Genomic DNA, 913,768 nt, shown 5'->3' on the forward strand with positions numbered 1-913,768 from the left:
CGGTGGTTCTGTATGGAAGGGCCATCGCTCAACGGATAAAAGGTACTCCGGGGATAACAGGCTGATACCGCCCAAGAGTTCATATCGACGGCGGTGTTTGGCACCTCGATGTCGGCTCATCACATCCTGGGGCTGAAGCCGGTCCCAAGGGTATGGCTGTTCGCCATTTAAAGTGGTACGCGAGCTGGGTTTAGAACGTCGTGAGACAGTTCGGTCCCTATCTGCCGTGGACGTTTGAGATTTGAGAGGGGCTGCTCCTAGTACGAGAGGACCGGAGTGGACGAACCTCTGGTGTTCCGGTTGTCACGCCAGTGGCATTGCCGGGTAGCTATGTTCGGAAAAGATAACCGCTGAAAGCATCTAAGCGGGAAACTTGCCTCAAGATGAGATCTCACTGGAACCTTGAGTTCCCTAAAGGGCCGTCGAAGACTACGACGTTGATAGGTTGGGTGTGTAAGCGCTGTGAGGCGTTGAGCTAACCAATACTAATTGCCCGTGAGGCTTGACCATATAACACCCAAGCAATTTGCGTCGAATGGCCAGATTGCGGTGTTGTGAAGATGATACGAACCGAAAGTTTGCTGATTCACAAATACCATCACATACCCGATTCGCTGGAATGCCTCCCAAAGGGCATCCTGGCTACAGAATTTCTTGACGACCATAGAGCATTGGAACCACCTGATCCCATCCCGAACTCAGCAGTGAAACGATGCATCGCCGATGGTAGTGTGGGGTTTCCCCATGTGAGAGTAGGTCATCGTCAAGATTAAATTCCGAAACCCCCATCTGCGAAGGCAGGTGGGGGTTTTGTCTTTGTGGCGTGCGCAAAATGCACTCCACCGCACCGCGCAATGATTTGATACCGTGCAAACCCCGGATGCCGCCTTCGGCAGCTGCTACGGGCAAACCACATCTGATAAGGTTTCCACCTGTCCCCGTTTCCCCAGCCAAGGAATTGCCCATGCCGGCCAGCCCCTCCCTTACACCAGGTTTCATGGTGGTTCACGGCAACCGCCTGGATGAACTGCGCAGCCTGGTGGTGAGCTGGATGCGGCGTTACCCCTTGGCACCCCTGGAGAACGAAATTGCCCTGGTGCAGAGCAACGGCATCGCCCAGTGGCTGAAGCTGGCCCTGGCCGAAGACGCGCAAGACGATGACCTGGGTGGCTGCGGCATTGCCGCGGCCATCGATGTGCAACTGCCCGGCAGTTTCATGTGGCAGCTCTACCGCGGGGTGCTGGGCAAGGACGAGATCCCCCAGGCTTCGCTGCTCGACAAGGCACCGCTGACCTGGCGGTTGATGCGCCTGCTGCCGCAACTGATCGACCAACCGCATTTCGAGCCACTGCAGCGCTTCCTTACCGACGACAACGACCTGCGCAAGCGCTACCAGTTGGCCGAGCGCCTCGCTGACCTGTACGACCAATACCAGGTGTACCGTGCCGACTGGCTGGAAGACTGGGCCGCCGGCCGCCATCAGCTGCGCAACGTGCGTGGCGAGGCCAAGCCCTTGCCCGAGGCCAACCGCTGGCAGGCGGAGTTGTGGCGCGCGCTGCTGCACGACGTCGGCGAGCAGGGCATGGCCCAGAGCCGTGCCGGCGTGCACCAGCGCTTCATCGAGCGCATCAATGCGCTGGACACCGCGCCGCCCGGCCTGCCCAACCGCGTGATCGTCTTCGGTATCTCATCGTTGCCGGCCCAGGCGCTTGAAGCATTGGCAGGGCTGGCACGCTTCAGCCAGGTGCTGCTGTGCGTACACAACCCTTGCCGCCATCACTGGTCCGACATCGTTGCCGACAAGGACCTGCTGCGCCACCAATACAAGCGCCAGGCGCGCAAGCAGGGCATGCCGGTCGTCATCGACGCCGACGCGCTGCACCAGCACGCCCACCCGCTATTGGCCGCCTGGGGCAAGCAGGGCCGTGACTACATCAACCTGCTGGACAGCTACGACGACCCCAACAGTTACCGCGCCGCGTTCCGCGAAGGGCGCATCGACCTGTTCACCGAGGACGAGCCCACCACGCTGCTCGGCCAACTGCAGGACGACATCCTCGAGCTGCGCCCGTTGGCCGAAACCCGCACCACCTGGCCTGCGGTAAACCCGGCCAAGGACCGCTCGATACGCTTCCACGTGGCCCACAGCGCCCAGCGCGAAGTGGAGATCCTGCACGACCAGCTGCTGGCCCGGTTCAGCGCCGATCCCAACCTCAGGCCCCGCGACGTTATCGTCATGGTCCCCGACGTTGACAGCTACGCCCCGCATATTCGTGCCGTGTTCGGCCAGCTGGACCGCCACGACCCACGCTTCATTCCGTTCACCCTGACCGACCAGAACCAGCGTGGCCGCGACCCGTTACTGATCGCCATAGAGCATTTGCTCAAGCTGCCTGACAGCCGCTTCGCGGTCAGCGAAATCCTCGATCTGCTGGACGTGCCCGCCCTGCGCGCACGTTTCGGCATGCAGGAAAACGACCTGCCCACCTTGCACCGCTGGATCGAAGGTGCCGGCATCCGCTGGGGGCTCAACGCGGCCCAGCGCGCTGGCCTGGGCCTGCCCGAGCAACTGGAGCAGAACAGCTGGCGGTTCGGCCTGCGGCGCATGCTGCTGGGCTACGCGGTAGGCGGCGGCGAGGGCTATGGCGGTATCGAACCCTATGATGAAATCGGTGGCCTGGATGCGGCGCTGATCGGCCCGCTGGTGGCCTTGCTCGATGCCCTGGAGGTCGCCCACCAGGTGCTGTCCACGCCTGCCGAGCCGCAGGAGTGGGGCGAGCGCCTGCACGGCCTGGTCCAGGTATTTTTCCAGGCCAGCACCGAGCACGACGACTACCTGCTGGTGCAACTCGAAGAGCTGCGCGAGCAATGGCTGCGCACCTGCGCCTCGGTGGAACTGCACGAGCCGCTGCCGCTGACCGTGGTGCGCGAGGCCTGGCTGGCCGGGCTCGACCAGGGCAAGCTGTCCCAGCGCTTCCTCGCCGGTGCGGTGAACTTCTGCACGCTGATGCCCATGCGCGCCATCCCCTTCAAGGTGGTGTGCCTGTTGGGCATGAACGACGGTGATTACCCGCGTGCTCAACCCCCCTTGGACTTCGACCTGATGGGCAGCGACTACCGCCCCGGCGACCGCTCGCGCCGCGAGGACGACCGCTACCTGCTGCTCGAAGCCCTGCTGTCGGCGCGCGAACAGCTGTACATCAGTTGGGTAGGCCGCAGCATCCGCGACAACAGCGAGCGCCCGGCCTCGGTGCTGATCGGCCAACTGCGCGACCACCTCGCCAGCGGCTGGGCCCTGCAGGGCGCGGAGGAGGGTGGCAAGCTCAACGCTGGCGAGCAACTGGTGCATGCCCTGAGCCTGGAGCACCCGTTGCAGCCGTTCAGCGCGCGTTATTTCCATGAAGGCAGCGGCCTGTTCAGCTTCGCCTCCGAATGGCGGGTGCTGCACACCGAGCAGAGCGAACAGCCCACCGAAGCCGTGCTGCCGCCCCATGAACAGGACGAGCCGCTGGCCCTCACGCAACTGCAGGATTTCCTGCGCAACCCGGTGCGGCATTTCTTCAGCCAGCGCCTGAAAGTGTTCTTCGAAACCGCCGAGGCGCCGCTGGCCGATGAAGAGCCGTTCGTGCTCGACGCCCTGGAGCGCTACACCCTCAGCGACCAGCTGCTGACCACGGCCATGGCTACCCTGGGCGCCGTCGATGAAGCACTGCACACCCAGGCCCGGCGCATGCAAGGCAGCGGCCTGCTGCCCATGGCCGGTTTCGGCACCTTGCTGCAGGAGGAACTGATAGAGCCGCTCCCCGACCTGCTGCAACGCTTCCAGCAGCTGTTGGTGCTATGGCCGACGCCTGTGGTGGCCGCCAAGCCGGTGAACTTCGAATACAAGGAGCTGCGCCTGGATGGCTGGGTCAGCAGCCTGCACCAGCGTGCCGATGGCAACCTGCTGAGCGTCACGGCCATCGCCAACGCCATCGGCGGTGCCCGTTCGCGCAAATGGCACCGCCTCACCCGCAGCTGGGTCACCCACCTGGCGGCCTGCGCGGTCGGCCTGCCGCTGACCACCGCCGTGGTTGCCAGCGACGACACCCTGGTGCTGGCAGCGCTGGAGCCAGGGCAGGCCCGCGAAGTGTTGGGCCACCTGCTGCAAGCCTGGCAACAGGGCATGCGCCGGCCGCTGCCGGTGGCGGTGAAAACCGCGTTCGCCTGGCTGGGCCAGGGCGACCCGGTCAAGGCCGAGGCCGCCGCGCGCAAGGCCTATGAAGGCGATGGCATCACCACCGATGGTGAGCGCCGCGAGAGCGTGGCGCTGGCCCGGCAGTTCCCCGACTTCAATGCGTTGGTCGACAGCGAAGAGTTCGAAGGCTGGTGCGATGCCTTGTACCGCCCCATGTTCGAAGCGCCCTGGCGCTCCATCGATGCCGACGAGGCCCGCTCATGACCGACTCCCGACTCAAGCCCCTGGCGCTGGCCTTCCCCCTGCGTGGCAGCCAGCTGATCGAGGCCAGCGCCGGTACCGGCAAGACCTTCACCATCTCGGCGCTGTACCTGCGCCTGGTGCTGGGCCACGGTGGCGAACAGGCAGGCTTTGGCCGCGAATTGCTGCCGCCGCAGATCCTCGTGGTGACCTTCACCGACGCCGCCACCAAGGAGCTGCGCGAACGCATCCGCACGCGCCTGGCCGAGGCTGCGCGCTTCTTCCGCGACGAGATGCCCAGCCCCGACGACCTGATCAGCCAGCTGCGCGACGAGTTCGCCCCCGAGCAGTGGGCCGGGTGCGCCAACCGCCTGGACATCGCCGCGCAATGGATGGACGAAGCGGCGGTCTCGACCATTCACAGCTGGTGCCAGCGCATGCTGCGCGAGCACGCCTTCGACAGCGGCAGCCTGTTCACTCAGACCCTGGAGACCGACCACAGCGACCTGCTGGGCGAGGTGGTGCGCGACTACTGGCGGCGCTTCTGCTACGCCATGCAGGGTGACACGCTCAACTGGGTGCGCAGCAACTGGGGTGGTCCGGCCGCGCTGCTGCCGCGCGTGCGTGCGCTGTTCGGCACCCCGCGCCGTGGCGACAGCGGCCAGGAGCCCGCCGAGCTCATCGAGGCCGCGCTGGCCGAGCGCAAGCTGGCCTTGCAGCAACTCAAGGCACCCTGGGCGCAATGGGCCGAAGAGCTGCGGGCCATCTGCCTGGAGGCCGTGGCGGCCAAGGCGGTGGACGGCCGCAAGATGCAGGCTCGTTACTTCGAGCCCTGGTTCGACAAGCTTGGCGCCTGGGCCGCTGACGAAAGCCTGGTGGACCTGGACATCGGCACCGGCTTCAGCCGCCTGACCCCGGACGGCATGGCCGAAGCCTGGAAAGGCGAGCCGCCGGCGCACCCGGCGCTGGAAGCCATGCAGGGCCTGGCCGACGCCCTGGCCAGCCTGCCCACCCCCGATGCCGCGGTGCTTGAGCACGCCGCGCGCTGGGTTGGCGCGCGCTTCGAGGAAGAGAAACGCCGGCGCGCCGAAATGGGCTTCGACGACATGCTGCTGCGCCTGGACGCTGCCTTGCAGGGCAGTGGCGGCGAGCGCCTGGCCGGGTTGATTCGCGAGCAGTTTCCGGTGGCGTTGATCGACGAATTCCAGGACACCGACCCGGTGCAGTACCGGATCTTCGAAAGCATCTACCACATCGAGGCCAACCAGCCCGAGAGCGGCCTGTTCCTGATTGGCGACCCCAAGCAGGCGATCTACGCCTTCCGGGGCGCCGACATCTACACCTACTTGCGCGCGCGCCAGGCCACCACCGGCCGCCTGCACACCCTGGGCACCAACTTCCGTTCCAGCCATGCGATGGTCGAGGCGGTGAACCACGTATTCAACGTCGGCGAACAGCGTGAGCTGGGGCGCGGCGCGTTCCTGTTCCGCCAGGGCGAGGACAATCCCGTGCCGTTCCTGCCGGTGCTGGCCCAGGGCCGCAAGGAGGCCTTGAGCGTCGGCGGCCAGCCCGTGCCGGCGCTGAACCTGTGGCAGCTGCAAAGCGACGCGCCGCTGTCCGGCGTGGTCTACCGCCAGCAGCTGGCGGCGGCCTGTGCCAGCACCATCGTCGAGCTGCTCAACGGCGGCCAGCAGGGCAGCGCCGGTTTCAGCAAGCCCGGCGAAGCCATGCGCCCGGTCACGCCGGCGGACATTGCCATCCTGGTGCGTGACGGCAAGGAGGCCCAGGCGGTGCGCGGCGAACTGGCGGCGCGTGGGGTGCGCAGCGTGTACCTGTCCGACAAGGATTCGGTGTTCGCCGCCCAGGAAGCCCACGACCTGCTGAGCTGGCTCAAGGCCTGCGCCGAGCCGGACGCCGAGCGCCCGCTGCGTGGCGCCCTGGCCACCACCACCTTGAACTTGCCCCTCAGCGCCCTGGCGCAGCTGAACCAGGACGAGCTGGCCTGGGAGCGGCGGGTGATGCAGTTCCGCACCTACCGCACCCTGTGGCGCACCCAGGGCGTGCTGCCTATGCTGCGCCGCCTGCTGCACGATTTCCGCCTGCCGCAGACCTTGATGCTGCGCAGCGACGGCGAGCGCGTGCTCACCAACCTGCTGCACCTGTCCGAGCTGCTGCAGCAGGCCGCTGGCGAGCTGGACGGCGAACAGGCGTTGATCCGCCACCTGTCCGAGCACCTGGCTACGGCTGGCCAGGCCGGTGAAGAACAGATCCTGCGCCTGGAAAGCGACGAGCAGTTGGTCAAGGTGGTGACCATCCACAAATCCAAGGGCCTGGAATACCCGCTGGTGTTCCTGCCCTTCATCTGCTCGGCCAAACCGGTGGACGGCAAGCGCCTGCCCCTGGCGTTCCACGACGAGCAGGGCAACGTGCAGGTGACCCTGAGCCCGACCACCGAGCAGGTGCAACTGGCTGACGACGAGCGCCTGGCCGAAGACCTGCGCCTGCTGTACGTGGCCCTGACCCGCGCCCAGCACGCCTGTTGGCTGGGTGTTGCCGACCTCAAGCGTGGCAACACCAAGGACTCGGTGCTGCACCGCTCGGCCCTGGGCTACCTGCTGGGCGGTGGCCAGCGCCTGGGCGAGCCCCAGGCCCTGGCCATCTGGCTGCGCGATCTTGCGGCCGATTGCCCGGCCATTCACGCCGGGCTGATGCCCGAGGCCACCACCCAGCATTACGTGCCGCCGCGCAACGAAGCCAACCTGCTGGCAGCCAAGCAGCCCAAGCGCCGGGCCGCAGAGAACTGGTGGATCGCCTCCTACAGTGCCCTGCGTATCAGCGACAGCGTGGCGCCAGGCAGCGACCAGTCCCCTGACAGCCCTCAGGCCCAGAAGCTGTTCGACGACGAACGCCTGGACCCTACCGCGCCGCGCGAAGCCCAGGCGATCAGTGGCGATATCCACCGCTTCCCGCGCGGCCCCAACCCCGGCACCTTCCTCCACGGCCTGCTGGAGTGGGCCGGGCGCGAAGGCTTCGCTACGGTCGCCGGGCAACCTGAGCTGCTGGCGGAAACAGTGGGCGCGCGCTGCAACCTGCGTGGTTGGAAGGGCTGGATCCCGACGCTGAACAGCTGGCTGCTGCACCTGTTGCAGACGCCCCTGGCCATTGGCGACACCCGCCTGAGCCTGACCGACCTTACGCAGTACCAGATCGAGATGGAGTTCTGGTTCGCCAGCCACCGCGTCGACGTGACCCAGCTCGATACCCTGGTGCGCGACCACACCCACGACGGCGCCGCGCGTGCGCCCGCTGAGGGCGCCATGCTCAACGGCATGTTCAAGGGCTTCATCGACCTGACCTTCGAGCATGAAGGCCGCTATTACGTGGCCGACTACAAGTCGAACTGGCTGGGCGCCGACGAGAGTGCCTACACCGAGCTGGCCATGACCCAGGCCATCCTCGACAACCGCTACGACCTGCAATACGTGCTGTACCTGCTGGCCCTGCACCGCCAGCTCAAGGCCCGCCTGCCCGGCTACGACTACGACCAGCACGTGGGCGGCGCGGTGTTCATCTTCCTGCGCGGCGTGCACGCGCCCAGCCAGGGCCTGGCGTTCGCGCGGCCACCGCGCGAGTTGATCGAGCGGTTGGACGAGCTGTTCCGCGGCGTGGTGCGCCAGCCTGAACCCATGGGTGACCTGTTCGAAGGAGAACCGGCATGAGCCGTACATTTGCCGATCTGCTGCCTACCGCGCTGGAAGCCCGCAGCCTCGCCGAGCTGGCCCCGCTGCAACAGGTCGACGACCTGCTGGCGCTGCTGGAGCGCTGGGCCGAGCGCGGCTGGCTGCGGGCGCTGGACAAGGCTTTCGTCGGTTTCCTCGCCGAGCGTGACCCGGGCGGTGACCCGCTGGTGCTGCTGGCCGCTGCGCTCACCAGCCACCAGCTGGGCCACGGCCACGTCTGCCTGGACCTGGCGCAAACCCTGGAAGAGCCCGACTTCGCGCTGTCGCTGCCGCCCGAGGGCGACGCGTTGGCAGGCCCGGTGCTGCTGCCCTCACAACTGCTGGAACACCTGCAACCCGAAGCCTGGCGCCAGACCCTGGCGGCCAGCCCGCTGGTGGCATTGGCCGACAACGACAGCGGTGAACGGCCGCTGGTGTTGGCCGGCCAGCGCCTGTACCTGCGCCGCTACTGGAGCTACGAACGGCGCATCGACACGGCCCTGCGCCAGCGCCTGGCCGCACAGGAAGCCACGCCGGACGATTTGCGCACGCGCCTTGAACAGCTGTTCGGCAGCCCCGGCAGCGAACGCATCGACTGGCAAAAGCTGGCCTGCGCCCTGGCCACCCGCAGCGCCTTCAGCATCGTCACCGGCGGCCCCGGCACCGGCAAGACCACCACCGTGGTGCGCCTGTTGGCCCTGCTGCAGGCCCCGGCGGTAGAGGCGGGCGCACCGCTGCGCATCCGCCTGGCCGCGCCCACGGGCAAGGCCGCGGCGCGGCTGACCGAATCCATCAGCGCCCAGGTCAAGCAGCTGGAAGTCAGCGACTGGGTCAAGGCCAAGATCCCCACTGAAGTGACCACCGTGCACCGCCTGCTGGGCAGCCGCCCGGGCACCCGCCACTTCCGCCACAACGCCGCCAACCCGTTGCCGCTGGACGTGCTGGTGGTGGACGAGGCGTCGATGATCGACCTGGAAATGATGGCCAACCTGCTGGGCGCCATGCCCGCCCACGCGCGGTTGGTGCTGCTGGGCGACAAGGACCAGTTGGCCTCGGTGGAAGCTGGCGCGGTGCTGGGCGACCTGTGCCGCGACGCCGAGCAGGGCTGCTACAGCCCGCAGACCTTGGCGTGGCTGGAAGCGGTCAGCGGCGAAGCACTGGCCGATGGCGGCCTGCAGGTGGGCAGCGCCGAGCGCAACCCGCTGGCCCAGCAGGTGGTGATGCTGCGCCACTCGCGACGCTTCGGCGAAGGCAGCGGTATTGGCCAGCTGGCCTTGCGGGTCAACCGCCAGGAGGCCGACCAGGCGCGCGAGCTGCTCAACGCCGGCCAGTTCGGCGACATTTTCGCCATCAAGCTCAGCGGCGAGCACGATCGCAAGCTCGACCGCCTGCTGCTGCAAGGCCAGGGCAGCGCCGGCCCCCAGGGCTACCGCCATTACCTGAACGTGCTGCAGGCGAACCGCCCGGCGCCGCGCACCGCGCTGGAAAGCGAGCTCTGGGCCGGTTGGGCGAAACAGGTGCTGGAGGCGTTCGAGTCGTTCCAGCTGTTGTGCGCGGTGCGCAAGGGGCCATGGGGCGTGGAGGGCCTGAACCAGCGCGCTACCCAGGCGCTGACCGCCGCGCGGCTGATCGAAGGCGACCAGCCCTGGTACGAAGGCCGGCCGGTGCTGATGACCCGCAACGACTATGGCCTGGGCCTGATGAACGGTGACATTGGCATTGCCCTGCGCCTGCCCGAAAGCGGTGCGCCAGACCGCCAGGTGCTGCGCGTGGCCTTTCCCCGCAACGACGGCCAGGGTGGCGTGCGCTTCGTGTTGCCCAGCCGCCTGAATGACGTGGAAACGGTGTTTGCCATGACCGTGCACAAGTCCCAGGGCTCGGAGTTCGCCCACACCGCGCTGATCCTGCCCGACGCGCTCAACCCGGTGCTGACCAAGGAGCTGATCTACACCGGCATCACCCGCGCCAAGCACTGGTTCAGCCTGATCGAACCCCGCGCCGGGGTGTTCGAAGACGCCGTGCGGCGCAAGGTGAAACGCCTGAGCGGGTTGATGCTGGAACACTGAGGCCCCGTAGCCGCTGCCGCCAGGCTGCGCAGGCCCGCGAGTGCGCTGGAAATCTTCAGCGTAGATAAGGGCCCGCGCCGCCTACGGCAGCGGCTACGAAGTGGGCAGGCTCCGCTTCCCCCAGCCCCATGAACCGCCGCACCCGCTCCGCCTCGGGCGCATGGCGAATACGCTCGGGGGTGGCATCCAGCTGCACGTTGCCGTTTTCCATGAACACCACCCGGTCGGAAATCGACAGGGCAAAGTCCATCTCGTGGGTCACGATCAGCATGGTCATGCCGTCCTTGGCCAGGTCAGCGATCACCTTCAGCACATCGCCCACCAGCTCCGGGTCAAGCGCCGAGGTGGGTTCGTCGAACAGCATCACCTGCGGCTCCATGGCCAGGGCGCGGGCGATGGCCACGCGTTGCTGCTGGCCACCAGACAACTGGTGCGGGTACTTGTTGGCGTGGGCCAGCAGGCCGACTTTATCCAGCAGGGCAAAGGCCTGTTGGCGGGTGACGTGCTTGTCGCCACCGTGGTAAATCGGCGCCAGGGTAATGTTGTCCACAAGGTTCAGGTGCGGGAACAGGTTGAAGCTCTGGAACACCATGCCGATGTGTCGCACACCCCGGCGCATCTGCGGGTTGTTCGGCGTGTCGCCGGCGTGAATGAAGCTTTCGCCGAACAGCACGATCTCGCCCTGGTCGATGCTTTCCAGGCCGTTGATGGTGCGAATCAACGACGTCTTGCCCGAGCCCGACGGGCCGATGATCGACACTACCTGGCCGCTGGCGACGCTGAGGTCGATGCCCTTGAGCACCTCATGGTCGCCATAGCGCTTGTGGATGTTCTGCAACTGCAGCGCTGGCGCCGCGCCGGCCAGGGGCTTGCGCCCGGTGCTCGGCAGCCGCGCCGCCAGGCTCTGGCGCAGTTGCGCCAGTGGGTTGGCCGCCAGGGTCTGCGGGCTGCGTTGGCTGAGGTCCAGGTAGCGCTCCAGGCGCTGCAGCAGCCAGCCGAACAGGCTGACGATCAGCACGTAGTACACGGCCACCGCCGCCAGGGTCTCCATCACCAGAAAGTTCTGCGCGTACAGGCGTTGGCCCACGGTGAGCAGCTCGGTGAGGGAGATCACCGAGATCAGCGAGGTGAGTTTCACCACGGTGATGTATTCATTGATCAGCGTTGGCAGGGATATGCGGAACGCCTGGGGAATCACGATCAGCCGTTGCAGGCCCAGGGCGCCAATGCCCAAGGCACGGCCGGCTTCCTTCTGGCCCTTGTGCACGGAAATCAGGCCGCCGCGGTGGATCTCGGCCATGTACGCCGCCTCTGTCACCACCAGCGCCAACAGCCCCGAATAGAAGGGGTTGGACAGCACGCTGCCGGTCACCGGGAACAGCTGCGGCAGGTTGTAGACGAACACCACCAGCACCAGCAACGGAATGCTGCGGAAGAACCAGATGTACACCGCCGCTGGCAGGCTCAGCCACTTGATGCTCGACAGCTTGGCGCTGGCCAGGCCGAAGCCCAGCAGCATGCCGATGAACCAGCCCAGGGCGCTGAGTTCGACCACCGTGACGCAGGCTTCCCAGAACGCGGGCATGGAGAACAGCGAGATGAAATAGGACCAGTCGAATTGCATGGGTACCCGCTCCGCATTGAACGGCCGGCCACCCTGGCAAGGGCAGCCGGCGCCAGGGTCAGTTGGAGGCTTCTTCCAGGTTGTACTTCTTCAGGATCGCCGCGTATTCGCCGGACTGCTTGCTCTGGGCCACGGCCTTGAGCAGCGCCTGGTAGGTCTCCTCATTGCCCTTCTTCACGTAGATGCCCAGGGTCTGCGGGTACACCAGCTGCTGCGAGGTCACCAGCACGCGGCCCTTGGTCTTCTCGGCGATCATGTGCGCGGCGCCGGAAATCTCCACCTGGGCCTGGATGTTCTTCGACAGCAGCGCCTGGGTCACCTCGGGCGCCGAGGGGTATTCGCTCACGGTGATGGCGCCCTTGTTGTTGGGCAGGCAGTAGTCGGTGGACAGCTTCTGGAACTGCGCCACCCAGGTGGTGCCCTGCTCCAGCCCGACTTTCAGGCCGCACAGGTCCTCGGGCACCGCCGGTTTCAGCGGGCTGTCGGCCGGCACCATGATCGCCGCGCCGGTGCGCGCGTAGGGAATGGTCTGCGCCTGGGCCTGGCGTTCCGGCGTGATGTACATGCCGGAGATGATCGCGTCGTAGTGCCCGGCGTTCAGCCCCAGGATCAGGTTGGGGAACTTGGTGTCGACGAACTCGGCCTTGGCGTCCAGCTGCTTGGCCAGCGCGTGGGCCAGTTCCGGGTCGGAGCCCACCACGTTCTTGTCACTGTCGTAGGACTCGAACGGCGGGTAGGTGATTTCCATGCCGACCTTCAGCTGGCCGGGCGTGGCGGTGGTCGAGGCCAGGGCGGCGGTGGTGCTCAGCAGGCAGGCGGCCAGCAGGGTCAGGCGGGTAATGTTGGACATGCGGGTGCTCCAGAGTAAGGGGAAGAACGTCAGGCCTGTTTTTTCAAATGACCGAAACTCGACGGCTTGCGGGCCTTGGCGGGCAGCTGCACCTCGCCGTTTTCCACGCGTTTGCGCAGGTACTGGTAGGTCTGCAACGCCTGGCCGTACATGTGCTCGCCGATGGCGATTTCCTCGTAGTCCTGGCCGCCCTGGGCGAAGGCGGGCAGGGGCTTGATCTGGGTGTGGTAGTCGCACGCATAGAACAGCGGGAACGAATAGCGCTCGTGGCTGACCTTGCGCACCCGATGGGCCGTTGCAACGAACGTACCGGCGGTCATCACTTCCAGCATGTCGCCGATGTTGACCACGAAGGCGTCGGCAATGGGCGGCGCGTCGATCCACTGGCCCAGGTCGTTCATCACCTCAAGGCCCGGCTGGTCGGCCTGCAAAATGGTGAAGCACTCGTAGTCGGTGTGTGCACCGATACCGGGCGCGTCGACGGCGTCTGCATCAAAGGGGTAATGGATCAGCCGTAGCTTGGAGGGCGGGCGGGTCACTAGCGGGTCGAAATAGTCCTCGGCCAGCCCCAGGGCCAGGGCAAAGCCGCCGAACAGCTTGCGGCCCAAGGCGAACACCGCCGCGTAATAGGCCTGCACCGAGGCCTTGAAACCCGGCACCTCGGGCCAGTGGTTGGGGCCCAGCAGCGGCGTGTTGGCCAGCACCAGCGGGTCGTCGGCGGGCACCTCGAAGCCCACGTCGAAGGCTTCCTTGTGGTCGGGCTTGCCCTTGGAGTAGACCTCTTCGCCCTCGGGCACGAAGCCCTTGTGGGTGGCCGAGGTGCCGATGTAGTGCTGCATCTTCGCCGCCAGCGGCTGGGCGAAATAGTCCCGGGCGGCCTGGCGCAGGTTGGCGATCAGCTGCGGGGCGATGCCATGGCCGGTGATGTACAGGAAACCGACCTCGCTGGCGGCGCGGCCCAGCTGCTCGGCCACCGCCAGGCGGTGTTCCAGTTCGACGCTGAACAGCCCGGCGATGTTCACCACCGGGATGCTCTTGAAGTTGGCCTTGGGCTCAATGTTGTTCATCAGGGTTCCTCAGCAGTGGGCGGCGCGGAAACGCTCGAAGTGGGCGCGTTCGGTGCGGGCCATCCACACGTTCAGCGACCACAGGTCGGCGACCGGGACATTGGTGAAGGGCAGGTGGTGCAGGTAGCCGTCGGCGCCGAACTCAGGCGTCAGGGTGGTTACCTGGTAGCCGCGCGCCTGTTGCGAGGCCCAGATGGCCTCCCAGTGTTGTTGGTGGAAGGCCAGTTCGCGGCCGTATTCCGGGGCGCCGGGGTGCGGCACCTGCGGGCCCTGGTCGTAGCCGACCCGGGCCTGAATGTGATGCACGCGCTCGACGAACGCGCCGAGGTCGTCCGCCGGGTCGTCCAGCAGGCGCTCGCAGGTCACCACCCAGTGGCTGATGTCGCTGGTGAAACGCAGGTCCGGCAGCTGGCGGATCAGCTCCAGGGTCACCCAGGGGTTGAACAGCGAGCGAGAGCGGTGGGTTTCGAAACTGAGGAATTGGCCATGCTTGTGGCCCAGCTCCAGCGCGCGGCCGAAGAACTCTACCTGTTGGGCCAGGGGCCAGCGGTCGTTGCCGGCCAGCACGTTGATGAAGCGCGGCGTCAGCTCGCCGGCCCAGGCCAGCTTGGTGTCCAGGTCATTGAGGTGTTCGGCGGGTTGGGCCGATTGCTGGGGCAAAACGTCGTAGGCGGTGAATAGAGTACAAATGTACCCCGTCGAGTTGGCGCGCAGGAACGCGGCGAATTCGCTGCGCTCGCGGGCCACCAGCGGCAACCGCGCCTCCATGCCGTCGAAGCCGGCGGCCTGCAGTTCTTCCAGGGCCTGGGCCTTGCTGGCGGTGTAACCCCACAGGGTGCGGAACGTTTCCAGTTTCATCGAGGCTCCTCATGCTACTCAGCACCCTGGCGGCATGGGCCGGGGCGTCATTGGGCTGGGCAGTAGCAAAAGGGCACGCGAATGGCCGGGTCTCTGGCGGAACCGGTCCGGTTGGATGGCTGGATCTTAGGCAGGGCCCTGTGTCGGGAAGAATAGGAAAGCTCAAATCGATAGTTCAGAAATCCTTGAACCAATAGCCCGCTACCGAACCGGGTAAGGTGAAAAGGCTGTGCTATCGTTTTGGCACGACCGGGCATCACATGGGTTTTCATCAGGGAGCTGTCTGGATGGCGGGTGTCATTGGCTACGGAAAGCGCATGTGGGAGCCTGCACCATGAGCGGCCGCACCCTGCGCAGCGCGCTGCGGCGTGCGCAACTGACGGTGGCGCTGGGCGCGGCCGGCCTGTGCGCCGGCTGCATGATCGTGTTGGGCGCATTCGCCTGGCGCACCCAGGCCATCGAGGCGTTGCCGGCGGCCACGCAATGGCGCCTGGCCTTGGGCGGCATCGCTGGCGCGCTGATCTGCACGACGCTCGGCACCCTGGGCGCGCTGTACCTGTCGCGGCGCCTGCTGCGCGACATCACCGAGCCGCTGCACAGCCTGGCCAACGTCGCCGATGCCGCACGGCGCGAGCACCGCTTTGAACGGCGGGTGCCGCACAGCGAGGTGGATGACCTGGAACAGTTGGGCAGCGACGTCAACGCGCTGCTCGACGAGCTGGAACACCTGAGTGCCCACAACCAGCCCGAGCCCTACCTGCAGGCCAGCCTCGACATCCTCACCGGCCTGCCCAACCGGGTGTTCTTCGAAGCGCGGCTGGCGCGCAACCTCAGTGACAAGCAGCCGCGGCGCATGGCCGTGCTGTACATCGACGCCGACCATTTCAAGGCCATCAACGACCGCCATGGCCATGCCGCGGCGGATGAAGTGCTGATCTGCCTGGCCGGCCGGGTACGTACGCAACTGCGCGAAAACGACCTGCTGGCGCGCCTGGGCGGCGACGAATTCGCCGTGCTGCTGTCGCCGCTCAACGACAGCGATGATGCCTGGCGCATCGCCGACAACATCATCGCCGCGCTGCACGCACCGCTGGTGCTGCCCAACGCCGACAGCCTGCACGCCTCCATCAGCGTCGGCGTGGCCCTGGCCCCCGACCACGGCCAGGCCGCCACCGAGCTGCTGGCCGCCGCCGCCGACGCCCTGCACCAGGCCAAGCGCCTGGGCCGCGGCCGCTGGCACCAGGCGGAGCCCACCAACCTGGCGGTGTAATAGCCGCGAAACGTGCGTAGCCGCTGCCGTAGGCTGCGCTGGCCCTATGCCTCACTGGAGATACTCCGGGTTCACGCCGGCCAGCGCAGCCTGCGGCAGCGGCTACGCGGGCGTGGTGAAACTCAGATGCTGGGTTTCTCCCATCAGGTAGGGGGTGTTCAACTCCGTCACTTCGCGGATGTAATCCCACAACAGATTAATCCGCTTCAACTTGCGCAGATCCTCCCGGCAGTACATCCAGAACTGCCGCGTTACGCTGATTTCCCCCGCCAGCACCGGCACCAGGTCGTCAGCCTGCGCCGCCAGGAAGCACGGCAATATCGCCATGCCATGCCCCTGGCGCGCCGCCACGTACTGGGCGATGACGCTGGTGCTGCGCAGCCCGGCGCTGGCGTTGGGCAGCAAATTGGCCAGGTACAGCAGCTCCGGGCTGAAGGCCAGGTCGTCGACGTAGCTGATGAAGCGGTGCCCGCCCAGGTCGCGGCCGTGGCGGATGGGTGGGTGGCGATTCAGGTAAGCCTGGGTGGCGTACAGCTGCAGGCGGTAGTCGCACAGCTTGCAGCACACGTAGGGCCCGTGTTCCGGGCGTTCCAGGGCGATGACCACGTCGGCCTCGCGCTTGGACAGGCTGATGAAGTGCGGCAGCGGCAGGATGTCCACGCTGATGGCCGGGTAGGCATCGACGAAGTGGCTCAGCTGCGGGGTGATGAAGAAGCTGCCGAAGCCCTCGGTGCAGCCCATGCGGATGTGCCCCGACAGCGCCACGCCCGACCCCGACACCTGCTCGCAGGCCATGTGCAGGGTGCTTTCGATGGATTCGGCGTAGCCCAGCAGGCGCTGGCCCTCGGCGGTGAGGATGAAGCCGGTGGTGCGCGACTTTTCGAACAGCAGGGTGCCCATGGCGGTTTCCAGCGAGGTGATGCGCCGCGACACCGTGGTGTAGTCCACGCCCAGGCGCCGGGCGGCGTTGCTGGCCTTGCGAGTGCGGGCGACCTCGAGGAAAAACTTCAGGTCGTCCCAGTTCAGGTTGCCCAGGGAGGTGATGTTTTTTTGCATGTTGGACCGGCTTTTATCCGCGTTCTTGTTGGATGTTTGCACATCTATACTCCAGGAAAGAGCCATCACGCCATGCACAAAAACAATTACGCGGAGGTCTTGATGAACGTTTCGGTAAATGCCGGTATCCCCAAGGTGAAGCTGCTGATCGATGGCGAGTGGGTCGAGTCCCAGGCCAGCGAGTGGCGCGACATCGTCAATCCCGCCACCCAGCAGGTGCTGGCGCGGGTGCCGTTTGCCACCCAGGCCGAGGTGGATGCCGCCGTCGCGGCGGCGCAAAAAGCCTTCCTCAGTTGGCGCAATACCCCGGTGGGCGCGCGCATGCGCATCATGCTCAAGTTCCAGGCGCTGATTCGCGAGCATTCCAAGCGCATCGCCCAGACCCTCAGCGCCGAGCAGGGCAAGACCCTGGCCGACGCCGAAGGCGACATTTTCCGCGGCCTGGAGGTGGTGGAGCACGCCTGTTCCATCGGCAGCCTGCAGATGGGCGAGTTCGTCGAGAACGTCGCCGGCGGCGTCGACACCTACACCCTGCGCCAGCCCATCGGCGTGTGCGCGGGCATCACCCCGTTCAACTTCCCGGCCATGATCCCGCTGTGGATGTTCCCCATGGCCATCGTCTGCGGCAACACCTTCGTGCTCAAGCCCTCCGAGCAGGACCCGCTGTCCACCGTGCAACTGGTGGAGCTGGCGCTGGAGGCCGGCATTCCCAAGGGCGTGCTCAACGTGGTGCAGGGCGGCAAGGAGGTGGTGGACGCGCTGTGCACCCACGCCGACATCAAGGCAATCTCCTTTGTCGGTTCCACGGCAGTGGGCACCCACGTCTACAACCTCGCCGGCCAGCACCACAAGCGCGTGCAGGCGATGATGGGCGCCAAGAACCACGCCGTGGTGCTGCCCGACGCCAACCGCGAACAAACCCTCAACGCCCTGGTGGGCGCCGCCTTTGGTGCGGCCGGCCAGCGCTGCATGGCCACCTCGGTGGCGGTGCTGGTGGGCGCGGCGAAACAGTGGCTGCCCGAGCTCAAGGCCCTGGCGCAGAAGCTCAAGGTCAACGCCGGCAGCGAGGCCGGCACCGACGTCGGCCCGCTGATTTCACGCCAGGCCAAGCAGCGTGTGCTGGGCCTGATCGAGAGTGGGGTGAAGGAGGGCGCCGTGCTGGAGCTGGACGGCCGCGCCGTGCAGGTGCCGGGCTTCGAGGAAGGCAACTTCGTCGGCCCCACCCTGTTCTCCGGAGTGACCACTGACATGCAGATCTACACCCAGGAAATCTTCGGCCCGGTGCTGGTGGTGCTCACCGTCGACACCCTCGACGAGGCCATCGCCCTGGTCAACCGCAACCCGTTCGGCAACGGCACCGGCCTGTTCACCCAGAGCGGCGCGGCGGCGCGCAAGTTCCAGAGCGAGATCGACGTGGGCCAGGTGGGTATCAACATTCCCATCCCGGTGCCGGTGCCGTTCTTCAGCTTCACCGGCTCGCGCGGCTCCAAGCTCGGCGACCTGGGCCCGTACGGCAAGCAGGTGGTGCAGTTCTACACCCAGACCAAGACGGTGACGGCGCGCTGGTTCGACGACGACAGCGTCAACGACGGCGTCAACACCACCATCAACCTGCGCTAGGAGACTGCCCATGAACATCGCCTTTATCGGCCTGGGCAACATGGGCGCGCCCATGGCCCGCAACCTGCTCAAGGCCGGCCACCGCCTGCAACTGTTCGACCTGAACAAGGCCGTGCTCGACGAACTGGCCGCCCAGGGCGGCATCATCAGCGCCTCGCCCGGCGAAGCGGCGGCGGCCAGCGACCTGGTGATCACCATGCTGCCGGCCGCAGCCCACGTGCGTACCGTGTACCTGGGCGAGGGCGGCGTGCTGGCCGGTATTCGCCCCGGCACCCCGGCGGTGGATTGCAGCACCATCGACCCACAGACCGCCCGCGACATTGCCAGCGCCGCCGCCAAGCAGGGCGTCGACCTGGGCGACGCGCCCGTGTCAGGCGGCACCGGCGGCGCGGCAGCGGGCACCCTGACCTTCATGGTCGGCGGCAGCGCGGCGCTGTTCGACACCCTGCACCCGGTGCTGGCGCAGATGGGCCGCAACATCGTCCACTGCGGCGAAGTGGGCACCGGGCAGATCGCCAAGATCTGCAACAACCTGCTGCTGGGCATCTCGATGATCGGCGTCTCGGAGGCCATGGCCCTGGGCAACGCGCTGGGCATCGACACCGGGGTGCTGGCGGGCATCATCAACAGTTCGACCGGGCGCTGCTGGAGCGCGGACACCTACAACCCTTGGCCGGGGATTATTCCCACGGCGCCGGCGGCCCGTGGCTACACCGGTGGCTTTGGTGCGGAGCTGATGCTCAAGGATCTGGGGTTGGCCACCGAAGCCGCAAGGCAGGCGCACCAACCGGTGATCCTGGGGGCGGTGGCGCAGCAGCTGTATCAGGCGATGAGCTTGCGCGGTGAAGGCGGGCTGGATTTCTCGGCGATCGTGAAGGGGTACCAGAAACCCTGAGAGTGCTGACGCGGCCTGTGGCCGCTGCTACGTACATCCCGTAGCAGCGGCCGCAGGCCGCGTCCCGCTTTCACGCGAAAACGAAATACTTGCGCACCGTCTCCACCACTTCCCATGTGCCCTTCATCCCCGGCTCGACGATGAAGATATCCCCCGCGCGCAGGTGCACCGGCTCCATGCCGTCCGGGGTAATCACGCAATAGCCTTCCTGGAAGTGGCAGTATTCCCACTTCACATAGTCCACCCGCCACTTGCCGGGGGTGCAGATCCAGGTGCCCATGATCTTGCTGCCGTCTTCGCTGGTGTAGGCGTTGAGGTTGACGGTGTGCGGGTCGCCTTCCAGCTTCTCCCACTTGCAGGCATCCAGCACGGGCAGAGGGTGGGTGTCGCGCAGCACAACGAGGGGTTTGGACATGGCGGGCTCCGGCAGTGGTTTCAAGAGCCCGCATGCTGACCCGCCCACGCCCGGCGCGGATGCCTGAGGTCGACACCCGGGTGCCTGTTTGCGCGCTCAGCCTTGCGGCAGCAGGCTGGCAACCAGCGCCTGGGCGTGGCCGGGCAGGGCGTCGAAGTCCGCCGAGCACAGCAGCAGGCGCCGCGCCGCCCAGGGTTCCGGCAGGGCGCAGCTGGCGAACTGCAACTGGCCTTGGCAGCGCCGCACCGCCACCAGCGGCACCACGGCCACGCCGGCGCCGCGCGCCACCATGCGCACCGCGCCATCGAAGCCCTCGGCGCGCACCCGCACCTGCATGCGCCGGCCGCTGTGCAGCGCCTGCTCCTCCACCAGAATGCCCAGGGCATTGCCCGCTGCCAGCGCCACATGGCCGTGGGCCAGGCTGTCGACAAAGGTCACGTTGGGCTGGCGCGCCAGCGGGTGGTCCACGGGCATGATCAGCATCAGCGGGTCGTCGCGAAACGGCCGGGTCTGCAGGCCTTCGGTGGCCACGGCGCTGGAGACGATGCCCAGCGGCGCCGCGCCCTGGCGCAGGGCATGGAGGATGCGCTGGCTGGGCATTTCCTCCACGTCCAGGTCGACGCCGGGGTGGCGCTGCAGGAAGTCGCCCAGCAGTTCGGGCAGGTATTCGGTGAGGGCCGCGGTGTTGCACAGCAGCCGCACCTGGCCCTGAATACCCTGGGCGTATTGCGCCAGGTCGAACTGCAGGTGCTCCACCTGTTGCAGCACCCGCCGGCTGTGCTCGCCCAGGGCCTGCCCGGCGGCAGTGGGCTGCACGCCACGGCGGTTGCGCTCGAACAACGGAATGCCCAGCGACGCTTCCATGGCGCGGATGCGCGCACTGGCGGCGGCCAGGGACAAGTGCGTGCGCTGGGCGCCGGCGGTCATGTTGCCGCTGTCCAGGGTGTGCAGAAACAGGCGAAGGTCGACGAGATCGAAATGCATGGCAGGCTCCAGCCTCAACCAGGACAAGAGGCTGGCTCAGTATATGGCAGATTTTCAGCCGGCCGCCGAGCCGTCAGCATGGGGCCATGAATACCTTACTCGCGCTGTATCAAGAAATGGGCTGGGGCTTGTCGCTGCTGGTGCTGGCGACCTTCCTGCTGGCCGGCACGGTCAAGGGCGTGATTGGCCTGGGGCTGCCCACGGTGTCCATGGGCCTGCTGGGCCTGGCTATGGCTCCGGCGCAGGCAGCCGCGCTGCTGATCGTGCCGTCGACCTTCACCAATATCTGGCAGCTGATGCTCGGCGGGCACTTGCGCGGGTTGGTCGTGCGGCTGTGGCCCATGCTGCTGGCGATCTTCGTCGGCACTGGCATCGGCAGCCTGTGGCTGGGCATCGATGGCGGCAAGTGGGTGGTGCATGCGCTGGGTGGCGCGCTGGTGCTGTACTCGCTCAGCGGCCTGTTCCTGCCGGTGCTGCGCGTGCCGGCCCGGCATGAGGTGTGGCTGGGGCCGTTGTGTGGCGTGGCCACCGGCATCATCACCGCCGCCACCGGGGTGTTCGTGATTCCGGCGGTGCCTTACCTGCAAGCGCTGGGGCTCAACCGCGACGAACTGGTGCAGGCACTGGGGCTATCGTTCAGCGTCTCGACCCTGGCGTTGGCGCTGGGGCTGCTGTGGCACGGCGAGCTGGGTGGCGGCGAGCTGGGGGCGTCGCTGTTGCTGCTGGTGCCGGCGCTGCTGGGCATGCAGTTGGGGCAATGGTTGCGCCAGCGCATCAGCGCGGTGATGTTCAAGCGGGTGTTCTTCACCGGGCTGGCGCTGTTGGGCGCGCATTTGCTCATCAATGGCTGACACAGGTCCCGTAGCCGCTGCCGCCAGGCTGCGCTGGCCATCACGTGCGCTGGAAATCTCCAGCGAGGCACAGGGCCAGCGCAGCCTTCGGCAGCGGCTACGGGGGGAACCTCACACCGCGCTGGACTGGCTCAACATCTCCACGCGCTGAACGTCGAAATCCGCCTCCAGGTATTCCATGCGCTGGGCAAAGAACGCCGCCATGTGCGGCAGCGCCGAATGCACGTCCAGGTCGGCCTTCGACGCCCAGATTTCGTAGAACACGAACAGCGTCGGGTCGTTCAGGTCGCGCAGCATGTGGTACTCGATGCAGCCCGGCTCGCTGCGGCTGGCGCTCACGTAGCCGAGGAAAAGGTCGCGGAAGGCGTCGGCCATGTGCGGTTTGGTCTTGGCCTTGAGGATGAAGCCGTGTTGTTCGTGCATGGGGGTGTCTCCAGGGAAGTTGCAGCGATTCTAAAGGCAACAATCCGCCGCTATTCGTGATATTCAAGCAAATGTAATTTGCCCGATCAGGCCTTATTCCGCCCGCGCAAGGCCGGTAGAGTGCGCTGCATTCCTTACCGAGACCTTTCCCATGAAAAAGATTTTGTTGCTCAACGGCGGCAAGCAGTTCGCCCACTCCGAAGGCCGCTATAACGAAACCCTGCACGACGCCGCCGTGGCCGTGCTGGACCGCGCCGGGTTCGACGTGAAGACCACCTTCATCGACGGCGGCTACGACATCGCCGAAGAAGTGCAGAAGTTCCTGTGGGCCGACGTGGTCATCTACCAGATGCCCGGCTGGTGGATGGGCGCGCCCTGGACGGTGAAGAAGTACATCGACGAAGTCTTCACCGAAGGCCACGGCAGCTTGTACGCTAGCGACGGCCGCACCCGTTCCGACGCCTCGCAGAAATACGGCAGCGGCGGCCTGGTGCAGGGCAAGCAGTACCTGCTGTCGCTGACCTGGAACGCCCCGCAGCAGGCCTTCGACGACCCTACCGACTTCTTCGAGGCCAAGGGTGTGGACGCCGTGTATTTCCCGTTCCACAAGGCCAACCAGTTCCTGGGCATGACCGGCCTGCCGACCTTCCTGGCGGTGGACGTGATGAAGCGCCCGAACATCGAAGGCGACGTGGCACGCTACCAGGCGCACCTGGCGCAGGTGTTCGGTTTCCAGCTGTAAGGTAAAGTGGGTGACCAGCGCGCCAGCCGGCCTGCCGGCGAGCCTTACAGGGAAACCCAGGTTGAAAGCCAGATCCGACGAACTCCAGGTCTTCATCTCGGTCATCGAGTGCGGTTCCATTTCAGCGGCGGCCGAGCAGGTGGGGCAGACCCCGTCGGCCATCAGCCGCACGCTGTCGCGCCTGGAAAGCAAGCTCGACACCACGCTGATCAACCGCACCACGCGGCGCATGGACCTCACTGAAGAAGGCCGGTTCTTCTTCGAAAAGGCCAAGCAGATCCTGCAACAGATGGACGAGCTGGAAGAACGCCTGGCGGTGCGCCACCAGACGCCATCCGGGCGCCTGCGGGTCAATGCCGCCTCGCCGTTCATGCTGCACGCCATCGTGCCGTATGTGGGCGAGTTCCGCGCGCGCTACCCGGACATCACCCTGGAACTCAATACCGACGACCTGCTGATCGACCTGCTCGAACAGAGCACCGATGTCGCCATCCGCATCGGCGTGCTCGCCGACTCCACCTTGCACGCGCGCCTGCTGGGCCGCAGCCCGCTGAACATCCTCGCCAGCCCCGAGTACCTGCGCCAGCACGGCACGCCGCGCCAGGTGGAAGAGTTGCGCGAGCACAGCCTGCTGGGCTTCACCCAGCCCGACCACCTGAACCTGTGGCCGCTGCGCCACGCCGACGGCGACCGCTGGCAGGCCAGCCCGCGGGTGGCCGCTTCCAGTGGCGAGACCCTGCGGCAGCTGGCGCTGGCCGGGCAGGGCATTACTTGCCTGTCAGACTTCATGACCCACCAGGACATCGCCCAGGGCCGCCTGGTGCCACTGCTGGTGGCGGCCAACACCGGCGAGCGGCAGACCATCAACGCCGTGTACTACCGTAACTCGCAGCTGGCGTTGCGCATCCAGTGCTTCCTGGATTTCATGCAGGAAAAGCTGGCCTGCTACGCCCAAGGGGATTCGTGACCGGCGGGCAAAAGTCTATTGGCCGCCACCGGCTGTTTCCGCACGGATAACCCTTCGATACTGGCCGCCTCCACACATCGAACGGGAGTTTGAGCATGAACGTATTCGTCACCGGTGCCGCCGGTTTCATCGGCGGCTCGATCGCCACCGCCCTGGTCCAGGCCGGCCACCAGGTCACCGGCCTGGTGCGCAGCGCCGAGCAGGCCGAGGAAATACAGGCCCTGGGTATCACCCCGGTGCTGGGCAGCCTCGATGATCGTGCACTGCTGATTGCCCAGGCGCGCGCCAGCGATGCCGTGATCAACGCCGCCAGCAGCGACCACCGCGGCGCCGTCGAAGCCTTGATCGAAGGCCTGCAGGGTTCCGACAAGCCGCTGCTGCACACCAGCGGTTCGAGCATTGTCGGCGACGCCTCGGGCGGCAAGGGCAGCGACGTCATCTACTACGAAGGCCACCTGCCCGAACCTACTGTGGACAAGGCTGCGCGCGTGGCCATCGACAACCTGGTACTGGCCGCCGCCGCCCAGGGCGTGCGCTCGGCGGTCATCTGCAACACGCTGATCTACGGCCACAGCCTGGGCGTGAAGCGCGACAGCGTGCAGCTGCCACGGCTGCTGAAGCAGGCGCGCAAGAGCGGCATCGTCCGCCACGTGGGCCCGGGCCAGAACATCTGGTCCAACGTGCACATCGAGGACGTGGTGGCGCTGTACCTGCTGGCGCTGGCGAAGAACCCGGCCGGCACCTTCTACTTCGTCGAGAGCGGCGAGGCGGCCTTCGTCGACATGACCCGCGCCATGGCCACCGCCCTGGGCCTGGGTGAACCCCAGGACTGGCCACTGGCCGACGCGGAAAAAGAATGGGGCTATGAAATGGCCAATTACGGCCTGGGCTCCAACAGCCGCGTGCGTGGCAGGAACGCCCGGGAATTGCTGGGCTGGGCGCCCAAGCGCAGCTCGGCGCAGCAGTGGATTCTCGACGAAATGCTGTGAAACCAGCAGCGAAACGGCCGCCCCTGAGCGGCCGTTTTGCCCTGTAGGGGTTGAAACCACCGCCATCCTGGGCCTAACTGTGGCTGCAATTCATAACAACAGTAAGGACACCCGATGCGTATTGTGTTGTTCAAGACCCTTGCCCTGAGTGCCGCCATTTTCGCCAGCACCCACTCCTACGCAGCGTTGCTGGACAGCGGCGCCGTCGCCGCGCCCGACCAATACGGCGCCAAGGTCGCCGCGCAGATTCTCAAGCAGGGCGGCAACGCGGTGGACGCCGCCGTCGCCACGGCCTTCACCCTGGCCGTCACCTACCCCGAGGCCGGCAACCTGGGCGGCGGCGGGTTCATGACCCTGTACGTCAAGGGCAAGCCCTACTTCCTCGATTACCGCGAGACCGCGCCCAAGGCCGCGAGCCGCAACATGTACCTGAACGACAAGGGCGAGGTCATCGAGAACCTCAGCCTGGTCGGCGCCAAGGCCAGCGGCGTGCCCGGCACCGTGCTGGGCCTGTGGGAAGCCCACAAGCGCTTCGGCAAGCTGCCGTGGGCCGAGCTGCTGACCCCGGCCATCGGCTACGCGAAGGACGGCTTCACCGTCGCCGACAAGCAGTTCCAGTACCGCCAGGACGCGCTGAAGCTGTTCAACGGCCAGACCAACTTCAACGACTACTTCGGCACCATGAAGCCCGGCCAGACCTTCCGCCAGCCGGAGCTGGCGCAGACCCTGGAGCGCATCGCCGACCAGGGCGCCAAGGACTTCTACGAAGGCAAGACCGCCGACCTGCTGGTAGCCCAGATGCAGGCCGACAAGGGCCTGATCACCAAGCAGGACCTGCACGACTACAAGGTCAACTGGCGTGAGCCGCTGCACATCGACTGGCGCGGCAACATCATCTACACCGCGCCGCTACCCAGCTCGGGCGGCATCGCCCTGGCCCAGCTGCTGGGCATCAAGGACATCCGCAAGGACGACTTCAAGGGCGTGGCGCTGAACTCGGCGCGCTACATCCACCTGCTGGCCGAGATCGAGAAGCGCGTGTTCGCCGACCGCGCCAACTACCTGGGCGACCCGGACTTCAACGACGTGCCGGTGAACAAGTTGATTGCCCCGGCCTACCTGCTCAAGCGCGCCGACGAGGTCAACCCCACCGCCATCTCCGCCACCGAGAACGTGCACCCTGGCCTTGAAGCGCACCAGACCACGCACTTCTCCATCGTCGACCACGACGGCAACGCCGTCAGCAACACCTACACCCTGAACTGGGACTACGGCAGCGGCGTGGTGGTGAAGGGCGCAGGCTTCCTGCTCAACGACGAGATGGACGATTTCAGCTCCAAGCCAGGCGTGGCCAACGCCTTCGGCGTGGTGGGCGGCGACGCCAACGCCATCGAGCCGGGCAAGCGCATGCTCTCGTCCATGAGCCCCACCCTGGTGACCCGCGACGGCCGCGTGACCCTGGTGCTGGGCACCCCGGGTGGCTCGCGGATCTTCACCTCGATCTTCCAGGTGCTGAACAACACCTACGACTACCGTCTGCCGCTGGCCAAGGCCGTGGCGGCGCAGCGGGTGCACCACCAGTTGCTGCCCAAGGACACCATCTACTACGACAGCTACGCGCCGCTCACTGGCCAAACGGCCGAAGAGCTCAAGGCCATGGGCTACAAGCTGGAGGACCAGGGCTGGGAAATGGGTGATGTCCAGGCCATCAAGGTCGATGGCCGCAAGGTCGAGACCGCCTCCGACCCGCGTGGCCGTGGGGTGGGCCTGCTGGCCAAATGAAGTTCATGAAGTGAACCGTCACTAGCGGTAAGATGGTTTCCTTTTCGCGCGCCACCCTGTAGCCGCAGCCTGCGGCCGCGGCTACAGGGACCTCGCCTGCCAAATCAGGAAAACCCATGAACCGTGTTGCCCTTGCCCTGGCCATCGCCGCGACCGCCGCCTGCGCCCACCAGTCCACCCCGGCGCCCGCGCCCGCCGCCCCGGTGGCCAAGGCCCAGCCGACGCTGAAGGTGCCGGCCCCGGTCGACAAGGCCAACCAGCTGATGTTCGACATGGTCAAGCGCACCCCGCTGAGCAACAGCGTGCTGCGCGACGGCGACCAGCTCAGCTTCATGGTCATCCGCCCCAAGGACGACACCCTGCGCCAGGACATCATGATGCAGATCCAGGCCTCGTGCGTGGAGCCTTCCGCCAAGCTGATGTACTTCGACGGCGGCAAGCGCTCCTACGTGAAGAGCCAGGACGGCCTGTACATGCCCGCCGTGCGCATGCGCAAGGACGTGGCCCAGGCCCTGTTGAAAAACCCCGATTTCGTCGACGCCTGCAACAGCACGCCGCAGCCGGACTGGCGCGTGGTGCGCACCGCCGCCAACGGCCAGCAGACCCTGATCGACCGCGCCAGTATCAAGCCCCAGGGCAACACCCTGCGCTTCTGGACCGCGTGGGATGAACCGGTCACCACCTTCGACCTGCCGTACTACGCGCCCATGGCGCAGAAGCGTGAATACGTGGCGGTGGACTGCACCCAGCAGACCTTCAAGGTGCTGTCGGGCTTCGACCTGGACGAACGCAACAACGTCACCGACGGCGCCGTGCACTTCGTGCCCGAGGCCCAACAGATTGCCCGCGACACCGACAACCACGCCACCTACAAGGCCATCTGCGGCAACCCGCAGGCGCTGGAAAAACTCCCGGCGTTCAGCCCGCGGGTGAAAGCACCGCTGGCCGGCCCGTTCCCCGGGGTGATGGCGCTGCCACTGGCCGCCGTGCACAAGCTGGGCATGCCGGCGCCGCGCAAGCCGCTCACCTACCTGTCCGAGACCGGCACCGCCAACGGCCCCAACGGCGAAGTACCGCTGAACGTCGACACCTTCATCAAGCCTGACGCCACCACCGGCCAGCTGGCGGTGCGTTCCACCAGCGATGGCTTCGACAGCAGCGAAATCTCGTTCCGGGGCCTGTTCTCCCTGGCCAGCAAGACCACCTTCCATGGCCTGGACACCGTGTTCGAAAGCTCGTCGGTGATCGACGCGCACTTCACCGGTGACTGGCGCACCATGCCGGTGGGCAGCACCCTGGGCGTGGTGCTGGACACCAGCGCGGTCAGCGGCAACACCGGCGCCATCCTCACCCACACCAACGTGCAGTGCGCCATCAAGAGCCAGGTCAGCGCCGCCCAGGTCAACCCGCACCTCAGCGGCCAGGCCAAGCTGGTGCGCTGCACCGTGAGCAGTGACAAGCGCCAGAGCGTCGATACCCTGTACTACCTGGAGGACTACGGTTACTTCTACCAGTCGGGCACCGACAAGAACGACCAGTACTACAGCCAGCGTCAGCTGCGCAAAGTCCACTAAGCACCCTTGTAGCCGCTGCCGCCAGGCTGCGCTGGCCCTTGTCCACGCTGAAGATCTTCAGTGTACTCCGGGGCCAGCGCAGCCTGACGGCAGCGGCTACAGTGTGGGGACGCTGAACTTGATGAAGGATCACTATGCAACGTCTGCCCCTGGCCCTGCTGATTGCCCTCGTGGCCGGCTGCGCCCAGCACGCGCCCAGCCCCGAGGCGCCGAAGCCGCACGTGCCAACCGACGCGGAAAAAATGCTCAGCGACACCCTGGCCCTGCCGCCCGTGCCCGAGTCAGTGATGCGCAACGGCGACACCCTCAGCTACCTGGCCGTGCCACCCGTCACCGAGCAGCAACCGTACCCGTTCGCCGCGCAGATCGAGGCGTCGTGCAGCAGCTACCAGGCGCGCATTGCCTACGTGCAGGGCGAGAAACGCGTGTACTTCGGCAGCAGCAACGGCGGCTACATGCCGCCGCGCGACGTGCCTGACGAACTGGCCGGCAACCTCAAGAGCAACGCCGCCTTCAAGGCCGCGTGCCAGGCCACCGCGGTGCCGGAGTGGCGGGTGATCAAGGGCGGCGACCAGGTGTTCTGGGTGCTGCTGGACCGCAACAGCCTCAAGGCCGAAGGCGACGAGATGCGCTTCTGGGCCGCCCTCGACGAGCCCACCGTCACCGCCGGCCGCCCCTACAACGCCCCCAGCGCGCAGAAGCGCGAGCACTACGCCGTGGACTGCGGCAAGCAGAGCTTCCGCCTGCTGATGGGCTACGACGTCGACGAGCGCGACAAGGTGACCGACGGCAAGCTGTTCAAGGACCCGCAGCCGCAGCCCTTCAGCCGCAGCGTGCCCGAGTACCAGACGCTGTTCCGCGCCGTGTGCGCCAAGCCCGAGGCGCTGGCGCAACTGCCGGCGTTCAGCCCACGCAGCAAGGCGCCCATCAACACGCCGCTGCCGGCGGTGGGCGCGGTGCCCATGACCGCCATCAAGCACTTGAACCTGGCGCCGCCGCGCAAGGCGTTCAAGCAGACCCTGGAAACCGGCATGGCCAACACCGCCAAGAGCAACCTGCCGATTCGCGAAGAGCGCTTCTTCGAGGTCGACAAGGCCAGCGGCCAACTGGGCATCCGCACCCGCGCCGACAGCTACGAAGGCAGCGAAGTGAGCTTCCGTGGCCTGGTGGCGCTGGCGCAGAAGACCCGCTTCTTCGGCAAGACGGTGATGACCGAGGACTCGATGCTCACCAACCTGACCTTCAGCGGTGACTGGCAGCAGATGCCGGTGGGCCAGGAGCTGACCTACATCACCCAGGGCAAGCGCAAGAACTCGATGATGGGCGACCTGGGCGAGAGCCGCCAGGTGGTCAAGTGCAAGGTGGACAGCGAGGCGCCGGCGGCGCAGCTCAACGCCAGCCTCAGCGGCCAGGCGAAGAAGTTGCGGTGCAGCGGGGAAGGGGACCCCTACAACCGCGTGGACACGGTGTGGTACCTGGAGGACTACGGGTACTTCTTCAAACAGGGCACCGACAAGAACGCCCTGTACTACGACGACCGCACGCTCAAGACCGTGCAGTGACCTGTGGGAGCTGGCTTGCCAGCGAGCTTTTCAGGCCCTCGAAAAGCTCGCTGGCAAGCCAGCTCCCACCAGGTTTGTAGCCGTTACACGCGGAAGTGGCTGACCATCATCTGCAGCTGCCCACCCAGGCGCGCCAGCTCGACGCTGGAGGCCGCGGTTTCCTCGCTGGCTGCCGCGGTCTGTTCCGACACGTCACGCACGTTGATGATGCTGCGGCTGATCTCTTCGGCCACCGAGCTCTGCTGCTCGGCTGCCGCGGCGATCTGCTGATTCATCAACTGGATGTTCGACACCGTGCGGGTGATGTTCTCCAGTGACACGCCGGCCTGACGGGTCAGGGCCACGCTGCTGTCGGTCAACGCGCTGCTGCTGAGCATCACGTTGGCCACTTGCTGGGTGCCGGTCTGCAGGCCGGCTACCAGGCCTTCGATTTCCTCGGTGGACTTCTGCGTGCGCTGGGCCAGGCCACGCACCTCGTCGGCCACCACGGCAAAGCCGCGGCCGGCTTCACCGGCACGGGCCGCTTCGATGGCAGCGTTCAGCGCCAGCAGGTTGGTCTGCTCGGCCACGGCCTTGATCACGTCCATGACCTTGCCGATCTTGTCGCTTTCCTGCTGCAGGTGGCCCATGGCCTCGGTGGAGCGCTTGACCTCGGCGGCCAGGCGTTCGATCTGGTCGATGGCCTGGTTCACTACCTTGTCACCGTCACGGGCCTGGCCGTCGGCATCGGTGGCGGCCATGGAGGCCTGCTCGGCGTTGCGCGCGACTTCCTGCACGGTGGCAGTCATCTCGTGCATGGCAGTGGCCACCTGGTCGGTTTCCACCTTCTGGCTGTTGACCCCGGCGCTGGTTTCCTCGGTCACGGCCGACAGTTCCTCGGCGGCGCTGGCGATCTGGGTCACGCCGTCGCGGATGCTGGTGATCAGCTCGCGCAGGGTGGTGCCCATGTTCTGGATACCTTGCTGCAGCACGCCCAACTCGTCCTTGCGGGTCACGCGCAGGGTCTGGGTCAGGTCGCCGTCGGCGATGCGTTTCACCGCGTCCAGGGTTTCCTGGATAGGGCGGGTGATCTGGCGGGTGATGATCAGGGCGGCGGCGATGCCGAACAGCAGGGCCAGCAGCGTGGCGATCAGCTGCACCGATTGCGCCTGGGCGCTCTCGCTGTCGCGGCGGTCCAGTTGCAGTTTGTACAGGGCGTCGCTGATGCGCACGATCTCGTTGCCCTGGTCGGTCATTTCCTTGCGGGCCTGGACGATGTCGGCGTTGGCGGCCTTGAAGCGGTTCAGCGCAGCGCGGTAGCTGTTGACGGCGCCCTCGTACAGCTTGATGCCGTCCTGTTGGCCCGGCAGCGCGCCATACAGCGGCGCCACGGCGGCCTGGGCGGCGTCGAGCTGGGCGAACGCGGTCTGTTCGTTGGCGGCGCTGGCGTCGCCCAGGTAGCCGCGTACTTCGTAGCGCACCACCAGCAGCAGGTCCTTGGCCTTGGCCACGGCCACCACTTCTTCCATGCGGCGGTCAGCCTGCACCGACAGGTTGACCTTGTCGATGGTCTGGAACGCCGCCAGGGCGGTGTCGTTCAGGTCCTGGCGCGCGGCGTTGCTGGCGCGGTAGGCGGCACGCATCTTGTTCAGCGAGACCTTGTAGGCTTCCAGCTGGCCGTTCTGCTCCTTGAGCAGCTTGATGTTTTCCGGGCTCTTGAAGGTGTCGAGGATCTTCTTCTGCTGGGCCTCGAAGCCGTCCAGGGTGGTCTGCACCAATTGCGCCGCGGTGTCGTCGCCGTTGGCGAGCATGTACTGCAGGCGCGCCACGCGCAGTTTGGTCAAGGCAGAGTTGAGCTGGGTGATGTCACTCATCCAGTTGCTGCGGTTAATCAGGCCACCCATGCTGTTCCAGCCGGTGGCGGCCAGCAGGGTGGTCAGTACCAGCACCAGGCCAAAGCCCAGTCCCAGCTTTTTGTTCACGCTTATGTTGGCAAACCAACTGTTCATTCTTCCCTCCGGAAACTTGTGCGCTTCTTGATCGTTGGTTGCTGGGGGGTATTTTTTTATCGTTGGCAGCCAGCAGTTTTTTTCTTCTTAGGCACGGTTTATCGGCGGGGAAAGCGCAAACATGAAATTTTAGTCATAAGCCTGTAGCCGCTGCCGTCAGGCTGCGCTGGCCCTGTGCCTCGCTGAAGGTGTCCAGTGAATGTGGGGGCCAGCGCAGCCTGGCGGCAGCGGCTACAGGTGGGTGGTGTATCAGGCGAACTCTTGCAGGGCGTCCTGGACGGCGGACAGGAAGTATTCGTGGGAGGCGCGGTCGAACAGCACGTCGAAGGTCGGCACCTCGCCGCCTGCGTTGATGATGATCACGTTGATGCGCGCCGCCGAGGTCTGCGCCACCGCGCCGGGGGCGAAGGCCTGGGCGCGCAGGTCGACGGCGCACAGCTTGGCCATCAGCGCCGGCAGCAGACTGCCGCCCAGCCGTATCCAGGCGTGGCTGTCCTGGCGCGGCAGCAGGTAGTTGGCGCTGTGGTCCAGCGCCCAGCGCGCTTCCTCGTCGGCCAGGCGCTGGCCGTGGTCGGCCTGGCTGCCCAGCAGCAAATACTCGGTCTGCGACAGGCGCGCCACCCGGCTGCCGTCGGCCTGGGCCACGGCGCGGTTGGCGGCCTGGGGCAGTTCGAAGCCGCGCTGTTGCAGGTAGGCGGCGCTGTCGGCGCCGCGGAAGCCCACCCGGGGCAGGTCGGTGAGGTCCAGCAGGGTGCAGGGCTGCACGGCCTGCCCGATGTAATCTTCAGCTTTGAGACTGGACATGGCTTACAACTCCTGGCGCAGGTTATCAGGGTCGAAAAACGGTAGTTTGACCACGGTGGCTTCGACGACGATGCCGCCTTCCACGCGGATCGGGATCTTCTGCCCGGGTTGGCTCTGGTCGAAACCGGCGTAGGCCAGGCCGATCACCTGGCCCAGGGTTTCGGAGTATTCGCACGAGGTGACGTTGCCGCTGATGTCCGCGCCGCTGAGCACCAGGTGGCCTTCGAGCGGCTGCACGCTGCCCTTGGGCAAGGTAAAGCCCACCAGCTTGCGGGTCATGGGCTGCGCTTCGAGGATGTCCACCGAGCGCCGCCCCACGAAGAACGGTTTGCTGCGGCTGACCGCCCAGCCCATGTCGATCTCGGCCGGGTGGGTCATGCCGTCGGTGTCCTGGCTGATGATCACGTGGCCTTTTTCCAGGCGCAGCAGGCGCTGGGTCTCGACGCCGAAGGGGCGGATGTCGAAGGCCTTGCCGGCGTCCATCAGCGCGTCCCACAGCTGCACGGCGTGGCGCGCCGGCACGTGGATTTCATAGCCCAGCTCGCCGACGAAGCCCACCCGCAGCAGCCGCGCCTTGATTCCGGCCACGGTGCCCTGGCGCACCGCCAGGTAGGGGAAACCGGCCGGTGACAGGTCCAGGTCGCTGCAGACTTTTTCCAGCACCTTGCGCGCGTCCGGCCCCGCCACGTTCACGGCGGAAATGGCCGCGGTGACGTTGGCGATGTCGACGTCCAGGCGCCACTGGGCGTTCCACTTGAGCATCTGCTGGTAGATACGGTCGACGCCGCTGGTGGTGGCGGTGACGTAGAAATGCCTGTCGGCGAAGCGTGCACACACGCCGTCGTCGATCACCACGCCGTGCTCGTTGGTCATCAGCGCATAGCGCGAGCGGCCCACCGGCTGCTTGAGGAAGGCGAAGGTGTACAGGCGGTTCAGCAACTCGGCCGCATCCGGGCCGCGTATGTCCAGGCCGCCCAGGGTCGACACGTCGATGATGCCGACCTTGTTGCGCACGTGCAGCGCCTCGGCCTGCATGCACTGCTCGCGCTGCGAGGCCTTGCCGTAGTAAGCCGGGCGCTGCCAGATGCCGGCGGGCATCATTTTCGCCCCGGCTTCCAGGTGGCGGCGGTGCAGCGGTGTCTGCCGATACGGATCGAAGGCGCGGCCGGCGACATGGGCGAGCTTCTCGGCCACGAACGGCGGCCGCGCGGTGGTGACGCCGGTCTCGCTGATGTTGCGCTGGGTCGCTTGCGCCACCAGGCGCGCCGTGGGCAGCGCCGAGTGACGGCCCTGGGACGGGCCCATACCGACGGTGGAATAACGCTTCACCAACTGCACGTCGCGGTAGCCGATTCTGGTGGCGTTGATGATGTCCTGCACCTGCAGGTCTTCATCGAAGTCGACGAAGTCCTTGCCCTTGGGGTGCGGGAAAATCGGCCAGGGGAAATTGACCCGGGCCTCGGGCGCCAGGCTGGCGTGCGCCGGGGCACCCAGGCCCAGGGCGGCGGCGATGGCGGCGGCGCAGTTGCTGGCGTCGGCCAGCACGTTCTGCAGGCTGTGGCAGCCATTTACCGAACCGGCCACGTGGAGGATCTTCGGCAGGCCGCTGAGGGTGAATTCCGCCAGCTGGTCGTCGTAGGCCAGCTTGCCACCGGCCTGGCACAGCAGCTGGTACACCGGCATGTAGCCGCCGGACATGCACAGCAGGTCGCAGTCCAGTTTCACCGCGCTGCTGGCCACCTGGCCCTGGCCGGTGATCTTGCGCAGCTCGACGCCGCTGACGTGGCGCATGCCGCTCTCGTGCAGGGCCTCGAACACCGTGGTGTCGACGTGCAGCGGAATCGAGCGCTGGTCCAGCGCGCGCAGCAGGGCGCGGTCGGCGGGGCCGTTGCGCAGGTCGACCACGGCGGCCACTTTCACGCCCTGGTCGTGCAGGTCCAGCGCCGCCAGGTAGCCGTCGTCGTTGCCGGTGAGCACCACGGCGGTGTTGCCCGGCTTCACCGCGTACAGCTTCATCAGGCGCTGGGCGGCGCTGGTGAGCATGATGCCGGGCAGGTCGTTGTTGCGGAAAATCACCGGCTGGTCGAACGAGCCGCTGGCGACCAGGCACTGGCTGGCGCGCACCTTGTACAGGCGCTTGCCCTGGATGACCGGCAGGTAGTTGTCGGTGAACCAGGCGTTGCAGGTGGCCTGGGTGAGCACCTGGATATTGGCGTGCTGCTCGACGGCGCTCACCAGTTCGCGCCGCAGGGTTTCGGCGCGGGTGCCGTCGATGTCGAAGCGCGCGTAGGTCAGTGACCCACCCAAAAGCGGGCTCTGCTCGATCAACAGCACCTTGGCCCCGGCATTGGCCGCAGTCAGCGCTGCCTGCAGGCCGGCAGGCCCGGCACCCACCACGGCCAGGTCCGTGAACAGGTAGGCCTTGTCGTAGTACTCGGGCTGGAACGTCAGGTCCAGCACGCCCAGGCCGGCTTTCTTGCGGATGATGGGTTCCCACACCTTCCACATGCCCTTGGGCTTGTAGAACGAGCGGTAGTAGAAGCCCACCGGCATGAACTTGGAGAACTTGCCCAGCCAGGCGTCCTTGTCGTTGTCCAGGGTGCCGTTGAAGTTTTGCCCGCTGGCTTGCAGGCCCTGCTCCAGCGGTTGCATGTCGGCCAGCACGTTGGGCTCGCGCGGCAGTTGTACCAGGCTGTTGGCGTCCTGCCCGGCCATGCTCAACGGGCCGCGCGGGCGGTGGTATTTGAACGAGCGCGAGAGCAGGAAGCGGCCGTTGGCGAGCAGGGCGCTGGCGAGGCTGTCGCCGGCGAAGCCCTGGTAGGGCGTGTCGTCGAAGCTGAAAGTCAGCGGCTGTTCGCGGTCGATCAGCAGGCCCATGGGGGCGGGGAGGCGGTTCATCCGGCGATCTCCTGGGTGGCGAATTCGACGCGGGTGGTGAAGACTTCCTTCGGGTCGAAGGTGCGGATGATCTCGTCGGTGACCGTGTGCCGCTCGGCCAGGAACCAGTAGCTGGACGGTGTGTGCATCCACCACTCGCGCACCACGCCGGCGAGATTCTCGCAGTTGAACACGTAGTCGGCCCATTCGGCGTCGGTGCAGGTGGCCGGGTCGGGCATGGCCTTGAACTCGCCGCCGTAGGTGAATTCGCTGATGTTACGCGGCCCGTTGAGCGGGCAATTCATGATTTTCATCGTCCGTTCCTCAGTGGCTGGCCGCGGTGGCGCCCATTTCGTTGACCTGCTTGAAGGTGGAAAAACGCGCCAGGCTGAATGGCTTGATCAGCTCCGGCACCTTGCCGCCGCTGGCCACCAGCTCGGCCATGGTCTTGCCGCAGATGGGCGTGGCCTTGAAGCCCCAGGTGCCCCAGCCGGCGTCCAGGTAGTAATTCTTCACCGGGCTCAGGCCCATGATCGGGCTGTAGTCCGGGGTCATGTCGGTGATGCCGGCCCACTGGCGCATCAGCTTGGCGTTGGCCAGGAACGGGAACATCTCGATGGCGTGGGCCAGCAGGCTTTCCTTCAGGTCCAGGGTGGAGCGGGTGTTGAACAGCGGGTAGGGGTCGGAGCCGCCGCCGAACACCACCTCGCCACGGCTGGTCTGCTGCACGTAGCAGTGCAGCGCCGAGGAGCTCACCAGCGGGTCGAGGAACGGCTTGAACGGCTGGGTCACCATGGCCTGCAACGGGAAGGTCTGGATCGGCGAGCGGATGCCGGCCTTGGCCATCATCTGCGAGCTCATGCCGGCGATGGCCTGCACCGCGCAGCCGCACTGGACGGTGCCGCGGTTGGTCTTCACGGCGGTGATGGCGCCGTTTTCGATCACCAGTTCCTGCACTTCGGTGAGCTGGTGGATCTCCACGCCGCGCTTGGCCGCCTGCTTGGCGTAGCCCCAGGCCACGGCGTCGTGGCGGGCGGTGGCGCCGTCCATGTGCCACAGGCCGGCCAGCACCGGCAGGTAGCCGGGGTCGAGGTTGAGGGTGGGCACCAGTTCGCGGATCTGCTGGCGGTCGATCATCTCGGTGCGGCCGCCGAAGTGCTTGTTGACCTCGGCGCGCTGGCGGAACGAGCGCACGGTGGCGTCGGTGTGGGCAAGCGTCAGCTGGCCGCGGTGCGAATACATGATGTTGAAGTCGAACTCGTTGGACAGGCCCTCAAACAGGCGCACCGATTCGGCGTAGAACTTCACCCCTTCGCTGGTCAAGTAGTTGGAGCGAATCACCGCCGTGTTGCGTGCGGTGTTGCCGCCGCCCAGGTAGGACTTTTCCAGCACGGCGACGTTGGTGATGCCGTGGTACTTGGCCAGGTAATAGGCCGTGGCCAGGCCATGGCCGCCACCGCCGATGATCACCACGTCGTAGCGGGGCTTGAGTTCCTTGGGCGCGGGCAGGTCAACCTCGACCGGGTACTCCGAGCTCAGGCCATATTTCAACAGGTTGAAAGGCATGGGGCCTCCGACGGGCTGCGTGGGGGGGTGGCCTGCTGCAGCGCAGCGGTCAGGGTGTTCTTCATCAGGAAGGCGATGGTCATCGGCCCGACGCCACCGGGCACCGGGGTGATGGCGCTGGCCACGGCCAGGGCGCTGTCGAAATCGACGTCGCCCACCAGGCGGCTGCGGCCGCCTGCTTCGATACGGTTGATGCCCACGTCGATGACCACGCAACCGGGCTTCAGCCAGCTGGCGTCGACCATCTGCGGGCGGCCGACGGCGGCTACCACGATGTCGGCCTGGCGGCACAGTTCGCGGGCGTTGACGCTGCGCGAGTGCAGCACGGTGACCGAGCAATGGGCCTGCAGCAGCAACGCCGCCATGGGCTTGCCGACAATGTTCGAGCGGCCGATGACCACGGCGTGCTTGCCGCTCAGGTCGCCCAGCGTGGCCTGCAGCAAGTGCATGCAGCCGCTGGGCGTGCAGGGGGTGAGCACGTCGCGGCCCTGGCTGAGGCCGCCGACGTTTTCACTGTGAAAACCATCGACGTCCTTGCTCGGCGCAATCGCCTGCAACGCCAGGGCTTCTTCTATATGGGCCGGTAGCGGCAGTTGCAGCAGGATGCCGTTGACGCTGGGGTCGGCGTTCAACCGGGCGATCAACGCCAGCACGTCGGCCTGTGGGGTATCGGCGGGCAGGCGGTACTCCAGCGAGCGGATGCCGGCTTCCTCGGCGCGCAAAATCTTGTTGCGCACGTAGACATGGCTGGCGGGGTCATCGCCCACCAGGATCACCGCCAGGGCCGGGTGGATACCGTGCCGGGCGATATCGGCTTTTACCTGGCGCAACACTCCGGCTGCGGCGGCCTTGCCGTCGATCAACTTGAGGCTGTTCACCGGAAGATCACCGTGCGGTCCTGGTTGAGGAAGACGCGGTGCTGTAGGTGGTATTTCACCGCCTTGGACAGCGCCACGGTTTCGGTATCGCGGCCTATGGCGACCAGGTCGTCGGGCAGGTAGGCGTGGTCCACGCGCTGCACTTCCTGCTCGATGATCGGGCCTTCGTCGAGGTCGCTGGTGACGTAGTGGGCGGTGGCGCCAATCAGCTTCACGCCGCGCTGGTAGGCCTGGTGGTAGGGCTTGGCGCCCTTGAAGCCGGGCAGGAACGAGTGGTGGATGTTGATGGCGCGCCCCGACAGCTGCTTGCACAGGTCGTCGGAGAGGATTTGCATGTAGCGGGCCAGCACCACCAGGTCGGTGCCGGTTTCGTCCACCACCTTCATCAGCTCGGCCTCCTGGCGCGCCTTGGTGTCCTTGGTCACGGGCAGGTAGATGAAGCGAATGCCCTCGCGCTCGGCCATGGGCCGCAGTTCCAGGTGGTTGGAGACGATGGCGGTGATGGTCATGTCCATCTCGCCCTTGTGGTAGCGGTACAGCAGGTCGGTGAGGCAGTGGTCGAACTTGCTCACCATCAGCAGCACGCGCATGGGCTGGCTGTTGTCGTGCAGCTCCCAGTCCATGTCGAACTGGCCGGCCACGTCGCCGAAGCCGGCTTTCAATTGATCGATGTCACCGGCGTGGCCGTCGTTGAAGCGAAACACCGCCCGCATGAAAAACCGCCCGCTCAGCTCGTCGTCGAACTGGGCCATCTCGCCGATGTAGCACGCGTTGCCGGCCAGGTACGAGGTCACCGCCGCGACGATGCCCGAGGTGGCCGGGCAGCTTATCTTGAGAATGAATTGGTGTTTTTCGTGTTGCATGGCTTGTCCTCGGGGGAAGGGTGGCGGCAGCGCATCGCAGGGCGAAAAAAGGCGTCCCACAGGAAATTGCCTGTGGGGAATAAAATATTCCTTGGTGGGTTTTATAGGGGAAAGCGCGGGGGGCGTCTAGAGGGGTGGTGAAAGTTTTTTAACTGGTAGGAATTTTATTGAGGGGTTGAGGCACGAAATCAATCCCTGTGGGAGCTGGCTTGCCAGCGAGCTTTTCAGGCCCCCAAAGCTCGCTGGCAAGCCAGCTCCCACAGGTTTTGATCAAGGCCCCCGGCTTACTGGTTCTCGCTGCCGTAATTCATGATCGACAGCAACTTGATCGGCACCTGCACCAGCTGCTCCGGCCCATGGGGGATCTCGCCGTCGAAGGTCAGGCTGTCGCCAGCCTCCATGCGGTACAGCTGGTTGCCATGGCGGTAGATCAGCTCGCCTTCCAGCAGGTGCAGGAACTCGGTGCCCGGGTGCGAGAAGGTCGGGAACTCCTCGCTGGCGTCGTCCATGCTGACCATGTACGCCTCGAAGCTCTTCTTCGGCCCGCGGGTGTGGTTCAGCAGGTGGTAGGTGTGGCCCTTCTCGGTGCCGCGGCGCACCACCTCCAGGCCTTCGTCGGCCTTCACCAGCAGGGCGCTGCTGCCTTGCTGGTCGTACTGGCTGAACAGCTTGGACATGGGCATGCCCAGCACGTCGCACAGGCGGCTGAGGGTGTCGAGGCTGGTGGACACCTGGGCGTTCTCGATCTTGCTCAGCATGCCCTGGCTGATACCGGCGATGCGGGCCACGTCGGCCAGCTTGAGTTCCTGCGCCTGGCGCTGGCGCTTGATCTGCATCCCCAGGTACTGCTCCAGCTTCAAACGTGGTTGGGGGTCGATAGGCATGTTCATAAAGGCCTGCACGGTTTCTGTACATTAATATTAGTTTCGCACCATGAATGTGCAAATCCGGGGAGCTCCGCCGTCCGGCGTTTGCTGGTATTCCCCCTGGGAAAACTATATTCCCATATAGACAGAGTACAAAGCTCGTTTTCGCGAACAGGCACCGGCATCGGCAAATCTGGCAAGCGGCTTGCATTCCCATTGGGAAAGTAAGTTTCTTTAGCGGAATAAACGATCAGCCAGCCAGTCGCGAGGAGTGAAGTGCACATGTTGCCAGAAGAAACCCAGCGCATTATCGAGCAGCACGGGATCAAGTACGTGCTGGCCCAGTTCGTCGATATCCACGGTGCGGCCAAGACCAAGTCGGTGCCGGTGTGTGGCCTCAAGACCGTGGCCGAGGAAGGCGCGGGTTTCGCCGGCTTCGCCATCTGCGGCATGGGCATGGAGCCCCACGGCCCGGATTTCATGGCCCGCGGCGACCTGGCCACCCTGACCCCGGTGCCCTGGCAGCCGGGCTACGGCCGCGTGGTGTGCATCGGCCATGTGGACGGCAAGCCCCACCCGTACGACAGCCGCTACGTGCTGCAGCAACAGGTGCAGCGCCTGGCCGACAAGGGCTGGACCCTGAACACCGGCCTGGAGCCCGAATTCAACCTGATGCGCCGCGATGGCAGCGGCAAGCTGCAACTGGTGGACGCCAGCGACAACCTCGACAAGCCCTGCTACGACTACAAGGGCCTGTCGCGCTCGCGCGAATTCCTCGAACGCCTGACCGAGGCGCTGCAGAAGGTCGACTTCGAGATCTACCAGATCGACCACGAGGACGCCAACGGCCAGTTCGAGATCAACTACACCTACAGCGACGCCATGACCTCGGCGGACCGCTTCACCTTCTTCCGCATGGCCGCCGGCGAGATCGCCAACGACCTGGGCATGATCTGCTCGTTCATGCCCAAGCCCGACCCCAAGCGCGCCGGCAATGGCATGCACTTCCACCTGTCCATCGCCAGCGCCGACAACAAGAACCTCTTCCATGACGCCAGTGACCCCAGCGGCATGGGCCTGTCGAAGCTGGCCTACCACTTCGCCGCGGGCCTGTTGGCCCACGGCCCGGCGCTGTGTGCGTTCGCGGCGCCCACGGTCAATTCCTACAAGCGCCTGGTGGTGGGCAATTCGCTGTCCGGCGCCACCTGGGCCCCGGCCTTCATTGCCTTCGGCGCCAACAACCGCTCGGCCATGGTCCGCGTGCCCTACGGCCGCCTGGAGTTCCGCCTGCCCGATGCCGGCTGCAACCCGTACCTGGTCAGCGCCGCGATCATCGCCGCCGGCCTCGACGGCATCGACCGCCAGCTGATGCCCGACCAGGTCTGCAACGAAAACCTCTACAAGCTGAGCCTGGAAGAAATCGCCGCGCGCGGCATCAAGACCTTGCCGCAGTCGCTCAAGGAAGCCTGCGACGCACTGGAAGCCGACCCGCTGTTCAGCGAAGTGCTGGGCCAGGAAATCGTCGGCGAGTTCATCAAGCTCAAGCGCATGGAGTGGGTGGAATACAGCCGCCACGTCTCCGACTGGGAGATCCAGCGCTACACCGAATTCTTCTGATTCTTACCCTTCAATGAAGCGCTGGCGGCGCCTGTGCCGCCCAGCGAAGGAGACCTGTTATGTGTGGAATCGTGGGGCTGTACCTGAAGAACCCGCAGCTCGAAGCCCAGTTGGGCAAGCTGTTCGAACCAATGCTGGAGGCCATGACCGACCGCGGCCCCGACAGCGCCGGCTTTGCCATCTACGGCGATGAAGTGGCCGATGGCTGGGTCAAGCTGACCCTGCAAAGCACCACCGAAAGCTTCGATTTTCACGCACTGATGAGCGCCCTTGAAGGCCAGCTGGGTTGCTCGCTGGACTGGTTCCAGAACGCTACCGCTGCGGTGCTCAAGGTCAACACCGACGAGGCCAGCGCCCGCGCCGCCCTGGCCGAGCTGGCGCCTGAACTGCGCATCATGAGCGCCGGGCAGAGCATCGAGATCCTCAAGGGCATGGGCCTGCCACGGGAAATTTCCCAGCGCTTCGGCCTGGCCGGCATGAAAGGCAGCCACATCATCGGCCACACCCGCATGGCTACCGAAAGCGCGGTGACCATGGAAGGCAGCCACCCGTTCTCCACCGGCGCCGACCTGTGCCTGGTGCACAACGGCTCGCTGTCCAACCACTTCCGTCTGCGCCAAGAGCTCAAGCGCGAAGGCATCACGTTCGAGACCGACAACGACACCGAAGTGGCCGCCGGTTACCTGACCTGGCGCCTGCAGCAGGGCGACTCGCTGAAGGAGGCGCTGGATAACTCGCTAGAAAACCTCGACGGCTTCTTCACCTTCGCCATCGGCACCCGCAACGGTTTCGCGGTGATCCGCGATCCGATCGCCTGCAAGCCGGCCATCCTCGCCGAGACCGATGACTACGTGGCCATGGCCTCGGAGTATCAGGCGCTGTCGAGCCTGCCGGGCATTGAAAACGCGAAAATCTGGGAGCCGGCACCGGCCACCCTTTACGTCTGGGAACGCGAGTCGGCCTAAGGAGCACGCACATGAAAACCATCGACCTTTCCACTGCCAGCGTGCGCGACCTCAACCAGGCGCTGCACGACCAGGTCAACAACGTTGAAGACCGCGAATGGGTGGTGACCCATTCCAACGGCAAGCACAACCTCGCCGTCGGCGTGAACGAGGCGCTGTCCATCGATATCCAGGGCCACGCCGGCTACTACTGCGCGGGCATGAACCAGAAGGCCTCGATCACCGTGCACGGCAACGTCGGCGTCGGCTGCGCCGAGAACATGATGAGCGGCTACGTGCGGGTCAAGGGCAGCGCCTCGCAGGCAGCCGGGGCCACGGCCCATGGCGGCCTGCTGGTGATCGAGGGCGATGCCGGCGCCCGTTGCGGCATTTCCATGAAGGGCGTCGACATTGTCGTCGGCGGCAGCATCGGCCACATGAGCTGCTTCATGGGCCAGGCCGGGCGCCTGGTGGTGTGTGGCGATGCCGGCGATGCGCTGGGCGACTCGCTGTATGAAACCCACATCTACGTGAAGGGCAAGGTCGAGTCCCTGGGCTCGGACTGCATCGAAAAAGAGATGCGCGCCGAGCACCTGGAAGAGCTGCAGGAGCTGCTTAACCGCGCCGGTTTCGCCCACCAGGCCAGCGACTTCAAGCGCTATGGCTCGGCCCGTCAGCTGTACAACTTCAAAGTCGATAACGCGTCCGCGTACTGAGGAGCATTGATATGAGCGAGAAGAACCCTCCGGTGCTGCGCGAGTCCGCCACCTTCGACCGCCTGACCATCCAGGAAATCCAGCGTGCCGCCGAGACCGGCATCTACGACATTCGCGGCGGCGGCACCAAGCGCAAGGTGCCGCATTTCGACGACCTGTTGCTGCTGGGCGCCAGCGTGTCGCGCTACCCGCTGGAAGGCTACCGGGAGAAATGCGGCACCGACGTGATACTGGGCAACCGCTTCGCCAAGAAGCCCATTCACTTGAAAATCCCGGTGACCATCGCCGGCATGAGCTTCGGCGCGCTGTCGGCCAACGCCAAGGAAGCCCTGGGCCGCGGCGCGACCATTGCCGGCACCAGCACCACCACCGGTGACGGCGGCATGACCCCCGAAGAGCGCGGCCAGTCCCAGCACCTGGTGTACCAGTACCTGCCGTCGCGCTACGGCATGAACCCGGACGACCTGCGCAAGGCCGACGCCATCGAGATCGTGCTCGGGCAGGGGGCGAAGCCCGGCGGCGGTGGCATGTTGTTGGGCATGAAGGTCACCGAGCGGGTGGCGGGGATGCGCACGCTGCCCATTGGCGTCGACCAGCGTTCGGCCTGCCGCCACCCTGACTGGACCGGGCCGGATGACCTGGCGATCAAGATTGCCGAGATCCGCGAGATCACCGACTGGGAAAAGCCCATCTACGTGAAGATCGGCGCCAGCCGGCCGTACTACGACGTGAAGCTGGCGGTGAAGGCCGGCGCCGACGTGATCGTGCTGGACGGCATGCAGGGCGGCACCGCCGCGACTCAGGAGGTGTTTATCGAGCACGTCGGCATTCCGATTCTGCCGGCCATTCCACAGGCGGTACAGGCTTTGCAGGAGATGGGCATGCACCGCAAGGTGCAGCTGATTGTGTCGGGCGGCATCCGCAACGGCGCCGACGTGGCCAAAGCCATGGCCCTGGGCGCCGATGCGGTGGCCATCGGCACCGCCGCGCTGATCGCGCTGGGTGATAACCACCCGCGCCTGGACGAGGAACTGAAGAAGCTCGGCTCGGCGGCCGGTTTCTACGATGACTGGCAGAACGGCCGCGACCCGGCGGGCATCACCACCCAGGACCCGGAACTGTCCAAGCGCCTGGACCCGGTGGAAGGCGGGCGCCGCCTGGCCAACTACCTGCGCGTGCTGGTGCTGGAAGCGCAGACCATGGCCCGCGCCTGCGGCAAGTCGCACCTGCACAACCTCGACCCCGAGGACCTGGTGGCGCTGACCGTGGAAGCCGCGGCCATGGCGCGGGTGCCGTTGGCGGGGACCAGTTGGGTGCCCGGCAGCGGGTATTGAGTTGAGCCCGGACGCGGCCTGCGGCCGCTGCTACCCCCGTAGCAGCGGCCGCAGGCCGCGTCAGTGCCCCAAGAAGAGGCCAACAACGCCCGAAGTTTTCCCCACTTGGCTTGCTGCCAGACAACCTTCCATTCCTCGCAGGAGCTTCGAAAATGGTCAACCGTCTACCCGGCATTTCCCTCCTTGCATTAACCCTCTTCTCCACCCTGGCCAACGCCGCCGACACTCCGCCGCCAACCCTGAACCTGGGCAGCAGCGCCTGGATGATCACCGCCGCCGTCCTGGTGCTGTTCATGTGCCTGCCGGGCCTGGCGTTGTTCTACGGCGGCCTGGTGCGGGCAAAAAACATGCTCTCGCTGTTCACCCAGTGCTTCGGCATCGCCGGCGTGGTCGGCGTGTTGTGGGTGATCTACGGCTACAGCATGGTGGTCGACACCACCAACATGGTCGACGGCCAGGTGACCTTCAACAGCTTCGTCGGCGGCCTGAGCCGGGTATTCCTGGCCGGCATGAGCGCTGACAGCATCGTCGGCGACATTCCCGAAGGCGTGTTCGTGACCTTCCAGATGACCTTCGCCATCATCACGCCGGCGCTGATCGCCGGCGCCTTCGCCGAGCGCATGAAGTTCTCGGCGGCGCTGATCTTCATGGCCGTGTGGTTCACCCTGGTCTACGCGCCCATCGCCCACATGGTGTGGGGCGGGGCAGGGGCCTTGATGCACAACTGGGGCACCCTGGACTACGCCGGCGGCACCGCCGTGCACATCAACGCCGGCGTCGCGGCGCTGGCGGCGTGCATCCTGCTGGGCAAGCGCAAGGGCTACCCGCACACGCCGATGCCGGCGCACAACCTGAGCTTCACCATGGTCGGCGCGGCCATGCTGTGGGTGGGCTGGTTCGGCTTCAACATCGGTTCGGGCGGTGGCCTCAGCGGCATCTCCGGCATCGTCATGATCAACACCCAACTGGGCGCCTGCACTGGCATCATCGGCTGGATGTTCACCGAATGGTTCAAGGCCGGCCGCCCCAGCGCCCTGGGCCTGGCCAGTGGTGCGTTGGCGGGCCTGGTGGGCATCACGCCGGCGTGCGCCTACGTGGGCACTGGCGGTGCGTTGGCCATCGGCCTGCTGTGCGGGGTGATCTGCTACCTGGGCGCCACCAGCCTGAAACGTCGCTTCGGCTACGACGACAGCCTCGACGTGTTTGGCCTGCACGGTATCGGCGGTATCGTCGGCGCGCTGCTCACCGGCGTGTTCTGCGTGCCGTCGTTGGGCGGCTACGTGCCCAACGTCACCATCGCCGGGCAGCTGTGGGCGCAGTTCAAGGGCGTGAGCTTCACCTTCGTGTATTGCTTCGCGGTGAGCTGGATCATCTTGAAGGTGATCAAGGCGGTGATTGGCTTGCGCGCGGATGAGGCTACCGAGGAGTTGGGGCTGGACTTGGGTGAGCATAATGAGAGTGCTTACAACCACTGATCCTGCCATGCGGTGGTGACTAGGACGCGGCCTTCGGCCGCTGCTACGGCGGGTAGCAGCGGCCGAAGGCCGCGTCAGGGGGCCGTCAATTGTCGCCGAATGGACCGGCTGCCACGAACGCGCCGCCCTGGTAAACCATGGTCGGGTCATCGGCCGGCGGCATCGGCTGCGCTTCCACCTTGGCGCGGAACGGCTCGCTGCTGTCCTTGGGCTGGTAGCCCAAGTGTGCTGCGTAGCGGTTATCCCACCAGTTGGGGGTGTTGTCGGAGGCGCCGTACACCACGGTGTGGCCGATGTCGGCGGTGTACAAGCCGCGGGCGATCAGCTGGGTCAAGTCGTCGAAGCTCAGCCAGGTGCTGAGCATGCGGCGGTTCTGCGGTTCGGCGAACGAGGAGCCGATGCGGATGGTCAGGGTCTGGATGCCGTAGCGGTCGAAATAGAAGCTGGCCATGTCTTCGCCATAGCATTTGCTCAGGCCGTAGTAGCTGTCAGGGCGGCGGGCGCTATGGGCGTCCAGCACCTCGGTCTGCTTGTGGAAGCCGATGACGTGGTTGGAGCTGGCGAAGATCACCCGCTTCACCCCATGGCGGCGCGCTGCTTCATAAATATGAAACACCCCGCAGATATTGGCGCCCAGGATCTCTTCGAACGGGCGCTCTACCGACACGCCACCAAAATGCACGATGGCATCCACGCCTTCCACCAGGTGGTGCACCGCCTGTTTGTCGGAAAGGTCGCACAGCTGGAATTCTTCCGTCTTGTCATCCACGGCGCCGATGCTGGCGATGTCGGACAGGCGCAGGGTGCGGCAGAAAGGCTTCAGGCGTTGGCGCAGTTCCTTGCCCAGGCCGCCAGCGGCACCGGTCAGCAGCAGGCGGTTGAGGGGTTTGCTTGGGGTGGTCATGGGCGGCTCTGGCCTCTTGTAAATTATTGTTGGGTAGATGTCATCGTACAACTTGCGGCGAATTATTGGGAGCGCAGCCTGTCGCTGTCAATCGACGAAGCGCGGAATCGGCATTGACACCTATTCGCCAGTATCGCTATAAGGTGGTTATACGACAACGTATGACTAAATGTGTCGATAGCGCGACTCCCTCCTGTGGATAACGCTCACCTAACAAAAATACAATCAAGGTGATGTGATGAAGATTAAAGGCATCCGTTGGTGGATGGTGGCCCTGGTCATGGGCGGCCTGATCGTCAACTACCTGGCCCGTAACACCCTGTCGGTCGCAGCGCCCACGATGATGAGCGAACTGACCATCTCCACCGAGCAGTATTCCCACATCGTCGTCGCCTGGCAGATCTGCTACGCGCTGATGCAACCCATTGCCGGTTACATCCTCGATGCCATCGGCACCAAGATGGGCTTCGCGGTGTTCGCCCTCGCCTGGTCGCTGGCCTGCGCTGGCGCCGCCCTGGCAACCGGCTGGCAGAGCCTGGCGTTCCTGCGCGGCCTGCTGGGGCTGACCGAAGCCGCCGGCCTGCCGGCCGGCGTCAAGGCCACCACCGAATGGTTCCCGGCCAAGGAGCGCTCGGTAGCCATTGGCTGGTTCAACATCGGCTCCTCGGTGGGCGCGCTGCTGGCACCGCCGCTGGTGGTCTGGGCCATCCTGCACAGCGGCTGGCAGCTGGCGTTCCTGATCGTCGGCGCCGCCGGCATCGTCTGGAGCGTGGGCTGGCTGTTTCTCTACAAGCACCCGCGTGACCAGAAACGCCTCAGCGACGAAGAACGCGAGTACATCCTCAGCGGCCAGGAAGCGCACTTCAAGGAAGAACCCAAGCAGCGCGGCAGCTGGAAGAAGATCGTCGCCAGCCGCAACTTCTACGCCATCGCCTCGGCGCGCATCCTTTCCGAGCCGGCCTGGCAGACCTTCAACGCCTGGATCCCGCTGTACCTGATGACCGAACGGCACATGAACATCAAGGAAATCGCCATGTTCGCTTGGCTGCCGTTCCTCGCCGCCGACCTGGGCTGCGTGCTGGGCGGCTACCTGAGCCCGATCTTCCACCGCTACTGCAAGGTCTCGCTGTTCACCTCGCGGAAAATGGTCATGCTGTTCGGCTGCTCGTGCATGATCGGCCCGGCCTGCATCGGCCTGGTCGACAGCCCCTACATGGCCATCGCCCTGCTGTGCGTAGGCGGTTTCGCCCACCAGACCCTGTCGGGTGCGCTGTACGCCATCACCTCCGACTCCTTCGGCAAGAACGAAGTGGCCACCGCTACCGGTGCCGGCGGCATGTTCGGCTTCCTTGGTGCTGCGGCGTTCACCGCTGTGTTTGGTGTGCTGGTGACCCAAGTGGGCTACAGCCCGTTGTTCGTGGTGCTGGCGATTTTCGACATCATCGCGGCGATCATCGTGTGGACGGTGGCGCGGGAGGTGGTGCGGATCAAGCCGGAGGCGGATGCGCCGGGCGTGGTGCAGGGTGGGGCGGTGGTGGGGTCTTGATTTCCTGAACCCCTGACGACGCGTTCGATGGGGCAACAACAACCTTGTGGGAGCTGGCTTGCCAGGGTGTGAACCGGATACATCCTTTACGTTTTAAACCGGAGACATCGTTTACAGGTTATTAACCATGGTCAGGAGGTCCTGACCATGCCCTGGAATCGAGAATCCGTGATGGATCAAAAAATCACTCTGGTTGCCGAATGGCATTCCGGCCTTTACTCAAAAACCCAGCTTGCCGCTCGCCATGGCTTGTCACGGCCGACATTGGACAAGTGGCTTGCTCGTTACGCCGAGCAGGGTGTCGACGGCCTCAAGGAGGCTTCTCGGCGCCCCTCTTCCTGTCCCGCGCAGACCAGCGACCACCTCCTTCAACTTCTTCTTGAACAGAAGCGCCAGCATCCAACGTGGGGCCCTAAAAAGCTGGTTGCCCTGCTTCAGCGTGAGCATCCTGAAATGACGGTGCCGGCGCCTAGTACAGCTGGGGAGTGGCTGAGGAAATTTGGCTTGGTGAAGGCCAGGCGGCAGTTCAACAGGCCTTCCACAGGCCCCAAGACCATGCGGCCAGCAGACGAGCCGAATCAGACCTGGGCAGCGGACTTCAAGGGCAGCTTCAAGCTCAAAGGCGGGCAGCGCTGCCATCCCCTGACGATCACTGACCATGCCAGCCGCTTTTTGCTGTTATGCAAGGCCCAGCCTGACGTCAGCAATGCACGTGAAGGCTTTGAGTGGGCGTTTCACGAATTCGGCTTGCCTGATGTTATTCGCACCGACAATGGGTCGCCGTTTGCCTCGACAGGCTTTTCTCGCCTTTCGTCGCTGTCAGTCTGGTGGATTCGTCTTGGTATTTTTCCAGAGCTCATACAGCTTGGAAGGCCTGATCAAAATGGGCGCCATGAGCGTATGCACCGTACCCTGAAAGATGACCTTTTGTGCGCTCCTGAAACCACATTGATCCAGCAGCAACTGGCCTTTGAGCGTTTCCGGGAAGAGTTCAACTACGTCAGGCCGCACGAAGCACTGGACATGATGACTCCTGCCCGAATCTACACACCCTCGGTTAGGCAATACCATGGCAAGGTTCCTGCGTTCGACTACTCGTCGGAGGATGTCGTCAGACGGGTGCGATTGAACGGGCACATAAAATGGAAGGGGAAATCGCTATTCCTGAGCGAAGCCTTGATCGGGGAAGCGGTCGGGATGCGGGAAGTTGATGATGAGGTGTGGGATCTGTATCTGTGCAATCATCGTTTAGGCAGGCTTGAGCGCGGTGCAAAGCGCTTCTCAAGCCTGTAAAGATGTAAACGATGTCTCCGGTTTATTTTGTAAAGGATGTCCCGCTCGCACCCAGCGAGCTTTTAGGGCCTCAACAGCTCGCTGGCAAGCCAGCTCCCACATGGACTAGCGGAACGCCGGCACCACGTGCTCGATGAACAGCTTCAGCGACTTCTTCTTCTCTTCATGGGGCAAGCTGTTGTCACACCAGAAGCTGAACTCATCCACCCCCAGCTCCTGGTAATACTTGATCCGCGCAACGATCTCTTCCGGCGTGCCGATCATGGTGTTTTTGCGGATGTTCTCCAGCTGGAACTCCGGGCGTTCGGCGAATTTTTCTTCCGGGCTTGGGTCGAGGAAGCCGTTCACCGGGGTGGTCTTGTTGCCGAACCAGGCGTCGAAGGTGCGGTAGAAGCGCGAGATGGCCTTGGCGCCGACCTGCCAGCCGTCCGGGTCGTCCTTGGCGTGCACGTGGGTGTGGCGCAGCACCATCAGTTGCGGGCGCGGGATGCTCGGGTTGTTGGCCAGCGCGGCTTCGAACTTGTTCTTCAGGTCCACCACTTCCTCGTCGCCTTTCATCAGCGGCGTGACCATGACGTTGCAGCCATTGGCCACGGCAAAGTTGTGCGAGTCAGGGTCGCGGGCGGCGATCCAGATCGGCGGGGTACGCACTGGTTTCGGCACGCTGGTGGAGGTGGGGAATTTCCAGATCTCGCCGTCGTGGGCGTAGTCGCCTTCCCACAGCTTGCGCACTACCGGCACCATTTCCCGTAGGGCGTTGCCGCCGCTGCTGGCGGGCATGCCGCCGGCCATGCGGTCGAATTCCACCTGGTAGGCGCCGCGGGCCAGGCCCACTTCCATGCGGCCGTTGCTGATGACGTCCAGCAGGGCGCATTCACCGGCTACCCGCAGCGGGTGCCAGAACGGCGCGATGATGGTGCCGGCGCCCAGGTGAATGGTGGTGGTCTTGCCGGCCAGGTACGCCAGCAGCGGCATCGGGCTAGGCGAAATGGTGTATTCCATGGCGTGGTGTTCGCCGATCCAGACGGTGCTGAAGCCGCCTTTTTCGGCCATCAGGGTGAGCTCGGTCAGGTCTTCGAACAGCTGCCGGTGGCTGACTTGCTCATCCCAGCGTTCCATATGCACGAACAGGGAAAACTTCATGACGCGTACCTCGGATCTTTTGTTTTTGGCCCGCCGAAAGCGGGCCTGATGCTGTGGGAGCGCCAAGGCGCTGCGGTCGTATTATTGGTATACCATAATACCAATAATCTGCAATGTCTTTATGCGAAGGCGGGCAGCGCGCCCATCTTGCCGCGGCAGTACACCAGCGGGGTTGGGCCCTGTTCAGGGACCACCAGGTTCTTCACCGCGCCGACCATGATGGCGTGGTCGCCGCCTTCGTATTCGCGCCACAGTTCGCACTCGATGATGGCCACGGCGCCCTTGAGCAGCGGGTTGCCCAACTCGCTCAGGGTCCACTCGATACCGGCCGCCTTGTCCTTGCCCTTGCGCGCGAACGCGTAGGCCTCGGCCTGTTGCTGGCCCGACAGCAGGTGAATGGCGAAGCGCTTGTTCTTGATCAGCACGGGGTAGGAGTCGGAGCTGTAGTTGGGGCAGAACAGCACCAGCGCCGGGTCCATGGACAGCGAGCTGAAGGCACTGGCGGTGAGGCCCACGACCTGGCCGTCGTCGTCCAGGGTGGTGATCACGGTCACGCCCGAAGGGAAGGAGCCCATGACGTTTTTGTAGACGGTGGCGTCGATCATTTGGTGTTCCTCGGTAGGCAGCGGCTGAATTGGTTTTATGCCGCTTTGTTGTCTGATGGTATGCCAAGTTTTCGCTTGTGGAAAGCTTGGAATACCATAATATGGTCTTCGTTCTGGAGGCCGTCGATGAACGGCCCCCGAATTGCATTTCCATACAAAGACAAGAACAGAGAATCGAGTGCATCCATGTCCCAGAAGACCGAACAGACGCAACTGATCGAAAACCATACGGTGGATTACGTGCCGTTAGCTGAGCGCCATGGGAAGGCGCGCGATCTCTTTACCTTGTGGTTCAGCACCAACATCGCCCCCCTGCCGATCGTGACCGGGGCCATGGTGGTGCAAGTGTTCCACCTCAACTTGCTGTGGGGGCTGATCGCGATCGTCCTTGGCCACATGATCGGCGGGGTGGTGATTGCCCTGGCCTCGGCCCAGGGCCCGCGCATGGGCATACCGCAGATGGTGCAAAGCCGCGGGCAGTTCGGGCGCTACGGCGCGCTGCTGATCGTGTTCTTCGCGGCGATTATCTACGTGGGCTTCTTCATCTCCAATATCGTGTTGGCAGGTGAATCGATTCACGGCATCGTCAATGCCGTGCCGCTGCCCGCCGGCATCATCATCGGCGCCCTCAGCGCTACCGCCATCGGTGTGATCGGCTACCGCTTTATCCACACCCTCAACCGCATCGGCACCTGGGTGATGGGCGGCGCGCTGCTGGCCGGCTTCGTGATGATCTTCAGCCACGACCTGCCGCTGGACTTCTTCAGCCGTGGCGCCTTCAACCTGTCGGGCTTCCTGGCCACGGTGTCGCTGGGCATCATCTGGCAGATCAGCTTCTCGCCCTACGTGTCGGACTATTCGCGCTACCTGCCGGCGGATATCGGCATTGCCCGGCCGTTCCTGGCCACCTACGCCGGTGCCTGCCTGGGCACCATTCTGTCGTTCAGCTTTGGCGCGGTGGCGGTGCTGGCAACCCCCGAAGGCACCGAGGCGATGGCGGCGGTGAAGCAGGCCACCGGTGGCCTGGGGCCGATATTGATGGTGCTGTTCCTGCTGAACATCATCAGCCACAACGCCCTGAACCTGTACGGCGCCACGCTTTCCATCGTCACCTCGATCCAGACCTTTGCCGGCAACTGGACGCCGAGCATCAAGGTGCGGGTGGTGTTGTCGGCCGTGGTGCTGGCGGGCTGTTGCTTCATGGCGCTGGGCGCTTCGTCGCACTTCATCTCGCACTTCATCGGGTTGATCCTGGCGCTGTTGCTGGTGCTAGTGCCGTGGGCGTCGATCAACCTGATCGACTTTTACCTGATCAAGCGCGGCAGCTATGACATTGCCTCGATTTTTGCCGCCGATGGTGGCGTGTATGGGCGGTTTAACCCCCATGCGATCGTGGCGTATTTCATTGGCATCCTGGTGCAGTTGCCGTTCGCCAATACCTCGCTGTATGTGGGGCCGTGGGCGAGCGTGATCGATGGGGTGGACCTGTCGTGGCTGGTGGGGTTGCTGGTGACTTGCCCGCTGTACTGGTGCCTGGCCACCCGCGGCCATCAAGCCCAAGCCGCAAAGCTGGCGTATAGCGAATGACCCATGGGCGTTGCTCCCTCTGACGCCATCGCGGCCAAGGCCGGCTCCTACATAGTCCGAGGTAGGAGCCGGCCTTGGCCGCGATGCAGGCAACGCGATTCCGGCATGAAAAAAGGCGCCTGTTGAGGCGCCTTTTTTGTGGGTGGGATCAGGCTCAGTGCGCGCCGGCCGCCTTGTTCAGGTCGCCTTCGGCCCACTCGGTGTACACGCACGCATCGGCCGTGGCCCAGCGCACTCGCACCGGGTCACCGGCCTTCAGCGGCATGCCCGCGGCGCTCAGCGCCTTCACGGTCATGGCGGTGCCGCCGGCGGTGATCACGCTGCAGGTCTGGCTTTCGCCCAGGAACAACACCTCGGTGACTTTCGCCGCCACCTCGTTCCAGCCCGCCTGCAACGGCTCGCTGGCCGCCTGGGCCACGCTCAGGGCCAGGGCTTTCTCCGGGCGCACCATCAGCAGCACGTCCTGGTCGGTGCGCAGGTTGGCCGTGAGGCGAATCGACAGCGGTTGGTTCTCGAAGGTCGCTGCAGCGTTGCCCTGGGCCTTGAGCTTGAGGAAGTTGGAATTGCCGAGGAACGACGCCACGAAGGCGTTCGGTGGGTTCTGGTAGAGGTCGTAGCCGGTGCCCAGGCCGACGATCTTGCCGTGGCTGAAGATGGCGATGCGCTGGGACAGGCGCATGGCCTCTTCCTGGTCGTGGGTGACGTAGACGATGGTGATGCCCAGCCGGCGGTGCAGCTGGCGCAGTTCGTCCTGCAGGTCTTCACGCAGCTTCTTGTCCAGCGCGCCCAGCGGCTCGTCCATCAGCAGAATGCGCGGCTCGTACACCAGCGCGCGGGCGATGGCCACCCGTTGCTGCTGGCCGCCGGACATCTGCGACGGGCGCCGGTGAGCGAAGGCTTCCAGCTGCACCAGCTTGAGCATGGCGTCGACGCGCTTCTTCACCTCGTCCGCCGAGTGCTTGCGGATGCTCAGCGGGAAGCCGATGTTGTCGCGTACAGAGAGGTGCGGGAACAGCGAATAACGTTGGAACACCATGCCGATGTCGCGCTTGTGTGGCGGCACGTTGACCAGCGACTGGCCGCTGACCAGGATCTCGCCGCTGCTGGGCGTCTCGAAGCCGGCCAGCATCGACAGGGTGGTGCTCTTGCCCGAGCCGCTGGAGCCCAGGAAGGTGAGGAATTCGCCGTCCTGGATGTCCAGGGAAATGTTATCCACAGCGGCGAAGTCGCCATAGTGCTTGTTCAGGTTGCGCAGGCTGACCAGGGTTTTGCCTGGCTGGGCGGTTTCGTTGATCACGGCACTCATTTGACTACTCCCAGACGCATTTCATTGCGCCGACGCAGGGCGGCGGCGATGACCATCACCATGACTGACAGGGCGATCAGCAGCGTCGAGGCGACGGCGATCACCGGGGTCAGGTCCTGGCGCAGGGTGGTCCACATTTTTACCGGCAGGGTTTGCAGGGTAGGGCTGGCCATCATCACGCTCAGCACCACTTCATCCCACGACACCAGGAAGGCGAACAGGCCGCCGGCCACCATGCCCGGGCGGATGCCGGGGAAGGTCACCTTGAAGATCGCCTGCAAGCGCGAAGCGCCGCAGATCACCGCGGCGTCTTCGATGGACTGGTCGAACAGCTTCAGCGAATTGATGATGGAGATGATGGTGAACGGCAACGCCACGATCACGTGGCTGACCACGAAGGCGAACAGCGTGCCGGTGTAGCCCAGCTTGAGGAACAGCGCGTACACCGCCACGGCGATGATCACCAGCGGCACGATCATCGGCAGGGTGAACAGCCCGTAGAGCATTTCCCGGCCGGGGAACTTGCCGCGCACCAGCGCGAAGGCGGTGGGCAGGCCCAGGGCCACGGCGAAGAAGGTGGTGAGTACCGCCACCTTCAGGCTCGACACGGCGGCGTCCATCCAGTCGGCGTTGGAGAAGAACTGCACGTACCACTTCAGCGTCCACCCCGGTGGTGGGAACACCAGCCACTGGGACGAGCCGAACGACAGCAGCACGATGAACACGATGGGCAGCAACAGGAACAGCGCGATGATGCCCGTGGTGGTGTACAGGCCGACACGCAGGCGCGTGCTCATGGCATTGGGGGTCAGCAGCATGTCGGCTTACCTCGCGTTGCTGGAGCCGACCGGGCTTTCCGGTTGCAGCTTCAGGTAGAAGTAGAACAGCACCAGGGTGATGACGATCAACAGCGCCGCCGCCGCGCTGGCCAGGCCCCAGTTGAGGAACGACTGCACCTGCTGGACGATGAACTCGGGCAGCATCATGTTCTGCGCGCCGCCCAGCAGCGCCGGCGTCACGTAGTACCCCAGGGACATCACGAACACCATCAAGGCCCCGGAGAACAGCCCCGAGCGGCACAGCGGCAGGAACACCTTGAAGAAGTTGGTCCACGGGCTGGCGCCGCAGATGGCACCGGCCTGCAGCACCATCGGGTCGATGGCCTGCATGGTGGCCTGCAACGGCAGCACGATGAACGGGATCATGATGTAGCTCATGCCGATGACCACGCCGGTGAGGTTATGCACCATCTCCAGCGGCTGGTCGATGATGCCCATGGCCATCAGCGCCTTGTTGATCACCCCGCTGGCCTGCAGCAGCACCAGCCAGGAATAGGTGCGCGCCAACAGGCTGGTCCACATCGACAGCAGCACGATGTTCAGCAGCCAGCGCCCCCAGCCGCGCGGCACCAGGGTAATCACCCAGGCCAGCGGGAAGCCCAGCAGCACGCTGAACAGGGTCACCAGGCCCGCCACCGAGAAGGTGTTGAACAGCACCCGGGCGTAGGCCGAGTTGGCGAACAGCTCCTGGTAGTTGCCCAGGCCCGGCACCGGCTCCAGCACGCCGCGCAGCAGCAGGCCGATCAACGGCGCGAAGAAGAACAGGCCCAGGAACAGCAGGGCCGGCAGCAGGTTGCGGCTGCCGCGCCAGCGTTGCGCCAGGGTGGGGGTGTTTGCCATGGCTGTCGCCTTGCCGGGTGTGGCGCCGGCGGCGCTGGGAGCGCCGCCGGTGCCGTGACGGTGGGAAGCCGCCGTCATCTTCATTTGACCAGCCATTCGTTCCACCGTGTCGCAATAGCCGGGCCGTTTTTGGCCCAGTAGGCGAAGTCGAGGGTGATCTGATCCTTAGCGTAGGCAGTGGGCAGGTTGGGCGCGAGTTCAGGCTTGAGCAGGCTCACGCTGTCCTTGTTCACCGGGGCGTAGGCGGTGAGGTTGGCGAAGTCCGCCTGGCCCTTGGCCGAGCTGGAATTGGCCAGGAACTTCATCGCCGCGTCCTTGTTTTTCGAGCCCTTGGGAATGACCAGGAAATCGGCCATGACCAGGTTCTGTTTCCAGCTCACGCCCACCGGCGCGCCGTCCTGTTGCAGGGCGTAGACGCGGCCGTTCCAGAACTGGCCGAGGCTGGCTTCACCCGAGGCCAGCAGCTGCTGCGATTGCGCGCCGCCGCCCCACCAGACGATGTCTTTCTTGATGGTGTCGAGTTTCTTGAAGGCGCGGTCCAGGTCCAGCGGGTAGAGCTTGTCGGCGGGTACGCCGTCGGCCAGCAGGGCTAATTCCAGCACGCCGGGGCTCGGCCATTTGTACAGGGCGCGCTTGCCCGGGTAGGTCTTGGTGTCGAACAGGGCGGTCCAGTCCTGGGGCTTGCCGGCGCCCAACTTGCCTTCGTTGTAGCCCAGCACGAAGGAGAAGTAGAACGAGCCCACGCCGTGGTCGCCGACGAAGCGCGGGTCGAGCTTGTCGCGGTCAATCACCTTGAAGTCCAGCGGTTCGAGCAGGCCTTCGGCGGCGGCGCGCAGGGCGAAGTCCGCTTCCACGTCCACCACGTCCCATTGCACGTTGCCGCTGTCGACCATGGCCTTGAGCTTGCCGTAGTCGGTGGGGCCGTCCTGCACCACCTTGATGTTGGCGGCCTTGCTGAAGGGCTCGGCCCAGGCGGCTTTCTGCGCGTCCTGGGTGCTGCCACCCCAGCTGACGAAACTCATGCTGTCGGCGGCAAATGCAACGCTTGTGGATAAGGCCAGAATGCCGGCGGCGAACACCGCGGTAGCACCTTTGTTGAACACCATTTGTACGCCCTCATTTGTTGTGTTTTGAGCGGGCTGTAGCAACGCCCGCCTTTCGGGAGCAGTGGGTCCAGGGGGACCTGGTAATGGTCGACCGCGTCAGGGCTTGTTGTTTGTGCTGTCCCTGGCGGGCGCACCTGACACATTCTTTCGGTCTACTGGAATATCATATTATGGTATTCCAAGATTTGTACAAGAGTTTCGCCTTACCGGCCATCTGCGGATGGGGACTTCGCACGGTAGAAAATGTGGGAGCTGGCTTGCCAGCGAGTTTTTGGGGCGCCGAAAAGCTCGCTGGCAAGCCAGCTCCCACAGGGTCAGAGGGTAAACGGAATGCTTTCCACCACCTCCAGGTCATAGCCCGTCAGCCCCGCATACTTCAGCGGCGGCCCCAGGTGGCGCAGCTTGCCTACGCCAATGTCCTGCAGGATCTGCGCGCCGGTGCCCACCTCGGAATAGATCCGCGACTGCGAGCGGCTGTACTGCCGCGGTGGCTGGGTGAGCTGCGGCACGCGTTCCAGCAACGCCTGGGACGATTCATGGTTGGCCAGCACCACCACCACGCCGCGGCCTTCCTCGGCCACCCGTTGCAGGGCGGCCCACAGGGTCCAGTTGCTGGGGCCGCTGTACTCGGCGCCGACCAGGTCGCGCAGCGGGTCGATCACGTGCACGCGCACCAGGGTAGGGTCGTCGCGGCGGATGTCGCCCATCACCATGGCCATGTGCACGCCGCCTTCGATGCGGTCTTCGTAGGTGACCAGGCGGAAGGTGCCGTGCACCGTGGGCAGGTCGCGCTCGCCGTTGCGCACGATGGTGTGCTCGGTGCTGAGGCGGTAGTGGATCAGGTCGGCGATGGTGCCGATCTTGATGCCGTGCTTGCGCGCGAACACTTCCAGGTCCGGGCGGCGGGCCATGGTGCCGTCGTCGTTCATCACCTCCACGATCACCGCTGCCGGGGTGAAGCCGGCCAGGCGCGCCAGGTCGCAGCCCGCCTCGGTGTGCCCGGCGCGGGTCAGCACGCCGCCTTCGCGGGCGCGCAGGGGGAAGATATGCCCCGGCTGGACGATGTCGTTGGCGGTGGCGCCAGCGGCCACGGCGGCCTGCACTGTGCGTGCGCGGTCGGCGGCGCTGATACCGGTCGTCACCCCGGTGGCGGCCTCGATGGACACGGTAAAGGCAGTGGCGAACACGCTGCCGTTGGCCGGCACCATCTGCTCAAGACCAAGGCGTTGGCAGTGTTCGTCGGTCAGCGTCAGGCAGATCAGGCCACGGGCTTCGCGGGCCATGAAACTGATGTCGGCGGCGGTGCAACGGTCGGCTGCCAGCAGCAGGTCGCCTTCGTTTTCTCTATCCTCATCGTCGACCAGCAACACCATCTTGCCCTGACGGAAGTCCTCGATGATTTCTTCGGTGCTATTGAAGGCCATGTGTTGTCTCACTATGACTGGCAGGCTGTAACGTTATTCTGGTATACCATAATACAACTTGAGTCGAAACTGTCGAGGTAGTAATGAAGGCTTACTGGATCGCCCAGGTCGATGTCACCGACCCCGAGCAATACGTCGAATACACCCAGCGCGCGCCCACGGCTTTCGCCCTGTACGGGGCCAAGTTCCTGGCGCGTGGCGGGCGCAGCATTGCCATGGAAGGGCGCGAGACGCCGCAGCGCAGCGTGGTCATCGAGTTTCCCTCGTACCAGCACGCGATCGACTGCTACAACTCGCCGGAATACCAGCAGGCCAAGGCCCACCGCCAAGGGGTGGCCACGGCTGAAATCATCATAGTCGAGGGGTACCCGCTGGGGGACGACGACGCGGTGTAGTCAGCGGATGAAGTGGATCTTGCCGCTGTCGTCGTTGCCCATGTAGATGCCGTAGACCCCGGCCTGGCGTTCCTCGATATAGCGTTCGAGGATCTGCCGGATGGCCGGGTAGTAAATGGCATCCCAGGGTATTTCGTCCGGGGCGAAGAAGCGGTAGTCGAGGGTTTCCGGGCCGAAGGCGCCGGTGATCTCCACGGCGATGGCGCGGAAGATGATGTACACCTCGCTGATGCGCGGCACGCTGAAGATGGAGTAGGGCGAGACGATGTCGGCGCGCACGCCGGTCTCTTCCCACACCTCGCGCACGGCTGCCTGCTCGGTGGTCTCGCCGGCTTCCATGAAGCCTGCGGGCAGGGTCCAGGTGCCGGGGCGCGGCGGGATGGCGCGCTGGCACAGCAGGTACTTGCCGTCCTGCTCGATGATGCAGCCGGCGATGATCTTGGGGTTGATGTAGTGGATGTAGCCACAGCCCGTGCACATCAGCCGTTCATGGGTGTCGCCGGCGGGCACCTGGTTGGCCAGGCTGGCGGCGCCGCATTGCGGGCAGAAGCGCGGGCTGGGCATGATCAACTCCCTATGCGGGGTTCTTTCTGGACGATGGGGGTGGCGATGTCACGCAGCTTGCTGGTGTCGTTCTGCTTCAGGCGCAGGTAGTCCAGGGCCACCTTGGCAGCAGCACGCACGTGGTCCACCGAGGCCTGGTGGGCGGCCAGCGGGTCGCCGCTCTTGATGGCGGCGACGATGCGCTCCATCTCTTCATTGGACGCGCCGCGGCGGTTTTCCTGGGACACCGAGGTGGCACGCAGGTAGCTGATGCGCGCCTGCAACTGGCGCAGCTGGGTGGCGGCGATGTGGTTGCCCGAGCCTTCCAGCAGCACGTCGTAGAAGCCTTGCACCGAGTCCAGCACCTGGGTCAGCTCGCCTTCGTTGAGGGCCTTGCGGTTCTCGTCCAGGGCTTTTTCCAGGGCGCGGATGTCCTTGGCCTTGGCGTTCAGGGTGAACAGCTGCACGATCAGGCCTTCGAGCACGCAGCGCAGCTCGTAGATGTCGCGGGCGTCTTCCAGGGTGATGATGGCCACGCGCGGGCCCTTGGCGTCGGCGAACTCCACCAGGCCTTCGGATTCCAGGTGGCGCAGGGCTTCACGCACCGAGGTGCGGCTCACGCCCAGGCGTTCGCACAGGTCGCGCTCCACCAGGCGGTCGCCGGGCAGCAGCTGGAAATTCATGATGGCGCTGCGCAGTTTATCCAGCACGATTTCGCGCAGGGTGACCGGGTTGCGATTGACCTTGAAGCTGTCGTCGAGGGGCAGGCGTTTCATCGGGTCCGCTCTGATTAGTTGTGGGGGTACCTCAGGGCCGGAATGCGGGCCGGACAAGGGCCGAAAATCATGGGCGAGTTTACCATGCGAATGCCACGCAACGTAGCCGCTGCCGTTAGGCTGCGCTGGCCGGGTGCCTCGCTGGAGATCTCGAGTGAACGTGAGGGCCAGCGCAGCCTGGCGGCAGCGGCTACGGGTTGTGCGATCGCCACAAGAGTCAGGTGATAGTAGGCAACGCCCCCAATTTACCCTTGTGGTACACCATCGGCGTCACCGGCTCGGTGGGCAGGATCAGGTTTTTCACCTGGCCAACGATGATGGCGTGGTCGCCGCCGTCGTATTCACGCCACAGTTCGCACTCGATGATCGCCGTGGCCTTGGCCAGCAGCGGGTTGCCCAGTTCGCTCAGGTGCCACTCGATGCCGGCGGCCTTGTCCTTGCCCTTGCCGGCGAACGCGTAGGCCTCGGCCTTCTGGTCGGCCGACAGCAGGTGAATGGCGAAGCGCTTGCTGTCGCGCAGCACCGGGTAGGTGTCGGAGGCGTAGTTGGGGCAGAACAGCACCAGTGCCGGGTCGATGGACAGGGCGCTGAAGGCGCTGGCGGTGATGCCGACGATGCCGCCGTCCGGGCCCAGGGTGGTGACCACCGTGACCCCGGAGGGGAAGGACGCCATTACTTCTTTGTAGATGCCGGGTTCGATCATGGCAGCAGGTCTCTTAACGCATCACGAAGGGGTCAGGCATGGGCGCCTGGGAGAGGTTGATCCATACCGTTTTCAGCTCGGTATAGGCCAGCACCGAATCGATGCCGCTCTCGCGGCCGTAGCCGCTGTTCTTGAAACCGCCGATGGGCGCCATGGCCGACACCGCGCGGTAGGTGTTGACCCAGATGATGCCCGAACGCACGTCGCGGGCCAAACGGTGGGCGCGGCCCAGGTCGCGGGTCCAGATGCCGGCGGCCAGGCCGAACTGCGAGTCGTTGGCAATCGCCAGCGCCTGGGCCTCGTCCTTGAAGCGGATGACCGAGGCCACCGGGCCGAAGACTTCTTCCTGCATGATCTTCATCGAGTTGCTGTCGCATTCGAACAACGTCGGCTCGTAATACCAGCCGTCGCTGCCGGTGTCGGCGCGCTTGCCGCCGGTGCGCAGGGTGGCGCCTTCGGCGATGGCCGCGGCCACCAGGCCTTCCACTACCGCCAGCTGTTGCGCAGTGGCCATGGGGCCCATTTCGCTGGTTTCATCCTGCGGGTTGCCGATGCGAATGCGCTGGGCGCGTTCCACCAGGCGGGCGACGAATTCGTCGTAGATCTCGTCCTGCACCAGCAGGCGCGAGCCGGACACGCAGCTTTGGCCCGAAGCGGCATAGATGCCGGCCACGGCGCCGTTGATGGCGCTGTCCAGGTCGGCGTCGGCGAAGATGATGTTCGGCGACTTGCCGCCCAGCTCCAGCGACAGCTTGGCGAAGTTCTCGGCGCTGCTGCGCACCACGTGGCGGGCCGTGGCGGCGCCACCGGTGAAGGCGACTTTGCGCACCAGCGGGTGGCGGGTCAGCGCCGCGCCGGTGCTGGGGCCGTAGCCGGTGACCACGTTGACCACGCCCGGCGGGATGCCGGCTTCCAGCGCCAGGCGCGCCAGCTGCAGGATGGTCGCCGAGGCGTGCTCCGACGGCTTGAGCACGATGGTGTTGCCGGCGGCCAGCGCCGGGGCCAGCTTGATGGCGGTGAGGTACAGCGGGCTGTTCCACGGAATGATGCCGGCCACCACGCCCATGGGCTCGTGCACGGTGTAGGCGAACAGGTCGGGCTTGTCCAGCGGCAGGGTGCCGCCTTCCAGCTTGTCGGCAAGGCCTGCGGTGTAGTGGAAGAACTCCGGCAGGTAGCCCACCTGGCCGCGGGTCTCGCGGATCAGTTTGCCGTTGTCGCGGCTTTCCAACTGCGCCAGCTGTTCCTTGTTCTCGGCAATCAGGTCGCCCAGGCGGCGCAGCAGCTTGCCCCGCGCGGTAGCGGTCAGGCCGCGCCAGGCCGGGCTTTCAAAGGCTGTTTGCGCCGCTTGCACAGCGCGCTCCACATCGGCCTCGTCGGCGTCGGGCAACTGCGCCCAGGCTTGGGCGGTGGCCGGGTTGAGGCTGTCGAAGGTCTTGCCGGACAGGGCATCGACCCATTGGCCATCGATGCACATCTGAAAACGTTCGAGCGTCATGCAACTATCCCCTTGGCTGGGTTCTGGGTAACGAGCGCGTGGGCGAGGAAGTCCAGCAGCACCTGGTTCACCAGGCGCGGCGACTCTACCGGCATCATATGCCGTTGTTCGTCCAGCACGGCAACCTGCGCGCCGGGAATGCGTTCGGCCAGTTGGCGGGCCATCAGCGGCGTGGAGCCGGGGTCCAGCTCGCCGGTGGCGATCAGCGTCGGCACCTGGATGTTGGCCAGGTCGTCGGCGCGGTACATGTCCTGGGTGGCGAACAGTTCGTAGGTGGTGAGGTAACCCTGGGGGTCATTGCTGGCCAGGGTCTGGCGGATGGCGGCGATCTGCGCCGGGTTGGCCGCCTGGTACTCGCGGCTGAACCAGCGCGACAGGGCCGCCTCGGCGTTGGCGTCCGGGCCGTGCTCGGCGGCCTGGGCGGTGCGCGCGATCACGCCGGCACGCTGTTCGGCGCTGCGGTTGAACACGCTGTTGAGCACCACCAGCCCCGACAAGCGGGTGGGGTGGTGCAGGGCAAAGGCGCGGGCCACCAGGCCACCCATCGAGAAGCCGATGACGATGGCCTGGGGGATCTGCAGGTGGTCGAGCAGTTCCAGCAATTGATCGGCATAGCCGCCCAACGGCGTACCGCTGGCCGGGCGCGGGCTGGCGCCGTGGCCCAGCATGTCGTAGGCGATGACACTGTAATGCGGCGCCAGGCCGACAATCTGCCCGCCCCACATTTCTTTGTTCAGGCCCACGCCGTGAATCAGTATCACCGGGTGGCCTTGGCCGGTCGCCAGGTAACTGGTGCCGGCCGGGGTAGTTTCAGCGGTAGGCCGAATCATGGAACGCTCCTGCAAGCCTTAATTGTTTTTTTCAGCGGCCAGTTCTTCGAGGTCGATGTAGCGGTTGCCGATGCGCGGGTGCAGGCGGCCACCGTTGGCGGCGCCCAGCACCACCACGATCTCGTCGGCGCGCGGGGCGTCTTCGATCTGCATTTCCAGGGTGATGTAGTGCGAGCGCAGGCCTTCGTCATCCTTGTGCATCATCGGGATCTGGATGGAGGTGCCCGGGCCGCCGCGCTTGTTGGTGAAGCTCAGGTAGCTCTTGGCCTTCACTGCTTCGCGGTAGTGGTTGCCGAAGCGCAGGGTGTGGATCACCGCGGAGGCGTGTTCAATCTCGCCGTCGGCGCCCACCACGGCAGCCTTGCCGTAGGCCTCGATCTTGTCGGCACCACCGATGGCAGCGGTCAGGCGCTCGACCATCAACGCGCCCAACTCGGAGCAGTTGGCCTTGATCACCGGCTTCAGGTCTTCGACGAAACCGTTGCCCACCCAGGGGTTCTTGATCACCACGGCCAGGCCGACCATGGTTACCGGCTTGTCAGTGGCCTTGCCGCCTTCGATGAGGGTTTCCTCGGTGTAGCTGACGATCTTGCGGATTTCGAAACTCATGGCCTGCTCCATTTTAGGGATGGGATTGGTGTTGTTGTATGATGGTATACCATAATATTCTGCGTGCAAGCCCCTTTGTACAAGGTGGGGGCAGGGCGGGGCGACAAAAGGTATTCGGTATGCCAGAAGATGACATTCCAAGAATCATAGCGCAGGAGGCGGGGGGACAAGAAGGAGCAGATGGGCGGAGCGAAAAGCGGATCACTACAATGCCGTGGCAGCGGCGTTTAGTGTGGGAGCTGGCTTGCCAGCGAGCTGTTGGGGGCCCCGAAAGCTCGCTGGCAAGCCAGCTCCCACAAGATGTTTGTTGCTACCAGAGTCAGCGAATCACGCCCTTGAGGTAGTCATACAGCCCATTGGCCACCTTGATGTACCCCTCTTTTGTGAAGTGCACCAGGTCCGGCCGCGCCAGGTCCTGGGCCTGCCAGCTGTTGATCGAGCAGTCACCGCCCATGAACGCCTGCCAGCTCCAGTACAGCGTGCGGTTCTGGCTGGCCACGCGTTGTTGGCTGTCGATGACCCCGTGCAGGCTGCGCGGCAGGCGCGCCTGGCAGCCGCTGGCGCCCTTGTTCTTGATCGAGTCCGACGCGCCGACAATCAGCAACACCGTGCCCGGCAGCGCCTGGCGTAGCTGCTGGATGCGCTGGTTCTGCTGGCTCTCGTACAGGCCCAGGTCGAGGTCGTCGTCGAAGGCTTCGTTGGTGCCGTAGGCGATAATCAGCAGGTCAGGCTTGAGCGCCTTCAAGGTGTCCATCCAGCCGGGCTGCCACTTGTCCACCACGCTGAACTGCGCGCCGTTGATGCCCAGGGTCGAGAACACCACGCCGCTGTTGTTCTGGCCCAGCACGTTCCAGCCGCCCACGGCCAGGTTCTGGCTGCTGGCGAAGGTCAGGTCCAGCGGCAGCGCCAGGCTGCCGATGGCCGGGCTGAAGCGCCACTGGCCATTGGTCGCCGGGAGCGGGCGCGCTGTTTGGGTGTAGTCGTCGCGCGCCTGCAATGTGTTGCTGCTGCCGGCCTGGTACAGGGTCGAGACCCGGTAGCGCAGGTCAGTGGGCGGCGTGGGCTCCAGGTGCACGTGGGCACCGGCGGTCTGCGGCACCGACAGGTAGCCGCCCAGCGGGAAACGGTCGCTGTGCTGGTTGCGCGCCGAGGTCAGCGCCCACTGGCTCTTGGCCGCAGTGAGGCGCACCTGGTCATAGCGGGTGCCCGGCACCGGCGTGGCGGAAATAAAGCCGATGCCGCCGTTGCCGTAGTCCTGCTGGAAGCGCGTGCGCAGCTCGCCGGTGAGCAGGTCGGCGGCGGTGTGCGAGTCGCCCAGCTGCACGATAGTCACCGCCTGGCGCTGGGCGTTCTTCAGCTTGTTCTGCAGCAGCCGCAGGTTAGGCTCGGCGTCGGCGGCCTTGTTCACCCGCACCACGTTCGCGGGGCTTGGCGCGGTTTGCGTGGCGACGGCCGAGACCGGGCTGCAGCCGCTCAACAGCAGGGCGCTCAGCAGCGTCATGGGGCCAGGCAGTCGGTTCATTCAACGCTCCGTTAAGTCATGGGTCTGGACATTGATCAGCGACATCACGCGCTCCGCGATCAGCTTCTGGCCAGTGGTGGTGAAATGGATGCCGTCATCGACACGGGTCTTGACCTTTTTGCCGTCGGCGCTCTCCAGGTAGGGCGAGAACGCGTCGTCGTGGTAACCCAGCACGTCGTTGGCCGACAGGTACAGCTGGCCGTAGTGCTCGGCCTCGCTCTTGTACAGGTCGCGCAGGTAGGCCATGGCAGTGGACAGCTTGTCCTTGCGCATGTTCGGTGGGCCTACCCAGATCACCTGCACGTGGTGGGCCTTGGCCAGCTCGAAGATGCTTTCCACGCGCTGGCGGTAGGACGCTTCCCAGTCGGCGCTGTGGAAACGCAGGAACGGCTTGCCCTTGGCCACCGGCATGTCCCACGGGTCGTTGGGGCCCAGGAACACCACGATCAGGCGGATATTGGCGTTGGCCTGCAGGGTCTGCTGCACCGTCAGCGGCCAGTTGAAGAAGCCCGGGTAGGCGAGGCCGGTGCTCTGCTTGCTGAGGTTGACGCTGTTGATCTTGTAGCGCTTGAGCAGGGTGTTGGCCATGTGCGGCGCCACGCCCTGCATCAGCGAGTCGCCGACGAAGAACACCTCGTCGCTGGCGCTGAGGTTGGCGATGGTCAGCGGCGTGATCTTCACCGGTGCTGGCGTCTTCACCTCTGGCACCACCACCGGCACGGGCACCGGCTCAGGCTCGGCCACCACCAGCGGTGCCGGCGGCGGAGCGTCGTCCAGGCGTGCGAAAAACGCCGTGCGGGCGTCGTCCATGGCTTCGGTCAACTGCGCGCCCGCGCTCCACGCGGGGTTGTCGCCCAGGCCCGGCACGCTGCAGTCGGCGTGGTATTTTTGCTGGCAGTACAGGCGCACGGAAGTCTGGTTCAGCCACAGCAGAATCACCGCAGCCACCACCAGCCCAGCGGCCACCTGCAACGCCTTGATGAACTGGCGGGCCACCACGTTAGAAGCTTGCATAGATGAACCCCGGCACGCCCGACGGTGAGGCAAAGATGACCATGGAAATGAACACGCCCAAGGGCACCGGGTACACCAGCCAGGGTATGTGCTGGCTGGCGGCGAACGCCTTGCGCAGGCTGCGCACCAGCCAGGGGTAGGCGGCCACCAGCGCCAGGCAGGCAAGAATACCGCCCCACGGGCCCTGGGCCACGCCGCTGAACGACAGGTGGGTCAGGCCCGCCAGCATGTCCTGGGTGTCTTCCAGGGTGGCGCTGCGGAAGAAGATCCAGGCGAACGCCACGTAGTGGAAGGTCAGCAGGCGCGCCAGCAGGTCGGCGCCCGGCCAGCTGCGCTCACCCGGGAAGGCGCGGCTGTACAGTTTGTAGACGATCAGCCCCAGCCCGTGCAGTGCGCCCCAGATCAGGAAGTTGATGCTGGCGCCGTGCCATAGCCCGGAGATCACCATGGCCGCGAACAGGTTCAGGTTGCTGCGCCAGAAGCCGCGGCGGTTGCCGCCCAGGGGGATGTAGACGAAGTCGCGGATGAACTTCGACAGGCTGATGTGCCAGCGGTCCCAGAACTCCTTGAGGTTGCGGGCCAGGTACGGGTAGTCGAAGTTGCGCGGCAGGCGGAAGCCCAGCAGCAGGGCGATGCCGGTGACCAGGTTGGTGTAGCCGCTGAAGTTGAAGTAGATCTGCAGCGAGTAGCCGTAGATGGCCAGCAGGATCTGTTCTGGCGAGAAGCCGGTGGGCGTGTCGAACACCGGGTCCACCCAGTTGTTCGCCAGCCAGGTGCTGAACAGGAACAGCTTCACCACCGCCAGGGCCACAAGGCCCAGCGCCCTTTGCGGCTCCAGCACCTCGCGCGGCGCCGTGGGGCGGATCTGCGGCAGCAGGTGCTCGGCGCGGTTCACCGGGCCGGCGATCAGGCTGGGGAAGAATGCCAGGTACAGCGCCAGGTCCAGCGGCGCCGCCGGCTTCAGCGTGCCGCGGTTGATGCCCATCAGGTAGCTGACCGAGTGGAAAATGTAGAACGACATCCCCACCGGCAGCAGCACTTCCATCAGCGGCAGCGCCACATCCAGGCCCATGGCCTGCAAGCCCTGCTGCGCGCCACTGACGAAGAAGTCCTGGTACTTGAAGAAGTAGAAACAACCCAGCACCAGCGCCAGGATCGCCCCATAGGTCAACCGCCGGCCAGGGTAGCGCGCGCTCAGCTGCCCCAGCCCGAACACCGCTGCGGTATAGCCCAGCAGGATGTACAGGAAGTTCAGGTTGAAGCTGGCCAGGATCCCGTAGCTGGCCGCCAGCAACAACAGGTTCTGCACGCGCAGGCTGAAGTTCAGGCACCAGTACAGCAGGAAAAATACAATGAAGCAGAGACCGAATTCGATCGAAAAGTAGCTCATCAACGTAGTCCGTTACGCAGTCTGCGGCAGCAGGAGGGGCGCGTTTTCAAGCGCTGGGCCGCAAATCAGGGCGCGGATTATGTCAGAGCGCCATCCCCGCCAACAAGCAGGCCGGGGATGAACTTTCGTGCTGGTGGTTGGCGCTTTTGTCCGACATTCCGACATGCGGCAGCCTTGTCGAAAACCATTTTTCCGACCCTTTGCTAGGCTTTTCCTTTCAACCAAAGGAGGTGGTTATGGACCGCTCAAACAGTGATCGTTCACGTATGGCCGCTATGGATAGCGCAGTGGTCAGGGAAAATCTGTACCAGGAATGGGACAGCGGGGAAGTGATAGAACAGCCATGGGGCACCGCGCGCGGAGGGGCAGCAGGCTACCTGCGCCATGAAGCCGGGTACAACATGGAAGAGGAAGAAGAGGAAGAGTAAGGCTTGAGCAAGGCGGTGGTGGCAGGTGGTTGGTCACCGCCGCTGCTTTGGCTGCAAGGTCATGCCGGCTGCGGCCGCCAGAATCAACACCCCGCCAGCGTATTGCCCCACTGACAGGCTGTGGCCCAGCGCCAGCCGGTCCACCAGCACCGCCACCACCGGGTAGATAAACGACAGCGCGCCGACCAGGGCTGTCGGAATTTTCTGCAACGCCCCGTAGAGCAGTGTCGACATCAACCCCGTGTGGATCAGGCCGATGGCCAACAGGCAGGCCCAGGCACCGGTCGGCCCAGTGGGGCGGGCGGTGGAGGTGATGGTCATTTAGCAGGAATGAAGCAGGGCATTTCCGACGGGTTTGAATGAATTTTTTCCGGCGGAAATTGAGCCTCCTCGCTAATGTGTTTCAGGGCGATTCGCTGGCTGGAAATTGCGGGTGGTTCGTTGCACAGTTCTCCAAGGCCCAACGCATTTAGGCGAAACCATGGGCCATGGAGAAATCTGTGATCATGAATTTGCGCTTGATAAGGCTGATGTTTTCGGGCGGCATCGTTGGCCTGGCAGTAGCCGGCTGGGCTGGGGTGGATACTTCGCAGGGCATGGGCATGACCTTGGCCTGCATTGGGGGTGCAGTAGCGGCGTTTGCGGCCATCAAGCTAACGGCACGTTGATGTCCATTACGGTATCCACGTTGCTGGAACACTGGACGCTGGATTCCTGGAGCGTGGTAACCGGCCTCTGCAGCGTAGTGCTGCGGTGGGGACAGCAAGGGTGGCGCATCCATAAGGATGAATGCGTATTTGCATTTCTGAACGGCACGACGATCGCCCCTTTCGTTGTGCTGGCAATTTCTGCGTTTAGCCCGGGCATGCTGGCCTTGGCGATGACAACGAAAGGCGCCATGGCCATGGCAGGGTGCGTCGGTCTCTTTTTTGTGTTGAGCGAGACCCTGGCGCCGAAGGGCCTGCGCCGCAAGCCTGCCGAACCGGTGTAGCAGCGGCCGCAGGCCGCGTCCTTGGCGCCGCGCATACACCGGTAAAACGCGGTGCCTGCCTGACGCAGCCTGCGGCCGCTGCTACGGGGTTACATGGCTTTCCAGTGCACGTTCACTGCCTGATGCTTGCCTGTGCTCAGGTCGACAGGGGTGCGCATTTCATGGCCATCCAACTGCGACACCACCTGGTACTTCCCGGCGGGCAGCTGCACCAGCAACATCGGCCCCACATCATCCACGCTCAACAGCTGTTTGCCCTGGGCGTTCTGAATGCTGACCTTGATGCCTGATTCATACTTGTTGTCCGCCCCTGCGGAGAAGGTCAGCTGCAGGCTGTAGCCGTGCTCTTTCTGGATGGCACACGATTCATCGATGCCGATACCGCCGGACATATACGCGACGCCGTTCTGGTTCATCGGCTCCAGGTGCACCCCGGCAGGGTCCACCGGCTCAGTGCAGGCCGCCTGCACCGGCCCGCAGGCAAGGCCTGCCAGCATGACGCCGGACAGCGTGAGTAATCGCAACGCTTGCATGATCACCACTCCCGAGCCCACGCAGGGCTCCGTCTAGACGATGCCACCTGTGAATCCAGTGCCGTGGGCGGTGGCAGCAGTTGGCACCGGTTACTTGGTTAAGACTGCGGGCGGGGGGCGATTGTTCGAAGGGCGGTGGTGATAAACGGTAAATGGAAGGGCAGTGCTGATGCACGACGCGAACCTGCCCCAACACCGTCCCGTAGCAGCTGCCGCCAGGCCGCGTCCGAATGCCCCGCGTATCGCCGGGGACACTCCTTGACCCAGGCGCAGCCTACGGGACGGTATTGGGCGCGCACGCCACGTAGCAGCGGCCGCAGGCCGCGTCTGAAAGCGCCGCGCATCGCCAGGAATACTTCTTGACCCAGACGCAGCCTGCGGCAGCTGCTACGGGACGGTGTTGGAGCGTACAGGTAGCCGCTGCCACTGAAATCCCCTGTCCAGGCAAAGCCTTCGCAGACATTTCCCACATCCTTCGTAGTTATGCCCTACACCAATCCCGGCTCGGTAGTGCGCTAGCATAGGCACCGTCCGACAGGCGTCCGCAATCCCCGGTGATAGCCTTCCCCTGCCGCTGAAAACCAGCGGTCGGGTGTGAGAACCCGTCGGAAAATCGGAATGCAGCCAGCCATCCAGCTGGCTGTTCTGTCGCTGCAGGCTCGCTTTATGGCAGCTGCGCGCGGGCGGGCCTCGGCCCGACCGGGTTTCCCGTATTTCCCTGGTTCTCACCCTGCGTGCGGCTGCCACCCAATTCTGTGAGAAGGCTTGGGTGGTTGGCGCTTTACGTTGGTTCAGGAAATACGGAGATGTCCATGAATGATGCTTTAACGAATCGAGCCCTCCCTGCATCCCTCTTCCGCGTGCGCGATGACGTCAGCGCCGAGGATGTGCTACTGCATCTGTCGGAAGTGCTGCGGGTGGGGGAGGCGGCAGCTTACGAGCTAACGGAAAACCCGGGCTTCAACGCCGGAGGATTGGCCTTGGCCGTGGTGCATGCCATGGAAGCGGCGCAGGTGTTGGTGGGGCGGTTGCTGGAGATGGAGGCTGCGTAACCAACGCGTAGCCGCTGCCGCCAGGCTGCGCTGGCCCTTGCTGTAAATTCCACGTGCAGAATACGGCTCAAATCAGCAGTTACAATTTCTACGCTAATGCAAAAAAGCAGGGGGTGTTACCCTCTGCGGCTCCACGGAGAAAATTAAAAGGATGTTGCATGCTGCACGAGACAGACCTGCCGATGTCAGTTTTACTGGGCGTGGATGAGCTGCGGCGGACCGGTCTGAAATTGGCACCTTCTTCGCAAATCATCGTCTGGCAGTATTCGATCTAATCAGCATCGGTCTGTGTGCATACGAGGCCAAAAATGCAAAGTGATACCCCCAGGCAAGCGCTGGTCACCGCCGTCATCGATATTTTCGTCAGCACCATCGGCTTCATCCCGCGTGACAAGGTCAACGAGCACACCCGCTTCCTGACCGACTTCAAAATCATCGACGATGACCTGACAGTATTTGTCCTGGAGGTGCAGAAGGCATTTCCCCTGAACGCCCCCCGCGAAGAATGGCAAGCCATCGAGACCATCGGCCAAATCGCCGATTTGATCATCCGTTGCCGTGAGCACCCCGAAGATTATCCCCCGCAGCCGCCCAGCCGGCTCAAGCGCACGCTAGCATCGCTCAAACAAAAATTGTCGGGCACCTGAGCAGGCCAGCTCAAACTTCAGCGGCATCCCCCGCAACCTGCTCAGCCTCCAACGCCAGCTTCGCCCGGTCCGCCTTGCTGATGTACTGCGGCTTGCTCTTGGGCGCCAGCTTGGCGTTGGCCTTCTTGGCGTTGGCTTTGAGGATTTGATTGATTTTCTTGCGACGGTTCATGGTGTTTGCTCAGGCTGGAGGGCGTTACGGTGTTTCCATGGGATGCATGGTGCCAGAGCCGGGTAAAACCATGTAATAGAAATTGCGCAAACGGTACCGGCAGCCGCGGTTGCCCGGGCTACCGGTGGGGCATCTTATTCCACCGGCGCGAAGGCCTGCGCTGCCGCCATCGTGTCTAACGACTCGCGCAGCAACTGAATCTTGCCATCGCGCGCCACTAGCCGCCCGGCATAGAGCTGGCGATACACCCGCCCAGTCGCCGGCACCAGGGCCTCAACGCTGTACTCGGCAAACGCCTGGTCAGGCGTGTCGATCAAGAACCGCACGTTGTGAAACTTGAACCCAGGCACCTTGCCCAGCAACGAGCCGATAAACCCGGCGATCGCCTCCGGCCCCTGCACATGGTGGGGGATGCCCAGCGACTGCAGGTACGGCAGCTCCAGCACGCCATCGTCGGCGAACAGCGCGGCGGCGGCCTGGGGTGACTGAATGGATTCAAGATACGACTGAAGCAGTTCGACGGCGTTTTTCATGGTGGCGTTCTCCCTTGAGGTGGGCACGTTGCTGTGTGCCTGTGCGCTCACAGTAAGGGAGCTTCCGCCTAGTTAAAATGGCAATTATAGAAAGCCATCATTTCATTTTTGTTCGTTGCTTTTAGGCCAACGCCACACCGGCTCCGCCAAATGCTGCGCAAAGAAATCCGACAGCGCCTTGATCTTCACCGGCCGCGTGCGCGCCGACGGCGTCACGAAATACAGCCCGCCACGCGCCATGCTCCACTCCGGCAGCAGCGCCACCAGGCGCCCATCCGCCAGGTACTCGCTGGCAATGAACTCCGGCAGCTCGGCAATCGCCAGGCCTTCCAGCAACGCCGGCAACAACGCGTCCGAGTTCGTCACCCGCAACGGCCCGCTGGGCACCACGTCTTCTTCAGTGCCGCTTGTATGGGTAAAGCGCCACACCTGGCTGCGCGCGCGGTAGGCGTAACTCAGGCAGGCCCGGCTCGCCAGCTCGCGCGGGTGCTGCGGCGTGCCGTGCGCCGCCAGGTAGGCCGGCGACGCCACCAGATACTGCGTCACCGCACAAATACGCCGCGCCACCAGGGACGAGTCAGGCATCACCGCAATGCGCAGCGCCGCATCAAAGCCCTCGGCAATCAGGTCCACCGCAGCATCCGACAGGTGCAGGTCCACCGACAACTCCGGGTACTGGCGCATCAACTGCGGCATCAGAGGCGCCACCCAGCGCAGCCCGAACGACATCGGCACCGCCAGCCGCACCTGCCCACGCGGCTGCACCGACAACTCCTGGGCCTCGCTCTCCACCTCTTCAGCCTGGCGGTAAATGTCCCCCGCCTTGGCCGCCATGCTGGCGCCGAACTCGGTCAGCGACAGTTGCCGCGACGTACGGTTGAACAGCCGCCCGCCCAGACGCTCCTCCAGCCGCGCCACCGCCCGCGACACCGTGGGCACCGACACACTCATGACCCGCGCCGCCGCCGCGAACGAACCTTCCTCCGCCACCTTGGCGAACATGGCCAGACCTTCGAAATCGGGAAGTTTGCTCATTTCAAATCTGCAATGATGAGTTTCAGATGATTCTATTTTGAAAAGCAACAGCCGTCGATATGCTTCTCCCACACCGCAACACAACCCAACGATTCAACCCTGGAGAAACATCATGGCTCGCAAACTTGAAGGCAAAATCGCACTGGTCACCGGCGGCACCACTGGCATCGGCCTGGCCACCGCCAAACGCTTCGCCGCCGAAGGCGCCCACGTCTACATCACCGGCCGCCGCCAGGCCGAACTCGACGCCGCCGTGGCCGAAGTCGGCAACGCCACCGGCGTGCAAGTCGACTCCACCCGCCTGGACCAGCTGGACAGCCTGTACGCCCAGATCGGCGCCACCCACGGCCACCTCGACGTGCTGTTCGCCAACGCCGGCGGCGGCTCCATGGTGCCCCTGGGCGAAATCACCGAACAGCACTACGACGACACCTTCGACCGCAACGTCAAAGGCGTGCTGTTCACCGTACAAAAGGCCCTGCCACTGCTGGCCAAAAACGCCTCGGTGATCCTCACCGGCTCCACCGCCGGCAGCTCGGGCACCGCCGCCTTCAGCGTCTACGCCGCGTCCAAGGCCGCCGTAAGGTCCTTCGCCCGCAACTGGATACTGGACCTGAAAGACCGCCACGTGCGCATCAACACCATCAGCCCCGGCGCCACCCGCACCCCCGGCCTGGTAGACCTGGCCGGCCCCGACGCCGCGCAACAGCAAGGCCTGCTCGACTACCTGGCCTCGCTCATCCCCATGGGCCGCGTCGGCGAAGCCGAAGAAATCGCCAGCGCCGCGCTGTTCCTGGCCTCCGACGACGCCAGCTTCGTCAACGGCATTGAACTGTTCGTGGATGGCGGCCAAGCCCAGGTCTGACCCACGCGCCGGGCGGCCCACCGCAGGCCGCCCGCCCACTCAAAAGGAGGTGATTCACATGCGTATGCCAAAACTCGCCGCACTTGCCCTCAGCCTGCTGCTGGGCACTGCCGCCCAAGCCGCCACCCCGCCCACCCTGGCGGTGTCCACCATCGACCACGTCGGCATGAACGTGCCCGACATCGACGCCGCCACGCGCTTCTTCACCGACCTGATGGGCGCCAAGGTGATCTCCGACATGCAGCCGGGCAGCATTCCGGACCAGTGGAAAGCCCAGTTTCGCTGGCATGCTTCCAGCGATCTGCAGCGCTTCGTGATGCTGCAACTGCAGGGCGGCGCCAAGCTTGAACTGTTCCAATACCGCGGCACCGAAATCAATCGCCAGCAGCCCCATGGCGATGATGCGGGTGCCAGCCACGTTGCGCTGAAGACCGAAGACATCGACGGCAGCCTGGCGCTGTTGAAGGGCAGGGGCGTGACCATTCTGAATGAGCCGATCACCAACCCGGATGGGATTCGCTGGTTCTACTTCCAGACGCCGTGGGGGGCGCAGGTTGAGTTGGTGGCGTTGCCTAAAGCGTGATGTGTTTGGGATAGTGGAAAGGTGTAGGACAGATCCTACAAGATCTGCGATAATCGCCTTACAGCTTTGAAATGATTGCTAAAAGTTTCCATATTTCGCTTTCATGATTGGCGCTTGCGCTGGTTTTTTTCTGGGGCTACTCTCCGGTCGCCGCTGCTCATCAGCGGTCGGGTTTAGTCGCTCGGAACAGAGCCAGGCGCGTAAAGCGCCCTCCTGAAGTGTTGCCGGCAGGTTTGCCAGCAGCGTTTTATGGTGATCGTACGTGGGGCGCTTCGGCGCGCCGGGTGCTGGCTACCGGTCGACTAACCCGCGTACGGTCGCCTCCCTTCGTTTAGTCGCGAAGGAGGCGGCTTCAGTTGCACCAGCCAGAGGTACACCATGTTCAAGCCGGTCCCCGATCCACCCGCGCCACCCGAAACCTTCGCCGCTGAAGGCATCTCCCCCTACACCCACCCCGTCCCACTGAGCCCCCACGTCACCGCCCACCACGCCTTTGGCCCCTGCGTTGGCGACATGCCCATCTTCGCCGTACGCGAAGGCATGCCACTCGAAGAAGTCCTGGTACAAGCCAGCGCCTACCTGCGCAGCGCCAGTGCCGGCGCCACCGAACTGGTGGAAAACTGCCCAGAGGAATGGCGCGCGTTGGCGCGAAACGTGGAGCACGTGAGTGAAATAGCGCGGGCGTTGGTGGAGGCGGCTATTGCGGGGCTGCCCAAGGCGCGGTAACTCTGTAGCCGCTGCCGTCAGGCTGCGCTGGCCCTCACGGACACTCAAGCTTCCTAGCGCCGCAAAGGTCCAGCGCAGTTTGGCGGCAGTGGCTACAACGGCCCACCCGGTCATCCCTAGTCATAAAGCCAAGGCTTCAACTCCTCCAGGTTCTGCACCACAATCTGCTGCGCCGCCGCCTTGGGGTTATGGCTTTTCGGATCGATCTGGTACCGCTGCAACACATACTTCACCAGTGCCCGACGGCTAGGTACCACCAGTTGCCCGTCGACCATGCCGAAGTCCGTTTCGATAATCGCCATTTGCTCAGGCTTCAATCGTTGGTCGGCGGTGAATATCACCGGAATGTCGGTGTTCCAGTCCTCATCCTGATCGGCGCCATTCGCCGATGCGTCCAGTAGTTCCGGCTCGCCACGCAAGCGGCTCAGGACGAAATCCCGGTACTGCCGATTCTTCTCGCAATACGCGCGCACATGCCAGCGCATGCCGGTGTACACCAAAGTGTGCGGGGCTATCAGCCGTGTCTCGGCCTGGGGTGTGTTCAGCGACACATACTCGGTCTCAAGCCGCAGCCCCTCGCGGCAGGCTTTCAGCAACGGCCGCAGCACCTCCGGCCGAATGGGGCGATCCGGCACCTCCAGTACTCGCGTATGGGCATAGGCCAGGGCCAGCCCCTCGATATGATCTTTGCGCTCGTTGTTCTGATACAGCAGGTGCAGGTACGCGCTGGCGCTGTTCTCGATAAACCGCGGCGCAAAGCTCTTGGCCGGCACGTAGCCCTTCAGCTTCTTGTCATATGTAAGATTTTCAGGCGCATGTTCGTTGATGTACGTATTGATGTCTTTCGAGGCCTGTTGCCGGCTGATGCCGAAGCTCTGCATCAGATGCCCCGTGGTCAGCCGGCCCTCCCACCAGGCAACTGTTTCGATCAAACGATAGCGAAGTGCCAGGTCCCAGCGGACTTGTTCGATTTCCTGCAGGCGTTTCATCGCGTCTCCATGTGTGCGGAATGTTTACCTGTATAAGTCTACATTCTAGACCTGTCGCTTAACACTACATATCGTTTGTCTGGCAAAGGCAATCCAAGCCGTCATCCAAAGGATATGAACATGAGTACGTCGGACCTGGTTTCGACAGGCGCCATCACCCTGATGGGCGTCATCCTGCTGATCCTCCTGATGCAATACCTGCGTCTGCGCGACCTGTGGCAATTGGCCCGCAACTGCCAGAACGGCGTGCGCTGGGCGCGCATCCGCGAAATGGAAAACCGCGAGCTGCGCTCCGCCCTGCGCGCCGAAAAAGCCTGCATCGCCGACTTGAAGCAAAAGCTGGCCCGCCTGCAACACACCGAAGCCGCCCTGTAAGGACACCTAATGAACCGACTCGAACGCATCAAGGGTTGCCTGCTGGGCGGCGCCGTCGGCGACGCCCTTGGCGCCCCAGTAGAATTTCTTGAGTGGCCCGTGATCGAGGCCAAATACGGCCGCCACGGTATCACCGACTTCACCCCGGCCTACGGCCAGATCGGCGCCATCACCGACGACACGCAAATGATGCTCTTCACCGCCGAAGGCCTGCTGCGCGCCTATGTCCGTGGCAGTTCCCGCGGGATCTGCCATGTGCCCAGCGTCATCCACCATGCGCTGCTGCGGTGGCTGCTGACTCAGGGCGAAGTGCCGGCCATTCACGTTAGTGCGGACGGCTGGCTGATCAGCGAAAAAGCCCTGTGGGCGCGGCGTTCTCCCGGCACCACCTGCATCAGCGCCCTCAAGGCCAGCCAGCACCTGGGCAGCCTGGCGCAGAACCACAGCAAAGGTTGTGGCGCGCTGATGCGCAGCGCCCCCTGCGCCTTCTTCGCCAAGGCCTTCGACTACGCCGCCGAAGCCGGCCGCCTCACCCACGGCCACCCCAGCGGTTACCTGGCGGCCGCGCTGTTCGCCGACATTCTGCAGCGCATGGTCGACCACGCCGCCAGCCTGGAAAAAGCCGTGGTCGACAGCCTGGCCACCCACGGCCACAAGCCGGGCATGAAAGAGGTACGGGAACTGCTGGAGCGCGTGTTGTTCTTCGTGCGCGAAGGCTACCGGCCAACCCCGGAGCGCATTGGCGAACTGGGCGGCGGCTGGGTGGCCGAGGAAGCCTTGGCCATTGGCGTGTGGTGCGCGTTGACGGCCGACAACCTGGAGGAGGGCATCATCCGCGCGGTGAACCACAGCGGTGACAGCGACAGCACCGGGCTGGTCGCCGGGCATCTGCTGGGGGTGGAATACGGCGCGGCGGCGATACCGGCGCGGTGGTTCCAGCGCCTGGAGTTGCGCGGGGTGATTGAGCGGGTGGCGGAGGATATCGTGCGGGTGCCGCGCGATTATTGCGGGTATGGCGGGGAGGAGGATGGGTGGATTGAGGTGGCGTATCCGGGGGGCTGATGCCAGCTTGTGGGGTTACGACGCTGGCAAGGTTGCCAGCGTCGTGGGTGGTTTGCCGATCAGGTGCGTGGCGCTGGACGGGTCAGGAACTGTACTTCCACTCGGCGGTTTTTCTCGTCGCCTGGTTCCAGGCCTGGCAAGGGCTGAGAGTCGCCAAAGCCGGCAACAATCACCCGTTTGGCCTGCTGCTCGTCGAGCAGCGCAATCAGCAGCTTGCGCGCCTCGCGAGCCCGGGCCGCCGACAGCGTGAAGTTGTCGTCATACACCGTGCAGAACTTGCTGTAGTCGGTCACCGGGCGGGACACCTGGACGTTGTCCGTATGCCCCTCGACAAACACCTGGGCCTGCGCCGAGCCATTCACAAACTCGGCGATTTTCGGACCCAGGCTTGAAAGGGCGTGACGCGCCTCATCCGTCACGCATGCACTGCCGCGAGCAAAAATGCGGTCGCGCAGGGTGATTTTCGAGCCGGTCAAATCGAACGATACAAGCCCGGATTCCCCTTCGTCGTCCATGGTGCTCTGCATCGACTTGAGCATGTCCACCACGCGCTGCTGCTCGGTCTGCGCGCCTTGGGCTTTCTCCTGCTCGCGCTTGAGTGCGGCAAACTTGTTCTGCAGCACCGACAGTACCAACAGCAGCATGACAACGGCCATGACCCCGGCCATCAGGTCAGAAATAGATACCCATTCATTTGGTTTCTCTTTCATGCTTCCTGCAAGACCTCAGCTGGTTTGAGGGCATGGATGTTGTCGTGGATGCCACTGGCCACTTCCAGCAGTTGGGACAACGATTGCTGAACCTTCAACATCTCGTCTTTCGGCTTCAGCAGTTGGGTGGAGAGTTCATCGATGGAGGCGGGGACCTTCATGATGGCGTCGGCTGCGTTTGCGTAGCGGGTGCTTTGGGTCAGGGTGCTATGAATTCCCTCAAGTTGGGAGGAAACATCATTCGAGCTATTGCCCAATGCCTTTACTACCAGCTCCAGGTTTTGCGGAAGTTCCTGGAGGGATGTGGCGATCTTTTCAAAGCTACTGGCCAGCTTGCCAATGCGTTGATTGCTGTGGGAGACCGATTCCAGCCCACCGCTGACGCTGGTGCCAATCGCATCCATGTTGTTGCTCATGACTGTGACGTTTTCGCTGAGCGCACCGCTCATGGTGGAGAATTGCACGCTGGTAGCCTTCTGGACCGCCGAGGCGTGCTCCATATTTTTGGCAACTTCCTGCATGGCCGCATTGACGTTATCCGACATGCCGTTGATGGAGGTCGAAATATTGTCAGTCGCTGAGCGCAGATCGCTGGCCATGCCGACCATGTTGTCCTTGAAGCCCTCGCTCATCACCTGAATCGTCCCGCCCAGGTCATGTTTCACCGACTCCATGATTTCCGAAAGCTTGTGGGTAGCCCCACCCATCTGCTCAGCCATCGCCGTCAGGTTCTGGGTGAAGTCCTGGTTCATGTTCGTCAGCACGCCGTTCAGGTCGGTCTTGACGCTTTGCAGCACCGCACCCATTTCACGGTTCAAGTCCTCCACCACTGCAGCCAGGCCGCTGGCAGCAGAGCCCACGTCGACCGCTGCCGCACTCATGGTTTCACCGGCCTTCTGCATCGCCTCCTGGTTCTCGCGGCTTTTCTCGGTGAAGCCGGCAAGCACTTCGTTGGTGTTGCGGGTGGCCGACTCGATAGCGCCAATCGGCTCTACGGCTTGGAGCAACGTGGCGCCGCGTGCGGCGGCCTCCTGGGCGAGCAGGTTGTTGCCGGCCTCAAGGCTGGCGAAGCCGTGCGTCAGGGTTTCGGTCTGCGCGTTCTGCTGCTCATTCGCCCGGTCGGCGGCAGCTTGATGGCTGGCCTGCAGCCCGTTGAACGCCACGCTCATCGCCTCAAGGTGGGCGTTGTCGCGCTGTTCAGCCTGCTGGGCAAGGGTATGGTTGTCTGCCATCAGGTTGTCGAAGGACTGCTTCAGGGCGTCGATATGCGCGGCGCTCTGCGCTTGCTGCTGTTCATCAGCTCGATCGGCGGCAGCTTGATGGCTGCTCTGCAGCCCGGTAAACCCTACATTCAGCGCTTCAAGCTGGGCGTTGTCGCGTTGCTCAGCCTGGAGGGCAAGGGTGTGACAGTCCGTCAGCAGTTCAGCGAACGACTGCTTCATGACCTCGATGTGCGCGTCGTGACGCGAGCTATGCTCAGCCTCGGCGTGCGACGCCAATTGCTGCTGCAGCCCCTGAAGCTCAGCAAAGCGCTCCTTCAGTGACTCAACCTGAGCCAGGTGCTGCTCAGCCGCGGCCGCATGGCTGCGCTGATGAAGCGTTTGCAACTCGGCAAACCCTTCGCTCAACACGTTCACCTGAGCTTCATTCAGCTTCGCCGCCTGGCTGACCAGCACCTTGTTACCAGCCTGCAATGCGCCCAGCCCGGTCTCTACCGTCTCGAACTTCTGCCGCCATACTTTGTGAATCTGCCGCGCCTGTAGGTTTTGCTGCTCCATCGCCGCATTCAGGGCCGCTGTCTGCGCAGCCAGCGCGTCGACAATCAGCTGCGAAGAGCCCATCAGCGACAGGTGCTGCCGTTCTTCGCTCGCCTGTTTTTCCTGCTGGCGCACTTCGCGCGCCTGGCCAAGCTCGCCTTTCATCTTGTTGATGCACCACTTCAGGCGGCGCTCTTCAAAACCACTCCACGACTCCCACACCTTCAACAAGATGAAAGCAATGATGCCCCAGGTCGAGGTTTTGAACTTGGTGCCAAGGCCTTGCATCATGGCCATCAGGTTCTGCATCGAGTCATCCATCGCACCGACGGATGAACCGCTGCTCTGTAGAATCGACGAAGCCTTGTCCAGTGCCAGGCCCAAGCCCAGGAAGGTGCCCAGCAGGCCGACAATCAGCAGCAGGCCCGGCATCATGCTGGCGAGTTTCTCGGCGGGGGTAGCCACCGCCTGGCTCAGCTCGCTGATCGAACCATGTTCGACTTCAAGCCCGGAAGGGGTGGCATCAAGTTCCTCGCCCTCCCACTTGCGTTGCCAGGATGCGGCATTGGCCTTCAGGCTGACCAGCAATACGGACACCAGTACACCCAAGGCGATGACCGTGAAGAATACAATCTGAATTGGCTCCTGGGCGGGCGTCAGGAACTCGACGATATCCTTGATCACGCCATCACCTCGACTTCCTTGAACGCGGCGCCGCGGGCTTTGCAGTCAGCCTTGAAGATGTTCGCGAAGTCAGTGATCAGCGCGCGCTCATCGGCGCTCAGCGATGCCCACGGGCGGCCATTCTGGGCGCAGGCAATCAACAACATGCCCACCTCGCCACCTTCCTCGGCCAGGTATTCGCGGTCTTCCTCGATCAGCGTGGCTTCGTCCTTTTCCAGCAACTGCAGGAAACCTTCGGAGGCGTAGACGTAATTGCGTTTTTCGCGGCCGGCGGTGTCCAGCGCCTGCAGCGCCACGGTGTCGCGGTCAGTGCTGACCACCAGGTTGCTCAGCAGCAGCTGCTCATCAGTGCTCAACGGCTCGATGTCCTTGGTCAGCTCCAGGCGACGGCGCAGTACTTTGTCCTTGGCCAGTTCCTTGTTGAGTGTCGCCCATTGTTGCTCGATAGCCTCCACGTCCAGCGCCCAGGCAATAATCATCTCTTCGAACACGAACGGCACCAGCGGCTTGCCGAACAACTTGATGGTTACCGCATCCAGGCGCTGCGTCTGTTCCTGGCTAAGTTGCGGGTTATCGGAAATCAGATCGTTCGCCGCTTCAATGATGAAGAACAGATCCGGGTCCACGTTCTCGATGGACTGCAGGTCGTCCATCATCTGCTGATAACCGCCCAGCAACTTTTGCGCCGCGCGAATACGCAGGAAGTGCTCGAAGTTCTGCACCGAGTCCTGGGCCACGGCCCGGGCAACCTTGGCTTTTACCAACAGGTAGTTATTGACCAGTTCGCTGACTTTAAGGGCTTCTTTTTCCGCCTCGGGCACCAGTGTCATGGCTTCGGCAAAGTGCTTGGCGTTCGCTTCGGCAGTAGCAATCTCGGCTTCATCGAGCATCTTGGCCTTCAGGTCGCGGGCCATCTTGATGACCCAGTCCATTGCCTTCTGCAAGTTCTCGGCAATAGGGTGCTTGTCCAATTGTTCAACGAAGGCAAGTACCCGCTCAAGGCCGGTCGCCAGGCCCCGAACCCACGGCCAAGGCACCGTTCGCGCCACCACCAGCAACCCCGCGCGAGCCTTGGTGATGTACGGCTGCACGGTGCGCCAGACTTTCTGCACATCACCTACAAACGTCTCCGCTTCATCGGCGAGCCAGCCGATCGCCTTGGCTGCAATATCCTTGCCCTTCTTCACGACTGCCGAGACGACGGAAACCGCTTTGCTGACAAACGAACTTAACCATCCCATGACACGCTCCTTAGTTGACGCCCAGCAGCTTTCTTGCCGCGTCCAAGTTGTTGTTTCCGTTTGCACGTTGCTCTGTCGCCAAGGCAGCGTGTGTAGTGCGCATTTGGCTGATTGCTTCTTCCAGGTGCCGCAGCAGCAACACTGGCTCGCCGGGTTCCAGTAGCGGCTTGGGCAGCGCCAGGCGCAGGCAGCTGCGAATCTCGCGGCCCGAGAACCCGTCCGTTAGCTCGGTGAGCGTCGACAGCAGTGTCTCGCGGTCTTGCGCAACGGGAATACCCGCCACCAGCATTCGCGACCAAATTGCATGACGTTCCAGTGCGCCCGGCAGCTCGAACTGAATGTGTTGGGAAATACGGCTGACAAACGCCGAGTCATAGTTCTTGGCAAAATTGGTGGCGAAGATCACCACGCCCTCGTGCTTCTCCAACTCGATCAGCAACGTCGAACGCATAGCGTTCACTTCGTTGTCGATACCCTGGGTCACCGAGGACAGGCGTTTGCCCAGCAACGTGTCGGCTTCATCGAAAAACAGCACCGCACCTTCTGCGGTCGCCGTCTTGAACACCTGCGCGATATTCTTCGAGGTATCGCCCATGAACTTGCTTTCAAGGTCGGCGATGCTCATGAACATCAAGGGCTTGCCCAGGCTGCCCGCCAAGGCCTCGGCGGTCAGCGTCTTGCCAGTGCCAGGCGGCCCGAAGAAGTTCAGCACCACGCCCTTGCCGGCCGGGTCGACCGCACCAAAACCCCAGTCCACATAGATGGTTTGGAAATACTTGATCTTGGCCAGCCCCTCGTTCAGCTGCTGGCGGATGGAAGGGCCCAGCACCACGTCATTCAACGTGTAGCGCGCGGCCACCGCCTGCAGCGCAGGCTGCTGCGCGGGGAAGGCCTCAGCCTCCAGGCCTTCCTTGAGATGCGGCCGAATGCGGCCGAGCAGGTAATCCTTTGAGGACATGAAAGAGTCTCGTCGTTGTCCATCACAATGCGCGCAAAGGCGCCCGTACATGCCTTGCGCACGGAGTTCGTCGAGAGCGTATCGACGGGGTGGGGGATTACTTTATGGGTGGGGGAGATAAAAAGTGGCGTTATGCCATTTGGTGTGTGGGAGTGCAGGGCAGGCTGTGGGAATGTAATCGTCCAACGTGCTGTTGGACGATTACGAGCGTAGCGTCAAGGGAGGTTTATGAAGAACCGGTCGAACAGTTCAGTCGGCAGGTTGTCAGCATCCAGCAGCCCGAAATGCCGGCCTACATTGCGGCCCAACGCCAATAAGGTGGATGCAGCGTTGGCGGTGCCAGCGTGCCCTTCGTTAATCAAAGATTGAACACGAGCCTGGCTGGTGGAGTGGTTGCGGTAAGCGATACCGGTCAACCATACGTCAATGAGACAAACTCGCTCGCGCTCAGCGCTCCATTCAAACGGTTGCAGTTTGGGCATGCCAAGTGCAGCTTTAAGACCATCCTCCCCACCTGCCGCAATAGCCTGGATCTCGATTAGGGGCCGTTGGAAGAGGTCGAACTCCTGCATCGTGAAGGCGAAGCAGTAACCGCTGGCAGTGGACTTCTCAAGGGGCGTATCGCCACTCAGGTTACCCATCAGCCATTCCACGAAACTCGATTTATTGTCTGGCAAACCAAGGTGACGAAACGCTAGATAGCGTTTCACCACTGTGCTGAAAGGATGGCCAGTGGGCACCCAGCCCGATTTGGTCAGAGGCGCGCTTACCGTAGCGCTCACGCCACCAAAACAACGCAGGTCATAGCCAATCATGAAGAGCGATGCTTCAAATGCGTGGCAGCGTTCAGCGAGGGAGCCTTCGCTCTCGAACCATTTGGAGCCAGCCAGCACCGCCCGAATAATCCACCCCAGCCGTAGTTGCCAGCGCGCCCACTCCTCATAGGCCAGCGTACCGAACTGTGGTGCAGGCAGGCCCCCGGGCAGGGCGCCTGGATTGCGCAGCTGGCTGCCGCGCGCCGCACCAGACGGAAACGGCGAAAGGAAACGCTCGCCGCTGTACTGTTGGCGAAACAGCGAGTGCAGCATCCCGATCGCAGCGCCCACCCGGCTGTCGTAGATCGGCGAGCCCGACTCATCCAGCAACGCGTGAATCTTGGTCAGGCCAGCGTCGAAGCGTTGGACACTGATCTTGTTGAGGCCGCTTACCCGGTTACTACCGTCCAGCGCCAGATGGTCACGCACCGCCTGCAAGTAATTCACCAGCAGCCCACTGCCAGCCATGCGGTTCAAAAACGGAATCGCGCCGCGAACACCACCCCAACGCAACACTTCAAGGCAAGCCGCCAGCGTAACCGTATCGTCATTACTGGCCACCGCAGCACCCAACCACTGACGGAGCCTGGCAAGAGAATCCTTGGTAGACGCCCAATCCCGCGACGGCGAAGCCTTGCCATGTTGATCCGTCCAGCTTGCTCCCCAGCAGTAATGGGCAAGGACGTTTTCAAAACCGTGGACCTGGACCTTCAAGCCGTCCGGTACATACTTGCTGCGCTTGAAGTTCAGGTTGAATCTCAAAGTCGGCAGGGTCGTCACCAGCCACTCTACAAATGCCGCCACTTCGGGTTGTTGTAAAAACTGAGCGCGCTGCACGCGACCTCCTGTTCAGGGAATCCAGATAAACCAGCAGACGGGCCAGCGGCCGCTTTAAGCTTCTTTGGCGTTCGCCAAAGCCTTTAGCGCACGATTGCGTTGTACACGCTGCTTGAGCAAGAACACACCACCGGCAATCAGCATGTTGAACCAGCCAAACATCACGCAGGCGCCAGCCGTGCTCAGGAAGAAAACCGAGAAGTAACGCGACACAATCTTCACCCACATATCGCTATGCCGCGCAGACCGCCAAATGCCCACGAACGCCACAAATGCATACAGCCCCACCGGCGTAGCGACACCGCGAATAGCGGCCAAAGTCCAACCGGCGCCGCTGCTCTGATCGTTATGCGCTACATGTGCCACGTACCCACCCGCGACGGCGAGCAACACCATCCCGCCCAGCACCCCGAACCCCCAAAACGCCTGCCCCAGCGAATAGCCGCCGGCGAACAGTTTGGTTTGAAGCAGTTTGTGGCCGAACAGCCCGACCAAGATCGCAAGTACAAAACCCATTTCAACTCCTGTAGTTATTTAGCCGAAAGCTCCACAAGCTTTCGGCAGCGATTCAGATGAGCTTAATTACGCTTGCCGATGCCCAGCCCATTGGTAATCCGGCACTTCGTTGGCTGCGGATACCCCCAATGGTTCGACGGATAGCGCCCCGCGTTTACCACGCTGCCATCTTCCGCCTGCACCTCCAGCACCGCGTTCCACAGCGACACCTTGGGCGCCTCCAGGAACGGGTCCAGGCACAGCAAATGCGTCACGTTGGTTTTGTTAACCCCACCCGGGCCATCGACCAAATGGCCCTGATAGCCCACCACCAACAGCCAGTGCCCTTCACCGCCCGGCCAATCCACGCCGACAATAGTCGAGTAGCCCGCAGTTACCGCAGCAACCAGATCAGTCACCAACGAGCGCGTAGTGCCATTGAATTTCTTCAGGCTTACCTGGTTGCGGAAGCAGTCCAGCAGCCAGTCCAGGTCGTACTCGTCGGTGCCGTTATTGATGAGCCCGCCGAACTCCACCAAGCGGTTGTAGAACTTGCCCAAACGCGTGCGGCCATCGTGCAGGCCCATGTAACTGGCCTCCGAACGGGTGACGATGCCGTTGGCTACCAGCGCCATCATCAGGCTGTAAGGGCCACAGGCGCCGTCGAGGTCCCCTTGGCGGAAGTGCACCGGTTCACCGGCTTCGTTCACCGGGCCGGTGGGGGAGAGGGAGAGTTGGGGCATTACGTTCATTACGTTCATGGGCGTGCGTCCGATGCAGGGGGTGGCGATGATGGCTAATTGCCTTGGTTGTGTCGAGTCCTGCTAAAGGGGCATTTCGGGGTGGGGCGGGAGTTGCTAGAGTTCTGCTTCCGTAGCCAAGGATGAGCGAGTGAGCGTATGCCAACGATGTGGATGATTCGGGGTGATGGTGGGCGGCTTTATGATGATTTCAGAGAGCGCGGCCTGGCGGCCATTGGCTGGACAGGGTTGGCTCCGTCAGCGAAGCCGGGCGTATCGCGCGCAGAGTTGATCCGGGCATACAAAAACGTAGAGCCAGGCATCAAAGACGGCACGGCAATATCGGGCGCCTCCCAAGTGTTCCGCTTCGTCAACGAGGTCAAGGAAGGCGATGCCGTCGTAACCTACTCGCCCGCCAACCGCACCTACTTGGTAGGCCACTTCACCGGCGCTTGCCAACATCGCCCAGAATTAGCGGAACAGGGAATGGCGTTGGCGCGCCCCGTGAGGTGGCTTCCGCAAGAAGTTGACCGCGACAAACTCAGCAGCCTCAGCAAAAACAGTCTCGGCTCCACGCTCACCGTCTTCAATGTGGCAGAAGAAGCCCAAAAGGAACTGCTGGCCTTGGCGGCCGGTAAGCCCGCCCCCGTGATGCCTGATGTTCAGATAACCGATGCGGAAGTACTGGATGACCCATTGAAGGGCGTTCAAGAAATTGCCTTCGAGCGTATTAAAGACCAGATCAACAGCCTGGACTGGTCCGAGATGCAGGAGCTGGTTGCCGGTATCCTCCGGGCAATGGGCTATAAGACGCTGGTGTCCCCTGCAGGTGCTGATCGCGGCAAAGACATCATCGCGTCGCCCGATGGCTTCGGCTTCGAACCGCCCCGCATTGTGGTTGAGGTCAAGCATCGGCATGAGCGCATGGGCAGCAGTGAGATCCGCAGCTTTTTGGGCGGGCGGCACAAGGATGATCGTGGGCTTTATGTGAGTACTGGCGGGTTTACCAAGGATGCGCTGTATGAAGGGGAGAGGGCTAACGTTCATCTGACGATGTGGACGTTGGATGAGTTGGCGCGGACGTTGATGGCGCATTATCCGGCGACCGATCCGGAGACGAAGCGGTTGGTGCCGTTGAGGTATTTTTATGTGCCGGCTTAGGGAGGTGTGTTCTTAAAGTGGACAGGTAACGCGCTGCGCGCATCGGGAGGTTCCACTGGCAAGGTCACAGTTTCGGGCCTAGGTCCTTTTTTTAACGACTCCTTGGCGCTTTGCCCATACCGCATCTGCACGAATACTTTACCTGTACAAGATCACACTATGGACGTGCAATCCGAGTTTACATATCGTCTCGCTACCGGCGCTTGCTGGGACTGAACGGTTACTGAAGGTGAGTCGAGAGATGGATGTCAAAGAACGTGATCAACTGCAACACATGCTCATTCTCGCTGAGACGCGAAAGATTGAGGCTGAAATCGAGAAGCTTAAGGCCGAACAGGAGCTGATGAAAATCAAAAGTGTCTGCCGGCCCATCCTGATGGTTTGCGCGGCTGTCGTCTTGGCTACCTGGGTGTGGAGCATGCGGGGGTAGCAGGGTAGATTTATCCGTCCTGCTGGTGCGCTAGGGCCGTTTTTGGCTGGTGTTCGGGCGCGTGGGGGGGGTGTTTTTTTCGTGACGCTTTGGTTGGGCCGGGGTAATTTGAATTTGGTAACCATCCTATTGAAATAAATGGAAAAAACCTGGTTTGGTATTTGCGTAGGATACCATTTGGAATACCAGCAGGCTGAACTCATGAGGCGCGTGTTGCGTTTGAAGGTATATCTGGTGGCCGGTCATGGAAGGTCGGCACCCTATAGTTAGCTCCTGTTACAGGTCATCAAGGTAAGATCAGAGTAGTGGCGTCAATAGGGCGGATGAATTTGCCCGTAGGCCGGGTAAACTAGCTCCCTTTAAGGCGTCAAGCGTTCGCCGTCCTCGGAGCCCTGCATGGTCAAGCTGGAAGACATTAAGAAAGACGCCCAAATTCGTGGGATTGAACCGGAAGAGATCGTCCGCATCGCCTCGATTGAGCGAGTCGGCGAGCATGCCCTTTCTGTCATCTACAAGACCAACCAGGGACGCCTGGGTGAGCAGATGCTCTTCCGTACTGATGAGGCGCGTCTGGATCTGGCGCAGGCCGGGCGGCCCTGGGCTTTCGATGCATTGGCCGAGGAGTTCAAGCTCGGCTTGGAGGCGTTGCGCATCCAGCTGGCGCACCTGTTCGACCCGATGATGGCGGTGCATACCTCCAACGTCGAGCCGCTGCCGCACCAAATTTCCGCTGTTTACGAGTCCATGCTGCCACGTCAGCCGCTGCGCTATGTTCTGGCCGATGATCCCGGTGCGGGCAAGACCATCATGGCGGGCCTGCTCGTACGCGAGTTGCTTATGCGTGCAGATGCCAAGCGTATACTGATTGTGTCCCCAGGTTCACTTACTGAACAGTGGCAGGATGAGCTGCTGGAAAAATTCGGTGTCCAATTTGAGATTTTCAGCCGCGAGAAGATGGAGCAGAGTCCGTCCGGGAACTACTTCGAGGATCAGGATCTGATCATCGCCCGCCTGGACCAGTTGTCGCGCAATGAGATCTACCAGCAGAAGCTGCAGGCAACCACTTGGGATTTGATCATCGTCGACGAAGCCCACAAGCTCTCGGCCAACTATTTCGGGCAGAAGGTCAATAAGACCCAGCGCTTCAGGCTCGGTGAGCTGCTGGGCGGACTGTGCCGTCACTTTCTGCTGATGACCGCGACGCCGCACAACGGCAAGGAAGAAGACTTCCAGCTGTTTATGTCCTTGCTCGATTCCGACCGCTTCTATGGCAAGTTCCGCGAAGGGGCGCATAAGGTCGACATCAGCGACATGATGCGCCGCATGGTCAAGGAAGAGCTGCTCAAGTTCGACGGCAAGCCGTTGTTCCCCGAGCGGTGCGCTTACACCGCCAACTACGAGCTGTCCTCCATGGAAGCTGACCTGTACAACCAGGTCACCGACTATGTACGCAATGAGATGAACCGCGCGGATCGTCTGCTTGACGGTAAGCGCAAGGGCACCGTGGGCTTCGCACTCACCCAACTGCAGCGTCGCCTGGCCTCCAGCCCCGAGGCTATCTTCAAGTCGCTGCAACGCCGTCGCAAGAAGCTGGAGTTGCGCCTGGATGAGATGAAGCTCGCTGCGCGAGGCGTGCAGCCTGGTGTCGCTCAGACGGTCGGTGCCTATGTGGTGAACAAGCAGAACGACCTCCCCGACAATCTTGACGAGCTGGAGGATGAACTCAGCCCGGAAGAATACGAACTCTACGCAGAGCAGGTGGTGGATCAGGCCACGGCTGCGGCGACCATTCCCGAGCTGGAGGCGGAGATCCTCATCCTGCGCGACTTGGAGCAACGCGCCATGGATCTGGTCAGCTCCGGCAACGACCGCAAATGGGAGGAACTGTCCAGCCTACTGCAGGATCGCCCGGAAATGTTCACCGCTGCCGGCAGCCGTCGCAAGCTGATCATCTTCACTGAGCACCGCGACACCCTGAATTACCTGCTCGCCCGTATTCGCGGCATCCTCGGCAAGGCTGAGTCCGTGGTGACCATCCATGGCGGCACCAATCGCGACGAGCGCCGCAAGGTGCAGGAAGAATTCCGCCATAATCCTGAAGTGCTGGTTCTGATCGCCACGGATGCTGCCGGCGAGGGCGTGAACCTGCAGAACGCCAATCTCATGGTCAACTATGACCTGCCCTGGAACCCCAATCGTCTGGAGCAGCGCTTCGGCCGAATCCACCGTATCGGCCAGACCGAGGTCTGCCACCTGTGGAACCTGGTGGCCAACGAAACGCGTGAGGGTGAGGTATTCAAGAAGCTGCTCGACAAGCTCGAAGTCGAGCGTGCCGCGCTAGGCGGCCGGGTCTTTGATATCCTCGGCGAGGCCTTCGAAAACAAGTCGCTCAAGGATCTGCTGATCGAAGCGATCCGCTACGGCGAGCTACCAGAAACCAAGGCCAAGCTCGATCAGGCCATCGAAGGCGCCCTGGATACCGAGCATCTCCGCGAAATCATGCGCCGCAATGCGCTGGTCGAGCAGCACATGGGCATGGAGGAGCTGTACGCCATCAAGGAGGAGATGGACAAGGCCCAGGCACGTAAGCTGCAGCCCTACTTCATTCGCGCTTTCTTCAACGAAGCCTTCCGCTACCTGGGCGGAGAGATGAAGCAGCGCGAAGAAGGTCGCTACGAGATTCGCCATGTTCCCGCCGACCTGCGCGAGCGTGATCGTCTGATTGGCGAGACGCGCACGCCGGTGCTGCGCAAGTACGAGCGCATCTGCTTCGAGAAGCACCTGATCCGACAAGACGGCAAGCCGATGGGCGACCTGATCCACCCCGGTCACCCGCTGATGCGTGTCAGCACCGACATGGTCCTCGGCGCCTTCCGTGCCAAGCTAAAGCAGGGGACGATCCTGGTCGACCCAAACGACGATGGCATCGAGACGCGCGTGTTGTTCATGCTCGACCACAGCTTGCGCGAGGGCATGGGCGAGAAGCAGAAGACCGTCTCCCGCCGCCTGCAGTTCGTGTCCATCGACAGTAAGGGCGAGGCTGTCAATGCCGGTTGGGCGCCACACCTTGACATGCAGGCGCTCGATCCGACCGACCAGTATCTGGTGCAGGACATCCTCAACGCCGGCTGGATTACCCAAGATCTGGAAGCCATGGCGCTCAACCATGCCTCCCAGCATCTGGTGCCGGCGCACTACGCTGAAGTCAAAGGACGCTTGGTGCGCCAGGCCGACAAGATCCACGCCGCCGTTCGTGAGCGACTGATCAAGGAAATCGATTTTTGGTCGGACCGCTACTTCAAGCTCTCAGATGAGGTGCAAGCCGGCAAGCAGCCGCGCATGCAGCCGGAGAACGCCCGGCGAACCGCAGAGGAACTCACCGCCCGTCTGCAGCAGCGCGAGAAGGAGCTGGATGCCATGCGCAGCGTGGTTTCCAGCACTCCAGTGGTCATCGGTGGAGCCCTGGTGATCCCGCGCGGCCTGCTGGCCCAGCGCAAGGGGGAGGCGACCTTCTGTGCCGATGCCGCAGCGCGTGCCCGCATCGAGCGACTGGCCATGCAAGCTGTGATCGCGGCCGAGGAAGCCCTCGGCCACGCCATCCGTGATGTTTCCGTCGACAAATGCGGCTGGGATATCACCTCACAGCCGCCACGTCAGGAGCACTATCTACCCAATGCCCGGCACATCGAGGTGAAGGGCCGCGCCAAGGGACAGGGAACTATCACCGTGACCCGCAACGAGATCATCTATGGCCTCAACCAGGCGGACAAATTCCTCCTTGCCATTGTGTTAGTCGGTGAAGACGACAGCGTTGAAGGGCCGTACTACGTGCGTAACCCCTTCAGCCAGGAGCCGGACTGGGCGGAAACCAGCAAGAACCTCGACCTTAACCTCTTGCTGGCGCGAGCCGCCAGCCCGGCAGAGTGTCTGTGAAATGCTGCCTCTGCATCCAGCTGGCAGGCCGAGCCTGTCTGCGCCGAGCATTCTTACCGTACCGCCACGCCGGCTCACTGCATCTCTGGCTTCCGTACCCGGCAAGGCCGCGAGCTGGCCTTGGAGCAGCAGCGTGACGGCGTCTATTCCTGGGCGTAGACTCTGTCGCCGGAGCTTATGCGCACCCACTGCCTGCTGAGCGATATCGACCTCTACTGCCTGGAGCAGCTCCCCAAATGGGTGAGCGCGCGCCGTTGCCTGCTGGGCAAACGTCTGTTCAATTTGCTGGCCGACCTCGCACTGTCCAGCTCTGCCGCATTGTCGGCCTGATCGAGAATTACCATGTACCCCGTTAAAACTCCGAAAAAACTGATCGAAGTCGGCCTACCGCTGGACAAGATCAACGCAGCCGCAGCGCGAGAGAAATCGATCCGTCATGGCCACCCCAGCACCCTACACATGTGGTGGGCGCGGCGTCCGCTAGCGGCTGCTCGTGCGGTGATCTTTGCGCAGATGGTCAACGACCCTGGCTACCAGCAGGGGGGCGGCTTTAAGTACGGGGTTAACAAGGAAAAGGCCGCTATCGAGCGCGAGCGTCTATTCAAGATCATCGAAGACCTGGTGCAGTGGGAGAGCACTAACAACGAGGAGGTGCTCAGCCGCGCCCGAGAGGAGATCTGGCGCAGCTGGCGCGAGACCTGCGCCCTCAACAATGATCACCCGCAGGCCGTCGAGCTGTTCAACCCGGACAAGCTGCCTGGCTTCCATGACCCGTTTGCTGGCGGCGGTGCGCTGCCGCTGGAGGCCCAGCGCCTCGGCCTGGAAAGCTACGCCTCGGACCTCAACCCGGTGGCGGTGACTATTAACAAAGCGATGATCGAGATTCCGCCGAAGTTCGCTGGGCGTGTGCCTGTCGGCCCGGAAACCGCCGCAGAGAAGGGCAGCAAGAAGGGTGCTACCCGTGATGCTTTCGAAGACTGGTCGGGGGCCAAGGGGCTGGCCGAGGATTTGCGCCGCTATGGTGCCTGGATGCGCGAGCAGGCCGAGCAGAGTATCGGCCACCTTTATCCGAAGATCGAAGTCACGGCCGAGATGGTCGCTGACCGGCCTGATCTGGAGCCCTATCTCGGCCAGAAGCTCACGGTGATTTCCTGGCTGTGGGCGCGCACGGTGAAGAGCCCCAACCCGGTGTTCAGTCATGCTGAGGTGCCTCTTGCAAGTAGCTTCATTCTAGCCAGCAAGGCTGGCAAAGAGGCCTACGTTGAGCCGGTGGTGGATGGCGACAGCTATCGTTTTACCGTCAAGGTGGGAGCGCTGCCGGAGTCAGCCAAGAATGGCACCAAGCTGTCACGCGGGGCGAACTTCCAGTGCCTGCTGTCCGATACGCCAATTGAGTCTAAATACATATACAGCGAGGCGAAGGCTGGACGTATGGGCGACCAGCTGATGGCCATTGTGGCTGAAGGCACTCGCGGCCGGGTTTATTTGGCGCCGACTGCAGAGCAGGTGGAAATTGCCCGGCAGGCGCAGCCGGAGTGGAAGCCGGAAGTAGAAATGCCGGCCAACCCCCGCTGGTTTTCGCCGCCAGCTTATGGCCTCAATACCTATGGAGACGTGTTCACCCCACGCCAACTGGTTGCATTGAACACCTTCTCCGATCTGGTCCAGGAAGCCATCGCCCGCTGCAGACAAGATGCTATTGCTGCCGGTATGGAAGATGATGCGTTAGGCCTAGATTCGGGTGGACGGGGGGCAAGAGCGTATTCGGAGGCAATAGGTGTTCTGCTGGCACTTGCAGTTTCGCGCTATTCGAATTCATGCACATCCATTTGCACTTGGAATCCGGGCGAGAAGAAGGAAGACATACGGTTCACGTTCAGCCGGCAAGCGCTACCGATGACATGGGACTTCGCCGAAGGTAATCCGTGGAGTGATTCGTCCGGGAATTTTGCGGACAACTTCGAGCTATGGATTTTCAAGGCATTGAGCGCGCTTCCAGATTCGCGCGCGACGGGGAGCGTGGTTCAAGCTGATGCCGCAACTCAGAAGATCTCGACCAACAAGGTGATTTCGACTGATCCGCCATACTACGACAATATCGGCTACGCGGATCTGTCCGACTTCTTTTATGTCTGGCTGCGCAAGAGTCTGAAACCGATCTATCCAGGTCTTTATGCGACGCTCGCAGTTCCCAAAGCTGAGGAACTTGTCGCTACCCCTTACCGGCACGGTAGCAAACAGAAAGCGGAGGCATTTTTCCTGGACGGCATGACTCAGGCGATGCACAACATGGCCGAGCGAGCGCATCCCGGCTTTCCTGTGACGATCTACTATGCCTTCAAGCAGAGCGAGACTGCGGGCGACGCAGGCACGTCCAGCACTGGCTGGGAGACCTTTCTTCAAGCGGTGCTTGAGGCCGGTTTCGCCATTACTGGGACTTGGCCAATGCGAACTGAAAGGGCAGGACGATCAATTGGTAATGGATCCAATGCTCTTGCCTCCAGTATCGTACTGGTCTGCCACAAGCGTGCCGAAGATGCGCCGAGCATTTCCCGTCGCGAATTTATCCGCGAGCTGAACGCCGTTCTGCCGGTGGCCCTCGACGAAATGACCCGTGGCGGTATCAACTCGCCAGTCGCGCCGGTGGATTTGAGCCAGGCGATCATCGGTCCCGGCATGGCGATTTTCAGCAAGTACGCGGCGGTGCTAGAGGCGAACGGCTCGCCGATGAGCGTGCGCACCGCGTTGCAACTGATCAACCGATTCCTTGCCGAGGACGACTTCGACCACGACACTCAATTTTGCCTGCACTGGTTCGAGACTCAGGGCTGGGCGACAGGTAAGTACGGCGACGCCGACGTGCTGGCGCGCGCCAAGGGCACTAGCGTCGGTGGCTTGGTCGAGGCTGGGGTGGTGGACAGCAGTAAGGGTGAGCTGCGCCTGCTGCGCTGGGTGGAAATGGACAACGACTGGTCGCCAGAAACTGACAGCCGCGTGCCGGTATGGGAAGCCCTGCACCAGTTGATCCGGGCCCTCAACCAGGAGGGCGAGTCGACCGCCGGTGTTTTGCTGGCACGCATGCCCGAGCGCAGTGAGCCGATACGTGCCCTGGCCTATCGTCTCTATACGCTCTGCGAGCGCAAGGGCTGGACCGAAGAGGCCCGCGCCTACAACGAACTGGTTACTGCCTGGATCGCCATCGAACAAGCTTCCCACGAAGTCGGTCATATCGGCCTCCAAGGCGCACTGGATATTTAAGGAGTACCTATGCTCAAGCCATGGACAGAAATCGCAATCCCTCACGAGGATGTGCTCAAGGGCACCTTTCTACAGGCCGAGTTCGCTGCCGATCTTTCGCGAGTTCATGACGGTAGCGCTACGGCCGAGTACCTCGATCCGGTGCTGTTCTTCCAGCGGACCTTCATCACCGAAGGCATGCGCTTGCTGCTTGATACGGTGCTCAAGCGCCTGGTCGGTAAGGGTGGCGATCCGGTCATCCAGCTGCAGACAGCTTTTGGCGGCGGTAAGACCCACACTATGCTGGCGGTCTATCACTTGGCTAAAGGAAAGGCGCCGGCAACCGAGTTACAAGGGGTTTCGGCAATCCTGAAGGCCACAGATATCGCCGAGTTGCCCAAGGCACGAATTGCGGTGCTGGATGGGGTGCATCAACTCGATTTGGCCAGCAAGCCGAAAAGCTATGGATCAGTGACTGTGCGGACCCTCTGGGGCGAGCTGGCCTGGCAGTTGGCCGGTGAAGAGGGCTACGCTCTTGTTCAGCATGCTGATGAAACGGGCACTGCACCGGGAAAACCGGCTCTGGAGGCTGTGCTGCACAAGGCTGCGCCATGCGTCATCCTGATCGACGAGCTGGTGCGCTACATGTCCCAGTTCGAGGAGGGAAAATCGCTCTCCGGTGGCACCTTCGACTCGAACCTATCTTTCATCCAGGCGCTGACCGAGGCCCTGAAGGGGGTGCCCACAGCGATTCTGCTGGCCTCGCTGCCGCATTCAGAGAAGGAGGCCGTGAGCAAAACTGGCATTCAGGCGCTACGCACTCTGGAGCACTACTTCGCGCGTATTCAAGCATTGTGGAAGCCTGTGGCATCCGAAGAGGCTTTCGAGATTGTGCGCCGGCGCCTGTTCAGCTCCATTAGCGATCAGGTGGCAATGGAGACGGTTTGCCGAGAGTTTGCTGATCTCTACACGGAGAACGCCAGCAGCTTCCCCCACGATACCCAGGAAAGTCGTTACTACGAGCGGCTCATCCAGGCTTACCCGATTCACCCGGAGGTCTTTGACCGCCTGTACGAGGATTGGTCCTCGCTGGATAATTTCCAGCGTACCCGTGGCGTACTGAAATTGATGGCGAAGGTTATTCACCGTCTGTGGCGTGATGGCAGCAAAGACTCATTAATTATGCCGGGCAGCTTGCCACTTTACGATCCGGAAACCCGAAACGAGGTCATCTATTATTTGCCGCAGGGCTGGGATCCAGTGCTGGACAAGGATGTAGATGGCGAACGCGCGGAAACTACCCGTCTAGAGAGCGCCGATACCCGTTTTGGCAGTGTTCATGCTTGTCGCAGGGTGGCGAGGACAATATTCCTAGGAAGTGCGCCAAGTACTTCTGGTCAGGTGGTCCGAGGAGTCACCCAAGAGAGAATTCTGCTGGGGGTAGTACAGCCTGGCCAGGCTGTTAGTATCTTCAAGGATGCCCTGCGTCGTCTGGGTGACAAACTGCACTATTTGAACAGCGGCAATGAACGCTACTGGTTCGACACACGGCCAAACCTGCGCCGCGAGATGGAAGACCGTCGCCGCCGCTTCAACGACCGCGACGATGTATTCCCGATGATTCGAGACCGTTTGCGCGAATCTTTCTCGACTAACCAATTCCTGGTCCATCCGTTCACGCCGAGTATAGACATTCCGGATGACTGGTCACTGCGTCTTGTATTGCTGCCGCCGGATGCACCTTACAGCCGCTCAGGTCAGAATCTGGCAACCGACAAAGCGACCGAGATCCTGCGCTACCGAGGCGAGCAGCCGCGGCAGAAGCAGAACCGTTTGATCTTCTTGGCGCCAGACTTTGATTCCTTGGCGCGCCTGAAGGATCAAGCTCACTCCTGTCTGGCCTGGCAGTCCATTGTCAGCGACATCAAAGAAATGCGCCTCAATCTGGACCAGTTCCAGAGCCGGCAAGCAGAACGTAGCTTGGAAGAGGGCCGCGCGGCGTTTAGGCGCATGATCCGCGAAGCCTATAAGTGGCTGCTGGTACCCATACAGGAACCGAAGGCGGGCGGCGGGCTATCTGAGCTATTCTGGGAAACCTGCCAAGTCAATGCTAGCGCTCCGAATTGGTCCCAGGAAATAGAGAGGGTTCTGAGTGAGGAGGCGCTTTTGATCGATAACTGGTCGCCGATCCATCTGCACCGCTTTCTGAAGGAGTGGTTCTGGAAGAACGGAGTCAATGAGGTGAAGGCATTGGAGTTCTGGCAGAAGTCTTGCCAGTACCTGTATCTGCCTCGAATGCGCGATGACACGGTGTACCGCAGCACGCTGGCGGCTGGCGCAGTAAGCGAGGACTTCTTCGGTTTTGCCTATGGCAAGGAGGACGGCAAGTACAAGGGGTTCACCATAGGCGCGTCCACTACGCCGATTCTGGATGAGGCACTGCTCTTAATTGAACCATCGGTGGCGCGCGCCTATGCTGAGGCCGAGCGTGAGGCCAAGGCTGCAGCCGCTCAGCCAAATCCCGTGCTCCCAGTGGCAGGGGAAGGGGCGCCCGCCGCCCCGCCAGTTGCAGGTGCTGACGTTCTGGCTCTTGGGCCAACTGCCGCCAAAGTAGAGAAGCGACGTTTCTACGCGACTGTGAACATCGAGCCGGTGGGTGCCAAGCTGGCCTTCGCTAATATCGTTGAGGAGGTTCTGCAGCAGTTCACTGCCAAGCCAGGGGTGAGGGTCAGCATCAGCGTGGAGATTGAGGCAGAAAGCCCCGCAGCCTTCGACGATGCATTGCAGCGTGCGGTGAAGGAAAATTGCAATGTTTTGAAATTTTCCTCGGCAGAATTTGAAAGCTAGGTGACGAGTAAGGTAGCCATGGGGCTGAAGCCCCATGGCATTGTCTATACCTCGGCAGGGTTCACGAATACTATCGTTTGGACTGCTTCGGTTGTTGTCTATCAGAACAATGGTTGAATACCCATGGCTTTTCTAATCGCCGAGCGAGCAGACGTAAAGTTAGCACATAGTAATACTTGGTTGCCTCACTGCTCCGGCCTAGGCGATGCTCGAGAAACCAAGCCATATGCTTTCTCTGCCAAGCCCAAGGTGTCTCTCGCTGCCAGCGTTCTGCGATCTCAGCTTGAATAAGCTTCGCTTGTCGCAAATGACGTTGCCGCGTCGCGTGCGATCCGGTCAACACGCCAGCCAAGAAAAGCTCCATATGGAATGGCTTACTCATTCCCTCCCCCCAATGTAGGCAGCGGCCACGTCGATCCGACCGTGCCCCAGCTCATAGCTGATTTGCCTTCGGGCTTCACGATCAAGGCGCGGATCTGTCTTGCAACAATGACCGCCATTGATAGGCGCGTGGTGCCGAGTGATCTGCTCATAGCGTTCGCATGCGTACGCCGCTCGGAGCTCATGAAAGCCTTTGAGGTTAGATGCATGGAGGATGTCCCGCGCGGGGCGTACGACTTCCTGCAGAACGCTCAGGTAGCTTTCGGTCGGAGCAATCAAGTTACGGCTTCCTACGGGCGACACCTGCTCTGCAAATCCAAGCGCGCCTCGAATATGCTCATTTACCGCAATCCAACGGGGTGCCGATGCACCGGCGCGGCCGCCCTTGGTGCCATCCTGAATGTTAATCCTGCCTAGGTTGTTAGCTTCACGGCTTAGCCGTGGTAGGTCAGCCAAGATGGACTCACGCAAGCGCATGCCGGTGGCTCGCGCCAACAGAACGATCGCTGCTGCCCGTCTCTGATCACGGCTGCAAAGCGCATCGACGATCTGCTTAACCTGTTCGCGGTCTTGGCCCTGTGGCATCGACTGGCGAACTGCGGTGCGTTGCATACCCAACGCCTTGCTCGGGCTTGGCAATTTCACGCACTGATCACCGCGAAGCGCCGCCATGGTCCTGTTAATGCTGGATAGCCGATTTTGTGCTGTGCTGACGGCGAGATCACCGCGTCTAACAAGGCCGCGCAGATACGTCGCATAGTCGGCCAACACCTTCCGATCAATCTGCCGCGCATCATTGATACCGGGCCCCTGTTCGGAGCGGCACCACTTCACGAATGCTAGCCACCGATCACAGTGCGCCTTTACCGTGCCGTAGTGGCCACCGCCGAACATATCTTTCAACGCCTGCGACCCTGCGTAGCTCAATTGCCTGCCGTAGCCGAAATTGCGCCCATCGCGTCTATCTACGAGTGCCATGATCACATTCCTCTCGAAGCCAAAACGTTGAAGCTTTTCCCCACGTCATCCCGCCAAGAATGCTGAGTGTTATCAGGGATCAAGGCCCCTGCGACCTGTGGGAAATGTCCATTACGCGGGACTGACGGCTCCTTACGACCGGGAGCAAGGGCATCTCATGATCTGGCCTCCTGAACACTTGCGAAGAAGTGGGCGGGTGGAGGCAGCGCTGGCTGACGAGACCAATGCCTAAAGATCCTGAGCGGGGTGAAAGCAGCAATGCGATGACCGGGGCATGCCTGACTGTCAGTCAGGTGCAGTCCATTCCCTGGTCTGCGGCACCATCATCTACATCGCTGTTGCTGGCGACATCGGTGTTTGTCACGCCGATTGTCACTAGGGGGACTGCCGCAAAGCCATGTGCGATTAGGGCTGCAGCAGTGGTAGAAGCGCCCGTCTCTTTCCAGGAGAAAGAGACGGGCGCAGGTTGGCGCAAGATTTGGCCAAGCGGGTAGGTTGCTGCAGGGCAGCGAAGTAGGAAGTGTCGACTGGCGCACGAGGGCCATGATCTGAAGTAGGCATCCATCACCGTGGAGGTGACCGGGCGAGCTGCCGGACGCGAATCGCCTTTTGGGGGGAACCACCGCGAGAGCGGCGTGACCTTCAAGGTTCGGGCCACCTGGGTTGCTGTCATCGACAGCGCTTGCACGGTCACTTTTACGCCTGTGGATAAACCAGGTCAAGGTTCGAAATTCAGCGCCACTTTGGACTTGAAGAACGGTTATCCACCGATGGAATTCCGTGGTAAATCCTGGACAACGTGGTCGCTTTTAGCTCTTTAAAGTAAGGTCCATCCAAACAGGGCGGCTTTGCAGCCCTGTTTGGATGGACCCGCGCTTAGAAGCGGATAAGCGAGGCTGCTTGCCCCGAATCTTGAACGTTCAGTTGTTGCTGCAGTTCTTGCGCCTGTACAGCGCTAGCGAATCGGCACCACGTTCTTGTCTCTGACTTGACCGTACGCTGAGGCGAGCAGGCTGCCGGTGGCGGCTTTCTGGATGTACTCACTCCACCAAGCCATCATCGGGCGCCGGCGTTCGATGTAGTCGGCTCGGTTGTAGGCACTCCTCACCTCATCCTTGTCGACGTGCGCCAGTGCGACCTCAATGAGCTCCGGGTCCCACCCATGCTCATTCAAGATAGTGCTGGCCATGGAGCGCATGCCGTGGCTGACTAATCGGTCCTGGAAACCCATGCGTTTCAACGCCATGTTGGCGGTTTGGCTATTGGCGTGGGTGCGCGGATTTCTGTCTGCCGGGAAGACGTATTCCCGATGGCCGCTGTGAAGCTTAAGAGAGTTCAGCAATGCGATTGCCTGGTCGCTCAATGGAATGCTGTGTGGTCGACGCTTTTTCATTCGCTCTGGCGGGATGGTCCAGATTCTTTTTTCGAAATCGATGTCTACCCAGCGAGTAGTCGCCGCCTCGGCAGGACGAGTCATGGTGTGCAGCTGCCATTCTATCAGGCAGCGAGTCGTGCGCTTGATACTCGCATTGGCGATTTCCAGCATTAGCTCGGGGAGCTGTTCGGGAGGAAGTGCAGCCATGTTCTCTTTCTTCGGTTTCTTGAACACCGCGCGAATTCCATTCAGTGGATTCGCATGTATCAGTCCAGAGTTGACCCCATAGGTCATGATTTCGTTGAGCCGTTGGCTCAATCGCTTCACGGTTTCAAGGCTGCCTTTAGCCTCGATTGGACGAAGGAACTTGATGACCATCGGGGCGGTGATTTGCGAGAGCGGTGTTGTTTTCATGCTTGGGAAAACATGAAGCGTGAGCGAGCGCCAAATGTCCTCGGCGTAGGCCTTGGTTACCGAGTCTTTCTTCAGCTCGAACCACGCCGTGGCCACCTTCTCGAAGGTGTGTTCAGTCTCAGCGAGTTTGGTTTGCCTTACCTCGTCCCGTTGGACTTTTGGATCAATGCCCAGGGCGAGCAGCTCGCGTGCCTCCACAGCTTTTTTCCGAGCGTTGGCTAATGAGAGGTCTGGGTAGGGACCGAGCGCCATGTTGATACGGCTTCTGGTCAACGGTTCGCGGTAATTGAAGTTCCACATCATCGAGCCGCTAGCTCTGACGCGAAGCTGCAGGCCGTCACCGTCGCTGAGGACGAAATCCTTACCGGTTGCCTTGACCGCCTTGAGCTGGCGGTCGGAGAGACGGGTTGCTTGAGTAGGCATGAGAGCTACCTCGGGGCACCGTTTTGGTATCCTAAAAATAGCACTGGGTAGCCCGGGATACCACCTGGGATACCATACCGTCTGGAACTCCAAAAACCTCTCTGGCCCTTAAAAGCGCTGTAAGTCATTGATTTAAGTGAATTTAAGGCACAAAAAAAGACGTCCGTGGACGTCTTTAGATGTTGAAATGGTGGAGCCGGGGGGATTTGAACCCCCGTCCGCCAGTACTCTGCTGTCGGTTCTACATGCTTAGCCGTGTCTACTAAGTTAACCCTCGGCCGCCCGACGGGCAGGGTGCTTCAGGCGAGTTGTGTAAGTTTTAGGCGCTTCGTCCACAACGTACTAGGCGACGATTCTGTTCTATATGACAATCGCTTCGAGTTTACAGACATCCTCTAACGATTGCTGGAGCCGAAGCTACCAGAAGGGAAAGCTAACACCGCTTACGCGGCGAGAGCGAATTCCCCGTAATTGTCATCATTGGCAATTATAAAGTTTGCAACAGTGGATTTACGAGTTCTGTTACCCACTCGGCATGCACCTAGAGTTTCGTTACCGGCGTCGAATCCTAATCGGCCCCGCTTTCTGCTCTTGCCTGTCCGCGCTAGCGGGCAGGACGCTCAGTGTACGGCAAAACGTGGCGGGAGTCGACCGTCTGTCACGTCTGGACGGCTTTACTGCGATTTGCCGTCGGTGTTGGTGGCTTTGTCGATGTCGCCCAGCACGCGGGTGGACAGGGCGATGCAGGTTTTCTTGTCGCCGCTGGCCTGGGCGGCCTGGGCTTTCTGGATGTCTTCCTTGTTGGTTTCCATGATTTGCGCGGAGGCGCTGCCGGCGGTTTTGTCGGCGTCGTCGATTTTCTGCAGGTTGGCGGCGCACAGGTCGTCGGCGGCGAAGGCGTGGGAGGTCATCAGGGCGGCGGCCATGCACAGGCCGGTCAGGGTAAGGCGTTTCATGGTAAGTCTCCTCGACGTGGAAGACTCGGCAGCGCCGACCAGGAAAGGCTCAGGCACCGAGCGCGATTGAGCCTTTTTAGCAGGCCTTGATAGATGGACTTTGGGGGGTGCAAGGGGTTCGAAATATTTGCGCGGCGATAGTGTGAAAAAGCCATTTCAATTGCAACAGAATACTTCTGTAGCCGCTGCCGCAGGCTGCGCTGGGCGGTATGAACCCTGAAGATTTTCAGTGAGTCATAGGGCCAGCGCAGCCTGGCGGCAGCGGCTACGGGGTCGGCGTGGTTCAGGCCTCAGAGTGCCCGTGGGCGGGTGACGCGGTCTACCAGGTAGACCAGGCTGTGGTAGTCGATGCCGCTGTGGCTGCTCAGGCCTATTTCACAGGTGCGGCTGGTGGAGATGCCTTCTTCGCAGTAGTGGACGGCATCCTTTAGCGTGCGCAGGGCGTGGTCGTTGAGTTCGGGGGTGGTGAAGCCTTTGTCGCCGGCGAAGCCGCAGCAGTGGATGCCTTCGGGGATGACGACGTTTGTGCTGCAGCGCCGTGCCAGGTCGATGAGCGCTTGGCTTTCGCCCAGGTGCTGGGTGCTGCAGGTGACGTGCACGGCAATGGGCGTGTCTTGCGGGGTGAACACCAGTTTGTCCAGCAGGTGGGTGCGGATGAAGCGCACCGGGTCGTAGAGGTCCAGGCGGGTGTCGGTAAGGTCCTGCACCAGGCGCAGGGTGCAGGGGCTGGTGTCGCAGTAGATGGGGTCGAGGCCGCCGCGGCTGGCGGTGAGCAGGGCGGCGATGAGTTCCTGGCGTTTGTGTTCGGCCTGCTCGGGGTAGCCTTTGGAGGCGAAGGGCTGGCCGCAGCAGAGGCTGTCCTGGTTGGCGGGGAATATGACCTGGTAGCCGGCTTTTTCCAGCAGGCCACGGGTTTTGTCGAGCAGGGACGCTTGTTCGCGGTCGCTGGCGGCCGGGCCCATGACGCGGGACACGCAGGCGGCCAGGTACACCACGCGGGGGCGGGCGTCGGTGACCGGGGGGGTGATGCGGAAGGCGTTTTCCGGTTGCGGCATGGCGGCGGTCCACAGCGGCACGCGGCCTTTGGAGGCGCGGGTGAGGCTGGCGGACAGGCTGGCCAGGCGCGGCGCGCCTAGCAGCAGGCGCGCGCCGTTGGCCACGTGCAGGGTGAAGCGTGCGCCCTTGAGTGCGGTGCTGAAGTGTTCGCCCAGCCAGGTGGCGGCCTTGAGGTTGTGGGCGTTGCGGGCGCGCAGCTTTTTCACCAGTTCGCCGGTGTTGATGCCCACCGGGCAGCGCTGGGCGCACAGGCCGGTGGCGGCGCAGGTGTCGATGCCCTGGTATTGGAAGTCCTGTTCCAGGGCGGTGGTGTCGGTGCCGGCGCGTTTTTTCGCCTGGATGTCGCGCCACATCACGATGCGCTGCCGGGGGCTGAGGGTCAGGCCTTTGGACGGGCACACCGGTTCGCAGAAGCCGCACTCGATGCATTTGTCGACGATGTCGTCGGCGGCGGGCAGTGGCTTCAGATTTTTCAGATGGATCTGTGGGTCTTCGCTGAGCACCACGTCAGGGTTGAGGATGCCGGTGGGGTCGAGCAGGCGCTTGAGCTGCCACATCAGCTGGTAGGCGTCGTGGCCCCATTCCAGTTCGACGAAGGGCGCCATGTTGCGGCCGGTGCCGTGCTCGGCTTTCAGCGAGCCGCCGAATTCCACCGCCACCAACTGCGCCACGTCGTCCATGAAGGCCTGGTAGCGCGCCACTTCCGCGGGGTTGTTGAAGCCCTGGGTGAAGACGAAGTGCAGGTTGCCCTCCAGGGCATGGCCGAACAGGATGGCTTCGTCGTAGCGGTGTTTGTCGAACAGGGCGATGAGGCGGTTGACGCCGATGGCCAGTTGTTCGACCGGGAAGGTCACGTCTTCGATGATCACCGTGGTGCCGGTCTGGCGCACGGCGCCCACGGCCGGGAAGGTGTCTTTGCGGATGGCCCACAGGCGGGCGTTTTCCACCGGGTCTTCGCTGAAGTCGACCTGGCGTTCCACCGGGAACGGCGCCAGGGCGGCCATGATCAGCGCCAGTTGTTGGTGCAGCAGGGCCTGGCTGGCGGCGCGGCTTTCGATCAGCAGGGCGCAGGCGCCGTCGGACAATTCGCGGACGAACGCGGGCATGCCCTTCATGTTCTGCACCGAGCGCAGGCTGCGGCGGTCCAGCAGTTCCACGGCGGCCACCGGTTGGGTCTTGAGCACGGTGACGGCGTTGCAGCAGGTTTCCACGCTGGGGAAGACGATCAGCGCCGAGGCCTTGAAAGGGTGGTCGATGACGGTGTCGTAGGTGACAGCGCTGATGAAGCCCAGGGTGCCTTCGGAGCCGACCAGCAGGTGGCTGAGGATGTCCAGCGGGTCGTCGTAGTCCACCAGGGCGTTGAGTGACAGGCCGGTGGTGTTTTTCAGACGGTATTTGTGGCGGATTCGTGCGGCCAGTTCTGCGTTGGCGCGGGTCTCGCGGCCCAGTTCCGCCAAACGGTCGAGCAGGGCGCCGTGGCTGTGGCGGAAGGCGGCGACGCTGGCCGGGTCTTCGCTGTCCAGGCGCGTGCCGTCGGCCAGCACCAGGCGGATGCCGGCCAGGGTGTGGTAGGTGTTCTGCGCGGTGCCGCAGCACATGCCGCTGGCGTTGTTGGCGACGATGCCGCCGATTTTGCAGGCGTTGATCGACGCCGGGTCGGGGCCGATCTTGCGCCCGAACGGCGCCAGCCAGGCGTTGGCCTGGGCGCCGATGACGCCGGGTTGCAGGCGGATCTGCGTGCCCTGGCCACGTATTTCGCGGCCGTTCCAGTTGTCGCCCAGCACCAGCAGCACCGAGTCGCTGATGGCCTGGCCGGACAGGCTGGTGCCGGCGGCGCGGAAGGTGACGGGCACCTGGTGCTGGTGGGCCAGCTTGAGCAGCGCCACCACTTCGTCTTCGGACTCGACGCGAATCACCAGCTTGGGAATCAGCCGGTAGAAGCTGGCGTCGGTGCCGAAGGCCAGGGTGGAGGTGGGGTCGTCGAAACGGCGTGCGGCCGGTATCAGCTGGCAGGCGTCACGCAGGAAGGCAGCGGGCAGGCTCATTGGTCCTCCAGAATCAGTACCACCAGGTCCTTGGGCCCGTGGGCGCCATAGGCCAGCACCTGTTCGATGTCGGCGGTCTTCGATGGCCCGGAGATTAGCAGTGCGTTGGTGGGCATGCCGGCGGCCCAGTTGAACTGGTGTTGCACGCTGTAGAGGTTGTCGTGGATCTGGCTGGCCTTCAGCAGGGCGAAATGCACCGGCGGCACCAGGCTCATCAGCCGCGGTTCCTCGCGGGTCGGCCACAGGATCAGGCTGCCGGTGGCGGCGATGGCGCCCAGGGTGCTGGTGAGGCCGGCGCTGGTGTGGTTGAACAGCTCGGCTTTCCACTCCTCTACCGGACGGTCGTAGGCTTTCAGGGTTGGCAGGCCAGGCTCGCTTTGCCAATGGGCGCTGACGCGCTGGCCGTGGGGCGTGCCGGGGGCGATCAGCAGGTTGGGCAGTTGGCGGTCGCGCAGCAGCTGCGCCAGCAACGCTGGCCAGGCGGCGTCGGTGGTCAGGTGGATTTCGGTGTGCACGGCTTCCATCAGCTTGCGCAGCTGGGCCAGGCGCTCGCCTTGTGGATAAGTCCACGGGCGGGTGACCAGGGCTTCGTCGAAGTTATCCACAATGGGCGTGGTGCCGGTCAGGCTGTGCCGCAGTTTCCCCAGAATGTTCTGCTTGGCGCTCATTTGTTGTCTCCCAGGTGGTCGCGAGCCAGGTCGTGCAGTGAGCGCGCGGCGGGTTGTGGGGCGCTGTGGTTTTGCGTCCAGGGGCCGACGTTGCTCGGCGCCAGGCGGCGCAGGCGCGTGGCGCAGAAGCTGAACGCGCGGTACAGCAGCGGCGAGCGGTTGAGCGTGGCCCAGGCGTTCCAGATGAAGCGTTCCTTGCGCGAATACTTGCTGCCCTGGCCGCGCATCACTGGGTTTGGACTGTCCGGCGCCTTGACGTTTTCTTCGCGCAGGCGCCGCAGGATGGCCGGGATGGGGATTTTCACCGGGCACACTTCACCGCAGGCGCCGCACAGCGACGAGGCGCTGGGGTGGTCTGGCACCTTGGCCAGGCCCACCAGGTGCGGGGTGATGATTTTGCCGATGGGGCCGGGGTACACCTCGCCGTAGGTGTGGCCGCCGACGCGGGTGTACACCGGGCAGTGGTTCATGCAGGCGCCGCAGCGGATGCAGTTGAGGGTCTGGCGCAGTTCGCTGTCGGCGAAGGCCTGGCTGCGGCCGTTGTCCAGCAGCACCAGGTGCACTTCCTGGGGGCCGTCCAGCTCGTCGGCCTTGCGCGGGCCGCTGATCATGTTGACGTAGGTGGTGATGGGAATGCCCAAGGCCGAGCGGGTCAGCAGCGACAGCAGGGGCACGGTGTCACGTAGGTTTTCCACCACCTTCTCGATGCCGGTGACGGCGATGTGCACGGGCGGCACGCTGGTGGTCATGCGGCCGTTGCCTTCGTTTTCCACCAGCAGCAGGGTGCCGGTCTCGGCCACGGCGAAGTTGACGCCGGACACGCCGATGTCGGCCTCGAAGAATTTCTGCCGCAGCACGCGGCGGCCGATCTGGATCAGATGGTCGACATCCTGGGTGTATTCCACGCCGAGTTTGTCGTGGAACAGCGACGCCACCTGGCCGGCGTTCTTGTGGATGGCCGGCATGATGATGTGCGACGGTTTCTCGTGGTCCAGCTGGACAATGTACTCGCCCATGTCGGACTCCAGGCATTCGATGCCGCGGGCCTCCAGGGCGTGGTTCATTTCCATCTCTTCGCTGACCATGGACTTGCCCTTGATCACTTGGCGCGCGCCGTGGGCGTCGATGATGCCCTGGACGATGGCATTGGCCTGGTCCACGGTCTCGGCCCAGTGCACCTTGACGCCGTTGCGGGTGAGGTTGCGCTCCAGGGTTTCCAGCAGGTCGGGCAGCTTGGACAGGGCGCGGGCGCGGATGGCGTTGCCCAGGGCGCGCAGTTGCTCGCGCTCGTCGGGGTCGGCGAAGGCCACGGCGCGCTTGGTCATCAGCGAGTCCATGGCGGTGCGGAAGTTGTTGCGCAGTTGCGTGTCGCCCAAGGCCTGGTGGGCGCGGGTGCGGAAATCGTCTTCGATTTCGACGGCGGGAATGCGTGCCTGGCTGGTCATTGGCCACCCCCGCTGCGCTGCCACAGGAAGGTGGCCAGGTGTTGGCCGCGCAGGGCTTCGCGTTGTTTTTCCAGGGCGCCGTTGATGTTCATCAGGCAGCCGCAGTCGGCGCTGAGCACCTGGTGGGCGCCGGACTCCTTCAGGTTGCGGGTCTTGTCGGCCACCATGGCGCCGGAAATGTCCGGCATGCGCACGCTGAAGGTCCCACCGAAGCCGCAGCATTCGCTTTCATGGCTGTGCTCCACGCGCTCGACGTTGCCGAGTTGCGCCAGCAGGGCGCGGCCGTGCAGGTGGGTGTTCATTTCGCGGCGGGCGGAGCAGGAGGTGTGCAGCGCCACTTTCACCGGTTGGCCGCGGTCCTTGAGCTGCACCTTGCACACGTGCAGCAGGAATTCGGCCAGCTCATAGGTGCGTTCGGCCAGGGCCTGCACCTGCTCGAACATTTCAGGCTCGTCCTTGAACAGGTCGGCGTAGTGCTGGCGCAGCATGCCGGCGCAGGAGCCCGAGGGCACCACCACCGGTTGGTCGTTGGCGAACAGCTTGAGCTGCGCGCGCGCCACTTCGCGGGCCTGGTCGGTGTAGCCGCTGGTGTAGGCCGGCTGGCCGCAGCAGGTCTGGCCCCGGGGGAAATCGACGCGGATGCCTTCGCGTTCCAGCAGGCGGATCGCGTCCATGCCGGCCTCGGGGTAGAACAGGTCGACCACGCAGGTGCCGAACAGGTACACCCGCGCAGGCTTCGCCGCAGGGTAGCGGCGCGGCTGGGGAATGGGGGGCGCAACGCGGGTGGCGTTGGGCATGGCGTTGTGGAAAAGCTCGCTCATCAGGCGTTGTCTCCGGGTTGGCCCGGTTAGCCGGCCGCGAGGGCCGGGGTTATCAGTACCGGCGCCGCCCAGGGCAGCGCCGGGCGTGTTGCATCAATGCACCAGCATGCCGGTGAACCAGTAGGCCTGGGCCAGGGTGATCAGGCCGACGATGGTGGCGAAGAACAGGCTGTGCTTGAGCGTAAAGCGGAACAGGTCCGACTCCTTGCCCACCAGGCCGGTGGCGGCGCAGGCCACGGCGATGGACTGCGGCGAGATCATCTTGCCGGTCACGCCACCGCTGGTATTGGCGGCCACCAGCAGGGTGTCGCTGACGTTGATCTGGTGCGCGGTGGTGGCCTGCAGCGAGCTGAACAGTGCGTTGGAGGAGGTGTCGGAACCGGTCAGGAACACCCCCAGCCAGCCCAGGAACGGCGAGAAGAACGGGAACGCCGTGCCGGTGGCCGCCAGCACCAGGGCCATGGTCGAAGACATGCCCGAGTAGTTGGTGACGAAGGCGAAGGCCAGCACCATGCCGATGGACAGGATGGGCCAGCGCAGCTCGAACAGGGTTTCAAAGAAAGTGGTAAGACCAATCTTCGCCTTGATCTTCAGCACGGCCATGGAGATCAGCGCGGCGAGGAAGATGGCGGTGCCGGTGGCGGCAATCGGGTCCAGCTTGAACACCGCGGCGATGGGCGTTGGCGTGGCGGCAATCGGCGCCATCTTGATCACCAGTTGGTCCAGGTGCGGGATGGCGAAGTTGAACACCGTCGAGTACATGGCGCCGCCGGCGGCGAACAGTGCCTTGAAGGGTTTCAAGGTCCAGATGGTCACCAGCACGGTGAGGATCAGGAACGGCGACCAGGCCTTGAAGATCTCGCCCAGGCTGTAGGGCGAGACCAGCTGCGTGCGTGGCTTGCCGAAGCCGCCGACGCTGGCCACGGCCGATGCGCCCTCGGCGGTGCCGGCAATGTGGTCGCCGGCGCTGCGGTGCGGCTGCCAGACTTTCAGGAACAGGGTCAGGGCGATAAGGCTGACCAGCGCCGAGGTGATGTCCGGCAGTTCCGGGCCAATGAAGTTGGAGGTGAAGTACTGGGTGATGGCGAAGCTGGCGCCGGCCACCAGGGCGGCTGGCCAGGTTTCGCGCACGCCGCGCATGCCGTCCATCATGAACACCAGCCAGAACGGTACGAACACCGACAGCAGCGGCAGCTGGCGGCCGGCCATGGCGCCGATCTTGAAGGCGTCGATGCCCGTGACCTGGCCGGCGACGATGATCGGGATGCCCAGGGCGCCGAACGCCACGGGCGCGGTGTTGGCGATCAGGCACAGGCCGGCGGCGTACAGCGGGTTGAAGCCCAGGCCCACCAGCAGCGCCGCGGTGATGGCCACGGGTGCACCGAAGCCGGCGGCGCCTTCCAGGAACGCACCGAAGCAGAAGCCGATCAGCAGCACCTGCAGGCGCTGGTCGTCGGTGATGGACAGCACCGAGCTGCGGATGATTTCGAACTGGCCGCTCTTCACGGTGAGCTTGTAGAGGAACACCGCCGCCACGATGATCCAGGCGATGGGCCACAGGCCGTAGATGAAGCCATAGCCGGCGGCCGCCAGGGCCATGTCGGCGGGCATGCCGAAGGCGAAGATCGCCACCAGCACCGCTAGCACCAGGGTGATGCTGCCGGCCACGTGGCCTTTGAGGCGCAACACGGCCAAAGCGAGGAAGAAGAAGACGATCGGGATGACGGCGGCGAGGGCGGATAAACCGAGGCTGCCGAGCGGGCTGTAGAGTTGTTGCCAGGTTTGCATGTGGGGTGGCCCCTAATTGTTGTTGGTCAGGCACTGCACTGGCATTGGCAAATTGGTAATACCAATTTACAATGCATGTGTGCTAGGTTAGAGGCCCTGCTGTCAGTGTGTCAATTTGTCACCCTGAAACTTTGGTCGCAGTTGGATGAGTGGTGAGGTGTTTCATGGCGTTTGATCAGGTGCGGCAGCGCCGTCTGTCCGACGATATCGTCGAGCGGCTGGAAGGGATGATTCTGGAAGGCACCCTGCGTGCCGGTGAGCGGCTGCCTGCCGAGCGGGCGTTGGCGGAGCAGTTTGGCGTGTCACGGCCGTCGTTGCGCGAGGCCATCCAGAAGCTGGTGGCCAAGGGCATGCTGATGAGCCGGCAGGGCGGTGGTAACTATGTCGTGGAGTCGCTGGGGTCTACCTTCAGCGACCCGCTGATGCAGCTGCTGGAAAGCAACCCCGAGTCCCAGCGCGATTTGCTGGAGTTTCGCCACACCCTGGAGGCGTCCTGCGCGTTTTACGCGGCCAAGCGCGCCACCGAGCTGGACCGGGAGCGGTTGAAGGTAGCGTTCGAGGCGTTGCTGGATTGCTATGCGCGGGAAGACAACGTGACCCGGGCCGAGGAGGGCGCGGCCGACGCCAATTTCCACCTGGCCATTGCCGAGGCCAGCCACAACGCGGTGTTGCTGCACACCATTCGCGGGTTGTTCGACCTGCTCAAGCGCAACGTGGTGATCAACATTGGTGGCATGTACCAGCAGCGCAGCGAGACCCGCGACATGCTGATCAGCCAGCACCGCGAGCTGTACGAGGCCATTATCGAGGGGCGTGCCGAAGACGCCCGGGAGATCTCCAGCCGGCATATCCTGTATGTGCAGGAAGTGCTGGATGAAGTCAGGCAGCAGGTGCAGCGCGTGGCGCGGGCCGAGCGGCGCAAAGGCCTGTAACCCCACCCCGTAGCAGCTGCCGAAGGCTGCGTCACCCCCCCCGCGCGATACACCTGATGATCGCGCGGCGGCCGTGACGCGGCCTGTGGCCGCTGCTACGGGTGGTGTTGGTTACTCGTCCTTGCCCTTGGTGCGCACGGCGCGGTGCAATTCGCGGTCGGAATCGCGCTCGCGCTCGGTATGGCGCTTGTCGTATTCCTTCTTGCCCTTGCCCAGCGCGATTTCGCACTTGATCAGGTGCTGCTTCCAGTACATGGACAGCGCCACGCACGCGTAGCCTTTCTGTTGCACCAGGGTGAACAGTTTTTCCAGCTCGCGCTTGTTCAGCAGCAGTTTACGGGTACGTACCGGGTCAGCGATGACGTGCGTACTGGCCGCGGTCAAGGGCGTGATATGGCTGCCCAGCAGCCAGGCTTCGCCATCCTTGAGCAGGACGTAGCTGTCGATCAACTGCGCCTTGCCGGCACGCAGACTTTTTACTTCCCAACCGGACAGGACCAGACCGGCCTCGAACTTGTGCTCGATGAAGTAATCGTGTCGCGCCTTCTTGTTCTGCGCGATAGTCCCTTCGGGGTGTTTCTTTTGTTTGGCCATAGGGGGCGCATTATAGGCAGTCGCGACGTTGTCGGCTACGGTGAAGCTACGTGCTTGAGCCCGTGCGGTGAATCCCGGACAATGCGCGATCTTTTTTGATCACCTGGGCCTGGTTGCTGTCGACTGATAGGCACCGGAGGAAATGACGCACTCATGACTACTCATATCCAACGTTCGGCCTTGCTGCCTTACCCTGCGCAGGCCTTGTATGACCTGGTCAACGATGTGGCTAACTACCCGCAGTTCCTGCCCTGGTGCTCGTCCAGCACGGTTTTGGAAAACACTGACACCTTGATGCGCGCCAGCCTCGAAGTGGCCAAGGGCGGGCTCTCGCAGAAATTTGTCACACGAAATGTACTGGTGCCTGGCAGGTCCATCGAGATGAACCTCGAGGAAGGCCCGTTCACCCAACTGCATGGCCTGTGGGTGTTCAAGCCGCTGGGCGAGAAGGCCTGCAAGATCAGCCTCGACATGTCCTTCGACTACGCCGGCTCCATTGTGCGCGCCACCCTGGGCCCACTGTTCAACCAGGCCGCCAACACCATGGTCGATGCGTTCTGCCAGCGCGCCAAGCAGCTCTATGGCTGAGGCAAGCCTGGAGGTGGAAGTGGTATTTGCCGCCGTGGACCGGCAGGTGCTGCTGAGCGTGCAGGTGCCGGTGGGTTGCTCGCTGCGTGAAGCGGTGGAGCGCTCGGGCATTGCCGCGCACTTCCCCGGGCTGGATGTACTGGCCTGCCCCATGGGTGTATTCGGCAAGGTGGCGGCGGACCCGTCCCGCCCGGTGGAGGCAGGGGAGCGCATCGAGCTGTACCGCCCGCTGATCGCCGACCCCAAGGAGGTGCGACGTATGCGCGCAGCCAAGGCCGCGGAAGCTGCGAGGTTACGCGCAGGCGAATAAAAAAGCCCCGGCACTGGCCGGGGCTTTTTTGTACCAACCGCTTACTGCGGGTTGGCTTCGATCGGTGCTGGCGTAGGCACTGGCACCACTTTCACGTCGTCGACGCTGCGCTGGATCTGGTCCAGGGTGGAGCCCGGCTTGGCCGGTGCTTCCTTGGCCGGCTGCGGCGCGTTTTCGGCCGGTTCAGCAGGCGCTGCGGCGGGAGTGCCGAGGATGGTCTGGTCCTTGCTGACGCCAGGCATGAAGTCGCCCGACAGGCTGGCCAGTTGATCGTTCTCGTTGAAGAAAACGCTCATCCGTTCCTGCTGGCGTTCGCCGCCACCTGGTTGGATACTGTAGAGGTAATCCCAGCGATTGGCGTGAAACGTATCGACAAGCAGAGGGTTGCCCATGATAAACCGTACTTGCCGGCGGGTCATTCCCGGGCGCAACTGGTCTATCATGTCCTGCGTGACGACATTGCCCTGCTGGATGTCGATTTTGTAAACCCCGGGGAATGAACAACCGGCGAGTGCGAGCAGTCCCACGAAGGTGAGGCTGAATAGCAAGTGCTTGGTGTTTTGCATCGGTGGGCGACTTCCACTATCTTGGCTGGGACAACGTAAACCCCGATCATACCCGCATTAAGAGAAGCTGCGAAGCAGCATCGGCGAGAAAGCTGACCATGGTTGAAAATAGCGAGTTACGAAAAGCCGGCCTCAAGGTGACCCTGCCTCGAGTCAAGATCCTGCAAATGCTTGACGCTGCAGAGCAACGCCACATGAGTGCCGAGGATGTCTACAAGGCACTGATGGAAGCAGGCGAAGATGTGGGCCTGGCCACGGTTTACCGTGTACTGACCCAATTCGAAGCTGCTTCCCTGGTGGTGCGCCATAACTTCGATGGCGGCCATGCCGTGTTCGAGCTGGCTGACAATGGCCACCACGACCACATGGTTGACGCGGATACCGGTGAGGTCATCGAGTTTGTCGACGAGGAAATCGAGAAACTGCAACACGCCATCGCCGCGCGTCATGGTTATGAGTTGGTTGACCATAACCTGGTACTGCACGTACGCAAGAAGAAGTAATAGACCTGCGTGACGAACGAAGGCGGCCTTAGGGCCGCCTTTGTGCTTTCTGGGCAGAGATCGTTGTGGGAGCTGGCTTGCCAGCGAGTTTTTGGGGCCTCAACAGCTCGCTGGCAAGCCAGCTCCCACAGAGGTTTTCAGAGAGATTATCGTCATCAGCCGCAGCGGGCGGTGACTACCATCTTTTTCGCGTGGGCCAGGGATTCCTTGGTCAGGTCGATGCCGCCCAGCATCCGCGCCACCTCTTCCACACGCTCTCCTTTATTAAGGCTGGCCACCGCCGTGCGGGTTTCGTCGCTGCCGCGCTGTTTGTGCACGAACAGGTGGTGATGGCCTTGCGCTGCTACTTGCGGCAGGTGGGTGACGGTCAGCACCTGGCCGCGCTCGCCCAGGCGGCGCAGCAGTTGGCCGACGATCTCGGCAGTAGGGCCGCCGATGCCCACGTCCACTTCGTCGAACACCAGGGTCGGCACCCGCGAGGTTTGTGCGGTGATTACCTGGATGGCCAGGCTGATGCGCGACAGCTCGCCGCCCGAGGCCACCTTGGCCAGGGGCTTGAGCGGCTGGCCGGGGTTGGCGCTGACCAGCAGTTCCACCTGCTCCAGGCCATGGGGCAGCAGTTCGTCGCCGGCATGGGGGCGCAGTTCGATGGTGAATCGCCCGCCCGGCATGCCCAGGCGCTGGATTTCCACTTCCACTGCGGCGGCCAGCTGGGTGGCGGCTTGCGTGCGCAGGCCGCTGAGTTCGCGGGCGTGCTCCTGGTAGTGACGGGCGTAGGCTTTCACTTCGTCGGCCAGGCGCTCGATGGCCTCGTCGTTGGCGTTCAACGTCTCGATTTCGTCCAGCAGCTTCTGTTGCAGCGCCGCCACTTCGGTGGGGTGGATGCGGTGCTTGCGCGCCAGGGTATAGATGGTGTCCAGGCGCTCTTCCAGTTGCTGCAGGCGCGCCGGGTCGGCGTCGAAGTGGTCGAGGAAGCGGTTCAGCTCCCCCACGGCTTCTTCTACCTGGATCTGCGCGCTGGACAGCATGCTGGCCGCCTCGCCCAGGGCGCGCGGGGCGTTATGCACCGCGGTCAGGCGGTTGAGGCTGGCGGTGAGGGCGCTGAGCACGTTGCCCGAGTCGTTCTCGCTGCAATGGTCGATCACCTGGCGGCAGATGCCGAACAGTGCCTCGGCGTTGGTCAGGTTCTTGTGTTCCTGCTCCAGCAGCTCCAGTTCGTTGTCGCCCAGGTTTAGGTTCTCCAGCTCTTCCAGCTGGTAGCTGAGCAGCTGGTGGCGGGCGCGCTGTTCGTCGCCGGAGTTCGACAGGCGGTCGAGCTCCTGGCGGGTCTGGCGCCATTTCTGTGCGGCCAGCTGCACCTGGCGGGCCAGGTCGGTGGCGCCGGCGTACTCGTCCAGCAGGCGCCGGTGGGTGTCGGTTTTCAGCAGAGACTGGTGCTCGTGCTGGCTGTGGATATCGATCAGCAGCTCGCCCAGCGCCTTCAGGTCGCCGAGCGGGCAGGGCGTGCCGTTGATATAGCCGCGCGAACGGCCTTCGGCGGTGATGACCCGGCGCAGGATGCACGGGCTGTTGTTGTCCAGGTCGCGCTCGGCCAGCCAGGTGCGCGCCTCGGGAATGTCGCCCAGGTCGAAGGTGGCGAGGATGTCGGCCTTGTCGGCACCCGGTCGAACTACGCCGCTGTCGGCGCGGTCACCTAGGGTGAGCCCCAGCGCGTCGAGCATGATGGACTTGCCCGCGCCGGTCTCGCCGGTGATCACGCTCATGCCGCGTGCGAGCTCAAGGTCCAGGTGTTCGACGATGGCGTAGTTGTGTACGGATAGGTGCACCAGCATGGGGCGGCTCCCTGGGTAAAAAGATCTGGTTATTTATACAGTGTTTTTATTTGCCCTGACAATGCCTGCGCTTAGCACCATTGGCTTGCCTGGCGGTTTTTTTAATCGCCAGCGGTGATTTGCCAATGTGCACGCGGCAACACAAAGGCCCTTGAAGCTGAGAATTGCGACCCCATATAGCGGGCAGAAGCGCGAGTCGAGCTCGCAGACGAAATTGAAAGGAGAACCCTTATGGCTGACGAACAGACTCTGGACGAACAGAACCTCGAAGCAAACCAGGCTGGTGAAGCTGGCGCAGAAGACCTCGCCGCGCGGGTGAAAACCCTCGAGGAGCAGCTGGCTGCCGCCCAGGACCAGTCGCTGCGCGTGGCTGCCGACCTGCAGAACGTGCGTCGCCGTGCCGACCAGGACGTGGAAAAGGCGCACAAGTTCGCCCTGGAAAAATTTGCCTCCGACCTGCTGCCGATCATGGACAGCCTGGAACGTGGCGTTGAACTGAGCAGCGCCGATGACGAAGCCCTGCGCCCGATGCGCGAAGGCATGCAGCTGACGCTGAAGATGTTCGAGGACACCCTCAAGCGCTACAACCTGGAAGCCATCGACCCGCACGGCCAGCCGTTCAACGCCGAGCACCACCAGGCCATGGCCATGCAGGAAAGCGCTGACGTCGAGCCAAACAGCGTGCTGAAAGTGTTCCAGAAGGGCTACCAGCTCAACGGTCGCCTGTTGCGCCCGGCCATGGTCGTGGTCAGCAAGGCCCCGGCGCCGGTGTCGCCATCGATCGACGAGCAGGCGTGAAACTTCTGTTAATGGGTGGCCTTGAAATTCCTCCAAGGGCCCCCATTTTGATGTCAAGCGTTTAAGTGCTACCGCAGACAGCCACTACTGCTGCGGCATCCAAATCCAAAGTTTCGGGAGAGTTAACATGGGCAAGATTATCGGCATCGACCTGGGGACCACCAACTCCTGCGTCTCCATTCTGGAAAACGGCAAGGCCAAGGTCATCGAGAACGCTGAAGGCGCTCGTACCACCCCATCGATCATCGCCTACGCCAACGACGGCGAAATCCTGGTTGGCCAGTCGGCCAAGCGCCAGGCCGTCACCAACCCGCACAACACCCTGTACGCGGTAAAGCGCCTGATCGGCCGCCGTTTCGACGAAGAAGTCGTGCAGAAAGACATCCAGATGGTCCCTTACAAGATCGTCAAGGCTGACAACAGCGACGCCTGGGTGGAAGTGAACGGCCAGAAAATGGCTCCGCCACAGATTTCCGCCGAAATCCTGAAGAAAATGAAGAAAACCGCCGAAGATTACCTCGGCGAGGCAGTGACTGAAGCGGTCATCACCGTGCCTGCCTACTTCAACGACAGCCAGCGCCAGGCCACCAAGGATGCCGGTCGCATCGCAGGTCTCGACGTAAAACGCATCATCAACGAACCAACCGCAGCCGCACTGGCCTACGGCATGGACAAGGCCAAGGGCGACCACACCGTGATCGTCTACGACCTGGGTGGCGGTACCTTCGACGTGTCGGTCATCGAGATCGCTGAAGTCGACGGCGAGCACCAGTTCGAAGTACTGGCTACCAACGGCGACACTTTCCTGGGTGGCGAAGACTTCGACATCCGCCTGATCGACTACCTCGTCGACGAGTTCAAGAAAGAAACCGGCATGAACCTGAAGGGTGACCCCCTGGCCATGCAGCGTCTGAAAGAAGCCGCTGAAAAAGCCAAGATCGAGCTGTCCTCCAGCCAGTCGACCGACGTCAACCTGCCGTACATCACTGCAGACGCCACCGGTCCTAAGCACCTGAACGTGAAAATCTCGCGTGCCAAGCTGGAATCGCTGGTTGAAGACCTGGTTCAGCGCACCATCGAGCCTTGCCGCATTGCCCTGAAAGACGCCGGTATCGACGTTGGCTCGATCAACGACGTGATCCTGGTCGGCGGCCAGACCCGTATGCCGCTGGTACAGAAAGCCGTTACCGACTTCTTCGGTAAAGAAGCCCGCAAGGACGTAAACCCTGACGAAGCCGTTGCCATGGGTGCTGCCATCCAGGGCGCCGTACTGGCCGGTGACGTGAAAGACGTACTGCTGCTGGACGTCAGCCCGCTGACCCTGGGTATCGAAACCATGGGTGGCGTGATGACCGCGCTGATCGAGAAAAACACCACGATTCCTACCAAGAAATCGCAAGTGTTCTCGACTGCCGACGACAACCAGAGCGCCGTGACCATCCACGTGCTGCAGGGCGAGCGCAAGCAAGCCGCGCAGAACAAGTCGCTGGGCAAGTTCGACCTGTCCGAGATCCCGCCAGCCCCACGCGGTGTGCCACAGATCGAGGTGACCTTCGACATCGACGCCAACGGCATCCTGCACGTAGGCGCGAAAGACAAGGCTACCGGCAAGACCCAGTCGATCGTGATCAAGGCCAACTCGGGCCTGTCTGATGAAGAAATTCAACAGATGATCCGCGACGCCGAAGCGAACTCGGAAGAAGACCGCAAGTTCGAAGAACTGGCCGCTGCCCGCAACCAGGGTGACGCGCTGGTGCACTCGACTCGCAAGATGGTCACCGACGCGGGCGACAAGGTCACCGCCGAAGAGAAAACCGCTATCGAAGCGGCCGTGGTTGCCCTGGAAGCCGCTGTCAAAGGCGACGACAAGGCTGCCATCGACGCCAAGGTCGAAGAGCTGTCGAAAGTCAGCGCGCCGGTTGCCCAGAAGATGTACGCCGAGCAGGCCGAACAGCCTGCAGGCGCGGCAGCCCAGCCTGCTGAAGAAGCCGGCAAGCACGACGACGTCGTCGACGCCGAGTTCGAAGAAGTCAAAGACCACAAGTAATTACTGCTTGTTGTCGGCCAGTTGACTGCCCTTTGGCAGTCGCTGGTAGGATGTCGCCGCGCGGGGGCTTGCTCCCGCGTTGGCGTGTCTGGAATAGACGAATTTTTACAGCATGCGACTGACTCGGATGCTGTCGGCACGGTCGGAGGCCCTCGTGCGCTCCGACGTCCTGAAGAGACAATAGAACTATGTCAAAGCGTGACTATTACGAGGTTCTAGGGGTCGAGCGCGGCTCCAGCGAAGCCGATCTGAAAAAGGCCTATCGCCGCCTGGCGATGAAGCACCACCCGGACCGTAACCCGGGCGACAAAGCGTCGGAAGACATGTTCAAGGAGGCCAACGAGGCCTACGAAGTGCTGTCCGACTCCAGCAAGCGCGCAGCCTACGACCAGTACGGCCACGCCGGTGTCGACCCAAGCATGGGTGGCGGTGGCGGCTTTGGCGGCGGCGGTGCCAACTTCTCCGACATCTTCGGCGACGTATTCAGCGACTTCTTCGGTGGCGGCGGCCGTGGCGGCTCTCGCGGCGGCGCCCAGCGCGGCAGCGACCTGCGCTACACCCTGGAACTGAACCTGGAAGAAGCGGTGCGCGGCACCACGGTCAGCATTCGCGTGCCGACCCTGGTCAACTGCAAGCCGTGCGACGGCTCGGGCGCCAAGAAAGGCTCCGCGCCGGTCACCTGCCCAACCTGTGGCGGTATCGGCCAGGTGCGCATGCAGCAGGGCTTCTTCTCGGTGCAGCAGACCTGCCCGCGCTGCCATGGCCAGGGCAAGATCATTTCCGACCCGTGCGAATCCTGCCGTGGCGAAGGCCGCGTGGAAGAGTACAAGACCCTGTCGGTGAAAGTGCCGGCTGGCGTCGACACCGGTGACCGCATCCGCCTGTCGGGCGAAGGCGAGGCCGGCACCCAGGGCGGCCCGACCGGCGACCTGTACGTGGTGATCAACGTGCGCGAGCACGACATCTTCCAGCGCGACGGCAAGCACCTGTACTGCGAAGTACCGATCAGCTACACCGAGGCTGCCCTGGGTGGCGAGCTGGAAGTGCCGACCCTGGACGGCCGCGTGAAGCTGAAGATCCCCGAAGGCACCCAGACCGGCAAGCAGTTCCGCCTGCGTGGCAAGGGCGTGGCCCCTGTGCGTGGCGGCGGTGCTGGCGACCTGATGTGCCGCGTGGCGGTGGAAACCCCGGTCAACCTCAGCCGCCGTCAGCGCGAGCTGCTGGAAGAGTTCCGCTCCACCCTGGAAGGCGACAGCTCGCATTCGCCCAAGGCCAGCGGCTGGTTTGAAGGCGTGAAGCGCTTCTTCGGCGATCTGTAAGGAATCTGGCATGAGACGTATTGCGGTGATGGGCGCTGCCGGGCGCATGGGCAAGAACCTGGTCGAGGCCGTGCAGCAGCGCGCGCCGCTGACCGGCCTGACCGCGGCGATCGTTCGCCCGGGCAGCACGATGATTGGCGCCGACGCCGGCGAGCTGGCCTCGCTGGGCCGTATCGGCGTGCAGTTGACCGGCAACCTGGAGCAGGTGGCGGATGAATTCGATGTGCTCATCGACTTCACCCTGCCGGACGTGATGCTGAAGAACCTGGCCTTCTGCCGCAAGGCAGGCAAGGCCATGGTCATCGGCACCACCGGCCTGAATGCCGAGCAGAAGCAGTTGCTGGTGGAGGCGGGCAAGGACATCCCGATCGTCTTCGCTTCCAACTTCAGCGTCGGCGTGAACCTGTCGTTCAAGCTGCTGGACCTGGCGGCGCGGGTGATGGGCGAAGAGGCCGACATCGAGATCATCGAGGCTCACCACCGCAACAAGGTCGACGCGCCTTCGGGCACGGCCGTGAGCATGGGTGAAGTGGTGGCCAAGGCCCTGGGGCGCGACCTGTCCAAGGTGGCGGTCTATGGCCGTGAAGGCCACACCGGCGTGCGTGAGCGCGACACCATCGGCTTCGCCACCGTGCGTGGCGGTGACGTGGTGGGCGACCACACCGTGCTGTTCGCCGCCGAAGGCGAGCGCCTGGAGATCACCCACAAGGCCTCCAGCCGCATGACCTTCGCCAAGGGCGCCGTTCGCGCTGCCCTGTGGCTGGATGGCAAGGCTGCTGGCCTGTACGACATGCAGGATGTGCTGGACCTGCATTGATCAATTGTGGGAGCTGGCTTGCCAGCGAGTTTTTGGGGGTATCAACAGCTCGCTGGCAAGCCAGCTCCCACAAGGGCTGCGTCCCGTCGCCGCACCGTGGTGCGGTCGATGGGATTGCCGGGGGCGAAAAAGCTCGCTGGCAGGCCTGCTCCCACGTACAATTGCGGCTCCAGACCCCGTTTTACCCCCGCCACGCGATTCCTTGTCGCATTCCTCTGCCTTTCAGGCTCATTGGCGGTAGATAAAAAAATCATTTTTCTGTAAGCTACAGCTTTAGTGTGTCCACTAAAAGCGCGCAGATAATTCGATGAAGAAGCGGGGTGACGTGTCTATACGTCATTCCGCTTTTTTACAACCTGCGATCGCCCTTTCAGGTTTTATTTACGGGAGGTCTTCTTGACTAAGCCAGCCATACTTGCCCTTGCTGATGGCAGCATTTTTCGCGGTGAAGCCATTGGCGCCGACGGCCAGACTGTCGGTGAGGTGGTGTTCAACACCGCAATGACCGGCTATCAGGAAATCCTTACCGATCCTTCCTATGCCCAGCAAATCGTTACCCTGACCTACCCGCACATCGGCAACACCGGCACCACCGCCGAAGACGCCGAGTCGAACCGCGTCTGGTCCGCCGGCCTGGTCATCCGTGACCTACCACTGGTTGCCAGCAACTGGCGCAACACCCAGCCCCTGGACGAATACCTGAAGGCCAACAACGTCGTTGCCATCGCCGGTATCGACACCCGTCGCCTGACCCGCATCCTGCGTGAGAAAGGCGCCCAGAACGGCTGCATCATGGCCGGTGACAACATTTCCGAAGAAGCCGCCATCGCCGCCGCTCGCGCCTTCCCAGGCCTGAAGGGCATGGACCTGGCCAAGGAAGTGACCACCAAGCAAGCCTACCAGTGGCGCTCCAGCGTCTGGAACCTGGCCACCGACAGCCACCCGGAAATCGCCGACAGCGAACTGCCGTACCACGTGGTTGCCTACGACTACGGCGTCAAGCTGAACATCCTGCGCATGCTGGTAGAGCGCGGTTGCCGCCTGACCGTGGTGCCGGCGCAAACCCCTGCCGCCGACGTGCTGGCCCTCAATCCTGACGGCGTGTTCCTGTCCAACGGCCCGGGCGACCCCGCGCCATGCGACTACGCTATCCAGGCCATCAAGGAAGTGCTGGAAACCGAGATCCCGGTCTTCGGCATCTGCCTGGGCCACCAGCTGCTGGCCCTGGCCTCCGGCGCCCAGACCGTGAAGATGGGCCACGGCCACCACGGTGCCAACCACCCGGTCCAGGACCTGGACACCGGCGTTGTGATGATCACCAGCCAGAACCACGGTTTTGCCGTTGACGAGGCGACCCTGCCGAGCAACGTGCGGGCGATCCACAAGTCGCTGTTCGACGGTACCCTGCAGGGCATCGAGCGCACCGACAAGAGCGCGTTCAGCTTCCAGGGCCACCCTGAAGCCAGCCCAGGCCCGAACGACGTGGCCCCGCTGTTCGACCGCTTCATCGACGCCATGGCCCAGCGCCGCTGAGTGAAGCTGTTGGAAGCGTAACGCGCGCCGTGCAGGCCCCGCTTCAAGCGGAGACAGCCTGCCCGGCGCCGCCAAAGAATGTTCAAGGCGGCTCGCCTGAGGGCCTGCCGACTGACCTGCGGATTTGAGTGACAACCATGCCAAAACGTACAGACTTAAAAAGCATCCTGATTCTCGGCGCCGGCCCCATCGTGATCGGCCAGGCCTGTGAATTCGACTACTCCGGCGCCCAGGCCTGCAAGGCCCTGCGCGAAGAGGGCTACCGCGTCATCCTGGTGAACTCCAACCCGGCCACCATCATGACCGACCCGGACATGGCCGACGCCACCTACATCGAGCCGATCAAGTGGCAGACCGTTGCCAAGATCATCGAGAAAGAGCGTCCGGACGCCGTGCTGCCAACCATGGGTGGCCAGACCGCCCTGAACTGCGCCCTGGACCTGGAACGCGAAGGCGTGCTGGAAAAGTTCGGCGTGGAAATGATCGGTGCCAACGCCGACACCATCGACAAGGCTGAAGACCGTTCGCGTTTCGACAAGGCCATGAAGTCCATCGGCCTGGCGTGCCCGCGTTCCGGCATCGCCCACTCCATGGAAGAAGCCAACGCGGTCCTCGAGACCCTGGGCTTCCCGTGCATCATCCGTCCATCGTTCACCATGGGCGGCACCGGTGGCGGCATCGCCTACAACCGTGAAGAATTCGAAGAAATCTGCGCCCGTGGCCTGGACCTGTCGCCGACCAAGGAACTGCTGATCGACGAATCGCTGATCGGTTGGAAAGAGTACGAGATGGAAGTGGTCCGCGACAAAAAGGACAACTGCATCATCGTCTGCTCCATCGAGAACTTCGACCCGATGGGCGTGCACACCGGTGACTCGATCACCGTTGCCCCTGCACAGACCCTGACCGACAAGGAATACCAGATCCTGCGTAACGCCTCCCTGGCGGTGCTGCGCGAGATCGGCGTGGAAACCGGCGGTTCGAACGTGCAGTTCGGTATCTGCCCGAACACTGGCCGCATGGTCGTGATCGAGATGAACCCGCGCGTATCGCGTTCCTCGGCACTGGCTTCGAAAGCCACCGGCTTCCCGATCGCCAAGGTCGCGGCCAAGCTGGCTGTTGGCTACACCCTGGACGAACTGCAGAACGACATCACCGGCGGCAAGACCCCGGCGTCTTTCGAGCCGTCCATCGACTACGTCGTCACCAAGCTGCCACGCTTCGCCTTCGAGAAATTCCCGAAAGCCGACGCCCGCCTGACCACCCAGATGAAATCCGTGGGTGAAGTCATGGCCATCGGCCGTACCTTCCAGGAATCCCTGCAGAAAGCCCTGCGCGGCCTGGAAGTGGGTGTTTGCGGCCTGGACCCGAAAGTCGAGCCAAGCAACCCCGAGTTCCACAGCATCCTGAAGCGCGAACTGACCGTGCCGGGCGCCGAGCGCATCTGGTACGTGGCCGACGCCTTCCGTTCGGGCATGACCTGCGACGAAATCTTCGCCCTGACCGCTATCGACCACTGGTTCCTGGTGCAGATCGAAGACCTGATCAAGGACGAAGAGCGCGTCAAGACCCTGGGCCTGGCCGACATCGACAAGGCCCTGATGCTGAAACTCAAGCGCAAGGGCTTCTCGGACCAGCGCCTGGCCAAGCTGCTGGGTGTTACCGACAAGAACCTGCGTCGTCACCGCCACAAGCTGGAGATCTTCCCGGTCTACAAGCGCGTTGACACCTGCGCCGCCGAGTTCGCCACCGACACCGCCTACCTGTACTCCACGTACGAGGAAGAGTGCGAGGCCAACCCGTCGACCCGCGACAAGATCATGATCCTGGGTGGTGGCCCGAACCGTATCGGCCAAGGCATCGAGTTCGACTACTGCTGCGTACACGCGGCCCTGGCGCTGCGTGCCGATGGTTACGAAACCATCATGGTCAACTGCAACCCGGAAACCGTGTCCACCGACTACGACACCTCCGACCGCCTGTACTTCGAGCCGCTGACCCTGGAAGACGTGCTGGAAGTGGTACGCGTCGAGAAGCCGAAAGGCGTGATCGTCCAGTACGGCGGCCAGACCCCGCTGAAACTGGCCCGTGCCCTGGAAGAAGCCGGCGTGCCGATCATCGGCACCAGCCCTGACGCCATCGACCGCGCCGAAGACCGTGAGCGCTTCCAGCAGATGGTCCAGCGCCTGAACCTGCTGCAGCCGCCAAACGCCACTGTGCGCAGCGAAGAAGAAGCCATCCGCGCTGCCGGCGCCATCGGCTACCCGCTGGTGGTGCGCCCGTCCTACGTACTGGGCGGCCGTGCGATGGAAATCGTCTACGAACTGGACGAGCTGAAACGCTACCTGCGTGAAGCGGTGCAAGTGTCCAACGACAGCCCGGTGCTGCTGGACCACTTCCTCAACTGCGCCATCGAGATGGACGTGGATGCGGTCTGCGACGGCACCGACGTGGTGATCGGCGCGATCATGCAGCACATCGAGCAGGCTGGTGTTCACTCCGGTGACTCCGCGTGCTCGCTGCCACCGTACTCGCTGCCTGCCCACGTGCAGGACGAAGTGCGCGAGCAGGTCAAGAAGATGGCCCTGGAACTGGGCGTGGTCGGCTTGATGAACGTGCAGCTGGCCCTGCAGGGCGACAAGATCTACGTGATCGAAGTCAACCCGCGCGCCTCGCGTACCGTACCGTTCGTGTCCAAGTGCATCGGCACTTCGCTGGCCATGATCGCTGCCCGCGTGATGGCTGGCAAAACCCTGAAAGAGCTGGGCTTCACCAAGGAAATCATTCCTAACTTCTACAGCGTGAAAGAGGCGGTCTTCCCGTTCGCCAAATTCCCTGGCGTAGACCCGATCCTGGGCCCAGAGATGAAGTCCACCGGTGAAGTCATGGGTGTCGGCGACACCTTCGGCGAAGCCTTCGCCAAGGCCCAGATGGGCGCCAGCGAAGTGCTGCCTACCGGCGGCACCGCGTTCATCAGCGTGCGTGACGACGACAAGCCACTGGTGGCTGGCGTTGCCCGCGACCTGATCGCCCTGGGCTTCGAAGTGGTTGCCACCGCTGGCACCGCGCGCGTCATCGAAGAAGCCGGCCTGAAAGTACGCCGTGTGAACAAAGTGACCGAAGGTCGCCCGCACGTGGTCGACATGATCAAGAACGACGAAGTCACCCTGATCATCAACACCACCGAAGGCCGTCAGTCGATCGCTGACTCCTACTCCATCCGTCGCAACGCGCTGCAGCACAAGATCTACTGCACCACGACCATTGCTGCTGGCGAAGCGATCTGCGAAGCGTTGAAGTTCGGTCCGGAAAAGACCGTGCGTCGCTTGCAGGATCTTCACGCAGGATTGAATGCATGAATAAATACCCCATGACCGTCCAGGGCGCTCGCGCCCTGGAGGAAGAGCATGCCCACCTGACCAAGGTCGTGCGCCCCAAGCTTAGCCAGGACATCGGCACTGCCCGTGAACTGGGTGACCTCAAGGAAAACGCCGAGTACCACGCTGCCCGCGAACAGCAGGGAATGGTCGAGGCGCGCATCCGTGACATCGAAGGCCGCCTGCAGAACGCCGTGGTCATCGACGTCACCACCATCGAGCCTACCGGCAAGGTGATCTTCGGCACTACCGTCGAGATCGCCAACGTCGAGACCGACGATCGGGTCAAGTACCAGATCGTTGGCGAAGACGAAGCCGACATCAAGCTGGGCAAGATCTCGGTCGGCTCGCCGATCGCGCGCGCCCTGATTGCCAAGCAGGAAGGCGACGTGGTGGTGGTCAAGACGCCTGGCGGCGTTATCGAGTACGAGATTGTCGAAGTCAGCCACATTTGAAAAACGTCGCCCGTTCATGGCGGGCGCGATCATCTGGCAGCTTGCCCAGGTACTCTGGGTGGGCGGCCTGTGGTTCCTGCAACTGGGCGTGATGCCGGCGCTGACCCACATCGGGTTGGCGCCGGTGCTCATTCAGGACGTGGGCGCGCAAATGACCGCGCTGCTGGTGGGTTTCTGTGCGTTCTGTGTGGTATTGCAGGCGCTGGTGCTGATCAGTGGCCTGGGCTTTGCGGCCCTGTGGCGTGACTCGCGTGGACAGTTGCTGTCCATGGCCCTGATGGCCGCCGCGTTGTACGGCGTAGTGACAGTCGGGGCGCTCGACCCGCTGCGGTGGCAGATATTCTGTTACCTGGCGCTGGGCCTCTGCGGCCTGGCGCTGGTGTTGCAACCGGTGCCGGCCAGGGCGCGCCAGGCGCGCCACTGACCGTCGCGAACATCACTTGTAGCGATGGATGTTCGACAGCTGCTTGTTCGGCTGTGGGTTGCGGCGATAGATCAGCGCTTTCTTGCCGATGGTCTGCACCAGCTCGGCGCGGCCAGCCTTGCACAGCTCGGCAATGGTCGCGGCACGGGCTTCACGATCTTCGGAGCGAATCTCGACCTTGATCAATTCGTGGTCGACGAGTGCGCGTTCGAGTTCTTCCAGAACTCCTTCAGTCAGGCCATTGCCTGCCACAATCAGAACTGGTTTCAGATCGTGGCCAATGGATTTGTACTGTTTCTTCTGCTCGTTAGTGAGCGGCATAATCTGACCCTTAGTTTGGATTTTGCAAAAATGGCGGCCATTTTACCCGAGGGCCCGTGGATCCGCCCAATTAATCACGACCCTTATCATCGAGGTGCCCAATGGCGCGTTCCAAGACAAGCCTTGGTTGGCTGAAAGAACATTTCAACGATCCTTACGTCAAAAAGGCGCAAAAGGACGGTTATCGCTCGCGAGCGAGCTACAAACTGCTTGAAATCCAGGAAAAGTACCGCCTGATCCGCCCCGGCATGAGCGTGATCGACCTGGGCGCAGCGCCCGGTGGCTGGTCGCAGGTGACCAGTCGTCTGATTGGTGGCCAGGGCCGCCTCATCGCCTCCGACATCCTGGAAATGGACAGCATCCCGGACGTGACCTTCATCCAGGGTGACTTCACCGAGGACGAAGTGCTGGCGCAGATTCTCGAGGCCGTGGGTAATTCGCACGTGGACCTTGTGATTTCGGATATGGCCCCCAATATGAGTGGTACGCCCGAAGTGGACATGCCCAAGGCGATGTTCCTGTGCGAGCTGGCGCTTGACCTGGCGACCCGCGTGCTCAAGCCTGGCGGCGATTTCGTGATCAAGATTTTCCAGGGCGAAGGGTTCGATCAATACCTCAAGGACGCCCGCAAGAAGTTCGACAAGGTGATCATGCTCAAGCCCGACTCCTCGCGTGACCGTTCCCGCGAACAGTACATGCTGGGGCGTGGTTACAAGGGCGAGTAAGGCCTGCGCCGGGCAGGTGTCGAGGTAGCCCATAGTTTTTTCCAATCGGATGGACTGCGTGGCCGGGATCGACATCGTGTAGTCTAGTTTTCACAAAGGGTTACAGACGGCACCTGCAGACAAACAGGTTATGTAGTAAGTTAAGCCGGTGATTATCATGCGAAGCACGCCTGCGCGGGTTGCGGGTAGCAGGCTTCAGAGGGTAGCGAATTGAACGATATGGCAAAGAATCTGATCCTGTGGTTGATCATTGCGGCCGTGCTGGTGACGGTGATGAACAACTTCTCCAGCCCCAATGAGCCTCAGACCCTCAACTATTCCGACTTCATCCAGCAGGTCAAGGATGGCAAGGTCGAGAAAATTACCGTTGACGGCGTGGTCATCACCGGCAAGCGCAATGATGGCGACAGCTTCAAGACCATTCGTCCGAACATTGCCGACAACGGCCTGATCGGCGACCTGGTCGACAACCACGTGGCCATCGAAGGCAAGCAGCCCGAGCAGCAGAGCATCTGGACTCAACTGCTGGTGGCGAGCTTCCCGATCCTGGTGATCATCGCGGTGTTCATGTTCTTCATGCGCCAGATGCAGGGCGGTGCGGGCGGCAAGGGCGGGCCGATGAGCTTCGGCAAGAGCAAGGCGCGCCTGCTGTCCGAAGACCAGGTCAAGACTACGTTGGCCGACGTCGCCGGTTGCGACGAAGCCAAGGAAGAAGTGGGCGAGCTGGTCGAGTTCCTGCGCGACCCGGGCAAGTTCCAGCGCCTGGGCGGTCGTATCCCGCGCGGCGTGCTGATGGTCGGCCCTCCAGGTACCGGTAAGACCCTGCTGGCCAAGGCCATCGCGGGCGAAGCCAAGGTGCCGTTCTTCACCATTTCCGGTTCCGACTTCGTGGAAATGTTCGTGGGTGTCGGTGCCAGCCGTGTGCGCGACATGTTCGAGCAGGCCAAGAAGCACGCACCCTGCATCATCTTCATCGACGAGATCGACGCCGTGGGTCGCCATCGTGGCGCCGGCATGGGTGGCGGTCACGACGAGCGTGAACAGACCCTCAACCAGCTGCTGGTGGAGATGGACGGCTTCGAGATGAATGACGGCATCATCGTCATCGCCGCGACCAACCGTCCGGACGTGCTCGACCCCGCGCTGCTGCGTCCAGGCCGTTTCGACCGCCAGGTGGTGGTTGGCCTGCCGGACATCCGCGGCCGCGAGCAGATCCTCAAGGTACACATGCGCAAGGCGCCACTGGGTGACGACGTCAACCCGGCGGTCATCGCCCGTGGTACCCCAGGCTTCTCCGGTGCGGACCTCGCCAACCTGGTCAACGAGGCCTCGCTGTTCGCTGCCCGCAATGGCAAGCGCATCGTCGAGATGAAGGAATTCGAGCTGGCGAAAGACAAGATCATGATGGGCGCCGAGCGCAAGACCATGGTCATGTCCGAGAAAGAGAAACAGAACACTGCGTACCATGAAGCCGGTCACGCCATCGTCGGCCGTATCGTGCCCGAGCACGACCCGGTCTACAAAGTGTCGATCATTCCCCGTGGCCGCGCGCTTGGCGTGACCATGTTCCTTCCCGAGGAAGACCGCTACAGCCTGTCCAAGCGTGCGCTGATCAGCCAGATCTGCTCGCTGTACGGCGGCCGTATCGCCGAGGAAATGACCCTGGGCTTCGACGGTGTCACCACCGGCGCGTCCAACGACATCATGCGTGCCAGCCAGATTGCCCGGAACATGGTCACCAAGTGGGGCCTGTCCGAGAAGCTGGGCCCATTGCTGTACGCCGAAGACGAAGACCAGGGCTTCCTGGGTCGTGGCGGCGGCGGTGCCAACTCCAGCGTCTCGGGTGAAACCGCGAAGATGATCGACCTGGAAGTGCGCAGCATCATCGACCAGTGCTACGGCACGGCGAAGCAGATCCTCACCGATAACCGCGACAAGCTGGACGCCATGGCGGACGCCTTGATGAAGTACGAGACCATCGATGCCGATCAGATCGACGACATCATGGCTGGCCGCACGCCGCGCGAACCGCGTGACTGGTCGGGCGGCTCAGGCTCTACCGGCACCCCAGTGCCGCGGGACGACCGTCCCGAGAGCCCGATCGGCGGTCCTGCAGCTCAACACTAAGGCCTGACATGACTTCACAGCAGTACCCAACCCGGTTGCCTTGCGGCAACCGGGTTCTTGATTTAAGCCGTACCCATGTCATGGGTATCCTCAATGTCACCCCCGATTCCTTCTCCGACGGCGGCCGGTTCAACCAGCTCGACGTGGCCCTGCGCCACGCCGAAGCCATGGTGCAGGCCGGGGCCACGCTGATCGACGTCGGTGGCGAGTCCACCCGGCCCGGTGCGCGCGTGGTCACCCCGCTCGAAGAGCTGGAGCGCGTGGCGCCGGTGGTGGAAGCCATCGCCCGGGAAATCGACGTGATCATCTCGGTGGACACCTCCACGCCTGCCGTCATGCGCGAGACGGCGCGGGTAGGTGCCGGGCTGATCAACGACGTGCGCTCGCTGCAGCGTGACGGCGCCCTGGATGCCGCGGCCGCCACCGGCCTGCCGGTGTGCCTGATGCACATGCTGGGCGAGCCCGGCAACATGCAGGACGACCCTCACTACCACGACCTGGTGGGCGAGGTGACCCAGTTCCTCGACGAGCGTATGCAGGCTTGTGCGGCGGCGGGTATCCCGGCCGAGCGCATCATCCTCGACCCGGGCTTCGGCTTTGCCAAGACCCACGAGCACAATCTCAGCCTGTTCAAGCACATGCAGGCCCTGGATGCCCTTGGGCGGCCCCTGTTGGTGGGTGTGTCGCGCAAGAGCATCGTGGGCCTGGCGTTGGGCCGGCCGGTGTCTGAACGCCTCTACGGCAGCCTGGCGCTGGCAGCGCTGGCCATGTTCAAGGGCGCAAGGATCCTTCGCGTGCACGATGTGGCGGAAACCGCCGACGTCGTACGCATGATCACAGCGGTAGAAACCGCTGAATAAGAATGACGGAGCACACATGAGCAGAAAATATTTTGGCACCGACGGCATCCGCGGTCGTGTCGGGGAATACCCCATTACGCCTGACTTCATGCTCAAGCTGGGCTGGGCCGCCGGCATGGCCTTCCGCAAGATGGGCGCCTGCCGCGTACTGGTCGGCAAGGACACGCGCATCTCCGGCTACATGTTCGAATCGGCCCTGGAAGCCGGCTTGTCGGCCGCTGGCGCCGACGTGATGCTGCTGGGCCCGATGCCGACACCGGCCATCGCCTACCTGACCCGCACCTTCCACGCCGAAGCCGGCATCGTCATCAGTGCCTCGCACAACCCCCATGACGACAACGGCATCAAGTTCTTCTCGGGCCAGGGCACCAAGTTGCCTGACGAGATCGAGTTGATGATCGAGGAACTGTTGGACGCGCCGATGACCGTCGCCGAGTCGAGCAAGCTGGGCAAGGTGTCGCGCATCAACGACGCCGCTGGCCGCTACATCGAGTTCTGCAAGAGCAGCGTGCCCACCAGCACCGACTTCGCCGGCCTGAAGCTGGTGATCGACTGCGCCCACGGTGCCACCTACAAGGTTGCCCCCAACGTGTTCCGCGAGCTGGGCGCCCAGGTCACCGTGCTGTCGGCAGCACCTGACGGCCTGAACATCAACGACAACTGCGGCTCCACCCACATGGAGGCCCTGCAGGCCGCCGTGTTGGTCGGCCATGCCGACCTGGGCATCGCCTTCGACGGCGACGGCGACCGCGTGCTGATGGTCGACCACACGGGCGCCATCGTCGACGGTGACGAGCTGCTGTTCATCATCGCCCGCGACCTGCACGAGCGCGGCAAGCTGCATGGCGGCGTGGTCGGCACGCTGATGAGCAACCTGGGCCTGGAGCTGGCCCTGGAAGAGCTGTCGATTCCGTTCACCCGCGCCAACGTCGGCGACCGCTACGTGATGGCCGAGCTCAAGGAGCGTGAATGGCAACTGGGTGGCGAGAACTCCGGCCACATCGTCTGCTGCCAGCACACCACCACGGGTGACGCGATCATCGCCGCGCTGCAGGTGCTGTTGTCGCTCAAGCGTCGTGACGAAACCCTGGCCCACGCCCGCCATGGCCTGCGCAAGTGCCCGCAGGTGCTGCTCAACGTGCGCTTCGCCGGTGGCGACGTGAACCCCATCGAGCACCCTTCGGTACAGCAGGCGTGCGAGCGCGTGACCCAGGCCATGGCCGGTCGCGGGCGCGTGTTGCTGCGCAAATCCGGCACCGAGCCGCTGGTGCGGGTGATGGTCGAAGGCGACGACGAAAAGACCGTGCACGGCTATGCCGAAGAGCTCGCGAAGGTCGTTAGTGAAGTTTGCGCTTGATACGGCTTGCCAGTAGTCGCTTCGTTGGGTAACATCTGCGCCCACTTTGACCGACGAGGTACAGCATGCGTCGCCCTATGGTAGCTGGTAACTGGAAAATGCACGGTACCCGCGCCAGCGTCGCTGAGCTGCTCAAGGGCCTTGTAGATGAGGCCCTGCCTGGCGGTGTTGATGTGGTGGTATTTCCACCCGCCCTGCACGTCGAACGAGTGATCGACGGCCTGCAAGGTGCATCGATTGAAGTAGGTGCGCAGAACTGCGCAACGCAAACCGGGCAAGGCGCCCTGACCGGCGAGGTTTCGTCGACTCAGTTGGCTGATGTCGGTTGCAAGCTTGTGTTGATCGGTCACTCCGAACGCCGCCAGATCATCGGCGAGCAGGACGAAGTGCTGGTTCGCAAGTTCGAGGCGGCTCAGGCAGGTGGCCTGGTTCCGGTGCTCTGCATCGGCGAGACCCTGGCAGAGCGCGAAGCCGGCAAGACCCTGGAAGTGGTAGGGCGCCAGCTGAGCAGTGTCATTGATGCCCTGGGCATCGGTGCCTTCGCCAACGCAGTGATCGCTTATGAGCCTGTATGGGCCATCGGCACTGGTCTGACGGCAACGCCAGAGCAGGCGCAGGATGTGCACGCAGCCATTCGTGCTCAACTGGCAACAGAGAATTCTGAAGTCGCGCAAGGTGTGCGGCTTCTATACGGCGGCAGCGTGAAGGCGGCCAATGCGGCTGAGCTGTTCGGCATGCCGGATATCGATGGGGGGCTCATTGGTGGAGCCTCCTTGAATGCAGATGAGTTCGGTGCGATCTGTCGCGCCGCGGGAAACTGAGAAGATGCTGGAAACAGTCGTAGTCGTGTTTCATCTGCTGGCTGCCCTGGGTGTAGTTGCCCTGGTTTTGCTGCAGCAGGGTAAAGGTGCGGACGCTGGCGCGTCTTTCGGAGCAGGTGCATCAAATACTGTGTTCGGAAGCCAAGGTTCCTCTACCTTTCTTAGTAAGTTTACTGCTATACTTGCCGCAGGTTTCTTCATAACCAGCTTGGGGTTAGGATACTTTGCTAAAGAGAAGGCTCACCAGCTGACTCAAGTAGGGTTACCCACTCCGGCCGCAGTTGAAGCGCCAAAGCAGAAGCCGGCCTCAGATGATGTACCGGTGCTTCAAGAGCAAAAGACTGATGTGAATTCCACTGACGTACCTCCCGCTCAAGAGCAGAAGTAAAAGGGTTTCAAACGTAGTATTGCCGAGGTGGTGGAATTGGTAGACACGCAACCTTGAGGTGGTTGTGCCCATAGGGTGTAGGGGTTCGAGTCCCCTTCTCGGTACCATTTATTCAGGAGAGCCCGCAACAGCGGGCTTTCTTGTCGGTGGAAGTGTGCGATTGACCCAAAAGGGTATCAGACGTATACTTTTGCCCCAGCTTTGTCGCGGGATGGAGCAGTCTGGTAGCTCGTCGGGCTCATAACCCGAAGGTCGTTGGTTCAAATCCAGCTCCCGCAACCAGTTTTACTGGAGCCCCTTTTACAGGGGCTTTTTGTTAGCTGAAAAGATCATAGCGCCGGTATTCAACGGCGTTTCAGGGATGGGCGCTTCGCCCATTTTTTATTTGCATAAGCATGCACGAGGGGGTTCAGGTGTCGAGCAAGCTAGAACAGTTGCAGGCCTTGCTGGCCCCGGTGGTCGTGGCCCTAGGCTATGAATGCTGGGGTATCGAGTTCTCGGCTCAAGGCCGTCACTCAATGTTGCGCATTTATATCGACAAAGAAGGCGGTGTGCTGGTGGATGACTGCGCCATTGTCAGTCGTCAGGTCAGCGGGGTGCTTGATGTTGAAGACCCTATCGCTGTCGAGTACACCCTTGAAGTCTCTTCTCCTGGCATGGAACGCCCGCTGTTCACCCTTGAACAGTTCGCCAAGTATGCCGGGGACCAAGTGAAGATCAAGCTGCGCTCTCCCTTTGAAGGGCGTCGCAACTTTCAGGGCCTTCTCCGCGGGGTGGAGGAGCAGGACGTCGTGGTGCAGGTTGATGACCATGAGTTCCTGCTGCCGATCGATATGATCGACAAGGCCAACATTATTCCCAGTTTTGACTGAGACGTGCCAGATACTGCGGATCCCGCGGATCCAATGGCTTGCGAAAGGCGAGGCGTACGATGAGCAAAGAAGTACTGCTGGTTGTTGAGTCGGTATCCAACGAAAAGGGTGTACCGGCCGGCGTAATATTCGAAGCGCTGGAGATTGCTCTGGCAACCGCTACCAAGAAGCGCTTCGAAGATGAAGTGGACCTGCGTGTGGAAATCAACCGCCACACCGGTGCCTATGAAACTTTCCGTCGCTGGGCAGTGGTCGAGGATGAAGACCTGGACGACCCGGCGATCGAGCTGGCCGTTGACCAGGCCCAGGCCAAGAAGCCGGGCGCCGTCGCCGGCGACGTGATCGAAGAGAAGATCGAATCGATCGAATTCGGTCGCATTGCAGCACAGACTGCCAAGCAGGTGATCGTCCAGAAAGTTCGTGAAGCAGAGCGCGCCCAAGTGGTTGACGCCTATCGCGAGCGCCTGGGCGAGATCATCTCCGGTACTGTTAAGAAGGTTACCCGTGACAACGTCATCGTGGACCTTGGCAACAACGCCGAAGCCCTGCTGGCCCGCGAGGACATCATTTCTCGCGAAACTTTCCGGGTAGGTGTGCGCCTGCGCGCCCTGCTCAAGGAAATCCGCACCGAGAACCGCGGTCCGCAGCTGATTCTGTCGCGTACAGCGCCGGAAATGCTGATCGAACTGTTCCGCATCGAAGTGCCGGAAATTGCCGAAGGCCTGATCGAAGTGATGGCTGCGTCCCGTGACCCGGGTTCGCGCGCCAAGATTGCGGTCCGCTCCAAGGACAAACGCATCGACCCACAAGGTGCCTGCATCGGTATGCGCGGTTCGCGCGTCCAGGCGGTATCGGGTGAATTGGGCGGTGAGCGTGTGGATATCGTCCTGTGGGATGACAACCCTGCGCAGTTCGTGATCAACGCGATGTCCCCAGCTGAAGTGGCGGCGATCATTGTCGACGAGGATGCCCATGCAATGGACATCGCTGTCGGCGCTGACAATCTGGCTCAGGCCATTGGTCGTGGTGGTCAGAACGTACGTTTGGCCAGCCAGCTGACTGGCTGGACGCTGAACGTGATGACCGAATCGGACATCCAGGCTAAGCAGCAAGCAGAAACCGGCGACATCCTGCGCAACTTCATCGACGAGCTGGAAGTCGACGAAGAGCTGGCACAGGTGCTGGTTGATGAAGGCTTCACCAGCCTGGAAGAGATTGCCTACGTACCGTTGGAAGAAATGCTCAACATCGACGGCTTTGACGAGGACATCGTCAACGAGCTTCGCGCTCGTGCCAAGGATCGCCTGTTGACCAAAGCCATCGCTACAGAGGAAAAGCTGGCAGACGCCCATCCGGCCGAAGACCTGCTCTCGCTTGAGGGTATGGACAAGGATTTGGCGATGGAACTGGCGGTGCGCGGCGTAATTACCCGCGAAGACCTGGCCGAGCAGTCTATTGATGATCTGCTCGACATCGACGGCATTGACGATGATCGTGCCGGCAAGTTGATCATGGCCGCCCGAGCCCACTGGTTCGAGTAAGTAGGCGCGGCCTGAGGAGAGAAGTGCATGACGCAAGTCACGGTGAAAGAACTGGCCACAGAGGTCGCCGCACCGGTAGAGCGCCTGTTACAGCAGATGCGTGAGGCAGGTCTGCCGCACACCGACGCCGGACAAGTTGTGACCGATAATGAGAAGCAGGCTCTGCTGGCTCATTTGAAAAGCAGCCACAAGGCTAAAGCGGAAGAACCACGCAAGATCACCTTGCAGCGCAAGACCACCAGCACCCTGCGTGTGGCTGGCAGCAAGAGCATCAGCGTAGAAGTACGCAAGAAGAAAGTATTCGTGCAGCGCAGCCCTGAAGAAATTCAGGCCGAGCAGAAGCGCGAGCTGGAAGAGCGCCGTGCAGCCGAGAACGCTGCGCGTCAGAAAGCCGAACAGGAAGCTGCCCGTCAGCGTGCCGAAGAAGAAGCACGCCGTCCTGCTGCATCTGTGTCGGCTGCTGCCCCGGCGCCTGCCGTGGAAGCGCCTGCCGCCGCTGCCGATGTAGCCGTTGCCCCTGCGCCGGTTGCCGACCGCAAGAAAGACGAGCCGCGTCGCCCGGACAAACCGCGCAACGACGACAGCCGCCGCAACGATGGCGAGCGCAAGAACGCGCCGCATCGTGCTTCGGTCAAGGAAAAAGAGAAGGCGCCGACTCCACGTGCCGCTCCACGCACCACCGACGAGGAAAGCGATGGCTTCCGTCGTGGCGGTCGTGGCAAGGGCAAGCTGAAGAAGCGCAACGCCCACGGCTTCCAGAACCCTACCGGTCCTGTGATTCGTGACGTGCAGATTGGCGAGACCATCACTGTCGGCGACCTGGCCGCGCAGATGTCGGTGAAAGCTGCCGAAGTCATCAAGTTCATGTTCAAGCTGGGTACCCCGGCCACCATCAACCAGGTACTGGATCAGGAAACTGCCCAGCTGGTTGCTGAAGAACTGGGCCACAAGGTGACCCTGGTCAGCGACACCGCCCTGGAAGACTCCCTGGCCGAATCGCTGAAGTTCGAAGGTGAGGCGTTCTCCCGTGCACCAGTCGTGACCGTAATGGGCCACGTTGACCACGGTAAGACCTCGCTGCTGGACTACATCCGTCGTGCCAAGGTAGCTGCTGGCGAAGCCGGCGGTATCACCCAGCACATCGGTGCGTACCACGTTGAAACCGACCGTGGCATGGTGACCTTCCTCGACACCCCTGGCCACGCCGCGTTTACCGCCATGCGTGCCCGTGGTGCCAAGGCCACCGACATCGTGATCCTGGTCGTTGCTGCCGACGACGGCGTGATGCCACAAACCATCGAAGCCGTTCAGCACGCCGTTGCTGCTGGCGTACCGCTGGTTGTCGCGGTGAACAAGATCGACAAGCCGGGTGCAGACCTGGACCGTATCCGCAGCGAGCTGTCGGTACACGGCGTGACCTCGGAAGACTGGGGTGGTGACACTCCATTCGTACCGGTCTCGGCGAAGATGGGTACTGGCGTCGACGAGCTGCTGGAAGCTGTCCTGCTGCAAGCCGAAGTACTGGAACTGAAGGCAACCCCATCGGCCCCAGGTCGTGGTGTTGTGGTTGAGTCGCGCCTGGACAAGGGCCGCGGCCCTGTGGCCACCGTGCTGGTTCAAGACGGTACCCTGCGTCAAGGCGACATGGTGCTGGTCGGTTCGAACTACGGCCGTGTACGTGCCATGCTCGACGAGAACGGCAAGCCGATCAAGGAAGCAGGTCCGGCCATTCCGGTCGAGATCCTGGGCCTGGACGGTACCCCGGACGCTGGCGACGAGATGAGCGTGGTTGCCGACGAGAAGAAAGCCCGTGAAGTGGCTCTGTTCCGTCAAGGCAAGTTCCGCGAAGTCAAGCTGGCCCGTGCTCACGCCGGCAAGCTGGAAAACATCTTCGAAAACATGGGCCAGGAAGAGAAGAAGACGCTCAACATCGTCCTCAAATCCGACGTCCGTGGTTCGCTGGAAGCTTTGCAGGGCGCTCTGAACGGCCTGGGCAACGACGAAGTGCAAGTGCGCGTGGTCGGTGGCGGCGTCGGTGGTATCACCGAATCCGATGCCAACCTGGCACTGGCCTCCAATGCAGTACTGTTCGGCTTCAACGTGCGTGCCGATGCCGGCGCGCGCAAGATCGTCGAGCAGGAAGGTCTGGATATGCGTTACTACAACGTGATCTACGACATCATTGAAGACGTCAAGAAAGCCCTGACCGGTATGCTCGGCAGCGACGTTCGCGAGAACATCCTGGGCATCGCCGAAGTGCGTGACGTGTTCCGTTCGCCGAAGTTCGGTGCTATCGCTGGTTGCATGGTCGTCGAAGGTACCGTTTACCGGAACCGTCCGATCCGTGTACTGCGCGAAGACATCGTTATCTTCGAAGGCGAGCTGGAATCGCTGCGTCGCTTCAAGGACGACGCCTCGGAAGTCCGTGCCGGCATGGAATGCGGTATCGGCGTGAAGAGCTACAACGACGTCAAGGTCGGCGACAAGATCGAAGTCTTCGAGAAGGTCCAAGTGGCTCGTACGCTCTAACACGCGAGCTAGAGGAGTGCACCGGGTTCGCCCGGGCACTCTAAACGCAACGCCCGGTCCGGCTCTTTGCCTGGCCGGGCGTTTGCCGCTTCAGTTACAGGTAAGAATTCATGGCAAAAGAATACAGCCGTACCCAGCGCATCGGCGACCAGATGCAACGCGAGCTGGCGCAACTGATCCGCCGTGAGGTCAAGGACCCGCGCGTGGGCCTGGTGACCATCACTGCCGTCGACGTCAGCCGCGACGTGGGCCATGCCAAGGTGTTCATCACCGTCATGGGCCAGGACAGCGCCGAGGACATCAAGCAGACCATCAAGGTGCTGAACTCTGCCGCAGGCTTCCTGCGCGTGCACCTGGGCAAGGAAATGAAGCTGCGCAGCGTGCCGCAACTGCACTTCCACTACGACGAAAGCGTCACCCGTGGTGCCCAGCTTTCCGCGCTGATCGAGCGTGCCGTGGCCGAAGACAGCCAGCACCAGGACGCCGACAGCAAACCAGGCACCGAGGAGTAAGCGGTGGCTCAGGTCAAGCGTATCCGTCGTAACGTCAGCGGCATCATCCTGCTGGACAAGCCGTTGGGCTTCACTTCCAACGCCGCCCTGCAGAAGGTCCGCTGGCTGCTCAATGCCGAGAAGGCCGGCCACACCGGCAGCCTCGACCCCCTGGCCACCGGCGTGCTGCCGCTGTGCTTCGGCGAGGCCACCAAGTTCTCGCAATACCTGCTCGATTCCGACAAGGGCTACGAGACCGTCATGCAGATGGGCCAGACCACCACCACGGCAGACGCCGAGGGTGAGGTTTTGCGCACTCGAGATGTAACCGTTTGTCGCGGCGACATCGAAGCCGTTTTGCCACAATTTCGTGGTGAAATCAGTCAGATACCGCCGATGTACTCCGCCCTCAAGCGTGATGGCCAGCCGCTTTACAAGCTGGCACGTGCAGGGGAAGTAGTGGAGCGCGAAGCGCGTTCTGTTACTATTGACCGGCTGGAATTGCTCGCCTTCGATGAGACCCGCGCACGGTTGTCGGTAGGGTGCTCCAAAGGCACCTACATCCGTACCCTGGTGGAGGACATCGGCGAGCAGTTGGGTTGCGGCGCGTACGTTGCAGAACTGCGTCGCACCCAGGCTGGCCCGTTCACGTTGGCCCAGACGGTCACCCTCGAGGAACTCGAGCGCGTGCATGCTGAAGGTGGCAACGAGGCGGTGGACCAGTTCCTGATGCCTTCTGACAGCGGCCTGCTGGATTGGCCCCTGTTGCAGTTCTCCGAGCACAGTGCGTTCTACTGGCTGCACGGGCAACCGGTTCGCGCCCCCGACGCGCCGAAATTCGGCATGGTGCGGGTGCAGGATCACAACGGTCGCTTCATCGGTATCGGTGAAGTGAGCGAAGACGGGCGCATCGCGCCACGTCGACTGATTCGGTCAGAATGACCGAACGAGGGTGGCTGTTAACAGGCACGGTTATCCCTCACTTTTAAATACGAGGATTTGTCCTCGGCCTGTTGGAAAGCCGGTCAAACGGTTTTCCTTAGTAATGGAGATGCCCTCATGGCACTTAACGTTGAAGAAAAAGCAAAGATCGTTGGTGAGTTCCAGCAAGCCGCTGGCGACACTGGTTCGCCAGAAGTGCAAGTTGCACTGCTGACTGCCAACATCAACAAGCTGCAAGGCCACTTCAAGGCCAACGGTAAAGACCACCACTCGCGTCGTGGCCTGATCCGTATGGTTAACCAGCGTCGTAAGCTGCTGGACTACCTGAAGGGCAAAGACACCACTCGTTACAGCGCCCTGATCGGCCGTCTGGGTCTGCGTCGCTAATAGCGGCCCGGGCTTGTGGTGTGCGCGGCGTGTTGCCTCCGTCGAACCCGGCGCCTGGCGCCGGAGCTGACGAACACGCCGTGCGTATCAATGAGGTTGGTTGACTGTCCTGTATCGGCGCCTAGGCGCTGATGCAGGGCAGGCTTCCAGCCTCAAGTTTTATCTGGACTGCCAAAAGGGGCCGATTCCCCTTGCTGCCCAAGAATTTCGCAAGAAACCAGTTCCCCCAGAGCCATTGAAGAAGGTAGGAAACCGTGAACCCGGTAATCAAGAAGTTCCAGTTCGGTCAATCGACCGTAACCCTCGAGACTGGCCGTATTGCCCGTCAAGCCTCCGGCGCCGTGCTGGTCACCGTCGACAACGACGTCACCGTGCTGGTCACCGTGGTAGGTGCCAAGCAAGCTGATCCAGGCAAGGGCTTCTTCCCCCTGTCCGTGCACTACCAGGAAAAGACCTACGCCGCCGGCAAGATCCCTGGTGGTTTCTTCAAGCGTGAAGGCCGTCCTTCCGAGAAAGAGACCCTGACCTCGCGCCTGATCGACCGTCCGATCCGCCCGCTGTTCCCTGAAGGCTTCATGAACGAAGTCCAGGTGGTCTGCACCGTGGTGTCCACCAGCAAGAAGACCGATCCGGACATCGCTGCGATGATCGGTACCTCGGCAGCCCTGGCCATCTCCGGTATTCCTTTCGAAGGCCCGATCGGCGCCGCGCGCGTTGCTTTCCACGAAAGCACCGGCTACCTGCTGAACCCAACCTACGAGCAACTGGCTGCCTCGAGCCTGGACATGGTCGTTGCCGGTACCTCCGACGCCGTGCTGATGGTTGAATCGGAAGCCAAGGAGCTGACCGAAGACCAGATGCTGGGCGCCGTGCTGTTCGCCCACGACGAATTCCAGGCGGTCATCAAGGCTGTCAAGGAACTGGCTGCCGAAGCTGCCAAGCCTACCTGGGCCTGGGCTCCTCAAGCCGAAGCCACCGAACTGCTGGGCGCTATCCGTGCCGAGTTCGGCGCGGCCATCTCCGACGCCTACACCATCACCGTCAAGGCCGACCGCTACGCTCGCCTGGGCGAGCTGAAGGACCAGGTCGTTGCCAAGCTGTCCGGTGAAGAAGGCCAGCCTTCTGCCAGCGACGTCAAGGCTGCCTTCGGCGAGATCGAATACCGCACCGTGCGCGAGAACATCGTCAACGGCAAGCCACGTATCGACGGCCGCGACACCAAGACCGTGCGCCCGCTGAACATCGAAGTCGGCGTGCTGCCGAAGACCCACGGTTCGGCCCTGTTCACCCGTGGCGAAACCCAGGCCCTGGTCGTTGCGACCCTGGGTACTGCCCGTGACGCCCAGCTGCTGGACACCCTGGAAGGCGAGAAGAAAGACCCCTTCATGCTGCACTACAACTTCCCTCCGTTCTCGGTGGGCGAGTGTGGTCGCATGGGCGGCGCTGGTCGTCGTGAAATCGGTCACGGCCGCCTGGCTCGTCGTTCGGTACAGGCCATGCTGCCAGCCGCCGACGTGTTCCCGTACACCATCCGCGTGGTGTCGGAAATCACCGAGTCCAACGGTTCCAGCTCCATGGCTTCGGTGTGCGGTGCATCCCTGGCCCTGATGGACGCCGGTGTACCGATGAAGGCACCGGTTGCCGGTATCGCCATGGGCCTGGTTAAAGAAGGCGAGAAGTTCGCCATCCTGACCGACATCCTGGGTGACGAAGACCACCTGGGCGACATGGACTTCAAGGTGGCCGGTACTGCCAAGGGCGTTACTGCCCTGCAGATGGACATCAAGATCAACGGCATCACCGAAGAGATCATGGAAATCGCCCTGGGCCAGGCCCTGGAAGCGCGCCTGAACATCCTCGGCCAGATGAACCAGATCATTGGCCAGTCGCGTACCGAGCTGTCGGAAAACGCGCCTACCATGATCGCCATGAAGATCGACACCGACAAGATCCGTGACGTCATCGGTAAAGGCGGCGCCACCATTCGCGCCATCTGCGAAGAGACCAAGGCTTCGATCGACATCGAAGACGATGGCTCGATCAAGATCTTCGGCGAAACCAAGGACGCGGCCGAGGCTGCCAAGCAGCGCGTGCTGTCGATCACTGCCGAGGCCGAGATCGGCAAGATCTACGTGGGCAAGGTCGAGCGTATCGTCGACTTCGGCGCCTTCGTCAACATCCTGCCTGGCAAGGACGGTCTGGTTCACATCTCGATGCTGAGCGACGCTCGCGTAGAGAAAGTGACCGACATCCTGAAAGAAGGCCAGGAAGTTGAAGTACTGGTGCTGGACGTGGACAACCGCGGCCGTATCAAGCTGTCCATCAAGGACGTAGCTGCAGCAAAAGCTTCCGGCGTTTAATTAGCCGATAGCAGAAAAGGGCCCTTCGGGGCCCTTTTTTTATGCCCCCAGCTACCCCACGGACCGCCTTTGACCTTGATCCCGTGCGGCCTTTGATCTTGATTGTGTGCCCCATAAAGCGCCAGGGCCGACTGGAGGCGTTGGCCGAGCGGTCCACGGCGTAGCCGGGGAAGACGGAACCGGAGGCGCTTCTATTCCGGGCCGTCGGCCGCTTGGGCGACGCCGGAGGGAGGGGACCCGTAGCGAAGCGTAGGGACCAAGCAGGGGCAAGCCTTTTTTGCTTATTTTTTGTCTGGGCCGGCACACCGGGCGTTTGACAAAAAGTGAGCCGCCGTAAGGGCGGAAAGGTGATTGTGCATCACCCTTGGTATTGGATATGTGCATGGCTTTCGAATCTTGCTTCTAAGGGATTCGGACATATCCATTTTCGCGGTGCGATCACCGACCGTTTCGGCCTTACGCCGACTCACTTTTTGGCAGTCGCCCCAAAAAGTAAGCAAAAAGGGCTTGCCCCTGCTTGGGCCCTCCGCTGCGCTACGGGTCCCCTCCTTCCGGCGCCGCTCAACGGGCAGACGGCACCCGCTATAGAAGCCTGCGGGTTACCGTCTCTTCGGCCTGCGGCCTCGGCCCTTCGGGCAGCCCGTTGAGCGACGCCTCCAGTCGGCCCGGGCGCTTTACGGGGCATACAATCAAGATCAAGAGCCAGATCAACAGCAAATCAAAAGCCAGATCACAAGCAGATCAACTGCAGATCAACTGCAGATTACAAGCAAAGGCGAGGTGGGTGGGTGCAGGCGGTTAGCCTTTACCCAGTTCTTTAGCGGACATGCAACTTGCACGCGGTTTTTGCTGCGAGCATGCAGAATGCACGAACAGCAAAAACGAGGAGTTTTTTAAGGTGTTGATTTTAAAGGATTTTATTTAATCATCAGGTTGGCACACGCCCTGCAACGGTATAGCTAACCCTGCAGCCAGGCATGCCTTGGCGCAGACTTCTCGAAAAACAGGAGTGACTCGTATGAAAAAGTTCGCTATTGCTGCCGCTACTGCCACCGCCCTGACCCTGGCCATGGGTAACTTCGCGTATGCCGCCACTGCGAGTGAAACCGCAGCCAAGACCGAACAAGCCGGTTCCGACACCTGGATCACCACCAAGGTGAAAGCCAACCTGCTGACCGAGAAAGGCATTCCTGGTAGCGACATCACCGTCGAGACCAACCAAGGCGTGGTAACCCTGGCTTCGAAGGCAGGCACTACCCTGACCTCGGCACAGAAAACCACCGCGGTGAACATCGCCAAGCACACCAAGCACGTCAAGTCCGTGTCGGCTGACGCGCTGGAAACCCAATAATCGATTCATGCGACGGGCACACGGACTGTGCCCACTCAAAGCCCCGGCCGTGTGCCGGGGCTTTTTTTTGTGGGTCAGGTCAATCCGCTTCCAGGTGCAGGTTGGTGACCACCGTGCCGTCTTTCTGGGCATCGCTGATGATGGTGTCGATCAGGAACACCTTCTCGTCCGGCAACTGGCCTTTGTCCACCAGGAAGGCCTTGATGGCCGCCGAACGAGCCTGGCCCAGGGTGCGCAGCAGCTGCTCGTCCGTGCTCCAGGCCTTGATTACCGCGTCACGCAGGTTGGCATCGCGCTGTTTCTTCTCCAACTGGTCCCACTCGGCAGGCGGCGCCTGGTTGAGGCGGGTGCGGTAGATGGCCGGCAGCATGGGGGCTTTCTCGTCTTCGGGCACGACCAGCAGCGAGGCCTGGGCGGGCACCTTGTCGCCGCGCCGCTGGAGGATCTTGAAGTAGGTGGTCTGGTATTCACGCTCCAGGCGCTGCTGGGCCACCAGCGGGCCGTCGCTGCTGGCTGCCGCGCCGCCTTCCACTTCCAGGTGCAGGCCGGGGCGGGCCTTCATGCCGGCTGCCAGCTTCAGCAGGTTGTCTTGGGCGCTGGGGGTCAGGTCACTGGCGCCGGGGGCGAAGGCGATGTTGCTGAGGTCTGCCGAATCGCCACCGCTCACCAGCCCGCCCAGCAACTTGAAGGGCGCGGCCACGGCCTTGACCACCAGGTTGCGCAGGGTCTGCCACACGATGGGCATCACGCTGAACTGCGGGTTGTTGAGGTCGCCGGTGATCGGCAGCTCGATGTTGATCTGGCCGTTGACGTCCTTGAGCAGGGCCACCGCCAGCTTCACCGGCAGGCTCACGGCGTCGGGGCTGTCGACTTTCTCGCCCAGCTCCAGTTGGTCCACCAGCACTTTGTTCTCGGCCTTGAGCTGGCCCTTGGTGATCACGTAGTGCAGTTGCAGGTTCATCCGCCCCTTGCGGATGCGGTAGCCGGCGAATTTACCGGAGTAGGGCGTCAGCGTGGTCAGTTCCAGGCGGTTGAAGCGCGTGTCGATGTCCAGGCTGGCCATGGGGTCGAACGGCGTCAGCGCGCCACTGATGGTCACCGGCGCGTAGCGGTCGACCTTGCCCTTGATGTCCACCTTGGCCGGCTTCTGCTGCTGGCTGTCGATGGTGCCAATGGTGCCGGTGAGGTTCTGGATGTTGGTGGCGAAGTTGGGCGTCAGGCTGAAGTCACCGAAATACGCCGAGCCGTCATTGATGGCGATGCCACCGATGTGAATGGCCAATGGCTTGCTGGCGACCGCAGGCTTGGCGTCGGCCTGGGCCTTGGGGTTCTCGGCCCGGGGTATCAGCAGGTCCTTGATGCTGGTGGTGCGGTCTTCGTTGATCATGAAGCGCGCGTACGGCTGCATCAGGGTGACCTTGTCGATGGTCAGGCTGTTGCCGTGCTCGTAGTCCAGGCCATCGAGCTGCAGCTGTTCCCATTTGACGAAGTCGCGGTTTTTCACCGTGTCCAGGGTGTGCAGCTGGTCTACCTGGGCGCGACCGGTGACGCTCAGGGTCAGCGGGTCGATGTTCTTGAGGTTCACCGCCAGGTCGCTGCCGAGCATGCCGCTGCGCAGTTCCAGGCGAATGAACGGGCTGATGTAGGCCTGGGCCACGCGCAGGTCGATGTCCTGGGTCTTGACCTTGAGGTTGGCGGTGACCGGCGCCAGGTTGACCTCGCCGGCGGCGCTGAGCTTGCCCTGCTTGCCCAGGCCGGTATCGAGCTTGAGGGTGAAGGGCGATTTGTTCAGGCTGTCGAAGTTCTGCACATCGACGTTCAGCGGGCCCAGCTCCAGCGCCACCGGCTCCTTCTGCAGGCGGTCGGCCAAGTGCACCTGGTAGTCGCGCAGCTGCACGTCCTTGAGCAGCACCTGCCAGGGCTTGCTCGGCGCGCCAGGCACCGGCTTGGCCTCGGGCTTGGCGTCGGCGGTGGCCGGCGCGGTTTTTTCCTGGGGCGGTGCGGCGGTTTTCTGGCTGGCGAACAGCTTCTGCCAATCCAGCTGGCCATCGGCTTCGCGGGCCGCCCAGGTTTCCAGCTTGCTGCTGCGGATCTTGCCGACGGTCACCAATTGCCTGGCCAGATCCACCGAGGTGTCGCTGACGTCCAGGCGTTCGAGCTTGACCAGCGGGCGGCCGTCCGGGGCGTTGAGGGCGAAGGGCGCGATGCTGACCGAGGCGTTGGTGAGGTTGAGCTCGGTGTTTTTCGACAGGTCCAGCGAGTAATCGGTGCTGAGGTTGAGGATGCCGTCCTGCAAGGCCAGGGGCAGGGCGTCACGGACGTAGGGCCACCAGACCTTCATCTTGCCGTCGGTGACCTTCAGGTTGCCCTTGGAGGTGATCGGCACCAGGCTGATGCTGCCTTTCCAGTCGATCTGGCCACCGTCCGGGCCGGCGGCCACCAGGGTCATGTCGGCGTTGTCCTCAGGCAGGGTGCTGAGGTTCTTCAGCTCCAGGTTCATGGAGTTGTAGAGGAATTCGATGGGCTCGCTGGGGCGCACGTCCTTGAAGTGCAGGTAGCCTTCGCTGAGCTTGATGCTGCCCACCCGCAGCGGGAAGGGTTTGCTCGGCGGCTGGTCAGGCTTGGCCGGCTCGCTGGGCGGCAGCTTGAACAGCTGCGCCAGGTTCAGGCTGCCGTCCTTGTTGAACAGCAGCTCGGTGCGCGGCTTGTCCAGCTCGATGGCGTCCAGGTGCAGGGCCCGGGTCCACAGGCTGTCCACCTGCAGGTTCAGGTACAGGCGCTCGAAGCCGACCTGCTCGATGCCCGGCTCGCCGATGTGCAGGCCCCACAGGGTCAGCTCCAGGCTGAAGGGGTTGAACTCCAGCCGCTCCAGGTGCGCCGGCACGCTGGAATACTTGGCCAGCTGGGAATTGGCCACCCGCAGCCCGATGCCCGGCAGAATCAGGAAGCCCAGCAGGCTGTAAAGCGCGAGCGCGGTCAGTACGGCGCCGATGGCGCGTATCAATCCTTTGGGCATGGGGGGGCATCTACGTCTCGGAATAGGAGTGCTTGGAGTATGGCACGCCTATCTGGTTCCGAAGAGGTGTCCGCTTTATGTGTAGGATTTTTCTGGAAACTTACAGTTGCAGCACCAGGGTCTTCAGCGGCGGCTGGCCGTCCATGGACGGGAAATCACTGGCCGGGGTGATCACCTGCCAGTCAAGCACCGGCCGGCCGGCTTTCTCGGCGCAGCGCAGCACCTGGTCGCGCCAGTCGTCGAAGGCCACCTTCGCCAGGTTGTTGCAGCAGATCAGCACGCCGTCGTCGGCGGTGGTCAGCAGCGCTGGCTTGAGCAGGCTCTGGTAGTCGCGCAGCAGGTCCACGGTGCCGAAGGCGCTCTTCGCCCAGGCCGGCGGGTCGAGGAACACTAGGTCGTACTGGCGTTGTTCCATGCGCGGGTAGCTGGGCAGCTTCTGCCCGCGGCGCTGGCTGATGGGCAGGCCGGCCAACTGGCGGATGGCCGGGAAGTAGTCCGACTGCACAAAAGTCATGGGCAGCAGCGTCGGGTTCAGGGCGCCGTTTTCCTTGCCCACGGCCAGGTTGCCTTCGGCGAAGTCCAGGTTGCACACCTCGCGCGCGCCACCGGCTGCGGCGGCCAGGCCGACGCCACAGGTGTAGGCGAACAGGTTGAGCACGCTCTTGCCCTGGCTGTTGGCCTTCACCCAGCCACGGGCGTTGCGCAGGTCCAGGAACAGCAGCGGGTCTTGCCCGGCATGGCGGCCGCGCACGCGGTAGTCCAGGCCCCACTCGTGGCCCACCAGGTCAGCCAGCGCAGCGTCGTCGGCCTGGTACACGCTGTCCTGGCGGTCGATGCGCGAGTTGCCCTTGGAGCGATCGTTGTAGACCAGCAGCAGCTCCTGGCCCAGTTCGGCGTTGATGGCGGCGTGGATAGCCAGCAGGTTGTCGCGCTCAAGGCTGGTGTGGAAGCTTTGCACCATCAGCTGCGGGCCGTAGCGGTCCACGGTGAGGCCGCCGGCGCCTTCCTGGCTGCCGTGAAACAGCCGGTAGCAATCGGTGCCCTGGGCGTGCAGTTGCGCGAGGAGGTCTTTGCGGGAGTCGAGAGCGGCGCGCAGCGCCTTGTTCACGGTGGACATGCGCTGTACGCCTGGAAAAAAAGAGGCGCGTAGTTTAACAGGAGAACACCCGCCTCAGGCGATGCCCATGCGCCGCCGGGCGCGGTGGGCAGAGCCGTCGCGCACGGCCCAGCGCAGCACCGGCGCGGTGCCGTTGATGCCCGTGCGCACCAGCCGGCGCTTGAAGTCGCTTTGCGGCAGTTCGAGCATGGCGCTGGCCCAGTCGGGCAACAGGTCTACCCCGGCCTGCATCATCAGCGCGCCGAACGGCTTGGCCAGGCGGCTGGGCGCGGGTGCGTTCATCAGCAGGCGGATGACCTCGCGGCTGCGGTGGTCGCACACCAGTTGCGGGCGAATGCCCTCCAGGTACTCGGCAATCTCTTGCCGCGAGGCGGGCACATGGCGCGCGCCCAGGCGTTCGGCCACCAGGGCGATCTCCGCGTAGTAGCGGTCCTGGTCGGCGGCCGGCAGGTGCGGGTTGCGGTAACGCAGGTGCGCGGCGAGGAAATGGCTGACCTCGGCCACGTGCACCCAGGTCAGCAGGTCCGGGTCGCTGGCGGCATAGGCGCGGCCGTCCTCGGCGTGGCCCACTACCTGCAGGTGGATGGTGCGCACCTTGTCGATCAGCCAGTCGGCGTCGCGAGTGGCACCGAAGGTGGTGCCGGAGATGAACTGGCCGGTGCGGCGCAGGCGCCCGAGCATGTCGGTGCGGAAATTGGAGTGGTCCCACACTCCGGCCAGCGCCAGTGGGTGCAGCGCCTGCAGCATCAGCGCGCTGATGCCGCCCACCAGCATGCTGGTGAAGTCGCCATGCACCTGCCAGCACACCGCCTGGGGGCCGAACAGGCCGGGGTCACCCTTGGGGTTTTCCAGGTCCAGCCGGCCGAGGGACAGGCCGGTCAGGCTCAACACTTGTTTCTCGATACGACGACGAATGAATTCCATGAATAATCTGGGTCAGGACGCGGCCTGCGGCCGCTGCTACGGGGGTTATTGGTGCCTAAAAAGAAAATCCCCTCCGGAGAGGGGATTTTTTCGTCAACCGCGGTGGCGGCCGCGGAAGTAGTTGATCAGGCCCTGGGTGGAGGCGTCCTCGGCAGGCTCTTCGATGCCGCCGGTGAGGCGCTGGTACACGCCCTTGCCCAGTTCCTTGCCCAGCTCCACGCCCCATTGGTCGAAGGCGTTGATGCCCCACAGCACGCTCTGCACGAACACCTTGTGCTCGTACATGGCCACCAGGGCGCCCAGGCGGCGCGGGCTGATGCGTTCCACCACCAGGGTGTTGCTCGGGCGGTTGCCCGGGATCACCTTGTGCGGCGCCAGCTTCTGGATCTGCTCTTCGGGCATGCCCTTGTCGCGCAGCTCGGCTTCAGCCTCGGCGCGGGTCTTGCCCAGCATCAACGCCTGGCTCTGCGACAGGCAGTTGGCGAACAGCCACTGATGGTGGTCGGCCACCGGGTTGAAGCTCACCACCGGCACGATGAAGTCGGCCGGGATCAGCTGGGTGCCCTGGTGCAGCAGCTGGTGGTAGGCGTGCTGGCCGTTGCAACCCACGCCGCCCCAGATGACCGGGCCGGTGTCGGTGGTGACCGGGCTGCCGTCCTGGCGCACGCTCTTGCCGTTGGACTCCATGTCCAGCTGTTGCAGGTGCTTGGTGATGTTGCGCAGGTAGTGGTCGTACGGCAGGATCGCGTGGGCCTGCGAGCCCCAGAAGTTGCCGTACCACACGCCCAGCAGGGCCAGCAGCACCGGCATGTTCTGTTCGAACGGCGCGGTCTGGAAGTGCTGGTCCATGGTGTAGGCACCGGACAGCAGTTCCTTGAAGTTGGCGGTGCCGATGGCCAGGGCAATCGGCAGGCCGATGGCCGACCACAGCGAGTAGCGGCCGCCTACCCAGTCCCACATCGGGAAGATGTTCTCTTCACGGATGCCGAAGGCCACGGCCGCGGCGTTGTTGCTGGACACGGCGATGAAGTGGCGGTGCAGCTCGGCTTCCGAACCGCCCTGGGCCAGGTACCAGGCGCGGGCGGCCTGGGCGTTCTTCAGGGTTTCCAGGGTGCTGAACGACTTCGACGAGACGATGAACAGGGTGGTCTCGGCGCGCAGCTTGGTGGCCAGTTCGTGGAACTCGCTACCGTCGATGTTTGCCAGGTAGTGGCAGCGCACGCCTTTCTGGGCGTACGGCAGTAGGGCTTCGGAGACCAGCTCCGGGCCCAGGAACGAGCCGCCGATGCCGATGTTCACAACGTCCGTGATCGGCTTCTCGGTGTAGCCGCGCCACAGGCCGTCGTGGATGCGGGTGACCAGCTCGGTGATCTGGTTCAGCACCTTATGCACTTCGGGCATGATGTTGGTGCCGTTGACGTTGAGCTTGTCGCCTACCGGGCGGCGTAGGGCGGTGTGCAGCGCCGGGCGGCCTTCGGAGGCGTTCAGCAGCTCGCCGGCGAACATGGCCTTAATGGCGCCCTGCAGGTCCACTTCACCGGCCAGCTTGACCAGCAGGTCGCGGGTCTCGGTGGTGATCAGGTTTTTCGAGTAGTCGAGGAACAGCCCGCAACCACTCAGGGAAAATTGGTGAAAACGCTGCGGATCGGCCGCGAAGGCTTCGCGCATGCTGAAATCCTGCATGGCCTGGCGGTGCTGGGTAAGTGCCTGCCAGGCGGGCAGAGCGGTAACGTCGTGGGGGGTACGGTAATACGCCATCGCTGCGGGTTTCCTTGTACTTAGAACAGCCTTTGGACACGGTCGGGTCCTGGCCAGTTGCATAAATTTTGCAACCTGTGGGAGCTGGCTTGCCAGCGAGCTTTTCGGCCCGCAAAAAGCTCGCTGGCAAGCCAGCTCCCACAGTAACCATCTACAGCGCATCTGTCTGCGCGGTGCCCGGTACTTTTAACAGTTCCGGGCCTTGCAGCATAGCAGTCAGGCGTCGAGGTTCAGGTGCAGGTTGTCGATCAGCCGCGTGCTGCCGATGTAGGCGGCGGCGATGATCACCACGTCACGGTCCTCGGCGGTGGCCGGGCGCAGGTTGATGCCGTGGCGAATCTCGAAATAGTCGGTCTTGAAGCCGGCGGCGGTGATCTGCGTGCGGGCCTCATCCAGCAGGCGGCCGTAGTCGCGCTCGCCGCTCTCGATGGCCTTGGCCACCTGTTGCATGGCGCGGTACAGCGCAGGGGCGGCAGCGCGTTGCTCGGTGGTCAGGTAACCGTTGCGCGACGACAGCGCCAGGCCGTCCTCGGCGCGCACGGTAGGCTCGCCAATGATCTGGATGGGCATGTTCAGGTCACGCACCAGCGCGCGGATCACCGCCAGCTGCTGGTAGTCCTTCTGGCCAAACACGGCCAGGTCCGGCTGGACCATGTTGAACAGCTTGCTGACCACGGTGGCCACGCCCTCGAAATGGCCAGGGCGGCTGGCGCCACACAGGCCTTCGGACAGGTGCGGGACGCTGACGCGGGTCTGCACGCCCATGCCGTCGGGGTACATTTCTTCAACGGTGGGGGCGAACAGCAGGTGGCAGCCGGCTTGCACCAGTTTTTCCTGGTCGGCGGCGAGGGTGCGCGGGTACTTGTCCAGGTCCTCGGCAGGGCCGAACTGCAGCGGGTTGACGAAGATGCTCGCCACCACGAAGTCGACGCGCTGGGCCGCCTTGGTCACCAGTGCGGCGTGGCCGCTGTGCAGGTTGCCCATGGTGGGCACGAAGCCGATGCGCTTGCCTTCGCTACGGGCGCGGGCCACGGCGGCGCGCAGTTCTTTGACGGTTTTTACGGTGTTCATGCATTAAATCCGTGTTCGGTACCCGGGAAGCTGACTTCCTTGACGGCGGTGACGTAGGCGCCCAGGGCGCTCTGGATGTCTGGCTGGCCGGCCATGAAGTTCTTCACGAACTTGGGCACGCGGCCGGTCAGCGACAGGCCCAGCATGTCGTGCAGCACCAGTACCTGGCCGTCCACGGCGCTACCGGCGCCAATGCCGATGACCGGCACCTTCACCGCCTGGGTGATCTCGGCGGCCAGCTCGCTGGGCACGCATTCAAGCAAAATCATCGCCGCGCCGGCCTGTTCCAGGGCGATGGCGTCGGCGCGCATCTGCCGCGCCTGGGCTTCGTTGCGGCCTTGCACTTTATAGCCGCCCAGCACGTTGACCGTCTGCGGCGTCAGGCCCATGTGCGCGCACACCGGCACGCCGCGCTCGGCCAGCAGGCGGATGGACTCCGCCAGCCAGGCCGCGCCTTCCACCTTGACCATGTGGGCGCCGGCCTGCATCAGCTGGGCGCTGTTGGCGAAGGTCTGTTCCAGGGTGGCGCAGGCCATGAACGGCAGGTCGGCCAGGATCAGCGCGCCCTCGTTGCCGCGCTTGACGCTGGCCACGTGGTAGGCCATCTCGGCGTTGGTGACCGGCAGGGTGCTGTCGTGGCCCTGCAGGACCATGCCCAGGGAGTCGCCGACCAGCAGGATTTCCACGCCCGCCTGGCAGGCTGCCTGGGCGAAGGTCGCGTCATAGCAGGTCAGCATGGCGATTTTCTCACCCTTGAGCTTGAGGCTCTGCAGGGTGGTCAGGGTGATTTCAGGCATCAAAGGGGTCCTCTTTCAGGCGCCGTGAATACTGCTAACAGTTAGCGGATCAAACACAACATCATCTGCCGTGATGTTTGGGAAACGACCGTCAACCGGCCGTTCCGCGCCGTTTTGCTGCGTTAGTGAGCAACGGGATGCCTATAGTCGTGAGGAGGGGGCGGGAAGTCAATTGGATGTGTTACGGGTGTGTTACTGGGTGGGGGGATTGTGTGTTACCGGGACGGCAGACGGCCCCGTAGCCGCTGCCGCCAGGCTACGGAGTTAAGCGCTCGAGACCTTCAAACGGGCAAGCAGCCAATAGATCGGCCAAAGGCCGTCCATCCGCCAGGCGCAGGTCGGCCGGCGCCAGCTCGGCCAGCGGGTACAGCACGAACGCCCGCGCGTGCATGTGGTAATGCGGCACCTTCAACCGTGGCTCGTCGATGACCCGGTCGCCGAACAGCAGCACGTCCAGGTCCAGGGTCCGCGGGCCCCAGCGCTCGGCGCGCACGCGGCCCTGGTCGTTCTCGATGGCCTGCAGGGCGTCCAGCAGCGCCAAGGGCGCGAGCGAGGTTTCGAGCCGCGCCACCGCGTTGGTATAACGCGGCTGGCCGGGCGACAGCGACTCGCTGCTGTACAGCGCCGACACCGCCAGGCCCTGGCTGGACGGCAACTGCCCCAGGGCCTCGATGGCCTGGCGCAGTTGCTCGGCGGGCTCGGCCAGGTTGCTGCCCAGGCCGATGTACACGACTTCCATCGGCTTACTCGCCCGAATCCGCCGCCGCGCCACGCTTGCGCTTGGCGCCAGTGCGCTTGCGCTTGCGTGGGCCGGCGCCGGTTTCGTCCTTGCTGCCCAGGTCGCGGATCATGTCGCGGCGTTCGCTGTCATTGGCGTCCTGGTAGTCGGTCCACCACTCGCCCAGGCCCTCGGTCTGCTCGCCAGCGCTTTCGCGCAGCAGCAGGAAGTCGTAGCCGGCGCGGAAGCGCGGGTTGTCCAGCAGCAGGTCGGCGCGTTTGCCGCTGCGGCGTGGCAGGCGCTCCTGCATGTCCCAGATCTCGCGGATCGGGATGGTGAAACGCTTGGGAATGGCGATGCGCTGGCACTGCTCGGCAATCAGCTGGTGCGCGCCTTCCTGCATGGCCGGGATCGGCGGCATACCACGTTCCTGCAGGTGCAGCACGCGGGCGGGCAGGGCCGGCCACAGCAGGGCGGCGAACAGGAAGGCCGGGGTCACCGGCTTGCCCTGCTTGACGCGCAGGTCGGTGTTCCTCAGCGCTTCGCTGATCAGCGTGTGCGTGTAGGTCGGCTGGTGCTCCAGCGCGTGGGCGCTGGCCGGGAACAGCGGGTCGAACAGCTGCAGGTCGACCAGCATCTCGAAGGTGTCCGAGGCGTGGCCCGAGAGGAACAACTTCAGGCTTTCCTCGAACAGGCGCGCCGACGGGATCTCGCGCAGCATGGGCGCCAGCTCGCGGATCGGCGCGGCGGTGTGCTTCTCGATGCCGAAGTCCAGCTTGGCGGCGAAACGCACGGCCCGCAGCATGCGCACCGGGTCTTCCTGGTAGCGCTGCACCGGGTCGCCGATCAGGCGGATCAGGTGGTTGCGAATGTCGTGTACGCCGTTGGCGTAATCGAGGATGCGCTCGCTCACCGGGTCGTAGTACAGGGCGTTGATGGTGAAATCGCGGCGCTGGGCGTCCTCTTCGAGGGTGCCGTAGACGTTGTCGCGCAGGATGCGACCACTTTCGTTACGCGACGACTGGTTGCTGTCTTCCTCTTCTTCATCCTGGGGATGATTGGCGCGGAAGGTGGCGACCTCGATGATCTCGCGACCGAAATGGATATGCACCAGCTTGAACCGCCGGCCAATCACCCGGGCGTTGCGGAACTCCGCACGCACTTGCTCGGGGGTGGCACTGGTGGCGACGTCGAAGTCCTTGGGGGTGATGTTGAGCAGCATGTCACGCACGCAACCGCCCACCAGATAGGCCTGATAGCCAGCGTTTTGCAGGCGTTCGACGATGCTCACCGCGTGGCGGCTGAACTGGTTGCGCTGCAGCGAGTGTTGCCCGCTATTGAGCACTTCGGGCGTGGTCCGCAGGTGTTGCGGGCGACGCACGGGGGGACGGATAGACTGGAACAGCTTCTTCAGCATGGGATGCACTGTTTGAAGGAATGTTCGGCCATGAATGGAGAATGACCGCATGATGGGCGGGGATTCTAGCATTTAGTCAGGGGATGGTGTAGGACACTGCGCAACGAGGGGGACGAAACGTGGAAACTACAAGGGGAGCCGAAGCTCCCCAAGGAATGTAGTTGCGTGCTCTTCTTGTTTTTTTGATCGGGCTTCTTGTTTTTGTTAACGCCCTACCCACGTGGTCTTCGCCAGTGAGTGGCTCCCTAACCGGGAGCAAGAGCAAACGGATTGCTTTGGTCGCTGAGTTGCTTTCATCCCATGCCGTTCTGCTTTTCAGTGCAGTTTTTATTGGTCTTTGCCTGGGTGTGGGGCGGGCCCCAATTACAACGCCTCTCCAAAAGAATCAGTTAGCTGCGCCTCCGCCGTGTTGTTCTTGTTATGCGTGAGCCGTTTCATCTTGTTTTTATTAGAGTGTGTCATTGCTTATTGTTGTTCTTGTACCAAATACATAGCAGGTGCCGTGCCAACTTTTGAAAACCCTTGTAAATCAAGGCTTTCGGCTATTTGGTGGCCATCAGCCGGCGCCTGAAACGGACAAAATTCGTTACCGTATGCCCCGGCATCTGTTACGCCGGCAAGGTGGGGGTAACAGTTTGTCACTCCCCCCTTTTGTTACCCCGTGACACCGCGTAATTAGCTGAAACGTATCAGCTTTCGCTGGCCACGCCCGACTTGCGCCGTGGAATACCCAGGCGCTGGCGGCGCTCCCACAGGCACTTGCGGCTGACGCCCAGCTTGCGTGCCAGCTCGGTCTCGGTCATGTGGTCCTGGTGCTCGAGCACGAAGTGCTGGAAATAGTCTTCCAGCGACAAGTCCTCGGTGGGTTCGTGGTTGCCGCCGCCGACGTTGCTCGCCGGTTGCGCGGCCATGGCGTCGAACGCCTCGTCGTCGAGGTCTTCCAGTTCGATGTCGATGCCCAGCAGCTCGGCGGAAATTTCCGCGCTCTCGCTGAGGATCACCGAACGCTCCACCGCGTTTTCCAGTTCGCGCACGTTGCCGGGCCACGAGTAGTGACGGATGGCCTGTTCGGCGTCGGCGGCGAAACGCAGGTCGTTGCGGCCGATGCGCGCGCTCTGGCGGGCCAGGAACGCGTTGGCGATCTCGTTGACGTCGGCGCCGCGCTCGCGCAGGGCCGGCAGCTTCAGGGCGATCACGTGCAGGCGGTAGTACAAGTCCTCACGGAACTGGCCGACCTTGGCCAGGCTCTTGAGGTCGCGGTGGGTGGCGGCGATCAGGCGTACGTCGACCTTCTGTGATTGCACCGAGCCCACGCGGCGAATCTCGCCTTCCTGCAGCACGCGCAGCAGGCGCGCCTGGGCCTCGAGCGGCAGCTCGCCGATCTCATCCAGGAACAGGGTGCCGCCGTCGGCTGCTTCCACCAGGCCCGCACGGCCGGCGCTGGCGCCGGTGAACGCGCCCTTTTCGTGGCCGAACAGCTCGGACTCGATCAGGGTTTCCGGAATGGCGGCGCAGTTCACCGAGATCATCGGTGCCTTGGCGCGGCGCGACAGGTTGTGCAGGGCACGGGCCACCAGCTCCTTGCCGGTGCCCGACTCGCCCTGGATCAGCACGTTGGAGTCGGTGGGCGCCACCTTGCGGATCTTGCTGTACAGGTCCTGCATGGGCGGGCACGAGCCGATGATGCCGATCTCGCCATTGGCGTTCTCGGCACCGGCGGCGGCCTTGGCGTTGCCATTGCCGGCGCGTTCGGCCGGTGCGGCAGCCGGGGCTGGCGCGCTCTGGCGGTCACGCAGGATGCGCGCCACGGCCTGCAGCATCTCGTCGTGGTCGAAGGGCTTGGCGATGTAGTCCACCGCGCCCATTTTCATCGAGTCCACGGCCGAGCGCAGGCTGGCATAGCTGGTCATGATCAGCACCGGCTTGCCCTGGCCCAGCTTGATCAGCTCGGTGCCCGGGGCGCCAGGCAGGCGCAGGTCACTGACGATCAGGTCGAACGTGGGGATGGAGAAGCGCTCTTGTGCCTCTTGCACGGAGCCGGCTTCGCTGACCTGGTACTGATTCCGTTCAAGCAGGCGGCGCAGGGCAGAACGAATAATGGTTTCGTCTTCGACGATCAGAATATGCGGCATTGATTCAATTCTCTCGACGGTCTCAGTTCACGGCGGACGTCGCTTCGACATGACGCGGCAAGGTCACCCGGATTCGGGTGCCGCGCTGGCTCTGGGTATCAGCCGGGCTGTCGATGGTGATTTGTCCATAATGCTCTTCAACGATGGAATAGACCAGAGCAAGCCCCAGTCCGGTTCCCTCGCCAGGGTCCTTGGTGGTGAAGAACGGTTCGAACAAGCGGTCCATGATGTTCTTGGGAATGCCGCTGCCCTCGTCCTCGACGATCAGGTCCACGGTGTGCTCGCTGGCCTCGCTTTTCACCCGCACGGCGCTGCCGGCCTGGGAGGCGTCGCGGGCGTTGGACAGCAGGTTGATCAGCACCTGGGCCAGGCGTTGCGGGTCGCCCTCCACCCAGTGGTCGGGGTCGCAGAGGTTGTAGAACTGCACTTCGAAATTGCGCCGGTTCAGGGCCAGCAGGCCGATGGCGTCCTGGGCCACTTCGGCCAGGTTCACCGGCTCGTCGCTGTGCTGGTGGCTACCGGCGTGGGCGAAGCTCATCAGCGACTGCACGATGCGCGACACGCGCTTGGTCTGTTCGAGGATCTGGCTGCTGAGCTCGGTGATCTCGCCGTCTTCCTCGCGCTCCTCGCGCAGGTTCTGCGCCAGGCAGGCGATGCCGGTGATCGGGTTGCCGATCTCGTGGGCCACGCCAGCGGCCAGGCGGCCGATGCTGGCCAGGCGCTCGGAGTGCACCAGCTTGTCTTCCAGCAGTTGCGTGTCGGTGAGGTCTTCCACCAGCAGCACCAGGCCGCTGTTGCCCGGCGCCAGGGGCTCGTCGATGGCCGCCTTGTGCAGGTTCAGCCAGCGGATCTGGCCGTCCAGGGGCAGGCGCTGCTTGTGCAGGTGTTCGTCGGGCACGTTGATGAAGCCTTGCAGCAGGCCGCGCCACGGCTCGCCGATGGTCACCAGGCGCGAGCCCACCACGCGCTGCGCGGCGATGCCGGTCAGCTCTTCCATGGCCTTGTTCCACATCAGGATTTCCTGGTCCTTGGCCAGCGAGCAGACGCCCATGGGCAGTTCCTGCAGGGTCTGGCGGTGGTAGCGGCGCAGGGCGTCCAGCTCGGCGGCAAGGCCGGTGAGGCGCGAGTGGTAGTCTTCCAGGCGGCTCTCGATGAAGTGGATGTCTTCGGTGACGTAATTCTCGTTGCCGGACTTGTAGGGCAGGAAGGTCTCGACCATGTCCTGGGCCACGCTGGGGCCCATCAGGCCCGAGAGGTTGGCCTCGATGCGGTCGCGCAGGCGGCGCAGGGCATAGGGGCGGCGCTCGTCGAAGGGCAGGTAGAGGTCGCGCAGGGCCTGTTCCACTTCCTTCTGCGCGGCCTTGGCGCCCAGCGGCTTGGCCAGCTGGGTGGCGAATTCCTGGGGCGAGGCGGCGTGCAGCTCACGGCGCTGGGGCCGCCGCACGTTGTCCACCGCGCAGGCTTCGGCGGCGCTGGCCTCTTCGGCGCTGGGGTTGCTGAACAGCGAGATCAGGGTGAACACCAGCACGTTGGCGGCCAGCGAGGCGATGGCCGCCATGTGCCAGCTGGTGTCGTCGAGCACGTAGATCATGTTCAGCAGCGGGATGTAGAAGCCCTGCAGGTTGCCGACCAGCGGCAGCAGCATGGTCACCATCCACACCAGGATGCCCGCCAGCAGGCCGGCGATGAAGCCGCGGCGGTTGGCGGCCGGCCAGTACAGCACCGACAGCACCCCCGGCAGGAACTGCAGGGTGGCGACGAAGGCGACGATGCCCAAATTGGCCAGGTCCTGGGCGGTGCCCAGCAGCAGGTAGAAGGCGTAGCCGGCCATGATGATGGCGACGATCAGGCCGCGGCGCGTCCACTTCAGCCAGCGGTAGATGTTGCCCTCGGCCGGCGGCTGGTACAGCGGCAGCACCAGGTGGTTGAGGGCCATGCCCGACAGCGCCAGGGTGGTGACGATGATCAGCCCGCTGGAGGCCGAAAGCCCGCCCACGTAGGCCAGCAGCGCCAGGGCCTTGCTGTTGGCGGCGATGCCTACGCCCAGGGTGAAGTATTCGGGGCTGGTGGTGGCGCCCAGGCGCAGGCCGGCCCACAGGATCAGCGGCACCGCCAGGCTCATCAGTAGCAGGAACAGCGGCAGGCCCCAGCTGGCGCTGACCAGCGAGCGCGGGTTGAGGTTCTCGGTGAACGCCATGTGGTACATGTGCGGCATGACGATGGCCGAGGCGAAGAACACCAGCAGCAGCGTGCGCCATGGGCCTTCTTGCAGCGGCGTGTGCAGGGCGGCGAGGGCGGTCTGGTTCTGCAACAGCCACAGCTCCAGCTCGTGGGGGCCGTTGAACACCCCGTACAGCGCGTACAGGCCGATGCCGCCCACGGCCACCAGCTTGATGATGGACTCGAAGGCGATGGCGAACACCAGGCCCTCGTGCTTCTCGCGGGTGGCGATGTGGCGTGAGCCGAAGAAGATGGTGAACAGCGTGATCAGCGCGCAGAACGCCAGGGCCACGCGGTTCTGCACCGGGTCGCGTGTGAGGATGCTGATGGAGTCGGCCACTGCCTGTATCTGCAAGGCCAGCAACGGCAGCACGCCGATCAGCATGAAGATGGTGGTCAGGGCGCCGGCCCAGGTGCTGCGGAAGCGAAACGCGAACAGGTCGGCCAGAGAGGACAGCTGGTAGGTGCGGGTGATCTTCAGGATCGGGTACAGCAGCACCGGCGCCAGCAGGAACGCGCCGCTGACCCCCAGGTAGCAGGCCAGGAAACCGTAGCCGTACTGGTAGGCCAGGCCCACCGTGCCGTAGAACGCCCAGGCGCTGGCGTAGACGCCCAGCGACAGGGTATAAGTCAGCGGGTGGCGAATGATCGCGCGCGGGATCATTCCGCGCTCGCTGACCCAGGCCACGCCGAACAGCACCAGCAGGTAGGCGGCGCTGATCAGGATCATCTGGGTGAGGCTAAAGCTCATCGGCATCACGTTGGCTCTGGAGAATGAAAGTCACCACGATCAGGATCAGCCACAACAGGTAGGGCCGATACCAGGCGCCGGTCGGTTCTATCCACCAGTCCATGATCGCGGGGGAGAACAGGTAGATACCGACTACCAGCAGCAGGACCAATCGGTAGATGTACATGCCGGCCTCTCGAATGGAAGAACATCAAGTCCAGGGTGCTCGCCTTATTATTGTAGGTACGGGCAAAAAGGAGCGGGGATGGTAACGCAAGCGCGTCGTAGTGCAACTGGAAGTTCACTACACCCCGTAGCAGCTGCCGAAGGCTGCGTCCGGCCGCAACGACGAAACCGCGTTGCCGCCGGACGCAGCCTTCGGCTGCTGCTACGGGGGTTCTGCGTCCAACGGCAATGTGGCGCGTCAGGCCGGCAACTGCGCCTCGGGCAGGCTCAAGGCACGCGGGATAAGCTCGGCGTTCCAGTGGGCGATGCCCCACGCCAGCACCTCGCCAGGCATGGCACCCCGCAGCTCCAGCGGCACCGGCTGCCCCAGCGCCCGCAGCGCGCGCACCAGCAGCGGCGCTGCCTGGTCGGCTTCCAGCGGCGGCGAGCGGTAGCTCTTGCCCAGCTTGTGGCCATCGGGCTGGGTAATCAGCGGCACGTGCAGGTACTTGGGCTGGGGCAGCCCCAGCAGTTCCTGCAGGTACAGGTGGCGCGGGGTGGAGTCCAGCAGGTCGGCGCCGCGCACGATGTGCGTCACCCCCTGCCAGGCGTCGTCCAGCACCACCGCCAGTTGGTAGGCGTACAGGCCATCGCGGCGGCGAATCACGAAGTCGCCGCTGTCGCGCCCCAGGTGCTGCTCGAAGCGGCCCTGCACGCGGTCGACGAAGGCGTAGTTCAGCTCCGGCACGCGGATGCGGATGGCGGCATCTTCCTGGCCGTGGCCCAGGTTGCGACACAGGCCTGGGTAGATACCGTTGTAGGGCTCCAGCTGCTTGCGCGAGCAGGTGCAGGCATACGCCAGGCCCTGCTGGAACAGGCGGTCGATGACCTGGGCATAGGCGTCATGGCGCAGGCTCTGGTACACCACCTCGCCATCCCATTCGAAACCGTAGTTCTCCAGGGCCTTGAGAATGGCAGCCTGGGCGCCGGGCATCTCCCGGGGCGGGTCCAGGTCTTCCATGCGCAGCAGCCAGTGGCCACCCACGGCACGGGCGTCAAGGTAGGAAGCAAGGGCGGCCACCAGCGAGCCGAAATGCAGGAAACCACTGGGCGTTGGCGCGAAGCGGCCAATGTAGGCAGGCGTGTTCATGGGGAACAGGGTACTGGAAATTTCGGAGAAGGGGCGGGACAGGTCCGGGGCGCGTGGCGCGCCCCGGCTTCAACAGGTCATTTGCCGACCTGTTTTTCCTTGATCTCTGCCAGGGTCTTGCAGTCGACGCACAGGTCGGCGGTAGGGCGGGCTTCCAGGCGGCGGACGCCAATCTCGACGCCGCACGATTCGCACCAGCCGTATTCTTCGTCGGTGATCAGCTGCAGGGTCTTGTCGATTTTCTTGATCAGCTTGCGCTCGCGGTCGCGGGCACGCAGCTCGAGGGCGAATTCCTCTTCCTGGCTGGCACGGTCAGCAGGGTCGGGGAAGTTGGCTGCTTCGTCCTTCATGTGGTCCACGGTCTTGTCGACGCCGACCATCAGCTCCATCTTCCATTTTTGCAGGATATTGGTGAAGTGTGCGCGCATGGGCTTGCCCATGTACTCCTCACCGGGAGCTACTACGTAAGGCTCAAAGCCCGATTCCAGTGTTTGGGTAGATGCTTGCTTTTCATTGGTGGACATTGGTTGACCGCCTCTCGCTCTTCTAATCCATTGCGCAGGATGCTCCATCTCCGACACCCGCCGGCCCTGCGACTGCAAGCCGGCGAACTTAGCAGATCAATCCAGACGGCGCCACTCCCGGTTGTCGAGCCTGTCGCAGATGGCGTCAAAGCATATGGACCGGCCGTTTCGCGACACGTTCGGCTGCCGTGTCCGGTAGAATCGTTATTTTACACCCTTTTAAGGAAGGTCAATGGCCCAGCCCTACAGTGCGCGCAGCCGCGCCATAGAACCCTTTCACGTGATGGCGCTGCTGGCGCGGGCCAACGAACTGCAGGCCGCCGGCCATGACGTCATCCACCTGGAAATCGGCGAGCCGGACTTCACCACCGCCGAACCGATCATCCAGGCCGGCCAGGCGGCCCTGGCCAACGGCCAGACCCGCTACACCGCGGCCCGTGGCCTGCCGGCGCTGCGCGAGGCCATTGCCGGCTTCTACGACCAGCGCTATGGCGTGAACATCGACCCGCAGCGCATCCTCATCACCCCCGGCGGCTCCGGCGCGCTGCTGCTGGCCAGCAGCCTGCTGGTGGACCCGGGCAAGCACTGGCTGCTGGCCGACCCTGGCTACCCCTGCAACCGGCATTTCCTGCGCCTGGTGGAAGGCGCGGCGCAGCTGGTGCCGGTGGGCCCCGAGGTGCGCTACCAGCTCACCGCCGACCTGGTGGCGCGCCACTGGGACAAGGACAGCGTCGGCGCCCTGGTGGCATCGCCCGCCAACCCTACCGGCACGCTGCTCAGCCGTGACGAGCTGGCGCAGTTGGCCCAGGCCATCAAGGCGCGCAACGGCCACCTGGTGGTGGACGAGATCTACCACGGCCTCACCTACGGCACCGACGCCGCCAGCGTGCTGGAAGTGGACGACGACGCCTTTGTCCTTAATAGTTTTTCCAAATATTTCGGCATGACCGGCTGGCGCCTGGGTTGGCTGGTGGCGCCGCCGGAAGCGGTGCCGGAGCTCGAGAAGCTGGCGCAGAACCTCTACATCAGCGCCCCCAGCATGGCCCAGCACGCCGCGCTGGCCTGCTTCCAGCCACAGACCCTGGCCATTCTGGAAGAGCGCCGGGCCGAATTCGGCCGCCGCCGCGACTTCCTGCTGCCGGCCCTGCGCGAACTGGGCTTCGGCATTGCCGTGGAGCCGGAAGGGGCGTTCTACCTGTACGCCGATATCAGCCGGTTCGGCGGCGATGCCTTCGCGTTCTGCCAGCATTTCCTCGAAACCGAGCACGTGGCGTTCACCCCCGGCCTGGACTTCGGCCGTCATCAGGCCAGCCACCACGTGCGCTTCGCCTACACCCAGAGCCTGCCGCGCCTGCAGCAGGCCGTGGAGCGCATCGCGCGTGGCCTGCGGAGCTGGCAAGGCTGATGGAATTCAATCCTCCCCTGGAAGAAGGTCGCCTGCTGCGCCGCTACAAGCGTTTCCTTGCCGACATCCGCACCCTGGACGGCGAAGAGCTGACCATTCACTGCCCCAACACCGGCTCGATGTTCAACTGCATGGTCGAGGGCGGGCAGGTGTGGTTCAGCCGCTCCAACGACCCCAAGCGCAAGCTGCCGGGCACCTGGGAAATCAGCGAGACGCCCCAAGGCCGCCTGGCCTGCGTGAACACCGCGCGTGCCAACCGGCTGGTGGAGGAGGCGTTGCTGGCCGGGGTGATCACCGAGCTGAACGGGTTTACTGCGCTGAAACGCGAAGTGGCCTATGGCGAGGAGGGCAGCCGCGTGGATTTCTGCCTGCAGTACCCGCAAGGCCCGGCCTACGTGGAAGTAAAAAGCGTGACCCTGGGCCACGACGGCACCACGGTGGCAGCCTTCCCGGACGCCGTGACCCAACGCGGCGCCAAGCACCTGCGCGAGCTGGCGACGCTGGCGCGCAACGGCGTGCGCGCGGTGCAGTTGTATTGCGTAAACCTGACCGGCATCGACGCCGTGCGCCCGGCTGGCGAGATTGACGCCGGCTATGCCGAGGCGTTGCAGGCGGCGGTGGCGGATGGCGTGGAGGTGCTGGCGTATGGGGTGCACCTGGATAGCGAGCGTGTGTATGTGAACCGCCGCTTGAACGTCCAGATTTGATTCACGCCGCCGACTCGTAGCCGCTGCCGAAGGCTGCGCTGGCCCCAGATTACACTGGAGATTCACAGTGGAGGGGAGGGCCAGCGCAGCCTGCGGCAGCGGCTACGCAGATGGTCGCGGGGCCGGAATCAGAGGTCTACCCAGATGCCTTTGTCGTCTTCGCGGCAATCGAAGTTCTCCAGCTCCTTGCCCTCGCACGGGCCCGCCACGCACTCGCCCGAGTCCATCAGAAACAACGCGCCATGGCTGGCGCAGCGGATCATGGTGGCGCTGTCGTCCAGGAACACGTCGGTTTCCCACTGCAGCGCGGTGCCCCGGTGCGGGCAGCGGTTGCGGTAGGCGTACACCCGGCCTTCGCGGCGCACGATGAAAAGCTTGATGCCTTCACACTCGAAACCACGACTTTGTGCTTCGCTCAAAGCGGTGCTTTCACACAGCCACTGCATGCTGACCTCTTTTGTTTTACTTGATGATACAAGGGGCGACTTGACGCCTAAATGCAAATAATTATCAAATGAATTGATAGGTTGCCGTTTGGGCGGGCATTCAACGAGAAAACGCCGGGCGCTGCAACCACTGCCCATCATTGAATAGAGGAACACCCGATGCGCCTGAGCGCCAAGGTCGTTGGCTTTACCACCGCCATGCTGTGTCACCCCTGGGCCATGGCCGCCGAAGCGCTGCCGCAGCACTGGGTCAGCGCCGGTGGCGCGCTGACCGAGTGGGTGGTGGCCATGGGCGGCGAGAGCAAGCTGGTCGGGGTGGACACCACCAGCCAACACCCCGAGAGCGTCAAGGCGTTGAAAAGCATCGGCTACCAGCGCGCGCTGTCGGCCGAGGGCATTCTCAGCCTGACCCCGCGCCCGGACATCCTCATCGGCACCGAGGAAATGGGCCCGCCGCCGGTGCTGCAACAGATTCGCCAGGCTGGCCTGGGCGTGGAGATGTTCGACAGCAAGCCCGAGCTGCCGACCTTGCAGGCCAACCTGCTGCACCTGGGCCGGCTGCTGGGCGATGAGGCCCACGCCGGCAAGCTGTTCGACGACTACCGCCAGCAGTTGCAGGACCACCAGGCCTGGGTGAAAGCCGCCGAAGCCGGACAGCCTGCGCCCGGGGTGATTCTGCTGCTGGGCCACATGGGCGCCAAGCCGCTGGTGGGTGGCCCCGGTACCGTGGCTGACTGGCTGATCAGCCAGGCCGGCGGGCGCAACCTGGCCACGCAGCCGGGCTACAAGAATTTCTCCACCGAAGTGCTGGCCGCGCTCGACCCGCAGGTGATCGTGTTCGCCGACCGCAGCCTTAGCGGTGACGCCGCCATCGCCGCCATGCTCAAGGACAACCCGGCGCTGGCCAACACCCGCGCGGTGAAGGACAAGCGCATCGTGGTGCTCGACCCGACCCTGCTGGTGGGGGGCCTGGGGCCGCGCCTGCCGGCGAGCCTGAACGGCCTGTCGCAGGCGTTCTTCCCTGACGCCAAGCCTGCCCGATGAGGCCATTGCTGGCGCCGCGCACGCTGTTCGTCACCCTCGGGCTGTTGTGCCTGCTGGCCTGCTGGCTGTCCCTGGCCCTGGGCCCGGTGAGCCTGCCGCTGCTCGACACCTTGAAGGCCGGCCTGCGCCTGGCGGGGTTGCCGGTGAACGGCCAGGGCCTGGAGCAGGCCGAGATGATCGTCGGCCAGATCCGCCTGCCGCGCACCCTGCTGGGCCTGGCCGTGGGCGCGGTGCTGGCGTTGTCGGGCGTGGCCATGCAGGGGCTGTTTCGCAACCCGCTGGCCGACCCGGGGCTGGTGGGCGTCTCCAGCGGCGCTGCGCTGGGCGCAGCCATCGCGATTGTCGGCGGCAGCTGGTTCGGCGGCCTGCCGCCCATGCTGGAGCCTTACCTGCTGTCGATCTGCGCCTTCCTTGGCGGCCTGGGCGTGACCGCGCTGGTGTACCGCCTGGGGCGCAAGGATGGCCAGACCAGCGTGGCGGTGATGCTGCTGGCGGGCGTGGCGCTGACGGCGCTGGCCGGCTCGGCGGTGGGGTTGTTCACCTACCTGGCCGATGACAGCACCCTGCGCACCCTGACGTTCTGGAACCTGGGCAGCCTCAATGGCGCCAGCTACCAGCGGTTGTGGCCGCTGGTGGTGATCGCCGCCGGCGTGTCGTTGTGGCTGCCGCGCCGGGCACGGGCGCTGAACGCGTTGCTGCTGGGCGAGTCCGAGGCGCGGCACCTGGGCATCGAGGTGGAACGCCTCAAGCGTGAACTGGTGTTCTGCACCGCGCTGGGCGTGGGCGCGGCCGTGGCGGCGGCAGGGCTGATCGGCTTCATCGGCCTGGTGGTGCCGCACCTGGTGCGCCAGGTGGCCGGGCCGGATCATCGGGTGCTGCTGCCGGCGTCGCTGCTGGCGGGCGCCAGCCTGCTGCTGTTCGCCGACCTGATCGCGCGCATGGCCCTGGCCCCGGCCGAGCTGCCCATCGGCATTGTCACGGCGTTCCTCGGCGCGCCGTTTTTCCTTTATCTGCTGGTGCGGGGGCGTCCCTGATGTTACGTGTGGCCAACCTGCAAGTTCGACGCGGCCAGCAGGCGGTGATCGACGACATCAACCTGCAACTGCAGCCCGGCGAGGTGCTGGGCGTGCTGGGCCCCAATGGCGCCGGCAAGAGCACCTTGCTGGGCGCCCTGTGCGGTGAACTGGCGCCCAGCCAGGGCGACGTATGGCTGGACGGGCGCTTGCTGGCCGATTGGCATGGCCCCGAACGGGCCCGGCGCCTGGCGGTGCTGCCGCAGGTCTCGACCCTGGGCTTCGCCTTCCGGGTGGAGGAGGTGGTGGGCATGGGCCGGCTGCCCCACGACAGCGGCCTGGCCCGCGACAGCGAGATCATTGCCGCTGCCCTGCACGCCGCCGATGCCGAGCACTTGCGCGGGCGCAGCTACCTGGCGCTGTCCGGCGGCGAGCGCCAGCGCGTGCACCTGGCGCGGGTGCTGGCGCAGCTGTGGCCGGGCGAGCCGGGCACCACCCTGCTGTTGGACGAACCCACCTCGGCGCTGGACCCGCTGCACCAGCACACCACTTTGCAGGCGGTGCGCGCGTTTGCCGACCGCGGCGCGGCGGTGTTGGTGATCCTCCATGACCTGAACCTGGCGGCGCGGTACTGCGACCGCATTCTGTTGCTGCAACAGGGGCGGGCCCATGCGCTGGGCACGCCACGGCAGGTGTTGCAGCCTGGGGCGCTGAAGGCAGTGTTCGGGTTGGAGGTGTTGGTGCAGGAGCACCCGGAGCGGGGGCATCCGTTGATCATTGCGCGGTGATTGGCGGGCTGGCTTTTGTGGGAGCTGGCTTGCCAGCGAGCTGTTGGGGCCTTAAAAGCTCGCTGGCAAGCCAGCTCCCACAGCACAAATCCCAGGCAAAAAAAGACCCGGCAAAAAGCCGGGTCAAATAACCGTGATTAGCCTGATGAGGAGATAATCTGAGAGTCCGAACCAAGGTCTTTCAAATCATCACTGGCCTCGCGACCAGATGTGATAATCATAACAATTCTCATTTAGAAGTCAACAGGCCCTGCGAACAATTTTTCACGGGCTGTCGATCAGCCGCGTCACCTGCCGGTTCAAGGCCTCGATGCGCCGCGCCATGCTTTCGATCAGGCTGTGGGCGATGCGCGGGTTGGTCTGGGTGAGGTTGAGGAACTGGTCCTTGGGAATGATCATCAGCGTGCTGGGCACGGCGGCGATCACCGTGGCGCTGCGTTTCTCGTGGGTGAAGATGGCCATGGCACCGAAGATCTCGTCCTTGGGCACGTCGCCCACCTTGTGGCCGTCCACATAGGCCTCGGCGTGGCCGTCGATGATAACGAAGACGTGGTCGGCCTCGTCGCCCTGGTTGATCAGCACCTCGCCGGCGGGCACGTGCTTGAAGCCGTTGCTGGCGCGGTACTCGGGTTGCTTGAGACGGGTGATGGCGTCGCACAGCAGGGTGGTCTGGCCGGTCAGGTACTCGATCAGCAGTTCCTGGGTCTCGGGCGTGGCGTTGATGTGCGCCAGCACTTCGCTGCGCAGGTAGGGCACCAGGCGCAAGGTGCCTTCGGTGCTGTACTCATAGGCCAGGTCGTCGCGGTTCTGGTATAGGCCCAGCAGGTCACCGTCCTGCAGGTAGAACAGCGGGCGCTGGTTGATGCGCGCTTGCAGCAGGCCGCTGTCGATCAGGTACAGCTGGCTGTCGTCCATCAAGGGGGCCAGGTCGGCTCCGGGTTCCAGCTCCAGCGCCGGGCCTTGCGGCGCCACCCCCAGCAGCAGTCGCGCGGCGATGCCTTGCAGGCGGTTTACCCACGCATCGGCGTATGCCGGCTGCTCTCCAAATAGATACATGCGCGCTTTCCTTGACTGGCGAGCCTGACGCGCGGCCGCGGTCAGTTCTTGCGACGAGACGATAGCGCGTCGAGTTCCTGATTCAAAGCCTCTTTGCGTTCGGCGGGCAGGTCGTTCCAGTGCACGTCCAGCAGTGCGCCCTCGATGGCGTACAGCAGCACTTTCGAGGCGCGGAAGCCGCGGGTCTTGACCGCCCGGTATGCGTCCACCGCCCCCAGGCGACGCAGGTCCGAGGCGCTGTGGATGCCTACGGCGTGCAGCCACTGCGCCGAGGTCTTGCCCAGGTTTTTCAAATGTTGAAGTTCATCGTTCATCAAGCCTCCTTGCGACGGCTGAACTTGATCGAGGCGCATTTGCTGGCCGCTCTGCCAAGGGAGTGTAGCGGCACTTTGGAAATGCGCTCAGGCGCCGCTTTTCCGCGGATATCAGCGGCTTGCAAGCGCAGGGGCAGGGGCGCGTCCTGCGCCGGATGGGCGGTCAGCGGGTGCGGTAACGCAGGCGAGTGCCGAAATTCACCGACATCAGGATCTCGTCGGCCGACAGTTCCGCCGGGAAGTAGGCCCCGGAGATTTGCGCGTGGGCCAGGCTGGCGCCTTCCATGCAGGTGTCGCGCAGGTCCAGGCCGCGCAGGTCGGCGGTGCGGAAGTAGGCGTCGGTGAAGTCGATGTCGTGGGTGTCGAGCTCGCGCAGGTCGAGGCCGCGGAAGTCGCCGCCACGGAAGTCCACCCGGTCGGCGGGGCGCTGTTCATTGAAGCCGCGAACGTTTTCGTGGTGCACGAGGGCATAGAGGTGCGAGTCGAGCTGCTTGGGCTGGCCCATGGCGTCTTCCTGTTGGAATTATTGACGCCATTATAATGCCACTATTCTTGAGTCGTGAGTGTCGACTGCTTCACGGCTGGAGAAAATAACGTGGCGCCGGACGCGGCCTTCGGCCACTGCTACAGACCCCTGTAGCAGCGGCCGAAGGCCGCGTCACGGCGACGGCGCAATTACAGCCCCGGCAAACGCTGGCGAATCTGTTCGACCAGCTTGTCCAGGCTGTCGCCCTCGTTGGTTTCCACGCGCTTGCTCAGCACCAGTTCCTCGGCGGTCAGCGGCTCGCGGCTGGCCTGCTGGGCGTGCAGCACCTGCAGGGTGGCGTCCGACGGGTCGTTCTGCTCGGCCTGGCGCTGGGCCAGCCACGCTTCGATCACCGGCATCGGGGCGTTGCAGTCGAGGATCAGGAACGGCACGCCGGTGGTCTCGGCGACCTGGGCCGCCAGCTGGCGCTGGGCCTGCTTGAGGTAGGTGGCGTCGATCACGGCCGGGAAGCCGGCGCGCAGGATGCTGTCGGCCAGGCTGTGCAGGCGCTGGTAGGTGGCCACGCTGGCGTCTTCACTATAGATGCCGGTCTGCAGCTGGTTGTCGCCCTGCTGCTCGCCGAACAGGCGCTTGCGCTCCACGTCCGACCGCAGGCGGATGGCGCCCAGCGCTTCGACCATGCGCATGGCCACGTGGCTCTTGCCCACGGCGGAGACGCCGCTGGTGATGGCCAGGAAGCGCGACGGGATGGCGCTGTAGCTTTCCGCCAGGTTGGCGTACTTGCGGTATTGCTTGAAGGTGGTGGCGCGTTGCACCGCGTCCGATTCCGGGGTCAGGCCGAACAGTGCGACCTTGGCGCGCACCAGGGCGCGGTAGGCCTTGTAGAAGTTCAGCAGTTCCAGGCCACGGTAGTCGCCGGTCAGCTCCAGGTACTGGCTGATGAAACGCCGGGCCAGGCACTTCAGGCCACGGTCTTCCAGGTCCATGGCCAGGAAGCCGATGTCGGCGTAGACGTCGGTGAAGCGGAACGGTTCGTTGAACTCGATGCAGTCGAAGATCACCACCTTGCCGTCGATCAGGGTGGCGTTGCCCAGGTGGATGTCACCGTGGCATTCGCGGATGAAGCCTTCGGCCTTGCGTTCCAGCAGCAGCGGCTGCAGGCGCGCGAAGCTGGCCTGGGCCCAGGCTTGCAGGGCTTCCAGTTGCTGCAGGTCGGCGGCGTCCTTCAGGAACGGGCGGATCTGCTCGAAGTTCTGCTCCACCGGGGCCATCACCGCGGCAGGGGTGCCGGCCTCGTGCGCGGCGGGCACCACCGGGGCGGCCTGGTGGAAGTCAGCGATCTGGCTGGCCATGGAGTCGATGTGCGCGGTGGTCAGCTCGCCGTTGGCCTGCAGGGTGCTGAGCAGGTCGCTTTGCGGGAACTGACGCATCTGCAGGGCGTACTCGATGGCCGGGCCTTCGCCGCCCAGCACTGGGGCTTCGGCGCTGCCGGTGATTGGCAGCACCTGCAGGTACAGGCCGTCGGTCAGGCGCTGGTTCAGGCGCAGCTCTTCCTGGCAGAAGTGCTCGCGCGAGGCCAGGGTGGAGAAGTCGAGGAAACCGAAGTTCATCGGCTTCTTGACCTTATAGACGTAGGGACCGGTCAGCACCACCCAGGAGATGTGCGTCTCGATGACCTGGAAGGCCTCGACCGGATGGGGGTAAAGGGCCGGGTTCTGCAGGGCGGCGATAAGGGCTTGGCTCACGGGCGGTCCTTCAACTGTCAAAGAATTCGAGGCGGGCATTATGGCCGGTGCCGGGGGCTGTGCAAACCTTTCATGGACGCTGGTCGTCGTTCACCGGGGACGCCTGCCCAGCCGGGATAAAGTGCGTATAATCCGCCGCCATGACTCGATCCCGATCCCCCCGCACCCCTAAAAAACCTGTCAAGCGCGGCCTTCCGGCCTGGCTCGGCTGGACTCTGAAGCTGGGCCTGGTAGGCCTGGTCATCCTGATAGGCTTTGCTGTCTACCTGGATGCCATCGTGCAGGAGAAATTCTCCGGCAAGCGCTGGACCATCCCGGCCAAGGTCTACGCCCGGCCGCTGGAGCTGTTCGTCGGGCAGAAACTGGCCGAGGCCGACTTCCTCACCGAGCTCGATGCCCTGGGCTACCGTCGCACCACCGTGCTGGACGGACCGGGCACCGCCGTGGTCAAGGGCACCACGGTGAACCTCAACACCCGCGGCTTCCAGTTCTATGAAGGCCTGGAGAAGGCCCAGCCGGTGCAGGTGCGCTTCAACGGCGACTACGTGGCCGAGCTGAGCAGCAGCACCAACCCCAAGCTGCCGGTGGTACGCCTGGAACCGCTGCTGATCGGCGGCCTGTACCCCAAGAACCTCGAAGATCGCATCCTGATCAAGCTCGACCAGGTGCCGCCGTACCTGCTCGACACCCTGGTGACCGTGGAAGACCGCGACTTCTATCACCACTTCGGTGTGTCGCCCAAGTCCATCGCCCGCGCCATCTGGGTCAACACCTCCGCCGGGCAGATGCGCCAGGGCGGCAGTACTCTGACCCAGCAGCTGGTGAAGAACTTCTACCTCACCAACGAACGCAGCCTGAGCCGCAAGCTCACCGAAGCGATGATGGCGGTGCTGCTGGAGATCCACTACAGCAAGCAGGAGATCCTCGAGGCGTACCTCAATGAGGTGTTCATCGGCCAGGACGGCCAGCGTGCGGTACACGGCTTCGGCCTGGCCAGCCAGTTCTTCTTCAGCCAGCCGCTGTCGGAGCTCAAGCTGCACCAGGTGGCGTTGCTGGTGGGCATGGTCAAGGGGCCGTCCTACTACAACCCGCGCCGTTACCCGGACCGCGCGCTGGAGCGCCGCAACCTGGTGCTGGACCTGCTGGCCCAGCAGGGCGTGGCGACCCAGGCGCAGGTGGACGCGGCGAAGAAGATGCCGTTGGGCGTGAGCAAGCAGGGCAGCCTGGCGGACAGCTCGTTCCCCGGCTTCCTGGACCTGGTCAAGCGCCAGTTGCGTGAAGACTACCGCGACGAAGACTTGACCGAGGAAGGCCTGCGCATCTTCACCAGCTTCGACCCGATCCTGCAGCAGAAGGCCGAGGCCTCGGTGACCGACACCTTCAAGCGCCTGGGCAACCGCAAGGGCGTGGACGACGTGGAAGCCGCCATGGTGGTCACCAACCCCGAGAGCGGCGAAGTGCAGGCCCTGGTGGGCAGTCGCGCGCCGGGCTTTGCTGGCTTCAACCGCGCGCTGGACGCGGTGCGGCCGATCGGCTCGCTGGTCAAGCCGTCCATCTACCTGACCGCCCTGGAAAAGCCCAGCCAGTACACCCTCACCAGTTGGGTGAAGGATGAGCCGTTCGAGGTCAAGGGCGCCGATGGGCAGATCTGGCGGCCGAAGAACTACGAAGGCAACTCCAACGGCACCATCTTCCTGTACCAGGGCCTGGCGCATTCGTTGAACCTGTCCACGGCGCGCCTGGGCCTGGACCTGGGCGTGCCCAACGTGTTCAAGACCATTTCGCGCCTGGGCGTGGACGTGGACTGGCCGACCTACCCGTCGATGCTGCTGGGGGCCGGTGGCATGTCGCCGATCCAGGTGGCCACCATGTACCAGACCATCGCCAATGGTGGCTTCAACACGCCGATGCGCGGCATTCGCAGCGTGCTGACGTCTGACGGCCAGCCGCTCAAGCGTTACCCGTTCCAGGTGCAGCAGCGTTTCGACCCGGGCTCCATCTACCTGATCCAGAACGCCATGCAGCGCGTGATGCGCGAAGGTACCGGCCGTTCGGTGTACAACGTGCTGCCAAGTTCGCTGAACCTGGCGGGCAAGACCGGCACCAGCAACGACTCGCGTGACAGCTGGTTCGCCGGCTTCAGCCAGGACGTGCTGGCGGTGGTGTGGATCGGCCGCGACGACAACGGCAAGACCCCGTTCACCGGTGCCACCGGCGCCCTGCAGGTGTGGACCAGCTTCATGAAGAAGGCTGACCCGCTGCCGCTGGACACGCCGATGCCGGACAACGTGGTGCAGGCCTGGATCGACCCGCACACCGGCCAGGGCTCCGACGCCAACTGCCCGGGTGCGGTGCAGATGCCGTATATTCGTGGTAGCGAACCCGCTGCAGGCCCTGCCTGTGGCAGCCAGGCCCCGGCCGATTCCGTGATGGATTGGGTCAAGGGCTGGTTGAACTAAATTGACGTTGCCAGGCAAAGAGGAATCGAAGTGAACAAGTGGTGGTTTCCTGCTGTAACGGCACTGGCGCTGCTCAACGGTTGCGCCAGCGTGCCCCAAGGGTCGATTCCGGTGGTGGACTCCGGCACCGCCGTGTCCAACAGCGAGCGCGTGTCGGCCAACCGTGGCTATGCCGCGGTGCAGCGCCAGGCGCCGCAGGCGGTGTCGGAAGATTCCGGCGTGGTGGTAATGCCCCAGGGCAGCTCCGCGCCCATGACCTTCGCCGCGCCGCAAAGCGCGCCGATCAGCACCGGGCCGATCACCCCGGGCGCCTACACGCCGCCGCCAGCCGCGGCGCAGCAGCCGTATAACAGCGCGCCGGTCACCAGCAACTACAGCATGCCGTCGACCAGCAACGCGCCTACTGGTATCCCCAGCAACACCCGCAGCAGTGGCGGCCTGTCTGCCGACGAGCAGCTTGATGGCCCGGTGCTGGCGCTGCTGACCACCGCCCAGCAGCAACAGGGCGGCGGCGACCTCAACGGCGCCTCGTCGAGCCTGGAGCGTGCCCAGCGCATTGCCCCGCGCGAGCCGCAGGTGCTGTACCGCCTGGCCCAAGTACGCCTGTCCCAGGGTGACGCGCCCCAGGCCGAGCAGCTGGCCCGCCGCGCCTTGACCTACGCCAATGGCCGCCCCGACCTGCAGGCCAGCCTGTGGAACACCATTGCCCAGGCTCGCGAGAAGCAGGGTGACAGCGCCGGCGCCGCCCAGGCCCGACAGAAAGCTTCCGGAGGTTGATGATGGACGCACGTTTTCCGCAGATCGCCGACCATCTGCTGCTGATCGAACGCGAACTGCGGGTGCAGGGCTGGTGGAGCGAGGCTGAACCCAGCGCCGAGCAGCTGGCCAGCCAGGAGCCGTTCAGCGTCGATACGCTGGACTTTTCCCAGTGGCTGCAGTGGATCTTCCTGCCGCGCATGAAGCAGATCCTCGAGCACGACCTGCCGCTGCCCAACGCCTCGGGCATCCTGGCCATGGCCGAGATGGTCTACGCCGACCAGGCCGAAAAAAGCCGCGGCATCCGCGTGCTGCTGCACCAGTTCGACGAACTGATCACCCAGCACAGCTGACCCCGTAGCAGCGGCCGCAGGCCGCGTCTTGGGCACCTTGGTGTGCCCTGACGCGGCCTGTGGCCGCTGCTACGGGTTATTGGCAGTTTTCCTCGATCTGCTTCTGCGTCAGCGCAATCTTCGCCTGGCGCTCTTCCTCCGTCAGCTTGCGCAACTCGCCGCCCATTTCCTGGCGCACCCGCGGGTTGTTCTGCAGCTGCGCCAAATTGTTGCGGCTGGTGTCGCAAAACTTCGCTATCTGCTCTTCCTGGTCCACCACCTGCTGCTGCACCTGCTGGTTGATGGTGCGCTGGGCGGCTTTGCCCTGGGCAGCATCCGGCGCTTTTACCGGGGCAGGGGGCGGCGCCACCACCGGCTTGGCGGTGTCCACCTCGGTACTGTTCTGGCCCGCGGGCGGCTGGGCGTCGAAGTGGGTGACGCCCTGGCTGTCGACCCATTTGTAGATCTGCGCGGCGTGGCCGAACGGGCTTGCCAACAGCAGCGCAATTGCAGGGATGAGGATCGCTCGCATGCTAATTCCTTGACCATTAACGCAATCATGAAACTACCTGAGACGCTTCTGAGCAAATGTTTTCTGCATCTGGTGAAAAAATTGGCACGCATTAAATTGCAACAGATAGCTTGACTTGCGCCTCGCGAATCACAACAATCGGAAGTCCGCTGTAGAGGGACTGCCAGAAGCAGACCTTCCCAGCAGATCATGAGGCGCACACCCGCGCCGACCCGCAACACCCGCAACGCGTTACCTCGCGCTGGGTGGGAAACCCCCGCAACACTTTGGGGAAGTCCCAATACTTGCTCAGTCAGTGCTGACGTACGTCGGCGACCACCGTCGCTCATGCTCTGCTGGCAGTAAACCTATTAAGACCCGTTCCCATGGAGCGGTATTCTGGCGTTTTAGAGGTGAACAACGTGGAGCTTTTATCTGGCGCTGAGATGGTCGTCCGCTTTTTGCGTGACGAAGGCGTTAAGCACATCTACGGGTACCCTGGTGGTGCTCTCCTGCATGTATACGATGCCCTGTTCAAAGAACCGGAAGTGGAACACATCCTGGTTCGTCACGAGCAGGCCGCGACCCATATGGCTGACGGCTACGCCCGTGCCACCGGCAAGGCCGGCGTGGTACTGGTGACCTCCGGCCCGGGCGCGACCAATGCCATCACCGGTATCGCCACCGCCTACATGGACTCGATCCCCATGGTGGTGCTGTCCGGCCAGGTTGCTTCCACCCTGGTGGGTACCGACGCGTTCCAGGAAACCGACATGATCGGTATTTCCCGGCCTATCGTGAAGCACAGCTTCATGATCAAGCACGCGTCCGAAATCCCCGAAGTCATGAAAAAAGCCTTCTACCTGGCGCAGTCCGGTCGTCCGGGGCCTGTCGTTGTCGACATCCCGAAAGACATGACCAACCCGGCGGAAAAGTTCGAATACGTCTACCCGAAAAAGGCCAAGCTGCGTTCCTACAGCCCGGCTGTCCGTGGCCACTCTGGCCAGATCCGCAAGGCCGTGGAAATGCTCCTGGCCGCCAAGCGTCCGGTGATGTACGCCGGTGGTGGCGTGATCCTGGGCGGTGGCTCGGCGCAACTGACCGAGCTGGCGCAGCTGCTGAACCTGCCGGTGACCAACACCCTGATGGGCCTTGGCGCCTACCCGGGCATGGACCGTCAGTTCGTCGGCATGCTGGGCATGCACGGCAGCTACACCGCCAACCTGGCCATGCACCACGCCGACGTGATCCTGGCAGTGGGCGCGCGTTTCGATGACCGTGTGATCAACGGCGCGAGCAAATTCTGCCCGAACGCCAAGATCATCCACATCGACATCGACCCGGCGTCCATCTCCAAGACCATCAAGGCCGACGTGCCAATCGTTGGTCCAGTGGACAGCGTGCTGACCGAGATGGTCGCCACCCTGAAGGAAATCGGCGAAACCCCGAACAAGGAATCGGTGGCCAGCTGGTGGAAGCAGGTTGACGAGTGGCGCGGCGACAAAGGCCTGTTCCCCTACAACAAGGGCGACGGCAGCCTGATCAAGCCACAGACCGTGATCGAGACCCTGTGCGAAGTGACCGGCGGCGACGCCTACGTCAGCTCGGACGTGGGCCAGCACCAGATGTTCGCGGCGCAGTACTACAAGTTCAACAAGCCGAACCGCTGGATCAACTCCGGTGGCCTGGGCACCATGGGCTTCGGCCTGCCTGCCGCCATGGGCGTGCAGATGAGCTTCCCCGATGCGCACGTGGCCTGCGTGACCGGTGAAGGCAGCATCCAGATGAACATCCAGGAGCTGTCCACCTGCCTGCAGTACGACCTGCCGGTGAAGATCATCCTGCTGAACAACGGCGTGCTGGGCATGGTTCGCCAGTGGCAGGACATGAGCTACGGTGGCCGTCACTCGCACTCGTACGTGGAATCGCTGCCTGATTTCGTCAAGCTGGTCGAGGCCTACGGCCACGTCGGCATGCGCATCACCGATCTGAAAGATCTGAAGCCGATGATGGAAAAAGCCTTCGCCATGAAGGACCGCCTGGTGTTCCTGGACATCCAGGTCGACGTCACCGAGCACGTCTACCCGATGCAGATCAAAGACGGTTCGATGCGCGATATGTGGCTGAGCAAGACGGAGCGTACCTAATCATGCGGCACATTATTTCCCTGCTGTTGGAAAACGAACCGGGTGCGCTGTCGCGTGTGGTCGGGCTGTTCTCGCAACGCAACTACAACATCGAAAGCCTGACCGTGGCGCCCACCGAAGACCCGACCCTGTCGCGCCTGACGTTGACCACTGTCGGCCACGATGAAGTGATCGAGCAGATCACCAAGAACCTCAACAAACTGATCGAAGTGGTCAAGCTGGTCGACCTGTCGGAAAGCGCGCACATCGAACGTGAGTTGATGCTGGTCAAGGTCAAGGCTACCGGCGCCCAGCGCGCCGAGATCAAGCGCACCACGGACATCTTCCGCGGGCAGATCGTTGATGTAACCAGCAGTGTCTACACCGTACAACTGGCCGGGACCAGCGATAAGCTCGACAGCTTCATCCAGGCCATCGGCACCGCCTCGATCCTGGAGACCGTGCGTAGCGGCGTCACCGGCATCGCACGTGGCGATAAAGTGCTGAGCATCTGAACAAGGCAGTAAAGGTGGCGGGACAGCCCGCCACCCTCAACCAAATTAGCGTATGGCCACCGGCCAAGATAACAGGGGTAATTTCATGAAAGTTTTCTACGACAAAGACTGCGACCTGTCCATCATCCAGGGCAAGAAAGTTGCCATCATCGGTTACGGCTCCCAGGGCCACGCTCAAGCGTGCAACCTGAAAGACTCCGGTGTTGACGTCACTGTCGGTCTGCGCAAAGGCTCGGCCACTGTTGCCAAGGCTGAAGCCCACGGTCTGAAAGTTGCCGACGTGGCTACTGCCGTCGCCGCTGCCGACCTGGTCATGATCCTGACCCCGGACGAATTCCAGGGCGCCCTGTACAAGAACGAAATCGAGCCGAACATCAAGCAAGGCGCTACCCTGGCCTTCTCCCACGGCTTCTCGATCCACTACAACCAGGTTGTGCCACGCGCTGACCTGGACGTGATCATGATCGCGCCAAAGGCCCCGGGCCACACCGTACGTTCCGAGTTCGTCAAGGGCGGCGGTATCCCTGACCTGATCGCTATCTACCAGGACGCTTCGGGCAACGCCAAGAACGTCGCCCTGTCGTACGCTTCGGGCGTCGGCGGCGGCCGCACCGGCATCATCGAAACCACCTTCAAGGACGAGACCGAAACCGACCTGTTCGGCGAACAAGCCGTACTGTGCGGTGGTACCGTCGAGCTGGTGAAAGCCGGTTTCGAAACCCTGGTTGAAGCGGGCTACGCGCCAGAAATGGCCTACTTCGAGTGCCTGCACGAACTGAAGCTGATCGTTGACCTCATGTACGAAGGCGGTATCGCCAACATGAACTACTCGATCTCCAACAACGCCGAATACGGCGAGTACGTGACCGGCCCTGAAGTCATCAACGCCGAATCCCGCCAGGCCATGCGCAACGCCCTGAAGCGCATCCAGGACGGCGAATACGCCAAGATGTTCATCAGCGAAGGCGCTACCAACTACCCTTCGATGACCGCCAAGCGTCGCAACAACGCCGCCCACGGCATCGAAGTCATCGGCGAGCAACTGCGCTCGATGATGCCTTGGATCTCGGCGAACAAAATCGTCGACAAAACCAAGAACTGATACAAGTTCGTGGCGATGAAAACGCGGCTTCGGCCGCGTTTTTTCGTTATGGTGGTCAGGTTCTGGTATAAAGCTGCAACGTTTGCGGTCGAACCCTGGTCGCAGACGTCTGTCGAAACTTTCCACACCGTTGCAAGGTACTGTCCATGAGCGAACGTCCCGAAGAGCCGCACACGGCCTCTGACGCCGAAAGCCTGCTGCCGATCGATGAACATGTCGAAGAAGGGCATGACGCAGAAGGGCGTAAAGTCCGGCACCGCGGCATCTATCTGCTGCCCAACCTGTTTACCACGGCAAACCTGTTTGCCGGGTTCTACTCGATCATCAATTCCATCAGCGCGCAAAGTGCACTGAGCGCCGGCAATTCCGCCGATGCCGCGAAGTACTTCTCCTTTGCCGCCATTGCCATTTTCGTCGCCATGGTCCTCGATGGCCTGGACGGCCGCGTGGCACGCATGACCAACACCCAGAGCGCGTTCGGTGCCGAGTACGACTCGCTGTCGGACATGGTCGCCTTCGGCCTGGCGCCGGCGTTGCTGGCCTTTGGCTGGGCGCTGGGCGACATGGGCAAGGTCGGCTGGATGGTCGCCTTCATCTATGTAGCCGGTGCCGCGCTGCGCCTGGCGCGCTTCAACACCCAGGTCGGCAAGGCTGACAAACGCTACTTCATCGGCCTGGCCAGCCCGGCTGCAGCCGGCGTCGTGGCCGGTACCGTGTGGGCGTTCAGCGACTACGGCATCCAGGGCTCCAAGCTGTCGTTCCTGGTGGCGCTGCTGGTAGCGGCCGCAGGCATGCTGATGGTCAGCAACATCAAGTACAACAGCTTCAAGGAGCTGGACCTCAAGGGCCGCGTGCCGTTCGTGGCTATCCTGGCCGTGGTGCTGGTGTTCGCCGTGGTGTTCAGCGACCCGCCGCGCATCCTGCTGCTGATCTTCCTCTGCTACGCAGCGTCCGGCCCGATTCAATATCTGTTACGCAAGAGTCGGCACAAGCCGGCCTGATCGCGGCATACTCCGTAGCCTGTCGCTAACGACCAGGTTACGGAGTCGCCATGCTGATCAAGTTCCCCAAAGCCTCGGACTGCCAAGAGTCCGAGGTCACGCCTGCCTCGATCTACTTCTCCCGTCGCGCCCTGCTGGGCGGTTCCATGGCTGCATTGGCGGCTGCGGGCTTGCCGCGCCTGGCCGCTGCTGCCGAGCCCTCGCGTTACGCCGGCGCCGATGCCGGTGGTGCACCTGCCTGGTTCAAGGACAAGCTCGCCGCCACCCAGTGGCAGGCCATGACCGTGGCGGGGGAGGCCATCACGCCTTTCAAGGACGCCAGCAGCTACAACAACTACTACGAGTTCGGTGCCGACAAGGGCGACCCGGCGGCCAATGCCGGCGGTATGAAGACCGAACCGTGGACGGTGGTCGTCGATGGCGAGGTGGGCAAGCCGGGGCGCTACGCCCTGGAAGACTTCATCAAGCCGTACCAGCTGCAGGAGCGCATCTATCGCATGCGCTGCGTGGAGGCCTGGTCCATGGTCATTCCCTGGCTGGGTTTCCCGCTGGCCGACCTGCTCAAGCAGGTGCAGCCCACCTCCAAGGCCAAGTACATCCGATTCGAGACCCTGCAAGACCCCAAGGTCATGCCCGGCATGCGCTCGGACTTCGCCCTGATCCAGTGGCCTTATATAGAAGGGCTGCGGCTGGACGAGGCGATGAACCCGCTGACCCTGCTGGCGGTGGGCATGTACGGCCAGCAACTGCCCAACCAGAACGGCGCGCCGCTGCGCCTGGTAGTGCCGTGGAAGTACGGCTTCAAGGGGGTGAAGTCCATCGTGCGCATCAGCCTGGTGGAAGAGCAGCCGCAAACCACCTGGCAGAACATCGCGCCGGACGAGTACGGCTTCTTCGCCAACGTAAACCCCACGGTCGACCACCCACGCTGGACCCAGGCGCGCGAGCGCCGCCTGCCCAGCGGGCTGTTCAGCCCGAACGTGCGCGATACCCTGATGTTCAATGGCTATGGGGAGGAGGTGGCTTCTCTTTATAGTGGTATGGATCTGCGGAAGAACTATTGATGCGTTATCTGTGGTGGCGGTTGAGTGTGTTTCTGCTGGCTGGCGTGTGGCCGTTCTGGTGGGTGTACCAGGCGTGGATCTTTGCCCTGGGCCCAGACCCGGGCAAAGTGCTGGTGGATCGCCTGGGGTTGGGTACCCTGGTGCTGTTGATGGTGACCCTGGCCATGACCCCGCTGCAGAAGCTGACGGGGTGGCCGGGCTGGATCAGCGTGCGGCGGCAGCTGGGGTTGTGGTGCTTCGCCTACGTGGTAATGCACCTGGCAGCCTACCTGTTCTTTGTGCTTGGTCTGGACTGGGGGCAACTTGGCGTGGAGTTGCGCAAACGGCCATACATCATCGTCGGCGCATTGGGGTTTGTTTGCCTGCTGCTGATGGCCGTCACCTCCAACCGCTTCAGCCAGCGCCGCCTGGGCCGGCGTTGGAAGCTATTGCACCGGCTGGCTTATATAGTGCTGGGTTTGGGGCTGCTGCATTTCCTGTGGGTGGTGCGCGCGGATCTGAAGGAGTGGGCGGTGTATGCGGTGGTGGGGGCGTTGTTGCTAACGCTACGGGTGCCCGCACTGGCCTCCCGCATCCCGCGCCTCAGCCGCCGCTAATCCCCCGCCAACGCCTCTCTATAGCGGGGCACGTTGCAACAAATGTAGCACCGGCCGTTAGGCCGGGTCGCGCCGCGCGGGCGGCGCTCGATGTCATGACGCCTGAACCTCTCCCGACATGCGCCTGGTGGCCGTAACGCGGTCGCCTGCCGGAAGCTTTTGACTTTAAAGACAATTTGCCGAAATTAACCCTTGACCTCCCCTCGAATCTCTCTATAATTCGCCCCACTTCCGGCGCAACCGAAACGGAAAACTCCTTGAAACTCAACGAGTTAACCGAAGTAAGCAGCTCCGAAGGGTTTCGATCTTAACGTCGAAAGCGGTGAAAAAGGCAGTTGACAGCAACGCAAGTTGCTGTAGAATTCGCCTCCCGCTAACGAGAGATCGAAGCGAGCCAAGTGGTTGAAGTTGTTAGAGATTCTCTGAAAAACTTCAAAATAAACGCTTGACAGGCTCTGAGGAAAGCGTAGAATGCGCGCCTCGGTTGAGACGAAAGAATCAACCAACCGCTCTTTAACAATTGAATCAAGCAATTCGTGTGGGTGCTTGTGACTCAGACTGATAGTCAAAAAGATTATCGGCATCATAAGTTACTCCACGAGAAATCATGGTTTAACCAACGATTGCTGAGCCAAGTTTATAGGGTTTTCTCAAAACCCGATTGCAGTATTGAACTGAAGAGTTTGATCATGGCTCAGATTGAACGCTGGCGGCAGGCCTAACACATGCAAGTCGAGCGGATGAGAAGAGCTTGCTCTTCGATTCAGCGGCGGACGGGTGAGTAATGCCTAGGAATCTGCCTGGTAGTGGGGGACAACGTTTCGAAAGGAACGCTAATACCGCATACGTCCTACGGGAGAAAGCAGGGGACCTTCGGGCCTTGCGCTATCAGATGAGCCTAGGTCGGATTAGCTAGTTGGTGAGGTAATGGCTCACCAAGGCGACGATCCGTAACTGGTCTGAGAGGATGATCAGTCACACTGGAACTGAGACACGGTCCAGACTCCTACGGGAGGCAGCAGTGGGGAATATTGGACAATGGGCGAAAGCCTGATCCAGCCATGCCGCGTGTGTGAAGAAGGTCTTCGGATTGTAAAGCACTTTAAGGTGGGAGGAAGGGCAGTAAGCTAATACCTTGCTGTTTTGACGTTACCGCCAGAATAAGCACCGGCTAACTCTGTGCCAGCAGCCGCGGTAATACAGAGGGTGCAAGCGTTAATCGGAATTACTGGGCGTAAAGCGCGCGTAGGTGGTTTGTTAAGTTGGATGTGAAATCCCCGGGCTCAACCTGGGAACTGCATCCAAAACTGGCAAGCTAGAGTATGGTAGAGGGTAGTGGAATTTCCTGTGTAGCGGTGAAATGCGTAGATATAGGAAGGAACACCAGTGGCGAAGGCGACTACCTGGACTGATACTGACACTGAGGTGCGAAAGCGTGGGGAGCAAACAGGATTAGATACCCTGGTAGTCCACGCCGTAAACGATGTCAACTAGCCGTTGGGGACCTTGAGTCTTTAGTGGCGCAGCTAACGCATTAAGTTGACCGCCTGGGGAGTACGGCCGCAAGGTTAAAACTCAAATGAATTGACGGGGGCCCGCACAAGCGGTGGAGCATGTGGTTTAATTCGAAGCAACGCGAAGAACCTTACCAGGCCTTGACATCCAATGAACTTTCCAGAGATGGATTGGTGCCTTCGGGAACATTGAGACAGGTGCTGCATGGCTGTCGTCAGCTCGTGTCGTGAGATGTTGGGTTAAGTCCCGTAACGAGCGCAACCCTTGTCCTTAGTTACCAGCACGTTATGGTGGGCACTCTAAGGAGACTGCCGGTGACAAACCGGAGGAAGGTGGGGATGACGTCAAGTCATCATGGCCCTTACGGCCTGGGCTACACACGTGCTACAATGGTCGGTACAGAGGGTTGCCAAGCCGCGAGGTGGAGCTAATCTCACAAAACCGATCGTAGTCCGGATCGCAGTCTGCAACTCGACTGCGTGAAGTCGGAATCGCTAGTAATCGCGAATCAGAATGTCGCGGTGAATACGTTCCCGGGCCTTGTACACACCGCCCGTCACACCATGGGAGTGGGTTGCACCAGAAGTAGCTAGTCTAACCTTCGGGGGGACGGTTACCACGGTGTGATTCATGACTGGGGTGAAGTCGTAACAAGGTAGCCGTAGGGGAACCTGCGGCTGGATCACCTCCTTAATCGACGACATCAGCTGTATCATGAGCTCCCACACGAATTGCTTGATTCATTGAAGAAGACGATATCGGTAACAGCTCTTAACTGGGTCTGTAGCTCAGTTGGTTAGAGCGCACCCCTGATAAGGGTGAGGTCGGCAGTTCGAATCTGCCCAGACCCACCAGTTTCTTGTTGGGGCCATAGCTCAGCTGGGAGAGCGCCTGCCTTGCACGCAGGAGGTCAGCGGTTCGATCCCGCTTGGCTCCACCACCTACCGACAAAGCTTAGAAATGAGCATTCGCATCGAATGTTGATTTCTGAACTTTATCAGAATCGTTCTTTAAAAATTTGGGTATGTGATAGAAAGATAGACTGAACGTTACTTTCACTGGTAACGGATCAGGCTAAGGTAAAATTTGTGATTGTATTGCAAATTTTCGGCGAATGTCGTCTTCACAGTATAACCAGATTGCTTGGGGTTATATGGTCAAGTGAAGAAGCGCATACGGTGGATGCCTTGGCAGTCAGAGGCGATGAAAGACGTGGTAGCCTGCGAAAAGCTTCGGGGAGTCGGCAAACAGACTGTGATCCGGAGATGTCTGAATGGGGGAACCCAGCCATCATAAGATGGTTATCTTGTACTGAATACATAGGTGCAAGAGGCGAACCAGGGGAACTGAAACATCTAAGTACCCTGAGGAAAAGAAATCAACCGAGATTCCCTTAGTAGTGGCGAGCGAACGGGGACCAGCCCTTAAGTGGCTTTGAGATTAGCGGAACGCTCTGGAAAGTGCGGCCATAGTGGGTGATAGCCCTGTACGCGAAAATCTCTTGGTCATGAAATCGAGTAGGACGGAGCACGAGAAACTTTGTCTGAATATGGGGGGACCATCCTCCAAGGCTAAATACTACTGACTGACCGATAGTGAACTAGTACCGTGAGGGAAAGGCGAAAAGAACCCCGGAGAGGGGAGTGAAATAGATCCTGAAACCGTATGCGTACAAGCAGTGGGAGCAGACTTGTTCTGTGACTGCGTACCTTTTGTATAATGGGTCAGCGACTTATATTCAGTGGCGAGCTTAACCGAATAGGGGAGGCGTAGCGAAAGCGAGTCTTAATAGGGCGTTTAGTCGCTGGGTATAGACCCGAAACCGGGCGATCTATCCATGGGCAGGTTGAAGGTTAGGTAACACTGACTGGAGGACCGAACCGACTACCGTTGAAAAGTTAGCGGATGACCTGTGGATCGGAGTGAAAGGCTAATCAAGCTCGGAGATAGCTGGTTCTCCTCGAAAGCTATTTAGGTAGCGCCTCATGTATCACTGTAGGGGGTAGAGCACTGTTTCGGCTAGGGGGTCATCCCGACTTACCAAACCGATGCAAACTCCGAATACCTACAAGTGCCGAGCATGGGAGACACACGGCGGGTGCTAACGTCCGTCGTGAAAAGGGAAACAACCCAGACCGTCAGCTAAGGTCCCAAAGTCATGGTTAAGTGGGAAACGATGTGGGAAGGCTTAGACAGCTAGGAGGTTGGCTTAGAAGCAGCCACCCTTTAAAGAAAGCGTAATAGCTCACTAGTCGAGTCGGCCTGCGCGGAAGATGTAACGGGGCTCAAACCATGCACCGAAGCTACGGGTATCACCCTTTGGGTGATGCGGTAGAGGAGCGTTCTGTAAGCCTGTGAAGGTGAGTTGAGAAGCTTGCTGGAGGTATCAGAAGTGCGAATGCTGACATGAGTAACGACAATGGGTGTGAAAAACACCCACGCCGAAAGACCAAGGTTTCCTGCGCAACGTTAATCGACGCAGGGTTAGTCGGTCCCTAAGGCGAGGCTGAAAAGCGTAGTCGATGGAAAACAGGTTAATATTCCTGTACTTCCGGTTATTGCGATGGAGGGACGGAGAAGGCTAGGCCAGCTTGGCGTTGGTTGTCCAAGTTTAAGGTGGTAGGCTGGAATCTTAGGTAAATCCGGGATTCTAAGGCCGAGAGCTGATGACGAGTTGCCTTTAGGCGACGAAGTGGTTGATGCCATGCTTCCAAGAAAAGCTTCTAAGCTTCAGATAACCGGGAACCGTACCCCAAACCGACACAGGTGGTTGGGTAGAGAATACCAAGGCGCTTGAGAGAACTCGGGTGAAGGAACTAGGCAAAATGGCACCGTAACTTCGGGAGAAGGTGCGCCGGTGAGGGTGAAGGACTTGCTCCGTAAGCCCATGCCGGTCGAAGATACCAGGCCGCTGCGACTGTTTATTAAAAACACAGCACTCTGCAAACACGAAAGTGGACGTATAGGGTGTGACGCCTGCCCGGTGCCGGAAGGTTAATTGATGGGGTTAGCTAACGCGAAGCTCTTGATCGAAGCCCCGGTAAACGGCGGCCGTAACTATAACGGTCCTAAGGTAGCGAAATTCCTTGTCGGGTAAGTTCCGACCTGCACGAATGGCGTAACGATGGCGGCGCTGTCTCCACCCGAGACTCAGTGAAATTGAAATCGCTGTGAAGATGCAGTGTATCCGCGGCTAGACGGAAAGACCCCGTGAACCTTTACTATAGCTTTGCACTGGACTTTGAATTTGCTTGTGTAGGATAGGTGGGAGGCTTTGAAGCGTGGACGCCAGTTCGCGTGGAGCCATCCTTGAAATACCACCCTGGCAACTTTGAGGTTCTAACTCAGGTCCGTTATCCGGATCGAGGACAGTGTATGGTGGGTAGTTTGACTGGGGCGGTCTCCTCCTAAAGAGTAACGGAGGAGTACGAAGGTGCGCTCAGACCGGTCGGAAATCGGTCGTAGAGTATAAAGGCAAAAGCGCGCTTGACTGCGAGACAGACACGTCGAGCAGGTACGAAAGTAGGTCTTAGTGATCCGGTGGTTCTGTATGGAAGGGCCATCGCTCAACGGATAAAAGGTACTCCGGGGATAACAGGCTGATACCGCCCAAGAGTTCATATCGACGGCGGTGTTTGGCACCTCGATGTCGGCTCATCACATCCTGGGGCTGAAGCCGGTCCCAAGGGTATGGCTGTTCGCCATTTAAAGTGGTACGCGAGCTGGGTTTAGAACGTCGTGAGACAGTTCGGTCCCTATCTGCCGTGGACGTTTGAGATTTGAGAGGGGCTGCTCCTAGTACGAGAGGACCGGAGTGGACGAACCTCTGGTGTTCCGGTTGTCACGCCAGTGGCATTGCCGGGTAGCTATGTTCGGAAAAGATAACCGCTGAAAGCATCTAAGCGGGAAACTTGCCTCAAGATGAGATCTCACTGGAACCTTGAGTTCCCTAAAGGGCCGTCGAAGACTACGACGTTGATAGGTTGGGTGTGTAAGCGCTGTGAGGCGTTGAGCTAACCAATACTAATTGCCCGTGAGGCTTGACCATATAACACCCAAGCAATTTGCGTCGAACGACCAGATTGCGGTGTTGTGAAGATGATACGAACCGAAAGTTTGCATTTCACAAATACCATCACATACCCGATTCGCTGGAGTGCCTCCCAAAGGGCATCCTGGCTACAGAATTTCTTGACGACCATAGAGCATTGGAACCACCTGATCCCATCCCGAACTCAGCAGTGAAACGATGCATCGCCGATGGTAGTGTGGGGTTTCCCCATGTGAGAGTAGGTCATCGTCAAGATTAAATTCCGAAACCCCCATCTGCGCAGGCAGGTGGGGGTTTTGTCTTTTCGGCGCCCGAAAATCCCACGAACGCCTCTCGTAGCAGCGGCCACAGGCCGCGTCCGAAGCCCCCACGTAAAGATCGGGCCCCCCTCAAAGGCACAAAAAAACCACCCAAGAGGGTGGTTTTTTTGTCATGCCATCATGCTCACATCAGGCCGAAACCTCTTCAGCCTCATCATCCACGACCACCGCCTTCACCGCATCGTGACGACGGATGTACTTCCAGTCCGACTCATCGATGTAGATGCCGTTAGGCCCGCTACCGCCTTCCAGGTCGATGGCCACGTGGGCCGACACCTGCGGCTTCACGCTGGCCAGGATAGGCACGAAGCCCAGCTGCTGGCTGGTTTCCAGCAGCGCCGACTGGTTGCGTTCGTCGATGTCCGCCGCCTCGTCCAGGTAGTACGGCAGGCGAATGCGGCCAGCCAGGTCGCGGTCCATCAAGTGCAGCAACAGGTACATGTTGGTCAGCGCCTTGATGGTCATGGTGGTGCCGTTGGACGCCGCGCCGTCGATATCGGTGTGTATCACCGGCTGGCCGTGCACCTTGGTGATCTCGAAGGCCAGTTCGAACAGGTCCTTGAGGCCCAGCTGGTTGTGGTTGGCGGCCACCAGGCGGGCCAGGTATTCCTTGGCCTCTTCGTTCTTGTTGTCCTGCTCGGCACTCTGGCTGAGGTCGAACACCGACAACGTCTCGCCTTCTTCGTACTGGCCGGCGCTGTGGATAATCTGGTCGATGTGCTTGAGCGCTTCCTTGTTGGGGGCCAACACGATGCGGAAGCTCTGCAGGTTCGACACCTGGCGCTTGTTGATCTCGCGGTTGAACAGTGCCAGTTGGTGCTCGAGGCTGTCGTAGTCGCTGCGGATATTGCGCAGGGTACGGGCAATGTCGGTAACGGCTGCGCGGCGGGCCTTGGCCAGGGTCAGCGCTTCTTCGCTGCGGTGGTCGTAGGCGTTGATCAGCAGTTGCAGGCGGCGCTCCATGTCGTCTTCGCTGTCGAACTTGGCCACGCCCTTCAGGCGCACCTGCGCGTACAACGCCTCGATCTGACCGTCGACGCGCTGCAGGCCTTGCCAGCTGTCCTGATAGTCGTTGAGCAGCGGCAGCAGGTTGTCCATGGAGTCATCCACGGCTTCCATGAACGGCGTGCCGAACGGCAGGTCGGCAGGCAGCAGCTGGCGGCGGCGCAGGGCGTCGTCCAGGGTGCGCTGCTTGGCTTCCATGTCGGCGATCTGCCGGCCCACCAGTTGCAGCTTGGCCGACAGCTGTTGGACGCGCTCGGTGAAGGCGTCGCTCGAACGCTTCAGCTCGTCCTGGGCGGCTTCCATCTGCGCCAGCTGTTCCAGCTTGTCGCCTTCCTCGGCGCCCAGGGTCTGGGCGCGGCGGAAGTCTTCCAGGGCTTTCTGGGCATCCAGCACCTGTTGGTACAGGGCCTCGGTCTGCTCCTTGCTGGCCGCGCGGTCGGAGGCCACGGCCTGCTGGGTCTTGAGCTGCTTGAGTTCTTTCTCCAGGCGCTCCTTCTGCTCGCGCAGGGCGGCGCGGTCGGCCAGCGCCTGCAGGGCAGGGGGCTCGATGTGCGACAGGTCGATGGAAATGCCCGGCACTTCGAAACGCTCGCCCTTGAAGCTGTCGAGGATGGCTTCCAGGGATTTCACCCAGGCGTCGCTGTCATCCAGGGCAATGCCCTGCTCGCCCAGCGGCAGGCTGAACAGCGCGCTGTTGAACAGCCGCATCAGGCGTTCCACGTCCTGCTGCGAGAACTCTTCACGCAGGCGGGCGTAGCTGTTGTTGTCGGCATGGTCCAGCTGCTGACGCACCGACTTCAGGCGTTTTTCCAGGTCGCGCAGGCGCTCTTCCAGGTCTTCGGCGCTGAACTGACGGGACTGCGCCAGGGCACCGGCGAGCTCGTCGTGGGCGTCCTTGGCGGCCAGCAGTTGCTGCTCCAGCACCTTTACGTCGTCCACCAGGGCAAAGCGGTGCTTGAGCACCGACAGCTCGCCCAGCCAGCGCTGCACGCCGGTGATCTCGCGCTCCAGGCGCATCAGCTCCTGGGTGCCGCCGCGCTGGTTGTTCTGCAGCGAGTCCTGTTCCTTGCGGTAGTGCTCGGCCTGGATGACCAGCTCTTCCTTGCGCGCGCCGGAGTAGTCCTGCCAGGTGCCCAGCAGCGAATCCAGCACCGGCGAGATGCGGTGCAGCTTGCCGCGCAGGATGTCGCGCTGCCGCACGCCGTTGGCCAGGGCCTCGACCAGCGGGCCGGCGGACACCAGCGAGTTGTAGTCCTGCTCCATGCGGCGTACATCGCGGAAGGCTTCTTCGCACGCGGCGATGTAGTCGACGCTGCCCGAACGCAGGCTGTGCTCGAAGGCATCGAGGAACAGCTGCTTGAGCTTGGCCGCGGTGATCTCGCGCATGTGCAGCAGGTTGATGAACAGCGCGCGGAAGGTCTTCAGGCTCTGCTCGCTGGTGGAACGCAGCGGAATCAGGGTCAGGTCCAGCGGCACCGAGGTGTGGCCGCCCACCAGCAAGCGCCGCAGTTCGTCAGGCTTGAGCTCGTAGGCTTTCAGGCCGTTGCGCTCCAGGTTGCTGAACAGCTCTTTCTGGCGCAGGCAGGTGTCGTTCTTCTGGTAGTGGGCCAGGTCCAGCTCGCCCTTGTAGGCAAAGAACTGGTGGCCGAAGCCGCCACCCGGGCCGCGGCCGACCACGCCAATCACGTGGGGGCCGTGGGGCAGCGACACTTCGCAGAGGATGTAGCTGGTGTCACTGGCAAAGTAGAAGCGCCGCGACTGCTCCAGGCTGTACTTGCCGAAGCTCATGTCCGACATGCGCGCCAGAATCGGGAACTGCAGCGCGTTGATCGAGGCCGACTTGCCCAGGTTGTTGGCACCGTACACCGACAGCGGGTTTTCCAGCGGGAACAGGCCCAGGCTGTAGCCGGCGGTGTTCAGCAGGGCGAAGCGGCGGATGCCGTAGCGTTCCTGGCTCATGCGTCGATCTCCTGTTCTTCGGCGATGGCGCGTGCCAGCGCATCTTCTTCCGACTCTTCGTCGTCGATGACAATGATGTCGTCGTCATCCACCAGCACTGGGGTCGGCAACGGCAGGTCGCTGTGCAGGCTGGCCGCCAGGTTGCGGTCCTGCTGCACCGACAGGCACACGTCGAGGAAGCGGTGCATCGGCGGCAGGAAACGGTACACGCCGTTCTCCTCGCCGGCGAAGCCCAGCTGGGTCATGCGCCGCATGATTTTCTCTTCCAGCTCTTCCGGGGTCTGCACCTCGGCCTGCAGGAACAGGTCACGGTATTTTTCCAGCAGCGAAGGCAGCTCGTCGCGGCCGATGCTGCCGCCGTCGAGCACGGCCATGGGGTCGCGCCCCTGGTCGGCCAGGTGTTCTACCAAAATGAAGGTGAACAGCGACAGGCGCTGGGCGGTCTTGTTGACCTGCGCGGCCGCCTGCTCGGGCACGAAGTAATAGAAGCCGCGGGTGTCGCACACCAGGTCGAAGCCCAGGGCGCGGAACAGGCCGCGGTACTGGTCCTGCAGGTTGGACAGCTGCGCGTACAGCTCCGGGTCCCGGCGGCTGATGTGGAAGCCCTTGTACAGCTCGCGAAAGATCGGCGCCAGCTGGGACATTTCGGACAGATCAAGATTCATGTGCAGTGCTCGCAGAGGGTTCCAGCGGGGCCGGCAACGGCGTGTCGGCGCTGGAAAGCAGGGCGAAGGAGCGCAGGCTGACGCGGTGCTCCAGGGTGTGGTATTCGCGGCGCTCCAGGCGCTCGCGGGCAAAGCGCTTGTCCCGCGACAGGCGCGAGAACCAATACAGCAGCTCGTCGGTGGCGCCTTCGGGTTCCTGTTCCAGCAGCCACACCATCAGGTCGGGCAGCGGCAGGGCGTCCTCGCAACGGTCGAGCATCTCCTTGACCGTGCGCGGCGCCTTGGGCGCCTCGCCGTCGCGCACCTTGTGCGCCTTGGGGAACTGCGCCGGCTTGGCCTCGAAGCGCGCCAGGGCGTACACGTAGGCTTCCACCTGGCTGGCACTGCCAAGGAAGGTGCTCTGCGGCCGGGTGAACATTGGCATGGCCGCCTGGGGCACGGCGTCCAGGCCCTTGCGGCGAATGGCCGACAGGGCCAGGGCCGCGCCGCGGGTCACGGCGTTGTGCCGGCGCGCTTCTTCACGCAGCGGCAGCAGCAGCTCGCGGGCGTGACGCAGGGTCAGCTGGGCGCGGGTCTGCATTTCCAGGATGCGCGCGTGGGTGCGCAGCAACATGTCGTCGTCCACCAGGTGGCCCAGGCGCTGCTGCTCGGTGAGCATGCGCAGCAGCACGTTCTCCACCTTGCGCACGCCCTGCTCGAACGCGCCGTCGGCGTTCACCAGCTGGATCATCGGCTCCACGTACTCGTCCCAGGTGGCCAGCACCTCGGCGTAGCGCTGGCGCAGCGGGATCTGCCGGTCGCTGGTCTTGGCGCGCTCGGCCACGGCCACCAGGGCCTGCTCGTCGTTGTCGAGCTTCTTCAGCACGTCGCGGATACGCATGTCCAGCAGGCGCAGCTGGCGGGCCAGGTCGTTGCCATCGCGAATGTCGAAGGCGTCCTGGATATGCCCGGCCAGACGCTCCAGGTGGCGCAGGTAGGCCTCGATCTCCAGGCACAGGCCCAGCCGGTGCTCACGGCGCAGGTAGGCGAGGAAGTCGTGGATCTGGGCATTGAGCTCGAAACGGTTCGGGCTCTTGGCCACGGGCACCAGGATGTCCAGGCGGATCCACACGTCCAGCACCGCGGTAATGTCCTGCGGCGTGGCGTCCAGTTGCTGGGCGGCGACCTGCTGGCGAAGTTCGCTCAGGCTCAGCGTGCCCTGGTCAAAATGGGCGCACAGCGGTTCCAGCAAGGCCCAGTGTTCGGCGAGTGCGCGCAAGACGCGCTTGGGTTCGATCATTGGATGGCCGACTCGTTGCCAAATAAAAGCGCCGATTGTACTGCATCAATCGCCCGATCATTGAGCCCCTGATCGACTTGCCGGCGCTTTGTGCGCATCAACTGCGGCGCGGCGCACAGAACGGCGGTAGAATTGGCGTTTAACTTATCCACAGATGGCCGCGCTTTGTTGATCGAATCCAGTCGCCGCGCTTATTTGGCCGCCATGCAAGTGGTGCAATGGCTGCCGCGCACCGAATTGCCGTTCGCCGCGCCGTCGCGCCCCGAGTTGCTGGCGCCGCCTGCGCCCCTCGAGCCGCCCGTCGTCGAGCAGCCGCCAGCCGGCGCCGCCGTGGCCCGCGCGCCGGAGCGGCCGAAAATCGAGCGCCCGAAAATAGAAGTGCCGCGGCCCACGGCCAAGGCCGTCAGCAAGCCCGTGGCCGAGCCCGAAGCCGCGCCCGTGGCGCCCAAGGTGGTGCAGGCGCCGCCGCCGCGCTTCGCCCTGCAGCTGCTGCGCGCCGGTGCCTGCCTGATCCTGGTGGAGCTGCCCACCGGCGAGCCGTTCCAGAGCCGCGACCCGGCCTACCTGCTGCTCAAGGACATGCTGCGCGCCGCCGGCCTGCCCGACGCCCCGCAGATCATCGGCGAGCCGGTGCGCTGGCCGCTGCTGGTGCGCGGCAACCTCGACCAGGGTCCGGAAGCGGCGCGCGATTTCGTCCAGGGCTTCGTCCTGGCGCGTCTGGAAGACGCCCCCTGCACCTGCCTGTGGCTGGTGGGCCTGCCGGCCGTGCGTTTCGCTGGCGAGGCCGTTGCCGAAGATTATTACCGTGAGTTGCAGGTGGAAGGGCTGGGCAGCGCCTGGTGCCTGCCGGGCCTGGAACTGTTGATGGACGAGCCGCACCGCAAGGCGGACGTCTGGAAAGCCATGCGCCAACTGATGGCGCGCTGGAAACCGAACAATGAGTGATGCCGTAACCTTCCGCCGCATGACCGAGGCGGACCTTGAAGCCGTCCTGAAAATCGAATACGCCGCCTACAGCCACCCCTGGACCCGCGGCATCTTCCTCGACGGGCTGAAGTCCTACGAGATCTGGCTGATGTTCGAGGGTGAACAGCAGGTCGGCCACGGCGTGATCAACGTGATCATCGACGAGGCGCACCTGCTCAACATCACCGTCAAGCCCGAAAGCCAGGGCCGCGGCCTGGGCCTGCGCCTGCTGGAACGGCTGATGAGCCGCGCCTACGAAATGAACGGGCGCGAGTGCTTCCTGGAAGTGCGCGACAGCAACCGTTCGGCCTACCGCCTGTACGAGCGTTTCGGCTTCAACGAGATTGGCCGTCGCCGTGATTACTACCCGATTGCCGGTGGCCGCGAAGACGCGCTGGTAATGGCCTGCACCCTGTTCGAATAACGCCCTACCAGTTGAACAGCGCGCAGGCGTTGGCCGTGCTGGCCGCGCCCAGTGCCTGCAGCTCCACCCCCATCAGTTCGGCCAACGCCTGGGCAATCTGCGGCAGGTGCTCGGGGCTGTTGCGCTGGCCGGCGAACATCACCGGCGCCATGTCCGGCGCGTCGGTCTCCAGCACCACGGCTTCCAGCGGCAGGCGCGCCACGGTCTTGCGCAGCTTCACCGCCTGCGGCCAGGTGGCCGCGCCGCCCAGGCCCAGCTTGAAGCCCAGCTTCATGTATTCCCGGGCTTCTTCGTAGCTGCCGGCAAAGGCATGGATGATGCCGCCGCGTTTGAGCTTGAAGCGCTTGAGCGTGGCGATCACCGCCGCGTGGCTGCGGCGCACGTGCAGCAACACCGGCAACTCGAACTCGGCCGCCAGGGCCAGCTGGGCTTCGAACAGCACCTGCTGGCGGTCGCGGTCCAGGTCCTCAAGGAAATAGTCCAGGCCGAACTCGCCCACCGCGCACAACTGGCGGTGCCCCGCCAGGCGGGCCAGCCAGTTGTGCAACTCCTGTACATGGGCGGGTGAGTGCTCGTCCAGGTAGACGGGGTGCAGGCCCAGGGCGGCGTACAGCTGCCCGTCGCCTTGCACCAGGTCCCACACGCGCTGCCAGTTGGCCTGGTGCACGCCCAGCACCACCATGCGCTCCACGCCAAGGGCGCGGGCGTTGGCCAGCAGGGCAGGGCGATCGACGTCGAAATCCGGGAAATCCAGATGCGTGTGGGTGTCGATCAGCCCCATGGTTCAGGCCTCGAAGATGCGCTGTTTGAAGGTACGGGCGATGGCGTGCACGCCGGGCCGGTACTCATTGCGCTCCACCGCTGCCAGCGCCAGTTCCAGCGCGGTGCTGGCGATCAGGTCGTGCTGCTGGCCCATGGCGTTTATGGGCAGGGGCAGGAAGTCCAGCAACTGGGTGTCGCCGAAGGTGGCCAGGTGCAGCGACGGGAACTCGGCCTGGTGGCCTTGCAGCACGTCGAACACCCCTTGCAGCAGCACGTAGGAGGTGGTCACCAGCGCTTCGGGCAGGTGCCCCAGTTGCTCGATCAGTTGCAGCATCGACTGGCGGCCGCACTCACGGCTGAACGACTCGCCCTCGGCCACCAGCACCTTGCCCTTGAAGCCTTCCACCGCCTGGTGGAAACCGGCGGCCCGCTCGCGGCTGATGCTCAGCTCGGGGCGTGCGGCAATCAGGGCGATGTCCTTGGGCGCCGGGCGCAGGATGCTGCTGGTCAGTTGCAGGGCGGCGTTGCGGTCGTCACTGACCACCGAGCAGAACCGGGTTTCGTCCAGCACTCGGTCGATGGCCACCACCGGCATGCCTTTGTCCTGCAACTCCAGGTAGCTGGTGTCGCCGGGCGGCAAGCAACTGGCCACGAACAGCGCGTCGCAGCGGCGGGCCTTGAACAGCTGCTGCAATTGCAGCTCGCTGGCCGGCTCGTCGTCGGAGCTGGCGATCAGCAGCTGGTAGCCGTGCTCGCGCGCGCGTTTTTCCAGGCGCTTGGCAATGCGTGCGTAACTGGGGTTTTCCAGGTCGGGCAGGATAAAGCCCAGGGTGCGGGTGTGGCGGCTGCGCAGGCCGGCGGCCTGGGGGTTGGGCGTGAAGCCGTGCTCTTGCACCACCGCCTGCACGCGTTCGACCGTGGTCTTGCTGATGCGCTGCTGTTGCGCCTTGCCGTTGATCACATAGCTGGCGGTGGTCACCGACACTCCGGCGAGGCGGGCAATATCACTGAGTTTCAACCGAGTATTCCTTGTTATACGGCGCGCTAAACGCGCAGGCCTACGCATTTTTCACGATCATGAGGCGCGGTGGCAGCCGACCAATGTCGCAGCGCCACCGTCAGTTGGGCTTCAATGCCTGAAGATTATCGGGTAACGTGCCTGTCATTCTAGGTTAAACGATTCAGCTTGGACGTTTTCTGCCGAAAATTTTTCTGTCGGACCGGTCAGGTTATGGTTCGTGGAATACCAGCTGATGGGCGTCAACCAGCCAGGGGCTGACCAGGCCGTGATTTCGGCCCTATGCTGAACCCTTAAAACAAGACTTCTGCATCCGCCGGATGCCGCAAAGGAGATTGGCATGCTCGAGCTCACTATAGAGCAGATATCCATGGGCCAGACGGCGGTGGATAAACCCGCCGCCCTGCACCTGCTGGCCGACAAACTGGTGGCTGATGGCCTGGTTGCCGAGGGCTACCTGGCCGGCCTGCAAGCCCGTGAAGCTCAGGGCTCGACCTTCCTGGGGCAGGGCATCGCCATTCCCCACGGCACCCCCGACACCCGCGACCTGGTGCACGCCACCGGCGTGCGCCTGCTGCAGTTTCCCGACGGCGTGGACTGGGGCGACGGCCAGATCGTCTACCTGGCCATCGGCATCGCCGCCAAGTCCGACGAACACCTGCGCCTGCTGCAACTGCTGACCCGCGCCCTGGGCGAGACCGACCTGGGCCAGGCGCTGCGCCGCGCCAGCAGCCCCGAAGCGTTGTTGAAACTGCTGCAGGGTGCGCCGCAAGAGCTGGCGCTGGACGCGCAGATGATCAGCCTCAGCGTGGCCGCCGAAGACTTCGAAGAACTGGTGTGGCGCGGCGCCCGCCTGCTGCGCCAGGCCGACTGCGTCAGCAACGGCTTCGCCGCTATTCTGCAGCAGGTCGAGGCGCTGCCCCTGGGCGATGGCCTGTGGTGGCTGCACAGCGAACAGACGGTGAAAAAGCCCGGCCTGGCCTTCGTTACCCCGCAACAACCGCTGCGCTACCTGGGCCAGCCGCTGACCGGGCTGTTCTGCCTGGCCAGCCTGGGCGAGGCCCACCAGGCGCTGCTGGAACGCCTGTGCGCCCTGCTGATCGAGGGGCGTGGCCAGGAACTGGGCCGCGCCACCAGCACCCGCGCGGTGCTGGAAGTGCTGGGTGGCGAGCTGCCGGCCGACTGGCCCAGCGCGCGCATCGGCCTGCCCAACGCCCACGGCCTGCACGCGCGCCCGGCGAAGGAGCTGGCGCAACTGGCGAAGAGCTTTGACGGCGAGATTCGCCTGCGCGTGGTCGACAGCCATGAGCCGGCGGTGTCGGCGAAAAGCCTGAGCAAGCTGCTGAGCCTGGGCGCCCGCCGTGGCCAGGTGCTGGAGTTCATCGCCGAACCGAGCATTGCCGACGACGCCCTGCCAGCGCTGCTGGCCGCGGTGGAAGGTGGCCTGGGCGAGGAAGTCGAGCCGCTGCCGCTGGTGGTGGAAACCACGGTGGTGCAGGTCGAGGAAGTGGCGGTCATCACCCCCAAGGTGCAGGCGCCGGTGGCCGGCCAGCAGATCAACGGCATCGCCGCCGCGCCGGGCATCGCCATGGGCCCGGCCCATGTGCACGTGCTGCAGACGTTCGATTACCCGCTGCGCGGTGAATCCCATGACATTGAACACCAGCGCCTGCAAGGCGCGCTGGTGCAGGTGCGCGAAGACATCGAAGGCCTGATCCGCCGCAGCCCGGCCAAGGCCATCCGCGAGATCTTCGTCACCCACCAGGAAATGCTCGACGACCCGGCCCTGACCGACGAAGTGGCCGGCCGCCTCAAGCAGGGCGAAAGCGCCCCCGCCGCCTGGATCAGCGTGATCGAAGCCGCCGCCGTGCAGCAGGAAAGCCTGGCCGACGCGCTGCTGGCCGAGCGCGCCGCCGACCTGCGCGACATCGGCCGCCGGGTGCTGGCGCAGCTGTGTGGCGTGGCCAGCCTCGACGAACCAAGCCAACCCTACATTCTGGTGATGGATGAAGTCGGCCCCTCGGACGTGGCGCGCCTGGACCCGGCCCGCGTGGCCGGCATCCTCACCGCCCGTGGCGGCGCTACCGCCCACAGCGCCATCGTCGCCCGCGCACTGGGCATCCCGGCCATCGTCGGTGCCGGCGACGCCGTGCTGCTGTTGACGTCCGGCTGCCCGCTGCTGCTCGACGGCCAGCGCGGCCAACTTATCGTCGACCCCAGCGACGCGGTGCGCCAACAGGCCATCGAAGAACGTGAACAGCGCGCCCGCCGCCAGGAAGCCGCCAACGCCCGCCGCCTGGAAACTGCGGTCACCCGCGACGGCCACGCCGTGGAGGTATTCGCCAACATCGGTGAAAGCGCCGGCGTGAAGGCCGCCGTGGAGCAGGGCGCCGAAGGCGTCGGCCTGCTGCGCACCGAGCTGATTTTCATGGCCCACGCCCAGGCCCCCGACGAGGCCGTGCAGGAAGCCGAATACCGCCGCGTGCTCGACGGCCTGGCCGGCCGGCCGCTGGTGGTGCGCACCCTCGACGTGGGCGGTGACAAGCCGCTGCCGTACTGGCCGATCGCCAAGGAAGAAAACCCCTTCCTCGGCGTGCGCGGCATCCGCCTGACCCTGCAACGCCCCGACGTCATGGAAAGCCAGCTACGCGCGCTGTTGCGCGCCGCCGACAACCGCCCGCTGCGCATCATGTTCCCCATGGTCGGCAGCGTCGACGAGTGGCGCCAGGCCCGCGACATGACCGAGCGCCTGCGCCTGGAAATCCCGGTGGCCGACCTGCAACTGGGCATCATGATCGAGGTGCCGTCTGCCGCCCTGCTGGCGCCGGTGCTGGCCAAGGAAGTGGACTTCTTCAGCGTCGGTACCAACGACCTGACCCAGTACACCCTGGCCATCGACCGTGGCCACCCGACCCTGTCGGCCCAGGCCGACGGCCTGCACCCGGCGGTGCTGCAACTGATCGACATCACCGTGCGGGCCGCCCACGCCCATGGCAAATGGGTGGGCATCTGCGGCGAACTGGCCGCCGACCCCGTGGCCGTGCCGCTGCTGGTGGGCCTGGGCGTGGATGAATTGAGTGTCTCGGCGCGCAGCATTGCCGAGGTGAAGGCCGGGGTCCGCGAGCTGACCCTGAGCGAAGCGAAAGGCCTGGCGCAGACCGCGCTGGGCCTGGGCAGCGCCCTGGAAGTGCGCGCCCTGGTGGAGAACGCCTGATGGCCAAGATTCTGACCCTCACCCTGAACCCGGCGCTGGACCTGACCGTGGAGCTCAACAGCCTGCTGGTGGGCGACGTCAACCGCAGCACCGCCATGCACAGCCACGCCGCCGGCAAGGGCGTCAACGTCGCCCAGGTGCTGGCCGACCTGGGCCATGAACTGACCGTGGCCGGTTTCCTCGGCCAGGACAATGCCCTGCCGTTCGAGGCGCTGTTCAAGGCCCGGGGCTTTACCGACGAGTTCATCCGCGTGCCGGGCGAGACCCGCAGCAACATCAAGCTGGCCGAAAGCGGCGGGCGCATCACCGACCTCAATGGCCCCGGCGCCTTCGTCGACGACGACGCCCAGGCCGCGCTGCTGGCGCGCCTGGTGCAAATCGCCCCTGGCCACGATGCCGTAGTGGTTGCTGGTAGCCTGCCGCGGGGCATCAGCGCCCAGTGGCTGCAGGCGTTGCTGGAAAAACTGGTAGGCATGGGCCTTAAAGTGGCCCTGGACACCAGCGGTGCCGCCCTGCGCGCCGGCCTGGCCACCCAGCCGTGGCTGATCAAACCCAACACCGACGAGCTCAGCGAAGTGTTCGGCGAGCGCATCGACACCCCGGCGCAACAGGCCGCCGTGGCCAAGCGCCTGCTGGCCCAGGGCATCGCCAACGTGGTCATCTCCCAGGGCGCCCTGGGCGTCACCTGGTTCAGCGCCCAGCCCACCCTGCAAGCGTTGCCGCCCACCGTCGACATCGCCAGCACCGTGGGCGCCGGCGATTCGCTGCTGGCCGGCATGGTGCATGGCCTGCTCAGCGGTAGCACGCCTGAGCAAGCCCTGTGCACCGCCACGGCCATCGCCGCCATGGCGGTCAGCCAGATCGGTTTCGGCATCAGTGACCACGCCCTGCTGGCGCGGCTCGAAAGCGGCGTCTGCGTACGCACGCTGACAGAACAATAAGAGGGATTGCGATGAAACTTGCCATTGTCACGGCCTGCCCCAGCGGCCGCGTCTCCAGCGTGCTCAGCGCCCGCCTGCTCGATGCCGTGGCCCAGCGCCAGGGCTGGAGCACCAGCGTCGAAGTGCACGACCCGCAACACCCGGAAAACAAACTCTCGCCGGCGGCCATCGAAGCCGCCGACTGGGTGCTGGTAGTCAACACCGGGCCCATCGACCTCAGCCGCTTCGTTGGCAAACGCCTGTTCCAGAGCACGCCGGCCGCCGCCCTGCAGGACGCCGACGGCTTCCTGCGCCAGGCCGCCGAGCAGGCCCGCGTGCATGAGGCGCAAGCGCCGGTGGCCGCGGCTGCCGTAGTCAGCGACCGCGCCCCACGGCTGGTGGCCATCACCGCCTGCCCAACCGGCGTGGCGCACACCTTCATGGCCGCCGAGGCCCTGCAGACCGCTGCCAAGCAGAAGGGCTACGACCTGCAGGTCGAGACCCAGGGCTCGGTCGGCGCGCGCAACCCGCTCAGCGCCGCCGCCATCCAGGACGCCGACGTGGTGCTGCTGGCCGCCGACATCGACGTGGCCACCGAGCGTTTCGCCGGCAAGCGCATCTACCGCTGCGGCACCGGCATCGCCCTCAAGCAGGCCGCGTCGATCCTCGACAAGGCCCTGGCCGAAGGCAAGCCCGAGTCGGCAGCGGCCGCGGGCAACGCCGCCCCGGCCAAGCAGGAAAAGACCGGCGCCTACAAGCACCTGCTCACCGGCGTGTCGTACATGCTGCCCATGGTGGTGGCGGGTGGCCTGATGATCGCCCTGTCGTTCGTGTTCGGTATCACCGCGTTCAAGGAGCCCGGCACCCTGGCCGCCGCCTTGATGCAGATCGGCGGTGACAGCGCCTTCAAGCTGATGGTGCCGCTGCTGGCGGGCTACATCGCCTATTCCATCGCCGACCGCCCGGGCCTGGCCCCCGGCATGATCGGCGGCCTGCTGGCCAGCACCCTGGGCGCAGGCTTCATCGGCGGCATCGTCGCCGGCTTCATTGCCGGCTACGCGGCCAAGGCCATCAACCGCTACGCGCGGCTGCCAGCCAGCCTGGAGGCGCTGAAACCGATCCTGATCATCCCGCTGCTGGCCAGCCTGTTCACCGGCTTGGTGATGATCTACGTGGTGGGCAAGCCGGTGGCCGGCATGCTCGAGGCGCTCACCCACTTCCTCGACAGCATGGGCACCACCAACGCCATCCTGCTGGGCGTGCTGCTGGGCGGCATGATGTGCGTCGACCTGGGCGGGCCGATCAACAAGGCCGCCTACGCCTTCTCGGTGGGCCTGCTGGCCTCGCAAAGCTACGCGCCCATGGCCGCCACCATGGCCGCCGGCATGGTGCCGCCCATCGGCTTGGGCATCGCCACCTTCCTGGCCCGGCGCAAATTCGCCCAAAGCGAGCGCGAAGCCGGCAAGGCGGCGCTGGTGCTGGGCCTGTGCTTCATCTCCGAAGGCGCCATCCCCTTCGCCGCCAAGGACCCGCTGCGCGTCATCCCCGCCAGCATCGCCGGCGGCGCGCTCACCGGCGCGCTGTCCATGTACTTCGGCTGCAAACTCATGGCGCCCCACGGCGGCCTCTTCGTGATGCTTATCCCCAACGCCATCAACCATGCGTTGTTGTACCTGCTGGCGATCATCGCTGGCGCGGTGGTGACGGCGGTGGTGTATGCGGTGATCAAGAAGGCCGAAGTGGTGGAGCTGACGGCCGAGCCGGCGTAAAGGCCGCGTCCCAGGGCCCCGCGCAATGATCGGGCACCCTGCAAACCGCGGACGCCGCCTGCGGCAGCTGCTACGGGGCCAAGTGACGTCCTGTAGCAGCGGCCGCAAGGCCGCGTCCGAGGGCCCCGCGCAATGATCGGGCACCCTGCAAACCGCGGACGCCGCCTGCGGCAGCTGCTACGGGTCCAAGGGACGTCCTGTAGCAGCGGCCGTGAGGCCGCGTCCGAGGGCCCCGCGCAACGATCAGGCACCCTGTCAGACCCCACGGAACCCGGGCTGTAGGACATTTCCCAAGTTGCTTTTTGGGGGTTGTCGATGCCTCCAAACAGGGGGATATTGCCCTCCGGCATCCACACGGATGGCCGGGTTTGACAGCTCGAATCCCTATCTACTATTTCCATGCACGTAGCGGTAGCTGTGCGCGGGGCGCCCAGCTGGGCGCGCCGGAGGGTGGTAGATACTTCGGTCTGTCAACCCGCGCACAGCCGCCACCCATTTCGGGCGTGGCCCACCTTTTCAACGGAATGTCCCATGTCTGACTTTTTACCCTGCGACAGCAACTGCACCTCCAACCCCGTCCTGTTCATCGACGCCGATGCGCCCATGGCCGACCTGTTCCAGTTCGCCGATGCCCGCGTGCGCGCCGTGCGTGACATGCTCAAGAGCCTGTCGTGCATGGGCTACCGCTCCCTGGACGACGATGACCTGAGCCACTTCGCCACCGGCTGCGCGCTGCTGCTGGAAAACGGCTGCGACGCCCTGAACGTCTACGGCCAACGCCTGCAGCGTGGGCAAGCAGCGCTTTAATCACACGCCGCACCGCCCTGTATTTCCCGCTCGAACCAGCTGGCTTCACCTTCTGCAAACACATTGATGGGAAACGCCTTGCTCCCCAGGCACGGTCAGGTCGTGCCCGCAGGGTTGTCACACCCCCTTCACGCGCATGCGCTCTACTGAGCCCTTTTCCGCGAACAGGGAGCCGCGCGCCATGACCGATTTCACCTTCCCCCGCCGCCGTCTGCTGCAAGTGGCTGGCGCCGGCCTGCTGTTGCCGGGCCTGGCGCCCGCCGTGATCGCCTCGGTGAAGGACCGCCCGCAGCTGACCGACGGCGTGCAGTCCGGCGACCTGCTGGGGGACAAGGCCATGGTATGGAGCCGCACCGACCGGCCAGCGCGCATGGTGGTGGAGTGGGACACCCGCAGCGTGTTCAGCAACCCGCGCCGCTTCATCTCGGCGCTGGCCGATGCGCGCACCGACTTCACCGCACGGGTGGAACTGAGCGGGCTGCCGGTGGACCAGGCGATTTTCTACCGCGTCACCTTCGAGGACGCCCAGACCGGCGTCGCCAGCGAGCCCTGGTTCGGCCACCTGCGCAGCGCGCCCAGCCAGCGCCGCGACATCCGCTTCGTGTGGAGCGGTGACACGGTAGGGCAGGGCTTCGGCATCAACCCGGACATCGGTGGCATGCGCATCTACGAGGCCATGCGCCTGCGCCTGCCGGACTTCTTTATCCACAGCGGCGACACCATCTACGCCGACAGCCCGGTGCCGGCGCAGCTCACGGTGGAAGGCGGGCGCATCTGGCGCAACATCACCACCGAAGCCAAGAGCAAGGTGGCCGAGACCCTGGACGAATACCGCGGCAACTACCGCTACAACCTACTGGATGAAAACCTGCGCCGCTTCAACGCCGAGGTGCCGCAGATCTGGCAGTGGGACGACCACGAGGTGATCAACAACTGGTCGCCCAGCAAGCAACTGGACGAGCGCTACCAGACCCGCGACATCAATGTGCTGGTGAGCCGCGCGCGCCAGGCGTGGCTGGAGTATTCACCCATGCGCCGCCAGCAGGCCGACAACGGCGGGCGCATCTACCGCAAGCTCAGCTACGGGCCGCTGCTGGACGTGTTCGTGCTGGACATGCGCAGCTACCGCGGCGGCAACAGCGCCAACCTGCAGGAGCAGATGAGCGCCGACAGCGCCTTCATGGGCCGCGCGCAGCTGGACTGGTTGAAGCAGCAGTTGAAGGCCTCCACCGCCCAGTGGAAGGTGGTGGCGGCTGACATGCCCATCGGCCTGGGCGTGCCGGACGGCGAGGTGAGCCCGGGCGTGGAACGCTGGGAAGCCATTGCCAACAACGACCCGGGTGCGCCGAAGGGCCGCGAGCTGGAAATGGCCGAGCTGGTGGCGTTCCTGCGCGAGAATAAAGTGCGCAACCATGTGTGGCTGACGGCGGATGTGCACTACTGCGCAGCCCACCACTACCACCCCGACCGCGCAGCGTTCCAGGACTTCGAGCCGTTCTGGGAGTTCGTTGCCGGGCCGCTGAACGCCGGGGCGTTCGGGCCCAATGCGCTGGACAAGACCTTCGGCCCCGAGGTGGTGTTCCAGAAGGCGCCGCCGGCGCAGAACAGCTCGCCGCTTGCCGGCTTCCAGTTCTTTGGCGAGGTGGGCATTGAAGGGCAGAGCGGGGAGTTGACGGTGACCTTGCGCGACCTGGATGGCGTGGCGGTATTTGCGCAGAAGCTGCAGCCTGCATAAATCTCAAACGCATCTGTGGGAGCTGGCTTGCCAGCGAGTTGTTGAGGCCCGAAAAGCTCGCTGGCAAGCCAGCTCCCACAGAAGTCAGTTGCTACGGCAGAATCAATACACGTCCCGCCGATAACGCCCCTGCTCGCTCAGTGACTCCACCGTCGCCTCGCCCAGCACCTCGCGCAGTGCTTCATCCACGCCGCCCGCCATGCCCTGCAAGCTGCCGCACACGTAGATCAACGCGCCCTCGGCCACCCACTCACGCACCTCGCAGGCTTGCTCGCGCAGGCGGTCCTGCACGTAGATTTTCCTGGCCTGGTCGCGCGAGAACGCCAGGTCCAGGCGCTGCAGGTCGCCGCTGGCCAGCCAGCCTTGCAGCTCGCCCTGGCAGAGGAAGTCATGCGCCGCGTTGCGCTCGCCGAAGATCAGCCAGTTGCGTGTACGGCCCTTGGCCACCCGCGCCTTGAGCAGGCTGCGCAGCCCCGCCAGGCCAGTGCCGTTGCCGATGAGGATGACCGGCGCGGCGTCGCGCGGGGCATGGAAGCCCGCGTTGCGGCGCAAGTGCAGGCTGATGGCCGCGCCCACTGGCGCATGCTCGGTGAGCCAGCCGGAGCCCAAACCCAGGCTGCCGTCGGGGTGGCGCTCCTGGCGCACAATCAGTTCCAGGCGGCCGTCGGCGGGCAGCGAGGCAATGGAGTATTCCCGCGCCTGGGTCTGCAGCGGCACGTCGGTGCTCAGGCGCGGCATCACTTCCACCAGGTCGCCGGCTTCCCAACTGTGTGGCGCCGGCGGCGTCAGGCCCAGCAGGTACACCGGTGCGCCCTGGCTGCCCGGGTTGAGCAGCCGGCGCTCGCTCAGGGTCCACTCTTCATACAGCGGCGCCTGCCAGGCCATGATCGGCTGGGCACCGGTGAGCTGGCCCAGTTGCTCCTGCCAGTGCTGCAGCGCCTGCGCATCGCCGCTGTCCACTTCCACCGGGGCGAACGCGTGGCGTGCGCCGCTCGCGTCCAGCCATTGGTGCAGGCGTTGGCCGAAGCCGCAGAAGTGCTGGTACTGGCGGTCACCCAGGGCCAGCAGGGCGTAGTTCAATTGCGCCAGCGACCCACCCTGGCCGAGCACCTTGCGCTCGAAACCACGGGCGCTGTCCGGCGCCTCGCCGTCACCGAAAGTGCTGACCACGAACAGCGCGTTGCTGGCCTGGCGCAGGTCCTGCTCGGCCAGGCGCGCCAGCGGTTCCACGCGCACGGCAATGCCGGCCGCCTGCAGCTGGCCGGCGCTCTGCCAGGCCAGTTGCTCGGCGAAACCGCTCTGGCTGGCGTAGCCGATCAGCCAGGCGTCGCCTTGCCCGGTGCCGGGCTCCAGGCCCTGGCGCGCAGCGCGCACTTGGCGTTGCTTGCGGCGGCGGTCCAGGTACAGCAGCCAGCCGGTGACGAAGAACAGCGGCATGGTCAGCGCGGCCAGGGTGTTCAAAATCCGCCCGGCCAGGCCGAAATAGCTGCCCACGTGCAGGGCATACACGCTGTCCAGCAGTTGGCCACCCAAGGCCTTGTCGGCGAAGCGCTCGTGGCGGCGTACCTTGCCGGTCATGGGCTCGATGGTCATGCTGTTGAACGCCCGCTCATGGGGGGCGTCCTTGAGCAGGTAGAACACCGTCGCCGGCTGGCCCTGGGGCGCCAGGCGCAGGTTGTAGGCGCTCAGCTGCGGGCCGGCCTCGTTGCGAATGCTGTCCCACACCGCGTCATAGTTGATGTCCACCGGGCCGCTGGGCGGCATCGGGCGCTGCATGCGGCCGCCGCGCTGCTGGCCCTTGGGCGCGTCGCCAAGCATGGCGGTGAGGCCTTCGCGCACCCAGTCATAGGACCAGAACAGCCCGGTCACCGACAGCAGCAGGTAGAAGAACAGCACCCAGGTGCCGGCCACCGCGTGCAGGTCCCAATTGAACGCGCGGCCTTTCTTGGCCCAGTCCAGGGTCAGCCAGGCGCGCCAGTTCAACGCCTGGCGCGGCCAGCGCAGGTACAGCCCGGACAGGCAGAAAAACACCAGAATCAGCGTGCACGCCCCGGTGATGTTCTTGCCCACCTCGCCCATGGCCAGGAACCGGTGCAGTTGCAGGGTGAAGCCGAAGAAGCCTTCGCCGGTGACCTTGCCCAGCAGCTCGCCGGTGTAGGCGTTGAAGTAGCGCAGCTCGCCGCGACGCTCGCCCGGCGGCGGGCTGAAGAACACCCGCGAGGCCAGGCCGGTGTCGGTCTCCACCCACAGCGCGGCGATCGATTTACCCTGGGCCGCCGATAGCTTGGGCACCAGCACCGCAGGCGGCAGCACGCCGCTGTCCTGCACCTGCACCTTGAGGGTGGTGGGGTTCAGGGCCTGCATGATTTCGTCCTGGAAGGACACCATCGCGCCGGTCACGCCCATCAGGGCCAGGATCAGGCCTGCCGTGATGCCGAAAAACCAGTGCACTTGAAACAGTGTTTTCTTCAACACCTTAATTCACCTTGCCAGATCAGGCGTGCAGTATGCCGCATCAGTTGCGAACACGTCTCAAACACGCAAAAGCCCCGCTCAACCAGTGAGCGGGGCTTGCGGGCACTTCCGGGTTATCAGAAGTGGAAGTTGGTGCTGAACAACACGGTGCGGCCGGCTGCCTGGTTGGCGAAGTGCGCGGCGTAGGCCTTGTCGTAGTAGACCTTGTCGGTCAGGTTCTGCACGTTGAGCTGGAAGTCGACGTTCTTGCTCAGCTTGTACGCGGCCATGGCGTCGTAGCGGGTGTAGGACGGTACGTACACGGTGTTGGCCGTGTCACCCCACACTTCGCCCACGTAGAAGGCACCGCCACCGATGGTCAGCTTCGGCGCCACTTGATAGGTGGTCCACAGGCTGGCGCTGTGTTTCGGCGTGTTCGGCAGTTCCTTGCCATCGGTGGCGGCGCCACCGGTGACCGCGCCGTTACGGCCCGACAAGCCACCGCTGAGGATCTCGCTGTCCAGGTAGCTGTAGCCGGCGAACACCTGCCATTTCTCGGTGATCTTGCCGGTGGCCGACAGCTCGAAGCCGTCGACGCGGGTCTTGCCGGCGTTCTCGTAGGTGTTGGTGGCGGTCAGTACCCGGGTGTTTTCCTTCTCGGTGCGGAAGATGTCAGCGGTCAGCGACACGCGGTCCTGGAACACGTCCCACTTGGTGCCGATCTCGTAGTTCTTGGTGGTTTCGGGCTCCAGGTCGCTCTGCAGCACACTACCGTTGGCGGTCAGCGGGTTGCCGTCGATGCCTTCGTTGAGCATGGCGCCCGGCGGGGTGGCCGAGGTGGCGAACGAGGCGTAGATGCTGCCGTTGTCGGTCGGCTTGAACACCAGGCCAGCCTGCCAGTTCCAGAAGTTGGAATTGTTGGTGGTCTTGCCGGTGGCGGCGGCGTCCGCGGTGGTACGGAAGCTGTCGTAGCGCGCGCCCAGGTTCAGCAGCCATTGCGGGTCCAGCTCGATGGTGTCGAAGGCATAGATGGCGCGGGTGTTGGCCACGGTGTCGACATCGCTGGCGTGGCTGCGGGTGATGGTACCGGTGTAGGCGTCATCGGGGTTCGGGTTGCTCAGCGAGGTGCAGGTGCCGCCGTAGGTTTCGCCTGGCTGGCAACCCACGCCACCTGGCGAGGCAGCGGTCGGGTTGGTGTTGGCCGGGTTGCTGAAGGCGTAGCCGCTGACCTTGCTTTCTTCACGGGTGAACTCGACACCGGTGGAGTAGCTGTTCTTGAACCCCAGCACGTTGAACTCGCCAAACAGGTCGGTCTGGTTGGTGGTGGTCTCGGTGGTGCTGACCCGGGCGTTGGCGCGGCGCCACACGGTGCCGTATTTGTTGACGTTCTTCTGGCTGTCGTCTGGCTGGGTCAGGATGTAGTCCTGGCCGGTGTTGCCGTGGCGCAGGGTATTCTTCAGCGTCATGGTGTCGCTGAAGTCGTGTTCGAAGGCGATGGTGCTGATGTCGGCGCGGGTCTTGCGGAAGTCGCGGTCCTTCAGGCCATAGAAGTTGTTGCTGTCGCCGCCGTCGGTGGGCTTGTCGTGCACGTGGGCGGTGGCGGTGGAGGAGCTGTAGCCGTACGGGATGCCCGAGTCCGGCAGGTCGTTGCTTTCCACGTGGTAGTAGCTGAGGTTCAGGCGGTTCTCGGTGCCCAGGCCGAAGGTCACCGACGGTGCCACGCCCCAACGGTCGTAGTTCACCGCGTCGCGGCCGGCCACGTTCTGCTCGTGGCTCATCAGGTTCAGGCGGAAGGCCGCGGTGTCGAGGAACTTGCGGTTCACGTCCAGGGTGTAGCGGCGGGTCTGGTCGGAGCCGTAGGTGAAGCCGCCGTCAAGGAAGTCACGGTCCTGGGGCAGCTTGCTCACCAGGTTGATGCTGCCGCCGGCCGAGCCGCGGCCGCCGAACGCCGAGTTCGGACCCTTGCTGACTTCCACCGACTCGATGTCGAAGATCTCGCGGGTCTGCGCGCCGGTGTCACGTACGCCGTCCAGATAGGTGTCGCCCTGGGCGTCGAAGCCGCGGATGAACGGGCGGTCGCCTTGGGGGTTGCCGCCTTCGCCGGCGCCGAAGGTGATGCCGGGCACGGTGCGCAGGGCGTCCTGCAGCGAGGTGGCGGCAGTGTCCTTGATCACCTGCTGCGGGATCACTGTGACCGAGCGTGGGGTGTCGGTCAGCGGTGCGGTGTATTTGCTCGAAGCCGACTTGGTGGTCTGGTAGGAAGGCTCTTGCGCCTCGCCGGTGATGCTGGTGGCGCCCAGCGAAATGGCGCCGGTCTGCTTGGCGTCGGTGTCTTCGGCGGCTTGTGCGAACTGCGCGACCGAAGCGGCGCCCAGCGCCATGCCGATGGCGGAAACCAGCAGGCGTGGCGAGCTGACAGGAACATAAACGTGTTGGCGTGACATTGTTTTTGGCCTTCCCCAAGGTGTTCGAGGCGGCGGAATGTAGGGTAAATGAAATTAGGTATCAATTGCGACACGGTGCTATCCGCACTGAATTTACATTCTTTACACATTTTGCTTACGGTTTTTACAATTTCGTACGTCAGACAGTTGTACACAGTCAATAAGAATCAATACCATTAGCGCCCTCACGTTTTCAGGTGCCTTTGCCATGCTGCTGCACATCCCCGGAATATTCTCCCCTGAGGAGGTAGCGCGCATTCGCCAGGCCCTGGAACAGGCGGACTGGGCAGACGGCAAGATCACCGCCGGGCACCAGTCGGCCAAGGCCAAGCACAATCTGCAGCTGCCCGAGGGGCACCCGCTGGCGGTGGAAATCGGCGCGGCGATGCTGGAGCGCCTGTGGCAGAACCCGCTGTTCATGTCAGCGGCGTTACCGCACAAGGTGTTCCCACCGTTGCTGAACTGTTACACGGCCGGTGGCAATTTCGATTTCCACATCGACAACGCCGTGCGCCAAGCCCGCGGCAACCCGGAGCGGGTGCGCACCGACCTGTCCTCAACGCTGTTCTTCAGCGACCCCGACGAGTACGACGGCGGCGAGCTTGAAATCCAGGACACCTACGGGACCCAGCGGGTCAAGCTGCCGGCCGGCGACCTGGTGCTGTACCCCGGCACCAGCCTGCACAAGGTCAACGCCGTCACCCGCGGCACCCGTTTCGCCTCATTCTTCTGGACCCAGAGCCTGGTGCGCGAGGACAGCCAGCGCGCGCTGCTGTTCGAGATGGACGGCGCCATCCAGAGCCTGACCCGCGACGTGCCCGACCACCCGTCGCTGGTGCGCCTGACCGGCACCTACCACAACCTGCTGCGCCGCTGGGTGGACGTCTGACATGGGCTTCGAGCTGCGCCGCGAAGAGATCCTCGACGCCGAGCGCCTGAGCGCCATGCTCGATGCCAACCCGGCGCGCGCCGCCCAGGCCATCCTGACCGCGGCCCGCGCCGGCATCGTCGATGCCCAGGCGCTGCTGGGGCAGATCCTGCTCGACGGCCAGGGCATCGAACGCGACCCGGCGCTGGCGCGCACCTGGTTCGAGATTGCCGCCAACGGCGGCCACCTGATGGCGCGCAACATGCTCGGGCGCTGCTGCGAGCATGGCTGGGGCGGTGCGGCGGATGCCGGGCAAGCGGCGCTGCATTACCGCGAAGCGGCCGCCGCTGGGCTGGACTGGGCGCTGTACAACTACGCCAACCTGCTGGGCACCGGCCGTGGCGTGGCCCTGGACCATGAGCTGGCGCTGGTGTGCTACCGCCGCGCGGCGCTGATGGGCCACGCCAAGTCGATGAACCTGCTGGGGCGCTACCTGGAAAACGGCATGGCCTGCGCGGCCGACGTGGCCCAGGCCCATGACTGGTACCGGCGCTCGGCCGAGGCCGGGGATTTTCGCGGGCAGTTCAGCCACGCGGCGGTGCTGGCCGAGGCGGGCAGGGTGGACGAGGCGCTGCACTGGCTGCAGCGGGCGCTGGAGGGCGGCAACCTGAACTTCCTGCGGGTGAGCGGGCCGGCGTTGTTGCAGGCCAATGACGCGCGCGTGCGGGCGATGGCGGCGCACTACGCCGCCAAGGCCGCCACCCTGTAGCCGCTGCCGCAGGCTGCGCTGGCCGGCGTGTACCCTGAAAATCTCCGGTGCACGCAAGGGCCAGCGCAGCCTGCGGCAGCGGCTACGAACGGGTGGTGGTCTGATGCTCACAAAAAAGCCCGGGCACATGGCCCGGGCTTCTTCATTGCCGCAAACGCTTAGATGTAGAACGACTTCAGCGGCGGGAAGCCGTTGAACTCCACGGCGCTGTAGCTGGTGGTGTAGGCGCCGGTGGACAGCCAGTACAGGCGGTCACCGATGGCCAGGTTCAGTGGCAGGCCGTACTTGTAGTTCTCGTACATGATGTCGGCGCTGTCGCAGGTCGGGCCGGCGATGACCACTTCTTCCACTTCGCCTTTCTTCTCGGTCCAGATCGGGAACTTGATGGCTTCGTCCATGGTTTCGATCAGGCCGCTGAATTTGCCCACGTCGGTGTATACCCAACGCTCGACGGCGGTACGCGACTTGCGGGCAACCAGTACCACTTCGCTCACCAGGATACCGGCGTTGGCGATCAGCGAACGGCCCGGCTCCAGGATGATTTCCGGCAGGTCGTCGCCGAAGTCTTCCTTCAGGAAGCGGATGATTTCTTCAGCGTAGGTTTCCAGGCTGTTGGTACGGGTGATGTAGTTGGCCGGGAAGCCGCCACCCATGTTGATCAGCTTCAGGTGGATACCGTCTTCTTCCTTCAGGCGCTCGAAGATCACCTTCACCTTGGCGATGGCGGCGTCCCACACGCTGATGTCGCGCTGCTGCGAACCCACGTGGAAGGAGATGCCGTACGGCACCAGGCCCAGGTCACGGGCCAGGATCAGCAGGTCCATGGCCATGTCGGTCTGGCAGCCGAACTTGCGCGACAGGGGCCAGTCGGCAGTGGTCGAGCCTTCGGTGAGGATACGCACGTAGACTTTCGAACCCGGGGCGGCCTTGGCGATGTTGCGCAGGTCGGCTTCGGAGTCGGTGGCGAACAGGCGCACGCCCTTCTCGTAGAAGTAGCGGATGTCCTTGGACTTCTTGATGGTGTTGCCGTAGCTGATGCGCTCAGGACCGACGCCCTGGCCCATGACCTTGTCCAGCTCGTAGATGGAGGCGATGTCGAAGCTCGAACCCTTGTCACGCAGCAGGTCGATGATTTCGACCGCAGGGTTGGCCTTGACCGCGTAGTACACCTTGGCGAATTCGAAGCCGGCGCGCAGGTCGTCGTAGGCCTGGCTGATCATCTGGGTGTCGATGAGTACGAAAGGGGTTTCTTGCTTGTCGGCGAACGCCTTCATTTTCTGGAAGGTTTCGCGCGCGAAATAGTCTTCGACCTGGATCGACATGCTGGGGACTCCTGCTGGCAAACGTTGAAAATATTCATGGGTGAAGGTGGCACCCGGTGCACACCTCTCTTGACCGCCCTCCGTATCCCCACTTTGGTTCGCCTACTTCCCAAGGCATGTCGCCGAAAGCAAAAAGGCCACTGGAAGCACGCTTCCTCATGGCCTTGCTGTCTCGTCGTCAGTACTTGAGCCGGATGGATCGTTTCCAGCATGGACGGTCGGCGCGAACTTTAGGACGTGAGGGGCTCAAGATCAACTAAAAATGTCGCGTTTTTACACGCGTTCGTCGTGGCGTCCTTTTCACCTCTTTAGTAACCGACCCACATGACAGCCTGATGTTCCCGGTGTTTGGCCGGCGGGAGACGTTTCATTCTGACTATCGCCCGCCAGGATGCCCACACTGGCCCCCGCTCCACAGCAACGCCGGGCAAGCCGCCCGACGCCAAAACACTGCGTGCGCAAGCACAGGGAACTATCGACATGGGTTGGATCAATCGAGAAAAATCGTTCGTGGCCGAGGTCAAGTGCCAGACGCCACATTTCGAAGGGCATTGGGACTGCGCGGAAATTCTGCTGGACGGGCCAGGGCAGGAGCGGCGCAAGTCAGTTGAATGGCTGACCGTGACCAATTACGCCGAAGGTGAGCGCCACCTGTTCCAGTTCGACTGCTTCTACGACGAAAAGGGCTACGCCGGCTATGACATCCGTTCCTACACCTACGGCCAAGGGCGACGCTTCAACAGCATCGGCCAGCGTTTCGGCTTCAGCAGCGGCGGCTACATCGCCCTGTATCCGTTGAAGCCCACGCCCGAGATGCTGTGGCAACCTTATATATTCGCCGACGGCCAGCCACAACCTATCCTGGAGGTGCTGAAAAATGGCCGGCTGGACAACGTCCGTATCGAAACCCGCCACGGCCGCACGCTCAAGCCCTACAAACGCTACGACGCCCACCGCAGCTGGTACTGCTACGTCAATGACGAGTCAGGCCCCGCCATGGAGCTCACCTTGCACATCCAGCAACTGGGCAAGGAGCACAATGACGACCATTGATCACGGGTAGGTCAATGCCCCGTCGAAGTGGCGTCCCTGCCACTTCGGCGGGTCGTCTGTCACTCAGCGGACGGCACTCTGTAACAGTTGCAATACATTAATGGTAACCATTACCATTCGCGCCCTTTCTCCCCTCAGTAGCTGCCGACCATGACCTCCAAGCTGCGCGGCCACCCCGGTTTTCTCGAGCATTATCAGGAGCTGCTGGGCGCCTGGACGCGCCGCCTGCGCGACCGTGCGCGCGCCGAGGACCTGACCCACGACGCCTTTGTGCGCGTGCTGGAAACCCCGGCCGCGGAGGTGCAGCAGCCACGTGCCTACCTGCATCAGGCCGCGCGCAACATCGCCGTGGATGGCTACCGCCGCGAAGACCGGCGCGCCGCGCTGGAGAGCCTGGCGCTGGCGCCCGACGCGGCCGCCGGCGCCGACCCCGAAGCGTTCGTGCAGGCGGTGCAGCTGGCCGACGCTGTGGAAAAGGCGCTGGACGAGCTGCCGCCCAACTGCCGCAAGGTGTTCGTCTGGCAGAAGCTGGAGGGCCTGAGCCAGGCCGAGATCGCCGAGCGCATGGGCCTGAGCCGCAACATGGTGGAGCGCTACATGATGCGCGCGCTCAAGCACCTGCGCGGGCACCAGGCCATTCGCTACGTGGTGGCGGCCAGTATTGTCGCGGCGGCGGTATGGCTGGGCTGGTTCACCCAGCTGCGCCATGACCCGGCCTACCAGGGCCAGTTCGCCACGCTGCTGGGCGAGCGGCGGCAGTTCGACCTGCCGGACGGCTCGCACCTGGAGCTCAACAGCCGCACGCGCTTGTCGGTGAGCTTCGTCGACGGCCAGCGGCAGGTCACGCTGCAGGAAGGCGAGGCCATGTTCAGCGTCGCCCATGACCCGTCGCGGCCGTTCGTGGTGAGCGCTGGCGCCGGCACGGTGACGGTCACTGGCACGCGCTTCGACGTGCGCCGCGACCCCGACCAGGTGCAGGTGGCGGTGGAGTCCGGCACCGTGCGGGTGCAGGGCCATGCCGCGCCGGTGATGCTGACCGCAGGCCTGGGTTCGCGCATTGGCGAGGACGGCCAGGTGAGCCCGGCCGCCCCGGTGAACACCGCCGACCTCACTGCCTGGCGCAGCGGCAAGCTGGTGTTCAGCGCCGCGCCGCTGAGCGAGGTGGTGCGCGAAGTGTCCCGCTACCGCCAGCAACCGCTGCACGTCAGCGGCAAGGCCGCCCACCTGCGCCTGAGCAGCGTGTTCAAGGCCGATGACACCGACGCCCTGCTGCGCGCCTTGCCGAGCATCCTGCCGGTGAGCGTGCGCACCCTGGCCGACGGTTCGGCAGAAATTATCGCGCGCTGATTCAGGTTTTTTTGCCCTGGTTCGTCTTCCTGGCCAACTGTAACTTCAGGACAAGCCACGACGTGAACAACAACAAGCTCAATGCGTTAACCCTGGGCCTGCTGGCCATTACCTTCGGCAGTGTCGCCCCCCTGGCGTTTGCCGACCAGGCACCGGTCAGCGTGCAGATCCAGGCCCAGCCCCTGGCCGCGGCGCTGAACCAGCTGGGGCGGCAGACCGCGCTGCAACTGTTCTTCAGCCCCGACCTTGTGGCTGGCAAGCAGGCCCCGGCCGTCGCCGGCAACCTGGCGCCCGAGCAGGCCCTGAAGGCGCTGCTGGCAGGCAGCGGGCTGACCTATGAGATCAACCAGGGCAGCGCGGTGCTGCACGCCGCCCAGCCGACCGCCGCCACAGGCAGCGTCGAGCTGGCGCCCACCGACGTGAAAGTGGTGGGCGACTGGCTGGGCGACGCCGACAAGACCGTGGTGCAGAACCACCCCGGCGCGCGCACCGTGGTGCGCCGCGAAGCCATGGTGGAGCAGGGCGCGATGAACGTGCGCGACGTGCTGCGCGGCATCCCCGGCGTGCAGGTGCAGGACTCCAACGGCACCGGTGGCAGCGACATTGCCCTCAACGTCGGCGTGCGCGGCCTGACCTCACGGCTGTCGCCGCGCTCCACGGTGATGATCGATGGCGTGCCTGCGGCGTTCGCCCCCTACGGCCAGCCGCAGCTGTCCATGGCGCCGATTTCCGCCGGCAACCTCGACAGCATCGACGTGGTGCGCGGCGCCGGTTCCGTGCGCTACGGGCCGCAGAACGTCGGCGGGGTGATCAACTTCGTCACCCGCGCCATCCCTAAGGACTTCAGCGGTGACGTCAGCACCACCCTGGAAACCTCGGCCCACGGCGGCTGGAAGCACACCGAGTCGACCTTCCTCGGCGGCACCGCCGACAACGGCCTGGGTGCAGCCCTGCTGTACACCGGGGTGAACGGCAACGGCTACCGCAGCAGCAACAACGGCAACGACATCGACGACGTGCTGTTCAAGACCCACTGGGCGCTGACCGACAGCGACGAGGTGTCGCTGAACTTCCACTACTACGACGCCCGTGCCGACATGCCCGGCGGCCTCACCCAGGCCCAGTACGACCACAACCCGTACCAGTCCGACCGCGACTACGACAACTTCACCGGCCGCCGCAAGGACGTCTCGCTGAAGTGGCTGCACCAGATCGACGACGCCACCCAGCTGGAAGTGCTGACCTACTACACCGACAGCTTCCGCGGCAGCACCATCGCCGCCCGCGACCAGAAAACCCTGTCGTCCTACCCGCGCAGCTACCACACCTTCGCCGTGGAGCCGCGGCTGTCGCACCTGTTCATCGGCGACAGCGTCAGCCAGGAGGCCAGCATTGGCGTGCGCTACCTGAAGGAGGCCATGCACGAACAGAGCAGCCGCTTGGCGCTGATCGACAACACGCCCACGGTCACCCCGACTTCCGACGGCCATATTTCCCAGGACCGCACCGGCGGCACCGAGGCCACCGCGTTCTACATCGACGACAAGATCGACGTCGGCAACTGGACCATCACCCCCGGCGTGCGCTTCGAGCACATCAGCACCGACTGGCACGAGCGCCCGGTGCTCGGCACCAACGGCGTGCGCGTGCAGGCGAAGGACCGCAGCGTCGAGAGCAACGAACCGTTGCCGGCGCTGAGCGTGATGTATCACCTGTCGGATGCCTGGAAGCTGTTCGCCAACTACGAGACCTCGTTCGGCAGCCTGCAATACTTCCAGCTGGCCCAGGGCGGCATCGGCAACCAGACCGCCAGCGGCCTGGAGGCGGAGAGGGCCAAGACCTACGAGATCGGCACGCGCTATGACGACGGCACCTGGGGTGGCGAGCTGACGGCGTTCTACATCGACTTCGACCACGAGCTGCAGTACATCAGCAACGACATCGGCTGGACCAACCTGGGCGCCACCAAGCACCAGGGCATCGAGGCCTCGGTGCACTACGACCTGGCCGCGCTGGACCCACGCCTGGACGGCCTGAGCGCCAACGCCGGGTTCACCTACACCCGCGCCACCTACCAGGGCGATATCCCGGGCTTCAAGGGCCGCGACCTGCCGTTCTACTCACGCCAGGTGGCGACCGCCGGGTTGCGCTATGAAGTGAACCGCTGGACCTGGAACCTCGACGCCTTCGCCCAATCGAAGCAGCGCGCGCCGGGCACCGGCATGAACGCCGATGGCAGCTTCAACGGCAACTACATCACCAAGCCCAGTGCCGATGGGCAGTATGGGGATATGCCCGGCTACGTGACCTGGCAGGTGCGCGGGGGGTATGACTTTGGCCAGCAGCTGTCGAACCTGAAGCTGGGCGCCGGGGTGCGCAACCTGTTCGACCGCCAGTACTTCACCCGTTCCAGCGACAACAATTCGGGCATCTACCTGGGTGAACCGCGCACGTTCTATGTGCAGGCCAGTCTAGGGTTTTAAACCGGGGTGGGCATGACGCGGCCTGGCGGCCGCTGCTACGGGGGATCTCCGTAGCAGCGGCCGCAGGCCGCGTCCTGCAATCAAACGGTGGCCTGTTCCACCAACTCCGCCGGCGACACGATGTTGGTCTTCATCCCCCGCGAGCGGCCCGAGCTCAGGTACGCCGCGATGGATTCCTGGGTCACCTCACCCAGGAATACGTTCTCGGCATTGAGCACCGGCAGCCAGGCGCGGTTGAACTCGTACATGCGCGACAGCAGGATGCGCAGGTGCTCGTCGTAGGCCGCGGTGGCGTTGAACGGGCGCAGGTAATCCTGGCAGGTGCCCTGCTGGCGGTGCAGGTCGCGGCGGCGCACGTAGCCCATGGCTTTATTCTGGGCGTCGGTCATGACCACGTAGCGGCGGTCGTGCTCGTCCATCAGCTCCAGGGCATCGGCCACCGGCGTCTGCGGGCTGACCGACGGCGCGTTGTCGGCGGCGTCCTCGGCCTTCACCAGCAGCAGGCGCTTGAGGGTGCTGTCCTGGCCCACGAAGTTGCTGACGAAGTCGTCCACCGGGTGCGCCAGCAGGGTGTCCGGGTGGTCGATCTGTAGCAGTTTGCCGGCGCGGAAGATGGCGATCTTGTCGCCCAGCTTGATGGCCTCGTCGATGTCGTGGCTGACCATGATCACGGTCTTGTTCAACGCCCGCTGCATCTCGAAGAACTCGTTCTGGATCATCTCGCGGTTGATCGGGTCGACCGCGCCAAACGGCTCGTCCATCAACAGCAACGGCGCATCTGCCGCCAGCGCGCGGATCACGCCGATACGCTGCTGCTGGCCGCCCGACAGTTCGCGCGGGTAGCGGTGCAGGTACTGCTTGGGCTCCAGCTTGATCATGCTCATCAGCTCGCGGGCGCGCTCGTGGCATTTCTGCTTGTCCCAGCCCAGCAGGCGCGGCACCACGGTGATGTTTTCCTCGATGGTCATGTTCGGGAACAGGCCGATCTGCTGGATCACGTAGCCGATGTTGCGGCGCAGGGTCACCTCGTCAAGGCCGGTGGTGTCCTCGCCGTTGATCAGCACCTTGCCCGAGGTGGGCGTGATCAGGCGGTTGATCATTTTCAGCGTGGTGCTCTTGCCGCAGCCCGACGGGCCCAGGAACACGCAAATCTCGCCTTCGTTGACGGTCAGGCTCACGGCGTCCACGGCCTTTACTTCCTTGCCGTTGCTGGTGAAGGTCTTGGTCAGGTTCTGGAGTTCGATCATTTGAGTAATCCTTTGGGAGTCAGGGCGCGTTGCAGCCATTGCAGGAAGAGGTCGGCGATGATCGCCAGGACGCTCACCAGCACGGCGCCGACGATCAACATCGACATGTCGCTGCGGCTGATGGAAGTGAGGATAAGTACACCCAGGCCACCGGCACCGATGGTGGCGGCGATGGTCATGACACCGATGTTCATGACCACGGCGGTGCGCACGCCAGCCAGGATCACCGGCACCGCGATGGGCAGCTCGACCATGCGCAGGCGCTGGCCGAAGGTCATGCCGATGCCGCGCGCGGCCTCACGGATGCCCGGCTCCACGCCGGTCAGCGCCAGGTAGGTGTTGCGCATGATGGGCAGCAGCGAGTACAGAAACACAGCGGTGATGGCCGGCAGCGGCCCCAGGCCCTGGCCGAACTTCGAATAGAAGGGCAGCAGCAGGCCGAACAGCGCGATGGAGGGGATGGTCAGCAGCACCGTGGCGCTGGCCTGCATCACCCCGGCGGCGGCGGGGAAGCGGGTCATGACGATGCCCAGGGGCACGCCCACCAGAATCGCCAGGCTCACCGCCACGCCCACCAGGGCGATGTGCTGGCCGGTCAGGTGCAGCACCTGCGCCCAGTCCAGGTGGGAAAAGGTATCGAGGAAACTCATGGCTGCTCCTTCGCGGCGGCGGGCACGGGGTGGTCACGCAGGAACTCGGCCGCCACGGCGGTCGGGCTCAGGTGCTGCACGTCGACCTTGGCGTTGAGCTGGCGCATGGTCTCGTCGTCCAGCAGCTCGGCCAGCGGTTTCAGGTCGGCGGCCAGGTCCGGGTGGGCGTCGAGGAAGTCCCGGCGCACTACGGGGGCGGCGGTGTAGTCGGGGAAGTAGTGCTTGTCGTCTTCCAGCAGCTTGAGGTGGAAGGCGTTCAGGCGGCCGTCGGTGGTGTACACCAGCCCCGTGAACACCTGGCCGTTGCGCAGCGCGGTGTAGACCAGGCCGGCGTCCATCTGGCGGATGTCACGGCGGGTGAACTGCAGGTCGTAGGTCTGGGTCAGGCCCACCAGGCCGTCGGAGCGGTTGGCGAACTCGGTGTCCAGGGCCAGCACGTGGCCTTTTTTCGGTTCATCGCGCAGCACCTGGTTCAGCTGGCTGATGGTGTTGACCTGGGGGTAGGCCTTGGCGATGTTTTCCGGCAGGGCCAGGGCGTAGGTGTTGCTGAACTTCGACGGGGTCAGCCACACCAGGCCTTTCTTGGCGTCGAGTTCCTTGACCCGCTGGTAGGTGGCGGCGCTGTCGAGTTTCTCGGTCACGTGGTTATAGGACACCAGCGACACGCCGGTGTATTCCCACACCATGTCCAGCTGGTTGGTCTCCTGGGCGCTGCGCGCCAGGTTGCTGCCCAGGCCACTGGTGACCTGCACGTTGTAGCCTTTCGAATCGAGGTATTGCGCGGTGATGGCGGCCAACACCGACTGTTCGGTGAACACCCGGGCGCCGAGGCGCACCAGCGGTTTTTCCGCAGCGTGGGCAGCGCCCGCGCACAGCAGGGCCAGGCCCAGCAGCATGCTTGGTACTTTCATGTGATTTCCTTCGCTCAGCGAGTCAGGCCGCGTTCCAGCCACAGGCGGCTGGCCATCGACACCAGGCCGTCCAGCAGCAATGCCAGCAACGCCGTGCAGGCGGCGCCCAGCAACAGTTGCGGCTGATTGTTCAAGGCGATGCCGGGGAAGATCAGGCTGCCCAGGCTGTTGGCGCCGATCAGGAACGACAGCGGCGCGGTGCCGACGTTGATCGCCAGGGCCACGCGCACGCCACCGACAATGATGGGCACGGTGTTGGGCAGTTCGACCTGGAACAGCACTTGGCGCGGGGTCATGCCGATGCCGACGGCGGCTTCCTTGAGCGAGCCCTGAACGTTTTTCAGGCCTTCGTAGGTGTTGCGCACAATGGGCAACAGGGAAGCGAGGAACAGGGCGAAGATGGCCGGGCCGCTGCCGATGCCAAGTATGCCCAGGGCGATGGCCAGTACGGCCAGGGGAGGGACGGTGTTACCGATGTTGAAGATTTGCATGAAGCGTTCGGCGCGGCCAACCATGTTCGGTCGGCTGAGCGCAATGCCGGCGGGGATGCCCACTAGCAGTGCGGCGGCCATGGAGGCCACTACCAGGATCAGATGCGCTTGCAGGTAAAACAGTAAATCTTCTTGGTACTGCTCGATGGTACTGATGCCGATCCAGTGGACCAGCAGGGCCAGGATGACGACGGCAGCCGCACACCCCATCAGCCCCTTGCCATAGCGAATAGCCACAGGCGGACTCCTATTTTTTCAGTCGGCGCACTCACCGTCGGTGGCGACAGCCATGCCTGGCGGTCAACGGTGGGTTCGCGAGAAGCAGCGCGCGGACGGCTGTGAAACAGCGTCGATGCGCGCCATAAGCGCAGCCTCGTCAGGCTGACTTGCCGTTCTTGCAACACCCTGACGAATGGTCGAATCAGGGGAGTGGACGTCTCCGCTTATTAAAAGGTTCCCATCTGCGGCAGCATTTGGCCACCCTTAATTGACCCAGCGGTGTGGCGGGCGTGGAAAACACGACTACAATCGCCTGCCTGTTTTTGACGAAATTTTGACCAGTCAAAAGCGTATAGTCCACGCCGCGCGGCCCATGGGGCCGCACGCCTGCGTCATTTGAACCCTGGGCGCCCGACGCTCCGGGTGCCGCTTCTTCCGCTCGTGGACTACCCAATAAAATGCTACCTACCTTGCCGCGACCCACGTCACGCCCGTTGAACCTCTGGATCGGCCTCGGCATTCCTGCCGTCATCGCCATCGCCCTGTGCCTGCTGGAACTGACCGACATCGACATGGTGATCGAACAGTGGTTCTACGACCCGGTGCAGCAGGCGTTCGCCGGCCGGCACAGCTACTGGCTGGAAAACGTGCTGCATGACCAGGCCAAGCGCGTGGTGATCGCCATCGGCGTGCTGGGCGCCCTGGGTTACCTGGCCAGCTTCCTGGTCAAGGGCCTGCTGCCGATCCGCCGTGAACTGGCGTGCCTGGTGGTGGCCATGTCGCTGTCCACCAGCTACACCGCGCCGCTGAAAGCGCTGACCGGCGTGCAGTGTCCCTGGAGCGTGACCGAGTTCGGCGGCACCCAGGCCTACAGCAAGCTGTTCGAGCACCGCCCCGCCACTTCCAGCCCGGGCCGCTGCTGGCCGGGTGGCCACGCGGCCACCGGTTTCACCCTGTTCTCGCTGTTCTTCGTGCTGCGTGACCGCCGCCCGCGTATGGCCCGCGCCGGCCTGGTGTTCGCCTTTGGCCTGGGCACGGTGTTCTCCATCGGTCGCATGATCCAGGGCGCGCACTTCCTGTCGCACAACATCTGGGCGGCGATCTTCTGCTGGCTGATCTGCCTGGGCACCTACTACGTGATGCTGTACCGCCCGCAGGCCGCCACCGACACGCTGCCCCAGGCCGCACCCGCCACGGCCTGAGCCCCTGGCGACGGGCGAGTTGGACGCATGGTTCCAGCTCGGCCCGGGTTCAGCTATAATCGGCGCCCTTTTTTGAATCACCTCGCAGGCGATTTCCCATGACCCAACAGGCCGCCGAAGTCGCGAAACGCCGCACTTTCGCCATCATTTCCCACCCGGACGCCGGTAAAACCACCATCACCGAGAAACTCTTGCTGATGGGCAAGGCCATTGCCGTGGCCGGTACCGTGAAGTCGCGCAAGTCCGACCGTCACGCCACGTCCGACTGGATGGAGATGGAGAAGCAGCGCGGCATCTCCATCACTACCTCGGTGATGCAGTTCCCGTATCGCGACCACATGGTCAACCTGCTCGATACCCCCGGTCACGAAGACTTCTCCGAAGACACCTACCGCACCCTGACCGCGGTGGACTCGGCGCTGATGGTGCTCGACGGCGGTAAGGGCGTAGAGCCGCGGACCATCGCCCTGATGGACGTGTGCCGCCTGCGCGACACGCCTATCGTCAGCTTCATCAACAAGCTGGACCGTGACATTCGCGACCCGATCGAGCTGCTCGACGAAATCGAGGCGGTGCTGAAGATCAAGGCAGCGCCTATCACCTGGCCGATCGGTTGCTACCGCGACTTCAAGGGCGTGTACCACCTGGCCGGCGACTACATCATCGTCTACACCCCGGGCCACGGCCACGAACGCACCGAGACCAAGATCATCGAGAAGCTGGACTCCGATGAGGCGCGCGCGCACCTGGGTGACGAGTACGACCGTTTTGTCGACCAACTGGAGCTGGTGCAGGGCGCATGCCACACCTTCAACCAGGACGAGTTCATGAACGGCCAGATGACCCCGGTGTTCTTCGGCACCGCCCTGGGCAACTTTGGTGTCGACCACGTGCTCGACGCCGTAGTGGACTGGGCGCCGCGCCCGCTGGCCCGCGTGGCCCACGAGCGTACCGTGGAACCGGTGGAAGAGAAGTTCACCGGCTTCGTGTTCAAGATCCAGGCGAACATGGACCCCAAGCACCGCGACCGCATCGCGTTCATGCGCATCTGCTCGGGCAAGTACGAGAAAGGCATGAAGATGCGCCACGTGCGCACCGGCAAGGACCTGCGCATCGGCGACGCCCTGACGTTCTTCTCGTCCGAGCGTGAGCAGCTGGAAGAGGCGTTCGCCGGCGACATCATCGGCCTGCACAACCACGGCACCATCCAGATCGGCGACACCTTCAGCGAAGGCGAAGCCCTGGGCTTCACCGGTATCCCGCACTTCGCCCCGGAGCTGTTCCGCCGCGTACGCCTGCGTGACCCGCTGAAATCCAAGCAACTGCGCCAGGGCCTGCAGCAGCTGGCCGAAGAGGGCGCCACCCAGGTGTTCTTCCCCGAGCGCAGCAACGACATCATCCTCGGCGCCGTGGGCGTGCTGCAGTTCGACGTGGTGGCCAGCCGCCTGAAGGAAGAATACAAGGTGGAGTGCTCCTACGAGCCGATCACCGTGTGGTCGGCCCGCTGGGTTGATTGCGCCGACAAGAAGAAATTCGAGGAATTCAAGAACAAGGCCGTGGAAAACCTGGCGGTGGACGGCGGTGGTCACATGACCTACCTGGCGCCTACCCGGGTGAACCTGGCGCTGATGGAAGAGCGCTGGCCTGACGTGAAATTCCGCGCGACGCGCGAGCACCACTAAGCGAAAAAGGGCAGCCCACGGGCTGCCCTTTTTTTTACACCCCGCAATGATCCCGGTAGGAGCCGCGCTTGCGCGCGATGAGGCCCCGCCTGACACACCGCAGTGCCTGCATCGCGACCAAGGTCGGCTCCTACGGTGTGTGCGTCAATCCTCCAACGCGCGCACGCGCTCGCCGCGCTGCTGCGCCTTCGGCACTTCGCTGGCCTGCAGGGTGAAGTCGAAGTCGATCTCGGCGAACCGGCCGCTCACCCCATGTTTCTGCGCCTGCACCTGATCTTCACTGAAGCGGATCTCGGCCACCAATTCGTCGCGGGTGGCGTAGGCGAAATCGTCGTACAGGTATTTGTCGCCGGCCAGGTTGATCTGCGTGGTCAGGTGGCGATGGCCCGGTGCCGAGATGAAGAAGTGGATGTGCGCCGGCCGCTGGCCATGGCGGCCCAGCTGGTCGAGCAGTTGCTGGGTGGGGCCGTCGGGCGGGCAGCCGTAGCCCGAGGGCACGATGCTGCGGAAACGATAGCGGCCCTGGCCGTCGGCCTGGATGCGGCGGCGCAGGTTGAACTCGCTCTGCGACGGGTCGAAATACGAATAGGTGCCGCCGGTGTTGGCCTGCCATACATCGACGATGGCGCCGGGCACCGGCTGGCCGTCGACATCTTTCACCTGGCCCTGCATGAACAGCACGGTGCCCGGGTCGCTGCCGTCGTCCAGCCGCGCCTCGTACTGGCTCAGCGGCGCGCCGGCCACGTACAGCGGGCCTTCGATGGTGCGCGGGGTGCCGCCCAACTGGCCGGCGGCCTCGTCCTGGGCATCCAGCTGCAGGTCCATGTAGTGTTCCAGGCCCAGGCCGGCCACCACCAGCCCGGCCTCCTGGCGCGCGCCCAGCACGTTGAGGTAATTCACCGCGGCCCAGAACTCTTCCGGGGTGACCTCCAGGTCCTCGATGATTTTCACCGAGTCCTTGAGCATGCGGTGGATCAGGGTTTTCACCCGTGGGTTGCCGGCGTCGTTGAACACGCCGCTGGCTTCTTTGAGGAACTGCTGTACCGGTTCGGTCTGCGAGATGTTGACAGTCATGGGTGTGGCCTCATCTTATATTTATTAGTCAGCGCGCCAGGGGCAGGCGCCTATCAGCGGTCGTCTTCGTGGATCGAGGAAGGGTGGCGGCACATGGCGTCCACCTCGATGGTCATGTACGGGAACAGCGGCAACTGCATCAGCGTGTCGTGCAGCTCTTGTACGCTGGCCACATCGAACACGCTGTAATTGGCGTAGGCCCCGGCGATGCGCCACAGGTGGCGCCATGTGCCTTCCTGTTGCAGGCGCTGCGCCAGTTCCTTCTCGTCGGCCTTCAGGCGCGTGGCCTTGGCCAGGTCCATGTCGAGGGGCAGGTTCACGGTCATCTTTACGTGGAACAGCATGGCGGTTCTCTCTCAGCTGTGGCTGTGGGCCTTGGTGGCTTTGTCGCGGCGGAAGAAGGCCACGCGCTCTTCGTCGAGTTCCAGGCCCAGGCCCGGGGTGCTGGGCACGTGCAGCTGGAAGTCCTTGTACACCGGTGGGGTGGCGAGGATGTCTTCGGTCAGCAGCAGTGGGCCGAACAGTTCTGTATCCCAGGCCATCTTCGGCAGGGTGATGAACGCGTGCGCCGAGGCCAGGGTGCCGATGCCGCCTTCGAGCATGGTGCCGCCGTACAGGCCAATGCCCGCGGCGTCGGCGATGGCGGCGGCGCGCAGGGCCGCGCGGGGGCCGCCGGTCTTGGCGATTTTCAGTGCGAAGATGGTGCCGGCGCCCAGGCGGGCCAGGTTGTAGGCATCTTCCACCGATTCGATGGCTTCGTCAGCCATGATCGGGATCGGGCTGCTGGCGCTCAGGCGGGCCAGGCCGACCTGGTTGTAGCGCGAAATCGGCTGCTCCACCAGGTCGATGCCGTTGTCGCCCAGCACCCGGCAGGCGCGCAGGGCCACGGCCTCGTCCCAGGCCTGGTTGACGTCCACGCGCACGCTGGCGCGGTCGCCCACGGCCTTCTTGATGGCGATGACGTGGGCCAGGTCCTTGTTCACCTCGCCGGCGCCGATCTTCAGCTTGAAGATGCGGTGGCGGCGCACGTCGAGCATCTGTTCCGCCTCGGCGATATCGCGGGCGGTATCGCCGCTGGCCAGGGTCCAGGCCACTGGCAGGCCGTCACGCAGGCGCCCACCCAGCAGCTCGCTCACCGCCAGGCCACGGCGCTTGCCCTGGGCGTCGAGCAGCGCGCTTTCAATGCCGGACTTGGCGAAGGTATTGCCACGCACGCTGCGCTCGATGCGCTGCATGGCGGCGTTGATGTTGTCGGCGGGCTGACCGATCAGCAGCGGGGTGATGTGACTGTCGATGTTCACCTTGATGCTGTCGGGGCTTTCGTTGCCGTAGCTCAGGCCGCCGATGGTGGTGGCCTCGCCAATGCCTTCCACGCCGTCGCTGCAGCGCAGGCGCAGCAGCACCAGGGTCTGGTGCTGCATGGTGTGCATGGCCAGCTTGTGCGGGCGGATGGTTGGCAGATCGACAATGATCGTTTCGAGCGACTCGATCGTGGGATGACTCATTTCGATACCCGTCAGGTTATGTTCTTGTCTGACCCGATAGTGATACGGCGTTTTCTTGCAATCCAATATAGAATTGGTCTGGTCTGATACCTGTTGGGTATTGTCACTGATGAGGTAAGCCGTGGAATTCAGGCATCTCCGCTATTTTCAGGTGCTGGCCCAGACCCTGAACTTCACCCGCGCCGCCGAGCGCCTGCACATCGCCCAGCCGCCGCTGAGCCGGCAGATCCAGCAGCTGGAGGACGAGTTGGGCGTCAGCCTGATCGAGCGCGCCCGGCCGCTGCGGCTGACCGAGGCGGGGCGGTACTTCTTCGAACACAGCAGCGCGCTGCTGCACCAGCTTGATACCCTGTGTGAAAACACCCGGCGCATCGGCCTGGGCCAGAAGACCTGGATGGGCATCGGCTTTGCGCCGTCGACGTTGTACGGCGTGCTGCCGGAGATGATCCGCCGCCTGCGCAGCGAAGACGCCGCGATCGAACTGGAGCTGGGCCTGTCGGAGATGACCACGGTGCAGCAGGTGGAGGCCCTGAAGGCCGGGCGCATTGACGTCGGCTTCGGCCGCATTCACATCGACGACCCGGCCATTACCCAGACCGTGCTGCGCGAAGACCGGCTGATCGCCGTGCTGCCCACCGGCCACCCGCTGTTGGGCCACACCGCCACCCTGGCCCAGCTGGCGCGCGAGCCGTTCGTGCTGTACCCCGGCAACCCGCGGCCCAGTTATGCCGACCACGTGCTGGCGCTGTTCGCGGCGCACGGCCTGGGCATCAAGGTGGCGCAGTGGACCAACGAACTGCAGACGGCCATCGGCCTGGTGGGGGCGGGGATTGGCATCACCCTGGTGCCGGAGTCGGTGCAGATTCTGCATCGGGATGATATTGGCTATAGCCCGTTGGCGGAGGCCAATGCGACCTCGCCGATTATTCTTAGCCGCAGGGTGGGGGATGTGTCGCCGGCGGTGGGGTATTGCCTGGAGGTGATCGCGCAGCTACGAAGTTGAACCCGGCGCCGTTGCGGTCGCGTGTGATCTGGCTTTTGATCTGGCTTTTGATGTTGTTTTTGATCTTGATTGTATGCCCCGTAAAGCGCCCGGGCCGACTGGAGGCGTCGATCAACGGGCTGCCCGAAGGGCCGAGGCCGAAGGCCGAAGAGACGGTAACCCGCAGGCTTCTATAGCGGGTGCCGTCTGCCCGTTGAGCGACGCCGGAAGGAGGGGACCCGTAGCGCAGCGGAGGGCCCAAGCAGGGGCAAGCCTTTTTTGCTTATTTTTTGTCTGGGCCGGCACACCGGGCGTTTGACAAAAAGTGAGTCGGCGTAAGGCCGAAACGGTCGGTGGTATCCCCGCGAAAATGGATATATTCACCGATTCTGTATCCCGCTTCGGCGATTTCGAACATATCCATTTTCGTGGTGCGACCACCGACCGTTTCGCCCTTACGGCGAGTAACTTTTTGGCAGTCGCCCCAAAAAGTCACCAAAAAGGGCTCGCCCCTGCTTGGGCCCTCCGCTGCGCTACGGGTCCCCTCCCTCCGGCGTCGCTCAAGCGGACGACGGCCCGGAATAGAAGCGCCTCCGGTTCCGTCTTCCACGGCTACGCCGTGGACCGCTTGATCGACGCCTCCAGTCGGCCCTGGCGCTTTACGGGGCCAAGATCAACGTCAAAAGCCAGATCAAGATCAAGATCAAGATCAAGATCAAGATCAAGAGCCAGAGCCAGAGCCAGAGCCAGAGCCAGAGCCAGATCAAGGGCCAGATCACAGGCTCGGGCGCGGTTTGTGGGTGGGGGCTTTAGCCCCCCGCGATCACCTTTGTCATTACTTTCGTCCGAATCACATCGATATCCGCCGGCATCGCCTCCAACGGGAACAACTTGCTCATGATGTCCTCGTCCGGGTACACCTTGTTATCCCCCCGCAACACCGGGTCGATCAGGGCATCGGCCTTTTCATTGCCGTTGGCGTAGTGCACGTAGTTGCTGATGCCGGCGATGACCTTGGGCTCCAGCAGGTAGTTCATGAAGGCGTAGGCGGCCTTGGGGTCGGGGGCGTCGGCGGGCATGGCGACCATGTCGAACCACAGCGGCGCGCCTTCGCGGGGCACCGAGTAGCCGATGTTCACGCCGTTTTTCGCCGCCTTGGCCTGGGTGGCGGCCTGCAGCACGTCGCCGGAATAGCCCACCACCACGCAGACCTTGCCGCTGGCCAGGTCGGCCATGTATTTCGCGGTGTCGAAGTACGCCACGTCGGGGCGGATTTTCAGCAGCGCGGCCTCGGCCTTGGCGTAGTCCTCGGGCTTGCGGCTGTGGGGTGGCAGGCCCAGGTAGTTGAGGGTGATGGGCAGCAGTTCCGGGCCGCTATCGACGAAGGCCACGCCGCAGGCCTTGAGCTTGTCGAGGTTCTGCGGCTTGAAGATCAGGTCCCAGGAGTCGGTGGGCGCGTTGTCGCCCAGGGCGGCCTTGACCTTGTCGATGTTGTAGCCGATGCCGGTGGTGCCCCACAGGTACGGGAAGCCGTGGCGGTTGCCGGGGTCGTTGACCTCCAGCACCTTGAGCAGCACCGGGTTGAGGTTGTCCCAGTTGGGCAGCTTGCTGCGGTCCAGTTCCATCAGCGCGTTGGCCTGTACCTGGCGGGCCATGAAGTGGGTGGAGGGGAACACCACGTCGTAGCCGGAGTTGCGCGCCATCAGTTTGCTGTTCAGCAACTCGTTGCTGTCATACACCGCGTAGCTGGGCACGATGCCGGTCTTGGCCTGGAACTGCTTGAGGGTGTCGGGGGCAATGTATTCGGACCAGTTGTAGATCTTGACCGTCTCGGCCGCCTGGGTGGCGCCGGTGGCGAGCAGCAAGGTGGCAATCAGGGAACGCAGCATCAGGGCAAGCCTTGCGGGTGGGGGCGGGTACAGCATAAGCCACCTGGCGGCAGATGGCACATCACCCCCTTGTGGGAGCTGGCTTGCCAGCGAGATGTTGGGGCCCTAAAAGCTCGCTGGCAAGCCAGCTCCCACACAGGCAGGCGATGTAACAAGCTTGCGTTGTTTCATGTAGGCGGTGGGCGACAGCCCGGTGTGCTGGCGGAAACACTTGTAGAACGCCGACAGCGAGTTGAACCCCGCGGCAAAGGCCAGGGCGTCGATGCGCGCCTCGGGGTTGGTTTCCAGGGCCTGCAGCAGGTGCTTGAGGCGCGCCTGGTTGACGTAGGCGTAGAAGGTCTGGCCCAGCACCTGGTTGAGCAGGTAGGACATCTGGTTGCGGCTGTAGCCGCACACGCGGGCCACTTTTTGCAGGTCCAGCTCGGGGTCCAGGTAGGGCTGGCGCTGGTCGAAGTACTGCTGCAGGTCGTCGGCCATGATGCCCAGCTGGCGGGGGGACAGGCCCAGGCGCGAGGTGGCCGGGCGTGGTGCGTCGGCCGTGGGTTCGCGCACCAGGGCGGCGTATTCGTTGATGCGCCAGATCAGCCCGTCGCGCACGGTGATGGCTTCACTGGCGTGGAACGACACCAGTTGGGCGCCGCCGCGCAGGGTCAGGGTGTACTGGATGAAGGCGGTGTCGCCGTCCACGCGGATGCGGTCGCTGTGTTCCAGCGCCTCGTCGGCGTTGCGCGGCATGTTCGCCTGCACGTAGTCGCGCAGCTCGGCCAGGGCCAGGGTGCGGTTCTGGAAGAAATCGTGGTACTGGATAGCCGGGTGGTACAGCGCCATGACGCCGTCCAGGTCGCGGTGCTTCCAGCACAGGTGGTAGCGGGTGACGGTGGTGAGGGTGTCGGTTGGCATGCAGGCACCGGTGGTGGATGCGGACGCGGCCTGCGGCCACTGCTACGAACCCGTAGCAGCGGCCGCAGGCCGCGTCATGGCATCAGTTCAGGAACTGCTCCGCATAGTGGCAGGCCACCTGGCGGGTATCAACCTGGCGCAGCTCCGGTATTTCCATGGCGCAGCGCTCGGTGGCGTACGGGCAGCGCTTGTGGAAGGCGCAGCCCGACGGCGGGTTCAGCGGGTTGGGCAGCTCGCCGACGATCTTGATCTTCGGCTTGGCCGGGTCCGGCTTGATGGTCGGGGTGGCCGACAGCAGCGCCTGGGTGTAGGGGTGCAGCGGGCGCTTGTAGATGTCCTCCTTGGGGCCCATTTCCGCCGGGCGGCCCAGGTACATCACCAGCACGTCATCGGCCACGTGGCGCACCACCGCCAGGTTGTGCGAGATGAACACGTAGGCGGTGTTGAACTGCTGCTGCAGGTCCATGAACAGGTTCAGCACCTGTGCCTGGATCGACACGTCCAGCGCCGAGGTCGGCTCGTCCGCCACCAGCACCTTGGGTTGCAGCATCATGGCGCGGGCCAGGGCGATACGCTGGCGCTGGCCACCGGAGAACATGTGCGGGTAGCGCTGGTAATGCTCGGGGCGCAGGCCCACCTGCTGCATCATCGCCTGCACTTTCTCGCGGCGCTCGGCCTTGCTCAGGCTGGTGTTGATCAGCAGCGGTTCGCCCAGCTGGTCGCCGATTTTCTGCCGCGGGTTCAGCGAGGCATACGGGCTCTGGAACACCATCTGCACGTCCTTGCGCAGTTGCTTGCGCTCGGCCTTGCTGGCGCCATGCACCTCCTGGCCGGCGATTTTCAGCGAGCCGGACGAGGGCTCTTCGATCAGCGTCAGCGCGCGGGCCAGGGTGGACTTGCCACAGCCCGACTCGCCGACCACGGCCAGGGTCTTGCCGGCTTCAAGCTCGAACGACACGCCGTTGAGGGCGCGCACCAGGGCATGGCCCTTGAACAGGCCGCGGGAGACTTCGTAGTGACGGGTGAGGTCGCGGGCAGTAAGTACGACGGCCATCAAGCCACCTCCTGGTTCAGCGGGTAGAAGCAACGGGCCAGGCTATGGGCCTTGGGGTCCAGCGCCGGGCGCTGGCTGCGGCAGTTGTCCTGGGCGTAGGGGCAGCGCGGCGACAGCAGGCAGCCCTGCGGGCGGTCATAGCGGCCGGGGACGATGCCGGGCAGGGTGGCCAGGCGCTCGGCGCCTTCGCTGTGCTCGGGAATGGCCGCCAGCAGCGCTTCGCTGTAGGGGTGCGCGGGAATGTCGAACAGCTGTGGCACCTGGCCTACTTCCACAGCCTGGCCTGCGTACATCACGCACACGCGCTGGGCGGTTTCGGCCACCACGGCGAGGTCGTGGGTAATCAGGATCAGCGCCATGTTCTGCTCTTTCTGCAGGTTCAGCAGCAGCTCCATGATCTGCGCCTGGATGGTCACGTCCAGGGCCGTGGTGGGTTCGTCGGCGATCAGCAGTTTCGGCTCGCCGGCGATGGCCATGGCAATGGCCACGCGCTGGCTCATGCCGCCGGACAGCTGGTGCGGGTAGGCGTCCAGGCGGCTTTCGGCGCCAGGGATCTCGACCTTCTTCAGCAGTTCAAGGGCACGCTGGCGCGCCTGCTTGTTGTTCATGCCCAGGTGCTGGCGGAGCACTTCCTGGATCTGGAAGCCCACGGTGTAGCTGGGGTTCAGCGCGGTCATGGGGTCCTGGAAGATCATTGCCAGGTCCTTGCCCACCACCTGCCGGCGTTGGCGCGCGCTGAGCTTGAGCATGTCGCGGCCGTCGAAGTTCAGCGCGTCGGCGGTGATGATGCCCGGGTGATCGATCAGGCCCATCAGCGCCATCATGGTCACGGATTTGCCCGAGCCCGATTCGCCGACGATCGCCAACACTTCACCCTTGTCCACCGACAGGTCGAGGCCATCGACCACCGGCACGGCCTTGGCATCGCCAAAGCGCACGTTCAGATTCTTGATATGCAACAGTGACATGGTCGTTTCCTCAGGCGGCATTCTTGAGTTTGGGGTCCAGCGCATCGCGCAGCCCGTCGCCCATCAGGTTGATTGCCAGCACGCTGAGCAAAATGGTCAGGCCAGGCAGGCTCACCACCCACCAGGCACGTTCGATGTAGTCGCGGGCCGAGGCCAGCATGGTGCCCCACTCGGGGGTCGGCGGCTGTACGCCCAGGCCCAGGAAGCCCAGCGCCGCGGCGTCGAGGATGGCCGAGCTGAAGCTCAGGGTGGCCTGCACGATCAGCGGCGCCATGCAGTTGGGCAGCACGGTGACGAACATCAGGCGCAGCAGGCCGGCACCGGCCAGGCGCGCGGCGGTGACGTAGTCGCGGTTCAACTCGCCCATCACCGCGGCGCGGGTCAGGCGCACGTACGAAGGCAGCGAGACCACGGCAATGGCGATCACGGTGTTGATCAGGCCAGGGCCGAGGATGGCGACGATGGCCACGGCCAGCAGCAGCGAGGGCAGGGCCAGCATCACGTCCATCAGGCGCATGATGGTGGGGCCCATGATGCGCGGGAAGAAGCCGGCCAGCAGGCCCATGATGATGCCCGGGATCAGCGACATCACCACCGACGACAGGCCGATCAGCAGCGACAGGCGCGAGCCGTGGATCAGCCGCGACAGCAGGTCACGGCCCAGCTCGTCGGTGCCCAGCAGGTATTGCCATTGGCCGCCGGCCAGCCACACGGGCGGGGTCAGCAGCGCGTCGCGGAACTGCTCACTGGGGTCATGGGGCGCCACCCACGGCGCGAAGATCGCGCAGAAGATGATCAGCAGCATGAACGCCAGGCCGGCGACGGCGCCCTTGTTCTTGGCGAACGCCTGCCAGAACTCTTTGTAGGGCGAGGGGTACAGCAGGCTTTGGTCAACGGTGACCGCGGTGTTTTCAGTAGTCATTGTCCGGGCCTCAGCGCTGGTGACGGATGCGTGGGTTGGCCAGGCCGTAGAGGATATCCACGACGAAGTTGACCAGGATCACCAGGCAGGCGATCAACAGGATGCCGTTCTGCACCACCGGGTAGTCGCGGGCGCCGATGGCTTCGATCAGCCACTTGCCGATGCCCGGCCACGAGAAGATGGTCTCGGTCAGCACGGCGCCGGCCAGCAGGGTACCCACTTGCAGGCCGAACACGGTCAGCACCGGGATCAGCGCGTTGCGCAGGCCGTGCACGAACACCACGCGGGCGGGCGACAGGCCCTTGGCGCGGGCGGTGCGCACGTAGTCCTCGCGCAGCACTTCAAGCATGGACGAACGGGTCATGCGCGCGATCACCGCCAGCGGGATGGTGCCCAGCACGATGGCCGGCAGGATCAGGTGGCGCAGGGCGTCGACGAACGAGCCCGGCTCGTCGCTGAGCAGGGTGTCGATGAGCATGAAGCCGGTCTTGGGCTCGATGTCATACAGCAGGTCGATGCGCCCGGACACCGGCGTCCAGCCCAGGCTCACCGAGAAGAACATGATGAGAATCAGGCCCCACCAGAAGATGGGCATGGAGTAGCCGGCCAGGGAGATGCCCATCACCCCATGGTCGAACAGTGACCCGCGCTTGAGCGCGGCGATCACCCCCGCCAGCAGCCCGAGGATGCCGGCGAAGATCAGCGCGGCGATCGACAGCTCCAGGGTGGCAGGGAACAGTTGCAGGAATTCGTGCCAGACGCTTTCGCGGGTACGCAGCGATTCGCCCAGGTTGCCATGCGCCAGGTTGCCGATGTAGTCCAGGTACTGGGCATAGAGGGGTTTGTTCAGGCCCAGGCGCTCCATCGCCTGGGCATGCATTTCAGGGTCGACGCGCCGTTCGCCCATCATCACTTCCACGGGGTCGCCCGGTATCAGGCGTATCAGTGCGAATGTCAGCAACGTGATGCCGAAGAAGGTGGGGATCAACAACCCCACGCGGCGGGCTATAAAACTAAACATCTTGAGTTGTACCTCGTCAGCCGGTTAGGCAGTTCCCGCCCACTACCCGTTTGGGGTGCGGGCGGGCGTTCTTCTTGTTACTTCACCAGGGTGGTAGCGAAGTTGTTATTGGTCAGGGGGCTAATGTGATAACCCTCGACGTTCTTGCGCACGGCGGTAAACAAGCGTGGGTAGGCCAGGCTCAGCCAGGGAATGTCCTTGGCAAAAATAGCCTGGGCCTGCTTGTAGGCCTGCTCGCGCTCGGCCGGGTCGCTGCTGGCACGTGCCTTGGCGAGGAACCCGTCGAACTCCTTGTTGCACCAGCGCGCGGCGTTCTCGCCGCTTGTGGCTGCGTCGCAGCTCAGGTTGGGGCTGAGGAAGTTGTCTGGGTCGCCGTTGTCGCCGGCCCAGCCGTAGAACGCCAGGTCATGTTCGCCCTGTTTGACACGCTTGACCATTTCCCCCCATTCGAACACACGAATATCGAGGTTGAGGCCGATCTTGGCAAGGTCTGCCTGCAATAACTGGGCCGCCAGGGTCGGGTTGGGGTTGGTGGGGCCGCCGCCGTTGCGGGCGAACACAGTGAAACGGGTGCCTGGCGGCACACCGGCTTCCTTGAGCAGGGCGCGGGCCTTGTCCAGGTCGTGGGGCAGGTCGCTGATGCTCTTGTCGAAGCCCAGCAGGGTCGGCGGGTAGGGGCCGGTGCCGGGGGTGGCGTTGCCCTCGCCGAACAGGGTCTTGACCAGGGTGGGTTTGTCCAGGGCCATGGCGATGGCCTGGCGCACGCGAATGTCGCCCAGGTATTTGTGCGAGGTGTTGATGGCCACGTAGCTGGTCATCAGCGCTTCCATCTCGTCCACCCGCAGGTTGGGGTCGGCCTTCATACCGGGGATGTCGTCAGGCTTGGGGTACACCGCGATCTGGCATTCGTTGGCGCGCAGTTTCTGCAGGCGCACGTTGCTGTCGGTGGTGATGGCAAACACCAGCGCTTCGCTGGGGGGCACGCCCTTGTAATAGTCGGGGTTGGCCTTGTAGCGGATCATCGCATCCTTGTTGTAGCGCGTGAGGATGAACGGCCCGGTGCCGATGGGCTTGCTGTTGATGTCGCCGGTCTTGCCGGCCTTCAGCAGCTGGTCGCCGTATTCGGCGGAGTAGATCGACGCGAAGCCCATGGCCATGTCCCGCAGGAAAGGTGACTCGGGACGCTTGAGGTTGAAACGAACAGTGTAGTCGTCAACCTTGTCGATGCTGTCGATCAGGTCTTTCATGCCCATGGCTTCGAAGTAGGGGAAGCCCATGGGCGCCTTGTCGTGCCAGGGATGCTTGGGGTCGAGCTGGCGCTCGAAGCTCCATAGCACGTCATCGGCGTTGAATTCGCGGGTTGGCTTGAAGTAGTCGGTGGTCTGGAACTTCACGCCGTGGCGCAGGTGAAAGGTGTAGGTCTTGCCGTCGGCGCTGATGTCCCAGCTCTGCGCCAGGTCGGGCTCGACGTCGGTGGTGCCGGGCTTGAAGCTGGCCAGGCGGTTGAAGAGGGTTTCCGCTGACGCGTCGGCCGTGGTGGCCGCCGTGTACTGGACGATGTCGAACCCTTCCGGGCTGGCCTCGGTACAGACCACCAGGGGCTTGGCGGAAATGCCGACGGCAACGCTGAACAGTGCTGCCGCGATTGCGGCTCGAAGGGGTAGCGCTTTCATGTAGTCCCTCTGTGATCAATAGCCAGATTAGCCTGCGGCGGTGGATCGCACCGCGCGCAGGCCAGGTCGGTTACAGGATGTTGAACGGAATCGTGGTAACGATCCGCAGTTCGTCCAGGCTGCCATCAGCCTGGTTGGCACTGGCGCGGTGGGCGGTGTAGGTCGCCCGCACGCTGGTGTCTTTCAGGGCGCCACTCTGAATCACGTAGGAGGTGCCCACGCCGTATTCATAGTGGTGTTCGCCGTCCATGTTCTTCACGTCATAGGCGGTGCCGGTGTAGTGGGTGCCGTCGATGCCCCAGCCGCGGGCGCTGTAGACGTTGAACTTGAGCCCCGGCACGCCGTACTGGGCCATGTTCAGGCCATAGGCCACCTGGAAGGATTTCTCGTTCGGGCCGTTGAAGTCCGACAGCAGGGAGTTGGCCAGGAAGATGCCGTTGGTTTCGTGCAGGTAGTCGAAGTACTCGTTGCCGTTGATCTGCTGGTAGGCGAAGGTCAGGCTGTGGGCCTGGTGGGTGGCGGTCAGCGACAGGCTGCCGGCCTGGTTGTCGATCTCGCCCATCTTGCGGGCGCCGGTGTCGCGGGTCTTGTAGTAGTTCAGGCCAGTGGTCAGGCTGACCACGGCGCTGTCACCCAGCACGTGGGTGCCGCCGAAGTAGTACTGGTTCCAGAAGTCTTCGACCTGGGTGGCGAACAGCGTGGTGGTGACGCTTTCGAACGGCTGGTAGTTGACGCCCGCGGTGGTCACCCGGTCGGTTTCCACGCCGGTGGCGCTGTACTCGCTGCGGAACTTGCTCAGGCTCTGCTCGGTACGTGGCGACACGCGGTCGAAGGTGCCGGCCTGGAACGACAGGTTGTTGAACTCCTTGCTGTCGATGCTCACGCCTTCGAAGCTGGAGGGCAGGGCACGGTTGCCGATGGTGGCGACCATGGGCGTGTCCATGGCCTGGCGGCCCAGGGTCAGGGTGGTGTTGGACACCCGCGCCTTGACGTTGCCCAGGCCCAGCTTGCTCCATTGGCCGATGGTGTCGCCGTCGCTGTCGGCCAGGGTGCGGTTGTTCGAGCCGCCATTGCGCGCGCTGCCGCGCTCCAGCGCCACCACGTTGTACAGCGCCGCTTCCACGCCGAAGCCGACCGTGCCCTGGGTGAAGCCCGAGGTGTAGTCGACCGTGGTGCTCTGCAGCCAGTTGGTGCGGTTGTTCATGGGCTCCCGGGTGCCGTTCTTGGCGTGGCTGAACAGCGGCCCGCGCTTGGACTGTTCGCGGGCGTACCAGTTGCGCGTCCAGCCCGACAGGCTCTGGTCCTCGACAAAGCCCTTGGCGTCGGCCTGGGCGCTGCTGTCCTTGAGCGTGGTGGGGGTGAACGCCTGGCTGGCGTCATCGGCATTGGCCAGGGCGGACAGGCCGCCGATGGACAGGGCCAGCAGTGTTTTTCTTGTAATGTTCATGGGTGAAGCTCCTTGGTTTTTTCTTTTTTTTATGCCGGGCACATTCGGGTGCTCGGTCAACTTTGGGTACAACTGTGTTTGCAAACGTTTGGCCTCGTTCAATTGGCCGCGGTTTGCCTGCACTGGGGCTCAGTCGGCCAGTGACACTCCGCTGAAGGTATTGCGGCCAAAGGGGCTGACCTTGAAGTCCTGCACCTTGGCGCTGATGGGCTGGTTGACCGTGGAGTGGGCGATCGGGGTAATCGGCACCTCCTGCTTGAGGCGCTGCTGGGCCTGGCGGTACAGCTCGCTGCGGGCCTCGCGGTCGTTGAGGGTCTTGGCCTTGGTCACCAAAGCGTCGAAGGTCGGGTCGCACCACATGGCGATGTTGTTGCTGCCGATGGCGCCGCAGCTGTACAGGGTGCCCAGCCAGTTGTCGGGGTCACCGTTGTCGCCGGTCCAGCCCATCAGGGCCACGTCGTGCTCACCGTTCTTGGTGCGCTTGAGGTATTCGCCCCACTCGTAGCTGACGATGCGCGCCTTGATGCCCACCTTGGCCCAGTCGGACTGCAGCATCTCGGCCATCAGCTTGGCGTTGGGGTTGTAGGGGCGCTGTACGGGCATGGCCCACAGGGTTATCTCGTGGCCGTCCTTGACCCCGGCTTCCTTGAGCAGCTGGCGGGCCATTTCCGGGTTGTACGGCGCGTCCTTGATGCTGGTGTCGTAGGACCACTGGGTCGGCGGCATGGCGTTCATCGCCAGCTGGCCGGCCTCCTGGTACACCGCGTGCAGGATCGCCTGCTTGTTCACCGCCATGTCCATGGCCTGGCGCACCTTGAGCTGGTCGAACGGCGGGTGCTGCACGTTGTAGCCGATGTAGCCGAGGTTGTAGCCCGGGGTCTCGATGACTTTCAGCCTGGGGTCGGCACGCAGCGCGGCCAGGTCGGCGGGGCGTGGGTTGAGGGTGACCTGGCACTCGTTCTTGCGCAGCTTCTGCACGCGCACCGAGGAGTCGACGTTGATGGCGTAGATCAGCTGGTCGACCTTCACCTGGCTCGGCTCCCAGTACTGCTCGTGCGCCTTGTAGCGGATCTGCGAGTCCTTCTGGTAGCGCTGCAACGCGAAGGGCCCGGTGCCGATGGGCTTGTGGTTAAGGTCGCTGGGCTTGCCGGCTTTCAGCAGCTGCTCGGCGTACTCGGCCGACTGGATGGCGGCGAAGCTCATGGCGATGTTCTGCACGAAGGCAGCGTCCACCGTGCGCAGCTTGAACACCACGGTCATGGGGTCGGCCTTGGTGACGCTGACCAGGTTCTTGTCCAGGCCCATCGACACGAAGTACAGGAACTCGGTGGGGTAGGCGCGGGTGAACGGGTGGTCGCGGTCGAGCATGCGCTGGAAGGTGAACAGCACGTCGTCGGCGTTGAAATCGCGGCTGGGGGTGAACGCCTTGTTGCTGTGGAAACGCACGCCTTCGCGCAGGTGGAAGGTGTAGGTCAGGCCATCCTCGGCCACGTCCCAGCGCGTGGCCAGGCCAGGGATCACGGCGGTGCCGCCGCGTTCGAATTCGGTCAGGCGGTTGTACAGCGGTTCCGCGGCATCGTTGTCGGTGCCACCGGTGAACTGGGCGATGTCGAAGCCAGCAGGGCTGCCTTCGGAGCAGAACACCAGGCTCTTGTTGTTGGCATGGCTGAGCGGCACCTCGGCCAAAAGGCCCAGGCTCAGCAGGGATGCAACCAGATGGTGTTGACGCATGACGGTCTATTCCTTGTTGTCTGGATCGAGGCGGCCTGAGGGGTAGTCGGGCCGAGGTTCGAAACTAGGGGCGCGAGCCGTGACCGTAAATGCGCGAAATCGCTGCGACCTGTAGGAAAAATCTGAAATGCACGAAGGCCCTGCGTGAAAATGCAGTCATCGTTGTCTTCAGGGATTTCCGACTTGAGGCTGTGGGAGCTGGCTTGCCAGCGAGCTTTTCGGGGCCATCAAAAACTCGCCGGCAAGCCGGCTCCCACAGGGTGTTTACTTCTTGCTTTCGTCGATGCCCACGCCGTAGAACGAGTTCAGGCCGAACGGGCTGATCTTGAAGTCCACCACGCTGCTGCGCATCGGCTGGTAGACCGTGGAGTGGGCGATCGGGGTGATCGGCACCTGGTCTTTCACGCGATGCTGGGCCTGCTTGTACAGCTCGGTGCGCTTGGCCTGGTCAGAGGTGGCCTTGGCGGCCTTGACCAGCTTGTCGAAGTCGGCGTCACACCATTTGCCGAAGTTGTTGCCGTTGATGGCGTCGCAGCCCAACAGGGTGCCCAGCCAGTTGTCCGGGTCACCGTTGTCACCGCTCCAGCCGATCAACATGGCGTCCATCTCGCCGTTGTGGGCGCGCTTGATGTACTCGCCCCACTCGTAGCTGACGATGTTGGCCTTGATGCCGATCTTGCCCCAGTCCGACTGCAGCATTTCAGCCATCAGCTTGGCGTTGGGGTTGTAGGGGCGCTGCACGGGCATGGCCCACAGGTTGATGGTGGTGCCTTCGGGAATGCCGGCTTCCTTGAGCAGGGCCTTGGCCTTGGCCGGGTCGTAGGCTGGGTCCTTGATGGTGGTGTCATAGGACCACTGGGTCGGCGGCATGGCGTTGACGGCCAGCTGGCCCGCACCCAGGTAAACCGACTTGATGATTTCCTGCTTGTTCACGGCCATGTCCAGGGCCTGGCGGAACTTGAGGTTGTCGAACGGCTTGTGGGTCACGTTGTAGGCGATGTAGCCCAGGTTGAAGCCGGCCTGCTCAGGCATCTTCAGGTTCGGGTCGGCCTTGAGCGGCTCGATGTCGGCCGGGCGCGGGTAGGCGGTGATCTGGCACTCGTTCTTCTTCAGCTTCTGCATGCGCACCGAAGCGTCGGTGGTGATGGCGAAGATCAGGTTGTCGACCTTCACATCTTCAGGCTTCCAGTAGTCCTTGTTGCCCTTGAAGCGGATCTGCGCGTCTTTCTGGTACTTGCTGAACACGAACGGGCCAGTGCCGATCGGCTTCTGGTTGAGGTCCTGCGGCTTGCCTTCCTTGAGCAGCTGCGCGGCGTACTCGGCGGACTGGATGGAGGCGAAGCTCATGGCCATGTCCTGGATGAACGCGGCGTCCACGGTCTTCAGGCTGAACTTGACGGTGTGGTCGTCGACTTTCTCCACCTTGGTGATGTTGTCGTTCATCCCCATGTCGGTGAAGTACGGGAACTCGGTGGGGTAGGCCTTGCGGAACGGCATGTCCTTGTCGAGCATGCGCGTGAAGGTGAACACCACGTCGTCGGCGTTGAATTCGCGGGTCGGCTTGAAGTAGTCGGTGGTGTGGAACTTGACGCCTTCGCGCAGGTGGAAGGTGTAGGTCAGGCCGTCGGGGCTGATGTCCCAGCTGGTGGCCAGGCCTGGCACCACGGCGGTGCCGCCGCGCTCGAACTGGCTCAGGCGGTTGAACATGGTTTCGGCCGAGGCATCGAAGTCAGTGCCGGTCGTGTACTGGCCCGGGTCGAAGCCCGCCGGGCTGCCTTCTGAGCAGAACACCAGGCTGGTGGGTGCTGCCAGGGCAAAAGGAGCGCTGGCAAGCATGCCGGCGCCGATCAGGAACGGAATGACCGCGTGTTTGAGCATGGTGGCCTCAGTTGTTGTGTTTTTTGATTGAGGGGACCTTGTGGGTCTACCCGCCGATACTTATGCAGGCGGCATACCCAAAGCAATACTTTGACGCCAGCGAAAGGGCAAAGTGTGGAACACGCGTACAAGAATGTCGCATGGATATAAAAAACCATCCATTTGAACGTTTGCGTACGTTTTAAATGGTGCACGAGGCGCACTAAAGCTGATCATTTGGTCAGCTTTGTGCGCCATATTGGTGCATTCAATAACACCGCGTAGCAGTTGCAGCCAGGCTGCGTCAGGCCGCGCCGCGATACGTGGCGTCTGGGACGCGGCCTTTGGCCGCTGCTACGGGGTTTTGAGGCTTACGCCGTAGAAGGGCGTGAGGCCGAACGGGCTGATGCGGAAGTCCTGCACTTCCTTGCGCATGGGTTGGAACACCGTGGAGTTGGCGATCGGGGTGATCGGCACCTGGGCCTTGAGGATGTGCTGGGCCTGCTGGTACAGCTTGATGCGCTCGTCGCGGTTGCTGCTCAGCTTGGCCTGCTGGATCAGCTTGTCGTAGGCCGGGTCGCACCACTTGGCGTAGTTGCTGCCCTTCACCGCCGCGCAGCTGTACAGCACGCCCAGCCAGTTGTCGGGGTCGCCGTTGTCGCCGGTCCAGCCGTAGATCATCACGTCATGCTCGCCGGCCTTGGCGCGCTTGATGTACTCGCCCCATTCATAGCTGACGATGTTGGCCTTGATGCCTACCTTGGCCCAGTCGTTCTGGATCATCTGCGCCGACATGCGCGCGTTGGGGTTGGACGCGCGCTGCACGGTCATGGCCCAGAGGTTGATGCTGGTGCCTTCCTTGACCCCGGCTTCCTTCAGCAACTGGCGCGCCTTGGCCGGGTCATAGGGGGCGTCCTTGATGGTCGGGTCGTAGGACCATTGCGCCGGTGGCAGGGCGTTCTGCGCCAGCTGGCCGGCGCTCTGGTACACCGCCTTGATGATGGCCGGCTTGTCGATGGCCATGTCCAGCGCCTGGCGCACTTTCAGCTGGTCCAGCGGCGCATGGGTGACGTTGTAGGCGAGGAAGCCAAGGTTGAAACCGGGCTGGCTCTGCACCTTCAGGTCGGGGTCCTGCTTGGCCACTTCGATGTCTTCGGGGCGCGGGTAGCCGCTGACCTGGCACTCGTTGCGCTTGAGCTTCTGCAGGCGCACGGCGGCGTCCGGGGTGATGGAGAAGATCAGGTTGTCGAGCTTCACATCCTCGGGCTTCCAGTAGTCCTTGTTGCCCACGTAGCGGATCTGCGCGTCCTTCTGGTAGCGCTTGAACACGAACGGGCCGGTGCCGATGGGCTTCTGGTTGATGTCGGCGGGCCGGCCTTCCTTGAGCAACTGGTTGGCGTACTCGGCCGACTGGATCGAGGCGAAGCTCATGGCCAGGTTCTGCACGAACGCGGCGTCGATGTGGTTGAGGGTGAACACCACGGTGTGGTCGTCGGTCTTGGTCACGGACTTGATGGTGGTGTTCAGGTCCATGTCGTTGAAATACGGCGACTCCGACGGGTACGCCTTGCGGAACGGCTGCTCGGGGTTGAGCAGGCGTTCGAAGGTGAACAGCACGTCATCGGCGTCGAAGGTGCGGGTGGGCGTGAAGTAGTCGGTGGTGTGGAACTTCACCCCGTCGCGCAGGTGGAAGGTGTACGCCAGGCCGTCCTTGGACACGTCCCAGGAGGTGGCCAGGCCCGGTTCCACCTCGGTGCCGCCGCGCTTGAACTGGGTCAGGCGGTTGAACACGGTTTCGGCCGAGGCATCGAAGTCGGTGCCGCTGGTGTACTGGCTGGGGTCGAAGCCGGCGGGGCTGGCTTCCGAGCAATAGACCAGGGTGCTGGCCGCCTGGGCCAGGGGCGCTGCGCCAAGCAGCGCGGCGGCGAGCAGCAGCGGGGTGAAGGCGGATTTGTCCATGAAAGCCTCTAGGGGAGTGAGTGCCTGGCAGATTACCTCGCCGAACACACTTGTGGGAGCTGGCTTGCCAGCGAGCTTCTAAATCCCCAAAGCTCGCTGGCAAGCCAGCTCCCACAAAACCTTCATCATTTGTGCCGGGCGGTGTTACGGCATCTGCACTTCAATGGCGCCGTCGGCGCTCATGGTCACCTGGCTGGTGCCGGCCTCCACTTCAGGCGCGGGCGCCGAGTCGGCCATGGCCGATTTCATCATCATCGCCGCGCGCGGGAACGGCTGCTGATAGCCGCTGCTGTTGAGGTTCATGCTCACCACCTTGTAACCCTTGCCACCCAGCGCCTCGGTGGCCAGTTGCGCACGGGCCTTGAACGCCGCCACGGCGTCCTTCAGCAGGGCGTCTTCGCTCTGGGTGCGGGCCTTGGGCGAAATGGTGAAACTCATGCCGCCCATCTTCAGGTCCTGCAGCAGCTGCCCGGTAAGGGTCGACAGCGCAGGGAAGTCGGCGCTTTCCAGGCGCAGCTCGGCGCGCTCGCGCCAGCCGGTGATCTTCTGGCCCTTGTCGTCGTAGATGGGGTAGCTGTTGCGGCTGCCCTGGCTGATCTTCACTTCCTTCACTGCGCGGGCCTTGCCCAGCGCCTTGTTCATAGCTTCGGTGACCTGGGCGGCGAGCTTGGCCGGGTCGGCGTTCTGTTCCTCGCTGTACAGGGTCACCAGCATCAGGTCGCGGGGCACTTCCTGGCTGACCTCGGCGCGCAGGGAAACCTGGTTGTAGCGGGGTTCGTCGGCCAACGCGGGAAGGCTGGCCAGCAGGCCGGCGCCGAGGAGGAAGGCGGCGCTGCGACTGAGGGTGTGCATGGGGGGACTCCTTGTGGGCAAACCGATGAGACTGTAGTTCCACCTAAGCGGTTCAGCACGGATGTGTAACCGTTTGTGGCATGGAGCGCGTTAGCGAAACGTCCTACGTCATTATCAGAAACGCCTCTCATTAATTTTCCCTCTGGCTGACTCGTCACTTCGTTGTGGTTCCAAAGCCGTGCAAGCGGCAATCCCCCTGCAACGCAATACTGACGAGGTCGGCAATGGCTTTTGATCGCGAAGACACCGTGTTCACCGTGGTGGTGAACCACGAAGAGCAGTACTCCATCTGGCCCGAATACAAGGCCATTCCCCAGGGCTGGCGCGAAGCCGGCAAGAGCGGCCTGAAGGCCGAATGCCTGGCGTTCATCGAGGAAGTCTGGACCGACATGCGCCCGCTCAGCCTGCGCCAGCACATGGAACAGCAGGCGGCCCGCTGATGCGCCTGTACTGCCTGCCGTACTCGGGCGCCAGCGCCATGGTCTACGGCCGCTGGCGCCGCAGCCTGCCGGCCGACATCGAGGTGCGCCCGCTGGAGCTGCCCGGCCGCGGCCGGCGGTTCAGCGAGCCGCTGGCCACCGACATGGTCGCGCTGGCGCGCCAGCTGGCCGCCGAGATCAGCTCCGAGCTGGACCGCCCCTACGCGCTGTTCGGCCACAGCCTGGGCGGCCTGCTGGTGCACGAGCTGGCCCACGCCCTGCGCGAGCGTGGCTGCCCGCCGCCGCGCCTGCTGTTCGCCTCGGGCACCGCCGCGCCGTCGCTGCGTGACACCGAGCGCTTCGCCGCTAACAAGACCGACGCCCAGCTGATCGCCGACCTGCGCGAGCTCAACGGCACCCCCGAGGACATCCTCGCCAATGAAGAACTGATGCGCCTGACGCTGCCGGTGCTGCGCGCCGACTTCGCCCTGTGCGGCGGCTACCAGTACCGCCCGCGGGCACCGCTGGACTGCCCCATCCAGGTGCTGGCCGGGCGCCAGGACTCGACCACGCCTGCGCAGTTGCAGGCCTGGCGCCAGGAGACCACGGGCGGTTTCGACCTGAGCCTGTTCGACAGCGGCCACTTCTTCATCCACGACCAGGCCAGCGATGTCCTCGCGCTGCTCCAGGCCCGGCTGCAACCCCTGCTGCACCGTCACGCAACAGCCATTTGAACCAAAGGTGATCGAAATGACCGAGCGCTTCGCAAGCTCGTTGGTGGAATCCTTGCAGCAACGTGCGGCCGCAACGCCGGACCGCGAGGCGCTGCGCTTCCTGGTGGACGGTGAAGAGGCCTTCGAGGCGCTCAGTTACCGGCAGCTGGCACAGCGGGCCCAGGCCATCGCCGTGTGGCTGCGCCAGCAGGCGGGGGCCGGCGAGCGCGCGGTGCTGCTGTTCCCCAGTGGCCTGGACTACGTGGCCAGCTTCTACGGCTGCCTGCACGCCGGGGTCATCGCGGTGCCGGCCTACCCGCCGGAATCCACCCGCTCGCAGCACTTGCAGCGCCTGCAATCGATCATCGAAGACGCCCAGCCCAAGGTCATCCTCACCGACTCCACGGTGGCCGGCCTGCTGGGCGACAGTTTCGCCGGCAAGGTCCAAGTGCTGGCCGTGGACCAGGTGGAAGCGAGCATGGCCGCCGACTGGCAGATGCCGCTGCTGGCTGCCGATGACATCGCCTTCCTGCAATACACCTCCGGCTCCACCTCGCGGCCCAAGGGCGTGCAGGTCAGCCACGGCAATCTGGTGGCCAACGAGCGCCTGATCGCCCACGGCTTCGGCATCAACGCCCAGGACACCCTGGTCAGCTGGCTGCCGCTGTACCACGACATGGGCCTGATCGGCGGCCTGCTGCAGCCCATCTACAGCGGCGTGCCCTGCGTGCTGATGTCGCCGCGGCACTTTCTCGAGCGCCCGGTGCGCTGGCTGCAGGCCATGACCCGCTACCAGGGCACCCTCAGCGGCGGCCCGGACTTCGCCTACCGCCTGTGCACCGAACGCGTCGGCGACGCGGCGCTGGCGCAGCTCGACCTGCGCCACTGGCAACTGGCGTACTCGGGCTCCGAGCCCATTCGCCGCGAGACCCTGCAAGGCTTCGCCCAGCGTTTCGCCGCCTGCGGCTTCCAGGAACGCGCCTATTTCGCCTGCTACGGCCTGGCCGAGGCGACCCTGTTCGTCACCGGCAGCCAGCGTGGCCAGGGCATTGCCGTGGACGAGTTCGACAGCCAGGCGCTGGCCGACAACCGTCTGCAGGCGGGCCTCGGCTCGCCGCTGGTGAACTGCGGCAGCGCCCAGCCCGGGCACGCCGTGCGCATCTGCGAGCCGCAGCAGGGCCAGCCGTTGGCCGACGGCCAGGTGGGCGAGATCTGGGCCAGCGGGCCGAGCATCGCCAAGGGCTACTGGCGCAACCCCGAGGCCAGCGCCCAGGCCTTCGTGCAGGCTGACGGCCAGGCCTGGCTGCGCACCGGTGACCTGGGCAGCCTGGTCCAGGGCCAGTTGCGGGTGACCGGGCGGCTGAAAGACATGCTCATCGTGCGTGGCCAGAACCTCTACCCCCAGGACCTCGAACGCGCCGTGGAAACCCACGTCGCCGCCGTGCGCCAGGGCCGGGTAGGGGTGTTCGCCATCGAGCACCAGGGCCGCGAGGCCATCGGCGTGGCCGCCGAGATCGGCCGCGGCACCCAGAACAAGATCAGCGCCCAGGCCCTGGCCGAGGCCATCCGCCTGGCCGTGGCCCAGGTCTGCCAGGAAGCCCCGGCGGTGGTCGCGCTGCTCAACCCCGGCGCGCTGCCCAAGACCTCCAGCGGCAAGCTGCAACGCTCCGCCTGCCGCGCCATGCTGCAGGACGGCAGCCTCGACAGCTACGCCATCGACCGCCTGGGCGAACAAGGCCAGGTGCAGGCCCAGGTCCGCGCCCCGCTGACCGCCAGCGAGCAGTTGGTCGCCCCGCTGTGGGCGGCCTGCCTGGGCATCGAGCCGGGCGCCGCGGACAACTTCTTCGCCCTGGGCGGCAACTCCATCACCGCCGTGCAGATGCTCGCCCGCCTGCGCGACGAACAGGGCCGCGAGGTGGCCCTGCGCGACCTGTTCGAAGCGCCGACCCTGGCCGAGTTCGCCGCCCTGGTGCAGCGCCAGCCCCTGGCCACCAGCACCCAGGCCGCCCGCGCCGGCGATGGCGCCGCCGGCCTGCTGTCGCCAGCCCAGCAGCGCATGTGGCTGCAATGGCAGCTCGACCCTGAAGGCCACGCCTACAACATCCACGGCGCCGTGCAGCTGCAGGGCACGCTGGACCAGGCCGCGCTGCAGCAGGCCTTCGACCAGCTGGTAGCGCGCCATGAAAGCCTGCGCAGCCGCTTCGTCGAGGAGGGTGGCGAGGTCCGCCAACAGGTCCTGCCGGCGTTGCAACCGGCCATCGAGCCGCTGACAGTCGACGGCCAGGCCAGCAGCGCCCGCCAGCCGTTCAACCTGCGCCAGGGCCCGCTGCTGCGCGCCAGCCTGGCCACGCTGGGCGCCGACAGCTGGCGCCTGGCGCTGACCCTGCACCACATCATCGCCGACGGCTGGTCGATGAACCTGCTGCTGGCCGAACTCGCCGAGCACTACAACGCCCTGCGCCAACAGCGCCCGGCCACGCTGCCGGCACTACCGGTGCAATACCGCGACTTTGCCGCCTGGCAGCGCGACTGGCTGGCGGCCGGCGAGGCCCAGCGCCAACTGGCGTACTGGCAGGCGCAGTTGGGTAGCGAACACCCGCGCCTGGCCCTGCCCACTGGCCAGCCGCGCCCGGCGCAACCAAGCCTGGCCGGCGCCGAACTGGCCATCGCCCTGGAGCCCGCCCTGGCCTGGGCCTTGCGCCGCCTGGCGCAGCGCCATGGGGTGACCCTGCCGACCGTGCTGCTGGCCAGCTTCCAGGTGCTGCTGCACCGCTACAGCCAGCAGCCCGACGTGCGCGTCGGCTGCACCGTGGCCAACCGCAACCAGGCCCACACCCAGGCGCTGATCGGCTGCTTCGTCAACCTGCTGGTGCTGCGCGCCGATCTGTCGGCCAACCCCTCGTTCAGCACGCTGCTGGCCCAGGTGCATGAACGCGCCTTGCAGGCCCAGGCCCACCAGGACCTGCCGTTCGATGCACTGGTGGAAGCGTTGCAACCGCAGCGCACGCCGGGCGAACACCCACTGTTCCAGGTCGCGTTCGACCACCAGTGGCTCAACGACGACGTGCAGTTCGACGGCCTGCAGGTGCAGGCCCTGGGCCAGGAAGCCCTGGCCACCCAGTTCGACCTGATTCTGCACACCGTGGAGCGCGCCGAGCAGCTGTCGGCGTCCTTCACCTACCGCCTCGACCTGTTCAGCGCCGCCACCGCCGCCCAGTTGGCCCGGCATTGGCGCGCGCTGCTGCAGCAGCTGGTGGCGCAACCCGAACAGCCGCTGGCGCAGTTGCCGCTGCTGGGCGAGGACGAACAAGCGCAACTGCTGGCGCAGTGGAACCCGCAGCCCCAGGCCTTCGAACCCGCGCAGAGCCTGCATGGCCTGATCGCCGAACAAGCCCGCCGCCATCCCGCTGCGGTAGCCGTGCGCTTCGACGACCAGCACCTGACCTACGCCGAGCTCGACCAACGCGCCAACCGCCTGGCCTGGCGCCTGCGCGAGCAGGGCGTTGGCCCCGACGTGCTGGTGGGCCTGGCCGCCGAGCGCTCGCTGGAGCTGATCGTCGGCCTACTGGCGATTCTCAAGGCCGGCGGCGCCTACCTGCCGCTGGACCCGGACTACCCCGCCGACCGCCTGGCCTACATGCAGGCCGACAGCGGCATCGCCCTGCTGCTGATCCAGGACCACCTGCAACAGCGCCTGCCCGTGGTCGACGGCGTGCAGCGCCTGGGCTTCGCCAGCGACGGCTACCCCGACACCGCGCCGCCCGCGGCGGCAGGCCCCCGGCACCTGGCCTACTGCATCTACACCTCCGGTTCCACCGGTTCGCCCAAGGGCGTGCTGATCGAGCACGCCAACGTGCTGCGGCTGTTCCAGGCCAGCGAGCCGGTGCTGCCGTTCGACCACCGCGACGTGTGGACGCTGTTCCACTCCTACGCCTTCGACTTCTCGGTGTGGGAGATTTTCGGCGCGCTGCTGCACGGCGGCACGCTGGTTGTCGTGCCGTACTACGTCAGCCGCGAGCCACGGGCCTTCGCCGAGCTGCTGCGCGAGCAGGGCGTGACCGTGCTCAACCAGACCCCCTCGGCGTTCCGCCAACTGATGGTGCCGCTGCTGGCCAGCCCTGAAGGCCTGCCGGCGCTGCGCACGGTGATCTTCGGTGGCGAAGCCCTGGAAGTCAGCAGCCTGCAGCCCTGGTTCGCGCGCTTCGGCGACCGCCAGCCGCGGCTGATCAACATGTACGGCATCACCGAGACCACCGTTCACGTGACCTTCCGCGAGCTGACCCAGGCCGACCTGCGTAGCAGCGCCAGCCCCATCGGCCTGCCGCTGCCGGACCTCGCCTGGTACTTCCTCGACGCCAGCCTGCAACCGGTGCCGCCGGGCGTGGTGGGCGAGCTGTACATCGGCGGTGCGGGCCTGGCCCGTGGCTACCTGAAGCGCCCGGGCCTGAGCGCCGAGCGCTTCATGGCCGACCCCTTCAGCGCCACGCCGGGCGCGCGCATGTACCGCACCGGCGACCTCGCCAGCTGCAGCGCCGACGGCCAGGTGCAGTACCTGGGGCGTATCGACCACCAGGTCAAACTGCGCGGCTTCCGCATCGAACTTGGCGAGATCGAGGCGCGCCTGCGCGACCAGCCCCAGGTGCGCGACGCCGCCGTGCTGCTGCGTGCCGACGCCCAGGGCGAACAGCGCCTGGTGGGCTTCGTGGTGGCCGCCAAGCCGTGGCCCGACGCTGCGCAGGCGCTGTTGCAGCTGCGCCAGCAGCTCAAGGCCAGCCTGCCGCTGCACATGGTGCCGGCGCAGTTGCAGCCGCTCGACAGCCTGCCGCTGACCGCCAACGGCAAGCTCGACCAGCGCGCCCTGCAACTGGACGAAAACGCCTGGCTGCAACAGGCCTACGTGGCACCCCGCACCGCCACCGAACAGGCCCTGGCTGCCATCTGGCAGAGCCTGCTGAACGTCGAGCAGGTGGGCCTGCACGACAACTTCTTCGAGCTGGGCGGCCATTCGTTGCTGGCCACGCAGCTGGCCTCGCGTATCGAGGTGCAATTCCAGCGGCGCCTGGACCTGCGCCAGGTGTTCGAAGCCGCCGACCTGCAAGCGTTGGCAGCAGCCCTGGACGTCGGCGAGGCGCTGCCCGACCAGGACGCGCTGGCCGATGAGGTGCTGGCGCTGATGCAGAGCCTGCAAGGGCTGTCCGAAGACGAGCTGGCCCTGCTGGCCGCCGAGAAGAGCGACTCATGAACAAGGTGCTCGAATCGTTGCAAACCCTGAGCCTGGCCCAGCGCAAGGCGCTGGCGGCCGTCATGGCCAAGAAGGGTATCGACCTTTTCCGCCAGCTGCCGATCCCACGGGTGCCGCGTGACGCGCCGCTGGCGCTGTCCTACGCGCAGCAGCGCCTGTGGTTCCTGCAACAGCTGGAGCCCGCCAGCGCCGCCTATGTGATCCCCGGCGCCCTGCGCCTCACCGGGCCACTGGACGAAGCGGCGTTGCAGGCGGCGCTGGACCAGTTGCTGGCCCGCCACGAACCGCTGCGCAGCCGTATCCAGGCCGAAGCCGGGGTGCCGGTGCAGCAGGTCCTGGCGCCGGCGCCGCTGCAGTTGACCCGTTGGGACCTCAGCGCGCTGCCGGTGGGCGAGCGCGAGATACGCCTTGAACAACTGCTCGACGCCGAAGCCGCGCGGCCCTTCGACCTGGCCCGCGACTGCCTGCTGCGCGGCGCGCTGATCAAGCTGGCGGCGGGCGAGCAGGTGCTGGCCCTGGCCGTGCACCACATCGTCGCCGATGGCTGGTCCATCAACCTGCTGATCCAGGAACTGACCCAGCTGTACCCGGCCCTGCGTCAGGGCACGCCACTGCAACTGCCGGCGCCTGCGTTGCACTACGCCGACTTCGCCCAGTGGCAACGGCACTGGCTGGAGTCGGGGGAGGGCGACCGCCAACTGAACTGGTGGAAGCAGCGCCTGGGCGACGAGCATCCGCCCCTGGCGTTGCCGTTGGACTGGCCACGGCCGGCGCAGCGCAGCGAGCGCGGCGGCAGCCTCGAATTTGCCCTGCCCACGGCCATGGCCCGGCAGCTGGAACAACTGGCCGAACGCTCGCGGGTCACGGTGTTCAGCGTGCTGCTGGCGGCGTTCAAGGCGCTGTTGTACCGCTACAGCGGCCAGCCGGCGATCCAGGTCGGCGTGCCCCTGGCCGGGCGCAACCGCAGCGAGCTGGAACCGCTGGTTGGGCTGTTCGTCAACACCCAGGTGCTGCGCAGCGAGGTCAGCGGCGCCCTGCCGTTCGCTACCTTGCTGGCCCAGGTGCAGGCCACGGCGGTGGAGGCCCAGCAGTACCAGGACCTGCCGTTCGAAATGCTCGTCGACGCCCTGCAACCCGAGCGCAGCGCCAGCCACACGCCGTTGTTCCAGGTGCTGTTCAACCATCAGCGCCAAGGCGCGCTGGGCGCGCGACGGCTGGATGAACAGGTGCAGATGGTGCTGGTGGAACGCGAGCGCCGTGCGCAGAAATTCGACCTGACGCTGAGCACCGAACAGCGCGGCAGCGGCGAGATTCTCGCCAGCCTGGGCTACAGCGCCGACGTGTTCGAGCGCGCCACCGTGGCGCGCCTGCAACAGCACTATCTGGCCGTACTGCGCCAGGTGCTGGCACAGCCAGCGCTGCGCCTGGCCGACCTCGACCTGTTGCAGGGCGAGGCACCGCCACCGCAGTGGGGTGAAGCACTGCAGCAGCCGCAAGCGTCGGTGCTGCCGCTGTTCGACCAGCAGGTGCGCGAGCAGCCCGCCAGCATCGCCCTGATGCATGGCGGCCAGGCCTACACCTTCGCCTGGCTCGACCAGGCCGCCAACCGCGTCGCCCAGGCGCTGCTGACCCAGGGCTGCCAGCCCGGCGAGCGCGTACCGTTGGTGTGCGGCCGCAGCCCGGCGTTGGTGGCAGGGTTGCTGGGGGTGATGAAAGCCGGTGGCGCCTACGTGCCGCTGGAACCGCAGACGCCGATCGGGCGGCTGCAGCAGATCTGCGCCGACCTGCAGGCCCGCCGCGTGCTGGCCTGCACCGAGCAACCCGAGCTGGCGCTGCCGCTGGTTCGCCTCGATCACCTGCTGGCCGCCACCGATGCCGTTGCCCCGGTGCAGCCCGTCAACCACGGCCTGCAACCGGCCTACCTGATCTTCACCTCAGGCTCCACCGGCCGGCCCAAGGGCGTGGTCATCAGCCACGGCGCCCTGGCCAACTATGTGCAAGGTCTGCTGCAACGCCTGGCGCTGGCGCCCGAGGCGAGCATGGCCATGGTCTCCACCGTGGCCGCCGACCTTGGCCATACCGTGCTGTTCGGCGCGCTGTGCAGCGGCCGCACCCTGCACCTGCTGGACAACGACCAGGCCCGCGACCCGCAGCTGTTCGCCGACTACCTCAGCCAGCACCGGGTAGGCGTGCTGAAAATTGTCCCCAGCCACTTGCACAGCCTGCTGGTGGCCGGCCACGAGGCGGCGGCGCTGCCCTGGCATGCGCTGATTCTCGGCGGTGAGGCCTGCGAGCCGGCGCTGCTGCAGCGCATTGCCCAGGCACGCCCGGCCTGCCGTATCTTCAACCACTACGGGCCGTCGGAAACCACCGTCGGCGTGCTGGCTGGCGTGGTGCAGGACCTCAACGCGCGGGCACCCCTGGGGCGCCCGCTGGCCGGCAGCAGCGTGCACGTGCTGGACGCCGACCTCAACCCGTTGCCGGTGGGCGTGGTGGGTGAGCTGTACATTGGCGGCGCCGGCCTCGCCCAGGGTTACCAGGGCCAGCCCGGGCACAGCGCCGAGCGTTTCGTACCCAACCCCTTCGGCGCCCCGGGCTCGCGCCTGTACCGCAGCGGCGACCGCGTGCGCTGGAACGCCCAGGGCCAGCTGGAATACCTGGGCCGCCAGGACCATCAGGTCAAGGTGCGCGGCTTCCGTATCGAGCTGGCCGAAGTGCAGGCGCAAATCGCCGCCCATCCCGACGTGCACCAATGTGCGGTCATTCTTGGGGCAGGCCAGTTGCTGGCCTACGTGGTGCTGGCGCAAGGCGCCGCGCTGGACGCGATCAAGGCCGACCTGGCGCGCCGGCTGCCCGACTACATGCAGCCGGCGCACTGGCAGCAGCTGGCGGTGTTGCCGGTGACGGCCAACGGCAAGCTGGACAGCAAGGCGCTGCCGGCACCGGTGCTGCACAGCCGCAGCAGCGAGCAACCAATCACGGCCCATGAGCAACGCCTGGCGCAGCTGTGGCAGGACCTGCTGGGGCTGGAAGGCGTGAGCCGCGACGGTCACTTCTTCGAACTGGGCGGGCATTCCCTGCTGGCCACGCAGCTGGTGGCGCGGGTGCGCGAGCAGTTCGACGTGGGCCTGGCGCTGCGCGAAGTGTTCGACACCCCGCGCCTGGACCAGTTGGCCGCGCGCATCGCCGCGCTGGCCGGCGATACTGCCCCTGCACTGCCGGCGCTGGCCGCCGAACCGCGCCAGGGTGTGCTGCCGCTGTCCCTGGCCCAGCAGCGCTTGTGGGTGGTGGACCGCCTCAGCGGCGGCCAGTCCGACGCCTACAACATGAGCGGCCGCCTGCAACTGGACGGCCCGCTGGACCGTCAACGGCTGGTGGCCGCCCTCGACCTGCTGGTGGCGCGCCATGAAGTGCTGCGCAGCCACTACCCCGAGGACGACAACGGCGACCCGCACACCCAGGTGCTCGACGCCCTCACGCTCGACGTGCCGTTCGCCGACTTGTCGATGCTGGCCGTGGACGAGCGTGAGCAACTGGTGCGCCAGGCCTCGCTGGACGACGCCCGGCAGCCCTTCGACCTGCTGGCCGGGCCGCTGCTGCGCGCGCGCTTGCTGCGCCTAAGCGAGCAACGGCACCTGCTGCTGTTCAGCCTGCACCATATCGTCGGTGACGGCTGGTCGGTGGGCATCCTTATCCGTGAATTCGCCGAGGCCTACCGCGCCCTCGGCGCCCAGCGCGCGCCGCAATGGGCGCCGCTGCCGGTGCAGTACCTGGACTTTGCCATCCACCAGCAGCGCTGGCTGGCCAGCGACGCCTTCAGCCGCGAGCGCGGGTTCTGGCAGGTGCGGCTGGAAGGGGCGCCGAAGGTGCTGGCGCTGCCCACCGACTTCCCGCGCCCGGCCGTGGCCTCCACCGCCGGTGCCGAGCATCTGCTGCGCATCGACGCGGCGCAGTACGCGCAGATCGAGGCGCACTGCCGCAGCGCCGGCGTCACGCCGTTCATGTGGTTGCTGGCCAGCTTCCAATGGCTGCTGCACCGGGTGGCGGGCACCGACGACCTGCTGCTGGGCACCGACCTTGCCGGCCGCCAGCAGCAGGCGCTGGAAGGCCTGATTGGCTTCTTCGTCAATGTCCTGCCGCTGCGCTCGCGCACCGCGCCGGGCATGACCTTCAAGGCGCTGCTGGCCCAGGCCCGTGACAGCGCCCTGGCCACCTTCGAGCACCAGCAGCTGCCGTTCGACCGCATCGTCGAAGCCGTTGGCGTGCCCCGCGACCGCAGCCGCAACCCGCTGGTGCAGGTGCTGTTCGTGCTGCAGAACACCCCCAAGGGCCAGTTCGACATCGACGGCCTGCACATCCAGCGCCTGGAAGCGCTGGAGCACAGCTCCAAGTTCGACATGGGCCTGTTCCTCGAGCCCGAAAGCGACGGCCTGCGGGTGCGCTGGGCCTACGCCAGCGGCCTGTTCAGCGCCGCTCGCATCCAGCGCCTGGCCCAGGCCTGGCTGCAACTGATTGCCCTGGCGATTGCTTCGCCCCACACCCCGCTGGAGGAGTTCACCGTGCACGACAGCAGCGAAACCCCCGTTGGCCGCGATGCGCCGGCCATGGGCAACAAGCTCGACAAGCTGAAAAAATTCATGAAACAGCCGGCGGCCAGGCCCCAGGGCCCGCGCGAGCTGATCAAGACCCGGCCCATCGAGCCTGGCAAAGTGTTCCCGCTGCTGATCGAACCGGCCAGCCCGGACCTCGACGCCCTGGCCTGGGCCGCCGCCCACCGTGACCAGGTCGAGGCCCTGCTGCGCCGCCACGGCGGCCTGGTGCTGCGCAACTTCGGCGTGGTTACCCCGGCTGATTTCGAGGCCTTCGCCGAAGCCCTGCAGCCAGGCCTTTACGGCGCCTACGGCGACCTGCCGAAGAAGGAGGGCGGGCGCAACACCTACCGCTCCACGCCGTTCCCCGAGCGGCAGATGATCCTGTACCACAACGAAAGCGCGCACCTGGACCGCTGGCCGCGCAAGCAGTGGTTCTTCTGCGAACTGCCGTCGGCCATCGGTGGCTGCACACCCATCGTCGACTGCCGCGAGCTGTACCGGCGCCTGCCGGCCGACGTCGCCCAGCGCTTCGAACAGCGCGGCCTGCTGTACGTGCGCACCTTCCTGCAGAACCTCGACGTCAGCTGGCAGCACTTCTTCAAGACCGCTGACCGCGCCGAAGTGGAAGCGCGCTGCGAGGCCGGCGGCATCGACTACCGCTGGCTGGGCGACGACGAACTGCAGACCCGCACCCGTGCCCCGGCGGTGATCGTCCATCCGCTGACCGGCGAGCGTTCGTTCTTCAACCAGGTGCAGTTGCACCACATCTTCTGCCTGGAGCCCGACGTGCGCAGCGACCTGCTGGACATGCTTGGCCTGGAGCGCATGCCGCGCAACGTCTACTACGGCGACGGCACGCCCATCGAAGATGAAGTCATGGCACTGCTGGGCCGCCTGTACGAGGAGTGCGCGGTGCGTTTCGACTGGCAGCAGGGTGACGTGGTGATGCTCGACAACATGATCGCCGCTCACGCCCGCGACCCCTACGAGGGGCCGCGCAAAATCGTCGTCGCCATGGGCGACATGTATGACCGCGCACGCCTGCAACAAGAGCGTGCCGCCCTGGCCCAAGCGCCCCTGGAGACTGTGCAATGAGCGAAGTGATGGAACTCGAACACCTGGCCCTGAGCCCGGAACAGCGGGCTGCCCAGGACGCCGGTGGCGAGCCGCAGGTGCTGTGGCTGGGCGCTGCGGCCGCTGTCGACGCCCAGGCCCTGCGCCAGGGGTTCGAGCGCGCGGTGCGCGGGCAGTGGAGCCTGAACTGCCGCTTCAGCCAGCAGCCCGGCTACCGCGGCCTGCGCCAGCAGGCCCTGGAAGCGCCCGGTAGCGGCCGCTGGCAGTTCACCGATCTGCGCGGCGTGGCCGACGCCCAGGCGGCGCTGCACGGCGAACCGCCGGCGTTCGACCTCAGCCGCGGCGACGTGGTGGCCGCCCAGCTGTTTGCCGTGGCCGACAACGACTGGCGCCTGTGCCTGCGCGCCAGCGCCCTGGTGGCTGACGCCGGCAGCCTGCGCCTGCTGGCACGGCTGATGGTCGAAGAAGCGCTGGCCGAAGACGAGGAGAGCGGCCATTTCGGCCAGTTCGTCGAATGGCGCCAGGCCATGGCTGAAGACGAAGATGCCCCCGCCGGGCAAGCCTATTGGGCCGAGCACCTGCGCGCGGCGGGTGCCGGGCAGGCGCTGCAATTGCCCCTGCGCCGCCTGCACGGCCAGGCCGGCCAGGACCAGGCGTTCAGCGCCTTGGGCAGCGAACAGGTGCATGGCCTCAACGCCCTGGCTGAAAGCCGCCAGGTGCCCGTCGACAGCCTGTTGCAGGCGGCCTGGTGGGCGCTGCTGGCACGCATCGGCGGCCAGGGCCAGCTGCTGGGCGGCTGGCTGCACGACTGCCGCGCCGACTATGACTTTTTCGCCGCCAGCACCGGGGTCTACGAAAAGACCCTGCCGCTGGCGCTGAGCCTCGACAGCCGCCAGCCGTTCGCGCGCTGGCTGGCCGAGTGCAGTGCGTTGCTGGACAGCCACCGTGGTTGGCAGGAACACGCTCCGGCGCAGCTGCGCAGCGACTGCCTGCGGGCCGGTTTCAGCGTCGAGTCCGCAGTACCGGCCGGCTGGCGTGCGCTCGGCGCGCGGCCGTCGCCCTTTGAACTGGCCTTGCAGGTGCACCAGGACGCCCACGGCCAGGTCAGCGGCCTGGGGCTGTCGGCGGACCTGCGGCACTACCGCCCCGGCGACGCCCAGGGCCTGTTGCAGCAGTACCTGCAACTGCTGGAGCGCCTGCCCGATGGCCTCGACCAGAGCATCGAGCGGCTGCTGGAGCCGACGGTGGCTGACGCGCGCCTGCCCGGCCCGGTGCAGACCTTCGGCGAAGGCAGCCCCCTGGCGCGCATCGCCCACTGGGCAGCGGTGGCGCCCAACGCCGCAGCGCTGCAAGGCGCCGATGGCGTGCTCACCTACAGCCAGCTCGAGCAACGTATCGAACACCTGGCGAGCACCTTGCACGCCCAGGGCGCCGGCCCCGAGACCATCGTCGCCCTGGCGCTGCCACGCTCCACCGAGCTGGTGATCGCCGCCTTGGCCGTGATGCGCAGCGGCGCCGCCTACCTGCCGCTGGACCCGCAGTGGCCGCAGGGCCGGCGCCAGCAACTGGCCGACGCCGCCAAGCCGCTGCTGGTCATCGGTGCCGACGCGGCCCTGGCCGGCCACCGCCAGCTGTCGTGGCAGGCCTGGGGTGAGCTGCCAGCGACGGCCGCAGCGCTGCCGCTGCCCACGCCGCACCAGGCTGCCTACGTGCTGTTCACCTCCGGCTCCACCGGCCAGCCCAAGGGCGTGGTCATCGAGCATCAACAGTTGCACAACTACGTCCAGGCGGTCAGCCAGGCCCTGGACCTGCGCGCTTGCCAGCGCTTTGCACTGACCTCCACGGTGGCCGCCGACCTGGGCAACACCTGCCTGTTCGGCGCCTTCGAGCAGGGCGCCTGCCTGGTGGTCGCCAGCACCGAGGACATGCAGGACGCGCCGTCCTTCGCGCGGTTCCTGGCGGCCCAGCGCATCGACTGCCTGAAGATGGTGCCGTCGCACCTGGCTGCCTTGCTCGACGACCAGGGCGGGGCATTGCCGGCCACGGTCATCCTCGGCGGCGAAGCCACCACGCCAGCGCTGGCCGAACGCATTCGAGCGCAGTCGCCGGCCACGCGCCTGTTCAACCATTACGGCCCCACCGAAGCCACGGTCGGCGTGCTCTACCAGGCAGTGGCGGGTGACCCGCTGGTGCTGGGCGGGGTGCTGGCCAACAACGTCGCCACCCTGCTGGACGAGGAGGGCCGCCGCGTGCCGGTGGGGGCCATCGGCGAGCTGTACCTGGGCGGCGCGCAGCTATGCCGGGGTTACCTGAGCGGCGATGAATCGTCGTTCATTGCCGATCCCGAGCAACCCGGCCAGCGCCTGTACCGCACCGGCGACCGCGCCGTGCGCCGCCACGATGGCGCGCTGGAGCTGCGCGGCCGTGGCGACGGCCAGGTGAAGATCCGTGGTTTCCGCGTGGAAGTGGGCGAGGTCGAGGCCACCCTGCAAGCTTTTGGGGAAGCGGCGGTGAAAGTGCTGCACGATGCGGATGGCGGCTCCAGCCTGGTGGCCTACGTGGTGGGCGACGAAGCGGCGCTGCGCCAAGAGGTGGAGGCGCGCCTGCCCGACGCCATGCGCCCGGCGCGCTACGTGCGGCTGCCCAGCCTGCCGCGCCTGGCCAACGGCAAGATCGACCGCCAGGCACTCCCCGCGGTGCAGCCCGACCTTGGCAGTGGCCGCGGCCCGCGCGACGCCCTGGAGACCCTGCTGGCCGGCCATATGGCCGAACTGCTGGGGCGCGAGAGCCTGGACATCGACAGCGACTTCTTCGAGGCCGGCGGCCATTCGTTGACCGTGATCAAACTGGTGGCGGCGATCCGCAAGGGCCTGCAACTGGAAGTGCCGCCGGGCATCGTCTTCGACCACCCCAGCGTGGTGGCCCTGGCCGCCGCCCTGCGCGAACGCGAGAGCGCGCCGGGGCAGTTGGAAAAAGCGGCTGGGCTGCGCTTGAAGTTGCAGGCGTTGAGCCCTGCGCAGCGCGAGGCGTTGCTTAACCGCCGGTAACCCGTAGCCGCTGCCGCCAGGCTGCGCTGGCCCGTCAGAGCACCACCGCTCTCATGGGCCAGCGCAGGCCACAGATCCTAAATTCCCCCACCCCCCCTTCGTCCTTCAAAGACACCAACGACACGGTCGAGAGACGGGACGACATGAACCAATTCATCGAAAATCAGGACGACGAACTGCTGGCGCTGCTGCTTGCCGAGGAAGCGGGCGAGCCAGGCATTCCCAGGCGTCCCGATGAAGGCAGTGCGCCCCTGTCGTTCTCCCAGCAGCGCCTGTGGCTGCTGCACCGCTACGACCCGGCCGCGGCCCAGTACAACCTGCCGCGGGCGCTGCGCCTGGAAGGCGAGGTGGACGTGGCGGCGCTGGAGCAGGCGTTCCAGGCGCTGATCCAGCGCCATGAAGTGTTCCGCACCCGCTTCGTCGAAGTCGACGGCCAGCCGCGCCAGGTCATCGAGCCCCACGTGAGCTTCCAGCTGCACCGCGAGGAGAAGGTCGACTGCAGCCAGATCAACGCGCGCATCCGCGCCGAGGCCGCCATTCCGTTCGTGCTCGACCGCGCGCCGTTGCTGCGTGCCACGCTGCTGTCGTGCGCCGACGAGTGCGAGCAGGTGCTGCTGTTCACCCTGCACCACATCGTCTCCGACGCCTGGTCCAACGCCATCCTGGTGCGCGACCTGTCGGTGGCCTACGCCGCCGCCCTGGGCCAGGCCGACGCGCGCCTGCCGGTGCTGGAGGTGCAATACGCCGACTACGCCGCCTGGCAGCGCCAGCGCTATGAACAGGGCCACGCCCAGGCCGCTGCCGACTACTGGCGCGGCTACCTGGGCAGCCACCTGCCGGTGCTGAACCTGCCGCTGGACCACCCGCGCCCGGCCATCCAGGGCCACCGCGGCGAGTCGCTGCAGGTGCAGTTGCCCGACGCCCTGCTGGCGCGCCTGCGGGTCTTCTGCCAACAACAGGCATGCACGCCGTTCGTGTTGTTGCTGGGCGCTTGGCAGGCGCTGCTGGCGCGCCACAGCGGCCAGGACAGCTTCGCCGTGGGCGTGCCCAACGCGGCGCGCAACCAGCGCGAGATCCAGGAGCTGGTGGGCTTCTTCGTCAACACCCAGGTGTACCGCGCCGACTTCAGCCAGCCGCTGAGCGCCCGGGACCTGTGCCGGCGCCTGCGGGCCGAGGCCATGCAGGCGCTGGAGTACGCCGACTACCCCTTCGAACTGCTGCTCGACCACCTGCAGGTCGAGCGCAGCCTCAGCCACAGCCCGGTGTTCCAGACCCTGTTCAACCTGCGCAACCAGGACGACAGCACCCGCCTGCAGCTGCCGGGCCTGAACGTGGAAGTGATGACGCTGCCCAGCGTCACCGCCAAGTTCGACCTGTCCCTGGACGTAGCCCTGGGCGAGCACCTGCTGTGCACCCTTGAATACGACCGCGACCTGTTCGCCGCCAGCACCATCGCCCGCCTGGCCGGGCACTACGAGCACCTGCTGGACTACATGCTCGACCACCCCGATGCTTGCCTGGACGACGCGCCGCTGCTTGGCCAAGCCGAGCGCGAGCAACTGCAGGCCTGGAGCCAGGGTGGCCCGGCCCACGCCATGAGCGCGCCGGTGCACCGCCTGTTCGAACAGCAGGCAGCGCTGCGCCCAGACGCCCTGGCGGTGCTGTTCGACGACCGCCAGCTGACCTACGCCCAGCTCGACACCCGCGCCAACCACCTGGCCCTGCTGCTGCGCCAGCGCGGCGTAGGCGCCGACGTGATGGTGGGCGTGGCCGCCGAGCGCAGCCCGGAGCTGGTGGTGGCGCTGTTGGCCATCCTCAAGGCCGGCGGCGCCTACGTGCCCATGGACCCCGACTACCCGGCCGAGCGCCTCAAGCACATGCTCGACGACAGCGGCATCGGCCTGCTGCTGACCCAGGCACGGGTGCTGGCCAAGCTGCCGCTGGCCGGCCGCGCGCTGGACGTGCTCGACCTCGACGCCCTGGACCTGCGCCAGCCGGTGGCCCTGGCACCGGCCGCGCTGGACGCCGAGCACCTGGCGTACGTGATCTACACCTCCGGCTCCACCGGCAAGCCCAAGGGCGCCGGCAACAGCCACGGCGCGCTGTTCAACCGCCTGGCGTGGATGCAGCAGGCCTATGACCTGAGCGCTGCCGATAACGTGCTGCAGAAGACCCCGTTCAGCTTCGACGTGTCGGTGTGGGAATTCTTCTGGCCGCTGATGACCGGCGCCACCCTGACCCTGGCGCTACCCGGCGAACACCGCGACCCGGCGGCGCTGATCCGGCGCATCCGCCAGCAGGGCATCACCACCCTGCATTTCGTGCCCTCGATGCTCCAGGCGTTCATGGCCGAGCCCGACGTGGCCCGCTGCACCAGCCTGCGCCTGATTGTGTGCAGTGGCGAGGCGCTGCCCGCCGACCTGGCCGCGCGCACCCTGAAAGCGCTGCCCAACGCCGAGCTGGTCAACCTCTATGGCCCCACCGAGGCGGCCATCGACGTCACCCACTGGACCTGCCGTCTCGACGGCCGCGACAGCGTGCCCATCGGCCGCCCCATCGACGGCCTGAGCACCCAGGTGCTGGACAAGCGCCTGCAACCGGTGCCCATTGGCGTGGCCGGCGAGCTGTACCTGGGCGGCGTCGGCCTGGCGCGCGGCTACCACCAGCGCCAGGCGCTGACCGCCGAACGCTTCGTGCCCGCCGCCGACGGCAGCGGCCGCCTGTACCGCACCGGCGACCTGGTGCGCTGGCGCGAAGGCGGCATCATCGAGTACCTGGGGCGCCTGGACCACCAGGTGAAAATTCGCGGTTTGCGCATCGAGTTGGGCGAAATCGAAGCCTGCCTGCTCGAATCCGGGCTCACCCGCGAAGCCGTGGTGCTGGCAGTGGACGGCGTGGCTGGCTCGCAGCAGCTGGTGGCCTACGTGGTCGGTGACAGCGGCGTCGAGGCGCCGCTGCGCGCCTGGCTGGCCGAGCGCCTGCCGGACTTCATGGTGCCGGCGCACCTGATCAGCCTGGCGCAGATGCCCCTGAGCCCCAACGGCAAGCTGGAGCGCAAGGCGCTACCACTGCCCCAGGCGCAGGTGCAGGCCTACGTGGCGCCCCAAGGCGAGCGTGAAATCGTCATGGCCGGCATCTGGCAGCAGGTGCTGGGCATTGAACAGGTGGGCGCCAACGACAACTTCTTCGAACTGGGCGGTGACTCGATCATCGCCATCCAGGTGGTCAGCCGCGCCCGCCAGGCGGGCCTGCTGCTGGCCCCGCGCGACCTGTTCCAGCACCAGACCCTGGCGGCCCTGGCCCAGGCGGCCCGACAGGCCGAAGCCCCGCAAGTGGAGCAGGCCCCCGTGACCGGCGCCAGCCGCCTGCTGCCGTTCCAGACGCGTTTCTTCGCCACCCAGATTGCCCAGCGCCAGCACTGGAACCAGTCGGTGATGCTCGGCTTCAACCGCACCATCATCGGCGAACACCTGCGCCAGGCCCTGCACCTGCTGCTCGAACATCACGACGCCCTGCGCCTGCGCTTCGACGCCCAGGGCCAGGCCCAGCACGCCGCCCCCGGGCAGAACGTGCTATGGCAAGTGGCAGTGGCCGACCAGGCTGAATTGGAGGCCGCGACCGAACAGGCGCAAAACAGCCTCGACCTGCTCAACGGCCCGCTGCTGCGCGCCGTGCAGCTGCAACTGTGGGACGGCAGCCAGCGCCTGTTGCTGGTGGTGCACCACCTGGTGGTGGACGGCGTGTCGTGGCGCATCCTGCTCGAAGACCTGCAGCTCCTGTGCCGGCAGCTCGCCGACGGCGCGCGGCCGCAGTTGCCGCCGCGCACCACCGCCCTGCGTGACTGGGCCGATGCCCTGCACCGCCAGGCCGGCAGCGCGCAATTGGCCGCGGAGTTGTCCTGGTGGCAGGCGCAGCTGGCCGACAACCGGGTTGAACAGCTGGTGGCCACGCCCCAGGCGCAGGCCTGCCAGCGCGACCTGCAAGTGATCGAGACCGGCCTGGATGCCGAGCGCACCCGGCAGCTGCTGCGCCAGGCCCCGGCGGCCTACCGCACCCAGGTCAACGACCTGCTGCTGACCGCCCTGGCCCGCGCCTGGCAGCGCTGGAGCGGGCAGGCGGCGGTGCATGTGGAACTGGAAGGCCACGGCCGCGAGCAGGAGTGGGTCGACGGCGCCGACCTGAGTCGCACCGTCGGCTGGTTCACCAGCACCTACCCGCTGCGTCTGCAGGCCGCCAGCGACATGGGCGAGTCGATCAAGGCCATCAAGGAACACCTGCGCCAGGTGCCCAACCGCGGCATCGGCCATGGCGTGCTGGCCTGGCTGTCGCCCCACGGCGAAGCCTTGCGCGCGCTGCCGGCGCCGCGCATCACCTTCAACTACCTGGGCCAGTTCGACCAGAGCTTCGGCGACGACGCGCTGCTGTACCCGGCCGCCGAAAGCAGTGGCCGCAACAGTGACCCGGAGGCGCCACCGGGCAACTGGCTGAGCATCAACGGCAGCATCAGCGAGGGCTGCCTGCGCCTGGCCTGGAGCTTCGCCCCACAGTGGTTCAGCGCCCCGCAGGTGCAGGGCCTGGCCGACGCCTGGCAGCTGGAACTGCGCAGCCTGATCGAACACTGCGTCAGCCCCGCAGCCGGCGGCCTGACGCCCTCGGACTTCCCCCTGGCGCGCCTGACCCAGGCGCAGCTGGACAACCTGCCGGTGCCCGCCGCGCAGATCGAGGACATCTACCCGCTGTCGCCGATGCAGCAGGGCATTCTGTTCCACAGCGTGTTCACGCCCACCGCTGGCGCCTACATCAACCAGCTGCGGGTGGACGTGCAGGGCCTGGACCTGGCGCGGTTCCGCGCGGCCTGGCAGGCGGCGCTGGACGCGCACCCGGTGCTGCGGTGCGGCTTTGCCTGGGAAGGCGAGGGCGACGCAGCGCTGCAGATCGTGCACCGCCACGTCAGCCTGGTGCTGGAGCAGGGCAGTGCGGTCGAGGACGCGGAGCAGGTGGCCCGCGCCGAACGTCAGCGCGGCTTCGACCTGCGCCGGCCGGCGTTGATACGCCTGCGCCTGGTGCGCCTGGCCGACGGCGGCCAACAGCTGATCTGGACCTGCCACCACCTGCTGCTGGACGGCTGGAGCCAGTCGCAGCTGCTGGGCGAGGTGCTGCAACGCTACGCCGGCCAGGCGCCGAGCCGCAGCGCCCCGGCCTACCGCGACTACATCCAGTGGCTTGGCCAGCGCCCCAGCAGCGAAAGCTTCTGGCGTGCCAACATGGGCGAGCTGCAGGAGCCGACCTACCTGGCCAACCTGCTGGCCTACGAAGGCAACGGCGACAGCGGCCAGGCCGAGGTGCAGGTGCAGCTCGACGCTGCACGCACCGCGCAGTTGCAGGCCTTCGCCCGCCAGCGCCACGTGACCTTCAACACCCTGGTGCAGGCCGCGTGGCTGTTGCTGCTGCACCGCTACAGCGGCCAGGCCACCGTGGCCTTCGGCGCCACCGTGGCCGGGCGCCCGGCGCAGCTGCCGGGCATCGAACAGCAGCTGGGGCTGTTCATCAACACCCTGCCGGTGGCGGCCACGCCGCAGCCGCTGCTCAGCGTCGACGCCTGGCTGGCCCAGGTGCAGCAGCTGAACCTGGACCTGCGCGAGCACGAGCACACGCCGCTGTACGACATCCAGCGCTGGCTGGGCTACAGCGGCCGTGGGCTGTTCGACCACGTGCTGGTGTTCGAGAACTACCCTGTCAGCGAAGCCCTGCAGCAGGGCGCGCCAGCGGGGGTGAGTTTCGCCAACGCGCGCGCCACCGAGCAGTCCAGCTACCCGCTGATGCTGATGGTCAACCTCGCGGAGCAACTGCACCTGCGCTTCACCTTCGACCTGGCCAGCTTCGACCGCGAGGCCATGGCGCGCCTGGCCGGGCACTTCCAGCACCTGCTGCTGGCCATGGCCGAGGACGCCGCGCGGCCGCTGGCCGAGCTGCAATTGCTGGGCGATGCCGAGCGCCAGCAACTGCTGCAACGTGGCGTGCAGGGCGGCCCGGCGCTGGCCGCCGCCAGCCTGGTGCCGCTGTTCGAGCGGCAGGCCGCGCAGGCGCCGGCCAGCCTGGCGCTGATCGCCAGCGACCAGACCCTGGACTACGCCGCGCTCAACCGCCGCGCCAACCGCCTGGCCCGCGCCCTGCGTGCCTCCGGCGTGCAGCCCGACGACCGCGTGGCCGTGGCCTGCGAGCGCGACAGCCAGCTGCTGGTGGCCTTGCTGGCGGTGCTCAAGGCCGGTGCCGCCTACGTGCCGCTGGACCCCGAATTCCCCGCCGAGCGCCTGGGCCACATGCTCGCCGACAGCGGCGCGCGCCTGCTGCTGACCCAGCAGCACCTGCTGGCCGAGCTGCCCGCGCACCCCAACACCTGGTGCCTGGACCGTGACCAGGCGCTGTGGGCCGACGAGGACGCCAGCGACCTTGCGCCCGTCACCCAGCCCCAGCACCTGGCGTACGTGATCTACACCTCCGGCTCCACCGGCCGGCCCAAGGGCGTGGCGGTCAGCCACGGCGCACTGCTCAACTTCCTCGACAGCATGGCCGAGCAACCGGGCCTGGCGGCGGGCGAGCGCATGCTGGCGCTGACCTCGCTGTCATTCGACATCGCCGGCCTGGAGCTGTACCTGCCGCTGACCCGTGGCGCCAGCGTGGTGCTGGTGGACCGCGACAGCGCCCGTGACCCGCAGTGCCTGTGGGCGGCCATCGAGCAGCACCAGGTGCGCAGCATCCAGGCCACGCCATCGACCTGGCGCATGCTCGCCGACCATCCGCAGCTGGCGGCAAAGCTTGCCGGGCGCCAGGTGCTGTGCGGCGGCGAAGCGCTGCCCGCCGACCTGGCCCAGCGCCTGATTGCCGCCGCCGGGCACGTGTGGAACCTCTACGGCCCCACCGAGACCACCATCTGGTCGGCGCGCCGCCGCCTCGACCCGCAGCAACCGCAGCCGTGGCTCGGCGAACCCATCGCCCACACCGGCCTGTACGTGCTGGACGCCTACCTGCAACCGCTGCCCCAAGGCGTGGCCGGCGAGCTGTTCATCGGCGGCCAGGGCCTGGCCCGCGGTTACCACGGCCGCGCCGACCTGACCGCCGAGCGCTTCGTGCCGGACCCGCAAGGGCACGGCCGCCTGTACCGCACCGGCGACCTGGCGCGCTGGCGCGCCAACGGCCAGCTGGAATACGTGGGCCGTATCGACCAGCAGGTGAAGGTGCGCGGCTTCCGCATCGAGCTGGGCGAAATCGAAGCGCAGCTGCTGCGCCAACCTGGCGTGCGCGAAGCGGCCGTGGTCGCCCGCAGCGTGGGCCAGGGCCAGCAACTGGTGGGCTACGTGGTCGGCGAGGCGCTGGACCTGAACGCCCTGAAGGCCGCGCTCAAGCAGCAGCTGCCCGACTACATGGTGCCGGCGCAACTGCTGCAGCTGGCCGCCATGCCCCTGACCCCCAACCGCAAGCTCGACCGCAAGGCCCTGCCGGCACCGGACTGGCAAGGGCAGGCGTACCAGGCGCCCGAAGGCCCTCGCGAAACCCTGCTGGCCCAGATCTGGGCCCAGGTGCTGGGGCTGGACAAGGTCGGCGTGCTGGACAACTTCTTCGAACTGGGCGGCGACTCCATCGTCACCATCCAGGTGGTGGGCAAGGCGCGCCAGGCCGGGCTGGTGTTCAGCCCCAAGGCACTGTTCGAACAGCCTACCGTGCGTGCCCTGGCCGCTGTGGTTGAAGCCGTGGCGGCCAGCACCGAGGACGACGCGCCGCTGCTGGTGCTCGACGACGCCCAGCGCGCGGCCTTGCCGGCCGGCGTCAGCACGGCGTTGCCGCTGACGCCCATGCAGCACGGCATGCTCTTCCATCAACTGCTCGACAACCGCGACGGCGTGTACGTCAACCAGCTGCGGGTGGACGTGGAAGCGGTGGACGCCGAGCGCCTGCGCCACGCCTGGCAAGCGGCGCTGGACGCCCACGACAGCCTGCGCACCGGCTTCTGCTGGCAGGGCCTGGACACCCCGCTGCAATGGGTGCAGCCGGCGCTGACCCTGCCGTTGCAGGTGCTGGACTGGCGCAATGCTTTCGACAGCCAGGCCCTCGACCGCCTGGCCGCCGACGACCAGGCCCGCGGCTTTGCCCTCGACCAGCCGCCGTTGCTGCGCCTGACCCTGGTGCGTTGCGACGAGCAGCGCTACCACCTGATCTACACCCACCACCATATCCTCATGGACGGCTGGAGCACCGCGCAACTGCTGGGCGAGGTGATGCAGCGCTACCTCGGCGAGGCGCCGCCGGCCAGCCCCGGCCGCTACGGCGATTACCTGCGCTGGCTGCAGCGCCGCGACCCGGCCGCCACCGAGCAGTTCTGGGACCAGCAGCTGGCAGCGCTGGAGGCGCCCACGCGGCTCGCCGATTGCCTGGTGAAGCCCCAGGGCGGCGAGGGCTTCGGCCAGCAGGAAGTCCACCTGCCGCTGGCCGCGCTGGCCGCGTTCGCGCGCAGCCGCCAGGTCACGGTCAACACGCTGCTGCAGGCGGCCTGGGCCATCGTGCTGCAGCGCTACAGCGGCCAGCCGGCGGTGGCGTTTGGCGCCACGGTGGCGGGGCGGCCGCCGGAGCTGCCGGGCATCGACCGGCAGTTGGGGCTGTTCATCAACACCTTGCCGGTGGTGTCAGTGCCCGCGCCGCACCTGCCTGTCGGCCAATGGTTGCAGCAGGTGCAGGCGCAGGCCGTGGCCCTGCGCGAATTCGAGCACACGCCGCTGTTCGAACTGCAACGCCGCCATGGCGACGGCGAGGCGCTGTTCGACAGCCTGCTGGTATTCGAAAACTTCCCGGTGGCCGAAGTGCTGGAGCGCGCCGACAGCCCGGTGCGCTTCTCGGGCGCAGGCATCCAGGGCAACACCAACTACCCGCTGACGCTGATGGCGTCCTTGGGCGACAGCCTCAAGCTGGCGTTCAACTACCGCCGCAGCCATTTCAGCGAACTGGCCGTGCAGGGCCTGGCCAGCCAGCTGCAGACCCTGCTGCTGGCGATGCTCGAAGACCCGGCGCGGCCCCTGGGCGAGCTGCCGTTGCTGGACGCCGCCAGCCAGCGCGCGCTGGTGCTGGACTGCAACTGCAGCGCCATGGCCTACGACCCGGCGCACAGCCTGCACCAGTTGATCGAGGCGCAGGCAGCGCGCAGCCCCGACGCGGTGGCAGTGATCGCCGCCGACGGCCAGCTCAGCTACGCGCAACTCAACGCCCGGGCCAACCGCCTGGCCGGCTACCTGCGCGAGCAGGGCGTAGGCCCGGACGTGGCGGTGGGCATCGCCCTGGAGCGCGGCGCCGCCTTGCCGGTGGCCTTGCTGGCGGTGATGAAGGCCGGTGGTGCCTACGTGCCCATGGACCCCGAGTTCCCCCGCGAGCGCCTGGCGCACATGCTTGAGGACAGCGGCCTGAGCCTGCTGCTCAGCGAGCGGCGCCTGCTGGCGGCGCTGCCAACCACCCAGGTGCCGACCTTCTGCATGGACGACCTTGACGGCCTGGCGCACTACGCTGCCGACAACGGCCCAGCCCTGGGGCACCCCGAGCACCTGGCCTACGTCATCTACACCTCCGGCTCCACCGGCAAGCCCAAGGGCGTGGCGGTGCGCCAGGGCGGGCTGGTCAATTTCCTGCACAGCATGGCCGCCGAGCCGGGCCTGACGGCGACTGATCGGGTACTGGGGCTGACCTCGCTGTCGTTCGACATCTCGGCGCTGGAGCTGTACCTGCCGTTGCTGGTGGGCGGCGCCGTGGTGCTGGTGGAACGCATGGCGGCCAAGGACCCGGCGCGCCTGCTGGAGGTGATCGAGCAGTATGGCGTCACTGTGATCCAGGCCACGCCGTCGAGCTGGGGCATGCTCGCCAGCCACGAGGGCTTCAGCCGCCTGCGCGGCAAGCGGTTCTTCTGCGGCGGCGAGGCGCTGTCCACCGAACTGGCCGCGCGCCTGGGTGAACAGGCGGCGCAGCTGTGGAACCTCTACGGCCCCACCGAGACCACCATCTGGTCGGCGCTGAACCGCGTGCACGGCCGCCCGGACCTGGGCGGGCCGCTGGCCAACACCCAGCTGCACGTGCTCGATGACAGCCTCAACCCGGCGCCGCCGGGCGTGGCCGGCGAGCTGTACATCGGCGGCGACGGCCTGGCGCGGGGTTACCACGCGCGCCCTGGGCTGACCGCCGAGCGCTTCGTCGCCGACCCGTTCAGTGCCAGCGGCGCGCGCCTGTACCGCACCGGCGACCTGGCGCGGCGCCGCGCCGATGGCGTGCTGGAGTACCTGGGACGTATCGACCAGCAGGTGAAAATCCGTGGCCTGCGCATCGAGCTGGGTGAAATCGAAGCCTGCCTGCTGGCCCAGGCCGACGTCGCGGACGCCGCCGTGGTTGCCCGCGAGTCGGCGTACGGCAAGCAGCTGGTGGGTTACGTCACCGGCGTCGATGACAGCCGCCTGGATGCGCTCAAGGCGCAGCTGCGCCGCGGCCTGCCGGACTACATGGTGCCCGCGCAACTGCTGGCGCTGCCGCGCATGCCGCTGACCCCCAACGGCAAGCTCGACCGCAAGGCCCTGCCGGCGCCGGATTGGCAGCCGCGCGACTACGTGGCCCCGCGCACCGAGACCGAGCAGCTGCTGGCCGACATCTGGGCCCAGGTGCTGGGCCTTGCGCAGGTGGGGGTGACCGACAACTTCTTCGAACTGGGCGGCCACTCGCTGCTGGCCACGCAGGTGTTCACCCGCCTGCAAAGTACCTTGCAGGTGTCGTTGAGCCTGCGCCAGGTGTTCGAAGTCGCCACCGTCGCCGAGCTCGCCGAGCTGGTCGACGCCGCCCGCGCCCCGCAACCCACCACCGACCTGGACGACCTGATGGCCCGCCTGGAGGCCCTTTGACGCGCATTACCCCGTAGCCGCTGCCGCCAGGCTGCGCTGGCCCTCGAACCACGCTGGAGATCTCCAGCGTACTCTGGGGCCAGCGCAGCCTTCGGCAGCGGCTACGGGCGTTTGTGCATCCGCAACCGTTAACGATTCCCCTTCCCATTTCGTCTTGAATCACAAAGAACCCGGAATTCCTTGTGATGAACCCAGACCAATCCCTCGCCCTTGCCAAGCGTTTCATTGCCCTGCCCCTGGAAAAGCGCCGCCTGTTCCTGAGCAGCCTGCGCAATGACGGTGTCGACTTCGCCCTGTTCCCCATCCCCGCGCACAGCCATGCCGGTGACGAGCGCGAGCTGTCGTACGCCCAGCGGCGCATGTGGCTGCTGTGGAAACTGGAGCCCGCAAGTTCCGCCTACAACGTGGCCACCGCCGTGCGCCTGCGCGGCAACGTCGACCGCCAGGCGCTGGGCGTGGCCCTGCAGGCGCTGGTGGCGCGCCACGAAACCCTGCGCAGCCGCTTCGTCGAGGACGGCGCCTCCATTCGCCTGCAAGTGCTGCCGGCCGAGCAGGCCAGGGTCGAGCTGGCCGTGGAGACGGTCAGCGAAGACCAGCTGCAGGCCCGCTGCCGCGCCGCCAGCCGCGAACCCTTTGACCTGGCCAGCGGCCCGCTGCTGCGCGCGCAGCTGTTCGTGCTGGGCGCGGACGACTACCTGCTGAGCCTCACACTGCACCACATCATCACCGACGGCTGGTCCATGAACCTGCTGCTGGACGAGCTGGTTAAAGGCTACCTGGCCGGCCCAGCCCACGCCCCGCAGGCACTGCCCATCCAGTACAGCGACTACGCCCTGTGGCAGCGCTCGTGGCTGGAGGCGGGCGAGGCCGAGCGCCAGCTCGACTACTGGAAAACCACCCTGGCCGACGAGCAGCCGGCCCTGGAACTGCCCATCGACCGCCCGCGCGGCCGTGACTGGCAAGGGCAGGGCGAGCGCCATCACTTCAGCCTTGATGCCGGCCTGGTCAAGGGCCTGCGCGCGTTGGCTACCCAAGCCCGGGCGACCTTGCCGATGGTGCTGCTGGCGGCGTTCAACGCCGTGCTCTACCGCTACAGCGGCCAGGACGACATTCGCGTGGGCATGCCGGTGGCCAACCGCAACCGCCGCGAAACCGAGACGCTGCTGGGCTTCTTCGTCAACACCCTGGTGCTGCGCACCCGCCTGGATAGCCGCCAGGGCTTCCGGCACCTGCTGAACCAGGTGCGCGACACCCTGATCAACGCGCAAAGCCATCAGGACGTGCCCTTCGAACAACTGGTGGAGCGCCTGGCGCCCACCCGCAGCCTGAGCCGCAACCCGCTGTTCCAGGTGCTGTTCAACCACCAGCGGCAGACCGTCGACGCCCAGCGCCAGTTGGGGGGGCTGCGCATCGAGTCGTTCAGCAACCCCGAATGCTCGGTGAATTTCGAGCTGGTGCTGGACGTCATCGAAACCCCGACCGGCGCGGTGAACGCGCTGCTGACCTACCCGCAGGCGCTGTTCGACGCCAGCACCATCGCCCGCATCGCGGCTGCGTTCACCGGCCTGCTGCACGCCGTGGTCGACGCCCCGGACACGGCGCTGGGCGCCTTGCTGCAAGGCGACGGCGGCAGCACCGCCCTGGCCCATGACGCGCCGCTGCCAGCGGCCGGCGCCTGGGTGCACGAGAGCATCGCCGCCATGGCCCGCCGCCAGCCCGACGCCCCGGCCGTCAGCGGCGCCGGGCGTAGCCTGACGTTCGCCGAACTGGACCGCGCCGCCAACCGCCTGGCCCACCACCTGATCGCCCAGGGCGTGGGCGCAGAGACGCTGGTGGGCGTGGCTATGCCGCGCTCACCCGAGCTGATCGTCGCGCTGCTGGCGGTGATGAAGGCCGGTGCGGCTTATTTGCCGCTGGACGCCAGCTACCCACGTCAGCGCCTGGAATACTTGATGGCCGACTCGGGCATGGCCCTGCTGTTGAGCCACGCCAGCCTGCTCGATGCGCTGCCGGTGCCCGCCGGCGTGCCCGCGTTGGCCGTGGAGCAGCTGGACCTCGGCGCGCTGCCCGACACTGCCCCCGCCGTGGCGCTGCATGCCGGCAGCCTGGCGTACCTGATCTACACCTCCGGGTCCACCGGCCAGCCCAAAGGCGTGGCCGTGGCCCATGGCCCGCTGGCCATGCACTGCGCCGGCATTGGCCGGCGCTATGAAATGACCCCAGCCGACCGCGAATTCCACTTCATGTCATTCGCCTTCGACGGCGCCCACGAGCGCTGGCTGACCCCGCTCAGCCACGGCTCCAGCCTGTTCCTGCGTGACGACGCGTTGTGGAGCGTGGAGCAGACCTGGCGCGCCCTGCACGACGAGCGCATCAGCGTGGTGGCGTTCCCGCCGGCCTACCTGCAACAGCTGGCCGAGCATGGCGCGGTGCACGGCAACCCGCCGCCGGTGCGTATCTACTGCTTCGGCGGCGACGCCGTGGCCGAGGCCAGCCTGGCCCACGTGCGCCAGCACCTGGCGCCGCAGTACGTGATCAACGGCTACGGGCCGACCGAAACCGTGGTCACCCCGCTGCTGTGGAAAGCCCCGGCCGAGCTGCCGTGCGGCGCGCCTTACGCGCCCATCGGCCATGGCGTGGGTGCGCGTACCCTGCACGTGCTGGACGCCGACCTTAATCCGGTGCCCCAGGGGGTCTCGGGTGAACTGTACCTGGGCGGCGAAGGCGTGGCCCGTGGTTACCACCAGCGCCCGGGCCTGACCGCCGAGCGCTTCGTCGCCGACCCGTTCAGCCAGGGCGGGCGCCTGTACCGCACCGGTGACCGCGTGCGCGTGCGCGCCGATGGCACCGTCGATTACCTGGGGCGCATCGACCAGCAGGTGAAGGTGCGCGGCTTCCGCATCGAGCTGGGCGAGATCGAAACCCGCCTGCGCGAAGTGCCGGGCGTCGGCACCGCCGTGGTGGTGGCCCGCGACACGCCGGCCGGCAAGCAACTGATCGGCTACCTGGAAGGCCAGGACAGCGCCGAGTTGCAGGCTGCCATCGACGCCCACCTGCAACGCCATCTGCCGGACTACATGATTCCCGCGCGGCTGGTGCTGTTGCAGCGCCTGCCGCTGAACGCCAACGGCAAGATCGACCGCCACGCGCTGCCCGAGCCGCAGTGGACCAGCATCGCCTACCGCGCCCCAGAAACCGAGGATGAAGCACTGCTGGCCGAAATCTGGGCCAGCCTGCTGGGCGTGGAACAGGTGGGCCTGGACGATGACTTCTTCGCCCTCGGCGGCCACTCGCTGCTGGCGGTGCAGGCGGTGTCGCGCATCAAGCAGGTGCTGGAGCTGGACGTGCCGGTGCGCCTGCTGTTCGACGCGTCGCGCTTGCAGGACTGCGCCGCGCGCCTGCGCGACAGTGGCGGGGTCCAAGCGCCAGCGCTGCTGGCCGGGCCACGCCCCGAACGCCTGCCGCTGGCCAGTAACCAGGCGCGCCTGTGGTTTATCTGGCAGCTGGAACCCGAAAGCACCGCGTACCACATCAACAGCGGCCTGCGCCTGCTGGGTGCCCTCGACCAGCCGGCGCTGGAGCAGGCGTTCAACCGCGTGCTGGCCCGCCACGAAAGCCTGCGCACGCGCCTGGTGGACGATGGCCAGGGCCCGCAGCAACTGATCGACGCGCCGTGGACGTTCGAGCTGCCGGCCCGCCGCGTGCTACCGGCGGACGCCCGCGCCGAGGCCGGGCACCTGTTGCGCCAGCCGTTCGACCTGCAGCAAGGCCCGCTGCTGCGCGCAGAACTGCTGCAACTGGAGGAACAGGAGCACTGGCTGCTGCTGAGCATGCACCACATCGTCTCTGACGGTTGGTCGATGCAGGTGCTGATCGACGAGCTGACCCAGGCCTACGCCGCGCTGACGGCCGAGCGCGAGCCGCAGTGGCCGGCGTTGCCGCTGCAATACGCCGACTACGCCCTGTGGCAGCACCAGTGGCTGGCAGCGGGCGAGGGCCAGCGCCAGCTGGACTACTGGCGCACGCAGCTGGGCAACGAGCACCCGGTGCTGGAGTTGCCCGGCGACCACCCGCGCCCCGCGCGCGCCAGCCATCGGGGCGCGGTGTGGTCGTTCGAACTGGACGTGGCGCGCGCCGAACGCCTGCGCGAACAGGCGCGGCAACAGGGCGCCACGCCGTTCATGTGGTTGCTGGCCGCCTTCAAGACGCTGCTGTACCGCTACAGCGGCCAGGCCGACCTGCGCATCGGCGTGCCCCAGGCCAACCGCCAGCGCCTGGAGACCGAAGGCCTGATCGGCTTCTTCGTCAACACCCAGGTGCTGCGCAGCCAGCTCGACGGCCGCGCGCCGTTCACCCAGCTGCTGGCTCAGGTGCGCGACGTGACCCTGCAGGCCCAGGCCCACCCGGACCTGCCGTTCGACCAACTGGTGGAGGCCCTGCAACCGCCGCGCAGCCTCAGCCACAACCCGCTGTTCCAGGTGATGTTCAGCCACCTGCCGGCCACCCGCGGGCTGGAGCGTATTGCCCAGTCGGGGCTGCAGATTGCAGCGCTGCCCAGCCATGAGGAGACCCTGCAGTTCGACCTGCAGCTGTACACCCGCGACACCGCCGAGGGCGGCCTGCGTGGCGCGCTCAGCTATGCCTTGGACCTGTTCGAGGCCAGCAGTATCGAACGCCTGGGCGGCCATTGGCTGCAGCTGATCGACGCGCTGCTGGCCGACCCGGCGCAGCCGCTGGACAGCGTGCCGCTGCTGACCGAGGCCGAGCGCGAGCAGATTGTTCATGGCTTCAACGCCACCGCCCGCAACTACAGCGCCACCGCGCTGCTGCCCGAGCTGCTGGTACAGCAACGCCACGCCAGCGCCGACGCCATCGCCCTGGTGCACGGCGACCAGCGCCTGAGCTACGCCGAGCTGCACGCCCGCGCCAACCGCCTGGCCCACCGCCTGCACGCCCAGGGCATTGGCCGTGACGACCTGGTGGGTATCGCCGCCCTGCGCTCAGTGGAACTGGTGGTGGGCCTGCTGGGCATCATCAAAGCTGGCGCCGCCTACCTGCCCATGGACCCCGAATACCCGCCCGAGCGCCTGGCCTACATGCTCGAAGACAGCGGCGTGAAACTGCTGCTGACCCAGCGCGCGTTGCTCGACAGCCTGCCGCCGGTGGGCGCCGCCGAGCGCTGGTGCCTGGACGACGGCAGTGACGCCGCCTGGCCCGCCCATGAGCCGCTGCTGGACACCCAACCCGGCCAGTTGGCGTATTGCATCTACACCTCCGGTTCCACCGGCAAGCCCAAGGCCGCCGGCAACAGCCATGAGGCCCTGCACAACCGCCTGGTGTGGATGCAGCAGGCCTACCAGTTGACTGCCACCGACCGCGTGCTGCAGAAGACCCCGTTCAGCTTCGACGTGTCGGTGTGGGAGTTCTTCTGGCCGCTGATGACCGGCGCCACGCTGGTGATGGCCGACCCCGGCGCCCACCGCGACCCGGCGGCGCTGCAAGCGGTGATCGAGCGCGAGCAGGTCACCACCCTGCATTTCGTGCCGTCCATGCTGCAGCTGTTCATTGCCGCCGGCGCCCTGCGCGGCGGCTGCCCGAGCCTGACGCGCATCATCTGCAGCGGCGAGGCGCTGTCCCACGACCTGCAGAGCCAGTGCCTGGCCGAGCACCCGGCGGCGCTGTACAACCTCTACGGACCCACCGAGGCGGCCATCGACGTCACCCACTGGACCTGCCGCCTGGAGCCCGGCCAGTTCGCCGTGCCCATTGGCGAGCCCATCGCCAACACCGCCATTCATATTCTCGACGCCGAGCTGCAACCGGTGCCGGTGGGCGTCACCGGCGAGCTGTACATCGGCGGCATCAACCTGGCGCGCGGCTACCTGGGCCGCCCGGCGCTGACCGCCGAGCGCTTCGTGCCCAACCCCTTCGGCGCCGGCCGCCTGTACCGCAGCGGCGACCTGGCGCGCTACCGCGACAGCGGCGTGATCGAGTACGCCGGGCGCATCGACCACCAGATCAAGGTGCGCGGCCTGCGCATCGAGCTGGGCGAAATCGAAGCCTGCCTGCTGGAACAGCCCGGCGTGCGCGAAGCCGTGGTCATCGACCGCGCCTCGCCCCAGGGCGTGCAACTGATCGGCTACCTGGTGGGCGAGGCGCTGGCCCTGGACGCCATCCGCGACGTGCTGCGCGCGCGGCTGCCGGACTACATGGTGCCGGCGCAGCTGATCGCGCTGGCGCAGATGCCGCTGTCGCCCAACGGCAAGCTGGAACGCCGCCTGTTGCCGGAACCGCACTGGCAGAGCCGCGCTTATGAAGCGCCGCAAGGGGCCACCGAAGTGCTGGTGGCCCAGGTGTGGGCCGAGGTGCTGGGCGTGGCCGAGGTGGGCCGTGGCGACGACTTCTTCGCCCTGGGCGGCCACTCGCTGCTGGCGATTCGCATGGTCTCGCGCCTGCGCCAGGCACTGAACCTGGAACTGGCGGTGCGGCAGGTCTTCGACACCCCGCAGCTGGCGGATTTCGCCCGCGCCCTGGGCGGCATCGCCAGCCCGTCGATTCGCCTGCAACGCCGCGAACGCCCGGTCTTGCTGCCGCTGTCCCACGCCCAGAGCCGCCTGTGGTTCCTGTGGCAGATGGAGCCGCGCAGCAGCGCCTACAACATGCCCATGGCCCTGCGCCTGCGTGGCACACTGCACATCGAGCGCCTGCGCGAGGCCTTCGGGCAACTGGTGGGGCGCCACGAAACCCTGCGCACCACCTTCGCCACGGTCGATGGCCAGGCGGTGCAACGCATTCACCCCAGCATCGCCCTGGACATGCCGCAGATCGACCTCGGCGCCTTGCCCGCCGAGCAACGCCAGGCCCGCGCCCGCGAGCTGGCGCTGCACGAGGCCCGCGAGCCGTTCGACCTGCACAACGGCCCGCTGATTCGCGTGCAGCTGCTGCGCCTGGACGCAGAAGAACATCATCTGCTGCTGACCCTGCACCACAGCATCAGCGACGGCTGGTCGCTGACCGTGCTGGTGGACGAGCTGGCCAGCCTGTACCGCCAGGTGGCCCCGGCGCCGCTGCCGTTGCAGTACGCCGACTACGCCCTGTGGCAGCGCGACTGGCTGGCCGGCCCTGAAGGCGAGCGCCAGGTAGCCTACTGGCAACAGCAGTTGCAGGGCGCGCCAGCGGTGCTGGAGTTGCCCGGCGACTTCCCGCGCCCGGCTGAGCAAAGCTACCGCGGCGCCAACCTGCGCTGGCGCCTGCCGCGCGAGACCGGCCTGGCCCTGCGCGCGCTGAGCCAGGCGCAGCAGGCCACGCCGTTCATGACTGCCTTGGCGGTGTTCAACGTGCTGCTGTACCGCTACAGCGGCCAGGACGACCTGTGCCTGGGCGTGCCCATCGCCAACCGCCAGCGCGGCGAGACCGAAGGCCTGATCGGCTTCTTCGTCAACACCCAGGTGCTGCGCACGCGGCTCGACGCCGAGCAGCCGTTCGCGGCGCTGCTGCAACAGGTCAAGGCCACTGCGTTGCAGGCCCAGGCCCATCAGGATTTGCCGTTTGAGCAGCTGGTGGAGATTGTGCAGCCGGCCCGTTCGCTGAGCCACAACCCGCTGTTCCAGGTGCTGTTCAGCCACGAGCGGCACGCCCGCGAGCGCCGGGTGGAACTGGACGGCCTGAGCCTGGAAGCCATGGGTGGCGACAGCGCCACCGCGCAGTTCGACCTGTCGCTGTTCATGGATGAGAACGCCGACGACTCGCTGACCTTCAATTTCAACTACGCCACCGACCTGTTCAGCGCCGCCACGGTGCAGCGCCTGAGTGCGCATTTCACCCGCCTGCTGACGGCCGTGTTGCAGGCACCCGAGCTGCCGGTGGGGCAACTGCCGCTGCTGGACGCCGCTGAACAGCAGGCGCGCCTGGCGTCGGTCAACGACAGCGCGCGCCAGTACCCGGCCCTGCACTTCGAACACTGCGTGGCCGAGCAGGCCCGGCGCACGCCGCAGGCCGTGGCGGTCAGCGATGGCCGCCAGGCGCTGAGCTTCGCCGAGCTGGACGCCCGCGCCAACGCCCTGGCCGTGCGCCTGCAAGCGGCTGGCGTGGGCCCTGACGTGGCGGTGGCGGTGTGCCTGGAACGCACCAACGCCTTGCTGGTGGCGCTGCTGGCGGTGTTCAAGGTCGGTGGCGCCTACGTGCCGCTGGACCCCGAATTCCCTGCCGAACGCCTGGCGCACATGGTGGCGGACAGCGGCAGCCCGCTGCTGCTGACCCAGACCTCGTTGCTGCCGTTGGCGGCGCAGCTGGGCCATGGCGGCGCGACCTGGAGCCTGGATACGCTGGCGCTGGCGCCGGTCGAGCAAGCGCCGCAGCACGCGGCGTTGCTGTCGAACCTGGCGTACGTGATCTACACCTCCGGCTCCACCGGCAAGCCCAAGGGCGTCGAAGTCAGCCGCGGCGGCCTGGTCAACTTCCTCCACAGCATGGCCGAAGCGCCGGGCCTGGCGGCCGGGCAGAAGATGCTGGCGCTGACCTCGCTGTCGTTCGATATCGCCGCGCTGGAGCTGTACCTGCCGCTGCTCACCGGTGCCAGCGTGGTGCTGGTGGACCGCGACACCGCCCGCGACCCGCAACGGCTGATCGAGGTGATCGACGCCGAGCAGGTGGACGCGGTGCAGGCGACGCCGTCGACCTGGCGGCTGCTCAGCGAGCAGCCGGCGTTCGCGCGCCTGCACGGCCGCACCCTGTTGTGCGGCGGCGAGGCGCTGCCGGCCGACCTGGCCGCGCGCCTGCTGGCGCTGCAAGGCCCGCTGTGGAACGTCTACGGCCCCACCGAAACCACCATCTGGTCGGCGCGCAACCTGCTCAGCGTCGGGCAGCCGCGCCCCGACCTGGGGCTGCCGCTGGCCAACACCACGCTCTACGTGCTCGACGCCGCCCTGGTGCCAGTGCCCGTGGGCGTGATTGGCGAGCTGTACATTGGTGGCGCTGGCCTGGCCCGGGGTTACCACGGCCGGCCGGAACTGACCGCCGAACGCTTCGTGCCGGACCCGTTCGGTGCACCGGGCCAGCGCCTGTACCGCACCGGCGACCTGGTGCGCTGGCGTGAAGGTGATGCCCTGGAGTACGTCGGCCGCGCCGACCAGCAGGTGAAACTGCGCGGCTTCCGTATCGAGCTGGGCGAGATCGAAGCGCTGCTGCTGGCCCAGCCCGGCGTGCGCGAAGCCGCCGTGGTGGTGCGCGCCACGCCGCACGGCCAGCAACTGGTGGGCTACGCCGTGGCCGCCGACGCCGAGCCGCAAGCGCTGCGCGAGGCCCTGCGCGAACGCCTGCCCGAGTACATGGTGCCGGCGCAGATCGTGCTGCTGGAGCGCATGCCGCTGACTCCCAACCGCAAGCTCGACCGCCGTGCGCTGCCCGAGCCGGTGTGGCAGGCCCGCGCCTACCGCGCCCCGGCCAGCGCCACCGAGCAACAGCTCGCCGCCATCTGGGCCGAGCTGCTGGGCCTTGAGCAGGTGAGCCTGGACGACAACTTCTTCGACCTGGGCGGCGACTCCATCATCTCCATCCAGGTGGTCAGCCGCGCCCGCGACGCCGGCTTGCAGCTGACGCCCAAGGACCTGTTCCAGCACCAGCGCCTGGAGCAGCTGGCGGCCCAGGCCAGCCCGCTGCAAGCAGTGGCCGGGTTGACCGAGCAGGTCCGCCATGTGCCCGGCACGCCGCTGTTGGCCGAGCACTTCCCGTTCACCGGCCTCGACCAGGCGCAACTGGACGCCCTGGACCTGGACCCGGCACGGGTGGAGGCCATCCTGCCGCTGTCGCCGATGCAGCAGGGCATGCTGTTCCACAGCGTCGAGGTGCAAGAGGCCGGGCTGTACGTCAACCAGCTGAACATTGGCATCCAGGGCCTGGACGCCGCGCGCTTCCGCCAGGCCTGGGCCGAGGTCAGCCAGGCCCACGACAGCCTGCGCAGCCTGTTCCTGTGGCAGGGCCTGGCCCAGCCGTTGCAGGTAGTGCTCACCGACGCGCCACTGCCGGTGCGCGAAGTGGACCTGCGCGGCCAGGCCGTGACCCCGGCGCTGATCGAGCAGCACGTGCTGGCCGAACGCGCCCAGCGCTTCGACTGGCAGCAGCCACCGCTGCAACGGCTGTTGCTGCTGCGCCTGGACGAATCTCACTACCGCCTGATCTGGACCTACCACCACATCGTGCTGGACGGCTGGAGCGTGTCGCTGCTGATCGGCCAGGTGCTGCGCCGCTACCTGGGCGGTGACAAGCCTGCGGTCAGCGGCCGTTACGGCGACTACATCGCCTGGCTGCAGGCCCAGGATGAAAACGCCGCCCAGGCGTTCTGGCAGGCACAGTTGCAGGTGCTGGAACAGCCGACGCTGCTGGCCCAGGCCGTGGTCGACGCGCCGCAGGGCCGCGGCCATACCGCGCTGTACTCGCGCCTGGACAAGGCGCGCACCGAGCGCCTGCGCCAGTTCGCCCGCCAGCAGCGGGTGACCCTCAACACCCTGATCCAGGGCGCGTGGCTGCTGCTGTTGCAGCGCTACACCGGCCAGCGCACCGTGGCCTTCGGCGCCACCGTGTCGGGCCGCCCGGCCAGCCTGCCGGGGGCGGAAAACCTGCTGGGGCTGTTCATCAACACCCTGCCCATCGCCCAGACCCTGGCCCCTGAACAGGCCCTGGGCGACTGGCTGCGCGCGCTGCAGGACTACAACCTGCGCGCCCGCGACTTCGAATACACGCCGCTGGGGCAGATTCAGCGCTGGTCCGGCCAGGCCGGGCAGGCGCTGTTCGACAGCATCATCGTGTTCGAGAACCAGCCGGTGGACCGCCTGCTGCGTGACTGGGACAACAGCGAGCTGCGCTTCGACGTGGGCCAGGGCTTTGGCGTGACCGACTTCGCCATGGACCTGATGGTGACCCTGGGCGAAGGCCTGGAAATCGAGTACATGTACCGCCGCGAGCAGTTCGCCGAGTCGGCGGTGCTGCGCCTGCGCGAGCACCTGGAAGGCCTGCTGGAGACCCTGCTTGAGGACGCGACGCGGCCGCTGGGCAGCATCGGCCTGCTGACCGCCAGCGAGCGTCTGGCGCTGGAAACAGCGAACCGCTTCGAGCCGGCCGCCGCCGAGTTCGTGCATGAGCGCATCGACGCCTGGGCCGCGCACCAGCCCGAGCGCCCGGCGCTGGTGTGCGCGGGCCGTGAATTGAGTTACCAACAGCTGGCATCGCGCAGCCAGGTGCTGGCGCAGCACCTGCAACAGGCCGGCATCGGCGCCGAGGCAGTGGTGGGCATCGCCCTGCCGCGCTCGGTGGAGCTGCCGGTGGCGTTGCTGGCGGTGCTCAAGAGCGGCGCTGCCTACCTGCCGCTGGACATCGACTACCCGCCAGAGCGCCTGGCCTACCTGATGCGCGATTCGGGCATGCGCGTGCTGCTCACCGACCGCGCCACCCAGGGCCGCCTGCCGCTGCCTGAAGGGCTGGAATGCTGGGCACTTGAGGACCTGGCGGTGGACTGCGCCGGCCTGCCGCCGCTGCAACCGAAGCTGCACGCCGACAGCCTCGCGTACCTGATCTACACCTCGGGCTCCACCGGCCTGCCCAAAGGCGTGGCGGTGGCCCACGGGCCGCTGGCCATGCATTGCCAGGCGATCGGCGAGCGCTACCAGATGACCCCTGAAGACCGCGAGCTGCACTTCATGTCGTTCGCCTTCGACGGCGCCCACGAGCGCTGGCTCACGCCGCTCAGCCATGGCGGCTGCGTGGTGCTGCGTGACAACCAGCCGTGGAGCATCGAGCAGACCTGGCAGGCCTTGCATGAGCAGCGCATCAGCGTGGTGGCCTTCCCGCCGGCCTACTTGCAGCAACTGGCCGAGCAGGGCGCGCGCGAAGGCAACCCGCCGCCAGTGCGTATCTACTGCTTCGGCGGTGACGCGGTGCCCGAGGCCAGCCTGGCCCAGGTGCGCCGTTACCTGCGGCCGCAGCACGTGATCAACGGCTACGGCCCCACCGAAACCGTGGTCACCCCGCTGCTGTGGAAAGCAGCGCCCGAGACGCCGTGCGGCGCGGCCATTGCGCCCATCGGCGAGCGGGTCGGCGCGCGGACCACCTGGGTGCTGGACCCGGATCTGAACCCGGTGCCGGCCGGCACCAGCGGCGAACTGTATATCGGTGGCCAGGGCCTGGCCCGTGGTTACCACCAGCGCCCGGGCCTGAGCGCCGAACGCTTCGTTGCCGACCCGTTCAGCCAGGAGGGCGGGCGCCTGTACCGCACCGGCGACCTGGTGCGCGCCCGCGCTGACGGTACTTACGATTACCTGGGGCGTATCGACCAGCAGGTGAAGATTCGCGGCTTCCGCATCGAGCTGGGTGAGATTGAGGCGCGCCTGCGCGCCGAGCCGCAGGTGCAGGCCGCGGTCGTGGTGGCCTTGGCAACCGCCGGCGGCAAGAAGCTGGTGGGCTACGTGGCCGCCGCACGCATCGACGGCCTGGCCGAGCGGCTGCTGGCCAGCCTGCACAGCCAGCTGCCCGAGTACATGGTGCCGGCGCAGATCCTGGTGCTCAGCCAGCTGCCGCTCAATGCCAACGGCAAGGTCGACCGCAAGGCGCTGCCCGAGCCGCAGTGGCAGGGCGGCGACTACGTGGCGCCGCGCACCGCGCTGGAAGCCCAGTTGGCGGCCATCTGGGCGCAGGTGCTGGGTGTCGAGCAGGTGGGGGTGTTCGACAACTTCTTCGAGCTGGGCGGTGACTCCATCCTCAGCCTGCAACTAGTGTCCAAGGTGCGCAACAGCGAGGGCCTGGGCATCGAGATCAAGCTGCGCGACCTGATGCGCTACCAGACCATCGACGCCTTGCTGGCGCGTAGCGCCGACGATAGCGATGCCCCGCTGGTGGCGCTGGACAGCCAGCCCCAGGGCGCCGGCGAGCGCTTTGGCCTGTTGCCGATTCAGTCGTGGTTCTTCGACCAGCGCATGGCCGAGCCGCACCACTTCAACCAGGCGCTGATGCTGAGCATGGTCGCGCCGCTGGACGCCGTCGCGCTGGAGCAGGCGTTGCAGGCGCTGGTGCAGCACCACGATGCCCTGCGCCTGCGCTTCGAACAGGCCGGCGATGGCCAGTGGCAACAGCGTTATGCCGAGCATGACGCCAGCCAGGTGCTGCTGTGGGATGAACCGCTGGCGTCGGCCGCGGCCATCGAAGCCTTGGCCAACCGCGCCCAGCGCAGCCTGGACCTGCACGGCGGGCCGCTGCTGCGCGCGGTGCAGATGCACCTGCCCGACGGCACGGCGCGGCTGTTGCTGGTGATTCACCACATGGTGGTGGACGGCGTGTCCTGGCGCATCCTGCTGGACGATGTGCAGGCGCTGTACCAGGCGCAGGTCAGCGGCGTGCCGGCAAACCTGCCGGCGCGCACCAGCAGCTACCGCCTGTGGGTGGAGCGCTTGCAGGCCATGGCCGCCGACGAGCAGGGGCTGCCGTTCTGGCTGCAACTGCTGGACGACGCCCCGCGCGAGCTGCCACGCGACAACCCGCGTGGCCGCAACCTGGTGGGCGTGCGCGGCAACGCGCAGATGAACCTTGACCGCGAGCGCACCCAGGCGCTGCTCAAGCGTGTGCCGGGGGCGTTGCAGGCGCAGATCAACGACCTGTTGCTGACCGCCCTGGCCCGCGTGCTGTGCCGCTGGACCGGCGACAGTTCGGCGTTGATCCAGCTCGAAGGCCACGGCCGCGAGGACCTGTTCGCCGACCTCGACCTGAGCCGCACCCAGGGCTGGTTCACCACCATGTACCCGGTGCACTTGAAACCCGGCACCGGCAGTGATTTCGCCGAGGCGGTTGGCCGTGTGCGCCGGCAGCTGCAGCGCATTCCCGACAAGGGCATCGGCTACGGCCTGCTGCGCCACGCCGGCAGCGCCCAGGCGCGCCAGCAGTTGCAGGCCATGGCGCAGCCGCGCATCACCTTCAACTACCTGGGGCAGTTCGACCAGACCTTCGAGGGCGGCTTGTTCACCCCGGCGCGCGAGTCCATGGGCGATGTCTACAGCCCGGTGGCACAGCTGGCCAACTGGCTGGAAATCATCGGCCAGGTCTACGACGGCAGCCTCAGCCTGCGCTGCGTGTACAGCCGCAAGTGCTACCGCCCCGAGACCGTGCAGGGGCTGATGGACGCCCTGCGCGCAGAGCTTGAGCAACTGGTGGACAGCACCTTGGCGGTGGCCGCGCTATGAACCTTCTTTCGCATGGAAAACAGACAATGGCGTTGAACGCTGAACTGGCGGCCTTTCTCGACCTGGTGGACGAGGGCCGCGACGCCGGGCGCCCGGCAATGCACGAACAGACAGTGGCGCAGGCGCGCGCCGAATTCGAACGCTCTACCCAGGAGCTGGGCTGGCCGGTGGCGGGGCCGGTGACAGTCAGCGAGCACCGGTTCAGCGGCCGCGACGGCGCCCAGGTGCCGGCGCGGCTGTACCTGCCCGCCGATGTGCCGGAACGACGGCAGCCGTGGCCGGTGCTGGTGTACTACCACGGTGGCGGTTACGTGGTGGGCAGCCTCGATTCCCATGACCAGGTGTGCCGCGAGTTCTGCTGGCGCACGCCGTGCGCGGTGCTGTCGGTGGGCTACCGGCTGGCGCCGGAGCAGCCGTTCCCGGCGGCGGTGAACGACGCCGAGGACGCGTTGGTGTGGTTGTGGGAGCAGGCTCCGGCGCTGGGCCTGGACCGCAACCGCGTAGCCTTGGCGGGTGACAGCGCCGGCGCCACCCTGGCCACGGTGGCGGCGATTGCGGCGGGGCAGGGCGGGTTGCCTGTGCAGCCGTGCCTGCAAATGCTGTTCTACCCGGTGACCGATGCGGCCGGCAGCACCACCTCGGCCGACCTGTTCGACCAGGGCTACCTGCTGGAGACGCCGACGTTGGCGTGGTTCTACGACCATTACCTGCCCGACGTGGAACAACGCAGCGACTGGCGCGCCTCGCCGTTGCGCGCCGAGATCCCACCGGCCACCGCCCCGGCCTACATCGCCGTGGCCGGCTTCGACCCCTTGCTGGACGAAGGCTGCGCCTACGCCGCCCACCTGCGCGCCGCCGGCGTGCCGGTGACCCTGCACTGCCAGGCCGACCTGACCCACGACTTCCTGCGCATGGCCAGCATCACCCCGGCGGCGCTGCCCCTCTACGAAACCTTCACCGCCGTGCTCGCCCAGGCGCTCCACGCGAAAGCCTGACGCAGCCTTCGGCAGCTGCTACGGGGACGCGCGCAACCCACCGATCGCGGCCAAGGCCGGCTCCTACCCCGCACGGCGTAGGAGCCGACTTTAGTCGCGATGCAGGCAACGCGGTTGCTGTAGCAGCGGCCTCCGGCCGCGTCCAAGACGCTGCGGTGGCCAAGGCGGCAACCACCGGTCGAGCGAATTTCTCTAAAACAAGTCGGTAACAGTGGCGTCCATCTCGTCGAAGCCAGGGGGAATGACCAGATCAGGGATGAAGCCTATGCGTCGTATGCGGTCAGGGGGCGGGGCATCGTAGGGGATGATTTTGGCGATCGGCTTGCCGGCCTTGGTAATGGTGATGATCTCGCCTGCCGCCACTTGCCTCAGCAACCGCGACAGATACTTCTTGGCATCATGGATATTGTGAAGTGGCAAGGAAATACCTTTCAGGATTGGTTCGTTGTCTAGTTCACGTTCGCTGCAGCTGTACAACTTGCGGTGCGAGAGTGGACAAGAAGGCTGGAGCGAGCAAATCCAGATGTATGGCAGGAAATTTCAATTTCTCTCCGGCATAAAAAAACGCCAACCCCGCAAGGGGCTGGCGTTTTTTGTGCCGCAGGGGGCGCTTACCAGTTGTAGCTCAAGGTCGCGATCACGTTGCGGCGCGGGCCGTAGTAGCAGGCGGCGTAGTTGCTGCAGCTGGCCACGTATTCCTTGTCGAACAGGTTGCTGGCGTTGACCGCCACCTTGGTGCCGTCCAGTTTGCTCGACAGCTTGCCCAGGTCGTAGTGCACGGCGGCGTCGACGATGGTGAAGTTGCCGGTCTCGATGCGGTTGTACACCGCCGATGGCGAGGACACGCTGCTGCCCCACAGGTCGCCGGTGTAGCGCGCGCCCAGGCCGGCGCCGAGGCCGTCCATCAGGCCTTCGTGGAAGGTGTAGTCCAGCCACGCGGAGGCTTGCTGGCGTGGGGTGAACGGCAGTTCGTTGCCCTTGTCGGTGTACGACGAGGTGACATAACCGGTGCGGGTCACTTCGCTGTCGGTGTAGGTGTAGGACGCCAGCAGGTCGAGGTTCTTGCTCAGCACGGCCTTGCCTTCCAGTTCGAAGCCGCGGCTTTCGGCGGCGCCGATCTGGATGGTGTTGTTGATGTTGGCCGGGTCAGCCGTGGTCACGTTCTTCTGCTTGAGCTTGTACACCGAGGCGGTGATGTAGCTGTCCTGGCCCGGCGGCTGGTACTTGATGCCCAGCTCGTACTGCTCGCCCTCGGTGGGCTTGAAGATCGGCGTGGCGGCGCTGACCGCGGTGTTCAGCTGTGGGTCGAACGACTGCGAGTAGCTGAAGTAGGGCATCACGCCGTTGTCGAACAGGTAGGCCACGGCGTAGCGGTAGGTACCCTTGTGGTTGTCCTGGTCGATGTAGCGGTTGGTGGCGTTGCTGCGGTCGGGGCGGTAGTGGCTTTCCGAGTCAGCCCAATCGAAGCGCCCGCCCAGGGTGAACAGCCAGTGGTCCAGCTTGATCTGGTCCTGGGCGTACACGCCGGTCTGCTTCTGCACCTGGTACATGTCGCGGGAGGTGTAGATGTTGGTGCGGGTGCCGCTGCTGTTGCCGCCGGCATAGGGGTTGGTGGTGGTGTAGCTGCTGTTCACCACGTTGTTGTCCAGGGTGCTGCGGCGGTAGTCCAGGCCGGTGAGCAGGGTGTGCTCCAGCGCACCGGTGTTGAATTTGCTTTCCAGCTGGTTATCGACGTTGAAGATCTGCAGGTTGCGCTTGATGTCCGAGGTCAGGCGCGACAGGTTCGGGCTGGTGGCTTCGTTGACGTAGCCGTTGCCGAACGCGGTGCGGTTCTCGATGTTGACCTGGCTGTAGCGCAGGTTCTGGCGGAAGGTGAAGACGTCGTTGAAGTGGTGCTCGAACAGGTAGCCCAGCTGCGAGCTTTCGCGGCGCAGTTTGTCGAAGTCGCTGTCACCCAGCAGGGTGTCGCTGGAGATCTTGCCGTACTGGGAGTGGTGCAGGGTGCCCGACTCCGGGTAGTACTGCTCGGTGCTGCCACCCCAGTCGCGCTGGTAGTTGGCCAGCACGGTCAGCGAGGTGTCGTCGTTGGGGCGCCAGGTGAACGCCGGGGCGATGAAGTTGCGGTTGTTCTGCACGTGGTCGACCTGGGTGCCGCTGTCCTTCACCAGGCCAGTGAGGCGGTAGCTGAACACGCCCTGGTCGTCGATGGGGCCGCCGAAGTCGAAGCCCAGCTGCTTGAGGTCATAGCTGCCGCCCTGCACCTGGATCTGGTGGTAGGGGGTGCTGGTGGGCATCTTGCTGGTCAGGTTGATCAGGCCACCGGGGCGGCTCTGGCCGTAGAGCATGGACGCCGGGCCGCGCAGCACCTCTACGCTTTCCAGGCCGTAGGGTTCGGACATGCCGCCCTGGCCGCTCTCGCCGTAGGGCAGTTGCAGGCCGTCCTGGAACACGTAGGGCGAGAAGCCGCGGATGCGGAACTGTTCGCGGGTGTTGTTGGCGCCGGTGTATTCGCCGAACACGCCGGGGGTGTAGCGCACGGCGGAGCTGACGTCCTGCACGGCCTGCTCGTCCATCTGCTTGCGGGTGACCACCGAGATCGACTGCGGGGTCTCGCCAATGGGCGTGTCGGTCTTGGTCGCGGTGTTGGTGCGCTTGGCGACGATGCTGTATTCGGGGGTGTAGCCGCTGCCGTCGCCGGCGGCGTTGATGTTGACGTTCTGCAGCAGCATGGCGTTGCCATCGGCAGTAGCGGCGCCCACGGTGATGGTGTTGCCGTTCACTTCGTAGCGCAGGCCGGTGCCGCGCAGCATTTGTTCCAAGGCCTGTTGTGGCTCCATGGTGCCGTCAACGCTGAGGCTGTTGCGGCCTTTGATCGAGTCGGCGCTGAACAGCACCTGCATGTTGGTCTGGGTGCCGAACTGCATCAACGCATTGGACAGCGGTTGCGCCGGGATGTGCACGGCTACCGGTGCCGCCAGGGCCTGGGCGCTGTACGCGGCCAGGGCCAGGCTTGCCGCCAACAGGGTCTTGGTGAAACCGGATCCTTGTGTTTCACGCCCTTTGTTGTGTCGAAACTCGAACATTATTAGCACTCGTTAAGGTTAGCTTATAAGAATCGTTTCCAATAAGACGAAACCCGCGAGCAAAACCAGAATGATTTTTTCACTTTTTTTTGCACTGCCGCCGATTGGCTGGCAACGGGCAGGACGGGCAGTAATCCACGCTGTCCAGGCGGTAGCGCAGGCAGCACACGCGGCGGGTGCTGGCGCTGGTTTCGTCATCGGGCACGGCGAAGCGCACGGGTTCGAACAGCGGGTTGCTGCAGCCGTTCGGCCACTGTTTGGCGCTGAGCAGCTCACGCCCCGGCGCCGCGCGTGCGGCGCCGCCCAGGGGGTGGCGGGCGACCACGCCCACGGCCCAGGCCACGCGCACCCCGGCGTTGCTCCACAGCACGCGCGGCGACAGGCCGCTGAACTGGGCGAGGGTGGCGCACAGCGGCGCCAGGTGCTCGAACACCAGTGGCGCGAAGCGCTCGAAGGTTGAGCGCGGCTGGCGCACCTGGCCGTCGTCGCTGAGCTCGACCCGCTGCGGGTTGCCTTCGGCATCCAGGTGCAGGCGGGTGTGGTCGAGGCCTAGGGGCAACTGGCGGTCCTGCAGCAGGTCGAGGATGACCACTGGTGGCACCAGCACCGAGAAGTACCATTGCGTCCACAGCGACACCAGCGCCTTGGTGTCGCCGCCGGGGTAGCGCTGGGCGAACGCTGCCAGCGGCGGCTGGTAGCGCTGCGGGTCGAGCAGGTCGCTGAGGACGATGCCCGGCGCGGCGCCGTCGGCCAGCGCCAGCGACTCGCCGACCCCGGCCAGTGGCCCGGGAAAGGCGCTGGCGAAGGCGGCGATCATGCGCCACCCCGGCGGCGGATCATCAGCCACATGAAGTACGGCCCACCAACAAAGGTGGCCAGCAGCCCGGCCGGGATCTGCCAGGGGAAGATCAGCGTGCGGCCCAGCCAGTCGGCCACCACCATCAGCAGCGCGCCCAGCAGCGCTGCGCCGTACAGCTGCACCAGCGCCCGGCGCAGGCCCAGCAGGCGCGCCATATGCGGCGCCATCAGGCCGACGAAGCTCAGCGGGCCGACCACCAGGGTGGCAGCGCCGGTCAGCAACGCGGTCAGGATCAGCAGCGCCAGGCGGCTGCGGCCCAGGTTCAGGCCGAGCATGCTGGCGGTGCTGGGGCCCAGGGCCAGCAGGTCGAGCCAGCGGCGGATCAGCGGCGCCAGGGCCAGGCCGACCAGCGCTACGGCGCAGGCGACCACTGCCTGGGGCGCGCTGACCCGGTAGGTGGAGCCGGCCATCCAGCTGAGCAGGGTGCCCAGGCGCGGGTCACCGCTGACCAGGATGATGCTGGAGAACGCCCCGGAGATGGTCGCCAGGGCGATGCCGGTGAGCAGCAGCCGCTCGGGTGAGAAGCCGTGGCGCCAGCCAAACGACAACAGAATCAGCAGGGTGACCAGCGCCCCTGCGCTGGCGGTCAGCAGGATGACGCCGGGGTTGAGGGGCAGGTTGGCGAGGAACACCAGGATCACCCCCAGGGCGGCGCCGGAGCTGACCCCCAGCACTTCGGGGCTGGCCATGGCGTTGCCGGTGGTGCGCTGGATCATGGTGCCGGCCATGGCCAGCATGGCGCCGGCGGCCATGGCGGCGAACAGCCGAGGGGCGCGCCAGGGCAGCAGCTGCAGGGTTTCACTGACGCTGCTGAAGGCCCAGCCACTGGGGCCGGGGGCCAGGGTCAGGGCCAACGCCAGGCACACCACCAGGGCCACGGCGCTCACCGCGAGGATGCGTGCCGGGTGGCGCGGTTTGGGCTGCTGGGCATCGGGCGTGCTGCGCGGCGGGTGCAGGCTGCGGCGCATCTGCGGCAGCAGCCACAACAGCAACGGCGCGCCCAGCAGCGCGGTGGCCGTGCCAGTGGGCAGCAGCGGGGCGAAGTTCTGGATGACCTGGTCGGCCAGCCACAGCAGCAGCGCGCCGAACAGCGGCGCGCACCACAGCTGCTGGCGCAGCCGGCGGGCACCGAGCAGCCGCGCCAGGGCCGGCGCGGCCAGGCCGACGAAGGCGACCATGCCGATGTGGCTGACCACCGTGGTGCTGAGGAACACCGCCAGGGCCAGGCCCAGGGTGCGGCTCCACGACAGTGACAGGCCCAGGCTGCGCGCGCTTTCGTCGGACAGTTGCAGCACGTCCAGCGGCCGCACCAGCAGCAGCGCGGCGAGCATGCCGGGGATCAGGCTGAAGGTCAGGTCGCGGGTCAGGCCCCAACCATTCTGGGCCAGGTTGCCGGTCTGCCAGACGAACAGCTCGCCCAGGTATTCATGGTTGAACAGCACCATGATCGAGCCCAGGGCGCCGCAGTACAGGCCGATGATCAGGCCCGCCAGCACCACCGCCAGCGGTGCCAGCGCCTGGCGCCAGGCCAGGGCGAACACCAGCAGCATGGCCAGGCCGCCGCCGGCGCTGGTCAGCAGGGTGCGGCCCTGGTCGAGCAGGCCGGGGGCGAACAGCAGGCCCACCACCAGCATCAGGTTGGCGCCGGCGGAAATGCCCAGGGTGGAGGCGTCGGCCAGCGGGTTGCGCAAAATGCTTTGCAGCAGCGCGCCACTCAGGCCCAGGGCCGCGCCGGCCAGCAGGCTCACGGCCAGGCGCGGCAGCCAGGCGTGGTGCACCAGCAGCTGCGCGGTGTCGCTGGCGCTGGGGTGCACGGCGGCGCTCCACCACAGGCCGGGCGGCAGGTGGCGCAGCAGGCCGTGCAGGCTCAGGGCCACGGCAGCCAGCGCCAGCAGGCCGACCACCAGCAGCCAGCGCCGCTGCTGCGGGTTGCGCGCCTTGGTGGCGGCGTAATCGAGGGCGGAACTAGCCATGGGCATACTCCGGGTCGGCGGGCAGGTGTTCCACCAGCAGCTCGGCGAAGCGCGCCGCAGTCTGCGTGCCGCCAAATACGTAGGTCGGCGGGATGGCGCTCAGGCGCCCCTCGCGCACGAAGGGCAGCACGTTCCACAGGGTGCTGGCACTCAGGGTCTTGAGCGAGCGCTGGCTGGCCTTGCCGAAGTTCAGGTAGAGCATGCGCGCCTCGGGGCGTTCCACCAGTTGTTCCAGCGGCACCAGGGCGAAGCCGGCCGGCCCCAGTTCGCCGTCCCAGGCGTTCACCAGGCCGACCCGCGCCAGGGCGTCGCCCAGCAGGCTATTGTGGCCCCACAGGCGCACGTGGCTGCCGCCCTGGTCGATGTCCGCGAGGTAAAGCGGCCGGTGCTGCTGGCTGAGGATGTGCGCGCGGGCGTCGTCCAGGCGGCGGGTTAGGCTGGCCACCAGGGCCTGTGCCTGGGGCTGGCACTGCAGCCACTCGCCCACTTCGGCAATGGCCGCCAGGCCACGGGGGATGGGCGCAAGGGTGGTAGGCACGTCCAGCACCCGCACTGGGGCAATGGCGGCGTACTGCGCCTGGGCCATCTGCTGCACGGGGCTGAGCAGGATCAGGTCGGGCTTGAGCCGCGCCAGCAGTTCCAGGCTCGGCTCCCACGACGCGCCCAGGTCCAGCACGCCGGCCGGCAGCGGCGGCTGCGGCACGCGGGCGCGGTACATGTCCAGGCTGGGAATGGCCAGCGGAGAAACGCCAAGGCCGAGCATGATCTCGGCCAGTTGCCAGTCCAGCGGGGCTACCCGCCGGGCCTGGGGTTGAGCGTGGAGCAGCGGGCTTGCCGCCAGTGCCGCCACGCCCATCAGTTGCAGGAATGAGCGCCTGTGCATGATCGCGTTGTCAGGCCTCCACGGGGTGTTGCTGGCGGGTGTCTTCGTAGATGCGCCCCGGTTCCATGCGCACCAGGCGGTCGGCGATATGGAAGTAACGGTCGTCGTGGGAAATGACGATGATGGTCTTGCCCAGGCGTTGCAGGTCCGGCAGCAGTTCGGTGTAGAAAATGCGTCGGAAGGCCGGGTCCTGGTCGGCGGCCCATTCGTCGAACACCAGCACCGGGCGGTGGTCCAGCCACGCCTGCACCAGGGCCAGGCGTTTGCGCTGGCCGGTGGACAGGTCGGTGGTGGTGAAGTTGCCGTCCTGGATGCTGACCTTGTGGCTGATTTCCAGGCGGTCGAGGTACTGGTGGGCCTCGTCGGGCAGCTTTTCGTCGGGGCCCATCAGGTCGTCGAACAGGAAGTAGTCGGCGAAGATGGTGGTGAACAGCTGGCGGTAGTCGTCGCGGTTCTCCACGCCCACTTCCTTGCCGTCCAGCAGGATGCTGCCCTGCTGCGGCGCGTACAGGCCCAGCAGCACCTTGATCAGGGTAGTCTTGCCGGCGCCGTTCTCGCCGGCGATGAACATGATCTCGCCAGCGTTCAGGCGCAGGTTCACCGGGCCCAGGGTAAAGGGAGTCACGCCTTCTACGCTGGGGAAGGTGTAGCGCGCGTCACGCAGCTCGATGCTTTGCAGCGGCGTGGCCGGTTTCACCGTGCCTTCGAGCAGCAGGTGCGGCTCGGGCGAGGCGAACTGCGCGGACAGGTCAGCGATACGGCGGAACGACACCTGCGCACGGCTGACGATGGGCAGGTTGCCGATCAGGTGTTCCAGCGGGCCCTTCATGAACAACAGCACCAGGATGAAGCCGCTGAGGGTGGCCTTGTCGGTGTTGGGGTAGAGGCTCTGGTACACCAGCACCACGCCGATGACGATGAAGAACAGCGTCGAGCCGAAGGTCTTGGCCACCACGAACAGCTTGATCGAGCGCAGCTGGATGTCGCAGATCTTCTCCACGGTCTTCTGCAGGTGGTCGCGGTACACGCGGAAGCGGCGCGGGCGGTGGATGCGCAGTTCCTTGGCGCCTTCGGAGATGGCGCGGTAATGCTTCTGCAGGTCATCCTCGGCCTCGCGGGCCTCGAAGAAGCCGCGGATGCCTTTCAAGCGCGCTAAGTATTGGGCGGTGGTGCCCAGCAGGATCGCCACCACGGTGCAGACGAACATCGGGAACGACAGGTGTGCCAGGTAGCCCATGCAGCCCAGGGTCACGGTCAGCGACACGGCCAGGGGCGAGAAGGCGAAGGCGAAGTCGCTGATGACGTCGACGTCGTGGGTCAGCACCGGGATCAGCCGGTGCGACTTGTAGCGCTCGATCTGCTCGATGGGCGCGGAGAGGATCTTGCTGCCCAGGTCCTTGCGCAGCTTGGCGATCACGTGCTGGCCGACGTGGTTGGTGCCGATGTCGGAGAAGATCGAGCCCAGCAGCGCCAGGCTGCACAGGCCGCCGAACGCCAGCAGCAGGGTGCCGGCGGCGGGGCCGTCGGCGTGCAGGCTCTGGTTGATGGTGGCCAGCAGCGCGGTGATGCTCAGGCCGCCCATGATGCCCAGGGTGATGGACACCGCCAGGATGGGCCAGAACGGCTTGAGCAGGCTGAACAGTTCGGAGAGCGTACCTTTGGGGGGCTTGGGCTGCGTCATTGGGCTGTCGTCACAAATGGGATTCATATCCAGATAGGACGCACGAGCGGGGTAAAACCTTAAAAATTAATTTCTTGGCGGCGTTGGGGGATATCGCGAATGAGTGCCGTTTAAATTTTCCCACAGGCTTCTCGTCACCACTTGGGTAAGCGTTCCGACAGGGGACGCCGTTCCTGGGCGATACGCCTGGCGCCGCCCTTGGGGCCGCCACGGGTGTTCGTGCCAATCGACTAATGGATCGAAAGGTATTGGCGAGATGACTCAAACAGTAACTACAAGCACGCCGCTGGATGTGCTGGGCATCGGCTTCGGGCCTTCCAACCTCGCGCTGGCCATCGCCCTGGAAGAGCTGGGCGTGAAGCGCGGCCGGCACCTGGACGCGCTGTTCCTCGACCGCCAGCAGGACTACCGCTGGCACGGCAACACCCTGGTGGCGCAGAGCGAGCTGCAGATCTCGTTCCTCAAGGACCTGGTGACCCTGCGCAACCCCACCAGCCCCTTCAGTTTCGTCAACTACCTGCATCAGCACGGGCGCCTGGTGGACTTCATCAACCTGGGCACCTTCTACCCCTGCCGCATGGAGTACAACGACTACCTGCGCTGGGTGGCCGGGCACTTCACCGAGCAGTCCGCCTACGGCGAGAACGTGCTGGCGGTGGAGCCGGTGCACAGCGGCAACAGCATCGAGCAACTGCGGGTGATTTCCCAGGACAGCCAGGGCGGCGAACAGGTGCGCCACACCCGCTCGGTGGTGCTGAGCACCGGCGGCACGCCGCGCATTCCCGAGGTTTTCAGGGCCCTTAAGGGCGACACCCGGGTGTTCCACCACTCGCGCTACCTGGAGCGCATGAACGAGCAGCCCTGCGCCAACGGCCAGCCCATGCGCATTGCGGTGATCGGCGGCGGGCAGAGCGCTGCCGAGGCGTTTATCGACCTCAACGACAGCTTCCCCAGCGCCCAGGTCGACATGGTGCTGCGCGCCGCCGTGCTGAAGCCGGCCGACGACAGCCCGTTCGTCAACGAGATCTTCTCGCCGCAGTACACCGACCTGGTGTTCAACCAGCCGGAGCTGGAGCGCGAGCGCCTGATCAACGAGTACCACAACACCAACTATTCGGTGGTGGACCTGAACCTGGTGGAGCGCATCTACTCGATCTTCTACCGCCAGAAGGTCTCCGGCCAGCCGCGCCACGGCTTCCTGTGCCGGCGCTCGATCGAGTCGGCCAAGGCCGATGCCAACGGTATCGAGCTGGTGCTGCGCGACCTGGCCACCGGCGACACCGAGGTGCACCGCTACGACGCGATCATCCTGGCCACCGGCTACGAGCGCATCTCGCACCAGCAGATCCTCGCGCCGCTGGCCGAGTACCTGGACGAATACCAGGTGAACCGCGAATACCGCGTGCAGGCCGACCCGCGCCTGAAGGCGCCGGTGTTCATCCAGGGCTTCAGCCAGTCCAGCCATGGCCTGAGCGATACGCTGCTGTCGATTCTGCCGATTCGCGCGGAGGAGGTGGCGACGGCGCTGCATGAGAATCTCAAGTCGGCGTTCGATGGCGCTCCGGTTCGCGAGCCGACGCGCCAGACCGCGTAGCAGTGCTGGTGTGGGAGCTGGCTTGCCAGCGAGCTTTTAATAGCTCGCTGGCAAGCCAGCTCCCACTGGTCGCCATGAAGGCTGCCTGTCAGGAGCGTTTAACCAAGGAGCTTCAGTGTCTGATCGAACTCGATATGTGTGTGCAATAACCACGTGGTTGGCCATGCTGGGCGCAGGAACGGCCCAGGCGGATGCAACGGCAGGGCAGCGCGGGACGCTGCTGGAGGTGAAGGAGGTGGCGCGCTACAGCGCCGCGCAGATCAACCAGGCAACGGAAAGCCAAAGGACGTTCGTCGACAAGGTCGACTGCGGTGTGAAAGTGGTAGCGGTGCAATACCGCACCATCGGCGTCAAGGGCGAACCCGCCGACGCCTCCGCCGCCCTGGTGGTGCCTGACGGCAGCGCCTGCCAACAACCAGCGCCCCTGCTGGGCTGGGCCCGCGGTACCGAAACCGATCGTCACCGCCAACAGGCGCAACTGGCCGCCGCTTCCGCCGGTTACCCCCTTAATTCCGTCTACGCCGCCCGTGGCTACGTGGTCATCGCCAGCGATTACCTGGGGCTGGGCAACTCCCACTATCCCTTCCACCCCTACCTGCACGCCGACTCCGAGGCCAGCACCATGGTCGACGCCTTGCGCGCGGCCAGGCTGGCCGGTGCGCAGTTGGGCGTGAGTTTCTCTGGCAAGGTGATGCTCGGCGGCTACTCCCAAGGCGGCCACGTGACCATGGCGACCCAGCGCGCCATCGAGCGCGACCACCTGGGCGAATTCAACCTGGTGGCCAGCGCGCCGATGTCCGGCGCCTATGACCTGCCGCACACCTTCCGCGAGTCGTGGAACGGCGTCACCAGTGCCGGGCCCAATCAGCTGTCGCCTTACCTGCTGGCCTACACGGTGCTGGGCATGCAGCGGGTGTACGGCAACCTCTACGGCCAGCCCGAGGAGGTGTTCAAGGCGCCTTATGCCCAGGCGGTGCAGGGCGCGTTCCCCGGGCCGCTGGGGCTGCGCGCGCTGATCGGCCAGGCGCCGTTCAATCAGCTGCGCTCAATCGATGATATGCGCCAGCCCGGGTTCGCCAAGGCCTTTGTCGAGCAGCCGAACACGCCGTTCCAGCAGGACCTGGCGCGCAACAGCACGCTGGACTGGACCCCGCGTACGCCGATGATGCTGTGCGGTACCGACCGCGACGGCGTGGTGCCGTTCGATAACGCCGCACGGGCCCAGGCGGCGTTTGCCGGGCGCGGCGTGCAGGTGCCGGTGGTGAATGTGGACGAGGCAGTGCCGGCCAAGGCCACTGGGGCCCAGGCGCATATGATCTGGGCGTCGCTGGCCTGCTACAGCGCCATGCGCAAGATGCTCTTCGACCCGGCGCGCTGGGGCAGCGCGCTGTCGCTGGCGCGGGGCGCGGCCTTCAGCCTGCCATACCCGCTGCAGTGGCCGGCGCGTCGAGGTAGCTGATCAGCGAGCCGTCGCCGGGGTGGCGCATCACGCCCATGGGGATGCCGTAGATGCGCTCCAGGGTCTCGCTCTGCATCAGCTCGGCGGGGCTGCCCTGGGCCAGCAGGCGGCCGCTGTGCAGGGCCAGCAGGTGGTCGCAGTAGCGCGCGGCCATGTTGACGTCGTGCAGCACCACCAGCACGCCCAGGCCCAGCTGGCGGCTGAGGTCGTGCACCAGCGACAGCACCTCCACCTGGTGGGCGATGTCCAGCGCCGAGGTGGGCTCGTCCAGCAGCAGGAAGCGGCTGTTCTGCGCCAGCAGCATGGCCAGCCATACGCGCTGGCGCTCGCCACCAGACAGCAGGTCCACCTGGCGCTCGGCGAAGGCGCTGATGTGGGTCAGCTCCAGCGCCCGCTCCACCGCCTCGCGGTCTTCGTCGCTGAAGCGCCCCAGCGCGCCGTGCCACGGGTAGCGGCCAAAGCCCACCAGCTCGCGCACCGTGAGGTTGTCGGCGGCCGGCAGCTGCTGCGGCAGGTAGGCCACCTGCTGGGCGAAATCACGGTTGCCCCAGGCCGGCAGCGGCTTGCCGTCCAGCACAATCTCACCGCTGGCGGGCACCTGCTGGCGCGCCAGCAACTTGATCAGCGTCGACTTGCCCGAACCGTTGTGGCCGATCAGGCCGATCATCTTGCCGTGGGGAATCTGCAGGTCCAGCGGTTGCAGCAAGGTGCGGCCAGGGACTTTGAAGCTGACGGAGCGCAATTCGAACATGAGGCTTCCACGATCGCTTGAAAAGGGCAGGGCACGACAGTAGTAAATTTGCTAATGCTTATCAATTGAATATTCCGTAGCAGCTGCCAAAGGCTGCGTCCCGCCCCATCACGGTCTGCTTGGGGAGCGCGTTGGGGCCGGACGCGGCCTAGGGGCCGCTGCTACGGGGCGGGGTTTGCGGGAAGATGGCGCGCATGCCGCGGCATTTGGGGTAGTCGCTGCAGCCCCAGAAGTTGCCGCCGGCGTTGCGGCCGGTGCGCGCCACCCGGATCACCATGGGTTTGCGGCAATGGGGGCAGGCGGGCGCCTTGGGTTGCGGCTCGACCATGGGGGGCGGCACTGGGGCAGCGGCAGGCTTGGGGGGCTGTACTGTCTGTTTCTGCGCTGCAGCAATCCAGCGCCGCAGCTGGCGGCCGTCCACCAGCTTGAGGTTTCGCCCGCTGGCGAACTCACGCGCGGGCTCGCTGAAACGGCCGCTGGTGATCACGAAACCACCCACCGCGCCTTCCGCGGCCATGGCCCCATACAGCTCGCGCACCACCGGCACGCCCACCTGCAGCGCCCGCCAGTGCTTGCACTGCACCAGGTACTTCTCGCCCTCCTTGCGGGCGATCAGGTCCACACCACCATCGGGCCCGGCGCCGCCGCGTTCCTCGATGCTGAAGCCCTGGCGGCGCAACGCTTCGCCCACCAGCAGTTCGAATTCCTGCCAGGTGAAGTCGTTCACCGCATGGCCGGTGTTCAACAGCTCGCGGCGCCTGCGACGGCCGAGGACCGAGGTGATGGCGCCGATGACGAAGATCAGTGGCAGCAGGAATTGGCCGAAGGTCGCCAGGGTTCTGAACAGGCTTTGGGTCATCATCGATTGCAGTTGCGCTGGGTCGCTGACCACCGCGATGGGCGCCGTGGCCACGCCGTGCAGGTACACGCCGGAGGCCACCGCCAGGATCAGGCTGGACCACCAGGGGAGCTTGCTGGCGAGGAAGATGAGGTCGTCGAAGGTGGAGGTTTTCTTGGCCATGTCCGTGGTCTGTTGGGGTGGGTGGTGTAGCCGCTGCCGCAGCCTGGCGGCAGCGGCTACGGGCGTCAAGTCGGTTTATCTCGGGTGGAGGTAGGGAAGCGTCCTACAGGGAAACCGGAAGTGGGTGGATATCGCGGAGTGGGGCGTGCGGGATAGGCTTTCCCTGCGGTCAAAGTGGCGGCGTTTAGCAACCAGGGTTTCCCCCGACCGCAATTCTGGATAGGGCAGATGTAACCCAAGGCATGGAAGGAACCACCTATGGTTAAGTACGGTAATTCCTGGGCTAGTTTTAATGAACAGCTGGACTACCTGGCCGAAAGGGGAATGATCATCACAGACAAAGCTGTGGCGGTGAGCTGGCTAAGCCGGGTAGGTTATTTTCGGTTGAGCGGGTACTGGTACGCATTACGCGACCACCGGGCTCATCAGCTTTCGCTCGAAGGGAAGGCCACGGCCACTGGCACGCCGGTGGACATCGATGTTTTCAGGCCGGGTGCCACTTTTCAGGATGCTGTTGATCTTTATGTTTTCGACAAGCAGTTGCGCCTATTGGCCTTGGATGCCCTGGAGCGCATTGAAATAGCGTTGAGGGTTGATATTGGTCATTACCTTGGCGGGCTTCATCCCTTCGCGCACACAAAGCCTGATCTTCTCCATCGGGAGTTCAGCGGCAGGATCAATCCCAGGACTGGAGCTAGCAGGCATCAGGATTGGATGCTACGCCATGAGCAATTGGTAAGTCGCTCGCGAGAGGACTTCATTCTCGCCTGCAAAGCCAGGTATGGATCGCAGCTACCGCTTTGGATAGCAGCAGAAGCTTGGGACTTTGGAACGATGTCCACGCTGTACGACGGTATGAGGGCATGCGACCAAGACGCGATCTCGTCCAAATACGGGATTTCAAACGGTCGGATCTTCGCTTCGTGGTTACGTAGTTTGAATTATCTACGCAACGTTTGTGCGCATCATAGCCGGTTGTGGAATCGAAATATTGTCGACCAGCCAAAGCTTCCCAAGGCGGCCGAGGTGCCATGGGTCACTCATTTTCTTGGGAAAGGGCATGCCTTGGCGCGGTGTTATTTGCTGCTGTGTGTCACTCGTCATTTGATTCAGGTGATATATCCGCGATCCAGTTGGCCGCAGCGAATGAAGCAGCAGTTGCAGGCGTTCCCACAGAGCCAAAGTATCGGTTCGAGAGAGGCGCGCATGGGGCTTCACGAGGGGTGGGAAGCATCGTGGTAAAAATGCCAGCCATTAAAAAACCCCTCAGCAGCAGCATCACGAAGTGACGTTGCCGAGAGGGGCCGTGTTGGATCTGATGGTAGAGGTCAACATGAACGAGGTCAATCTGCCCGCCCGGGGCAGTGTGTAACAAAAAGCCCCGGCTCTTGCGAGACCGGGGCTTTTTCATTCCTGGTACGGGCATCAAGTTGACAAGGTTGGTCTATCTGATGCGGTGGTAGGGAAGCGTCCTACAGCAAAACCGGAAGTGGGTGGATATCGCGGAGTGGGGCGTGCGGGATAGGCTTTCCCTGCCATGAAAATGGCCGGGTTTAGCGACCTGAATACCAGCAGAGCGTTATACGTGGCGGGTAATTATGCCTGCCGATCTAGCCCTGTACCGATGTCGGCAAAAGCTGCATCGGTTGCAAATGGAACAAGCATATGGAAATTGAAGTTGGTACCTCGTCTTGCCTTACCCCCACCGTTTTCCACCGCAACGAACGAATCCTCCGCATCCTGCTGATCAACGACCGTGCCTGGCTATGTGCCCAAGACCTGGGCCGGCTAATGGGCATTGGGCTGGTCGACCATCGTCTTGCCAAGCTGGACGCCGACCAGCAGTGCACGCTTACCCTGATGACTGGCGGGCATGAGCGCGAGCGGGTGATGGTCAGTGACTGCGGGGCGTTTGCGTTGTTGGTATATCACCTGATTCCAGAGAACCGGGCGTTGCGGAGGTGGTTGAGTTGTGAGGTGTTGCCGTCGTTGCGGTCGAGCGCTCCTTAACCGCATACGCACCTTGTAACTATTGCCGCCAGGTCTACTCCACTCCAGCACGGCGTGGCGGGCGGCAGCTAAATCCCGAAAGCCGTTCGGGGGAATCCGGATTCGGCAGGCAATCCGAACGATGCAAAGGTGCACCCCGGCAGTGCTGGCTTGGTATCAATCAAGTCAGCTACCGAATTGATCCAATTCGAGCGTGGGGCGATCTTCTGCATCAGAAACCAGATGATGCAGACCAGACCATACAGCCGCGTCAACGCATTTCGATCCAGATTCAGCGCAGTGAAATAGGACTCGCTGGGAACTGCGGACAGCGGATTGGGAGAGACCTGGTTCCAGATACGAGTGTGATGGGCGCAGCGGTTTCTGAGCAGGTTTATCTCTTGCAGCCAACGCGCGAAGACTCGCGCGTCGCTGAGACCAAACCGTGCCAGGATCTGGTTTTGGTACGTGCCCTTCAGTATTTCGAAATAGCGAGAAAGCGCGCCGAAGTCCCAGGCTTCTACGGCGACCCAAAATGGGATTGGGCGCCCCGATCGACGATGCCACTCGATCGAGTCTTCCGTGCTGCGCTTTAGCAATACCTGTTGGTGAGTCGACCATTCGATCCATTTGTTCCTGACTTTGCCGCGCGATATGAAGTCATTGGCATGCTTGGGCTGGATGAATGTGGCATCGGTATAGGCCATGGGGTGGTGATAGCCCACTACATGAGCGATCACCGTTCTTAAATTGACTTCCAGGCGCTCGATAGCATCCAGCATGTGCAGTCTAAGATGCTTGTCGAATCGATAAAGGGAAACCGCATCCTCAAACGTTGTGCCCGTTGCGAATAGATTCTTGCGTAGCGGCTTGCCGGAAGCAGGGCATGATTTTGCCAGGCCCGTTCCAGCATCTCTGTCGAATTCGCGTGCCGGATACCAGTAACCGCTTAGGCGGTAGTAGCCTAACTGGGCGAGTTTTCGCTCTGCGCGGGCCGGGTCAGCCACGAGCATATTGCGCTCGGTAAGGAGGGTGACGAGGTCTGGATAGCTCCGGAAAGGTTTTGGAGTCAACAACTTCCATGTCTCCAGACATAAGAAGGCCCGAACGTAATGCCGGACTAAGCCAGCACCAGAGGATCGGGCGCGATTGAAGAGAATAGTGCCGCCCGCCCCATTTTCCGTCAAGGAAAACTGGGTTACGAAAGATGACTGGCATTGGCTGACCTCAATGGTCAGAAAACACGAAAAAGCCCCGGCTCTTGCGAGACCGGGGCTTCTTGAATGGCCGTAACGCGCTTACACGTTAAAGCGGAAGTGCATCACATCGCCGTCCTTGACGATGTATTCCTTGCCTTCCAGGCGCCATTTGCCGGCTTCCTTGGTGCCCGCTTCACCGTTGTACTGGATGAAGTCGTTGTAGGCGATCACTTCGGCGCGGATGAAGCCTTTTTCGAAGTCGGTGTGGATCACGCCAGCGGCCTGTGGCGCGGTGGCGCCGACCTTGACGGTCCAGGCGCGGACTTCCTCGACGCCGGCGGTGAAGTAGGTCTGCAGGTTCAGCAGTTCGTAGCCGGCGCGGATCACGCGGTTCAGGCCAGGCTCTTCCAGGCCCAGGGCCTCGAGGAACATGTCCTTCTCTTCGCCGTCGTCCAGCTCGGCGATTTCGGCTTCGATCTTGTTGCACACCGGCACCACGATGGCGCCTTCTTCTTCGGCGATGGCGCGGACCACGTCCAGGTGCGGGTTGCCTTCGAAGCCGTCTTCGGCGACGTTGGCGATGTACATGACCGGCTTCGAGGTCAGCAGGTGGAAGCCGCGGATGACCGCCTTCTCGTCAACACCCATGTTCTTCATCAGGCTGCGCGCAGGCTTGCCGTCGGTGAAGTGGGCGATCAGTTGCTCCAGCAGGCCTTTCTGGACCACGGCGTCCTTGTCGCCACCCTTGGCGTTGCGCGCAACCTTCTGCAGTTGCTTCTCGCAGCTGTCCAGGTCGGCGAAGATCAGTTCCAGGTCGATGATCTCGATGTCGCGCTTGGGGTCGACGCTGTTGGAGACGTGAATCACGTTCTCGTCTTCGAAGCAGCGGACCACGTGGGCGATGGCGTCGGTTTCGCGGATGTTGGCCAGGAACTTGTTGCCCAGGCCTTCACCTTTCGAGGCGCCGGCCACCAGGCCTGCGATGTCGACGAATTCCATGGTGGTGGGCAGGATGCGCTTGGGGTTGACGATGGCAGCCAGGGCAGCCAGGCGCGGGTCCGGCATCGGCACGATACCGCTGTTGGGCTCGATGGTGCAGAAGGGGAAGTTCTCGGCCGCGATACCCGATTTGGTCAGGGCGTTGAACAGTGTGGACTTGCCGACGTTGGGCAGGCCGACGATACCGCAATTGAAACCCATGGTGATTCCCTCTTCGTGGAGTCAGGCCTTTTGGCTGTGCAGGTTTTTCATCGCGCGATTCCACTCGCCGGCGAAGATATCCGGCAACACGCCGAGGGCAAAATCGATACTGGCGTCCAGTTTGTCCTGCTCGGCGCGTGGCGCCCGGCCCAGGACAAAGTTGGATACCTGACTGGCCACACCCGGGTGGCCAATGCCAAGCCGCAGACGGTGGAAGCCGTTGTTGTTGCCCAGCTGCGCGATGATGTCGCGCAAGCCGTTGTGCCCGCCATGGCCGCCGCCCAACTTGAGCTTGGCGACGCCGGGGGGCAGGTCGAGTTCGTCGTGGGCCACCAGGATGGCGTCTACCGGAATGCGGTAGAAATTCGCCAATGCCGCCACGGCCTGGCCGCTACGGTTCATGTAGGTGGTGGGGATCAACAGGCGAACATCATGGCCCTGATGGCTGAAACGCGCCGTCAGGCCGAAATACTTGCGATCGGCTACCAGGCTGACGCCTTGTTTGGCAGCGATGCGCTCAACGAAAAGAGCCCCTGCGTTATGCCGGGTCTGTTCGTATTCCTGGCCAGGGTTTCCCAGGCCAACGATCAGTTGAATGGCGGTCACGACAGGGGCTCTTCCTTGGAATCGAATTGAACATCGCCACCGGGCTGGCCGGTGGCATGAGGGGACGAGGTCGGTTGTGTAAACTTCGCGATCTCGTCCGCTTATGCTACCGCGATGTCATTACAACTCCGGCGTGCCGAGTAAAATTACTCTGCAGCGCCTTCAGCTTCTGGAGCTACACGTGGAGCGTGGACGTTGGCAACAGCCAGGTCGTTGCCGTGAGCCAGGGCTACGAACTCAACGCCTTTAGGGGCCTTGAGGTCGGACAGGTGAACGATCGAACCGATTTCGGCGTTGGCCAGGTCGACTTCGATGAACTCAGGCAGGTCCTTGGCTTCGCAGGAAACTTCGATCTCGTTGACAACGTGGGAGATCTCGCCGCCTTTCTTCACTGGAGCTTCTTCGTTGACGAAGTGCACAGGAACGATAGCGGTCAGTTTCTGGCCAGCAACAACGCGGACGAAGTCAGCGTGCATGATGAACTGCTTGGCTGGGTGACGCTGCATGGCCTTGACCACGACGTTTTGCTTGGTGCCGTCAACGTTCAGTTCGATAACGTGGCTGAAAGCAGCTTCGTTTTCGAACAGCTTGGCGATTTCTTTAGCCAGGATGCTTACGGATTCAGCTTCTTTGTCGCCACCGTAGATTACGGCTGGGACTTGGGCGGCGAGACGACGCAGGCGGCGGCTCGCACCTTTCCCCAGGTCGGTACGCGCTTGGGCGTTCAGGATGAAATCAGTCATTTTACATCTCCAAAATAGCCATGCCCGGGTAACGTTTGCGACCAGCGTCAAACCGGGATGGGCAAAAAAGCCCCGCCCCAACGGAAGTGTTGGGGCGGGGCGCTTTTCGTCAACGAGGTGTTCGCAGGGCAGGGCCCTTAGCGGAACATCGCGCTGATCGATTCTTCATTGCTGATGCGGCGGACCGCCTCGGCAACTACCGGTGCGATATCCAGTTGACGGATACGTACACAGGCTTGTGCTGCAGCGGACAGCGGGATGGTGTTAGTGACCACCAGCTCGTCCAGCACGGAATTTTCAATGTTCTCGATCGCCCGGCCCGACAGCACAGGGTGTGTGCAGTAGGCAAAGACCTTGGCAGCGCCATGCTCTTTCAGGGCTTTCGCCGCGTGGCACAGGGTGCCGGCGGTGTCGACCATGTCATCGACCAGAATACAGGTACGCCCTTCGACGTCGCCGATGATATGCATCACTTCGGAGTGATTGGCTTTCTCACGGCGCTTGTCGATGATACCCAGATCAACGCCCAGGGACTTGGCAACAGCACGTGCACGCACGACGCCGCCGATGTCCGGGGACACGATCATCAGGTTCTCGAAGCGTTGATCCTCGATGTCATCCACCAATACTGGGGAGCCGTAGATGTTATCTACCGGAATATCGAAGAAACCCTGGATTTGGTCAGCATGCAGATCCACCGTGAGAACACGGTCGATCCCCACCACGGTGAGCATGTCAGCGACGACTTTCGCGCTGATGGCAACACGTGCGGAACGCGGACGGCGATCCTGGCGGGCATAACCAAAGTAAGGAATCACCGCAGTGATTCGGGACGCTGAGGAGCGGCGGAAGGCATCGGCCATCACAACCAGTTCCATCAGGTTATCGTTCGTCGGAGCGCAAGTCGGCTGAATGATAAAGACGTCCTTACCGCGGACGTTTTCATTAATCTCAGTGCTGATTTCGCCGTCGGAGAACTTACCGACAGAGACATCACCCAGTGGGATATGCAGCTGACGTACTACACGCCGAGCCAGATCGGGGTTAGCGTTCCCCGTAAAGACCATCATCTTGGACACGCGCAGTACCTGCCGGCTGAGGGTATACCTGGATGAGTATAAGGAAAATGGCAGGGGCGGCTGGATTCGAACCAACGCATGGCAGGATCAAAACCTGCTGCCTTACCGCTTGGCGACGCCCCTGTATCTGTTGCTACGAGTGCCCAGCACTCGTTTCCTGTGACAGACTCTGTAGTTTACGGTGCAACATTGAGATGTTGCTGCCTTTGGCTACAAACCCTGTAAGGGTATCTGCAAGAAGGTGCGAAACTCTATCAGCTTCCGCTTTGCTTGGGAAGGCCCCAAACACACAACTTCCAGTTCCGGTGAGTCGTCCATCACCAAATTTCTTCAGTGAATTCAAGGCGTTAAGTACTTCTGGATAACGTCTTGTGACTACCGCTTCGCAGTCATTTCTGCTGTTTCCCTTGGGAACGGGGCGCACTTTAATGGGAAGTGAATCGCGTGTCAACAACGGATCTGAAAAAATTTCTGCTGTACTAACAGAGACTTGCGGGACGAGCACCAGGTACCAGGGTTCCTCGGGCTCGGCCGGGGTAAGGATTTCGCCCACGCCCTCGGCGAACGCCGCGTGCCCGCGGACGAAAACCGGTACGTCGGCGCCCAGGGAAAGGCCCAGCTCGGCCAGGCGGTCGATGCCGGCGCCGGTGTTCCACAAATGGTCCAGCCCCAGCAGGGTGGTGGCGGCGTCGGAACTGCCGCCGCCGATGCCGCCGCCCATGGGCAGCACTTTATGCAGCCAGATGTCGGCGCCCAGCGTGGTACCGGTCAGCGCCTGCAGCTTGCGCGCGGCTTTCACGATGAGGTTGCTGTCGTGGGGCACGCCCTCGATGTCGGTGTGCAGGCGGATCTCGCCGTCCTGGCGCACGGCGAATTGCAGTTCGTCGCCGTGGTCGAGGAATTGGAACAGGGTCTGCAGTTCGTGGTAGCCGTCGGCGCGGCGGCCCAGGATGTGCAGCATCAGGTTGAGCTTGGCCGGGGCGGGCAGGGTCAGGCGTGGCTGGGTCATGTCAGTGCCCCAGCTGCCGTGGCTGCCAGGACTTGACCACCAGGGTCACGTCCAGGTCCTGGCCGTGCAGCTTGATGCGCTCGGGCAGGGCGTAGCCGTTCTGTTCGGTGTAGCTGAGGTATTCGACGCTCCAGCCATCCTGTTCCAGGCTGGCCAGGCGGCTGTCGCCGTCCAGGGTCAGCTTGCTCTTGGTGTCCGGGGCGGGCAGGCCGCGCACCCACCACACCAGGTGCGACACCGGCAGGTTCCAGCCCAGCTGTTCGCCCAGCAGTTGCTCGGGGGTGGCTGCTTCATAGCGGCCCTGGTTGGCGACTTCCAACACCACCTGGCCCGGGCGCCCGGTCAGGCGCGCGGCACCGCGGCCCAGTGGGCCGGACAGGCGAATGTCGTAGTAGTCCTGGCGTTGCAGCCAGAACAGGGTGCCGCTGCCCGAGTCCTTGGGCGCGCGGATGCCGACCTTGCCGTCGATCTGCCAGCCGTCCAGCTGGGTCAGTTGCGCCTTGTGGGCGCTCCATTGTTGCGGGTTGCCCTGGCCCTGCAGGGCCTCGCGGGAACCGAAGCCGGCACAGCCGGCGAGCAGGGCGATCAGGCTGAAGGTGATGACGTGGCGCAAAAACATAAGGTTATAGAGTCTCGGATCCGGTCAGGCGCAGCACGGTGGCGCGCAGGGTAGGGCTCTCGGCGGGTTCTTTCAGGTACTTGGCCCAGACTTCGCGGGCTTCGCGCTGCTTGCCGTTGGCCCACAGCACTTCGCCCAGGTGGGCGGCCACTTCCTGGTCGGGGAAGGCGGCCAGGGCCTGGCGCAGCAGGCGCTCGGCTTCGTTGAGGTTGCCCAGGCGGTAGTTGACCCAGCCCAGGCTGTCGAGCACGGCGGGGTCGTCGGGGTTGATGCTGTGGGCGCGTTCGATCAACTGCTTGGCCTCGGCGTAGCGCGTGGTGCGGTCCGACAGGGTGTAGCCCAGGGCGTTGAGGGCCATGGCGTTGTTCGGCTCGCGCTTGATGATGGCGCGTAGGTCGGCCTCCATCTGCTGCAGGTCGTTGCGCTTTTCCGCGAGCATGGCGCGGGTGTACAGCAGGTTCAGGTCGTCGGGGTAGAGCGTCAGTGCCTTGGCCAGCAATTGCCAGGCGGCGTCCTGCTGGTTGTTGTTGGCCAGGGTCTCGGCCTCCACCAGGTACAGCTGGATGGCGTAGTCGGGCTGGGCTTCGCGTGCCGCGGCCAGGCGTTTGCGCGCCTCGTCGACGCGGCCGCTGGCCATCAGGATGTCGGCCTGGCGCAGCTGGGCGGGCAGGTAGTCGTTGCCGCCACCGACCTGGGCGTATTCCTCGAGGGCGCCCTGCGGGTCGCCTTTTTCCTCGGCGATGCGGCCAAGGTTCAGGTGCGCGGAGTCGACGTGGGCGCCGCGGTCCACCAGCTCGTGCAGGTAGTCGGCGGCCTCGTCCCAGGCCTTGGCTTCCAGGCACACCAGCGCCAGGGAGTAGCGCAACTCGTCGTCCTCGGGGTACTGCTGCACCAGGCTGGCGAACTGCACCTTGGCGTCGGCCATGCGGTTCTGTTCCACCAGCATGCGCGCGTAGGTCAGGCGCAGGCGCTTGTCGTCAGGGTATTTGCGCAGGCTTTTTTCCAGCAGCGGCACCGCTTCCTTGCCGCGGTCCAGCAGTTGCAGCAGGCGCGCGTGCAGCAGGATAGGGGCGATTTCGCCGTCCTGCGGCGGGTTCTTCTCCAGCAGCGTCAGCGCACCCTGGTTGTCGCCGTCCTGTTGCAGCAGCAAGGCCTTGCCGAACAGCAACTGGCTGTTGCGTGGGTACTTCACCAGCAGCCGGTCGAAACTTTGCAACAGGCCATTGCGGGTGTCCTGGTCGGTGTCGGCGGCCGACAGCGCGAGGAAATCGAAATGGGTGTCGCCCTGGCCCTGCAGGACTTTTTCCATGTACACCATGGACTCGTCGTAACGGCCATTGCGCGCCAGCTGGATGGCCGCGGTGCGTTGGGCGTCCAGATCGGCAGGGGCGTTTTTCGCCCACATCAGCGCCGTGTCCAGGGCGGCCTGGTCGGCGCCCACGTACTCGGCGATGCGGTACGCACGTTCGGAAACGCCGGGGTCACCGGTCTTGCGCGCCTGATCCACGTAGTTGTCCAGGGCGATGTCGAAGCGGTTGCGCTGGCCGGCCAGCTCCGCCGTCAACAGGCTGAAGACCGTGTCTTCAGTGAACGAGCCATACACCACCGGTTTCTCGGCAGGCTTTGGAGTGCTGTCCTGGACGGCAGCGGCGTCTTGTGGCTTGCCGGGGTGCCAGGCCTGGCAACCATTGAGCAAGACAAAAGCAAGGAACAACGCGGAGGATCTATTCATAGGGAGTTTTGGCGACTTACCTGCGGTCGGATCATCATGACACAAGCCTGTGGGCAAACCCATAAGCGATGGCACCTGCGGGGGCAGACTATTAGGACAATAGACTGCGGTAGTTGTTCTGGGGCGGACTAAGTAGGACAATTGTCGGCTTATCGACATCATCAGCGACCTTGAATGGCCTTCCTTGCCCTCGGTATCAACCATAAGACTGCCTCGGTGGATGTGCGCGAACGCGTGGCTTTCACCCCCGAGCAGCTGGTCGAAGCCTTGCAGCAGCTCTGCCGCCTGACCGACAGCCGCGAAGCTGCGATCCTCTCTACCTGCAACCGTAGCGAGCTTTATATAGAACAGGACCACCTGGCCGCAGAGACTGTGCTGCGCTGGCTGGCCGACTATCACAAGCTCAGTTACGACGAATTGCGTGCCAGTGCCTACGTGCACGAGGACGACGCGGCCGTGCGCCACATGATGCGCGTGGCCTCGGGCCTCGACTCGCTGGTGCTGGGCGAACCGCAGATCCTCGGGCAGATGAAGTCCGCCTATGCCGTGGCCCGCGAGGCAGGTACCATTGGCCCGCTGCTGGGCCGGTTGTTCCAGGCCACGTTCAGTGCCGCCAAGCAGGTGCGCACCGACACCGCCATCGGCGAGAACCCGGTGTCGGTGGCGTTCGCCGCCGTGAGCCTGGCGAAGCAGATCTTCAGCGATTTGCAGCGCAGCCAGGCGCTGCTGATCGGCGCAGGCGAGACCATTACCCTGGTCGCCCGGCACCTGCACGAGCAGGGCGTGAAGCGCATCGTGGTGGCTAACCGTACCCTGGAGCGTGCCAGCACCCTGGCCGCGCAGTTCGGTGCCCACGCGGTGTTGCTGTCCGACATCCCGCAGGAACTGGTCAACAGCGACATCGTCATCAGCTCCACTGCCAGCCAGTTGCCGATCCTGGGCAAGGGCGCGGTGGAAAGCGCGCTGAAGCTGCGCAAGCACAAGCCGATCTTCATGGTCGACATCGCCGTACCGCGCGATATCGAGCCAGAAGTCGGCGAGTTGGACGACGTTTACCTGTACAGCGTCGACGACCTCCACGACGTGGTGGCCGAGAACCTCAAGAGCCGCCAGGGCGCTGCCCAGGCCGCCGAGCAACTGGTCAGCGGTGGCGTCGACGATTTCATGGCGCGCCTGCGCGAGCTGGCGGCGGTGGACGTGCTCAAGGCGTACCGCCAGCAAAGCGAGCGCCTGCGCGACGAAGAATTGCAAAAGGCCCAGCGGCTGCTGGCCAATGGCAGCAGCGCCGAGGAAGTGCTGGTGCAACTGGCCCGCGGGCTGACCAACAAATTGCTGCATGCGCCGAGCGTGCAGCTTAAAAAGCTGTCTGCCGAAGGCCGCCTCGATGCGCTGGCCATGGCCCAGGAACTCTTTGCCCTCAACGAGGGCCCCACGGATAAACCCCCGCAATGAAAGCGTCACTGCTCAATAAACTGGACACGATCCAGGATCGTTTCGAGGAACTGACCGCCCTGTTGGGCGACGCCGAGATCATTTCCGATCAGGCCCGTTTCCGCGCCTTCTCCCGTGAATACGCGGAGCTGGAGCCGATCGTGGCCGGCTACCAGGCCTGGTGCAAGGTGCAGGACGACCTGGAAGGCGCCCAGGCGCTGCTCAAGGACAGTGACCCCGACATGCGCGAGATGGCCGTCGAGGAAGTGCGCGAAGCCAAGGAGCAACTGCAGGTGCTGGAAGGCGACCTGCAGCGCATGCTGCTGCCCAAGGACCCCAACGACAGCCGCAACGTGTTCCTCGAGATCCGCGCCGGCACCGGTGGCGACGAGGCGGCGATCTTCTCCGGCGACCTGTTCCGCATGTATTCGCGCTACGCCGAGAAGCGTGGCTGGCGGGTCGAGATCCTCTCGGAGAACGAGGGTGAGCACGGCGGCTATAAAGAGGTGATCGCCCGGGTCGAGGGCGAGAACGTCTACGGCAAGCTGAAGTTCGAGTCCGGTGCCCATCGCGTGCAGCGTGTGCCGGAAACCGAGTCGCAGGGCCGTATCCACACCTCGGCCTGCACCGTGGCGGTGCTGGCCGAACCCGATGAGCGCGTGGCCATCGAGATCAACCCGGCCGACCTGCGCGTCGACACCTTCCGCTCCTCGGGCGCCGGCGGCCAGCACGTCAACACCACCGACTCGGCCATCCGCATCACCCACTTGCCCACCGGCACGGTGGTGGAATGCCAGGAAGAGCGCTCGCAGCACAAGAACCGTGCGCGCGCCATGGCCTGGCTGTCGGCCAAGCTCAACGACATGCAGACCAGCGCCGCGGCCAACGCCATCGCCAGCGAGCGCAAGCTGCTGGTGGGCTCGGGCGACCGTTCCGAGCGCATCCGTACCTACAACTTCCCGCAGGGCCGGGTGACCGACCACCGTGTCAACCTGACCCTGTATTCCCTGGACGAAATCATGGCCGGTGGTGTCGACGCGGTCATCGAACCGCTGCTGGCCGAATACCAGGCGGATCAACTTGCGGCATTGGGTGAGTAAATGACGATCATTGCCAGTCTGCTCAGAAGCGCCGAACTGCCCGAGTCCCCGACGGCGCGCCTGGACATCGAATTGCTGCTGGCGGCAGCCCTGGGCAAGAACCGCAGCTACCTGCACACCTGGCCGGAGCGCATCGTCACCACCGAGGCGGCGGCCACCTTCGACAGCTACCTGCAACGGCGCCGCCAGGGCGAGCCGGTGGCCTACATCCTCGGCCAGCAGGGTTTCTGGAAGCTGGACCTGGAAGTGGCGCCGCACACGCTGATCCCGCGGCCGGACACCGAGCTGCTGGTGGAAACCGCCCTGGAACTGCTGCCTGCCACGCCAGCCAAGGTGCTCGACCTGGGCACCGGCACCGGCGCCATCGCTCTGGCCCTGGCCAGCGAGCGCGGTGGCTGGCAGGTGACCGCGGTGGACCGCGTGGCCGAGGCCGTAGCCCTGGCCGAGCGCAACCGCGAGCGCCTGCGGCTGGGCAACGTGCGGGTGCTGGAAAGCCACTGGTTCGGCGCCCTGCAGGGCGAGCGGTTCCAGATGATCATCAGCAATCCGCCGTACATCCGCGCCGCCGACCCGCACCTGGTGGCAGGTGACGTGCGTTTCGAGCCGGCCAGCGCGCTGGTGGCCGGCGACGATGGCCTCGACGACCTGCGCACCATCATTGCCCAGGCGCCTGCCCACCTGGAGGCCGGTGGCTGGCTGCTGCTGGAACACGGCTACGACCAGGCTGCCGCGGTGCGCGAGCTGCTGGCCAAGCATGATTTCGAACAGATCGAGAGCCGCGAAGACCTCGGCGGCCACGAACGCATCACCCTCGGGCGCCTGGCATGCTGAGCGACGAGGAACTGCTGCGCTACAGCCGCCAAGTGCTGCTGTCCCAGGTGGACATCGACGGCCAGTTGAAGCTCAAGGCCAGCCGCGCGCTGATCGTCGGCCTGGGTGGCCTCGGCTCGCCCGTGGCCCTGTACCTGGCGGCCGCCGGGGTGGGTGAGCTGCATTTGGCCGACTTCGACACCGTGGACCTCACCAACCTGCAGCGCCAGGTGTTGCATGACACCTCCACCGTGGGCATGAGCAAGGTCGATTCGGCCCTGCAACGCCTGGAGGCGATCAACCCCAAGGTCAAGCTGGTGGCCCACCGCGCGGCGCTGGATGAAGATTCACTGGCCGCCGCCGTGGCGGCGGTGGACCTGGTGCTGGACTGCTCCGACAACTTCGGCACCCGCGAGGCGGTCAACGCCGCGTGCGTGGCAGCCGGCAAGCCATTGGTCAGCGGCGCCGCCATCCGCCTCGAAGGGCAGCTGTCGGTGTTTGACCCGCGCCGCCCGGAAAGCCCGTGTTACCACTGCCTGTACGGCCACGGCAGCGAGGCCGAACTGACCTGCAGCGAGGCTGGCGTGGTCGGCCCGCTGGTGGGCCTGGTGGGCAGCCTGCAAGCCCTGGAAGCCTTGAAACTGCTGGCCGGTTTCGGCGACCCGCTGGTGGGCCGCCTGCTGTTGGTGGACGCCCTGGGCAGCCGCTTCCGCGAGCTGCGGGTCAAGCGCGACCCGGCGTGCAGCGTCTGTGGCCCGGCCCGTGGCTGAAGCGCCGGTCGGGGTCTTCGATTCCGGCGTCGGCGGGCTGTCGGTGCTCGGTGAAATCCGCGCCCTGTTGCCCCATGAATCCCTGTTGTACGTGGCCGACTGCGGCCACATTCCCTACGGCGAGAAGTCCCCGGCGTTCATTCGCGAGCGCTGCGTGGCCGTGGCCGAGTTCTTCCGCGAGCGGGGCGCCAAGGCCCTGGTGCTGGCCTGCAACACCGCCACGGTAGCGGCGGTGGCGGACCTGCGCGAGCGCTACCCCGATTGGCCCATCGTGGGTATGGAACCGGCGGTGAAACCTGCCGCCGCGGCCACCCGCAGCGGCGTGGTGGGCGTGCTGGCCACCACGGGCACCCTGCAGAGCGCCAAGTTCGCCGCGCTGCTGGACCGCTTCGCCAACGACGTGAAGGTGGTGACCCAACCCTGCCCGGGCCTGGTCGAGCTGATCGAGACCGGCCAGTTGCACAGCGATGCCCTGCGCACCTTGCTGCAGCACTACGTGACGCCGCTGCTGGCCGCTGGCTGCGACACGCTGATCCTGGGCTGCACGCACTACCCCTTCCTCAAGCCGCTGTTGCGGGAAATGATCCCCGGCAACGTTATCCTCATTGACACCGGCGCCGCCGTGGCCCGCCAACTGCAGCGCCTGCTGGACCAGCGCGGCCTGCTGGCGGCTGGCCCGGCCACCCCCGCGCACTTCTGGACCAGCGGTGATCCCCAGCACTTCCAGAATATCCTGCCTATGCTTTGGGAAAAATCTGACATTGTTAGTGGATTTGTACGATAAATAATCGTACAAACTCCTAATGTGGCGATGAACCATCATCGATGTCCGGATTTCTATAGTTTCGTCATTCAAGACGTATAAAACCAAAAAACGGCATTAGACATAGGATGTTCCTGATGAAGAAACTGTTCGGCTTGGCTGCGCTTGCAGCGTTTACCCTGGGACAGAGCATGGCAGCACACGCACTGGATGGTTCGGTGTCGGTGGGGACCACGGGGGAGGGCTCGATGGTCTACCGCCTGGGGCTGCAGTCGGATTGGGACCAGAGCTGGTTCCAGACCAGCACCGGGCGCCTGACCGGCTACTGGGACGGCGGCTACACCTACTGGACTTCGTCCAACCGTGGCCCGTCGAACAACACCCTGTCGTTCGCCCCGGTGTTTCGCTATGAATTCGATGGCGGTGCGGTGAAGCCGTTCGTCGAGGCCGGTATTGGCGTGTCGGTGTTCTCGAAGTTGCAGATCGATGACAACAAGCTGGGCACTTCCTTCAACTTCGAAGACCGCATCGGCTTCGGCCTGCGCTTCGCGGGCAATCAGGAAGTGTCGATTCGCGCGATCCATTATTCCAACGGCGGCATCAAGGAACCGAACGACGGTATCCAGGCCTATTCGATCAATTATCGGATGCCGTTGGGGTTCTGATCGGTTTGCGGCCGGACGCCGCCTTCGGCAGCTGCTACGGGTTTGCGTAGCAGCGGCCGCAGGCCGCGTCAGCGGCCAAGGCCGGCTCCTACCACGAATAGTGTAGGAGCCGACTTTAGTCGCGATGCAGACGACGCCATTTCAAGACAGTTGCTGCTACGGGTTTGCGTAGCAGCGGCCGCAGGCCGCGTCAGCGGTTAGCCCGGTGTTGCAGCCCAACGAACACCGCCGCCCACAGCACCCCCAACCCCAGCATCGTCGGCACCAGCCCATACGGAAACCCCACTCCCGCCATCCGTCCGCCAGCGTAATACGACAGCGGCCCTGCCACCGCGCCCAACCCCGCCGCCAGCCACCAGGGCCGGGCCGTCCAGGCCAGGCAATGGCGCAAGGTGGTGGCGAGCAACGGCCACAGCAGGGCCAGCCACATGGGCAACAGCCTGCCATTGGGGTGAAAGTCGTAGACGTCCAGCCACATCAGGCCACTGTCCAGCGCCACGCCCAGCACGAACGCCTCGACCATCAGGCGCCCGTCGCCGTGCCAGCACCAGTGCCCCACCAGAATCACCAGCACCACGATCAACCAACCGCTGTTGCCGCCCAGCACGCAGGCCAGCCAGCCGGCCTGGAACAGCACGGCGTTGGCCAGCTTCTCAAGCATCGAAGCGCCCGAGCAGCGGCTGCGGTTGCGCCGCCGGCTTGGCCAGCAGCAGTTGCGCGGTGCCGATGGTGCGCTCCAGGAAGCCGCCCTCGCAGTAGCACAGGTAGAACTCCCACAGGCGCAGGAAATACTCGTCGTAGCCCAGTTCACGCAGGCGGTTGTGGGCGCGGCGGAAGTTGTCGTGCCACAGGCGCAGGGTGCGCGCGTAGTGCAGGCCGAAGTCTTCCATGTGCAGCAGGTTCATGTCGGTGTCGCGCCCGACGATCTGCAGCATCGCCTGCACGGAAGGCAACGCGCCGCCGGGGAAGATGTAGCGCTGGATGAAATCGACGCTGTGCCGCGCCTGCTCGTAGCGCTGCTCGCGAATGGTGATGGCCTGCAGCAGCATCACCCCGTCGGGCTTGAGCAGCGCCGCGCATTTCTGGAAGTAGGTGGGCAGGAAACGGTGGCCCACGGCCTCGATCATCTCGATGGACACCAGCTTGTCGTAGCTGCCGGTCAGGTCGCGGTAGTCGGACAGCAGCAGGGTCACGCGGTCTTGCAGGCCCTGGGCCTCGATGCGCTGGCGGGTGTAGTCGTACTGCTCTTTCGACAGCGTGGTGGTGGTCACCCGGCAGCCGTAGTGGCTGGCCGCGTACAGCGCCATGCTGCCCCAGCCGGTGCCGATTTCCAGCAGGTGGTCGCCGGGGGTCAGCGCCAGTTTCTGGCAGATGCGTTCCAGCTTGTTCAGCTGCGCCTGTTCCAGGCTGTCGTCGGTGCGGGTGAACTGCGCGGCCGAATACATCATGGTCGGGTCGAGGAATTGCTCGAACAGGTCATTGCCCAGGTCGTAGTGGGCGGCGATGTTCTTCTGCGAGCCCTTGCGGGTGTTGCGGTTGAGCCAGTGCAGGCCACGCACCAGCGGCCGGCTGAGGCGCGCCAGGCCGCCCTCCATGGCGTCCAGCACGTCGAGGTTGCTGACAAACACGCGAATCACCGCGGTCAGGTCCGGGCTGGTCCAGTAACCGTGGATAAAAGCCTCGCCAGCGCCGATGGAGCCGCCGCTGGCCACCAGCCCCCAGGCCGAGGCGTCCTGCACGTGAATTTCCCCCACCAGTGGCGAGGCAGGGTTGCCGAACCGCAGGTGCTCGTCGCCTTCCACCACCAGCAACTGGCCGTGGCGCAGCGAGTTCAGTTGCCGCAGCACGCCACGGCGCAGCAAAGCGCTGGTCATGCCGTAAGTGCTGAACGGTGTGGCCTTGGCCTCGAAACTATTCATGGCGTCGTTCCTTTGCGTGGGCGGTGGCGGCGCGATATGAACCCTGCGCGCGACTGTGGTTGACGATGGGAATGCGTTTAAGCGCCAGGCGCAGGGCCTGCCAGTAGATGGCCAGGCAGGTCTTGGCGGTCATCCAGGGAAAGGCCAGCAGCTGGCGATGCAGGTTGCCGCGGCTCATGGCGTGGCGGTGCAGGGTCAAGGTGGCGTCGAAGACCTTGGTCTCGCCCTGCCAGTCGGCCATGTGCACGCCCAGGCGCTGCGCCGGGGGGCTGAAGCTCATGCGGTATTCCAGGTCGCGGGGCAGGAACGGCGAGACGTGGAAGGCCTTGGCCACGGCGAAGTGCTGGAAACCTTCGCCCTCGGCCGGCAGCACGTAGTGATAGCGCTCGCGCCAGGGGGTGTTGGTAACCTCGCAGAGGATGGCTACCAGCTGCTCCTGGGCGTTGAAGCAGTAGAAGAAACTGACCGGGTTGAACGCCAGACCGAAGCTGCGCGCCTGGGTCAGCAGGCGAATCGCGCCGTCGGGGCTGAAGCCCAGGGCCCGCGCCACGCACTGGCGCACGGCATCGGCCAGGGGCAGGCCGCTGGCGGTGTGTTCGCGCAGGTAGTCGCTTTCACGAAAGGCGAACGGCGACCAGCGGCTGTGCCCTGCCAGCGGCGACAGCCCCAGCACCTGGGCCTGCTCGGCCAGGTCCAGGTACAGCAGGCCGATGCGGTAGCGGAACTGGTGGCCGCGCGGGGCGAACCGCCGGTGGCTGACCCAGCCGCTGTACAGGGCGCTGTTCATAGTGCCTGCCCGAACGCGTGGGCCACGCGCAGGGCGCTGGTGACCCCGTCTTCGTGGAAGCCGTTGGCCCAGTAGGCGCCGCAATAGTAGGTGTGCTGCACGCCGTGCAGTTCTTGCCAGCGCGCCTGCGCGGCCATGCCGGCCAGGCTGTATTGCGGGTGGGCGTAGGTGTAGCGCGCCAGCACCTGGGCCGGGTCGATGGCGGCGCTCTGGTTGAGGCTGACGCAGAAGGTGGTGGGGCCTTGCAGGCCTTGCAGGATGTTCATGTCGTAGGTGACGGCGGCGGCCTGGCCGCTGCCGTCGAGGCGGTAGTTCCAACTGGCCCAGGCCAGGGGCCGGGTGGGCAGCAGGCGGGTGTCGGTGTGCAGCACCACATCGTTGTCGGCGTAGGGGAGGGCGCCGAGGATCTGTTGCTCGGCCTCGCTGGGCGCAGCCAGCAGCGCCAGGGCCTGGTCGCTGTGGCAGGCGAACACCACCTTGTCGAACCGCTCGGCGCCACGCGGGCTGTGCAGGGTCACGCCGTCGGCGTCACGTTCTACGCGGCTGACGGCGCAGTCCAGGTGAATATGCTCGGCGAAGCCTGCGGTGAGCGGCGCGATGTAGCGGCTGGAGCCACCTTCCACCACGAACCACTGCGGCCGGTGGGTGACCGAGAGCAGGCCGTGGTTCTTGAAGAAACGCACGAAGAACTGCAGCGGAAAACCCAGCATGTCCTGCAGCGACATGGACCAGATGGCCGCGCCCATGGGCACGATGTAGTGATTGATGAAGCGCTGGCCGTAGCCCTTGGTGCGCAGGTACTGGCCCAGGGTGGTCTGCGCGGTGAGGCGGTGGCTGGCCAGGTCTGCCACGGCTTCGCGGTTGAAGCGCAGGATGTCCTTGAGCATGCCCCAGAAGCCGGGGGAGACCAGGTTGCCGCGCTGGGCGAACAGGCTGTTGAGGTTGTTGCCGTTGTATTCCAGGCCGCTACCCGGGTCGCTGACCGAGAAACTCATCTCGGTGGCCTTGAAGGGCACGCCCAGTTGGTCCAGCAGGGCAATGAAGTTGGGGTAGGTCCACTCGTTGAAGACAATGAAGCCGGTATCGATCGCGTAGTGCCGGCCCTGGTGCTCGATGTCCAGGGTATGGGTGTGCCCGCCGATCCACGAGGAGGCTTCGAACACCTCCACCTGGTGCTCACGGCTGAGCAGGTAGGCGCAGGTCAGGCCGGCGATGCCGCTGCCGATCACGGCGATTTTCATCAGTTGTCCCCTTCCAGTGGGTTCGGGCGCACCATGCGCTTGCCGATGATCAGCTTGAGCCGCGCCGGCAGCCGTGACAGCGGCCACAGGGCGGTCATGAACAGCGCCGGGAAGGCGATTTCCAGCGGCCGCTTGTCCAGGCGCTCGACGATGTGCCGGGCGGCCTCTTCGGCGCTGATCATCATCGGCATGGGGAAGTCGTTTTTTTGCGTCAGCGGCGTGTCGACGAAGCCGGGGCTGACCACGGTGACGTCGATGTGCTCCTGGGCCAGGTCCACCCGCAGGGATTCGAACAGGTAGCGCAGCCCCGCCTTGGAGGCACCGTAGGCTTCCGAGCGCGGCAGCGGCAGGTAGGTGACCGCGCTGGCGACGCCGGTGAGGTGCGGGCGCACGCCCTTGCGCAGCAGCGGCAGGGCCGCCTCGATGCAGTAGCTGCTGGCGAACAGGTTGGTGCGGATCACCCGCTCGAAAATCAGCGCGTCGAAGTGCTGGGCGTCGACGTATTCGCAGGTGCCGGCGTTGAGGATCACGCTGTCCAGCGCGCCCCAGGCCTGCCCGATGCTGGCGCCGATGGCCTTGACCTGGTCGTGGTCGGTGAGGTCGCCGGGCACCACCAGCACCTGGCCGGGAAAGCGCCGTTCCAGCAGGCGCAACGGCCCTTCGGAGCGGGCGCTGACCGCCACCTGCGCACCTTCCAGCAGCAGGGCTTCGGCCATGGCCTCGCCCAGGCCGCTGCTGGCGCCGGTCAGCCAGATGCGGCGGGGCACGTCAGCCATGATGGCCTCCACTGACCTGGCGCTGTGGCAGGTTCTTGAACGCGGTGAGGGCGCGGTCGCGGCTCTTGCCCAGGTCGACGATGGGGCGCGGGTAATCCGCCGGGCCGAACAAGCCGCCGGCGCCGGCGGGGTTATGGATTTCCTTGCTGCCCAGGTCGGCCAGTTCCGGCAGCCATTCCTTGAGGAACACGCCGTGCTCGTCGAAACGCGCCGACTGGCTGTGGGGGTTGAAGATACGGAAGTAGGGCGCCGCGTCGGTGCCGGTGGAGGCGCTCCATTGCCAGCCGCCGTTGTTGGCGGCCAGGTCGCCGTCGATCAGGTGGCGCATGAAGAAGCGCTCGCCTTCGCGCCAGTCGATCAGCAGGTTCTTGGTCAGGAACATGGCCACCACCATGCGCAGGCGGTTGTGCATCCAGCCGGTTTCGAGCAACTGGCGCATGGCCGCGTCGATGATCGGGATACCGGTGCGGCCGCGCTGCCAGGCTTCCAACTCCTTGGGGGCATGGCGCCAGGCCAGGGCCTCGGTTTCGCTGCGGAAGGCGCGGTGCATGGACACCCGCGGGTAGCCCACCAGGATGTGCTTGTAGAACTCGCGCCACAGCAGCTCGTTGATCCAGGTCACCGCGCCGACGTTGCCGCTGTCGAACTCGCCATGGTTGTGGTTGAGCGCGGCGTGCAGGCACTGGCGCGGCGAGATCACCCCGGCGGCCAGGTAGGCCGAGAGCTGGCTGGTGCCCGGCCGCGAGGGAATGTCGCGCTCGTGCTGGTAGTACTCGATGGGCTCGTCGACGAACTGGTCCAAGCGGTGCTTGGCCTCGTCCTCGCCGGCCGGCCACAGCGCTTGCAGCGCGGCGCTGGGGGTGGGGAAACCCTGCACTTCGGCCGGCACTTTGTCGCGGGCAATGTGCACGGGCGCCTGGGCCTTGGGCGCGCGGACCACGGCGGGAATGCCGTGGTGCAGGCGCTCGTAGCAGACTTTGCGGAACTGGCTGAACACCTGGAAGTAGTTGCCGGTCTTGGTGAGGATGCTGCCGGGCTGGAACAGCAACTGGTCAAGGTGGCTGTCGAAGCCGATGCCCGCGGCGTCCAGCGCCTGGGCCACGGCAGCGTCGCGGCGGCTTTCGTTGACGCCGTATTCCTCGTTGCAGTGCACGTGCTCGACGTGGTGCTGTTGGCACAGTTGCAGCAGGGCCTCGGGCGCCTGGCCCCAGGTGTCGATGGTGCGGATCAGCAGGGGAATATGCTTTTGCGCCAGCTGTTCGCTGAGTTGTTGTACGTTGCGCAGCCAGAAGTCGACCTTGCAGGCGGCGTCGTCGTGCTGTTGCCACTGGCCAGGGCTCACCAGCCACACGGCCAGGGTCGGGCCCTTGGCGCAGGCGGCGGCCAGGGCGGTGTTGTCGTGCAGGCGCAGGTCAGTGCGGAACCAGATCAGTTGCATGGGTTTTCCGTGTGTAGTCATGTCAGAGCACCCCCAGGCGCTGCAGGCATTGCTGGGCTGCCAGCGGGGTATCGAGCAGGTGCAGGCGCCCGGTCTCGAGGTTATGTACGGGCCAGTCGTGCTGATGGATGCATACCGTTGGTCCGACTATCAGGGTTTCTCCGTCCAACCCGGCCAGCAGCCGCGGCAGCTGCGCAAGGTTCAGCGGCCTGGCCGAGTACAGCAGCACCGCCCGTGCGCCCAGGCGTTCGGCGGCCAGGGCCAGTTCGCCGGGCGGCAGCGGCCAGTCGAACACTTCCACCGGGCAATCGGCGCTGCTGGCCAGCCAGGCGCACAGCCACAGGTGGGGCTCCAGGGGCAGGTCGGACTGGTTCACCAGCAGCAGCGGCGCGCCGTTGAGCTGGCGGTTGTTGTGGTAGATGCGCGCGCCCAGCTTGCTGCGCAGCCAGGACAGGAAGAACACCCGCTCCATCTGCGCGCCGAACTGGCCTTGCCAGCGCTGTTCCAGTTCCTCCAGCAAGGGCAGCAGCAGGTGCTCGCACAGGGTTACCGGCGGGTACAGGGCCATGGCCTGGTTGAAGGTGTCGTCGACGCGGCGCTCGGCCAGCTCGCCAATGGCCTGCAGCAGGCTGGCGCGCAGCGGCAGCCAGTCGCCGCCGTCATGGGCCTGGGGCGTGGCCGCCTGGCCGTTGTCGAGCAGGGCCATGACCTGGCCCACGGCCACGCCGCGGCCCAGCCAGGTGAGGATCTGCTGAATGCGCTGCACGTGCTCGGCGCCGTACAGGCGGTGGCCCTTGGCGGTGCGGTGCGGCACGATCAGGCCGTAGCGCCGCTCCCAGGCGCGCAGGGTGACCGGGTTGACGCCGGTCTGGCGCGCCACTTCGCGAATCGGCAGCCAGCCGTCACGCATCGCCTGGATGGCGTCGTCGCCCTCGGGGGTTGAAGTGTTCATGGGGTCAGATCGCATTTCGAAGGCTGAGATTTTCCGGGTGCGGCTGCAGGTACACCTGCTGGCTCACATAAGGGTCGGGGTGCAGGCGCAGGTGATGCTTGAGCAGGGTAAGGGGCACCACCAGCGGCACGATGCCCAGGCGGTACTGTTCGATCAGGTGCTGCATTTCCTGGCGGTCGCCGTCGCTGAGGGTGCGCTTGAAGTAGCCGCTCAGGTGCTGCAGCACGTTGCTGTGGGTGCCGCGGGTGGCGCAGCGTTTCAGCGCTTCCATCAGCTCGCTGAAATAGCGCGGGCCGATTTCACTGGCGTCGCCACGGCCCATGGTGCCCAGCAGCTTGCCCAGCACTTTGTATTGCAGCGGGTTGTTGGCCATCAGTTGGTACTTGTAGCGCGAGTGGAAGCGCATCAGGCCGCCACGGCTCAGGCCTTCGTGCAGCAGCGCCTGCCAGTCGGCGTAGGCGTACACGCGGACGATGAAGTTTTCGCGCAGCACGGCGTCGCACAGGCGCCCGTCTTCTTCCACCGGCAGGTCGGGCCGCGCGGCGCAGAACGCTTCGGCGTAAATGCCGCGGCCGCCTTCGTGCTGTGGCGCGCCGTTGTCGCGGTAGACCTTGACCCGCTCCAGGCCGCAGGACGGCGACTTGTGCATGAAGATGTAGCCGCTGAGGTCTTCCATCTGCGCGGCCATTTGCGTGCCGTAGTCGGCCAATGCTTCGGTGACATCGATGCTGGCGTCGACAGTGCCCAGCGCGCGGGGCGCCTGGGCGTCGCCGACCAGGCGGATTGGCTGGCGCGGGATGCCCAGGCCAATGGCGACCTCAGGGCAGGCCGGGACGAAATCGAAATGTTCGGCCAGGGCGTGGGTGCACAGGCGCGATTCCTTGTGCCCGCCGTTGTAGCGCACCTCGGCGCCGAGCAAGCAGGCGCTGATACCGATGCGGGGCTTTGGAGAGTTGGGCATGGGCGTACACTCTTGTACAGGCAGGTGATCTTGTACAACTTACCTTCATAGTAGGACGAAGGGTGTACAAGTCAAACATTTTGTACAAGATTTAAGCCCCCGTAGCAGCTGCCGTGAGGCTGCGTCGGCCGTTATGCGGTTGGCGCGGTCTGTGGTGTGTCAGCGCCAGCCCATCAGCCAGGTCTGCGCATCGCGCAGCGCCTGCCACGGCATTCGTTCGCTGCGCCGGGTCAGCACGGCCTGCAGTTCAATCTCGAGGACAGTGCCTTCCTCGTCCCGAAACAGTTCGGTCACCAGGAAGTGTTTTTCCCGTTGCCGGGGATGGGCTGCCGTCCATTTGGACAGCAGCAGTTTGCGCGGGTCAAGGCGGTGCAGCGGGGCAGTCATTCCAGGTGTTCAAGCAGCCGGCGGGCCGCTTCCAGGCCGCTGAGCCAGGCGCCTTCCACCCGGCCGGACAGGCACCAGTCGCCACAGGCGTACAACCCCAGGTCGGCGTCGGCCAGCGCGCCCCATTCGTGCGCTGACGCAGGGCGGGCGTAGAGCCAGCGGTGGGCGATGCTGAACACCGGCGCCGGCATGGCGCAGTTGGCCAGTTCGGCGAAAGCGCCGTGCAGTTGCTCGATCACCTCTTCCTTGGGCAGGTCGATGTGCTGTTTGCTCCAGCTGCTGGTGGCGTGCAGCACCCAGGTGTCCAGGGTGGCTTCGCGCCCCGGCTTGCTGCGGTTGCAGGCCAGCCAGTCGAGGGGGCTGTCTTGCACGAAGCAGCCTTGCATGGCGGTTTCCAGCGGCTTGTCGAACGCCAGGGCGATGGCCCAGGTGGGCTCCATCTGCACCCCGGCGGCCACGCCGGCAAGTTTTGGCGCCGCGGCCAGCAGGGCGGTGGCCTGGGGCGCGGGCAGGGCGATGATCACGTGGCTGAACGGGCCGTGGCTGCAGCCTTCGGCGTCCAGCAGGTGCCAGTGGTGCTTGCCGCGGAACACCTCGGTGATGCGGCAGCCGAACACCGCGTTCATGTCGCCGAGCATGGCCTTGGCGATCGAGCCCATGCGCGGGGTGCCGACCCAGCGGGTCTGTTCGTCGGGGGAGGGGCTGAGCAGGCTGCCGCGGGCGTTGAACAGCTGCGGCTTCCATTCTTCCACGCAGCCCACGCTTTGCCAGCGTTGGACCTGGTCGACGAAGCGCCGGTCGCGGGCGGTGAAGTACTGCGCCCCCAGGTCCAGGGAGCCGGCGTCGCTGCGCTTGCTGGACGCACGGCCGCCCGGGCCGCGGCTTTTGTCGAAGAGGTGTGGCGCGTGCCCGGCCTTGAACAACGCCTGGGCAGCGGAGAGTCCGGCAATGCCGGTACCGATGATCGCAATAGGTACTGTCATGGTGGCCTCGTTACTTCTTTGCACAGACTACGCTTAAGGACAAACCTGTACAATAATCATTGTTAGTATAAGTTACTGTCGTCCTTTTTCCGTTTGCTCTGTGTCTATGTGAGAGCAGTCCGTGGGCAAAAGTGCCGTCTCTCTTAAAAATAGACTAGCGATTTGCCTTCAACGCTACACGAGGAAGCAGTCATGCACATTTTGCTGACCGGCGGTACGGGCCTTATCGGTCGCAGGCTCTGCCAGCACTGGCTGGCGCAGGGTCACCGCCTCACGGTGTGGAGCCGCCAGCCGACGAGCGTGGCCCGTTTGTGCGGCCGCGAGGTGGCAGGTATCGGCCGTCTGGACGAGCTGGGTGAAGAGACTGTCGACGCGGTCATCAACCTCGCCGGCGCGCCCATCGCCGACCGGCCATGGACGGAACGCCGTCGCCAGCTGCTGTGGAAAAGCCGCGTCGGCCTCACCGAGCAACTGATCGCCTGGCTGGAGCAGCGCCAGCAGCGCCCCCCGGTGCTGATATCCGGCTCGGCGGTGGGCTACTACGGTGACGGCGGCGAACGCGAGCTTACCGAGCAGTCGCAACCGGTGCGCAAGGACTTCGCCAGCGACCTGTGCATTGCCTGGGAGGAGACGGCCCAGCGTGCCGAAGAGTTGGGCATACGCGTGGTGCTGGTGCGCACCGGGCTGGTGCTGGCCAGCGAGGGTGGCATGCTCAAGCGCCTGAAGGTGCCGTTCAAGCTGGGTGTGGGCGGGCCCATCGGCAGTGGCCGGCAGTTCATGCCCTGGGTGCACATCGACGATCAAATCGGCCTGATTGATTTTCTTTTGCACAAGGACGACGCCAGCGGTCCTTATAATGCCTGTGCGCCAGAGCCGGTGCGCAACCGCGAGTTCGCCCGGCGCCTGGGCCGTGCCCTGCACCGGCCCGCGTTCATGCCCTTGCCGGGGCTGGTGCTGCGGGTGGGCCTGGGCGAGATGTCGGATTTATTGCTGGGCGGCCAACGGGCCCGCCCGGTGCGTTTACTGGCGGCAGGGTTTACCTTCCGTTTCAATGATCTGCAATCGGCGCTGGGCGACCTCGTCCCGCGCCTCTGAAATTAGGACGTTGCATGACCGATCACGCTCTGCTGCTGGTCAACCTGGGTTCGCCAGCTTCCACCTCCGTGGCCGACGTGCGCCGCTACCTCAACCAATTCCTGATGGACCCGTACGTCATCGACCTGCCCTGGCCGGTGCGGCGGCTGCTGGTGTCGCTGATCCTGATCAAGCGCCCGGAGCAGTCGGCCCACGCCTACGCCAGCATCTGGTGGGACGAAGGCTCGCCCCTGGTCGTGCTCACCCGCCGCCTGGAAGCGGTGATGCGCGAACAGTGGAGCCACGGCCCGGTGGAAATCGCCATGCGCTACGGCGAGCCGTCCCTGGACACCGTGCTCACCCGCCTGGCTGCCCAGGGCGTGCGCGACATTACCCTGGCGCCGCTGTACCCACAGTTCGCCGACAGCACCGTGACCACGGTCATCGAGGAAGCGAAAAAGGTGGTGCAGGAGAAAAAACTGCCGGTGCGCTTCAAGCTGCTGCAGCCGTTCTTCGACCAGCCCGAGTACATCGACGCCCTGGTGGCCAGCGCCAAGCCGTACCTGGACGCGCAGCCGTTCGACCACCTGCTGCTGAGCTTCCACGGCCTGCCCGAACGCCACCTGACCAAGCTCAACCCCGGCCACGACGTGCGCCGTCCCGACTGCTGCGCCGAGTCCAGCCCCGAAGTGCTCGCCAACTGCTACCGCGGCCAGTGCATGCGCAGCGCCGCCGCCTTCGCGGCAAAAATGGGCTTGCCGGACGGCAAGTGGTCAGTGTCGTTCCAGTCGCGGTTGGGCAAGAACAAGTGGATCGAACCCTACACCGAGGCACGCCTCGACGAACTGGCCAAGCAGGGCGTGAAACGCCTGCTGGTGATGTGCCCGGCGTTCGTCGCCGATTGCATCGAGACGCTGGAAGAGATTGGTGACCGCGGCAAGGAGCAGTTTGTCGAGGCGGGGGGGGAGGAGTTGGTGTTGGTGCCTTGCTTGAATGACAACCGGCAGTGGGGGGAGGCGTTGAAGGTGCTTTGTGAGCGGGCGCCAGTGTTGGCGTAGAAATGAAAACGCCGCTATCCCCTCAATGGCGGATAGCGGCGTCGAATGCAGCAAAGCATTAGGTCAGCAAATCACTCCCCAACCTTCTCCTTCCACTCCCCATGCCCCGGCAGGATCAGGTTCAGCGCAATCGCCACCACGGCGCACAGCGCGATCCCTTTCAGGCCAAAGTCATGCGGCCCGGTACCGGTACCGATCAGCACGCCACCGATGCCGAACACCAGGGTCACCGAGATGATCACCAGGTTGCGCGCCTCGCTGAGGTCGATCTTGTGGCGGATCAGGGTGTTCATGCCCACTGCGGCGATGGAGCCGAACAGCAGGCAGAGGATACCGCCCATCACTGGCACCGGGATGCTTTGCAGCAAGGCGCCGAATTTGCCGATGAACGCCAGGCTGATGGCGAAGATCGCCGCCCAGGTCATGATTTTCGGGTTGTAGGCCTTGGTCAGCATCACCGCGCCGGTCACTTCGGCGTAGGTGGTGTTGGGCGGGCCGCCGAACAGACCGGCGGCGGTGGTGGCGATGCCGTCGCCCAGCAGGGTGCGGTGCAGCCCCGGGGTTTTCAGGTAGTCGCGGCCGGTGACGCTGCCCACGGCGATGACGCCGCCGATGTGTTCGATGGCCGGCGCCAGGGCGACGGGCACGATGAACAGGATGGCCTGCCAGTTGAACGCCGGCGCGGTGAAGTGCGGCAGCGCCAGCCAGGAGGCGGCGGCGATCTTCGCGGTATCGACCACGCCGAAGGCGAACGACAGGCCGAAGCCCACCAGCACGCCGGCGATGATCGGCACCAGGCGGAAGATGCCCTTGCCGAACACGGCGACGATCAGGGTGGTGAGCAGCGCCGGCATGGAGATGAACATGGCGGTGCTGTACGGCAGCAGTTCGGTGCCGTCACCGGCCTTGCCCATCGCCATGTTGGCGGCGATCGGCGCCATGGCCAGGCCGATGGAGATGATCACCGGGCCGATGACCACGGGCGGCAGCAGGCGGTCGATGAAACCGGTGCCCTTGATCTTCACGGCCAGGCCCAGGAAGGTGTAGACGAAGCCGGCCGCCATTACCCCGCCCATGGTCTCGGCCAGGCCGAACTGGCCCTTGGCGAGGATGATGGGGGTGATGAAGGCGAAGCTCGAGGCCAGGAACACCGGCACCTTGCGCCCGGTGACGATCTGGAACAGCAGAGTCCCGAGACCTGCGGTAAACAGCGCGACATTGGGATCCAGGCCGGTGATCAGCGGCATCAACACCAGCGCGCCGAATGCCACGAAGAGCATTTGCGCACCGGAGAGGATCTGGCGCCACAGCGGGTCGTTGAACTCGTCGGCCATGCTCAAGCGTCCTTCTGCTTGGTGCCGAAGATCTTGTCGCCGGCGTCGCCCAGGCCAGGAATGATGTAACCGTGTTCGTTCAGGCGCTGGTCAACCGAGGCGGTGTAGATTTTCACGTCCGGGTGGGCCTTCTCGACCACGGCGATGCCTTCGGGCGCAGCCACCAGCACCATGGCGCGGATGTCCTTGCAGCCGGCTTTCTTCAGCAGGTCGATGGTGGCGACCATGGAACCACCGGTGGCCAGCATCGGGTCGATGATCATGGCCAGGCGCTCGTCGATCTCGGGCACCAGTTTTTCCAGGTAGGTGTGGGCTTCCAGGGTCTCTTCGTTGCGGGCAACGCCCACGGCGCTGACCTTGGCACCGGGGATCAGGCTGAGCACGCCTTCGAGCATGCCGATGCCGGCGCGCAGGATAGGCACGACGGTGATCTTCTTGCCGGCGATTTTCTCGACCTGGACAGTACCGCACCAGCCGTCGATGTCGTAGGTTTCCAGCGGCAGGTCCTTGGTGGCCTCATAGGTCAGCAGCGCGCCGACTTCCTGGGCGAGCTCGCGAAAGTTCTTGGTGCTGATGTCGGCACGGCGCATGAGGCCGAGCTTGTGGCGGATCAGCGGGTGGCGAATCTCGAGGATTGGCATGGGGAAAGGCTCCGGGCGGGCAAAAAAACCGCGCTAGATTAATCTATTCGGATGGCACTGTCGTGCAGACATACTGGACGTTAGTCCAGAAAAGCTTGATCTGTCCCGAACGGATGCGTACCTTTGCCCGCTTTTCTCAGACCACCCCCCCTTTGGAGAGCGTCATGTCCGCTGATCTCGAGCATATCCGTCAAGTCATGGACGAGGCCGACTGCCTGTACACCGAAGCCGAAGTAGAGGCTGCCATCGTTCGTGTTGGCGCGCAGATCACGGCCGGGATGGCCGACAGCAACCCGGTGGTCTTCTGTGTGATGAACGGCGGCCTGATCTTCGCCGGCAAGCTGCTCACCCAGCTGAAGTTCCCGCTGGAAGCCAGCTACCTGCACGCCACCCGCTACCGCAATGAAACCAGCGGCGGCGACTTGTTCTGGAAGGCCAAGCCTGAAGTGTCGTTCATCGACCGCGACGTGCTGATCATCGACGACATTCTCGACGAAGGTCACACCCTGAGCGCCATCATCGACTTCTGCAAGCACGCCGGCGCCCGCGCCGTGCACACGGCCGTGCTGATCGACAAGGACCACGACCGCAAGGCCAGCCCAGGCCTGAAGGCCACCTATTCGGGCCTGCCCTGCATTGACCGCTACATCTTCGGTTATGGCATGGACTACAAGGGCTACTGGCGCAATGCCGCGGGCATCTACGCCGTAAAAGGCATGTAACCCGCCCGTAGCAGCGGCCAAAGGCCGCGTCACCGGCGCCGCCGCAATGCCTGGCACACCGCGTTCGGCCCGGACGCGGCCTGGCGGCCGCTGCTACGGGGAATTGTGTAGCAGCGGCCAACGGCCGCGTCACCAGGAGGGTGTGCTAGAGTGCTGGGCTGCCTTCCAGGAGCTCGCCCATGCGTTCGATGATTGCCGCACTTGTCCTGCTGTCCAGTCTGCCCCTCGCCGCCGCCCCCCTGCACGCCCAGTTCCTGCCGCCCGATGACCTGGGCCTGCGCAAGGAACAGCCCGAGCAACAGCAACTGCTGCAGATCACCGATTTTTCCGTGGTGGTGGGCAACCAGCGGCTATCCAACCAGCAGCCCATTCCGGTGACTTCCTCGGTGCTGGTGCGCCTCAAGGGCAAGCCACTGAACAAGGGCGCCACCATCGGCCAGGTGCTGCTGACCTTCGACGCCGAAAGCAAAAGCCTGAAGAAGCCCAACTACGACGACGCCAGCAAGACCCTCACGCTGAATTACCCGCTGGGCCAGTACCGCACCATCATGGACCTGCTGCGCAACGACACCGTGTACGTGCAGTTCCTGACCTACCCCAATGGCCATATCTGGGCTGACCTGCACACGGGCGCCGTTCACGCGCGTTGAGCCGCCTGGCGCGGGGGGGTAAACTCGCTGTCTTTGTGGGAGCTGGCTTGCCAGCGAGCTTTTCGGGCGCCCTGAAAAGCTCGCTGGCAAGCCAGCTCCCACCTCCCAGAGCAGCGAGTTGGAGTGGGCAATGCGTAAAGACAAGAAGCAGCTGATTGGTGACGAGATCGGCGACGAGCAGGTCAAGTTGTTCCTGGAATTCGAACCGGTCGACGCCACTTCGCCGTCGCTGCACAAGCTGATCAAGGCCTACCGCGGCCTGCGCGTGGACGATTTCGAGCGCTTCGTGGGGTTCTTCCTTGAAGCCGGCTACGACCTGGACGGCAAGGACGAGCACGGCAACGACTTCATCGCCCTGATCCGTGACCAGCGCAACGCGCCGGACTACATCGAGATCGTCGAGAAAGCCCGCGGCTGATTTCCGTCAGCGCAAAAAAAACGCCCCGAGGGGCGTTTTTTCATGGGCGGCGTTTACGCCAGGTGCTGCTCGGCGGTGTTCGCCTGCGGCGCCAGTTCCAGCGCGGCGTCGCTCTGGGCGCTGACCCGGCGGTACAGGGCTGCGTCGGTTTCCAGGGCTTTCTCGCGGGCCGGGAAGATTTCCTTGAGCTTGGTGGTCCAGGCTTCGGAACGGTACTTCTCGGGGAAGCAGCGCTCGATCAGTTCCAGCATGATCGACACGGTCACCGAAGCGCCCGGCGAGGCACCCAGCAGGGCCGCCAGCGAGCCGTCGGCCGCCGACACCAGTTCGGTACCGAACTGCAGCACGCCGCCTTTTTTCGCGTCTTTCTTGATGATCTGCACGCGCTGGCCGGCCACTTCCAGGCGCCAGTCCTCGGCCTTGGCCTCGGGGTAGAAGCGGCGCAGGGATTCCAGGCGCTGCTCCATGGACTGCATCACTTCGCTCATCAGGTACTTGGTGAGGTCCATGTTGTCCCGCGCCACGGCCAGCATCGGGCCGATGTTGCCGGCACGTACCGACTTGGGCAGGTCCATGAACGAACCATGCTTGAGGAACTTGGTGGTGAAGCCGGCGTATGGGCCGAACAGCAGGGAGGTCTTGCCGTCGACGACGCGGGTGTCCAGGTGCGGCACGGACATGGGCGGCGAGCCCACGGCGGCCTGGCTGTAGACCTTGGCCTGGTGGTGCTTGACCACCTCGGGGTTGTCGCAGCGCAGCCATTGGCCGCTGACCGGGAAGCCGCCGAAGCCCTTGCCTTCCTCGATGCCCGACTGCTGCAGCAGCGGCAGGGCAGCGCCACCGGCGCCCAGGAAGACGAACTTGGCGTCGACCTTACGGCTGTTGCCGCTGTTGACGTCCTTGATGGTGACGGTCCAGCCGCTGCCGTTGCGGGTCAGGTCGGTGACGCGCTTGCAGTACTTGACCTGGGCATCCGGGCCGGCAGCCAGGTGCTTGAGCAGCTTGTTGGTCAGGGCGCCGAAGTTGACGTCGGTACCGTGCATGACGCGGGTGGCGGCGATGGCCTGGTCGGCAGGGCGACCAGGCATCATCAGCGGCATCCACTCGTTCATCTTGGCCTTGTCTTCGGTGTACTCCATGTCGGCGAAGGCGTGATGCTGTTTCAGCATCTCGTAACGCTTCTTCAGGAAGTCGATGCCTTTGTCACCCTCGACGTAGCTCAGGTGCGGGACCGGGTTGATGAAGGCACGGGCCGAACCGAAAGTACCCTGCTTGGCCAGGTACGCCCAGAACTGCTTCGACACCTCGAACTGGGCATTGATGTGCACGGCTTTCTTGATGTCGACCGAACCATCCTTGGCCTGCGGCGTGTAGTTCAGCTCGCAGAGGCCCGCGTGGCCGGTACCGGCGTTGTTCCACGGGTTGGAACTTTCCGCGGCACCGGAGTCCATCAGCTCGACGACTTCCAGCTTGATCGTCGGGTCCAGCTCTTTGAGCAGTACGGCCAGGGTGGCGCTCATGATGCCGGCCCCTACCAATACCACGTCGACTGCTTCGTTATGCGCCATTAACGCGTCTCCAAAATCTTCAGCACCAAATTGACAGCACGGCGTCCCGGTACACATCAGCAGGCCAGGAGTGCCATGTCCGACTCTTCGCAAAAAACGCAAGCTTGTGCGGACGCTACCAACCGGTCCAACAAGTCCCTATGAACTCATTTTCGGGCCCGGTGGGCAATTCGACTTAGGTCAATGCGCCCGCGTTGCCAGTGATCGACCTCAGGCTCCTGACAGGCAGGCGCGGCAGTGCCGACCGTACGGTGCTGAACCGGACGTTGTTAATGCATGTACAGATGCAAAACTGTTCATTTGCTCGCCACACTCTTGTGAAGTAGTGAAAACCGTTTTTTTCACGCTCTTTTGGAGTCGTGAACCTCAAAAAGGCTGCCATGAAGACGCGGGCAGCGGCAGGTCCAGCGAAGGGCGAAAGTGCCGAAAGCATCGGGCACACCGGCTTCAATTGGCCTGTGTGGGCGGCTCTCTGTGGGCTTTGGAGGGCTGGATGCGAGGCATCAGCGGTGTTGCGGGGCCCGATCAGGAGACGTCCTTATAATCGGGGGGAGATTATAACGATGAAACGCGCAGAAAAGATCTTTATTCGTGGAGTTTTCTTGCGCGAATCGTCAAGCGGTGGCCGCGTGACCGATTATCGCACCCTTCCGGGGTTTGACCGGCCCTGGCTACATGACTTTTCCTACATTTGCGCGGGTAGGTTGAATGCTGGTTCCTGACAGGCCCGCACCGTTATACTGGCACCCTATCAATGCCTATTCCTGGAGAGATGAGCATGCTGCAACGCCTGTTGTTCGGTTTGATCGCTGTGACCACCCTGACGCTGGCCGGTTGTGCCAACAGTCCGCAGCAACTCAGCCCGCAACCCGTGCTGAACGCGCAGCTGGCGCCCGTTGGCCAGGGCCAGCCGGTGGTGGTACGCGTGGTGGATGGTCGTCCTTCGCCAACCCTGGGCACCCGTGGTGGCCTGTACCCGGAAACCAGCGCGGTGACCGTCAACGCCAACGACGTGATCCCCAAGCTGCAAGCCCAGGCTGAAGCCGCCGTGCGCCTGCTGGGCTACACCCCGTCGGCCAACAACGGCAGCGCGCCGGTGCTGACCGTGACCCTGGCCAGCCTCACCTACCAGTCGCCGAAAGAAGGCATGTACGTGACCGAGGCCACCATCGGCGCCAACTTCCGTGCTGACGTCAACAACAACGGCCGCCACTATGCTGGCGCCTACGGTGCCTCGCTGAACCAGCGTTTCGGCATGGCGCCGAACGTGGACACCAACACCAAGCTGGTCAGCGACGTGCTCAGCGACGCCCTGACCCGCCTGTTCAAGGACCCGAGCATCGGCCGCACCCTGGGCAACTGATCCAGGCGTCGTCACGAAAAAGCCCGCGCTCCTTCACAGGGGCGCGGGCTTTTTCATGGCCGGGGTTCAGGCGGCTTCGGCGTACAGCTCCAGGAAGCTGATGCCGGTGTCGGCGTCCAGCTCCGGGCAGTCGTCGTGGGGGCAGCCGGCCAGGGCGCAATAGACGAGCCAGTGGCGGTCGTGAACGTTGAACGATAAACCGTTGATCAGAGCTTCCTGCTCTTCACTCTGGGTAACCAGATACAGACGATCCTGATTCTGTGCATGCAACATGACCAGCTCCGTGTCGTGGGTGAGGGTGCACAGAGTGACGGGTTCTGATGACGGCGGTGTGACGCAGGTCAACGATACCCCTCGTAGCAGCTGCCGCCAGGCTGCGTCCGGGCGCCACACGCGATCGGCGTAATGGCGGGGACGCGGCCTGCGGCCGCTGCTACGGGGGTTACAGCGGCAGGCCGGCTTTTACGCGGTACTGGTTGCGCACCGGGGTGGCGTATTGCAGCACCAGGTAGGGGCGCTGCTCGGCCGGGCAGGCTTCCAGGCGGCGGGCCCATTCGGCGCGGGCCTTGTCCAGCTCTTCGGCGCCGAACACGTCGCTGGCCGCAGGTACGGCCAGGCTCGGGTCGGCGTCGGCCCATTGCGCGTAGGCCAGGTAATGCACCGGGAACAGGCGGTAGCCAGCGAGGATCTGCCGGTCAATCTCGGCGGCCAGCAGCTTGGTGTCCTCGAACGCCTGGCTGATGGGCGGGGCGAAGTTGATGTGCACGCGGCCTTTGTAGCCGGTGATGCCTTGGGCGATGCTGATGTCGTCCTCGCCCGGCGCCTTCTTGTAGGTGCCGGTGGTGGCGCGGGTGTACAGCTCGCGGGCCTTGGCCAGGTCGCAGGGGTCGTACTCGTAGCTGATCGACACCGGGGTCAGGTTCAGCGACTGGATCACCTCGCCGAAGGCTTCGTCCTTGCGGCTCATGTGGAACATCTTCAGGATCGCCGAATCGGTGCGGTCGTCACCGTCCTTGGCGCGGCCCTCGGCCTGGGCGATCCAGATGGACTGGCAGTCGGTGCGGATCGAGTGGTTGATGTACGCCGACAGCAGCTGGTAGGCCGCCAGCTTCTCGCGGCGGCCGCTGATGGAGCGGTGCACGATGAAGCTCTTGTTCAGGCGCATCAGGTCGCTGACGAAGGGCTTCTGCAGCAGGTTGTCGCCAATGGCGATGCGCGGCGTGGGCAGTCCGGCGTGGTACACGGCGTAGTTGACGAAGGCCGGGTCCATGACGATGTCGCGGTGGTTGGCCAGGAACAGGTAGGCACTGCCGGACTTGAACTGCTCGACGCCGGTGTAGGTCACACCGTCAGTGGCACGATCGATGGTGTGATCCACGTAGACTTCGACTTTATCCTGCAAGGTCGCGACACTTTCGATGCCGGCGAACTCGCGGCGCAGCCGATGAGCTATAAGAGGTTTGAGCAGCCAGCCGAATGCACCGGCCAGGCGCGGGAAGCGGAAGTGGGTGAGGATATCGAGGAACGCCGGGTCGCTGAGCAGGCGTGCCAGAACGGCAGGGACCTCGGCGTCGTCGTACGGTCGGATGGCATCGAATTCGCCCATCATGCTCTCTTGTTGGAAACGGCTAGGGTAATGAAGTAAGGGCATATCAATAGCCCTTCAAATAGACCGGCGATTATACGCACAAGTCACTACCGGGAGACGGTCATGCTGTTCCAGGAAAGCGAAGACATCGAGTGCCCCTACTGTGGTGAAACGATTCCGGTGCTGCTGGACTTGTCTGGCGGCGATCAGGAATACGTGGAAGATTGTTCCGTGTGTTGCAAACCCATCCGCTTCATACTGCAAGTGCACGATGATGAGTGGATGCTCGACGTCAAAGGCGAGAACGATTGATGCAACGTATCTATGACCCGGAAAGCCTGCTGGAAGCGGAAATGCTGTTGGGCATGCTCGACAGCGAGGGCGTGGCCGCGCACCTGGTGGGGCGCGACCTGGTAGGCGGCATCGGCGACCTGCCGGCCATCGGCCTGCTGGGCCTGACCGTGGCCAATGACCAGGCCGAGCACGCACGCCAGCTCATCGCCGCGTACAATGCCGCCTTGCCGCTGCCGGGCGAAGAACCGGATAGTTTCCAGGGCGTGTTGGTGTGTTGAGCCGCGCGCCCGTCATCTGAAGAGTCTTGTTGCCCCATGTGTGGACGTTATGCGCTGTTTCGCTGGTCGCCGGCCTTTGCCGCCTTGCCCGGCTTTCCTGCCGACCAGCAGGCGCAATGGAACATTTCCCCCGGTGATTCGGTGCTGATGCAGCGCAACCTCGACGGCCGCCTGCAATTGGACCGCGCCCGCTGGGGGCTGACCCCGCCGTGGCTCACCGACCTGTCGCGCACCCCGGCCCAGGGCCGCGCCGAAACCCTGGCCGAACAGCCAATGTTTCGTGATGCGCTGCGCCTGCGTCGCTGCCTGCTGCCGGCCAACGGCTTCTACGAATGGCGTGGCACGGTGCGCAAGCGGCCGTTCTGGCTGACGCCAGGGGAGGGCAGTTCGCTGTTTTTCGCGGCGGTATGGGAGGCGTATCCGGTGCAGGAGCAGGTGTGGCTGAGCACCGCGGTGGTGACCCAGGCGGCCATGAGCCAGCGCCGGCCGTTGATTCTCGATGCCGCGGGGCAGGCAGCGTGGCTGGACCCCGCAACGCCGTTGCCGGCGCTGCAGTCATTGCTGGCCAGCAACCCCGTCGCCTTGCGCGAGCGGCCGCTGGCCAACCTGGTGAATGATCCGAAGCTCAATGCGCCGGAGTGCTTGACCCCGGCGTAAATGACGCCCCCCCCACCCGTAGCAGCTGCCGAAGGCGACGTCACCAGGCAACCCGAATCGTCAGCCCACCCAGCCGCTGACCTGCATGGCCTTGTACACCGCCACCACCGCCAGCACGAAGAACGCACAGGCCGCCAGGCGACGAATCAGGGTGAGCGGCAGTTTCTCTGCGGCGAAGTTGCCCGCCAGCACCACCGGCACGTTGGCCAGCAGCATGCCCAGGGTGGTACCCAGGATCACCAGCAGCAGGTGCGGGTATTGTGCCGCCAGCATCACGGTGGCGACCTGGGTCTTGTCACCGATTTCCGCCAGGAAGAACGCGATCAGGGTGGTCAGGAACGGCCCGAACTTGCGTGCGGTGCTGGCCTCGTCGTCGTCCATCTTGTCGGGCACCAGGGTCCACAGCGCGGTGGCGGTGAAGCTGGCGGCCAGGATCCAGTGCAACGTGGCATCGGAGAAGAAACTGCCGAACCAGGCCCCCACGGCGCCGGCGGCGGCATGGTTGGCGAGGGTGGCGGCGACGATACCGGCGATGATCGGCCATGGCTTGCGGAAGCGCGCAGCCAGGATCAAGGCGAGCAATTGGGTCTTGTCGCCGATCTCCGCCAGGGCAACGATCGCGGTAGGGACAAGAAGTGATTCCAGCATCAGGATTTCCTATGGGGGCGGGTCGACACGGCTATGACACGTACAGCCTCCCCGCCCCGGGTAAGGTGTGCGTGTCATAGGTCTTGTCAAACCCTGAGCCTGTCTGATGCAGGCTGTGAGGTCGCATGCGCCATGGTCTGTGGACCAAGTATGTTGACGCATGCCATGCAAGCTGTTTGCTTGCGGGAGACTACTCCCCTAGGACGGAGCGGATTCTGCCTAGGGAATTTCATTTGGGCAAGCGAAGAATTTAATCAGCGTGTTGCCTGGTAAATCTTGAAACCCTGGCCTTCGGCGCGCACGTGGCAGCTGCCCAGGTGCTCTTCGATGAGCGGCTGGTAGCGCAGGAAGCTGTTCGCAACAATGCGCAGTTCGCCGCCTTTTTTCAGATGTAGTGCCGATTTTCGCAGCAGGTTTTCCGAGGCCTGGTAGTTGGTGTGCACCCCGGTGTGGAACGGCGGGTTGCTGACGATCGCGTCCAGGTACAGGGGCGCCGCGTCGATGCCGTCGCCGGTGATCACCTCGCCTTCCAGGCCGTTTGCCGCCAGGGTCATGCGGCTACTGGCCGCAGCGAAGGCGTCCACGTCCAGCAGGGTCAGCTGGCTGTCGGGGTAGCGACGCTTGAGGCTGGCACCCACCACGCCGGCGCCGCAGCCGAAGTCCAGCACGTGACCGCGCGGCAGGCCGTCCAGGTGCTCCAGCAGCAGCGCGGTGCCGCGGTCGAGGCGGCCGTGGCTGAACACGCCGGGCAGGGTGATGACCGTCAGCGGGCCGTCGGCCAGGGGCAGTTCGTAGCGCTGGGCCAGGCTGTGCAGCTCGATGGCGGCGGGCGCCGTGTCGATGTTGACCTGCCACAGCTGGCAGTGGCGGGCGCTGTCCAGCTTGCGTGGCTTGCCCAGCGCCTGCAACTGCTTGGCCGCGCCTTCGATGCCACCGCGTTTTTCCCCTACCAGGAACAGCGGCTTGCCGCCCAGGCGCGAGGCCAGGGCGTTGAGCAGGTAGTTGGCCAGCTCCCGGGACTTGGGCAGGAACAGCACGGCGGCGTCGAAATCGCCGGCCGGCGCCTCGGTGCCGAAGTGGCTGCGGGCACCGAAGCGGGCGTTCAGGGCATTGTGGTCGCCGGCGTGCCAGCACCAGCCGTGGGCGTCGGGCAGCGTGCCGAGCAGGTCGTCGGCGGGCAGGCCTGCCAGCAGCAGGCGGCCCTGGAACAAGTCGGCCTGGCGAAGCAGCACTTCACTGCGCGGGTCCATGGTGGGGGCTCCTGGTCAAAAACCGACGATTCTACCAGAGCCGCCCGGGGTCAGTTGACCTGGCGCAACGGCGTGCCGCTGAAATGCGCCGTGGCGTTTTCCACCACCTGGCTGACAATGCGCTGCCGCGCCTCGCGGCTGCCCCAGGCGCTGTGCGGGGTCACGATCAGCCGCGGGATATCGTCGGCCAGCAGCGGGTTGCCGTGCACCGGCGGCTCCACGCTGAGCACGTCGGTGGCGGCGCCGCCCAGGTGGCCGGCGCGCAGGGCATCGGCCAGCGCCTGTTCGTCGATCATGCCGCCACGGGCGGTGTTGACCACGAACGCGCCGGGCTTGAGCAGCGCCAGCTCGGCGGCGCCGATCATGTTGCGGGTGTGCTCGTTGAGGGGGCAGTGCAGGGTCAGCGCGTCGACCTGCGGCAGCAGCTCGGCCAGCGCCAGGCGGTCTTCGCGCGGCGGCCGGCCGGGCAGTTGCCCCAGCAGCACGCGCATGCCGAACGCCTCGGCCAGGCGCGCCACCGCGCTGCCCAGCTCGCCGTGGCCCAGCAGGCCCAGGGTCTTGCCTTCCAGCTCGACGATGGGGAAGTCCAGCAGGCAGAACTGGCTGGAGCGCTGCCATTGGCCGGCGGCGATAGCCTTCTGGTAGTCCGGCAGGCGGGTGGCCAGGGCCAGCAACAGCATCAGCGTGTGCTGGGCCACCGACGGCGTGCCGTAGCCCTGGCAGTTGCACACGGCGATGCCGCGGGCGCGGGCGGCGGCCAGGTCGACGTTGTTGGTGCCGGTGGCGGTGATCAGGATCAGTTGCAGGTCGGGGCAGGCGGCGATGGTTTCGGCGTCCACCACCACCTTGTTGGTGATGATCACCTGGGCGTCGCGGCAGCGTTCGATGACTTCTGCGGGGCGGGTGGAACCGTGCAGGTCCAGCGGGTTGAAGGCCTGGTGCAGGGGGGTTAGGTCGAGGTCGCCCAGGTCCAGCGAGCTGTAGTCGAGAAACACGGCGCGGCGCAGATCGGTCATCGGTCGGACTCCATGTGAGGTAGGTTTCACGCGGGAAAAATCCTACACGAATTTTCCGGTGGATTTGCTTTGTGAAAATTCAGTGCTAGATTTTCATGAAAATTATCCAATAAAAATTCACGGGCCGGTCCATGTTCAAACAATCCGCGCAGCACGTGCAAAGCTATTACGCCCAGACCTACCCCCAGGGGCTGCCCTTGCGCCCGCGCCTGGAAGGCACACTTGAGGCCGATGTGTTGATCATCGGCGGCGGCTTCAGTGGCCTGCACACGGCACTGCGCCTGGCCCTGAGTGGCCAGCGGGTGGTGGTGCTGGAGGCCAGCCGCCTGGCGTGGGCGGCGTCCGGGCGCAACGGCGGCCAGGCGCTGCTGGGCTGGTCGTGCGACATGGCCCCGCTTGAGCGCGGGCTGGGCCTGGCCGGGGCGCGCGAGCTGTGGGACAGCATGGTCTGGGCCAGCCAGGAATTGCGCGAGCTGCCCGGCCGCCATGGTTTCGACGTCGACTACCGCCTGGGCAGCCTGTGGGCGGCGGTGCGCGACAGCCGCGTGCAGCAGCTGCGCGACGCCCAGCGCGAGGCGCGCGAGAAGTGGGGCGACGACCAGGTGCGCTTCATCGACCGCGACGAGCTGCCCCAGTGGATCGACAGCCCACGTTACAAGGCCGCGCTGCTCGACCCGCGCGGCGCCCACCTCAACCCGTTGAAACTGGCCCAGGGCCTGGCCGCCGCCATCGAGCAGGCCGGCGGCCGCCTGTTCGAACAGAGCCAGGTGCTGGGTTACCGCCGTCACGGCGAGGGGTTCGTCGCCCGCACCGAGCACGGTGAAGTCAGCTGCGACGTGCTGGTGCTGGCCTGCAACGCCTATCTGGACGGCCTGGACCGCAGCATTTCCAGCCGCGTGCTGCCGGTAGGCTCGTACCAGGTGGCCACCGAACCGCTGGCCCCGGCGTTGGCGCAGTCGCTGCTGCCGCGCAACAGCTGCGTGATCGACAACCAGTTCGTGCCGGACTATTTCCGCCTGACCCCGGACCACCGCCTGCTGTTCGGCGGCGGCTGCACCTATCTGGGCGGCATTCCCAAGGACGTCGCCACGGCCACCCGGCCGTACCTGGAGCGCGCGTTCCCGCAGCTCAAGGGCGTGGCGCTGGACTACGCCTGGGGCGGCCATATCGACATCAGCATGAAACGCACCCCCGACGTCGGCCGCGATGGCCAGTGCTACTGGCTGCAGGGCTTCTCCGGCCACGGCGTGCTGCCCACCCTGGCGGCAGCGAAGGCGGTAACCGACGCCATCGGCGGCGACGCGCGGTTGCTGCGCCTGTACCAGGCGCTCGACAATCCGCGCTTTCCCGGTGGCCGCTGGCTGGCCGCCCCCCTGGAAGCCGCCGGCAAGGCCTGGTACCGGCTTCGTGACGTAATTTGACGGGCATCTCCCATGAACATGCAGGCAGAAATCGACAGCCTCGCGATCCTGATTCGCGACCTCCGCAAGCACAAGAACCTCACCCTGGGCGAGCTGGCCAAGCGCATCGACCGCTCGGTGGGCTTTCTGTCCCAAGTGGAGCGCGGGCTGTCGCGCCCGACGGTGGCCGATCTCACCGCCATCAGCGAGGCGCTGGGCGTGCCCACTACCTATTTCTACGCGCCGGAGCGCCCGCGCGCGCGCCAGTGGGTTACCCGCCCCAGTGACCGCCGCACCCTGTACTACGCCGGGGGCATCACCGACGTGCTGGCCTCGCCGACCATCGCCGGCGGCTTTTCCATGCTTGAAAGCCACCTGGCGCCGGGCGCCACCAGCGGTGACGGGCACCTCAACGACAGTTCCGAGCAGGGTGGGTTCGTGCTCGAAGGCGAGCTGACCGTATGGCTGGACGGCGACGCCGAGCCGGTGACCCTGCACGCCAACGACAGCTTCCAGCTGCCGCCCCACGCCCAGTTTCGCTACGCCAACTGTACCGACCAAGCCACCCGCGTGTTGTGGGTGTTCAACTGATCGATAACAAGGATAAAAAACGATGAGCCCCGCCACCCCCGACCTGCTCAGTGAAGTGCGCGCCTTCCGCGCCAGCCATCCGCAGGTGCGTTACGTCGACCTGATTGCCCTGGACATCCCCGGGCACTTCTACGGCAAGCGTTACCCGGTGGAAATGCTGGAAAAGGTCGCGGCCGGTGGCCCCCTCAAGCTGCCGCAGAACTGCGTGCTGCTGGGCGCCCAGGGCGGGCTGCATGCCATTGGCGATTACTGCTTCAACGACGGCGACCCGGACGCGCCGCGCCGGCTGATTCCCGGCACCCTCAAGCCGGTGAGCTGGGAAGGCCAGCCCCTGGGGCAGATGCTGATCAGCTCGGATGGCACCGCCGCGCCTATCGAGTTCGAACCGCGCGAGGTGCTGGCGCAGGTGATGCAGCGCCTGGCGCGCAAGGGCATTCGCCCGGTGGTGGCCTTCGAGCTGGAGTTCTACCTGTTCGACCGCGCGCTGAAGGACGGCCTGCCGCAATTCCCCCGCGACGCCAGCACCGGCGATGAGGACGACCAGCCCAACATGCACATCGAGCGCCTGTCGCGCTACGCAGCGGTGCTCCATGACATGGTCGAGACCGCCAACCAGCAAGGGGTGGAGGCCAACGTCATCACCGCCGAGCTGGGCCCGGGCCAGTTCGAGATCAACTTCGCCCACTGCGACGACGGGCTGCGCGCCGCCGATTGGGCCGCGCTGTTCGCCCGCAGCACCCGCGGCGTGGCGCTCAAGCATGGGCACCGCGCCAGTTTCATGAGCAAACCCTACCTGCACGCGCCCGGCAGCGGCATGCACGTGCACGTCAGCCTCTACGACGCCGCCGGCAACAACCTGCTGGCCGCCGATGACCAGCGGCCGCTGCGCCACGCGGTGGCCGGTTGCCTGGCGCTGCTGCCCCATTGCATGCCGATCTTCGCGGCCAACCACAACGCCTTCCGCCGCTACGGCGCCATGGTCAACGCCGCCAGCCGCGCCAGCTGGGGCTTCGAGGACCGCGACGCGTGCATCCGCATCCCCGAGTCCGACCCCCGCAACCTGCGCATCGAACACCGCCTGGCCGGGGCCGACGCCAACCCGTACCTGGTGCTGGCGGCTATCCTCACCGGCATGGAGCACGGCCTGGAGGCGGGCCTGGAACCCATCGCCCCGCTCAATGAAAATCGCCAGAGCGGCATCGATTTTCCCAAGGACATGCTCGACGCCGTGCGCCACATGCAGGGCCATGCGGCGGTGCGCGAGGGGCTGGGTAGTGAATTTGTCATGGTTTATTGCGAAAACAAGCGCCAGGACCACCTGGCGTTCCTCGACGAGATAGCTGCGCGCGAGTACCGCTGGTTCCTCTGAAAAACACGCCGCCCCGCCCTGCGTAGCCGCTGCCGCAGGCTGCGCTGGCCTTGTGCCTCACTGCAGATTTCCAGTGTACATAAAGGCCAGCGCAGCCTGGCGGCAGCGGCTACAAGGGTTTTTTGTTATCTTCGGGGTTTTGTAACTGCCTATGACAAAAGCCCTTGGAGGCCCCTGATGTACTGGACGGAATTTCTCACCGTTGCGCTGATTCACCTGCTGGCCGTCGCCAGCCCCGGCCCCGATTTTGCCGTGGTGGTGCGGGAGAGCGTGACCCACGGCCGGCGCGCCGGCACCTGGACGGCCCTGGGCGTGGGCTCGGCGATTTTCCTCCACGTGGGCTATTCGCTGCTGGGCATCGGCCTGATCGTGTCGCAGTCCATCGTGCTGTTCAACGCCCTGAAATGGCTGGCCGCCGCCTACCTGCTGTACATCGGCTTCAAGGCCATTCGCGCCAAGCCTGCAGCACCAGGCGCCGAGGCCTTCAAGGCCGAGCCGCAGCAGCGCAGCCCCAAGGCTGCCTACGTCGCAGGTTTCATGACCAACGGCCTGAACCCCAAGGCCACGCTGTTCTTCCTGTCGCTGTTCACCGTGGTCATCAATCCCCACACCCCCTTGCTGGTGCAGGCAGGCTATGGTGTATATCTGGCATTCGCCACCGCGGCCTGGTTCTGCCTGGTGGCCATGTTGTTCAGCCAGCAGCGCGTGCGCGACGGCTTCGCCCGCCTGGGCCACTGGTTCGACCGTGGCATGGGTGCGGTATTGATCGCCCTGGGCGTGAAAATTGCTCTGACTGAAATGCACTGAAGCCCCCGGGGGCATGGCAGGCTGGATGCCATCATCGGAAATAATTTCCAATGATTATGCTGTGCCCCGCAGGGTCTAAAGTGTGAAAGTATTTGCCATGCATTTGCACTCAGAATAGGGATCCTCATGATGCAGACTCGCGTTATTCCGCCGGCCGATGGTGCTTACCAATACCCTCTGTTGATCAAGCGGCTGCTGATGTCGGGCAGCCGTTACGAGAAAACCCGCGAGATTGTCTACCGGGATCAGTTGCGCTACAGCTATGCAACGCTCTCCGAGCGCATCGCGCGCCTGGCCAACGTGCTGACCGAGGCGGGGGTGAAGGCGGGCGACACCGTGGCAGTGATGGACTGGGACAGCCATCGCTACCTGGAGGCCATGTTCGCCATTCCGATGATTGGCGCGGTGGTGCACACCGTCAACGTGCGGCTTTCCCCCGAGCAGATCCTGTTCACCATGAACCATGCGGTGGACAAGCTGGTGCTGGTCAACAGCGACTTCGTCGGCCTGTACCAGGCCATTGCGCCGCACCTGACCACCGTCGAGAAGACCCTGCTGCTGACCGACGGCGCGCAGAAGACCGCCGAGTTGCCCAACCTGGTGGGCGAGTATGAGCAACTGCTGGCCGCGGCCAGTCCGAAATACGACTTCCCCGATTTCGACGAGAATTCGGTGGCCACCACCTTCTACACCACCGGCACCACCGGCAACCCCAAGGGCGTGTACTTCACCCACCGCCAGCTGGTGCTGCACACCCTGAGCCTGGCCACCGTCACCGGCAGCCTCGACAGCACCCGCTTCATGGGCACCAACGATGTCTACATGCCCATCACGCCAATGTTCCACGTGCATGCCTGGGGCGTGCCCTACGTGGCCACCATGCTGGGCATCAAGCAGGTCTACCCGGGCCGCTACGAGCCGGAAATGCTGGTGGAGCTGTGGAAGCGCGAGAAGGTCTCGTTCTCCCACTGCGTGCCGACCATCCTGCAGATGCTGCTCAACTGCAAGACCGGCCAGGGCCAGGACTTCGGCGGCTGGAAGATCATCATCGGCGGCAGCTCGCTGAACCGCGCGCTGTACGAGGCCGCAAAAGGCCGCGGCATCCAGCTGACCGCAGCCTACGGCATGTCCGAGACCTGCCCGCTGATTTCCGCCGCGCACATCAACGAAGAGCTGCTGGCGGGCCTTGAAGACGAGCGCACCACCTACCGCATCAAGGCCGGCGTGCCGGTGCCGCTGGTGGAACCGGCGATCATCGACGCCGACGGCAACTTCCTTCCCCACGACGGCGAGACCCAGGGCGAGCTGGTGCTGCGCGCACCCTGGCTGACCATGGGCTACTACCGCGAGCCCGAGAAGGGCGCCGAGCTGTGGAAGGGCGGCTGGCTGCACACCGGTGACGTGGCCACCCTGGACGGCAACGGCGCCATCGACATTCGCGACCGCATCAAGGACGTGATCAAGACCGGCGGCGAGTGGGTGTCGTCGCTGGAGCTGGAAGACCTGATCAGCCGTCACCCGGCGGTCAAGGAAGTGGCCGTGGTCGGCATCGCCGACGCCCAGTGGGGCGAGCGGCCGTTCGCGCTGTTGGTGGTGCGCGAAGGCCAAAGCGCCGATGCCCGCGCCCTCAAGGACCACCTGCAGCCGTTCGTCGAGCTGGGCCACATCAACAAGTGGGCCATCCCCAGCCAGATCGCCGTGGTGCCGGAAATTCCCAAGACCAGCGTCGGCAAGCTGGACAAGAAGAAAATCCGCCTCGACATCGCCGAGTGGCAAGCCAGCAACAGCAGCCTGCTGTCCACGCTGTAACGGCTGCCCCGTAGCCGCTGCCGCTGGCAGCGGCTACGGGTCTCCTACACGCTGTGCTGAACCGGCTGGCAGCCGGCTTCCTGCCACCTCCATACATTCAGTCTTTTGCCACGCAAAAGGATATGTATGGAACCTTCTTCCTCCCCATTCGCGCAGGTCACCCGCGTCGGGCTGTTCTTCGACGGCACCGGCAACAACGCGGCCAATGCGCCTTGCGCTGACACCCCCCCGGCCAACCGCAGCGGCAGCCATGCCACGGCCCCCACCAACATCTTCAAGCTCAGCCAGCTGTATAGCGGCCCGGAGGTAAAAGCGTTGTATATCCCGGGCATCGGCACCCAGGCCGGCCGGCCTGACAGCCTGCTGGACAGCGCCCTGGGGCGCGGGCGTTCAGGCGTGCTGGCACGGGCCGAGCAAGGGCTGGATGCCATTCGGCAGCTAAACGGCAAGCCGGTACTCGTCGATCTGTTCGGCTTCAGCCGCGGTGCCGCGGCTGCGCGTCATTGCGCCAACCTGCTGCTGCAGGTGCCGGGCGTCAGCGTTGGCTTCATCGGCTTGTTCGACACCGTGGCGGCAGTAGCGGGCCCCGTGAACCTGCAACTGCACCTGGACCCGGCACGCTTTGCCAATGTGGTGCACCTGGTGGCGCGCGACGAACACCGGGCGCATTTCCCCTTGGCCCAGGTGTGTGCCGGGCATGTGGAAATCGAAGTGCCGGGGGCGCATGCCGACGTCGGCGGCGGCTATTTCGCGTTGGAGCGGGAGCAGCTGTTGGTGGGGCGCATGCAGGCGCTGACGGTGGCGGCGGGGACGGCGGTCGAGGTGACCTCGATCTATCGCGAGGCCCAGCGAATCAGGGCGGAATGGTTGAGCCGGGGCTGGCCAGCGGACTGCCTCAAGGTACTCGCACCGGCACCGACGCCGGTGCTCGACCGTCAGCAGCCTGCGCAACAGCGGGTGTATGCCGGCGTGCAGCTGGACCGCGAGGTGCGGGGGGAGTTGTCAGAGGTCTACTTGCGCGTCATGCGCGAATGGGCGGTTGTCCGCGGGGTGCCGCTGGCGCCAGTGGCGAGTGCGCTGCCGGCGAAGCTTGAACCGCTGTGCCAGGGTTTCCTGCGCGGCTATTTTTCCCTGTCGCGGGTGGAGGAGGAATGGTTGCGGCTCCAGTACATCCACCTTTCGGCCCACTGGACCCCGCCGGCGATAGTGCAAGGCAATCAGCCGCGCTCGGGGGCCACGGCGTTGTATATCAATGCCCCGGCGGCCAACGGCAGGCGTGTGCGCCGGCGTTACTGACGCAGCCCGTAGCAGCGGCCGCCAGGCCGCGTCACGAGCGCCGCGTACTTCGTTTGGCTTATGACGCAGCCTTCGGCAGCTGCTACGGGTGGGGGTGTACGGGGTAGAATGGAGGCATCGAACGGCAGCAGAAAGAACCATGAACGCTACCCACCCTACCTTGATCCGCGAAACCTTCCCGGTCGGCCCCCTGCAGTGTAATTGCACCATCATCGGCGATCCCATCAGCAAGAAGGCCATCGTCGTCGACCCGGGCGGCAACCCCGACCTGATCATGGCGCGCCTGGACGCCCATGGCCTGAAAGTGGTGAGCATCATCCACACCCATGCTCACCTGGACCACTTCCTGGCCTCGGGCCAGTTGAAGGAGAAGACCGGGGCCACGCTGCACCTGCACAAGGACGACCAGTTCCTGTGGGACAACCTGGAGATGCAATGCCAGATGTTCGGTGTGCCCTACACGCCAGTGCCGCCGCCAGACCGCTGGCTGGGCGATGACGAAGAGCTGGCCTGCGGCTGCGGTGTGGCGCTGCATACGCCTGGGCACACGCCAGGGTCGATGAGTTTCTGGTTCGCCGACGCCAAGCTGCTGATCGCCGGGGACACGCTGTTCCGCCGTGGCATCGGCCGCACGGATTTGTGGGGCGGCGATCAACGGACTATCGTTCGTTCCATCAAGGAGCGTTTGTACCGCCTGGACGAAGACGCCACGGTGGTCACCGGACACGGCCCGGACACGCGCCTGGGGGACGAAATGCGCGAGAATCCCTTTGTTCGTGTCTGAATGTTACTTCACGGAATTCTGACCATTTAAGGTGTCTAATTGGCGCAGCAGTCTGCTCGTCAACAGCCGCTGTTTTACCACTGCAAGTACAGGAGTTTCCTGAAATGTCGCGTCGCCTGATTATTGCTGCCACCGCCGTTGCCCTGCTGGCCGGCTGTGCCTCGCAAAACAACCCGTATGACAACCAGAGCCAGGGTTCTGGCGTGAACAAGACCGCCACCTACGGCGGCCTGGGCGCCCTGGCCGGCGCGGTGGCAGGTGCTGCCATCGACCACAACAACCGCGGCAAGGGCGCGCTGATCGGCGCGGCACTGGGCGGTGCCGGCGGCGCCGGTTATGGCTACTACGCCGACAAGCAGGAGAAAGCCCTGCGTGCCTCCATGGCCAACACTGGCGTGCAGGTACAGCGTGAAGGTGACCAGATCAAGCTGATCATGCCGGGTAACATCACCTTCGCCACCGACTCGTCGTCGATCGCGCCAAGCTTCTACTCGCCGCTGAACAACCTGGCCGGTTCGTTCAAGCAGTACAACCAGAACCTGATCGAGATCGTCGGCTACACCGACAGCACCGGCAGCCGCCAGCACAACATGGACCTGTCCCAGGCCCGTGCCCAGAGCGTGGCCACCTACCTGACCTCCCAGGGCGTGGACCCGTCCCACGTGTCGGTGCGCGGTGCCGGTCCCGACCAGCCTATTGCCAGCAACGCCGATGCCAACGGCCGTGCGCAGAACCGCCGGGTAGAGGTCAACCTCAAGCCGCTGCCGGGTGCGCAGTACCAGCAGCAGTAAACAAAAATCCCGCCTCACGGCGGGATTTTTTTGTGGGAGCTGGCTTGCCAGCGAGCTTTTGGGCCCATCGAAAAACTCGCTGGCAAGCCAGCTCCCACCTGTCAGTGTTTCATCTTGTCCAGCGCTTCATCCTTCGCCACCCACAGCTCGTTCACCCACTGCTGGAACTGCGCCCGGTACTGCACGTCCTGGTCGTAGCTGCGGCCGATGAACTGCGCCGGGATGGCGATCTCTTCCAGCTGCACCGTCACGTTGCGCACCCGCCCGCACAGCAGGTCCCAGAACCCTGGGCGGCCGCCGGGGTAGTCGATGGTGACGTTGACGATGGACTCCAGTTGCTCGCCCATGGCATCCAGCACGAAGGCGATGCCACCGGCCTTGGGCTTGAGCAGGTGCCTGAACGGCGACTGCTGCTGGGCGTGCTTGGCCGGGGTGAAGCGCGTGCCCTCGGCGAAGTTGAAGATGGCCGTGGGCTTGCCGGCGAACCGGGCGCAGGTGCGGCGCGTGGTTTCCAGGTCCTTGCCCTGCTTCTCCGGGTGCTTGGCCAGGTAGGCCTTGGAGTAGCGTTTCATGAACGGGAAGCCCAGGGCCCACCAGGCCAGGCCTATCACGGGCACCCAGATCAGTTCCTGCTTGAGGAAGAACTTCAGCGGCCGGATGCGCCGGTTGAGCACGTACTGCAGCGCCAGGATGTCGACCCAGCTCTGGTGGTTGCTGGTGATCAGGTACGAGTGCTGGTAGTCCAGGCCCTGCAGGCCACTGACCTGCCAGCGGGTGCGGCACAGCAGTTTCATCCAGCCCTTGTTCAGGGTGATCCAGGCTTCATGGATGTGACGCATCAGCACGTCGGTCACGCGCTGCGCCGCCGGGAAGGGCAGGCACAGCTTGAACAGGCTGACGATGAACAACGGGGTGCAGCACAGCACGGTGTTGCACGCCAACAACAGCGAGGCGATCACGCCTCGCACTGGCGCCGGAATCTGTTTCATGGGGTTTCCTGGTTAGCCACGCGGCGGTGAGCCTGAATGGCGGTGAGGGCGATGGTGTAGACGATGTCGTCGACCTGGGCGCCGCGCGGCAGGTCGTTGACCGGCTTGCGCAGGCCTTGCAGCATGGGGCCCAGGCTGACGCAGTCGGCGCTGCGCTGCACCGCCTTGTGGGTGGTGTTGCCGGTGTTCAGGTCGGGGAACACGAACACCGTGGCGCGCCCGGCTACCTCGCTGTTGGGGGCCAGTTGGCGGGCGATGGTCTCGTTGGCGGCGGCGTCGTACTGCAGCGGGCCGTCGATCAGCAGGTCGCGCTGGGCCTCGCGGGCCAGCAGGGTGGCTTCGCGCACCTTCTCGACGTCGTCGCCGCTGGCCGAGTCGCCACTGGAATAGCTGATCATCGCCACGCGCGCGGGAATGCCGAAGGCCTCGGCCGAGTCGGCGCTCTGCCGGGCGATTTCCGCCAGCTCGCCGGCGCTGGGGTGCGGGTTCATCACGCAGTCGCCGTACACCAGCACCTGGTCGGGGAACAGCATGAAGAACACCGACGACACCAGGCTGCAGCCCGGCGCGGTCTTGATCAGTTGCAGGGCTGGGCGAATAGTGTTGGCGGTGGAGTGCACCAGGCCAGACACCAGGCCGTCGACCTCGTCGAGGGCGAGCATCATGGTGCCGATCACCACGTTGTCTTCCAGCTGCTGCTCGGCCATGGGCGCGTTCAGGCTCTTGCTCTTGCGCAGCGCCACCATGGGTTCCACGTAGCGCTCGCGCACCACTTCCGGGTCGAGGATCTCCAGGCCCTCGGGCAGCACGATGCCCTGGGCGCTGGCCACCGCGTGCACGTCCGCAGGCTTGGCCAGCAGCACGCAACGGGCGATGCCGCGGGCCTGGCAGATAGCCGCAGCCTGCACCATCAGCGGCTCGGCGCCTTCGGGCAAGACGATGCGCTTGTTGGCGTGCTGGGCGCGCTGGATCAGCTGGTAGCGGAACACCGCCGGCGACAGCCGCAGCTCGCGCGGGGTGCCGCAGCGCTGGTGCAGCCAGTGGGCGTCGAGGTGGCTGGCGACGAAGTCGGTGATGATCTCCGCGCGCTCGCGGTCATCGATGGGTATTTCCTTGTTCAGCTGGTTGAGCTGGGTGGCGGTGTCGTAGGAGCCGGTGCTCACCGACAGCACCGGTAGCCCGGCCTGCAGCGCACCGCGGCACAGCTCCATCAGGCGTGGGTCGGGCAGGGTGTCGCTGGTCAGCAGCAGGCCGGCCAGGGGCACGCCGTTGAGCGCGGCCAGGCTCACCGCCAGGATGATGTCGTCGCGGTCGCCGGGGGTCACCACCAGCACGCCGGGCTTGAGCAGCTGCAGGGTGTTGAGCACGGTGCGCGCGCAGATGATGATTTTCGACATGCGCCGGGTTTCATAGTCGCCGGCGTTGATCACCTGGGCGCCCAGCAACTCGGCCACGTCGCGGGTGCGGGGGGCGTTGAGGTCGGCCTGGTAGGGAATGCAGCCCAGCAGGCGGAAGTCGCCGCCACGCAGCAGCGGCGAGTGTTCCTTGAGGCGCGCTGCGAAGGCTTCCAGGCTCTCGTCGGTGCGCACCTTATTGAGGATCACCCCCAGCACCTTCGGGTCGCGCGGGCCGCCGAACAATTGCGCCTGCAACTCCACCCGGCCGGACAGCTCGGCCAGCACTTCGGTCTCGCTGGCGGCGGACACCAGGATCACGTCGGCGTCCATGCTCTTGGCCAGGTGCTGGTTGACCCGCGCCGCGTAGCTGGCGTGGCGGGTGGGCACCATGCCCTCGACAATCAGCACGTCCTTGCCCACCGACGCCTGCTGGTACAGGGTGATGATTTCCTCCAGCAGTTCGTCCAGCTGGCCGTCGCCCAGCATGCGCTCGACGTGGGCCAGGCCCAGGGGCTTGGGCGGGTTGAGGCCGTGGGTGCGCGCCATCAGTTCGGTGGAACGTTCCGGGCCGGTGTCGCCGGGGTGCGGCTGGGCGATGGGCTTGAAGAAACCGACGGTCAGGCCGGCACGCTCCAGGGTGCGCACCAGGCCCAGGCTGATGGAAGTGAGGCCGACGCCGAAATCAGTTGGCGCGATAAAAAATGTCTGCATGCGAGCTTCCCGAATGAGCACTGCGCGGGCGTCGGCCTATGGCTGGCCGATCGCGAAATCAGTTGCCAAGGGTATCGTTATCCTCCAGCCGTGCACACCAGCCGCAGCGAAAGCTTTTGCCTATTTGTTGTGCGCGTTGTTGCGGGTCCAGCACCCACGGGCGCGACTGCCAGGGCGGCTGGTGGCGCAGGTGCTGGGTGTGGCCGCAGGAGAGCACGGCGACCCAGTCGCCGTGTTCGTCGCGGATGAAATCTACGAGTGTGATGGCGCTCATCGGTTCCGTTGGTCCGGGTTGCGTTCGCTTTCGGGCGACGCCTTGGTTACACTTGTTCGTTCTACATTCTTATGCAAAAAGGTGTCGCCCCATGCCGATCGCTGCCAACAAGGCTGTCTCCATCGACTATACCCTGACCAACGACGCTGGTGAGGTCATCGACAGCTCCGCCGGCGGCGCGCCGCTGGTGTACCTGCAAGGCGCAGGTAACATCATTCCAGGCCTGGAAAAGGCCTTGGAAGGCAAGGACGTCGGTGAAGAACTGACCGTTGCCATCGAACCTGAAGAAGCCTACGGCGAGTACTCGGCCGAACTGGTCAGCACCCTGAGCCGCAGCATGTTCGAAGGCGTCGACGAACTGGAAGTGGGCATGCAGTTCCACGCTTCCGCGCCGGACGGCCAGATGCAAATCGTCACCATCCGTGACCTGGACGGCGACGACGTCACCGTCGACGGCAACCACCCGCTGGCCGGCCAGCGCCTGAACTTCCAGGTCAAGATCGTCGCCATCCGTGACGCCAGCCAGGAAGAAATCGCCCACGGTCACGTGCACGGCGAAGGTGGTCACCACCATTAATCCGCGCGCGTAAGCCCGGATAGCCAAAAGGCGTCCGTTCGGGCCTGATGAAATCTCGCAAGAGTGCTCATCGGGCTTGGACGGGCGCCTTTTTTGTCTGCTAGTGTTTCGCACAGCGCCTTTGCGCCACAGGGATATGGAATAGGGGAGTTAGTCATGAGTATTTTCCACGACCTTAAACTGCAGGCGCTCGACGGCCAGGAACTGCCCCTGGCGCCCTTCAAGGGCAAGGTGGTGCTAGTGGTCAACGTGGCGTCCAAATGTGGCCTGACGCCGCAATACGCCGCCCTGGAGAACCTGTACCAGACCTTCAAGGACAAGGGCTTCAGTGTGCTGGGCCTGCCGTGCAACCAGTTTGCCGGGCAGGAACCGGGCAGCGAGCAGGAGATCCAGCAGTTCTGCAGCCTCAACTACGGGGTGACGTTCCCCCTGAGCGCCAAGCTGGAGGTGAACGGCCATGGCCGCCACCGCCTCTACCAGCTGCTGGCGGGCGAGGGTGCGGAGTTCCCCGGTGACATCACCTGGAACTTCGAGAAGTTCCTGGTGGGCAAGGACGGCCGCGTGCTGGCGCGTTTCTCGCCGCGCACCGCGCCGGACGATCCCACGGTGGTCCACGCCATCGAAAAAGCCCTGGGCTGAGGCCCACGTGGCCGGGCCCTCGTGCCCGGCTAGCGGCGCTTATCACTGCAATCAATAGTGCTGTCAGCCACGCTGGCGGCGTTTTATGCTGCGGGTCTTTGAGCCATTTTTCAGAGGATCTGCGCATGTCGGTCAACGCTCTGTTCAAGCCGTTCCAGTTGGGTGCCCTGCAGCTGCCGAGCCGCGTGGTGATGGCGCCCATGACCCGTTCGTTCTCGCCCGGTGGCGTGCCTACCGCCAAGGTGGTGGAGTACTACCGCCGTCGCGCCGCCGCCGGCGTCGGCCTGATCGTCACCGAAGGCACCACCGTGGGCCACAAGGCCGCTAACGGCTACCCGCACGTGCCGCGCTTCTACGGCATCGACGCGCTGGCAGGCTGGAAGCAAGTGGTGGACGCGGTGCACGCCGAGGGCGGCAAGATCGTCCCGCAACTGTGGCACGTGGGCAACGTGCGGCGCCTGGGCACCGAGCCTGACGCCGCGGTGCCGGGCTACGGCCCCCAGGGCAAGGTCAAGGACGGCAAGGTGCTGATCCATGGCATGAGCCACCAGGACATCGCCGACGTGATCGCCGCGTTCGCCCAGGCCGCTGCCGACGCCAAGGCCATCGGCATGGACGGCGTTGAGATCCATGGCGCCCATGGCTACCTGATCGACCAGTTCTTCTGGGAAGGCACCAACCAACGCGATGACGAATACGGCGGCAGCCTGGCCAAGCGCTCGCGCTTCGCCATCGAGCTGGTCCAGGCCGTGCGCGCTGCCGTGGGGCCGGGCTTCCCGATCATCTTCCGTTTCTCGCAGTGGAAACAGCAGGACTACAGCGCGCGCCTCGTGCAGACCCCGGAAGCCCTGGGGCAATTCCTGCAGCCGCTGGCTGACGCCGGCGTGGACATTTTCCACTGCTCGACGCGGCGTTTCTGGGAGCCGGAGTTCGAAGGTTCCGACCTCAACCTGGCCGGCTGGACCCGCCAGCTCACCGGCAAGCCGACCATCACCGTGGGCAGCGTGGGCCTGGACGGCGAGTTCCTGCAGTTCATGGTCGACACCGACAAGGTGGCGCAGCCTGCCAGCCTGGAAAACCTGCTGCAGCGCCTGAACGCCGAGGAGTTCGACCTGGTGGCGGTGGGCCGTGCCTTGCTGGTGGACCCGGACTGGGCCGCCAAGGTGCGTGACGGCCGCGAGCAGGACATCCTGCCCTTCAGCCGGGAAGCGTTGACGAGCCTGGTTTGATCGCAAACCCGCCCATGCGTTGCGCGGCGGCCTGACAGGCGCCGCGCAGCTGGGTTTCGAATTGCTCGATGATCGCCGCCCAGCCCTGGCGGCTGGCGTGCTGGCGTGCATTGAGGCGGATGCGGCGCAGGGTTTCGCTGTCTTCCAGCAGCCAGCCGGCGGCGTCGATGAAGGCTTCTTCGTCGCCCGGCATGGCCAGGGCGCCGTTGTGGCCGTGGCGAATGTGCTGGCCGGCGGCGGCCTCGTCGTAGGCCACCACGCCCAGGCCCGAGGCCAGGGCTTCGAGCACCACGTTGCCGAAGGTCTCGCTGAGGCTGGGGAACAGGAACACGTCGCCGCTGGCGTAGTGCATGGCCAGCTCCTCGCCCCGTTGCGCGCCACAGAAAACTGCCTCGGGCAGCTCCTGTTCAAGTTGCGCCCGTTGCGGCCCATCACCGACGATCACCAGCCGCAGGCGCTGCAGCGGGTAATGCAGTTGCAGGGTCTGCAGGCTGCGCTTGAGCAGGCCGAGGTTCTTTTCCGGCGCCAGCCGGCCCACATGGATCAAGGCAATGTCGTCCGGCCCCAGCCCCCAGCTGTCGCGCAGGGCCTGGCTGCGCCGTGCCGGGTTGAACAGCTGGCTGTCCACCCCGCGCGACAGCAGTGCCAGGCGCTCGAAGCCGCGGCGTTCGAGGCTGTGGCGCTGGGTGGCGCTGGGCACCAGGGTCAGTTGGGTGCGGTTGTGGAACCAGCGCAGGTAGCCGGTGAGCAGGCGTGTCAGCAGGCCCAGGCCGTAGTCGCGGGTGTATTGCTGGAAATTGGTGTGGAAACCACTGACCACGGCGATCTTGAGGCGCCGCGCCGCGCGCAGGGCGTTCAGGCCCAGCGGGCCTTCGGTGGCGATGTACAGCACGTCGGGGCGCACCCGGCGCCAGCGCCGCAGCAGCTTGTGCATCGACGCCTGGCCCCATTGCAGGCCAGGGTAGCCAGGCAGTGGCCAGCCGCGGCAGAGCATCAGTTCGTCGTCTGCCGCATTCCGTTCGTCGACGTTTTGCCGTGGCCGCACGATCTCGACGTGGTGGCCGCGGGCGCGCAGACCATCGCTCAGGCGGCCAAGGGTATTGGCCACACCGTTGATTTCGGATGGAAAGGTTTCGGTAACCAGGGTGATGCGCAGCGGTGGTGTGGTCATGGAACCAGTGTCGGATCAGGGGATTGCGGGCGTATTTCACCCCCGTGACGAATTCATGACGCCTACGCCCGGCGATAAATCGCCTAGTGTTTAGAGACAACCTGCGCGCAACCGGGTGATCGCCATGACCGATAACCTTTACGCGCCGCCTCAGGCGGATCTGCGTATGCCAGCGGTCAGGGAGCCCGCGTTCTACACCGTCTCGGATGGCAAGTTTTTCACCTTGTTTTTCGCCAGCCTGGGGCTTTACCTGGTGTATTGGTCATGGAAGAACTGGCGCCGCTACCAGCGCGCCACCGGTGCCAAGGTCTCGCCCCTGGCCCGCGGCCTGCTGCCGCTGTTCTTCACCCACGCCCTGCTGTTTCGTGCCGAGGACCTGCTGCAGGCGCGCGGCATGCACGCCATCGAGCCGCCCGAAGTGTGGGCCAACCGCTTTGTCGTGGCGACGGTGCTGGGGCTGCTGTTCAACGGCATGGCGCGGGCGGGCATTGGCTACCCGCTGACCGACCTGGGCTGCCTGGCGGCGCTGGTGGTGCAGGGGCTGGCGGTGTGCAAGGGGCAGCAGTTGCTGAACTTCGCCGCGGATGACCCGTTGGGCGAGGCCAATTCCCGGCTGCACTGGGTGGATTATGTGTGCATGGTGCCGGGGATATTGTTGTGGGTGTTTATCCTGCTGGCGTATTGGGCAGATACGCCGTAACGCAGTCCCGTAGCAGCGGCCGCCAGGCCGCGTCCGGCGGTCAACCGCGTTCCCGCACCCAGAACAGGGTGGCTCCGGCTACCGCCGCCGGCATCATCAGCAGGTTCACCACCGGTATCAGCAGCACCAGGTAGACAATCCCGCCAAACCCCAGGCTCTGCCAGCGCTTCTGGCGCAGCCAGGCGAGCATGTCCGGCCAGCTCATCTTGTGGTTGTCGGCCGGGTAGTCGATGTACTGGATGGCCATCATCCACACGCCGAACAGCAGCCACAGCGGCGCCGCTACCACGTTCACCACCGGGATCAGCGACAGCACGAACAACGCCAGGGTGCGCGGCAGGAAATAGCCCAGCTTGCGCAGCTCGCGGTTGAGGGTGCGCGGCACCTCGCGGGCCAGCTCGGCCCATTTGAACGGCGGGAAATCGTCCTGCCCACGCACCACCACTTCCACTTTTTCCGCCAGGAAGCTGTTGAACGGCGCGGCGACAATGTTGGCCACCAGGGTGAAGCAGAAGAACACCATCAGCACCACCAGCGCCACGAACAGCGGCCAGAGGATATAGCTGAGGAAGCCCAGCCACGACGGCAGCGTGGGCATCAGGTGGTCGACCCATTGGCTGAATTCATGACCGGCGAAATAGATAAGCCCGGCGAACAGCACCAGGTTGATGGCCAGCGGCAGCAGGACAAAGAGCCGCAGGCCGGGGCTGAGGACCAGTTTCAGGCCTTCGCGCAGGTATTGCGGGCCGGACAGGACAGGCGCGTGCATGGTGTGCTCCGAGTTGAAAACGGGCCGACATTACCGGCTTTGCGCCCCGTGGGAAAGTGAAGCAATGTGCTGTAACAAAGCCTTCGAGTGTCAGGTCCGATCGGATAGAGCGGGGCTATGAGGTGGATTGTGAATCGATATTTCCTTACCCTTGGCCCCCTCGCTACAGTGCGCACATCAAATTTCTTAACCCTTTTCCTCAATTTTGCATTTCAAGGAGTTTCCATGACCATTCTCGTCAACAAGCAGGCCCCTGACTTCGACGCCCCGGCCGTACTGGGCGACGGTTCGATCGTCGACAGCTTCAAGCTGTCCTCGCTGCACGGCAAGTACATCGTGCTGTTCTTCTGGCCGCTGGACTTCACCTTCGTCTGCCCATCGGAAATCATTGCCCACAACAACCGCATCGCCAAATTCCGCGAGCTGGGTGTTGAAGTGGTTGGTGTTTCCATCGATTCGCAGTTCACCCACTACGCCTGGCGCAGCACCCCGGTCGAGAAGGGTGGCATCGGCGAAGTCGAGTTCACCATGGTGGCCGACGTCAAGCACGAGATCACCCGTGCCTACGGCATCGAGCACGAAGACGGCGTGGCCCTGCGCGCTTCGTTCCTGATCGACCAGAAAGGCGTGGTACAGCACCAGGTGGTGAACAACCTGCCGCTGGGCCGTGAAGTCGACGAAATGGTGCGCCTGGTCGAAGCCCTGCAATTCACCGAACAGTATGGCGAAGTCTGCCCAGCCGGCTGGCGTCCAGGCCAGAAAGGCATGAAGGCCGACGCCCAGGGCGTGGCCGACTACCTGGCCGAGAACGCCACCAGCCTGTAAGCGGTTTCCAGGACGGGTGAGCAATAGCCTTCCCCAAGGTTTCAGCCGTCCTTTTTTAATTCCAGCCGGTTCGCCGGCCTCGGGCCCCCGGCGTACAATGTCGGGGTCCATAGGAGTCAGCCATGTCTGAAGCACGTCATTCCCGAGTGATCATCCTCGGTTCCGGCCCTGCCGGTTACAGCGCTGCCGTCTACGCAGCCCGCGCCAACCTCAAGCCGCTGCTGATCACCGGCATGCAGGCCGGCGGTCAACTGACCACCACCACCGAAGTCGACAACTGGCCGGGCGACGTCCACGGCCTGACCGGCCCGGCGCTGATGGAGCGCATGCGCGAGCACGCCGAGCGCTTCGAGACCGAGATCATCTTCGACCACATCGAAGGCGTTGACCTGGCCAAGCGCCCGTTCACCCTGACCGGCCAAGGCACCAGCTACACCTGCGACGCGCTGATCATCGCCACTGGCGCCAGCGCCCGCTACCTGGGCCTGCCGTCGGAAGAAACGTTCATGGGCAAGGGCGTTTCGGCCTGCGCCACCTGCGACGGTTTCTTCTACCGCAACAAGCCGGTCGCCGTGGTGGGCGGTGGCAACACGGCCGTGGAAGAAGCGCTGTACCTGGCCAACATCGCCAGCAAGGTCACCCTGGTGCACCGCCGCGAGACTTTCCGCGCCGAGAAGATCCTGATCGACAAGCTGCACGCCCGCGTGGCCGAAGGCAAGATCGAGCTCAAGCTCAACGCCACCCTGGACGAAGTGCTGGGTGACAACATGGGCGTGACCGGTGCGCGCCTGAAGAACAACGACGGCAGCTTCGACGAGCTGAAAGTCGACGGCGTGTTCATTGCCATCGGCCACACCCCGAACACCTCGCTGTTCGAAGGCCAGCTGGCCCTGAAGGACGGCTACATGGTGGTCAGCGGCGGCCGTGAAGGCAACGCCACCGCTACCAGCGTCGAGGGCGTGTTCGCCGCCGGCGATGTGGCCGACCACGTGTACCGCCAGGCCATCACCTCGGCCGGCGCCGGCTGCATGGCTGCGCTGGACGTGGAACGCTATCTGGACGGCCTGCAGAACGCTTCGTTCTAATCAAGCCAGGGGCGGGGCGGGCTTGATGTGGGAGCTGGCTTGCCAGCGAGTTTTTGAGCATTGAAAAGCTCGCTGGCAAGCCAGCTCCCACAATTGCAAACTGCCTTGCCTGCAGCCAGGCATAAAAAAACCGGCCATCAGGGCCGGTTTTTTTGTGGGCGGGTATCAGCCCTTGCGCGCCAGCGGCTGCGCGGCAAACTTCACCCCGGCCAGGCCGTGGGCGATCAGGTTGCGGATGTTGCCGTGGTCGCTGCCTTCAGGCGTGGCCACTACCGAACGGTAGTGCTCGCCGAACGCCAGCAGGGCTTCCTGGTCGCTCAGGCCTTCCAGCACGGCCAGGCCCAGGGTCTTGCACGAGCCTTCGTTCTGGCCGGCGGCGTTTTCCAGTTCACCGTTGGTGAAGGCTTGTGGCTGGTAATCGTAATGCGCAGCGACAAACGCCAAGGTGTCGGCAAAAACGTGTTCGCCGGTGGCGAGGCTGGTGCGCAGGGTATTCAAGTCAGTCATGCTGTTTTCCTTTGGCGAACGCCGCTTGCTGGTCGGCGCTGGCTTCTTGCTGATAAAGAGTCTTCCACTGGTTGTACGGCATGCCGTACACGACTTCACGGGCGTCATCCAGGCTGACCTCGATGTGACGCTCGTCGGCCTCGGCCTTGTACCACTTGGACAGGCAGTTGCGGCAGAAACCGGCCAGGTTCATCAGGTCGATGTTCTGCACGTCGGTGCGCTTGCCCAGGTGCGCCACCAGGCGGCGGAAGGCCGCGGCTTCAAGTTCCAGGCGTTGTTGATCGTTCATGGTGCGGTTTCCGTTCAGCGGCGTGCCGCGAGGGTGATCGACACCGACTCGGCAAAGCGCAGGGCATGGGGTTTGTCGACTTCGACTTCGGCGTACAGCACGGCCTGGTTGGCCATCACCAGGTCCAGCAGTTCCTGGGTAAGACGTTCCAGCAGGGCAAAACGGTTGCCCTCCACGTGCTGGATCACCGCCTTGGTGATGGTGCGGTAGTTCAGCGCGTGGTCGATGTCGTTGTCACGCACCGCTTCCTGGGCCGCATACAGGATGGTCAGGTTGATCAGCACATCCTGCTTGTTGAGGATCTCGTCCTCGTTGATTCCGATGAAGGTGCGCAGGCGCAGGTCCTTGACCCGGATGCGCGCCATTCCTGGCTCCAGTTGTGGCATTACTTGCTCCGTCCAATCAATTGCAGGAATTCCTGGCGGGTGGTGCTCGAGTCGCGGAAGGCACCGAGCATCACCGAGGTGTTCATCACCGAATTCTGTTTCTCCACGCCGCGCATCATCATGCACATGTGCTTGGCCTCGATCACCACGGCCACGCCGGCGGCGCCGGTCACGTCACGCACCGCCTCGGCGATCTGGCGGGTGAGGTTCTCCTGGATCTGCAGGCGCCGGGCGAACATGTCGACGATGCGCGCGATCTTCGACAGCCCCAGCACCTTGCCGGTGGGGATGTAGGCCACGTGGGCCTTGCCGATGAAGGGCAGCAGGTGGTGCTCGCACAACGAGTACAGCTCGATGTCCTGGACGATCACCATCTCGTCGTTGTCGGAGGCGAACAGCGCACCGTTGACGATCTCCTCCAGGGTCTGGCCGTAGCCGTGACACAGGTACTGCATGGCCTTGGCCGCGCGCTTGGGGGTGTCGAGCAGGCCCTCGCGGTCCGGGTCTTCACCCAGGTCCTGGAGGATCGCGCGGTAGTGTTGCGGCAGGCTGGGGTTCATGGAAGCTACTTCCTCGCGCGGGGCGCTTATTTTACGTGCCGGCCGCCGTTGACGGTCAAGGTAGTGCCGGTGACATAGGGGTTGTCGAGCAGGTAGCGCAGGCTCTGGTACACCACCTGCGGCCCTGGCTCGATGCCCATGGCCGACTTGGCCAGGGTCTTGGCGCGGTACGCCGCGTCGTCGTCTTCATTGAACATCAGCAGCGCCGGGGCGATGCCGTTGACCTTGATGCGTGGCGCGTACTTGGCGGCGAACGACAGGGTCAGGCTGTCCAGGCCGGCCTTGCTGGCGCAGTAGGCGATGTGCTTGCTGCTGCCCTTGCGGGTCACGTCATCGCTGATGTGCACGATGTCTGCCACTTCACTGGCATGCAGCAGGTCGGCGCAATGCAGGTTGATCAGGTAGGGCGCGAGCATGTGCACGCTGACCATCTGTGCGAAGGCCTGGGCTTCCTCGCCCGGCGTTTCTGCCTGCCAGGCCGATGCATTATGAACGATGGCACGCAGCCCGCTGGTGTGTTTCTTCAGCAAGGCGATGAACGCGAGGATACCCGCCTCGCTGGAGAAATCCCCGAACAACGTCACCGCGCCGCGCTCGCGCAGGCGCGCCAGGCTGTCGCGCTCGCTGCGGTAGCTGACGATCACCGGCTGGCCGTCGTCCAGCAGGCGCTCGGCGCAGTGCAGGCCGACGCGCTGGCTGGCGCCGGTGATGAGAATAGGGGCGGGGCGGGGCATGCAGTGGCTCGCGGCAGGGGTCTACCGGGAACTTATACCACTGGCGGGCCAGTGCACAACCGCCCCGTAGCAGCGGCCGCAAGGCCGCGTCCCAGGCACCGCGGTACACCGGGCGCGCGCTGACGCAGCCTTCGGCAGCTGCTACGAGGGTTGGTGGACGGCGGCGGGGCGCTGTGGCACTGCGTGCAACCAGTTATGTAGCAACCGCGTGGACAGCGGAATGAAGAAGTACACCATGATCGGCGTCAGGGCCAGGGTGCTGACCATGATGCGCGGCACCAGGCTCAGCTCGCCCAGCAATGGGCCCAGGACGAAGTTGAACAGCAGCGACACCGGGAAAAACGCCAGCCAGATGGCTACCGCCTGTTTCCAGCGCGGCGGCCGTATGTGGCCAGTGTCGCCGAACCAGCCGTCGATGCCGCTGACCCGGTGTTCGTGGGGCTGGGCGAACAGGCCGCTGCCACGGGCCAGCCAGGCGCTGCGCGAGGCCGAGTGTTCCCAGGCGTGCAGGGTGATTTCGTCGGCGAAGCGGAAGATGATCTGGAATTCGTCGTCATCGGGGGGCGGGGCCAGCACGCCGGAGCCCAGGTAGCCGGGGAAGTCGGTGGCCAGTTGTTCGCCTTCGCGCAGCCAGGCGATCAGGTCGTGGTAGCGGCCATTGGCGACGCGTCGCGCAACCATCAGGGTGACGGGGGTAGACATTGTGTATCTCCGTTCAGTACGGGCCTCCCGGGTAGGGCGCGCCTCTCGCTGCAGGGCCGGGGTGGTGGCCTGCATGCAAATTCAAGCAAGGATTATTCCTGAACGGCGAAAATGCGCCAGTGCTGTTTCGCTGACGCCAGATATCCGTGCAATTGGGTAGATCGTGCCAACCAAGGTACAATGCCCGCTGACCCCACGCCTTGGCGCCCGTACCGATGTCAGATTTCGTTCCAGCCACTTCTGTCGCCGCCCAAACGTCGCGCCAGGAGCTGTTTCCCATCCGCGAGGTAGCGCGCTTGACCGGCATCAATCCGGTGACCCTGCGCGCCTGGGAGCGCCGTTATGGGCTGATTCGGCCCACGCGCACCGAAAGCGGGCACCGCCTTTACTCCCAGGCTGATATCGACGAGGTGCGCAGCATCCTCGGCTGGATCGAGCGCGGCGTGGCGGTGAGCAAGGTCGGCAAGATCCTCGCGCGCAGCCACTCGTCCAAGGCGCAGCCGGAGCCGCTGGAACGGCCGCTGGCCAGCAGCGAGTGGGGCGAATGGCAGGCGCAGGTGCGCCAGGCCGTACACGCCTTCGACGAGCGCCGGCTGGAACAGGTCTACGGGCAGATATTCGCCAGCTACCCCGTGGTGGTGGCGTTCCAGGACGTCTTGATGCCCGTCTGGCAGGCGTTGCTGCTGCGCCAGGACGCATTCGGGCAGGCCAGCGAATGGTTGCTGCTGGACAGCTTCCTGCGTGGGCGCACCTTGCAGCGCTTGCAAATGTTGCGTCATCAGCAGCAGGAAAGCACCGTGCTGCTGGCGGCCATTCCGGGCCAGTGCCACGAACTGGAGCTGCTGGTGGCCGGGCTGATGCTGGCCAGCAGCGACGTGGCGGTGCAGGTGCTGGCGCCGGGGCAGCCACTGGAGGAGTTGAGCCTGGTGTGCGAGAAACTGGCGCCCCAGGCCATGGTGCTGTTCTCCAACCACCCGCCAGCCCCGGACACGCCCAAGCGCCTGCGCAAGGTGGGCCTGGCCCTGGACTGCCCGCTGATGCTGGCCGGCGAGGCCAGCGACCTGATGCAGGACGCGCTGGTGAATACCGAGGTGGCGTGCCTGGGCAGCGACGGGCGCCTGATGCAACGCCGCCTGCAGCAATACCTGGCGGGGCACCTGGATACCTGAGGCGGCCTACGCGTGCAGTTGTGGGTGGGCGCGGCGGTGCTGGGCGAGGATGTACTGGCGCAGGCGTTCAGTGTCCTGCGGGTTGTCCTGGCTCAGGCGGTAGGCGTAGTGGCCATGTTCGGTCTTGCGCCGCAGGGTGCCGCGCAGGGGCATCGGCTCGTGGCCTTCGGGGTTGAACCACAGTGAGAAGCGGCGCGGCGGGTTGCGCCCGTTGCGCATTTCCAGCAGCACGCCTTCGAAGGAAATTTCCAGCACCTGGTAATCGGTGATGCGGCCCTTTTCGTCTTCCAGCACCACCGGCTGGTTCAGCGCCATGCGCCACGGCCGCACCATGGGGCCGTCCTCGTAGATGCTGGGCGCGCCCAGCTTCAGGTGCACGGCGTGGAATTCGTCTTCCACCAGTTGCAGCGGGAAACTCATCTGCTGGTTTTCGAACTGGGCCTGGATGGTCACCTGTTCGTTGGCCACCAGGCGCGCCAGCAGGTCACGGATCTGCGTGCCGCCATTGACCAGCAGGCTCGCCGTGGTATCACGCACGTTGAGCTGCGGGTTGTGCTGCATGGTTCGAATGAAATCCAGCTCATCCTGGGTAAGGAGGGCGTCAACTGGCATGATCGAGCTCGAAGGCGAATAAGGCGGTTGTTCGGTCAGTAGACAGCACCCTCGGCGGTTAGTTAGCGCCGTTGGTCGTTTTCCAGGGCCATGATCCGCGCCCGTGCTTCATCCAGTTCGCGTTGCAGCTGCGCCACGCGCTCCTGGGCTTCCACCTGCTCGGTCACATCCTTCTGGATGCCGATGAAGTAGGTGAGCTTGTCGCTTTCGTTGTACACCGGGGTAATCGACAGCTCGTTCCAGAACGCCGAGCCGTCCTTGCGATAGTTGCGCAGGCGCTGGCGGCACGGTTGGCCATGGTCGATGGCCTGGCGGATCAACGCCAGCGCGGCTTCATCGCGTTCGCCATTCTGCAGGAAACGGCAATCGCGGTAGAGAATTTCATTGGAACTGTAGCCGGTCAATCGTTCGAAGGCCGGGTTGACGTAGATGAGGATGTTGTCGTCGCCCTCCTGTTCGGCCACGACGATCCCGTCATTGGACGCGTCCATCATCCGTTGCAGCAGCTTGGCGTTGATCATTTCAGGCATTCCACGACAGTTCACGGGCCATTCTAGAGCAACCGGGGCGTGGATACACCCTGCGTCTGGCAGATGGCCACACTGCGTCCCAGGGCCCTGGCCTGTTACTATCGCGGTTTTGACCCTGCCCAGGACCCACGCAATGAAAGTCGCCATCCTGTCCGGCTCCGTATACGGCACTGCTGAAGAAGTGGCCCGTCACGTGAAGTCGTTGCTCGACGCCGCCGGTTTCGAGACCTTCTACAATCCCCGCGCCAGCCTCGAGGAGCTGCTGGGCGCCGCGCCCCAGGCCTTGCTGGCGGTGACGTCGACCACGGGCATGGGCGAGTTGCCGGACAACCTGCAACCGCTGTATTCGCAGCTGCGCGATCAACTGCCTGCCACCCTGCGCGGCCTGCCGGGCGCGGTGATCGGCCTGGGCGACGCCAGCTATGGCGACACCTTCTGCGGCGGCGGCGAGCAACTGCGTGAACTGTTCGCCGAGCTGGGCGTGCAGGAGGTGCAGGACATGCTGCGCCTTGATGCCAGTGAATCGGTGACCCCGGAGACCGATGCCGAGCCGTGGGTGGCGCAGCTGATCGAGCGCCTGCGCGCCGCCTGACCCTGGTCGCTGAAACGATTAGTTTCAGCGCGTATGGGATCCATTATCTGCTTGATTTTGCTGGTGACTCACAAGGCCAATAAGCTGGCTGCCAACGCAATTACCCCCGGCGGGAGGGCTGGTTAAACTCCTGCCAGGAGAGCACAGAAAGTGCCGAGGTAATGTCCGTGACTACAGCTCATGTTCCCTCGACTTCGATTGCCCGCGACCGGGCGCATCGCGAGCCGCCAGCGCCTTCGCCGGCAGCCCAGGCGGCACTCGGGCAGGCACGCGCAGCCACGCCACTGGCCGAGATACCCTTGACGGTATGGCGCACCCGCGGGCAGACCTTCGATTTTCGCGGCCACGCCATTCGCTACTGGGTAGCGGGGCGCGGCGAGCCGCTGTTGCTGCTGCACGGCTTTCCTACCGCCAGCTGGGACTGGCACTACCTGTGGCAACCGTTGGCCAGCCGCTACCGCCTGATCGCCTGCGACATGCTGGGGTTCGGCGACTCCAGCAAGCCCGTGGACCACGCCTATAGCCTGATCGAGCAGGCTGACCTGCAACAGGCCCTGCTGGCGCACCTGAACGTGCAGCAACCGGTGCACCTGCTGGCCCATGACTATGGGGACAGCGTCGCCCAGGAACTGCTGGCCCGGCACCAACATGGCCTGGCGCGCATCGCCAGCTGCGTGTTCCTCAATGGCGGCCTGTTTCCCGAGGCCCACCGCGCCCTGTTGATCCAGAAACTGCTGATCAGCCCCCTGGGCTGGCTGGTGAGCCGCAGCTTCAGCCGCGAGACCCTGGTCAACAACGTGCGCCAGATCTACGGCCCTGATACCCGCCCCAGCGAAAGCGCCATGGACGACTGGTGGAGCCTGATTCGCGCCAACCAGGGCACACGCGTGCTGCACCGCTTGTGTGGCTACCTGGTGGAGCGGCGCCTGCGCCGTGACCGCTGGGTGACGGCCATGCAACACGCCGGCGTGCCGCTGCGCTTCATCAATGGCGTGCTCGACCCGGTGTGCGGCAGGCCCATGGTGACCCGCTACCGCGAGCTGATCCATCGCGCCGACACGGTTTCCCTGCCCGGCATCGGCCATTACCCACACACCGAAGCACCGGTACAGGTGCTCAAGCACTACCTGGCGTTCCGTGACCAGTTGCAGGCGCAAGCCGCTGCAAGTGAACGCCGGCGGCTCTATTCCTGAAGCCGGGGCGGGGGATCATCCCCCAGCCTTATCGTGGCGTATTCAGGTAGGGGCGTCTTTATTGTGACTGGAACGCTCGTGCACGACACTGCCGCCATGCCCCCCTTTTGTGCTGCCAGGAGTAGTGCCATGAGCGACGCGGTCCGTTTCGAAGATAAAGTGGTGATTGTCACTGGCGCCGGCGGCGGCCTGGGGCGTGCCCACGCCTTGCTGTTCGCCCGCCATGGCGCGCGGGTGGTGGTCAATGACCTGGGTGGCTCCACCCACGGCGAAGGTGCCAATGCCTCCGCCGCCGACCGCGTGGTGGCGCAGATACGCGAGGCTGGCGGCACCGCCATTGCCAGCCACGAGTCGGTCACCGACGGTGACAAGATCGTCCAGCAGGCGCTGGACAGCTTTGGCCGCGTCGACGTGCTGGTGAACAACGCCGGCATCCTGCGCGACAAGAGTTTCCACAAGATGGACGACAGCGACTGGGACCAGGTGTACCAGGTGCACGTGCAGGGCGCCTACAAACTCACCCACGCCGCCTGGCCGCACCTGCGCGAGCAGAACTTCGGCCGGGTGATTTTCACCTCGTCCACCTCGGGCATCTACGGCAACTTCGGCCAGGCCAACTACGCCATGGCCAAGCTGGGCCTGTACGGCCTGACCCGCACCCTGGCGCTGGAAGGGCGCCGCAACAATATCCTCGTCAACGCCATTGCGCCCACCGGCGGCACGCGCATGACCGAAGGGCTGATGCCGCCTGAAGTGTTCGCCTTGCTCAAGCCTGAACTGGTCAGCCCGTTGGTGGTTTACCTGGGCAGCGAGCAATGCCAGGACACGGGTGGTTTATATGAAGTGGGGGGAGGCTGGGTCGGCAAAGTGCGTTGGGAACGCAGCCTGGGCGTGGGCTTCGACCCACAACAGGGCATGAGCGTGGAGGATATTGCAAATGAGTGGGCGAATATCGGCAACTTTGACAATGCCGTGCACCCCGCGGATAACATTGAAGCGCTGCGGGAAATGATGGCGCATCTCCAGCAGTATTAAAACTTGCGTACCAGAATACTGTAGCCGCTGCCCCCAGGCTGCTTCGGTGTGGCACAGGGCCAGCGCAGCCTGCGGCAGCGGCTACAGGCTGGCAGTAAAACGCGGAAATAAAAAAGGCCGCTGTAACACAGCGGCCAAATAAGACGTTAGATCAAGGAGCTTCAAATCAACGTCGGTGAACAAGGTGTCGCCAAAGCCAGGCAGGCCGGGGATCAGCATCGGACAATACACAATGAAGATTAATTCATCATTAACCGTTGGGGTTCGGGTTAGTTCCCTTGGCGACTGAAGAAATACTAAGCGTTAGTTGTGGATTGAAAAATAGCAGTTTGCGACAATGACTGTTACCGCCACTGTAATAGTCCCGTCATGTCGCCAAAACACACGCCGTTCAAAGTGCTTTTCCTCGCAGTCAGCGTTGCCGCCGCGGTGCCGGGCACGGCGTTGGCGCTGCCGTTCAACGTCGGTGACGTGGAAGGGCAGATCGACACCAACCTGAGCTTTACCAGCGACTGGGGCCTGCGCAACGCCGATCACCACCTGGTCGGCGCCAGCAACGGTGGCACGGGGCATTCCAGCCTGGGCGACGACGGCCGCCTGAACTTCAACCGCGGCCAGGCATTTTCCAACCGCCTGCAGGTGGAGCACGCCCTGACCCTGCAGTACGGTGACAGCGGCGTGTACGTGCGCGGTCGCTACTGGTACGACTTCGCCCAGCAGGACGGCAGCCAGGACTTCAAGTCCATCAGCGACCGTGGCCGCGAGGAAGGTGCCCGTGCCGCCGGCGGCCAGTGGCTGGACGCCTACGTGTACCACCACTACAGCATCGGCGACCAACCGGGCACCGTGCGCGTGGGGCGGCAGATCGTCAACTGGGGCGAGAGCGAGTTCATCGGCAACTCCATCAACAGCATCAACCCGGTGGACCTGTCCACCTTGCACCAGCCCGGCGAAACCGTCAGCGACAGCCTGTTGCCCACCAATTTGCTGTACGTGTCCCAGAGCCTCACCGACGCCCTGACCCTGGACGCGTTCTATCAGCTGCAATGGGATGCCTCCCAGGCGGAGAACTGCGGCACCTACTTTGCCGACGACATCACCGCCCGCGGCTGCAGCCGTGGTTTCACCGTCGCCTCTTCACTGCCGGCGCAGCAAGGCCAGGGCTATGAAGTGACCAGCGAAGGCGTGGTGGTGCCACGCGGCCACGACCAGCGCGCCCGCGACGGCGGCCAGTGGGGCACGGCGCTGCACTGGCAGGTGGGCACCGTGGACTACGGTTTCTACTTCATGAACTACCACAGCCGCCAGGCGTTCATCGAGACGCGCAATGGCAGCGGCGCAATCCCCGCGGGCCTGGGCACGCTGACCAACAGCCAGGCCGCCGATGCCGCGCTGCTCGGCGGCAGCTACAACCTGCAGTACCCGCAGGACATCCAGCTGTACGGCGCCAGCTTCTCGACGTTGCTGGCCGGCGGCAGCAAGTGGCGTGGCGAGCTCAGCTACCGCCCCAACGCGCCGGTGCAGCGCAACCTGGCTGACCTGACCCAGGCGCTGTACGGGCCGGCCGAGCAGGTCAACAGCGGTTACGAACGCAAGGCCATTACCCAGTTGCAGAGCAGCCTGAGCCAGGACTTCGACGAAGTGCTGGGTGCCCAGCGCCTTTCGCTGGTAGGCGAGGCGGGCTGGGTGCACGTGGACAATGTATCGAGCAGCGACCGCCTGGGGCGTGATGCGGTGTATGGCACGGCGGGCAGCCACGGCTTTGTGACCAGCAACGCCTGGGGCTACCGGGCCAAGGCAGAGCTGCAATACCCGGATGTGTTTCAGGGCGTCAGCCTGACCCCCAGCGTGGCCTGGTCCCACGACGTCAACGGCTACGGTCCCAATGGCCTGTTCAATGAAGGGGCGAAGGCCGTCACCCTGGGCGTGTTGGCAGACTATCAGCACACCTACACCGCGACTGTTGCCTACACGCAATTTTTTGGCGGGCATTACAACGTGCTCACCGATCGGGATTACTTGAGCATGGGCGTGGGTTTGAAGTTTTAACGAGGTTCATCCAATGGGTATTACCCAGGCGCCTGCCGGCAGTATTACCCCTTGGGTTTGAGCAATGTTTATTGCTGCTGGGCTTCAGGTGTCGTTTCTAATTAGCTCGATCAAGACGGACTTATTTTTTGATCAGTCAGTGGCTAATTTCACAAGGAACGACATATGGACGCAACACCGAAGTCTGCTGCGCAGGTATATCCCGAGGATCCACATTTGCTGGCGTGCAACCAGGCGCTATTGAAAATCAAGGCGTTGGTGCAAAGAGCCCCCACCCTGCAAACCGTCGCCCAAGCCTTACTCTCGTCGCACTGGCCGAAGTTGTTGGGGTATCTGGATATCCGCGATATTCATGTCGATGACTGCACGGGATCGGCATCCTTATAACACCTCGGAGCGTTACGCCAGCGAGCTGCTCGACTTTCTGAAAGACAGCACCCTGCCCGAGTCGGAACCCCTCAGCCGTTCGACAATCAGGTGCCGCTGGGCTGGTAGCCCAGCCGCCAACTCACTGCCTGGCTGGCAGCCAGCAGCCGCTGCGCCGCCGGGCCGTGTTCATCGGCATGGAACATGGACGTCGGGCCGACCACTGTCAGCACCGCGCTGATACGGCCCAAGGCATCGAACACCGGAGCTGACAACGCGTCCACGCCCGGCAGCAGCAAGCCATGCACATGGTGCAGGCCATTTTCGCGGATTGCCGCGAAGGTGGCTTGCAGTTCCTGGCTGGCCTTGCCTTCGGCCTGCATCAGGTCCAGCGTCTCGCGCGCTGGCAGGTACGCACCAAACACCAGCCCCGTGGAAGAGCCGAGCAGCGGCAGCACCGAACCCACCTGCGTCACCACCGTCACCGCACGCACCGCCGCTTCCACCTGCACCACGGTGGCGCCACGGTTGCCCCACACTGCCAGGAAACAGGTCTGGTTCAGTTCGTCGCGCAACTCGGACAGTGGCAGCGCCGCCAGTTTCAGCACGTCCAGGCTGCCCAGCGCGGCCAACCCCACGCGCAGCGCTTCGCGGCCCAGGCCGTAATGGTTGGTGGCGGGGTTCTGCTCGGCGAAGCCACTGGCGATCAGCGCCTGCAGATAGCGGTGCACTTTGCTGGCAGGCATCTGCACGTGTTCGGCCAGGCGCGACAGCGAGGTGGACGGCGACAGTTCGGCCAGGGCCTTGAGAATGTCAGTGCCCACTTCGGCCGAACGGACTTTCTGCTTGTTGTTGCTCTCGGTGGCGGGCGGGGTGGGCGTGGGCATGGTCTGGGCGGTCCGTGGGCAAGTGGGCGTCTTTATAGCTTGACGCTCCCTGGCAATCAAATTACGTTATTCGTAATCGGATTACGATAAAAATAACAATCGCCCCGGAGGTTTCATGGACCTGGATCCTGGCACTGCCGCGCCCCGCTACCAGAGCGGTTTCGGCAACGAGTTCAGCAGCGAGGCGCTGCCCGGCGCCTTGCCGGCCGGCCGCAACTCCCCGCAAAAGGCCCCCTACGGCCTGTACGCCGAGCAGTTCTCCGGCACCGCCTTTACCGTCCCGCGCAGCGAAGCCCGGCGCACCTGGTTGTACCGCATCCGCCCCTCGGCGCTGCACCCACGTTTCGAACCGTTGGCGCGCCAAGTGCAGGGCGGGCCGCTGGCCGAGCCCACGCCCAACCGCTTGCGCTGGGACCCGCTGCCCATGCCCACTGCGCCCACGGACTTCCTTGATGGTTGGGTGGCCATGGCCGCCAACGCCCCGGCGGACGCGCCCAGCGGCACCAGCCTGTACCACTACGCGGCCAACCGCGACATGACCCGCGTGTTCTACAACGCCGACGGCGAGCTGCTGCTGGTGCCGGAGCAGGGCCGGCTGCGGCTGCTGACCGAGCTGGGGGTGCTGGACATCGAGCCGCTGGAAATCGCCGTGATTCCCCGCGGACTGAAGTTCAGCGTGGCGCTGCCCGACGGTAACGCCCGTGGCTACATGGCAGAAAACCATGGCGCGCCGCTGCGCCTGCCCGACCTGGGGCCCATCGGCAGCAACGGCCTGGCCAACCCGCGTGACTTCCTGGCGCCAGTGGCGCATTACCAGGACAGCAGCGCCCCGGTGGCCCTGGTGCAGAAATTCCTCGGCCGCCTGTGGGGCTGCGAGCTGCAGCACTCGCCCCTGGACGTGGTCGCCTGGCACGGCAACAACGTGCCGTACAAATACGACCTGCGGCTGTTCAACACCCTGGGCACGGTCAGCTACGACCACCCGGACCCGTCTATCTTTACCGTATTGACCTCGCCCAGCAGCGTGCACGGTATGGCCAACATGGACTTCGTTATTTTCCCGCCGCGCTGGATGGTGGCGGACAACACCTTCAGGCCGCCCTGGTTCCACCGCAACCTGATGAACGAATACATGGGCCTGATCCAGGGCGCCTACGACGCCAAGGCCGAAGGCTTCGTGCCCGGCGGCGCTTCGTTGCACAGCTGCATGAGCGCCCACGGCCCGGACGCCGAGACCTGCGCCAGGGCGGTGGCGGCCGAGCTGGCGCCGGTGCGCATCGAACAGACCATGGCGTTCATGTTCGAGACCAGCCAGGTGCTGCGCCCCAGCCGCCATGCGCTGGCCTGCGAGCAATTGCAGCAGCGTTATGACGCCTGCTGGGCGAGCTTGCCCAGCACCTTCAACCCGAACCGGAGAGACGCATGAACCCGCACCACAGCTGGCTGGCCAGCGCCAACGACCACGCCGATTTCCCCCTGCAGAACCTGCCCCTGGGCGTGTTCAGCCCCCAGGGCGGGCGCCCGCGTGCCGGGGTGGCGATCGGTGATTCGATCCTGGACCTTGAGGCGCTGCTGGCCACCGGCCTGTTGCAGGGCGAGGCCGCCACGGCGGCGCTGGCCTGCGAAGGCGGCCAGCTCAATGGCTTCTTCGCCCTTGGCCGCCAGGCGCGGGTGGTGCTGCGCGAGCGCCTGACCCAGCTGCTGGCCCAGGGCAGTGATAACGTCGGCGTGGTGCGCGACTGCCTGCACCTGGCCAGCGACTGCGAGCTGCACCTGCCGGCCCGGGTCGGGGACTACACCGACTTCTACGTAGGCATCGAGCACGCGAAAAACGTTGGCAAGCTGTTCCGCCCCGACAACCCGCTGCTGCCCAACTACAAGTACGTGCCCATCGGCTACCACGGCCGCGCGTCCACCCTGCGGCCGTCGGGCACGCCGGTGCGGCGGCCGAAAGGCCAGACCATGCCGGCCGGGCACAAGGAACCCAATTTCGGCCCCTGCGCGCGGCTGGACTTCGAGCTGGAGCTGGGCATCTGGATCGGCCCGGGCAACGCCATGGGCGAGGGCATCGCCATCGACCGTGCCGACGAGCACGTGGCCGGCTACTGCCTGCTCAACGACTGGTCGGCGCGCGACATCCAGGCCTGGGAATACCAGCCACTGGGGCCGTTCCTGTCCAAGAGCTTCATCACCAGCCTGTCGCCGTGGGTGGTGACGGCCGAGGCCCTGGAACCCTTCCGTTGCGCCCAGGCGCCGCGCCCCGAGGGCGACCCGCAGCCCCTGCCGTACCTGTGGGACGCGCGCGACCAGAAAAGTGGCGCGCTGGACATCGAGCTGGAAGTGCTGCTGCTCACCGAGCGCATGCGCGAGCAGGGCCTGCCCGCCGAACGCATCGCCCTGAGCAACACCCGCAGCATGTACTGGACCGTGGCCCAGTTGGTCACCCATCACAGCGTCAACGGCTGCCAGTTGCAGCCCGGCGACCTGTTCGGGTCCGGCACGCTCTCGGGCGCACAGCCGGGGCAGCACGGCAGCCTGCTGGAGATTACCCACGGCGGCAAGGAGGCGCTGGCCCTGGCCTCGGGGGAAAGCCGGCGCTTCCTGGAAGACGGCGACGAGGTGATCCTGCGCGCGCGTTGCGTGGCGCCGGGGCAGGTGTCCATCGGCTTCGGCGAGTGCCGCGGGCGCATCATCGCGGCGGCGTGAGGGCTGGGCCATGCAACTGTATACCTACTACCGCTCGACTTCCTCGTACCGGGTGCGCATCGCCCTGGCACTCAAGGGCCTGGCGTATGAGTCGCTGGCGGTCAACCTGTTGGCCGGCGAACAGCGTGCACCCGCTTACCTCGCCGTCGACCCACAGGGCCGGGTGCCGGCGCTGCGGGTCGAGGGCGGGCAGGTGCTGATCCAGTCCGGGGCGATCATCGAGTACCTGGAGGAGCGCTATCCCCAGGTGCCGCTGCTGCCGGGCGATGCGCTGGCGCGGGCCCGTGCGCGCGGCATCGCGGCGCTGATTGGCTGCGACGTGCACCCGCTGCACAACGTCAGCGTGCTCAACCGGCTGCGCGGGTTGGGGCAGGATGAGGCGCAGGTACAGGACTGGATTCGCGCCTGGATCAGCGATGGCCTGGCGGCGGTGGAGCAGTTGCTGGAGGACAGTGGCTGGTGCCTGGGGCCGCAGCCAGGCCTGGCGGACGTCTACCTGATTCCCCAGCTGTACGCGGCCGAGCGGTTCAGCGTGGCGCTGGCGGCCTGGCCGCGTATTCAGCGGGTGGCGGCGCTGGCGGCCGGGCACCCGGCGTTCGCCCAGGCGCACCCGGCGGCCCAGGCCGACGCGCCGTCAGTGCAGTGACGAAGGCGCCGGCGGCAGCTCGCCCAGGCGGGCGGTCAGGCGCAGGCGCTGGATCGGGTCTTCGCTGAGCAGCAGCGCGTACTCCAGGTCAAAGCGCTCGCCGCGCGGGCAGTCCAGGTGCTGGTAGATACCGGCGCGGGCAATGTAGTCGGCGGCGGTAGGCGAACCCAACACCAGCACCCGCTCGGCGTCCTTGAGGGCGGCGACGTAGTCGTCATGGGTGCTGTGCAGCTGCCGCAGGTTGCGTGACAGGCGTTGCAGCATCTGCCGCGGGTCGGCCTGGGCCAGGTGCTCGGCCACCAGCGGCACCTGCGGGCCGAACTGGCGGCCCAGCAGTTCACGGGTGTCGGCTGGGTACAGGCGGCGGCCACCGCAGGGGTCCAGCTGGTGATCGGCGCCAGGCACCCGCAGCAGGAAGTGCCCGGGAAAATTCACCCCCATCAGCGGGATGTCCAGGCGCCGGGCCATTTCCAGGGCCAGCAGGGCCAGGGCCAACGGCTGGCCGCGCTTGCGTTCCAGCACCTTGTTCAGCAGCGCCGCCTGGGGGCGTAGCGGGTGGAAGTCGTCCTGCACGAAGCCCAGGGCATTGAGCCGGCGCAATAACGGCTGGGCCAGTTCGGCAACCGGCAGCATGGGCAGGCCGATGCTGATCTGCAGTTGCAGCTCGCGCAGCGCTTCGTCGCACTGCCGGGGGTCGAACCCCGGATCATGTTCGGCAGCCAGCCACAACGCGGCCTCGAAGGTTGCGGGCGGGCTTTGCGCAAGGCACTCCAGGCAAGCCTGGCGGGCGGCGTCGAGAACGGGTTTCATCTTTCCACTTGTAGCCCTGCGGCGCGCTTTCGTCCAGTACGCCCGCGCACTCCAACCCGTAGCAGCGGCCGCAGGCCGCGTCCCCAGGCGCCGCGTTTTTCCACCAACACCGCAGCGAGACCTTACGCAGCCTGGCGGCAGCTGCTACGGGGTGGCGGGCAGCAGCTACACTGGTTAACACAACAAGATCGGGAGCCGTTCGATGTTCGCTCTCATGCAAAGCACCCGCACCCACGCGCTGCACCTGGCCGTCGACCCGGCCACGGGCCTGCGCGCCGTGGTTGCCATTCACGACTGCCGCGCGGGCCCCGCGATTGGCGGCTGCCGTTACCTTGCCTATCCCGATGACGAAAGCGCCATGGTCGATGCCATTCGTCTGGCCCAGGGCATGAGCTTCAAGGCCGCGCTGGCCGGCCTGCCGTTCGGGGGCGGCAAGGCGGTGATCATCCGCAGCCCCCACGTGGAAAACCGCGCCGGCCTGTTCGAGGCGTTTGGCCGCTTCATCGAGACCCTGGACGGGCGCTTCATCACCGCCATCGACAGCGGCACCTCCACCGCCGACATGGACTGCGTGGCCCAGCACACCCGCCACGTCACCAGCACCACCGCCGCCGGCGACCCGGCACCGCACGCGGCCATGGGCGTGTTCGCCGGCATCCGCGCTACCGCCATGGCGCGCCTGGGCACCGACAACCTGGAGGGCCTGCGCATTGCCGTGCAGGGCCTGGGCAACGTCGGCTACGCGGTGGCTGAACAGCTGCACGCGGCCGGCGCCGAGCTACTGGTCAGCGACCTGGACGCCGGCAAGGTGCAACTGGCCATGGAGCAATTGAACGCCCACCCGGTGGCGGCGGAGGCGCTGCTCAGCACCCCCTGCGATATTTTCTCGCCCTGTGGCCTGGGTTCCATCCTCAACGGCCAAAGCGTCTCGCAACTGCGCTGCGCCGCCGTGGCTGGCGCTGCCAACAACCAGCTCACCAGCCTGCAGGCCGCCGACCAGCTGGAAAAGCGCGGCATCCTCTATGCCCCCGACTACGTGATCAATTCCGGCGGCTTGATCTACGTCGCGCTCAAGCACCAGGGCGAGGAGGTCGGCACCATCACCGCGCACCTGGCGCGCATCGCCACGCGCCTCACCGAAGTGTTTGCCCATGCCCAGGCCGAGAAGCGCTCACCGGCGCGGGTGGCCGAGGCCCTGGCGGAGAAACTGATCTACGCCTGATTTGGCGAGCCGGCGCCTTACCGGCGCCAGCTCCTTGAACGACCTGCGGCCACAAGCGGCGGGTCATGACCGCTACACGTACCCCGTGTGGACCAGGAGTTGTGCAATGACCTCCAACAAGATCAAGCTTCCCTATACCCGTTACCTATCCCCCGACGGCCGCCTGCTGGGCGCCTTGCCCGCCTGGGCCGATGATTTCAACCTGCTGACCCGCCTGTACCGGCAAATGGTGCTGACGCGCCTGTTCGACCAGAAGGCCGTGGCCCTGCAACGCACCGGGCGCATCGGCACCTACGCGCCTACCCTGGGGCAGGAAGCCATAGGCGTGGCCATCGGCAGCCTGATGCACGCCGAAGACGTGCTGATCCCTTACTACCGCGACACCGCCGTGCAACTGATGCGCGGCGTGCGCATGGAAGAAATCCTGCTGTACTGGGGCGGTGACGAGCGCGGCAGCGACTACGCCGAGCCTGCGGTGGCCCAGGACTTCCCGCTGTGCGTGCCCATCGCCACCCAGGCCCTGCACGCCTGTGGCGTGGCCAGCGCGTTCAAGATTCGCGGCGAGCATCGGGTGGCGGTCACCACCTGCGGCGACGGCGCCACCAGCAAGGGTGACTTCCTCGAAGCGCTCAACGTCGCCGGCGCCTGGCAGCTGCCGGTGGTGTTCGTGATCAACAACAACCAGTGGGCCATCTCGGTGCCGCGGCGCATCCAGTGCGGCGCGCCGACCCTGGCGCAGAAGGCCATCGGCGCCGGTTTCCATGGCGAACAGGTGGACGGCAACGACATCCTCGCCGTCTACGACCGCATGCAGGTGGCGCTGGAGCGCGCCCGTCACGGCAAGGGCCCGGTGTTGCTGGAATGCCTGAGCTACCGCCTGGGCGACCACACCACCGCCGACGACGCTACCCGCTACCGCAGCGCCGATGAGGTCAAGCAGGCCTGGCAGGAAGAGCCGATCAAGCGCCTGCAATCGTTCATGGCCGGGCAGGGCGTGTGGGACGAGGGCCGCGAGCAGGCGCTGATCGCCGAATGCCAGGGCCTGGTGCAACAGTCGGTGGCCAACTTCGAAGCCGCCGGCACCCAGGCGCCCGAGTCGGTGATGGACTATGTCTACGCCAAGTGGCCGGCGGTGCTGGCTGACCAGCGCGCGGACTTCCTCGAACGGGTGGCACGCCGCCAGGGAGGGGCCGACCATGAATAACGACAAGATCAGCCTGCTGGAGGCGGTGAACCTGGCCATGCACCGGGCCATGGCCGAGGACGAGAACGTGGTGGTGCTGGGCGAGGACGTGGGCGTCAACGGCGGCGTGTTCCGCGCCACCCAGGGCCTGCGCGAGAGCTTCGGCTTCAAGCGCGTGATCGACTCGCCGCTGGCGGAAACCATGCTCGGCGGCCTGGTCATCGGCATGGCCGCCCAAGGCCTCAAGCCCATCGTCGAGATCCAGTTCATGGGCTTCATCTACGCCACCATGGAACACCTGGTGTCCCACGCCAGCCGCCTGCGCAACCGCACCCGCGGGCGCCTGAGCTGCCCGATGGTGCTGCGCACGCCCATGGGTGCCGGCATTCGCGCGCCCGAGCACCACAGCGAAAGCACCGAGGCGCTGTTCGCCCACATTCCCGGCCTGCGGGTGGTCATCCCTTCGTCGCCGGCGCGCGCCTACGGCTTGTTGCTGGCGGCCATCGACGACCCGGACCCGGTGCTGTTCCTGGAGCCCACGCGTCTGTACCGCATGAACCCGCAACCCCTGGCCGACGACGGCAAGCGGCTGCCGCTGGACAGCTGTTTCACCCTGCGCGAAGGCAGCGACCTGACGCTGATCAGCTGGGGCGCCAGCGTGCATGAAACCCTGCAGGCCGCCGATGCCCTGGCCGAGCGCGGCGTGTCGGCAGAGGTCATCGACGTGGCCTGCGTCAAGCCGCTGGACCTGGACACCCTGGAAGCCTCGGTGCGCAAGACCGGCCGCTGCGTGATCGTCCACGAAGCACCGCGCTCCTGCGGGGTGGGCGCGGAGATCGCCGCCAGCCTTTACGAACGCGCCTTGCTCGACCTGCAGGCGCCCATCCAGCGCGTCACCGCCCCGGACATCCCGCCGCCGCTGTACAAGCTCGAGCAGCTGTACATCCCGGCGGTGCCGGACATTCTTGATGCGTGCGACACCGTGCTGAATTTCGCCTGAGGAGGCTGCGATGAAATATTTCAAACTGCCCGACCTGGGCGAAGGCCTGCAAGAGGCGGAAATCGTGCAATGGCACGTCAAGGCGGGCGACAGCGTCAAGGCCGACCAGCTGCTGGTGTCGGTGGAGACCGCCAAGGCGCTGGTGGACATTCCCGCGCCTTATGACGGCGTGGTGGCCAAGACCTTTGGCGGCGAAGGCGACATCCTGCATGTGGGCGAGCCGCTGCTGGGCTACGAAGGCGAGGCCGACGCCGGCACCGTGGTCGGCCGCCTGGAAGGCGGTGGCGGCGCCAGTGCCGACCAGTTCTTCGTCGGCGCTGCGCCGTCCACCCGTGAGCACCTGGGCACCCGGGCCACCCCGGCGGTACGGCAACTGGCGCGGCAGTTGGGCGTCGACCTGACCGCGCTCAGCGGCTCGGGCAGCGACGGCCTGGTCACCCGCGCCGACGTCGAAGCCGCGGCGCAAGGCGCCCAGGACCGTTTCGGCGGCGAAAAGCTGCGCGGCGTGCGCCGCAGCATGGCGTTGAACATGGCCAAGTCCCACGCTGAAGTGGTGCCGGTGACCATCTTCGGCGACGCCGACCTGCACCGCTGGGGCCAGGCCCGCGACCCGCTGATTCGCCTGGGCAAGGCCATGGCTGCCGCCTGTAAGGTGGAACCGGTGCTCAACAGCTGGTTCGATGGCCGCAGCCTGTCCATCCGCACCCATGCCCAGCTTGACCTGGGTATTGCCGTGGACACCCCCGACGGGCTGTTCGTGCCGGTGCTGCGCGATGTCGGCAACCGCAGCGCCGAGGACCTGAAGGAGGGCATGAGCCGGCTGCGCGCGGACGTCAAGGCACGCTCGATTCCAGCGAAGGAGATGATGGGCGCCACTATCACGCTGTCGAACTTCGGCACCCTGTTCGGGCGCTACGCCAACCCCGTGGTGGTACCGCCGCAGGTAGCGATCATCGGCGCAGGGGGCATTCGCGAAGAGCCGGTGGCAGTGGAGGGGCAGGTCGTGGTGCACCCGATACTGCCGCTGTCGCTGACCTTCGACCACCGGGCGGTGACGGGCGGGGAGGCCGCGCGGTTCCTGCGGGCGTTGGTGGAAGAACTGGAAAAACCCTGAAACCCCCGTAGCAGCTGCCGAAGGCTGCGTCCTGGCCCCCGCGAAATACCTGATGCCAGGCGGGGCCCATGACGCAGCCTGCGGCAGCTGCTACGGGTTTATTCGGCGCCTTCGCCGCTGATCAATTCGTTCAGCGCGTCGGGCTGGCTCTTGAACGCCTTGGCGAACACGTCGCGGTTCTTGGCCATGTAGATGCCCGCGTCTTCAACCTGTTGCTCGGTCAGGGACGGGACTGCCTTTTTCAGGACTTCTGCGAGCAGCTCAGCGAGCTCGAGCATTTTGTCATGACGGTCAGCTTCGGCTTTATCCATGAACAGACGCTCCAGATCTCGGCTGCTGCGGTATACCACTTCGACGGCCATTCACCACCTCACATGCCTTTACGAAAGTTGTCGATTTCGACCACTGGTTGTTTATACAGTAAAAGGATAAGGGATTTTGCTGCCGCTGGATAGTGGCAATTTAATCAGCATTGTCGCAGGGTGAGACAAAATGCCTTCACCGCAAGGCCCGGCTGCTGATGCACAATGAAAGCATCCGCACCCCACGAGTCAAGGAAACCGCATCGTGAAAATCAACTGGGCTGATGCCATGCGCAAGAATGTCCACCACCTGGCAGGCTCGCTGGGCAACCTGCTGGTCGAGACCTTCCACTACCTGGCGCTGTTCGCCATCGGCGCCATCACCGCCTGGGCGGCCGTGGTGGCGTTCCTGGGCATGGTGGAGAAGGGCAACATCATGGTCGATGACATCCTGCTGCTGTTCATCTACCTGGAGCTGGGGGCCATGGTCGGCATCTACTTCAAGACCAACCACATGCCCGTGCGCTTCCTGATCTACGTGGCCATCACCGCGCTGACGCGCCTGCTGATCTCCGACGTGTCGCACCACGGCCCCGCCGACCTGGGCGTGGTCTACCTGTCGGGCGCCATCCTGCTGCTGGCGTTCGCCATCCTGGTGGTGCGCTTTGCCTCCTCGCGCTTCCCCTCGGCCAAGGTCCCGGACCCGGATGCCATGGTCAAAGGGGCGCTCACCGAAGAGAAAGGCGAGACTTAAGGCAGCTGGATCTTCAACCCCCGGCCCAGTTGCGAGGCAATGTAGAAGGCATCCTTCAGCGCCCGCGACAGGTCGGGGTCACTTTCCTCGAACTCCTTCACGGCGATGCTGCCCAGGGTCAACCGGTGCAGCTTCGACTTGTCGCGCTCGCGGCCTTCCAGCACGGCCTTGATGTACGCGAGCTGGTTGAGCACGGACGCATATACCTCGAAGCCTGGCGTCTTGCGAGAGCGGTCCTGCGTGGTGACGATGGCCTTGTCGATGAAATCTACGGGTGTCATGGGCTTCCCAGGTTGAACAGGTCTTTCTGATTGGAGAACAGCTGCTGTGCGCCGCCTTCTGCCGGGAAGGATTGTCCCTTCACCGACCAGAAGTCGTCCACTGGCGCCGCGGTGCTGCGCAACACCTGCACCTTGCCGGCCGTCTGGTAGTTGCCCAGCACTTTGGGTTCGATGGTATTCAGGGCGCGGTTGGTACCCATGGGGTTGATGCCCAGCTGCGTGGGCTGCACGTCCGGGCTCAGGGTATACCAGTTGCCCTGGGGCGCGCCGGGGGACTGATATTGCCACAGGTTTTTGCCGCCATTGAGGGTCTGTACCTGTACGGGCTGGTTGAAGTCCAGGCCGTTCATGTACGACGCCGAGTCGGCCTGGCTGTAGCCCTGGGACTTGAAGAAGTTCTCCGCGATTTCGCGATTGCCACGCACGTTGATGTCGTGGTTCAGGTCACCGCTGCGGCCGTACTGTTGGTTGAGCAGCTCACGGCGCGACAGTGCTGGCTTGGCGGCCTGGGGCGCGGTCGGCTCGGAGACCTTGGCGGGGGGCGCCGCCTTGGGCTGCAGTCGAATCGGCTCCTCGGCCTGTTGCACCGGCGCGCGGGTACGTGGCTGCAGGGCACCGTCGGCCAACAGCTGGGGTTCATTGCGGGCCAGCCACTCGGCCAGGCGCCGTTCGCTTATCTGCTCCTGCAACAGCGCCGAGCGTGCGGCGAGCCCTTCGGCACTGCTGGCGAGCGTGCCCTTGACCTGCCCGCGTGTCAGGTAGGTAACGATGGCGGTCAGCAACAGCAGCACCAATTGTTCCTGCCCGCGGGCCAGTTCCCTGGCTGCCTGCTCGATATGCGCCTGGCGCGAAGTGGCGTGGCCACCCCCGGCCTCGAGGCGGCTGCCGCTGGCCTTGTTGTCTATGCGCCAGGCGCTGACGATGCCGTTCTGCAGGGTTTCCAAACAGGCCGGCAGGCCCTTGTAGAAATACTCGGCAATGGCCGAGAGCCCCAGGCCCAGCAGAATCAGGTTGCCCACCTCCAGCCCGATGCCAGCGCCGGCCACGGCGCCTGGGGCCGCGCCAACCCCTGCGCCCAGCACGCCGCCGGCCACCCCGCCAGCGATGCTGCCGAGGGTAACGCTACCGCCCAGGACCAGTGTCACCTGCTTCGCCAGGTGCAGCAGTACCTCGAGAATATCGTCGATATGAAGGCTTGCCCAACGTTGGCGCAGGTCGTGGCGGATGATGGGGTAGGAAAGATGCACGGCTTGCCGCACGGCGTCGATGCGCTGGCCGCCCAGTTCGGCATAAACGTGACTGGCGCCTTGTTCCAGGCGCTGGCTGACGCCGTTCCAGCTGGCATGCAGGCCGCTGCTGGCACTGCTCAGGCCATGGTTGAGCGTGTGGTGGAAGTCGCTGAACCTGTGGTTGAGGTTGCGTTCGATTTCCGCCCAGCTGGGAATGTGGGGGGCAAAATCCATTGCGAGGTGGCTGTCCATGATGAAGTTGCAGGGTGAACCTCATCATGAACTGTGGGCAGTTGCAACGAGCGGCTGCAAAAAACGCGGTCAGTTCGCCCAGCCACCCTGGCGCCAGTGCCAGCCGTCGCGAGTCTGCACCCAGTGCGGGTGCACATAGCGGTAGCCCGGGCGCATCGGCTCCCAGTGGCCGCGCACCGGTACGTAGCGGCCGCCTTCCCAGGCCCAGTAGCCACGGGCCCACACATAGCCGGGCCGTGGCCCTGGCTCCTCTTCGATGACCTGCACCGGTGGCGCCTGGGGCGCCACCACTTCGACGTATTCACGGTGTACGGGGCGGCGGTCATGGACCACGCGCTCCTCGACGCAGCCAGCGGTGGCGGCGACGATGGCCAGCAGGGCGATGCTTCGCATCAGCATAGTGTCTACCTCTTGTAGTTTTCTGTAACAAGCTGGAAAACTACAGCAGCGACGACGGCCCGCACAGCGACTTTACCGGGGGCCTGTTATCGCGACAGGCAAGGTTCAGGCAACAGGGCGAAACGCTGGCACGTGCAAAATCTGGGCTGGCCTGGCGGCCGGCGTAGGCAGGTTCAGGGCGTCGCCGTCGGTCATGGCCGCGAGGATTTCCATGGCGCTGTGGCCGCGCTCGATGGCGATGCCGAACTTGATGCTTTCGATCAGGCGTTGCACGCGCTTGGGGTCATTGCGCTGGGCGGCGCTGATCATTCGCTTGGCCACTACCCCGGTTTCGTTGGACAGGGTCAGCATGATGCTGCCGTCTAGGCGTTCGATGCTGAGGTTGACCCGGTACTCGGGCTGGAAGGCATCGCTGATCGCTTGAAAGGGGTTATCCATGGTGCGTCACCTGAGATGTAAGACGTGCATCAATTGACTGGGGGTTTTCGCGTTAGTTCGAACCTCCAGTCCATTGAGTACGAAGCAAGGGCCATGCCGCGAACACCGGCAGGGTGTGGGAGCTGGCTTGCCAGCGAGCTGTCCAGGCGCCGAAAAACTCGCTGGCAAGCCAGCTCCCACAGGGTTGCAGGCACAAAAAAGGCGAGCCATGGTGGCTCGCCTTTCTTCGTTACAGGTTGTGTCTAGCTGTTGAGCACCTGTTCGTTCTCGAGGAATTCTTCCTGCAACAGGGCATCCGCCTGGTTGCCTGCACCATTCTGGCTATTCACCGCGCGTTTGCTGCGCAGCTTGCCGAACAGGTGTTCCAGGGCGTGGGTGAGCTTGATGGCGGCGCCATCCACTGCCTGATCCAGCGTGGCGGCCTTGTGGGTCACTGAAATCGGTTGGTGGCCTTTTGGCCGCGCTTCCATCTGGCAGCGCTTGTCGTGCGGGCCGGGCTTGTCGCCGTTCTCATCGGCCAGGTGAACCTCGATGCGGGTGAGGTCCTCTTCGTAGCGGTCGAGCGTGCTTTCGACGGTACTGCGTACCCACTCCTCCAGTCGGATGCTGCTTTGAATATGGTTGTCGCTATTGACTTGGATTTGCATAGTTCATCCCTTATTCAGCTAGCTCGCAAGAGATGCGCCGAGGGTGGAAATCAGCGCCTCTTGATTACAAGGTCGGGCACTTGGCCGAACAATTCAACCCCCCAACGAAGATAAATATTCAGTAACTGCATTCCCCTTGACCTGTAGCAGCTGCCGAAGGCTGCGTCACTGCGTCAGGATTCCTTTGCGCATGAGAATATTTATCATTAATATCGAAGTTTGACCGTCTTGTTACCTTGAGCCCGCCACTGCCATGAAAAGCCCTTCTGCCGGCCTGCCGGTTGCCTACCGCCTGGGTGTCTGCTCGCGCATCGTCGCGGCGGCCATGGGCGGTTATGTGCTGGCCGCGCTGGTGGGCATCAGCCTGGCGGCGCTGCTGCCGCTGGCGCGGGCCGAGGCGATGGTCAGCGGCATGATGCTGTCGTTCCTGGTGTACGTGGTGGCAGTACTCTGGTGCTTCGCCTGCCGTACCGCCACCCGCGCCTGGCTGGGCTTGCTGGCGCCAAGCCTGGTGCTGCTGGCGATCAATGGGCTGGTTTACTGGATGCAACACTCATGAAGGAAGGCTTTCGCCAGGCCATGGCCTGGCTGCACACCTGGGCGGGGTTGGTGTTCGGCTGGCTGCTGTTCGCGATTTTCCTGACCGGCACGCTGTCGTACTTCAAGGATGAGATCAGCCACTGGGCGCACCCTGAAATCGCCGCCTACCCGCTGGATGCCGCCGCCAGCCTGGGCCATGCCCAAGCCTACCTGCAAGCCCATGCGCCGCAGGCATCGGTGTGGTACATCACTGTGCCCGACGCCCGCCAAGCGGAGATTGGCCTGATGTACCCGGACGCCACGGGGACGTTCCAGCAGGTCAGCCTCGATGCCCACAGCGGCCAGGCAGTCACCGCCCGCGAATCGATGGGCGGCGAGTTCTTCTACCGTTTCCACTTCCAGCTGCAACTGCCGTACCCCTGGGGGCGGTGGCTGGCCAGCCTGTGCGCGCTGGTGATGCTGGCCACGCTGGTCAGCGGCATCATCACCCACAAGAAGATCTTCAAGGAGTTCTTCACCTTCCGCCCGCGCAAGGGCCAGCGCTCCTGGCTGGACGGGCACAACGCCGTGGGCGTGCTGGTGTTGCCGTTCCACTTGATGATCACCTACAGCAGCCTGGTGATCTTCATGACCATGCTGCTGCCGGCCAACATCCTGGCCCAGTACGGCTCGCAGACCGCGGCGGTGTTCGCCGAGCTGATGCCCACCTCGAACGTGCCGGCCGCCGCCAACCAACCGGCCCCATTGGTGCCCTTGGCCGATTTGTACGCGCAGTTCCGCGAGCATGCCCCCGGCAGCCACCTGGGCCTGGTAGAAGTCGATCACCCTGGCGATGCCAACGCCTCGGTGATCTTCGGCCGCCACGGCGCCGATCGCATCGTCCACCAGATCGGCCAGGGCCTGGTGTTCGACGGCGTTAGCGGTGCGCTGCGCGCCGACAGCCAGGTCAGCAGCCTGCCACTGGTGATTGCCGGTGGCCTGTATGGCTTGCACATGGGCCACTTCGCCGGTGCGGGCCTGCGCTGGCTGTACTTCCTCGCTGGCGTCGGCGGCACCGCCATGATCGGCACCGGGCTGGTGATGTGGCTGGGCAAGCGCCAGCTCAAGCACACCAAGAGTGCGCGGCCGCCGTTGCACCTGCGCCTGGTGGCGGTGCTCAACACCATGAGCATGGCCGGCCTGCTGCTGGCCGTGGCCGGCTTCTTCTGGGCCAACCGCCTGTTGCCGGTGGACCTGGCGGCGCGCAGCGACCTGGAGGTGCGGCTGTTCTTCTGGGTCTGGGGGCTGTCGGCGCTGCATGCAGCGCTGCGCCCGGCGCGCCAGGCCTGGCTGGAGCAACTGGGGCTGGGAGCGCTGCTGTTCGCCGGGCTGCCGCTGCTGAATGCGCTGACCACCGCCCATGGCTTGAATCATTCACTGGCCAGTGGCGACTGGGCCATGGCCGGAGTCGACCTCGGCGCGCTGGCCTGGGGCCTGCTGATGGCCTGGGCGGTGCGCAAGCTGTGGCGTCATGCGCCGGTCAAGCAGGCCCGCAAGCTTGCGCTGCAGGCCGAGGGCGAACCGTCATGATGCCGGTGGTCGCGCTGCTGTGTTATTCGGGCTTCACCGGCCTGTGCCTGGCCATGGACCGCCATTACCGTGACCTCACGGGGCGTGCGTTGCAGGCGCGGGTAGGCCTGTTCCTGCGTGTGGGCGGGGCGCTGCTGCTAGCCGCCGCCCTGGCCGTGGCGGCGCAGGCCGACGGCGGCTGGAGCATGGGCCTGGTGCACTGGTGCGCGGGGCTGATGGGCAGCGCCATGCTGCTGGTGTTCCTGCTGCCATACCGGCCGCGCCTGGCCCTGGGCCTGGCGGCCGCGGGGTTGCCGCTGGCGCCGCTGCTGGGCCTTGCGCTTTAACCCAGGAAAGCCGCCCGGTAGCTGATGGGGGAGGCACCCAAGGCCTGCCTGAAGCGATTGCTGAAATGGCTGGCGCTGGCGAATCCGCACGCCAGGGCAATGTCCCCCACGGCCAGGCGGCTGCCGCGCAGCAACGCGCACGCCCGCGCCATGCGCCGCGCCAGCACGTACTGGTGCGGTGGCAGGCCGAAACTGGCGCGGAACATCCGCGCGAAATGGTATTCGGACAGGTTGCACAGGGCCGCCAGCTCGCCCAGGGTCAGGGGCTGGTCCAGCGCACTGTCTACATGCTCCACCAGCCGACGCCGGTGGTGGCCAGCCAAACCACCGTTTACCCGCACGCCGTCGCGCAAGCCCGCCTGGTGCAGCAGCGTATGGCTGAGCAGCTCATGGGCCAGGCTGGTGCCCAGCAGGCGTTCGGCCGGCTCCTGCCAATCCAGGGCGATCAGCTGGCGAAAACGCGCAGCCTGGCGGGGCTCGTCGAGAAACGTCACCTCGCGCAGCTGCATCTCCCGCGGCTCGCGGTCCAGCAGCGTCACGCAGCCCAGGGCGAACTGCTGCTCGCTGAAATACAGATGCGCCAGGCGCAGCTCGCCGTTCACCACCCACGCCGAATCCTGCCCGGCCGGCAGCGTGCACAGCTTGTCCGGCGCGCCTTTGCGCCCGGGCGCGTCGGTGCGAAACGTGCCGGTGCCGCCGCCCACGTAGCAGGACAGCGTGTGGTGGCTGGGCGCCTGGTAGTGCTGCGAATCGTGGCGGTTGTTCCACAGCGCCGCTGTCAGGCCATCACCCAATGCAGCACTCTGCTCCAGGCGTGCGTGGGACGAGCGTTGCAGGCATTGGAATACCTGGATGGCAGGGGTTGGGGGCATGGTCGATTCCTCTGTGCGCATCGTACCGGTTGGCACCCCCCGTGGCAGTGGCTGGCCGATGAAAAGCGCAAGAATTGGCAAGTGCGCGGGGCAGGGCAGGGGGACACTGGGCCGCCACAAGGAGCGCTGCCATGAACCTGTTTCTCTACCTGCTCACCGTCCTCATCTGGGGCACCACCTGGCTCGCCCTCAAGCTGCAACTGGGGGTGGTGGCCATCCCGGTGTCCATCGTCTACCGCTTTGCCCTGGCGGCGCTGGTGCTGTTCGCCATCCTGTTACTCAGCCGGCGCCTGCAACCCATGAGCCGGCGCGGCCACCTGATCTGCCTGGCCCAGGGGCTGTGCCTGTTCTGCATCAACTTCATGTGCTTCCTGACGGCCAGCCAGTGGGTGCCCAGCGGCCTGGTGGCCGTGGTGTTCTCTACTGCCACGCTGTGGAACGCGCTCAATGCCCGGGTGTTCTTCGGCCAGCGTATCGCCGCCAACGTCTTGGGCGGTGGTGCCTTGGGGCTGGCGGGGCTGGGCCTGCTGTTCTGGCCAGAGCTGGCGGGGCACTCGGCCAGCCGCGAGACTCTGATTGGCTTGGGCCTGGCGCTGCTGGGTACGCTTTGCTTCTCGGCGGGCAACATGCTCTCCAGCCTGCAACAGAAAGCCGGGCTGAAGCCGCTGACCACCAACGCCTGGGGAATGCTCTATGGTTCGGTGATGTTGGCGGGCTATTGCCTGGTGCGTGGCGTGCCGTTCAGCGTCGACTGGAGCCTGCAGTACATCGGCTCGCTGCTGTACCTGGTGATCCCGGGTTCGGTGATCGGCTTTACCGCCTACCTCACCCTGGTGGGACGCATGGGGCCGGAACGGGCGGCGTACTGCACGGTGCTGTTTCCGCTGGTGGCGTTGAACGTGTCGGCGGTAGCCGAGGGGTATCAATGGACGGCGCCGGCCCTGGCGGGGCTGGTGCTGGTGATGGCGGGGAATGTGCTGGTGTTTCGCAAGCCCAAGCCGCCGGCCGTGGTGGCCGGCGGCAGGCTGGCCTGATCAGCCCTTGAACACCTGCGGGTTCACCAGGTCCTGCGGGCGCTGGCCTTTCAGCGCCGCGGTCAGGTTGTCCATGGCGCGGTTGGCCATGGCTTCGCGGGTTTCCGAGGTGGCCGAGCCGATGTGTGGCAGGGTCACGGCGTTCTTCAGCTGGAACAGCGGCGATTCGGCCAGCGGTTCCTTCTCGTACACGTCCAGGCCGGCGCCGCGGATGGTGCCCTTCTGCAACGCTTCGATCAGCGCCGGTTCGTCGACGATCGGCCCACGGGCGATGTTCACCAGAATGGCGGATGGCTTCATCAGCGCCAGCTCGCGGTGGCTGATCAGGTGCTTGGTTTTCTCGCTCAGCGGTACCACCAGGCAGACGAAGTCGGCCTCTGCCAGCAGTTGGTCGAGGCTGCGGAACTGCGCGCCCAGCTCTTGTTCGATGGCGGTCTTGCGGCTGTTGCCGCTGTACAGGATGGGCATGTTGAAGCCCAGGCGGCCACGGCGGGCGATGGCTGCGCCAATGTTGCCCATGCCGACGATGCCCAGGGTCTTGCCGTACACGTCGGTGCCGAACAGGTTGGGGCCGACGGTGGCTTTCCATTCACCGGCCTTGGTCCAGGCGTCCAGCTCGGCGACGCGGCGGGCGCTGCTCATGATCAGCGAAAAGCCCAGGTCGGCGGTGCTTTCGGTGAGCACGTCGGGGGTGTTGGTGAGCATGATGCCGCGTTCGTTGAAGTAGGCGACGTCGTAATTGTCGTAACCCACCGAGACGCTCGACACCACTTCCAGCTTGCTGGCGCTGGCCAGCTGCTTGGCGCCCAGCGGGCGACCGGCGCCGATCAGGCCATGGGCGTGGGGCAGGGCTTCGTCGAACTGCGCGGCAATGTCACCCTGCTTGGGGTTGGGCACAATCACGTCGAAGTCTTGCTGCAGGCGCTCGACCATGGGCGGGGTGATGCGGCTGAAGGCAAGTACGGTCTTTTTCATTGGGCTTGTTCTCGACAGTCGGGTGAAGAATGTGAGCACGCTAACATTCCCGCCCTTGTCGACACAAACCTTGTGGGAGCTGGCTTGCCAGCGAGCTTTTGCGTTTTGAAAAGCTCGCTGGCAAGCCAGCTCCCACAGGTTTCACTCAAATCGCCATGTTCAACTCATGGGTCTTCAGGTCCGCCTCATGCGCCGCCAGAATGTCCGGCAACGAGCCGCGCAGGTACTCCACCCAGGTCTTGATCTTCGCGTCCAGGTACTGGCGCGACGGGTAGATGGCGTACAGGTTCAGCTCCTGCAGGCGGTAGTCGGGCAGCATGCGCACCAGGGTGCCGTTGCGCAGGCCGTCGATAGCCGCATAGATCGGCAGCACGCCCACGCCCATGCCGCTGATGATCGCGCTTTTCATCGCGTCGGCGGAATTGACCTGGAACGGTGCATTACTGATGTTGACCATCTCCTGCCCCTCGGGGCCGTCGAACAGCCACTTCTCCAACTGCACCACCGGGCTGATCAGCCGCAGGCAGGCGTGGGACATCAGGTCGCTGGGCTTGCGCGCGGCGCCGTGGGCCTTCACGTACTCGGGCGAGGCGCAGACGATGCTGTAGGTGATGCCCAGGCGCTGGGACACGAAGCCCGAGTCCGGCAGCTCGCTGGCCAGCACGATGGACACGTCGTAGCCCTCGTCCAGCAGGTCCGGTACGCGGTTTGCAAGGGTGAGGTCGAAGGTCACGTCCGGGTGAGTCTTGCGGTACCGGGCAATGGCGTCGATCACGAAGTGCATGCCGATACCGGTCATGGTGTGCACTTTCAGTTGGCCGGCGGGGCGGGCGTGGGCGTCGCTGGCTTCCGCCTCGGCTTCTTCGACGTAGGCCAGGATCTGCTCGCAGCGCAGCAGGTAGCGCTTGCCCGCTTCGGTCAGGGCAATGCGGCGCGTGGTGCGGTTGAGCAGGCGGGTTTGCAGATGCGCTTCAAGGTTGGAGACCGCCCGCGACACGTTGGCGGTGGTTGTATCGAGCTGCACGGCGGCGGCAGTGAAACTGCCCGCTTCGGCCACGCAACTGAAAGCACGCATGTTTTGCAGGGTGTCCATGGGTCACTCTCTAAATAGACGGCAAATTGTCGCATGAAGTAACAATTGTCGTCTCGCTGCTTTATACCGATTATCGCTTTTTCCGTAACAAAGATTCACACGAACACCTGCTTATCGGCGCCCGTTTCACCCCCTAGAATCGGCGTCTCAAGGCAATCCCCTCTCTTTCAGTCAGGAATTAGCAGCTGTGCCGCGTCGCATATTTGGAAAGCTGAATGCTTTCAGCGTTTTGGCCTTAACTTTGACCATCAGCGGCTGCATCGGCACAGGAGGCATCGCCCCGCAAGGCAAGGCCCTGTCCGCCAACACCCTGGCCACCGACGAAGCCATCCAGGCCGCCGCCAAGGACGCCCATTGGCCAGCCAGCCAATGGTGGCGTGGCTATGGCGACGCGCAGCTGGACCAGTGGGTGGACACCGCGCTGCAAGGCAGCCCGACCCTGGCCATGGCCGCCGCCCGCGTGCGCCAGGCCAAGGCCATGGCTGGCGTGGCCGAGTCGGCCGAGTCGGTGCAAATCAATGGCAAGGCGTCGATGACCCGGCACAAATGGCCGACGGACAACTTCTATGGCCCCGGCGAACTGGCCGGTGTCACTGACTGGGACAACACCGCCGGCCTGGGCCTGAGCTACGACCTGGACCTGTGGGGCCGCGACCGCAACGCCACCGAGCAAGCCGTGGACATGGCCCACATGAGCGTGGCCCAGGCCCGCCAGGCGCAGCTGGAACTGACCAACAACATCGTCAAGGCGTACATCCAGCTGTCGCTGCAGTTCGCCCAGCGCGACATCGTCCAGGCCACCCTGGCGCAACAGCAGCAAATCTTGCAGCTGGCGCAAAAACGCCTCGACCATGGCATCGGCACCCAGTTCGAGGTCAGCCAGGCGCAGACGCCGCTGCCCGAAACCCAGCGCCAGATCGACGCCCTGGACGAAGAAATCGCCCTGAGCCGCAACCAGCTGGCGGCCCTGGCCGGCAAAGGCCCGGGTGAGGGCGCACGCCTGCAACGGCCGACCCTGGCCCTGGGCGCACCGCTTAAACTGCCGTCGGCGCTGCCCGCCGAACTGCTCGGCCAGCGCCCCGACGTGGTCGCCAGCCGCTGGCAGGTCGCGGCGCAGGCCCGTGGCATCGACGTGGCGCACGCCGGCTTCTACCCCAACGTCGACCTCACCGCCAGCCTTGGCTACATGGCCACCGGCGGCGGCATGCTGGGCTTCCTGACGGCTTCCAAGCTCAGCTACACCGTGGGCCCGGCCGTGACCTTGCCGATCTTCGACGGCGGCCGCCTGCGCTCGCAGCTGGGCGAGGCCTCGGCCGGCTACGACATGGCCGTGGCGCACTATAATCAGACCCTGGTCGAGGCCCTGAAGAACATCTCCGACCAGCTGATACGCCGCGAGTCCATGGACAAGCAGCAGGCCTTCGCCGCCCAATCGGTGGCCTCGGCGCAGAAGACCTACGACATCGCCCAGGTCGCGTTCCAGCGCGGCCTGACCGATTTCCTCAACGTGCTGAACGCCCAGACCCAGCTGTTCCACCAGCAGACGGTGCAGCAGCAGGTGCAGGCCGCGCGCCTCACCGCCCAGGCCGAGCTGGTGACGGCGTTGGGCGGTGGCCTGCAGGCCGGCAACGACGTGCCGAGCGACGACAAGACCGCGGCGCCGAAAACCCCGGCGGCCCTGGCCATCCTTAACCACTGACGGACCGATCATGACTTCTCTGTCTGCACCGCTGCGCCGGCTCGGGTCGCTGCAGTGGCGCCGTGGCTTCTTCGAGTGGGCGCGCAGCGACGGCGTCACCTGGGTGTATATCTTCAAGACCCTGCTGGCGGCGTTCCTGACCCTGTGGCTGGCCATGCGCCTGGAACTGCCGCAGCCACGCACGGCGATGATCACTGTGTTCATCGTCATGCAGCTGCAAAGCGGCCACGTGTTCGCCAAGAGCTTCTACCGTTTCCTCGGCACCATCGCGGGGTCGGTGGTCACGGTGCTGCTGATTGCGCTGTTCGCGCAGAACACCGAACTGTTCCTGCCCAGCCTGGTGATCTGGTTCGGCATCTGTTCGGCGGGCGCCGTGCGCCACCGCAACTTCAAGGGCTACGGCTTCGTGCTGGCCGGCTACACCGCGGCGTTCATCGGCCTGCCGGCCCTGGCGCACCCGGAAGGGGCGTTCATGGCGGCCATGTGGCGGGTGCTGGAAATCTCCCTGGGGCTGATCGTCTCCACGGCGGTCAGCGCGGCGATTCTGCCGCAGTCGGCCAGCGCCTCCATGCGCAACGCCATGTACCAGCGCTTTGGCGTGTTCGCCGGCTTCGTCGCCGAGGGCCTGCGCGGTGCCAGCCAGCGCGCCACCTTTGAAAGCACCAACGTGCGCTTCATCTCCGAGGCCGTGGGCCTGGAAAGCCTGCGCGGCGTGGTGGCCTTCGAAGACCCGCACATGCGCCGCCGCAGTGGCCGGGTCAGCCGCCTCAACAGCGAGTTCATGGCCATCACCACGCGCTTCAACGCCCTGCACCAGCTACTGGAACGCATTCGTGGCCGCGGCCATGCCGAGGTTGTCACGGCCATCGAGCCCGGCCTGCAGGCCCTGGCGCAACTGCTGGACGGTTTCGCCGGCCGCGCGCTGACCGTGGACGACGCCAAGCGCCTCACTGAACAGCTGTCCATCTACAAGGCCGAGCTGCCGTCCCACGTGCGCCGCCTGCGGGCCATCTTCGTCGAAAGCGCGCCCAGCGAGCATGATTTGCTGGACTTCCACACCGCCTACGAGCTGCTGTACCGCTTCGTCGACGAGCTGCACAGCTACGCCCAGACCCACGCCTCGCTGGCCGACCACAGCCATGCGCGCGAAAGCTGGGACGAGCCGTTCATGCCCCAGACCAGCTGGTGGGTGTCGGCCGCCGCGGCAGTGCGGGCCATGTCGGTGCTGGGCCTGCTGGGCAGCTACTGGGTGGCCACCGCCTGGCCCAGCGGCGCCACCATGACCCTGGTGGCCGCGGCCACCGTGGGCCTGTCGGCCGCGGCGCCGAACCCCAAGCGCATGTCGTTCCAGATGGCCTGCGGGACCATGCTGGGCGCGGTGGTGGGCTTTGCCGAAACCTTCTTCGTGTTTCCCTGGATCGACGGCTTCCCGCTGCTGTGCATGGTGCTGGCGCCGGTGCTGGTGTTCGGCGCCTTCCTGGCCTCGCGCCCGCAGTGGGCAGGGTACGGCCTGGGCCTGCTGATTTTCTTCTCGATCGGCTCGGTGCCCGACAACCTCACCGTGTACAACGCCTACGGCTTCATCAACGACTACATCGGCATGATCCTGGGCATGCTCGCCTGCGCCGCCGCCGGCGCCATCATCCTGCCGCCCAACAGCCGCTGGCTGTGGCAGCGCCTGGAGCACAACCTGCGCGAGCAGGTGGTGTTCGCCATCAGCGGCAAGCTGCGCGGCCTGGGCTCGGCGTTCGAAAGCCGTACCCGCGACGTGCTCAACCAGGCTTACGGCCTGGCCGCCGGCAAGCCCGAGGTGCAGCGCAACCTGCTGCGCTGGATGTTCGTGGTGCTGGAGATCGGCCACGCCATCATCGAGCTGCGCCGCGAGCAGGCGGTGTTGCCGGTGCACCCGGCCTACGCCGAGTCGCAGCCGTGGCGCCAGGCCATCCGCGCTATGGGCCGCTCGTTGATCCGCCTGTTCATCCAGCCCAGCCGCGCCAACCTGGAGCGCAGCCTGGCGGCAGTGGACCAGGCCATCTACTGCGTGCGCGACACCGACGAGCCGTTCGCCCGGCACTTCGACACCTCCGCGCTGCGCCGGGTGCAAAGCTACCTGCACTTCATCCGCAGCTCCCTGCTGGACCCGCAATCACCGCTTGCCGAGCTGGCGCCGCCGCGCCCGCCCAAGGACTGACCCATGCCTCGCGAAATAGCCTTTCATGGCGTGTACATGCCGACCATGACCCTGATGTTCCTGATTGCCCTGGGCGTGGGCTGGGTGCTGGACCGCCTGATCAGCGGCCTGGACCTGTACCGCTTCTTCTGGCACCCGGCGCTGCTGCGCCTGAGCCTGTTCGTCTGCCTGTTCGGCGCCATGGCGCTAACCGTTTACCGTTGAGACCGACCTGATGAAAAAGTTTTTCAGCCTGATTGCCACCCTGCTGATACTGGCCCTGGCCGTGTTCATCGGCCGCGAGTTGTGGGTGCACTACATGGAAACCCCCTGGACCCGCGACGGCCGCGTGCGCGCCGACATCATCAACGTCGCCCCGGACGTGTCCGGCTACGTGGTGGCGGTGCCGGTGCGTGACAACCAGTTGGTGAAGAAGGGCGACGTGCTGTTGCAGATCGACCCCGAGCACTACCAGATCGCCGTCAAGCAGGCCCAGGCGCTGGTCGCCTCGCGCAAGGCCACGTGGGAAATGCGCCAGGTGAACGCCAAGCGCCGCGCCGACATGGACAACCTGGTGGTGTCCAAGGAAAGCCGCGAAGACGCCGGCAACGTCGCCAGCTCCGCCGAGGCCGACTACCAGCAGGCCGTGGCTGCGCTGGACGCCGCCCAGCTGAACCTGGCCCGCACCAAGGTGCTGGCCACGGTGGACGGCTACGTCACCAACCTCAACGTGCACGTGGGCGACTACGCCCGCACCGGCGAGGCGAAAATGGCCGTGGTCGACAAGAACTCGTTCTGGGTGTACGGCTTCTTCGAGGAAACCAAGCTGCCCCACGTGAAAGTGGGCGACAAGGCTGACCTGCAAATGATGAGCGGCGAAGTGCTCAAGGGCCACGTCGAGAGCATCTCGCGCGGCATCTACGACCGCGACAACCCCGAGAGCCGCGAGCTGGTGGCCGACGTCAACCCGACGTTCAACTGGGTGCGCCTGGCCCAGCGGGTGCCGGTGCGTATTCATATTGATGAGGTGCCGGATGGCTTCCTGCTGGCGGCGGGGACTACGTGTACGGTGGTTGTGAAGGAAGGTTCGGCGGGGGCTGAATGATTTTTGCTGGGGAACAGCACCTGTAAGACCTTTCCGAAATTCTCCGATCGTCTTGCACCATCCCAACCACAACGCTAACCTGCCCCCCGTCGCAGCACCCTGCGACCGGGTTTGGCGACCCGCTTGTTTTTTCAGCGCACCAGCGCAGCACGATCATCGTGGGTATTCTCGTACCCGCGATGTTGCGTTATGGCAGCTGTGCGCGGGAGACCTTCGGGTCTGCCGGGATTGAGAAAACACCGGTTCGCCAACCTGCGTACAGCTGCCACCCATCGTTTGGCGACGATGCAGGCAGCTCTGTTTTCTCAATGGAGTGACCTATGTCTTTAATTCCGCTTCCCCATTCCCCCGCGTTCTTCCTCGACACCCAAGCTCCCGTAGCAACCCTCTACGCCCTGGCCATGCACCGCATTGGTACCGCCCGTGAATTGATGCAATCACTGAGCAGCCTGACGCTGAGCAATAGTGATGATCAGGACCTGAAAGCGGTGGTCAACACGGCAAATCTGTTGCTGGAGGAAGGCTGTGCGGTGCTGGACGTGATCGAGGCGCGCGGCGCGTTCGCGTGAAGATGTCGCCCCCGACGGGGTCCATCGGCCGGCCCAGCTCAGCCTGGCGGCAGCGGCTAAACCGAACCCGCGTAGCAGCTGCCGCCAGGCTGCGTCCGGCCTCTGCGCGGTCTGCCCGCCATGCGCGGCGCCTGCGGACGCGGCCTACGGCCGCTGCTACGGGGGCCCGTGTACCTCGGCGCGCGGCCAAGGACGGCTCCTACCACGCACGGCGTAGGAGCCGACTTTAGTCGCGATGCAGACGACGCCGTTTCCAAGCACCTAGCCCAGTGAAAACCGTACCTCTTTCGCCAGGACTTCGGTTACCCACTGGTTGATGCTTTTGTGCGCCAGCTCGGCTTTCACCGCAACGGTTGCGTGAAGGCTGGGTTCCAGGCGCAGGCTCAATTTGCCGGAATAGGCTTTTTGCGGCTCCTTTCCCAGTTTCCGGCACGTATCGAGATAGTCCACTACGGCCTCCTCGAAGGCGGCGCGCAGTTCGGACACCGATTCGCCATGAAACCCGACCACATCCTTGATGCCAGCCAGGTGGCCAATCAGCAGGCCATCTTCGTCGCTGTATTCGATGCGGGCGGTATAGCCCATGTAACTCATCACGTTCATGGTGTAACTCCTGCTTGTTCGAGAAACACCCGGGCATCCTTGACTTGGTAGGCCTTGGCCTCTTTGTCGGGGTGAGGTCGATGGAAGGTGCCCACCGCGCCGTTGAGTTCGAACCGGACGTGAGCCATTGCCTTCCACTACCCGGGCCCCGCAGGCGATGAAGAGGGCCTCGATACGGTGCCATTCGAGCGTCACGGGTACTGGTTTGCTGAAGACGACTTTCAGAGTGTGGAGCTGTCGAGTATTCATGGTATCAAATTATGATACCGAGCAGGGATGGTCTATCGGAGCCATCCCCTGCATGTTGTGGGGAAACCTCTGAAACGTAGGTTGTAGGCCGCAGCGCCTACAGGTTTTTATGCAACCCGAACTTGCGCTTTAAAATCCCTTCGACGATGCCCTTCGGCACCCACCTTTCCAGCCACGGCAACGCCCGGCTGCCGTTGCCGATGCGCACCAGGCGCGGCGGCGCGGGTTTTTGCACGGCGGCCAGCAGGCGGCTGGCGAACTCTTCGGCCGGCGTAGGCCGGTCCTGCGACGCCCGCGCCCGCGCGCGGATCTGTGCCTGCAACGGCCACCACGGCGAACCCTCGGCCAGCACCTGCTCGGCCTCGCGGCTGGCGTTGTTGGCGAACTGGGTGTCGATGGCGCCTGGTTGTACTTCCATGACGCGAATGCCGAACGGCGCCAGTTCCATGCGCAGGGCATCGCTCAAGCCGTGCACGGCGGCCTTGGAGGCGCAGTAGGCGCCGGCAAACGGGGTTACCAGCACGCCGGAGACGCTGCCGATGTTCACCACCAGCCCGCGGCTGGCGCGCAGCAACGGGAACAGCGCGCGGGTGACGCCGACGATGGCGAAGACGTTGGTCTCGAACTGCTGGCGCATGCCGGCCACGCCGCCGTCCAGCAGCGGGCCCATGGCGCCGTAGCCGGCGTTGTTGATGAGGATATCCAGCTGCGGCAGCTCGGCGGCCAGGGCCGCCAGCGCGGCCTCGTCGTTGACATCGAGCTGGCGCGCCTGGAAGCCTTCGGCCGCCAGGCGCTCTACATCCGCGGGTCGTCGTGCCGTTGCCCAGACGCTGTGGCCTGCCTGCTGGAAGCTGCGCGCGAGGGCGAGGCCAATGCCGCTCGAGCAGCCGGTGATGAGGGTGACGGGCATACGGGGTCCTTGTTCTACGAGTCCGGTGTCAGGTCGATCAGGGCGCAGTCTAGCTGCTCATCCTTGCCCCCCGTGATCAATAATCCATGGCCATCAGCGTGCACCACGAACTGCGCCGGCACCCCGGTCACGCCCAGGGGCTGCCACAGGGCGCCGTTGCCTTCGGTGGGCATGCTGAAGATGTCGACGCCCGGGTGCTGGCTGGCGATGGCCGTTAGGTGCTGCAGGCGCATGCTGCAGCTAGGGCACCCAGCCGAGTGCAATAACAAAAGCCGCCCCCGGCGTGCCGGGGCAAAGGCATATTCATTGGCGCCGGTCTGCTTGCCTTCGCCGAAATGTTCGACGAAGGCAGCAGCGTTTTCGAGCGGTTTGATGGCATTCATGTCGCTGTCCCCATGATGAATAACGTGACCACGTATTCAACGCCTATGGGGCACAGCGCGAAACTGTAAGAACTGACAGGTACCCCGTCAGTTGGCAAAGCTGCCCTGTACTCGCTCGGCACGCCATTCCAGGGTCTGCGCGCGGTAGCCGGGCCGCAGCGGCGGCAGTGGCAGGCAGTCGCTCCAGCTGGCGCCGGGCTGCAACTGGCCCGGGCCGCGGTAGCGCGGGGCGTCGTAGTCGTCCTGCACCAGGTTCACGGTGTCACCCGGCGCGAAGGCGGCCAGGCGCCATTGCAGCTCCACCATGGGCACGCTGTTGCCGTTCTTCATGCTCACTTGCAGCGGCTTGTCGGCGGGGCACTGCTCGGCCTCGTACTTGAAGTGCAGGCCCATGCGCGCCAGTTGCGCCAGTTCGCGGTTGTCCTGCCACAGCACGCTGAGGCCGACCATGGCCAGGCCAACTACCGCCACCAAGGAAATCGGCAGGGCTTTCTTCGGGTAGCGAATGAGCAGGAACAGCCAGGAGATGATGAGGAGAGTGCCGATGAGCATGGCTTTGATCGCGTGTTGTGGGACAGGCCTGCCATCGTAACCCAATAAAAAAGCCCCTGCCTCACCGGCTGCGGATAGGGGACGCAGCGGATGAGGCAGGGGCTTACGGGGCGAGCTTACTGGGCGATGGTTTTCACCGACACGCCGCGCTCGATCGGGGTGGAACGGCCGTAGATATCCTCGAAGCGCTCGATGTCGTCTTCACCCAGGTAGCTGCCCGACTGCACTTCGATGATTTCCAGCGGGATCTTGCCCGGGTTGCGCAGACGGTGCACCGAGGCGATCGGGATGTAGGTGGACTGGTTCTCGCACAGCAGGAACACGTTCTCGTCGCAGGTGACCTCGGCGGTGCCCGACACCACGATCCAGTGCTCGGCGCGGTGGTGGTGCATCTGCAGGCTCAGGCAGGCGCCCGGTTTCACCGAGATGTGCTTGACCTGGAAGCGGCCGCCCATGTCCACCGAGTCGTACGAGCCCCAGGGGCGGTACACTTCGCAGTGGTTCTGGGTTTCGCTGCGGCCCTGTTCGTTGAGGGTGGCGACCATCTGCTTCACGCCCTGGACCTTGTCCTTGTGGGCAATCATCATCGCGTCCTTGGTTTCCACCACCACGATGTTTTCCAGGCCGATCACCGACACCAGCTTGCCGTTGCCATGGATCATGCAGTTGCGGCTGTCCTGCACCACCACGTCGCCCTTGGTGACGTTGCCGTTGGCGTCCTTCTCATGCACGTCCCACAGCGACGACCAGCAGCCCACATCGCTCCAGCCGGCGGTCAGCGGCACCACGCAGGCGCGCTGGGTCTTTTCCATCACCGCGTAGTCGATGGAATTGTCCGGGCAGCAGGCGAAGGTGGCTTCGTCGATCTCGATGTTGTCGCCGTCCTTCACGCTGCGCTCAAGGGTGAGCATGCAGGTGTCGTAGATGTCCGGGTCGTGCTTTTTCAGCTCTTCCAGGAAGCGGCTGGCGCGGAACAGGAACATGCCGCTGTTCCAGAAGTAGCCACCGGCCTCGACGAATTCGCTGGCGCGTTTTTCATCCGGTTTCTCGACGAACTGGGCCACGCGGCTCACGCCTTCTGGCAGCAGCGCATCGTTGGTGGACTTGATGTAGCCATAACCGGTTTCCGGCTTGGTGGCCGGCACGCCGAACAGCACCATCTCGCCGCGCTCGGCGGCCACGGTGGCCAGGGCCAGGGCGCGTTGCAGGGCTTTCTGGTCGTCGATCACGTGGTCGGCGGGCAGCACCAGCATCAGCTCGTCGCGGCCTTCATTCACCAGCTTCATGGCGGTCAGGGCCACGGCTGGCGCGGTATTGCGGCCGAAGGGCTCCATCAGGATGCCCTGGGTTTCCAGCTTCAGGTTGGCCAACTGTTCGTTGACGATGAAGCGGTGATCCTTGTTGCAGACCACGATGGGGGTGTCCATGCCTTCGAACACCAGGCGCTCCAGGGTTTGCTGGAACAGCGTGTGCTCGCCGGTCAGGGCCAGGAATTGCTTGGGGAATTGCTTGCGCGAAAGCGGCCACAGACGAGAGCCACTACCACCTGACAAGATCACCGGAATCATAATGTTTCTCCATAAAACGAATGGTTAGTTAGACGCGTTGCCGTTTCTGTCTTGTTGTTGTTCCCTGCTGGCCGCCCGTTGCTGCGGGCGGCCGGCTCGATGCTTTCAGCGGGTGGACACCGGGCGCTGTACCCAGACTGGCGACAGGCTGCTGCCTTCGCCGGTCACGTAGAGCACGGCGGCCTCGCCACGCTCCAGGGCCACGGGCTTGAGGTCGCTGACCTTCTTGTCGCCTTCGTACAGCGCCAGGCTGACTTTCACCGGGTTGATCTCGCGCTCGCCGGTGCCCTTGGCGGCCACGTCCTTGACCACGTCGGTCTTGCCGTCGGCGGTCTTCAGGGTCAGCGGCTTGTCACTGAGGTTCTGCACGCGTACCAGCGACTTCTGCTTGTTCTTGAACGGTGGCTCTTCCACCAGCTGCGGGTTGCCGTTGGTGTTGTTGACCACGGTGTAGTAGTGGTCCGAGGCCAGCTTCACCGGCAGGGTCTTGCTGCCGACCTTGGCGCTGTAGTCGCCCTGGGGCATGAAGCTGAAGTCGCTGCTGGCCAGCGGCGCGATCTCGTTGAGGTTGGTGTTGCCGACGCTGGCGCTGACTTCCTGGTTGCCGGCGTTGTAGACCCGCACGAACGCCGAGCCTTTTGGCGCGGTAGGGCCGTAGAGGGCGGCATCGCCACCGGCGAAGGCGTGTGCGGAGAGCAGGCCGGTGGCGGCAATCAGGGCAGCGGCCAGACGGTTCTTGGTGGTATGTGCGGTCATGTGCATTTCCTCTTTGCTTGTAAGGTTCGAGCTTTTCAACGGCTCAGTTGGATTGGCCCACAGCCAGGTTCTGGTTGGTATTCGGGTCTTTTTTCAGTTCGGCGATCCAATTCGGGTCGAACTCGCCGAGGTCGTTCTTCATTGGCAGATAACGTTCCGGGAACTCCCAGATCAGCACCTGTGGCGGGCTGTTCTTGAAGGCGTCGGTTTGCAGGTACTTGAGCATCGGCAGGATCGGGCCGTGGCCGTCTTCGGCGTAGTTGACGACGTCGCTGTTGAGCGACTGCTTCAGCGCGCCCAGGAAGTTCCAGTGCGGGTTGGCGCTGTAGCTGGTGCCCACCAGGGCCACCGGGATTTCGCTGCCGCCAAACAGCGCGTCGCCGCTGTCTGCCTGCTCGCCTGCCTGGGTGGTGGTGCGCTGGGCCAGCTCATCCGGTTTGGGCAGCAGGTTGCTGAACAGCGGGTCCAGGGGCAGGAAGTTGGTCAGGTCGCCCTTGTAGGGCTTGCTGCTGTCGCTGGCAGTGACGAAGGTCTGCGGCTGGCCGCTGAGCGGCATGTGCGCGCTGATGGCGGTGCCCAGGTTGTGGGCGACCACGTCGGCGCCCATGGGCGTCCAGTGGGTGTCGGTGCGCAGGAACACCTGGCCCTGGGCCTTGGCCTGCTGCAGCGGGGCCAGCAGGTCGGGGGCGAAAATGCCGGCGGCCGCAGCCTGGGCGTGGAACTGCTGGTACAGGTCCTGGTGCAGCGCGGCCGGGGCGGTGGCGCCGATGTGCTCGGGGTACAGGCGCGCCTTGGCCGGGACGATGGCCAGCACCAGCTGCACACCGTGCTGCTTGAGCTGGGCCTGCACGCCCTTGATCAGGGCGAAGTTGTCGGCTTCCACCTGGGCGCCGTTGGCCACCGGGTCGAATTCCTCGTCGCTGTACAGCCACTGGTCGCGGCCCAGCACCACGCCGGGGCGGCCTTCGTGGAACAGCTTGAAGTCCACCGCCGCCCAGAGGTTGGTGCCCAGGCGCTTGATCGGGAACTGGTCGTCGTAGTGGGTTTCCACCGCCTTGGTGAACTTGCCGTTGAGCACGGTCATCTGTTGGGTGCGGTTGAAGCTGGCGAAGCTCCACAGCGACCAGAGGCCCAGGCCCAGCAGCACGGCCAGGAACAGCAGGATGTAGAGGATGCGTAATGATCGGGTCATGGTCGGCTCGCTCAGAACTGGAAGTAGAGGAACGGCGAGAAACTTTGCGCCGACAGCTTCAGGATCGAGGCCAGGAACAGCACCAGCACCAGCGTGCGCATCAGGTAGCGGCTCCAGTCCACCGTCCAGTACGAGGCTTGCACCTGGTGGCCGTGGGCGTGGGCCGCCAGCGCGGCCGGGTTGTCGCCCGGGGTGGCGCGGTACAGGCCGGGTTGCGCGGTGGCCGGGCCGTTGGCTTCGGCCATGGGCTTTTTGGCCTTTGGCTTGGGCTGGTTGGTGTACAGGTCACGCAGGCCGAAGAACGCCAGGGTGATGTAGGCGATCACCAGGGTGGCCACTTGCAGGCCGGTGAGGCTGGCGGCGTTGAGCTCGGACAGGTGCCAGTCGCCGAAGCTGAACATGGCGCCGTACATGCGGTAGGCCACGTGCAGGTTCTCGGCGCGGAAGATCACCCAGCCCATGATCACCAGCAGGAAGGTCAGCGCCCAGCGAATCGGGTTCAGCGCCCGCGGCGTGGTGTTGATGCCCAGCAGGCGCTCGATGGCCAGCCACGCGCCGTGCCAGGCGCCCCAGATGATGTAGGTGAAGTTGGCGCCGTGCCACAGGCCGCCCAGCAGCATGGTCAGGAACAGGTTGCGGTAGGTGGCCAGGGTGCCTTTGCGGTTGCCGCCCAGGGTGATGTACAGGTAGTCGCGCAGCCAGGTCGACAGGCTGATGTGCCAGCGGCGCCAGAACTCGGTGATCGACTGGCTGATGTAGGGCTGCTTGAAGTTTTCCATGAAGCGGAAACCCATCATCAGGCCCAGGCCGATGGCCATGTCGCTGTAGCCGGAGAAGTCGAAGTACAGCTGCGCGGTATAGGCCAGGGCGCCCAGCCAGGCGTCGCCGGTGGTCGGTGCGGCCAGGGCGAAGCAGTGGTCGGAGACCGTGGCCAGGGTGTCGGCGATGAACACCTTCTTGATGAAGCCCTGCATGAACCGCGTGGCGCCCTCGCTGAACTTGTCGAGGGTGTGGGTGCGGTTGTTGAACTGGTCCACCAGGTCGGCGAAACGCAGCACCGGCCCGGCGATCAGGTGCGGGAAGATGGCCACGAAGGCGGCGAAGTCGATCAGGTTGCGCGTGGCCGGGGTGTCGCCGCGGTACACGTCGATGATGTAGCTGATCGATTCGAAGATGTAGAACGAGATGCCGATGGGCAACAGCACGTGCGTGAGGATGAACGGCTGCATGCCGAACGAGCTGATGATGGCGTTGATGCTTTCCACGCCGAAGTTGGCGTACTTGAAGTAGCCCAGCACGCACAGGTCCACGGCCACGCCCAGCAGCAGCCAGCGCTGCGCGGGTTTGGTACGGATGCCGGCGGCGCCTACGCGCAGGCCGATCCAGTAGTTCCACAGGGTGACTGCGGCGAACAGCGCCAGGAAGTCCACCCGCCACCAGGCATAGAACACGTAGCTGGCGACCAACAGAAGCAGGTTGCGGTAACGATTGCCGCACAGGTAGTACAAGCCGAGAAAGACCGGCAAGAACAGGAACAGGAACACGTTAGATGAGAAAACCATCCCGATCTCTCCTTGTTTGATCCATACACAAGGGCCAAAGCCCCCCCAAACCCCCCATTTATTCCAGGGGGTAAATACATTCTGCTGGCCTGATCGTTGATCAATGTGGGAGCTGGCTTGCCAGCGAGCTTTTCAGGGCCTCAACAGCTCGCTGGCAAGCCAGCTCCCACAGGTTCAGCAGTTCCAACGTTTAATCGTTCACGAACCCTTGTTGCCTTTTTCGTGTTCGGGGTCGTAGACCTTGGTCAGGTCGCCGCCCAGGCGGAAGGTCTTGAACGGCTGGCCTTCGTGCTTGCGTTCAAGCGCGTCGGGCGGGCAGCTGTAGAGGCTGCACCAGGGCTCCAGCCAGGCGAATTTGCTGTCCACCTTGAGGTCGGTCATGTCCTGGTCCTTGCCGTTCTTGGCTTCGAAGATGTCCGGGTCCTTCACCCCGGCCAGCACCTTGTCGCCCAGGCGTTTCAGGGCACCGTTGTTTTCCTGGCGCAGGTCCACGCCGTTGGCCTGGGCGAAGCTGGCAATCATGGCCAGCGGCGGCAGGGCGTAGTTGTGGTAGGCCAAGGCACGCTGCTGGCGCTTGAGCTCGTTGGGCAGGAAGCCGTCGGCGTCGACCTGGCTGGCGCCGATCTTGTATTCCTTCACCGACCAGTCGAACAGGTCACGACGGTCCAGGGCCACGGAGGCGGCCATCACCGACCAGGCCGCCCAGTACGAATGGTTGTTGGTGTGGTCCAGCGGCAGGTTGTTCCAGTCGCTCACGACCTGGTCGGCCAGGCGCCCGAACCAGGCTTCGATCACCTGGGTCTGCTGCTGGTGGGTGGCCAACGGGTGCGAGTCGGAGAACTTCAGCCGCACATACGCCGAGGCCATGCTGCCCAGTGCCCATTTGCGCATGGACTTGCCGGTGTGGTTGAAGTCCTTGGACATCAACGCGTCGGCCTGGGCCCACGTCACCATCCAGTTCAGCGCGCAATCCAGTTGCGCCGGGTTGCCGTCGCGCATGTACACCATCACCTGCTTGCTGATGCCGCGCTCCATGCTGGTGATGTCCTTGGTGGCATCGCGGAAGGCTTTGTCAGAGGTGGCGTTGAAGGTCGAACGGGTCTTGTCCGAACCTTCGTACTTGCTGCGGAACTGCAGGCTCTGGGTGTAGGGCTGCGGCATGGCCGGGCAGCCCTGGTCGTTGGGGCTGGTCTTGAACTTGTCCACGGCCGCCAGGTAACCCTGTGGCGGGTGCAGGGGCGCGGCGGCCTGGGCGTGCCCGGCGAAGATGGCCAGGCCCAGCAGGGTAGGGGCGAGCAGATGGCGTAGTGCGTTGGTGCGGTTCATGGGTAACCTCACAGTCCGGCTTGGGCGTTCTGTTGTTTCGGCGATTGCTGAACGCCAGGGAAGACGTTGCGCTTGCACACGGTGGCTTCGACTTTCTGGGCAGGTTGGCCGGCCTCGGGGCCTTCCACTTCCAGGGCCAGCAGGTTCTGCGAAGCCCAGTCCTCGTCGTTGCGCAGCTCGAAGGCAAAGCGCCCGTCGGTTTCCGATGTGGTCGGTTTTTCGATCTTCAGGTCCTCATGCCGCCCGTTCAGGTACCACAGGGTGGCGTGCAGGGTCTTGACCGAGGTGTCGGCAAACTTGATGTCGATCTGGTGGTTGCCGTTGTGCAGGTCCTTGATGCCGTTGCGGCCGTTGATCAGCAACTCGTTCTTGCCGGTCTTGAGCGTGGTGCTGGCCGACAGCTCGGCGGTCTTGCCGTCGCAGCCGTTGTCCAGCAGCGACATCATCTGCCGGTAGATGGTCTCCTGGTCCAGGCGGTACAGCGGCGAGAACTCCCAGATGAGGATTTTCGGCGGGTGCTTCTGGAAGTCGTCGCTGCCCAGGTACTGCAGCATCGAGCCTTCCAGGCCGCCGCCGGGGAAGGCGACGTTAAGGATGTCGGCACCGATGTCCTGCTCCAGGAAACCCGAGAAGTTGTAGTTCTTGCCGCTGTGGCTGGTGCCCACCAGGGTGATCTGCGGGGTGCCGGCGTCGCCGAACAGGTCGCCGTCGGCGGCCTCACCCTTGGGCTCGGTGGTGAACTGGTCCATGTACTGGATGGCGTAGCTGGTGCCGCACAGCTGGCCGGCCATGTTGTGCAGGGTACCGGTCTTGCCCATGCGGCCGGACAGGTGGGTCTCGAACTCGCGCTTGGGAATGTCGGCGAAGGCCGGCATTTTCTTCACGGTCTCGGCGACGATCTTGGCGGTGCGCTGGGCGCCGTACGGGGTCCAGTGCTGGTCACCGCGGAAGTAGAAGTCGTGGGCCTGCTGCTCGTTGGTCAGCGGCGACAGGTCCGGCACGTTGAAGCCCATGCTGGCGAAGCGCTTGAGCATGGCCTGGTAGTTCTGCAGCGCCTTGTCGTACTGGAACTTGTCGCGGTCGGCCGGGAACAGCTTGTTGCGGTCCACCAGGCCACGGGTGGGCTGGTACACCACCACCAGCTCCACGCCCTTGCTCTTGAAGGCGTCGTGCAGCTGTTGCAGGCGGCGGTAGCCCTCGGGCGTGGTGTCGAATTCGGTGCGCAGGTCTTCCTGGGTACGGAACAGCCAGTCGCCCTGGGCCTGTACCAGGGTGGTGAAGTTCTGCTGGTAGCGCGTCACGTAGTTCTTCGCGTCATGGGCGGCCGGGCACAGGCTGCAGCACGGCGCTGCCTGGTACTTGGGCGCGGCGAAATCCTGGGCGCTGGCGCCGTTGGACGCGGCCATCATGGCGGCGGCCAGGCCGGACAGGCTGAGCAGCTTGATCAAGGTGGGGTGCATGAAATTCATCCTCAGTCCTGCATTTCGGTCTGGCGTTCGACAGGGTCGATCAGCACGGCTTTTTGTTGGCGAACCATCAGGTCCATGATTTCGGCTTGGCGGTCGCCCAGGATGCCGGTGAAGCTGATGCCGCTGGATTTGGTCGGGGCAAGCATCGACACGCGGTACATTTCAAGCGACAGCGGCGAGTCGATGGACAGCGGCCCGGTGCCGTTGCCGGCCAGTTCGCCACCTACCAGGATCAGCGAGACCTGGGCGTCGAACGGGTCGAGCTTGATGTTGCGGTCGGTGTTGCTGAGGTCCTTGATGTGCCCGTACACGCCGGTCAGGCCGTTGCCCAGGGCCTTGTTCTCGTAGAGGCGGATGTTGGTGCTGTTGCGCACGCGGATGCCGTGGCGCTTGTTGCCCAGCAGCATGTTGCCCCACAGCAGGTTGTCGGCGCTTTCGTACAGGGTGATGCCGTCGGTGTGGTTCTTGTAGATCTTGTTGTAGGCCACCAGGTTGCCCACGCTGTTACGGTCGATCACCACGCCGGACAGGTGGTTGTCGTAGCTGCGGTTGTTGATGATGAAGCTGTCGTTCACCTCGCGGGAGACGATGATGCCGTGCTTCTTCTTGGTCCCGTACACAGTGTTGTCGGCGATGATCAGGCCGTGGGAGCGGTCGTGCGGGTCGATGCCGTAGATGACGTTGTCGCGGTAGGTATTGCTCTTCACCACGAAGTCGGTGGTCTCATAGCAGTAGAAGCCGTACCACATGTCCGAGAAGGTGCTGCCGATGATCCAGCCCGTGGGCTGGGCACGGCCCATCTGTTCGCTCATGTTCGGCGTGTACTGCGAGATGCTCACCCCGTACGACTTGGACTGGTTGTAGCCCATGCTCGCCATCACGGTGTTGACCATGTAGGTCTCGGTGCCGCCCCAGGACAGCAGGAACGGGCGGAAATCCTTGGGGTCGCGGAAGGTCGACGGGCCGTTGTCGGCCTCGCGCCAGCCCAGCACCCGGGTGTCACGGATGAACAGCTTGCCGTCGTTGACGATGAACGCACCGCCCTCCTGGGACAGGCGCAGTTCCTTGGTCTGCTTGTCGATCTCGAAGGTCGCGTTGTGCCCGACCACGATCGGCAGGCGCGCCAGGTACACGCCCGGGGCGGTCTCGCGGATGTACTGCTTGGGCAGCTTGCGCACCAGCTCGGTGAGGTTGACGTAGCCGTCCTCGACGAAGATGGCCTGGGGAATGCCGTGCTGGCGGTTCACCCACTCGGCCATCTTGTTGTCGCCGCCGATGAATTCCTTGAGCACGTCTTCCTGCAGCATGCGCTTGACCACGATCTTGCCGGCCTTGCGGCGGTCGATCTTGGCGGCCACGGCCTTGGCGGTGTAGCCGCTGAGGTCGGGCAGTTTCGGCGCGGCCAGCTCCAGCGACTCGGGGGCCGCGGTGGTGATGGTGTAGGTCTTGGCCTGCTGCAGGGTCTTGGCCTCGTCATCGCCCAGGGGCGGCGCCGGGTGGGCCGCCGGCGCGGCAGCCAGGGCCGCGCCGCTGGCCAGCAGCAGGGCGGTGGCCAGCAGGGCCCTGGGCCATGGCAATCTGTCTGAATTCATCATTTCCTCGCACTCCCTTCGCGGTCGCATCAGAAGCGCCAGATCACGTCGATAAAGGCGCGGTGCATGTAGCTGTCCACTTGATTGCCATAGGCCGAGCCGGGCTTGAACACGCCCGCGCGCAGGCGCACCAGCGCCGAAGGCTCGTCAATGGACTGGCTCAGGGCAGCAGGCAGCAGGCCTTGCTTGAAATACTTGCTGACCACCAGGTCCATCTCCTGGCCCAAGTCCTTGTCACCGTCAGCCAGCGGCAGCGAGCTGATGGAGGTGATGTCGGTCGGGTTTTCCGGGTCGGTGCTGGTGTTCACCGCGTCCAGGGTGCTGGTGCCGATGCCCTGGTTGCCGTCCACGCGCCAGAACTTGTGGTAGATCAGGCTGGCGTCGTATTCGTCGCGCAACTGCCAGCTGGCGAACAGCGAGGCGCTTTGCACGTTGGCCATCTCGGCCTGGTAGGCCTCGCCGAAGCGCGCCACGCGGGCACGGGTGCCGGTCCAGGTCGAGCGGTTGCTCTGCAGGCCGTTCTGTTCGTAGTCGCGGCTGGCACGCGAATAGGCGCCGCCCACTTGCCACTCGGGGGTCAGGTGCACGCGCAGGCCCAGGTCGGTGGCCCAGCCGTTGACGTGGCCGCTGGTCTTGTCGCCGGCCACGGTCTGGCCGTCGACCACGTTGCTGCCAATGCTGTCGCGGTTGCCGGACATGAACGTCAGGCTGCCCCAGTAGTTGATGTTATTCAGGTTGTCGTGGTTGTAGGCGTCGCTGTCGGCCTCAAGGCCCAGCCAGGTCAGGTCGCCGGTGCTGCTCTTGTCCGAATCGTCGATAGCCTGGCCGGTGCTCGGCAGGCTGCCGCTGTCATGGGTGTGGTGGGCGCGCAGGCCAACCCACTGGCCCGGGGTCCACTGGTACGAGACGTCGCCGTAGGCGTGCAGCACGTCCTTGTCGGTGGCGGCCAGTTCGGTGAGGTCGGTGCGGTACTCGCTGAACCGCTCGGCGACGCCGGCGTGGGCGCGCAGCAAGGTGGTGTCGAAGTCCCAGTTCAGGGCCTCGATGTTGGTGTCTTTCCATTCGCCGTCGTCGTTGCGCAGGCGCTGGCGGCCGAACTTGAGGATCTCGCCGGGGTAGGGCGTGAAGCCGCTGTAGCCGACCCAGAATTCACGCATGGCCAGGTAGTTCTTTTTCTGCTCGCGGCCGCTGGCAGTGCTGTCGCTGCTGACGTTGGACTCTTGCAGGGTGTCGGTCTGGATGGTGTCGGTGGCGGTCACCAACTGGCCCATGGCGTAGGCGCTCCAGTCGCCCCATTGGCCGTACGCCCAGGGACGCAGGTCCAGGCCCAGGCCGTTGACGTCGCCGCCGGAGCGGGTGCCCAGGTCGCGGTCGTCCTCGGACTGCAGCGTGCCTTTGACTTCGATGCCGAAGTTCTGGTCAGCGGTCAGCGCGGCCAGTGTCGGGCAGGACCAGAGCGCGGCGAAACCCAGGCCAATGCCGGCTTTCATCCATTGGTTCAGTTTCATAGCGATTTGTCCTCAGCGTCTTCGTCTTCCAGCGTCTGCAGGGCAATGCTGCTGTTCTGGTTCATGGCACCGCGCACGTGCTGCTCCTGTTGCAGCAGTTGCTGGGCCTGGGCGCGTTGGTCGGGTGTCAGGGTGGTTTCCAGCTGGGTAGCCAGGTCCAGCACCGGCTGCGCAGGTTCGGGCTGGGCCTTGGCCAGTTGCACGAACATATAGGCGTACACCGGGTTGGGCTGGGTGCCGCGGCCGCCCGAATACAGCTGTGCCAAGGCGAAGTCGGCGCTGGCCTGGCCACCGCGGGCGGCCATCAGCAGGTTGTCCACGGCCTTCTGCGGCTCGGGCTCGCCCAGGTAGCCACGGCGGTAGATCTGGCCCAGGTAGTAGTGGGCGCTGATCTGGGTAGGGGCGGCGGCCTTGAGGTGCTGCTCAGCCTTCTTCGCGTCCGGGATCACCAGCTTGCCTTCGTAGTACACCTTGCCCAGCAGCAGCTCGGCGCGCGGCTGGTCGGCGTTGCGGCCCTTGTCCAGGTACTCCATCATCTTGTCGACGTCGCCCAGTTCCGGGAAGTCGTAGAGCAGTTGCGCCAGGCTCACCCATGAGGCGGGGTACACCGGGGCGATCTTTTCCAGCATGGCCTGGGCGGTTTTTTCGTCGGTCTGGCCCAGGGTGGCGTCACCCAGCACGCGGGCCACGGCGTCCACGCGCATGGCCGGCACGGCGCCGCGGGCGTAAGCGGCCTGCAGCTGGGCCAGCAACGCCTGCTGACGGTCGGTCTGCTGGCGTTTCTGGTACACGGTGGCCAGTTCCACGTAGCACACGTCGGCCACGGTCAGGGCCTTGCGGCACAGGTTCTCGACGTCGTCCAGGTGCTGGTCGTAGGTGCCCTGGATGCGGTACACCAGCACCTGGGCCAGGTTGGCCTCGGCGTAGCCGGCGGCCTGCCATTCGTTGATCTTTGCCTGGGCGTTCACGCCCGGGAAGGTGTTGGGGTATTGCAGGTAGAGCATGGCCAGCGGCGTCAGGGTGTTGCCCTCGCCGTTGGCAAAGGCTTTCTTCAGCAGGCCTTCGGCTTCGCGTTGTTCCGCCTCGGTGGGGTGCGGCTTGAGGGCCAGCAACCGGCCCAGGCGGGCCTGGGCCCGTGGCGAGGTGTCGGCCGCGGCGCGGTAGGTCGCCTCGGCCTGGCGCAGTTGCTCGGGGTCGCGGGTGCCCACCTGGATATCGGCCAGGCCGACCTGGGCTTCGGTGTAGCCCAGGTCTGCCAGTTGCTGATAGTTCTGCTGGGCCAGCGCGGTGTCGCCACGCTTCAAGGCTTCGTTGGCCAGGCGTTGGTCCGGCAGGCCGCTGCAACCGGCCAGGCCGATGGCCACGGCCAGGCCCAGCAGTGCAGATCCTGGCAATATTCTTAGAGTGCTAGCCACAGGTGTTCTCCTCGATCCCACTTACTGGCCGGCGGCCATGGCTTTGTCCATCAGCCAGTTCAGCGACGGACCACGGTCGCTGCTGACGTCCACGGCGCGGCCGGTGAGGTTGCTGTTCAGTGGCTCGTCGGGCTGGATCTGCACGCGCAGGTCCGAGGACAGGTCCAGCGGGTTGATGCTGGTGGCGTTGATGATCTTGCCCTGGCGCACGGTGCTGTCGCCGGCCACCTGGAAGTTCACGGCGGTGCCCGGGGTCACGTCGCCGAACTGGCGGTAGGCGAAGCGCGCCTCGACGTTGGCGGTGGTGTTGCGTGGTACCAGGGTGAAGATCACGTCGCCCTTGCTGGCGTACTGGCCGTCGGCAACCAGCTGCTGGCCCACGGTGCAGTCACACGGCGAGGTCAGGGTGCCGGTCATTTGCTTGCCGAACAGTTCGGTGATCTTGTCCGGTTGCAGTTGGTCGGGGTCCAGGTTGCCTTTCAGCACGTCGAGCATGCTGGTGCTGAAGCTGGCCAGCGGCGCGCCTTTTGGCGCCACGCCGTCGGCGCCCACCAGGCTCTGCACGGTGCCGTCGCGGGGCATGGTGATGTTCATCGATGGTGCGGCGACCAGGCCCGCCTGGGCATGGGTCACGAAGTACAGGCCGTACACCGATTTCAGCACGAAGCCGAAGGCCGCCAGGCCCACCACGAATACGCCGGCGCTGAAGGTCACGGCTTTCAAACGGGCGAACGCCGACTGGCCACCGCCCAGTTTCTTGTCCTTGCGCGCCTTGGTGAAGTTGTCGCGCTGCAGGGTGCCCAGCACGTCGCCGACGCTGATGATCTCGCCGCTCAGGTGCGAGGTGATCAGGTGGCGCATGGTGGCGATGTCCTGCTGTTCCAGGTTCTGGAACTGGCAGCCGACGCGGCCGGTGCTGTCGTTGAACGAACGCACCTGGAACTCGATGTCCATGCCCAGGCCCAGGGTGTCGATGACGAACATCAGGCGCCCGCGGTGTACCTCACCTTCCTTCAGCGGCTTGGGCGCGTGGAAGGCCAGGCCACCGGCCGACAGGTCCTCGATGCGCACCTCGATGTTTTCCCGGTTGGGCCCCTGGTAGCGCAGCTTGGCGGGCAGCTTGACCCGGGCGTGCTGGCGCTGGGCTTCGGACTCATGCACGACATTCACGTTCACGGCGTTATTCATGGCGGTAATTCCTGGTTAATCCATTAGTGTCCGGTTCACACCATCACGAACAGCACAGCCACGAAGATGCTGGCGGCCGAGAACGTCATGGTCCGTGAAGACCAGGTGTTGAACCATTGTTGAAAGCTCGCGAGATCGCGTTTGAGCACGGTGGGCTGGCGGGTCCAGGACTGCTTGTCGAGGCGGAAGAACACGTAGATCTTCATGATCGCGCCGACGATCTGGTTGTAATACAGGATCACCGGATAGGCGGGCCCTACCGAGTGGCCCGAGCACATCAGCATGATGGTCAGGATCAAACGGGTGATGCCGATCCACAGCAGGTAACCCAGCAGGAACGCGATGTTGAACTTGAGCGTGGCGATGATGGCCGCGGTCAGGCCCAGCAGGCTGGTCCACATGGACACACGCTGGTCGAACAGCACGATGCTGGTGAACACCCCCAGGCGGCGCACGCCCAGGCCCAGCGCGCGGGAGTTCTGGCGCAGGTTGTTGCCGTACCAGCGGTACATCAGCTTGCGGCTGGCCTTGAGGAAGCTCTTCTCCGGCGGGTGCTCCACGGTGTTGATCGCGGCATCGGGCACGTAGAAGGTGTCGTAGCCCAGGCGCATCAGGCTGAACCAGCTGGACTTGTCGTCACCGGTGAGGAACTTGAAGCGGCCCAGGCGCCAATGCTCCAGGGAGTCGCTTTCCACGTCGGCGATGAACTCGGGGTTGGTGACCACGGTGGCGCGGAATACCGACATGCGCCCGGTCATGGTCAGCACGCGCTTGGACAGGGCCATGGAGCACATGTTGATGTGGCGCTGGGCGAAGCGCAGCTTGTGCCATTCGCTCATGATGTAGCCGCCGCGCACTTCGCAGAACTCGTTGGTGGTCAGGCCGCCGACGTTGTCGTAGAGCTTGAACCAGGGCACGGTCTTGCGCACGCAGCCGTCGGCCAGCACGGTGTCGCCGTCGATCACCGCCACGACCGCGTTGTCGTCGGGCAGGTGGCGGGAGATGGCGCGGAAGCCGAAGGCCAGGCCGTCGCGCTTGCCGGTGCCGGCGATGCGCACGAAGTCCAGGGAAACGCGGTCAGGGGGAGCCATCTTGGCCCACAGCGCCTTGACCAGCAGTTCATCGGACATTTCCACCAGCGAGCACACCACGGTGGTGGGGTAGCCGCAGTTGATGGCTTCGCGGATCACCGAGCTGTACACCTGGGCGGTGGTCAGGGCGTCGATGCGGAAGCTGGTGACCATCAGGAACACATGGCTGGGGTCTGCCGCGGCGCCCAGCTTGCGGACCTTGCGGCGCAGGTGCGGGTACACCACGTACAGGAACAGCATGCCGCGCACGAAGTGCGTGGCGCCCATCGAATAGCGCCAGATACCCACGGCGCCAATCAGGAAAATGAAGTCTTTCGACTGCGAGTCGAAAAGAGTGGTTGGCAACGCCAGGGCGAGTGCCATCAGCAATGTCAGGTAGAACAACCATCCGGCGGCCTGGAGTAGACCGTGTTTTAGCCTGTGCATGATCTGCGTCCGTATCGATTGTCGGTCATTGCGGGGTAGGGGAGCGGGCCTGCCGGCGAACCGGCAGGCCCGTAGGCCTTACCAGCAGATGCCTTCAGTGCGGGCTTCCGGGCAGGTGGTGTTGGGCATGAAGCCCACCAGGTCGATGACCTGCTTGCCGTGTGGCACCGATTGCACCAGCGCACGGAATTTCTCGTCGCGGTTGCCCAGGATGATCACGTCGGAGTTGTCGATGACGCCCTCGAAGTCCGAGTCCAGCAGCGACGACACGTGGGGGATCTTCGACTCGATGTAGTCCTTGTTCGCGCCGTGGACACGGGCGTACTCGACGTTGCTGTCGTAGATCTTCAGGTCGAAGCCCTTGCCGATCAGCATCTCGGCCAGCTCTACCAGCGGGCTTTCGCGCAGGTCGTCGGTGCCAGCCTTGAAGCTCAGGCCCAGCAGGGCGACCTTGCGCTTGTCGTGGCTGGAGATGATGTCGAAGGCGTTCTGCACCTGGGACACGTTGCTGCGCATCAGCGAGTTGAGCAGCGGCGCGTCCACGTCCAGGGAGCTGGCGCGGTAGGTCAGGGCGCGTACGTCCTTGGGCAGGCACGAGCCGCCGAAGGCGAAGCCTGGGCGCATGTAGTACTGCGACAGGTTCAGGGCCTTGTCCTGGCAGACCACGTCCATCACTTCGCGGCCATCGACGCCGACTGCCTTGGCAATGTTGCCGATTTCGTTGGCGAAGGTGACCTTGGTGGCGTGCCACACGTTGCAGGTGTACTTGATCATCTCGGCCACTTCGATGTCCTTGCGGATGATCGGCGCGTCGAGCTCTTCGTACAGGGACTGCAGGGCATCACCGGAGGCGGTGTCGAACTCGCCGATGACGGTCATCGGTGGGTGGTCGTAGTCCTTGATGGCGGTGGATTCGCGCAGGAACTCGGGGTTCACGGCCACGCCGAAGTCGACGCCGGCCTTCTTGCCCGAGCAGTCTTCGAGGATCGGGATCACCACGTTCTTGACGGTGCCCGGCAGCACGGTGCTGCGTACCACGATGGTGTGGCGGGTGGTCTTGTCACGCAGCACGAAACCGATTTCACGGCACACCGATTCGATGTAGTTCAGTTCCAGGTCGCCGTTCTTCTTGCTCGGCGTGCCGACGCACAGCATCGACAGATCCGTGTCACGAATGGCTTCGGAGAAGTCGGTGGTGCCACGCAGGCGGCCGCTCTGAATTCCCTGTGCCAACAGCTCTTCCAGACCCGGTTCGACAATAGGCGATTTACCGTTGTTGATAAGGTCAATCTTGGCCTTGGAAATATCCACGCCAACCACGTCGTGACCGCGTGCAGACAGGCAACCGGCACAGACTGCACCGACATAACCCAAACCGAAGATGCTGATACGCATCGCATTCACCTCATGTGTTATCGCGCCGACTCAAACAAGTAAGAGCCAGACCGGGTTTAATTAACCAGCAGTATTCGCGCACTCGGAAGTGTGACAATTGAATGTCATGCTCCCGCTTGCAGGCATATATTTAAAAGTGAGTGCGCAATAATGCACTCAAGTAGCGCAGCACGTGGCCGTGTCGTGGGCTTGTGCCCTAGTGTGTAGCCAGCCTGTAGTACAAAGACGACTTCCTAGCTTGCAGTGCTGACTGCTGTCTTGGCTATCCGCCAATGAAATCAAGCACTAAGACGCTTTGCAGGAGCTCGGTATACGAGGCTCTGGCGTGGCCATGTCAAAGATTACTTTTGGTGCGTTCTCTCCTGAGATCAACTTCCGGTCATAACCATGACCGTTGTTTGCAAGTTGTTCGAACGATAAGGCTCGAATCGTTCCCTGTTTCGCTGTAGGTCATCTCTCACATAGCGCTCGAGAATCGTTACGGGTGGTATGAGCTATTGGATTTGAAATTAGTTCCTGATGTCATTCCGCTCGGATGACAAAATCTTCAAGAAATTCATGGTTACAAATGCTTTCATTCTGATAGCACTGTACGGTTTTATCCTGCGGGGCTGGGGACTTGCGGAGCTATCATGTTTTTGTGCCAGCATTCAAAAAAAAGTCGTCAAAAAAAGCGAAGTTTTCTGAACGGGAGCTGAATGAAGGACGGCAATCATCTAATTTGACGACTATTTGACGCCATTTGGTTGGCGGGTGGTGGCACTCTGCACTTTTTTGCAGGGGTAGCGGTGCCCGTTTTGTAGGACAAAACGGTGCACCGAATGGAGGCTCAGTCGGCGGGGTGGTCGCGCAGGAAAACCAGATTGTCGGGTTTCGACTGTTCGGCGCTGAAGTAGTAACCCTGCTGGTCGAACTGCTTGAGCTGCTGCGGGTCGTTGATGCGTTCCTGGATGACGAAGCGGCTCATCATGCCCCGGGCCTTCTTGGCGTAGAAGCTGATGATCTTGTACTGGCCGTTCTTCAGGTCCTTGAACTCGGTGTTGATGATGCGGGCCTTGAGGGCCGTGCGCTTGACCGCCGAGAAGTACTCGGTGGAGGCCAGGTTCAGCAGCAGGTCGTCGCCCTGCTCAGCCAGGGTGTCGTTCAGCCATTCGCTGATGCGCGTGCCCCAGAAGGCGTACAGGTCCTTGCCGCGGGCGTTGGCCAGCTTGGTGCCCATTTCCAGGCGGTAGGGCTGCATCAGGTCCAGCGGGCGCAGCAGGCCGTACAGCCCTGAGAGCATGCGCAGGTGGTCCTGGGCGTAGCTGAAATCGGCGTCGGTGAGGCTGTTGGCGTCGAGGCCGGTGTACACGTCGCCTTTAAAGGCCAACAGGGCCTGCTTGGCGTTGTCGGGCGTGAAGGCCGGGTTCCAGCTGCCGAAGCGTGCGGCATTCAGGCCGGCCAGTTTGTCGGACAGGTGCATCAGCTCGCTGATTTGCGCCGGGGCCAGCTCGCGCAGGATCTGGATCAGTTCCTGGCTGTGGTCCAGGTATTGCGGCTGGGTGAAGCGATCGGTTACGGGGGGCGTTTCGTAATCCAGGGTCTTGGCGGGGGAAATCACCGTCAGCATGAAATCGTCTCCATTTATCGTGGCCGCGATTTTAGGGGGTGGGGGCGGGGAACTCCATCTATTAGGGCGATAGAAGGATCGGCGGTGGGGTGGGACGCGGCCTGCGGCCGCTGCTACGGGTGGCTGCCCGATGGTTTATGATTCCGGCACCGCCGCCCCATGGAGATCCGCCCTTGCGCCTTGCCTGCCTGCTATTCGCCGCCCTTGCCAGCCTTGGCGCCCAGGCCGCCGTGCCGCCGCCGGTCGCCACCATCGAGCGCAGCGCCTGGCCCGAGACGCTGAGCACCCCGGCGCTGTTCGACGTGGCCTCGCGTGCGGAAATCCTCATGTTCGCCCACGTGCTGTTGCAATCCGAAGCCCTGGGCGAAGCCGACCTGGCCGACCGCCTGGACCTGCGCACGGTGAACATGGTGGCCATCAACGACCTGCGCCAGCAGCTGTGGCTGCGCCTGTGGAAGAACTACGACGCGGCGCAGCAGAGCTGCGACCAGGACGCTTCATTCTGTTTCGCCATCGACAGCCTCGACGACCTGCGCACCCAGGCCAACAATTTCGCCGTGGCGCCGGATTCCTTCTATGCCAACTGGGGCGCGCCGGCGCGGGTGTTCGACCTGATTTACGTCGACGAGCTGCTGCGCAAGGCTGCGCTGGCGCCACAGATCAGCAGCGAAGTGCTGAAAATCTCCGATAATGAGCTGAACGGCAGTGATTTCAACGACCGGGTGTTCCTGCTGACGTTCGACAGTGGCCCCAGCGTCGCCGTGGGCGGCACCGAGTGGGTCACCGACTACCTGCGCAAGCAGAGCATCAACGCCACCTTCTTCGTGCTTGGGCAGAGCTTCAGCAACCGTCGCGACAAGGGCGAGCCGGGCAGCCTGGTTGCTCTTTATAAAGGCCAGTGCGTGGGCGTGCAGGGCTGGCAGTACCGCTCCCACGCCGACTGGAACGACTGGCAGGGCTCCATCACCCGCAGCACCACCCTGGTGGAAAACGAACTGCCGGACAACTATGTGCCGCTGTTCCGCCCGCCCTATGGCACCCGTCGCGCCGACGCCGATACCTTCCTGGGCACGCAACAGATGAAGGTGGCGCTGTGGGACATCGACTCCCAGGACAGCAACGCCCAGCTCACCGCCGAGCAGAGCGCCCAGCGCGTGCTGACCCTGATGCTGCTGTGGCGCCATGGCGTGATCGATTTTCACGATACCCAGGCCAAAGTGCAGGTGGCGTTGCCCTGGCTGCTCACCCAGACGGCCCAGGCGGGCATCGGCTGGCAGGATTGCCGGCAGTTTCAGTAACCGGGCGTCACAGCCAATGTTTACGGGCACGGCGAGGCTGGAACGGTAAAATTTCCAGGGCAGCAGGAGGGGGGTGGACTTCTGACTTTACCGGTGGTTTTGACCTGCGCCAAGCGTTATTCGTCATGCAGAAAAATAAACTTCAAAAAAGCGTCAAAGTGCTTTTTAACGTCATGGGTTTTGCGGTATTACGAAGTTAGATCGCCGAACCCTGCAGCACAGGTGGCGTCGTCACCCGGCCCACCGCAGTTGCAGTTCCACACGTCCACAGCCCTCTGGGAGGTGCGGAAACGGCGGTCACTTCGCGGCGCAGCACCGTTCAGGTATTGCGTCGAACGGCTCTCTCAAAGGTGACCGAGTATGGATGATCAAGGACGCACCATTTCTTCCGACAAGCCAATCCTTTATGTGCTCGATACCAATGTACTGATCCACGATCCAAACGCGTTGCTGAACTTCGAGGAACACCACGTCGCCATCCCCATGACGGTGCTGGAAGAGCTGGACAAGCTCAAGAGCGGCAAGCAGTCGGTGGCTGCCGAGTGTCGGCAAGCCATCCGCCTGATCGACCAGACCCTGGGCGACGCCTGCCCTGCGGACGTGGAGCTGGGGGTGCCGATCCAGCGTGGCAAGGGTGCACCGAAAGGTTTCCTGTCCATTCTCATGACCAAGGGCGGCCCGCCTACCACCGTGCTGCCGGGCAACCTCAACGACAACATCATCATCAACCAACTGGTTGACCTGCACCAACGCAAGAAAGACTGGGACGTGGTCCTGGTCACCAAAGACATCAACATGCGCCTCAAGGCCCGCGCCTGCGGTATCGCGGCCGAGGACTACAGCACTGACCAGCTGGTGGACGACGTCTCCCTGCTGTCGCGTGGCTACCACGAAATGACCGGCTCGTTCTGGGACCGCGTCAGCAAGGTCGAAACCCGCCAGGACCATGGCCGCACCTGGCACCGCGTGCAGTTGCAGGAACAGCTGCCGGCCGTGCACATCAACGAGTTCGTCATTGATGAGCAGGGCTTCGTCGGCTGGATCAAGGGCGTGAAGGACGATGAGCTGGTGCTGCTCGACCTGCACCAGGAACCGCTGTTGCACCAGGAAGCCTGGGGCCTGAAACCGCGTGACATTCATCAGGCGCTGGCGCTGTTCGCGCTGTTGGACCCGGACATCCACCTGGTCAACCTGACCGGCGCCGCCGGTTCGGGCAAGACCATCCTGGCCCTGGCGGCGGCCATCGAACAGACCATGGTGAGCAAGCGCTACCGCCGTATCATCGCCACGCGCAGCGTGCAGGGGCTGGATCAGGAGATCGGCTTCCTGCCGGGCACCGAGGCGGAGAAGATGGAACCTTGGCTGGGGGCCATCACCGACAACCTCGAAGCCCTGCACATGGACGATGAAAACACCCACGGCAGTGTCGACTACATCCTCAGCAAGGTGCCGCTGCAGTTCAAGTCGCTGAACTACATTCGCGGCCGCAGCTTCCAGCAGAGCCTGATCCTGATCGATGAGTGCCAGAACCTCACGCCGCACCAGATGAAGACCATCATCACCCGTGCCGGCGCTGGTTCCAAGGTGATCTGCCTGGGCAACCTGGCGCAGATCGACACCCCGTACCTGTCGGCGCCAAGCTCGGGCCTGACCTACCTGACCGAGCGTTTCAAGGACTTCCCCAATGGGGTGCACATCACCCTTCAAGGGGTACCGCGCTCGATTCTGGCGGAGTATGCGGAGTCGCATCTGTAACGCATGTTGCAGTTAACGTCCGCCATTGCGCAGGCAATGGCGGCGTTTCCCTAAATATTTACGTCAAACATCAAGGTCACGTCCCCGCTGTAGGTCGCCCCGCGAAAATACGTCAACATCCGCCGGATGTCGCTTTGCGGCACCTCGAAATGCACCTGCCCCGGCTGGCTGGAGACATTGCCCACGGGGGTGATCATTTTTGCATTGGCTGCGCCAACGCCCAGGGGTAGGCGAGTCACCGGCTGGCCGTTGAAGTTGAACGTGGCCGGCAGGGTCAGTGTGGTATACACCGCTGCCCGGTCCGTGACGCGCGGGTGTTGCATGGCGCAGTGCGTGGGATTCGGGCTGTATTGGCAGGTCACGTAGACAGCGAACGGGCTGGCGGCCCAGATCTTCAACGGGCTGTCATGGACCAGCTTCGGCGGTATCTGGTTGGTGGTCTCATACTGTTTCCAGCCGCCCGGAGGAATCACTTCCACTGTACTGCCGCTGGCGGGAAATTCCACCTGCATGTCGTGCTTCACCTGGATTTCGACCCGGAAGCGGATGTTGTTGCTGCTGAGCTGCAAGACGTTGCCGAAGTCGAAGCCGTTGGAGCTGCCGATGGGGTAGTCGATGTAACCCTCCCAGATGCCAGGGCTCAGGGATGCCGCGGATGGAAAGTCAGCAAGGTACGTAAGCATCAGTTCGTTGAACACAGATAGCTGCAGCTCATCGCTGGAGCCGGCCACGGAAACGCAGGCGGCGGGGGCATCGGAGTTGTGCACCGACCACAGGAATTTGCTTGCATTGGGGCTGCCGCTGACGCTTTCGAATCGGCAATTACGGACGCTCCTTCCGATAACATCTTGCGTCTGGTAGGTGTATTTCATGCTGACAAAGCGGTAGCCCAACTGCATCCTCGCAGTTTCCTGGGTCGAGCGGTTGGTCAGGGTAAAGCTTTGCCGCGGCGGCAGGTGCACGTACGCTTTATCACGATCATCCGGAGATGCCAGGTTGATTTGCTTGCTCATCTCGAAGGGGACATCGATGGTGTTATGGCCCGAACACAGATTATAGATCGAGCACCATCTGGACCGCGGGGTGGTGTCTACGAGCTTCTGGTCCTCCACGCGCGCGCTGATCAGCACCTCCGAGGCAAAGGCGGTATCGAGGCCCAGGCACAATAGCCCGAGCAGCAGGGCGCGCAAGCGCGCCAAGGGTGTGAGATCTGGCATGACGATGCTCCGGAGGACCAGGAAAGCCCGGATTATTGCGGGCTGTCGTGCAACGGGAAGCCGGACAAATCCGAAGCAACGCCGGGAAATATCCGACGGCAGTCCCACAGGTGCATCGCCATCGCCCCGGGTTTACAATCCCCCCTCCGCCCCCAGGAGCAAGGCAAGTGCTGACCCATCTCGATTCCCAAGGCCATGCCAACATGGTCGACGTCACCGAAAAAGCCGTGACGTCCCGCGAAGCCGTGGCCCAGGCGCGGGTGCGCATGCTGCCCGCCACCCTGCAGATGATCGTCGATGGCGACCACCCCAAGGGGGACGTGTTCGCCGTGGCGCGCATCGCCGGCATCCAGGCGGCGAAAAAGACCAGCGACCTGATTCCGCTGTGCCACCCGTTGATGCTCACCAGCGTCAAGGTGCAGCTGAGCGCCGACGGCGCCGACGCCGTGCTGATCGTGGCGCGCTGCAAGCTGGCCGGGCAGACCGGGGTGGAAATGGAAGCGCTGACCGCCGCCAGCGTCGCCGCGCTGACCATTTACGACATGTGCAAGGCCGTGGACAAGGGCATGACCATCGAGAGCGTGCGCCTGCTGGAGAAAATCGGCGGCAAGAGCGGCCACTACCAGGCGGAGCAGGCATGAACGTCAACATCGTTTATTTCGCCCGTTACCGTGAAGCCATGGGCATGGATGGCGAAGCGCTGGTGGGCACCTTCAGCACCCTCGAAGACGTACGCCAGGAGCTGCTGGAACGCGGCGGCAACTGGAGCGTGCTGGGCGAAGCCAACCTGATGTGCGCGCGCAACCAGGACCTGTGCAAGCTCGACGAGCCGGTGGTCGACGGCGACGAAGTGGCGTTCTTTCCGCCCGTGACCGGGGGTTGACCATGACCGTTCGTGTGCAGGCCGAGCCGTTCGACCCAGGCGTGGAAGTGAACGCCATGCACGCTGCCAACGTCGGCGTGGGCGCGGTGGTGAGTTTCGTGGGGTACGTGCGGGACTTTAATGATGGCCTGGATGTGGCCGGCATGTTCCTTGAGCATTACCCGGGCATGACCGAGAAGGCCCTGGGCAAGATCGTGGTGGAAGCCGAGCAGCGCTGGCCGTTGCTGAAGGTCGAGGTGCTGCACCGCATTGGCGCCCTGGCGCCGGGCGAGCCGATCGTCTTCGTCGGCGTGGCCAGCGCCCACCGGCAGGCGGCGTTCGACGCCTGCAATTTCATCATGGATTACCTGAAGACCCGCGCGCCGTTCTGGAAGAAGGAACAGACCGGGGCAGGGGAGCGCTGGGTGGAAGGCAAGGCCAGCGACAACCAGGCGGCTGACCGCTGGCGGTAGCCGCGGACGCGGCTACAAGCCCGCGTAGCAGCTGCCGTAAGGCGGCGTCCGGAAACGCCGCGGTGTATCAGGAATGCTTGCGCGGCACGGGGCGCAGCAGCTCGGTCGGCGGCATCTCGCAGCTGATCTTGCGGCCCAGCAGGGCCTCGATCGACGGCAGCTGATAGGAGTCGTCCTCGCCGGCGAAGCTGATCGACACGCCGCTCATGCCCGCACGGCCCGTACGGCCGATACGGTGCACGTAGTCGTCCGGGTCTTCCGGCAGGGTGAAGTTGATCACGTGGCTGATGCCATCGATGTGAATCCCACGCCCGGCCACGTCGGTGGCCACCAGCACGCGAATCTTGCCTTCGCGGAAGCCTTCCAGGGTCTTGATGCGCTTGTGCTGGGGCACGTCGCCTGACAGCTGCGCGGCGTTGACGCCGTCACGCACCAGTTTTTCCTCGATGCGCCGCACTTCGTCCTTGCGGTTGGCGAACACCATCACCCGCTCCCAGCCGTTGTCGTTCACCAGGTTGTACAGCAGCTTGTACTTGTCGCTGCCGGCCACGGCGTAGACGTGCTGTTCCACGGTTTCGCTGGCGACGTTCTCCGGCTCGATCTCGACGATGGCCGGGTCGGTGGTCCACTGCTTGGCCAAGTTCATCACGTCGTCGGTGAAGGTGGCGGAGAACAGCAGGGTCTGGCGCTCGCTTTTCGGCGGGGTCTGGCGAATGATCTGGCGCACTTGCGGGATAAAGCCCATGTCGAGCATGCGGTCGGCTTCGTCCAGCACCATCACCTCGACCATGTCCAGGTGCACTTCGCCGCGCTGGTTGAAGTCCAGCAGGCGGCCCGGGGTGGCCACCAGGATGTCGCAGTAGCGGGCTTCCAGCTGCTTGAGCTGTTTGTCGAAGTCCATGCCGCCGACGAACGTCATCACGTTCAGGCCGGTGTACTTGGTCAGGTTGGCCGCGTCCTTGGCGATCTGCACCACCAGCTCGCGGGTGGGGGCGATGATCAGCGCCCGTGGCTCGCCCATGTAGCGTTCCTTGGGCGGCGGGGTCTGCTGCAGCTGGGTGATGATCGAAATCAGGAACGCCGCGGTCTTGCCGGTGCCGGTCTGGGCGCGGCCGATCGCATCCTTGCCCTTCAAGGTGTAGCCCAGCACCTGCGCCTGGATGGGCGTGCAGTAGGGGAAACCCAGGTCGTGGATGGCGTGCATCAGCTCAGCGGAGAGCTTGAAGTCGTGGAAGCGGGTCTTGCCTTCCTGGGGGTCGACCTTGAAGTCTTCCAGTTTCCATAGCGCGGCGGCCGGCTTGGGCTTGCGTTCGCGGGGGGAGGGCTTGACCAGTTCGGCTTCGGCGTTGGTAACAGGGGCGGGGGCGGGCGTTGGGGCTGACAGGGTCTCGGTTTCCTTGATGGTTTCCACGGGCGTGGGGATGGCCGCTTCCCGAGCTGGGCTCGGTGCTACAGGAGCAGTCATTTCGGCTGCGAGCGGCTCAGCCTCGCTTTTTCCGAACAGGTTCTTGAGTGCTTTGAGCACGGTCTTCTCATTATATTTGATTAAGGAATGTACGCGGGGCAGTGTAATGCAAGAATCGGGCGCGTAGTAGCAGCTGCCGCCGGACTGTGGGAGCTGGCTTGCCAGCGAGCTGTTCGACGCCCCTGAAAGCTCGCTGGCAAGCCAGCTCCCACACGTGGGTCAGGCCAACTTCTGGCCCAGCCACGCGGCGATGTCGCGAATCTCTTCGATCACCACTTCATGGCCCATCGGGTATTCCAGCCACTCCACCGCCACGCCCCACTGCTTGAGGTGGTCGTGGGCGCTGCGGCCCATGGCGTTGAACACCACGTCATCCTGGTCACCGTGCAGGCACAGCACCGGCGTGGCGCGCTGGGTGGCGCTCAGTTGCACCTGTTCATTGAAGGTAGGCGCGTAGGTGGACAGCGCCAGCACCCCGCCCAGAGTGCCCGGGTAGCGCAGGAACGCGGTGTGAAGCACCACGGCGCCACCCTGGGAGAAACCGGCGATGAAAATGCGCTGTTCTGGCACACCAGCGGCCACTTGCGCTTCGATCAAGCCCTTGACCATGTCGGCCGACTCGTCCAGTTGCGCCTCGTCGATCGCCCGCGCCGGGGTCATGGCCTTGATGTCGTACCAGCTTGGCATTTCATAGCCGCCGTTGATGGTCACCGGGCGCGTGGGCGCCTGGGGCAGGATGAAGCGGGCGCTGGGCAGGCTGGCCTGCAGGGCCTCGGCCACCGGCAGGAAGTCGTAGCGGTCGGCGCCCAGGCCGTGCAACCAGATCACACAGGCGTCGGCTGGCTGGGTAGGTTCGAGGATCATCGGGTTGCTCATGACTGCTCCAAAATTGGGCGAACGCTCTCATAAAGTGCATTGCAAAAGGGCGTATCGGGGCGATACCGGAAAAAGATGTCGCAAGGCTACACGTTTTCCTATTGACGGGCGCTGAAACGCTTGCGCTCTGTAACGTGGTACGCGCTTTGCTATGTATCCGCCAAGTGGAAGGAAAGATGTATCCGGTAACACTATCAGGCTGTACGCCCCATGGCGAAAGCGGGATGGTATTCAAGCGGATTGCAGCCCTTCCACGGGTCATGCGAAACGACAGGGGCGAACCATAACGCCTCATCTGTTCGACCGATCAAGGAGCCGTGAGTTTGCAGGAATCCCGAAGGTGAACTGCACTTACACAATCAAAAAATGAGTTCTGTACCGCTTGACCCAAAAACAAGCCAGCAACGGGTCGAAATCGCCTCAAAAGGGTGCGGCAGAACACAGCTCGACACAACAAGAGCAATTTGGAGGTTTGAATGAAAATGCTGAAATCCACCCTGGCTGTCCTGACCGCCGCCACCGTTCTGGGGGTAAGCGGCTTTGCCCAGGCAGGCGCCACTCTGGACGCGATTCAGAAGAAAGGTTTCATTCAGTGCGGCGTCAGTGATGGCCTGCCTGGCTTCTCCGTTCCGGACTCCACCGGCAAGATCCAGGGCATCGACGCCGACGTCTGCCGCGCCGTGGCCGCTGCCGTGTTCGGCGACGCCACCAAGGTCAAGTTCAGCCAGCTGAACGCCAAGGAGCGCTTCACCGCCCTGCAGTCCGGTGAAATCGACGTGCTGTCGCGCAACACCACCTGGACCAGCTCCCGCGATGCCGGCATGGGCCTGATGTTCACCGGTGTCACCTACTACGACGGCGTTGGCTTCCTGGCCAACAAGAAGCTGGGCGTGAAGTCGGCCAAGGAACTGGACGGTGCAACCATCTGCATCCAGGCCGGTACCACCACCGAACTGAACGTCTCGGACTACTTCCGCGCCAACGGCCTGAAGTACACCCCGATCACCTTCGACACCTCCGACGAAAGCGCCAAGTCCCTGGAAAGCGGCCGTTGCGACGTGCTGACCTCCGACAAGTCGCAGCTCTACGCACAACGCTCCAAGCTGGCCTCGCCGGGCGACTACGTGGTCCTGCCGGAAACCATCTCCAAGGAGCCCCTGGGCCCGGTGGTGCGTAAAGGCGACGAAGAGTGGTTCAGCATCGTCAAGTGGACCCTGTTCGCCATGCTCAACGCCGAAGAAGCTGGCATCACTTCCAAGAACGTCGTGGAAGAAGCCAAGTCCACCAAGAACCCCGACGTGGCGCGCCTGCTGGGCGGCGACGGCGAGTACGGCAAGGACCTCAAGCTGCCAAAGGATTGGGTAGTGAAGATCGTCTCGCAAGTGGGTAACTACGGCGAAGTGTTCGAGAAGAACCTGGGCAAGAGCACCCCGCTGGCCATCGACCGCGGCCTGAACGCGCTGTGGAACAACGGCGGCATCCAGTACGCCCCACCAGTACGTTAAGCAAGCCCCGCGCCTGGCGGCCCGTATGCCGCCAGGCGCTGTTACATTCCCTTTCTTCCGGGGCACTTCATGCAAAATCAAATCGGCGCACCCAAAGGGTTCTCCCTGACCGATCCACGTGTGCGTGCGTGGCTGTTTCAGATCATCACCATCGTGGCGGTGGTCTCGCTGGGCTGGTACCTGTTCCACAACACCCAGACCAACCTGCAACACCGCGGCATCACTTCGGGCTTCGACTTCCTTGAACGCAGTGCCGGCTTCGGCATTGCCCAGCACCTGATCCCGTACACCGAGTCGGACACCTACTCGCGCGTCTTCGTGATCGGGCTGCTCAACACGCTGCTGGTGACCTTCATCGGCGTGATCCTGGCGACCCTGCTGGGCTTCGTCATCGGCGTGGCACGCCTGTCGTCCAACTGGATGGTCAACAAGCTGGCCACCGTCTACGTCGAGACCTTCCGCAACATCCCGCCACTGCTGCAGATCCTGTTCTGGTATTTCGCCGTGTTCCTGACCATGCCTGGCCCCCGCGGCAGCCATAACCTGTGGAACACCTTCTACCTGAGCAACCGTGGCCTGAACATGCCGGCGGCGCTCAAGGCCGATGGCCTGTACCCGTTCCTGATCGCCGTGGTGGTGGCCATCGTTGCCATCGTCGTGATGGTCAAGTGGGCCAACAAGCGCTTCGAGGATACCGGCGAGCCGTTCCACAAGTTCTGGGTCGGCCTGGCCTTGCTGGTGGTGATCCCGGCGCTCAGCGCGCTGGTGTTCGGCGCGCCGCTGCACTGGGAAATGCCCGAGCTGCGCGGTTTCAACTTTGTTGGCGGCTGGGTGATGATCCCTGAACTGCTGGCCCTGACCCTGGCGCTCACGGTGTACACCGCGGCGTTCATCGCCGAGATCGTGCGCTCGGGCATCAAGTCGGTCAGCCACGGCCAGACCGAGGCCGCGCGTTCCCTGGGCCTGCGCCCCGGGCCGACGTTGCGCAAGGTGATCATTCCCCAGGCGCTGCGGGTGATCATTCCGCCGCTGACCAGCCAATACCTGAACCTGGCGAAGAACTCCTCGCTGGCGGCCGGTATCGGCTACCCGGAAATGGTTTCGCTGTTTGCCGGCACGGTGCTCAACCAGACCGGGCAGGCGATCGAAGTCATCGCCATTACCATGAGCGTGTACCTGGCGATCAGCATCAGCATTTCCCTGCTGATGAACTGGTACAACAAGCGCATTGCGCTGATCGAGCGGTGAGGAAACGGCCATGACGTCGCATGTATTCAAACCCAACATGCCACCGCCCAACCTGGCGGTCGGCCCTGTCGCATGGATGCGCGCCAACCTGTTTTCCAGCTGGTTCAACACGCTGCTGACCCTGCTGGCCCTGTACCTGGTGTGGCTGGTGATACCGCCGCTGCTGAGCTGGGCGTTCCTGGACGCCAACTGGACCGGCACCACCCGCGAGGACTGCACCAAGGCCGGCGCCTGCTGGGTGTTCATCGAGCAGCGCTTCGGCCAGTTCATGTACGGCTACTACCCGCAGGAACTGCGCTGGCGCGTCGACCTTACCGTGTGGCTGGCCGTGCTGGGGGCAGCGCCGCTGTTCATCCCGCGCGTGCCACGCAAGGCGGTGTACGGCCTGAGCTTCCTGGTGATCTTCCCGATCGTGGCCTACACCCTGCTGCACGGTGGCTACCTGGGCCTGGAGAACGTGGCCACCAGCCAATGGGGCGGCTTGATGCTGACCCTGGTGATCGCCACCGTGGGTATTGCCGGCGCGTTGCCGCTGGGCATTTTGCTGGCCCTGGGCCGGCGCTCGAAGATGCCGGCGGTGAAGGTGGTGTGCGTGACCTTCATCGAGTTCTGGCGCGGCGTGCCGCTGATCACCGTGCTGTTCATGTCGTCGGTGATGCTGCCGCTGTTCCTGCCCGAGGGCATGAGCTTCGACAAGCTGCTGCGGGCGCTGATCGGCGTGATCATGTTCCAGTCCGCCTACGTGGCCGAAGTGGTGCGCGGGGGCCTGCAGGCCATTCCCAAGGGCCAGTATGAGGCGGCTTCCGCCATGGGCCTGGGCTACTGGCGCAGCATGGGCCTGGTGATTCTGCCGCAGGCGCTCAAGCTGGTGATTCCCGGCATCGTCAACACCTTGATCGCGTTGTTCAAGGACACCAGCCTGGTGATCATCATCGGCCTGTTCGACCTGCTCAACAGCGTCAAGCAAGCCGGTGCCGACCCCAAATGGCTGGGCATGGCCACCGAAGGCTATGTGTTTGCCGCCGCCGTTTTCTGGATTTTCTGTTTCAGTATGTCCCGCTACTCCGTGCATTTGGAGCGCAAGCTGGACACTGGCCACAAGCGTTAGGAGTGTCATCATGAGCGAAGCAATCAAACAGCCTGTGGGCGCCGATGGCATTATCCAGATGCAGGGCGTGAACAAGTGGTACGGCCAGTTCCACGTACTGAAAGACATCAACCTGAACGTCAAGCAAGGCGAGCGCATCGTGCTGTGCGGGCCGTCGGGCTCGGGCAAGTCCACCACCATCCGCTGCCTCAACCGCCTGGAAGAACACCAGCAGGGCCGCATCGTGGTGGACGGCGTGGAGCTGACCAACGACCTCAAGCAGATCGAAGCCATCCGCCGCGAAGTGGGCATGGTGTTCCAGCACTTCAATCTGTTCCCGCACCTGACCATCCTGCAGAACTGCACGCTGGCGCCCATGTGGGTGCGCAAGATGCCCAAGCGCAAGGCTGAGGAAATTGCCATGCATTACCTGGAGCGCGTGCGCATCCCGGAGCAGGCCAACAAATTCCCCGGCCAGCTCTCGGGCGGCCAGCAGCAGCGAGTGGCCATCGCCCGCGCCCTGTGCATGAAGCCCAAGATCATGCTGTTCGACGAACCGACCTCGGCGCTCGACCCGGAAATGGTGAAAGAGGTACTGGACACCATGATCGGCCTGGCGGAAGACGGCATGACCATGCTCTGCGTGACCCACGAGATGGGCTTCGCCCGCACCGTGGCCAACCGGGTGATCTTCATGGACAAGGGCGAGATCGTCGAGCAGGCGGCGCCGAACGACTTCTTCGACAACCCGCAGAACGAGCGGACGAAGTTGTTCTTGAGCCAGATTCTGCATTGATGCTGTTGATGTGATGAAAACCCGGCACTGGTGCCGGGTTTTTTTATGGGGCTCGAAAACGCGTCATGGCGCTTTGGGTGCAAGCCGATGTTGTTCCGGGGGCCTTGAGATCGAGCGCCGCCCGCGCGGCGCGACGCAGCCTGGCGGCAGCATCTACATTTGTTGCAACGTGCCATGGCCTGTGGGGGTGGCGTTGCCAGCCTTTTTTTCGACATCCTGGGTGACCGCTCAACAGATGGCTAGCAATTTACCTTGCTACGCCTTTCCTCAAACTTTACCCTTCTGTCTTGCCCGCGATTACCTATAGATATCCAAAGCGGGGCCTCTGCAATTCCAGGAACCTGCCTTATGTCCAGCCAAACCACCGAGACGCTCAGCGCCTCCGCCGACCAACCCGCCGCCCTGCCCAAACCCTGGCTCCTGCTGCTGGGCCTGGTGCTGGTGGCCCTGAACCTGCGCCCGGCGCTGTCGAGCATGGCGCCGCTGCTGGACCAGGTGTCCGACAGCCTGGGCCTGAGCGCCGCCACCGCCGGCTTGCTGACTACGCTGCCGGTGCTGTGCCTGGGGCTGTTCGCGCCCTTGGCGCCGATTCTCTCGCGGCGCTTCGGCGCCGAGCGGGTGGTGCTGGGCGTGCTGTTGCTGCTGGCGGCGGGCATCGCCCTGCGCAGCCAGTTCGCGGTGGTCGGGCTGTTCGCCGGCAGCGTGTTGTCGGGGGCCAGCATCGGCATCATCGGCGTGCTGCTGCCGGGCATCGTCAAGCGCGACTTCCCGAAGAACGCCGGCACCATGACCGGCGTCTACACCATGGCCCTGTGCCTGGGCGCCGCCCTGGCGGCCGGTAGCAGCGTGCCGCTGGCCGAGGTGTTCGACAACCGCTGGACCGTGGGCCTGGGCTTCTGGGTGCTGCCGGCGCTGGCGGCCGCGGTGTTCTGGCTGCCCCAGGCACGCCAGAAGCACGGCGCGCACCATGCCGCCTACCGCGTGCGCGGCCTGTTTCGTGACCGCCTGGCCTGGCAGGTGACGCTGTTCATGGGGCTGCAATCGTCACTGGCCTACATCGTCTTCGGCTGGTTGCCGTCGATGCTCATGGGCCGCGGCCTGGGCGCCGCCGAAGCGGGGCTGGTGATGTCGTTCTCGATCATCATCCAGCTCGGCAGCTCGCTGATCGCGCCCTGGCTGGCCACCCGTGGCAAGGACCAGCGCATCGCCATCGTCACGGTGATGGGCCTGACCCTGGCCGGGCTGTTCGGCTGCCTGTATGCGCCGCTGGGCGGCCTGTGGGCCTGGGCCGTGGTGCTGGGGCTGGGGCAGGGCGCCATGTTCGCCGTGGCGCTGACCCTGATCGTGCTGCGCGCCAGTGACTCCCACGTGGCCGCCAACCTGTCGAGCATGGCCCAGGGCGTAGGCTACACCCTGGCGTCCATGGGCCCGCTGGCGGTAGGCCTGGTGCACGACTGGACCGGCGGCTGGAGCGCCGTGGGCTGGATCTTCGCCGTGATCGGCAGCCTGGCGATCATCGCCGGCATGGGCGCCGGGCGTTCGTTGCACGTGCAGGTCACCAGCGAGAAGATCTGACCTGCTAGGATGGCACTCTACCAAGGAGAGTGCCGCCCATGAGCGAAGCCAACGCAGCCCAGATCACCCGTTTCTACCTGGCCTTCCAGCGCCTGGACGCCGAGGCCATGGCGGCCTGCTACACCGATGACGTGGTGTTCAGCGACCCGGCCTTCGGCACGCTGCGCGGCAAGGACGCCGGCGACATGTGGCGCATGCTGGCCGCACGCGCCAAGGACTTCTCCCTGACCTTCGACCACGTGCACGCCGGCGACAGCACCGGCGCCGCGCGCTGGGTGGCCACCTACCTGTTCAGCCAGACCGGCCGCACCGTGGTCAACCACATCCACGCCCGCTTCGTGTTCCGCGACGGCAAGATCTGCGAGCACCACGACCACTTCGACTTCTGGCGCTGGTCGCGCCAGGCCCTGGGCACCCCGGGCCTGCTGCTGGGCTGGTCGCCCCTGCTCAAGGGCAAGGTCCGGCAGCAGGCGTTGAAGGGCTTGCGGGCGTTTCAGGCCGGCCGTTGAGCGCAAGAAGCGATGACTGAAGTGCAAACAATCTGCAAACCCTGGTACGTCTACCTGGTGCGCGCCGCCAATGGCGCGCTGTACTGCGGCATCAGCGACAACCCCCAGCGCCGCTTCGCCCAGCACCAGAGCGGCAAGGGTGCACGCTTCTTCGCCTCCAGCCCCGCCACCGCGCTGGTGTACGTGGAGTGCTGGCCCGACAAGGGCGAGGCCCTGCGCCAGGAGCGGCTGATCAAGCGGCTGCGCAAGAGCGCGAAGGAGCAGTTGGTGGCGTCGTATGTGGCGATTGATGTGAGTGATGAGGCGCTGACGGGCTGACGCGGACTAGGTCGTAATATTCGGCGACGGTTTCGTTGTTTGCGTATCGCCAAAATGGCGATACGTTCATGACTCGCGAGTGCATTATCGGTAGGAAAGGGTAAAGGAGTGGAATAAATGGCATCGATGAAACGCCCCCGCCTGCGGGCTGTGCAGGCACTTTGCGGTGCAGCCCTGGCACTGACCTTTACCAATGGGCAGCAGTTCAAGCTGGATATGCGTGATAGCCTCAAGTGTTATCCAGGCCTCAAGCCCCTGTCCGATGCCGAGGCGTTCAGCGGTGCAGTCCTCGGCGACGCTGGCTGGACAGTGGAGTGGCCCGAGCTCGATATTCAAATAGGCGCCGATACGCTGTTTCTTGATGCCCTTGCCCAAGCGGCGCCAGATGAAAATACCCGTCTGTTCATTCGCTGGCGGCTACGGCACCGAATGACGCTGGAACAGGCCGCAGAAGCTTTAGGCGTGAGTTCGCGTAGCATCAGTCGGTATAGCAGTGGACGCGAGCCTGTTCCGAGGACATTGGCTTTAGCGTGCCTGGGCTGGGAAACGCTTGAGCATGCGCACGCTGCCTGATCACTGGAAGTGATGACCCCCTATCAGCCTGATCAGGTAGGCCATCCCCGCCCACACGGGTAAGCTTGGAGTTTACCCCTCGTGGCGGAGCCGACGATGACCGAGCTGATCCTGCATCACTACCCAACATCCCCGTTCGCCGAAAAGACTCGCCTGATGCTGGGCTTCAAGGGCCTGTCATGGCGCTCGGTGCTGATTTCGCCGGTGATGCCCAAGCCTGACCTGGTGGCGCTGACCGGTGGCTACCGCAAGACCCCGGTGCTGCAGGTAGGCGCCGATATCTACTGCGACACGGCGTTGATCGCCCGTCGCCTGGACCAGGAAAAAGCCCTGCCAGCGTTCTTCCCCGAAGGCCAGGAATTCACCGTGGCCACCTTTGCCGCCTGGGCCGATTCGGTGCTGTTCCAGCACGCCGTCAGCCTGGTGTTCCAGCCCGAGTCGGTAGCGGTACGCTTCGCCCGCCTGCCGCCGGAAGCGATCAAGGCGTTCGTCGCCGACCGTGCCCAGCTGTTCAGCGGCGGCACTGCCAGCAGGCTGCCGCTGGAGCAGGCCAAGCACCAGTGGCCGGTGTTCATGGCGCGCCTGGAGCAGCAGCTGCAGCGCGAGGAGCGCGACTATCTGTTTGGCGAGCCGTCGATCGCCGACTTCGCCGTGGCCCACCCGCTGTGGTTCCTCAAGGGCACCCCGGTGACTTCGCCGCTGGTGGATGAATACCCGGCCGTGCATGCCTGGCTGGGCCGGGTGCTGGGCTTCGGGCATGGCGCCTACAGTGAGTTGAGTGCCGAAGAGGCCCTGGAAATTGCGCGCTCCACTGCCCCGGCGCCGTTGCCGGAAGACGGCTTTATCGACCCGAACGGTTTCAAGGTGGGCGACCAGGTGAGCGTTGCGGCCATCGACTATGGCGTCGACCCGGTGGTGGGCGAGTTGCTGTACGCCGGAGCCGAGGAGCTGATAGTGCGCCGCGAAGACCCCAGGGCGGGCGTGGTGCACGTGCACTTCCCGCGGCTGGGCTTCAAGCTGGAGAAACATTAATCTCGATTCATGCTTATCCTGTAGCCGCTGCCGTCAGGCTGCGCTGGCCCGCGCCCACGCTGGAGAGCTTCAGTGTACTCCAGGGCCAGCGCAGCCTGACGGCAGCGGCTACGAGGGTGTGGTGTTACGGGTGCTGGAGGGCCTGCAGGATTTGTGCTTCGTCGTATTGGCGCAGTAGCGTGCCATTCACGTCCAGCATCGGTATGCCCCGCCCGCCCAGCGTCTCGTAGCGCTTGCGCGCTTCCACGTCCTTGTCGATGTCGAACTCCTTGTAGGCCACGCCCTGGCGGTCCAGGAAGCGCCTGAAGTCCTTGCAGTAGCCACACCAGTCGGTGGCGTACAGGGTGACCTGGGCGTTAGCGCGCGCCTGCGCCGAGAGCTGCGAGGTGGGGTTGAAGAAGGCCTCGATCTTGCCCCACTGCTGGAAGATCACCACCACCAGCAGGATGGGCAGCACGCGCTTGAGGGTCTTGTTCAGCACCCGCTCAGTCCTTGCGACGCTTGAGCTGGTCGGTGAGCTGGGTGGGCAGGCCCTTGATGATCAGGGTGCCGGCTTCTTCGTCGTATTCGATCTTGGAGCCCAGCAGGTGCGCCTCGAAGCTGATGGACAGGCCTTCGGCGCGGCCGGTGAAGCGGCGGAACTGGTTGAGGGTGCGTTTGTCCGCCGGGATCTCCGGCGACAGGCCGTAGTCCTTGTTGCGGATGTGGTCGTAGAAGGCGCGCGGGCGGTCTTCGTCGATCAGCCCGGAGAGCTCTTCCAGGGCCACGGGCTCGCCGTGCTTGGTCTGGGTGGTGGCGTAGTCCACCAGCGCCTGGGTCTTCTCGCGTGCGGCTTCCTCGGGCAGGTCCTCGCTTTCCACGAAGTCGCTGAAGGCCTTGAGCAGGGTGCGGGTCTCGCCAGGGCCGTCGACGCCTTCCTGGCAGCCGATGAAGTCGCGGAAGTACTCCGAGACCTTCTTGCCGTTCTTGCCCTTGATGAACGAGATGTACTGCTTGGAGTTCTTGTTGTTCTGCCACTCGGAAATGTTGATGCGCGCCGCCAGGTGCAACTGGCCCAGGTCCAGGTGGCGCGAGGGGGTCACGTCCAGCTCGGCGTTCACCGCCACGCCTTCGCTGTGGTGCAGCAGGGCGATGGCCAGGTAGTCGGTCATGCCTTGCTGGTAATGGGCGAACAGCACGTGGCCGCCGGTGGACAGGTTGGACTCTTCCATCAGCTTCTGCAGGTGTTCCACCGCCGTGCGGCTGAACGCGGTGAAGTCCTGCTCGGCGTCCATGTACTGCTTCAGCCAGCCGCTGAACGGGTGGGCGCCGGACTCGGCGTGGAAGAAGCCCCACGCCTTGCCTTGCTTGGCGTTGTAGCTGTCGTTGAGGTCGGCCAGCAGGTTCTCGATGGCCTGGGATTCGGCCAGTTCCGAGTCGCGGGCGTGGAGCACGGCAGGGGTGCCGTCGGGTTTCTTTTCGATCAGGTGGACAATGCAGTGACGGATCGGCATGGGGCTTCTCGGTTCGTCGAAAGGGGCAGGGCAGGGGCGAGCAGGTCGGCCGTGCGCAAAGGCGCCAAGTGTAACGCAACTGGGGGTTTGGCGGCCCGGCTGGGCCGTTTCAGCCTGTGATTTAGAGACTTTTGTCTATTTTTCAACCAAACCAGTGATAAACCTGAACAAATGGCCAGGTAGAGGCGGATATTTCTGGTTCTGTGTGCTAGTTTTGCCCGGTCTTGCGCTCCACAAGGGCGCATCGCCCGCAGATAGCTGCCGTCAGGTCGAACCAAATACCGATTTGTGCATCTACATTCGCGATTGGCGTGACTGTAGACCGATTGCCGAACCCCAGGGGTTACGGCGTTTTTGACTGATGTTGCACTCTGCAATCCAACTGAATTTGATAGGGAAGGAACACCACCATGGCATTGACCAAAGACCAACTGATCGCCGACATCGCTGAAGCCATCGACGCGCCGAAAACCACCGCGCGCAATGCTCTCGAGCAACTGGGCCAGATCGTTGCCGACCAGCTGGAAAATGGCAGCGAAATCACCCTGCCAGGCATTGGCAAGCTGAAAATCTCCGAGCGCCCAGCTCGCACCGGCCGTAACCCTTCGACTGGCGCACCGATCGAAATCGCTGCCAAGAAAGTCGTCAAGTTTGTTCCAGCCAAAGTGCTGACTGATTCGGTTAACAAGTAATCTTGTAACCCGTCATGAAAAAGCCGTGACCGGGGCGACCCGGTCACGGCTTTTTTGTGCCCGCGTTGTAGCCGCTGCCGCCAGGCTGCGCTGGCCGGTGTGAACCCTGGAAATCTCAAGTGAGGGACAGGGCCAGCGCAGCCTGGCGGCAGCGGCTACAGCGTCAGTTTTTTTTATACCAGGCTTGCTGCTGGGCGTCGGTCTGGAAGGTCCAGGCCACGAAGCGGCTCTGCTTCTGCCCTTGGCCCATTTCAACCACCCGCACCTGCAGCGCGCCGGCCTTTTTCAGCGCCGACTGGATCGGTGGCAGGTTCGAAGCCTTGGACACCAGGGTGCTGAACCACAGCACCTGTTGGCTCACCGCCACGCTCTCGTTGATCAGCTGGGTGACGAAACGAATTTCGCCGCCCTCGCACCACAACTCGTTGCTCTGGCCACCGAAGTTCAGCACCGGCAGCTTGCGCTTGGGGTCGGCCTTGCCCAGGGCGCGCCATTTGCGTTGGCTGCCGCGGGTGGCTTCTTCCAGCGAGGCGTGGAAGGGCGGGTTGCACAGGGTCAGGTCGAAGCGCTCGTCAGGCTTGAGCAGCCCGGTGAGGATGTGCTTCGGGTTGCCCTGCTGGCGCAGGCTGATGCCCTTGTCCAGCTTGTTGGCCTGGACGATGGCCTTGGCCGAGGCCAGGGCCACGCTGTCGATGTCGGAGCCGGTGAACTGCCAGCGGTAGTCGCTGTGGCCCAGCAGCGGGTAGATGCAGTTGGCACCCGTGCCGATGTCCAGCGCGCGCACCGAGCTGCCACGGGGGATCTCGCCACCGTTGGTTTCGGCCAGCAGGTCGGCGGCGGCGTGGATGTAGTCGGCGCGCCCGGGAATGGGCGGGCACAGGTAGCCTTCCGGAATCGTCCAATGCTGGATGCCGTACAGGGCTTTCAGCAGGGCACGGTTGAACACCTTGACCGCCGCCGGGTTGGCGAAGTCGATGCTTTCCTTGCCGTAGGGGTTGAGGACCACGTACTGGCCAAGCTCGGGGCTGCTCTTGATCAGTTGCGGGAAGTCGTAACGGCCTTGATGGCGGTTGCGGGGGTGGAAGGTGGGCTTGCTGGGGGCGGACATGAGGGGAAACTTCCGTTGTCCGTGCTGGCCCCATCGCGACCAAGGTCGGCTCCTACAGGGTAGGAGCCGACCTTGGTCGCGATGGGGCCGCCGGAGGGTTTACAGGCTGGCGATGCGCGCGTGCTGCTCGGCCAGCTTGCTCAGGGCTTGCTCGGCCTCGGCCATCTTCGCGCGCTCCTTGTCGATCACCGCAGGCGGTGCCTTGTCGACGAAGGCGGCGTTGGACAGCTTGCCACCCACGCGGGCCACTTCACCCTGCAGGCGCTGGATTTCCTTGTCCAGGCGCGCAAGTTCAGCGTCCTTGTCGATCAGGCCGGCCATGGGCACCAGCACTTCCAGCTCGCCCACCAGCGCGGTGGCGCTCAGGGGGGCTTCGGCGCCGGCTTCCAGCACGGTGATGGCTTCGAGCTTGGCCAGCTTCTTCAGCAGGGCTTCGTTCTCGACCAGGCGGCGCTTGTCTTCGGCGCTGGCGTTCTTCAGGAACAGCGCCAGGGGCTTGCCCGGGCCGATGTTCATTTCGCCACGGATGTTGCGCACGCCCAGCATCAGGCCTTTCAGCCACTCGATGTCCTGCTCTGCGGCCTCGTCGATGCGTGCTTCGTTGGCCACTGGCCAAGGTTGCAGCATGATGGTCTTGCCCTCGGCACCGACCAGCGGCGCCAGGCGCTGCCAGATTTCCTCGGTGATGAACGGCATGAACGGGTGTGCCAGGCGCATGGCCACTTCCAGCACGCGCACCAGGGTGCGACGGGTGCCGCGCTGGCGCTCCACCGGGGCGTTCTCGTCCCACAGCACAGGCTTGGACAGCTCCAGGTACCAGTCGCAGTACTGGTTCCAGATGAACTCGTACAGGGCCTGGGCGGCCAGGTCGAAGCGGAACTGGTCCAGCTGGCGGGTCACTTCGGCTTCGGTGCGTTGCAGCTGCGAGATGATCCAGCGGTCCGCCAGGGACAGCTCGTAGGCCTCGCCGTTCTGGCCGCAGTCCTCGCCCTTGTCCAGCACGTAGCGGGTGGCGTTCCAGATCTTGTTGCAGAAGTTGCGGTAGCCTTCCACGCGGCCCATGTCGAACTTGATGTCGCGGCCGGTGGACGCCAGCGAGCAGAAGGTGAAGCGCAGGGCGTCGGTGCCGTAGCTGGCGATGCCGTCGGCGAACTCGTCGCGGGTCTGCTTCTCGATCTTCTTCGCCAGTTTCGGCTGCATCAGGCCGTTGGTGCGTTTCTGCACCAGGGCTTCCAGCTCGATGCCGTCGATGATGTCCAGCGGGTCGAGGACGTTGCCCTTGGACTTGGACATCTTCTGGCCCTGGCCATCACGCACCAGGCCGTGCACGTAGACGGTCTTGAACGGTACATGCGGGGTGCCATCCGGGTCTTTCACCAGGTGCATGGTCAGCATGATCATCCGGGCGACCCAGAAGAAGATGATGTCGAAGCCGGTGACCAGCACGTCGGTGGAGTGGAATTTCTTCAGGAACTCGGTCTGTTCCGGCCAGCCCAGGGTGGAGAAGGTCCACAGGCCCGAGCTGAACCAGGTGTCGAGCACGTCGTTGTCCTGGTTCAGGACCACGTCGGCGCCCAGGCCGTGCTTGGCGCGCACTTCTTCTTCGCTGCGGCCGACGTAGACCTTGCCGGACTCGTCGTACCAGGCTGGAATGCGGTGGCCCCACCACAGCTGGCGGCTGATGCACCAGTCCTGGATGTCGCGCATCCACGAGAAGTACATGTTTTCGTACTGCTTGGGCACGAACTGGATGCGGCCGTCTTCCACGGCGGCGATCGCAGGCTCGGCCAGCGGCTTGGTGGACACGTACCACTGGTCGGTCAGCCACGGCTCGATGATGGTGCCCGAGCGGTCGCCCTTCGGCACTTTCAGCGCGTGGTCGTCGACGCTCACCAGCAGGCCGGCGGCGTCGAAGGCGGCGACGATCTGCTTGCGCGCCTCGAAGCGGTCCAGGCCGGCGTATTCGGCCGGCAGGGTGCCGTCGACGCTGTCGTTCAGCGTGCCGTCCAGGTTGAACACCTGGGCAGCCGGCAGCACGTTGGCGTTCTTGTCGAAGATGTTCAGCAGCGGCAGGTTGTGGCGCTTGCCGACTTCGTAGTCGTTGAAATCGTGGGCCGGGGTGATCTTCACGCAGCCGGTGCCGAATTCAGGGTCGCAGTAGTCGTCGGCGATGATCGGGATGCGGCGGCCAACCAGCGGCAGCTCGACGAACTTGCCGATCAGGGCCTGGTAGCGCGGATCGTTCGGGTTCACGGCCACGGCCGCGTCACCCAGCATGGTTTCCGGACGAGTGGTAGCGACGATCAGGTAATCCAGGCCCTCGGCGGTCTTGGCGCCGTCGGCCAGCGGGTAGCGCAGGTTCCACAGCGAGCCTTTCTCGTCGTGGTTCTCCACTTCCAGGTCGGAAATCGCCGTGTGCAGCTTGGTGTCCCAGTTGACCAGGCGCTTGCCGCGGTAGATCAGGCCGTCTTCGTGCAGGCGCACGAAGGCTTCCTTCACCGCTTCCGACAGGCCGTCGTCCATGGTGAAGCGCTCGCGGCTCCAGTCCACGGACGAGCCCAGGCGGCGGATCTGGCGGCTGATGTTGCCACCCGACTGGTCCTTCCATTCCCAGACTTTCTCCAGGAACTTCTCGCGGCCCAGGTCATGACGGTTCTGGCCCTGGGCTTCGAGCTGGCGCTCCACCAGCATCTGGGTGGCGATACCGGCGTGGTCGGTGCCCGGCTGCCACAGGGTGTTGCGGCCCTGCATGCGGCGGAAACGGATCAGGGCGTCCATGATCGCGTTGTTGAAACCATGGCCCATGTGCAGGCTGCCGGTGACGTTCGGCGGCGGGATCATGATGGTGTACGAGTCGCCCGCGCCTTGCGGAGCGAAATAGTTCTCGGACTCCCAGGTCTGGTACCAGGAAGTTTCAATGGCGTGCGGCTGGTAGGTCTTATCCATGCTCGGCGGGACCCTAATAGGCATTTATTCAGGAAAGCCGATTAGTATAACGGGGATAGGCCGGGATCGGTAGGCAGGCTGCTGGAATGCCTGGCAGGGGAGAGAATGGTGGGAGCTGGCTTGCCAGCAAGCTTTTCAGCAGCCAACGGCTCGCTGGCAAGCCAGCTCCCACAGGTATGGCAGCGTTACGGGTTGAGCAGCCGTTCCATGCGCGCTTCCAGGCGGCGCTTGATCTCGGTCTCGATGTGCGGCGCGAAGTCGTCGATCACGTCCTGCATGATCAATTGCGCGGCGGCGCGCAGTTCGGCGTCCAGGTGCAACAGGGTGTCCTGGCGGTTCTGCGCGGGGGTGGCCGGCTCGGGGGCGGGCGGCGGCTCGGGTGGTGCGGCCTGGGCCTGGGCCTCGGCGCGTTGCTGGGCTTCGAGCTGGTCGAAGAGCAGCGGGATCTGTTCGGCGCTGACCACGGTGTCGGTCAGCAGCGGCGGTTGCAGGGTGTCATCGCCGAGCAGCTTGCGGATCGACTCGAGGTCGTCCAGCAGGTGCACGGACTTGGGCAGCTTGTTTGCAGTGTCCATCGTTGGCTCAGAGTCGCTGTAAGCGGTGATCTTGCAGAGGATAGCCCTGTTCACGGTAGAAACGGAAACTCTCCCGTGCGGCCTGACGAATAGCAGGGTCTTCGACCACCACCTCGGCCACGCGGGCGAAGCGGCCGGCGAAGGCCGGTACCTTGAGGTCCAGGTTCACCAGCAGGTCCTGGTGGCTGGCGGGTGCGTCGGCAAGGCCCAGGGCGATGACGGCGTCCGGGTCTTGTTCTGCCAGGCTGTGGGGCACGAAGCTTTCGCCCTTGAAGGCCCACAGGCGGGCGTCGAGTTGCTCGCGCTGCTCGGCGTCGCTGCAGTGCAGGTACACCCGGTGGCCCAGGCGCCAGGCCTTTTCCACCAGCTTGCAGGCGAAGTCCAGGCGCGCTGCGGGCAGCGGGCTGGGCAGGATGTAGAAGTCGACTTTGGTCATGTTGGGTCCATGTGCGGCGCTGGTGACGCTGCCTGGCGGCCGCTGCTACGGGCAGCGGGCGCCAGGCAGCGTCAGGGGCATCACGCGCCAGCGCGGTCCAGCAGGTACTGGGTCAGCAGGGGCACTGGGCGGCCGCTGGCGCCCTTGTCCTTGCCGCCGCTGACCCAGGCGGTGCCGGCGATGTCCAGGTGCGCCCAGGGGTAGCTCTTGGCGAAGCGCGACAGGAAGCAGCCGGCGGTGATGGCGCCGCCTTTCGGGCCGCCGATGTTGGCGATGTCGGCGAACGGCGAGTCCAGCTGTTCCTGGTACTCATCGAACAGCGGCAGCTGCCAGGCGCGGTCGTCGGCCTGCTGGCCAGCTTCCAGCAGCTGGGCCACCAGTTCCTCGTTGTTGCCCATCAGGCCCGAGGTGTGGGCGCCCAGGGCGACCATGCAGGCACCGGTCAGGGTGGCGATGTCGATCACCGAGGCCGGCTTGAAGCGCTCGGCGTAGGTCAGGGTGTCGCACAGCACCAGGCGGCCTTCGGCGTCGGTGTTGAGGATTTCCACGGTCTGGCCGCTCATGGTGCTGACGATGTCGCCAGGGCGGGTGGCGCCGCCGCTCGGCATGTTCTCGGCGCAGGCCAGCAGGCACACCAGGTTGATCGGCAGCTTGAGCTCCAGCACGGCGCGCAGGGTGCCGAACACGCTGGCGGCGCCGCACATGTCGTACTTCATCTCGTCCATGCCGGCGGCCGGCTTGATGCTGATGCCACCGGTGTCGAAGGTGATGCCCTTGCCCACCAGCACGTGCGGCTTCTCGGATTTCTTGGCGCCCTGGTAGTTGAGTACGATCAGGCGCGGTGGCTGCTCGCTGCCCTGGGCCACGGCCATGAAGGCGCCCATGCCCAGTTCCTTGAGCTTCTTCTCGTCGTGGATCTCGACCTTGAGGTTCTTGTGTTCCTTGCCCAGTTCCTTGGCCTGCTCGGCCAGGTAGCTTGGGTGGCAGATGTTCGGCGGCAGGTTGCCCAGGTCGCGGGTGAAGCTCATGCCAGCAGCGATGGCGCTGGCGTGGGTCACGGCGCGCTCGACGTCGGCCTGGCTGGCCTTGTCGGTCACCAGGGTGATTTTCTTCAGGGCACGGGGCTCGGCCTTCTTGCTCTTGAAGCGGTCGAACACGTATTCGCCGTCCAGCAGGGTCTCGGCCAGCAGGCGCGTCTTGCCGTAGGCGTCACGGCCTTTCACGCCCAGCTCGTCCAGTGCCAGTACGGCGTCGCTGCCGCCCAGGCCCTTGAGCGCGCCCAGCACGGCGGCGCCCAGCTTGCGCCAGGCGCGGTCGCCCAGCAGTTCGTCGGCGCCGGTGCCTACCAGCAGCACGCGCTCGGCCTTGAGGCCCGGCAGGTTGTGCAGCAGCAGGGTCTGGCCCGGCTTGCCGGCCAGGTCGCCACGCTTGAGCACGGCGGTCAGGGCGCCGCTGCTCAGCTCGTCGACCTGCTTGCCGACGGTACCCAGGGTGCGGCCTTCGCCCACGGCGACGACCAGGGTCGCGGTCTTCAGGCTTTCGGCGCTTGTGCTTTTTACAACCAGTTCCATTTCCGGGTCCCCTAATGATCTATTGGTGTGCACGGCAACGTTGGTCGTGCGAATACAGCCCCCGGCACTGCCCGTGGCGGGCCGGGTCAAAGTCCCCAGTTTGAGCCCTGCCGACGGAGCCTGACAACCCTTCGCGCAGGCTTTGCGTAACTGGGTATGCACGCGAAGTGACAGGCAGGCCCAATCACAGGATAATGCGCCAACTTTTTTCCGGTTCGCCTGGTGCGAATCCACCCGTAGAAGTGTCAGCTATGTATCCCTTGTTCGGCCGTCTGAGCCTGACAACCCTGGAGTGTCCGGTTTGATCGTCTTCCGTTATCTGTCCCGCGAAGTCATGCTCACCCTCAGTGCCGTCAGCGCGGTCCTGCTGGTGATCATCATGAGCGGGCGCTTCGTCAAGTACCTGGCCCAGGCCGCTTCCGGCGCCCTGGACCCAGGCGTGCTGTTCCTCATCATGGGCTACCGCCTGCCGGGCTTCCTGCAGCTGATCCTGCCCCTGGGCCTGTTCCTGGGCATCCTGCTGTCCTATGGCAGGCTGTACCTGGAAAGCGAGATGACCGTGCTGGCGGCCACCGGCATGAGCCAGCAGCGCCTGCTGGCCATGACCATGGCACCTGCCGCGGTGGTGGCCGTCATCGTCGCCTGGCTGAGCCTGAGCCTGGCGCCCCTGGGCGCGCAGCAGTTCTCCATGGTGCTCAACCAGCAGGACGCCATGACCGAGTTCGACACCCTCGAGCCAGGCCGCTTCCAGGCCCTGCGTGACGAAAGCCGGGTGACCTACACCGAGAGCATGAGTGACGACCGCATCAACCTGGGCGGCGTGTTCATCTCGCAGAAGCGCCTGGGCCAGGACGCCAAGGACCGCGGCATCACCCTGCTGCTGGGCGAGAAGGGCCGCCAGGACCGCCACCCCGATGGCAGCCGCTACCTGATCCTGACCAACGGCTACCGCTACGACGGCATCCCCGGCCAGGCCGACTACCGTGCCATCAAGTACGACACCTACGGCGTGATGCTGCCCAAGCCCGAGGTCAGTGAAGAAGTCACCGACCGCGACGCCATCCCCAGCGCCAAGCTGTTCTCCGGCGAGGTCAACGACCCTGCCGAACTGCAATGGCGCCTGTCGCTGCCGTTGCTGGTGTTCATCGTCACCCTGATGGCCGTGCCGCTGGCCCGGGTCAACCCGCGCCAGGGCCGCTTCCTCAAACTGCTGCCGGCGATTCTCCTGTATATGGCCTACCTGACCATCCTGATCTCGGCGCGTGGTGCCCTGGAAAAAGGCAAGATCCATTCCGCCCTGGGGCTGTGGTGGGTGCACGGGCTGTTCCTGGCCATCGGCCTGGCGCTGATGTACTGGGAACCGCTGCGCCTGAAGCTGGCCAGCCGTCGCGCGGCGACGGAGGTGGCCCATGGTTAAGCTCGACCGGTACATCGGCAGCAGCGTGCTGATGGCAATCCTCGCCGTGCTGGGGGTTATCCTCGGCCTGGCCACGCTGTTCGCCTTCATCGACGAGATGAGCGATATCAGCCCCACCTACGGCCTCGCCGACGTGGCCTGGTTCGTGCTGCTGACCGCACCACGCCGGCTCTACGACATGCTGCCGATGGCGGCGCTGATCGGCTGCCTGATCGGCCTGGGCACCCTGGCCAGCAACAGCGAGCTGACCATCATGCGCGCGGCCGGCGTGTCGGTGTCGCGCATCGTCTGGGCAGTGATGAAGCCCATGCTGGTGCTGATGGTCTGCGGCCTGCTGATAGGCGAATACGTCGCCCCGGTCACCGAGGCCAAGGCCCAGGCCGACCGCTCGCTGGCCCAGGGCATCGGCGACGCGCAAAGCGGCCGCCACGGCCTGTGGCACCGCGAGGGCGAGCAGTTCATCCACATCAACACCGTGCAGCCTGCCGGCCTGTTGTATGGCGTGACCCGCTACACCTTCGACAACGAGCGCCACATCAAGACCGCCAGCTTCGCCAAGAAGGCCCAGTACGCCGATGGCCACTGGAACCTCACCGACGTGGCCACCACGGTGTTCCATGACGACCGCACCGAGGTCATCAGCAACCCCACTGAACAGTGGGACGTGACCGTCACGCCGCAGCTGCTGAGCACCGTGGTGATGGCTCCCGAATCATTGTCCATCACCGGGTTGTGGAGCTACATCCACTACCTGGCGGACCAGGGCCTGAGCAACTCCACCTACTGGCTGGCGTTCTGGACCAAGATCCTGCAGCCGTTGGTGACCGCCGCGCTGGTGCTGATGGCGATCTCGTTCATCTTCGGCCCGCTGCGTTCGGTAACCCTGGGCCAGCGTGTGTTCACCGGCGTGCTGGTGGGCTTCACCTTCCGCATCGTCCAGGACCTGCTGGGCCCCTCGAGCCTGGTGTTCGGCTTCCCGCCGCTGTTGGCGGTGGTCATCCCGTCGCTGGTGTGTGCGGCGGTGGGCTGGTGGCTGCTGCGCCGCGCGGGGTAAGCCTTCGCCTCATGAAAAAACCGACCCTTGGGTCGGTTTTTTTGTGCCCATCAACGGGCCTTCTTGGGGATATACACCAGCTGCGTGCCTGAATACAGGTCATGCCAGCCACGCTTCTGCTTGTCCACCAGGGCCCACCAGAACCCGGCGCCAAAGCACAGCCACGAGCCAATGGCGACGATGAAGCGCAGTAGCGCCTGCCACAAGCTGATGGCGGTGCCGTCGGCGTTCTGCACGCGCACGCCCCACACCTGCATGCCCAGGGTCTGCCCGGCGTGCATCCAGAACTTGGAGAAGAAGGCGAACAGGGCGCAGAACAGCAGGGTCGACAGGAAGGGGTCGCCGTCCAGCGAGCCGGACTCCGACAGCGCCCGCAGGCGTGCCTCGCCGATGAACGCCATCATGATCAGCTTGTACACCAGCGTGGTCACCATCAGCAGCGCAATGCACAGCAGGAAGTCATACAGCACGGCCGCCATGCGCCGGCCAAAGGCGGCGGGGGCGAAGTCACCTTGTGGGGTCAGTCGTCGGGTCATCCTTGGCTCTCCGTGGGGGTGCGAGCAAATCGCGGGCACAAAAAAGCCCCTGGCGTTCCCGGCAGGGGCTTTTTGCGCAACTGGACGAATCAGCCTTCGGCTTGTACTTCGTCAGCTTGCATGCCTTTCTGGCCTTGAACGGCGATGAAAGTCACTTTTTGGCCTTCTTTCAGGCTCTTGAAGCCGTTGCCCTGGATAGCGCGGAAGTGCACGAACAGATCCGGACCGCTTTCTGGAGTGATAAAACCAAAACCTTTCTCGTCGTTAAACCACTTGACGGTACCGCTCTGACGTTGGGACATTTTCTTATTTCCTTGGAACTTGAATTGATGACAGCTTCTTTCAGGTGAAAGAGATACTGGGCTGGTTGCAGGAAAGTAAGAGACGTCGAACGGGTTGTAGCAATACACAGAGCTACTGCCCAGGTCACGAACCATAGCGACCCATGCAAACACAGTGAGGAAACTCTACGCTAACTTCAGCCAGAAAAACAAGCCCTGAGCCACGCAGGTTTTTCACCTTTTTTACGACCGTTCGAGCCTTTTCCTACGGGGGTTTCCGACTCTTTCATTCAGGTATTTTCGAATGGTCTAACGCCAGTTCGAAATCGAATAGAACACCCTGCACGTTGCGGCAAAATGACAGCCCGCCCTGAGCTGTCATGGCCGGCCCCTCAGCCGCGGTAGTAGCGCTGGGGCACGAACGGCATCTTGCTGACCTTCATGGCCACTTTCTTGCCACGCACGATGGCCCACACCGGGGTGTCCAGCGCCGCGTGGGCGTTGTCCACATAGCCCATGGCTACCGGGCCGCCCAGGGTCGGGCCAAAGCCGCCGCTGCACACGGTGCCGATGATGGCGCCGCTGGCATCGACGATCTCGGCGCCTTCACGCACGGGCGTGCGTTCCTGGGGCAGCAGGCCCACGCGCTTGCGGGCCACGCCGGCCTGTTGCTGGGCGAAGATCGCCTCGGCGCCAGGGAAGCCACCGGCACGGGCGCCGTCGGCACGGCGGGCCTTGGAGATGGCCCACAGCAGGCTGGCCTCGATAGGCGTGGTCTGCTCGTTCATGTCGTGGCCGTACAGGCACAGGCCGGCTTCCAGGCGCAGCGAGTCGCGTGCCCCCAGGCCGATGGCCGCTACTTCCGGTTCGGCCAGCAGGCGGCGCGCCAGGGCCTCGGCACTGGCGGCCGGCACCGAGATTTCGAAGCCGTCTTCACCGGTGTAGCCCGAGCGGCTGACGTAGCAGGCCACGCCCAGCAGCTGCACCGGGGCAAATTGCATGAACGTCATCTGCGCCACTTGCGGCGCCAGGCGCGCCAGCACGGTGACTGCGGCAGGGCCTTGCAGGGCCAGCAGGGCGCGTTCCTCGAACAGCGGCTGGATCTGGCAACGGTCGCCGATGTGCGCGCGCAGGTGGGCCAGGTCCTGGTCCTTGCAGGCGGCGTTGACCACCAAAAACAGGGTGTCGTCGCCCAGGTTGGCGACCATCAGGTCGTCGAGGATACCGCCCTGCGGGTTGGTGAACATGGCGTAGCGCTGCATGCCCACGGGCAGGTCGACGATGTCCACCGGCACCAGGGTTTCCAGGGCCTTGGCGGCGTCGCTGCCCACCAGGCGGATCTGGCCCATGTGCGACACGTCGAACAGGCCGGCCTGCTCGCGGCTGTGCAGGTGTTCCTTCATCACGCCCAGCGGGTATTGCACCGGCATGTCGTAGCCGGCGAAGGGCACCATGCGGGCACCCAGTTCCAGGTGCAGGGCGTGCAGCGGGGTGTGTTGCAGTGCTTCGGACATCGTTGACTCCTGAATTCGAAAGGGTGCCTCAACACTCGATGATGTTGACGGCCAGGCCGCCACGGGCGGTCTCTTTGTATTTGCTTTTCATGTCGGCGCCGGTCTGGCGCATGGTGCGAATCACCTTGTCCAGCGACACGTAGTGCACGCCGTCGCCGCGCAGGGCCATGCGCACGGCGTTGATGGCCTTCACCGAGCCCATGGCGTTGCGCTCGATGCAGGGCACCTGCACCAGGCCGCCGATGGGGTCGCAGGTCAGGCCCAGGTTGTGTTCCATGCCTATTTCGGCGGCGTTCTCGACCTGCTGCACGCTGCCGCCCATCACCTCGCACAGGGCGCCGGCAGCCATGGAACAAGCCACGCCGACCTCACCCTGGCAGCCCACCTCGGCGCCGGAAATGGAGGCGTTTTCCTTGTACAGGATGCCGATGGCGGCGGCGGTGAGCAGGAAGCGCACCACGCCGTCCTCGTTGGCACCGGGCACGAAGCGCATGTAGTAATGCAGCACCGCCGGCACGATGCCGGCCGCGCCGTTGGTGGGGGCGGTGACCACGCGGCCACCGAAGGCGTTTTCCTCGTTCACCGCCAGGGCGTAGAGGTTGACCCAGTCCAGCACCGACAGCGCGTCGCGCAGGGCGGCCTCGGGGTTCTTGCACAGCTGCCGGTACAGCGCCGCGGCACGGCGCTTGACCTTCAGCCCGCCGGGCAGGATGCCTTCGTTGCGGCAACCGGCCTCGACGCAGTCCTGCATCACCTGCCAGATGTTCAGCAGGCCGGCGCGGGTCTCGGCTTCCGGGCGCCAGGCGCTTTCATTGGCCAGCATCAGCTGGCTGATGGTCATGCCCTGCGCCGCGCACTGGGCCAGCAGTTCCTTGCCGGTCTTGAACGGGAAGGGCAGCACCGTGGTGTCTTCGACAATGCGGTCGGCACCCGCCGCGCCCTCATCCACCACGAAGCCACCGCCCACTGAGTAGTACTCGCGGCTGCGAATCTCCAGGCCGTGTTCGTCCAGGGCACGGAAGATCATGCCGTTGGGGTGGAAGGGCAGGGGTTTGCGGATCATCGCCAGGTGCTGTTTTTCGACGAAGGCGATGCTGTGTTCGCCCAGCAGGTTGAGGCGCCCGCTGGCGCGGATAGCCTGCAGGCGGGCGTCCACGGTCGCGGTGTCGACGGTGTCGGGGTGCGAGCCTTCCAGGCCCAGCAGCACCGCCTTGTCGCTGCCGTGGCCCTTGCCGGTGGCGCCCAGCGAGCCGTACAGCTCGGCCTTGACGGTGGCGGTGGCCAGCAGCAGGTCGTCGCGGCGCAGGCCCTCGACGAAGCGCGCGGCGGCGCGCATGGGCCCCACCGTGTGGGAACTGGAGGGGCCGATGCCGATCTTGAAGAGGTCGAAAACGCTTAGGGACATACAAGTTCTCCAGAGCCTTGCGGGCATTGTGGGAGCTGGCTTGCCAGCGAGCTTTTCGGCGGCGCAAAAATCTCGCTGGCAAGCCAGCTCCCGCAATCGTCAATCCTTGCGATGGGGGCAGGGTGCCCCCAGGCAATTTCCTCAAACGTCCTGATACGCCTCGATCGACGGGCAGGCACACACCAGGTTGCGGTCGCCAAACACGTTGTCCACGCGCCCGACCGGTGGCCAGTACTTGCTTTCCACCAGCGAGGCCAGCGGGTACACCGCCTGTTCGCGGCTGTAGGCGTGGGTCCACTCGCCCACCAGTTCGGCAGCGGTGTGCGGCGCGTTCTTCAGCGGGTTGTCGTCCTTGTCCAGGGCGCCGCTTTCCACCGCGCGAATCTCTTCGCGGATGCGGATCATGGCGTCGCAGAAGCGGTCCAGCTCAGCCTTGGATTCGCTTTCGGTCGGCTCGATCATCAGCGTGCCGGCCACCGGGAACGACATGGTCGGGGCGTGGAAACCGAAGTCGATCAGGCGCTTGGCCACGTCGTCGACGCTGATGCCGCTGCTGTCCTTCAACGGGCGCAGGTCGAGGATGCACTCGTGGGCCACCAGGCCGTTGCTGCCGGTGTACAACACAGGATAGTGCTCTTCCAGGCGGCGCGAGATGTAGTTGGCGTTGAGGATGGCCAACTGCGAGGCGCGCTTGAGGCCTTCGCCGCCCATCATGCGGATGTACATCCAGGTGATTGGCAGGATCGAGGCGCTGCCGAACGGAGCGGCGCAGACGGCGCCTTCCTTGCGCGCCATGGTGCCGTGGCCGGGCATGAAGGGTGCCAGGTGCGACTTCACGCCGATCGGGCCGACGCCCGGGCCGCCACCGCCGTGCGGGATGCAGAAGGTCTTGTGCAGGTTCAGGTGCGAGACGTCGCCGCCGAACTTGCCCGGGGCACAGAGGCCGACCATGGCGTTCATGTTGGCGCCGTCGATGTACACCTGGCCGCCGTTGTCGTGGACGATGGCGCAGATCTCGCGAATGCCTTCCTCGAACACGCCGTGGGTCGACGGGTAGGTGATCATGATTGCGGCCAGGCGCTCGCGGTGCTCGATGGCCTTGGCGCGCAGGTCTTCGATGTCGACGTTGCCGCGTTCATCGCAGGCGGTCACTACCACGCGCATGCCGGCCATGTGGGCGGTGGCAGGGTTGGTGCCGTGGGCCGACGACGGAATCAGGCAGATATCGCGACGCTCGTCACCACGGCTGTGGTGGTAGGCGCGAATGGCCAGCAGGCCGGCGTACTCGCCCTGGGAGCCGGCGTTGGGCTGCAGCGACACGGCGTCATAGCCGGTGGCCTTGCACAGCATGCTTTCCAGCTCGTCGGTCAGCAGTTGGTAGCCTTTGCTCTGCTCGGCCGGGGCGAACGGGTGCAGGCTGCCGAATTCCGGCCAGGTGATGGGGATCATCTCGCTGGCGGCGTTGAGCTTCATGGTGCACGAGCCCAGCGGGATCATGGTGCGGTCCAGCGCCAGGTCCTTGTCGGCCAGCTTGCGCAGGTAGCGCATCAGCTCGGTTTCGGAGTGGTAGCGGTTGAACACTTCGTGGGCGAGGATCGGCGACTGGCGCAGCAGGCCGGCCGGCAGGGCGTCGGCAACGCTGGCAGCCAGGGCGTCGAACGCTGGCTGCTGGCCTGGGAACAGCGCCCAGAGGGCTTCGACGTCGGCCTGGCGAGTGGTCTCGTCCAGCGACAGGCCCAGGCGTTGGGCGTCGATTTCACGCAGGTTGAGGCCGGCGGCGCGGGCCTTGGCGTGCAGCTCGGCAGTGGCGCTGCCGGTGGCCAGGGTCAGGGTGTCGAAGAAGTGCTGCTGCTCGACGGTGACGCCCATGGCGCTCAGGCCCTGGGCCAGGATGGCGGTCAGGCTGTGGGTGCGGCGGGCAATCTGCACCAGGCCAGCCGGGCCGTGGTACACGGCGTACATGCTGGCGATGTTGGCCAGCAGCACCTGGGCGGTGCAGATGTTGCTGGTGGCCTTCTCGCGGCGGATGTGCTGCTCGCGGGTTTGCATGGCCAGGCGCAGGGCGGTCTTGCCGTGGCGGTCGATGGACACGCCCACCAGGCGGCCGGGCATGTCGCGCTTGAACGCGTCGCGGGTGGAGAAGTAGGCCGCGTGCGGGCCACCGAAGCCCAGCGGCACGCCGAAGCGCTGGGCGCTGCCGATGGCCACGTCGGCGCCGAACTCGCCCGGCGGGGTCAGCAGGGTCAGGGCCAGCAGGTCGGCGGCCACGGCTACCAGGGCGTTGGCGGCGTGGAAGCGCTCCACCAGCGCGCGGTAGTCGAAGATGTCGCCGTTGCTGGCCGGGTACTGCAGCAGCGCGCCGAAGTACTCACTGACGTCATCCAGCTGGGCCTCGTCGGCCACTACCACTTCAATGCCCAGGGGCTCGGCACGGGTGCGCAGCACGTCCAGGGTTTGCGGGTGGCAATGGGCGGAGGCGAAGAACCGGTGGCTGCCCTTGTTCTTGCTCAGGCGCTTGCAGAAGGTCATGGCTTCGGCGGCGGCGGTGGCTTCGTCCAGCAGCGAGGCGTTGGCGATCGGCAGGCCGGTGAGGTCGCTGATCAGGGTCTGGAAGTTCAGCAGCGCTTCCAGGCGGCCCTGGGAGATTTCTGGCTGGTACGGGGTGTAGGCGGTGTACCAGGCCGGGTTTTCCAGCAGGTTGCGCAGGATCGGCGCCGGGGTGTGGCAGTTGTAGTAGCCCTGGCCGATGTAGGTCTTGAACAGCTGGTTCTGCGCGGCGATGGCCTTGATGGCGGCCAGTGCCTCGGCTTCACCCTGGCCAGCGGGCAGGTCGAGCACGGCGGTGCCCTTGATGCTGTCGGGGATGACGCTGGCGGTCAGCGCGTCGAGGTTGTCATAGCCCAGGGTGGCCAGCATGGCCTGTTCGTCGGCGGCGCGCGGGCCGATGTGACGGGCGATGAATTCGTTGGTGGTGTTCAGCGAAGTGGTCATCGTGAATCCTCAGGCCTGGGCGGCGATCAGGTTGTCGTAGGCCTGCTGGTCCAGCAGCTCGCCGACCTGGCTGGCGTCGGCCGGGATGAAGCGGAAGAACCAGCCGGCGCCCAGGGCGTCTTCGTTGACCAGCTCGGGGCTGGCGTCGAGTTCGTTGTTCACTTCGACCACTTCGCCGTCCAGCGGCATGTTGATGCTGCTGGCGGCCTTCACCGATTCCAGCACCGAGACTTCGGCATCCTTGGCGTAGGTGGTCAGTTCCGGCAATTGCACGAACACCACGTCGCCCAGGGCGTTCTGGGCAAAGGGGGTGATGCCGACTGTCACACTGCCGTCCGCTTCAACGCGCAGCCATTCGTGTTCGACAGTAAAACGCAACTCGCTCATGGAAACTCCTCGGGGCCAGATGACGGCTGGCCTACGCAATGGATGTGTCCGGGGCAGGGCACCGGACGGGGTCTGAGAGTTACATAGCAAGTTCGTTGCCAACCCGGGCTTTAGCCTTTGAAATCAGGGTTTTAGCGGGTTCGGGGGAAGTTTGGTAATTTGCGGGTGTAGCGAAATCGCTACGGGGTCGGCGGAGAAAAAAAGCCTTGGGGGATCAGGCCCTTGGGAATGGGCCTCTGGAACGAGGTGGAATGATATCGGTACGATGTAACGATATCATTCCGTGATTTATTTCCCGCCAATGCCGTACTTGCGCAGGCGGTGGGCGATGGCCGTGTGCGAGGTCTGCAGGCGGGTGGCCAGCTGGCGGGTCGAGGGGAAGCTTGCGTACAGCTTTTCCAGCAGGGCCTTTTCGAAATCGCCCACGGCCTGCTCCAGGCTGTCCACCTCGCCGTCGCTGGTGTGCCGCGCCACCGCGGTGCCGGCGATGTCCAGGTCGCCGATGTCCACCAGCGAGCCTTCGCAGATGGCCGCCGCGCGGAAGATCACGTTCTGCAACTGGCGCACGTTGCCCGGCCAGCGGTTGCCCAGGAGCGCCGGGTAGGTGGCCGGCGCCAGGCGGCAGATGGGGCGCTGGATCTGCGTGCAGGCCTGCTGCATGAACGAGCGCGCCAGCAGCAGGATGTCCTGGCCGCGTTCGCGCAGGGGCGGCACGTCGAGGTTGAGCACGTTGAGGCGGTAGAACAGGTCTTCGCGGAACGCGCCCTCGCTGACCATCTTTTCCAGGTCGCGGTGGGTGGCGCTGAGGATGCGCACGTTGACCTTCACTTCCTTGTCGCCACCTACCCGGCGGAAGCTGCCGTCGTTGAGGAAACGCAGGAGCTTGGCTTGCAGGTACGGCGACATCTCGCCAATTTCGTCGAGGAACACCGTGCCCTGGTGCGCCAGCTCCATCAGCCCCGGCTTGCCGCCGCGCTGGGCACCGGTGAAGGCGCCGGGGGCATAGCCGAACAGCTCGCTTTCAGCGAGGTTCTCCGGCAAGGCCGCGCAGTTCAGCGCCAGGAACGGTGCGCTGTGGCGCGCGCTGATGGCGTGGCAGGCACGCGCCACCAGCTCCTTGCCGGTGCCGGTCTCGCCCTGGATCAGCAACGGGGCGTCCAGTGCCGCCACGCGCTGGGCGCGGGCCTTGAGGGTACGAATCGGCGGCGAATCGCCCAGCAGCGAGTCGAAGCCTTCGGCGTGGTCGTGGTGCAGCGCTGCCAGGCGCTCGCCGATGCGGTTGGGCGGGTACAGGGTCAGCAGCGCGCCGGCGTCGGTGATGGGCGTGGCGTCCAGCAGCAGGGTCTCGCCGTTGACACTGACTTCGCGCAGCGGCAGGCGGAAACCCTGGTCCAGCAGGGTGTCGAGCAGGTTGGGGTCGCGGAACAGCTCGGTCACCGACTCGCCCGCAGGCTCCCGACCATACAGGCTGATCAGCGCCGGGTTGGCCAGCAACACGTTGCCGGCGCTGTCCAGGGCCAGCACCGGGTCGGTCATGGCCGCCAGCAGCGCGTCCAGCTGCAGGTGGCGGCGCTGGCCGGGAAGAATGTCCACCACGCTGACGTTCTGCACGCCGCGCACGCTCAGCAGCGCCTCGCGCAGCTCGTCCAGCACCTTGGGGCTCAGCGTCGGGGCATCGATGTAGACGTTGGGCGGCACCATCTCCACGGCATCGAGGTTGAGATTGCGCGCCCCCAGCAGGGCGAGGACTTCCTGGGTGATACCGACTCGATCGATGAAACTGACGTGAATGCGCATGGGCAGGCAGGGAATCTGGACAGCAGGGAGGGCGAGTATGCCTTGTCTGGCCTGCTTCGCGCACCCCCGTGGCGGCTGCCGAAGGCTGCGTCCGGACGTACTTGATGGGTGGGGCAGGGGACGCGGCCTGTGGCCGCTGCTACGGGTTGGGGAACTCTCGGATTTCGAGTACGTGGCTGAAGGTTTGCGATTTGCCGTCCCAGCAGTAACGGAAATGCGGGCCTTGGGTGGTGGGAGATAGTGCCGGTGGTCGCAGGGCTGCCACGCATTCATGTCGCGGCGAGCGCACGCTGCGATACAGCAGTCCCCATGCCTGTTCATCGCGTTGCTGACGGGCGAATGCTTGAGTCGAGGGGTAGCTCGAAGCATCCTGGGAATGAAAGTCCTCGCGGTCTCTTACATCCACCAGAGGTTTGGTGACCTTGTTGATGTAAGTCCGCATGGTCACCTCGATGTTGTCCTGCGCGGTGGCGCGCCAGAACGCTTCCTGGTGATGGCGAGTCTCGGCGATCGCCGCCTCAATCGCATTGGCGCAGTAGTAAACGCCAAAACTTCCATCGGTATAGCGGCTCGCCCGGCCGATATGGGTGAACGCCGCCATGACAGGCGTGGCCCCTGGCCCGCACATTCGGTCCTGCGGGGGGACACGCTGGATTTGCCCCGCTTCATCACACAAACGATCGTTGGTCAGCCCCTCGATAAGAAACGCTGTTTCCAGGTCTGGGGGGTCTAGGGTGTCCTCGAAAACGCTGATGGGCGGGAAGGCGCTGTTGACGATGCGAAAGGCCTGGTCCCAATCAGGCAGCACAGGGGGGGCCATCAACCGCGCACTGCGTCGAGGTAGCGCCGTACATCAGCCAGGTCCACCACGCGCCCACCCAGCATGTAGTCCAACGCGGAGCGACCGTTGAACGGCGCTGCCGAATTCGCCAGCCTGGGCCATTCATAGCTGCGTTCCGGCTGGTTGCTGAACAGAATGCGCAGGGCTTTGTGAATCCCCATCAGGTAGGAAATACGCTCCAGGGTGTCATGGGGCAGCCGCACGGTTGGACGTTTTTTCCAATTGAAGTAGGTGGTGTTGCCGATGCTGCCCAGCAGCACCCTTTGCTGGTCGGCCGTGCATTGCCAGTGCTCCATCAGGTTGAAGAAGAATGTAAGCGCCACTCGACCCATTTCAGCGTTGTCGCTGGCAGGATGTTTCAAGGGGGCCGAGGAGGTCATGGTCTTCTCCGAATATGACAGGTGAAATGATCATACTCCCGATGCGAATGAATTAAATCAGATGATTCATATTCGGATGAAGGCAAGGTCCCAGATTCTTGTCAGGCGTTTCTCAATCAACCATAGGGATCAAGATGCTCAGGCGACACCGCATCCCCCGATTGCGCGCCAATCTTGCTGCGAATGTCCTCGAACACCGCGTCGTAATGGCTGTGCATCGACAGTGACAACACGCTGGTGGTGGGCAGGCCGTTCTTGCGGGCGATGTGGTCGGCGGCGCTGGCGAAGTTGTACCAGTCGTCCTTGCCCAGTTCGAATTGGTCCTTGAACGTCTTGTCGTTGATGTGGCCTTCGACATCGAACTGCACGTATTTGCCGCGGCTGGCCTCGTGCAGCACCTGGTAGTCGAGCTTGATGTCGTAGCTGAAGTCGGTGGGTTGCAGCGCGGTGCGCTGGATGTGCAGGTGACCGGGTTCGAACTGGGCCATGGCGGGGCTCCTTCACGGAAAAAGTAGAGGATAGACCCTGGGGCCCATCCTCTGGTTCGACTACGGGTAGCGGATGCCCGGCGTGGCAGTGCTGATGCGTGTGCCGGCGCTGCCCTGGACAATGGCGTCGATGTCGGCCAGGGAGCCAATCACCGCTACTTTGCCGGTATTGCGCGCGAACTCGCAGGCTGCCTGCACCTTGGGCCCCATGGACCCGGCGGCGAAGCCCAGCTGGTCCAGGGCGTCAGGGTGCGCCTGGGCGATGGCTTGCTGGGTGGGTTTGCCCCAGTCGATGAACGCAGCCTGCACGTCGGTGGCGATCACCAGCAGGTCGGCGTCCAGTTGCTCGGCCAGCAGCGCCGAGCACAGGTCCTTGTCGATCACCGCTTCCACCCCCTGCAGCTTGCGGCCTTCGCCGTACAGGGTGGGGATGCCGCCGCCACCGGCGCAGATGACGATGCTGCCTTTCTCCAGCAGCCACTTGATGGGGCGGATTTCGAAGATGCGCTTGGGTTTGGGGCTGGCGACCACGCGGCGGAACTTGTCGCCATCGGCGGCGATACTCCAGCCTTTTTCCGCCGCCAGGCGCTCGGCCTCTTCCTTGGAATACACCGGGCCGATGGGCTTGGTGGGGTGCTGGAACGCCGGGTCGTTGCGGTCCACTTCCACCTGGGTGAGCAAGGTGGCGAACGGCACTTCGAAGTCCAGCAGGTTCCCCAGTTCCTGCTCGATCATGTAGCCGATCATGCCCTCGGTCTCGGCGCCCAGCACGTCCAGGGGGTAGGGCGTGACAGAGGTGTAGGCCGCGGCCTGCAGCGACAGCAGGCCCACCTGCGGGCCATTGCCGTGGGCCACCACCAGTTCGTTGCCGGGGGCTATCTTGGCGATCTGCTCGGTGGCGATGCGAATATTGGCGCGCTGGTTGTCGGCGGTCATGGGTTCACCACGCCGCAGAAGGGCGTTACCGCCCAGTGCAACGACGATACGCATGGAAGATTCCTCTCGTCAGCAAATAATCCCTCGTAGCAGCTGCCGAAGGCTGCGTCCGCAGGCACCTCGGTCGTGCGTTCGGACGCAGCCTGGCGGCAGCTGCTACGCGGGTGTCTACAGGTCCGCCAGGGTCGCCACCAGGATCGCCTTGATGGTGTGCATGCGGTTTTCCGCCTGCTCGAAGGCGATGCACGCCGGCGACTCGAACACGTCGTCGGTCACCTCGATGCCGTTGGCCAGGTGCGGGTACTGCTCGGCAATCTGCTTGCCCACCTTGGTCTCCGAATTGTGGAACGCCGGCAGGCAGTGCATGAACTTGCTGCGCGGGTTGCCGGTGGCCTTCATCAGCTCGGCGTTCACCTGGTAGGGCAACAGCTGCTTGATGCGCTCGCCCCAGGCGTCCACGGGCTCGCCCATGGACACCCAGACATCGGTGTGCACGAAGTCCACGCCCTTCACGGCGGCTTTCGGGTCTTCGGTGAGGGTCAGGCGCGCGCCGCTTTCCTCGGCGTACTGCTTGCAGCGCGCCACCAGGTCTTCGTGGGGCCATAGCGCCTTGGGCGCGGCAATGCGGACGTCCATGCCCAGCTTGGCGCCGATCAGCAGCAGCGAATTGCCCATGTTGTTGCGCGCATCGCCCAGGTAGGCGTAGCTGATGTCATGCAGCGGCTTGTCGCTGTGCTCACGCATGGTCAGCACGTCGGCAATCATCTGGGTGGGGTGGTATTCGTCGGTCAGGCCGTTGAACACCGGCACGCCAGCGTATTTTGCCAGTTCCTCGACAATGTCCTGCTTGAAGCCGCGGTACTCGATGGCGTTGTACATGCGCCCGAGCACGCGGGCTGTGTCTTTCATGCTCTCTTTGTGGCCGATCTGCGAGGAATTGGGGTCGATATAGGTGACATTGGCGCCCTGGTCGTAGGCGGCCACCTCAAAAGCGCAGCGGGTGCGCGTCGAGGTCTTCTCGAAGATCAGCGCAATGTTCTTGCCCTTCAGGTGCTGCTGCTCGGTGCCGGTGTACTTGGCGCGCTTGAGGTCGCGGGACAGGTCCAGCAGGTAACGCAGCTCGCGGGTGGTGTGGTGTTCCAGGCTGAGCAGGCTGCGGTTGCGAATGTTGAAAGCCATGATGGATCTCCTTTGGCAGAGGGTCGATCAGTAGTCGATAGGGTCGCGGACAATCGGGCAGGTCATGCAGTGGCCGCCGCCGCGGCCGCGGCCCAGCTCGCCGGCGCTGATGGTGATGACCTCGACACCGGCCTTGCGCAGCAGGGTGTTGGTGTAGGTGTTGCGGTCGTAGCCGATGACCACGCCGGGCTCCACGGCCACCACGTTGTTGCCGTCGTCCCACTGTTCGCGCTCGGCGGCGAAGCTGTTGCCGCCGGTTTCCACCACGCGCAGGGCCTTGAGGTTGAGGGCCGCGGCCACGGCGTCGAGGAAGGGCTTTTCCTCGCGGCGGATGTCGATGCCGCCCGGTTTGCTGTCGTCAGGGCGCAGGGTGAAGGCGACGATCTGCTTCACCACTTCCGGGAAGATGGTCACCAGGTCGCGGTCGCAGAAACTGAACACGGTGTCCAGGTGCATGGCGGCGCGGGACTTGGGCAGGCCGGCGACGATCACCCGCTCCACCGCCTTGTGCTTGAACAGGTTCTGCGCCAGCTGGCCAATGGCCTGGCGCGAGGTGCGCTCGCCCATGCCAATCAGCACCACGCCGTTGCCGATGGGCATCACGTCGCCGCCCTCCAGCGTGGCGCTGCCGTGGTCCTCGTCGGGGTTGCCGTACCACACCTGGAAGTCGGCGTCGGTGAACTCGGGGTGGAACTTGTAGATGGCGCTGGTCAACAGCGTTTCCTGGCGGCGCGCCGGCCAGTACATGGGGTTCAGCGTCACGCCGCCGTAGATCCAGCAGGTGGTGTCGCGGGTGAACTGGGTGTTGGGCAGCGGCGGCAGGATGAAGCTGGAGTGGCCAAGAAAGTCGCGGAACATCTGGATGGTCTTGCCACCGAAGCTGTCGGGCAGGTCGTCGGCCGACACGCCGCCGATCAGGAATTCGGCGATCTTGCGCGGCTCCAGGCTGCGCAGCCAGCTGCGCACCTCGTCCACCAGGCCGACGCCGACCTGATTGGGCACTACCTTGCGGGACAGTATCCAGTCCAGGGCTTCGGGTTGCCCGACGATTTCGGTCAGCAGGTTGTGCATTTCAAGCACGTCGATGCCGCGCTCGCGCATCTTGGTCACGAAGTCGAAGTGGTCGCGCTTGGCCTGGTTCACCCAGAGCACATCGTCGAACAGCAGTTCGTCACAGTTGTTGGGGGTCAGGCGCTGGTGGGCAAGGCCTGGGGAGCAGACCATCACCTTGCGCAGCTTGCCCGCCTCGGAATGCACGCCGTATTTGATTTTTTCCGTGGACATTGCAGTGTTCCTCCAGATTCACAAACAGGGGTTAAAGCGTTAAGAACCCGTCATACAGCCCGTAGGCCGCGAACAGGGCACCGACGATCACCAGGGCGAATATCAATTTCTCCACGTTGGTAAAAATGGCTTGGCCCACCTCGCGCCGGGCCTTGGCGAACAGCAGCGCCCCGGGGGCGTACAGCAGGGCCGAAAGCAGCAGGTATTTGACGCCGCCGGCGTACAGCAGCCAGATGGCGTAGATCAGCGCGATGGCGCCAATGAACAGGTCTTTGCGGCGCTCGGCCAGGGCCTGTTCATAGGTTTCCCCGCGCACCGCCAGCAGCAGCGCATAGGCCGCCGACCACAGGTAGGGCACCAGGATCATCGAGGTGGCGAGGTAGATCAGCGACAGGTAGGTGCTGGCCGAGAACAGGGTGATCACCAGGAATAGCTGCACCATGGCGTTGGTCAGCCACAGCGCGTTGACCGGCACCTGGTTGGCGTTTTCCTTGCGCAGGAACGCCGGCATGGTGTGGTCCTTGGCGGCGGCGAACATGATCTCGGCGCACAGCAGCACCCACGACAGCAGGGCGCCCAGCAGCGAAATGATCAGGCCGACGCTGATCAGCACCGCGCCCCAGTGGCCCACCACATGCTCCAGCACGGCGGCCATGGACGGATTCTGCAACTTGGCCAGCTCCGGCTGGGTCATGATGCCCAGGCTCAGCACGTTCACCAGCACCAGGAACAGCAGCACGGTGATGAAGCCGATGACCGTGGCCTTGCCCACGTCCGAGCGTTTTTCCGCGCGGGCGGAGAAAATGCTCGCGCCCTCGATGCCGATGAACACCCACACGGTGACCAGCATCATGTTGCGCACCTGGTTCATCACGCTGCCCAGGTCAGGGTTCATGCGCCCCCAGATGTCGGCGGTGAAGATGTCCAGCTTGAAGGCGAATAGCGCGATCAGCACGAACAGCACCAGTGGCACCACCTTGGCGACGGTGGTCACCAGGTTGATGAACGCCGCTTCCTTGATGCCGCGCAGCACCAGGAAGTGCACCGCCCACAACAAAATGGACGCGCAGACGATGGCAACCGGGGTGTTGCCCTCGCCGAACACCGGGAAGAAGTAACCCAGGGTGCTGAACAGCAGCACGAAGTAGCCGACGTTGCCCAGCCAGGCGCTGATCCAGTAGCCCCAGGCCGAGGAAAAGCCCATGTAGGCGCCGAAGCCGGCCTTGGCGTAGGCGTACACGCCACCGTCCAGGTCGGGCTTGCGATTGGCCAGGGTCTGGAACACGAACGCCAGAGTCAACATGCCCACGGCGGTGATTGCCCAACCAATCAATACTGCGCCCACGTCGGCACTGGCGGCCATGTTTTGCGGCAGTGAGAATATTCCGCCACCAATCATCGAACCCACGACCAGCGCTACCAATGCGCCGAGCCTTAGTTTGTCGTTAGCTGCTGACATTGCTTGACTCCACGCTAGGAGAAGAGGCGATAGGGTAAGTCCGTTCCTAACCTTCGAGCATGATCCAGGTCATCTAATGTGCTTATTTCATGTTGCAATGGAAGTTCGTTTGTTTTGCGGAAAGATGAATCTCGGTCGCACCGAAGCCTTGTGCTGTGGGGCTTCCGTGCGATGCTTCGCCATGGGCTGGCGATGCCGAGAGCTTTCAAATTAGCCCGGATTTTCGATTTCGCAACCTTTGTCGAGAATTTTTACCATTTGTTCAGTGCTTAGAAAATCGTACTGAATGGTTAATTAGCTGGCTATCTTTTCTTAGTGCTGGTGGCGATTGAAATAATATTCTTTTAGTCTTAAAACTGTCGGCGCTGCCCTTGTTTATATATTTAACTGCGCGGGGTAGCCCCAACTAGCCACTGGAGAATCGCATGGCGGAACATGGACAGAAGTTGCGATTGGGCGCATTGATCGCGCTAGTGGTGGGCTCGATGATTGGCGGTGGTATCTTCTCCCTGCCGCAGAACATGGCCGAACGCGCCGAGGTGGGCGCGGTGCTGATCGGCTGGGGCATCACCGCCGTGGGCATGCTGATGCTGGCGCTGGTGTTCCAGAACCTGGCCAACCGCAAACCCGCGCTCGATTCTGGGGTGTACGCCTACGCCAAGGCCGGGTTCGGCGACTACATGGGCTTCTCGTCGGCGTGGGGCTACTGGATCAGCGCCTGGCTGGGCAACGTGGGGTACTTCGTGCTGCTGTTCAGCACCCTGGGTTACTACTTCCCGGTGTTCGGCCAGGGCAACACGCCGCTGGCCATCGGCTGCGCGTCGCTGCTGCTGTGGGCGGTGCATTTCCTGGTGCTGCGGGGCATCAAGGAGGCCGCGTTCATCAACCAGGTGACCACCGTGGCCAAGGTGGTGCCGCTGGTGATGTTCATTGTCATCGCCGCCGTGGCGTTCAAGGCGGATATCTTCACCCAGGACATCTGGGGCGCCGGCAACCCCAGCCTGGGCAGCGTGCTGCAGCAGGTGCGGCACATGATGCTGGTGACGGTGTTCGTGTTCATCGGCATCGAGGGCGCCAGCGTGTATTCGGGGCGCGCCGAGCGTCGCGCGGACGTGGGCCGGGCCACGGTGCTGGGGTTCCTGGGCGTGCTGGCGCTGCTGGTGCTGGTGAACGTGCTGAGCCTGGGGGTGATGAGCCAGGGCGAACTCGCCGGCCTGCAGAACCCGTCGCTGGCGGCGGTGCTGGAGCATCTCGTTGGGCGCTGGGGCGCGCTGCTGATCAGCCTGGGGCTGGCGGTGTCGCTGCTCGGCGCGCTGCTGTCGTGGGCGCTGCTATGCGCGGAAATCCTCTACGCCACCGCACGCGACGCCACCATGCCGCGCTTCCTGAAAAAGGAAAACGCCAACGGCGTGCCGGTGAACGCGCTGTGGATGACCAACCTGATGATCCAGCTGTTCCTGCTGATCACCCTGGTGTCGGCGGGCACCTACAACAGCCTGATCTACCTGGCGTCGTCGATGATCCTGGTGCCGTACCTGTGGTCGGCGGCCTATGCGGTGCTGCTGGCAGTGCGGGGCGAGACGTACGAGGGGCTGGCAGCGGTGCGCCAGCGTGACCTGCTGATTGCGGCGGTGGCGCTGCTGTATGCGATCTGGCTGCTGTACGCGGGCGGGCTGAAATACCTGCTGCTGTCGGCGCTGTTGTACGCGCCGGGGGTGATTTTGTTCGCCAAGGCCAAGCGCGAGCAGGGGCAGCCGTTGTTCATGGGGTGGGAGAAACTGATATTCGCGGCGGTGCTGGTGGGAGCCGGGTTGGCGGCGTATGGGTTGTACAGCGGGGTGCTGGCGTTGTGAGCAATGGCCTTTGTGGGAGCTGGCTTGCCAGCGAGTTTTTCGCCCCCGTAAAGCTCGCTGGCAAGCCAGCTCCCACAACGACTGCGCCGCGGTTCAGCTGAAGCTCGCAGGGCTGGCGCCCAGCTGGCCGGCGGGGCAGGCCCACTGCATGGGCGTGCCGGCGAGGGCCAGCGGCGGCGTCAGGCGCTGGGCCGGGCCCCAGGGGGTGTGCTCGATCTGGCTGGCCAGGTCGGCGCCGGTTTCTGCGGCCAGGGGCAGGTCGGTGGTGACCTGGCCATGGTCGATCAGCGCCTTGGCGGTGCGCGCCAGTGACAACCGCGCCGCGCTGCCGCGGCCGCTGGCCAGGCGCTCGCGCAGGCCATTGATGGCGGCTGCGGCGGCCAGGTAGCCGGTGGCCATGTCCAGCGCCTGCACCGGCAAGGGCACGGGCTTGTCCGCCTGGCGCCACTGCTGGCCAGCGGCGGCGATGCCGGTGCTCATCTGCACCAGGCTGTCGAAGCCACGCCGGTTGCGCCACGGGCCGGTCCAGCCGTAGGCGTTCAGGCTGATGTCGATCAGCCCGGGGTTCAGCTGGCGCACCCGTTCGGCGCCGAAGCCCAGGCGCTCCAAGGCGTCTGCGCGGTAACCGTGGACGAACATATCGGCCTGGGCCAGCAGGCGCTCGAAGCTGATGCGGTCCAGGCTGTCGTGCAGGTCCAGGCGCGCGCAGCGTTTGCCCAGGGTCACCTCCGGGGCCAGCGACGGCTCTTCCCAGCCCGGCGGGTCGATGCGCAGCACGTCGGCGCCCATCGAGGCGAGGAAGCGCGTGGCCACCGGCCCTGCGAGGATGCGCGTGAGGTCCAGCACCTTGATCCCGGCCAGCGGCTGCGCGCGGCTGCCACGCCAGCCCTGCACGCCCTGCGCATCGAACTGTTCAAGCTGCACCAGCGGCTCGCCGGCCACGGCCTGGCCCTGGGCATGGCCGGCCCACTGCGCCAACTGCAGCATCTGCGCCGCGCAGCCGTTGGCCTCGACCACGGCGCGCTCCAGTGCCTCGGCGTCCCACTGGCTGACAGCCGCAGCCACGCTGTCACGGTCCTCGCACGGGCCCAGCACCTGCAGGGCCGCGGCGCGGTGATGGGGCGCATTGGTGTGCAGGCGAATCCAGCCGTCGCGGGTGGCGTAGTCGCCGGCGATCGGGTCCCAGGGCGGTGGCGGCGCCCAGCCCATGGGGCGCAGGCTGCTGGCAAACCAGAACGAGGCCAGGCGGCGGTCGACGCTGAGGCTGCCTGCGGGCACGCCTTGCTGGCGCAGCAGGTCGGCCACGGCCAGGCCCGCCGCGCCAATGCTGGCGCTGGCCAGGTCACTGACGGCGAAGGTCGAGGGCAGGGCGCCCATGCCGGGGAAGCTGATGGCGGGCAGTCGCTCCAGCGGCAGCTGCAGCGGCTGGGCGAAAGTGGCGAGTAGTTCGGACATCGCAAACGGCCCTCCAAGGTGAAGGACCGTGGGGCAACAGTCCCTGTGCATTGCAGCAACAATACACAGGGTTGGACCATCAAACGCGGAATTGATCCATCAATTTCATCTGCTGGGTGGCCAGAGCGTTCAGCTGGCTGCTGACCTGGGCCGACTCGGTGGCCTGGCCGGTCAGGGTCTCGGTCACCGTGCGAATGGCCGAGACGTTGCGGTTGACCTCTTCGGCCACCGCGCTCTGTTCCTCGGCGGCGCTGGCGATCTGCAGGTTCATGTCGCTGATCACCGTCACCGCCTGGCTGATCTTGCCCAGGGCCTGCACGGCCTGGTGGATCTGCCCGGCGTTCTCCTGGGCCTTGGCGTGGCTGGAGTGCATGGTCTGCACCACGCCGCGGGTGCCGCTCTGGATGCGCTCGATCACGTGGCGAATCTCTTCCACCGAGTCCTGGGTGCGCTTGGCCAGGTTGCGCACCTCGTCGGCCACCACGGCGAAGCCTCGGCCGCTTTCGCCGGCGCGGGCGGCCTCGATGGCAGCGTTCAGGGCCAGCAGGTTGGTCTGCTCGGCGATGCTGCGGATCACTTCCAGCACGCTGCCGATCTGCTCGCTGTTCACCGCCAGGGTCTCGACCTCGCCCACGGCCTTGCTGACTTCCTCGGCCAGCAGGTTGATGTCGCGGGTGCTGCGCTCGATGATCGACATGCCGTCCTTGGCCGACTGGTCGGCGCCACGGGCGGCGCTGGCGGCGTTGGACGCGCTGTTGGCGACGTCGTGGGCGGTGGCGCTCATTTCGTTGGAGGCGGTGGCCACCTGGTCGATCTCGCGGAACTGCACCTGCATGCCGTCGCTGGTGCGGCGGGCAATTTCCGAAGACTGGTCGGCGGTGGTGCGGGCGTCGGTGACGCTCTGCTTGATCTGCGCGATGGTGGGTTGCAGCTTGTCGAGGAAGCGGTTGAACCAGCTCACCAGCTCGCCCAGTTCATCCTTCTTGGTGTATTTCAGGCGCTGGGTCAGGTCGCCGTCGCCGCTGGCGATGTCCTTGAGCATGGCCGCCACGCTGTTGATCGGGCGGGTTACGCCGCTGGCGGTCAGCCAGATCAGCACCAGGCCGACCAGGGTGGCGACGATGCCCACCAGGATGGCGGTGATGGTGCCGCGGGTCTGGGCGGCGTCGAGCACGCCCTGCAGCTTGACCGAGTCGGCCAGCAGGACCTTTTCCGGCAGGTCGATGACCACGCCCCACGGCGTGCCACCGGTGATCGGCGCGGCCGGGTACACGGCGCGGATGGTGTCGCCCTGCTTCAGTACCTTGGGCTGGTCGCTGGCGATCAGGCGCATGATCTCGCTGCCGTCGGTACCCAGCACCTGGTCGATCTTCTTGCCCAGCAGGCTGGCGTCGCCGCTGTTGGCCGCCAGGGCGCCGGCGGTGGAGGCGATCATGATGCGCCCGGCGCCGTTGAACAGGTCGGCCTGGGCTTTTTCCGCCGAGGTCTGCAGCGAGTCCAGCGCCAGGTCCACGCCCACCACGCCCACTACCTTGCCCTGGTCCAGCAGCGGCACGGCGATGCTGGTCATCAGCATCAGCTTGTTGCCCACGGTGTCGGTGTAGGGCTGCAGCAGGCACGGCTTGCCGCTGTCGCGGGCGCAGGTGTACCAAATGTTGTACGGGGTGCCGGTGAGGTTCAGCTCGGTCTTGTTCATGTCACCTTCGGAGGTGACGGTGTTCAGCGCGGTGCCGTTGGAGCGGCTCCAGTAGGGGGCGAAACGCCCGCTTTCGTTGGAGGTGCGCTTGTCGTCGTTGACGAATTCGGCGTCGTGGCCGTCCAGCGCCTGGCGCTCGAACGAGGTCCACACGCCCAGCACTTTCGGGTTGCGTTCGAACACCGCTTTCAGTGCCTGGTTCAGCTCTTCACGCAGGGCCGCCGGCGGCAGGCCACGCTTCACCGCCAAGGCGCGCAGGCCCATGATCTGGTCGGCGGCGGCGTTGGCCACCAGCAGGTTGTCGCCGAAGGTCTTCTGCATCTGCGCGGCTTTTTCCGCGGCCTTGCTCTGTAGCAAATTCTGGACGCTTTCGGTCAGCATCTTGCGGCTGGACGCGCTCACCAGCGCATCATTCTGGCTGGTCTGGTACAGGTTTATCCCGACGATCAAGCCCGCCACGCCCAATAGGCAAAGGCCGGCCAGCAATACTATTTTCAGACGTATCGAAAGGTTGTCGAACATGGGCGCGCACTCACAAGTTGACCAGTCGGGACAGCGGGGGTCGAGCACGACCCCGCCCGCCGAAGCACTTCAGCGATACCGGGAGATCGGCGTATACGCGCCTAACTTTAAATATTTTTGACAGAAGGCTCGGGGCGCGACCAAATCCACAGGTTCACCACCAGCATGCAGCCGATGGCGGCGAACACCGGCCAGGCGTGCTTGAGCGTCAGCAGCATGATCACCGAGCAGGCGAGCATGCTCAGGGTAGCGCTGACCTTGGCCCGGCGCGCGACGATCTTGCCGTTGCGCCAGTTGCTGAGGATGGGCCCGAACAGGCGATGGTTTTCCAGCCAGGCGCTCAGGCGCGGCGAGCTGCGGGTGGCGGCCCAGGCGGCCAGCAGGATGAATTCGGTGGTGGGCAGGCCGGGAATGACGATGGCCACCAGGCCAATGCCCAGGCTGACGTAGGCGAGCAGGCCAAACAGGATGCGCGCGGTTTTGGAGGGCAGTGGGCGGGTCATGGAATCAGCGTGTAAAAGGTGTTCGCCGGCCGGTGGCACGCCACCGGCCGGTGTCGACTCAAGCGTGAGCGGAATACGTGTGCTGCAAGAGTATTTGCAGGCGCGCGAAGGCGTCAACCGCGGCCCGATCGGCGTCGGCTTCTTCACTGGGGGTGAAGGGCAGGGCGTCGAAGATCGCGTTGAAGGCTTTCCAGCCGCGCATGCGGCCGCCTTCAGGCTCGGCCAGGTGGCGGGCGCCGAAGGTTTCGCTCAGGCCCATGGCCTCGGCGCGCTTGATCAGGATGGCGGCGCCCAGCTTCGAGCCTTCCGACACGCGGATCCAGGTCAGCGCCGTGGCGCGGTTGGGGTTCGCCAGGGCGCCCGGCACGGCGGCCGGCACGTCCAGGCCCAGGTCGGCAAGGTCGGCCAGGGCTGCGTCGGCGCGGCAGCGCGAGGCCAGGTCGGGGAACAGCTGGTTCAGTTCCGGGTCGGTGTACAGGCCCTTGAGCTCGGACTGGAACAGGTACTGCATCTGCAGGAAACGGCCGTAGCTTTCGCGGCTTTCGAACGGCGCGTGGGCGCCCACGGCGTGTTCCAGTTGGTCGTGCAGCACGGCACTGGCCTGGCGCAGGCGCAGCGAGCGTAGGGCCGGCTGCTCGGCGGCCGGGGCGGCGTTGGTTTCGATGGCACTCATATGCAGGATCCTGAAAAAAGGGAAAGGCTGCCTTACTAGACGAATCAGCCGGGCAAACTCAGTAAAAAAAATGCTGCGGTACCGTTGCCCAGGGCAACGGTACCGCGATTGACATCAGATGTCCCACACCAGGTTGACCGAGAAGTTGCGGCCAGGCTGGGTCAGGCGGTCGAGGTTGGCCGGTTGGGTCACCGAGGCCTCGCCCACGCTGTCGTAGCCGCGCACGTCATCCCACAGCCAGTATTTCTTGTCGGTCAGGTTGTACAGGCCGGCGCTGACGGTGACGTCCTTGGTGACCTTGTAGTAGCCGGTCAGGTCGAGGATGCCGAAGCCAGGGGTCTTGAACTGGGTGCTGGTGCCGTCCGGGGTGTGGAAGCTGCTGCTGTCCACGCGGTCCTTCTTCTTCACCACGGTCCAGCTCAGCAGGCCGCCGTAGGTGTCCTGGTCGTAGCCCAGGCCGAACACGCCGGTCAGCGGGTTGACGCTGTTGAGCGGCTCGCCGCTGTCGTCGTTGCGGCCGTAGGCGTAGGACACAGAGCCCTGGGTGTACAGGCCGCTGGCCAGGCCGAAGGTGTCCAGGTTAAGGCGGCCCTTGGCCTCGGCGCCCTTGATGGTGGCCTTCTTGATGTTGACGCTCTGGAAGGTGGTCTCGGTGTAGCCGGGGGTCAGCGAGTTCTCGTCGATGAAGTCGTGGTACTTGTTGTAGAACACCGCCAGGTCGAAGGTGCCGTGTTCGAACTGGCCACGCAGGCCGGTCTCGAAGCTCTTGCTGCTCTCAGGCTTGAGGTTCGGGTTGGGCGCCACGGTGTAGCCCTGGGAGGTGTTGGTGAAACGGCCGTACAACGCCTTGGCGGTCGGCGTGCGGAAGCCCTCGGCGTACTGGCCGTACCAGGTGTAGTTGTCGTTGAAGGCATAGGTCACGCCCAGGCGCGGGGTAGCCTTGTGCCAGGTTTTTTCTTCGGCGCTGACGTCGTCGCCACTCTGGGCAGCGGTGTTGAGGAATTCCTGGGTGATGTGCGGCTTCATCTGCGTGTAGTCGTAGCGAATACCCGGCAGGAAGGTCCACTGGTCCCACTTGATCTCGTCCTGGGCGAACAGGCTGTAGGTGTTGACGGTCGGGTCCGGGAAGTCGCTGGCTGGCGTCAGGGTGTCGGAGGTGTTGGTGCTCACCGCGCCGATGGCGCTGCAGTAGGTGGCTACCGACATGCAGATGCCCTCGCCGGTGCGCAGGCCGGTGACCTTCTGCTGCTTGAGGGTGGTGCCGTAGGTCAGGTGGTGGTCGGTGTCGGCGATGGCGAAGGACTTGTCCAGCTGCGCATCGAAGATCCAGGTGCGTTCCTTGTACTGGGTGTCGCGGGTGCGGTACACCACGCGCGATGGCGCGTAGATTTCCTTGGTGCTTTCGTCGGTCTTGGCGATCTGGTAGTTGAGGCTCATCCTCACGTGGTCGGCCAGGTAGCTGTCCAGGCCGAAGCTGTTCTCGATGCCGAAGCGCTCGCGTGAGGTGGTGGTGTTGCCGCTGCGGGCCTTGTACATGCCAAAGCCGGCGCCGTTGACGAAGGGGCCGCCCACCGCGCTTTTCTGGTTGGTGTCGCGGTCATCCTTGTACTTTTCGTAGGTCAGGCCCAGGCGTGCATCGTCGCCGTAGTTCCAGCCCAGCTTGGCCAGCACGTTGGTGGTCTTGGCGTCTTCGGGGTTGGCCGCGGTGCGGCTCAGGCCGGTGCCGCCGTGGTCGCCGTAGGACTGGGTCTCGTGGCCGTCGCGCTGGCTCAGGTGCAGCAGGCCGTCGAAGTCGCCTTCGCGGCCGGCGATGGTGCCGGACTTCAGCCAGCTGCGGTCGGCCGAGCTGTAGCCGGTCTTCAGGCGGGCGCCGAAGTCCTGGCCGGGCTTGATGATGTCGTCCGGGTCGAGGGTGTAGTAGCTGACGGCGCCGCCGATGGCGCTGCTGCCGTACAGCGACGAGGCCGGCCCGCGCAGGATCTCCACGCGCTTGACGATTTCCGGGTCAACATAGTTGCGGTTGGTCTGTGCGTAGGGGCCATTGAAGAAGCTGGCCGGCACTTCCACGCCGTCGACCTGGGTGAGCACGCGGTCGCCGTCGATGCCGCGGATGTTGTAGCCGGTGATGCCTGCGCGCTGGCCGGCGCCGCCTACCGACACGCCGGGCTCGTAGCGCACCAGTTCCTTGATGGTGTTGACGTTGTTGCGGTCCAGGGTCTGGCGGTCCTGCACGGTCACGGTGGCGGGCACGCTGTTGACGTCCTGGGCGTTGCGCGTGGCGCTGACGGTGACCTGCTGCAGGGCGATGGCGCCGTTGTTGCGCGCTTCCAGCACGACGTTGTTGGGGCCCAGCTTGTGCACGCTCAGGTTGGTGCCCACCAGCAGGCGCTCCAGGGCCTGTTCAGGCTTGAGCGAGCCGCGCACGCCCGGCGATTGCACGTCCTTGGCCAGGTCTGCCGACAGCCCCACCTGCCAGCCGGTCACCTGGGTGAAGGCGTTGATGGCCGACACCAGCGACTGCTGGCCGATGGCGAAGCTGTAGTTGCCCATGGCCTGGCTGCCGCCGGCCGGTGCCGCGGCCATGGCCGGGGCCACCTGGGTGGCGGCCAGCATGATGGCCATGGTCAGCACGGACAGCGTGCGTGGGCCGGGTTTGGCGGTGCTGAAACGATTGAAACCTGAGGACATCGAAGGGCGCTCCCTGTCGCGCGGCGTTATAGTTATGAACTGAGTCAAAATGCGAATCAGTTGCATTGGCTATAACGAGACGAAGCAGGGTGCGTGATCGCGTAAAAATAAATTGGATCGCGCGTGGGAGCTGGCTTGCCAGCGAGCTTTTGGGCCTCAACAACTCGCTGGCAAGCCAGCTCCCACAAGGGTGGTCAGTTCAGAATCACCAACGCCGGGTACTCGCTCACCGACGCCGAGGTGATGTGCGCCAGCGAGCGCACCACGTCCAGCGGGTTTTCCAGGCGGTAGTTGCCGGTGACTTCCACCTTGGCCAGGCGCTCGTTGGTGTTGACGATCCACCCCGGGTAATACCGGCGCAGTTCGTCCAGCACCTGGCTCAACGGGCAGTTCTCGAACACCAGGCGGCCCTGCACCCAGGCCAGGTCTTTCTGCGCGTCCAGGTGCTGGCGCTGGCCGAAGCCCTTGGGCCCCACGCGGATGCTGTCGCCGGCGCTCAGGCGCACGTGGGCGTCGTCCTCGCTGAGCAGGTCGACGTTGCCGCGCTGCACCTGCACCTGGGCGACGCCGTCCAGCAGGCGCACGGCGAAATCGGTGTCGCGCATGCTCGCGCGCACCGGGCCGGCCTGCAGTTGCAGGGGTTGCTGGCGGTTGCCGGCGACCTGGAAGAAGGCCTCGCCCTGGTACAGGCGTGCCTCGCGGCGGTGCTGGTCGATGTCCGAGGAGAACGCCGTGTTGGTGTTGAGCAGCACCTTGGAGCCGTCGTCGAGTTGCAGGCGCTGGCGTTCGCCCACCACGGTCAGGTGGTCAGCCTCCAGGCGCAGCGGCAGGTTGGTGAAGCTGAACACCCCCACCAGGATCACCGCCGGCGCAGCCATGGGCTTGAAGAATGGGCGCAGGCGCGTGCGCCACGAGCGCGCAGTGACCGTCTGCAACTGTTGGGCGGCCTGGTTCACCGCCGTGCCGTTCCACACGGCGCTGGCACGGGCGAACGCCTGGGCGTTGGCGGGCGTGGCGGCCAGCCATTGCTCGAAGGCCAGGCGCTCGTCGGCGCTGGCGCAGTCCAGGCGTATCAGCCAGTCCAGTGCCTGGTCCATGGCGCTGTCGTCGGGTTCGGTCACTCGGGTTCCTCGGGCGGCGAGTTCATGGCGGCGGTAAGGGGCAAAGCTTACCAAAGAGTCGGAGCCTGTGCGGTGAACGTCGTGTCACTTCAGAGGCGTCCTACGGCACGTCTGTCAGACGTCCATGCGTTGCGCCACGCCGACGCAGATGGCCATGATCAGTTTCAGTTCCTTCTGCACCGTGCTGGCGGAGACGTCCAGTTCGCCGGCGATCTCCAGGTAGCTGCAGCCGTGCAGGCGGCTGAGGATGAATATGCGTTGTTGGCGGGCCGTCAGCTGGCTCAGGCTGGTATTGAGGCGCATCAGCAGTTGCTCGGCATGGGCGGCTTCCTCCGGGGTGCTCTGGCAGGCGGCCACGTTGTGCACCACGTCGCTGGGCACGTCCTCGAGCATCGTGCGTTCCTGCACGCGGCGCGCGCGCAGGTGGTCCAGCGCCAGGTTGCGCGCGGTCTGGAAGACAAAGGGTTCAAGGTGCTCGATAGCGCGCTCGCCCAGGGCGCGCGTCACCCGCAGGTAGGTTTCCTGTAGCAGGTCTTCGGCGGTGCTGGGGTTGTCGACCATGCGCTGCAGGGTGCGCAGCAGGCTGAGGCGCTGGGCCAGGAAGACGGAATTGAAGTGTGACTGACTCACGGCGGTACCGGACCAGGAAGGTGTTAATGATAATGCTTATCATCTATGCCGTTGGTCAAGTGTTTCCGTGTAACAACATTCCGTAGCCGCTGCCCAGGCAGCGGCTACGGGGCGCGCGTTATTGCGCGTTCCACAGCGCCAGGCAGTTATCCAGCATGCGGTTGCTGAAGCCCCACTCGTTATCGTACCAAGCCATGACTTTCAGCATCTTGCCGGCAACCTTGGTGTGATTGGCGTCGAAGATCGACGAAAGCGGGTTGTGGTTGAAGTCGCACGACACCAGCGGCAGGGTGTTGTAGCCCAGGATCTTCGAATGCTGGGCCGCTTCTTTCATCAACGCATTGACCTCGTCCGCGCTAGTCTCGCGGGACAGGTTCAGGGTCAGGTCCACCAGCGACACGTTGATCACCGGCACGCGCACGGCCATGCCGGTCAGTTTGCCGGCCAGTTCCGGCAGCACCAGGCCCACGGCCTCGGCGGCGCCGGTCTTGCTGGGGATCATCGACTGGGTGGCCGAACGCGCCCGGAACGGGTCGCTGTGGTACATGTCGGTCAGCACCTGGTCGTTGGTGTAGGCGTGGATGGTAGTCATCAGGCCTTGCTCGATGCCCAGTTCGCGGTGCAGCACCTGGGCCACCGGGGCCAGGCAGTTGGTGGTGCACGAGGCGTTGGAGATGATCTGGTGCGAGGCGCGCAGCACGTCATGGTTCACGCCGTACACCACGGTGGCGTCCACGCCTTTGGCGGGGGCCGAGATGATCACCTTGCGGGCGCCGGCGCTGATGTGCGCGGCAGCCTTGGCGCGGTCGGTGAACAGGCCGGTGCATTCGAATACCACGTCGATGCGCTCGGCTTTCCACGGCAGGTCGGCCGGGTTGCGAATGGCGCTGACGGCAATACGGTCACCATTGACGGTGATGCTTTCCTGGTCCGATTCCACCGTGGCATCGAAGGCGCCGTGCACGCTGTCGAACTTCAGCAGGTGGGCGTTCATGGCGCTGTCACCCAGGTCGTTGATGGCGACGACCTGCAGGTCCTGGCGGTAGCCTTGGGTATACAGTGCGCGAAGCACGTTGCGGCCGATGCGGCCAAAACCGTTGATGGCAATGCGAAGAGTCATGTCGGTACCTGCGTTCAGATTGTGTGGGGCGCCCTATAGATGTGAAGCCAAGGAGCCGCAGAACGTTCACAGAATCTGTTTTGTTATTGGAATTACAAGATTATTCGCAAAAAAATAGAAAACAAGCCTTTTTGATGGCAATATTTTGTCTTATCTACAACGAGTGACCGGCGCGGCTGTTCCTGTTGATCAAAAGCAAGCCTGTGCGACGAGCCTGGGCGGCGAATGGGATAATGGGAAGGAGTGCAGCGGTTGCCCCCATAGCCTGGAGTTCTTCACATGCATCCCCGTGTTCTAGAGGTTACCCAACGGCTGATTGATCGCAGCCGCGCGACGCGCGAGCGTTACCTGCAACTGATCCGCGGGGCTGCCAGCGATGGCCCGATGCGTGCCAAGCTGCAATGTGCCAACTTTGCCCACGGCGTGGCCGGGTGCGGCACCGAGGACAAGAACGCGCTGCGGATGATGAACTCCGCCAACGTTGCCATCGTGTCGTCGTATAACGACATGCTCTCGGCGCACCAGCCCTACGAGACCTACCCCGAGCAGCTCAAGCAGGCCCTGCGCGAGATCGGCTCGGTAGGCCAGTTCGCCGGCGGCGTGCCGGCCATGTGCGACGGCGTCACCCAGGGTGAGCCGGGCATGGAGCTGGGCATTGCCAGCCGCGAAGTGATCGCCATGTCCACCGCCGTGGCGCTGTCGCACAACATGTTCGACGCCGCGTTGATGCTGGGCATCTGCGACAAGATCGTGCCGGGCCTGATGATGGGCGCGCTGCGCTTTGGCCACCTGCCGATGATCTTCGTGCCAGGCGGGCCGATGCCGTCGGGCATTTCCAACAAGGAAAAAGCCGACGTGCGTCAGCGTTACGCCGAGGGCAAGGCCAGCCGCGAAGAGCTGCTGGAGTCGGAGATGAAGTCCTACCACAGCCCTGGCACCTGCACCTTCTACGGCACCGCCAACACCAACCAGCTGCTGATGGAAGTGATGGGCCTGCACCTGCCGGGCGCCTCCTTCGTCAACCCCAACACGCCGTTGCGTGACGCCCTCACCGTGGAAGCGGCGCACCAGGTCACGCGCATGACCAAGGCCAGCGGCGCCAGCTTCATGCCCATTGGCGAGATCGTCGACGAGAAGTCGTTGGTCAACTCCATCGTCGCCCTGCACGCCACCGGCGGCTCCACCAACCACACCCTGCACATGCCGGCGATCGCCATGGCGGCGGGCATCATTCTCACCTGGCAGGACATGGCCGACCTCTCCGAGGTGGTGCCGACCCTGTCCCACGTGTACCCGAACGGCAAGGCCGACATCAACCACTTCCAGGCCGCCGGCGGCATGTCGTTCCTGGTGCGTGAGCTGCTGGCCGCCGGCCTGTTGCACGAAGACGTCAACACCGTGGCCGGCCATGGCCTGAGCCGCTACACCCAGGAACCGTTCCTGGACAACGGCAAGCTGGTATGGCGCGAAGGCCCGGCCAACAGCCTCGACGAGAACATCCTGCGCCCGGTGGCCCGTGCGTTCTCGCCCGAAGGCGGCCTGCGGGTGATGGAAGGCAACCTGGGCCGTGGCGTGATGAAAGTCTCCGCCGTGGCCCCCGAGCACCAGATCGTCGAAGCCCCGGCGCGGGTGTTCGAAGACCAGCAGGACCTGGCCGACGCCTTCAAGGCCGGCGAGCTGGAGCGTGATTTTGTCGCAGTGATGCGCTTCCAGGGCCCGCGTTCCAACGGCATGCCCGAATTGCACAAAATGACCCCGTTCCTCGGCGTTCTGCAGGATCGCGGCTTCAAAGTGGCCCTGGTCACCGACGGGCGCATGTCCGGTGCCTCGGGCAAAATCCCGGCCGCCATCCACGTGTGCCCGGAAGCCTTCGACGGCGGCGCGCTGGCCAAGGTGCGCGACGGTGATATCATCCGCGTGGATGGCGTCAAGGGCACCCTGGAGGTGCTGATGGATGCCAGCGAATTTGCCGCGCGCACCCCCGCCGTGGGCCAACTGGCCAACGCGGTGGGCTGTGGTCGCGAGCTGTTCGGTTTCATGCGACTGGCCTTCAGCTCGGCGGAGCAGGGCGCCAGCGCCTTCACGTCCGGCCTGGAGATTCTCAAATGAAGCTCGCCCTTGTTGGCGATATTGGCGGTACCAACGCACGCTTTGCGTTGTGGGAAGACAACAACCTGCACTCGGTGCGGGTGTTCCCTACCGCGGACTACACCAGCCCCGAGCAGGCCATCGGCGTGTACCTCAAGGACCTGGGCCATGAGCGCGGGGCCATTGGCGCCGTGTGCCTGGCCGTGGCCGGGCCGGTCAGCGGTGACGAATTCCGCTTCACCAACAGCCACTGGCGCCTGAGCCGCAAGGCCTTCTGCGAGACGCTTGCGGTTGAGCACCTGCTGCTGATCAACGACTTCACCGCCATGGCCCTGGGCATGACCCGCCTGGAAGACGGCGAGTTCAAGACCGTGTGCCCCGGCACCCCGGACCCTGAGCGCGCCGCCGTGGTCATCGGCCCGGGCACCGGGCTGGGCGTGGGCACCCTGCTGAACCTGGGCGAGCAGCGCTACATGGCCCTGCCCGGCGAGGGCGGCCATGTCGACCTGCCGGTGGGCAACGCCCGCGAAGCACAGCTGCGCCAGCACATCCAGGACGAGATCGGCCATGTCAGCGCCGAGACCATCCTCAGTGGTGGCGGCCTGCTGCGCCTGTACCAGGCGGTGTGCGCGGTCGACGGCCATGCCGCGACCCTGGCCACCCCTGCGGCCATCACCTCGGCGGCGCTGGCCGGCGAGCCGGTGGCGCTGGCAGTAATCGAGCAGTTCTGCCGCTTCCTGGGCCGCGTGGCCGGCAACAACGTACTCACTGTCGGCGGTCGCGGCGGCGTGTACATCGTCGGTGGGGTTATCCCGCGTTTCCTCGAGCTGTTCCTGGCCAGTGGCTTCGCCGACAGCTTCGCCGACAAGGGTTGCATGAGCGAATACTTCCAGGGCATTCCCGTCTGGGTTGTGACCGCCGAGTTCTCGGGGCTGATTGGCGCCGGTGTGGCCTTGCAGCAAGCACGGGGGTAAGCGTTTAATCTGCGTTTATTGATCGGGCGTCTCGACCCGACGCTGGACACAAGGACGCAGCACGTGACCACTGCCGGCAAAACGATCCTCCTGGTCGACGACGACCAGGAAATCCGCGAACTGTTGGACACCTACCTCACCCGTGCCGGCTTCACCGTGCGCACCACGGGTGACGGCCAGCAATTTCGCCAGGCCTTGAACGAGGCCCCGGCGGACCTGGCCATCCTCGATGTCATGCTCCCCGACGAAGACGGCTTCAGCCTGTGCCGCTGGGTGCGCCAGCACCCGCGCCAGGCGCAGATGCCGATCATCATGCTCACCGCCAGCTCCGACGAGGCCGACCGGGTCATCGGCCTGGAACTGGGCGCCGACGACTACCTGGGCAAGCCCTTCAGCCCGCGCGAGCTGCAGGCGCGCATCAAGGCCCTGCTGCGCCGCGCGCAGTTTGGCCAGGAGCGCGGCGGCGAGGTGGTGGCGTTCGACGACTGGCGCCTGGACATGATCAGCCACCGGCTGTTCCACACCGACGGCGAGGAAGTGTTCCTCTCGGGCGCCGATTTCGCCCTGCTCAAGCTGTTCCTCGACAACCCCCAGCAGATCCTCGACCGCGACACCATTGGCAACGCCACCCGTGGCCGCGACCTGATGCCCCTGGACCGCATCGTCGACATGGCCGTGAGCCGCCTGCGCCAGCGCCTGCGCGACACCGACAAACCGCCCCGGCTGATTCGCACCGTGCGCGGCAGTGGCTACCTGCTGGCGGCCAACGTTGTCACGGCTTAAGCGCCTGGTGCCGCGCTCGCTGCTGGGGCGCATGCTGCTGCTGACCCTGCTGGTGGTGCTGCTGGCGCAGGGCCTGTCGAGCCTGATCTGGGTCTCGCAGCTGCGTGCCACCCAGCTCGAAGGCCTGGTCACCAGCGCGCGCAGCCTGGCCCATTCGATGTCGGCCAGCGTCAGCTACTTCCGCTCGCTGCCACTGGCCTACCGGCCCATGGTGCTGGACCAGCTGCGCAGCATGGGCGGCACACGCTTCGTGGTGTCGCTCAACGACCGCCCGCTGGACATGCGCGTGCTGCCGGCCACCCAACGCAAGACTGCGGTCATCGACGCCGTGGACGAGGTGCTGCACGAGAGCCTGGGTTCGCAGATGGACATCTCCGTACAGTTCGTCAGCCCCCAGGACCTGCGCATCTTCAACAGCGGCCTGGCCCTGGACGAGCTGCCGCGCTCGTGGGCGCACTATTCCCTGACCCTGGAACCGGTGAACCCGCCGGTGCTGGTGACGCAGATCCGCCTGGGCGAGGGCGAGTGGCTGTACATCGCCTCGCTGCTGCCCGAGCCCTACACCAGCCTTGAGGAAGAAGGCCTGCCGGCCCAGCAGTGGTGGTTCATTTTGCTCACCAGCTCGTTCCTGCTGCTGTTCATCGGCCTGCTGGTGCACTGGCAGAGCCGCCCGCTCAAGCGCCTGGCCCGCGCCGCCCGGGAGCTGTCCCTGGGCGCCGAGCCCGAGGAGCCGGAAGTGGAGGGCGGCGGCAGCGAAGTCATCGAAGTGAGCCGCGCCTTCACCGCCATGCGCGGGCGCATCAGCCGCTACCTGACCGAGCGCAGCCAGCTGTTCAGCGCCATCTCCCACGACCTGCGCACGCCCATCACGCGCCTGCGCCTGCGCGTGGAACTGCTGGAAGACGACCCCCTGGCCGCCAAGTTCACCCGTGACCTGGACGAACTGGAGCTGCTGGTCAAAGGCGCCCTGCAGTGCGTGAAAGACACCGACATCCACGAGAACATCGAACCGGTGGACCTCAACCATGTGCTTGACTGCCTGATCGAGCCCTTCGTGGCCCCCGAAGGCAACGGCCGCGTGACCCTGCACGGCGGCGCGTGGAAGGCCTACCCGGGCAAGCCGCTGGCGCTGAAGCGCTGCATGGGCAACCTGATCGACAACGCCCTCAAATACGGCGAACGGGCGCACCTGCACGTGGAAGACAACGCCCGGGCCTTCATCCTCCACGTCGACGACGAAGGCCCGGGCGTGCCGGCGCAGCGCCTGGAGAAAGTGTTCGAACCGCACTTCCGCCTGTCCGGCAACCAGCATGGCTATGGGCTGGGGTTGGGCATTGCGCGCAACATCGCGCACAGCCACGGCGGCGAAGTGAGCCTGCAGAATCTACCCGAGCGGGGGTTGCGGGTAACCCTCTACCTGCCCCGCACCTAACCCGTAGCCGCTGCCGCAGGCTGCGCTGGCCCTATGCTCCACGGGAAATCTCCAGGGTTCACGCCGGCCAGCGCAGCCTGGCGGCAGCGGCTAAGGTGCGCCGTCTGCGAGCGCCGTTTGCACGGGGCGACCCGGCCTTGCGGCCGGTGCTACAGGTACCGGCGCCAAACCTGTAGCACCGGCCGTTAGGCCGGGTCGTGCGGCCGCCGCATAACCCTGTGACATTTGGTTACCCGCCCCCCGCCATCCGTTGTTTAGACTCACTCCACCACAATAAAAAAACCAAGGCACTCCCATGGACAGGCTGCACCTGGACTTCAACAGCTGGCTCAACACCCCCGCCCATCACCACTGGCTGGCCGCCGAAGGCCTGCGTTTGCTGGACTTTGCCCGCGCTTCGCGGCTGCCCGAAGGCTTCGGCCACCTGGATGAGCGCGGCTGGCTGCCCGATGCGCCGGCGCAAACGCTGATCACCGCCCGCATGACCCACAGCTTCGCCCTGGGCGCCCTGCAAGGCCTGCCCGGCTGTGCGCCGCTGGTGGACCACGGCCTGGCCGCGTTGAACGGTTGCCTGCGCGACGCCGACCAGGGCGGCTGGTACGCCGTGGCCCACGCCGCCGACGGCGACCTGGGCAAGGCCGCCTACCTGCACGCGTTCGTGGCCCTGGCCGCCAGCAGCGCGGTGGCAGCAGCCCGGCCCGGCGCCCAGGCGCTGCTGGACGAGGCCGTGGAGGTGATTCACACGCGGTTCTGGCACGAAGAGGAGGGCGCCATGCGCGAGTCCTTCGACCGCATCTGGAGCCGCGAGGAGGCCTACCGCGGCGCCAACAGCAACATGCACAGCGTCGAGGCGTTCCTCGCCCTGGCCGACGCCACCCACGACCCGCGCTGGCTGGAGCGCGCCCTGCGGATCGCCGAGCGGGTGATTCACCAGCACGCGGCGCACAACCAGTACCGGGTGATCGAGCATTTCCACCCCGGCTGGGAAGCCGACCTGGAATACAACCACGCCCGCCCCGACGACCCCTTCCGCCCGTACGGCAGCACCCCGGGGCATGCCTTCGAATGGGCGCGGCTGTTGCTGCACCTGGAAGCCGCGCTGCTGGACGCCGTGCGCCCGGCGCCCACCTGGCTGCTGGCCGACGCCCGCGGGCTGTTCGCGCAGGCCTGCCGCACCGCCTGGCACGTCGATGGCGCGCCGGGGCTGGTTTACACCCTGGACTGGCAGGACCAGCCCGTAGTGCGCCAGCGCATGCACTGGGTCACCTGCGAGGCCATCGCCGCCTCGGCTGCGCTGCTGCGGCGCACCGGCGAGCACGGCTTTGAACAGTGGTACCGGGATTTCTGGGAGTTCGCCGCCGAGCACCTGCTGGACCGCGTGCACGGCAGCTGGCACCACGAACTGGACGAACACAACCGCCCTGGCGCCAAGGTCTGGGCCGGCAAGCCCGACCTGTACCATGCGTTGCAGGCCGTGCTGTTGCCGCGCCTGCCGCTGGCGCCCAGCCTGGCCTGCAGCCTGGCAAAAGTGGGCGGGCAGCACATTGTCACCGGCTGGTGACAATTGTGCATCGCTTCGTTACCTGGCGTACTAACTACCCTGTTTACACTCCATCGCAGCGCAAGCATCAGACTTGCAATGCATAACAACAAAAAAAGGGAATCCGATGAACGCGATCAATCGCCTCGCCGCTGTCATTTCGCTTGCCACCCTGTTTCCTTTCGCCGCCCACGCCGCCGATTCCAAAGGCACCGTGGAAGTAGTGCACTGGTGGACCTCCGGGGGTGAAGCCAAGGCTGTGGGTGTCTTGAAACAACTGGTCGAGAAAGACGGCTACACCTGGCAAGACAGCGCTGTCGCCGGTGGTGGTGGCGCCGCCGCCATGACCGTGCTGAAAACCCGTGCCGTGTCGGGCAACCCGCCGTCTGCCGCGCAGATCAAGGGCCCGGACATTCAGGAATGGGCTTCCCTGGGCCTGCTGACCAACGTCGACGACGTGGCCAAGGCCAACAACTGGGACAAGCTGCTTTCCAAAACTGTCTCCGACACCATGAAATACGAAGGCCACTACGTAGCCGTGCCGGTGAACATCCACCGCGTCAACTGGCTGTGGGTGAACCCGGAAGCCTTCAAGAAGGCCGGCATCGCCAAGGCCCCTACCACTCTGGAAGAACTCTACGCCGCCGGCGACAAGCTCAAGGCCGCAGGCATCATCCCGATCGCCCACGGTGGCCAGCCGTGGCAGGACAGCACTGTGTTCGAAGACATGGTGCTGAGCATCATGGGCGCCGACGGCTTCAAGAAAGCCTTCATCGACCAGGACGAGGCCACCCTCACTGGCGCGCAGATGACCAAGGTGTTCACCGAGCTGAAGAAACTCAAGGGCTACATGGACCCGGACGGCGCGGGCCAGGACTGGAACCTGGAAGCGGCCAAGGTCATCAGCGGCAAGGCCGGCATGCAGATCATGGGCGACTGGGCCAAGAGCGAGTGGAGCGCCGCCGGCAAGAAAGCCGGCAGCGACTACGAGTGCGTGCCGTTCCCGGGTACCCAGGGCAGCTACACCTACAACATCGACTCCCTGGCCATGTTCAAGCTGGCCAAGAAGAACGACACCCCCGGCAACAACGCTGCGCGTGACGACCTGGCCAAGGTCGCCCTGGAGCCCGAATTCCAGTACGTGTTCAACCAGAACAAAGGCTCGATCCCGGTGCGCAATGACCTGGACATGAGCAAGTTCGACAGCTGTGGCCAGGCCTCGGCCAAGGACTTCGCCGAAGCCGACAAGGCCGGCAAGCTGGAACCGAGCATGGCGCACAACATGGCTACCTCGCTGGCAGTACAAGGCGCGATCTTCGACGTTGTCACCAACTTCATGAGTGACAAGAACGCCGATCCGGCCAAGGCCGCCAAGCAACTGTATGCGGGCATCTCGTCGGCCAAGTAACACCGACGGATAACGCGTCCGATACCTGCGCCGGGGTTCCCCCTCCCCATCCCCCGGCGCAGGGATTCGGTGCCGATTGACCTTTACCCTGGATGTTCCCGATGAGCTCTGTGGCTGTGTTCAGCAAGGCCTCGCCGTTCGACGCGCTGCAACGCTGGTTACCCAAAGTGGTGCTGGCGCCTAGCATGCTGCTCGTGCTGGTCGGTTTCTATGGCTATATCTTCTGGACCTTTTTGCTGTCCTTCACCAATTCCACCTTCATGCCGACGTACAGCTTCGTCGGCCTGCAGCAATACGCGCGCCTGCTCGACAACGACCGTTGGTGGGTGGCGAGCAAGAACCTGGCGGTGTTCGGTGGCTTGTTCATCGCCATCAGCCTGGTGCTGGGGGTGTTCCTGGCGGTGCTGCTGGACCAGCGCATCCGCCGCGAAGGCTTCCTGCGCACCATCTACCTGTACCCCATGGCGCTGTCGATGATCGTCACCGGCACCGCCTGGAAATGGCTGCTCAACCCCGGCCTGGGCCTGGACAAGATGCTGCGCGACTGGGGCTGGGAAGGCTTCCGCCTGGACTGGCTGATTGACCAGGACCGCGTGGTGTACTGCCTGGTGATTGCCGCGGTATGGCAGGCCTCGGGCTTTGTCATGGCGCTGTTCCTGGCGGGCCTGCGCGGGGTCGACCAGTCGATCATCCGTGCTGCCCAGGTGGACGGCGCGAGCCTGCCCACCATCTACCTGAAGATCGTGTTGCCCAGCCTGCGGCCGGTGTTCTTCAGCGCCTTCATGATCCTGGCGCACATCGCCATCAAGAGCTTCGACCTGGTGGCGGCCATGACCGCGGGCGGCCCGGGCTACAGCTCGGACCTGCCGGCCATGTTCATGTATTCGTTCACCTTCAGCCGTGGCCAGATGGGCATCGGCTCGGCCAGCGCCATGCTGATGCTGGGCGCGATCCTGGCGATCCTGGTGCCGTACCTGTATTCGGAATTGAGGACCAAGCGCCATGACTAATGCCTATGGCAAATCCTCGCTCAGTTTCAGCCGCGTGGCCATCTACGCCACGCTGATCCTGGCGGCCGCCGTGTACCTGGTGCCGCTGGTGGTGATGCTGCTGACCAGCTTCAAGACCCCTGACGACATCCGCACCGGCAACCTGCTGAGCCTGCCCGAGGTGTTCACCGGCATCGGCTGGCTGAAGGCCTGGGACATCGTCGGCGGGTTCTTCTGGAACTCGGTGAAGATCACCGTGCCGGCCGTGCTGATCTCCACCTTCATCGGTGCCATGAACGGCTACGTGCTGTCCATGTGGCGTTTCCGCGGCTCGCAGCTGTTCTTCGGCCTGCTGCTGTTCGGCTGCTTCCTGCCGTTCCAGACCGTGCTGTTGCCGGCTTCGTTCACCCTGGGCAAATTCGGCCTGGCCAACACCACCACCGGTCTTGTGATCGTCCACGTTGTATATGGGCTGGCTTTTACTACGCTGTTCTTCCGTAACTATTACGTCAGCGTGCCGGATGCGCTGGTCAAGGCGGCGCGACTGGACGGCGCGGGGTTCTTCACCATCTTCAACAAGATCCTGCTGCCCATGTCGATCCCGATCATCATGGTCTGCCTGATCTGGCAGTTCACCCAGATCTGGAACGACTTCCTGTTCGGCGTGGTGTTCGCCAGTGGCGACTCGCAGCCGATCACCGTGGCGCTGAACAACCTGGTGAACACCAGCACCGGTGCCAAGGAATACAACGTAGACATGGCCGCGGCAATGATCGCCGGCCTTCCAACACTGCTGGTGTACATCATGGCCGGCAAGTATTTCCTGCGTGGGCTCACCGCCGGCGCGGTCAAGGGGTAGAAACATGGCAACGCTAGAACTGCGCAATGTAATCAAGACGTATGGCGCCGGCCTGCCGGACACCTTGAAAGATATCCAGCTGAAGATCGATTCCGGCGAGTTCCTGATCCTGGTGGGGCCGTCGGGTTGCGGCAAGTCCACGCTGATGAACTGCATCGCGGGCCTTGAAAGCATCAGCGGTGGCGCGATCCTGGTGGACAACGCCGACATCAGCGGCATGAGCCCCAAGGACCGCGACATCGCCATGGTGTTCCAGTCGTACGCGCTGTACCCGACCATGACCGTGCGCGAGAACATCGCCTTTGGCCTGAAGATTCGCAAGATGTCGGCCGAGGCCATCGACGAGGAAGTGGCGCGGGTGTCCAAGCTGCTGCAGATCGAGCACCTGCTCAACCGCAAGCCGGGCCAGCTGTCCGGCGGCCAGCAGCAGCGCGTGGCCATGGGCCGGGCGCTGGCGCGGCGGCCCAAGATCTACCTGTTCGACGAGCCGCTGTCCAACCTCGACGCCAAGCTGCGGGTGGAGATGCGCACCGAAATCAAACTGATGCACCAGCGCCTGAAGACCACCACGGTGTACGTGACCCACGACCAGATCGAGGCCATGACCCTGGGTGACAAGGTGGCGGTGATGAAGGACGGCATCATCCAGCAGTTCGGCACGCCGAAAGAGATCTACAACGACCCGGCCAACCTGTTCGTGGCCAGCTTCATCGGCTCGCCGCCGATGAACTTCATTCCCCTGCGCCTGCAGCGCAAGGACGGCCGCCTGCAGGCGCTGCTGGACAGCGGCCAGGCGCGCTGCGAGCTGCCGCTGGCGATGAACGATGCGGGCCTTGAGGACCGCGAAGTGATCCTGGGCATGCGCCCCGAGCAGATCGTGCTGGCCGGCACCGAGGCCAACGGCCTGCCGACCATTCGCGCCGAGGTGCAGATCACCGAGCCGACCGGCCCCGACACCTTGGTGTTCGTTACACTCAACGGCACCAAGGTCTGCTGCCGCCTGGCCCCGGACGTGGCGCCACAGGTGGGGGAAACACTGAATCTGCAATTCGATCCGGCCAAGGTGTTGTTGTTCGACGCCAAGACCGGCGAGCGCCTGGGGGCGGTGGGGCGTGCACAGGCACCCGTGGCGGGCGACAACGTCGCCCAGTTCAAGGGCCGCTGAATTCGTGCCGGGCGGCCTGTCGCCCGGTAACACCGATTTACACCGCGTTTAATCAACAGCCAATAACAATAAGACGAGGAAGCAAGGGATGAAAAAGCGCATGAATACCAAGTTGGCACGCAATCGTTTGTTGCAGATTTCAGTGCTCAGCGCACTGGGTCTGGCCAGCAGCGCCCATGCGTACGACGCCTTCGACCCTGAATCGCCATGGATGCTCGGCGACTGGGGTGGCGAACGTACGGAGCTGATGAAAAAGGGCTATGACTTCACCCTGGAGTACGTGGGCGAAGCCGGCAGCAACCTGGGGGGCGGCTACGACAAGCACGTCACCGCGCGCTACAGCGACCAGTTCGCGCTGGGCGTGGACATGGACCTGAACAAGATCCTCGGCTGGCAGGACGCCGAGTTCAAGCTGACCGTCACCGAGCGTAGCGGCCGCAACATTTCCAACGACCGTATCGGCGACCCGCGCGCCGGCACCCTCAGCTCGTCCCAGGAAGTGTGGGGCCGGGGCCAGACCTGGCGCCTGACCCAGATGTGGTACAAGCAGAAGTTCTTCGACGGTGCGTTGGACGTCAAGGTCGGCCGCTTCGGCCCGGGCGAGGACTTCAACAGCTTCCCGTGCGACTTCCAGAACCTGACCTTCTGCGGCTCGCAGGTGGGTAACTGGGTGGGTGGCATCTGGTACAACTGGCCGGTCAGCCAGTGGGCCGGCCGCATCAAGTACAACATCACCCCCGAGTGGTACGCGCAGGTGGGTGCGTTCAACCAGAACCCGTCGAACCTGGACCGCAACAACGGCTTCAAGCTCAACGGCAGCGGCACCAAGGGCACCCTGTTGCCGGTGGAGTTGGTGTGGACCCCGCAGGTCAACGGCCTGCCAGGCGAATACCGCCTGGGTTACTACTACAGCAGCGCCAACGCCGACGATGTCTACGAAGGCGCCGACGGCCAGCCACAACCTGTCTCGGGCACCTACAAGGAGCACAACGGCAAGCACGGCTGGTGGATCGTGGCGCAACAGCAACTCACCACCCACAACGGTGATGCCAGCCGCGGCCTGAACGTGTTCGCCAACTTCACCGTGCACGACAAGGCCACCAACTACATCGACAACTACCAGCAGGTAGGCCTGGTGTATAAAGGCCCGTTCGATGCACGTCCCAAGGATGACATCGGCGTGGGCATCGGCCGCATTCACGTCAACGACGACGCCCAGGCCCGCGCACGCCTGGTCAACCAGTTGAGCGGCATCGAAGACTACGACAACCCGGGCTACCTGCCGGTGCAGAGCACCGAGTACGACGCCGAGATCTACTACGGCTTCCACGTCACCAACTGGCTGACCGTGCGCCCGAACCTGCAGTACATCAAGCATCCAGGCGGTGTGGATGAAGTGCAGAACGCGGTGGTGGCTGGCCTGAAACTGCAAACCAAGTTCTAACCGCGTAACGGTGGCCGCTGCTGCACCCGTAGCAGCGGCCACCAGGCCGCGTCACGACCACCGCGTTGCCCCAGGACGCGGCCGGCGGCCGCTGCCACGAGTATCGTGTGAGACCATGCGGCAAAAAGCTCGGCGAAAATTCGGTGTATATCGGTAAGATAGCGCTACCTCTAACAATATCAGCCGTACCCAGGTGAGCTTTCACGCCGTGTCCAGGATTTCTACTGTCATGCACGACCACCCGCTCCAGCGCTTCTTCAAATCGCAGCGGCCCCGGCCTACCTTCGAATGGGAGCGTTTTCAGCAACGTGACGTGCTGGTCATCGACCATCCCAAGTGCCAGGCGGTGTTCAGCCGCCAGGGTGCGCAACTCCTGCATTTCCGCCCCCAGGGGCAGAAGCCGTGGCTGTGGTGCTCGGCCCACTGGCCCCAGGCCGGCGCCATTCGTGGCGGCGTGCCGGTGTGCTGGCCGTGGTACGGCCGCCATCCCAGCGAAGGCATGTGGCCGGCCCATGGCTGGGGGCGCCTGGTGGATTGGAAACTGCACGCCAGCAGCGAGGACGAGGAGGGCGTGACCCTGCACTGGCGCCTGCTGCTGTGCGACTGGCAGGTAGACCTGCACGCGCGCCTGGGCGACCAGATGGAGCTGCGCCTGAGCACCGAGCACCAGGACAGCGAGCCCTGCCAGCTGAGCCACGCGTTGCTGGCCTACTGGCGCATCGGCGATGTGAACGAGGTGAGCCTGGCGGGGCTGGAAGGCGTGCAGAGCTACGACAAGCTCAGCCGCAAGACCACCACCCACAAGGGCGAACTGGAAGTGACCGGCGCCTGCCAGCGAGTGTTCAGCGGCGCCAACCAGGTGCAACTGCAGGACCGCGCCTGGGCACGCAAGCTGGCGATTCATACCGCCGACAGCGACGACACCGTGGTGTGGCACCCCGGTTCACGGCCACTGATGGGCGTGGCGGGCAATGAAAGCCAGGGTTTCCTGTGCGTGGAAGCCACCAGCGGCAGCCAGGACAACCTCAGCCTGGCGCCCGGCGAGAAAGCCCACATCAGCCTGCAGGCCCGCCTGCTCAATTAACGTAGCAGCTGTCTTGTGGGAGCTGGCTTGCCAGCGAGCTTTTAGGGCCTCAATAGCTCGCTGGCAAGCCCGCTCCCACACCCGGTTACTCATCCATGGGGTAGCGGCTAGCGTTCAGGCTTTCCTTGATCTTGCGCAAATGCGGCTGGAAGTCCGCGCCGCGACGAAGGGTCATGCCGGTGGCCAGTACATCGAGTACGGTTAACTGAATGATCCGCGAAGTCATCGGCATATAGATGTCGGTGTCTTCGGGCAGCGGAATGTGCACGCTCATGCTGCAGGCCTTGGCCAGCGGCGAGTCCTTGGCGGTCAGGCCCAGCACCGAGGCGCCGTTCTCCCGCGCCACGCGGGCCACCTCCACCAGCTCGCGGGTGCGGCCGGTGTAGGAAATGATCACGAACAGTTCACCGGTGTGCGCCACCGAGGCCAGCATCCGCTGCATCAGCACATCGGCATGGGCCGACACGGCCAGGTTGAAACGGAAAAACTTGTGCTGGGCGTCCAGCGCCACCGGCGCCGAGGCGCCCAGGCCAAAGAAGTGGATCTGCCGGGCCTGGATCAACATGTCCACGGCGCGGCTGATCAGCTGCGGATCCAGTTGCTGGCAGGCACTGTCCAATGATGCAATGGCGCTGCCAAAAATCTTCTGGGTGTACGCGGCCGGATCGTCGTCGGCTTCCACGGCGCGGCTGACATAGGCAGCGCCGCTGGCCAGGCTTTGGGCCAATTGCAATTTCAGCTCGGGGTAGCCGCTGACGCCGAACGAACGGCAGAACCGGTTGACCGTCGGTTCGCTGACCGAGGCGGCCTGGGCCAGCGCGGCGATGCTGAAGCGGGTGGCTTGCTGGGGGTTGAGCAGGATGACTTCGGCGACCTTGCGTTCAGCCTTGTTCAGCTCTTCGAGGCGGCTCTGGATCTGCTCCAGGAGATTGCGCACGCGGTCCATGTTATGTCCTTGGGTCGAGGATGCAGCCAGTACAGCTGTCTGGCGCGGCTGTATTCACGGGTGGCCTATCGTACTGAGGGCTAGGTGCGATCACCACTCGAATCTGATCTACCGGGAAAATGTTGTGTTTATTACTACATTTTCCCTTGAATGGTGCCTTGAAAAAAGGTATTTCTAGTCTAACTTGATAAAAGAACAAACATCATGCCTTCGACTTCCGTAGAACCCTGCACTTTTGCCTTGTTCGGCGCCCTGGGCGACCTGGCACTGCGCAAGCTGTTCCCGGCGCTCTACCAGCTTGATCGAGCCGAACTGCTGCACGCTGATACCCGCATCCTGGCGCTTGCCCGCGAGCCGGGCACGCCGCAGCAGCACCTGGCCAATATCGAGGAACACCTGCGCCTGTTCGTTGCCAAGGCACAGATCGAGCCAGAAACCCTGGACCGCTTCCTGGCCCGGGTGACCTACGTGCATGTCGATTTCATGAATGAGGCTGACTACGTCAACCTCGCCGAACAGGTAGGGCCCAGCGAGCAGCTGATCGCCTACTTCGCTACCCCCGCGGCCGTGTACGGCGCCATCTGCGAGAACCTGCACAAGGTCGGCCTGGCCGACCGTGCCCGCGCGGTGCTGGAAAAGCCCATTGGCCACGACCTGGTGTCGTCGCGCCGGGTGAACGACGCCGTGGCGCAGTTCTTCCCCGAGAACCGCATCTACCGTATCGACCACTACCTGGGCAAGGAAACGGTGCAGAACCTGATTGCCCTGCGGTTCGCCAACAGCCTGTTCGAAACCCAGTGGAACCAGAACTACATTTCCCACGTGGAAATCACCGTGGCTGAGGAAGTCGGCATCGAAGGCCGTTGGGGCTACTTCGACAAGGCCGGCCAGCTGCGCGACATGATCCAGAACCACCTGCTGCAGCTGCTGTGCCTGATCGCCATGGACCCGCCTGCCGACCTGTCGGCCGACAGCATCCGCGACGAAAAGGTAAAAGTGCTCAAGGCCCTGGCGCCGATCAGCGCCGAAGGCCTGACCACCCAGGTGGTGCGTGGCCAGTACATTGCTGGTTACAGCCAAGGCAAGCCCGTGCCGGGCTACCTGGAAGAAGAGAATTCCAACACCCAGAGCGACACCGAGACGTTCGTCGCCCTGCGTGCCGACATCCGCAACTGGCGCTGGGCCGGCGTGCCGTTCTACCTGCGTACCGGCAAGCGCATGCCCCAGAAGCTGTCGCAGATCGTCATCCACTTCAAGGAACCGCAGCACTACATCTTCGCCCCCGAGCAGCGCCTGCAGATCAGCAACAAGCTGATCATCCGCCTGCAGCCGGACGAAGGCATTTCCTTGCGCGTGATGACCAAGGAGCAGGGCCTGGACAAAGGCATGCAGCTGCGCAGCGGGCCGTTGCAACTGAACTTCTCCGACACCTACCGCAGCGCGCGCATCCCCGATGCCTACGAGCGGTTGTTGCTGGAGGTGATGCAGGGCAATCAGAACCTGTTTGTCCGTAAAGATGAAATCGAATATGCGTGGAAATGGTGCGACCAGTTGATCGCCGGCTGGAAAAAGTCCGGTGATGCGCCCAAGCCGTACGCGGCGGGCTCCTGGGGGCCGATGAGCTCCATCGCACTGATTACCCGCGATGGGAGGTCCTGGTATGGCGATATCTGAACTCAAACTGCCAAGCGAAGTGGTTCCACGTGACTTCGCCAGTGCAGCGCTGCTGGCCGAAGGCCTGGCAGCCCATGTGGCCGAACAACTGCGCGGCGCCATCGAGCGCCAGGGTGTCGCTACCCTGGTGGTCTCCGGCGGCCGCAGCCCGGTGATGTTCTTCCAGTGCCTGGCGCGCCAGGCACTGGACTGGTCGAAAGTGGTCATCAGCCTGGCTGACGAGCGCTGGGTGCCGGTGGAACACGCCGACAGCAACGCCGGCCTGCTCAAGCGCTACCTGCTGGTAGGCGCGGTGGCCAAGGCGCGTTTCGTCAGCCTGTACAACCCGGCCCAGAACCTGGAGCTGGCGGCGCAGGAAACCGACGCGCTGTTGGCCGAGCTGCCGGCGATCGACGTGCTGGTGCTGGGCATGGGCGACGACGGCCACACCGCCTCGCTGTTCCCCAACAGCCCGAACCTGGCCGAGGCGCTGGAGCCTGCCGGCAGCCGTCGCTGCCTGCCGATGCTGGCGCCGACCGTGCCGCACCAGCGCCTGACCATGAGCCGCGCCCTGCTGGCCAGCGCCCGCTACACCGCGCTGTCCCTGCAAGGGGCGGGCAAATTGAACACGTTGCGCGACGCGCTGGCGGGCGACGACGTTGCCCAGATGCCGGTGCGCGCGTTCCTACACTCCCCACTGGATATCTACTGGTGCCCCTGAGCCAAGGATCAGCCGCTATGACGACACTCGAAAAACAACAACTGGTGCAAAACCGCATGGCGGATAAAGTCGCCCTGATCGACAAGCTGGCCGCCAAGGCGAAGATTCTTCCGGTGATTACCATCGCCCGTGAAGAAGACATTCTGCCGTTGGCGGACGCCTTGGCGGCCGGTGGCCTGACTGCACTGGAAGTGACCCTGCGCTCGGAGCTGGGCCTGAAGGCCATCCAGATCCTGCGCCAGGAACGCCCCGAGTTGATCGTCGGCGCGGGCACCGTGCTGGACCGCCACATGCTGGCCGCCACCGAAGCTGCCGGTTCGCAGTTCACCGTGACCCCGGGCGTGACCCAGGACATGCTCGAAGCGGGTGTTGAAAGCCCGCTGCCGCTGCTGCCGGGTATCAGCAGCCCGTCGGAACTGATGATGGGCTACGCCCTGGGCTACCGCCGCTTCAAGCTGTTCCCGGCGGAAGTCAGCGGCGGCGTGGCGGCCATCAAGGCCTTCGGCGGCCCGTTCCCGTCGGTGCGCTTCTGCCCGACTGGCGGCGTAGGCCCGGCGAACCTGAAAAACTACATGGCCCAGCCCAACGTGATGTGCGTGGGTGGTTCGTGGATGCTGGAAAGCGCCTGGATCAAGAACCGCGATTGGGCACGCATCCAGGAGTGCACCGCAGAGGCGCTGGCCCTGTTCGACTGAATTTGTTGCTTGCTGTTGATTGTTTTACGGCTTTTGGGGGCGCTTGGTCGGCGCCCCCTTTTTTTTGCCTGCGTTTTTTACCTGCGTTTTTTGTCCGATCAGTGCTTCGGCGCAGGGCGGTTGTGTTTCTTGCGCAAGGGCTCCAGCAGGTCGCTCAGGCCGTTGTGGTCAATTTCCTGCATCAGCGCCAACAGGCCGCCCAATTCCCCTTTGGGGAAGCCTTCGCGGGCGAACCAGTTCAGGTAGGGGCCGGGCAAGTCGGCGATGATGCGCCCCTTGTATTTGCCGAAGGGCATTTCACGGGTAATCAATAATTCAAGTTTTTCCGGGTTCATGGATGGTAAATACCGGGGTGCAAAACAACGGTGAACAGAGTTGCATTCTGCATGAAGGCCAACGGCTGTTTCATGCAGAACGCGGTGTGGTGTCAATTCTGTAAAATCATAACTCGTTGAATTTAAACGATTTATTTAAATAAAAAAGATGGCACGAAGTCTGCGATATACCTCTGTAACCTTTCAACCCAGAGGGAATCGAAAATGTCTAATCCAACCAAAGAAGTTATCTCGGTACTCAACGACCTGATTCAGACCAGCAAGGATGGCCAGGAAGGTTTCAAGACCTGTGCGGAAGATATCAAGAATCCTGAGCTGAAGGCATTGTTCGTCAAGCGTTCCCAGGAATGCGCCCAGGCCGCAGGCGAACTGCAACAGGAAGTTCGTGCGCTGGGTGGTGATCCCGAAGACTCCACCAGCGTGGCCGGCGACCTGCACCGCCGCTGGGTGGACGTGAAGTCGGTGTTCACTGGCAAGGACGAAGAAGCAGTGCTCAATGAAGCCGAGCGGGGTGAAGACCACGCCATCAAGGCGTACAAGGAAGCCCTGGCCAAGCCGCTGCCGGCCAATGTGTATGCCATCGTCGAACGTCAGTTCCACGGTGTGCAGCGCAACCATGACCAGGTCAAGGCGCTGCGCAATATCGCACGCGCCAGCTGATACCTGAGCAGCCCCCGAACGCCGGCCCCGTGCCGGCGTTTTTTTGCACCTGTAGCAGCGGCCGCAGCCGCGTCCCCTCAGGCGACCGCTTTCTCGCAGAAGCCCACCTGGTTGCGGCCATTGGCCTTGGCCTGGTACAGCGCCAGGTCTGCCGCCGCCAGCAGGTCCTCCAGCTTCATGCCCGCCCGCGTGCGCCGGGTGCCCACGCCAATACTGACGGTCACCGGCTGGTCGTCGTCGGCGAACGGCGCCTGGCCCTCGATGGCGTTGCGGATGGTCTCGGCGATGATCAGCGCGCCATTGAGGTCGGTTTCCGCCAGCACCACCATGAACTCCTCGCCGCCGTAGCGCGCCGCCAGATCCGCGGGGCGGCGCACGCAGCCATGAATTACCTTGGCTACCCGTCGCAGGGCCTCGTCGCCACCGGGGTGGCCGTGGCGTTCATTGAAGGCCTTGAAGTGGTCGACATCGATCATCAACACCGACATGGGCTTGCCGCTGCGTTGTGAGCGTGCCCACTCGGTGCGCAGCGCGCGGTCCAGGCTGCGGCGGTTGGCCAGGCCCGTGAGGCTGTCGGTGGAGGCCAGGGTGGCCAGTTCGCGCTCGGCGCTGAGCCGCCGGCGCAGTTCGCGGCCCATCATCAGGCACAGCCACAGCAGCGCCAGGCACAGGGCTGCGGTGGCGGTGCCGACGAACAGAGCCGTGCGCCGCCACGAGGCGTAGACCTCTTCGGTGGACAGGGCGACGATCACCACCATGGGCAGTTGCCCCACCTTGGCGAAGATGTACAGGCGCTCCTTGTGGTCGAAGCTGGAGATGGAGACGAAGCTGCCGTTGCGCTCGCGCACCACGCGCTTGAAGTTGGGGCGCTGGCTGAAGTCCTGGCCGATCAGGTCCTGGCCAGGCACTTCCGGCTCGCGGGCCAGGAACAGCCCTTGCTCGCTGATCAGGTTGACGCTGCTGTCACGGCCGATGGTCAGGCGCTTGAACAGCTCGGCGAAGTAGTCCAGGCGCAGGGCGCCGGAGGCCACCCCGAGGAACTCGCCGCTGGGCGAGGAGATACGCCGGGCGAAGCTGATGCACCAGCCCAGGTTGCCGATGCGATCATGGAAGGGGTCGCTGATCTGCAGGCCGGCGTCGGGGTGGTCGCGCAGGTACTGGAAGTTGGGGCGGTCGCTGAAGTTGGCCTTGCGTGGCGGGTAGGCGCGCGAGTCGGCGACGATATCGCCCTGTGGCCCCAGCCACAGGATATCACCGCGGTAGGGGCCGGTAATGGCGGCGTCGAACAGCACCCGGTGCCGCAGGCTCTGCGGAATGCGTTGGTAGTCGGGGTGCTGCGAGGCCTCGATCAGGCCCTTCAGTGACAGGTCGTAGAGTTCGACGTTGCGCTGCACGTCGATGTTGATCAGCTGCACGATGTTGTTCGCCGCCCGCGCGGCATCCCGTTCGGCGTTGGTATGTTCACGGGCCAGCAGGAACGTGACGATGGCAATGATGGCCAGGATCGTCAGCCCGCAGCCGATGTTCAGGTACCGCAGCGGGGCGCGGAGTTGCGGCCGCGAGGGTGGGTGGGAATGGCGCAAGATGGCGAACTCTGATCGGGTTTGTCGCCACGAACACGGGCGTGGGGCGCGCAAAGCGGCGGTATTCTAGGGGTGTGTATCAGAGCGGACAACCCGTCCGGCAGAATGATGGCAATTTGCCAGATGAACGGTTTGACTGAACAGTCAGACAATTTTCCTGATTTCTCAAGCCTTTCCGAGGTTTAGGCAGGAAACAAAAAGCCGGCATCAAGTGCCGGCTTTTTTATGAACAAACGTTTGATTAGAAGATGTTGATCGGGTAGTCGACGATTACGCGGTATTCGTCGGCGTTGTGGTCCACGGTCTTGTAGCCGTCGCCGCCACGGTTGGTGGCCCAGCGCAGGCGCACGCCCAGGTTCTTGGCCGGGCCTTCCTGCACCACGTACTTGAGATCGACGTCGCGTTCCCAGTGCTTGGCGTCCTTGCCGTCGGCGTTGTAGTAGTTGTAGCCCGAGTCCGCGTCCTGGGTAGCCTTGGTCAGGTCCATGGTGCCGCGGGTGTAGGACACTGCCGAGGTCAGGCCTGGCAGGCCCCAGCCGACGAAGTCATAGGCGTATTGCAGCTTCCAGGATTTCTCGCCCGGGGCGTTGAAGTCCGAGTACTGCTGCGAGTTGTCGAGGAAGATGCTGTCGCCGTCCTGGATATAGTCGAACGGCGTGTTGCCGTTGACCTTCTGCATCGACGCGGTCACCGTCTGGTGGCCCACGGTCACGCCCAGGTGCAGGCTGAAGGTGTTGTTGTCGATCGGGCCCAGCAGGGCCTGGCCGCTGTCTTCGGTGTGGTAGTAGTGGAAGCCGGGGTTCAGGCTGACCAGGTCATTGAGCGCCCAGGTGTAGTCCAGGTCGTAGTAGTACTGGTTCCAGATGTCCTTGAGTTGCGAAGCGTACAGGCTGGTGGTCACGCCCGGCAGGCCGGTGTAGGTGCCGCCGGCCCAGTCCATGTGCTTGCTTTCCTTGCCGTCGGGCAAGGTGCCGTAGTAAGTACCGATGCGGCCGTTGCCGCTCTGGTTGAACAGCTTGTCGAAGCTGACCTGGCCCGCGTCCAGGGTCAGGTGGTCGATGCTGGTGTTGGTCGCCTCGAAGCCGCGGAAGGTCATGGGCAGCATCCGGGTGGAGCCGCCGGCGATCACCGGGTTGTTGAGGAACAGGTCACCGGCACGGACGATGGTGTTGAACGCGCGCATTTTCACCGCGCCACCGGCCGAGGAGAACGAGCCTGGGGCGTCGCTGTACAGGTTGCCTTCCTTGTTGGTCGGCGACGTCGGCAGGATACTCGAGCCGCTAGTGCCGCCACCGCCGTCCAGTTTCAGGCCGAGCATGGCGTTGGCGTCGATACCGAAGCCCACGGTGCCTTCGGTGAAGCCCGACTGGAAGATGCCGATGAAGCCCTGGCCCCACTCCTTGCTGTCATTCTGGCCGTTGTGCCGATCATGGTTGAAGTAGTAGTTCTTCAAGTCCAGGGTCAGGCTGGAGCCGGCGATGAAGCCGTCCTGGTTGTTGGCCGCGGGGGCGTCGTCAGCGAACGCGGTACCGGACATCGTTGCAGCCAATGCAACGAACAAAGGGCTGAAGCGGAAAGTGGATTTCACTGTTTCTAAACTCCTTGGTAAATGTTTTTTAACTTTGGCAGTTGTTATTTTCATCAGCTCAGTTTTTTGTTGTGGGTAAAATCACGCGTAATTCTGTGTTTTCAAAAGACGAAAAAAAAGCCGCTGAAAGCAGCGGCTTTAAGATCAATCGCTTGGACAACCATCATCTAAGCAACGTCGAGGGAAAAGGGGTTCAATTCCAATTTCAGCTGTCCTTGGCGTCGCTCTGAGGCTTTACAGCCTGCGCCTGCTGAATATTCTGATGTTGCTGGGCCTTGAGCGCCACGGCCTCTTGATGCTGTTCGAAGTTGGCTTGAATAGCCGCGTTCCGCGCCGCGAAGGCTGGCGATTCTTCTGCCATGGCCAGCGGGGACAACATCAGGGAAGACAGGATAATAGCGCCGGCAATACCCAATGATTTGGACATTTTGGAAAACCTTCTTGCGTCTGCAAGTTCGTTGGTGTGCAACAAATATATAAAGCGAGGCGCCACGGAACAAGTGAAAATAAAGATAAGAGCCTTTACGAAACTTGTAACAGTGGCGCGCAATCAGGCGGGAAGGCTGATGCCAAAGGTGTTGGCGCCCTGTTCGCTGCGCACGAAAACGCTGCCACCGTGCATCAGCGCGATGGCCTTGACGATGGCCAGGCCCAGGCCGTGGTTGGCGCCGCTGTTGCTGCGCGAGGCGTCCACCCGGTAGAAACGCTCGAACAGCTTGGGCAGGTGTTCCTGGGCAATGCCGGGGCCGGGGTTGCTGACTTCGATGTGCACCTGGTCGCCGTGGGGCGTGATGCGCACGTCGATCTGCTGGCCGGCGGCGGTGTGCTGCACAGCGTTGTTGAGCAGGTTGATCAGGGCGCGGCGCAAGTGCGCACGTTCGATGTGCACCTGGGCGTCGCCGCTCACGCGCACGCTGATCTGCGCGTCCTCGAGGATGAACTCCAGGTAGTCGACGGTGGTAGCCACTTCCTCTGCCAGGGAGCTGGCAGTCAGTTGCGTGGCCTTGCTGCCCTGGTCGGCGCTGGCCAGGAACAGCATGTCGTTGATGATGCTGCGCAGGCGCTCCAGCTCTTCGAGGTTGGATTGGAGCACCTCGAAGTAATGCTCGGCCGAGCGGCCACGGGTGAGCGCCACCTGGGTCTGGCCAATCAGGTTGGTGAGCGGCGAGCGCAGTTCGTGGGCGACGTCGGCGTTGAACGCCTCCAGGCGCCCGTAGGCCTGGTCCACCCGTTCCAGTGACGAGTTGAAGGCCATGACGAACTCGTTGAGCTCCGGCGGCAGCGGCGACAGTTGCAGGCGCCCGGACAGGCGCGGTGGCGCCAGCTTCTGCGCCTCGCGGGACAGGCTCACCAGCGGCCGCAACCCCACCCGCGCCACCCAGTAGCCCAAGGCCGAGGCCAGCAGCACGCCCAGGGCGGCGAAGCTGATCAGGGCAATCAACAGCGTGTGCTGGGTTTGCGAAAAGGTGTCGGTCTCGATGCCGGCCAGGAAGCGCAGCGGTGGCCGCTGGTCCACCGCCGGCAGGGCGTTCACCAGCACTTTCAATGGGTAGGCGTGCTCGGCCAGCACCAGGTCGCGCTTGCCCGGCCTGCCCAGGGCGAAGTCGCGCACCTGCGGGTCGGGGTGGCCGTATTCAAACGCCGGGTTGCCGCTGACCACCCAGAAATGCAGGCGGCGGTCTTCTTCTTCCAGCAAGTGCAGCTTGGCGACGATTTTCGCCCAGCGCTCGGGCGAGCCGTCGCGGGTCAGCACCGATTCCAGCACGCTGTAGCGTGCGTCCAACTCGGCCTCGGGCAGCAGCCCCAGGCTTTTGTCGACCTGGCGGTACAGGGCCCAGCCGATCAACAGGAAGATGACCATCGCCACCAGGGTGAACAGTGCGCTCAGGCGCACGGCGATGGAGTTAGTACTCACGCCGGCTCTCCAGCACATAGCCCATGCCGCGGATGGTGTGCAGCAGTTTTTCCTCGAACGGCCCGTCGAGCTTGGCGCGCAGGCGCTTGATCGCCACTTCGACGACGTTGGCGTCGCTGTCGAAGTTGATGTCCCACACCAGCTCGGCGATGGCGGTCTTCGACAGGATCTCGCCCTGGCGCCGGGCCAGCACGCTGAGCAGCGAGAACTCCTTGGCGGTCAGGTCCAGGCGCTGGCCGGCGCGGCTGGCCTTGCGGCTGATCAGGTCGATCCACAGGTCGGCGACGCTGATCTGCACCGGTTCATGGCCGCCACTGCGGCGGGTCAGGGCCTGCAGGCGCGCCACCAGTTCGAGGAACGAGAAGGGCTTGCCCAGGTAGTCGTCGGCGCCTTCGCGCAGGCCGCGGATACGGTCCTCCACGCGCTCGCGGGCGGTGAGCATGATCACCGGGGTCTGCTTGCGCGCGCGCAGGGCGCGCAGCACGCCGTAGCCGTCGAGCCCGGGCAGCATCACGTCAAGGACGATCACCGCGTAGTCGCTTTCCAGTGCCAGGTGCAGCCCTTCGATGCCATCGGGGGCCAGGTCGACGGTAAAGCCTTGTTCGGTGAGGCCGCGGTACAGGTAGTCCGCGGTCTTTTCTTCGTCTTCGATAATCAGGATACGCATGGTCCGCTCTCAATGGCCGGCTGGCAGCGCCGCGGCAGGGGCCGCCTGGCGCCGATGGAACAGCCGCTCCAGCTGCAAGTATATGACTGGCGTGGTGAACAGTGTCAGTGCCTGGCTCACCAGCAGGCCGCCAACCACCGCCATGCCCAGGGGCTGGCGCAGCTCGGCGCCGGCGCCGAAGCCGAACATCAGCGGCAGGGCGCCCAGCAGGGCCGCCAGGGTGGTCATGATGATGGGCCGGAAGCGCGTGAGGCAGGCCTTGAAGATCGCGTCGTGGGGCGACAGGCCTTCATGGCGTTGGGCCTCCAGGGCGAAGTCGACCATCAGAATGCCGTTCTTCTTGACGATGCCGATCAGCAGCACCAGGCCGATCAGCGCCATGATCGAGAAGTCCTGGCCGCACAGCCACAGCATGATCAGCGCGCCAAGGCCGGCCGAAGGCAGGGTGGAGATGATGGTCAGCGGGTGCACGAAGCTTTCGTACAGCACGCCGAGGATGATGTACACCGCCACCAGCGCCGCCAGGATCAGCCACGGCTGGCTGGCCAGCGAACTCTGGAACGCCTGGGCGGCGCCCTGGAAGTTGCCGGTGATGGAGGCCGGCATGCCGATCTCGCTCTGGGCGCGGTTGAGGATCTGCACCGCATCGCCCAGCGCCACCCCAGGGGCCAGGTTGAACGACAGGTTGGCGGCCGGGAACATGCCATCGTGGGCAATGGACAGCGGGCCGATGCTGGGCGCGTCGACCCGCGCCAGCGCCGACAGCGGCACCATCTCATTGGTCAGCGGCGAACGCAGGTAGAAGAAGTTCAGGCTCTCGGCCTTGCCGCGCTGGGCCGCGTCCAGTTCGAGCACCACCTTGTACTGGTTGGTCTCGGTCTGGAACTCGTTGATCTGCCGTTGGCCGAAGGCGTCGTACAGTGCCTGGTCGATGTCGGCGGCGCTGATGCCGAAGCGCGCGGCGGCGCTGCGGTCGATGCTGATGTGGGTGATGCTGCCGCCCAATTGCAGGTCGTTGGACAGGTCGCGGAAAGCCGGCAGCGAGCGCAGTTTTTCGGTCAGTCGCTGGGCCCACAGGTTGAGGGTAGGGCCATCGTTGCTCTTGAGCACGTACTGGTACTGGGCACGGCTGGGGCCGGAACTGAGGTTGATGTCCTGGCCTGCGCGCAGGTACAGGACGATGCCCGGCACCTTGGCCAACTGCGGGCGCAGCCGGTCGATGAACTCGCTGGCCGAGACGTCGCGGTCGCCGCGGTCTTTCAGGGCAATCCAGAAGCGGCCGTTGGCGATGGTCTGGTTGCTGCCGGTCACCCCCACCGAGTGGGAATAGGCCTGCACGGCCGGGTCGGCACCGACGATCTTCGCCAGTTCCAGGTGCTTCTTGATCATGTCCGGGTAGGACACGTCCGCCGCCGCCTCGGTGGTGCCGAGCACAAAGCCGGTGTCCTGGATGGGGAAGAAGCCCTTGGGAATGAAGATGTAGCCGCAGATGGCCAGGCCCACCGACAGGCCGAAGATGCCCAGCATCAGCCGCTGGTGCGCCAGGGCCTTGCGCAGGTAGTGCTCGTAGCCGGCCAGCAGCCGCTCGCCGAAGCCGGGCCGGGCGTCGGCGTGGTGCACCGGGGCGCGCATGAACATGGCCGCAAGCGTGGGGGCCAGGGTCAGCGACACCACCACCGAGATGAGGATGGTGGAGGTGGCGGTCAGGGCGAATTCCTTGAACAGCCGGCCCACCACGCCACCCATGAACAGCAGCGGAATGAACGCCGCCACCAGCGAGAAGCTGATGGAGACCACGGTGAAGCCGATTTCGCCGGCGCCTTTCACCGCCGCCTCGCGCATGCCTTCGCCGGCTTCCAGGTGCCGGTGGATGTTCTCCACCACGACGATGGCGTCGTCCACCACGAAGCCCACGGCCACGACGATGGCCACCAGGGTAAGGTTGTTGAGGCTGAAGCCCAGCGCGTACATCAGCGCGAAGCTGGCCACCAGTGACACGCCCAGCACGCTGGAAACGATCAGCGTCGCCGACCATTGGCGCAGGAACAGCGCCATCACCGCCACCACCAGCAGCACGGCGATCAGCAGGGTGGTTTCCACCTCGTGCAGCGAGGCACGGATGGTGCGGGTGCGGTCGATCAGTGTGGTGACCTGCACCGACGCCGGCATCATGGCTTGCAACCCGGGCATGGCGGCCTGCACCCGTTCCACGGTGTCGACGATGTTGGCGCCGGGCTGCCGGGTGATCACCAGGTTCAGGCCCGGCTGGTCGCCGGACCAGGCCTGCACGTAGGCGTTTTCCGAACCGTTGATGACTTTCGCCACGTCGGTCAGGTGCACCGGCGCGCCGTCCTTGTAGGAAATGATCACCTGGGAGTAGTCAGCCGGCTCGAACAGCTGGTCGTTGGCGGCGAAGGTGGAGACGCTGGAGTCGCTGTACAGCGCGCCCTTGGCCAGGTTCAGGCTGGTGTTCTGCAGGGCCACGCGCACGTCGGCCAGGGTCAGGCCGATGGCCGCCAGCTTGTCGGCCGAAGCCTGCACGCGAATCGCCGGGCGCTGCTGGCCAGTGATGTTCACCAGGCCCACGCCTTCGATCTGGCTGATCTGCCGGGCCAGCAGCGACTCGGCGTAGTCGCTCAGTTCGGTGCCGGGCATTTGCGACGAGCTGATGCTGTAGATCAGCACCGGGCTGTCCGCCGGGTTGACCTTCTTCCAGGTGGGCAGGGTGGGCATGTCCTTGGGCAGCAGGCCGGCGGCGGTGTTGATGGCCGCCTGCACTTCCTGGGCAGCGGTGTCGATGCTCTTGCCCAGGGTGAACTGCAGGATCAGGTTGCTGGTGCCCAGGGCGCTGGTGGAGGTCATCTGGGTCATGCCGGGGATGGCGCTGAACTGCACTTCCAGCGGCGTGGCCACCGACGAGGCCATGGTCTGCGGGCTGGCCCCGGGCAGCGCGGCGCTGACCTGGATGGTGGGGAACTCGGCCTCGGGCAGGGGGGCCACGGCCAGGCGCGGGAAGGCGATGCAACCCAGCAGCACCAAAGCGAAGGTCAGCAGCAGGGTGGCCACCGGGTGGTCGATGCACCAGCCTGAAACGCCGCCGCGCACGCTCATGGCTGTGGCTCCACGGTGGTGTCGGCAACCGCTGGGGGTGGCTGCTTGACCACTTCGACGGTGCTGCCGGGCTTGAGCCGCGACTGGCCGTCGCTGACCAGGGTGTCGCCGGCGGCCACGCCGTCGATCACGGTCAGGCTGCTGTCCTGGTAAACCACCTTGACCGCCACCGACTCGACGCTGTTGGCTTTCACCCGGTAGACGAAGTGGTTGTCGACGCCGCGCTGCACCACCTGGGGTGGTACCACCAGGGCATTGTGCAGCAGCTCGCTTTGCAGGCTGACGTTCACCAACTGGCCGGGCCACAGGGTCTGGCCCTTGTTGTCGAACTGCGCCTTGGCGCGGATGGTGCCGGTGGTGGCCGACACCTGGTTGTCGATCAGGCTCAGGTGGCCGGTGCCCAGCAAGGTGCCGTTGTCGCTGTCGCCATCGACGAAGGCTTTCACCTGGGCCGGCTCGCTGCCGTGCACCAGGGCCTGCAGGGTGGGCAGGCTTTGCTGGGGCAGGGCGAACTCCACGGCGATGGGGTCGATCTGGGTCACGGTGAACAGGCCCTGGGTGTCGGTCACGCGCAGGAAATTGCCTTCGTCGACGCTGCGAATGCCCACGCGGCCGGTCACCGGTGAACGGATCTGGGTGTAGGACAGCTGCACCTGGGCGGCGGCGATGCTGGCCTGGTCGCCCTCGATGGTGGCCTTGAGCTGGTCGACCAGCGCCTGTTGCTGGTCCAGGGTCTGGCGTGACACGCCATTGTCGACGCTCAGGTCCTTGTAGCGCTTGAGGTTGACCCCTGCCACCTGCAACTGCGCCTGGCTCTGGCCCAGTTGCGCCCGGGCCTGGTCGAGGCTGGCGCGAATGGCGCGGTCGTCAATGCTGGCCAGCAGGTCGCCCTGCTTGACCCACTGCCCTTCCTTGACCGCCAGTTTGGCGAGGATGCCGTCGATCTGCGGGCGCACGGTCACGCTTTGCAGCGACTGCACGGTGCCAATGCCGGTGAGGTACTTGGGCACGTCCTGGCGGCTGACTTGCACCACGCGTACCGGGATGGGCGCGGCGGCCGCGACCTTGTGCGCCGGTTTTTTCCAGTACCAGAGGGCGGCGCCCAGCAGGGCAATGATGATCAGGGCCAACAGCAGTTTTCTTGTTATCGGTGTGCGCATGCGGGTGAGACGCCGGGGTCGTGGGCAGGGAAGGGGGATTGCTTCTCTTTATATAGCGGCAATCGGGTCGCGAGCATGACGGGTCGCTGTCAGTTTTGTCAGGAAAGCGGCGCTGGTCCGCCACGGCCTTGCTCGTAATCTCGGCTTTTTCCTACAAGCAAAAGGGAAACGCCCAATAGCGGTAACTTTTTGATACCGAGACACTTGGTTACGTTTTGTCCACCAGCAGAGGTTGCCCTTGAATCGCCCCCACCTGGATAAATGGTTGAACCCCGTTGCGCTCGTGCTGATGCCGCTGCTGTTGGTGGTGCTGCACTACCTGCCGGTGGCACCAGGCAGCAAGGCCTGGCTGGCCAGCCTGGGCGGCCTGGCGGTGTGCCTGGTGGCGCTGCTGCAGGACAACCCGTGGTTCAAGGCTTCGTTGTTCGCCAGCCTGTTGGCTAACGTGCTGTGCCTGGCGCTACTGGGCAGCAGCGACAGGCTGCAGCCCTGGCTGGACCTGGTGTACCGGTTTGTCTGGCTGTGAAGCTCAGGGCTTGCGCACGCTCATGATCGAGTCCCACTCGCTGACCTGGGCGCGCTGCTGTTTCTTGTCGAACAGGCACAGCTCGCGGCCCTGGCGGTTCTTCATGTGCGCCTGGGGGTAGCGGCCCTGCAACAGCAGGGCGCTGTAGCCGACGCTGTCGTCGAACTCGGCGGGGCGGCCCACGGGCTGGCTGTCCTTGAGTTGGCTGGCCGCCACGCAGGCGTCGATCACCTGCTGGTCGTGGGCAGCCCAGGCTTCATCGCTGGAGGCCTGGGCGGTGGCGCACAGGCACAGCAGCAGAAGCGCGGAAAAGCGGGTGGTAGTCATCGGTAGCCTCGTTGGCGAAAGCGCGAAGTATGACCCAGGGCCAAGGCCGGCTTGCGGCCAGCATTGTTACTGAATATAGCTACTGACTATAGCGGCGCACCTCGGCCATGCCGGCGCGGGCATAAAGCCTCAGCGCGTTGGCATTGTCTGCCAGCAGGGTCAGGTCGACGAAGCCCTCGTCGCGGCGCCGGTAGGCGTTGAACAGGTCGTTGAGCAGGGCCAGGCCCAGGCCCTGGCGGCGGGCGTCGGGTTGCACGGCCAGGTGGCGGATGAAACTGCTGGTCCAGCCCATGGCGAACCCCGCCAGGCCGTCGGGGCCGTAGGCCAGCCGGCACAGGCGCGGGTCGAACTCGGGGTCGCTGGCCAGTTGTTCCAGCCAGGCCTGGGGCGTGCTGGTGGGTTCCAGTTGCTGCACGCTCAGCAGCAAGGCGTGGGCGGCTGCGGCAGCAGCAGGCTCCCAGGGCCGCAGTTGCACGCCGAGCGGCCACCGCACGGCGGCCTCGGCAATGCCCAGGGCCTTGCGCATCAGGATGCACTCGGCCATGGCGGTGTCAGTGGGGCACGCCGGCTACCGCGCGGGCGGCGCGGATCAGGCATTGGGTCAGCTCGGGCGACGAGAATTTAGTCAGCACGGCGTTGGCGCCGGCGGCCTGGGCCTTGTCGCTGTTCATCTTGCTGTCCAGCGAGGTGTGCAACAGCACGTAGAGGTCCTTGAAGTCGGGGGTTTCACGCAGGGTACGGGTCAAAGCGTAGCCGTCCATTTCCGACATTTCGATGTCCGACACCAGCACGTTGATCTGCTCGGCGGTGCCTTGCAGCTCCAGCAGGCGGTCGATGGCCTCGCGGGCGCTGCGCGCGGTGTGGCAGTCGATGCCCAGGTTGCGCAACGTCAGCAGCGACTGCTGCAGGGCCACCTGGCTGTCGTCCACCACCAGGATGTTGGCCTGGGCCAGCAGTTGCGCGTCTTCTTCGCTGAGCCGCTCGTGGCCGGCCTCGATGGGCGCAGGGGCGATGCCGTGGATGACTTTTTCGATATCCAGCACCTGCACCAGCGCGCCGTCCACCTGGGTGACCCCGGTGATGAACGACTTGACCCCGGCGCCGTAGGGCGGCGGGCGGATGTCGGTGGTCAGGCAGTGGACGATCTTGCTCACGCCCTGTACGTGCAGGCCCTGCTTGGAGCGGCTGATGTCGGTGACGATCAGGCAGCCGCCGCTGGGGTCCAGCAACGGCATTTCGCCGATGGCACGGCTGAGGTCGATCACCGACAGCGAGGTGCCGCGCAGGGTGGCCACGCCCTTCACGTGCGGGTGCGACTCCGGCAGGCGGGTCAGGGGCGGGCAGGGGATGATTTCACTGACCTTCAACAGGTTGATCGCCATCAACTTGCCGCTGCGCAAGGTAAACAGCAGGAGCGAGAGTGAATCTGCGCGGGCATTCTTGGACGACATGGGGACCTTCTCTGTCAGACCGGTTTCAATTCGATGCCAGGTTTATCGACCCGGCGCGGGCAGGCTTTAGGCCGGTGGGCGGTTGTTTGTCATCCTGGGGCTGCGTGGTGGCCGGGACGCGGCCCGGAGGGCGTAGCAGCAGCCGGCAGGCCGCGTCCGGGCGCCCCGCAGGGTTACTTCAAGCCCAGGCGACGGGCCAGGCGCGCCAGGTTGGCGCGGTCCAGGCCCAGCTCGCGGGCGGCGGCGGCCCAATTGTGCTGGTGGCGGGCCAGGCAGGCCTGGATCTGCTGGCGCTGGAACAGGTCGGTGGCCTGGCGCAGGTCGATGCCCGCTGCCACGGCGTCGTCGGGGATCAGCGCTGCGCTGCTGGGCGCGGCACGCAGGTCCAGGTCGGCGGCGGCCAGCGTGAGGATGTCCGGCCGCTTGCCCTGTTGCCCCAACGCCTTGAGCGCGGCGCGGCCGATCAGGTGTTCCAACTCGCGCACGTTGCCCGGCCACGGGTAGGCCAGCAGCGCGGCCTGGGCGTCGGCGCTCAGGCGCAGGCTGCCCAGGCCCAGGCGCGAGCGGTTCTGTTCCAGGAAATAACCGCTGAGCAGCAACACGTCATGGCCGCGCTCGCGCAGCGCCGGCACCTGCAGCGGGTACACGCTGAGGCGGTGGTAGAAGTCTGCCCGGTAGCGGCCCTCGCGGACTTCCTCGGCCAGGTCCCGGTTGGTGGCGGCGATCAGGCGCACGTCCACCTGGTGCTCGCGGTCCGAGCCCAGGCGTTGCAGCTGGCCACTCTGCAATACCCGCAGCAGCTTGGCCTGCACGCTCAGGGACAGCTCGCCCACCTCGTCGAGGAACAGGGTGCCGCCGTTGGCCAGCTCGAACTTGCCGCGCCGGTCGCTGGTGGCGCCGGTGAAGGCGCCGCGCACATGGCCGAACAGCTCGCTTTCCACCAGGGTGTCGGGCAGCGCCGCGCAGTTGAGGCTGATCAGGGGCTGCCGGGCGCGCGGCGAGGCCTGGTGGATGGCCTGGGCCACCAGTTCCTTGCCTACCCCGGTTTCGCCGGTGATCAGCACGGTGAGGTCGCTGCCGCCCACCAGGCGGATTTCGTCACCCAGGCGTTGCAGCGCCGGGCTCTGGCCGATCATTTCATGGGGCTGCTGGCCGCTGGCCTGGCGGTAGACCTCGGCCCGCTGGTGCTCGTCCTCGGCGCGCATGGCCAGTTGGTCCATGCGTTCGGCCACGGTGACGGTGGCGGCGGCCATGCTGGCGAACGCCTCCAGGGCGTCCAGGTCGAGGCTGTCGAAGCGCTGCGGGTCCAGCGCGTCCAGGGTCAGCAGGCCCCAGGGGCGTTCTTCCACGAACAGCGGGCAGCCCAGGCAGTCGTGCACGTGCAGGTCTTCGTGCAGGCCATCCACCAACCCGTCGTAGGGGTCGGGCAGGGTGGTGTCGCTGTCGAAGCGGGTCGGGCCGGGGTTGTTCAGCAATATCTCGAAACGCGGGTGTTCGCTGACCTTGAAGCGCCGGCCCAGGGTGTCGGTGCTCAAGCCGTCCACGGCCAGTGGCACCAGGCAATCGCCGTCCAGGCGCAACAGCGCGGTGGCATCGCAGGGCAGCAGGGTGCGCAGGCTTTGCAGCAGGCGGCGGTAGCGCTCGCGTTCGGGCAGGTCGCGGGACAGGTCGGAGACCAGTGGCAGCAGGGCAGTGAGCAGCGGTTTTGCAGTCATAATGACCTCGTGTAGTCATAATGACTGTAGTTGGTTGTGGTCATTTTGACCATGCATTTTATTAAGTTATTGATTTGTATGGATAAAATAGTTGGCATGAAGCGTGAAATACCTTGGGCAACCTTTTCAACCTACGCTTCAAGGAGTTACGCCATGCTCAGTGCCCAGGATCGCGCCATCGTCAAATCCACCGTCCCACTGCTGGAAAGTGGCGGCGAAGCGCTCATCACCCATTTCTACCGCACCCTGCTGGAGGAGAACCCCGGTGTGCGCCCGCTATTCAACCAGGCCAACCAGGCCAGCGGCGACCAACCGCGGGCCCTGGCCAATGGCGTGCTGATGTATGCCCGCCATATTGACCAGCTCGACCAGCTGGGCGGCCTGCTGGCGCGCATCATCAACAAGCACGTGGCCTTGCAGATCCAGGCTGAGCATTACCCCATTGTCGGCGCCTGCCTGCTGCGTGCCATCGAGGAAGTGCTGGGCAGCGAGATCGCCACCCCGCAGGTGCTGGCGGCCTGGGGCAACGCCTACCAGCAATTGGCGGACATCCTGATTGCCGCCGAGGCCGAGGTGTATCAGCAGAAGGCTGACGCCCCAGGCGGCTGGCGCGGCGGCCGGGACTTCAAGCTGGCAGCGCGGGTGCAGGAGAGCAGCGAAATTGTGTCCTTCTACTTCGAGCCTGTGGACGGCCAGGCCATCCTCGATTTCAGCGCTGGCCAGTACATCGGCATCAAGCTGCTGATCGACGGCGAGGAGCACCGCCGCAATTACTCCCTGTCGGCCCTGGCCAAGGCCGGGCAGTACCGCATCAGCGTCAAGCGCGAGGCCGGGGGCAAGGTCTCCAACTTCCTCCACGAGCGCCTGCAGGTAGGCGACCAGGTGCAGCTGTTCCCGCCTGCCGGCGAGTTCGTGCTGCACGCCGGCAGCAAGCCGCTGGTGCTGATCAGCGGTGGCGTGGGCATCACCCCGACCCTGGCGATGCTGGAAGCGGCGTTGCCCAGCCAGCGGCCGATCTATTTCATCCACTGCGCGCGCAATGCCGCGGTACACGGTTTCCGCGACTGGGTGGACAACCTGGCGGCGCGCCACCCGCAGCTCAAGCGCTTCTACTGCTACGCCGAGGCAGGCGGGGCAGCGGATGCGGTGGGCTTGTTGGATAACGCGCTGTTGAACCGCTGGTTGCCGGCCGAGCGTGACCTGGACGCCTACTTCCTGGGGCCCAAGGGCTTCATGAAGGCGGTGAAGGGCAACCTCAAGGCGCTGGGCGTGCCGGAAGGGCAGGCGCACTATGAGTTCTTCGGCCCGGCTGCCGAAATCTGAATCACGTAGCAGCGGACGCCAGGCCGCGTCAGGGGCGATGCAATTGTCCCGGACGCAGCCTTCGGCAGCTGCTACGCGGTCAGTGGGTTAACGGAGGGTTAACGCAGGGTTAATTTCGCTGCGGTTTACTCCACAGTCCCGCGCAAGTCCCGGAACCTTCCTGTTTTTTCAAGGTCTTGGTGAGCGTGTAGACTGGCGGGCGCAACGGCACGACAGCCTACCCACACCAATGAAGGGACAAGCAATGAGTGATGTGAAATCGCAGCTGAACCGCGAGAAGCGTTTCCTGGTCTTGCTGGGCATCATCTGCCTGGCGTTGATCGGCGGTGCGCTGTACATGCAGGTGGTGCTGCAAGAGGCGCCATGCCCGCTGTGCATCCTGCAACGCTACGCGCTGCTGTTCATTGCCCTGTTCGCCTTCATCGGTGCCGCCATGCCCGGCAAGCGCAGCCTCACGGTGTTCGAGGCGCTGGTGGTGCTCAGCGCCGTCGGCGGCGCGGTGGCGGCCGGCAATCACGTCTACGTGCTGGCCAACCCTTCCTCCAGCTGCGGCGTCGACGTGCTGCAGCCCTTCGTCGACGGCCTGCCCCTGGCCGACGCCTGGCCCATGGTGTTCCAGGTCAGCGGTTTCTGCACCACGCCCTATCCACCCGTGTTGGGGCTGTCCTTGGCACAATGGGCTCTGGTAGCCTTCGTGCTGACGATCGTCCTGGTGCCGCTGGGCATCTATCGCAACCGCCGCAAGGGCTGAAACGGCGCCCTTCGAGGTCAAGTTACAAATCATTAATCGTGCCGATTCCACCGCCTTGCCAAGGCGTGACCGATAAGCACAGACCTTTTGTAAGGGCTTTATCCCTAGCAAAACCAGGCTTTTAGGGGTGTGACAGGGGGTGCGACATCGTGTCGCAATCCCTTGAAAGTGGGCTTCATTGTTACACTAGCGGAAACTTATTGTTGCTAAATAAGCCATAGTCAATGAAACCTGAGGTATCTACAATCCCCGCAAAATCCGCTGGGCCAGGCTTTGCGAGACGCTCGACAGGTGGCAGAAATGCCCCCCGCCAGTGCTCCAGGCCACGTCAGGCGCGGGGTTGAGAGCCCACCTTGTGTTTCCGCACCCAAATGGATTTGGTCTGCAGACAGGCTATTGCCGACTAACCGACACTTAGCCTGCAAAGGCACAATAAGAAATTACCGTACCACACAGGTCTGCCAAACAGCAGCAGCTGATCTCTAGGCATGCCCGTATCCAACTCGATAAATGCTGACGCTTGGCAGGACGAAGTGTTGGCGATCAAAACACAATTGCACTGATGCAAGCTGCTTAGAGGTCGTGAGATGAGCAAAAAGCGTTACCCCAGACTGTTTGGCATATTGCCCTTTTTCGGCATGCTTTTTCTCGGTGGATGCAAGTGGACCCTGCTTGACCCGAAAGGGCCGATCGGTCTCGACGAGAGAAACCTGATCATTACCGCTACCCTGCTGATGCTGCTGGTGGTGGTACCCGTCATTGTGATGACCATCGTGTTCGCGTGGAAATACCGCGCTACCAACACCTCGGCCAAATACACGCCGGACTGGAGCCACTCCAACAAGATCGAAGCCGCCATCTGGGGTATTCCCCTGTGCCTGCTGATCGTGCTGGGCGTGATCACCTACAAGTCCACTCACGCCCTTGACCCGTATCGCCCGATCGAGTCCGACGTGAAGCCGATCACCATCCAGGTCGTTTCGCTGGACTGGAAGTGGCTGTTCATCTACCCGGACCTGGGTATCGCCACCGTCAACAAGATCGAGTTCCCGGCCAACACCCCGATCAATTTCCGCATTACATCTGACTCGGTGATGAACTCGTTCTTCATTCCGGGCCTGGGCGGCCAGATCTACTCGATGGCCGGCATGACGACCCAGCTGCACCTGCTGGCCAGTCAGCCACATGAATTCGATGGTATCTCCGCCAACTACAGCGGCGAAGGTTTCACCGGCATGAAGTTCAAGGCAGTCGCCACCACCCAGGCGGACTTCGATGCATGGGTCGCGGAAGTGAAGAATTCACCTAAACAGCTTGATTCGGCTGAATACGCTGCTCTGGCCAAACCAAGCGAGAAAGCACCTGTCGCGCTTTATTCCTCGTTCACGCCAAACCTGTTCCAGACCATCATCGACAAGTATGAGGGTATGAATCCAGGCCACATGGCGCACGAAGGCAAAGAAGTCGCCGGTATGGAAGGTATGGACATGGGTTCGCATTCAGCTGCTGGGGCAGAGGAGTAAACGATGTTTGGTAAATTAACTTTGGAAGCGATCCCCTTCCATGTCCCGATAGTGATGGTCACGATCAGTATGATCATCCTGGGTGGGCTGGCGCTGGTCGGGGCGATCACTTACTTCAAGAAATGGTCCTACCTGTGGACCGAATGGCTGACCTCGGTCGACCACAAGAAAATTGGCGTGATGTACATCGTCGTCGCCATGGTGATGTTGGTGCGTGGCTTTGCCGACGCCCTGATGATGCGTTCGCAGCTTGCCTTGTCCGCCAACGGCGGCGAGGGCTACCTGCCGCCTGAACACTATGACCAGATCTTCACCGCCCACGGTGTGATCATGATCATCTTCATGGCGATGCCATTCTTCACCGGCCTGATGAACCTTGCAGTTCCACTGCAGATCGGCGCCCGTGACGTTGCGTTCCCGTTCCTGAACTCCCTGAGCTTCTGGCTGCTGGTATCCGGTGTGGTACTGATCAACCTGTCGCTGGGCGTCGGTGAATTCGCACGTACCGGTTGGGTTGCCTATCCACCGCTGTCGGAACTGGGCTATAGCCCGGGCGTGGGTGTGGACTACTACATCTGGGCACTGCAGCTGTCGGGTATCGGTACGACGCTGACCGGCGTGAACTTCCTGGTCACCGTGCTGAAAATGCGTACCCCAGGCATGAAACTGATGGACATGCCTATCTTCACCTGGACCTGCACCTGGGCAAACGTCCTGATCGCGGCTTCGTTCCCGATCCTGACCGCCACCCTGGCCCTGCTGACCCTCGATCGTTATATGGACTTCCATATCTTCACGAACGAGCTGGGCGGCAACCCGATGATGTACGTCAACCTGTTCTGGGCATGGGGTCACCCTGAGGTGTACATCCTGATCCTGCCAGCGTTCGGCGTGTTCTCCGAAGTGGTCTCGACCTTCTCCGGCAAGCGTCTGTTCGGCCACGTGTCGATGATTCTGGCTTCTGGCTGCATCGCGGTACTGGGCTTCATGGTTTGGCTGCACCACTTCTTCACCATGGGTTCGGGCGCCAGCGTCAACTCCTTCTTCGGCCTGGCAACGATGTTGATTGCTATCCCGACGGGTGTGAAGCTGTTCAACTGGCTGTTCACTATCTACCAAGGTCGCCTGCGCTTCACCGCGCCGGTCATGTGGACCCTGGGCTTCCTGATCACCTTCGCGATCGGCGGCATGACTGGCGTACTGCTGGCCATTCCAGGTGCTGACTTCGTGCTGCACAACAGCCTGTTCGTGGTGGCTCACTTCCACAACGTGATCATCGGTGGTGCTGTATTCGGCTACATCGCAGGCTTCGCCTACTGGTTCCCTAAAGCGTTCGGTTTCACCCTGAACGAGAAGTGGGGCAAGGCAGCGTTCTGGTTCTGGATCTCGGGCTTCTACGTGGCATTCATGCCGCTGTACGCACTGGGCTTCATGGGCATGACCCGTCGTCTGAACCACACTGACAACCCGGACTGGACCCCGTACCTGTACGTGGCCATGGGTGGTGCACTGCTGATCCTGGCCGGTATCGCTTGCCAGTTCATCCAGCTGTACGTGTCGATCCGCGACCGTGATCAGAACCGCGACGTGACCGGTGACCCGTACAACGGCCACACCCTGGAGTGGATGACTTCCTCGCCACCGCCGTTCTACAACTTTGCCGTGCTGCCAACCGCAAACGACATCGATGCCTTCACCGAAGCCAAGCGCAACGGTACCGCGTACACGTTCCCGACGAAGTACACGGATATCCACATGCCTAACAACACTGCCACAGGCCTGGTGATGAGCGCCTTCCTGACTGTGTTCGGTTTCGCGATGATCTGGCACATCTTCTGGCTGGCCGCTGTTGGCCTGATCGGCTGTGTTGGCTACTTCATCATCCACGCTGCGCGTGATGATCAAGGCTACATGGTCCCTGCAGCAGAAGTGGCTCGCATCGAAGGCGAACGTCAACAAATCTTGGCGAAAGCAAACGTGGCTGGTGTCTCCAAGACCCCCGTCAACGCGCTTGAACAGGCTTAAACAATGTCGAACATAGTATTGAACGCTGGAACTGCCCATGGTCACGACCATGGGCACGACGACCACGAACACCATGATGCGGGTCCAATGACCGTATTTGGTTTCTGGATCTACCTGATGACGGACTGCATCCTGTTCGCATCGCTGTTCGCTGCCTACGCCGTACTGTCGGGCAACGTTGCAGGTGGTCCGTCGGGTCATGACATCTTCGAACTGCCGTACGTATTGGGCGAGACTGCCTGCCTGCTGCTGAGCTCCATCACCTACGGCTTCGCCATGCTGGCGCTGCACAAGGGTAACAAGGGTGGCGTGCTGGGTTGGTTGTTCATCACCTTCCTGTTCGGCCTGGGCTTCATCGGCATGGAGCTCAACGAGTTCCACAAGCTGATCTCGGAGGGCTTCGGCCCGTCGCGCAGCGGCTTCCTGTCGGGCTTCTTCACGCTGGTCGGTACCCACGGCCTGCACGTGACCAGCGGTCTGATCTGGATGGCGGTGATGATGTACCAGGTCTCGAAGCACGGCCTGACTCCGACCAATAACACCCGTCTGAGCTGCCTGAGCCTGTTCTGGCACTTCCTGGACGTGGTGTGGATCTGCGTGTTCACCGTTGTTTACCTGATGGGGACCCTGTAATGGCTAACGCTCACGCTCACGCCCACGATTCGGGCAGCCACGGCAGCTTCAAGTCGTACATGATCGGTTTCGTACTGTCGATCATCCTGACTGCGATCCCGTTCGCCCTGGTCATGCACCCAGTGTTCTCCAAGTCGGCGACGCTGTTCCTGATCCTGGCATTTGCCGTGATCCAGGTTCTGGTTCACCTGGTGTACTTCCTGCACCTGGACCGTAGTGAGGCGCAACGCAACAACGTCATCGCCTTCGTGTTCGCAGGCATCGTCATCGTGCTGTTGGTTGGCCTGGCGCTGTGGATCATGGTCAGCATCCATACCGTCATGATGGCGCACTGAGGAAAACTGCATGTCCGTTAAGCACTTTATCCAAATCACCAAACCGGGGATCATTTTCGGTAACGTGCTTTCTGTGGCAGGCGGCTTTTTCCTGGCCTCGCAAGGGCATGTAGATTTCGCCCTTTTCCTGGCCACGGTGATTGGCACTTCACTGGTGGTGGCGTCGGGTTGTGCATTCAACAACTGCATTGACCGCGACATCGACGTGAAGATGGAACGCACCAAGAACCGCGTACTGGTCCAGGGCCTGATCTCGTTGAAGGTCGCCCTGGCCTACGCCACCCTGCTGGGTGTGGCGGGCCTGGCCATGCTGTACAAAATGGCCAACCCGCTGGCGGCCTTGGGCGGCCTGATCGGCTTCATCATCTACGTGGGTTTCTACAGCCTGTACCTGAAGCGCAAGTCGGTACACGGTACCCTGGTCGGCAGCCTCTCCGGAGCCATGCCGCCCGTCATCGGGTACGTGGCCGTGAGCGGTCACTTCGACATGGCTGCATTGACCCTGCTGGTGATGTTCAGCCTCTGGCAGATGCCGCATTCCTATGCCATCGCGATCTTCCGCTTCAACGACTACCTGGCCGCATCGATTCCGGTGCTGCCGGTCAAGCGTGGCATCGTTGTAGCCAAGAAACACATCCTGCTCTACATCCTGGCGTTCCTGCTGGCGACCCTCATGCTGACCCTTGGTGGTTACGCAGGCATGAGCTACCTGGCAGTGGCGGCAGCGATGGGCATGTACTGGCTGTACATGGCCTGGACCGGTTACAAGGCAGTTGATGACAAGGTGTGGGCACGCAAGCTGTTCGTGTTCTCCATCTTCACCATCACGGCCCTGAGCGTGATGATGTCCCTGGACTTCAAGGCGCCGACGGAGCTGCTGCTGACCTACGCTCACTGAGTGTAGGTACGCGACTCGATCGCTGTCCTGCTACACCGAAAACGCCCCGTACCGCAAGGTCCGGGGCGTTTTTGCGTTTAAGAGCTCCCGTAGCAGCGGCCGAAAGGCCGCGTCATGTATTTCTCACTTATTCAGGATAATCCACTGAATTGTTGTTTGTTTTGAGGTGAAATTTCTGGTTTCACCGTAAATAATGCAAATATCCCTGAAAAGGGGCTGGACAGCTTTTCCTCCCCAGGCTTATTGTTATGCCTCTGGCCAGCACACTGGCCGCGTCGCTCGGACGGTTCCGGGCGCTTACGTCTCGAGGTTTCAACATGGCTGACAACGGTTCTTCGCCGCGCCGCTTTTCGCGTATCGATCGTCTTCCCCCCTACGTCTTCAACATCACCGCCGAGCTCAAGATGGCCGCCCGCCGCCGTGGCGAGGACATCATCGACCTGAGCATGGGCAACCCCGACGGCGCCACCCCGCCGCACATCGTGGAAAAGCTGGTCAGCGTGGCCCAGCGTGAAGACACCCACGGCTACTCGACTTCGCGTGGCATCCCCCGTCTGCGTCGCGCCATTTCGCGCTGGTACGCCGACCGCTATCAGGTCGAAATCGACCCTGAAAACGAAGCCATCGTCACCATCGGTTCCAAGGAAGGCCTGGCGCACCTGATGCTGGCCACCCTGGACCAGGGCGACACCGTGCTGGTGCCCAACCCCAGCTACCCGATCCACATCTACGGTGCCGTGATTGCCGGCGCCCAGGTGCGTTCGGTACCGCTGGTGCCCGGCGTGGACTTCTTCGAGGAACTGGAGCGGGCGATCCGTGGCTCCATCCCCAAGCCGAAGATGATGATCCTCGGCTTTCCCTCCAACCCCACCGCCCAGTGCGTGGAGCTGGACTTCTTCGAGCGTGTGGTGGCCCTGGCCAAGCAGTACGACGTGCTGGTGGTGCACGACCTGGCCTACGCCGACATCGTCTACGACGGCTGGAAAGCTCCCTCGATCATGCAGGTGCCCGGCGCCAAGGACATCGCGGTGGAGTTCTTCACCCTGTCCAAGAGCTACAACATGGCCGGCTGGCGCATCGGCTTCATGGTCGGCAACCCGGAGCTGGTCAACGCCCTGGCGCGCATCAAGAGCTACCACGACTATGGCACCTTCACGCCGCTGCAGGTCGCGGCCATCGCGGCCCTGGAAGGCGACCAGCAGTGTGTGCTGGACATCGCCGAGCAGTATCGCCAGCGCCGCAACGTGCTGGTCAAGGGGCTGCACGAGCTGGGCTGGATGGTCGAGAACCCCAAGGCCTCGATGTACGTGTGGGCGAAGATCCCCGAGCAGTACGCGCACCTGGGCTCCCTGGAATTCGCCAAGAAGCTGCTGGCCGAGGCCAAGGTGTGCGTGTCGCCGGGCATCGGCTTTGGAGAGTACGGCGACGACCACGTGCGCTTCGCCCTGATCGAGAACCAGGACCGTATCCGCCAGGCGCTGCGCGGTATTCGCCAGATGTTCCGCGCCGATGGCTTCGGCAAGGCCGCCAAGGCCGCCAAGGCCTAGAACACCTGCACCGTGACCACGGCGAGCCCTTCCTGCGGCTCGCCAACCGTCTCAACCCGCAGCTCCGCGACCCGGCCACTGTCCTCGCAGCCCGGGCCTTCAGCCGCGAAGCGGGCCGGCACAGGCTGCTCTGGGGCCAGGAGCAACGGGCACAGGGGCGTGGTCACCGCGCCGCTGAAGTGAATCATGCCTTCCGTGGCCAGGGCGCCGAACGGCGTCAGGGCCAGCAGCAGGAAGGGCAGCGTGTTCAGGGCGTGTCGGGGCATTGTCACTATCCGTTACTGAGATGGAAGCGGCTGCATTATCCGGACGCTCGCACCACACCGTAACCGGATGCTTCCAGTATTGCCTCGGACGCTTCCCGAAACGATCTAGGAAATTTCTCCTTCAGGGCTGGTCTTGCCAGGGGTATTGCATTTGGCGGGCCGTGCTCGCCGCGGTATCGGCACCCAGCAGGCGAGCGACTACATGCAGGCTCATGTCGATGCCAGCAGAAATCCCGGCAGAGGTGATCAGGCTTCCCAGGTCCACGTAGGGCACGTCTGCAACCACCGTCAGCGCAGGGAAGTCACGCTGCAGCAGCTCAATGTCATCCCAATGCGTGGTCACCCGCTGGTTCGTCAGCACGCCGGCCTTGGCCAGCACGAACGCACCGGTGCACACCGACGTCACCAGCGCGGTGCGGGTGGCAGTCGTGGCTATCCAGTCGAGGGTGTGCGGATCCCCCAGCGGCTGGTCGACCACGCCCCCAGGCACTATCAGGATGTCGCAGGGCAGGGCGCTTTCCAGGCTGGCGTCAGCCTCCACGCGCAGGTTGTAACGGGCGCGCACCATGCCTGCCTGGGTGGCTACGGTGTGCACGCGAAACGCCGGGTGAGCCAGCACGCCGTCGCGCAGGGCCACGCGGCTGGCGACGCTGAACACCTCGTAGGGGCCGGCGAAGTCGAGAATCTCGACCTCGGGGTACAGCAGCAGGTTGATGTCCAGTGGGCGTTGGCGAATCAGGTCGTTGAGCATGATGGCTTCCACGCAGAGAGGTGGAATCATCATCGCTCGACCGACGATTGGCGGAAATGACAACAATCACACAAATTCTGCCAATCCTGCGTGCTACATCACAATGGCGCCCACCACGTTCTTGCCCTTCAACGCCGACGGTTCACGCAGGCTGGCGTCAGAGCGGCACGCTGCCAGCGTGCGCGCGGTGGCGGTGGCAATGGCGTTGACCGTGTGGGTCTGCTCATCGATATCGCCGGACAGGCAGGCGCAACCATAGCCGTAGTCACCGTTGGTGCGGATCCACTGGCTGGCGCGGAAAATCGGCTTCTGCCCTGGCGCGCTGTAGCCGTCCGCAGTGGCCACTTTCCAGCTGCCTTCGTGGTCGATGAGATTGATGACCCGCGGGGTGGGGTTCTCGTACCAGCCACACAGGCGCTCTTGGGTGGCCTCTTCGGCATGGGCCAGGGGCATGAGGGAAACAGCGAGCAGCGCGACGCTGCCTGGAATGCGAAATAGGCGCATAAGACCTCCGTGTCTTGGGCATGCCGACCTAAAGCGCGGCAGCCAGATGAACAATGAGAATGGGATTGGCTTCTCAATAACCTTATTATTAGTAACATTATATTGACGGTTTTTGGTGTCAAAAATGTAGCGTCGTGAGTACTTTTGATGGCGTTGTGCTTAAAATGACGAGGCGGTCACAATTTTCATGATGGCGTTTTAGGCTCGTATTCATGGGTCGTAACACTTGAATTGCGGCATCTGCTATCATAAAGTGATAGCGTAGTCCGATGAATAATCGATACCGGAAAACGCTTGAGTCCATCTGGCGCCAACCCACCAGTGCCACCATTGTCTTTGCTGATATCGAGGCACTGGTCAGCCATCTGGGCGGAAAGATCCTGGAGCGCGAAGGCTCCAGGGTTAAGTTGACCCTGAATGGGGAGACCTGGCGTTGCCACAGGCCTCATCCAGGTAAAGAGGCGAAACGCTACCAAGTGGAACAGGCCCGCGAGTTTCTCGAGCGGGCAGGAGTTGACGTATGAATTGCATGACCTACAAAGGCTATACCGCGCGCGTCGAGTTTGATCAGCGCGATGATATTTTTGTCGGCCGCCTGCTCGGCGTACGTGACATCATCAGTTTCCACGCCCATTCCGTTGTGGAATTACATCGTGAACTGGCGTTGGCTGTTGATGACTATCTGGAAGACTGCGCCCAACGGGGTGTCACGCCTGACAAGCCGGCTTCAGGCAAGGTGATGTTGCGAATTCGCCCGGAAGTTCATGCCGCCGCCACCATTGCCGCGCAGGTTGCCGGGAAAAGCCTCAACCAGTGGGCGGATGAAGTGTTTGCACGCGCCGCCCATGCCTGAACCTGCCTATCGAGGCCGGTGAGGGCTTAACCACCCGGTCACAAATTCTCCCTACCATCTCGGAAACGTCCGACATCCACGGGAGAATCCATCATGCACGCCAGCGCCGATACCCTGATGCATCGCATTCACCGCGAGCTGGTCGACCACAGTGACGAAGAGCTTGAACTCGAGCTGCTGGACGATGGCTTCGACTTCGATGAGCTGTTCGACAACAACATCCCTGAAAGCCCCGAGAAGCATGCGCGCCGGCAGTATTTTGCCGAGCTGTTCCGCTTGCAGGGCGAGCTGGTGAAGTTGCAGAGCTGGGTGGTGAAGACCGGCCACAAGGTGGTGATCCTGTTCGAAGGCCGTGACGCGGCGGGCAAGGGCGGGGTCATCAAGCGCATCACCCAGCGCCTCAACCCGCGGGTGTGCCGCGTGGCGGCGCTGCCGGCGCCCAACGACCGCGAACGCACCCAGTGGTATTTCCAGCGCTACGTGTCGCACCTGCCGGCCGCCGGCGAGATCGTGCTGTTCGACCGCAGCTGGTACAACCGCGCGGGCGTCGAGAAGGTGATGGGCTTCTGCAACGACGAGCAGTACGAGGAGTTCTTCCGCAGCGTGCCGGAGTTCGAGCGCATGCTGGCACGCTCCGGCATCCAGCTGATCAAGTACTGGTTCTCCATCTCCGACCAGGAGCAGCACCTGCGTTTCCTCAGCCGCATCCACGACCCGCTCAAGCAGTGGAAGCTCAGCCCCATGGACCTGGAGTCGCGGCGCCGCTGGGAGGCCTACACCAAGGCCAAGGAAGTGATGCTGCAGCGCACCCACATCAGCGAGGCGCCGTGGTGGATCGTGCAGGCCGACGACAAGAAGAAGGCGCGGCTCAACTGCATCAACCACCTGCTGTCGCAGATGCCGTACGAGGAAGTGGAGCACCCGGCCATCGAGCTGCCCCAGCGCGAGCGCCAGCTGGACTACACCCGCAGCCCGGTGCCCGAAGAGTTGATTGTGCCGCAGGTGTATTGAGCCGGCCTACCAGTGCGACCTGGCTTGCCAGTCGTTGATCCAGCCCAGCACCGCTTCGGCGGCCATGGGCTGGGCGATGCCAAAGCCCTGGGCCAGCTCACAGCCCATCTGTAGCAGGCGCCTGGCCTGGGCGGCGTTGTTCACGCCTTCGGCGATGATCTCGCGGTCGAAGGCGCTGGCCAGGCCCAGGATGGCCTGCAGGATGGAGATATCCTGGGGGGCATCGAGCATGCCCTGGATGAAGGACTGGTCGATTTTCAGCTGCGCCACCGGCAGGCGCTTGAGGTAGCTGAGCGACGAATAGCCGGTGCCGAAGTCGTCCAGGGCGAAGCGCACGCCCATGGCCGCGCAGGTGCGCAACGTCTGCGACACGCCTTCGATATCCTCCAGCGCACTGGTTTCCAGGATCTCGATCATCAGCATGCGCGGGTCGACGTCCGGGTGCGCGGCCAGGCGCTCGGTCAGGTTGGCGACGAAGTCGGGGTGCTGCAGCTGGCGGGCACCGACGTTGACGCTGACCGGCACCTGCACCCCTTGGCGTTGCCATGCCTGGATCTGCTTCAGGGCGCCGTCCAGCACCCAGTCGCCGATCACTTCCGACAGCGCGTTGCTTTCCACCAAGGGCAGGAAACTGTCAGGCAGCAACAGGCCTTTTTCCGGGTGCTCCCAGCGCAGCAGCGCCTCGGTGCCCACCACCAGGCCGGTGCGCAGGTTGACCTTGGGTTGGTAGTACAGCCGCAGCTCCTGTTCGCGAATGGCGCGGTCGATACGGTCGAGGCGCGCGTTGTGGCCGCGCAGGTCGAGGTCGTGCTGGGCATCGAAGACGTGAAAACGATTCTTGCCGGCCAGCTTGGCCTGGTACATGGCCTGGTCGGCCTGGCGCAGCAGCTGGTCGGCGCTGACTTCGCCCTCCTGCGGGTAATAGCTGACGCCGATGCTGGCGGACAGCTCGATGGGCAGCGCACCGATGTGTACCACTTCGCTGGCGGCGGCCAGCAGGCGTTCAAGCATCAGCGCGCTGTCGCACACATGGTCGAGGTCGACGATCAACGCCACGAACTCGTCGCCGCCCAGGCGCGACAGCGTGCAGGCATCACGCAGGGTGTGTTTCATGCGCCGGGCCACGGTGGTCAGCACGCGGTCGCCGGCCTCGTGGCCGTGCAGGTCGTTGATGGCCTTGAAACCGTCCAGGTCGAGATAAGCCAGGGCCAGTTTGCTGCCCGCCTGCAAGGCACGGGTCATGGCCTGCTGCAGGCGGCTGGCCAGCAATACGCGGTTGGGCAGGTGGGTCAGCGGGTCGTAGTGGGCGATGTATTCCAGCTGGCGCTGGTGTTCGTGCAGTTCGGTGACGTCGGTGAACAGCGACACGTAGTGCTGTACCCGGCCCTGTGGGTCGAGGATGGCGGTGATGGTCTGGCGGGTGGCGAAATTCTCGCCGTTGCGCCGGCGGTTCCACAGGTCGCCTTGCCAGTGGTGCGTTTCGCAGAGGCTGCGCCACAGGTCGGCATACAGGCCCGGCTCGGTCAGGCCCGAGGCCAGGAAGCGCGGGTTCTGGCCGAGCGCTTCGGCCCGGGCGTAGCCGGTGATGGTGCTGAAGGCGTCGTTGACCTCGACGATCGTGCCGCCCGCGTCGGTGATCATGATGCCTTCGCGGGCATGGGTAAACACGCTGGCCGCCAGGCTCAGGCGGCTTTCCAGCTGCTGGCGGGCGGTGAGGTCGGTGATGCTCACGCGCACGCTGGGCGGCTGGCTGGGGTGCTGCACGCAGTTCAGCCGCGCCTGCCACAGGCTGCCATCGGCGCGGCGCAGGGTCAGCTCGCATTCCTCGGGCTGGGCGCCACGGCACATGCGCACGAACACCTGCTGCCAGCGGTCGCGGTCATGGCTGGCCACGCGGCTGGCGAAGCGGCGTTGCAGCAGGCGCTCGCGCGCGCAGCCCAGCAGGCTCTCGCCTGTGCGGTTCACCGCTTCGATCACCCCTTGGGTAGACAGGGTCAGGTAGCCCACCGGCGCGTGCTCGTACAGGTCGAGGTACAGGTCGCGGGAGGTCTCCAAAGCCAGGTGGGCGTTGCGCAGCTCCTCGTTCTGCATCTGCAGCTCGACCTGGTGCATCTGCAGGTCGTACAGCAGCTGCGTGTTGCCGGCCTGCACATCCTGGGGTAACGCCTGTGCAGGTGTCGGCAACTTCATGGAGCAGACCCTCTAGGTTTTCGACGGTTGGAGTTGCATGGCCAACAGGATCAGGTGTGGCCGCGCGCCGCTGCCGGCGACACGACGGGCGTTCAGGGTGATGGTGTGCGGGCCGCCGCCGGCCAGCACCTGCTCCACCACAAACCCATCGAAACTGGTGTTGTCCTGCAGAATGGTGCCTAACTGATTGCGCAGTGCCACGATATCCCATTGGCCGTTGCCCAACTCATATAGCCGACGGCCAGCAGTCTGCGCCGGCCCGGTGTGGAATTCACGATAGTACGAGCGGCTGGCCGTCACCACCCGCAGGTCGTTATCGAGCAGCAAAAGCGGTTCGATCACCGTATCCACCATGGCTTCGGCCAGCTCGCGGGCGGCCTGGATCGCCTGTTCGTTGGCCACCCGGGCATTGATGTCGTGGAAGGTCATGACCACGCCGTCGATCACGTTGTCCAGGGTGCGGTAGGGCAGCAGGCGCGCCATGAACCAGTCGCCGGTGGTGGTGCACAGCTCTATCTCGCGGGGTATCAGGGTGTCGAGCACCTGTTGCGCGGGCACCAGCAGGTCGAGGTTGTCCAGGTACGACGTGATGTCAGCCAGCGGCCGCCCGACGTCCTTGGGGATCAGCCGGTAGATTTTCACCGCGTCGCGGGTGAAGCGGCGGATGGTCAGGTGGGTGTCGAGGAAAATGGTGCCGATGTTGATGCTGTCCAGCAGGTTCTTCATGTCGTTCTGCATGTCGCCAAGTTGCTCGATCTTGGCCTGCAGCTCGGCGTTGACGGTCACCAGCTCCTCGTTCACCGATTGCAGCTCCTCGCGCGAGGTCTCCAGTTCCTCGTTGGAGGACTGCAACTCTTCATTGGTGGACTGCATTTCCTCGTTCGCCGAGCTCAGTTCTTCGTTGGCGTCCTGCAACTCGTCGATGGTGGCCTGCAGGTTGGCGCGGGTGTAGGCCAGGTCGCGCTCCAGGCGCGTGACGTTCTCGGGGCTAGGCTGGCTCAGCGACTCACTGCTGGTGGCAGGCGCACCGGGCAGGTCCTGGAAGGTAATCAGCAACAGGCGTTCGCCCTGGGCGCTGTCGGCCAGGCGCCGGGCGCTGACCTGCACCTGGCGGTTGATGCCATCGGTGGTGACGGTCAGTGGCTGCGTCAGGCTGCCGTCGGCCGCTTGCTGCACGGCGTTGCGCACGGCCAGTTGCAGGCCTTCGCGGGCCATGTCGATGACGCTCAGGCTGGGTTGGCCGGGCGCCGGGCGCAGGTAATTGCCTGTGTCGCCGTGGATGTAGAGAATGGTGCCAGTCAGGTCGGTGACCACCGACGCGGGGCCGAAATCCTGCAACAGGGCGCGGCGGGTGAGTTCGGCGATGTTGCTTTCACGGGTCATTTTCGCGGGGTGTTCCGGTAGTTTGGCGATCCGTTCGGGCACCCAGGACAGGCTGCGGTTCAACGGCATGGAGGCGGGCATCGTACCCTTGATGGCCCGGTACAGTTTCCACTTGCGATGCAGCGGCGAAAACAGCGTGGCGTGGCCGCCGATGCTCTCGCTGGGGGACAGGAACAGCACGCCGCCCGGCTTCAGCGCGTAATGGAAGCTGGGCACCAGGCGGTTCTGCAGCGCGTGGCCCAGGTAGATCATCAGGTTGCGGCAGCACAGCAGGTCGAGCCGGGTGAAGGGCGGGTCCTTGATCACGTTCTGCACCGCGAACACGATCATCTCGCGAATTTCCTTGCGCACCCGGTAGCCAGCTTCCTCCTGGGTGAAATAGCGCTGTAGCCGATGCGCGCCCACGTCCTCGGCGATGCTGGGCGGGTACAGCCCGGCCCGTGCGGTGGCGATGGCGTCGGCGTCGAGGTCGGTGGCGAAGAACTGCACGGTCAACGGCTGGTCGCGGCCCTGCAGCAGCTCGTGCAGCAAAATGGCCAGCGAATAGGCCTCCTCGCCGCTGGCGCAGCCGGCCACCCAGATGCGCAGCATCTCGTCGCGGCCCTTGGCCGCCAACATGGGCTGCAGCACCTGTGCCTGCATCACCTGGAACGCCAGCGGGTCGCGGAAGAACTGGGTGACGTTGATCAGCAGCTCGTTGAACAGCAATTGCGCCTCGCTGGCGCTGGTTTCCAGCAGTTGCACGTAGTCGGCCTCGCTGGCCACCTGCTGCACCTGCATGCGCCGTTCGATGCGCCGGGCGATGGTGCTTTTCTTGTACTGGGTAAAGTCGTGGCCCGTGCTTTGCCGCAGGTGCAGCAGAATGTGTTGCAGGGCTGTATTGGCCACCGGCAGGGGCTCGCTGAACAGCGCCCCGGCCATCTGCACCACGGTCAGCACCTGGGTGGCATTGCCGGCCTGGATCACGCTGTCGGGCATGCCGCTGTAGGCGGCTTCCTCGGGGGATTGCACCAGCGTCCTGCCGCCGTGGTCGAGAATGGCCCGGCAGCCACGGGTGCCGTCACTGCCGGTGCCGGACAGCACGATGCCCACCGCGCGCGCACCGTGTTGCTCGGCCAGGGAGGTAAAGCAGGTGTCGATCGGCCGGTGCTGGCCGGCGGGCTGCTGGCGCGGCCCCAGCACCAGGCGCTTGCCGGCCAGGCGCAGGTCGTGGTTGGGCGGTATCACGTACACCGTGTTGGCCAGCAGGCGTGCGCCGTCAGTGGCTTCCAGCACGGCCAGGGTGGTGGCGCGGCCAAGAATCTCGGCCAGCAGGCTGGGGTGGTCGGGGTCCAGGTGCTGAATCACCAGGAAGCAGGCGCCCGAATCTGCCGGCATCAGGCGCAGGAAACCTTCCAGCGGCCCCAGGCCACCGGCAGAAGCGCCGAGGGCGACGATGAGTGATGACACGGTGGGGCCTGCGGTGGCGGGGGAGAGGCTTATCTTAACGGGTTTGATACGCGGGTGCGTCAAACCTGTAGCCGCTGCCGCAGGGGGTCACGGCCCCAGGTAGGCCTGCAGCTCCTTGGTGCGCTGTTCGGCGTGGGCCCGCTTGCAGCCCAGCGCCGCCAGCCCGCGGATGGTGCCCGAGGCGTTCACCTGGTACACCGCGTCGCAGTCGGCGTCGCGGAACTTGATCCACGCGCGCTGGGCCACCTGCAGCTTCTGGCGCATCAGGCTGAACTTGTCCGTGGCGGTGTCGGGCTGGCCCAGCCGTTTCAACAGCTGCTGGTACGCCGTGTTCAATTGCGCCTCGGCGGCGTCCGCATCCAGCGCGGCGCACTGGGTCATCTGCACCGTGGTCAGCGCGTTGGCGCAGTCGGGCTTGGGTTCGCTGGCGGCGAACGCGCCCGTGGCCAGGCTGCCGAGCACTAGGAGTACAAATGTTCTCATCGGTGCGCCCCCACCAGCAACAGCATCGGCCGCTCCACCTCATCGGCCAGTGCCGGCACCGCCGCCAGCTGTTGCGCGGTGGGGCCCCAGTCCTCGATATGCGCCAGGGTAAAGCCGGCGTCGATCACCGCGTTCAGCAGCGTGCCCAGGGTACGGTGCTGTTTGACCACGCCGTCGGCCAGCCAATTGGTCACTCGCTCGCCCTCGCGTTGGTAGCTGTCCACTGGCCAGGTCTTGCGCCCGTCCGCGGTGGTCAGCCAGTCCGGCTGGCGCGCGGCCATGAAAATCGGGTGCTCGATGGAGAACACCAGGTGCCCGCCGGGCACCAGCGCTTTGTGCGCCGCGGCCAGCAGGCCGGGCAGGTCCTTGAGGTAATGCAGGGTCAGCGAGCTGTAGACCAGGTCCACGCTGCACTCGGGCAACACCAACTGTTCCAGGTCGGCCTGGGCGTACTGGATGCGTGCGTCGCCGGTGGTGGCGCGGGCGCGCTCCAGCATCTTCTGCGACACGTCCAGCCCCAGCACGCTGCGCGCGCCCTGTTCGGCGGCCCAGCGGCAGAACCAGCCATAGCCGCAGCCCAGGTCCACCACCCGCACCCCGTGCATGTTCGGCAGCATGGCCTGCAGCGCCGGCCACTCGGCGGCGCCGTCCAGGCCGTGCACCGAGCGCCCCAGCTGGGCGTAATTGGCGAAGAAATCCGGGTTGTCGTAGATGTTCTGGGTCATGGGCAGCGGTCCTTGGCGTTTTCCCAAGCGTACTACAGCCATGCGGGTGCGACGGAGCCTATAGTGTAATAGCCAATGTCTTACACGCCGTGCTTCCAATCGCCTCTATGGGAAACCCGCCCGTGGCCTTAATCTACATCCAACAGCTGAGGCAAAGGAGTTGCCCGGCGTCAGGATGACAGGCCACGAAAGGATTCACTTCGACAGGGAGTTGAATGGGCCAAAACACAAAACCCGCTTCGGCGGGTTTTTTGTTGGGCGCGATTCAACCCTGGGGTCATGTTATCCGCCTATATTCTCTGCGCACAAACTTTGCCCGCAACCGCCGAAAATTACCCGCCCGATCAATAAAGATTCCGCCCGCGCCGCCGATGGCACAGGCGACAGCGTGTCGCAGAAGGCCGTCATCCGAAAACTTGACCAGGCTCTCCGAAAATCCGGCCCGAACGCTTACAATCCGCTCATCGCAAATGACCCGCACAGGCCTTGTCAGAACATGGCGCTCGACCCACCCACAATGTTGACGATCACCATCGCCCTGGCTGCCGCTGCCGCGCTGTACCTGGCGGTGGAGTGGGCCAGCGTGCGCTCGCCGTCGCTGCTGCAGTGGAGCGCCGGTTTCGCCATCATCACCGTTGGCTCCACCCTGGCCCTGCTGCGCGGCAGCGGCCTGCTGGTGGTGGGCATCTGGTTCGCCAACGGCCTGCTGGTGACCGCCCACTGGCTGTTCCTGCTGGGCGTGGCGCGTTTCACCGAGGCGCGGCTGTCCAAGGCCTGGTACCTGATCATCGCCATCTGGCTGGGCATGCTGTTCCTGCCCGACGGGCCCTGGTGGTCCAAGGTGATGATGGCCACGCAATCGAGCATGATCGGCCTGGTCACCCTGCGCGCCAGCTTCCTGCTGCGCCCCCACGGCAAGTCCCTCAGCGTGGGCGCCGTGCAGCTGCGCTACGTACTGTTGCTGCACGGCCTGTTCTACTTTGCCAAGGCGCTGTCGGTGGTCATCCCCGGCACCCTGATCGACCTGGCGGCCTTCCGCGGCGAAATCATCCAGATATCCCTGGTGGAAGGCGCCATGGCGATCATGCTGATTGCCCTGTCCATGACCGGCACCGAGCGCTACCGCCGCGAGCAGCACATCGCCCGCCTGGCCGCCCGCGACCCGCTCACCGCCCTGTACAACCGTCGCGCCCTGGAACAGCGGGCGCCGCGCTTGCTGCAGGACGTGTCCAGCGCGCGGCCTGGCGCCTTGCTGTTGATCGACATCGACAACTTCAAGCTGGTCAACGACCTGCACGGCCACACCGCCGGGGACCGCCTGCTGATTGCCCTGAGCGAGATGATCCGCGCGGTGCTGCCCGAGCACGCCCTGGCCGCGCGGCTGGGCGGCGACGAGTTCGTGATTTTGGTGAGCAACGCCTCGCGCGACGCCATCGTCGAGCTGGGCAGCGCCCTGCGCGACCGCTTCCACAGCGCCGCCGCAGAGGCCTTCGCCACCCCAGAAGCGGTGACACTGAGCATTGGCGCCAACCTGTTCGACCAGCCGCCGGCCAGCCTGACGGCCTTGATCGAACTGGGCGATGCGGCGCTGTACGAATCCAAGCGCGGCGGCCGCGACAGCATTCGTCTGGTGGACTGGACGTGCGCGGGTGGGGAGCCGGTGCGCGCGCAGTGAGTGGCCTCTCGGTGTAGCCGCTGCCGGCAGGCTGCGCTGGCCATCGGCAACACCAGAAAACGTCGTACTCTTCGCGATCTGCTACAACTTAAACCTCTCCACTATTGGCGAGGCTTCTCATGCAAACCCTCGACAAAGCCCTGGCCTTCCAGGCCCTGCACGCCCAGCCCAAGCTCTTCATCCTGCCTAACGCCTGGGACGCCGGCAGCGCGAAAATCCTCGAATCACTGGGTTACCAGGCCCTGGCCACCACCAGCGCCGGCCTGGCCTTCAGCCTGGGCCGCCGCGATGGCGAAGGAGCCGTGTCGCGCGCCGAAACCTTGGCCAACGCCCAGGCCATCGTCCAGGCCACCCGTCTGCCGGTTAGCGCCGACCTGGAAAACGGCTTCGGCGACAGCCCTGAAGCTGTTGCCGCCACCATCCGCATGGCCGGCGACATCGGCCTGGTGGGCGGCTCGATCGAGGATGCCAGCGGCAACGCCGCCGCGCCCATCTACGACTTCAACCACGCCCTGGAACGGGTAATCGCCGGCGTCGAAGCCGCGCGCAGCCTGCCGTTCCCGTTCACCTTCGTGGCCCGCGCGGAAAACTTCAGCCAGGGCCGCCCGGACCTGGACGACACCATCCACCGCCTGGTGGCCTTTGAACGGGCTGGCGCCGACGTGCTGTTCGCGCCGTCGTTGCCCAACCTCGAGGCCATTCGCCAGGTGTGCGCGGCGCTGGGCAAGCCGGTGAACGTGGTGATGGGGCTGGCGGGGTCGAAACTCACTGCCCGCGAGCTGGAAGGGGCAGGGGTGCGCAGGGTCAGCCTGGGCAGCTCGTTTGCCCGGGCGGCGCTGGGGGCGTTGTTGCGGGCGGCGCGGGAGGTGAGGGATGGCGGGACGTTTGAGTTTGCTGATGAGGCGCTTGGGTTTCGGGAGGCGAATGGGGTAATGGGGGCTCAATAATGTGCAGTACGCTCATGCCGTAGCCTGTGTTGGACGAGGCGGCGCAGCGGTCGAGGTATTGGCAATCAGAATTAGCCCTCGCATAGCGCAGCTATGATGTCTTGGATAGGGATATACATCGGGGTACTGGTGGCAGTGGAAGGCTCCTCCAGGGCGGTGAACCCGAACATCTCGGAATAGAAGGTTGCTTTACCGGGCGCGGCATCCAGATAGACACCCTTCAAGGGAATCGTCCGGTGCACTGAGACAGCCTTGGTAAATGCCTCGAGCATCAAGTCGGTGCCAAGCCCACGGCCTTGATAGCGTGAGTCCACGGCAATCATGATTATTTTCGCGACGGGAAGCTGTGGAGGTTGATTGGACCTTAAGAACGTTTTTACCCGCGCTTTGTCGAGTAAGGCGAAACCCAGCGTCATGAAACCGATGAGCGTCTGGGACTCGTCAAATAGGCCGGTGGCATGCAGGTTCTCTGCCTTGATAGCCCTCTTCAGGTTTCCCGAAGTCACGTATTTGTCGAGGACGGAGTCTCCACAGTTAAACGTTTTCGGCAGAGTTACAGTGTCCAAACCCTCATTCAGATTTACCTGGGCGTAGGTCAGGTCCGGATCGCTCATTTCTGCTCCTGAAAAGTTTTACCAGATTCTCGTGGGGCTTTGGGGCTTCTGCGCTTTGTTGATTTAACTCATGGGCGCGGGCGAAGGCTTTTTCCGAAAGCTCAATGCGTTGGTAGGTCTCCATGACGGCTTCGGCTTTTTCGAAAGCGGATGCCAGGATGAAAGACGTCATGTCCAAACCGGAAATCGCAGCAGCCTTGCGGATGAATTCCTTCGCAAACTCTGTGGTTTTCAGATCGAGCCTGGCGGTTTTTGCACCTTTAAGTGTCTCTGCTGAAAAAGACATCGTGCTGTTCCTCGGGGGTATTGATTGTAAGTTGATGCATGTCCTGTGGTGCTTACATCTGATTTCTCGGGAACAACACCCCGGGTGGGGGTTCCTGGTGATTCCTTCCTTGGGGGGTGGCATCTACGATCGGAGGCGTTTGACTGCAAGTGCGTCGGGTACGTACAACTGACGTACAGGTTGTATGGTAGTGGCAGGTCGGGGCGGCGTCAAACGACGTACGGCTATAGTACGTATGTGATTGTGTCGGGAGGCTGGAGTGCCGCGGAGCCCTTCAAGGCGCCGACCCAGTTGCTACGCGGACGGTAGAGCGCTCCGGCCAAACCCCAGGCACAAAAAAACCGACTCAGGGCCGGTTTCTCTGCTGCAACTCCAATCACGATCGATTGCTGGTTTCCTGAGGCACCTGCAACTCAGGAATGAACGGCATGGGCGCCCGCGCTTTGCCGTTGAGGCGTTTGCCCAGCTGCATGAAGGGCCACTCGACGTAGTGGTAACTCACATGGGCTGCCAGGAACGCAAGGCCGGTAGCCACGAGTGCCAGCAAAATCGACGGCTTGGCACTGCCCAGCCAGTAGCCCGCCAGCAACGCCATGCTGGGGTGCAGCAGGTACAGTGAATAACTGCGGGTGCCCAGCCACAGCAGCAGTGGCTGCTGCAGGCGTACACGCTGGGTCAGCACCAGGAAGCTACCGATGGCCAGGGCATAGGTGAACAGGTAACGCAGCCAGTACTCGCCCAGGCCGGTGTCGAAGCCGTAGGCCGCGTAGAAGGTCGGCGGCAGCAGCACGCAGTAGGCGCCCAGCAGCGCAACAGCGCAGCGTTTGGTGGTGGCGGTGGCCTGGCCCAGTATCCAGTCGCGCCAGATCGAGCCGAACAGCATCAATGAAAGTCCCAGCGGCAGGGCGACCGGCAACTTGCGGTGAAGCAGCATGCGCGCCATGCCCATGGCCAGCGCCACCAGCAGCAGCCCCAGCGAGCAGAGGGCGCGGAACGCCGTATCGTGGAGCCTGCTCATCAGCATCAGGCCCAGGCACAGGGCGTAGAACACCCACTCGATGAACAGTGTCCAGTACAGCCCCACCACGTCGTCGTAGCCAAAAGCTGACTGCAGCATGGTCAGGTTGGCCATGATGGCGCGGCCGCTCGGCAGCTCCGCGCCGGTCAGCGCCAGCATGGCGATGAACACCGCCATCGACAGCCAGTAGGTGGGGTACAGCCGCAGCCCCCGCGACACAATAAAGCGCCGGGCCCCGCCAGGGCCGGGGTGCAGGCTGAACGGGATGACCACCCCGCTGAGCAGGAAGAACCAGATGACCCCCATCTTGCCGATGTCGAGCAGGAAGTGATCAGGCAGCGACCACGCCCCTAGGGAAGGCAGCCACAGGTGGGTGATGACGACCAGGACTGCAGCAATGCCCCGGAGGGAATCGAGGTAGGTAAGCCGATTCACGCTTTTTTCCTGGGCCAGGACTGGCGCGTCGATGACTGTCATGGGAAGTTCCTTTATAGAAGCAACCACACGCGCCCCGGGAAGGGGGAGGCATGTCAGTGGGCGTTTAACCCGTAAGCCTGGCCCGGGTTGACGAGGGTGGGGCAAGTCGCAAACGCTGCGCAGGGGCATGGGAGCCCGTGATGGGCAGGTTGGCGTTGAAAACGGTGGGGCACGCTACCGCCAAGGGCGACGTAGGCGCAGGTGTTCACATGTTTGAAGGGGATGTGGAAGCCGGATTGGCTTCGCTTCAGGCCTGCAAGACTGTGCAGAACCGGGGGAACCATTGATGCCTGATGGAGACATTTAAGGTGTTACTAAATGCGTCGTCAATAGGTTTTGTCAAAGATGCGACGGAATGGGCGTCTGCTCCACCTATCCATCATTTCCGAGCGGACAAGAAAGGCTGACAACACCTCTCCATCAGGCCATGGCACGTTGCAACAAATGTAGATGCTGCCGCCAGGCTGCGTCGCGCCGCGCGGGCGGCGCTCGATCTCAAGAGCGGCAAAACAATACCGGCTAGCGCTTGGTGGCCTTGACGCAATCGGAGGCCGTAACCTGCGAAGAACGCTCGATGTGCCTGACGTGCAACCGCATCAGGGCGCGAAGGCGCATGCCTTGGTTTTTCTGTCGCTCTCAAGAACGAGCGCCGCCCGCGCGGCGCGACGCAGCCTGGCGGCAGCATCTACATTTGTTGCAACGTACCATGGCCTGTGGGATCGGCGTTGCCAGCCTTGTGTGTTCGGCGCGAGGTTGCGGGGAATGTGGGAGCCAGCGCAGCGTGGCTGGATACGCAGAAAACTCCAAACCCACCCGATCTAAAAACGCCGAACCAGCCGCTAACCCAGCCCAGCGTCACAACGCAATCAGCCTGCGTTGCTGTATGCCACCGGTATCGTCAGGTCATGCACGATCGCCTGTGCCATCTCCCCCAAATAAGCTGCTGCCCACGCCAGGTGAGGACCGTCGTCGCCCATGGCGGCGTCTGTCATCAGTTGGTTGGCGATGAGTTGCAGGTTGGCGCTGTGGGCCAGGGCATCCACGAGTGGGACGTCGGGGTTGACGGGGAGCAGTGGGGTGGCAGATTGCACAGGTTGGCGGACCGGACAGAACGAACCGGCACTTGCGAACAAGTCCCTGGGCAACCCGCCATAACGTTGCATCCCTGTGTCGGTTAGCCGTCGAGGGGAGGATTGTGGGCAAACAAGGCTGGCGACGCCTATCCATCAGGCCATGGCACGTTGCAACAAATGTAGATGCTGCCGCCAGGCTGCGTCGCGCCGCGCGGGCGGCGCTCGATCTCAACAGCGGCAAAACAACATCGGCTAGCGCTCGGTGGCCTTGACGCAATCCGAGGCCGTAACCTGCGAAGAACGCTCGATGTGCCTGACGTGCAACCGCATCAGGGCTTAAAGGCGCATGTCTTGGTTTTTCTGGCGCTCTTGAGATCGAGCGCCGCCCGCGCGGCGCGACGCAGCCTGGCGGCAGCATCTACATTTGTTGCAACGTGCCATGGCCTGTGGGATCGGCGTTGCCGGCCTTGTGTGCACGGCAAGCGGTTGTGGGGAATTGCCAACGGTTCGAGATTTGCGGGGGAATGTCAGGCCCCAGCCAAATCCCAGGCACAAAAAAACCGACTCAAGGTCGGTTTCTCTGCTGCAATCCCCGGTAGAAGGGATTTGAATCTTGGTGCCCCGAGGGGGACTTTAAAATATAAATAATTTTTAATTATTTCAATGAGTTACAGGGTCGTAATAAAGATATTGTACGTAAATTAGGTAAGTGGCACAAATTTTGACTGTGTCTTGGTGTTGCTTGAGATTTGGTGGAAGTGCATGGAGACATATTCGACAAACGGTTCAGAGAGCCTGTAGGCGGCAGTTCAATTGTCTGTAACGCCGTAGTCAGTGTTACAGGTAATTCCGGTGGTGACCAAAATCGTTCACGGTCAATTATGGACTGTCTTGACTGCCCGAACTGGCATCTCGTACAGCATATCGTACAGGGCAATGACGACGTCACATTAGTTAGGCTGACAGCCAGAAACGAATATTGTAGTTCCAAATCGGGTGAGCGATCGGCCGAAGGTAGAGAAGCCGAGAGCGATCGATTTCGACTGTTTTCAACCGGTGGACGCCACACATTGCAGTCGGTCGGCATCAGCAGAAATCGGGTAATAGGTGCTTTCTACACCAAAATCATGAGCGGCCAATCAACAGCAGTTGTTGCATACAGCCGGTGATGTACAAACCCACCGCATCTGCACAAAATTCGCATCCAGCGTTGCTGGGCTAAAACATGGAAACGGTCTTGTCAAGCCATTGAAAGACTAAAACCCAAAAAACAGTGGAGCGACCAAAGTCGCTCCACTCTTGGAGCCTACGTCCCTAATCCAGTCGATCGAAAGCTAAGATTTCAACTCATATTAACCTATATTGTAAGTTTGCTTGAGTGGCGAGTATTGCAAGTTGTTCACCCAATGAACCTTGCTAGTTAATTGGTGATTCGAAGCGATGCTCCAAGGCTTGTCGAGTTTTTTTAATTTTAAGTTCGTTTTTCTTATCGCTCCTTAGGCATGTAGGGAGCGAAGTGTAGTCTATATCCGGTTTAGAGATTGTAGAGCGAAACGATTGAAGCACAAAGCTTGAAAAGCAGCGTATGTTTTCAACCTTGACTAGGAATTTGTCATCGTTGTTTAGCCATGCAATTATCTCGTCAATGCTTTTCGCTGAAATAAGAATGTTTAGCTCAGAGTTTTCCAGTTTTTTAGCAGCTTGCAGTTGCGCGACCCAGCTTTTTTGTAACTTGCGGCTACTATAAATGCTAAAAAATATTACCGGTATCATTGCCAATTCGATAAATGCAATGACAGCTCCTCCCCCTAGCACCCCTCGGTACCAAAAGCTGGAGTGATCGACCTCCGGAAACAGAGAGCAGTAATAATTTTTTAATACAGAATCGACCAGGTAACCAATTGGCCAGCCGATCGCAATCAGTATGAAAAACATCAAGGGCGCTCCAATCGCGCTCAGTATAAAAGTGCTCGAAGTAATGCTTTTCGATACCAATTTAAAAATATAAGCGAGTGTTACTTGGTCTCCGTATGAGCGAACTACATAGGGGCACAAAACCTTAATATAGCCGAATACTCCTAGGAGGGCTAGTGTGAATATCATCCATCGAGAACCTGTAGGTTCATGCAACAAGTTTCCGGTGGTGGTGATGAAAATAAACATTATAGGCATAAACGGAAATGTTAAATCTGAAATGCTGGGGATGGCATTTCGATTCTCCCCAAAAAGATTAAGAATGCTGAATCTCGGGGCTTTGAGCGTTTCTAAAGTGCGTCTCATAAACTCTTTTGGGTACATTAAACGACTGATGCCGCCAATCACGTTAATCCATCGAAGGTTTCGACGTATTTTATTTCCGCGGGCAATTACGAAGTCGGCGCCAATATTTTTTGGAAGGCGCGCAGCAAGAGCTTCCAAACTGAGTTGGTCGGCGCGGTTTTTTGCTAATAGCGTTTGATCTGACAGCATTTCTAGAACGGCTAACTTGGCTGATTCTGGAAGCTTTGAAGTAAATGCAGCTTGCCTGAATGCCAGGGTACGCTCTGATTGTGTGCCATGAGCTAAAGACTCAACAAGATATTCGATTAGAACGCTTGATGGTAGCAAGCCTCCTAACCTCAAAACTTCACATCGATCAAAGGTGTCTCCGCCTTCCCAGCGGGGACTCAAAAACTTGTATACCGCGCTCGAAAGGAGTTGTGGAACATCGTCCAGTCTACGAGCTAGGCCCTCTTGGAGTAAACTCAAAAGCTGTACAGCGTCCTCATCTGCCCAGTCAAAAAAATTAGTGTGTATTGAAAGTTGGAGTTTTGAACTCTCGGCTGAAGTCTGCGAGGCAGCCCGATTTTCGAGTATTACGCATGCAGCATCCAATAAAATTTCGATCTCTTTACGATCTCGAGTTTGTAGTAGCGTGACTGCATATTCCCGCCAGCGGGGATCTGTGAGTAGCTCAGAGGCATCCAGAGCGTCGGGATGATGGGCGAGGTACCGTACAAAAAGCGCTTCTTGATAGCGACGATGCGCAAAAGCAAATCTGCGATCACCATGGGCTGCATTCGGTACGTCTGCGCGACCAATTTTGCAATCTACTAGTGCTGAAATTAAATTTTCTAGATTTTCCTCCGTTATCGCATTTGTCCGCAAGCTAGTCAGAATTTGATCAAGTGTTGGCGCTAGGCTCAAAGTTTCGTCCTCAGCGAAAAGTTGAGCTAATCTCTCAGCACCGCTTACTAACTCTTCTACGGTCAAACGATATTTACGTTTCAAATATTCGGGCTCACGGCGAGCCAATCTCTCAATATGCTGTAGCAGAATGTCATGATCATTAGTTGGCGCACGTCCTTCATCTCGGACGAAACGGCAAAGGAGAGTTAAGAAAAGGGGAGTAGCCCCGATACTGTTATCTGAGTTTGCTAGATGTTGACGAACCAAGCTCATCTGCTGACGAGCAAGAAACGAGTTTTGGATCAGCTCATCTTGTTTTTCCCCGCTTAATGGCAGTACACGTAGTTTTTTCCAAGGCAAAGCCTCAGGCCCTTTAAACTCTCGAGATGCTAAAATGCCCTTGCATTCGCCCATCCCCTCAAGGAATTGACGAATTGCTTGAGAGTATTTTCGAATTACATCGCTTCCAACCTCAGAGTGAAGGACCGCGGGTATTTCGTCGAACGAATCAAATAAAAATAACCAAATACCTCGATCGCAGTAGTCGCTCCAGTTCTCTTTAACAAAGGCTGACGTATCTGCATCTCCTCGGCGTATATTGTCTAGTACAAATTCACGAACATCATCGGCAGTAATCTTGTTTAAATACCGGGGGTCCATTTCGCGTAGATTTATGTAAAGAGGAACTGTGGCATTTTTATCATTCGACTTCTTGCCTTGCTCTGCGAATTGCTTGGCCAGATGGCGTAGTGCGACACTTTTGCCTGATCCTGGCTCTCCGACAAGTTGCATTGCGCGCTCTGCGCTTGAAGTAATCGCCCTAATTAACGATGGCTCTTTACGTAATCCAAAAGATTTTTTTCGTCGGGCTTTATCCCAAGCGGAGGCATAGTATCCTCCTTCTGTTTCAACTTCCGCCTCTAAGTCAGTGAAATATTGATCGTTCCAGTTTTCTGCCTTTGCTAGGTACGCGAGATCAGCATCGAGAACTGCGCAAAACTGTTTGCGACGTCGTACTTTAGACTTGTTGTCCGAGTTAAGCCAGACTGGCAAGCCGCTCCCTTTATATGATTCGACAAGTTTTATTAAGTGCTCTACGACTTTTCCCAAAGCTTTGAGGGTCACAGCTGTAATAGTGCCGCCGACAACGATCATAACTAATGCCAAAAGTATCCAGTGCCAGGCATCTTGCTGTCCGTCAGCACTCCAGAGCGTTTCAAAAGTATTTGTGAAAAAATTGAAGGCTCTATCGGCTAAGTTGCTAGAATTTTTTGTGTCCGGCATTTTGAACTCCCTTCGATTGCAGCCGATTGATTCTTGATTTAGGTTGCGTTGGCGATATTACGCGAAAAATTTCACCGCCCGAATAGGCTCTAGTTATCTAGACGCCATCCCCGTTCGTTTCCGTCGATTGTGTTGCAAAGGACCACCCGCGCGACCAGGCCAATTTTTTGACGGATGATAGCGCCTATTGTGCACGCAGCTACATGAAATCGTATCCCGGTAGTATTTACTCAAAGTCAGGATTTCAATCTCAGATGGGTACTTGTACCGTGTGAGCATTGCGGGTGTTGGAGCAAATCAGTCGAAAGTAGACCGTGGCGACGGTCCGCAATTTGCTGGTTTCTGCCGGTCGAATTGGCAGGCTAGGCCGGCTACTGGTCCTGTGTGGTTGTCCGGCGCTATCCGTTTTCTTTCAGGGGGATCGCGAGACCTCATCAGGCGACACCTTCCGTAAACTGGAACTCGCCAACCTCTCGCTAAACGCGCCTTGATCATGCACATCGTGACCTGCAGTGGCGGCGGGTTGGGATGGCGTGATCCGCCAAGTGTCAAATCCACAACCACAGAATGTGCTTGCGCAGCGATCCCCATGGGTCATCAGGTCCCCAGCGCGCGGAAAATCGCGGCCTAGATAGCGTCGGCCTGCTGGATTTGCCTCTACCACCAGACGAACGGTTATTGGCCTTGATGTCCCGGTATTAGCGGGTTTGGATTTGGTGAATTTTTACATACCTAAAAAGGTACCAAAAAAACAGCTAGTTATGGCCTTATGTGGAATCGAATCGGGATTTTTTGCCTTCATGATTCATGCTCTGGGAGAGGATGCCCACTACGTACCGCGATGAAGTTCGCACAAGGTTCCGGTAACTTCCGGAACCTGTTTATTTATATGTAGTGGCCAGAAGGACGGTATTCAACGGAGCCTGGAAAGTGGGTTGGCGGTGAAGAAGAATTCGGTTCAATCAAGAATATCAGCCGCGATAAAATGTTCGCATTGCTTAGAATAGCGCCGCACCCTATGGGTATCTTGCCGCAAAACGCCGGAGCTTGGTTCGATCGTAGAGGTGGTGCGGATCTGGGCGATGAATGAGTTGGAGTTGCTGCAAGCACGTCTTCACCAAGCAGATGAGTGGCTTTGGGAGGAGGTTTGGATCCGTAGGCAAAGGAAAAACCCGTGCTTGGGGCGTGTTCAACGAAATTATTGAAAAATTGGAACTTCTGGCGGTTGCTTATCTCCTTGTACTTCAGCAATAGGTATCACTGTTGGTTGATAAGGTGCCAGAATGTGATATCCACTCAGTCGGGGTATGATCTTGGCTGAGTCGTCCACTGAAATCCCGATTTGCTTGAATAGGCTTATTAATAGAAGGGCTTCGATGAACATGATCTTGGCAAGCATGTCATCTTCTTTCTCGAAGTAGTAGTTGGCGTGAGTAATGTCGTTCCTCAGCTTGCAAATTGTAGTCAAATCCGATTTTTTGAAACGCCATCTGTCTGTCATCTCACTGGGCAGAGTTTCCAGGAATTTTCTGATGCAAGTCTCGGTATTGTATTTGGTTTTGTTGAGTCTCTCCACGCGTGGGGAAAACTCTCGAATTTGTTTTTTGGTGGTTTTGAGTCTCTTAGATAGGTAGTTTGTCGATTTGTCCAAAATCTCTTTGAGTTGTCCTTCGTCAAAGTAATTTTTTACTTGGAATACCATTGACTCTAAAAGACGAAAATAGCCTAGGAATCGCTCTTCAAGGTTCACCATTTTTCGATATGCAACGTATTTATGCCATTTTGACTGAGGATCATCTTGCAGATTAAGATAGTTTGCAATCACTTTATCGGTAATCGGCGGCAAACCCCGGTCGAATCGACCCAAGTTACGGCTTAATGGAAATAGGCTATAAGAATGCCGCGAAGGATTGTCGGCTGTTTTAATAGGCAGATAAACATGACATGGCACACTGGATAAGTCGTCAGCAAATAGCTCCAGCCTATCTATGCGTATGTCAGTGCCTGTCATGACATCTAAGAAGTCTCTAACTCTTTGAATCTCTTTAAGCGCCTGTTCCTCAGCGAAGTGGTCGTGATAACCGATATCCAGTGAAGGAGGAAACACGCCTCCAACCCTGAAGTCCAGAATGGATCCGCCGATTGTGATGTTGTACTGAACGGTCATATATTTATTATCGGCATTTGCGATAAATTCGTAATTCTGCTCGCCGAATTTAAAGTTTTCACTGCTGATCATCTGCATAATATCATGCTGGGTTTTTGTGAGCTCTATCCACTTGGGAATGCTTGGGGAAAATACCTTGAGGTAGTTAAATCTATTTCTGTAAATGTGCGGCCCTATAATGGCGTATGAGGCCGTGAAGGTGTAGTCAAAGTAGGATCTTATTGGCGATCTTTCGAGTGCCATTTGAGATGCTGAATTAATTCTAACATCGAATAGCCGGATTTCCTGATTGTGAGCATTGCATGACAGTGAAGTAAGTTCCCATTCCCGAAAGTCGTGTGACCTTGATTCGCTTTGCTCGCCTGTGACGGTAAGTGTGATCCCCGATGGGCTAAGTTCGATTTTTCCCGCAAATGTGTGTCCATTGGTAGATATTGTGACGATTGCCTTATAAGATTTGTTTAGGTCAACCTTTCTAGCGTCTTCTAAACTATGGAACATACGGTACTCCTTGTAAGCCGAAACTGTACTATATTGTGCTGGTGATCCGCCAGAAACCTGCCCAGCCGGTAGGGCAGGAGTTTCCTCAATTACTCTGCACGGTATGATCAAAGCGCTCGGCGAGGAACATGCAAGGTCCGACATCAATGATTTCAGCGTCGACGAGCGCCGTAGCCTGATGGTCGACCGCGAGCTGACCGAGCGCGAAGATGCCTGCCTGACGAACCGCCTCAAAGTTGCGCGGCTGCGCCACAACGCTTGCCTGGAAGACCGGGCCCTTGTTCGGAGCGGCACCATTTTACGAATGCCCGCCACCGATCATAGTGCGCCTTGACCGTCCCGTAGTGGCCCCCGTGAACATCTCCGTCAGCGCTTGCCGTCCAGCGTATATCAATCGCCTGCCGTAGCCGAAGTTACGCCTATCGCGTCTACCCACCAATGCCATGTCGGTCACTTCATCTTATGCTCTCCAGTCCTCGTCCCACGTCATCCCGCCAAGAATGTTGAGTGTTATCAGGGATCAAGGCCCCTGCGACCTGTGGGGAATGTCCTCTTCGCGGGACTGGCGGCTCCTTACGTCCAGGAGCAAGGGCATCTCATGATCTGGCCTCCTGAACACCGTTATCGGTGGGCGGGTGGAGGCAGCACTGGCTGACGAGACCAGCGCCTGAAGATCCTGAGCCATGTGCAAGCAGCAATGCGATGACCGGGGCATACCTGACTGTCAGTCAGGTGCAGTCCATTCCTTAGTCTGCGGCACCATCATCTACATCGCTGTTGCTGGTGACATCGGCGTTTGTCACGCCGATTGTCACGAGGGGAATTGCCGCAAAGCCATGTGCGATCAGGGCTGCAGCAGTGGTAGAAGTGCCCGTCTCTTTCCAGCAGAAAGAGACGGGCGCAGGTTGGCGCAAGAGTCGGCCAAGCGGATAGGTTGCTGCAGGGCAGCTGAATAGGGAGGAGGTTGGCGCGTGAGGGCCATAAGCTGGAGAGGGCATCCATCACATGGGTAGTGATCGTACGTGCTGCCGGATGCTGACCATACTTGGGATGAACCACCACGAACAGTGGCTTGGCCTTCAAGGTTCGGGCCACCTGGGTGCTGTCATCGACAGCGCTTGCACGCTCTTTTCTACGCCCCAGGTCTTGCAGGGTCAAGGGGCGTTTTTGGGTCGTCCAGCGGTTGTAAGCAGCGTGATCCGTCTATGGAAGACCGTGGCTGTCAGTAGAGAATTGCGGTGCTTTTTATTTTTTAAGTGAGGTCCATCCAAACAGGGCGGCTTCGCAGCCCTGTTTGGATGGACCCGCGAGTAAAGCAAAGCGCAGGCGTATTCACGGCCCTGTTACCGCTCAAAAGCGCCACGCTTTTCTTCCAGCTCACTGCGGTCGATACCGATCGCTTTAGTGCCGAGTAGCACCGACGCCTTGTGCGACAGGAACTGATTCACGCGGGTATCAAACTGATCTCGCAGGCTCGCGGTCATCCCGTCACGAAGCGCATCAAGATAGTCGGCGTACCATTGCATCATGATTCGCCGCTGGGGCATGTATAGCGCTTGGTTGTACTCACCGGCGATGCCGCCCTCGACATGCGCCAGCTGGCTTTCAACATGATCCTTGAGCCACCCGTGCTCGCGTAGCAGCGTGCTTGCCGTATGTCTCACACCGTGACTGACCATCCGGCCTCCGTAGCCAATCTTGATGAAGATCAGGTTGATGGTGTTCTCGCTGATCACCGGCTGCTTGTTGCCGTTTCCCGGAAACAGATACTGGCTGCGTCCGGTGAGTTGATGCAGCTTGATGAGCATCGCGATGAGTTGATGGGGTAAGGGGCTGATGTAGTCGCGGCGCATTTTCATGCGTGCTGCGGGGATGGTCCACGTACCTTCTTCAAAATCGATGTCAGCCCACATGGCGTAGCGCACCATGCCAGGACGGGCTGCGGTAAGAATTGCCATCCAGGCGGCGATCCGCGCAGGTAGGCGGCTAGTGGTCGTACTCAGCGCTTGAAGAAACTCTGGTAACTCGTTTTCGTGCAGGTGTGGGTAGTGCTGTGGTGGGGGAGGGGCGAGAGCTATGGCGTGCAGTTCGGAAGCCGGGTTGTTCTCACACACCCCTCGCGCAATCGCCTGACTGAAAATCTGCTTAAGCCAGGTGCGAGCCTTGTCGGCCACGTTGAACGCGCCGCGTTTCTCGATGCTCGCCTGCAAATTTGCACAATCTGCTCGTGTGATCTCCTCCAATTGCTTCGACCCCAGTGCAGGCAGCAAGTCCTTGTCGAGGTAGTCGCGAATTTTTTTCAGTGTTGCCGGGGCGCGGCCAGAGTTTGATTTGAATTGGTACCAGTATTCGGCAGCACGCTTGAAGGTGTTGAGTCCGGCTTCCCGCTTCTGGTGCTTGTCCTTTCGAGCCTTGGCACCAGGGTTGATGTCGTTTTTCAAGTGTCGGCGGCATTCGGCGGCCTTGTCGCGCGCCTCTTGCAATGACACCAATGGCCAGACGCCTAGAGACATTTTCATCGGATGGCCACGGTAGGTGTACCGGAAATGCCAGTACTTGCTGCCGTTTGGATGAACCAGAAGGCCAAGACCCGAACTATCACCAAGCATGTACTGCTTGTCTGTCGGCTTGGATGCTTTGATTTGCAAGGCGGTAAGGGGCATATCTGTACACCTCCAATCCTCGAACTGGAATCTGTACGGAAAATGTACCAAAAAGGGTGTGGCTGGCAAGAGAAGGGGATGGAACCCCAGAGACCAAAAAGCCCGCAGTTAGCGGGCTCTAGGGGTATTGCTTAGCCGTCGTTGGACGTCTATGTACATCAAATGGTGCCCCGAGGGAGACTCGAACTCCCACTCCTTTCGAAAACGGATTTTGAATCCGCCGCGTCTACCAATTCCGCCATCAGGGCTCAATGGCCGCGGAGTATAGAGAGGCCTCGACCGTTGGTCAACTCTCCTGCGTGGTCAATTTGTGCGTTTTGGGCTAAACTTTGCGGCCCTGTCGAACCGAACTCCATCATGCGCGTCGCCGATTTTTCCTTCGAGCTTCCCGATTCCCTGATTGCACGCCACCCGCTGGCCGAGCGTCATGGCAGTCGTTTGTTGACCCTGGACGGGCCCAGCGGTGCGCTGGCCCACCGTCAGTTCACTGATTTGCTGGAGCACCTGCGCCCCGGCGACCTGATGGTGTTCAACAACACCCGGGTCATTCCTGCCCGTGTGTTCGGCCAGAAGGCCTCCGGCGGCAAGCTGGAGATCCTGGTGGAGCGCGTGCTGGACAGCCACTCGGTGCTGGCGCACGTGCGTTCCAGCAAGTCGCCCAAGCCGGGGTCGTTGATTCTCATCGACGGTGGCGGTGAGGCCGAGATGGTCGCGCGCCACGATGCGCTGTTCGAGCTGCGCTTCAACGAGGAAGTGCTGCCGCTGCTGGACCGCGTCGGCCACATGCCGCTGCCACCTTATATAGACCGCCCCGACGAAGGCGCCGACCGCGAGCGCTACCAGACCGTGTACGCCGAGCGTGCCGGTGCGGTGGCGGCGCCTACTGCTGGCCTGCATTTCGATGAGGGGCTGCTGGCGCAGATCAAGGCCAAGGGCGTGGAAAGCGCCTTCGTGACCTTGCACGTGGGCGCCGGCACCTTCCAGCCGGTGCGTGTGGAAAAGATCGAAGATCACCACATGCATAAAGAGTGGCTGGAAGTGAGCCAGGAGGTGGTGGACGCGGTGAACGCCTGCAAGGCCCGTGGTGGCCGTGTGGTGGCCGTGGGCACCACCAGCGTGCGCTCGCTGGAAAGCGCGGCGCGCGACGGTGTGTTGAAGCCGTTCAGCGGTGACACCGATATCTTCATTTTCCCGGGCCGGCCGTTCCATGTGGTCGATTGCCTGGTGACCAATTTCCATTTGCCGGAATCCACGCTGTTGATGCTGGTGTCGGCCTTCGCCGGTTATCCCGAGACCATGGCCGCCTACCAGGCTGCCGTGGCCAACGGTTACCGCTTCTTCAGTTACGGTGATGCCATGTTCATCACCCGCAATCCGGCGCCCCGCGGTCCTAGCGAAGCGGCGCCAGGGGATCACGCATGAGTCGCACCTGTCGTATGTCGTTCGAATTGCTGGCCACCGACGGCAAGGCCCGTCGTGGCCGCCTGACCTTCCCCCGTGGCGTGGTGGAAACCCCGGCGTTCATGCCGGTGGGCACCTATGGAACGGTGAAGGGCATGCTGCCGCGTGACATCGAGGCCATCGGCGCGCACATGATCCTGGGCAACACCTTCCACCTGTGGCTGCGCCCGGGCATGGAAGTGATCAAGGCCCACGGCGACCTGCACGATTTCATGAAGTGGCAGGGCCCTATCCTCACCGACTCGGGTGGTTTCCAGGTGTTCAGCCTGGGCGCCATGCGCAAGATCAAGGAAGAGGGCGTGACTTTCGCCTCCCCAGTGGATGGCTCCAAAGTGTTCATGGGCCCCGAAGAGTCGATGCAGGTGCAGCGCGACCTGGGCTCCGACGTGGTGATGATCTTTGACGAATGCACCCCGTACCCGGCTGACGAAGACGTGGCGCGCGTGTCCATGGAGCTGTCGCTGCGCTGGGCCCAGCGCTCGAAGAACGCCCATGGCGACAACACCGCGGCGCTGTTCGGCATCGTCCAGGGCGGCATGCACCAGAACCTGCGCATGCGCTCGCTGGAAGGCCTGGACAAGATCGGCTTCGATGGCCTGGCCATCGGCGGCCTGTCGGTGGGCGAGCCCAAGCACGAAATGATCAAGGTGCTGGACTACCTGCCAGGCCAGATGCCTGCTGACAAACCTCGTTACCTTATGGGTGTTGGCAAGCCGGAAGATCTGGTGGAGGGTGTGCGCCGCGGTGTGGACATGTTCGATTGCGTGATGCCAACCCGCAATGCCCGCAACGGGCATCTGTTCATCGACACCGGCGTGCTGAAGATCCGCAACGCGTTCCATCGCCATGATGATTCGCCGCTGGACCCGACCTGCGACTGCTACACCTGCCAGAACTTCTCCCGTGCTTACCTGCACCATTTGGACAAGTGCGGCGAAATGCTGGGGAGCATGTTGAATACGATCCACAATTTGCGTCATTACCAGGTGCTGATGGCTGGTTTGCGCGAGGCTATTCAACAAGGTACATTGGCCGCCTTTGTCGATGCCTTCTATGCCAAACGCGGGCTTGCCACGCCGCCTTTGGACTGAGTTCGTGACCCTTTGAGTCAACAATTTTGCAACTGGAGTGCTAAATGAGCTTTTTTATCTCTGATGCTTTGGCCGACGCTGGTGCGCCGGCAGCGGCAGGCCCTATGGGCGGCGGCTTCGAGTGGATTTTCCTGGTTGGTTTCCTGGTCATCTTCTACCTGATGATCTGGCGCCCACAGGCCAAGCGTGCCAAAGAGCAGAAAAACCTGCTGGGCAACCTGCAGAAAGGTGACGAAGTTGTGACCACCGGTGGTATCGCCGGCAAGATCAACAAAGTGACCGACGACTTCGTGGTAATCGAGGTTTCGGACACCGTAGAGCTGAAAATCCAGAAGGGCGCCATTGCCGCGACCCTGCCGAAAGGCACGCTCAAAGCGATCTAAGCTTCAGACTTTTACCAATCGACGGGGCGCGCAAGGCGCCCCGCGTCTTGAACGGGCGGCGTGATGCTGAACAAATACCCTCTGTGGAAATACCTACTGATCCTGGCGGTGCTGGCGGTCGGTTTTATTTATTCCGCACCCAATCTCTATCCTGATGACGCGGCCATCCAGGTCTCGGGCGCAAGTTCCGCCCTGCAAGTCACCCAGGCTGATCTGGACCGCAGCGCCAAGGCGCTGACCGATGCCGGTATCGAGGTCAAGGCGGCAACGCTGGCCGAGAATGGCAAGGGCGGTTTGTTGCGTCTGGCCAAGCGTGATGACCAGTTGCCTGCCAAGGACGTGGTCCGCAAGGCCCTGGGCGACGACTACGTGGTTGCGCTGAACCTGGCGGCGACCACGCCGCAGTGGCTGCGCAACATTGGCGCGCACCCCATGAAGCTGGGTCTGGACTTGTCCGGTGGCGTGCACTTCCTGCTGGCCGTGGACATGGACAAGGCCATTGATGCCCGCCTGAAGATCTACGAAGGCGACGTCAAGACCGAGCTGCGCAAGGAAAAGATCCGCTACCGCAGCATGCCACAGCAGAACAGTGCGATTCAGCTGGGCTTCAGCGATGCTGATTCCCTGGCCCAGGCGCAGGCCCTGATCCGCAAGAACTACACCGATTTCGACGTGGCCGCCACTACCCGTGGCGAACTGCAGGTGCTGTCGCTGACGCTGACACCAGCGAAGCTGGCCGAGATTCGCGAATACTCGATCAAGCAGAACCTGACCACCGTGCGTAACCGTGTCAACGAGCTGGGCGTGGCCGAGCCGCTGGTACAGCGCCAGGGTGCCAACCGCATCGTGGTCGAGCTGCCAGGCGTGCAGGACACTGCCGAAGCCAAGCGCATCCTGGGCAAGACTGCCAGCCTGGAATTCCGCCTGGGCGCAGGCCCGGATGATTCCCGCGCCACCACCGAGACTTTCGAGTTCCGTGATGGCAGCCGTCCGCCAGCCGCAGTCGAGCGCAGCCTGATCATCACCGGTGACCAGGTGACCGACGCTTCGGCCAGCTTCGACGAGCACGGCCAGCCGCAGGTGAACATCAAGCTGGATGGCCATGGTGGCGACCTGATGAGCCGCGCCACGCGCAGCAACGTCGGCCGCAGCATGGCGGTGATCTTCATCGAGCAGAAGCCGTTCACCCGCTACGAGAAGCAGACTGTCGGCGGCGTCGAGAAAGACGTGGCCGTGCAGGACTTCGCCGAAGAGAAGAAAATCATCAGCCTGGCAACCATCCAGTCGCCGCTGGGCAGCCAATTCCGCATTACCGGCCTGAACGGCCAGGGTGAGTCGTCGGAACTGGCCCTGCTGCTGCGTGCCGGTGGCCTGGCTGCACCGATGTACTTCGCTGAAGAGCGCACCATTGGCCCGAGCCTGGGTGCCGACAACATCACCAAGGGTATCCATGCGTCCCTGTGGGGCATGCTGTTCGTGTCGCTGTTCATCATGGCCATCTACCGCTTCTTCGGCCTGATCGCCACCGTGGCACTGGCCTTGAACATGGTCGTGCTGCTGGCGCTGATGTCGGTGCTGGGTGCCACCCTGACGCTGCCGGGTATTGCCGGTATCGTGTTGACCATGGGTATGGCGGTGGACGCCAACGTGCTGATCTTCTCGCGTATTCGTGAGGAAATCGCCGCCGGGATGACCGTGCAGCGCGCGATCAACGAAGGTTTCGGCCGCGCGTTCACCGCGATCGTCGACGCCAACCTGACCACGTTGCTGGTAGGCGGCATTCTTTTCGCCATGGGCACCGGCCCGGTGAAAGGCTTCGCCGTGACCATGTCCCTGGGTATCTTTACCTCGATGTTCACAGCCATCATGGTGACCCGCGCAATGGTCAACCTGATCTACGGCGGTCGTGACTTCAAGAAGTTGTGGATTTAAGGGGCTGCCATGAAACGTACCATCAACTTCATGGGCGTTCGCAATATTGCGTTCGCCTTGACACTGTTCCTCACGGCATTGGCGCTGTTCAGCTGGTTCCACAAGGGCCTCAACTTCGGCCTGGACTTCACTGGCGGTACGCTGATCGAGCTGAACTACCAGAAGCCGGCCGACCTGACCCAGGTGCGTAGCGAACTGGTAGCCGCTGGCTACCACGAAGCCATCGTGCAGAACTTCGGTGACACCACCGACCTGCTGGTGCGCATGCCGGGCGACGACCCCAAGCTGGGCGCCCAGGTAGCTGAGGCGCTGGCCAAGGTGGGCGGCGACAACCCGGCCAAGGTTACCCGCACCGAGTTCGTCGGCCCGCAGGTGGGTGAAGAGCTGCGTGACCAGGGTGGCCTGGGTATGCTCATGGCCCTGGGCGGCGTGTTGATCTACCTGGCGTTCCGCTTCCAGTGGAAATTCGCCGTAGGCGCCATCGCTTCCCTGGTGCACGACGTGGTCGTGACCATGGGTATCCTGTCGTTCTTCCAGATCACCTTCGACCTGACGGTGCTGGCGGCGGTGCTGGCCATCATCGGCTACTCGCTGAACGACACCATCGTGGTATTCGACCGGGTGCGCGAGAACTTCCGCGTGCTGCGCAAGGCCTCGCTGATCGAGAACATCAACGTCTCGACCACCCAGACCCTGCTGCGTACCCTGGCCACCTCGATCTCGACGTTGCTGGCCATCGCCGCGCTGCTGTTCTTCGGCGGCGACAACCTGTTCGGCTTCTCCATCGCGCTGTTCATCGGCGTGCTGGCGGGTACCTACTCCTCGATCTACATCGCCAACGTGGTGCTGATCTGGCTGAACCTGAACAGCGACGACCTGATTGCCCCGGTCACCAAGGACAAGGTCGACGATCGCCCGTAATGTGATCGCCGTCACTTAATCCCCTGAAAAGGCGCGAGTTTTGAACTCGCGCCTTTTTTTGTGCTCCAAGGCTGGGAGAAGCGCGGACTTTGATCCGTATAAGAAGGTCAGGAGGTTCAAGTGAACAAATCGTTGCTGGTTGGTGCAGTGTTGGGTGCTGTCGGTGTGACTGCCGGTGGTGCTGTCGCGACCTACAGCCTCGTGAAAAGTGGCCCAGAGTACGCAGAAGTTCTGGCTGTAGACCCTATCAATCAAGAGATCAAGACGCCCCGCAAGGAGTGTCATGACGTGGCGGTAACCCATCGCCGGGCCGTGCAGGACCAGCACCAGGTCGCCGGTACCGTGATCGGCGCCGTGGGCGGCGGCCTGCTGGGCCACCTAGTGGGTGGCGGCAAGGGCAAGACCCTGGCTACCGTGGCGGGCGCCGTGGGCGGTGGCTACGCGGGCAACAAGGTGCAGGAACACATGCAGAACGGTGACACCTACACCACCACCGAAAGCCGCTGCAACACAGTCAACGACATCAGCAACAAGGTGGTTGGCTACAACGTGAAGTACCAGCTCAATGGCCAGGTCGGCCAGGTGAAGATGGACCGTGACCCGGGCTCCAAGATCCCGGTGAGCAAGGACGGCCAGCTGGTGCTGACCCAGCAGTAAAGGCGCCTCCGCATGCGTAGCCGCTGCCGAAGGCTGCGCTGGCCCTGGGCCTCGCTGGAGATCTCCAGTGTTCACAAGGGCCAGCGCAGCCTGGCGGCAGCGGCTACAAGGTGTCGGTGATTATTCAGGCAATAAAAAAGCACCCCGAAGGGTGCTTTTTTATTGCCTGGCGAAAAAGCTTAGCGCTTGATCGAAGGCGGCAGGTGCGGCTGGATGGCCGTCAGTACTGCCTTGAAGCACTTGATGTTGCCGGCAACGATGTGGCCCTTCTCCAGGAAGTCGTGACCACCGGTGAAGTCGCTCACCAGGCCGCCAGCTTCCTGGATCAGCAGGGCGCCTGCGGCCATGTCCCAATCGCTCAGGCCCGACTCCCAGAAGGCGTCGAAACGGCCGGCGGCCACGTAGGCCAGGTCCAGGCTGGCAGCACCGGCGCGGCGGATGCCGGCGGTCTGGCCGACCAGGGCGCGGAACATGCCCAGGTAGTTGTCCAGGTCAGCCATCTGGTTGTCACGGAACGGGAAGCCGGTGCCCAGCAGGGCGCCGTCCAGGCTGGTGCGGCCGCTGACGCGCAGGCGACGGCCGTTCAGTTGGGCGCCACGGCCACGGCTGGCGGTGAATTCTTCCTGGCGGACCGGGTCCAGTACCACGGCGTGTTCCAGGCGGCCGCGGTATTTGCAGGCAATGCTGACGGCAAAGTGCGGGATGCCGCGCAGGAAGTTGGTGGTGCCATCCAGTGGGTCGATGATCCACTCGTATTCGGCACCTTCGCCGCTGCCAGCGTGCAGGCCGGTTTCCTCACCACGGATGGTGTGGGTCGGGTAAGCCTTGCGCAGGGCTTCGATGATTTTTTGCTCGGCCGCACGATCGACTTCAGAGACGTAATCCTTCGCGTCTTTTTCATCAACCTTGATGGTATCCAGGCGCTCGATGGAGCGGAAAATCAATTCACTGGCGCTGCGGGCGGCGCGCAGCGCGATATTCAGCATGGGCTGCATGGACGTTTCACCTAGGTCGTTAAAGAAAGCCGAACATTCTAGCAGAAAAGTACGTTTGCAGAAGAGGGTAGTCAGCATTCGTAGCGTAAGCGGTATCTGTTCGGTAAGATTTCATTTCTTTCCCCCGGTCTGTGAGCGCTCGCCTTGCTGCAAAATATTCGTGTCGTCCTGGTCAACACCAGCCACCCCGGCAACATCGGCGGGGCTGCGCGCGCCATGAAGAACATGGGTCTGTCGCGCCTGGTGCTGGTAGACCCGCTGGATTTCCCGTCCCACGAAGCCAGCGCACGCGCCTCGGGCGCCGATGATGTGCTGGACAACGTCCAGGTGGTCGCCACCCTGGAAGAGGCCCTGGTGGGCACCACCATGGTGCTGGGCACCAGCGCCCGCGAGCGGCGTATTCCCTGGCCGTTGCTGGACCCCCGCGAATGCGGCAGCAAAAGCGTCGAAGAGGCCGCCCAGGTGGGTGGCGAGGTGGCCCTGGTGTTCGGTCGCGAACATGCCGGGCTCACCAACGACGAGCTGCAGCGATGTCATTTCCACGTGCATATCCCGTCGAACCCCGATTTCAGCTCGCTGAACCTGGGTGCGGCGGTGCAGGTCCTGGCCTACGAAGTGCGTATGGCCTGGCTGGCAGCCGAAGGGCAGGCGTCCAAGACCGAAAAGGTCGAAGTGGCGTCGGTCAAGAGCGCAGAGCTCTCGACCAGCGACGAGATGGAGCGTTTCTACGAACACCTGGAGAACACCCTGGTGGAAATCGGCTTCCTCGACCCGCAGAGCCCCCGGCACCTGATGGCGCGTTTGCGCCGCCTGTACGGCCGCAGCTCGGTTGCCAAGGCGGAAATGAACATATTGCGCGGCATTCTCACGGAGACCCAGAAAGTGGCCCGTGGCGAGCCGCATAAGCGGAAGGATTAGTCATGTTCGAGCGTTTGCGTGAAGACATTCAAAGCGTATTCCATCGCGACCCGGCGGCGCGCAATGCCTTCGAGGTGCTGACCAGCTACCCCGGCATGCACGCCATCTGGCTGCACCGTGGCGCGCACAAGCTGTGGAAGGCCGACTTCAAGTGGCTGGCGCGCATGGTCTCCAACTTCGGGCGCTGGATGACCGGCATCGAAATTCACCCGGGCGCCCGCATTGGCCGGCGTTTCTTCATCGACCACGGCATGGGCATCGTCATTGGCGAGACCGTCGAGATCGGCGACGACGTCACCTTGTACCAGGGCGTGACCCTGGGTGGCACCAGCTGGAACAAGGGCAAGCGCCACCCCACGCTGGAAGATGGCGTGGTGGTGGGGGCGGGCGCCAAGGTGCTGGGCCCGTTCACCGTGGGTGCCGGTGCCAAGATCGGCTCCAACGCCGTGGTCACCAAGCCGGTGCCCGCCGGCGCCACTGCCGTGGGTATCCCGGGGCGCATCATCGTCAAGGGCGATGACGCCGTGGACGCGAAGCGCAAGGCCATGGCCGAGAAGATCGGCTTCGAGGCCTATGGCGTGACCGCGGACATGCCTGACCCGGTGGCGCGCGCCATCGGCCAGCTGCTGGACCACCTGCACGCCGTCGATGGGCGCCTGGAGGACATGTGCGGGGCGATGACCCGCATGGGCAGTGACTACTGCGCCAAGGACCTGCCCGAGCTGCGCGACGAAGACTTCAAGTGCGTGAAGGGCGAAGTCGACGTCCCTGCCGCTGAAGCTCGCTGAAGCTTGGGGGAGCCTGTGGGAGCTGGCTTGCCAGCGAGCTTTTGGTTGTTGCAAAAAGCTCGCTGGCAAGCCAGCTCCCACGGGAGCGGGCAAATCAGAATTCCCGTGCTATAGTACGCCGCCCGTTTTACCGCTATTCCCGACTAAAGTGGTAGGTCTTAAAGTTGACTTAAATACTCGGGAATTGCATACTCACAGCTCATCCGCTCCTCCCTTTTTCGTGTAACCGTGGTACTCGCCATGCGACTGACAACTAAAGGCCGATACGCCGTCACTGCCATGCTCGACCTGGCATTGCACGCGCAGCATGGGCCGGTTTCATTGGCCGATATCTCCGAGCGCCAAGGCATCTCCCTGTCGTACTTGGAGCAACTGTTCGCCAAGCTGCGTCGCAGCAACCTGGTGTCCAGCGTGCGCGGGCCAGGGGGTGGCTACCAGCTGTCCCGTGACATGCAGGGGATCCAGGTGGCCCAGGTCATCGACGCCGTCAACGAATCGGTCGACGCAACACGTTGCCAGGGATTGGGTGATTGTCATGCTGGCGACACGTGCCTCACGCACCACTTGTGGTGCGACCTGAGCCAGCAGATTCATGAATTTTTGAGCGGTATCAGTCTGGCTGACCTTGTCACTCGCCGTGAAGTGCAAGAGGTCGCCCAGCGCCAGGACCTGCGCCGTTGCAACACCACCAAGAGCCAGCGCCTGGACAAGATCGAAACGTCCTTCGTCGAATGACGATGGGACTGTGGCTAGCCCGCCTGATAGGAGAATTTCAATGAAGTTGCCGATTTACCTCGATTACTCCGCCACCACGCCGGTCGACCCGCGTGTAGCGCAAAAGATGATTGAATGCCTGACCAACGAGGGGAACTTCGGCAACCCGGCATCGCGTTCCCACGTGTTCGGCTGGAAAGCCGAGGAAGCGGTCGAGAACGCCCGTCGCCAGGTAGCTGACCTGGTCGGCGCCGACCCGCGTGAAATCGTCTGGACCAGCGGTGCAACCGAGTCCGACAACCTGGCCATCAAGGGTGTCGCGCACTTCTATCACACCAAGGGCAAGCACCTGATCACCTCCAAGATCGAGCACAAGGCGGTCCTGGACACCATGCGCCAGCTGGAGCGTGAAGGCTTCGAAGTCACCTACCTGGACCCCCAGGAAGACGGCCTGATCACCCCGGCCATGATCGAAGCCGCGCTGCGTGACGACACCATCCTGGTGTCGGTGATGCACGTGAACAACGAAATCGGCACCGTCAACGACATCGCCGCCATTGGCGAGCTGACCCGCTCGCGCGGCGTGATGTTCCACGTTGACGCTGCCCAGTCCACCGGCAAGGTCGACATCGACCTGACCAAGCTGAAAGTCGACCTGATGTCGTTCTCGGCCCACAAGACCTACGGCCCCAAGGGCATTGGCGCGCTGTACGTCAGCCGCAAGCCACGCGTGCGCCTGGAAGCCACCATGCACGGCGGCGGTCACGAGCGTGGCATGCGTTCGGGCACCCTGGCGACCCACCAGATCGTCGGCATGGGCGAGGCCTTCGCCATCGCCAAGCAGGAAATGGCCAGCGAGAACGCCCGCCTGCAAGCCCTGAGCGAGCGTTTCTTCAAGCAGGTCGAGCACCTGGAAGAGCTGTACGTGAACGGCAGCCTGACTGCCCGCGTGCCGCACAACCTGAATTTGAGCTTCAACTACGTCGAAGGCGAGTCGCTGATCATGGCGCTCAAGGACCTGGCCGTCTCGTCCGGTTCGGCCTGCACCTCGGCTTCCCTGGAGCCGTCCTACGTGCTGCGCGCCCTGGGCCGCAACGACGAACTGGCACACAGCTCGATCCGCTTCACCTTCGGCCGCTTCAGCACCGAAGAAGAAATCGACTACGCCGCGCAGAAAGTCTGCGAGGCCGTGACCAAGCTGCGCGAACTGTCGCCGCTGTGGGATATGTTCAAAGACGGCGTCGACATCTCGAAGATCGAGTGGGCGGCACACTAAACAAAAGAAGCCGCCACCATCCAGATCCTGTAGAGACGTGGCGTTAACGCAGGCGTACCTACAGGGCCTTCAGAGCGGCCCTGATGAGTGAGGATTTAGAATCATGGCTTACAGCGAAAAGGTCATCGACCACTACGAAAACCCACGTAACGTCGGCAAGATGAACGCCGAGGACCCGGACGTGGGCACCGGCATGGTTGGCGCTCCAGCCTGCGGCGACGTCATGCGCCTGCAGATCAAGGTCAACGAGCAGGGCATCATCGAAGACGCCAAGTTCAAGACCTACGGCTGTGGCTCCGCCATCGCCTCCAGCTCCCTGGCCACCGAGTGGATGAAGGGCAAGTCGCTGGACGAAGCGGTCACCATCAGCAACACCCAGCTGGCCGAAGAACTGGCGCTGCCGCCGGTGAAAATCCACTGCTCCGTACTCGCCGAAGACGCCATCAAGGCTGCCGTTCACGATTACAAGCAGAAGAAAGGTCTGCTCTAACAGCACGCATCGCACGATGTAAGGAGTCTCGATGGCTATCAGCATGACAGAAGCCGCTGCCAAGCATATCCGCCGTTCCCTGGACGGCCGCGGCAAGGGCGAGGGCATCCGCCTGGGCGTCCGTACCACCGGCTGCTCGGGCCTGGCCTATGTGCTGGAATTCGTTGACGCGCTGGGTGAAGACGACCAGGTGTTCGAAAGCCACGGCGAAAAGGTGATCATCGATCCCAAGAGCCTGGCGTACCTGGACGGCACCGAACTGGACTTCGTCAAGGAAGGCTTGAACGAAGGCTTCAAGTTCAACAACCCCAACGTGCGCGGTGAATGTGGCTGCGGCGAAAGCTTCAACGTTTGAGGCCGGTCGTGGGTACTCCTTGTCATTTCGCCTTGTTTGACCTGCAACCGAGCTTCCGCCTGGACCTCGACCAGCTGGCCGCGCGCTACCGTGAGTTGGCGCGCGCCGTGCACCCCGATCGCTTTGCCGATGGCAGCGAGCGTGAGCAGCGCCTGGCGCTGGAACAGTCGGCGGGCCTGAACGAGGCCTACCAGACGCTCAAGAGCTCGCCCAAGCGTGCCCGCTACCTGCTGGCCATCGGTGGCCACGAAGTGCCCCAGGAAGTCACGGTCCACGACCCTGAGTTCCTGATGCAGCAGATGCAGTGGCGCGAAGAGCTCGAAGACCTGCAGGACAGTGCCGACCTCGACGGTGTGGCGCAGTTCAAGCGGCGCCTGAAGGCTGCCAGCGAGCAGTTGAACGAAAGCTTCGCCGGCTGTTGGGATGATGCAGCGCAACGCGAACAGGCCGAACGCCTGATGCGGCGCATGCAGTTCCTCGACAAGCTGTCCTACGAAGTGCGCCAGCTGGAAGAGCGCCTCGACGATTAACCCAGTGTTGCTACGGCTGCACGCCTGATATTCAGATAAGCATGGCCCTACTGCAGATCGCCGAACCCGGCCAGAGTCCTCAACCGCACCAGCGCAAGCTGGCTGTGGGTATCGACCTTGGCACTACCAATTCGCTGGTCGCTGCCTTGCGCAGCGGCCTGTCCGAGCCACTGGCCGACGCGCAGGGGCAGGTCATTCTGCCGTCCGCCGTTCGCTACCACGCCGACCGCGTCGAAGTGGGCGCCGGCGCCAAGGCTGCCGCCGCCAGTGACCCGCTCAACACCATCGTTTCGGTCAAGCGCCTGATGGGCCGCGGCCTGGCGGACGTCAAGCAGCTGGGCGACCAGCTGCCGTACCGCTTCGTCGGTGGTGAGTCGCACATGCCGTTCATCGACACCGTGCAGGGCGCCAAGAGCCCGGTCGAAGTCTCCGCCGACATCCTCAAGGTGCTGCGCCTGCGCGCTGAAGCCACCTTGGGTGGCGAGCTGGTAGGCGCGGTAATCACCGTGCCGGCCTACTTCGACGACGCCCAGCGCCAGGCCACCAAGGACGCCGCCAAACTGGCCGGCCTCAACGTGCTGCGCCTGCTCAACGAGCCGACCGCGGCCGCCGTGGCCTATGGCCTGGACCAGCATGCCGAAGGCCTGGTGGCCATCTATGACCTGGGTGGCGGTACCTTCGACATTTCCATCCTGCGCCTGACCGGCGGTGTCTTCGAAGTGCTGGCCACCGGTGGCGACAGCGCCCTGGGTGGCGATGACTTCGACCACGCCATCGCCAGCTGGATTGTGCAGCAGGCGGGCCTGTCCGCCGACCTCGACCCGGGCGCCCAGCGCCAGCTGCTGCAAGTGGCCTGCGCCGCCAAGGAAGCCCTGACTGACGCCGCGTCGGTTGACGTGGCGTATGGCGCGTGGAAAGCCGAGCTGAGCCGCGAGGCGTTCAACGCCCTGATCGAACCCATGGTTGCCCGCAGCCTCAAGGCTTGCCGCCGCGCCGTGCGTGACTCGGGCGTGGAAATCGACGAAGTGGCCGCCGTGGTCATGGTCGGCGGTTCCACCCGTGTGCCGCGCGTGCGCGAGGCGGTGGCCGAGCTGTTCGGCCGCCAGCCGCTGACCGAGATCGACCCGGACCAGGTGGTCGCCATTGGCGCTGCCATCCAGGCCGACACCCTGGCCGGCAACAAGCGTGACGGTGCCGAGCTGTTGCTGCTGGACGTGATTCCGCTGTCCCTGGGCCTGGAAACCATGGGCGGGCTGATGGAGAAGGTGATTCCGCGCAACACCACCATCCCCGTCGCCCGTGGCCAGGACTTCACTACCTATAAGGACGGCCAGTCGGCCATGATGATTCACGTGCTGCAAGGCGAGCGTGAATTGATCAGTGACTGCCGCTCCCTGGCGCGCTTCGAATTGCGTGGCATCCCGGCCATGGTGGCGGGTGCGGCGAAAATCCGCGTCACCTTCCAGGTCGATGCCGACGGCCTGCTCAGCGTCTCTGCGCGTGAGCTGGGCTCGGGCGTTGAGGCCAGCATCCAGGTCAAGCCGTCCTACGGCCTGACCGACGGCGAAATCGCCCGCATGCTCAAGGATTCGTTCCAGTACGCCGGCGACGACAAGGTCGCGCGCCAGCTGCGCGAGCATCAGGTCGACGCCGAGCGCCTGCTGGAGGCGGTGCAGGGCGCCCTGGAGGCCGATGGCGACCGCCTGCTGGACGCCGAAGAGCGCCTGGCAATCGAGCACCAGATGACTGAACTGCGTGAATTGATGAGCGGTACCGACGGCGCGGCCATCGAGCAGCAGACCAAGCGTCTGTCGCAGGTCACCGACGCCTTCGCGGCCCGCCGCCTCGACTCGACGGTGAAAGCCGCGTTGGCCGGGCGCAACCTGAATGAGATTGAGGAATAACGATGCCGCAGGTCATTTTTCTGCCCCACGAAAAGTTTTGCCCGGAAGGCCTGGTAGTAGAAGCTGCCACCGGTACGTCTATCCTTGAGCTGGCCCACGATCATCACATCGAGATCGAAAGCGCCTGCGGCGGCGTGTGCGCCTGCACCACCTGTCACTGCATCATCCGCGAGGGCTTCAATTCGCTGGAAGAGGCCGACGAGCTGGAAGAAGATTACCTGGACAAGGCCTGGGGCCTGGAAGCGCAATCGCGCCTGGCGTGCCAGGCCGTGGTGGGCACCGAGGACCTGACGGTCGAAATCCCGAAATATTCGCTTAACCATGCGGCCGAAGCGCCGCACTGATCGGGAAGCTGTCATGAGCTACGGTTGGAATGATGTACAACGTATTGCAGAGGAATTGGCCGAAGCCAAGCCGGGCGTTAACCCGTATTCGGTGAATTTCGTCGATCTGCAGCAATGGATCAAGGAATTGCCTGGTTTCGACAGCACTTCTGGCCGGGTAGGCGAGAAGGTGCTGGAAGCGGTCCAGACCCTTTGGGCCGACGAAATAGACTGATCATCTTTGCAGGTTAGGCATTACCCCAGAACCCGCGTATAATTCGCGGGTTTAATTTTTCGCAACAATCACTGTTTCTGGAGTTTCACCATGGCTGTTCAACGTACTTTCTCCATCATCAAGCCTGACGCTGTTGCCAAGAACGTCATCGGCGAGATCACCACTCGTTTCGAAAAAGCCGGTCTGCGCGTCGTTGCCTCGAAACTGAAGCAACTGTCCAAGGCCGAAGCTGAAGGTTTCTACGCTGAGCACAGCGCTCGTGGCTTCTTCGGCGAGCTGGTTGCCTTCATGATCTCCGGTCCTGTCGTTGTACAGGTGCTGGAAGGCGAAAACGCCATCGCTCTGAACCGTGAGCTGATGGGCGCCACCAACCCTAAAGAAGCTGCTGCCGGCACCATCCGTGCTGACTTCGCTGACTCCATCGACGCCAACGCTGTTCACGGTTCGGACTCCGAAGCCGCTGCTGCCCGCGAAATCTCGTACTTCTTCGCTGCTACCGAAGTAACCACTCGCTAAGCCACGGCCAACGAGTGAAGGTGAAACCATGACCGTAATGACTGGCAAGACAAACCTATTGGGCTTGACCCAACCAGAGATGGAACAGTTCTTCGACTCGATCGGGGAGAAGCGCTTTCGTGCCGGTCAGGTCATGAAGTGGATTCACCATTTTGGCGTCGATGATTTCGACGCCATGACGAACGTCGGCAAGGCCTTGCGCGAAAAGCTCAAGGCCTGTGCCGAAATTCGTGGTCCCGAAGTGGTCAGCGAGGACATCTCCACCGACGGCACCCGCAAGTGGGTGGTGCGCGTGGCGTCCGGCAGCTGCGTCGAGACCGTGTACATCCCGCAGGGCAAGCGCGGCACCTTGTGTGTCTCGTCCCAGGCGGGCTGCGCCCTGGACTGCAGTTTCTGCTCCACCGGCAAGCAAGGCTTCAACAGCAACCTCACCGCCGCCGAAGTCATCGGCCAGGTGTGGATTGCCAACAAATCCTTCGGCAGCGTCCCGGCTACCATCGACCGCGCCATCACCAACGTGGTGATGATGGGCATGGGCGAGCCGCTGCTGAACTTCGACAACGTCATCGCCGCCATGCGGCTGATGATGGATGACCTGGGCTATGGCATCTCCAAACGCCGGGTCACCCTGTCCACCTCGGGCGTGGTGCCGATGATCGACGTGCTCGCCGATCATATCGACGTCTCGCTGGCCCTGTCGCTGCACGCGCCGAACGACGCGCTGCGCAACGAACTGGTGCCGATCAACAAGAAATACCCGCTCAAGATGCTGCTCGAATCGTGCCAGCGCTACATGTCCCAACTGGGCGAGAAGCGCGTGCTGACCATCGAGTACACCCTGCTCAAGGACGTCAATGACAAGCTCGAGCACGCGGTGGAAATGGTCGAGCTGCTCAAGAACGTACCGTGCAAGATCAACCTGATCCCGTTCAACCCGTTCCCGCACTCCGGTTACGAGCGTCCGAGCAACAACGCCATCCGGCGTTTCCAGGATCATTTGCACCAGGCCGGTTTCAATGTCACGGTGCGCACTACCCGCGGCGAAGACATCGACGCCGCCTGTGGTCAATTGGTAGGGCAGGTGATGGACCGCACCCGCCGTAGCGAACGCTATATCGCCGTACGCCAACTGGCTGCCGACGCCGATATGCCGCTGAACGCCGACAACCGGCCCTGAGAGAGGATCTCCATGACCGTGCGCGCCGCGCTGTTGCTATTGTTCTTCAACCTGTTGGTTGGTTGCGTTTCCACGGGTAAAGTCAACCCGATGGAAACCAGCAAGGGACGCGAAGAGGCGCGCAAGGCTCTGGTCCAACTGGGTATCGGCTACCTGCAGACCGGCCAGGCCGAACAGGCCAAGGTGCCGCTCAAGCAGGCGCTGGATATCGACAGCTCCGACCCCGAGGCCAACGGCGCCCTGGGGCTGGTGTTCCAGGCTGAGCTTGAGCCCAAGCTGGCCGAGCAGTATTTCAAGAAAGCGCTGTCCAGCCGCCCGAAAGATGCCCGCACCCTCAACAACTACGGCGGTTTCCTGTACGAGCAGAAGCGGTATCAGGAAGCTTACGAAACCTTTGAGAAAGCCGCCGACGATCCCCTGTATCCTGAGCGCTCGCGGGTGTTCGAGAACCTGGGCCTGACCGCCCGGGCCATGGGCAACAAGCCGCTGGCGGTGCAATTGTTTGACAAGGCATTGCGGTTGAAGGCCGATCAGCCCCAGGCATTGCTGGAAATGGCTGAGTTGTCTTACGAAGACAGGCATTATGTGCCGGCGCGCGGTTATTACGACCGTTTCAGCCAGCTGAGCGAGCAGAACGCCCGCAGCCTGTTGCTGGGCACGCGCCTGGCACGGATTTTCCAGGACAAGAACAAGGCCGCCAGTTTCGGCCTGCAACTTAGAAGACTCTATCCCGGTACGCCGGAATATCAGCAATACCTGTCGGAGCAATGATGAAAGCGGCGCATCCCGAAGTTGTAGCAGCGACTCGCGTGAACCCTGGTGACACCTTGCGCCAGGCCCGCGAGAGCAAAGGCTGGTCGCTGGCCGACGTGGCCGTGAAACTCAACCTCACGGCCACTTCGCTGGGCAACCTGGAGGCCGGCGCCTTCGACAAGCTGCCGGGGCATACCTTTGCCCGCGGTTACATCCGTGCCTACGCCAAGCTGCTGGGCATGGACCAGGCGCCGCTGGTGCAGGCCTTCGACCAGGCCACCGGCAGCCACGCCCAGGGCAGCGAAGTGCATGCGCTGGGCCGCATCGAGGAACCGGTGCGCCTGTCCCACAACATCCTGCGCGGCGTGAGCCTGCTGCTGTTGGTGCTGGTGGTGGGCGGCGGCTTCTTCTGGTGGCAGGACCAGACCGCCCAGCGTGGCAAGGACCAGGCCGGGCTGGCCATGGAGCATGTCGAAGTCGAAAGCGCCGACGGCACCACCCAGATCCACCCGATCGACGAGCCGGAAGACCAGGCCGTGGCCGAGGCCCAGAAGCCTGCCACCGAGGCCCAGGCAACTGAAACCGCTGCGGCCGAAGCGCCTGCCCCGGCGACAGCCGGCGTTCAGCCTGCCGCGCCTACCGTGGCACCTGCGCCTGCCGTCACCGCGCCGGCGCCGGCACCTGCTGCAACGAACACCCCGGCCCTGGTGCACCAGCCGGCCGCCCCGGTGGCCCCGGTGGCCGCCGCCCCGGTAGCGCCTGCAGCCCAGGCCCCGGTGGCCGGCGCTGGCCAACTGCACCTGCAATTCACCGCCGACTGCTGGACCCAGGTCACCGATGGCAACGGCAAAGTGCTGCTCAGCGCCCTCAAGCGCAAGGGCGAGACCGTCGACCTGAACGGCAAGCCGCCGTTCGCCGTGCGCCTGGGCTATGCCCGTGGCGCGCAGGTCAGCTTCAACGGCCAGCCGGTCGACGTTGCACCTTTCACCTCTGGCGAGACTGCTCGCATGAAAGTAGGGCAATAAACCATGCATGGCGAATCCCCGATCAAGCGTCGCGTATCCCGTAAAATCTGGGTCGGCAATGTGCCGGTGGGTGGCGATGCCCCCATCGCCGTACAGAGCATGACCAACACCGACACCAACGACGTGGCGGCCACCGTGGCGCAGATCCGTCGCCTGGAAGACGCCGGCGCCGACATCGTGCGCGTCTCGGTGCCGGACATGGACGCCGCCGAGGCGTTCGGCAAGATCAAGCAACAGGTGCGCGTGCCCCTGGTGGCCGACATCCACTTCGACTACAAGATCGCCTTGCGCGTGGCCGAACTGGGCGTGGACTGCCTGCGCATCAATCCGGGCAACATCGGTCGCGAAGACCGTGTGCGCGCCGTGGTCGATGCCGCCCGCGACCGTGGCATCCCGATCCGCATCGGCGTGAACGCCGGTTCCCTGGAAAAGGACCTGCAGAAGAAGTACGGCGAACCCACCCCCGAAGCGCTGGTGGAGTCCGCCCTGCGCCACGTGGAGCACCTGGAACGCCTGAACTTCCAGGACTTCAAGGTCAGCGTGAAGGCCTCCGACGTGTTCATGGCCGTCGCCGCCTACCGCCTGCTCGCCACCCAGATCTCCCAGCCGCTGCACCTGGGCATCACCGAGGCCGGCGGTTTGCGCTCCGGCACGGTGAAATCCTCGGTGGGCCTAGGTATGCTGCTGGCCGACGGCATCGGCGACACCATCCGTATCTCCCTGGCCGCCGACCCGGTGGAAGAGATCAAGGTGGGCTACGACATCCTCAAGTCCCTGCGCCTGCGCTCGCGTGGCATCAACTTCATCGCCTGCCCGAGCTGCTCGCGGCAGAACTTCGATGTGGTGAAGACCATGAACGAGCTGGAAGGGCGCCTGGAAGACCTGCTGGTGCCGCTGGACGTGGCGGTGATCGGTTGTGTGGTCAACGGCCCTGGCGAAGCCAAGGAAGCCCACGTGGGCCTTACCGGCGGCACGCCGAACCTGATCTACATCGACGGCAAGCCTGCGCAGAAGCTGACCAACGACAACCTGGTGGAAGAGCTCGAGAAGCTGATTCGCCAGAAGGCGGCCGAAAAGGTCGAGGCCGACGCGGCGCTGATCGCCCGCGGCTGACAGAACACTAAGGATTTCTCGTGAGTAAGACGCTGCAAGCCATCCGTGGCATGAACGACATCCTGCCCGACCAGACGCCCCTGTGGCGCTACTTCGAAGGCACCGTGGCAGGGCTGCTGGACACCTACGGCTACCGGCAGATCCGCATGCCGATCGTCGAGTTCACCGACCTGTTCAAGCGCTCCATCGGCGAAGTCACCGACATCGTCGAGAAAGAGATGTACACCTTCGAGGACCGCAACGGCGACTCGCTGACCCTGCGCCCCGAAGGCACGGCGGCGTGCGTGCGCGCGGTGCTGGAGCACGGCATCACCGGCGGTGGCCAGGTGCAGAAGCTCTGGTACGTGGGCCCCATGTTCCGTCACGAGCGCCCGCAGAAAGGCCGCTACCGCCAGTTCCACCAGATCGGCTGCGAGGTGTTCAACCTCGACGGCCCGGACATCGACGCCGAGCTGATCGTGCTCACCTGGCGCCTGTGGGGTGCCCTGGGCATCCGCGACGCGGTGAAGCTCGAGCTCAACAGCCTGGGCACCTCCGAGGCCCGCGGTCGCTACCGCGAGGCGCTGGTGGCGTTCCTCACCGAGCACCTGGACCAGATCGACGAAGACAGCCAGCGCCGGTTGAAGACCAACCCGCTGCGCGTGCTGGACACCAAGCACCCTGAGACCCAGGCCGTGCTGGTGAACGCGCCGAAGCTGGCCGATTACCTGGACGAAGAGTCGCGTGTGCACTTCGAAGGCCTGAAGGCCCGCCTGGACGCCGCCGGCATTCCCTACGTGATCAACCCCAAGCTGGTGCGTGGCCTGGACTACTACAGCAAGACCGTGTTCGAGTGGGTCACCGACAAGCTCGGCGCCCAGGGCACCGTGTGCGCTGGCGGCCGCTACGACGGCCTGGTCGAGCAGATGGGCGGCAAGCCCACCACCGGCGTTGGCTTCGCCATGGGCATCGAACGCCTGATCCTGCTGCTCGAAACCCTGGAGCAGGTGCCCGAGTCCATCGCCCGTACCGTTGACGTTTACCTGTGCGCCTTTGGCGAGCAGGCCGAACTGGCCGGCCTGGCCCTGACCGAGCGCCTGCGCGATGCACTGCCGCAGCTGCGCATCCAGGTCAACGCCGGTGCCGGCAGCTTCAAGAGCCAGTTCAAGAAGGCGGACAAGAGCGGTGCGCTCTACGCCTTGATCCTGGGGGACGACGAACTGGCGCAACAAGTGGTAGGTTTCAAACCCCTGCGTGGCCAGGGCGAACAACAAAACATTGCCTGGGATGCTCTGGGTGAGCATCTGGCGACTTGCGTCGTGCAGGGTTGAGGCAGGCTTCAGGCCGAATTTGCGAAATAGGAGTATTGGGGTGTCGAGTACCGAAGATGAACAACTCGCCGAGTTGAAGGACTTTTGGCAGCGTAACGGCAAGCCTCTGGTCACCGGCGTGCTGCTGGCCCTGGTGGTGGTATTTGGCTGGCAGGCCTGGCACAAGTACCAGGCCAACCAGTCGCAAGGTGCGTCCAGCCTGTACCAGCAACTGCTGGAAACCGCGCTGAACCCTACCGGCAAGCCTGATACCGCGCAGGTGGCGGACCTGGCCAACAAGCTCAAGACCGAATACGGCAACAGCGAGTACGCGCAGTACGGCAGCCTGTTCGTGGCCAAGGTGGCCGTGGACGCCGGCAAGCTGGACGATGCCGCCACCGAGCTCAAGGCCGTGGTCGACAAGCCCAAGGACGCCATGCTGGGTGAAATCGCCCGTCAGCGCCTGGCTCAGGTACTGGCTGCGCAGAACAAGGCCGAAGACGCCCTGAAGCTGCTGGACGGCGACGCCGACAAGGCGTTCCTGGCCAGCCGCGAGGAACTCAAGGGTGACCTGCTGGTGCAGCTGGGCCGTACTGACGACGCGTATGCGGCGTACCAGAAGGCCAAGGCAGCCCTGTCCGATGAGGCAGCAGTGGGTGGCTTGCAAATCAAACTCGACGACCTGGCGAAAAAAGATGCGTGACGTGATCCGTTGGAAACATGCAGCATTGCTGGCTCTGGCCATTCTGGCCGCGGGTTGCAGCAGCAACAGCAAGAAGGAACTGCCTCCTGCCGAGCTGACCAAGTTCAAGGAAGAAGTGGTCCTGCACAAGGAGTGGAGTCGTTCGATCGGTGACGGTCAGGGCGAAACCTACAACATGCTGGTTCCAGCGATCGAGAACGACAGCATCTACGCCGCTGACGTGACCGGCGTGGTCATGGACCTGAACCGCCTGAACGGCGACGTGATCTGGAAGAAAGACCTCAACACTTCGGTGTCGGGCGCAGTCGGCGTCGGCTACGGCCTGGTCATGCTGGGTACCATCAGCGGTGAAGTCATCGCCCTTGACGCCACCAACGGTGAAGTCAAATGGCGCGCCAAGGTCGGCAGCGAAGTGCTCGCACCGCCAGCCAACAACGGCGACGTGGTAGTGGTGCAGACCCAGGACGACCGCCTGGTCGGCCTGGACGCCAGCACCGGCACCCAGCGCTGGATCTACGACAGCACGCCTGCGGTACTGACCCTGCGTGGCACCAGTGCCCCGCTGGTCACCAACCACCTGGCGGTGGCTGGCCTGTCCACCGGCAAGGTCGTTGCCCTGGACATCAGCAACGGTGTGCCGGTGTGGGAACAACGCATCGCCGTGCCGCAGGGCCGCTCGGAACTTGAGCGTGTCGTCGATATCGACGGCGGCCTGCTGCTGTCCGGTGGTACCCTGTACGTCGCCAGCTACCAGGGCCGCATGGCGGGCCTGGACCTGGAAAGCGGCCGTGTGCTGTGGCAGCGTGACGCTTCCAGCTACGCCGGCGTGGCCCAGGGCTTCGGCAGCGTCTACGTGGCGCTGGCTTCCGGCACCGTGGAAGGCGTCGACGAGCGCACCACCACCGCCCTGTGGAGCAACGACAAACTGGCCCGCCGCCAGCTGTCGGCACCCGAGGTGTTCTCCAGCTACGTGGCGGTAGGCGACTTCGAAGGCTACCTGCACCTGCTGAGCCAGGTCGACGGTCGCTTCGTTGGTCGTGAGAAAATTGACAGTGACGGCCTGCGAGCCCGTCCGCTGGTGGCCGGGAACATGATTTACGTGTTCGGCAACAGCGGCAAGCTCGAAGCCCTCACCATCAAGTAAGGCTTTGACTATGCTGGAGGTCATTCATGGCCTCCAGCGGCCCCGCCCCAGGCAGGGGCCACGGCATGTTCGCATGCCGCCACGAACTCCGGCCGCTGCCTGCAGCGGCCTTTGTATTTTCTGAAATAACGCAGTGGAGAGCCTAATGGTTCCCGTAATCGCCCTGGTGGGCCGACCGAACGTCGGCAAGTCCACCATGTTCAACCGCCTGACCAAAAGCCGCGACGCCATCGTCGGCGACCTGTCTGGTCTTACCCGTGATCGCCAATACGGAGAGGCGCACTGGCAAGGGCGTTCCTATATCCTGATCGACACCGGCGGTATTTCCGGTGACGAGCACGGCATGGACGAAAAGATGGCCGAGCAGTCGCTGCTGGCCATCGAAGAAGCCGATGTGGTGCTGTTCCTGGTCGATGCCCGTGCCGGTTTCACCGCCGCCGACCAGATGATTGCCGAGCACCTGCGCAAGCGCAACAAGCGCTCCATCCTGGTGGCCAACAAGATCGACAACATCGATCCGGAAATGGCCCGCGCCGAATTCGCCCCGCTGGGCATGGGCCACGCCATCGGCGTCGCCGGTGCCCAGGGCCGCGGCGTGAACACCCTGCTGGAAGCCGCCCTGGGCGAATTCCCGCGTGACGTGGAGGAGGAAGACCTGGCCGAAGGCGTCGCCGAAGGCGAAGAGCAGGTGCGCATTCCTGGCCCGAGCGAGAAAGATGGCATCAAGATCGCCATCATCGGCCGGCCGAACGTGGGCAAGTCGACCCTGGTCAACCGCATGCTCGGCGAAGAGCGGGTAATCGTCTACGATCAGCCCGGCACCACCCGTGACAGCATCTACATCCCGTTCGAGCGCAACGACGAGAAGTACACCTTCATCGACACTGCCGGTGTGCGCAAGCGCGGCAAGATCCATGAAGAAGTCGAGAAGTTCTCGGTGGTCAAGACGCTGCAGGCCATCAAGGATGCCAACGTCGTGATCTTCGTCATGGACGCCCGTGAAGGCGTGGTGGACCATGACCTGAACCTGTTGGGCTTCGCCCTGGAGTCGGGCCGCGCCATCGTCATCGCCCTGAACAAGTGGGACGGCATGCAGCCGAGCGAGCGCGACTACGTGAAGACCGAGCTGGAGCGCCGGCTGTTCTTCGTCGACTTCGCCGACATTCACTTCATCTCGGCGTTGCACGGCACTGGCGTGGGCAACCTGTACGGTTCGGTGCAGGCCTCGTTCAAGTCGGCGATCACTCGCTGGCCGACCAGCCGCCTGACCCAGATCCTCGAGGACGCGGTGCAGGAGCACCAGCCGCCAATGGTCAACAGCCGCCGCATCAAGCTGCGCTATGCCCACCTGGGTGGTGCCAACCCGCCGCTGATCGTGATCCACGGCAACCAGGTGGAGAAGGTGCCGAACAGCTACGTTCGCTACCTGGAAAACACTTACCGCCGCGTCCTGAAGCTGGTCGGCACGCCGATCCGCATCGAGTTCAAGGGCAGCGACAACCCGTACGAAGGCAACAAGAACACGCTGACCGACCGCCAGGTTAACAAGAAGCGCCGCTTGATGTCGCACCACAAGAAAGCCGACAAGAAACGCCGCGACAAGCGCTGATTTCCCGGTTTTCGCGATACCTGTAGCCGCTGCCGCCAGGCTGCGCTGGCCCTGTTCTGCACTGGAGATATCCAGGGAACTCAAGGGCCAGCGCAGCCTGGCGGCAGCGGCTACGGCGTTTTGATCTGTACTGGTTTTCCCGCTGTTCGTTGGGCTATCCTGCTGGGCTCCCCAGCTGTCAGGGATAGGCCCGATGATCACCAGCAAGCTGCCGAATGTCGGCACGACCATCTTCACCACCATGTCCCAGCTCGCCGCCGAAACCGGTGCGCTCAACCTGTCCCAAGGTTTCCCCGACTACGACGGCCCCCAGGGCCTGCGTGATGCCGTGGTGCGCCATATCAACGCTGGCCACAACCAGTACGCGCCCATGACCGGGCTGCCGGCCCTGCGCGAGCAGGTGGCGGCCAAGGTGCTGCGCCAGTACGGCGCGCGCGTGAGCGCCGACACGGAAGTCACCATCACCCCAGGTGCCACCGAGGCGATCTTCTGCGCGGTGCAGTCGGTGGTGCGTGCCGGTGACGAGGTCATCGTCTTCGACCCTTGCTACGACAGCTACGAGCCCTCCGTGGAGCTGGCCGGCGGCCGCTGCGTGCATGTGCAGCTCGACCCCAGGGATTTTTCCATCGACTGGCAGCAGCTCAGCGATGCCCTGAGCCCGCGCACGCGGATGATCATCCTCAACAGCCCGCACAACCCCAGCGGCGCGCTGATCAGCGCCGCCGAGCTGGACCAGCTGGCGCAACTGATCGAAGGTCGCGATATCTACCTGATCAGTGATGAAGTGTATGAACACCTGGTCTACGATGGGGTCAGACATGCCAGCGTGTTGGCCAACGAAGCGCTCTATTCGAGGGCTTTCGTGGTCAGCTCGTTCGGCAAGACCTACCACGTCACCGGCTGGAAGACCGGTTACGTGATTGCCCCGCCGGCCTTGAGCGCGGAACTGCGCAAGGTCCACCAGTACGTCAACTTCTGCGGGGTCACCCCGCTGCAATGGGCGCTGGCGGACTACATGGCGGCCTGCCCCGAGCACGTTGAAGAACTGCCCGGGTTCTACCAGGCCAAGCGTGACCTGTTCTGCGACCTGCTGGCAGGGTCGCGGTTCAGCTTCACCCGGGTGGCAGGCACGTATTTCCAGCTGGTGGATTACTCGCAGATCCGCCCCGACTTGAACGATGTCGACATGGCTCTGTGGATGACCCGCGAGCACGGCGTGGCGACTATTCCGGTGTCGGTGTTCTACCAGACACCCATCCCGGAACAGCGCCTGGTACGCCTGTGTTTCGCCAAACGCGAGGAGACGCTGCGGGAAGCGGCGAAGAAACTATGCGTGATTTGAGTACGCTGGCGAACCTGAACCTGGCCCTGGTGCAGACCACCCTGGCCTGGCACGACCGCACAGCCAATTTCGAGCACTTCGAGGCCCTGCTGGAGCAGGCCCGCGGTGCGCACCTGATCATTCTGCCGGAGATGTTCACCACCGGCTTTTCCATGGACTCGGCCAGCTTGTGCGAGCCGGAGCAGGGCCCCACCAGCAAGTGGCTGCGCGCCCAGGCCGTGCGCCTGAACGCCGTGGTGACGGGCAGCGTGATCATCCAGGCGGCTGACGGCAGCCTTCGCAACCGCCTGCTGTGGGCGCGGCCCGATGGCGAGCTGCTGCATTACGACAAGCGCCACCTGTTCCGCATGGCCGGCGAGCACAAGCACTACACCCCCGGCGAGCGCCAGGTGCAGTTCGAGCTGAACGGCTGGCGCATTCGCCCGCTGATTTGCTACGACCTGCGCTTCCCGGTGTGGAGCCGCGACGCCCAGGACACCGACCTGCTGCTGTACACCGCCAACTGGCCCGGTGCGCGCCGCCTGCACTGGAACCGGCTGCTGCCGGCGCGTGCCATCGAGAACCTGTGCTACGTGGCGGCGGTGAACCGCGTGGGCACCGATGGCAAGGGTTTCGCCTACACCGGCGACAGCCAGGTGTTGGACTTCCAGGGCGAGAGCCTGCTGAGCGCGGGGGAGGCCGATGGCGTGTTCCACGTGTCCCTTAGCGCCGCCGAGCTGGCCGCCTACCGCACGCGCTTCCCGGCGCACCTGGATGCCGACACCTTCACGTTGTCCTGATTTCGCCCATAAAAAAAACCGGCCCCCTGGGCCGGTTTTTTTATGGGTGGAAGGCTTACGCTGCCTTCGCTTCCTGCTGGCTCAACGAGCGGTTCAGCGCGCTGAACAGGGCCTTGAAGCTGGCCGTGGTGATGTTCTCATCCACGCCCACCCCGTGCACCGCACGGCCACCGGCCACGCGCAGCTCGATGTAGGCGGCTGCCTTGGCGTTGGTGCCGGCGCCGATGGCGTGTTCGTTGTAGTCCATGATTTCTACCGGTACCGGCATGGCCGAGGCCAGGGCTTCCAGGGCACCGTTGCCCTTGCCGCGCCAGTGCACGGTCTCGCCGTCGCTGTGCACTTCGACGTCAACCTTGCTGTTGCCGTTCTCTTCCTGCAGGCGGTGGCTGACCAGCGCGTACGGGGCATTGGCTTGCAGGTATTCCTTGTGCAGCAGCGCGTAGATCTGCTGGGCCGTCATTTCCAGGCCCAGGCGGTCGGTTTCACCCTGTACCACCTGGCTGAACTCGATCTGCATGCGGCGCGGCAGGCTGATGCCGTATTCCTGTTCCAGCAGGTAGGTGATGCCGCCCTTGCCCGACTGGCTGTTGACGCGGATGACCGCCTCGTAGCTGCGGCCGATGTCGGCCGGGTCGATCGGCAGGTAAGGCACTTCCCACACCGCGTCGTCCTTCTGCTGGGCGAAGCCCTTGCGGATCGCGTCCTGGTGCGAGCCGGAGAACGCGGTGTGAACCAGGTCGCCGACGTACGGGTGGCGTGGGTGCACCGGGATCTGGTTGCACTCTTCGACCACCTTGCGCACGCCGTCGATGTCGGAGAAGTCCAGTTCCGGGTCCACGCCCTGGGTGTAGAGGTTCAAAGCCAGGGTCACCAGGTCGACGTTGCCGGTGCGCTCGCCGTTGCCGAACAGGCAGCCTTCGACGCGGTCGGCGCCGGCCATCAGGCCCAGCTCGGTGGCGGCCACGCCGGTGCCACGGTCGTTATGGGTGTGCAGGCTGATGATCACGCTGTCACGGCGCGACACGTTGCGGCCGAACCATTCGATCTGGTCGGCGTAGATGTTCGGGGTGCTGACTTCAACGGTGGCTGGCAGGTTGAGGATGATCTTGTGCTCGGGCGTCGGGTTCCACACCTCGATCACCGCGTCACAGACTTCCTTGGCGAACTCCAACTCGGTGGCGCTGAAGGTTTCCGGCGAGTACTGGAAGGTCCACTGGGTTTCCGGCTGCTGGGCCGCGTATTTGACGAACAGCTTGGCCGCGTTTACCGCGATGTCCTTCACGCCCTGCTTGTCCTGGTTGAAGACGATCTTGCGGAAGGACGGCGAGGTGGCGTTGTACAGGTGGACGATGGCCTTCTTGGCGCCTTTCAGCGACTCGAACGTACGTGCGATCAGGTCTTCGCGGGCCTGGGTCAGCACCTGGATGGTGGTGTCTTCCGGGATGTGATTGTCTTCGATCAGGGTGCGAACGAAGTCGAAATCGGTTTGCGAGGCCGAGGGGAACGACGCCTCGATCTCTTTCACGCCCACGCTGACCAGGGTCTTCCAGAAGCGCAGCTTCTTCGCCGAGTCCATCGGCTCGATCAGCGACTGGTTGCCGTCGCGCAGGTCCGAGCTGCACCAGATAGGCGCGGTGGTGATGGTCTGGTTCGGCCAGGTGCGGTCAGGCAGGTTGACCTGGGCGAAGGCGCGGTATTTCGAAGACGGGTCTTTGAGCATGGTCATGATGGGCAATCCTTGTTGTGCGGCCTTGAAAAGGGCCTGCCGGCTAAAACTGAAAGAGAAGGGCGAGGCGACGCGATTCAGCGTGGCAGTCGTGCACTGACCAGGCTTAGGCAGCGGTGTTGACGAAGGAGAATGAGGGTGTGAAGAGTTTTCATGCCTTCAACCCTAACCATTGCGGCAGGGGATGGCAAGCATCTGTAAAAATTTGAGATAACTTATCTCTGTTGGCTTTTTTGTAGTTTTTTGTGCTCGATAATTGGTTTTTTTTGATTGAAAATTGTTGCGGTGATTCGGCGCGCGCAATCTCGTATATTGGGTGGATCAAGCAAGGCGGAGCAGGGACATGACTGAAGCTGAGTGGAAACTGTGGAGCCGATATCGCCCATTGGCCGTTGAGCGCCTGTATGAGCGGCTACGGCGCGAGATGATGGCAGCAGCCATGGATGATTCGGCGCTGGCGCGGGAGCATTTTCAGACTGTTCGAAACCTTTGCAATGAGGGGAACGAGGAGGTGGTGCGGGTGTTCGATAACTTTCCCCATTCGCGAGGACATGCCTCTATTGGTCTCCAGGCGGCTTATGTGAGGGGGTTGGTTACCGAGGAGGAGGTGGCATCATTCAGCGAAGAAACGCAGGCGAAGTTGAGGGAAGCGTCGAAGTATTTCAACAGGGCGGGCTAACTCGCTCCTGTAGCAGCTGCCGAAGGCGGCGTCGCAGGCAACGCATGGCTTCTGAAGTACCGCGCCGCCTGGGACGCAGCCTTCGGCAGCTGCTACGGTGGGAGCAAAGTGGGGGCAGGCTCGACAGCGCGCTACAGCTATCAGGGTTGGAACGCGCCGATGAAGATGGCGGGGTCCACCCGTGCGTCATTCAGGCTGACGTTCCAGTGCATGTGCGGCCCCGTCGCCCGCCCGGTCATGCCCACGCGGCCGACCACAGCGCCGCGCGCCAGGTCCTGGCCCACCTTCACGTCGATCTTCGACATGTGGCAGAACATGCTGATAAACCCTTGCCCGTGGTCGACGAACACGGTGTTGCCGTTGAAGAAGTAGTTGCCCACCAGGATGACCTTGCCCGCGGCCGGGGTCTTGATCGGCGTGCCGGCGGGCACCGCGAAGTCCAGACCCGCATGGGGGTTGCGCTCTTCGCCATTGAAGAACCGGCGCACGCCGAAGCGGCTCGACAGCGGCCCATTCACCGGCTTGTCCAGCAGCAGGTTGCTGGGCGTGCCGGGGCTGAAGCTGCGGTAGGCCTTGAGCTGCTCGGCCAGCTCCACCTCGAAGCGTTTCAGGTCGGCCGGGTTGGGGTTGACCTGGCGGTTGTTCTTCAAGGTGATGTGCTGCTCGGGGTAGTGCTTGCTGCCCACCACGAAGCCCAGGCTGCGCTGGTCGGCGGTGGTGATGCGCGCCGGGCCCGGCTTCTGGGTCAGCGGCAGGCCGACGATGGCGCGCCAGTTCTGCTGCTCGCGCACCACCAGCACCGGCTTGCCGTCGAAGAACGCCTTGGGCGCCTGGGCGCCGCTGCCCAGGTCGATCACGGCCACGCCGCCGGGCACCGGCTTGTTCAGCAGGCGGGTCAGGTAGCTGTCGGCCTGGGCGGTGAAGGTCAGGCATAGCAACAGCAGGGCGGTCAGCAGGCGCGGCATGGTTCAGTCCAGGAGCGAGAGGGTGACCGGGGTCAGGTGGTTGTCTTCGACCCGCACCTGCAGCTCGCCTTCGCCCAGCTTGGCGGTCAGGCGCTGGCCGGTGCGGGTCTGGTCGGCGCGGCGCACGGCCTGGCCGCGTTCGTCCAGCAGAATGCTGTAGCCGCGGCTGAGGGTGGCCAGCGGGCTGACGATGTGCAGGGTCTGCATCTGGTTGTTGAGCTGCACGCGGCGGGCCTTGAGGCCGTCGCGCATGGCCCGCGGCAGGCGTTCGGCCAGGCCTTCGATGCGTTGGCGCAGCATGGCCAGGGTGCGCCCCGGGTGTTGCCCGGCCAGGCGCGTTTCCAGCTGCGCCAGGCGATGCCGGCGCAGGTTCAGGCGCTGCTCGAAGGCGCGGCGCAGGCGCATGTCCAGGTCGTCCAGGCGCTGGGCCTGCTGGCGCAGCCGTTCGCCGGGGTGGCGCAGGCGCTTGGTCAGGCCGTCCAGGCGCAGGCGGTCGTGGGCCAGGCGGTTCTGGATGCGCATCAACAGGCGGCGTTGCAGGCTTTCCAGACGGCGTTGCAGGTCGCTGCTGTCGGGTGCCAGCAGCTCGGCAGCGGCCGACGGCGTAGGCGCGCGCACGTCGGCGACGAAGTCACTGATGGAGACGTCGGTTTCATGGCCTACGGCGCTGACGATCGGCGTGACGCAGGCGGCGATGGCACGGGCCACCGCCTCTTCGTTGAAGCACCAGAGGTCTTCCAGCGAGCCACCGCCACGGGCCAGGATAATGGCGTCGAAGCCGCCGGCATCGGCCAGGCGGATACCGCGCACGATCTGGTTGATGGCCTCGCGGCCTTGCACGGCGGTGGGGATCAGCGTCAGTTCGACCTGCGGCGCGCGGCGGCGGAACACGCTGATGATGTCGCGGATCACCGCGCCGGTGGGCGAGCTGACGATGCCGATGCGCTGCGGGTGGGCGGGCAGGGCGACCTTGCGTTCGCTGCTGAACAGGCCTTCGCCGCTGAGTTTTTCCTTCAGCGCGTCGAACGCCAGGCGCAGGGCGCCGTCGCCGGCCGGCTCCACCGTGTCGAGGATCAGCTGGTAGTCACCACGGCCCTCGAACAGCGAGACCTTGCCGCGCACCTTCACCGCCAGCCCGTCCTTCAGCGCCTGGCGCACGCGCTGGGCGTTCTGGCGGAACAGCGCGCAGCGCACCTGGGCGCCGCTGTCCTTGAGGGTGAAGTAGACGTGGCCGGACGCCGGGCGGGCGAGGTTGGAGATTTCGCCTTCCACCCAGATGCTGCTGAACACGTCTTCAAGCAGCACGCGTGCGCGGCCGTTGAGCTGGCTGACAGTGAGGACCTCGCGGTCCAGGCCGAGTACGGCAAAGGGGTCTTTGTTCATGGCGGGCATCATAAGGCCAATACGCCGCCGGAGCCATGCCCCGTAGCAGCTGCCGCAGGCTGCGTCCCCGGCCCACGCGATACCCCTGGCATACGGCGGCGCCTGTGACGCGGCCTGGGGGCCGCTGCTACGATGATGTACCACCAAGGAGAGGGGATAGCCGATGGAGTTGCTGAGCGCCTTGCCGTTTACCGGGCTGGACTGGGGTTGCATGTTGCTGGGCGTCGCGGTTGCCTATGTCGTGTTCGGCATCGCCGGCTTCGGCACCGCGCTGGTGGCCGGGCCAGTGCTGATCTGCTTCATGCCCCTGGCGCGGATCATCCCGTTACTGGTGCTGCTGGATTTCATCGCCGCGTTCGGCAACCTGCTGCCGTCGCGCAAGGCGGTGGCCGGCGCCGAGTTGAAGCGCCTGCTGCCGTGCATGGCGGTGGGCTGTACCGTTGGCGTGGTGTTCCTGCTCAACCTGCAGTCGCGCTTGTTGCTGCTGTTGATGGGCGTGTTCATCACGGCCTACGCCTTGTACGGGTTGCTGGTGAAGCGGCGGCCCGCCAGCTTGCGGGCCATCTGGGCGCTGCCCATGGGGCTGGTGGGCGGGCTGTTCGGTGCACTGTTCGGCAGCGGCGGCTTTCTATACGCCATTTATCTGAACGCGCGCCTTGAAAAGGAACCGGCCCGCGCCACCCAGAGCGCGCTGATCAGTTGCAGCACGGTGGTGCGCCTGAGCCTGTTCGTGATCGCCGGCGTCTACACCGACGGCGCCCTGCTGGTGCTGGGCGCAGCCTTGTTGCCGGCCATGGCCCTGGGGCTGTGGATCGGCCGGCGGGTAACCATGGGCCTGTCCCGCGAAGCCTTTGTGCGCCTGGTGAACTGGCTGGTGCTGGCCAGCGGCGTCGCGCTGATCGGTCGCTACCTGGGCGCTTGACCTGCGCCCCCATGGCTTTATGCTGCGCGGATTCACGCCACACGCAGGTCTGCCTCCATGAGTTCGCAAAGTATTATCGTCCCGTTGATTTCCAGTTTTCCCGGGCGCGAAGGCAAGGCCCGGCGGGTGCTGCGCTGGTTGTGGCAGAAAAACATCATCGAAGAACAGCTGACCACCTGCGGCCGCACCGGCAACGGCATGGGCTACGCCATCGGCCCGGGCGCCCGCAACGTGGTCGAGCGCCCCGAGCTGCTGCCCTACGGCCAGCCGGTCAACGGCCTGGAGTTGGTGACCAAACGCTGCATCTTTACCCCCACTAAAAATTTCAAGGAAGAGGCCGGCTGCCCCGAGTGCCGCCAGGAAATCGGCGAGGCGCTGTTCGACAGCCTGGAGGAGTGGATGCCCGGCCACACCGACAACTTCATGTGCCCCGAATGCCGCCATGAAGACGACATCAACGGCTTCCTGTTCCTCGACCCCTGCGCGTTTTCCAACCTGGGCTTCATCTTCAACGGCTGGGCCGACGCGCGGTTCAAGCCCGAATTTCTCTTCGAGTTCGGCGAGCGCCTGGAACGCAAGGTGCGCGTGGTACGCGTCGATCTTTAGGGTGCGACGCAATTGCCCTGATGTTTACATTGAGCATCGGGGCATGTATGAGTATAATGGCGCGCTTCCATTTTTCCCGCTCGGGAGCCCCCGCGATGCTGCGTATCAGCCAAGAAGCACTGACCTTCGACGACATTCTCCTCGTACCCGGTTATTCCGAAGTACTGCCCAATGAAGTCAGCCTGAAGACCCGTTTGACCCGTGGCATCGAGCTGAATATTCCCCTGGTCTCCGCCGCCATGGACACCGTTACCGAAGCCCGTCTGGCCATTGCCATGGCCCAGGAAGGCGGTATCGGCATCATCCACAAGAACATGACCATCGAGCAGCAAGCTGCCGAAGTGCGCAAGGTCAAGAAGTTCGAGGCCGGCGTGGTCAAGGACCCGATCACCATCGAGGCTGACGCCACCGTCCGTGACCTGTTCGAGCTGACCCGTCAGCACAACATCTCCGGCGTACCGGTGCTGCACGACGGCGACCTGGTCGGCATCGTCACTTCCCGTGACGTGCGTTTCGAAACTCGCCTGGAAGCCACCGTTCGCGAAGTGATGACGCCTAAAGAGCGCCTGGTCACCGTGCGCGAAGGCGCCGACAAGAACGAAGTGCGCGAGCTGCTGCACAAGCATCGCCTGGAAAAAGTCCTGATCGTGGACGACAAGTTCCAGCTCAAGGGCATGATGACCGTCAAGGACATCGAGAAGGCCAAGGCCTACCCGCTGGCCAGCAAGGACGACCAGGCCCGCCTGCGCGTCGGCGCGGCCGTCGGCACCGGCAAGGACACCGGCGAGCGCGTTGCTGCCCTGGTAGCCGCCGGCGTTGACGTGGTGGTGGTCGACACCGCCCACGGTCACTCCAAGGGTGTGATCGACCGCGTGCGCTGGGTCAAGGACAACTACCCGCAGGTGCAGGTCATCGGTGGCAACATCGCCACTGGCGCTGCCGCCAAGGCCCTGGTTGAAGCCGGCGCGGACGCCGTCAAGGTCGGTATCGGCCCTGGCTCCATCTGCACCACCCGTATCGTCGCCGGTGTAGGCGTGCCGCAAATCAGCGCCATCGCCAACGTCGCCGCCGCCCTGGAAGGTTCGGGCGTGCCGCTGATCGCCGACGGCGGCATCCGCTTCTCCGGTGACCTGTCCAAGGCCATCGTCGCGGGCGCCTCGTGCGTGATGATGGGTTCGATGTTCGCCGGTACCGAAGAAGCCCCGGGCGAGATCGAGCTGTTCCAGGGCCGTTCGTACAAGGCTTACCGCGGCATGGGTTCGCTGGGCGCCATGTCCCAGGCCCAGGGCTCGAGCGACCGTTACTTCCAGGATTCGGCCGCTGGCGCCGAGAAGCTGGTACCCGAAGGCATCGAAGGCCGCGTGCCGTACAAAGGCACCCTGACCGCCATCATCCACCAGCTGATGGGTGGCCTGCGTTCCTCCATGGGTTACACCGGCAGCGCCAACATCGAAGAAATGCGCACCAAGCCTGAATTCGTGCGCATCACCGGTGCCGGCATGGCCGAATCTCACGTCCACGACGTGCAGATCACCAAGGAAGCGCCGAACTATCGCGTAGGTTGACCTCAAGCGCCCGCGGCCACCGCCCCGGGCGCTTGCTGAATTTTTAGGCGGGGCTGTTCATTGCAGCCCCGTGTTGTTTCCGATTACCACTGACGAGAACTAGTCATGGCCCTCGACATTCACGCCCACCGAATCCTGATTCTGGACTTCGGTTCCCAGTACACCCAGCTGATCGCCCGTCGCGTGCGCGAAATCGGCGTGTACTGCGAGCTGCACCCCTTCGACATGGACGACGAAGCGATTCGCGAATTCGCCCCGCGCGGCATCATCCTGGCCGGCGGCCCGGAATCCGTGCACGAAGCCAACAGCCCGCGTGCACCGCAAGCGGTGTGGGACCTGGGTGTGCCGGTGTTCGGCATCTGCTACGGCATGCAGACCATGGCCGAGCAACTGGGCGGCAAGGTCGAAGGTTCCGACCTGCGTGAATTCGGCTACGCCCGTGTCGACGTGGTCGGCAAGAGCCGCATCCTCGACGGCATCGAAGACCACGTCGACGCCGACGGCGTGTTCGGCCTGGACGTGTGGATGAGCCACGGTGACAAGGTCACCAAGATCCCGGAAGGCTTCCACGTGCTGGCCAGCACCCCGAGCTGCCCGATCGCCGGCATGGTCGACGACGCCCGCGGCTACTACGGCGTGCAGTTCCACCCGGAAGTGACCCACACCAAGCAAGGCGGTCGCATCCTGTCGCGCTTCATCCTCGACATCTGCGAATGTGAAGCCCTGTGGACCCCGTCGAAGATCGCCGAAGACGCCATCGCCAACATCCGCGCCCAGGTCGGCACCGACAACGTCCTGCTGGGCCTGTCCGGCGGTGTTGACTCGTCCGTGGTTGCGGCCCTGCTGCACAAGGCCATCGGCGACCAGCTGACCTGCGTGTTCGTCGACAACGGCCTGCTGCGCCTGCACGAAGGCGAGCAGGTGATGGCCATGTTCGCCGAGAACATGGGCGTCAAGGTGATCCGCGCCAACGCCGAAGACCAGTTCCTGAACAACCTGGCCGGCGAAGCAGACCCGGAGAAGAAGCGCAAGATCATCGGCCGCACCTTCATCGACGTGTTCGATGCCGAGTCCTGCAAGCTGGAAAACATCAAGTACCTGGCCCAGGGCACCATCTACCCCGACGTGATCGAGTCGGCTGGCGCCAAGAGCGGCAAGGCCCACGTGATCAAGTCGCACCACAACGTGGGTGGCCTGCCTGAGGAAATGAACCTCAAGCTGGTCGAGCCGCTGCGTGAGCTGTTCAAGGACGAAGTCCGCCGTCTGGGCCTGGAACTGGGCCTGCCGTACGACATGGTCTACCGTCACCCGTTCCCGGGCCCGGGCCTGGGCGTGCGCATCCTGGGTGAAGTGAAGAAGGAATACGCCGACCTGCTGCGTCGCGCCGACCACATCTTCATCGAAGAACTGCGCAAGGCCGACTGGTACCACAAGGTCAGCCAGGCCTTCGTGGTGTTCCAGCCGGTGAAATCGGTAGGCGTGGTCGGCGACGGCCGTCGTTACGCCTGGGTCGTGGCGCTGCGCGCCGTGGAAACCATCGACTTCATGACTGCACGTTGGGCGCACCTGCCTTACGAGCTGCTGGAAACCGTCAGCGGCCGCATCATCAACGAAATCGAAGGCATTTCGCGCGTCACTTACGACGTGTCGAGCAAGCCGCCTGCGACGATCGAGTGGGAATGATGCGGTTGGCCTGAGGGCCGATGGCAGTAAATGAAAACCGCCCGGGGCTTTGGCCCCGGGCGGTTTTTTTACGGAAGCAGGTAATGCCCGAATGTCCCGGAGCGTCCGCCATATTTCGTGACGATTACGCGATGTTCGAGGATGGGGGGGGACGTATCCTTGGCGGTGGACGCGCTTTGCAGGGAGGCAGAGGGTGATCCATTGCGGTTGACAAAATGTCAACTATTCGCCATCCTAGTAAGGACACTCGCTCGACTATGCATGTGATTTCCAAGAAGCCGTTCGATGACGCCTGCAAGGCATTCCCCAATCAGGCGGATGCCATTGCGCGAACCTACAAAGCGCTGCGCGCTGGCGATTTCGATACGCCCACCCAGCTTCGATGCGCTTTCCCGTCCCTGGATAATTTTCGTTACCGGGACAAATGGTGGGTTATCGATATCGGCGGCAACACCCTTCGAATGATCGCATTCATAGCCTTTCGGGATAATCGAATGTACGTAAAGCACATCGTCCCCCATGGCGAATACGACAAGCTGTGCAATCGCTACCGGCAGGAGCGCGAATAAAATGGATATTTCTGTCATCAAGGAGCGGGCCCGTGCCCTGCTTGAAGGTGCATCGTTCATCGGCCATATCGGTGACGACGCTGACTACAGCCAGGCGTTGGCGCTGATGGACCAACTGGTGGATGACTACGATGCCAATCGGATCTTGATCGAGATTCTGTCCAATTCCATCGAGCGCTGGGAGCGTGAGTCGCCTGCCTTTGAAAGCTTTGATGCCAAGGTCGCTCAAATGAATGGTGTCGACGTCTTGAAGCTGCTCATGGAACAACACCACCTCGGCGTGGCTGATTTGCCTGAGATCGGCAGCAAATCGCTGGTGTCGAAGATTCTCAATGGTCGCGGTCGCAACCTCACGAAGGATCACATCGATGCGCTGAGCAAGCGATTCTCGGTGAGCCCGGCGATTTTCTTCTGATCTTCTGACGCGGCGCGTTCGTTCTTCTCGCTGGCTGCGCATCCAGATCGCGGCCAGCGAGTACAGGCCTTACCCCACGTACTTCAACCCAATCATCGTCAGCGCCGTGATCAGTTCACGGGTGTTGTCGAAGCGCCGGTTGTGCACCGTTGGCCAGCGGGGGCGTTCGATGTAGATCAGCTGGCCGTCCTTCTGCAGTTCGGTATACACCAGCGTGCCATCGCCACTGCGGTGGATCAGTTCCTTGAACACCTGTGGCGTGTCGATGGTGAACATGCCGGGCGCAGACAGTTCCAGCTCCAGGTCGCGGCCAGGGCGCAAGGTGCCCATCGGGTAATACAGGTCGGCGTTGACCAGCCCGCCCGGGCCGTCAAAGCCGGAGCTGGAAGCGTGCATGCCCGTGTCTGCGCGAATCCCGCGGGCGGCGTTGCTGGGCACGTCTTCGATGCGCAGGCCGATGGCCCCTTCCAGCTGCGCAACGCCAGGCACCCCCTTGAACGTGCTGGCGTGGGTGTTGCCCATCAGTGCTACCCATTTGCCTGCGCCAAGGGTGTTGCGATCGGCCTCCATCACCGTGTGGGCGAAGTAGTTCATGGTTTGCTGGCGCAGCGTGTGAGTGGGATCATCCAGGCCGGCCAGGCGGTAGCTGGCCATGCAGTCGATGGCTTGTATGCGGATGTGATTGCGCCGGGCAGCCTTGACCAGCTCCCGGAAGGTGTAGCGCCCGGAGGGGTCGGTGTAGAAGCCTTTGTCCATGTCCACCAGGTATTGTTTTAACGGTTCGGGCATGGTGCCGGTGCGGGCGTAGGTATCGAGGTGCGCCTGGTGGAAGTCGGTGAGCAGGTGTTCCATGTACAGCGTGCGCACCCCCTGCCTGGCCAGCAGGGGCATGTTCTCGATAAGGAATTTCTTGCTGGCTACGCTGCTGTGGGACTCGCCGATCACCAGGCCATCGGTGTTGGCGTAGATACCCTTGATAATTGCGGGCTGGGTGGCTACGGCGTCGAGCTCGGGAATGGCTGGCCGTGCCGGTAGGGTGACCTTTTGGAAGAATGCCTGTGCGTCAGTGCTCAGGCGGCCGCGCACGCTGCGGAATTCCATGTAGGCAGGGTTGGCGGCTGGATTGTTGAAGTCGCCATATTTGCCGTCGATCATCTTGTCGTTCCGGCCCTCCGCGCCTTCGCGTAACAGGTCGCGCAGCGCTTCGGGCAGGTCGTAGCGAAAGGTCCGGGTAATGGGCGCGACCGGCCGGGGCAGCGGATTACCCCAAGGCAGGTTGCCAAGGAACTTGCCACCCCCCTTGAGGTTGAGCCGCTGCAACGCCTGCCATTCCCCCTGCGCGTTCAGTTGAACCGGCACGCTGGTATAGAACGAGTAGGGGTTGGCGGGATCGACGATCGCCCAGCGGTCCAGGTCATTGGCCCAGCGCACCTGGTAGCCGATGCCGTCCAGCTCAATGTAGTCCTTGCCATCGGCGTGGCGGTAGATGCCACGGCGCTTGCCTTCGGTGCCCACGCCGCCGCCCAGTATCTCGTTGGTTTCCAGCGGCTTGAGCAGCTCGGCGGTCTCGGCGGCATACGGCGCCGGTAGCTGGGGGTGGATGTCCTGCATGCCGATGTGGGTTTGCGCTGGGTGAAACTCACCGGTGATCACCTCCTCGGCGGGTGACCACAGGTAGGTTGCGTTGAATAGCACGTCCACGGCACTGGTGATGGCCTCGATTACCGCTGCCTTGCGGTGCGCAGTGTCGTGGCCGTTGACGGCCTCGTCGATGTGCAGGCCCATTTCGGCAATTCCCGCGCCCACCACGGCCAGGGCAATAGGCCAGTGCAGGGCGGCCAGGCCCCCGAAGGCCTGGCCGAACGCCTTGAGGTAGCCGATCCACATTTGCTTGCGCAGGTCGCCATTGGAATGCAGCAGCATGCCCATGTCGTCGTACATGCGCTGGCGGCTGGTGTCGGTGAGGAAGGTAAAGGGGTCTTCCTGCAGGGCAACGCGAAAGCGGTTGATGGGTTTTGCGTGGTCCTTACCCCAGCCATAGAACAGCAGGTCGAGGCTGTGGTGCAGGGCGTTGTCTCCGTCGTTGTCGGACAACGGCCAATGGCTCATGAAGCGGGCGCGGTTCTGCGCCATGTTGGTTTGCGACAATACCCACCAGTACAGGTCCTGGTCGGTCTCGAAGGCATGGAAGCAGTTCACCTCGCCTGGGGTGTACAGGTACTGCCAGCCGTCCTGGTCGACGATGCGCAGGATATCGGTGGCAATGCGCCCGCCAATGTCGAAGGCGTAGACCTTGAGCTCCCGCGCTGGCGGCACCTCGGTTTGCAGGGCGGCCAGGCTCACAGGCCAGCTAAAGTCGCCGGCCACGGCCTTGACCAGGGTCTGGAACTGCGGGTCCGAGATCCGTCGCGCTTCGCGTTCCTCCAGCGCCTTGGCGAGGAAGTTGGCCTTGGCCATGACTCGAAAATCCTGTTCATGGCTGGCCCAGAAACGATCGACGTCGGCGCGGTAATGGCCGGCGAAGTCCAGGCCCCAGAAGTCATTGAGCACATCCTGGGGTTCCAGGCGGATCTCGTTCTTCTCGTCGTAGACACGCTCGTTGGGCCCCTGGCTGTAGAAACCGCCCCATTGGTGCAGCAGGTCGGCATTGTCCTGGTCCCAGTTTTCATAGCGGTGCATCACCAGCTGCGGCAGCGTCAGGGACTGCACGGGTTTGCCCCAGTGCTCCCAGCCGGTGAACGTGAGGTGGCTGGTGTTGCCGCTTTTCCAGCGGTGCCACCAGATATGGTCCGGCTCGCCATACTTGCCAGTGTGTCGATGCAGCACTTGGTTGGCGGTGTCCCGGGCCTTCTGGCGCATGTCGGGCATCGTGTCGGCGATGCGCTTGGCAATCTCGACCAGCGCCTGGCGGTCGGCGGCAGTGGGGATGTGGGTCATGGCGTGCCTCCTTGCGTGGGAAAGCCGCGAGTGTGCTGGGCTGGTGGGGTGTGGGTGCGGTAACCCTGGAGGATATTGATTGGCAAGATGTTTCAGCGCCTAACCGGCGTCCGGCCAAGGTGTATCGTGCCGGTTTTCAAGCACTGAGGTGACCTTGCCCATGGTATTCACGCGTCGACAAATGCTCGCCGGGCTGGCTGGCCTGGCGGTGGTAGGGGTTGGCGGCGGCGGGGCGGTGCGCTATTGGCTGGGCCGCCCTGGAGGGCGGGCAGGGCATGACTACGAGCTGATTGCCGCGCCCCTGGACGTGCAGCTGGTACCTGGCCATTTGACGCCAGCCTGGGCCTTTGGCGGCTCGGCCCCTGGCGCCGAGCTGCGGGTACGCCAGGGCGACTGGCTGCGGGTGCGTTTCATCAACCACCTGCCGGTACCCACCACCATCCACTGGCACGGCATTCGCCTGCCGCTGGAAATGGACGGTGTGCCCTACGTGTCGCAGCTGCCGGTGCTGCCGGGGGAATATTTCGACTACCGCTTCCGCGTTCCAGATGCCGGCACCTTCTGGTACCACCCCCACGTGGCCAGCACCGAGCAGCTGGGGCGCGGCCTGGTGGGGCCGCTGATTGTCGAGGAGCGCGAGCCCACCGGCTTCGCGCATGAAGCTACCTTGAGCCTGAAAAGCTGGCACGTAGACGAGCAGGGCGCCTTCGTGCCGTTCAGCGTGGCCCGCGAGGCGGCGCGAGTGGGTACGCTGGGGCGGCTGTCGAGTATCAATGGCGTGCCGCAGGCGACGATTGACCTGCCAGCAGGGCAGGTCGTGCGCCTGCGCCTGTTGAACGTCGACAACACGGCCACCTACCGGCTCAATTTCCGTGGCACTGACCAGGTGCGCCTGTACGCCCTGGACGGCAACCCCATCGAGCCTCGCGCGTTCGGCGAGGATTACTGGCTGGGGCCGGGCATGCGGGCCTGCGTGGCGGTGCGCATGCCACCGGCGGGGGAAGAAGTGGCGGTGCGTGACGGCCCGGTGCGGCTGGGAACCCTGCGTTCGGTGGCCACGGCCTTGCCGCCGGGGGCGTGGCCACCACCGCTACCGGCCAACCCGGTGGCCGAGCCCGATCTGGCCCGTGCCGAAAAGCTGGTTTTCAACGTGGAATGGGTAGGCTCGGCGGCCGTGCAAGGGGATAATGGCCGCCCGCCCAGCTTCTGGCAGTTCAACGGCCAGGCCTGGGACATCACCGACAAGACCTGCGCCGACCGGCCCATTGCCCGGCTGACACGGGGCAACAGCTATATTTTCGAACTGAAGAACATGACCCAGTACCAGCACCCCATCCATTTGCATGGCATGACCTTCAAGGTGATCGCATCCAATCGCCGCGCGATCGTGCCGTACTTCACCGACACCTACCTGCTGGGTAAGCACGAGCGCGCCCAGGTGGCACTGGTAGCGGATAACCCGGGTACCTGGATGTTCCACTGCCATGTGGTCGACCACATGGAAACCGGCCTGATGGCCGCGATCGAGGTGGCGTGAGATGCGCCAGCCTCTGATCGTCGACCGCAGCCGCGACCAGCACTTCATGCGCGAGGCCCTGGCCCTGGCCGCCCAGGGCGCGGCCATGGGCGAGGTGCCGGTGGGCGCGGTGCTGGTGCACAACGGGGAAATCGTCGGCCGCGGCTTCAACTGCCCCATCAGCGGCAGCGACCCCAGCGCCCACGCCGAGATGGTCGCCATCCGCAACGCCGCCCAGGCGGCGAGCAACTACCGGCTGCCCGGCAGCACGCTCTACGTGACCCTGGAGCCGTGCAGCATGTGCGCCGGGCTGATCGTGCATTCGCGGGTCAGCCGCGTGGTCTATGGCGCGCTGGAGCCCAAGGCCGGCGTGGCGCAAAGCCAGGGGCAGTTCTTCAGCCAGGGCTTCTTGAACCACCGGGTGATGATCGAGGGTGGGGTGCTGGCGGAGGAGTGCGGGGCCATCTTGAGCGAATTCTTCAAGGCCCGCCGCGCCAAACCCTGACGCTAACGCACCCGTAGCAGCGGCCGCCAGGCCGCGTCCCGCGATTGGCCTGCATAAACGCGGTGTGGGGGACGCGGCCTGCGGCCGCTGCTACGGTCAGAGCGAAGGGTTGTCCTGCGCCGGCTTGGCCTTGTTGACCCCCGGCGTGTGCAGGTTGCTGTCGGCCACCTGGCCGCCTTCGAGCTGCGGCTGGGTCACCCAGGTGAGGATGTCGTAATAGCGGCGGATGTTGGCCACGAAGTGCACCGGTTCGCCGCCGCGGGCATAGCCGTAGCGGGTCTTGCGGTACCACTGCTTCTGCGACAGGCGCGGCAGCATCTTCTTCACGTCCAGCCACTTGTTGGGGTCCAGGCCTTCGTTCTTGGCCAGTTGGCGGGCGTCGTCCAGGTGGCCGCTGCCCACGTTGTAGGCGGCCAGGGCGAACCAGGTGCGGTCCGGTTCGGCGATCTTGTCGTCGAGTTGGTCACGCACCAGGGCGAAATACTTGGCGCCGCCCTCGATGCTCTGCTTAGGGTCCAGGCGGTTGGCCACGCCCATGGCCTGGGCGGTGTTCTGGGTCAGCATCATCAGCCCGCGCACGCCGGTCTTGGACGTCACGTCGGCCTGCCACATGGACTCCTGGTAGCCGATGGCAGCCAGCAGGCGCCAGTCCACCTGTTCGTCCTTGGCGGCGGCGTGGAAGTGTTTCTCGAAATGCGGCAGGCGCTGCTGCAGGTGCTGGGCGAAGGTGTAGGCGCCCACGTAGCCGAGCACGTCCACGTGGCCGTAGTAACGGTCTTTCAGGCGCTGCAGGGTGCCGTTCTTCTGCACCTTGTCCAGGTAGCTGTTGATCTCGTTGAGCAGGCTGTTGTCTTCGCCGGCGGCCACGGCCCAGCGCTGCTGCTGGGCATCGCCGAGGTCGAAGGCGACGCGTACGTTGGGAAAGTAGACCTGGTTCATCGCCAGCTCGTTGGAGTCCACCAGTGTCAGATCGATCTGACCTTCGTCCACCATCCGCAGTAGGTCAACGACCTCCACCGCGTCGGATTCTTCGTATTGTATGCCGGGATAACGCTTTTTAAGTTCGGCCAGTTGCGCGGCATGGCTGCTGCCCTTGAGCACCATGATTTTCTTGCCCACCAGGTCGCTGGCGTCGGTGGGGCGCGATTGGCCATTGCGGTAGATGACCTGCGGGGTCACTTCCAGGTACGGGTGGGAGAAACGCACCTGGGTCTTGCGCTGGTCGTCGGCCACCAGGCCTGCGGCGGCCAGCACCGGGCCATTGGGCTTGCCCACCTGGTTGAACAGGTCGTCGAGGTTGTCGGCGGTCTCGATCTTCAGTTCCACCCCCAGGTCATCGGCGAAACGCTTGACCAGTTCGTACTCGAAACCGGTTTCGCCGTTGCGATCCTGGAAGTAGGTGGCGGGGCTGTTGCGGGTAATCACGCGCAATACGCCGTCCTCCTTGACTCGCTCGAGCGTGCTGGGTTTGTCGACGCAGCCGTTGAGCAGTAGGAGTAGACCGGTTGCGATAAGCCATTTGGCGAAGCGCGGGCGTGAGGCAGTCTTTGAATGCATCCTAGCAGTATACGCAAAGCGCGAGGGGCGCCATATCTCGACAGCATCACGCCGTTCTGCTAGGCGTTGCGCGAACCCCGTAGCAGCTGCCGCAGGCTGCGTCCGGCCGCACCACGATGGCGCCCGGGGACGCAGCCTGCGGCAGCTGCTACGGGGAAATTTATTTGACTCTTGAGACAGGATATGCCGCCAGATGCCCGGCTGGCGCCAGGATTACCGTTTTGGGTGCCTGCGGCGGCGGTTTACGCTAGAATGCACGGCCTCTAAGCACACCCCTTTCTGAGGCTGTCCCGAAGATGTTGATCCTGCGCGGCGCTCCTGCCCTTTCTGCCTTTCGCCACGGTAAATTACTCGAGCAACTGAGCCAGAAGGTCCCCGCTGTAAGTGGCTTGTACGCTGAATTTGCCCACTTCGCCGAAGTTACCGGCGAGCTGACCGCCGATGAGCAGCAAGTGCTTGCTCGTCTTCTCAAGTACGGCCCGAGCGTGCCAGTGCAGGAGCCAAACGGCCGCCTGTTCCTGGTCATGCCGCGCTTCGGCACCATTTCGCCATGGTCGAGCAAGGCCAGCGATATCGCCCACAACTGTGGCCTGGGCAACGTCCAGCGCCTGGAACGCGGCATTGCCTTCTATGTCAGCGGTGAGTTCAGCGAAGCCGAGGCGCAAGTCGTCGCCGGCCTGCTGCACGACCGCATGACCCAGGTGGTGCTGAGCAAGCTGGAAGAGGCCGCCGGCCTGTTCAGCCATGCCGAGCCCAAACCGCTGACCGCCATCGACGTGCTGGGCGGCGGCCGCGCCGCGCTGGAAAAAGCCAACGTCGAGCTGGGCCTGGCCCTGGCCGAAGACGAGATCGACTACCTGGTCAAGAGCTTCGAAGGCCTGGGGCGCAACCCCCACGACATCGAGCTGATGATGTTCGCCCAGGCGAACTCCGAGCACTGCCGCCACAAGATCTTCAACGCCAGTTGGGACATTGACGGCCAGAGCCAGGAAAAAAGCCTGTTCGGCATGATCAAGAACACCTACCAGATGCACAACGAAGGCGTGCTGTCCGCTTACAAGGACAACGCCTCGGTGATCGTCGGCAGCGTGGCCGGGCGTTTCTTCCCGAACCCTGAAACCCGCCAGTACGGCGCGGTGCAGGAGCCGGTGCACATCCTGATGAAGGTGGAAACCCACAACCACCCGACCGCCATCGCGCCGTTCCCGGGTGCTTCCACAGGTTCCGGCGGCGAGATCCGTGACGAAGGCGCCACCGGCCGCGGCGCCAAGCCCAAGGCTGGCCTGACCGGCTTCACCGTATCCAACCTGAACATCCCAGGCTTCGAACAGCCATGGGAAAAGGCCTACGGCAAGCCCGAGCGCATCGTCACCCCGCTGGACATCATGATCGACGGCCCGCTGGGCGGCGCCGCGTTCAACAACGAATTCGGTCGTCCGGCCCTGACCGGCTACTTCCGTACCTTCGAGCAGGCCATCGACACCCCGCACGGTGAAGAAGTGCGCGGCTACCACAAGCCGATCATGCTGGCCGGCGGCATGGGCAACATCCGCGCCGAGCACGTGCAGAAAGGCGAAATCACCGTTGGCTCCAAGCTGATCGTGCTCGGCGGCCCGGCCATGCTCATCGGCCTGGGCGGCGGCGCCGCTTCCTCCATGGCCACCGGCACCAGCTCGGCCGACCTGGACTTCGCCTCGGTACAGCGTGAAAACCCGGAAATGGAGCGTCGCTGCCAGGAGGTCATCGACCGCTGCTGGCAGCTGGGCGACAAGAACCCGATCAGCTTCATCCACGACGTGGGCGCGGGCGGTTTGTCGAACGCCTTCCCGGAACTGGTGAACGACGGCGGCCGCGGCGGCCGCTTCGAACTGCGTAACGTGCCCAACGACGAGCCGGGCATGGCGCCGCTGGAAATCTGGAGCAACGAGTCCCAGGAACGCTACGTGCTGGCCGTCGACGCCGCCGACTTCGAGCGTTTCCAGGCCATCTGCGAGCGCGAGCGCTGCCCGTTCGCGGTAGTGGGCGAGGCGACTGCCGAGCCGCAACTGACCGTGACCGACAGCCACTTCGGCAACAACGCCGTCGACATGCCGCTGGAAGTGCTGCTGGGCAAGGCCCCGCGCATGCACCGCTCGGCCGTGCGTGAAACCGAACTGGGCGACGACTTCGACCCGGCCCAGCTGGACCTGGCCGATTCGATCGAGCGCGTGCTGCACCACCCGGCCGTGGCCAGCAAGAGCTTCCTGATCACCATCGGCGACCGCACCATCACCGGCCTGGTCAACCGTGACCAGATGGTGGGCCCGTGGCAGGTGCCGGTGGCTGACGTTGCCGTCACCGCCACCAGCTTCGACGTCTACACCGGCGAAGCCATGGCCATGGGCGAACGCACGCCGCTGGCGCTGCTGGATGCCCCGGCATCGGCGCGCATGGCGGTGGGTGAAACCCTGACCAACATCGCTGCTTCGTCGATCGCGAAAATGTCCGACATCAAGCTGTCGGCCAACTGGATGTCCGCTGCCGGCCACCCGGGTGAAGATGCGCGCCTGTACGACGCGGTCAAGGCCGTGGGCATGGAACTGTGCCCTGAGCTGGGCATCACCATTCCGGTGGGCAAGGACTCCATGTCCATGAAAACCCGCTGGAGCTACGAGGGCACCGAGAAGACCGTGACCTCGCCGATGTCGCTGATCATCACCGGCTTTGCCCCGGTGGTGGACATCCGCAAGACCCTGACCCCGCAACTGCGCATGGACAAGGGCCTGACCGACCTGGTGCTGATCGACCTGGGCCGCGGCCAGAACCGCATGGGCGCCTCGATCCTGGCCCAGGCCCACGCCAAGCTGGCCAAGGCCGCGCCGGACGTCGACGACGCCGAAGACCTGAAAGCCTTCTTCGCCGTGATCCAGGGCCTGAACGCCGACGGCCACCTGCTGGCGTACCACGACCGTTCCGACGGCGGCCTGCTGGCCACCGTGATGGAAATGGCCTTCGCCGGCCACTGCGGCCTGGACCTGCAACTGGACACCCTGACCCACGCCAAGGAAGAGATCAACGCCATCCTCTTCAACGAAGAGCTGGGCGCGGTCATCCAGGTTCGCCAGGACGCCACCGCCGACATTCTGGCCCAGTTCAGCGCTGCCGGCCTGGGTGACTGCGTGGCCGTGATCGGCCAGCCGGTCAACAACGGCCACGTGTACATCAGCCTGAACGGCGAGCAGCTGTTCGAAGGCGACCGTCGCCTGCTGCAACGCCAGTGGGCCGAGACCAGCTACCAGATCCAGCGCCTGCGCGACAACGCCGAGTGTGCCGATCAGGAGTTCGACGCCCTGCTGGAAGAAGACAACCCGGGCCTGAGCGTCAAGCTGGGCTTCGATGTCAACGACAACGTCAGCGCGCCTTACATCAAGACGGGTGTTCGCCCTCAGGTTGCCGTGCTGCGTGAGCAGGGCGTCAACGGCCAGGTCGAGATGGCTGCCGCCTTCGACCGCGCCGGCTTCAACGCCATCGACGTGCACATGAGCGATATCCTCGCCGGCCGTGTCGACCTGAACGAGTTCAAGGGCCTGGTGGCCTGCGGCGGCTTCAGCTACGGCGACGTGCTGGGTGCCGGTGAAGGCTGGGCCAAGTCGGCGCTGTTCAACGCCCGTGCCCGCGATGCGTTCCAGCAGTACTTCGAGCGCAGCGACACCTTCACCCTGGGCGTGTGCAACGGTTGCCAGATGATGTCCAACCTGCACGAGCTGATCCCGGGCACCGAGTTCTGGCCGCACTTCGTGCGCAACCGCTCGGAGCAGTTCGAGGCGCGCGTGGCCATGGTCGAAGTGCAGAAGTCGAACTCGGTGTTCCTGCAGGGCATGGCCGGTTCGCGCATGCCGATCGCCATCGCCCACGGCGAAGGCCATGCGGAGTTCGCCAACGAGCAGGCGCTGATCGAAGCCGACGTGTCGGGTTGCGTGGCACTGCGTTTCGTCGACAACCACGGCAAGGTCACCGAAGCCTACCCGGCCAACCCGAACGGCTCGCCGCGCGGGATCACCGGCCTGACCAGCCGCGACGGTCGCGTCACCATCATGATGCCGCACCCTGAGCGTGTGTTCCGTGCCGTGCAGAACTCGTGGCGCCCGGACGACTGGAACGAAGACGCGGCGTGGATGCGCATGTTCCGCAACGCCCGCGTCTGGGTGAACTAAGGCGGTGTACAAGCTTGCCTTCTTCGTGCCGCCCAGCCATGTGGACGCTGTGAAAAGCGCCGTGTTTGCCGCCGGTGGCGGTCGCATCGGCGCCTACGACAGCTGCGCCTGGCAGGTGCTGGGGCAAGGCCAGTTCCGGCCCATGGACGGCGCAACGCCGTTCCTGGGCCAGGCTGGGCTGCTCGAGCGGGTGGAAGAATGGAAGGTGGAGCTTGTGGTGGCGGATGAACTGATCCAGCCGGTGGTGGCGGCCCTCAAGGCCAGCCACCCCTACGAGACGCCCGCTTATGAAGTGTGGCGCCTGGCTGATCTCTGATCGTCCCTGACGCGGCCTGCGGCCGCTGCTACGGTTTTCGTAGCAGCGGCCAAAGGCCGCGTCAGCGCTCCACCCCCATCATCCCTCCTTGTGCTTGATCCCCCCCTCCAACGTTTGCTGCACATCATGCCCCTTGGTGCGCAACAGCCCCAGGTCCGACGTGCGGTCCTTGCCGTCCGCCGTGCCGGTGAAGGCGTTGATCAGGTTCTGGGTCATCTCCTCGGGCACCAGTGACAGCTTGCCTTCCAACCCGAACGAATGGTCGCTGCCGCTCAAGGTGGTGGTGTTGACGTTGCTGCCACCCAGGTCCACCTGGCCGCGCGGGCTTTTCAGCTGCGCGCCGTTGAGGTGGGTGTCGCCGTCCACGTTCAGGGCAATGCCGTTGCGGCCGGTCACCACGCTGGCTGCGCTGGCGGTGTCGCGCTGGGTCTTGTTCACGTCCAGGTGCAGGGTAGGGGCGAAGCCCAGGTCGACCTTCTGCAGGCCAGTGCCGATTTGCTCCTTGACCTTGCTGCCTGCCGGGCCTGCCAGGGCCGTGGCACCGTTCACCAGGCCCTGGGGGTTTTTCTCGGCGTTGAGGCGCGCGTCCAGGGTCACCGCGTGGCCGTTGACCTGATCCTGGCGGCTTGCGACGACGAGATCACCGCCGACGTTGCCGCTGACCTGGTCGGCCTCCACGCGCACGCCGCTCAGGCGGGTGTCGCGGCGGCTGTCGATGTGCAACTGCTGGACGCGGATCTCGCTGTTGCGGTGGGTCTGGCTGGCCAGCTTGTCCAGGCCCAGGGTGGCGCGACCGTGGACGGCGTTGTAACCCTTGCTGCCCTCGGTGCTGTTGGCGCCATTGACGCCCAGGCCAATCCCCACGCTTTTGTTATTGCGCTGCTCGTCGGTCTGCCCGCTGCCGATGGCGATGCCGCCTTTGTCGGCTTTCAGGGCCAGGCGCTGGGCGTTGACGTTCAGGCCTTCGACGTTGATGGCGGTGTCGGCGCTGCTGCCAGCCTCGACGCTGGCGCTACCCTTGACGTGCCACTCGCCCGGCTGGGCGGCGGTGCTGCGCTCGTCCGTCTGCCCCAGTTCCAGGCTGGCGCCGATGCCGCCGCCCTTGCCTCCCTGGGGCGCATTGCGCGACAGGCTCAACTGCAGCCCGCCGCCGTATACCCGGCCGTCGGCCTGGTGGGTGTCGGTGACGCTGCCGATGCTGGCGGTGTCGCCGGCAATGACCTCGATGCTGGCGACCGGGCGGTCGATGGCGCCCACCCGTGGGCCATCCATGTTCACCTGCTTGCCGGCGTGGATGCTCACCGCACCCTGGGTGTCGAACGCGACGGCGCGGCCCTGGCTGTCGGCGCTGCTGGTAGTGGCGTATTTGCCGATGGCGCTGCCGCCCATGCTCTTGCCGGCGGTGGGGCTGGTGCCGCCCTTGGCCCAGGCGGAGCCGTCAATGCTGGTGCTGGCCTGCTGCTGTTCATCCTTGGCCTGTTCAAGGGCTACTGTGCCGCCGGCCTTCATGGCAACAGGGCCTTCGGTGCTGGCGAAGCGCGAGCCTTCATAGCGGCCATCGGTGCCCAGCTGGATCTGCACCCCGGCGTGGCCCTGGTTCAGGCTGGGCACGGCCTTGGTGTTGCCACTGCTGCTGTTCACCGAACCGCCGCTGCCGACCACCTTGGCGTTGATGTCGCTGCCGGTGTTGGTGTCCACGCGCGCGCGGACGTCCACGTCCAGGCGGTCGAGGGTGGTGGCCTCGCGGTCGTGGCTGGCGCGCTGCTCGTGGCTGCCCAGGTTCATGGCCAGCGTGCCGGCGGTCGCCTCATAGCGTGTGCCGATGTCGGTCAGCTGCTGCTCGACATTCACTGTCACGTTGGCACCACTGACCTCGGTGACTCGCGCGGTTTCCTTGGTTGCCGTGGTCTTGCGCTGCTGGTGGTTGACCTCCAGGTCGGCGCCAACGCTGGGGGCGAACAGGTTGTCTTCCAGCGCCTGGTGCTGAAAGCGGCTCTGGTCTTCGCCGTTGACCACTTTCTCGATGGGGCGGGTGAGGTCGGTGTATTCGACGCTGGCGCCCAGGTGGCCGCGGGTGCTGGTGCTCGACTCCGTGACCTTGTGCAGGTCGTGGGCATCGCCCAGGGTTGCGTTCACTGCCTGGATGCGGGTCTCGCCTTTGCCGATGATGCTCGCGGCCTCGGTGTGCAGTGTTTTAGCCAGCACCTCGGTGGTGCCTTTGCTGCGCACGGTGGTGGCCTGGTGGGTCTGGGCCTCGGTGGTTTTTTCCTGGCTTGCCACGCCGCCGCTGAAGGCGCTGCCGACCCGGTCCATGCCACCGGTCAGGCGCAGGGCGCCGTCCTTGGTGGTGGCCTGCTCGCTGTCGTGCTGTGCGTCGAGGGCGGCCAGCAGGGCGATGTCCGGTGCCTGCACCCGCGTGCCCTGCTGGCTGTCGACCTTGGCGCCGACCATCTTGATGGCGGTGCTGTCGCTGATGGCCACGTTGTTGCCTGACACCTCGGCGGCGACGTGGGTCTTGGCCGAGCTGGCCTTGCGAGTGTCTAACCGTGCGTACCCGAGTTCGCCGAAGTACTGCTTGCTGCCGGCCTTGTCGTCGGCGGCGGCCTTGGTTTCCCCGGCCTTGACGGTGAAGCCCTGGGTGCGGGTGGTGGAGGTGTCGGTGCGTTCGGCCACGGCGGGCAGCAGCTCCACGCCCTGTTCGCCCTTGATCTGCGTGGTGCCGGCGGCGCTGACCTTGGGGCCAACCAGCGCTACTTTTGCGTTGGCGATGATCTGCAGGTTGTTCTCCGAGCGCACCTCGGTGCGGTGCGGTGCGCTGCTGCGGCGTTCGTCGTTGACGGTCTTGCTGAAGAAGGCGCCGCCTACCAGGTCGCCGCGGTAGTCGTCCTTGTCGTGGCTGGTCTTCACGCTGACGCCGTCGAGGGTGACGTTGCCAGCGCTGCGCAGGGTGCCGGGGCCCTGGCTGTGCAGGCGGCTGCCGCGCACGTGGGTGTCACCGGCGCTGGTGAGCTGCACGGTGCCGCCTTCCAGGTTGCTGCCCCGGGCAGTCTCGCGCACGTCGGTGGTGTTGCTGTCGCCGCGCCACAAGTGCTTGCGGTGGCGAACAGTCTGGAAGCTGGACGTGCTGTCCAGGGCCGCGTCGACGGTCAGGTTGCCACCGCTGTGCACGCTCAGGTCGCCAGGCGCTTTTAACTGGGCGGCGGTCAGGTGCATGTCGGCGCCGGACTCCAGTTGGATGTCCTGGCGCGCCTCGAAACGCGTGGCCAGGTGCTGGCGGGTGGTGTCGGTGGTGCGCTTGGAGTATTCCTCGGTAGGGATGAACCAGGCCTTGCGGCTCCACTGGTCGTGGGCCTTGGTGACCTGCTCGCGGGTCAGGGTGTCCATGCGCAGGGCCTTGCCGGCCTTGGCGGTGATGCGGCTACCCTCGACGTCCACGGCGGTGAGCTGCATATCGCCGCCACTGTGCAGGCGCACGTCACCGTCGACAGAGGTGATGACGCCGTTGCGTGACGGTGTGCCACTGATGTGCAGGCCCCCTCGGCTGTCGACCTCGACGCCATCGCGGCCCACCAGTTGCGCCTTTGGCATGCGCACGCCGGCGCCCTCGGTGGTGCTGATGATGCGAATGCGCCCGGCGTGCATCGCGCCCAGCAACTGCGCATCCACCGCGCCCGCTGTCGGCTGGGTGGTGCCGAGCACGCTGCGGTCGGCGTAGGCGACGCTGTTGTGGCCGATCAGCACGTTGAGATCATCGCGGGCCGTCAGCCGGCCCTCGGTGTCCAGGCGTGGGGTGATCAGGTCCAGGGCGCCCTCGGCGTTGCTGGCGCCGCGCTCGCCCACCTGCAGCACGCCGCGTTCATGGCTGGCGTCCAGGCGCACGATGCGCCCGTCTTCAAGCTCGGGAATGCCCACCAGGAAGGTGGCGCGGTTGGCGTTAATGAAGCTGGCGCCGTTGAGGCTGATGCCGTTGGGGTTGGACAGCAGGTAGTCGGCGCGCTGGCCGAAGATTTCCTGCGGGCCGTCGATGCGCGAATCGCCCTGGCCGACGACGCGCATCAGGATGGTGCTGGCCGCCTGGCCCTGCAGGTGCGGGTTGGCGTCCAGCTGCGGGCCCAGTTGCGCCTGGCCAGCCACCAGCGAGTTGTTCAGCACCAGGCCCTGTTGGCCGACGTTGAACTGGTGCATGTGGTTGTCGGACAGGCCCTGGCCGTCCGGGCGCACGATATCCAGTGCGGGCACGCCATTGTGCTCGCTGAGCACGGCGTAGCCGGTGGGGCCGGGCGCCGGCGCCAGGCCGTCGCCCAGGGCGGGCAGGCTGGTGCCCAGCAGGGCGGCGGAAATCGCCCAGTGCAGGCGGTTGGCGGTAAAGCGTGGGGGTCGCTGAGTCATTGTTTTTATTTCTCTTATTGATGAATCAGAAGTCCAGTTTCAGCTCCATGTTCCAGAAGCCCGGCTCTGAGGGAGCGCCATCCTTGATCACCACGGCGTGGCGATAATCGAGTTTCACTTCGCCACCGCGCCAGCCCAGGCTGGCGCCCGTGCTGACGCCGGCGAGAGCGGGTTGCTGGCGGCCGCGGCCGTGCCAGGTGCCGCGGCCGCGGCCGTAGTCCACGGCTACGTGCGGGGTCAATACCAGCCCTGGCGCCAGGGGCAACGCCAGGCTCAGGCTGTTGCGCAGCACCAGCGCGCTGCTGGCGGCGATGTTGCTGTCGCGCAGGCCGCGCACGCTGCCGGGGCTGCTCAGCAACCACTGTTCGCTGGCCGGCAGCAGGGTGGGGCTGTACTGGGCTTCCAGGCTGCTGTCCCAGCGCCATTGGTGGCGGTTGCCGGGCCAGGCCTGGCTGCGTAAAACGCCCAGGCGCCATTGCTCGAATGGCCGGGTGTCGGCACCCAGCCACGGCAGGCTGTGGGCGTAGCCCAGTTGCGCGCTCCAGGTGGCGCGGCCCAGCCACAGCAGGTTGAGGTCCAGGCCGGCGCTGGTCAGGCTGGCGTCCTGCTGGGCGATTGACCGGTGGTTGAGGCGGTAGTCGCGGGTCTTGCTGTTCAGCCGCAGGCTGGCGCTGAGCAGGGTGTGCTGGTTGCGCCACAGGCTGCGGCCTAGGCTCAGGCCGCGGCTGTCGCTGGTGTAGTCGTGGCGCACGCCGTGGCCGGTGAACGCCCGTTGTTCGCTGTGGCCCAGGCTGGCGCCCAGGCTCCAGGCGCCGTAGGGCACGCTGTAGTACAGGCCCAGGCCGCGGGTGTAGTTGGGGGCGTTGCCGAAGGTGCCGAACAGGCTGGCCTGCAGCACGTCGTTGAGCTGCAAGGGGTTGTCGCGGCTGGCCACCAGGCTCAGGCCGTGGCGGCCGTTGGTGGTGTCGCCGCCGTTGCCGTAGCCCACGCGCAGGCCCCAGGGCGAGCGGCGGCTGCGTGAGGTCAGCAGGATGCGTGAGCCACCGTCCAGTTCGCCGGGCTGCACCTGGGCCTGCAGGTCGATGCTGCGCAGGCGGTTGAGCTGGTCCAGGCCCTGTTCCAGGGTGGGCAGGTGCAGCGGCCGGCCGACCAGGTCGGGGAAGGCGCTGGCCAGGGACACCGGCAGGCTGTCGTCAGCCAGTTCGATGGACTCGACAAAGCCTTCTTCGATGACGATGTCCAGCGGCTGGCCGTCCGCCGGCGTCTGCGCCGGGTAGGCACGCGCGGCGATGTAGCCGCGCTGTACGTAGGCCTGGGTAATATCGACAAGCACCTGGCGCAAGGCATCGGCGCCCATGCACGGGCGCAGGCGTTGGCTGAGCAGCGCTTGCAGGGTGCGATCATCGATCAGGCGGTTGCCCGCCAGGCGCAGGCCGCTCAGGCGCCAGCAACGGGCTTCGGCGGCCACCGTCGGTTCGGCGGGTGGTGGCGTGGGCCGTGGCTGCTGCAGCTGGCGCAGGCGCTGGTCGCGCTCCAGGGCCTCGCGGTCGCGGCGTTCCTGGTCCAGCCAACGCAACGTGTCGTCGGCCAGCGCCAGGGGGGCGAGAAAGAGGGCACAGCAGGCCAGCAGGCCGGTCACCTTGGGCATCTTGTTATTCTTTTGAGTGGCTATCCGTTGGTAGGGAATCTACCGGGATATCCACTCAAATGAGTTCAGACGCTTCCAGGGTTTCTGTAGGACGGTTCTGGCACTAACGTTCCATATCGTTCATCTTGTGGGAGCTGGCTTGCCAGCGAGCTGTTGGGGCCCCCAAAAAAACTCGCTGGCAAGCCAGCTCCCACAAAGACGGTAGCGGTTGCGGGCGTGGTTCAGGCCAGTGCTTCGCGGCGGGCCAGCAGTGGCTGCAGGGCTTGGCTCAGGCCTTGTGCCTGTTCACCTACCAGCAGGTGCCAGGTGCCGTCGCCCAGGTCGGTGCTGCCCTGGCAGCCCAGCGCCTTGAGCGCGTGCAGGTCCAGCGGCGCGCCATTGAGCTGCACGCGCAGGCGGGTCACGGCCAGGCACTCCAGGGTGTCGATGTTGGCCGCCCCGCCCAGTGCCTGCAACCAGGGTTGCAGTGGTTGCATGGGTTTAGCCGCCGCCGGCAGCGCCAGGCGAATTTCGTCCGCCAGGCTGTCGGCCAGCGGCCCGACGATCACCTGCAGGCTGCCGCCGTGGCCGGGGCGCACCACGCCCATGGCGCCCAGCGCCTTCAGGCGGGCGTCGTCGGCCTGGTCGCGGTCGGCCAGTTGCAGGCGCAGGCGGGTGGTACAGGCGCCGACGCTGAGCACGTTGGCCGCACCGCCCAGGGCCTGGATATAGGCGCCGGCGCGGTCGCTGTCGGCCACCACCGGGCTGTCACTGCTGGCCACGGCCTCGCGGCCCGGGGTCTTGAGGTTGAAGCGGCGAATGCAGTAATCGAACACCAGGTAGTACAGCAGCCCGTACACCAGCCCCACCGGGAAGATCAGCCAGCCGTTTGTGGACTTGCCCCAGCCCAGCGCCATGTCGATGGCGCCGCCGGAGAAGGTGAAGCCCAGGTGGATGTCCAGCAGGTTGGTGATGGCCATGGACAGGCCGGTGAGCAGGGCATGCAGGCCATACAGCAGCGGCGCCAGGAAGATGAAGGCGAACTCGATGGGCTCGGTGACCCCGGTCAGGAACGAGGTCAGCGCCATGGACAGCAGTATCCCGCCCATCAGCTTGCGCCGCTCGGGCAGGGCGTTGCGGTACATGGCCAGGCAGGCGGCCGGCAGGCCGAACATCATCATCGGGAACATGCCGGTCATGAACTGGCCGCCGTTGGGGTCGCCGGCGAAGTAGCGCGCCAGGTCGCCGCTCACCACCTGGCCGGTGGCCGGATTGGTGAAGCTGCCGAACACGAACCACACCATGTTGTTGAGGATGTGGTGCAGGCCGGTGATGATCAGCAGGCGGTTGAGCACGCCGAAGATGAACGCGCCCAGGCTGCCACTGGCCAGCAGCAGTTGCCCCAGGCTGTTGATGCCGTCCTGGATCGGCGGCCAGATCAGCCCGAACAGCACGCCCAGGCCCACCGAGGCGAAGCCGGTGGCGATGGGCACGAAGCGTCGGCCGCCGAAGAATGCCAGGTAGGCGGGCAACTGGATGTCCTTGAAGCGGTTGTACAGCCCGCCCGCCAGCAGGCCGCTGATGATGCCGGCAAGCATGCCCATGTTGATGCTGGGGTCCAGCACCTTGAGGGTCGAGACCATCACCAGGTAGCCGATGGCCCCGGCCACGCCGGCGGTGCCGTTGTTGTCGCGGGCGAAGCCCACGGCAATGCCGATGGCGAAGATCAGTGCCAGGTTGGCGAAGATGGTGTTGCCGGCATCGTGGATGATGGCGATGTTCAGCAGGTCGGTGTCGCCCAGGCGCAGCAGCAGGCCCGCGATGGGCAGGATGGCGATGGGCAGCATCAGCGCGCGGCCCAGGCGTTGCAGGCCTTCGATGAAGTGTTGGTACATGGCGTGTCTCCCGATCCGTTGTTGTTATTGGCTTAGGCGTTCAGGGGCCAGTGCCGGTGGCAGGCCTGGCGTACCGCGGCGGCGCCGGGCAGGGCCAGCAACTGGGGGGCTTGCGCCTGGCAGGCGGCCAGGTCGAGGTCGCGCACCCGTGCCTTGATCTCGGCCACCAAGGGCGGGCTGACCGACAGTTCCTGCACGCCCAGGCCGAGCAGCACCGGGGTGGCCAGCGGGTCGCTGGCCAGGGCGCCGCACACGCCCACCCAACGGCCATGCAAGCGGGCGCCGGCGCAGGTGTGGGCCACCAGCGCCAGCACCGCCGGGTGCAGGGCGTCGACGCGGGCGGCAAGGCCGGCGTGGTCGCGGTCCATGGCCAGGGTGTACTGGGAAAGGTCGTTGGTGCCGATGGAGAGGAAGTCGGCATGCTCGGCCAGCTGGGCGGCCAGTAGGGCGGCGGCGGGCACTTCGATCATCACGCCCAGCTGCGGCAGTTGCGTGACGCCCAGTTCGTCGGCCAGTTGGGCAAGGCGCTGGCGCACCTGCAGCAGTTCATCCACTTCGGTGACCATGGGCAGCATGATCCGGCAGCGCTCGGGCTGGCCGGTGCGCAGCAGGGCGCGTAGTTGCTGGTCGAGCACCTGCGGGTTGACGCTGGCCAGGCGAATGCCGCGCAGGCCCAGCACCGGGTTGGCTTCCACTGGCAGGGGCAGGTAGTCGAGCTGCTTGTCGCCGCCCACGTCGATGGTGCGGATGACCACCGGCTTGTCGCCCATGGCGTCGAGCACGGCCCGGTAGGCCGCCACTTGCTGGGTTGCGTCGGGGGCTGCGTGGCTGTCGACGAAGAGGAATTCGGTGCGCAGCAGGCCTACGCCGTCGGCGCCGGCCTGGTGGGCCTGTTCGGCGTCCTGGCGCGAGGCGACGTTGGCGCCGATCTCGATCACGCTGCCATCCCGGGTGCGCGCCGGTTCATGGGCGTGCGCCTGTTGCAACTGCTGGCGAGCCTGCCGTGCGGCGAGTTGGCTGGCCACCTGGTCGAGGCGCTGGGCGCTGGGCGTCAGTTCCAGGCGGCCGTTGTCGGCGTCCAGCACCACTGGGGTGCCCATGGCCTGCGCCAGCAGCGCGTCGCCCATGGCCACCAGGCAGGGCAGGCCCTTGCCGCGCGCCAGGATAGCCACGTGGGCGGTGGCGCCGCCAGCGGCCATGCACAGGCCGGCGGCGCCTTGCTCGTGCAGGTACAGCAGGTCGGAGGGGGTCAGTTCTTGGGCCGCGACGATGGCGCCACGGGGCAGTGGCGGCCGCGCGCTGTCGCCCAGCAGCTCGCGCAATACCTGCTGGCGCAGGTCGAGCAGGTCGTTGGCGCGTTCGGCCAGCAGCGGCTTGCCGGTGGCGTGCAGCACGCGGCACTGGGTGTCGATGGCGTCGCTCCAGGCGTGGCTGGCGGCGCGGCCGGTGTTGATGGCCGCGTGGGCCGCCTGGGCCAGGGTCGAGTCTTCCAGCAGCACCAGCGGGCCGCTGGCCAGGCCAGGGGCGGCGCACACGCCGGCGAGCATGCCGGGCGCTTGCATCGTCGCAGCTGGCAACGGCAGGGGCACCGGTGCCGGGTGGTCGCCGGCGATGGCCGTGCCCAAGGCCTTCAGCAGCGCGGCCAGCGCCGCTTCACGCTGCGGGCCGCGGCAGATCACCTGCACCTGGGCGTGTTGGTCCACGCCCAGGCCCATTACCGCTACCAGGCTGGTGACGTCGGCCAGCTGTCCTTCGTGGCGAAGCTGGGCGCTGCAATCGAAGCCTTGCGCCACCTGGCGCAAGCGCGCGGCGGGGCGGGCGTGCAGGCCGCCGACGTGGGCGACGCTGGCGCTGCCTTCCACGCTGTCGCCGGCCGCGTCGGTCACTGCGCCGGTGGCCTGGTTGCCGACGAGGCGCAGCAGCGGTTCGCCGGCGCGCACCTGCTCCGGGGCCAGGCGCTCGGCACGAAAGTGCGTGCCATTGGTGACGATGATCAGGCTGACCAGGCTGGTGCTGTGCCGCGCCACCCGGTCCATCTCGAAGCGCAGCAAGGGCTGGCCGGGGGTTACGCGCATGCCCGGCTGCACCTGCAGGTGGAAGCCTTCGCCGTTCAGTTGCACGGTGTCGATGCCCAGGTGCAGCAGCAGTTCGGCGCCGTTGTCGGCGCGCAGGGTGATGGCGTGCAGGGTGCGGGCCACGTGCAGGACCTCGCCGGCGCAGGGCGCCACCAGGCAATTGTCGGTGGGGTCGATGGCGATGCCGTCGCCCATCGTGCCGCTGGCGAACACCGGGTCGGGGACCTGGGCCAGGGCGAGTACGGGGCCACTCAAGGGGGCGCTTAGGGTCACTTCATTATTGTTATTCATGGGCGCGGTACTCGTTCGGGCAACTAGTGGGTACGGGTGACTTTGCTCAAATAGCGCGGCTGGTCGGGGTCCAGGCCGCGGGCCAGGGCCAAGTGGGCCGCCATCACGTAGAAGCTCTGGATGGCCAGGATCGGGTCCAGCGCCGGGTGTTGGGCGCGGCACAGGTCCAGGTCGCGTTCGGCGATGTCATCGGGGGCGGCCAGCAGCACCTTGGCGCCGCGCTCGCGCATGTCGGCGGCAAGTTTCAGCAGGCCGGCCTGCTCGGCGCCGCGCGGGGCGAACACCAGCAAGGGGTAGCCGGCGTCGATCAGGGCCATGGGGCCGTGGCGCACCTCGGCGCTGCTGAACGCCTCGGCCTGGATGCCGGCCGTTTCCTTGAGCTTGAGCGCCGCCTCCTGGGCGATGGCGAAACCGGCGCCACGGCCGATCACCATCAGCCGGTCGCAGCCTTTGAAGGCGTCCACGGCGCCAGCCCAATCCACCGCTGCGGCCTGGCGCAGGCCATCGGGCAGGGCGGTACCGGCGGCCAGTAATTCAGGGTCCTGGGCCCAGTGGCCGACCAGCCGGGCGCTGGCGCTGAGGGTGGCGATGAAGCTCTTGGTGGCGGCCACGCTCAGCTCGGCGCCGGCGCACAGCGGCACGGTGTATTCGCTGGCGGCCTGTAGCGGCGAGTCCTCGGCATTCACCAGTGCCACGCTGAGGGCACCGCGTTCGCGCAGCAGGCGCTGGCTGTCCACCAGGTCCGGGCTCTGGCCCGACTGGGACAGGGCGAACACCACCTGGCCGTCGACCTTGAGCGGCGAATGGCGCAGGCTGACCACCGACATCGGCAAGGAGGCCACCGGCACCCCCAACTGCTGCATGGCCAGGTAGGCCAGGTAGCTGGCGGCGTGGTCGGAGCTGCCGCGCGCCACGGTCATGGCCACGTGCGGCGGCTGCTGGCGCAGGCGCTCGGCCAGGGCCTGCAGCAGCGGGTCGAGGGTCTGCAGCTGGCGGCTCACGGCCGCGTGGGCGCTGCGCGCTTCTTCAAGCATCTTGCAAGTCAATGGCTTCTCCTTCGACCATCACGTCGGTCAGCATCAGGTGGCGGTCCAGGCGCACGCAGTCGGCCCAGGCCCCCGGTTGCAGGCGGCCGCGGTCGCTGACGCCCAGGTAATCGGCGGCGAATTGCGACAGGCGCCGGGACGCATCGTCCAGGGGCACGCCGATCTTCACCAGGTTGCGCAGCGCCAGGTCCATGGTCAGCGTGCTGCCGGCCAGCGTGCCGTCGGCCAGGCGCACGCCGCCCAGGCACTTGGTCACGTGGTTGCTGCCCAGCATGTAGTTGCCGTCGGGCATGCCGGTGGCCGCGGTGGAATCGGTGACGCAGTACAGGCACGGGATGGCCCGCAGCGCCGCGCGGATGGCGCCGGGGTGCACGTGCAACAAGTCGGGGATCAGCTCGGCGTAGCGGGCGTGGGCCAGGGCGGCGCCGACCATGCCCGGCTCACGGTGGTGCAGCGGGCTCATGGCGTTGTACAGGTGGGTGAAGCTGCTGGCGCCAGCCTCGAGCGCGGCCACGCCGTCCTCGTAGCTGCCCAGGGTGTGGCCGATCTGCAGGCGCACGCCACGGCCACTCAGCTCACGGATCAGCGCGTTGTGGCCGGCAATTTCCGGGGCAATGGTGATGACCTTGATGGGCGCCAGGCTCAGGTAGTGGTCCACCTCGGCCAACAGCGCGGTGTGGGCGAAGTTGGGCTGGGCGCCCAGCTTGCCGGGGTTGATGTACGGGCCTTCCAGGTGCACCCCCAGCACCCGCGCGCTGCCGGGCTCGCGGGCCTGGCAGTAGCGGTCGAGGCCCTTGAGCACGCTGGCGATTTCCTCGGCCGGGGCGGTCATGGTGGTGGCCAGCAGCGCGGTGGTGCCGAAGCGCACATGGGTGCGGGCAATGGTGGCGAAGGCGTCGCCGCCCTGCATGATGTCCTTGCCGCCACCCCCGTGCACGTGCAGGTCGATGAAGCCGGGCAGCAGGTAGGGCCGGTCATTGGTGGCCGGGTCGCAGGGCACGCCGTCGACGCCGGTGATCTTGCCTTCGGCGTGCAGCAGGCGGCCGCGGAACCAGCCGTTGGGGGTGAGGATGTTGTCGTCGGACATGGCAGGAAGGCTCGTGGTTCAGCGCCGCAATTCAGCGACGAAGTCGTAGTAGTCGTTGCGGCAATAGGTGTCGGTCAGCTCGATGGCGGTGTTGTCGTCCAGGTAGCCGATACGGGTCATCAGCAGCATCGCGGTGCCCGGCTCGATGCCCACCAGGGCGGCGAATTCGGCCGAGGCGTTGATGGCGCGGATATGCTGCAGGGCGCGCACCACCGGCCGGCCGATGCTTTCCAGGTACTGGTACAGCGAATCGCCGATGGCTTCGGGGTGGGGCAGCAGGGCGGCAGGCAGGGCGCTCATCTCGATGGCCATGACGGTGTCGTCGGCCTTGCGCAGGCGCTTGAGGCGCGCCACCTGGTCGGTGGGCGATAGCCCCAGGCGGATCACTTCCTCATGAGTGGGCACGGCAATGCCGCGCTCCAGCCACTGCGAGCCGGGCACGAAACCCTTGAGGCGGAGCATCTCGCTGAAACTGGAAAGGCGTGACAGCGGTTGTTCCAGGCGCGGGGTAATGAAGGTGCCCGAGCCCTGGTTGCGGCGAATCAGGCCCTGTTCCAGCAGGATCTCCAGCGCCTTGCGGGCGGTGACCCGGGACAGGCCCAGCTGTTCGCTGAGGGTACGTTCGGAGGGCAAGGCCTGTTCGGCCTTCCATACACCGGCATGGATGGCGGCTTCCAGGTTGCGCGCCAGCTGCAGGTACAGCGGCGTGGCCTGGGTGTCGTCGGGGCGCAGCGCGAGCAGGTCGTTCATGTAGGGTTCCGATGCGATTGTGAGAGTTATGGCGCTCGGTAGTGGGCTTCAAGGTAATACCACTTGAATACCACGTCAATGCCAGTGGTTTTACATTATCCACAAGCACACCTCCCCGTAGCAGCTGCCGAAGGCTGCGTCAGAGGCAAGCGCGGGGAGTGTCAGGGGGAGGACGCGGCCTGCGGCCGCTGCTACGGAGGCGGTGTTACGGGCGGATTTCGATCATGGTGCCGTCCTTGACCAGGCTCCACAGTTCGCGCATGTCCTGGTTCTTCATGGCGATGCAGCCGTCGGTCCAGTCCAGGGTGTTGAAATACCACTCGGGGTATTCCTCGCTGTCCGGGGTGCCGTGGATCATGATCATGCCGCCGGCGGGCAGGCCGGCGCTGCGTGCCTTGGCGGCGTCGCCGGCGTTGGGGTACGACACGTGGATGGCCAGGTTGAAGCGGTCGCTGACCTTGCGCCAGTCCAGCCAGTAGAAGCCTTCGGGGGTGCGCATGTCGCCCTCGTACTGCTTGGGCCCGCGCGGGCTCTTGCCCAGCGACACGCGGTAGCTTTTCAGGGTCTGGCCACGGCTGAGCAACTGCAGTTGGTGGCTGGACTTGAGCACCAGCACCTTGTCCACCACGGCGTTGGCCAGGTCCGCCGGCACCCTGGGGGTGACGGCATCGACCACGGCCGGTGCAGTGCCCGCGGGTGGCTGCTTGACGACAGTGACAGTGAAGGCGGCCGACGACAGGGTGGCGTAGGACAGACAGAAGAGGGCAAGCAACCAGCGCATTTAACGATCAATCCTGCAGGTGAATCGCACCCCGCTTGCGCCGGTGCCGCGTGACACGGTCGGTTTCAGGTCTGCCCCAGCCCGTGCAGCGGCGGCAGAAATTCGTTGCGCACAGGGAAGTGTTGGCCCTGGCGGTCGGCAAAGTAGCATTCTAAGGTACGGTTCACCGTGGGGAAAGCCAGCTCGGCCCAGGGTATTTCGCTTTGTTCGAACAGCCGCACTTCCAGGCTTTCCTCGCCCACGGCGTAGTCCAGGTCGGCAAGCTCGGCGCGAAAGAACACATGCACCTGGCTAATGTGCGGCAAGTCGAACAGCGTGTACAGCGCCAGCTGGCGGACGCGTGCACAGGCTTCCTCCTCGGTCTCGCGGCTGGCGGCCTGTTCCAGGGTCTCGCCGTTTTCCATGAAGCCGGCGGGCAGGGTCCAGAAACCGCGGCGCGGTTCGATGGCCCGGCGGCACAACAATACGCGATCGCCCCACACAGGCAGGCAACCGGCGACTATATTGGGATTTTGGTAGTGAATGAATTCACAGTGCCCGCACACGTACCGCAGGCGGTTGTCGCCCTGGGGAATGCGCTGGGTTACCGGGTTGCCGCACTGGCTGCAGAATTTCATGTCGGGCTTCCTGATCGCTGCGCCTATCTTGGCGCCAGTGGTCCCCGCACCGCAAGGGCGGTTTTGTACGCAAGGGGGGTTGGGCAGGGCCGTGGCTTTGGTGCATGATTGCCCCTAGGCATCGAATTGAGAGAGACCATGCTGGACGAGCTACTGCGTCGGATGAGCAGCCACAGGCCACGGACCCTGGAGACCGATCAGCGTTTCCCCGAGGCAGCCGTGCTGCTGCCCATCACCCGCAGTGCCGAGCCCGAGCTGGTGCTCACCCTGCGCGCCAAGGGTCTGTCCACCCACGGCGGCGAAGTGGCCTTCCCCGGTGGCCGCCGCGACCCCGAGGACCCGGACCTGGTGTTCACCGCCCTGCGCGAGGCCGAGGAAGAAATCGGCCTGCCGCCCGGCCTGGTGGAAGTGCTGGGCCCCCTGAGCCCGCTGATCTCCAAGCATGGCCTGAAGGTGACGCCCTTCGTCGGGGTGATCCCGGACTTCGTCGAATACCGCCCCAACGATGCGGAAATTGCCGCAGTGTTCAGCGTGCCGCTGGCGTTCTTCCGTGAAGACCCGCGCGAGCACACCCACCGCATCGACTACCAGGGCCGCAGCTGGTACGTGCCCAGCTACCGCTTTGGCGAATACAAGATCTGGGGCCTGTCGGCGATCATGATCGTCGAGCTGGTGAACCTGATGTACGACGCCGACATCAGCCTGCACCGCCCCCCCGAGCATTTCACGTCAATTTGAGCGGACCTGCGAGCCGCCTTTGCCTGCCTGAGGAAGCCACCGATGAAATACCGTTTGGGCGACGCCCGCGTCGAGACTCATGTCACCAGCTGGACCGCGCCCACCGCCACCCTGATCGGCCGGGTGCGCCTGCAGGAAAACGCCAGCGTGTGGTTTGGCGCCGTGTTGCGCGGCGACAACGAACTGATCGACATCGGCCCCGACAGCAACGTGCAGGACGGCACGGTGATCCATACCGACATGGGGTCGCCACTGACCCTCGGCCGCGGTGTTACAATCGGCCATAACGCCATGCTGCACGGCTGCACCGTGGGCGACTACAGCCTGGTCGGCATCAACGCGGTGATCCTCAACGGCGCCCGCATCGGCAAGCATTGCATCATCGGCGCCAACGCGCTGATCGCCGAGGGCAAGGAAATACCCGACGGTTCGCTGGTGATGGGCTCGCCCGGCAAGGTCGTGCGCCAGCTGACCGAGGCGCAGATGAAGATGCTCGAGGCCAGCGCCGCCCACTACGTACACAATGCCCGACGCTACGCGCGGGACCTTGCACCCCAGGAAGACTGATGAACCAAGAACGCCCCGTCGCCTCGCCTTGTGTGCAGGTCTGTGCCCTGGATGACGACGATATCTGCACCGGCTGCCAGCGCACGGCCGCCGAAATCACCCGCTGGGGGCGCATGAGCAACGACGAGCGCCGCGAAGTGCTGGTCAAGTGCCACGAACGCGCCGTGGCCGGCGGGATGATGTTCGTCGCCGGCGCCTGAAGCCCCCCTATCCGTAGCCGCTGCCGCAGGCTGCGCTGGCCGGTGTGAACCCTGGAAATCTCCAGCGGGGCACAGGGCCAGCGCAGCCTGCGGCAGCGGCTACGGTTTTGCAGCGCCTATTGCCTGGCGGTCGTGTCGCAGCGCCGCCTCGCGCCGATTGATGTAAAATGCCCGCCTCGGTGGGCCGCACCCGGGCGGCCCGCGATAACCCGTTCCCCTTAAGGACCTGAAATGACCCGTATCGGAACTCCACTGTCGCCGACCGCGACGCGCGTACTGCTGTGTGGCTGCGGCGAGCTGGGCAAGGAAGTGGTGATCGAGCTGCAACGCCTGGGCGTTGAAGTGATCGCCGTCGACCGTTATGCCAACGCCCCTGCCATGCAGGTCGCCCACCGCAGCCATGTGATCAACATGCTCGATGGCGCCGCGCTGCGTGCGGTGATCGAGGCCGAGAAGCCGCACTACATCGTGCCGGAAATCGAAGCCATCGCCACCGCCACCCTGGTGGAGCTGGAGTCCGAGGGTTTCACCGTGGTGCCTACCGCGCGTGCCGCCCAGCTGACCATGAACCGTGAAGGCATCCGTCGCCTGGCCGCCGAAGAGCTGGACCTGCCGACCTCGCCGTACCACTTCGCCGACACCTTCGAAGAGTACCGCGACGCCGTCCAGGACCTGGGTTTCCCCTGCGTGGTCAAGCCGGTGATGAGCTCATCGGGCAAGGGCCAGAGCCTGCTCAAAAGCGCCGACGACGTGCAAAAGGCCTGGGACTACGCCCAGGAAGGCGGCCGTGCCGGCAAGGGCCGCGTCATCATCGAAGGCTTCATCGACTTCGACTACGAAATCACCCTGCTGACCGTGCGTCACGTGGGCGGCACCACCTTCCTGGCTCCGGTAGGTCACCGCCAGGAGAAGGGTGACTACCAGGAGTCCTGGCAGCCGCAGGCCATGAGCCCGGTGGCCCTGGCCGAATCCGAGCGCGTGGCCAAGGCCGTGACCGAGGCCCTGGGTGGCCGTGGTCTGTTCGGCGTGGAGCTGTTCGTCAAGGGCGACCAGGTGTGGTTCAGCGAAGTCTCGCCGCGCCCCCATGACACCGGCCTGGTGACCCTGATCTCCCAGGACCTGTCGCAGTTCGCGCTGCACGCCCGCGCCATCCTCGGCCTGCCGATTCCGGCCGTGCGCCAGTTCGGCCCGTCGGCCTCGGCGGTGATCCTGGTGGAAGGCAACTCCACCCAGACCGCCTTCGCCAACCTGGGCGCCGCGCTGGCCGAGCCAGACACCGCGCTGCGCCTGTTCGGCAAGCCGGAAGTGGCCGGCCAGCGCCGCATGGGCGTGGCCCTGGCGCGTGACGAGTCGATCGAAGCGGCCCGCGCCAAGGCTACTCGCTCGGCCCAGGCTGTGAACGTGGAACTGTAATTGCCCGGACGCCGCCTGCGGCAGCTGCTACGAACCCTGTAGCAGCGGCCACAGGCCGCGTCACGCCACCTTGCTCAAATCCTCATCCCGCGTTTCCTTCAGGCACAGCACCGCCAGCAGGCTGAGCAGCGCCGCCGCCGACACATACCCGCCCACCCAGCCCAGGCCGCCCATGGCCACCAGCTTTTGCGCTGCGAACGGCGCCGCCGATGCCCCGACGATACCGCCCAGGTTGTACGCCGCCGACGCGCCGGTGTAGCGCACGCGCGTGGGGAACAGTTCGGGCAGCAACGCGCCCATGGGGGCGAAGGTGAAGCCCATCAGGAACAGCTCGATGCTCAGGAACAACGCCACGCTGCTGGTCGAGCCCTGGGTCAGCAGTGGCTCCATGGCAAAGCCCGAGGCAATCGCCAATACGCCGCCGAACACCAGCACCGGCTTGCGCCCGAAACGGTCGCTCAGGGCCGCCGAAATCGGCGTGGCCAGGGCCATGAACAGCACCGCGAAGCACAGCATGCCCAGGAAGCTTTCCCGGCTGTAGCCCAGGGTGGCCACGCCGTAGCTCAGGGAAAACACCGTGGAGATGTAGAACAGCGCGTAGCACACCACCATGGAGGCGGCGCCCAGCAGCATGGGCCGCCAGTACTGGGCGAACAGTTCCACCAACGGGATCTTCAGCTTTTCATGGGCGGCCATGGCCTTGGCGAACACCGGGGTTTCTTCCAGCTTCAGGCGCACGTACAGGCCCACCATCACCAGCAGGGCGCTGAGCAGGAACGGCAGGCGCCAGCCCCAGGCGCGGAACTGCTCGTCGCTGAGCAGCATGGCCAGGCCCAGGAACAGGCCGTTGGCCGCCAGGAAGCCGATGGATGGCCCCAGTTGCGGGAACATGCCGAACCAGGCGCGCTTGCCCTTGGGCGCGTTTTCGGTGGCCAGCAGCGCCGCGCCACCCCATTCGCCGCCCAGCCCCAGGCCCTGGCCGAAGCGCAACACGCACAGCAGGATCGGCGCCCAGGCGCCTATCTGGTCGTAGCCGGGCAGCACGCCGATCAGGGTGGTGCACACGCCCATCAGCAGCAGCGAGGCCACCAGGGTGGATTTGCGCCCGACGCGGTCGCCGAAATGGCCGAACAGCGCCGAGCCCAGCGGCCGGGCGAGGAAGGCGATGCCGAAAGTGAGGAAGGCCGAAAGCATCTGCGCAGTACCGGAGGTCTGCGGGAAGAACACCGGGCCGATCACCAGGGCGGCAGCCGTGGCGTACACGTAGAAGTCATAGAATTCGATGGCGGTGCCAATGAAGCTGGCGGTGGCCACCCGGGCGGTGGAATTGCGCGGCTGTTCGGCGCCGCTGGCAGCGTAGGTGCTGGTGCTCATTGCAGGTTCCCTGGCGAAATTATTATAGGTGCGGGGCAGGGTGGGCCGCAGGCAGGTGGCCGGTGCACGTCCGTGCGGGTAGCAGGACGCGGCGGCAGGGGGCTGGGTAAGCTGGTTTGATTATATGAATTGCGGGCGGTGGCGCAACCGGTAGCCGCTGGCTTCAGGTGAGCTTGGGCAAGCTGCTGGTGTGCCAGATCAGCACCCGCGTCACGCGGTTTTCCTCGGCTTGGAGGATTTCCAGGCGGTAGCGGCCGATCTTCAGGCACACCGCGCAGTCGGGGATGCTCTCCAGCGCCTCGGTGACCAGGCCGTTGAGGGTCTTGGGGCCGTCGCTGGGCAGGTGCCAGCCCAGGCTCTTGTTCAGCTCGCGGATCGACGCCGCGCCATCCACCACGAAGCGGCCGTCGGCCTGCGGGTGCACGTGGGGGTTGTCCATGGTGTGTTCGTCTTCGAACTCGCCGACAATTTCCTCGAGAATGTCTTCCAGGGTCACCAGGCCGAGCACTTCGCCGTATTCGTCCACTACCACGCCCAGGCGCCGCTGCTGCTTGTGGAAGTTCAGCAGTTGCAGGTGCAGCGGGGTGCTCTCGGGCACGAAGTAGGCGTCGTAGCAGGCCGCCAGCAGGGCTTCCATGGTCAGCTCGCCCTTGGGCAGCAGGTGGCTGACCTGGCGGGTGTTGAGCACCTTTTCCACCTGGTTGATGTCGTTGTGGTACACCGGCAGGCGGGTGTGGCGGCTGATGATCAGCTGCTCGGCAATCTTCTCGATCGGGTCGTCCAGGTTCAGCCCGTCGACTTCGCTGCGCGGCACCAGGATGTCATTGACGGTGATGCGGTTCAGTGACTGCAGGCCACCCAGCAGGTGCGGGGCGCTGGGTTCCTGGTCTTCGTCGAGGTCGTCCTCGCTCTCATCCGGCCCCGGCTCGTCGTGGGGGCGGGCGATGGGCCGGGCAATGGGCGCGAACGGCTTGAGCAGCAGGCGGGCGATGCCGCTGAACGGCCACACCAGCGGGTACAGCAGGGTCAGGGGTAGGCGCAGCAGCGAGTTGCCTAGGCCGATGAAGGCCTCGGGATGGCGGCGCGCCAGCAGGCGTGGCAGGTATTCACTGAAGGTCACCAGCACCGCGGCCATGATCAGGCCGCCGGCCCACAGGCCCTTGACGTGCCAGTGGTAGACCGCCACGAACACCCCCAGCACCACCGCCAGCACCCGGCACAGGGTGTTGCACAGCACCAGGCTTTCCAGCGGGAAGGCCAGGCTGGGGCGCTCGCCCACCTTGCGCCGGGTGCGCAGGGCAGCCAGGTGGTTGCGGGCTGTCTCCACGCCCGTGAACAGCGCCGACCAGAGGATCGACAGCAGCACGAAACCCAGCATCGCGCCCAACGGCAGATTGTCCATTTACTCGCCCGTCAGATGTGCAGAATGTATTCGCGAACCAGCTTGCTGCCGAAGTAGGCCAGCATCAACAGGCAGAAACCGGCCAGGGTCCAGCGGATCGCCTTGTGCCCGCGCCAGCCCAGGCGGTTGCGGCCCCACAGCAGCACGCTGAACACGATCCACGCCAGGCACGCCAGCAGGGTCTTGTGCACCAGGTGCTGGGCGAACAGGTTTTCCAGGAACAGCCAGCCGGAAATCAACGACAGCGACAGCAGCCCCCAGCCGGCCCACAGGAAGCCGAACAGCAGGCTTTCCATGGTTTGCAGGGGCGGGAAGTTCTTGATCAGCCCCGAAGGGTGCTTGTGCTTGAGCTGATGGTTCTGGATCAGCAGCAGCAGGGCCTGGAACACCGCGATGGTGAACATGCCGTAGGCCAGGATCGACAACAGGATGTGCGCCAGGATGCCCGGCTCCTCGTCGATCAGCGGCACCGTGCCCTTGGGGATGAACTGCGCGATCAGCGTGGTGGTGGCGCCCAGCGGGAACAGCAGGAGCAGCAGGTTCTCCACCGGGATGCGCGTGCAGGCGATCAGGGTCAGGGCGATGACCGCCGCCGAGATCAGGCTGGCGGCGCCGAAGAAGTCCAGGCTCAGGCCCTGGGGCGTGATCAGCTGGTATTTCAGTGCCAGGCCCTGGGCTACCACGGCGAGTGCGCCGATCACGTAGAGCAGGCGTTTGTCGACCGCTGCGCGCTGCTTCACGCGGGTGCCGTGGTAGACGGTCGCAGCGGCATAAAGGAAGGCGGCGGCGAGGCTGGGTAGCAAACTGGGTGACAAGGGGAGCATAAGTCCTGTGGAGCAAGCCCGAAAGTGGCTGAGTGTGGCATAGAACGGCCGCCGGACGAAAGACTGGCGCCGCACTGGTGTCCGTGGCGCGCACTTCTGGCTATAATCGCCGGCCTGCCCACGCCGCGCCTCTAATATTATTCACGGGCCAGGCTGCTTAACCTCGGTTCAATTGAGCCTGAAAGGATCGCGCATGTTTGAAAACCTTACCGAACGTCTTTCGCAGACGCTGCGCCATGTAACTGGCAAGGCCAAGCTGACGGAAGACAACATCAAAGACACCCTGCGTGAAGTGCGCATGGCGTTGCTGGAAGCCGACGTCGCCCTGCCGGTGGTGAAGGACTTCGTCAACAAGGTCAAGGAACGCGCGGTCGGCACCGAAGTATCGCGTAGCCTGACGCCTGGCCAGGCGTTCGTGAAGATCGTCCAGATCGAACTCGAAGGCCTGATGGGCGCGGCCAACGAAGACCTGGCCCTGAACGCCGCGCCGCCTGCCGTGGTGCTGATGGCCGGCCTGCAGGGTGCGGGCAAGACCACCACCGCCGGCAAGCTGGCGCGCTTCCTTAAAGAGCGCAAGAAGAAGAGCGTGATGGTGGTATCGGCCGACGTCTACCGTCCGGCGGCCATCAAGCAGCTCGAGACCCTGGCCAACGACATCGGCGTGACCTTCTTCCCGTCCGATATCACCCAGAAGCCGGTGGCCATCGCCGAAGCGGCGATCCGCGAAGCGAAGCTCAAGTTCATCGACGTGGTCATCGTCGACACCGCCGGCCGCCTGCACATCGACGCCGAGATGATGGGCGAGATCCAGGCCCTGCACGCCGCCATCAAGCCGGTGGAAACGCTGTTCGTGGTCGACGCCATGACCGGCCAGGACGCCGCCAACACCGCCAAGGCCTTTGGCGATGCGCTGCCGCTGACCGGCGTGATCCTGACCAAGGTCGACGGCGACGCCCGTGGCGGTGCCGCCCTGTCGGTGCGTGCCATTACCGGCAAGCCGATCAAGTTCATCGGCATGGGCGAGAAGAGCGAAGCGCTCGAGCCCTTCCACCCGGATCGTATCGCCTCGCGGATCCTGGGTATGGGTGACGTGCTCAGCCTGATCGAGCAGGCCGAGCAGACCCTGGATAAAGAGAAGGCCGACAAACTGGCCAAGAAGCTGAAGAAGGGCAAGGGCTTCGACCTCGAAGACTTCCGTGACCAGCTGCAACAAATGAAGAACATGGGCGGCCTGGGCGGCCTGATGGACAAGCTGCCGAGCATCGGCGGCATGAACCTGTCGCAGATGGGCAACGCCCAGAACGCCGCTGAAAAGCAATTCAAGCAGATGGAAGCCATCATCAACTCCATGACCCCGGCCGAGCGCCGCGACCCTGACCTGATCAGCGGTTCGCGCAAGCGCCGGATCGCCCTGGGTTCCGGCACCCAGGTGCAGGACATCGGCCGCTTGATCAAGCAGCACAAGCAGATGCAGAAGATGATGAAGAAGTTTTCCACCAAGGGCGGCATGGCCAAGATGATGCGCGGCATGGGCGGCATGCTGCCCGGCGGCGGTGGCATGCCGAAGATGTGATTACCCGTGCCAGCCCCCGGGCTGGCACCGCCCGCAGCAGTGCGGGCACTGCGGTAAACCTGCCCCGGCAGGTCCACCGGCCACCCCTTCGGGTGGTCATATGAAGCAAATCTATCGGGTGCACTGTGTGTGCCGGAAAAAGGCATTTGCAAAAGTCCGGATATTCCTTGAGAATATGCGGCCTTTCGGGCACCCGTGTGCCCGCTGTGCATTATGATTTGCAGCACCGACTACAGGAACGATGTTCAATGCTAACCATCCGTCTTGCCCGTGGCGGCTCTAAAAAGCGCCCATTCTACCAACTGACCGTGACCGACTCGCGCAACCCGCGTGACGGCTCGCACAAAGAGCACGTTGGCTTCTTCAACCCAGTGGCTCGTGGTCAGGAAATCCGCCTGTCCGTGAACCAAGAGCGCGTCAACCACTGGTTGAGCGTTGGTGCACAGCCTTCTGAGCGCGTTGCTCAGTTGCTGAAGGAAGCTGCCAAGGCTGCGGCCTGAGCAATATGAACACGACGCCAGTTACTGCTGATGATTTGATCGTTATCGGCAAGATTTTCTCGGTTCACGGCGTTCGTGGCGAAGTGAAGGTTTACTCCTTTACTGATCCGATTGACAACCTGTTGGACTACAAAACCTGGACGCTCAAGCGCGCAGGCAGCGTGGACAAGCAGGTAGAGCTGGTCAGCGGGCGCTTGCAGAGCAAGTTCCTGGTCACGAAGCTCAAGGGTCTTGATGATCGCGACGAAGCCCAGCTTCTGTCCGGTTACGAGATCTGCGTGCCACGTGATCTGTTTCCAGATTTGGACGACGGCGAGTACTACTGGTACCAGCTGGAAGGTCTGAATGTCATCGACCAACTCGGGCAACTGCTCGGGAAGATCGATCACCTGCTGGAGACCGGTTCGAATGATGTGATGGTGGTCAAGCCTTGCGCTGGCAGCCTGGATGATCGCGAACGCTTGCTGCCCTATACGGAGCAGTGTGTGTTGGCCGTCGACCTGGCCGCAGGCGAAATGAAGGTTGATTGGGATGCGGACTTCTAGGCAATGGCCAGCCTGCGCGTAGAAGTGATCAGTCTGTTCCCCGAGATGTTTTCGGCCATCAGCGAGTACGGCATTACCAGCCGCGCGGTGAAACAGGGGTTGTTGCAACTGACCTGTTGGAATCCGCGGGACTACACCACAGATCGTCACCATACGGTGGATGATCGGCCGTTTGGCGGTGGTCCGGGCATGGTGATGAAGATCAAGCCCCTGGAAGATGCGCTGGCCGAGGCCAGGAACGCAGCGGGGGAGTCGGCGAAGGTCATTTACCTGTCGCCGCAAGGCCGCCAGCTGACTCAGCAGGGGGTACGCGAACTGGCTGAATCGGAATCCTTGATTCTGATCGCAGGGCGCTATGAAGGCATTGACGAGCGGTTTATTCAGGCTCATGTCGATGAAGAGTGGTCGATTGGTGACTATGTCCTGTCTGGCGGTGAGCTGCCGGCGATGGTCCTGATCGATGCGGTTACACGACTGCTGCCCGGAGCTTTAGGGCATGCGGACTCCGCGGAGGAAGACTCCTTCACGGATGGTCTGCTGGATTGCCCGCACTACACCCGACCGGAGGTGTATGCGGATCAGCGTGTTCCCGACGTATTGCTTAGTGGCAATCATGCACACATCCGGCGCTGGCGTTTGCAGCAGTCCCTTGGGCGGACCTACGAACGACGTGCCGATCTTCTGGAAAGACGCTCGCTTTCTGGAGAAGAGAAGAAGCTGCTGACGGAGTATCTCCGTGAGCGGGACGATAGTTAACGTATCGATGGTAGATCACAAAGATTTACCTTAGGAGCACAGCATGACCAACAAAATCATTCTGCAACTCGAAGCCGAGCAGATGACCAAAGAAATCCCGGCCTTTGCCCCGGGCGACACCATCGTCGTTCAGGTGAAAGTGAAGGAAGGCGATCGCGCTCGTCTGCAGGCGTTCGAAGGCGTTGTTATCGCCAAGCGTAACCGTGGTGTGAACAGTGCTTTCACTGTTCGTAAAATCTCCAACGGCGTTGGCGTAGAGCGTACTTTCCAGACCTACAGCCCGCAGATCGACAGCATGGCCGTGAAACGTCGTGGTGACGTGCGTAAAGCCAAGCTGTACTACCTGCGCGACCTGTCGGGTAAAGCAGCTCGCATCAAGGAAAAACTGGCTTAATAGCCGTTTTACCGATGCAAGAAAGAAGCAGCCTACGGGCTGCTTTTTTGTGCCCGCGATTTATGCCAGCTCCCACATTCCCAACACCCTGGCGATAGCCCTCCATGACCCCACGCGACCTCGAAATACAACGCCGCACCGACCTCTCGGTCAGCCGCGTCACCAAGGCGGTGTTCCCGCCCACCACCAACCACCACAACACCCTGTTCGGCGGCACTGCCCTGGCCTGGATGGACGAGGTGTCGTTCATCACCGCCACGCGCTTCTGCCGCCTGCCGCTGGTGACCGTGTCCACCGACCGCATCGACTTCAACCACCCCATTCCTGCCGGCAGCATCGTCGAACTGGTGGGCACTGTGGTGAGAGTCGGCAACACCAGCCTCAAGGTGCGGGTTGAAGTGTTCGTCGAAAGCATGAGCTGCGACGGCCGGGAAAAGGCCATCGAAGGCGTGTTCAGCTTCGTCGCCATCGACGATGACAAGCGCCCGGTGCCGGTATTGCCGGGCCTGTGAGGTAGACTGCGGCTTTCAATCGCCCGGTTTGCGCAGATGCCCGCTGTAGATCACCCCCTCATCGACCAGTACCTCGATGCCCTGTGGCTCGAAAAAGGCCTGTCGGACAACAGCCGCGACTCTTACCGCAGCGACCTGACCCTGTTCAACGGCTGGCTGCAGGAAAAAGGCGTGCAGCTGCCCCAGGCGGGCCGCGAGTTGATCCTCGACCACCTGGCCTGGCGCGTGGACCAGGCCTACAAGCCGCGTTCCACCGCGCGTTTTCTCTCCGGCGTGCGTGGCTTTTATCGCTACCTGCTGCGTGAAAAGCTGATCGGCGTGGACCCGACCCTGCAGGTCGAGATGCCGCAGTTGGGCAAGCCGTTGCCCAAGTCCCTGTCGGAAGCCGACGTGGAGGCGCTGCTCAAGGCCCCGGACCTCAGCGAGCCCATCGGCCAGCGCGACCGCGCCATGCTCGAAGTGCTGTATGCCTGTGGCCTGCGCGTGACCGAGCTGGTGAGCCTGACCCTGGACCAGGTCAACCTGCGCCAGGGCGTGCTGCGGGTGATGGGCAAGGGCAGCAAGGAGCGCCTGGTGCCCATGGGCGAGGAGGCCGTGGTGTGGGTGGAGCGCTACCTGCGCGACGGCCGCAACGACCTGCTGGGCGGGCGCCCCAGCGACGTGCTGTTCCCCAGCCAGCGCGGCGAGCAGATGACCCGCCAGACCTTCTGGCACCGCATCAAGCACCAGGCCAGCGTGGCCGGCATCGGCAAGTCGCTGTCGCCGCACACCCTGCGCCACGCCTTCGCCACGCACCTGCTCAACCACGGCGCCGACCTGCGCGTGGTGCAGATGCTGCTGGGCCACAGCGACCTGTCCACCACGCAAATCTACACCCATGTCGCCCGGGCCCGCCTGCAGGACCTGCATGCCCGTCATCACCCGCGTGGCTGAGGCGATCACCGCACATCTCTTGTTGCCGTGTCATTCGGACAGAGCCTGTGAATGTGGTAGGCTTGGGCGGTTACCAAAGCGGGCATCGAATGCCGGCTGTCCACGGACCGCCGACCCAGCACGATTGGCCCCTTCGTCCGCTGCCTCAGGAGTTCCCATGCGCGTGACCCGAATTCTCGCTGCCGCCGCCCTTGCGCTGCTCAGCACCGTGGCTATGGCCGACGACAAGGCCGAGCAGGCCATCCGCAAGACCCTCGACACCCTGCAACTCGACACCCCGATCGAAAGCATCGCCGCCAGCCCGCTCAACGGCCTGTACGAAGTCAAGCTGCAGGGCAGCCGCGTGCTCTACGCCAGCGCCGACGGCAAGTTCGTGATGCAGGGCTACCTGTTCCAGGTGCAGGACGGCAAGCCGGTCAACCTCACCGAGATCACCGAGCGCCAGGGCGTGGCCAAGACCATCAACGCCATCCCTGCCAGCGAAATGGTGGTGTTCCCGGCCGTGGGCGAGACCAAGTCGCACATCACCGTGTTCACCGACACCACCTGCCCGTACTGCCACAAGCTGCACGAGGAAGTGCCTGCGCTGAACAAGATGGGCATCGAAGTGCGCTACCTGGCCTTCCCGCGCCAGGGCCTGGGTTCGCCCGGTGACGAGCAGCTGCAGGCCGTGTGGTGCTCCAAGGACCGCCAGGAATCGCTGACCAAGCTGATCAACGGCAAGAGCGTCGACACACCGGCCAAGTGCGCCAACCCGGTGAGCAAGCAATTCGCCATGGGCCAGTCCATCGGTGTCAACGGCACGCCGGCCATCATCCTGGAAAACGGCCAGATGATTCCTGGCTACCAGCCGGCCCCGCAAGTGGCCAAGCTGGCCCTGGGCGCCAAGGGCTGATGGCCGCCGCCTTCGTGTCATCCAAGATCAAGGCCTGACGGGAATGCCCGCCAGGCCGTAATTTACCAAGCCGCACGGGTGTGCGGCGGTTTGTCACGGCCGACCCTGCGTCGGCCGTTTTATGGGGAGTTCAGAGTGAAACCGGTCAAAGTAGGCATCTGTGGGTTAGGTACCGTCGGTGGCGGCACCTTCAACGTACTTCAGCGCAACGCCGAGGAGATTGCCCGCCGTGCCGGGCGTGGAATCGAAGTGGCCCAGATTGCCATGCGTTCGCAGAACCCGAATTGCCAGATTACCGGTACCCCCATTACCAACGATGTCTTTGCCGTGGCCACCAACCCCGACATCGACATCGTCATCGAGCTGATCGGCGGCTACACCGTGGCCCGCGAACTGGTGCTCAAGGCCATCGAGCACGGCAAGCACGTGGTCACCGCCAACAAGGCGCTGATTGCCGTGCACGGCAACGAAATCTTCGCCAAGGCGCGCGAGAAGGGCGTCATCGTCGCCTTCGAAGCGGCCGTGGCCGGCGGCATCCCGGTGATCAAGGCCATCCGTGAAGGCCTGTCCGCCAACCGCATCAACTGGGTGGCCGGCATCATCAACGGCACCGGCAACTTCATCCTCACCGAAATGCGCGAGAAGGGCCGCACCTTCGAAGACGTGCTGGCCGAGGCCCAGGCCCTGGGCTACGCCGAAGCCGACCCGACCTTCGACGTGGAAGGCATCGACGCGGCGCACAAGCTGACCATCCTGGCGTCCATCGCCTTCGGCATCCCGCTGCAGTTCGACAAGGCCTACACCGAAGGCATCACCCAGCTGACCACCGCCGACGTCAACTACGCCGAAGCGCTGGGCTACCGCATCAAGCACCTGGGCGTGGCGCGCAGCACCGCCGCCGGCATCGAGCTGCGCGTGCACCCGACGCTGATCCCGGCCGACCGCCTGATCGCCAACGTCAACGGCGTGATGAACGCCGTCATGGTCAACGGTGACGCCGCCGGTTCCACCCTGTTCTACGGCGCTGGCGCCGGCATGGAGCCTACCGCTTCGTCCGTGGTCGCCGACCTGGTGGACGTGGTGCGTGCCATGACCTCCGACCCGGAGAACCGCGTGCCGCACCTGGCCTTCCAGCCCGATTCGCTGTCGGCCCACCCGATCCTGCCGATCGAGCAGTGCGAGACCGCCTACTACCTGCGCATCCACGCCAAGGACCACCCAGGCGTGCTGGCCCAGGTCGCCAGCATCCTCTCGGAGCGCGGCATCAACATCGAGTCGATCATGCAGAAGGAAGTCGAGGAACAGGACGGCCGCGTGCCGATGATCCTCCTGACCCATCGCGTGCAGGAACAGCGCATGAACGACGCCATCAAGGCCCTCGAAGGCCTGGAAGGCGTGGTCAGCCCCGTTGTCCGCATCCGCGTCGAGCACCTCAACTAATCAGTAGCCGCCAGCCCTGCCAGGGCTGGCGGTGCGAACCAAAGGTTTGGAACCATGCGTTATATCAGTACTCGCGGCAAAGCCCCGGCCCTGAACTTCGAAGACGTCCTGCTGGCTGGCCTGGCGAGTGACGGCGGCCTCTACGTGCCGGAAAACCTGCCACGCTTCACCGTTGAAGAAATCGCCTCGTGGGCCGGCCTGCCGTACCACGAACTGGCCTTCCGCATCATGCGCCCGTTCGTCACCGGCAGCATCCCGGACGCCGACTTCAAGAAGATCCTCGAGGAAACCTACGGTGCCTTCGCCCACAACGCCGTGGCGCCGTTGCGCCAGCTGAACGGCAACGAATGGGTGCTGGAGCTGTTCCACGGCCCGACCCTGGCCTTCAAGGACTTCGCCCTGCAGCTGCTGGGCCGCCTGCTGGACTACACCCTGGCCAAGCGCGGCGAGCGCGTGGTGATCATTGGCGCCACCAGCGGTGACACCGGTTCGGCCGCCATCGAAGGCTGCAAGCACTGCGAGAACGTCGATATCTTCATCCTGCACCCGCACCAGCGCGTGTCGGAAGTGCAGCGTCGGCAGATGACCACGCTGTTCGGCGACAACATCCACAACATCGCCATCGAAGGCAACTTCGACGACTGCCAGGAAATGGTCAAGAACAGCTTCGCTGACCAGAGCTTCCTGAAAGGCACCCGCCTGGTCGCAGTGAACTCGATCAACTGGGCGCGCATCATGGCCCAGATCGTCTACTACTTCCACGCGGCCCTGCAGCTGGGCGGCCCGGCGCGTTCGGTGTCGTTCTCGGTGCCTACCGGCAACTTCGGCGACATCTTCGCCGGCTACCTGGCCCGCAACATGGGCCTGCCGGTCAACCAGCTGATCGTCGCCACCAACCGCAATGACATCCTGCACCGCTTCATGAGCGGCAACCAGTATGCCAAGGAAACCCTGCACGCCACCCTGTCGCCGTCCATGGACATCATGGTCTCGTCGAACTTCGAGCGCCTGCTGTTCGACCTGCACGGTCGCAATGGCGCCGCCGTCGCCGAGCTGATGGACACCTTCAAGCAGGGTGGCGGCTTCAGCGTCGAGCAAGAGCGCTGGACCGAAGCGCGCAAGCTGTTCGACTCCCTGGCGGTCAGCGACGAAGCCACCTGCGAGACCATCGCCGAAGTCTTCGCCCAGACCGGCGAAGTGCTGGACCCGCACACTGCCATCGGCGTCAAGGCCGCGCGCGAATGCCGCCGCAGCCTGGACATTCCCATGGTGGTGCTGGGCACGGCGCACCCGGTCAAGTTCCCCGACGCGGTGGTCAAGGCTGGCGTTGGCAAGGCGCTGGAGCTGCCAGCCCACCTGACCGACCTGTTCAGCCGCGAGGAAAAATGCACGGTGCTCCCGAACGACCTCAAGGCCGTCCAGGCCTTTGTCAGCCAGCACGGCAACCGTGGCAAGCCGCTGTAACGCTGCGTTACGCTGAATAGCCCTGCAACACATAAAGCCCGTCGCTCGACGGGCTTTATTCTTTGCGCGTGTCACACTTGGGGTTCGATTCCCCAAGGGCCATGACACGGCATGAAGCACAACCTGCACAAGGCAAAACGCTGGCTGGCGGCCTGGTTGGTGCTGCTGTGCCTGGCCACCTGCAGCCTGGTCCAGGCCGCACAGACCCTGCCGTTCACCCTGATGCCGGCGTTCACCCGGCTTGAGCCGCTGCCCCTGGCGGCCGGCGACCGGCAATGGCTGGCCCAGCACCCGGTGCTGCGGGTAGGGGTGTCGATCACCGACCTCGAGCCGGTCGACATCACCGTGGACCGCAACCGCTACCGCGGTATCAGCGCCGACTACCTCAACCTGATTGCCAGCCGCCTCGACCTGCCGTTGCAGATTCACGGCTTCGCCCGCCGCGAGGAAGCGGTGGAGGCCCTGGAGTCCGGCGAAATCGATATCCTCACCAGCGCCAACGGTTTTGTGCGCAAGCACCCGGGGCTAGCGTTCACCCGCGCGTACATGCCCGACGACGCGGTGCTGGTGCAACGGGAGAACCTGGGCGGCCCCAACGCCCTGGCAGGCTCGCGCATCGCCGTGCTGGATGGCTACCTGGACCTTGACGTGCTGCACGCCGCCTACCCGCACAGCGAGCTGGTGCTGGCCCCCAGCCTCGCCAGCGGCCTGGAGGCGGTGGCCCAGGGCGACGTGCAGGCCTTCATCGGCAACGAGGTGGTGGTACGTGCCTACAGTGCGCTGCGGCCGTTCATGGGCTTGCGCATCGCTGGCGAGGCCAGCCTGCCCGATGCCGGCTTCGCCTTCGCCGTGCGCGGCACCGACCCGGTGCTGCTGGGCCTGCTGGACCGCGCCCTGGCCAGTATCGACGAGTCGTTGCGCCGGGAAATCCTCGGCCGCTGGACCACCGGCCTGGGTTCGGACATCGGCCAGCCGCGGGTGGCGCTGTCGGCCGAGGAGCAGGCCTGGCTGCATGCCCACCCCAGGGTGCGGGTGGCAGCCAGCGATTACCCGCCGTACCTGTACCGCGACCGCCAGGGCAACTGGGCAGGGCTCAACCGCGACGTACTGGCGACCATCTCCTCCATGAGCGGCCTGCAGTTCGACTACGTGCCCTCTGCGTCCATCGCCGACAGCCTGCAGGCGCTGAAGGCCGGCAACGTCGACATGAATACCACCTTGTCGGAAAACCCCGAGCGCAAGGCCTTCCTGGGGTTCTCCCATGCCTTCGGCGGCCAAGGCTGGGTGTTCGTGGTGAGGGGCAATGGGCCGCCGGTGGCCTCGCTGGAGGAGATGGCCGGGCGCGTGCTGGCCCTGCCGCGTCAGCACGCGCTAGAGAGCAGCCTGCGCGAGGAATACCCCAACATCATCCTGCGCCTGGTGGACACCTACGACCAGGCCCGCGACCTGGTGCGGCGGGGCGAGGCCGACGCGACACTGGACAGCGAAGTCAGCGCCTGGCGCTCGGTGGGCCGCTACCCACCGGGCGAGCTGAAGGTAGGGCGCAGCGTGGAAGGCCGGTGGGCGGCGGACCGCTTTGCCGTGCGCCTTGATGAACCGCTGCTGCTGAGTATTCTCAACAAATCCCTGGAAGCCTACCCGGTGCCCGAGTTGCGCGCGGTGCGCATCAAGTGGCTGGGCGCAGTCGACGGCCCGCCACCGGCCTGGCAACGCATCGCACCATGGGTGTGGTGGGCGCTGGCGGCGGCGGTGCTGTTTGGCCTGGTGTCGTTGATGTGGAACAGCCGCCTGAAGGCGCAGATCCAGCAGCGCGAGCAGGCCGAGGAGGCGTTGAGCGACCAGTTGGCGTTCCAGCGTGCGTTGCTCGACGGCATCCCCAACCCGATCTACGTGCGCGACCTGCAGGGGCGCATGGTGTCGTGCAACAAGAGCTACGAGGAGGTGTTCTCGACCCGCCTGGCGCTGGTGCGCGGCAAGCTGCTGCCCGAAGTGTCACTGATCGCCGCCGGCAAGGCCGCGCAGCTGCACGCCGACTACCTGGCGCTGCTGCAGGACCAGCAGCCGCGCTTCGCCGACCGGCAGATCGAGCTCAAGGGCCAGCCGGTGGACGCCTGGCAGTGGATGGTGCCGTTCTACCGCGCCGACGGCCAGTTGCAGGGCATGCTGGGCGGCTGGATCGACATCAGCGAGCGCAAGCGCCTGGAGGCAGAGCTGGTACATGCGCGGCAGGTGGCCGAGCAGGCCAGCCAGGCCAAGAGCGCGTTCCTGGCCACCATGAGCCACGAGATCCGCACGCCCATGGCGGCCATCATCGGCCTGCTGGAACTGGAGCGCGAGACCGCTCGCCTGCACGGTGGCGAGCCGTCGCAGGCGCTGGATGTGGCCTATCAGTCGGCCCGCGACCTGATTGCCTTGATCGGTGACAGCCTGGACCTGGCCAAGATCGAGGCGGGCAGCTTGCAACTGGCACCCGAAGCCACCGAGCTGCGGCCCTTCTTCGCCACCATCGTCCAGCTGTTCAGCGCCCAGGCGCAGCAGAGAGGCTTGCGCCTGGAGCTGGACCTGGCGGCGGGGCTGGACGGCAGCTACTGGTTCGACCCGTTGCGCCTGCGCCAGGTGATTCACAACCTGCTGAGCAACGCCTTGAAGTTCACCCATCAGGGCCAGGTGACGCTCGAGGTAAGGTTGAGCGAACAGGGCGGCCTGTGCATCGAAGTCAGCGACACTGGCGTGGGCATGGACGCCGAGCAGCAGGCGCGGCTGTTCAAGCCGTTCGTGCAGGTGGGCGCGCCGTCTGCACAGGAGGTGCGTGGCACCGGCCTGGGCCTGAGCATCTGCAAGCAGCTGGTGGGCCTGATGGGCGGCGATATTCGCCTGGCCAGCGCACCGGGGCAGGGCACGCGGGTGACCTTGACCCTGGACCTACCGCGCGTTGCCGGCAGCCCCGGCAACACCGCGGGGCACGCTCAGCCGTATGCTGGCCGTGCACTGCAGGTGCTGGTGGTGGATGACATGGCCGCCAACCGCCTGGTGCTGACCCAGCAGGTGAGTTTCTTCGGCCATCAGGTGCAGGCCGTGAGCAGCGCCGAGCAGGCCTTGGCGGTGTGGCAGGCCAAGGCCCCCGACGTGATCATCAGCGACTGCAACATGCCGGGCATGAGTGGCTATGACCTGGCCCGCGCCATCCGTGCCGCCGAGGCGCAGGGCGCAAGGCCGCGTACACCGTTCATCGGCAGCAGCGCGAATGCCTCCGATGGCGAGGCAGAGCGTTGTCGCCTGGCGGGCATGGACCAGCTGCTGGTAAAGCCCATCGGCCTTGAACAGCTTGGCCAGTTGCTGGCCGGCCTGGCGGCGCCGCCAGCCTTCGACATGGCCACCCTGCGGCGCATGACCCTGGCAGATGATACGGTGATGAAAAAGATGCTGGAGGAACTGCGCAACAACATCGCCCAGGAAACCCAGGTGCTGGAGGCGGCGGTGGCCACGGCCGACTGGTCGCCCATGCGGGCCGCGTTGCATCGCCTCAAGGGCGTGGCCTGCCTGATTGACGCAGGGCCCATGGCCATGGCCTGCGCCGAGCTGGACAGCAGCGCCAAGGCCCGTGCGGGCGATGGGCTCGGGCAGCAATGGGCCACCCTGCGCCAGCGCCTGCAAGCGCTGAGCCTGGACATCGAGAAACAACTTTCGGAAATATCCTACAAAGTTTAGGACTTGTCCTATGTGTCGACCCCGGCCCGCTCTCTAGAGTGTGCATCAAGCGCCCCTCACTACGCGGGCGTGATTCGGAGGTATGCACATGCACGCACTGAAAGTTCTGGTTCTCGAAGACAGCCCCTTCCAACTCATGGCGGTGCATCAAATGCTCAACGCCAGCGGGGTCTTCGATGTCCTGACGGCCGAAAGTGTCGATGCCGCGCTTCAATCACTGGAAAACCGCGGCCCTGTCGACATCGCCATCTGCGACCTGCAGCTGGAGGAAGGCGACGGCCTGCAATTGATCCGCCACCTGGCACGCCATCGCCAGGCCCAGGCATTGATCATCCTGTCGAGCCTGGAACGCGGCGTGCTCGACAGCGTCGGCCAACTGGCTCGGCACCTTGGCTTGCAGGTGCTGGGGGTGCTGGAAAAACCGGCCACCCCGGCAGTGCTGCACGACCTGCTGCAACGGTATGAGCAAGGCGAAACAGCGCCCGGCGTGATGCCCCTGGTGGAGGTCAACGAATTGGTCGGCCTGGACGAACTGACGCTGGAGCGCCTGCCCCAGCTGCGCCAGCAGTGGCAGGTGTGGTTCCAGCCCAAGGTTGCCATCGACGGCCGCCTGCTGGGGGTCGAAGCCCTGGTGCGCTGGCAGCATCCGGCACTGGGGCTGCTGTCGCCGGCAAGTTTCCTGCCGCTGGTCAGCTATGCGGGGCTGCTGCCGCAGCTTACCTGGCATGTGCTGGAAGCTGCGTTGCAGCTAAGCGCGTCGGTGCGCGAGCACACCGGTGAAGCGCTGCCGGTAGCCGTCAACATGGCGCCGGGCCTTATCGAGGCCGAAGGTTTCACCGCTCAGCTCCAGGCGCTGCTCAAGCAGGTGGGTTTGCCGGCCACGGTGCTGACCCTGGAAATGCGCGAAACCCGCCAGGGCCCTGCCAATGGCCTGGAGGTGGAAGCGTTGTTGCGCCTGCGCATGCTGGGCTGCCACCTGGCCATCGATGACTTTGGCACTGGTGAGTCGAACATCCAGCGCCTGTTGGACCTGCCGTTCTCGGAGCTGAAGATTCCCAGCCGGTTCGTGCGCGGCATGGCGCAGGACGGTCGCAAGGCTGCGGTGGTGGCTGGGGCGCTGATCATGGCGCGGCGTATGGGCCTGGGGGTGGTGGTGGAAGGGGTGGAAAGCGCCAGCGACTTCCACGCCCTGCAGGCCCTGGGGCAGCCGGCGCTGCAAGGCCCCTATGTGGCCCGGCCCATGTTGCAGGAAGCGCTGGGCGCCTGGATGGCCACCCGCGACCTCAGCCACTGGGCTGCGCAGCACGGCCAGCCTTGCCAGGCCTGAGCGCAGGGCTCAGGGTTCAGGGCTCAGGCCAGGCCATGCTCCTGCAGGTAGATGAACAGGGCGGCGTCGTTGGCCACCCCCAGCTTGCGCATGGCACTGACCTTCTGGGCGCTGACCGTCTGCTTGCTGCGGTTGAGCTGCGCGGCGATCTCGCCCACCGACAGGCCGCCGGCCAGCAGCCTGGTCACCTCGATCTCCCGGGGTGACAGCGCTTCGCGCTCGAACATGCGGTCCGGGCGCACCTCACCCTCCTGCAGCAGCGCCTGGCTCACCGAATCGGCGATGAACACCTTGTTGCGTCGCACCTGGGCGATGGCGATTGGCAGTTCGCTGACCAGGCTGGCCTTGCCCAGCAGGCCCTTCACCCCCAAGCCCAGCATGGAGCGGAACAGTCCGGCGTTGTTGAGCATGGTCACCACCAGGATCGGCAGTTCCGGCCAATGCCGACGAACGGTCTCCAGCAGGCGCAGGCCGTCGTTCTGGTGTTCGGCCGGCATCATGAAGTCGGTAATCAACAGGTCGCACTGGCCTTCTTCCAGCCACTGGGTCAGCTCCGACGGGCTGCTGGCCTCGCCCACCACCGCCAGGTCCGGGTCCTGTTGCAGCACGGCGCGCAGGCCGATGCGGAAAATCGGGTGGTCGTCGGCCACCAGGATGCGCAGCGGCGAGTGGGAAGGCGTATTCACGGTTAGGCTCCAAGCGCGGTGGCTGTTCCAGGCGAGGAGTCTGGCACATTCGCCGGGGGGCTGGCTTTTTGCACATTCCAACTGTCATATTCGACGGGCAAGCTGAAACGGCAGGTTAACTCCCCGTCGGAGCCGTTTTTAGAACTTTTTGCACTGTCGACGGGTCATTGATAGACACCTTGATTTCGAACAACTGAGTGGTGATCGAATGGAAAATATCAACGAGTTGCTGACTGAAGCACTGACGCCCTACCACGTGGACGTGGTTGACGTGGGCGGCCCGCTTGAATGCCGGGTGATATTGCGCGATTCGACCGGCGCTCTGGTGCTGGATCGACGCTTCAACCGCCGCCAGTTCGCCGACAAGCACGCCCTCACGGACGTGGTTGACGGCCTGCATCGCGACCTGATGGTCGTCGAGGGGCGGCTGCAGCCGTGCATGCTGGCTGCCCTGGCGCAAGCCGCGGTAGCGCCTGTGGCCAGTGCTTCGATGAGGTAGGGAACCTTCCCGCGCAGGTGTGTTCCGATCCTGTAAGGGCAGGGGGGCTGACATTGTGCTCCGGTGTCAGTCACCTGTCGTATTGGCCCACAGTGGCCACGTTTGACCCCGGGTAGCTTCCCCACTGCCCGGGGTTTCTTTTTGCCCGCGATTCAGGGGCTGGCGCGGGCCGATTCCTCGAAGAAGCGCCGGGAATCACGCAGGTAGTCCGCACGGCTCGCCGGGTCCAGCCAGTCGGCATAGAACCCCGGCAACGTGGTGCTGCGCAGACCCACCAACACGCGGTTCAACTGCTCGACTACCGTCCTGCCGGCTGGGGTGTTCGAACAGCCCACGTACACCGGTTGGTAGCGCGGCACCCCGCGCACCGGCAGGAACAGCAGGTCGTTGGCGCTGATCTGCTCCTGGGGTGCCAGGTACAACGCCTCCGGCCAATACCCCAGCACGCCGTCCAGGCGCCCGTGCTGCTGCATCTGCAGCAGGCTGGCCACCGCGTCGTTGCCGTGATGGGCGTTGACCGCCCCCTTGGGCGCTGCTGCCAGCATGGTGTCGATGGCCATGCCGTAGCTGCGCTCGGCTACGCGGCCGATCTTGATGTTGGGGCTGGCCAGCACGGCCGGCAGGTCCAGCTCGCCGTGGTGGATGAAGGTGTTGAAACCGTGGCGGTCCTGGCGGCGGATGATCAGGCCGTTGGTCTGGCTGGCCAGCACCGGCATGGAATACACCACCGACTGGCTGCGCTCGGCGGTCCACAGCAGGGTCGGGTCGCAGCTCAGCGGCGCTTCCTGGAGCATTTGCGAAGCGCGGGCGCGGTTGACCCGCACCACGCTGTGCTCGTACTGCGGCAGCGCCTGCATCAGCAGCGGCAGCATGCGGTCCACGGCCCCCTGGCCTTCGCGCGGGCCACTCTCGATGGTCAGGGGCGGCAGATCGCGCACCAGCCACGTCAGTGGTTCCCCAGCCTGGGCGACCAGTGGCAGGCCCAGGTACAACAACAGCAACGTCAATCGGCGGCGACCTTCCATGATACGGGCTCCGAAACAGCTGAATGTCTAGATAACACAGGTCTGCGCCTGCTGGGTAAGTTGTCGGCCATCGGTCTTAGTTGATTAGGCCATGATCGGTTAGACTGTGCGACTTTTCCTCGTAGCAAGAAGCCCCTTCATGGCCCAGCCCTCCACGACCTACAAATTCGAACTCAATCTGACCGACCTTGACCGTGGGGTCTACGAAAGCGTCAAGCAGACCATCGCCCGTCACCCTTCGGAAACCGAAGAACGCATGGCCGTGCGCCTGCTGGCCTACGCCTTCTGGTACAACGAGCAGCTGTCCTTCGGCCGCGGCCTGTCGGACGTGGACGAAGCGGCCCTGTGGGAAAAGAGCCTGGACGACCGCGTGGTGCACTGGATCGAAGTGGGCCAGCCCGACGCCGACCGCCTCACCTGGTGCTCGCGCCGCACCGAGCGCACCAGCCTGCTGGCCTACGGCAGCCTGCGCGTGTGGCAGACCAAGGTGGTGGACGCGGTGAAGAACCTGAAGAACGTCAACATCGCCGCCGTGCCCCAGGAAGTGCTGGAAACCCTGGCCAAGGACATGCCCCGCGCCATCAAGTGGGACGTGATGATCAGCGAAGGCACCATCTTCGTTACCGACGACCGCGGCCAGCACGAAGTGCAACTGGAGTGGTTGATGGGCGAACGCGGCTAAGCCGCCACGTCCTTTTCCTGACCTTGCCTCACAGATAAGAAGCCCCATGCGTATCGAACCGCGTCAACTGCCTGCCATCCTGCCCTTCCTCGGCGACCTGCCGCCCCTGCTGACCCGCCTGTACGCGGCGCGGGGCGTGCTGTCGGCGGCTGAACTGGACAAGAGCCTGGCGCGGTTGATTCCGTTCCAGCAGCTCAAGGGCATCGACGCGGCGGTGGACCTGCTGGTGGACGCGTTGGCCAACCGCCAGCGCATCCTCATCGTCGGTGACTTCGACGCCGACGGCGCCACCGCCAGCAGCGTCGGCGTGCTGGGCCTGCGCCTGCTGGGCGCGGCCCATGTCGATTACCTGGTGCCCAACCGGTTTGAATACGGCTACGGCCTGACCCCGGAAATCGTCGCCGTGGCCCTGCAACGCCAACCCGACCTGCTGGTGACCGTGGATAACGGCATTTCCAGCGTCGAGGGCGTGGCCGCCGCCAAGGCTGCCGGCCTGAAAGTGCTGGTCACCGACCACCACTTGCCCGGCCACGAGCTGCCGGCCGCCGATGCCATCGTCAACCCCAACCAGCCAGGCTGCGAATTCCCCAGCAAGTCCCTGGCCGGGGTCGGGGTGATTTTCTACGTGCTGATGGCCCTGCGCGCGCGCCTGCGCAGCCTGGGCCATTACGACAACCGTCCGCAGCCCAACATCGGCGAGCTGCTGGACCTGGTGGCCCTGGGCAGCGTTGCCGACGTGGTGCCGCTGGACGCCAACAACCGCATCCTGGTGCACCAGGGCCTGGAGCGCATTCGCGCCGGCCGTGCGCGGCCGGGCCTGAAGGCGATCCTGGAAGTGGCCAAGCGCGATCATCGGCGCATCACCTCCACCGACCTGGGGTTCATTCTCGGCCCGCGCCTGAACGCCGCCGGCCGCCTGGACGACATGAGCCTGGGCATCGAGTGCCTGCTCAGCGACGACACCGCCCTGGCCCAGGCCATGGCGGCGCAGCTGGACGAGCTGAACCAGGACCGCAAATCCATCGAGCAGGGCATGCAGCGTGAAGCGCTGGCCCAGCTCAAGGACCTGCCGGTGGAGTCCATGCCGTTCGGCCTGTGCCTGTTCGACGCCGACTGGCACCAGGGTGTGATCGGTATCCTCGCCTCGCGTCTGAAAGAGCGCTACCACCGGCCCACCATCGCTTTTGCCGACGCCGGCGAGGGCATGCTCAAGGGCTCGGCCCGTTCGGTGCCAGGGTTCCACATCCGTGACGCCCTGGACGCGGTGGCCGCGCGCCACCCGCAGCTGATCAGCAAGTTCGGCGGCCACGCCATGGCGGCCGGCCTGTCGCTGCCCGAGGCCAACTTCCCGGCGTTCGCCGCGGCCTTCGACGAGGAAGTGCGCCGGCAGCTGCAGGAAGACGACCTCACCGGGCGCCTGCTCACCGACGGTAGCCTGGCCGTGGAAGAGTTCCACCTGGAGCTGGCCCGCGCCCTGCGTAACGCCGGGCCCTGGGGGCAGCACTTCCCCGAGCCGCTGTTCCACGGTGTGTTCCAGCTGGCCGAGCAGCGGGTCGTCGGCGAGCGCCACCTGAAAGTGGTGCTCAAGAGCGAGTGCGGCTCGGTGCGCCTGGACGGCATCGCCTTCGGCATCGACCGCGAGGTGTGGCCCAACCCCACCGTGCGCTGGGTGGAGCTGGCCTACAAGCTCGACGTCAACGAATTCCGCGGCCAGGAAACCGTGCAATTGCTGATCGCCCACATGGAACCACGCTGAGAAACGGCTGAACCCTGCTCAAGGCGGCGTTGTCGACTAGGCTCTAGACATTGTCTGCGCCCGATCACATGCCTTGAGAGGTGCCCCATGAGCCTGCTGCTCGAACCCTATACCCTGCGTCAACTGACCCTGCCCAACCGCATCGCCGTGTCGCCCATGTGCCAGTACTCCAGCGTCGACGGCCTGGCCAACGACTGGCACCTGGTGCACCTGGGCAGCCGCGCCGTGGGGGGCGCCGGCCTGGTGTTCACCGAGGCCACGGCAGTCACCGCCGACGGCCGCATCACCCCCGAAGACCTGGGCCTGTGGAACGACGAACAAATCGAACCGCTGCAGCGCATCACCCGCTTCATCACCGCCCAGGGCGCCGTGCCGGGCATCCAGCTGGCCCACGCCGGGCGCAAGGCCAGTACCTGGCGGCCGTGGCTGGGCAAGGCCGGCAGCATTCCGGTGAACGAGGGTGGCTGGGTGCCGGTGGGGCCGTCGAAAATCGCCTTCGACCCCCGCCACACCGCGCCCACGGCGCTGGATGAAGCGCAGATCCAGGAAGTCATCCTGGCGTTCGTGGAGGCGGCGCGGCGTGCCTTGAAAGCCAATTTCAAGGTGGTGGAGGTGCACGCGGCCCACGGCTACCTGCTGCACCAGTTCCTGTCGCCCATCAGCAACCAGCGCCAGGACAGCTACGGCGGCTCGTTCGAGAACCGTATCCGCTTGACCCTGCAGGTGACCGAGGCGATTCGCACCGTGTGGCCGCAAGAGCTGCCGGTGTTCGTGCGGGTGTCGGCCACCGACTGGGTGGAGGATGGCTGGAACCCTGATGAAACCGTGGAGTTGGCCAAGCGCCTGAAGGCGCTGGGCGCGGATTTGATCGACGTGTCGTCAGGCGGCACTGCGGCGAACGCCGAGATTCCTACCGGGCCGGGTTACCAGACGCGGTTCGCAGAACGGGTGCGCAAGGAGTCGGGCATTGCCACCGGCACCGTGGGCATGATTACCGAGCCGGCCCAGGCCGAGCACATTCTGCGCACCTGCCAGGCGGACATCATCCTGCTGGCGCGCGAACTGCTGCGCGACCCGTACTGGCCGCTGCACGCCGACGACGACCTGGGCGGCCGCCAGGCGACGTGGCCGGCGCAATACCAGCGCGCCACCCATCGCGACCAGCCGATACACGAGTCCGACCTGCGCGATTGAGTGGCCCCGGGACGCGGCCTACGGCCGCTGCTACATTGCTCCCACAAAGGCAGTTGCTGCTACGCCTGTAGCAGCGGCCGGAGGCCGCGTCCCAGGCGCCGCATCACGTGTACTTGCGCTTGTCCGGCGCTGGCGGGAAGTACTGGTACAGCCAGGTCTCGCTCAGCGTACGGTCCTGGGTGCGGATGAACAGGCGCATCTCCACCGGCGCGACGCTGTCGCTGGTGGGGTACCAGTCGAACGTCACGCGGTAGCCCTTGTCCGGCAGCACCAGGATATTGAAGTCCTGCACCTTGCCGCTGGACACCGTCACCACCGGCTCGATGCCGGTGCCTTCGGGCAGCCGCTCCAGGCCGCCGCCCTTGAAGTCCACGGCGAAACGCCGCGCCCACACTTCCGGGTAGTGCTCGCCGGGGGCCCAGCCCTCGGTGAAGCCACCCATGCCCGAACGGGTGGCATGCACCCGCGCCAGCGGCGTGCCCACGGGCGGCAGGGCGCTCCAGTACAGCTTGTAGCCGAAGTTCAGGGCGTCCCCGGCCTTGACCGGCTGCTTGGGCGTCCAGAAGGCGACGATGTTGTCCAGGGTCTCGCCCGTGGTCGGGATCTCCATCAGGCTGACCGAGCCCTCGCCCCAGTTGGTGGTTGGTTCCACCCACAGGCTCGGGCGCTTGTCGTAGCCGTCGACGGTGTCTTCGTAGCTGCTGAACGCGTGGTCAGTCTGCACCAGGCCGAAACCCTTGGGGTTGTTGTCGGCGAAGGCGTTGAACTGCAGGGTGGCCGGGTTGTTCAGCGGGCGGCAGATCCACTCGCCGTTGCCGCGCCACATGGCCAGGCGGTCGGAGTCATGGATTTGCGGGTGGATGGTGTCGCACATGCGCCGTTCCTGGGTGCCGCAGCTGAACATGCTGGTCATGGCCGAGATGCCCAGCTGTTCGATGTCGGTGCGGGCGAACACGTGGGCGTCGATGGCCATCACCACCTGCTGGGCCTGGCAGTCGATGTCGAACTTGTAGGCACCGGTGGCGCTGGGCGACTCCAGCAGGGCGTAGACGGTGAAGCGGGTGCTTTCCTTGTCCGGGGTTTCAAACCAGAACTTGGTGAAGTCGGGGAACTCCTCGCGCTTCTTCGCGTAGGTATCGATGGCCAGGCCGCGCGCCGACAGGCCGTACTGGCCGGTGGCGTCCACCGCGCGGAAGTAGCTGGCGCCGAGGAAGGACAGGATGTCGTGCTTGTCCAGCTCCGGGGCCTTGAACAGCCGGAAACCGGCGAAGCCCAGGTCGCCCTTGAGCTGCTTGGTGTCCACGCCGGTGTTGTCGTAGCGGAACAGCGGCGGGTGGAAGTGCACCTCGCGCGCCTGCTGCTTGCCGGCGTCGACGCTGTACATGCGCACGGGCAGCTTGAAGCCCATGCCCACGTGGAAGAATTGCACGTCCAACTGGCCCTTGTTGTCGTACCACAGCGAATGCTTGGGGTCGTACTGGATGGCGTTGAACTGCAGGGGCGTCATGTTCGCCAGGGTCGGCGGCAGCACCTGCTTGCGGTCGGTGTAGCCCTGGGTGGCCAGCTGCCGGGCCTGGGCCTGCAGCAGATCGAAACTGAACGGCTCGGCATCGCCATCGGCGGTGGCCGCCATGGCCTGCGCGGCCAACAGGCCGGTGCCGGACAGCCCGGTGTAGGCGGCGAGCGCCATCGAGGCCTTGAGAAGGTGCCTACGGTGCATAAATAAACCTGTCTGCAAATAATCCGGGCCGCCTCCTGGCTGCCAGGCTGGATCGAGATAAAGGTCTGGACATGCCCTCGGCCAAACGCAATCAACTCATAACAGATAACAAAGTGGGCGTGGGGTTCGCAAGGAGAGGGAAAAAAACCTGTAAAAAATCGATGATTCGTAGCCGCCCCATGCAAGGTGAGCGGGCAAGGCTGCCAAGCTGGTGGTCAAGAACACTTGAGCAGGTCGCGGTGAAACCCTGTGGGAGCTGGCTTGCCAGCGAGCTTTTCGGGCCGCCAAAAACTCGCTGGCAAGCCAGCTCCCACAGGGTTCATTGGGCTGCCCTGCGAAATGCGGTTTTGGGGTAGAGAAACCGCGCTTCAGAAAAATCCTACAAAAACGCCAGATCCTTCCTCGTTATCCCCCCAGCCACACCCGCAATAATCCCCCCTCGACTCACCCAGACCAGCGAGGAAGCGCTTGATGCCCAGGGTAAGACCAACGCGAATTACCGTGACCGGCCACGTGGTGTTCGATCACCATTTCGGGGGCTGTGGGGATATTTACTTGTATTGGTGTGACGTCAGCGCGCCCGCGCAGGATGCGGGTAAGCCGGCCCGGCAGGGGCAGCCGGGGTATTTCAGCGCGAGCATTTTCGATGGCAGCGACTGGCGCAAGCTGCAGCTCAGCCGCCTGTTGCCGTACGCCGACCGGGCCTACCAGCGCCCGGTGCAGCGCCCGCGGGTGGCGCAGGCGCTGCAGCAGGTGATTCACGAGTGGCGCGGCGAGTTGGCCAACTACTACGATGAGTCCCGCTGCTTTCGCCTGCTGGCCCGTGAGCTGAGCTGAGGCCGCAAGGCTTCAGCGGCCGATTTTCCAGGCATCGCCCGCCGGCGCGTTGCCGCGGTCGTAAGGCTTGGCCAGCCACATGTACAGCAGGCCCAGGCCTATCACCACCACGGTGGTCACCACCATGGCGTAGTTCACGTACCAGGCCGCATCCGGCGTGCGTGGCCAGGCCATGTTGATGATGGCACCAATGCCGTACACCAGCGCTCCCACGTTCACCAGCAGGCCCCAGCGGCCCAGGTTGAACTGGCCGCTTGGCTGCCAGCCGCGCAGGCGCGCATAGAGTGCAGCCAACACGATCATCTGGAAGGCCAGGTAGATGCCGATGGCGGCGAAGCTGACGATGGTGGCCACGGCGTCCTGCAGGAAGAAGCCGAGGATGATGATCAGCGCCGGCAGGATACCGGCCACGAACAGCGCGTTGACCGGCACCTGGGTGGTGGCCGACAGGCGCTTGAGCAGGCCGCTGCCGATCACCATCTCATCGCGGGCGTAGGAGTACAGCAGGCGGCTGGCGGCGGCCTGCAGGCTGATCACGCAGGAGATGAACGAGACCATCACCACCGCCATGATCACCCGTGAACCGACGCTGCCGAAGGCGTTGTTGAGCACGGTGGTGACCGGGTCCTTGTCGGTGCCGTTGATCACCGCCTGCATGTCCGGCACGGCGAGGATCAGCGCCAGGCAGGCGAACATCGCCGAGATGCCGCCGATGTAGATGGTCATGCGCATGGCCACCGGGATGCGCTTGCTGGGGTTGGGGGTTTCCTCGGCCACGTCGCCACAGGCTTCGAAACCGTAGTAGAGGAACATCCCCGCCAGCGAGGCGGTGAGGAAGGCCGGCAGGTAGGAGCCGTCGACGCTGATGTCGAAGGTGTTCCACAGCACGCTGAACGGCTGGTGGCGTTCGAAGATCAGCAGGTAGATGCCGACGATCAGCGCGCCCACCAGCTCGCAGAGGAAGCCGAACATGGCGATGCGTGCGAGCATCTTGGTGCCGCTGAGGTTGACCAGGGTGGCGAACAGGGTCAGCACCAGGGCGATGACGATGTTGGTGTTGTTGCTCGGCTCGAAGCCCAGCATTACCGCCAGGTAGGGCCCTGCGCCAACCGCCACGGCGGCGATGGTCACGCACAGGGCGATGGAGTAGATCCAGCCCACCATCCACGCCCAGCGCTTGCCCACCAGCCGGCGCGCCCAGGGGTAGACGCCGCCGGAAATCGGGAACTGCGACACCACTTCGCCGAAGATCAAGCACACCAGCATCTGCCCCAGGCCCACCAGCAGGTAGGCCCAGAACATCGGCGGGCCGCCGGCGGCCAGGCACAGGCCGAACAGGGTGTACACGCCCACCACGGGCGACAGGTAGGTGAAGCCCAGGGCGAAGTTTTCCCACAGGCTCATGCTGCGGTTGAAGTTCGAGGTGTAGCCCAGTTGCCTGAGCTGCTCGGCATCGTGGTCGACGGCTGCCATGTCAGGGGTGACGCTCATGTGTGTGCTCCGAAGGAATCGGCAGATTCAGGTTGCAGGTGCCCGGGGGTGGTGCCCAAAGGCACACCCCAGGTCGTTGTTGTAGTAACGTGCCAAACACCCGTAGCAGCGGCCGCCAGGCCGCGTCCAGGGTTACTCAGTGTTTGAACATGACGTGGCGCACGGTGGTGTAGTCCTCTAGGCCATACATCGACATGTCCTTGCCATACCCCGACAGCTTCTGCCCGCCATGGGGCATCTCGCTCACCAGCATGAAGTGGGTGTTCACCCAGGTGCAGCCGTATTGCAGGCGCGCACTCAAGCGGTGGGCGCGGCCGACGTCCTGGGTCCACACCGACGAGGCCAGGCCGTAGTCGGAATCGTTGGCCCAGCCCAGCACCTGGGCTTCGTCGTCGAAACGAGTCACCGACACCACCGGGCCGAACACCTCGCGCCGCACGATCTCGTCATCCTGCTGGGCGTCGGCCAGCACCGTGGGCTGGAAGAAGAAGCCGTTGCCATCCACCGCCTTGCCACCGGTGACCAGGCGAATGTGCGGCTGCGCCAGTGCGCGCTCCACGAAGCCTGCCACGCGGTCGCGGTGCTGGGCGGTGATCAGCGGGCCCAGCTCGGTGCTGGGGTCGTCCTGCAGGCCATATTTGATGCTGCTGACCGCAGCGCCCAGTTTCTCCACGAACTGCTCGTAGATGCCCGCTTGCGCGTAGATGCGGCAGGCGGCGGTGCAGTCCTGGCCGGCGTTGTAGAAGCCGAAGGTGCGGATACCTTCCACGGCGGCGTCAATGTCGGCGTCGTCGAAGATGATCACTGGCGCCTTGCCGCCCAGTTCCATGTGCATGCGTTTCACGCTGTCGGCGGTGTCGGCGATGATGTGCGCGCCGGTGGCGATGGAGCCGGTCAGCGAGACCATGCGCACCTTGGGGTGGTTGACCAGCGGGCTGCCCACGCTGGGGCCGCGGCCGAACACCAGGTTGAGCACGCCGGCAGGGAAGATGTCGTTGGCCAGCTGCGCCAGGCGCAGGGCGGTCAACGGTGTCTGCTCCGAGGGTTTCAGCACCACGGTGTTGCCGGCAGCCAGCGCCGGGGCGATCTTCCAGGCGACCATCATCAGCGGGTAGTTCCACGGCGCGATGGAGGCGATGACGCCCACCGGGTCGCGGCGGATCATCGAGGTGTGGCCCGGCAGGTACTCGCCAGCGGCCGAGCCGCTCATACAGCGAGTAGCGCCGGCGAAGAAACGGAACACGTCGGCGATGGCCGGGATCTCGTCATTCAGCGCGGCGCTGTAGGGCTTGCCGCAGTTGTCCGATTCCAGCTTGGCCAACTCTTCGCCGTGGGCCTCGATGGCGTCGGCCAGCTTCAGCAACAGCAGGGCGCGGTCCTTGGGCGTGGTCTGCGACCAGCTGTCGAACGCGGCATCGGCGGCGCGCACGGCAGCGTCGACCTGGGCTTCGCTGGCTTCGTGGATTTCCACCAGCACGCGGCCCAGGGCCGGGTTGAACACCGCTTGCAGCGGGCCTTCGCCCGCGACGAAATGGCCGTTGATCAGCAGTTGGGCTTGCATGGTTGTTGCCCCCTTGAAGGTGTTATTTGCCGCCACTGCCGGCCACGCTTTCGCCGCCGCGTGTCAGGTAGTAGGCGCCCAGGATCGGCAGCATGGTCACCAGCATCACCAGCATGGCGACCACGTTGGTCACCGGCACGTCGCGTGGGCGGCTGAGCTGGTTGAGCAACCAGATCGGCAGCGTGCGCTCGTGGCCGGCGGTGAAGGTGGTGACGATGATTTCGTCGAACGACAGCGCGAACGCCAGCATGCCCCCGGCCAGCAGCGCCGAGCCCAGGTTGGGCAGGATGATGTAGCGGAAGGTCTGCCAGCCGTCGGCGCCCAGGTCCATGGACGCCTCGATCAGGCTGTGGGAGGTGCGCCGCAGGCGGGCGATGACGTTGTTGTAGACGATCACCACGCAGAAGGTGGCGTGGCCGATGACGATGGTCATCAACCCCGGCTCGATGCCCAGGCTCTTGAACGCCGACAGCAGGGCGATACCGGTGATGATGCCGGGCAAAGCGATGGGCAGTATCAGCATCAGCGAGATGCCTTCCTTGCCGAAGAAATTGCGCCGGTACAGCGCCGCCGAGGCCAGGGTGCCGAGCACGATGGCAATCAGCGTGGCCACGCAGGCCACCTGCAGCGACAGCTTGATCGACTCCACCACGTCAGTGCGGGCGAAGGCTACGCTGAACCACTTCAGGGTGAAGCCCTGGGGCGGAAAGCTGAAGGCGGCGTCTTCGGTGTTGAAGGCGTACAGGAAGATGATCAGGATCGGGAAGTGCAGGAACACCAGCCCGCCCCACGCGGCCAGGCGCAGCCCGATGGAGGGTTGTTCAGAGCGCATCGAAGGCCCCCAGGCGTTTGACGATGGACAGGTACACCGCGATCAGCACGATGGGCACCAGGGTGAACGCCGCGGCCATCGGCATGTTGCCGATGGCGCCCTGCTGGGCGTAGACCATGCTGCCGATGAAGTAGCCGGGCGGCCCGACCAGCTGCGGCACGATGAAGTCGCCCAGGGTCAGCGAGAAGGTGAAGATGGAACCGGCGGCGATGCCCGGCACCGACAGCGGCAGGATTACCTGCATGAAGGTTTGCCGCGGCTTGGCGCCCAGGTCGGCCGAGGCTTGCAGCAGCGACGGCGGCAGGCGCTCCAGCGAGGCCTGGATGGGCAGGATCATGAACGGCAGCCAGATGTACACGAACACCAGAAAACGCCCCAGGTGCGAGGTGGACAGGGTGCTGCCGCCAATGCCGGGAATGCCCAGCACCGCCTGCAGCAGCGGCTCCAGCCCCAGGTGCTGGACGAACCACTGGGCCACGCCGCCCTTGGCCAGCAGCAGGGTCCAGGCGTAGGCCTTGACGATGTAGCTGGCCCACATGGGCATCATCACCGCGATGTAGAAGAACGCCTTGGTCTTGCCCGTGGTGTAGCGCGCCATGTAATAGGCGATGGGGAAGGCCACCAGGGCGCTGGCCAGCGACACCGCCACGGCCATTACCAGGGTGCGCTGGATGATGTCGAAGTTCGCCGGGTTGAACAGCGCGGCGAAGTTGGCCAGGGTCAGGTCGGGCGTGACCGTCATGCTGAAGTCGTCGAAGGTGTAGAAACCCTGCCACAACAGGTTCAGCAGCGAGCCCAGGTAGATGGCGCCGAACCACAGCAGCGGCGGCACCAGCAGCAGCGACAGGTACAGGTTGGGCTTGCGGTACAGCAGGTTCCACAGCCGCCGCAGGGGCGAGTAGTCCGCCAGCGGCGCCGGTTTTTCCAGGGCCAGGCTCATGTCACAGGCCCTCGCCGTCGCGCAGCGGCGTCATCGCCTCGCGGGCCCAGCGCGCGCTCAGGCGCTGGCCAGGCTGCAGCACGATGCTCGGCTCCTGCCACTGGTTGTTGGCCTGGCTGATGGCGATTACCTGGCCGCTGGCAAGCTTCAGCTCGTAGCGGGTGGAGCTGCCCTGGTACTGGATGTCGTGCAGCACGCCGTCCACCTGCACTTCGTGGCCGGTGGTGGCCTCGCCGAAGCGGATGTGTTCCGGGCGGATGGAGAAGGGCTGGTCGCTGCCGCACACCAGCCGCGCGGCCTCGCCACGCAGCACGTTGGAGGTGCCGACGAACTCGGCGACGAAGGGGGTGGCGGGCTTCATGTACAGGTTGCGCGGGCTGTCCACCTGCTCGATGCGGCCCTTGTTGAACACCGCCACGCGGTCGGACATGGACAGCGCTTCGGTCTGGTCGTGGGTGACGAAGATGAAGGTGATGCCCAGCTGGCGCTGCAGCTTCTTCAGCTCGCCCTGCATCTGCTCGCGCAGCTTCAGGTCGAGGGCGCCCAAGGGTTCGTCCAGCAGCAGCACCCGTGGGCGGTTGACCAGCGCGCGGGCCAGGGCCACGCGCTGGCGCTGGCCGCCGGACAGCTGCACCGGCTTGCGCTGGCCGTAGCCGCCCAGGGCCACCATCGCCAGGGCCTCCTCGGCGCGCTGCTGGCGCTCCTGCTTGCCCACGCCCTTGACCTTGAGGCCGTAGGCCACGTTGTCCAGCACGTTCATGTGCGGGAACAGGGCGTAGTCCTGGAACACGGTGTTGACGTCACGCTGGTAGGGCGGCAGGCCGGCGGCCTCGGCGCCATGAATGCGAATCGAGCCGCTGCTGGGCTGCTCGAAGCCTGCGATCAGGCGCAGGCAGGTGGTCTTGCCCGAGCCGGAGGGGCCGAGCATGGAAAAGAACTCGCCGTCCTGGATATCGATGGATACCCGGTCGACGGCCTTCACTTCGCCGAACACGCGGGAAACCTGGGTGAACTGGACTGCAAGCGTCATGATGCGCTACTCCGGTGGGCATGGAGAGTGTGGCGTGGAGGATGTGGGAGCTGGCTTGCCAGCGAGCTTTTGAGGGCCTTCAAAGCTCGCTGGCAAGCCAGCTCCCACAAAGGCGTGGGCTCAGCGGCCGCCCATGATCGCGATGTAATCCTGGGTCCAGCGGCTATACGGCACGAACTTGCCGCCCTCGGCCTGCGGGGTTTTCCAGAAGGCGATCTTGTCGAACTGGTCGACGCCATTGGTCTTGCAGCCCTCGGCGCCCAGCAGTTCGCTGCTGGTGCACGCCGCCGGTACCGCCGGCAGCGAGCCGAACCAGGCCGCTACGTCGCCCTGCACCTTGGGTTGCAGCGACCAGTCCATCCACTTGTAGGCGCAGTTGGGGTGCGCGGCCTCGGCGTGCAGCATGGTGGTGTCGGCCCAGCCGGTGGCGCCTTCCTGCGGAATGGTCGAGGCCACGGGCTGGTTGTCGGCCTTAAGGCCATTGACCATGTAGCCCCAGGAGCTGGAGGCCACCACGCCTTCGTTCTTCACGTCGCTCATCTGCACCGTGGCGTCATGCCAATAGCGGTGCACCAGCGCGTGTTGGGCGCGCAGCAGGTCGAGCACGGCCTTGTACTGGGTTTCGTTCAACTCGTAGGGGTTCTGGATGCCCAGCTCGGGCTTGGCGCTCTTGAGGTACAGCGCCGCGTCGGCGATGTAGATCGGGCCGTCGTAGGCCTGCACGCGGCCCTTGTTGGGCTTGCCGTCCGGCAGGTCCTGGGCGTTGAACACCACGCCCCAGCTGGTGGGCGGGGTCTTGAACACGTTGGTGTTGTACAGCAGCACGTTGGGCCCCCACTGGTACGGGGTGCCGTAGGTCTGCTTGTTGACCACGTACCAGGGGCCGTCCTTCAGGCGCGGGTCGATGTTCTTCCAGTTGGGGATCAGCGCGGTGTTGATGGGCTGCACGCGCTTGCCGGCAATCAGCCGCAACGAGGCGTCGCCCGAGGCGGTGACCAGGTCGTAGCCGCCCTTGGCCATCAGGCTGACCATCTCGTCCGAGGTGGCGGCGGTCTTGACGTTGACCTTGCAGCCGGTCTCCTTCTCGAAGCCGGTCACCCAGTCGTAGTTCTTGTCGCTCTCGCCCCGTTCGATGTAGCCCGGCCAGGCAACGATATCCAGTTGCCCTTCACCGGCACCCACCGCCTTGAGCGGTTCGGCGGCCTGCAGGCTGGCGCTGGCCAGCAGGGCGGTGGTCAAGGCGCTGAGCAGTGCGGTCTTGTGCGCGTGCATGGTATCCCTCTTCTTTAAATTATGGTCGGGGCAGTGTTCGAACGGTGCAGCGGGCCTTCGTCGAGGCTGATTATTATCGTAGTGGTGATAACGCCTGGCGGGTCAGAGGTGCTCCCCGTGGCGCGCCATGATGTGGCGCACCACGCTGTAGTCCTGCAGCGAGTCACTGGACAGGTCCTTGCCGTAGCCCGAGCGCTTGAGGCCGCCGTGGGGCATTTCGCTGGCCAGCATGAAATGGCTGTTGATCCAGGTGCAGCCATACTGCAGGCGCGCCGCCACCTGCATGGCCTTGTCCAGGTTCTGGGTCCACACCGACGAGGCCAGGCCGTATTCCGATTCGTTCGCCCAGTCCACGGCCTGGCTCAGCTCGTCGAAGCGGGTGACGGTGACCACCGGGCCGAACACCTCGCGCTGGACGATCTCGTCGTTCTGGCGGCAGCCGGCCAGCAGCGTTGGCTGGTAGAAGAAGCCGGGGCCCGAATGTACGGCGGCGCCGGTGATGCGTTCGATGTGTGGCTGGCTCAGCGCCCGTTCGACGAAGCTGGCCACGCGGTCGCGCTGGCGCGAGCTGATCAGTGGCCCCAGCTCGTTGTCGGCATCGCGCTTGCCGGCGAAGCGCAGCTTGCCCACCGCGGCGCCCAGTTCGCTTACCAGCTGGTCGTGGATGCCCGCCTGGGCGTACACCCGGCAGGCCGCCGTGCAGTCCTGGCCGGCGTTGTAGTAGCCGTAGTTGCGCACGCCGTCGACCACGGCGCGCAGGTCGGCGTCGTTGCAGACGATCACCGGCGCCTTGCCGCCCAGTTCCAGGTGGGTGCGCTTGAGGGTTTTCGAGGCGGCCTGGAGAATTTTCTGGCCGGTGACGATGTCGCCGGTCAGCGACACCATGCGCACCTTGGCGTGGCTGACCAGGTGGCCGCCCACGCCCTCGCCGCCGCCACAGACGATGTTCAGCACCCCGCGCGGGAGGATCTGCGCCAGGGCCGGGGCCAGTGCCAGGATCGACAGCGGCGTGTGCTCGGACGGCTTGAACACCAGGGTGTTGCCCGCTGCCAGCGCCGGGGCGATCTTCCACGCGGCCATCATGATCGGGTAGTTCCATGGCGCAATGGACGCCACCACGCCAATCGGGTCGCGGCGCACCATGCTGGTATAGCCGGGCACGTATTCACCGGCCAGCTGGCCGGTCTGGCAGCGCACGGCGCCGGCGAAGAAGCGGAACACATCGACGGTGGCCGCCAGGTCGTCCTGGCGCGCCAGGTGCAGCGGCTTGCCGCAGTTCAGCGCTTCCAGCTGCGCCAGGCTGTCGGCCTGGCGGGCCACGGCGTCGGCAATCTGCAGCAACAGGCTGGCGCGTTGCTGCGGGGTGGTGCGCGACCAGCTGGCGAAGGCGCGGTGGGCGGCCATGATGGCGTGCTCCACCTGCTCGCTGCTGGCCTCGGCGATGTGGGTGAGCACCTCGGCGGTGGCCGGGTTGATGATCGGTTCCACCAGGCCTTGCCCCGCGACGAGCTCGCCGTCGATCAGCAGTGCGGTGCACAGGGTAGGGGGGGAAGTGCCGGCCATCTTGCGAGGTCTCTTTTCTTTTGGGCTCACGGGCAGGCTCCTTGATACAGGCAGCCCGGGCACGGATTGTCTCGGTGGTTAGAGACTAGTGCGCGGGCGAGCGGGCTACAAATTCTAAATACTGAATGCAGCATTCGATTAAATCGATAGCCTGCGCCCAGCGTTGGGTTGTTCGCGGGCCACGGTCAGGAACGGGTCCACCAACGCCGGCCGCGCGGTGCCGCGGCGCCAAGCCAGGCCCACGTCCAGGGTCTGGGTCAGGTCGGCCAGCGGCCGTGCCTCGATGATGTCGCCTTCCAGCGACCAGGGCCGGTAGGTCATGTCTGGCTGGATCGACACCCCCAGGCCCGCTGCCACCAGGCTACGCACGGCCTCGGTGGAGGCGGTGCGCAGGCTGATGCGTGGCGTCAGGCTGGCGCTGGTCCACAGGCGTTGGGCGTTGCGGTCCATCTCGTCGACGTTGAGCTGGATCAGCGGCTCGCGGGCCACGTCGGCCAGAGTGATGCTGTCGTGGTCCAGCAGCGGGTGCTGGGCCGGCAGCCACAAACGGTGGGGCGAGTGGGTCAGCACTTCGGTCTGCAGGGCGTGGCGGTCTTCCAGGTTGGAGACGATCAACACCCCCACGTCGATCTCGCCGCTCACCAGCAGGTGCTCGATGTACGGGCGCTCGTCTTCCATGACGCGAAGCTCCACGTTGGGGTAGGCGCGCTGGAAGCGGGTCAGCAGGTCGGCCAGGTAATAGCCGGCCACCAGGCTGGTCACGCCGATGATCAACTGCCCGGCCACCTGGTCGGTGCTCTGCTGCAGGCTGCGCTTGGCGTTGTCGACGGTGGCCAGGATCAGGTGCGCCTGGCGCAGGAACTGATGGCCCTGGTGGGTCAGGGTCATGCCCTTGGCGTGGCGGTTGAACAGGCTGACGCCGATCTCCTGCTCCAGCTGCTGGATGGCCAGGGTAAGCGTCGACTGGGAAATGAACACCGCCTGGGCGGCGGCCGAGATCGAACCGGTCTCGGCCACGGCAATGAAATGGCGGATCTGGCGCAGGGTCATCATGGACAGGGCACTCGCAAAGTCCGTAGCAGCTGCCGCCAGGCTGCGTCTTGCTTCACCGCGGTGGCACGGGACGCAGCCTGGCGGCGGCTGCTACGGGATCTATAAAGCTGATGGGGCGAGTGTATATCTTTTTTTTCGAACGGCTGCCTGTTGGTCTATGGTAGTCGGACTCAACTCGTACCCGGTGCCCAATGTCTGTTCCCCACCCAGCACACGACGCGCAAACCCTGGCCGACGTCGAGCGCACGATTGCCTCCGGGGTGCGCATCCTGCGGTTCAGCGATGGGCTGGAGCGTCGCTACCAGGCCGACACCGTCAGGCAGCGCCTGCAGTTCATCACCGCCGTGGGCATCGGCGGCGCGGTGGTCTACAACCTGTTCCTGCTCAGCGACTGGCTGACCCTGCGGGACATGTTCGCCTACGTGGCCGCCGGCCGCCTGCTGCTGGTCACGCCGCTGTTCATCGCCTTGCTGGTGCTGGGGCAGCGCCTCACCCGCCGGTGGGCCGTGGAAACGGCCGCGGCGGCCGGCACCGTGGTGTCGTCGCTGATACCGCTGGTGGCGATGATCTACAGCCACAGCCCGTACCGGCTGCATTACCAGCTGGGGATGCTGCTGATCATGGTCTACTGCACCATGATCCAGCAGTTGCCCATGCGCTTCGCCTCGGTGGCCATGCTGTGCATGCTGGCGATCCAGCTGGTCACCACCTACCTTGCCGACTTTGCCGACTTCAGAATCTGGCAGGCCAATGCGCTGCTGTTCGTGTCCACGGTGGCGCTGCTGTTGATGGCCTCGTATTTCCAGGAGCGCGCCAGCCGGCTGAGCTACCTGTTTGCCTTGCGTGGGCGCCTGCTGCGCGAGCAGTTGTTGGACATCGCCCGCACCGACGCCCTGACCCAGTTGTTCAACCGTCGTTATCAGGGCGAAGTCATGACCCAGGTGTGGGAAGAGGCGGCGGCAAGGCCGGTGAGCGTGGCGGTGATCCTGCTGGATATCGACCACTTCAAGGCCTACAACGACAACTACGGCCACCTGCAGGGCGACGCCTGCCTGGCCCAGGTCAGCCAGGCTATCCAGCAGGCCGCGCAGGCGCAGGATGCCCTGGTGTTTCGCTTTGGTGGGGAGGAGCTGCTGATTCTGCAGGTGGGTGCCGATGCCGGCCAGGCGCAGGCCCTGGGCGAGGCGTTGCGCCAGGCGGTGGCCGCGCTGGCCATTGCGCACCCGGTGCTGGGCGCTGGGGCGCGGGTGACGGCCAGCCTGGGCGTGGCGGCGGCCATGGCCCCGCACACGGGCGCCGATGCCCTGATTGCCGCGGCAGACCAGGCGCTGTACGCCGCCAAGGCCGCCGGGCGCGATTGCCTGCGCTGCGCCTGACGGCTTACGCCAGGTCGGTCTTGCCTTCGTACACCATCACGCAGCCCCAGGCGGCCACGGCCACAGGAATCACCAGGCACCACAACCCCACGGCCAGGTAGAGCAGCGCCGAGCCGATACAGCCCACGGTGAAGCCCAGCAGGTTGCGGCCAATGGGCCCCATGCGCGCCAGCACCACGTCGCGTTCGCCGCGGTCGCGCAGGCCGATCAGCGAGAACAGGTCGATCGCCAGTTGCGTCACGTTGCCGGTCATCAGCGTGGTCGGTGGCGCGGCTTTCAGGTGCTGGCGCGACAGCGCGTTCTGGATAGCCATGGCCGCCACGCCGACCATGCCGGTGACCAGTGCCACCAGCGAATCACCGTCGGTAAACGGCCCCAGGCAGACCGCGCAGGCCATGAACAGCGCCAGCAGCAGGGTGTGCGCCAGCATCAGCAGGTGCAGCGACGCCAGGTTGCGCCGGTGCAACGCGGTCGCGGCCAGGTGGGTGAAGCCCACGACCATGGCGAACACCGGCAACGCCAGTAATTTCGCCAGCGCCCCCGAGGTGCCGTGCACGATGCTCACCCCCAGGGTGACGAAGTTGCCGGTGACGTGGGCGGTGAACAGGCCCTGCAGGGCCAGGAAGCCCACGGTGTCGACGAAGCCACCGTTGAAGCTCAGGGCCGGGGCGAGGGAGGTGGGTACGGGGCGCATGGTGGGTCGTTCCTTGAGGTTGGGAGGCGCGGCCATTGTGGCCGCGAAACCGTTTCAGGAACAATTATCCAGAGGGTGAACTTATTGTTTCTGTTTTGGGGACGATGCGCAGTCCAGGCGGAAGCATGTCGGCCCGCCCTCGGGGGAATCGACGCTGATGGCCCAGCCCTGGTTCAGGCAGATACGCTTGACCAGTGACAGGCCCAGGCCCAGGTTTTCGACGCTGGGCTGAGCCCCCCGGGTGAAGGGCAGGAAAATCGCCTCGTGCTGGTCGGCGGGCACGCCGGGGCCGTTGTCCTGCACCTCCACCCAGCTGTCGCCCACCCGCAGGCGAATCTCACTGCCGGTGCCGGCGTACTGCAGGGCGTTGCGCAACAGGTTGCCCAGCACCGTGCGCAGCAGCGGCAGTGGATAGGCCGGCGGGGTGGCCGAGCTGCCCTGGGGTTCCACCAGCAGCGCCAAATGCAGGCGCCGCGCCTGGGGGCAGGCCTGCTGCACCTGTTCGGCCACCGCCTGGGCCAGGCTGGCGTGGGCGAACCCCAGGCAGTCGGCCTCGCCACGGGCCAGCATCAGGTAGGTGTCCAGGCGCTGGCGCATGTCCTTGATCGACGCTTCCACTTGGGCCAACTGGGCATCGGCGGCGGGGCTCAGCGGCTCCTCGTCGCGCAGCACCTCGCAGGCGCTCAGCGCTGCCATCATCGGCGTGCGCAGTTCGTGGCCGACGTCGGCGGTGAACAGGCGCTCGCGCTGCAGCGCCAGTTCCAGGTGGTTGTAGGTGTCGTCGAAGGCCTGGGCGGCGGTCCCGATTTCATTGGCCGGGAAGTCTGGCGCCAGGCGGCTGGAAGGGGGCAGGGCGGTGCGCGCGCCCATGCTCGCGGCCAGGCGCTCGATGGGCCGCACCAGGCGCCGGGTGGTGATCACCCCCAGCAGCACGGCCAGCAGCACCAGGCCGCCGAGGCTGGTGACGCCGACAATCAACAGGGTCGACAGACCGTGTTCGTAGTCGGTGTAGTCGCGCATCAGCAGGTAGCGTTGGGCGCCGTCGTCCACCACGCGCACATGCCACAGGCGCTGGCCGCGCATCAGCTTGTAGAAGCCGGGGGACAGTTGCCGCAGGTCGGCGGGGAACTGCGCCGAGCCCGGTTGGCCGACGAAGAAGCGCCCCGGGCGGCCGGCGCCACCGCTGGCGATTTCTTCGCGTACGCGCTGGATGGCGATGCCCATGTCGATTTCCTGCAGGCGCACCTCCAGGCGGTTCAGGCTCAGGTCCGACAGGGCCAGCACCAGCGCGCCGGTGAGCAGGCTCACCAGCCCGTAGATCAGGATCAGCCGGCGGCCCAGGCTATGGCGGCGGCGCTCAGTCATCGGCCAGCCGGTAGCCGATGCCGTGCACGGTGCGCAGCAGGGGCAGGGCGAAGGGCTTGTCGACCACGTGGCGCAGTTGATGAATGTGGGTGCGCAGGCTGTCGCTGTCGGGCGGCGAGTCGCTCCACAACAGTTCTTCCAGCTTGCGCCGTGCCACCACCGCGGGGCTGGCCTGCATCAGCGCCATCAGCAGGCGCAGGGGGGCGGGCGGCAGCTTGAGCGGCTGGCCGGCCCGGCTCAGGGCCAGGGTGGTGGTGTCCAGGCACAGGTCGGCCACCTGCAGCACGGCCTTGTGCGGGGGCGCGGCGCGCAGCAGCACGGCGTTCACCCGCGCGGCCAGCTCGGCCAGGGCGAAGGGCTTTACCAGGTAGTCGTCGGCGCCGGCCTCGAAGCCTTCCAGGCGGTTATCCAGGGTGTCGCGGGCGGTGACCATGATCACCGGAATGCGCCGTCCGCCTTCCTCGCGCAGGCGCCGGCACAGGCTGTAGCCGTCCAGGCGCGGCAGCATCAGGTCGAGCACGATCAGGTCGAAGTCGCCGCTGCGGGCCATCTCCAGGCCCTGGGCGCCGTTCTCCGCGCAGTCGACGATGTAGTCGCGGCGGCTGAGGTAGCGGGTGATGTTCTCGAGGATAACCAAGTCGTCTTCGATGACCAGAATGCGCATGGGCGGTCCAGATTTCATGGAAATGTAACGATTGTAAAAACTTCTTAACAAGAACTTGAGAAGCGTTATCGCACAATGCGCGAAAGAGAATCGTTGTTAATTACTTTAACCCGTTGGCCCCTCCTTCGAGAACCCCATGAGCCGTCAATCCACCCTCCAACCTCGCCTGGACGTTTCCCTGGGCATGGCCGTCGCTACCCTCAGCAGCCTGACCTACGCCGCCGACCAGGTGCCCAACACCTTGCAGCTGGACCAGACCGTCATCGACGCGCCCCAGGACAACACGGCGCCCTACCAGACTGAAAAACTCTCGGGCAGCAAGTTCACCGAGGCCCTGCGCGACACCCCGCAGAGCATCAGCGTGGTGCCCAAGCGCGTGCTGGAAGAGCAGAACGCCCAGGACCTCAAGGACGTGCTGCGCAACGTGCCCGGCATTACCTTCAACTCGGGCGAGGGCGGTGGCGGCGTTGGCGACAGCATCAACATCCGTGGCTTCAGCGCCGACGGCAACATCTACCGCGACGGCGTGCGCGACCCGGCGAAATACACCCGCTCAGAGCTGTTCAACACCGAACAGGTGGAAGTGCTCAAGGGTTCCAGCAGCTCGGGCTGGGGCGTGGGCGCCATTGGCGGAGCCATCAACATGGTCACCAAAAGCCCGGAGCTGAAGGACTTCGACACCCTGGACGTGGGCGTGGGCACGGCCAACTACAAACGCAGCACCCTGGACATCAACCACACCATCGACGGCCTGGGCGAGGGCGCGGCCTTCCGCCTCAACGTGGTGGGCTACAAGGGCGGCGAGAACGGCCGTGACTGGATCCAGCGCGAGCGCAACGGCTTCGCGCCGTCGCTGTCCCTGGGCCTGGGCACCGACACCCGCTTCACCATTGCCTACGAATACATCCACGACAACGGCAACACCGACTACGGCATTCCTACCGTCGACGGCAGCAACGGCAGCAGCCCGCACCGCCTGGGCAGCTGGAGCAGCTACTGGGGCTGGCGCAACCTGGACAAGGAAAACAACGAGTCGCACCGCCTGAACCTGAAGTTCGCCCATGACTTCAACGACAACGTCACCTTCGACAACCAGCTGACCTATTTCCACCTGGACCACGACTACTTCGTCACCACCCCGGGTGGCACCTACTACGCCGCCAACAGCCCGGCGCCGGGCGTGATGGCCAACAAGGGGGTGTACCGTCGCTACCTCAACACCCCGTCGCGCGACCAGACCAACGCCACCTGGAGCGACCAGAGCAACCTGACGTTGCGCTTCGACACCTTCGGCATCGGCCACACCCTGGTCACCGGCATCGAGTACAGCAAGCAGACCCTGCAGGAAGACACCGGCAAGCTCACCGCCGCCGACGCCGCGACCATGAGCAACCTCACGGCCGAGAGCAACAGCTGGTCCAAGTACCCGTACTCGGCTGACACCTACACCAGCGCCGAAGTGGCCGCCGAGCAGGTCGACAAGGCCTTCTACGTGCTCGACACCCTGACCTTCAACGACCACTGGCAACTGCACCTGGCCGGCCGCCAGGACCACTACGACTCGCGCATCACCAGCAACTGGTCGCGCAGCAGCCAGACCGCCGCCTGGGTGGACGGTGGCAACTCGTCGGACTCGGAAAAAGTCACCAGCGTGCACACCGCCCTGGTCTACAAGCCGGTGGAAGAGGGCAGCATCTACCTCAGCTACGCCAACGCCCGCCAGCCCAGCAGCCTGACCGCCATCGCCCAGACCGGCGCCAGCACCGGCGACAGCACCCAGCGCGGCAAGACCATCGAGCTGGGTACCAAGTGGGATGTGTTCAACGAAAACCTCAGCCTGACCGCGGCGTTGTATGAAACCAAGCGCAGCCTGACCTACACCGACGACGACACCGGCGCCACGCTGAACGTGGGCGGCGAGCAGCGCGTGCGCGGCCTGGAATTGGGCGTGGTGGGCAACATCACCGACAAATGGTCGATCTATGCCGGCTATGCCTACCAGAACGCCGTGACCTTGAAAGCCGCCAACGCCACCTCTGAAGATGGCACGGTCGGCATCGCCAACACGCCCAAGCACACCATCAGCCTGTGGAACACCTGGAAGCTGCCGGGCGACAACACCTTCAGCTATGGCGTGCGCTACGAAGACACCGTGGACATCTACCAAGGCACCGGCACCGGCGCCGACTCGGTCACCAGCGCGGCGACCAAGACCACCCTGCCGGACTACGTGGTGCATGACGTGGCGTTCACCCACGCGATCAACAAGAACATCGATCTGCGCCTGAACGTCACCAACATCTTCGACAAGCGTTACTTCACCGAATACAACGGCCGTGGCTACGGTATTCCGGGTGATGGCCGCGGCGCCACGCTGACCGCCGAGTACCGCTTCTGATGCTGGCCGATCCCGTCCTGCGCCTGGGTGTGCAGGACCGCACCGCGGTGGCACGCCTGCTGCTGGACCAGGCCGCCACCGGCAACCCCGAGGCCCAGGCGCACCTGGGCCAGGCGCTGCTCGACGGCCACGGCATAGAACGCGACGCGGGGCTGGCCTTGCGCTGGTTCCGCATCGCGGCGGGGCGCGGGCACCTGGTGGCGCTGAACATGGTCGGCCGCTGCCTGGAACTGGGTTGGGGCTGCGCCCCGGACTTGCCCGCGGCGGCGGTGCATTACCGCGCCGCCGCCCAGCGCGGGCTGGACTGGGGCCAGTACAACTACGCCAACCTGCTCAGTCAGGGCCGCGGCGTGCCGCGCGACATGGCGCAGGCGCTGGCCTGGTACCAGCGCGCCGCCGACAGCGGCCACGCCAAGGCCATGAACCTGGTGGGGCGCTTTCATGAAGAGGGTTGGGGCATCCCGGTAAACGCCGCGCTGGCCTTCGACTGGTTCCAGCGCTCGGCCCTGGCCGGGGATTTTCGCGGCCAGTGCAGCTACGCGGCGATGCTGGTGCGCCAGGGCAACCTCGACGAGGCGGCCCAGTGGGTCATGCGCGCAACGCGCACGGCCACCCCGGCGTTCCTTGCCAAGATCCGCGAAGCGGTGGCCGCCTTGCCGGCCGCCGTATTCGCCCCCGTCATCACCGCCATCGACCAGCGCCTGGCCCCAACGGCCCCGTAGCAGCGGCCGCAGGCCGCGTCCAGCGCACCGCGCTTCTTCCGGCACACCGCGGTGATCCCGGACGCGGCCAGCGGCCGCTGCTACGGTGAACGGTGTAGGAGCCGACCTTAGTCGCGATACAGGCAACGCGGTTTCAAGACAGATGCTGCTACGGGGAATGTGTGGCTTCGCGCCATCATGTCGAAAAGATATGGAAACCTAGGCAAAAACGACACAGTCAGCAGGGTTATCTGTGGGCTATACTCGGCCAATTTGCCGGTAGACGTAGCACTTTCGAGGGATGACTGTGAAGAACTGGACATTGCGCCAACGGATCCTGGCGAGCTTCGCCGTGATTATCGCCATTATGCTGTTGATGGTGGTGGCCTCCTATACGCGCCTCAAGGCCATCGATGACGCACAGGAAAACGTGCGCGCCGACAGCGTCCCCGGCGTCTACTACAGCTCGATGATCCGCAGCGCCTGGGTCGAGAGCTTCGTCTACACCCAGCAACTGGTGGGCTTGAGCTACCAGCGCGAATTCGTCACGGCCGACGAAGAGCAGTACAAGGCCTTCGCCGACCGCTTGAGCGAGCAGATGGGCAATTACCAGAAAACCGTGTTCGACCCCGAGGACAAGGCCAGTTTCGACGAGTTCTCGAAGACGCGCGTCGCCTATGACCAGGCCCTGGCCAAGGTGCTGGACGCCTACCACCAGAAGCACTTCTCCCTGGCCCAGGACCTGCTCAACGACCAGGTGACGCCGGCCTGGGCCGCCGGCCGCAAGCAGCTCAACAACCTGATCGAGCGCAACCGCGACTCTGCCGAGCACGCCTCCCAGGCCAGCTCCCAGGCGGTCAGCGACGCCAAGCTGACCATGGGCATCGCCCTGGTGCTGGCCATCATCGCCGCCGGCATCTGCGGCCTGTTGCTGCTGCGCGCCATCATGCAGCCGATGCAGAAGATCGTCGCCATCCTGGAAACCATGCGCACCGGTGACCTCAGCTCGCGCCTGAACCTGTCGCGCCGCGACGAGTTCGGCATGGTCGAGACCGGCTTCAACGACATGATGACCGAGCTCACTGCCCTGGTGTCCCAGGCCCAGCGCTCGTCGGTGCAGGTGACCACCTCGGTGACCGAGATCGCCGCCACCTCCAAGCAGCAGCAGGCCACCGCCACCGAAACCGCTGCCACCACCACCGAGATCGGCGCCACCTCGCGGGAAATCGCCGCCACCTCCCGCGACCTGGTGCGCACCATGACCGAGGTCACCTCGGCCGCCGACGCCGCGTCCATGCTCGCCGGCTCCGGCCAGCAGGGCCTGTCGCGCATGGAAGACACCATGCACCAGGTGATGGGCGCCGCCGACCTGGTGAACGCCAAGCTGGCGATCCTCAACGAGAAGGCCAGCAACATCAACCAGGTGGTGGTGACCATCGTCAAGGTCGCCGACCAGACCAACCTGCTGTCGCTCAACGCTGCCATCGAAGCGGAAAAGGCCGGCGAATACGGCCGCGGTTTTGCCGTGGTGGCCACCGAAGTGCGACGCCTGGCCGACCAGACCGCCGTCGCCACCTATGACATCGAGCAGATGGTGCGCGAGATCCAGTCCGCCGTGTCCGCCGGGGTCATGGGCATGGACAAGTTCTCCGAGGAAGTGCGCCGCGGCATGTTCGAGGTGCAGCAGGTGGGTGACCAGCTGTCGCAGATCATCCAGCAGGTGCAGGCCCTGGCGCCCCGCGTGTTGATGGTCAACGAGGGCATGCAGGCCCAGGCCACCGGCGCCGAGCAGATCAACCACGCCCTGTCGCAGCTCAGCGACGCCAGCAGCCAGACCGTGGAATCGCTGCGCCAGGCCAGCTTCGCCATCGACGAGCTCAGCCAGGTGGCCACCGGCCTGCGTGGCGGCGTGTCGCGTTTCAAAGTCTGATGAGCGAGGCGCTGCGCCCGTCCAGGGCGGCCATCACCTGCCAGGGCAAGCTGTTCCTGATTTTCCAGGTGGGCGCCGAGCGCTTCGCCCTGGCCGCCACCGACATCGGCGAAGTGCTGCCCTGCGTGCCGCTCAAGGCGGTGGCCCAGGCGCCGGCCTGGGTGGCGGGCATCTTCGCCCACCGCGGCCGCGTGGTGCCGGTGATCGACGTCGGCCAGCTGATGTTCGGCAAGCCGGCGCCGCAGCGCACCAGCACCCGCCTGGTGCTGGTGCATTACCGCGCCGACCCCGCGCGCCCCGACCTGCGCCTGGGGCTGATCCTGGAACACGCCACCAACACCCTGCGCTGCGACCCGCGGGATTTTCGCCCGTACGAGGTGTCCAACGCCAACACGCCCTACCTGGGGCCGGTGCGTGAGGACGAACAAGGCCTGCTGCAGTGGGTAGGCGTGCAAGACCTGCTCGATGACCAGGTGCGCCAGCTGCTGTTTGCACCGCAGTTGGCCGCCAGCCTCAAGGATGGGGATGACTGATGGGCGACGATCCACGTTTCTTCAAGTACCTGCGTGACCGCATCGGCCTGGACGTGGCGTCGGTGGGCCCGGCGCTGATCGAGCGCGCCGTGCAGCAACGCCGTACGGCCAGCGGCTGCACCAGCGCCGACGCCTATTGGCAGTTGCTGCAGGGCAGCGGCACCGAGCAGCAGGCCTTGATTGAAGCGGTGATCGTCCCGGAGACCTGGTTCCTGCGCTACCCCGAGTCGTTCGCGGCCCTGGCGCGCCTGGTGCAGGCGCGGCTGCTGGCGCTCAAGGGCACGCGCCCGGTGCGCCTGCTCAGCCTGCCTTGCTCGACGGGTGAAGAACCCTATTCCATTGCCATGGCGCTGTTTGACGCCGGCGTGCTGGCCAGCCAGTTCCGCGTCGACGGCGTCGACATCAGCCCGCTGTCGGTGGCCAAGGCCCAGCGTGGCCTGTACGGGCGCAACTCGTTCCGCGGCGCCGAGCTGGGCTTTCGCGAGCGCTATTTCGAGGTGGAAGACGACGGTTATCGCCTCGGCGAGCGGGTACGCCAGCAGGTGCGCCTGCAGCCGGGCAATGTGCTCGACCCGGCGCTGCTCAAGGGCGAGCCGCCCTACGATTTCGTGTTCTGCCGCAACCTGCTGATCTATTTCGACGTGGAAACCCAGCAGCGCGTGTTCGAGGTGCTCAAGGGCCTGACTGACAAGGACGGCGCCCTGTTCATCGGCCCTGCCGAGGGTAGCCTGCTGGCGCGCCTGGGCATGCGCCCCATTGGCATCGCGCAGTCGTTCGCCTTCGTGCGCGACGAGAACCCCTCGCCAGAGCCGCAACCGATGACGCCGTGGGTGGCGCCGCCGCCGCGTGCGCTGCCGGCCGCCATGCCGCCACGGCCACGCGCCGCGCCCATTGCGCCGCCGCTGCCTCAAGTGGCCGCGCCGGCGGCCGAAAAACAGGTACAGGTGACGCTCGAACAGATCGCCAGCCTGGCCAACGAAGGCAAGAGCCAGGCGGCCATGCAGGCGTGCGAGCTGTACCTCAAGCATCAGGGGCCGCATGCGCAGGCGTACTACTGGCTCGGTTTGCTCAACGACGTCGGTGGCGATGCGCGCAAGGCCCAGGATTTTTACCGCAAGGCGCTGTACCTGCAACCGCAGCACCCCGAAGCGCTGGCCCACCTGGCCATGCTGCTGGCCGCCCAGGGCGACAGCGTCGGGGCCAGGCGCTTGCAGGAACGCGCCGCGCGCAGTGACCGAACCGCTGACAGTGAGCGTAAACGATGATTGGCCTGGCTTCGCTGAACGTCATCCAGGGGGATGGCGAAGCGATTGACGATTGCTGGAACCGGATCGGGATTCACGGTGACAAGTCGTGCCCGTTGCTGGCCGACCATATCCATTGCCGTAACTGCCAGGTCTACGCGGGCGCCGCCGTGCGCCTGCTGGACCGCTATTCCCTGGCCCGCGAGAGCGTGCGTGGCGAGACCCTGGAGGAGCTGGGCCAGGTGGCCTCGCGCTCGCTGGTGGTGTTCCGCCTGGCCGAGGAATGGCTGGCCCTGGCCACCCGCTGCCTGGTGGAGATCGCCCCGGTGCAGCCGGTGCATTCGCTGCCGCACCAGCGCTCGCGGGCGCTGCAGGGCGTGGCCAACGTGCGCGGGGCGCTGGTGGCGTGCCTGTCCCTGGCCGAACTGCTGGGGGTGGACGTCAGTGTCAGCCCCCAGGCCTCGGCGCGGGTGATGCCGCGCATGCTGATCCTGGCCGCTGCCGGTGGCTCGGTGGTGGTGCCGGTGGATGAAGTCGACGGCATCCACCGCATCGACCTGGCGGAGCTGGAAAACGCCTCGCCCGCCGCCGGCCAGGCCGGCAAGCGCTTCACCGAGTCGGTGTTGCCGTTCAAGGGCCGTAGTGTGCGGGTGCTGGACGAAACCCAGCTGCTGGACGCCGTTGCCCGGAGCCTGACATGACCCCGGACCAGATGCGCGACGCCTCGCTGCTTGAACTCTTCGCCCTGGAAGCCGAAGCCCAGACCCAAGTGCTGAGCACCGGCCTGCTGGAACTGGAACGCAACCCCACCCAGGCCGACCAGCTGGAAGCCTGCATGCGCGCCGCGCACTCGCTCAAGGGCGCTGCGCGCATCGTCGGCGTCGATGCCGGCGTCAGCGTGGCCCACGTGATGGAAGATTGCCTGGTGAGCGCCCAGGAAGGCCGGCTGCTGCTCACCCCCGAACACATTGACGCGCTGCTGCACGGCACCGACCTGCTGATGCGCATCGCCACCCCGGACACGGCGCCCACCACCGAAGACATCGCTGCCTATTCGGTGCGCATGACCGTGTTGCTGGACCCCTCGGCGGTGCCCCCGCCGCCACGGCCCGCCGCCCCGGCGCCGGAGCCGCTGGTGGCCGCGCCGCCGCCCGAGCCGGAAGCGGCCGCCGAAGCCCCCGCCAGCCCCGAGCCGCGCAAGGCCAAGGGCGCGCCGGTGGAAGGCGGCGAGCGCGTGCTGCGGGTCACGGCCGAACGCCTCAACAGCCTGCTGGACCTGTCCAGCAAATCGCTGGTGGAAACCCAGCGGCTCAAGCCGTACCTGGCCACCATGCAGCGCCTCAAGCGCATGCAGGGCCAGAGCCAGCGTGCCCTGGATGGCCTGAAGGAGCACCTGCAGGCCACCCACCAATCCGAGGAAGTGCTCGAAGCCCTGGCCCTGGTGCAAGGCCTGTTGGGCGAGACCCAGCAGATGCTGGTGCACCAGACCGCCGAGCTGGACGAGTTCGGCTGGCAGGCCAGCCAGCGCGCGCAGCTGCTCTACGACACTGCCCTGGCGTGCCGCATGCGGCCGTTCGCCGACGTGCTGGGCGGGCAGGGGCGCATGGTCCGTGACCTGGGCCGCGAGCTGGGCAAGCAGGTGCGCCTGGAGATCGAAGGCGAGAAGACCCAGGTCGACCGCGACGTGCTGGAAAAGCTCGAGGCGCCGCTGACGCACCTGCTGCGCAACGCCGTCGACCATGGCATCGAATCGCCCGAGCAGCGCCTGCTGGCGGGCAAGCCGGCCGAGGGCCGGGTGCTGCTGCGCGCCTCGCACCAGGCCGGGTTGCTGGTACTGGAACTGATTGATGACGGCGGTGGCGTCGACCTTGAGCGCCTGCGCCGCAGCATCGTCGAGCGCCAGCTGTCGCCGGCCGAGACCGCTGCGCAGCTCAGTGAGGAAGAACTGCTGAGCTTCCTGTTCCTGCCCGGCTTCAGCCTGCGCGACAAGGTCACTGAAGTGTCCGGCCGCGGCGTCGGCCTGGACGCGGTGCAGCACATGATGCGCCAGCTGCGCGGCTCGGTGGAGCTGACCCAGGTGCGCGGCCAGGGCAGCTGTTTCCATATCGAAGTGCCACTGACCCTGTCGGTGGTGCGCAGCCTGGTGGTGGAAGTGGGCGAGGAGGCCTACGCCTTCCCGCTGGCGCACATTGAACACACCCTCGACCTGCCGGCCGAGGACATCGTCCAGCTCGAAGGCCGCCAGCACTTCTGGTACGAAGGCCGCCACGTCGGCCTGGTGGCCGCCAGCCAGTTGCTGCAGCGCCCGGCCGGGCAAAGCAGCGAGGACTCGCTGCGGGTGGTGGTGATCCGCGAACGCGACGCTATCTATGGCGTGGCGGTGGAGCGCTTCATCGGCGAGCGTACCCTGGTGGTGCTGCCGCTGGATGCGCGGCTGGGCAAGGTCCAGGACATTTCCGCCGGGGCCCTGCTGGACGACGGCTCGGTGGTGCTGATCATCGACGTCGAGGACATGCTGCGCTCGGTGGAAAAACTGCTGACCACCGGCCGCCTGGAACGCATTGACCGGCGCAGCCGCCCCGGCGTGGAACAGGCGCGCAAGCGCGTGCTGGTGGTGGACGACTCGCTGACCGTGCGTGAACTGCAGCGCAAGCTGCTCAGCCACCGTGGCTACGACGTGGCCGTGGCGGTGGACGGCATGGACGGCTGGAACGCCCTGCGCGGCGAGGACTTCGACCTGCTGATTACCGACATCGACATGCCGCGCATGGACGGCATCGAGCTGGTCACCCTGGTGCGCCGCGACACGCGCCTGCAGTCGCTGCCGGTGATGGTGGTGTCCTACAAGGACCGCGAAGAAGACCGGCGGCGTGGCCTGGACGCCGGGGCCGACTACTATCTGGCTAAAGCCAGTTTCCACGACGATGCCCTGCTGGACGCCGTGGTCGAGCTGATCGGGGGGGCCCAGGGATGAAGATCGCCATCGTCAACGACATGCCCATGGCCGTCGAGGCCCTGCGCCGGGCGGTGGCGTTCGAGCCGGCGCACCAGATCATCTGGGTGGCGGGCAACGGCGCCGAGGCGGTGGCCAAGTGCGCCGAACAGCTGCCCGACCTGATCCTGATGGACCTGATCATGCCGGTCATGGACGGCGTCGAGGCCACCCGCCAGATCATGGCCGCCACCCCTTGCGCCATCGTCATCGTCACCGTCGACCGCCAGCAGAACGTCCACCGGGTGTTCGAGGCCATGGGCCATGGCGCCCTGGACGTGGTCGACACCCCGGCAGTGGGTGCTGGCAACCCGCGCGAGGCGGCGGCGCCGCTGCTGCGCAAGATCCTCAACATCGGCTGGCTGATCGGCCAGCGCGGCACCTCGGTCAAGGCCGTACCCACGCCCCTTCGCACGGGGGTGCAACGGCAGACGCTGATCGCCATCGGCTCCTCCGCCGGCGGCCCGGCTGCCCTGGAAGTATTGCTCAAGGGCTTGCCGAAAACCTTTTCGGCGGCCATTGTGCTGGTGCAGCACGTGGACCAGGTGTTCGCCGCCGGCATGGCCGACTGGCTGTCCGGGGCCAGCGGCCTCAACGTGCGCCTTGCCCGCGAAGGCGAACCGCCGCAACCTGGCGTAGTATTGCTGGCGGGTACCAATCATCACCTCCGTCTGCTCAGCGACGGAACACTGGCCTACACGGAGGAGCCGGTGAACGAGATCTACCGGCCGTCCATCGACGTATTCTTTGAAAGCGTGGCGCGTTTCTGGCGTGGCGACGCGGTCGGCGTGCTGTTGACCGGCATGGGCCGCGACGGCGCCCAAGGCCTGAAGCTGTTGCGCCAGCAGAACTTCCTGACCATCGCCCAGGACCAGGCAAGCAGTGCGGTGTATGGCATGCCCAAGGCGGCAGCGGCCATTGATGCAGCGGTGGAAATCCGCCCCCTGGAGCGGATTGCTCCCAGACTGATGGAAATTATCCAGCCATGACCCCGAGTATTAAGCCCTGCCAGCGTACAGGCAGCGATCAGGTGACAACGCATGATTGATTTGCAGATCGAAGAGTTCAAGGCCACCGACGAGAACAAGGCCATGGTGCTGCTCGTCGACGACCAGGCCATGATCGGCGAAGCAGTGCGGCGGGGGCTGGCCAACGAAGCCAACATCGACTTCCATTTCTGCGCCGACCCCCACCACGCCATTGAGCAGGCCGTGCGCCTCAAGCCCACGGTGATCCTCCAGGACCTGGTGATGCCGGGCCTCGACGGCCTGACCCTGGTGCGCGACTACCGCAACCACCCGGCCACCAAGGACATCCCGATCATCGTGCTGTCCACCAAGGAAGACCCGCTGGTGAAAAGCGCGGCCTTTGCCGCCGGCGCCAACGACTACCTGGTGAAGCTGCCGGACAACATCGAGCTGGTGGCGCGCATTCGCTACCACTCACGCTCCTACCAGACGCTATTGCAGCGCGACGAGGCCTACCGCGCCCTGCGCGTCAGCCAGCAACAGCTGCTGGACACCAACCTGGTGCTGCAACGGCTGATGAACTCCGACGGCCTCACCGGCCTGTCCAACCGTCGTCACTTCGACGAATACCTGGAGCTGGAATGGCGCCGCGCCCTGCGCGACCAGACCCAGCTGTCGCTGCTGATGATCGACGTCGACTACTTCAAGTCGTTCAACGACAGCTTCGGCCACCTGGACGGCGACGAAGCCCTGCGCCGCGTGGCCGACGCCATCCGCGACAGCTGCAGCCGCTCCACCGACCTGCCGGCGCGCTACGGCGGCGAGGAATTCGCCCTGGTGCTGCCCAACACCTCGCCCGGCGGCGCCCGCCTGGTGGCGGAAAAGCTTCGGCAGACCATCGCCGCGCTGAAAATCCCGCACATCGCCCCCAGCGAAGGCTCGCACCTGACCGTCAGCATCGGCCTGTCCACCCAGATCCCCCAGGGCGGCTCCCACTGCCGCCAGCTGATCTCGGCCGCCGACAAGGGCCTGTACCAGGCCAAGCACAATGGCCGCAACCAGGTGGGAATCAGCGACTGAGTCCCCCTGGTTACGGCCGCCTGCCATAGTGCAAGTCGGCCGCCGATGGAGCTTGGCGGCCGCGGTTCCGAACTAAGGCTTAAGCTACGATGTTCAAGGGCTCGTAAAAATCATGTGCGCCCTTCACTATGAACCATAACTTACCTCCAGCAGGGCCAAATGCACTCTTGGGGATGAGGAACGTGGTTTCCTGGTCCAACCTGACGGGTTCGGCGGACGACACATAACTATGATCCGTATACGCAGCCTCAATCAAAAGTCGTGCTTCAGTTACTTCCAGGTTCCGGCGTGGAATAATCGAAAACAGTTCTCCCGCCTCCGGAATGTCACTGAGGCTGAGCACGTCACCTCGCTGGTGTTCAAACTTGACTTCTCCATACGGAGGGAAAATAGGGTCGATCGGAATAACATCGCGGACTTCATACAGGCGACCTTTTTTGTCGCCAAACTTGCTTTTCCCAAGCGAATGGGAAGTAGCATTGCTGGTGTTAGTGCTCATTCTGAGTGCCTCATTGGGTGAGTGATAATCCGGAGAGGCGTTTTGCCTCCCTCGGATTCCACATTCCGTTAAATCTGGAACCCCATCAACTGACAGAACTGACAGGAGCCAAAGCGCCATCACGCATTCGTTGAGCACAATGTCCCCATTAAATCCCGCACATCGCCCCCAGCGATGGCTTGCACCAGCATCGGCCTGTCCACCCAGATCCCCCAGGGCGGCTCCCACTGCCGCCAGCTGATCTCGGCCGCCGACAAGGGCCTGTACCAAGCCAAGCACAACGGCCACAACCAGGTAGGCATCAGCGACTAACCCACCCGGTAGCAGCGGCCGCCAGGCCGCGTCCCAGCCGCCTCCATTTGTTCAGGCCGGCCGCCGACGCAGCCTGCGGCAGCTGCTACGGGTCATTCGTGCGTTCCTGGCAAGCAAAATCCTTGCATAACCGCCCGGCGGGCTGCCTCGGGGCTGCGAGTGCGTTATACTCTCCGGCTTTTGACACAATACGTACGAGTGCTGCCCGCCATGGAAATCAACCCGATCCTGAACACCATCAAGGACCTGTCCGAGCGCTCCGAAACCATTCGGGGGTATCTTTGACTACGATCAAAAGCATGAGCGTCTGACCGAGGTCAACCGCGAGCTTGAAGATCCGGCAGTCTGGAACAACCCTGAATACGCCCAGAACCTGGGCCGCGAGCGCGCGCTGCTGGCGCAGATCGTCGACACCCTGGATGAAATGAACGCGGGCCTGGCCGATGCCAAGGACCTGCTGTTGATGGCTGCCGAGGAAGAAGACGAAGGCGCTGTCGCCGACGTGACCGAGGAAGTCGACCGCCTGCGCGAGTCGCTGGAGAAGCTGGAATTCCGCCGCATGTTCAGCGGCGAGATGGACGCCAACAACGCCTACCTGGACATCCAGGCCGGTTCCGGCGGTACCGAAGCCCAGGACTGGGCCAACATCCTGCTGCGCATGTACCTGCGCTGGGCCGACAAGCGCGGCTTCGACACCACCATCATGGAGCTGTCGGCCGGTGAAGTGGCCGGTATCAAGGGCGCCACCCTGCACATCAAGGGTGAGTACGCCTTCGGCTGGCTGCGCACTGAGATCGGCGTGCACCGCCTGGTGCGCAAGAGCCCGTTCGACTCCGGCAACCGCCGCCACACCTCGTTCTCGGCCGTGTTCGTGTCGCCGGAAATCGACGACAACATCGAGATCGAGATCAACCCGGCGGACCTGCGCATCGACACCTACCGCTCCTCGGGCGCCGGTGGCCAGCACGTTAACACCACGGACTCCGCGGTGCGTATCACCCACGTGCCGACCAACACCGTGGTCAGCTGCCAGAACGAACGTTCCCAGCACGCGAACAAGGACACCGCCATGAAAATGCTGCGGGCCCGTCTTTACGAGCAGGAAGTGCAGAAGCGCAACGCCGCGTCCCAGGCCATGGAAGACAGCAAGTCGGACATCGGCTGGGGGCACCAGATTCGCTCCTACGTGCTGGATGCCTCGCGCATCAAGGACCTGCGCACCAGCATCGAGCGCAGCGACTGCGACAAGGTACTGGACGGCGACATCGACGAATACCTGGTGGCCAGCCTCAAGCAAGGCCTGTAAGGCGCGCGCCCTTCGGGGCGTGACCGCCCGCGATCCCCGCCGCAAGGCGGGGGCAACAACCCCGTGATGGAATTTTTCAAGACATGAGCGACCAACAACTCGACCCGCAAGCCCTGCAACAGGAAGAAAACTCCCTGATCGCCCTGCGCAAGGAAAAGCTTGCTGCCGAGCGTGCCAAGGGCCAGGCCTTCCCCAACGACTTCCGCCGTGACAGCTACGCAGCCGACCTGCAGAAGCAGTACGTCGACAAGACCAAGGAAGAACTGGAAGCCCTGGCCATCCCGGTCAAGGTTGCCGGTCGCATCATGCTCAACCGTGGCTCGTTCATGGTGATCCAGGACATGACCGGTCGCATCCAGGTCTACGTCAACCGCAAGACCCTGTCCGAAGACACCCTGGCCGCGGTGAAAACCTGGGACATGGGCGACATCATTGCCGCCGAAGGCACCCTGGCCCGTTCGGGCAAGGGCGACCTGTACGTGGAAATGACCCACGTGCGCCTGCTGACCAAGTCCCTGCGCCCGCTGCCGGACAAGCACCACGGCCTGTCGGACACCGAGCAGCGCTACCGCCAGCGCTACGTTGACCTGATCGTCAACGAAGACGTGCGCCAGACCTTCCGCGTGCGTTCGCAAGTCATCGCCCACATTCGCAGCTTCCTGATGCAGCGTGACTTCCTGGAAGTGGAAACGCCGATGCTGCAGACCATCCCTGGCGGCGCCGCGGCCAAGCCGTTCGAAACCCACCACAACGCCCTGGACATGGCCATGTTCCTGCGCATCGCGCCGGAGCTGTACCTCAAGCGCCTGGTGGTGGGTGGCTTCGAGAAGGTCTTCGAGATCAACCGCAACTTCCGCAACGAAGGCGTCTCGACCCGGCACAACCCCGAGTTCACCATGCTCGAGTTCTACCAGGCCCATGCTGACTATGAAGACAACATGGACCTGACCGAAGAACTGTTCCGCGAGCTGGCACAGCTGGTGCTGGGCACCACCGACGTGCCGTACGGCGACAAGGTGTTCCACTTCGGCGAGCCGTTCGTGCGCCTGTCGGTGTTCGACTCGATCCTCAAGTACAACCCGGACCTGACCGCCGACGACCTCAACGACATCGACAAGGCCCGTGCAATCGCCAAGAAAGCCGGCGCCAAGGTGCTGGGCTTCGAAGGCCTGGGCAAGCTGCAGGTGATGATTTTCGAAGAGCTGGTCGAGCACAAGCTGGAGCAGCCGCACTTCATTACCCAGTACCCGTTCGAAGTGTCGCCGCTGGCCCGTCGCAACGACGACAACCCCAACGTCACCGACCGCTTCGAGCTGTTCATCGGCGGCCGTGAAATCGCCAACGCCTACTCCGAGTTGAACGACGCGGAAGACCAGGCCGAGCGCTTCATGGCCCAGGTGGCCGACAAGGACGCCGGCGACGACGAAGCCATGCACTACGACGCCGACTTCGTGCGCGCGCTGGAGTACGGCATGCCGCCAACGGCCGGTGAAGGCATCGGCATCGACCGCCTGGTGATGCTGCTGACCAACTCGCCGTCGATTCGCGACGTGATCCTGTTCCCGCACATGCGTCCGCAGGCCTGAGTCAGCTGAACGAGCCGCCCCCCGGGGCGGCTTTTTTATGCGCGAATATCCTGTAGCAGCTGCCGAAGGCTGCGTCTGGCTTTACACTGGTGGTGCTGCCGGACGCAGCCTTCGGCAGCTGCTACGAACAATTCACCGACGGATCGGTTTTTTTCAAGAGGGTTTAGGTAGTGACTCCTGCAATGGCTCAACAAGGTGCTGCCGGTGTAGCGACAGCAGTGGCGGAAAGTGTGCAGTATCAGGGTCGCAAGGCCAGCCGCCAGGGAAGTGAGCAGCGTCGTCAGGAGATTCTCGACGCGGCCATGCGCATTGTCGTACGCGACGGCGTACGCGGGGTTCGGCACCGGGCGGTGGCGGCGGAAGCCGGCGTGCCGCTGTCGGCCACCACTTACTATTTCAAGGACATCGAAGACCTGCTCACCGACACCTTCGCCCAATACGTGGAGCGCAGCGCCGCGTACATGGCCAAGCTGTGGGCCAGCACCGAGGAACTGCTGCGCAACATCATGGCGCGCAACGACGGCAGCCCGGCGTCCCGCGCCCAACTGGCCGACGAAATCGCACGCATGACCGCCGAGTACGTGCACCGCCAGCTGCTCACTCGCCGCGACTACCTGATGGCCGAGCAGGCTTTCCGCCAGGAAGCGCTGCTCAGCCCGCGGTTGGCAAAACTGGTTACCTCGCACCAGCAGATCCTGCTGCAGGGCACCTGCCAGCTGCTGCAGGTGCTGGGCTCGCGCGAGCCGCACCAGGATGCCAAGGTGTTGACGGCCATCATCGGCCGCATGGAATATCAGGGCCTGCTCGACAGCCAGGCACCGATGGCCGATGACGAGATGCTGGCGATCCTCACCCGCTACATGCACCTGGTCCTGGCTTCGGCCTGACCCCAGGCGCAGGAATGCGCCTGTCCCCACCGCCCAAGGAGTGCTTGATGAAAGCCTGGCGCCTGTTGCTCATCGCCCTGTGGTCGCTGTTGCTAAGCGGCTGCCTGGTCGGCTTCAAGGACCCGCTGCCGCCAAGCCAGGCCGCGCCAGCCGGGCTGGTGGGGCACTGGGTGAGCAGGACCGCGTGGGGCCAGCACCTGGCCCTGGCCATCAAGCGCCAGGACGCCAACCATTACCTTGCCATCAGCACCCCCGCCGGGCAGCCGCGCGATGAGGTAGGCTTCACCGTGGCCGGCCATGGCAGCCGCTGGTACGCCTCGGCGCGAATGCCGGCCGATTATGGCGGTCAGTATGCCCTGGTAGGGTTCGAGCTGGCCGACGACGGCGCGCTGGTGGTCTATAACCTCGATGTCGAGCGCATCCAGCAGGCCATTGCCCAGCACGCGCTGAGCGGCGCCGGACTGGACACCCCGCAAGGCGAGGGCGTGCGGGTGGACAGCGGGTTGGACCAGGTCTTCGCTTACCTGGACGACCCGGCCAACTCCGACGTGTTCGTCGAAATAGCCCGCTATACCCGGGCCAAGTCAAAACCGCAGTAATAGCAAGGAGTCGCCGGTGGACGATTATCAGCAGACGATTCGCGGCCTTTCCGACCGTATCGTGTTGGCCCAGGCACCCATCCGCGTGCTGGACGCGGTGAAATGGGATGACAGCATCCGCCAGGATTTCCTCAAGGCCAAGGGCAAGGCCATGCCCGCCGTGGACCGCGCCTACTACCAGAACCGCCCGCTGTCGTTCGACTCCAGTGCGGTGAAGCTGGAATTCCAGAACATCGAGCGCGACATTACCCGCCAGCTGGGGCAGTTCAACCCGGTGGGCCAGATCATGCGGCGCATGTGCAAGGAATACCGCATGGTGGTGCGCATGCTCGAAGCGCGCGGCACCGAGGATTTCGGCCTGATTTCCCAGGAGCTTTACGGCGCCGCCTCCGATGCCTTCCACGCCGGTGACCCGACCCTGGCCGACCTGGGCCTGATGCTGTCGGACTACCTGAACAACATCGACGGCCGGGGCGACCTCAAGGACGAGCCCAAGACCCTCACCGCCAAGGACGCCGTGGGCATGCTGCAAAGCCGCCTGAACCGCACCTTCGGCGAGGCCGAGGAAACCATCCGGGTGTTCGAGTCCGACGGCATCGTCGCCGACGCCGCGGCAGGCGCCGACTACATCAAGATCCGCAGCGACGCGATGTTCAACGAGCGCGACGTACGCGCCCTGGAAGTGCACGAAGGCCTGGTGCACGTGGGCACCACCCTCAACGGCCTGAACCAGCCGATCTGCACCTTCCTGTCCAAGGGGCCGCCCTCGTCGACCGTGACCCAGGAAGGCCTGGCGATCCTGATGGAAGTGATTGCCTTCGCCTCCTACCCCAGCCGCCTGCGCAAGCTGACCAACCGCACCCGCGCCATCCACATGGTGGAGGAGGGCGCCGACTTCCTGCAGATCTTCGACTTCTTCCGCGAACAGGGCTTCGGCCTGCCGGAAAGCTACGGCAACGCCAGCCGCGTGTTCCGTGGCTCCACGCCCACCGGCCTGCCCTTCACCAAGGACCTGTCGTACCTGAAGGGCTTCATCATGGTCTACAACTACATCCAGTTGGCGGTGCGCAAGGGCAAGCTGGAGCAGATCCCGCTGCTGTTCTGCGGCAAGACCACCCTGGAAGACATGCGCACCCTGCGCCAGCTGGTGGACGAAGGCCTGGTGACGCCGCCCAAATACCTGCCCGAGCAGTTCCGCGACCTCAACGCGCTGTCGGCGTGGATGTGCTTCTCCAACTTCCTCAACCACCTGAGCCTGGATCGCATTGAAGCGGACTATTCGAACATTCTGTAGCGGCCTGGTGGTGCTGGCGCTGCTGGCCGGTTGCAGCAGCCTGCTGTTCTACCCGGAAAAGGGCCAGCCATTCGCCCCCGACAAGGCCGGCCTGGCTTACCGCGACGTGACCCTGACCACCGCCGACGGCACCCGCCTGCACGGCTGGTGGCTGCCGGCCAAGCCCGGTGTGCCGGTGAAAGGCACGGTGCTGCACCTGCACGGCAACGGCGGCAACATGGCCTGGCACCTGGGTGGCAGTTGGTGGTTGCCGGAGCAGGGCTATCAGGTGCTGCTGCTGGACTACCGTGGCTACGGCCTGTCCCAGGGCGAGCCGAGCCTGCCGGCCATCTACCAGGACATCGACGCAGCGTTCAAGTGGCTGGACCAGCAGCCCGAGGTGCAGGGCAAACCCCTGGTGCTGCTGGGCCAGAGCCTGGGCGGCGCCATGGGCGTGCACTACCTGGCCAGCCACCCGCAACAGCTCAAGCGCCTGCAGGCGCTGGTGTTCGATGGCGTGCCGTCCAGCTACCGCGGGGTGGGGCAATTCGCCCTCAGCACTTCGTGGCTGACCTGGCCGCTGCAGGTGCCGTTGTCGTGGCTGGTGCCGGACGGCGATAGCGCCATCTACTCCATCGCGGCGCTCAAGGGCACGCCGATGCTGTTTTACCAGAGCATGGACGACCCCATCGTGCCCCTGGCCAACGGCCTGGAACTGTACAAAAACGCGCCACCCCCACGGGTGCTGCAACTGACCCGTGGCGGCCACGTGCAGACCTTCGCCGACCCCACCTGGCGCACCGTGATGATCCGCTTCCTGCAAGACCCGCAACACTTCAACGGCCTGCGCCGCCTGGGCGAAGTGCCCAACTACCCCGAACAACAAGAGCCGCCCCATGAGTGACGAACGCAACGCCATCCCGATGATCCTGACCGGCATCGGCAGTATTTTCGTCACCGTTGGGTGCTTGTGGTACTACGGCTACCTGCACTTCGCCAAGCCTGAGGACGCCTTGCTGCTGAGTGACTTCACCATGCTCAAGACCATTCCCGGCGAGGATTACAAGGTCTCGGCTACGCCGGCCAATGAAGTGGCGCAGTGTATTGATGGGGTGTTGGTGTTGTTTGATACCCAGCAGAAGGGTTTGAGTGGGGTGTTGGTCAACAGTCAGAAGCAAGCCGTGCACTGCGCGCAAGCCACGCCGTAGCCGCTGCCGCGCACCGCTGCCGCTGCCACGCCGCGGACCGCCTTTGATCTTGATCCCGTGAGGCCTTTGATCTTGATTGTGTGCCCCATAAAGCGCCAGGGCCGACTGGAGGCGTTGACCGAGCGGTCCCTGGCGTAGCCGGGGAAGACGGAACCGGAGGCGCTTCTATTCCGGGCCGTCGGCCGCTTGGGCGACGCCGGAGGGAGGGGACCCGCAGCGGAGCGGAGGGACCAAGCAGGGGCAAGCCCTTTTTGGTCACTTTTTGGGGCGTTTGCCAAAAAGTGACTCGGCGTAAGGCCGAAAAGGTGATTCTGCATCACCTTCGGTAATGGATATGTTCATGATTGTCGGATCCTGCTTCTGACGATTCTGGATATATCCATTTTCGTGGTGCGACCACTGACCGTTTCGCCCTTACGGCGACTCACTTTTTGTCAAACGCCACAAAAAGTAAGCATGGGCCTGTCCCATGACAACGGACGCCAAGAAGCGATACTTACATTGCCATCCTGGAGGTTGCCATGTACCCAAGTACTCGCCGTAACTATACCGATGAATTCAAAATGCAGGCTGTAGCCCTCGCGGAATCGGTGGGCCGAACCGAAGCTGCCCGTCAGCTCGACATCTCCGTCAAGACGTTGGACAACTGGGTTGATGCAGCACGAAAGGGGCTTGCGCCAAGCTCCCCCAATCGTCGCCCCATCTCCAAGGAAAGCAGCGAACTGGCACGGCTCCGGGCCGAAAATGCCGAGCTCAAATTGGAGCGCGAAATCCTAAAAAAGGCGGCAGTATTCTTCGCCAAAGAGTCCAGGTGAGATACGCCTTCGTCGCTGCAGAACGGGCTCAATTCCCTGTCCGCACACTGTGTCGGGTCATGGGTGTCTCCGTTTCAGGGTTTTACGACTACCGGCATCGGCGCAACCGTCCTGACCCTGATGCAGAGTTACGTCTTGAACTGCATAAGGTCTTCACTGCCAGCCGTGGAACCTACGGACGGCCCCGACTGGTTCAAGCGCTACGCCAGAAGGCTTACGCCGTGGGCCCTAAACGGGTTAGCCGCCTCATGCATGAAGAGGGCATCCAGAGCAAAGGCAGAGCCAGGTACGTGCCGTGCACCACCGATAGTCATCACTTTCAGCCTGTGGCAAACAATCTGCTTGATCGTCAGTTTTCGGTGCATGGCGCCGTGCCCGCCTGGGTCAGTGATATTACCTACATCCCAACTAAAGAGGGCTGGATGTATTTGGCAGTGGTGTTGAGCATCCAAACCCGTCAGGTACTGGGTTACAGCTTCGCTGACCGGATGCCAGACGAACTCGTTGAACGGGCTTTTATCAACGCCTGGAACGCCTGCCTGGGGGCTTGCGGAGTGATTTTTCATTCTGATCAGGGACGTCAATACGCCAGCGGAAGGTTCCGCCAGACCTTGGCTGCGAAAGGCGTGACGCAGAGCATGAGTCGCAAGGGAAACTGCTGGGACAACGCGGTGGCCGAAAGCTTCTTCGCTACACTCAAACGAGAGGAGGCTTGCGGGACCTATCCCAGCAAACAGCAGGCGTATGTATCGATCGCCAGCTACATCCATGGGTTTTACAATGCCGTCCGACTGCACTCGGCACTGGGGTATCGTTCACCGAACGACTACGCGAAAGGGTTGAGACGGACGGCGTGATGAACAGCTTCTTGGCGTCCGTTAACGGGGGACAGGCCCAGCAAAAAAGGCTTGCCCCTGCTTGGGCCCTCCGCTGCGCTACGGGTCCCCTCCTTCCGGCGCCGCTCAACGGGCAGACTGATCTGGTCAACCAATCCCGGACATTTGTTTAGGAGCTACGCCGCCAGCCTTTCATGCTCCACCGGCGTGCGGTACTCGTTATGGCTGTGAAGCCGGACCTGGTTGTAATGATGGATCACGTAGCGAAGTACATCCGGCCTGGCCTTCGCCTCGTCCTGGTAACCTTTCTTGGGTATCCACTCTGACTTCAGGCTGCTGAAAAAACGCTCCATCGGTGCATTATCCCAGCAGTTTCCACGCCGGCTCATGCTTTGCCTCATCCCGAATCCTTCAAGCTTGTCGCGAAACAGCTCACTGCTGTACTGACAGCCTTGATCCGAATGAAACATGACCTTGTCGGGCATTCCGCGGGCCTGATAAGCCAGCTCCAATGCCTTGCACGCCAATGCCGAATCGGGGCTTTTGGAGATGGCCCAACCCACGATCCGCCGGGCATACAGATCGAGGACAGCCGCCAGATAGAGCCAATGCGTCCCCGCCCAGATATAGGTGATATCACCACACCAAACCCGATTGGGCGCCGACACTTCGAACTGGCGCTCCAATAGATTGGGTGCAAATTTTGCCTCCACCGTGGCCAGGCGATAAGGGTTTGGCCGACGTTGAATGCTCCGCAAATCAGCCTCGGCCATTAACCGCCCGGCCAAAAAACGCCCCACCTGCTCTCCCTGGGCCTTGAGTGCCGCAGACAATACCCGTGCGCCCATGGAGCCTCGACTTTCGGCATGCAGCCCTGTGGCCAACGTTTTCAGCCGCTCCCGATCTGGATCGGGGCAATTGCGGCGCTTGAGATGCTCGTAATAGCCGCTGCGGCTTACCCCAAAAACACGACACAAGTCAGTTACCGTGAAACGCTCACTTAACGCATCGATCAAAGCCTTCGATCGAGGGAATCGTTCATCAAGAGAGCGGTAGCCTTTTTTAAGATTTCCTTCTCCAGCTCGAGCTTGCGGATTTTTACCTGCAGCGCCTGGATTTGCTGTTGTTCAGGCGTCATGGCTGAAGCCGTTTCGGGGGTGATTCCGAAACGCTCTTGGCGGAGTTGTTCCACCCACCGACGCAGTGCGGTTGGGCCAACGCCCATGGCTTTGCAGGCTTCTGGGGTGGTGTAGCCACTATCAAGGACAAGGGCTGCTGCCTCTTGCCTGAACTCTGTCGAAAAATTACGTCGGGACATCGAACACCTCTTGGTTGAGCGGTAGATTACCGCTCCTTTGGGCGTGTCCGGGATAATTAGGCCACATCAGACGGCACCCGCTATAGAAGCCTGCGGGTTACCGTCTCTTCGGCCTGCGGCCTCGGCCCTTCGGGCAGCCCGTTGAGCGACGCCTCCAGTCGGCCCGGGCGCTTTACGGGGCATACAATCAAGATCACAAGCAAGATCAAGATCACAAGCAAGATCAAGATCACAAGCAAGATCAAGATCACAAGCAAGATCAAGATCACAAGCAAGATCAAGATCAACAGCCACATCAAAAGCGGATCAAAACCGGGCGGCTCCCGCTGTTTCGTGGATTGCGTTACCATTCGGACACATTTTCACATGGTGGCCACCACGGTAGTGCCATCATCGCCTTCCCCGGAAAAGGAGTTCTGCGCCCATGATCGTCGGCATCGACCTTGGCACCACCCACAGCCTGATCGCCGTCTGGCGCGGCGACACCACGGAACTGGTGCCCAACGCCCTGGGCAGCGTGCTCACCCCAAGCGTGGTTGGCCTGGACGACGAAGGCCGGGTGCTGGTGGGGCAGGCCGCGAAAGAGCGCCTGCATACCCATCGCGCCAGGACCGCGGCGCTGTTCAAGCGCCATATGGGCAGCGCCCAGGAAGTACGCCTGGGCGAGCGCCAGTTTCGTCCCGAGGAGCTCTCGGCCCTGGTGCTCAAGAGCCTCAAGGAAGACGTGGAGCGCGCCTTCGGCGAGCCGGTCACCGAGGCGGTGATCAGCGTGCCGGCCTATTTCAGCGACGCCCAGCGCAAGGCCACGCGCATCGCCGGCGAGCTGGCGGGGCTGAAGGTGGACAAGCTGATCAACGAACCCACCGCCGCCGCGCTCGCCTATGGCCTGCACCAGAAGGACAAGGAAACCTCGTTCCTGATCTTCGACCTGGGCGGCGGCACCTTCGACGTCTCGATCCTGGAGCTGTTCGATGGGGTCATGGAGGTACGCGCCAGCGCCGGTGACAACTTCCTCGGCGGCGAGGATTTCGACAGCCTGCTGGTGGAGCACTTCGTGCGCCAGCACGCCGACCTGCCGCCCCTGGAAAACGTGCGCCAGGCCCTGCGCCGCGAAGCCGAACGGGTGCGCAAGAGCCTGGGCCAGCAGGCCAGCAGCGACTTCGTGCTGCGCCTGGGCGGCCGTGAATGGCTGCACACCATCACCCAGGAGCAGCTCGCCGACCTTTACGCGCCGCTGCTTGAGCGCCTGCGCGCGCCCATCGAGCGCGCCCTGCGCGATGCGCGCATTCGTGTCAGCGACCTCGACGAAGTGCTGCTGGTGGGCGGCACCACGCGCATGCCGCTGGTGCGCAAGCTGGCCGCCGGGCTGTTCGGCCGCTTCCCTTCCATCACCCTCAACCCCGACGAAGTGGTGGCCCACGGCGCTGCCGTGCAGGCTGCGCTGAAGGCGCGTTCGGCGGCGCTGGAAGAGGTGGTGCTCACCGACGTCTGTTCCTACACGCTGGGCATCGAAGTGTCGCAAACCATGGGTCAGCGCCAGGAAGCCGGGCACTACCTGCCCATCATCGAGCGCAACAGCGTGGTGCCGGTCAGCCGGGTGAAGACCGTCAACACCCTCACCGACAACCAGGAACACGTGCTGGTGAAGATCTTCCAGGGCGAGAGCCGCCTGGTGAAGGACAACGTGGCACTGGGCGAACTGGACATCCCGGTGCCCAAGCGCAAGGCCGGCGAAGTGACCCTGGACGTGCGCTTTACCTACGACAACAACGGCATTCTCGAGGCCCAGGTGAGCATCCCGCTGACCGGCGAGCAGCATGCCCTGGTGATCGAGAACAACCCCGGCGTCCTCAGCCCCGAGGAAATCCAGCAGCGCCTGCAGGCCCTGTCGCAGCTCAAGGTGCACCCGCGCGACCAGCAGGTGAACACCGTGCTGGTGGCGCGCCTGGAGCGCCTGTACCAGGAAAGCCTGGGTGACATGCGCCAGCAGATCAACCACTGGGCCAGCCAGTTCCAGCAGGTGCTCGACACCCAGGACGAACGCCAGATTCGCGAAGTGCGCCATGACCTCACCGAGCGCCTGAGCGAAGTGGACCGGGGCCTGTGGCAATGAGCGAGGTCTACCAGGATTGCTGGCAGGTGCTGCAACTGGACGACCAGGCCGACGAGCGCAGCATCAAGCGCCAGTACGCGCGGTTGCTCAAGGTGCACCGCCCCGACGAGGATGCCGAAGCCTTCCAGCGCCTGCGCGAGGCCTACGAACGTGCCCTGCAGCTGGCACGTTGGCGCGATGAAAGCGATGACGATGCGCACGAGCAGGGCGCCGTGTGGGTACAGCCCCCGGTGCAGGAACACCCCGAGCCAAGCGTGGCCGTGCCGACCATGGCCGTCGTCGAGCCAGCGCCGTCGGCCGACGTGCAGGCCCACGGCCTGCTGCTTGACCTGACCCCGCACAACCTCGCCGAGCGTTGGCAACAGGCGCTGCAACTAGGCTGCGACCAGGCCTTTGAGCAACGCCTGGCCGAACGCTGTCTGGAGGCCCCCCACGCCGAGGCGGCGTTGCTGGACTGGGGCATCAGCCAACGCCAGTGGCTCACGCCCTTCCAGCAGGTGCGCCTGACCCCGTCCCAGCAGCAGGCGCTGGTGCGTTCGCTGATGGTGCGTCACTGCCAGGCCCTGGGCCACAGCCTGCAGGCGGGTGACGAGCGGCCGTTCATGGACGCCCTGACCCACTTGGCGCAGCAACCGTGGCTGGCCGCCTTCGACCGGCGCCTGGACCTGCAGGCCATGGTGCTGGAGCTGCTGGACGACGACCCGGACATCAGCGGCGCGCTGTTCGAACGGGTGTGCCGGCTGTTCGGCTGGGACCAGGCCAAGGGCATTATTCCCGAGCCGCAGTGGCGCTGGCACCGCCTGGTGGAGCGTTGTGAACAGCAGGCCTGGTACCAGCAGCTGCAAGCCATGGCCACCGATACCCGGCAGTCGGCGAGCGCGGCGCAAAAGGCCGCGTTGCTGCTGCTGACGCCGCTCACCCTGTGGCAGCAATACCAGTGGGTGCGCACCTTCGAACACGCCGACTGGCAGGCCTGCCATGACCTGTCGATGAAGTTCGCCTACCAGTACCCGCAACTGCTCGAACGCCTGCCGTCGGGCGACCCGTTCTTCTGGCGGCGGCTGATGCCGCGGCCGTTCGAGACCCGGCAGCTGCCCAAGGTCTGGGGTGGCGCCATGCTGGTCCTGGCGCTCGGCCATCTGGCCGGCAAGACCAGCCTGCAGGGCTGGTGGGAACAGGTGGTGGCCAGCGCGTTCGTGAGCTTGATCGTGGTGTGGATCGTGCGCTTCGTCATGGGCCTGTGGGCGCGCTTCAGCCATGAACTGCTGGCCCCCGACCTGTGGCTGAGCGGGTGGCTGCCCAAGCGCCTGGACCCGCAACGCCAGGTGCTGCTGATCCGCCATGGCGTGCCGTGGCTGGCGGTGACGGGCTGGGTGGGGCTGAACCTGGGAATACTGGGAGTGGCGGGGTGGCTGGCGCTGAGCGTGCGCCAATGGCTCAAGCCGGATGCCGAGGCCTTGGCCCCGGACTGGCGCAAGCCGTGGCAGGCGGTGGTGCGGGTGTTCGACTGGGATACCTGGCAGTGGGTGACGGCGCTGGTGATGATCGCCGTGATTGCCAGCGCCCAGTTGCTGCACCCGGGCTTCCCGTTGACCACGGGTTTCACGCCCAAGCCCTGACGGGCCGGCTGGCAGGCGCCAGGGGCGCCGCCAGCCTTGCCAGCGTCAGTTGCTGGAGCTGACCGAGTTGCGCGGGGCAATCGGCTGGTTGTCGTTGGAAATGGTCACTTCCACGCGACGGTTCATGGCCCGGCCCGAGACGCTGCCGTTGTCGGCCACCGGGTATTCCTTGCCGTAACCCTGGGAGACCACGCGGCTTGGGTCTACGCCCATTTTCACCAGCGCGGTGCTCACCGAACCGGCGCGGCGGTCGGACAGGCTCTGGTTGTAGGCCGCAGAGCCGGTGCTGTCGGTGTAGCCCTCGACGATCACCTTGCGGTCAGGGTTTTCCTGGAGGAATTGCGCCAGCTTGTTCACGTTCACCAGGCCGCTGGACTTCAGCCCGGCCTTGTTCACGTCGAACAGCACGTCGCCGAAGGTGACCACGGTGCCGCGGTCGGTCTGCTTGGCGTTGAGGCTGTCCTGCAGTTTCTTGATCTGCGCGTCACGGGCATCCAGGCGCGCCTGGGTGCGCTGGGCCGCGGCGTTCTTCAGGTTGGCCTCGGCAGTGCGCAGGGCGATGGTCTGCTTGGCCAGCTCCACGCGCTGGTTGGTCAGGTAGGCCAACTGGTCCACGTCGCGGCTGTCGTCATGGTTGAGGAAGGCCTTGTCGGCCTTGTCCATGTAGTCCGAGGCGTCCTTGGTTTCCAGCGCGGCCACCTGGCTGGCCTGCGGGTTGCTTTGCAGGGCCTGGAAGTTGCTGCGGGCCGACTCAAGGTTGGGGTTGGGTTTGGTGGCGCAGGCGGCCAGGGCAACGCTGGCGGCCAGCAGGGCAGGGATCATCAAATGTTTACGCATGGTGTTCATCCTTTAATCGAATACGGGTGACGACGGCTGGGCCACGGCTCACGGCTGCTGCGTATTGCGCATGCCTTCTTCACGCACGTCCTGGACCCCTGCACGGGCATCCTGCACGGCCTTCTGCGCCTTGGCGGCCTGGGCCTTGCGTTCGGCCACGCGGGCGTCCCACTCGGCCTGTTCGGCGAGCATCCGCGCTTCGGTGTAGTGCTTGTCATGCATGGCCATCTCGGCCTGCTTGAACTTGTCCTGGGCGGACTTCATTTCCACTGCGGCGTACTCGGTGCCGCCGGCGCTGACGGCGCTGTTCACCGCCGATTGGGTGACTGCGTACTGCTCGGTAGGGGGCTTGCCTGCGCAACCGGCGAGGATGAAGCTGGTGCCGATGGCCAGGGCCGCCAGTTTCAGCCCACGCAGGTGATTGAGAGGTTTGGCTGTGCTGGTATTCATGGTGTCAACTCCATTGGAAAACTCCTGAAAAACTTCACCCATGACAGATCTTCCTTGCGGGCCCCAACTGCTAGGCCTGAGCCACATGATCGAAGGGTCTTCTGTGATGGCTTATTGGTTCGGACCGAACCGATTTTTAATTGGTTCACTCGAATTTGGTGAAGACAGGAAATTCCTGACGGACAAGACAGGTTGTTGTAGCAGCGGCCGCCAGGCCGCGTCAGGCGCGACGCGGCACACGGGCCTGGGAGGAAAAATCAGTGCTGCGGTTCGTCGGCCTTGGCCGACAGGTCATGCAGATAGCGCCGCGACAGCGCCAGAAAACGCGGGGTAGGGCCGACATCTTCGTACAACGGGTCGCCTTCCTCGTCGGTGGCGATCACCTTCTGCCCCTTGATATACGGAAAGCTGGTTTCCAGCTCTTCCAGGGCTGCGCCAATCAACTCACCCAGCAGTTCCTCGGGATGGTGCTTGGGGTACATCTCGGTGATGGCCGCCAGGCGCGCCGCCGATTCCATGTCCAGCTGAATGTTGTAGCGGGTGGGGCTAAGGCGGCCCTTGGCGTTCTGTTCCCAGTGTTGTGCAAGCTCGCGGATTTTCATGTCGACCTCTTTCATCAGTCCATAGGTTGAGCGTAGCCCCGATCGGCCTTTTGAACATGGCCGGTCAATGCCCTTGTCAGAACCGAGCCCGCTGTGCACTCTTGGGGATAGAGCGGTTTTTCCTGTGCTTGTTCACTCGCATGGCCACAAACCCCCGCGATGGACGGCACGCCAAGAACAATCAAGGAGACTGTGCCAATGACCGAGATCGATGCGCGCCTGCGCGAAGATGTTCACCTGTTGGGCGAGTTGCTCGGCAACACCATTCGCGAGCAATACGGCGAGGCGTTCCTGGACACCATCGAGCGCATCCGCGCCGACGCCAAGGCCGACCGCCGCAGTGGCCCCGACAGCGGCAAGACCGCCACCGAACAACTGAGCTCGCGCCTCAACGACCTCGACGAGCAGGAACTGCTGCCCGTGGCACGGGCCTTCAACCAGTTCCTCAACCTGGCCAACATCGCCGAGCAGTACCAGCTGATCCGCCGCCGCGACGACGACCAGCCGCCGCCGTTCGAGAACGTGGTGCTGCCGCAACTGCTCGAACGCCTCAAGCAGGCCGGCCACAGCGGCGAATCCCTGGCCCGCCAGGTGGGGCGCCTGGACATCGAACTGGTGCTGACCGCGCACCCCACCGAGGTGGCGCGCCGCACGCTGATCCAGAAATACGACGCCATTGCCGCGCAACTGGCCGCCCAGGACCACCGCGACCTCACCGCTGCCGAGCGCGAGGGCATCCGCCAGCGCCTGCAGCGGCTGATCGCCGAGGCCTGGCACACCGAGGAAATCCGCCGCACTCGGCCCACGCCGGTGGACGAGGCCAAGTGGGGCTTCGCGGTCATCGAGCACTCGCTGTGGCACGCCATTCCGCACCACCTGCGCAAGGTCGACCAGGCGCTGCACGCCGCCACCGGCCTGCACCTGCCGCTGGAGGCCGCGCCTGTGCGCTTCGCCTCGTGGATGGGCGGCGACCGCGATGGCAACCCCAACGTCACCGCGCCGGTCACCCGCGAAGTGTTGCTGCTGGCGCGCTGGATGGCCGCCGACCTGTTCCTGCGCGACGTCGACCACTTGGCCGGCGAGCTGTCCATGCAGCAGGCCAGCGCCGCCCTGCGCGAAGCCGTGGGCGACACCGCCGAGCCCTACCGCACCCTGCTCAAGCAACTGCGCGAGCGCCTGCGCGCCACCCGCAACTGGGCCCACGCCTCGCTGGCGCAGCCGCAGCCGGCCAGCGCCGAGGTGCTGAGCAACAACCGCGAACTGCTGGAACCGCTGCAGCTGTGCTTCCAGTCCCTGCACGAATGCGGCATGGGCGTGATCGCCGACGGCCCGTTGCTGGATTGCCTGCGCCGCGCGGTTACCTTCGGCCTGTTCCTGGTGCGCCTGGACGTGCGTCAGGACTCGGCCCGGCACACCGCGGCCATGAGTGAGATCACCGACTACCTGGGCCTGGGCCGCTACGCCGACTGGGACGAAGAGGCGCGCATCACCTTCCTGCTGCACGAGCTGGGCAACCGCCGGCCGCTGCTGCCGGCGCATTTCAAGCCGGCGGCGGAAACCGCCGAAGTCCTGGCCACCTGCCGGGAAATCGCGGCGGCCCCGGCGGCCTCGCTGGGCTCCTACGTGATCTCCATGGCCGGCGCCGCCTCCGACGTGCTGGCCGTGCAACTGCTGCTCAAGGAAGCCGGGGTACTGCGGCCCATGCGCGTGGTGCCGCTGTTCGAGACCCTGGCCGACCTGGACAACGCCGGCCCGGTGATCGAGCGCCTGCTGCACCTGCCCGGCTACCGCACGCGCCTGCACGGCCCGCAGGAGGTGATGATCGGCTACTCCGACTCGGCCAAGGACGCCGGCACCACCGCCGCCGCCTGGGCCCAGTACCGCGCGCAGGAAAACCTGGTGCGCATCTGCCACGCGCAGAACGTCGAGCTGGTGCTGTTCCACGGCCGCGGCGGCACCGTGGGCCGTGGCGGCGGCCCGGCCCACGCGGCCATCCTGTCGCAGCCCCCGGGGTCGGTGAACGGCCGCTTCCGCACCACCGAACAGGGCGAGATGATCCGCTTCAAGTTCGGCCTGCCGGACATCGCCGAGCAGAACCTCAACCTCTACCTGGCCGCCGTGCTGGAGGCCACGCTGCTGCCGCCACCGCCACCGGAGCCGGCCTGGCGCGCGCTGATGGACGAACTGGCCGCCGACGGCGTCAAGGCCTACCGCGACGTGGTGCGCGAGAACCCGCAGTTCGTCGAGTACTTCCGCCAGTCCACCCCCGAACAGGAGCTGGGCCGCCTGCCCCTGGGCAGTCGCCCGGCCAAGCGCCGCCAGGGCGGCATCGAGAGCCTGCGGGCCATCCCGTGGATCTTCGGCTGGACCCAGACGCGGCTGATGCTGCCGGCCTGGCTGGGCTGGGAAGCGGCCCTGAACAAGGCCCTGGAGCGCGGCGAAGGGCCGCTGCTGGCGACCATGCGCGAGCAGTGGCCGTTCTTCCGCACGCGCATCGACATGCTGGAAATGGTGCTGGCCAAGGCCGACGCCGACATCGCCCGTTTCTATGACGAACGCCTGGTGCAGGATTCCCTGAAACCCCTGGGGGTGAGTCTGCGCGACCTATTGTCGCAGGCGTGCAAGGTGGTGCTTGGCCTCACTGGCCAAACCCAGTTGCTGGCCCACAGCCCCGAGACGCTGAAATTCATCAGCCTGCGCAACACCTACCTCGACCCGCTGCACCTGCTGCAGGCCGAGCTGCTGGCCCGTTCGCGCAGCCAGGAGGCGGCGCAGGACAGCCCTCTGGAACAGGCGTTGCTGGTCACCGTGGCGGGTATTGCCGCCGGTCTGCGCAACACCGGCTGAGGCTGGCGCAGGTGCCCTGGCGCGTCCACTATCTGTGGGGGGAGCGCGCCAGGCGGCGGCCCCGGCTGGCAACCGGTCACGGTTGCACCGGGCGCCACCTTCCGGGGGCGTGCGCATGGGACGCAGGTTGTTCCTGCTTTGGACGGCTTGTGTGGCTTTGAGCCGCTGTGTATCTTGGTCAGCCTTTTGGCCGTTTTTGTGGCCACCAACCGATTTTGGGATTGGCTTCAGGCAGTTAGCTGCGCTGGGGCGGGTCTGACGATTTCCATATAAAAAGTTGAGGAGCATATCGATGCGCGTGATTCTGCTGGGAGCTCCCGGGGCCGGCAAAGGTACTCAGGCAAAGTTCATCACCGAAAAGTTCGGTATTCCGCAAATCTCCACCGGCGACATGCTGCGTGCCGCCGTTAAAGCCGGCACCGAGCTGGGCATCAAGGCCAAGAGCGTGATGGACGCCGGCGGCCTGGTCTCCGACGACCTGATCATCGCCCTGGTCAAAGAGCGTATTGCCCAGGCCGACTGCGCCAACGGCTTCCTCTTCGACGGCTTCCCGCGCACCATTCCCCAGGCCGAAGCCCTGGTGAGCGCAGGCGTTGAGCTGGACCACGTGGTTGAGATCGCGGTCAAGGACGAAGAAATCGTCCAGCGTATCGCCGGCCGCCGTGTCCACGAAGGCTCGGGCCGCGTCTACCACATCGTCTACAACCCGCCGAAAGTGGCTGGCAAGGACGACGAGACCGGTGAAGAGCTGGTCCAGCGCAAGGACGACACCGAAGAAACCGTGCGTCATCGCCTGTCCGTGTACCACGCGCAGACCGAGCCGCTGGTGGCCTTCTACCAGAAGCTGTCCGCTGCCCAAGGCAAGCCGGTCTACAGCCACATCGAAGGCGTGGGTTCGGTAGACTCCATCACCGCCAAGGTGCTGGCTGCCCTGAGCTGATCGAATCATTCGATCACCGACGGCCCGCTTGCGGGCCGTTGACGTTTATAATGCTGCACTTTTTTCTGATGGATTCGCGCAATGACCACCTTGCTGGCCCTGGATACCGCTACCGAAGCCTGCTCTGTCGCCCTGCTGCATGATGGCAAGGTGCTGAGCCACTACGAGGTCATCCCGCGCCTGCACGCGCAAAAGCTGCTGCCCATGATTCAGGCGCTGCTGGGCGAGGCGGGCATTGGCCTGTCGGCCGTGGACGCCATCGCCTTTGGCCGTGGCCCGGGCGCCTTCACCGGCGTGCGCATCGCCATTGGCGTGGTCCAGGGCCTGGCCTTCGGCCTCGACCGCCCGGTGCTGCCGGTGTCCAACCTGGCCCTGCTGGCCCAGCGCGCGCTGCGTGAACAGGGCGCCCGGCAGGTGGCTGCGGCCATCGACGCGCGCATGGACGAGGTGTATTGGGGCTGCTACCAAGCCGACGGCGGGGAAATGAAGCTGGTGGGCGACGAAGCCGTTCTGGCACCCGAGTTGGTGACGCTGCCGGCTGGCGCCCAGGGCGACTGGTACGGCGCCGGCACCGGTTGGGGCTACGGCGAGCGCCTGGCCGTGAAAGCGTCGGCCTGCGACGCCACGCTGCTGCCCCACGCGCTGGACCTGCTGACCCTGGCGCAAGGCGGCTGGGCCCGTGGCGAGGCCGTTGCCGCCGACCTGGCGCAGCCGGTGTACCTGCGTGACAAAGTGGCCACGCCAAAAGCTCGTTGACCGACGAATGGCGCCGCTAACTGTCGGTTTTACCGGCAGTTCATCGGGTATCTGCGGCATAGATGAAACCTTTTGCGGGAACTGTGCTCTAGTTATCACTAGGGCATTTGCTTACCCGCATCAGTGCCGCTAAATTGCCATCATTGGTCCAGAGTAAGCAGTCATGCGCGTAGACGGTTTTTCGTCGAGTTCCTACCCAGTCAAACGCAAGCCCCGCAAGGCGCTGGCGCAGGCCGACGACGCCGAAGACCTGGAAGGCGACTTCGAGGTGCAGCCGTCTGCCCAGCGCAGCGCCCCCCGTGGCGGCGCGGTCAGCAACCTGCCGGCGCGGCCGCAGGACATGATCTTCCACCGCTCCATGAGCCGCCGGGTGGCCACCGCCCTGAGCAGCTACCTCACCACCGCCACCTTCGTGGAGTGGGATGCGGACGTGCTGGGGCTGGACGTTCATATCTGACTGTGTCCCTGCTGCCGTACTACCTCGGTTGTCCTTCCTGGAGCGAGCTGGCCTGGCGCGACCACCTGTACCCGGCGGATGCCAAGCCTACTGAATTCCTGCAGCTGTACGGCCAGGTCTTCAACGCTGTGGAAGGCAATACCACCTTCTATGCCCAGCCTGCCCCCGCCACCGTAGCGAAGTGGGCCGCCAGCATGCCCGAACACCTGCGCTTCACCGCCAAGTTCCCGCGGGAAATCAGCCACGGCGGCGACCTGCGCGACCTGCTGCCCGCCGCTGAATCCTTCGTGCAACTGCTCAAGCCCCTGGGCGGCCGCGTGGCGCCATTCTGGCTGCAACTGCCGGCCACCTTCGGCCCGCAGCGCCTGGCCGAACTGGTGGCGTTCATCGACGAGTTGCAGCAGCCGGTGGCCGTGGAAGTGCGCCACCCGGCGTTCTTTGCCCGGGGTGACGAGGAGCGGGTGCTCAACCGCCTGCTGATGGGGCGCCAGGTGGAGCGTATTTGCCTGGACCCGCGCGCACTATTCAGCTGCACCGACCAGAGCGCCGCCGTGCTCGACGCCCAGGCCAAGAAACCCAAGGTGCCGCCGCGGCCCACGGCGTTCAGCCAGTGCCCGCAGGTGCGTTTCATCGGCCACCCGGACCTGCCGGCGAATGACAGCTTCCTGGTGCCCTGGGTGGGCAAGATCGCCGAATGGATTGAAGAGGGGCGCACGCCCTACATCTTCCTGCACACCTCCGACAACCATCGCGCGCCCCTGCTGGCGCGGCGTTTCCATGCACAGCTGATGCAGCGCCTGCCTGGCCTGCCGGCCCTGCCCGAACACCCGCGCGAGCCGGTGGCGGAGCAATTGGGCCTGCTGTAACCGCCCGTTTTTCCGTAGCAGTGGCCACAGGCCGCGTCCCAAACGCAACCCGCGGTGTGGCCGGACGCAGCCTTCGGCAGCTGCTACGGGTTATGGGTGTTCGGGGTTGAGGCCTTCGATGGCCGCGTTTACCAGGGGGCGGGCCATTTCCACCAGGTGGTACACCGCCATGCCTTGATGGCGTTCGTGGCCGTGGAGGCCGTCAGCGTGTTCGTAGGCGGTGCTGGCGATGCAGTCGAGCAGGTGCGCGGCGTGCATCAGGACTTCTTCGGTGGGGAGGCTGGGGTGGACGGTGAAGATGGGTTGGTTTCTGGGTGGAGCTGGCACTAAATCTGACATATCAACTTCCTATTGATGAGTTGGCGCTGCCAGTATTCGGTCTCACACGAATGGTGGCGGCTGCGTACAGGGTGAGAGCACCGGTCAATAGGCAACCCGGCCAGACAAAGTCTGCCCGTACACAACCGCCGTAGACAGTTTGCAGAGGTTTTCAGACCCGTGCAAAACAGTTTCTGTGCGTGTGCAACCTAATGACCATTCGGGCTCTCACACCCGGTCACTGATGTGATGCAGCGCCTGCCCGGCCTGCCGGCCCTGCCCGAACACCCGCGCGAGCCGGTGGCGGAGCAATTGGGCCTGCTGTAACGCAACACGCGGTGTGGCCGGACGCAGCCTTCGGCAGCTGCTACATCCTGTGGGAGCTGGCTTGCCAGCGAGCTGTTGGGGCCATAAAAGCTCGCTGGCAAGCCAGCTCCCACAAGACAGTTGCTGCTACGGGTTATGGGTGTTCGGGGTTGAGGCCTTCGATGGCCGCGTTTACCAGGGGGCGGGCCATTTCCACCAGGTGGTACACCGCCATGCCTTGATGGCGTTCGTGGCCGTGAAGGCCGTCGGCGTGTTCGTAGGCGGTGCTGGCGATGCAGTCGAGCAGGTGCGCGGCGTGCATCAGGACTTCGTCGGTGGGGAGGCTGGGGTGGACGGTGAAGAGGGGTTGGTTTTTGGGTGGGGCGGGCACTAAATCAGACATTATGTGATCTCGATTGGGGTTTGATGTCCGCCACATTCGCTCTCACACGATTAGGTGGCGGCCGTGCACGGGGTGAGAGCACCGGTAAAACCCCAACCCGGCCAAGCGTGAGCTTGCCCGTACACTGCCGCCATAGAGCATATTGCAGGCGAACAGGCGCCTTGCAAAGCTGTTTGGAGCTTCGTTGGGGTTCATCGGTTCGGGCTCTCACACCCGGTCACTGATGTGCAGTGACGGGGGTAACCTATCCCTGCGGGGGGATGAGGTACAACCCTGGGGTTGTTTCAAAAGCTGTCGGGCGGAGGATTTGGGCGGTGCATGTCTTGAGGGTGTTGCTGCCCTTGAGATCGCGCGCCGCCCGCGCGGCGCATCGCGGGCAAGCCCGGCTCCTACATCTGTTTCGGGCCGGTTATGCCAGTGCCATCTGAAGGTCCGCCTTGTTTGTTCGCTGCCGATCTGCGGTGGTGCCATCCAGGCGGTGGTAACGGCCTTGCAGGAAAAATTGGCCCGAAACAAACGGTAGGAGCCGGGCTTGCCCGCGATGCGCCGCGCGGGCGGCGCTCGGTCTAGAGGGCGCTACAAAAACACCGGCATGCGCCCGTCAGCCATCACGCCGCCAAACGCAAATTATTCACCACCAACGGCCGCGCCCACTTGGTGTCGAAGGCGAACTGCTTCTCCTGCTCGGCCAGCGTCTGCGCGTCGTATGGCACATGCTTGTCGGCCAGGTCCCACTCGAACTCGGCGATCGGCAGGAACAGGGATTTAGGCTCAGGCGCTGGGCCCGGCTCGGGCTGCGGCTGGTTGGCGTTCATCACGATAGGGCGCACCCAGCCGTTGTCGAAGTCCAGCTGCTTCTGCTGGTCCACGATTTCTTCAGGCGGGTAGGGCGGCGCGGCCTTCTGCAGCAGGTCGGCTTCAAGCTCCGCCTTGGGCAGGAACAGCGGCTCGGGCGGGGCTATTTCGGTATCCTGCACGTCGCACAGGCGCTGCGAGGTGATCTGCGCCAGCACGTCGCCACCGCCGGCAGGCTCTACCTCAGGGTCCACCGCCTGGTCGGGCAACGCCAGGCTACCCTCGGCCGCATCACCCACCTGGTCCGCCATCGCCTGGGCGAAGAAGTCCGACCACAGGTGGCTGATGCCACCCAATGCCTGGGTGTTCTGGCGGCTGAAGTCGCCGTGGGGCGAAATGTAGCCAATGGAGGTGGTTTGAAGGTTGCTCATGGCACTAAAGGGCGCTGGCTCTGGCAAAATACCTGACATATTCCTTATCGGCCGAATGGGTCGATCTTTAAATTTTTTTGAGTAGTGAATTTTCATGGCAGAGCAGCAAGCGGCGGTATGCATCCGCGTCGAGGCGCACACCAGCGCCCTTGAACCCCAGGCCCAGGCATGGGCCCAGCGCCTGGCGCTGCCGTTGGATGCGCCCGATGCCGAGTTCGCCCTGCAGGCCACCGAGGCCGGGCTGCAACTGCAGCAATTGGGCCCCGACGCGCCGGGCCCGGTGCGCGTGGACTTCGTCGAGGGTGCGGTGGCCCACCGCCGGCTGTTCGGTGGCGGCAGCGGCCAGATGATCGCCAAGGCCGTGGGCATCCAGCAGGGCGTGCGCCCCCGCGTGCTGGACGCCACCGCCGGCCTGGGCAAGGACGCCTTCGTGCTCGCCAGCCTGGGCTGCGAAATGAGCCTGATCGAGCGCCAGCCCATCATTGGCGCCCTGCTGGAAGACGGCCTGGCCCGCGCCCAGGGCGATGCCGAGGTGGGCGCCATCGTTGCCCGCATGCACCTGCTCAAGGGCAATTCCATCGAGCTGATTCGCCAATGGCAGGGGGAGCCGCCGCAGGTCATCTACCTGGACCCGATGTTCCCCCACCGTGAGAAAAGTGCCCTGGTGAAGAAGGAAATGCGCCTGTTCCGCCCGCTGGTGGGCGACGACATGGACGCCCCGGCCCTGCTGGCGGCAGCCCTGGCCCTGGCCACCCACCGGGTGGTGGTGAAGCGCCCGCGCAAGGCACCGTGCATCGAAGGGCCAAAGCCGAGCCACAGCCTGGAAGGCAAATCCAGCCGCTACGACATCTATCCGAAGAAAGCACTGAAATAGTGGGGATTTGCGTCCTACAGACGTAAAGTAGGACGTTTCCTGATTTTTTCGGCGGCGGTTTTTCCGACTTTTTCGCCCGTAGACTTCCCCCTCAAATTCTTGGGGGAGGAAGTACTTCATGGCACATCAACGATCGGCTTTGAGCCGGCCCGCCAGCGGCCTGGCACTGATGTCCTGCTCGTGGCTGGCGTTCGCCGAAGGCGCGCCGGTGCAGCTGGAAAGCGTGCAGGTAGAGGCCGAACGCGAGCGTCAGCAACCCTACAAGGCCGAGCGCTCGGCATCGGGCAAGCTCACCGAGTCGCTGCTGGACACCCCGCAGACCGTCACCGTGGTCGGCGAGCAGGTGATGCGCGAACAGAACGCGCTCAGCCTGCGCCAGGTGTTGTCCAACGTCTCGGGCATTACCTTCGATGCTGGCGAAGGCGGCGGCGGTTCGGGCGACCTGCTCAACATCCGCGGCTTCAACGCCACCAACAACGTGCTGCTCGACGGCCTGCGCGACAGCCCGCAGACCACCCGCAGCGACAGCTTCAACCTGCAGGCGGTGGAGGTCATCAAGGGCCCCAACTCGGTGTTCGGCGGCGCCGGCACCACCGGCGGCACGGTCAACCTGATCAGCAAGACCCCGCAGGCCGGCGCGGCCTTCACCGAACTGGGCGCAGGCCTGGGCACCGACCATTACCGGCGCCTGACCCTCGACACCAACCAGCCGCTGGCCGGGGTGGGCACCGGCAGCGCCGTGCGCCTCAACCTCATGGCCCACGGCAACGACGTGCCCGGCCGCCAGCAGATCGAGCGCGAGCGCTGGGGCCTGGCGCCCTCGGTGCTGCTGGGCCTGGGCGCCGCCACCCGCCTGACCTTCAGCTACCTGCACCAGCAGGATGACAATCTGCCCGACTATGGCCTGCCCACCTTCAAGGGCAAGCTGATCGAGGGGGTGAAGCGCGACGCCTATTTCGGCTGGCGCAACCTGGACAAGGACCAGATCACCACCGACCGCCTCAGCGCGCTGTTCGAGCATGACTTCAGCGACGCCCTGTCGCTGCAGAACACCCTGCGCTACTCGCGCGTGCAGCGCAGCGGCGTGGTGTCGGCCTCCCACGTCGACCGCGACGGCCTGCCGCCGGGCAAATACCGGCCTGCAGGGCCACAGGGCTACGGCCGCGAGATCGTCACCGACCAGTGGCTCAACAGCACCCTGCTGACCAGCCGCTTCGACACCTTCGGCATCGGCCACACGCTGGTGACCGGCATGGACCTGTCCTTCGAGCGCTACCGCCGCGACGCCAGCAACCACAACATCCGCAAGCTGGCCGCCGACCACGTGTACGACCTGGCCAACCCGCCAGGCTACTGGGCCGGGCCCACCAGCCGTACCCGCGAAGCCAGCCTGCGCAACCGCCTGCAGACCACCAGCGTCTACGCCCTGGACACCTTGAGCCTGCACCCGCAATGGGACCTGATGCTGGGCCTGCGCCAGGACTGGATCGACGGCAGCAGCCTGGAACGCAAGCCGGACGACAGCCGCACCCAATACGACACCCGCGACGGCTTCCTCAGCCACCGCGCCGGGCTGGTCTACAAGCCGGCGCCCAACGGCCGTATCTACCTGGCCTATGGCAATTCCTTCAACCCGTCCGCCGAAAGCCTGGTCACCGGTGGCTACGGCGTGACCCAGGGCACCCACAAGGTTGATCCGGAAACCAGCCGCACCTGGGAACTGGGCACCAAGTGGGACCTGCTGGCCGGTGGCCTGCAGCTGAACGCGGCGCTGTTCCGCACCCAGAAGGACAACGTGCGCGAGAAGCTTGAAACCGGTGAGTCGCTGCTGGCCGGCCTGCAACGGGTACAAGGCCTGGAACTGGGCGCCACCGGCAACCTCAGCGAACACTGGCAGGTGATTGCCAACTACACCTTCATGCAGAGCGAAACCCTGAAATCCAGGACCAACCCGCGCGCCGAAGGGCAGGCCCTGGCCAATACCCCGCCACGCTCCTTCAGCCTGTGGACCGCCTACCAACTGCCGGGTGACTGGCGCCTGGGCTACGGCCTGCGCCACGTGAGCGAGCGCAACCTGCGTGACGACGCCACCTACAAGGTGGACGGCTACTGGGTGCACCAGGCCATGCTCGGGTACAAGGTAACCAAGGAGCTGGACCTGCAGCTGAACGTCGACAATCTGTTGAACACCCACTACGTGGAGCGTGTACGCACGGTGGAGGGCAACAACAAGCGTTCTTCGGCGATCGAGTATGGGGACGGAAGGTCGGCGGTGCTGTCGGCGGTGTATAAGTTCTAAGGCGAATACATCACTTACGTTGTCTCAAAATCAGTAAAAACTGAAACATGAAGGTGGCTTGATGTATTCTTATCTCAATCTTCCTATTTTTTGAGATAGCGATGCTCAAGCCTCCTCCACAGGCCCTTGGCCCCGCGCAAGCCGCTACTCACCCGGCATTCGCGTTGGCGGCGGCCGACTACCTGGCATTGCACCAACCCTTGGATGACAAAGGCCGGTACCTGCATTTCGACGAGCTTCGCCATCGTTGGCCGCCCACGTTAGTGCCGGTGCTCTGTTGGTCCATGGTCAAGTCGGCCCGCCTGAAGGCTCAGTCACCGCTGCTGCCACTCGACGAACCCGTTCGCTGGGCAGCCTGGATGGCGACTCCGCAAATCCACAAGGCGATCACCCTGGTGGACCAACAGGCCACCAGTGCCGCCTTGGAGTACATGACTGGCCGTATAGGGGAGAAAGCGCATTTCAATTATCTGCTCAATGACCTGATCGAAGACGAAGCGATCAGTAGCAGCCAGTTGGAGGGCGCGGCCACCACGACCCTGGTTGCCAAGGATCTACTTAAACGCAAGCGGTTACCGAGGACGCCTGACGAGCGAATGATCCTGGGTAACTACCGGATGATGAAGTTTGCCTGGGAGCAACGGCGCGCACCGCTGAGCGTGCAGTTGATCGAGCAAATGCACGAGGTGGGTGTTGCGGGCATTGATGATGAAAAGTATGCCCCGGGGCAGTTTCGCAACCACGACCAGGTAGTAGTGCAGGATGGTGATGGCAATGTCGTCCACACTCCACCCCCCGCGCAGGGGTTGGAAACGCGATTGCAGCGGCTGGTCGAGTGGGTCAATGTCGACCCGGTCGGGGTGGAGGCACCGGGCTATCTTCATCCATTGATCCGTGCGATAGCACTGCATTTCGCCATTGGTTTCGAGCACCCCTTCCTGGACGGCAACGGCAGGGTGGCCAGGGCACTGTTTTACTGGTTCATGTTCAAGAGTGACTACTGCGCTTTTCGCTACATTGCCATCAGCGTCTTGCTCAAGAATGCCCCAGTGAAATATGGGCGCTCGTACCTGTGCACGGAAACCGATGACCTGGATCTCACCTACTTCATTGATTACCAATGCGCGGTCATTGTGCGAGCGGTCAGCAGCTTCAGCGAGGCCTATACGCGTAGCCTTGCGGATGCCCAGTCGTTCGAGCATTGGCTCAGGGGCTCAGAGTTGTACGCGCACCTCAATGAGCATCAGCGGGCGGTGCTTCAGGTCGCGCGGTCGGGGTCGGAGCGTGAATTCACCGCGGTTACCGTCAAGGAAAACCTGGGCTGTTCCTACAATACCGCGTCTGCGGCGCTCAATGGCCTGGTTGACCTGGATCTATTCATCAAGAACAAGCGGGGGCGGGAATGGGTGTTTCGCATGGTGGACCAGGCAGCTATCCAGCGAATGTGGACGCGGCCATGATACAGCGACTGTCCTGGTGCAGCTGCCAAGACAGTCACCGTAGCGGCAGCGGTTACAGCGCCGAAAACACCTTCTTCGCCAGGCTGGTAGCCGCCTGCGCCGGGTTCTTGCGGATGCTGGCTTCCTGGTTGGCGATTTCCTTGAACAGGCCGTTCAGCGCCTGTTCGGTCACGTAGCCTTCCAGGTTCGAGTCCTTGCTGTCGATCACGCCCAGGCTGGCGGCCTGGCCGGCGAAGCTGTTGAATTTCTGCGCCAGGCCGACCTTGTCGGTGGCCTGCTTGACGATGGGCAGGAATTTCTCGCGGATCTGTTCGCGGCTGGTCTTGCTCAGGTACTGGGTGGCCGAGTCGTTGCCGCCAGTGAGGATGCCCTTGGCGTCGGTCACGGTCATTTTCTTCACGGCGTCCACCAGCAGCGCCTGGGCCTGCGGCACGGCGGCTTCGGCGGCCTGGTTCATGCTGGTTTCCAGGGCGTCGACCTGGCTACCCATGCCGAATTTCTTCATGGCCTTGGCGGCCTTGCCCAGCTTGCCCGGCAGTTCGATGCGCACGTCCGGGTTGTTGCTGAAGCCGCCGGGCGTGCCCAGCTGCTTGACGGCCACCTGGGCGCCTTGGGTCAGGGCGTCCTTGAGGCCGCCGCTGGCGTCCCCCTGGGACAGGCTGGACAGGTCCAGGGCGAAGGCATGGGTGCACAGCAGCAGGCCAGCCATCAGGCCGGCGAAGGGGGCGGAACGACGAAGCATGGGTGCGTCCTTTTGCGTATTTGAATTAGCGGGCAGGGTTCAGGCGAATGCGCAGGGGCTGCGGATCCTTGCCGTCCAGCTGCACGGTGTGCTGCTCGGTGCTGATAAACAATAGCTGACCCTCGGCCTCGACGCGGGCGCTGACCGCGTAGCGGTGGCCGGGCTGGACCTGGCGGGGGTCGTATTGCAGGTGGAAGGGCAGGGGCACCTGGCCCTTGATGGGACCGTTCTGGCTGGCCAGCACCTGGGCCGGGGCATCGGCCAGGGAAATGTCCTGCAGGCTCACGCTGAGGGTGGCCGACGGCGGCAGCGCCATGCGTTGCAGGTAGAACACTTCGCCGTCGAGGCTCGCCTGGGGTGCGCTGTCGAAGCTGCTGCAGGCGCCCAGCAGGGCGCTCAACAGGACCAAAGTGAGTTGCTTCATGGGCGGATCTCCGTATCGAATGCAGCATAGGAGTGCACAGGATACGGATAAACGCCCGGCACTTCAGCTGCCCTGGAAGGCTTCATCGCTGCGGTGCAACGCCACCTGGCGAATCGACAGGCGAATTTCGGCGGGCAGCACGCGCTTGGCCGCGCCCTCGGCCAGCTCCCCCAGCTTGTCGTGGAAGCCCAGTTTGCCGGCGGCGTCGCGGGTGACCACGCCCTGGTCGAGCAGGGTCTGGATGAAGTGGCGGAACAGGCTCTTGTCGAAGAATTCCGGCGCGTTGAGCCCGTGCAGGATGGACAGGCGCTGGGCCATGATGGTGCACAGGTCTTCCAGTTCCTCGGCGCTCAACGCGTGCTGGCCGTTGTTGAGCAGCAGCGCGATGGCCATGTAGAAACGCTGCAGGGTCTGGGCCACGCTGCGCGACAGCAGGGTCAGCAGCACGAACTTGCGCGAGCTGGGCGCCGGGCGCAGGTACACCTGATTCTCGAAGCGCAGCAGGCCCTGCTCGACGAAGGCTTCCAGCCACTGGTCGATCACTGCGTCCAACTCGTCCAGGGACCAGCGAATGAACAGCTCCGACTGCAGGTACGGGTACAGCGCGCGGGTGTAGCGCAGCAGTTGTTCACGGCTCATGCGCGAGCTGCTCTGGAAGAAGCTGGCCAGCAGCGCGGGCAAGGCGAAGATGTGCAGCACGTTGTTGCGGTAGTAGGTCATGAGGACGGCGTTCTGCTCGTCCAGGTAGAGGATCTTGCCCAGCGCGTCGCTTTGCTCGGACAGCAGGTCCATGGCCTTGACCTGGTCGATCAGCGCGCGGCCGTCGCCCTCCGGCAAGGTGGTGTGCGGCGAGTAGGGCACCTTGCGCAGCAGCGCCAGGTACAGGTCCAGCACTCGCGCCATGGCCGCGTCGTCCAGGGCCAGGCGCGTGGTGGACAGCAGCGCCAGGGCCACCAGGTTCACCGGGTTGACCGCTGCCGCCTCGTTGAGGTGCTGCGCTACCTGCGAGCCCAGGCGGTGGGTGGTTTCATGCAGCCACTGGGGTTTGTATTGCGGGCCCAGGTCCTGCTCGCGCCAGCTTGGCTGCTCGGCGTCGAGGAATTCGGCCAGCTTGATCGGCTCGCCGAAGTTCACCGCCACCTGGCCGAAGCGCTGCTTGAGGGCGCCGATGACCTTGAATATGTCGAAGATCGACTCCTTTTTCTTGCTGGCGCCACGCAGCTCGCCCAGGTAGGTGCGGCCTTCGAGCACGCGCTCGTAGCCGATGTACACCGGCACGAAGACGATGGGCATGCGCGACGAGCGCAGGAAGCTGCGCAAGGTGATGGCCAGCATGCCGGTCTTGGGTTGCAGCATGCGCCCGGTGCGCGAGCGCCCGCCCTCGACGAAGTATTCGACGGGGAAGCCCTTGGTGAACAGGGTGTGCAGGTATTCGTTGAACACTGCGGTGTACAGCGGGTTGCCCTTGAAGGTACGGCGCATGAAGAACGCCCCGCCACGGCGCAGCAGGCCGCCGATCACCGGCATGTTGAGGTTGATGCCGGCGGCGATGTGCGGCGGCGTCAGGCCGTTGCGGAACAGCAGGTAGGACAGCAGCAGGTAGTCGATGTGGCTGCGGTGGCACGGCACGTAGATGACTTCGTGGCCAGGGGCGACGTCCTGCACGCCTTCGATGTTGTTGACCTTGATGCCGTCGTAGATCTTGTTCCAGAACCAGCTCAGCACCACTTCCAGGAAGCGGATGGCGGTGTAGGTGTAGTCCGAGGCGATCTCGTTGCCGTAGCGCAGGGCCAGGGCCTCGGCTTTTTCCAGCGGGATGTTCTGCCGTGCGGCTTCTTCGCTGATGGCCTGGCGCACCTGGCTGTCGTGGACCAGGCCCTTGACCAGGTTGCGCCGGTGGGAAATATCCGGACCAATGACTGCGGCCTTGAGGTTACGAAAGTGCACCCGAAGGAGGCGCTGGGTCATGCGCAGGGTGCGTTCGTGGCCTTTGTTCTGTGCCACCAGCTCGCGCAAATGAATCGGCGCGGAGAACTGCACGCGGGTCTTGCGGCCCAGGATCAGGATGCTCACAAGCCGGCGCAGACGGCCCGTGACCGCCCAGCTGTCGGCGAACAGCAGCTTCCAGGGGCTGGACTCGCTGGCCGGGGTCTGGCCCCAGAACACGCTGACGGGAATGATTTGTGCATCTTCTTCGGCATTCTGGCTAATGGCCGCTACCAGGCGCTCCAGGGTCGGTGGCGCGCCGCGCTTGTCGTGGCGGCCCAGCCAGTCCGGCTCGGGGGTGAGGTAGAAGAAGGCGGCGGGTTCCAGCAACTGGCCAACGGCGACCGGCAGCACCGGGCGCGGCAGGCCGGCCTTGGTGCACTCGGTGTCCAGCACCGCCAGGTCACTGGCCGACGGCGACTGCAACACATAGAACACTGGCCGGCTGCGGTCCAGGTTCAGGGTGAAGGACGACTGGTTGATGGTCTCCGAGCGAACCCAGAGGTACAGCAGTCGGCGCAGGGTGCCAAAGGCAAAGCGGCGGAACGGGAAACGGGTCATAAGGCCTGTGCTTGCTTGAAACGGATGCTCGGCACTCTACAGGCTCGATCGTCCGGCAAAAAGCGCCGCCGGCAGAATAATTGTGTCCCATAAATAGAAAAAACGGAGTAGTGCCGATGTCGTCTCGTGAGACAGGAAGCGTCAAGTGGTTCAACGATGCCAAGGGCTATGGCTTTATCCAGCGTGAGGGCGGGGCCGATGTGTTCGTGCATTTCCGCGCCATTCGTGGCGAGGGGCATCGGTCGCTGGTAGAGGGGCAGCAGGTGGAGTATGCGTTGGTCAACGGCCCGAAAGGCCCGCAGGCGGAGGACGTGCAGGGTTTGTAGCCGGGTGTGGGAGCTGGCTCGCCAGCTCCCACAAGCGGGGGATCAGCTGGTACGCCAGGTGATCTGCTCTTCACCGTCAGCGCTGACACGAATCCAGGTGTCGGCGCTTTCTTCACCTTCCTCTTCCACCCAGCTGCCCGGCGCGCAGCGGACTTCCACCTGCAGCGCGGCGAAGGCGGCGCGGGCGCAGGCGATGTCGTCGTCCCATGGCGTCTGGTCGCTTTCCAGGTACAGGCTGTTCCATTTGCCCACGGCCTTGGGCAGCCAGGTCACTGGCACGCTGCCGGCCTTGCACTTCCAGGTCTGGCCCTTCTGTACCCAGTCGCTGCACGGGCCCAGGGCCTCGCCCAGCCACGCGGCGATGGCCTTGTGGTCGACGTCGGCGTCTTTGAGGTAAATCTCGATATCGGGTTGGCGCATGGACGTACTCACTCGGGAATCAGGGTTGCAGCACAAAATAATCGTAACGCATGGACACGGTGACCACGAACGGCCGCGGCTGCTCGATGACCTTTGTGCGACGTTCGGCACTGGCACGCCAGCCATGGGGTGTCATGGCCAGCAGGTTGGCGCGGGACGGGCCGTCGATCAGCTTGATCTTGAAGGTCAGCGTCTCGCTGTGGGCCAGGCTCATGCCTTCTGGCACCTGTAGCAGGTGCTTGTCGTCGACGTATTCGCGCACTTCATCGTACAGCTGCTCGCGCAGCTCCATCAGGTGCTCGCGGGTCGGCCCCACGCGCATCAGGCCTCCGCCGGGCACCAGCAGGCGCTTGGCCTCCTGCCAGTCCAGCGGGCTGAACACGCTGGCCAGGAACTGGCAGCTGGCGTCGGGCAGCGGGATGCGCGCCATGCTCGCCACCAGCCAGGTGACGGCCGGGTTGCGCTTGCACGCGCGCTTCACCGCCTCGCGGGAGATGTCCAGGGCGTAGCCGTCGGCCTTGGGCAGCGCCTCGGCGATCTGCGCGGTGTAGTAGCCTTCGCCGCAGCCGATGTCCAGCCAGCGACCGGGCTGGCGCTCGGCAGCCAGTTCCGCCAGGCGCTGGGCCACGGGCGAGTAGTGGCCGGCGTTGAGGAAGTCGCGGCGCGCTTCCACCATGGCCTGGTTGTCACCGGGGTCGCGGCTGTTCTTGTGCTGCACCGGCAGCAGGTTCAGGTAACCCTGGCGTGCACGGTCGAAGCTGTGGCCGGCGGGGCAGACCACGCCATTGCCGGCGCTGGCGTTGGCCAGGCCGGCGTTGCAGATGGGGCAGGTGAGCATCATGCGAGCAGTTTCACCAGGGTCTGGTAGTAGATCTCGGTCAGCACGTCGAGGTCGCTGGCCAGCACGCGCTCGTTGACCTGGTGGATGGTGGCGTTGACCGGGCCCAGCTCGACCACCTGGGTGCCCAGGGTGGCGATGAAGCGGCCATCGGAGGTGCCGCCGCTGGTGGACGCCTGGGTCTCGCGGCCGGTAACCGCCTTGATGCTCGCCGACACCGCGTCCAGCAGGGCGCCGGGCTCGGTGAGGAACGGCAGGCCCGACAGCGCCCAGTCCACGTGCCAGTCCAGCTCGTGCTTGTCGAGGATGGCGGCCACGCGCGCCTTCAGGCCTTCCACGGTGGATTCGGTGGAGAAGCGGAAGTTGAACACCGCGGTCAGGTCACCCGGGATCACGTTGGTGGCGCCGGTGCCCGAGTTCAGGTTCGATACCTGGAAGCTGGTAGGCGGGAAGAAGGCGTTGCCGTTGTCCCAATGCTCGGCGGCCAGTTCAGCCAGCGCCGGGGCAGCCAGGTGAATGGGGTTGCGGGCCAGGTGCGGGTAGGCCACGTGGCCCTGCTTGCCGCGCACGGTCAGGGTCGCGCCCAGGGAGCCGCGACGGCCGTTCTTGACCACGTCACCCACCAGGTTGGTGCTCGACGGCTCGCCGACGATGCACCAGTCCAGGCGCTCGTTGCGCGCGGCCAGGCGCTCGACCACGGCCTTGGTGCCGTGGTGGGCAGGGCCTTCTTCGTCGCTGGTGATCAGGAAGGTCACCGCGCCGCGGTGGTTGGGGTAGTCACCGACGAAGCGCTCGGCCGCTACCAGCATGGCCGCCAGGCTGCCTTTCATGTCGGCCGCGCCGCGCCCGCAGAGCATGCCCTGCTCGTCGATCAGCGCGTCGAACGGGTCGGTCTGCCAGGCGCTGACCGGGCCGGTGGGCACCACGTCAGTGTGGCCGGCGAAGCACAGCACCGGGCCTTCCTGGGTGCCGTGGCTGGCCCAGAAGTTGTCGACGTCTTCGATGCGCATGGGCTCCAGCGTGAAGCCGGCATCGCCTAGGCGCTGCATCATCAGCTTCTGGCAGTCGGCGTCCACCGGGGTGACCGAAGGGCGGCGAATCAGGTCGCAGGCGAGTTGCAGGGTCGGCGAAAGGTCGGCGTGGGCCGTCATGGGGAAGACTCCGAAAACAGGGCAGGGCACGTATAAAGAGGGCGACATGTTAAAGCAAAACGGGGGCGGGCGCAGGGGCTGGTGGATCTATGGATCGACACGATCAATTCAAATGGAGAAGCTTCCTACAGAAACGTCGGAGACGACCGGCATATTTCATTTTCGAGCCATTGCACAATGTTCCCTGCACCTTGGATGAACGTGGAGGCAACGGATGCTTTTAGACAACAGAGAAAATGCGGAGCTCGAAGCCCTTCTTGTCGAGAATCGCAGAAAGGCAATCGAAACTGAAAAGTTGAGGTCGGAAACCGCAAAACTGAAGGCAGAGACGGTGAAGTTGAAGCGAGAGGGATTGTTTTATCCGATTTTGGTGGCAACAGCGTCGATTACTACCGTCGGAACCTTCTGGCTCAAGATTTGACTTCCAGGCGGTGAAATCGCTTGAGACACATTTGGGGTTGGAAGGAGTTTGCCGTCGGTATTCGGCGGGATTAGGCTGGCGTCAAAAGAGGATGAAGGGATGAGCAGTTCAACTCAGCGTTTCCTGGCGGCAATCGACAAGGAAATTGACCAAATAGAGAAAGACATGGGCCGCAAGGAGTCCCTGGCTGAAACCTATGGTTTGGTGCCTTTTGCGGTAACCTTTTTCTTCGGTTTGGGGGTGTTGTGTCTACACCGGTTCCTGTCATGACTGTGTGTCGTGGTGAACGACAGGTGAGGTTCTTGAATTTGTCATAAGAAAAAGGCCCGCATTTGCGGGCCTCTCTTCAGGTTACTGCGCAGTCACCGGTTCCGGCGCCGGCGCCGGTTTGGGCAGCGACGACAGGAACGCCATGATCAGCGCCGCCAGGTAGGGCAGCGACTGCACCAGCAGCATGGCCACCCAGAAGCGCATGTCGGAGCTCGGCAGGCCCTGCACGAAGCAGATACCGCCGGCCGCGCCCCACAGCAGCAGCATGATGAACAGCTCCTCGCGGGCCTCCGAGATGGCCACCAGCAGGCCGTGGCTGTCAGCGTTCTTCGGGGTGCGGAAGAACGGGATGCTGGTGGTGAAGAAGCCGTACAGCACTGCCTTGGCAATGGTGTGCGACAGCGCCAGGCCAGCTAGGGCGGCGGCGAACGCGTCCTTGAGGTTAACGCCCACGGCGCGACGGTACAGGAACACGATCTTGCCCACCTTGAACACGAACAGCGCCAGGGGCGGGATCGCGAAGATCAGCAGCGGTGGGTCGACCCGTTGCGGCACGATGATCATCGCCGCCGACCACAGCAGGGCGCCCACGGTGAAGAAGATGTTCATGCCATCGGCCACCCACGGCAGCCAGCCCGCCAGGAAGTGATAGCGCTGGCCACGGGTCAGCTCGGTGTCCTTGCCGCGCAGCAGGCTGGCGGTGTGGCGCTTGATGATCTGGATAGCGCCGTAGGCCCAGCGGAAACGCTGCTTCTTGAAGTCGATGAAGGTGTCGGGCATCAGGCCCTTGCCGTAGCTGTGGTGGTAGTACGCCGCCGACAACCCTTTCTCGAATACCCGCAGGCCCAGTTCGGCGTCTTCGCAGATACACCAGTCGGCCCAGCCCAGCTCTTCGAGCACCGAGCGGCGGGTCATGGTCATGGTGCCGTGCTGGATGATCGCGTCACGGTCGTTACGGGTGACCATGCCGATGTGGAAGAAACCCTTGTACTCGGAGTAGCAGAGCTTTTTGAAGGTGCTTTCGTTCTGGTCGCGGTAGTCCTGCGGCGATTGCACCACGGCAATCTTCGGATCGGCGAAGTGCGGCACCATGTGCTTGAGCCAGTTGCGGTCCACGCAGTAGTCGGAGTCGATCACGGCGATCACTTCGGCGTCTGGCGCGGTGTGCGGGATCAGGTAGTTCAGCGCACCGCCCTTGAAGCCGGCCAGGGGCGCGACGTGGAAGAACTTGAAGCGCGGCCCTAGGGTTTCGCAGTAGGCCTGCACCGGTTCCCACACCGCGGGGTCCTTGGTGTTGTTGTCGATGATCAGGACTTCGTAGTCCGGGTAATCCAGTGCCGCCAGGGCGTCCAGGGTCTGTTTGACCATGTCCGGCGGCTCGTTGTAGCACGGCACGTGGATGGACACTTTCGGCCGGTAGTTGGAGTCGCCCTCCACCGGCAGGAACTCGCGGCGGCGCTTGTGCGTCCACACGGCCTCGGCCAGTTCGTGGGCCTCGGTCAGCAGCACGATGAATACGCCCAGCGCGCCCAGGGCCAGCAGGAAACCGACCGTCAGGCTGAACCAGGTGCTGTATTGCTGGCTGTAGTCATAGCCGATCCACACCAGCACCGAGCCACACAGGAACGCGATGAAGGTCAGGAAGGTGCGGCCACGCTGGCGCAGGGCCGAGCCGTCGATCAGCAGCAGGGCCAGCGACAGCATGGCCAGCACCACCGAGCCGATGGCCAGCACACGCCATTGCGGAATGGCCACGACTGGGCCTTCAAAGTTGAATTTCTGCTGGCGCGCAGCGTTGAACACGCCCCAGTACGCGCCCACCGAGCCTTCGTCGCTGGCCTTCCAGGGCTGGTCGTAGGCTTCGATCACGAAGTAGTTGTAGCCCTGGCGGTTGAGCTTGTTGACCAGGGTGCGCAGGTAGATGGCCTGGTCGGCCTGGGTGGCGTCGGCACCACCGCGCATGCGGCCGTTGCTCGGCCAGCCCACTTCAGACAGCAGCAGCGGCTTTTTCGGGAACATGTGCTTGAGTTCCCGCGCCCGGTCGAGGACGAACTGGCCGGCCTTGTCCATCGGGATGAATTCCCAGTACGGCAGGATGTGCGCGGCAATCAGGTCCACGTGCTTGGCCAGCGACTGGTTGTGCTCCCAGATGTGCCATTGCTCGGACGTGGTCACCGGCACCTTCACGGCGGCACGGACGCGGTCCAGGTAGCCTTCCAGGTCCTTGACGGTCACTTCCTTGCGGAACAGCGCTTCGTTGCCGACCACCACGCGCACGACGCTGCGGGTGGTGTTAGCCAGTTCGATGGCCTTGGCAATTTCGCGTTCGTTGCGCTCAAGGTCGGGGCTGATCCACACGCCCACGGTGACGCGCAGGCCGAACTCCTCGGCGATTTTCGGAATGTCGGCCTGGGTGCCGTCCACCGAGTAGATGCGGATGCTGTCGGTCAGCTTGCTCATCTGCTCGAGGTCCTGACGAATTTCGTCGTCAGTGGGGTACTGTTCTTTCTGCGGGCTTTGGCCCAGGCGGAAAGGCGAGTAGGAGAAGCCGGAGATTTGTTCAGGCCAGTCGGGGGCGCTGACCGGGCGGTTGATCAACGCCCAGAAACCCGTGAATAGGGCCGCGATCGCGACGACTACCACCAGGTTGAGACCAAATTTACGCGATGACATGGGGGCTTGGGTTCCGAAGCGGGGGAACGGGGGAGTGCCGGCGACGGGCGCCGAACCGGCGCGCATCCTACTCTGCACGTTACAAGTGTGTATAGGAGATGTCTGAAAACATACGTTTAGATTGGAATTTTTTGTTTAAGTTCTTGCCTGCTATTAGTTGTAGCGCATTAAACGCCACAGGTGATCTGTGCGCGCTACAGGCCTATAATGCGCGCCGGTTTTTGAGGTCCAGGTCCATGAGCACAGAAGATCCACGTTTCGAAGGTGTTACCCGGCTGTACGGTCGCGAGGGCATGCAGCGCCTGCGCGCCGCCCATGTGGCCATCGTCGGCATCGGCGGCGTGGGCTCGTGGGCGGCTGAAGCCATGGCCCGCAGCGGCGTCGGCGAGATCTCGCTGTTCGACCTGGACGATGTCTGCGTGAGCAACGTCAACCGCCAGTTGCATGCCCTGGACGGCAACGTCGGCAAGCCCAAGGTCGAGGTAATGGCCGAGCGCCTGCGGGCGATCAACCCGGCGTGCACGGTGCACGCGGTCAGCGACTTCGTGACCCGCGAGACCATGGCCGAGTACATCACCCCAGACCTGGATTTCGTGATCGACTGCATCGACAGCATGCTCGCCAAGGCGGCGCTGATCGCCTGGTGCAAGCGCCGCAAGATCGGCATTATCACCACCGGCGGTGCGGGCGGGCAGATCGACCCCACGCAGATCAAGGTCTGCGACCTGAACCGCACCCACAACGACCCGCTGGCCGCCAACGTGCGCTCCACCCTGCGCCGTGACTACGGTTTCTCGCGTAACACCACACGGCATTACAGCGTGCCGTGCGTGTATTCCACCGAGCAGCTGCGCTACCCGGACAACAAGGGCGGCGTGTGCCTGACCAAGGCGTTCGTGGGCGAAGGGGTAAAGCTGGACTGCGCCGGAGGGTTTGGCGCGGTGATGATGGTGACCGCGACCTTCGGCATGGTGGCGGCGGCGCGGGCGGTGGATAAGTTGGTGGCGGGTGTGCGCCGCCCGTCCGAGCGCGGCCAGGCGGCCACGGTTACAAGCAAACCGTAAACGACCTGGAATTACGCGGCGGTTTGGACGCGGCCTGGCGGCCGCTGCTACGGGGGCGCATTGTTTTGCGTAGCAGTTGCCGAAGGCGGCGTCAGGGAGCGGCCAGTTCCGCCATGCGCTTGAGTACCGCGTTCAAGCCATTGCTGCGCGACGGCGACAACTGACGGCCCAGCCCCAGCTGCTGGAACCATGCCGGCAGGTCCAGCGCCGCCAGTTCGGCGGCGCTCAACCCTTCGACCCGCACCAGTAGCAGCGCCAGCAAGCCGCGAATCAGGCGCGCATCGCTACCGGCGCGGAACTGCCATTGGCCGTCTGCGTGCGTGGCGATCAGCCACACCTGGCTCTCGCAGCCGTGCACTAGATGCTCGGTGCTTTTTTCGTCATCGGCCAGGGGCGCAAGACGCTCGCCCCACTGCATCAGCAGGCGCGCGCGCTGTTCCCAGCCCGCAGCTTGTGCGAAGGCCTGCAAGGCCTCGGCGGCGTGCACGGGCAGGCTCATCGCAGCAATTCCAACGACTTGTCCAGCGCCTCGAAGAAGCGCTGCAGGTCGTCGCTGTCGTTGTACAGCGCCAGCGACACACGAATGGCACCGGCCAGCCCCAGGCTTTTCAGCAGCGGCATGGCGCAATGGTGCCCGGCGCGCACGGCAATGCCCTGTTCGGTGAGCAGGTGCGCCAGGTCGGCGTTGTGCACGCCGTCCACCACGAAGCTGGCCAGGGCCAGTTGCGGGGTGCCCAGCAGGCGCACGCCCTCGCGGTCGTTGAGGCCGCGCAGCAGCAGGCCGTGCAGGGTGTTTTCGTGGGCCATGACGGCTTCGTGGTCGAGGCTGGCCAGGTAGTCCAGGGTGGCGCCCAGGCCGATCACGCCGGCCACGGGCGGGGTGCCGGCCTCGAAGCCCAGCGGCGCGGGGTGGAAGCTGGCGCTGTGGTAGTCGGCCACGTGCACCATCTCGCCGCCGAATTGCCAGTGGCTCAGTTTGCCCAGCGCTTCGCTGCGGCCGTAGAGCACACCGACGCCATCCGGGCCGTACAGTTTGTGGCTGGAAAACACGTAGAAGTCGCAGCCCAGTTGTTGCACGTCATGGCGGCCATGCACCACGCCCTGGGCTCCGTCGACCACCGTCAGGGCGCCTTGGGCGCGCGCCAGGGCCAGCAAGGGCTCGAGGGGTTGCCAGGCGCCGAGCACGTTGGACAGCTGGCTGACGGCCAGCAGCCGGGTGCGCGGGCCCATCAGGCTGGCGGCTGCGTCGAGGTCGATCAGCCCGTTGACGGTCAGTGGCAGCACCACCAGTTTCAAGCCGGCGCGCTGGGCCAGCTGTTGCCAGGGCAGCAGGTTGGCGTGGTGCTCCAGGGCGCTGATAACGATTTCGTCACCGGGCTGGAAGTGCGCCTGCAGCCCGTAGGCCAACAGGTTCAGGGCGCTGGTGGCGCCGTGGGTGAAGACCACCTGGCTGGGGCTGGCAGCGTTGAGCCATTGCGCGACTTTCTCGCGGCTGGCTTCGAACGCTTGAGTCGCCAAGGCGCCAGGCAGGTGTTGCGCACGGTGCACGTTGGCGGCGCCGTGGCTGTAATAGTGGGCCAATGCATCGAGCAGGGCCTGGGGTTTCTGCGTGGTTGCCGCATTGTCCAGATACGTCTGGTGCTGGCGTTGCAGGGCGGCGATGGCCGGAAAATCGGCGCGCCAGGGGGAGGGCTGGAACATGGGATCGGGGCTCTGGGCAGGCAGGCCCGGCACGCTGCCGGGCCTGCGCGGTGCCGCTTAGTTGTGAGCGTGCAGCGCTTCGTTCAGCTCGATGGCCGACTTGTGGGTCTTGCATTCCACGGCGCCGGTTTCCGAGTTGCGACGGAACAGCAGGTCGGTCTGGCCAGCCAGGTCACGGGCCTTGACCACCTTTACCAGCTGGTTGCTTTCGTCCAGCAGGGCTACCTTGGTGCCGGCGGTGATGTACAGGCCAGCTTCCACGGTGTTGCGGTCACCCAACGGGATGCCGATACCGGCGTTGGCGCCGATCAGGCAGCCTTCGCCGACCTTGATGACGATGTTGCCGCCGCCCGACAGGGTGCCCATGGTGGAGCAGCCGCCGCCCAGGTCCGAACCCTTGCCGACGAACACGCCAGCCGACACGCGGCCTTCGATCATGCCCGGGCCTTCGGTGCCTGCGTTAAAGTTGACGAAGCCTTCGTGCATGATGGTGGTGCCTTCGCCGATGTAGGCGCCCAGGCGCACACGGGCGGCATCGGCGATACGCACGCCAGCCGGTACCACGTAGTCGGTCATTTTCGGGAACTTGTCCACCGAGAACACTTCCAGCAGCTCGCCCTTCAGGCGCGCTTCCAGTTGCAGCTCGGCCAGTTCGGCCAGGTCGACGGCGCCCTGGCTGGTCCAGGCCACGTTTGGCAGCAGCGGGAAGATGCCGGCCAGGCTGACGCCGTGCGGCTTGACCAGGCGGTGCGACAGCAGGTGCAGCTTCAGGTAGGCCTCTGGGGTGGAGGTCAGCGCGGCGTCTTCGGCCAGCAGGGTGGCGACCAGCGGCTTGTGGCTCTCGGCCAGGCGGGTGAGCAGGGCGGCCTGGGCGGCGTCGACGCCTTTCAGGGCTTCGGCCAGCTGCGAGGCCTGGGCGGTGGTGAAGGTGATGGCCTGGTTGCCACCGGTGTAGCCCAGGACAGGGGTGACCGCGGCGATCAGTTCGGCCGACGGCGACACCAGGGGTTGTGCGTAGAACACTTCAAGCCAGGCGCCGTTGCGATTCTGGGTGCCGACGCCGAAAGCCAGGCTGAACAGGGTAGTGGACATGCAGTTACCTCTTTGCAAATGAATGGGGCCTGTTGCCAGCATTATTGCTGGACGGCCGCCGCATAAATATCGGGCTTGAAGCCCACGAGGGTCCGGTGGCCAAGGTCCAGCACCGGGCGCTTGATCATGGACGGCTGGGCGAGCATCAGTTCGATGGCGCGGGCCTGGTCCAGATCGGCCTTCTGCTCGTCAGCGAGCTTGCGGAAGGTAGTACCGGCACGGTTCAGCACGACTTCCCAGCCGTGTTCGCCGCACCATTGCTCCAGGTGCTCGCGGTCGATGCCCTGGGTCTTGTAGTCATGGAATTCGTAAGCGGCACCGTGCTCGTCGAGCCAGGTGCGGGCTTTTTTCATGGTGTCGCAGGCCTTGATGCCGAACAGTGTGTAAGCCATGGTTCAAAGGGGGCGGCCCGTGCGGAACGCGGCCATGCCCTGCGGTCTCCTGAATACGAATCGACGAATTATGCGGCATCGATTCTTTCGGCGCCATGACTGTTGCCTTGCAATGTGCTTCAAAGGTCCAGTTGCTGGGGACGGATACCGAACGCCGCGGCTATTTTTTCGCGGGTAGCCTTGCGTGGCCTGGCCACGGCCTCTTGTTGGGCAAAGGCGGGCTGGGTGACGCCAAGGCGGCGGGCGACTTCTTCCTGGGTCAGGTCGAGGTACTCGCGCCATGCCCGGATGGGGGTGAGCCCATCGACCACGCGGCTGACGACTTCGTGAGGGATCAGGTCGGCGCAGCCATGGGTCGCTATGTACTGGTCGTAAGGGATGACCACGAATGCCGGCTTGCCGTCGGGGTCGTTGATGACCTGGATATTAGTAGGTGCGTTCGTCACGTTTCCTGACCTCTAGAGTATTCAGAATAATAAGTCTTTTATAAGGTTTGTGAAAGAATTTGCTTATGCCGAGGGTCTCCACCTGTCTGGTAGCATCTAGTTACAAGTGGCCAGGCTCCCTGCGACCATGGTGCAGCGGCCTTGCTTGCGATGTGCCGGTAAGATGTATCGTTTAATGTCCGGCGCGTTCCATTCCGCCCGGCACGTGTGAAGCAAGAGGGAAGACTGTCTTATGCAAACCGCCTACACCGTCCTGATCCTGCTGATGCTGGTGGGCCTGAGCAGGCTGGTGGCGAGGGTGATCCCGATTCCGCTGCCACTGGTGCAGATCGCCGCCGGGGCCTTGTTGGCCTGGCCCAGCCTGGGGCTGCACGTGGTGCTGGACCCCGAATTGTTCCTGTTCCTGTTCCTGCCACCGCTGCTGTTCGCCGACGGCTGGCGCATGCCCAAACGCGACCTTTGGCGCTACCGCGGCTCGATACTGATGCTGGCGGTGGGCCTGGTGCTGTTTACCGTGGTGGGGGCGGGCTACTTCATTCACTGGCTGCTGCCGACCATCCCGCTGCCGGTGGCCTTTGCCCTGGCCGCCGTGCTGTCGCCCACCGACGCCGTGGCAGTGTCGGCCATCGCCCAGGACAAGCTGCCCACGCCGCTGATGCGCATCCTGCAGGGCGAGGCGCTGATGAACGACGCGTCGGGCCTGGTGACCTTCAAGTTCGCCCTGGCCGCTGCCGTTACCGGCTATTTTTCGCTGGCCGAGGCCAGCCTGACCTTCGTGCTGGTGGCCGTGGGGGGCCTGGCCATCGGCGTAGCGTTGAGCTGGCTGGTGGGGCGCCTGCGCCTGTGGATGATCGCCCGCGGCTGGGATGACCCGGCCACCCACGTGGTGTTCATGCTGTTGCTGCCGTTCGCCGCCTACGTGCTGGCCGAGCGCCTGGGCGCCTCGGGCATTCTCTCGGCGGTGGCCGCCGGCATGATGCAGAGCTGGCTTGACCTGCTGCCGCGGCAGACCAGTACCCGCCTGCTCAACCGCAGCGTCTGGTCGCTGCTGGAGTTCGCCTTCAACGGCCTGATCTTCCTGCTGCTGGGCCTGCAACTGCCGGACATCATCAAGGCGGTCACCAGCCACGAGGCCTCGCTGTGGCCGACCCTGGGCTACCGCCTGTTCGATGTCGCAGGGATTTTCCTGGTACTGGTGGTGCTGCGCTTCATCTGGGTGCAGAGCACCTGGCGCTTCATCAGCATGCTGCGCCGCTGGACCGGCAAGGCCACCATCACCATGCTGCCAACGGCCCGGTCCTGCTGGCTGCTGACCGTGGGTGGCGTGCGCGGTGCGGTGACCCTGGCGGGCGTGATGTCGGTGCCGTTGCTGCTTGGGGCAGGGCAGGATTTCCCTGAGCGCGACCTGCTGATCTTCATCGCTGCGGGGGTGATTCTGTTGTCGTTGATCGCCGCTTGCGTGGCCCTGCCGCTGTTGCTGCGTGGGGTGGAGAAGACCTCCGACGAGGCGTTGCGCAAGGAAGTGCGCGAGGTGTGGCGGCGTACCGCCGAGGCGGCCATTCGTGCGCTGGAAACCGAAGAGGTGAGCGACCCGGCCGCGCCTGCGCCCGATGCCGCCCAGGCCGCGCTGGCCACCGAGTTGAAGGCGCAGATCATGTCCGAGTACCGCCACCAGCTGGACGTGTTCAACGACTCCGCGGAGGCCCAGGCGCAGGCGCTGTTGATGGACCAACTGGAGCGCCGCCTGCGCATCCGCGGCCTGCGCGCCCAGCGCCTGGAGCTGTATGACCTGCGCCGTCATCACCATATCGGTGATGACGTGCTGCGCGAGATTCTCAGCGAGTTGGACTTGAGCGAGGCGAACCTGGGGGTGACCCGGCCCTCGGTCGGCTGACCGGGCGGGTGCTGACGCGGCCTGGTGGCCGCTGCTACACGGTCCCGTAGCAGTGGCCGCCAGGCCGCGTCAGGGTTTCAGCGCTGGCTGACGAAGTCGCGGATCCGCTCGGCAGCTTCCACGCACTCGGCCAGTGGCGCGACCAGGGCCATGCGCACGCGGCCGGCGCCCGGGTTCACGCCATCCACGTCGCGGGACAGGTACGAGCCCGGCACCACGGTCACGTGCTGCTGCTCGAACAGCTGCTGGCAGAACTGCGCGTCGTCCATCGGCACCTTCGGCCACAGGTAGAAGCTCCCGTCCGGGCGCTGCACGTCCAGCACCGGCGCCAGGATTTCCAGCACGGCATCGAATTTCTCGCGGTACAGCGCGCGGTTGGCGCGTACGTGCACTTCGTCGTTCCAGGCGGCGATGCTGGCCAGTTGGGTCTGCACGGGCATGGCGCAGCCGTGGTAGGTGCGGTACAGCAGGAACGCCTTGAGGATCTCGGCGTCGCCGGCGACGAAGCCCGAGCGCAGGCCCGGCAGGTTCGAGCGCTTGGACAGGCTGTGGAACACCACGCAACGCTTGAAGTCGCTGCGGCCCAGCTCCACGCAGGCGCTGAGCAGGCCCGGTGGCGGGGTTTGTTCGTCGAAGTACAGCTCGCTGTAGCACTCATCGGCGGCAATCACGAAGTCGTGCTTGTCGGCGAGGGCAATCAGCTTTTTCAGGGTGTCCATCGGCACCAGGGCGCCGGTGGGGTTGCCGGGCGAGCACAGGAACAGGATCTGGCAGCGGTCCCAGACGTCAGCCGTAACGGCGTCGAAGTCGGGGTTGAAACCGTTGCTGTCCAGGCACGGCAGGTAGTGCGGCGTGGCGCCGGCCAGCAGGGCTGCGCCTTCGTAGATCTGGTAGAACGGGTTGGGGCTGACCACCAGGCCATCGTCGCTGCGCTCGACCACGGTCTGGGTGAAGGCGAACAGCGCCTCGCGGGTGCCGTTCACCGGCAGCACGTGGCGCGCCGGGTCGATCCAGCCGGCCGGCACGTTGAAGCGGCGCTCGCACCAGGTGCCAATCGCCTCGCGCAGGGCCGGGATGCCCAGGGTGGTAGGGTACACGGCCATCTGGTCGAGGTTGGCGCTCAGCGCTTCGGCCACGAAGCTGGGCGAGCGGTGCTTGGGCTCGCCGATGGACAGGGCGATGGCGCGCTTGCCCGGGTTGGGCGTGACGGCGCCCAGCAGCTTGCGCAGTTTCTCGAACGGGTAGGGCTGCAGCTGGTTCAAAGCGTTGTTCACGAATGTTCCTCTAAATGCTCAGGCGCGACAGCTCGACGCCCTGCGGCTGGCTGACACTCAGTTGGTCGACGATGGCATCCTGCAGACGGCTGCACAGTTGCGGGTCGGAAAGCGGTTGGTTGTCGGCGTCGGTGATGAAGAACACGTCTTCCACCCGTTCGCCCAGGGTGGCGATCTTGGCGTTCTGCAGCGACAGGTCGAACTCCAGGAAAATCTTGCCGATGCGCGCCAGCAGGCCGGGGCGGTCCGGGGCGCTGAGCTCCAGGATAGTCACCGGGCGCTGGGCATCGTTATGAATGGTGACCTGGGGCGCGAAGGCAAAGTGCTTGAGCTGGCGCGGCACCCGACGCTGGATGATGGTGGGGTAGTCATCGGGGTTGCGCAGGGCTTCGGTGAGGCCGCTGCGGATCTCCTTGACGCGCACCGGGTTGTCGCCGATCGAGCCGCCGTCGGTGTCCAGGACAATGTAGGTGTCGAGGGTGAACTGGCTGCTGGAGGTGATGATGCGCGCGTCATGGATGTTCAGGTTGAGCTGGTCCATGGCCGCCACGGTCACGGCGAAGAAGTCGTGTTGGTCGGGCGCGTAGATGAAGATCTGCGTGCCGCCTTCGAACTCGCGCTGGGTGGTTTCCTTGATCAGCACCAGCGGGCCGCCGTCCAGCGGCTGCTGGAGGATGGCGTCGCTGTGCCAGGCGACGTCGCCGGCGGTGTGGCGCAGGAAATAGTCGTCGCCCAGCTGCGACCACAGCTGCTCGACGTCGTCCGGGTCGGTGCCGGCGCGCACCAGGATGTCCAGGGCCGCGCTCTGGGTCTGGCGGATCTGCTCCTCGCGGTCCAGCGGGTTCTCCAGGCCGCGGCGCAGGGCGCGCTTGGTCTCGGTGAACAGCTGGCGCAGCAGGCTGGCGCGCCAGCTGTTCCACAGGCTGGGGTTGGTGGCGTTGATGTCGGCCACGGTCAGCACGTAGAGGTAGTCCAGGTGCGTCTGGTCGCCCACCAGCTGGGCGAAGTCGTGAATCACCTGCGGGTCGGAGAGGTCCTTGCGCTGGGCGGTGGTCGACATCACCAGGTGGTTCTGCACCAGCCACACGATCAGGCGGCTGTCCCACACGGGCAGCTGGTGGCGCTGGCAGAACGCCTCGGCGTCCACCGCGCCCAGGTCGGAGTGGTCGCCCTGGCGGCCCTTGCCGATGTCATGGTACAGGCCGGCCAGGTAGATCAGCTCGGGCTTGGGCAACTGGCCCATGAGCTTGCTGGCCAGCGGGAATTTCTCCGACACCGGCGTGTACTGCAACTTGCGCAGGTGCTTGATCAGGTTCAGCGTGTGCGCGTCCACCGTATAGATGTGGAACAGGTCGTGCTGCATCTGCCCCACGATGTGGCCGAACTCGGGCAGGTAGCGGCCCAGGATGCCGTAGCGGTTCATGCGGCGCAGGTTGCGGTGGATGCCGATCTCGCACTTGAACAGCTCGATGAACAGGCTGGTGTTGCGAATGTCGTTGCGGAAATCGTCGTCGATCAGGTGGCGATGTTCGCGCAGCAGGCGGATGGTGTCGGCCCGCACGCCCTTGATATCGGGGTTCTGCGCCATCAGCACGAAAATTTCCAGCATGGCGAACGGCGTGCGCTTGAACACGTTGGCGTGCACCGCCTCGATGTAGCCGTCGTGCAGCTGGAAGCGCGAGTTGATGGGCAAGGTGACGCTGCCCACGTCATCGGCCAGGATAACTTCCTCGAAGTGCTGGATGATCAGGTCGCTGAGCTCGGCGATGCTCATCACCACGCGGTAGTACTTCTGCATGAAGCGTTCGATGGCCAGCTTCGCGTCGCTGTCCTTGAAGCCCAGCAGGCCGGCGATGGTGCGCTGGTGGTCGAACAGCAGGCGGTCTTCGGCGCGCCCGGCCAGCATGTGCAGGGCGTAGCGCACCTTCCACAGGAACTCCTGGGAGCTGGCGAGCAGGTTGTTCTCGCTTTCCAGCAGGAAGCCTTCGCCGGCCAGGGCGTGCAGGTTCAGGGTGCCGTACTGGCGGCGGGCCACCCAGAGGATGGTCTGGATGTCGCGCAGGCCGCCCGGGGAGCCCTTGACGTTGGGCTCCAGGTTATATTCGGTGTCGTTGTACTTGTGGTGCCGGGCTTTCTGCTCGGCGCGCTTGGCCAGGAAGAAGTCCTTGCTGGGCCACATGTGCGCGGTGCCGGTGACTTCCAGCATGCGCTTGCGCAGGCGCTCGGGGCCGGCCACGGTGCGGCTTTCCATCAGGTTGGTGATGATGGTGAGGTCGGCGCGGGCCTGTTCGGCGCACTCGTCGATGGAGCGCACGCTCTGGCCCACTTCCAGGCCGATGTCCCACAGCAGCGTGAGAAAACGCTCGATGGAGTCGCGGAAAATCTCGTGGTCCGAGCTTTCCAGCAGAATCAGCAGGTCGATGTCGGAGTAGGGGTGCAGCTCGCCACGGCCATAGCCGCCCACGGCCACCAGGGCAATGTCGGCTTCGTCGCTCCAGTCGAACTGTTTCCAGGCCTGCTGGAGGATGTTATCGACGAACCAGGCGCGGTCCTCGATCAGCCGGCGAATATCGCGGCCGGCGCGAAAGCGCCCGTCCAGCACGTCGCGGGCCTGGCGAATGGCTTTCTTGAACGCGGCGATGGGGCTCGCCTTGAGGGCCAGTTCCGCCTGGAACTGGCCGCGATCGAACAACTCCGGATCCACCTGGGGCATCGAATGAGCCTTCCTGAACTGTAGCGGCAAATTTTGACTGGAGCGCTATTGTGGGAGCTGGCTTGCCAGCGAGTTTTTGGCAGGCCCCCAAAAGCTCGCTGGCAAGCCAGCTCCCACAATTAATGGGTCACATCACGCCGAGACGCGTGGGATGGTGTCGTCCGCGCGCAGGGTGAAAATCTCGTAGCCGGTAGCAGTCACCACCAGGGTATGTTCCCACTGCGCCGACAGCTTGCGGTCCTTGGTGATGGCGGTCCAGCCGTCGCCCAGCACCTTGGTGTCGGCCTTGCCCTGGTTGATCATCGGCTCGATGGTGAAGGTCATGCCTTCCTTCAGTTCCATGCCGGTGCCAGCGCGGCCGTAGTGCAGAATCTGCGGCTCTTCGTGGAACACCTTGCCGATGCCGTGGCCGCAGAACTCGCGCACCACCGAGAAACCATTCTTTTCGGCGTGTTTCTGGATCACTTCGCCGATGTCGCCCAGGCGGCAGCCCGGCTTCACCAGTTCGATGGCCTTGTACATGCATTCCTGGGTGACCTTGGACAGGCGCTCGGCCCAAGCCGGCACGGTGCCCACGTGGAACATGCGGCTGGTGTCGCCGTGGTAGCCGTCCTTGATCACGGTGACGTCGATGTTCAGGGTGTCGCCGTCCTTCAGTACCTTGTCACCGGGAATGCCGTGGCAGACCACGTGGTTGATCGAGGTGCAGATCGACTTGGGGAAGCCCTTGTAGTTCAGCGGGGCCGGGATGGCCTTCTGCTCGTTGACGATGAAGTCGTGGCACAGGCGGTCCAGCTCTTCCGTGGTCACGCCGGGCTTGACGTGGGGCTCGATCATTTCCAGCACTTGCGCGGCCAGGCGGCCGGCAACGCGCATGTGCTCGATGTCCTCGGGAGTTTTGATGGTAACGGTCATACGGGCTCTCTGGGCGCACGGCGGCGCAGGCAAACACGGGATGAAACGATTCTACCAGACGTACGGCAGCGGGAACTGTCGCCAGGCATCGCTTCTCTATATAGAGTCATGGGGCCATTGTTGCGCGAAACAAGCTTCCACGCAAAAGTCGTTGATCGACAACGTGAATTCGGGTTTCGCTGGCAAAGGTTCTGTGGTATAAAATGCGCCGCTTTCCGGGGATAGCCCCGAAAGCACAAACCCACACACGTGCCGGCACGATGACCTGGGTGCCTTCAGCTCTAGCTGCTGGTTGGTCATTGGGGTACGTGGAGGCCTAACCCGACTTATCAAGGAACTATCATGTCCCAAGTCAACATGCGCGATATGCTGAAGGCCGGTGTGCACTTCGGCCACCAGACCCGTTACTGGAACCCGAAAATGGGCAAGTACATTTTCGGCGCGCGCAACAAGATTCACATCATCAACCTCGAAAAAACCCTGCCAATGTTCAACGAAGCTCTGACTTTCGTTGAGCGCCTGGCCCAGGGCAAGAACAAGATCCTGTTCGTCGGCACCAAGCGTTCGGCTGGCAAGATCGTTGCTGAAGAAGCAGCACGTTGCGGTTCGCCGTACGTCGACCACCGCTGGTTGGGCGGCATGCTGACCAACTTCAAAACCATCCGTGCTTCGATCAAGCGTCTGCGCGACCTGGAAACCCAGGCCGAAGATGGCACCTTTGCCAAGCTGACCAAGAAAGAAGCCCTGATGCGCACCCGTGATCTGGAAAAACTGGATCGCTCCCTGGGTGGTATCAAGGACATGGGCGGCCTGCCTGACGCACTGTTCGTTATCGACGTTGATCACGAGCGCATCGCGATCACCGAAGCCAACAAGCTGGGTATCCCGGTTATCGGCGTAGTCGATACCAACTCCAGCCCAGAAGGCGTTGACTACATCATCCCAGGCAACGATGACGCCATCCGCGCCATCCAGCTGTACATGGGTTCGATGGCTGACGCCGTTATCCGTGGCCGCAACCACGTTGCTGGCGGTACTGAAGAGTACGTCCAGGACGCTCCTGCTGCAGCGGTAGAAGGCTGAGTCTAGACGCCCAGCGTTTACTCGGTACGCAAAAAGGGGGCTAGGCCCCCTTTTTGCCACCTCGAGAACCTGCCTGCGTAGTCATTGCATTTTTTTAACGCAGTAGCTGGCAGTGTTCAAGAATTGAGCGCCCGTGCCAATCGGGTGGAATGGTTGAAAACCTATCCAAGAGGATTTTGAAATGGCAGAAATTACTGCAGCGTTGGTCAAAGAACTGCGCGAGCGTACCGGCGAAGGCATGATGGACTGCAAAAAGGCCTTGACCAAGGCTGGCGGCGACATCGAAAAAGCGATCGACGACATGCGTGCCTCGGGCGCCATCAAGGCCGCCAAAAAGGCTGGCAACGTTGCCGCTGAAGGCGCTATCGCCGTTAAAGTTGACGCTGACAACAAGTCGGCCGTCATCCTGGAAGTCAACTCGCAGACCGACTTCCTGGCCCTGCAGGACGACTTCAAGAACTTCGTGGCTGCCAGCGTTGAAAAAGCCCTGGCCGACAAACTGACCGACGCAGCTCCGCTGATCGCCGCTCAGGAAGCTGCTCGCGAAGCCCTGGTTGCCAAAGTTGGCGAAAACGTCAACATTCGCCGCCTGGTTCGCGTTGAAGGCGACGTGGTCGACGCTTACCTGCACGGTAACAAGATCGGCGTAGTGGTTGCCCTGAAAGGCGGCAACGCCGAGCTGGCCAAAGACATCGCCATGCACGTGGCTGCCAGCAACCCAGAGTTCCTGCTGCCATCGCAAGTCTCCGCCGAAGCCATCGAACGCGAGAAAGCCGTGTTCCTGCAGCTGAACGAAGAGAAGATGAAAGGCAAGCCTGAGAACATCGTTGCGAACATGATCGACGGTCGCATCAAGAAGTTCCTGGCCGAGGCTTCCCTGGTCGAGCAGCCGTTCGTCAAGAACCCTGAAGTCAAGGTTGGCGACCTGGCCAAGAAAGCTGGCGCTGAAATCGTTTCGTTCACCTACTTCAAGGTCGGTGAAGGCATCGAGAAGCCAGTTGACAACTTCGCTGAAGAAGTTGCCGCTCAGCTGGCTGCTGCCAAGCAGTAAGACGGTCTAACCGCTGTCGTCCCAAAGAGGCTGCCCGCTCACGCGCGCAGCCTCTTTGTCAAAGTGAAAGGCGGAATCGTGGCTTACAAGGCCGCTTCCGATGGCGCTGTAGCAGCGCCAAGCTAGAGTTAGCGCAGGCTGCAAACAGCCCGCCCAGAATTTTTTAACGCCGCAGGAGAGATTCGCAATGGCTCAGCAGGTTAGTGGTCGTCAACCTCGCTATAAACGCATTTTGCTCAAACTTAGCGGCGAGGCCCTGATGGGCTCGGAAGACTTCGGCATCGACCCGAAGGTGCTGGACCGCATGGCCCTGGAAGTTGGCCAGCTGGTAGGTATCGGCGTGCAGGTCGGCCTGGTCATCGGTGGCGGCAACCTGTTCCGTGGTGCCGCCCTGAGCGAAGCCGGCATGGACCGCGTTACCGGTGACCACATGGGCATGCTCGCCACGGTGATGAACGCCCTGGCCATGCGCGATGCGCTGGAGCGCTCCAACATCCCCGCCATCGTCATGTCGGCGATCACCATGGTTGGCGTGACCGACCACTACGACCGCCGCAAGGCCGACCGCCTGCTCAAGTCCGGTGACGTGGTGATCTTCGCTGCCGGTACCGGCAACCCGTTCTTCACCACCGACTCCGCAGCGTGCCTGCGCGCCATCGAAATCGGTGCCGACGTGGTGTTGAAGGCAACCAAGGTGGATGGTGTGTACACTGCCGATCCATTCAAGGATCCGCATGCTGAGAAATTTGACCGCCTGACGTACGATGAGGTGCTGGACCGCAAGCTGGGTGTGATGGACCTGACCGCCATCTGCCTGTGCCGCGACCACAACATGCCGTTGCGGGTGTTTAACATGAACAAGCCAGGCGCTCTGCTGAATATCGTAGTGGGCGGCGCTGAAGGAACTCTGATCGAGGAAGGCGAAGAATGATCAACGAAATCAAGAAAGACGCTCAAGAGCGCATGCAGAAATCCCTGGAATCGCTGGCCCACGCGTTCAGCCGCATCCGTACCGGTCAGGCGCACCCCAGCATCCTGGGCGGCGTGATGGTGCCTTACTACGGCGCTGACACCCCGCTGAACCAGGTGGCCAACGTTACTGTTAAAGACTCGCGCACCCTGCAGGTCGTGGCGTTCGAGCGCAACATGCTGGCCGCCGTCGACAAGGCCATCCAGAGCTCGGGCCTGGGCTTCAACCCAACCAACCTGGGTGAGCTGCTGCTGATCACCATGCCGGCCCTGACCGAAGAAACCCGCAAGGGCTTCACCAAGCAGGCCCGTGAAGCGGCCGAAGACGGTCGCGTTGCCGTGCGTAACATCCGTCGTGACGCCCTGGGCCAGCTGAAAGACCTGGTCAAGGAAAAGGAAATCAGCGAAGACGAAGAACGTCGTGCCGCCGATGACGTCCAGAAGCTGACCGACAAATTCGTTGCCGAAATCGAAGTGGCCGTGAAGCAGAAAGAAGCCGACTTGATGGCTGTATAAGAAGGATCCGCGCGTTTCCATGGAAAAGACCAAGCAGACTGCGCCGTCTTCGGTGCCGCGACACGTTGCGATCATCATGGATGGGAATAATCGCTGGGCGAAGAAGCGCCTGTTGCCCGGTATCGCCGGGCACAAGGCCGGCGTGGACGCCGTTCGTGCCGTCATCGAGGTGTGCGCAGAGGCGAAGGTCGAGGTCCTGACCCTCTTTGCCTTCTCCAGCGAGAACTGGCAACGGCCGGCCGAAGAGGTCGGGGCCCTGATGGAACTGTTCTTCTCGGCCCTGCGCCGGGAAGCGCGGCGCCTGAATGAAAACCGCATCAGCCTGCGCATCATCGGCGATCGCTCGCGCTTTCACCCCGAGTTGCAGGCTGCCATGCGTGAGGCGGAGGCGTTGACCGCCGGCAATGACCGCTTCGTGCTGCAGATCGCCGCCAACTATGGCGGCCAGTGGGACATCGCCCAGGCCGCACAGCGCCTGGCCCGCGAAGTCCAGGCCGGGCACCTGCGCCCGGACGACATTACTCCCGGGTTGTTGCAGACCTGCCTGTCCACCGGCGACCTGCCGTTGCCTGACCTGTGCATCCGCACGGGCGGCGAGCGACGCATCAGCAACTTCCTGCTCTGGCAGCTGGCCTACGCCGAGCTGTATTTCTCCGACCTGTTCTGGCCGGACTTCAAACACGACGCCATGCGCACTGCGCTGGCCGATTTCGCTTCGCGCCAGCGCCGCTTCGGTAAGACGAGCGAGCAGGTCGAAGCCGGAGCCCGTGCTTAATGCTTAAACAACGCATCATTACAGCGCTGATCCTGCTGCCGATCGCCCTGTGCGGTTTCTTCCTGCTCGAAGGGGCGGGCTTTGCCCTGTTCATCGGCCTGGTAGTGACCCTGGGCGCCTGGGAATGGGCACGACTGGCCGGTTTCGAGGCCCAGGGTGCGCGGGTGGGCTTTGCCGCCGTGGTGGCCGCCATCCTGTTCTTCCTGTACCTGTCGCCTGCGCTGGCGCCGTTCGTGCTGGCCGCTGCGCTGATCTGGTGGGGCGTGGCGACGTTCCTGGTGCTGACGTTTCCGCGCACCAGCGAGCAGTGGGCCAGCGTGGCCTGCAAGCTGCTGATCGGCCTGCTGATCCTGCTGCCCGCCTGGCAGGGCCTGGTGCTGATCAAGGCCCAGGGCCAAGGCAACTGGCTGATCCTGGCGGTGATGGTGCTGGTCTGGGCTGCCGACATTGGCGCCTACTTCTCCGGCAGGGCGTTCGGCAAGGCCAAGCTGGCCCCGCAGGTCAGCCCCGGCAAGAGCTGGGCGGGCTTCTACGGTGGCATGGCGGTGAGCCTGCTAATTACTCTGGTGGTCGGCCAGGTGCGTCACTGGGGCATCGGCGAAACCCTGCTGTGCCTGATTGGCGCGGCCATTGTGGTAGCGCTGTCGGTGGTCGGTGACCTGACCGAAAGCATGTTCAAGCGCCGCGCGGGCATCAAGGACAGCAGCAACCTGCTGCCGGGCCATGGCGGCGTGCTGGACCGCATCGACAGTCTGACCGCTGCGGTGCCGGTGTTCGCCGTGCTGCTCTGGGCTGCCAACTGGAGTCCCCTGTGAACAAGCCACAGATGATTACCGTGCTCGGCGCCACCGGCTCTATCGGCCTGAGCACCCTGGACGTGGTGGCGCGCCACCCGGACCTGTACCAGGTGTTCGCGCTCACCGGCCATTCGCGCCTGCAGGAGCTGCTGGCGTTGTGCGTCAAGCACCAGCCCCAGGTGGCCGTGGTGGCGGACGAGGCGGGCGCGCGCCAGCTGGAGGCCGGGCTGCGTGCCGCCGGGCTGGCGACCCAGGTACTGATCGGCGAGCAGGGCCTGTGCCAGGTGGCTGCCGACCCGCGCGTGGACGCGGTGATGGCGGCCATTGTCGGTGCCGCGGGCCTGCGCCCGACGCTGGCGGCCGTGGAGGCGGGCAAGAAGGTCTTGCTGGCCAACAAGGAAGCGCTGGTGATGTCCGGCGCGCTGTTCATGCAGGCGGTGCGCCGCAGCGGCGCAGTGCTGCTGCCCATCGACAGCGAGCACAACGCCATCTTCCAGTGCCTGCCCGCTGATTTCAGCCGTGGCCTGGGCAATGTCGGCGTGCGTCGCATCCTGCTGACCGCCAGTGGCGGCCCGTTCCGCGAGACGCCGCTGGCCGACCTCGAGCACGTGACCCCCGAACAGGCCTGCGCGCACCCGAACTGGTCCATGGGGCGCAAGATCTCCGTGGATTCGGCCAGCATGATGAACAAGGGCCTGGAGCTGATCGAGGCCTGCTGGCTGTTCGACGCGCGGCCCGAGCAGGTCGAGGTGGTGGTGCATCGCCAAAGTGTGATTCACTCCATGGTCGATTATGTCGACGGCTCGGTGCTGGCGCAGTTGGGTAACCCCGACATGCGCACCCCCATCGCCCACGCGCTGGCCTGGCCGGCGCGCATGGATTCGGGGGTTGCGCCGCTGGACCTGTTCACCGTCGGCCGGCTGGATTTCGAAGCCCCCGACGAGCAGCGCTTCCCTTGCCTGCGCCTGGCGCGGCAGGCTGCCCAGGCCGGCAATAGCGCGCCAGCGACGCTCAACGCTGCCAACGAAGTGGCGGTGGCGGCATTTCTTGAGCGGCGCATCCGTTATCCCGAGATCGCGCGTATGATCGAGGATGTGCTGGAGCAGGAGCCGGTGGTGGCCCTGGATGCGCTGGACGCGGTGTTTGCCGCCGATGCCCGGGCCCGCGAGCTGGCGGGGCAATGGTTGAATCGCCACGGGCGTTGATCGCCGCGGTGTGCATGCACACCCCGGCTGATTGGCGCCGCGACGCAATTCGGAGAGAGTTATGAGTGCGCTCTACATGATTGTCGGTACCCTGGTGGCGCTGGGTGTGCTGGTTACCTTTCACGAATTCGGCCATTTCTGGGTCGCGCGACGCTGTGGTGTCAAGGTTCTGCGTTTCTCCGTGGGCTTCGGCCTGCCGCTGTTGCGTTGGCATGACCGCCAGGGCACCGAATACGTGGTAGCAGCCGTCCCGTTGGGTGGCTACGTGAAAATGCTCGACGAACGCGAGGGCGAGGTGCCGGCCGAGCAGCTGGACCAAGCCTTCAACCGCAAGAAGGTCGGCCAGCGCATTGCCATCGTCGCCGCCGGCCCCGTGGCCAACTTCCTGTTGGCAATCTTCTTCTTCTGGGTGCTGGCGATGCTGGGCAGCCAGCAGGTCAAGCCGGTGATCGGTGCCGTCGAGCCGGGCAGTATCGCGGCAGTGGCCGGCCTGAGCGCGGGCAGTGAAATTGTTTCAGTAGATGGCGAAGCCACCAGCGGCTGGTCCCAGGTCAACCTGCAACTGGTCCGTCGCCTGGGCGAGAGCGGTTCGCTGCAGATCAACGTGCGTCCCCAGGGCTCTACGGCCGATGAGCCGCATACCCTGGCGCTGGACCACTGGCTGCAGGGCACCGACGAGCCCGACCCGATTCATTCCCTGGGTATCCGCCCATGGCGTCCGGCGCTGGAGCCGGTGCTGGCTGAGCTGGATCCCAAGGGCCCGGCCCAGGCCGCTGGTCTGAAAACCGGCGACCGCCTGCTGGCCCTGGATGGCCAGGCGCTGGGCGATTGGCAGCAGGTCGTGGACCTGGTGCGCCAGCGCCCCGACGGCAAGATCACCCTGCATGTGCAGCGTGATGGCCAGCTGTTGGATGTGCCGGTGACCCTGGCCACCCGCGGCGAAGGCAAGGCTGCCGCGGGCTACATGGGTGCCGGGGTGAAGGCCGTGGAGTGGCCGCCGGAAATGACCCGTGAGGTCAGCTACGGCCCGCTTGCCGCCATCGGCGAGGGCGCCCGGCGCACCTGGACCATGAGCGTGCTGACCCTTGATTCGCTAAAGAAAATGCTCTTCGGCGAGCTCTCGGTAAAAAACTTGAGTGGACCGATAACCATTGCTAAAGTGGCGGGCGCTTCAGCCCAGTCGGGCGTTGGGGATTTCCTGAATTTCCTCGCCTATCTGAGCATTAGCCTGGGGGTTCTGAATTTGCTGCCCATCCCCGTGTTGGATGGGGGGCACTTGCTGTTCTACCTGATCGAATGGGTGCGTGGTCGCCCAGTGTCGGATCGGGTACAGGGTTGGGGGATCCAGATCGGTATCAGTTTGGTAGTCGGGGTGATGTTGCTTGCCCTGATCAACGATTTGGGTCGACTGTAAAGCTTCGCTCAATTGCGAACCTGCCGCCTTTGCGGCAGTTTGCTTATTGCCAGTTGGAATAAGAAAGGACTTCATGAAACGTCTGCTGCTTACTGCGGTTCTTGCCGCATTGATGGTCACCGAAGTTCACGCCGAGTCCTTCAAAATCACTGATATTCGTGTCAACGGCTTGCAGCGGGTATCCGCCGGCAGCGTGTTTGGTGCCTTGCCATTGAACGTTGGCGACGAAGCGGATGATCGACGCCTCGTGGATTCCACTCGCGCGCTGTTCAAGACCGGTTTCTTTCAGGATATCCAGCTGGGCCGCGACGGCAACGTCCTGGTCATCAGTGTAGTCGAACGCCCGTCGGTCTCCAGTATCGAGATCGAGGGCAACAAGGCTATTTCCACTGAAGACCTGATGAAAGGCCTGAAGCAGTCCGGTCTTGCCGAGGGCGAGATCTTCCAGCGTGCCACCCTTGAAGGCGTGCGCAACGAGCTGCAACGCCAGTACGTCGCCCAGGGCCGCTACACGGCCACCGTCGACGCCGAGGTGGTGCCGCAGCCGCGTAACCGCGTCAGCCTGAAGATCAAGATCAACGAAGGCACCGTCGCCGCCATCCAGCACATCAACGTGGTGGGTAACACGGTGTTCTCCGAAGAGGAACTGACCGATCAGTTCCAGCTCAAGACCACCAACTGGCTGTCGTTCTTCAAGAACGACGACAAGTACGCCCGGGAAAAACTCTCCGGCGACCTTGAGCGCCTGCGTTCCTACTACCTGGACCGCGGCTACATCAACATGGACATCGCTTCCACCCAGGTGTCGATCACCCCGGACAAGAAGAGCGTCTACATCACCGTCAACATCAACGAAGGGCAGAAGTACACCGTTCGTGACGTGAAGCTCTCCGGCGACCTGAAAGTGCCTGAAGACCAGGTCAAGGCGCTGCTGCTGGTGCAGAAGGACCAGGTGTTCTCGCGCAAGCTGATGACCACCACCAGCGAGCTGATCACCCGCCGCCTGGGCAACGACGGCTACACCTTTGCCAACGTCAACGGCGTGCCTACCCCGCATGACGACGACCACACCGTGGACATCACCTTCGTGGTCGACCCGGGCAAGCGTGCCTACGTGAACCGCATCAACTACCGCGGCAACACCAAGACCGATGACAAGGTGCTGCGCCGTGAAATGCGCCAGATGGAAGGCGGTTGGGCTTCCACCTACCTGATCGACCAGTCCAAGACCCGCCTGGAGCGCCTGGGCTACTTCAAGGAAGTCAACGTCGAGACCCCGGCCGTACCGGGCGTGGACGACCAGGTTGACGTGAACTACTCGGTAGAGGAACAAGCCTCCGGTTCGATCACCGCCAGCGTCGGTTTCGCCCAGAGCGCCGGCCTGATCCTGGGTGGCTCGATCAGCCAGAGCAACTTCCTGGGTACCGGTAACAAGGTCTCCATCGGCCTGACCAAGTCCGAGTACCAGACCCGCTACAACTTCAGCTACGTCGACCCGTACTTCACGCCGGACGGCGTGAGCCTGGGTTACAACGCCTTCTACCGCAAGACCGACTACAGCGACCTCGACGTCGATATCGCCAGCTACTCGGTTGACAGCTACGGCGTTGGCATGACCTTCGGCTACCCGATCAGCGAGACCTCTCGCCTGACCTACGGCCTGACGCTGCAACACGACAACATCAGCACCGGCACCTACACCGTCGACGAGATCTTCGATTTCATCGACAAGGAAGGCAGCAGCTTCACCAACCTGAAGGCGTCCGTGGGCTGGTCCGATTCGACCTTGAACAAGGGCACCCTGCCGACCCGTGGTCACTCGCAGAGCGTGACGTTCGAAACCACCACGCCTGGCAGTGATCTGGCGTTCTACAAGCTCGACTATCGCGGCCAACTGTTTACCCCAATCACCGATACCTATACCCTGCGCCTGCACTCGGAACTGGGCTACGGCGATGGCTACGGTTCGACCTCGGGCCTGCCGTTCTATGAAAACTACTACGCCGGTGGCTTCAACTCCGTTCGTGGCTTCAAGGACAGCACGCTGGGCCCGCGCAGCACGCCGAACAAGGCAGACCCTGACCAGAGCCCGCAAGCCTTTGGTGGTAACGTCCTGGTTACCGGTGGTGCGGAAATCCTGTTCCCGATGCCATTCGTGAAGGACCAGCGTTCGCTGCGTACCTCGCTGTTCCTGGACATGGGTAGCACCTTCAATACCAATTGTGCGAAGACTTCTGTGAACTGCACCAGCGTCGACTTCTCAGAAATGGCTGCTTCCGTCGGTCTGGGCGTGACCTGGGTTACCGCACTGGGCCCGTTGAGCTTTGCCCTGGGCATGCCGGTCAAGAAGCCTGACAACGCCGAAACCCAGATCTTCCAATTCTCCCTGGGCCAGACCTTCTAAGGTCTGCCCAACCACAGTTTCCGTAGGAGTGCACCGTGCGCAAGTTGACACAAATGGTTCTTCTGGCAGCCACCCTGGCCGCTACCGCTACCCCAGCGTTTGCCGACATGAAAATTGCCGTGCTGAACTATCAGATGGCACTGCTGGAGTCTGACGCGGCCAAGCAGTACGCCGTGGATGCCGAGAAGAAGTTCGGCCCGCAACTGACCAAACTCAAGGCCCTGGAAAGCAGCGCCAAGGGTATCCAGGACCGCCTGGTGAACGGCGGCGACAAGCTGCCACAAGGTGACCGCGAGAAGCTGGAGCTGGACTTCAAGCAGAAGGCCCGCGACTTCCAGTTCCAGTCCAAGGAGCTGAACGAAGCCAAGGCCAACGCCGACCGCGACATGCTCAAGCAGCTGAAGCCGAAGCTGGATGGCGCTGTTGAAGAAGTCATCAAGAACGGCGGCTTTGACCTGGTACTCGAGCGTGGCGCTGTGATCGATGTCAAACCTCAATACGACATCACTCGCCAAGTCATCGAGCGCATGAACAAAGCGCGCTGATATGACTGTGACCCTGAAGCTCGGCCAATTGGCCGAGTTCCTCGGTGCGACCCTGCGGGGCAGCGAGGATACCGAAATTACCGGGCTGGCCACTTTGCAAGAGGCCGGCCCTGGTCAGTTGAGCTTCCTGGCAAACCCCCAGTACCGCAAGTTCCTGCCTGACTGCACCGCTGCGGCCGTGCTGCTCAAGGCGGCGGACGCCGAAGGCTACGCCGGCGCTGCGCTGGTGGTGGCCGACCCGTATCTGGCCTACGCCCGTGTTTCCCACCTGTTCGACCCCAAGCCCAAGGCAGCGGCCGGCATTCATGCCAGCGCCGTGGTGGCGGCCGACGCGGTGGTGGACCCCACTGCCAGCATCGGCGCGTTCGCGGTGATTGAAAGCGGCGCGCAGATTGGCGCCGGCACCACCGTGGGCGCCCACTGCTTCATCGGCGCGCGTTGCGTGATCGACGAAGGCGGCTGGCTGGCCCCACGCGTCACCCTGTACCACGACGTGCGCATCGGCAAGCGCGTGGTCATCCAGTCCGGCGCGGTGCTGGGCGGCGAAGGCTTCGGCTTCGCCAACGAAAAGGGCGTGTGGAACAAGATTGCCCAGGTGGGCGGCGTCAGCATCGGCGACGACGTGGAAATTGGCGTGAACACTGCGGTAGACCGCGGCGCGCTGGCTGACACGGTGATTGGCAACGGCGTCAAGCTCGACAACCAGATTCAGATCGCCCACAACGTGCAGATCGGCGACAACACCGCCATGGCGGCGTGCGTCGGCATCTCCGGCAGCACCAAGATCGGCAAGAATTGCATGCTGGCCGGCGGCGTGGGCCTGGTGGGCCATATCGATATCTGTGACGGTGTCTTCATCACCGGCATGACCATGGTCACCCATTCCATCACCGAGCCAGGGGCCTATTCCTCGGGCACGGCGATGCAGCCAGCGGGCGAGTGGCGCAAGAGCGCGGCACGCCTGCGCCAGATAGATGACATGTTCCGTCGTCTCAAACAGGTAGAAAAGCGTGTCGAAGCCGTGACCCCGGACGACAAAGCATCATCTGATGGCTGATACCAATTCCATATCAAGTGTGCACAGCCGCTAAACTGCCTCCTTGATTTGCAATAGGAGTGCTGCGCGTCAGTCGCGCGCTCCCTATCTTTTATACAGGCTTCCCCCCGAAATGATGGACATCAACGAGATTCGCGAATACCTGCCTCACCGTTACCCGTTCCTGCTGGTGGACCGTGTAGTGGAGCTGGACGTCGAGGCACAGCGCATTCGCGCCTACAAGAATGTCAGCATCAACGAGCCATTCTTCAACGGCCACTTCCCGCAGCACCCGATCATGCCGGGCGTGCTGATCATCGAGGCAATGGCCCAGGCAGCTGGTATTCTTGGTTTCAAGATGCTGGACGTGAAACCGGCCGACGGTACCCTGTACTACTTCGTGGGTTCCGACAAACTGCGTTTCCGCCAGCCGGTGCTGCCGGGCGACCAGTTGATCCTGGAAGCCAAGTTCATCAGCTGCAAGCGCCAGATCTGGAAATTCGAGTGCCAGGCCTCCGTTGACGGCAAGCCGGTGTGCTCGGCCGAAATCATTTGTGCGGAACGCAAGCTATGAGTTTGATTGACCCTCGCGCCATCATCGACCCGTCTGCCATTCTGGCGGACGGCGTCGAGGTCGGCCCTTGGTCGATCATCGGCGCTGGCGTTGAAATCGGCGAGGGGACCGTCATCGGCCCCCACGTGATTCTCAAGGGGCCGACCAAAATCGGTAAGCACAACCGCATCTACCAGTTTTCCTCGGTAGGCGAAGACACCCCTGACCTCAAGTACAAGGGCGAAGACACGCGCCTGGTCATCGGTGACCACAACGTGATCCGCGAAGGCGTGACCATCCACCGTGGCACCGTCCAGGACCGCGCGGAAACCACCCTGGGTGACCACAACCTGGTCATGGCCTACGCCCACATCGGCCACGACTGCGTGATCGGCAACCACTGCATCCTGGTCAACAACACTGCGTTGGCGGGCCATGTGCACATGGACGACTGGGCGATCCTGTCCGGTTTCACCCTGGTGCACCAGTACTGCCACATCGGCGCCCACAGCTTCTCCGGCATGGGCACCGCCATTGGCAAGGACGTGCCTGCCTACGTCACGGTGTTCGGCAACCCGGCCGAGGCGCGCAGCATGAACTTCGAAGGCATGCGCCGTCGTGGCTTCAGCGATGACGCCATCCATGCCCTGCGTCGCGCCTACAAGGTGGTCTACCGCCAGGGCCTGACCGTCGACCAGGCGATCGCCGAGCTGGCCGAGCCGGCTGCCCAGTACCCTGAGGTGGACGTGTTCCTGCGCTCCATCCAGAACTCGACCCGCGGCATCACCCGCTGATGCCGTTGCCAGGCAAGCTGCGCGTCGCCCTGGTGGCGGGCGAGGCCAGTGGCGATATTCTCGGCGCCGGGCTGATGCAGGCCCTCAAGGCGCGCCACCCGGACATCGAATTCATGGGCGTGGGCGGCCCGCTCATGGAAGCCCAGGGCCTGGTGTCCGAGTTCCCCATGGAGCGGTTGGCCGTGATGGGCCTGGTGGAGGTGCTGGGGCGCCTGCGCGAGCTGCTGGCCCGGCGCAAGCTGCTGATCCAGACCTTGATCGAGCGCAAGCCCGACGTGTTCATCGGCATCGATGCGCCCGATTTCACCCTCAACATCGAACTCAAGTTGCGTCAGGCCGGGATCAAGACCGTGCACTACGTCAGCCCATCCGTGTGGGCATGGCGGCAGAAGCGCGTGCTGAAGATCCGCGAAGGCTGCGACCTGATGCTGACCCTGTTCCCCTTCGAAGCGAAATTCTACGAAGAGAAGGGCGTGCCGGTGCGGTTCGTCGGCCACTCGCTGGCCGACACCATCCCGCTGCAGGCCGACCGTGCCCAGGCGCGCGCCGAGATCGGCCTGCCCCTGGACGGCCAAGTGGTGGCGCTGATGCCGGGCAGCCGTGGCGGCGAAGTAGGGCGCCTGGGCGAGCTGTTCCTCGACGCCGCCCAGCGCCTGCTGGCCCAGCGCCCAGGCCTGCGCTTCGTGCTGCCGTGCGCCAACGCCGCGCGCCGGGCACAGATCGAGGCCATGCTGGTGGGCCGCGACCTGCCGCTGACCCTGCTCGACGGCCAGTCCCATCGCGCCCTGGCGGCCTGCGACGCGGTGCTGATCGCCTCTGGCACCGCTACCCTGGAGGCGTTGCTGTACAAGCGCCCGATGGTAGTGGCGTACCGCCTGGCGGGGCTCAGCTACTGGATTCTCAAGCGTATGGTGAAAAGCCCGTACGTGTCGCTGCCCAACCTGCTGGCCCAGCGCATGCTGGTGCCCGAGTTGCTGCAGGACGCCGCCACCCCCGAAGCCCTGGTGCAAACGCTGCTACCCTTGCTGGACAACGGCCAGGCGCAGACCCAAGGCTTCGACGACATTCACCGCACCCTGCGCCGCGATGCCTCCAACCAGGCCGCGGAAGGCGTGCTGGCACTGCTGGCGAAACAATGACCTCACAAATGCAAATGGGCCTGGACTACACCCTGGTCGAAGATCTGGTGGCTGGCGTCGACGAAGTGGGCCGTGGCCCGCTGTGCGGCGCCGTGGTCACCGCGGCGGTGATCCTCGACCCGAACCGGCCGATCCTGGGGCTCAACGACTCCAAGAAGCTGACCGAGGCCAAGCGCGAGAAGCTGTTCGACGAGATCTGCGAAAAGGCCCTGAGCTGGCACATCGCCCGCGCCGAGGTCGAGGAAATCGACGAGCTGAACATCCTCCACGCCACCATGCTGGCCATGCAGCGCGCGGTGGAAGGCCTGCACATCACCCCCAAGCTCGCGCTGATCGACGGCAACCGCTGCCCGAAACTGGCAGTGCCCAGCGCCCCGGTGGTGCAGGGCGACGCCAAGGTGCCGGCGATTGCCGCCGCCTCCATCCTGGCCAAGGTCAGCCGTGACCGGGAAATGGCCGCGTTCGAGCTGATCTACCCCGGCTACGGCATCGGCGGGCACAAGGGCTACCCCACGCCCGTGCACCTGGAAGCGCTGGCCCGCCTGGGGCCTACGCCTATCCACCGTCGTTCGTTCGCGCCGGTGCGCCAGGCGTATGAAGCGCGGGCGCTGCTGGACCCGGACATGTCGCTGAGCTGAGCTGGCTGATGTTTTGATCAAGGCCCGGTACAATCCGGGCTTTGTTGTTTTGTGCACCTATAGGATCACCATGTCGGTTTCTTTCGTTCATCTTCGCCTGCACACCGAATATTCCCTGGTCGACGGCCTGGTGCGCATCAAGCCACTGGTCAAGGCCCTGGCCGGCATGAACATGCCCGCAGTGGCGGTGACCGACCAGAACAACATGTGTTCGCTGGTCAAGTTCTACAAGACGGCCATGGGCGGCGGCATCAAGCCGATCTGCGGCGCCGACCTGTGGTTGGCCAACAAGGATCCCGACGGCCCGCTGAGCCGCATCAGCCTGCTGGCGATGAACGCCCTGGGCTACCGCAACATCACCGAACTGATCTCCCGCGGTTTCATCGACGGCCAACGCAACGGCCAGGTGATCATCGAGCGCGAGTGGGTGGCCGAGGCCAGCGAGGGCGTGATCTGCCTGTCCGCGGCCAAGGAAGGTGAGATCGGCATGGCGCTGCTGGGGGGCAACCCGCTGGACGCCGAGGCGCTGCTGCAGGAGTGGATGGCGGTGTTCCCCGACCGCTTCTACGTGGAAGTGCAGCGCACCAACCGCACCAACGACGAAGAGTACCTGCACGCCGCCGTGGCCCTGGCCGACAAGTTCGGCGCGCCGCTGGTGGCCACCAACGACGTGCGCTTCATCCGCCAGGAAGACTTCGAGGCCCACGAGACCCGTGTGTGCATCGGCGAAGGCCGGGCCCTGGATGACCCACGCCGCAACAAGAACTACAGCGACCAGCAGTACCTGAAAAGCGCCGAGGAAATGCACGCGCTGTTCAGCGACCTGCCCGAGGCGCTGGAAAACACCGTCGAGATCGCCAAGCGTTGCAACATCGACGTCAAGTTGGGCAAGCACTTCCTGCCCGACTACCCGATTCCCGATGGCATGACCATCGACGAATACTTCCGCAAGGTGTCGTTCGACGGTCTGGAAGAGCGCCTGGCGGTGCTGCTGCCGCGCGACACCACCGAGGACTACGAGGCCAAGCGCCAGGTCTACGTGGACCGGCTGAACTTCGAGCTGGATATCATCATCCAGATGGGCTTCCCCGGTTACTTCCTGATCGTGATGGACTTCATCCAGTGGGCCAAGAGCAACGGCGTGCCGGTAGGCCCTGGCCGGGGTTCGGGCGCCGGCTCCCTGGTGGCCTACGTGCAGAAGATCACCGACCTCGACCCGCTGGAATATGACCTGCTGTTCGAACGTTTCCTTAACCCGGAACGGGTCTCCATGCCCGACTTCGACGTCGACTTCTGCATGGACGGCCGCGACCGGGTGATCGACTACGTGGCCGAGAAATACGGCCGCAACGCCGTGAGCCAGATCATTACCTTCGGTTCCATGGCTGCCAAGGCGGTGGTCCGTGACGTGGCGCGGGTGCAGGGCAAGTCCTATGGCCTGGCCGACCGCCTGTCGAAGATGATCCCCTTCGAAGTGGGCATGACCCTGGAGAAAGCCTACGAGCAGGAAGAGATCCTGCGCGACTTCCTCAAGACCGATGAGGAAGCCGGCGAAATCTGGGAGATGGCGCGCAAGCTCGAGGGTATTACCCGTAACGTCGGCAAGCACGCCGGTGGCGTGGTTATCGCCCCGACCAAGCTCACTGACTTCTCGCCCATTTACTGCGACGAGGCCGGCGACGGCCTGGTGACCCAGTTCGACAAGGACGACGTGGAGGCGGCTGGCCTGGTGAAGTTCGACTTCCTCGGCCTGCGTACCCTGACGATCATCGACTGGGCCCTGAAGACCATCAACCGCGACCGCGCCAAGGTCGGCGAAGAGCCGCTGGACATCGCCTTCATCCCGCTGGACGACAAGCCCACCTACAGCCTGCTGCAGAAAGCCGAGACCACCGCGGTGTTCCAGCTTGAATCGCGCGGCATGAAGGAGCTGATCAAGAAACTCAAGCCCGACTGCCTGGAAGACTTGATCGCACTGGTGGCCCTGTTCCGTCCGGGCCCGCTGCAATCGGGCATGGTGGACGACTTCATCAACCGCAAGCACGGCCGCGCCGAGCTGGCCTATCCGCACCCCGACTACCAGTACGAAGGCCTCAAGCCGGTATTGGCACCGACCTACGGCATCATCCTGTACCAGGAACAGGTGATGCAGATCGCCCAGGTGATGGCGGGCTACACCCTGGGTGGCGCGGACATGCTGCGCCGGGCCATGGGTAAGAAAAAGCCCGAGGAAATGGCCAAGCAGCGCGGTGGCTTCATCGAAGGTTGTGCCAACAACAACATCGATGCGGACCTGGCGGGCAACATCTTCGACCTGGTGGAAAAGTTCGCCGGCTACGGCTTCAACAAATCCCACTCCGCCGCCTACGGCCTGGTGTCGTACCAGACCGCCTGGCTGAAAGCCCACTACCCGGCGCCGTTCATGGCCGCGGTACTGTCGGCGGACATGCACAACACCGACAAGGTCGTGACCTTGATCGAGGAAGTGCGCACCATGAAACTGCGCCTCGATGCGCCGGACGTGAACGCCTCGGAGTTCAAGTTCACGGTGAACGACGAAGGCCGCATCATCTATGGCCTGGGTGCCATCAAGGGCGTCGGCGAGGGGCCGGTGGAGGCCATCACCGAGGCCCGCCAGGCCGGCCCGTTCAAGGACCTGTTCGACTTCTGCGAGCGCATCGACCTCAAGCGCGTGAACAAGCGCACCCTCGATGGCCTGATCCGCAGTGGCGCGCTGGACCGCCTGGGCCCGTTCTTCCACGACGAGAGCAAGGCGTACCTGGCCAACATCGACCGCAACCGCGCGGTGCTGCTGGCAGCCATGGAAGAGGCGATCAAGGCGGCCGAGCAGACCGCGCGCACCCATGACAGCGGCCACAGCGACCTGTTCGGCGGCCTGTTCGTGGAGGAAGACGCCGACGTCTACGCCAGCCACCGCAAGGCCAAGGAGCTGACCCTCAAGGAGCGCCTTCGCGGCGAGAAGGAAACCCTGGGGCTGTACCTCACCGGTCACCCGATCGACGAATACGAAGGCGAGATCCGCCGTTTCGCCCGCCAGCGCATCATCGACCTGAAGCCGGCCCGTGGCACCCAGACAGTGGCGGGCATGGTCATCAACCTGCGGGTGATGAAGAACAAGAAGGGCGACAAGATGGGCTTCATCACCCTCGACGACCGCTCGGCGCGTATCGAGGCCTCGCTGTTCGCCGACGCCTTCATGGCAGCGCAGTCGCTGCTGCAGACCGACGCCATGGTGGTGGTGGAAGGCGAGGTCAGCAACGATGACTTCTCCGGCGGCCTGCGCCTGCGGGTCAACCGCGTGATGACCATGGAAGACGCGCGCACCAACCTGGCCGAGAGCCTGCGCCTGAAGGTGCACGCCGACGCCCTGAAGGGCGACCGCCTGGGCTGGCTGGGCGAGCTGTGCAAGCGCCACCGCGGCGCCTGCCCGATCACCATGGAGTACACCGGCCCCGACGCCAAGGCGCTGTTGCAGTTCGGCGAGGACTACCGAATTGATCCCGGTGATGGTTTGATTCAAGCGCTGCGTGACCAGTTCGGGCGTGAGAACGTCTTCCTGCAATATCGTTGAGCCTGTCAAAGGTGACTAGACTCGACCCAGATCGTTAAACTCGACCTCAATGCGCCCTTTCCCGTATGGTAGGGCGCTTAACGGATCAACCGGCCGGCCGCTTGGCCGTCGACCCAAGACGGATGCCTATGAACCCGAATTTTCTTGATTTCGAACAGCCGATCGCTGACCTGCAAGCCAAGATTGAAGAGCTGCGCCTGGTCGGCAATGACAATTCGCTGAACATCAGCGATGAGATCTCGCGCCTGCAAGACAAGAGCAGCACCCTGACCGAAAGCATTTTCGGCAACCTGACCAGCTGGCAGATCGCACGCATGGCGCGCCACCCGCGCCGTCCGTACACCCTGGACTACATCCAGCACATCTTCACCGAGTTCGATGAGCTGCACGGCGACCGTCACTTCTCCGACGACGCCGCCATCGTCGGTGGTATCGCCCGCCTGGACGACCAGCCAGTGATGGTCATCGGTCACCAGAAAGGCCGTGAAGTGCGCGAGAAGGTGCGCCGCAACTTCGGCATGCCGCGCCCTGAAGGCTACCGCAAGGCCTGCCGCCTGATGGAAATGGCCGAGCGCTTCAAGATGCCGATCCTGACCTTCATCGACACCCCGGGCGCCTACCCGGGCATCGACGCCGAAGAGCGTAACCAGAGCGAAGCCATCGCCTGGAACCTGCGTGTCATGGCGCGCCTGAAAACCCCGATCATCGCCACCGTGATCGGCGAAGGTGGTTCGGGCGGTGCACTGGCCATTGGCGTGTGCGACCAGCTGAACATGCTGCAATACTCCACCTACGCGGTGATCTCGCCTGAAGGCTGCGCTTCCATTCTGTGGAAGACCGCCGAGAAGGCCCCGGACGCCGCCGAGGCCATGGGTATCACGGCCGAGCGCCTGAAAGGCCTGGGTATCGTCGACAAGGTGATCCAGGAGCCGCTGGGCGGCGCCCACCGCGACCCGGCTGCTGCTTCGGCACTGATCCGCAAGGAGCTGAGCTCGCAGCTGGCCATGCTCAAGGGCCTGGACATGGACGCGCTGCTCAAGCGCCGCTATGACCGCCTGATGAGCTACGGCCTGTAAGCCACGGCTTCGCGGCGCTCCGGACGCGGCCTGCGGCCGCTGCTACACCCGTAGCAGCGGCCGCAGGCCGCGTCAGGAGCACCCCAAAAAGGAGCCTGCCATGTTTCCGCTGCTGACTTCATGGCGCACCGCCCCACGCTGGCACATCGCCCTCTCCGGCGGCCTTGACTCCACCGTCCTGCTGCACCAGCTGGCCACCCTGGCCCGCACCGAAACCCTGCCTCCCTTGCACGCCATTCACGTCCATCACGGCCTTCAGGCCGCGGCCGACGCGTGGCCGCAGCATTGCCAGCAACTGTGCGACAGCCTGGGCGTGCCCTTGACCGTGGTGCACGTGCAGGTGACGCCTGGCGCCAGCCTGGAGGCGGCCGCCCGCGAGGCGCGCTACCGGGCGTTCGAGCAGGCAGTGGGGCTGGGTGAGGTGCTGCTGACGGGCCAGCACCGTGATGACCAGGCCGAGACCCTGCTGTTCCGCCTGCTGCGCGGCACTGGCGTACGCGGCCTGGCCGGCATGGCGGCCGAGCGTGCGCTGGGGCAGGGGTGGCTGCTGCGCCCGCTGCTCGACGTTTCCCGTGCCCAGCTTGAGCAGTATGCCAACAGCCATCGGCTGGCCTGGGTGGAAGACCCCTCGAACACTGACACGCGTTTCTCGCGCAACTACCTGCGCAACGACGTGCTGCCGGTGATCGCCCGGCGCTGGCCGCAGTTCGCCCAGACCTTCGCCCGCACCGCCAGCCATCTGGCCGAAGCCCAGGGCTTGCTGGCCGAGTTGGCGGCGCAGGACCTGCGGGTGGCCAGCACGCCATCGCCGTTCCCCTGGCTGACGTTGCCGTCGCTGGATCTGGGCGCGTTGCAGGCATTGTCCGACGCCCGCCAGCGCAACGCCCTGCAGCATTGGTTGACGCCGCTGACGCGCCTGCCCGACGCGCAACATTGGGCAGGCTGGCAGGACCTGCGTGACGCCGCGCCGTCCGCCACCCCGGTGTGGGCACTGGCCGATGGCAACCTGCAGCGCGCGGCCGGTCGCTTGTGGTGGCTGGCCGACGACTGGTTGCAGGCGCCCCAAGGCGTGGCCGAGTGGGCAGACCCCGTCGCGCCCTTGCCGTTGCCCGACAATGGCCAGGTACGGATGTGCGGCCTGGCGCCGCAGGGCAGGGTGCAGGTTCGCTACCGCCAGGGCGGCGAAATGCTCCAGATAGAGGGGCGCGGCCACCGCGACCTGAAGCGCCTGCTCAACGAATCGGGCCTGCCGCCGTTCGTGCGCGGGCGCTTGCCGCTGCTGTTCGTCGACGGCCAATTGCAGGCTGTCGCCAACCTGCCGTTGGGCCCGGGGCAGGGCGCGGTTTTGCACTGGCTGCCACCGACGAACGCACAACGTTTGAGATGAAAGGCTGTTTCCGGTAGACTACGCTCCCTTCTTGATACAACTTCTGTGCTTGCTCAGCAAACACGGCAGTTGCCGATTGCCAAACTGTTTTTGGCCATCGGGGGCTTCGGCCTTCCTTCGCTTTCCCCGGCGGCTCTGACCGCTTTAACGCAGACTTCTAGGGTTTTTCATGACGCGCTACATCTTCGTCACGGGCGGTGTTGTTTCTTCATTGGGGAAAGGCATTGCTTCGGCATCTTTGGCGGCCATCCTGGAGGCGCGGGGACTTAAGGTCACCATGCTGAAGCTGGACCCGTACATCAACGTCGACCCGGGCACCATGAGCCCGTTCCAGCACGGTGAAGTCTTCGTGACCCACGACGGTGCCGAGACCGACCTCGACCTGGGCCACTACGAGCGGTTCATCCGCACGACCATGACCCAGAACAACAACTTCACCACCGGCCGCGTGTACGAGCACGTGCTGCGCAAGGAGCGCCGTGGTGACTACCTGGGCGCCACCATCCAGGTGATCCCGCACATCACCGACGAAATCAAGCGCCGCATCATCAAGGGCGCCGGCGATGCCGACGTGGCCATGGTCGAGATCGGTGGCACCGTGGGTGACATCGAGTCGCAACCGTTCCTGGAGGCCATCCGCCAGCTGCGCTTCGAAGTGGGCAACAAGCGCGCGATGCTGATGCACCTGACGCTGGTTCCGTACATCGCCACCGCTGGCGAGACCAAGACCAAGCCTACCCAGCACTCGGTGAAGGAGCTGCGCTCCATCGGCCTGCAGCCTGACGTGCTGGTGTGCCGTTCCGACCACCCGATCGACGTGTCCTCGCGCCGCAAGATCGCCCAGTTCACCAACGTTGAAGAACGTGCGGTGATCTCGCTGGAAGACGCCGACACCATCTACAAGATCCCGGGCATCCTGCACTCCCAGGGCCTGGACGATTTCGTCGTCGAGCGCTTCGGCCTGCAGTGCGGTGGCGCCGACCTGTCCGAGTGGGACAAGGTCGTCGATGCCAAGCTGAACCCCGAGCACGAAGTCACCATCGCCATGGTCGGCAAGTACATGGAGCTGCTGGACGCGTACAAGTCGCTGATCGAAGCGATGAGCCACGCGGGCATCAGCAACCGTACCAAGGTCAACCTGCGCTACATCGACTCCGAAGACATCGAGAACCAGGGCACCGGCCTGCTGGAAGGCGCCGACGCCATTCTGGTACCGGGCGGCTTCGGTCTGCGCGGAGTGGAAGGCAAGATCACCGCGGTGCAATACGCTCGCGAGAACAAGGTTCCGTACCTGGGTATCTGCCTGGGCATGCAAGTGGCGGTCATCGAGTTCGCTCGTAACGTCATGGGCTGGAAAGACGCCAACTCCACCGAGTTCGACCGCACCAGCGGCCACCCGGTCGTGGGCCTGATCACCGAGTGGGAAGACGCCACCGGCGCGGTCGAGACCCGTACCGAAGCCTCGGACCTGGGCGGCACCATGCGCCTGGGCGCCCAGGAGTGCCAGCTGGCCAAGGGCTCCAAGGTGTTCGACTGCTACGCCAACGAAGTGATCGTGGAGCGTCACCGTCACCGCTACGAGGTCAACAACAACCTGCTGCCACAGCTGATCGACGCTGGGCTGGTGGTGTCCGGTCGTTCCGGCGACGGCGCCCTGGTTGAAGTGGTGGAAGCCAAGGACCACCCATGGTTCGTGGCTTGCCAGTTCCACCCCGAGTTCACCTCGACCCCACGTGACGGCCACCCGCTGTTCAGTGGCTTCGTCAAGGCGGCCCTGGCTCAACACCAGAAGAAAGCCTGATCAAGGAAGCGATACAGCATGGCGCAGAAAATCATCCGTGTAGGCAACATTGAGATCGCCAACGACAAGCCTTTCGTCTTGTTCGGCGGCATGAATGTGCTCGAGTCGCGCGACATGGCGATGCAGGTCTGCGAAGAATACGTGCGCGTTACCGAAAAACTCGGTATCCCGTACGTGTTCAAGGCCAGCTTCGACAAGGCCAACCGTTCCTCCGTGACCTCCTACCGGGGTCCCGGCCTGGAAGAGGGCATGCGCATCTTCGAGGAAGTGAAGAAGACCTTCGGCGTGCCGCTGATCACCGACGTCCACGAGCCGGCCCAGGCCGCCGTGGTCGCCGAGGTCTGCGACATCATCCAGCTGCCGGCCTTCCTGTCGCGCCAGACCGACCTGGTGGTGGCCATGGCCAAGACCGGCGCGGTCATCAACATCAAGAAGGCGCAATTCCTCGCGCCGCAGGAAATGAAACACATCCTGACCAAGTGCGAGGAAGCCGGCAACGATCAGTTGATCCTGTGCGAGCGTGGTTCGAGCTTCGGCTACAACAACCTGGTGGTGGACATGCTCGGCTTCGGCATCATGAAGTCGTTCGAATACCCGGTGTTCTTCGACGTCACCCACGCCCTGCAGATGCCGGGCGGGCGTTCGGATTCCGCCGGTGGCCGCCGTGCCCAGGTCACCGACCTGGCCAAGGCGGGCATGTCCCAGGGCCTGGCTGGCCTGTTCCTGGAAGCCCACCCGGACCCGGACAACGCCAAGTGCGATGGCCCCTGCGCCCTGCGCCTCGACAAGCTGGAACCGTTCCTGGCCCAGCTCAAGCAATTGGACGACCTGGTTAAAAGTTTTCCGACGGTAGAAACCGCGTAACAACTTTTTTCCGGTAAAGTACCTCTCGATTCACTCTGGCCCGCTCGGGCCAGAGCCTTGTCGACCGAAGGCCTGCCTGCCGTATTGAGCCTTCGGCCACAACAGATTTCCCTCAGCAGTGTCGTTTTGGTCAAATTTGGAGTGCTTATAACAATGGCAAAAATCGTCGACATCAAAGGTCGTGAAGTTCTCGACTCCCGTGGCAATCCCACTGTGGAAGCCGACGTGCTTCTCGATAACGGCATCATCGGCAGCGCTTGCGCGCCGTCCGGTGCTTCCACCGGTTCGCGTGAAGCACTCGAGCTGCGTGATGGCGACAAGAGCCGTTACATGGGCAAGGGCGTACTGAAGGCCGTGGCCAACATCAATGGCCCGATCCGCTCGCTGCTGCTGGGCAAGGATCCTGCGGACCAGAAAGCCCTGGACCACGCCATGATCGAACTCGACGGCACTGAAAACAAAGCGTCGCTGGGTGCCAACGCCATCCTCGCCGTGTCCCTGGCTGCCGCCAAGGCCGCTGCCCAGGACCAGGACATCCCGCTGTACGCGCACATCGCCAACCTCAATGGCACCCCTGGCGTCTACTCCATGCCAGTACCGATGATGAACATCATCAACGGCGGCGAACACGCCGACAACAACGTCGACATCCAGGAGTTCATGGTGCAGCCGGTTGGCGCCAAGACCTTCTCCGACGGCCTGCGCATGGGCACCGAGATTTTCCACCACCTCAAGGCTGTGCTGAAGGCCCGTGGCCTGAACACTGCCGTGGGTGACGAGGGCGGCTTCGCGCCGAACCTGACCTCCAACGAAGACGCGCTGTCGGCCATCGCCGAAGCCGTGGCCAACGCCGGTTACAAACTGGGCACCGACGTGACCCTGGCCCTGGACTGCGCGGCCAGCGAATTCTACGAAGACGGCGTGTACAACCTGGCAGGCGAAGGCCACAGCTTCGACGCCGCCGGTTTCGCCGACTACCTGAAAGGCCTGACCGAGCGCTTCCCGATCATCTCGATCGAAGACGGCCTGGACGAGTCCGACTGGGCTGGCTGGAAAGTGCTGACCGAGAAGCTGGGCGACAAAGTGCAACTGGTAGGCGACGACCTGTTCGTGACCAACACCAAGATCCTGAAGGAAGGCATCGACAAGAAGATCGCCAACTCCATCCTGATCAAGTTCAACCAGATCGGCACCCTGACCGAAACCCTGGAAGCCATCCAGATGGCCAAGGCCGCCGGCTACACCGCGGTCATTTCGCACCGTTCGGGCGAAACCGAGGACTCGACCATCGCCGACCTGGCCGTGGGTACCGCCGCTGGTCAGATCAAGACTGGCTCGCTGTGCCGCTCGGACCGCGTGTCCAAGTACAACCAACTGCTGCGCATTGAAGAACAACTGGGCGCCAAGGCGGTCTATCGTGGCCGTGCCGAGTTTCGCGGCTAAGCTTTAGATGGTACAAAGCAAGCGCTGTACAGCACAAAGCCTGGCCTAGCCAGGCTTCGTGCCATCAGTACGGCCGTTTATTTCCACTGGATACCTTGATGCGCAGTCCCTATTGGTTGTTCCTTGTCCTGCTCTTGCTGCTGGGTGGCCTGCAGTACCGCCTCTGGGTCGGTAACGGCAGCCTGGCCCAGGTGTCTAGCCTTGAGCAGCAGATCGCCGACCAGCACGCCGAAAACGAGCGCCTGCTGGAGCGTAACCGTGTCCTCGACGCGGAAGTGGCGGAACTGAAAAAGGGCATGGAGACCGTTGAAGAACGGGCTCGCCATGAACTGGGCATGGTCAAGGACGGTGAAACCCTTTATCAGTTGGCGCAATGACCTATTCTTCCCCTGCCTTCTGGGCAGTGATTCCTGCCGCAGGCGTTGGTGCCCGCATGGCAGCCGACCGGCCCAAGCAATACCTGCAGTTGGGCGGCCGAACCATTCTCGAACACAGCCTGGCCTGTTTCCTCGACCACCCCGGGCTCAAGGGCCTGGTGGTCAGCCTGGCTGAAGACGACCCCTATTGGCCTGACCTGGCCAGTGCCCGTGACCCGCGTATCCAGCGTGCCCCTGGCGGCGCCGAGCGTGCCGACTCGGTGCTCAATGCCTTGCTGCACCTGCACGCCCAGGGCGCTGCCGATGACGATTGGGTGCTGGTGCACGACGCCGCGCGGCCCAACCTGGCGCGCACCGACCTCGACAAGCTGCTGGGCGAGCTGGCCCACGACCCGGTGGGCGGCCTGCTGGCCGTGCCGGCCAAGGACACCCTCAAGCGCGCCGATGCCCATGGCCGCGTGGCGGAAACCGTTGACCGCAGCACCATCTGGCAAGCCTACACGCCGCAGATGTTCCGCCTGGGTGCCTTGCACCGGGCGTTGGCGGACAGCCTGGTGGCGGACGTGGCGATTACCGATGAAGCCTCTGCCATGGAGTGGGCCGGGCAGGCGCCGCGGCTGATCGAAGGGCGTTCGGACAACCTCAAGGTGACCCGGCCTGAAGATCTGGAGTGGTTGCGCCAGCGTTGGGCGCAGCGTCCGCACTAGTCCTGTAGCCGCTGCCGCTAGGCTGCGCTGGCCTGATGCCTCGCTGAGGATCTTTGGCGTACATAAGGGCCAGCGCAGCCTGGCGGCAGCGGCTACAGATGATTGGCTTGATATTCGGGTCTTGACGCCAACCCTGCCTTCAAATAATCCACCAGCTTCCTCACCTTAGGCGACAGGTGCCGCTGCTGCGGGTACAGCGCCCACACTGCCGTGTTCGGCGGTTGGTGCGCCTCCAGCAACGACACCAGCGCGCCGCTGTGCAAATGTTCCAGTACGTAATAGTCCGGCAGCTGACACAAGCCTATCCCCTGCAACGCCGCATCCAGCACCGCCTGGCCGCTGTTGCAGCGCCAATTGCCCTGTACCCGCTGCGCCAGTTCGCGGCCCTCGTTCTGCAGTTGCCAGACGTCCGAGCTGCCAACCAGGCAGTTGTGCCGCGCCAGTTCCGACAGGCTGTGCGGGCGGCCATAGCGTGCAAGGTAGGAAGGTGATGCGCACAGGTACATGCGCCGCGGTGCCAGGCGCGACGCTACCTGCCGCGAATCCTGCAGGCGGCCCAGGCGGATGCCCAGGTCCAGGCCTTCGTGCACCAGGTCGAGGGTGCGGTTGGTCAGCTCGATGTCCACCCGCAGTTGCGGGTACAGCCCCATGAAGCGGGTCACCAGCGGCACGATGAAGCGCTCGCCGTAGGCCACGGCGCAGGTCATGCGCAGCAGCCCCTTGGGTTCGCTGTTGAGGTCGCCCATGGCGCGCAGGGCTTCCTCGCGGCCGTCCTGCAGGCGCTGGCAGTGCTGCAGGAAGGTCTGCCCGGCCTCGGTCAAGGTCACGCGCCGGGTGCTGCGGTACAGCAGGCGGGTCTGCAGGCGTTCCTCCAGCCGGGCGATCTGCCGGCTGATGTGCGACGAGGAAATGCCCAGGCGCTCCGCTGCCGCGGTGAACTGGCTGCACTCGGCGACGGCGACGAATTCGTCGATGCCGTCCCAGCGGTTATCGCTCATTGATTATCCCTGCATGGCAATAATGTTTTGCCTTTGGCCTGATTATTCCTCAAAGCTGCATGAATTACACTGAACGCCTTACCTAAACACTTCAGGAGAAGGTTGCGATGATCAAGTCCCGTGCCGCAGTAGCATTCGAGGCCAAGAAGCCGCTGGAAATCGTCGAAGTCGACGTGGCGATGCCCAAGGCTGGCGAAGTGCTGGTGCGTGTGGTCGCTTCCGGCGTGTGCCACACCGACGCCTACACCCTGTCCGGTGCCGACCCTGAAGGCATCTTCCCGTCGATCCTGGGCCACGAAGGTGGTGGCATCGTCGAAGCCATCGGCGAAGGCGTGACCTCGGTAGCCGTGGGCGACCACGTGATCCCGCTGTACACCGCCGAATGCCGCCAGTGCAAATTCTGCCTGTCGGGCAAGACCAACCTCTGCCAGGCCGTGCGCGCCACCCAGGGCAAGGGCCTGATGCCCGACGGCACCTCGCGTTTCTCCTACAACGGCAAGCCGCTGTTCCACTACATGGGCACCTCGACCTTCTCGGAATACACCGTGCTGCCGGAAATCTCCGTGGCCAAGATCCAGAAAGAAGCGCCGCTGGAGAAGGTCTGCCTGCTGGGTTGCGGCGTGACCACCGGCATTGGCGCGGTGCTCAACACCGCCAAGGTCAAGCCGGGTGACACCGTGGCCATCTTCGGCCTGGGCGGTATCGGCCTGTCGGCGGTCATCGGCGCGGTCAAGGCCAAGGCCAGCCGCATCATCGCCATCGACATCAACCCGGCCAAGTTCGAGATCGCTCGCCAGCTGGGCGCCACCGACTGCGTCAACCCGAAGGACTTCGACCGTCCTATCCAGGAAGTCATCGTCGACATGACCGACGGCGGCGTCGACTTCTCGTTCGAGTGCATCGGCAACGTGCACCTGATGCGTGCCGCCCTGGAATGCGCCCACAAGGGCTGGGGTGAGTCGGTGATCATCGGCGTGGCCGGCGCAGGCCAGGAAATCTCCACCCGGCCGTTCCAGCTGGTGACCGGCCGCGTCTGGCGCGGTTCGGCGTTCGGTGGCGTGCGTGGCCGCACCGAGCTGCCTAGCTACGTGGAAATGGCCGAGAAGGGCGAGATCCCGCTGGACACCTTCATCACCCACACCATGGGCCTGGAAGACATCAACAAGGCGTTCGACCTGATGCACGAAGGCAAGAGCATCCGTTCGGTCATCCACTTCTGAGGTTGCCCATGAGCCTGGAAAACATCTCCTGCCAGAAAAGCGCCGGCGGTTGGCACAAGCGCTACCGCCACCGCTCGGACGTGCTGGGTTGCGACATGACCTTCGCTGTCTACCTGCCGCCCCAGGCGGAGCAGGGCGGCACGCTGCCGGTGTTGTACTGGCTGTCGGGGCTGACCTGCACGGACGAGAACTTCATGCAGAAGGCCGGCGCCCACAAGCTGGCCGCCGAGCTGGGCCTGATCATCGTCGCGCCGGACACCAGCCCGCGCGGCGCCGACGTGCCCGGTGACCCGGACGGCGCCTGGGACTTCGGCCTGGGGGCGGGGTTCTACCTCAACGCCACCCAGCAGCCGTGGGCCCAGCACTACCGCATGCACGACTACGTGGTGAATGAGCTGCCAGCCCTGGTGGAGGCGCATTTCCCGGCCTCCGACCGCCGTGCCATCAGCGGTCACTCCATGGGCGGCCACGGCGCGCTGGTGTGCGCCTTGCGCAACCCCGGGCGCTACCGTTCGGTGTCGGCGTTCTCGCCCATCAGCAACCCCATGGATTGCCCATGGGGCCAGAAGGCCTTCACCCGTTACCTGGGCGAGGAGCGTTCGCGCTGGCGCGAGTGGGATGCGTCGGTGCTGATGGCCGAGAGCAAGGCGCCCCAGGCGTTCCTGGTGGACCAGGGCGACCGTGACGATTTCCTCGTCAACCAGCTCAAGCCCGAGGCGCTGGTGCAGGCGGCGAAGGTCGCAGGCCACGACCTGCAGCTGCGCCTGCAGCCTGGCTACGACCACAGCTACTACTTCATCGCCAGCTTCATCGACGACCACCTGCGTCACCACGCCGCGGCATTGGCCCAATGATGTCGTTTTGCCCTTGATTCACGGCGTTTCGGGGCCGCTTTTTGCGGCCCCGTTGTTACATAAAGCAGGTAGAATCACGCCCTGTCTCCTTCAGGGCTTTTCTATTTATGCGTATTGGCCACGGCTACGATGTGCACCGTTTCGCTGACGGCGATTTCATTACCCTGGGCGGCGTTCGCATCGCTCACAAATTCGGCCTGCTCGCCCATTCCGATGGTGACGTGCTGCTGCACGCCCTGAGCGATGCGCTGCTCGGCGCCGCCGCGCTGGGTGATATCGGCAAGCACTTCCCCGACACCGATCCGCAATTCAAGGGCGCCGACAGCCGCGTGCTGCTGCGCCACGTGGTCGGCATCGTCCAGGCCAAGGGCTGGAAGGTCGGCAACGTCGACGCCACCATCGTCGCCCAGGCGCCGAAGATGGCCCCGCACATCGACACCATGCGCAGCCTGATCGCCGCCGACCTGCAGGTCGAACTGGACCAGGTCAACGTCAAGGCCACCACCACCGAAAAGCTGGGCTTCACCGGCCGTGAGGAAGGTATCGCGGTTCACGCCGTCGCCTTGTTGCTGCCAGCATGAACGAACTCGAACTGTTGGGCCCCTGCGCCGCCGGGCCGGCCCTGGGCCGCGCCGTGCTGAAAGCCACTGCCGAAGACTTCCAGGTCGACGAGGTGCTGGACATCCCGTTGGCGGGCGAGGGCGAGCACCTGTGGCTGTGGGTGGAAAAACGCAACCTCAACACCGAAGAGGCCGCCCGCCGCCTGGCCAAGGCCGCCGGCGTGCCGCTGCGCACCGTCAGCTACGCGGGCCTCAAGGACCGCCAGGCGCTGACCCGGCAATGGTTCAGCCTGCACCTGCCCGGCAAGGCCGACCCGGACCTGAGCGCCGCCGAAAACGAAACCCTGGCCATCCTCAAGGTCGCCCGCCACAAGCGCAAGCTGCAGCGCGGCGCGCACTCGGCCAACGGCTTCACCCTGCGCCTGACCGCGCTGGAGGCTGACCGCGCAGCCCTGGACGCACGCCTGGAACAGCTCAAGACCACTGGCGTACCGAACTACTTCGGCACCCAGCGGTTTGGCTTCCAGGGTGGCAACGTCCACGACGCCCGCCAGTGGGCCGAACGCCAGGCCCTGCCGGAACAGCGCAACGTGCGTTCGCGCCTGCTTTCCACGGCGCGCAGCTACCTGTTCAACCAGGTGCTGGCCGCGCGCGTCGGCGACGGCAGCTGGAACCAGGCTCGGGTCGGCGACCTGCTGGCGTTCACCGACAGCCGCAGCTTCTTCCCGGCCGGCGAGGCCGAGTGCAGCGACCCGCGCCTGGCCATTCTCGACCTGCACCCCACCGGCCCGATGTGGGGCGAAGGTGACTCGCCGGCCGCTGGCGCCATCCATGAACTGGAACAGAATGTCGGCGCGCGGTTGGCGCCGCTCGGCGAATGGTTGGCAAAAGCGGGCATGGCGCACGAACGCCGCATCCTGCGGCTGCCCATCGGCGGGCTGGCGTGGCATTATCCGGAGCCTGACATTCTGCAATTGGAATTCGTCCTTCCGGCCGGATGCTTCGCCACCGTGGTGGTGCGCGAGCTTGTTGATCTGGTGCCGGCAGGGCAGACGGAAAGCCCATGCGTATTCTGATTTCAAACGACGATGGTGTTGCTGCCCCCGGCCTGGCCGCGCTGCATGATGCGCTGGCCGGCTTTGCCGAGTGCACGGTCATTGCCCCCGACGGCGACCGCAGCGGTGCCAGCAGTTCGCTGACCCTGGACCGGCCGCTGCACCCGCAGCGCCTGGCCAACGGTTTCATCAGCCTCAATGGCACCCCCACCGATTGCGTGCACCTGGGCCTCAACGGCCTGTTGCCGCAGGAGCCGGACCTGGTGGTCTCAGGCATCAACCTGGGGGCCAACCTGGGCGACGATGTGCTCTACTCGGGCACCGTCGGTGCCGCGCTGGAAGGGCGTTTCCTGGGGGGCACCTCGTTTGCGTTCTCGTTCCTGTCGCGCCAGGTGGACAACCTGGCCACTGCCGCCTGGTACGCCCGGCACCTGGTGCAGGCTCACGGTGAATTGAACCTGCCGCCGCGCACCGTGCTCAACGTCAACATTCCCAACCTGCCGCTGGAGCGCATCCGTGGCATCCAGCTGACCCGCCTGGGCCACCGCGCTCGCGCAGCGGCGCCCACGCGCGTGGTCGACCCGCGCGGCAAGGAAGGCTACTGGATCGCCGCCGCCGGCAACGCCGAGGACGGCGGCCCGGGCACTGACTTCCACGCGGTGATGCAAGGCTACGTGTCGGTCACCCCCTTGCAGCTGGACCGCACCTTCAGCCCGGCGTTCGACAGCCTGGAAACCTGGCTGGAGGGCCTACGCTGATGCGCGAACAAGATGACCTGAACCGTCGCGGCATCGGTTTCACCTCCCAGCGCACCCGCGAGCGGCTGATCCAGCGCCTGTACGAAGAGGGCGTGAGCAACGAGCGGGTGCTGGACGTGATCCGCCGCACCCCGCGTCATCTGTTCGTCGACGAAGCCCTGGCGCACCGCGCCTACGAGGACACGGCGCTGCCCATCGGCCACAACCAGACCATCTCCCAGCCCTACATGGTGGCGCGCATGAGTGAGCTGCTGCTGGAGGCCGGGCCGCTGGACAAGGTCATGGAGATCGGCACGGGCTCGGGCTACCAGACCGCGGTGTTGTCGCAGCTGGTGGAGCGGGTGTTCTCGGTCGAACGCATCAAGGTGCTGCAGGACCGCGCCAAGGAACGCCTGGTGGAGCTCAACCTGCGCAACGTGGTGTTCCGCTGGGGCGATGGCTGGGAGGGCTGGCCGGCGCTGGCGCCGTACAACGGCATCATCGTCACCGCCGTGGCCACCGACGTGCCCCAGGCGCTGCTGGACCAGTTGGCGCCGGGGGGGCGCCTGGTCATTCCGGTGGGTTCGGGGGAGGTGCAGCAACTGATGCTGATCGTCCGCGAAGATCAGGGTTTTTCCCGGCATGTGCTGGGAGCGGTGCGTTTCGTGCCGCTGCTCAACGGGCCCCTGGCCTGAGCAGGATTTCGTTGGCTGGCGGTGAATTCTTTGGCAGGGCACGGGTCTGACAGCGCAGCCTTCACAGGTTGTAACGCGAATACGTCAGAAATATGCGTGTGGATGGTTATAATTGCGACACAACAGTCTATTTTTCTATCAGCCACCATTTTCAAGGGAGCGGCGGGTGAGTCCCACAGTCATTCGGCAGCATGCAGGACTATCGAGCTACAAGCTTCTGGTGATTGGCCTCGCCCTTGCAACGACCCTGGCTGGCTGCGCAAGCCACCCTTCGGGCGGCGTGCGGGTGGTCGACCGCAGCAGCGGCGGGGCAGCCTCGGCGCCGGCCGCGCCAGAGCGCCAGCCGGTCACCACGGGCCAGTACCGGGTCAAGCGCGGCGATACCCTGTTCTCCATCGCCTTCCGCTACTCCTGGGACTACAAGGCCCTGGCGGCCCGCAATAACATCCCCGAGCCCTATACCATTCATCCGGGACAGGTCATTCGCTTCGGTGATGGCAGCGCTCCATCTGCACCGGTCGCCGCGGCGCAAACTGAAACCTCGGCGTCGCCGTCGGGCTCGTTCAAGGTCACTCGTCGGCCCATTATCTTCACACCAGTGCCGGGTGCCCCGGGTCAGAAAACCGCGCCACCGGCCCCCGTTGCAGCCGCTCCCGAGCCGGTGCCGGTGCCTGCGGGCGAGAAGATCACAGGCGGTTGGACATGGCCTGCCAACGGCGTGCTGATTGGAAAATTTGCTTCAAACGGTAGTTTGAATAAAGGCGTTGATATCGCCGGGGAATTGGGACAGCCTGTTTTTGCTGCGTCTGATGGTTCGGTGGTGTACGCCGGGAGTGGGTTGCGGGGCTACGGCGAGTTGGTAATCATCAAGCACAGCGATACCTACGTCAGTGCCTACGGTCACAACCGCAGGCTCTTGGTTCGGGAGGGGCAGCAGGTCAAGGCCGGGCAGACAATTGCCGAGATGGGTTCCACGGGTACCGACCGGGTGAAGCTCCACTTCGAGATTCGCCGGCAGGGCAAGCCAGTAGACCCCTTGCAGTTTTTGCCACGACGTTGATCGTTGCCAAGCCTGTTCCTTCGATGTAGCGGGGACAGGCTTTAGCGTAGCCAAGGATAAGCGCGACGCTAGAGCTTGAGGTCGAACTCAACAAAGGACTATAACAAATGGCTCTCAACAAAGAAGCGCCGGAGTTTGACATCGACGATGAGGTGCTCCTTATGGAAACCGGCATCGTCCTGGACGCTGAGGCGGACGATGAACCCGTGGTACCCACGGTTCGTGCCAAGGCCAAGAACTCCACAGCACTCAAGCAACACAAGTACATCGATTACACCCGTGCGCTGGATGCGACACAGCTGTATTTGAACGAAATCGGCTTTTCCCCCCTGTTGTCCCCGGAAGAAGAAGTCCATTTTGCGCGCCTGTCGCAAAAGGGTGATCCGGCCGGCCGCAAGCGCATGATCGAAAGCAACCTGCGCCTGGTGGTGAAAATCGCCCGTCGCTACGTCAACCGTGGCCTGTCCCTGCTCGACCTGATCGAGGAAGGCAACCTGGGGCTTATCCGGGCCGTCGAGAAATTCGACCCCGAGCGCGGTTTCCGCTTCTCTACCTACGCCACCTGGTGGATTCGCCAGACCATCGAACGCGCCATCATGAACCAGACCCGGACCATCCGGCTGCCGATTCATGTCGTGAAGGAACTCAACGTCTACCTGCGGGCGGCGCGCGAACTGACCCAGAAACTCGACCACGAGCCGTCGCCGGAAGAAATCGCCAGCCTGCTGGAGAAGCCGGTGGGCGAGGTCAAGCGCATGCTCGGGCTCAACGAGCGGGTGTCCTCGGTGGACGTTTCCCTCGGCCCGGACTCCGACAAGACCCTGCTCGACACCCTCACGGACGACCGTCCCACCGACCCCTGCGAGCTGCTGCAGGACGATGACCTGTCCCAGAGCATCGACCAGTGGCTCTCCGAGCTCACTGACAAGCAGCGCGAAGTGGTAGTGCGGCGCTTCGGCCTGCGTGGCCACGAAAGCAGTACCCTGGAAGACGTCGGCCTGGAAATCGGCCTTACCCGGGAGCGGGTTCGCCAGATCCAGGTCGAGGGCTTGAAGCGCTTGCGCGAGATCCTCGAGAAGAACGGCCTGTCCAGCGAATCACTGTTCCAGTAGTTCGTTTGGCAGCCCAGGCGCCCCGACTGGTTCGGGGCGTTTTTGTTTCTGGCGTTCGGGTCAGCGATCACCAGCGCGTTCTGTAAGTGATTGTGGACTGCGGCTGTCAAACGTCTTCCATGGCTATGCGCAACGTACTGTTCTGTCGCGTTTTTCCTGATTGTTGCAGCTTGGAAAAGACTTTTCCTGAAAGACTTGTGCAGTTGAATCGTCATCTGGATTCTCTATGATCGAACCAGTGCCAAGGAGCAGGCACAGGCTCTCAAGGATGAGCGCCAGGACACCGCAGGACGCGGTTCATCAGGACGATGACAGGGATACAGGGAATAGGGACAGAAAAGGTGGGCGGGTCATACCGCCCCTTTTTTTTGCCTTTTGAAAAGCGGTTTGGCGGCAGCACGGCAGTGGGCTAACGCAGCTACTGCAGTTGCTGCAGCCACCGCGAACTGCTTTTGATCTTGATCCCGTGCGGCCCTTGATCTTGATTGTGTGCCCCATAAAGCGCCAGGGCCGACTGGAGGCGTTGACCGAGCGGTCCCCGGCGTAGCCGGGGAAGACGGAACCGGAGGCGCTTCTATTCCGGGCCGTCGGCCGCTTGGGCGACGCCGGAGGGAGGGGACCCGCAGCGCAGCGGAGGGACCAAGCAGGGGCAAGCCTTTTTTGGTTACTTTTTGAGGCGTTTGTCAAAAAGTGACTCGGCGTAAGGCCGAAAAGGTGATTTTGCATCGCCCGTAGTAATGGATATGTTCGCGGATTCTGGATCCCGCTTCGGCGATTGCGAACATATCCATTTTAGTGGTGCGACCACCGACTGTTTCGCCCTTACGGCGACTCACTTTTTTTCAGACGCCAAAAAAAGTAAGCAAAAAACGCTTGCCCCTGCTTGGGCCCTCCGCTGCGCTACGGGTCCCCTCCTTCCGGCGCCGCTCAACGGGCAGACGGCACCCGCTATAGAAGCCTGCGGGTTACCGTCTCTTCGGCCTGCGGCCTCGGCCCTTCGGGCAGCCCGTTGATCGACGCCTCCAGTCGGCCCGGGCGCTTTACGGGGCATACAATCAAGATCAAGAGCCAGATCAACAGCAGATCAACAGCCAGATCAAGATTAACAGCCAGATCAAAATCAGAAGCCAGATCATGCGTTCGATCAGCCGTGGGCTACAACTTGGATGGCTGGTGCCGGGCGTGCGCAGCACGCAAAAAAAAAGCCCCTTCACGGGGCCTTTTTCTGCAACCTCGAACGCCTTAGCGCTCCAGGTCAGCGATCTTGCCGGTCTTGCCGTCCCACTCTTCAGCGTCAGGCAGGGCATCCTTGCGCTCGGTGATGTTCGGCCAGACCTCTGCCAGCTCGGCGTTCAACTCGATGAAGTTCTCCATCCCGGCCGGGATTTCGTCTTCAGAGAAAATGGCTTGGGCAGGGCACTCAGGCTCGCACAGTGCGCAATCGATGCACTCATCCGGGTGAATTACCAGGAAGTTCGGGCCTTCGTAGAAGCAGTCCACCGGACAGACTTCGACGCAGTCGGTGTATTTGCACTTGATGCAGTTGTCGGTGACGACGAAGGTCATTTCAAAATATCTCCTCAAGGCGGCAGCGAAGCCCCTGATCCAGGGCCGCTTGGTTTGGGCTGGTCAGCCGGCGGACCAGGCTAAGAGCCCGTGGCATTCCCAAACCGCGCGGGATTCTATCAGCTTGTGCGCTGCTGCGTTAGATCCGAGTCTTCAGTGTATAGAGCAATTCGATTGCTTGACGTGGCGTCAGGCCATCAATGTCGGTCTTGCTGAGTTGCTCCAGCACCGGGTGCGGCAAGCTGGCGAACAGGTCACTCTGGTGCGGTACCTGGGGTTGGCCCGGGGCGCTGGCGACTGGTTCGTGTGGCAGGCTCGCCGTTTCCAGGCGGCCCAGGTGTTCCTTGGCGCGGGCGATCACTGGGTTCGGCACGCCGGCCAACTGCGCCACGGCCAGACCGTAGCTCTGGCTGGCAGGGCCGGGCAGCACGTGGTGCAGGAACACGATGCGCTCCTTGTGCTCGGTGGCGCTCAGGTGCACGTTGGCGACCAGCGGTTCGTTTTCCGGCAGTACCGTCAATTCGAAATAGTGCGTGGCAAACAGGGTGTAGGCGCGCAGTTGCGCCAGGCGCTCGGCGGCGGCCCAGGCCAGCGACAGGCCGTCGAAGGTGCTGGTGCCGCGGCCCACTTCGTCCATCAGCACCAGGCTCTTGTCCGTGGCGTTGTGGAGGATGTTGGCAGTTTCGCTCATTTCCACCATGAAGGTCGAGCGCCCGCCGGCCAGGTCGTCGCTGGAGCCGATACGGGTGAAGATACGGTCCACCAGCGACAGCTCGCAGCCGGCGGCCGGCACGAAGCTGCCGATGTGGGCCATCAGCACGATCAGCGCGGTCTGGCGCATGTAGGTGGATTTACCGCCCATGTTCGGGCCGGTGATCACCAGCATGCGGGTGTCGTTGTCCAGGCTCAGGTCGTTGGCCACGAACGGCGTGGTCAGCACCTGTTCCACCACCGGGTGGCGGCCCTGGTTGATGCGCAGGCAGGGCTCGTCGACGAATACCGGGCAGTTGAGGTCCAGGTTCAGCGCGCGCTCGGCCAGGTTGCTCAACACGTCCAGCTCGGCCAGGGCCGCGGCGGTGTCCTGCAGCGGTGGCAGGTGGCCGATGAGGTTTTCCAGCAGCGCGTCGTAGAGCATCTTCTCGCGGGCCAGGGCGCGGCTTTTCGCCGACAGCGCCTTGTCCTCGAACTCTTTCAGCTCCGGGGTGATGAAGCGCTCGGCGCCTTTCAGGGTTTGGCGGCGGATGTAGTCCGCTGGTGCCTGCTCGGCCTGCTTGCTGGGCAGCTCGATGAAGTAGCCGTGCACGCGGTTGTAGCCGACCTTCAGGTTGGCCAGGCCAGTGCGGGCTTTCTCGCGTGCCTCCAGGTCGATCAGGAACTGGCCGGCGTTCTCGCTCAGGGCCAGCAGCTCGTCCAGCTCGCTGTCGTAGCCGGTCTTGAGCACGCCGCCGTCACGGATCACCGCCGGCGGGTTGTCGATGATGGCCTTGGCCAGCAGGTCGGCCAGCTCCGGGTAGGTGCCAGCGATGGTCGCCAGCAGCGCCAGGTGCGGCGCTTCCAGGTCGGACATCGCCACTTGCAGGTCCGGCAGCGCCGCCAGCGCGTCGCGCAGGCGCGCCAGGTCGCGCGGGCGGGCGTTGCGCAGGCCGATGCGGGCGAGAATGCGCTCGATGTCACCGATTTCTTTCAGCTGTGGCTGCAGGCTTTCGAAACGGTAGCCCTCCAGTAGGCAGCGGATCGAGCTCTGGCGCGCCTGCAGCACCTTCAGGTCACGCAGCGGGCGGTTCAGCCAGCGGGTCAGCAGGCGGCTACCCATGGCAGTCTGGCAACGGTCGATCACCGATTGCAGGGTGTTATCGCGCCCGCCCGCCAGGTTGGTGTCCAGCTCCAGGTTGCGCCGGCTGGCGCCGTCCAGCACCACGGTGTCATCCAGGCGCTCGTGGCGCAGGCTGCGCAGGTGGGGCAGGGCGGTGCGCTGGGTTTCCTTGGCGTAGCCCAGCAGGCAGCCGGCGGCGCCGATGGCCAGGGTCAGGTTCTCGCAGCCAAAACCCTTGAGGTCCTGGGTGGAGAACTGCTGGCACAGGCTCTTGTGCGCGGTGTCACGCTCGAAGTCCCACGGCGCGCGGCGGCGCGAACCACGGCGCTTTTCCGCCGGCAGGCCCTGGGGCCAGTCATCGGGGATCAGCAGCTCAACCGGATTGATGCGCTCAAGCTCGGCCAACAGGCTTTCCCAGCCCTTGATCTCCAGCACCGAGAAATTGCCGCTGGTGATGTCCAGCACCGCCAGGCCGAACAGACGCTCGTCGCCCAGCACCGCGGCAATCAGATTATCGCGGCGCTCGTCCAGCAAGGCCTCGTCGCTGACCGTGCCGGGGGTGATGATGCGCACCACCTGGCGTTCCACCGGGCCCTTGCTGGTGGCCGGGTCGCCCACCTGTTCGCAGATGACCACCGACTCGCCCAGCTTCACCAGCTTGGCCAGGTAGCCCTCGGCAGCGTGGTACGGAATGCCACACATGGGAATCGACTGCCCCGCCGACTGGCCGCGGGCCGTGAGGGTGATATCCAGCAACTTGGCCGCTTTCTTCGCGTCTTCGTAGAAGATCTCGTAGAAATCGCCCATGCGGTAGAACATCAACTGATCCGGATGCTGGTTCTTCAGCTTCCAGTACTGCTGCATCATGGGGGTGTGGCTGGAAAGATCACTCATGCAGAAACTTGGCTCGCAGTGGCGGGTGTGTCAAAAGGCAAGCGGCGAATACTACAGGGATTTTTCGCGGCTTGCCGCCTGTGCGTTGCTTCTATATGTGGGAAATGCCCGCCAGCATTGCAAAATGCACAAGGGGGTAGCACTATGCATTGCATGCACACACGTACCGTAGCCACCGTCCTCAAGGAACTGCTCGCCCGCGAAGGTCTCTCCGCCACGGAGCTGCACCGGCGTACCGGCGTGCCACAGTCCACCCTGTCGCGCATCCTGGGCGGCAAGATCGTCGACCCCGCCGACAAGCACATCGCCAAGCTGGCGGACTACTTCCGCGTCAGTACCGACCAGCTGCGGGGGCGCGCCAGCCTGCCGGCGGCAGGGGGCGGCCATGCCGAGCTGCGCGACATCAGCCTGTGGGACGACGACACGCCCGTGGAGGACGACGAGGTGTCCATTCCCTTCCTGCGCGAGGTGGAACTGGCCGCCGGCTCGGGCCGCTTTGTCATCGAGGAAAGCGAACGCGCCAGCCTGCGCTTCGGCAAGCGCAGCCTGCGCCACAATGGCGTGCAGTTCGACCAGGCCAAGTGCGTGACCGTGCGTGGCAACAGCATGCTGCCGGTGTTGCGCGACGGCGCCACGGTGGGGGTGAACTCGGGCAAGCGTGGCATCGGCGATATCGTCGATGGCGACCTCTACGCCATCAACCACAACGGCCAGTTGCGGGTGAAGCAGCTGTACCGCTTGCCTACCGGCATCCGCCTGCGCAGCTTCAACCGTGAAGAGCATCCCGACGAAGACTATAGCTTCGCGCAGATGCAGGACGAACAGATCACCATCCTCGGCCACGTGTTCTGGTGGGGCATGTACGCCCGCTGACCCTCGACGCCCGTGCCTTTCACTTCGGTCAGAAAAATGCACTTATGCATTGATTTAATATGCATCAATGCATAGTCTTCTGTTGAAGGTCTTCACCAGGAGGGGCGGATATGCAAATGGATCAAGCGTTGTTGCACCAGGTGCCACTCTGGCTGGTGATGCTGCTGGCCCTGCTCGGCGGCGTCACTGGCGAGCTGTGGCGCGCCGACAAGGAAGGCACTCATGGTTGGCGCCTGCTGCGCCGGGTACTGATGCGTTCCGGCGCCTGCATGGTCTGCGGGCTTACGGGCACCATGCTGCTGTACGGGGCAGGGTTGTCGCTGTGGTCGGCCACCGCGGTTGGCTGCATGACGGCGATGGCGGGTGCCGATGTGGCGGTCAGCTTCTATGAGCGCTGGCTGGTGAAGCGCCTGGGGTTGGGGGCGGTTTCGCGGCGCAAGCGGTTGTGAGGCTGTCGAGCCCTGCGCCGCTTGGTGTACGGTAGCGGCAATTTCCCTTGCCATGGAGCACCCGATGGACCTGATCACTCAACTGTCGCAGTCGCTGGGCGAAGGGCTGAAGACCCTGGGGGCCCAGGCCACCACAGCCGAATCCTGCACCGGCGGCGGCATCGGCGAGGCCATCACCCGCGTCCCCGGCAGCTCGGCGTGGTTCGAGGCTGGCTACATCACCTATTCCAACGCCCAGAAGACCGCTCAGCTGGGCGTGCCCGAGCCCTTGTTCGCCACTGTCGGCGCGGTCAGCCGCGAGGTGGTCGAGGCCATGGCCCTGGGCGCCCAGGCCCGCAGCGGGGCGCGGTTCGCCGTGGCGGTCAGCGGCATTGCGGGGCCGGACGGTGGCACGCCGGGCAAGCCGGTGGGCACCGTGTGGCTGGCCTGGGCGGTGGATGGGCGGGTGCTTGCCGAGCGCCAGCTGTTCGCCGGCGACCGCGATGAGGTCCGCCGACAAACGGTAAAGGCCGCGCTAGAGGGGCTGATACGTCTTGTAGCAGGAGAAATCTCAACACGGGGGTAGGCGTGCCCGGCTCCCTGTGGAATAATACTGGCTACTTATACAGTTATCCGGCCTTCCGGCCTTATTGATTTTTAGAGAGGACTTTAATGGACGACAACAAGAAGAAAGCCTTGGCTGCGGCCCTGGGTCAGATCGAACGTCAATTCGGCAAGGGTGCCGTAATGCGTATGGGCGACCACGACCGCCAGGCCATCCCGGCTATCTCCACCGGCTCCCTGGGCCTGGACATCGCCCTGGGCATTGGCGGCCTGCCAAAAGGCCGTATCGTCGAGATCTACGGTCCTGAGTCGTCGGGTAAGACCACCCTGACCCTGTCCGTGATCGCCCAGGCACAGAAGATGGGCGCCACCTGCGCCTTCGTCGACGCCGAGCACGCGCTGGACCCTGAGTACGCCGGCAAGCTGGGCGTTAACGTCGACGACCTGCTGGTCTCGCAGCCGGACACCGGCGAGCAGGCCCTGGAAATCACCGACATGCTGGTGCGTTCCAACGCCGTTGACGTGATCATCGTCGACTCCGTGGCCGCCCTGGTACCCAAGGCCGAGATCGAAGGCGAGATGGGCGACATGCACGTGGGCCTGCAGGCCCGCCTGATGTCCCAGGCGCTGCGCAAGATCACCGGTAACATCAAGAACGCCAACTGCCTGGTCATCTTCATCAACCAGATCCGCATGAAGATCGGCGTGATGTTCGGCAGCCCGGAGACCACCACCGGTGGTAACGCGCTGAAGTTCTACGCCTCGGTGCGCCTGGACATCCGCCGTACCGGCGCGGTGAAGGAAGGCGACGAAGTGGTCGGCAGCGAAACCCGCGTCAAGATCGTCAAGAACAAGGTGGCTCCGCCGTTCCGTCAGGCCGAGTTCCAGATTCTCTACGGCAAGGGTATCTACCTCAACGGCGAGATCATCGACCTGGGCGTGGCCAATGGCCTGCTGGAAAAAGCCGGCGCCTGGTACAGCTACCAGGGCAGCAAGATCGGTCAGGGCAAGGCCAACTCGGCCAAGTTCCTGGCGGATAACCCGGAAATCGGTGCGGCCCTCGAGAAGCAGATCCGCGACAAGCTGCTGACCGGCGGTGTCGATGCCAAGAAAGCACCCGTGGTAGAAGCGGATGCCGAAGACGAAATGGTAGACGCCGACGTCGATTTCTAATCACGTCATGGCTGCCATCCTGGATACCCCCGTCGCGGTGCGACGGGCTGCAATGGACCTGCTCGCGCGACGCGAGCACGGTCGGGTCGAGCTGACGCGCAAGCTGCGTCAGCGCGGCGCTCCTCCCGAATTGATCGAACAGGAACTCGACCGTCTGACGGAAGAGGGCCTGCTGTCCGAGTCCCGTTACCTCGAAGCCTTCATCAACTACCGGGCCCGCTCCGGCTACGGGCCAGCGCGCATTCGCGAAGAGCTGGGCCAGCGTGGCCTGCAACGCGCGGACGTCGAGCAGGCGCTGCGTGAAAGCGGGTTCGATTGGGCAGCGCAGTTGACCGAGGTCTGGCAGCGCAAGTTCGCCGGGCAACTGCCTGTCGACCCGCGCAGCCGCGCCCAGCAAACGCGCTTCCTGGCCTACCGGGGCTACCCCATGGACCTCATCGGCCGCCTGCTCAGCGGCCGTGGCCTGGACGACTGATCAGGTTACCTTGGCGTTTTTCCGCGGGCGGGCGCCGGTGCTCGCTGGCGGGCTGGCGGCTTCCGCGGCCCAGTTCTCCGGCAGGTTGAGATAGTCCACCAGCTCTCGCAGGCGGCCGTTGTCGCGGCCGTTGAAGGTGAACGCCAGGCGCGTCAGGTGGCTGAACTGCGGCTCCTCGAAGGTCTCGCCGTCATAGCCATGCTGGTGGAAGGTGTCGCTCAGGCACAGGTCGGCGAACCGCTGCCGCACCTGGGCCAGCGCGTCGTCGCTCAAGGCATGGCGCAGGCGAATCACGAACAGGTGCTTCAGCCAGCGGCTGGAGTGGAAGTTGGCGTAGAACTGGTTGATCTCCGCCACGGCTTCTTCGGCGTTGTACACCAGGCGCATCAGCTTGAGGTCGGTGGGCAGGATGTAGTGGTTGTCGCGCAGCTGCTTGGCGATGAAGTCCAGGCAGTCCTGCCAGAAGCTGCCGCCCGGGGCGTCGATCAGCACCACCGGCACCAGTGGGCTCTTGCCGGTCTGGATCAGGGTCAGCACCTCCAAGGCCTCGTCCAGCGTGCCGAAGCCGCCCGGGCAGAGCACCAGTGCGTCAGCCTCCTTGACGAAGAACAGCTTGCGGATGAAGAAGAAGTGGAAGGGCAGCAGTTGCTCGCTGCCTTCCATGGTGGCGTTGGCATGTTGCTCGAAGGGCAGGGTGATATTGAAGCCCAGGCTGTGGGCCAGGCCCGCGCCCTCGTGGGCAGCGGCCATGATGCCGCCGCCGGCGCCGGTGATCACCATCAGGTCGTTTTGCGCCAGCGCTGCACCCAGCTCACGGGCCAGGCCGTACAGGGGGTGTTCCTGCGGCGTGCGCGCCGAGCCGAAGACGGTGACCTTGCGGCGGCCCTTGAATTGTTCCAGCACCCGGAAGGCATGTTCCAGCTCGCGCAGGGCCTGCAGGGTGATCTTGGCGTTCCAGCGGTTGCGGTCGTCCTGGGCCATGCGCAGCACGGTCAGCATCATGTCGCGGTACAGGGCCAGGTTCGGGCTGTTGGGGGCTATCAGGCTGAGCTGGGCTTCCACCTGGCGGGTGAGGTCCAGGCCATTGCTATTGAAGTGGCTGGACAGGAAATCATTCGGTTCGTAAGGCATTCAACCATCTCCTTCTGCATATGAACCTTTGGCCCGCGCCGAGCAGTTCGGCCGGGCCGCGACACGGCTTGTGTCGCTGGCCGTCCAGGCTACGCCATGGACATTGCAGTCAGCCCACGAGGGGCATTGATGTAAATCTAGCTGCTGGCGGGCAGATGCGCCTTATGCGCCGGCGATGACCGCTCGTCTGGACGGATCCAATAGGCCGAAAGCTCTGATTTACTGGTTAAACAGAGATGGCAAAATAATGTCGTCGAAGGACAATGGCGCACGGAGGCAGAATGAAGCGAATCAGCCTGGAAGTGGACAACGAGTTATTGGTGCTGCTGAACCGGGCGGCCCAGGCCAATAACGTCACGCTTGAGGAGGAATGCCTGCGGCGGCTGGACGGCGCCCAGCGGCGCTCGCGCTACATGCAGGCACTGGTGGCGGAGCTGCGCGCCGATGACGCGCAACGCCGCGAACGCATCGGCTGATTACTTCTTCTTGCCGCCCTTGTTATCCAGCATCGCGCAGTGCTCCGCGGTGTAGCGCTGGGTGGTAACGGCCAGGTTGGTGTGGTTCTCGGTGAACTCGTAGCGCAGGGCGGCGCCCTTGTTCATCAGGTTGCGAAAGCCTTTGTTGCTGCACACGCTACGGCCCAGTTGCACGCGCACCGCTTCAGGGTTGGCGCGCATGTTGGCGGCCTCGCCCTGCTGGACGCTCAGGTGGTCGACCAGCTCGCTGCCTTCAACCGTGTAACCCTGGTCCAGGATGTTCTCGTTGATTTCGCGCGGGGTGCCGGCGTTGCTCTGCTCGGCGACCTGCTGAAGCAGCTTGCCCAGCTCGAACTCCTGCAACGATGCGGCCTGGGACGCCAGGGGCAGGGCCAGCAAGAGGGTAAGGGGGGCGATAAAGCGCAGCATGAAACTCTCCTGATTCGGTGACTGGCCGTTGGACCAGCAACCGGACTGTGCGTTCATAAAGCCGCCGATTATAGGGGCAAACCCGACGGTCCGGCAGTCAAAGCTCTGATAAACTCACGCTCGTTCAGGCTGGCGGCCGTTGCCAGTCGTTGCCCGCGAGTGCTGTAGACCCATGTCCCACGCCGTTTCCCGCCTGCGTTCCGAACGCCTGGCCCGTTGCCTCCAGCCGTTCACCGCCCGTGGTTCGCGCGCGCCGCGTTGCCCAGGCTGCCGGGTAATCTTCGATTACTGCTTGTGCAAATTCCGCCCGACGGTCGAGGCCCATGGCGCGGTGTGCCTGCTGATGCACGACGTCGAGCCGCTGAAGCCGTCGAACACCGGCTGGCTGATCGCCGATATCCTGCCTGATACCCAGGCCTTCACCTGGTCGCGTACCGACGTGGACGAACAGCTGCTGGCGCTGCTGGACGATCCGCAGTGGCAGCCCTATATCGTCTTCCCGGGCGAGTTCGTGGCCCCGGAGCGGGTGGTGACAGAGGTGGCCGCCACCCCAGGCAAGCGCCCGCTGTTTATCCTGCTGGACGCGACCTGGACTGAAGCGCGCAAGATGTTCCGCAAGAGCCCGTACCTGGAACGTTTCCCGGTGCTGAGCCTGGCCAGCGACCAGTTGTCACGCTACAAGCTGCGGCGCTCCAAGCGCGACGATCATTTCTGCACTGCGGAAGTGGCGGCGCTGTGCCTGGAACTGGCCGGCGACCAGCAGGCGGCCAGCGTGCTCGACGCCTGGCTGGACGTGTTCACCGGCCATTACCTGGCGGCCAAGTTCCAGTTGCCGCTGGACGAACAGGACGAGGTCCATGTTCGCCTGCAGGCCCTGGTTTCCTGAAACGATGCATTCTGCGTAGCCGCTGCCGCCAGGCTGCGCTGGCCTGACGGTACGCTGTAAATCTTCAGCGTGGCTCGGGGCCAGCGCAGCCTGCGGCAGCGGCTACGGGGGTAGAGTGCTTTTGCGGCCACAGCTGCGCGATCAACATCCCCGCCAGCATCAGCCCGCAGCCCAGGTAGCCGCGCATCTGCAGCGACTCACCCAGCAGCCACGCCCCGGCGATGGCGGCGAACACTGCTTCCAGCGACAGGATGATCGCCGCGTGGGAAGCGATGGCGTCCTTCTGCGCCACCACCTGCAGGGTGTAGCCGATGCCCACGGCGACGATGCCGCCGTACAGCAAGGCCGGGCCGGCCGCGATGATCGCGTCCAGGGCGATCGGCTCCATCACCAGCGCCAGCACCAGGCTCACCACCGAGCAGGTGGCGAATTGCAGGAACGCCAGGCGAATGGGGTCATGCCGGCTGGCGAACACGCCCACCAGCACCACGTGGCCACCCCACACGAAGGCGCCGGCCAGCTGCAGCCAGTCGCCGGACGACACGTGGAAGTTGTCGCCCACGCTCAGCAGGAACATCCCCAGCACTGCCAGGCCCGCGCCCAGCCAGGTGCCCATGCCGGTCTTGTGGCCCATCAGCATGCCCAGCACAGGCACTACAATGACGTAGAGGCCGGTGATGAAGCCGGAGTTGGTGACGCTGGTGAACAGCAGGCCCACCTGCTGCAGGTTGATGCCCAGCGCCAGCGCCAGGCCCATCAGCACGCCGCCCAGCCACAGGCCGCGGGTCATGAACGGTTCGCGCGGCGGTTGGCTGGGGTTGCCGCGGCCCAGCACCAGGGGCAGCAGGCACAGCGAACCCAGGGCGAAGCGCAGCCCGGAATAAAGGAAGGGCCCGATGTGCTGCATGCCGGCGGTCTGGGCGACGAAGCCGCTGCCCCAGATCATGGCGGTCAATAACATCAGCAGGTCAGCACGCAAGGCTTGGCGACGCATGGGTATTCTCTTGTTGTGAAGGGTGGCGAAAAACGGGCTGCGACTTTAGCCGCAAACCACCGAACTTGACCACCCTGTCAGGCGTCGGCATCCTTGGCGCCGACCCGGGCGCCTGAACTGCCGCAATCGCCAACCCTGACCGTGAGTTGGCGTTAAAATAAAGCTCGAGTCGCCTCGGCAGGCACCGACTCCTTGCGTGCCTGCACAGAACAGGATCATTAGATCGATGGCCACATACGACATCCTGATAGCCGATGACCACCCCCTTTTTCGTGGCGCCTTGCGCCAGGCCGTGACCCTGGGGCTGGGGCCTGACACCCGCCTGGTGGAAGTGGCAAGCATTGCCGAGCTGGAAGCGCAGCTCACCGCCAAGGCCGACTGGGACCTGGTGCTGCTGGATTTGAACATGCCGGGGGCCTATGGCTTCTCGGGCCTGGTGCTGCTGCGCGGGCAATACCCGCAGGTGCCGGTGGTGATGGTGTCCGCCCAGGAAGAGGCGGCGGTGGTAGTGCGCGCGCGTGAATTCGGCGCCAGCGGCTTCATCCCCAAGTCCAGCCCCCTGGAAGTGATCCAGGAAGCGGTGCGCAACGTGCTGGATGGCGACGTCTGGTGGCCGCCCCAGGCGTTCGAGGCGGTCAGCGTCTCGGCCGAGGCCAAGGCCGCCAGCGAAGGCCTTGCCAGCCTGACGCCGCAGCAGTTCCGCGTGCTGACCATGGTCTGCGAGGGCTTGCTGAACAAGCAGATCGCTTATGAACTGAGCGTGTCGGAGGCCACCATCAAGGCCCACGTCACGGCAATCTTCCGTAAACTGGGGGTACGCACCCGCACCCAGGCCGCGCTGCTGCTGCAACAACTTGAGTCAATTTCGTCGTCGTAAGGCACTTTGCCTTCACACTTTTTTGACAAATGCTGCATTAGCTTCCCTTTTTCTTTGTAACAGTTGACCCTTCATGTCTCCATATAAAGGCCAGACCGGCCTGAAACGCATCTTCAACGCCACCGGCTATTCCCTGGACGGCCTGCGCGCCGCCTTCGTCGGCGAAGCCGCCTTCCGCCAGCTGGTGCTGCTCAACGTGGTGTTGATCCCGCTGGCTTTCCTGCTGCACGTGAGCCGCGTGGAGCGCGCCGTGCTGATCGCCGTGTGCCTGCTGGCGCTGATCGTGGAGCTGTTCAACTCGGCCGTCGAGGCCGCCATCGACCGAATTTCCCTGGACCGCCACCCGCTGTCCAAGAACGCCAAGGACATGGGCAGCGCCGCGCAATTCGTGGTGCTGTGCATGATCGCCCTGGTGTGGGGCGTGATCCTGCTCTGACCCGGCGCTGCTCAGGGGATGGCCGGCAGCACGATCTCGTCGCTGCGCGCCACCCCGGCGGTGAAGGCCCGGCACAGTTCGAGGAACTCGCGCATGGCCTGGGTCTGGTACTTCTGTTTGTGCCAGATGAAGAAGAATTCCCGGGTCAGGTCCAGGTCCGGGGTTTCCACCGGCACCAGGCTGCCCCGGCGAAACGCGTCGCGCAGGGCCAGGCGCGAGATGCAGCCGATGCCCAGCCCCGACTCCACCGCGCGCTTGATGGCCTCGGTGTGTTCCAGCTCCAGGCGCACGTTGAGCATGGAGCGGTGATGGCGCATGGCCTGGTCGAAGGTCAGGCGCGTGCCTGAGCCTTGCTCACGCAGAATCCACGCCTCGCGGGTCAGCTCGTCCAGGGTTGCCTTGCCCACCGCCGCCAGCGGGTGGCGCGGGGCGCAGAACACCACCAGTTCGTCGGCCACCCAGGGCTGCACTTCGATATCCGGGTGGTTGCAGTCGCCTTCGATCAGCCCCAGGTCAATTTCATAGTGCGCCACCTGGTGCACGATGTTGGCGGTGTTCTGCACGTGCAGCTTCACCTGGCTTTCCGGATGCACCTGCATGAAGCTGCCGATCAACAGGGTGGCCAGGTAGTTGCCGATGGTCAGGGTGGCGCCCACGGCCAGGGAGCCGAAGCCGGACTTGCCGTTGAGCAGGTCTTCGATTTCCTTGGCCTGGTCGAGCAGGGCCACCGCCTGGGGCAGCAGCTGATGGCCCAGGGCATTGAGGCTCAGGCGCTTGCCGGCGCGGTCGAACAGCTGGCAGCTGGACTGGCGCTCCAGTTCGGTGATGGAGGTGCTGGCGGCCGATTGCGACAACGCCAGCAGGCTGGCGGCGCGGGAAACACTTTCCTGCTGGGCCACAGCGACGAAAACCTGGAGCTGGCGTAGAGTAAATCGCATATCTATATAACCGATAACCCATATCTTGATAATTCAATTAACAGATATTGTCGCTGCCGTTAGAATATCGCGCAATCGCGCTCTCGTTCGGCGCACGCGTTTTCTGAGGAGCCCCCGTACATGAGCAACATGAACCACGAACGTGTACTCAGTGTCCATCACTGGAATGACACCCTGTTCAGCTTCAAGTGCACCCGCGACCCGGGCCTGCGCTTTGAGAACGGTCAGTTCGTGATGATCGGCCTGCAGCAGCCCAACGGCCGCCCGCTGATGCGCGCGTACTCCATCGCCAGCCCGAACTGGGAAGAGCATCTGGAATTCTTCAGCATCAAGGTGCCGGACGGCCCGCTGACTTCCCAGCTGCAGCACCTGAAGGAAGGCGACGAGATCATCATCAGCAAGAAGCCCACCGGCACGCTGGTACTCGATGACCTCAAGCCCGGCAAGCACCTGTACCTGCTGAGCACCGGCACTGGCCTGGCGCCGTTCATGAGCGTGATCCAGGACCCGGAAACCTACGAGCGTTTCGACAAGGTCATCCTGTGCCACGGCGTGCGCTACGTGAACGAAGTCGCCTACCGCGAGTTCATCACCGAGCACCTGCCACAGAACGAGTTCTTCGGCGAAGCCCTGCGCGAGAAGCTGATCTACTACCCAACCGTGACGCGCGAGCCGTTCGAGAACGAAGGCCGCCTGACCGACCTGATGCGCAGCGGCAAGCTGTTCCGCGACATCGGCCTGCCGCCGATCAACCCGCAGGACGACCGCGCCATGCTGTGCGGCAGCCCGAGCATGCTCGACGAGACCAGCGAAGTGTTGAACAGCTTCGGCCTGACCGTATCGCCGCGCATGCGCGAGCCGGGTGACTACCTGATCGAGCGCGCCTTCGTCGAGAAGTAAGCCCTCGCTCAATAAAAAACCGCCCCGAGGGGCGGTTTTTTTATGCCCGTCATTTCAACGCGCCATGCACCCGTAGCGGCTGCCGCAGGCTGCGCTGGCCCTGTGCCTCACCGAAGATCTCCAGCGGCCATCAAGGCCAGCGCAGCCTGGCGGCAGCGGCTACGCGGTTACCACTTCCAGAACTCGGATGGTATCCAGCGTCGGGTAATGCCAGCGCACCTCCACGTCCCAGAACCGCACCCCGTATTCACGTTCGGGCGCCGGCACCTGGTACGCCGGGCGCGGGTCCTGGGCCAGGCATTGCTCGATCAGCGCCACCAGGGGCTCTGCAAGGCGCGTGGCGTGCGCGTGCGCCTGAACCAGGGCACTATCCGCCCAGGTCACGGCAATCGCCGCTGGCGCTTCGCCAGCCATGTCGTTGCGGGCGTGGGGCAGGCTGTCGGCGTAGGGCACGTAGGGCTTGATGTCCAGCACCGGGGTGCCGTCCAGCAGATCGATGCCCGACAACCACAGCTTGCCGGCCTCCACCTTGTCCAGGCGCACCACCGACTGGCCGATGCCGTTGGGCCGGTGGGTGGCGCGGGTGGCGAACACGCCCATGGACTTGTTGCCGCCCAGGCGCGGCGGCCGTACCTTCAGGCGTGGCTTGTCTTCCAGGGCCTGGTGGAACAGGAACAGCAGCCACACGTGGCTCACCTGTTCCAGGCCCTGCACTGCCTCGCCCTGGTCAAACGGCGCGACCAGCTCCAGCACCCCCCGGGCGGCGGGTGCCAATTGCGGCTGGCGGGGGATGGCGAATTTTTCCTTGAAGCACGAACGGACGAAGCCGATGGGCGAAACGCTATAGGTCATGGGCAGGGTTCAACGGCAACCGGCGTTGTCGTAGGGGCCGGACATGCGCTGCCAGCCAGCACCGGGGTTGGTTTGCGAGCAGACCATGGCGCCGTTCTGGGTGATGCTCTGCCATTTGTACCAGGGGGCCTGGCCGGCAGACGCAAGCAACGGAAACGCCACTGCAGCGATAAGCAATAGACGCGTGAACATGTCGAACTCCTGGAAAACACACCGGGTAGAAAAGCGGTGTCCCCCGTAGCAGCTGCCAAAGGCTGCGTCCGCAGGCAACACCGTGTTAGCCCCTGACGCAGCCTTTGGCAGCTGCTACGGGGCGTTCGGTCAGCCGCGCACTTTCAGGGTCAGGCCCTTGAGGAAGTTGCGCAGCAGTTGGTCACCGCACGGGCGGTAGTTGTTATGGCCGACCTTGCGGAACAGCGCGCTCAGTTCGGGCTTGGACACCGGGAAATCGGCGGCCTTGAGCACGGCGTGCATGTCGTCCTCTTTGAGTTCGAAAGCCACGCGAAGTTTCTTCAGGATGATGTTGTTGGTCACCGGCGTCTCGATCGGCTGGGCCGGGCGGCTGTCGTCCTTACCGCGCTTGAAGAACACCAGGCCGTCGAGGAAATGGGCCATGACCAGGTCGGGGCAGTGCACGAAGCCCTCTTCCTCGTCCTTCTTCAGGTAGCTGATGACATCGGCCTTGGCCACGTCCATGCCGGACAGCTTGATGATGTCGACCACTTTCGCGTCGCTGATGTCGAGCATGTAGCGCACGCTGCGCAGTACGTCATTGTGAATCATGGTGTGAATCCCGAGTGTTGCGAAAAAAGAAGAATCAGAACTTTTCGTTGCCGGCCAGGTAGCGCCATTGCCCCGCGGGCACCTTGCCCAGCGACACGCCGCCCACGCGGATGCGGCGCATGCCCACCACGGTGAGGCCGACGCTGGCGCACAGCTGGGCGATGATGCCCGGCTGCGGGTTCTTCATGGCGATGCGCAGGCGGGTCTCGTTCTGCCAGCTGGCTTTCACGGCCGGCAGCGGCTTGCCCTTGTAGGTGGCGCCGTGGGTAAGGCGGTTGAGGCCGTGCTCGGACATCTGCCCGCTGACCTCCACCACGTATTCCTGCTCGATCTTGGCCGCGTCGGCGGTCAGCTTGCGCAGGATTTTCCAATCCTGGGTGAAGACCTGCAGGCCGCTGGCGTTGGGCTGCAGCTCGGCGCCGCAGGTCAGGCGCAGGAAGTGGCCCTTGAGCGGGCGCTTGCTGAAGCTGTGGTCGGCCGACAGGCTGGCGGCGCCGAGGCTGGCCTGGGCGTCGTCCAGGGACTGGCCGGCTTCCTGGTGCAGCAGCAGGGTCACCGGCTCGGGCTGTTCGGCCTTGGCGTCGGCGCTCAGGGCCACGACCTGGTCGGCCACCTTGAACTGCGGCTCGTCGACGACTTCGCCGTCTACCGTCACCCAGCCCCCTTCGATAAACAGTTCGGCCTCGCGGCGGGAGCACCCGACCAGTTCGATGAGGCGTTTGGAGAGGCGAATGGGATCAGACATGACAAGAGCCGTAACAAGAGAAGGCCGCTAGTGTACTCGCCCCAGCCCGGTTAAGCCCGCGCAGATTGTCGCTGCACCCGGCGCAGGTGCAGCAACGGGTAGGGTTGGCCCATGCCGTCGACCTCGGAGCGGCCCACCACTTCGAAGCCCTGCTTCATGTAGAAACCGAACGCCTGCTCGTTCTGTTCGTTGACGTCCAGCTGGTCGGCATTGAGGTGGTCGATGGCAAAGTGCAGCAGGCGCTTGCCGATGCCCTGGCCGCGGTGGTCGGGGTGGATGAACAGCATCTCCACCTTGCCCGCTGCCACCCCGGCGAAACCGGTGATGCGCTGGCGTTCGTCGCGGCAGCAGATCAGCATCACCGCGTCCAGGTAGTGCTTGTACACCAGTTCGCCCAGCAGGGTGATGTAGCTGTCCGGCAGGAAGTGATGCGTGGCGCGCACCGAGGCTTCCCAGACCCGGGTCAGCTCGGCGTAGTCGTTGGCCTTGGGGGTATGCACCAGCAGATGTTTGCCCATGTCGGTCTCTCCTTGAACCTTTACTGTAGCCGCTGCCGCCAGGCTGCGCTGGGCCTTGAGTGCGCTGGAGATCTTCAGTGTGGCTCAGGGCCAGCGCAGCCTGGCGGCAGCGGCTACAGGTTGCTGGCATTAAATAAAGCATAAAAAAACCTGCCGCTGGGGCAGGTTTTTTCAGGGGAACAGGGCGCTTAGATGCGCTCGGCCCACAGGTCGTACTCGTCGGCATCCACCACGCGGCACATGACCTTGTCGCCCGGGCTCAGGCCTTCGGCGCCTTCGATGAACACGCTGCCGTCGATTTCCGGCGCGTCGAAGAAGCAGCGGCCTACGGCGCCCTGTTCGTCCACTTCGTCGATCAGCACTTCGATTTCCTTGCCGATCTTCATCTGCAGGCGCGCGGCGCTGATGGCCTGCTGGTGGGCCATGAAGCGGTCCCAGCGGTCCTGCTTGACGTCGTCAGGCACGATCTCGGCGTCGAGGTCGTTGGCAGGGGCACCTTCGACCGGCGAGTACTGGAAGCAGCCAACGCGGTCCAGCTGCGCTTCGGTGAGCCAGTCCAGCAGGTACTGGAAGTCTTCCTCGGTCTCGCCAGGGAAGCCGACGATGAAGGTGGAGCGGATGATCAGGTCCGGGCACTGCTCGCGCCATTTCTTGATGCGCGCCAGGGTCTTGTCTTCGAAGGCCGGGCGCTTCATCAGCTTCAGCACTTTGGGGCTGGCGTGCTGGAACGGGATGTCCAGGTAAGGCAGCAGCTTGCCGGCGGCCATCAGCGGGATCACGTCGTCGACGTTCGGGTACGGGTACACGTAGTGCAGGCGCACCCACACGCCCAGGCTGCTCAGTGCCTCGCACAGCTCCAGCATGCGCGTCTTCACCGGGCGGCCGTTCCAGAAGTCGGTCTTGTACTTCACGTCGACGCCGTAGGCGCTGGTGTCCTGGGAAATCACCAGCAGTTCCTTGACGCCGGCCTTGACCAAGCGCTCGGCCTCGCTCAGCACGTCACCCACCGGGCGGCTGACCAGCTTGCCGCGCATGGACGGGATGATGCAGAAGCTGCAGCTGTGGTTGCAGCCTTCGGAAATCTTCAGGTAGGCGTAGTGGCGCGGGGTCAGCTTGATGCCTTGCGGCGGCACCAGGTCGATCAGCGGGTTGTGGTCCTGGCGCGGTGGCACCACTTCGTGGACCGCGTTCACCACCTGCTCGTACTGCTGCGGGCCGGTGACCGACAGCACGCTGGGGTGCACGTTGCGGATGGCGCCTTCTTCCACGCCCATGCAGCCGGTGACGATGACCTTGCCGTTTTCGGCCAGGGCTTCGCCGATCACTTCCAGGGACTCGGCCTTGGCGCTGTCGATGAAGCCACAGGTGTTGACGACCACGACGTCGGCGTCCTGGTAGGTCGGTACGACTTCATAGCCTTCCATGCGCAGCTGGGTCAGGATGCGTTCGGAGTCGACCAGGGCTTTGGGGCAGCCCAGGGAGACGAAGCCAACCTTGGGGGCGGACGGCGCGGGAGTGGTGGACATGACTAACCTCGGTGTTAATTAGAGCTGCCATAGGCAACCCTGACGGGCACTTTACGCGCCTCTGATCAAAAAGTGCGCAATTCTAGCGACGAGAAAGCCACTTGACCAGCTTTATGCAGGGAAATACGACGAGTGCTGCGCTATGCTTCGCCGCGTTGAGTCTCGAAGTATTTTGAAACACCCAAAGTCCAAGGTTGTAGGAGTGGTTGATGGTTCAGGCAAGTAGTCAGGCGCAAGCCGGTCATTCGGCGGCAAAGCCGCTCGCGATGCTGGTGGCCGCCGTCGGGGTAGTCTACGGCGATATCGGTACCAGCCCGTTGTATACCCTCAAGGAGGTGTTCTCCGGTGGCTATGGTATTCCCAGCAACCATGATGGCGTTTTGGGCATTCTGTCGCTGATCTTCTGGTCGTTGATCTGGGTCGTGTCCATCAAGTACATGCTGTTCGTGCTGCGTGCCGACAACCAGGGCGAGGGCGGCATCATGGCCCTGACTGCCCTGGCACGGCGCGCCTCCGCCGGTTACCCACGCTTGAGCGCCATGCTGGTGGTGTGCGGGTTGATCGGCGCGGCGTTGTTCTACGGCGACAGCATGATCACCCCGGCAGTCTCGGTACTGTCGGCGGTGGAGGGCCTGGAACTGGCGTTCGATGGCATCAGCCACTGGGTCGTGCCACTGGCGCTGATCGTGCTGGTGGGGCTGTTCCTGATCCAGCGCCACGGCACCGCGCGCATCGGCAAGCTGTTCGGGCCGGTGATGGTGACCTGGTTCCTGGTGCTGGGCGTGCTCGGCATCTACGGCATCTCCCAGCAGCCCGAGGTGCTGGAAGCCATCAACCCCATGTGGGGGGTGCGCTTCTTCATCAGTCATTTCGGTATTTCGGTAGCGGTGCTGGGCGCCGTGGTGCTGGCGCTGACCGGTGCCGAGGCGCTGTACGCCGACATGGGCCACTTCGGCCGCAAGCCGATCGCCCGCGCCTGGTTCATCCTGGTGCTGCCGGCGCTGGTGCTGAACTACTTCGGCCAGGGCGCGCTGATCCTTGCCGACCCCGAGGCGGCGCGCAACCCGTTCTACCTGCTGGCGCCGAACTGGGCGCTGCTGCCGCTGATCGGCCTGTCCACCGTGGCCACGGTCATCGCCTCCCAGGCGGTGATTTCCGGTGCGTTCTCGCTGACCCAGCAGGCTATCCAACTGGGCTACATCCCACGCATGCACATCCAGCACACTTCCAGCGACGAGCAGGGCCAGATCTACATTGGCGCAGTGAACTGGACGCTGATGTGCGGGGTGATCCTGCTGGTGCTGGGCTTCGAGTCGTCCGGTGCGCTGGCTTCGGCCTACGGCGTGGCCGTGACCGGCACCATGCTGATGACCACGCTGCTGGTGTCGGCGGTGATGCTGCTGATGTGGAAGTGGCCGCCGTTCTTCGCGGTGCCGGTAATGAGCATCTGCCTGCTGGTGGACGGCATGTTCTTCGCCGCCAACGTGCCGAAAATCGTCCAGGGCGGTGCCTTCCCGGTGCTGGCCGGTAGCGCGCTGTTCATCCTGATGACCACCTGGAAGCGCGGCAAGCAGCTGCTGGTGGACCGCATCGACGAGGGCGCGCTGCCGTTGCCGATCTTCATCAGCAGCATTCGCGTGCAACCGCCGCACCGCGTGCAGGGCACCGCAGTGTTCCTCACCGCGCGCTCCGACGCCGTGCCCCATGCGCTGTTGCACAACATGCTGCACAACCAGGTGCTGCACGAGCAGGTAGTGTTGCTGACGGTGGTCAACGAAGATGACCCGCGGGTGCCGGCCAACCGCCGTTTCGAGGTGGAATCCTACGGTGAAGGCTTCTTCCGGGTGATCCTGCATTACGGCTTCATGGACGAACCGGACGTGCCGGGCGCGCTGAAGCTGTGCCACCTGGAAGACCTGGACTTCAGCCCGATGCGCACCACCTACTTCCTCAGCCGCGAGACGGTGATCCCGTCCAAGCTGGTGGGCATGGCGCGTTGGCGCGAGGGGTTGTTCGCGTTCATGTTGAAGAACGCCAACGGCAACCTGCGTTTCTTCAAGCTGCCGGTGAACCGCGTGATCGAACTGGGAACCCAGGTCGAGATGTAACCAGAAGCCCGTAGCACCGCTGTCTTTGTGGGAGCTGGCTTGCCAGCGAGCTTTTCAGGGCCTCAACAGCTCGCTGGCAAGCCAGCTCCCACAGGTCTGTGGTCAAAAAGGGCGGTTAACCGCCCAGGTACGCCTCGCGTACCTTCGGGTCGGTCAGCAGGGCTTCACCCGTGCCCTGCATCACCACCCGGCCGTTCTCCAGCACGTAGGCACGGTCGGCGATCTTCAGCGCCTGGTTGGCGTTCTGCTCCACCAGGAACACCGTCACGCCATCCTTGCGCAGCTGTTCGATGATGTCGAAGATCTGCTGGATGATGATCGGCGCCAACCCCAGCGACGGCTCGTCGAGCAGCAGCAGCTTGGGCTTGCTCATCAGCGCCCGGCCGATGGCCAGCATCTGCTGCTCGCCGCCCGACATGGTGCCGCCGCGCTGGTTGAAGCGCTCCTTGAGCCGCGGGAACAGCTCCAGCACCTTGTCCATCTGCGCCTGGTAGTCGCCCTTGTCGGTGAAGAAACCGCCCATGGCCAGGTTCTCCTCCACGGTCAGGCGGGCGAATACCCGGCGGCCCTCGGGCACCACGGCAATGCTCTTGCGCATGATGTCCGAGGACTCCTGGCCCACCAGTTCCTCGCCCAGGTAGCGGATGCTGCCGGAGTGGGCGCGGGGCGAGCCGCACAGGGTCATCAGCAGGGTCGACTTGCCGGCGCCGTTGGCGCCGATCAGGGTGACGATCTCACCCTGCTTTACCTCGACGTTGACGCTGTGCAGCGCCTGGATCTTGCCGTAGAACGTGGAAACGTTTTCGAACAGCAGCATTTACGCTTCCCCCAGATAGGCTTTGATCACTTCAGGATTGTCGCGGATCTGCTCCGGCGTGCCGTCGGCCAGGGGCGTGCCCTGGTTGATCACCACGATGTGGTCGGAAATGCTCATGACCAGCTTCATGTCGTGCTCGATCAGCAGCACCGTGGCGTTGTGCTCCTGGCGCAGGGTGGCGATCAGCGCCTTGAGGTCGTCGGTCTCGCGCGGGTTGAGGCCGGCGGCCGGCTCGTCGAGCATGAGGATGCGCGGGCGCGTCATCATGCAGCGGGCGATCTCCAGGCGCCGTTGCTGGCCGTAGGCGAGGGTGCCGGCGGGGCGGTTGGCGAATTCCTTGAGGTTGACCTTTTCCAGCCAGAACTCGGCGTATTCCATGGCCTCGCGCTCGCTGCGGCGGAACGCGGGGGTCTTGAACAGGCCCGAGAGGAAGTTGGTGTTCAGGTGCCGGTGCTGGGCAATCAGCAGGTTTTCCACGGCGGTCATGTCCTTGAACAGCCGCACGTTCTGGAACGTCCGCACCACGCCCTTGCGGGCGATCTGATGGCCGGGCATGCCCTGGATCGGCGCGCCGTCCAGCAGGATGGTGCCGCCGGTGGGCGTGTAGAAGCCGGTCAGGCAGTTGAACACGGTGGTCTTGCCGGCGCCGTTGGGGCCGATCAAGGCCACCACCTGCTTTTCCTTCACGCTCAGGCCCACGCCGTTGACGGCCAGCAGGCCGCCAAAACGCATGCTCAGGCCACTTACTTCAAGAATGTTCTGCGTCATTTTCGCAGCTCCATGTGGGGGCGCTGCATCGGCAACAGTCCTTGGGGACGCCAGATCATCATCAGCACCATCATGGCGCCGAACATCAACATGCGGTAGTCAGCGAACTCGCGCGTCACTTCCGGCAACAGGATCACCACGATCGCCGCCAGGATCACGCCCAGCTGCGAGCCCATGCCGCCCAGCACCACGATGGCCAGGATCATGGCCGACTCGATGAAGGTGAACGACTCGGGGGTCACCAGGCCTTGGCGCGCGGCGAAGAAGCTGCCGGCGAAACCGGCGAAGCAGGCGCCCAGGGTGAAGGCCGAGAGCTTGATGATGGTGGGGTTCAGGCCCAGCGCGCGGCAGGCGATCTCGTCTTCGCGCAGCGCTTCCCAGGCACGGCCGATGGGCATGCGCAGCAGGCGGTTGATGATGAACAGCGCGGCCAGGGCCAGCATCAATGCCACCAGGTACAGGAAGATCACCTTGCCCACCGGGTTGTAGGCGATGCCGAAGTAGTCGTAGAACGTCTGCGCGCCTTCTGCGGCGGTGCGGTCGAACGACAGGCCGAACAGGGTCGGCTTGGGGATGTTGCTGATGCCGTTGGGGCCGCCGGTGAGGTCGGTCAGGTTGCGCAGGAACAGGCGGATGATTTCACCGAAGCCCAGGGTCACGATGGCCAGGTAGTCGCCGCGCAGGCGCAGCACCGGGAAGCCCAGCAGGAAGCCGAACACGGCCGCCGCCAGGCCCGCCAGCGGCAGGCACACCCAGAAGCTGAAGCCATAGTAGTGCGACAGCATGGCGTAGGTGTAGGCACCCACCGCGTAGAAACCCACGTAGCCCAGGTCCAGCAGGCCGGCAAGGCCCACCACGATGTTCAGGCCCAGGCCCAGCATCACGTAGATCAGCACCAGGGTGGCCAGGTCGACCGCGCCGCGCGAACCGTAGAACGGCCAGATGAAGGCCACCACGATCAGGCCCAGCAGGATCCAGCGCTGGGTCTTGGGCTGGGTCAGGAAGTCGCTGGCACCGGCTGGCATCGACGGCACTTTTGGCGATGCGCGCCAGGCGGCGTTGATCTGCGCGTTGAACAGCACCCGCAGGAACATCAGCACCGAGCAGGCGGCGATGATCAGCAGGGTGGTGGTGCTGGCACCTTCGACGATCAGCTTGATGCCGTCGATGGACAGCTTCAGCCCCAGCACCGGGTAGGCCACGGCCCACACCAGCAGGGCGCTGAAGAACGCCGAGTTAAGAGTCTTGTTCATACTTTTTCAACCTCCGGGCGGCCCAGAATGCCGGTCGGCCGGAACAACAGCACCAGAACCAAAAGGCCGAACGCCACCACGTCCTTGTACTGGTCGCCGAACACGTCGGCGCCAAAGGCTTCGGCCACACCCAATACCAGCCCGCCGAGCATGGCGCCCGGAATGCTGCCGATACCGCCCAGCACGGCCGCGGTGAAGGCCTTCAGGCCCACCAGGAAACCGGCGTTGGGGTTGATCACCCCGTATTGCATGCTCAACAGCACCGCGGCGATGGCCGCCAGGGCCGCGCCGATGACGAAGGTCAGGGCGATGATGTTGTTGGTGTTGATGCCCAGCAGGTTGGCCATCTTCATGTCCTCGGCGCAGGCGCGGCAGGCGCGGCCCAGGCGGGAACGGGAGATGAACAGGGTCAGCCCGAGCATGGCGACCAGGGTCACCACGAACACCACGATCTGCATGTACGAGACCAGCACTTCCTGTGCCCCCCCTGGCCCGAAGCTGATGTTGCCCGGGATCAGGTTGGGTATCGATTTGTCCTTGGAGTCTTGCGAGAGCAGAACCGTGTTCTGCAGGAACAGCGACATGCCGATGGCCGAGATCAGCGGGATCAGACGGTTGCTGCCGCGCAGGGGGCGGTAGGCAATGCGTTCGATGCTGTAGCCATAGGCACTGGTGACGACGATGCTGGCGCAGAACGCCGCGGTCATCAGCAATGGCACGTTGTCCAGGCCCAGCATGGCCAGGCCGGCGATGGCGATGAACGCCACGTACGAGCCGATCATGTAGACCTCGCCGTGGGCGAAGTTGATCATTCCAATGATGCCGTAGACCATCGTGTAGCCGATGGCGATGAGGGCATACGTGCTGCCAACGGTCATGCCGTTAACCAGCTGCTGGAAGAAGTGATAGATGTCAGGCATTACCGCGCGCTCCTAAAAACCTGATACGCATTTCACTGGTGGAGTCATTTTCCCGCTCGCGCACAGGGCCGGGCCCGGATGCGAAGCTTTATGCCAGCGAACCGCTGGTGACGGTTTTGAGATTTTCAGGTGGGCCGCCTTCCGGATCACGGAACGGCGGCCCGATACCTCGTAAAACAAAGCCCACTGCTCGCGCAGTGGGCTCCGTGGCGTGTCAGGCAGCGTTTACTGAGGGCTGACTTCGGTCTTCGGCTTGCCGAAGTGCCATTGGTAGACCACGAACTTGAAGTCCTTCAGGTCGCCCTTGGCGTCGAAGCTCAGGTCGCCAGTAGGCGTCTTGAAGGTGCCGGCGTGGATGGCCGCGGCCACCTTGGCGGTGTCTTCGCTACCGGCAGCCTTGATGCCGTCGGCGATGACTTCAACCGCCGAGTAGGCCGGGAACACGAACGGGCCGCTCGGGTCCTTCTTGGCTGCCTTGAAGGCATCGGCCAGTTCCTTGTTGGCCGGGTCCTGGTCGAAGGATTTCGGCAGGGTCACGTACAGGCCTTCGGAAGCGTCCTGGGCGATTTGCGAGATGGAGTCGTTGCCCACGCCTTCAGGGCCCATGAACTTGGCGTTCAGGCCTTTTTCCTTGGCTTGGCGCAGGATCAGGCCCAGCTCGGGGTGGTAGCCGCCGTAGTAGACGAAGTCGACGTTGGCTTGCTTGAGCTTGGCAATCAGCGACGAGAAGTCCTTGTCGCCGGCGTTGATGCCTTCGAACACCGGCACCTTGATGCCGTCCTTCTCCAGGGTGGCCTTCACGGCGGTGGCGATGCCTTCGCCGTATTGCTGCTTGTCGTGGATGACGGCAACCAGCTTGGGCTTCACGAACTTGGCAATGTAGTTGCCGGCCGCAGGGCCCTGGGCGCTGTCCAGGCCGATGGTACGGAAGACCATCTTGTAGCCGCGCGCGGTGATTTCCGGGCTGGTGGCCGCCGGGGTGATCATGATCACGCCTTCGTCTTCGTAGATGTCCGAAGCAGGCTGGGTAGAGCTGGAGCACAGGTGGCCGACGACGAACTTGACGCCATCGTTGACCACTTTGTTGGCCACTGCCACGGCTTGTTTCGGGTCGCAGGCGTCATCGTATTCGACGGCCTCGAGTTTCTTGCCATCGACGCCGCCCTTGGCGTTGATCTGCTCGATGGCCATCTTGGCGCCCATGAACTGCATGTCGCCGTATTGGGTAACCGGGCCGGTTTTAGGACCGGCGATGCCGATCTTGATGGTGTCGGCAGCGAACGAATGGCTGGCAACCCCCGCCAGGACCATGGCGGCGAACAGCTTGGAAATCTGCTTAGTCATAATGCTCCACTCTAACTGTTGTATTTTTTATAGTCTTGCGGCGAAAGCTGCAGGACCGGGTCATGTCGAGACGGGTGTCGTGTGTTTCCACGACTGCCCGAGCGAACGGCAGACACCCCGATCAGCCCCCGGTAACTGTACCGGTACAGTGTAGAGCGCCGCTTGTTCCATTGAAAAGCTGGCGCCTGGGGGCAAATGGCCAGGGTGTCGCTTTATCGACAGGAAGTTACAGAATTACGGCGGCGCAACCGGTGCAGCAGGTCGTCATCCTTGGCTTTTCCGAACTTGCCAATCAATCACTTATTTGAAACCGGGTTTTTCCAAGGCAATCCGGGCGTTATCATTGCGCCAGATTTTATTTTTGGTGAAACCCATGACTGAACAACCTAGCACCCTCTATGCCAAGCTGCTCGGCGAGACCGCCGTTATCGGATGGCAGGAGCTGCAACCGTTTTTTGCCCGCGGTGCCCTGTTGTGGGTCGAGCCTGCGCTGGATTTGGTCGCTGCCGCCGAGGCCGTGGCCACGGATGATGGCGCGAAAGTGGCGCAGTGGATGAGCGAAGGTTTGCTCGACAAGGTGTCTGAATCGCAGGCGCTGGACTGTGTTGAACGAAATCCAACCTTGTGGGCGGTGGTGGTGTCGCCCTGGGTGCTGATCCAGGAAAGGGCAGCGCAGTAATTCCTGCACCACAACGGTGCCCCGTAGCAGCTGCCGCAGGCTGCGTCCGATCACCCATTGGCGGTGTGGCCGGACGCCGCCTGCGGCAGCTGCTACGGGGCAGTCGGGTTTACCTGGCCGGGCGGGCCAGGGGTTGGGTGGCGGGCGCCTCGGCGAACAGGTCGCGCACCACGCGTTCGTCGTTGGCGCGGGTGGGCACCGGGTAGCTGTTGCTGTTGCCAGAGTACTGGTTGAGCTGGTCTAGGATCGGCCGCAGCTCCGACAGTGGCACCGGCCGGCTCAGCAGGTAGCCCTGCACGTAGTCGCAGCCGTAGCGGCTGAGGAATTCGTACTGCTGCACGGTTTCCACGCCTTCGGTCACCACCTGCAGGTGCAGGGTGTGGGCCATGACGATAATGGCCTGGACAATCTCCATGTCGGCGGCCGAACGGGGGATGTCCTGGATGAACGAGCGGTCGATCTTCAGGGTGTCCAGCGGCAGGCGCTTGAGGTAGGCCAGCGACGAATAGCCGGTGCCGAAGTCATCGATGGACAGCGACACGCCCAGCGCGCGGATCTGCGACAGCAGGCTGATGGTGGTGGTGATGTTGCCCATCAGCGCGTTCTCGGTCACCTCCAGCTCCAGGCGCTGGGGCGCCACGCCCGCTTCGGCCAGGGCCTCGCGTATCTCGCCCACCAGCTCTTCGCGGGCCAGGTTCAGGGCTGAGCAGTTCACCGTGATCTTCAGTTGCTCGCAGCCGTTATGGCCAAGGTGCGCCAGGTCGCGGCAGGCCCGTTGCAGCACCCAGTTGTCCAGTTCGGCGATCAGGCCGTTGGTCTCGGCAATGGCGATGAAGCGGTCGGGGCTGAGCAAGCCGTGCTGCGGGTGGCGCCAGCGGATCAGCGCCTCCAGCTTGGACACCTGGCCGCTGTGCAGGTCGAAGATGGGCTGGTAGAACAGCTCCAGCTCGTCACCCGAGCGCAGGGCATTGCGCAGTTCTTCCTCCAGTTGCAGCTCAAGCGTTGCCTTGGTGCGCAGGTTGGCGCTGAAAAAATGCAACGCGTTGCGGCCCGCACCCTTGGACTGGTACAGCGCCAGGTCGGCGTGCTTGAGCAGCTCTTCGCAGGAGTCGCCATCATCGGGGAACACGCTGATGCCGATGCTGGTGGTCATCACCATGCGCCGGCCGGCCAGGTCGATGGGTTCCTTCATCTTCAGCATGATGCGCTGGGCCATGTGCCGGGCTTCGTCGCGGTTGTTCATGGCAATCAGGATGCAGAACTCGTCGCCGCCAAAGCGCGCCACCACGTCGGCGTGGCTGCGGGTGGCGGCCTTGATATGGCCGGCGATGACCTTGAGCAGCTCGTCACCGGCGTCGTGGCCCAGGCTGTCGTTGATGCGCTTGAAGTGGTCGATGTCGAGGAACATCACCGCCAGCATGCCGCCGTTGAGTTTCTGCTCGATCAGTTTTTCGCCGAACAGCTGGTTGAAGCCGCGGCGGTTGATGAGGTTGGTCAGCGCATCGTAGTGGGCTACCTGTTGCAGCGACACCCGCGCCTGGTCCAGCTGGCTGAGCAGGGCGTTGACCCGGCGCAGGTCGTGCTCCTTGCTCTGCAGCTTCTTGTCGGCCAGCGCCGCGCTGAGGCTGCTGGCAATGATCAGCAGGGTGATGAACGCCACGGTCAGCCCCAGCTCCAGGCTGTTGTCGACCATGGGCGCGTGCAGCGCGCTGCCCTGGGGCACGGCCATCACCAGCGACCACATGCCCAGGAAGTGCGTGGCGACGATGCCGGCGCCCATCAGCAGGCTGGCGCTGTACTTGAGCAACTGGTGGAAGGTGCCGCTGCCGTTGCGGAAGTGCCGCGCCAGCATCAGCGCGGCGAAGCTGGCGCCAATGGCCACGAGGATGGACAGCACGAACAGCTTGGGCTCGAAATACTGGGTGGCATTGGAGCGCATGGCGACCATGCCCACGTAGTGCATGCCGGCGATGCTCAGGCCGATGCCGATCGACGACTTGATGTAGTCGGGCAGGGTGATGACTTCGCGGCTCAGGGTGCTCATGGCCAGCAAGCCAGCCACCAGGGCGATCAGCAGCGAGACCACGGTAATCGGCAGGTCGAAATGCATCTCGATGGGCGTTTCGAAGGCCAGCATGCTGATGAAGTGCATGGCCCAGATGCCGCCGGCCAGGCACAGCGCGCCGATCCAGCGCCACTGGTGGCGGGCGCCGGGGCGCTCGACGTGGCTGATGCGCTCCGCCATGTCGAGGGTGGCGAAACTGCCGGCGCAGGCCACGACATAGGCCAGCAGTACCAGGAACGGGTTATGGCTGCAGTTGAGCAGGATCTGCCCTGATTCGGGCAAGTCGCCGATGAAATGTAAGCCGAGCCAATCCATAGCATGCCTCTGGACAAACGCCCCCACACCACCCAGAGGTGGCTATTCAGGAACAGTATAGAAGGTGGCCCTTGCCTGCTGGCAAAGTGCTTCCAATCATTTCGTAATCAACACAATAGCCATCCGCGATAACCAGCGCCCCGTCTGTCAATGCCTCACCATCACGCTAGCTGATGCAACGGACATGCGCGAATTCACCTTCTAGATTTCATCAGGCCCAATAACAAGAATAGCGAGCCCACTCATGCCGACATCCGCCCAGGCGCCCCACGCGTGGCGCATCCTGTTCCTGCTGTTCCTGGCCAACCTGTTCAACTTCTTCGACCGCACCATTCCGGCCATCATCATCGAGCCGCTGCGCATGGAGTGGCACCTCAGTGACTTCGAACTGGGCATCGCCGGCACCGCCTTCACCCTGGTGTACGCCGTGGCCGGCATCCCCCTGGGGCGCATGGCTGACACTGGCTCGCGTCGCAAGATGATGGGCTGGGGGCTGGCGGTGTGGAGCGCGCTGACCGCGGTGAACGGCTTCGTCGGTGGCTTCTGGACCTTCCTGCTGGTGCGCATGGGCATCGGCATCGGCGAGGCCAGCTACGCGCCGGCGGCCAACTCGCTGATCGGCGACCTGTTCCCGCCCCAGCGCCGCGGCCGGGCCATGGGCATCTTCATGCTCGGCCTGCCCTTGGGCCTGCTGCTGGCGTTCTTCACCATTGGCGCCATGGTCGAGTTCTTCGGCAACTGGCGCGCGCCGTTCTTCGTGGCGGCGGTGCCGGGGCTGCTGCTGGCGCTGTTCATGTTCACCATCCGCGAACCGGCGCGCGGCGCCGCCGAGGCTGAGCCGGTGTCCCAGCAGCCGCTGGACAAGCCCCTGCGCCGGCTGCTGGCCATCCCCACCTTCTGCTGGTTGGTGCTGGCGGGCCTGGCGTTCAACTTCGCCACCTACGCCTGCAACAGCTTCATGGTGCCGCTGCTGCAACGCTACTTCCACCTGCCGCTGCACCAGGCCGCAGTGTCCACCGGCGTCATCGTCGGCGTCACCGGCCTGGTGGGCCTGACCCTGGGCGGCTGGGTGGCCGACAAGGTCCAGCAACGCCTGGCCAACGGCCGCCTGGTGCTGGCCGCCAGCTGCATGGTAGTCGCCGCCAGCGCCACCGCCTGGGCGCTGATGGCCGGGCGCATCGACATCGGCCTGTTCGTCACAGTGTTCGGCCTGGGCTGGTTCTTCAGCTACGCCTTCTATACCTGCGCCTACACCGCCATCCTGGAAGTGGTGCACCCACGCATGCGCTCCACCGCCATGGCCCTGTTCTTCGCCGGCCTGTACCTGCTGGGCGGCTCCATGGGGCCAGTGGTGGCCGGGCTGCTCAGCGACCGCTTCGCCCACCAGGCCATGGCCGCGGCCGGGGCCAGTGAAATGAGCGAAGTGTTCAAGGCCGAAGGGCTGCATGACGCCATGCTGTCGATACCGGTGGCGTTGGTGATGACGTTGGTGTTCCTGGGGTTGGCGGCGAGGAGCTTCAAGCGGGATGCGCAGCGGATGCGGGAGGGGATGGTGGTGGTTCGCGCGGAGGGTGGGGTGGTGGTGGGGGTGTAGCGGCGGAGATTGCTAACTGGATGAAGTGCTGCTTTTCCTGCCGCTTATTGTTTTTGTGGTTGCGATAAGCGTGATCGCTCCTGCGAGGGGGAAAATCGAAACGGCGAGTAGCGAGATGCTGCTGGAGTACGATTTGGCCACGAAACCATAGGTCATGAACCCAGCTGAAATGAATAGCATGTCAACAAACGCTGCCGCCGATAAGGTTGTTGTTCTGAGGTGTTCCGCTTTGATGGTCGAGTTTATGGTGTGGTTGGTGAGTATGGTTGCCCAAAGCGTCAAGGTGTTGGCAATGAGGAAAGCGGTGATTGCCACGTATGGGGAATACAGCGGGTTCGCTGCAATGACAACGGACGTCAGTAGCATGAGGGTCGGTATGCTGTGTTTCGACGTAGCTGGCAGGAAGCGGGTCAGGCACAGGACCGCGATTGCGCTGAGTATCTCCGCGATGCCTACAGCGGCGCTGGCCGCGCCTTTGCTCAAGCCTGCCTCATGGAATGAAGAACTGGCGTAGAGAAAATAGGGTGTCATTGCGGCATGTATCATCGCAAAGGGAATCGCGATGGGCGCGATGGCGACCAACTCCTTGATGAAGATGGCGAGCTTTATGGAGTGTGTGCTTGCCGTCAAGGCTGACGCTTCCTGACGAGCAAGCGGGAATATCACGATCACGCTGAGTCCGGTCACGAAGACGGAAGTCACGTAGATTGCGGTCCATCCCCCCAGGCTTAGGATCGGGGCTGCGGTGATCATCGCCAGTCCCAATGAAAGACTGCCTGCGAACTGGAGGGTTGCGTAGTGGCTGGAGTACCGGTGCAAGACATCGAGCGTGGTGAGATGTTGGTGCAGTGCGCTGCTTAAAGACCCGGAGATTAAAGAGAAAGACAGCGCGTGAGTGATGAAGAAGACTGTCGTCAGTGGCAGGCAGCCTACAAAAATAAATTGTCCGGACAAACTCGTTGTCGCTAATAACCCTCCTGCTGCAAGCGCGGCTGCCCGCCCAAATTTGTCGGCTAAATAGCCGCTGGGTAACTCAAACAAAAACAGTGAAACTGAAAAGGCTGTTTGGAGTAGCCCGATTTCAATAAGCGTATATCCATTCTCCTTCAGGAAGAATACGAAAAGCCCGCGTTCTACTGAGAATGAAACAAGGAAATAAAATAACGTAAGGCGTTGGGTGGTGATGTCGGCCGGAAATGTTTGAGTGGACCGCATGGTGGCTCCTGGTGTCGGGTTGCTTTTGTTTTTTGGTCGCTGGAGTTGGCGCCGTGCCGCGTAGGCTGAATCTTGGTCGGCATTCGTGTGGATGGCAATTCATGGAGTTGTAACGGGATGTTGGGTTTGCCCCCCCACACCGCATTGGTGAAATAGCAAGCTTTGTGCTGTAGTTTTCTGAGAGTGCATGCTGAGTGAAATTATTTCCGGATATTGCTGGGCTTGTGGCTGTGTCGGGTCTTTCTGGAAAGATTTTTCAAGGTGTTGCAGTCGTAATGGGTGGGAGACGCGATAGTGGGTTTACGGGCCGAGATCGTCTTCGCTTGGCAGTGGCAGTTGCGTTTTACAACTTGTTGATGGGGTTGTGGTTTATTCTGCTAGCAGCGCTATGGTTGTGCTCTCGGTTTATTTGGCTTGCTAATGGCTAGCAACTAAGCGTGGGCGAGGAGGGTCTTTTCAAAGCTGGCCGAGACCCGAAATCAGATTTTGCCCTTGACGACTTCCTTGGTGTAATCAAACCTATAGGCACGGCACCTCAGTAGTGACATGCTGTTGAAGCATCAAGCTGATAAGGGCGAGGTTCGAAAATAACTTCTACAGTGAGCGGGGTGGGTGCGGAAGAGTATGTCAAAGGTAATTGAGTTGTCTGCTGTAAGTAAAGTGTACCGAGTGCACAGGACTGACCAAGCCTCACGCAATTTGTTTCGATACTTTCGTAGAGAGCAGATTAGCATTTCAGCCGTCAAGGATGTTTCCTTTTCCATTGATGAGGGGGAGGTGGTTGGGTTTCTGGGTAGTAACGGCGCAGGAAAGACCACCACACTGAAAATGCTCTCGGGAATAATAAGGCCCAGTGCCGGGAGCTTGTGCGTGCTCGGGCAAGAGCCGTTCAAGAGGCAGCGCGACTTTCTCAAGTCGATTGCGTTGGTCATGGGGCAGAAGCAACAACTGGCCTGGGACTTGCCGGCGCTTGAGTCATTCCATCTTCAAGCCGCGCTTTACGATATCCCCCCTACGGAGCGCCGTCAGCGCATCAAAGAATTATGTGAATTACTATCGGCCGATGACATCATTCATCGTCCGGTGAGGAAGCTATCACTGGGTGAGAGGATGAAATGCGAGTTGATACTTTCGTTGTTGCACCGTCCAAATATCCTGTTTCTCGATGAGCCCACAATTGGTCTTGATCTTGCGATGCAGGCGGCTATCCGCAAATTCCTATTTGATTACAATAAAGAAACGGGGGCGACCATCATATTGACGTCACACTACATGGCAGATATAGAAGCCTTGGCTGACCGGGTAATCGTCTTGAATGAAGGGGGAATCGTATTTGACGGTGATCGCCAAGCACTGGTGAAAGCCCAAGTGTCCGAGCGACAGGTTTCCCTCCGCTTCTCACTGCCTGTGTGTCGAGAGTCACTTCTGGCTTACGGTACGCTTATTAGTCTGACACCTGATGGCGCGGAAATTTTGGTGCCTGACGGCCAAGTAACCGATGCTGTCGCTCGGCTGCTTGCGAACCTGCCTGTAACGGATATTTCGATCCAGCGGCCTTCACTTGAACAGGCATTCCCTCGATTGCTGCTGGCGAAGGAACCTGTTTGCTAATGACCAAATTTTCAATGCTCGCCGTTGCTGGTCAGCTCCTCCGAATCAGCGTGCAGATGACGATCATCTACAGGGCTCAGCTAGTTGTGTGGTTGCTCAGTGGCGTCGCGCCTTTATTTATGATGATGATCTGGTGGGAGATTTCACGAGACAAAGTAATCAACGGCTATACGGCGAAGGATTTTGCAGGATATTTCTTGGGGGTCTATTTGGTCCGCCAGCTCACGGCGGCCTGGGTTATCTTCGTTCTTAACGATGAAATACGCAAAGGCACACTCTCGGGGAGGCTGCTCAAGCCAATTCCGCCTTTCTGGTTTCATGTCGCTGAACCAGTGGGGAAGATGCTGGTGCGTGCACCGATAGTAGTCACTGTGTTCTGTATTGGTGGGTTGATTTTTTCGATCGATCTGCAGGTGGTGATTAAGCAGTTGCCACTATTCCTGGTGGCGCTTGTGTTGGCATGGGTTATAGTTTTTCATATTTATTATTGTGTTGGTTTGCTCGCATTCTGGACGGCCAACTCTGTTGCATTTGACGCTGCTGTCTGGTCGTTATACACCGTTCTTGGCAGCACGCTCATTCCCATTGATCTGTTGCCTGAGGCAACTCGCTCGATCGTTTTGTTGTTGCCGTTCGCCGCAGCGCTAGACTTTCCCGTCAAAGTTCTGCTCGGGAAGGCGTCAGGGGTAGAGTATTTGCAGGGGTTCTCTGTCCAGCTTTTTTGGGTTTTCACGCTCGTTGCCCTCCGCCGTAAACTCTGGACGCAAGGGTTGAAACGGTTTTCGGGGGCGGGTATATGACCTTGAGGAATCTGAAAATTCTGGCAGCGCTGGTCAGGCATTCGGCTATTGAGGAAATGGAGTTCAGGACGAACGCCGTCGCCAATATGATCACTACATTGGTTGGGTTGATCTTGGCGCTTTATTTTCTAGATGCCATGTTCGCTGAAGTGGGCAGCCTTGGAGGGTGGAATATTTACCAAGTGCTTGCTTTGTTTGGCGTGGCCCTGACTCTCGAGGGGCTGCTTGAAATGTGGCTGTTTCCAAGCCTGCATGCGTTGTCAGAAAAAGTTCGTACCGGAGACCTGGATTGCCTTTTGCTTCGCCCGGTTGACTGTCAGTTTTCGGTGTCATTCTCAAAGGTTAATATCTGGGAGCTGCCGCGAGCGATCATTGGTGTTGCCGTCGTCGTCTATTCGATGCACGCCCAAGGCACGTTGGGGGGCAGCAACCTACTGGTTTTTGCTGGCCTGCTGATGGGAGGCGTCGCAATTTTTTATTCGTTGTTCTTGATTACCTGCACGCTGTCTATATGGTTCGTAAAGATCGGAGATATCTGGATTGTCAGTTACACCATCATGGAGGTCGGCCGTTTTCCAGTTTCGGCTTTTCCACAGTCCGTTCGGGTACTGCTGACGTTTTTTGTTCCTATATACTTTATTTCGAACGTACCTGTAGACGGCGCTATGGGAATGGCAAGTCAAGCATCTGTGGTAGGTGCAACTCTGGCTTGCCTGATCTCACTCTGCATTTCAAGAATGTTCTGGGTCTTTGCTTTGCGTTCGTACGAAAGCGCTAGTAGTTGATGTGCGATGGGGGGGGCAAGCGTGGCCGCGCGAAACAACCATAAAAAAAGCCCGCATCGCGCGGGCTTCTTTTCCGGATCAAACTAAGCGGTCAACCCGCTACCAGCACCCGAATCGCTTCCAACCGCAACGCGGCCTTCTCGAACATCGCCAGCCCCTGTTCACGCTGCTTGCGCAGTGCATCCAGTTCGCTGGTGCGCACGGTGGGGTTGACGGCCTGGAGGGCGGTCAGGCGGGCCAGTTCTTCTTCGGTTTCGGCGGCCAGGCGGCGCTTGGCTTCGGCCACGCGTTCCAGGTGGCGCGGCAGGACCTTGGTCTCGCCGGCGTTGATGCGCGGGGTGAGGACGTCGCGCTGGGCCTGGATGAATTTGTTGGCGCTGGCCTTGGGCACGCTTTCCAGTTGGTCGTTGAGGGTGGCGAACGAGACGCGCGACGACAGGTCGTTGCCGTTGGCGTCCAGCAGGCAGCGCAGTGCCTGGGGCGGCAGGTAGCGGCCCAGTTGCAGGGCGCGCGGGGCCACCACTTCGCTGACGTACAGCAGTTCCAGCAGCACGGTGCCGGGCTTGAGCGCCTTGTTCTTGATCAACGCCACGGCGGTGTTGCCCATGGAGCCGGACAGCACCAGGTCCATGCCGCCCTGCACCATGGGGTGTTCCCAGGTGATGAACTGCATGTCTTCACGCGACAGCGCCTGGTGGCGGTCGTAGGTAATGGTCACGCCTTCGTCGTCGCCCAGCGGGAAGCTGGCATCGAGCATTTTCTCGCTCGGCTTGAGGATCAGGGCGTTGTCGGAATGGTCTTCGCTGTCGATGCCGAAGGCGTCGAACAGGGTTTCCATGTAGATCGGCAGGGCGAACTGGTCGTCCTGTTCCTCGATGGCGGCAACCAGCGCCTTGCCTTCGCCGCCACCGCCGGAGTTCAGTTCCAGCAGGCGGTCACGGCCGGTGTGCAGCTCGCTTTCCAGGCGCTCGCGCTCGCCGCGGGCCTCGGCCACCAGGGTGTCCCAGTTGTCTTCGTCGCCGCCTTCGAGCAGCGGCAGCAGGCGCGGGCCGAACTGGTGCTGCAGGGCGTTGCCGGTAGGGCAGGTGTTGAGGAAGGCGTTCAGCGCCTCGTGGTACCACTGGAACAGGCGCTCTTGCGGGCTGTCCTGCAGGTACGGCACGTGCAGTTCGATGACGTGCTTCTGGCCGATACGGTCCAGGCGGCCGATACGTTGCTCCAGCAGGTCCGGGTGGGCCGGCAGGTCGAACATCACCAGGTGGTGGGCGAACTGGAAGTTGCGGCCTTCACTGCCGATTTCCGAGCAGATCAGCACCTGGGCGCCAAACTCTTCGTCGGCGAAGTAGGCGGCGGCGCGGTCACGCTCGAGGATGTTCATGCCCTCGTGGAACACCGTGGCCGGGATGCCGGAGCGCACGCGCAGGGCGTCTTCCAGGTCCATGGCGGTCTCGGCGTGGGCACAGATCACCAGCACCTTGGTGCGCTTGAGCATTTTCAGCTGGTCGATCAGCCATTCGACGCGTGGGTCGAAGCGCCACCAGCGGTTTTCCTCGTCGGTCTCGGCCTGGGCCTGGAAGGCCACTTCCGGGTACAGCTCGGCGTGCTCGCCCAGCGGCAGCTCCATGTACTCGTCCGGGTTGGCCAGCGGGTACGGGTGCAGCTTGCGCTCGGGGAAGCCCTGCACGGCGGCGCGGGTGTTGCGGAACAGCACGCGGCCGGTGCCGTGGCGGTCCAGCAGTTCGCGGATCAGGCGCGCGCTGGCCTCGGCGTCGCCGTCGTTGACGGCGGTCAGCAGGGCCTCGCCCTCGGCACCGAGGAAGTTGTGGATGGTTTCATGGGCCTTGGGCGACAGGCGCCCCTTGTCCAGCAGCTCCTGCACGGCTTCGGCCACCGGGCGGTAGTGCTCGCTCTCGGCGCGGAAGGCGGCCAGATCATGGAAACGGTTCGGGTCCAGCAGGCGCAGGCGCGCGAAGTGGCTGTCCTGGCCCAACTGTTCCGGGGTAGCGGTGAGCAGCAGCACGCCGGGGATGACCTCGGCCAGTTGCTCCACCAGCGCGTACTGCGGGCTGGCCTTGGTCTCGTGCCACACCAGGTGGTGGGCTTCGTCGACGACCATCAGGTCCCACTCGGCGGCGAACAGCGCGTCCTGGGCCTTCTCGTCCTCGGTCAGCCACTCCAGCGAGACCAGCGCCAGTTGCGCGTCCTCGAAGGGGTTGGTGGCGTCGCTTTCGATGAAGCGCTCGCGGTCGAACAGCGCGACTTCCAGGTTGAAGCGGCGGCGCATTTCCACCAGCCACTGGTGCTGCAGGTTCTCCGGCACCAGGATCAGCACGCGGGCGGCACGGCCCGACAGCAGTTGGCGGTGGATGATCAGGCCGGCCTCGATGGTCTTGCCCAGGCCTACTTCGTCGGCCAGCAGCACGCGCGGGGCGATGCGGTCGGCCACTTCACGGGCGATGTGCAGCTGGTGGGCGATGGGTTGTGCGCGCACGCCGCCCAGGCCCCACAGCGAGGAGGTCAGCTGCTTGCTGGTGTGCTCCAGGGTGTTGTAGCGCAGCGAGAACCAGGCCAGCGGGTCGATCTGGCCGGCGAACAGGCGGTCGCTGGCCAGGCGGAACTGGATGAAGTTCGACAGCTGGGTCTCGGGCAGGGTGCAGGGTTGGTTCTGCGCGTCCAGGCCGTGGTACACCAGCAGGCCGTCGACGTCCTCGACTTCCTGGACGGTCAGCTTCCAGCCTTCGAAATGGGTGATCTGGTCACCTGGAGAGAACCGCACCCGGGTCAGCGGCGCGTTGCGCAGGGCGTATTGGCGAGTGTCGCCAGTGGCCGGGTAGAGCACGGTCAACAAGCGACCGTCCTGTGCCAGAACGGTGCCAAGACCTAGCTCTGCTTCGCTGTCGCTAATCCAGCGTTGCCCCGGTTGATACTGCTGCGCCATGCTGCCTGACTCCCGCCATGAAAAAGCCGACTATGGTACCGGATGATGGGGCTCAGGGCCAAAGAGTCTCGTCGGGAAGCTGCTCACGCCGATTGCACTAAACTGTTTGTGACGGAGTCGATACTTCAAGGAGAAACCTTTCAAGCCGAACCACCTGCCGCCGTTACCCCGGCAACAGGAGAACTCGAACATGTTGCCACCCATCCTTCCACTCAGCGTAGTCCCGGTGACGTCGCAGTTGGACCCGGTCAGACCAGCGCCCACGGTGATCGCGCCGGTGGCGCCCACGCAGCCGACGTCGGACGAGAGCGAGATCGACCTGCGCCAGCGTGACCAGGAAACCGCCGCCCTGCTGCTGCGCGAGGAAGCCGAGCGCCAGCGCCGCCGCCAGCGCCAGCGCGAAGAGGCCGAGAACGACCCCGAGGCGCATTTGCCGGTGCCGGGCCACGAACTCAACGCCGACAACACCGTGCCGGTGGCACCGTTGATCGACGACGAACCGCGCCAGGGCCTGTGGGTGGACATCGAGGTTTGATCCGGCGGGCGTCTGCCGCCATTATGAAGGCCTATTTCGCCCCACCTGACGTAGTGACCATGAGCCAGGACGACAAGCTGATCGACTTCTCCGCGGAGCGCGCCAAGCGCGTCCACGACCTCAACGACAAGCGCCTGAACGACATGCGCCAGCAGTTCGAGCAGGCCATGCCCCTGGGCGCGGCGAAGAAAAAGCCGAAGAAAAAGCCCAAGAAGCGTTGAAACCTTGACCTGGGTCAGTTTCCCCTGGCCAGGGCTTCGCTAATCTTTGCTCCATCGAACGCAAACGCGGTTTGCGCTTCAACAGAGCACGCAAGGCATTTAGGGCGACTTCGGTCGCCCATTTTTTTTTGCCCTTCAAGAAGTGCTTGGAAATCTCCCCCCAACACAAACTGTCCGTGGCAAGTTGCAAGAGGTGTAGCAGCAACTGTCTTGTGGGAGCTGGCTTGCCAGCGAGCTTTTATGGCCCCAACAGCTCGCTGGCAAGCCAGCTCCCACAGGATGTAGCAGCCTGGCGGCAGCTGCTACATCTCTTGCAACGTGCAATGGCTTGATTCAATGCTTGCCGCCAGCCCAGAAGACGGTGCAGGCTCATGGGCGGACCGCCGCCGTAGCTATTCACAGTGGTTTTACCCAAACGTCGGCGACGGACAGCGATATTAGATAACGCTCATCGCCAGGATTATTCGGATCTTTGAAGCGCCTAATTCCCAACATGACCTGATACTTGTTGTGCGCATTCCAAAAAGTTTTTCCACTTAGGCTGTTTCTTTGCAGTCGGTCTCGCCAGGTTAGGGTGTCTGCAATGGGTGGGAAGTCGTCAGGTCGGGTGGGTGTCCAACCGGTTCGGTGCCACTGTTCCTGCAAGTCGAGCACGATTTTAAGAGCGTCTCCGAATAGCAGTGGTTCGATTTGAGGGGACAGTCGCACGCTGTTAATCAAGCCGTTGTCGTAAATCACCGTAAAGAAACGGGCCAGGGGGGTGACAAATCCATATTGGGCGTCCATGAAATTCAAGCGAGTGTCAGAATCTGGAACGCTGAACCATGTTTCGCCTGGGAGTGCAGGGCTGATGTAGGCAGTGGACCGCTGGCGCATGTCCTCATAAGGCTCGCCGATGACTAAAGCAATTTCGGGGTCGTCCGAAAAAACCTTGAATGTGATCAGGAACAGTATCGCCAGGGCAATCATCACGTGCCTCCAGCCCAAGTGTTGTTTCAGGCTCATGGAACAGCGAGCGTGTCATACGCTTCCCAAGGTTTTACCCAAGGCTCTGCAAGCGACAGCGAGATGAGATAGCGCTCTTCACCAGGGTGTCGGACGTCGGCAAAACGCCCAACCACTAGCATGATTTGATACTGGTCACCTGCTTGCCAGTAGGTTTTGATCCCGTTACGGCTTTGCTGAATTCTCTCTCGCCAGGCAGCGGTACCAGCGATAGGTGGGAACTCATCGGGTCGGGTGGAAGTCCAGCCTGTTCGGCGCCACTGGTCCTGCAAGTCCAGCACCACCTTCAGGGTATCGTCGAGTAGGAGGGGTTCGATTTGTGGGGACATTCGCACGCTGTTAATCAAGCCTTTGTCGTAGATCACCGTAAAAAAACGGGCCAGAGGCGTTACAAATCCGTAGGTGGGGTCGATAAAGTTCAGGCGTGCGTCGGAGTCCGGGATGTTGAACCATATTTCTCCGGGGAGTGCAGGGGGGAAGTAGGCACTGGATCGCTGACGCATGTCCTCATAGGGTTCGCCGATGACTAACGCAATTTCGGGGTCGTCCGAAAAAGCATTGAACGTGAACAGGAACAGTATCGCGAAGGCAATCAATGCATGCCGCCACCCCAGAAGATGTAGCGTGCTCATGGTGCAACTGGCGCCGAATAACCTTCCCAAGGTTTCACGAAAGGCTTTGATACCGCCAGAGAGATGAGATAGCGCTCTTCATCCGGGCGCCTGCGGTCGGTAAATCTGCCGATATCCATGACGACCTGGTATCGATCTTCTGCCTGCCAATACGTAGTGATGCCTGTGCGTCTTTGTCTAAGGCGCTCTCGCCAGGCAGGCGTGTCGGCGATGGCTGGAAAATCCCCCGGCCGGGTGAGTGTCCACCCGGTTCGACGCCATTGGTCCTGTAAGTCCAAAGCAATTTTGAGGGTTTCGTCGAGTAGGAGTGGCTCTGTTTGAGGAGACATTCGCACACTGCCGATCAGCCCCTCGTCATACATGACAACAAAGAAACGGGCCAATGGCGTCTTAAACCCATAGTGGGGATCCATGAAGTTCAAGCGGGCGTCGGACTTGGGAATGCTGAACCAGCTATGGCCCGCAAACGCGGGTGCGATGGATGCGCTGGAACGTCGGCGCATATCCTCAAAAGGCTCGCCAATGACCAACGCTATTTCCGGGTCATCCGAAAGTACGTCTACCGTGATCAGAAAAGGTACTGCCAAAACAATCAATGCGTGCCGCCAGCCAAATTGGGTTATGCGGATCATGGTTCCACCCCTACCGAAGCGATAGTGCGCAGGGATTGTTCTATCTGATTGCGGCTGCTGCTATTGAGCAGATGATCGAACCTGGTAGCCGCGTTAAGCACGAACGGCATGCGCTGGTTGATATCCGACAGGTCGGCAAACGGGTTGCTGCCAAAGCTAATGGTGCGTCCATCGTCGATTCGTTGGCACTGGCTGGCTAGCGTTAGCTCAATCGCTTGCGCGGCGCCGGATGGGAATCCAATTACGAACGAGAGATGGTTGCTTCTTAACAGGCGCACAAATTGTGAGTTGCTATACATGACTGGTTGCAAGATATTGACCTGTTCATGTTTAGCGAGAGATTCGACGCTGTTCGCGATTTTCCCTGACTCCATTGCACGAAACGTTTCCAAAACCTCCGTGCGAACTCTGCCAAACTCCAATGTCTCCCGCTGAACCAGCCACAGCACCGGATGCTTCTTGTACAGTTCAACACGAACCGGCAAACACCCCTCCAACGCCCCCAACCCCCGCTCCCGATAAAAAAGATGCAGCGGATAAACATCCAGGAACAGCGTGGTATTCCCCATCGCCAGCATGTCGTACACATGCTGCAACTGCTGCTGCACCAGCGATAACGGCTCGCCCGTGCGCCGCAGGTCGATATTTGGCACCCGGTTGTTGTCACGGGCGGCTTGATGCTCGTGCCGGCTCTGCTTGAACGCGTCGACTTTCTCCTGCCGCTCCCGCTCGCTGCGGCTGCTGAACAGCCCGAAGAAGCCGCGCCGGGCGCTTTGCTCCAAGTGCTGGCGGGTGTCATGTTCAGCCTGGACCTTCTCGATGGACTCCGACGCGTGCAGCAGGCCGCAGCCCACCTGTTTGGAGGCGAAGGCCGCCAGGCCGGCCCACTGGAAGCGCGGGTCTTCACAATCCGCCCCGTGCTGGCGCAGGCCGGGCAGTCTACCTCGTCGCCTTCGCGGGCCATTGGCTGGTCATTGATGGTGCTGCGGCTGCAGCCCGAGGTCACGGTGCCGCCAGCGGTAGTCGTGGCACCCACGGTGATGTGGTAACGCTGCATGGCTGACGTGTCCTTGTTTTTGTGCAGGGACGGTCACGCTAGGGCAGAAGTCGGGAGGGAGAAAATCAGATGTTTCGCAGCGAAGCGTAGGAACGGTCTTGAAGTGAATGCTGTAGCCGCTGCCGGCGGGCAGCGGCTACAGAAAATCAGCCGATGGTGATGGCGGGCGGGCTTACCAGGTTTACGGTCTGCTCTTTGCGCGGGGCGAGGATCTCGGCTTCGCCGTCCACCACCATCTCGTCACGCTGGTTGTACACCTGGGTAGCAATGCGCACGCGGAATTTCGGCAGTTTTTCCAGGATTTCCAGGCGCACGGTCAGGGTGTCGCCAATTTTCACCGGCTTCTGGAAGCTCATTTTCTGGCCCAGGTAGATGGTGCCCGGCCCAGGCAGCTCGCAGGCCACGGCGGCGCTGATCAGCGCACCGCTGAACATGCCGTGGGCGATACGCTCCTTGAACATGGTGGCGGCGGCGAACTCGGCGTCCAGGTGCACCGGGTTGTGGTCGCCGGACATGGCGGCGAACAGCTGGATGTCACGCTCTTCGACGGTCTTGCTGAAGGTGGCTTTCTGGCCCACTTCGAGGGCTTCGTACGGGGTGTTGGTGACCTGGGTCATGGGTGACTGTTCCTTTTCGTCAGTAGTGCGGTTATTCGCTGCGGGCCGGGCGCTGGATGGCCAGGGCCCGCTGCAGCCAGGCGAGCAGGTCGGCGGTGACCTGCTCGCGGTTGAGTTCGTTGAGCACTTCATGGCGGGCGTCGGGGTAGAGCACAAGCTCCACCTGGCGGTTGCCGGTGCGCCCCAGTGCACGGGCCAGATCAGTGAGACGCTTGCCCTGGCTGACCGGATCACATGAACCGCCGATGATCAGCAGCGGTAGGCCGCGATCGATCTGCGCAAGACTGCCCGGCTGGCTGATTTGCGCCAGGCCTGCCAGCAGGTCGAGCCATAATTGATTGGTGCAGCGGAAGCCGCACAGCGGGTCGGCGATGTAGCGGTCGACCTCGGCCGGGTCGCGGCTCAGCCAGTCGAACGCGGTGCGGGTGGGCTTGAAGGCATTGTTGAACGAGCCGAACGACAGCCATTCGATCAGCGCGCTGCGCCCGCGCGGGCCCTGGCGCAGGCGTTCCAGGCGGGCCACCAGGCGCGCGGCACGGTAGAACAGCGCCGGCTGGTAGTTGGAGCCGCTGAGAATGGCGCCCTGCACGCTGGCGCTGTGGTGCAGCAGGTAGCCCTGCACCAGGTAGCTGCCCATGCTGTGGCCCAGCAGGAACAGCGGCGCGCCGGGGTGGGCCTGGCGAGCGTGGCGGGCCAGCACGGCCAGGTCGTCGAGCACGCGGTTCCAGCCGTTGGCGTCGGCGTAGTGGCCCAGCACGCCGCCTTCGGCGGTGTGGCCGTGGCCGCGCAGGTCCGGGGCGTACAGCGCCAGCCCGGCGGCTACCAGCGCCTGGCCCAGGCGCTGGTAGCGGCCGCCATGGTCGGCCATGCCGTGCACCAGCAGCACCACGGCCCTGGGCGGCGCCTCGGGCCGCCAGGCATGGACGTACAAACGGCAATCATCACTGGCTTCAAGCCAGAACGCCTCGGCGGGCATGGCGGTTCCTTGCGCGGTGCGGTGGGGACGAGCTCATTGTATAGCCCATGGCGCGAATCCAGCGCGGCGCAGCATTTAGATTCATGATGTTAATGACGGCACCTGGCGTGTTTGCCAGTGCTTGCTTAACTGCTAACGTCGGCAAAGCACCGGCCGCTGCGTACGGAATGGGCGGCCTGAATCGGCTCAGGCAAGAGGACAATAATAATGCAAGCTGAATTCTGGAACGATAAACGCCCCGCCGGGGTGCCCACCACGCTGGACCTGGGGGCGTACAAGTCGGTGGTCGAGGTGTTCGAGCGTTCCTGCCGCAAATTCGCCGACCGCCCGGCCTTCAGCAACCTGGGCGTGACCCTCACCTACGCGGAGCTTGAGCGCCATAGCGCGGAATTCGCCGCCTACCTGCAGCACGAGACGGACCTGGTGCCCGGCGACCGCATCGCCGTGCAACTGCCCAACGTGCTGCAATACCCCATCGTGGTGTTCGGCGCCTTGCGCGCGGGCCTGATCGTGGTCAACACCAACCCGCTGTACACCGCCCGGGAAATGCGCCACCAGTTCAAGGACTCCGGCGCCCGCGCGCTGGTGTACCTGAACATGTTCGGCAAGCTGGTGCAGGAAGTGCTGCCCGACACCGGCATCAGCTACCTGATCGAGGCGCGCATGGGCGACCTGATGCCCGCCGCCAAGGGCTGGCTGGTGAACACCCTGGTGGACAAGGTGAAGAAGAAGGTGCCTGCGTTCGACCTGCCCCAGGCCATCTCGCTCAAGCGCGCCCTCGGCCTGGGCCGCGGGCACACGCCGACGCCGGTGCCGCTGACCCTCGACAACATCGCCGTGCTGCAATACACCGGCGGCACCACCGGTCTGTCCAAGGGCGCGATGCTCACCCACGGCAACCTGGTGGCCAACATGCAGCAGGTGCTGTGCTGTTTCGAGCAGACCGACGAGCACGGTGTGAAGATCCTGCGCGAAGGCCAGGAGGTCATGATCGCGCCGCTGCCGCTGTACCATATCTATGCGTTCACGGCGAACTGCATGGGCATGATGGTCACCGGCAACCACAACGTGCTGATCAGCAACCCGCGCGACATCCCTGCGTTCATCAAGGAACTCAAGCAGTGGCAGTTCACCGCGCTGCTGGGCCTCAACACGCTGTTCGTGGCGCTGATGGAGCACCCCGGTTTCAAGGACCTGGACTTCTCCCACCTCAAGGTCACCAACTCCGGCGGCACGGCGCTGGTGAAGGCCACCGCCGACCGCTGGGAAAAGCTCACCGGCTGCCGCATCGTCGAGGGCTACGGCCTGACCGAGACCTCGCCGGTGGTCAGCACCAACCCCTATGGCGCCGCCGCGCGCCTGGGCACCGTGGGCCTGCCGGTGGTGGGCACGCAGTTGAAGATCATCGATGACCAGGGCAACGAACTGCCTGGCGGCGAGCGTGGCGAGCTGTGCGTGAAGGGCCCGCAGGTGATGAAGGGCTACTGGCAGCGCCCCGACGCCACCGCCGAGGCGCTGGACGCCGAGGGCTGGCTGCGCACCGGTGACATCGGCGTGATCGACCCCGACGGCTTCGTGCGCATCGTCGACCGCAAGAAGGACATGATCATCGTCTCGGGCTTCAACGTGTACCCCAACGAGATCGAGGACGTGGTGATGGCCCACCCCAAGGTGGCCAACTGCGCCTGCATCGGCATACCGGACGAGCGTTCGGGGGAGGCGGTGAAGCTGTTCGTGGTGCCGCGTGAAAGTGGCGTGAGCCTCGAGGAGCTGAAGGCCTACTGCAAGGCCAACTTCACCGGCTACAAGGTGCCCAAGCACATCGTGCTGCGCGAGTCGCTGCCGATGACGGCGGTGGGCAAGATCCTGCGGCGTGAGTTGCGGGATATTGCGTGAGGCATGACGCGGCCGGCGGCCGCTGCTACAGGGTTTTGTAGCAGCGGCCGCAGGCCGCGTCCCAGCACAATAGTATTTTTACTCTAAAAGTGACTACTGGAATTCATAGAGTCATTTCCGTGACCGGTCGGGCCAATTCGGCCTCTATGCGACCTTTTCCAAAGCTGCTACTCTCGGCGCGCTTTCGATCGATCGGTGCTTCACGTACCGTGATCACCTATCAATAATAATCGCATACGAAGCGGTGATGAATTCGCTGTGCTGGAGGAGTGGGCTTCCATGATCGAAAATTTCTGGAAGGATAAGTACCCAGCAGGTATTGCTGCGGACATCAATCCTGATGAGTACCCGAACATTCAGGCTGTATTGAAGCAGTCCTGCCAGCGCTTCGCCGACAAGCCGGCGTTCAGCAACCTGGGCAGGACGCTCACCTACGGTCAACTCTACGAACTGTCTGGCGCCTTCGCGGCGTACCTGCAACAGCATACCGACTTGCAGCCCGGTGATCGAATCGCCGTGCAGCTGCCCAACGTGCTGCAATACCCGGTGGTGGTGTTCGGTGCGATTCGCGCAGGCCTGATCGTGGTCAACACCAACCCGCTGTACACCGCACGGGAAATGGAACACCAGTTCAACGACTCCGGCGCCAAGGCCCTGGTGTGCCTGGCCAACATGGCCCACCTGGCGCAGCACGTGGTGCCCAAGACGTCGGTCAAGCACGTGATCGTCACCCAGGTCGGCGACCTGCTGCCGCCGGTCAAGCGCCTGCTGGTCAACAGCGTGATCAAGTACGTGAAGAAGATGGTGCCGGCCTATCACCTGCCCACCGCCGTCAAATTCAACGACGTGCTCGCCAAGGGCCACGGCCAGCCCGTGCGCGAAGCCAACCCCAACGCCGAAGACGTCGCCGTGCTGCAGTACACCGGTGGCACCACCGGCGTGGCCAAGGGCGCGATGCTCACCCACCGCAACCTGATCGCCAACATGATGCAGTGCAAGGCGCTGATGGCCTCCAACCTCAACGAAGGGTGCGAGATCCTCATCACGCCGTTGCCGCTGTACCACATCTACGCCTTCACCTTCCATTGCATGGCGATGATGCTGATCGGCAACCACAACATCCTGATCAGCAACCCGCGCGACCTGCCGGCCATGGTCAAGGAACTGTCGAAGTGGAAGTTCAGCGGCTTCGTTGGCCTGAACACCCTGTTCGTGGCGCTGTGCAACAACGCCGACTTCCGCAACCTCGACTTCTCGGCCTTGAAGGTCACCCTGTCGGGCGGCATGGCCCTGCAACTGGCCGCTGCCGACCGCTGGAAAAGCGTGACCGGCTGCGCCATCTGCGAAGGCTACGGCATGACCGAGACCAGCCCGGTGGCGTCGGTGAACCCGATCCAGAACATCCAGGTGGGCACTATCGGCATTCCGGTGCCGTCCACCCGCTGCAAGGTCACCGATGACAGCGGCCGCGAACTGGCCCTGGGCGAAGTGGGCGAGCTGTGCGTGAAGGGCCCGCAGGTGATGAAGGGCTACTGGCAGCGCCAGGACGCCACCGACGAGATCCTCGACGCCGACGGCTGGCTGAAGACTGGCGACATTGCGGTGATCCAGGACGACGGCTACATGCGCATCGTCGACCGCAAGAAGGACATGATTCTGGTGTCCGGCTTCAACGTCTACCCCAACGAGCTGGAAGACGTGCTGGTGACCCTGCCGGGCGTGCTGCAGTGCGCGGCCATCGGCGTGCCGGACGAGAAGTCCGGCGAGGCCATCAAGATGTTCATCGTCGCCAAGCCGGGCGTGACGCTGACCAAGGACCAGGTGATGGAGCACATGCGCGCCAACGTCACCGGCTACAAGGTGCCGCGCTCGGTGGAGTTCCGCGACGGCCTGCCGACCACCAACGTCGGCAAGATCCTGCGCCGTGAACTGCGTGACGAGGAACTGAAGAAGCTGGGCCTGAAAAAGATCGCCTAACCCTGTAGCCGCTGCCGCAGGCTGCGCTGGCCCTTACGTACGCTGGAGATTTCCGGCGAGGCATAGGGCCAGCGCAGCCTGGCGGCAGCGGCTACAGGCGTTTTTCAGCGCAGTTTTTCCAACATCCCGTAGTACCACATCCCCACCGCCAGCAACGGGTTGCCCAGCACATCGCCCATGGGCACCTTGATGTGCTGGCAGCCGGCAAAGGTGTCGAACTGCCCCAGGGTGCCGGTCATGGCGTTGGCCATGATCTCGCCCATGATGTGGCTGGTGGCGATGCCATGCCCCGAATAGCCCTGGCAGTACCAGACGTTGTCCGACAGCTTGCCCAGTTGCGGGATGCGGTTGACCACGATGCCCATGGCGCAACTCCACTCGAATTCGATGTCCACGCCCTGCAGGCGCGGGAAGGTGCGCTCGATGCATGGGCGCAGCTCGGCGGCGATGTCGCGCGAGTCCTTGCCGGAATAGTTGGCGCCGCCACCGAACAGCAGGCGGCCGTCGGCGGTCATGCGGTAGTAGTCCAGCACGAAGCGGCAGTCGTACACTGCCAGGTCCTGGGGGTTGAGCTGGCGCGCCAGTTCACCCAGCGGGCGAGTGGTGACGATGCCGCCCATGGCCGGGAAGATCTTGCCCTTGAGCTTGCCCGGTTCCAGCTTGTGGTAAACGTCACCGGCCAGCAGCACCTGCCTGGCTTCTATGCGGCCGTTGGCGGTAACCACGGCGGGGCGCGGGCCATGGACAATGTCCAGCACCTCACTGTGCTCGAACAGCAGCGCCCCCAGCGACTGCGCCGCGCGGGCCTCGCCCAGGCACAGGTTGAGCGGGTGCAGGTGCATGTTGCGGGTGTTCTTCAGGGCGCCCAGGTACAGCGGGCTGTCCAGATGCTGGCGCACGCCGGCCTGGTCCAGCAGCGTCACCTGGTCGCCCATGCCACGGGCCTGGGCTTCCTCCAGCGAGGCGCGCAGTTCGGTGAGGTGCGACGGCTTCATGGCCGCGTGCAGGTGGCCGTGCTTGAGGTCGCACTCAATGCCGTATTTCGCCACCCGCTGCTGGATGATCTGGTGCCCGCGCCAGCGCAGGTGCCAGATGAAATCATCCACCTCGGCGCCCAGCTTGCCGCGCATCTGCTTGCGCATGGCCTCGTCGCCGGAAAGGCTGCCGGTGACCTGGCCACCGTTGCGCCCGCTGGCGCCCCAGCCGATCTTGTGGGTGTCCAGTAGGGCGACCTTCAGGCCTTTTTCCGCCAGCTCCACGGCGGTGGCCACGCCGGTGAAGCCGCCGCCGATGATGGCCACGTCGACGCTGTGGGTGCCCTGGAGCACCGGGAAGTCGGTTTCCTGGTTGAGGGTGGCGGTGTAGTAGGAGTTGATGCGTTGAGTCATGGGTAAGCGCTCTTTATGTGGGAGCTGGCTTGCCAGCGAGCTTTCGGTCCGCAAAAGCTCGCTGGCAAGCCAGCTCCCACATTTGATTTTTGATGAGGGGTTACGCGTTGGTCAGGTACCAGCGCCAATCCTGTTCGCCTACCTCGGCCATGAACTGCCGGTACTCGGCGCGCTTGACCGCCAGGTACACCTTGAGGAACCCATCGCCCAAGGCCTCGCGGGCCCATTCGGAACGCTCCAGGGCAGTCAGCGAGGTCAGCCAGTCAGTGGGCAGGAAGTGCGTAGCCTGCGCATAGCCGTTGCCCTGCACCGGCGCGCCAGGGTCGCGCTGCTGGCGAATGCCGTCGTGAATGGCCGCCAGGATGGCCGCCGCGGCCAGGTACGGGTTGGCGTCGGCGCCGCAGATGCGGTGCTCGATGTGCCGGGTGTTGGCTGGCCCGCCCGGCACGCGCAGGCTGACGGTGCGGTTGTCGACGCCCCAGGTGGGCGCCAGGGGCGCGTAGCTGTTGGCCTGGAAGCGCCGGTAGGAATTGGCATTGGGGCAGAACAGCAGCAGGCTGTCGAGCAGGTGGGCAAGCATGCCGCCCACCGACTGGCGCAGCAGCGGCGTGCCGGCCTTGTCCTCGCTGGCGTAGAGGTTGCGGCCGTCGGCGTCGGCCAGGCTGACGTGCATGTGCATGCCGGTGCCGGCCAGGTCATCGAAGGGCTTGGCCATGAAGCAGGCCTGCATGCCGTGCTGGTGCGCCACGCCCTTGACGATGCGTTTGTAGCGCACCGCCTGGTCCATGGCCAACAGCGCGTCGCCGTGCTCCAGGGTGATCTCCACCTGGCCGGGGGCGTATTCGGAAATCGCCGTGCGCGCCGGAATGCCCTGCTGCTTGCAGGCGGCGTACAGGTCGGCGAGGAACGGCTCGATCTGCTCCAGTTCGCGCAGGCCGTACACCTGGGTGCTGCGCGGGCGGGCGCCGTCGGCGTCCAGCGCCGGTTGCGGGCGGCCGTTGGCGTCGCGCTTGGCATCGAGCAGGTAGAACTCCAGCTCGCAGGCCATCACCGGGTGCAAGCCGTCGGCCTTCAAGGCATCGATCACCTTGACCAGCACATGGCGCGGGTCGGCCACGGTGGCGGGCAGGCCCTCGGTGGGGTGCATGCTGACCTGCACCGCCGCGGTCGGAATCTTGCGCCACGGCAGCGGCACCAGGCTGCCTTCCAGCGGGTAGGCGCGGCAGTCGATGTCGCCCACGTCCCACACCAGGCCGGAGTTTTCCACATCATCGCCGTTCAGGGTCAGGCCCAGGATGGTGCTGGGCAGCGGCCGGCCGCTCTGGTACACGGCCAGCAGTTCATCGCGGTGCAGCAGCTTGCCGCGTGGCACGCCGTTGGCGTCGAGGATGAACAGTTCGAACATTTCAATAAGCGGGTGTTGGTCCAGGAACGCCTGGGCCTGTTGCAGGGGGGCAAAATGCATGGGTGGGCTCTCGCTTGCGCACACGTGAACGGCCCGTCGCGGTGACGGGAGTACAAGGTTGGTCAGGCAGCGAGGGCGGCGTCCGGCGGGCGTGCGTGGCGGCAGTGCCACAGGGCCCAGAAGGCCAGGATCACGTTGAACAGCGGGTTCTCCCCGGGGCGCAGGCAGACGCTACGGCGCGGGGTGCGCGGTTCGGTGCTGGCGGGGGGAAGCGGGGTGGCGTTCATGGTGCCTGGATGGTTGCATGGTGGTCCCGGGCGGTTAAATCGGGATTGTCGTACCTTCAGTACGGCTGGCGCTAAACAATGTAGCCGCTGCCGACAGGCTGCGCTGGCCATCGTGCCCACGGAAGATCTGCAGCGAACGCCAGGGCCAGCGCAGCCTGGCGGCAGCGGCTACGGATTCGCGGTGGGATTAGGAATGAAGGGGCCAAATCTGCGACAATCCCGCCCATTCTTTTTGCCGCGTAGCCATTTGCGTACCTGATGACCGACCACAATCCCGTTATCGACACACTGTTCAAGAACCTCGACCAGGCCATGATCGGCGATCGCCATCGCCTGCGTCGGCAATTGCACGAGCTGCGCAAGAAGCCCGACGAGGTCAAGCTGGGGCAGTGGGTCGAGCGGGCACAGGCGTCCATGGCCCAGGTCACCGCGCGCCGGCAGAGCGTGCCGACCATTCGCTACGACGACAGCCTGCCGATTGCCGCCAAGCGCGACGAGATCAAGAAGATCCTCGCCGAGCACCAGGTGCTGATCATCGCCGGCGAGACCGGCTCGGGCAAAACCACCCAGCTGCCCAAGATCTGCCTGGAGCTGGGCCGCGGCCAGCACGGCCTGATCGCCCATACTCAGCCCCGGCGGATCGCCGCCCGTAGCGTGGCCACCCGCGTGGCCGAGGAACTGGCCACGCCGCTGGGCGCGCTGGTGGGCTACCAGGTGCGGTTCGAGGACCAGAGCGACGCCAATACCCTGGTCAAGCTGATGACCGACGGCATCCTGCTGGCCGAGACCCAGCACGACCGCTTCCTGGAACGCTACGACACCATCATCGTCGACGAAGCCCACGAACGCAGCCTGAACATCGACTTCCTGCTGGGCTACCTGAAGACCCTGCTGCCGCGCCGCCCGGACCTGAAGGTGATCATCACCTCGGCGACCATTGACCTGGAGCGCTTCTCCAAGCACTTCGACGACGCGCCGATCATCGAAGTGTCGGGCCGCACCTACCCGGTGGACACCTGGTACCGGCCGCTGACCAGCGAGCAGGACGAGGAGGGCAACAGCGTCGAGGACGACCTCACCGTCGACCAGGCGATCATCGCCACCCTGGATGAAATTGCCGCGTTCGAGCGCAGCGAAGGCAAGCGCCCGGGCGACGTGCTGGTGTTCCTGCCGGGCGAGCGCGAGATTCGCGACGCCGCGGAAATGCTGCGCAAGGCCCAGCTCAAGCACACCGAGATTTTGCCGCTGTACGCGCGCCTGTCGCCGGCCGAGCAGCAGAAGATCTTCCAGAGCCACCCGGGCCGCCGCGTGGTGCTGGCGACCAACGTCGCCGAGACCTCGCTGACCGTGCCGGGCATTCGCTACGTGATCGACAGCGGCACCGCGCGCATCAGCCGCTACAGCTACCGCGCCAAGGTGCAGCGCCTGCCCATCGAGGCGGTGTCCCAGGCCAGCGCCAACCAGCGCAAGGGCCGCTGCGGGCGGGTGGAGCCGGGCATCTGCATTCGCTTGTACAGCGAAGAGGATTTCATCGCCCGCCCCGAATTCACCGACCCCGAGATCCTGCGCACCAACCTTGCCGCGGTGATTTTGCAGATGCTGCACCTGCGCCTGGGCGAGATCGACCAGTTCCCGTTCATCGAGCCGCCGGATGGCAAGGCCATCACCGACGGCTTCAACCTGCTGCAGGAGCTGTCGGCGGTCAACCGCGAGAACCAGCTCACGCCGATTGGCCGCCAGCTGGCGCGCCTGCCGGTGGACCCGCGCATGGGCCGCATGCTGCTGGAAGCCGCCAAGCAGGGCAGCCTGCAGGAAGTGCTGATCATCGCCAGTGCGCTGTCGGTGCAGGACGTGCGCGAGCGCCCGCCCGAGCGCCAGCAAGCCGCCGACCAGGCCCACGCGCAGTGGAAAGACGCCGATTCCGACTTCGCCGCCCTGGTCAACCTGTGGCGCGGCTTCGAAGAGCAGCGCCAGGCACTGACCGCCAGCCCGCTGCGCAACTGGTGCCGCAAGAACTTCCTCAACTACCTGCGCCTGCGCGAATGGCGCGATGCGCACCGGCAGTTGAGCCTGATCTGCCGCGACCTGCAGTTGACCATCAACAAGGAACCGGCCGACTACCCGAAATTCCACAAGGCGATTCTCTCCGGCCTGCTCAGCCAGATCGGCCAGAAGACCGAGGAAGGCGACTACCTGGGCGCCCGCCAGCGGCGTTTCTGGATTCACCCCTCGTCGGGCATCGGCAAGAAGCGCCCGCAGTGGCTGATGACTGCCGAGCTGATGGAAACCACCAAGCTGTACGCGCGCATGGTGGCCAAGATCGACGCCGACTGGATCGAGCCGCTGGCAGGCCACCTGATCAAGAAGAACCACTTCGAGCCCCATTGGGAGAAGAAGCGCGGCCAGGTGGTGGCGTACGAGCAGATCACCCTGTTCGGCCTCATCGTGGTCGGCCGCCGCCCCGTGCACTACGGGCCGGTGGACCCGGTGGTGTCGCGCGAGCTGTTTATCCGCGAAGGCCTGGTGCGTGGCGAGATCCAGTCGCGGGCCAAGTGCCTGGTGGCCAACCGCGAGCTGCTCGAGCAGCTGGACGCCCTGGAAGCCAAGGCGCGGCGCCGCGATATCCTCGCCGACGAGGAAACCCTGTACGCTTTCTATGACGCGCGGGTGCCGGCCGAGATCCACCAGACGGCGACCTTCGACCACTGGTACAAGACCGAGAGCCAGAAGAACCCGAAGCTGCTGATCATGCGCGAGGAAGACGTGCTGGCCCGCGAGGCCAGCGAAGTCACCGCCGGCCAGTACCCGGACACCCTGCGCCTGGGCGACCTGACCCTGGCCCTGAGCTACCACTTCGAGCCCAACCACCCCCGCGACGGTGTCACCGTGAGCGTGCCGGCGCCGTTGTTGCCGGCGCTGCCCAACGAGCGCCTGGAGTGGCTGGTGCCCGGCCTGCTGGAAGCCAAGTGCATCGCCCTGGTGCGTAACCTGCCCAAGGCCATCCGCAAGAACTTCGTGCCGGTGCCGGACTTTGTCCGCGCGGCGCTGGCGCGCATCACCTTCGGCGACGGCTCGCTGCCCCAGGCGCTGGGCCGCGAGCTGCTGCGCATGACCGGCGCGCGGGTCAGCGACGAGGCCTGGGCCGAGGCCGAGCAGCAGGTGGACAGCCACCTGCGCATGAACATCGAAGTGCTGGACGGCCAGGGCAAGTTCCTTGGCGAAGGCCGCGACCTGGCCGAACTGACCGCGCGCTTCGTGCAGGCCAGCCAGGCCGCCCTGGCGGCGCCGCAGTCGGCCAAGAGCCAGCAGCCCGTGGAGGCCAAGGCCTTCGCGGCCGTGGCCGAGACCACCCAGCAGAAGATCGCCGGGCTGTCGATGACCGTGTACCCGGCGCTGGTGGAAGAGAATGGCACCGTCAAGGAAGGCCGCTTCTCCACCGCCGCCGAAGCCGAATTCCAGCACCGCCGCGCGCTGCAGCGCTTGCTGTTGCAGCAATTGGCCGAGCCGGCCAAGTTCCTGCGTGGCAAGCTGCCGGGCCAGACCGAGCTGGGCCTGCTCTATCGCGAGCTGGGGCGCATCGAGGCGCTGGTGGAAGACATCCTGCTGGCCAGTCTCGATACCTGCATCCTTGAAGGCGAAGCCAGCCTGCCGCGCGACGGCGCTGGCCTGGCGGCGCTGGCGGAGCGCAAGCGCGGTGCCTGGGCCGAGCACGCCGAACGCCTGGCGCGCCAGACCCTGGACATCCTCAAGCTGTGGCATGGCCTGCAGAAGCGCTTCAAGGGCAAGATCGACCTGGCCCAGGCCGTGGCGCTCAACGACATCAAGGCGCAAATGAGCCACCTGGTGTACCCCGGCTTCGTCCGGCAGACGCCGTCGGCCTGGCTCAAGGAGCTGCCGCGCTACCTCAAGGCCGTGGAAATGCGCCTGGAGAAGCTGGGCAGCCAGGTGCAGAAGGACCGCGTGTGGAGCATCGAGCTGGGCAACGTCTGGGCCCAGTACCAGGCGCGCCAGGCCAAGCATGCCCAGGAAGGCAAGCGCGACCCGGAGCTGGAGCTGTACCGCTGGCTGATCGAGGAATACCGCGTGTCGCTGTTCGCCCAGCAGCTGGGCACTAAAGTGCCGATCTCCGACAAGCGCCTGAGCAAACAGTGGAGCCAGGTAGAGGCCTGAAGCCAGGAGTGCCCTTTATCGTGAAAAGGGCACTTTTTCGGCAAATCTGGCACAATTGCCCATCGATTCGCCCGCGAAGCCAGGGTTGCCTGACCCCCTTCGCGCCCGTGGCAATACTTTTTGTAAATTGGTACTACAGTGCCATATTGACTGCGACTCACTCTGCCGCTGCCCCGCACCGGCTACCAATAATAGAGGAACGAGCGTGCATAACGTCGTCATCAGCGGCACCGGCCTGTACACACCGGCCGACAGCATCTCCAACGAAGAGCTGGTGCAGTCCTTCAACACCTGGGCGCACCAGTTCAACGCCGACAACGCCGCCGCCATCGAGCGTGGCGAGCTGGCCGCGCAGACCGAGTCCAGCGCCGCCTTCATCGAGAAGGCCTCGGGCATCAAGAGCCGCTTCGTCATGGACAAGGCCGGCATCCTCGACCCGCAGCGCATGAAGCCACGCCTGCCGGAGCGTTCCAACGACGAGCAGTCGATCCTCTGCCAGATGGCCGTGGCCGCGGCCGAACAGGCGCTGCAACGCGCCGGCAAGACCGCCGCCGACATCGACGCGGTGATCGTTGCCTGCTCCAACCTGCAGCGCGCCTACCCGGCCGTGGCCATCGAAGTGCAGCAGGCGCTGGGCGTGCAGGGCTTCGGTTTCGACATGAACGTGGCCTGCTCCTCGGCGACCTTCGGCATCCAGACGGCCTACAACAGCGTGGCCCTGGGCCAGGCCCGCGCGGTGCTGGTGGTCAGCCCGGAGATCTGCACCGGCCACCTGAACTTCCGTGACCGCGACAGCCACTTCATCTTTGGCGACGCCGCCACCGCGGTGGTGGTCGAGCGTGCCGACCTGGCCACCTCGCCGCACCAGTTCGAGGTGGTCAGCACCAAGCTGCTGACCCAGTTCTCCAACAACATCCGCAACAACTTCGGCTTCCTCAACCGCGCGGCGGAGGAGGGCATCGGTGCGCCAGACAAGCTGTTCGTGCAGGAAGGCCGCAAGGTGTTCCGCGAGGTGTGCCCGATGGTGGCCGAGCTGATCGGCCAGCACCTGGGCGAGAACCGCATCGACGTCAACGACGTCAAGCGCTTCTGGCTGCACCAGGCCAACCTGAGCATGAACCACCTGATCGTCAAGAAGCTGCTGGGCCGCGAGGCCACTGAAGAAGAGGCGCCAGTGATCCTCGACACCTACGCCAACACCAGCTCGGCGGGCTCGGTGATCGCCTTCCACAAGCACCAGGACGACCTGGGCAAGGGCTCGCTGGCGGTACTCAGCTCGTTTGGCGCCGGCTATTCCATCGGCAGCGTGATCCTGCGCAAGCTGTAACCCCTGCCGCTCGACCAAAACGCCACCGCAACGGTGGCGTTTTCATTTCTGTGGGAGCTGGCTTGCCAGCGAGTTTTTCGGGCGTCCCAAAAACTCGCTGGCAAGCCAGCTCCCACCGATTATGAAGGTGTCTTCATCTTCTGGGACAAATAGGCCGCCTGGAACCCCCGGTTTTACGTTTCAACATTAACTAATCTTCATTTCAAAAAGTTCCGCTGTCATCAAATCTTAATAAACGAGCCACCTCGCTGAAATATCCGCTGGTCAAGATGCCCTCCCATAAAGCTTGCCGGACTTGCGCCCGCATACCAGGCAGCGCCGCTGAAAAAACTTAAAAAAGCAGTACTCAAAGGAGTAAATCAATGAACAAGTCCACCGTGGCCCTGACCATGGCTCTGGGTATCATGGCGCAGCAGGCTATGGCCGAAGGCTTTCTTGAAGACAGCAAGGCGACCCTGAAGCTGCGTAACTTCTACATCAACAACGACAACCGCGACTCGGGCACCGCCAAGAACGCCAACTACCAGTCCGAGTGGGGCCAAGGCTTCCAGCTGGACTTCCAGTCCGGCTACACCGCCGGCACCGTGGGCTTCGGCCTGGACGCCATTGGCCTGCTGGGCATCCGCCTGGACTCCGGCGCCGGTCGCCACGGCAACCCCACCGGTGCGCTGGACGGCGGCAACGTGTTCCCCAGCGACGGTGACCACGCCGTTGACGATTTCTCCAGCCTGGGCCTGACCGCCAAGGCCAAGATCTCCAAGACCGAGCTGAAACTGGGTACCCTGCTGCCCAAGCTGCCTGTCATCCAGTACAACGACAGCCGCCTGGTGCCACAAACCTTCCAGGGTGGCCAGATCACCTCCGGCGACATCAAGGACCTGACCCTGGTGGCCGGTCAGATCGAGAAGGTCAAGGACCGTAACTCGAGCAACAACGAAGACCTGTCCATCGGCGGCGCCAATGGCAGCGGCAACAGCAACACCGGCGGTCGCAGCAACAAGTTCATCTACGCCGGTGGCGACTACAAGATCACCAAGGACCTGCTGTTCCAGTACTACTACGGCAACCTGGATGACTTCTACAAGCAGCACTTCCTGGGCCTGGTACACAACTGGTCGATCGGCCCGGGCGTGTTGAAGTCGGACTTCCGCTACTTCAACAGCCGCGACGACGGCAAGGACGCCAACGACCCAACCTACTACAGCTCGGGCAACTACCTGGGCCAGGCCAGCGGCAAGGGCAAGGTCGACAACAACCTGTACAGTGCGCTGTTCCTCTACACCGTGGCCGGCCACACCTTTGGCGGCGGCTACCAGGTCAGCAACGGCGACAGCGACTTCCCGTGGCTGAACCAGGGCAACGGTTCGTCCAACTACACCATCACCGACGCCCAGATCCAGAAGTTCGGCCGTGCCGGCGAGCGCACCTGGCAGGCGCGCTACTCGTATGACTTCGCCGCGATCGGCTTCCCGGGCGCGACCGCTGGCGTGACCTACCTGCGTGGCAGCGACATCGACACCGTGACGGCGACTGGCGGCGTTGCAGGCAACAACCGCACCGAGTGGGAACGCGACATCACCCTGGCCTACGTGGTACCCGAAGGCACCTTCAAGGGCCTGGGCTTCACCTGGAAAAACGGCATGTGGCGCAACGACATCCCGGGCCAGCGCGACCAGGACGAGAACCGCGTGATCCTGAGCTACTCGATCCCGCTGTTGTAATTCGCTGAATGTGTAACCGCTTTTTCCTCATCCGTTAAAGCTCTCTCTTGCCCCGCCCAGTGCGGGGCTTTTTTTTTGCAGCCGATACCCTGAACGAGGCCGTGCGCATTGCGGTCGGCGTTCGAACTGTTACTTCTGACAGTTGTGCGTCTCCTCCCGACTACGTTCTGATGAATCACGCGTTTTATTAACCCCCCACGCGTGCGGATGGGAGAGAGTCATGAACAATGCAATAACAGCGGCAGAGTTTGATCCAGGCTTCGGCATCGACGGATTCGTACGGCCAGGCTCGCCAGGCGAAGACAACATGGGAATGACCACTGCTGCCTTGCCCGATGGGCGAATGTATGTGGCCTTCCATTCCGGCGAGAACTACACCCTCGCACGCTTGACTGAAATGGGTAGGCTGGATACTACCTTCGGAGACCAAGGGGTTATCGAGGGCCGATTCCCCCGGGACAGGAATACCGTCAACTCCCGGTCCTCGGTGTTCCAGATTATCGACCTGCCGGGCAAGGTCTTGGTGGTTGGGGAGGTTTACCTGTATTACGGCGACGACCTCGATATCTTTCCTGCCATGGCCCGCTACACAGACACCGGCGTGCTCGATAACAGTTTCTGTGAAGATGGCTTCAGGGTGTTCAAGCAAGCCGTGCTTCAGGTGTTCTGCACCACGGGGAGGCCGTCCAAAGGCCAGCTGGCTCTAGAAGACAGTGCGGCCAGGGAGCTACCTTACCGGAGCTTTGGGGGAGGGGATTGCCTGCGGGTCGGCCGAAGACTCTTTGCCCTGCTGAACGGGAAAATCCAGCACGATGACGGTGTCTTATTTGAATCGGGTGGGGTGCTTGCATTTGACGTGGAGGGTGATGTCGACAGGGAGTTTGGCAGTGATGGAATCGCCTTGCTGAAGCCGATTACATTCGAGTCCTCGGTGCTGTCGGCTTGTGCCTCCGAGACCGGCCTGTATTTTGGAGGGGTTCGCTATACACCGGACTTTACATACGTGGAGAGTTTTGTAGCCCGGATGTCTCCGGCAGGCGTGATCGACCAGCATTTTGGCACGGGCGGTTTCGCGCTCCTTGGTCGACGACTTTCTCCCCTGGGTCTATTTTTTGCCAGTGAACAGGCCTTGATTGCGGTGGAGACGGCTGCGCAGGTGTGCCTTCGCCTGGATGACGGTGCATTTGACCCGCAATTCAATGACGGAAAGCGTCTGGAGGTCAGTTTTGCAGGACTTCCAATTTACGGCCGTCGGGGCATTGCGCTGGATGACGGCTACCTGACGGTCGGACGCTACGATAAAGGCGGCGCGCAACTGGTGATCGAAAAATACCAACTCGATGGTACGCGCGATACCTCATTCGGCCAGGCCGGCGTGAAGTTCGCATCGACCGATCGAATGAGCGACTGCGCGGTTGTCGGGCGTTCAATCAGCCTTGATAAGGCCGGCCGGGCGGTAGTGGCAGGGTTCCATGGTGGCCGCGCCGCAATGGTGCCCGTATTTGCTCGGTTGCTGCTCTAACACTCGCCATTGCAGCCCGGTTCCGTGGGAACGGGCTGCCGGTTACGTTGCGGATATGGCATTCTTGCCCCTTCCAACGAGGGGATTGCCATGCCATTGCACGTCGCGCACAGCCTGGGCGAAGTCGCCGCCAGCGACTGGGACGCCTTGCTGCCCATCGACCAGCCATTCCTGCGCCACGCTTTCCTCAGCGCCCTGGAAGACAGCGGCAGCCTGGGCAAGCAGTCCGGCTGGCGTCCCGAACACCTGCTGCACATCGAGGACGGCACGCTGGTCGCGGCCATGCCCGCCTACCGCAAATGGCACTCCTACGGTGAATACGTGTTCGACCACGGCTGGGCCGACGCCTGCCGCCGCGCCGGCATCGACTATTACCCCAAGCTGCTGTGCGCCGTGCCCTTCAGCCCGGTGGCCGGGCCGCGCCTGCTGGGCAGCGGCCAGGCGTTGCTCCAGGCGTTGCCGGGGTATGTGGAGGTGGAAGCGCTGTCTGGCGCCCACATCAACTTCACCGACCCGGCGCTGGATGCGCTGATCGCCGACCAGCCCGGCTGGCTGGAGCGCCTGGGCTGCCAGTACCACTGGCACAACCGCGGCTACCGCGACTTCCAGGACTTCCTCGACGTCCTGGCCTCGCGCAAGCGCAAGCAGATGCGCAAGGAACGCGAGCAGGTGGCCGGGCAGGGATTCGAGTTCGACTGGCGCGAGGGCAATGGCCTCACCGAAGCCGAGTGGGACTTCGTCTACGCCTGCTACGCCAACACTTACGCAGTGCGGCGCCAGGCCCCTTACCTGACGCGCACCTTCTTCAGCCTGCTGGCCGAACGCATGCCCGAGTCAATCCGCGTGGTCTTCGCCCGCCAGGCCGGCAGGGCGGTGGCCATGGCCTTCAGCCTGGTGGGCGGCGACACCTTGTACGGCCGCTACTGGGGCTGCCTGGCCGAGTTCGACCGCCTGCACTTCGAGACCTGCTTTTACCAGGGCATGGACTACGCCATCGCCCATGGCTTCCAGCGCTTCGACGCCGGGGCGCAGGGTGAGCACAAGCTGATTCGCGGGTTCGAGCCGGTGATTACCCGGTCGTGGCATTACCTCAGCCATCCGGGGCTAAAGAACGCAGTAGCGGAGTTCCTCCACGAAGAGCGCGCCGGGGTCAGGGCATACGCCGAAGAGGCGCGGGCGGCGCTACCCTATCGCCAGCCAGACACCCCGTAGCAGCCGCCGAAGGCGGCGTCCCACCTCAATCGATCCCTACGAACCCACCCGTCTGGTGGTGCCACAACCGCGCATACAACCCCTGGTGCGCCAACAGCTCCTTGTGGCTGCCCAGCTCGACGATGCGGCCTTTCTCCAGCACCACCAACCGGTCCATCTTGGCGATGGTGGACAGGCGGTGGGCGATGGCGATCACGGTCTTGCCCTGCATCAGGGTTTCCAGGCTTTCCTGGATCGCCGCTTCCACTTCCGAGTCCAGCGCCGAGGTGGCTTCGTCCATGATCAGGATGGGCGCGTTTTTCAGCAGCACCCGGGCGATGGCGATGCGCTGGCGTTGGCCGCCGGACAGCTTCACGCCGCGCTCGCCCACGTGGGCGTCCAGGCCGGTGCGGCCCTGGGCGTCGGACAGGTGCGGGATGAATTCGTCGGCGCGAGCTTTGACCACGGCGTCCCACAGCTGCGCTTCGCTGGCGCCGGGGCGGCCGTACAGCAGGTTGTCGCGGATGGAACGGTGCAGCAGCGAGGTGTCCTGGGTGATCATGCCGATCTGCGCACGCAGGCTTTCCTGGCTGACGTGGGCAATGTCCTGGCCGTCGATGAGAATGCGCCCGCCGGGCAGGTCGTAGAGGCGCAGCAGCAGGTTGACCAGGGTGGACTTGCCCGCGCCGGAGGGGCCGATCAGGCCGATCTTCTCGCCGGGGCGGATGTCCAGGGTCAGGCTCTCGATGATCTTGCTGCCCTTGCCGTAGTGGAAGTCGACGTTGTCGAAACGCACGGCGCCGCGGTCCACCTTCAGCTTGGGCGCGTTCTTGGCGTCGGTGACGCTGACCGGCTGGGCGATGGTCTGCAGGCCGTCCTGGACCATGCCGATGTTCTCGAAGATGCCGTTGACCACCCACATGATCCAGCCGGACATGTTGACGATGCGAATCACCAGGCCGGTGGCCAGGGCGATGGCGCCCACCGAGATCAGCGACTGGGTCCACAGCCACAGGGCCAGGCCCGTGGTGCCGACGATCAGCAGGCCGTTGAGGGTGGTGATGGCCACGTCCATGCTGGTGATGACGCGGCTGGCCAGCTGGGATTTTTCCGTTTGCTCGCTGATGGCTTCGCGGGCGTAGCGCTGTTCCATGTTGGTGTGGGCGAACAACTTCAGGGTGGCGATGTTGGTGTAGCCGTCGACGATGCGGCCCATCAGCTTGGAGCCGGCATCGGAGGAGATCACCGAGCGCTCCTTCACCCGCGGCACGAAGTAGTAGAGGGCAACGATGTAGGCAAGGATCCAGCTGATCAGCGGGATCATCAGGCGCCAGTCCGCCTCGGCGAACAGGATCAACGAGCTGATGGCGTAGATCAGCACGTGCCAGAGCGCGTCCACCGCCTGCACCGCCGAGTCACGCAGGGCGTTGCCGGTCTGCATGATGCGCTGGGCGATGCGCCCGGCGAAGTCGTTCTGGAAGAAATTCAGGCTCTGCTTGAGCACGTAGTTGTGGTTCTGCCAGCGGATCATGCTGGTCATGCCGGGGCTGATGGTCTGGTGCACCAGCAGGTCGTGCAGGCCCACGAAAATCGGCCGCAGCACCAGGGCCACCACGGCCATCCACGTCAGTTCCAGGCCGTGGTCAGTAAAGAAGTGCACGTTGGGCGTGCCCTGGGCCAGGTCGATGATGCGGCTGAGGTAGCTGAACAACGCCACCTCGATCAGCGCACCCACCAGCCCCACCACCAGCAGGGCGGCGAAGCTGGGCCAGACCTGGCGCAGGTAGTACACGTAGAAGGCCAGCACCCGGGTGGGTGGCGACTCGGTGGGCGCCTCACGGAAGATATCGATCCATTTTTCGAAACGGCGGTAAAGCATGGGGCGAAAGCTCCTGTGCTGGGCCTGGCCTTCGGGCCAGGCCGTCAGTCGACGCGCTTGGCCGACTTGATCAGAATGGGGTCGGCAGGCACGTCTTGCATGCCACCCTTGCTGGTGGTCTGCACGTGGACGATCTGGTCGACCACGTCCATGCCGCTGACCACCTTGCCGAACACGGCGTAGCCGAAGTCGCGGTTGCCGTGGTCGAGCATGGCGTTGTCGTTGACGTTGATGAAGAACTGGCTGGTGGCCGAGTCAACCACGCTGGTGCGCGCCATCGACAGGGTGCCACGCACGTTCTTCAGGCCGTTCTCGGCTTCGTTCTTGATCGGGTCGCGGGTTTCCTTCTCGGCCATCTGCGGGGTGAAGCCGCCGCCCTGCACCATGAAGCCGGGGATCACGCGGTGGAAGATGGTGTTGTTGTAGAAGCCGCTGTCCACGTAGGCCAGGAAGTTCTTGCTGCTGATGGGGGCCTTGACCATGTCCAGTTCGATTTCCACCTTGCCGAAGCTGGTGTCCATCAGCACGTGGGGGTGCTGGGCGTCGGCGGCCATCAGCTGGCTGGCGAACATCAGGGAGCAGGCGGCGAGGGCGATTTTTTTCAGCATGGGACTCGTTGATCCTTGGGGGTGGAGGACACTGTGGCGAGGAAGTCCTTGAGTGTCCGGTTGAATAATTCGGGTTGGTCCAGGGGCGTAGCGTGCCGCGAATTGGCGATGACCGCCAGTTTTGCGTTGGGCATCAGCTTGATGTACTGCTCCTTGAGCGCCACCGGGGTGTAGTCGCGGTCGGCGCTGATGATCAAGGTGGGACAGCGGATCTGCCCGATGCGTTCCTGCACGCCCCAGCCAACGATGGCGTTGAAGCTGGCGATATAGGCGCGCTTGTCGTTGTGGGCCCAGCGCTCGCTGATTTTGCGCCGCAGCTCGGCCTGTTCGGGCAGCGGGAAGAGTTTCCCGCCCAGGCCCTTGCCGATGGCGCCCATGCTCACCAGGTGCATCAGGCCCCAGCGCTTGAACCACTGCCAGTAGTCGTCGGGCTTGCGCAGCTTGACCTCGGGCGCGGCGTTGACGATGGTCAGGCTCTTGAGCAGGGCGGGGTAGTCGACGGCCATCTGGAAGCCGGTCATGCCGCCCATGGACAGGCCCACGTAGTGCACCGGGCCGGTGCCCAGGCGCTCCAGCAGCGCCGCCAGGTCGGCGGCGAAACCTTCGATGCTGTAGCGTTCATGGGGCTTGTCGGAGCGGCCGTGGCCGCGCAGGTCCACCACGATGACGCGGTAGTGGGGCGCCAGCTCGGGCACCTGGTATTCCCAGTCCGGGGCGCTGGAACCCAGGCCGTGGACCAGCAGCAGGGGTTCGCCCTGGCCGTATTCTTCGTAGTGCAGTGCGCAACCGTCGTGTTCGAAAAAGGCCATGGGCGACTCCTGTCAGGCTTGTTGAGGGGCGGCGAAGGGCGCATCCAGGGGCGCGGTGTCGAACTGGCGCAGCAGTTCGACGAGGATCTGCGTGGCCGGGCCCAGGGGTTTGTCCTTATTGGAGTAAAGGTAGAAGGTGGGGTGGCGGCTGCCACCCTGTTCCAGTTTCAGTGGCTTGAGCAGGCCTTCGCGCAGCTCGCGCTCGATCAGGTGCCGTGGCAGCCAGGCAAAGCCCAGGCCGCTGCCGACGAAGGTGGCGGCGGTGCCCAGGCTGCCCACGGTCCAGCGCTGCTCGGCGCCCAGCCAGCCGACGTCGCGGGGCTGGTGGCGGCCGCTGTCGCGGATCACCACCTGCAGCTGGCTTTCCAGGTCCTGGAAACTCAGTTCGCGGTTGAGGCGGTGCAGGGCATGGTCCGGGCTGGCGACGGCGACGAATTCCACGGCGCTCATTTCCGTGCCCAGGTAGCCAGGAATGCTGTAGCTGCTGATGGCCAGGTCAGCCACGCCCTCGGTCAGCACCTCGTCGACGCCCGACAACACCTCCTCGCGCAGGCGCACCCGGCAGCCGCGGCTCTGCGGCATGAACGCGGTCAGCGCGCGCACCAGGCGGGCGCTGGGGTAGGCGGCGTCGACCACCAGGCGCACCTCGGCCTCCCAGCCCTGTTCCATGTGGTGGGCCAGGTCTTCCAGCTGGCTGGCGTTCTTCACCAGCTGCCGCGAGCGGCGCAGCAGCACGCCGCCGGCCTCGGTGAGCACGGCCTTGCGCCCGTCGATGCGCAACAGCGGCACGCCCAGTTGGTCCTGCATGCGCGCCACGGTGTAGCTGACCGACGACTGGGAACGGTGCAGGGCTTCGGCGGCCTGGGCGAAACCGCCATGGTCGACCACTGCCTGCAAGGTTCGCCACTGATCCAGGGTAACGCGGGGCGCTTTCATCATCGGCTCCTGATGTCCTAAGCTGGCAATTCCCTATTGGAGACTGCCGAATGAAAAGTTGCTGTGCGCTCTTGCTGACGCTGTTGCCCGTGGCTGCCTTCGCCTACCCCATCGAGGTGGAAAAACACCTGGCGGGTACCGAAATCTCCTACACCACTTATGACACCGCCGGTGACATGGGTTCGATCGACCTGCGCAACGACGGGCCGGAAGCCGCGGAGTGCACCGTGGTCTTCCGCAACGGCCCCGAATCCCCGCGCACCCGCAAGGTGCGGGTGGAGCCTGGGCAGACCGCAAGCGCCTTGCAGCGCTTCAACCGCGACATTCTCAAGTTGCGCCTGACGATCACCTGCAAGCCAGCCTGAACGCATGGGAAATAGAGTAGAGGAACGGCCTGGTAAATCAACTTAATTGATAGGTTGAAGCGGTTTTTTGCGCTTTTTTATCAACTATTCCCGCTCTAACATGGCCTCCATCAACTCAGCGCACCTGATTGGAGGCCAAGCCCATGTCCCGCGTACAGATCATCGAAAGCAGCGCCCGCAAAGACGGTTCCATCTCGCGCCAGCTCACTGCGCAGTTCATTGACCAGTGGCAGTCGGCCCACCCGGCCGACGTCATCAGCGTGCGCGACCTGGCCACTGACCCGGTGCCGCACCTGGACGCCGACCTGCTGGGTGGCTGGATGAAGCCCGAGGCCCAGCGCAGCGCCGAGGAACTGCAGGCCCTGGCCCGCTCCAACGCGCTGACCGAGGAAGTGCTGGCCGCCGACGTGCTGGTGCTGGCCGCGCCCATGTACAACTTCGCCATCCCCAGCACCCTCAAGGCCTGGCTCGACCACGTGCTGCGCGCCGGGGTGACCTTCAAGTACACCGAGACCGGCCCCCAGGGCCTGCTCACCGGCAAGCGCGCCATCGTGCTGACCGCCCGCGGCGGCATCTACGCCGGCAGCAGCGCGGACCACCAGGAACCCTACCTGCGCCAGGTGCTGGCCTTCATCGGCATCCATGACGTGCAGTTCATTCATGCCGAGGGCATGAACCTGGGCGGCGACTTCAGCGAGAAAGGCCTGAACCAGGCCAAGGCGCTGGTGGCCCAGGTGGCTTGATTCATCGATTGATTGCTCCTTTTTGCACTTCCCGCTCCTTGGTGCTTCAACCCGGCCGCGTCCCCCACGCGTGCCGGGTTTTTTTATTGCCCGCATTCCACGCAGGCCTGTAGCCGCTGCCGCCAGGCTGCGCTGGCCTACATGAACCCTGCCGATGTGCAGCGAGGCACAGGGCCAGCGCAGCCTGCGGCAGCGGCTACGGGGCGCCACCGCGACCCCGTGGGTTGCCCCGTGCCGGGCAATTGATTAAGGTCGCCGCCTCACGCAAGGGGCACCCATGGGCTATCTACTTCTCGTCACACTGATTCAGGCATATTCCTTCAACCTCATCGGCGTCTACCTGGCTGGCCACGTGGACAGCTATTTCGCCGTGCTGGCGCGCGTCATCATTGCCGGCCTGGTGTTCATCCCGCTGAGCCGCTGGCGCGGCATGGCGCCGGGGTTCGTGCGCTCGATGCTGCTGATTGGCGCGCTGCAGTTCGGTGTCACCTACGTGTGCCTGTACCTGAGCTTCCGCGTGCTGACCGTACCCGAGGTGCTGCTGTTCACCATCCTCACGCCGTTGCACGTGACCCTGATCGAAGACGCCCTCAACCGCCGCTTCAACCCCTGGGCGCTGCTGGCGGCGCTGGTGGCAGTAGCGGGCGCGGCGATCATCCGCTTCGACCGCATCGCCCCGGACTTCTTCATGGGCTTCCTGCTGCTGCAACTGGCCAACTTCACCTACGCCGCCGGCCAGGTGCTGTACAAGCGGCTGGTGGCGCGCTACCCCAGCGACGAGCCGCAGTACCGCCGCTTCGGCTACTTCTTCGTCGGCGCGTTGCTGGTGGCGTTGCCGGCGTTCCTGGCGTTCGGCAACCCCCAGCACCTGCCGCAGGACCCGACCCAGTGGGGCGTGCTGGTGTTCCTCGGCCTGGTAGCCACGGCGCTGGGCATGTACGCCTGGAACAAGGGCGCCAGCCAGGTCAACGGCGGCACCCTGGCGGTGATGAACAACCTGCACATCCCCACCGGGCTGCTGATGAACCTGTTGTTCTGGAACCACAGCGAGCCCCTGGGCCGCCTGGCGCTGGGCGGCGCGGTGATACTGGCGTCGCTGTGGATCAGCCGCCGTGGCGCGGGTGAACCTGCAGGAACGTGACAATGGACAAGGTCGACAAGCAGATCATCGCTGCGTTGAAGGAAGACGCCAGGGTCAGCCTGGCGCAGCTGGCGCGGCAGGTGCACAAGTCGCGCACGGCGGTGGAGGCACGGGTGCAGAAGCTGGTCGACAGCGGCGTCATCCTCGGCTTCACCATCAACGTCGCCGAAGACGACAAGGGTGACCAGAGCGCTTTCCTGATGCTGCAACTGGAGGGCAACAGCTGCCACCTGGTGTTCCCGCAGCTCCAGGCGCACGCGCAGATCATCCATGCCTATTCGCTGTTCGGCGATACCGACATGCTGCTGCAGGTCAGCTATCGCAGCTTCGAAGAGCTGATGGCGCTCAAGGGCCAGATCCTGGCCCTGGAGCAGGTGCGGGACGTGGTCATCAACCCGGTGCTCACCGCCTGGCGCTGAGGCCTCAGTGGCCCCATAGCAAGGCGCGCAGCTGTTCAGCGCTGCGGTCCAGTTGGTCCGGGTCGTCGTGGCTCAGCCAGAACAGCCCCGGGCAGGTGGCGAAGTCGAGGGTGGCGGGCAGCGCGCTGCCTGGGCTGACGAAGTAGCGGTGGCCGCCGTAGCCGGGCACCGTGGTCGCCGCGCGTTCGTTGCCGGGGCCTTGGAAGGTGCCCGGCCGGTCGGTCCAGAAGAAGCCGATGCGGCCGTGCCGGGCCTGCCGCGAGTAGCCCGGTCCCGCGGGCGCGGGGCGGCCCAGGTAGCTGTCCACGGCCAGCGACAACAGGTCGGGCTGGTACACCTGCTGGAACAGCTGTGGGGCAATGCCGCCGTGCAGGCGCGCGCCGGCCTCGATCATCACCGGGCCGTCTTTCGCCCAGATGATCTCCATGTGCAGCGGCCCAACCGCCACGTCCAGCGCGGCGGCGGCCTGGCGGGCGTAGGCCAGCAGCGGCGCCAGCGCCTCGTCCGCCGGGTCCAGGGTGTCGAGGCTATCGTAGACGAAGGGGCTGCCGTTGCGCCGGATCTTGGTGTACCGGCACACCGAGGCGATATGGTACTGGCCACTGAAGGCGACCATGTCGACCACGTATTCCGGGCCGCTGATGAACGGCTGCAGCACAAACCCCAGGTTGGTTTCCCCCAGGTCGTTCTTCTGCTCCCACCCGGCGCTGCCCAGGGCCTGGGCCACCGCCTGGCGGCCCGTGGCAAACACCACCCCCTGGGAGGCGGCGGAATTGATGGGCTTGACCACGTACTGGCGCCCGTCAGCCACGGCCTCCAGCGCCTGCGCGATCTGCCGTGGGCGGGTTACCAGGCGGGTCGGGATGTGGGTCACGCCGCGCTGTTCCAGCGCCTGCTGCATGATGTATTTGTTGCGCCGCGCGCCACTGGTGACGGGGCTGTTGCCCCGCAGGCCAAGTTGCTTGGCGAGGCGGTCGGTGAGGTGAATGGCAGTCTCGCAGCCGGCGATCACCGCCTGCACACCCAAGGCGTCGAGGAAGTGTGCGGCCTCGGGGCTCCAGTCCAGCACATGGAGGAAATGCCCGGGTGCCAGGTCCTGGGTGAAGTGCGCGGGCAGGTTGGGTCGGGAAATGATGGCGATGCAACTCAGGCCAAGGGCATTGAGCAGCGGTGCGTAGAGCTTGCCGGTGGAAAACGGGTCGACGATCACAACATAACTCATGGGCGCAGGTTCCTACTTGGCCGCGACGGCGGCGCGCGGTGCGGGCCAGCGCGTGCGCAGCAGCACGGCGCTGCCCAGCAGCAGGGCAGCGGCGACCATCAGCGCCCGCGCCCCTTCGAAGCCCAGCATGGCGTGGGTGGTGAACAGGGTCAGCAACATGGGCGCGGCGCCGCTGACCAGCAGGTAATACAGCGAACTCCTGGCCGCGATCAGGTCGGCGGCATGGGCGTCGGGCGCAGCCTCGATCAGCTGGCGGCGCAACTGGATACGCAGGCTGTTGATGCAGAAGCCCAGCACGCAGGCTGCGGTCAGCACCGCCCACGGGTTGGCGAAGTAGACAATGGCCACGTCGGCGACGACGATCAGCGCCACCGCGGCGTAGCTGCCCAGCCGCACCCGCGGCAACACCGCCGCGCAGAAAGCGCCCAGGCCGGCCAGGCCGCTGGCGGTGCCAAACAGCGTGGCGTCCCAGCCGTTGAGCTTCTGGAACACGATGGGCACCAGGCTGTTGAACGCGCCGATGTGGAAACCGATCAGGCTCAACACCACGATTAGCAGGTACAGCTGGCTGCCCAGGCTGACGGCGGGCGCCGGCGAACTGCCCGGCTGGGACACCGCGCTGACCTCGGCCATGCCCCCGACCAGGGCGATGGCGCCCAGCGCGGCAATAGCGGCGACGGCGATGAACTGCAGGGTCTGGTTGAGCGGAAACACGTCGACGATCACCCCGCCCAGCATCGCCCCGCCAAAGGCGCCGATCTGGATAGCGGTCTGCATCAGGCGCGCCGAGGTGTCGCTGTTGGTCCGCCCGGCCAGCACCTGCTTGGTGTTCTGCGATTCCAGGGTGCTGATGGTGAAGTAATCGGTCACCCCCACCAGGAACGCGATGCCCAGGAAACCGACCGGCATCAGCGCCGCCTGGGTCAACGACAACCCCAGGATGGCGAGGAACACCGCGAGACGGATGTACAACAGCCGTTTCATGCTCAGCCCGACCGTGAAAAAACGGCCCAGGTACTGCTCCAGGGCGTAGGGCACCACCGTGGCAATACACAGCGTGGCGCCCACCAGGAAGGTGGAACCGGTGGCCTGTAGGCCGAACCACACCATGGCGATGACAATGGCCATGTCCAGGCCGGTGAACAGCGTGACGATGGTATAGAACGCCGGCAGCGCTACCTTGTTGTTATTCATGGGGCCCCGTGGCGAAGGATGCGTGGCAGGGCATCAATGCTATAAGCCGGGGCGGGGCGGGGGCAGTTTGAAAAGAACGGTTGGCGTAGTGAAATTTACTAAAGCGTGTGGCAGCGGGGTGATGCTTCGAGGGAGCTGAAAGGCGAGAACGGTGTTTTTTGCGTTGAAGGGGCGTGGACGACAGTTTGGAATCGCTCTAGCTGCGTGCCTCGTGCTGTGGGTTTGCCATCTGCCGGATGCGTCCCTCCAGGCCACCGTTTTCCTGGAAACTGGAGTACAGGGTGAACAGACCAAACAACGACAGAGCCACTGCGACCGAGGCAATCCCGCTCAACGTATGATTCCCCAGCGAGCGCCAGAATCCTGGCCTCATGCTGTCGATCCTGGCGATGATAACCCGTCGGTGATGCTCTCCCGTAGCTCTTCGCCCAATTGATCAAGCGATTCGTTGATCATGTTTCTCGCCATCTGGGTGGCTTGGTCGTGATACATCCTCACTTGCTGGGGTGTACAGGCTACTCGCTTGAACGCCTCGTGATTTTCATCAGGGTGGCTGCGAAGCCATTCAATTTTGTGTCGCTTGTAGAGCGAATAGGCGAGTAATCCGAGGAAGTCATCGTCGTTTTCGACCAATTCGCGATAGACATCGGATCGCGTGTTTTCAATACGCACGGGCGGCGTGGCGACTGCTGATGGCGCCGTCCCTGGTTCGTTGCTCGGTGATGTCTGGCACAAAACACCGTCATCCTTCTATCCGTTGGCAAGGCGCTCAAACGCTCTCTTCATCATGTCGTTGAGCGTCTCCCTGGACAGCTTCGACGAACGATCGGCGACCGCTCGCTTCGAAGATGAGGCGAGACGCCTGTTGCTTTCCTTGATCAACGCAATTGAAACAGTGGGCATGGGGCCTCCTTTTTTCCGGCGGCCTTCTCCATTCGTACGGTGAAGGCATGGCAGAGCAGCGCTATTCTTGGGACGCCACCGCCGCTGGGTCAAGGCAGGATTTGGCAAGCAAATGTTTCACATTGCCCGTCAACCCTACCCGCATATCCGCCCCACTAGGCTGCTGATACAAGCTCAAGCCAAACTCCGGCAACACTGCCAGCAGGTAGTCGAACACATCGCCCTGGATACGCTCGTACTCCGCCCACACCGTGGTGCGGGTGAAGCAGTAGATTTCCAATGGCACGCCCTGGGCGTCGGTCTGCATTTGGCGGACCATGCAGGTCATGTTCGGCTGGATGTCGGGGTGGCTTTTCAGGTAGGCCAGGGCGAAGGCGCGGAAGGTGCCCAGGTTGGTCAGGCGCCGGCGGTTGGCGGGCAGGTCGGCGACTTCGCCCTGGGCCTGGTTCCAGCTGGCGACTTCGGCCTGCTTGCGGCCCACATAGTCGGTCAGCAGGTGCACGCGGGCCAGGTGCTGCTGTTCCTCGTCGGTGAGGAAGCGCACGCCGCTGGCGTCGATGTTGAGGCTGCGCTTGATGCGCCGGCCGCCGGACTGCTGCATGCCGCGCCAGTTCTTGAACGACTCGGACATCAGCCGCCAGGTGGGGATGCTGACGATGGTCTTGTCGAAATTCTGCACCTTCACCGTGTGCAGGGTGATGTCCACCACGTCGCCGTCGGCGCCCACCTGGGGCATCTCGATCCAGTCGCCCACGCGCAGCATGTCGTTGCTGGTGAGCTGCACGCTGGCCACGAACGACAGCAGGGTGTCCTTGTACACCAGCAGGATGACCGCCGACATGGCGCCCAGGCCCGACAGCAGCAACAGCGGCGAGCGGTCGATGAGGGTGGCGACGATGACGATGGCGGCGAAGATGTACAGGATCATCTTTGCCAGTTGCACGTAGCCCTTGATGGAGCGGGTGCGGGCGTGCTCGGTGCGCGCGTAGATGTCCAGCAGGCCGTTGAGCAGGGCGCCCAGGCCCAGGGTCAGGCACAGGAAGGTGACCGCCAGGGCCAGGTTGCCGATGAACAGGGTGGTCTTGTCGCTCAGGCCCGGCACCAGCGCCAGGCCGAACTGGATGACCAGCGACGGCACCGTCTGCGCCAGGCGGTGAAACACCTTGTTGCGGTGCAGGTCGTCCAGCCAGTGCAGGGCCGGCTGGCGGGCCAGCAGGCGCATGCCGTACAGCAGCACCTGGCGGGCCAGGCGGCCCAGGCCCAGGGCAATGGCCAGCAGCACGGCCAGGGCCAGGCCGGTGCGCAGCAGCGGTTGATGTTCCAGGGCGGCCCACAGGGCCTGGGCCTGGAGCCAGAAAGCGTGAATATCCATGGGGTGCGACGGGCGTCCGGTCAGCGGTCGGGCCGGTCATTAGAGCCCATCGACACGACAATTTGGCAAAAAGTGCGTTACCACACGTAAAGAAGTTCGGCTTATTGCCGCGCAAACCGTTACGCTATGCAGTTGAATTTATGTACTTCGCCGAGGTAACACCCGTGTTTTCCCAATTCCCCTTGCATGAACGCCTGCTCAAAGCCGTGGCCGAGCTGAATTTCGTCGAGCCTACCCCGGTGCAGGTAGCGGCTATCCCGCTGGCAGTGCAAGGGCGTGACCTGCGGGTGACGGCGCAGACCGGCAGCGGCAAGACCGCAGCCTTCGTGCTGCCGATCCTCAACCGCCTGATCGGCCCGGCCAAGGTCCGCGTGGAAATTCGCGCGGTGATCCTGCTGCCGACCCGCGAGCTGGCCCAGCAGACCCTGAAGGAAGTGGAGCGCTTCTCGCAGTTCACCTTCATCAAGTCCGGCCTGATCACCGGCGGTGAAGACTTCAAGGTGCAGGCCGCCATGCTGCGCAAGGTGCCGGACATCCTGATCGGCACGCCTGGCCGCCTGCTGGAACACCTCAACGCCGGCAACCTGGACCTGAAGAAGGTCGAAGTGCTGGTGCTGGACGAAGCCGACCGCATGCTCGACATGGGCTTCGCCGAAGACGTCACGCGCCTGAGCGACGAGTGCAAGGACCGCGCCCAGACCCTGCTGTTCTCGGCCACCACCGGCGGCGCCGGCCTGCGCGACATGATCGGCAAGGTGCTGAAAGACCCCGAGCACCTGCTGATCAACAACGTCAGCCAGCTGGCCGAAGGCACCCGCCAGCAGATCGTCACTGCTGACCACAACGTGCACAAGGAACAGATCCTCAACTGGCTGCTGGCCAACGAGACCTACCAGAAGGCGATCATCTTCACCAACACCCGGGCCATGGCCGACCGCATCTACGGCCGCCTGGTGGCCCAGGAATACAAGGCGTTCGTGCTGCACGGCGACAAGGACCAGAAGGACCGCAAGCTGGCCATCGACCGCCTCAAGCAGGGCGGCGTGAAGATTCTGGTGGCCACCGACGTGGCCGCTCGTGGCCTGGACGTGGACGGCCTGGACCTGGTGGTCAACTTCGACATGCCACGCAGCGGCGATGACTACGTGCACCGCATCGGCCGTACTGGCCGCGCCGGCAACGAAGGCCTGGCCGTTTCGCTAATCTGCCACGGCGACTGGAACCTGATGTCGAGCATCGAGCGCTACCTGAAGCAGAAGTTCGAGCGCCGCGTCATCAAGGAAGTGAAAGGCACCTACAGCGGGCCGAAGAAGGTCAAGGCTTCGGGCAAGGCCGTGGGTGTGAAGAAGAAAAAGACCGACGCCAAGAAAGGTGACAAGAAAACCGCCGCCAAGGGCCCGACCAAGCGCAAGACAGTCAACAAGCCCAAGGCCGAGCAGCTGGTGAGCAGCGACGGCATGGCGCCGTTGAAGCGCCGCAAGCCGGCCGCTGACGCCGAGTAATCCCGCGGTTGTAGCCGCTGCCGCGAGGCAGCGGTGGCTTGATGTCTCAGGAGTCGGCTTTCTTGCCGGCTTCATCCAGCTCCTGCAGGCGCTTGTCGATCAGCTGGCACTTGTCCGGTAAATCCTTGCTGGCGGTGTCCAGCTTCATGCCCTGCAGCTCAGCGTTGATTTCCCTGGCCTTCTGCGGGTTCTGCTGGGTCAGCCTGGCCACCTCCTGCGCCAACTGCTCCCGCTTGGCCGTGGCCTCTTCCAGGGTACAGGCGAAGCCGTTCACGCTTACCAGCAGCATGCACGCGCCCGCGATGCTCGTTACCGTCTTCATCATCCACCTCCTGCCGCGATACCCGGTGGAGCCTGCGCGCCCGCCGAAAGTTCAGCGTGAACGGCTGCGCGGCGCGCGGGTCACAACCTGTGTAGGCCCTTTCACTCTGTGTTGGAGGTAGCTCAGGATGACAACGTATAACTGGGATTTGATCGAACGCCTGCTGCATGAGGTGCAGAACGGCGCCGGGCACAGCTTCACCCCGCGCCCCTATGCCGAGCAGCATGCCGCCCAGGTAGCCGCAGACGGGGGCGCGCCAGGGGACCTGGACCACCTCAAGGCCCTGGCCGGCGAGTACGAGAAGCTGCTGCTGGACCGCGGCTACATCGCCCCGCGCCCCGAAGATGAGGGCGGCAACGGCGAGAACTTCGTGCTGACCCCGCGCGGTTCCAGCCTGTTGAGCCTGATCGACACCAGCATTCCGGGGCATGAACACCCCCGCCAGGTGCTGGATGAACAGCAGGACGCGCTGCTGCCGGACACCTTCGATGAGGTGGCCAGCAAGGCGCAGATCGCCGGTGGGTCGGTGTAACCGACCGATCGTCGGGCACACGCTGACTGGCAGATGAAATCCGTCCTGATTGAGACCTTTTGCCGCACTTTACCCGGTGCGTATGATGGCAATCAGGACTATGATCTGCTTGAGACGACGCAAACATTGACCCGTCGCTCAGGTTTACCCTAAGGGGGGCTCTATGAACCGCACTCTGTACAACTGGCTCCACGACCTTGGCGTTGCCTTGGGCCTGATTCCGCCGCCGCTGCAGCCAATCCCGATTCCCACCGAAGACAAAGACCGTCGCCGCCAACCGCGCCGCTGAGTCTGCATTCAATCCACCGGTAGCCGCTGCCGCCAGGCTGCGGCTATGGGTTCGTCAGTGGCGCGCAATCTCGCGCAAGAACCGCCACAAGTCATTGGCCGTCACCGCCTGCTCCAGCAACCTGTCCTCCTCGATGGTAAACGCCGTCAGCCCGTACTCATCCTCCAGGCGCGTGATCAATTCCATGATGTCCTTCTTGTCCAGCCCGAGGGATTCGAGGCTGACATCGTCGTCGAAGTCGCCGTCCCCCAGAAAGTCGCTGATGAAATTGTGCACGGTCTTGCGAATACCGAATCGCGGCATGGCGAGGCCCCTACGCGGAAGCGCGGTCGTGGGGATTCATCCGTTGAATCAAGCGGGAAAGGTCGTTGATGGTGCTGACCTGGCGCAGCACCCGGTCAGGGTCCAGCGGTACGCCGAAGAGCTTTTCCAGGCGGCGGAACAGCTCGGCCAGGTCCAGGCGCGGCGGGTCGCATTGCTGCGCCGCCAGTTGTTGCTCGATGGTGCTGTGGATATACAACTGAATGTCTGTGCGGTTCATGGCAGACCTCCGAAATGCGTGCACGCTCCGTCCGGCAATTCGTTTGCGGTACTGTCAGAACAACAGCGGCCTTCCTGGTGAAAGCGCCGCACCCCTTGGTTTATGCAACTACCAGGGATACGGCTTTTTTCAACATCTTAGGCCAGTTTGGCTGCCAGCGCCGGGCGGCGTGACAAAAGGCTGACGAGCACGAAGCTTACCAGGCCCACCGCCAGGCTGTAGTAGATGGGGGTGTTGGCATCCAGGCCGTCCTTGAACATGAACACCAGGGCGGTGATGAAGCCCAGGGTCATGCTGCAAATGGCCCCGGAAGTGGTCGCGCGTTTCCAGAAGATGGCGCCAATCAGCGGGATCAGCATGCCGCCCACCAGCAAGTTGTAGGCCAGGGTCAGGGCGCTGATCACGTCGTTCACCACCAGGGCGATACCCAGCACGCAGATACCGGTCAGCAGGGTGAACAGGCGGTTGATGCCCAGGCTCGACTGCTTGCCGCCGCGCAGCTTGGGCAGCAGGTCTTCGGTCAGCACCGTGGAGGCGGCCAGCAGGCCGGCGCTGGCGGTGGACATCATGGCGGCCAGGGCCGCGGCGATCACCAGGCCACGGATGCCATCGGGCAGGCTGGCTTTCACGATAGCGGCGAAGGCGTTGTTGACGTTGTCCAGGTCCGGCAGCAGCACGTGGGCGGCCATGCCGATCAGCGCGCAGGCCAGGCCGTAGACGATGCAGTACAGGCCAGCGGTGGTGCCGGCGTACACGGCGACCTTTTCGTTCTTGGCAGTGAACACCCGTTGCCAGATGTCCTGGCCGATCAGGATGCCGAAGAAGTAGATCATGAAGTAGGTGATGATGGTGTCCCAGCCGATGCTGGTGAAGCTGAAGCTGGACGCCGGCAGCTTGGCCACCAGTTCATCCCAGCCACCCACGCGGTACAGGCAGATGGGCAGCAGGATGAACATCAGGCCGACGGTCTTGATCACGAACTGGACGATGTCGGTCAGGGTCAGCGACCACATGCCGCCGATGGTCGAGTACACCACTACCACGCCGCCGCCAGCCATCACCGCCAGCCAGAACGGCAGGCCGAACAGCACTTGCAGCACGGTGCCGATGGCCAGGATCGAGGTCACGCCGATCATCAGCGCGTAGGCCAGCATAATCACCGCACTGGCCTGGCGCGCCATGGGGTTGTAGCGCTTCTCCAGCACCTGGGTGACGGTGAAGATCTTCAGCTTGAGCAGCGGCTTGGCCAGGAACAGGTTGAGGGCGACGATGCCCAGGCCCAGGGCCGCGCACAGCCAGAAGCCGGAAATGCCGTGCACGTAGCCCAGGCGCACGGTGCCGACGGTGGACGCACCGCCCAGCACGGTGGCGGCCATGGTGCCCATGTACAGCGACGGGCCCAGGTTGCGGCCGGCCACCAGGTAGTCTTCATGGGTTTTTGCCTTGCGCATGCCGTACCAGCCAAGCAGCAGCATGCCCGCCGCGTAGATCGCGACGACGAAAATATCCAGAGCCATGGGGAGTTTCTCCGATCTTATTGTGTACGTAGCAGCTGCCGCAGGCTGCGTCCTGATGGACAGGACGCGGCCTGCGGCCGCTGCTACGGGTTAGGCGGTGGTTGCGCTGGCAGCGATGGAGGTGCTGCCGGTTTTACCGTTTGGGCCGTATACCGCTGCCGCTTCGGGCACCAGCTTGAGCAGTACCAGGTACACCACCGCCGCCAGGCCCAGGGTCACCGGCAGGCTGATGTCGATGCCGCCGGCCAGGTTGCCCAGCGGGCCGACGAACTGCCCCGGCAGGTTGACGAAGCACAGGCCTACCAGGGCGCTGGGAATCCAGGCCCCCAGGCCGCGCCAGTTCCAGCCGTGGTGGAACCAGTAGCGGCCACCCTGTTCGCCGCGGGTGAACACCTGCAGGTCATCGGGGCAGTACCAGCCGCGGCGCACCAGCAGGCCGATCAGCATGATCACCATCCATGGCGTGGTGCAGGTGATGATCAGCACCACGAAGGTCGACACGCTCTGCACCAGGTTGAAGGCGAAACGGCCGATGAAGATGAAGGCAATCGACATCAGGCCGATCAGCAGCGTGGCCTGCACCCGCGACAACAGGCGCGGGAACACGCTGGACATGTCCAGGCCGGTGCCATACAGCGAGGTGGTGCCCGTGGACATGCCGCCGATCACCGCCAACAGGCACACCGGCAGGAAGAACCAGCCCGGCGACACCGCCAGCAGGCCGCCGACGTAGTTGTTGTTGGCGATGTAGTCCGGCGCCTGGGTGGCGACGATGGTCGCGGTGGCCAGGCCGAACAGCAGCGGCAGCAGGGTGGCCAGTTGGGCGAACACCACTGCGCCCATGATGCGCGCCTTGGAGGTGCTGCGCGGAATGTAGCGCGACCAGTCGCCCAAGAACGCGCCGAACGAGATCGGGTTGCTCATGGCCACCAGCGAGGCGCCGATGAAGGCCGCCCAGAAGCCGGCCTGGCCATGGCTGACGGTGCCGGCGTAGTTCACGTCGAAGGCCCCGGCGAAGGCGGCGATGCCCGACAGGAACAGGATGCTGGCGGTCCACACGGCGATCTTGTTGACCCACAGCATGAAGCGGAAGCCGTAGATGCACACGGCCAGCACCAGCACCGCGAACAGCCCGTAGGTCAGGCCCAGGGTCAGGTCGGTTTCGGGCAGGCCGATCAGGCGCTTGGCGCCGCCCACCAGGGCGTCACCCGAGCTCCACACCGACAGCGAGAAGAAGGCGATGGCGGTCAGCAGCGACAGGAACGAGCCGACAATGCGCCCGTGCACGCCGAAGTGCGCACCCGAGGACACCGCATTGTTGGTGCCGTTGATGGCGCCGAACAGGCCCATGGGCGCCAGGATCAGCGCGCCGACCAAGGTGCCCAGCAGCACGGCCACCAGGCCGGCCTGGAACGACAGCCCGAACAGCACCGGAAAGCTGCCCAGCACCGCGGTGGAAAAGGTATTGGCGCCGCCGAAGATCAGGCGGAACAGGTCGAGGGGCTTGGCATTCCTTTCGTGGTCCGGGATCTGTTCGACCCCGAAGGTTTCTATCTGGCTGATGCTGGTCGTGCTGTTGTTATTGTTCATGATCTGCTCCGATCATTGCGGGCGCCCGTCTACGCGGGCGTCGCGGCGGTCAAGGGGAGGGCAGTGTCGAGGGTGCAGCGGACAAGTGTTCGTGGCAGGCCAGCCAGCGGCCTTCTTGTTGTTGGCGAAACACAATGGTCTCGCGCTCCTGGCTAAAGTACAGCTCCCCTTGCATGCGCAGCTGGGTGGCCACGTCATGCATGAATATCGCCACGTCACCCTGCAGGCTGACGACGGCGTTGCTTGAGGTGCATTCAATCACCTCGAAGCCATCCTCGCGCCGCCAGCCGTCCCACACCTCACGATAGGCATCGCGGGACAACAGGGGCTGCGCAAGGGTGTGGAACACAAAGGTGGCATCGGCCGTGAAGGCGTCGAAATACGCCTCACGGTCGTTGCTGGCAAAGGCGGTGACCAGGTCGCGGGCGGCTTGCAATACTTGTTCTTGTTTGCTCATGGCCATGTCCTCAGCGGTGGACCACGCCCGGCAGCACGCAGAGCATTTCGTACAGCAGGTTGGCGCCCAGCAGCGAGGTGTTGCCGGTGGTGTCGTAGGGCGGCGAGACTTCTACCAGATCGCAGCCGACCAGGTCCAGGCCCTGGCAGCCACGCACGATCTCGATGGCCTGGATGGTGGTCAGGCCGCCGATTTCCGGGGTGCCGGTGCCAGGCGCCCAGGCCGGGTCGATGCCGTCGATGTCGAAGCTCAGGTACACCGGGCCGTCGCCGACCTTGGCGCGCACTTCTTCCATCAGCGGCGCCAGCGACTTGTGCCAGCACTCTTCGGCCTGCACCACGCGGAAGCCCTGGTTGCGGCTCCAGTTGAAGTCCTCGGCGGTGTAGCCCTGGGCGCGCAGGCCGATCTGCACCACGCGGTCGCAGTCCAGCAGGCCTTCTTCCACGGCGCGGCGGAAGGTGGTGCCGTGGGCGATTTTCTCGCCGAACATGTGGTCGTTGACGTCAGCGTGGGCGTCGATATGCACCAGGCCCACCTTGCCGTGCTTCTTGTGGATGGCGCGCAGGATCGGCAGGGTCACGGTGTGGTCGCCGCCCAGGGTCAGCGGGATGACGTTGTGTTCCAGGATCTCGTCGTAGGCTTCTTCGATGATGCGCACGGCGTCCAGCAGGTTGAAGGTGTTGATCGCCACGTCGCCGATGTCGGCCACCGACAGCGAGTCGAAGGGGGCGGCGCCGGTGGCCATGTTGTAGGGGCGGATCATGACCGATTCGGCGCGGATCTCGCGTGGGCCGAAGCGGGTGCCGGAGCGCAGGGAGGTGCCGATGTCCAGCGGAATACCGACGAAGGCTGCGTCCAGGCCGGCTGCGGTTTGCAGGTGGGGCAGGCGCATCATGGTGGCGATGCCGCCGAAACGCGGCATTTCGTTACCGCCCAGTGGTTGGTGAAGAATCTTGTCCACGGGTTACCTCATCGTTTGTATTTTTTCTTTGCGCTCGGTCAAGGCCGGCACGTTGAGGCGGAGTCTGCATAAAGGTAGTGACCCTGAAGAATCGCTACAGAGAAATACTTAGTTCAGATTTTTCTGAAGTAATGGCGTTACACTAATCCGCAGCCCCCGTAGCAGCTGCCAAAGGCTGCGTCGCTTTTCCCCGCGCCGACGCAGCCTTCGGCAGCTGCTACGGGCCCTTGAACTCCTGATGTGATGCCATGGCCAACGCACTTCCCGACCTGAAACTGCTGCGCATCTTCGTCAGCGTCGTCCGCCACCAGGGCTTCGCCAATGCCCAGCAGGAGCTGAACCTGTCCACCTCGGCCATCAGCACCTACATGAGCCAGCTGGAGGCGGCCCTGGGCATCGTGCTGTGCCACCGCGGCCGCGGCGGCTTCAGCCTGACCAGCAAGGGCGAGCTGTTCCACCAGGAGACCCTGCGCCTGCTGGCGGAAATGGAAGGTTTCGAGCAGTACGCCGCCGCCCTCAAGGGCGAGCTGCGCGGCACCCTCAACCTGGGGGTCATCGACTCCACGGTCAGCGACCGCGCGCTGCCGTTCGCCGAGGCCATCGGCGCCTACTGCCAGGAACACCCGGCGGTGCACCTGCACCTGTCGGTGTCCAGCCCCTACGAGCTGCAACTGGGGGTGCAGGAAAACCGCCTGGACCTGGCCATCGGCGCGTTTTCCACGCGCATGAGTGGCCTGGTCTACCAGCCGCTTTACCGCGAGCAGCACTGGCTGTACTGCAGCAACCGCCACCCGCTGTACGCCGAGCGGCGCATTCCCGAGCAGGTGATTACCCAGCAGCGCATGGTCGGCCGTGGCTACTGGAGCCAGGCCGAACTGGCCCGCCACGGCTTCAAGCACAGCGCCGCCACGGTAGAGAGCATGGAGGCGCAGTTGATCCTGGTGCTGTCGGGCGCCTACATCGGCTACCTGCCCGAACATTACGCCCAGCCTTGGGCCGACAAAGGCGACCTGCGGGTGCTATCACCGGCCACTTTCGGCTATCAGGCGCCATTTTCCATGATCACTCGCCGCGGTCGCAGCCGCGAGCCCTTGATCCAGACCTTCCGCGACCTGCTCAAGGCGCAGCTTACGCCGGTGTGAATCCAGCGGTGCGGCGCTGGGTCGCACCGCTAAAACGCCATTATTTGTGCGTTTGCCGATACTCGGCGCGTCGAACGCCCCTACAGCCCTGAAATGCTCTGCTACACCTTTCAGAGCTTGATGACACATTTTCTCATCGACAGCATGGACGGCCCAACGATGCGCATGAATTTGCCCATTACCGAACACGAACGCACCTTTTCAAGCGACCAGCGGCTGATCTCCACCACAGACCTGAACAGCAACATCACCTACTGCAACGATGCCTTCGTCAGCATCAGCGGCTTCACCTACGACGAGCTGGTGGGCAAGCCCCACAACCTGGTGCGCCACCCGGACATGCCGCCGGCAGTGTTCGCGCAGATGTGGGAGACCATCAAGCTGGGCAAGCCGTGGATGGGCGTGGTGAAGAACCGCGCCAAGAACGGCGATTACTACTGGGTGAGCGCCTACGTCACCGCTATCTACGAGCACGGCCGCATCAGCGGCTTCGAGTCGGTGCGCTCGGTGCCCAGCCGCGAGCAGATCCGCCGCGCCAGTGAACTGTATGCACGCCTGCGGGCCGGCAAATCCCCGGTGGCGCCAGCGGCGCGTCTGGGCAAGGCGTTCCTGCGGGGCTGGCCGATCCTGGCCGCGGCGGTGGTCTCGGTGGTCAGCCACTTCCTCCTCGATGGCTACCCGGCGTTGCTGGTGGTGCTGGCCAGCCTGGTGGGCGCCTGGGCGCTGACCGAACGGCGCCAGGTGCGTGACATCGAACGCACCCTGGGCGACCACCCGAAATCCTTCACCAGCCCGCTGGTGGCCCTCACCTACAGCGACACCCCCGGCGCCCAGGGGCGCCTGGACCTGGCTATGTTCAGTGAAGAAGCGCGGTTGCAGACAGCGCTAACCCGGCTGGTGGACGCCGGCGTCAGCGTGCGCGAGCGCGCCTCGCAGTCGTCGGGCCTGTCGGGCGCCCAGGCCGAGCTGCTGGACCGCCAGCGCAGCGAGACCGACCAGTCGGCCACGGCCATCGCCGAGATGGCCGCCACCATCCAGGAGGTCGCGCACAACGTGCAGAACACCGCCGTGGCCGCCGCCGACGCCGACCAGCTCGCCCAGCAGGGCAGCGCCCTGGCCCAGCAGAGCCTGCAGGCCATGGGCCTGATGAGTGGCGCGGTCAGCGAGATTGGCCAGGCGGTCAACGCCCTGGCCCAGGAGACCCAGTCCATCGGTAGCGTCGCCGACGTGATCACCGCCATTGCCGAGCAGACCAACCTGCTGGCGCTCAATGCCGCTATTGAAGCGGCGCGCGCCGGCGAGCAGGGCAGGGGCTTTGCCGTGGTGGCCGACGAAGTGCGCTCGCTGGCCATGCGCACGCGCACGTCCACCGAGCAGATCCACCAGATTATCACCTCGCTGCAGGCTGGCGCCGACCGCGCCGTGCACACCGCCACCCGTGGCGAGCAGATCTCCAGGGACAGCGTGCAGAGCGTCGAGGCCGTGCAGACCGCGCTGGTGGGCATTACCCAGGCGGTGAGCCGCATCACCGGCATGAGCCAGCAGATGGCCACGGCCTCGGAGCAGCAGAGCCACGTGGCCGAGGACATCAACCAGCAGATCACCCGCATCGCCCAGCTGTGCGACCGCAGCGCCACCCAGGCGCGCGAGGGCGCGCAGATCAGCCAGGAGCTGGAGCGCATGGCGGAGTACCTGCACGACCTGGCAGAGCGCTTTAGCCGCTGACCTGCCGCGGGTTTCGCCGCCCCGTAGCCGCTGCCGCCAGGCTGCGCTGGCCCTCAGCCTCGCTGGAGATCTGCGGTGTATGCACGGGCCAGCGCAGCCTTCGGCAGCGGCTACAGTTGATGGGCGTGGAAGCTGGGTTCTGTGGCAAAATGGGGCATGCCTCGAATCATCTGCCCCCGCTGCAACCGCCCTGAATCCCGCTGCCTGTGCGCGCTGATTCCCAGTCTGCCCAGCCGCACCCGCGTGCTTATCCTGCAGCACCCCAGCGAGGTCAACCATGCCCTCAACACCGCGCGCCTGGCGGCGCTGGGGCTGGTGAACGCCGAGTTGGTGGTGGGCGAAACGGTTGACCCGGCTCTGCTGAACCCGCCCGGCTACCGCGCCTGCCTGTTGTTCCCCGGCGAGGATGCGCAGCCGCTGGCCGCCAGTGCCGCGGGGCAGCAGCCAATGCTGCTGGTGGTGCCCGACGGCACCTGGCGCAAGGCGCGCAAGCTGCTGCACCTCAACCCCGTGCTGGCGGCGTTGCCGCGGGTGACCCTCGACGGTGCGCCGCCTTCGCGCTACCGCTTGCGCAAGGCGCCCGCGGCCGGCGCGCTGTCCACCATCGAGGCCATCACCCAGGCCCTGGAAGTGCTGGAAGCCCCCGCGTCATTCCAGCCGCTGCTGGCGCCTTTCGACGCGTTGATCGATGGGCAGATCGCGGCCATGGGCGAGGACGTCTACCGGCGCAATCACGTCCAGGAGTGAATCGGCCAGCCGGCCTTTTCGGCGTGTTCGCGCAGCACCGGGTCGGGGTTGACCACCTGGGGGTGGTCGACCTTGAGCAGCAGCGGCAGGTCGTTGCGTGAGTCGGAGTAGAAGGTCGCGCCCTCGAGGTTTTCTTCTTCCTGGTCCAGCCATTCCAGCAGGCGGGTGATCTTGCCTTCGCGGTAGGTCAGGGTGCCCACGGTGGCGCCGCTGTACACGCCGTGCTGCACGTCGAGGTCGATGGCCAGGATCTCGTCCACGCCCAGGCGCTCGGCGATGGGGCCGACCAGGTGGGTGCCCGAGGCAGAGATGATCAGGATGCGGTCGCCCGCCCGGCGGTGGGCGGCGATGGTCCTGGTGGCTTCGCTGAAGATGATGGGCTCGATGAAATCCTCCACCCAGGGGCCCACCAGGTGCTCGACCTCCTCGGGGGTGCGGCCGATCATGGGTTCCAGGCTGAAGGCCATGTAGTCTTCCATGGCCAGCTTGCCCTGGCTGTAGGCGTCCATCAGTTCGTTGTTCTTGCGCATGAACGATTCGGGGTCCACCCAGCCCAGGCGGGCCATCTGTTCGCTCCACAGGGTTGCGCAGTCGCCGTGGATGAGGGTTTCGTCCAGGTCGAAGATTGCCAGTGCCATACAAGTAGTCCTTCAGATTGATTCACACAATAATTTCAGCCGCACCAATTTCAGCCGCACCGCTATCCGGCTTTTGATCTTGATCCCGTGCGGCTCTTGATCTTGATTGTGTGCCCCATAAAGCGCCAGGGCCGACTGGAGGCGTTGACCGAGCGGTCCCTGGCGTAGCCGGGGAAGACGGAACCGGAGGCGCTTCTATTCCGGGCCGTCGGCCGCTTGGGCGACGCCGGAGGGAGGGGACCCGCAGCGAAGCGGAGGGACCAAGCAGGGGCAAGCCTTTTTTGGTTACTTTTTGAGGCGTCTGTCAAAAAGTGACTCGGCGTAAGGCCGAAAAGGTGATTGTGCATCACCCTCGGTAATGGATATGTTCACGATATGTGGATCCCGCTTTTGAGGGTTTCGGACATATCCATTTTCGCGGTGCGATCACCGACCGTTTCGCCCTTACGGCGACTCACTTTTTTTCAAACGCCAAAAAAAGTAAGCAAAAAACGCTTGCCCCTGCTTGGGCCCTCCGCTGCGCTACGGGTCCCCTCCTTCCGGCGCCGCTCAACGGGCAGACGGCACCCGCTATAGAAGCGGGCGGGTTACCGTCTCTTCGGCCTGCGGCCTCGGCCCTTCGGGCAGCCCGTTGAGCGACGCCTCCAGTCGGCCCTGGCGCTTTACGGGGCATACAATCAAAAGCCAGATCAAGATCAAAAGCCAGATCACAAGCAGATCAACAGCGGATCAACATCAAAAGCTCTTTTGTCAGGCTACCTCACAAAGTGCCTGTGCATCGATAGCCAGCGACACCCGTTGCCCGTTGGGCAGCAAATCGCTCGCCGAGCGGTTGAGCACGTCCACCACCAATTCCACGCCACGCGCATGCACCCGGTAGCGAATCACGTTGCCCAGCAGGCTGTGGCTACGGATCTCGCCTTCCAGCTCGCCGGTCAGGCTCAGGCTGATGGCCTCCGGGCGGATGGCCAGGCGGGTGTGTACCGGGCGTTGCAGCAGTTTGCCGGCCTGGTCGCTGTCGAGCAGGTTGTAGTTGCCGATGAAGCCGGCGGCGAAGGCGTCGGTGGGGGCGGTGTAGAGGCTCTGGGCGTCGCCGCTCTGCACGATCAGGCCCTTGTTCATCAGGAAGATGCGGTCGCTCATGGTCAGGGCTTCTTCCTGGTCATGGGTGACGAAGATGGTGGTCAGCCCCAGTTCCTGCTGGATGGCGCGGATCTGTTCGCGCAGGTGCTTGCGGATGCGCGCGTCCAGCGCCGACAGCGGTTCGTCCAGCAACAGCAGGCGCGGGCGGGTGACCAGCGAGCGGGCCAGGGCCACGCGCTGGCATTGGCCGCCGGACAGCTGGTGCGGGTAGCGGTTGGCCAGGTCGTGCAGCTCCACCAGGCGCAGGGCCTCGTCCACGCGCTGGGTGACCTGGTCCTTGGCGACTTTCTGCATGCGCAGGCCGAAGGCCACGTTCTGCTGCACGGTCATGTTGGGGAACAGCGCGTAGCTCTGGAACACCATGCCGATGTCGCGCTTCTGCGGGCTCAGCGGCACCAGGTCGTGGCCGTCCAGCAGGATGCGCCCGCTGTTCACCGGGGTCAGCCCGGCGATGCAGCGCAGCAGGGTCGACTTGCCGCAGCCCGAGGGGCCCAGCAGGGTGACGAATTCGCCGCGGGCGATGGTGAAGTTGATGTCGCTGAACACCGGGGTGTCGCCGTAGTGCTTCTGCAGTTGTTCGACGCTGACGAAACTCATATCAGTCTTTGTCCTTGGTCAGGCGGTTGGCGGCCCAGGTCAGCACCAGCACGAACACGAAATAGGAAATCACCAGCGCGCTGTTGAAGTGCCCGCTGCTGTTGCGCATGTTGTTCAGGTACACCTGCAGGGTCTCGTAACGGGTGCCCACCAGCAGGTTGGCGAACACGAACTCGCCGAACAGGAACGAGAACGACAGCAGCAACGCCACCAGCAGGCCCTTGCGCAGGTTGGGCAGCACCACCAGCAGCGCCGCCTTGAAGGTGCTGGCGCCCAGCAGGTGGGCGGCGTCCATCAGGTCGCGCAGGTTGATGGCCTGCAGGTTGTTGGTGATGGCCCGGTACATGAACGGCAGCGCCACGGTGAAGTAGCAGCCGATGAGGATCCACGGCGTGCCGACCATGGCCATAGGCCCGGAGCCGTACAGCTGCAGCAGGCCCACCGACGACACCACCGGCGGCACCGCGAAGGGCAGCAAAATGAGGATGTTCATCAGCGCGTCCAGGCGCGGGAAGTGGTAGTGCACCACGAACAGCAGCGGCAGGATCAGCACCACCGACAAGGCCAGCGAGCCCACGCAGACGATCAGCGACTGGCCGAAGGCGTGCAGGAAACGCGTGTCGCTCCACAGCTGCACGTACCACTGGAACGTCAGGCCACTAGGCAGGATGGTCGCCGACCAGCTGGTGGCCAGGGAGTAGAGCAGGGTGCCCGCCAGGGGCAGCAGCAGGATCAGGAACAGCAGCCACACCACCACGCGGTGGTACAGCGCCGCCGGGCTGGCTTCAGCGCGCGACATGGTAGCTCCTCTTGAGTAGCCACTGGTGGACCACGGTGACCAGGGTCATCATGCCCACCAATATCATCGCCAGGGCGGCGGCCAGGTTGGGGTTCAGGCTGATGTCGCCGGCCACCATGGCGGCGATGCGGATGGGCAGCACGTTGAAGTTGCCGGTGGTCAGCGCGTACACCGTGGCGTAGGCGCCCAGGGCGTTGGCCAGCAGGATCACGAAAGTGCCCAGCAGCGCCGGGGTCAGCACCGGCAGGCCGATGTGCCGCCAGTACTGCCAGGCGCTGGCGCCCAGCAGCGCGGACGACTCGCGCCAGTCCTCGCGCAGGGCGTCGAAGGCCGGGTACAGCAGCAACACCCCCAGGGGTATCTGGAAGTAGGTGTAGAGGATGATCAGCCCGGTCTTGGAGTACAGGTTGAAGTCCTCGATGATGCCGGCCTGCTTGAGGATCATGGTCAGGCTGCCGTTGAAGCCCAGCAGGATGATGAAGGCGAACGCCAGGGGTACCCCGGCGAAGTTGCTGGTCATGTTGGCGAAGGCGCTGACGAAGTCGCGCAGCTTGGAGTCAACCCGGCGCAGGGAGTAGCTGCCCAGCACGGCGATGATGATGCCGAACAGGCTCGACCAGAAGCTGATCTCCAGGCTGAACTGCATGGCCTGGCGGTAGAAGCGCGAGCTGAAGGCGCTGATGAAGTTGTCCAGGTTCCAGCCGCTGTCGGTCTGCAGGCTGTGGATGGCCACCCACAGCAGCGGGGCGATCTGGAAGATGAAGAACACGGCGGCGAAGGGTATCAGCAGCAGGATGGCCCAGCCGCGCCCTCTGGTTGGCTGGCTCACTTGAGCAACTCCCGGCACAGCGGTTTGTCGTGGGGCACGCCCAGCAGCTCGCACAGCGTGCCGCACAGCTCGGTCTGGCGCGGGCGTGCCGCGGGGTCGAGGCTGAAGGCGTCGCCCAGCACGAACAGCGGCACTTGCCGTTCTTCGGGCAGCAGGCCGTTGTGGGAGCGGTCGTTGTTCATGCCGTGGTCGGCGGTAATCAGTACCTGGTAGCCGGCGTCGAGCCAGCCTTGCAGGTAATCGGCCAGGATCACGTCGGCGCCGCGGGCGCTGTTGCGGTACTGGGCGCTGTCGAGGCCGTGCTTGTGCCCGGCGTCGTCGATGTTCATGGGGTGGATCAGCAGGAAGTCAGGCTGGTGCTTGAGACGCAGGTCCTCGCCGTCGGCGAACAGGTGCGAGTCGGGGTAGTTGTCCGCCCAGTAGAAGTGCCCGAACTGGATGGGCAATTGCGGCGCCTGGGTGTGGCGGTCGCGGGCGGCATTGAACGGCGAGCGGTTGTACAGTTCGCTGACCCAGTGGTAGGCGGCCGCGGCGGTGACCTTGCCGGCCGCGCTGGCGTAGTGGAACACGCTGCGCTGGTTGGACAGGCGGCTGACGTTGTTGTGCACCACGCCGCTGTCGATGGGCGCCACGCCGGTGAGAATGCATTCGTACAACGGCCGCGACAGCGCCGGCAGCTCGCACTCAAGCTGGTACAGCGCGGCCTTGCCGGCACCGACGTAGGCCTGCAGGTGGCCCATGGCGTGCTCGGCGACCTGATGGCTGAGGCCGTCGAGCAGGACCAGGAGGGTTTTGTGGGGCATGGTTTCGCCTCTGAGTACTCTGTTGCCAGGGCTTGCACAGATGTGGGAGCTGGCTTGCCAGCGAGCTTTTCAGTGCCCCCAAAAGCTCGCTGGCAAGCCAGCTCCCACAGGTATCAGTTCATCTCGATGATGACCTGCTCGTTCCACTTCTGCGGCAGCTCCTTGGAGCTCTTTTCCCAGGCGTCGGCGTTCTTGATCGGCTTGGCGTTCTTGTACTGCTCGTTGGGCAGCAGCTTGGAGGCGACGTCATCCGGCAGCTTCAGGTGCTCGGCACGAATCGGCCGGGCATGGCCGCGCGCCAGGTTGAACTGGCCTTCGTCGCTGAAGATGTATTCACGCGCAAGCTTCGCCGCGTTCGGGTGCTTGGCGTATTTGTTGATGATGGTGGTGTAGCCGGAAATCACCGTGCCGTCGGAGGGGATCAGCACCGTGAAGCGGGTGGGGTCGATCTTGTCGCGGTAGCTCAGGCCGTTGAAGTCCCACACCACGCCCACTTCCACTTCACCCTTTTCCAGGGTCTGGATGGTGGGGTTGGCCAGCGACAGGCGCTTCTGCTGGGCCAGCTTGGTGAACAGCTCCAGGCCCGGCTGCAGGTTGCTTTCGTCGCCGCCGCGGGCAATGGCTGCGGCCAGCACGCCGTTGGCCGCCTGGGCCGCGGTGCTCACGTCACCGATGGCCACCTTGTACTTGCCTTTCTCAAGGTCCGCCCAGCTCTTGGGCGCGTCTTCATCCTTGACCAGCTGCTTGTTGATGATGAAGGCGATGGTGCCGGTGTAGGCCAGGGCCCAGTGGCCGTCCTTGTCTTTCGCCCAATCCGGCACCTGGTCCCAGGTGGTCGGCTTGTAGGGCTGGGTCACGCCCTGCTTCTCGGCGATGGGGCCGAAGGCGGCGCCCACGTCGCCGATGTCGGCGCTGGCGTTGTCTTTCTCGGCGGCGAACTTGGCCACTTCCTGGGCCGAGCTCATGTCAGTGTCCATGTGGGTCAGGCCGTACTTGGCCAGCAGCCCCGCCCAGGTGCCTTTCCAGTTGGCCCAGTCATCGGGCATGCCGACGCTGTTGACCGCGCCTTCGGCCTTGGCGGCCGCTTCCAGGGTGTTCAAATCGACGTCGGCAGCCATGGCGTTGATGCTCATGGTGATGCCCATGCCTACCAGTGATGCCAGGAAAAGCTTTTTCATCCGAAGCTCCTTGGGCGCGTTCAGCGAACGCTGGTTTTTATCTGGACGGTGTCGCGAGGTGGTCTAGATCAGCAAGACCTGAGCCAATCTAGGTGGGGGTGATGACAATTTGATGTATGGCGGGCTGGCGCGGGCCTTGCAGCGGCCTTGGCGCTGCCCGTGGGGAATAAGCGTAGTTCAGATTTAACTGCCTGATCTGCAACGGCTTGCGCTGCTTGATGTAGGGCTTTTCCGCGATGCTTGTCATCCCGCGGTCATTTATTTTGCCTAGGCTGCAGCCATGGCCCACCGCCGCCAGCGCTGCCCCTTTTTGTCGCTGGTCTAGTCCAGACAGGTTGAAACGATGCGTAACAGTGCACCCCGAGCCGTCACCGCCATCTGCCAGGCGCTGCAAGAGCAAATCCAGCATGGCCTGCTGGCCGCCGGTTGCAAGCTGCCGGCCGAGCGCAAGCTCAGCGAAGTGTTCGACACCACGCGCATCACCCTGCGCGAGGCGCTGGTGCAACTGGAGGCCCGGGGGCTGATCTACCGCGAGGAGCGCCGCGGCTGGTTCATCTCGCCGCCACGCCTGACCTACGACCTGATGAAGCGCAGCCACTTCCACGCCATGGTCCGCGAGCAGGGCCGCGAGCCGTCCACCCAGCTGCTGTCAGGCCGGCTGGTGCCCGCGTCGGCGGCGATCTGCGCCAACCTGCACTTGCCGCCGCTGTCCAGCGTGATTCAGCTGTGCCGCACCCGCTGCATCGACCAGCGCCTGGTGCTGTACGTGGAGCACTACCTGAACCCGCAGTATTTCCCCGGCATTCTCGAGTTGGACCTGAACCAGCCGCTGACCGAGATCTACGCGCGTCACTACGGCATCGAGTATGGCCGGGTGCGTTTTGAAATGGCGCCAACGGCGCTGCGGGCCGAGGCCGCCAGTGCGTTGCGGGTGTCACTGGGCAGCCCCGGGTTGCGCATCACCCGGGTCAACCATGACCAGCAGGGGCGGCTGATCGACTGTGACCTGGAGTATTGGCGGCACGACGCCATCCGGCTCAGTGCCGATGTCTCGCCGCCTTGATTTCCACTTCCGTCAGCCAGAACAGCGACGCCTGGCCGATGCGCAGCGACGCCTCGGGCGGTGACAGTTCCCAGATCTCGCCGTCGTAGATCTGGAAGGTCTGGCCGCTGCGCGAGTAGCGTTCGCCCTGGTAGTTGAAGCTGTAGCCGGCCTTGCGCACGCGCTCCAGGTAATGCTGGCGCGCGGCGCGCTGCTCGGGCGGCGAGCTGAGCTCCGAGACCATGCCGATGAAGCTGTCCAGCGGGTAGTCGAAGCAGCGCAGCGCCTGGCGGTTGGCGTAGATGAAGCGCGGGTTGTCACTGCCGTCGTGGGCCAGCAGGCCGTAGGGCGCCTGGTCGTGCACCCACGACAGGTCCACCGGCGCGCCGGGGATGGCCATGGGCAGGTGCTTGCCGGTGTGCCTGAAATACGCCTCGTCGATTTGCATCAGCTGGCTGGCAAGGTCGGGGCCAAGCATCGCGGGTTCCCTCTACTGCACTTGGAAGAAGTCGAAGCCACAACGCTAACCCGTGTGGCGCCCTAGGTCTATTGTCGGATCGGACAAACTCAGGTCGAAGGTGCAGCGGCCTCCGCTGTCACCGTGCCACCGGCACTGGTCACCACCTGCACGCTCAGGCGCGGGGTGGCCAGGTCCAGGCCGGACTCGTCCAGCTGGCGCTTGAGCGCCAGGTTGAACGCCCGCGACACTTCCCATTGCTTGATGGGCGCGGTCTTGAAGCGGGCACGCAGGATGGCTGTACCAGACTCGAAACTTTCCACGCCCTGGATCTCCAGCGGCGACCAGATGTTGCGCCGTTGCAGCGGGTCGGTGCGCATTTTCTGGCCCACGTCGCGCATCAGCTTGATGGCGGTGTCGATGTCCATGGTGTGCGGCACGTTGACCCGGAAGATGGCATAGCCGAACTCCCGCGAGTAGTTCTTGATGCTCTTGATCTCGCTGAACGGAATGGTGTGGACGATACCGTCGATGTCGCGCAGGCGCACGGTGCGGATGGTCAGGCCTTCCACCGTGCCCAGGTGGCCGCCGACGTCCACGTAGTCGTCGATGGCCAGGGAGTCCTCGATGATGATGAACAGGCCGGTGATCAGGTCGGCGACCAGCGACTGGGCGCCGAAACCGATAGCCAGGCCAATGACGCCGGCACCGGCCAGCAGCGGCGTGACGTTCATGCCCATGTTGGCCAGGGCGACGATGGCGGCGATGATGAAGATGGCGATGAACAGCACGTTGCGGATCAGCGGCATCATGGTTTGCGCGCGGGCGTTGGCCAGGCCCTTGCGCGAGTGCGTAAGGGCGTGGTGCACGGCGGTGTCGGCCAGGATCCACACCAGCCAGGCCAGGATCAGCGTGCCGGCCAGGCTGAACAGCTTGACGCTTATGTCATGGCCGTCGCCCTCGGTGAAGCGGATCAGCGACATGCCCCACACCCGCAGCCCCAGCTCGATGAAGCACAGCCAGATCAACAGGTGCACCAGGGTGTAGCCGAAGTTGCGCAGGCGCTCGGAGTACACCGCGTGGCGTTTCATGCGCTTGTGCGGCCGCACCGCGTGGCGGCGTACCAGGCCGTTGCAGACCATGCACAGCACCAGCAGCACCGTGCACACCAGCGACTGGCGCAGCACCGTGCTGGTGTCGCCGGCGTCGATGAAGGTGGCCAGCAGCGAGATGCCCACCAGCACCAGCGCCGGCAGGTACCAGAAGGTGCCGAGGATCTCGATGGTGTCGCTCAGCGCGCGGCGGGTGAGGCGCCGGGCCAGCGGCTGGTTGCGGATGAGGTGGGCCACCGGGCGGCGGAAGCGCAGTATGAACATGCCGGTGCACAGCGCCGCCAGCATGTTGGCCAGGGTGGCGGCGGTGTGGGCCAGGTGCGAGCCCAGGCTGGCCACCAGGCGCGGGTCGTTCAGCGCCTCGCCGAAGGCGGCGAAGCTGCCGATCAGCCACAGCGGCCGGAACGCCTGGTGGCGCAGGATGTACAGGGCGCGGTGGCGGTGCGGGCCGTCGAGCAGCGAGAAGGCCACCACGCAGATGGCCGAGAAGCAGGTGCCCACCACCAGCGCGTAGGCCAGCACCATGGCCAGGTCCTTGCCCAGCGACGAGGGCAGGGCGTAGCCCACCCACACGGTGATGATCAGCGCCACCAGCCATGGCCCCAGCTTGCGCAGGGCGAAGCGCAGCAGGTCGAGGGTGCGCGGGTGCTGGGGCAGTTCCTCGCTGAGGCCGAAGCGCATGCGGATGTGGTGGCTGATCCAGTTCAGGGCGTAGGCCAGCAGGCTCCACACCAGGATGATCAGCACGAAGCCGAAGATGATCGGCGGCCACTGGGCCACCGGCAGCATCAGGTCGGACAGCTCTTGCCCGGCCTGGTCGAACTCGTTGGACCAGCGGTTGAACGGGCTGTCTTCGCCGGCGAACTGTTTCTCGAACTGCCCCAGGGTGCTGCCAATCAGCCCCAGCACGCCTTCTTCACCGGCCGGCTGGGCCTTCTTGGTGGTGTCGCGCAGGCGCTTGAGGTCGGTGAGCAGTTGCGTGCGCTGCTGGTCGTTTTCCAGGGAGTTGATCACCTGGTCCAGTGACTGCGCCAACGGCTCGGTGGGTTGTGGCTGGGCTTTCTGGCCGCTGCCGAGCAGGCTCGGCAGGCCGGCCGCCTCAGCCTGTGGCAGCACGGCCAGCAGGCAGGTCAGCAGGAGGAAAAACAGGGCAGGCAGACGCAAGGAGACAGACACTCGACAATGAACCCAGGGTAATTCTTGATCGAGGGAGTGTACGAGGCGCCAAGGCCCAAGGCGAGCGGTTATGCGCCGATTCGCACGAGGATTTTATACAGGACTATTCCGAGCAGGCAGAGCATGCCGAGCCAGAGCATCAGCACGCCGATATTGCGTTCGCGCAGGCTGAAGCCGAAGGTCAGCAAGCCGAGGCTGGCACTGACCTGGATGAGCAGGGAGGTGAATTCGTCCATGACCGTTGTCCTTGTGCGAGGGGGCCTGTACTAAGTTTAGGCCCGCCAGCGCAGCCGGGTTTGATCCGGATCATGAAATTTACCCCGTAGCAGCTGCCGCAGGCGGCGTCCGGCCCTGACGCGGTTCGGCGCCATTGGACGCGGCCTGCGGCCGCTGCTACGGGGTGGCGGGATTACGGCAGCTCGCGGCTGCGGTAGAACGCTTCCAGCACTTTCACCAGGTGTGCCAGGTCCTGGCTGCCGCACAGCTCGCGGATGGAGTGCATGGCGAACGTCGGCAGGCCGATGTCCACGGTGCGCACGCCCAGGTGGCTGGCGGTGATCGGGCCGATGGTGGAGCCGCAACCCATGTCGCTGCGCACCACGAAGCTCTGCACCGGCACTTCCTCGGCCATGCACAGGTGGCGGAAGAAACCGGCGGTCTCGCTGTTGGTGGCGTAGCGCTGGTTGCTGTTGACCTTGATCACCGGGCCGGCGTTGAGTTTCGGGCCGTGGTTGGCGTCGTGCTTCTCGGCGTAGTTGGGGTGCACGCCGTGGGCGTTGTCGGCCGACACCAGCAAGGAACGCTGGATGGTGCGCACGAAGTCGTCGCCGTCGGGCAGCAGGCGCCGCAGGGTCTGCTCCAGCATCGGGCCGTCGGCGCCGCAGGCCGAGCACGAGCCGATCTCTTCGTGGTCGTTGGCCACGAACACGCAGGTTTCCTCGCTGTCGGCGTTGAGCAGCGCCTGCAACGCGGCGTAGCACGACAGCAGGTTGTCCAGGCGCGCGCCGGCGATGAACTCGCCGTGCAGGCCCACCACCGCAGCGTTCTGGGTGTCGTAGAAGCTCAGTTCATAGTCCAGCACCACGTCGGCGTTCAGGCCGTGTTCGCGGGCCAGCTGGTCGGTGAGCAGGGCGCGGAAGTCCGGGCGTTCGTCGCCGGCCACCTGGGCCAGGATCGGCGGCAGCTCGGTCTGGGCGTTGATGGCCCAGCCCTGGTTGGCTTCACGGTTGAGGTGAATGGCCAGGTTGGGGATCACGGCGATCGGCAGCTTGAAGTCGATCAGCTGGCTCTCCACCTTGCCGTCGCGGCGGAAGGTGACACGGCCGGCCAGCGACAGGTCACGGTCGAACCACGGCGCCAGCAGCGCGCCACCGTAGACTTCCACGCCCAGCTGCCAGAAACCCTGGCGCTGCAGCTCGGGCTGCGGCTTCACGCGCAGGCACGGGCTGTCGGTGTGGGCGCCCACCAGGCGGATGCCGCCCAGCAGGGGCGAATGACGGCCCAGCTTGAAGGCGATGATGGAGGAGTCGTTGCGGGTCAGGTAATAGCGCCCGCCGGCCACGGTGGCCCAGGTGTCGCGCTCGTCGAGGCGTTGGTAGCCGGCCGCTTCCAGGCGCATGGCCAGGCTGGCGGTGGCGTGGAAGGGCGTGGGGGAGGCCTTGAGGAAGTCGATCAGGCCCTGGTTCAAAGCTTCGCGCATAGTTGGCTCCAGACAGCAATGGCGCGAGTTTAACGTATTGAACGCAGCTGTGGGCGCGTTTGTAGCCGCTGCCGTCAGGCTGCGCTGGCCCGCTTGCACACTGGAGATCTTCAGTGTGGTTGAGGGCCAGCGCAGCCTGCGGCAGCGGCTACGGTGGAAGGTTTCAAGGCAGGGCGCCGTCAGAACGGCGCGGGGCACTCGAAGCGCACGCGTTCGCCCGTGGTGGGGTGGGTGAAGCTCAGCATGCTGGCGTGCAGGCACAGCCGCGGGTACGCCGCCAGGGCCTCGGGGTGCGCATACAGGCCGTCGCCCAGCAGCGGGTGGCCGATGGACAGCATGTGCACGCGCAGCTGGTGCGAGCGGCCGGTGATTGGCGTCAGCTCTACGCGGCACCAGTCGCCGCAGCGCTCCAGCACCTTCCAGAAGGTCAGGGCGTGCTTGCCCTGCTCGTGGTCCACCACGTGGCGCGGCTTGGTGGGCGGGTCGTAGCGCAGCGGCAGGTCGATGCTTCCACTGTCCAGTTCCGGCTGGCCCCAGGCCAGGGCGGTGTAGGCCTTTTCGGTTTCGCGGTCATGAAACTGCCGCGACAGCTCGCGGTGGGTGTCGGCGTCGCGGGCCAGCAGAATGATGCCCGAGGTTTCCCAGTCCAGGCGGTGCACGATGCGCGCCTCGGGGTAGCCGTTTTCCTGCAGGCGGGTGATCAGGCAGTCCTTGTTGTCTTCGGCACGGCCAGGCACCGACAGCAGCAGGGTCGGCTTGTTGATCACCAGGATGGCGTCATCCTGATGCAGGATGTGGATGTTCGACAGCGGCATTGAAATTGTCTCGGTAGAAACGCCAACGGCGATTGTCGGTATTCCCACCAGGGGACACCGGCAATCGCCGCGGGTGCTGCCAGGCCGGGTTAGCGGTCAGGCAGGGTGATGTTGAGTTCCAGGATCGAGCAGCTGCCCTGGTTTTCCAGCGCCACCTGTACGTCCTCGTTGCCGATATTGACGTACTTGCGGATCACTTCCACCAGCTCCTTCTGCAGGGCAGGCAGGTAGTCCGGGGTGCTGCGCTGGCCACGTTCGTGCGCCACGATGATCTGTAGACGCTCTTTCGCTACCGACGCGGTATTGACCTTTTTGGAACGAAAGAAGTCAAAAATGCTCATCAGTTACCCCCAAAGAGCCGCTCAAAGAATCCTTTCTTCTGCTGTTCGAGGAAGCGGTGTTCCACGTTCTTGCCCAGCAGTCGGTCGACGGCGTCGCTATAGGCCTGGCCGGCGTCGCTCTGGTCGTCGAGGATGACCGGTACGCCCTGGTTGGAGGCCTTGAGCACCGCCTGGGACTCGGGAATCACGCCCAGCAGGGTCACCGACAGGATCTCCTTGACGTCTTCCACGCCCAGCATCTCGCCCTTGCTCACGCGCTCGGGGTTGTAGCGGGTCAACAGCAGGTGTTCCTTGATCGGGTCTTCGTTGCGCTCGGCGCGGCGCGACTTGCTGGCCAGCAGGCCCAGCATGCGGTCCGAGTCACGTACCGAGGACACTTCGGGGTTGGTGACGACGATGGCTTCGTCGGCGAAGTACATGGCCAGGTGGGCGCCAGTCTCGATGCCCGCCGGGGAGTCGCAGACCACGAACTCGAAGGTTTCCTTGAGCTCCATCAGCACTTTTTCCACGCCTTCCTTGGTCAGCGCGTCCTTGTCACGAGTCTGGCTGGCCGCCAGCACGTACAGGTTCTCAAGGCGCTTGTCCTTGATCAGGGCCTGCTGCAGGTTGGCTTCGCCGTTCACCACGTTGACGAAGTCGTACACCACGCGGCGTTCACAGCCCATGATCAGGTCGAGGTTGCGCAGGCCCACGTCGAAGTCGACGATGACAGTCTTGTGGCCGCGCAGGGCCAGGCCGGTACCGATGGCGGCGCTGGTGGTGGTCTTGCCCACACCACCTTTGCCGGATGTAACCACGAGAATCTTGGACAAGGTGTATCACCCCTAATGAAAAAGGATTGCTAGTCCCTGAATGAAAGCATGACTTGTAAACAACTGCAGTCGGCCGGCCGTGATAATGGCCGTTTGCCGCCAAGTTTAAAAGTTGTACGGAAAATGGCGGCAGTATCCGTTAAAGGCGGGTGATGTTCAACACATCACCAGACAAGCTGACTTGTACGCCTGCCCCCCACAAGGGGTCGCGGCGCAGGTCTTCCGAGACCTTGTACTGGCCGGCGATGGACAACAGCTCGGCACCCAGGTGCTGGCAGAAGATGCGCGCCTTTGTGTCGCCCTTGATACCCGCCAGGGCCCGGCCGCGCATTTGGCCGTACACATGGATGTTGCCATCGGCCAGAAGTTCCGCACCGGAGCTGACGGTGGCCATGACCACCAGGTCGCCCCCCGGAGCATAGACCTGTTGGCCGCTGCGCACCGGCAAGGTAATGATTTTCGTCGGATTTACCACCGGCGCCGGCGGTTTCTCCGGCGGCTTGGGCTTGGGCGGCTCCAATTCTATCGGCCGTTCACGCGCGCCCGACGGCGGCAGCACCGGCAGGTCGATGGCGATGGCGGCGGCGATGTCCTCGATGCGGCTGGCGCGAATGGCCAGGGTGCGCAGGCCATGCTGGCGGCACACGCGCATCAGGCCCGGCAGGTCGACCGCCCCTTCACTGGCCGGCAGCTTGTCCAGCGCCAGCACCAGCGGGGTGTTGCTGAAGAAATTCGGGGCCTGGGCAACCTTGGCCGCCAGCTGGCGGTCCAGGCCTTCAAGGTTGTTGCGGGCCAGTTCCAGCACGGTGATGGCGAGCATGCTGCCCTTCAGCTGGAACACGTTTTCCTGGTCTAGCGGTTCGGTCTGGCTCATGGTCGGCAAAAAGGCGCCTTGTAACGAAAAGTGCCGAGACTTATAACGAGAACGCCCGCCAGCCGCAAGCCGGGCGAACCCATGTAGAATGCGCGGCCATGTTGTCTGTCCGGAATCTGTAATGGATCGCCCGCGTTTTAACCGAACCTTTCTTCACCCCCGTTTCTGGCCGCTGCTGCTGGGCCTGGGCCTGTTGTGGCTGGTGGTGCAGCTGCCGTACCGCGCCTTGCTGGTGATCGGCCGCCTGCTGGGCCTTGGCATGTACCGCATCGCCGGCGAACGCCGCCGTATTGCGGCGCGCAATCTGGAGCTGTGTTTCCCAGAACTACCGCTCGTCGAAAGAACCCGTTTGCTCAAGGAAAATTTCGCTTCCACCGGCATCGCCTTCTTCGAAATGGCCATGAGCTGGTGGTGGCCAAAGGCCCGCCTGGCGCGGCTTGCGCACATCGAAGGGCTTGAACACCTGCAGGCTGCCCAGCAGGCCGGCGAGGGTGCCATCCTCATGGCGCTGCACTTCACCACCCTGGAAATCGGTGCCGCATTGCTGGGCCAGCGCCACACCATCGACGGCATGTACCGCGAGCACGGCAACCCGCTGTTCGACTTCGTCCAGCGCCAGGGCCGCGAGCGTCACAACCTCGATTCCCTGGCCGTGGAGCGCGAGGACGTGCGCGGCATGCTCAAGCTGCTGCGCAAGGGCCGCGCCATCTGGTATGCGCCGGACCAGGACTACGGCGCCAAGCAGGGCATTTTCGTGCCGCTGTTCGGCATTCCGGCGGCCACGGTCACGGCCACGACCAAATTCGCGCGGCTGGGCAAGGCCCGGGTGATTCCCTTCACTCAGCAGCGTCTGGCCGATGGCAGCGGCTACCGGCTGGTGATTCACCCGCCGCTGGCGGATTTCCCCGGCGAGAGCGAAGAGGCCGACTGCCTGCGCATCAACCAGTGGGTGGAAGCTTCCATTCGCGAGTGCCCGGAGCAGTACCTGTGGGCACACCGGCGCTTCAAGTCGCGGCCGCCGGGCTCGCCTAGACTCTACGAAAAGCGCCGCCGGTAGCCCGTCGCAGCGACTGTCTTTGTGGGAGCTGGCTTGCCAGCGAGCTGTTGGGGCCCTGAAAGCTCGCTGGCAAGCCAGCTCCCACAGGATGTTTGCCGCTACAGGAGCACGCAATGCCTGCAATCACAGGGCTGATCCTTTCCGGTGGTGGCGCCCGCGCCGCCTACCAGGTGGGCGTGCTGGCGGCTATCGCGCAGCTGCTGCCCGCCGACGCCCCCAACCCCTTCCCGGTGATCGTCGGCACCTCGGCCGGCGCCATCAACGCCGTGACCCTGGCCAGCGGCGCCCGCCAATTCGTGCCTACGGTGCAGCGCCTGGAAGCGTTCTGGCGCGGTTTCGCCAGCCACCAGGTGGTGCGCAGCGACTGGCCCGGCGTGGTGCGCCAAGCCAGCCGCTTCATCCGTCACAGCCTGCTGGGCATTGGCGGCAACGTGCCGGTGGCGCTGGTGGACAACGCCCCCTTGGGCGCGCTGCTGCGCGAGCGCCTGGACCTCACCGGCATCGAGGGCGCCCTGGCCGCTGGCGCCCTGCACGGGGTGGCGGTGACGGCGTTCGGCTACAGCTCCGGGCAGGCAGTGACCTTCTACCAGGGCAGCCGCGGCATCCAGCCCTGGCTGCGCCACCGCCGTATCGGCGTGCCGGCCCGCTTGAGCGTCGAGCACCTGTTGGCCAGCGCCTCCATCCCCCTGCTGTTCCCGCCGGTGCGCATTGGCGATGACTTCTACGGTGACGGCGCCATGCGCCAGTCCGCACCCATCAGCCCGGCGCTGCACCTGGGCGCCGAGCGGGTGCTGGTGGTGGGCGTCAGCGGCAACGCCCGCGGGCCGGACGGCGGCCAACTGGCCGGCAGCGACCAGCAGCCGAGCCTGGCGCAGATCGGCGGGCACCTGCTCAATAGCGCCTTCATCGACAGCCTGGAAGACGACCTGGAACTGCTGCAGCGCCTCAACCAACTGGGGCGGTTGTTGCCGGCCGACGTGCACAGCGCGCCGCTGGGCTTGAACCCGGTGGAGGTGATGGTGGTGTCGCCCAGCCAGCCGCTGGACGAGATCGCCGCGCGGCACCGGCATGAACTGCCAGCGGCGTTGCGCCTGTTCCTGCGCGGGCCGGGGGCGACGAAAACCAGTGGGGCGGGGTTGCTGAGTTACCTGCTGTTCGAGGCGGGGTATTGCAGCGAACTGATCGAGTTGGGGCGGCGCGATGCGCTGGCCAAGCAGGCCGAAATCCTGGCCTTCCTCCAACCGCTATAACCGTCTGTGGGAGCTGGCTTGCCAGCGAGTTTTTCGGGCCTCAACAGCTCGCTGGCAAGCCAGCTCCCACGGGTGGGATCAGGCCGTCAGGCGGTCGTCGCGGAAGTCGCGCAGGGCCTGTTCGATCTCTTCGCGACTGTTCATCACGAACGGGCCGTATTGCACCACCGGCTCGTTCAGCGGCTTGCCGGCGAGTACCAGTACCCGTGCGCCCTCGGCGCTGTCGATGCGCAGCTCGCCACTGTCGCCCAGGCGCACCAGGCGGCTGGCCGCCACGCTGCCGGCATGGCCGGGCAGCTGCACCGCGCCTTCGTACACGTACAGCATCACCCGGTGCCCCTCGGGCAGGCGCGGGCTGATGCTGGCGCCGGCTGGCAGGCGCAGGTCAAACAGGTGCGGCTCGGTGTGTGGCCGCTCCACGGCGCCCAGTTGCTGCACTTGGCCGTCGTCGAAGGTGCCGGCGATGGCCACCACGTCGATGCCGGCCGGGGTGGTCAGGCGCGGAATGTCCTCGGGCTGGATGTCGCGGTAGCCGGGGGTGCCGAGTTTGTCCTTGCCAGGCAGGTTGAGCCACAGCTGGAAGCCGCGCATCACGCCCTCTTCCTGCTCGGGCATCTCGCTGTGAATGATGCCGCGGGCAGCGGTCATCCATTGCACGCCACCGCCTTGCAGCAGGCCGACGTTGCCTAAATGGTCTTCGTGGCGCATGCGCCCTTCGAGCATGTAGGTAATGGTTTCGAAGCCACGGTGCGGGTGCGGCGGGAAGCCGGCGATGTATTCGTCGGGGTTGTCGGAACCGAATTCGTCGAGCATTAGGAACGGGTCGAAGCGTTCGATGCCGGGGCCGCCGATAACGCGGGTCAGGCTGACGCCAGCGCCATCGGAAGTGGCCTGGCCGGCTTGGATGCCGATGATCTTGCGAAATTGAGTCATTGCACAACTCCTGTAGGAGGGTGGGAATGGCTCTATTGTTACGCGGGAAATATCGAACGAATAGCGACTATTTTGGCTATCAACTATCGATAGAATTGATGCTTTGTGAAGGCGACGCCGCCTGGCGGCCGCTGCTACGGGTTTTGTAGCAGCGGCCGCCAGGCCGCGTCCGAAGCGCCGCGCTATTACTCGGCGATCTGCAGCTTGCGCGATTCGGTGTAGATGTAGCGCACCTTCTCGTACTCGAACGGCGTGTCCAGCGAGCCATAGCGGAAGCTGGTGGTGTAGCGCTTGTCCACCGCGCGCAACGCCCAGATTTCCGGGTGGCGGCTGCTTTCCTGGGACACGTTGAGGAAGTTGATCTGCGACTCGGCGCCGTAGTCGAACAGCAGGCCGGTGGTGTCACGCAGGTTCGACGGCCCGAACACCGGCAGCACCAGGTACGGCCCGGCCGGCACGCCGTAGAAGCCCAGGGTCTGGCCGAAGTCCTCGGTCTGGTGCGGCAGGCCCATCTTCGTCGCCGGGTCCCACAGGCCGGCCACGCCGATGGTGGTGTTGAGCAGCAGGCGGCCGGTGATCTGCAGCGAGCGCTTGCCCTTGAGCTGCAGCAGGCTGTTGACCAGGTTCGGCACGTCGCCCAGGTTGCTGAAGAAGTTGCTCACGCCGCTGCGCAGGAAGCCGGGGGTGATGTAGCGGTAGCCGTTGACCACCGGCAGGAACACCCACTCGTCGAAGCGGTAGTTGAAGTGGTAGACGCGGCGGTTCCAGTTCTCCACCGGGTCGTAGACGTTCAGCGCGGTCAGGCTCGAACGCTCGAACTCGCGCTGGTCCAGGCCGGGGTTGAACTTGAGCTGCTTGAGCGGCTCGGTGAAGCCATCGGCGTCGGCGTGGGTCGGTTGCTCGTCGGCGTGGGCCATGCCGGCACACAGCAGTGCGGCGGCCAGGAGGAAGGTCTTAGCCACGGAAGAACTCCAGCATGGCGTCGGCGTTGACGCGGTAATTGAGGTTGCCGCAATGGCCACCGTGGGGGTAAACGGTCAGGCGGTCGCCGAACGTCTTGCGCAGGAAACCCAGGTCGCCCGGGCCGAGGATGATGTCGTCGGCGTTGTGCATCACGGCGATTTTCGGGCTGTCGTGCAGGTAGTCCTTGAGGGCGTACAGGCTCACCTCGTCCACCAGTTGCAGCAGGCTGCCGCCGTCGGTGCGGGCGCGCCACATGGGGATGACCTGGTCGGTCAGGTAGCAGTCGAAGTCGCACTGCAGCGCGCGCTTGAGGAACGGCGTCAGGCTGGTGCCCTCGGTGATCGGGAACTTGGGCGGGGTAATCAGCCCGCGGCGGTTGATCAGGTCCGAGGTGAAGGCAATGTCGGCCGCCGAGAAGCGGAACGAGGTGCCGATCAGCATGGCCATCTGCTCGTTGGACAGGTGCTGCTTGGACTGCTGGATGTCATACAGCAGGGCATCGTTGAGATCGATGTAGCCCTTCTGCTGGAAGTAGCGGGTGAGCTTCTGCAGCACCACTTCATAGAACGTGGTGGTGTTGTTGATGCCCTTAACCTGCGCCTGCACCAGCTTGTCGAGGTTGCTGATGGAGGTGTACAGGTTCACCGGCGGGTTGAGCAGCAGCACCTTCTTGAAGTTGAAGCTGCGGCGGGTCTCGTCCAGCTTGCTGACGAAGGCGGCGTCCAGCGCGCCCAGGCTGTAGCCGGTCAGGTAGAAGTCGGTGACCGGCAGTTTGGGGTTCTGCGCGCGCACGGCTTGCATAACCCGGTACAGGTCTTCGGCGTCTTCCTTGGTGACCCCGGGCGTGGCGAAGCGCGAGGCGGCGCTCATGAAGTCGTAGCTGGTGGGGGACGACAGCTGCACCACGTGGTAGCCGGCCTGGTAATACAGCTTCTTCAGGTATTCGGTGAGGCTGCTGGTGTAGGGCGCGCCGGTGCCGGCGATGATGAAGATCAGCGGCGCGGCGTGGTCCTGGTAAGCCAGGCGGTAGCGCAGTTTCTTCACCGCCCAGAAGTTGTCGGGCAGGGTGAAGTCGCGGTCCGGGCGCAGGTTCAGTGTGTGGTCGGCCTGCTTGATGTCGTCATCGGCGGGCAACTTGGGGCGCAGGTCCGGCGGCGTCGAGGCGATGGTGGCTTCGAACGGGTTGGTCAACGGGTAGCCATAGGTGGCGACGTCGACATCCTTGGCTAGCGCGGACGCACTCAGAATGAGGCCGCCCAGCAAGGCAGCGAAGTGCAGTATTCGAAGCATGACGGTGTCCCTAAAAGGCGAAAGCTAAGTGAAGTACGCAGGCTCTGACCACCGCGTTGGTGGCAAGTTGCCCAGTATGACTGCTTTTGACACGCTAAATATTGTACGGGCGTGATACACCAACAGACACAATAGCTACATTGGCTGTTTTCGCCTTGCATAACAGGGCGGGGTGGTTATTCTTGGCGCCGTTTTTCCTTTCCGGAGTGTGTCATGTCCCGCCGTACGTCGCTGATCGTGCTTTTCGTCCTGGTTGCCCTGAGCCTGGCTTCCAGCTATGGCGTGCGTTACGGGTTGATGGAGGATGCCCGCTGGGTGGGGCTGTGCAGCGACGAGGCCAGCCGCTGGGAATGCCAGCTGCGCTCGGGGCTGGGCTACCTGATTCACTTCCGGATGATTTCCATGGCGGCGCTGGCGGCCGCCGTGGTTGGCTTCCTGGTGCCGCGCTGCCTGGGTTGGTGGCTTGCGGTGCTGGCGCTGGTCATCGGCATTCCCGGGCTGGTGCTGTACAGCGCCAGCCTGGCGGTGTTCGCCGTGGTGATCGCCGGCCTGCGCCTGGTAAGACGCTAACCCCGGGACGCGGCCTCTGGCGGATGGCCGCCCCGCCGCTGCTACATCCTGTGGGAGCTGGCTTGCCAGCGAGCTGTTGGGGCCATAAAAGCTCGCTGGCAAGCCAGCTCCCACAAGACAGTTGCTGCTACGGGTGAGGGGTGTGGCGCAGGCTGCGCGCCAGCGCCCACACCATCAGGCCGCTGACAATCGCCCACCACCAGGCCTGCTGGTTCTGCAGGCCTTCAATGGCCAGCTGTACTGGAATGCCCACGGCCACGATTGCCGTCAGCAGCAGCGCCTCGGGCCTGCGTACTCGCACCGGCCGCAGCAGGTACACCAGCGCCGGCAGCACCAGCGCCGCACTCGGGAAGCTGCGGTAGCGGGCGTCGAACACCAGCGCCAGCATCATCACCGCCGCCGCGAAGCCTGCGGCCCCCAGCCACCAGCCGCCACGGCGGTCCAGCCAGGCGAACAGGCGTTCGCGCCAGCCACTGCGTTGCGCCTGGGCCAGCACGCCATGGGCCAGCACGATCAGGTTCAAGCCCACCAGCAGCACCGCCCACACCCACTCTTCGGCGAAGCGCGCGTTGATGCGCACCAGCTCGCCCCAGGCGCCCAGGCTGCCGGCACCCACGGCCGCCAGCAACGGCAGCAGCAGGGCGCTGCGGCGGCTGTTCACCCGCCCGGCAAAGGCCAGGGTGGCCAGCCACAGCAGCACGCCGGCGCCCAGCCACTGTGGCCAGAACGGCACGTTGGTGACCGGGCCCTGCAGCACGCCCTTGTCCTGGCGGTCGGCGTCGAACAGGCCCCAGTAGCCGCCCACGGCGCCTTCGCTGGCGCGCTTCCACGGCTGGTCGAAGGCCTCGATCAGGTTGTAGTGCCAGCCGCGTTGCTCGGCCATGGCCACTACGCCGCGAATAAAGCGCGCCTCGTTGACGCGGCTGGGCAGGGCGGTCTCGCGCTGGCGGCCTTCGCTGGGCCAGCCGGTCTCGCCAATCAGGATGTCCTTGGGCGCGAAGCGCTTGGCGAACTCGTCATGCACCTGGGCCACATGGGCCAGGGCCTTGTCGATGCCGCTGGGGTTGTCTTCCCAGTAGGGCAGCAGGTGGATGGTGAGGAAGTCCACCTCCGGCGCCACTTCCGGGTACTGCAGCCAGAAGTCCCATACGTCAGCGTAGGTGACCGGCTGCTTGACCTGGCTCTTCACCTGGCGAATCAGCGTGGCCAACTGCTTGCCGGTGACCTCCTTGCGCAGCAGGGTCTCGTTGCCGACTATCACCGCCGTCACCACGTCAGGGTTGGCGTTGGCGGCGGTGATCAGCGCCTTGATTTCCTTCTGGGTGTCCACCGGGTTGCCGTTCACCCAGGCACCGATCATCACCTTCAGGCCATGCTTGCGGGCAAGGGCGGGGATGCCCTCCAGGCCAGTCATGGAGTAGGTGCGGATGCACTCGAAACGGGTGGCCAGCAGCGCAAGGTCAGCGTCCATGCGCTCGGGGCGCAGCTTGAACGGCTGATCGAACGGCGACTGGTCCTTGTCGAACGGCGTGTACGAGGCGCACTGCAGTTTATGCGTGGCGCTGGCCGCGTCGGGCAGCACCACCGGCTTGCCCAGCCCGTACCAGAAACCGGCGAGGGCAAGCAGACCGAGCACACAGGCAAACAGGTACGGCAACAGGGTGGAACGGGATGTGGCGGGCATTGGCTATTTTCGTCAGGCAACAAAGCCGCGCATGTTACCTGTATTTGCCCGGCGCTTATGCATTCACCATGCAAAGTTCGGGCAGACGACCGTTGGTCGCTGGCGCTAATGGCAAGGTGATGTCGTTTCTCGCTGCCTCAAGGTCGCAGCCAGAGCAGGATGCTCGGCCCGCGAGGTTGATGATCACTGGGCACTACAAGGCGATTTGCCAGCGCCGTGCACGCCAACGATGCTCGACCGTCGTCGAGCGCAGCCTTTTGGGGAAGTCTGGATGAAGATGAAGAAAATCCTGGGAGCGGCCACCGCTCTGGTACTTGCTGCAAGTTCCACCCTGGCCAGCGCCGAGACCAAGCCAACGTTGAGCATCGGCTATGTCGATGGCTGGTCCGACAGCGTCGCCACCACCTTCGTGGCCTCGGAAGTGATCAAGCAGAAGCTGGGCTACGACGTGAAACTGATGCCCGTGGCCACCGGCATCATGTGGCAGGGCGTGGCCACCGGCAAGCTCGACGCCATGCTGTCGGCCTGGCTGCCGGTTACCCACGGCGAGTACTGGGCCAAGAACAAGGACAAGGTGGTCGACTACGGCCCCAACTTCAAGGACGCCAAGATCGGCCTGATCGTGCCCGAGTACGTGGCCGCCAAGTCCATCGCCGACCTGAAGACCGACAAGACCTTCAAGGACAAGATCGTCGGCATCGACGCCGGTTCCGGCGTGATGCTCAAGACCGACCAGGCCATCAAGGACTACGACCTGACCGGCTACAAGCTGCAGGCCAGCTCCGGCGCCGCCATGACCGCCGAACTGGGCCGCGCCTACGACAAGCATGAATCCATCGCCGTGACCGGCTGGGTGCCGCACTGGATGTTCGCCAAGTGGAAACTGCGCTTCCTCGACGACCCGAAAGGCGTGTACGGCGCGGCTGAAACCGTGAACAGCATCGGCAGCAAGGAACTGGACACCAAGGCGCCGGAAGTGGCTACCTTCCTGAAGAAATTCCACTGGAACTCCAAGGACGAGATTGGCGAGGTGATGCTGGCCGTGCAGGAAGGCGCCAAGCCTGAAGCTGCGGCCAAGGACTGGGTCGCCAAGCACCCTGACCGCGTGGCAGAGTGGACTGCTAAATAACCCGCAACCGCTCTATACCGCAACTTCCAGAACCGTCGGGGTTAATAGCCCCGGCGGTTTTTTCGTTTCAGTGCAATGGCAGGCGGGTTTTATTATTGTCATAAGTAAGCTAAGCAACTATGTCGACTGGCAAAGCGGTAATGTCGATCTAATACTAAGGTCGTCTGGAGCCGCTTTCACAGCAGCCTAAAGTGGAACAGTGTCACCCCATCTGTGCTGCGAGGATAAAAACAATGAACGACAGCATTTACCTATCGATACAAAACAGCCCGCGCTTCAAGGAGCTGGTGCAAAAAAGGGAACGATTCGCCTGGATACTCTCGGCGATCATGCTTGGGCTTTATGCGGCGTTCATTCTACTGATCGCCTACGGCCCCCATATATTGGGCGCCAAACTGACCCCCGAATCGTCTATCACCTGGGGTATTCCCATTGGTGTCGGGCTGATTCTCAGCGCATTCATATTGACCGGCATCTACGTGCGCCGTGCCAACGGCGAGTTCGATGACCTGAACAAGGAAATTCTCAAGGAGGCGCAACAATGATCAAGCGATTATTGGCCAGCCTCGGCCTCCTTGGGTTCGCCCCGGCGCTGTTCGCCGCCGATGCCATTACCGGCGCCGTGCAGAAACAGCCACTCAACGTCTCGGCCATTGTCATGTTCGTGGTGTTCGTGGGCGCCACCTTGTGCATCACCTACTGGGCCTCCAAGCGCAACAAGTCCGCAGCCGACTATTACGCAGCGGGGGGGCGCATCACCGGTTTCCAGAACGGCCTGGCCATTGCCGGTGACTACATGTCGGCGGCGTCTTTCCTGGGTATTTCGGCCCTGGTGTTCACCTCCGGCTACGACGGACTGATCTACTCCATCGGCTTCCTGGTGGGCTGGCCGATCATCCTGTTCCTGATCGCCGAGCGCCTGCGCAACCTGGGCAAATACACCTTTGCCGACGTGGCTTCCTACCGCCTGAAGCAGACCGAGATCCGTACCCTGTCGGCCTGTGGTTCGCTGGTGGTGGTGGCGTTCTACCTGATCGCGCAGATGGTTGGCGCCGGCAAGCTGATCCAGCTGCTGTTCGGCCTGGACTACCACGTGGCCGTGGTGCTGGTGGGCATCCTGATGTGCCTGTACGTGCTGTTCGGCGGCATGCTGGCCACCACCTGGGTGCAGATCATCAAGGCCGTGCTGTTGCTGTCGGGTGCCACCTTCATGGCGCTGATGGTGATGAAACACGTCAACTTCGACTTCAACACGCTGTTCTCCGAAGCCATCAAGGTTCACCCCAAGGGCGAGGCCATCATGAGCCCCGGCGGCCTGGTGAAAGACCCGATCTCGGCGTTATCCCTGGGCCTGGCGCTGATGTTCGGCACCGCTGGCCTGCCGCATATCCTGATGCGTTTCTTCACCGTGTCCGATGCCAAGGAAGCGCGTAAAAGCGTGCTGTACGCCACCGGCTTCATCGGCTACTTCTACATCCTCACCTTCATCATCGGCTTCGGCGCCATCCTGCTGGTCAGCACCAACCCGGCCTTCAAGGACGCGGCGGGCGCGCTGCTGGGCGGCAACAACATGGCGGCGGTGCACCTGGCCGATGCCGTGGGTGGCAGCATCTTCCTGGGCTTCATCTCGGCCGTGGCCTTCGCCACCATCCTGGCAGTGGTCGCCGGGTTGACCCTGGCCGGTGCCTCGGCGGTGTCCCATGACCTGTTCGCCAGCGTGATCAAGAAGGGCAAGGCCAACGAGAAAGAAGAGATTCGCGTCTCGAAAATCACCACCATCGCCCTGGGGATCCTGGCCATCGGCCTGGGCATCCTGTTCGAGAACCAGAACATCGCGTTCATGGTGGGCCTGGCCTTCTCCATCGCCGCCAGCTGCAACTTCCCCGTGCTGTTCCTTTCCATGTACTGGAAACGCCTGACCACCCGTGGTGCCATGATCGGTGGCTGGCTGGGGCTGATCAGCGCCGTGGGCCTGATGATCCTGGGCCCGACCATCTGGGTGCAGATCCTCGGTCACGCGAAACCCATCTACCCCTACGAATACCCGGCGCTGTTCTCGATGATCATTGCCTTCGTGGGTATCTGGTTCTTCTCCATCACCGACAAGTCCAAGGCGGCCGATGATGAACGGGCGCTGTTCATGCCGCAGTTCGTGCGTTCGCAGACCGGCCTGGGCGCCAGCGGGGCAGTGGCCCACTAAGTTATAAAGCGTGTATTGAAAAGGCAGCCCTCGGGCTGCCTTTTTTGTAGGGCTTTTTACCGGTTATATCCTGCCGAGCAATACCAGTATCAGCAGTACCACCAGCACTACGCCGATAATGCCCGATGGCCCGTAACCCCAGCTGCGGGAGTGCGGGAATACAGGAAGACCACCGATCAACAGCAGGATGAGAATGATGATAAGTATGGTGCCCATGGCGTTATCCTTTATTCGACTTTTGGGGTGCAGGCTTTTAGCGTCAGGAAAAAGCGTGACGGCTTATTAAGTCCGACTCTGGGGTTCGTAAAAAAGTCCGAAAATATTTTGCCCGCCGTTTACCGAACTTCCCCCACCCCCACAAACAACACCCCCCGTAGCAGCTGCCGAAGGCTGCGTCCCCAGCCCCGCGGTGCCCCGGACGCAGCCTTCGGCAGCTGCTACGGGCCGGTGCGTCCTACAAGCGCGGAAACAGTTTCGGAAACGTCTGACTTGAGCCTCGGGGGCAGGGGGGCTAGTCTCCGGGCCTCGCTGCAAACACAGCGGGCAGGCGTGCAAGCCTGGGTCAAACGAGTGCGGCTATTGTAAGATTCGAGCCGGCGTATCCGTACGCCTCGACGATTATGGTAGCTGTGCGCGGGAGGGCTTCGGTCCTGCCGGGTTTACTCGTTCCTGGTCTTGCACACCTGCGTGCAGCTGCCACCCATCGCGTGCAAGCGGTGGTTGGCTTACCTAACCAATACGAGACTTGTTCATGACTTCCGACATCCCAACCGTCACCCAACTCACCCCCTTCGGCCCCACCGACAGCACGGGCCAACCCATGTTCGCCGTCAACCCCGGCATCCCCAGCGAAGACGCCCTGGCCCAGGTTTCCTTGTTGCTGGGCTACGCCCACGCCACCGCCTACGAAATCGCCGACAGCGACGCCACCCACGACAAGGCCTTCGCCCGCGCGGTGCTGCCGCTGCTCACCAAGGCCAAGGCGCTGGTAGACGCCTGCGTCTGAAATATCATCGTTTCCGCACGGCATCATGACCGCTGATCCCGTGCGCAAAACCTGATACCCGTAGCAACCACTGTCCATGTGGGAGCTGGCTTGCCAGCGAGTTTTTCGGCCATCAACAACTCGCTGGCAAGCCAGCTCCCACAGGCGCCTTCGTGCGGCAGTTTTTACGGGGTCGGGTTCAGCGCCGCATTGCGCGCGTGGCGGTAGTCGCTGACGGCTTCGTATACGGCCTTGCGCAGGCGGTTGATGCCGCCGATGGGGCGGTGGGCCTCGATACCGTGCCAGGGGTTGAACGAGAGGTTGTCGCACATCAGGTTCTGCGCCGGGGTGTCGAAGTCCTGGGGTGGCACGCGGATCATGGCCACGGTCTGGAACGGCGCGTCGCTTTCCTTCCATTGCACGCTGGTGTCCTCGATGGGCATGTACTTGCGCGCATCCTGGCGCTGGATCTGCAGCATGAAGCACGCCGGCTGCTGGTCGGTGGTCAGCTGCTGGTGCAGGGCGGTGCGCAGGAAGTTGGGCAGGTCCTGGTTCTGCTTCGCCACGGTGTAGGGCGGGCAACTGCCGGGGTCGGGCACCACGCGGAACTTGGCGTTGGCGCTGCCGAACTTGTACGGCGACACCGAGTAGTAGGTGGCCAGGGTAGGGCTGGCGGGCGCGTCGGCCAGGGTGGCCTTGGCGATCAGCAGGTGGCGCAGCCGCCAGCTGCGCGGGTCCCAGCTGGGGAAGAAGGCCAGCACCTGCTTGCCGTCGGCCTGGGCGCCGATGTTCTGCCGGTATTCGGCCACGTCGCTGACGAAGAAGTTAGCGTGGTTGAACATCACGAAGTCCTGCTCGTGCTTGCCCGCCTGGTCGGCCATCAGTTGCTGGCCGGGTACGTCGAGCAGCTTGATGGCCATGCCGCGGGCGTCCTGCAGCTGGTCGAACTGCGGGTAGGCGTTGCCGTTGGACAGGCGCATCCAGGCCTGCCAGACCTTGCCCGGCTGGGCGAACACGCCCTGGCGCAGGTCGGCCGGCAGGTTCTGCGGCACGCTGACTTCGGCGGTCACGCAACCGTGGGCCTTGGCGTGGGCGTCACGCAGGTAGCGAGTGGGCTCGCGGTGCTGGTCGACGATGCGAATGGCGGTCTGGATGATGTCCTGGGTCATGGCCGCCTCGCCGGGCGGCACCTGTTCCTCGGCCGGCACGGGGCCAGAGAACTTCCACGCGTAGTAGCCGTAGCCGATGGCAATGCCCAGGGCGCCAAGCACCAGCAGCCACAGCGCCAGCTTGAACAGGCCGCGGCCCAGGCGCAGCCACAGGCGGCCGAAGAAGCCCGGCAGGCGGGACGAGTCGCTGAACATCATGGCAATTTTTCCTCGAGCGGGCCGCCCAGAACTTTCAGGTATTCGATCAGTGCGCGGCGTTCTTCCGGGGCCAGGTAGCGGCCGATCACGCCACGCTCACGCGGGCCGTCGCGGAATTCGTGGCCGCTGTTGTGGTTGCCGGTGATGGCGGTGTCGTACAGGAAGGCGCCGTCGAAGCGCGCGGTGTGGTAGCCCAGGTTGGCCGGGTCGTATTCCAGGCTGCCACGGTAGAAGGTGCGCTGGCGTTCATCCTGGGGCGACAGCAGCTGGTACACGCTGGGCACCGAGCCGTTGTGCAGGAACGGTGGGGTGGCCCACACGCCGGCCAGGGGGCGAGCTTTATAGGCCAGCACTTCCAGCACGCCGATCGGCAGGCCGAAGCCGTTGTAGCGGGCCTGGTCGGCTTCACTGATGCCGGCGGCCTTGTAGGCGTGCCGCTCCACGAACGCGGTGACGTACGCCAGGCCCTGGGCCACCGAGACCTTGGTCAGATCCAGCGGGCCGGGGTCGGGCTGGAGGGTCACGTTCAGGCCCTTGAGGTCTTCGGGCGTCCACTTCAGGCTGCTGACGTCGTAGCGGTAGGTGGCGATATTGTTGGCGGCGGTGGGGTCGGTGCCGATGGTTTGCGTGGGTACCAGCACCATCTGGCGCACCGGGCGCCCGCTGCTCTTGTCAGTGGGCGGCACGTGGCAACCCGCGCAGTTGTCGGTGAACAAGGCGTGGCCCGCTGCAGCCTTCTGCAGGTCGACCTTGCCGAGGATGTCTTCGGGCCAGGCTGGCGCCTTGAGGTGCTGCAGTGCGGTTTCGATGCTGTACAGGTCCTTGACCCGCACGCTGGAGGCGTAGCGGTCGTCGCCGGTCAGCGGCTGGCCGTGCTCGTCGAAGAACTTCAGGGTGGCGCCCACGCCCAGGGATTCACCGACGTTGCGGGCCATGGGCTGCTGCGCCGAGCCGGTCCACTGCACCCAGTCGAAGGTCCAGATGTCCCACAGCTGCGGGTAGTCCACCGGGGCGTTGGCCACCCGGTAGTTGGCGGGCGAGATGGCGTCGCCGAAGGTGGCGTTGGCGATGCGCCCGAAGGCGTCGGTGCGGCCGGGGCCTTCCTGGGTGGGGTAGAGGTTGCGGTGCCAGTCGTTCCAGGCGGTGTGGGCGAAGGTGTCCAGCGAGGCCTTGAACTGCTTGCGCAGTAGGTCGCGGTCGCTGTCATAGCGCTCGCCGAGCACGCGGTGGGCGAAGCGGCTCCACTTCCACGGGATGTAGTAGGTGGCCGCCAGGCTCGACACCAGCGCCTGGCCAAAACTGCCGCCCTTGAGCGTCGGTACGCTGGAAGGCAGCACGTGCTGGGCGGTGCCGCCGTCGATGCGCACGGCCTGGCCGTTCAGGCGCAGCTCGCCGGTGTGGCAGGCGGCGCAGGTGATGTCCAGGTACTCGGCGTTGTCACCGTCGTTGCGGTGGCGGGCAAAGCCTACCGGCAGGTTGCCGGGGTTGGCGGCGCTGGCCTGCTGGTGCGGCTCGGTGAGGAAGCCGAAGCGCGCCAGGTACTCGGGGGCGGCGAAGCGGTCCTGGGAGAACGGCAATTCCAGGTTGGTGAACCAGTCGTAATGCAGGCCCTTGACCTGGGTGCCCTGGGGCGTGAAGTAGTACAGCTGGCGGTCGGCCGCGCTCCACTGGTCCAGGTAGCGCAGGGTCTGCGCCGGCTCGTAGCGGGGCAGGTTGGGGCGCGCGGTGTAGTACAGCACCACCGCCAACACGACGAAAAGGCCAAACAATAGCACCAGCAGGGCGCGGGAGACGAAACGCACGGCAGACATCCATATCAGGGAAACAGTCCCCTTTTATGCCTGATTATATATACAGTGGCAAGTGGCTATTCCCCTGTTTTATGTACTACTTTGTATCCTGTGGGAGCTGGCTTGCCAGCGAGCTGTTGAGGCCCCTGAAAGCTCGCCGGCAAGCCAGCTCCCACAAAGGCGGCTTTGTTTTGGTGCGTGTGCTGCATGCAGGTGCACCGAACGCGGCCCGGGGCTGGGATAACCCTGGTGAAAACGCGGCCTCGGCGTTCTGGCGCGGCCTTTGCACTGCCTCCATCATCCGCAGTCAACGTCGATTGCACCCATCACGACAAAGGCGCCGTGTTGCCCCCGCTCAGTAGAGCGTGGGGCAGCCGGCGCCTTTTTGTTTTTCCAGGTCGAGGCAGGCCCATGAGCAGTACCACGGTTCGCAGTGTGTGCCCCTATTGCGGTGTTGGCTGCGGCATCATCATGAGCGTCAGCGCTAACCGCGTGACCAAGGTGGCCGGCGACAAGGCCCACCCCACCAATTTTGGCCGGCTGTGCACCAAGGGCAGCAGCTGCCACCAGCCGCTGGCCGACAGCGGCCGCATGGAACACGCCTACGTGCGTAGCGAGCGGGCCCGCGACCCGGCGCGCACGCCCATGGCCCAGGCCATCAGCGCCACCGCCCGGCGCCTGCGCGCGCTGATCGACGCCCATGGGCCGGACGCCGTGGCCTTCTATGTCAGCGGGCAGATGTCGCTGGAAGCGCAGTACCTGGCCAACAAGCTGGCCAAGGGGTTCATTCGCACCCGCCACATCGAGTCCAACTCGCGGCTGTGCATGGCCAGCGCCAGCAGCGGCTACAAGCAGTCGCTGGGGGCCGACGGGCCGCCGGGTTCCTACCAGGATTTCGACCAGGCCGACCTGTTTTTCGTCAGCGGCGCGAACATGGCCGATTGTCATCCCATTCTGTTTTTGCGCCTGCTGGACCGGGTCAAGGCCGGCGCCCGGCTGATCGTCGTCGACCCGCGGCGCAGTGCCACCGCCGACAAGGCCGACCTGTTCCTGCAGATCCGCCCCGGCACAGACCTGGCTTTGCTCAACGGCCTGCTGCACCTGCTGCTGCACAACGGCAAGGTCGACCAGGCCTTCATCGCCCGTCACACCCAGGGCTGGGAGGCACTCCCCGAATTTCTCGCCGACTACACCCCGGCTAACGTGGCGCAGCTCACTGGCCTTGCAGAAGCGGATATCCGCAAGGCCGCCGACTGGATCGGCGAGGCACCCAACTGGATGAGTTGCTGGACCATGGGCCTCAACCAGAGCACCCACGGCACCTGGAACACCAACGCCCTGTGCAACCTGCACCTGGCCACCGGCGCCATTTGCCGCCCCGGCAGCGGGCCGTTCTCGCTGACCGGCCAGCCCAATGCCATGGGCGGCCGCGAGATGGGCTACATGGGCCCGGGCTTGCCCGGGCAGCGCTCGCTGCTGGTGGCACGCGACCGCGCCTTCGTCGAGCAACAGTGGCAGTTACCGCCGGGCACCCTGCGCAGCGACACCGGCGCCGGTACCATCGATATGTTCGAACAGCTGCGCAACGGCGCCATCAAGGCCTGCTGGATCATCTGCACCAACCCGGTGGCCAGCGTGCCCAACCGCCAGCGGGTGATCGACGCCCTGCAAGCCGCCGAACTGGTGATCACCCAGGACGCCTTCCTCGACACCGAAACCAACCGCTACGCCGACATCCTGCTACCCGGCGCCCTGTGGGCCGAGGCCGAAGGCGTAATGATCAATTCCGAGCGCAATCTCACGCTGATGCAAAAGGCCGTGGACGCGCCCGGCGAGACCTTGCCCGACTGGCAGATCATCGCCCGAGTGGCCTGTGAAATGGGCTTTGAGGCCGCGTTCAGTTACCCCAGCGCCGAAGCCGTTTTCGAAGAGATCAAGGGCTTCCACAACCCCGACACCGGTTACGACGTGCGCGGCGCCGATTACCCGCGCCTGCGCCAGACGCCGCTGCAATGGCCGTGCGAGCCTGGCCGCGGCGACGACCGCAACCCGGTGCGCTACGTCACGCCCGACGGCCCGCGCTTTCCTAGCGACGACGGCCGCGCGCGCTTCTTTGCCCGGCCGCACATGGCCCCCGCCGAGCTGCCCGACGATGACTTCCCGCTGGTGCTCAACACCGGCCGCGTGCAGCACCAATGGCACACCCTGACCAAGACCGGCAAGGTCGCCAGCCTGAATAAGCTCAACCCCGGGCCCTTCGTTGAGGTGCACCCCGAGGACGCCGCGCGCCTGGGCATCGCCGAGCGCGACCAGGTGCGCCTGCAAACCCGCCGCGGCCACGCGGTGCTGCCAGCGCGGGTCAGCGACCGGGTGCTGCCGGGCAACCTGTTCGCGCCGTTCCACTGGAATGATCTGTACGGCGACGACCTGGCCGTCAACGCCATGACCAGCGACGCCGTCGACCCGGTGTCGTGGCAGCCGGAGTTCAAGTTCAGCGCCGTGACCCTGAGCCGGGTCAGCGGTGCCTTGATACCCACGGTCGAAGCCGATGCTTGCCAGCCTGACGCGGTGGTGCCCGAGCAGTGGGTGCTGTGGGCCTCCCAGACCGGCAACGCCGAGGCCTTGGCCAGCCTCTGCGGTGAGCAGTTGCGGGGGGCGGGCCTGCAGGTGCAGGTCAACTGCATGGACGAAGTCAGCCTGCCGCAATTGCGCCAGGCGCGCAGCGTGCTGTTGATCACTAGTACCTTTGGCGACGGTGACGCGCCGGACAACGGCAGTGGGCTATGGGCCGCATTGCAGGAGGGGGGCGCCGAGCAGTTGGCCGGGGTGCGCTATTCGGTCCTGGCCTTGGGCGACAGCAGCTACGAGCAGTTTTGCGGCTTCGGTCGCAAACTCGATGCCCGCCTGCAACACCTGGGTGCCACCGCGCTGGTGCCGCGCATGGACTGCGAGCCCAACTACCAGGAACTGGCCGAGCAGTGGCTGGGCCAGATCAACCTGGCGCTGACGGGCACTGCGCCAGTCCGGCCTGCGGTGGCCAGGGACTACAGCGGCTACAGCCGCCAGCGCCCCTGCCAGGTGCGCATCAAGCACAACCGCCTGCTCAACGCGACGGGCGCGGAGAAGGAAACCCGGCAGATCGTCTTCGACCTGAGCGACACCGGCCTGCAGTACCAGGCCGGCGACGCCCTGGGCGTGTGGCCCACCAACTGCCTGACCCTGGTGGAGGAACTGCTCGCCGCCCTGGGCCTGGACAGCAGCCAGCACGTGCAGGTGCCCGACCAGGGCGAGATGGCCCTGGCCCAGGCGCTGCACAAACATTACGAGATCACCCGCATCACCCCCGCCTGGTTGGCGCTGGTGGCCGAGCGCAGCGGCAGCCCGCGGCTGGCCGAGTTGCTGGCGGCGGATAACAAGGAAGGCTTGAACCAGTGGCTATGGGGCCGGCAGCTGCTCGACCTGCTGGACGAATTCCCCACCGAAGTCAGTACCGATGAATTGCTGGGCCTGCTTAAACCGCTGCAACCACGGCTGTACTCCATCAGCTCCAGCGCCCAGGCCACGCCCAACGAGGTGCACCTCACGGTGTCCACCGTGCGCTACCGCCACAACGACCGCGCACGCAGCGGCGTGTGCTCGGCGTTCCTCGCCGACCGCGCCAGCAACGGCCTGGTGTCGATTTTCGTGCAGCCGTCCAAACACTTCAAAGTGCCCGCCGACCCCGCCGCGCCGATGATCATGGTCGGCCCCGGCACCGGCGTCGCGCCGTTCCGCGCCTTCTTGCAGGAGCGCCAGGCCAGTGGCGCCAGCGGCCCCAATTGGCTGCTGTTCGGCGAGCAGCGCCAGGCCACCGATTTCTACTACCACGACGAGCTGGAGCGCTGGTTGCAGCAGGGCCACCTGCAACGCCTGGACACGGCTTTTTCCCGCGACCAGGCGCAGAAGGTCTACGTGCAGCAGCGCATGCTGGAGCAGGGCGCGCAGTTGTGGGCGTGGCTGCAGCAGGGCGCGCACTTCTACGTGTGCGGCGACGCCAGCCGCATGGCCAAGGACGTCGACACGGCGCTGAAGGCGGTGATCGCCGAGCATGGCGGCGTGGACGCCGAGGCGTACGTGGCGCAGATGAGCAAGGCCAAGCGCTACCTGCGCGATGTGTACTGAAACGAGGCACAGCGCAGGTTTTCGCACCAACCTGGCCCCGTAGCCGCTGCCGCCAGGCTGCGCTGGCCGGTATTGCCACCAGGATTTTGTGGGTGGACGCAAGGGCCAGCGCAGCCTGGCGGCAGCGGCTACGGGTAAATCCCGTGTTGGCATGCAACCTGCTTCGAGACTATCAGCCCACCCGCGTTCAACGGCGATCGCACCCAGGGGCACCCCACACAGATACCAGGCAAAGGCGCCTGGAGCTTAACGGCTCCAGGCGTCTTTTTTTTGTTCGAGGAAAACCTGCATGAACGCATTCATGACGCTCAAGCCGCGCCCGCAACTGATCATCGTCGGCAACGGCATGGTCGGCCACCACTGTGTCGAGCAACTGATTGAGCGCGGGGTCCTGGCGCAGTTCCAGGTGCGGGTGTTCGGCGAAGAGCGCCAGCGCGCCTACGACCGCGTGCACCTGTCCGAGTACTTCGGCGGCAAGGACGCCGAGGCGCTGGCCCTGGGCGATGCCACCCTGTACGCCGACCACGGCGTGCAGCTGCACCTGGACGAAGCGGTGCTGGAGATCGACCGGGCCAACCGCCAGGTGGTCACCGCCCAAGGCCGCTATGCCTACGACCAACTGGTGCTGGCCACCGGTTCCTACCCGTTCGTGCCGCCCATTGCCGGCTCCGAAGGCGACGCGCGGCTGGTGTACCGCACCCTCGACGACCTCGACGCCATCCGCCAGGCCGCCAGCACTGCCCGCCGTGGCGCGGTGGTGGGGGGCGGCCTGCTGGGCCTGGAGGCGGCCAACGCGCTGAAGTCCCTGGGCCTGGAAGCCCACGTGGTGGAGTTCGCCCCGCGGCTGATGCCGGTGCAACTGGACAGCGACGGCGGCGCCGCGCTGCGCGCGCAGATCGAGGCCCTGGGGGTAGGCGTGCATGTGTCGCGTGCCACCCAGGCCATCGTCGCCGGCGAGGCCTATCGCTACCGCATGAACTTCGACGGTGGCGAGTTCCTGGAAACCGACCTGGTGGTGTTCTCTGCCGGCATCCGCCCCCAGGACGCCCTCGGGCGCAGCGCCGGCCTTGACGTTGCCACGCGTGGCGGCGTGGTGGTGGACGCGCACTGCCGCACCAGCGACCCGGCGATCTTCGCCATCGGCGAATGCGCGTCCTGGAACGGCAGCGTGTTCGGCCTGGTGGCGCCCGGCTACAGCATGGCGCGCAACGTCGCGGCGCTGCTGGCGGGGCAGGGCGAGGCCACCTTCGGCGGTGCCGACATGTCCACCAAGCTCAAGCTGCTGGGCGTGGACGTGGGCTCCATCGGCGACGCCCACGCCGCCACGCCGGGTGCGAAAAGCTACCGCTTCATCGACGAGGCCAACGCCAGCTACCGGCGCCTGGTGGTGTCGCCGTGCGGCAGCAAGGTCATTGGCGCCGTGCTGGTGGGCGACAACAGCTACTACGACACGCTGCTGCAGTACGTGCAGAACGGCATCGCCCTGCCCAAGGATCCGTCCAGCCTGATCCTGCCCCTGAGCGACGGCGCCCCGGCCCTGGGCGCCGATGCCCTGCCCGACAGCGCCACCCTGTGTTCCTGCCACAACGTGACCAAGGGCGCGGTGTGCGCGGCCATCGACAGCGGCTGCGGCGACCTGCCCAGCCTGAAGGCGCAGACCAAGGCTTGCACCGGTTGCGGCGGCTGTGCGGCGCTGCTCAAGCAGGTGTTCGAGCACGAGCTGATCGCCCGCGGCGTGGCTGTGGACAAGAGCCTGTGCGAGCACTTCGCCTACACCCGCCAGGAGCTCTACGCGCTGGCGCGGGTAGGCGACATTCACAGCTTCGAGGAACTGCTGGCCCGTCACGGCCGTGGCCACGTGGGCTGCGATATCTGCAAGCCCACCGCCGGCAACATCCTCGCCTCGTGCTGGAACCAGCCGATCATGGACCCGTCGCTGGCGCCGCTGCAGGACACCAACGACACCTTCATGGCCAACATGCAGAAGAACGGCACCTACTCGGTGGTGCCACGCATTCCCGGTGGCGAGATTACCCCGGACAAGCTGATCGCCATCGGCGCGGTGGCGAAGAAATACGACCTGTACACCAAGATCACCGGCGGCCAGCGCATCGACCTGTTCGGCGCCCAGCTGCACCAATTGCCCGACATCTGGGGCGAGCTGATCGACGCCGGCTTCGAGACCGGCCACGCCTACGGCAAGAGCACGCGCACGGTGAAAAGCTGCGTGGGCAGCACCTGGTGCCGCTACGGCGTGCAGGACAGCGTGAAGATGGCGCTGTTCATCGAGGACCGCTACAAGGGCCTGCGCTCGCCGCACAAGCTCAAGTTCGCGGTGTCGGGCTGCACCCGCGAGTGCGCCGAGGCGCAGAGCAAGGATGTGGGCGTGATCGCCACCGAGAAGGGCTGGAACCTGTACATCAGCGGCAACGGCGGCATGCGCCCGCGCCACGCCGAGCTGTTCGCCACCGACCTGGACGACGCCACGCTGATCCGCTACATCGACCGCTTCCTGATGTTCTACATCCGCACCGCCGACAAGCTGCAGCGCACCTCGGTGTGGCGCGAGAGCCTGGAAGGCGGCCTGGACTACCTCAAACAGGTGATCATCGAGGACAGCCTGGGCCTGGGCGCCGAGCTGGAAGCGCAGATGCAGCACGTGGTCGACCGCTACGAATGCGAGTGGGCCAACGCCCTGAAAGACCCGGAGAAGCTCAAGCGCTTCCGCACCTTCGTCAACGACCGCCGCGACGACCCCGGCGTGCACTTCGTCAAGGAGCGCGGCCAGCGCCGGCCCGCCACCCACCATGAACTGAAACTGATCCCGCTCGCCGAGGAGGCCCTGTGATGAACAACGCCCATCAAGCTGTGCAAGCCCAGGCCTGGCGGCCGGTGTGCCAGCGCCGCGACCTGGTGGCCAACAGCGGCGTGGTGGTGTGGCTGGACGGCGCCCAGGTGGCGCTGTTCTACCTGCCCGACGCCCCGGACGGCCAGGTGCTGCACGCCATCGACAACCACGACCCGCGCTCGGGCGCCAACGTGATCGGCCGCGGCATCGTCGGCCAGCTCAAGGGCCAGTTGGTGGTGGCGGCGCCGCTGTACAAGCAGCATTACGCCCTGGCGGACGGCCATTGCCTGGAAGCACCCGGCGAGCGCTTGCGTACCTGGCCCGTGCGGCTGGTGGGTGATGAAGTCCAGATAGCCGCGTGATATATGTGGGAGCTGGCTTGCCAGCGAGCTTTTTGTTGCCCCCCAAAGCTCGCTGGCAAGCCAGCTCCCACAAGAGCGGTGTAACATCGTCGCCATGAACCTCGACACCCGCATCAAATTCCGCCACCTGCTGTGCTTTCTCGAAATCGCCCGCCAGGGCAGTTTCGCCAAGGCCGCCGACGCCGTTGCCATCAGCCAGCCGGCCATCTCCAAGACCCTCAAGGAGCTGGAAGACCTGCTGCAGACCCGCCTGTTCGACCGCGACAAGAGCGGCGTCGAGCTGACCCCCGCCGGCGTGCGCTTCATGCGCTACGCCGCGCCCTGTGTGCAGGCCCTGCGCGACGGCGTGAGCACCTTGCGCAGCGAGCAGCACGAGGCGCCGCAGGTGAAGGTGGGGGTGCTGTCCACCGTGGAAAGCCGGTTGATGCCCGAGGTGCTGTGCCGTCTCAACGAGCGCCATGCCGCCCTGGTGGTCAGCGTGGCCACCGGCCCCGGCGCGCACCTGCTGGCGCAGCTGCACGTGGGCGAGCTGGACCTGGTGATCGGGCGCATGACCGACAACCCGCAAATCCAGGGCCTGATGTTCGAGCACCTGTACAGCGAGGCCATGACCCTGGTGGTGCGCCCCGGCCACCCGCTGCTGGGCGAGGTGCCCACCGACCGCGGCAAGGTCAACCGCTACCCGCTGGTGCTGCCGCTGGCCGGCACCACCATCCGCAAGCACGCCGACAGCCTGTTCGTGCAGTGCGCCATCGAGCCGGCGGCGCAACGGCTGGAAACCCTGTCGCCGACCCTCAGCCGCCGCTACGTGCTCAGCAGCGACGCCATCTGGGTGGCCCCGCGCGACGCAGTGCTGCTGGACATCCGCCAGGGCGAACTGTTCGAGCTGGACCTGGGCGTGCGCGAGCCCGGCGGCTCGGTGGGCATCTGCAGCAACGCCTCGCTGGCGCTGTCGCTGCCGGCGCAGTGGCTGTGCGATGTGGTGCGCGAGGTGGCGGCCAGTTATCGCGAAGCCTGAATGTAAGATTTTGGTAAGGTTTGCCATCATTCAGATGAAACCCTTTAAACACCTGAACTTATCTGTATTTTCCGGCTCTCATGCCGGTAGCCATTGGTCGTGGCCGCCTGATAAGCTCGCGGCTTTACTCGATTGCCCATTTGGCGCATGAACAAGGAAATAGCATGAAACAGCATCGGTTGGCGGCGGCGGTTGCCTTGGTCACTCTGGTACTCGCAGGTTGCGACAATCATTCCAGCGTGGAACTGAAAACCCCGGCGCAGAAAGCTTCCTACGGCATCGGCCTGAACATGGGCAAGAGCCTGGCACAGGAAGGCATGGACGATCTGGACTCCAAGGCCGTCGCCCAAGGCATCGAAGATGCTGTCGGCAAGAAACCCCAGAAGCTCAAGGACGACGAACTGGTCGAAGCCTTCGCTGCGCTGCAGAAGCGTGCCGAAGAGCGCATGACCAAGATGAACGCCGAAGCTGAAGCGACCGGCAAGAAATTCCTCGAAGAGAACGGCAAGAAGGAAGGCGTGGTCACTACCGCTTCCGGCCTGCAGTACCAGATCATCAAGAAAGCCGACGGCCCACAGCCCAAGCCGACTGATGTGGTGACTGTCCACTACGAAGGCAAGCTGACCGACGGCACCGTCTTCGACAGCTCCATCGAGCGTGGTAGCCCAATCGACCTGCCAGTGAGTGGCGTGATCCCTGGTTGGGTCGAAGGCCTGCAACTGATGCACGTTGGCGAGAAGATCAAGCTGTTCATCCCGGCTGACCTGGCCTACGGTGCCCAGAGCCCAAGCCCGAAAATCCCGGCCAACTCGGTGCTGGTATTCGACCTGGAACTGCTGGCCATCAAGGATCCGGCCAAGGCCGACCAGGCGCCTGCCGCCGCTGACGCCGACAAGGCTGACGCTGCTGATGGCGACAAGGCCGACAAGGCTGCTTCGAAGTAATTCGCAGCCTTGCGCACAAAAACGCCCCGCCTTGCGGGGCGTTTTTTTTTGCCCGCGCACATTTTCAACGTAGCCGCTGCCGTAGGCTGCGCTGGCCTTCTGCCTCGCTGAAGATTCACGGGGCACACGCTGGCCAGCGCAGCCTACGGCAGCGGCTACGGTAGGATTGAACCTGCTGGATGGCTGAACAGTCTCAAGAAGGTGTCAGGCGCAAACGATTTACCTCAACGTCTCAAAGTGTGTAAAAAACGCCCGATCTAAGCGCAAGCCTTGAAAAACCTGGCTTTGCGCCATTAAAACGGCCGCTGTTCACAAGGTTATCCACAATAACTGTGGATAACCCTGCCACCCTGTTTCCCCCGGAGGGGCGATGAAAGCACCCTGGAGTTTTGCCCGTTTCCTGCCCTTGGCCGAGCGCCTGCTCAACCGCGGCAAACTGCCGGCCCTGATCTTCGCCGTGGTGCGCAAGAGCCAGGGCACGGCAGGGCGTTTCAGCGAGTTGAAGGCCAACGTACGGCTGTTGCAGGAGCTGTGCCTGGCCTACTGGCGCGGCGAGTACCGCGCCATCAACCCGCGCTCGCTGGTGATGATCGTCGCCGGCCTGCTGTACTTCGTCAGCCCCATCGACGCCATCCCCGACTGGATACCCGGCATCGGCCTGCTCGACGACATCGCGGTGCTGGCCTGGGTGGTCAACAGCCTGGAGAAGGAACTGGCCGCCTTCAAGGCCTGGCGCGACAGCCTGCGCCCCGAGAAGCTGCGGGTGGTGGAACGCCTGCCGGCCAGCCCGCGCGCCTTGCAACTTGAACACAACAGCGGCGAAAAACCGACTATGTAAGCAAGTTGAAATAGAAAATCCCGTTACGACCCTGCTGCTGTTACTATATTTGGCATAAGGATTATGCCTACAGATTACATATGGTGATCCTACAGGGGGTTGTAATGGGTGTTCAGGTCATCAGTCGCGATGGCAAGCCGGAATATGCCGTGCTGCCGTGGGAGCAATACCAGGCGTTGCTGGCCGCCGCCGGGCAACCCGTTGCCCCGGCGCCCAGCGTCGAGGCGCCAGCGCCGCAGGTAGCCGAGCAGGCTGCGCCGGCGTTTTCGCGCCTGGGCGAACTGCGTGAAGCCAAGGGCCTGGCCCTGGACCAGCTGGCGCGCACCGTGGGCATCAGCCCGTCCTACCTGGCCATGATCGAGTCTGGCCAGCGCGAACCCGACGCCGCCATTCGACGAAGCCTGGCGTGGGAGCTGGGGGTTCCCGGCTGGGGAGAGCCGACGTGAGCGTGCGCATCAGCCGCCAGCAGTGGGATGGCCTGCTGAACGAGCTGGACCATGCCCGCCGCCAGCGCCACCTGCTGACCTACCGCGCCTTGCTTGAGCGCCTGCAACTGCCCAGCCCGGCCATGCAGACGCTGACCGCTGCCCTTGAGTACCTGGCCGTGATCGACGCCCGCGCCGAGCAGCCGTTGCGCAGCTCGCTGGTGATCAGCCAGGGCGCCAGCCGCCTGCCGCGCACCGGGTTCTTCGAATGCGTGGAGCGCCTGGGACGTTTTTCCGGGCCGTCCGATGGTGTTGCCGCCGCCTCCTGGCACGCCTCGGAAGTGGTGCGGGTGTTCGAATTCAGCTACCCGGAAGAATGCACATCGTGAACAAGACGCTGTGGCTGCTCCGCGCGCGGATCAGCTACTGGGTGGCACGCCAACTGTTTCACTGGCCCTGGTTCGTGCGCCAGCCCCAAGGCTGGGCGTGGCTGGAAGGGCAATTCTCGCGCATGGCCAACCTGGGCGACGTCAACGCCATGGGCTTCTACGGCCATATCCTGATGTTCCGTGGCAAGGGCCTGGCAGCCCGCGACGAGGGCCAGCGCCTGCTGCGCCTGGCGGCCGAACGCGGCGACGCGCGGGCGGCGTACCAGATGGGCGTGATCAGCCTGGCGGGCACCTTGCGCAGCGCCCCGGATGGGGTAGCCGCGGTGCACTGGTGGGAAATGGCCTTGGCCGGCGGTCACCCGCTGGCGGCGTTCAAGTTGGCGCAGCTGTACCGCCAGGGTGGCCCGGGGCTGGCGCCAGACCCTGAGCGGGCGGCGCGCTACGAAGCACCTCGGGGCTGAGGGTGTCGAGTACCTGGATGCTGTAGCCGGGCACCACCTTGGCCTGGTGCTTGGCCTGGGACGCCAGCTCGGCCAGTAGGCTGGCATCCAGGTCGGCGCAGGCTTCAGGGTGCAAATGCACCACGCCGATGGACAGTGACAGCAGCGCGAACTCCTGCCGTTGGCCCTGGCGGTTGTGGGCCACGAAACAGCCTTCCTCCAGGTGCTCGGCGCGGTAGAAACGCCGGCACTGGGCCTGGAAGTCCTCCAGCAGCTGGTTCAATCGTTTGCGCCAGTCAGGCGAGTTCAGCACCAACATGAAATCATCGCCGCCTATGTGCCCGACGAAGTCGCGCGCCGGGTCCACGCGCTCGTTCAGGCATTGGGCCAGGCACAGCAACACCTCATCGCCACGGCCGTAGCCGTAGATATCGTTGAAGGGCTTGAAACTGTCGATGTCCACGTAGCAGATGGCCGCCTCGCGGCCTTGCTGCAGCACCCGGGTCAGGCACTGCTGGATCGGCACGTTGCCCGGCAGCAGGGTCAGCGGGTTGGCGTGGCGGGCCTGCTGGATCTTCATTTCGGTGATCAGCTTGAGCACGTCGATCACCCGCCCCAAGCCCAGGTAGCGGCCGTCCAGGGTTATGATGAAATCTTCTTCCATGCGTTGCCGGGCGCGGCTGGTGAGCAGGCGGCTGACCTGCTGCAGCGACTGGCTGACCTCCACCGCCAGGAAGTCCTCGCTCATCAGCCGGCTGATGGGCTTGCGCGCGAACAGTTCGGTGGCGTAGGGCTTGAGCAGCGCCTCGGACAACGAGTGCCGGTGGACGATGCCGCAGGGCTGCTGCTGGGCGTCCAGCACCGCCAGGCTGTTGAGGTTGGCCTGGCTGCGAAACGCCTCCAGCACCGCGGCGGTGGGCATGTCCTGCTGCACCGCCAGCTGTTCGATCAGCAGCGCACTGAGGTCGCTGCCTTCATCGGCCAGGGGCATCAGGTTGCTGTCCAGCTTCGGCAACAGCACCCGCGCGTCGTGGGGCGGATGTTCCTGAGGGCGGGCCAGCAGGTAGCCCTGCACCAGGTCCACGCCCATTTCCGCCAGCACGGTCAGCTCCTCGGGCAGTTCGATGCCCTCGGCGATCACCTGGGCGCGCGAAGCCTTGGCGATCTGCAGGATGGAGCCGACGAACTCGCGCTTGAGCGCGTCCTGGTGGATGCCGTCGATGAAGTGCCGGTCGATCTTCACGTAGTCGGGGCGCAGTTCCGACCACAGGCGCAGGCTCGAATAGCCGGCGCCCAGGTCGTCCAGGGCAATCGAAAAGCCCATGGCGCGGTAGTGGTGCAGGGCGTTGTACAGCAGCTGGAAATCGTCGGTGGGGGTCTGCTCGGTCAGCTCGATGACCACGTCGCTGGGCGGGATGCCGTGGGCCTGCAGCAGCTTGAGGGTCATGCCTGGCTGGTGGCTGGGTTCGAGCAGCGACTCGGGCGACACGTTGAGGAACAGCTTGCCCGCCAGCTTCTGCTCGCTGAAGCGCCGGCAGGCGGTTTCCCGGCAGGCGATCTCCAGCTCGCTGAGGCGCCCGGCCTGGCGCGCCACGGCGAACAGGTTGATGGGCGAGTGCAGGGCGCTGTTCGACGGCCCGCGGCTGAGCGCCTCATACCCCAGGATACGCCGCTCCGACAGCGAGACGATGGGCTGGAACAGGGTGTGCAGGTTGCCCTGGGCCAGGATGGTGGCCAATGCGCCCAGCTGTTCGGTGATGGTCATGAATATTGCAACCTTGTGGGAGCTGGCTTGCCAGCGAGCTTTTGAGGGGGCAATTAAAAGCTCGCTGGCGAGCCAGCTCCCACAAAAAAGGCTGGGCACCTCTTACAGTGCCCAGCCCCTTATTTCACGACAGCTGGATGACCATTTGATGACAATTGGCCATCATTTCATCAATGCTTGGCAACCGTCGAGTTCAGCTTCAGGTAGTCCAGCAGGATGCGACCGGTCTCGGCCAGGTAGGCGTCGTCCTCAGGCTTGGTCTTGTCCGGCTCGGCCGCCAGGGCGTCCTCGTCTTCCTTCTTCATTTCCTTCAGCGGTGCCTCGCCCTTGGCCTTGCGACGGGCGTTTTCCAGCGCCAGCTGCTTGGCTTCGATGTCGGCGTGCTGGGCACGGCGGTCGGCTTCGTTGAGGCTGACGGTCTTCTCACTCATCAGCTTCTCGGCCAGCGCCAGGCGGTCGCGAATGTAGATGAACTCGGCGTCCTTGTCGGTGCGCGCGTCGTGGTCAGCTTTCAGCTGTGCAATGAACGGCTTGAACGGGTCGACCGCAGGCTTGATCGAAGGACGGATGGTGTCCCACGGCATGGCCTCGGGCAGGGCGCTCTCGCCAATTTCCTTGGTGTCGATGATCGACGGGAAGGCCACGTCAGGCAGTACGCCCTGGTGCTGGGTGCTCTGGCCGGAAACACGGTAGAACTTGGCCAGGGTCAGCTTCAGTTCGCCATGGTTCAGCGGCTGGATGGTCTGCACGGTGCCCTTGCCGAAGGTCTGGCCGCCGACGATCAACGCACGGTGGTAGTCCTGCATGGCGCCGGCGAAGATCTCCGAGGCCGAAGCCGACAGGCGGTTCACCAGCAAGGCCATCGGGCCTTTGTAGAAGGCGCCCGGGTTCTCGTCTTCCAGCACGTCGACACGGCCGTCGGCATTACGCACCAGCACCGTCGGGCCTTTCTCGATGAACAGGCTGGTCAGTTCGGTGGCTTCCTGCAGCGAGCCGCCGCCGTTGTTGCGCAGGTCGATGACCACGCCGTCGACGTTCTCTTTCTGCAGCTCGGTCAGCAATTTCTTCACGTCGCGGGTGGTGGACTTGTAGTCCGGGTCGCCGGCGCGGAAGGCCTTGAAGTCGAGGTAGAAGGCCGGGATGTCGATGACGCCCAGCTTGTATTCCTTGCCGTTCTCGGTGAGGTGCAGGATGGATTTCTTCGCCGCCTGCTCTTCGAGTTTCACCGCTTCACGGGTGATGGAAACGATCTTGCTGGTCTGGTCGTTCGGCGCATTGGTGTGGGGGATCACTTCCAGGCGCACCACGGAGCCCTTGGCGCCGCGGATCAGCTTGACCACTTCGTCGAGGCGCCAGCCCACCACGTCGACCATTTCCTTGTCGCCCTGGGCGACGCCGATGATCTTGTCGGACGGGGCGATCTGCTTGGTCTTGTCGGCCGGGCCGGCAGGCACCAGGCGCACTACCTTGACCTGGTCGTTGTCGCTTTGCAGCACGGCGCCGATACCTTCGAGCGACAGGCTCATGTTGATATCGAAGTTTTCCGCGCTGTCGGGCGACAGGTAGTTGGTGTGCGGGTCATACGACTGGGCGAAGGTGTTGATGTACGCCTGGAAGATGTCCTCGCTGCGGGTCTGGTCCAGGCGCGCCAGCTGGTTCTTGTAGCGCTTGGTCAGGGTGTCCTGGATCTGCTTGTTGTCCTTGCCGGCGATCTTCATGCGCAGGACTTCGTCCATCACGCGCTTGCGCCACAGGTTGTCCAGGTCCGCCTCGGTGGTGATCCACGGGGCGTCCTTGCGGTCCACGGCCAGGGTCTCGTGGCCGGTGAAGTCCATCTTGTCGACGCCTTTGCCCAGTTCGGCCAGGGCGAAGTCCAGGCGCGATTTCACCCGGTCAAGGTAGCGCTTGTAGATGGTGAAGCCGGGGTCCAGGTCACCGCTCTTGAGGAAGTCGTCGAACTGCGTCTTCCACTTGTCGAACTCGGTGATGTCGCTGGCCAGGAAGTAGCTGCGCGAGGGATCCAGCAGCTTGAGGTAGCTGTCGTAGATGATCACCGAACGCTTGTCGTCCAGCGGCGGCTTGCTGTAGTGATGGCGCTTGAGCAGCTCGACGATGTTGAGGCTGGCGATCACCTCGTCACGGTCAGGCTGAAGGTTATCCCAGCTATTGGCTGCGAAGGTGCGGGCGGACATCGACAGAGCGCCGAGGCCGATGCACAGTGCAAGGGCGGAGCTGGGCAGTAGATGCTTCATGCTGATTCGACGTGGGGACAATTGATCACGCATATTAGGCCGTCTTTGAATTCGCCGGTTTCATTGAAACCGGTCGCATAATGCAACAAGCCCGGCGCCTAGGCACCGGGCTCAGTCATGAGTCAACTATGGAGGCACTGTGAAGGCATTGCAAGGCGTTGAAGGACATGTGGAGTGGGTAGACCATCCGAGCGCGGTTTGCGACGTGGGTCAAGTGAAAATTCGGACAGCTGCCGCCGGCCTCAATCGTGCCGACCTGTTGCAGCGTGCCGGCCTCTATCCGCCACCGCCGGGTGCCAGCCAGGTGCTGGGCCTGGAATGCGCCGGCGTGATCAGCGAAGTGGGCCCCGGCTCGTCCTGGCAGGTGGGCGACCGGGTGTGCACGTTGCTGGCCGGTGGCGGCATGGCCGAGGAAGTGGTGGTCGACGGCCGTCACGTGCTGCCGGTGCCGGCGGGCCTGTCGCTGATCGAGGCGGCGGCCATTCCCGAGGTGTACGCCACGGTGTGGCTGAACCTGTTCCAGCTGGCCGCGCTCAAGCCCGGTGAAAAGGTGCTGCTGCACGCCGGTGCCAGCGGCATCGGCTCGGCGGCCATCCAGCTGTGCAAGGCGTTCGGCAACCCCACCTGGGTCAGCGTCGGCTCGGCCGAGCGCCTGGCCTACTGCGAGGCGCTGGGCGCCCAGGGCGGCGTGGTGCGTGGCGATGGCCTGGACGCGCTGAGCGACTTCGGCCCGTTCGATGTGATCCTGGATCCGGTGGGCGCCAATTACGCCGACCTGAACCTGAAGGTGGCGGCGGTGGACGCGCGCTGGGTGCTGATCGGCCTGATGGGCGGCACCAAGGCCAACATCGACCTGGGCAAGGTGCTGGGCAAGCGCGTGCAGATGCTCGGTTCGACCCTGCGCAGCCGCAGCGACCAGTTCAAGGCGGATTTGCTCAGCGACCTGGGTCAACACGTGTGGCCGCTGTTCGAGGAAGGGCGCCTGAAGCCACAGGTGGCGCGGACCTTCCCGGTGCGTGATGCCGAGGCAGCGTTCGCCGAGTTGGCCAGCAACCAGGTGTCGGGCAAGGTGGTGTTGATCGTCGATCCGTCCTTGGTGTGAGGTGGCATTGGACGCGGCCTGCGGCCGCTGCTACGCAGATCCGATTTATGGCGTATACGCATTCGCGTAGCAGCGGCCGCAGGCCGCGTCCAGGTCCCGTCAACGTTCGCGCAACGCCTCCGTGCGTGCCTTCAACACCGGCTTCAGCAGGTAGTCGAGCACGCTCTTCTCGCCGGTGATGATGTCCACCGTCGCCGTCATCCCCGGGATGATCACCAGCGGCTTGGCGTCGCCCCCCAGGTGGTTGGCGTCGGTGCGCACCTGAATCAGGTAGAAGCTGTTGCCCTTGTCGTCGGTGATGGTGTCGGCGCTGATCAGTTCCAGCTTGGCCTTCAGGCCGCCGTAGATGGTGTAGTCATAGGCGCTGAACTTGACCATGGCCGGCTGGCCGGGGTGCAGGAACGCCACGTCCTGGGGCCGCACCTTGGCCTCGATCAGCAGGTTGTCTTCCAGCGGCACGATCTCGACCATGTCGCTGCCCGGCTGCACCACGCCGCCGATGGTGTTGACCTTCAGCGTCTTGATGATGCCGCGGACCGGCGACACCACCGTGGTGCGGCTGACGCGGTCGTCGATGGCGATGCTGGTGGCGGTGATTTTCGACAGGTCGGTGCGCTTGGCGTTGAGGTCCTTGGAGGCGTCGGAGCGGAACTGCTGGTTCGACTCGTTCATCTTGCTCTTGATCTCGTTGATCGCCGCTTCGGCCCGGGGAATTGCCAGGGTGGTGGCGTCCATCTGCCCGCGGGCTTCCACCGCGCTGCGCTTGAGCCGCAGGATTTCCACCGGCGAGATAGCCCCGGTGCCCACCAGCGGCGTCGACATGTTCAGTTCCTGCTGCAGCAGCCCCAGGCTTGAGCGGTACTGATCCTGCTTGGAGCGGAACTCCGCCAATTCCTGGGTCTTCTGCCGCAGTTGCTCGCTGAGGGTCTGCTGTTCGCTGGCCAGGCGGCGCTGGCGCGACTGGTACAGGCCCATCTCGTCCTCGGCCACTTGCGGGGCCTTTTTGCGCACCTCATCGGAGACCACGAACGGCTTGCCATCGGCCTCGGCGGACAGCCGTTCGACTTGGGCCATCAGCGCGTAGCGGTCGGCCTCGCTCTCGCCCTTGTTGGACAGGAAGCGCGTGTCGTCCAGGCGCAGCAGGGTGTCGCCCTTGTTCACCACCTGGCCTTCGCGCACGTAGATCTCGGTGACGATGCCGCCCTCCAGGTTCTGGATGACCTGCACCTTGCTGGACGGAATGGCCTTGCCTTCGCCCATGGTGACTTCCTGCAGTACGGCGAACTTGGCCCAGATCAACGCCGCCAGCAGCAGGGCGGCGCACAGCCACACGGTAATGCGCGTGAGCCGGGGTGAATCTTGCAGCGCCGCGCTGGCAAGCTCGGGCATGAACTCGCTCTCGGCGGTCTTGCCGAAGCTGCTGAAATAGCCGCGCAGGCCTTGGGAAGCTGACATCAATACCACTCCTAAACAGGCGTCTGGCCGACGCGGCCTTTGCGCAGGGCTTCGATCACCGCGTCCTTGGGCCCGTCGGCGACGATGCGGCCGTTGTCCAGCACCACCAGGCGGTCAACCAGGCTGAGCATGGAGGTGCGGTGGGTGACCAGCAGCAGCGTCTTGCCGCCCACCCAGTTGTGCAGGCGCAGGCGCAGGGCGTCCTCGCTGGCGTTGTCCATGTGGCTGGTGGGCTCGTCGAGCACCATGATCGGCGGGTCCAGCAGCAGCGAGCGGGCCAGCAGCACGGCCTGGCGCTGGCCGCCGCTGAGCAGCTGGCCGCGCTCGCCCACCGGGCGGTCGAAACCTTGCGGGTGCTGGCGGGCCAGCTCGGTGACGCCGGTCATCTCGGCTACTTCCAGCATGCGCGCGTCGCTGACGTAGCGGGCGCCCATGGTCAGGTTGTCGCGCAGGCTGCCGGCCAGCAGCGGCAGGTCGTGGGCCACGTAGCCGATCTGCTGGCGCAGGTCGGCCACGTCCAGTTGCCGCAGGTCGAGGTTGTCCAGCAGGATCTGGCCTTCCTCGGGCTCGTAGAAACCCATCACCAGCCGCGCCAGGGTGCTCTTGCCCGAGCCGCTGCGGCCGATGATGCCGATGCGCTCGCCGGCGCGCATGCTGAAGCTGACGTTGCCCAGCGCCGGGGCGTTCTGGTTGGCGTAGCGGAAGGTCACCTGGCTGACGGCCAGGGCGCCCTGCAGTTGCGTGCGTTCCAGCGGGCGCTGGCGCGGGTCGCGCTCCTGGGGCAGGGCCATCAGCGCGTCGGTGCTGACCATGGTCAGCTGCGCCTGCTGGTAGCGAGTGATCAGCCCGGCGATCTGACCCAGGGGCGCCAGCACGCGGCTGCTGAGCATGTAGCTGGCCACCAGGGCGCCGACGCTGAGGTTGCCGGCGATGATGGTGTACACGCCGGCGACGATCACCGCCATGCCGGCGAACTGCTGGATGAACAGCGTGCCGTTGGTGGCCAACGCCGCCAGGTTGCGGGCGTGGCTGTCCAGGCGGGTGAGGGCGCCGTGGGTGGATTCCCACTGGTACTGGCGCTCGCTCTCGGCGCTGCAGGCCTTGATGCTTTCCAGGCCGCTGAGGGTTTCGATCAGCAGCGCCTGGCGCTCGGCGCCCAGGGCCAGGCTCTTCTGCACGGTGTCGCGCAGCTTGGCCTGGATGATCAGGGCGAAGCCGATGGTCAGCGGGAAGGCGACGATGGGCACCAGCACCAGCCAGCCGCCCAGCAGGCCGATCACCGCCAGCATCAGCACGGCGAAGGGCAGGTCGATGATGCTGGTCAGGGTCACCGCGGTGAGGAATTCACGCAGGCCCTGGAAGTCATGGATGCTCTGGGCGAAACCACCGATGGTGGCCGGCTTGGCCTTCATGGCCATGCCGGTGATGCGCTCGAACAGGGTCGCGGAGAGAATCAGGTCGGTCTTCTTGCCGGCGGTGTCCAGCAGGTGCGCGCGCAGCACCCGCAGCACCAGTTCGAACAGCGTGCCCACCAGCAAGCCGATGGCCAGCACCCACAGGGTGGAGGTGGCCTGGTTGGGCACCACGCGGTCGTAGGTCTGCATCACGAACAGCGGCACCATCAGGCCCAGCAGGTTGATCATCAGGCTGGCCAGGATCGCATCGCTGTACAGCCAGCGCGACAGTTTCAGGGTGTCGCGAAACCAGGCATGCACCCGCGGCATCAGCGGCTGGCGCAGGTCTTCCAGTTCGTGGCGCGGCCGCGCGAACAGGGCCTCGCCGGTGTACTCGGCGGCCAGTTCCTCCTGGCTCACCCATTGCTCGCCGCCTTCGGCCTCGCTGGGCAGGATCAGCGCGCGGTCGTCCTCGCCCAGGCGGCGTAGCACGGCGCAGCGGCCGCCCTTGAGCATCAGCAGCACCGGCAGGTTGAGCGCCGAGATGGCGCCCAGTTCGCGGCGCAGCAGGCGCGCCGACAGGCTGGCCCGGGCCGCGGCGCGGGGCAGCAGTTCCAGGCTCATGCGCTGTTGCGCCAGGGGCAGGCCGGCGCTCAGGCTGGCGCGGCTGACGGCACAGCCGTGCAGCTTGCACAGGATCAGCAAACCGTCCAGCAGGGGGTCATCGAAACTCAGGCGCGGGTCCGTTGCCGGCCCCGCAGGTTGCATGCTGGTCACGTGTGTTACTCCAAAGCCAAAAGGCAGTTACCCAAGGTGCCGTTACTTCATGTCCGGAAGGCGTGCTTCGTTCTTCACTTCCGTCTGGGCAACCGCTTCGTTGGGCAGTACCACGCGTTCTTTCTCCAGCAGCACGCCCATGTTGGCGAGCACGCGGTACATCGAGAACTCCTCGGTGTAGCGCACTTCGGTGTAGCGGCTGTTGGCGGTGTACAGCTCGTTCTCGCTGTCCAGCAGGTCGAGCAGGGTACGTTGGCCCAGGCCGAACTGGTCCTGGTAAGCCGCGCGCACCTTGGTGGTGGTCTCGGCGTATTCACGCGCGTACGGGGTCTGGGTGTGGGCGTTGTCCATGGCATGCCAGGCCAGCGCCAGGTTCTCGTTGAGCATGCGCAGGGCGTTGTTGCGGATGTCCATGGCCTGGTTGATCTTGTGCGCGTCGGACTGCAGGCGGGCCTTGTCGCTGCCGCCCTTGAACAGGTTGTAGTTCATCACCACGCCGGCACGCCACTCGTTGTCGCGGCCTTGCTCGCCGGAGATGTTGTTGTTGGCATCCACCGCCAGCTCTGCATCGAAGCGTGGGTAGAACGGCGACTTGGCCACTTCGTACTGGCTTTCGGCGGCGGCCACGTCAGCCTGGGCCGACTTCAGGTAGGGGTTGTTCTCGAGCATGGCCTGGCGCGCGGCGAGGATGTCGGCGGGCACTTCGCCACGGATGCTGGGCGGGGCTTCCAGCTCGTCGGGCATGCGCCCCACGGTGCTGAAGAAGTTGGCCTCGGCATCGGCCAGGTTGACCTGGGCAGTGTACAGGTTGTTCTCCGCCAGGGCCCGGCGGGCGCGGGACTGGTCGACGTCGGCGGTGCTGCCGACGCCGCGCTCGCTGCGCAGGCCGATCTGGTCGTTGACGCGCAGGTGCGCCTGCAGGTTGTTCTTGGCCAGGGTCACCAGCTCGCGCTGCTTGAGCACGTTCAGGTACACCTCGATGGCGCGCAGGGCCTGGGTCTCGGCGGTGCCGCGCAGGTAGTACGCGCGCGAGTTGACCACGTCCTTGGTGCGCTGCACTTCGTTGGGGGTGTTGAAGCCGTCGAACAGCATCTGCCGCAGGCGCAGCTCGGACTGGGTGTAGTTCAGGCTCTCGGGGCTGTTGCCCTCGATGGCGCGGGTGGTGGGGCTGTCGGTGCGCGCGCGCCCGTACGCGGCCACCAGGTCGACGGTGGGGTAGTAACCCCCGCGCGCGACTTTCTCATCCTCATCTGCGGACAGGCGGTTATTCAGATTCGACTGGATTTCGGGGTGGTAGCTGATCGTGCTCTGAATCGCCTCTGTCAGCGTCATGCCTTGGGCTTGGGCGCAGGCCATCGCGATCAAGACCGCGCTGCAGATGGGGGTGTAAACGCGCATGGGGTGAATCTCCCTGAGTCTTTAAGTGGTGCAGCAATCGCCAAAAAAATGGCGAAAAATAAGGTCCAATCCGTTTCAGGCTTGTAACATGAGAGCTAAGAACATCCTTAGCGAAATCTAAGAACTTTTTTGCATAACTCTTATTCTAAAAAAAACTTATGCAGTGTTCTGATTTCGAGACATTGTTCTCTCCAGGCCACCCGCGTGACCCAGTTAAACCGGAGAGTTACGGGCGGCGAAGAAAAGTTCAACAAATTTTTGCAGCATAGGGCGGGGATGTAGCGAAGGGGAGGAAGCAGGAGAAATTATGGCGACAAAAAATTGTCACCCGCAGTGCCAAAGTTTATCCTGTAACTTCACTGGTACAAGTTTTCATCAAACTCTTTGAATTAGTTGAAGTTTTAGTTCATGAGGAAGACTTTTTCCAGGATTAGGTAGGGCCTGAACTCTAGCGCCGGGTAGTGCCCCCACTTTGGGGGCCCTCAGCAGACTCATCAGCCACGACCACACGCGAAGCCGATAGCACTTTTTCTGCAAAACCCCATGCCCAGAGCGGCAGATGAGGAGTGCACAATGGCCACGTTGATTGGTGTAGTCAGTCAGGTAATCGGACAGGTATTTGCGATCGGCGCCGACGGCACGCGCCGCGCGGTGCATCAGGGCGACCGGCTGTTCGTCGGCGAGCAGCTGGACACGGGCGCCGATGGCGCCGTGTCGGTGCACCTGCAGAACGGCAAGGAACTGACCCTGGGGCGCGGCAGCGAAGTCACGCTCAACCAGAACATGCTGGGCGACATGGCCCCGCACGTGGCCACCCAGGAAGTCGCCGCGCCCAGCCAGGCCGAGCTGACCGACGTACAGAAAATCCAGCAAGCCATCGCCGCCGGTGCCGACCCTACCCAGGCGGCTGAAGCCACCGCCGCTGGCCCGGCTGCAGCGGGCACCCCAGCTGCGGGCGGCGAGGCCGGTGGCGGCCACAGCTTCGTGCTGCTCACCGAGACCGCCGGCGTAGTCGACCCGGTGGTGGGCTACCCCACCGCAGGCTTCAACGGCGTGCCTGACTTCGCCACGCCCCAGGTGCTGGGCGCTACCAACACCAACGCCGCGGCGCTGGTGGCGGTGGACAACGGCATCACCCTCACTGGCCTGGGCAATGGCGTCAGCGTCGACGAGGCCAACCTGGCCGACGGTTCCAACCCGCAAGCCTCGGCCCTGACCCAGGGCAGCAGCTTCACCGTCACCGCCGCCGATGGCCTCACCAGCCTGGTGGTAGGCGGCATCACCGTGATCAACAACGGCGTGGTGGTCGGCGTGGGCCAGTCCATCACCACCGGCCTGGGCAACACCCTGACCATCACCGGCTACAACCCCACCACCGGCCAGGTCAGCTACAGCTACACCCTGACCGGCCCCGATACCCAGCCAGCCGGTGGCGGCGCCAACACCGTCAGCGAGAACCTGGGCGTCAGCGCCACTGACTCCAACGGCACCACCAGCACCGGTTCGGTGACCGTGACCGTTGTCGACGACGTGCCCCAGGCAGTCAACGACAACCCCACCACCCCCGCCACCGAGCAGCACCTGGTGCTCACCGGCAACGTGCTGACCAACGACATCCAGGGCGCCGACCGCATCGCCATCACCGCCACCAGCGGCCCGATCACCGCCGGCACCTACACCGGCACCTACGGCACCCTGGTGCTGGCCAGCGATGGCAGCTACACCTACACCCTCAACGCGGCCGGCCAGGCGTTCAACAACCTGCACGGCGGTGGCAGCGGCACCGACAGCTTCACCTACACCCTCAACGATGCCGATGGCGACACCAGCACCGCGGTGCTGACGCTCAACATCAACAACATCAACGACCCGGTGACCATCACCGCACCCACCGTGGGCGGCCTCAACACCACGGTCAACGAAGCCAACCTGGACAACGGTTCGAGCCCCAACGCCGGGGCCCTGTCGCAGAATGGCCAGTTCACCGTCACCGCCCCCGATGGCCTGCAGACCCTGACCATCGGCGGCGTCGCGGTGGTCACCGGCGGCGTGGGCATCAGCTCGCCGGTCAGCATCGTCACCCAGCTGGGCACGCTGACCATCAACAGCTACAACCCCACTACCGGCGTGGTCAGCTACACCTACACCCTGACCCATGCCGACACCCACCCTGACGTCCAGGGCCCGAACACCCTCACCGACACCTTCCAGGTGGTGGCCACCGACACCGATGGCAGCACCGCCACCACCCAGCTGACCACCACCATCGTCGATGACGTGCCCCATGCCGTGGCCGACACCGCGTCGGTCACCGAAGGCGTCAAGGTCGACATCGGCAACGTCGTGGGCAACGACGCCAGCGGGGCCGATGGCTTCGGCGGCGTGGTAGGCGTGCGCGCCGGCAGCAACACCAGCACCCCCGTGGCTGGCGGCGTGGGCGTGGCCATCGAAGGCGTGTACGGCAGCCTGACCATCAACGCCGACGGCACCAGCAGCTACCAGGCCAAGGCCAACGTCGCCAACGACGGTTCGGTCACCGACACCTTCACCTATTCGATCGTGGACAAGGACGGTGATGTCAGCACCACCACCGTCACCATCACCCTCACCGACGCGGGCCTGAAGGCCACCAACGTCGATGGCGCCACCGTGTTCGAAGCCGCGCTGCCCACCGGCAGCCACCCCGACTGGACCAGCGAAGTGGGCACCGGCACCGTGGCCGGCTCGGTCACTGGCGGCGTCGGCGCACTGACCTACAGCCTGCAGGGCGCCGATGCCAACGGCAACGTCACCAGCCAGTACGGCACCTTGCACCTGAATGCCGACGGCACCTACACCTACACCCTCAACGTCGCCCCGCAAGTGTCGGGGGTGGGCACGCTGGACACCTTCACCCTGGTGACCACCGACAGCGCCGGCAACCAAGTGGAAAGCCAGGTTGCGATCAAGATTGTCGATGACGCGCCGGTGGCAGTGCCCGACACCGCCACCCTTACCGAGGGGCTTGTGGCTCAAGGCAACGTGCTGGCCAATGACGTCGGCGGCGCCGACGGCATTGCCGCGGTGATCGGCGTGCGCGTGGGCAGCGACGTTTCCACGCCTGTGACCAGCGGCGTAGGCACGGTCATCCAGGGCGCCTATGGCGAGTTGCTGATCAAGGCCGATGGCACCGCCATCTACCATGCCGATGCCAACTCGGTAGGCAAGGCGGGCGCCACCGATACCTTCACCTACTCGATCATCGACAAAGACGGTGACATCAGCACCACCACCATCACCATCAACGTCACCGACGCGGGCCTGAAGGCCACCAACGTCGATGGCGCCACCGTGTTCGAAGCGGCGCTGCCCACCGGCAGCCACCCGGACTGGACCAGCGAAGTGGGCACCGGCACGGTTGCCGGTTCTGTCACTGGCGGCGTCGGTCAGTTGACCTACAGCCTGCTGGGCTCCGACGCCAACGGCAATGTCACCAGCCAGTACGGCACCCTGCACCTGAATGCCGACGGCACCTACACCTACACCCTCAACGTTGCCCCGCAAGTGCCGGGTATCGGCACACTTGATACCTTCACCCTGGTGACCACCGACAGCGTCGGCAACCACGTTGAAAGCCAGGTGTCGATCAAGATCGTCGACGACGCCCCGGTGGCAGTGCCCGACAGCGTGTCCATCACCGAGGGCCTTGTCGCGCAAGGCAACGTGCTGGCCAACGACGTCGGTGGCGCCGACGGCATTGCCGCAGTGATCGGCGTGCGCGCCGGCAGCAACACCAACACCCCAGTCACCGGCGGCGTGGGCACGGTCATCCAGGGCACCTACGGTGAACTGCTGATCAAGGCCGATGGCACCGCCATCTACCACGCCGATGCCAACTCGGTAGGCAAGGCGGGCGCCACTGATACCTTCACCTACTCGATCATCGACAAAGACGGTGACATCAGCACCACCACCGTCACCATTAACGTCACCGATTCGGGCCTGCACGCCAAGAACGTCAACGGTGTCACCGTCTTCGAAGCGGCCCTGGACTTGAACCAGGACGGCAAGGACCTGGCGCCTGGCACCACCACCGGCAGCCACCCGGACTGGACTTCGGAAACCGCCAGCGGCACTGTGGCCGGCTCGGTGACCGGCGGTGTTGGTGCGCTGACCTACAGCCTGTACGGCTCCGATGCCAACGGCGACCTGAAGACCCAGTACGGCGTCGTTCATATGAACGCCGACGGCACCTACACCTACACCCTCACCAGCGCCCCGCAAGTGGCGGGCCTGGGCACCACCGAAACCCTGACCGTGGTGACCACCGACAGCGTCGGCAACCATGTGGCCAGCCAGCTGACCATCAAGATTGTCGACGACCAGCCGCAGGCCTACGCAGATTTTGCCCGCATCACCGAGGGCCAGACCGCCCAGGGCAATGTGCTGCAGAACGACGTCTCCGGCGCCGACGGCTTCGCCGGCGTGGTTGGCGTGCGCGCTGGTGGCCTGGACGGCAAGGCCGTCACCAGCGGCGTCGGCACCGTGATTCAGGGCCAGTACGGCGAACTGGTCATCGCCGCCGACGGCACCAGCGTGTACCACGCCAACGCCAACTCGGTCGGCCACTTCGGCGTCGACGTGTTCACCTACACCGTGGCCGACAAGGACGGTGACCTGAGCACCACCACCTTGACCATCAAGGTCGACGACGCCCACCTGAAAGCCACCAACGTCGACGGCGTCACCGTGTTCGAAGCCGCCCTGGACACCACCAAGGACGGCAACGACCTGGCCGCCGGCAACACCACCGGCAGCCACCCGGACTGGACTTCGGAAACCGCCAGCGGCACCGTTGCCGGCTCGGTGACCGGCGGTGTTGGCGCACTGACCTACAGCCTGTACGGCTCCGATGCCAATGGCGACCTGAAGACCCAGTACGGCGTCGTTCATATGAACGCCGACGGCACCTACACCTACACCCTCACCAGCGCCCCGCAAGTGGCGGGCCTGGGCACCACCGAAACCCTGACCGTGGTGACCACCGACAGCGTCGGCAACCACGTCGCCAGCCAGCTGACCATCAAGATCGTCGACGACCAGCCCCAGGCCTACGCAGATTTTGCCCGCATCACCGAGGGCCAGACCGCCCAGGGCAACGTGCTGCAGAACGACGTGTCGGGCGCCGACGGCTTCGCCGGCGTGGTTGGCGTGCGCGCTGGCGGCCTGGACGGCAAGGCCGTCACCAGCGGCGTCGGCACCGTGATCCAGGGCCAGTACGGCGAACTGGTCATCGCCGCCGACGGCACCAGCGTGTACCACGCCAACGCCAACTCGGTCGGCCACTTCGGCGTCGACGTGTTCACCTATACCGTGGCGGACAAGGACGGTGACCTGAGCACCACCACCTTGACCATCAAGGTCGACGACGCCCACCTGAAAGCCACCAACGTCGACGGCGTCACCGTCTTCGAAGCCGCCCTCGACACCACCAAGGACGGCAACGACCTGGCCGCCGGCAACACCACTGGCAGCCACCCCGACTGGACCTCGGAAACCGCCAGCGGCACCGTTGCCGGCTCGGTGACTGGCGGCGTCGGCGCGCTGACCTACAGCCTGTACGGCTCCGACGCCAACGGCGACCTGAAGACTCAGTACGGCGTCGTTCACATGAACGCCGACGGCACCTACACCTACACCCTCACCAGCGCCCCGCAAGTGGCGGGCCTGGGCACCACCGAAACCCTGACCGTGGTGACCACCGACAGCGTTGGCAACCACGTGGCCAGCCAGCTGACCATCAAGATCGTCGACGACCAGCCGCAGGCTTACGCAGATTTTGCCCGCATCACCGAGGGCCAGACCGCCCAAGGCAACGTGCTGCAGAACGACGTGTCGGGCGCCGACGGCTTCGCCGGCGTGGTTGGCGTGCGCGCTGGTGGCCTGGACGGCAAGGCCGTCACCAGCGGCGTCGGCACCGTGATTCAGGGCCAGTACGGCGAACTGGTCATCGCCGCCGACGGCACCAGCGTGTACCACGCCAACGCCAACTCGGTCGGCCACTTCGGCGTCGACGTGTTCACCTACACCGTGGCGGACAAGGACGGTGACCTGAGCACCACCACCTTGACCATCAAGGTCGACGACGCGCACCTGAAAGCCACCAACGTCGACGGCGTCACCGTCTTCGAAGCCGCCCTGGACACCACCAAGGACGGCAACGACCTGGCCGCCGGCAACACCACCGGCAGCCACCCGGACTGGACGTCGGAAACCGCCAGCGGCACCGTTGCCGGCTCGGTGACTGGCGGGGTAGGTGCGTTGAACTACAGCCTCTACGGCTCCAACGCCAGCGGCGACCTGCAGGGCCAGTACGGCGTGATCCACATGAACGCCGACGGCACCTACACCTACACCCTTACCAGTGCCCCCCAGGTGCACGGCATCGGCACCACCGAAACCTTCACCCTGGTGACCACCGACAGCGTCGGCAACCACGTGGCCAGCCAGCTGACCATCAAGATCGTCGATGACAAGCCGCAGGCCTATCCGGACTCTGCGCACATCCTCGAAGGCCAGACCGTGCAGGGCAACGTGCTAGGCAACGACGTGGCGGGGGCCGACGGCTTCTACGGCGTGGTCGGCGTGCGCGCCGGCGGCCTGGATGGCAAGCCGGTCACCACCGGCGTGGGTACCGTCATCGAGGGGCTGAATGGCCAGCTGATCATCGCCGCCGACGGCAGCAGTGCCTACCACGCAAACGCCAACGCGGCGAACCATGGCGACGTGACCGACACCTTCACCTACACCATGGCCGACAAGGACGGTGACCTGAGCACCACCACCGTCACCATCCAGGTCGGCGGCGCCGGCCTGCACATCGTGCCGGGCGACGGCCCGGGCGTGACCGTGGCCGAAGCCGCCCTGGACCTGAACCAGGACGGCAAGGACCTGGCCGCCGGCACCGTCACCGGCAGCAACCCCGATTCCACCGCCGAAACCGGCACCGGCTCGGTGGCAGGTTCCATCGCGGGCGGCAGCGGCGGCATTACCTACAGCATCGACGGCGCGGTGAACGGCCTGTTCACCACCGCCCACGGGGTGATCCAGCTCAACGCCGACGGCAGCTACACCTACACCCTGACCTCGGCACCCAAGACCGATCCAGCGGCCGACAACGGCGCCGACACCACCACCGACACCATCACCTACCGTGGCACCGATAGCCAGGGCAACAGCATCACCAACCAGTTGGTGATCAACATCACCGACGACGTGCCCCAGGCGGGCGCCATCGACCGCGTGGCCATCGCCCCGGAACTCAACACCAACGTGTTGCTGGTGATCGACGTGTCCGGCAGCATGGACGATCCGTCCGGCGTGGGTAACCTGTCGCGCCTGGACCTGGCCAAGCAGGCCATCAGCGCGCTGCTGGACAAGTACGACGGCATGGGCGACGTGAAAGTGCAGGTGGTGACCTTCAGCAACGGCACCGACACCCCGAGTAACGTCTGGGTCGACGTGGCCACTGCCAAGGCCTATATCGCCGGCCTGCACGCCAACGGCGGCACCAACTACGACTACGCCCTGAGCGCGGCCGAAAACGCCTTCACCACCAACGGCAAGCTGGTGGGCGGGCAGAACGTGGCGTACTTCTTCTCGGACGGCAACCCGACCCTGTCCAGCACCCACCCGACATCGGGTAACGGCCAGTCGGGCAGCCAGACCAACCCCAACCTGGGCGACGGTATCGACACCACCGAGGAGAAGGCCTGGACCGACTTCCTCAATGCCAACGACATCAAGGCCTACGCCATTGGCCTGGGCAACGGCGTCGACGCCCAGTACCTGAACCCGATCGCCTACGACGGCACCACCGGCACCAACACCAATTCGACCGTAGTCACCAACCTCAACGACCTCAACAACGTGCTCAGCAGCACGGTGCAGAGCGTATCGCTGGCCGGTACCCTGTTGACCAACGGCAGCTTTGGCGCCGACGGTGGCTTCGTCAAATCCATCACCGTCGACGGCACCACCTACACCTACGATCCGAAGGCCAACAACGGCACCGGCGGCATGACCACTGAAGGTGGCACCAGCCACGGTACGTTCGACACGACCACCAACAGCATCAGCGTGGCCAGCAGCCACGGCGGTACCGTGGTGGTCAACATGGACACCGGTGCCTACACCTACACCGCCGCGTCCAGTGGCGGCAGCTCGACCTTCACCGACAAGGTGGGCTTCGTGCTGGCCGACAACGACGGCGACCTGTCCAGCCCGGCCAACCTGAGCATCACCGTGACGCCGAACTCGCCACCGGTGGCGGCTGCCGACCACGTCATCACCAACATCCTGTCGTCCACCATCATCGTGCCCAGCGAGGCCCTGACGGCCAACGACACCGATGCCAACGGCGACCCGCTGACCGTGGCCAACACCGGCTTCGACACCGGCTGGGGCAGGGGCATGGACTTCACCGCCACCAGCAAACAAACCATCGGCTTCACTGGCACCAGCAACAATTCCAGCAACCAGATCATCAGCCTCGACCGCAGTTCGTTCCAGGCCAATACCTCTGCCATGACGGCGGCACTGGTGGTCACCGGCTACCTGGCCAGCGGTAACAGCGCCAACGCCAACGACTACATCACTGTGCACCTGAAAGCCGGGGAAAGCCTGTCCCTGACCGACACCAACAACAGCCATTTGAACATGAGCTGGTCGCTGAACAATGGCCAGGCCAACAGCCTGGGCGATGGTGGCACGCTGACGGCCAGCACCGAGGGCGACTACACCATTCACATCTCCCATGCCAGTGGCTACAGCAGCGGCAGCACCAACTACAACCTGGGCATGAGCATCAACTACGCCGGGGCAACGCCTGACACGCCTGACCTGCATGCCACCTACACCGTCACCGACAACCATGGTGGCAGCGACACCGCGGCGGCGGTCATCACCTACCAGGCCGGCCACACACTGACCGGCACCGCAGGCGATGACATCCTGATCGGCGACGACAGCGGCAACACGTTCAGAAGCATGGGTGGCCACGACGTCATGATTGGTGGCGCCGGCAACGATATCTTCGAGGGCAGCACGGGCACGACCACGGTCAGCTACCACAACGCCAAGGGGCCGGTGACGGTCGACCTGAGCAACACCGGGGTGCAGGACACCGTCAATGCCGGGCACGATCAACTGGTCAACATCCAGAACCTGATCGGTTCCGATTACGGCGACCACCTGACCGGCAACAGCCAGGCCAACGTCATCACCGGCGGCGCGGGCAATGACGTGATCAACGGCGGGGGCGGCAACGACACCCTGATTGGCGGCCTGGGCAATAACACCCTGACCGGCGGCGACGGTGCCGACACCTTCAAGTACCTGGCCGGCAACTCGGGCCACGACACCATCACCGACTTCACCGTGGGCACCGACAAGCTCGACCTGTCGCAGCTGCTGCAAGGTGACGGGGCCACGGCGTCGACCCTGGACAGCTACCTGCACTTCAAGGTCACCGGCAGCGGCTCGGGGCTGGTCTCCAGCATCGACGTCAGCACCACCGCCGGCGGCGCGGCCAGCCAGACCATCGACCTGAAAGGCGTCGACCTGGCCAGCCACTACGGGGTTACCCCGGGCTCGGGCGGCACCATCTCGTCCCATGACACGGCGACCATCGTCAGCGGGATGCTGGGTGATCACTCGTTGAAGGTGGACGTGGCCTGACGCTTCACCGCTGAACAAAAAATCCCGCCACGATGGCGGGATTTTTTTGCAAGCTGCAAGCCCACCCCCGGCCCGCATAACCCCAGGCACACCGCGGCGATTTCTGACGCAGCCTGCGGCAGCTGCTACGCAAGGTTCCGTAGCAGCGGCCACCGCGCAACTCCAGGCACACCGCGGCGATTTCTGACGCAGCCTGCGGCGGCTGCTACGCAAGGTGCGCGTCAGGCCCCGGCTTCAGATCTGCGGTGCAGGCGCGCCGATCAGGCGGCCCATGGCGCCGTGCAGCCCCAGCTCCTTCAGCACCTCCAGCTCGCCAGCGGTCTCCACCATCTCGGCGATCAGCGGCATGTCGATGCTGTTGGTGGCGCGATAGATGGCTTCGATGAACAGGCGCTTGTCGCTCTGCTGGTCGATGGCGCGGATGTAGCTGCCGTCGATCTTCAGGTACGCCAGGCCCAGGTGGGTGAAGTTGCCGATCTGGCTGAAGCGCCCGCCGAAATGCTGCAGGCCAAAGCGGTAGCCGGTGTCGCGAATGGCCTGGCTCAGGCTCTGCAACTGATCAGGCGGCGGCAGGTGGTGTTCGTCCGCCTCCAGGGTCAGCAGGTGCGCCTGGCCGGGGCTGGCCTTGAGCAGGTCGAGGATCGGCGTCAGGTGTTCCTCGCTGCGCAGGGTGCTGCCCGACAGGCTCAACGCCAGCGGGTGAGGGTGTTCCTGCAAGTATTCCAAGGTATGTTCCAGCATCGCCAGGTCAAAACGCGCCGACCAGCCCAGGCGCTCGATCCACGGCAGGAAATGCGCCGCGGCCACGGCCTCGCCCGCCGGGTCGAGCAGGCGCGCCAGTACCTTGTGGTGCAGGGTCTGCCCCGGCTCTGCACAGGGCACCACCGGCTGGAAGTACAGCTTGAGCTTGCGCAGGGTCAGCGCTTCGTCGATCCAGGTGCGCCACTGCGCCGGGTTCTGGATAGGCGCGCCATTGAAGTGCGCCAGCACGGCCCAAGGCTGGCGTGGGTGGTTCTGCGCCTCGGTGACGGCCTGGTCCAGGTGCATGTACACCGTGTTCAGCGCCTCGCCGGGCTTGTACGCGGCGACGCCGATGTGCGCTACCGGCGAGCGGTCGCTGGCACCGGTGAGGTAGAAGTTCTCCAGCTGGCGGCTGAGGTCTTCGGCCAGGCGTTGGGCGTCCTCGCCGTTGATGGCCGGGGCCAGTAGGCTGAATTCGCCGCCACGGTTTCGCGCGGCGGTCCAGCGGCTACGCCGTGGGTCTTGCAACTGGGCGGTGAGCACCTCGCCGATCTCGGCGATCAGGGCGTCGGTATGCTGGCCCCCGAGGCGCTGGTTGAGGCCGGCCAGGTCGTTCACCCGCAACATCAGCACGAAGCCCTCGCTGTTCTGCTCGGTGACCATCAGCTGGTTGGTCAATTGGGTGTCGAACAGGCGGCGGTTGGCCAGGCCCGTGAGGCTGTCCTGGTAGGACTCTTCGCGCAGTTTTTCGCTGCGCGCCGCTTCCTCGGCGAACAGCGCCTTGAGCTTCTCGACCATCTGGTTCATGGCCAGCACCACCCGTCGCAGTTCCGGCGTGCGCGGGATGCGCGGCAAGGTCAGGAACTCGCGGTGGCTGATGGCGTTGGCCTGTTGCACCATGTTGTCCAGCGGGCGCAGTTGCTTGCGCAGCAGCCAGCCGCCGAAAATCGCGCTCAACAGGCCGCACAGGGCCAGCCACGCCAGGCTGCCGATGGCGGTTTCCCACAGCTTGGCCAGGGCGAACTGCGGGTTGCTCAGCACTTCCACCCGCGCCGCCTGTTCCCAGCCGCGCATCACCAGCGCGTCACCGCCCTGGGGCTTGAGGTTGACCAGGCGCACGAACCAGTCGGGCACCTCGCCCGTGCCCGGCGGCGCGGCGCGTTCCACCAGGGTGCTGTTGTCCGCCAGGTTGACCACGCGAATGTTGGAGAAATAGCCGCTGTCGAAGATCGACGAGACCATCAGCTCGATCATGGTCGGGTCGTCCACGTGGGGCGCCAGCGACAGCCCCAGCGCCGTGGCCGCGTCCTGGCCATGGGAGCGCAGTTGGCTGACCAGCTGTTCACGGGAGTTCTCCAGCCCGACGAAAAAGCTGCCGCTGAAGGCCACCACCAGGAACAGGCAGATCGCCAGGAACAGTTGCTTGAGTAATGACATCGGGCACTCCTATCCGTCGCCAATGGCGAAGCCTTCGGCTTTCATTTTTTGCAACACATCCTGCCACCGCGACAGCTTCTTGCTGTCGCTGGTGCGGGCACTGGCCGAGGCGCCGGGCAAATACACGCCCTCGGCATTGAAGGCATACACCGGCAGCAGGTCCTTGCGCTGGGAGGCGGGCCTGATGTCGGGCTTGAGGTTGTCGAGCACCAGCGGGTCGGCGCGGTCGGTGGCGTAGTAGGCCAGCACCATGTGCGCCTGGTTCAGTTCCAGCGCCTTGACGTAGGTGATGCGCAGCTTGTCAGCGGGCACGCCCAGGCGGCGCAGGCTGAAATACTTGGCAATGGCATAGTCTTCGCAGTCGCCAGCGCCTTTCCACAAGGCTTCCAACGGGGTGGCCCAGTAGTCTTCCACGTGCCACACGGTCATGTCGTCCTTGAACGCCATCTGGCGGTTGAAGAAGCTGTTGACCAGGGCCAGCTTTTCCAGCTCGGGTTTGTCGCCGCTGGTCTGCAGCAGCCGCGCCCAGGCCTCCAGGCGCTCGCGGGCGGAGCCCAGCCCGCCGTACTGCTGGTCGGCCTTGCTGATGATCTGGTTGAAGTCCCACTCGGGCCAGTTGTCGCCGGCCACGCTCAGCGACAGGCACAGCACCATCCAGCCGAACACATGCCACAGCCGGGGCGAGAGCCATCCTTGTCGACGCGGGCGGTGGAGCATGCCAGGAAACTCTGGGGTCAGTCGGTAGAGTCTAGGAGATGGCGAACGGACAGCACAGGGGGGAGGGGATATATATTTCCGTACACCACATACGGTGTATGGAACATCGCTGCGTAGCCGCTGCCGTCAGGCTGCGCTGGCCCGGATGTGCACTGGAGATCTCCAGTGGCGTATGGGGCCAGCGCAGCCTTCGGCAGCGGCTACAGCAGGTGCAATCAGTGGTGGCGCGGCTTGAGAATGGCCGGTTTTTCGTCCGGGGCGTTGCACAGCAGGTACAGGGCGGTCAGCGCCTCGGGGATCTGCACGATCATGTCGTCCTGCAGGTTGGCGTCGGCGGCAATGTCGGCGAACTCCGGTTGTTCGTCGAACAGGCCCGAACCCACCATGATCGGCAGGAGCATTTCGCTGACTTCGTCCTCGGCGGTCTCGAACCAGGCCGCTTCGCGCATGAACACGCCTTCCATGAAGCCGATGCACCAGCCGCGCAGCTCGGAGTCGTCGGGCTCTTCGCCCAGGTCCAGGTCGCACGGCAGCTCGAATTCCTCGTCGCTGGCCAGCTGGCGGGCGATGTGCGCCTTGAGGGCCACCAGGGTGCCTTCGATTTCCGCGCGCTGGGCGTCGCTGCTGTAGTGCGGCTCCTCGGCGAACAGGGCGTCGATCCACTCGCGCTCCGGCACTTCCTCGGAACACACGGAAAGGGCGGTCAGATAGCCGTGAGCGGCCACGTAGTCCAGCGCTTCCTCGTGCAGCTCATCGGCGTCGAGGAAGGCTTGCAGGCGGTTCAGTTGCTCAGCGAAGGACATTAAAAGGCTACCTTGAAGAATTTACGATAGTGAATTCTAGGCCTTGTTAGGGGGCATGCGCCACCCAAGCCTGAAAAACATGGCCTTATCAGTGGTGCCCTGCGCAGGCGGGCGCTCGGGTATAATGCGCCGCTTTGGCCGTTTCACGCCCTGAAAGGTTGCCCCGGCAACGGGCGCTTACGCATTTTTGCGTGAAACGCGCGCGATTTTCATCCAGCCTAGGCCCGGATGGTTCTGCGATATTTGGAGTTCTTATGCTCGAACAGGCTCAACGCGTCCTTAAGGACATCTTCGGCTATGACAGTTTCCGGGGTCGCCAGGGTGCCATTATCGAGCGCGTGGCCAGTGGCGGCGATGCCCTGGTACTGATGCCCACCGGTGGCGGCAAGTCCCTGTGCTTCCAGGTGCCGGCCCTGCTGCGCCCGGGCCTTGCGGTGGTGGTGTCGCCGCTCATCGCGCTGATGGACGACCAGGTCGCCACCCTGGAAGAACTGGGCGTGGCCGCTGCATCGCTGAACTCCACCCTCAGCGCCGAACAGCAGCGCGACCTGGCTGCGCGCATTCGTCGCGGCGAGGTGAAGATGCTCTACCTGGCCCCCGAGCGCCTGGTGCAGCCGCGCATGCTCGATTTCCTGCGCAACCTGGACATCGCCCTGTTCGCCATCGACGAAGCGCACTGCGTGTCGCAATGGGGCCACGACTTCCGGCCCGAGTACCTGCAACTTGGGCAACTGGCCGAGCTGTTCCCCAACGTCCCGCGCATTGCCCTTACCGCCACGGCCGACAAGCGCACCCGCGAGGAAATCGTCAACCGCCTGCACCTGCAGGACGCCGAGCGCTTCCTGTCCAGCTTCGACCGGCCGAACATTTTCTACCGCATCGTGCCCAAGGAAAACCCCCGCAAGCAGCTGATGACCTTCCTGGCCGAGCGCCGCAGCGACGCCGGCATCGTCTATTGCCTGTCGCGCAAGAAGGTCGACGAGACCGCCGCGTTTCTCTGCGAGCAGGGCTTCCCGGCGCTGTCGTACCATGCCGGCCTGCCGTCGGACGTGCGCGCTGCCAACCAGAAGCGCTTCCTCAACGAGGAAGGCCTGATCATGGTCGCCACCATCGCCTTCGGCATGGGCATCGACAAGCCCAACGTGCGCTTCGTGGCCCACATGGACCTGCCCAAGTCGCTGGAAGCCTACTACCAGGAAACTGGCCGTGGCGGCCGTGACGGCCTGCCCGCCGACGCCTGGATGGCCTACGGGCTGCAGGACGTGCTGATGCTCAAGCAGATGCTGCAGAACTCCGAAGGCGATGAACGGCATAAACGCGTGGAGCAGCACAAGCTCGACGCCATGCTGGCCCTGTGTGAGGAAACCCGCTGCCGCCGCCAGGCGCTGCTGGCCTACTTCGACGAAGACATGCCCACCGCCTGCGGCCACTGCGACAACTGCATCGACGGCGTGCAGACCTGGGACGCCACCGAGCCGGCGCGCCAGGCCCTGTCGGCGGTGTTCCGTACCGGCCAGCGCTACGGCGTCGGCCACCTGGTGGACGTGCTGCTGGGCAAGGACACCGAAAAGGTCCGCAGCTTCGGCCACGAGAAACTCTCGGTGTTCGGCGTGGGCAAGGCCCGCAGCGAGCACGAATGGCGCTCGCTGTTCCGCCAGTTGGTGGCCCGCGGCCTGGCCGACATCGACCTGGAAGGCTACGGCGGCCTGCGCCTGAGCGACACCTGCCGGCCGCTGCTGCGCGGCGAAGTTACCCTGGAACTGCGCCTGGAGCCCAAGCCGCAGAAGGGCAGCAGCACCCGCAGCGGCTCCGGCAGCCCGGCCAGCCAGCTGGTGCGCGGCGAAGAGCGCGAGCAGTGGGAAGCCCTGCGTACGTTGCGGCGCAAGCTGGCCGAGGAGCACGGCGTGCCGCCGTACGTCATCTTCCCCGACTCCACGCTGCTGGAAATGCTTCGCAGCCAGCCGGGCAGCATGGCCGAGATGGGCCGTGTCAGCGGCGTCGGCGCGCGCAAGCTGGAGCGTTACGGCGAGGCCTTCCTCGGCGTGCTCAACGGTGGCGCGGAAGAGGCACCGCGGGTGGTCGCCGACCTGCGCCATGAGCTGATCAGCCTGGCCCGCGCCGGCATGACCCCGCTGCAGATCGCCGGCCAGCTGCAATGCAGCGAGAAGAACGTCTACAGCCTGCTGGCCGAGGCCATCGGCGCCCAGCAACTGTCCTTGGAGCAAGCCCTGGACCTGCCCGAGGAGGTGATGGCCGAGGTGCAGGATGCGTTCCTGGACGGCGAGGGCGAGCTGCCGTCGGTGACCGACATTGCGCCGCTGTTCTTCGGCCGTGTGCCGGAGGGCGTGCTGTATTGCGTGAGGGCAGCGTTGCAGTCCGAGTTCGAAATGTGAGCGGTTTCAGACTGACATTTGTACATTACGAAATACACATTCGTTCCGGCATGAGTATTGCCTCTTGGTCAAGGCCATGATTAGCTCACTATCAATTAGTTTTGTCCTTTAAGAGTTGCTTATGCCGTTGACTGACCAACACCGTTTCGGAATGCAGCTGGCCCAGATGTCCCGGGGCTGGCGTGCGGAACTGGATCGCCGCCTGGCCGGCCTGGGCTTGTCCCAGGCGCGCTGGCTGGTGCTGCTGCACCTGGCCCGGTTCGAGGAAACCCCCACACAGCGCGAACTGGCGCAGAGCGTGGGGGTGGAGGGTCCGACCCTGGCGCGGTTGCTCGACAGCCTGGAAACCCAGGGACTGGTGCAGCGCCAGGCGGTGCTCGAAGATCGCCGGGCGAAGAAGATCCTGCTGTGCGAGCCGGCCTTGCCGCTGATCGAGCAGATCGAGACCATTGCCAACACCTTGCGCGCCGAGCTGTTCGTGGGCGTGGACGAGGACGAAATGCGCGTCTGCATGCGCGTGCACAAGCAGATTCTGGACAACCTCGAGAAAAAATCCTGAGCCCGCGTACTCCGCGCGCTTTGAGAAAGGCCGGTTCGCAGGCTATAACCAGAATGACAGGAAGCAGGTTCCTCAAAGGGATTCTCATGCTAGAGCGCTCGCGGTCCATGTTCCGGGCCATTTCCACCTCGACCACCGCCCGCCTGCTGGCGGCCGTGCTGGCCGCCGCCGCCGGCCAGGCCCACGCGCTGGGCCTGGGTGACATCACCCTGCATTCCTCGCTGGGCCAGCCGCTGAGCGCCGATATCGCGCTGGTGGATGCCCAAGGGCTGGCGGCCGCCGACCTGTCGGTGGGCCTGGCCACGGCCGACGAGTTCGCCCGTGCTGGCGTCGACCGCGCGTTCTTCCTCAATGACCTGCACTTCACCCCGGTGCTGAGCGGCAGCTACAAATTCATTCACGTCACCACCAGCAAGGCGGTGACCGAGCCTTACCTGGACTTCCTGGTGCAATTGAACCGCCCCAGCGGCCAATTGCTGCGCGAGTTCACCGTGCTCATCGACCCGCCGGGCACCGTGGCCTTGCCGCCGGCGCCCAAGTTCGACGATGCCCCGGTCAGCAGCATCGCCAGTGCCCTGGCCAGCGCCAACGGCCCCACGCCGACCGCCCGGGCTGCAGCCGCGCAGCAGCCCGCCGCAGCGTTGCCACCGGCTACCCAGGAAAAACGCCTGGACGTGCAGAAGGGCGACACCCTGTGGAGCATCGCCAAGCGCCTGCAGGCGGCTGGCACCACAACGCCGCCCAATACCCTGGTGCAGCAACTGCGCGCCCTGAACCCGGGCAGGTTGAAGGCCGGGCAGAGCCTGTTGCTGCCAGACAGCGCGGTGCTGCCCGGTGCCCAGCCGGCGCCCGCCATGGTCGCCGCGCCTGCATCGGCCGCTGCACCGGCGGTGCCTGACACCCCGCCCGCCGCTGCACCGGCGCCGGACGATCAGGCGCTGCACAAGGACATCGACGACCTCAACGCCAAGCTGCAAACCCTGCAGGAGCAGATGAACGGCAAGGACCAGCAGCTGCAGCAACTGCAGCAGCAACTGGCCCAGGCGCAAGCCCAGGCCCACCCCGCGCCCAAGCCCGTGGTGCCGGCGGCGCCGCCTGCGCCGGTGACGCCGGCCCCGGTCATCGACGACAGTGGTGATATCCCCTGGCTGCCGATCCTGGGGGTGGTGTTGATCCTGTTGCTGCTGGGTGGCCTGGTCTACAACCGTCGCCGCCAGCAAGCGGCGGTGATGCCGGTCGCGTACCCGGCCCATGAGCCTGACGTGCTGATAAAACCGGCCCAAGGCGGCCTGGCGCCGGCCCCCGAGCTTATCGAGGACGAGCCGGTGCCCGGTGTTGCGCCCAAGCGCGAGAGCGGCCCGGCTACCGACGCCATGGACGGCGCCAGCATCTACATCGCCTATGGCCGCTTCAACGAGGCCACGGCCATCTTGCGTGAAGGCCTGCAGAAGGAACCGCACCGCACCGACCTGCGCCTGCGCCTGCTGGAGGTGCTGGGCCAGCAGGGCGACGTCGCCGGCTTTGCCGAAGAGGAGCGGGCGCTGTTGGCCCAGGACTTCAAGGCCGAGAAGATCGAGGCCATCCGCGGGCACTACCCCAAGCTGCAACCGGCCACGCCGGTACCCCAGGCAGCTCCCGAGGCGCTGCCGGTGATCCCTGCGGCGCTGGCCACCGTGGCGGCCGTGGCCCCGGCCATTGTCGATTCCCCGCCGCCTGCCGCCGAGCCGCTGGATGACTTCCAGTTGAACCTGGACGACCTGTCCATGGACGCCGACTGGGACCTGGTCAGCCCCTTCGATCCGGCCCCGGCGCGCAAGGGCACCGACACCCCGGCCGAGCCTGAAGCGGCGGTGGACCCGGAGTTCGCCAGCAACCTCAAGGAGTTCCCGGACGTGTTCGAGATGCCCGACGAGCAGTTCCTCAGCGACTTCGCCGAGGAAGAGCCGGTGACGGCGGACGATGGCCTGGACGACGCTTTCCTCGACAGCTTCGTCGCCGGTGCCGACTTGCCCGAACTGGATGCCCTGACCGTGGACTTCGATGCCCAGGACGAGCCGCCGCAAACGCCGGACAAGCTTGAACAGGCGCAGAACTGCATCGACCAGGGTGACCTGCGCAGCGCCGCCGACCTGTTGCACGAGATCCTTCTGGACGGCGATGAAGACGACCAGCAGGTGGCGCGCCAGCTACTGTCGAAAATTGCCTGAGGCCAGCATGACCAGCACCCGCCCGCACATCGTCATCACCTACTGCACCCAGTGCCAATGGCTGCTGCGCGCCGCCTGGCTGGCCCAAGAGCTGCTCAGCACCTTTGCCGACGACCTGGGCCGGGTCAGCCTGGAGCCCGGCACCGGCGGGGTGTTTCGCATCACCTGCGACGACGTGCAGCTCTGGGAGCGCAAGGCCGACGGCGGCTTCCCCGAGGCCAAGGTGTTGAAGCAGCGCGTGCGCGACCACATCGACCCGGCCCGCGACCTGGGCCACAACGACCGCTGAGGCGAAATCGGAACCAATTTGTGGGAGCTGGCTTGCCAGCGAGTTTTTGACTCCTAAAGGCTCGCTGGCAAGCCAGCTCCCACAATTATGTGTTCCCGGGCCTCTATTTCTGGCCCACCAGGGTATCCACCGCCGGCACCCGGGTGTCGCTCTCCATTTGCGCATCATGCTCCAGTTGGTGGCTGAACCTTTCCAATGAACCATGCGCCGGCTGCGCATCGCTGGCGAACACCGGCGGGCTGAGCATGTACGCGGTGAGGATGCGGCTCAGCGCCTGCAGGCTGTCGATGTGCGTGCGCTCGTAGCCGTGAGTGGCATCGCAGCCGAACGCCAGCAACGCCGTGCGGATGTCATGCCCGGCGGTCACCGCCGAATGCGCGTCGCTGAAGTAGTAGCGGAACAGGTCGCGGCGCACCGGCAGCTCGTGGTCGCGAGCCAGGTTCAGCAGGTGGCGTGACAGGTGGTAGTCGTAGGGGCCACTGGAATCCTGCATGGCCACGCTGACGCTGTGCTCGTTGCTGTGTTGGCCCGGGGCCACCGGGGCGATGTCGATGCCGACGAACTCGCTGACGTCCCAGGGCAGTGCGCCGGCGGCGCCGGAGCCGGTTTCCTCGGTGATGGTGAACAGCGGGTGGCAGTCGATGGCCGGTTGGGCGCCGCTCTCGACGATGGCCTTGAGGCTTGCCAGCAGGGCGGCGACACCGGCCTTGTCGTCCAGGTGGCGGGCGCTGATGTGGCCGCTGTCGGTGAACTCAGGCAGCGGGTCGAAGGCTACGAAATCGCCAATGTTGATGCCCAGGCTCTCGCAGTCGGCGCGGGTGGCGCAGTAGGCGTCCAGGCGCAGCTCCACGTGGTCCCAGCTCACGGGTAGTTGGTCCACGGCGGTGTTGAAGGCGTGCCCGGAGGCCATCAGCGGCAGCACGCTGCCGCGTATCACGCCGGTGTCGGTGAACACGCTGACCCGGCTGCCTTCGGCGAAGCGGCTGGACCAGCAGCCCACCGGCGCCAGCGACAGGCGGCCGTTGTCCTGGAAGGCGCGGACGCTGGCGCCAATGGTGTCCAGGTGCGCCGACACGGCGCGGTCAGGCGAGCTCTGTTGGCCCTTGAGGGTGGCGCGAATGGTACCGCGACGGGTGAGTTCGAAAGGGATGCCCAGCTCTTCCAGGCGTTCGGCCACGTAGCGCACGATGGTGTCGGTGAAACCTGTGGGGCTGGGGATGGCGAGCATTTCCAGCAGGACTTTCTGCAGGTAGTGGGTGTCGGGTTCGGGAATCTTGCTAGTCATGAAAACTCCTGACGAAGGTGTGGAAGCTGGCAAGCCAGCTCCCACAGGGTTCAGGTAAGGACCTGGCAGTGCGGAAACAGCAGGTCGATGAACTTCTGCGCGGTAGGCCGCGGCTCGTGGTTGGCCAGGCCCACGCGTTCGTTGGCTTCGATGAACACGTACTCCGGCTGGTCGGCCGCCGGCACCAGCAGGTCCAGGCCCACCACCGGAATGTTCAGCGCGCGGGCGGCACGCACGGCGGCATCGGCCAGCACCGGGTGGAGGATGTCGGTCACGTCCTCCAGGTGGCCGCCGGTGTGCAGGTTGGCGGCGCGGCGCACAGCCAGCACCTGGCCCTTGGGCAGCACGGTGTCGTAGTCCACCCCGGCGGCGTGCAGGGTGCGCTGGGTCTCGTGGTCCAGCGGGATGCGGCTTTCGCCCTGGGTGGCGGCCTGGCGTCGGCGGCTCTGGGCCTCGATCAGCGCGCCGATGGCGTGCAGGCCATCGCCGGTGATGGACGCCGGGCGGCGAATGGCTGCGGCCACCACTTCAAAGCCGATCACCACGATGCGCAGGTCGGCGCCCGCGTGGAAACTCTCCAGCAACACGCGGCTGTCGAACTGGTGGGCGTGTTCGATGGCTTGCTGCACGTCATCGAGGTTGTCGATGTCCACCGCCACCCCCTGGCCCTGCTCGCCGTCCACCGGCTTGACGACAATGCGCCCGTGCTGCTCGAGGAAGTCCTGGTTGTCGTCGGCGCTGCCGGCCAGCTGCTGCGCCGGCAGCTTCAGGCCGGCGGCACTGAGCACCTTGTGGGTCAGGCTCTTGTCCTGGCACAGGTTCATGCTGATGGCGCTGGTGAGGTCGCACAGCGACTCGCGGCAGCGAATGCGCCGGCCACCATGGTTGAGGGTGAACAGGCCGGCGTCGGCGTCGTCGATCTGCACCTCGATGCCGCGGCGCAGGGCTTCGTCGACGATGATCCGCGCGTAGGGGTTCAGGTCTGCCTGGGGGCCGGGGCCGAGGAACAGGCTCTGGTTGATGCCGTTCTTGCGCTTGATGGCGAAGGTGGGCAGGGTGCGGAAATCGAGCTTGGCGTAGAGGTTCTTGGCCAGGCGGTTGTCGTGCAGCACCGACAGGTCCAGGTAGCTCAGGCCACGGCTCATGAAGTGCTCGATCAGGTGGCGCACCAGCACTTCGCCCACGCCTGGGCGGGTGCAGCGCGGGTCCACTGCAAGGCACCACAGGCTGCTGCCGTGCTCGGGGTCGTGGAAGGCCTTTTCATGGTTCAGGCCCATGACGCTGCCGATCACCTGGCCGCTTTCCTCGTCCTCGGCCAGCCAGTACACCGGCCCGCCCTGGTGGCGCGGGGTCAGGCGCGTGGGGTCGATGGGCAGCATGCGGCGCTTGAGGTACAGCTGGTTGATGGCCTCCCAGTCGGCGTCGCTCTGTGCCCGGCGAATGCGGAAACCGCGAAACACCCGCTGGGCCGGGCGGTAGTCGCTGAACCACAGGCGCAGGGTGTCGGAGGGGTCGAGGAACAGCTGCTGCGGCGCCTGGGCCAGCACCTGCTGGGGGGCGGCCACGTACAGGGCGATGTCACGCTCGCCGTGCTGTTCGTCGGCCAGTTCGGCGGCCAGGCTGGCGGGGTCGGGGAAGGTGTGGCCCATCAGCAGCCGCCCCCAGCCGCAATGCACGGCGTGGGGCTGGCCGCCGTGGGCGCTGCCGTCTTCGGCAAAGCGCGCCTGCAGGCGTTCATAGCTGGGCGACTGGCCGCGCAGCAGGCGCTGGTTGTAGGCCGTGGCGTGGGGTTTCATCGATCAGATTCCTTGTTCGCTGAGCCACAGGTTCAGGGCCGCCAGTTGCCACAGCTTGGAGCCGCGCAGCGGCGTCAGCTGGCCCTGGGGGTTGGTCAGCAACTGGTCGAGCATGGCCGGCTTGAACAGGCCGCGATCCTGGCTGGGGTCCAGCAGCAGCTCGCGCACCCAGTTGAGGGTGTTACCTTCCAGATGCTTGAGGCCCGGCACCGGGAAGTAGCCTTTCTTGCGGTCGATGACTTCGCTGGGAATCACCAGGCGCGCGGCTTCCTTGAGCACCTGCTTGCCGCCGTCGGGCAGTTTGAAGCGCGCTGGCACTCGCGCCGACAGTTCCACCAGGCGGTAGTCCAGGAACGGCGTGCGCGCCTCCAGGCCCCAGGCCATGGTCATGTTGTCCACGCGTTTGACCGGGTCGTCCACCAGCATCACCGTGCTGTCCAGGCGCAGGGCCTTGTCCACGGCGGCGCTGGCGCCGGGCATGGCGAAATGCTCGCGGACATAGTCGCCGGCGGCGTCATTTTTGGTCAGCCAGGCCGGCTGCACGGTGGCGGCGTAGTCGTCGTAGCTGCGGTCGAAGAAGGCGTCGCGGTAGGCGGCATAGGGGTCGCTGGCGCCGTCCACCTGCGGGTACCAGTGGTAGCCGGCGAACAGTTCGTCGGCGCCCTGGCCGCTCTGCACCACCTTGCAGTGCTTGGCCACTTCTCGGGACAGCAGGTAGAAGGCGATGCAGTCGTGGCTGACCATCGGCTCGCTCATGGCGCGGAAGGCCGCTGGCAGCTGTTCGATGATCTCGGCTTCGTCAATGCGCAACTGGTGGTGGCGGGTGCCGTAGTGCTTGGCGATCAGGTCGGAATACTGGAACTCGTCGCCGCGCTCGCCACCGGCGTCCTGGAAGCCGATGGAGAAGGTCGACAAGTCTTCCACGCCTACTTCGCGCAACAGGCCCACCAGCAGGCTGGAATCGACGCCGCCCGATAGCAGCACGCCGACGTCCACGGCGGCGCGCTGGCGGATGGCAACTGCCTCGCGAGTGCTGTCCAGCACGCGGTCGCGCCAGTCTTCCAGGGTCAGGTTGGCCTCGTCGGCGTGGGGGCCGTAGGGCAGGGTCCACCAGGTCTGCTGCTCGGTGTTGCCTTGGGCGTCAATGCGCAACCAGGTCGCCGGTGGCAGTTTCTCGATGCCGGCCAGCAGGGTGCGCGGCGCCGGCACCACGGCGTGGAAGTTGAGGTAGTGGTTCAGCGCCACGGGGTCGAGGATCGGATTGATGTCGCCGCCCTTGAGCAGCGCCGGCAAGGCTGACGCAAAGCGCAAACGGCCAGCCGTGCGCGACAGGTACAGGGGCTTCACGCCCAGGCGGTCGCGGGCGATGAACAGGCGCTGGCTGTCACGTTCCCAGATGGCAAAGGCGAACATGCCGTTGAGCTTGGGCAGCAGTGCTTCACCCCAGGCGTGGTAGCCCTTGAGCAGCACTTCGGTGTCGCCGCCCGAGTAGAAGGCATAGCCCAAGGCTTCCAGTTCGCTGCGCAGTTCGGGGAAGTTGTAGATGGCGCCGTTGAACGCCAGGGACAGGCCCAGCTGCTGATCGATCATGGGCTGCGCCGAGCCATCCGACAGGTCCATGATTTTCAGCCGCCGATGGCCCAGGGCTACTGGCCCCTGGCTGTGGAAGCCCCAGGCGTCCGGGCCGCGAGGGGCCAGGTGGTGGGTGATGCGTTCGATGGCGGCGAGGTCCGCCGGTTGTTGGTCAAAACGAAGTTCACCTGCTAATCCGCACATAAGTCCTTACCGGTTGTTCCGTTGGGGAGGGGCGCCGCTAGGGGCGCGCTTAAGGAACTGACCGGTGAGATTTTCAAGAGTTTTAGATCGATATGTTATAAGGGATTATTGTTGCTCCAATTTTTAGAGTAATTAATCAAAATATTGTGAGATATATTTCGCGACTTTTTGAAAGTTGCCATTTTTCATTTGTACATCTCCTGCTGCCATTTCAACCGGTCTTAAATTTCGATTGGTTATTTGTCACGCCAACAACTGTTGGTCTACTATTTTGTTGATAATAAATCTTGGATCCCATACCGGGGCACTTCGTAAATGGATATTCGATCATGTTGTGGACCTTGCGATCGCTCGAAAGGTTTTGCCCTGATGCCAGCGAAGACAGCCTGTTTGGCTCGTTGCTCGCGGTAACCCGCGAGTTGGGCTATCAGTATTTCAGCCTCAATATCTACGTACATCGCCCCCTGGGACACAACAAAGTTTTCAAGCGCAACAATTATTCGGTGAAATGGAACCAATTTTACAAAGACAACCGCTACGCCGTCAGTGACCCCTTGATCAAAGCAAGCATGCGCTGCCATCTCCCGTTGTTGTGGCAGCCGGAGTTGTTTGTGGACGAGCGTGAGATCGAGCGCCAGTACCATGCCCATGGCCTGTGCCATGGGGTCAGCCAGACGGTGCATGGCATCAACGGCGCTACCACTGTCCTGAGCCTGGCCCGCAGCCAGGACGCCATCAGCAATGCCGAGTTTTATGACAAGGCCGGCGACGTGCTGTGGCTGGCCAATCTCATGCACAACGCGCTGGTGCCGCGCATCGAGGAGGAGGCCCAGCGGCAGTTGGTAGACAGCGGGGTACAGGCCAGCCTGTCGCTCCGGGAGCTGGAAGTACTGAAGTGGACGGCGCAGGGCCTGACCTCGGTAGACGTTGCCAACGTGCTGCAACTGAGCGAGCGCACGGTGAATTTCCATATTGCGCGCTGCATCGAAAAGCTCGGGGTGTGCAACAAGCTCTCGGCCGTGGTGAAAACGGTGCTGTGCGGCCTGATCTGACCCCTCAATACCCCGTCATTTCCAGATAACCCTGGCCACCGTGGCTGCCCTCCAGCCGCACTGGGCCCTCCCAATACGGCGGTTCCACCTTCATCCAGACCTCAGGGTTCAGGGCGTGCAGTTGCACGTCCAGGCCATGGCTAGCGATGCGCAGGTGCCAGCGCGTGGGCGCCTGGTGGCCGTCGAGGGTGGCCACGGGCGCCGAGGCCTGGAGTTCGACCTGGCCGCTGGCCAGGGGCTGGCCGTGGCCGTCGGGGCTGATCCAGTTGCCGCTGATGAAGTCTGCGCCGTCTTGCTGCCGCAGGCGGAACAGCATCACCTGGCTGCCGTCGTCCAGGTGCAGGGCGAACCAGTCCCAGCCTTGCTGGTTGGCGGCCAGGGGCTGGCTGCTCCATTCGCGGTCCAGCCAGGCCTGGCCGCTGACCTGCCACTGTTGCCCTTGGGCCTGGATATTGCCGCTGGCCTGGTAGAAGGGTTGGCTGTAATACCAGGAGGCCTGGCCCTGTAACGACTTGCGGCTGTAACCGTGGTCGCCCTGCAGCACCAGCGGCTTGTCGGCCTGTAGTGTCAGGTCGTAGCTGAAGTCGGCACCGTGGGCGCGCATGCGCAGGTTGCCGAGGTTGTCGGTGGCCGGTTCGTGGGCTTCCAGTTGCCAGTCATCGATCCAGGCGGCGAAGGGCTGCGCCTGCACCCCGGCCTGGCCGGTGCCGCCACGGGCCAGGGCCTGGGCGCTGTGCTGGAAGTGGGCGCCGGTGAGTGCGGCGTGGGCCAGCCAGAGGGTCTTGTGGCTCCAGCCGGCGGGCTCGGCACCGGGCGCCAGGGCGCTGCGGAACAGGGTCCACTGGGCGCCGAAGGTTTCGCCGCTGGCGGCCTTGAGGTTGGCGGTCACGTACCACCATTCGATTCGGTAGCCGGGGTGGGCGCCGTGGTCGCGGGGGAACACCAGCGGCGCGCCGCGGGTGACCTGGGCGAAGCCCTGGCCCTCGGCACCCAGGCCGGCGAAGCCCTGGGGCGGTGGTGCAGGCTGGTCGCATGCGGCCAGGCCCAGCAACAGGGTCAGCGCCAGCGCGCTTCTAGCGTTCATCGGCGAATACCCGCAGCAGGTCCGCAGGCTTGCTGCGCAGCAGGCGCACCAGCGGCCAAATGGATGCCAGGACTGTGGCCAGCAGTGCCCAGCCCAGCAGTTGCAGCAGCTGCAGCGGGAACACTTGCAGCGGCAGGCGCCAGCCGAAGGCCTGGACGTTGACCACCGCCACCAGGCACCAGGCCAGCAGAATGCCCAGGGGCATGGCCAGCAGCAGGGTCAGCAGGCTCATCAGCCAGGTCTGCGCCAGGTTGAGCAGGATCAGTTGCCGCCGGCCTACGCCCAAGGCCCATAGCGGCGCCAGGTGGCCCAGGCGGTTGTCGCTCTGGGTCAGCAGGCTGATGAACAGGGCCAGGGCGGCCACGCCCAGGGTCAGGCTGTCCAGGGCCGTGGTGGCGCTGAAGGTGCGCTCGAACACTTGCACGGCCCAGCGCTTGAGCTGGCCCTGATCGACCACGCGGCTGTCGTCCAGGGCAAAGCTTGCCAGGAGTTCGGCCTTGAGCGCCGGCACGGCCTGGGGCGGCAGGCGCAGGGCCAGGCGCGTGGGGCCTTCGGTCGGCCATAGGCGTTGCCAGGTGGCGGCGCTGAGCAGCACGTGGCCCTTGGGGTTACCGTAGTCGGCGTAGATGCCCACCACGGTCAGTGGCTCGCTGGCCGCCTGCCCCGGCACCTGTAGGCGGTCGCCAATGCCGATGCGCAGGTGGCGGGCCAGTTGCTCGCTGAGCATCAGGCTGGGGCTGTCGAACAAATCGTCCCAGGGAGCACCGGCGGCTTGTTGCAGCAGCGGCCAGTGATCGCGGTACAGCGGGTCATCGATGACGCCGTGTACCTCGACTGGCCAGCCCTGCACCTTGATGTCCTGCTCGCGGCCGGGCAACACCCGCGTCACGTCGCTCCGCTGCGCCAGCCACGCCTGTATGCGGGCGGTCTGGCTGGCGTCGGTGGGGCGCACGTACAGCTCGGCCACCAGGCGCTGCTCCAGCCAGTGGGTGAAGGTATGGCGGAAACCCTCGGTCATGCTCGAGGCGCCGATGTTGGTCGCCATGGCCAGCAGCAGGGCCATCAGCGCCTGGCTCAAGGCCGGCAACTGCTGGCGGCAGTCGGCGAGAAACCACTGGGCCAGGGGGCGGGCGGGGCGCAACGTGGCCAACAGGCCATCGAGCAGCACCGGCAGGGCCAGCGCTGCGGCCAGCAGCAGGCAGGCCAGCAGGGCGAAGCCGGCCGCCAGGCTGTCACCGCGCCAGGCCAGCAGCAACGCCGCCAGCCCCAGCAGCAACGCGGCATAGCCTTGGCGCCGCAGCCACTGGCCGTGGGCACTGCGCCAGGCTTCCTGGGCGGCCAGCGCCAACAGTGGCAGGCGGGCGGCGCGCCACAGGCTTTGTGCCCCGGCCAGCAACGCGCCGGCCAGGCTCAGGCCAATGGCGCCCAGCCACCAGCCGGCACCGAGGCTGAGCTGGCTGCCCACCTCGGCGCCGTACAGGCCACGCAGGCTGGCGGCGACGTCGGGCAGCAGGGCGCTGGCCAGCGCGTAGCCGCTGAGCACGCCGGCAACGGCCCCCAGCAGGGCCAGCAGCGTCAGCTCCAGCACCAGCGCCGTCACCAGCGTGGCCAGGCCCACGCCGCAGGCGCGCAGGGTGCGCAGCAAGCCACGCCGCTGTTCCAGCGCCAGGCCAATGGCCGCCTGGGCAATGAACAGGCCGACCACGAACGACAGCAGGCCCAGGGCAGCAAGGTTCAGGTGCAGGGCCTCGGTCAGGCGCTGCATGTCCTGGCCCGGGTCGCTGTGATCGATGCGCAGCTGCGCGCCGAGGTCGGGCGGCAGGGCGGCCGTGAAGTCGGCGGGCAGCAGCAGGCGCGACAACCGCTCGGGGGCCTGCAACACGGCCTGGGCGTGACCAATGTCCATCAGCAGCACCCCGGGCGCCATGTCGTCCCGGGCATGCAGCGGGGGCAGCGTGTCGTTGAGGCGGCTGCCGTCGGCAACGCCCAGGGCGTCGAGGGTCTGGCGCGACACCCAGGTTTGCCCAGGGTCGCCGATGAACGCGTACAGCTCATCCGCGGTCGGCACCTGCCCGGCCAGGGCGGTGCGAGGTGGCAGGCTCAGCGGGTCGATGCCGGTGACTTGCAGGCGCTGCCCGTTGAGGTCCAGCCGGCCCTGCAGCAAGGGCGACACCGGCCAGCCCTGGCGGCGCAGGCTGACGAACAGCGCCTGGGGCAGGCGTTCGCCCTGGGTCGGCACCAGGCTGGCCTGCGCCTGGCCGCCAATCAAGGCGCTGGCCTGGGCGTAGCTGGCGCGGGCCTGGCCGTTGAGGGCCTGCACGCCAATCAGCAGGGCCGTGGCCAGCCACAGCCCGGCCAGCACGCTGGCCAGTTGCACCGGGTGTTTGCGCCAGTGGCTCAATAGCGTGCACAGGGCCCAGTGCAGGGTGGGCATGTCAGTTGCCCTGCACGCGGCCGGCCTTGAGCACCACGCGCCGTTGCAGGCGCGCGGCGATGGCCGAACTGTGGGTGACCATCAGCAGGCTGCAGCCGCTGTCGGCCTGCAGCTGCAGTAGTAGGTCGAGCACCTGGGTGCTGGTGTGCTCGTCGAGGTTGCCGGTAGGCTCGTCGGCCAACAGCAATGCCGGGCGCGAGGCCAGGGCGCGGCCCAGCGCCACCCGCTGCTGCTGGCCGCCGGAGAGTTGTTCGGGGTAGCGCGCCAGCAGTGCGGTGAGGCCCAGGCGTTCGGCCAGCTCGCCTTGCCAGGCCGGGTCGTGGCGGCCGGCCAGGCGCGCCTGGAAGGCCAGGTTGTCGGCCACGGTGAGGCTGGTGACCAGGTTGAACTGCTGGAAGATCAGGCCGATACCGCTGCGCCGCCAGGCAGCCAATTGGCGTTCGCCCAATTTTTCCAGCGCCTGGCCGTTCACGTCGATGTGGCCGCGGTCAGCCCGGTCCAGGCCGGCCACCAGGTGCAGCAGGGTGCTCTTGCCACTGCCCGACTCGCCCATCAACGCCAGGCTCTGGCCCTGTTCCAGCTGCAGGTCGACGCCGGCCAGCACGGGCAGCGGGCCCTGGGGCGTGGGGTAGGATTTGTGCAGTTGGGTGACGCGCAGCATGGGACTGTCCGTGGGTGACGCCGGCCCCCAGCATCCCTCACCGGCAGTGGCCGGCACAAGCACCGTAGCCGCAACTGTCTTTGTGGGAGCTGGCTTGCCAGCGAGTTTTTAGGGCCTCAACAGCTCGCTGGCAAGCCAGCTCCCACAACAGCGGCCGCTGCTACGCCTTGCCTTTCACCAGGTTGCGCACCCAGAAGCGGTTGGGGTGGCAGGCTTCGGCCACGGCGCGCGGCACCGGCAGGGCTTCGTCGTCCAGCCAGGCGGCGATCAGCTCGCCGCTCAGCGGCGCGGTGATCAGGCCGCGCGAGCCATGGCCACTGTTCACGTACAGGCCAGGCAGCCATGGGCAGGGCAGGGCGGGCACCTGGCGGGCGTCGCGGGCGAGGATGGCGTAGGTGCTGGCAAACGCCTCGCGGTCGGCCACCGGGCCAACGATGGGCAGGTAGTCGGGGCTGGTGCAACGGAACGCCGCGCGGCCCTGCCACTGCTCGGCGGGCAGGTCGGCAACCCCCAGGCGCGTGGCCAGGTCGGGGGAGATCTCGTCGAGCATCGCCAGGTTGCCCTGGTGCTCGGCCAGGGTGGGGGTGAGGTCATCGTTGTGGAAATCGAAGCTGGCGCCCAGGGTGTGCTCGCCCAGCCGCGCGGGCGCCACGTAGCCCTCGGCGCACACCACGGTGGCCAGCGCGGCGCTGGCGGCGGTCTCGGCCAGCCGGGTGATCTGCCCGCGGATGCGCTTGAGCGGCAGTTGCGCGGTCTGCTCCACCTCGCGCACCTGGGCCGCTGTGCACAGCACCGCCGCCGGTGCGCTGGCCAGCAGGCGCTCGCCGTCCCAGGCTTGCCACTGGCCGTCGACGTGGCGCAGTTGCAGGACGTCGTGATGCACCAGCAGCGTTACCCCTGGCTGCGCCGCCTGGAACTGGCACAGCGCCGGTGGGTGCACCCAGCCGCCTTCCGGGAAGTACAGGCCGCCGCTGGGCAACTGTACACCGGCCCGGGCCTGGGCTTCCTCGCGGCTCAGCACCTGCAACAGCTGCGGGTCGAAGGCCGTGGCCAGTTGCGCCTGGCGCTGGGCTTCCTTGGCGTCGAACGCCAGCTGCAGCACGCCGCAGGCGTCCCAGTCGCGGCCGCGCTGCAAGCGCTCCAGCAGCCGGAGGGTGTGGCCGAAACCGCTGAGAATCAGCTGCGACAGTGCCGTGCCGTGGGCCGACAGCTTGAGGTAAAGCACACCCTGGGGGTTGCCCGACGCCTCCTCGGCTACGGCGCCGTGACGCTCCAGCAGGCTGACCCGCCAGCCGCGCGCGGCCAGGCTGGCCGCCGTGGCGCAGCCCGCCAGGCCGGCGCCGACGACCAGCACGTGGCGTTCGCCTGTTGGGTGCGGCGGGCGAGCGAACCAGGGTTTGACGCGTGGCACGGGCGGCCCCATGAAGCCCTCGAACCTGCCCCGCGACACCTCCCATTTCTTGCCGATACCGGGGATACGTTTCATCTTGTAGCCGACCGCGATCAGCCCGCGGCGCACCCAGCCGGTGCTGGTGAAAGTGCCCAGGGTGGAACCTGGTGCGGCCAGGCGAGCCAATTCCGCGAACAGCTCGGGCGTCCACATTTCCGGGTTCTTCGCCGGCGCGAAGCCGTCCAGGAACCAGGCATCGACCTGGGCGTCCAGCTGCGGCAGTTGCTCCAGGACGTCGCCGATCAGCAGCGTCAGGGTCACCCGCCCGCCGTCGAACACCAGGCGCTGGAAGCCGGCATGGATACCCACGTACTGCTCCAGCAGCGGCGCGGTGAACGCCGCCAGTTCCGGCCACAGCGCCAGGGCGCGGCTCAGGTCGGCGTGGCTGAGCGGGTATTTCTCCACGCTGATGAACTGCAGGCGCGCACCGGGGGCGGCGCGTTCGGCGAACAGCTGCCAGGCGCAGAAGAAATTCAGCCCGGTGCCGAAGCCGGTCTCGCCGATCACCAGGCGCTGGCCGTCGCCCAGCGCGCTGAAACGCGTGGTCAGGTCGTTCTGGTCGATAAACACATGGCGCGTCTCCTCCAGGCCGGAAGCGGCGAAATAGACGTCGCCGTAGTGGCGCGAGGTGGGGCGGCCCAGGTCGTCCCAGTCGATCTGGGCGTGCAGCGGTTCGGTACTCATGTTCGGCTCGGCGACAGACAAGCGCCCATGATAACGGCGGGTGGTGTTTATTGCCGCCTTTTAGCCGGGAAGCGCTTGGTAGGGTGGCGGTCATTCAACGCCATCGCAAGGAGCGAGCATGAATCCCCAGGAGACTTTTCTTATTCCGGTTGCCCAGGAAGGCGACTTCAAGGCGCGCAATCACGCTCGCGTCGTCGCCGCCAGCCTGCCCCGCTGGTTGCTGGACGCGCCACCGGACGTGCAGGCGGCGTTGCGCGCCAGCCAAGTCCGCAGCCAGGTCGCCCGCCAGGCATTGACCGAGTGGCTGGCGCCGTTGCCAGGCCTGGAAACCTTCGCCCAGACCCGTCTGGAGGCAGCACTGCAGCCGCTGATCGGTCAAGTCGATGTACGCAAACACATATTGGCTCGCAAGAAGGACATCACCTCGCTGGGCGTGCCACGCCTGCAGATGACTCGTCAGACCCTGTTGCACGCCGCGCTGCAGAACTTCGTCGAAAACGAAGCTTTCCTGGAAGGCTCGCTGGTGCTGCCCGACCATGCCCTGGTGCTGGAAGACGCGGGCATGAGCTACCGCGTCAACCCTGGCAGCGCCCTGGCCATCACTGCGGCGCAGTTCGCGCGGTTGTGCCGCACGCAGGACATCGGCGGTGCGTATCAACTGCAGCTCAAGCAGTATTTCAGCCCCAGCGCGCAGGCCGAGCGCGTCGAGGCATTGTTCACCGACAATGACCGTCACAGCCTGGAGGTGCTGGCGCACATCGGGCATCTGCGCAAGCATCTCAGCGAACCGGCCTACCGCATGCTGCTGGACCTGGCCGCCGGCCGGCCCGCTACCTGGCACCAACGGCCAGTGCGCGCCAGCGCCTTGCGCATGATGCACAGCTCGACCTTCGACGGGGGCGACCTGCACGGGCCGCTGTTGCTGGATACAACCGACCACGGTCCTTGCGTGCTGTACCTGCCCCAGGAGCCGGAGCAGCCGCTCCAGGAGTTCGCCTCGCTGCAGGCTGCCCATGACGCCCTTCGGAACAAGCTCCGCGCCCCGGCCTACCTGCGTTACTGGCAGCGCTTTGTCAGCCATGCTCACCTTGCCCCGTTCCTGGACCACCTCAAGGACCGCCTGACGCCACTGGTCACCACCTTTCCCGCGACTCCCCGGCGAGCCCCCGACCCCGAGGCCAACCTGTTCCTGGAGCGGGTTGCGCTGACCGGGCCGTTGTTCGCTGCGGTGCATGCCCGTCGCGTGGCACGCGTGCTGGACGACGGCCGCACCCTGGCCATGCCTACCGCCGAAGTCGACCAGCAGCAGCGCGATGAGCGCAACCGCAGCTGGCTGAGTGCGGGCCTGGAGTTGCTGGGAGTGGTGGCATTATTCATCCCCGGCGTGGGTGAGTTGATGCTGGCCTGCGCTGCGGCGCAGCTGGTGTACGAGGTATACACCGGGGTGCAGGACTGGCGCCATGGCGACGCCGATGCCGCCGCGACCCATGCGCTAGGCGTGGCTGAAAACCTGGCGTTGCTGGCGGTAATGAGCGCCGGGACCGCGCTGGCTGCACGCCCGCGGGTGCCTATGTGGCCCCAGGGTGCGGCATTCGATGAGTTGCAGCCGCTGCGACTGCCCAGTGGTGCCGAACGCCTGTTGCGCCCGACCTTGGACGGCTATGCGCAACGCCTGGCACTGCCCGGCGACCTGCCGCTCAATGATGATCTGGTGATGGAGTATCTGGACCAGGAATACGTGCTGATCCAGGGGCGCCCCTACGCGGTGCGCTTCGACGGCGACCGCCAGGCCTGGCGGGTCATTCATCCTGAGGATCACAACGCCTACCAGCCGCTCGTCACGGAGGACTCGGGCGTGTGGCAACTGGAGTCCGAGCAGGCCGAGGCTGTCACTGGACGCAGCCTGCGCACCCTGCTGGATGGTCCGGCGGCGCACCTGGACAGCCAAGGGCTGGGCCTGGCGATGCGCTGTGCCGGGGTGGAGCCCGAGCTGCTTGACCAGGTGTTTTACCGCGGCACCCGCGCCTCGGCGCTGCTGACTGATACGCTTGAACGTTTCGATATTGACCTGGCCATCAGCCAACACCGCCAGGGGCTGGAGGTGACGCGTTCGAGCCTGGCCTACAAGCTGGCGGAAACCTTCCAGGCCGAGGCCCAGGGCAGCGACGACAACGCACTGTTCAAGGCGCTGTACGATGACTCCCATTTCGGCAGTGACCTTGCCAACGGCGTGGTGCGTCGCGACTTTCCCTCGCTGCCGGTGGCGGTGGCCGAGGAACTGTTGCGCAAGCTTAGCCCGAAGGCGCGGTTGGCTCTCGCCCAGGCTCAGCGGTTGCCGCTGGCAGTGGCTGAGCAGGCGCGTCTTCACCAACAGGCATTGCGCCTGAATCGCGCCCTCGAGGGGCTGTGCCGGGCACGCCTGGCGACGCCCGACAGCGCTGTACTGGCGGGCAACTTCAGGAAGCGCCTCGGGGCGCAGGCCAGTGCCGCCCAGATACGAGACGCGGCCCTGGCCGACCGCGAGCAATGTGCCCGCTGGCTGAAGCAGCAACCGCCGGCGGCGTTCTTCAGTGCCCCGGCACGTGACGAACTGGGCCGCTGGGGGTATGGAATGTCTGGCCGCAGGGCGGGCGAATTGCCTGCTGACAACCCCAGCCAGAACCATATGGTCAGCAGGGTACGCGCGTTGTTCCCGGCGCTGGGCAGGCCTCAGGCCCTGGAGTACCTGCGTTACATCCACCGTTTCGGCCGCCGCTATGATGATGCCCTGGCCATCCTCGATGCGCACCAGGCCGAGTATCAGCAGCTGGATATCTACTTGCAGCTGTGGGTTGAAGCTCAGCCGTCGGCAGAGGCGCTGCGCCGCTTCAACGGCGACCTGCTGGAATTGCAGCACCAGCGCCGCGACGTGCGCTCGCGCCTGCTGATGACCTGGCGGCGCAATGGCCCCGACGAATTCCCCCACGAGTTGAACAACCCGGCGCTGGACCTCAGCGGTTTGTCGCTGCTGGAGCTGCCGCCGCTGATGCATGCTTTCAACTTCATCGCGCGCCTGGACCTGAGCCACAGTCACCTGAGCGCGGAAGGCCTGGGCGAATTGCTGCTCAATTTCCGTCAGTTGCGTGACCTGGACCTGAGCAACGCCGGGCTGCAGGTGTTGCCCGATCTATCACATCAGCGGGCCACCCTGCGCAACCTGGAGCTGGGCGGTAACCATCTGCTGCTGGACCAGGCGATGATGGATGAGCTGGGGCGCTTGCCGGCACTGCGCACGCTCTCGCTCAACGGCAACCTGTTGCTGGGCGTCACCCAGGCCAATGGCTTTGCGCGCCTGCGTAACCTGGACCTGGGCCATACTGCCCTGGGGAATTGGCCTGAGTGGGTGGCGACCCTGCCGCGCTTGCGTGCCTTGAATCTCACCAACACCGGGCTGGTGCAACTGCCCGAGCAACTCTGGACGCAGCAGGGGGAAGGCCGGCTGATCCAGGTGGACCTGCGCTCGAATCCTTTCCCGGCGCCGCTGCGCAGGCGTATCGTTGGCCGGGCGCTGGCCGGGCGCCTGTTCGACCTCTATTTCACCGAGCCCCCCGTGCCCTGGAGCGCCGAGCACCTGTCGAGCCCTTGGTTGCTGGGGCTCAACAGCGTCGATCATGAGGGCTACCTCAATGACTGGCGTGCGTTGATCGGCCACGGTCGTTCAGTGCGCTTTCTCAATGTGCTCGAAGACCTGCGCAGCACGCCGCAATACACCCTCGACCGGGTTGACCTGTCGCGGCGGGTGCTGGAGCTGGTGCAGCGTGCGGTACGCATTCCAACCTTGCGCACGCGTCTGTTCGATATCGCCCGCGTCGCGGCTGGCAGCGAGGATGCGACGGTGCTGACCTTCAGCGACCTGGAAATGGCGGCTTTCGGATTCGAGCCCGCCGACCCCGAGCTCAACCCACAATCCGGGCAACTGCTGTACAGCCGCTTGCGCTCGATGTTCCGGGACCAGCAGATCCACGACTACGCCACCCGACTGGTGTTTGGCGACTTGAGAATACCCGGGCTGCTGGCCCAGGAGCCTACCGTGCGCCTGCAGCTGCGTGCGACCCTGGGTGAGCATTTCGCCATGCCGGCGCACCCCCTGCGCGGCCCGGTTCCCGGCACCGCCCTGCTTGATGGCGTGCAGGTCGAGGCTGCACGGCAAGCGCTGGTGGCCGCCGAACAAGGCGAGGATTTCATCCAATACCTGATCAGCCGGCAGCAGTGGGTTGCCCACTTGATGCGCAACCACTCTATGGAAATCAACGCTGTCCTGGCGCCGTTCGAAGCCGTGGGGGACTGGCCAGGGCGTGACCAGGCCCGGGAGGCAATCTTTGCCCACCTGACGCGCGCCGAGCGCGGGGATAACCCTTCGGCGGGCTGATGCGCTACGCTCCAGGCACTAGCTGCCAAGGAGCCCATGCTTATGTTCGAGTCCGCCGAAATCGGCCATGCCATCGACAAGGAGACCTACGACGCCGAGGTGCCCGCTTTGCGCGAGGCCTTGCTGGAAGCGCAGAACGAGCTCAAGGAACAGGCGCGCTTCCCGGTGATCGTGCTGATCAATGGCATCGAGGGGGCGGGCAAGGGCGAGACCGTCAAGCTGCTCAATGAGTGGATGGACCCACGGCTGATCGAAGTGCGTTCCTTCGATCAGCAGACCGACGAGGAACTGGCCCGGCCGCCGGCCTGGCGCTACTGGCGCCAGTTGCCGGCCAAGGGCAAGATCGGCGTGTTCTTCGGCAACTGGTACAGCCAGATGATCCAGGGCCGCGTGCACCGCGAGTTCAAGGACGCGGTGCTGGACCAGGCCATCAATGGTGCCGAGCGCCTGGAGCAGATGCTCTGCGACGAAGGTGCGCTGATCTTCAAGTTCTGGTTCCACCTGTCCAAGAAGCAGATGAAGGCGCGCCTCAAGGCCCTGCAGGACGACCCGCTGCACAGCTGGCGCATCAGCCCGCTGGACTGGCAGCAATCGGAAACCTACGACCGCTTCGTGCGCTTCGGTGAGCGCGTGCTGCGCCGCACCAGCCGCGAGTACGCGCCCTGGCACATCATCGAGGGCGTGGACCCACACTACCGCAGCCTCACCGTGGGCAAGCTGCTGCTCGAAGGCCTGCAGGCCGCACTCAAGGCCCCGACCGAGCCGGTGCACCAGAGCGTCGCGCCACTGGGCGTGAGCCTGGACGGCAAGAACCTGCTCGACAGCCTCGACCTGAGCCAGCAATTGGACAAGGATCACTACCGCAAGCAATTGACCGCCGAACAGGCGCGCCTGGCCGGCCTGCTGCGCGACAAGCGCATGCGCCGCCACGCCCTGGTGGCCGCGTTCGAAGGCAACGACGCCGCCGGCAAGGGCGGGGCCATTCGCCGGGTGTGCGCGGCCCTGGACCCGCGCCAGTACAACATCGTGCCCATCGCCGCGCCCAGCCAGGACGAGCTGGCGCAGCCTTACCTGTGGCGCTTCTGGCGGCAGATCCCGGCGCGGGGCAAGTTCACCATCTTCGACCGCAGCTGGTACGGGCGGGTGCTGGTGGAGCGGGTGGAGGGCCTGTGCAGCGATGTTGACTGGCTGCGTGCGTACGGTGAAATCAACGACTACGAAGAGCAACTGCACAACGCCGGCGTGGTGGTGGTGAAGTTCTGGCTGGCCATCGACAAACAGACCCAGCTGGAGCGTTTCCAGGCCCGCGAGGCGGTGCCCTACAAGCGCTTCAAGATCACCGAGGATGACTGGCGCAACCGCAAGAAATGGGACCAGTACCGCCAGGCCGTCGGCGACATGGTCGACCGCACCAGTACCGAACTGGCGCCGTGGACGTTGATTGAAGCCAATGATAAGCATTGGGCGCGGGTGAAGGTGTTGCGCACGATCAATGAGGCGTTGGAGGCGGCGTTCAAGCATGACAAGAAGTAGGTGGCGCTGCTGCGCGGCTGCGCTACCCGCTGCGCCGCAAGCTGCCTTTGATCTTGATCCCGTGAGGCCTTTGATCTTGATTGTGTGCCCCATAAAGCGCCAGGGCCGACTGGAGGCGTCGGCCAAGCGGGCTGAGGCGTAGCCGAAGAAGACGGAACCGGAGGCGCTTCTATTCCGGGCCGTCGGCCGCTTGGGCGACGCCGGAGGGAGGGGACCCGCAGCGAAGCGTAGGGACCAAGCAGGGGCAAGCCTTTTTTGGTTACTTTTTGAGGCGTTTGACAAAAAGTGAGCCGGCGTAAGGCCGGAAAGGTGAAGTGGCATCACCCGAAAAAATGGATATGTTCATGGTCTTCGAATCCCGCTTCGGCGATTTCGAACATATCCATTTTCGCGGTGCGACCACCGACCGTTTCGCCCTTACGGCGACTCACTTTTTTTCAAACGCCAAAAAAAGTAAGCAAAAAACGCTTGCCCCTGCTTGGGCCCTACGCTTCGCTACGGGTCCCCTCCTTCCGGCGCCGCTCAACGGGCAGACGGCACCCGCTATAGAAGCCTGCGGGTTACCGTCTCTTCGGCCTGCGGCCTCGGCCCTTCGGGCGGCCCGTTGATCGACGCCTCCAGTCGGCCCTGGCGCTTAACGGGGCCAAGATCAAAAGCAAGATCAAGATCAAAAGCCAGATCACAAGCCAGATCACAAGCCAGATCACAAGCCAGATCACAAGCCAGATCACAAGCAGATCAACAGCCGATCAACGGCAGATCATCTGCCTGGCAAACCCTTCGCGATGGCGCGGCATCAGGCGCCTCGATTATCGTCGCGGCAGCGCTACTCCGCACCTATGCTGGGTCACATTCCCGACAACGACAACAACGAGGTGTGGCATGCGTGAAGTGGTGATCGTCGACAGCGTGCGGACCGGCCTGGCCAAGTCCTTTCGCGGCAAGTTCAACCAGACCCGCCCCGATGACATGGCGGCTCATTGCGTCAACGCGCTGCTGTCGCGCAACGGCATCGACCCCGCCAGCGTCGAGGACTGTATCGTGGGGGCGGCGTCCAACGAGGGCGCCCAGGGTTTCAATATCGGCCGCAACGTGGCGGTGCTGTCTAAGCTGGGCACCGGCACCGCCGGCATGACCCTCAACCGTTTCTGCTCCTCGGGCCTGCAGGCCATCGCCATCGCGGCCAACCAGATTGCCTCGGGCTTCAGCGACATCATCGTCGCCGGCGGCGTGGAGTCCATCAGCCTGACCCTGCGCAGCGTCAACCAGGACCGCCTGCTCAACCCCACCCTGCAAGAGAGCTCGCCGGGCATCTACATGCCCATGGGCCTGACCGCCGAGGTGGTGGCCAAGCGTTACCAGGTCAGCCGCCAGGCCCAGGACGCCTACGCCCTGCAGAGCCAGCAACGCACCGCCCAGGCCCAGGTCGAAGGCCGCTTCGACGACGAGATCGTGGCCATGCACACCCGCTACCTGGTGGAAGACAAGGCCAGCGGCGAGCAGAAGTGGCAGGACGGCGTGGTCGACCGCGACGACTGCAACCGCCCCGACACTACCCTGGAAAGCCTGGCCAGCTTGAAGCCGGCGTTCAGCGAAGACGGTTCAGTAACCGCCGGCAACGCCTCGCAACTGTCGGATGGCGCTTCCATGACCCTGGTCATGAGCCTGGAACGTGCCCAAGCCCTGGGCCTGAAGCCGCGCGCTATCTTCCGCGGGTTTACCGTGGCCGGCTGCGAGCCGGACGAGATGGGCATTGGCCCGGTGTTCGCCGTGCCCAAGCTGCTGAAGGCGGCGGGTGTGAGCCTGCAGGACGTGGACCTGTGGGAGCTGAACGAGGCGTTTGCCTCCCAGTGCCTGTACTGCCGGGACCGCCTGGAAATCGACAACGCCAGGTACAACGTCAACGGCGGCTCGATTGCCATCGGCCACCCGTTCGGTATGACCGGCTCGCGGCAGGTGGGGCATATCGTGCGTGAACTGCAGCGGCAGAAGCTGCGCTATGGCGTGGTGACCATGTGCGTGGGCGGCGGCATGGGCGCGGCGGGGCTGTTCGAGGCGCTGTAAGCCTTCAGCCGTGGCGCTGCATGCGCTGGATATAGGCCTCGGTCTCCTGCGCCGCGAGCTCGCGGGTAGGGTAGGGGCCTTCCTGGGTGTTTTCCCGGGTGGTGAAGAAAAACTCGCCGTTGACCATGATCACCCGGTCACTGCGGTAGTGCACCGTGGGTACCGGGTCTTGCGCACGCTTGCCGTACATGGAAATTCCCCCAGGCTGGTTGCAATTATCTTATCCATTTCCCGACACCCGCATAGCTACCACCCGTCACCCCCGTAGCAGCGGCCATCAGGCCGCGTCACGGGCGCCGCGGTGTGCCAGGCGGAGCGCTGTCAGCCGGTCTTCCCTGATTCGAGCATGTTTTCCGGGCGCACCCACTGGTCGAACTCGGCGTCGGTGAGGTAACCCAGGTCCAGCGCCGCCTGGCGCAGGGTGAGGTTCTCGGCGTAGGCCTTCTTGGCGATCTGCGCGGCCTTGTCGTAGCCAATGTGCGGGTTCAACGCGGTCACCAGCATCAGCCCGCGCTCCAGGTGGTCGGCCATCTGTACCGGGTCGGGCTCCAGCCCGGCGATGCAGTGGGCCTGGAAGTTGCTGCAGCCGTCGGCCAGCAGGCGGATGGATTGCAGCAGGTTGTGGATGATCACCGGCTTGTACACGTTCAGTTGCAGGTGCCCTTGGCTGGCGGCAAAGCCGATGGCCACGTCGTTGCCCAGCACCTGGCAGGCCAGCATCGACAGCGCCTCGCACTGGGTGGGGTTGACCTTGCCGGGCATGATCGAGCTACCCGGTTCGTTGGCTGGCAATTTCACCTCGGCGATGCCTGCGCGGGGGCCGGAGCCCAGCAGGCGCAGGTCGTTGGCCAGCTTCATCAGGGCCACCGCCAGGGTTTTCAGGGCGCCAGCCAGGGTGGTCAGCGGTTCGTGGCCGGCCAGGGCGGCGAATTTGTTCGGCGCGGTGATGAACGGCAGCCCCGACAGCGCCGCCAGCTCGGCGGCGATGGCCTCGGAAAAACCGTGGGGCGCGTTCAAACCAGTGCCTACCGCCGTGCCGCCCTGGGCCAGTTCGCACACCGCCGGCAGCGCCGCGCGAATGGCGCGCTGGGCGTAATCGAGTTGCGCCACGTAGGCCGACAGTTCCTGGCCGAAGGTGATGGGCGTGGCGTCCATCATGTGCGTGCGCCCGGTCTTGACCAGGTGCATGTGCCGCGCCGCCAGTTCCGCCAGGCCCGCCGACAGCTCGGCGATGGCCGGCAGCAGGTCCTGGTTCACCGCCTGGGCGGCGGCGATGCTCATGGCCGTGGGGAAGCAGTCGTTGGAGCTCTGCGAACGGTTGACGTGGTCGTTCGGGTGCACCGGCGCCTTGCCGCCGCGGCCCTTGCCGGCCAGCTCGTTGGCGCGCCCGGCGATCACCTCGTTGACGTTCATGTTGCTCTGGGTGCCGCTGCCGGTCTGCCACACCACCAGGGGGAACTGGTCGTCGTGCTCGCCGCCCAGCACTTCGTCGGCCGCCTGTTCGATCAGCCGGGCGATGTCGGCCGGCAGGTCGCCGTTGCGGTCATTGACCCGCGCCGCGGCCTTCTTGATCAGCGCCAGGGCATGCAGCACCGCCAGGGGCATGCGCTGGTCGCCGATGGCGAAGTTGATCAGCGAGCGCTGGGTCTGGGCCCCCCAGTAGGCCTCGTCGGGAACTTCGATGGGGCCCAGGCTGTCAGTTTCTGTTCGGCTCATGCGACGGTCCTCCTTAACGGTGTGATTGGCAGTTTAGGCTGCGGATCGCCGTTGCGGTTCCATCAGGTTTCATCTGCCGACCGTGCGCCCGGGGTTGAGCCACAGGCTTGCTTGGGCGCAGAATGTTCGATTCCGGGGTACTACCTCGCCTGCTAACTTAAGGAAACTCGATGACCCGTCTTCGTGCCATCTGTACCGCGGTTGCTCTGGTCTGCGCCAGCGGCCAGGTCTTCGCCGACACCGCCAGCCACAACGCCAGTGCCGAATCGTTCCTGATGATGGCGCACGCCGACAAGCTCGGGACCCCGGTCTACATGCAGGTGCAGCAGATGTTTGCCCAGCGTTTCGAACAGACCAAGGCCCCGGACTCCAAGCGCGCCGTGCTGGAAACCTACCAGGCCAAGGCCAACGCCGCCCTGGACCAGGCCATTGGCTGGCCGAAGCTGAAGCCGGACATGGTCAAGCTGTACACCGACAACTTCACCGAGCAGGAGCTGCGCGACCTGGTCAAGTTCTACCAGTCGCCACTGGGCAAGAAAGTGCTGGAGAAGATGCCTTCAGTGACCCAGCAGTCCGCCCAGATCACCCAGCAGAAGCTGGAAAGCGCGGTGCCGGTGGTCAACAAGCTGCTGTCTGACATGACCAACGAACTGGCACCGGCCAAGGCCGCCACGCCAGCCGCACCGGCCAAGAAGCCGTAAGCGGGGCCCGTCATGACCATGCAGC

Annotated in this window: 768 protein-coding genes, 6 tRNA genes, 5 rRNA genes, 1 other RNA gene, 7 pseudogenes and 1 riboswitch (2 of these 788 cut by a window edge); of the genes and pseudogenes, 404 read left to right on the forward strand and 383 right to left on the reverse strand. The window is 64.5% G+C overall.

Going from position 1 to position 913,768, the window contains the following annotated elements; translation table 11 throughout:
• The 5 genes from AC0J42_RS03630 to recD all read left to right on the forward strand — a co-directional run.
• A 23S ribosomal RNA gene (locus AC0J42_RS03630) occupies positions 1-510 on the forward strand (it extends 2,382 nt beyond the left edge of the window).
• Between the two features lie 143 nt (positions 511-653).
• Positions 654-769, forward strand: a 5S ribosomal RNA gene (gene rrf / locus AC0J42_RS03635).
• Between the two features lie 195 nt (positions 770-964).
• Positions 965-4,441, forward strand: a complete 3,477-nt coding sequence (recC, locus tag AC0J42_RS03640; protein ID WP_473005270.1) for an exodeoxyribonuclease V subunit gamma — start codon at positions 965-967, stop codon at positions 4,439-4,441.
• Complete coding sequence (gene recB / locus AC0J42_RS03645) at positions 4,438-8,136, forward strand: exodeoxyribonuclease V subunit beta (RefSeq protein WP_473005271.1); 3,699 nt, start codon at positions 4,438-4,440, stop codon at positions 8,134-8,136. Before recC ends, recB begins: the two co-directional genes overlap by 4 nt.
• A complete protein-coding gene (gene recD, locus AC0J42_RS03650; RefSeq protein ID WP_473005272.1) occupies positions 8,133-10,202 on the forward strand; it encodes an exodeoxyribonuclease V subunit alpha in 2,070 nt (689 codons plus the stop codon). The genes recB and recD overlap by 4 nt, the downstream gene beginning before the upstream one ends.
• A gap of 55 nt (positions 10,203-10,257) precedes the next feature.
• On the opposite strand, the gene AC0J42_RS03655 is transcribed toward recD, so the two are convergent.
• The 4 genes from AC0J42_RS03655 to AC0J42_RS03670 are packed head-to-tail and all read right to left on the reverse strand — an operon-like array spanning position 10,258 to position 14,601.
• Positions 10,258-11,826, reverse strand: a complete 1,569-nt coding sequence (locus AC0J42_RS03655; protein ID WP_473005273.1) for an amino acid ABC transporter permease/ATP-binding protein — start codon at positions 11,824-11,826, stop codon at positions 10,258-10,260.
• Positions 11,827-11,884: 58 nt separating this feature from the next.
• Positions 11,885-12,676 (reverse strand): ABC transporter substrate-binding protein, encoded by a 792-nt coding sequence (locus AC0J42_RS03660; RefSeq protein ID WP_416422298.1) that lies wholly within the window; start codon positions 12,674-12,676, stop codon positions 11,885-11,887.
• Positions 12,677-12,705: 29 nt separating this feature from the next.
• On the reverse strand, positions 12,706-13,743 hold the full coding sequence (locus AC0J42_RS03665; RefSeq protein WP_416422299.1) for an isopenicillin N synthase family dioxygenase: 1,038 nt from the start codon (positions 13,741-13,743) through the stop codon (positions 12,706-12,708).
• Positions 13,744-13,752: 9 nt separating this feature from the next.
• The gene (locus AC0J42_RS03670; protein ID WP_416422300.1) at positions 13,753-14,601 is read right to left on the reverse strand and encodes a sugar phosphate isomerase/epimerase family protein; all 849 of its coding nucleotides are present in this window, start codon (positions 14,599-14,601) and stop codon (positions 13,753-13,755) included.
• Positions 14,602-14,935: 334 nt separating this feature from the next.
• Here AC0J42_RS03670 and AC0J42_RS03675 point away from each other — a divergent pair, with 334 nt between their 5' ends.
• On the forward strand, positions 14,936-15,871 hold the full coding sequence (locus AC0J42_RS03675; RefSeq protein ID WP_473005274.1) for a diguanylate cyclase domain-containing protein: 936 nt from the start codon (positions 14,936-14,938) through the stop codon (positions 15,869-15,871).
• 102 nt (positions 15,872-15,973) lie between these two features.
• Here AC0J42_RS03675 and AC0J42_RS03680 read toward each other — a convergent pair whose 3' ends face one another.
• Positions 15,974-16,927 carry a LysR family transcriptional regulator gene (locus AC0J42_RS03680; protein ID WP_473005275.1) on the reverse strand — a complete coding sequence of 318 codons (954 nt, stop codon included), beginning with the start codon at positions 16,925-16,927 and terminating at the stop codon, positions 15,974-15,976.
• Positions 16,928-17,029: 102 nt separating this feature from the next.
• On the opposite strand from AC0J42_RS03680, the gene AC0J42_RS03685 reads away from it, so the two are divergent.
• Together AC0J42_RS03685 and mmsB are read left to right on the forward strand one after the other, a co-directional pair.
• Positions 17,030-18,547 carry a CoA-acylating methylmalonate-semialdehyde dehydrogenase gene (locus tag AC0J42_RS03685; protein ID WP_473005276.1) on the forward strand — a complete coding sequence of 506 codons (1,518 nt, stop codon included), beginning with the start codon at positions 17,030-17,032 and terminating at the stop codon, positions 18,545-18,547.
• Positions 18,548-18,557: 10 nt separating this feature from the next.
• Positions 18,558-19,442, forward strand: a complete 885-nt coding sequence (gene mmsB, locus AC0J42_RS03690; RefSeq protein WP_473005277.1) for a 3-hydroxyisobutyrate dehydrogenase — start codon at positions 18,558-18,560, stop codon at positions 19,440-19,442.
• Positions 19,443-19,512: 70 nt separating this feature from the next.
• Here the strand turns inward: mmsB and AC0J42_RS03695 are convergent, their stop codons facing one another.
• Together AC0J42_RS03695 and AC0J42_RS03700 are read right to left on the reverse strand one after the other, a co-directional pair.
• Positions 19,513-19,857, reverse strand: a complete 345-nt coding sequence (locus AC0J42_RS03695) for a cupin domain-containing protein (protein WP_008373643.1) — start codon at positions 19,855-19,857, stop codon at positions 19,513-19,515.
• Between the two features lie 96 nt (positions 19,858-19,953).
• A complete protein-coding gene (locus AC0J42_RS03700; protein WP_473005278.1) occupies positions 19,954-20,841 on the reverse strand; it encodes a LysR substrate-binding domain-containing protein in 888 nt (295 codons plus the stop codon).
• 86 nt (positions 20,842-20,927) lie between these two features.
• Here AC0J42_RS03700 and AC0J42_RS03705 point away from each other — a divergent pair, with 86 nt between their 5' ends.
• On the forward strand, positions 20,928-21,692 hold the full coding sequence (locus AC0J42_RS03705) for a sulfite exporter TauE/SafE family protein (RefSeq protein ID WP_473005279.1): 765 nt from the start codon (positions 20,928-20,930) through the stop codon (positions 21,690-21,692).
• A gap of 111 nt (positions 21,693-21,803) precedes the next feature.
• Here AC0J42_RS03705 and AC0J42_RS03710 read toward each other — a convergent pair whose 3' ends face one another.
• The gene (locus AC0J42_RS03710) at positions 21,804-22,115 is read right to left on the reverse strand and encodes a putative quinol monooxygenase (protein WP_473005280.1); all 312 of its coding nucleotides are present in this window, start codon (positions 22,113-22,115) and stop codon (positions 21,804-21,806) included.
• 151 nt (positions 22,116-22,266) lie between these two features.
• Between AC0J42_RS03710 and mdaB the strand changes: the two genes are divergently transcribed.
• The 6 genes from mdaB to AC0J42_RS03740 all read left to right on the forward strand — a co-directional run bounded on the left by mdaB (position 22,267) and on the right by AC0J42_RS03740 (position 29,731).
• Positions 22,267-22,857: an NADPH:quinone oxidoreductase MdaB gene (mdaB, locus tag AC0J42_RS03715; protein WP_416422308.1), complete on the forward strand. Its 591-nt coding sequence runs from the start codon at positions 22,267-22,269 to the stop codon at positions 22,855-22,857.
• Between the two features lie 61 nt (positions 22,858-22,918).
• The gene (locus tag AC0J42_RS03720) at positions 22,919-23,824 is read left to right on the forward strand and encodes a LysR substrate-binding domain-containing protein (protein ID WP_473005281.1); all 906 of its coding nucleotides are present in this window, start codon (positions 22,919-22,921) and stop codon (positions 23,822-23,824) included.
• 95 nt (positions 23,825-23,919) lie between these two features.
• The gene (locus tag AC0J42_RS03725) at positions 23,920-24,813 is read left to right on the forward strand and encodes an NAD-dependent epimerase/dehydratase family protein (RefSeq protein WP_473005282.1); all 894 of its coding nucleotides are present in this window, start codon (positions 23,920-23,922) and stop codon (positions 24,811-24,813) included.
• A gap of 114 nt (positions 24,814-24,927) precedes the next feature.
• Complete coding sequence (ggt, locus tag AC0J42_RS03730; RefSeq protein WP_416422311.1) at positions 24,928-26,595, forward strand: gamma-glutamyltransferase; 1,668 nt, start codon at positions 24,928-24,930, stop codon at positions 26,593-26,595.
• 116 nt (positions 26,596-26,711) lie between these two features.
• The gene (locus AC0J42_RS03735) at positions 26,712-28,169 is read left to right on the forward strand and encodes a hypothetical protein (RefSeq protein WP_473005283.1); all 1,458 of its coding nucleotides are present in this window, start codon (positions 26,712-26,714) and stop codon (positions 28,167-28,169) included.
• A 134-nt stretch (positions 28,170-28,303) separates the two neighbouring features.
• Positions 28,304-29,731 carry a hypothetical protein gene (locus tag AC0J42_RS03740; RefSeq protein ID WP_473005284.1) on the forward strand — a complete coding sequence of 476 codons (1,428 nt, stop codon included), beginning with the start codon at positions 28,304-28,306 and terminating at the stop codon, positions 29,729-29,731.
• Between the two features lie 83 nt (positions 29,732-29,814).
• Here AC0J42_RS03740 and AC0J42_RS03745 read toward each other — a convergent pair whose 3' ends face one another.
• The 9 genes and pseudogenes from AC0J42_RS03745 to AC0J42_RS03785 all read right to left on the reverse strand — a co-directional run bounded on the left by AC0J42_RS03745 (position 29,815) and on the right by AC0J42_RS03785 (position 39,597).
• The gene (locus AC0J42_RS03745; RefSeq protein WP_416427531.1) at positions 29,815-30,678 is read right to left on the reverse strand and encodes a methyl-accepting chemotaxis protein; all 864 of its coding nucleotides are present in this window, start codon (positions 30,676-30,678) and stop codon (positions 29,815-29,817) included.
• A 39-nt stretch (positions 30,679-30,717) separates the two neighbouring features.
• Positions 30,718-31,719 (reverse strand): annotated as a pseudogene (locus tag AC0J42_RS03750) (methyl-accepting chemotaxis protein); the annotation flags it as partial.
• A gap of 249 nt (positions 31,720-31,968) precedes the next feature.
• Complete coding sequence (locus AC0J42_RS03755; protein WP_473005285.1) at positions 31,969-32,523, reverse strand: sarcosine oxidase subunit gamma; 555 nt, start codon at positions 32,521-32,523, stop codon at positions 31,969-31,971.
• A gap of 3 nt (positions 32,524-32,526) precedes the next feature.
• Positions 32,527-35,421 (reverse strand): 2Fe-2S iron-sulfur cluster-binding protein, encoded by a 2,895-nt coding sequence (locus AC0J42_RS03760; RefSeq protein WP_473005286.1) that lies wholly within the window; start codon positions 35,419-35,421, stop codon positions 32,527-32,529.
• On the reverse strand, positions 35,418-35,714 hold the full coding sequence (locus AC0J42_RS03765; RefSeq protein ID WP_416422316.1) for a sarcosine oxidase subunit delta: 297 nt from the start codon (positions 35,712-35,714) through the stop codon (positions 35,418-35,420). The genes AC0J42_RS03760 and AC0J42_RS03765 overlap by 4 nt, the downstream gene beginning before the upstream one ends.
• A gap of 10 nt (positions 35,715-35,724) precedes the next feature.
• Positions 35,725-36,966, reverse strand: coding sequence for an FAD-dependent oxidoreductase (locus AC0J42_RS03770; RefSeq protein ID WP_473005287.1), 1,242 nt, complete (start codon positions 36,964-36,966; stop codon positions 35,725-35,727).
• A complete protein-coding gene (gene folD, locus AC0J42_RS03775) occupies positions 36,948-37,844 on the reverse strand; it encodes a bifunctional methylenetetrahydrofolate dehydrogenase/methenyltetrahydrofolate cyclohydrolase FolD (protein ID WP_473005288.1) in 897 nt (298 codons plus the stop codon). Before folD ends, AC0J42_RS03770 begins: the two co-directional genes overlap by 19 nt.
• A complete protein-coding gene (gene purU, locus AC0J42_RS03780) occupies positions 37,841-38,707 on the reverse strand; it encodes a formyltetrahydrofolate deformylase (RefSeq protein ID WP_473005289.1) in 867 nt (288 codons plus the stop codon). Before purU ends, folD begins: the two co-directional genes overlap by 4 nt.
• 284 nt (positions 38,708-38,991) lie before the next feature.
• Positions 38,992-39,597: a helix-turn-helix domain-containing protein gene (locus tag AC0J42_RS03785; protein ID WP_416422320.1), complete on the reverse strand. Its 606-nt coding sequence runs from the start codon at positions 39,595-39,597 to the stop codon at positions 38,992-38,994.
• Positions 39,598-39,855: 258 nt separating this feature from the next.
• Between AC0J42_RS03785 and glnT the strand changes: the two genes are divergently transcribed.
• From glnT to AC0J42_RS03810, 5 genes are all read left to right on the forward strand, one after another.
• Positions 39,856-41,190 (forward strand): type III glutamate--ammonia ligase, encoded by a 1,335-nt coding sequence (glnT, locus tag AC0J42_RS03790; protein WP_416422321.1) that lies wholly within the window; start codon positions 39,856-39,858, stop codon positions 41,188-41,190.
• 59 nt (positions 41,191-41,249) lie between these two features.
• Positions 41,250-42,155, forward strand: a complete 906-nt coding sequence (locus AC0J42_RS03795; protein WP_473005290.1) for a class II glutamine amidotransferase — start codon at positions 41,250-41,252, stop codon at positions 42,153-42,155.
• An 11-nt stretch (positions 42,156-42,166) separates the two neighbouring features.
• Positions 42,167-42,850: a GltB/FmdC/FwdC-like GXGXG domain-containing protein gene (locus AC0J42_RS03800; protein ID WP_416422323.1), complete on the forward strand. Its 684-nt coding sequence runs from the start codon at positions 42,167-42,169 to the stop codon at positions 42,848-42,850.
• A gap of 11 nt (positions 42,851-42,861) precedes the next feature.
• Positions 42,862-44,184 (forward strand): FMN-binding glutamate synthase family protein, encoded by a 1,323-nt coding sequence (locus AC0J42_RS03805; protein ID WP_416422324.1) that lies wholly within the window; start codon positions 42,862-42,864, stop codon positions 44,182-44,184.
• A gap of 152 nt (positions 44,185-44,336) precedes the next feature.
• A complete protein-coding gene (locus AC0J42_RS03810; RefSeq protein ID WP_473005291.1) occupies positions 44,337-45,659 on the forward strand; it encodes an ammonium transporter in 1,323 nt (440 codons plus the stop codon).
• 85 nt (positions 45,660-45,744) lie between these two features.
• On the opposite strand, the gene AC0J42_RS03815 is transcribed toward AC0J42_RS03810, so the two are convergent.
• A complete protein-coding gene (locus AC0J42_RS03815) occupies positions 45,745-46,563 on the reverse strand; it encodes an NAD-dependent epimerase/dehydratase family protein (RefSeq protein WP_416422326.1) in 819 nt (272 codons plus the stop codon).
• Between the two features lie 238 nt (positions 46,564-46,801).
• Here AC0J42_RS03815 and AC0J42_RS03820 point away from each other — a divergent pair, with 238 nt between their 5' ends.
• Together AC0J42_RS03820 and AC0J42_RS03825 are read left to right on the forward strand one after the other, a co-directional pair.
• The gene (locus AC0J42_RS03820; protein ID WP_416422327.1) at positions 46,802-48,109 is read left to right on the forward strand and encodes an MFS transporter; all 1,308 of its coding nucleotides are present in this window, start codon (positions 46,802-46,804) and stop codon (positions 48,107-48,109) included.
• 147 nt (positions 48,110-48,256) lie between these two features.
• A complete protein-coding gene (locus tag AC0J42_RS03825) occupies positions 48,257-49,402 on the forward strand; it encodes an integrase core domain-containing protein (protein ID WP_473003419.1) in 1,146 nt (381 codons plus the stop codon).
• Between the two features lie 105 nt (positions 49,403-49,507).
• Here the strand turns inward: AC0J42_RS03825 and AC0J42_RS03830 are convergent, their stop codons facing one another.
• Together AC0J42_RS03830 and AC0J42_RS03835 are read right to left on the reverse strand one after the other, a co-directional pair.
• A complete protein-coding gene (locus AC0J42_RS03830; protein ID WP_473005292.1) occupies positions 49,508-50,545 on the reverse strand; it encodes an LLM class flavin-dependent oxidoreductase in 1,038 nt (345 codons plus the stop codon).
• A gap of 119 nt (positions 50,546-50,664) precedes the next feature.
• Positions 50,665-51,150, reverse strand: a complete 486-nt coding sequence (locus tag AC0J42_RS03835) for a flavin reductase family protein (protein ID WP_473005293.1) — start codon at positions 51,148-51,150, stop codon at positions 50,665-50,667.
• Positions 51,151-51,336: 186 nt separating this feature from the next.
• Here AC0J42_RS03835 and AC0J42_RS03840 point away from each other — a divergent pair, with 186 nt between their 5' ends.
• On the forward strand, positions 51,337-52,737 hold the full coding sequence (locus AC0J42_RS03840) for a purine-cytosine permease family protein (RefSeq protein ID WP_473005294.1): 1,401 nt from the start codon (positions 51,337-51,339) through the stop codon (positions 52,735-52,737).
• 154 nt (positions 52,738-52,891) lie between these two features.
• Here AC0J42_RS03840 and AC0J42_RS03845 read toward each other — a convergent pair whose 3' ends face one another.
• From AC0J42_RS03845 to ribBA, 5 genes are all read right to left on the reverse strand, one after another.
• Complete coding sequence (locus AC0J42_RS03845; protein ID WP_416422331.1) at positions 52,892-54,043, reverse strand: ABC transporter ATP-binding protein; 1,152 nt, start codon at positions 54,041-54,043, stop codon at positions 52,892-52,894.
• Complete coding sequence (locus tag AC0J42_RS03850) at positions 54,040-54,861, reverse strand: ABC transporter permease (protein ID WP_416422332.1); 822 nt, start codon at positions 54,859-54,861, stop codon at positions 54,040-54,042. The genes AC0J42_RS03845 and AC0J42_RS03850 overlap by 4 nt, the downstream gene beginning before the upstream one ends.
• A 6-nt stretch (positions 54,862-54,867) precedes the next feature.
• A complete protein-coding gene (locus tag AC0J42_RS03855; RefSeq protein WP_473005295.1) occupies positions 54,868-55,818 on the reverse strand; it encodes an ABC transporter permease in 951 nt (316 codons plus the stop codon).
• Positions 55,803-56,828, reverse strand: a complete 1,026-nt coding sequence (locus AC0J42_RS03860; RefSeq protein WP_416422334.1) for an ABC transporter substrate-binding protein — start codon at positions 56,826-56,828, stop codon at positions 55,803-55,805. The genes AC0J42_RS03855 and AC0J42_RS03860 overlap by 16 nt, the downstream gene beginning before the upstream one ends.
• Positions 56,829-57,142: 314 nt before the next feature.
• Complete coding sequence (ribBA, locus tag AC0J42_RS03865) at positions 57,143-58,252, reverse strand: bifunctional 3,4-dihydroxy-2-butanone-4-phosphate synthase/GTP cyclohydrolase II (RefSeq protein WP_416422335.1); 1,110 nt, start codon at positions 58,250-58,252, stop codon at positions 57,143-57,145.
• 83 nt (positions 58,253-58,335) lie between these two features.
• On the opposite strand from ribBA, the gene AC0J42_RS03870 reads away from it, so the two are divergent.
• Positions 58,336-58,647 (forward strand): DUF1330 domain-containing protein, encoded by a 312-nt coding sequence (locus tag AC0J42_RS03870; protein WP_416422336.1) that lies wholly within the window; start codon positions 58,336-58,338, stop codon positions 58,645-58,647.
• Here the strand turns inward: AC0J42_RS03870 and AC0J42_RS03875 are convergent, their stop codons facing one another.
• The 9 genes from AC0J42_RS03875 to AC0J42_RS03915 form a co-directional block, all read right to left on the reverse strand.
• Complete coding sequence (locus tag AC0J42_RS03875) at positions 58,648-59,211, reverse strand: NUDIX hydrolase (protein WP_416422337.1); 564 nt, start codon at positions 59,209-59,211, stop codon at positions 58,648-58,650. It lies immediately after the preceding gene.
• Positions 59,212-59,213: 2 nt separating this feature from the next.
• Positions 59,214-59,966, reverse strand: coding sequence for a GntR family transcriptional regulator (locus AC0J42_RS03880; RefSeq protein ID WP_416422338.1), 753 nt, complete (start codon positions 59,964-59,966; stop codon positions 59,214-59,216).
• Between the two features lie 217 nt (positions 59,967-60,183).
• Positions 60,184-60,669 (reverse strand): flavin reductase family protein, encoded by a 486-nt coding sequence (locus tag AC0J42_RS03885; RefSeq protein WP_416422339.1) that lies wholly within the window; start codon positions 60,667-60,669, stop codon positions 60,184-60,186.
• A 13-nt stretch (positions 60,670-60,682) separates the two neighbouring features.
• A complete protein-coding gene (locus tag AC0J42_RS03890) occupies positions 60,683-62,164 on the reverse strand; it encodes an aldehyde dehydrogenase (RefSeq protein WP_473005296.1) in 1,482 nt (493 codons plus the stop codon).
• Positions 62,161-62,994 carry an alpha/beta fold hydrolase gene (locus AC0J42_RS03895; RefSeq protein ID WP_416422341.1) on the reverse strand — a complete coding sequence of 278 codons (834 nt, stop codon included), beginning with the start codon at positions 62,992-62,994 and terminating at the stop codon, positions 62,161-62,163. The genes AC0J42_RS03890 and AC0J42_RS03895 overlap by 4 nt, the downstream gene beginning before the upstream one ends.
• Before the next feature lie 18 nt (positions 62,995-63,012).
• Entirely contained in the window at positions 63,013-63,603 is a 591-nt protein-coding gene (locus AC0J42_RS03900; RefSeq protein ID WP_416422342.1) for an amino acid synthesis family protein, read from the reverse strand.
• A 319-nt stretch (positions 63,604-63,922) separates the two neighbouring features.
• Positions 63,923-65,125, reverse strand: a complete 1,203-nt coding sequence (locus tag AC0J42_RS03905) for an SGNH/GDSL hydrolase family protein (protein ID WP_473005297.1) — start codon at positions 65,123-65,125, stop codon at positions 63,923-63,925.
• Entirely contained in the window at positions 65,126-66,139 is a 1,014-nt protein-coding gene (locus AC0J42_RS03910; protein WP_473005298.1) for an SGNH/GDSL hydrolase family protein, read from the reverse strand. It abuts the gene before it with no gap.
• A complete protein-coding gene (locus AC0J42_RS03915; RefSeq protein ID WP_473005299.1) occupies positions 66,126-67,529 on the reverse strand; it encodes an MBOAT family O-acyltransferase in 1,404 nt (467 codons plus the stop codon). The genes AC0J42_RS03910 and AC0J42_RS03915 overlap by 14 nt, the downstream gene beginning before the upstream one ends.
• A gap of 236 nt (positions 67,530-67,765) precedes the next feature.
• On the opposite strand from AC0J42_RS03915, the gene AC0J42_RS03920 reads away from it, so the two are divergent.
• Positions 67,766-67,957, forward strand: a complete 192-nt coding sequence (locus AC0J42_RS03920; protein ID WP_416422346.1) for a hypothetical protein — start codon at positions 67,766-67,768, stop codon at positions 67,955-67,957.
• 33 nt (positions 67,958-67,990) lie between these two features.
• Here AC0J42_RS03920 and AC0J42_RS03925 read toward each other — a convergent pair.
• Positions 67,991-68,239, reverse strand: a pseudogene (locus AC0J42_RS03925) (EamA family transporter); the annotation flags it as partial.
• Between the two features lie 218 nt (positions 68,240-68,457).
• On the opposite strand from AC0J42_RS03925, the gene AC0J42_RS03930 reads away from it, so the two are divergent.
• Both AC0J42_RS03930 and AC0J42_RS03935 read left to right on the forward strand, forming a co-directional pair.
• On the forward strand, positions 68,458-68,625 hold the full coding sequence (locus AC0J42_RS03930; RefSeq protein ID WP_473005300.1) for a hypothetical protein: 168 nt from the start codon (positions 68,458-68,460) through the stop codon (positions 68,623-68,625).
• Positions 68,625-68,948, forward strand: coding sequence for a hypothetical protein (locus tag AC0J42_RS03935; RefSeq protein ID WP_473005301.1), 324 nt, complete (start codon positions 68,625-68,627; stop codon positions 68,946-68,948). The genes AC0J42_RS03930 and AC0J42_RS03935 overlap by 1 nt, the downstream gene beginning before the upstream one ends.
• Positions 68,949-69,037: 89 nt before the next feature.
• Here the strand turns inward: AC0J42_RS03935 and AC0J42_RS03940 are convergent, their stop codons facing one another.
• Positions 69,038-69,481, reverse strand: a complete 444-nt coding sequence (locus AC0J42_RS03940) for a hypothetical protein (protein ID WP_473005302.1) — start codon at positions 69,479-69,481, stop codon at positions 69,038-69,040.
• A gap of 812 nt (positions 69,482-70,293) precedes the next feature.
• On the opposite strand from AC0J42_RS03940, the gene AC0J42_RS03945 reads away from it, so the two are divergent.
• Both AC0J42_RS03945 and AC0J42_RS03950 read left to right on the forward strand, forming a co-directional pair.
• Positions 70,294-70,533: a DUF6124 family protein gene (locus AC0J42_RS03945; protein WP_473005303.1), complete on the forward strand. Its 240-nt coding sequence runs from the start codon at positions 70,294-70,296 to the stop codon at positions 70,531-70,533.
• A 308-nt stretch (positions 70,534-70,841) separates the two neighbouring features.
• The gene (locus AC0J42_RS03950; protein ID WP_473005304.1) at positions 70,842-71,180 is read left to right on the forward strand and encodes an acyl carrier protein; all 339 of its coding nucleotides are present in this window, start codon (positions 70,842-70,844) and stop codon (positions 71,178-71,180) included.
• A gap of 10 nt (positions 71,181-71,190) precedes the next feature.
• Here the strand turns inward: AC0J42_RS03950 and AC0J42_RS03955 are convergent, their stop codons facing one another.
• From AC0J42_RS03955 to AC0J42_RS03965, 3 genes are all read right to left on the reverse strand, one after another.
• Complete coding sequence (locus AC0J42_RS03955) at positions 71,191-71,352, reverse strand: DUF2986 domain-containing protein (RefSeq protein ID WP_416422353.1); 162 nt, start codon at positions 71,350-71,352, stop codon at positions 71,191-71,193.
• A 134-nt stretch (positions 71,353-71,486) separates the two neighbouring features.
• Positions 71,487-71,885: a nuclear transport factor 2 family protein gene (locus tag AC0J42_RS03960; protein WP_416422354.1), complete on the reverse strand. Its 399-nt coding sequence runs from the start codon at positions 71,883-71,885 to the stop codon at positions 71,487-71,489.
• Positions 71,886-71,987: 102 nt separating this feature from the next.
• Positions 71,988-72,920, reverse strand: coding sequence for a LysR family transcriptional regulator (locus AC0J42_RS03965; RefSeq protein WP_473005305.1), 933 nt, complete (start codon positions 72,918-72,920; stop codon positions 71,988-71,990).
• Between the two features lie 112 nt (positions 72,921-73,032).
• Between AC0J42_RS03965 and AC0J42_RS03970 the strand changes: the two genes are divergently transcribed.
• From AC0J42_RS03970 to AC0J42_RS03980, 3 genes are all read left to right on the forward strand, one after another.
• Positions 73,033-73,785, forward strand: a complete 753-nt coding sequence (locus AC0J42_RS03970) for an SDR family NAD(P)-dependent oxidoreductase (protein ID WP_473005306.1) — start codon at positions 73,033-73,035, stop codon at positions 73,783-73,785.
• A 58-nt stretch (positions 73,786-73,843) separates the two neighbouring features.
• The gene (locus AC0J42_RS03975; RefSeq protein WP_473005307.1) at positions 73,844-74,368 is read left to right on the forward strand and encodes a VOC family protein; all 525 of its coding nucleotides are present in this window, start codon (positions 73,844-73,846) and stop codon (positions 74,366-74,368) included.
• Positions 74,369-74,746: 378 nt separating this feature from the next.
• On the forward strand, positions 74,747-75,094 hold the full coding sequence (locus tag AC0J42_RS03980) for a DUF6124 family protein (RefSeq protein ID WP_473005308.1): 348 nt from the start codon (positions 74,747-74,749) through the stop codon (positions 75,092-75,094).
• 116 nt (positions 75,095-75,210) lie between these two features.
• Here AC0J42_RS03980 and AC0J42_RS03985 read toward each other — a convergent pair whose 3' ends face one another.
• Positions 75,211-76,083: a helix-turn-helix transcriptional regulator gene (locus tag AC0J42_RS03985; protein WP_473005309.1), complete on the reverse strand. Its 873-nt coding sequence runs from the start codon at positions 76,081-76,083 to the stop codon at positions 75,211-75,213.
• A 120-nt stretch (positions 76,084-76,203) separates the two neighbouring features.
• Between AC0J42_RS03985 and AC0J42_RS03990 the strand changes: the two genes are divergently transcribed.
• Both AC0J42_RS03990 and AC0J42_RS03995 read left to right on the forward strand, forming a co-directional pair.
• The gene (locus AC0J42_RS03990; RefSeq protein ID WP_416422360.1) at positions 76,204-76,458 is read left to right on the forward strand and encodes a hypothetical protein; all 255 of its coding nucleotides are present in this window, start codon (positions 76,204-76,206) and stop codon (positions 76,456-76,458) included.
• Positions 76,459-76,467: 9 nt separating this feature from the next.
• Positions 76,468-77,520 (forward strand): ADP-ribosylglycohydrolase family protein, encoded by a 1,053-nt coding sequence (locus AC0J42_RS03995; protein WP_473005310.1) that lies wholly within the window; start codon positions 76,468-76,470, stop codon positions 77,518-77,520.
• Between the two features lie 59 nt (positions 77,521-77,579).
• On the opposite strand, the gene AC0J42_RS04000 is transcribed toward AC0J42_RS03995, so the two are convergent.
• The 7 genes from AC0J42_RS04000 to AC0J42_RS04030 form a co-directional block, all read right to left on the reverse strand.
• Positions 77,580-78,230: an OmpA/MotB family protein gene (locus AC0J42_RS04000; RefSeq protein ID WP_416422362.1), complete on the reverse strand. Its 651-nt coding sequence runs from the start codon at positions 78,228-78,230 to the stop codon at positions 77,580-77,582.
• Positions 78,227-80,671 (reverse strand): coiled-coil domain-containing protein, encoded by a 2,445-nt coding sequence (locus AC0J42_RS04005; protein ID WP_473005311.1) that lies wholly within the window; start codon positions 80,669-80,671, stop codon positions 78,227-78,229. The genes AC0J42_RS04000 and AC0J42_RS04005 overlap by 4 nt, the downstream gene beginning before the upstream one ends.
• The gene (locus AC0J42_RS04010) at positions 80,668-81,978 is read right to left on the reverse strand and encodes a hypothetical protein (protein WP_473005312.1); all 1,311 of its coding nucleotides are present in this window, start codon (positions 81,976-81,978) and stop codon (positions 80,668-80,670) included. The genes AC0J42_RS04005 and AC0J42_RS04010 overlap by 4 nt, the downstream gene beginning before the upstream one ends.
• Entirely contained in the window at positions 81,923-82,870 is a 948-nt protein-coding gene (locus tag AC0J42_RS04015) for an ATP-binding protein (RefSeq protein ID WP_473005313.1), read from the reverse strand. The genes AC0J42_RS04010 and AC0J42_RS04015 overlap by 56 nt, the downstream gene beginning before the upstream one ends.
• A 215-nt stretch (positions 82,871-83,085) precedes the next feature.
• Entirely contained in the window at positions 83,086-84,522 is a 1,437-nt protein-coding gene (locus AC0J42_RS04020) for a hypothetical protein (RefSeq protein WP_473005314.1), read from the reverse strand.
• A gap of 54 nt (positions 84,523-84,576) precedes the next feature.
• Positions 84,577-85,038 (reverse strand): hypothetical protein, encoded by a 462-nt coding sequence (locus AC0J42_RS04025; RefSeq protein WP_473005315.1) that lies wholly within the window; start codon positions 85,036-85,038, stop codon positions 84,577-84,579.
• Positions 85,039-85,100: 62 nt separating this feature from the next.
• The gene (locus tag AC0J42_RS04030; RefSeq protein ID WP_473005316.1) at positions 85,101-85,778 is read right to left on the reverse strand and encodes a hypothetical protein; all 678 of its coding nucleotides are present in this window, start codon (positions 85,776-85,778) and stop codon (positions 85,101-85,103) included.
• A 138-nt stretch (positions 85,779-85,916) separates the two neighbouring features.
• On the opposite strand from AC0J42_RS04030, the gene AC0J42_RS04035 reads away from it, so the two are divergent.
• The 6 genes from AC0J42_RS04035 (at position 85,917) to AC0J42_RS04060 (ending at position 97,365) form a co-directional block, all read left to right on the forward strand.
• Entirely contained in the window at positions 85,917-86,918 is a 1,002-nt protein-coding gene (locus AC0J42_RS04035) for a restriction endonuclease (RefSeq protein ID WP_473005317.1), read from the forward strand.
• Between the two features lie 241 nt (positions 86,919-87,159).
• Entirely contained in the window at positions 87,160-87,348 is a 189-nt protein-coding gene (locus AC0J42_RS04040) for a hypothetical protein (RefSeq protein ID WP_473005318.1), read from the forward strand.
• A gap of 396 nt (positions 87,349-87,744) precedes the next feature.
• Complete coding sequence (locus AC0J42_RS04045; protein WP_473005319.1) at positions 87,745-91,281, forward strand: helicase-related protein; 3,537 nt, start codon at positions 87,745-87,747, stop codon at positions 91,279-91,281.
• 177 nt (positions 91,282-91,458) lie between these two features.
• On the forward strand, positions 91,459-91,611 hold the full coding sequence (locus AC0J42_RS04050) for a hypothetical protein (protein ID WP_473005321.1): 153 nt from the start codon (positions 91,459-91,461) through the stop codon (positions 91,609-91,611).
• Between the two features lie 12 nt (positions 91,612-91,623).
• The gene (locus AC0J42_RS04055; protein WP_473005322.1) at positions 91,624-94,539 is read left to right on the forward strand and encodes a DUF1156 domain-containing protein; all 2,916 of its coding nucleotides are present in this window, start codon (positions 91,624-91,626) and stop codon (positions 94,537-94,539) included.
• A 9-nt stretch (positions 94,540-94,548) separates the two neighbouring features.
• Positions 94,549-97,365 carry an ATP-binding protein gene (locus tag AC0J42_RS04060; protein WP_473005323.1) on the forward strand — a complete coding sequence of 939 codons (2,817 nt, stop codon included), beginning with the start codon at positions 94,549-94,551 and terminating at the stop codon, positions 97,363-97,365.
• A 70-nt stretch (positions 97,366-97,435) separates the two neighbouring features.
• Here the strand turns inward: AC0J42_RS04060 and AC0J42_RS04065 are convergent, their stop codons facing one another.
• From AC0J42_RS04065 to AC0J42_RS04110, 10 genes are all read right to left on the reverse strand, one after another.
• The gene (locus AC0J42_RS04065) at positions 97,436-97,747 is read right to left on the reverse strand and encodes a hypothetical protein (RefSeq protein ID WP_473005324.1); all 312 of its coding nucleotides are present in this window, start codon (positions 97,745-97,747) and stop codon (positions 97,436-97,438) included.
• Positions 97,744-98,724 carry an integrase domain-containing protein gene (locus AC0J42_RS04070; protein WP_473005325.1) on the reverse strand — a complete coding sequence of 327 codons (981 nt, stop codon included), beginning with the start codon at positions 98,722-98,724 and terminating at the stop codon, positions 97,744-97,746. The genes AC0J42_RS04065 and AC0J42_RS04070 overlap by 4 nt, the downstream gene beginning before the upstream one ends.
• Positions 98,725-99,679: 955 nt before the next feature.
• Complete coding sequence (locus AC0J42_RS04075) at positions 99,680-100,936, reverse strand: integrase domain-containing protein (protein WP_473005326.1); 1,257 nt, start codon at positions 100,934-100,936, stop codon at positions 99,680-99,682.
• Positions 100,937-101,124: 188 nt separating this feature from the next.
• Positions 101,125-101,516, reverse strand: a transfer-messenger RNA (tmRNA) gene (gene ssrA / locus AC0J42_RS04080).
• 94 nt (positions 101,517-101,610) lie between these two features.
• Positions 101,611-101,892, reverse strand: coding sequence for a hypothetical protein (locus tag AC0J42_RS04085; RefSeq protein WP_416422379.1), 282 nt, complete (start codon positions 101,890-101,892; stop codon positions 101,611-101,613).
• Between the two features lie 290 nt (positions 101,893-102,182).
• Complete coding sequence (locus AC0J42_RS04090) at positions 102,183-104,993, reverse strand: FAD-binding and (Fe-S)-binding domain-containing protein (protein ID WP_473005327.1); 2,811 nt, start codon at positions 104,991-104,993, stop codon at positions 102,183-102,185.
• A complete protein-coding gene (locus tag AC0J42_RS04095; RefSeq protein WP_473005328.1) occupies positions 104,990-105,661 on the reverse strand; it encodes a LutC/YkgG family protein in 672 nt (223 codons plus the stop codon). The genes AC0J42_RS04090 and AC0J42_RS04095 overlap by 4 nt, the downstream gene beginning before the upstream one ends.
• Positions 105,658-107,106 carry a LutB/LldF family L-lactate oxidation iron-sulfur protein gene (locus AC0J42_RS04100; protein WP_473005329.1) on the reverse strand — a complete coding sequence of 483 codons (1,449 nt, stop codon included), beginning with the start codon at positions 107,104-107,106 and terminating at the stop codon, positions 105,658-105,660. Before AC0J42_RS04100 ends, AC0J42_RS04095 begins: the two co-directional genes overlap by 4 nt.
• Positions 107,103-107,927, reverse strand: a complete 825-nt coding sequence (locus AC0J42_RS04105; RefSeq protein WP_473005330.1) for a (Fe-S)-binding protein — start codon at positions 107,925-107,927, stop codon at positions 107,103-107,105. Before AC0J42_RS04105 ends, AC0J42_RS04100 begins: the two co-directional genes overlap by 4 nt.
• Positions 107,928-108,020: 93 nt before the next feature.
• The gene (locus AC0J42_RS04110; protein ID WP_473005331.1) at positions 108,021-109,715 is read right to left on the reverse strand and encodes a lactate permease LctP family transporter; all 1,695 of its coding nucleotides are present in this window, start codon (positions 109,713-109,715) and stop codon (positions 108,021-108,023) included.
• Between the two features lie 164 nt (positions 109,716-109,879).
• On the opposite strand from AC0J42_RS04110, the gene AC0J42_RS04115 reads away from it, so the two are divergent.
• Positions 109,880-110,647, forward strand: a complete 768-nt coding sequence (locus AC0J42_RS04115) for a GntR family transcriptional regulator (RefSeq protein ID WP_416422385.1) — start codon at positions 109,880-109,882, stop codon at positions 110,645-110,647.
• Between the two features lie 111 nt (positions 110,648-110,758).
• Here AC0J42_RS04115 and smpB read toward each other — a convergent pair whose 3' ends face one another.
• Complete coding sequence (gene smpB, locus AC0J42_RS04120) at positions 110,759-111,241, reverse strand: SsrA-binding protein SmpB (RefSeq protein WP_008373856.1); 483 nt, start codon at positions 111,239-111,241, stop codon at positions 110,759-110,761.
• A gap of 153 nt (positions 111,242-111,394) precedes the next feature.
• Between smpB and AC0J42_RS04125 the strand changes: the two genes are divergently transcribed.
• Together AC0J42_RS04125 and AC0J42_RS04130 are read left to right on the forward strand one after the other, a co-directional pair.
• A complete protein-coding gene (locus AC0J42_RS04125; RefSeq protein ID WP_416422386.1) occupies positions 111,395-111,829 on the forward strand; it encodes a type II toxin-antitoxin system RatA family toxin in 435 nt (144 codons plus the stop codon).
• Positions 111,822-112,139: an RnfH family protein gene (locus AC0J42_RS04130; protein WP_473005332.1), complete on the forward strand. Its 318-nt coding sequence runs from the start codon at positions 111,822-111,824 to the stop codon at positions 112,137-112,139. Before AC0J42_RS04125 ends, AC0J42_RS04130 begins: the two co-directional genes overlap by 8 nt.
• A gap of 41 nt (positions 112,140-112,180) precedes the next feature.
• On the opposite strand, the gene AC0J42_RS04135 is transcribed toward AC0J42_RS04130, so the two are convergent.
• Positions 112,181-112,705: an outer membrane protein assembly factor BamE gene (locus AC0J42_RS04135; protein WP_416422388.1), complete on the reverse strand. Its 525-nt coding sequence runs from the start codon at positions 112,703-112,705 to the stop codon at positions 112,181-112,183.
• A 98-nt stretch (positions 112,706-112,803) separates the two neighbouring features.
• Here AC0J42_RS04135 and fur point away from each other — a divergent pair, with 98 nt between their 5' ends.
• Positions 112,804-113,208, forward strand: coding sequence for a ferric iron uptake transcriptional regulator (gene fur, locus AC0J42_RS04140; protein WP_473006810.1), 405 nt, complete (start codon positions 112,804-112,806; stop codon positions 113,206-113,208).
• A gap of 155 nt (positions 113,209-113,363) precedes the next feature.
• Here fur and recN read toward each other — a convergent pair whose 3' ends face one another.
• Positions 113,364-115,040 carry a DNA repair protein RecN gene (gene recN, locus AC0J42_RS04145; protein ID WP_473005333.1) on the reverse strand — a complete coding sequence of 559 codons (1,677 nt, stop codon included), beginning with the start codon at positions 115,038-115,040 and terminating at the stop codon, positions 113,364-113,366.
• 231 nt (positions 115,041-115,271) lie between these two features.
• Between recN and grpE the strand changes: the two genes are divergently transcribed.
• From grpE to AC0J42_RS04185, 8 genes are all read left to right on the forward strand, one after another.
• A complete protein-coding gene (gene grpE / locus AC0J42_RS04150) occupies positions 115,272-115,838 on the forward strand; it encodes a nucleotide exchange factor GrpE (RefSeq protein ID WP_416422391.1) in 567 nt (188 codons plus the stop codon).
• Positions 115,839-115,965: 127 nt separating this feature from the next.
• Positions 115,966-117,885, forward strand: coding sequence for a molecular chaperone DnaK (gene dnaK, locus AC0J42_RS04155; protein ID WP_416422392.1), 1,920 nt, complete (start codon positions 115,966-115,968; stop codon positions 117,883-117,885).
• A 188-nt stretch (positions 117,886-118,073) separates the two neighbouring features.
• Positions 118,074-119,204 (forward strand): molecular chaperone DnaJ, encoded by a 1,131-nt coding sequence (gene dnaJ / locus AC0J42_RS04160; RefSeq protein ID WP_416422393.1) that lies wholly within the window; start codon positions 118,074-118,076, stop codon positions 119,202-119,204.
• Positions 119,205-119,214: 10 nt separating this feature from the next.
• Positions 119,215-120,021, forward strand: a complete 807-nt coding sequence (gene dapB / locus AC0J42_RS04165; protein ID WP_416422394.1) for a 4-hydroxy-tetrahydrodipicolinate reductase — start codon at positions 119,215-119,217, stop codon at positions 120,019-120,021.
• A 396-nt stretch (positions 120,022-120,417) separates the two neighbouring features.
• Positions 120,418-121,554, forward strand: coding sequence for a glutamine-hydrolyzing carbamoyl-phosphate synthase small subunit (carA, locus tag AC0J42_RS04170; RefSeq protein ID WP_473005334.1), 1,137 nt, complete (start codon positions 120,418-120,420; stop codon positions 121,552-121,554).
• Positions 121,555-121,691: 137 nt separating this feature from the next.
• A complete protein-coding gene (carB, locus tag AC0J42_RS04175; RefSeq protein WP_027981870.1) occupies positions 121,692-124,913 on the forward strand; it encodes a carbamoyl-phosphate synthase large subunit in 3,222 nt (1,073 codons plus the stop codon).
• On the forward strand, positions 124,910-125,386 hold the full coding sequence (gene greA, locus AC0J42_RS04180) for a transcription elongation factor GreA (protein WP_473005335.1): 477 nt from the start codon (positions 124,910-124,912) through the stop codon (positions 125,384-125,386). The genes carB and greA overlap by 4 nt, the downstream gene beginning before the upstream one ends.
• 16 nt (positions 125,387-125,402) lie before the next feature.
• Positions 125,403-125,810 (forward strand): MFS transporter, encoded by a 408-nt coding sequence (locus AC0J42_RS04185; protein ID WP_416422398.1) that lies wholly within the window; start codon positions 125,403-125,405, stop codon positions 125,808-125,810.
• A gap of 12 nt (positions 125,811-125,822) precedes the next feature.
• Here AC0J42_RS04185 and AC0J42_RS04190 read toward each other — a convergent pair whose 3' ends face one another.
• A complete protein-coding gene (locus AC0J42_RS04190; RefSeq protein ID WP_416422399.1) occupies positions 125,823-126,131 on the reverse strand; it encodes a YhbY family RNA-binding protein in 309 nt (102 codons plus the stop codon).
• A gap of 101 nt (positions 126,132-126,232) precedes the next feature.
• On the opposite strand from AC0J42_RS04190, the gene rlmE reads away from it, so the two are divergent.
• The 16 genes from rlmE to AC0J42_RS04270 all read left to right on the forward strand — a co-directional run bounded on the left by rlmE (position 126,233) and on the right by AC0J42_RS04270 (position 142,882).
• On the forward strand, positions 126,233-126,856 hold the full coding sequence (rlmE, locus tag AC0J42_RS04195; protein WP_416422400.1) for a 23S rRNA (uridine(2552)-2'-O)-methyltransferase RlmE: 624 nt from the start codon (positions 126,233-126,235) through the stop codon (positions 126,854-126,856).
• Positions 126,857-127,075: 219 nt separating this feature from the next.
• Positions 127,076-128,983, forward strand: coding sequence for an ATP-dependent zinc metalloprotease FtsH (ftsH, locus tag AC0J42_RS04200; protein WP_416422401.1), 1,908 nt, complete (start codon positions 127,076-127,078; stop codon positions 128,981-128,983).
• 8 nt (positions 128,984-128,991) lie between these two features.
• On the forward strand, positions 128,992-129,843 hold the full coding sequence (gene folP, locus AC0J42_RS04205; RefSeq protein ID WP_473005336.1) for a dihydropteroate synthase: 852 nt from the start codon (positions 128,992-128,994) through the stop codon (positions 129,841-129,843).
• 16 nt (positions 129,844-129,859) lie between these two features.
• Positions 129,860-131,200, forward strand: a complete 1,341-nt coding sequence (gene glmM, locus AC0J42_RS04210; protein ID WP_473005337.1) for a phosphoglucosamine mutase — start codon at positions 129,860-129,862, stop codon at positions 131,198-131,200.
• 65 nt (positions 131,201-131,265) lie between these two features.
• Entirely contained in the window at positions 131,266-132,021 is a 756-nt protein-coding gene (gene tpiA, locus AC0J42_RS04215) for a triose-phosphate isomerase (protein WP_473005338.1), read from the forward strand.
• A 4-nt stretch (positions 132,022-132,025) separates the two neighbouring features.
• The gene (gene secG, locus AC0J42_RS04220) at positions 132,026-132,409 is read left to right on the forward strand and encodes a preprotein translocase subunit SecG (protein WP_416422405.1); all 384 of its coding nucleotides are present in this window, start codon (positions 132,026-132,028) and stop codon (positions 132,407-132,409) included.
• A 21-nt stretch (positions 132,410-132,430) separates the two neighbouring features.
• Positions 132,431-132,516: transfer RNA gene (locus tag AC0J42_RS04225), tRNA-Leu, on the forward strand.
• 98 nt (positions 132,517-132,614) lie between these two features.
• Positions 132,615-132,691, forward strand: a tRNA-Met gene (locus AC0J42_RS04230).
• Between the two features lie 131 nt (positions 132,692-132,822).
• Positions 132,823-133,281, forward strand: a complete 459-nt coding sequence (gene rimP / locus AC0J42_RS04235) for a ribosome maturation factor RimP (protein ID WP_027981879.1) — start codon at positions 132,823-132,825, stop codon at positions 133,279-133,281.
• A gap of 59 nt (positions 133,282-133,340) precedes the next feature.
• Complete coding sequence (gene nusA / locus AC0J42_RS04240) at positions 133,341-134,822, forward strand: transcription termination factor NusA (RefSeq protein WP_027981880.1); 1,482 nt, start codon at positions 133,341-133,343, stop codon at positions 134,820-134,822.
• A gap of 27 nt (positions 134,823-134,849) precedes the next feature.
• Entirely contained in the window at positions 134,850-137,351 is a 2,502-nt protein-coding gene (gene infB / locus AC0J42_RS04245; RefSeq protein ID WP_473005339.1) for a translation initiation factor IF-2, read from the forward strand.
• 110 nt (positions 137,352-137,461) lie between these two features.
• A complete protein-coding gene (rbfA, locus tag AC0J42_RS04250; protein ID WP_416422407.1) occupies positions 137,462-137,863 on the forward strand; it encodes a 30S ribosome-binding factor RbfA in 402 nt (133 codons plus the stop codon).
• 3 nt (positions 137,864-137,866) lie between these two features.
• Positions 137,867-138,784, forward strand: a complete 918-nt coding sequence (truB, locus tag AC0J42_RS04255) for a tRNA pseudouridine(55) synthase TruB (RefSeq protein ID WP_416422408.1) — start codon at positions 137,867-137,869, stop codon at positions 138,782-138,784.
• A gap of 117 nt (positions 138,785-138,901) precedes the next feature.
• On the forward strand, positions 138,902-139,171 hold the full coding sequence (gene rpsO / locus AC0J42_RS04260) for a 30S ribosomal protein S15 (protein ID WP_158157548.1): 270 nt from the start codon (positions 138,902-138,904) through the stop codon (positions 139,169-139,171).
• Positions 139,172-139,425: 254 nt separating this feature from the next.
• Positions 139,426-141,531: a polyribonucleotide nucleotidyltransferase gene (gene pnp / locus AC0J42_RS04265; RefSeq protein ID WP_416422409.1), complete on the forward strand. Its 2,106-nt coding sequence runs from the start codon at positions 139,426-139,428 to the stop codon at positions 141,529-141,531.
• A gap of 1,018 nt (positions 141,532-142,549) precedes the next feature.
• Positions 142,550-142,882, forward strand: a complete 333-nt coding sequence (locus AC0J42_RS04270; RefSeq protein ID WP_416422411.1) for a BON domain-containing protein — start codon at positions 142,550-142,552, stop codon at positions 142,880-142,882.
• Positions 142,883-142,961: 79 nt separating this feature from the next.
• Here AC0J42_RS04270 and AC0J42_RS04275 read toward each other — a convergent pair whose 3' ends face one another.
• The 13 genes from AC0J42_RS04275 to dksA form a co-directional block, all read right to left on the reverse strand.
• Entirely contained in the window at positions 142,962-145,898 is a 2,937-nt protein-coding gene (locus AC0J42_RS04275; protein WP_473005340.1) for a DUF748 domain-containing protein, read from the reverse strand.
• A gap of 100 nt (positions 145,899-145,998) precedes the next feature.
• Complete coding sequence (locus tag AC0J42_RS04280) at positions 145,999-147,015, reverse strand: class I SAM-dependent rRNA methyltransferase (protein ID WP_473005341.1); 1,017 nt, start codon at positions 147,013-147,015, stop codon at positions 145,999-146,001.
• A 54-nt stretch (positions 147,016-147,069) separates the two neighbouring features.
• Entirely contained in the window at positions 147,070-147,939 is an 870-nt protein-coding gene (locus AC0J42_RS04285; protein ID WP_416422414.1) for an oxygenase MpaB family protein, read from the reverse strand.
• A 93-nt stretch (positions 147,940-148,032) separates the two neighbouring features.
• Positions 148,033-149,697, reverse strand: a complete 1,665-nt coding sequence (pgi, locus tag AC0J42_RS04290; protein WP_416422415.1) for a glucose-6-phosphate isomerase — start codon at positions 149,695-149,697, stop codon at positions 148,033-148,035.
• Between the two features lie 216 nt (positions 149,698-149,913).
• On the reverse strand, positions 149,914-150,768 hold the full coding sequence (gene panC / locus AC0J42_RS04295; RefSeq protein WP_473005342.1) for a pantoate--beta-alanine ligase: 855 nt from the start codon (positions 150,766-150,768) through the stop codon (positions 149,914-149,916).
• The gene (panB, locus tag AC0J42_RS04300; RefSeq protein WP_416422417.1) at positions 150,765-151,565 is read right to left on the reverse strand and encodes a 3-methyl-2-oxobutanoate hydroxymethyltransferase; all 801 of its coding nucleotides are present in this window, start codon (positions 151,563-151,565) and stop codon (positions 150,765-150,767) included. Before panB ends, panC begins: the two co-directional genes overlap by 4 nt.
• A gap of 256 nt (positions 151,566-151,821) precedes the next feature.
• Positions 151,822-152,304 (reverse strand): 2-amino-4-hydroxy-6-hydroxymethyldihydropteridine diphosphokinase, encoded by a 483-nt coding sequence (gene folK, locus AC0J42_RS04305; protein WP_473005343.1) that lies wholly within the window; start codon positions 152,302-152,304, stop codon positions 151,822-151,824.
• A 4-nt stretch (positions 152,305-152,308) separates the two neighbouring features.
• Positions 152,309-153,700, reverse strand: a complete 1,392-nt coding sequence (locus AC0J42_RS04310; protein ID WP_473005344.1) for a polynucleotide adenylyltransferase PcnB — start codon at positions 153,698-153,700, stop codon at positions 152,309-152,311.
• Positions 153,701-154,389: 689 nt separating this feature from the next.
• Complete coding sequence (locus AC0J42_RS04315; protein WP_416422420.1) at positions 154,390-155,832, reverse strand: sigma-54-dependent transcriptional regulator; 1,443 nt, start codon at positions 155,830-155,832, stop codon at positions 154,390-154,392.
• Between the two features lie 22 nt (positions 155,833-155,854).
• Positions 155,855-158,809 carry a sensor histidine kinase gene (locus AC0J42_RS04320; RefSeq protein WP_416422421.1) on the reverse strand — a complete coding sequence of 985 codons (2,955 nt, stop codon included), beginning with the start codon at positions 158,807-158,809 and terminating at the stop codon, positions 155,855-155,857.
• A complete protein-coding gene (locus tag AC0J42_RS04325; RefSeq protein ID WP_003250005.1) occupies positions 158,793-158,969 on the reverse strand; it encodes a hypothetical protein in 177 nt (58 codons plus the stop codon). The genes AC0J42_RS04320 and AC0J42_RS04325 overlap by 17 nt, the downstream gene beginning before the upstream one ends.
• A gap of 237 nt (positions 158,970-159,206) precedes the next feature.
• Positions 159,207-160,097 (reverse strand): tRNA glutamyl-Q(34) synthetase GluQRS, encoded by an 891-nt coding sequence (gene gluQRS / locus AC0J42_RS04330; RefSeq protein WP_473005345.1) that lies wholly within the window; start codon positions 160,095-160,097, stop codon positions 159,207-159,209.
• A gap of 77 nt (positions 160,098-160,174) precedes the next feature.
• Entirely contained in the window at positions 160,175-160,621 is a 447-nt protein-coding gene (gene dksA / locus AC0J42_RS04335; RefSeq protein WP_473005346.1) for an RNA polymerase-binding protein DksA, read from the reverse strand.
• A 232-nt stretch (positions 160,622-160,853) separates the two neighbouring features.
• Here dksA and AC0J42_RS04340 point away from each other — a divergent pair, with 232 nt between their 5' ends.
• Positions 160,854-162,026: a pyridoxal phosphate-dependent aminotransferase gene (locus AC0J42_RS04340; protein ID WP_416422424.1), complete on the forward strand. Its 1,173-nt coding sequence runs from the start codon at positions 160,854-160,856 to the stop codon at positions 162,024-162,026.
• The gene (gene sfsA, locus AC0J42_RS04345) at positions 162,026-162,733 is read left to right on the forward strand and encodes a DNA/RNA nuclease SfsA (protein WP_473005347.1); all 708 of its coding nucleotides are present in this window, start codon (positions 162,026-162,028) and stop codon (positions 162,731-162,733) included. The genes AC0J42_RS04340 and sfsA overlap by 1 nt, the downstream gene beginning before the upstream one ends.
• A gap of 128 nt (positions 162,734-162,861) precedes the next feature.
• Here sfsA and AC0J42_RS04350 read toward each other — a convergent pair whose 3' ends face one another.
• On the reverse strand, positions 162,862-163,179 hold the full coding sequence (locus AC0J42_RS04350; RefSeq protein WP_473005348.1) for a Rieske (2Fe-2S) protein: 318 nt from the start codon (positions 163,177-163,179) through the stop codon (positions 162,862-162,864).
• Positions 163,180-163,338: 159 nt separating this feature from the next.
• On the opposite strand from AC0J42_RS04350, the gene AC0J42_RS04355 reads away from it, so the two are divergent.
• Genes AC0J42_RS04355 through AC0J42_RS04365 form a run of 3 tightly spaced genes read left to right on the forward strand, consistent with a single transcriptional unit; the run spans position 163,339 to position 166,024 of the window.
• Positions 163,339-164,223 (forward strand): heme/hemin ABC transporter substrate-binding protein, encoded by an 885-nt coding sequence (locus AC0J42_RS04355; RefSeq protein WP_473005349.1) that lies wholly within the window; start codon positions 163,339-163,341, stop codon positions 164,221-164,223.
• 50 nt (positions 164,224-164,273) lie between these two features.
• On the forward strand, positions 164,274-165,257 hold the full coding sequence (locus AC0J42_RS04360; protein ID WP_473006811.1) for a FecCD family ABC transporter permease: 984 nt from the start codon (positions 164,274-164,276) through the stop codon (positions 165,255-165,257).
• Positions 165,257-166,024 (forward strand): heme ABC transporter ATP-binding protein, encoded by a 768-nt coding sequence (locus AC0J42_RS04365; RefSeq protein ID WP_473005350.1) that lies wholly within the window; start codon positions 165,257-165,259, stop codon positions 166,022-166,024. The genes AC0J42_RS04360 and AC0J42_RS04365 overlap by 1 nt, the downstream gene beginning before the upstream one ends.
• A 264-nt stretch (positions 166,025-166,288) precedes the next feature.
• On the opposite strand, the gene AC0J42_RS04370 is transcribed toward AC0J42_RS04365, so the two are convergent.
• From AC0J42_RS04370 to AC0J42_RS04385, 4 genes are all read right to left on the reverse strand, one after another.
• Positions 166,289-167,080: a Crp/Fnr family transcriptional regulator gene (locus AC0J42_RS04370; RefSeq protein ID WP_416422429.1), complete on the reverse strand. Its 792-nt coding sequence runs from the start codon at positions 167,078-167,080 to the stop codon at positions 166,289-166,291.
• Positions 167,081-167,121: 41 nt separating this feature from the next.
• On the reverse strand, positions 167,122-167,394 hold the full coding sequence (locus tag AC0J42_RS04375; protein ID WP_416422430.1) for a TfoX/Sxy family protein: 273 nt from the start codon (positions 167,392-167,394) through the stop codon (positions 167,122-167,124).
• Positions 167,395-167,557: 163 nt separating this feature from the next.
• Entirely contained in the window at positions 167,558-167,899 is a 342-nt protein-coding gene (locus AC0J42_RS04380) for a pentapeptide repeat-containing protein (RefSeq protein WP_416422431.1), read from the reverse strand.
• A 170-nt stretch (positions 167,900-168,069) separates the two neighbouring features.
• The gene (locus AC0J42_RS04385; protein WP_473005351.1) at positions 168,070-169,626 is read right to left on the reverse strand and encodes a bifunctional aminoglycoside phosphotransferase/ATP-binding protein; all 1,557 of its coding nucleotides are present in this window, start codon (positions 169,624-169,626) and stop codon (positions 168,070-168,072) included.
• 140 nt (positions 169,627-169,766) lie between these two features.
• Between AC0J42_RS04385 and mrcB the strand changes: the two genes are divergently transcribed.
• From mrcB to AC0J42_RS04400, 3 genes are read left to right on the forward strand one after another with little or no spacing between them, the layout of a single operon-like run.
• Entirely contained in the window at positions 169,767-172,085 is a 2,319-nt protein-coding gene (mrcB, locus tag AC0J42_RS04390; RefSeq protein ID WP_416422433.1) for a penicillin-binding protein 1B, read from the forward strand.
• A 30-nt stretch (positions 172,086-172,115) separates the two neighbouring features.
• Positions 172,116-172,862 (forward strand): tetratricopeptide repeat protein, encoded by a 747-nt coding sequence (locus AC0J42_RS04395; RefSeq protein ID WP_416422434.1) that lies wholly within the window; start codon positions 172,116-172,118, stop codon positions 172,860-172,862.
• A gap of 2 nt (positions 172,863-172,864) precedes the next feature.
• Positions 172,865-173,194, forward strand: coding sequence for a YqcC family protein (locus tag AC0J42_RS04400; RefSeq protein WP_416422435.1), 330 nt, complete (start codon positions 172,865-172,867; stop codon positions 173,192-173,194).
• Between the two features lie 76 nt (positions 173,195-173,270).
• On the opposite strand, the gene AC0J42_RS04405 is transcribed toward AC0J42_RS04400, so the two are convergent.
• A complete protein-coding gene (locus AC0J42_RS04405) occupies positions 173,271-173,705 on the reverse strand; it encodes a DUF4124 domain-containing protein (protein ID WP_416422436.1) in 435 nt (144 codons plus the stop codon).
• 401 nt (positions 173,706-174,106) lie between these two features.
• On the opposite strand from AC0J42_RS04405, the gene AC0J42_RS04410 reads away from it, so the two are divergent.
• The 11 genes from AC0J42_RS04410 to rrf (AC0J42_RS04460) all read left to right on the forward strand — a co-directional run bounded on the left by AC0J42_RS04410 (position 174,107) and on the right by rrf (AC0J42_RS04460) (position 185,909).
• Positions 174,107-175,831 (forward strand): acetolactate synthase 3 large subunit, encoded by a 1,725-nt coding sequence (locus AC0J42_RS04410; RefSeq protein ID WP_473005352.1) that lies wholly within the window; start codon positions 174,107-174,109, stop codon positions 175,829-175,831.
• Positions 175,832-175,833: 2 nt separating this feature from the next.
• On the forward strand, positions 175,834-176,325 hold the full coding sequence (ilvN, locus tag AC0J42_RS04415; protein WP_416422438.1) for an acetolactate synthase small subunit: 492 nt from the start codon (positions 175,834-175,836) through the stop codon (positions 176,323-176,325).
• An 85-nt stretch (positions 176,326-176,410) separates the two neighbouring features.
• Positions 176,411-177,427, forward strand: a complete 1,017-nt coding sequence (ilvC, locus tag AC0J42_RS04420) for a ketol-acid reductoisomerase (RefSeq protein ID WP_416422439.1) — start codon at positions 176,411-176,413, stop codon at positions 177,425-177,427.
• 146 nt (positions 177,428-177,573) lie between these two features.
• Positions 177,574-178,428, forward strand: coding sequence for a CDP-diacylglycerol--serine O-phosphatidyltransferase (gene pssA, locus AC0J42_RS04425; protein ID WP_416422440.1), 855 nt, complete (start codon positions 177,574-177,576; stop codon positions 178,426-178,428).
• A 50-nt stretch (positions 178,429-178,478) separates the two neighbouring features.
• The gene (msrP, locus tag AC0J42_RS04430; RefSeq protein ID WP_473005353.1) at positions 178,479-179,492 is read left to right on the forward strand and encodes a protein-methionine-sulfoxide reductase catalytic subunit MsrP; all 1,014 of its coding nucleotides are present in this window, start codon (positions 178,479-178,481) and stop codon (positions 179,490-179,492) included.
• Complete coding sequence (msrQ, locus tag AC0J42_RS04435; protein ID WP_473005354.1) at positions 179,492-180,088, forward strand: protein-methionine-sulfoxide reductase heme-binding subunit MsrQ; 597 nt, start codon at positions 179,492-179,494, stop codon at positions 180,086-180,088. Before msrP ends, msrQ begins: the two co-directional genes overlap by 1 nt.
• 671 nt (positions 180,089-180,759) lie before the next feature.
• A 16S ribosomal RNA gene (locus tag AC0J42_RS04440) occupies positions 180,760-182,296 on the forward strand.
• A gap of 84 nt (positions 182,297-182,380) precedes the next feature.
• Positions 182,381-182,457 (forward strand) — tRNA-Ile (locus AC0J42_RS04445).
• A gap of 10 nt (positions 182,458-182,467) precedes the next feature.
• Positions 182,468-182,543, forward strand: a tRNA-Ala gene (locus AC0J42_RS04450).
• Positions 182,544-182,758: 215 nt separating this feature from the next.
• Positions 182,759-185,651: ribosomal RNA gene (locus AC0J42_RS04455) — 23S ribosomal RNA — on the forward strand.
• Between the two features lie 142 nt (positions 185,652-185,793).
• Positions 185,794-185,909, forward strand: a 5S ribosomal RNA gene (rrf, locus tag AC0J42_RS04460).
• The 16S, 23S and 5S rRNA genes sit together here with 2 tRNA genes alongside, the layout of an rRNA operon.
• 194 nt (positions 185,910-186,103) lie before the next feature.
• On the opposite strand, the gene mksF is transcribed toward rrf (AC0J42_RS04460), so the two are convergent.
• The 3 genes from mksF to mksB are packed head-to-tail and all read right to left on the reverse strand — an operon-like array spanning position 186,104 to position 190,882.
• Complete coding sequence (mksF, locus tag AC0J42_RS04465) at positions 186,104-188,938, reverse strand: Mks condensin complex protein MksF (protein ID WP_473005355.1); 2,835 nt, start codon at positions 188,936-188,938, stop codon at positions 186,104-186,106.
• Positions 188,935-189,603, reverse strand: coding sequence for an Mks condensin complex protein MksE (mksE, locus tag AC0J42_RS04470; RefSeq protein ID WP_416422444.1), 669 nt, complete (start codon positions 189,601-189,603; stop codon positions 188,935-188,937). Before mksE ends, mksF begins: the two co-directional genes overlap by 4 nt.
• The gene (gene mksB, locus AC0J42_RS04475) at positions 189,593-190,882 is read right to left on the reverse strand and encodes an Mks condensin complex protein MksB (RefSeq protein WP_416422445.1); all 1,290 of its coding nucleotides are present in this window, start codon (positions 190,880-190,882) and stop codon (positions 189,593-189,595) included. The genes mksE and mksB overlap by 11 nt, the downstream gene beginning before the upstream one ends.
• Before the next feature lie 165 nt (positions 190,883-191,047).
• On the opposite strand from mksB, the gene AC0J42_RS04480 reads away from it, so the two are divergent.
• Together AC0J42_RS04480 and rimI are read left to right on the forward strand one after the other, a co-directional pair.
• Entirely contained in the window at positions 191,048-191,827 is a 780-nt protein-coding gene (locus tag AC0J42_RS04480; RefSeq protein WP_473005356.1) for an energy transducer TonB, read from the forward strand.
• Positions 191,820-192,272, forward strand: a complete 453-nt coding sequence (gene rimI / locus AC0J42_RS04485) for a ribosomal protein S18-alanine N-acetyltransferase (RefSeq protein ID WP_027976748.1) — start codon at positions 191,820-191,822, stop codon at positions 192,270-192,272. Before AC0J42_RS04480 ends, rimI begins: the two co-directional genes overlap by 8 nt.
• A gap of 4 nt (positions 192,273-192,276) precedes the next feature.
• Here rimI and AC0J42_RS04490 read toward each other — a convergent pair whose 3' ends face one another.
• Together AC0J42_RS04490 and cra are read right to left on the reverse strand one after the other, a co-directional pair.
• Positions 192,277-193,053, reverse strand: coding sequence for a TatD family hydrolase (locus AC0J42_RS04490; RefSeq protein ID WP_473005357.1), 777 nt, complete (start codon positions 193,051-193,053; stop codon positions 192,277-192,279).
• Positions 193,054-193,056: 3 nt separating this feature from the next.
• The gene (cra, locus tag AC0J42_RS04495; protein ID WP_416422449.1) at positions 193,057-194,052 is read right to left on the reverse strand and encodes a catabolite repressor/activator; all 996 of its coding nucleotides are present in this window, start codon (positions 194,050-194,052) and stop codon (positions 193,057-193,059) included.
• Positions 194,053-194,392: 340 nt separating this feature from the next.
• Between cra and ptsP (AC0J42_RS04500) the strand changes: the two genes are divergently transcribed.
• From ptsP (AC0J42_RS04500) to AC0J42_RS04520, 5 genes are all read left to right on the forward strand, one after another.
• Positions 194,393-197,266, forward strand: coding sequence for a phosphoenolpyruvate--protein phosphotransferase (gene ptsP / locus AC0J42_RS04500; protein WP_473005358.1), 2,874 nt, complete (start codon positions 194,393-194,395; stop codon positions 197,264-197,266).
• On the forward strand, positions 197,266-198,207 hold the full coding sequence (gene pfkB, locus AC0J42_RS04505; RefSeq protein ID WP_416422451.1) for a 1-phosphofructokinase: 942 nt from the start codon (positions 197,266-197,268) through the stop codon (positions 198,205-198,207). Before ptsP (AC0J42_RS04500) ends, pfkB begins: the two co-directional genes overlap by 1 nt.
• Before the next feature lie 11 nt (positions 198,208-198,218).
• Complete coding sequence (locus AC0J42_RS04510; RefSeq protein WP_416422452.1) at positions 198,219-199,955, forward strand: PTS fructose-like transporter subunit IIB; 1,737 nt, start codon at positions 198,219-198,221, stop codon at positions 199,953-199,955.
• A gap of 531 nt (positions 199,956-200,486) precedes the next feature.
• Positions 200,487-200,762 (forward strand): hypothetical protein, encoded by a 276-nt coding sequence (locus tag AC0J42_RS04515; protein ID WP_416422453.1) that lies wholly within the window; start codon positions 200,487-200,489, stop codon positions 200,760-200,762.
• Between the two features lie 181 nt (positions 200,763-200,943).
• The gene (locus AC0J42_RS04520) at positions 200,944-202,497 is read left to right on the forward strand and encodes an alkaline phosphatase D family protein (protein ID WP_473005359.1); all 1,554 of its coding nucleotides are present in this window, start codon (positions 200,944-200,946) and stop codon (positions 202,495-202,497) included.
• A 102-nt stretch (positions 202,498-202,599) separates the two neighbouring features.
• Here AC0J42_RS04520 and AC0J42_RS04525 read toward each other — a convergent pair whose 3' ends face one another.
• Positions 202,600-204,972: a PepSY domain-containing protein gene (locus AC0J42_RS04525; protein ID WP_473005360.1), complete on the reverse strand. Its 2,373-nt coding sequence runs from the start codon at positions 204,970-204,972 to the stop codon at positions 202,600-202,602.
• Positions 204,973-205,088: 116 nt separating this feature from the next.
• Positions 205,089-207,395 (reverse strand): TonB-dependent receptor, encoded by a 2,307-nt coding sequence (locus AC0J42_RS04530; protein ID WP_416422456.1) that lies wholly within the window; start codon positions 207,393-207,395, stop codon positions 205,089-205,091.
• Between the two features lie 208 nt (positions 207,396-207,603).
• Between AC0J42_RS04530 and AC0J42_RS04535 the strand changes: the two genes are divergently transcribed.
• Positions 207,604-208,284, forward strand: a complete 681-nt coding sequence (locus tag AC0J42_RS04535; RefSeq protein ID WP_416422457.1) for a Fe2+-dependent dioxygenase — start codon at positions 207,604-207,606, stop codon at positions 208,282-208,284.
• A gap of 1 nt (position 208,285) precedes the next feature.
• Positions 208,286-209,032 (forward strand): tetratricopeptide repeat protein, encoded by a 747-nt coding sequence (locus tag AC0J42_RS04540; RefSeq protein WP_473005361.1) that lies wholly within the window; start codon positions 208,286-208,288, stop codon positions 209,030-209,032.
• A gap of 158 nt (positions 209,033-209,190) precedes the next feature.
• Here AC0J42_RS04540 and AC0J42_RS04545 read toward each other — a convergent pair whose 3' ends face one another.
• Positions 209,191-210,354, reverse strand: a complete 1,164-nt coding sequence (locus AC0J42_RS04545) for a type III PLP-dependent enzyme (protein ID WP_158152702.1) — start codon at positions 210,352-210,354, stop codon at positions 209,191-209,193.
• A 480-nt stretch (positions 210,355-210,834) separates the two neighbouring features.
• Here AC0J42_RS04545 and AC0J42_RS04550 point away from each other — a divergent pair, with 480 nt between their 5' ends.
• The 3 genes from AC0J42_RS04550 to AC0J42_RS04560 all read left to right on the forward strand — a co-directional run bounded on the left by AC0J42_RS04550 (position 210,835) and on the right by AC0J42_RS04560 (position 215,237).
• Positions 210,835-211,407, forward strand: coding sequence for a hypothetical protein (locus AC0J42_RS04550; protein WP_473005362.1), 573 nt, complete (start codon positions 210,835-210,837; stop codon positions 211,405-211,407).
• A gap of 150 nt (positions 211,408-211,557) precedes the next feature.
• Positions 211,558-212,754 (forward strand): sigma-70 family RNA polymerase sigma factor, encoded by a 1,197-nt coding sequence (locus AC0J42_RS04555; RefSeq protein WP_473005363.1) that lies wholly within the window; start codon positions 211,558-211,560, stop codon positions 212,752-212,754.
• 62 nt (positions 212,755-212,816) lie between these two features.
• On the forward strand, positions 212,817-215,237 hold the full coding sequence (locus AC0J42_RS04560) for a TonB-dependent siderophore receptor (protein WP_473005364.1): 2,421 nt from the start codon (positions 212,817-212,819) through the stop codon (positions 215,235-215,237).
• An 80-nt stretch (positions 215,238-215,317) separates the two neighbouring features.
• On the opposite strand, the gene AC0J42_RS04565 is transcribed toward AC0J42_RS04560, so the two are convergent.
• From AC0J42_RS04565 to AC0J42_RS04580, 4 genes are read right to left on the reverse strand one after another with little or no spacing between them, the layout of a single operon-like run.
• On the reverse strand, positions 215,318-216,484 hold the full coding sequence (locus tag AC0J42_RS04565) for an osmoprotectant ABC transporter ATP-binding protein OsmV (RefSeq protein WP_473005365.1): 1,167 nt from the start codon (positions 216,482-216,484) through the stop codon (positions 215,318-215,320).
• A complete protein-coding gene (locus tag AC0J42_RS04570; RefSeq protein ID WP_416422463.1) occupies positions 216,481-217,134 on the reverse strand; it encodes an ABC transporter permease in 654 nt (217 codons plus the stop codon). The genes AC0J42_RS04565 and AC0J42_RS04570 overlap by 4 nt, the downstream gene beginning before the upstream one ends.
• Positions 217,131-218,045 (reverse strand): glycine betaine ABC transporter substrate-binding protein, encoded by a 915-nt coding sequence (locus AC0J42_RS04575; protein ID WP_416422464.1) that lies wholly within the window; start codon positions 218,043-218,045, stop codon positions 217,131-217,133. Before AC0J42_RS04575 ends, AC0J42_RS04570 begins: the two co-directional genes overlap by 4 nt.
• A 14-nt stretch (positions 218,046-218,059) precedes the next feature.
• Positions 218,060-218,746, reverse strand: coding sequence for an ABC transporter permease (locus AC0J42_RS04580; protein WP_473006812.1), 687 nt, complete (start codon positions 218,744-218,746; stop codon positions 218,060-218,062).
• Between the two features lie 467 nt (positions 218,747-219,213).
• Between AC0J42_RS04580 and AC0J42_RS04585 the strand changes: the two genes are divergently transcribed.
• Together AC0J42_RS04585 and AC0J42_RS04590 are read left to right on the forward strand one after the other, a co-directional pair.
• Entirely contained in the window at positions 219,214-219,957 is a 744-nt protein-coding gene (locus tag AC0J42_RS04585) for a phosphatase PAP2 family protein (RefSeq protein ID WP_416422465.1), read from the forward strand.
• Positions 219,958-220,055: 98 nt separating this feature from the next.
• Complete coding sequence (locus tag AC0J42_RS04590) at positions 220,056-221,639, forward strand: peptide chain release factor 3 (RefSeq protein WP_416422466.1); 1,584 nt, start codon at positions 220,056-220,058, stop codon at positions 221,637-221,639.
• Positions 221,640-221,783: 144 nt separating this feature from the next.
• Here the strand turns inward: AC0J42_RS04590 and catA are convergent, their stop codons facing one another.
• The 3 genes from catA to AC0J42_RS04605 are packed head-to-tail and all read right to left on the reverse strand — an operon-like array spanning position 221,784 to position 224,218.
• Entirely contained in the window at positions 221,784-222,713 is a 930-nt protein-coding gene (gene catA / locus AC0J42_RS04595) for a catechol 1,2-dioxygenase (protein WP_416422467.1), read from the reverse strand.
• 53 nt (positions 222,714-222,766) lie between these two features.
• A complete protein-coding gene (gene catC / locus AC0J42_RS04600; protein WP_473005366.1) occupies positions 222,767-223,057 on the reverse strand; it encodes a muconolactone Delta-isomerase in 291 nt (96 codons plus the stop codon).
• A gap of 12 nt (positions 223,058-223,069) precedes the next feature.
• Complete coding sequence (locus AC0J42_RS04605) at positions 223,070-224,218, reverse strand: muconate cycloisomerase family protein (RefSeq protein ID WP_473005368.1); 1,149 nt, start codon at positions 224,216-224,218, stop codon at positions 223,070-223,072.
• 121 nt (positions 224,219-224,339) lie between these two features.
• On the opposite strand from AC0J42_RS04605, the gene AC0J42_RS04610 reads away from it, so the two are divergent.
• On the forward strand, positions 224,340-225,221 hold the full coding sequence (locus AC0J42_RS04610; protein WP_473005369.1) for a LysR family transcriptional regulator: 882 nt from the start codon (positions 224,340-224,342) through the stop codon (positions 225,219-225,221).
• A gap of 788 nt (positions 225,222-226,009) precedes the next feature.
• Here AC0J42_RS04610 and AC0J42_RS04615 read toward each other — a convergent pair.
• The 12 genes from AC0J42_RS04615 to AC0J42_RS04670 all read right to left on the reverse strand — a co-directional run bounded on the left by AC0J42_RS04615 (position 226,010) and on the right by AC0J42_RS04670 (position 241,473).
• On the reverse strand, positions 226,010-227,089 hold the full coding sequence (locus AC0J42_RS04615; protein ID WP_473005370.1) for a polyamine ABC transporter substrate-binding protein: 1,080 nt from the start codon (positions 227,087-227,089) through the stop codon (positions 226,010-226,012).
• Positions 227,090-227,194: 105 nt separating this feature from the next.
• A complete protein-coding gene (locus AC0J42_RS04620) occupies positions 227,195-227,989 on the reverse strand; it encodes an AraC family transcriptional regulator (RefSeq protein WP_473005371.1) in 795 nt (264 codons plus the stop codon).
• 82 nt (positions 227,990-228,071) lie between these two features.
• Entirely contained in the window at positions 228,072-229,043 is a 972-nt protein-coding gene (locus AC0J42_RS04625; protein ID WP_416422473.1) for a peptide ABC transporter ATP-binding protein, read from the reverse strand.
• Positions 229,043-230,011, reverse strand: coding sequence for an ABC transporter ATP-binding protein (locus AC0J42_RS04630; RefSeq protein WP_473005372.1), 969 nt, complete (start codon positions 230,009-230,011; stop codon positions 229,043-229,045). The genes AC0J42_RS04625 and AC0J42_RS04630 overlap by 1 nt, the downstream gene beginning before the upstream one ends.
• Positions 230,012-230,021: 10 nt before the next feature.
• The gene (locus tag AC0J42_RS04635; protein WP_416422475.1) at positions 230,022-230,933 is read right to left on the reverse strand and encodes an ABC transporter permease subunit; all 912 of its coding nucleotides are present in this window, start codon (positions 230,931-230,933) and stop codon (positions 230,022-230,024) included.
• Positions 230,934-230,943: 10 nt separating this feature from the next.
• Positions 230,944-231,954, reverse strand: coding sequence for an ABC transporter permease subunit (locus AC0J42_RS04640; RefSeq protein WP_416422476.1), 1,011 nt, complete (start codon positions 231,952-231,954; stop codon positions 230,944-230,946).
• Positions 231,955-232,031: 77 nt separating this feature from the next.
• A complete protein-coding gene (locus AC0J42_RS04645; protein WP_473005373.1) occupies positions 232,032-233,627 on the reverse strand; it encodes an ABC transporter substrate-binding protein in 1,596 nt (531 codons plus the stop codon).
• A gap of 70 nt (positions 233,628-233,697) precedes the next feature.
• The gene (locus AC0J42_RS04650; protein WP_416422478.1) at positions 233,698-235,074 is read right to left on the reverse strand and encodes an OprD family porin; all 1,377 of its coding nucleotides are present in this window, start codon (positions 235,072-235,074) and stop codon (positions 233,698-233,700) included.
• A gap of 129 nt (positions 235,075-235,203) precedes the next feature.
• Positions 235,204-236,805 carry an ABC transporter substrate-binding protein gene (locus AC0J42_RS04655; protein WP_473005375.1) on the reverse strand — a complete coding sequence of 534 codons (1,602 nt, stop codon included), beginning with the start codon at positions 236,803-236,805 and terminating at the stop codon, positions 235,204-235,206.
• A gap of 264 nt (positions 236,806-237,069) precedes the next feature.
• Positions 237,070-238,683, reverse strand: a complete 1,614-nt coding sequence (locus AC0J42_RS04660) for an ABC transporter substrate-binding protein (RefSeq protein ID WP_473005376.1) — start codon at positions 238,681-238,683, stop codon at positions 237,070-237,072.
• A 333-nt stretch (positions 238,684-239,016) separates the two neighbouring features.
• On the reverse strand, positions 239,017-240,621 hold the full coding sequence (locus tag AC0J42_RS04665; protein ID WP_473005377.1) for an ABC transporter substrate-binding protein: 1,605 nt from the start codon (positions 240,619-240,621) through the stop codon (positions 239,017-239,019).
• A gap of 144 nt (positions 240,622-240,765) precedes the next feature.
• Positions 240,766-241,473 (reverse strand): SIMPL domain-containing protein, encoded by a 708-nt coding sequence (locus AC0J42_RS04670; RefSeq protein WP_473005378.1) that lies wholly within the window; start codon positions 241,471-241,473, stop codon positions 240,766-240,768.
• Positions 241,474-241,697: 224 nt separating this feature from the next.
• On the opposite strand from AC0J42_RS04670, the gene AC0J42_RS04675 reads away from it, so the two are divergent.
• The 8 genes from AC0J42_RS04675 (at position 241,698) to AC0J42_RS04710 (ending at position 282,693) form a co-directional block, all read left to right on the forward strand.
• Complete coding sequence (locus AC0J42_RS04675; RefSeq protein ID WP_473005379.1) at positions 241,698-241,913, forward strand: MbtH family protein; 216 nt, start codon at positions 241,698-241,700, stop codon at positions 241,911-241,913.
• Entirely contained in the window at positions 241,913-242,626 is a 714-nt protein-coding gene (locus AC0J42_RS04680; protein WP_473005380.1) for a thioesterase II family protein, read from the forward strand. The genes AC0J42_RS04675 and AC0J42_RS04680 overlap by 1 nt, the downstream gene beginning before the upstream one ends.
• A gap of 16 nt (positions 242,627-242,642) precedes the next feature.
• Positions 242,643-247,847, forward strand: coding sequence for an amino acid adenylation domain-containing protein (locus tag AC0J42_RS04685; protein WP_473005381.1), 5,205 nt, complete (start codon positions 242,643-242,645; stop codon positions 247,845-247,847).
• Positions 247,844-253,534: an amino acid adenylation domain-containing protein gene (locus AC0J42_RS04690; RefSeq protein WP_473005382.1), complete on the forward strand. Its 5,691-nt coding sequence runs from the start codon at positions 247,844-247,846 to the stop codon at positions 253,532-253,534. Before AC0J42_RS04685 ends, AC0J42_RS04690 begins: the two co-directional genes overlap by 4 nt.
• The gene (locus AC0J42_RS04695; RefSeq protein ID WP_473005383.1) at positions 253,531-256,560 is read left to right on the forward strand and encodes a non-ribosomal peptide synthetase; all 3,030 of its coding nucleotides are present in this window, start codon (positions 253,531-253,533) and stop codon (positions 256,558-256,560) included. Before AC0J42_RS04690 ends, AC0J42_RS04695 begins: the two co-directional genes overlap by 4 nt.
• Positions 256,561-256,703: 143 nt before the next feature.
• Positions 256,704-267,479 carry an amino acid adenylation domain-containing protein gene (locus tag AC0J42_RS04700; protein ID WP_473005384.1) on the forward strand — a complete coding sequence of 3,592 codons (10,776 nt, stop codon included), beginning with the start codon at positions 256,704-256,706 and terminating at the stop codon, positions 267,477-267,479.
• Between the two features lie 185 nt (positions 267,480-267,664).
• The gene (locus AC0J42_RS04705) at positions 267,665-281,698 is read left to right on the forward strand and encodes a non-ribosomal peptide synthase/polyketide synthase (protein WP_473005385.1); all 14,034 of its coding nucleotides are present in this window, start codon (positions 267,665-267,667) and stop codon (positions 281,696-281,698) included.
• A 26-nt stretch (positions 281,699-281,724) separates the two neighbouring features.
• On the forward strand, positions 281,725-282,693 hold the full coding sequence (locus AC0J42_RS04710) for an alpha/beta hydrolase (RefSeq protein ID WP_473005386.1): 969 nt from the start codon (positions 281,725-281,727) through the stop codon (positions 282,691-282,693).
• Positions 282,694-282,885: 192 nt separating this feature from the next.
• On the opposite strand, the gene AC0J42_RS04715 is transcribed toward AC0J42_RS04710, so the two are convergent.
• The 6 genes from AC0J42_RS04715 to AC0J42_RS04740 form a co-directional block, all read right to left on the reverse strand.
• On the reverse strand, positions 282,886-283,113 hold the full coding sequence (locus AC0J42_RS04715; RefSeq protein WP_473005387.1) for a type II toxin-antitoxin system Phd/YefM family antitoxin: 228 nt from the start codon (positions 283,111-283,113) through the stop codon (positions 282,886-282,888).
• A 191-nt stretch (positions 283,114-283,304) separates the two neighbouring features.
• Positions 283,305-285,776, reverse strand: coding sequence for a TonB-dependent siderophore receptor (locus AC0J42_RS04720; protein WP_473005388.1), 2,472 nt, complete (start codon positions 285,774-285,776; stop codon positions 283,305-283,307).
• A gap of 79 nt (positions 285,777-285,855) precedes the next feature.
• Entirely contained in the window at positions 285,856-286,593 is a 738-nt protein-coding gene (gene fhuF, locus AC0J42_RS04725) for a siderophore-iron reductase FhuF (protein WP_473005389.1), read from the reverse strand.
• Positions 286,590-288,608: a Fe(3+)-hydroxamate ABC transporter permease FhuB gene (gene fhuB, locus AC0J42_RS04730; RefSeq protein ID WP_473005391.1), complete on the reverse strand. Its 2,019-nt coding sequence runs from the start codon at positions 288,606-288,608 to the stop codon at positions 286,590-286,592. The genes fhuF and fhuB overlap by 4 nt, the downstream gene beginning before the upstream one ends.
• On the reverse strand, positions 288,601-289,491 hold the full coding sequence (locus AC0J42_RS04735) for an ABC transporter substrate-binding protein (protein WP_473005392.1): 891 nt from the start codon (positions 289,489-289,491) through the stop codon (positions 288,601-288,603). Before AC0J42_RS04735 ends, fhuB begins: the two co-directional genes overlap by 8 nt.
• Before the next feature lie 10 nt (positions 289,492-289,501).
• Positions 289,502-291,172, reverse strand: a complete 1,671-nt coding sequence (locus tag AC0J42_RS04740) for a cyclic peptide export ABC transporter (RefSeq protein ID WP_473005393.1) — start codon at positions 291,170-291,172, stop codon at positions 289,502-289,504.
• Between the two features lie 256 nt (positions 291,173-291,428).
• On the opposite strand from AC0J42_RS04740, the gene AC0J42_RS04745 reads away from it, so the two are divergent.
• Together AC0J42_RS04745 and AC0J42_RS04750 are read left to right on the forward strand one after the other, a co-directional pair.
• Complete coding sequence (locus tag AC0J42_RS04745; protein ID WP_473005394.1) at positions 291,429-292,766, forward strand: lysine N(6)-hydroxylase/L-ornithine N(5)-oxygenase family protein; 1,338 nt, start codon at positions 291,429-291,431, stop codon at positions 292,764-292,766.
• A 163-nt stretch (positions 292,767-292,929) separates the two neighbouring features.
• Entirely contained in the window at positions 292,930-294,225 is a 1,296-nt protein-coding gene (locus AC0J42_RS04750; RefSeq protein ID WP_473005396.1) for a lipase family protein, read from the forward strand.
• Here the strand turns inward: AC0J42_RS04750 and AC0J42_RS04755 are convergent.
• Both AC0J42_RS04755 and AC0J42_RS04760 read right to left on the reverse strand, forming a co-directional pair.
• Positions 294,179-294,976: an ATP-binding cassette domain-containing protein gene (locus AC0J42_RS04755; RefSeq protein ID WP_473005397.1), complete on the reverse strand. Its 798-nt coding sequence runs from the start codon at positions 294,974-294,976 to the stop codon at positions 294,179-294,181. The two genes, AC0J42_RS04750 and AC0J42_RS04755, sit on opposite strands and share 47 nt — an antisense overlap.
• A 148-nt stretch (positions 294,977-295,124) precedes the next feature.
• Entirely contained in the window at positions 295,125-295,997 is an 873-nt protein-coding gene (locus tag AC0J42_RS04760) for a restriction endonuclease (protein ID WP_473005398.1), read from the reverse strand.
• A 258-nt stretch (positions 295,998-296,255) separates the two neighbouring features.
• Between AC0J42_RS04760 and AC0J42_RS04765 the strand changes: the two genes are divergently transcribed.
• The gene (locus AC0J42_RS04765; RefSeq protein WP_416422502.1) at positions 296,256-297,239 is read left to right on the forward strand and encodes an Abi family protein; all 984 of its coding nucleotides are present in this window, start codon (positions 296,256-296,258) and stop codon (positions 297,237-297,239) included.
• A 423-nt stretch (positions 297,240-297,662) separates the two neighbouring features.
• Entirely contained in the window at positions 297,663-298,007 is a 345-nt protein-coding gene (locus AC0J42_RS04770; protein ID WP_473005400.1) for a BRO-N domain-containing protein, read from the forward strand.
• A gap of 68 nt (positions 298,008-298,075) precedes the next feature.
• Here the strand turns inward: AC0J42_RS04770 and AC0J42_RS04775 are convergent, their stop codons facing one another.
• From AC0J42_RS04775 to AC0J42_RS04815, 9 genes are all read right to left on the reverse strand, one after another.
• Positions 298,076-299,062: an Abi family protein gene (locus AC0J42_RS04775; RefSeq protein WP_473005401.1), complete on the reverse strand. Its 987-nt coding sequence runs from the start codon at positions 299,060-299,062 to the stop codon at positions 298,076-298,078.
• A gap of 222 nt (positions 299,063-299,284) precedes the next feature.
• A complete protein-coding gene (gene ychF / locus AC0J42_RS04780; RefSeq protein WP_416422505.1) occupies positions 299,285-300,385 on the reverse strand; it encodes a redox-regulated ATPase YchF in 1,101 nt (366 codons plus the stop codon).
• A 21-nt stretch (positions 300,386-300,406) separates the two neighbouring features.
• Positions 300,407-300,991: an aminoacyl-tRNA hydrolase gene (gene pth, locus AC0J42_RS04785; RefSeq protein ID WP_008373249.1), complete on the reverse strand. Its 585-nt coding sequence runs from the start codon at positions 300,989-300,991 to the stop codon at positions 300,407-300,409.
• Positions 300,992-301,137: 146 nt separating this feature from the next.
• Positions 301,138-301,734: a 50S ribosomal protein L25/general stress protein Ctc gene (locus tag AC0J42_RS04790; RefSeq protein WP_416422508.1), complete on the reverse strand. Its 597-nt coding sequence runs from the start codon at positions 301,732-301,734 to the stop codon at positions 301,138-301,140.
• A gap of 137 nt (positions 301,735-301,871) precedes the next feature.
• Complete coding sequence (locus AC0J42_RS04795) at positions 301,872-302,813, reverse strand: ribose-phosphate pyrophosphokinase (protein WP_008373254.1); 942 nt, start codon at positions 302,811-302,813, stop codon at positions 301,872-301,874.
• Between the two features lie 48 nt (positions 302,814-302,861).
• Positions 302,862-302,936: transfer RNA gene (locus AC0J42_RS04800), tRNA-Gln, on the reverse strand.
• Positions 302,937-302,946: 10 nt separating this feature from the next.
• Positions 302,947-303,822: a 4-(cytidine 5'-diphospho)-2-C-methyl-D-erythritol kinase gene (gene ispE, locus AC0J42_RS04805; RefSeq protein WP_473005402.1), complete on the reverse strand. Its 876-nt coding sequence runs from the start codon at positions 303,820-303,822 to the stop codon at positions 302,947-302,949.
• 1 nt (position 303,823) lies between these two features.
• The gene (gene lolB, locus AC0J42_RS04810; RefSeq protein WP_416422511.1) at positions 303,824-304,441 is read right to left on the reverse strand and encodes a lipoprotein insertase outer membrane protein LolB; all 618 of its coding nucleotides are present in this window, start codon (positions 304,439-304,441) and stop codon (positions 303,824-303,826) included.
• Positions 304,442-304,445: 4 nt separating this feature from the next.
• Entirely contained in the window at positions 304,446-306,173 is a 1,728-nt protein-coding gene (locus AC0J42_RS04815; protein ID WP_416422512.1) for a tetratricopeptide repeat protein, read from the reverse strand.
• Positions 306,174-306,347: 174 nt separating this feature from the next.
• Here AC0J42_RS04815 and hemA point away from each other — a divergent pair, with 174 nt between their 5' ends.
• From hemA to AC0J42_RS04845, 6 genes are all read left to right on the forward strand, one after another.
• Positions 306,348-307,625, forward strand: a complete 1,278-nt coding sequence (hemA, locus tag AC0J42_RS04820) for a glutamyl-tRNA reductase (protein WP_416422513.1) — start codon at positions 306,348-306,350, stop codon at positions 307,623-307,625.
• Complete coding sequence (prfA, locus tag AC0J42_RS04825) at positions 307,622-308,704, forward strand: peptide chain release factor 1 (RefSeq protein WP_416422514.1); 1,083 nt, start codon at positions 307,622-307,624, stop codon at positions 308,702-308,704. Before hemA ends, prfA begins: the two co-directional genes overlap by 4 nt.
• The gene (gene prmC, locus AC0J42_RS04830) at positions 308,705-309,535 is read left to right on the forward strand and encodes a peptide chain release factor N(5)-glutamine methyltransferase (RefSeq protein WP_473005403.1); all 831 of its coding nucleotides are present in this window, start codon (positions 308,705-308,707) and stop codon (positions 309,533-309,535) included.
• Entirely contained in the window at positions 309,529-310,284 is a 756-nt protein-coding gene (locus AC0J42_RS04835; protein WP_416422516.1) for a molybdopterin-synthase adenylyltransferase MoeB, read from the forward strand. Before prmC ends, AC0J42_RS04835 begins: the two co-directional genes overlap by 7 nt.
• Positions 310,277-311,068: a glutamate racemase gene (murI, locus tag AC0J42_RS04840; RefSeq protein WP_473005405.1), complete on the forward strand. Its 792-nt coding sequence runs from the start codon at positions 310,277-310,279 to the stop codon at positions 311,066-311,068. The genes AC0J42_RS04835 and murI overlap by 8 nt, the downstream gene beginning before the upstream one ends.
• Positions 311,069-311,184: 116 nt before the next feature.
• The gene (locus tag AC0J42_RS04845) at positions 311,185-311,712 is read left to right on the forward strand and encodes an acyloxyacyl hydrolase (protein ID WP_416422518.1); all 528 of its coding nucleotides are present in this window, start codon (positions 311,185-311,187) and stop codon (positions 311,710-311,712) included.
• Positions 311,713-311,902: 190 nt separating this feature from the next.
• On the opposite strand, the gene AC0J42_RS04850 is transcribed toward AC0J42_RS04845, so the two are convergent.
• From AC0J42_RS04850 to AC0J42_RS04895, 10 genes are all read right to left on the reverse strand, one after another.
• Positions 311,903-312,373 (reverse strand): DUF2878 domain-containing protein, encoded by a 471-nt coding sequence (locus tag AC0J42_RS04850; protein WP_473005406.1) that lies wholly within the window; start codon positions 312,371-312,373, stop codon positions 311,903-311,905.
• Positions 312,366-313,631, reverse strand: coding sequence for a class I SAM-dependent methyltransferase (locus AC0J42_RS04855; RefSeq protein WP_416422520.1), 1,266 nt, complete (start codon positions 313,629-313,631; stop codon positions 312,366-312,368). The genes AC0J42_RS04850 and AC0J42_RS04855 overlap by 8 nt, the downstream gene beginning before the upstream one ends.
• Positions 313,624-314,418 (reverse strand): DUF1365 domain-containing protein, encoded by a 795-nt coding sequence (locus AC0J42_RS04860; protein ID WP_473005407.1) that lies wholly within the window; start codon positions 314,416-314,418, stop codon positions 313,624-313,626. Before AC0J42_RS04860 ends, AC0J42_RS04855 begins: the two co-directional genes overlap by 8 nt.
• Positions 314,415-315,659: an NAD(P)/FAD-dependent oxidoreductase gene (locus AC0J42_RS04865; RefSeq protein ID WP_473005408.1), complete on the reverse strand. Its 1,245-nt coding sequence runs from the start codon at positions 315,657-315,659 to the stop codon at positions 314,415-314,417. Before AC0J42_RS04865 ends, AC0J42_RS04860 begins: the two co-directional genes overlap by 4 nt.
• On the reverse strand, positions 315,659-316,435 hold the full coding sequence (locus tag AC0J42_RS04870) for an SDR family NAD(P)-dependent oxidoreductase (protein ID WP_416422523.1): 777 nt from the start codon (positions 316,433-316,435) through the stop codon (positions 315,659-315,661). The genes AC0J42_RS04865 and AC0J42_RS04870 overlap by 1 nt, the downstream gene beginning before the upstream one ends.
• A complete protein-coding gene (gene phrB / locus AC0J42_RS04875; protein WP_416422524.1) occupies positions 316,428-317,873 on the reverse strand; it encodes a deoxyribodipyrimidine photo-lyase in 1,446 nt (481 codons plus the stop codon). Before phrB ends, AC0J42_RS04870 begins: the two co-directional genes overlap by 8 nt.
• Positions 317,874-317,895: 22 nt before the next feature.
• Entirely contained in the window at positions 317,896-318,825 is a 930-nt protein-coding gene (locus tag AC0J42_RS04880) for a MerR family transcriptional regulator (RefSeq protein WP_473005409.1), read from the reverse strand.
• Positions 318,826-318,829: 4 nt separating this feature from the next.
• A complete protein-coding gene (locus AC0J42_RS04885; RefSeq protein ID WP_416422526.1) occupies positions 318,830-319,786 on the reverse strand; it encodes a YbgA family protein in 957 nt (318 codons plus the stop codon).
• A 159-nt stretch (positions 319,787-319,945) separates the two neighbouring features.
• A complete protein-coding gene (locus tag AC0J42_RS04890; RefSeq protein ID WP_416427536.1) occupies positions 319,946-320,161 on the reverse strand; it encodes a TIGR02450 family Trp-rich protein in 216 nt (71 codons plus the stop codon).
• 8 nt (positions 320,162-320,169) lie between these two features.
• Entirely contained in the window at positions 320,170-321,156 is a 987-nt protein-coding gene (locus AC0J42_RS04895; RefSeq protein WP_416422527.1) for an NAD(P)/FAD-dependent oxidoreductase, read from the reverse strand.
• Between the two features lie 192 nt (positions 321,157-321,348).
• Between AC0J42_RS04895 and AC0J42_RS04900 the strand changes: the two genes are divergently transcribed.
• Together AC0J42_RS04900 and hemH are read left to right on the forward strand one after the other, a co-directional pair.
• Positions 321,349-322,251 (forward strand): TIGR01777 family oxidoreductase, encoded by a 903-nt coding sequence (locus AC0J42_RS04900; protein ID WP_416422528.1) that lies wholly within the window; start codon positions 321,349-321,351, stop codon positions 322,249-322,251.
• A gap of 14 nt (positions 322,252-322,265) precedes the next feature.
• Positions 322,266-323,288 carry a ferrochelatase gene (gene hemH / locus AC0J42_RS04905; RefSeq protein ID WP_473005410.1) on the forward strand — a complete coding sequence of 341 codons (1,023 nt, stop codon included), beginning with the start codon at positions 322,266-322,268 and terminating at the stop codon, positions 323,286-323,288.
• Positions 323,289-323,359: 71 nt separating this feature from the next.
• Here hemH and AC0J42_RS04910 read toward each other — a convergent pair whose 3' ends face one another.
• Entirely contained in the window at positions 323,360-324,622 is a 1,263-nt protein-coding gene (locus AC0J42_RS04910) for a uracil-xanthine permease family protein (protein ID WP_416422531.1), read from the reverse strand.
• Positions 324,623-324,624: 2 nt separating this feature from the next.
• Positions 324,625-325,263: a uracil phosphoribosyltransferase gene (gene upp, locus AC0J42_RS04915; protein ID WP_416422532.1), complete on the reverse strand. Its 639-nt coding sequence runs from the start codon at positions 325,261-325,263 to the stop codon at positions 324,625-324,627.
• A 164-nt stretch (positions 325,264-325,427) separates the two neighbouring features.
• On the opposite strand from upp, the gene AC0J42_RS04920 reads away from it, so the two are divergent.
• The 3 genes from AC0J42_RS04920 (at position 325,428) to AC0J42_RS04930 (ending at position 327,053) form a co-directional block, all read left to right on the forward strand.
• Complete coding sequence (locus AC0J42_RS04920) at positions 325,428-325,985, forward strand: hypoxanthine-guanine phosphoribosyltransferase (protein WP_473005411.1); 558 nt, start codon at positions 325,428-325,430, stop codon at positions 325,983-325,985.
• A 179-nt stretch (positions 325,986-326,164) separates the two neighbouring features.
• A complete protein-coding gene (locus AC0J42_RS04925; RefSeq protein ID WP_416422534.1) occupies positions 326,165-326,635 on the forward strand; it encodes a hypothetical protein in 471 nt (156 codons plus the stop codon).
• A gap of 130 nt (positions 326,636-326,765) precedes the next feature.
• Positions 326,766-327,053: a PA4642 family protein gene (locus tag AC0J42_RS04930; RefSeq protein ID WP_416422535.1), complete on the forward strand. Its 288-nt coding sequence runs from the start codon at positions 326,766-326,768 to the stop codon at positions 327,051-327,053.
• 53 nt (positions 327,054-327,106) lie between these two features.
• On the opposite strand, the gene mqo is transcribed toward AC0J42_RS04930, so the two are convergent.
• Positions 327,107-328,621 carry a malate dehydrogenase (quinone) gene (gene mqo / locus AC0J42_RS04935; protein ID WP_416422536.1) on the reverse strand — a complete coding sequence of 505 codons (1,515 nt, stop codon included), beginning with the start codon at positions 328,619-328,621 and terminating at the stop codon, positions 327,107-327,109.
• 778 nt (positions 328,622-329,399) lie between these two features.
• Here mqo and AC0J42_RS04940 point away from each other — a divergent pair.
• Positions 329,400-329,984 carry a YajG family lipoprotein gene (locus AC0J42_RS04940; RefSeq protein WP_416422537.1) on the forward strand — a complete coding sequence of 195 codons (585 nt, stop codon included), beginning with the start codon at positions 329,400-329,402 and terminating at the stop codon, positions 329,982-329,984.
• A 66-nt stretch (positions 329,985-330,050) separates the two neighbouring features.
• Here AC0J42_RS04940 and AC0J42_RS04945 read toward each other — a convergent pair whose 3' ends face one another.
• Together AC0J42_RS04945 and AC0J42_RS04950 are read right to left on the reverse strand one after the other, a co-directional pair.
• Positions 330,051-330,257 (reverse strand): hypothetical protein, encoded by a 207-nt coding sequence (locus AC0J42_RS04945; RefSeq protein ID WP_416422538.1) that lies wholly within the window; start codon positions 330,255-330,257, stop codon positions 330,051-330,053.
• A 169-nt stretch (positions 330,258-330,426) separates the two neighbouring features.
• Entirely contained in the window at positions 330,427-331,593 is a 1,167-nt protein-coding gene (locus AC0J42_RS04950) for a 1-acyl-sn-glycerol-3-phosphate acyltransferase (RefSeq protein WP_416422539.1), read from the reverse strand.
• A 102-nt stretch (positions 331,594-331,695) separates the two neighbouring features.
• Between AC0J42_RS04950 and AC0J42_RS04955 the strand changes: the two genes are divergently transcribed.
• The 3 genes from AC0J42_RS04955 to AC0J42_RS04965 are packed head-to-tail and all read left to right on the forward strand — an operon-like array spanning position 331,696 to position 332,801.
• On the forward strand, positions 331,696-331,884 hold the full coding sequence (locus AC0J42_RS04955) for a CPXCG motif-containing cysteine-rich protein (RefSeq protein WP_008371118.1): 189 nt from the start codon (positions 331,696-331,698) through the stop codon (positions 331,882-331,884).
• Entirely contained in the window at positions 331,884-332,144 is a 261-nt protein-coding gene (locus AC0J42_RS04960; protein ID WP_416422540.1) for a putative signal transducing protein, read from the forward strand. Before AC0J42_RS04955 ends, AC0J42_RS04960 begins: the two co-directional genes overlap by 1 nt.
• 36 nt (positions 332,145-332,180) lie before the next feature.
• Entirely contained in the window at positions 332,181-332,801 is a 621-nt protein-coding gene (locus AC0J42_RS04965) for an SOS response-associated peptidase (protein ID WP_416422541.1), read from the forward strand.
• Positions 332,802-332,861: 60 nt separating this feature from the next.
• Here AC0J42_RS04965 and AC0J42_RS04970 read toward each other — a convergent pair whose 3' ends face one another.
• From AC0J42_RS04970 to AC0J42_RS04980, 3 genes are all read right to left on the reverse strand, one after another.
• Complete coding sequence (locus AC0J42_RS04970; protein ID WP_027979127.1) at positions 332,862-333,449, reverse strand: TMEM165/GDT1 family protein; 588 nt, start codon at positions 333,447-333,449, stop codon at positions 332,862-332,864.
• A gap of 89 nt (positions 333,450-333,538) precedes the next feature.
• A riboswitch (yybP-ykoY riboswitch) is annotated at positions 333,539-333,661 on the reverse strand.
• A gap of 42 nt (positions 333,662-333,703) precedes the next feature.
• Entirely contained in the window at positions 333,704-334,699 is a 996-nt protein-coding gene (locus tag AC0J42_RS04975) for a methyltransferase (protein ID WP_473005412.1), read from the reverse strand.
• 50 nt (positions 334,700-334,749) lie between these two features.
• Positions 334,750-335,715, reverse strand: coding sequence for a 2-hydroxyacid dehydrogenase (locus tag AC0J42_RS04980; protein ID WP_416422543.1), 966 nt, complete (start codon positions 335,713-335,715; stop codon positions 334,750-334,752).
• A 131-nt stretch (positions 335,716-335,846) separates the two neighbouring features.
• Here AC0J42_RS04980 and AC0J42_RS04985 point away from each other — a divergent pair, with 131 nt between their 5' ends.
• The 8 genes from AC0J42_RS04985 to AC0J42_RS05020 all read left to right on the forward strand — a co-directional run bounded on the left by AC0J42_RS04985 (position 335,847) and on the right by AC0J42_RS05020 (position 344,562).
• Positions 335,847-337,136, forward strand: a complete 1,290-nt coding sequence (locus AC0J42_RS04985) for an NAD(P)/FAD-dependent oxidoreductase (protein WP_416422544.1) — start codon at positions 335,847-335,849, stop codon at positions 337,134-337,136.
• 12 nt (positions 337,137-337,148) lie between these two features.
• A complete protein-coding gene (locus tag AC0J42_RS04990) occupies positions 337,149-337,706 on the forward strand; it encodes a helix-turn-helix domain-containing protein (RefSeq protein ID WP_473005413.1) in 558 nt (185 codons plus the stop codon).
• A 22-nt stretch (positions 337,707-337,728) separates the two neighbouring features.
• Positions 337,729-339,075: a glutamine synthetase family protein gene (locus tag AC0J42_RS04995; RefSeq protein ID WP_473005414.1), complete on the forward strand. Its 1,347-nt coding sequence runs from the start codon at positions 337,729-337,731 to the stop codon at positions 339,073-339,075.
• A gap of 177 nt (positions 339,076-339,252) precedes the next feature.
• Positions 339,253-339,882 carry a LysE family translocator gene (locus AC0J42_RS05000; RefSeq protein ID WP_416422547.1) on the forward strand — a complete coding sequence of 210 codons (630 nt, stop codon included), beginning with the start codon at positions 339,253-339,255 and terminating at the stop codon, positions 339,880-339,882.
• Between the two features lie 126 nt (positions 339,883-340,008).
• On the forward strand, positions 340,009-341,691 hold the full coding sequence (locus AC0J42_RS05005) for a fatty acid--CoA ligase (protein WP_473005415.1): 1,683 nt from the start codon (positions 340,009-340,011) through the stop codon (positions 341,689-341,691).
• A 126-nt stretch (positions 341,692-341,817) separates the two neighbouring features.
• Positions 341,818-342,987, forward strand: a complete 1,170-nt coding sequence (locus tag AC0J42_RS05010) for a phospholipase effector Tle1 domain-containing protein (RefSeq protein ID WP_473005416.1) — start codon at positions 341,818-341,820, stop codon at positions 342,985-342,987.
• A gap of 139 nt (positions 342,988-343,126) precedes the next feature.
• A complete protein-coding gene (locus AC0J42_RS05015; RefSeq protein ID WP_416422550.1) occupies positions 343,127-343,771 on the forward strand; it encodes an MBL fold metallo-hydrolase in 645 nt (214 codons plus the stop codon).
• A 104-nt stretch (positions 343,772-343,875) separates the two neighbouring features.
• On the forward strand, positions 343,876-344,562 hold the full coding sequence (locus tag AC0J42_RS05020; RefSeq protein ID WP_416422551.1) for a YiaD family glycine zipper/OmpA-like lipoprotein: 687 nt from the start codon (positions 343,876-343,878) through the stop codon (positions 344,560-344,562).
• Positions 344,563-344,663: 101 nt separating this feature from the next.
• On the opposite strand, the gene AC0J42_RS05025 is transcribed toward AC0J42_RS05020, so the two are convergent.
• The 3 genes and pseudogenes from AC0J42_RS05025 to AC0J42_RS05035 form a co-directional block, all read right to left on the reverse strand.
• Positions 344,664-345,551: an acyltransferase gene (locus AC0J42_RS05025; protein WP_473005417.1), complete on the reverse strand. Its 888-nt coding sequence runs from the start codon at positions 345,549-345,551 to the stop codon at positions 344,664-344,666.
• Positions 345,548-347,659 (reverse strand): phosphate acetyltransferase, encoded by a 2,112-nt coding sequence (gene pta / locus AC0J42_RS05030; protein ID WP_416422553.1) that lies wholly within the window; start codon positions 347,657-347,659, stop codon positions 345,548-345,550. Before pta ends, AC0J42_RS05025 begins: the two co-directional genes overlap by 4 nt.
• Positions 347,660-347,717: 58 nt before the next feature.
• A pseudogene (locus AC0J42_RS05035) lies at positions 347,718-348,010 on the reverse strand (DUF3565 domain-containing protein).
• A 14-nt stretch (positions 348,011-348,024) separates the two neighbouring features.
• On the opposite strand from AC0J42_RS05035, the gene AC0J42_RS05040 reads away from it, so the two are divergent.
• The 3 genes from AC0J42_RS05040 to AC0J42_RS05050 all read left to right on the forward strand — a co-directional run bounded on the left by AC0J42_RS05040 (position 348,025) and on the right by AC0J42_RS05050 (position 350,378).
• On the forward strand, positions 348,025-348,510 hold the full coding sequence (locus tag AC0J42_RS05040) for an FKBP-type peptidyl-prolyl cis-trans isomerase (RefSeq protein ID WP_268145453.1): 486 nt from the start codon (positions 348,025-348,027) through the stop codon (positions 348,508-348,510).
• Positions 348,511-348,666: 156 nt separating this feature from the next.
• The gene (locus tag AC0J42_RS05045; RefSeq protein WP_416422554.1) at positions 348,667-349,149 is read left to right on the forward strand and encodes a glutathione peroxidase; all 483 of its coding nucleotides are present in this window, start codon (positions 348,667-348,669) and stop codon (positions 349,147-349,149) included.
• 125 nt (positions 349,150-349,274) lie between these two features.
• Complete coding sequence (locus AC0J42_RS05050) at positions 349,275-350,378, forward strand: NADH:flavin oxidoreductase (RefSeq protein WP_473005418.1); 1,104 nt, start codon at positions 349,275-349,277, stop codon at positions 350,376-350,378.
• Here the strand turns inward: AC0J42_RS05050 and AC0J42_RS05055 are convergent.
• Positions 350,347-351,549, reverse strand: a complete 1,203-nt coding sequence (locus AC0J42_RS05055) for a glycosyltransferase family 4 protein (protein WP_473005419.1) — start codon at positions 351,547-351,549, stop codon at positions 350,347-350,349. The genes AC0J42_RS05050 and AC0J42_RS05055 overlap by 32 nt on opposite strands.
• Before the next feature lie 124 nt (positions 351,550-351,673).
• Between AC0J42_RS05055 and AC0J42_RS05060 the strand changes: the two genes are divergently transcribed.
• Complete coding sequence (locus tag AC0J42_RS05060; protein WP_416422557.1) at positions 351,674-352,249, forward strand: hypothetical protein; 576 nt, start codon at positions 351,674-351,676, stop codon at positions 352,247-352,249.
• A gap of 40 nt (positions 352,250-352,289) precedes the next feature.
• Here the strand turns inward: AC0J42_RS05060 and cysZ are convergent, their stop codons facing one another.
• A complete protein-coding gene (gene cysZ, locus AC0J42_RS05065; protein WP_473005420.1) occupies positions 352,290-353,018 on the reverse strand; it encodes a sulfate transporter CysZ in 729 nt (242 codons plus the stop codon).
• Between the two features lie 225 nt (positions 353,019-353,243).
• Between cysZ and AC0J42_RS05070 the strand changes: the two genes are divergently transcribed.
• Positions 353,244-353,843 carry a peroxiredoxin gene (locus tag AC0J42_RS05070; protein WP_416422559.1) on the forward strand — a complete coding sequence of 200 codons (600 nt, stop codon included), beginning with the start codon at positions 353,244-353,246 and terminating at the stop codon, positions 353,841-353,843.
• Positions 353,844-353,965: 122 nt separating this feature from the next.
• A complete protein-coding gene (gene trxB / locus AC0J42_RS05075; RefSeq protein ID WP_416422560.1) occupies positions 353,966-354,928 on the forward strand; it encodes a thioredoxin-disulfide reductase in 963 nt (320 codons plus the stop codon).
• 165 nt (positions 354,929-355,093) lie between these two features.
• On the opposite strand, the gene AC0J42_RS05080 is transcribed toward trxB, so the two are convergent.
• From AC0J42_RS05080 to AC0J42_RS05105, 6 genes are all read right to left on the reverse strand, one after another.
• Positions 355,094-355,435 carry a HopJ type III effector protein gene (locus tag AC0J42_RS05080; protein WP_473005422.1) on the reverse strand — a complete coding sequence of 114 codons (342 nt, stop codon included), beginning with the start codon at positions 355,433-355,435 and terminating at the stop codon, positions 355,094-355,096.
• Complete coding sequence (locus tag AC0J42_RS05085; protein ID WP_473005423.1) at positions 355,428-355,724, reverse strand: DUF1244 domain-containing protein; 297 nt, start codon at positions 355,722-355,724, stop codon at positions 355,428-355,430. The genes AC0J42_RS05080 and AC0J42_RS05085 overlap by 8 nt, the downstream gene beginning before the upstream one ends.
• 14 nt (positions 355,725-355,738) lie before the next feature.
• A complete protein-coding gene (gene folX / locus AC0J42_RS05090; protein WP_038336348.1) occupies positions 355,739-356,110 on the reverse strand; it encodes a dihydroneopterin triphosphate 2'-epimerase in 372 nt (123 codons plus the stop codon).
• Entirely contained in the window at positions 356,110-356,670 is a 561-nt protein-coding gene (gene folE / locus AC0J42_RS05095; RefSeq protein ID WP_416422563.1) for a GTP cyclohydrolase I FolE, read from the reverse strand. Before folE ends, folX begins: the two co-directional genes overlap by 1 nt.
• A gap of 26 nt (positions 356,671-356,696) precedes the next feature.
• Positions 356,697-357,404 (reverse strand): dihydromonapterin reductase, encoded by a 708-nt coding sequence (gene folM, locus AC0J42_RS05100; protein ID WP_473005424.1) that lies wholly within the window; start codon positions 357,402-357,404, stop codon positions 356,697-356,699.
• Positions 357,405-357,545: 141 nt separating this feature from the next.
• Positions 357,546-358,106 carry an antibiotic biosynthesis monooxygenase gene (locus tag AC0J42_RS05105; protein WP_473005425.1) on the reverse strand — a complete coding sequence of 187 codons (561 nt, stop codon included), beginning with the start codon at positions 358,104-358,106 and terminating at the stop codon, positions 357,546-357,548.
• A 215-nt stretch (positions 358,107-358,321) separates the two neighbouring features.
• Here AC0J42_RS05105 and AC0J42_RS05110 point away from each other — a divergent pair, with 215 nt between their 5' ends.
• Positions 358,322-359,275, forward strand: a complete 954-nt coding sequence (locus AC0J42_RS05110) for a MerR family transcriptional regulator (protein WP_473005426.1) — start codon at positions 358,322-358,324, stop codon at positions 359,273-359,275.
• Between the two features lie 6 nt (positions 359,276-359,281).
• Here the strand turns inward: AC0J42_RS05110 and AC0J42_RS05115 are convergent, their stop codons facing one another.
• Complete coding sequence (locus AC0J42_RS05115) at positions 359,282-359,887, reverse strand: PilZ domain-containing protein (RefSeq protein WP_416422567.1); 606 nt, start codon at positions 359,885-359,887, stop codon at positions 359,282-359,284.
• Between the two features lie 62 nt (positions 359,888-359,949).
• On the reverse strand, positions 359,950-360,408 hold the full coding sequence (locus AC0J42_RS05120; RefSeq protein WP_416422568.1) for a PAS domain-containing protein: 459 nt from the start codon (positions 360,406-360,408) through the stop codon (positions 359,950-359,952).
• Positions 360,409-360,550: 142 nt separating this feature from the next.
• On the opposite strand from AC0J42_RS05120, the gene AC0J42_RS05125 reads away from it, so the two are divergent.
• The 5 genes from AC0J42_RS05125 to AC0J42_RS05145 all read left to right on the forward strand — a co-directional run bounded on the left by AC0J42_RS05125 (position 360,551) and on the right by AC0J42_RS05145 (position 365,673).
• A complete protein-coding gene (locus tag AC0J42_RS05125) occupies positions 360,551-361,009 on the forward strand; it encodes a flavodoxin (RefSeq protein WP_416422569.1) in 459 nt (152 codons plus the stop codon).
• Positions 361,010-361,293: 284 nt separating this feature from the next.
• A complete protein-coding gene (locus tag AC0J42_RS05130) occupies positions 361,294-362,202 on the forward strand; it encodes an alpha/beta fold hydrolase (RefSeq protein WP_416427537.1) in 909 nt (302 codons plus the stop codon).
• A 129-nt stretch (positions 362,203-362,331) separates the two neighbouring features.
• Positions 362,332-363,237 (forward strand): SDR family oxidoreductase, encoded by a 906-nt coding sequence (locus AC0J42_RS05135; RefSeq protein ID WP_473005427.1) that lies wholly within the window; start codon positions 362,332-362,334, stop codon positions 363,235-363,237.
• A gap of 369 nt (positions 363,238-363,606) precedes the next feature.
• A complete protein-coding gene (locus AC0J42_RS05140; protein ID WP_473005428.1) occupies positions 363,607-365,286 on the forward strand; it encodes a DUF1302 domain-containing protein in 1,680 nt (559 codons plus the stop codon).
• 165 nt (positions 365,287-365,451) lie between these two features.
• Positions 365,452-365,673: a hypothetical protein gene (locus AC0J42_RS05145; RefSeq protein ID WP_473005429.1), complete on the forward strand. Its 222-nt coding sequence runs from the start codon at positions 365,452-365,454 to the stop codon at positions 365,671-365,673.
• A gap of 86 nt (positions 365,674-365,759) precedes the next feature.
• Here AC0J42_RS05145 and AC0J42_RS05150 read toward each other — a convergent pair whose 3' ends face one another.
• Complete coding sequence (locus tag AC0J42_RS05150) at positions 365,760-366,539, reverse strand: IclR family transcriptional regulator (protein ID WP_473005430.1); 780 nt, start codon at positions 366,537-366,539, stop codon at positions 365,760-365,762.
• A 115-nt stretch (positions 366,540-366,654) separates the two neighbouring features.
• Between AC0J42_RS05150 and hmgA the strand changes: the two genes are divergently transcribed.
• From hmgA to maiA, 3 genes are read left to right on the forward strand one after another with little or no spacing between them, the layout of a single operon-like run.
• Positions 366,655-367,965, forward strand: coding sequence for a homogentisate 1,2-dioxygenase (gene hmgA / locus AC0J42_RS05155; protein ID WP_473005431.1), 1,311 nt, complete (start codon positions 366,655-366,657; stop codon positions 367,963-367,965).
• Positions 367,962-369,245: a fumarylacetoacetase gene (gene fahA / locus AC0J42_RS05160; RefSeq protein WP_473005432.1), complete on the forward strand. Its 1,284-nt coding sequence runs from the start codon at positions 367,962-367,964 to the stop codon at positions 369,243-369,245. Before hmgA ends, fahA begins: the two co-directional genes overlap by 4 nt.
• Before the next feature lie 10 nt (positions 369,246-369,255).
• Positions 369,256-369,891: a maleylacetoacetate isomerase gene (gene maiA / locus AC0J42_RS05165; RefSeq protein WP_473005433.1), complete on the forward strand. Its 636-nt coding sequence runs from the start codon at positions 369,256-369,258 to the stop codon at positions 369,889-369,891.
• On the opposite strand, the gene AC0J42_RS05170 is transcribed toward maiA, so the two are convergent.
• A complete protein-coding gene (locus tag AC0J42_RS05170) occupies positions 369,880-370,701 on the reverse strand; it encodes a SirB1 family protein (protein WP_416422577.1) in 822 nt (273 codons plus the stop codon). The two genes, maiA and AC0J42_RS05170, sit on opposite strands and share 12 nt — an antisense overlap.
• A 202-nt stretch (positions 370,702-370,903) precedes the next feature.
• Here AC0J42_RS05170 and AC0J42_RS05175 point away from each other — a divergent pair, with 202 nt between their 5' ends.
• The 4 genes from AC0J42_RS05175 (at position 370,904) to AC0J42_RS05190 (ending at position 375,220) form a co-directional block, all read left to right on the forward strand.
• Positions 370,904-371,923 carry a Leu/Phe/Val dehydrogenase gene (locus AC0J42_RS05175; protein WP_416422578.1) on the forward strand — a complete coding sequence of 340 codons (1,020 nt, stop codon included), beginning with the start codon at positions 370,904-370,906 and terminating at the stop codon, positions 371,921-371,923.
• Positions 371,924-372,029: 106 nt separating this feature from the next.
• Positions 372,030-373,127 carry a pyruvate dehydrogenase (acetyl-transferring) E1 component subunit alpha gene (pdhA, locus tag AC0J42_RS05180; protein WP_416422579.1) on the forward strand — a complete coding sequence of 366 codons (1,098 nt, stop codon included), beginning with the start codon at positions 372,030-372,032 and terminating at the stop codon, positions 373,125-373,127.
• Positions 373,120-374,106: an alpha-ketoacid dehydrogenase subunit beta gene (locus AC0J42_RS05185; RefSeq protein WP_473005434.1), complete on the forward strand. Its 987-nt coding sequence runs from the start codon at positions 373,120-373,122 to the stop codon at positions 374,104-374,106. Before pdhA ends, AC0J42_RS05185 begins: the two co-directional genes overlap by 8 nt.
• A 10-nt stretch (positions 374,107-374,116) precedes the next feature.
• Positions 374,117-375,220, forward strand: coding sequence for a dihydrolipoamide acetyltransferase family protein (locus tag AC0J42_RS05190; protein ID WP_416422581.1), 1,104 nt, complete (start codon positions 374,117-374,119; stop codon positions 375,218-375,220).
• Positions 375,221-375,318: 98 nt separating this feature from the next.
• Here the strand turns inward: AC0J42_RS05190 and AC0J42_RS05195 are convergent, their stop codons facing one another.
• A complete protein-coding gene (locus tag AC0J42_RS05195; protein ID WP_027979086.1) occupies positions 375,319-375,582 on the reverse strand; it encodes a YebG family protein in 264 nt (87 codons plus the stop codon).
• A gap of 205 nt (positions 375,583-375,787) precedes the next feature.
• On the opposite strand from AC0J42_RS05195, the gene AC0J42_RS05200 reads away from it, so the two are divergent.
• Positions 375,788-376,276 (forward strand): phosphate-starvation-inducible protein PsiE, encoded by a 489-nt coding sequence (locus AC0J42_RS05200; protein ID WP_416422582.1) that lies wholly within the window; start codon positions 375,788-375,790, stop codon positions 376,274-376,276.
• On the opposite strand, the gene AC0J42_RS05205 is transcribed toward AC0J42_RS05200, so the two are convergent.
• The 5 genes from AC0J42_RS05205 to AC0J42_RS05225 all read right to left on the reverse strand — a co-directional run bounded on the left by AC0J42_RS05205 (position 376,273) and on the right by AC0J42_RS05225 (position 379,522).
• Positions 376,273-376,557: an immunity protein Tsi6 family protein gene (locus tag AC0J42_RS05205; RefSeq protein WP_416422583.1), complete on the reverse strand. Its 285-nt coding sequence runs from the start codon at positions 376,555-376,557 to the stop codon at positions 376,273-376,275. The genes AC0J42_RS05200 and AC0J42_RS05205 overlap by 4 nt on opposite strands.
• Positions 376,554-378,020: a polymorphic toxin type 46 domain-containing protein gene (locus AC0J42_RS05210; RefSeq protein ID WP_473005436.1), complete on the reverse strand. Its 1,467-nt coding sequence runs from the start codon at positions 378,018-378,020 to the stop codon at positions 376,554-376,556. Before AC0J42_RS05210 ends, AC0J42_RS05205 begins: the two co-directional genes overlap by 4 nt.
• Positions 378,021-378,107: 87 nt before the next feature.
• Positions 378,108-378,437, reverse strand: coding sequence for a YXWGXW repeat-containing protein (locus AC0J42_RS05215; protein ID WP_416422585.1), 330 nt, complete (start codon positions 378,435-378,437; stop codon positions 378,108-378,110).
• Positions 378,438-378,542: 105 nt separating this feature from the next.
• The gene (locus tag AC0J42_RS05220; protein ID WP_416422586.1) at positions 378,543-378,875 is read right to left on the reverse strand and encodes a DUF3509 domain-containing protein; all 333 of its coding nucleotides are present in this window, start codon (positions 378,873-378,875) and stop codon (positions 378,543-378,545) included.
• A gap of 242 nt (positions 378,876-379,117) precedes the next feature.
• On the reverse strand, positions 379,118-379,522 hold the full coding sequence (locus AC0J42_RS05225; protein WP_473005438.1) for an HPF/RaiA family ribosome-associated protein: 405 nt from the start codon (positions 379,520-379,522) through the stop codon (positions 379,118-379,120).
• 253 nt (positions 379,523-379,775) lie between these two features.
• On the opposite strand from AC0J42_RS05225, the gene AC0J42_RS05230 reads away from it, so the two are divergent.
• From AC0J42_RS05230 to AC0J42_RS05240, 3 genes are read left to right on the forward strand one after another with little or no spacing between them, the layout of a single operon-like run.
• Positions 379,776-380,081 carry a DUF3649 domain-containing protein gene (locus AC0J42_RS05230; protein ID WP_416422588.1) on the forward strand — a complete coding sequence of 102 codons (306 nt, stop codon included), beginning with the start codon at positions 379,776-379,778 and terminating at the stop codon, positions 380,079-380,081.
• Complete coding sequence (locus AC0J42_RS05235) at positions 380,078-381,631, forward strand: PepSY-associated TM helix domain-containing protein (protein ID WP_473005439.1); 1,554 nt, start codon at positions 380,078-380,080, stop codon at positions 381,629-381,631. Before AC0J42_RS05230 ends, AC0J42_RS05235 begins: the two co-directional genes overlap by 4 nt.
• Complete coding sequence (locus AC0J42_RS05240) at positions 381,631-381,957, forward strand: DUF3325 domain-containing protein (protein WP_473006813.1); 327 nt, start codon at positions 381,631-381,633, stop codon at positions 381,955-381,957. The genes AC0J42_RS05235 and AC0J42_RS05240 overlap by 1 nt, the downstream gene beginning before the upstream one ends.
• Here AC0J42_RS05240 and AC0J42_RS05245 read toward each other — a convergent pair.
• Positions 381,954-382,829, reverse strand: coding sequence for a helix-turn-helix transcriptional regulator (locus AC0J42_RS05245; RefSeq protein ID WP_473005440.1), 876 nt, complete (start codon positions 382,827-382,829; stop codon positions 381,954-381,956). The two genes, AC0J42_RS05240 and AC0J42_RS05245, sit on opposite strands and share 4 nt — an antisense overlap.
• Positions 382,830-382,960: 131 nt before the next feature.
• On the opposite strand from AC0J42_RS05245, the gene AC0J42_RS05250 reads away from it, so the two are divergent.
• Complete coding sequence (locus AC0J42_RS05250) at positions 382,961-383,863, forward strand: DMT family transporter (protein WP_473005441.1); 903 nt, start codon at positions 382,961-382,963, stop codon at positions 383,861-383,863.
• Here AC0J42_RS05250 and AC0J42_RS05255 read toward each other — a convergent pair whose 3' ends face one another.
• Positions 383,864-384,838, reverse strand: a complete 975-nt coding sequence (locus AC0J42_RS05255) for a 2-hydroxyacid dehydrogenase (RefSeq protein ID WP_473005442.1) — start codon at positions 384,836-384,838, stop codon at positions 383,864-383,866.
• A gap of 145 nt (positions 384,839-384,983) precedes the next feature.
• Positions 384,984-385,931 (reverse strand): LysR family transcriptional regulator, encoded by a 948-nt coding sequence (locus tag AC0J42_RS05260; RefSeq protein ID WP_416422594.1) that lies wholly within the window; start codon positions 385,929-385,931, stop codon positions 384,984-384,986.
• A gap of 187 nt (positions 385,932-386,118) precedes the next feature.
• Here AC0J42_RS05260 and AC0J42_RS05265 point away from each other — a divergent pair, with 187 nt between their 5' ends.
• The 5 genes from AC0J42_RS05265 to AC0J42_RS05285 all read left to right on the forward strand — a co-directional run bounded on the left by AC0J42_RS05265 (position 386,119) and on the right by AC0J42_RS05285 (position 391,474).
• Entirely contained in the window at positions 386,119-387,630 is a 1,512-nt protein-coding gene (locus tag AC0J42_RS05265) for an efflux transporter outer membrane subunit (protein ID WP_473005443.1), read from the forward strand.
• A 10-nt stretch (positions 387,631-387,640) separates the two neighbouring features.
• The gene (locus AC0J42_RS05270; protein WP_416422596.1) at positions 387,641-389,821 is read left to right on the forward strand and encodes an FUSC family protein; all 2,181 of its coding nucleotides are present in this window, start codon (positions 387,641-387,643) and stop codon (positions 389,819-389,821) included.
• A gap of 3 nt (positions 389,822-389,824) precedes the next feature.
• Positions 389,825-390,025, forward strand: coding sequence for a DUF1656 domain-containing protein (locus AC0J42_RS05275; protein ID WP_416422597.1), 201 nt, complete (start codon positions 389,825-389,827; stop codon positions 390,023-390,025).
• Positions 390,026-390,035: 10 nt separating this feature from the next.
• Positions 390,036-390,905, forward strand: a complete 870-nt coding sequence (locus AC0J42_RS05280) for an efflux RND transporter periplasmic adaptor subunit (protein WP_473005444.1) — start codon at positions 390,036-390,038, stop codon at positions 390,903-390,905.
• 320 nt (positions 390,906-391,225) lie between these two features.
• Positions 391,226-391,474 carry a hypothetical protein gene (locus tag AC0J42_RS05285; RefSeq protein ID WP_473005445.1) on the forward strand — a complete coding sequence of 83 codons (249 nt, stop codon included), beginning with the start codon at positions 391,226-391,228 and terminating at the stop codon, positions 391,472-391,474.
• A 261-nt stretch (positions 391,475-391,735) separates the two neighbouring features.
• Here the strand turns inward: AC0J42_RS05285 and AC0J42_RS05290 are convergent, their stop codons facing one another.
• The 18 genes from AC0J42_RS05290 to yaaA all read right to left on the reverse strand — a co-directional run bounded on the left by AC0J42_RS05290 (position 391,736) and on the right by yaaA (position 412,268).
• The gene (locus AC0J42_RS05290) at positions 391,736-392,077 is read right to left on the reverse strand and encodes a type II toxin-antitoxin system HicB family antitoxin (protein ID WP_473005446.1); all 342 of its coding nucleotides are present in this window, start codon (positions 392,075-392,077) and stop codon (positions 391,736-391,738) included.
• On the reverse strand, positions 392,074-392,205 hold the full coding sequence (locus AC0J42_RS05295) for a type II toxin-antitoxin system HicA family toxin (protein WP_473005447.1): 132 nt from the start codon (positions 392,203-392,205) through the stop codon (positions 392,074-392,076). The genes AC0J42_RS05290 and AC0J42_RS05295 overlap by 4 nt, the downstream gene beginning before the upstream one ends.
• Before the next feature lie 218 nt (positions 392,206-392,423).
• Positions 392,424-393,236 (reverse strand): SDR family oxidoreductase, encoded by an 813-nt coding sequence (locus AC0J42_RS05300; protein WP_473005448.1) that lies wholly within the window; start codon positions 393,234-393,236, stop codon positions 392,424-392,426.
• Positions 393,237-393,250: 14 nt separating this feature from the next.
• Positions 393,251-393,619, reverse strand: coding sequence for a TlpA family protein disulfide reductase (locus AC0J42_RS05305; protein WP_473005449.1), 369 nt, complete (start codon positions 393,617-393,619; stop codon positions 393,251-393,253).
• Positions 393,620-393,706: 87 nt separating this feature from the next.
• The gene (locus AC0J42_RS05310) at positions 393,707-394,171 is read right to left on the reverse strand and encodes a multidrug transporter (RefSeq protein ID WP_473005450.1); all 465 of its coding nucleotides are present in this window, start codon (positions 394,169-394,171) and stop codon (positions 393,707-393,709) included.
• Positions 394,172-394,287: 116 nt separating this feature from the next.
• On the reverse strand, positions 394,288-395,739 hold the full coding sequence (locus AC0J42_RS05315) for a mannose-1-phosphate guanylyltransferase/mannose-6-phosphate isomerase (RefSeq protein ID WP_416422605.1): 1,452 nt from the start codon (positions 395,737-395,739) through the stop codon (positions 394,288-394,290).
• A gap of 105 nt (positions 395,740-395,844) precedes the next feature.
• The gene (locus AC0J42_RS05320) at positions 395,845-396,495 is read right to left on the reverse strand and encodes an alginate O-acetyltransferase AlgF (RefSeq protein ID WP_027979062.1); all 651 of its coding nucleotides are present in this window, start codon (positions 396,493-396,495) and stop codon (positions 395,845-395,847) included.
• 43 nt (positions 396,496-396,538) lie between these two features.
• Positions 396,539-397,687: an alginate O-acetyltransferase gene (locus AC0J42_RS05325; protein WP_473005452.1), complete on the reverse strand. Its 1,149-nt coding sequence runs from the start codon at positions 397,685-397,687 to the stop codon at positions 396,539-396,541.
• Between the two features lie 11 nt (positions 397,688-397,698).
• Complete coding sequence (locus AC0J42_RS05330; RefSeq protein ID WP_473005453.1) at positions 397,699-399,249, reverse strand: MBOAT family O-acyltransferase; 1,551 nt, start codon at positions 399,247-399,249, stop codon at positions 397,699-397,701.
• 198 nt (positions 399,250-399,447) lie between these two features.
• Positions 399,448-400,575 (reverse strand): mannuronate-specific alginate lyase, encoded by a 1,128-nt coding sequence (locus AC0J42_RS05335; RefSeq protein ID WP_416422608.1) that lies wholly within the window; start codon positions 400,573-400,575, stop codon positions 399,448-399,450.
• An 8-nt stretch (positions 400,576-400,583) separates the two neighbouring features.
• Positions 400,584-402,035, reverse strand: a complete 1,452-nt coding sequence (locus AC0J42_RS05340) for an alginate O-acetyltransferase (RefSeq protein ID WP_416422609.1) — start codon at positions 402,033-402,035, stop codon at positions 400,584-400,586.
• A gap of 11 nt (positions 402,036-402,046) precedes the next feature.
• The gene (gene algG / locus AC0J42_RS05345; RefSeq protein ID WP_416422610.1) at positions 402,047-403,639 is read right to left on the reverse strand and encodes a mannuronan 5-epimerase AlgG; all 1,593 of its coding nucleotides are present in this window, start codon (positions 403,637-403,639) and stop codon (positions 402,047-402,049) included.
• A gap of 26 nt (positions 403,640-403,665) precedes the next feature.
• The gene (locus AC0J42_RS05350) at positions 403,666-405,144 is read right to left on the reverse strand and encodes an alginate export family protein (RefSeq protein WP_473005454.1); all 1,479 of its coding nucleotides are present in this window, start codon (positions 405,142-405,144) and stop codon (positions 403,666-403,668) included.
• Complete coding sequence (gene algK / locus AC0J42_RS05355) at positions 405,141-406,559, reverse strand: alginate biosynthesis TPR repeat lipoprotein AlgK (protein ID WP_416422612.1); 1,419 nt, start codon at positions 406,557-406,559, stop codon at positions 405,141-405,143. The genes AC0J42_RS05350 and algK overlap by 4 nt, the downstream gene beginning before the upstream one ends.
• A gap of 21 nt (positions 406,560-406,580) precedes the next feature.
• On the reverse strand, positions 406,581-407,747 hold the full coding sequence (locus AC0J42_RS05360) for a PilZ domain-containing protein (RefSeq protein ID WP_416422613.1): 1,167 nt from the start codon (positions 407,745-407,747) through the stop codon (positions 406,581-406,583).
• 35 nt (positions 407,748-407,782) lie between these two features.
• Entirely contained in the window at positions 407,783-409,264 is a 1,482-nt protein-coding gene (gene alg8 / locus AC0J42_RS05365) for a mannuronan synthase (RefSeq protein WP_416422614.1), read from the reverse strand.
• Between the two features lie 78 nt (positions 409,265-409,342).
• Positions 409,343-410,659: a nucleotide sugar dehydrogenase gene (locus tag AC0J42_RS05370; RefSeq protein WP_416422615.1), complete on the reverse strand. Its 1,317-nt coding sequence runs from the start codon at positions 410,657-410,659 to the stop codon at positions 409,343-409,345.
• Positions 410,660-411,488: 829 nt separating this feature from the next.
• Positions 411,489-412,268: a peroxide stress protein YaaA gene (yaaA, locus tag AC0J42_RS05375; RefSeq protein ID WP_416422616.1), complete on the reverse strand. Its 780-nt coding sequence runs from the start codon at positions 412,266-412,268 to the stop codon at positions 411,489-411,491.
• A 173-nt stretch (positions 412,269-412,441) separates the two neighbouring features.
• Between yaaA and AC0J42_RS05380 the strand changes: the two genes are divergently transcribed.
• A complete protein-coding gene (locus tag AC0J42_RS05380; RefSeq protein WP_473005455.1) occupies positions 412,442-413,566 on the forward strand; it encodes a polysaccharide deacetylase family protein in 1,125 nt (374 codons plus the stop codon).
• 360 nt (positions 413,567-413,926) lie between these two features.
• The gene (locus tag AC0J42_RS05385; protein ID WP_416422618.1) at positions 413,927-415,321 is read left to right on the forward strand and encodes a PhoH family protein; all 1,395 of its coding nucleotides are present in this window, start codon (positions 413,927-413,929) and stop codon (positions 415,319-415,321) included.
• A gap of 50 nt (positions 415,322-415,371) precedes the next feature.
• Here the strand turns inward: AC0J42_RS05385 and AC0J42_RS05390 are convergent, their stop codons facing one another.
• Positions 415,372-416,538: a hypothetical protein gene (locus AC0J42_RS05390; RefSeq protein WP_473005456.1), complete on the reverse strand. Its 1,167-nt coding sequence runs from the start codon at positions 416,536-416,538 to the stop codon at positions 415,372-415,374.
• Positions 416,539-416,705: 167 nt separating this feature from the next.
• Between AC0J42_RS05390 and moaC the strand changes: the two genes are divergently transcribed.
• The 3 genes from moaC to moaE are packed head-to-tail and all read left to right on the forward strand — an operon-like array spanning position 416,706 to position 417,873.
• The gene (gene moaC / locus AC0J42_RS05395; protein WP_473005457.1) at positions 416,706-417,179 is read left to right on the forward strand and encodes a cyclic pyranopterin monophosphate synthase MoaC; all 474 of its coding nucleotides are present in this window, start codon (positions 416,706-416,708) and stop codon (positions 417,177-417,179) included.
• Positions 417,176-417,421, forward strand: coding sequence for a MoaD/ThiS family protein (locus tag AC0J42_RS05400; RefSeq protein WP_473005458.1), 246 nt, complete (start codon positions 417,176-417,178; stop codon positions 417,419-417,421). Before moaC ends, AC0J42_RS05400 begins: the two co-directional genes overlap by 4 nt.
• A gap of 2 nt (positions 417,422-417,423) precedes the next feature.
• Entirely contained in the window at positions 417,424-417,873 is a 450-nt protein-coding gene (gene moaE / locus AC0J42_RS05405; RefSeq protein WP_473005459.1) for a molybdopterin synthase catalytic subunit MoaE, read from the forward strand.
• A 67-nt stretch (positions 417,874-417,940) separates the two neighbouring features.
• On the opposite strand, the gene rhlB is transcribed toward moaE, so the two are convergent.
• Positions 417,941-419,398, reverse strand: a complete 1,458-nt coding sequence (rhlB, locus tag AC0J42_RS05410; RefSeq protein WP_473005460.1) for an ATP-dependent RNA helicase RhlB — start codon at positions 419,396-419,398, stop codon at positions 417,941-417,943.
• A 159-nt stretch (positions 419,399-419,557) separates the two neighbouring features.
• Entirely contained in the window at positions 419,558-420,214 is a 657-nt protein-coding gene (locus AC0J42_RS05415; RefSeq protein WP_473005461.1) for an alpha/beta hydrolase, read from the reverse strand.
• Positions 420,215-420,690: 476 nt separating this feature from the next.
• Here AC0J42_RS05415 and AC0J42_RS05420 point away from each other — a divergent pair, with 476 nt between their 5' ends.
• The 9 genes from AC0J42_RS05420 to AC0J42_RS05460 all read left to right on the forward strand — a co-directional run bounded on the left by AC0J42_RS05420 (position 420,691) and on the right by AC0J42_RS05460 (position 428,857).
• Positions 420,691-421,719 (forward strand): amino acid ABC transporter substrate-binding protein, encoded by a 1,029-nt coding sequence (locus AC0J42_RS05420; protein WP_416422625.1) that lies wholly within the window; start codon positions 420,691-420,693, stop codon positions 421,717-421,719.
• 69 nt (positions 421,720-421,788) lie between these two features.
• A complete protein-coding gene (locus tag AC0J42_RS05425) occupies positions 421,789-422,967 on the forward strand; it encodes an amino acid ABC transporter permease (RefSeq protein ID WP_416422626.1) in 1,179 nt (392 codons plus the stop codon).
• A 10-nt stretch (positions 422,968-422,977) separates the two neighbouring features.
• On the forward strand, positions 422,978-424,075 hold the full coding sequence (locus AC0J42_RS05430) for an amino acid ABC transporter permease (RefSeq protein ID WP_416422627.1): 1,098 nt from the start codon (positions 422,978-422,980) through the stop codon (positions 424,073-424,075).
• 10 nt (positions 424,076-424,085) lie between these two features.
• Positions 424,086-424,850, forward strand: a complete 765-nt coding sequence (locus tag AC0J42_RS05435; RefSeq protein ID WP_158157103.1) for an amino acid ABC transporter ATP-binding protein — start codon at positions 424,086-424,088, stop codon at positions 424,848-424,850.
• A gap of 348 nt (positions 424,851-425,198) precedes the next feature.
• Entirely contained in the window at positions 425,199-426,425 is a 1,227-nt protein-coding gene (locus AC0J42_RS05440; RefSeq protein WP_473005462.1) for a CynX/NimT family MFS transporter, read from the forward strand.
• Between the two features lie 38 nt (positions 426,426-426,463).
• The gene (locus tag AC0J42_RS05445) at positions 426,464-426,934 is read left to right on the forward strand and encodes a nuclear transport factor 2 family protein (RefSeq protein WP_473005463.1); all 471 of its coding nucleotides are present in this window, start codon (positions 426,464-426,466) and stop codon (positions 426,932-426,934) included.
• A gap of 12 nt (positions 426,935-426,946) precedes the next feature.
• Positions 426,947-427,252, forward strand: a complete 306-nt coding sequence (locus AC0J42_RS05450; RefSeq protein WP_473005464.1) for a GIY-YIG nuclease family protein — start codon at positions 426,947-426,949, stop codon at positions 427,250-427,252.
• A gap of 117 nt (positions 427,253-427,369) precedes the next feature.
• Entirely contained in the window at positions 427,370-427,825 is a 456-nt protein-coding gene (locus tag AC0J42_RS05455; RefSeq protein WP_473005465.1) for a DUF2442 domain-containing protein, read from the forward strand.
• A 96-nt stretch (positions 427,826-427,921) separates the two neighbouring features.
• Positions 427,922-428,857, forward strand: a complete 936-nt coding sequence (locus AC0J42_RS05460; RefSeq protein ID WP_473005467.1) for a glutathione S-transferase family protein — start codon at positions 427,922-427,924, stop codon at positions 428,855-428,857.
• Between the two features lie 124 nt (positions 428,858-428,981).
• On the opposite strand, the gene AC0J42_RS05465 is transcribed toward AC0J42_RS05460, so the two are convergent.
• The gene (locus AC0J42_RS05465) at positions 428,982-429,338 is read right to left on the reverse strand and encodes a glutaredoxin family protein (RefSeq protein ID WP_473005468.1); all 357 of its coding nucleotides are present in this window, start codon (positions 429,336-429,338) and stop codon (positions 428,982-428,984) included.
• 4 nt (positions 429,339-429,342) lie between these two features.
• Positions 429,343-430,350: a nucleoid-associated protein YejK gene (yejK, locus tag AC0J42_RS05470; RefSeq protein WP_473005469.1), complete on the reverse strand. Its 1,008-nt coding sequence runs from the start codon at positions 430,348-430,350 to the stop codon at positions 429,343-429,345.
• 410 nt (positions 430,351-430,760) lie between these two features.
• Between yejK and AC0J42_RS05475 the strand changes: the two genes are divergently transcribed.
• Complete coding sequence (locus AC0J42_RS05475) at positions 430,761-431,042, forward strand: HU family DNA-binding protein (protein ID WP_416422635.1); 282 nt, start codon at positions 430,761-430,763, stop codon at positions 431,040-431,042.
• A 163-nt stretch (positions 431,043-431,205) separates the two neighbouring features.
• Here AC0J42_RS05475 and rlmF read toward each other — a convergent pair whose 3' ends face one another.
• The 5 genes from rlmF to AC0J42_RS05500 all read right to left on the reverse strand — a co-directional run bounded on the left by rlmF (position 431,206) and on the right by AC0J42_RS05500 (position 437,678).
• Positions 431,206-432,150: a 23S rRNA (adenine(1618)-N(6))-methyltransferase RlmF gene (gene rlmF, locus AC0J42_RS05480; RefSeq protein ID WP_473005470.1), complete on the reverse strand. Its 945-nt coding sequence runs from the start codon at positions 432,148-432,150 to the stop codon at positions 431,206-431,208.
• A gap of 99 nt (positions 432,151-432,249) precedes the next feature.
• Entirely contained in the window at positions 432,250-435,096 is a 2,847-nt protein-coding gene (locus AC0J42_RS05485; RefSeq protein WP_473005471.1) for a valine--tRNA ligase, read from the reverse strand.
• Between the two features lie 185 nt (positions 435,097-435,281).
• Positions 435,282-435,671, reverse strand: coding sequence for a DNA polymerase III subunit chi (locus AC0J42_RS05490; RefSeq protein WP_473005472.1), 390 nt, complete (start codon positions 435,669-435,671; stop codon positions 435,282-435,284).
• 7 nt (positions 435,672-435,678) lie between these two features.
• Positions 435,679-436,107, reverse strand: a complete 429-nt coding sequence (locus tag AC0J42_RS05495) for a DNA polymerase III subunit chi (protein ID WP_416422639.1) — start codon at positions 436,105-436,107, stop codon at positions 435,679-435,681.
• A gap of 80 nt (positions 436,108-436,187) precedes the next feature.
• Positions 436,188-437,678, reverse strand: a complete 1,491-nt coding sequence (locus AC0J42_RS05500) for a leucyl aminopeptidase (protein ID WP_473005473.1) — start codon at positions 437,676-437,678, stop codon at positions 436,188-436,190.
• Between the two features lie 301 nt (positions 437,679-437,979).
• Here AC0J42_RS05500 and lptF (AC0J42_RS05505) point away from each other — a divergent pair, with 301 nt between their 5' ends.
• Both lptF (AC0J42_RS05505) and lptG read left to right on the forward strand, forming a co-directional pair.
• Positions 437,980-439,095 (forward strand): LPS export ABC transporter permease LptF, encoded by a 1,116-nt coding sequence (gene lptF / locus AC0J42_RS05505; protein WP_473005474.1) that lies wholly within the window; start codon positions 437,980-437,982, stop codon positions 439,093-439,095.
• Positions 439,088-440,149, forward strand: coding sequence for an LPS export ABC transporter permease LptG (lptG, locus tag AC0J42_RS05510; protein ID WP_416422642.1), 1,062 nt, complete (start codon positions 439,088-439,090; stop codon positions 440,147-440,149). The genes lptF (AC0J42_RS05505) and lptG overlap by 8 nt, the downstream gene beginning before the upstream one ends.
• A 50-nt stretch (positions 440,150-440,199) precedes the next feature.
• Here lptG and AC0J42_RS05515 read toward each other — a convergent pair whose 3' ends face one another.
• The 14 genes from AC0J42_RS05515 to arcD (AC0J42_RS05580) all read right to left on the reverse strand — a co-directional run bounded on the left by AC0J42_RS05515 (position 440,200) and on the right by arcD (AC0J42_RS05580) (position 455,627).
• Positions 440,200-440,685, reverse strand: coding sequence for an RDD family protein (locus AC0J42_RS05515; RefSeq protein WP_473005475.1), 486 nt, complete (start codon positions 440,683-440,685; stop codon positions 440,200-440,202).
• A gap of 89 nt (positions 440,686-440,774) precedes the next feature.
• Positions 440,775-440,987 carry a cold-shock protein gene (locus AC0J42_RS05520; RefSeq protein ID WP_007931076.1) on the reverse strand — a complete coding sequence of 71 codons (213 nt, stop codon included), beginning with the start codon at positions 440,985-440,987 and terminating at the stop codon, positions 440,775-440,777.
• A 371-nt stretch (positions 440,988-441,358) separates the two neighbouring features.
• Positions 441,359-442,480, reverse strand: coding sequence for a glycine cleavage system aminomethyltransferase GcvT (gene gcvT, locus AC0J42_RS05525; protein ID WP_473005476.1), 1,122 nt, complete (start codon positions 442,478-442,480; stop codon positions 441,359-441,361).
• A 28-nt stretch (positions 442,481-442,508) separates the two neighbouring features.
• Positions 442,509-443,885 (reverse strand): L-serine ammonia-lyase, encoded by a 1,377-nt coding sequence (locus AC0J42_RS05530; RefSeq protein WP_473005477.1) that lies wholly within the window; start codon positions 443,883-443,885, stop codon positions 442,509-442,511.
• A 141-nt stretch (positions 443,886-444,026) separates the two neighbouring features.
• Positions 444,027-446,876, reverse strand: a complete 2,850-nt coding sequence (gene gcvP, locus AC0J42_RS05535; RefSeq protein WP_473005478.1) for an aminomethyl-transferring glycine dehydrogenase — start codon at positions 446,874-446,876, stop codon at positions 444,027-444,029.
• 9 nt (positions 446,877-446,885) lie between these two features.
• Positions 446,886-447,263: a glycine cleavage system protein GcvH gene (gene gcvH / locus AC0J42_RS05540; protein WP_416422647.1), complete on the reverse strand. Its 378-nt coding sequence runs from the start codon at positions 447,261-447,263 to the stop codon at positions 446,886-446,888.
• 288 nt (positions 447,264-447,551) lie between these two features.
• Positions 447,552-449,060, reverse strand: coding sequence for a sigma-54-dependent transcriptional regulator (locus tag AC0J42_RS05545; RefSeq protein WP_473005479.1), 1,509 nt, complete (start codon positions 449,058-449,060; stop codon positions 447,552-447,554).
• A gap of 139 nt (positions 449,061-449,199) precedes the next feature.
• Positions 449,200-449,880: an RES family NAD+ phosphorylase gene (locus tag AC0J42_RS05550; RefSeq protein WP_473005480.1), complete on the reverse strand. Its 681-nt coding sequence runs from the start codon at positions 449,878-449,880 to the stop codon at positions 449,200-449,202.
• The gene (locus AC0J42_RS05555) at positions 449,880-450,281 is read right to left on the reverse strand and encodes an MbcA/ParS/Xre antitoxin family protein (RefSeq protein ID WP_416422650.1); all 402 of its coding nucleotides are present in this window, start codon (positions 450,279-450,281) and stop codon (positions 449,880-449,882) included. Before AC0J42_RS05555 ends, AC0J42_RS05550 begins: the two co-directional genes overlap by 1 nt.
• Before the next feature lie 116 nt (positions 450,282-450,397).
• Positions 450,398-450,769, reverse strand: a complete 372-nt coding sequence (locus tag AC0J42_RS05560) for a DUF5064 family protein (RefSeq protein ID WP_416422651.1) — start codon at positions 450,767-450,769, stop codon at positions 450,398-450,400.
• A 60-nt stretch (positions 450,770-450,829) separates the two neighbouring features.
• Positions 450,830-451,759, reverse strand: a complete 930-nt coding sequence (gene arcC / locus AC0J42_RS05565) for a carbamate kinase (RefSeq protein ID WP_473005481.1) — start codon at positions 451,757-451,759, stop codon at positions 450,830-450,832.
• 114 nt (positions 451,760-451,873) lie between these two features.
• A complete protein-coding gene (locus AC0J42_RS05570) occupies positions 451,874-452,884 on the reverse strand; it encodes an ornithine carbamoyltransferase (RefSeq protein WP_416422653.1) in 1,011 nt (336 codons plus the stop codon).
• Positions 452,885-452,911: 27 nt separating this feature from the next.
• Entirely contained in the window at positions 452,912-454,168 is a 1,257-nt protein-coding gene (gene arcA / locus AC0J42_RS05575; RefSeq protein WP_473005482.1) for an arginine deiminase, read from the reverse strand.
• A 31-nt stretch (positions 454,169-454,199) separates the two neighbouring features.
• A complete protein-coding gene (gene arcD / locus AC0J42_RS05580) occupies positions 454,200-455,627 on the reverse strand; it encodes an arginine-ornithine antiporter (RefSeq protein ID WP_473005483.1) in 1,428 nt (475 codons plus the stop codon).
• Positions 455,628-456,052: 425 nt separating this feature from the next.
• Here arcD (AC0J42_RS05580) and arcD (AC0J42_RS05585) point away from each other — a divergent pair, with 425 nt between their 5' ends.
• The gene (gene arcD / locus AC0J42_RS05585) at positions 456,053-457,480 is read left to right on the forward strand and encodes an arginine-ornithine antiporter (protein ID WP_473005484.1); all 1,428 of its coding nucleotides are present in this window, start codon (positions 456,053-456,055) and stop codon (positions 457,478-457,480) included.
• Positions 457,481-457,573: 93 nt separating this feature from the next.
• Here arcD (AC0J42_RS05585) and AC0J42_RS05590 read toward each other — a convergent pair whose 3' ends face one another.
• From AC0J42_RS05590 to gap, 8 genes are all read right to left on the reverse strand, one after another.
• Positions 457,574-458,935: a CoA transferase gene (locus tag AC0J42_RS05590; RefSeq protein ID WP_473005485.1), complete on the reverse strand. Its 1,362-nt coding sequence runs from the start codon at positions 458,933-458,935 to the stop codon at positions 457,574-457,576.
• Positions 458,936-459,014: 79 nt separating this feature from the next.
• Positions 459,015-461,153 carry a methyl-accepting chemotaxis protein gene (locus AC0J42_RS05595; protein ID WP_473005486.1) on the reverse strand — a complete coding sequence of 713 codons (2,139 nt, stop codon included), beginning with the start codon at positions 461,151-461,153 and terminating at the stop codon, positions 459,015-459,017.
• A gap of 107 nt (positions 461,154-461,260) precedes the next feature.
• Positions 461,261-461,656, reverse strand: a complete 396-nt coding sequence (locus AC0J42_RS05600) for a YbaN family protein (RefSeq protein WP_416422658.1) — start codon at positions 461,654-461,656, stop codon at positions 461,261-461,263.
• A gap of 58 nt (positions 461,657-461,714) precedes the next feature.
• Positions 461,715-462,329, reverse strand: coding sequence for a biliverdin-producing heme oxygenase (locus AC0J42_RS05605; RefSeq protein ID WP_473005487.1), 615 nt, complete (start codon positions 462,327-462,329; stop codon positions 461,715-461,717).
• A gap of 114 nt (positions 462,330-462,443) precedes the next feature.
• Positions 462,444-465,017, reverse strand: coding sequence for a TonB-dependent receptor (locus AC0J42_RS05610; protein WP_473005488.1), 2,574 nt, complete (start codon positions 465,015-465,017; stop codon positions 462,444-462,446).
• Positions 465,018-465,211: 194 nt separating this feature from the next.
• A complete protein-coding gene (locus tag AC0J42_RS05615; protein WP_473006815.1) occupies positions 465,212-466,114 on the reverse strand; it encodes a FecR family protein in 903 nt (300 codons plus the stop codon).
• 138 nt (positions 466,115-466,252) lie between these two features.
• Positions 466,253-466,768 carry an RNA polymerase sigma factor gene (locus tag AC0J42_RS05620; protein ID WP_473005489.1) on the reverse strand — a complete coding sequence of 172 codons (516 nt, stop codon included), beginning with the start codon at positions 466,766-466,768 and terminating at the stop codon, positions 466,253-466,255.
• A 118-nt stretch (positions 466,769-466,886) separates the two neighbouring features.
• The gene (gene gap, locus AC0J42_RS05625; RefSeq protein ID WP_473005490.1) at positions 466,887-467,888 is read right to left on the reverse strand and encodes a type I glyceraldehyde-3-phosphate dehydrogenase; all 1,002 of its coding nucleotides are present in this window, start codon (positions 467,886-467,888) and stop codon (positions 466,887-466,889) included.
• Between the two features lie 279 nt (positions 467,889-468,167).
• Here gap and edd point away from each other — a divergent pair, with 279 nt between their 5' ends.
• The 11 genes from edd to AC0J42_RS05680 all read left to right on the forward strand — a co-directional run bounded on the left by edd (position 468,168) and on the right by AC0J42_RS05680 (position 481,654).
• On the forward strand, positions 468,168-469,997 hold the full coding sequence (edd, locus tag AC0J42_RS05630; RefSeq protein ID WP_416422663.1) for a phosphogluconate dehydratase: 1,830 nt from the start codon (positions 468,168-468,170) through the stop codon (positions 469,995-469,997).
• Positions 469,994-470,950 carry a glucokinase gene (locus AC0J42_RS05635; protein WP_473005492.1) on the forward strand — a complete coding sequence of 319 codons (957 nt, stop codon included), beginning with the start codon at positions 469,994-469,996 and terminating at the stop codon, positions 470,948-470,950. Before edd ends, AC0J42_RS05635 begins: the two co-directional genes overlap by 4 nt.
• Positions 470,951-471,013: 63 nt before the next feature.
• On the forward strand, positions 471,014-471,733 hold the full coding sequence (locus AC0J42_RS05640) for a response regulator (RefSeq protein WP_416422665.1): 720 nt from the start codon (positions 471,014-471,016) through the stop codon (positions 471,731-471,733).
• A 31-nt stretch (positions 471,734-471,764) separates the two neighbouring features.
• A complete protein-coding gene (locus AC0J42_RS05645; RefSeq protein ID WP_416427541.1) occupies positions 471,765-473,165 on the forward strand; it encodes a sensor histidine kinase in 1,401 nt (466 codons plus the stop codon).
• Positions 473,166-473,460: 295 nt separating this feature from the next.
• Positions 473,461-474,726: a D-mannose isomerase gene (locus tag AC0J42_RS05650; protein WP_473005493.1), complete on the forward strand. Its 1,266-nt coding sequence runs from the start codon at positions 473,461-473,463 to the stop codon at positions 474,724-474,726.
• 106 nt (positions 474,727-474,832) lie between these two features.
• Complete coding sequence (locus AC0J42_RS05655; protein WP_416422668.1) at positions 474,833-476,113, forward strand: ABC transporter substrate-binding protein; 1,281 nt, start codon at positions 474,833-474,835, stop codon at positions 476,111-476,113.
• Between the two features lie 101 nt (positions 476,114-476,214).
• Positions 476,215-477,123 (forward strand): carbohydrate ABC transporter permease, encoded by a 909-nt coding sequence (locus tag AC0J42_RS05660; RefSeq protein WP_416422669.1) that lies wholly within the window; start codon positions 476,215-476,217, stop codon positions 477,121-477,123.
• On the forward strand, positions 477,116-477,961 hold the full coding sequence (locus tag AC0J42_RS05665; RefSeq protein ID WP_416422670.1) for a carbohydrate ABC transporter permease: 846 nt from the start codon (positions 477,116-477,118) through the stop codon (positions 477,959-477,961). The genes AC0J42_RS05660 and AC0J42_RS05665 overlap by 8 nt, the downstream gene beginning before the upstream one ends.
• A 4-nt stretch (positions 477,962-477,965) precedes the next feature.
• Positions 477,966-479,126 carry an ABC transporter ATP-binding protein gene (locus AC0J42_RS05670; protein ID WP_416422671.1) on the forward strand — a complete coding sequence of 387 codons (1,161 nt, stop codon included), beginning with the start codon at positions 477,966-477,968 and terminating at the stop codon, positions 479,124-479,126.
• 100 nt (positions 479,127-479,226) lie between these two features.
• Positions 479,227-480,570, forward strand: coding sequence for a carbohydrate porin (locus AC0J42_RS05675; RefSeq protein WP_473005494.1), 1,344 nt, complete (start codon positions 479,227-479,229; stop codon positions 480,568-480,570).
• Positions 480,571-480,799: 229 nt separating this feature from the next.
• The gene (locus tag AC0J42_RS05680; protein ID WP_416422673.1) at positions 480,800-481,654 is read left to right on the forward strand and encodes a D-hexose-6-phosphate mutarotase; all 855 of its coding nucleotides are present in this window, start codon (positions 480,800-480,802) and stop codon (positions 481,652-481,654) included.
• Positions 481,655-481,739: 85 nt separating this feature from the next.
• On the opposite strand, the gene AC0J42_RS05685 is transcribed toward AC0J42_RS05680, so the two are convergent.
• Positions 481,740-482,591 carry a MurR/RpiR family transcriptional regulator gene (locus tag AC0J42_RS05685; protein WP_416427542.1) on the reverse strand — a complete coding sequence of 284 codons (852 nt, stop codon included), beginning with the start codon at positions 482,589-482,591 and terminating at the stop codon, positions 481,740-481,742.
• A gap of 213 nt (positions 482,592-482,804) precedes the next feature.
• On the opposite strand from AC0J42_RS05685, the gene zwf reads away from it, so the two are divergent.
• Genes zwf through AC0J42_RS05700 form a run of 3 tightly spaced genes read left to right on the forward strand, consistent with a single transcriptional unit; the run spans position 482,805 to position 485,669 of the window.
• The gene (gene zwf, locus AC0J42_RS05690; RefSeq protein WP_416422674.1) at positions 482,805-484,274 is read left to right on the forward strand and encodes a glucose-6-phosphate dehydrogenase; all 1,470 of its coding nucleotides are present in this window, start codon (positions 482,805-482,807) and stop codon (positions 484,272-484,274) included.
• Positions 484,261-484,974: a 6-phosphogluconolactonase gene (gene pgl / locus AC0J42_RS05695; RefSeq protein WP_473005495.1), complete on the forward strand. Its 714-nt coding sequence runs from the start codon at positions 484,261-484,263 to the stop codon at positions 484,972-484,974. The genes zwf and pgl overlap by 14 nt, the downstream gene beginning before the upstream one ends.
• 17 nt (positions 484,975-484,991) lie before the next feature.
• Entirely contained in the window at positions 484,992-485,669 is a 678-nt protein-coding gene (locus AC0J42_RS05700) for a bifunctional 4-hydroxy-2-oxoglutarate aldolase/2-dehydro-3-deoxy-phosphogluconate aldolase (RefSeq protein ID WP_416422676.1), read from the forward strand.
• A gap of 98 nt (positions 485,670-485,767) precedes the next feature.
• Here the strand turns inward: AC0J42_RS05700 and AC0J42_RS05705 are convergent, their stop codons facing one another.
• Positions 485,768-486,004, reverse strand: coding sequence for a DUF3820 family protein (locus tag AC0J42_RS05705; RefSeq protein ID WP_027978992.1), 237 nt, complete (start codon positions 486,002-486,004; stop codon positions 485,768-485,770).
• Positions 486,005-486,208: 204 nt separating this feature from the next.
• Here AC0J42_RS05705 and AC0J42_RS05710 point away from each other — a divergent pair, with 204 nt between their 5' ends.
• Positions 486,209-486,664 (forward strand): ferritin-like domain-containing protein, encoded by a 456-nt coding sequence (locus AC0J42_RS05710; RefSeq protein WP_416422677.1) that lies wholly within the window; start codon positions 486,209-486,211, stop codon positions 486,662-486,664.
• Between the two features lie 77 nt (positions 486,665-486,741).
• Here AC0J42_RS05710 and AC0J42_RS05715 read toward each other — a convergent pair whose 3' ends face one another.
• The 7 genes from AC0J42_RS05715 to AC0J42_RS05745 all read right to left on the reverse strand — a co-directional run bounded on the left by AC0J42_RS05715 (position 486,742) and on the right by AC0J42_RS05745 (position 496,688).
• Complete coding sequence (locus AC0J42_RS05715; protein ID WP_416422678.1) at positions 486,742-488,247, reverse strand: sensor domain-containing diguanylate cyclase; 1,506 nt, start codon at positions 488,245-488,247, stop codon at positions 486,742-486,744.
• A gap of 241 nt (positions 488,248-488,488) precedes the next feature.
• Positions 488,489-489,835, reverse strand: coding sequence for an OprD family porin (locus AC0J42_RS05720; RefSeq protein ID WP_416422679.1), 1,347 nt, complete (start codon positions 489,833-489,835; stop codon positions 488,489-488,491).
• A gap of 205 nt (positions 489,836-490,040) precedes the next feature.
• A complete protein-coding gene (locus AC0J42_RS05725) occupies positions 490,041-490,262 on the reverse strand; it encodes a hypothetical protein (RefSeq protein ID WP_416422680.1) in 222 nt (73 codons plus the stop codon).
• 123 nt (positions 490,263-490,385) lie between these two features.
• The gene (locus AC0J42_RS05730; protein WP_473005496.1) at positions 490,386-491,750 is read right to left on the reverse strand and encodes a heavy metal sensor histidine kinase; all 1,365 of its coding nucleotides are present in this window, start codon (positions 491,748-491,750) and stop codon (positions 490,386-490,388) included.
• Positions 491,740-492,417: a heavy metal response regulator transcription factor gene (locus AC0J42_RS05735; protein WP_008366030.1), complete on the reverse strand. Its 678-nt coding sequence runs from the start codon at positions 492,415-492,417 to the stop codon at positions 491,740-491,742. The genes AC0J42_RS05730 and AC0J42_RS05735 overlap by 11 nt, the downstream gene beginning before the upstream one ends.
• 9 nt (positions 492,418-492,426) lie before the next feature.
• Positions 492,427-495,528, reverse strand: coding sequence for a multidrug efflux RND transporter permease subunit (locus tag AC0J42_RS05740; RefSeq protein WP_473005497.1), 3,102 nt, complete (start codon positions 495,526-495,528; stop codon positions 492,427-492,429).
• A complete protein-coding gene (locus tag AC0J42_RS05745; protein ID WP_473005498.1) occupies positions 495,525-496,688 on the reverse strand; it encodes an efflux RND transporter periplasmic adaptor subunit in 1,164 nt (387 codons plus the stop codon). The genes AC0J42_RS05740 and AC0J42_RS05745 overlap by 4 nt, the downstream gene beginning before the upstream one ends.
• 238 nt (positions 496,689-496,926) lie before the next feature.
• Between AC0J42_RS05745 and AC0J42_RS05750 the strand changes: the two genes are divergently transcribed.
• On the forward strand, positions 496,927-497,214 hold the full coding sequence (locus AC0J42_RS05750) for a hypothetical protein (protein WP_473005499.1): 288 nt from the start codon (positions 496,927-496,929) through the stop codon (positions 497,212-497,214).
• A gap of 3 nt (positions 497,215-497,217) precedes the next feature.
• On the opposite strand, the gene AC0J42_RS05755 is transcribed toward AC0J42_RS05750, so the two are convergent.
• The 4 genes from AC0J42_RS05755 to norR all read right to left on the reverse strand — a co-directional run bounded on the left by AC0J42_RS05755 (position 497,218) and on the right by norR (position 500,707).
• Complete coding sequence (locus tag AC0J42_RS05755) at positions 497,218-497,541, reverse strand: hypothetical protein (RefSeq protein ID WP_473005500.1); 324 nt, start codon at positions 497,539-497,541, stop codon at positions 497,218-497,220.
• A 79-nt stretch (positions 497,542-497,620) separates the two neighbouring features.
• The gene (locus AC0J42_RS05760) at positions 497,621-498,085 is read right to left on the reverse strand and encodes a GNAT family N-acetyltransferase (RefSeq protein WP_473005501.1); all 465 of its coding nucleotides are present in this window, start codon (positions 498,083-498,085) and stop codon (positions 497,621-497,623) included.
• A gap of 7 nt (positions 498,086-498,092) precedes the next feature.
• The gene (locus AC0J42_RS05765; RefSeq protein ID WP_416422688.1) at positions 498,093-498,992 is read right to left on the reverse strand and encodes a chemotaxis protein; all 900 of its coding nucleotides are present in this window, start codon (positions 498,990-498,992) and stop codon (positions 498,093-498,095) included.
• Positions 498,993-499,165: 173 nt separating this feature from the next.
• Positions 499,166-500,707, reverse strand: coding sequence for a nitric oxide reductase transcriptional regulator NorR (gene norR / locus AC0J42_RS05770; RefSeq protein WP_473005502.1), 1,542 nt, complete (start codon positions 500,705-500,707; stop codon positions 499,166-499,168).
• 153 nt (positions 500,708-500,860) lie between these two features.
• Between norR and hmpA the strand changes: the two genes are divergently transcribed.
• The 8 genes from hmpA to alaC all read left to right on the forward strand — a co-directional run bounded on the left by hmpA (position 500,861) and on the right by alaC (position 509,742).
• Positions 500,861-502,030 (forward strand): NO-inducible flavohemoprotein, encoded by a 1,170-nt coding sequence (gene hmpA, locus AC0J42_RS05775; RefSeq protein WP_473005504.1) that lies wholly within the window; start codon positions 500,861-500,863, stop codon positions 502,028-502,030.
• 244 nt (positions 502,031-502,274) lie between these two features.
• A complete protein-coding gene (locus AC0J42_RS05780) occupies positions 502,275-502,781 on the forward strand; it encodes a disulfide bond formation protein B (RefSeq protein WP_416422691.1) in 507 nt (168 codons plus the stop codon).
• 587 nt (positions 502,782-503,368) lie between these two features.
• Complete coding sequence (gene cyoA, locus AC0J42_RS05785; RefSeq protein WP_416422692.1) at positions 503,369-504,304, forward strand: ubiquinol oxidase subunit II; 936 nt, start codon at positions 503,369-503,371, stop codon at positions 504,302-504,304.
• Between the two features lie 3 nt (positions 504,305-504,307).
• Complete coding sequence (gene cyoB, locus AC0J42_RS05790) at positions 504,308-506,329, forward strand: cytochrome o ubiquinol oxidase subunit I (protein ID WP_416422693.1); 2,022 nt, start codon at positions 504,308-504,310, stop codon at positions 506,327-506,329.
• A 3-nt stretch (positions 506,330-506,332) separates the two neighbouring features.
• On the forward strand, positions 506,333-506,962 hold the full coding sequence (cyoC, locus tag AC0J42_RS05795) for a cytochrome o ubiquinol oxidase subunit III (protein WP_416422694.1): 630 nt from the start codon (positions 506,333-506,335) through the stop codon (positions 506,960-506,962).
• Positions 506,962-507,297, forward strand: coding sequence for a cytochrome o ubiquinol oxidase subunit IV (gene cyoD, locus AC0J42_RS05800; protein WP_416422695.1), 336 nt, complete (start codon positions 506,962-506,964; stop codon positions 507,295-507,297). Before cyoC ends, cyoD begins: the two co-directional genes overlap by 1 nt.
• A 10-nt stretch (positions 507,298-507,307) precedes the next feature.
• Entirely contained in the window at positions 507,308-508,195 is an 888-nt protein-coding gene (gene cyoE / locus AC0J42_RS05805) for a heme o synthase (RefSeq protein WP_416422696.1), read from the forward strand.
• A 317-nt stretch (positions 508,196-508,512) separates the two neighbouring features.
• Positions 508,513-509,742, forward strand: coding sequence for an alanine transaminase (gene alaC, locus AC0J42_RS05810; RefSeq protein WP_473005505.1), 1,230 nt, complete (start codon positions 508,513-508,515; stop codon positions 509,740-509,742).
• Here the strand turns inward: alaC and AC0J42_RS05815 are convergent.
• From AC0J42_RS05815 to AC0J42_RS05825, 3 genes are all read right to left on the reverse strand, one after another.
• Positions 509,739-510,008: a hypothetical protein gene (locus AC0J42_RS05815; protein ID WP_416422698.1), complete on the reverse strand. Its 270-nt coding sequence runs from the start codon at positions 510,006-510,008 to the stop codon at positions 509,739-509,741. The two genes, alaC and AC0J42_RS05815, sit on opposite strands and share 4 nt — an antisense overlap.
• A gap of 121 nt (positions 510,009-510,129) precedes the next feature.
• Positions 510,130-510,789, reverse strand: coding sequence for a DJ-1/PfpI family protein (locus AC0J42_RS05820; protein WP_473005506.1), 660 nt, complete (start codon positions 510,787-510,789; stop codon positions 510,130-510,132).
• Between the two features lie 63 nt (positions 510,790-510,852).
• Positions 510,853-511,263, reverse strand: coding sequence for a DUF4087 domain-containing protein (locus AC0J42_RS05825; protein WP_416422700.1), 411 nt, complete (start codon positions 511,261-511,263; stop codon positions 510,853-510,855).
• Positions 511,264-511,532: 269 nt separating this feature from the next.
• Between AC0J42_RS05825 and AC0J42_RS05830 the strand changes: the two genes are divergently transcribed.
• The 3 genes from AC0J42_RS05830 to ppk2 all read left to right on the forward strand — a co-directional run bounded on the left by AC0J42_RS05830 (position 511,533) and on the right by ppk2 (position 513,127).
• Positions 511,533-511,787: a type II toxin-antitoxin system HicA family toxin gene (locus AC0J42_RS05830; RefSeq protein WP_473005507.1), complete on the forward strand. Its 255-nt coding sequence runs from the start codon at positions 511,533-511,535 to the stop codon at positions 511,785-511,787.
• Positions 511,784-512,116, forward strand: a complete 333-nt coding sequence (locus tag AC0J42_RS05835; protein WP_473005509.1) for a type II toxin-antitoxin system HicB family antitoxin — start codon at positions 511,784-511,786, stop codon at positions 512,114-512,116. Before AC0J42_RS05830 ends, AC0J42_RS05835 begins: the two co-directional genes overlap by 4 nt.
• A 93-nt stretch (positions 512,117-512,209) precedes the next feature.
• Positions 512,210-513,127: a polyphosphate kinase 2 gene (gene ppk2 / locus AC0J42_RS05840; RefSeq protein WP_473005510.1), complete on the forward strand. Its 918-nt coding sequence runs from the start codon at positions 512,210-512,212 to the stop codon at positions 513,125-513,127.
• Positions 513,128-513,133: 6 nt separating this feature from the next.
• On the opposite strand, the gene AC0J42_RS05845 is transcribed toward ppk2, so the two are convergent.
• The 4 genes from AC0J42_RS05845 to AC0J42_RS05860 all read right to left on the reverse strand — a co-directional run bounded on the left by AC0J42_RS05845 (position 513,134) and on the right by AC0J42_RS05860 (position 519,357).
• The gene (locus AC0J42_RS05845; protein WP_473005511.1) at positions 513,134-515,317 is read right to left on the reverse strand and encodes a putative bifunctional diguanylate cyclase/phosphodiesterase; all 2,184 of its coding nucleotides are present in this window, start codon (positions 515,315-515,317) and stop codon (positions 513,134-513,136) included.
• A 12-nt stretch (positions 515,318-515,329) separates the two neighbouring features.
• Positions 515,330-518,149, reverse strand: coding sequence for a chemotaxis protein CheB (locus tag AC0J42_RS05850; protein ID WP_473005512.1), 2,820 nt, complete (start codon positions 518,147-518,149; stop codon positions 515,330-515,332).
• Positions 518,150-518,236: 87 nt separating this feature from the next.
• The gene (locus AC0J42_RS05855; protein WP_473005513.1) at positions 518,237-518,632 is read right to left on the reverse strand and encodes a lysozyme inhibitor LprI family protein; all 396 of its coding nucleotides are present in this window, start codon (positions 518,630-518,632) and stop codon (positions 518,237-518,239) included.
• Complete coding sequence (locus AC0J42_RS05860; RefSeq protein ID WP_416422705.1) at positions 518,629-519,357, reverse strand: class I SAM-dependent methyltransferase; 729 nt, start codon at positions 519,355-519,357, stop codon at positions 518,629-518,631. Before AC0J42_RS05860 ends, AC0J42_RS05855 begins: the two co-directional genes overlap by 4 nt.
• 496 nt (positions 519,358-519,853) lie before the next feature.
• Between AC0J42_RS05860 and AC0J42_RS05865 the strand changes: the two genes are divergently transcribed.
• Together AC0J42_RS05865 and AC0J42_RS05870 are read left to right on the forward strand one after the other, a co-directional pair.
• Complete coding sequence (locus AC0J42_RS05865) at positions 519,854-521,032, forward strand: GGDEF domain-containing protein (protein WP_473005515.1); 1,179 nt, start codon at positions 519,854-519,856, stop codon at positions 521,030-521,032.
• A gap of 119 nt (positions 521,033-521,151) precedes the next feature.
• Positions 521,152-521,979, forward strand: a complete 828-nt coding sequence (locus tag AC0J42_RS05870; protein WP_416422708.1) for an isocitrate lyase/PEP mutase family protein — start codon at positions 521,152-521,154, stop codon at positions 521,977-521,979.
• A 71-nt stretch (positions 521,980-522,050) separates the two neighbouring features.
• On the opposite strand, the gene AC0J42_RS05875 is transcribed toward AC0J42_RS05870, so the two are convergent.
• The 6 genes from AC0J42_RS05875 to AC0J42_RS05900 all read right to left on the reverse strand — a co-directional run bounded on the left by AC0J42_RS05875 (position 522,051) and on the right by AC0J42_RS05900 (position 532,567).
• On the reverse strand, positions 522,051-522,593 hold the full coding sequence (locus AC0J42_RS05875; protein WP_416422709.1) for a GNAT family N-acetyltransferase: 543 nt from the start codon (positions 522,591-522,593) through the stop codon (positions 522,051-522,053).
• Positions 522,550-522,879 carry a type II toxin-antitoxin system TacA family antitoxin gene (locus AC0J42_RS05880; RefSeq protein WP_416422710.1) on the reverse strand — a complete coding sequence of 110 codons (330 nt, stop codon included), beginning with the start codon at positions 522,877-522,879 and terminating at the stop codon, positions 522,550-522,552. Before AC0J42_RS05880 ends, AC0J42_RS05875 begins: the two co-directional genes overlap by 44 nt.
• A gap of 376 nt (positions 522,880-523,255) precedes the next feature.
• Positions 523,256-524,374 carry an acyltransferase family protein gene (locus AC0J42_RS05885; protein ID WP_473005516.1) on the reverse strand — a complete coding sequence of 373 codons (1,119 nt, stop codon included), beginning with the start codon at positions 524,372-524,374 and terminating at the stop codon, positions 523,256-523,258.
• 866 nt (positions 524,375-525,240) lie between these two features.
• Positions 525,241-525,417 carry a DUF3077 domain-containing protein gene (locus AC0J42_RS05890; protein WP_473005517.1) on the reverse strand — a complete coding sequence of 59 codons (177 nt, stop codon included), beginning with the start codon at positions 525,415-525,417 and terminating at the stop codon, positions 525,241-525,243.
• A gap of 1,446 nt (positions 525,418-526,863) precedes the next feature.
• The gene (locus AC0J42_RS05895) at positions 526,864-529,899 is read right to left on the reverse strand and encodes an NACHT domain-containing protein (RefSeq protein WP_473005518.1); all 3,036 of its coding nucleotides are present in this window, start codon (positions 529,897-529,899) and stop codon (positions 526,864-526,866) included.
• Between the two features lie 1,198 nt (positions 529,900-531,097).
• Positions 531,098-532,567: a HEPN domain-containing protein gene (locus tag AC0J42_RS05900; protein WP_473005519.1), complete on the reverse strand. Its 1,470-nt coding sequence runs from the start codon at positions 532,565-532,567 to the stop codon at positions 531,098-531,100.
• Positions 532,568-532,670: 103 nt separating this feature from the next.
• On the opposite strand from AC0J42_RS05900, the pseudogene AC0J42_RS05905 reads away from it, so the two are divergent.
• Positions 532,671-532,838: pseudogene (locus AC0J42_RS05905) on the forward strand (ATP-binding protein); the annotation flags it as partial.
• Positions 532,839-533,910: 1,072 nt separating this feature from the next.
• Here AC0J42_RS05905 and AC0J42_RS05910 read toward each other — a convergent pair.
• On the reverse strand, positions 533,911-535,230 hold the full coding sequence (locus AC0J42_RS05910) for a tyrosine-type recombinase/integrase (protein ID WP_473005520.1): 1,320 nt from the start codon (positions 535,228-535,230) through the stop codon (positions 533,911-533,913).
• 163 nt (positions 535,231-535,393) lie between these two features.
• Positions 535,394-535,478, reverse strand: a tRNA-Leu gene (locus AC0J42_RS05915).
• A gap of 109 nt (positions 535,479-535,587) precedes the next feature.
• On the opposite strand from AC0J42_RS05915, the gene queA reads away from it, so the two are divergent.
• The 6 genes from queA to AC0J42_RS05945 all read left to right on the forward strand — a co-directional run bounded on the left by queA (position 535,588) and on the right by AC0J42_RS05945 (position 541,675).
• Positions 535,588-536,652 carry a tRNA preQ1(34) S-adenosylmethionine ribosyltransferase-isomerase QueA gene (gene queA, locus AC0J42_RS05920; RefSeq protein WP_473005521.1) on the forward strand — a complete coding sequence of 355 codons (1,065 nt, stop codon included), beginning with the start codon at positions 535,588-535,590 and terminating at the stop codon, positions 536,650-536,652.
• 14 nt (positions 536,653-536,666) lie between these two features.
• A complete protein-coding gene (gene tgt / locus AC0J42_RS05925; RefSeq protein ID WP_416427543.1) occupies positions 536,667-537,782 on the forward strand; it encodes a tRNA guanosine(34) transglycosylase Tgt in 1,116 nt (371 codons plus the stop codon).
• Between the two features lie 44 nt (positions 537,783-537,826).
• On the forward strand, positions 537,827-538,165 hold the full coding sequence (yajC, locus tag AC0J42_RS05930; RefSeq protein ID WP_008366112.1) for a preprotein translocase subunit YajC: 339 nt from the start codon (positions 537,827-537,829) through the stop codon (positions 538,163-538,165).
• 63 nt (positions 538,166-538,228) lie between these two features.
• Positions 538,229-540,097, forward strand: coding sequence for a protein translocase subunit SecD (secD, locus tag AC0J42_RS05935; protein ID WP_473005522.1), 1,869 nt, complete (start codon positions 538,229-538,231; stop codon positions 540,095-540,097).
• A 9-nt stretch (positions 540,098-540,106) separates the two neighbouring features.
• The gene (gene secF / locus AC0J42_RS05940) at positions 540,107-541,018 is read left to right on the forward strand and encodes a protein translocase subunit SecF (protein WP_416422715.1); all 912 of its coding nucleotides are present in this window, start codon (positions 540,107-540,109) and stop codon (positions 541,016-541,018) included.
• 120 nt (positions 541,019-541,138) lie between these two features.
• Complete coding sequence (locus AC0J42_RS05945; protein WP_416422716.1) at positions 541,139-541,675, forward strand: glycine zipper 2TM domain-containing protein; 537 nt, start codon at positions 541,139-541,141, stop codon at positions 541,673-541,675.
• Positions 541,676-541,854: 179 nt separating this feature from the next.
• On the opposite strand, the gene suhB is transcribed toward AC0J42_RS05945, so the two are convergent.
• A complete protein-coding gene (gene suhB, locus AC0J42_RS05950; protein WP_416422717.1) occupies positions 541,855-542,670 on the reverse strand; it encodes a type III secretion system regulator SuhB in 816 nt (271 codons plus the stop codon).
• Positions 542,671-542,814: 144 nt separating this feature from the next.
• On the opposite strand from suhB, the gene trmJ reads away from it, so the two are divergent.
• The 21 genes from trmJ (at position 542,815) to AC0J42_RS06055 (ending at position 561,653) form a co-directional block, all read left to right on the forward strand.
• Positions 542,815-543,588 (forward strand): tRNA (cytosine(32)/uridine(32)-2'-O)-methyltransferase TrmJ, encoded by a 774-nt coding sequence (gene trmJ / locus AC0J42_RS05955; protein ID WP_473005523.1) that lies wholly within the window; start codon positions 542,815-542,817, stop codon positions 543,586-543,588.
• Positions 543,589-543,590: 2 nt separating this feature from the next.
• Positions 543,591-544,376, forward strand: a complete 786-nt coding sequence (gene cysE / locus AC0J42_RS05960; protein ID WP_416422719.1) for a serine O-acetyltransferase — start codon at positions 543,591-543,593, stop codon at positions 544,374-544,376.
• A 240-nt stretch (positions 544,377-544,616) separates the two neighbouring features.
• Positions 544,617-545,111 (forward strand): Fe-S cluster assembly transcriptional regulator IscR, encoded by a 495-nt coding sequence (iscR, locus tag AC0J42_RS05965; protein WP_416422720.1) that lies wholly within the window; start codon positions 544,617-544,619, stop codon positions 545,109-545,111.
• A gap of 40 nt (positions 545,112-545,151) precedes the next feature.
• On the forward strand, positions 545,152-546,366 hold the full coding sequence (locus AC0J42_RS05970; protein WP_416422721.1) for an IscS subfamily cysteine desulfurase: 1,215 nt from the start codon (positions 545,152-545,154) through the stop codon (positions 546,364-546,366).
• A gap of 103 nt (positions 546,367-546,469) precedes the next feature.
• Positions 546,470-546,856 (forward strand): Fe-S cluster assembly scaffold IscU, encoded by a 387-nt coding sequence (gene iscU, locus AC0J42_RS05975; protein WP_027978943.1) that lies wholly within the window; start codon positions 546,470-546,472, stop codon positions 546,854-546,856.
• Positions 546,857-546,887: 31 nt separating this feature from the next.
• On the forward strand, positions 546,888-547,211 hold the full coding sequence (gene iscA / locus AC0J42_RS05980) for an iron-sulfur cluster assembly protein IscA (RefSeq protein WP_416422722.1): 324 nt from the start codon (positions 546,888-546,890) through the stop codon (positions 547,209-547,211).
• A gap of 8 nt (positions 547,212-547,219) precedes the next feature.
• A complete protein-coding gene (hscB, locus tag AC0J42_RS05985; protein ID WP_416422723.1) occupies positions 547,220-547,741 on the forward strand; it encodes a co-chaperone HscB in 522 nt (173 codons plus the stop codon).
• 41 nt (positions 547,742-547,782) lie between these two features.
• Positions 547,783-549,645: a Fe-S protein assembly chaperone HscA gene (gene hscA / locus AC0J42_RS05990; RefSeq protein WP_473005524.1), complete on the forward strand. Its 1,863-nt coding sequence runs from the start codon at positions 547,783-547,785 to the stop codon at positions 549,643-549,645.
• A 2-nt stretch (positions 549,646-549,647) separates the two neighbouring features.
• Positions 549,648-549,989: an ISC system 2Fe-2S type ferredoxin gene (gene fdx, locus AC0J42_RS05995; RefSeq protein WP_416422725.1), complete on the forward strand. Its 342-nt coding sequence runs from the start codon at positions 549,648-549,650 to the stop codon at positions 549,987-549,989.
• 13 nt (positions 549,990-550,002) lie between these two features.
• Positions 550,003-550,203: a Fe-S cluster assembly protein IscX gene (gene iscX, locus AC0J42_RS06000; protein ID WP_473005525.1), complete on the forward strand. Its 201-nt coding sequence runs from the start codon at positions 550,003-550,005 to the stop codon at positions 550,201-550,203.
• A 90-nt stretch (positions 550,204-550,293) separates the two neighbouring features.
• Complete coding sequence (ndk, locus tag AC0J42_RS06005; RefSeq protein ID WP_008366138.1) at positions 550,294-550,719, forward strand: nucleoside-diphosphate kinase; 426 nt, start codon at positions 550,294-550,296, stop codon at positions 550,717-550,719.
• A gap of 28 nt (positions 550,720-550,747) precedes the next feature.
• The gene (rlmN, locus tag AC0J42_RS06010) at positions 550,748-551,896 is read left to right on the forward strand and encodes a dual-specificity RNA methyltransferase RlmN (RefSeq protein WP_416422727.1); all 1,149 of its coding nucleotides are present in this window, start codon (positions 550,748-550,750) and stop codon (positions 551,894-551,896) included.
• A gap of 12 nt (positions 551,897-551,908) precedes the next feature.
• The gene (gene pilW, locus AC0J42_RS06015; protein WP_473005526.1) at positions 551,909-552,667 is read left to right on the forward strand and encodes a type IV pilus biogenesis/stability protein PilW; all 759 of its coding nucleotides are present in this window, start codon (positions 551,909-551,911) and stop codon (positions 552,665-552,667) included.
• A complete protein-coding gene (locus tag AC0J42_RS06020) occupies positions 552,667-553,674 on the forward strand; it encodes a helix-turn-helix domain-containing protein (RefSeq protein ID WP_416422729.1) in 1,008 nt (335 codons plus the stop codon). Before pilW ends, AC0J42_RS06020 begins: the two co-directional genes overlap by 1 nt.
• Positions 553,675-553,677: 3 nt before the next feature.
• Positions 553,678-554,787: a flavodoxin-dependent (E)-4-hydroxy-3-methylbut-2-enyl-diphosphate synthase gene (gene ispG, locus AC0J42_RS06025; RefSeq protein ID WP_473005527.1), complete on the forward strand. Its 1,110-nt coding sequence runs from the start codon at positions 553,678-553,680 to the stop codon at positions 554,785-554,787.
• Between the two features lie 20 nt (positions 554,788-554,807).
• Entirely contained in the window at positions 554,808-556,097 is a 1,290-nt protein-coding gene (gene hisS, locus AC0J42_RS06030) for a histidine--tRNA ligase (protein WP_416422731.1), read from the forward strand.
• A gap of 40 nt (positions 556,098-556,137) precedes the next feature.
• Positions 556,138-556,779, forward strand: coding sequence for a YfgM family protein (locus AC0J42_RS06035; RefSeq protein WP_473005528.1), 642 nt, complete (start codon positions 556,138-556,140; stop codon positions 556,777-556,779).
• On the forward strand, positions 556,772-557,923 hold the full coding sequence (gene bamB / locus AC0J42_RS06040; RefSeq protein ID WP_473005529.1) for an outer membrane protein assembly factor BamB: 1,152 nt from the start codon (positions 556,772-556,774) through the stop codon (positions 557,921-557,923). Before AC0J42_RS06035 ends, bamB begins: the two co-directional genes overlap by 8 nt.
• 145 nt (positions 557,924-558,068) lie before the next feature.
• Positions 558,069-559,532, forward strand: coding sequence for a ribosome biogenesis GTPase Der (der, locus tag AC0J42_RS06045; protein WP_416422734.1), 1,464 nt, complete (start codon positions 558,069-558,071; stop codon positions 559,530-559,532).
• Between the two features lie 193 nt (positions 559,533-559,725).
• Positions 559,726-560,874, forward strand: coding sequence for a pyridoxal phosphate-dependent aminotransferase (locus tag AC0J42_RS06050; RefSeq protein WP_473005530.1), 1,149 nt, complete (start codon positions 559,726-559,728; stop codon positions 560,872-560,874).
• A complete protein-coding gene (locus AC0J42_RS06055; RefSeq protein ID WP_473005531.1) occupies positions 560,862-561,653 on the forward strand; it encodes an amidohydrolase in 792 nt (263 codons plus the stop codon). The genes AC0J42_RS06050 and AC0J42_RS06055 overlap by 13 nt, the downstream gene beginning before the upstream one ends.
• 55 nt (positions 561,654-561,708) lie before the next feature.
• Here AC0J42_RS06055 and leuA read toward each other — a convergent pair whose 3' ends face one another.
• Entirely contained in the window at positions 561,709-563,379 is a 1,671-nt protein-coding gene (gene leuA / locus AC0J42_RS06060) for a 2-isopropylmalate synthase (protein ID WP_473005532.1), read from the reverse strand.
• A gap of 343 nt (positions 563,380-563,722) precedes the next feature.
• On the opposite strand from leuA, the gene AC0J42_RS06065 reads away from it, so the two are divergent.
• Entirely contained in the window at positions 563,723-564,058 is a 336-nt protein-coding gene (locus AC0J42_RS06065; RefSeq protein ID WP_473005533.1) for a hypothetical protein, read from the forward strand.
• A gap of 140 nt (positions 564,059-564,198) precedes the next feature.
• Here the strand turns inward: AC0J42_RS06065 and AC0J42_RS06070 are convergent, their stop codons facing one another.
• Both AC0J42_RS06070 and xseA read right to left on the reverse strand, forming a co-directional pair.
• Positions 564,199-565,023 (reverse strand): peptidoglycan DD-metalloendopeptidase family protein, encoded by an 825-nt coding sequence (locus AC0J42_RS06070; protein ID WP_416422739.1) that lies wholly within the window; start codon positions 565,021-565,023, stop codon positions 564,199-564,201.
• A gap of 3 nt (positions 565,024-565,026) precedes the next feature.
• On the reverse strand, positions 565,027-566,406 hold the full coding sequence (xseA, locus tag AC0J42_RS06075; RefSeq protein ID WP_473005534.1) for an exodeoxyribonuclease VII large subunit: 1,380 nt from the start codon (positions 566,404-566,406) through the stop codon (positions 565,027-565,029).
• Positions 566,407-566,569: 163 nt separating this feature from the next.
• Here xseA and AC0J42_RS06080 point away from each other — a divergent pair, with 163 nt between their 5' ends.
• From AC0J42_RS06080 to AC0J42_RS06105, 6 genes are all read left to right on the forward strand, one after another.
• Entirely contained in the window at positions 566,570-567,328 is a 759-nt protein-coding gene (locus tag AC0J42_RS06080; RefSeq protein WP_416422741.1) for a TSUP family transporter, read from the forward strand.
• 57 nt (positions 567,329-567,385) lie between these two features.
• Positions 567,386-567,934 carry a sugar ABC transporter ATPase gene (locus AC0J42_RS06085; protein WP_473005535.1) on the forward strand — a complete coding sequence of 183 codons (549 nt, stop codon included), beginning with the start codon at positions 567,386-567,388 and terminating at the stop codon, positions 567,932-567,934.
• A 95-nt stretch (positions 567,935-568,029) separates the two neighbouring features.
• Positions 568,030-569,499, forward strand: coding sequence for an IMP dehydrogenase (guaB, locus tag AC0J42_RS06090; RefSeq protein ID WP_027978918.1), 1,470 nt, complete (start codon positions 568,030-568,032; stop codon positions 569,497-569,499).
• Between the two features lie 105 nt (positions 569,500-569,604).
• A complete protein-coding gene (gene guaA / locus AC0J42_RS06095; RefSeq protein ID WP_416422743.1) occupies positions 569,605-571,182 on the forward strand; it encodes a glutamine-hydrolyzing GMP synthase in 1,578 nt (525 codons plus the stop codon).
• 257 nt (positions 571,183-571,439) lie between these two features.
• Positions 571,440-571,751 (forward strand): type II toxin-antitoxin system HigB family toxin, encoded by a 312-nt coding sequence (locus AC0J42_RS06100; protein WP_473005536.1) that lies wholly within the window; start codon positions 571,440-571,442, stop codon positions 571,749-571,751.
• Between the two features lies 1 nt (position 571,752).
• On the forward strand, positions 571,753-572,166 hold the full coding sequence (locus AC0J42_RS06105; RefSeq protein WP_473005537.1) for a helix-turn-helix domain-containing protein: 414 nt from the start codon (positions 571,753-571,755) through the stop codon (positions 572,164-572,166).
• A 69-nt stretch (positions 572,167-572,235) separates the two neighbouring features.
• Here AC0J42_RS06105 and AC0J42_RS06110 read toward each other — a convergent pair whose 3' ends face one another.
• A complete protein-coding gene (locus tag AC0J42_RS06110) occupies positions 572,236-575,103 on the reverse strand; it encodes a membrane-targeted effector domain-containing toxin (RefSeq protein WP_473005538.1) in 2,868 nt (955 codons plus the stop codon).
• 160 nt (positions 575,104-575,263) lie between these two features.
• Between AC0J42_RS06110 and AC0J42_RS06115 the strand changes: the two genes are divergently transcribed.
• Both AC0J42_RS06115 and tadA read left to right on the forward strand, forming a co-directional pair.
• Positions 575,264-576,640 (forward strand): multicopper oxidase family protein, encoded by a 1,377-nt coding sequence (locus AC0J42_RS06115; RefSeq protein ID WP_473005539.1) that lies wholly within the window; start codon positions 575,264-575,266, stop codon positions 576,638-576,640.
• Position 576,641: 1 nt separating this feature from the next.
• Positions 576,642-577,124: a tRNA adenosine(34) deaminase TadA gene (tadA, locus tag AC0J42_RS06120; RefSeq protein WP_473005540.1), complete on the forward strand. Its 483-nt coding sequence runs from the start codon at positions 576,642-576,644 to the stop codon at positions 577,122-577,124.
• A gap of 96 nt (positions 577,125-577,220) precedes the next feature.
• On the opposite strand, the gene mltF is transcribed toward tadA, so the two are convergent.
• Positions 577,221-578,681 (reverse strand): membrane-bound lytic murein transglycosylase MltF, encoded by a 1,461-nt coding sequence (gene mltF / locus AC0J42_RS06125; RefSeq protein WP_416422749.1) that lies wholly within the window; start codon positions 578,679-578,681, stop codon positions 577,221-577,223.
• 296 nt (positions 578,682-578,977) lie between these two features.
• On the opposite strand from mltF, the gene purL reads away from it, so the two are divergent.
• Together purL and AC0J42_RS06135 are read left to right on the forward strand one after the other, a co-directional pair.
• Positions 578,978-582,874 carry a phosphoribosylformylglycinamidine synthase gene (gene purL, locus AC0J42_RS06130; protein ID WP_473005541.1) on the forward strand — a complete coding sequence of 1,299 codons (3,897 nt, stop codon included), beginning with the start codon at positions 578,978-578,980 and terminating at the stop codon, positions 582,872-582,874.
• 4 nt (positions 582,875-582,878) lie between these two features.
• Entirely contained in the window at positions 582,879-583,190 is a 312-nt protein-coding gene (locus AC0J42_RS06135; protein WP_473005542.1) for an NGG1p interacting factor NIF3, read from the forward strand.
• Positions 583,191-583,268: 78 nt separating this feature from the next.
• On the opposite strand, the gene AC0J42_RS06140 is transcribed toward AC0J42_RS06135, so the two are convergent.
• The 9 genes from AC0J42_RS06140 to AC0J42_RS06180 all read right to left on the reverse strand — a co-directional run bounded on the left by AC0J42_RS06140 (position 583,269) and on the right by AC0J42_RS06180 (position 597,748).
• Entirely contained in the window at positions 583,269-587,579 is a 4,311-nt protein-coding gene (locus AC0J42_RS06140) for a hemagglutinin repeat-containing protein (RefSeq protein ID WP_473005543.1), read from the reverse strand.
• A 25-nt stretch (positions 587,580-587,604) separates the two neighbouring features.
• On the reverse strand, positions 587,605-589,227 hold the full coding sequence (locus tag AC0J42_RS06145; protein ID WP_473005544.1) for a ShlB/FhaC/HecB family hemolysin secretion/activation protein: 1,623 nt from the start codon (positions 589,225-589,227) through the stop codon (positions 587,605-587,607).
• A 221-nt stretch (positions 589,228-589,448) separates the two neighbouring features.
• Positions 589,449-591,101 (reverse strand): N-acetylglucosamine-specific PTS transporter subunit IIBC, encoded by a 1,653-nt coding sequence (nagE, locus tag AC0J42_RS06150; RefSeq protein WP_473005545.1) that lies wholly within the window; start codon positions 591,099-591,101, stop codon positions 589,449-589,451.
• A 32-nt stretch (positions 591,102-591,133) separates the two neighbouring features.
• The gene (gene ptsP, locus AC0J42_RS06155) at positions 591,134-593,467 is read right to left on the reverse strand and encodes a phosphoenolpyruvate--protein phosphotransferase (protein ID WP_473005546.1); all 2,334 of its coding nucleotides are present in this window, start codon (positions 593,465-593,467) and stop codon (positions 591,134-591,136) included.
• Between the two features lie 23 nt (positions 593,468-593,490).
• Complete coding sequence (locus AC0J42_RS06160) at positions 593,491-594,513, reverse strand: SIS domain-containing protein (RefSeq protein ID WP_473005547.1); 1,023 nt, start codon at positions 594,511-594,513, stop codon at positions 593,491-593,493.
• Positions 594,494-595,600: an N-acetylglucosamine-6-phosphate deacetylase gene (gene nagA / locus AC0J42_RS06165; protein ID WP_473005548.1), complete on the reverse strand. Its 1,107-nt coding sequence runs from the start codon at positions 595,598-595,600 to the stop codon at positions 594,494-594,496. The genes AC0J42_RS06160 and nagA overlap by 20 nt, the downstream gene beginning before the upstream one ends.
• An 18-nt stretch (positions 595,601-595,618) precedes the next feature.
• Complete coding sequence (locus tag AC0J42_RS06170) at positions 595,619-596,350, reverse strand: GntR family transcriptional regulator (RefSeq protein ID WP_473005549.1); 732 nt, start codon at positions 596,348-596,350, stop codon at positions 595,619-595,621.
• A 205-nt stretch (positions 596,351-596,555) separates the two neighbouring features.
• Complete coding sequence (locus AC0J42_RS06175) at positions 596,556-597,131, reverse strand: L,D-transpeptidase family protein (RefSeq protein WP_416422759.1); 576 nt, start codon at positions 597,129-597,131, stop codon at positions 596,556-596,558.
• A gap of 65 nt (positions 597,132-597,196) precedes the next feature.
• On the reverse strand, positions 597,197-597,748 hold the full coding sequence (locus AC0J42_RS06180; RefSeq protein WP_416422760.1) for an NUDIX hydrolase: 552 nt from the start codon (positions 597,746-597,748) through the stop codon (positions 597,197-597,199).
• A 138-nt stretch (positions 597,749-597,886) separates the two neighbouring features.
• On the opposite strand from AC0J42_RS06180, the gene AC0J42_RS06185 reads away from it, so the two are divergent.
• From AC0J42_RS06185 to purT, 4 genes are all read left to right on the forward strand, one after another.
• Positions 597,887-598,486, forward strand: coding sequence for a CoA pyrophosphatase (locus AC0J42_RS06185; protein ID WP_416422761.1), 600 nt, complete (start codon positions 597,887-597,889; stop codon positions 598,484-598,486).
• A gap of 42 nt (positions 598,487-598,528) precedes the next feature.
• Positions 598,529-599,053, forward strand: a complete 525-nt coding sequence (locus AC0J42_RS06190; protein WP_473005550.1) for a gamma carbonic anhydrase family protein — start codon at positions 598,529-598,531, stop codon at positions 599,051-599,053.
• A complete protein-coding gene (locus AC0J42_RS06195; RefSeq protein WP_416422763.1) occupies positions 599,053-599,253 on the forward strand; it encodes a DUF1289 domain-containing protein in 201 nt (66 codons plus the stop codon). Before AC0J42_RS06190 ends, AC0J42_RS06195 begins: the two co-directional genes overlap by 1 nt.
• Positions 599,254-599,484: 231 nt before the next feature.
• Positions 599,485-600,666 (forward strand): formate-dependent phosphoribosylglycinamide formyltransferase, encoded by a 1,182-nt coding sequence (gene purT, locus AC0J42_RS06200; RefSeq protein WP_416422764.1) that lies wholly within the window; start codon positions 599,485-599,487, stop codon positions 600,664-600,666.
• A gap of 60 nt (positions 600,667-600,726) precedes the next feature.
• Here purT and AC0J42_RS06205 read toward each other — a convergent pair whose 3' ends face one another.
• The 3 genes from AC0J42_RS06205 to AC0J42_RS06215 all read right to left on the reverse strand — a co-directional run bounded on the left by AC0J42_RS06205 (position 600,727) and on the right by AC0J42_RS06215 (position 604,266).
• Complete coding sequence (locus AC0J42_RS06205) at positions 600,727-602,040, reverse strand: MFS transporter (RefSeq protein ID WP_416422765.1); 1,314 nt, start codon at positions 602,038-602,040, stop codon at positions 600,727-600,729.
• Positions 602,041-602,203: 163 nt separating this feature from the next.
• Complete coding sequence (locus AC0J42_RS06210) at positions 602,204-603,442, reverse strand: transporter associated domain-containing protein (protein ID WP_473005551.1); 1,239 nt, start codon at positions 603,440-603,442, stop codon at positions 602,204-602,206.
• A gap of 11 nt (positions 603,443-603,453) precedes the next feature.
• Positions 603,454-604,266, reverse strand: a complete 813-nt coding sequence (locus tag AC0J42_RS06215; protein WP_416422767.1) for a cytochrome C assembly family protein — start codon at positions 604,264-604,266, stop codon at positions 603,454-603,456.
• Between the two features lie 193 nt (positions 604,267-604,459).
• On the opposite strand from AC0J42_RS06215, the gene ffh reads away from it, so the two are divergent.
• The 12 genes from ffh to AC0J42_RS06275 all read left to right on the forward strand — a co-directional run bounded on the left by ffh (position 604,460) and on the right by AC0J42_RS06275 (position 618,313).
• Positions 604,460-605,839, forward strand: a complete 1,380-nt coding sequence (gene ffh / locus AC0J42_RS06220; protein WP_416422768.1) for a signal recognition particle protein — start codon at positions 604,460-604,462, stop codon at positions 605,837-605,839.
• A gap of 248 nt (positions 605,840-606,087) precedes the next feature.
• Positions 606,088-606,339, forward strand: coding sequence for a 30S ribosomal protein S16 (gene rpsP, locus AC0J42_RS06225; protein WP_008366201.1), 252 nt, complete (start codon positions 606,088-606,090; stop codon positions 606,337-606,339).
• 5 nt (positions 606,340-606,344) lie between these two features.
• The gene (gene rimM, locus AC0J42_RS06230; protein WP_473005552.1) at positions 606,345-606,884 is read left to right on the forward strand and encodes a ribosome maturation factor RimM; all 540 of its coding nucleotides are present in this window, start codon (positions 606,345-606,347) and stop codon (positions 606,882-606,884) included.
• A 3-nt stretch (positions 606,885-606,887) separates the two neighbouring features.
• Complete coding sequence (gene trmD, locus AC0J42_RS06235) at positions 606,888-607,640, forward strand: tRNA (guanosine(37)-N1)-methyltransferase TrmD (protein ID WP_027978896.1); 753 nt, start codon at positions 606,888-606,890, stop codon at positions 607,638-607,640.
• 43 nt (positions 607,641-607,683) lie between these two features.
• The gene (rplS, locus tag AC0J42_RS06240; protein ID WP_027978895.1) at positions 607,684-608,034 is read left to right on the forward strand and encodes a 50S ribosomal protein L19; all 351 of its coding nucleotides are present in this window, start codon (positions 607,684-607,686) and stop codon (positions 608,032-608,034) included.
• A gap of 104 nt (positions 608,035-608,138) precedes the next feature.
• The gene (locus AC0J42_RS06245) at positions 608,139-608,546 is read left to right on the forward strand and encodes an acyl-CoA thioesterase (RefSeq protein WP_473005554.1); all 408 of its coding nucleotides are present in this window, start codon (positions 608,139-608,141) and stop codon (positions 608,544-608,546) included.
• 36 nt (positions 608,547-608,582) lie between these two features.
• Positions 608,583-609,479: a site-specific tyrosine recombinase XerD gene (gene xerD / locus AC0J42_RS06250; RefSeq protein WP_416422770.1), complete on the forward strand. Its 897-nt coding sequence runs from the start codon at positions 608,583-608,585 to the stop codon at positions 609,477-609,479.
• A gap of 157 nt (positions 609,480-609,636) precedes the next feature.
• Positions 609,637-610,374: a thioredoxin fold domain-containing protein gene (locus tag AC0J42_RS06255; RefSeq protein ID WP_473005555.1), complete on the forward strand. Its 738-nt coding sequence runs from the start codon at positions 609,637-609,639 to the stop codon at positions 610,372-610,374.
• Positions 610,375-610,509: 135 nt separating this feature from the next.
• A complete protein-coding gene (locus AC0J42_RS06260; protein WP_416422772.1) occupies positions 610,510-611,814 on the forward strand; it encodes a homoserine dehydrogenase in 1,305 nt (434 codons plus the stop codon).
• Between the two features lie 54 nt (positions 611,815-611,868).
• On the forward strand, positions 611,869-613,278 hold the full coding sequence (gene thrC, locus AC0J42_RS06265) for a threonine synthase (protein WP_416422773.1): 1,410 nt from the start codon (positions 611,869-611,871) through the stop codon (positions 613,276-613,278).
• Between the two features lie 111 nt (positions 613,279-613,389).
• Complete coding sequence (locus AC0J42_RS06270; protein ID WP_473005557.1) at positions 613,390-616,986, forward strand: ATP-binding protein; 3,597 nt, start codon at positions 613,390-613,392, stop codon at positions 616,984-616,986.
• Positions 616,987-617,074: 88 nt separating this feature from the next.
• Positions 617,075-618,313: an EAL domain-containing response regulator gene (locus AC0J42_RS06275; protein ID WP_473005558.1), complete on the forward strand. Its 1,239-nt coding sequence runs from the start codon at positions 617,075-617,077 to the stop codon at positions 618,311-618,313.
• 23 nt (positions 618,314-618,336) lie between these two features.
• On the opposite strand, the gene AC0J42_RS06280 is transcribed toward AC0J42_RS06275, so the two are convergent.
• A complete protein-coding gene (locus AC0J42_RS06280) occupies positions 618,337-618,999 on the reverse strand; it encodes a response regulator (protein ID WP_473005559.1) in 663 nt (220 codons plus the stop codon).
• A gap of 208 nt (positions 619,000-619,207) precedes the next feature.
• Between AC0J42_RS06280 and AC0J42_RS06285 the strand changes: the two genes are divergently transcribed.
• Entirely contained in the window at positions 619,208-619,498 is a 291-nt protein-coding gene (locus tag AC0J42_RS06285; RefSeq protein WP_416422777.1) for a DUF3509 domain-containing protein, read from the forward strand.
• Between the two features lie 152 nt (positions 619,499-619,650).
• Here AC0J42_RS06285 and AC0J42_RS06290 read toward each other — a convergent pair whose 3' ends face one another.
• The gene (locus AC0J42_RS06290; RefSeq protein WP_416422778.1) at positions 619,651-620,523 is read right to left on the reverse strand and encodes a TIGR02285 family protein; all 873 of its coding nucleotides are present in this window, start codon (positions 620,521-620,523) and stop codon (positions 619,651-619,653) included.
• A gap of 139 nt (positions 620,524-620,662) precedes the next feature.
• Here AC0J42_RS06290 and AC0J42_RS06295 point away from each other — a divergent pair, with 139 nt between their 5' ends.
• The 3 genes from AC0J42_RS06295 to AC0J42_RS06305 all read left to right on the forward strand — a co-directional run bounded on the left by AC0J42_RS06295 (position 620,663) and on the right by AC0J42_RS06305 (position 624,155).
• Positions 620,663-621,205 carry a YaeQ family protein gene (locus AC0J42_RS06295; RefSeq protein ID WP_416422779.1) on the forward strand — a complete coding sequence of 181 codons (543 nt, stop codon included), beginning with the start codon at positions 620,663-620,665 and terminating at the stop codon, positions 621,203-621,205.
• A gap of 46 nt (positions 621,206-621,251) precedes the next feature.
• Positions 621,252-622,961, forward strand: coding sequence for a single-stranded-DNA-specific exonuclease RecJ (gene recJ, locus AC0J42_RS06300; protein WP_473005560.1), 1,710 nt, complete (start codon positions 621,252-621,254; stop codon positions 622,959-622,961).
• Positions 622,962-623,048: 87 nt separating this feature from the next.
• Positions 623,049-624,155, forward strand: a complete 1,107-nt coding sequence (locus AC0J42_RS06305; protein ID WP_416422781.1) for an NADH:flavin oxidoreductase/NADH oxidase — start codon at positions 623,049-623,051, stop codon at positions 624,153-624,155.
• A 103-nt stretch (positions 624,156-624,258) separates the two neighbouring features.
• On the opposite strand, the gene AC0J42_RS06310 is transcribed toward AC0J42_RS06305, so the two are convergent.
• Positions 624,259-625,875 carry a glucan biosynthesis protein D gene (locus AC0J42_RS06310; protein ID WP_416422782.1) on the reverse strand — a complete coding sequence of 539 codons (1,617 nt, stop codon included), beginning with the start codon at positions 625,873-625,875 and terminating at the stop codon, positions 624,259-624,261.
• A gap of 471 nt (positions 625,876-626,346) precedes the next feature.
• Between AC0J42_RS06310 and AC0J42_RS06315 the strand changes: the two genes are divergently transcribed.
• On the forward strand, positions 626,347-626,712 hold the full coding sequence (locus tag AC0J42_RS06315) for an MBT domain-containing protein (RefSeq protein ID WP_416422783.1): 366 nt from the start codon (positions 626,347-626,349) through the stop codon (positions 626,710-626,712).
• 12 nt (positions 626,713-626,724) lie between these two features.
• On the opposite strand, the gene AC0J42_RS06320 is transcribed toward AC0J42_RS06315, so the two are convergent.
• The 8 genes from AC0J42_RS06320 to AC0J42_RS06355 all read right to left on the reverse strand — a co-directional run bounded on the left by AC0J42_RS06320 (position 626,725) and on the right by AC0J42_RS06355 (position 636,454).
• Positions 626,725-628,203 (reverse strand): APC family permease, encoded by a 1,479-nt coding sequence (locus AC0J42_RS06320; RefSeq protein ID WP_473005561.1) that lies wholly within the window; start codon positions 628,201-628,203, stop codon positions 626,725-626,727.
• Between the two features lie 136 nt (positions 628,204-628,339).
• On the reverse strand, positions 628,340-629,764 hold the full coding sequence (locus AC0J42_RS06325; protein ID WP_473005562.1) for a gamma-aminobutyraldehyde dehydrogenase: 1,425 nt from the start codon (positions 629,762-629,764) through the stop codon (positions 628,340-628,342).
• 22 nt (positions 629,765-629,786) lie between these two features.
• Positions 629,787-630,596, reverse strand: coding sequence for an ABC transporter permease (locus AC0J42_RS06330; protein WP_473005563.1), 810 nt, complete (start codon positions 630,594-630,596; stop codon positions 629,787-629,789).
• Positions 630,586-631,536 (reverse strand): ABC transporter permease, encoded by a 951-nt coding sequence (locus AC0J42_RS06335; protein ID WP_473005564.1) that lies wholly within the window; start codon positions 631,534-631,536, stop codon positions 630,586-630,588. Before AC0J42_RS06335 ends, AC0J42_RS06330 begins: the two co-directional genes overlap by 11 nt.
• A gap of 1 nt (position 631,537) precedes the next feature.
• Positions 631,538-632,566 (reverse strand): ABC transporter ATP-binding protein, encoded by a 1,029-nt coding sequence (locus AC0J42_RS06340; RefSeq protein ID WP_473005565.1) that lies wholly within the window; start codon positions 632,564-632,566, stop codon positions 631,538-631,540.
• A gap of 120 nt (positions 632,567-632,686) precedes the next feature.
• Entirely contained in the window at positions 632,687-633,838 is a 1,152-nt protein-coding gene (ydcS, locus tag AC0J42_RS06345) for a putative ABC transporter substrate-binding protein YdcS (RefSeq protein ID WP_416422789.1), read from the reverse strand.
• A gap of 102 nt (positions 633,839-633,940) precedes the next feature.
• Complete coding sequence (locus AC0J42_RS06350) at positions 633,941-635,401, reverse strand: gamma-aminobutyraldehyde dehydrogenase (protein ID WP_473005566.1); 1,461 nt, start codon at positions 635,399-635,401, stop codon at positions 633,941-633,943.
• A gap of 138 nt (positions 635,402-635,539) precedes the next feature.
• Positions 635,540-636,454, reverse strand: a complete 915-nt coding sequence (locus AC0J42_RS06355; protein ID WP_473005567.1) for a LysR family transcriptional regulator — start codon at positions 636,452-636,454, stop codon at positions 635,540-635,542.
• A 191-nt stretch (positions 636,455-636,645) separates the two neighbouring features.
• On the opposite strand from AC0J42_RS06355, the gene AC0J42_RS06360 reads away from it, so the two are divergent.
• Positions 636,646-637,830, forward strand: a complete 1,185-nt coding sequence (locus AC0J42_RS06360; RefSeq protein WP_473005568.1) for a diguanylate cyclase domain-containing protein — start codon at positions 636,646-636,648, stop codon at positions 637,828-637,830.
• 4 nt (positions 637,831-637,834) lie between these two features.
• Here AC0J42_RS06360 and AC0J42_RS06365 read toward each other — a convergent pair whose 3' ends face one another.
• The 3 genes from AC0J42_RS06365 to AC0J42_RS06375 all read right to left on the reverse strand — a co-directional run bounded on the left by AC0J42_RS06365 (position 637,835) and on the right by AC0J42_RS06375 (position 640,553).
• A complete protein-coding gene (locus tag AC0J42_RS06365; protein ID WP_416422792.1) occupies positions 637,835-638,524 on the reverse strand; it encodes a YoaK family protein in 690 nt (229 codons plus the stop codon).
• A gap of 81 nt (positions 638,525-638,605) precedes the next feature.
• Complete coding sequence (locus tag AC0J42_RS06370) at positions 638,606-639,889, reverse strand: sensor histidine kinase (protein ID WP_473005569.1); 1,284 nt, start codon at positions 639,887-639,889, stop codon at positions 638,606-638,608.
• Positions 639,882-640,553 carry a response regulator transcription factor gene (locus AC0J42_RS06375; protein ID WP_473005570.1) on the reverse strand — a complete coding sequence of 224 codons (672 nt, stop codon included), beginning with the start codon at positions 640,551-640,553 and terminating at the stop codon, positions 639,882-639,884. Before AC0J42_RS06375 ends, AC0J42_RS06370 begins: the two co-directional genes overlap by 8 nt.
• A gap of 136 nt (positions 640,554-640,689) precedes the next feature.
• On the opposite strand from AC0J42_RS06375, the gene AC0J42_RS06380 reads away from it, so the two are divergent.
• The 9 genes from AC0J42_RS06380 to AC0J42_RS06420 all read left to right on the forward strand — a co-directional run bounded on the left by AC0J42_RS06380 (position 640,690) and on the right by AC0J42_RS06420 (position 652,399).
• Positions 640,690-642,951 carry a TonB-dependent receptor gene (locus AC0J42_RS06380; protein ID WP_473005571.1) on the forward strand — a complete coding sequence of 754 codons (2,262 nt, stop codon included), beginning with the start codon at positions 640,690-640,692 and terminating at the stop codon, positions 642,949-642,951.
• A complete protein-coding gene (locus tag AC0J42_RS06385; RefSeq protein ID WP_416422796.1) occupies positions 642,951-643,673 on the forward strand; it encodes a tetratricopeptide repeat protein in 723 nt (240 codons plus the stop codon). Before AC0J42_RS06380 ends, AC0J42_RS06385 begins: the two co-directional genes overlap by 1 nt.
• Positions 643,674-643,959: 286 nt before the next feature.
• Entirely contained in the window at positions 643,960-645,582 is a 1,623-nt protein-coding gene (locus tag AC0J42_RS06390; RefSeq protein WP_473005572.1) for a methyl-accepting chemotaxis protein, read from the forward strand.
• On the forward strand, positions 645,582-646,115 hold the full coding sequence (locus tag AC0J42_RS06395; protein WP_416422798.1) for a chemotaxis protein CheW: 534 nt from the start codon (positions 645,582-645,584) through the stop codon (positions 646,113-646,115). Before AC0J42_RS06390 ends, AC0J42_RS06395 begins: the two co-directional genes overlap by 1 nt.
• A complete protein-coding gene (locus AC0J42_RS06400) occupies positions 646,115-647,380 on the forward strand; it encodes a CheR family methyltransferase (protein ID WP_473005574.1) in 1,266 nt (421 codons plus the stop codon). The genes AC0J42_RS06395 and AC0J42_RS06400 overlap by 1 nt, the downstream gene beginning before the upstream one ends.
• Complete coding sequence (locus tag AC0J42_RS06405; protein WP_473005575.1) at positions 647,377-648,060, forward strand: chemotaxis protein CheW; 684 nt, start codon at positions 647,377-647,379, stop codon at positions 648,058-648,060. Before AC0J42_RS06400 ends, AC0J42_RS06405 begins: the two co-directional genes overlap by 4 nt.
• Positions 648,057-650,333, forward strand: coding sequence for a response regulator (locus AC0J42_RS06410; RefSeq protein WP_473005576.1), 2,277 nt, complete (start codon positions 648,057-648,059; stop codon positions 650,331-650,333). Before AC0J42_RS06405 ends, AC0J42_RS06410 begins: the two co-directional genes overlap by 4 nt.
• Positions 650,330-651,340 carry a chemotaxis response regulator protein-glutamate methylesterase gene (gene cheB / locus AC0J42_RS06415; protein ID WP_416422802.1) on the forward strand — a complete coding sequence of 337 codons (1,011 nt, stop codon included), beginning with the start codon at positions 650,330-650,332 and terminating at the stop codon, positions 651,338-651,340. Before AC0J42_RS06410 ends, cheB begins: the two co-directional genes overlap by 4 nt.
• Positions 651,341-651,391: 51 nt before the next feature.
• Positions 651,392-652,399, forward strand: a complete 1,008-nt coding sequence (locus AC0J42_RS06420; RefSeq protein ID WP_416422803.1) for a diguanylate cyclase domain-containing protein — start codon at positions 651,392-651,394, stop codon at positions 652,397-652,399.
• A 79-nt stretch (positions 652,400-652,478) separates the two neighbouring features.
• On the opposite strand, the gene AC0J42_RS06425 is transcribed toward AC0J42_RS06420, so the two are convergent.
• On the reverse strand, positions 652,479-652,898 hold the full coding sequence (locus AC0J42_RS06425) for a hypothetical protein (RefSeq protein WP_473005577.1): 420 nt from the start codon (positions 652,896-652,898) through the stop codon (positions 652,479-652,481).
• A 180-nt stretch (positions 652,899-653,078) separates the two neighbouring features.
• On the opposite strand from AC0J42_RS06425, the pseudogene AC0J42_RS06430 reads away from it, so the two are divergent.
• From AC0J42_RS06430 to AC0J42_RS06475, 10 genes and pseudogenes are all read left to right on the forward strand, one after another.
• A pseudogene (locus AC0J42_RS06430) lies at positions 653,079-653,210 on the forward strand (diguanylate cyclase domain-containing protein); the annotation flags it as partial.
• 210 nt (positions 653,211-653,420) lie between these two features.
• Positions 653,421-654,516, forward strand: a protein-coding gene (prfB, locus tag AC0J42_RS06435; RefSeq protein WP_416422804.1) for a peptide chain release factor 2 whose coding sequence is annotated in 2 segments (ribosomal slippage) — positions 653,421-653,492 and positions 653,494-654,516 — 1,095 coding nt in all. Because the reading frame shifts where the segments join, the coding sequence is not laid out codon by codon here.
• Between the two features lie 83 nt (positions 654,517-654,599).
• A complete protein-coding gene (gene lysS / locus AC0J42_RS06440) occupies positions 654,600-656,102 on the forward strand; it encodes a lysine--tRNA ligase (RefSeq protein ID WP_416422805.1) in 1,503 nt (500 codons plus the stop codon).
• Between the two features lie 182 nt (positions 656,103-656,284).
• The gene (locus tag AC0J42_RS06445) at positions 656,285-656,989 is read left to right on the forward strand and encodes a TetR/AcrR family transcriptional regulator (protein WP_416422806.1); all 705 of its coding nucleotides are present in this window, start codon (positions 656,285-656,287) and stop codon (positions 656,987-656,989) included.
• Between the two features lie 47 nt (positions 656,990-657,036).
• Positions 657,037-657,588 (forward strand): hypothetical protein, encoded by a 552-nt coding sequence (locus tag AC0J42_RS06450; protein ID WP_473005578.1) that lies wholly within the window; start codon positions 657,037-657,039, stop codon positions 657,586-657,588.
• Positions 657,589-657,604: 16 nt separating this feature from the next.
• Entirely contained in the window at positions 657,605-658,882 is a 1,278-nt protein-coding gene (locus tag AC0J42_RS06455) for a flavohemoglobin expression-modulating QEGLA motif protein (RefSeq protein ID WP_416422808.1), read from the forward strand.
• Positions 658,854-659,765 (forward strand): alpha/beta hydrolase, encoded by a 912-nt coding sequence (locus AC0J42_RS06460; RefSeq protein ID WP_473005579.1) that lies wholly within the window; start codon positions 658,854-658,856, stop codon positions 659,763-659,765. Before AC0J42_RS06455 ends, AC0J42_RS06460 begins: the two co-directional genes overlap by 29 nt.
• Entirely contained in the window at positions 659,758-660,069 is a 312-nt protein-coding gene (locus AC0J42_RS06465; protein ID WP_473005580.1) for a hypothetical protein, read from the forward strand. The genes AC0J42_RS06460 and AC0J42_RS06465 overlap by 8 nt, the downstream gene beginning before the upstream one ends.
• A 521-nt stretch (positions 660,070-660,590) precedes the next feature.
• On the forward strand, positions 660,591-660,884 hold the full coding sequence (locus tag AC0J42_RS06470) for a transposase (RefSeq protein ID WP_473002674.1): 294 nt from the start codon (positions 660,591-660,593) through the stop codon (positions 660,882-660,884).
• Positions 660,881-661,741: an IS3 family transposase gene (locus tag AC0J42_RS06475; RefSeq protein WP_473002672.1), complete on the forward strand. Its 861-nt coding sequence runs from the start codon at positions 660,881-660,883 to the stop codon at positions 661,739-661,741. Before AC0J42_RS06470 ends, AC0J42_RS06475 begins: the two co-directional genes overlap by 4 nt.
• 155 nt (positions 661,742-661,896) lie before the next feature.
• Here AC0J42_RS06475 and AC0J42_RS06480 read toward each other — a convergent pair.
• A protein-coding gene (locus tag AC0J42_RS06480) for an IS3 family transposase (protein ID WP_473002887.1) occupies positions 661,897-663,038 on the reverse strand; the annotation gives its coding sequence in 2 pieces (ribosomal slippage) (positions 661,897-662,789 and positions 662,789-663,038; 1,143 coding nt in all).
• A gap of 424 nt (positions 663,039-663,462) precedes the next feature.
• Between AC0J42_RS06480 and AC0J42_RS06485 the strand changes: the two genes are divergently transcribed.
• Together AC0J42_RS06485 and AC0J42_RS06490 are read left to right on the forward strand one after the other, a co-directional pair.
• Positions 663,463-665,151, forward strand: coding sequence for a molecular chaperone HscC (locus tag AC0J42_RS06485; RefSeq protein ID WP_416422811.1), 1,689 nt, complete (start codon positions 663,463-663,465; stop codon positions 665,149-665,151).
• The gene (locus tag AC0J42_RS06490; protein WP_473005581.1) at positions 665,148-666,770 is read left to right on the forward strand and encodes a J domain-containing protein; all 1,623 of its coding nucleotides are present in this window, start codon (positions 665,148-665,150) and stop codon (positions 666,768-666,770) included. Before AC0J42_RS06485 ends, AC0J42_RS06490 begins: the two co-directional genes overlap by 4 nt.
• Positions 666,771-666,815: 45 nt before the next feature.
• Here AC0J42_RS06490 and lptF (AC0J42_RS06495) read toward each other — a convergent pair whose 3' ends face one another.
• The 3 genes from lptF (AC0J42_RS06495) to AC0J42_RS06505 form a co-directional block, all read right to left on the reverse strand.
• Complete coding sequence (lptF, locus tag AC0J42_RS06495) at positions 666,816-667,607, reverse strand: lipotoxin F family OmpA-related lipoprotein LptF (RefSeq protein WP_416422813.1); 792 nt, start codon at positions 667,605-667,607, stop codon at positions 666,816-666,818.
• A 48-nt stretch (positions 667,608-667,655) separates the two neighbouring features.
• Entirely contained in the window at positions 667,656-668,057 is a 402-nt protein-coding gene (locus AC0J42_RS06500) for a DUF4398 domain-containing protein (protein WP_416422814.1), read from the reverse strand.
• A gap of 257 nt (positions 668,058-668,314) precedes the next feature.
• Positions 668,315-668,659, reverse strand: coding sequence for a pilin assembly protein (locus AC0J42_RS06505; protein ID WP_473005582.1), 345 nt, complete (start codon positions 668,657-668,659; stop codon positions 668,315-668,317).
• A 198-nt stretch (positions 668,660-668,857) separates the two neighbouring features.
• Between AC0J42_RS06505 and ppc the strand changes: the two genes are divergently transcribed.
• The 5 genes from ppc (at position 668,858) to AC0J42_RS06530 (ending at position 674,525) form a co-directional block, all read left to right on the forward strand.
• A complete protein-coding gene (gene ppc, locus AC0J42_RS06510) occupies positions 668,858-671,506 on the forward strand; it encodes a phosphoenolpyruvate carboxylase (protein WP_416422816.1) in 2,649 nt (882 codons plus the stop codon).
• Between the two features lie 292 nt (positions 671,507-671,798).
• Positions 671,799-672,446 carry an adenylate kinase gene (gene adk / locus AC0J42_RS06515; RefSeq protein ID WP_416422817.1) on the forward strand — a complete coding sequence of 216 codons (648 nt, stop codon included), beginning with the start codon at positions 671,799-671,801 and terminating at the stop codon, positions 672,444-672,446.
• An 81-nt stretch (positions 672,447-672,527) separates the two neighbouring features.
• Positions 672,528-673,202, forward strand: a complete 675-nt coding sequence (tsaB, locus tag AC0J42_RS06520) for a tRNA (adenosine(37)-N6)-threonylcarbamoyltransferase complex dimerization subunit type 1 TsaB (protein ID WP_473005583.1) — start codon at positions 672,528-672,530, stop codon at positions 673,200-673,202.
• 163 nt (positions 673,203-673,365) lie between these two features.
• The gene (locus AC0J42_RS06525; RefSeq protein WP_416422819.1) at positions 673,366-673,659 is read left to right on the forward strand and encodes a hypothetical protein; all 294 of its coding nucleotides are present in this window, start codon (positions 673,366-673,368) and stop codon (positions 673,657-673,659) included.
• The gene (locus AC0J42_RS06530) at positions 673,656-674,525 is read left to right on the forward strand and encodes a DUF72 domain-containing protein (RefSeq protein ID WP_473006816.1); all 870 of its coding nucleotides are present in this window, start codon (positions 673,656-673,658) and stop codon (positions 674,523-674,525) included. Before AC0J42_RS06525 ends, AC0J42_RS06530 begins: the two co-directional genes overlap by 4 nt.
• Positions 674,526-674,615: 90 nt before the next feature.
• Here AC0J42_RS06530 and AC0J42_RS06535 read toward each other — a convergent pair whose 3' ends face one another.
• From AC0J42_RS06535 to AC0J42_RS06545, 3 genes are all read right to left on the reverse strand, one after another.
• Entirely contained in the window at positions 674,616-674,864 is a 249-nt protein-coding gene (locus AC0J42_RS06535; RefSeq protein ID WP_473005584.1) for a DUF6124 family protein, read from the reverse strand.
• A gap of 439 nt (positions 674,865-675,303) precedes the next feature.
• On the reverse strand, positions 675,304-675,552 hold the full coding sequence (locus tag AC0J42_RS06540; protein ID WP_473005585.1) for a DUF6124 family protein: 249 nt from the start codon (positions 675,550-675,552) through the stop codon (positions 675,304-675,306).
• A 608-nt stretch (positions 675,553-676,160) separates the two neighbouring features.
• A complete protein-coding gene (locus tag AC0J42_RS06545) occupies positions 676,161-676,778 on the reverse strand; it encodes an energy transducer TonB (RefSeq protein WP_416422822.1) in 618 nt (205 codons plus the stop codon).
• Between the two features lie 94 nt (positions 676,779-676,872).
• Here AC0J42_RS06545 and AC0J42_RS06550 point away from each other — a divergent pair, with 94 nt between their 5' ends.
• The 3 genes from AC0J42_RS06550 (at position 676,873) to AC0J42_RS06560 (ending at position 681,411) form a co-directional block, all read left to right on the forward strand.
• On the forward strand, positions 676,873-677,652 hold the full coding sequence (locus AC0J42_RS06550; RefSeq protein WP_473005586.1) for a class I SAM-dependent methyltransferase: 780 nt from the start codon (positions 676,873-676,875) through the stop codon (positions 677,650-677,652).
• Between the two features lie 118 nt (positions 677,653-677,770).
• Complete coding sequence (locus AC0J42_RS06555; RefSeq protein WP_473005587.1) at positions 677,771-679,951, forward strand: TonB-dependent receptor; 2,181 nt, start codon at positions 677,771-677,773, stop codon at positions 679,949-679,951.
• Positions 679,952-680,052: 101 nt separating this feature from the next.
• Entirely contained in the window at positions 680,053-681,411 is a 1,359-nt protein-coding gene (locus tag AC0J42_RS06560) for a Fic family protein (RefSeq protein ID WP_473005588.1), read from the forward strand.
• 52 nt (positions 681,412-681,463) lie between these two features.
• Here AC0J42_RS06560 and AC0J42_RS06565 read toward each other — a convergent pair whose 3' ends face one another.
• The 3 genes from AC0J42_RS06565 to plsB all read right to left on the reverse strand — a co-directional run bounded on the left by AC0J42_RS06565 (position 681,464) and on the right by plsB (position 685,124).
• Complete coding sequence (locus tag AC0J42_RS06565; RefSeq protein ID WP_473005589.1) at positions 681,464-682,153, reverse strand: DUF4197 domain-containing protein; 690 nt, start codon at positions 682,151-682,153, stop codon at positions 681,464-681,466.
• 25 nt (positions 682,154-682,178) lie between these two features.
• Positions 682,179-682,577, reverse strand: a complete 399-nt coding sequence (locus AC0J42_RS06570) for a YbaY family lipoprotein (RefSeq protein ID WP_416422827.1) — start codon at positions 682,575-682,577, stop codon at positions 682,179-682,181.
• A 63-nt stretch (positions 682,578-682,640) separates the two neighbouring features.
• Positions 682,641-685,124, reverse strand: a complete 2,484-nt coding sequence (gene plsB, locus AC0J42_RS06575; protein ID WP_473005590.1) for a glycerol-3-phosphate 1-O-acyltransferase PlsB — start codon at positions 685,122-685,124, stop codon at positions 682,641-682,643.
• Positions 685,125-685,240: 116 nt separating this feature from the next.
• Between plsB and AC0J42_RS06580 the strand changes: the two genes are divergently transcribed.
• A complete protein-coding gene (locus AC0J42_RS06580) occupies positions 685,241-685,450 on the forward strand; it encodes a cold-shock protein (RefSeq protein ID WP_416422829.1) in 210 nt (69 codons plus the stop codon).
• A gap of 42 nt (positions 685,451-685,492) precedes the next feature.
• Here AC0J42_RS06580 and AC0J42_RS06585 read toward each other — a convergent pair whose 3' ends face one another.
• From AC0J42_RS06585 to dapE, 3 genes are read right to left on the reverse strand one after another with little or no spacing between them, the layout of a single operon-like run.
• Entirely contained in the window at positions 685,493-685,870 is a 378-nt protein-coding gene (locus AC0J42_RS06585; protein WP_416422830.1) for a hypothetical protein, read from the reverse strand.
• A gap of 19 nt (positions 685,871-685,889) precedes the next feature.
• The gene (locus AC0J42_RS06590) at positions 685,890-686,708 is read right to left on the reverse strand and encodes a putative RNA methyltransferase (protein WP_473006817.1); all 819 of its coding nucleotides are present in this window, start codon (positions 686,706-686,708) and stop codon (positions 685,890-685,892) included.
• The gene (gene dapE, locus AC0J42_RS06595; RefSeq protein ID WP_416422831.1) at positions 686,708-687,859 is read right to left on the reverse strand and encodes a succinyl-diaminopimelate desuccinylase; all 1,152 of its coding nucleotides are present in this window, start codon (positions 687,857-687,859) and stop codon (positions 686,708-686,710) included. The genes AC0J42_RS06590 and dapE overlap by 1 nt, the downstream gene beginning before the upstream one ends.
• A gap of 214 nt (positions 687,860-688,073) precedes the next feature.
• Here dapE and AC0J42_RS06600 point away from each other — a divergent pair, with 214 nt between their 5' ends.
• The gene (locus AC0J42_RS06600; RefSeq protein WP_473005591.1) at positions 688,074-688,280 is read left to right on the forward strand and encodes a hypothetical protein; all 207 of its coding nucleotides are present in this window, start codon (positions 688,074-688,076) and stop codon (positions 688,278-688,280) included.
• Positions 688,281-688,379: 99 nt separating this feature from the next.
• Positions 688,380-688,550: a hypothetical protein gene (locus AC0J42_RS06605; RefSeq protein WP_473005592.1), complete on the forward strand. Its 171-nt coding sequence runs from the start codon at positions 688,380-688,382 to the stop codon at positions 688,548-688,550.
• 81 nt (positions 688,551-688,631) lie between these two features.
• Here the strand turns inward: AC0J42_RS06605 and AC0J42_RS06610 are convergent, their stop codons facing one another.
• On the reverse strand, positions 688,632-691,223 hold the full coding sequence (locus AC0J42_RS06610) for a glycosyltransferase (RefSeq protein ID WP_473005593.1): 2,592 nt from the start codon (positions 691,221-691,223) through the stop codon (positions 688,632-688,634).
• A gap of 236 nt (positions 691,224-691,459) precedes the next feature.
• Between AC0J42_RS06610 and tcdA the strand changes: the two genes are divergently transcribed.
• Positions 691,460-692,287, forward strand: a complete 828-nt coding sequence (tcdA, locus tag AC0J42_RS06615) for a tRNA cyclic N6-threonylcarbamoyladenosine(37) synthase TcdA (protein ID WP_416422833.1) — start codon at positions 691,460-691,462, stop codon at positions 692,285-692,287.
• A 91-nt stretch (positions 692,288-692,378) separates the two neighbouring features.
• Here the strand turns inward: tcdA and AC0J42_RS06620 are convergent, their stop codons facing one another.
• The 5 genes from AC0J42_RS06620 to AC0J42_RS06640 form a co-directional block, all read right to left on the reverse strand.
• Positions 692,379-692,786 (reverse strand): SufE family protein, encoded by a 408-nt coding sequence (locus AC0J42_RS06620; RefSeq protein WP_473005594.1) that lies wholly within the window; start codon positions 692,784-692,786, stop codon positions 692,379-692,381.
• Positions 692,783-693,988: an aminotransferase class V-fold PLP-dependent enzyme gene (locus tag AC0J42_RS06625; RefSeq protein ID WP_473005595.1), complete on the reverse strand. Its 1,206-nt coding sequence runs from the start codon at positions 693,986-693,988 to the stop codon at positions 692,783-692,785. Before AC0J42_RS06625 ends, AC0J42_RS06620 begins: the two co-directional genes overlap by 4 nt.
• Positions 693,989-694,045: 57 nt before the next feature.
• Positions 694,046-695,080, reverse strand: a complete 1,035-nt coding sequence (gene dapD, locus AC0J42_RS06630; protein ID WP_416422836.1) for a 2,3,4,5-tetrahydropyridine-2,6-dicarboxylate N-succinyltransferase — start codon at positions 695,078-695,080, stop codon at positions 694,046-694,048.
• Positions 695,081-695,121: 41 nt separating this feature from the next.
• A complete protein-coding gene (locus AC0J42_RS06635; protein ID WP_416422837.1) occupies positions 695,122-695,472 on the reverse strand; it encodes an ArsC family reductase in 351 nt (116 codons plus the stop codon).
• Positions 695,473-695,591: 119 nt separating this feature from the next.
• Positions 695,592-695,918, reverse strand: a complete 327-nt coding sequence (locus AC0J42_RS06640; protein WP_416422838.1) for a helix-turn-helix domain-containing protein — start codon at positions 695,916-695,918, stop codon at positions 695,592-695,594.
• A gap of 232 nt (positions 695,919-696,150) precedes the next feature.
• On the opposite strand from AC0J42_RS06640, the gene AC0J42_RS06645 reads away from it, so the two are divergent.
• Positions 696,151-697,812, forward strand: coding sequence for a Na+/H+ antiporter (locus AC0J42_RS06645; protein ID WP_416422839.1), 1,662 nt, complete (start codon positions 696,151-696,153; stop codon positions 697,810-697,812).
• Positions 697,813-697,889: 77 nt separating this feature from the next.
• Here AC0J42_RS06645 and dapC read toward each other — a convergent pair whose 3' ends face one another.
• The 3 genes from dapC to map form a co-directional block, all read right to left on the reverse strand.
• A complete protein-coding gene (gene dapC, locus AC0J42_RS06650; protein WP_473005596.1) occupies positions 697,890-699,086 on the reverse strand; it encodes a succinyldiaminopimelate transaminase in 1,197 nt (398 codons plus the stop codon).
• A gap of 10 nt (positions 699,087-699,096) precedes the next feature.
• A complete protein-coding gene (locus AC0J42_RS06655) occupies positions 699,097-701,799 on the reverse strand; it encodes a [protein-PII] uridylyltransferase (protein WP_473005597.1) in 2,703 nt (900 codons plus the stop codon).
• 132 nt (positions 701,800-701,931) lie between these two features.
• Positions 701,932-702,714 (reverse strand): type I methionyl aminopeptidase, encoded by a 783-nt coding sequence (map, locus tag AC0J42_RS06660; RefSeq protein WP_277962027.1) that lies wholly within the window; start codon positions 702,712-702,714, stop codon positions 701,932-701,934.
• Positions 702,715-703,056: 342 nt separating this feature from the next.
• Between map and rpsB the strand changes: the two genes are divergently transcribed.
• The 23 genes from rpsB to ispD all read left to right on the forward strand — a co-directional run bounded on the left by rpsB (position 703,057) and on the right by ispD (position 728,880).
• Complete coding sequence (gene rpsB / locus AC0J42_RS06665) at positions 703,057-703,797, forward strand: 30S ribosomal protein S2 (RefSeq protein ID WP_249672328.1); 741 nt, start codon at positions 703,057-703,059, stop codon at positions 703,795-703,797.
• A gap of 181 nt (positions 703,798-703,978) precedes the next feature.
• Positions 703,979-704,848, forward strand: coding sequence for a translation elongation factor Ts (gene tsf, locus AC0J42_RS06670; protein ID WP_473005598.1), 870 nt, complete (start codon positions 703,979-703,981; stop codon positions 704,846-704,848).
• Between the two features lie 187 nt (positions 704,849-705,035).
• Positions 705,036-705,779: a UMP kinase gene (gene pyrH / locus AC0J42_RS06675; RefSeq protein ID WP_008366369.1), complete on the forward strand. Its 744-nt coding sequence runs from the start codon at positions 705,036-705,038 to the stop codon at positions 705,777-705,779.
• Positions 705,776-706,333, forward strand: a complete 558-nt coding sequence (gene frr, locus AC0J42_RS06680; protein ID WP_416422843.1) for a ribosome recycling factor — start codon at positions 705,776-705,778, stop codon at positions 706,331-706,333. The genes pyrH and frr overlap by 4 nt, the downstream gene beginning before the upstream one ends.
• 19 nt (positions 706,334-706,352) lie before the next feature.
• Entirely contained in the window at positions 706,353-707,108 is a 756-nt protein-coding gene (gene uppS, locus AC0J42_RS06685; protein WP_416422844.1) for a polyprenyl diphosphate synthase, read from the forward strand.
• A complete protein-coding gene (locus AC0J42_RS06690; protein ID WP_416422845.1) occupies positions 707,108-707,923 on the forward strand; it encodes a phosphatidate cytidylyltransferase in 816 nt (271 codons plus the stop codon). Before uppS ends, AC0J42_RS06690 begins: the two co-directional genes overlap by 1 nt.
• Positions 707,920-709,110, forward strand: a complete 1,191-nt coding sequence (gene ispC, locus AC0J42_RS06695) for a 1-deoxy-D-xylulose-5-phosphate reductoisomerase (RefSeq protein ID WP_473005599.1) — start codon at positions 707,920-707,922, stop codon at positions 709,108-709,110. Before AC0J42_RS06690 ends, ispC begins: the two co-directional genes overlap by 4 nt.
• Positions 709,111-709,171: 61 nt before the next feature.
• Positions 709,172-710,524 (forward strand): sigma E protease regulator RseP, encoded by a 1,353-nt coding sequence (gene rseP, locus AC0J42_RS06700; RefSeq protein WP_473005600.1) that lies wholly within the window; start codon positions 709,172-709,174, stop codon positions 710,522-710,524.
• Positions 710,525-710,597: 73 nt separating this feature from the next.
• On the forward strand, positions 710,598-712,928 hold the full coding sequence (gene bamA / locus AC0J42_RS06705; RefSeq protein WP_473005601.1) for an outer membrane protein assembly factor BamA: 2,331 nt from the start codon (positions 710,598-710,600) through the stop codon (positions 712,926-712,928).
• Positions 712,929-712,963: 35 nt separating this feature from the next.
• Positions 712,964-713,473: an OmpH family outer membrane protein gene (locus AC0J42_RS06710; protein ID WP_416422849.1), complete on the forward strand. Its 510-nt coding sequence runs from the start codon at positions 712,964-712,966 to the stop codon at positions 713,471-713,473.
• 1 nt (position 713,474) lies between these two features.
• The gene (gene lpxD / locus AC0J42_RS06715) at positions 713,475-714,530 is read left to right on the forward strand and encodes a UDP-3-O-(3-hydroxymyristoyl)glucosamine N-acyltransferase (RefSeq protein ID WP_473005602.1); all 1,056 of its coding nucleotides are present in this window, start codon (positions 713,475-713,477) and stop codon (positions 714,528-714,530) included.
• 112 nt (positions 714,531-714,642) lie between these two features.
• On the forward strand, positions 714,643-715,083 hold the full coding sequence (gene fabZ, locus AC0J42_RS06720) for a 3-hydroxyacyl-ACP dehydratase FabZ (protein WP_416422851.1): 441 nt from the start codon (positions 714,643-714,645) through the stop codon (positions 715,081-715,083).
• The gene (gene lpxA / locus AC0J42_RS06725; RefSeq protein WP_416422852.1) at positions 715,080-715,856 is read left to right on the forward strand and encodes an acyl-ACP--UDP-N-acetylglucosamine O-acyltransferase; all 777 of its coding nucleotides are present in this window, start codon (positions 715,080-715,082) and stop codon (positions 715,854-715,856) included. The genes fabZ and lpxA overlap by 4 nt, the downstream gene beginning before the upstream one ends.
• Positions 715,857-715,861: 5 nt before the next feature.
• Positions 715,862-716,995 (forward strand): lipid-A-disaccharide synthase, encoded by a 1,134-nt coding sequence (gene lpxB / locus AC0J42_RS06730; protein ID WP_416427547.1) that lies wholly within the window; start codon positions 715,862-715,864, stop codon positions 716,993-716,995.
• 8 nt (positions 716,996-717,003) lie between these two features.
• Positions 717,004-717,633 (forward strand): ribonuclease HII, encoded by a 630-nt coding sequence (gene rnhB, locus AC0J42_RS06735; protein WP_473006818.1) that lies wholly within the window; start codon positions 717,004-717,006, stop codon positions 717,631-717,633.
• A gap of 70 nt (positions 717,634-717,703) precedes the next feature.
• On the forward strand, positions 717,704-721,225 hold the full coding sequence (gene dnaE, locus AC0J42_RS06740; protein WP_473005603.1) for a DNA polymerase III subunit alpha: 3,522 nt from the start codon (positions 717,704-717,706) through the stop codon (positions 721,223-721,225).
• Positions 721,226-721,353: 128 nt separating this feature from the next.
• Positions 721,354-722,301 (forward strand): acetyl-CoA carboxylase carboxyltransferase subunit alpha, encoded by a 948-nt coding sequence (locus AC0J42_RS06745; protein WP_416422854.1) that lies wholly within the window; start codon positions 721,354-721,356, stop codon positions 722,299-722,301.
• A gap of 100 nt (positions 722,302-722,401) precedes the next feature.
• A complete protein-coding gene (gene tilS / locus AC0J42_RS06750) occupies positions 722,402-723,688 on the forward strand; it encodes a tRNA lysidine(34) synthetase TilS (RefSeq protein WP_473005604.1) in 1,287 nt (428 codons plus the stop codon).
• Positions 723,689-723,857: 169 nt separating this feature from the next.
• Positions 723,858-725,489 (forward strand): CTP synthase, encoded by a 1,632-nt coding sequence (locus tag AC0J42_RS06755; RefSeq protein ID WP_416422856.1) that lies wholly within the window; start codon positions 723,858-723,860, stop codon positions 725,487-725,489.
• Positions 725,490-725,507: 18 nt separating this feature from the next.
• On the forward strand, positions 725,508-726,353 hold the full coding sequence (gene kdsA, locus AC0J42_RS06760) for a 3-deoxy-8-phosphooctulonate synthase (protein ID WP_416422857.1): 846 nt from the start codon (positions 725,508-725,510) through the stop codon (positions 726,351-726,353).
• A gap of 153 nt (positions 726,354-726,506) precedes the next feature.
• Positions 726,507-727,796 (forward strand): phosphopyruvate hydratase, encoded by a 1,290-nt coding sequence (gene eno / locus AC0J42_RS06765; RefSeq protein WP_416422858.1) that lies wholly within the window; start codon positions 726,507-726,509, stop codon positions 727,794-727,796.
• Between the two features lie 98 nt (positions 727,797-727,894).
• Positions 727,895-728,173 carry a cell division protein FtsB gene (gene ftsB, locus AC0J42_RS06770; protein ID WP_008366399.1) on the forward strand — a complete coding sequence of 93 codons (279 nt, stop codon included), beginning with the start codon at positions 727,895-727,897 and terminating at the stop codon, positions 728,171-728,173.
• Entirely contained in the window at positions 728,170-728,880 is a 711-nt protein-coding gene (ispD, locus tag AC0J42_RS06775; RefSeq protein ID WP_473005605.1) for a 2-C-methyl-D-erythritol 4-phosphate cytidylyltransferase, read from the forward strand. The genes ftsB and ispD overlap by 4 nt, the downstream gene beginning before the upstream one ends.
• A 92-nt stretch (positions 728,881-728,972) precedes the next feature.
• Here the strand turns inward: ispD and AC0J42_RS06780 are convergent, their stop codons facing one another.
• Positions 728,973-729,878: a LysR substrate-binding domain-containing protein gene (locus tag AC0J42_RS06780; RefSeq protein ID WP_416422860.1), complete on the reverse strand. Its 906-nt coding sequence runs from the start codon at positions 729,876-729,878 to the stop codon at positions 728,973-728,975.
• A 107-nt stretch (positions 729,879-729,985) separates the two neighbouring features.
• Between AC0J42_RS06780 and AC0J42_RS06785 the strand changes: the two genes are divergently transcribed.
• The 8 genes from AC0J42_RS06785 (at position 729,986) to rpoS (ending at position 737,171) form a co-directional block, all read left to right on the forward strand.
• Positions 729,986-731,098, forward strand: a complete 1,113-nt coding sequence (locus AC0J42_RS06785) for an S-(hydroxymethyl)glutathione dehydrogenase/class III alcohol dehydrogenase (protein WP_416422861.1) — start codon at positions 729,986-729,988, stop codon at positions 731,096-731,098.
• An 8-nt stretch (positions 731,099-731,106) separates the two neighbouring features.
• Positions 731,107-731,952, forward strand: a complete 846-nt coding sequence (gene fghA / locus AC0J42_RS06790; RefSeq protein ID WP_416422862.1) for an S-formylglutathione hydrolase — start codon at positions 731,107-731,109, stop codon at positions 731,950-731,952.
• A gap of 107 nt (positions 731,953-732,059) precedes the next feature.
• The gene (gene ispF, locus AC0J42_RS06795) at positions 732,060-732,533 is read left to right on the forward strand and encodes a 2-C-methyl-D-erythritol 2,4-cyclodiphosphate synthase (RefSeq protein WP_416422863.1); all 474 of its coding nucleotides are present in this window, start codon (positions 732,060-732,062) and stop codon (positions 732,531-732,533) included.
• Positions 732,530-733,588 (forward strand): tRNA pseudouridine(13) synthase TruD, encoded by a 1,059-nt coding sequence (gene truD / locus AC0J42_RS06800; protein ID WP_473005606.1) that lies wholly within the window; start codon positions 732,530-732,532, stop codon positions 733,586-733,588. Before ispF ends, truD begins: the two co-directional genes overlap by 4 nt.
• The gene (surE, locus tag AC0J42_RS06805; RefSeq protein WP_473005607.1) at positions 733,576-734,325 is read left to right on the forward strand and encodes a 5'/3'-nucleotidase SurE; all 750 of its coding nucleotides are present in this window, start codon (positions 733,576-733,578) and stop codon (positions 734,323-734,325) included. The genes truD and surE overlap by 13 nt, the downstream gene beginning before the upstream one ends.
• Complete coding sequence (locus AC0J42_RS06810; protein WP_416422866.1) at positions 734,325-734,999, forward strand: protein-L-isoaspartate(D-aspartate) O-methyltransferase; 675 nt, start codon at positions 734,325-734,327, stop codon at positions 734,997-734,999. The genes surE and AC0J42_RS06810 overlap by 1 nt, the downstream gene beginning before the upstream one ends.
• Positions 735,000-735,165: 166 nt before the next feature.
• Positions 735,166-736,059 carry a peptidoglycan DD-metalloendopeptidase family protein gene (locus tag AC0J42_RS06815; protein WP_473005608.1) on the forward strand — a complete coding sequence of 298 codons (894 nt, stop codon included), beginning with the start codon at positions 735,166-735,168 and terminating at the stop codon, positions 736,057-736,059.
• A 107-nt stretch (positions 736,060-736,166) separates the two neighbouring features.
• The gene (gene rpoS / locus AC0J42_RS06820; RefSeq protein ID WP_416422868.1) at positions 736,167-737,171 is read left to right on the forward strand and encodes an RNA polymerase sigma factor RpoS; all 1,005 of its coding nucleotides are present in this window, start codon (positions 736,167-736,169) and stop codon (positions 737,169-737,171) included.
• Positions 737,172-738,413: 1,242 nt separating this feature from the next.
• On the opposite strand, the gene fdxA is transcribed toward rpoS, so the two are convergent.
• Positions 738,414-738,737 carry a ferredoxin FdxA gene (gene fdxA, locus AC0J42_RS06825; RefSeq protein ID WP_012270863.1) on the reverse strand — a complete coding sequence of 108 codons (324 nt, stop codon included), beginning with the start codon at positions 738,735-738,737 and terminating at the stop codon, positions 738,414-738,416.
• A gap of 139 nt (positions 738,738-738,876) precedes the next feature.
• Positions 738,877-741,444 carry a DNA mismatch repair protein MutS gene (mutS, locus tag AC0J42_RS06830; RefSeq protein WP_416422869.1) on the reverse strand — a complete coding sequence of 856 codons (2,568 nt, stop codon included), beginning with the start codon at positions 741,442-741,444 and terminating at the stop codon, positions 738,877-738,879.
• A 153-nt stretch (positions 741,445-741,597) separates the two neighbouring features.
• Between mutS and AC0J42_RS06835 the strand changes: the two genes are divergently transcribed.
• The 5 genes from AC0J42_RS06835 (at position 741,598) to recX (ending at position 744,957) form a co-directional block, all read left to right on the forward strand.
• Positions 741,598-742,317, forward strand: a complete 720-nt coding sequence (locus tag AC0J42_RS06835; protein ID WP_416422870.1) for a LexA family transcriptional regulator — start codon at positions 741,598-741,600, stop codon at positions 742,315-742,317.
• A gap of 110 nt (positions 742,318-742,427) precedes the next feature.
• Positions 742,428-742,766 carry a phage holin family protein gene (locus AC0J42_RS06840; RefSeq protein ID WP_416422871.1) on the forward strand — a complete coding sequence of 113 codons (339 nt, stop codon included), beginning with the start codon at positions 742,428-742,430 and terminating at the stop codon, positions 742,764-742,766.
• Positions 742,767-742,830: 64 nt separating this feature from the next.
• Entirely contained in the window at positions 742,831-743,331 is a 501-nt protein-coding gene (locus tag AC0J42_RS06845) for a CinA family protein (protein WP_473005609.1), read from the forward strand.
• A gap of 86 nt (positions 743,332-743,417) precedes the next feature.
• Positions 743,418-744,482, forward strand: a complete 1,065-nt coding sequence (gene recA / locus AC0J42_RS06850) for a recombinase RecA (protein WP_416422873.1) — start codon at positions 743,418-743,420, stop codon at positions 744,480-744,482.
• 7 nt (positions 744,483-744,489) lie between these two features.
• Entirely contained in the window at positions 744,490-744,957 is a 468-nt protein-coding gene (gene recX / locus AC0J42_RS06855; RefSeq protein ID WP_473005610.1) for a recombination regulator RecX, read from the forward strand.
• On the opposite strand, the gene AC0J42_RS06860 is transcribed toward recX, so the two are convergent.
• Positions 744,958-746,088, reverse strand: coding sequence for an LOG family protein (locus AC0J42_RS06860; protein ID WP_473005611.1), 1,131 nt, complete (start codon positions 746,086-746,088; stop codon positions 744,958-744,960).
• 281 nt (positions 746,089-746,369) lie between these two features.
• Between AC0J42_RS06860 and AC0J42_RS06865 the strand changes: the two genes are divergently transcribed.
• Complete coding sequence (locus AC0J42_RS06865) at positions 746,370-746,564, forward strand: hypothetical protein (protein ID WP_416422876.1); 195 nt, start codon at positions 746,370-746,372, stop codon at positions 746,562-746,564.
• On the opposite strand, the gene AC0J42_RS06870 is transcribed toward AC0J42_RS06865, so the two are convergent.
• A complete protein-coding gene (locus AC0J42_RS06870; RefSeq protein ID WP_416422877.1) occupies positions 746,565-746,993 on the reverse strand; it encodes a PA3611 family quorum-sensing-regulated virulence factor in 429 nt (142 codons plus the stop codon).
• Between the two features lie 172 nt (positions 746,994-747,165).
• On the opposite strand from AC0J42_RS06870, the gene AC0J42_RS06875 reads away from it, so the two are divergent.
• Positions 747,166-747,879: a tRNA-uridine aminocarboxypropyltransferase gene (locus AC0J42_RS06875; RefSeq protein WP_473005612.1), complete on the forward strand. Its 714-nt coding sequence runs from the start codon at positions 747,166-747,168 to the stop codon at positions 747,877-747,879.
• 64 nt (positions 747,880-747,943) lie between these two features.
• Here AC0J42_RS06875 and AC0J42_RS06880 read toward each other — a convergent pair whose 3' ends face one another.
• A complete protein-coding gene (locus tag AC0J42_RS06880; protein WP_416422879.1) occupies positions 747,944-748,873 on the reverse strand; it encodes a DMT family transporter in 930 nt (309 codons plus the stop codon).
• Between the two features lie 226 nt (positions 748,874-749,099).
• On the opposite strand from AC0J42_RS06880, the gene erdR reads away from it, so the two are divergent.
• Both erdR and AC0J42_RS06890 read left to right on the forward strand, forming a co-directional pair.
• Positions 749,100-749,750, forward strand: a complete 651-nt coding sequence (gene erdR / locus AC0J42_RS06885; protein ID WP_416422880.1) for a response regulator transcription factor ErdR — start codon at positions 749,100-749,102, stop codon at positions 749,748-749,750.
• A gap of 73 nt (positions 749,751-749,823) precedes the next feature.
• Positions 749,824-750,186 (forward strand): diacylglycerol kinase, encoded by a 363-nt coding sequence (locus tag AC0J42_RS06890; protein WP_416422881.1) that lies wholly within the window; start codon positions 749,824-749,826, stop codon positions 750,184-750,186.
• 11 nt (positions 750,187-750,197) lie between these two features.
• On the opposite strand, the gene AC0J42_RS06895 is transcribed toward AC0J42_RS06890, so the two are convergent.
• Positions 750,198-751,124: a LysR family transcriptional regulator gene (locus tag AC0J42_RS06895; protein WP_416422882.1), complete on the reverse strand. Its 927-nt coding sequence runs from the start codon at positions 751,122-751,124 to the stop codon at positions 750,198-750,200.
• A gap of 120 nt (positions 751,125-751,244) precedes the next feature.
• On the opposite strand from AC0J42_RS06895, the gene fpr reads away from it, so the two are divergent.
• Positions 751,245-752,024 carry a ferredoxin-NADP reductase gene (fpr, locus tag AC0J42_RS06900; protein ID WP_416422883.1) on the forward strand — a complete coding sequence of 260 codons (780 nt, stop codon included), beginning with the start codon at positions 751,245-751,247 and terminating at the stop codon, positions 752,022-752,024.
• 159 nt (positions 752,025-752,183) lie between these two features.
• Here fpr and tsaA read toward each other — a convergent pair whose 3' ends face one another.
• The 6 genes from tsaA to rimO all read right to left on the reverse strand — a co-directional run bounded on the left by tsaA (position 752,184) and on the right by rimO (position 756,448).
• On the reverse strand, positions 752,184-752,876 hold the full coding sequence (gene tsaA / locus AC0J42_RS06905; protein ID WP_473005613.1) for a tRNA (N6-threonylcarbamoyladenosine(37)-N6)-methyltransferase TrmO: 693 nt from the start codon (positions 752,874-752,876) through the stop codon (positions 752,184-752,186).
• Positions 752,877-752,885: 9 nt separating this feature from the next.
• Positions 752,886-753,068: a hypothetical protein gene (locus AC0J42_RS06910; protein ID WP_416422885.1), complete on the reverse strand. Its 183-nt coding sequence runs from the start codon at positions 753,066-753,068 to the stop codon at positions 752,886-752,888.
• A 129-nt stretch (positions 753,069-753,197) separates the two neighbouring features.
• Positions 753,198-753,659 carry a YehS family protein gene (locus tag AC0J42_RS06915; protein WP_416422886.1) on the reverse strand — a complete coding sequence of 154 codons (462 nt, stop codon included), beginning with the start codon at positions 753,657-753,659 and terminating at the stop codon, positions 753,198-753,200.
• Positions 753,660-753,693: 34 nt separating this feature from the next.
• Positions 753,694-754,404, reverse strand: coding sequence for an rRNA pseudouridine synthase (locus AC0J42_RS06920; RefSeq protein ID WP_416422887.1), 711 nt, complete (start codon positions 754,402-754,404; stop codon positions 753,694-753,696).
• Positions 754,405-754,454: 50 nt separating this feature from the next.
• Positions 754,455-754,922 (reverse strand): GNAT family N-acetyltransferase, encoded by a 468-nt coding sequence (locus tag AC0J42_RS06925; RefSeq protein ID WP_416422888.1) that lies wholly within the window; start codon positions 754,920-754,922, stop codon positions 754,455-754,457.
• A gap of 188 nt (positions 754,923-755,110) precedes the next feature.
• Positions 755,111-756,448 (reverse strand): 30S ribosomal protein S12 methylthiotransferase RimO, encoded by a 1,338-nt coding sequence (gene rimO, locus AC0J42_RS06930; protein WP_473005614.1) that lies wholly within the window; start codon positions 756,446-756,448, stop codon positions 755,111-755,113.
• A 266-nt stretch (positions 756,449-756,714) separates the two neighbouring features.
• Here rimO and AC0J42_RS06935 point away from each other — a divergent pair, with 266 nt between their 5' ends.
• Positions 756,715-758,556 (forward strand): potassium transporter Kup, encoded by a 1,842-nt coding sequence (locus tag AC0J42_RS06935; protein ID WP_416427549.1) that lies wholly within the window; start codon positions 756,715-756,717, stop codon positions 758,554-758,556.
• Between the two features lie 115 nt (positions 758,557-758,671).
• Here AC0J42_RS06935 and AC0J42_RS06940 read toward each other — a convergent pair whose 3' ends face one another.
• The 5 genes from AC0J42_RS06940 to AC0J42_RS06960 all read right to left on the reverse strand — a co-directional run bounded on the left by AC0J42_RS06940 (position 758,672) and on the right by AC0J42_RS06960 (position 763,658).
• The gene (locus tag AC0J42_RS06940) at positions 758,672-759,373 is read right to left on the reverse strand and encodes an ABC transporter ATP-binding protein (RefSeq protein WP_416422890.1); all 702 of its coding nucleotides are present in this window, start codon (positions 759,371-759,373) and stop codon (positions 758,672-758,674) included.
• Positions 759,374-760,141, reverse strand: a complete 768-nt coding sequence (gene livG, locus AC0J42_RS06945; protein WP_416422891.1) for a high-affinity branched-chain amino acid ABC transporter ATP-binding protein LivG — start codon at positions 760,139-760,141, stop codon at positions 759,374-759,376. It lies immediately after the preceding gene.
• A complete protein-coding gene (locus AC0J42_RS06950) occupies positions 760,138-761,394 on the reverse strand; it encodes a high-affinity branched-chain amino acid ABC transporter permease LivM (RefSeq protein WP_473005615.1) in 1,257 nt (418 codons plus the stop codon). Before AC0J42_RS06950 ends, livG begins: the two co-directional genes overlap by 4 nt.
• The gene (gene livH, locus AC0J42_RS06955) at positions 761,391-762,314 is read right to left on the reverse strand and encodes a high-affinity branched-chain amino acid ABC transporter permease LivH (RefSeq protein WP_416422893.1); all 924 of its coding nucleotides are present in this window, start codon (positions 762,312-762,314) and stop codon (positions 761,391-761,393) included. The genes AC0J42_RS06950 and livH overlap by 4 nt, the downstream gene beginning before the upstream one ends.
• A gap of 225 nt (positions 762,315-762,539) precedes the next feature.
• The gene (locus AC0J42_RS06960; RefSeq protein ID WP_416422894.1) at positions 762,540-763,658 is read right to left on the reverse strand and encodes a branched-chain amino acid ABC transporter substrate-binding protein; all 1,119 of its coding nucleotides are present in this window, start codon (positions 763,656-763,658) and stop codon (positions 762,540-762,542) included.
• Between the two features lie 373 nt (positions 763,659-764,031).
• Here AC0J42_RS06960 and AC0J42_RS06965 point away from each other — a divergent pair, with 373 nt between their 5' ends.
• Positions 764,032-764,337: a DUF2288 domain-containing protein gene (locus tag AC0J42_RS06965; protein WP_416422895.1), complete on the forward strand. Its 306-nt coding sequence runs from the start codon at positions 764,032-764,034 to the stop codon at positions 764,335-764,337.
• A gap of 109 nt (positions 764,338-764,446) precedes the next feature.
• Here AC0J42_RS06965 and AC0J42_RS06970 read toward each other — a convergent pair whose 3' ends face one another.
• Positions 764,447-766,717 carry a putative bifunctional diguanylate cyclase/phosphodiesterase gene (locus AC0J42_RS06970; protein WP_473005616.1) on the reverse strand — a complete coding sequence of 757 codons (2,271 nt, stop codon included), beginning with the start codon at positions 766,715-766,717 and terminating at the stop codon, positions 764,447-764,449.
• A 244-nt stretch (positions 766,718-766,961) separates the two neighbouring features.
• Here AC0J42_RS06970 and AC0J42_RS06975 point away from each other — a divergent pair, with 244 nt between their 5' ends.
• Positions 766,962-768,311: a spinster family MFS transporter gene (locus AC0J42_RS06975; RefSeq protein WP_473005617.1), complete on the forward strand. Its 1,350-nt coding sequence runs from the start codon at positions 766,962-766,964 to the stop codon at positions 768,309-768,311.
• 12 nt (positions 768,312-768,323) lie between these two features.
• Here the strand turns inward: AC0J42_RS06975 and AC0J42_RS06980 are convergent, their stop codons facing one another.
• Positions 768,324-769,526, reverse strand: coding sequence for an MFS transporter (locus tag AC0J42_RS06980; protein WP_473005618.1), 1,203 nt, complete (start codon positions 769,524-769,526; stop codon positions 768,324-768,326).
• 624 nt (positions 769,527-770,150) lie between these two features.
• Here AC0J42_RS06980 and AC0J42_RS06985 point away from each other — a divergent pair.
• The 3 genes from AC0J42_RS06985 to AC0J42_RS06995 are packed head-to-tail and all read left to right on the forward strand — an operon-like array spanning position 770,151 to position 772,722.
• Entirely contained in the window at positions 770,151-771,137 is a 987-nt protein-coding gene (locus tag AC0J42_RS06985) for an ABC transporter ATP-binding protein (protein ID WP_473005619.1), read from the forward strand.
• On the forward strand, positions 771,137-771,937 hold the full coding sequence (locus tag AC0J42_RS06990) for an ABC transporter permease (RefSeq protein ID WP_416422900.1): 801 nt from the start codon (positions 771,137-771,139) through the stop codon (positions 771,935-771,937). Before AC0J42_RS06985 ends, AC0J42_RS06990 begins: the two co-directional genes overlap by 1 nt.
• Positions 771,934-772,722, forward strand: coding sequence for an ABC transporter permease (locus tag AC0J42_RS06995; protein ID WP_416422901.1), 789 nt, complete (start codon positions 771,934-771,936; stop codon positions 772,720-772,722). The genes AC0J42_RS06990 and AC0J42_RS06995 overlap by 4 nt, the downstream gene beginning before the upstream one ends.
• A gap of 91 nt (positions 772,723-772,813) precedes the next feature.
• On the opposite strand, the gene rapA is transcribed toward AC0J42_RS06995, so the two are convergent.
• The gene (gene rapA / locus AC0J42_RS07000; RefSeq protein ID WP_416422902.1) at positions 772,814-775,660 is read right to left on the reverse strand and encodes an RNA polymerase-associated protein RapA; all 2,847 of its coding nucleotides are present in this window, start codon (positions 775,658-775,660) and stop codon (positions 772,814-772,816) included.
• A gap of 190 nt (positions 775,661-775,850) precedes the next feature.
• On the opposite strand from rapA, the gene AC0J42_RS07005 reads away from it, so the two are divergent.
• Both AC0J42_RS07005 and AC0J42_RS07010 read left to right on the forward strand, forming a co-directional pair.
• Positions 775,851-776,195, forward strand: a complete 345-nt coding sequence (locus tag AC0J42_RS07005; RefSeq protein WP_416422903.1) for an aspartate-semialdehyde dehydrogenase — start codon at positions 775,851-775,853, stop codon at positions 776,193-776,195.
• Between the two features lie 59 nt (positions 776,196-776,254).
• On the forward strand, positions 776,255-776,416 hold the full coding sequence (locus tag AC0J42_RS07010) for a hypothetical protein (protein WP_416422904.1): 162 nt from the start codon (positions 776,255-776,257) through the stop codon (positions 776,414-776,416).
• 396 nt (positions 776,417-776,812) lie between these two features.
• Here AC0J42_RS07010 and AC0J42_RS07015 read toward each other — a convergent pair whose 3' ends face one another.
• From AC0J42_RS07015 to AC0J42_RS07045, 7 genes and pseudogenes are all read right to left on the reverse strand, one after another.
• Positions 776,813-777,385, reverse strand: a complete 573-nt coding sequence (locus AC0J42_RS07015; RefSeq protein WP_473005620.1) for a hypothetical protein — start codon at positions 777,383-777,385, stop codon at positions 776,813-776,815.
• A gap of 32 nt (positions 777,386-777,417) precedes the next feature.
• Positions 777,418-778,053: a hypothetical protein gene (locus tag AC0J42_RS07020; protein WP_473005621.1), complete on the reverse strand. Its 636-nt coding sequence runs from the start codon at positions 778,051-778,053 to the stop codon at positions 777,418-777,420.
• Entirely contained in the window at positions 778,050-778,685 is a 636-nt protein-coding gene (locus tag AC0J42_RS07025) for a hypothetical protein (protein ID WP_473005622.1), read from the reverse strand. The genes AC0J42_RS07020 and AC0J42_RS07025 overlap by 4 nt, the downstream gene beginning before the upstream one ends.
• Entirely contained in the window at positions 778,682-779,623 is a 942-nt protein-coding gene (locus AC0J42_RS07030; protein WP_473006819.1) for a DUF2515 family protein, read from the reverse strand. Before AC0J42_RS07030 ends, AC0J42_RS07025 begins: the two co-directional genes overlap by 4 nt.
• A gap of 20 nt (positions 779,624-779,643) precedes the next feature.
• Positions 779,644-779,742: pseudogene (locus AC0J42_RS07035) on the reverse strand (hypothetical protein); the annotation flags it as partial.
• A gap of 146 nt (positions 779,743-779,888) precedes the next feature.
• Positions 779,889-780,359, reverse strand: coding sequence for a MaoC family dehydratase (locus AC0J42_RS07040; protein WP_416422909.1), 471 nt, complete (start codon positions 780,357-780,359; stop codon positions 779,889-779,891).
• A 31-nt stretch (positions 780,360-780,390) separates the two neighbouring features.
• Positions 780,391-781,335, reverse strand: a complete 945-nt coding sequence (locus tag AC0J42_RS07045; RefSeq protein ID WP_416422910.1) for an alpha/beta hydrolase — start codon at positions 781,333-781,335, stop codon at positions 780,391-780,393.
• A gap of 207 nt (positions 781,336-781,542) precedes the next feature.
• Here AC0J42_RS07045 and fadD2 point away from each other — a divergent pair, with 207 nt between their 5' ends.
• Both fadD2 and fadD1 read left to right on the forward strand, forming a co-directional pair.
• Entirely contained in the window at positions 781,543-783,231 is a 1,689-nt protein-coding gene (fadD2, locus tag AC0J42_RS07050) for a long-chain-fatty-acid--CoA ligase FadD2 (protein ID WP_416422911.1), read from the forward strand.
• A 279-nt stretch (positions 783,232-783,510) separates the two neighbouring features.
• The gene (gene fadD1, locus AC0J42_RS07055) at positions 783,511-785,208 is read left to right on the forward strand and encodes a long-chain-fatty-acid--CoA ligase FadD1 (RefSeq protein ID WP_473005623.1); all 1,698 of its coding nucleotides are present in this window, start codon (positions 783,511-783,513) and stop codon (positions 785,206-785,208) included.
• Between the two features lie 104 nt (positions 785,209-785,312).
• On the opposite strand, the gene AC0J42_RS07060 is transcribed toward fadD1, so the two are convergent.
• The 3 genes from AC0J42_RS07060 to AC0J42_RS07070 form a co-directional block, all read right to left on the reverse strand.
• On the reverse strand, positions 785,313-786,596 hold the full coding sequence (locus tag AC0J42_RS07060) for an NAD(P)/FAD-dependent oxidoreductase (RefSeq protein ID WP_473005624.1): 1,284 nt from the start codon (positions 786,594-786,596) through the stop codon (positions 785,313-785,315).
• 100 nt (positions 786,597-786,696) lie between these two features.
• Positions 786,697-788,061 (reverse strand): glutamine synthetase family protein, encoded by a 1,365-nt coding sequence (locus tag AC0J42_RS07065; RefSeq protein ID WP_473005625.1) that lies wholly within the window; start codon positions 788,059-788,061, stop codon positions 786,697-786,699.
• A 62-nt stretch (positions 788,062-788,123) separates the two neighbouring features.
• Positions 788,124-788,288, reverse strand: a complete 165-nt coding sequence (locus tag AC0J42_RS07070; RefSeq protein WP_416422915.1) for a hypothetical protein — start codon at positions 788,286-788,288, stop codon at positions 788,124-788,126.
• A 258-nt stretch (positions 788,289-788,546) separates the two neighbouring features.
• Here AC0J42_RS07070 and hrpA point away from each other — a divergent pair, with 258 nt between their 5' ends.
• The 5 genes from hrpA to AC0J42_RS07095 all read left to right on the forward strand — a co-directional run bounded on the left by hrpA (position 788,547) and on the right by AC0J42_RS07095 (position 798,240).
• Positions 788,547-792,458 (forward strand): ATP-dependent RNA helicase HrpA, encoded by a 3,912-nt coding sequence (gene hrpA, locus AC0J42_RS07075; protein WP_473005626.1) that lies wholly within the window; start codon positions 788,547-788,549, stop codon positions 792,456-792,458.
• A 205-nt stretch (positions 792,459-792,663) separates the two neighbouring features.
• Positions 792,664-793,785, forward strand: a complete 1,122-nt coding sequence (locus AC0J42_RS07080) for a beta-ketoacyl-ACP synthase III (RefSeq protein WP_416422917.1) — start codon at positions 792,664-792,666, stop codon at positions 793,783-793,785.
• A gap of 362 nt (positions 793,786-794,147) precedes the next feature.
• Positions 794,148-795,506 carry an OprD family porin gene (locus AC0J42_RS07085; RefSeq protein ID WP_416422918.1) on the forward strand — a complete coding sequence of 453 codons (1,359 nt, stop codon included), beginning with the start codon at positions 794,148-794,150 and terminating at the stop codon, positions 795,504-795,506.
• Between the two features lie 220 nt (positions 795,507-795,726).
• On the forward strand, positions 795,727-797,028 hold the full coding sequence (locus AC0J42_RS07090) for a hypothetical protein (protein ID WP_473005627.1): 1,302 nt from the start codon (positions 795,727-795,729) through the stop codon (positions 797,026-797,028).
• 90 nt (positions 797,029-797,118) lie between these two features.
• Positions 797,119-798,240 (forward strand): GNAT family N-acetyltransferase, encoded by a 1,122-nt coding sequence (locus AC0J42_RS07095; RefSeq protein ID WP_473005628.1) that lies wholly within the window; start codon positions 797,119-797,121, stop codon positions 798,238-798,240.
• A gap of 25 nt (positions 798,241-798,265) precedes the next feature.
• On the opposite strand, the gene AC0J42_RS07100 is transcribed toward AC0J42_RS07095, so the two are convergent.
• From AC0J42_RS07100 to AC0J42_RS07115, 4 genes are read right to left on the reverse strand one after another with little or no spacing between them, the layout of a single operon-like run.
• Positions 798,266-800,098, reverse strand: coding sequence for an ABC transporter ATP-binding protein (locus AC0J42_RS07100; RefSeq protein ID WP_473005629.1), 1,833 nt, complete (start codon positions 800,096-800,098; stop codon positions 798,266-798,268).
• A 44-nt stretch (positions 800,099-800,142) separates the two neighbouring features.
• Positions 800,143-800,706, reverse strand: a complete 564-nt coding sequence (locus AC0J42_RS07105; protein ID WP_473005630.1) for a peptidylprolyl isomerase — start codon at positions 800,704-800,706, stop codon at positions 800,143-800,145.
• Positions 800,700-801,515: an alpha/beta fold hydrolase gene (locus tag AC0J42_RS07110; protein ID WP_416422922.1), complete on the reverse strand. Its 816-nt coding sequence runs from the start codon at positions 801,513-801,515 to the stop codon at positions 800,700-800,702. The genes AC0J42_RS07105 and AC0J42_RS07110 overlap by 7 nt, the downstream gene beginning before the upstream one ends.
• Before the next feature lie 12 nt (positions 801,516-801,527).
• A complete protein-coding gene (locus AC0J42_RS07115; RefSeq protein WP_416422923.1) occupies positions 801,528-802,451 on the reverse strand; it encodes a LysR family transcriptional regulator in 924 nt (307 codons plus the stop codon).
• A gap of 50 nt (positions 802,452-802,501) precedes the next feature.
• Between AC0J42_RS07115 and AC0J42_RS07120 the strand changes: the two genes are divergently transcribed.
• The 4 genes from AC0J42_RS07120 to AC0J42_RS07135 all read left to right on the forward strand — a co-directional run bounded on the left by AC0J42_RS07120 (position 802,502) and on the right by AC0J42_RS07135 (position 805,119).
• The gene (locus tag AC0J42_RS07120) at positions 802,502-802,816 is read left to right on the forward strand and encodes a 3-phosphoglycerate kinase (RefSeq protein WP_416422924.1); all 315 of its coding nucleotides are present in this window, start codon (positions 802,502-802,504) and stop codon (positions 802,814-802,816) included.
• A gap of 143 nt (positions 802,817-802,959) precedes the next feature.
• Complete coding sequence (locus tag AC0J42_RS07125; protein WP_416422925.1) at positions 802,960-803,559, forward strand: FMN-dependent NADH-azoreductase; 600 nt, start codon at positions 802,960-802,962, stop codon at positions 803,557-803,559.
• A 277-nt stretch (positions 803,560-803,836) separates the two neighbouring features.
• Positions 803,837-804,700 (forward strand): carboxylate/amino acid/amine transporter, encoded by an 864-nt coding sequence (locus AC0J42_RS07130; RefSeq protein ID WP_416422926.1) that lies wholly within the window; start codon positions 803,837-803,839, stop codon positions 804,698-804,700.
• Positions 804,701-804,702: 2 nt separating this feature from the next.
• Positions 804,703-805,119 (forward strand): Lrp/AsnC family transcriptional regulator, encoded by a 417-nt coding sequence (locus AC0J42_RS07135; RefSeq protein WP_416422927.1) that lies wholly within the window; start codon positions 804,703-804,705, stop codon positions 805,117-805,119.
• 4 nt (positions 805,120-805,123) lie between these two features.
• On the opposite strand, the gene AC0J42_RS07140 is transcribed toward AC0J42_RS07135, so the two are convergent.
• The 4 genes from AC0J42_RS07140 to AC0J42_RS07155 form a co-directional block, all read right to left on the reverse strand.
• Positions 805,124-806,341 carry an ATP-grasp domain-containing protein gene (locus tag AC0J42_RS07140; RefSeq protein WP_473005631.1) on the reverse strand — a complete coding sequence of 406 codons (1,218 nt, stop codon included), beginning with the start codon at positions 806,339-806,341 and terminating at the stop codon, positions 805,124-805,126.
• 12 nt (positions 806,342-806,353) lie between these two features.
• Entirely contained in the window at positions 806,354-807,535 is a 1,182-nt protein-coding gene (locus AC0J42_RS07145; protein ID WP_473005632.1) for an MFS transporter, read from the reverse strand.
• A 369-nt stretch (positions 807,536-807,904) separates the two neighbouring features.
• Positions 807,905-808,270, reverse strand: coding sequence for a hypothetical protein (locus AC0J42_RS07150; protein WP_473005633.1), 366 nt, complete (start codon positions 808,268-808,270; stop codon positions 807,905-807,907).
• 229 nt (positions 808,271-808,499) lie between these two features.
• Positions 808,500-809,810 (reverse strand): mechanosensitive ion channel family protein, encoded by a 1,311-nt coding sequence (locus AC0J42_RS07155; RefSeq protein WP_473005634.1) that lies wholly within the window; start codon positions 809,808-809,810, stop codon positions 808,500-808,502.
• Positions 809,811-809,974: 164 nt separating this feature from the next.
• Between AC0J42_RS07155 and AC0J42_RS07160 the strand changes: the two genes are divergently transcribed.
• On the forward strand, positions 809,975-811,312 hold the full coding sequence (locus tag AC0J42_RS07160) for a DEAD/DEAH box helicase (protein WP_416422931.1): 1,338 nt from the start codon (positions 809,975-809,977) through the stop codon (positions 811,310-811,312).
• A 46-nt stretch (positions 811,313-811,358) separates the two neighbouring features.
• On the opposite strand, the gene AC0J42_RS07165 is transcribed toward AC0J42_RS07160, so the two are convergent.
• Positions 811,359-811,634: a hypothetical protein gene (locus AC0J42_RS07165; protein WP_473005635.1), complete on the reverse strand. Its 276-nt coding sequence runs from the start codon at positions 811,632-811,634 to the stop codon at positions 811,359-811,361.
• Between the two features lie 127 nt (positions 811,635-811,761).
• On the opposite strand from AC0J42_RS07165, the gene AC0J42_RS07170 reads away from it, so the two are divergent.
• Both AC0J42_RS07170 and AC0J42_RS07175 read left to right on the forward strand, forming a co-directional pair.
• Positions 811,762-812,166: a transcriptional regulator gene (locus AC0J42_RS07170; protein ID WP_416422933.1), complete on the forward strand. Its 405-nt coding sequence runs from the start codon at positions 811,762-811,764 to the stop codon at positions 812,164-812,166.
• 163 nt (positions 812,167-812,329) lie between these two features.
• Positions 812,330-812,455 carry a PA1414 family protein gene (locus tag AC0J42_RS07175; protein ID WP_416422934.1) on the forward strand — a complete coding sequence of 42 codons (126 nt, stop codon included), beginning with the start codon at positions 812,330-812,332 and terminating at the stop codon, positions 812,453-812,455.
• Positions 812,456-812,509: 54 nt separating this feature from the next.
• On the opposite strand, the gene AC0J42_RS07180 is transcribed toward AC0J42_RS07175, so the two are convergent.
• The 6 genes from AC0J42_RS07180 to speB form a co-directional block, all read right to left on the reverse strand.
• Entirely contained in the window at positions 812,510-812,758 is a 249-nt protein-coding gene (locus AC0J42_RS07180; protein ID WP_416422935.1) for a phosphopantetheine-binding protein, read from the reverse strand.
• Between the two features lie 10 nt (positions 812,759-812,768).
• Positions 812,769-812,996: a phosphopantetheine-binding protein gene (locus AC0J42_RS07185; RefSeq protein WP_416422936.1), complete on the reverse strand. Its 228-nt coding sequence runs from the start codon at positions 812,994-812,996 to the stop codon at positions 812,769-812,771.
• Between the two features lie 137 nt (positions 812,997-813,133).
• Positions 813,134-814,513, reverse strand: a complete 1,380-nt coding sequence (locus AC0J42_RS07190) for a sodium:solute symporter family protein (protein ID WP_416422937.1) — start codon at positions 814,511-814,513, stop codon at positions 813,134-813,136.
• A gap of 90 nt (positions 814,514-814,603) precedes the next feature.
• On the reverse strand, positions 814,604-816,103 hold the full coding sequence (locus AC0J42_RS07195; RefSeq protein WP_473005636.1) for a purine-cytosine permease family protein: 1,500 nt from the start codon (positions 816,101-816,103) through the stop codon (positions 814,604-814,606).
• A gap of 49 nt (positions 816,104-816,152) precedes the next feature.
• Positions 816,153-816,560: a YybH family protein gene (locus AC0J42_RS07200; RefSeq protein ID WP_416422939.1), complete on the reverse strand. Its 408-nt coding sequence runs from the start codon at positions 816,558-816,560 to the stop codon at positions 816,153-816,155.
• Between the two features lie 10 nt (positions 816,561-816,570).
• A complete protein-coding gene (gene speB / locus AC0J42_RS07205; protein ID WP_027977277.1) occupies positions 816,571-817,521 on the reverse strand; it encodes an agmatinase in 951 nt (316 codons plus the stop codon).
• Between the two features lie 248 nt (positions 817,522-817,769).
• On the opposite strand from speB, the gene AC0J42_RS07210 reads away from it, so the two are divergent.
• From AC0J42_RS07210 to AC0J42_RS07225, 4 genes and pseudogenes are all read left to right on the forward strand, one after another.
• Positions 817,770-818,663 (forward strand): LysR family transcriptional regulator, encoded by an 894-nt coding sequence (locus AC0J42_RS07210; protein WP_416422940.1) that lies wholly within the window; start codon positions 817,770-817,772, stop codon positions 818,661-818,663.
• Between the two features lie 165 nt (positions 818,664-818,828).
• Positions 818,829-819,134: pseudogene (locus AC0J42_RS07215) on the forward strand (PAS domain-containing protein); the annotation flags it as partial.
• 138 nt (positions 819,135-819,272) lie between these two features.
• Positions 819,273-820,388 (forward strand): methyl-accepting chemotaxis protein, encoded by a 1,116-nt coding sequence (locus tag AC0J42_RS07220; protein ID WP_473006820.1) that lies wholly within the window; start codon positions 819,273-819,275, stop codon positions 820,386-820,388.
• 156 nt (positions 820,389-820,544) lie between these two features.
• Positions 820,545-821,135, forward strand: coding sequence for a tRNA-uridine aminocarboxypropyltransferase (locus tag AC0J42_RS07225; RefSeq protein ID WP_473005637.1), 591 nt, complete (start codon positions 820,545-820,547; stop codon positions 821,133-821,135).
• Here AC0J42_RS07225 and AC0J42_RS07230 read toward each other — a convergent pair.
• From AC0J42_RS07230 to AC0J42_RS07255, 6 genes are all read right to left on the reverse strand, one after another.
• On the reverse strand, positions 821,120-821,773 hold the full coding sequence (locus AC0J42_RS07230; protein ID WP_473005638.1) for an HAD family hydrolase: 654 nt from the start codon (positions 821,771-821,773) through the stop codon (positions 821,120-821,122). The two genes, AC0J42_RS07225 and AC0J42_RS07230, sit on opposite strands and share 16 nt — an antisense overlap.
• A gap of 750 nt (positions 821,774-822,523) precedes the next feature.
• Positions 822,524-823,513 carry an ABC transporter ATP-binding protein gene (locus AC0J42_RS07235; protein ID WP_473005639.1) on the reverse strand — a complete coding sequence of 330 codons (990 nt, stop codon included), beginning with the start codon at positions 823,511-823,513 and terminating at the stop codon, positions 822,524-822,526.
• A 1-nt stretch (position 823,514) separates the two neighbouring features.
• A complete protein-coding gene (locus tag AC0J42_RS07240) occupies positions 823,515-824,312 on the reverse strand; it encodes an ABC transporter permease (RefSeq protein WP_473005640.1) in 798 nt (265 codons plus the stop codon).
• On the reverse strand, positions 824,299-825,141 hold the full coding sequence (locus tag AC0J42_RS07245; RefSeq protein ID WP_473005641.1) for an ABC transporter permease: 843 nt from the start codon (positions 825,139-825,141) through the stop codon (positions 824,299-824,301). The genes AC0J42_RS07240 and AC0J42_RS07245 overlap by 14 nt, the downstream gene beginning before the upstream one ends.
• Entirely contained in the window at positions 825,138-825,944 is an 807-nt protein-coding gene (locus AC0J42_RS07250) for an alkaline phosphatase family protein (RefSeq protein WP_473005642.1), read from the reverse strand. The genes AC0J42_RS07245 and AC0J42_RS07250 overlap by 4 nt, the downstream gene beginning before the upstream one ends.
• 113 nt (positions 825,945-826,057) lie before the next feature.
• Positions 826,058-827,122, reverse strand: coding sequence for an ABC transporter substrate-binding protein (locus AC0J42_RS07255; RefSeq protein ID WP_416422947.1), 1,065 nt, complete (start codon positions 827,120-827,122; stop codon positions 826,058-826,060).
• 343 nt (positions 827,123-827,465) lie between these two features.
• Between AC0J42_RS07255 and AC0J42_RS07260 the strand changes: the two genes are divergently transcribed.
• Complete coding sequence (locus AC0J42_RS07260; protein ID WP_416422948.1) at positions 827,466-828,185, forward strand: UTRA domain-containing protein; 720 nt, start codon at positions 827,466-827,468, stop codon at positions 828,183-828,185.
• Here the strand turns inward: AC0J42_RS07260 and AC0J42_RS07265 are convergent.
• The 8 genes from AC0J42_RS07265 to minC all read right to left on the reverse strand — a co-directional run bounded on the left by AC0J42_RS07265 (position 828,160) and on the right by minC (position 835,459).
• Positions 828,160-828,642 (reverse strand): MEKHLA domain-containing protein, encoded by a 483-nt coding sequence (locus AC0J42_RS07265; RefSeq protein WP_416422949.1) that lies wholly within the window; start codon positions 828,640-828,642, stop codon positions 828,160-828,162. The two genes, AC0J42_RS07260 and AC0J42_RS07265, sit on opposite strands and share 26 nt — an antisense overlap.
• A gap of 89 nt (positions 828,643-828,731) precedes the next feature.
• The gene (locus AC0J42_RS07270; protein WP_473005643.1) at positions 828,732-830,897 is read right to left on the reverse strand and encodes a mechanosensitive ion channel family protein; all 2,166 of its coding nucleotides are present in this window, start codon (positions 830,895-830,897) and stop codon (positions 828,732-828,734) included.
• 80 nt (positions 830,898-830,977) lie between these two features.
• Positions 830,978-831,145, reverse strand: a complete 168-nt coding sequence (locus AC0J42_RS07275) for a hypothetical protein (protein ID WP_416422951.1) — start codon at positions 831,143-831,145, stop codon at positions 830,978-830,980.
• A 173-nt stretch (positions 831,146-831,318) separates the two neighbouring features.
• Positions 831,319-832,608, reverse strand: a complete 1,290-nt coding sequence (locus tag AC0J42_RS07280) for a M18 family aminopeptidase (protein ID WP_416422952.1) — start codon at positions 832,606-832,608, stop codon at positions 831,319-831,321.
• Positions 832,609-832,787: 179 nt separating this feature from the next.
• The gene (locus tag AC0J42_RS07285; protein ID WP_027977289.1) at positions 832,788-833,423 is read right to left on the reverse strand and encodes an RluA family pseudouridine synthase; all 636 of its coding nucleotides are present in this window, start codon (positions 833,421-833,423) and stop codon (positions 832,788-832,790) included.
• An 89-nt stretch (positions 833,424-833,512) separates the two neighbouring features.
• A complete protein-coding gene (minE, locus tag AC0J42_RS07290; RefSeq protein WP_008366588.1) occupies positions 833,513-833,764 on the reverse strand; it encodes a cell division topological specificity factor MinE in 252 nt (83 codons plus the stop codon).
• A complete protein-coding gene (gene minD / locus AC0J42_RS07295) occupies positions 833,764-834,576 on the reverse strand; it encodes a septum site-determining protein MinD (protein WP_027977290.1) in 813 nt (270 codons plus the stop codon). Before minD ends, minE begins: the two co-directional genes overlap by 1 nt.
• Positions 834,577-834,715: 139 nt before the next feature.
• Entirely contained in the window at positions 834,716-835,459 is a 744-nt protein-coding gene (minC, locus tag AC0J42_RS07300) for a septum site-determining protein MinC (protein ID WP_416422953.1), read from the reverse strand.
• A gap of 112 nt (positions 835,460-835,571) precedes the next feature.
• Between minC and AC0J42_RS07305 the strand changes: the two genes are divergently transcribed.
• Both AC0J42_RS07305 and AC0J42_RS07310 read left to right on the forward strand, forming a co-directional pair.
• A complete protein-coding gene (locus AC0J42_RS07305) occupies positions 835,572-836,507 on the forward strand; it encodes a lipid A biosynthesis lauroyl acyltransferase (protein ID WP_416422954.1) in 936 nt (311 codons plus the stop codon).
• 113 nt (positions 836,508-836,620) lie between these two features.
• Positions 836,621-837,757 (forward strand): patatin-like phospholipase family protein, encoded by a 1,137-nt coding sequence (locus tag AC0J42_RS07310; protein ID WP_473005644.1) that lies wholly within the window; start codon positions 836,621-836,623, stop codon positions 837,755-837,757.
• A gap of 78 nt (positions 837,758-837,835) precedes the next feature.
• On the opposite strand, the gene AC0J42_RS07315 is transcribed toward AC0J42_RS07310, so the two are convergent.
• The 3 genes from AC0J42_RS07315 to AC0J42_RS07325 form a co-directional block, all read right to left on the reverse strand.
• Complete coding sequence (locus AC0J42_RS07315) at positions 837,836-838,690, reverse strand: pirin family protein (protein WP_473005645.1); 855 nt, start codon at positions 838,688-838,690, stop codon at positions 837,836-837,838.
• A 185-nt stretch (positions 838,691-838,875) separates the two neighbouring features.
• Positions 838,876-839,652 carry an MlaA family lipoprotein gene (locus tag AC0J42_RS07320; RefSeq protein WP_473005647.1) on the reverse strand — a complete coding sequence of 259 codons (777 nt, stop codon included), beginning with the start codon at positions 839,650-839,652 and terminating at the stop codon, positions 838,876-838,878.
• Positions 839,645-840,943, reverse strand: coding sequence for a serine/threonine protein kinase (locus tag AC0J42_RS07325; RefSeq protein WP_416422958.1), 1,299 nt, complete (start codon positions 840,941-840,943; stop codon positions 839,645-839,647). Before AC0J42_RS07325 ends, AC0J42_RS07320 begins: the two co-directional genes overlap by 8 nt.
• A 213-nt stretch (positions 840,944-841,156) precedes the next feature.
• On the opposite strand from AC0J42_RS07325, the gene AC0J42_RS07330 reads away from it, so the two are divergent.
• Positions 841,157-841,513: a hypothetical protein gene (locus AC0J42_RS07330; protein ID WP_473005648.1), complete on the forward strand. Its 357-nt coding sequence runs from the start codon at positions 841,157-841,159 to the stop codon at positions 841,511-841,513.
• Positions 841,514-841,640: 127 nt separating this feature from the next.
• Here the strand turns inward: AC0J42_RS07330 and AC0J42_RS07335 are convergent, their stop codons facing one another.
• Positions 841,641-843,197: a glycoside hydrolase family 17 protein gene (locus AC0J42_RS07335; protein WP_473005649.1), complete on the reverse strand. Its 1,557-nt coding sequence runs from the start codon at positions 843,195-843,197 to the stop codon at positions 841,641-841,643.
• A 271-nt stretch (positions 843,198-843,468) separates the two neighbouring features.
• On the opposite strand from AC0J42_RS07335, the gene AC0J42_RS07340 reads away from it, so the two are divergent.
• From AC0J42_RS07340 to AC0J42_RS07350, 3 genes are all read left to right on the forward strand, one after another.
• Positions 843,469-844,326, forward strand: coding sequence for a glycine betaine ABC transporter substrate-binding protein (locus AC0J42_RS07340; RefSeq protein ID WP_416422961.1), 858 nt, complete (start codon positions 843,469-843,471; stop codon positions 844,324-844,326).
• A gap of 233 nt (positions 844,327-844,559) precedes the next feature.
• Positions 844,560-844,871 (forward strand): DUF485 domain-containing protein, encoded by a 312-nt coding sequence (locus AC0J42_RS07345; protein WP_416422962.1) that lies wholly within the window; start codon positions 844,560-844,562, stop codon positions 844,869-844,871.
• Entirely contained in the window at positions 844,868-846,526 is a 1,659-nt protein-coding gene (locus tag AC0J42_RS07350; protein WP_473005650.1) for a cation acetate symporter, read from the forward strand. Before AC0J42_RS07345 ends, AC0J42_RS07350 begins: the two co-directional genes overlap by 4 nt.
• Positions 846,527-846,589: 63 nt before the next feature.
• Here the strand turns inward: AC0J42_RS07350 and AC0J42_RS07355 are convergent, their stop codons facing one another.
• Positions 846,590-846,742, reverse strand: a complete 153-nt coding sequence (locus AC0J42_RS07355; protein WP_009045034.1) for a DUF3309 family protein — start codon at positions 846,740-846,742, stop codon at positions 846,590-846,592.
• 535 nt (positions 846,743-847,277) lie between these two features.
• Between AC0J42_RS07355 and AC0J42_RS07360 the strand changes: the two genes are divergently transcribed.
• Positions 847,278-847,532, forward strand: a complete 255-nt coding sequence (locus AC0J42_RS07360) for a DUF3077 domain-containing protein (RefSeq protein ID WP_473005651.1) — start codon at positions 847,278-847,280, stop codon at positions 847,530-847,532.
• Between the two features lie 164 nt (positions 847,533-847,696).
• Here the strand turns inward: AC0J42_RS07360 and AC0J42_RS07365 are convergent, their stop codons facing one another.
• Positions 847,697-848,878: a catalase family protein gene (locus tag AC0J42_RS07365; RefSeq protein ID WP_473005652.1), complete on the reverse strand. Its 1,182-nt coding sequence runs from the start codon at positions 848,876-848,878 to the stop codon at positions 847,697-847,699.
• Entirely contained in the window at positions 848,875-850,680 is a 1,806-nt protein-coding gene (locus AC0J42_RS07370) for a di-heme-cytochrome C peroxidase (RefSeq protein WP_473005653.1), read from the reverse strand. The genes AC0J42_RS07365 and AC0J42_RS07370 overlap by 4 nt, the downstream gene beginning before the upstream one ends.
• A gap of 399 nt (positions 850,681-851,079) precedes the next feature.
• On the opposite strand from AC0J42_RS07370, the gene AC0J42_RS07375 reads away from it, so the two are divergent.
• The 9 genes from AC0J42_RS07375 to AC0J42_RS07415 all read left to right on the forward strand — a co-directional run bounded on the left by AC0J42_RS07375 (position 851,080) and on the right by AC0J42_RS07415 (position 862,114).
• Positions 851,080-854,829 (forward strand): sulfite reductase subunit alpha, encoded by a 3,750-nt coding sequence (locus tag AC0J42_RS07375; RefSeq protein WP_473005654.1) that lies wholly within the window; start codon positions 851,080-851,082, stop codon positions 854,827-854,829.
• Positions 854,830-855,118: 289 nt separating this feature from the next.
• Positions 855,119-857,677 carry a nitrite reductase large subunit NirB gene (gene nirB / locus AC0J42_RS07380; RefSeq protein ID WP_473005655.1) on the forward strand — a complete coding sequence of 853 codons (2,559 nt, stop codon included), beginning with the start codon at positions 855,119-855,121 and terminating at the stop codon, positions 857,675-857,677.
• Positions 857,677-858,039: a nitrite reductase small subunit NirD gene (gene nirD, locus AC0J42_RS07385; protein WP_473005656.1), complete on the forward strand. Its 363-nt coding sequence runs from the start codon at positions 857,677-857,679 to the stop codon at positions 858,037-858,039. The genes nirB and nirD overlap by 1 nt, the downstream gene beginning before the upstream one ends.
• 94 nt (positions 858,040-858,133) lie before the next feature.
• Positions 858,134-859,057, forward strand: coding sequence for a pca operon transcription factor PcaQ (gene pcaQ / locus AC0J42_RS07390; protein ID WP_416422970.1), 924 nt, complete (start codon positions 858,134-858,136; stop codon positions 859,055-859,057).
• Positions 859,058-859,221: 164 nt separating this feature from the next.
• On the forward strand, positions 859,222-860,001 hold the full coding sequence (locus tag AC0J42_RS07395) for an FKBP-type peptidyl-prolyl cis-trans isomerase (protein WP_416422971.1): 780 nt from the start codon (positions 859,222-859,224) through the stop codon (positions 859,999-860,001).
• Positions 860,002-860,371: 370 nt separating this feature from the next.
• Entirely contained in the window at positions 860,372-860,839 is a 468-nt protein-coding gene (locus AC0J42_RS07400) for a YkvA family protein (protein ID WP_473005657.1), read from the forward strand.
• A gap of 104 nt (positions 860,840-860,943) precedes the next feature.
• A complete protein-coding gene (locus AC0J42_RS07405) occupies positions 860,944-861,285 on the forward strand; it encodes a helix-turn-helix domain-containing protein (RefSeq protein WP_416422973.1) in 342 nt (113 codons plus the stop codon).
• On the forward strand, positions 861,282-861,653 hold the full coding sequence (locus tag AC0J42_RS07410; protein ID WP_416422974.1) for a hypothetical protein: 372 nt from the start codon (positions 861,282-861,284) through the stop codon (positions 861,651-861,653). Before AC0J42_RS07405 ends, AC0J42_RS07410 begins: the two co-directional genes overlap by 4 nt.
• Positions 861,647-862,114, forward strand: coding sequence for a tetratricopeptide repeat protein (locus AC0J42_RS07415; protein WP_416427551.1), 468 nt, complete (start codon positions 861,647-861,649; stop codon positions 862,112-862,114). Before AC0J42_RS07410 ends, AC0J42_RS07415 begins: the two co-directional genes overlap by 7 nt.
• Here the strand turns inward: AC0J42_RS07415 and AC0J42_RS07420 are convergent.
• On the reverse strand, positions 862,026-863,858 hold the full coding sequence (locus AC0J42_RS07420; RefSeq protein ID WP_473005658.1) for a bifunctional diguanylate cyclase/phosphodiesterase: 1,833 nt from the start codon (positions 863,856-863,858) through the stop codon (positions 862,026-862,028). The genes AC0J42_RS07415 and AC0J42_RS07420 overlap by 89 nt on opposite strands.
• Before the next feature lie 170 nt (positions 863,859-864,028).
• Positions 864,029-866,110: a carboxy terminal-processing peptidase gene (locus AC0J42_RS07425; RefSeq protein WP_416422976.1), complete on the reverse strand. Its 2,082-nt coding sequence runs from the start codon at positions 866,108-866,110 to the stop codon at positions 864,029-864,031.
• 139 nt (positions 866,111-866,249) lie between these two features.
• Here AC0J42_RS07425 and AC0J42_RS07430 point away from each other — a divergent pair, with 139 nt between their 5' ends.
• Positions 866,250-867,212 (forward strand): zinc-binding dehydrogenase, encoded by a 963-nt coding sequence (locus AC0J42_RS07430; RefSeq protein ID WP_473005659.1) that lies wholly within the window; start codon positions 866,250-866,252, stop codon positions 867,210-867,212.
• Positions 867,213-867,311: 99 nt separating this feature from the next.
• On the opposite strand, the gene AC0J42_RS07435 is transcribed toward AC0J42_RS07430, so the two are convergent.
• The 3 genes from AC0J42_RS07435 to AC0J42_RS07445 are packed head-to-tail and all read right to left on the reverse strand — an operon-like array spanning position 867,312 to position 872,236.
• Complete coding sequence (locus AC0J42_RS07435) at positions 867,312-868,667, reverse strand: HlyD family type I secretion periplasmic adaptor subunit (RefSeq protein ID WP_416422978.1); 1,356 nt, start codon at positions 868,665-868,667, stop codon at positions 867,312-867,314.
• Between the two features lie 11 nt (positions 868,668-868,678).
• The gene (locus tag AC0J42_RS07440) at positions 868,679-870,838 is read right to left on the reverse strand and encodes a type I secretion system permease/ATPase (protein ID WP_473005660.1); all 2,160 of its coding nucleotides are present in this window, start codon (positions 870,836-870,838) and stop codon (positions 868,679-868,681) included.
• A gap of 42 nt (positions 870,839-870,880) precedes the next feature.
• The gene (locus tag AC0J42_RS07445) at positions 870,881-872,236 is read right to left on the reverse strand and encodes a TolC family outer membrane protein (RefSeq protein WP_473005661.1); all 1,356 of its coding nucleotides are present in this window, start codon (positions 872,234-872,236) and stop codon (positions 870,881-870,883) included.
• 573 nt (positions 872,237-872,809) lie between these two features.
• Here AC0J42_RS07445 and AC0J42_RS07450 point away from each other — a divergent pair.
• Entirely contained in the window at positions 872,810-881,953 is a 9,144-nt protein-coding gene (locus AC0J42_RS07450) for a retention module-containing protein (protein ID WP_473005663.1), read from the forward strand.
• Positions 881,954-882,187: 234 nt separating this feature from the next.
• On the opposite strand, the gene lapD is transcribed toward AC0J42_RS07450, so the two are convergent.
• The 3 genes from lapD to AC0J42_RS07465 form a co-directional block, all read right to left on the reverse strand.
• A complete protein-coding gene (lapD, locus tag AC0J42_RS07455; RefSeq protein WP_473005664.1) occupies positions 882,188-884,131 on the reverse strand; it encodes a cyclic di-GMP receptor LapD in 1,944 nt (647 codons plus the stop codon).
• Between the two features lie 9 nt (positions 884,132-884,140).
• The gene (lapG, locus tag AC0J42_RS07460; RefSeq protein WP_416422983.1) at positions 884,141-884,848 is read right to left on the reverse strand and encodes a cysteine protease LapG; all 708 of its coding nucleotides are present in this window, start codon (positions 884,846-884,848) and stop codon (positions 884,141-884,143) included.
• A 215-nt stretch (positions 884,849-885,063) separates the two neighbouring features.
• On the reverse strand, positions 885,064-885,651 hold the full coding sequence (locus AC0J42_RS07465) for a UPF0149 family protein (protein ID WP_416422984.1): 588 nt from the start codon (positions 885,649-885,651) through the stop codon (positions 885,064-885,066).
• Positions 885,652-885,905: 254 nt separating this feature from the next.
• Here AC0J42_RS07465 and recQ point away from each other — a divergent pair, with 254 nt between their 5' ends.
• The 4 genes from recQ to AC0J42_RS07485 all read left to right on the forward strand — a co-directional run bounded on the left by recQ (position 885,906) and on the right by AC0J42_RS07485 (position 891,099).
• On the forward strand, positions 885,906-888,044 hold the full coding sequence (recQ, locus tag AC0J42_RS07470) for a DNA helicase RecQ (RefSeq protein ID WP_473005665.1): 2,139 nt from the start codon (positions 885,906-885,908) through the stop codon (positions 888,042-888,044).
• A gap of 121 nt (positions 888,045-888,165) precedes the next feature.
• Complete coding sequence (locus AC0J42_RS07475) at positions 888,166-888,603, forward strand: MarR family transcriptional regulator (protein ID WP_416422986.1); 438 nt, start codon at positions 888,166-888,168, stop codon at positions 888,601-888,603.
• An 86-nt stretch (positions 888,604-888,689) separates the two neighbouring features.
• Positions 888,690-890,810: a FimV/HubP family polar landmark protein gene (locus tag AC0J42_RS07480; protein WP_473005667.1), complete on the forward strand. Its 2,121-nt coding sequence runs from the start codon at positions 888,690-888,692 to the stop codon at positions 890,808-890,810.
• A 7-nt stretch (positions 890,811-890,817) separates the two neighbouring features.
• Positions 890,818-891,099, forward strand: a complete 282-nt coding sequence (locus AC0J42_RS07485; protein WP_416422988.1) for an Rdx family protein — start codon at positions 890,818-890,820, stop codon at positions 891,097-891,099.
• A 103-nt stretch (positions 891,100-891,202) separates the two neighbouring features.
• Here AC0J42_RS07485 and AC0J42_RS07490 read toward each other — a convergent pair whose 3' ends face one another.
• The 3 genes from AC0J42_RS07490 to AC0J42_RS07500 are packed head-to-tail and all read right to left on the reverse strand — an operon-like array spanning position 891,203 to position 895,956.
• Entirely contained in the window at positions 891,203-892,384 is a 1,182-nt protein-coding gene (locus tag AC0J42_RS07490; RefSeq protein WP_473005669.1) for an osmoprotectant NAGGN system M42 family peptidase, read from the reverse strand.
• A gap of 50 nt (positions 892,385-892,434) precedes the next feature.
• A complete protein-coding gene (gene ngg / locus AC0J42_RS07495; RefSeq protein ID WP_416422990.1) occupies positions 892,435-894,180 on the reverse strand; it encodes an N-acetylglutaminylglutamine synthetase in 1,746 nt (581 codons plus the stop codon).
• 3 nt (positions 894,181-894,183) lie between these two features.
• Positions 894,184-895,956 (reverse strand): N-acetylglutaminylglutamine amidotransferase, encoded by a 1,773-nt coding sequence (locus AC0J42_RS07500; protein WP_473005671.1) that lies wholly within the window; start codon positions 895,954-895,956, stop codon positions 894,184-894,186.
• Positions 895,957-896,285: 329 nt separating this feature from the next.
• Between AC0J42_RS07500 and AC0J42_RS07505 the strand changes: the two genes are divergently transcribed.
• Positions 896,286-897,008: an autoinducer binding domain-containing protein gene (locus tag AC0J42_RS07505; protein ID WP_473005672.1), complete on the forward strand. Its 723-nt coding sequence runs from the start codon at positions 896,286-896,288 to the stop codon at positions 897,006-897,008.
• A gap of 4 nt (positions 897,009-897,012) precedes the next feature.
• Here AC0J42_RS07505 and AC0J42_RS07510 read toward each other — a convergent pair whose 3' ends face one another.
• From AC0J42_RS07510 to mnmC, 4 genes are all read right to left on the reverse strand, one after another.
• Positions 897,013-898,092 (reverse strand): lipocalin-like domain-containing protein, encoded by a 1,080-nt coding sequence (locus AC0J42_RS07510; RefSeq protein WP_473005673.1) that lies wholly within the window; start codon positions 898,090-898,092, stop codon positions 897,013-897,015.
• Positions 898,082-900,526 carry an ABC transporter permease gene (locus AC0J42_RS07515; protein ID WP_473005674.1) on the reverse strand — a complete coding sequence of 815 codons (2,445 nt, stop codon included), beginning with the start codon at positions 900,524-900,526 and terminating at the stop codon, positions 898,082-898,084. Before AC0J42_RS07515 ends, AC0J42_RS07510 begins: the two co-directional genes overlap by 11 nt.
• A gap of 1 nt (position 900,527) precedes the next feature.
• A complete protein-coding gene (locus tag AC0J42_RS07520) occupies positions 900,528-901,187 on the reverse strand; it encodes an ABC transporter ATP-binding protein (RefSeq protein ID WP_473005675.1) in 660 nt (219 codons plus the stop codon).
• 160 nt (positions 901,188-901,347) lie between these two features.
• Positions 901,348-903,321, reverse strand: a complete 1,974-nt coding sequence (mnmC, locus tag AC0J42_RS07525) for a bifunctional tRNA (5-methylaminomethyl-2-thiouridine)(34)-methyltransferase MnmC2/FAD-dependent 5-carboxymethylaminomethyl-2-thiouridine(34) oxidoreductase MnmC1 (RefSeq protein ID WP_473005676.1) — start codon at positions 903,319-903,321, stop codon at positions 901,348-901,350.
• 118 nt (positions 903,322-903,439) lie between these two features.
• Between mnmC and AC0J42_RS07530 the strand changes: the two genes are divergently transcribed.
• The 3 genes from AC0J42_RS07530 (at position 903,440) to AC0J42_RS07540 (ending at position 911,326) form a co-directional block, all read left to right on the forward strand.
• Complete coding sequence (locus AC0J42_RS07530) at positions 903,440-907,729, forward strand: dermonecrotic toxin domain-containing protein (protein WP_473005677.1); 4,290 nt, start codon at positions 903,440-903,442, stop codon at positions 907,727-907,729.
• A 42-nt stretch (positions 907,730-907,771) separates the two neighbouring features.
• Positions 907,772-909,262: a polyphosphate:AMP phosphotransferase gene (pap, locus tag AC0J42_RS07535; RefSeq protein WP_416422998.1), complete on the forward strand. Its 1,491-nt coding sequence runs from the start codon at positions 907,772-907,774 to the stop codon at positions 909,260-909,262.
• An 882-nt stretch (positions 909,263-910,144) separates the two neighbouring features.
• Positions 910,145-911,326 carry a thiolase family protein gene (locus AC0J42_RS07540; RefSeq protein WP_473005679.1) on the forward strand — a complete coding sequence of 394 codons (1,182 nt, stop codon included), beginning with the start codon at positions 910,145-910,147 and terminating at the stop codon, positions 911,324-911,326.
• A gap of 4 nt (positions 911,327-911,330) precedes the next feature.
• Here the strand turns inward: AC0J42_RS07540 and AC0J42_RS07545 are convergent, their stop codons facing one another.
• Positions 911,331-911,516, reverse strand: a complete 186-nt coding sequence (locus AC0J42_RS07545) for a DUF6316 family protein (protein WP_473005680.1) — start codon at positions 911,514-911,516, stop codon at positions 911,331-911,333.
• Positions 911,517-911,647: 131 nt separating this feature from the next.
• Positions 911,648-913,042, reverse strand: coding sequence for a class II fumarate hydratase (locus tag AC0J42_RS07550; protein ID WP_416423002.1), 1,395 nt, complete (start codon positions 913,040-913,042; stop codon positions 911,648-911,650).
• A gap of 170 nt (positions 913,043-913,212) precedes the next feature.
• Here AC0J42_RS07550 and AC0J42_RS07555 point away from each other — a divergent pair, with 170 nt between their 5' ends.
• The gene (locus tag AC0J42_RS07555) at positions 913,213-913,743 is read left to right on the forward strand and encodes a DUF2059 domain-containing protein (RefSeq protein ID WP_416423003.1); all 531 of its coding nucleotides are present in this window, start codon (positions 913,213-913,215) and stop codon (positions 913,741-913,743) included.
• A 12-nt stretch (positions 913,744-913,755) separates the two neighbouring features.
• Positions 913,756-913,768 carry the start of a BolA family protein gene (locus AC0J42_RS07560; protein WP_473005681.1) on the forward strand. Its footprint extends 281 nt past the window's final position, so 13 of the gene's 294 nt are visible here — the first part of the coding sequence; its start codon is at positions 913,756-913,758; its stop codon lies off the right edge, out of view.

The sequence above is a fragment of the Pseudomonas sp. Tav-5-1A genome (assembly GCF_055755055.1).

Excerpts from the sequence above, each read along its gene's own strand:
- recC (WP_473005270.1), top strand. The coding sequence starts at position 965 with ATGCCGGCCAGCCCCTCCCTTACACCAGGTTTCATGGTGGTTCACGGC.
- recB (WP_473005271.1), top strand. The coding sequence starts at position 4,438 with ATGACCGACTCCCGACTCAAGCCCCTGGCGCTGGCCTTCCCCCTGCGT.
- recD (WP_473005272.1), top strand. The coding sequence starts at position 8,133 with ATGAGCCGTACATTTGCCGATCTGCTGCCTACCGCGCTGGAAGCCCGC.
- AC0J42_RS03655 (WP_473005273.1), bottom strand. The coding sequence starts at position 11,826 with ATGCAATTCGACTGGTCCTATTTCATCTCGCTGTTCTCCATGCCCGCG.
- AC0J42_RS03660 (WP_416422298.1), bottom strand. The coding sequence starts at position 12,676 with ATGTCCAACATTACCCGCCTGACCCTGCTGGCCGCCTGCCTGCTGAGC.
- AC0J42_RS03665 (WP_416422299.1), bottom strand. The coding sequence starts at position 13,743 with ATGAACAACATTGAGCCCAAGGCCAACTTCAAGAGCATCCCGGTGGTG.
- AC0J42_RS03670 (WP_416422300.1), bottom strand. The coding sequence starts at position 14,601 with ATGAAACTGGAAACGTTCCGCACCCTGTGGGGTTACACCGCCAGCAAG.
- AC0J42_RS03675 (WP_473005274.1), top strand. The coding sequence starts at position 14,936 with ATGAGCGGCCGCACCCTGCGCAGCGCGCTGCGGCGTGCGCAACTGACG.
- AC0J42_RS03680 (WP_473005275.1), bottom strand. The coding sequence starts at position 16,927 with ATGCAAAAAAACATCACCTCCCTGGGCAACCTGAACTGGGACGACCTG.
- AC0J42_RS03685 (WP_473005276.1), top strand. The coding sequence starts at position 17,030 with ATGAACGTTTCGGTAAATGCCGGTATCCCCAAGGTGAAGCTGCTGATC.
- mmsB (WP_473005277.1), top strand. The coding sequence starts at position 18,558 with ATGAACATCGCCTTTATCGGCCTGGGCAACATGGGCGCGCCCATGGCC.
- AC0J42_RS03695 (WP_008373643.1), bottom strand. The coding sequence starts at position 19,857 with ATGTCCAAACCCCTCGTTGTGCTGCGCGACACCCACCCTCTGCCCGTG.
- AC0J42_RS03700 (WP_473005278.1), bottom strand. The coding sequence starts at position 20,841 with ATGCATTTCGATCTCGTCGACCTTCGCCTGTTTCTGCACACCCTGGAC.
- AC0J42_RS03705 (WP_473005279.1), top strand. The coding sequence starts at position 20,928 with ATGAATACCTTACTCGCGCTGTATCAAGAAATGGGCTGGGGCTTGTCG.
- AC0J42_RS03710 (WP_473005280.1), bottom strand. The coding sequence starts at position 22,115 with ATGCACGAACAACACGGCTTCATCCTCAAGGCCAAGACCAAACCGCAC.
- mdaB (WP_416422308.1), top strand. The coding sequence starts at position 22,267 with ATGAAAAAGATTTTGTTGCTCAACGGCGGCAAGCAGTTCGCCCACTCC.
- AC0J42_RS03725 (WP_473005282.1), top strand. The coding sequence starts at position 23,920 with ATGAACGTATTCGTCACCGGTGCCGCCGGTTTCATCGGCGGCTCGATC.
- ggt (WP_416422311.1), top strand. The coding sequence starts at position 24,928 with ATGCGTATTGTGTTGTTCAAGACCCTTGCCCTGAGTGCCGCCATTTTC.
- AC0J42_RS03735 (WP_473005283.1), top strand. The coding sequence starts at position 26,712 with ATGAACCGTGTTGCCCTTGCCCTGGCCATCGCCGCGACCGCCGCCTGC.
- AC0J42_RS03740 (WP_473005284.1), top strand. The coding sequence starts at position 28,304 with ATGCAACGTCTGCCCCTGGCCCTGCTGATTGCCCTCGTGGCCGGCTGC.
- AC0J42_RS03745 (WP_416427531.1), bottom strand. The coding sequence starts at position 30,678 with ATGGGCACCACCCTGCGCGAGCTGATCACCAGCATCCGCGACGGCGTG.
- AC0J42_RS03755 (WP_473005285.1), bottom strand. The coding sequence starts at position 32,523 with ATGTCCAGTCTCAAAGCTGAAGATTACATCGGGCAGGCCGTGCAGCCC.
- AC0J42_RS03760 (WP_473005286.1), bottom strand. The coding sequence starts at position 35,421 with ATGAACCGCCTCCCCGCCCCCATGGGCCTGCTGATCGACCGCGAACAG.
- AC0J42_RS03765 (WP_416422316.1), bottom strand. The coding sequence starts at position 35,714 with ATGAAAATCATGAATTGCCCGCTCAACGGGCCGCGTAACATCAGCGAA.
- AC0J42_RS03770 (WP_473005287.1), bottom strand. The coding sequence starts at position 36,966 with ATGCCTTTCAACCTGTTGAAATATGGCCTGAGCTCGGAGTACCCGGTC.
- purU (WP_473005289.1), bottom strand. The coding sequence starts at position 38,707 with ATGCAACACGAAAAACACCAATTCATTCTCAAGATAAGCTGCCCGGCC.
- AC0J42_RS03785 (WP_416422320.1), bottom strand. The coding sequence starts at position 39,597 with ATGAACATGCCTATCGACCCCCAACCACGTTTGAAGCTGGAGCAGTAC.
- glnT (WP_416422321.1), top strand. The coding sequence starts at position 39,856 with ATGTTGCCAGAAGAAACCCAGCGCATTATCGAGCAGCACGGGATCAAG.
- AC0J42_RS03795 (WP_473005290.1), top strand. The coding sequence starts at position 41,250 with ATGTGTGGAATCGTGGGGCTGTACCTGAAGAACCCGCAGCTCGAAGCC.
- AC0J42_RS03800 (WP_416422323.1), top strand. The coding sequence starts at position 42,167 with ATGAAAACCATCGACCTTTCCACTGCCAGCGTGCGCGACCTCAACCAG.
- AC0J42_RS03805 (WP_416422324.1), top strand. The coding sequence starts at position 42,862 with ATGAGCGAGAAGAACCCTCCGGTGCTGCGCGAGTCCGCCACCTTCGAC.
- AC0J42_RS03810 (WP_473005291.1), top strand. The coding sequence starts at position 44,337 with ATGGTCAACCGTCTACCCGGCATTTCCCTCCTTGCATTAACCCTCTTC.
- AC0J42_RS03815 (WP_416422326.1), bottom strand. The coding sequence starts at position 46,563 with ATGACCACCCCAAGCAAACCCCTCAACCGCCTGCTGCTGACCGGTGCC.
- AC0J42_RS03820 (WP_416422327.1), top strand. The coding sequence starts at position 46,802 with ATGAAGATTAAAGGCATCCGTTGGTGGATGGTGGCCCTGGTCATGGGC.
- AC0J42_RS03825 (WP_473003419.1), top strand. The coding sequence starts at position 48,257 with ATGCCCTGGAATCGAGAATCCGTGATGGATCAAAAAATCACTCTGGTT.
- AC0J42_RS03830 (WP_473005292.1), bottom strand. The coding sequence starts at position 50,545 with ATGAAGTTTTCCCTGTTCGTGCATATGGAACGCTGGGATGAGCAAGTC.
- AC0J42_RS03835 (WP_473005293.1), bottom strand. The coding sequence starts at position 51,150 with ATGATCGACGCCACCGTCTACAAAAACGTCATGGGCTCCTTCCCTTCG.
- AC0J42_RS03840 (WP_473005294.1), top strand. The coding sequence starts at position 51,337 with ATGTCCCAGAAGACCGAACAGACGCAACTGATCGAAAACCATACGGTG.
- AC0J42_RS03845 (WP_416422331.1), bottom strand. The coding sequence starts at position 54,043 with ATGAGTGCCGTGATCAACGAAACCGCCCAGCCAGGCAAAACCCTGGTC.
- AC0J42_RS03850 (WP_416422332.1), bottom strand. The coding sequence starts at position 54,861 with ATGCTGCTGACCCCCAATGCCATGAGCACGCGCCTGCGTGTCGGCCTG.
- AC0J42_RS03855 (WP_473005295.1), bottom strand. The coding sequence starts at position 55,818 with ATGGCTGGTCAAATGAAGATGACGGCGGCTTCCCACCGTCACGGCACC.
- AC0J42_RS03860 (WP_416422334.1), bottom strand. The coding sequence starts at position 56,828 with ATGGTGTTCAACAAAGGTGCTACCGCGGTGTTCGCCGCCGGCATTCTG.
- ribBA (WP_416422335.1), bottom strand. The coding sequence starts at position 58,252 with ATGGCCTTCAATAGCACCGAAGAAATCATCGAGGACTTCCGTCAGGGC.
- AC0J42_RS03870 (WP_416422336.1), top strand. The coding sequence starts at position 58,336 with ATGAAGGCTTACTGGATCGCCCAGGTCGATGTCACCGACCCCGAGCAA.
- AC0J42_RS03875 (WP_416422337.1), bottom strand. The coding sequence starts at position 59,211 with ATGCCCAGCCCGCGCTTCTGCCCGCAATGCGGCGCCGCCAGCCTGGCC.
- AC0J42_RS03880 (WP_416422338.1), bottom strand. The coding sequence starts at position 59,966 with ATGAAACGCCTGCCCCTCGACGACAGCTTCAAGGTCAATCGCAACCCG.
- AC0J42_RS03885 (WP_416422339.1), bottom strand. The coding sequence starts at position 60,669 with ATGATCGAACCCGGCATCTACAAAGAAGTAATGGCGTCCTTCCCCTCC.
- AC0J42_RS03890 (WP_473005296.1), bottom strand. The coding sequence starts at position 62,164 with ATGACGCTCGAACGTTTTCAGATGTGCATCGATGGCCAATGGGTCGAT.
- AC0J42_RS03895 (WP_416422341.1), bottom strand. The coding sequence starts at position 62,994 with ATGATTCGGCCTACCGCTGAAACTACCCCGGCCGGCACCAGTTACCTG.
- AC0J42_RS03900 (WP_416422342.1), bottom strand. The coding sequence starts at position 63,603 with ATGAGTTTCGAAATCCGCAAGATCGTCAGCTACACCGAGGAAACCCTC.
- AC0J42_RS03905 (WP_473005297.1), bottom strand. The coding sequence starts at position 65,125 with ATGAACCGACTGCCTGGCCCCATGACGCTGCTGAGCGCCCTGCTGTTG.
- AC0J42_RS03910 (WP_473005298.1), bottom strand. The coding sequence starts at position 66,139 with ATGCAAGCTTCTAACGTGGTGGCCCGCCAGTTCATCAAGGCGTTGCAG.
- AC0J42_RS03915 (WP_473005299.1), bottom strand. The coding sequence starts at position 67,529 with ATGAGCTACTTTTCGATCGAATTCGGTCTCTGCTTCATTGTATTTTTC.
- AC0J42_RS03920 (WP_416422346.1), top strand. The coding sequence starts at position 67,766 with ATGGACCGCTCAAACAGTGATCGTTCACGTATGGCCGCTATGGATAGC.
- AC0J42_RS03935 (WP_473005301.1), top strand. The coding sequence starts at position 68,625 with ATGTCCATTACGGTATCCACGTTGCTGGAACACTGGACGCTGGATTCC.
- AC0J42_RS03940 (WP_473005302.1), bottom strand. The coding sequence starts at position 69,481 with ATGCAAGCGTTGCGATTACTCACGCTGTCCGGCGTCATGCTGGCAGGC.
- AC0J42_RS03945 (WP_473005303.1), top strand. The coding sequence starts at position 70,294 with ATGAATGATGCTTTAACGAATCGAGCCCTCCCTGCATCCCTCTTCCGC.
- AC0J42_RS03950 (WP_473005304.1), top strand. The coding sequence starts at position 70,842 with ATGCAAAGTGATACCCCCAGGCAAGCGCTGGTCACCGCCGTCATCGAT.
- AC0J42_RS03955 (WP_416422353.1), bottom strand. The coding sequence starts at position 71,352 with ATGAACCGTCGCAAGAAAATCAATCAAATCCTCAAAGCCAACGCCAAG.
- AC0J42_RS03960 (WP_416422354.1), bottom strand. The coding sequence starts at position 71,885 with ATGAAAAACGCCGTCGAACTGCTTCAGTCGTATCTTGAATCCATTCAG.
- AC0J42_RS03965 (WP_473005305.1), bottom strand. The coding sequence starts at position 72,920 with ATGAGCAAACTTCCCGATTTCGAAGGTCTGGCCATGTTCGCCAAGGTG.
- AC0J42_RS03970 (WP_473005306.1), top strand. The coding sequence starts at position 73,033 with ATGGCTCGCAAACTTGAAGGCAAAATCGCACTGGTCACCGGCGGCACC.
- AC0J42_RS03975 (WP_473005307.1), top strand. The coding sequence starts at position 73,844 with ATGCGTATGCCAAAACTCGCCGCACTTGCCCTCAGCCTGCTGCTGGGC.
- AC0J42_RS03980 (WP_473005308.1), top strand. The coding sequence starts at position 74,747 with ATGTTCAAGCCGGTCCCCGATCCACCCGCGCCACCCGAAACCTTCGCC.
- AC0J42_RS03985 (WP_473005309.1), bottom strand. The coding sequence starts at position 76,083 with ATGAAACGCCTGCAGGAAATCGAACAAGTCCGCTGGGACCTGGCACTT.
- AC0J42_RS03990 (WP_416422360.1), top strand. The coding sequence starts at position 76,204 with ATGAGTACGTCGGACCTGGTTTCGACAGGCGCCATCACCCTGATGGGC.
- AC0J42_RS03995 (WP_473005310.1), top strand. The coding sequence starts at position 76,468 with ATGAACCGACTCGAACGCATCAAGGGTTGCCTGCTGGGCGGCGCCGTC.
- AC0J42_RS04000 (WP_416422362.1), bottom strand. The coding sequence starts at position 78,230 with ATGAAAGAGAAACCAAATGAATGGGTATCTATTTCTGACCTGATGGCC.
- AC0J42_RS04015 (WP_473005313.1), bottom strand. The coding sequence starts at position 82,870 with ATGTCCTCAAAGGATTACCTGCTCGGCCGCATTCGGCCGCATCTCAAG.
- AC0J42_RS04025 (WP_473005315.1), bottom strand. The coding sequence starts at position 85,038 with ATGGGTTTTGTACTTGCGATCTTGGTCGGGCTGTTCGGCCACAAACTG.
- AC0J42_RS04030 (WP_473005316.1), bottom strand. The coding sequence starts at position 85,778 with ATGAACGTAATGAACGTAATGCCCCAACTCTCCCTCTCCCCCACCGGC.
- AC0J42_RS04035 (WP_473005317.1), top strand. The coding sequence starts at position 85,917 with ATGCCAACGATGTGGATGATTCGGGGTGATGGTGGGCGGCTTTATGAT.
- AC0J42_RS04040 (WP_473005318.1), top strand. The coding sequence starts at position 87,160 with ATGGATGTCAAAGAACGTGATCAACTGCAACACATGCTCATTCTCGCT.
- AC0J42_RS04045 (WP_473005319.1), top strand. The coding sequence starts at position 87,745 with ATGGTCAAGCTGGAAGACATTAAGAAAGACGCCCAAATTCGTGGGATT.
- AC0J42_RS04050 (WP_473005321.1), top strand. The coding sequence starts at position 91,459 with ATGCGCACCCACTGCCTGCTGAGCGATATCGACCTCTACTGCCTGGAG.
- AC0J42_RS04055 (WP_473005322.1), top strand. The coding sequence starts at position 91,624 with ATGTACCCCGTTAAAACTCCGAAAAAACTGATCGAAGTCGGCCTACCG.
- AC0J42_RS04060 (WP_473005323.1), top strand. The coding sequence starts at position 94,549 with ATGCTCAAGCCATGGACAGAAATCGCAATCCCTCACGAGGATGTGCTC.
- AC0J42_RS04065 (WP_473005324.1), bottom strand. The coding sequence starts at position 97,747 with ATGAGTAAGCCATTCCATATGGAGCTTTTCTTGGCTGGCGTGTTGACC.
- AC0J42_RS04070 (WP_473005325.1), bottom strand. The coding sequence starts at position 98,724 with ATGGCACTCGTAGATAGACGCGATGGGCGCAATTTCGGCTACGGCAGG.
- AC0J42_RS04075 (WP_473005326.1), bottom strand. The coding sequence starts at position 100,936 with ATGCCTACTCAAGCAACCCGTCTCTCCGACCGCCAGCTCAAGGCGGTC.
- AC0J42_RS04085 (WP_416422379.1), bottom strand. The coding sequence starts at position 101,892 with ATGAAACGCCTTACCCTGACCGGCCTGTGCATGGCCGCCGCCCTGATG.
- AC0J42_RS04090 (WP_473005327.1), bottom strand. The coding sequence starts at position 104,993 with ATGAGCCTGCCCGCTGCCTTCCTGCGTGACGCCTGCCAGCTGATACCG.
- AC0J42_RS04095 (WP_473005328.1), bottom strand. The coding sequence starts at position 105,661 with ATGAGCGCCAAGCAGAACATTCTGGGGAAACTGCGGCACAGCCTGACC.
- AC0J42_RS04100 (WP_473005329.1), bottom strand. The coding sequence starts at position 107,106 with ATGACCAGCCAGGCACGCATTCCCGCCGTCGAAATCGAAGACGATTTC.
- AC0J42_RS04105 (WP_473005330.1), bottom strand. The coding sequence starts at position 107,927 with ATGAGCGAGCTTTTCCACAACGCCATGCCCAACGCCACCCGCGTTGCG.
- AC0J42_RS04110 (WP_473005331.1), bottom strand. The coding sequence starts at position 109,715 with ATGCAAACCTGGCAACAACTCTACAGCCCGCTCGGCAGCCTCGGTTTA.
- AC0J42_RS04115 (WP_416422385.1), top strand. The coding sequence starts at position 109,880 with ATGGCGTTTGATCAGGTGCGGCAGCGCCGTCTGTCCGACGATATCGTC.
- smpB (WP_008373856.1), bottom strand. The coding sequence starts at position 111,241 with ATGGCCAAACAAAAGAAACACCCCGAAGGGACTATCGCGCAGAACAAG.
- AC0J42_RS04125 (WP_416422386.1), top strand. The coding sequence starts at position 111,395 with ATGACTACTCATATCCAACGTTCGGCCTTGCTGCCTTACCCTGCGCAG.
- AC0J42_RS04130 (WP_473005332.1), top strand. The coding sequence starts at position 111,822 with ATGGCTGAGGCAAGCCTGGAGGTGGAAGTGGTATTTGCCGCCGTGGAC.
- AC0J42_RS04135 (WP_416422388.1), bottom strand. The coding sequence starts at position 112,705 with ATGCAAAACACCAAGCACTTGCTATTCAGCCTCACCTTCGTGGGACTG.
- fur (WP_473006810.1), top strand. The coding sequence starts at position 112,804 with ATGGTTGAAAATAGCGAGTTACGAAAAGCCGGCCTCAAGGTGACCCTG.
- recN (WP_473005333.1), bottom strand. The coding sequence starts at position 115,040 with ATGCTGGTGCACCTATCCGTACACAACTACGCCATCGTCGAACACCTG.
- grpE (WP_416422391.1), top strand. The coding sequence starts at position 115,272 with ATGGCTGACGAACAGACTCTGGACGAACAGAACCTCGAAGCAAACCAG.
- dnaK (WP_416422392.1), top strand. The coding sequence starts at position 115,966 with ATGGGCAAGATTATCGGCATCGACCTGGGGACCACCAACTCCTGCGTC.
- dnaJ (WP_416422393.1), top strand. The coding sequence starts at position 118,074 with ATGTCAAAGCGTGACTATTACGAGGTTCTAGGGGTCGAGCGCGGCTCC.
- dapB (WP_416422394.1), top strand. The coding sequence starts at position 119,215 with ATGAGACGTATTGCGGTGATGGGCGCTGCCGGGCGCATGGGCAAGAAC.
- carB (WP_027981870.1), top strand. The coding sequence starts at position 121,692 with ATGCCAAAACGTACAGACTTAAAAAGCATCCTGATTCTCGGCGCCGGC.
- greA (WP_473005335.1), top strand. The coding sequence starts at position 124,910 with ATGAATAAATACCCCATGACCGTCCAGGGCGCTCGCGCCCTGGAGGAA.
- AC0J42_RS04185 (WP_416422398.1), top strand. The coding sequence starts at position 125,403 with ATGGCGGGCGCGATCATCTGGCAGCTTGCCCAGGTACTCTGGGTGGGC.
- AC0J42_RS04190 (WP_416422399.1), bottom strand. The coding sequence starts at position 126,131 with ATGCCGCTCACTAACGAGCAGAAGAAACAGTACAAATCCATTGGCCAC.
- rlmE (WP_416422400.1), top strand. The coding sequence starts at position 126,233 with ATGGCGCGTTCCAAGACAAGCCTTGGTTGGCTGAAAGAACATTTCAAC.
- ftsH (WP_416422401.1), top strand. The coding sequence starts at position 127,076 with ATGGCAAAGAATCTGATCCTGTGGTTGATCATTGCGGCCGTGCTGGTG.
- folP (WP_473005336.1), top strand. The coding sequence starts at position 128,992 with ATGACTTCACAGCAGTACCCAACCCGGTTGCCTTGCGGCAACCGGGTT.
- glmM (WP_473005337.1), top strand. The coding sequence starts at position 129,860 with ATGAGCAGAAAATATTTTGGCACCGACGGCATCCGCGGTCGTGTCGGG.
- tpiA (WP_473005338.1), top strand. The coding sequence starts at position 131,266 with ATGCGTCGCCCTATGGTAGCTGGTAACTGGAAAATGCACGGTACCCGC.
- secG (WP_416422405.1), top strand. The coding sequence starts at position 132,026 with ATGCTGGAAACAGTCGTAGTCGTGTTTCATCTGCTGGCTGCCCTGGGT.
- nusA (WP_027981880.1), top strand. The coding sequence starts at position 133,341 with ATGAGCAAAGAAGTACTGCTGGTTGTTGAGTCGGTATCCAACGAAAAG.
- infB (WP_473005339.1), top strand. The coding sequence starts at position 134,850 with ATGACGCAAGTCACGGTGAAAGAACTGGCCACAGAGGTCGCCGCACCG.
- rbfA (WP_416422407.1), top strand. The coding sequence starts at position 137,462 with ATGGCAAAAGAATACAGCCGTACCCAGCGCATCGGCGACCAGATGCAA.
- rpsO (WP_158157548.1), top strand. The coding sequence starts at position 138,902 with ATGGCACTTAACGTTGAAGAAAAAGCAAAGATCGTTGGTGAGTTCCAG.
- AC0J42_RS04270 (WP_416422411.1), top strand. The coding sequence starts at position 142,550 with ATGAAAAAGTTCGCTATTGCTGCCGCTACTGCCACCGCCCTGACCCTG.
- AC0J42_RS04275 (WP_473005340.1), bottom strand. The coding sequence starts at position 145,898 with ATGCCCAAAGGATTGATACGCGCCATCGGCGCCGTACTGACCGCGCTC.
- AC0J42_RS04280 (WP_473005341.1), bottom strand. The coding sequence starts at position 147,015 with ATGTCCACCGTGAACAAGGCGCTGCGCGCCGCTCTCGACTCCCGCAAA.
- AC0J42_RS04285 (WP_416422414.1), bottom strand. The coding sequence starts at position 147,939 with ATGGAATTCATTCGTCGTCGTATCGAGAAACAAGTGTTGAGCCTGACC.
- pgi (WP_416422415.1), bottom strand. The coding sequence starts at position 149,697 with ATGGCGTATTACCGTACCCCCCACGACGTTACCGCTCTGCCCGCCTGG.
- panC (WP_473005342.1), bottom strand. The coding sequence starts at position 150,768 with ATGAACACCGTAAAAACCGTCAAAGAACTGCGCGCCGCCGTGGCCCGC.
- panB (WP_416422417.1), bottom strand. The coding sequence starts at position 151,565 with ATGCCTGAAATCACCCTGACCACCCTGCAGAGCCTCAAGCTCAAGGGT.
- folK (WP_473005343.1), bottom strand. The coding sequence starts at position 152,304 with ATGGAAGTCGTGTACATCGGCCTGGGCAGCAACCTGGCCGAGCCCGCC.
- AC0J42_RS04310 (WP_473005344.1), bottom strand. The coding sequence starts at position 153,700 with ATGCTGAAGAAGCTGTTCCAGTCTATCCGTCCCCCCGTGCGTCGCCCG.
- AC0J42_RS04315 (WP_416422420.1), bottom strand. The coding sequence starts at position 155,832 with ATGCCGCATATTCTGATCGTCGAAGACGAAACCATTATTCGTTCTGCC.
- AC0J42_RS04320 (WP_416422421.1), bottom strand. The coding sequence starts at position 158,809 with ATGCCGATGAGCTTTAGCCTCACCCAGATGATCCTGATCAGCGCCGCC.
- AC0J42_RS04325 (WP_003250005.1), bottom strand. The coding sequence starts at position 158,969 with ATGTACATCTACCGATTGGTCCTGCTGCTGGTAGTCGGTATCTACCTG.
- gluQRS (WP_473005345.1), bottom strand. The coding sequence starts at position 160,097 with ATGAACACGCCTGCCTACATTGGCCGCTTCGCGCCAACGCCCAGTGGT.
- dksA (WP_473005346.1), bottom strand. The coding sequence starts at position 160,621 with ATGTCCACCAATGAAAAGCAAGCATCTACCCAAACACTGGAATCGGGC.
- AC0J42_RS04340 (WP_416422424.1), top strand. The coding sequence starts at position 160,854 with ATGGCCCAGCCCTACAGTGCGCGCAGCCGCGCCATAGAACCCTTTCAC.
- sfsA (WP_473005347.1), top strand. The coding sequence starts at position 162,026 with ATGGAATTCAATCCTCCCCTGGAAGAAGGTCGCCTGCTGCGCCGCTAC.
- AC0J42_RS04350 (WP_473005348.1), bottom strand. The coding sequence starts at position 163,179 with ATGCAGTGGCTGTGTGAAAGCACCGCTTTGAGCGAAGCACAAAGTCGT.
- AC0J42_RS04355 (WP_473005349.1), top strand. The coding sequence starts at position 163,339 with ATGCGCCTGAGCGCCAAGGTCGTTGGCTTTACCACCGCCATGCTGTGT.
- AC0J42_RS04365 (WP_473005350.1), top strand. The coding sequence starts at position 165,257 with ATGTTACGTGTGGCCAACCTGCAAGTTCGACGCGGCCAGCAGGCGGTG.
- AC0J42_RS04370 (WP_416422429.1), bottom strand. The coding sequence starts at position 167,080 with ATGTATCTATTTGGAGAGCAGCCGGCATACGCCGATGCGTGGGTAAAC.
- AC0J42_RS04375 (WP_416422430.1), bottom strand. The coding sequence starts at position 167,394 with ATGAACGATGAACTTCAACATTTGAAAAACCTGGGCAAGACCTCGGCG.
- AC0J42_RS04380 (WP_416422431.1), bottom strand. The coding sequence starts at position 167,899 with ATGGGCCAGCCCAAGCAGCTCGACTCGCACCTCTATGCCCTCGTGCAC.
- mrcB (WP_416422433.1), top strand. The coding sequence starts at position 169,767 with ATGACTCGATCCCGATCCCCCCGCACCCCTAAAAAACCTGTCAAGCGC.
- AC0J42_RS04400 (WP_416422435.1), top strand. The coding sequence starts at position 172,865 with ATGGACGCACGTTTTCCGCAGATCGCCGACCATCTGCTGCTGATCGAA.
- AC0J42_RS04405 (WP_416422436.1), bottom strand. The coding sequence starts at position 173,705 with ATGCGAGCGATCCTCATCCCTGCAATTGCGCTGCTGTTGGCAAGCCCG.
- ilvN (WP_416422438.1), top strand. The coding sequence starts at position 175,834 with ATGCGGCACATTATTTCCCTGCTGTTGGAAAACGAACCGGGTGCGCTG.
- ilvC (WP_416422439.1), top strand. The coding sequence starts at position 176,411 with ATGAAAGTTTTCTACGACAAAGACTGCGACCTGTCCATCATCCAGGGC.
- pssA (WP_416422440.1), top strand. The coding sequence starts at position 177,574 with ATGAGCGAACGTCCCGAAGAGCCGCACACGGCCTCTGACGCCGAAAGC.
- msrP (WP_473005353.1), top strand. The coding sequence starts at position 178,479 with ATGCTGATCAAGTTCCCCAAAGCCTCGGACTGCCAAGAGTCCGAGGTC.
- msrQ (WP_473005354.1), top strand. The coding sequence starts at position 179,492 with ATGCGTTATCTGTGGTGGCGGTTGAGTGTGTTTCTGCTGGCTGGCGTG.
- mksF (WP_473005355.1), bottom strand. The coding sequence starts at position 188,938 with ATGAGCCAGGAACGCTACGGCATCCGCCGCTTCGCCCTGCTGAACACC.
- mksE (WP_416422444.1), bottom strand. The coding sequence starts at position 189,603 with ATGAATCTTGATCTGTCCGAAATGTCCCAGCTGGCGCCGATCTTTCGC.
- mksB (WP_416422445.1), bottom strand. The coding sequence starts at position 190,882 with ATGATCGAACCCAAGCGCGTCTTGCGCGCACTCGCCGAACACTGGGCC.
- rimI (WP_027976748.1), top strand. The coding sequence starts at position 191,820 with ATGAGTGATGCCGTAACCTTCCGCCGCATGACCGAGGCGGACCTTGAA.
- AC0J42_RS04490 (WP_473005357.1), bottom strand. The coding sequence starts at position 193,053 with ATGGGGCTGATCGACACCCACACGCATCTGGATTTCCCGGATTTCGAC.
- ptsP (WP_473005358.1), top strand. The coding sequence starts at position 194,393 with ATGCTCGAGCTCACTATAGAGCAGATATCCATGGGCCAGACGGCGGTG.
- pfkB (WP_416422451.1), top strand. The coding sequence starts at position 197,266 with ATGGCCAAGATTCTGACCCTCACCCTGAACCCGGCGCTGGACCTGACC.
- AC0J42_RS04510 (WP_416422452.1), top strand. The coding sequence starts at position 198,219 with ATGAAACTTGCCATTGTCACGGCCTGCCCCAGCGGCCGCGTCTCCAGC.
- AC0J42_RS04515 (WP_416422453.1), top strand. The coding sequence starts at position 200,487 with ATGTCTGACTTTTTACCCTGCGACAGCAACTGCACCTCCAACCCCGTC.
- AC0J42_RS04520 (WP_473005359.1), top strand. The coding sequence starts at position 200,944 with ATGACCGATTTCACCTTCCCCCGCCGCCGTCTGCTGCAAGTGGCTGGC.
- AC0J42_RS04530 (WP_416422456.1), bottom strand. The coding sequence starts at position 207,395 with ATGTCACGCCAACACGTTTATGTTCCTGTCAGCTCGCCACGCCTGCTG.
- AC0J42_RS04535 (WP_416422457.1), top strand. The coding sequence starts at position 207,604 with ATGCTGCTGCACATCCCCGGAATATTCTCCCCTGAGGAGGTAGCGCGC.
- AC0J42_RS04540 (WP_473005361.1), top strand. The coding sequence starts at position 208,286 with ATGGGCTTCGAGCTGCGCCGCGAAGAGATCCTCGACGCCGAGCGCCTG.
- AC0J42_RS04545 (WP_158152702.1), bottom strand. The coding sequence starts at position 210,354 with ATGTCGATCCAGGTCGAAGACTATTTCGCGCGCGAAACCTTCCAGAAA.
- AC0J42_RS04550 (WP_473005362.1), top strand. The coding sequence starts at position 210,835 with ATGGGTTGGATCAATCGAGAAAAATCGTTCGTGGCCGAGGTCAAGTGC.
- AC0J42_RS04555 (WP_473005363.1), top strand. The coding sequence starts at position 211,558 with ATGACCTCCAAGCTGCGCGGCCACCCCGGTTTTCTCGAGCATTATCAG.
- AC0J42_RS04565 (WP_473005365.1), bottom strand. The coding sequence starts at position 216,484 with ATGATCGAACTCCAGAACCTGACCAAGACCTTCACCAGCAACGGCAAG.
- AC0J42_RS04570 (WP_416422463.1), bottom strand. The coding sequence starts at position 217,134 with ATGAGTTTCCTCGATACCTTTTCCCACCTGGACTGGGCGCAGGTGCTG.
- AC0J42_RS04575 (WP_416422464.1), bottom strand. The coding sequence starts at position 218,045 with ATGAAAGTACCAAGCATGCTGCTGGGCCTGGCCCTGCTGTGCGCGGGC.
- AC0J42_RS04580 (WP_473006812.1), bottom strand. The coding sequence starts at position 218,746 with ATGGGGTGTGCGGCTGCCGTCGTCATCCTGGCCCTGCTGGTCCACTGG.
- AC0J42_RS04585 (WP_416422465.1), top strand. The coding sequence starts at position 219,214 with ATGCTACCTACCTTGCCGCGACCCACGTCACGCCCGTTGAACCTCTGG.
- AC0J42_RS04590 (WP_416422466.1), top strand. The coding sequence starts at position 220,056 with ATGACCCAACAGGCCGCCGAAGTCGCGAAACGCCGCACTTTCGCCATC.
- catA (WP_416422467.1), bottom strand. The coding sequence starts at position 222,713 with ATGACTGTCAACATCTCGCAGACCGAACCGGTACAGCAGTTCCTCAAA.
- catC (WP_473005366.1), bottom strand. The coding sequence starts at position 223,057 with ATGCTGTTCCACGTAAAGATGACCGTGAACCTGCCCCTCGACATGGAC.
- AC0J42_RS04605 (WP_473005368.1), bottom strand. The coding sequence starts at position 224,218 with ATGAGTCATCCCACGATCGAGTCGCTCGAAACGATCATTGTCGATCTG.
- AC0J42_RS04615 (WP_473005370.1), bottom strand. The coding sequence starts at position 227,089 with ATGCTGCGTTCCCTGATTGCCACCTTGCTGCTCGCCACCGGCGCCACC.
- AC0J42_RS04620 (WP_473005371.1), bottom strand. The coding sequence starts at position 227,989 with ATGCCAACCGACACCCTCACCACCGTCACCCGCTACCACCTGTGCTGG.
- AC0J42_RS04625 (WP_416422473.1), bottom strand. The coding sequence starts at position 229,043 with ATGGCCGTCGTACTTACTGCCCGCGACCTCACCCGTCACTACGAAGTC.
- AC0J42_RS04630 (WP_473005372.1), bottom strand. The coding sequence starts at position 230,011 with ATGTCACTGTTGCATATCAAGAATCTGAACGTGCGCTTTGGCGATGCC.
- AC0J42_RS04635 (WP_416422475.1), bottom strand. The coding sequence starts at position 230,933 with ATGACTACTGAAAACACCGCGGTCACCGTTGACCAAAGCCTGCTGTAC.
- AC0J42_RS04640 (WP_416422476.1), bottom strand. The coding sequence starts at position 231,954 with ATGTTTAGTTTTATAGCCCGCCGCGTGGGGTTGTTGATCCCCACCTTC.
- AC0J42_RS04645 (WP_473005373.1), bottom strand. The coding sequence starts at position 233,627 with ATGAAAGCGCTACCCCTTCGAGCCGCAATCGCGGCAGCACTGTTCAGC.
- AC0J42_RS04650 (WP_416422478.1), bottom strand. The coding sequence starts at position 235,074 with ATGAACATTACAAGAAAAACACTGCTGGCCCTGTCCATCGGCGGCCTG.
- AC0J42_RS04655 (WP_473005375.1), bottom strand. The coding sequence starts at position 236,805 with ATGCGTCAACACCATCTGGTTGCATCCCTGCTGAGCCTGGGCCTTTTG.
- AC0J42_RS04660 (WP_473005376.1), bottom strand. The coding sequence starts at position 238,683 with ATGCTCAAACACGCGGTCATTCCGTTCCTGATCGGCGCCGGCATGCTT.
- AC0J42_RS04665 (WP_473005377.1), bottom strand. The coding sequence starts at position 240,621 with ATGGACAAATCCGCCTTCACCCCGCTGCTGCTCGCCGCCGCGCTGCTT.
- AC0J42_RS04670 (WP_473005378.1), bottom strand. The coding sequence starts at position 241,473 with ATGCACACCCTCAGTCGCAGCGCCGCCTTCCTCCTCGGCGCCGGCCTG.
- AC0J42_RS04675 (WP_473005379.1), top strand. The coding sequence starts at position 241,698 with ATGGCTTTTGATCGCGAAGACACCGTGTTCACCGTGGTGGTGAACCAC.
- AC0J42_RS04680 (WP_473005380.1), top strand. The coding sequence starts at position 241,913 with ATGCGCCTGTACTGCCTGCCGTACTCGGGCGCCAGCGCCATGGTCTAC.
- AC0J42_RS04685 (WP_473005381.1), top strand. The coding sequence starts at position 242,643 with ATGACCGAGCGCTTCGCAAGCTCGTTGGTGGAATCCTTGCAGCAACGT.
- AC0J42_RS04690 (WP_473005382.1), top strand. The coding sequence starts at position 247,844 with ATGAACAAGGTGCTCGAATCGTTGCAAACCCTGAGCCTGGCCCAGCGC.
- AC0J42_RS04695 (WP_473005383.1), top strand. The coding sequence starts at position 253,531 with ATGAGCGAAGTGATGGAACTCGAACACCTGGCCCTGAGCCCGGAACAG.
- AC0J42_RS04700 (WP_473005384.1), top strand. The coding sequence starts at position 256,704 with ATGAACCAATTCATCGAAAATCAGGACGACGAACTGCTGGCGCTGCTG.
- AC0J42_RS04705 (WP_473005385.1), top strand. The coding sequence starts at position 267,665 with ATGAACCCAGACCAATCCCTCGCCCTTGCCAAGCGTTTCATTGCCCTG.
- AC0J42_RS04710 (WP_473005386.1), top strand. The coding sequence starts at position 281,725 with ATGGCGTTGAACGCTGAACTGGCGGCCTTTCTCGACCTGGTGGACGAG.
- AC0J42_RS04720 (WP_473005388.1), bottom strand. The coding sequence starts at position 285,776 with ATGTTCGAGTTTCGACACAACAAAGGGCGTGAAACACAAGGATCCGGT.
- fhuF (WP_473005389.1), bottom strand. The coding sequence starts at position 286,593 with ATGATCGCCGCCTTCGCCAGCGCCTTTCCCGGGCCACTGGCCGGGGTC.
- fhuB (WP_473005391.1), bottom strand. The coding sequence starts at position 288,608 with ATGGCTAGTTCCGCCCTCGATTACGCCGCCACCAAGGCGCGCAACCCG.
- AC0J42_RS04735 (WP_473005392.1), bottom strand. The coding sequence starts at position 289,491 with ATGCACAGGCGCTCATTCCTGCAACTGATGGGCGTGGCGGCACTGGCG.
- AC0J42_RS04740 (WP_473005393.1), bottom strand. The coding sequence starts at position 291,172 with ATGACGCAGCCCAAGCCCCCCAAAGGTACGCTCTCCGAACTGTTCAGC.
- AC0J42_RS04745 (WP_473005394.1), top strand. The coding sequence starts at position 291,429 with ATGACTCAAACAGTAACTACAAGCACGCCGCTGGATGTGCTGGGCATC.
- AC0J42_RS04750 (WP_473005396.1), top strand. The coding sequence starts at position 292,930 with ATGCTGGGCGCAGGAACGGCCCAGGCGGATGCAACGGCAGGGCAGCGC.
- AC0J42_RS04755 (WP_473005397.1), bottom strand. The coding sequence starts at position 294,976 with ATGTTCGAATTGCGCTCCGTCAGCTTCAAAGTCCCTGGCCGCACCTTG.
- AC0J42_RS04760 (WP_473005398.1), bottom strand. The coding sequence starts at position 295,997 with ATGGCCAAGAAAACCTCCACCTTCGACGACCTCATCTTCCTCGCCAGC.
- AC0J42_RS04765 (WP_416422502.1), top strand. The coding sequence starts at position 296,256 with ATGGTTAAGTACGGTAATTCCTGGGCTAGTTTTAATGAACAGCTGGAC.
- AC0J42_RS04770 (WP_473005400.1), top strand. The coding sequence starts at position 297,663 with ATGGAAATTGAAGTTGGTACCTCGTCTTGCCTTACCCCCACCGTTTTC.
- ychF (WP_416422505.1), bottom strand. The coding sequence starts at position 300,385 with ATGGGTTTCAATTGCGGTATCGTCGGCCTGCCCAACGTCGGCAAGTCC.
- AC0J42_RS04790 (WP_416422508.1), bottom strand. The coding sequence starts at position 301,734 with ATGACTGATTTCATCCTGAACGCCCAAGCGCGTACCGACCTGGGGAAA.
- ispE (WP_473005402.1), bottom strand. The coding sequence starts at position 303,822 with ATGACCCAGCCACGCCTGACCCTGCCCGCCCCGGCCAAGCTCAACCTG.
- lolB (WP_416422511.1), bottom strand. The coding sequence starts at position 304,441 with ATGTTTTTGCGCCACGTCATCACCTTCAGCCTGATCGCCCTGCTCGCC.
- AC0J42_RS04815 (WP_416422512.1), bottom strand. The coding sequence starts at position 306,173 with ATGAATAGATCCTCCGCGTTGTTCCTTGCTTTTGTCTTGCTCAATGGT.
- hemA (WP_416422513.1), top strand. The coding sequence starts at position 306,348 with ATGGCCTTCCTTGCCCTCGGTATCAACCATAAGACTGCCTCGGTGGAT.
- prfA (WP_416422514.1), top strand. The coding sequence starts at position 307,622 with ATGAAAGCGTCACTGCTCAATAAACTGGACACGATCCAGGATCGTTTC.
- prmC (WP_473005403.1), top strand. The coding sequence starts at position 308,705 with ATGACGATCATTGCCAGTCTGCTCAGAAGCGCCGAACTGCCCGAGTCC.
- AC0J42_RS04835 (WP_416422516.1), top strand. The coding sequence starts at position 309,529 with ATGCTGAGCGACGAGGAACTGCTGCGCTACAGCCGCCAAGTGCTGCTG.
- AC0J42_RS04845 (WP_416422518.1), top strand. The coding sequence starts at position 311,185 with ATGAAGAAACTGTTCGGCTTGGCTGCGCTTGCAGCGTTTACCCTGGGA.
- AC0J42_RS04850 (WP_473005406.1), bottom strand. The coding sequence starts at position 312,373 with ATGCTTGAGAAGCTGGCCAACGCCGTGCTGTTCCAGGCCGGCTGGCTG.
- AC0J42_RS04855 (WP_416422520.1), bottom strand. The coding sequence starts at position 313,631 with ATGAATAGTTTCGAGGCCAAGGCCACACCGTTCAGCACTTACGGCATG.
- AC0J42_RS04860 (WP_473005407.1), bottom strand. The coding sequence starts at position 314,418 with ATGAACAGCGCCCTGTACAGCGGCTGGGTCAGCCACCGGCGGTTCGCC.
- AC0J42_RS04865 (WP_473005408.1), bottom strand. The coding sequence starts at position 315,659 with ATGAAAATCGCCGTGATCGGCAGCGGCATCGCCGGCCTGACCTGCGCC.
- AC0J42_RS04870 (WP_416422523.1), bottom strand. The coding sequence starts at position 316,435 with ATGGCTGACGTGCCCCGCCGCATCTGGCTGACCGGCGCCAGCAGCGGC.
- phrB (WP_416422524.1), bottom strand. The coding sequence starts at position 317,873 with ATGCAACTGATCTGGTTCCGCACTGACCTGCGCCTGCACGACAACACC.
- AC0J42_RS04880 (WP_473005409.1), bottom strand. The coding sequence starts at position 318,825 with ATGAACACTTCAACCCCCGAGGGCGACGACGCCATCCAGGCGATGCGT.
- AC0J42_RS04885 (WP_416422526.1), bottom strand. The coding sequence starts at position 319,786 with ATGCCCAACTCTCCAAAGCCCCGCATCGGTATCAGCGCCTGCTTGCTC.
- AC0J42_RS04895 (WP_416422527.1), bottom strand. The coding sequence starts at position 321,156 with ATGACAGTACCTATTGCGATCATCGGTACCGGCATTGCCGGACTCTCC.
- AC0J42_RS04900 (WP_416422528.1), top strand. The coding sequence starts at position 321,349 with ATGCACATTTTGCTGACCGGCGGTACGGGCCTTATCGGTCGCAGGCTC.
- hemH (WP_473005410.1), top strand. The coding sequence starts at position 322,266 with ATGACCGATCACGCTCTGCTGCTGGTCAACCTGGGTTCGCCAGCTTCC.
- AC0J42_RS04910 (WP_416422531.1), bottom strand. The coding sequence starts at position 324,622 with ATGGCCGACGAGTTCAACGACCCGCTGTGGCGCCAGATCCTCTCCGGT.
- upp (WP_416422532.1), bottom strand. The coding sequence starts at position 325,263 with ATGCCAATCCTCGAGATTCGCCACCCGCTGATCCGCCACAAGCTCGGC.
- AC0J42_RS04920 (WP_473005411.1), top strand. The coding sequence starts at position 325,428 with ATGTCCGCTGATCTCGAGCATATCCGTCAAGTCATGGACGAGGCCGAC.
- AC0J42_RS04925 (WP_416422534.1), top strand. The coding sequence starts at position 326,165 with ATGCGTTCGATGATTGCCGCACTTGTCCTGCTGTCCAGTCTGCCCCTC.
- AC0J42_RS04930 (WP_416422535.1), top strand. The coding sequence starts at position 326,766 with ATGCGTAAAGACAAGAAGCAGCTGATTGGTGACGAGATCGGCGACGAG.
- mqo (WP_416422536.1), bottom strand. The coding sequence starts at position 328,621 with ATGGCGCATAACGAAGCAGTCGACGTGGTATTGGTAGGGGCCGGCATC.
- AC0J42_RS04940 (WP_416422537.1), top strand. The coding sequence starts at position 329,400 with ATGCTGCAACGCCTGTTGTTCGGTTTGATCGCTGTGACCACCCTGACG.
- AC0J42_RS04945 (WP_416422538.1), bottom strand. The coding sequence starts at position 330,257 with ATGTTGCATGCACAGAATCAGGATCGTCTGTATCTGGTTACCCAGAGT.
- AC0J42_RS04950 (WP_416422539.1), bottom strand. The coding sequence starts at position 331,593 with ATGATGGGCGAATTCGATGCCATCCGACCGTACGACGACGCCGAGGTC.
- AC0J42_RS04955 (WP_008371118.1), top strand. The coding sequence starts at position 331,696 with ATGCTGTTCCAGGAAAGCGAAGACATCGAGTGCCCCTACTGTGGTGAA.
- AC0J42_RS04960 (WP_416422540.1), top strand. The coding sequence starts at position 331,884 with ATGCAACGTATCTATGACCCGGAAAGCCTGCTGGAAGCGGAAATGCTG.
- AC0J42_RS04965 (WP_416422541.1), top strand. The coding sequence starts at position 332,181 with ATGTGTGGACGTTATGCGCTGTTTCGCTGGTCGCCGGCCTTTGCCGCC.
- AC0J42_RS04970 (WP_027979127.1), bottom strand. The coding sequence starts at position 333,449 with ATGCTGGAATCACTTCTTGTCCCTACCGCGATCGTTGCCCTGGCGGAG.
- AC0J42_RS04975 (WP_473005412.1), bottom strand. The coding sequence starts at position 334,699 with ATGGACCCGCGCAGTGAAGTGCTGCTTCGCCAGGCCGACTTGTTCCAG.
- AC0J42_RS04980 (WP_416422543.1), bottom strand. The coding sequence starts at position 335,715 with ATGACCGATCTGCGCCGCGCCGTGTTTCTCGACTACAGCTCGCTGGAC.
- AC0J42_RS04985 (WP_416422544.1), top strand. The coding sequence starts at position 335,847 with ATGTTCAAACAATCCGCGCAGCACGTGCAAAGCTATTACGCCCAGACC.
- AC0J42_RS04990 (WP_473005413.1), top strand. The coding sequence starts at position 337,149 with ATGAACATGCAGGCAGAAATCGACAGCCTCGCGATCCTGATTCGCGAC.
- AC0J42_RS04995 (WP_473005414.1), top strand. The coding sequence starts at position 337,729 with ATGAGCCCCGCCACCCCCGACCTGCTCAGTGAAGTGCGCGCCTTCCGC.
- AC0J42_RS05000 (WP_416422547.1), top strand. The coding sequence starts at position 339,253 with ATGTACTGGACGGAATTTCTCACCGTTGCGCTGATTCACCTGCTGGCC.
- AC0J42_RS05005 (WP_473005415.1), top strand. The coding sequence starts at position 340,009 with ATGATGCAGACTCGCGTTATTCCGCCGGCCGATGGTGCTTACCAATAC.
- AC0J42_RS05010 (WP_473005416.1), top strand. The coding sequence starts at position 341,818 with ATGGAACCTTCTTCCTCCCCATTCGCGCAGGTCACCCGCGTCGGGCTG.
- AC0J42_RS05015 (WP_416422550.1), top strand. The coding sequence starts at position 343,127 with ATGAACGCTACCCACCCTACCTTGATCCGCGAAACCTTCCCGGTCGGC.
- AC0J42_RS05020 (WP_416422551.1), top strand. The coding sequence starts at position 343,876 with ATGTCGCGTCGCCTGATTATTGCTGCCACCGCCGTTGCCCTGCTGGCC.
- AC0J42_RS05025 (WP_473005417.1), bottom strand. The coding sequence starts at position 345,551 with ATGAAACAGATTCCGGCGCCAGTGCGAGGCGTGATCGCCTCGCTGTTG.
- pta (WP_416422553.1), bottom strand. The coding sequence starts at position 347,659 with ATGCAGACATTTTTTATCGCGCCAACTGATTTCGGCGTCGGCCTCACT.
- AC0J42_RS05040 (WP_268145453.1), top strand. The coding sequence starts at position 348,025 with ATGCCGATCGCTGCCAACAAGGCTGTCTCCATCGACTATACCCTGACC.
- AC0J42_RS05045 (WP_416422554.1), top strand. The coding sequence starts at position 348,667 with ATGAGTATTTTCCACGACCTTAAACTGCAGGCGCTCGACGGCCAGGAA.
- AC0J42_RS05050 (WP_473005418.1), top strand. The coding sequence starts at position 349,275 with ATGTCGGTCAACGCTCTGTTCAAGCCGTTCCAGTTGGGTGCCCTGCAG.
- AC0J42_RS05055 (WP_473005419.1), bottom strand. The coding sequence starts at position 351,549 with ATGACCACACCACCGCTGCGCATCACCCTGGTTACCGAAACCTTTCCA.
- AC0J42_RS05060 (WP_416422557.1), top strand. The coding sequence starts at position 351,674 with ATGACCGATAACCTTTACGCGCCGCCTCAGGCGGATCTGCGTATGCCA.
- cysZ (WP_473005420.1), bottom strand. The coding sequence starts at position 353,018 with ATGCACGCGCCTGTCCTGTCCGGCCCGCAATACCTGCGCGAAGGCCTG.
- AC0J42_RS05070 (WP_416422559.1), top strand. The coding sequence starts at position 353,244 with ATGACCATTCTCGTCAACAAGCAGGCCCCTGACTTCGACGCCCCGGCC.
- trxB (WP_416422560.1), top strand. The coding sequence starts at position 353,966 with ATGTCTGAAGCACGTCATTCCCGAGTGATCATCCTCGGTTCCGGCCCT.
- AC0J42_RS05080 (WP_473005422.1), bottom strand. The coding sequence starts at position 355,435 with ATGACTGACTTGAATACCCTGCGCACCAGCCTCGCCACCGGCGAACAC.
- AC0J42_RS05085 (WP_473005423.1), bottom strand. The coding sequence starts at position 355,724 with ATGAACGATCAACAACGCCTGGAACTTGAAGCCGCGGCCTTCCGCCGC.
- folX (WP_038336348.1), bottom strand. The coding sequence starts at position 356,110 with ATGCCACAACTGGAGCCAGGAATGGCGCGCATCCGGGTCAAGGACCTG.
- folE (WP_416422563.1), bottom strand. The coding sequence starts at position 356,670 with ATGAACCCCAGCCTGCCGCAACACTACCGCGCGATCCTCCAGGACCTG.
- folM (WP_473005424.1), bottom strand. The coding sequence starts at position 357,404 with ATGCCCCGCCCCGCCCCTATTCTCATCACCGGCGCCAGCCAGCGCGTC.
- AC0J42_RS05105 (WP_473005425.1), bottom strand. The coding sequence starts at position 358,106 with ATGTCTACCCCCGTCACCCTGATGGTTGCGCGACGCGTCGCCAATGGC.
- AC0J42_RS05110 (WP_473005426.1), top strand. The coding sequence starts at position 358,322 with ATGTCAGATTTCGTTCCAGCCACTTCTGTCGCCGCCCAAACGTCGCGC.
- AC0J42_RS05115 (WP_416422567.1), bottom strand. The coding sequence starts at position 359,887 with ATGCCAGTTGACGCCCTCCTTACCCAGGATGAGCTGGATTTCATTCGA.
- AC0J42_RS05120 (WP_416422568.1), bottom strand. The coding sequence starts at position 360,408 with ATGATCAACGCCAAGCTGCTGCAACGGATGATGGACGCGTCCAATGAC.
- AC0J42_RS05125 (WP_416422569.1), top strand. The coding sequence starts at position 360,551 with ATGAAAGTCGCCATCCTGTCCGGCTCCGTATACGGCACTGCTGAAGAA.
- AC0J42_RS05135 (WP_473005427.1), top strand. The coding sequence starts at position 362,332 with ATGAGCGACGCGGTCCGTTTCGAAGATAAAGTGGTGATTGTCACTGGC.
- AC0J42_RS05140 (WP_473005428.1), top strand. The coding sequence starts at position 363,607 with ATGTCGCCAAAACACACGCCGTTCAAAGTGCTTTTCCTCGCAGTCAGC.
- AC0J42_RS05145 (WP_473005429.1), top strand. The coding sequence starts at position 365,452 with ATGGACGCAACACCGAAGTCTGCTGCGCAGGTATATCCCGAGGATCCA.
- AC0J42_RS05150 (WP_473005430.1), bottom strand. The coding sequence starts at position 366,539 with ATGCCCACGCCCACCCCGCCCGCCACCGAGAGCAACAACAAGCAGAAA.
- hmgA (WP_473005431.1), top strand. The coding sequence starts at position 366,655 with ATGGACCTGGATCCTGGCACTGCCGCGCCCCGCTACCAGAGCGGTTTC.
- fahA (WP_473005432.1), top strand. The coding sequence starts at position 367,962 with ATGAACCCGCACCACAGCTGGCTGGCCAGCGCCAACGACCACGCCGAT.
- maiA (WP_473005433.1), top strand. The coding sequence starts at position 369,256 with ATGCAACTGTATACCTACTACCGCTCGACTTCCTCGTACCGGGTGCGC.
- AC0J42_RS05170 (WP_416422577.1), bottom strand. The coding sequence starts at position 370,701 with ATGAAACCCGTTCTCGACGCCGCCCGCCAGGCTTGCCTGGAGTGCCTT.
- AC0J42_RS05175 (WP_416422578.1), top strand. The coding sequence starts at position 370,904 with ATGTTCGCTCTCATGCAAAGCACCCGCACCCACGCGCTGCACCTGGCC.
- pdhA (WP_416422579.1), top strand. The coding sequence starts at position 372,030 with ATGACCTCCAACAAGATCAAGCTTCCCTATACCCGTTACCTATCCCCC.
- AC0J42_RS05185 (WP_473005434.1), top strand. The coding sequence starts at position 373,120 with ATGAATAACGACAAGATCAGCCTGCTGGAGGCGGTGAACCTGGCCATG.
- AC0J42_RS05190 (WP_416422581.1), top strand. The coding sequence starts at position 374,117 with ATGAAATATTTCAAACTGCCCGACCTGGGCGAAGGCCTGCAAGAGGCG.
- AC0J42_RS05195 (WP_027979086.1), bottom strand. The coding sequence starts at position 375,582 with ATGGCCGTCGAAGTGGTATACCGCAGCAGCCGAGATCTGGAGCGTCTG.
- AC0J42_RS05205 (WP_416422583.1), bottom strand. The coding sequence starts at position 376,557 with ATGACACCCGTAGATTTCATCGACAAGGCCATCGTCACCACGCAGGAC.
- AC0J42_RS05210 (WP_473005436.1), bottom strand. The coding sequence starts at position 378,020 with ATGGATTTTGCCCCCCACATTCCCAGCTGGGCGGAAATCGAACGCAAC.
- AC0J42_RS05215 (WP_416422585.1), bottom strand. The coding sequence starts at position 378,437 with ATGCTGATGCGAAGCATCGCCCTGCTGGCCATCGTCGCCGCCACCGCT.
- AC0J42_RS05220 (WP_416422586.1), bottom strand. The coding sequence starts at position 378,875 with ATGGATAACCCCTTTCAAGCGATCAGCGATGCCTTCCAGCCCGAGTAC.
- AC0J42_RS05225 (WP_473005438.1), bottom strand. The coding sequence starts at position 379,522 with ATGCAAATCCAAGTCAATAGCGACAACCATATTCAAAGCAGCATCCGA.
- AC0J42_RS05230 (WP_416422588.1), top strand. The coding sequence starts at position 379,776 with ATGAAAAGCCCTTCTGCCGGCCTGCCGGTTGCCTACCGCCTGGGTGTC.
- AC0J42_RS05235 (WP_473005439.1), top strand. The coding sequence starts at position 380,078 with ATGAAGGAAGGCTTTCGCCAGGCCATGGCCTGGCTGCACACCTGGGCG.
- AC0J42_RS05240 (WP_473006813.1), top strand. The coding sequence starts at position 381,631 with ATGCCGGTGGTCGCGCTGCTGTGTTATTCGGGCTTCACCGGCCTGTGC.
- AC0J42_RS05245 (WP_473005440.1), bottom strand. The coding sequence starts at position 382,829 with ATGCCCCCAACCCCTGCCATCCAGGTATTCCAATGCCTGCAACGCTCG.
- AC0J42_RS05250 (WP_473005441.1), top strand. The coding sequence starts at position 382,961 with ATGAACCTGTTTCTCTACCTGCTCACCGTCCTCATCTGGGGCACCACC.
- AC0J42_RS05255 (WP_473005442.1), bottom strand. The coding sequence starts at position 384,838 with ATGAAAAAGACCGTACTTGCCTTCAGCCGCATCACCCCGCCCATGGTC.
- AC0J42_RS05260 (WP_416422594.1), bottom strand. The coding sequence starts at position 385,931 with ATGGACACCCTGCAAAACATGCGTGCTTTCAGTTGCGTGGCCGAAGCG.
- AC0J42_RS05270 (WP_416422596.1), top strand. The coding sequence starts at position 387,641 with ATGACTTCTCTGTCTGCACCGCTGCGCCGGCTCGGGTCGCTGCAGTGG.
- AC0J42_RS05275 (WP_416422597.1), top strand. The coding sequence starts at position 389,825 with ATGCCTCGCGAAATAGCCTTTCATGGCGTGTACATGCCGACCATGACC.
- AC0J42_RS05280 (WP_473005444.1), top strand. The coding sequence starts at position 390,036 with ATGAAAAAGTTTTTCAGCCTGATTGCCACCCTGCTGATACTGGCCCTG.
- AC0J42_RS05285 (WP_473005445.1), top strand. The coding sequence starts at position 391,226 with ATGTCTTTAATTCCGCTTCCCCATTCCCCCGCGTTCTTCCTCGACACC.
- AC0J42_RS05290 (WP_473005446.1), bottom strand. The coding sequence starts at position 392,077 with ATGAACGTGATGAGTTACATGGGCTATACCGCCCGCATCGAATACAGC.
- AC0J42_RS05295 (WP_473005447.1), bottom strand. The coding sequence starts at position 392,205 with ATGGCTCACGTCCGGTTCGAACTCAACGGCGCGGTGGGCACCTTCCAT.
- AC0J42_RS05300 (WP_473005448.1), bottom strand. The coding sequence starts at position 393,236 with ATGCCCGTCACCCTCATCACCGGCTGCTCGAGCGGCATTGGCCTCGCC.
- AC0J42_RS05305 (WP_473005449.1), bottom strand. The coding sequence starts at position 393,619 with ATGAATGCCATCAAACCGCTCGAAAACGCTGCTGCCTTCGTCGAACAT.
- AC0J42_RS05310 (WP_473005450.1), bottom strand. The coding sequence starts at position 394,171 with ATGCTCATCGGCACTCTCCTCATCATCTCCTGGCTGTTCCTGCTCATT.
- AC0J42_RS05315 (WP_416422605.1), bottom strand. The coding sequence starts at position 395,739 with ATGATTCCGGTGATCTTGTCAGGTGGTAGTGGCTCTCGTCTGTGGCCG.
- AC0J42_RS05320 (WP_027979062.1), bottom strand. The coding sequence starts at position 396,495 with ATGACCGCACATACCACCAAGAACCGTCTGGCCGCTGCCCTGATTGCC.
- AC0J42_RS05325 (WP_473005452.1), bottom strand. The coding sequence starts at position 397,687 with ATGACCCGATCATTACGCATCCTCTACATCCTGCTGTTCCTGGCCGTG.
- AC0J42_RS05330 (WP_473005453.1), bottom strand. The coding sequence starts at position 399,249 with ATGGTTTTCTCATCTAACGTGTTCCTGTTCCTGTTCTTGCCGGTCTTT.
- AC0J42_RS05335 (WP_416422608.1), bottom strand. The coding sequence starts at position 400,575 with ATGAACCGCACCAACGCACTACGCCATCTGCTCGCCCCTACCCTGCTG.
- AC0J42_RS05340 (WP_416422609.1), bottom strand. The coding sequence starts at position 402,035 with ATGCACCCCACCTTGATCAAGCTGCTCAGCCTGTCCGGCCTGGCCGCC.
- algG (WP_416422610.1), bottom strand. The coding sequence starts at position 403,639 with ATGATGAATTCAGACAGATTGCCATGGCCCAGGGCCCTGCTGGCCACC.
- AC0J42_RS05350 (WP_473005454.1), bottom strand. The coding sequence starts at position 405,144 with ATGAAACTGAACCAATGGATGAAAGCCGGCATTGGCCTGGGTTTCGCC.
- AC0J42_RS05360 (WP_416422613.1), bottom strand. The coding sequence starts at position 407,747 with ATGAATAACGCCGTGAACGTGAATGTCGTGCATGAGTCCGAAGCCCAG.
- alg8 (WP_416422614.1), bottom strand. The coding sequence starts at position 409,264 with ATGCACAGGCTAAAACACGGTCTACTCCAGGCCGCCGGATGGTTGTTC.
- AC0J42_RS05370 (WP_416422615.1), bottom strand. The coding sequence starts at position 410,659 with ATGCGTATCAGCATCTTCGGTTTGGGTTATGTCGGTGCAGTCTGTGCC.
- yaaA (WP_416422616.1), bottom strand. The coding sequence starts at position 412,268 with ATGCTGACGGTGATTTCCCCCGCCAAGACCCTGGATTACGAAACGCCC.
- AC0J42_RS05385 (WP_416422618.1), top strand. The coding sequence starts at position 413,927 with ATGGATGATCAAGGACGCACCATTTCTTCCGACAAGCCAATCCTTTAT.
- AC0J42_RS05390 (WP_473005456.1), bottom strand. The coding sequence starts at position 416,538 with ATGCCAGATCTCACACCCTTGGCGCGCTTGCGCGCCCTGCTGCTCGGG.
- AC0J42_RS05400 (WP_473005458.1), top strand. The coding sequence starts at position 417,176 with ATGAACGTCAACATCGTTTATTTCGCCCGTTACCGTGAAGCCATGGGC.
- moaE (WP_473005459.1), top strand. The coding sequence starts at position 417,424 with ATGACCGTTCGTGTGCAGGCCGAGCCGTTCGACCCAGGCGTGGAAGTG.
- AC0J42_RS05415 (WP_473005461.1), bottom strand. The coding sequence starts at position 420,214 with ATGAGCAACCCGATGATCCTCGAACCTACCCAGCCAGCCGACGCCTGT.
- AC0J42_RS05420 (WP_416422625.1), top strand. The coding sequence starts at position 420,691 with ATGAAAATGCTGAAATCCACCCTGGCTGTCCTGACCGCCGCCACCGTT.
- AC0J42_RS05425 (WP_416422626.1), top strand. The coding sequence starts at position 421,789 with ATGCAAAATCAAATCGGCGCACCCAAAGGGTTCTCCCTGACCGATCCA.
- AC0J42_RS05430 (WP_416422627.1), top strand. The coding sequence starts at position 422,978 with ATGACGTCGCATGTATTCAAACCCAACATGCCACCGCCCAACCTGGCG.
- AC0J42_RS05435 (WP_158157103.1), top strand. The coding sequence starts at position 424,086 with ATGAGCGAAGCAATCAAACAGCCTGTGGGCGCCGATGGCATTATCCAG.
- AC0J42_RS05440 (WP_473005462.1), top strand. The coding sequence starts at position 425,199 with ATGTCCAGCCAAACCACCGAGACGCTCAGCGCCTCCGCCGACCAACCC.
- AC0J42_RS05445 (WP_473005463.1), top strand. The coding sequence starts at position 426,464 with ATGAGCGAAGCCAACGCAGCCCAGATCACCCGTTTCTACCTGGCCTTC.
- AC0J42_RS05450 (WP_473005464.1), top strand. The coding sequence starts at position 426,947 with ATGACTGAAGTGCAAACAATCTGCAAACCCTGGTACGTCTACCTGGTG.
- AC0J42_RS05455 (WP_473005465.1), top strand. The coding sequence starts at position 427,370 with ATGGCATCGATGAAACGCCCCCGCCTGCGGGCTGTGCAGGCACTTTGC.
- AC0J42_RS05460 (WP_473005467.1), top strand. The coding sequence starts at position 427,922 with ATGACCGAGCTGATCCTGCATCACTACCCAACATCCCCGTTCGCCGAA.
- yejK (WP_473005469.1), bottom strand. The coding sequence starts at position 430,350 with ATGCCGATCCGTCACTGCATTGTCCACCTGATCGAAAAGAAACCCGAC.
- AC0J42_RS05475 (WP_416422635.1), top strand. The coding sequence starts at position 430,761 with ATGGCATTGACCAAAGACCAACTGATCGCCGACATCGCTGAAGCCATC.
- rlmF (WP_473005470.1), bottom strand. The coding sequence starts at position 432,150 with ATGTCCGCCCCCAGCAAGCCCACCTTCCACCCCCGCAACCGCCATCAA.
- AC0J42_RS05485 (WP_473005471.1), bottom strand. The coding sequence starts at position 435,096 with ATGGATAAGACCTACCAGCCGCACGCCATTGAAACTTCCTGGTACCAG.
- AC0J42_RS05490 (WP_473005472.1), bottom strand. The coding sequence starts at position 435,671 with ATGGACACTGCAAACAAGCTGCCCAAGTCCGTGCACCTGCTGGACGAC.
- AC0J42_RS05495 (WP_416422639.1), bottom strand. The coding sequence starts at position 436,107 with ATGACCAAAGTCGACTTCTACATCCTGCCCAGCCCGCTGCCCGCAGCG.
- AC0J42_RS05500 (WP_473005473.1), bottom strand. The coding sequence starts at position 437,678 with ATGGAACTGGTTGTAAAAAGCACAAGCGCCGAAAGCCTGAAGACCGCG.
- lptG (WP_416422642.1), top strand. The coding sequence starts at position 439,088 with ATGGTTAAGCTCGACCGGTACATCGGCAGCAGCGTGCTGATGGCAATC.
- AC0J42_RS05515 (WP_473005475.1), bottom strand. The coding sequence starts at position 440,685 with ATGACCCGACGACTGACCCCACAAGGTGACTTCGCCCCCGCCGCCTTT.
- AC0J42_RS05520 (WP_007931076.1), bottom strand. The coding sequence starts at position 440,987 with ATGTCCCAACGTCAGAGCGGTACCGTCAAGTGGTTTAACGACGAGAAA.
- gcvT (WP_473005476.1), bottom strand. The coding sequence starts at position 442,480 with ATGTCCGAAGCACTGCAACACACCCCGCTGCACGCCCTGCACCTGGAA.
- AC0J42_RS05530 (WP_473005477.1), bottom strand. The coding sequence starts at position 443,885 with ATGTCCCTAAGCGTTTTCGACCTCTTCAAGATCGGCATCGGCCCCTCC.
- gcvP (WP_473005478.1), bottom strand. The coding sequence starts at position 446,876 with ATGACCACTTCGCTGAACACCACCAACGAATTCATCGCCCGTCACATC.
- gcvH (WP_416422647.1), bottom strand. The coding sequence starts at position 447,263 with ATGAGCGAGTTGCGTTTTACTGTCGAACACGAATGGCTGCGCGTTGAA.
- AC0J42_RS05545 (WP_473005479.1), bottom strand. The coding sequence starts at position 449,060 with ATGCGCATTCACGTCAGTTTCATCGATCGAGTCGGTATCACCCAGGAA.
- AC0J42_RS05550 (WP_473005480.1), bottom strand. The coding sequence starts at position 449,880 with ATGGCCCCCCCTGTGCTGCCTGATTGGGACCAGGCCTTTCGCATCGTC.
- AC0J42_RS05555 (WP_416422650.1), bottom strand. The coding sequence starts at position 450,281 with ATGACCTCCTCGGCCCCCTTGAAACATCCTGCCAGCGACAACGCTGAA.
- AC0J42_RS05560 (WP_416422651.1), bottom strand. The coding sequence starts at position 450,769 with ATGGCCCAGTTCGAACCCGGTCACCTGCACATCCAGCGCACCGCGCTG.
- arcC (WP_473005481.1), bottom strand. The coding sequence starts at position 451,759 with ATGCGTATCGTCGTTGCACTGGGCGGTAACGCCCTTCTGCGGCGTGGT.
- AC0J42_RS05570 (WP_416422653.1), bottom strand. The coding sequence starts at position 452,884 with ATGGCTTTCAACATTCGCAACCGCAGCCTGCTCAGCCTGGAACACCAC.
- arcA (WP_473005482.1), bottom strand. The coding sequence starts at position 454,168 with ATGTCCACGGAAAAAATCAAATACGGCGTGCATTCCGAGGCGGGCAAG.
- arcD (WP_473005483.1), bottom strand. The coding sequence starts at position 455,627 with ATGTCAGCAGCTAACGACAAACTAAGGCTCGGCGCATTGGTAGCGCTG.
- arcD (WP_473005484.1), top strand. The coding sequence starts at position 456,053 with ATGGCGGAACATGGACAGAAGTTGCGATTGGGCGCATTGATCGCGCTA.
- AC0J42_RS05590 (WP_473005485.1), bottom strand. The coding sequence starts at position 458,935 with ATGTCCGAACTACTCGCCACTTTCGCCCAGCCGCTGCAGCTGCCGCTG.
- AC0J42_RS05595 (WP_473005486.1), bottom strand. The coding sequence starts at position 461,153 with ATGTTCGACAACCTTTCGATACGTCTGAAAATAGTATTGCTGGCCGGC.
- AC0J42_RS05600 (WP_416422658.1), bottom strand. The coding sequence starts at position 461,656 with ATGACCCGCCCACTGCCCTCCAAAACCGCGCGCATCCTGTTTGGCCTG.
- AC0J42_RS05605 (WP_473005487.1), bottom strand. The coding sequence starts at position 462,329 with ATGAGTGCCATCGAAACCAACGCCGCCCCGGCCGCCGAGCAGCCGGCC.
- AC0J42_RS05610 (WP_473005488.1), bottom strand. The coding sequence starts at position 465,017 with ATGTCCTCAGGTTTCAATCGTTTCAGCACCGCCAAACCCGGCCCACGC.
- AC0J42_RS05615 (WP_473006815.1), bottom strand. The coding sequence starts at position 466,114 with ATGGACCAGGCACTGGACTGGCTGATACGCCTGGACTGCGCCAGCGCC.
- gap (WP_473005490.1), bottom strand. The coding sequence starts at position 467,888 with ATGACTCTTCGCATTGCCATCAACGGTTTTGGCCGCATCGGCCGCAAC.
- edd (WP_416422663.1), top strand. The coding sequence starts at position 468,168 with ATGCATCCCCGTGTTCTAGAGGTTACCCAACGGCTGATTGATCGCAGC.
- AC0J42_RS05635 (WP_473005492.1), top strand. The coding sequence starts at position 469,994 with ATGAAGCTCGCCCTTGTTGGCGATATTGGCGGTACCAACGCACGCTTT.
- AC0J42_RS05645 (WP_416427541.1), top strand. The coding sequence starts at position 471,765 with ATGCTGCTGCTGACCCTGCTGGTGGTGCTGCTGGCGCAGGGCCTGTCG.
- AC0J42_RS05650 (WP_473005493.1), top strand. The coding sequence starts at position 473,461 with ATGGACAGGCTGCACCTGGACTTCAACAGCTGGCTCAACACCCCCGCC.
- AC0J42_RS05655 (WP_416422668.1), top strand. The coding sequence starts at position 474,833 with ATGAACGCGATCAATCGCCTCGCCGCTGTCATTTCGCTTGCCACCCTG.
- AC0J42_RS05660 (WP_416422669.1), top strand. The coding sequence starts at position 476,215 with ATGAGCTCTGTGGCTGTGTTCAGCAAGGCCTCGCCGTTCGACGCGCTG.
- AC0J42_RS05665 (WP_416422670.1), top strand. The coding sequence starts at position 477,116 with ATGACTAATGCCTATGGCAAATCCTCGCTCAGTTTCAGCCGCGTGGCC.
- AC0J42_RS05670 (WP_416422671.1), top strand. The coding sequence starts at position 477,966 with ATGGCAACGCTAGAACTGCGCAATGTAATCAAGACGTATGGCGCCGGC.
- AC0J42_RS05675 (WP_473005494.1), top strand. The coding sequence starts at position 479,227 with ATGAATACCAAGTTGGCACGCAATCGTTTGTTGCAGATTTCAGTGCTC.
- AC0J42_RS05680 (WP_416422673.1), top strand. The coding sequence starts at position 480,800 with ATGCACGACCACCCGCTCCAGCGCTTCTTCAAATCGCAGCGGCCCCGG.
- zwf (WP_416422674.1), top strand. The coding sequence starts at position 482,805 with ATGCCTTCGACTTCCGTAGAACCCTGCACTTTTGCCTTGTTCGGCGCC.
- pgl (WP_473005495.1), top strand. The coding sequence starts at position 484,261 with ATGGCGATATCTGAACTCAAACTGCCAAGCGAAGTGGTTCCACGTGAC.
- AC0J42_RS05700 (WP_416422676.1), top strand. The coding sequence starts at position 484,992 with ATGACGACACTCGAAAAACAACAACTGGTGCAAAACCGCATGGCGGAT.
- AC0J42_RS05705 (WP_027978992.1), bottom strand. The coding sequence starts at position 486,004 with ATGAACCCGGAAAAACTTGAATTATTGATTACCCGTGAAATGCCCTTC.
- AC0J42_RS05710 (WP_416422677.1), top strand. The coding sequence starts at position 486,209 with ATGTCTAATCCAACCAAAGAAGTTATCTCGGTACTCAACGACCTGATT.
- AC0J42_RS05725 (WP_416422680.1), bottom strand. The coding sequence starts at position 490,262 with ATGTCCAAATCATTGGGTATTGCCGGCGCTATTATCCTGTCTTCCCTG.
- AC0J42_RS05735 (WP_008366030.1), bottom strand. The coding sequence starts at position 492,417 with ATGCGTATCCTGATTATCGAAGACGAAGAAAAGACCGCGGACTACCTG.
- AC0J42_RS05740 (WP_473005497.1), bottom strand. The coding sequence starts at position 495,528 with ATGAGCGTGCGCGGCGGCGTTTCAGGCTGGTGCATCGACCACCCGGTG.
- AC0J42_RS05745 (WP_473005498.1), bottom strand. The coding sequence starts at position 496,688 with ATGCGCACACCGATAACAAGAAAACTGCTGTTGGCCCTGATCATCATT.
- AC0J42_RS05755 (WP_473005500.1), bottom strand. The coding sequence starts at position 497,541 with ATGACTACCACCCGCTTTTCCGCGCTTCTGCTGCTGTGCCTGTGCGCC.
- AC0J42_RS05760 (WP_473005501.1), bottom strand. The coding sequence starts at position 498,085 with ATGGCCGAGTGCATCCTGATGCGCAAGGCCCTGGGCATTGCCGAGGCC.
- AC0J42_RS05765 (WP_416422688.1), bottom strand. The coding sequence starts at position 498,992 with ATGTCGTCCAAGAATGCCCGCGCAGATTCACTCTCGCTCCTGCTGTTT.
- norR (WP_473005502.1), bottom strand. The coding sequence starts at position 500,707 with ATGACTGCAAAACCGCTGCTCACTGCCCTGCTGCCACTGGTCTCCGAC.
- hmpA (WP_473005504.1), top strand. The coding sequence starts at position 500,861 with ATGCTCAGTGCCCAGGATCGCGCCATCGTCAAATCCACCGTCCCACTG.
- AC0J42_RS05780 (WP_416422691.1), top strand. The coding sequence starts at position 502,275 with ATGAGTGATGTGAAATCGCAGCTGAACCGCGAGAAGCGTTTCCTGGTC.
- cyoA (WP_416422692.1), top strand. The coding sequence starts at position 503,369 with ATGAGCAAAAAGCGTTACCCCAGACTGTTTGGCATATTGCCCTTTTTC.
- cyoB (WP_416422693.1), top strand. The coding sequence starts at position 504,308 with ATGTTTGGTAAATTAACTTTGGAAGCGATCCCCTTCCATGTCCCGATA.
- cyoC (WP_416422694.1), top strand. The coding sequence starts at position 506,333 with ATGTCGAACATAGTATTGAACGCTGGAACTGCCCATGGTCACGACCAT.
- cyoD (WP_416422695.1), top strand. The coding sequence starts at position 506,962 with ATGGCTAACGCTCACGCTCACGCCCACGATTCGGGCAGCCACGGCAGC.
- cyoE (WP_416422696.1), top strand. The coding sequence starts at position 507,308 with ATGTCCGTTAAGCACTTTATCCAAATCACCAAACCGGGGATCATTTTC.
- alaC (WP_473005505.1), top strand. The coding sequence starts at position 508,513 with ATGGCTGACAACGGTTCTTCGCCGCGCCGCTTTTCGCGTATCGATCGT.
- AC0J42_RS05815 (WP_416422698.1), bottom strand. The coding sequence starts at position 510,008 with ATGCCCCGACACGCCCTGAACACGCTGCCCTTCCTGCTGCTGGCCCTG.
- AC0J42_RS05820 (WP_473005506.1), bottom strand. The coding sequence starts at position 510,789 with ATGATTCCACCTCTCTGCGTGGAAGCCATCATGCTCAACGACCTGATT.
- AC0J42_RS05825 (WP_416422700.1), bottom strand. The coding sequence starts at position 511,263 with ATGCGCCTATTTCGCATTCCAGGCAGCGTCGCGCTGCTCGCTGTTTCC.
- AC0J42_RS05830 (WP_473005507.1), top strand. The coding sequence starts at position 511,533 with ATGAATAATCGATACCGGAAAACGCTTGAGTCCATCTGGCGCCAACCC.
- AC0J42_RS05835 (WP_473005509.1), top strand. The coding sequence starts at position 511,784 with ATGAATTGCATGACCTACAAAGGCTATACCGCGCGCGTCGAGTTTGAT.
- ppk2 (WP_473005510.1), top strand. The coding sequence starts at position 512,210 with ATGCACGCCAGCGCCGATACCCTGATGCATCGCATTCACCGCGAGCTG.
- AC0J42_RS05845 (WP_473005511.1), bottom strand. The coding sequence starts at position 515,317 with ATGAAGTTGCCGACACCTGCACAGGCGTTACCCCAGGATGTGCAGGCC.
- AC0J42_RS05855 (WP_473005513.1), bottom strand. The coding sequence starts at position 518,632 with ATGAGAACATTTGTACTCCTAGTGCTCGGCAGCCTGGCCACGGGCGCG.
- AC0J42_RS05860 (WP_416422705.1), bottom strand. The coding sequence starts at position 519,357 with ATGACCCAGAACATCTACGACAACCCGGATTTCTTCGCCAATTACGCC.
- AC0J42_RS05865 (WP_473005515.1), top strand. The coding sequence starts at position 519,854 with ATGGCGCTCGACCCACCCACAATGTTGACGATCACCATCGCCCTGGCT.
- AC0J42_RS05870 (WP_416422708.1), top strand. The coding sequence starts at position 521,152 with ATGCAAACCCTCGACAAAGCCCTGGCCTTCCAGGCCCTGCACGCCCAG.
- AC0J42_RS05875 (WP_416422709.1), bottom strand. The coding sequence starts at position 522,593 with ATGAGCGATCCGGACCTGACCTACGCCCAGGTAAATCTGAATGAGGGT.
- AC0J42_RS05880 (WP_416422710.1), bottom strand. The coding sequence starts at position 522,879 with ATGTCTTTTTCAGCAGAGACACTTAAAGGTGCAAAAACCGCCAGGCTC.
- AC0J42_RS05885 (WP_473005516.1), bottom strand. The coding sequence starts at position 524,374 with ATGACAGTCATCGACGCGCCAGTCCTGGCCCAGGAAAAAAGCGTGAAT.
- AC0J42_RS05895 (WP_473005518.1), bottom strand. The coding sequence starts at position 529,899 with ATGCCGGACACAAAAAATTCTAGCAACTTAGCCGATAGAGCCTTCAAT.
- AC0J42_RS05900 (WP_473005519.1), bottom strand. The coding sequence starts at position 532,567 with ATGTTCCATAGTTTAGAAGACGCTAGAAAGGTTGACCTAAACAAATCT.
- AC0J42_RS05910 (WP_473005520.1), bottom strand. The coding sequence starts at position 535,230 with ATGCCCCTTACCGCCTTGCAAATCAAAGCATCCAAGCCGACAGACAAG.
- queA (WP_473005521.1), top strand. The coding sequence starts at position 535,588 with ATGCGCGTCGCCGATTTTTCCTTCGAGCTTCCCGATTCCCTGATTGCA.
- tgt (WP_416427543.1), top strand. The coding sequence starts at position 536,667 with ATGTCGTTCGAATTGCTGGCCACCGACGGCAAGGCCCGTCGTGGCCGC.
- yajC (WP_008366112.1), top strand. The coding sequence starts at position 537,827 with ATGAGCTTTTTTATCTCTGATGCTTTGGCCGACGCTGGTGCGCCGGCA.
- secD (WP_473005522.1), top strand. The coding sequence starts at position 538,229 with ATGCTGAACAAATACCCTCTGTGGAAATACCTACTGATCCTGGCGGTG.
- secF (WP_416422715.1), top strand. The coding sequence starts at position 540,107 with ATGAAACGTACCATCAACTTCATGGGCGTTCGCAATATTGCGTTCGCC.
- suhB (WP_416422717.1), bottom strand. The coding sequence starts at position 542,670 with ATGCAGCCCATGCTGAATATCGCGCTGCGCGCCGCCCGCAGCGCCAGT.
- cysE (WP_416422719.1), top strand. The coding sequence starts at position 543,591 with ATGTTCGAGCGTTTGCGTGAAGACATTCAAAGCGTATTCCATCGCGAC.
- iscR (WP_416422720.1), top strand. The coding sequence starts at position 544,617 with ATGCGACTGACAACTAAAGGCCGATACGCCGTCACTGCCATGCTCGAC.
- AC0J42_RS05970 (WP_416422721.1), top strand. The coding sequence starts at position 545,152 with ATGAAGTTGCCGATTTACCTCGATTACTCCGCCACCACGCCGGTCGAC.
- iscU (WP_027978943.1), top strand. The coding sequence starts at position 546,470 with ATGGCTTACAGCGAAAAGGTCATCGACCACTACGAAAACCCACGTAAC.
- iscA (WP_416422722.1), top strand. The coding sequence starts at position 546,888 with ATGGCTATCAGCATGACAGAAGCCGCTGCCAAGCATATCCGCCGTTCC.
- hscA (WP_473005524.1), top strand. The coding sequence starts at position 547,783 with ATGGCCCTACTGCAGATCGCCGAACCCGGCCAGAGTCCTCAACCGCAC.
- fdx (WP_416422725.1), top strand. The coding sequence starts at position 549,648 with ATGCCGCAGGTCATTTTTCTGCCCCACGAAAAGTTTTGCCCGGAAGGC.
- iscX (WP_473005525.1), top strand. The coding sequence starts at position 550,003 with ATGAGCTACGGTTGGAATGATGTACAACGTATTGCAGAGGAATTGGCC.
- ndk (WP_008366138.1), top strand. The coding sequence starts at position 550,294 with ATGGCTGTTCAACGTACTTTCTCCATCATCAAGCCTGACGCTGTTGCC.
- rlmN (WP_416422727.1), top strand. The coding sequence starts at position 550,748 with ATGACCGTAATGACTGGCAAGACAAACCTATTGGGCTTGACCCAACCA.
- pilW (WP_473005526.1), top strand. The coding sequence starts at position 551,909 with ATGACCGTGCGCGCCGCGCTGTTGCTATTGTTCTTCAACCTGTTGGTT.
- AC0J42_RS06020 (WP_416422729.1), top strand. The coding sequence starts at position 552,667 with ATGAAAGCGGCGCATCCCGAAGTTGTAGCAGCGACTCGCGTGAACCCT.
- ispG (WP_473005527.1), top strand. The coding sequence starts at position 553,678 with ATGCATGGCGAATCCCCGATCAAGCGTCGCGTATCCCGTAAAATCTGG.
- bamB (WP_473005529.1), top strand. The coding sequence starts at position 556,772 with ATGCGTGACGTGATCCGTTGGAAACATGCAGCATTGCTGGCTCTGGCC.
- der (WP_416422734.1), top strand. The coding sequence starts at position 558,069 with ATGGTTCCCGTAATCGCCCTGGTGGGCCGACCGAACGTCGGCAAGTCC.
- AC0J42_RS06050 (WP_473005530.1), top strand. The coding sequence starts at position 559,726 with ATGATCACCAGCAAGCTGCCGAATGTCGGCACGACCATCTTCACCACC.
- AC0J42_RS06055 (WP_473005531.1), top strand. The coding sequence starts at position 560,862 with ATGCGTGATTTGAGTACGCTGGCGAACCTGAACCTGGCCCTGGTGCAG.
- leuA (WP_473005532.1), bottom strand. The coding sequence starts at position 563,379 with ATGACCATGCTCAAAGACCCGTCTTCGAAATACCGCGCCTTCGCCCAG.
- AC0J42_RS06065 (WP_473005533.1), top strand. The coding sequence starts at position 563,723 with ATGACTGAAGCTGAGTGGAAACTGTGGAGCCGATATCGCCCATTGGCC.
- AC0J42_RS06070 (WP_416422739.1), bottom strand. The coding sequence starts at position 565,023 with ATGCCGCGCCTGCTGACCGCCCTGCTGTTGCTATGCCTGACCTTCACC.
- xseA (WP_473005534.1), bottom strand. The coding sequence starts at position 566,406 with ATGAACAAAGACCCCTTTGCCGTACTCGGCCTGGACCGCGAGGTCCTC.
- AC0J42_RS06080 (WP_416422741.1), top strand. The coding sequence starts at position 566,570 with ATGGAGTTGCTGAGCGCCTTGCCGTTTACCGGGCTGGACTGGGGTTGC.
- AC0J42_RS06085 (WP_473005535.1), top strand. The coding sequence starts at position 567,386 with ATGAGTTCGCAAAGTATTATCGTCCCGTTGATTTCCAGTTTTCCCGGG.
- guaB (WP_027978918.1), top strand. The coding sequence starts at position 568,030 with ATGCTGCGTATCAGCCAAGAAGCACTGACCTTCGACGACATTCTCCTC.
- guaA (WP_416422743.1), top strand. The coding sequence starts at position 569,605 with ATGGCCCTCGACATTCACGCCCACCGAATCCTGATTCTGGACTTCGGT.
- AC0J42_RS06100 (WP_473005536.1), top strand. The coding sequence starts at position 571,440 with ATGCATGTGATTTCCAAGAAGCCGTTCGATGACGCCTGCAAGGCATTC.
- AC0J42_RS06105 (WP_473005537.1), top strand. The coding sequence starts at position 571,753 with ATGGATATTTCTGTCATCAAGGAGCGGGCCCGTGCCCTGCTTGAAGGT.
- AC0J42_RS06110 (WP_473005538.1), bottom strand. The coding sequence starts at position 575,103 with ATGACCCACATCCCCACTGCCGCCGACCGCCAGGCGCTGGTCGAGATT.
- AC0J42_RS06115 (WP_473005539.1), top strand. The coding sequence starts at position 575,264 with ATGGTATTCACGCGTCGACAAATGCTCGCCGGGCTGGCTGGCCTGGCG.
- tadA (WP_473005540.1), top strand. The coding sequence starts at position 576,642 with ATGCGCCAGCCTCTGATCGTCGACCGCAGCCGCGACCAGCACTTCATG.
- mltF (WP_416422749.1), bottom strand. The coding sequence starts at position 578,681 with ATGCATTCAAAGACTGCCTCACGCCCGCGCTTCGCCAAATGGCTTATC.
- purL (WP_473005541.1), top strand. The coding sequence starts at position 578,978 with ATGTTGATCCTGCGCGGCGCTCCTGCCCTTTCTGCCTTTCGCCACGGT.
- AC0J42_RS06140 (WP_473005543.1), bottom strand. The coding sequence starts at position 587,579 with ATGACTCAGCGACCCCCACGCTTTACCGCCAACCGCCTGCACTGGGCG.
- AC0J42_RS06145 (WP_473005544.1), bottom strand. The coding sequence starts at position 589,227 with ATGCCCAAGGTGACCGGCCTGCTGGCCTGCTGTGCCCTCTTTCTCGCC.
- nagE (WP_473005545.1), bottom strand. The coding sequence starts at position 591,101 with ATGTACCAACACTTCATCGAAGGCCTGCAACGCCTGGGCCGCGCGCTG.
- ptsP (WP_473005546.1), bottom strand. The coding sequence starts at position 593,467 with ATGAATAACAATAATGAAGTGACCCTAAGCGCCCCCTTGAGTGGCCCC.
- nagA (WP_473005548.1), bottom strand. The coding sequence starts at position 595,600 with ATGTCCGACGACAACATCCTCACCCCCAACGGCTGGTTCCGCGGCCGC.
- AC0J42_RS06170 (WP_473005549.1), bottom strand. The coding sequence starts at position 596,350 with ATGAACGACCTGCTCGCGCTGCGCCCCGACGACACCCAGGCCACGCCG.
- AC0J42_RS06175 (WP_416422759.1), bottom strand. The coding sequence starts at position 597,131 with ATGCGCTGGTTGCTTGCCCTCTTCTGTCTGTCCTACGCCACCCTGTCG.
- AC0J42_RS06180 (WP_416422760.1), bottom strand. The coding sequence starts at position 597,748 with ATGAAATTCTGCAGCCAGTGCGGCAACCCGGTAACCCAGCGCATTCCC.
- AC0J42_RS06185 (WP_416422761.1), top strand. The coding sequence starts at position 597,887 with ATGCTGGACGAGCTACTGCGTCGGATGAGCAGCCACAGGCCACGGACC.
- AC0J42_RS06190 (WP_473005550.1), top strand. The coding sequence starts at position 598,529 with ATGAAATACCGTTTGGGCGACGCCCGCGTCGAGACTCATGTCACCAGC.
- AC0J42_RS06195 (WP_416422763.1), top strand. The coding sequence starts at position 599,053 with ATGAACCAAGAACGCCCCGTCGCCTCGCCTTGTGTGCAGGTCTGTGCC.
- purT (WP_416422764.1), top strand. The coding sequence starts at position 599,485 with ATGACCCGTATCGGAACTCCACTGTCGCCGACCGCGACGCGCGTACTG.
- AC0J42_RS06205 (WP_416422765.1), bottom strand. The coding sequence starts at position 602,040 with ATGAGCACCAGCACCTACGCTGCCAGCGGCGCCGAACAGCCGCGCAAT.
- AC0J42_RS06210 (WP_473005551.1), bottom strand. The coding sequence starts at position 603,442 with ATGGACAATCTGCCGTTGGGCGCGATGCTGGGTTTCGTGCTGCTGTCG.
- AC0J42_RS06215 (WP_416422767.1), bottom strand. The coding sequence starts at position 604,266 with ATGCTCCCCTTGTCACCCAGTTTGCTACCCAGCCTCGCCGCCGCCTTC.
- ffh (WP_416422768.1), top strand. The coding sequence starts at position 604,460 with ATGTTTGAAAACCTTACCGAACGTCTTTCGCAGACGCTGCGCCATGTA.
- rpsP (WP_008366201.1), top strand. The coding sequence starts at position 606,088 with ATGCTAACCATCCGTCTTGCCCGTGGCGGCTCTAAAAAGCGCCCATTC.
- rimM (WP_473005552.1), top strand. The coding sequence starts at position 606,345 with ATGAACACGACGCCAGTTACTGCTGATGATTTGATCGTTATCGGCAAG.
- trmD (WP_027978896.1), top strand. The coding sequence starts at position 606,888 with ATGGCCAGCCTGCGCGTAGAAGTGATCAGTCTGTTCCCCGAGATGTTT.
- rplS (WP_027978895.1), top strand. The coding sequence starts at position 607,684 with ATGACCAACAAAATCATTCTGCAACTCGAAGCCGAGCAGATGACCAAA.
- AC0J42_RS06245 (WP_473005554.1), top strand. The coding sequence starts at position 608,139 with ATGACCCCACGCGACCTCGAAATACAACGCCGCACCGACCTCTCGGTC.
- xerD (WP_416422770.1), top strand. The coding sequence starts at position 608,583 with ATGCCCGCTGTAGATCACCCCCTCATCGACCAGTACCTCGATGCCCTG.
- AC0J42_RS06255 (WP_473005555.1), top strand. The coding sequence starts at position 609,637 with ATGCGCGTGACCCGAATTCTCGCTGCCGCCGCCCTTGCGCTGCTCAGC.
- thrC (WP_416422773.1), top strand. The coding sequence starts at position 611,869 with ATGCGTTATATCAGTACTCGCGGCAAAGCCCCGGCCCTGAACTTCGAA.
- AC0J42_RS06270 (WP_473005557.1), top strand. The coding sequence starts at position 613,390 with ATGAAGCACAACCTGCACAAGGCAAAACGCTGGCTGGCGGCCTGGTTG.
- AC0J42_RS06275 (WP_473005558.1), top strand. The coding sequence starts at position 617,075 with ATGCACGCACTGAAAGTTCTGGTTCTCGAAGACAGCCCCTTCCAACTC.
- AC0J42_RS06285 (WP_416422777.1), top strand. The coding sequence starts at position 619,208 with ATGGAAAATATCAACGAGTTGCTGACTGAAGCACTGACGCCCTACCAC.
- AC0J42_RS06290 (WP_416422778.1), bottom strand. The coding sequence starts at position 620,523 with ATGGAAGGTCGCCGCCGATTGACGTTGCTGTTGTTGTACCTGGGCCTG.
- AC0J42_RS06295 (WP_416422779.1), top strand. The coding sequence starts at position 620,663 with ATGGCCCAGCCCTCCACGACCTACAAATTCGAACTCAATCTGACCGAC.
- recJ (WP_473005560.1), top strand. The coding sequence starts at position 621,252 with ATGCGTATCGAACCGCGTCAACTGCCTGCCATCCTGCCCTTCCTCGGC.
- AC0J42_RS06305 (WP_416422781.1), top strand. The coding sequence starts at position 623,049 with ATGAGCCTGCTGCTCGAACCCTATACCCTGCGTCAACTGACCCTGCCC.
- AC0J42_RS06310 (WP_416422782.1), bottom strand. The coding sequence starts at position 625,875 with ATGCACCGTAGGCACCTTCTCAAGGCCTCGATGGCGCTCGCCGCCTAC.
- AC0J42_RS06315 (WP_416422783.1), top strand. The coding sequence starts at position 626,347 with ATGCCCAGGGTAAGACCAACGCGAATTACCGTGACCGGCCACGTGGTG.
- AC0J42_RS06320 (WP_473005561.1), bottom strand. The coding sequence starts at position 628,203 with ATGAGCGTCACCCCTGACATGGCAGCCGTCGACCACGATGCCGAGCAG.
- AC0J42_RS06325 (WP_473005562.1), bottom strand. The coding sequence starts at position 629,764 with ATGCAAGCCCAACTGCTGATCAACGGCCATTTCGTCGCGGGCGAAGGC.
- AC0J42_RS06330 (WP_473005563.1), bottom strand. The coding sequence starts at position 630,596 with ATGCGCTCTGAACAACCCTCCATCGGGCTGCGCCTGGCCGCGTGGGGC.
- AC0J42_RS06335 (WP_473005564.1), bottom strand. The coding sequence starts at position 631,536 with ATGAGCCTGGCCCTGGAAAAACCGGCGCCGCTGGCGGACTACTCGCCC.
- AC0J42_RS06340 (WP_473005565.1), bottom strand. The coding sequence starts at position 632,566 with ATGACGCTTGCAGTCCAGTTCACCCAGGTTTCCCGCGTGTTCGGCGAA.
- ydcS (WP_416422789.1), bottom strand. The coding sequence starts at position 633,838 with ATGCACGCGCACAAGACCGCACTGCTCAGCGCCTTGACCACCGCCCTG.
- AC0J42_RS06350 (WP_473005566.1), bottom strand. The coding sequence starts at position 635,401 with ATGGCCGGCACTTCCCCCCCTACCCTGTGCACCGCACTGCTGATCGAC.
- AC0J42_RS06355 (WP_473005567.1), bottom strand. The coding sequence starts at position 636,454 with ATGATGACCCTGCGCCAGATCCGCCATTTCATTGCCGTGGCCGAGACC.
- AC0J42_RS06360 (WP_473005568.1), top strand. The coding sequence starts at position 636,646 with ATGTCTGTTCCCCACCCAGCACACGACGCGCAAACCCTGGCCGACGTC.
- AC0J42_RS06365 (WP_416422792.1), bottom strand. The coding sequence starts at position 638,524 with ATGCGCCCCGTACCCACCTCCCTCGCCCCGGCCCTGAGCTTCAACGGT.
- AC0J42_RS06370 (WP_473005569.1), bottom strand. The coding sequence starts at position 639,889 with ATGACTGAGCGCCGCCGCCATAGCCTGGGCCGCCGGCTGATCCTGATC.
- AC0J42_RS06375 (WP_473005570.1), bottom strand. The coding sequence starts at position 640,553 with ATGCGCATTCTGGTCATCGAAGACGACTTGGTTATCCTCGAGAACATC.
- AC0J42_RS06380 (WP_473005571.1), top strand. The coding sequence starts at position 640,690 with ATGAGCCGTCAATCCACCCTCCAACCTCGCCTGGACGTTTCCCTGGGC.
- AC0J42_RS06385 (WP_416422796.1), top strand. The coding sequence starts at position 642,951 with ATGCTGGCCGATCCCGTCCTGCGCCTGGGTGTGCAGGACCGCACCGCG.
- AC0J42_RS06395 (WP_416422798.1), top strand. The coding sequence starts at position 645,582 with ATGAGCGAGGCGCTGCGCCCGTCCAGGGCGGCCATCACCTGCCAGGGC.
- AC0J42_RS06400 (WP_473005574.1), top strand. The coding sequence starts at position 646,115 with ATGGGCGACGATCCACGTTTCTTCAAGTACCTGCGTGACCGCATCGGC.
- AC0J42_RS06405 (WP_473005575.1), top strand. The coding sequence starts at position 647,377 with ATGATTGGCCTGGCTTCGCTGAACGTCATCCAGGGGGATGGCGAAGCG.
- AC0J42_RS06410 (WP_473005576.1), top strand. The coding sequence starts at position 648,057 with ATGACCCCGGACCAGATGCGCGACGCCTCGCTGCTTGAACTCTTCGCC.
- cheB (WP_416422802.1), top strand. The coding sequence starts at position 650,330 with ATGAAGATCGCCATCGTCAACGACATGCCCATGGCCGTCGAGGCCCTG.
- AC0J42_RS06420 (WP_416422803.1), top strand. The coding sequence starts at position 651,392 with ATGATTGATTTGCAGATCGAAGAGTTCAAGGCCACCGACGAGAACAAG.
- AC0J42_RS06425 (WP_473005577.1), bottom strand. The coding sequence starts at position 652,898 with ATGAGCACTAACACCAGCAATGCTACTTCCCATTCGCTTGGGAAAAGC.
- lysS (WP_416422805.1), top strand. The coding sequence starts at position 654,600 with ATGAGCGACCAACAACTCGACCCGCAAGCCCTGCAACAGGAAGAAAAC.
- AC0J42_RS06445 (WP_416422806.1), top strand. The coding sequence starts at position 656,285 with ATGGCTCAACAAGGTGCTGCCGGTGTAGCGACAGCAGTGGCGGAAAGT.
- AC0J42_RS06450 (WP_473005578.1), top strand. The coding sequence starts at position 657,037 with ATGAAAGCCTGGCGCCTGTTGCTCATCGCCCTGTGGTCGCTGTTGCTA.
- AC0J42_RS06465 (WP_473005580.1), top strand. The coding sequence starts at position 659,758 with ATGAGTGACGAACGCAACGCCATCCCGATGATCCTGACCGGCATCGGC.
- AC0J42_RS06470 (WP_473002674.1), top strand. The coding sequence starts at position 660,591 with ATGTACCCAAGTACTCGCCGTAACTATACCGATGAATTCAAAATGCAG.
- AC0J42_RS06485 (WP_416422811.1), top strand. The coding sequence starts at position 663,463 with ATGATCGTCGGCATCGACCTTGGCACCACCCACAGCCTGATCGCCGTC.
- AC0J42_RS06490 (WP_473005581.1), top strand. The coding sequence starts at position 665,148 with ATGAGCGAGGTCTACCAGGATTGCTGGCAGGTGCTGCAACTGGACGAC.
- lptF (WP_416422813.1), bottom strand. The coding sequence starts at position 667,607 with ATGCGTAAACATTTGATGATCCCTGCCCTGCTGGCCGCCAGCGTTGCC.
- AC0J42_RS06500 (WP_416422814.1), bottom strand. The coding sequence starts at position 668,057 with ATGAATACCAGCACAGCCAAACCTCTCAATCACCTGCGTGGGCTGAAA.
- AC0J42_RS06505 (WP_473005582.1), bottom strand. The coding sequence starts at position 668,659 with ATGAAAATCCGCGAGCTTGCACAACACTGGGAACAGAACGCCAAGGGC.
- ppc (WP_416422816.1), top strand. The coding sequence starts at position 668,858 with ATGACCGAGATCGATGCGCGCCTGCGCGAAGATGTTCACCTGTTGGGC.
- adk (WP_416422817.1), top strand. The coding sequence starts at position 671,799 with ATGCGCGTGATTCTGCTGGGAGCTCCCGGGGCCGGCAAAGGTACTCAG.
- tsaB (WP_473005583.1), top strand. The coding sequence starts at position 672,528 with ATGACCACCTTGCTGGCCCTGGATACCGCTACCGAAGCCTGCTCTGTC.
- AC0J42_RS06525 (WP_416422819.1), top strand. The coding sequence starts at position 673,366 with ATGCGCGTAGACGGTTTTTCGTCGAGTTCCTACCCAGTCAAACGCAAG.
- AC0J42_RS06535 (WP_473005584.1), bottom strand. The coding sequence starts at position 674,864 with ATGTCAGATTTAGTGCCAGCTCCACCCAGAAACCAACCCATCTTCACC.
- AC0J42_RS06540 (WP_473005585.1), bottom strand. The coding sequence starts at position 675,552 with ATGTCTGATTTAGTGCCCGCCCCACCCAAAAACCAACCCCTCTTCACC.
- AC0J42_RS06545 (WP_416422822.1), bottom strand. The coding sequence starts at position 676,778 with ATGAGCAACCTTCAAACCACCTCCATTGGCTACATTTCGCCCCACGGC.
- AC0J42_RS06550 (WP_473005586.1), top strand. The coding sequence starts at position 676,873 with ATGGCAGAGCAGCAAGCGGCGGTATGCATCCGCGTCGAGGCGCACACC.
- AC0J42_RS06555 (WP_473005587.1), top strand. The coding sequence starts at position 677,771 with ATGGCACATCAACGATCGGCTTTGAGCCGGCCCGCCAGCGGCCTGGCA.
- AC0J42_RS06560 (WP_473005588.1), top strand. The coding sequence starts at position 680,053 with ATGCTCAAGCCTCCTCCACAGGCCCTTGGCCCCGCGCAAGCCGCTACT.
- AC0J42_RS06565 (WP_473005589.1), bottom strand. The coding sequence starts at position 682,153 with ATGCTTCGTCGTTCCGCCCCCTTCGCCGGCCTGATGGCTGGCCTGCTG.
- AC0J42_RS06570 (WP_416422827.1), bottom strand. The coding sequence starts at position 682,577 with ATGAAGCAACTCACTTTGGTCCTGTTGAGCGCCCTGCTGGGCGCCTGC.
- plsB (WP_473005590.1), bottom strand. The coding sequence starts at position 685,124 with ATGACCCGTTTCCCGTTCCGCCGCTTTGCCTTTGGCACCCTGCGCCGA.
- AC0J42_RS06580 (WP_416422829.1), top strand. The coding sequence starts at position 685,241 with ATGTCGTCTCGTGAGACAGGAAGCGTCAAGTGGTTCAACGATGCCAAG.
- AC0J42_RS06585 (WP_416422830.1), bottom strand. The coding sequence starts at position 685,870 with ATGCGCCAACCCGATATCGAGATTTACCTCAAAGACGCCGACGTCGAC.
- AC0J42_RS06590 (WP_473006817.1), bottom strand. The coding sequence starts at position 686,708 with ATGCTCACCTGCCCCATCTGCAACGCCGGCCTGGCCAACGCCAGCGCC.
- dapE (WP_416422831.1), bottom strand. The coding sequence starts at position 687,859 with ATGACGGCCCACGCCGACCTTTCGCCGACCCTGCAACTCGCCTGCGAC.
- AC0J42_RS06600 (WP_473005591.1), top strand. The coding sequence starts at position 688,074 with ATGCTTTTAGACAACAGAGAAAATGCGGAGCTCGAAGCCCTTCTTGTC.
- AC0J42_RS06605 (WP_473005592.1), top strand. The coding sequence starts at position 688,380 with ATGAGCAGTTCAACTCAGCGTTTCCTGGCGGCAATCGACAAGGAAATT.
- AC0J42_RS06610 (WP_473005593.1), bottom strand. The coding sequence starts at position 691,223 with ATGTCATCGCGTAAATTTGGTCTCAACCTGGTGGTAGTCGTCGCGATC.
- tcdA (WP_416422833.1), top strand. The coding sequence starts at position 691,460 with ATGAGCACAGAAGATCCACGTTTCGAAGGTGTTACCCGGCTGTACGGT.
- AC0J42_RS06620 (WP_473005594.1), bottom strand. The coding sequence starts at position 692,786 with ATGAGCCTGCCCGTGCACGCCGCCGAGGCCTTGCAGGCCTTCGCACAA.
- AC0J42_RS06625 (WP_473005595.1), bottom strand. The coding sequence starts at position 693,988 with ATGTTCCAGCCCTCCCCCTGGCGCGCCGATTTTCCGGCCATCGCCGCC.
- dapD (WP_416422836.1), bottom strand. The coding sequence starts at position 695,080 with ATGTCCACTACCCTGTTCAGCCTGGCTTTCGGCGTCGGCACCCAGAAT.
- AC0J42_RS06635 (WP_416422837.1), bottom strand. The coding sequence starts at position 695,472 with ATGGCTTACACACTGTTCGGCATCAAGGCCTGCGACACCATGAAAAAA.
- AC0J42_RS06645 (WP_416422839.1), top strand. The coding sequence starts at position 696,151 with ATGCAAACCGCCTACACCGTCCTGATCCTGCTGATGCTGGTGGGCCTG.
- AC0J42_RS06655 (WP_473005597.1), bottom strand. The coding sequence starts at position 701,799 with ATGCCCCAGGTGGATCCGGAGTTGTTCGATCGCGGCCAGTTCCAGGCG.
- map (WP_277962027.1), bottom strand. The coding sequence starts at position 702,714 with ATGACCGTTACCATCAAAACTCCCGAGGACATCGAGCACATGCGCGTT.
- rpsB (WP_249672328.1), top strand. The coding sequence starts at position 703,057 with ATGTCCCAAGTCAACATGCGCGATATGCTGAAGGCCGGTGTGCACTTC.
- tsf (WP_473005598.1), top strand. The coding sequence starts at position 703,979 with ATGGCAGAAATTACTGCAGCGTTGGTCAAAGAACTGCGCGAGCGTACC.
- pyrH (WP_008366369.1), top strand. The coding sequence starts at position 705,036 with ATGGCTCAGCAGGTTAGTGGTCGTCAACCTCGCTATAAACGCATTTTG.
- frr (WP_416422843.1), top strand. The coding sequence starts at position 705,776 with ATGATCAACGAAATCAAGAAAGACGCTCAAGAGCGCATGCAGAAATCC.
- uppS (WP_416422844.1), top strand. The coding sequence starts at position 706,353 with ATGGAAAAGACCAAGCAGACTGCGCCGTCTTCGGTGCCGCGACACGTT.
- AC0J42_RS06690 (WP_416422845.1), top strand. The coding sequence starts at position 707,108 with ATGCTTAAACAACGCATCATTACAGCGCTGATCCTGCTGCCGATCGCC.
- rseP (WP_473005600.1), top strand. The coding sequence starts at position 709,172 with ATGAGTGCGCTCTACATGATTGTCGGTACCCTGGTGGCGCTGGGTGTG.
- bamA (WP_473005601.1), top strand. The coding sequence starts at position 710,598 with ATGAAACGTCTGCTGCTTACTGCGGTTCTTGCCGCATTGATGGTCACC.
- lpxD (WP_473005602.1), top strand. The coding sequence starts at position 713,475 with ATGACTGTGACCCTGAAGCTCGGCCAATTGGCCGAGTTCCTCGGTGCG.
- fabZ (WP_416422851.1), top strand. The coding sequence starts at position 714,643 with ATGATGGACATCAACGAGATTCGCGAATACCTGCCTCACCGTTACCCG.
- lpxA (WP_416422852.1), top strand. The coding sequence starts at position 715,080 with ATGAGTTTGATTGACCCTCGCGCCATCATCGACCCGTCTGCCATTCTG.
- rnhB (WP_473006818.1), top strand. The coding sequence starts at position 717,004 with ATGCAAATGGGCCTGGACTACACCCTGGTCGAAGATCTGGTGGCTGGC.
- dnaE (WP_473005603.1), top strand. The coding sequence starts at position 717,704 with ATGTCGGTTTCTTTCGTTCATCTTCGCCTGCACACCGAATATTCCCTG.
- AC0J42_RS06745 (WP_416422854.1), top strand. The coding sequence starts at position 721,354 with ATGAACCCGAATTTTCTTGATTTCGAACAGCCGATCGCTGACCTGCAA.
- tilS (WP_473005604.1), top strand. The coding sequence starts at position 722,402 with ATGTTTCCGCTGCTGACTTCATGGCGCACCGCCCCACGCTGGCACATC.
- AC0J42_RS06755 (WP_416422856.1), top strand. The coding sequence starts at position 723,858 with ATGACGCGCTACATCTTCGTCACGGGCGGTGTTGTTTCTTCATTGGGG.
- kdsA (WP_416422857.1), top strand. The coding sequence starts at position 725,508 with ATGGCGCAGAAAATCATCCGTGTAGGCAACATTGAGATCGCCAACGAC.
- eno (WP_416422858.1), top strand. The coding sequence starts at position 726,507 with ATGGCAAAAATCGTCGACATCAAAGGTCGTGAAGTTCTCGACTCCCGT.
- ftsB (WP_008366399.1), top strand. The coding sequence starts at position 727,895 with ATGCGCAGTCCCTATTGGTTGTTCCTTGTCCTGCTCTTGCTGCTGGGT.
- ispD (WP_473005605.1), top strand. The coding sequence starts at position 728,170 with ATGACCTATTCTTCCCCTGCCTTCTGGGCAGTGATTCCTGCCGCAGGC.
- AC0J42_RS06780 (WP_416422860.1), bottom strand. The coding sequence starts at position 729,878 with ATGAGCGATAACCGCTGGGACGGCATCGACGAATTCGTCGCCGTCGCC.
- AC0J42_RS06785 (WP_416422861.1), top strand. The coding sequence starts at position 729,986 with ATGATCAAGTCCCGTGCCGCAGTAGCATTCGAGGCCAAGAAGCCGCTG.
- fghA (WP_416422862.1), top strand. The coding sequence starts at position 731,107 with ATGAGCCTGGAAAACATCTCCTGCCAGAAAAGCGCCGGCGGTTGGCAC.
- ispF (WP_416422863.1), top strand. The coding sequence starts at position 732,060 with ATGCGTATTGGCCACGGCTACGATGTGCACCGTTTCGCTGACGGCGAT.
- truD (WP_473005606.1), top strand. The coding sequence starts at position 732,530 with ATGAACGAACTCGAACTGTTGGGCCCCTGCGCCGCCGGGCCGGCCCTG.
- surE (WP_473005607.1), top strand. The coding sequence starts at position 733,576 with ATGCGTATTCTGATTTCAAACGACGATGGTGTTGCTGCCCCCGGCCTG.
- AC0J42_RS06810 (WP_416422866.1), top strand. The coding sequence starts at position 734,325 with ATGCGCGAACAAGATGACCTGAACCGTCGCGGCATCGGTTTCACCTCC.
- rpoS (WP_416422868.1), top strand. The coding sequence starts at position 736,167 with ATGGCTCTCAACAAAGAAGCGCCGGAGTTTGACATCGACGATGAGGTG.
- fdxA (WP_012270863.1), bottom strand. The coding sequence starts at position 738,737 with ATGACCTTCGTCGTCACCGACAACTGCATCAAGTGCAAATACACCGAC.
- mutS (WP_416422869.1), bottom strand. The coding sequence starts at position 741,444 with ATGAGTGATCTTTCCAGCCACACCCCCATGATGCAGCAGTACTGGAAG.
- AC0J42_RS06835 (WP_416422870.1), top strand. The coding sequence starts at position 741,598 with ATGCACACACGTACCGTAGCCACCGTCCTCAAGGAACTGCTCGCCCGC.
- AC0J42_RS06840 (WP_416422871.1), top strand. The coding sequence starts at position 742,428 with ATGCAAATGGATCAAGCGTTGTTGCACCAGGTGCCACTCTGGCTGGTG.
- AC0J42_RS06845 (WP_473005609.1), top strand. The coding sequence starts at position 742,831 with ATGGACCTGATCACTCAACTGTCGCAGTCGCTGGGCGAAGGGCTGAAG.
- recA (WP_416422873.1), top strand. The coding sequence starts at position 743,418 with ATGGACGACAACAAGAAGAAAGCCTTGGCTGCGGCCCTGGGTCAGATC.
- recX (WP_473005610.1), top strand. The coding sequence starts at position 744,490 with ATGGCTGCCATCCTGGATACCCCCGTCGCGGTGCGACGGGCTGCAATG.
- AC0J42_RS06860 (WP_473005611.1), bottom strand. The coding sequence starts at position 746,088 with ATGCCTTACGAACCGAATGATTTCCTGTCCAGCCACTTCAATAGCAAT.
- AC0J42_RS06865 (WP_416422876.1), top strand. The coding sequence starts at position 746,370 with ATGAAGCGAATCAGCCTGGAAGTGGACAACGAGTTATTGGTGCTGCTG.
- AC0J42_RS06870 (WP_416422877.1), bottom strand. The coding sequence starts at position 746,993 with ATGCTGCGCTTTATCGCCCCCCTTACCCTCTTGCTGGCCCTGCCCCTG.
- AC0J42_RS06875 (WP_473005612.1), top strand. The coding sequence starts at position 747,166 with ATGTCCCACGCCGTTTCCCGCCTGCGTTCCGAACGCCTGGCCCGTTGC.
- AC0J42_RS06880 (WP_416422879.1), bottom strand. The coding sequence starts at position 748,873 with ATGCGTCGCCAAGCCTTGCGTGCTGACCTGCTGATGTTATTGACCGCC.
- erdR (WP_416422880.1), top strand. The coding sequence starts at position 749,100 with ATGGCCACATACGACATCCTGATAGCCGATGACCACCCCCTTTTTCGT.
- AC0J42_RS06890 (WP_416422881.1), top strand. The coding sequence starts at position 749,824 with ATGTCTCCATATAAAGGCCAGACCGGCCTGAAACGCATCTTCAACGCC.
- AC0J42_RS06895 (WP_416422882.1), bottom strand. The coding sequence starts at position 751,124 with ATGCGATTTACTCTACGCCAGCTCCAGGTTTTCGTCGCTGTGGCCCAG.
- fpr (WP_416422883.1), top strand. The coding sequence starts at position 751,245 with ATGAGCAACATGAACCACGAACGTGTACTCAGTGTCCATCACTGGAAT.
- tsaA (WP_473005613.1), bottom strand. The coding sequence starts at position 752,876 with ATGACCTATAGCGTTTCGCCCATCGGCTTCGTCCGTTCGTGCTTCAAG.
- AC0J42_RS06910 (WP_416422885.1), bottom strand. The coding sequence starts at position 753,068 with ATGTTCACGCGTCTATTGCTTATCGCTGCAGTGGCGTTTCCGTTGCTT.
- AC0J42_RS06915 (WP_416422886.1), bottom strand. The coding sequence starts at position 753,659 with ATGATTCACAATGACGTACTGCGCAGCGTGCGCTACATGCTCGACATC.
- AC0J42_RS06920 (WP_416422887.1), bottom strand. The coding sequence starts at position 754,404 with ATGTCTGATCCCATTCGCCTCTCCAAACGCCTCATCGAACTGGTCGGG.
- AC0J42_RS06925 (WP_416422888.1), bottom strand. The coding sequence starts at position 754,922 with ATGGGCAAACATCTGCTGGTGCATACCCCCAAGGCCAACGACTACGCC.
- rimO (WP_473005614.1), bottom strand. The coding sequence starts at position 756,448 with ATGTCCACCACTCCCGCGCCGTCCGCCCCCAAGGTTGGCTTCGTCTCC.
- AC0J42_RS06935 (WP_416427549.1), top strand. The coding sequence starts at position 756,715 with ATGCTGGTGGCCGCCGTCGGGGTAGTCTACGGCGATATCGGTACCAGC.
- AC0J42_RS06940 (WP_416422890.1), bottom strand. The coding sequence starts at position 759,373 with ATGCTGCTGTTCGAAAACGTTTCCACGTTCTACGGCAAGATCCAGGCG.
- livG (WP_416422891.1), bottom strand. The coding sequence starts at position 760,141 with ATGACGCAGAACATTCTTGAAGTAAGTGGCCTGAGCATGCGTTTTGGC.
- AC0J42_RS06950 (WP_473005615.1), bottom strand. The coding sequence starts at position 761,394 with ATGAACAAGACTCTTAACTCGGCGTTCTTCAGCGCCCTGCTGGTGTGG.
- livH (WP_416422893.1), bottom strand. The coding sequence starts at position 762,314 with ATGCCTGACATCTATCACTTCTTCCAGCAGCTGGTTAACGGCATGACC.
- AC0J42_RS06960 (WP_416422894.1), bottom strand. The coding sequence starts at position 763,658 with ATGACTAAGCAGATTTCCAAGCTGTTCGCCGCCATGGTCCTGGCGGGG.
- AC0J42_RS06965 (WP_416422895.1), top strand. The coding sequence starts at position 764,032 with ATGACTGAACAACCTAGCACCCTCTATGCCAAGCTGCTCGGCGAGACC.
- AC0J42_RS06970 (WP_473005616.1), bottom strand. The coding sequence starts at position 766,717 with ATGGATTGGCTCGGCTTACATTTCATCGGCGACTTGCCCGAATCAGGG.
- AC0J42_RS06975 (WP_473005617.1), top strand. The coding sequence starts at position 766,962 with ATGCCGACATCCGCCCAGGCGCCCCACGCGTGGCGCATCCTGTTCCTG.
- AC0J42_RS06980 (WP_473005618.1), bottom strand. The coding sequence starts at position 769,526 with ATGCGGTCCACTCAAACATTTCCGGCCGACATCACCACCCAACGCCTT.
- AC0J42_RS06985 (WP_473005619.1), top strand. The coding sequence starts at position 770,151 with ATGTCAAAGGTAATTGAGTTGTCTGCTGTAAGTAAAGTGTACCGAGTG.
- AC0J42_RS06990 (WP_416422900.1), top strand. The coding sequence starts at position 771,137 with ATGACCAAATTTTCAATGCTCGCCGTTGCTGGTCAGCTCCTCCGAATC.
- AC0J42_RS06995 (WP_416422901.1), top strand. The coding sequence starts at position 771,934 with ATGACCTTGAGGAATCTGAAAATTCTGGCAGCGCTGGTCAGGCATTCG.
- rapA (WP_416422902.1), bottom strand. The coding sequence starts at position 775,660 with ATGGCGCAGCAGTATCAACCGGGGCAACGCTGGATTAGCGACAGCGAA.
- AC0J42_RS07005 (WP_416422903.1), top strand. The coding sequence starts at position 775,851 with ATGTTGCCACCCATCCTTCCACTCAGCGTAGTCCCGGTGACGTCGCAG.
- AC0J42_RS07010 (WP_416422904.1), top strand. The coding sequence starts at position 776,255 with ATGAGCCAGGACGACAAGCTGATCGACTTCTCCGCGGAGCGCGCCAAG.
- AC0J42_RS07015 (WP_473005620.1), bottom strand. The coding sequence starts at position 777,385 with ATGATTGCCCTGGCGATACTGTTCCTGATCACATTCAAGGTTTTTTCG.
- AC0J42_RS07020 (WP_473005621.1), bottom strand. The coding sequence starts at position 778,053 with ATGAGCACGCTACATCTTCTGGGGTGGCGGCATGCATTGATTGCCTTC.
- AC0J42_RS07025 (WP_473005622.1), bottom strand. The coding sequence starts at position 778,685 with ATGATCCGCATAACCCAATTTGGCTGGCGGCACGCATTGATTGTTTTG.
- AC0J42_RS07040 (WP_416422909.1), bottom strand. The coding sequence starts at position 780,359 with ATGACCCAGGTCACCAACACCCCGTACGAAGCCCTCGAAGTGGGCCAG.
- AC0J42_RS07045 (WP_416422910.1), bottom strand. The coding sequence starts at position 781,335 with ATGCCCGCCGAGGCGTTCTGGCTTGAAGCCAGTGATGATTGCCGTTTG.
- fadD2 (WP_416422911.1), top strand. The coding sequence starts at position 781,543 with ATGCAAGCTGAATTCTGGAACGATAAACGCCCCGCCGGGGTGCCCACC.
- fadD1 (WP_473005623.1), top strand. The coding sequence starts at position 783,511 with ATGATCGAAAATTTCTGGAAGGATAAGTACCCAGCAGGTATTGCTGCG.
- AC0J42_RS07060 (WP_473005624.1), bottom strand. The coding sequence starts at position 786,596 with ATGACTCAACGCATCAACTCCTACTACACCGCCACCCTCAACCAGGAA.
- AC0J42_RS07065 (WP_473005625.1), bottom strand. The coding sequence starts at position 788,061 with ATGCATTTTGCCCCCCTGCAACAGGCCCAGGCGTTCCTGGACCAACAC.
- AC0J42_RS07070 (WP_416422915.1), bottom strand. The coding sequence starts at position 788,288 with ATGAACGCCACCCCGCTTCCCCCCGCCAGCACCGAACCGCGCACCCCG.
- hrpA (WP_473005626.1), top strand. The coding sequence starts at position 788,547 with ATGACCGACCACAATCCCGTTATCGACACACTGTTCAAGAACCTCGAC.
- AC0J42_RS07085 (WP_416422918.1), top strand. The coding sequence starts at position 794,148 with ATGAACAAGTCCACCGTGGCCCTGACCATGGCTCTGGGTATCATGGCG.
- AC0J42_RS07090 (WP_473005627.1), top strand. The coding sequence starts at position 795,727 with ATGAACAATGCAATAACAGCGGCAGAGTTTGATCCAGGCTTCGGCATC.
- AC0J42_RS07095 (WP_473005628.1), top strand. The coding sequence starts at position 797,119 with ATGCCATTGCACGTCGCGCACAGCCTGGGCGAAGTCGCCGCCAGCGAC.
- AC0J42_RS07100 (WP_473005629.1), bottom strand. The coding sequence starts at position 800,098 with ATGCTTTACCGCCGTTTCGAAAAATGGATCGATATCTTCCGTGAGGCG.
- AC0J42_RS07105 (WP_473005630.1), bottom strand. The coding sequence starts at position 800,706 with ATGCTGAAAAAAATCGCCCTCGCCGCCTGCTCCCTGATGTTCGCCAGC.
- AC0J42_RS07110 (WP_416422922.1), bottom strand. The coding sequence starts at position 801,515 with ATGGCCTTTTTCGAACACGACGGTTGCGCACTGCACTACGAAGAATAC.
- AC0J42_RS07115 (WP_416422923.1), bottom strand. The coding sequence starts at position 802,451 with ATGAAAGCGCCCCGCGTTACCCTGGATCAGTGGCGAACCTTGCAGGCA.
- AC0J42_RS07120 (WP_416422924.1), top strand. The coding sequence starts at position 802,502 with ATGAAAAGTTGCTGTGCGCTCTTGCTGACGCTGTTGCCCGTGGCTGCC.
- AC0J42_RS07125 (WP_416422925.1), top strand. The coding sequence starts at position 802,960 with ATGTCCCGCGTACAGATCATCGAAAGCAGCGCCCGCAAAGACGGTTCC.
- AC0J42_RS07130 (WP_416422926.1), top strand. The coding sequence starts at position 803,837 with ATGGGCTATCTACTTCTCGTCACACTGATTCAGGCATATTCCTTCAAC.
- AC0J42_RS07135 (WP_416422927.1), top strand. The coding sequence starts at position 804,703 with ATGGACAAGGTCGACAAGCAGATCATCGCTGCGTTGAAGGAAGACGCC.
- AC0J42_RS07140 (WP_473005631.1), bottom strand. The coding sequence starts at position 806,341 with ATGAGTTATGTTGTGATCGTCGACCCGTTTTCCACCGGCAAGCTCTAC.
- AC0J42_RS07145 (WP_473005632.1), bottom strand. The coding sequence starts at position 807,535 with ATGAATAACAACAAGGTAGCGCTGCCGGCGTTCTATACCATCGTCACG.
- AC0J42_RS07155 (WP_473005634.1), bottom strand. The coding sequence starts at position 809,810 with ATGGATATTCACGCTTTCTGGCTCCAGGCCCAGGCCCTGTGGGCCGCC.
- AC0J42_RS07165 (WP_473005635.1), bottom strand. The coding sequence starts at position 811,634 with ATGAAGACGGTAACGAGCATCGCGGGCGCGTGCATGCTGCTGGTAAGC.
- AC0J42_RS07170 (WP_416422933.1), top strand. The coding sequence starts at position 811,762 with ATGACAACGTATAACTGGGATTTGATCGAACGCCTGCTGCATGAGGTG.
- AC0J42_RS07175 (WP_416422934.1), top strand. The coding sequence starts at position 812,330 with ATGAACCGCACTCTGTACAACTGGCTCCACGACCTTGGCGTTGCCTTG.
- AC0J42_RS07180 (WP_416422935.1), bottom strand. The coding sequence starts at position 812,758 with ATGCCGCGATTCGGTATTCGCAAGACCGTGCACAATTTCATCAGCGAC.
- AC0J42_RS07185 (WP_416422936.1), bottom strand. The coding sequence starts at position 812,996 with ATGAACCGCACAGACATTCAGTTGTATATCCACAGCACCATCGAGCAA.
- AC0J42_RS07190 (WP_416422937.1), bottom strand. The coding sequence starts at position 814,513 with ATGGCTCTGGATATTTTCGTCGTCGCGATCTACGCGGCGGGCATGCTG.
- AC0J42_RS07195 (WP_473005636.1), bottom strand. The coding sequence starts at position 816,103 with ATGAACAATAACAACAGCACGACCAGCATCAGCCAGATAGAAACCTTC.
- AC0J42_RS07200 (WP_416422939.1), bottom strand. The coding sequence starts at position 816,560 with ATGAGCAAACAAGAACAAGTATTGCAAGCCGCCCGCGACCTGGTCACC.
- AC0J42_RS07210 (WP_416422940.1), top strand. The coding sequence starts at position 817,770 with ATGGCCAACGCACTTCCCGACCTGAAACTGCTGCGCATCTTCGTCAGC.
- AC0J42_RS07225 (WP_473005637.1), top strand. The coding sequence starts at position 820,545 with ATGCCTCGAATCATCTGCCCCCGCTGCAACCGCCCTGAATCCCGCTGC.
- AC0J42_RS07230 (WP_473005638.1), bottom strand. The coding sequence starts at position 821,773 with ATGGCACTGGCAATCTTCGACCTGGACGAAACCCTCATCCACGGCGAC.
- AC0J42_RS07235 (WP_473005639.1), bottom strand. The coding sequence starts at position 823,513 with ATGAGTTTCGTCAGCGTCGAACAACTGCAGAAGCACTACGGCGACACC.
- AC0J42_RS07240 (WP_473005640.1), bottom strand. The coding sequence starts at position 824,312 with ATGTCGCGCGCTGAAGCCAGCCCGGCGGCGCTGTACCACCGCGTGGTG.
- AC0J42_RS07250 (WP_473005642.1), bottom strand. The coding sequence starts at position 825,944 with ATGCCCCACAAAACCCTCCTGGTCCTGCTCGACGGCCTCAGCCATCAG.
- AC0J42_RS07255 (WP_416422947.1), bottom strand. The coding sequence starts at position 827,122 with ATGAAAAAGCTTTTCCTGGCATCACTGGTAGGCATGGGCATCACCATG.
- AC0J42_RS07260 (WP_416422948.1), top strand. The coding sequence starts at position 827,466 with ATGCGTAACAGTGCACCCCGAGCCGTCACCGCCATCTGCCAGGCGCTG.
- AC0J42_RS07265 (WP_416422949.1), bottom strand. The coding sequence starts at position 828,642 with ATGCTTGGCCCCGACCTTGCCAGCCAGCTGATGCAAATCGACGAGGCG.
- AC0J42_RS07275 (WP_416422951.1), bottom strand. The coding sequence starts at position 831,145 with ATGGACGAATTCACCTCCCTGCTCATCCAGGTCAGTGCCAGCCTCGGC.
- AC0J42_RS07280 (WP_416422952.1), bottom strand. The coding sequence starts at position 832,608 with ATGCGCGAAGCTTTGAACCAGGGCCTGATCGACTTCCTCAAGGCCTCC.
- AC0J42_RS07285 (WP_027977289.1), bottom strand. The coding sequence starts at position 833,423 with ATGCCGCTGTCGAACATCCACATCCTGCATCAGGATGACGCCATCCTG.
- minE (WP_008366588.1), bottom strand. The coding sequence starts at position 833,764 with ATGAGCATTTTTGACTTCTTTCGTTCCAAAAAGGTCAATACCGCGTCG.
- AC0J42_RS07305 (WP_416422954.1), top strand. The coding sequence starts at position 835,572 with ATGGATCGCCCGCGTTTTAACCGAACCTTTCTTCACCCCCGTTTCTGG.
- AC0J42_RS07310 (WP_473005644.1), top strand. The coding sequence starts at position 836,621 with ATGCCTGCAATCACAGGGCTGATCCTTTCCGGTGGTGGCGCCCGCGCC.
- AC0J42_RS07315 (WP_473005645.1), bottom strand. The coding sequence starts at position 838,690 with ATGACTCAATTTCGCAAGATCATCGGCATCCAAGCCGGCCAGGCCACT.
- AC0J42_RS07325 (WP_416422958.1), bottom strand. The coding sequence starts at position 840,943 with ATGCTTCGAATACTGCACTTCGCTGCCTTGCTGGGCGGCCTCATTCTG.
- AC0J42_RS07330 (WP_473005648.1), top strand. The coding sequence starts at position 841,157 with ATGTCCCGCCGTACGTCGCTGATCGTGCTTTTCGTCCTGGTTGCCCTG.
- AC0J42_RS07335 (WP_473005649.1), bottom strand. The coding sequence starts at position 843,197 with ATGCCCGCCACATCCCGTTCCACCCTGTTGCCGTACCTGTTTGCCTGT.
- AC0J42_RS07340 (WP_416422961.1), top strand. The coding sequence starts at position 843,469 with ATGAAGATGAAGAAAATCCTGGGAGCGGCCACCGCTCTGGTACTTGCT.
- AC0J42_RS07345 (WP_416422962.1), top strand. The coding sequence starts at position 844,560 with ATGAACGACAGCATTTACCTATCGATACAAAACAGCCCGCGCTTCAAG.
- AC0J42_RS07350 (WP_473005650.1), top strand. The coding sequence starts at position 844,868 with ATGATCAAGCGATTATTGGCCAGCCTCGGCCTCCTTGGGTTCGCCCCG.
- AC0J42_RS07355 (WP_009045034.1), bottom strand. The coding sequence starts at position 846,742 with ATGGGCACCATACTTATCATCATTCTCATCCTGCTGTTGATCGGTGGT.
- AC0J42_RS07360 (WP_473005651.1), top strand. The coding sequence starts at position 847,278 with ATGACTTCCGACATCCCAACCGTCACCCAACTCACCCCCTTCGGCCCC.
- AC0J42_RS07365 (WP_473005652.1), bottom strand. The coding sequence starts at position 848,878 with ATGATGTTCAGCGACTCGTCCCGCCTGCCGGGCTTCTTCGGCCGCCTG.
- AC0J42_RS07375 (WP_473005654.1), top strand. The coding sequence starts at position 851,080 with ATGAGCAGTACCACGGTTCGCAGTGTGTGCCCCTATTGCGGTGTTGGC.
- nirB (WP_473005655.1), top strand. The coding sequence starts at position 855,119 with ATGAACGCATTCATGACGCTCAAGCCGCGCCCGCAACTGATCATCGTC.
- nirD (WP_473005656.1), top strand. The coding sequence starts at position 857,677 with ATGAACAACGCCCATCAAGCTGTGCAAGCCCAGGCCTGGCGGCCGGTG.
- pcaQ (WP_416422970.1), top strand. The coding sequence starts at position 858,134 with ATGAACCTCGACACCCGCATCAAATTCCGCCACCTGCTGTGCTTTCTC.
- AC0J42_RS07395 (WP_416422971.1), top strand. The coding sequence starts at position 859,222 with ATGAAACAGCATCGGTTGGCGGCGGCGGTTGCCTTGGTCACTCTGGTA.
- AC0J42_RS07400 (WP_473005657.1), top strand. The coding sequence starts at position 860,372 with ATGAAAGCACCCTGGAGTTTTGCCCGTTTCCTGCCCTTGGCCGAGCGC.
- AC0J42_RS07405 (WP_416422973.1), top strand. The coding sequence starts at position 860,944 with ATGGGTGTTCAGGTCATCAGTCGCGATGGCAAGCCGGAATATGCCGTG.
- AC0J42_RS07420 (WP_473005658.1), bottom strand. The coding sequence starts at position 863,858 with ATGACCATCACCGAACAGCTGGGCGCATTGGCCACCATCCTGGCCCAG.
- AC0J42_RS07425 (WP_416422976.1), bottom strand. The coding sequence starts at position 866,110 with ATGAAGCATCTACTGCCCAGCTCCGCCCTTGCACTGTGCATCGGCCTC.
- AC0J42_RS07435 (WP_416422978.1), bottom strand. The coding sequence starts at position 868,667 with ATGTCAGCTTCCCAAGGCCTGCGCGGCTATTTCAGCAGCTTCGGCAAG.
- AC0J42_RS07445 (WP_473005661.1), bottom strand. The coding sequence starts at position 872,236 with ATGCGCGTTTACACCCCCATCTGCAGCGCGGTCTTGATCGCGATGGCC.
- AC0J42_RS07450 (WP_473005663.1), top strand. The coding sequence starts at position 872,810 with ATGGCCACGTTGATTGGTGTAGTCAGTCAGGTAATCGGACAGGTATTT.
- lapD (WP_473005664.1), bottom strand. The coding sequence starts at position 884,131 with ATGTCATTACTCAAGCAACTGTTCCTGGCGATCTGCCTGTTCCTGGTG.
- lapG (WP_416422983.1), bottom strand. The coding sequence starts at position 884,848 with ATGCTCCACCGCCCGCGTCGACAAGGATGGCTCTCGCCCCGGCTGTGG.
- AC0J42_RS07465 (WP_416422984.1), bottom strand. The coding sequence starts at position 885,651 with ATGTCCTTCGCTGAGCAACTGAACCGCCTGCAAGCCTTCCTCGACGCC.
- recQ (WP_473005665.1), top strand. The coding sequence starts at position 885,906 with ATGCTCGAACAGGCTCAACGCGTCCTTAAGGACATCTTCGGCTATGAC.
- AC0J42_RS07475 (WP_416422986.1), top strand. The coding sequence starts at position 888,166 with ATGCCGTTGACTGACCAACACCGTTTCGGAATGCAGCTGGCCCAGATG.
- AC0J42_RS07480 (WP_473005667.1), top strand. The coding sequence starts at position 888,690 with ATGCTAGAGCGCTCGCGGTCCATGTTCCGGGCCATTTCCACCTCGACC.
- AC0J42_RS07485 (WP_416422988.1), top strand. The coding sequence starts at position 890,818 with ATGACCAGCACCCGCCCGCACATCGTCATCACCTACTGCACCCAGTGC.
- AC0J42_RS07490 (WP_473005669.1), bottom strand. The coding sequence starts at position 892,384 with ATGACTAGCAAGATTCCCGAACCCGACACCCACTACCTGCAGAAAGTC.
- ngg (WP_416422990.1), bottom strand. The coding sequence starts at position 894,180 with ATGAAACCCCACGCCACGGCCTACAACCAGCGCCTGCTGCGCGGCCAG.
- AC0J42_RS07500 (WP_473005671.1), bottom strand. The coding sequence starts at position 895,956 with ATGTGCGGATTAGCAGGTGAACTTCGTTTTGACCAACAACCGGCGGAC.
- AC0J42_RS07505 (WP_473005672.1), top strand. The coding sequence starts at position 896,286 with ATGTTGTGGACCTTGCGATCGCTCGAAAGGTTTTGCCCTGATGCCAGC.
- AC0J42_RS07510 (WP_473005673.1), bottom strand. The coding sequence starts at position 898,092 with ATGAACGCTAGAAGCGCGCTGGCGCTGACCCTGTTGCTGGGCCTGGCC.
- AC0J42_RS07515 (WP_473005674.1), bottom strand. The coding sequence starts at position 900,526 with ATGCCCACCCTGCACTGGGCCCTGTGCACGCTATTGAGCCACTGGCGC.
- AC0J42_RS07520 (WP_473005675.1), bottom strand. The coding sequence starts at position 901,187 with ATGCTGCGCGTCACCCAACTGCACAAATCCTACCCCACGCCCCAGGGC.
- mnmC (WP_473005676.1), bottom strand. The coding sequence starts at position 903,321 with ATGAGTACCGAACCGCTGCACGCCCAGATCGACTGGGACGACCTGGGC.
- AC0J42_RS07530 (WP_473005677.1), top strand. The coding sequence starts at position 903,440 with ATGAATCCCCAGGAGACTTTTCTTATTCCGGTTGCCCAGGAAGGCGAC.
- pap (WP_416422998.1), top strand. The coding sequence starts at position 907,772 with ATGTTCGAGTCCGCCGAAATCGGCCATGCCATCGACAAGGAGACCTAC.
- AC0J42_RS07540 (WP_473005679.1), top strand. The coding sequence starts at position 910,145 with ATGCGTGAAGTGGTGATCGTCGACAGCGTGCGGACCGGCCTGGCCAAG.
- AC0J42_RS07545 (WP_473005680.1), bottom strand. The coding sequence starts at position 911,516 with ATGTACGGCAAGCGTGCGCAAGACCCGGTACCCACGGTGCACTACCGC.
- AC0J42_RS07550 (WP_416423002.1), bottom strand. The coding sequence starts at position 913,042 with ATGAGCCGAACAGAAACTGACAGCCTGGGCCCCATCGAAGTTCCCGAC.
- AC0J42_RS07555 (WP_416423003.1), top strand. The coding sequence starts at position 913,213 with ATGACCCGTCTTCGTGCCATCTGTACCGCGGTTGCTCTGGTCTGCGCC.